Below are 905,603 nucleotides of genomic sequence, written 5' to 3' on the forward strand. Positions count from 1 at the left end.
ACTAATGCTCTTAAATTCATAATACACTTTTTCTTGTTTAGAACTAGTCTTCGATAACTTCAATACTTAAAATACGGTCACCTTGACGGATATCATCTACGATATCAACGTTTTCAATAACTTTTCCAAAACAAGTATGATTTCTATCCAAATGAGCAGTGTTGTTACGGCTGTGGCAGATAAAAAATTGAGATCCGCCAGTGTTACGGCCTGCATGTGCCATTGATAATACGCCTCTATCATGGTATTGGTTTTCACCGGTTAACTCACAGTCGATTTTGTAACCTGGGCCACCTGTTCCAGGCATACCAGAAGCACCTTCACGTGAATTTGGACATCCACCTTGAATAACAAAGTCAGGCAACACACGGTGGAAACTTAATCCATCGTAATATCCTTCTTTAGCTAATTTGATGAAATTTGCAACGGTATTTGGAGCATCTGCTGTATAAAATTGTACAGTCATGTCGCCCTTTTCTGTTTTAATAATCGCTTTACTCATTTTATTAAAATAAATGTTCAATTACAAATATAAGATTTCAAAACGATTTGAAAAAAAGAAAGCACGCTCATGTCTGCTTTGAAATGCTAAAATTTATTTAAATAATTGATACTAATTATTTTAAGTTTTTAAATTTATGATTAAATTAGTAGATTATATAAACCTATTTTACACCTTATTATTGTGATATGAGCAAACTGGTCATTCGAGATTGGGCGGAGGCAGATCGTCCTAGAGAGAAATTATTGGAGCAAGGTCGTCGTTCACTGTCTGATGCAGAGTTGCTTGCTATTCTTATTGGCTCGGGCTCAAGGCAAGAAACTGCAGTTGAATTGTGCAGACGTATTTTATCCAGTGTTCAAAACAATCTGGATAGTCTTTCCAAAATGGAGGTATTGCGGCTTTGTGAGTTTAAAGGTATAGGAGAAGCTAAAGCGATTACGATTGTCGCTGCACTTGAACTGGGACGTAGACGAAAGGAATCAGAATATATTGAAAAACCTTTGTTAAACAGTAGTCTTCGGGTCTATGAATATTTTCGGTACCAGTTACAAGATCTTCCTCATGAAGAATTTTGGGTTTTGTATTTAAATACAGCCTGTAAAGTGCTGGATAAACAATTAATAGGTCGTGGAGGCAATGATTTTACTCCAGTTGATGTTCGCATTATTCTACGAAATGCCCTTAATTGTAAAGCTCATTCTATGATATTAATTCATAATCATCCATCAGGTTCGCGTGAAGCAAGTCAGGCGGATAAAATTCTGACAAAAAAGATTGCGGAGGCTTCTAGGATAATGGATATTAAGGTCAATGATCACATTATTTTTACAGACAATGGCTATTATAGTTTTCGTGATGAAGGTCTGTTAGAATGACCTATGATTGGCGGGAGGATGATATTCGATGTGGAAACACTAAGGCATAAAGGGAAGTTTCACTTCCCTTTATGCCCTTAATCGTTAAATTTTCTTTTTTGTCTTCTATATAGAATGTAGATTATTGCCAACAAGGCAACAACCGCAAGAATTATATAACTTGAATTCGAGTGTTCTTGTGCATTAATTGTATTGGTATCTGCAAAAACCAAGTTGCCTACCATTATCAGTAGAATTGTTAACCACTTAGCCATAATTTATAATATTTTTAGTAACATCACAATATAGTGATATTAACGATATTAAGCAAATTTTCTGCCACATATTTATTATAGTTCTAAATATGCTATTTTTTAACAAAAAATAGCAGTTTAAATGGTTTTTGAGCCTAATTATGTGGTAAGTAATGCCATTAATTAAAGATCTAAATTGTTAAATATAAGTCATGATTTGTAGTAGACGCAGCACGGGGTTTATAGAAGTGAATTGGGATGATGATAAATAAAAAACGTTGAATCTACAAGTAGATCCAACGTTTTTCACTTGTGATTAGCAAGTGTTAGGGTTGGTTGGTATTCGGTACTTTTTATTAATTTAGGCAATTTCAGCTATAAAATTTCCTGTTTTGTTTATTTCAGATTTAAGATCTGTGATTTTCTTCAAATTTATTGTTCCAATAACGTACTTAAAATCAGGAGCATAATATCTTTCAATAATTTTTGTGAAACCTAATTTTTCAACTAGGCTGTCATCTTCATATCTCAAGTACACCTTGATTTCATGATCGGTACTGTATGATAATGCATTTGTATTTAAATGCTTCTTGTACTCATATCTGTAGTCATAGCGTAGCGCTGTAATATCAGATAATACTGCCGATCCGGTAGGATGACCTCCAGCACCTTTACCGTAGAAAAATTGTTCATCTGCAAATGCTGCTTTTACTAGGACGCCGTTATTTTCATTTTCAACATTGAATAAAATGTTTTCCGAACTGATAAACTTAGGAATAACATAAAGAACCACTTTATTTTGATCTATTTCTCGGGCAGTAGGGATCAATTTGATCTTGAAATTTTTCTCTTTTGCAAAGCGAATATCCTGTGCTCCTAATTTATCAATACCGATATTGAAAACATCGTCAGGATTGACATTGATACCATAAGCATGAGCAGCGACGATCGTTAATTTGTATTTAGGGTCAAAACCACCGACATCTAATGTAGGATCAGTTTCAGCAAAACCTAGGTCCTGCGCTTCTTTTAACGCATCTGCATAAGGTTGATTTTCGTTGAAGACTTTAGACAATATAAAATTAGAGGAGCCATTAAAAATACCGGTCACGGCATGTAATAATTCATTGTCATAATACTCTTCTAAATTGCGGATAATTGGAATACTTCCGCATACTGCACCTTCATATAGTAGACTTGTTCCGTATTCTTGTTGTATTGCCGCTAATTCTTCTAAATGCGTGGCAATCATTTTCTTATTCGCAGAAACAACGTTTTTTCCAGATTTTAATGCACGAACAGTCAGTGCGTAAGCCGCATCAGCATCATCGATCAATTCTACTACGGTATTGATTTCAGAGTCACCAAGAATAGCCTCAGCATCTGTTGTGAATAATTCAGCAGGTAATGATCTTTTTTTGTCAGCGTTCTTGATGACAAATTTTTTAATTTCTAAATTTAAGTTTTTAGTCTTGATAATGTCGTACAATCCTTGTCCTACAACCCCGAATCCAAACATTCCAATCGTTAATTTCTTACTCATAGTTTTTTTTACGCTTTTATATAATAGTGCTATCTGAAATTATTTAATTTTATCGAACGCCTGCTGTAAATCTGCTTTGATATCGTCAATATGTTCGATGCCGACAGATAGACGTAATAATCCTACAAATACACCTGCAGCTTTTTGAGCTTCTTCGCTCAGTTGTTGATGTGTAGTCGCCGCAGGGTGTATGATCAATGACTTCGTATCACCCACATTTGCGAGATGACTTATTAGCTCTAAGCTATCGATAAAAGCATCGGCTTTTGTCACGTCACCTTTTATTTGGAATGAGAGAACAGCACCATATCCATTTTTTAAATATTTTTGCGCATTTGCAAAGCTAGGAGAGCTTTTTAACCCTGGATAATTCACTTTTTCCACTTGCGGATGGGCTTCTAACCATTTCGCAATTTCTAATGTGTTGTCTACATGACGCTGAACACGAAGCGATAATGTTTCTAAGCCCTGGATCAATTGGAATGAATTGAAGGGTGAAATAGCTGGTCCAAAATCACGTAGTCCTTCAACACGTGCGCGGATTGCAAATTGAATGTTTCCAAATGGGCCATTAACGCCAAAAACATCTGAAAAAACTAATCCATGGTATCCTTCTGAAGGTTCAGAAAACTGTTTGAATTTACCATTTCCCCAGTTGTAAGTACCACCATCTACAATGACACCACCAATACTTGTACCGTGACCACCAATCCATTTTGTTGCAGACTCTACAACTACGGAAGCGCCGTGTTCAAGAGGTTTAAATAGATATCCACCAGCTCCAAAAGTATTGTCTACGATAAGTGGTAAGTCATGTTTTCTAGCGACAGCTGCTATCTTATCAAAATCTGGAATATCGTAACTTGGGTTTCCAATTGTTTCTAAGTATAAAGCTTTTGTGTTTTCATCGATTAGTGATTCAAACTCCTCGGCGGTTGTTTCTTTAGTAAAACGTACTTCAATACCAATTCTTTTAAATGCTACTTTAAATTGATTATATGTACCACCGTATACATTACTGCTGGAAACAAAATTTTCACCAGCTTCTACGATATTATTTAATGCTATGAATTGTGCCGCCTGTCCAGAAGCGACTGCTACAGCGGCGATACCACCTTCCAATGCAGCAATACGTTTCTCAAATACATCTGTTGTTGGATTCATCAGACGTGTATAGATGTTCCCAAATTGTTTTAATGCAAATAAGTTTGCTCCATGTTCTGCATTTTCAAATACGTATGAACTGGTTTGGTATATAGGTACTGCACGCGCTCCAGTTGTTGGATCGGCAACTTGACCAGCATGCACTTGAAGTGTTTCGAATTTTAAATTTTTATTTGTAGACATTGTAGTTATAATTAATTAGTTGAAGATTCGTTAATAAAAAATAGGGGTGAGATTATGCACATGGATATGTACTTGAAATCAATAAATTTTAAAAAAGATTGATTAACAAGAAAACGTAAACATGTGCAAAAGCATTCGCATCTGTTTTGATGGAATATTTGTATCTGTTACGTTGGTGCTAGAATTTACCTTCTTGTTTTGTTGTAATGTTATTATCATTTGTCGTTTCATTTATATCCTCCAAAGCAATATTACTTTGGACAGGAATTGGCACCTTTTCAAACGTATTTTGAAGGTTGCCAGTGGGTCATTGAGCCAGTCTCTCGCCACTTCTTTATAAATCAAGACCTGATTAAGAGGTGTTGATTAGATGTATTTCTATTTGAACTACGTTGCAAATATATGCCTTGCTTTTTACAAACCAAAATATTTTATGCTATTTCTTAGAAAATACTTCTAATTCTACTCGTAATTGATCGTAAGCTCTCACTATAATGTAAGTATTGGTAGTTGATGGGGCAGCATTTATTTATTCCGATATGTTTATACGTCGTGGATGAAATCCATATCAGTAATGAAAGCAATATAACTGAAGCATACGGTGTTAAACAGGCAACAGCAGAGCGATGATCCTGTGATCTTTTATTATAAAAAAGAAATAGGAACCTTGCGAGTTCCTATGCTTTCTTCTAATTACTTTGTATGAAACAATAATTCGCCTTTGCCAGTTGGAGCAAGTGGGTTTTATTTAATAATACGTTTAATTTTATTTGATTTTTTAATCAATTTGTGTAATTGAGTGTAATTTTCATCTTGGATGGCATCTTTTAAAGCCTGCAGCTGCTTGATGTTTTCCTCTAACACTTCTAGTACATTAACTCTGTTCTGTTTGAAAATAGGTGTCCACATATCCGGTGAGCTTTTTGCTAAGCGTACCGTTGATTCAAAACCAGATCCTGCCAATTCAAATATTCGACCCTGCGATTTCTCTTTCTCTAAAACAGTTAGCGCTAGAGCAAAAGAAGTCAGGTGAGAAATATGGGAAACATAGGCTGTGTGTGTATCATGCTCCTCTGCAGTCATAAATGACGTACGCATTTCCAGTTGTTCGGTAATGGAATCTGTTAATTCGAATGCATCTTCATCAGATTTAAATGCCTCAACGTAAACCATCATTTTATCTTTAAACAAATTTGGTAATGCTGCTTCGGGGCCTGAATATTCGGTACCAGCCATTGGATGGGCGGCAACATAGCGGCCACGATTAGGGTGTTCCGAAATTAACTGTAAAATATTAAGTTTGGTTGAGCCCATGTCAATGATGACTTGATCTTTTACGAGATCCAATAATTGGGGCGCTAATGTGATTATCGCATCAACTGGAGCTGTGAGAATGATCACTTTACATTTTTCTAAAGCTTCCTCTAATGTTGCCTTTTGATCAATGAAGCCTATTTGCAATGCTTTTGTTAGATTAGCATCACTTTTGTCAACACCAAAAACCTGATCACAGAATTTTTTTTCTTTTAGTTTCATGGCGACGGAGCCACCAATTAAACCGACGCCAATAATGGCTATATTCATCATGTTATTTCAATCTTAATTCGTTTGTTTTGCTTGTTCTATTCTAGCAATTGCTTCTTTTAATACTTCAACTGAGGCACATAAACTTATTCTAATATAGGTGTTTCCAGCACTTCCGAATATACCTCCGGGAGTAATAAAGACACGTGATAGATCTAACACCTCATCACTTAACGTGTAGCCTGATTCGTAATTATCTGGAATTTTGGCCCACACAAATAAACCGACCTGATTCTTTTTATATGTACAGCCCAACAGGTTCATGATTTCGAAAACCAACTGTCTTCTTTCGTGATAGATTGCATTTAAATCTTGATACCATGTTTGATCCAACTGCAATGCCTTGGCCGCTGCTAATTGAGCTGGTAAGAACATTCCCGAATCCATGTTGCTTTTAAAACGTAATACTTCATTGATCCGTGCCTCTGCGCCCACTAACATACCGATTCGCCATCCGGCCATATTGGAGGATTTGCTTAATGAATTAAGTTCCAAGGCAACATCCTTTGCACCTTCAATAGACATAATGCTTTTAGGGCTGTCTGTCAAGATAAAACTATAAGGATTGTCGTGGCAGATTAAAATATGGTTTGCCTTTGCAAAAGCAATCAACTCAAGATAAAATCCTTCGTTTGCACTCGAACCAGTTGGCATATGAGGGTAGTTGATCCACATTAATTTTACTTTTGATAAATCGTTTTCAGAAAGCTTTTTAAGATCAGGTAACCAATCTGTTTCTTCAGATAAATCATAGGTAATTGCCGTGGCTCCACTTAGCCGTACTGCTGCCGCATATGCTGGATATCCCGGATTTGGTATTAAAACCTCATCACCTTCTTGTAAGTAAGTCATGCAAATGTGAACAATACCTTCCTTAGAGCCTATTAAAGGTAAAATTTCTGTATTTGGATTGAATGTTGCCTGATAATAACGTTGATACCAATCTGCAATTGCTTGCCTCAAAACAGGTGAACCTTTATAGTTCTGATAGCCATGTACATTGGTTTTAGCCGCTTCTGTCGTCAAGGTCTGAATAACTTCAGGGTGGGGAGGTAAGTCGGGGCTTCCGATGCCTAAATTAATCACGCGAGCACCTGCTTTATTGAGCTCATCAATCTCTCTTAATTTTTTTGAGAAATAATATTCTTCGGTTTGTTGCAACCTTTTGGCAACTTCTATTTGCATTATGTTCTGGTATTTTACAATTTACAAGGACTAAATTAGGCTTTTTCTATTAAAATACTAGTATAATGTCGTTTAAATTGGTGTTTATTGAATTAAATTTTTAATATCATCCAAGTGCAAGATTTCATTCCTTTAAAGTATTCCTTATATATTGCGCGTAATTTTAGTATTTTTGCTACCTTAATATCATAAATGAAAACATACTTTAGATTACTTTCTTTTGCCAAACCCATTGAGAAATATGCTATTCCGTATATTATCTTTACATTAATTACAGTTGTATTCAGTACCTTAAACCTGGCGATGTTGGCTCCCTTGCTTCATGTATTGTTCAATACAGAACAGGTTTCAAGCGATGTCGTATTAGTCAAGCCAGAAGGTCTTGGTCAATTACCGGCTTATTTTACTTATTATGCAAATTTGGCCAATCAACAGTATGGCCCTTATGGTGCATTAAAGTTTGTCTGCATCGCAATCATTATATCTGTCTTTATCAGTAATTTATTCCGTTATCTATCTCAGAGAATCATGGAAAACTTACGTATTCATACCTTATTGAACCTACGTAAAACTGTTTTTAATAATGTAATGGATCTGCATTTAGGTTATTTTAATGGGCAAAGAAAGGGAGATATTATTTCAAAAGTAGCTTCCGATGTTCAGGTGGTACAGTTTTCTGTGACAGGAACTTTGCAAGTAGTGTTTAAAGAGCCATTGCAATTGATTGCTTTTTTAGTTACGTTATTTGCTATCTCAACAAAGTTGACTCTTTTTGCGATGTTAGTTATCCCAGTTTCTGCATTTTTTATATCGAAGATTGTGAAAACATTAAAGGCGCAAGCGATCGCAGGACAAACTTCGTATGCGAATATGATTTCCTTTTTGGATGAGGCTTTATCAGGAGTTCGTATTGTTAAGGCGTTTAATGGAACAAATTTTGTCAAAAAACGCTTCAATGATGAGAATGATCGTTATGCCGGTATTATGCGTGCCATGGCAAGGCGGCAACAGATGGGTTCGCCAGTATCCGAATTGTTAGGTGTAATCATGGTGGCGATTATTTTATTATATGGTGGAAATTTAGTTTTGTCAGGTAGTGATGAATTTGGTGCGTCGGAATTTATTGCATATATCGCGATATTCTCCCAAGTTATGCGTCCTGCAAAAGCATTAACTGATGCATTTAGCAATATTCATAATGGTATCGCTGCTGGTGAGCGTGTACTGGAATTGATTGATACCAAAAGTGAAGTTAATGATAAGCCTAATGCTAAAGAAGTTACTGATTTTAAAGAAGCGATTGAATTTCAACAGGTCGATTTTTCTTATGGTGAAAAGAACATCTTGAAGAATATCAATTTGACTATTGAAAAAGGTAAGACAATTGCGTTAGTAGGCCCATCCGGGGGCGGTAAATCTACACTGGTAGATCTGATACCACGGTTTATGGATGTGACTGGCGGTCAGATTCTTTTTGACGGAATAGACTTAAGAGATCTCGATCAAGAATCTTTGCGCACGATGATTGGAGTAGTTAATCAAGAATCCATTTTGTTTAATGACACGATTTTTAATAATATTACTTTCTCTAATACTTCTGCTACGCAGGAAGAGGTTGAAGCTGCTGCAAAAATCGCGAATGCTCATGAATTTATTTTAAAAACAGAATTGGGTTATGAAACAAATATCGGTGATCGAGGGGCTAAACTTTCTGGAGGGCAGCGTCAACGTATATGTATTGCCCGTGCTGTTTTAAAAAATCCTCCCATTATGTTGCTTGATGAAGCAACATCAGCTTTGGATACTGAATCTGAGAAATTGGTTCAGGATTCCTTATATAAGTTGATGGAAAATCGTACTACAGTTGTTATTGCACACCGTTTAAGTACGATTCAGAGCGCCGACACAATTGTCGTAATTGATGCTGGTCAAATTGTGGAATCAGGTAGCCATAGTGAATTGATTCAGCAGGAGGGTTTATACCGGAAATTAATAGATATGCAACAGTTCACAGATTAATTGTTGTTCAACATATATTGCAGTACCAAAAACAAGGCTAAATTCTACGAATTTAGCCTTGTTTTTGGTACATTTGTTATAGACTAGGAGACATGCTAATGGATGCTAAAGAAAAATTAAATTTCTTAATTTCTAATCCGCTTTTGGATAGTGAGTTAAGAAATGTAGCGAATAAAGTGTTGCAAGAGGAACGCATCACATTTGATGAAGGGGTATACCTTTATGAAAAAGCCGAATTGGGTTATTTAGGTGTTTTGGCGAATTTTATTCGTGAGAAAAGGCACGGGGATATCACATTTTTTAATCGTAATTTTCATATTGAGCCTACTAATGTATGTGTTTACGATTGTAAATTCTGTTCATATTCCCGTATGATCAAGGAACGTGCTGAAGGATGGGAAATGGATGTGGAAGGCATGATGGATATCGTGAAGAAGTATGATGATGAAGCTGTAACGGAAGTACATATTACAGGTGGTGTGGTGCCGAAGCAAAATCTTGATTTTTATGCGGAGTTCTTTAAAAAATGTAAAGCACATCGTCCGGAATTGCATATTAAAGGATTGACTCCTGTGGAATATTATTATATTTTCAAAAAGGCTAAATTGAGTCATTATGATGGTATGAAGTATTTGCAATCTTGTGGTTTGGATTCGATGCCGGGCGGTGGGGCTGAAATTTTCCATCCGGAGATCAGAGAGCAGATTGCCCATGATAAATGTACTGCTGAACAGTGGTTGGATATCCACGAACAGGCACATAAGTTGGGGATGCATACCAATGCAACCATGCTTTATGGTCATATCGAGCAATTTTGGCATCGTGTAGATCATATGGAAAGACTTCGTCAGTTGCAAGATAAGACTGGAGGATTCCAAACTTTTATTCCATTGAAATTTAGAAATAAAGAAAATCAAATGTCACATGTTTCTGAGGTCTCCGTTATCGAAGACTTAAGAAATTATGCGATAGCTCGTATTTATTTGGATAATTTTGATCATATAAAAGCGTATTGGGCAATGATTTCAAGGGATACTGCACAAATGTCCTTAGCATTTGGTGTTGATGATATCGATGGAACACTGGATGATACGACGAAGATTTACAGTATGGCAGGAGCGGAGGAACAGAATCCCGGTATGTCGACGCAACAGTTGGTTGAGTTGATTAGAAAGGTAGGACGTCATCCAATAGAGCGTGATACCTTATATCATGTTGTCACAGATTACAAGGATGTGGTTTTTGAAGACGATAGCAAGAAGAAGAATTATTATGCACTTCCTGTTGTAAATAATTAAGATATATTTTGAAAAAGACTTTTTATTTTATTCGCCATGGACAAACTGATCTGAATTTGAAAGGTATTGTTCAGGGACGTGGCGTGAATTCTCCTCTAAATGAAACGGGATTGGCACAGGCTCAAGCTTTTTATGATGCTTATAAAGATATCCCATTTGATAAAATTTATACCTCAACCTTGTTGAGAACACATCAAACAGTAGAATCTTTTATTAAAGATGGTATTTCTTGGCAAGAGCTCGAGGGCTTAGATGAAATTAGTTGGGGAATCTACGAAGGTAAAGAGCAAGACGAATCTATCATGAGTGGATTCAATGCGCTGGTATCAGCATGGAAAAATGGTGAATTGGATGTCAGTGTAGATGAGGGGGAATCTCCTAATGCATTGATGTTACGTCAAAGTGATGCCATAGCACATATGGTTAAACAAGAGCATGAAGAAACCGTACTTGTCTGTATGCACGGTCGTGCCTTACGTATTATTCTTTGCCTATTGACAGGTGTAGATGCCTCAAAAATGGATGAATTTCCTCATACAAACACTGCCTTATATAAATTAACGTATGATAATGATCAATTTGAAATCATTGACTATTATAATACGAAACATCTAGAGGTATTGACAAATGGATAAAGTGAGAGTATCGGCAGTTTCGTATACGAATACATTGCCGTTTTTAAATGGGATTAGACAATCTGCAGTTTTAGATCAGATCGAATTGAGCTTGGATAATCCGAGTGTATGTGCCCAGAAAGTAATTGATGATCAAGCTGATTTGGGGATTATTCCCATAGCGGCGTTATTAAGTCTTCCTCAAGCGCATATCATCACCGACTACTGTATCGGTACAGAGGGGGCTGTTGATTCGGTTTTTATTTTTTCCCATAAACCGATTGAAGAAATCCAGACATTATATCTGGATCAACAATCACGCACTTCTAATGGTTTAGCACGCGTGTTGTTAAAGCATCACTGGAAGCGTCAAGTTAAACTTGTTGCCAATATAGATGAGGCGGATGCTTATGTCTTGATAGGAGACCGAACATTTGGCAAAAAGAATGAAGTCCCTTATGTTTACGATCTTGGACTTACCTGGAAAGAATTTACAGGTCTTCCTTTTGCGTTCGCAGTTTGGGTCAGTAAAAAGCAGTTACCGGAAGCATTTATCACTTCATTTAATGAAGCTTTAAAACTGGGAGTTTCACATCCTGAAGCTGTGATTCCAGGATTGCCTGAATATAAAGATTTTGATTACCATCATTATCTTACATCAAGTTTGAACTATCATCTTACAGCTAAAAAGCGAGAAGCTATTGAAAGATATTTAACACTTTTAAAAGGTTTAGATACATAATAGTGTTAGAAATGAATATATAAAAAGCGATTATGGAAATAGTCGCTTTTTACTTTATAACATGATGCCACTTATGGCATCTTAAAACGAGAAACTATGAATAAGATTTATTTAGCAGGTGCAATGATTGTTGATGCTGATAATAGGCTTTTGGTTGTAAGAAAAAAAAGCTCATCCTATTTTATGATGCCTGGTGGTAAAATTGAAAAAGGTGAGCTATCTTCTCAAGCCCTTATTCGCGAGCTAAAAGAAGAATTAGATCTGGATATTTTATCACGAGATTTAGAATATATGGGCTTTCATGAAACCGAAGCAGTTAATGAAGCTGATACGCTCGTTAGAGGTGAGGTTTTTAGAATAGAGTTTAAGGAAAAATTAGTTATAATACCACAGGCAGAGCTTGAAGAAGCAACTTGGTTGACCGTAGATAATTATAAAAATTATAAATTAGCACATCTCATTGAAGAATTTACAGTTCCTATCTGGTTAGCAGGTCCTTTTGAATATTAACATAGAATCCATAATTTTATCACTGATCTTTATTAAATATCTTTTATGCTATCTTTTCCAAATGCTAAAATAAACTTGGGTCTTCATATTGTAGGTAAGCGACCTGATGGTTATCATGATTTAGAGACGATCTTTTACCCCGTTAACCTTTATGACGCTGTTGAAATTGTTCCACTAAGTTCCGGTAGTACAACTTTTTCGTCGGAGGGTATTGTGATCCCTGGAAAGGGTATGAATTTATGTGAGCGTGCATATCATTTAATTCAACAAGATTTTGATATTCCTTCGGTTGCTATTCATTTATTAAAAAGAATACCAATCGGAGCTGGCATGGGTGGTGGATCTGCAGATGCAGCTTATGTCCTTAAAATGCTAAATGATCAATTTGAGCTGCAACTATCTGTTGTACAACTGGAAAATTATGCGAAGCAGCTGGGCGCAGACTGTCCATTTTTTATTGAAAATAAACCAGTGTATGCAATTGATATTGGGACAGATTTTGCCCCAATTGAGATTGACTTAAGCGAGTATTATATTGTTATCGTGAATCCTAATATTCACATTTCTACCATTGAGGCTTATAGCGGAGTTTCTCCTAAAACTCCTGAGTTTGATTTAAGGTCCATTATTCAGTTGCCTATTCAGGAATGGAAGTATTACTTGAACAATGATTTTGAACTAACTATATTCGAGCAATTTCCTAAAATTAAGGATCTTAAAGATGCAATGTATTCATCTGGTGCGTTATATGCTGCGATGTCGGGCTCAGGTTCTTCTGTATTTGGAATTTTTGAAAATCCTGTTGTGGTGGATGATTTAAAAATTTATGGCGATATTTATTATCCGATTGATCTATCATAAGTGTTATCTAATTTTCTTAATGGAATTGGAAGAAATGAGTTGATTTTTTTCTGTTAGTGGATCATTTTATATCTTATTGTCGCTTTATTTCTTAAATAATAAGGCGACAATAAGAGCTTCATTTCGATTTTTAAAGCGAAGTAGGTGCGTACTAAAGTTTAGCTTTTACTCTTCTTCTAGTTTATAGTCAATTAATTCTCTAGCTTCTTCAAGTACTAACCTTAACTTTTCGGAGTCTAATTTTAGTGACTTGAGTGCTTCTTTATTGTTGATAATATCTTTCACGAGTATGATCTGGTTCTGTAATAAAGTTTTCTCTTCTACATCTGTAAGGGTTGTGAGACAGGTTACAGGATAAAAAACAGCTTTATCCACTCTTTTTTTTATGCTGTTGTCTATTGGATAGTCCCATGAAAGAAAATTGACGTTATAGTACTTACCAAAGTCTTTGGAGTCTGAAGTTAAATAGGCATTGGTAACGAGCCATCCTTGCGTGAATTTTTTATTTTGACCGAAGAAATGATAGGATATATCACTGATATCTTTAAATCGGGATAAGAAATACATGGGAGTTGTCACTGAAATTTTCGCATCTATATCATTTCGAAATTTGCACTCTATGGCCAACATCTCGTTTCCTTTCGATGCAACAACGTCTATCTCGTGAGAAACTGCGTGGCCTTGGATTGTTTGTCCTGTGGTGCTTTCAAAACCATATTCTTGAAATAAGCGTGCGATCCATTTTTCGAAATAAAAACCTTCAGGACCTAATTCACGAAGTGCTTTTTTTAGGCTATATCGAGCTGCAAAAGAATTTCTTTGCGATTTTAATGCTTCAAAAGCTAACTGATATAGCTCTCTTGTACTTATCCCGTCAAATAGTTTTTCTTTGATTTGTGTATAAACCTTTTCAACTTGTTCATTGTTGGCACCAGATCGCGTTAAAGAATGACGTAAGCTGTCACTGTTAAATGGAACTAGTTCTCCAGAGTATTTTTTTACCAGCATATTAGATTATGGTTACAGTTTAATTTACTCCTGCAATTTACTTGCCATTGCTATTAAAAGTAGCTAAAAGAGTTCTTTCATTAAAATATAAATACCAACAATAAATATAAACCAGCCAAATATAGGCTTTAGATGATCTGTTTGAATTTTTTTCTGAAGATGATTTCCTATTCCAACACCCAAGGTTGTTATGGTAAGCAGCTTGAGCAGAAAAGTCCAGTCTATCGTTATATGATCGATATCGCCAAGAAAACCAATAAGAGAATTGATCGTAATGATTGATAATGATGTGCCTATTGCTATACGTATTGGCATATGAAGCAATATAACTAAGGCTGGTATGATCAGAAATCCCCCTCCAGCACCTAAAAAACCAGTTACAAGTCCAATTCCAATACCCCATGCAATCATCTTAATGGTCTGTTGTTTAACTGGATGTTGAGGGGTAGGTTGAATTTTCCTGTTTTTTATCATGCTCCACGAAGATCCGAGCATCAATGTAGCAAATGAGATCATGGTTAACGTTGATTTTGTAAGCTGATAATGGTTGATCTCTAGAATAACTTCGGGTATATGGACCAGTAAAACTTTGCGAACTAAAAGTACAACGATAACAGAGGAAATTCCGAAGTATAATGTTGCCCGGAAATTTACACATTTTTCCTTTGTTTTGATGAAACTGCCTATTAAACTTGTACTTCCAACAATAAATAGGGAATAGGACGTTGCTAGTGTAGGATGTATATGGAATAGGTAGACTAAGACTGGTACTGTCAATATGGAACCACCAGCACCGATTAATCCGAGGGTGATACCGATGAAAATAGACAAAGTGTACCCTATAATTTCCATCGTTGCAACATTGTGTGGCCAAAGAACGGAATAATTATTAGTAAACAAAAACAAAATAGTGTACTGCTTGTTATTAATTACAGAAGAACTTATAAATTTTATACATATGGGCGCGATAGTAGATAAAGTAATAAGCAAAGTAAAAAGTAAAATAGACGAAGAATGTGAGAATGGTACTATTGAGACTTCAGAACGTATCCTTTCTGTTGTGGCTGGAGGTTTTATATTAGGTGCGGGTGTTCGGTATTTGATTAAACATCCACTAACGGCACTTTCTGGATTATCTTTGGGTGGTGCTTTAGTTTACCGTGGTATAACTGGAAAATGTGCAATAAAAAAAGCCATTGAAGACGATGTAGAACGTGTAGAAGTTATTGAGCATCGCTATTTTGTGAAAAAAGACTAATTCGCATTTTTAATTTAGGTTTATACAGAGGGGGTCTAATATGTAACGTATTGGACCTTTTTTAATTCATTACCTTACGTAGATTTTTTCAATTATTTATTTAGTATTAAATTAATTTAATAATTCCCAGCTAATTCATGAATTTTCCAGTAAAAAATCAATCTTTTGGATTTTCTATGCGGTAAATTAGAAAAAAAAGCCTACATTATCCTGATTTTTACAGTAAAAGAAAAAAATATTGAAATTCACAGAATTTGGTTTAGCACCTTCATTGGAAGAAGGCTTAGATAGCATGGGATATGAAGATGCTACACCCATACAGGAACAGGCCATACCTGTTGTGTTGCAACATAAAGATCTGATCGCTTGCGCGCAGACTGGCACAGGGAAGACAGCTTCTTATTTATTGCCTGTTTTACATAAAATAGCTGAAGAACAATCCGATTATATAAATACTTTAATTTTAGTTCCTACCAGAGAGCTCGCTTTGCAAATTGATCAGCAAATCATGGGGCTTGGCTATTTCACTGGGGCAACTTCAATTGCTGTTTATGGTGGTGGAAATGGCATGGATTATGAACAGCAACGGACAGCAATTAAAGAAGGAGCAAATATTATTGTTGCTACTCCTGGACGTTTAATAGCGCATTTAGCATCAGGAAAACTTCATTTTAATAAAGTAAAACATTTCATATTGGATGAAGCAGACCGTATGCTCGATATGGGATTTCATGAAGATATTATGAAGATCATCAGCTTTTTGCCCAAAAAGAGACAGAATCTTTTATTTTCAGCGACGATGCCAGGTAAAATCAGGACATTGGCGAAGCAGATCTTGCATGATCCGACCGAGATTAATATTGCCTTATCAAAACCTTCTGAAGGAATTAATCAACAAGTTTATATGGTTTATGATGACCAGAAGACGGCATTGATACAGCATATTCTTACTAATCCAACTTATACAAGTACGATTATTTTTGCTTCCAAAAAGGAGTTTGTCAAACGGTTGAGTACTGATCTGCATAAAAGCGGTATCGCAGTAGAAGCATTCCACTCTGATTTGGAGCAAGCACAACGTGAAGATATCATGAATCGTTTCAAAGCGAAGCAGATAAATGTATTAATTGGTACAGATGTTATTTCTAGAGGTATTGATATCGTCGGTATCAGTTTGGTTATCAATTATGATGTACCTCCAGACCCTGAAGATTATATCCACCGCGTCGGCCGTACAGCACGAGCGGCGACAACAGGAACAGCTATTACATTTGTGAACCAGAAAGATCAGCCGCGGTTTGCAAAAATTGAAGAGCTTATCGGTTCAAGCATAGAAAAATTGGATTTACCTGAAGGTTTTTCTGCAGGACCGGCTTATGATCCAACACCTTATTCTGATCAAAAGAAGAAACCTTCTAAAAAGAAAAAGTTCAAGAAGTTCGTTAAGAAAGATTAATTAAAAGAATTTGATATTTAGGTTTGCCCCCGAAGAGTTAGCTGCTTTCTGGGGGCATTTTTATGGCAAAACATCCAAAGTGCAGTGCTGCAGTTATACTGTAATTTGTAAGAGAAAAAGTATAAGTGAAGTCCCATAACACTATTCTTACAACTAAATGTGATGATTTTTGTTGACTTCTATTGAAAAGCAGAAGTGCAATTAAATTTTTTACTGTATTTTAGTTTCAAAATTGACCTCGTATTAATTATTACCGTATGAATAATCAAAACCTTCATCTTAAAAAGCATGTCTACAGCATTGTAAGTACACTATTGTTCATCACTAATGTATCTCATGTATGTGGGCAGTCGTCATTTAAAATGGAAGGTGATTCGGCGGTTGCCATGATTGATCCTACGTATGATCAAGTGAGTAAGTTGCATCGTTTCTGGTTAGGTGATTCTTATCGTGAACTATACAATACGCCGGTTAAAATGCGGGTCATGCATCTTCAAAAGGAACTTGGCGGTCTTACTGTTGTCAAGCTTGGTGGAGGTATGCAAACACAATCGCTACGTTTAAGAGACAGTACGGGTAGAGAATGGGTTTTGAGGTCTATTAATAAATTTCCGGAAAGGAGTCTGCCTGAACATTTGAGAAATACGATTGCAAAGGATATTGTTCAGGATCAAATTTCGATTGCTCATCCATTTGGAGCGCTAACTGTACCTACTTTTAATCGTGTATTAAAAATCCCACATGCAAGTCCAGAGCTGGTCTTTGTTGGTGATGATCCTGGCTTAGGAGAACATCGCGCTCTGTTTAAGAATAGAGCTTATATGTTTGAGCCAAGAGTACCTTTGGAGGATGAAGATGCGAAAACTGACAATACGCTTAAAGCGCAGAGAAAGTTAGAGGAAGATAATGATATTCAAGTGGATCAGCGTTTAACATTGCGTGCAAGACTACTTGATTTTATTTTAGGAGATTGGGATCGTCATGAAGATAATTGGCGATGGGATTCTAAAAAAATTGACGATAAGAAAGTGTATAGTCCAGTACCGAGAGATCGTGATAAAGTATATTATAAAACATCGGGTGTACTTCCGGTATTGCTATCCATGCAGTGGCTGAAAGCGCACTTGCAACCTTTTGGTGATCATATTCGCAATGTCGGTCAGTGGAATTTCAATGAAAGGCATTTTGACCGCTACTTCTTAAACCATTTGGATAGAAAGGACTGGGATGAGGAGATCAAATTTGTACAATCGGTTGTAACTGATGCCATAATAGATGAAGCAATAGCACAGATGCCAGATACAATTGTACGATTGAGTGGAGAACAGCTTAAAGGTCATATACGTGCGAGAAGAGATAATCTGATGTCTACTGCTTTAACGTATTATGGTGATTTAGCAAAGAACGTTGATATCGCCACTTCAGCAAAGAATGAGTTTTTCTATTTAAACTATCATACTGACGGTTCGCTTGAGCTGGAAATCAGAAATAAAAAGAAAGATGGATCAGAGGGTAGGAAACTGGTTAAAAGAACATTCTTTCCGCACGAGACAAAAGAATTACGGATTTATGGGCTTGATGGTTCAGACGTATATCATATTCGTGGTCAAAATAAATCAAAAATAAAGCTTCGGTTGATAGGAGGTAAGGGGACGGATGATTACAAAGTAGACCCTAATTTTGAGAATGGAAGGCATGTTTATATTTATGATGATAAGGCAGTTCAAAATACCTTTAAGAATGCTCCTTTTATAAACCTAAAATTGTCAAATGATACCCTAGTACATCGTTATGATCGAAATAGTTTTAAATATGATCGCACTGGTGTGTTGGCTTCTTTAGAATATGGAGTAGATAAAGGCCTATTGTTTGGGGTTGGCTATTTGATAGAGAAACAAGGGTTTAGAAAAGATCCTTATGCCTTTAAGCAGGATTTTTGGGCGCATTATACAACTGGACGCAAGTCCTTTAGTTTTAAATATAATGCCGATATTAAATCGATATGGAATAAAAATGATCTTTTGATTCAATTGGAATCTGATGGACCTAAAAACCAAGAAAACTTTTTTGGTTTAGGAAATAATACAGATTATGAACAGCGTAAAGAACGTGGGATTCAATATTACAGAAACCGATATGACGTTATTTATGCCAACTTTTTATTGAAGAGAGAATTTGCTCAAAACTGGAAATGGAAAATGGGTTCTTCTTCAGAATTTATTATGAGCCATGAAGAAGCTAATGAGGGACATTTTTTTGAAAAGTATGCTGCAGAAAATCCAGCTATACCTGTATTTGGTAAGTTTTTCTTTACAGGAGTTTTAGGATCTATTCAATACGATAGTCGCGATCAGAAAGATAATGCCAAAAAAGGTATTTTTTGGGATAATTTGATTGAAGCAAAGACGCAGTTAAATACTAATGATAATCAATTTATACGATTAAGATCTATTTTCAATTTTTATAAGACAAATGAAAGTGACTGGATAACACTTGCTAATCGGACAGGATTTGAAACCCTTATTGGAGATCCTTTAATTTTCCAATATGCACATTTAGGAGGTGAAAATAGCCTTCGTGGTTTTAACTCTAAACGCTTTACTGGACAATCCATGTTATATAATAATTTTGAGCTACGGTTTAAAGTTTTTAGTTATGATTCCTATTTGGTTCCTGGCACTGTAGGACTTATTGGTTTTCACGATGTGGGAAGAGTTTGGATGAAGAATGAATCTTCAAACCGTTGGCACATGGGGTATGGCGGTGGCTTTTATTTTATTCCTGCTGATCTTTTAGTTATTCAGGCTGTTGCAGGTTTTTCAAAAGAAGGATTTCGTCCTTATTTAAGTATTGGTCTTCGTTTTTAAAATTACTTAAAATATTCTCCATGGATTGCAAAACACTGAGTGTGATACAATTCATGGAGAATATCGGTTTAGACTGCTTAATCTTTTCCACCAAAGGTCACCAGCACCATTCCTATTACAATGATTGTAGAACCCAGAATCTGCATCCAGGTCAAAGGTTGTTTAAAAACAAGAGCCATTGCCAGCTGAACTGTTAAAAATGTGCCCCCTGAACATAAGGCAATTACAATCGGCTGTGGAAATGTTTTGAATAATTGAATGAGAAACCAGCTTGCAGTGATTAGAATAATATTACCTGCAACTAATGCTGACCAGTGATATTTTGGGTGAATTCCGCCATATTTAAAGATAATAGTTGAAACGATCTGACAAATCCAAAATAATAAGAAATAGAGATAATTCATGTCTGTGATTTACTGTTAATGATCCCTCAAATCTAATTGAATTTTAGGAAATACGAATTATTATTTTCATTTGTTAGTGTTGTTTTTCTTTTAAGAAAAAACAAATTGCCAAACCCAATGTTGTATTTGTAAATACAATTTATGGATTTATACGCAGGATTACCTTTTTGGATTATTAAAAATGCGCTTTACGATTATAACAATCCCTTAGAAAATGATTATGAAATTGATGTGGCAATTATTGGGTCTGGTATTACAGGAACACTAGTTGCGCATGAGCTCTGTGAACACGACATAAAATGTGCTATTTTTGATAAAAGAATCGTATCAAATGGCAGTACAGTTGCTAGTACAGCACAGTTGCAGTATGAAATTGATGTTCCTCTTCATGAAATGATTAGGGATGTCGGTGAGGCTCGTGCAGTTGGTGCTTATCGTGCAAGTTTAAGGTCGATTACAGATATCGAGCAAGTATTTAAAAAAACAGGTGTAAAGGGAGATTTTAGACGTGTCTCAACATGCTATCTGGCAAGTGATCAAGCGGGATGGAGTAGCATTCAAGCAGAATATGAGGCGAGAGTGAAACATGACCTTCCTGTTCGTTTATTAAATAGGAAAGCCCTAAAGAAGGAATATGGAATTGCAGGTCTTGGCGCATTATATAATGATACATCTGCACAAATGGATACTTATAAGTCTGCGACCGGTATTCTTAAGTATCATCAAAAAAAACATCAACTTCCAATTTTTTCTCCAGTTCAGATCGATCATTATCATGAAGTGAAAAATGGGTATGAACTATTGACGGATAATGGGTTTAAGGTTCGCTGTAAATATGTGATCATTGCCGCAGGATTTGAGGCGGGTCAATTTTTGCCAAAACAGGTTATGAATCTTAATTCAACCTATGCTTTAGTTTCTAAGCCTATTCATAAAGATCAATTTTGGAAAGAAAGAAGTTTAATATGGGAAACTGCGGAACCTTATTTCTATATGCGTACGACCTCAGATAATCGTATCATGATGGGAGGGGAGGACGAGGAATTTAGAGACCCCGATAAACGGGACCGTTTATTAAAGGGAAAAGTTAAAAAACTGGTCAAGAAATTCAATAAATTATATCCGGATATTGCTATCGATGTCAATATGGCGTGGTGTGGTACTTTTTCTTCTACGGCAGATGGTTTACCATTTATCGGTAGCTGGCCCGGTAAAAAAAGAATGCTTTATGCATTGGGGTATGGCGGAAATGGCATTACATTTAGTATGATTGCCGCTCAGGTGATCCGAAATATAATTTTGGGAAAGAAAGACGACCGTACGGATATATTTGGGTTTGGAAGATTAATGGATGATGGAGATAAATAGTTTTGTTTGTGATTTAAATATCAAATAATAAAAGGCTTATCGGAAATACGATAAGCCTTTTATTATTTGTTGCAGGGGATACTTATATACCCATTTCTTTTAATATAAATTGAGCATTGTCAATTTTGTCTGCTACCCATAGTACGTAACGAATATCAACACCTATTGAACGGCTATAGCTATCGTTCCATGCAAAATCATTAATGGTTGCATCGTATGAGCGGTCAAAATTGACTCCGATCAATTCGCCATATGCATTCATAATAGGAGATCCTGAATTACCTCCGGTAGTATCCATATTATAGAGCATATTAACAGGTACATCGTTCAGTTCTTTCTTAACATATGGTCCAAAATTCTTGTTTTCCCAAGCAGTTTTTATTTCAGCTGGATATTCAAAATCTGCCTCTCCAAGATTTCCTTTTTGTATAATACCTGCTAGTGTTGTAAATGGCTTCATGTACGTCGCGTCAACAGGAGAGTAACCTTTTATGTTTCCGAATGTTAGTCTCAATGTGGAGTTCGCGTCGGGAATAAAGTTTTTAGACTGATACAATTCCTTAACTGCCACATAATCTCCCATCAATTTATTTAACACTCCATCTCTTCTTTTTTGCTCAACTGCAAATTGCTGAATATCTTGTTCTAGTGACGATTGAAATTTCATTAGGTTATCAGAATAAGCCAACAAATTAGTCCTATTTGATAAAATATCATTAAATACTGACGCGCTGTTATTTAATTTCGATTCTGTAATAAGCTCCCCGGCGTATGCACTTGCAAGATTATTGTCTTGAAACTTCAGTTTTTGTATTGTTTCGATTTGATTGTTCCCTTGGAAAGTATGTGCGTCAGCTAGCATCTTAGCAAAGATACGGAGATCTGCATACATGCTGTAACTTTCGTAGATACCTTTTAAGTTCGTTTTTAACTTATTAATATTAGCTTCAAAAAAAGCATTTTGATCTTGTGATGTACTTTGTTGTAGCATCGCTGCCTTAAACGTATTAATTTCTTTTGCAACGCGCATTAAACTCGTACTCGTGTAGATGTTATTCATCCACATTTCTTTGTAGACGTCTTGATTGATTAATTTGTATAGGCCATCAATGTCATTCATCAGCGTGCCATATTTATTTTTTAAATCTGATTTGCTATTGATAAAAGTACTTAGTGCTTGATCTTCTTTTATTTTGGTATTTATTAAATCAATATTGCGAAGACCTTTTAGTTTTCCTTTATAGTTTTTTAAAACATTAGCGTTTCTTTTAATACGTGTCGCTAAGTAAAGGGCGGCATCATTATCTGTTTTTCCTGCCTCATACATGCGCTCATTTTGAAATTCATACAAATTAGAAACATAAGGCAGTAAAAAATTTTGTTGATATTGAATGTATTGTGCAGGACGGTGTCTAAATGTTTTACCTGGATACCCTAAAATGAAGACGAAATCATTCTCATTAACACCTTTCGGGTTTACTTTTAAAAACTTTTTCGGTTGATAAGGGACATTTTCTTTTGAATATTTTGCAGATGCACCATCTTTACCAACATAAGCACGTAAGAATGAATAGTCTCCTGTATGTCTTGGCCAGATCCAGTTGTCGGTTTCACCTCCAAATTCTCCGATGTTTTGACGAGGAATATATACTAAGCGTACGTCTTCAATTGTTTTATATCGGAATAGTACATATGTCTTACCGATAAACATTTCAGAAACTTCAGCTTTGATCGTTGGATCCTGTTTTTGAGCCTGTTCTACTAGTTCTTGTTGCTTTTTCTTAATAATTGTTATTCTTTCGGATGGATCAGTGATATGTGCAACTGCCGCCAGAATTTTCTCAGAAACATCTTCGTAAGAGTCTGTAATACGTATAGTTAGTCCTCTTGCTTCAATTTCTTGTTCATGTGACTGTGCTACGAAACCATTTTTAAGATAGTTGTTGATGGGAGTACTCGCAAGCTGTACTGCCGAGAATGCACAGTGATGGTTCGTGATGATCAATCCACTTCCTGATACAAATGAACCTGTACATCCGCTTACTTGTACTAAAGCATCAACGAGTCCGACTTTTCCTGGATTATAGATATCCTTTTCATTTATTTTTAGTCCCGCATTTTTCAATCCCGCATTTTTTAATTCGCTAAGAGGAAACATTCCTTCGTCAGGAGATTTCGCATGGATAGTGGGAGCAGCTGTCGCTAAAAGTAGGAGTAAACTCCAGGATTTTGTATTCAGTAACTTCATGTTTGTTTATATATTATTAAATAGGATTGTTCTGTCCGATCGAAGCTCAAAGATAAAAAATATTAAGTACATATCTTTCGATCGCGATTCGATCATTTGGTATGAAATATGTTTGTTACTTTTGTATAAATAAAATTGATAAGATGACGCTCATTCAATTAGAGTATATAGTCGCCGTTGATACATATAGAAACTTTGTAGCCGCTGCCGAAAAATGTTTTGTAACACAGCCCACATTAAGTATGCAAATCCAGAAACTGGAGGAGTCTATTGGAGTTAAAATTTTTGACCGAAGCCGTCAACCTGTAATTCCTACTGAAATTGGAGAAAAGATAATTGCACAAGCTCGTATTATTCTGATAGAAAGTAAAAAAGTTTTGGAGATTGTCCAAAATGAAAATGGTGAATTGGACGGAGAGTTACGTATAGGAGTGATTCCTACGATAGCCCCTTATTTGTTACCTACGGTTCTTACACGGTTTATGGATAAATACCCTAAAATGCAATTACAAATTTGGGAGTATACCACCGAAAGAATTGTTCACGAGTTGAAAGTAGGACTTTTGGACTGCGGGATCTTATCGACACCATTACATGAAGCAGGAATAATTGAAAAGCCACTTTTTTATGAAAACTTTGTGGCATATATTTCGGAAAACAGTCCGCTTTTCGGTAAAAAGATGTTGAGCTCTGATGATATCGGAGAGGATAAGCTTTGGTTATTGAATGAAGGTCACTGTATGCGTGGACAGGTATTAAACATCTGCCATCATAAACATAATTATGATAGTTCTGGTCGTTTTGAATATAATACCGGGAGTGTAGAGACTTTAAAAAAGATGGTGGATATCAATTCGGGAATTACAATATTACCCGAATTATCTATTGTAGATTATAATGAAGATCAGCTAAATCGGATTCGTTATTTTAAAGCTCCGGAACCTGTCCGTGAAATAAGTCTTGTAACAACACAGAATTTTGTCAAAAAACAAGCTATTGAAGCGTTATCGCGTGAGATTATGGAAGCAATACCGGAAAAGTTTAAATCAAAGAAAAAGAAAGAGGTTCTAAGTTTTCAATAATATAAAATGAATAGTAAAACATTAAGAGGCAGGCTTAATAGAAAATTAGATGCGCTTAATCATTGGCGGATGCATAAAATTTCGAATCGAAACTTTATCATTATTTTAGCTTTTGTAGTCGGGATTATAGGTGGTGTAGCTGCTTCTGTGTTAAAAGCATTAACGCACTTTATTGCTTCGACCTTACAGGATGATGTGGATTGGCATTATAAATATTCATTCTATTTATTCTTCCCATTATTAGGTATTCTTTTGAGTGTCTTGTATGTGCGTAAGGTGCTAAAGGCGAAACATCTGGAGCACGGTATAACACCTATTATTTATGCCATTTCCAGAAAATCGAGTCAGATTCCTGTTCACAATGTCTATTCGCAGATAGTCACCTCGGCTATAACCGTTGGGTTTGGAGGATCTTGTGGATTAGAGGCACCTATTGCGATGAGTGGATCTGCTATAGGATCTAATACGGGGCGATTTTTTGGCTTGCAATATAAAGAGGTGACGATGCTATTGGCTTGTGGAGCTGCAGCTGGTATCGCAGGGGCTTTTGACAGTCCTTTAGCAGGAATGGTATTCGCTATCGAAATTTTATTACCGGAATTCTCCATTCCCGTACTTATTCCGTTATTGATTTCGGCAGCAATGGCATCGGTAGTTGCACAATCTCTATATAGTGAACCCCTATTTCATACTTTTAGTACAGAGTGGGAGGTGTCTGCACTATTTTTCTACTTATTGTTAGCTTTATTGGTTGGTGGTTATTCTGTTTATTTTGCGAAAATCAGTAGTATTGTCAAGAATTGGTTTACAAATATTAAAAATCCTTACAATAAGGTGTGGGTTAGTGGCATATCATTGGGGTTGATGATCTTTATCTTCCCTGCTCTTTACGGAGAAGGATATATTGCGATTCAGCAAATATTGAATGGTCAATTTAATGCCATTGTTAAGAATAGTCTATTTGCAGATTATCAAGATATCGGGCTTGTAATATTAGCTTATTCGGTCTTAACTCTTTTTGCCAAATCATTTGCCGCTCTGTTTACCCTTAATGGTGGTGGAAACGGAGGTGTTTTTGGTCCTAGTCTGGTGATGGGCGGGCTATTGGGCTTTGCTTTTGCTTATGGAGTCAATCTGACAGGAATAACAGAATTGAATGTTCCTAACTTTGTAGTGGTCGGCATGGCCGGCGCCTTGAGTGGAATCATGCATGCGCCATTGACAGGTGTTTTTCTAATCGCAGAAATCACTGGAGGGTACGGATTGATGGTACCGCTAATGCTTGTCACTTCCATTTCATATTTAATTAATAGATCGATACTGAAATACTCTATTTATACGAAAGTTTTAGCTGATTCAGGAGACTTGCTGTCTTACGAGGACAAGGATCGATCTGTATTGAGTATGATGAAGGTAAGGTATGTTTTAGAAACTAATTTTGTCATACTAAGACCTGAAGAAACCCCTAAAATGAGACAGTCTGATATTATTCACAGTAAGCGTAATATTTTTCCTATTGTTACTGAAAAGGGCAAATTGCTCGGTATCTTATATAGCGAACGCTTATTTTCTATTTTATTGGGTGAGGAGGAAGGTATCGACCAACCTTTTAGTAAGTTAGCGGAAACACCTACTGATCTTGTTAAAATACATGAAGAAGATATGGAGTCGGTCATGCTCAAGATGAAAAAAGATGATGTATGGATATTACCAGTGATTGATAAGGATGGGAATTACCTCGGCTTTGTATCAAAATCAAGTGTCTTTAATAAGTACAGGGCATTGCTGATGCGACAAGGACATTATTTGGAGTAACATGAAATATGGCTTTGAGATTAATCTCTCAAAGCCATAATTTTTGATACATATTTGCCTATGATATCAAATTCCAGATTTACTTTTGTACCTACTTCTACATTTTTTAAGTTTGTGTGTTCAATAGTGTAGGGGATAATTGCGACAGAAAATTGATCAATTTTAGAGTTAACTACAGTCAGGCTAATCCCGTTTACTGTAATAGATCCTTTTTCAACTGTGATATTCTGAAGCTTTGGATCATATTGAAATGTAAATACGAAACTTCCATCTTGATCTTGTTTGCTGATACATGTTGCTATCTGATCAACGTGACCTTGTACAATATGTCCGTCAAAACGTCCGTTGGCCTGCGTACAACGTTCTATATTCATGACATCGCCAATCTTTAAATCTTGAAGATTTGTTTTTTGCAGTGTTTCATCAATTGCAGTCACTTGATGAAAATTTTCTTCAATTCCAACAATGGTTAAACAAACTCCGTTATGGGCCACACTTTGATCTATCTTTAATTCATTGGAAATCTGGCTCTCGATATACAAATGAATATTTGTATCTTCTTTGACAATATCTTTGACCTTTCCTAAGGTTTCTATAATTCCTGTAAACATGTGTTTTTCTGATTTTATACAAAGATAAAGATAATCTGAGGATATAAAAACACTTAGAATCATTCTAAATTGTAGTAAAATTACTACAATTTAATATTATTAAAAAAAATAAGAATAAATAATTTGTTATAGTGTAATATATACACTATCTTTGTTGCATCATAATTTAGGTTTATAATTGGTTTTAAAGGTTTTCATTCTCCCCGTTTGAAAACCTTTATTTATTTGTAGAAATATTATTTTTCTTTTAAGTTTTAAAATTGTCATTTACATAATTATATAAGTTTTATTTTGATTTCATTATTTTTATTTAAAAAACGTTATTGTGTTGGATTTACACCATATCAAACGAATAATATTGATATCTGGCATCTGGTTAAAAGAGTTGCAATAGTGCTCTTTTAAATCCTATTTTTTATTGATAAATAATAAAAATTGTATTGCTTTTCACTATATTTCTTTATTATTTTTTCAGTGTTCAAATAATTATTTTGTAAGAATAATAAATATATTTTACCTTTGAAGTAGGTTTAGGTTGATTACCTCTTTCAAGAGGTACTTTAAAGCCTGGGAAATCGCTCGATTCTCTCAGGCTTTTCTCTTTTTTAGCCATATTATCAATCATTTTTTTAAATTTGAAAATTAATCATTTATTCCATACTATGCGTATATTATATCTATTTCTATCTCTCTTTTTTTTCCAATCACTGTTTGCTCAGAAAGGCATTTTAGTTGAATATCAGCGTTCCAGTAATAATAAAGTTATGGAATCGCAGGATCCGACTTTAGTTTATGCAAATACCGAGCAAACAGTGATTACAAGCCGTAAGATTATGAGCGGTGAGGCTAAGATGCCTTATGAACTTTTTGTTATTAAAAGACCTTCAAATGCTTATTATAAGATGACACGGGTCAATGCAATGAAACAAATAGGTACAATTGATTCTAATGCGATCAATAAACAAAATCTGGAGATTACTAAGGAAACTAAAAAAATATTAGGCTATACTTGCTATAGAGCTAAGACAAGTGTCAACTCGAATAGCATTGACATCTGGTATACGACCGAGCTGAAGGTAAAAGGTGGTCCTTCAGATTTGGGGCAGAACCTCGGCTTTGTACTTGAAGTAGTCCGTAATGGTAATTCTGCAATAACAGCAAGTAAAATAGAAAAACTGAAGGAATGGCCAACGTCATTAAACTTGCCTCAGTCATTGGTCTATGTTGATGATTTGACCTATAAAGATGAGCTGTGGAAAAGCAGGTTTACGCAAGTCCCTGTCTTTAGAAATGAAAAGATCAGCTTTTCTGATGATAGTAAATCGGATAGTATTTTAAGATTTGCAAATGGTACTGTTATAGTTAAAAAAGTGAAAATTCCTAAAATTAATCCTGGACAAACTGTATTTGTGCAATTGACTGAAAAATCAAAAGGTGACGCTTACGATCGTACAGGTTCTATTTTTATTATTCCACAGGATCAGCAACTGTCTTTTTTAGATGGTATGCAAAAAGGGATGAATACGCTACCGTTTTATGATAATGGTAATGGTAAAAAATACCAGGGCGTGATCCGTACGGCAAATTATTCTCCTATCTTAGAGCTTATGCGCTTCTTTACACCTTTTGGTGTGAGTCAATTTAATTATTTAAAATTGAAGGGCAAGACGTGGCAAGATTCTGTATTATATAGACAGGACATAAGTGAGCTTGCGGGTGCTATCAGTGATCAGGAAGTATATGTAGGTGCTTTTATTGGAAATTATGATAAAAATGGGCATGAGGTAAGTCTTGAATTGACGATACATTCAGGTTTTGATAGAAGCCAATCATTAAAAAAATTACTACCTATTTTTAATACCACTAATGTAATGGAAATGGGCGGTCAGGAGTACGGAACGATGTTCAATAAGGAACAAGGTCTGGCAGTAACTTTTGAGTTGAAGGAGGATGCTGAAAATGTTCAACTGCGCTACGTGACTACCGGACATGGTGGATGGGGTAATGGTGATGAATTCGTACCTAAAACAAATAGCATATTTTTTAACGATGTACCATTATTTAGCTATACGCCATGGCGTAACGATTGTGGATCATATCGATTAAGTAATCCTGCTTCCGGAAATTTTGCTAATGGTCTATCTTCTTCGGATTTGAGTCGTTCTAATTGGTGTCCAGGAACGGTAACTTATCCTATTTTTATCGATATAGGAAAACTTAAAGCTGGAAAGCATACTGTCCGTGTTCATATTCCGCAAGGCGAAAGCGAGGGAACAAGCTTCAGCAGCTGGAATGTATCGGGTGTATTGTTATATGACTAAAACGAAAAGGGCTGAAAATATTTGTTTTCAGCCCTTTCTAATTATTTTAATATTAATTATACATTGAATCTGAAGTGCATAATATCACCATCTTCAACAATATATGTCTTGCCTTCTACCGATAATTTACCAGCTTCTTTACAAGCGGCTTCAGATCCTAATTCGATAAAATCATTATATTTAATTACCTCTGCACGGATAAATCCCTTTTCAAAGTCCGTATGAATAACACCTGCTGCTTGCGGAGCTGTGAATCCTTTTTCAATTGTCCAAGCACGAACTTCCTGCACACCAGCAGTAAAGTATGTTGCTAAGTCCAATAGTGAATAAGCTGCCACGATCAATTTAGAAACACCAGATTCCGCTAAACCTAGATCATCTAAGAACATCTGACGCTCTTCAAAACTTTCTAATTGTGCAATTTCCGATTCAATCTGAGCAGAAATAATTAATACCTGTGCATTTTCATCCTTAACTTCTTCCTTTACACGGTCAACATAAGCATTACCGGTATTGACAGAAGCTTCGTCCACATTACAAACGTATAATACAGGTTTTACTGTTAGTAATGCTAAATCTTGAATGAAATCGAAATCGTCTTTTTCAAGAGGTGCTGTACGAGCTGATTTACCAGCTTCTAAATGGTCTTTTACTACAGATAAGATTTCATAAGTGCGTTTTGCATCTTTATCTCCACCTGTTTTGGCCATTTTTTCTACTTTTTGAATACGTTTCACAACAGTATCCAAATCTTTCAACTGTAACTCAGTATCAATGATTTCTTTGTCACGGATAGGATCTACAGATCCATCAACATGGATCACATTGCCGTCGTCGAAACAACGTAAAACGTGAATAATTGCATTTGTTGTACGAATATTCCCTAAGAATTGATTACCAAGACCTTCACCTTTAGAAGCGCCTTTTACTAAACCAGCGATATCAACAATCTCAATTGTATTTGGAACAATTTTTTGAGGATTAACCAATTCAGCTAATTTATTAAGACGGGTATCAGGAACAGTGATAACCCCAACATTTGGTTCAATAGTACAAAAAGGAAAGTTTGCCGCTTGTGCTTTAGCGTTAGACAAACAGTTAAATAGTGTTGATTTACCTACGTTAGGTAATCCAACGATACCGCATTGTAAAGCCATAAAATATGCTAGTTTTTTGAATTTACGCAAAGATAAAAAATAAGTCGAAACTTTCTATGTATCTTTAATTATGTTGCAATGGTATAAGATCGATAAAACGAGTTTTTATGTTGAAAACCGAATTTACGAGGTAGAGGCGGGTCGCACCCGGATATGTATTATGCATAATGCAAATGGCTGGAAAGCATTTTCCAGGAAATGCCCACATGCAGGGGCTTCATTTGTTACGGGCTGGAGCGAGGGTGAAGAAGTGGTTTGTTCTTATCACCGGCATCGGTTTAATTTAACAACCGGGAAAGGTTGTCCCGGGCAGGGTGATTTTATTAAAATATACCCCACTAAAGTTGAAGATGAAGAACTGTATGTTGCCATTGAATCTTCAGGATCTTTCTTTTGTAGGTTGTTTAAATAGGAATCTTTTTGATTAACGATTGGATCCAATTATCTGTTGTTCGGATATTCCTGTATCCAGTTGAAACCACGATTCATTAACTCAAATGATTTAGGGTCCTTTTTTGTAAGTCTGATTTCTTCCAATCGATCTTTTATTTTTACTTTTAACAATACATCACCATTTTTTTCGAGTTTATAATCAAAGGTATAATTGTTTAAGGTCATCTTACTTTCAGGGGTATTAAAACCAGCTCCGACATATTGTGCATGGTAAAAATTATCACGCACCAGTGCATTTCCTTCATATTCGAATATTACATATGACCAGTCATTTGGTATACTAATCCTTTTGTCTGAACTTGTATTGATTTGATAAATGCCATACAATGGCGATTTCTTAAAATATTGTGCTATTAATTTCTGTCGATTAAAAACACTAAATAGCTGGGTTGAAATAAACAGTATAATCAGTAAAACTTTGCATATCGATACGCCCCACTTTTTCCATGTTTTATTGAACACAGGCCTATTAATTTGCTTAAGTTGACTAGCCTCTCCTTTGAAAAAAAGATCTATTAAAGATTTGAGATAGGGAAGTAATAAAAATACCGATAATATGACCAGTGCAGTTGACATCAACTTTACAGGCACATCGTAAAAATAATTTATGGCCATTATATTTAAACTTGTCGCCACTGTGATTAAAGCGCCTAAAACCATTGTTTTCCTAAACAGGAGTAGGCCTGCCATTGCTTCTATAATACCAATAAAAATATTGTATCCTTTTGAAAAACCAAAGAAATTCCATGCCAATCCCATTGGAGAAAATTCACCTAAAGGTTGCATAAGCTTGGTCAATCCTGAAGGCGGCATTTGTGCATGCATCAATTTGATTACACCATAGTTGATGAGCATGAATGCAATATAATATCGAATAAAGACCGTCAACCAATAATAGCACTTATTGTAATTATTTCTTTTAGTATCTATCAAGGTCCAAATGATGGTTCCCAGAACACTAATGATAACTAATATAAGAAGTGTTACCCAGTCATAAGAAGTATCTCCACTACCGTTGGAGAAAATAGAATAGTCGTATTGATATTTTAATATATTTTTCGAAAACCATGGTGTACAGATATGCATTAGCATAATCAATGGTCTATTGATGAAGCTGAAAAGAGGGAATGAACCGTTATTACATATCACTATAAATAATAAAATAAAAACGAAAGAAAAACGAAATCCTATTTTTTTTCCAAAACTCCAGTATATGGTCGTGTTATTAGTGGAATTAATCATAAAATGGTTTAAATAATTAGCTATTGATTACTAAGATAGTGTTTTCATTTAATTTTCCATTTACTTGCGAGAAATATTATTGGGATGTTTATAGATTGATGCTAGGAACTGAGTTTGATATTCTTTTTATGAATTTTAATTTTTAACAAAGGAAGTTATCTTAATAATCTGTTGCAAATTCAATTATAGTATGATTTATTTTATTTAACTTGGTCAATTGACTTATATATAACACCAATATTATATAGAACCTACAAAAATAATTGGATAATTTATGAAATATTATTGTTTCCTGGCTTCTTTGTTCATCCATAGTCTATGTCAGGCTCAGGATCAAAGAAAAGAGGTCGTTTCTTTAGACAGCGCTTATAAAAGAGCGTATCATATTACAAAACTTACAGGAGAACAGCCTCGAATTGATGGGAAACTGGATGAAACTATATGGAAGGATAAGGGAGAATGGTCGGAAAAGTTTTCTCAGGTAATTCCTTTTGAACGCGTTTATACACCCTCATGGACTCGGATGAAAATATTTTATGATGATGAAAATGTTTATGTAGGAGTTTATTGTAAGGATGTACACCCTGAAACCATGAATGCATTTATTGGTAATCGCGATGATAACAGTAATGGAGATTTGATCAGTATTGCATTTGACACCTATCATGATTATCGTGTGGCGTCTGAATTTAATGTTAATCTGGGAGGAAATAAGACAGATTTGACGGTGACGGATAAATTATCTGTCAATCTGAGTTGGAATACTGTGTGGGAAGGACGGACGAATATCGACCTTGCAGATTCAAGCTGGACGGCAGAACTGAGAATTCCTTTTAGCCAATTGCGTTATAATCAGAAAAATGAAGATGGTATTTGGGGTTTACATGTAAGGCGCATCATTCGTAGAAATAATGAGGTGCAGAATTGGAGTTTAATTCCAATAAAAAATAATGGACATGTTTTTTCTTTTGGAGAGATGCACGGTATGACAGACTTGCCAAAGCCAAGAGGAATTGAATTTTTGCCATACACGATGAGCAAATTTGTCCGAAATCCGAAAGTACCTAACAGCCCTTTTCAGAAAGGGAGCAGGTGGCAAGCCACTGCGGGTTTAGATGCGAAATTTGCACTGAATGATTTTACACTGGATATGACTATAAATCCAGATTATGGTCAGGTTGAACTGGATCCGTCGGTCATGAATTTATCCGCTTTCGAGATTTTTTATGATGAAAAGAGACCTTTTTTTCTTGAAGGTAAACATATTTTGGAGTTTGATAATAATGAAGAGGGGATGATGTTTTACTCCCGTAGAATAGGAGCAATGCCTACTTATCGACCCAAAAATATAGATAATCTGACAAGTTTTGCGAGCACACCAAATCCTATTCCCATTTTAGGTGCTATGAAGTTAACGGGCACGAACAGAAATGGTGTTACAGTTGGATTTCTTGAAAGCATTACTGCGGAGACTACTTCTAAAGTGATGCGAAATGGTGAACCCGATAAAGAGATTACAGAGCCTTTAACCAATTATACGGTGGCTCGTGTACAAAAAAATTGGGAAGGCAATACACTAGTAGGTGGTATGGTAACTTCGGTAAATCGTAAGTTAGGAAGAAAAGATCTGGAAGATGCAATGGTTGAAAATGCTTTTACAACTGGAGTTGATTTTACGCAGTACTTTGCTAAGCGTCTTTACTATATCGATGCAAAAGGTATGTTCAGTACTTTACATGGCTCAGCTGATGCGATCCTTAATACGAAAATGAATGCGACCCACTATTATCAACGTGAATCAGGCTCGGATTATCTGAATTTAGATCCGGATAAGAAGACCTTACAAGGTACGGGTGGTTATGTAAAAGTGGGTAAGAGAGGAAATGCGCAATGGAATTTTGCAGAAACTTTTAGTTGGTCATCACCGGGATTCGATCTTAACAATGTGGGGTATCTTCGTCAATCTGATTTTAAATTTAATGAATCTGAGATCACCTATCGAAAAACAGATCCATGGGGCCCATTTCGTTTTGCAGGAATTAATCTAACGCAGAAAAATATGTGGAATTATGGTGGAAAGGCTATTAATAATAATATTGCACTCCGTTGGAGGAGTTTAAGTACGAAACGTCGTATCGAAATGGATATCAAGGAAACCTTTAACTGGAATACCATTGATAGCCGTCAACTTCGTGGAGGGCCAGACTTAAGATTGAATTCTAATTTTGAATCTAATGTAATGGTTAGTTCAGATCGTGCAAAACGGATCGTTTTTAAATTGGATTATAATGGACGACACTATTTGGAACAGGAGACGGGGTATAATGCAATACACCCAAGTATGATCTTCCGGTTAGGGGACCATGTTCGTCTTACAGGACAGCTAAATTATGCATGGAATAAAGATAATCTGCAATATGTAAATAGTATTTTACCAACGGAAAAGAGTACAGATCGCACGACCTATGTTATGGGGCGTATGAAACAACAAACCTATGGTGTTACCTTAAATATGCAGATGAATCTAACACCTGATATTTCAATTCAATATTATGGTTCTCCTTTCACTTCAGTTGCTAAATATGATCGCTTTAAAGAAGCCGCGAATACAGATTCTCACACTTATGAGGATCGTTTTAGAATGTTTACGGCAGAGGAAATAAGTTTTAATTCAGGTGTTTATGAAGTTGATAAAGGAAACCATGTGCTAAAGTTCAAAGATCCAAACTTTAGTTTTAATGAATTTCGCTCAAACTTAGTTGCACGCTGGGAGTATCTTCCTGGATCTACTTTGTATCTTGTCTGGGAACATAATCGCTCTAATCGTGACGAGATTTATCAAACCGGCTGGGGAAATAATCTAGATCGGATGTTTGGGTTACCCGCAAGCAATACTTTTATGATGAAGATCAATTATTGGATCAATATGTAGTATTCGCTTCTTATCTTGCTGAGGATAAGAAGCGAATAGTTTTTTTATAATGCTATCTCAAACAAGCTAAATGATCCTTCTTTATAATGTTCAGGTAATTCTGGGGTCCATTTAATTTGACTCACTCCTTTAAATATAAAACCACAGCTTATGTAGTAGTTGTTTATTTTATCATTCCCACTATGAGTATCTAGTCTAATGAATTTTTTTTCATTTGCAATTGCATATTCTTTAGCCCAAGCGACGATTTTTGTTACATAAGAATTTCCTCTAAATAAAGGATTTGTTGCTATTCTGTGAATATAAATCGCGTTATCGTTAGCAGATTCTTTCCAGATAACATCATCTTTGAAAGTAAGTACAAATGTACAAGCTACAACTGATCCTTCTAGTATAACAAAATGTCTATTTTCATCGATCTCCTTTTGTACCTGAGCTAATTTAAACCCCTTCCAACCTTTATTGCCAACTTGTAGTTTATATGCTGAGGCCTGTTCGTAAACTTTGAAGATATCCTCAATATCATGAGCTGTGCTGTTTCTTATTTCCATTTCTAAATAAATTTCTGATGTACCTGCTTATTTTCGCTTTAGTAACATCATTTGGTGATCTGTGGCAAATATATTTTATTTTTTCCTTTAACAGGGCAAGGATAATGGGATTCAATTGAAAAAGATAGGGATCCACCAGATTTCTATAAGCTCTAGGACGAAATGGAAGTTTTTAGCTGATGAACAATGAAGCTTAATTTTTTAGTCAATTTCAAAGATAGCTTGAATTTCAACAGCAGAATTTACAGGAATGGAAGATGCACCAAATGTTGCGCGGGCATGCTTTCCTTTTTCTCCGAAAACATCAACTGTAAGATCAGAGGCTACGTTCATTAAGTCAGCATGCTTGGTATAACCTTCGGGTGTATTGAATATTCCAGTTAACTGAACACAGCGTTTAACCTGTTCGAGATTTCCGCCAACAGCTTCGTTTAGCACAGCTATCACATTGAGCATTGTTGTTCTGGTCGCTTCTTTTACTTGTTGTTCGTTGAGTTCTTTTCCTAATTTTCCAGGGTTAAGAATCTTTCCGTCTTTTAACGCTACCTGGTTGATGAAGATTAAATTACCTGTACGAATGTAAGGTTTGTAATTACCTGCTGGTTGGGGAACTTCTGGTAGTGTAATCTTTTTTTGTTCTAATGTTGATGCAACTGTTGTTTTATTTTCTAACAAAGGAACAGTGCTCCTAAAGAAGGTGCCTTTTAGGGCAAGTGCAATTTTGGCAAAATTTTCACCTTGGAGCTTGATTAAATAGCGCTCACTTTCGCTTGGTCTTTCGACATTTTTTGCAGAGGAAAGACTTGTTGTACCCAATACTGTGTTACCTTGTGGAATTTTGACGTCAATTTTTTCATTACCACGAATGCCATTTGAAACGAGTACCATCCCATGTACAGCGAGGCTATTCCAAATGGATTGAATGGCTAGTTCTTTACCCGCGCCGCTACCTGCAGACATGAAAACGGTAGCAGGCATACCTTCCAAACCATGTTTTGTCCAAAGATCGACAGTCTTTGATAAAAATTCGCTCATAGCAGTACTCATGTTCCCAAAATAAATGGGTGAACCAAAAGCTATTCCATCATATGATGAAAGTTCATTTGGGGTAGCAACAGGAATTTCTTTTAATTTTGCATGCTCATTTTTTTTAACCATTTTGATAATTGCTTCTGCTTGATTGGAACTTTCTAGTCCTTTTGCAAATTCTTTAGCGAGCTCATAAGTGCTTCCATTGTCGGAATGTATGAGTACAAGTACACGCGCTTTTTTCTGTTGTGCGTGTGCTACATTTGAAAATATTGATATTAATGCGATTAATATATTACGTAAGTTAATCATAGATCTTAATTATTATGTTCACTTACAAAATTAGGTAAGTCATTTTTATTAAATTTGCCAAAAACAACATGCAAAACGACAGATCGAAATGCGGACTTACGGAACAAGGTAAAGGAATCTATGTAGATCTTATTCCAAAGGATATGTATGTTTGGTATGAGGATAATTGGCAACATGATGAACATGAGCATCTTCATGCGCGAAGTCAATTAACTTTTGTAGAAGAGGGGTACCAGTATTTTCATCTGGATCGCAATATATACCTTGTTCCTAAAAATCATGTTATCTGGATTCCTTCGGGTCTCAAACATCGTGTTGTTTCGGAAGCTTCACAGGTGAAACTTATGGTCGTCTTATTTAAATCTGATTTAGAAAACAGTTTTTTTCAGGACATTCATGTATTTCCTGCACCGGCTGTTTTAATAGAGATGCTTCGGTACGCATCAAAATGGAATAAACTTCTTACTGAGGATGAAGAGCAGGCTATATTCTTAAAAGCATTGCAGACTAGCCTGCCTAATTTTTGCAAAGAGAGCAATTACTTACAAATACCTGTCCCTGGAGATCAACGTTTGTTGTCTGTTTGCAATTATATAAATAATCACTATACTATAAACCTTAAAATTGAAGAACTTGCCGCGCAGTCCACATTGTCAATCCGTACACTGCAGCGTTTGTTTAAAAAGGAAACAGGAATAACCTTAAAAAAATACATACAACTTATTCGGGTGCTCAAGAGTATTGAGCTCATCGATACGAAACAACATACTTTAAGTGAAATTGGTTTTATGGTTGGATATAAAAGTTTAGCTGCTTTTACAGCGTCTTATTATTCCATTATGCGAAATCATCCAAATAGGAAATATTAAGAAAATCTTTTTTTAACTGTATTGTTGCGATGATTAAAATAAAAAATCCAATGTAACTGTTGTAATTACATTGGATTTCATGTTGCTGATTAGCCTTTTATACCTTTTATCCAGTCTTTAAACTTGGTGATCTGTTCTTGCACAAAAGATTCATGATCATCATTTTCGTTACTTCCTATTGGTAAAATATGTTCAAAGTATGAACCTTTCAATACCCTTCTTAATAGACCTTCTCCAACGAAAGGCTTATCGTCGTTCAAAGTTTTAGCTGCTTTCAAGAGGTGGCGGATATCATATTGTAAAGGATTAATATCTGGAACTTGTTTATTCAGGTTCAGTAATTCATATACTGCGATTCGTGCTGTTCTCACCGAACTTTCCATGGTGAATACGACATCGTTATTTGTTTCAATAAATTGCCCCACAAGGCCTAAATTTTTGCAACCATTTGGGACTACTCTTGGGCGGTCTCCTTTGGCGCGAGGCATAAACATGGAGGTGATGTATGGCATAAATGAGGTTCTTACTATGGTGTTTTTAATCACATCATCCAATTGATCCACAATACCTAGATGAAAACATAATTCGCTCAAAATTTCATCTCCTGTACATGCTGGCATTGTTTTTTTGATGTAGTTACCTTGTTTATCCATAAACAATGCATATACCCATAGAACGAGTACATCGTCAGGTTGTCCAGGGAAATGGGGTTGCCTATTGCAGGTAAAACTCATCAACCAATTGGAATCTGTAATCGTAATTATACCTCCAGTAACTGTTTTTCCAGAATATGGATCGTTTACCGAATATTCCTTCAGCTTATCAATTAAAGCAGAAGGTTTACAAGTTAATGTAGCTGATTCCCACGATGACTTTTCAATATTACTACAAAATTTCTCTGGTTTTCCAAATACTTCCGACTTAGCAGCGAGATTTTTCCATAATTTCCATCCGGCACTTTGTCCACTTGTACTGTTATCGATTTCAATAATGGGTGCTGTTTTATTGTCGCCATAAAACGTATCTTCGGTCATAGAGCCTGTAGTAACGATCACAAAATCTTCCTTTCCTACTGGAATGATTACTTCCTTTCCATCTTGTTCAGTAATGATACTTTCGACGGTTTTCCCTTCCGTATTGCTGTGAATATGTAGATCACTAACTAATACATTTAATCTGATATTAACGCCCTTTTTCTGTAATACACGGCGTAATGGTGTAACGAAGGTGTCGTACTGGTTATATTTTGGAAATACAAGCGAAGATAGGTCATTTAGCCCATCAATAGCATGTAGAAAGCGATGCATGTATAGTTTTAGCTCCAGTAAACTATGCCAGTTTTCGAAAGCAAACATGGTTCGCCAGAATGTCCAGAAATTACTGCTTAAAAATGACTCACTAAAGTAATCCGATATCGTGATATTGTCTAAATCTTCTTTTTTCTTTAATAAAAGTTTAATGATAGCAAGCTGGTCTAATTTTGCTAATCCAAATTTGCTGAAGTCCTTAATTTCTCCATTGTTATGGATCAACCGTGCTTTGGAAAAGTTGGAGTCATTATCATTGATCAAACGGTATTCATCAAGAACTGAATAAGGTTCAGGCATTTCAAGAGCAGGAATATCTTGAAATATGTCCCACAAATTTTCGTAGGTCATATCCATTTCTCGTCCTCCCCGAATCACATAGCCTTCTGTAGCATTCCCAGATCCGTCCAGGGAACCGCCATCAATGTGAAGTTGCTCTAGAAAGACTATGTTTTCTGCAGGGATATGTCCATCTCTTATGAAATAGTAAGCGGCCGACATACCTGCAATACCACTTCCAATAATATAAACTTTACTATTTTGATACGATTTTGGGGGAATACCTTTATTGCGTTGATAATTACCAATTTGATCGGAAAATGGCATTGATTTCTGAGGAGTATTTCGCTGTTGTTCTTTGCTTGAATCGGGTTCGTGATTTACATTACCATAAGAACTAGATGCATTAAGTACTTTTTCAAATTTTGAGGTGATTTCTTTCATGATACTGATTTTTTCTTATTTCTAATTTTTACTAAATAATGAGCATTCTTTTTAAAATTTATTTTTCCATTCTAAAATCTAAGCTAATCCAGTTAGCTTAATATGTTAATTGATGCTTTTTAAGTACCTTACTTAATGAAATATTTTTTCACTTTCGCTACTGATTCCATAACAGTAATTAATAGATTTTTGTTTAAAATAACTGTTAATTAATGTAAATTTATCTTTTTGTGGTTATTTAAATGCGCTACTTTGTTTTTCTTTTTAGTGTAGCATATGAAATGTAAGTATGTGTTATAAGTGACATATTCAAACGTTTTCGTAAATAATTAATTTGTTTTGGTGGATTTTTAGAGATGTAATTGATACTATTGTTTTAATTTTAATAAAATGATAAACCAACAGATTGAAAAATTACCATAATGTATGTTTTCAATTGTAAACCGTTTTATATTATTTCTTGATCAATAATCATATTTATGAGTTAATTTCATAAATTCTTTAATTATTGTTTTTACTAAAGCATTTATCATTGCAATTTATGTGAAAACATATAGTGATTGTCCTGATCATATTGATTAAATATGAATAAAATGAGCCTTGTGCTCAATAACTAATTATGTAGGTGAAACTATTATAGATCAATTCATGCTTTATACTTGATTCATCTTGTTTAAAAATATAATTCCAATGAAAAAAAATGCAATTGTCAAAGCAGTCTTTATCGGTGCAATGTTAAGTAATGGTGTATTCTCATATGCTCAGATGAATACAGATACAGAAAAAGGGTGGATGAGTCTATTTGATGGGAAAACATTAAATGGCTGGAAATCTGTAGGAGGCAAGGCGCCCTATTCTGTAGAAGGGGATGCTATTGTTGGACGGATGACTAAAGGCACACCTAATTCATTTTTAATCACCGATAAGGAATACGGTGATTTTATATTAGAGCTAGATGTGAAACTTGAGGGAGACCAAACAAATTCGGGTATTCAGACACGGAGTCATCTAGACCCTACTGCGAATGGCGGACTTGGCCGGGTGTATGGTCGTCAGGTTGAAATTGATCCTACTTCAAGATCATGGACAGGTGGAATATATGATGAGGCACGTCGTAGTTGGCTTTATCCGCTGGATCTAAATGAAAATGCAAAGAAGGCTTATAAGCAAGAAGAATATAATCATATCCGCATTGAAGCTATTGGAGATGAGTTACGTACCTGGGTAAATGATATTCCGGTCTCCTATGTCGTGGATACAATTGACCGATCTGGATTTATAGGTCTACAGGTACATAGTATACCTGAGAAATTAGATGGAAAGAAGGTTTACTTTAAAAATATCAAGATCCAAACTTCTAATTTAAAATCTCGTGCTTTTCCTAAAGATATTTACATCGTAAATCTAAAACCTAACGACGTAGTTGCTTCTGAGAAAAAAAATGGAGTTAAATTGCTATTTGACGGAAAGAGCAGCAATGGGTGGCGTAGTGTTAATGGGGCAAAATTTCCGGAAAAGGGTTGGGAAGTAAAAGATGGGCAATTAATGGTTTTGAAGTCCAATGGTGGTGAGTCCACTAATGGTGGCGATATTGTGACAAAAGATAAATATAAGGTTTTTGATCTATCATTTGAATTTAAACTCAGTCCGGGAGCAAATAGCGGCGTTAAATATTTTGTAACACTCAAAGAGAAGACAAAAGGATCTGCTATAGGCTTGGAGTATCAGGTGTTGGACGATAAGTTGCATCCAGACGCAAAGTTGGGTCGAGATGGCAATCGTACATTGGCTTCACTTTATGATTTGATGACATCAAATCAAGATGGACGTGCTCGCAGACCAATTGGTGAGTGGAATAGAGGTCGTATTGTAGTGACTGCCGATAATAAAGTTGAACACTATTTGAATGGTGTTAAAATGTTGAGCTATGAACGAGGTTCTAAAGAATTTAAGGACTTGGTTGCAAAAAGCAAATATAAGGATTGGGTGAATTTTGGAGAGGCTAATGAAGGTTATATTCTATTGCAGGATCATGGCGATCAAGTATCATTCCGAAGTATTAAAATCAATGCTAGTAACTAAATTATAAAAGTATGAATCATTACTTATCGCGTAGAAGTTTTATGAAAAAATCTGCGTTAGCGGGTGGAGCTGTATTAATGGCAAATAGTGTATTTGGAAACATTAATTTGGCGAAGCCTAATGAACGTGTTAATTTAGCCTGCGTAGGTTTGGGAAATAGAGCTGGAGAAATCATCAAATCGTTGTATAAGACCGGTTTATGTAATATTGTTGCCCTTTGCGATGTTGATCTGGGCGCTAAACATACACAGGAGATTCTTTCGATGTTTCCTGATGTACCCCGATTTAAGGATTTCAGAGTTATGTTTGATAAAATGTCTAATCAGATTGATGCTGTAAGTATTGGAACACCTGATTTTTCCCATTTCGCAGTTACAATGTTAGCTTTAGATCTTGGGAAGCATGTCTACGTAGAAAAACCTATGGCAAGAACTTTTCTGGAAGTTGAATTGATGACAAATAAAGCAAAGAAATCCCCCAAGCTAGTCACGCAGATGGGTAATCAGGGACATTCGGAAGCTAATTATTTTCAATTTAAAGCATGGAAAGATGCTGGAATTATTAAGGATGTGACGCGTATTGATGCACACATGAATATGCCTCGTAGATGGCATGGTTGGGATGTGCATATGAAAGGATTTCCAGCTGCTACAGCAGTTCCTCATACATTGGATTGGGATCTGTGGCAGATGCAGACGATGGGGCATGACTATAATAAAGATTTCGTCAATGGGCAATGGCGATGCTGGTATGATTTTGGCATGGGCGCACTTGGTGATTGGGGAGCACATATATTGGATACTGCTCATGAATTTCTTAATCTGGGTTTACCTACTGAAATTACAGCCGTTAATCTGGAAGGACATAATTCATATTTCTTTCCGATGTCTTCTACTCTTAAGTTTCATTTTCCAAAAAGAAGGAGAATGCCTGCAGTAGATATTAATTGGTACGATGGATTGAACAATCTTCCTCCGATACCTGAAGGTTATGGTGTTTCAGGATTAGATCCAAATATTCCTGCACCAAGTACAGGGAAGCTTGAACCAGCAAAATTGAACCCCGGTAAAATTATCTATAGTAAAGATCTTTTATTTAAAGGCGGTTCACATGGAAGTACGTTACAAATCATTCCAGAATCTAAAGCGCAAGAACTGCAGTTAAAGTTACCTGTGGTGCCAAATTCGCCATCAGACCATTTTGCTAATTTCTTAAAGGGGTGTAAAGGTGAAGAAAAAACAAGATCGCCGTTTGAAATAGCCGGGCCATTGAGTCAAGTTTTTTGTTTAGGTGTTATTGCACAGCGTTTAAATACAAAGCTTATTTTTGATTCTGAAAAGAACGAAATTGTTAATGACATTTTTGCTAATGCTTTATTGGCCGGCCCTCCACCTGCAAAAGGGTGGGAGGAGTATTATCGCATGTAGCCTTAGTTTGAAAGATAGTTGTTGTCGAATAATACCAATAGAGCAATCGCAAATTGCTCTATTGGATTATAGGGGATAAATATGTAAAATAATTATGTGGTGCATATTTAGTGAATAATATTTTTTAATAGGAACTAAGGGAAATTGGATTCTCCTTATTTATTATTAGCAAGAATTGCGATATCCTTAACTTCTATAGTATGTGATGGATATCCGTTAACAGTAATATTTATCATCGCTTTTCCTACCTCTTGTAACGTTAAAAAATAGTTTTTATTGAATGCTCTCAATAATGGAAAAATAGCGTTAATTACTCTGTAAAATCCTTTTACATTTTTAGCCCCTTTATTGGGTTTCATAAATGCTGGTCTGAAATTGTAAACAGATTTAAAAGGAAGTTTCAAAAGATCATTTTCTGTTTTTCCTTTTACTCTTGCCCACATTTGTTTCCCTTTTTCACTGCTATCCGTACCCGCTCCAGATATGTAGCAAAATATTCTATTGGGATTGACCTCAGCAAAGGTTTTTGCAAAACCTAAGGTTAGATCATAAGTAATCTTGGTAAATTGATCTTCATTTATGCCTAAAGATGAAATTCCGGCACAGAAAAAACATGCGTCATATTCTTTTAATTGATCAGAAATAACGGAGATAGTACTAAAGTCGCTGTGCAGGATTTCCTTAATTTTCCCTCCCGAATATCCACAAGGTCTTCTACCAATGACAAGAATACTTTGAACTTTATCATCAGCAATGCATTCCTGTAGGACACCTTCTCCGACCATTCCACTTGCGCCGGTGATGATCACTTTAATTTTGGAATTAGTCATTTTGTAGTGGTTTCGTTTATTGAGTGTACGTATAGTTTTGAATTCATTTATGATCGTTCATTAATGATTTAATGAGATGTCGAACATGCTCTTTTCTGATTTGAAAGTATATTCCCTAAATTTTTATAAGGACCAATATTAATCCATTGATCTTGCTCATAGATTAGTTTATTACTAATTTAATGAAAATTAGTATTATAATCAATGAAAGCCAGTACTCGATTCGATGATTTATTTTAATATAATCGTTGTCATTTTTACTGTGTTATATTGTTCAGGTTCATTATACAGGCATAATTGTTGTGTGGATATTTAATGTGGAAAATATTGATTTGTTGGTCAATTATTTTCTAGTAAAATGAATATGTAGCTATCAATTAAATGATTTGATTATGAAGTATATTCTTATTCTCACCGATTTTTCTTCCGCTACAGAGCAAACAATAGGTTATATCAAAGAAAATGGATTACAGCTTGGTATACAACGGATATTGATTTATCATTCATTTGGTCCTCAAGGTATTGACACATTGGTGCCTGATGGGATTAAAATTCCTATTTTAGGTGATGAACATCAATTATTTGAAAATTCAATTGCCACACTTCAAAAATTACGCAATGAATTATTAGAAGTATTGCAAGATGTCGAGATCGATGTTCTGATTGACTCTAAACCTGTTGTTGAGGCTGTTCATGAAATCGTACAGGAGAAGAATATTGATCTTGTCGTATTAGGTATAAATGGAAGTGATGATGGGGGTAAAAACAGTGTTGGAAAAATACCTGCCCATTTAATGAAAAACCATAGTTTAGATCTTCTGCTTGTTCCTTCAAACTCGAAATCATATCGTATGGATAATGTAATGCTGGCTTGCGACCTAAAAAATATTGTTCAAATTCTTCCTGATAAGAAGCTAAAAGAGTTTGTACGTGATCTAAACGCACATCTTTTTGTAGTCAATGTTGGTGAGGAAAATGATATGGATGCGGTATCTTTAGTACAGGAGCAGACCGTTTTACATGAGCTTATAGATGATCTCAATCCTGAGTTTCACTATTTAAAAAGTAAAGATACCGTGCCGGTTTTACTACAATTTGCACAGTCTAAACAAGTTGGGCTCATTGTTGCAGTACCTCTTAAAAGAGGTTTTTTAGAAAATTTATTTCATAAAAGCGAAACAAAAAAGTTAACATTAAATACCAGTATTCCATTATTACTGATGCATAAAAGGTAAGTGTTAATTTCTTACTATATATTATTGATAAACCTCTTATTAAAAAATATTGATTAAATTCATTTTTATATTACTTACATGGAAGGAATTATTGGAATTACAGCAAAAATTGTGATTGGTATTGTTGCTGTAGAACATCTTTATATTTTATGGTTAGAGATGTTTGCATGGGAAACCAAGGGTAAGGAAACATTTAGATCTTTACCTAAACACTTATTTAAGGATACCAAAGTTCTAGCCGCAAATCAAGGCCTCTACAACGGCTTCTTATCTGCTGGTCTTTTTTGGTCGCTTTTAATAGGAGACTCTTTATGGCAACATAATATAGCTTTGTTTTTTCTAAGTTGTGTTTTTATAGCGGGTATTTATGGGGCTGAAACAGCAGAAAAAGGTATTTTTTTTAAGCAAGCATTACCAGCTTTGATTGGAATTATACTTCTATTATTAAGTTAGAAAAGTTTTATAATTAACTGTTATATATTTTGTTGTATTTATTTGTGTGAATATTCACTTTAGTATTTGCTATTTATTTTTAATAGATAATCTTTGTTTTGGATATTTATAAAAGCTATTTTTGCCCAAATTGACTTACAACAAAGAATGAATCTAGGACGAATTTTTATTATGACAATGACTATGGTCTTTCTAATGAAACCGTTTGTTCCTACGCTTTTTTATTTGGCGAATGTCGACTATATCAAGGAGTATTTTTGTGTGAACAAAGATAAACCGATGTTGCATTGTGATGGTACTTGTTTTTTGGCTAAGAAAATCGCAGAATCCAAGAAAAAGGAACAATCTGATCGCCTTCCGGTTGATAATGCAATGGTTCAAGTTGATTGGATCAAAGAAATTCAACATTGTTTCTTAAGTCCTATTATACAAAAATCTATTAAAGTTGCTTATATCCCAGTTTATTATCATAAAATATATCTAGGAAATCCTTTTCGTCCTCCCCAGTTTACATAAAATATTTTGTTTCTGAATTGAAGTTTTAGAGAACTTCAATTCAGTATCCTATGGCTACAGGCCTTATTTTACATCAGTTTTAACAATTGGATGGTTCCGATTATGAAGTTTTTTGTTGCATTATATGAACTATAATGTAAGCGACTGTCATGTGAGCCAAACAAGTATTTTATGTCATTATGCCACTATCTAAAAGTCCTATGGGACTAGGTTATGTGCTCGGCTTGATCATTACATTGCAATTGATCAATAGTCGGACGCTATTTGCAGGAGTATATCCAGACCAGATTTTATTTAAACAAATTACGATTACGGGGGCCGTTGAGGATGCTAAGGGTAACCCGATTGCTCATGTGACTGTAGTCGAGGCGGGAACAGTTAATCGCACTCAAACGAACCAGTTCGGTCAATTTTCATTAAAAACAAATAATAATACTGCCACATTGCAATTTTCTGCAGTTGGTTTTAAAAATAAGCTTATCCAAGTTAATGCAGGGCATAAAGTCTTGGTTACGCTAGAAGAGGAGTCAAGTATTATTGATGAAGTTGTGGTGACTGCATACGGCAGTGCCAATAAGCGTAATTTCACGGGCTCGTTACAGGAGATAAAAGCGGATAACTTAACGAAAACATCAGCGGCAAGTTTTGAGACTTCATTGGAGGGAAATGTGACAGGTCTTCATGTTTATACTACCGGTCAACCTGGTGGTAAGTCGAGTGTTCAGATTAGGGGGATGGGTTCGATTAATGGAATTAGAGAACCTCTTTATGTATTGGATGGAGTTGTTATGAACAGTGATAACAATTCAAAAATAGGAGGTAACGGTGCTGTTAATCAAATTAATCCACTGACATCTATTAATTCAAATGATATTGAAAGTATTACTGTTTTGAAAGATGCGGCCGCTGCTTCTCTATATGGTTCAAGAGCTGCAAATGGTGTTATCTTAATCACGACAAAAAAAGGACGTAAGGGGGAAACTATTCTCAGTGTACTTTCGCAAGGCGGAATACTTACTAATCTAACTAAAGAGAAGACTATTTCAAATCAGGACTTTAAACAGCTTTGGCAAGTTGGTCAGGTGAATCAATATATTCAAAATAATGAAGGATCGGATTATACCCGTATTTATAACGATTCACAGTTGTTACAACATTATCAATCTTTGGCTCAAAAAGATTATTCTTCCGTTTATGGTCATGATGATGCGAATTCAAACTGGTTAGATGCCATTTACAGAACAGGAACTACACAACAGTATTCTATTGCTGCAAGTGGTGGGAGTGAGTCAACTCTTTTTTACGCATCGGGTGAATATCTAAAACAAAATGGTACGATTATCAAATCTGACCTCGAACGAAAATCCGGTAGGTTGAATATGGAGAATAGGGCTAAATCATGGTTAAACTTAGGAGCAAATTTATCTGTCGCTCAATCAGACCGTAATAGCGGACAGTATGATTCAGAATACGTTGGCGGATTAAATTCTTTATTTATGGCTAGGGTCTTGCCGCAGGCAGCTCCTATATATGATAAAAACGGTTATCAGGGAATAGCAGACCTACCAAATCTCATTGAAAAAAATGCTAACCCTATCGGAGTGATTGAAGTGGGAAAATATGAAAATAAAGATTTGCGGTTAAGGGGTTCAGCCTTTGCAGAATTAGTATTGCCTTATTCAATTAAATTTAAATCAACTTTAGGTATTGATCATCAAAGTCTGGAAGAGACTTTATATGATAATAAAGTATTTGGAGCTGGAGGAGGACAATGGAATGGAGCGCTTTATGTTGCTCAGGGACAGCGCTCTCAATTAATGACTTCTAATATATTGTCTTATCAAAATAGGATAAATAAGCATTCTTTTGATATTCTTGCTGGATTTGAGGCAGAGGAATCCAAAATGAAGTCCATTAACAATTCAGGATATGATATTTTGGATAATGAATTGTTGTCTTCGAGCAGTATTGGAACATTGTGGTCATGGAATGGTCAATCGGATAACTATGCTTTGATTTCTTATTTCAGTCGTTTGAATTATAATTTATCCGATAAATATTTTATTTCTGGAAGTATACGAAGTGATGGCTCATCGCGATTTGGAAAAGATTCCCGTTGGGGTAATTTTTGGTCGGTTTCGGGAGCATGGTTAATCTCTGATGAGAATTTTATTAATCATAATAAAATTAATCTTTTAAAACTTAGAGGAAGTATGGGGACTAACGGAAATCTGCCGCCAGCTTCTTATGCTTCTTTAGGTTTTTTCACAACAGCAGGTAAGGCTTATGCTTCGGAATCGGGATTGTCTTATGGACAGTTAGCTAATCCGAATTTATCTTGGGAGCTAAGTAAAAATATTGATCTGGGTTTAGATGCGCGATTGTTTAATACTTTAGATATTACATTAGATTATTTTAATAAAAAAACCAGCAATTTATTGTTAAATATACCAGTTTCTTCAACTACAGGATTCACTAGCCAATTGCAAAATTATGGCGAAATGAAGAATTGGGGTTGGGAATTTAGTATGAAATACAGAGTAATTGATCATAAAGACTTGAAGTGGGATACACGTATTAATGGGACCATCCTCCATAATGAAATTACTAAGTTACCATCTGATCTTATTCCGACCTATAGTTCATCCAACGGTCAAAATCCCCTTATTACTAAAGTTGGCGAAAGCTTAAATTCATTTTATCTACGAGATTATGCTGGAGTAAACCATGAAAATGGTTTGGCAAGCTACCATGTTCTTAAAGATGGAAGAAGAACAGGCGAGCTGACGACAAATGCAGAGGAGGCCGGATTTGGAATTTTCGGAAATGCTGTACAAAAGGTTCAAGGAGGTTTTTTAAATCAATTTAATTTCAAAAAATTTAGTCTTGATGTATTGTTAAATTATGGAATTGGAGGCAAAGTTTATGATTGGACTGCATTTAAACGTGATGATGATGGTTTTTTACCACAGTTTACAAGCACAAAAGCTCAATTGAACCCTTGGACCCCACTTAATCCAGATTCAAAAGTACCGATACGCATTAACGGTAATAATACTTTTTCAAATGATGTGTCTACCAGACATCTATATAATGCCGATTATTTAAAGGTTAGAAATATACGGTTGAGCTATCATTTGGATAAATTTAGGTTTTTGCAGGGTGCTACCTGTTTTATTCAAGGCGATAATCTGCTTTTATGGACAAAATTAGACGATTTTGATCCTGAAGCAATTACTAATGGAGTCAATTTATTTCAAACGCCAACTTCGAGAAGTGTTTTAATAGGCGTTCAATTCAAATTATAAGATATCTTACATGAGAAATAAATACTATATAAGTGGAGCTTTTATGCTGATTTTGACAATCTTTATGGGGTGTCAGAAGGACTTATTAAATCAAAAGCCGGACCATGTCATATCAGAGGAACTGGTGATCAATTCGGTAGACAAGTTAAAACGCTTGCTCGCGGGATCATATAATGAAATTTCAAATGGTAATTATTTGGGAAGAGTGCTATATAAGCGATCTGCCGTAAAAAGTGCAGATTTTAGATTTGTACAAACCATATACAATCCAAGAAATTATGAACAGATCGAATATCGTTATGAAGAAAGTGGTAATAACAACGGTAGTGCGTCGATATTATGGTTGCAATGTTACAAAGTAATCGGCAACCTCAATCTTATTTTGGCTAATATAGATCGTGCTATTGGTGATGATGCACTTCGTGCACAAATTAAAGCTGAATCTTTAGCATTACGTGGAATGGTCTATTTTGATCTTTCCAGAACATTTGCATATCCATGGATAAAGGATAAAGGAAAGTCACAGGGGATTCCATTAAAGCTTACACCAAATGAGGTGGTTATTGAAAGAGGAACCCTGGCACAGACATACAATCAGATCTTGATGGATTTACAGATGTCTGAAACTTTGCTAAAGGAGAGTGTTCCCGCAGCAGGGAGTTCCAAGTATATTACTAAAGTTGGAGTACAAGCGCTTATGGCAAGAGTATATTTGTATCAAGAGGATTGGCAGATGGCACTTCATTATGCTCAAAAAGTAATGGAAGTTATACCTGAAGAAAAACTGATGGGATTGACGAATTATGTTTTTTCAGATTATACTTCTGAATCAATATTTGAGCTCAGTGTCACAAATGATAACTCGCCGGGGAGTAATGGTTTAGGTGCTCAATTTGATTTTAGAGCAGGGGGACAGGGAGATATTTTAGCGACACAGACTTTTATTGATTTAATGCGGGAATATGTTGCAGATCCACGTGCTAATCTACTATTGACTGATAAGGAAGGGACGAAGAATGCTTTTGTGAAATACATCAATAGAAGTGGTGGGTCTGGCTTAAGTATTCATAACATTCCTGTCATCAGGCTTTCAGAGATTGTGTTAATTGCTGCTGAGGCTTGTGCAAATGGGGCCACAGGAGGAGAAGAAGCTGCACTTCGTTATTTAAATATGTTGATTAAACGAAGAACTGGCGATTTTCAACGGGATAGGGCTACTGAAAGTGGTGTGGGGTTATTAAATAGAATTGCAAAGGAGAGACGGAAAGAATTAGCTCTGGAGGGACATGAAATCTATGATTTGATCAGAACTGGGACGGCTTTAGAAAGGAAGCTAACTGATCATATCAATACTGGACTTAATAGTAAAAATTTGAATATACCAGCTATATCTGTAAAAATGATCTATCCGATTCCGGCTAATGAAATTAGCGCTAGTGGAATGAAACAAACTATTGGTTACTAAAAGTTATTCTTATGAAAAATACAATTAAAATAATTGGATTGCTATATATGATACTATTGCTGTCTGCATGTGGTAATAATCTGAAAAAGGAAACTGATTTTCAGGAAATTCCATTTGAAGAAGGATCAAATGCTGTTCTGCCACATCTAACGTCTTATGCGGGGCAATTATATTTATCTTGGGTAGATACAGTATCTAACTCGAATCCTAGCTTACGGTACAGTAAGCTTCAAAACCGGAAATGGCAACCACAGGTACTACTAGCTTCTGGTAAAAACTGGTTTGTGAATTGGGCCGATTATCCTATGATTGCTATGCATAAAGGGAAGATATTGAGTCATTATCTACAACTCTCAACCACAGGTAAGATGGCTTATGATATTAAATTTAATGTTTCTGATCATCAAGGATCTACTCATTATAAATTGTTGCACAGTGACCATACGGCTACTGAACATGGATTTGTATCTATGATTCCTTATCGTGACAGTAGTTTTTTGGTTACTTGGTTAGATGGTCGAAATATGGTTACTGATGCTCATGCTCATGGACATCATAGTGGAACAATGAGTGTAAGGGTTGCAGAAGTAACAGCTCAGGGTGGAATAAAAGATGAAACTATTGTTGATGACAGTGCATGTACTTGCTGTCAAACGACTACTAGTCTAACAGCAAATGGGCCGGTGGTACTGTATAGAGACTGTACTTCTGATAATATACGTGATATTGTTATTGTAAGAAAGGTGGGAAATGGGTGGACTAAACCGGTTCCTATTCATGCCGATAATTGGTTTATCCAGGGGTGTCCTGTAAATGGACCAAAATCAGCTGCTATTGGTAATACTTTAGCGGTTGCATGGTTTACTGCATCAGATGAAACTCCTCGTGTGCAACTGGTGTTTTCAGGGAATGGTGGAGAGCAGTTTATGGATCCTATATTGATCAGTAACAAGGGTGTACTTGGGCGTGTTGATGTAGCCCTTGTTGATACTGACCAAGCGATAGTAAGCTGGATGCAAACTGAAGGTGATTTAACTTATCTATATGCGATGCTCGTTAATAAAGATGGTACAACCGGTCCGTTGAGAAAAATTACACAACTTTCATCTAGTCGAAAGAGTGGTTTTCCTCAGATGGAGCTTGTAGGAGATCAGGTATATTTTGCATGGGTGGAATTACAAAATAATAATACGAAACTGAGAACAGTATCAAAACCTATAAATCAGTTTAAATAATAGAAAATGCTATATGTAACCTTAATTTATAAATAATTATAAAAAAAGCCGGATACAAAAATGTATTCAGCTTTTTTTGAAAAATGTAATATTATTATTTATCGTATCTTTTAGGATGATTATTTTCATCCATATCTGCCAAAAATAAATGATCTTTGTTTGGATGGATCTTAAGAAGATATTATTTAATTCTTATCTTTAAATAATAGTAATGTATATTGAATCAGTATTGATTACGATCAACCCGAACTAATTTATATTTTATGGACTACTCTCAATTGATAAAGGAAACGGCCGAATTTGTACATAAGTTTATGGACGAACATGACCTTTCAAAATTCAGCTTCCATAATGATGCACATACGCAGCAGGTTGTGGATGCAGTTCAGAAAATGGCAAGTTATTATAATCTTGAAGAGCGCGACACCGCAATTGTAACGTTATCAGCCTATTTTCATGATCTTGGTTATTGTGTTCATGGCAAAGATAGTCATGAAGAGAGGAGTGCGGCCATTGCTTCAGATTTCCTTCATTCAAAAGATGTTGATGATAGTTTTATTCAGTCTGTGTCTGGCTGTATATTAGCGACAAAATTACCGCAATCACCAAAGAATCTATTGGAAGAAATTGTTTGTGATGCTGATTTATTTCACTTAGGCAGCGATCGCTTTGATGCCCGCAATAAATTGATGCGTCAAGAAGCGAAAGCTTGTGGATATGTAGTGAGTAAAGATGAGTGGCGAAAAAATACGATTAAATTAATGGAAGATCATCATTATCATACGGATTATGGTCGTAATTTACTAGAAAATAAAAAGCAGCAGAATATGACGGTTTTGAAACAAAAAGAAAATTCTGGAACTGCTGATCAAGAAAAAAAGAACGGGAGACCTGAAAGAGGGATTGAGACAATGTTTCGCATCACCTCGACTAATAATCAGCGTTTAAGTGATATGGCTGATAATAAATCCAATATCCTAATCACTGTTAATTCGATAATATTATCTGTTGTTATTGCGCTCCTATTACGTAAATTAGACAATAATGCTCATTTAATATTTCCTACATCAATTTTATTATTTACTAGTTTAGCAACTATGGTGATTGCTATTTTGGCAACGCGACCATCTGTTCCGGACGGAAAATACACCGATGAAGATTTGAAAAGTAAAAAGGTCAATTTGTTGTTTTTTGGTAACTTTTACAGAATGAATCTAGAGAGTTATAATAGCGGAATGAAACTTATGATGGAAGAGCGTGATTATCTGTATAGTACTTTAATAAAAGATGTCTATTCTCAGGGTGTTGTGTTGGGCAGAAAGTTCAAATTACTTCGATTAGCTTATAATATTTTTATGTACGGGTTGATTGTATCCGTATGTGCGTTTATTATTGTTGTATTGATTAATTCCTAATGTATGCTAAACATTGAAAGTGAAGAAGTGAGTTCACGTCTTTATAATCGTGATTTGAGCTGGTTATCGTTTAATGAGCGTATTTTGAGAGAAGCAGGTAAAAAACAAGTTCCGCTATTAGAGAGCATTAATTTTTTAGCAATTTTCTCTTCAAATCTGGACGAATTTTATCGGGTTAGAATGCCCGTACTGCTTGCTTTGAAAAAGATTAAACATCAGGAAAACATAGATAATGACTCGCAAGACGTTAAAATTTATAAACATGTCAAGTTACGCATAAAAAAACAGTTATCTCTTTTTGGAAGTATCTTGGTAAGTGAAATCATTCCTGCTTTAAAATCAGCTAACATTCATTTCATCTATAATGAAACAATCCCCTATACTATTGTTAACCAAACTAAAGATTATTTTTATGAACGGATTGCATCATACTTAGAAATATCTATTATTGAAGATGTCACTTTTTTTCCAAAAAACAATCAACTTTATTTTGTTTTTTCTTTCAAAGAAGGGGAACTTGATAAGTTGGGAGTGATTTCTATTCCGTCGGATCAAGTTCCCAGATTCTATTATGTTGCCACTGAAGATAAAAAGTATATTGTTTTTATTGACGATATTATTAGGCAAAACTTTCCAGATATTTTCAAAGATCACTTCATTACAGGTATGTATTCATTTAAGGTGACTCGTGATGCAGAGTTGGAGTTAAATAATGAATTTGAAGGCTCGTTGCTTCTGAAAATTGAAAAGCAGATCAGAAAAAGAGATTTTGGGCTAGCGACACGTTTACTCTATCAGCCAGATCTTCCAGATGATCTTTTAAGTGCATTGATTAAGTTGTTTAAACTTCGCAAATCTAGTTGTATCAAAGGAGGTAACTATCATAATCTAAAAGATTTTTTTTCTTTTCCGATTGATAAAAAAGAGTGGAAATATAGACCTCAACCTCCAATACCTTATCGGTTTAAATCTTCATTTTTATCTTTGTTAGATGAAATTAGTGTTGAAGACATCCTCGTTAATACTCCCTACGAGTCTTATGATGTGGTGCTTAGATTTTTTAATGAGGCAGCGGTTCGTCGAGATGTAGAAGAAATATATATATCCATTTATCGGGTAGCTAGTGATTCTAAAATTCTACATGCATTATTAAATGCAGTCAAAAATGGGAAAAAAGTAACTGTTTTCGTGGAATTAAAAGCGAGATTTGATGAGGAAAATAATATTTATTGGGCAAAGAAATTAAAAGCAGCAGGTGCAAATGTACTATATAGTATTCCAAATTTAAAAGTGCATGCTAAAATTGCTTTAGTAAAAACAAAACAAGGTAATGCCGTCCAGTTTTTCGGTTTACTTTCTACGGGCAATCTGAATGAAAAAACAGCCCATAGGTATGCTGATCATGTTTTATTGACTGCTCAGCAAGAAATCTTACAAGAAGTAATGGAGGTGTTTAATGTGTTAAAAAAAAGACGAGATCAAACTTCCTATTATAGTACTCATTTCAAGTATTTACTGGTGTCACAATATAATTTGGCAACAGGTTTTATGCAGCTCATCGATCAGGAAATTGCATCTGCAAAGATGGGATTACCAGCATGGATCATTATTAAGGTCAATAATTTAGAAGAAAAGGGCATGATCCAAAAGTTGTATGAGGCAAGTCAAGCTGGAGTGGTAATTCAATTAATAGTCAGGAGTATCTGTCGTCTAATACCGGGTGTTGCTGGTCTAAGTGAAAATATTAGCGTTAGACGTATCGTAGATAGATACTTAGAACATAGTAGAGTTTTTATATTTAACAATAATGGTCAAGAACAGGTGTATTTAGGATCGGCAGACTGGATGCACCGTAATATATACAATAGGATAGAAGTTTGTTTTCCGATTGTTAATAGACGATTAAAAAAGGAGATTCAAACAATTATTGCTATACAATTGGAAGACGATACGTCTGCTGAAGTTCTGGATGAACATATGGATTCCATCGAAAGATCTGTTGATAAAGGTATTCGCGCCCAAGAGTGTATTTATGATTATTGTAAACAACTAAATGAGTAAGGAAATGAATGGTAGAAAATTATTATTGATATGTATGCCTATTGCTAGTCTATTTTTCTTGACAGCATGTGCACAAACTACTCAAGTTTATAGGAGTCCAAAGGGCTATGATTTCAATAAAGGAGAAAAATTATTTTTACCAGATGCTCTTCATGAACTATCTGGAATAGCATTTCCTGCAGAAAGCTCCAAACATATCTTTGCAAACGAGGATGAAAATGGTCTGGTGTATTATTTTGCGCCAGGTGAACACCAGTACCAGCAGATCAAGTTTGCAAAGAAAGGTGACTACGAGGGAATTGCCATCAGTAATGGATATATTGTAGTGCTAGAAAGTAAAGGTACAGTCTATTCGTTTCCTTACAGTGATATACTTCAAAGGGAAGCTACAAATGTTAAAGTAGGAAAAGACCTGATTCCTAAAGCTGAATATGAATCACTAGCGGCCTCTCAATCAGACAGTTTATTGTATATTATATGTAAGAAATGTGCTGTTGATAAATCGTCTAGCACAGTTACTGGTTATGTATTGGGACTTTCTAAAGAGGGTGATTTTTTCAAAAAAGGGGAATTTAAAATTGATGAGAAACAAATTGACTTAATTAGTAGTTTAAAAGGAAAACAGTTTCGGCCATCAGCTTTGACTAAAAACAAGCGGACAAACGAGTGGTATATTTTGTCCTCGATTAATAAAATGTTAGTTGTTGCAAATGAAAAATGGGAGGTGGTTGGCGCATTTCCATTAGATCCGTCACTTTTTAATCAGCCTGAAGCTATTGCCTTTGATGATTCGGGCAGTTTATATATTGGTAATGAGGGTGGAGATAAAGCAAATAAAGCAACATTATTAAAATTTAAATTGAATTAAAAGATGTTGAAATTTTTATGTGTTACACTTCTTTCATTTTTAATGACTGGGGTATTTGCACAAGATAGTGTAGTAAACCGAGTTATTTTTATTGGTGATGCCGGTGAGATTAATTTTAAACAGGAAACGATTATTCCACTTGCCGCCGCACTGGTTTTAAAAGGGAAGACAACTGTTATGTTTTTGGGGGATAATATCTACCCCAGTGGTATGGGGCTACCCGGTAGTAAGGAAGAATTGGAAACAGCATCGATCTTAAGGTCACAGTATGAACCTATGCGAGCTGCTGATGCACCGGTATATTTTATACCCGGCAATCATGATTGGGATAAGATGGGGAAACAGGGACTAGCAAAGATCAGAGCTCAAGGAAATTTTCTGGATGCACAACAAGATTCACTTTTGCAATTAGTTCCTAAAAATGGCTGTCCTGATCCGGTAGAAATTCCTATTTCAGATCATCTGGTTATTATTGCCTATGATAGTGAATGGTGGCTTTTTCCTCATGAAAAGATCGATACTAATATTAGATGTGGCTGTGATTCTGAAGTTAAAGTTATAGAAAAACTGAAGGAATTGGTTCATAAGAATAAGAATAAAACAATTTTGGTTGCTTCACATCATCCTTTCTATTCATACGGTGTTCATGCGGGTTACTATTCGTGGAAGGACCATATTTTTCCACTTACAATATTGAATAAAAATTTTTACCTTCCATTACCTGTAATTGGATCATTGTATCCATTAATGAGATCAACAGTGTTTTCAAATCCTGAAGATATGAATCATTCGGATTACAAACGTTTAAAACTACAAGTAAATGCGGTATTTGAGGGAGTTCCGAATTATGTTTACATATCTGGTCACGATCACGGCTTACAGTTTATAAAAAAAAGAGATCAATATCAAATTGTTAGCGGTTCTGGAGCAAAAAGCTCATCTATAAAAAGTAATAGTAACTTACTTTATAAAAATTCAATGCAGGGTTTTGTTACTGTGGATCTATTATTGGATAGAAGTACTCAGATTACTTATTATACTTACGATAATAAGGGTATTAAGGCAGATTATGCATACCGGATACCTTATAAAACAGAAATCACAAATAAATAACGAACTGAATCTACTCTGCATAACATTCCCATCTTAAATGTGATGGGTCGTGTTAGTAATTTAATTTTTTTAATATGCAATCAGCATTATTTACTATAATAAATGAGGAGGAAGATCAATTTCCTGAAATTGAAACCCACCTTTCTTTTGACCCATTTTTGAATTATCTGAAAAGAAAAGGTGAAAATGAAATATCAATTAAAAAGAACTTTTTAGCTAGTGTATTAAAGGATTTTAATCAAGCATTTGCAAAATATGGTCCTTTGGATAAGCACAATATTCACCAATTTGAAAACGAATTTAGATTAATTCATGCATCTTTAAATCCAGTATTACAAGATGATGAGGACACTTATTGGGCATTGGGCTTTCCTTTAGGACAAAAAATATGTTTTGGAACAGATAAATTCTATGCTTTACTTGAACAGTATAGATGTGATAATCAACTTGCTTTAGCACATGATTCTGTTGGGTTTTCTGAGAAAATCCAGATGTTGTATTCATTTATATTAGAAAGGTTATATGGGATAAAATCTGCAAAGCATTTTGAGATAATTCATTCCTTTATCGATGCATTGACTGGACTACAAAAGTATTACCGGATCAATATCGATCATACTTTTGTAGATGTAAAAGTAATCGGAAATTTACCTGTTTTTGATCGGATAAAAGTAATTGATGAGTTTTCAAAAACATTAAATTTTGAGATAATAAAAACTTTGATTCCATTGAATAAAATCAAAATGGATGGTTTTTCTATTTTAACAGTTACAGATATTACTGAGCAACAGGCGCTTGAAAATATAAAAAATATCATTATAAGGGGAATTGATGAAGCAGATTCTTATGGACACGTGATTATGGCGTTAAGGACATTAGCAGGAAATCCTGCTATTGAATTTTCTCTTTTACCTTTTTTTAAGTTGAATCACAAAGTCGTATTTGATTTTAAAGAAAAGAAAACGTCAGCTTTATTGGATTTATTAAAAATTAATAAAGGAAGTGAGCAACGTATTCAAGAGTTGCTGGATGAATTTATTAAGCAACCCCAAATTCTTGTTTTTAGTAAAGATTTTCCTATTGAAGATAAAACTATGTCGTTCCTTTGGGAACGACTGAAAGATCTGGGCATCGTCAACTATGCATTGATTCCCATAGCCCATAATAAAGAGATCGTTGGTGTTATCGAAGTCTTTACAAAAACAGATGCAGTTCTTGATGAACAGATTTTGGCTCGAATATTTAGTGCAAGTACCTTACTAGCACAGTTGTTAAAAGATGAAATTGTTGAGTTTCAGACAAAAATAAACGAGGTTATAAAGGAAAAATTTACATCTCTTCAATCTGCAGTACAGTGGAAGTTTAATCAAGAGGCTTGGGAATATTTACAAAGAATAGAACAAGATAAACCTAAACCTATTATTGGTGATATTAAATTTGAACAAATATATCCGTTGTACGGTGCCATCGATATTCGAAATTCAACTATTGAAAGAAATAAGGCGGCTTTTCAGGACATGATTGTTCAATTAGAATTATTGGAGAATGTCTTAATTCAATTGAAACACTTAAATAGTATTGTTATTCTTGATGAAATGATTTTCAACTGCCGCAGATGGTTACAGGAAATTAATGAAGAATTAATGGATAGTATGCAGATTCAGCTTAATGACTTTTTTAATCAAAATGTGGCTGAAGTTCTCACTTATTTTAAGGAGAATTTAAAAGAATCTCATCCGATTATTGCCGCATATGAAAATGCTATCCATCCTTTAAATGGGGTTGTTTATAAAAATCGTAATGTTTTAGAAAAATCGATACGTTTAATTAATAGTGGAATAAGTGGTTATCTGGAGTTATTTGAAAAGGAATTGCAAAATTCTTACCCTTGTTATTTTGAAAAATTTAGATCAGATGGTATTGAATATGATATTTACATAGGCCAATCTATCGCTCCAGACAAAAAGTTCAATGAGATATACTTAAAAAATATCCGACTTTGGCAATTGACGTCAATGGCGGCGATTGCAAAAATTACACATAGTCTGTTGGATCAAATGGAGAAACGCTTACTAACAACGCAGCTTATTTTTGTTAATGCTACATTGATCGATATTAATTTTAGAACAGATGAACACCGATTTGATGTAGAGGGAGCTTATAATATTCGCTATCAGATTATAAAAAAGAGAATCGATAAAGTGACTATTAAAGGTTCGAACGAACGCCTTACTCAGCCGGGTAAAATTGCTATTGTCTATTTTACAAAACGTGAGGAAAAGGAATATTTAGGATATATTCAATATCTACAAAAGAGCGGATCTTTATTAGATGATCTAGAAGAATTGGAATTGGAAGAATTACAGGGTGTTAAAGGATTGCAAGCGTTGAGAATAGGAATTAATTTAGCCTAAAGTAGCATACTAAACGTATCAAACAAATGATCTAAATCAATTTTTAGATTTTTAGTAATCCTTATTTTTGCAATTATTAGATATCTACCTAATTAATTAAAATAACAGTATATGGCAACATACAAATGGTCAATAGACCCAAGTCATAGTGAAGTCGCTTTTAAAGTGAAACACTTAATGATTACAACGATAACAGGTTATTTTGGGAAGTTCACACTTGATCTTGAAACTACTTCTAATGATTTTAATACCGCTAAGAATATAGCATTTAAAGCGGAGATAAATTCTATCAATACCAATGATACACAAAGAGACGAACATTTGAAGTCAGCTGATTTTTTTAATGCTGAAGCCTACCGTTATTTAGAATTTACTGGTGTTAAATATGTAGGCATCGGGGATGAAGCGCAACTAACCGGAAATTTGACAATAGGAAATATTACCAAAGCTATTACATTACAAGTTTTGTTTGGCGGGATTGTGGTCGATAGTTATGGCCAAACAAAAGCAGGCTTTTCTTTAAGCGGGCAACTTAGTCGTAAGGAATTTGGTTTAACATGGGATGCTGTTACAGAAGCTGGTAATATTGTGGTTAGTGATGAAGTACGAATTAGTGCTGAAGTTCAGGTGATTAAAAAAGATATAATACTCTAGATTTTGGATCATGATAAAGATATATCATAACAAATTGTGTAGTAAAAGCTGTGCTGTATTAGATTTATTGAAATCGAAAGATGTAGATTTATCAATACGGGAGTATCTTCAAGATGTTCCTAGTAAAGATGAATTGCTTGAGCTGGTCACTTTACTTCAATTAAAACCTCTTGAGCTGATACGACGTAATGAATCAATTTTTCAAGAAAAGTTTAAAAATCTTGTTCTTTCGGATGAAGAATGGATCTCCGTTATGTTGGAGTATCCTATTCTAATTGAGCGTCCTATTGTTGTAAAAGATGGTGAGGCCGTTATTGGTCGACCGATTGATAAAGTAATAACACTAATATCAGAAGATTAACATTATTTGTTATGAAAAGTATCTAGATAGGATTGCATAGTTTATTTTTTTTAATATTGGGTATCTAAATAGAAATCCAGTCGGAACTTTGGGAAGGTGTTAAAAAATCAGTGCGTGGTGGAAGATTTAGGTATGGATAGTTAACTTTGGATAGATACAAACCTATTGGATGGGCCGGTCTCAATATTTTGGGAAGTTCTAATGTAATTAAATGATTTTCAAATTCATCAATACTTAGTTCCCCATTACCTATTTTTAAAAGTTTACCGGTTAGAATTCTGATCATCTTACCTAAAAATCTATTACTGGAAATATTAAACCGAATTCTATCACCTTTTGTATTGACAAAGATTCCTGCAGCTGTTACGTGGCAGATTGTATGTTCATTTTTATCAGGATGTGTGCAAAAGGGACGAAAATCCTTATATTTTAAGAGCAATTTTGCAGCTTCACTCATTTTGTCCAAATTTAATTTGGGATATAAATATAATGAGCTTTGATTGCTTAAGAAAGGATCTTTGTACGTGTGAATAAAGTAATCATATTCTCTATGCACTGCATCAAAACGAGCATGCGGCTTACCTTCCATTTTTATTATATCGTAAATGGCGATGTTATCAGGAAGAGCCTTATTGAGTCGAAATAATAAGTCGAAATCATACTCTTTCTCAATATCCGCATGAAAAAAGTACTGACTAGCGTGGACTTGAGCATCTGTACGGCCACAACCAAATATGGTGGTTGGTACTTTTAATACTTTATGGAGTGTATTTTCCAAAACTTCTTGTACGCTTTCTACATCAGGTTGTCTTTGCCAACCATTATAATTCTGACCCTGATAGGCGATATGGAAAAAATATCTCAATTTACCTTTTTAATTTAATGCAATTTTACAAAAAAATGCTAGCTTATTTTTTATAAAAAACTTTTTACCTTCATAATATTTCAAATTGACTATTCCTTATTCATTTTTGCGATTTTAATATGTGCAAGATGATGCTCACAATGCCAAGCATACAGTCCAATATTTGTTTTAATATTAATGAGTTCGTTCGAATCAGGATGTCTAAATTGTCTGGCCATATCCGAAGGTGTCATATTTTGTAGTAAAACTACCCAGCGGTAATGTAGAGCTTCTAGCATATTTATAGAAGAATTAATAGCAAGTTCTTTTGAGTCAATAAGTTCTGCCCAAAGATCTTCAGCATATGGTTTTATAACGGGTATATCTTCTGTCAAAGCTAGTTTAAATCTGATTAAACTATTCATGTGGCTGTCAGCACAATGATGTATTATTTGTCTTATTGACCAACCATTAGGTCTATAGGTTTTTTGTAATGCTTCTTCGGATAATTCTTGAACTTCTTTTTTTAGAAGATCTGGGAAAGATTGTATAATTCCAATCCATTTTGTTATCGTTCCATTATCTATTGTATTTGGCGCAATAAATTTACCAATTGGAAACTTCAGTTTATCGATATTAGATTTCATATCTATGTATAAGTTCTTATGTTTTTAACGTCATTATCGAGCTTCCTGAAAAGATCACTTATTTCTTTTATTTCGAATTACGTATGTATTAATACGGCTCTTAATTCCTTTACAGCGATAAATCATTGTTTTAATAATACGATTAATAATGCGATAGCAAAAATAACCTATTACAGATACAGTTAAGATTATTATTGTATTATCAACCCATTTTGGTAATAGATGATTTAGCAAAAAATATCCCATGAAGATCAGGTATGCTACTAAATAAAGTATGATGTAAAAGCTCTTTTTCCAACCAAACCAAGCTGAGAGATATAAATAGCTACTGATTAATCCAATACATGGTAATATGTAAACAAGGTTTGTATCAGCTAACTTATCATCAAAAGGAGCATAGAAGAATTTACTGATCAGGATGATTATAGCTAAATTAAAAATAAATTTAAGGATCCAGTGGATATTATATATGTACATAAGTTTTATATAATTATTAAAGACAGTTGCCAGGTTTTCAACGTATTTTACTATAAACTATGGGAACAGACCAATAATTGAAAACCGAAAAATTAAAATTAACAAATTTCGGTTCGAAAAACTAATTATAAATATGAAACAACTTGCCTAATCGGTCATAAGACATTTCTAGTTTATTCGGAATATTTATTTATGCATTTAGATTATTGTGTATTATTTTCTTAATTTTTAAACTAAAAATATGATTCGGTTGTTTAATAATCGAGTATACATTACAAGAAATCACGATCATGGAAACAATTGTTTTTTTAACCGATTTTTCTGTTCCTGCTAGACATGCTTTCGATCAACTCTTGACCCTTGCTAAGCAAACAGCTATAAAAAAAGTCATCATATACCACTCCTTAGGGTATCTAAATGGAGGATTTTACTATGTCGGCGAGTTTATACCGCCACCAATTCTTGTAGATGAAACAGATATTGTGGCAGTAGACTCAAAAATGCTTCTTTTGAAACAGGAATTATTAAATGTTTCACCAGCTACAAACGTCCATACAAGACATGATAGTTTTACTGTTTTAGATGGCATTGAGCGAATTTCCGAAGAGGGGCATGTTGACCTAGTTATTGCTGGCATGAGAGGAAATGATGATAATGGTAAAAATAGTATTGGTACTATTACTAATGAGCTGATACAGGCACATCTATATAACCTTTTATTGGTGCCAGATATGGATAAAGCACATATCTTTAAAAATGTGATCCTTGCAGTGGATCTAATGCATTTAGATGAACGATTGCCCGTGAAAACAATATTTCATTTACAAGAATTGTTATCTTTAAGATGGTATGTTGTAAATGTAAGTGTTCAAGGGAAGCATAAGGCAGCTGATTTAATTGAGGAACAATCTTTTTTGCATGCAAGTTTAGATAGTCTTGAACCGACTTACTCTTATTTGGAAGGTGAAGATTTTGTTGAGAAACTAAATGTATATGTTCAAGAACATAATATTCATGTATTGATCACTGTACCCCGTAAACTTGGATTTATCGCTTCGTTTTTTCAAAAAAGTGCCTCAAAAAAATTGGCAGTTAATGCCAAGGTCCCTATTTTAATGTTAGTATCTTAATCAACTTCTTCATTTTTGTAAGTTAAATCAATTAGATTAAAATAAAGTAAAGGGGTGTATATAGATTAAGATCTATATGCACCCCTCTATTTGTTATTGTACGGGTAGATTACTGCATCTGCATTCCTTCCATCGAATTTTGATTTTTGTTTTTCTTAAACATATTCATATCCATTTTTCCAAAGCGATAAGATAAGTTCAATTTGATTAGTTGAGGATTTGAAAGTCGATAATAAGATTGTGTAAACCCTTCTCCTGAAGATACAATTGTATTACCTCGGCTTCTGAAAATATCATTCACAGCTAAAGTTACTGAGGCAGCCTGATTTTTTAAGAAACTCTTTTTGAGAGCTAGATCGACACCATAAAAAGGTTTGATGTATCCTTGGGATGAGCTTTGTGCTTGATTCATTGGAGGACCAAATGACTGACCTTGTGTGACAGGCATATTTGTTTTGCCTTGATATTCAAATGCGACTTGAAGATTCCAATTGTTTTTAACATTAAAGGTGTTGTTCAATTTTCCAAATACTGTCCACATTGCTTCAGACGGGGTACTGTCGTCAACTTCTATTTTTGAATTATAGAAATTAAGGTCTGCGGTTAAATCCCACCATTTTTTAAGATTATTGGTATATGTAAATTCTGCACCATAGTTTTTACTAGAATTGGCATTAATATAGGTATTTATAAAATCCATCTTGCCTGTTACGGGATTTAATTCCTGAGTCAAAAATCTGGTAATCAAATTATTGGTAGATTTATAATAAACTGAAGCTAAAAAAGTGCCTTTTCCATGTGTTCTACTATACGAAAGCTCGCCAGAAGTCGTGAATTCAGGAACAAGATCGGCATTACCTTTCGTAATATTTAAGCTGTCTGTATAATCGATAACAGGTATCGTTTGAAAAAAATTAGGACGATTCACGCGACGCGTGACACTCATCTGGATTTGATCTTTTTCGGTCAGTTTTTTACTTAAAAACACAGATGGAAATAGGCTTAATGGATAATTGTTCTTAAATTTTTCATTAGTATTTAAAAGTTCTCCATTATAAGTTGAGTTTTCAGCACGTAGACCTACTTTATAGGATACCCAATCTTTAAAATTTCCTCCGAGTGAAACGTACGCGGCATAAACGCTATTTTTACTATCGTAATTAGCGGATGCTGAAGAAATATTTTTAAAGTCTTCTTCACCAATATCTTGTATTGAATTATCGTTGAGATTTTTTAATTTATTAATTTGGGCACGAAGACCGGTCTCCAATTTCATTCCATTTTTGAAAGGCTTAACATAGTCCGTTTGGATAGTAATAAATTTATTATTTCCAGAACCGATGTTCTGTTGTTTTTTTGTGCCTGTTATCTGGTTTATATCATTGAGATAATTTGTGGTGTAAAGACCGTTTGAATTATTATTACCTCCGAAATAATTAAAGTCAACAGTTAATTCCTCACCTTCTGTTTTAAATTTCTGCACTATTCCGGCCTGTAGACCTCTTGGTTTAAAGCTTCGTTCGGATTCCGAAATTCGATTGCTTAATGAGGTTTTTCCTCCAGATTGTGTTGATATTAGGGTTTCTTCATTTGGACGAAATTTCCCTTCAACCAAAACTCCGGCAATTGATAATGAAGTTCGTGGACTGAAATCATAATCTAAACCAAGTCTTCCAAAAGTGATCATACCTTTTGTTTTTCCTTCAATATCTTGATCTACAGTTGAATTTATGTTATTTATATTACTCGTTCTATGACTATCTCCTTCAGTATTCGTACGCATTCGCATATTCATTCCTGTAAATGACAGGTTTAATTTGTTTTGACGTGCATTGAGGCTTCCCATAAAATTAGTTCCGCCAAATCGATCTCCACCTAGGGTAACCATACCATTATATCCTGTTTTCTTATTTTTTTTAAGGATTATATTTAAAATTCCAGCCATACTTCCTGAAGCATCGTACTTTGCAGAAGGGTTTGTGATAATCTCTATTTTTTCGATGACATCTGCGGGGATCTGATCTGGTGAAAGTGTTGTAGGCTTTCCATCTACAAAAATGGTTGGTGCAGCATTTCTGAGCTTGACATTTCCATCGATATCTACTTGTACAGATGGCATATTACGAAGTACATCGATAGCAGTACCGCCAGTTGCTACGATGTTTTTTTCCACATTGAATACTTTTTTATCAATATCCATTTCCAATAAAGCCTTTCGGCCTGTGACAGTTACTTCTGCAAGTTGTTGATTGTCATTTTTAAGTACAATAGTTCCTATATTTTTGTTTAAGACTTTTTTATCATCACTATGATCAACATTTAGCTCGAGCGTTGCGTAACCTATTGAGCTGATTTTTAATTTCCAATTATTGGTATTAGAAATAGCTGAAAAGTTAAAATTTCCATTTTCCAGCGAACTTGTACTTCTTATTAATATTTCTCTTTCCTGATTGTTTTTTTGATCTTTGATAACCTGAAAGAGATTAATCGAAGCCTTTGAAATAGGTTTTCCTTGATTGTCTATAATTTGACCAAAGATTGTACCTTCAGACTTATTTACGTTTGTAGGTGAATTTTCAGCGGTATTTTGAGCATGCACAGTTGATATTGCAGTTGCTACAATAAGCGTTGATATATATCTTTTCATTATTCTTTTTTTATCGATTTGTTTATCCCTTTTTAATAGAGGTCTGATATACGACAAATTTGAGAAGGATTTTTAATCTACACAATGATCTGTAGACAGACAGCGTAAATGTGTAGACGAATGAAGTTATTGAAATAAATGTTATTATCGACAAGAGAATTTAATTTAGAAAATTTCTATATTTCCAACATATTTTTTGCCTACTGGCAGTGCAATCTCAGGAAGTGTTAATTTCGTTAGAGCGACGTGCTGAATTCTATTTTTGTTTACTATATATGAATTATGGATTCTTAAAAAATCTTTTACTGGCAGAATTTTTTCCATACCTCTTAGGTTACTACGGGTAAGAAGTGGAGCATCTCGATTTACCATATAGATTTTAACATAATCTTTTAATCCTTCTATGTAACTTATTTCATTGATAAATATTTTAATCTTTTTATACTCAACATTGACGACGATGTGATCTACTGTATTATTTTGATTTGCTCGTAAAAGCATAATGTCTTCAACCTTTCGAATAGCGCTAGTCAATCTTTCTTTTGCAATGGGTTTCAATAGATAATCCACTGCATTCAATTCAAAACCCTCCACAGCATATTGATGATATGCCGTAGTGAATATAAATAAAGGTGGATTAGTAATTTCCCGGATAAATTGTGTTCCTAATTTTTCCGGCATTTGTATATCCAAGAAAATCAGATCGACTTCATGATCTCTCAAGTAATCGACGACATCGATTGGCGAGTTAAACTTGTGCAGTATTTCAACCTTGTCAAAGCTTAATAAATCGTCTTCTAAGATGTTTAAAGCAAATGGTTCGTCGTCTATAAGTAAGCATTTAATTTTCATCGGTCATCAATTTGAGTAGTACCTGGAAATAACCGTCATCCGTTTTTGTAATGGAAAGATCATGACGATTTGGATATAACAGTTGCAAGCGACGCTGAACATTGGTTAATCCAATTCCTTCACTTGTTCGAAGTTCTGTATGCTGTAGTATTTTATTGCTGGACTTAAAAATTATACCGCCTGGAATCTGTGCGAATTGAAACTTGATTTCTGGACTGTTTTTACTGTCTACACCATATTTGAATGCATTCTCTACAAAATGAATAAATAGTAAAGGTGGTATCAATCTATTTTTTAGATTAGATTCAATTTCGAGATCCACATTTCCAGCTATCGGAAGACGGAGTGTTTGTAAGGCAATAAAATTCTGCATATGCTCGATTTCCTTAAAGAGCTCTACTTTTGCACCATCAACTTCATAGAGAATGTACCGCAATATTTCGGATAATTTGACGATCGTATCTTCAGAATCTGGTGATTGTTTACGGATCAACCAGCGGATGTTGTTAAGGGTGTTGAATAGGAAATGTGGACTGATCTGAAGTTTTAGAATTGTTAATTCTGCTTTTGTTTTCTCCAAAGCAATCTGCTTATTTAATTCTTTTTGCCTGGCCTGTTCCCCATATAGAAAAATCATGGATGAGGTAATTAAACAAAGTGAATATATAATTCCAGGCCCGATCACTAGTCGCACGAAAAGTATATTTTCTTTTGTGAAATGTGCCAATTCTCCATTAGGATTAAAGTATACAATAGCATAGTTTAGCGCGACATAGGATAAAAAAGCACAAGCAATTAAAAGCACCAGAAACTTTCTGCGTGTAAAGAAGTATTTTGGTGCGACATAATAGCAGTGTAAATAAAAATTTGTTGCCAAAAATATTATATTGGCTAGATGAGATAGAGCAGAGTAGGGCTTAAACTCCGAAATCTTATCTGGTTGATAGAGATAGGTGATAAAGGGAAGTAACAATAAAATGGTCCAGATGACTATGTCTAAATAGAATTTTCTGAAAAATTTGCCGATCATAACATTTTTTTAGCCAATATATTTAAGGTATATAACAAATAGTAGATCAGTTTAAATTTATCTTACCATTTTATTTTGTATCTTAAATACTTATAGTAACAATGTTACAAATTTTTAATTAGAATGTTACATGCTGAATCATTGTATATTGGGTTAAATGGTTGCGAATTCTCTGCATAACAATAATTGAACAATTGAAATTAGAAACTAATAATTCTTATTTTCAATTGTTCAATTCCAAGAAATCATATCGAAATTATGATACTGATTTTAAAGTTTCAATAGATGCTGTCACTTGGTCTAAAATTTCAAACGCAACCTCTGCCATTCTATTCCCTTGACTGTCTAAAAGGGGATTTACCTCTACAAATTCTAAGCAAACCACTTTATTAGATGCAATAATTTCTTGAAGCAATGATGTTATTTCCGTTTGATTAAATCCTTTGGGTACTGGTGTACCAGTACCGTTAGAAATTAGCTCGCTGTCCATACTGTCAACGTCAAATGAAACATAAATATGGTCACATCCTTCCAATTGCTGAAGGGTGCTCTGAACACAGGATTTTATTCCCATATCACGTAATTGCTCTACTTGGTATTTTTTTATATTCAGTTCCGCAATTAGATTTTCTTCTGGTAATTCGGTATCGCGAACACCAAAGTAGATCAGGTGTTCTGCTATTATTTTAGCTTGGGAAGTTCCTATTGTTTTTAATTTATTCCAATATTGTTTGGTTTCTGCATCAACATTATTAATTTGATTTTCTAAATTGTCCGTCCCTAATACCGCCGCTAAAGGCATTCCATGTAAATTACCAGAAGGTGTGGTATAGGGTGAATGTAAATCAGCATGGGCATCTATCCATATTACTCCTAATGTTTTTTCTGGATATGCCGACTTTATACCACTAATGGTACCAATTGCAGATGAATGGTCTCCTGAAAAAACCAGGGGAAACTGTTCTTCTAGTAAGCTATCTTCAACAGCTATTGCCAATAATTTGCACTGCTGTAAGACCTGCTTTATTCTCTTACCAAATGGATTAACAAGCGGATCATAAACTGTGTTATTGCGCGTTTGTATATCTATAAAATTATAGTTATTGAAGTATTGGCTTCCTTTATTAATTGCAGCAATTTCGATAGCGTCAATCCCTAGGTCGGAACCGCGGGTACCTGCTCCAATATCCGATCTATTTTTAATTAATTTAATCGATCTATTCATATTTTTTGTGCAAATTGATGAAGTGATTTTTCTATAATTGATAGACTTTCCGTAATTTGATCTTCTGTTATTACTAATGGGGGAGCTAATCTAATTTTATTACCGTGAGTAGGTTTGGCTAATAATCCATTTTCCTTAAATTTTAGACAAATTTCCCAAGCAGTATTATCTTCTTCTTTGCTATCTATTACAATTGCATTTAATAATCCTTTTCCTCTGACTTCTTTAATTATGGGACATCTTATCATCATTTCTTGAATGCCTTCTCTGAATATTATACCCATTTTTTCAGCATTTAATGCTAAATCCTCATCTATGATCACTTGAAGAGCTTCCATGGATACTGCACAGGCTAGGGGATTCCCACCATATGTTGAACCATGTTCTCCAGCTTTTATAGTCAGCATAATAGAATCGTCTGCTAGAACAGCAGAAACCGGAAGTACTCCTCCAGAAAGTGCTTTTCCTAAAATTAAAACATCAGGCTTTGTATTTGAATTGGTATCTTTAATATCAAAAGAGGCTAGCATATTTCCTGTTCTTGCAATACCAGTTTGAATTTCATCGACTATAAATAATACGTTGTAGTCTTTGCAAAGTGCTTTTATACGAGAAAGATAATCATCACTTGGAACGATAATTCCAGCTTCGCCCTGAATGGGTTCAACAATAAACCCAGCAATGTTCGTATCATTTTTTAGTAATTCTTCAAATGCTTGAACGTCGTTATAAGGCACTTGTGTAACCCCATCTAAGAAAGGTCCAAAATCTTTTCTTGCCGAATCATCATTTGAAGCAGAAATTACGGATATTGTTCTACCATGGAAGTTACCACTTGCGAAGACTATTTTGGCTTGATTTGCAGGAAGCCCTTTAACTAAGTAAGCCCACTTACGGCATAACTTCATGGCTGTTTCTACGGCTTCAACACCGGAATTCATAATTAAAGCTTTATCATAACCAAACAGATTACAAAGATACTCTTCAAAATCACCTAATTTATCACTATAAAATGCTCTAGAAGTTAAGGTAAGCTTTTCAGCTTGTTGGGTTAAGGCTTTAATAATCCTTGGATGACAATGTCCTTGATTTACCGCTGAGTATGCCGAAAGAAAATCAAAGTATCGGTTTTCTTCAACATCCCAGACAAATACTCCTTTCCCTTTTGCTAAAACCACAGGTAAGGGATGATAATTGTGGGCACCATATTTATTTTCCTTTGCAATGAATGCATTGCTTTTTGCTAAATTTGTTAAGTCTGCCATATTATTTGTAATTGGAATTATGAAATAAATGTACGATATTTAATTTTAATAGCCTAATATGGATTTAAATTCACTCAATTAGTAGCTTATTAAATTTAATTTAACTCTAAACTTAATAATTAAAAATAACCATGAATCATTTGGATGATTTTGATATACAGATTTTGAAACAGCTCGAAGCAGACGGACGCATGGCGTATTCTGCTATAGCTACAGAGCTAGGAGTTTCCAATACAATGGTCCATCAGCGTATTACACGCCTTATGGATCAAGGTATTCTTACGGGAATTAAGCCTGTTTTGGACGAAAAAAAATTGGGTTACGATTGGGGAGCTTTTACTGGAATATCTCTTGAAAAAGATCATGATTCAAAAAGAATAATTGAGGAGCTTCATAAAATTCCTGAGGTAACAGAATGTTACTATATTACTGGAAATTATACGCTATATTTAAAGATCATCGCTAAAGATCATGAGCATATGAGACAATTATTGTATGAGAAAATAGACAGTATTGCAGGTATTGCCAAAACGGAAACTATTATCGAGCTGGGTTGTGCTTTTAGACGTAATATTGTTTTATAAATCACTTTATCATAGAAGATAATGAAAATAAACTTACAGAAGTATGGATCGGAAGATTTTAACTCTTTCAAAACACTTGTTTGTGAAGATGCTTTAATGAAATATATTTCTGGGAATGGATTGAATGAAAATCAGGCTAGAGCAAAGTTCGATCGTATTCTTGAAATCAATAGTAAGGAACTTGAATTAGGATATTTTAAGGTTCTTACTGATGAAAATGAATTTGTGGGAGATTGCAAGTTGGAGCGATATAAGCATGATGAGAGCATTCTTGAAATAGGTTATATTATAAAAAAGAATTTTTGGAGAAATGGAATAGGATCTTTAATATGTCGAAAATTACTAGATGTAGCGCATAATTTATATCCTGATTTAGCGGTTATTGGAATTATTGATCCAGAAAATATGGCTTCTAAAAAATTACTTGACAAATTTGGATTTGAAAGTTATTTTATTGGGATTGAAGACGATTTACCAACTGAGAAATTAATATTGAAGAAATTGCAAGTTGATGAATGAGTCCTATTTGTAAATAAACGTATAATGATGTATCGTATGTATTTTGACTTAATTTTTTAAGAATTATGAAGTACTGTGCTTTTCTGAGGGGTGTAAATGTCAAAGGAACCAACATGAAGATGACTGATGTATGTCAGGTTTTTAGGGATGCAGGAATGCAGGATGTTAGGTCCATAATCGCATCTGGTAATATTGTTTTTTCATCACATAAAAACGAGATCGAATTAAAGTTAATTTTGGAAAAGTCCATGTCAGCTTATTTTTCTTACGACGCTGTTTTATTTATAAAGTCGGAGCGTGATACGGTATTATATTGGGAAAGTGTTCCTTTTGAAAAGACTACGGATTTTCATATCTATGCATTTGTCGGAGATACTGGAATAGAAACAGTTTTAATGGCTGAATTTCAGGACGCGACACAAAATACTAGTGAGAGCGCAGCAATAGTTAATCATATTTTCTACTGGCAGGTCCCTAAAGGAAACACGCTTGATTCAGCATTTGGAAAGATTTTGGGTAAAAAGACACTCAGAGATCAATTTACAAGTAGAAATATTAATACTTTTGAAAAGGTTCTAAAGAAGATGAATTCGTAATGTGGTTAAGAACTATTTGAAAGGAAATCCCCTGTAATGGCCTTATAAGTTATAATAATAACAGTATGACTTACCAGGTTAATAGAAAAGAGATTATTAACTTTATTTTAAAGAATAGTAGTCAATTTTTATATATTTTAGACTTAAACACATTCCGGTAAAAACAATTATTCCTCCGATAATCTAATACGATAAATTACTGCGTTTTTTATTTGTAAGCTTTACTGAAACATTTTTATGCAAAACAATAATTATTTTTTAATAGATAGCTTCTTTGGTCTCATTTTTGCTATTAAACAACCTGCGCATTTACAGTGTTTAGAAGGAGCGTAATTCGACCTCGTTTTAAATTATATTAAGAATGTTGGATTATGATGGGATCGATCTGGAAATTGAAATAAATCTACCTTTATTTACATAAATAGTAAAGCCATTCTTTTTAAGAATGGCTTTTTTTAATATTCTAAAATTACCCTAATTTGATAATATTAATCAAGTTGTCATATTCATCTGCCTCTCCCAAACTTTTACAAGTTATTAGAATCAAACCTATTTTGACTAAAAGTATCCAACTTAACCTTGCAGGCAAATAATCAGCAAAAGTTAGCCGGATTTTTATTTTTGGTCTTTCTGTTATTAAATTGCTAATTTTTATTTGGGATTTTTGATATTGAAATTCAACTTATTTATTTTTAGCTTTCGATTAAACGTCTATGATAATTTATTTGTACGAGATGATAAGCGAGATGGGTTGTCAGGTGAATTAAAAAAAACTCTGTTGAAGTCTTTTTTGAAAACACTAAAATGGGATATTCGGTATCTAATTCTTCATCTGCTATTTGGCTTAGTGCAAGTCTAATAGTTTCAATTGTATCTTCTATTTTCGTAATTAGATCTTTTCTCGGAACATTTTTTTCTAAAAATTCAAGATCTCTATTTCTTACATAGTTAAGTTTTCCCGATCTCTTTACCTATATAAGTGTTTAAGTTACCAATTAAATGGAGGGTTAAATTTCCAGCTGAATTCAAGATCTTTTTCTCAATCCGCCAAATATTGGATTCATTTTCGTAAAGTTCTATTTCAGTTATTAATTTTTTCAGATCTCTTTCAAAAAGGGATACTAATGTATTCGTGAGCATATTTAATTATCATTAAAGTTTTTCCTTGTCTAAAAATGGTTTCAGCAACTTTCGCAATTAAACTGATCCTGATTTAGAATTATTTACTTTTAATTGTCACTGTCTTTTCAAAGCGACCATGGTTGCTATTTGAAGCTGCTTTATATTGATTTGAGTTTGTAATACATAACCAAGGTATTCCATTTATATCTTTTAGCATTTCTTTTTTGTCTATTTCCACTACGAGATCTAGATCTTCTAAGTCATTAACAGCAATAGTATGGATAAAATCATCAGCTAAAAAAGTTCTTGTATGATAGATATTTCCGATATAAAATACTTGACCAGTTGCACTAAAACAGGTTTGTGATAATATTTTACAAATCAGTTTCTTAGGAATGAATTCTCTTTTTTTTGTCTGTCTATTTAGGATTTTGTACGCTGCTTCTTTCATGCTCCACATTAACCATATTATAATTTCTGGATCAGAACTATTGGCTATAAAGCACTGTTCTTCTTCTGAAAATAGTTTTTCCAGAAACCCTTTCCGTTGCCAGTTACTTTCTTGACGGGATTGTTGTAAATCTATAACATCATTACCAATCACTTTTGAGCTAGTTTGATTTCTATAATTTCAACTGCTGTCCTAACATCTAACATGCGTTCCATATCGGCATTATCGATGACCACATCAAAAATTTGTTCAATATCAAGCACAATATCTACTAGATTTGCAGAATTTATGTTAAGATCATTGATAAAATCGGTGTCCTCTGTAAGATTTTCATATGCTTCTTTATTTTGGGTATAAGGTTTGATAATTTCCTTTAACTTTTCTATTAGTTGTTCCTTATTCATAAGATTAAATTTCAAATTTTTTAAATATTACACAAGCATTCACATCACCAAATCCAAAGCTAGCTTTGGCTATTACATTTAAATTAATGTTAAAAGATTTTGTCGGTATTTTTGAGGCATCAATATGATTTGCTATTTCTGGATGTAGATCATCGCAATTTGTATTTCCAAATAAAAACTCATGATGAAGTTGCAGCACTGTAGCTACACTTTCAATGCTTCCTGCAGCACTGAGGCAATGTCCTATCAAGCTCTTTAATGAATTGACGTAGGGAAAATTAACATGACTTCTGCCCAATGCCTTTGTCCAGTTCTCTATTTCAATACTATCTTTAGCAGTTGCTGTAAGATGACCATTGATTGCGTCAATATCATTTGCTGAAATAGCTGCGTTTTTGAGAGCATCAATAATGCATCTTTGAACAGCTTTGCTATTTGGAGCAGTCATCGTACCATTTCCCCGCTGTCCCCCACAGTTTACACTACCACCTAGAATTTCTGCGTAAATATTTGCCCCTCGTTTTAGCGCACTTTCTAAGTCCTCAATAATTAGTGCTCCTGCACCGGATGCAGGTACAAATCCTGCTGCTGTTGCACTCATAGGACGGGAGCCTGCTTCAGGATCTTCATTATATTTAGAACTGCAAACTCTTAAAGCATCAAATCCAGCCCAAATGTAGGGGCCGCTATCTGAAGTGCTGCCCGCTAATATGCGTTTTGCTTTTCCTGATCTTATACGGTCATAGGCCATTATTATTGCTTCGGTCCCTGTTGCGCATGCCGAAGAATTCGTGGTTACCTGATTTCCTAGTCCTAATTTTCCGCCCAGATATGCACTTATACCACTATTCATAGTTTGAGCAACAACACTGCTACCAAGTTTACGCGTCTGTAAATCATCAATTTTATAGATACTTTCGCGCAATTTATCAATGCCTGATGTTCCTGATCCAAATATAGTCCCACTGTCCCAATCAGGCTCATTATTATTTTCTATCGGCAGTCCAGCATTTTTCCAGGCTTCAACACCTGCAATGACGCCATATAGTATTCCGCTACTGTTAAAACCTCTAAGTTCAAGATCGGTAAAATACGCTGACTTTATTTCATCTGTAATTTGGGGTTTTCCTGCTATTTGACAAGAAAACTGCAATTGCTGTAATTGTTCATCCTGGCGTATTCCAGATATACCATTTTTAATAGCATCGGTAAAAGCAGGTACGCCAACTCCATTTGGAGCAACGACCCCTAATCCCGTTATTACAACTCGGTTCATAGCTCAGTGGTTAACATTCCTGAAAATATACCTTGACTAACAATCTGTTCGGCTTCGTTTTTCATACTGATGTTACACTTGAGTTTGCCGAATCTAAAATATATTTTTTGAGAAATTACAGTAACTTTTTCATTTGGATATACAGGTTTTAAAAATTGCATTTCGACAGATGTAAATGCAATTGAAGTATTTTTTAGCTCATTATTAAGAAGGTAAATGCCGAGACAAACAAGACCTATCTGCGCCATAGTTTCTGTTAAAATCACTCCAGGAGTAACCGGTTTTTCTTTAAAATGTCCCTTATAGAAATCTAGATTTTCATCGAAGGTATATGTACCCATACTTCCATTTTCATCAATATGAAGCAACTCATCGACGAATAAAAATGGTTTACTATAGGGTAATTTTGCTATAATATCTTTTACGTTCATTGTACATTACCATTTTAATAAAAGCCCTTGAGCAGAAAATCCTGGACCAAAACTTAACATCAACCCTAATTCTCCCTGTATGGGATTTTTATCCATGACGCGCTCTAGGACATAAAGAACAGTTGCACTTGACATATTACCATATTGCAATAATATTTCTTTTGTGTGATCAATATTTTTACCCCACTCTGAAAATAGTTTTTCGACCGTCATTACGATTTTTTTTCCTCCGGGATGAAATATCATATGGTCTATGTCTCTGATTTCTAAATTATTTTTCTTTAAGAATGGATGTATAATATCACCAAAATGTTGTGCTATGGTATCCGGAACTTCAGTGCCAAGTATCATTTTCAAACCACTATTGGTCAGTTTAAATCCCATAATATGCTCCGTATTAAAGAAGTGATACATCTGTTCATCAAGTATGGTGGGACCATAATCTTCTTCATAAGAAGAAAGTAGACAACAAGCTGCCCCATCACCAAAAATAGCCGCGCTTACAATATTTGACATTGAAAAATCATCCAGTTGAAATGTAGCAGTCGGAGCTTCAATCGCTATTACTGCGGCTCGTTTGTTAGGATTGCCTTTGAGGAAGTTTTTGGCATATAACAAACCCGATACTCCTGCTACACAGCCCATCTCTGTAACTGGCAATCTGACGATATCCTGTCTTAGTTTCAGTTTATTTATAAGATACGCATCTAAAGAAGGGATTATAATACCGGTGCAACTTACAGTAATAATATAGTCTAAGGTGCTTGGATCCCATCCCGCTTTTTTAAGTGCTTTCTCAAGCACTTGTTCACCAAGGATAATAACTTCACGGCTATAAATGTTATTTTTATCTTCAAAAGAAGTTGCTGTAAATACTTCAATAGGATCCATAATTGAATACCGTGTATTTACTGCCGCACCTTCAAATATTTTTTTTACTTTTTTTATAAAACGTGTTTCTTGTCCATAAAGCCAAGTATCTAGCATTGGAAGTACTTCAACTGTATCGCTTGAATATTTCGGTAGTTGTTTTGCAACAGTTACGATCTTTATACTCATATTTTAGGTATAATCCATTGGTAACGAAAGGCCCATTTCCATTGGATGGTATAATTTTTTAAATTTAGTTTTCTTGCAAAACTTTGCAGTTCATTTCTTTTAAATCCTCTCAATATCGATGTACATCCATCTTCTTGCAACATCCTGTTTAATCTAAAAACAAAACATACCATTTGGTAAAGTCTATAAGCCAATTTGCTGCGCTGTAAATCGTTTATAACTATTCCTACAGAGGCATTATGACTAAAGATAGTGATTAAATCTATTATTTTTTCATTAGTAAAATGATGAATAGTTAAGGTGCAAAGTGCAATATCGTATTTTAATGTCTTGAAATTTTCTTCAAATATATCAGTGCATACATAGTCAATATTAGCGTAGCTTGTTGATAATTTTCGAGCATAGTTGATCGTATATTCATTTGCATCTATACCGATCATTTTAAAGTTAATATTGTTCTTAATACCGTATTTGGCTAACATACGTAACATATCACCGTTACCGCAACCTATATCTGCGACAGTGATATGTTTAGATCGATCAACCTGTGCTAATAATTGCTTTACGCCATTAAGTGTAATACTATTGCCTCCAAGAAATTGATTAATGCTTGCAATTTTATCTAGAGCTTCTCGTAATTCTTCACCTTGGAGTGAAAAATCATCCATTAATTCGGTTTTTTCTGTCCTATTATCGGTATTTATTCTCATTTGATTGTTATTGCTTTACCGTGTGTTTGCTTTATTATCAAAGGAAGAAGAGAGGGGAACATCGTTGCGATCCTGATCAATACTGTTGTGATGGTTTGATGTTGAAGTGCTTTCGATAACAGGTTTCCGATTAAGAGTCTCTTTTCGAAATTTTGTTTCCATTGTTGTGCGAATTTTTTTTCTAATAATTTTCGGGATACGATTTTACCTGTGTAATAGTCGACGATTAGCTCTGACGAAATTTTAGCACTGTGCATAGCCATGGCCATGCCATTGCCACAGAGGGGATGGATAAGGCCGGCAGTATCACCGATCATTAATATATGGTTTTCAATGATCGGTTTTTTATCAAATGATATTTGACTTATTGTAAGTGGTTTATCAAAAAGTAATGTGCTATTTTCAAAAAAGTATTTGATGTGTTTATTCTTGTAAAGAATATTTTGCTCAAATTCTGTAATATTCTTGTGCTTTTTAAATGATTTTAAATCAGCTAGGTAGCACATATTTATAATATTGTCTTCAACTTTTGTAATACCACAATAACCACCCTTAAAATTGTGTAATGCTACTACATCATCAGGAAATTCTCCGGAATAATGTCCTTTTACGGCTAGCCACGGGGTAGTTTTATTCATAAAATTACGTTTTAGTACCTGATCCACGTTTGATCGTTTCCCGAATGCTCCCAATACGATTTCTGCTATTAATATCTGATTTTCGGTCATCACTGTGAATGCATTTTCATTAAATGTTACATTTGTTACTGTAGCTTTAATAACGGTACATCCCATTTTTACTGCTTGTAGATATAGAGAATTATCTAGCGAATACCTGCTGATGCCAAGGCCTCCCAACGGTAAGTCTGCTTTTGCAGTTTTACCATTTTGATGTGTAAATATAAGTTTATTAATATTTGTTGGATATACTTGTAAAATGTCTGAGCTCAACCAATTCAAATAAGGTAATATTTCGTTTGAAAGATATTCCCCGCAGACTTTATGACGAGGATAACTATATTTTTCAATTAATGTGACATTTAATCTTTTTTTTGTTAAATGTAATGCAGCTGTTAAACCTGCAAGGCCTCCACCAATAATAATAACATCAGCATTTTTCTTCATATATATTTAGCTATAAAACAGGAATATCATAAATTTTGGAGTGGTTAGTGAATAGGTGAAAGTATTTTAGGACGATGAAAGGAAATGATATAGATTTTATTTACCTTTTAGACATCATACAAGAGGGGGAGTTCAGTGCTGATCAAGTTTTGTCTCCCCTCAGATATTTTAAGAATCCGTTCAATATTAATTAGTGGTGAAATATGTTCGTACAAAAGCGTATTGCTGATTTTCGGTCATTTTATCAGCAGGTTTTATTCCGATTTTAATTTTAGCATATGCTAGATCATCTTTAATAGTATTGTATAGCTCAATTTTTGCATCAGTTGGACCAAAAATGAGTACTTCATCATACTGTTTGATTATTTTAGCTATTTCTTTATAATATTCGGATAGCTCATTCTGTTTTTTATTATGCATGACACTTTCACTACGTTTTAGTGCCTCTTCCTTATCCTCATGGGTAAAGTTGCATTCAATAGTTTTAGTTTGCATAGGATTTGTTGAATAATCCATCAAGTTGGCAAATGAATGGTCCATCCAGATACCAATTTTTGTTTTTTCTATCATATTCATATCGTTTAATTACTGGTTACGATCTATTATAACCTGATTTCATGACAAATTACTTCATAATTATTATACAGATCTCTTATCTTTCAGCATAAATCGCTCTTTAGCCATCAGTAATCATCATCATATAAGCCATTTAATAAAAATGCCTATTATAAGAGTTAATGTCTTATCAACAAATTCGAAGGTTATTTTGTTTCATTTAAAAAGACGTTTTATTTGTAAAGTATCGATAGACTAGACTTAGTAGATATCAAAATAGGTTTGTATAATTTAAAATAATTTAGTTCGATATTGCTTAACAGAAATGTAAAATATTGAACAAAATTAGACATATGATAAGCTTTGAAAGTATCGTTTAAACAATTTAGGATTTTAATATTAAAAATGACTAGAAATATTTTTTTTTTTTAAAACAAAGATGTAGTGGAGTTCAGCTTCATGAGAAGATAGACTCAAATGATTTTCACAAGCTTAAAAATGAGGCTATAGTGTTAAAACTAAAGCCTCTTAGTATTAATGAAGAATGTTGATCTCCATAGCCGGATGCTATAGCGTTATGCAAGAAGATTAAATTAGAATGAAGTGATTTTTAGTCTTCAAACTCGATAAGATTATCACCTAATGTTTTAATACGTGCGAGAGATTCTATTTGAATATTTAATTCCTGTAGGCGCTCATTTCCCTTTTGAAAAGATTTTTCAATAATAAATCCCATACCCAGCATGGTGGCTCCAGCTTTCTTTACCAGTTCATAAACTCCAATAGAAGCATTTCCGTTGGCTAAAAAATCGTCGATAAAAACTACCTGGTCAGTTTTAGTTAAGAAGTCAGTACTTACACATATATCATATGTTTTATCTTTGGTGTAAGAATAAACCGAGGCCGTTAACATATTATTCATTGTTTTCGGAACAGTTTTTTTCACAAATACCACGGGAAGTTCTAATAAGTATCCAAGCATTATTGCAGGAGCAATGCCACTTGCTTCAATCGTTATAATTTTATTAATTGGTAGATGCCCAAAGCGACGGACAAACTCAACACCTATAGATTTCATAAGAATAGGGTCCATCTGATGGTTTATAAAACTATCAACTTTTAATATTCCGCCTTCAAAGCTTTTACCATCCTTTAAGATTCGGTCTTTTAGTAATTTCATGTTAAAATAATAATGCAAAGCAAAGATAGTTGAACAAAATGAAAACAAAGCCACTTTTAGATTCATCTTTGTTTTCTGTTTTAGCTCTCTTGTTTATAGATACTATTTAAATAGAACTTATTTTTATAATTGCTATAAGTAATATTTCATCTTCTTTAATTGCATTAAAATTTAATAATGCATATGTCCTTTTATAAAAATAGCTGGAAATTAATTATTAGTCTCAGTGGAGATATCTGAAATATTGGGACTTCATGTTGTTTCAAGAATGCTTCAAATGTAGCGGTGCTTTTTTTGCAAAGCATCTTAATTTACGTGTTTAATTATAAATCACAGTCAGTTATATTGTTATTTTCTTTATGCCAGTCGTGAAAACAAAAACGGCATTGCTTTGCTGTTGGTGTCCGGGCTAGCTTGTGGCATTTTGGACAATAATTGAAAACGATATCCAGGTGATGGTCTCGCAATATGCGGGTTGCCGTATTTTCATTGAATTTTTCTAAACCATTGTTAAGAAGACTCAATACGGTTTGATCCTTTGTAAGCCATCCGGTCTTCAGGTATATTCGTTGCATTTTCTCTAAATTTTCACTGCCATCTAGTTTTAGCGTGGAATGAGCATGTTTATATGCAAGCTTCTCTTCGGGCGACATCAGATCGAGATAGTAGGTAATAATATAATCCTGAATTTCCTTGTTCATAATAGTAAGTTAAATATGCGATTTGACAATCGCAAAATCAACATTAAATTTTTCTGTTTTAAGTCCTGGTCTAAACCGAGGAAATTTTTAAGAGCAAAAGCTCATTTGGTTAATTCCATCAAACTTTTCAAAAGTATTAATGGTGATTACTATTGTTTTTTTAACTTCAAAAATTCGAGGATTTTAATCAAAAATAGTTTATTAATTACCAGCCAATATATTATATTTAGTCTCTCGAGATAGAATTATCAGATCATATTCGTTAACTAATCCAAACATCATAATTTTAATTTGAAAATAGCAAAAATTTTTAACTTGCAAAGTTCCCTGATAAATATATCACTTATGAAAAATTATACTTTTTTAATAATTTTTAGTTTTTTTTGTTCGATTTTAGTTGCGCAACAAAAATCTAATTCTCTGTTGCATTTGAATCGAGCCGAAAAGATTTTATTTCTTGGAAATAGCATCACCTATGATGGTCGATATGTCGCTATGGTAGAAAGTGTTCTTCTAAGTAGTCATTTTATAAAAGGTACTGCAATAATCAATCTTGGGCTTCCAAGTGAGACTGTTTCTGGGCTTAGTGAGGACAATCATGCGAACGGTGAATTTGCAAGACCATGTTTATTCGATCGGTTGGAAAGTGTATTGCAGAAGATCAAACCTGATGTTGTTTTTGCATGTTACGGAATGAATGATGGCATTTATCTCCCTTTTGACAGTGTGCGTTTCAAAGCTTATCAGGACGGTATAGAAAACTTATATACGGAGGTGCTTAAAAGTGGTGTAAAACGGATTGTATTGATTACACCGCCCGTTCATGATGATCCAGATATTGGTCTCCGCGGATATAATCAAGTATTGGATCGATATTCAACTTGGCTATTAGAACAGCGGAACAATAAAAATTGGGAAGTTATAGATCTTCATTTTCCCATGAAAAAATACTTAGAATCCAGAAGACGGATTGATCCGACGTATAAGCTGGCTCCGGATGGTATACATCCAGAGCAGGAGGGACACTGGTTAATGGCCAGGTCAATTATTTCCTATCTTAATCCTACATTTCCGCAAGTGATCAAGTGGGATGAGTACGTTGCTAACCATACTTATTTACCCAAGTTGTATGAGGCTGTTCTTAAGAAACAAGAACTAATGAAACTAGCCTTGCTGCGCTATACTAAACATAAAAGACCTGGCATTCCCTCTGGCTTGACCATGGAACAAGCTAATCAGCAAAATAAGCATTTAGAAAAACAAATTTCATTATTGATAAAACATGATTAATTATTTAATATAATTAATAGAATACTGCGCCTTAAAATTTCTTAACTTTGATATAGGTAAAAATAGTAAAATGGGACTAAGCAAAGTAGCGTCAACCACCAGATTATATGTTATAGCATGGGTATTTGGACTTTTATTCTATTTTTTAGATTATGTAATCCGTTCATCTCCTGCAGTCATGCTACCCCAACTGGCTGAGCAATTTAACGTAACACCGGTTAATCTCATTACTATTATTGGCACTTATTATTATACCTATTCTATTGTTAGTTTACTGGCGGGTCTTGCTCTTGATAAATTTGGAGCAAAATATTCTTTGTTTACAGGTACATTGATTTTAGGTATTGGCTGCCTGCTTTTTGTACTCTCCAGTTCTTTTGCTGGTAATGCCGGCAGGTTATTACAAGGCGCAGGCTGTGCATTTGCCTTTCCGGGATGTGTGTATCTTGCTTCAAAAGGGTTTTCTGCGAAGTCGCTAGCTACTGCCATAGGGTTTACACAATGTGTAGGTATGCTTGCAGGCTCTGCTGGACAGTTTGTTGTTGGGCCGTGGGTTGAAAAAGGACTACAAACGAGCGATTTTTGGTTAGGAGCTGGTTTGATCACTATCGTAGTGGCTTTCGGTCTATTACTTATCATACCGAAAAATGAAGATAAAAATGCACCTGTGAAAACCATAGATTCAAAAGGTATTTTATGGCCCTATAAGGTTGTTTTTTCTAATCCTCAGTCCTGGTTATGTGGTTTGATATCAGGGTTATTGTTTGCTCCTACAACCATATTTGCCATGACATGGGGTGTTGCCTTTTTTCAGCAGGATAAAGATTTTAGTTTTCATGCAGCAACAATCGCAAGTGCCATGATTCCTATGGGATGGGTAATAGGTTGCCCGCTATTGGGTTATATAACGGATAAAATTGGTGCGCGCAAGCCAGTTCTTTTAGTTGGTGCTCTGGTTATGATTTTAGCAATTGGCCAGATTCTTTTTCTTCCAGATCTAATATCTGTATATACTACTAATTTTATATTTGGTGTTGCTTCAGGAGCTGCAATGATTCCTTATTCAGTTATTAAAGAGTCTAATCCTGATGAGGTTAAAGGTAGCGCTACCGGAGCGATGAACTTTATAACTTTTGGTGTAACTACGCTGTTAAATCCTATATTTAGTAAGTTTTTTGGACAAACGCTGTCTTTAGGAATAAACAAATCATCTCATTTTCAATCGACAGGATTATTCTGGATAGGGGGTATAATACTAGCTATTATATTAACGTTTTTTCTTAACGAAACTGGAGAAAGAAAAGTCACGAAGTCATCGTTATAAATTGTAAAACTTAACATATCTAGTGCAGCTTGCGCATTTATAGCGTATTTTTTTATAAAGAACTTAAATCGACGATAGATCTTTATTGGATGTATTTTTCATATACTTTATCTAAGCAAAATTATTTTATTGATCAAAAAAAAGAAACTATAGTTGTTTAAAGTAGTTGCAAACAACTATAGTATTATTACAAAAGGTGTAATTAAATTATGTTATTTTAGTTGATAAGCAGCAACACTCTTTTTGAAAAACGTAGGTACATAAACGATCTTCTTGATTGGATCATAACCGATATCTGCTGTATTTTTCTTTTCTGTTGTGCTATCTAAAAGTAATTCTGATTTGCCATTAGCATATACATAATAAATGTAGCCACCCCAACAGGAATATACGAAATCTCCATTGCCGACTGGCTCAATACCATCTCCTCCACAAGGTAGTTCTGCTAAAGCTGTGATTTCTTTCTTTTCATTAGCTTTAAGTAATTGTTTATCACCACCGGCGATATATAGATCTTTTCCTATTGCCTTTAATCCGTTGACACCTTCTATATTTTCAAGATACACCTCAGCTTTATTGTTGATGATCTTGTGGATTTTTTTAGTTCTGGTATCTGAGACATAAACCACACCCTTGTCAGTTACAGTGATATCATTTAAGAATGCAGATCCGGTTATTGGAATTTTATGAAGCACTTTGCTTGAGGGGATATCGATAATAACAACATCGGTTATATCTGCGGCATAAAGCGTGTTGCCGTGCTTGGCAAGTCCTTTTGGTGCATTAAGACCATTAATCCACTCCAGATCGATAACTTTACCATTCATATCCAACTTACCGATACCGCCGATACCATCTTTTTGATCTGAGCTGTTACCCATGATTGATACATATAAAATACCTGCTTTGGTATCTGGTAGTACGGATTCAGGCAGATTGATGATACTATCTGTTTCCCATATTTTATCAAGTTTGTGTTGGGCCTGAACAGATAGCCCCAATAGTGATGCTAGTGCTAGACTGAGTGATTTTTTCATAATTACTTTTGTTTTAAGATGGTTTAAATGTTGAAAATAAATAAAAAAATGTAGATTATGAAGTATTAATTTATTCCGTATAGTTATTGAAGATAAATTCTTCAATTTACAGTTCCTGTTTTTCGCATAGGTAAAAGTGCCATAAAAAGACCAGCAGCTACCAGTAATGTAATAGAAATAACAGCAGAAATACCGTAAGCATGACTCAGATTTTCCATGCTTAAAAATACACTATTTTGATCGTGAAAATAAATACCCACTACCAGTGCTATACCCATACAGATAGAAAGTTGCTGAATGGTGAGGTAAATCCCAGAAGCAGTACCGATCAAATCTGTCTTGATATCTTTTATTGCCATTGTCATAAGGGAAGGCAGTACGGTACCACATCCTAGGCCATAATAGAAAAATAGGACATGTACCTGATAGATGACAACTGCGGGTTGATTATAAACGTATAAATGTGCGATTAAACCACTGATCATAATGGTTAACCCATATAAAATGACTGATTTTCCGTTTTTTTGTACAAGTTTGCTGACTACAATACTGGCAATGACATAGCCGATGCCCTGATAAACAAATGCAACACCGGTCATAGTAGGTGTAAAGTTTTTGTATAGCTGGAGGTAATTGGAGTTGATAATGAAATACGCATCCTGTACCATGTAATAAGCAAATGCCGCTGCCAAACCTAAATTAAAGATTTTATTGTCGAATAATGAGAAATTGATCAGAGATGAAAGACTATTCTGTTCGCGTTTTTTTTGTTGTTTCAGGAATATAAATAAAAGTAAAAGAGAACCTATTAAAAGTAGGATGCTCCATAATGGCCAATGCAATTCTGGACCCAGAATTAAAGGGCAAACCAAACCGATCAATAAACCAAATAATTGGAACATAGGTAGGTAACTAATTTTTGCGTTGACATCAGGTTCGATGCGGGGAATAAGACTATATACCGATATAAGGGCAACGATACCGACAGGAATATTGACTAAAAAAATCAACCTCCAGCTTTCATTGATCCAGGATTGATCGGGCAGGATACCGCCCAACAATTGCCCGAGTACGGATGCTATACCAGCTATACTTCCATAAATACCAAGTGCTAGCGTTCTTTTTTCTTGTTGCTTAAAGAGCGAAGTTATCAGAGCAATACCTTGTGGAACCATCAGTCCTGAGCTGACACCCTGCAAAAGTCTGCCAAAAAGCAGGATATATATATGTTCGGAAACACCGCAGATGACCGAGGAAATCGTGAACCCCAACATGCCTATGAGGTACATTTTTTTTCTGCCATAGTAATTCCCTGCATTTCCAGAACTTATAAGTAGACTGGCATAACCGATGACGTAGAGAATAATGATCCACTGAGTTTCGCTGGTGCTGAGTTGCAGTGATTGCTGCATGGAGGGTAAAGAAACATTAATAATGAACAGATCTGTCACAAATAAAAATATTCCGGCAGAGAGCACGGAAACTTTGAGCAGATCAGTAATTTGGAAACGCATATCGATAGTTTTTAGTAATTTTATCCATCAAATTTAAGCGTGTTAATTGTCGTTATCAAGTAGTTATAAGAAGCATACTTAGTATCGTTTTATGTACTAATGCTCAGTATAAAGGTTTTATGGAAGAAAAAAAAATCAAAAATTCGGAAAGCTGTTGCGATGTCAACGGCATTTTCAAGATTATTGGGGGGAAATGGAAAGCATTACTGATTAAGACCATTGCACAGCAGTGTCCAAAACGTTTCGGTGAGTTACGAAGAGATATGGAAGATATGGCACAAACGACATTAACGTTACAATTGCGCGAGCTGGAACGTGATGGGATTATCTGCAGACAAGTGTACATGGAATCGCCACCTCGAGTGGAATATAAATTGAGTGAAATGGGAAAGACGCTTCTGCCTGTTATCGATATGCTTGATGAATGGTGGGATGCCTATAAAATGAGATAAGCAGGTAACCGAGGGGTTACCTGCTTGGAATGTTATTTTTGTCAATAATATAGTATGGGTTTCCAGTTTACTCTCCAGCTGACATAACCAAAGTAAGATCCGTAGTAAACTCCAAATCTGTAGTTGTATGGGCTTTAACTAAAATCTTATAACTTCCAGCTTGCAATGACTAGCTTTTCTGTACTAAAACTGCACATGTATCGCTATTGACCGAAAATATACCCACAGTATTGTCGTATCGATTTCCATCTTTAGCTACAGATACAAGTGTAAAATTCATCAATTCAGTATAGATTGGACAGCTATAAGTGATTTTGATTTTTTATTTATATGGATGGATGGGGTAGGGGAATAGAAATATCTTCCCAACAATCTAAGTAGAGAATTGGGGGCTTTTGTATTGCAGAAATATGAACATAATTTATTTACTGTCAATTTTGGTTATCGTCATGACTGGGTAGCTAGACCCGCACTTTGTGATGAGAGTTACATCCCAAGTAGAGGCATGAACTGTGAAAAATTGACACCAAGAGATTTTGATTTGAATGAGTTTCCTGGTGATAGAGTGGCATGCTTCTGATACAGAAATCATTTAAAGCAACGCTACCTTGGGAAAAATATAAATCTTGAGCCAGCAATGCCATCTTATTCATTACTCGCCGCACAAGTTGGTTATTCTTTTAAAATTAGGGAGTATGTTTTTACATATTACTTATCGGGTCATAATTTGCTAAATGTAGAAGCACGCCCTCAAGACTCACTGTTGAAATACCTCGCGCCGCTTCCTGGGCGTAATATTTCATTAGGTATCAAAATACAGTTATGGTCTAGGTTGGATTTTTTTTGATTACGATATTATGTTGTTTTAAACCCTCTGACGCTACTTGTTATGTTTGCGACAAAAAACATCGAAAATATAATTATAAGGTTTCCTGTGACCTGTGTTGAGGTTGAAAAAAAAGGACTTTAAATTTTTCAAATGGAATTTACTTGCATCAGAGGGTAAAATATTTTTATAGCGGAGTAGATGGTGATAGATGAAGTACTGGCAAAGTATCTAAATTAAATGGATGAACTTGTCTTTCGACCACATATTTTTTTGTTCAAAATGACATTGGCAAATCTTCTTATTATAGATGTTTTAAATATGGATTTTAAAGGGGATTCATAGCGCTTTTAATAACATGACTTAAAAATAAAATACAAATATTTTTGATTGTATCTTACTGAAAATAAGTTAATTTATCAATTAAACTAAAAATGTTAGCTATTTTATTTTCTCTTTTAATCTCATTTCTGAGAGTAAGTGAGATCTCGAATACTAAATAAATTAGTCTAATTTTTGAATGCAAAAATCATTCTAAAATTAATTTTAAAAATGAAATAAAGCTAAAATAATTAGTATGAAATTGAGTTGTGAATTTGTCTTTTTTAACCGCAATGCAGTTGCTATATATTTTAGTATTCGTTTATTAATGGATTTATGTTCATGAATTTTATAGAAATTATTAAATCTAGGATAATTACATATAATGATGAAAATATAGGAAGATAATAGAATTTTAGCTTGGTCTCGATGTCGTGTAGTAGACTTGTAAATTGGACTTTAAAAAAATTTCTAAGTAAAAATACATTTAAAGGTGGTAAACTCTTTATTTATTCTTATAAATACCTGTTTTAATGATAATTGTCAAAAGAAAGCACATTTATTGCTTCCATTATACTAAAATAGTGACAACCCAATATTTATCATTAATTCAAATCGTATGCAAGCACATTCAAAAACATACTCAATTATCATAACTATATTTTTACTTTTTCAAAGTTCGGCTGTTATTTCGCAGGATTATAAAGATGAGCATATACTGCGAGACATTGTTTTTATGAGAACTGAGGGGCTGGTGATGACACAGTTGATGGAAAAACATAGTAAGAATAAGGATATACTTGTATTATGCAAACAGATCAGAAATTATTATAAAAATACACAACCGATATTGGTCGACATTATCAAGGGTAAAACCATTGATCTAGATCAAAATCAGTTTGAGCAGATCTGGAAAGCAGGAGAGAAATCTTTTTTATATTACAGTGATGAGTCCGAAAGTAAGTGGAACAAGTTATTTTTGGAACATATTAATGCAAGTGTAAATGCTTATACCAAACTTCTTCGGGAAAGACAAGATGATGATATCGCTTATTTTACTTTCAGAGCTTTACCAGAACTAGTCAATCTTGCAAAAGCATATCAGACTTTAGACATTAATTGATCAATTTGTAATAAATCTATTTAGTGAAAAATTTCGGAAAGTGATTTTCGGAATTTTTCTATTAAAATAAAAATTGTAATAGTGTATATCAAGCACTTTTTTAGAATATTTTGAAGAAGAAGGCATTGCCGTATTATTTTTTTTAAAATAATTTTTACTTAATTCAAAATAAATAATATATTTGTCACGATAAATAATAATTACCCTTTAAACGGAGAACAAAAAAATGTCTATAGTTACTATAACATCCATTAACATTACTGCAAAAGATGCGGTCATGGTTCTTCGTGCCCAGATATAAAGGATTCTATCAAATCATTATATTAAAAGCCCGAAGATAATTCGGGCTTTTTTGTTTATTCTATATTTTACATGCAAATTTTCCCGAATTGACAATTATTGGAACTTGTTTCCACATATTCACTGTGTTTTTTTAACACATTTTTCAATTTTATAATACAATCATGGGAAGTAAAATCTCAGGGAAAGACCTCATAAAATTAGGTTTTCCTCAAAATAATACAATAAATATTGGTTTAAATCAAATACAACGTTATAGAAAGCGTGAGAAGAAAGAAGCTGGCTTACAAGAATTAAGTGCGGTATTGTCTAACCCTAGCATCTTTCAGCATCATGGGATTTGGGGCAAGTTAGCAGAGGGTTTGATCAAGCCCGTTGAAGTGAAAATGCAGGAGTTATTGAAACAGCGCGCTCCATTTTCGATTTTTGGAGAAGATGTGATTGATGAAAAGGCTAAATTTCAACTCTATGATGCTTTAAAACTTCCTGTTGCAGTGGCAGGCGCATTAATGCCCGATGCACATTCGGGATATGGTCTACCTATTGGGGGTGTTTTAGCTACACATCAGGCTGTTATTCCTTATGGTGTCGGTGTAGATATTGGATGTCGTATGAGTATGTCTATTTTTAATTTGCCAGCCTCGTTCATAAGAGGGAAAGATGCTATGCTCTTAAATATCTTATTAGAACACACCAAATTTGGAATGTATGAAACGCATAAAAACAAAAGTGACCATGAGTTATTCTATCGATCCGAATTTCAGGACATCCCGCTTTTAAAAAGTTTGAAAGACAAAGCTTATAAGCAACTGGGAACCTCAGGTGGTGGAAATCATTTCGTTGAATTTGGAATTATTGAACTTACACACCCCAAACCTGAATGGAAACTTGTTGCTGGTGAATACTTAGCCGTATTGTCACACAGTGGTTCTCGTGGATTGGGAGCAAATATTGCAAAACATTATACATATCTGGCTAAAAAGCAATGTCCTTTACCACGTCAAGTACAGCACCTTGCTTGGTTAGACCTGAATACACATGATGGGCAGGAATATTGGTTAGCAATGAATTTGGCAGGAGACTATGCAAAAGCATGTCATGAAAATATCCATCAGCGGATTGCTAAGGCCTTGGGTAAGCGTATTGTAGTGACAATCGAAAATCATCACAATTTTGCATGGAAGGAAATGGTCGATGGTCAGGAATGTATTGTACATCGTAAAGGTGCAACGCCGGCAGGTAAAGGTATTTTGGGAATTATCCCCGGATCGATGACCGCACCAGGCTACTTAGTAGAAGGCTTGGGACATGTGGGAAGCTTAAATTCCGCTTCACATGGTGCGGGACGATTATATTCGAGAGCTGATGCAAAATCCCTTTTTACCAAAACAGCAATGAGTAAAAAATTAGCCGATGCTGGTGTTCAAGTTATCGGAGGCAGTATGGACGAATCACCGATGGCCTATAAGGATATTGAAAAAGTGATGAGTTATCAAAAAGAATTAGTAACAGTTTTGGGAATTTTCAAACCAAAATTTGTCCGTATGGAAAGTTAATAAAATGGAAGTATATATTCAATTAAGTTCAGGAAAAGGACCCAAGGAGTGTGACTTTTTCCTTACAAAGGTGTTAAGTATTTTTAAAAGAGAAGCATTAGAAAAGCAGATATTGGTGACTATTGTGAGTCAAGAGCAGAGTGAGGGGGAGTTAATAAGATCTGCAATTTGTAAATTAACAGGACACGATATCGATATATTTCTTCAATCGTGGACAGGTTCTTTGCAATGGACTTGTAAAAGTCCATTTCGTACTTTTCATAAAAGAAAAAATTGGTTCATTGCTTTGTTTATTGTTAATGAGAAGAATGAGGTAGCAATTTCGGAAGATGATATTCTTTATCAAATGATACGAAGTTCGGGACCTGGTGAACAACATGTAAATAAAGTTAGTTCTGCTGTTCGCGCACTTCATATGCCGACAGGGATAATGGTTGTAGCGATGGATACAAGATCCCAATTACAAAATAAAAAATTAGCAACAGAACGTCTTGCGTTAAAGATCATGAATATGCAGGATCTGACTGTTAAGCAAGAAAAAGACCTCCAATGGCATAATCATTCTGAAATAGAGCGTGGTAACCCCATCCGGGTTTTTAAAGGTATCAAATTTAAAGGTTCATTATAAATTTGATAGATGGAGATGAATCACTTTTCAAAAGCCCTATGTTTAAATACCTAGGGCTTTTGTACTATAATTAAAATTTGCATTTATATGTGGAGGTACTAATTTATCTAAATAAGCAGTCTTAGACCGGAATTATTTCATTTTTATGTAAAACCGTAGCATCGATAGATCACTATATTTTAGTTGATTAATGAAAATTTTTAATAAAAACCAGATTAAAAATGTGATTTGTTTTTTGTTAAATATTATATTAACGCTATCTTAACACACCAATTATAACTTTGCAACTGAAGAAATGTAAAGTTCTAGTATGCAATTTAAATTGATCAAGAGTAAGAAATCATGAAGACGTGGTCTGATAGCGAATTGTTTGAGGAATTAAAGAAGGACAATAAGATGGCCTTTTCAATTTTATTCGATCGATATTCGGATATTCTTTTTCGTTTTATCCAAAAGCGGATTGAATCTATTCCAGATGTCGAAGATATAATACAGGAAGTTTTTATTTCTATGTGGAATAGACGAAGCAAAATTGAAGTGAGTGATTCCATTTATCCTTACTTATTTAAAGCTGCCAAATATGAGATGATTGATTGGCTTATTAAAAGTGAAAAAAGAAATCGTCATCTTGATTATCTTGAGATTAATAAAGATCAATATCTTATCGGCACTACCAGTGAAGATGAACTGATCGCTAAAGAACTTGCAAAGCTTTTAGAAAATGAAATGTCTCGTATGCCTGATACTATGCGTTCTGTTTTTAGACTCAGCAGGAGTGAAGATATGTCAATAAAGGACATCGCCAATCAACTTTCTTTATCTGAGCAGACTGTCAAAAATAATGTTTCTATGGCGCTGAATAGACTCAAATTTAAACTCAAATAATTATTTTACTTTTTTTCGGTACTTATTCACCCGAAGTCGGGTTATAAGGATGTATGAAGGAAAATAAACCCATAGATTCTCAAAAACAATTACTTCAGAAATATCTGGATGGTCAATGTACACCTGAAGAACATAGACTGCTTTTGAATTGGTTTTATTCAATTGAAGATGACCAGTCTCAAGAGACTTCGGATACCGAACGGATTCAATCATTAGGTAGATCAAAATCTATCGTAATGGATCAGCTAGATGTTACTTCCGATTCAAATCCAGTGAGAAAGATGTTTGACTGGAAAAGATTTTCCGTAGCGGCCGCTGTTATAGTGATCGTGAGTATTACTACATTATACTTTGTGAAAAATAATATTCAAATAAAGGAAGTCCATTTGGCAGCACAAATACCAGATTCTACTGGAACTTATAAAAATGATATCCTGCCTGGGTCTTCGTATGCTTATCTATCTTATAAGGGTAAAAAAAGTGAAATAAAAGACCATCAACTAAGTAAGAGTAATGTCCCGCATTCCAGCAACTATTTTATAGAAGTACCCAATGCTGGCACATATAAATTGGAATTAGAGGATGGTACATTGGTTTGGTTAAATTCTTCCTCTACACTAGATTATCCGGATGCTTTTGGTGTAAAAGAGCGTCGGGTAAAGCTCACAGGTGAAGCTTATTTTGAAGTGAAAAAGGATAAGAATAGACCCTTCCGCATTGAAGTCGAAGGTAGTACTGTTGAAGTTCTAGGTACAAGTTTTAACATTAATGCTTATGCAGATCAAGTGAATACAACTCTTGTTGAAGGTAAAGTAAAAATTCTAAAAGGAAATCACGAACATGAGTTGCTTCCTGGAGAAGAGGCTTTGATAAAAGGTGATGAAATTAAAATCCAACAAACAGATGTTTCAAAACATATAGCTTGGCAACGAGGAGAGTTTTATTTTGACGGCAACAATCTTCAAGATATTTTATCACAGATTGCGCGATGGTATGATGTTGAAATTATTAATGCTGAAGCTTTAACCTTAAATTCATCTTATAAAGGCTCTTTAAGTCGTGAATTGAAACTTTCCGAAATTCTAAATTCATTGGCATATGTGACTAAGAAAAAATTTGAAATTGATGGACGAAAAGTAATTATAAAATAACAGAATTATAAACCTTAAAATTTGAATGATATGATCGAAACCTAACAAATACTAGTTTACGGCCAGATCCATAAAAAAAGGGAGTGTTGACGCACTCCCAAATGGAAAAAGGCAATTTATTGAAATGTGAATTCTATAGATTAATCAACCTTTAACTATTCAAAGTTATGAATTTTTTTTCTCCTATAATAATCCGGGATGATCGGAGGAGTCGACCCTATGCCTATGTTTTTAAAATCCTGCTAATTATGAAGTTAATTTGTATGCTGGTTGTGTTGTTTACACTCGGGGCCCAAGCATCGGGATATGCTCAGAATGTAAATATTTCGATGAAGAATGCGAAAATAGAGCATGTGCTGAAAGAGATATCTAAGCAGACTAAATTGCGTTTTTTTTATGACGAAAAATTACTGGAGCAGACCGATCTTGTAGATGTGTCTGTTTCTAAATCAGATGTTCGCACCGTCTTAAATCGGGCACTAAAAGGTCAAAATCTTGCATTTGAGATCATGGGGGGGACAATCGTTATTACTGAAAGAAATAAAACAGATATTGAAGTATCCGGTACAGTGCGTGATTCTACTGGGGTTATGCGGGGCGTAACTGTATCTGTTTTGGGAGTATCTGGCCTTTCGACAAAGACAGATGCAGATGGACGGTTTTCTCTTCGTGTACCAGAAAATGGCATTTTACTTTTCCGTTTTTTAGGCTACAAAGATCAAGAGGTTCAGGTTGCAAATCAAAAGGTGATCAATATCCGAATGGAAAGTGCAGAGTCGCACTTGGATGAAGTTATTGTCGTGGGTTATGGAACTCAAAAAAGAGTCAATTTATCTGGTGCTGTTGACCAGATCAGCGAAAAGTTTTTGGATAGCAGACCGATTACTAATGTTGGCACTGGGCTACAGGGAGCTATGGCTAATCTAAACATAACGCCTACGAGTGGTAGAGCAAATAGTTCACCTGGGATTAATGTAAGGGGGTATACATCATTATCTGGCGGTGGACCATTAATTGTGATTGATGGCGTTCCGGCCACAAATGATGAATTAAACAGAATGAATCCCATTGATATTTCTAGTGTTACGGTTTTAAAAGATGCCGCATCTGCAGCAATCTATGGTAGCCGGGCTGCTTTTGGTGTGGTCTTAGTAACGACAAAAACAGGAACAAGTAAAGAGATAAAGGTAGCCGCCAATTCAATTTTTGCAGCTAAAGCAATAACTAGAACGGTTGACATTGAAGATAATCCATATGAAGTCATGAAGTATAGGAATATCATGGGTGCTCCTTGGTATAATCTTTATGATGAAAGGATGCTCGAATATGGTAAAGCTTTAAATGATGATCCTTCATTACCACGTGTGATTGTGGATCCAAAAAATCCTAATGCTTATATCTATTTAGGTTCAACAGACTGGTTCAAAGAAGTATATAAAGATATTCAGCCTTCTTACACGAACAACATCAATATATCTCAAAAAAATGAAAAGTCTTCATTTTATCTTTCTGGAGAGTATTATAGACAGAATGGTATGCTCAGAATCAGTCCAGATACCTATGATCGCTATAATTTTAGAGCTAAGGGAGATTATAAATTAACGGATTGGTTTACATTATCTAATAATACAACCTATACTGCAGATAAATATGACCAACCATCTGCTATTGATCAAGGTTATCTTTACTGGCATAATGTTAACCGCCAGCCCTCATTAAATACGGTACGCAATCCTGACGGAACCTATACAGAAGCCGGTGTAAGTATGATCGGTGCTGTTGCCGATGGAGGAAGAAGTGTTCGCAGAGTCAATGATTTTCAAAGCAGTTTTGGAGCTAAGATCGATCTACTAAAAAATGTTTGGACTTTAAATGGTGATGCAACATTTAGAAGGGTATCCGGTAAAAGTCATTATTTTGTGGTGCCACTGGAATTTAGTACAGGTCCAGGTGTTATCAAACGCCAGGCTTTCAATAGCTCAGCTTCCAATGGAAGTGATGAAACTCGCTATAATGTATATAATCTGTATTCACAGTACCAACAGACATTAAAGGATCACTATTTTTCATTAATGGTTGGTTTTAATCAGGAAGAGCGTATTTATGAGTCGTTTTCTGCCTCACGTGATCAATTGATTGCCAATTCTTTGCCTACTATTGGACTAGCCACAGGAGAAACACCTTCAGTTGGTGCATCTGACTATGCATGGTCGGTCAGAGGTGCATTTGCTAGAATTAACTACAGTTATAAAGAGCGATATATTTTTGAATCAAATCTGAGATATGACGGTTCTTCAAGATTTCCTAAAAAAGATCGATTTGCATTTAACCCATCAGTTTCTGGGGCTTGGGTGATTTCAAAGGAGAACTTTTTTGCTCCGCTAAGTGCGTCTGTTTCAAATTTGAAGTTACGTGGATCCTATGGGTCATTGGCTAATCAAGATCTGCGTGATAACTATTATCCATATATCGCAAATATGGGAAAAGGTACAAGTATTGTGTTAGATGGTAAACGCCCTGCTTATGTAACAAGTCCTGGTTTGGTCTCGCCTACGTTAACTTGGGAAACAGTTACACAATCAAATTTCGGAGTAGATATCGGCCTTTTTGGTAATCAATTTTTTGGATCATTTGATTTGTATCAACGTATGACAAAAGATATGCTGACTGCGGGTCGTACGTTACCTATTGTTCTCGGTACCGGAGTACCATTAGAAAATGCAGCAGATTTAAAGACAAAAGGTTGGGAGTTAACCCTTGGTTTTAATAAAGAGTTTATGGTAGGTTCTAAACCTCTTTCCTTTGCAACTCGATTTAATCTTGCTGACAGCCGTGCTTACATAGAAAAATTTAGCAATCCTAAAAATAACTTAAATGATTACTATGTAGGACAGGAAATCGGTGAAATGTGGGGATTGACCACATTAGGCTTTTTTCAGTCAGCTGCAGAAATAGAGGCACATGCTGATCAGAATGATGTTACTTCTTATCCGGGTACAAGAGGCCTCGAGCCAGGTGATCTTAAATTTGCGGACATAAACGGAGATGGAAAGATCAATAACGGTGATTGGACATTAGCAAATCATGGTGATTATAAAGTGATCGGTAATTCAAGACAGCGATACACTTATGGCCTTGATTTAACATCGGCATGGAATGGAATCGACCTCCGTATATTTTTGCAAGGTGTCGGTAAGAGAAATTATTATCCTCCTGGAGGCGACCATTATTTTTGGGGTATCTATGCTCAACCTTGGGCGAGTTTGACAAAATTTAATTTAGATCACTGGACGCCAGATAATCCAAATGGATACTTACCTAGACCTAAATCTTATGTAGCTGAGCAAAGTGGAATCGAATTGGCAGCTACACAAACTAAATATTTACAAAATGCGGGATATTTAAGGGTTAAAAATATTACGGTCGGTTATACTTTTCCAAAATCGTTGACAGATAGATGGGGAGTGGATCGCGTTCGTTTATTTGCCAGCGGCGAAAATCTTTTTGAATTTACGAAATTGATGGATTATTTAGATCCGGAGATTGTAGGGGATAGAACTGCTTATCCATTTCAAAGAACATATTCTTTGGGCTTGAATTTTAATTTTTAAATAATGAAATGTATCATGAAAAATATAAATAGATGGATAATCGTCGGGGGTACATTAATGAGTATGTTTGCCCTAGTTACAAGTTGTAATGATGATTTTATGGATCGATATCCTACTACATCAGTTACTGAAGAAGTTTTTTTTAATAATATTACAGATTTAAAAACATATACCAATAGTTTTTACAATACTTTAAGTTCACCGATCGCAGATATCGGAACGGATAACTTGGCCCATCATAATTCAGGAAGCGCTATAGATGAAATGATGAGGGGAGGTATAACACCTCAAAATGCGAGTGTTTGGAGCTGGTCCACTTTGCGTGGGATCAACTTTTTTCTAGAAAATTATGGACGCGTTAAGAATGCCAGTGCAGAGGAAGTGAATCATTATGTCGGTATAGCCAAATTTTTCCGTGCACGGTTCTATATTGATAAAGTCAATATGTATAATGATGTACCTTGGTATGGACACACTTTGAATACCGCAGATATTGAACCGCTACATAAGAAGCAAGATAGTAGAGCTTTGGTGGTTGATTCTATTATGGCTGACCTAGAATTTGCAGCAGCCCATATAAAACCTGACGGACACAAATCTACTGTGACTAAATGGGCTGCTTTAGCACAGCTGGCACAGTTCGCACTGCAAGAAGGTACATACCGTAAATATCATACCTACTTAGGTTTGGCTGCTAGTTCTAAAACGTTTCTAGAAAGAGCAGTATCTGCTTCGGAGAAAATCATAAATGAGGGTGGCTTTCAGATCAGTAAAGCCGGTGGTGTAGATAGAGCTTACAGAGACTTGTTTATCAGTCAAAATCTTCAGGCAAATCCGGAAACTATTATGTTTATCGATTACGATAAAGATTTGAATATGAGACGGAATACGCATACGGTATTAGATTATGAATGGGCTTTAAGCCAGACACTGATGGAAAGCTATTTGATGAAAGATGGTACTAGATTTACAAATCAACCAAATTATAAGACAAAAAATGTCAATGAAGTATTTGCAAATCGAGATCCACGTTTTGAGCAAACATTCATGAAGCCTGGATTTCAATCGATTGACGCAACGACACCACATCGTTTGAAGCCAACTTTAGGTGGGTATAATCAGATTAAATTTTATCCGGAAGTTACCGAAATGATTAGCTGGGAAGCTTCTTACACGGATGCATTTGTATTTAGATATGCTGAAGTCCTATTAATTTATGCAGAAGCTAAAGCAGAACTTGGAACTTTGAATAGTCAAGCAGATCTGGATAAGTCGATCAACCAACTAAGAGCGCGTGTTGCTATGCCTCCTATGATTTTAAGTGAAGCGATGGGTGCTGTAGATCCCATATTACAACAGTACTATCCTAATGTAAAAGGAAATGTTGGACTAATTTTAGAAGTTAGAAGAGAAAGACGGGTTGAATTAGCATGTGAAGGCCAGCGCTATCGTGATATTTTTAGATGGGAAGTTGGTGAACGTCTTGCAGATCAACAGCAAGGTATGTATGTAAAGGCGTTAGGTGCAATGGATGTCACTGGTGACGGGAATCCCGATATAGCTATATTAGAATCGGCAAAAGATACAGGTCCTATTGCTGGGTTTACTCCAGAACAACTGAAGAACATTACACTTTACTACCTCAAAGATGCAAATGGTAATAATAATAGCATTTACCTAGAGAATGGAAGTAATGGACATATTATGTTTACTGTTGCTAGGGATAATAAGAAAAACTTTATTAAAAATAAGCACTACTATTATCCTATCGCCAATAGTCAAATGGTGTTGAGTGGAAGTAACTTAGTGCAAACATTAGGTTGGGAACAATAGTAGGAAATAATCGATCTTACATAACCTTAAGAGAAGATTAAAAAGGTAATTAAGAGAAGGCTTATCTTTGATGGGATAAGCTTTCTCTATTTTTGTATTTTTATTAAATTTGGAAATTTAGTAGATCGACCTTAATTAAATAATAATGCCATAAAAGTCTTTTCGCAGAATCGGAAATGAAGGTTTATATTATAGTATGATGGTTTTACAGGAGACCATTCATATTATTATCGAAAATGAATAACTATGCAACTTGTTGTTTCCAGTAAGATACAAACAAGTCATAGAGTTCATTTATGCTCATATCAATTTCGGAAGCAGAATACATGATCTGTAATTCTTGAGATTGTTTATCAAAAGCCATATTCCAAAACATCTTGGAAAGTTTTGTTTGGTAATATGCTACATTCGTTAAGTATACAACCACCAAAGTATCGCCACCAACTTTTTGAACTTCTAAACCAGTAACATCTTTCCAGTTAATTGCTCCAATACCTCTTGATAGAGGTGAGGTTTTTCCGCTTACAGTGTTTTCATTCAATTCAAAAATTGCAGACTTATCATTCATATTTATGATACTCTTTATCACGAAAATCAGCATAATCAAAAATACAGCCCCACTTGCCACTGCTACCTTTGCTTTAAAAATATCGTCAAAAGTGCCTAATCCATAAATAAATACAATGCCCAGGACTAGACAGATCGCTCCAGAACTGATTAATAACTTTCTGCTTTTAGCTGTATCTCTAAAGATTTTAATTTCTTTGTTCATATATCATGTATGTATTAATGAACAGCGAAAGTAAAGAATTTTATCATATACCCAAGAAATTTGCGAAGTTATATACGTTATTTATATACCTGTCTTTTATGGAAAGTACCTATTATATTTTTATCCTGCGAGGCATGTCGGCATATGCATTACAGGAAAATTGCACGAATTGGCTATAAAACAGAGTTGATTAGCTTTTTTGTGCAAATCTAACGCTAATGCAATTTGCTCCGGATTTAAAATAACCACTGCAGGTTTTAGTATTACCTCCACAAAACGGCCACTAGCATCTGAATTAACTTCTAATGTAGCTTCTGCATGGTCTGTGTAAGAGATGACCTCAATGTTGTTTTGATCACAAAGATAAAGATAAGACATCATGTGGCATGAAACTAAGCTACTCAGCAAGAGATCTTCTGGATTGTATAGACTTGGATCCCCTTTGAAAGCTTTAGCGGCAGAGATTGCCAGATCACTTTTCCCTTCAATAGAAATGTGATGGCTTTTACTATAAACTTTTGATTTAGGAAAAGCTGCCTTGTTTGTTGAAAACCAACTTAGTGCCACTTTAAAGATGTGCTTGAACGCCATTTTTTATTTCAAATTTAACTTCATTATACTAGATATCCAACCCGATGAATAATCTTTATTATAATTTTTGAGCTTTCATTTCGCTATTCTGAATTTTGCTTAAACCAATGACCACATTTTTGGAATCAATTAGGAAGATAATGGAAGCATCTAGGTCTCGCGCAAAGAATTTATGTTTTGCAAAGGGTACAAGTTCTTTTTTATCATGACCAACTTGTCCATAAAGTTTATTGTTTTCTAGGGTTACTTTAAATACAGGTCCTGGGTTAAATTGGTAACTACCTACATATTGTTGCATCAATTTTAAAGGTATTTTAATGCTATTATGTAATGTTATCTCATTATTTTTCAGATAACCATTAACAGATATTCCTGTACCAGTCATTGCAAAATGAGCTGCTTTAGATTGTTCTTTTTTATTAAAATTTAAAGTTATCAAACTGTTTCCTAAAATAAATTGATCTTTTGCAATTGGAATTAATCGAGTTTTAGTTCCTCCAAGGGTATAGTACATCAGATTACCATCTTCTAATCGGATAATGTATTCATCGTCATTATCGAGTTTATACAGCCCTTGATAAGAAGATAATTGTGTAGTTGTTAACATAACTTCATGAGTAGTATATGGTTTTCCTAAACTTATTGCTAGCAACTTCGAACCCAATATATCTAGATCTGTAAGGTTATCACTATTTCTAAAAATAGATATAGTAATTTGCTCTTCTGGCAAATAAGCGACATAGGTATAAAAACCATTAATTACTCCAGTATGTTTAACACTTGGAGATCCTTTTACATTACCGATTTCCCAGCCATAACCATATCCAGTTAACCTTCCATTAGTTAGTCTAAAAGACGTAAAAGCATTTTTAAGCGTTTCCGGTTTCAGAAATAATCCATTAGACAAAGCATTGTACCAAATTTGTATATCCTCGGGGGTGGAGGCTAATGATCCTGCTGCGTAGGGCAATGTCATGCTCAAGAAATTTGTATTTTGATAATTCCCATTTTTTTGTGAATAGCCAGATACCCGTCCTTTAATAATTTTAACAGGATCATCGAAGTAAGAGTGTTGCATTCCTAATGGTTTAAAAATATGCTCTTCAACATATGTCGCATAAGATTGGCCTGTAACTTTTTCAATGATATTGCCCAATAATACATAACCAGAATTCGAATATTTATAATTGGTTCCAGGTTCATATTCAAGAGCCTCATCTTTAAAAAGATTGATTAGTGCTGTAGGACTTAAATCTTTCCTTTTTAATTCTTCACTAAAGATGCTAAGACCCGTATAATTCTTGATTCCAGCAGTATGCGTAAGTAAAGCTTCAATAGTGATCATTTTACTTTTGGTCGGGAAATCAGGAATGTATTTCCGAATATCATCTTGAAGTGACACTTTACCTTGCTCTACAAGCTTTAAGATCGCACAGGCTGTAAACTGTTTGGTAATTGAACCTATACGAAATACATCATCTAATTGCATATCAACATCCAGTTCGATATTAGCTTTGCCGAATGTGTTTTTATACAGAATTTCATTACCTTTTGTGAGGTATATAACAGTACCAGGAGCATTATTAGGAAGCTCATTCTTGACGATTGAGTCAAATAAGCTAACATATTTTTGCGCAACGCCTATGCGAGGCAAAAGAATGGAAAATCCGAGGCATAGCAATGCCATAAATGATATTTTCATTTTAAAAAATTAAGGTAAATATTAAAAAAAAATTGATTTTAGAAATGATGCAAATGCTTTATTTACTTCTTTTGAGTAAATAGAAAGATGCGATCAGCGCTATACCCAATCCAAGAAAAATACTTGTAATCATCAACGTGAGTTTTTGTAAAGGGAATAGTACACTTAACACAGTGCCACTCACAATGCCGATTGAAATTCCGATAAAGATGATACCTAATACGAGTAAAAGTGGTCTGAAATCTGATTGATCTTTGAAGTAATCGGGCTTCAGTCCTCTTTCCAGAATTTCCATTCGCTCTTTGTGTCTAGTGGTAAAATAGTAATAACAGATTCCAAATACAACAAGAGATATGGATATAAATAGTGCGGCCGATGTGCTTTGCATGTTAAAATATTTATTGATTATTTCTTAATGAGACTGAAAATCTTTATCATTGGTCACCAATGTGACCAATTTTTTTTAAACCGAGTCTAAGCATTAGTACAAGAAAATTAATCTAGCCACAAGTATGCTGTTTGGACAACCTCGTAAGAAAGAAGATTATTATTTGCAAAAGGCGATTCAGGGTGAAAGAGAAGGGTTTGAATATCTTGTGGCCACATATAAAAATTTAGCATATACACTTGCTCTTAAAATCTGTGGTAATAGTGAAAATGCTGAAGAAGTAGTACAAGATGCGTTTATGAAGGCTTTCAGCGGATTGTCCCATTTTCGCAATGCCTCAAAATTTTCTACTTGGCTTTATAAAATTGTCTATTACACCGCATTGACTAAAAAAAGCAATCAACGTAATGATACGCAAGAGCTTAATGAAGACTCAGGTGCAACGGCATATGTATTAGATGAAAAAAAGGAATTTAATAATTTAGTGGTTGCTGATCGGGAGAAGTACATCAATTTGGCTCTCAGTCAGCTTGGAGAAGAGGAGCGGATTGTCATTACTCTTCATTATCTGGGTGAAAAAAGTATTGCCGAGATCTCAGAAATCCTTGATTTAGGAAAATCAGCAATTAAAATGAAACTACTGCGCGCAAGGAAAAAGCTAGAGAAAGCTCTTAACGATTTACTCAAAGACGAATTAAAGGAAATATTATGAAAAATAGAATGTTAAAAGACAACGATCCATTAATAAACGTGATAACTAAAGAATTAATGGATGTTCCTTCCTCTGAGTTTTCAGCTAAATTACTCCAAACTTCAATAGCCAGCTATAAAGTTAGTTATAGCATAAAATATCGGAAAGAAGAACGTTTAGGCAAGATCATCATGCTTGTGCTTATTTTTTTTAATTTAATGACGTTATATATTTTAAACCCGTTAAATCTGACTCCTGTTGCAGCATTCTTTTTTCTAGCAGGAGGGCTTTTAGTTGGATTATCATGTCTATGGATGATTTTGAAATCATCTCAAATTAGCAGAAGTAAAATCGAATTAAAATTGCCTTCATTAGATAATTTTTCAAATGTTACTCACTAAGAAAATTTTAATAGATAAGTGATTTAATCGAGTAGCTATCAACAGAAGGTTAAACAACAAGATCAATATATACTTCGCAAATCAAAATTTAGCTCAAGTTTATTGAAAATTTATATTCCCAAAAAAATCTATAGCATGAAATTGCGGATGCGGTAAATGAATGGGTGACCACGATAAATAATGAGGTTGTTCCAATTTATCGCCACATTTATAAAAGTTGCCTTTAAACTTTTGATCAGCCAATGAATCCATTGGAGTTAAATAGAAAGCAGTTAATGGTATCATTACAGCTAGTTGCCAAGATGTTATCTGATTTGGAATATCGATTGGATCTTTACCCAAAGAGGACCATCGTTTAATACTGTTTAATACAGGTTCTGTGGCCAGTGCGCGTTTACCAGGCTTACCTGCTTGCATTAATAACTTTCCGATGCAGTTGAATTCAAAATTATAATAGGTCAAATCAGAGGCCTGAGGTTGAACAAAGAATTCAACACATGCATCTTGAAATACTTTACCGTTATCTTGATTAGTAACAGCCCGTACATGTTGCTCCTCTACTTTGTAATGAATTAATAATGCCTTTTCAGTGTATGCAATAGCAAAACTAACCTTGGGTTTATAGGGATATGTCGTCCAGTTCAACTGATCAATAAATTGGTAAGGAATAGCCGCATTATTAAATAAAAGAGGGATATCTTTAGGATCTAAAATAGCCGATTTCAATCTATTTACTGTTAAGGACTTTGACGTTTTATGAACTTGGCCAGTTAATCTAAATGTTGTAAATACAGCGCAAAAAATAAGTACAGCTCCAATCGAATTTCTCATTATAGATATAAAGTAACTATTTGTAAATATTTAAGTCATATGTGTTGATGGTGCAAAAACATATTTTGAACACAGGGTAATCATATTTTCCATGGTTTTCTAAATAAATCTACAACCTTAGTTTTATATTAATCTTTTCAAAAAAGCCCGCTGTCCAGATTACTAAAATAGCAAAAAGAAAGCAGTTAATAAGACCCGGCAAGCCCGAGGTTAATTGATCGGGTAACGTAATTAAGGTAAGACTAGAGGCTGCATAATAGAGATAAGGCACACAATAGGTCGTAAGTGTACTTGTGCCTGCCGGTTTGATCCATTTAAACCATCCTGTCAAGTTATAATGCGTTAAGACATCCATTAATGTATATGTCAACAAGGAAATACATAAGACATAAAATAACCAAGGTAGTGTCGCCGAAATTTTACTTACAATCCAATAATGATGGCAGATATATCCAATAACTAAACTTATCACTCCGCAGGCAAGTATATAAAACCATTGTTTGCTTTTAGATAAATTTTCCATTTTAGCTAGTGAAATACTGAATAATACACCACCCATTGTAAAAGCAGTGAGTACAGCATTACCGATATGAAATAATCCAATGAATCCGTCAATAAAATTACCTTTTGGCAGATCTAAAATTGAAGTTCCCCCAAAGTCAGAATTTAATGGCGTTTTAAGAATTGCGATTAAAATAAGAGTAAAGCCAATGTACCACAGATATTTGGCATTTTCACGAAACAGTAAATAAACCGTCGCACAAAAAAAATAAGCAAAACCAATCATCCCCAGTATACCCCAATTCGAAGAAAATATAGATCCATCGGCCCCTTTAAAGCTAATCGCTAAATAGAGCAGTAGGAATACACCTATTATTTTAAAGATCGGTATCAGGCCTTGTATGCTATGATTTGTAACCTTTGAATAGTCGTTCCAGACGGCAACGAAAGCTATGACCATCAGTACCCAATAGCTAGCGATCGAATAAGGAGCGTCTACAGCAAGCCTAGCTTCGGAATTTCCGATAAAAACACCCATAATCAAAAGCGCAAATGTGCGGGATAATATATGTTTTATTGTCGATAACGATCCATACCCTTTAGTATACCGTATCTCGATTGCATAAGGTATGGATAAACCGACAGAGAAAAGAAAGCAGGGAAATATAACATCTGCTAACCCCATAAAATCTTCTCCATAAGCCGCATGTTCAAGATAATGGGGGACATCATGAATTTTCCAAAAATCATTAACAAAGATCATGATCAACATGGTCAATGCCCGCATCATATCAATAGCTAGATTCCGCTTGTTATAAAATGTTCTTTGCTTTTCCATTCCTTCAAAAGAGAGATATTCTGGTGCTCATGTTCTATTATTAACTATTCGAAGATACCTGTATAAACTGTACTCGAAGATACCTGTATAAACTGTACTACGGAGTATTCCTTCATCTGTATCACCTGCATATTCCCAATACATCGCCCCTAATAGACCTTTTGTTACTATAAAATTGCATTTGAGCTTGATGGATTCTGGAGTTTCATAGGATAAAACAAATTCTCCTTGCTCATTGACCATATAATTGGCTTTTGCAACATCGTCCCATTTTTTTTCCAATCCTTGTAGCTTTAACAAATCTTTGTAATCGATAAAACTTTTAACTTCTTGCTTATTTCCTCTTCCATAAAATGGTATTCCTAACACAAGTTTGTGCGCAGGTATACCTGCGGCAATATGTGCCGTAACCGCTTCCTCACATGTTGTATTACCAGACATTGCTGATCGGTAGAGGCTGGCATGGTGGTACGGAGGATTACCGGAATCATACGTCATGATATTGACAAAATTTAAATAAGGTTCAAGCATATCAAATGCAACATATTTACCACTTGCCACAGAAGCCATGGTCAGCAATTTTTTACTGCCGATCGCTTTTCTAATCGCTTTCATCAATAAACTAAAATTATGGGTATCATTAACATTGGAGGATATGCCTGAGGCCGAATTGGTAGGGTATTCCCAATCGATATCTATACCATCCAAATGAAATTGCTTGACAACACGAGCACAATCTTGGGCAAATTGCGCTCTGGTGATCTTGTCAGAGGCCATCTCGCTAAATCGACCACTTCCCCAACCACCGATTGATAATAAAACCTTAAGATGAGTATGTTTTTTCTTCAGATCAACAATAGCTTGTAACCGCGTCTCATGATCGATACGGACACCATTATAAAGATCATTGACATGACCAAATGCGTAGTTGATATGTGTCATTTGCTTTGGATCAGGGATATCCGAAGTCCAGGAAGTTACATAGGCGACTATAACCTTCGCCGGTTTCTTTTTCGCAAAAGTTGGTGAAATAGCCATAACTAGCACTAGAAAAACAATAAGCGCTTGAAGGGAGAAAAACGCTATACACGCTTTTTCATGCTTTCTAATTATCATAAGGATATGTATGTTAGGTTTTTATTAATTTCAGGTTAGCCCTATTTGTAAATATAATATATTATTTACTGATATTCAATTCGTTAGACGATTATTGTCATTGAAAAAATAAATTATCTAAATAAAAAATACAACGGATCATTTATCTAATCTGATTGTAATGTTAGATGAATGTTAAAGTTGCCGCCTATAAAAGTTTATTCTTTAACTTTATAAAGCAGTATATTTGAATAACAGCATGGATGAAAAGATAGAGACAATTAATCAGTGGATTGACGATTACAGTATGCCCTTATTAAACAGAGCAATGTATTTAGTGTCTGATAAAGAAGACGCTGAGGATTTGGTGCAAGATGTTTTTATAGATGCTTTTGAATCATATAATAACTTTAAGGGTAATAGTAGTCCTTTAACTTGGCTTATGCGTATCTTGAAGAATAAAGTTGCTGATTTTTATCGCAAAAAGTATCGGAATACCGGTCAGATTAGTTTGGACTATTTTTTTGATGAATCTGGATCTTGGAGAGGTGATGATGTATTGCATGAGTGGAATGAAGAGCAAAACCTGTTGGATGACAAGGAGTTTCATGTTGCTTTGGAAAAGTGTTTAGAAGATCTTCCTTTGAAGTGGAAAATCCCTGTCAAGCTTTATTATCTGGAAGAAAAAAAGTCAACTATTGTTTGTCAGGAAACTGGAATTACAACGACTAATCTTTGGAAAATTCTCCAGAGAAGTCGTTTACAGTTACGTACCTGTTTGGAAGATAATTGGTTTAATATTTAAGATTAAGACATCACTATGTTAAAAAGAGCCATACATTTTTTACTGTTTTCTTGTTCTGAGACAACTTTGTTAATCGAAATGCATCATGCAGACAAATTACCGATGATTCAAAAATTAAGGTTAAAAGGACATCTTTCCATTTGTAAATGGTGCAGCGCTTATGAAAAAAAAATTATTATGATGGATACTCTTTTGCGCAACAGTATGAACAAAGAACATAATCAGATTATTCATGAAAATGATATACAGGATTTTAAAAGTAGAATAAAGAATAAAATTAAAACTTAATCTTTTTTGTCAGGATTTTAAAGTATCAGCGACTATTGATGTAAAGAAAAATCAATGAACTTTAAAATCAATCAAAATGCATGCAAAAAACAAAAGTAAAAGCCCACATGTAGCGTCTTCGTTAGGTTACTATATTTCGTTGGGGGGAGCAGTTCTTATTTTGCTTTGGATAGGCATATTTAAGTTTACACCTACAGAAGCAAATGCAATTAAACCACTGGTAGAAAATCATCCACTATCGTCTTGGATGTATAGCATATTGAGTGTACAATCCGTATCGAATCTTGTAGGTGTACTGGAAATTTTAGTAGCAATTTTACTTATCCTGACATTAAAATTTGACAAATTGAAGAAATATGCAGGATTTGCAATGTGCGTCATATTCCTGATGACATTGAGTTACTTATTCACCACACCGAATATGTGGAAAATTATAGATGGCGTACCCTATACAGATTTTTTTATACTTAAAGATTTGATGTATTTAGGATTTGGTATGCATTTGATTAATTATAGGACAGTTTAAAAAAATAAAACGATGAAAAATACTTTAATAATATTGATATGTTCTATTGGAGTTGTCACATTGATGGCAATGGGTTTTGCTTCAAGGAAGAAGACAATAGAACCGTTAAATAAAAGACCGACCGACATGAATAGTAAAACAAAGGAAATTTATTTTGCAGGAGGATGCTTTTGGGGGACCGAACATTTTTTTAAGCAAGTGAGAGGTGTTACTGCTACAGAAGTGGGATATGCGAATGGAACAGTTGTAAAACCAACTTATGAGGCAGTTTCTACAGGTGTAACTGGAGCTGCGGAAACCGTGAAAGTTGTCTATGATCCTGAAGAAATTGATTTAGAACTGTTAATCGATCTATTTTTCAAAACGATTGATCCAACACTTTTAAATCAACAAGGAAATGATATCGGAACACAATATCGAACTGGTATTTTTTTCTCCGATAAAGAAGATGAAAGTTTAGTACATCAAAAGATTGAAGAATTACGGCGAGCTTACCCGCAAAAGAAAATAGTTGTAGAATTTGGACCTATAAAGAGTTTTTACGATGCAGAAACATATCATCAAGATTATTTGGACAAGAATCCTAGAGGCTACTGTCATATAGGGGCAGATCTATTTGAATTAGCAAAGAAGGCAAATCCCGCCAAAGTAGAGGAGTATAAAAAAAAGGATAAAAAAACCTTAAAAAAAGAGCTTACTGATATTCAATATAATGTAACTCAAAAAAATGCTACCGAGAGCGCTTTTGATAACGAATACTGGAATGAATTTAGAGAAGGGATTTATGTCGATGTGACGACAGGAGAACCCTTATTTATATCTTCAGATAAGTTTCAATCGGATTGTGGATGGCCAAGTTTTTCAAAACCAATTAGCGAGAAAATAGTAAAAGAATTATCGGATAATTCGTATGGAATGGAACGTACTGAGGTGCGTAGTAAAACAGGAGATGCGCATTTAGGACATATTTTTAATGATGGTCCTGCAGACAAAGGAGGGTTGAGGTATTGTATCAATAGTGCATCTATCAAGTTTATTCCTAAAGATGAAATGGCGACTAAAGGTTATGGTAAATATATCGCTTTGTTAGACAAAAAAGATCAGAAGTCACTAAGGTAACATGTTGTTAATGAGGTGGTAAACTACATACGTAGATCATAAAGTTATGGATTTAAGCACTCTTATTAAATAAGCCATTTCTTAAAATTTACAATAAATAATCAGATAAAGAGTAAGACATTTTAAACATGGACTTACTCTTTTTTATTTAGTTATATTTCCTTCAAAACGCTTTAAGCTGTCTATTGCCATGCATTCTTAGCACAATAGTTTTTAAAATTCATTTACCCGACGTCATTTATTTGATGATGATGGATTTGAAACTTACCGCCATTATTTTGTCTTTTACCGAGTTTAATATATTGTTAATCTAAATGTAATAAACAGTATACGTTGTTTGTCTTAATTTTGAATCGTAAAGTTAAAGAAGATTATAAAGAAGCAAAATTATTCAGAGACTTACTCCATAAAGCACAATTAACGAATACTATAAAATAAAACATGATGACAACGTTAGCAAAAACATTCGCAGCAGCAGCATTAGTAACTTTAAGTAGCATGACTATGGCGGCAGGCAGACCAGAAAAAAATATGGTTAATCTTTCTACAGTTAACTTAGCAATCGGTCAATATGTAGAAATTATTACAGAAGGACAATCAACAGGATTAGAGCAATTGTTTGCAAGTGATTTTAATCAAAAAGTCCAAGGGCCAAAAACAAAAACAAATAGTCGATCAGAACTCATTAATTTTTTGAAAAAACAAAAAGGAGAGCGATTAAATTGCAAGACAACGACACAGATTTTAGAAAACTCTAAAGACTATGCGATCGCTAAAGTGATCATGCAATTTGATGGCTTTACAAAGAATGACATCGTAACTTTAATCAACGACAATGGAACTTGGAAAATAACGGACTCCATTACTTCATATAAATAGAAAATTGCAGTAAAGTTCATATATTAATGTGAAGCCACGTCGTCAGAAGTGGCTTTTTTGTTATACATGAAGCGCTGCAGCCAACAACAAATTGATATTGCTCTACTTCATTTAACATATAACTTTATAAAAATTAAAGAGTCAACATCTTTACAAATAGATGAATTTATTAAAGGGTTAATAAGTTATTTTTACTTAAATATTTATACAAAAAGACATGAGAAAAGTAAAAATTAAAAATACAGATCTGGAAATTGCACCCATCAATTTTGGAGGTAATGTTTTTGGATGGACTTTGGATGAAAAAGAATCATTTGATATTTTAGATGCTTTTGTTGCTGAAGGCTTTAATTTTGTGGATACCGCAGATACCTATTCTTGGTGGGTAAATGGAGTAGGAGGTCAATCTGAAACGATCATTGGAAAATGGATGAAACTACGTAATAATAGAGAAAATATTGTCATTGCAACAAAAGTAGGATCTGAAACCAAAGAGCACGCTATTGACATCAGTAAAAAGCATATCCTGAAATCCGTTGATGAGTCTTTACAGCGTTTAGGTACAGACCATATAGACCTGTACTATACGCATTTTGATGATCAAGTAACACCAATTGAAGAGACCTTATCTGCATATGATGAAATTATTAAGGCCGGGAAAGTTCGTCATATTGCGGCTTCCAATCTTTCTCCTGAACGATTAATAGAATCTTTTGAAGTTGCTGAGCAGAACAATTTGCCGAAATATGTCGCACTTCAACCACATTATAATTTGATGGAACGCTCCACTTTTGAAAAAGATTATGCTCCTTTAGTTGAAAAATATAACTTAAGTACTTTTTCATACTGGTCATTAGCCGCAGGATTTCTAACAGGAAAATATAGAAGTGAAGCCGATCTTAGTAAGAGTGCACGTGGCGAAGGAGTACGAAAATATTTAAATGCTGATGGATTAAATGTGCTGTCAGCTCTTGATAAAATAGCATTGAAATATCATACACAACCAGCAACAATAGCCTTAGCGTGGCTACTGGCCAACCCATTAATTACAGCACCAATAGTAAGCGCAACGAGTAATAATCAATTGAAAACGCTATTTGATGCCCCTAAAATAGCTTTAGATCAAGAAGATCTGGCATTCCTCAATTTGATAAGTAAGTAATGTGAATTTTGGAACCAATGGTAAAAATGATCTTTATAATGGCATAAATTATGGATGTTTAGAAAAGTAAAGTATCTGTCTAATTATTTTTAAGTAGATTTATAGTAAAACAATGTGCTACGCAATAGATAAATATGAAGACCATACTAATTATACTGCTCATTCTAGTTGCTTTATTGATGATTTACTTAGGAATTAAAGCTGCGATATTACCCCCAATATTAACTGGAGTAGGATTTATTATCATAGCAATCTTATTTAAAATCGGTGTAAAAAGATAATTTTACGCCGATTTTTTTATTTTATCGATTGGGAAAAATAGGAGATCTCTATTCACTATTGAAACAAGTTTAAAGAAGATGCTATCCGGCATGCTTCTATCGAATTCGTAACACGAAGTTTTTCAAGAATGTTTTGTCGGTGTCGATTGACAGTATTAATACTGATGGAGAGGTCATCAGCAATTTCTTTACTGCGCCTGCCAATTTTTATTAAACTAAGAATTTCTATCTCTCGCTTGGATAATAAATTGCTACTTTCCTGTTTTTCAGGTTGAATAATTTGCCCTGTAACACTGTTCACAATAAAGCCCTCGTAAGACTCTGTGTTATCGGACAAATGTGCAAAATTGTACAAACATAGGGCTAACCAAATACTGCCATTAGGTGAATTCTGAACATAATACATGCGATGGGATATCCATATATACTGACCTTCCTGATTGTACATCCTGATCTTACTAATGACATGAAAATTGTGACGGTCAGTAAGAGGTATATGTTTTATAAAATGAAAATATTGCAATTCAAGGATATGCTTCCGTAGTAGATCATCAGGGTGAATAAGCTTGAAAATTGCATCTTCCCATATGGAATCAATCTCTGAATCATGATCTGATAATCCTAGTGTTTGGGCAAGTCCCCCGTTGTAGATATAGCTTTTGTCATTTTTAAGATCACTCAAAACCGCTATCGCATTTTCAATATGAGCATAAAATTGTGCAATATATTGACATTGCTGAAGAAGTTTGTGAGGATCTGGCTCTTGCTCAAATACTTGCTCTAAAAGCTTTTCGTTAAGAACTCCTGCAATGTTATTCATATCTTAAAAAATGGTTATTTATCAGTATTGATAATCTTTAAACGCTCGTATACCTTTGCTAAAGTAAAAAATTATAAGATTATTTGAATACAGAGATGAAGAAATTAATACTACTTATGATGACTGTCCTTTGCCAACAGTTGACAATGGCACAAAATCTAACAAAAATGCAGTGGTTTAATGAACCTGCAAAGTGGGAGGTAAAAGACCAAATGCTGAGTATGTTCGTAACACCCCAGAGTGATTATTGGCGTATATCGCATTATGGATTTACTGTTGACGATGCTCCATTTTATTATGGAACTTATGGTGGTGAGTTTGAAACAAAAGTAAAAATTTCTGCTGACTATAAAGCGAGATTTGATCAGATGGGATTGATGCTACGTATTGATAAAGAAAATTATATTAAAGCAGGAATCGAGTTTGTTGATGGAAAATACAATTTAAGTACTGTCGTGACACACCGCACCAGTGATTGGAGTATCATTAGTTTAGAAAAAGCCATTCCATACGTATGGATAAAAGCTGTAAGGAGGTTGGATGCTGTAGAGATATTTTACTCTTTTGATGATAAAAATTATACCTTAATGCGTAATGCCTATTTACAAGATAATACACCTGTTATGGTCGGCTTAATGGCAGCATGTCCGGATGGTGATGGATTTAATGCAACATTTGAGCATTTCTCCGTGAAGCATCTTGCCGATCAAAGACGCTTAGAATGGTTAAAAAATCATGCAAACTAAAAGGTACATGTTCATGCCCCAATAAAAAAAATAGAAGTACCCCTGTATTTTTAGTGAAAATTTAATAACTGAATCGGATAATAGCTACAGATTAGCTTTATCCGATTTTTCATTTCCTTTTTTGATGTTAATGCATTGGCATTATTGCCAATATAAAAATTTGTTTGACAGATAATATGATTAATAAACGATGTTATATGGTGCTTTAGTTCAGGTTTTAAAAATAATTACATTAAATCTACTTAGTTAGTAGACTTTATTAAATTTATTTTTATATTTGCCTTATCGTTACTCAATTGGCGTTGGCAAACGAAACCGAAATTAATATTCATTATTTAACAAAGTTTATGAAAAACAACCTTACTAACCCATCTACAAGAGCAGTCTCCGTGACTGATTATGTTTCCTTTAATTTCTCTTCCTGCTGGATGCGAATGTGCATCTAATTTCAAAAAATCTTCTTTAAAAAAATAGGGGAAGCTTTAACGCTCCCCCAAGTTTGGATATAATGAACCACAAGTCTTCAATTGGCGTTGGCACTTGTAAGTATTCACTATTAAACACCGTAAAACTATGAAAAAATTAGGAGTACTTCGGTATTCTATACTTATTTTGTTCTTAATACACAGCCTGAATTCGCTGTATGCTCAAATAGAACCTAAACCGATAATAAATGCCTCCTTAGTTGGTACAGTTATCGATGCTTCCAGTAAAGAACCCATTGAAGGTGTCACTGTGCAATTGGAAGCAGTAACACATAGTGTAAAAACAGATGGAAATGGGCGGTTTCAATTTGTTACAGGTCAAAAACTTCCTTTTACGCTGATTGTATCTTTTGTCGGGTATGAAAAGAAAAGGATTGTTATCAATAAATCGCCTACTGTAATTGAATTAAGCCCTACTACGGAAGATCTTGATGAAGTCGTAGTGGTAGGCTATGGTACGCAGAAACGCCGCGATTTGACGGGATCAGTTGCTTCCTTAAATGAGTCTTTATTGAAACAGAATGTATCATCGCTAGATCAGACTTTGAAAGGTGGCATATCAGGGGTGCAGGTTACGCAAACTTCTGGGCAGCCGGGCGGTGGTGTCAGTATCCGTATTCGTGGGGGCGCATCTATTCAGGGGGGAAATGAACCTTTATATGTTATTGATGGTTTTCCCATATATAATCAAACAGAGAGTACTGGAGTAGGTAGTGGAACTCCTGTCAATCCCATGTCGAGTATCAATCCAAGTGATGTCGAAAGTATTGAAGTTTTAAAAGATGCAGCTGCAACAGCAATTTATGGTTCTCGTGGTGCTAACGGCGTAATATTGGTGACAACTAAGAAAGGTAAAGCAGGTCGTGTACAACTGAGCTATGATGGTAGTATAGGACAACAGCAGGTGTTAAAAAAAATAGATGTCCTAACAGCTCCAGATTTTGCTATTCTTCGCAATGAGGCCTTATATGATGCCTATCCGAATCTGGGAAAATTTCAGTACCTCACACAAGATAAAATCGATCAATTAGGTTCAGGAACAAATTGGCAAAAAGAAGCTTTCCAAAATGCACAGATTACGAATCATCAATTATCTTTATCAGGTGGAGCTGAACAGGTGCAATATTTTATTGGAGCCAATTATTTTGACCAAGATGGAGTAATTAAAAATACAGATTTTAAGCGTTTAGGTTTCCGTTCCAATATCAATGCTAATCCTTTTAAGCGCTTAAATGTTGGCGCTAATTTTTCAATTAACAGAACAACGTCTCAAATTGCACCATCAGGAATTGTCAATGCATTATTGATAATGCCTCCAACCGCAACCATATATGATGCCGATGGATCCTACACATTAAGAAATCCGTTTGAAAACATTTTTGCAAATCCTATTGCAACATTAAAAGAAACCACCAATACATCAAATGCATTACGCATTTTGGGAACTTCATTTGCTCAATATGATCTTATAGAAGGGCTTCAGGCGAAAGTTCTATTAGGTGTAGATTTAAACAATAGGACCGATAAATTTTATTTGCCTTCTTACATCTACGAGGGGGCAGGTAACAATGGAAAAGCAAATTTAGGTAATCTAGATTCATATTCATGGCTGAATGAAAATACGTTAAACTATACCACTTCTTTTCAAGATCATCATTTAAATGTTTTAGTTGGATTTACGCAACAGGAGGCAAAGAATGAGACCTTCAACGCGGGAGCTGAAAATTTCGTAACGGATGATCTTTTGTATAACAGTCTGCAAAGTGGATCAACCCTTGTCCGTCCTAATTCCGATGCTTATTCTTGGATACTGCATTCTTATCTGGTTCGTGTAAATTATAATTATGCTAATAAATATTATTTATCAGGCAGTATCAGACGGGACGGTAGCTCTAGATTTGGAGCTGATAATAAATGGGGAAATTTTCCTTCTTTAGCTTTTTCATGGAGAGCTAGCAACGAAAGCTTTTTTAAAGAGGCGTTTCCTGTTGTTAATGATTTAAAGATCCGAGCTAGTTTTGGAACGACCGGTAATCAGGAAATTGGTCAGTATCAGTCGCTTTCGACATTATATAACTTGAATTATTTATTTGGCAATAAAATAGTAACCGGTTTTGCTTCGCAACGTATACCAAATAAAAATTTAGGTTGGGAAACGACCTATCAGTATGATGGAGGATTTGATATTTCGCTATTTAACAGTAAACTACAGTTTACCTTAGACTACTACTACAAAAAAACCACCGATTTATTACTTAATGTTGAAATTCCATGGACATCAGGTTATGCATCTTCTTTACAGAATTTTGGTTCAGTTTCCAACAAAGGATTTGAATTTGGCTTGAAAACCAGGAACCTAAATGGAAAGTTTGTCTGGAATACAGATGTGAACTTTTCATTCAATCGAAATCAAGTATTAACCATTGGTACAGGAGCACAATCTTATATTTCTGGAAATTATATCATTAAAGTTGGTGAACCTCTCGGAACTTTTTATGGTACACAGATCGATGGAATTTTACAAAAAGGAGAGGAATCAACTAAAGGTTTATTTACTGGAAATTCCATACCAAAAGCAGGGGATCGTCTTTACAAAGATATCGACGGTGACGGTAAATTTACAACAGCAAATGACCGTGGCATCATTGGAAATGCACAACCAGATTTTATTTTTGGACTAACCAATACGCTTTCTTATCGCGGCTTTGATCTTACTTTTTTAATACAAGGAACAGTTGGCAATGAGTTACTTAATATCAATCGTCAAAACTTGGAAATGTTTACGGGACAACAAAATGCATCAACAGATGCTTTAGACAGATGGACTGAAACAAATGCCAGTCAAAGCTATCCTAGAGCGAAATTAGATCCTGCTCCAATTTTTTCAGATCAGTTTGTTGAGAATGGTTCATTTGTCAGATTAAAGTCTTTTCAATTTGGCTATACCATTCCTAAACATGTATTAAATGCTACTCGAATATCCAATTTGAATGTATACCTATCTGGACAAAATTTACTGACCTGGAGTAAGTACAAAGGTTTTGATCCTGAAGTGACATCAGGTAGTAACGTACAGATAGGGACAGATTCTGGAATTTATCCAGCTTCACGCTCACTCACAGTAGGTCTTTCTTTAACATTTTAATCCAGAGGTACATGAAAATTACAAATATATTATTCGCATCCACATTATTGATTGGAATCGTATCATGCTCAAAATTAGATGAGAAACCGGAAAGTCTACTGGTTTCTGAGCAATTTTATCTGAATGAAAATCAAGCTGTTTCTGCTGTTAATGGAACATATCGCAAACTATATGAAAGCGGACAGTCCATCTATAATAGTCTTTTTCAAATTGGAGTAGAAATGGCGACTGATGATTATGAAGCCGGACCAAGAGCGCGGAATGCACATGTACGTGCGATCAGTAACTTGACACACGATGCATCGAATGACCGTATGGAACAATTGTGGAAACAAAGTTACGACGCTATAAATGCTTCAAATCAAAATATTGAATACATCGCTTTGATATCACCCGAAAAGATTAATGACGCAATCCGTAAGCGTTTAATTAATGAAGCCAAGTTTTTAAGAGCACTGCATTATTTTAATTTAGTTCGTTGGTTTGGTCCCGTTCCTTTGGTTCTAAAACCTGTAACATCACTTAGCACGGAAGAACTTTATGTGACCAAGGCTTCTGAAAAAGAAGTCTATAACCAAATTATTGCAGATCTTAAAGATGCAGAAAATCTACCCAATTATAAATCTTACGGTGACAACGATAAAGGAAGAGCTTCATCAGGAGCTGCTAAAAGTATACTGGCAAAGGTATATTTAACACAACAAGATTGGTCAAATGCAAAATTAAAAGCACAAGATGTAATTGATAAAGAGGGATATGATTTGTTTCCCGAATTTACGGATGTATTCAATATCGATAAGAAAAACGGTATTGAACATATTTTCTCTGCACAATTCAAAGGGAACAGTGGATATCAGGGAAATTCGCTTGCAAGTAGATCTGCACCTGCGGATATTCCGGGTATTAATGGTGACTATGCGGATGCTTGGCATGCTGAAGGTGGTTTATATGGTACTTTTTCTAAACAGGATAAACGTTTAAATATCACATTTACTACAGGGATGATTTCTCCGGTCGATGGTAAGTATTATGCACTTGCAAAACCTCAATTTAATAAATATTATGATGAGAGTGTAGTAGGCAACCAAAGTCAATCTTCTAAAAATTTACCCATTATTCGTTATGCTGAAGTATTGCTCATATTGGCAGAAGCTGAAAATGAGCTCAATGGATCAACTTTACTAGCACAGACTTCTCTAAATAAAGTTAGAGTGCGTGCAGCAACAGGTGATATCGAAAAAAATTTAAGTAAAGATGATTTTAGAGAAGCAGTATTTGAAGAGAGAAGGAAGGAGTTAACTTTTGAATATCAAAGGTGGTTTGACTTAGCGCGCAGAGGGGCAACCTATTATGTTGCAAAACTAAAGGCCGCAGGTAAAACCAATGCGGCTCCAAGACATATTCATTTTCCCACGCCACAACGCGAACTGAATTTAAATCCAAATCTTAAACAGCATCCAGATTGGGTTAATAATTAAAATCAATTCACATTCATTAAAAATTTCACATAATGAAAAGAAACTATTATTTATTGACGCTCTTAATAACTTTAAGCAGCCTCGCTGGGTGGTCCCAGGACAAACGTCCAAATGTGATCTTGATCTTGGTCGATGATCTCGGTTTTTCAGATATTGAACCATATGGTGCATCTGATATCCATACGCCAAATCTAACAGAATTGGCATCTCAAGGAACTCGTTTTCAAGAATTTTATAACAACTCGATCTGTGCTCCAACAAGAGCATCTTTATTGACTGGGCAATATGCCCATAAGGCAGGACTAGGTTATTTCAATGTAAACCTTGGACTTCCTGCATATCAAGGTTTCTTGAATAAAGAATCGCCAACGTTGGCAGAAGTCTTAAAAAAGGCAGGTTATTCCACTATTATATCAGGCAAATGGCATGTTGGGGACGATTACGATCAGTGGCCGGCACAACGTGGATTTGAACGGTCGTTCAATTTTGTAGGAGGTGCGTCTAATTTTTATGAAATTGGCGATTCTACTCAAGCGACAGTGCCTTTGTACAAGAATAATAAACCCTTCTACTTACCTAAAGATCGATATCTGACCGATGAAATTACCGATCAGGCAATTGGATTTTTGAAAGAGCAGCATCATGATAAAAAGCCATTCTTTCTGTACCTAGCATTTAATGCACCACACTGGCCTCTACAGGCACCAGAAGAAGAAACACAAAAGTATCAGGAAACTTATACTATTGGTTGGGACAGTTTACGCACAAAACGATATGAAAACGCTATTAAACAAGGCGTATTCCCTGCGAAGCAGAAAATAAGTGCTAAAGATACATTAACGCAAGAATGGAATAAATTAACCTATGATGAAAAACAATACTGGAAAAGAAGACAACAAGTATTTGCAGGTATGATTGATCGTGTGGATCAAAGTATCGGTAAGATTCGTCAGACCCTAAAAGAGTTAAAAGTTGATGACAATACAATCATTATATTTTTGTCTGACAATGGTGCACAAGGTGGTGATCGAGCCCGTATTTATACAAGCAGAAACACGGGTACTGTTGGTTCTGCAGGATCTTATGATGTGCAAAATAGCAATTGGTCACAAACGGGAAATTCACCATTAAGAAGTTACAAGGATAACCCATACGAGGGTGGTATTGGCGCTCCTTTTATTGTTTGGTACCCTAAGGAAGTAAAAGCCAACACCATCAAAAGAGGAACTGGACATCTAATTGATATTGCTCCAACATTATATGATTATGCCCAAGCAAAGTACCCAAATACGAATTATGGGACCGCTACCAATACACTTCCCGGAGTCAGCCTTAGAAAACTGTTAAATACTGATCTGGCACAGGTGGAGCGTAATCAAGCTTTATTTTGGGAACGTGCCGGCAATCGAGCTGTCCGTTTCGGAAAATGGAAACTTGTGTCTACTTATCGCAACGGGAATAAAGTTGAGTTATATGACATCGATACAGATAGAGGAGAGAATCATAATGTCGCGTCTCAGCATCCTGAAGTTGTAACACAGCTTGAAGAATTGTACAAGAAATGGGCAAAGGAAAATGACGTAGTCAACTATGACCGTATTAAAGGACAGTCCTCATTTCGTTAACATTTAAAAAAAATACATCACCATGAAAAGAATATTTTCCCTATTATATTTAACTGTGAGCCTAACGACACTTGGTGTAGCACAGCAAAAAAAGCCTAATATTGTGCTAATCTTAGCCGATGATTTGGGTTATTCAGATCTTGGCGCCTACGGAGGTGAGATTGAAACCCCCAACTTAGATCGGCTTGCCTCAGAAGGATTGCGGTTACGCGAGTTCTATAATAATTCCATTTGTGCACCCACTCGTGCGTCTTTATTGACAGGGCAGTATCAGCATAAAGCTGGAGTAGGCTATTTTTCTAATGACCTCGGATTACCTGCTTATCAAGGATATATTAATCAAGAATCACTAACCCTTGCTGAAGTATTGAAGGAAAACGGTTATAACACCATCACATCCGGCAAATGGCATGTATCTGGCAAAGGGACGAGTCTTCCTTGGCAGCGTGGTTTTGATCTCGTATTTCCAAAGGATGAAAAGAGTTCTGATTCAGGTGCGCCCGGTTTTAAAGGTGAAACAGATGCACAAGGATATCCATTTCCTGAAAACTATGCTACCAATGTAATCAATCAACATGCTTTATCATTTTTGGATCAAGTAAAAGATGATAAAAAACCCTTCTTCCTCTATTTAGCTCATACAGCTCCACACTGGCCTTTAATAGCGCTACCTCAGGATATTGCAAAATATAAGGGGAAATACGATAAAGGCTGGGAAGCAATTCGTCAAGAAAGATTTAAACGTCAGAAGGAGTTAGGTTTAGTTACTCCTGATACCAAATTATCAATACCTGATGAAGATATCTACGATTGGGATCGACTATCATTTGATCAACGTCAATTGTGGGCAAAGAAAATGGAAATATATGCCGCTATGGTCGACCGCTTAGATCAGAGTATTGGTCACCTTATCCAGAAATTGAAAGACAATAATCAACTGGATAATACACTCATTGTTTTTTTATCCGACAATGGAGCTCCAGCTGAAGATTTAGTGAAGTGGCATCATGGCGCAAGAATAAACTCAGGGCCTGTAGGCACTACAGGCTCGTATGAATCACAGAGTAAAAACTGGTCATATGCTTCCAACACACCTTATAAAGCATTTAAAGATTACACCTATGAAGGTGGTATTAATACACCATTTATAGCTTGGTTTCCTAAGCGGATACAGGCAAATACCATTAAAAATGGGACTGGACATATTATTGATTTAGCACCAACATTCTACGCTTTAACAGGAGCGACATATCCAAAAACATACAAGGGTTTAAAAACCAATGATTTAAAAGGTAAAAATCTGTTGCCTGTTATTTTTGATGATAAGAATAAAATTGACAGACCTGAAGGACTTTTCTGGGAACGTGCCGGTAATCGCGCGGCTCGAATAGGCAAATGGAAGTTGATCTCAACTTGGCCCTCTTATAAATGGGAATTGTATAATTTAGAAAACGACCCTACTGAAATAAAAGATGTTGCTAGCCAAAATCATGATGTGGTATCCCAATTATCTCAAGCATATTTCAAATGGGCTAAAAATAACGGTGTTGTTGATTTCGCCGAACTTGAGGGTCGTGAACCGGTATCTATGAAAGAATTTAGAAAAAGTAAGACACAAGAAATAGCAGCACCCGCTTTCCGTTTCTAGTGAATTATCTTTTCTAAAAAATGAACTCGTAACAATTTAAGAAAATTCAACATTTATCGTGTTTAACAAATGAAAAAACAGATTACATTAATCCTAATTTTATTGGTCATCACAGTGTTTGATGGCAAAGGACAAAACCAATCATCTCCGATAGAGAAGGAGAATAGAGAACAAAAAGATTTTCGCGTAAAAGCGGCGTTATTTCATGAAAAAATAAGCCAACAGGATAAGCCTCAGATTTTAGATGCTCGCAGTGCTGAAGAATATGAACAGGCACATTTACCACAAGCTCGTCAGATCGATCCTGCCGTTAAAGGTTATGAACAGCAATTAGGTAGATTAATCAAAAGTCAACCAGTCTTTATCTATTCGATCCAAACCGGGCGATCTACAAAAATCGCTAATTTACTCGCAGAACGTGGATTTAGAAAGATCTATGTTTTGGCACCTGGTATTTCAGCTTGGATCGGAGCAGGATATCCAGTAGAGGTAGCAACTGTAAATAAAAATAGAATTTTATTGGCTGATTTTAAAACAGCATTGAAATCTCAGGAATATGTTCTCGTTGACTTCGGATCAAACTATTGCCCGCCTTGTAAAAAAGTAATACCAGTATTAGATTCAATCAACAGCAAGGCGGAAAATAATATCAAAACAATTTTAGTAGAAATAGATGCAAATCCTGAAATAATTAAAGATTTTAAAATAACGTCCATACCAACATTAATTCTCTACAAGAATGGTGAACCTATTTGGAAAAAAACAGGTATTCCTTCCGTTGCAGAAATTGTAGCTGCAAGTGTCAAGTAGTGGTCTTGACCTGCAATAAGCATTATGATTTTAATAGCTAATCTGTATTATACAGGTTAGCTATTTTTGTATCCTAGTTCTGTCTTGTTTTTCCAAAATCAGGTTTTAGTGACTTAAATTCCCATGTATTCATAGTATATGTAAATTTCCCTTTCTCCATCTGCCTTACACCTATTGAAATTCGATTCTCCCAGATAGTGATGAAATATAATTTCAGAATGATAGCATTACCCTTGTTCAAGTCATCCATTTAACTGCATAAATCTTATTTTGTAATGTAGATCATTTTTGTATATTTACGATAAGTAACCAATTATTTAATTACCAGAAACAACCCATATTCTTAACAATTTGATAATCTCCTAAAAGGATTAAGCTGTTTGTTTTTTAAATAAATTTGCCCGTGGTTTTCAAACCACAAAATCACAGATGTAGAAGCTAAAACATATCAATTAACATGAATAAAACGGTAACAGAAATTGAAGAAATCGTAGCAATGTCGAGGGGAGACGTAAAGGCTTTCAATGCATTGTATGCGCGGTATCATAAACCTGTACATGCAAATATTCTAAAATTAATCGATAATCGTGAATTAGCGACCGAAGTGTTGCAAGATGTTTTCTTATCGCTTTGGCAGAATCGATTTAAGATACAAGTAGATCGTCCTGTTGGGGGTTGGTTATTTGTTGTAAGTTATAATAAATCGCTTAATGTTCTACGCAGTAAGTTGAAAGAATCAGTTGCGTATATTGCCAATTATCCCGAAGAAATTTATGCAGAGGAAGATAGCAGTATTCAAGAAGAAATTTTCAATAAGCAAATGGAAATCTTGGAAGAAGCCGTTGCCGTTTTACCAAAAAGAAAACGGGAAGTATTTAAATTGTGTCGTTATGAGGGGCGCACAAAAGAAGATGTAGCTGATCTTTTAGGACTTAGCCCACAATCGGTAGCAGATTATCTCAAACAATCGAACAAAGCCATTAGAGAATATGTCGCTAAGCAATACCCTGCCTATGCAGAAAGATCATTACTCATCGTCTTTCTTCTCGCGAATCTTTAATTTTTTTTATCCACTCCTTATTGCCTTATCTCCGGAACATTCCGATCAGAATCATAGTAAACCGCTTCATAAGAACTTTACAAAAGGCTTTTTTACAAAAAAAAATAATCCTTTGTACCTCGGTAAAATTCGCCTTATTATTTCTTTTTAAATACGTTGGGTGATTCATCTCTCCCAAAGATTATTTGTCTTTTTTTGATATGTATAAAAGGAAGAGTATTGCGTTTACATTAAGGCTCAAATATAATCTTTCTCATACGTGATCATGTCATTAGTATTAAGCGATGTATCCATATGTTTAATTGATGTTTTATTAATAATTTCTTAACAACAAAAGCATCCCCTTTGGAAATTTCTTGTGTATTTACTATTGATGAAGCAACAGATTCTTAATTTAATTACTCGTTTTTGGGAAGGAAAACTTTCTAAAAATGATCAGCATAAACTATTGTCCGACTTAGAAGATTCCAAACACCCTCTAATGGAGGAACTTCGGAATGATTTTTCAACAGTACATGAAAACGAAAAATTGGCAACAGAAGAAGAGTATCAACAGATGTTATTCGGTATTCATGAAAAAATGGGAGTGATCAAAGCATTACCTAATCGACGTCGTTTAAAAATAGGCTGGTCTATTGCCGCCTCCATTTTATTGGCTATGGGAATATTTGGGTATCACTTTGTCCAAACAAATTTGCCTGTTCCCAGTACAACAGTACAAATACCAGAACCACTCATATACGAACTTGCCAACAGCAGTACAGATACGCTTACCTATAAAATGAAAGATGGATCTCGGATTATTTTATCCCCTAATAGTAATATTTATTATACAAAAGAATATGGAAACATCGATAGAAAACTGACACTAATTGGAGAAGCGAGATTTAATGTCGCCCATGATGCGCAACGACCATTTATTGTATCCGCCAACGGTTATACAACGACGGCACTTGGTACTGAATTTACAGTCGATAGTTATACTAAAAGTAAATTATCGGTTAGGTTAATATCTGGGAAAATAGTTGTGAAATCAACGAATCGCAGTCCATTTGAAATGAAAGATCAGGTGCTCAAGCCTGGACAACAGTTATTGATTGATGATCATTTTAAAACAGCTTTATTAGTTGATCGACAAGAAAAAGCGAACAATCTCAAATTAGCGGACAACGTGAAATCAGACGAACATAAACAAGAGGGTGGCCTGCAGTTTGATCAGACGCCACTTCCACAGGTGTTTTCTAAGATTGAAAAACTAAAGGGTGTAATCATTAATATAGAAGAGGTATCTCTTGAAGGACTATCCTTTACTGGGAAATTTGAAGAACATTATCCACTGGATGTTATGTTATCCATTATTTGTCAGATGAATGAACTTACCTATACCCATAGCAATAACAGTATAATCATTAAAAATAAAAAGCAATAAAAGAAGTAAATAATACCGTTTAAATTTTAGTTCATGCGGTACAAACCACCTACAAATTAAAAGACTAAATGAAATGAAAAGAAACCCGATGAAGTTAAGAGCATTATTGACAGTGCTATCGATCTCCGTTGCTCTGCAATCTTATGCCCAGTCCAATGGGCAAATAAGAGGTACCATTATGGATAATAATGGTGTTGTCAAAACAGGAGCGACGGTTGTACTTTTAGATACGAAAGGACAAGTTGTCACGAGTATATCGACAGATCAAAAAGGTGTATTTGTATTTAAAGAATTAAATGAAGATGCGAAGTATAAGATCAAGGTTTCCATGATTGGGTACGAATCTTACCTTGAAGATCTTAAAGGTATAAAGAGTGGTGATAGTAACTCAATTTTGATTACATTGAAAGAGCAACTTTCAGCTCTTGATGAGGTGGTTGTCATTGGTTACGGTCAGCAAAAAAGGGGAGATTTAACAACTGCTGTAAGCTCTTTACCTAATGTCGCAGAAAATGTTGCTCGTCCATTAACTAACGTGGCAGATCTGATGCAAGGAAACGTTGCAGGAGTAACGGTGATGTCAGCAGGTGGCGATCCTTCGGCAATGCCCAAAGTGATGATTAGAGGAATGGGGACACTAAACGCCGAATCGCCACTTTATGTAGTCGATGGAGCGCCCTATTATGGCGGACCTATCAATCCAAATGATATTGAAAGCATGGATATCTTGAAAGATGCAGCTTCTGCAGCTATCTATGGAGCACAAGCATCATCTGGAGTTATCGTGATCACAACTAAAAGCGGTAAAGCTGGAGCGCCCAAACTAAGTGTCGATCTGTATCGAGGTTGGCAAAATGCGAGTAATCTACCAACTGCTTTGAACGCGACACAATACGCCCAGGCCTATAATGATGCAGCGAAAAGAGATGGAGTGAATCCTGCCGATGGTCATAATGCGACATTAAATCCTTGGGGACAGGAAACCCGCACGAATTGGATGAATGAAATCTTCAGAACGGGGAATATTTTAAATGCAAATGCGCAGGTGTCTGGTGGATCAGAACGATCCAGGTATAATTCTTCATTTGGTTATCACGATAAGGAAGGTTTATTGCTGAATACAGGTTACAAACGTTTTGCTTATCGTTTGAAATCCGAATTTGATTTTTTTGATCGATTGACATTAGGACAAAATTTTTATGTCAACCATACTACCGCTCGAGGTACAAATACATCTAGCAGTTATAGTGGATCGATCATCAATGCAATTTATATGAATCCTGCAGCACCTGTTTATGATGAGAAAGGATTATTTCACGGTACTGTTCCTTTTAATTTATCGCAATTTTCATCTGCATATGGTGATACTTATAATCCAGTAGCTTTACTTCTACGTCCAACAGTTAACAATCCGACACTTAACCTCAATGGTAATGTTTTTGCGAAAGTGGATTTATGGGATGGTCTAACCTTCAAATCTAATTTTGTTTTGGATATAAATCGGTATTCTTTAAAAAGATTTGATCCCAAAATACCAGAAATTGGAAGATCAAATGGCAACAATTATTTGACGCAAGAAGAAGCTCGTACAGATCGTTGGATTTGGGATCAGCAATTGAATTATACGAAACGTTTTGGTGATCACCAGATTGATGCTGTAGCAGTATACTCTGCCCAGAAAACAAAGTATGAACAATACTACATTCAGGGAATGGGATTTGAACGGGAAGACGATTGGTATCAATATATCGAGAATGCACAATCTATACCAGGAATTCCAACAAGTGACGTCTGGGAAGATGCACTAACATCTGCTATTGCTCGTGTTAATTACAATTATGCAGGACGGTATTATTTAGGAGCAAGTATCCGGCAGGATCGCAGTTCACGCTTACCAATAAATAATCGATCGGATGTATTTACATCAATTTCGGGAGCCTGGAAAATATCTTCAGAATCATTTTTTAAAAGTGACTTTATTAATGATTTAAAAATACGCGCTTCTTGGGGTCAGATCGGGAACATTCAAACTGTTGATAAATACGCATATAACTTACCTTTGAATAGCGGTACTGTCACACCTTTGGGGTCGGAAGGACTTTTGGTACGCCATTTTGCAATGATCAAACAAGGTAATCCTAATCTCATCTGGGAGACTTCCGAATCATGGGATATCGGTCTGGATATGACTTTATTTCATCAGTTAAGTTTTACAGCAGATTATTATCGGAAAAAGACCATCGGAATGATCAATGAAATTCTTCCAGATCCACACTCAGGTATGCAGAGAGGTCCTACAATTAATACGGGTGACGTGATGAACAAGGGATTTGAATTTAGCGGAAAATATACTCATCAATTTGGAGATTGGAGACTTGGTTTAAATGCTAATATTGCCTTCAATCGTAATGAGGTATTACATCTGAATGGAGTTAATAGCGAATTTATTGAAAATCCAGGAGAGGTTAGGGGTATATTGTCTCCATATCGGTCCACGCCAGGACAAGCCTTATATTCTTACTATTTGATTCCGAATACCGGAATATTTAATTCCGAAGCAGAAGTACAGGCGCATAGTCTAAATGGTAAGCTTATTCAACCCTTTGCACGTCCTGGTGATTTAAAATTCGAAGATACAAATGGTGACGGTAAAATCAGTTTTGATGATCGTGTATATATGGGTAGTGCGGTTCCTAAGTTCACCTATGGTTTTGCCCTTAATTTAGATTATAAAAACTTTGATCTAAATGTATTAACCTATGGTATTTCAGGAGCAAAAATTTTTAACGGATATAAGTTCACAGCCTATAACGCGGGCTTACAGGGTTATAATCTGGATAATCGTGTCCTAAATGCCTGGACGCCGGATAATCTAAATAGTAATATTCCAGCACTTTCTTCTAAAGATCCAAATGCTAATTACGGAACGATATCAGATTGGTACCTTGAAAGTGGCGATTATTTTCGTATAAAAAACATTACTGTTGGCTATAACTTACCTAAGTTTTTGAATAAACTGCAATCTAGGATTTATTTTTCTGCAGAAAACCCGTTCACCTTTACCTCTTATTCTGGTATAGATCCAGAGGTCGGCAGTATTGGATTAGATGTAGCAAATTATCCTTTAGCCAAGACATACACGATAGGATTAAATGTTAATTTTTAAGAATGAAAATCATGAAAACACCATCCATAAAAAAATACAAATACATTACAATAGCATTACTAGGATTGAGTATAGGTATACAGGGCTGTAGCAAGAGTTTTACTGATCTGACTCCAAAAGGATCAATTACTAATGAAAACTTCTGGAAGACAGAAGCAGATGCCATCTTTGCCAGTAATGGTCTTTATGAACATTTCAATGACGATAATATGTTCGGAAGAGGTTTGTTTTGGTTTATCAACGCATCGGACGATATGGTAACAGGACGTACAGATGCAGGATCAGCAGCAGTGCGTAATTTTACTGCTACAGGTGCTGAAAGCCGTATTAATAGTATGTACAAGAAATTTTATCAGATAATACAACGTGCAAATACCATTATCACTAAAGTGCCAGCTATGAGCATTAGCGATAATGTAAAAAAACACGTATTAGGACAAGCATATTTCATGCGAGGTTATGCCTATTTTTATTTGTCACAATATTATGGAGATCAACGTGCTGGTGTTCCCATCGTTACAGATGCAAATATGAATGAAATTAAATTTGTACGACCGACACATGTAAAAGAGAATTTAGCACAGATTGAAGGGGATCTTTTAAAGGCAGCAGAACTATTGCCACTTGTCAACACATATGGAGCAGATGATTTAGGAAGAGCGCATAAAGACGCTGCTTATGCCTATTTAGCCAAAACAAATTTGCAATGGGCACGATATGACGAGAGTAAATGGACGCAAGTTGTTAAGTACTGCGATATGGTGACCAACTCAGGATCAGGCCGTAAATTAATTAATACAGGAAAACCAGAAACAGATTTTGCAAGCGTCTTTTACATCGAAAACAATTTTTCATCTGAATATATCTTTTCTGTAGTTTCTAATAAAATTCAGGGTTCCATATTGCCGGCTGTATTATTCGAAAATACAGGTTACGGACTTTATAATGGTTGGGGATATTTTCACCCCACTTTAGAATTGTATAACGCTTTCGAATCAGGGGACAATCGTAAAAAGGCAACCATACTTGAATTTAACGATACATTTACGTTATTTGGATTGGATCGGAAATATTATTCGTCTAATTCTCAAACTGGTTTTCAGTTCAAAAAGTATATGCAACCTTTCCGTTTTCCAAAGGATCAACATTTAAATCCAAGTGGAGATTATCCGACTTCTGATCTAAATATTCCTTTAATCCGTTATGCAGATATTCTTTTGATGAAAGCCGAAGCGCAGATTAAACAAGGGAAATCTGGAGATATGGAGATTAATTTGGTACGTAACCGCGCAGGGCTCCCTGCAATAAGTGGCGCAACAATGGTCAATTTAAAAAGAGAGCGTCGTTCAGAGTTTGCAGCAGAATATACCGATAGGCATAGTGACCTGGTTCGTTGGGGTGATGCCCAAGCTGCCTATGCACGACCAGCAACCGGAAGGCAACATATTGCTAAAACTGATCCAACCTCTAGCTACACCATAGTACAAGTTTGGCCTGCCCGAACTTTTAATCCTGCTATTCATCATGTATGGCCAATTCCGCCATCAGATTTGAGTAATTCTGGGATCAGTCAAAATGAGGGATGGTAAAATTATCCTACAAATAACTTAAATCACAAAGACGGCAGGCTAGAAAGATGCGAAAGAGCGATCTGGTCTGTCGTTTTTTGTCCAATAGAAAGAATGAAAATGAAATTTGCTAAGTTATTATTAATGCTGCCATTAGTTGGGATAATGGTCAGACTTGATGCGCAGGAAACACCTACAGCTGTTAATCGTTTTGATAAACTCATGTATAGTACGCATCAGCAGCACCATGCACTTCGGGTCCGTGGCCATAGTCATAATGATTATGAACAGGATATTCCCTTGTTACGTGCTTATTATGCGGGAGTGGAATCCATTGAAGCAGACCTATTCCTACGAGATGATACCTTATATGTTGCGCATGAGGCTAAAGATATCAAAGCAGGACGAACCTTGGAAGATCTATATATAAAGCCTTTGGCAAACTTATTTAAACAAAATAAGCAACATCCCTTTGCTGACAGCAGTAAAAACTTACAGCTGGTTTTAGATTTGAAAGAAGATTTTCAGATTATGATGCCAAAATTAATAAACCTGTTAGCACCTTATTGTTACCTAGTAGATCCCAAACAAAATAAACATGCTATTCAAATTATCATCAGTGGCAATATGCCGTCACCTGCTCTCTTTAAAAACTATCCAGACTACATATCCTTTGACGGTAGATTTGAAACCGCATACACCAGCCAGCAACTGCAACGGGTAGCTATGATGAGCGATAATTTACGAGCCTATACGCAATGGAACGGGAAGGGGGTGCCAACGAAGCAAGAGCAAATGAAAATTGAACAGCAAGGAGCAAAGGCACGAAAATGGGGTAAACCATTTCGTCTCTGGGGTGCACCTGAGAGTGTCAATACGTGGATAGTATTAGAAAAAATGGGCGTTACCTGGTTAAATACAGATCATCCCGATGTGCTAAAAGCTTATTTAAATGATTTGGAGAGTTCACGTTTTACAGCTAATAAACCATACGCTGTGTATCAACCTAATTTTGCAAAAGATGGGAGTAAGGGTACAGTTAGAAATGTGATTCTGTTAATAGGAGACGGTATGGGATTAGGTCATATTCAAGCTGCTATGGTTGCCAACCGTGGTCAGCTGCATATGGCTCAGATGAAACATGTGGGGTTTTCTTTGACAGCATCAGCCAGTCCAGGTAATACAGATTCAGGAGCTGGGGGATCAGCAATTGCTACCGGGCATAAATCATATAACGGTACGATAAGCGTAGACACATCTGGTAATCGGTTACTGCGATTACCTGAACTATTAGCAAGAGTTGGAAAGGTAAGCGGAATACTATCCACAGGGGATGCCTCGGATGCGACTCCCGCAGCATTTTATGCATCAAATGTAGACCGAAATGCATCCATTGCAATTACAGAAGCGCTCATCGAGAATAAGGATGTTAAAATATTGGCAGGTGAACTACCTGGACCTTATCGGGAAAAAGAAAGAAAAGATGAATTGGAAAAAAAATTAAATCAAGCCGGATATCAAGTTGTTGATAACCTAACAGGATTAAAAGACGCCAAATCAGAGAAAACAGTAGCTTATTTTAATGAACAAGATATGATAGCTGTCAAAGATGGTAGAGGTACTATTTTAAAAGAATTGCTCACAACGAGCATCAGTAAACTTCATGGAATGGGAAGTGGATTCTTTATTATGGCCGAGGGGGCTCAGATTGACTATGGTGGCCATGCGCGAGATTTGAACTATGTGGTAACAGAAGCTTTGGATTTTGATCAGGCAGTCGGCGAAGCACTTCGTTACGCTGATCAGAATGGTGAGACACTTGTAGTGGTAACAGCAGACCATGAAACTGGCGCATTATCTTTATTAGATGCTGATGTAAAAACAGGCAGTATACAAGCCAGCTTTGCGTCTAATGATCACAGTGCAATGATGGTACCTGTAATGGCATATGGCCCCGGGGCTCAAAATTTTTTGGGTTATTATCAGAATACCGAACTTTTCAAAAAAATTGCTCAAGTCTTAGGCGCAATACAGCAGTAGTTGAATTATCAAAAATAAGCTTGTATATAATAAACTGGGCAGTTCATTCTTATTAAATGCCCGGTTTATTATATAACAAAATCTGATACTATTGTAAATTTTTTAAAAATCATCTCTTCATTATGATACCTTCACCATAAGCGTATATTATTGAGCATTTATCTATATCTTCTGATAATTGTAGAAATAAGAAGATTCCCCCTAAAGAATAGAATCTTGCACATCCACCTTCCTGAATAGATGCTGTAAATAATTAAGAATCATAGTATATAATAGCTGTCTTTAGTTGTCAATTAAACTTTTGGGTATTAAAGAAGTCAAAACTAATATTTAAACAGTACTTATTCTAGCCTTGAAAATAAGCGGTATCATTTCGAGTATTTACAATTTGTAAGTGTTAAGTGTGATCCTTACAAAAGAACAGCAGGAACACTCATAATTACTAATAAACAGTATTTAGGAGAGTTTGGCTCGATATTTGAATGATATGAAGTAATCAAAACAATATATATATGATAAAAAGAGAAAGAACAAGAAAATCAAAAATTGAACAAAACCCATACATGTATTACATGACTAACTGGGGTTTTATGGAAACGGAAATCAAAGAAGATCGTCCCGTAGCATTGAAAAAAGAAAATGACAAGCTTGAGAAATAATTCTCAACGCTTTTAAAATCACAAATTAGACACTTGCTTTTCCTAACGGGAAGCATTTTGTGTTTATAGACCTTTCCAATCTTTTATTTAATTATTTTAGCTATGTCGACGTCTAGTCAGAGTTGCTCATGTGTCTACATGTAAAAGCCGCTATAAAAAATTATTTACAGCGGCTTTTAATTTTTAGAAAAATTTTGACTATTTCTTGGGCTCTAATCCTTTAGTCAGATCTTTTGCGTGCTTGACTTTTTTATCCAATAATCCGAGCGCAATGACATCAGCCATTTCCGTCACATAGTGAAACTTCATATCTTTGATATAACTCTCTTTGATCTCTTCAATATCTTTTTGATTAGATTTACATAAAATAATCTCTTTGATATTCGCTCGCTTAGCTGCCAAAATCTTCTCCTTAATACCGCCAACAGGAAGAACTTTTCCACGTAAAGTAATCTCACCTGTCATTGCTAAGTTTTCTTTAACCTTACGCTGTGTAAATAGGGAAGTTAATGCCGTCAACATGGTTACACCTGCCGAAGGCCCGTCTTTTGGTGTAGCTCCTGCTGGAACGTGAATATGTACATCCCAATGATCGAAAACGCGGTAATCAATGTCAAATTCTTCAGCATGCGAACGTAGATAAGCCATTGCAATGGAAGCTGATTCCTTCATCACGTCGCCCAAGTTACCTGTTAAGCTCATTTTTCCTTTACCTGGGCTCAAACTTGACTCTATAAACAATATATCGCCACCGACAGAAGTCCAGGCTAACCCTGTAACAACACCAGCAACTTCATTATTTTCATAACTATCTTTATCAAAAATAGGAGCACCTAAAATCTCGACAAGATCCTTATCATTAATATTGACATTGTATTCTTTTTCCATAACAATGCGAGTTGCAATACCACGGACAGTAGAACCTATTTTTTTCTCTAAACCACGTACACCAGATTCTCGCGTATATTCTTCAATTATTTTCTCAATAATTTTAGATTTCAACGAAATATCCTTTGCTGTTAATCCGTGTGCTTCACGCTGTTTCGGAATAAGGTGTTTCTTGGCAATTTCAATTTTTTCTTCGATCGTATAACCATTAACTTCAATAATCTCCATACGATCCAACAGCGCTGGTTGTATATTATTTAAGGAGTTAGCTGTAGCGATAAACATGACCTTAGATAAATCGTACTCCATCTCAACATAATGATCATAGAAACTCGTATTTTGCTCCGGATCTAAAACTTCTAATAGGGCAGAAGATGGATCTCCTTTAAAGTCAGCACTCATCTTATCAATTTCATCCAATACAAATACCGGGTTCGCTGCACCTGCTTTTTTCAAAGATTGAATGATACGACCTGGCATTGCACCAATATACGTCTTTCGGTGACCCCTGATTTCTGCTTCATCACGCACACCACCTAAGGCCATTCTAGTATACTTACGGCCTAATGCTTTTGCAATAGATTTCCCTAATGATGTTTTACCGACTCCGGGAGGGCCTACTAAACATAAAATAGGAGCCTTCATATTGTTTTTCAATTTCAATACGGCCAAATACTCAATAATACGTTGCTTAACTTTATCCAACCCATAATGGTCTTTATCCAGTACTTTTTGTGCTCTATTCAGGTCAAAATTATCTTTTGTAAACTCATTCCAAGGAAGGTCAAGTAATAATTCTAAATAATTGATCTGAACAGAATAATCTGCGGCAGCAGGATTGATTCGTGCTAATTTTTCAATTTCTTTATCGAAATGCTTAGCAACAACTTCATTCCACTTTTTCTTTGATGCTCTTTTTTTCAATTCGATAATCTCTAAATCGGGAGTGTTTCCGCCCAATTCTTCTTGAATCGTCTTTAACTGTTGATTTAAGAAATAATCGCGTTGTTGTTTATCTAAATCTATTCTTACTTTATTTTGAATCTGGTTTTTAAGTTCTAAAATTTGAATTTCAGAAGTTAATAACTCTAATAAAAGGCGAGCCTTCTCATCAGCATTTAATAATTCCAATAACTGTTGTTTCTGAATTAAATCAACATTGATATTAGAAGAAATAAAGTTAATAAGGAAAGTCGGACTCTCGATATTCTTAATGGCAATACCTGCCTCGCTTGGTAGGTTCGGCGATAGTTGAATAATTTGAAGAGCCATCTCTTTTAAAGTCGCTATTAAGGCTTTAAATTCCTTAGTCGACTTCGGTTTCTCTTCCTTATATTTCTCAACGTTAGCTTTTAGATAAGGTTCGGTCTGAACAGCTTCAAGCAATTTAAAACGTTGCTTACCTTGTAAAATCACCGTTGTATTACCATCAGGCATCTGTAAAACTTTGATGATGTGTGCTACAGTTCCGACTTGATAAAGCTCATCAATAGTAGGATCTTCCATAGACATATCCTTTTGAGCTACAACACCTATGGTTTTATCTCCTTGGTAAGCGTCTTTAACTAATTTGATGGATTTATCCCGACCCACAGTAATTGGAATAACTACTCCAGGAAATAAAACTGTATTGCGTAAAGACAAAATCGATAGTGACTCCGGAATCTCTGCATTGCGCATGTCATCTTCATCTTGTTGACTTAATAATGGAAAGAATTCGGTATCTTCAGATATAATGGGAATCGCCTGATTGAAATCAAATGTTTCGAATTTGCTCATATTATGTTAAGGTATATTAATATTTTTATGTCAGTTTATGACAACATGTCGTAATTCTGATAAAAAGTTATTTTAAATTTGTGAATGTAGGGTATTGCAAGTAAGATGCCAACCTATTATTTGAAAACGAATGATCCATTAATGCAGTGCTTTAAGAAAAAAAGACAGTCTGACATGTGAATTTTGTCACATTATTCAATTTATTATTGTGTAAATAGGCATAATAATTGTAATATTGAATACGCATTTAGCGTTGTATGTTGAAGTCAAGTAAAACGGAATTTCAACAACACAAACTAAGCGGTTGAATATGAATTAAATACTTTAAATTGAAACGTAATTAAATAAATATGACTCTTAAATCGATTAAATTAGGCTTATTTACTGGTGCATTTGCCTTGATGTCACTTTCATCTTTTGCACAGACAGCAAAACAGGAAGAGCATTCGAATCCAAATGTTCGTTTAGGTCAAAAAGCACTATTGGATGGTGACTTCAAAAAAGCAGCAATTTACTTAGAAAAGTCTTTGCCAGTGGAAAGTAAAGATCCAGATGTATTATATATGTTAGGTTACTCTCAATTTCAGAATGGCGAATTTAAAAAGGCAGCAGAGTCTTTCGGAAAAGTAGTTGCTTTGGACAGTAAAAATGCAAACGGTTACTATTTTAAAGGAAAAGCAAATAATAATTTAGCGACTCAAACATCTACAAAATTGAGCAGTTCTGCTCGTGAAGCATTATTAAAATCTGCTATCGAAGATTATTCTAAAGCGATTGCATTAAATGCAAGTGATGTGAAGCTTTATCAAAATAGAGCGCTAGCTTTCCGTGACTATGGTATTTTAGTTGGAACTTCAGGAGTTGCGAATTACAATAAAGCGGTTGCAACTGATGCTTATAACAACGCAGTAAAAGATTTTGAAAAAGTTTTAACTTTTGATGCTTCTCGTAAAGACATTCAAACAGAAATCAAAAAAGCTAAAATTTACAGAGATAACTTGAAGTAATCTTTCAAAAACAAAAAAACACCATATCGCGATATGGTGTTTTTTTTTGTAATTACTTGAGATGTAGGAGAGGTTTCTAAATTTTAGTGATTCAGAAACTTTCCTACAATTTTATAATGACTTTTTCCCAATATCAGAATATCCTGATTTTTTTCAATTTGATAAATAGAGTCAACATCATACGTCAGTTTTTCTTCACTGGAATATAAGGTATTGTCTACTTTTCTTTCAATGACAACCTGTCTAATCTTACCTTTTAAATCATGCTCCACAGCGAGATACTGAATCGCTAATCCGGGATCTTTGGCTTGATAAATTGTTTTACAATCTTCTTCTCTAAAATTATACAAACTGGCATCAGCATTTTTTGTAATATCAGCAGCTATAAATCCACTGAGTTCATTTTGCCAGTTTGGGATCTTCAAAGATTTCACTTCCTCATCGGAGTCTTTAATGACCGTTTTTTCAACCGTTGGATTCAATTTTGTTAACTTTTCAATTTCAGAATTAAAAAATGAATCCAGAGAAAGAGTTGATCCTTTTACTTGCTTTTGCACCGTTTTGTCGTTTTGACAGGACGATAGTAGGAGCGCACCCCCTATAATTAATAAAGAGAGTGCGTTACCTATACGTTTATTTTTCATATTAGTCTTGGATCAATACCTCGCCATCCATTTCGGCAGGGATCTCAACTTTTAGTAATTTCAATACAGTAGGTGCTATATCACCCAATTTACCATCCTTAATGCTTTTATAATCCTTATCGATCAAAATACATGGAACAAGGTTTGTTGTATGAGCAGTGTTAACTGATCCATCAGCATTGACCATAAATTCGGAATTACCATGATCAGCAATGATGATAAATGAATATCCGTATTGTAAACCCTTTTCAACAACTTGTTTAGTACAATTGTCTACTGTTTCAACCGCTTTTACTACCGCGTCAAATACACCCGTATGTCCGACCATATCTGGGTTTGCAAAATTCAGACAGATAAAATCTGGTTGCGCTTCTTCAATATCTTTTATAATAGCATCAGTAATGCCTTGAGCAGACATTTCTGGCTGTAAATCGTAAGTCGCAACTTTAGGAGATGGTACCAGCAAACGGTGTTCTCCATCAAACTCCTGTTCACGTCCTCCAGAAAAGAAAAATGTGACATGTGGATATTTTTCAGTTTCTGCGATACGTACCTGAGTTTTATGATGAGCCGCTAAAACTTCACCTAAAGTATTATTTAAATTGTCTTTATGGAAGATGACTTTAACATTTTTAAATGTCTCGTCATATGACGTCATCGTAATATAATAAAGATCCAATGGTTTTAGGTCGTACTCTGGAAACGCCTTTTGCGTTAAAGCAATAGTAATCTCGCGTCCTCGGTCTGTTCGGAAATTAAAACAGATTACGACATCTCCATCTTGAATTGTGGCAACAGGTTGATTTGCAGCATTAGTCAAAACAAGCGGTTGCACAAATTCATCTGTAATGTTTTGATTATATGATTCTTGTATAGCGTGTTGTAAATCTTTAGTTTCAGTCCCAGTACCATGTACCATCAAATCATATGCAAGTTTTACACGCTCCCAGCGATTGTCGCGGTCCATTGCATAATAACGACCGATTGCTGACGCAAGAGTACCGACAGACTGAGGTAGGAAATCTTGCAATTCTTTCACATAATTTAATCCAGAATTTGGATCTGTATCGCGTCCGTCAAGAAAAGCATGTATAAATACCTGATCTGAAGTTAAACCAGCATGTTTTGCAGCATCACATAGACCACGTAAATGACTTGTATGTGCATGAACGCCACCGTCGGACAATAAACCGATAAAATGAACCTTCTTATTATTTGCTAAAGCATATTTAAAGGAGTCTTGAATAGTGATGTCCGTATTAAAAATACCATCACGAACAGCTTTATGAATGCGGCCTAATTCTTGATAAACCACACGTCCTGCGCCCAAATTCATATGTCCAACTTCAGAGTTACCCATTTGACCTTCAGGTAGACCAACAGCTTCACCAGAAGCTACTAGTTTTGAATTGGGGTAGTTCGCCTTCAAATAATCCAAGTAAGGTGTATTTGCCGCAAATGCTGCGTCAGATTGATCTTCTTTTCCGTATCCTAATCCGTCTAGGATTAATAGTGCTACTTTTTTTTCCATAATTATATAAGCAAATATAATTTAAAACAACTGATAATTCAAGATTATGAGGAATGTAATGAAGAATTAAAGTTTGTTTAATGTAAAATTTATATAAATTTGGCATTGTTTATGTGAATCATCTACCAAATCACAAAGCTAGTCTTTAACACAATAACTATTGGGTAAGTTCTTGAACTACACAGAGTTTAATTTCTATAATTAATGAAAAAGATCCTATTTTTTATAAGTCTTTTTATGTGTATAACTATGCGCATATCAGCGAATAATATTGACAAGAACAACTTACCAATGAATGAATCTTCTTTATTTATTTCTGATATTAACGATGCTTTAATGCTGCAATTGAAAGCAGGGAATGCCAAAAATATAGCACGGTATTTTGCGACAAATGTAACGTTATCAATCTTAAGTGAGGATGGTCAATATTCTAAATTTCAGGCTGAAATGTTATTAGAGTCATTTTTCTCTAAAAACAAACCAGGTGCAGTAAAATTAATACAGAAAATTACAAATAAAACCAATTACAGTTATTACGTATATCAACTTACCAGTAATAAAAATCTATTTCGAGTTTTTGTGAAGATAAGTTCGGCAAAATCTACACAAGCTATAGAAGAATTTAGAGTTGAAAAACAGGCTTCTAAATAATAATTCCAAATTATTTTCTTGAATAAAATTTAAATTTCCATCTTCGCTACATATTTTGTGAGGACTCATGATGGAAAAAAAAGAATATATTAAAAAATTCGTTCAACAAGCAATTCTAGAAGATGTCGGAGATGGTGATCATACAACACTTTCAACGATTCCTACAGACAAAGCTGGAGAGGCTAAATTAATTGTTAAAGAAGACGGTATACTTGCTGGGGTAGAGATTGCATTAGAAATTATCAATCAAATAGATCCTACACTTGCTCATGAAGTGCTAATTCATGATGGAGCGAGTGTAAAAATTGGTGATATAGCCTTAATCCTGAGAGGAAAAATCCATAGTATCCTAATTGCCGAACGCTTGATTTTAAACGTGATGCAGCGCATGAGCGGGATTGCGACAACCACAAACCGATATGCAAAATTATTAGCCGGAACAAAAACGAAAATATTAGATACGCGCAAAACAACTCCCTTGTTACGTTTGTTAGAGAAAGAAGCGGTAAAGATCGGAGGGGGAACCAATCATCGTTTTGGCTTGTATGACATGATTTTAATTAAAGATAATCATGTTGATTACAGTGGAGGTATCACGCAGGCTTTAACTCGCGCAAATGCCTACAGAGACACCTTAAATAAGCATATTGAGATTGAAATTGAGGTTAGAAATTTTGAGGAGCTAGCTGAAGTTATTACCTTTGGCAAGGTCGACCGCATCATGTTAGACAATTTTAGTCCCTCAGATGTGAAGAAAGCTGTCGATATTATTGCAGAAAGATTTGTCACTGAGGCTTCTGGAGGAATTACAGAAGACACACTTCAAGCATATGCAGCAGCCGGAGTAGATTTTATCTCGGTTGGAGCATTGACGCATTCTGTAAAAAGTTTGGATTTAAGCTTAAAGGCCAAATTAGTTTAGGATTTAACAATAATTAATGATTTCTATTTATTTAGTAAGTGCAGTAGTACTAGCTTATTTATTTGGTTCAATCCCAACTGCGGTATGGTTTGGACAGGCATTTTATGGCGTTGACGTTAGAGAGTATGGAAGTGGTAATGCCGGTGCAACCAACACCTTTCGCGTTTTGGGACCAAAAGCAGGTGCTGTGGTGATGTTCGTCGATATCTTTAAAGGGTTCACGTCTACAAATCTAGCTTATTTAATAGAAGCGGGGCAAAGTACCAGTAATGTCCAATTTGTTAACTATCAATTGGCACTTGGTGTTATTGCTGTTTTAGGACATCTATTTCCTGTCTTTGCTGGCTTTAGAGGAGGCAAGGGAGTGGCAACACTCTTTGGCATGATCCTCGCAATTCATGCTCCCGCCGCATTACTTTGCGTTACGGTCTTTATTGTAATCTTGTTGACAACGCATTATGTATCATTAAGTTCAATAATGGCAGGTTTTACCTTTCCTTTTAGCATAGCCTTCTTATTTAAAACATCTATTCCTTCAGTTCTATTATATGGCATCGCGATCTGCGCATTGATCTTGATTACCCATCAAAAGAATATCGAACGCCTCTTAAAGGGACACGAATCTAAAGTTTATCTTTTCAAGAATAAAAAGAAGAAAATTTAGGCATAGGAATTGCGTTGGGTACAATCTAATGCAGTGTTTAACATTTAAAATATGAAAAAGGTTTTTAAATATACAAGTATGTTCCTGATTGGAGCTACTTTAGCATCCTGCTCGACTGTGCCGATTACTGGACGTAAGCAGTTGAGTTTGGTGAGTGATAGTGAAATTCAGGAACAAGCGGCGTCTTCTTACAAACAATTTTTAAATTCCTCAAAAACAAAAGTAATTACAGGTACAAGTCAGGCAACTTTAGTTAAAAAAGTTGGTAATAAACTGGCGATAGCCGTTAATCAATACCTTACGCAGCAAGGTATAGCAAATCAATTTAATTTCAGTTGGGAGTTTAATTTGGTGCAAAGCGATGAAGTCAATGCATGGTGTATGCCCGGTGGAAAAGTAGCTATATACACAGGGATTCTTCCAGTTACGCAGAATGAAACTGGATTAGCGACAGTAATGGGACATGAAATTGCCCATGCAATAGCACGTCACTCTATGGAGCAGATGTCTCGTCAATATGCTACACAAGCAATTGGTAGTGTTATTGGGGTTGCAACTGCAGGGAGTAGTTATGCCGGGATTATCAATAACGCATACGGTATTGGCGGTCAATTAACGTCATTGAAATACTCGCGTGGGAATGAATCTGAAGCAGATCGTATGGGTTTAGTGATTATGGCAATGGCGGGCTACAATCCTGCTGAAGCTGTGAAATTTTGGGAACGCATGGCAAGTGGCGGATCTAAAGGGAATCCTGAATTTTTAAGTACTCACCCTAGTGATGCAAGACGTATCAGTGATATTCAAAAATTGCTTCCAGAAGCTTTAAAGTATTATAAAAGATAGTTTCTATATAATTTAGAAAAAAAGAGGTTTAATAACCTCTTTTTTTGTGGCTAATCAGCTCGGATTAATCCAATTCATTGGCTTAATTATTGTTTTGAATTTCTAAACGCAATTAAAACAGATGAAATTATGGGAATGACAGATTTAATCACAGGTGGCCTTGGTAATCAAATGGCTGCAGGATTGTCCAAAAAGTTGGGAATTGACAGCACCAAAGCAACTTGGATATTAGCAATAGCGGTTCCTTTGATCGCGGGAGCAATTAAATATAATCAAAGTAAGGGCGACACCAGTCAGGCTAAAGGTTTTGCTGATGCATTAGACACAAAACATAACGGTGAAATATTGGATCATGTCGATGAGGTAATCGAACAGGGACCTACAGAAGACGGCAACAAGATCGTGCAGCACATCTTTGGCAGTAAGACTGAATATGTTGCTTCTGGATTAGCGGAGAAAAGTGGATTTAGTTCGGCTCAGGTTACAGGAGTACTGGCTACCCTGGCACCTATTGTTATGGGTTATTTGGGTAAGGAAAAAGCAAATGCCGCGCAAAATGGAACGAGTAATCCTTTAGGTGATCTGCTGGGAGGCTTTTTAGGTGGTAATACGGGTTCTGGAGGAGGATTAGGGAGTATAATTGGGAATATATTCGGTGCTGATAAAAATGAACCAACAGCCACAACTACTTCAGGAGGATTGACAGACAAGATCTCCGACTTTTTTGATAAGAATAAAGATGGTAGTGCCATAGATGATATTGTTGGTATGTTTACCAAAAAATAACCAGATGATAAAAAACACTTTGCTGTTCCAATTGTTATTTTATTAAAGATCAAGATACAAGATTATGGAAGATAGAAATAAATATGACTCAGCTACTGTTGCCCTAGAGAAGTTGAAAGAAGCGGGGTATACAATAGATTATAACATTGAACTGGATTCTTTGATTGCAAATCCATCTAATTATAAGATTGATTATATTTATCGATATGAAGGAGATTCGAATCCGGATGACGAAAACACAGTTTATGGAATCACGGAGAAAAACGGTTCAAATAAAGGTGTTTTTGTCATTGGAAATTTATCCTTTGTGGAAGGTGATATAAGAGATGTGATAATAAACCTCGAAATTGCCCATAAAGAGAGCATTTAATGCTGTAAAATAGAAAGAGAGGTCAAGACCTCTCTTTCTATTTATAGAGTATCACAGCGCTTTATAAGTAATGTGTGGTTCTAGCGCTCAAAAGTCATGTAGAATCAGGCTTCCTAAATCTTCATCTTTCACAATTTTAACTGAAACAGGGATGCGCTCCTGTAATTCATCAACATGAGAGATAATTCCTACAATACGATTTTCTTTATGAAGAGCATTTAAAGTTTCAAAAATTAAATTGACAGATTCAGTATCTTGAGTTCCAAATCCTTCATCAATGAAAAAGAAATTCTTTTCATTCTGATTGAGACTACGCGTGCTCTCCGCTAGTGCTAGAGCCAAACATAAAGATGCCTGAAAAAATTGCCCACCTGATAAAGTCCTTACAGATCGTGATTTACCACCATTTAAATGATCCATCACTTCAAAATCATTTTCACTATTGATGATTAGTTTCAGATGACCTCGAGTTAGTCTTTCAAAACGATGATTGGCGATATGACATAGGTCCTCTAAGTATTGAGTTGAAATGTAATCAACAAAACCATTCCCCTTAAAGAGATTTGATAAAATACTTAAATTCTTATTCCGAAGTGCCAATTTATCGAAAGCAATTTGCAATTCTACTTTCTCAGCGTATCGCTTTTTTGAAATTAGAATTTGATCTTTGAGAGATTGCAATTGACCTATCAGCATTTCTTTGGCTTCTTTTGCCAATTGCAGATCTTGGCTGATTTTTGTAATCTGGGAAATATCAACAGCTTCCTGATTTATTTTCTGCTCTAACTGTACCAGATTGGCCTTAACAATAGCAAAATGCTCTTCAAATCGTTTGATACGTAATTCTTCTTTTTCAAGATCATATTGCTGTTTTAATATTTCTTTTACAGCGTCAAGAGACACGAAATCATTCTGCTGCAACAGTTCTTCAAGCAGCTTCTGCTGCAATGTTATCTTAGATTGCTTATTCTTTAATTGCGTCTCTAACGTATTGCTTGTTGTAGAAAGTGATGCTATAGAAATATTGAATTGATTAATTTCATTTAGCAACCTGCTGTATTCCTGATCTATATGGTCTATTGATTGAAGTGATTGTGTAATCAATATTTCAATTTCAGATATTTCAAACTGTTCGAATTCCGATAATTTTAATCGTTTAATCAGTTGTTCATGAATACTTGATCGTCCTTCAAGTGTTGATTTAGTAAGAGCAATACTATTCAAACCATTACTGTATTTTTCCTTTTTAATCTTTAGATCATCTAATTCCTTTTGAATTGCTGCTAAAGTCGATTCTGCTAGTGTACAGGCCTGTTCAATGGATTCAGCCTGCAATTTCCATTGATCGAAACTTGTACGATCATTGTGCTGAAAATTAGTCCACGTGAATTGAGTCAGGTGATGATTAAATTCTATCATTAGCGTATTCAACTTTTCGACACTTTTATCTATATCCCTTTGCAATGTTATCAGGTTTGCATCTAGTTGGATGAATCGTTGTTGACGCTGTTGAATTTGCAGTATTGTTTCTTGCAGATGAGTTTTCTCAGATTTAAGTTTAACCAATTGCTCAGAAACATCCTCTGTTTGCATAATATGTGGATGGTGCTCGGAACCACATAAAGGACAGGCTTCTCCAGCTGTCAAAGCATGAGAAAAGTTAGCTAACTGCTGTTTTACCTGAATTTTATTTTCATCCGACTGAATTCTTTCCAGTAAAATAGATGCACTCTTCTCATCTTCAGTAAGTTTCTCTCGCCAGGATGTAGGAGTGAGGCTTTCCTTTTCGAATTGAAGTATGATATCCTGATAATCCTTTCGCTTAATTTTTAAATCTGCTTCTAAATCATGTTGCGTTTTAATATATTGCTCTTGTTTTGAATACCAATCATTTATAGTCATTAATAAACTACTTGCAACACGGCTTGCTTTAAGATTGGTAATTTCTTGCTGTTTTTCCTGAACTAACGTTTGTTTATTTAAAATCTGCTGGTCAACACCTTGCAGCACAATCTGTCCATTAGCTAATCGTTCAGCTTCTTTTTTGATATCAATTTGCAGTTTTAAAATATGAACAATATTTCTCATATCCTCAACAGCAATTCTTTTATTATCGAGTTGATTAAAATCCTGCTCCACTATTTTATAGGCACTATTTGCTGTTAACAGTGCTGTATGGACTGCATTTAATTGATGTTTCGTTTGAGCAAAATCTTGTGTTAGCTGGAACTCTTCTGTCTGTAGATCTGCGAGATTATCGAGCGCATGCTTAAAAATACGATCAACTTTTTGAAATAACAGAATCTGTTTCTTTAAATTTTCAATTGTACCTTGTTCGGCACTTAATTGAGCAAAAGCTTGTTTCTGTATAGCTATTTCTTTATGGAACTGTTGAACTTCCAATAATTTTTGATGTTGTTGATCTAATTGTTGATGTGTATTTGTGACTTCTTGGAGCTTCAATTGTTCATTCTCCAATTGTAAAAGCAATTCAGCTATACTTTCCTCTGTGTAATCCTCTAAAGTTTGTACTGCGCCAGAAATATTTTGGAGTTTCAGTTCTGTTTCCTTACTTAGAGAAGCGACTTTATAAAATAGATCATAATGATCTAAATTAAAAAGTTCCTTCATCATGCCCGAGCGTTCAGCTCCTTTAAGCTCAAGAAACTCTTTAAATTGCCCCTGAGGTACAATAACTGTACGGTTGAAGTTTTTGTAAGATATGCCTAATATAGTTTCAGCATCGGTACTTTCAAGTGGTATTTTTTCATCACCTTCAAAAACATAAGCTTTTCGTACAGGTGTCGTAACTTTTTCAAACTGCTTGCTATTTCTTCGCCAAGATGCTTCAAACGAATACTTTTTGTTTTCTTTTCCAATAAAATGAAACTCAATCCGCAACTGATTGGAATTTAAGTTCATCATATTGTAGGCTCTATTGTTGCTGTTTAAGCGGTTTGTGTTTGCAAATAAGGCAAAAGTAATGGCTTCCAGAATCGTTGATTTTCCAGAACCAACTTTTCCAAAAATCCCGAAAAGACCGGCCGCTGTCAAAGCAGTAAAATCTATTTCTTGTTTTGATTGATAGGAATATAACCCTTCTATGGATAGATATAATGGCAACATAATCGTTAATTCTCCTTTTCAGTTTGAGTACCCAGAACTTCGTTAAATAGCGCTATCAATTCCTCCGATGGAGATTGGTCATTATTTCGATATCGGAAGTAATCAGAGAAATTTTCGTTAATACTTTTACTTCTTCTGGATATGGGTTCGTTTTGATAGGTAGCACTACTGTTTACTTCAGGAATGATATAGATAATACCCGGGTGGCTATCTTCAATACGTTTCTTTTCACCTTGTGTTAAAGATGTTTCTGAAACAAGTGTTAGTTCAACTAAACAATCTTGATTCACTGTAAGCCAATCAATAGCATCTGTAACAGAATGAAATTTTTTTCGTATTAATTTTTTTCCAGATTGGATGTTGATCGCTTTATAGACCGCCTCTTTGTGTGGCTCCAGCGTTACAATCACCACTTTTTTATCTTGCCCTGCTTCGGAAAAAGAATAGCAAAGTGGACTACTCGAATAGATAACTGGTGCAAGATGTCCCCCCACTTCTTGGTAGCGATGCAGGTGACCTAAAGCTGTATATTGAATTTGAGGAGGAATACATTCCGTATAAACAGTATCTGCAAAACCAATACGCAAAGGTTTTTCGCCGTCTGGCTCCTCTAATACAGGACCTCCCTTTTTATTCATGTATAGATGTGAAACCAAAATATTAGCGCCTTGATCATCGCAGTATAAATCGGCCAGCGAACTCCATTTTTTACTTAAAACTTCATTGAGCCCGATCTGTTCATCTTCACCAAGATATTCTTTAAGTCGATGTTCGTTAGCAAAGGCAGTTATAAGGAGACGAATTGGGAAATCATGACCTGGAAGCTTGATTTCAAGAAAACCGATATCTCCTTTAGTAATTTCAAATCCGCCCTCAACCTGATAAGGATTAAATTTCATGTTGGGTTTACCCGCGAAAATAATTCCGCAATCTCTCGCAAGGCTATCAGGAGCATCTACACGATCCGGTGAATCGTGATTCCCGGCAATGGCAATGACAGGTCTGGAACCATTTTTCGTTAAGCGTTTAAGGGTTTTATAAAGGAGTTCAATAGCTTCGACAGGTGGATTGAACGCATCGAACAGATCTCCAGCGACAATAACAAGATCAACTTGTTCTTGATCTGCTATCTGAACAATTTCATCCAGTACTTCTTTTTGTTCATCAAATCTGGAGAAATAATCCAATCGTTTACCCAAATGCCAATCGGCTGTATGTAAAATTTTTAGCGACATGTTTTACTTGTGAAAACTTAAAATTACCTCGAATTTTCTATAAAAAAGAAGTTAATTAATATTAATATCTATTTTGCTGATTCAGAATAAAATGTATTTTTGTTTCTTATGCATACGATAAACAATTCTCATAAACGTAATTTTTGGCTTTTAGGTATTATTTTCATGCTAATCGGTAGCATCTGGAATAATGAAGTATATGCCCAACTAAAGGCGATTAAAGGGGAGACGACCTATCCTTTTTTATTGAATTTACCAGAAGAAGAACAGATCGATAACCTCTCAGGTGATAAACAACCCGTTTTGATATTTCTTCACGGAAGGAGTCTGTCGGGTACAAATCTTGATCGTGTTAAACGATATGGAGTACTTTATGCGATGAATAAAGGTCAGGAGGTTCCTGGTATCGTAATCGCTCCACAGTCACGAGGCGGATGGGATCCTGATAAAGTAATTGAGATTGTGGATTATGCTATAGAACATTATAATGCCGACCCCGATCGGATATATATTTGCGGAATGAGTATGGGCGGATATGGTACTATGGATGTTGCAGGTAAATATCCAGATCGTATCGCAGCGGCAGTAGCTATATGTGGAGGTGGAAGTGTTAAGTATGCCGACAACCTAAGTCAGGTACCACTCTGGGTACAACATGGAAATCGTGACCGTGCTGTACCCATGTCAGAATCAAAAAAAATAGTCAATGCAATTAAGAAAGCAGATCCTGAAGCTGATGTAACGTTGACTATAATTCCAGGTGGTACACATGGGAGTGTGGAACGCCTTTTTCATCAAGATGAAATTTACGAATGGCTGTTCAAGCATACGAGGAAGGGATCCTAAACACATAACTTGTTTTTTTGTTTTATTTAGAGATTAATATTACAAAACAGGTAAACTTTCAAAATTATTTTGCTCCAAAATGATCCATTATGACAATCGATTGCATTGTCTTTTTTGCAATTATTGAATGTATCAATTATAATAATTATAAAAACGAATGTTAATTTTTGTTAAAATTCTCAATTTATCAATTATTACTTATTTAAATAAAAAAGCATCCAATTGAAGACTCTTGTTATGAGTAGGTTAAGTTTTTGTTAAGTGCTTTCAATGTTAAATTCTCTTTATACTTTTGAGGCATATTTATAACAAAAATTTTCTTTATGAAAAGACCTTTACTCTTTTTTGCACTTGTATTAGCAAGTTATGGCACTATTCACGCTCAAGTAACAACAAGTAGCATGACTGGTTTAGTAACACAATCTGGTGGTCAAATTACTTCTGGAGCCACCATTAAAGCAGTCCATGTACCATCAGGAACAGCGTACACTGGATCTTCAAATTCAGCCGGTCGTTTTAATCTTCCTGCAATGCGTGTAGGAGGTCCTTACAAGGTAGAAATTACCTATGTAGGACAACAACCGATCGTTTATAATGATGTTTATATTCAATTGGGACAACCGTACATTATTAACGGTAAATTTGGTTCAGGCGAAACTATGCTTGATGAAGTTGCTGTTACAAGGACTAAAGGATCAAAAAACTTAAAAACTGGTGCCGAAACGTCTATTTCTAGAAAACAGTTAGAAAATTTACCTACTGTTTCACGCTCAATTGAAGATTTTACAAGATTGACACCACAAGCTGATGTAAAAGGACAATCGGTATCCATCGGTGGTATGAATAATAGGTTCAATCAGTTCACTATCGATGGAGCAGTTACGAATGATGTTTTTGGACTTAACTCAAATGGATTAAATGGAGGAGGAAGTGGTACCAATCCGATCTCTTTAGATGCCATTGAGCAGATGTCTGTTCAGGTGGCACCATTTGATGTTCGCTCAAGCGGATTTGCAGGGGGAGGGATTTCAGCGGTTACTAAGTCTGGAACCAATCAATTTCAAGGTTCAGTTTACCATTATTTTAGAAATCAAAGCTTAACAGGGAAAACTCCAAATGCTTTGCTAAAAGATAATGAAAAGGGGACAAGATTAGCTGATTTTTCTGAGAAAACTTATGGAGTACGTCTTGGAGGACCAATAGTTAAAGACAAATTATTCTTCTTTGTGAACTATGAGCATACAAAAAGCAAAACTCCAGAAAATTTTCAAGTTGGTTCAACCGGATCGAATTTACTAGAAGCCGATGCGCAACGTATTTATGATATTGCTCGGAATAAATATGGTTATGATGCAGGTTCTTTTACAGACCTAGTAGATGAGAATAAGTCCAATAAAATAATGACACGTTTGGACTGGAATATTGATGAAAAAAACAAACTTTCATTAAGATACAACTACGTAGACGGTACAGATGTTGGCAATACTCGAACAGCTACATCATTGACATTTGGTAATGGTGCTATATTAAAAGATTTTAAATCTAATGCCCTTACTTTAGAGTTAAGTAGCCGCATCAGTAATTCTTTAGCAAATAGTTTTATTGCAGGTTATTCACGAGTGAGAGATGCGAGAAGTTATAAGAATCCCTTATTTCCGAATGTTCGCATAAATGTCCCTAGACAAATTGATGTAAATGGAAAACCTACAACAGTAACAGGTAATTACTATTTGGGTACAGATCCATTTAGTAATATCAACCAATTGGATCAGGATGTCTACACATTATCTAATAATTTGACTTGGTATAAAGGACTTCACACTTTTACATTTGGTACACATAATGAATTCTACAAGATGTATAATGCTTATACAGGAAATTCGAATGGAGCATTTGTTTTCAGTGATTCTAAAGTAGGAGATGTAAATCCTGCAACAGGAAAACCGTATACAGCAATTGAGAATTTTGAACGTGGCATGGCCAATAGCATGCAATTCAGCTATAGTAATACTGATGATCCTCGCCAGGGTGCCAAATTCAATGCAGTTCAATTGGGATTCTATGTTCAAGATGAATTTCAAATGCAGGATAATTTAAAAATTACTGCAGGTGTACGTGTAGATATTCCAATTTATTTGGATAAACCATTGGAAAATACCGATTTTAACAATTCTATCCTAGCTAAGCAGTACGATGTTCAAACCAACCGCATGCCACGTCCTGCCTTGATGTTTTCTCCTAGAATAGGTTTTAACTGGGATGTGAATAGAGATCGCTCTACCATAGTACGTGGAGGAATGGGGATATTTACCTCTCGCGTTCCATTTGTATGGGCAGCAGGTGCCTTTACGCAAAGTGGAGCATTACTAGGTGGTAATAATCTTGGTAACGGTACCGATGCTAATGTTCCGTTTATTAGTGATGTCAATAAATTGCCTAAATATCAAGGAACTGTTACTCCATCCGGAAATATCACGGTACTTGACCGTAATTTAAAATTACCGCAGATTGCCCGCTTCTCAGGAGGAATAGATCAAGTGTTACCATATGGAATTAAGGGAACATTAGAATTTATATACTCAAAGAATTTAAGTGCATTTAATTTTAGGGATTTAAATTTAGAGAGACCAATTGGAACATTAGAAGGAGCGGATAACCGTCTCGTGTATGATGCCAATAATAATAACCGTCGTGTATTAGATAACTACAGTGAAGTTATCTATGTGAATAATGTTAATAAGGGCTATTCTTGGTCTACTACTGCGTCATTATCGAAAAGTTTCTTGTTCGGCTTAGATGCATCAGTAGCATATACCTATACAGCAGCGAAGGATTTAATTTCCGGAACTTCCTCTCAGAATCAATCAAATTGGTACCGGGTTGCTTCAGTAAATGGTTCAAATAATGTGACTCTTGCACACAATCCATTCAGTACAGGAAGTCGCGTGATAGGCTTTTTATCGTTCTCGAAAGAATATCTAAAACATCTAGGAACATCAGTATCTTTGGTTTATACAGGACAGTCAGGAGCTAGATTTTCTTATTTAGCAGGGGGTAACTTAACAGGTTACGCATCTTCTACAAGTAATCAGTTTAACTTAATGTATATCCCTAAAAATCAATCTGAGATCACGTTTGTTCAAAATGGAGAGCAAACTCCACAGCAACAATGGGATGCGTTCAATGGCTTTATTGAATCAAATGATTATTTAAAATCCAGGAGAGGTCAATATGCCGAGAGAAATGCAGCTAGAACACCTTTCTCTCATAAATTTGATTTAAAGATCGTTCAAGACTTATTTACCAATATTGGTAGTACAAAAAATAAATTACAGCTATCAGTTGATATCATGAATGTTGGGAACTTATTAAATAATGATTGGGGACAACAGTATACTGGATCTACCAGCTTCTGGGATAATAGCTTTGTACCAATTACATTCGCTGGATATGAGGGGACCACTAAGAAACCTACGTATAGATTAGCGAACGTTAATGGTAATGTACCTTATTATGTTCAAGATCTTTCTTCTAGATGGTCTGCTCAAGTTGGTATTCGTTATATCTTTAACTAATATAGGATCAAATTCTAAATAGCTTGAACTATATTTAACAATAAAAATCCTTATCTGTTTACTCAGATGGGGATTTTTTTTAGTACTATAACAATATTATTAAAACAGGATGATTTCATTTTAGCCGATTTTTTTGTTTGCTTTTCACTGTAAATTACAGCAACTGTTATTATTAAATTAAAGTCTTCTTTTGGTTTTATTAAAATATTTAAATCAGCATTGACATATTTTAGCCAAAAATAGAGGGGATAGATTGTGTTTTACCTGGATGATGTCTCTAAAATTTAACAAGCATTTGTCAACGAATATAGTAGTAGAACAGTTTAACGCACTAGTACGATCAAACGATGGCTATAGTATATTGTAGACAAGTTAAATTTTAGAAAAGAAGCAATCACAAAAGGTATAACTTCCACATAAAAAAAGCTCAGCACATCCTATGCTAAGCTTTTTTATATCAATCTTAAAGATCCTCTAATTAACGTTTTACTTCTTTAGGCTTTCTAAACATAAAATAAAGTCCACCTAATATAAAAGGAATACTTAGGAGCTGTCCCATATTTAAAGCCATTCCTTGTTCAAATGCTTCCTGGTCAATTTTGAAACTTTCGAGGTAAAGTCGAGCAGAAAAAAGTAAGACAAAAAAGAGTCCCATTAATGCACCAGGTTTTTGCAACTTTTTATTTTTGAATAAGTAAACAATAATAAAGAAGATGATGATATAGGCAATAGCTTCATAAAGTTGTCCTGGGTGACGAGGCACTTGATCTACATGATCAAAAACAATCGCCCATGGTTTATCGGTAGGCGTACCAATAATCTCCGAATTGAAAAAGTTACCCAAACGGATGAAGGCTCCTGCAATTGGTACAACCACTACAAGGCGGTCTGCCAGCCAAAGAAAGTTTGTTTTCGTTTTTCTGCAGAATAAGTATAATGCGACCAATATACCTATCGCGCCACCATGACTAGCTAAACCTGCAAATCCAGTCATTTGAAATTGACCATTTACAAATTTAAATGGTAATACCATTTCCCATAAATGATCTTTATAATAATCAAATTCATAAAATAGACAATGTCCTAATCTAGCGCCAATTAAAGTTCCTAGAAAGATATAAATACTCAATTGATCCAATAATTCTTGACTCTTATTTTCATTTCTGAATATTTTAAGCATGATCATATACGATACCGCAAACGCCGCTAACCAGCATAAAGCATAGTAACGAAGACCAAAAGTGCCAATTTTAAATATTTCAGGATCTAAATTCCAATGTATGACGCTGAATAAATTCTCCATATTGTCTATTAATTTTTTTACAAGCGTAAATATAATGTTTAAAATCATTTTCAGCTCATGATTGCATCGGAATAAAGCTAAAAAAGCAAGAAAAGTGCCCAATATGGGCACAGATGAAATAAATTCAATTTTTACTTTTGTGGTTACTATAATTTTTCATAATTTGACATCGGAAATAAAATTAGGAGCATGGCAGACAAGAAGAAGAATGAAAATAAACATATTTCAATAGTAACAAAGGACTCGATTTCTTTTTTTGAAAAATATATTAATAATCCGTCACCAACTGGATTTGAATGGGATGGACAGCGTTTATGGTTAGATTATTTAAAGCCATATGTGGACGAAACATTCACGGATAACTATGGTACTGCTGTAGGAGTTATCAATCCAGAAGCTGACTATAAAGTTGTTATAGAAGCACATGCTGATGAGATCTCCTGGTTCGTTAACTATATCACGAAGGACGGTTTAATTTATGTGATTCGCAATGGTGGTTCCGACCACCAGATCGCACCATCTAAAAAAGTAAATATCCATACTGATAAAGGTATTGTAAAGGCGGTATTCGGTTGGCCAGCAATACATACACGTTCAGGAGAGAAAGAAGAAGCACCTACATTAAAAAATATCTTTTTAGATTGTGGTTGTATTTCCAAAGACGAAGTAGAGGCTTTGGGTATTCATGTAGGTTGTGTTATTACTTATGAAGATGAGTTCAGCATCCTTAATGACCGCTATTATGTAGGTCGTGCTATGGACAACCGTGCTGGTGGTTTTATGATAGCTGAAGTAGCACGTTTACTCAAAGAAAATAAAAAGAAATTACCATTTGGTTTATATATCGTAAACTCTGTTCAAGAGGAAATCGGTCTACGTGGAGCTGAAATGATTGCACAGCGTATCAAACCTAATGTTGCGATCGTTACAGATGTGACGCATGATACTCAGACTCCGATGATTAACAAGATTACGCAGGGTGATTTATCATCTGGAGGAGGACCTGTATTATCTTATGCTCCGGCAGTTCAGATTAATTTAAACAAATTATTGGTTCAGGTAGCAGAAAAAAATGCAATTCCTTTCCAACGTCAAGCATCATCACGTTCTACAGGTACCGATACCGATGCGTTTGCATACAGTAATGGAGGTGTGCCATCTGCATTGATTTCATTACCTTTACGCTACATGCATACTACTGTAGAGATGGTGCACAAAGAAGATGTCGACAATGTCATCCGCCTGATCTATGAAACATTATTGAATATTGAAGCAGGACAGGACTTTAGAACTTTTAGCAAATAATAAGAATAACATATATTAAATACTTATAATAAATTTTATGGAAAATAATCAAAATCAAAACGAATTGAGTATCGAGTTGACAGAAGAAGTAGCAGAAGGAATCTACTCAAATCTAGCGATCATTACACATTCAAACACAGAGTTTGTGATTGACTTCGTACGTGTAATGCCAGGTGTGCCGAAAGCTAAAGTGAAATCTAGAATCGTTTTGACACCAGAACATGCTAAACGTTTGTTAGGTGCATTACAGGATAATGTTATTCGCTTTGACGCTATTGCTGCTGGAAACCAAACTGCTGATGCAGAAGTAATCGGTGGTGATCCAACTGTTGCGTTCCCATTTGGTGGAACAACTGGTCAAGCGTAATTTTTCGCATTGTAAAATGCAATAAATAAGCTTCTACAAAAGAGCTAAAGCCGTAGGTTTTAGCTCTTTTTCTTTTATATCGCATGAACTGTGCTTTTAGGCTTGAATTTTGTTTAAATTTAGATAACTAAAATTATATTATATGGATATTCAAGTCAGGAACTTGACGAAGAAAGATTATGTTGATTTGAGAAGGTCAATGACCGAAGCTTACCAAGGAGTAGGAGATGTCTGGACAAGAGAAAATATTGTCGATTTAATCGATATGTTTCCTGAAGGACAATTATGTGTAGAAATCGACGGTCATGTCGTAGCTTGCGCACTTTCCATCATTTTAAACTCAAAAAAAAGTAATATATACGATAGTTATTATGAAATTATTGATGACGGAAAATTTTCAAAACATACCAGCGATGGCGACACACTCTATGGTATAGAAGTCTTTGTACATCCAGATCATCGTGCACTGAGGTTAGGAAGGCGCTTATATGATGCACGTAAAGAACTGTGTGAGCAGATGAATTTAAAATCTATCGTAGCAGGAGGAAGGATCCCCAATTATCACAATTATTCAGATAAAATGAGTCCAAGGACATATATTGAAAAAGTAAAACGTAAAGAAATTTTCGATCCAACGTTAACCTTTCAATTGTCCAATGATTTTCATGTCAAAAAGATATTGAAGCATTACCTTCCCGAAGATTCAGAATCGATGGAGTTTGCAACCCTATTGGAGTGGAATAATATCTATTACGAATCAGAAACACGTTCTATTTCTACCACCAAACAAACCATTCGATTAGGTTTAGTACAATGGCAAATGCGTTTATTTGACAATATTGATGCCTTTTTTGATCAAATTGAATTCTTTGTTGATACCGTGAGCGATTATGGAACAGATTTTATTATGTTTCCAGAATTTTTCAATTCACCGTTAATGAGTCCGTATAATGAATTGCCCGAAAGGTTGGCAATGGAGAAACTAGCGGAGAAGACATCAGAAATTATTGATAAAATCCAACAATTTGCTGTTTCCTATAATGTCAATATCATTGCTGGCTCGATGCCCATTATGGAAAACAAGAAACTATATAATATATCTTACCTCTGTCATCGTAACGGTAAACTAGATTCATTTAAAAAGATTCACATTACTCCCAATGAAAGTAAATATTATGGGATGACCGGAGGTAATGAAGTGAAAGTATTTGATACAGATTGCGGGAAAGTAGGTTTACTGATTTGTTATGATGTTGAGTTTCCAGAATTGAGCCGTATTCTAGCCGATCAAGGAATGCAGATCTTATTTGTACCCTTTATGACAGACACACAGAATGGCTACATCCGTGTTAGAACCTGTGCACAGGCTCGCGCAATTGAGAATGAGTGTTATGTGGCTATTGCCGGATCTGTAGGAAATTTACCTCGGGTCAATAATATGGATATTCAATATTCACAATCGGCCGTATTTACACCTTCGGATTTTGCCTTTCCAAATAATGCGATAAAAGCAGAGGCTACGCCAAACACCGAGATGGTGCTAATTGCAGATGTCGATTTATATGCACTTCGTGACCTGCATGAATATGGAACCGTCAAGGTGATGAAGGATCGACGAAAGGATCTTTATGAAGTAAAATTGTTAAAATAACGATATTAAAAAAGGGATTTAATGAATTAAATCCCTTTTTTAATATCGTTAACCTTGAATGTTATTTTTGCAATTTAACATTTACGGCATTCATACCTTTCAATCCTTTTTCAGTTTCAAAAGTTACTTTGTCGTTTTCTTTAACAGCATCAATCAGACCATTAACGTGGAAAAATATTTTATCCTGAGTCTTGAGATCACGAATGAAACCAAAACCTTTATCTGTATTGTAAAAATTCACAATACCAGATTTGATTAAATCCTCAGGGTTTGCTTCATATTTAGCAGTTGATATCGCGATATCTTCTACGTTAATTTTTGTTTTTTTTGTTGGATCAGGAGGAGTAGAAGTTATATTTCCATATTCATCGACATAAACAAACATTTCTTCTAAACTTTTACCTTTATCGGTATTGTTTTTTCGTTCTTCTTTCTTTTGTTCCTTATCTTGTTTCTTTTTTAACTTTTTCTTCTCTTTTTCTTTTTTGCTAAAACTTTCTGAACTACTCATTTATTTATTTAAAATTAATATTAAACCATATTAAACTACTCAATTTATAGCAGTTTAAGTAAACAAAAGTCAGCGCATTAAATAAATTCAAAGGTGAAAGCCATATCTCGAATTAAGATAAAATTGATATGTTTTAAAACGTAAGGACTCTGCTTAATGACACAAATATACTAAAAAATAGTGAATATTATATATTATTCATAAAAATTACAATTTAATTTAGACTAGGAGACTGCGGAAAATTAACCACATGAGCATACTTGGGTCCCAGACTCATAACAGATTGTTTCCAAAGTAGTTCTGTGTCTTTTTCAAACACCAATCCCGTTGAAAACTTGTTCTGTACAGCCCAGCTATTTTCCTTAATTTCTTTATCTAACTGCTCTGGTTGCCAGCCCGAATAACCTAAGAAAAACTTGACTTCATCTTCTTTTATCTTATGATCATTAATAAGTGAAAATAGCAATTCTGGATCTCCGCCGAAATAGATATTTTCACGAATTTCGTCACCACTTAACAATAAGTCAAATCTTGAGTGGATAAAAAATACCTCGTTTTGTGCTACAGGTCCACCAATATGTAGTGGAAATGTGCAATTCGCTATTTTTTCAACCAAATCACCAATACAGCCAACAACCTTATGATTTAGAATAAATCCTAAAGTACCTTCTTTTTCATTATGATTACACAATAAAATCACAGATCTTTCGAAGTGCGGGTCGAGCATAAAAGGTTCAGATATTAATAAACAGCCAGCCTTTGGGTCAAGTTCGTTAAACATTGCGATACATATTAGACTTATTATACAATAAAATTAATGCCAAAGTCATTTTGCAGATTAATTTATACTAGATTAGTCGATAAAAATAAGTGAATTTAGTATGTTTGTGACATACAAAAAATCAAAGTCATGGCAATCGAACATAAAGATATTGCCGCTATTCGACAAGATTATGCATTAGGTAATCTGTGTGAAAGCGAAGTAAGCAATGATCCTTTAGTGCAATTTGAAAGATGGTTTAACGAAGCTGTTCATAGTGAGGTTCTTGAACCCAATGCAATGGTCTTATCAACCGTAGGAGAGTTTTCCCTACCTTCTTCCAGAATTGTTTTGCTTAAAGATCTTAAAGAGAACGGTTTTAGTTTTTTTACAAATTTTAATAGCCGTAAAGGAACAGAAATGGATGCTAATCCTCATGTTGCCGTACTATTTTTCTGGCCAGAATTGCAACGTCAGGTACGCATTGAAGGATTGATAGAAAAATTACCAATAGAAGACTCTGATGAATATTTTCAGTCAAGACCAAAAGGAAGCCGTATTGGCGCTATTGCTTCACCTCAAAGTGATACCATTCCAAACCGTACTTTTTTAGAAGAAAGAGTGGCAGGTCTAACAGAAGAATTTAAAGACCAGGAGCAAGTACCTCGTCCCGAATTTTGGGGAGGATACTTAATTAAACCACTATATATGGAGTTCTGGCAAGGGCGTTCAAGCCGCCTGCATGATCGGATTGCTTTTCAGAAAGTTTCAGATTCATGGAAAATAACCCGTTTAGCACCATAATATATGAATATACAGGAAATTTCAAAATCAATAATTGCGCAGTTCGGGGAAGAGGCTATCGAAAAGATTGAGGAATCGGGTTTGCAGTCTGCTTTATTTGTTAATATATCATTTCTAGAACAAATCTGTTACTACCTGAGGGATCAAGAAGGCTTCTATTTTGATTTTTTAAATAATATTGCGGCAGTTGATTTAGGTGATGCTGGATTTTTGGTAACTTATCATATGACCTCTATACCATACCAACATACTTTGGTGTTAAAAGTTGCCGTTGCTAATGATCGTGATTTACAGCAATTACCTGAAGTACCATCATTAGCCGCAGTATGGAAAACTGCAGATTGGCATGAAAGGGAAGCTTTTGATCTCATGGGTATATTTTTCACGAATCATCCTGATCTTAGACGTATTCTACTCCCTGATGACTGGGAAGGATACCCCTTAAGAAAGGATTATCAAGATCCTGAAAGTTATCATGGCATAGCAATTAAATAAAATAAGAACTGGATAACCAAAAATATGTCGCATACGAAGTATACTGCAGCTTTAGAAAAATACCAACAACATTTAGATAGCATTGGCTCTCAAGAAATGATTATTAATATGGGCCCGCAACATCCATCTACCCATGGCGTGCTTCGGCTTCAATTGATTACAGATGGAGAGCTTGTAAAAGAAGTCATTCCACATTTAGGCTATTTGCATCGCTGTTTTGATAAACATGCGGAATCAATGAATTATGGTAAAAGTATTCCATTTACAGATCGTCTGGATTATTTATCATCGATGAATAATAGCCATGCATTTGTAATGGGGGTAGAGCGCATGCTCGGTATCGACGATAAAATACCAAAAAGAGTTGAATATATACGTGTACTGGTCTGCGAATTAAATAGAATAGCATCGCACTTAATTGGTATCGGTACCTATGGAATTGATATAGGTGCATTTACGCCGTTTATGTGGTGTTTTAGAGATCGGGAGCATATTATGAATATGCTTGAATGGGTATCCGGTTCACGCATGCTCTATAACTACATTTGGGTTGGAGGCTTATTTTACGATTTACCGGTAGGTTTTGAAGAAAGGTGTGCTGAATTTGTAACTTATTTTAAACCAAAATTGGTCGAACTCGATGAATTGTTGACCGAGAACCAGATTTTCATATCCCGAACAGCAAATATTGGTGTGTTGCCTGCAGATGTCGCGATCAATTATGGTGTTTCTGGTCCGATGTTGAGAGCTTCAGGAATAAAATGGGATCTGAGAAGAATTGACGGTTATTCTGTTTATCCAGAAATTGATTTCGAAATCCCTGTTGGAAAAGGAGAGATGGGAGCGCTCGGAGATTGCTGGGACCGATACAAAATTCGGGTCGATGAAGTAAAAGAATCTGTTAAGATTATCGAACAATGCTTGGAAAGACTATTAAAAGAATTTCCGCGTACAGATACATTTGACCCAAGAGCACTTGTACCTAAAAAGGTAAATTTAAAAGCACAGGACTATTATGTAAGAGCAGAAAATCCGAAAGGTGAATTAGGATTTTACTTTGTAACACAAGAAAAAACAGACATACCTAAGCGTGTGAAAGCAAGAGGTCCGAGTTTTAACAATCTTTCCGTTTTACCTGAATTAGGAAAAGGAACCTTAATTGCGGACCTGATCGCTATATTGGGTTCTATGGACATCGTATTAGGTGAAGTCGATCGCTAATCGCTGTATTTGTAATTTTTGTGTTATCAAGACGCATCAACCCGCAAATTAGTTTGGTTTACCATTCCTTTATCCTATATTTGTAGTCTCATAATTTAAGTTTATAATTGGTTAATAAAAGTCTGCTATTGCAAAATAGTGGACTTTTTTATTTTGCAGAACACCTCATTATACCAATTAAACGCACGTCAAAATCCCAATAAAATTAGTAACTTTACCACACACAAAATGTTTTTAAAGTGGCCGATAGTTTAGTTATCATACCTACATATAACGAGAAAGAGAATATTGAAAAAATAATTCGCAAAGTATGCTCACTCTCAGTACCTTTTCATATTTTAATCGTTGATGATGGTTCTCCAGATGGGACTGCACAAATCGTAAAATCGCTTGAAGCGGAATTCAGAGGACGTTTGTTCATTGAGGAACGCAAAGGGAAATTAGGACTTGGCACTGCTTATATCCATGGTTTTAAATGGGCATTAGCACGAGAATATGAGTTTATTTTTGAAATGGACGCAGATTTTAGCCATAATCCTGAAGATCTAATTCGTTTAAGACAAAGTTGCTTAGATGGTGCAGATATGAGTATCGGATCTCGTTATATCAAAGGGGTCAATGTCGTTAATTGGCCGATGAATAGGGTTTTGATGTCCTATTTCGCATCTGTTTATGTACGGTTTATCACCGGAATCAATATCCAAGATGCTACAGCCGGTTTTGTGTGTTTTAGAAGGAAAGTTCTTGAGCGTATACCGCTTGATAAAATTCGATTTGTGGGCTATGCCTTTCAGATAGAAATGAAATTTACGGCGATACAATATAAGTTTAATGTGGTCGAAGTACCGATTATTTTTACAGACCGGACAGAAGGTACTTCAAAAATGAGTACCAGTATTTTTAAAGAAGCTTTTTTTGGTGTTATTCAACTAAAGATTTCAAGTTGGACGCGAAAGTATAATTAAATTGAAGAAAGGAAAGCGTAAATGAATGAACACTTAGATCCAAATGCGGAAAACTTAAGTCATACAGACAGAGACATTGAACGTGTATTACGACCTCAGGCTTTTGAGGACTTTACGGGACAGGAGAAAATTTTAGAGAATCTTAATATTTTTGTTAAGGCTGCAAAATTAAGAGGTGAGTCTTTGGATCATGTATTACTTCATGGCCCCCCAGGATTGGGTAAAACGACACTTTCCAATATTATCGCCAATGAGATGGGAGTAGGTATTAAAATTACTTCAGGACCCGTTCTGGATAAACCCGGTGACCTGGCTGGACTACTGACCAATCTTGAAGAGGGTGACGTCTTATTTATAGATGAAATCCACCGGTTAAGCCCGATTGTTGAAGAATACCTCTATTCAGCAATGGAAGACTTCAAGATCGATATCATGTTGGAGACCGGACCAAATGCAAGATCTGTGCAAATATCGCTTAACCCATTCACCTTAATTGGAGCAACAACACGTTCAGGACTATTAACATCTCCATTACGTGCGCGATTTGGGATTAATGCGCGATTACAATATTACGACGTTAAGTTATTGACCACCATAGTACTGAGATCTGCAGATATCCTAAAAACACCCATTACAGATGAAGGTGCCTATGAAATTGCAAGAAGAAGCAGAGGAACACCGCGTATAGCCAATGCCCTGTTGAGAAGAACACGGGATTTTGCACAAATAAAAGGAACAGGTTCTATTGAGCGAGAGATAGCAAAATATGCACTTAATGCCCTAAACGTGGATGAAAATGGTTTAGATGAAATGGATAATCGTATTCTGACCACCATCATAGATAAATTTAAAGGAGGTCCTGTTGGTTTAAAAACCATTGCTACTGCCGTAGGAGAAGATGAAGGTACAATTGAAGAAGTTTATGAACCTTTTCTTATTCAAGAAGGTTATTTAATGCGGACTTCGAGAGGGAGAGAATGTACTGAAGCTGCTTTTAGACACCTAGGGCGAGCATATTCACATAAAGGTAATACACTATTTTAGTGCTAGAGTTATCTGAAAAATAGTAATTAAATGCTATGATGATGGTGGACATCTCTTAAATCTTGAAGATAAGAGAGCGAAAGCAGGTCATAGCATTTTAGTTTAACCTATTTGATGTACTTTTTCAAAATTTTCAAACTCCTGCTTTTAATCGCTGGAGTAGGATTTATTCTCAATAAATATTCGACCTGTGCATAAAGTTCTTCTTTAACCCACGCATATTTTCCACTCATTTGATCTAAAATATCCATGCAATTTGCAGCTACAGCAACCGGACAACTTGGATCAGTTAACCATTTGAAAGAGACGTCAATTATACAATCATATTCTTCATCAGACAAATGGATATGATTTACTTTTGGAGAGGTGATGTACATGATTACTTTGCTATAACTTCTAGCGCAGCTCCAATTATTTAAATCTGTCAGATTTTTAATCAGCATTTGGCAGTTACGCTTGTCAAGCAAGGCTTTATCTTTTAAAACAATGGTCTCAAACATCCAGGCGCTTCTAAAGGCAAGTTGCTTATCCACTTCATATGTAGACAGCGCCAAAAGATCAAGTAAAGATAATCCTTGTAAAATATCCAAAGAAAAATCCGCTACCTGATACTGAGTATAGATAGCGGAAAAAATTTCTAATTTTTGTTTTGTAATCATTGATTATCTACTCAACGGTATTTCTCTATTCATTTCAGTCATATTGACTTCTTCAATTTTTGAATCACCGATTAGGTATTCTGCAAAATAGTCACCCATTTTCCAGAAAAAATATTCTGTCATATCACCAAATCCGTGACGTTGACCAGGTAAAAGCAGGAAGTCAAAACGCTTATTCGCTTTGATTAAAGCGTTCACCATTCTAATAGAATTAGCCGGGTGTACATTATTATCAATATCACCAGTTGCAATCAGAAGCTTACCTTTAAGATTTTTAGCTAAGTCTGTATTTTTATCGATCTGATAAGCAAATGTAGTATCACCTTTGGCACTAATTTTCTCCATTACACCATGATGTCTTTCACTCCACCATCTGTTGTAGATGTTATTTTCATGATTTCCAGCCCCAGAAACAGCTACTTTGAAGAAATCAGGATATACCAACATTGCTGCAGTTGACATAAATCCACCACCCGAATGTCCTGTAATACCAACACGGTTGATATCGATAAACTTGTAGCGGTCTGCCAATTGTTCAGCTGCGGCCTTTTTATCTTCCAATCCATAATCCCTTAAGTTGCCATAGCCAAATGTATGGTACCATTGCGATCGAGCAGGATGACCACCACGATTACCCACTGTAATGACAATCATGCCAAATTGCGCTAAACGGTCAATTCTATCCATGCTTCTACCAAAAGACTGATTTACAGCCTCCGTTTGTGGTCCAGGATAGATATATTCCACAATGGGATAAGTTCTGGTGCTATCAAAATCAAATGGTTTATACATAACACCATATAGATCAGTAATACCGTCACCAGCTTTTACTTTAAATGGTTGCGGAAATTTATAACCAGCAGCAAAAAGTAAAGATAGATCTGCCTTTTCTAAGGTCATTAATTTCTTACCATTTGTATGGTATAAAGCGATTTCGGGAATCGTATTCACCCTAGAAAAATTATCAACAAAATAACGAGAACTTTCACTGACATCAACCTGGTGATCAAAGTTTCCTGGATTTAATAATTTTAGATTTCCACCATTAAAGCCCACACTGTAGTGATGTAAATAATACGGATCTTCATTTTTTTCTCGACCGTTAGCCGTGAAATACAACGTTCTTGTTGCCATATCAGATCCTGTAATTTCTTCACAATTGAAAGATCCACTTGTCAACTGCTGTTTCAAATTACCTTGATTATCATACAGGTAAAAATGTCCCCAGCCATCACGTTGTGACCAATGGATAAACTCAGCACCATTATTAATTAATAAAGGCTTCTTGATATCCTGATAAACGTTAGATCTCTCTTCAACTAACACTTTAACTGATCCGTCTATATTAACCTTAACCAAATCGATACGTTTCAAATCACGACTAGAACGAGCGATGTAAAATGCATCATTGGACCCTAACCAGTAATTAATAAAATAGTCACCCTTATAGCTATTTTTATCTGTGGTTTTAGACCAATTACTTATCGTTTGATTTTTAAAAGCATCAACTTTTATCTGTTTGTAAGTTTTATCAGAAGCCTTGAAGATGAACATTTGAGTTTCCGTAGAATCTACTTCACCTGGCATCTGGTATTTATAGGTCTCTAAAGTAGGACGTTTACTTCCTACGTTATTAATCACCCATAACGGATTTAAACTTCTGTTATCTTTACGTGTAATAACAAAATGCTTACCATCAGGAGACCAGTTCATCCATACACGCTTGCGCTTCACAAGATCTTCATCTTTCTTATCGTCTCCTGTAGTGGTGCTATATTCATCACCCGCCCAAGCATAATATTGTACGCCATCTTTAGTGATCTGATGTTCTACAATTGTTGAATCTTTTTCATTCTTAACCGCTTTTTCATAATTGGCGCGGTCCATCCAGTACAAATTGAAGTCCTTAGCAAAGTAGACGGTATCGGTATCAGGAGAGAAGGTTGCCCATGATAGAGGCTGTTTCTCTTTTGATTTATCGCTTAGCTCAATGACTTTCTGTGTTGCCAGATCATATTCCAGATAGAAAAGCTTCTTTTTTATTGTGTCAGTTTTCACTTTCAGCTTCTCAATCTCTTCTTTGGACTTTACTGTATCTTTCGTACTGGCAACCTCAAATCTGATTTTCTTCTCATCTTTTGTAAATCTTAAATTCTGAAGAGACAGATGTTGAGCGTCAAATGGATTTTTTACAATCTTCGTAATTTGTGCCGCTAATTTTTCATTATCGAAAAGTGTTTCTTTTTTATTGGCAGCAGGATCCACTAAGTACCAGTTTTTTCCTTGAGGTGTAGTGAAATCGTACCAGAAACGATCAGAAAAGTTTATCCAATTTGGTTTAACCGTAGTAGAAAAAATCATTTTCTTAAGCCTATCTGGCGAAAATTTTGACGCTAACAGGTAGTTTGCTTTAGGTGGTGAGGTTGATTCTTGGGCTGTAGCATAAAAACATGATAGCAACAGTCCTAAGAATAAGTAAATCTTATTCATTCTTTAGTTTTATGTGAAATTTATAAATCAAAAGTATTAAGTAATCACATGAGAAAGAAGCAAGTCTTGTAAAATTTTAGTTAAAGAGCCTTAAGAGTAGAACTTTTCATTAAAATTGACTAAAAAGAGCTCTTCTGTAGCCCGGGTAATTCCAGTATATAGCCACCTTAAAAACTCGGTAGTCAACATTTCATCTGTCAAATAGCCTTGGTCGACAAAAACAGCTGGCCATTGTCCACCCTGAGCCTTGTGACAGGTAATCGCAAAAGCAAATTTTATCTGTAACGCATTATAATAGGGATCTTTCTTAATCGCTTCCAGTCGATCCTGTTTTAAGAAAATATCTTCGTAATCCAGCGCCACTGCCTCGTACAGTTTTTTCTGTTCCTCATAAGGAAGATTAGGGCTGTCTGTATAGAGACTATCCAGAATAACACGGCAGGTTATTGGTTCTTGATTTTGAGTATCCATAAATTCAAGAGTAATATCCGCAAACCGAAATCCATGTTGCTCATGCACGTTGCTTACTTTTCTTATTTTCGCCATATCACCATTAGCAATAAAGCCATTTTCAATCCCATTATCTTGAAGCCAAAAATAATTATTGCGTACGACCATGATATGATCCCCACCTGTAATCTCCTCGTCTCGAAATAGAATCTGGTTACGGATATGCTGATTGTATAAGTTAGCAGACTTATTGGAACGACAGATTATCATTGTATTTTCGATTCCGAACTTATCATATGCATAATTAATTCCCTCAATTAAACGTTCACCTGTCATTCGGTAAATATCTTTAAATCCATTTGTTATGAATTTAGGGAAAGGGTAGGTCCCTTCCAGCTCTTCAAGATTTATTTCCTGACGGATCTTTGTCGCATTAAAAAGAATTCCAGAACTTTTCTGTTGCCGAACAACATCTGTCAATTCGAAGGTATAAGGATGAAAATAAAATTCATGCTCTAAATAAGCCGGATTAAGAGCAGGGCTTTCCCACAGACCCACCGGCGGTAGCTGGGCGGTATCACCCACAAACATGATCGAACAGTTTTTACCGCTTCGTACATATTTCACAAGATCGTCCAATAAGCTTTTCGAAAACATGTTGACGCTTTCATTCGATATCATGGAAGATTCATCTATAATAAATAATGTATCTTCATGCAGGTTTTCAGCTAAAGTGAAATCCAGTTGAAAAGAAACCGCATTTTTCTTACGGTATATTTTCTTGTGGATGGTCAGTGCAGGTCTACCCGAATAGAAACTCATTACTTTTGCCGCTCGACCCGTCGGAGCAAGCAAGACCGCTTTCTTCTTGATATAAGGAAGGGTTTTCACTAGAGCGGAGATGATCGTGGTTTTACCTGTTCCGGCATAGCCCTTTAATACAAAACAATCTTGCGTATGAAAAGAACTCAGAAATTGAGCTAACAGTTCAAAAACAGAATTTTGTTGCGGAGTCGCTGTCCAAGGAAAGCGTTGGATCAATAAATCTTTAATAAGCACCATCAAAGTTATCTAAAAGGTTTGTCTTATCGTTTAGAAAAGTTAATTTTGTTAGGTTGTACAATTTAATAATTGAATTTGGAAAGCATAAATATGAATTATATATCGGAGAAGTTTAATATCCATTTTTTGCCAGAATACACCTTATCTGCGAAAGCGGGTTTTAGCAAAGATGTAATTGCAGTTACGGACAAGCAGTTAAATCTGAATCTGTTGCTAGAATATGACGCCGAAAACCCAAAATTGGATGCTACTCAAATCCTAAGTTTACCTTTTCGATATGTTAAGGTGGTCATTCCTCATCAAAGTTTAACATTCATTCCTAAGGAGGTTTTTCAAGAAGATCGATTAAGCGAATATGCACCATACTTGGTAGAACATGTTCCCAATCATATTCACACCTATGAAATGAAAAATTTGGGAATTGTTGCCGTGTTTGAATACGATCTCATCTTATATAATAGATGGAAAGCGCTTTTCCCTGATGCAGAAATTTTCCCTGAGTTCTGCATTATATTAGATCAGGCGCAAGATCTTGTTCCAATTAGAGGTTCCGTTTTAGGTGTACATTTTGTATCCGATCATTTGGTAGATTTATACTTGTTTCAAAATGGGCAATTCATGTTGTATAATTCTTTTGATGTGCATTTTGCAGATGATTTAAATTACTACATTTTAAATATTATACAACAATTTTCACTAACTGATCAAGTTTCTAAAGTATTGGTATCAGGCGAAATACCTAATGATACCTATCGTAAATGTTTAGAAAGATATTCGACAACCATAGCGCACTTAGAATCTAAAAGTAAGGCTCATATCAATAAGGATATCGAAGGAATCAATTTTAAAAAATATAATACATTATTTGACGCGATACTATGCGAATAATAGGAGGGCAATATGGTGGTATACGTCTTAATCCACCCACAAACTTACCAGTAAGACCAACTACAGACATCGCAAAAGAGGCTTTGTTTAATATTCTACAAAACCGACTGGATTTTGATGAACTGAATTGTTTAGATTTATTTGCAGGTACTGGTAATATCAGTTTTGAATTAGCTTCTCGATACGCAGCTTCAGTTGAATCAGTAGACCTGCATTTTAAATGCGTTCAATATATTACGGATACAGCAAAGAAAATGAACATATCCACTGTAAAAGCTAAAAAAGCAGATGTATTCAAGTATATTCAAACAGCCAAAGGTAAGTTTGATTTTATCTTTGCTGATCCACCATATGATATTCCAAAACTGCCGCAGCTGGCACACCTTATTTTAGATAGCGGACTTTTGGATAAAGAAGGCTTATTGATTATTGAACATCCTTCCACCCGGGAAATGGATCCACATCCAAATTTTATTGAAAAACGGAAGTATGGATATTCATCATTTTCATTTTATACTATTTAAATTATGAAGATTGCGGTTTTTGCAGGATCCTTTGATCCTTTTACATTAGCACATCAAGACTTAGTGGAGCGTGCTTTACCTCTTTTTGATAAGATTTATATCGCAGTTGGAGTAAATAGTGCCAAACAAGGCTTATTAACTGTAGAAGACAAGTTATATACGATCCAGGCTGTTTTCAAAGATCATCCGGCAATTGAAATCGTTTCATTTGAAGGGTTAACGATTAATTTCTGTAAAAAGGTCGGCGCGAATTTCTTGCTAAGAGGACTTCGCAATACTGCTGACTTTGAATTTGAAAATAGCATTGCACAAAACAATTTATTGTTAGCTCCACAGATCGAAACTTATTTCTTGATGAGCAGGAGTGGACTTGCCCATATCTCTTCGACTATCGTTCGGGATGTCTGGAAAAATAAGGGCTCCATTGCTCAAATGGTTCCGCCCGAAATAGATGATTTTTTGAAAAATAAATAGCTAACGTAAAAAAAAAGGATATCCAGTCGGATATCCTTTTTTTTGTTAAAAGCACTTATTTATTAAGCCAAATTATATTTTGCGGACTTATGTAGTTCTTTATTTTACAATACCTTACACAGATTACATATACTCGAGGTACAACTAAATTGGCTATGTTGTAGAAAATACTGAAATACGCAAACCTTATGACCAAATTTAATTTTGTTTTAGATGTTATCAATTTCTAATGAATTGATAATAAGTAATTTGTATCAAATTTATTAACCTATGAATCATATCGATCAAAGGCAACAATAAAGGATTTACGCATGATACTGAAATGGTTTAACACTTCCGCGATAAAGGTTTCATCCAGCAATTCGAAGACACCATTCACACCGCCTACGATATCGGTTTCTGCAATCTTATATGACTGTTCCAATGTCCCTTGCTCAAACTTAATGATGAACTTTTGATTCATACCAAAGATGGATATCTTACAATCAGGATGTGGTAATTCTGCTAATATTCTCATGTTGCTATTTTTTACAAAGTAAATAAAAAAACGGTTAATCCCACTTAGGGATTAACCGTTTATATGGAAAAAATACAACGTTAAATTAAACGATGCCTTGTTCAGTCATTGCTCGGGCAACTTTCAGGAATCCCCCAATATTTGCACCTTTTAAATAATTGATGTAATTTTTGTCATGACCATATTTAACACAAGTTTTGTGAATATTAACCATGATATCTTTTAGTTTACAATCGACTTCTTCTTTAGTCCATTGTTGGCGAATAGAATTTTGCGACATTTCTAAGCCAGATACAGCTACACCGCCTGCATTAGCAGCTTTCCCTGGTGCAAAACTAATTTTCGCATCGTGGAAGACTTTGATAGCTTCTGCTGTTGAAGGCATATTAGCACCTTCAGCTACACATTGACAGCCATTAGCAATTAATGTTAACGCATCCTCTTTTGTTAGCTCATTTTGAGTAGCACAAGGTAGCGCAATATCACATTTAAACGCCCAAGGCTTTTTGTCTGTAAAATACTTTGCATTCGGATATTTAACAACATATTGATCTAAATCTCGTCCGATAGTTCCGATGTACGCTAATTTTTCAGAAGTAATTCCTTCTTCATCATAGATTGTTCCTTGACTATTTGATAGTGTAATTACCGTAGCACCTAATTGTATTGATTTCTCAGCAGCGTAATACGCTACATTTCCAGCACCTGAAATAGCAACGATTTTGTCTTTTAAATCTTGATTATTGAAATCATAGATGCATTCAACAAAATAAAGTAAACCATAACCAGTAGCTTCCGGTCTCGTGTAAGATCCACCCCAAGAACTTCCTTTACCTGTTAATACGCCTGTAAATGCATTTTGCAATCTTTTATACTGGCCAAATAAATAACCAATTTCTCGTGTTCCAACGCCGATATCTCCAGCTGGTACATCCGTATCCGGACCGATATGTCTAAACAGCTCGGTCATAAAGCTTTGACAGAAACGCATGATTTCAGCATCTGACTTTCCTTTCGGATTAAAATCTGCACCACCTTTACCGCCACCTATAGGTAAACCTGTTAAACTGTTTTTGAACACCTGTTCAAAAGCTAAAAATTTCAAGATACTTAAGTTGACAGAAGGAGCAAAACGTAATCCTCCTTTATATGGACCTATAGAGCTACTCATCTGCACGCGGTAACCTCTATTGATTTCAACCTCGTTCTTGTCATTTAACCAAGCAACGCGAAAAGAAATAACGCGCTCAGGTTCAACTAATCTTTCTAAAATTTTCAGCTTAAGTAATTCTGGATGACTTTTAGAAATAAATGGAATTAAATCCTCTGTAACTTCTTGTACAGCTTGTAGAAATTCTGGTTCATTCGGATTGCGTTTCTCAACGTAATTTATGAATTCGTTAAAAGTGTTTGACATGTATTATAGTAAATTTTCCCTTTTGAATTGCTAATATATAAAAATTAATCTTATTTCATTACATTTTTTTTATAAAAACTTGCGGTTATGTGTGAAAATTAAAAATAGCCGTTTAATTTCATATTCTTGATTAATTTATTATTTTTGTAGTAGATTCAATCGATAAATTTGAAGATATTCGTCTATATATTATGCTTATACTTCATCGGGTTAACGATGGTTCCTTGTGCAGACCAAGTGCAGGAGGCCACCGCTATACACATAGCCGGAACAAAAGATAAGGGCCATTCTGATGAACATCAGGACTATTGCTCACCTTTTTGCATCTGCTCTTGTTGTTCTACTGTATTGAATATCGAACAAACAAATACCATTTCCTTTATTATTGTATTACTAGAATCAAAACGAAAAATTGCGTACGAAACCAATTTATATTCGTTTGATTACTCTAGTATTTGGCAACCGCCCCAGCTCGCATAATTTTACGACAAAGTCTTAGTTGACTACATTTCATTCGCTTATCTACAAGATGAGCATTTTGTATAGCTATTTTAAGTAAAATATTATGTTGAACGCAATCATCAGGTTCAGTATCCGTAATAAAATTATTATCGGACTCTTTACACTGATATGGATCATCTGGGGACTATGGAGTGCATTGCACATTCCCATAGATGCTAATCCAGATATTACCAATAATCAAGTACAAATAATCACAAGTTCTCCGGCCTTAGCAACGCAAGAGGTGGAGCAATTCGTCACATATCCGATCGAACAAAAATTAACAAATCTACCGGATCTGGTAGAATTACGTTCGATATCCAGATTTGGACTTTCAGTTGTTACCGCAGTTTTTGACGATGATGTCAATATTTATTTTGCAAGGCAATTGATCAGCGAAAAACTGCAGGAAGCAAAGGAAAATATACCGGAAGGTCTCGGAATTCCAGAATTAGCGCCGATTAGTACGGGACTTGGTGAAATTTATCAGTATGTCATTCACCCTGCAAAAGGGGCTGAATCAAAGTATACTGCCACAGATCTCAGAACAATGCAAGACTGGATTATCGCCAGACAACTATATGGAACGCCTGGTGTTGCTGAAGTCAATAGTTTTGGTGGAAAACTAAAACAGTATGAAGTTGCTGTTAATCCTTATAAATTAAAAGCTACCGGTGTCGGAATCAATGAAATATTTGCAGCCCTCGAAGAAAATAATCAAAACACAGGTGGCGCATATATAGATAAAAAACCCAGTGCTTATTTTATACGGGGTATTGGTCTTTTGACATCCATGGAAGATATCGGCAATGTTGCCGTAAAAAATAAAAATGGCTTCCCTATTTATATTAGGGATGTCGCAGAAGTACGTGAAGGTGCTGCAGTACGCTATGGTGCACTGACTTATAATGGAGAAAAAGAAGCCGTAGGCGGCATTGTTATGATGCTAAAAGGCCAGAACTCCGCAGAAGTAGTCGCAGCAGTAAAGGAAAAACTCGAAAGAATTAAACAATCTCTACCTCAAGATGTTGTAGTTGAAGCTTTCTCAGATCGAACAGATCTGGTTAATCGTGCTATTGGAACGGTTGAGAAAAATTTGATTGAAGGTGCCCTGATCGTCATTTTTGTTTTAGTCATTTTTCTAGGAAACCTGAGAGCAGGCTTAATTGTAGCTTCGGCAATTCCATTATCAATGTTGTTTGCATTAGGAATGATGCGTTTATTTGGGGTAAGTGCCAACCTTATGAGTCTGGGCGCTATCGATTTCGGTTTAATTGTCGATGGCTCCTTAATTGTCGTGGAGGCAACTATGCATCATCTGGGGCTTAGAAAAAGTAAGCATGTCCTGAATCAGGCTGAGATGGATGAGGAAGTATACCAATCATCTTCAAAAATCAGAAATAGCGCCGCATTTGGTGAAATTATTATCCTCATTGTCTATATACCCATATTAACACTGGTAGGGGTCGAAGGGAAAATGTTTGGCCCTATGGCGCAAACCGTTAGCTTTGCCATTATAGGAGCGCTATTATTATCACTCACCTATATACCGATGATGAGTGCACTGTTTTTATCCAAAAAGCCTCACCACAAAATTACTTTCGCCGATAAGATGATGGCCAAATTGCAACAATGGTATGCACCATTAGTTCAAAAGGCTGTCCGCATAAGAAGAACACTATTATTATTAACAGTAGCACTCTTAGGTTTTTCCGGCTTCCTATTTAGTAAAATGGGCAGTGAATTTATACCGCAATTACAAGAAGGAGATTATGCATTTCATTGTATTTTACCACAAGGATCTTCACTCTCACAGAGTATAGAAACATCCATGCAGGCTGCGAAAATTATTAAAAAATTTCCCGAAGTAAAAATTGTTGTAGGCAAAACAGGTAGTGCCGAAATCCCGACAGATCCAATGCCGCCCGAGGCAACAGATATGATTATCACCTTGAGACCAATGTCAGAATGGAAATCCGGGGATACATATACGGGACTAGCAGAGCGCATGCTTGATTCACTTTCCGTCATTCCAGGTGTATTCTTTGAAGCATCGCAGCCTATTCAGATGCGATTTAATGAATTGATGACAGGTGTGAGACAGGACGTTGCCATAAAAATATTTGGTGAAAATATAGACTCACTTGCAACGATTGCAAGTCGCGTAGGTCAAGTTGTACAAAGTGTTGAAGGAGCTTCAGCACCACAGATTGAACGTACAACAGGACTACCACAGATCTCGATTGTTTACAACAGAACACAGTTAGCCCTGCACAACGTAACAGTCAAGGACTTAAATAAAGTTATTGCTATGTCTTTCGCTGGCACAAGCACAGGATCGATATATGAGAATGAAAGGAAATTCGACCTTGTTGTTCGTTTAGATAGCGCATATAAAACGTCAATGGCCGATGTTGAAAACCTACCAGTCTTAACTGGGGATGGAGATCAGATTCCATTGAGCCAACTGGCAACCATTAGTATAAAAGATGGCCCTGCACAAATCAGCAGAGAATCAGGGAAGAGACTTGTCGTGATCGGATTTAATATAAAAGAGCGCGATGTTACTTCAGTAGTAAATGAGATTCAGGAAAAATTGACAAAGATGGATGTGATGCCAACAAGTTACTACTATACTTTCGGTGGGACATTTGAAAATCTAAATGCAGCTTCTAAAAGATTAGCACTGGCAGTCCCGGGCGCATTGTTGCTTATCTTTATATTACTTTACCTGACTTTTAGGTCAATTAAAGAATCCTTACTAATTTTCACAGCCATACCTATGAGTGCAATAGGTGGAGTATTTGCACTATTAATCCGCGATATGCCTTTTAGTATTTCCGCAGGTGTAGGGTTTATAGCATTATTTGGAGTAGCTGTACTGAATGGTATTGTTTTAATTTCCACATTTAATCAATTGGAGAAGGAAGGAATTTCCGATGTATTTGAGCGGGTATGGGAAGGAACAAAAATTCGACTCAGACCAGTGTTGATGACTGCGACAGTGGCTTCATTGGGGTTTTTACCAATGGCTCTAAGTACAGGAGCTGGAGCAGAAGTACAAAAACCGTTGGCAACAGTTGTCATAGGAGGTTTGTTGTCTGCAACATTTTTGACACTTTTTGTATTACCTTGTTTATATGTCTTATTTTTTAATACTAAGAAAATGAAAATAGGGAAATCGACAATCATAACATCATTAGTGCTGGCTTTCTTATCACTTTCTACAATAAGTTTAGCGCAAGAAAATCCAAAAAGGATTCAATTGGAAGAAGCGATAGCACAAGCTTTGGACGCCAATCTCAATTTTAAAAACACGGCTTTAGAACTTGAAAAATCACAGATTGACCAACAGAAATCTTTCGATGGCAAAACAGGAATTTTTGTAGAGAATGAAGATTTCTCCCCTTTAGAGCCAAATGGATTATGGAAAGTTGGGTTAAGTCAAGATTTCGCCTGGCCAGGGTTTTATAAGGCTAGAAAAGAATTTTTAAAAAAGAATGCCCAAATGGTTTTGGAGCAAAGAGAAGATGCGAAAAAACAACTGATAAGGGATGTATCTTTAAATTACTATCAGCTTATTTATCTAGAAGCTAGACAAGCTTTCTTTCTACAGCTGGACAGTACCCATCAAAAATTATTTGAATCCGCAAAACTTCGGGTAAAAACAGGGGAAGCCGCCGGTTTGGAGCAGATGGCAGCAGAAACAAAATGGCAAGAAAATAAAACCATTATGCTGCAAAATGAGCAGGATTTAGCCATTGCCGCACAAAACTTCAGCGTTTTATTAAATAACAACAACTTGATTTTACCGATCCAGAGTGCGCTGCAAAAAATAAGTGCTTTTCAATTGCCAAATTCAATAGGTGATCATCCTTTGCTTAAAATACAGCAGAAATCAATAGAGATGGCTGAAGCAAATACCAAAATGGAGCAAAAAACCAAGTTGCCAGATTTTTCTGGGAGAGCTTTCTCCCAAAAACTCTGGGGACAACGGAATCCTGTTACCGGTATATCACTAACAATGAATATGCCTTTATTTTCTAATAAATATTACCATAATAAAGTTAAAATAGCTGAATTGGAGACTGCAATAGAAAGACAAGAATTGGAGCAGCTGAAAATAAGCCTTACAGCACAACAAGGTAATGCAAAGAAAGAAATCACCAAAAATGAGAAGCAATTGCAGTTTTATGAACAATCAGGATTAAAGCAATCCGAGGGCATTATGAAAGCTGCCAATTTAGCCTATCAAAGTGGTGAAATCAGTTACGCAGATCTTATCCAATTTCTATCACAGTCCATTGATATAAAAATAAATTACCTAACAGCTTTGAATGCGTACAATCAAAGTGTGATTCAATATCAATATTACCATTCAAATTAAGTATCATGAAACTAAAGTTTTTAATTCGATATAGTTTATTTTTTGCTAGTAGCGTAATCGCTCTAGGATGTCAAACCAATACTTCAACTGAAAAACAGCAAACAGAAGAGAAAGGGGAGCAAGAGCATGAGGAAGAGGCGCTTACATTGACAGCAGCCCAAGAAAAGCAGGCAGGATTAACCTATACAAATTTATCCTATCAGATGCTAAGTAATGGTTTAGTACTCAATGGTGTGCTTGATGTGCCGAATGATAAAAAAGCCTACGTGACATCTGTATATGGTGGAGTTTTGGAAGAACTTTACGCTAGACCGGGAGATTTTGTTAAGAAAGGACAGATTTTAGGCAAAGTGCTCAATCCAGATCTAATTAAAATGCAAGAGCAATTACAACTGATTAACAATCAAATTTCATTAACTCAGATTGAAGTCAACCGTCAGAAGGAATTAGTAGAAGGAAACGCTGCCCCTTTAAAAAAGCTACAGCAAGTTGAGGTCGAACTGGCCAATTTGAAAGCTCAAAAGAACAGTTTGTCACGACAGTTGTCATCCGGAGGAGGGTCTTTGCACATTTCTTCACAAATTACGATTAAGGCGCCAATTTCGGGAGTGGTGGCTTCGATTCAAGGATTGATTGGAACGCGTATCGAGGCGTCTTCGCCAATTTTAGAAATTGTCAATAATGATGCATTGCATGTGGATATGTATGTATATGAAAAAGATTTCTCAAAAGTGAAAAAAGGGCAAAAAATTCTATTTTCTCCTGTTAATAATGCCAATGCTTCATATGAAGCAAAAATAGATCAGCTCGGACAGGCTTTTGAAAAAGAGACCAATGCAATCGCAGTTCATGCCCAGGTTTTAGGCAACAAAGAAGGACTTATTAATGGCATGCAGGTTCAAGGTACAGTTGTTATTGGAGATGAAAAATCACTTGCTGTTCCCACAGATTGTATTGTAAGTGCCGAAGGTAAAGATTATATTTTCATATTAAAGGAAGACCATAAAGCACATGGATCAGAAGCAAAAGAAGCTGATACCCATAGTCACGAAGATCATGCGGACCACAAGCATGGAGAAGTAGGTAACGAATATGAAAGAGTTCCGGTTGTTAAAGGAGTTTCCTCAAGAGGATATACCGCAATTACTCCTATAAAAGAATTAGACGAACATACGAAGATTGTTCAAAAAGGAGCATTCTTTTTATTAGCCAAAATGACTAATTCCGGAGAACATTCGCATTAGTCAATGACAAGTTCCAAGCTTTATCGCATAAAAAAAGCCGTTATGAAAATAACGGCTTTTTTACTATCAGGCCTCTAATTTTAGTGTTAAAACAACACCGCTAAACGATACGCCATCCCAGCCACTAATCATAAACTGACGTATGTTTTGATGATTATCACCATCAGGATCGTTTAAAACAGCCTCATAATGCTCCGCAAATAGGGCAAGAGTCTGATCTTTATCTAAATTGTTTAAACTAGCAAAAGCAAGAATCTTTGCACTGCCTTGATTTTCCGTCTCTTGATTTACTTGATCTCCATTAGTAAATGCAGTAGGGGTGTGCTCATAACGAGCTGCTATGTAGTTCAAAACATCTGAAAAAATAATTTCTTTATTCGCCAGTTTTGCCAAAAGTTCGTGTGCCATTTTGATACAGTATTTAATTTACACACGCAAAATAATAAATTTATTGCTCTTTATTGAGTAACAATTGAATTGAAATATCAATATCTTCATCAATTAAGAGACTATTGGCCTCTAAAACTGAATTATATTTCATATCAAATTCCCATCGGCTCACTTTTCCGGTCACCTCAAATGAAATTTTTTCCTGACCTTGTGGATCAATTATTTTACCATTATATTCCACTTGTAGCTCCACCAATTTTGTATGACCATGCATGGTTAAATGGCCTTCCAGTCTAAATTTCTCACCCTTAATCTTTTTAAAACTAGTGGATTTAAATGAAATTGTCGCGTATTGTGCTGTATCAAAGAAATCAGCACTTTTCAAATGTTTATCTCTTTCTTCCACATTTGTATTGATACTGTTTGCATCAATATTAAATTGTATAGAGGCTTCTTTAAAATGCTCACCCCATTCAGCGAAACCGTTAAAAGTGTTAAAACTTCCTCTGATAGAGGCTATTACCAAATAAGTAATACGAAATTGTACCGAGGAGTGGGCAGAGTCTATAATCCATTTTGATTTTTTCATACGATTTACACATTTACAGATACATTGATGATCTAATTTACAAAATAAAAGCATGATATTCAATAGCATATAACGGTATTAAGAATCAAAAAGAATCAATCTGATAACAGTAGAGAAATGAAATTTAAAACAATCGACATCGATATACCTAGCTGTCATAGATGAATCAAAATCTCGTATAAAACCATTCTTTAAAAGATGCTGAAGATTATAAATTGTATTGTAGTAGCTTGATATAGCGCAGTAATAATTTGTTTAAAAACACCTAGATGAACTTAAATACGATGTTGCGAAATAGTCATTTTTGGTAAACAAATTTTAGATATAAATGTATAAAGGGGATGATCATATAATTTCTATTTAACATAATATAAATTATATGACTTATTAATATGCTCATTTACAATGGTTCCATATAATGGCGCTAGCTTCATTCATACGTGGAATTATTTTATTTATAAGATCCTTATTCATGTGATATACCACCAAAGGCTTATTGTGGTAAAGAATCAATCAATATTAATCTGTATGACTTAATCAAAATACCACCTGCATATTACTGTTCATCTTATGCGGCTAACTTCAATACAATTCAAACCAGATGAACTCTAAATAAATTTTTAAATTCGGACATTTTACAAAAAACAGCGAAATTAAATTCTAAAAAACCATTTCTGAGATTTTGATTATCTAGACAATTGTCCGTTCATTTTTTTTTATTGAAATCTCAGCGATTAGGAATTTGGACAAAATACAGCTGCAGCAAATATTAAGACAATGTTTTTCTTTTGTAATATTTATGTGGTTGTTCCAGCATAACTATTTGATTTTATATATTTGTTTTTTATGTGGATTAAAATATTTCACTTCTTGGCATTATTTGGTTACTTGAACATCCTTTTTTATCAGGCTGGCGTCAATACCAATACGCGTGCATCAAATATTTCCACACAATATTTTACTGGAGATTCATTACTTGAATTTGTTCTTGACGATGTGTTGGATATTCCCATTGAAATTCCTGAAAAAGATTCTGAAGTTCAGTTTGACGATTATCGTATTTTCAATTTTAATCCTCAGATTTTATCCGTTTTTATTTTCGTTCTGGGACTTGTTTATTCTGCATTATCAATTTTAAAACAGAAAAAGCACCCGCTTTACAGTAAGAAAAATGCCTGCTTATCAGGTTACTATCAGTATCTCTACCGATACAGTTTATTCTAGTTTACCCCCTGCCCTATTTTTTAATTTTAAATTAGATTTTAATAGTCTAATTTTCTAATAATCAATATTTTATATTGATTTATTCTATTCGTTAACATTTTATTTTTTATATGAAAACACGTTCCATGTCTTGGTATGCATTGTCATGCCTAGCGATTTTATCTGCCTGCACAGCCAAAAGCAATGATAAACAGGTAAGTACAGCTCCTAAAAAAGTACCTGTATCCAATTTAGTTGTTATGGATACCACAATTTATAAAGACTATATTGCTGATATACAATCAGTCAAAAATATTGAACTTCGATCACGTTTAAGTGGCTTTTTAGAACACATCTATGTGGATGAAGGTGCTGCAGTAAAGAAAGGTCAAGTATTGTTCAGACTCAGTGATGAAGAATATAAAGCCGATTATGCGCGCGCAAAAGCCAACTTTAATGCAGCACTTACAGATGTCAAAAAAGTGGTTCTTGAGTTAGAACGTACGAAAGATCTAGCCGCGAAAAACATCGTAAGTAAAACAGAAGTCGAATTACTTAAATTACAATATACAGCTGCGGAGTCAAAGGTCGAAGAAGCAAGATCGATCATGCAACAAGCTAAAACGCAGTTGAATTTCACATTAGTACGTGCTCCTTTTGATGGTAAGATTGATCGTATTCCCCTAAAAGAAGGATCACTCTTAGAGCAAGGTTCTTTACTAACTACCGTTTCCTCACTTAACGAAGTAAATGTATACTTTGATATTTCTGAAAATGAGTACTTAAGTATTGTATCTGACTCATCGTTTAACAAAGACTCTTTTAACAAAGATGTAAAACTGATCCTCGCTGACGGTAATCCGTACCCATATCCTGGAAAGGCATCCATTGTTGAGAGTGAATTTGAGAAGAACACAGGATCAATATCTTTACGGGCTAGGTTTTCAAATCCGCAGGGCATGTTAAAGCATGGTGCTTCAGGTAAAATCTCTGTTCCAATACAGACCGGCGATACCAGATTTGTACATCAAAAATCTGTTTTTGAAATTCAGGATAAAACTTACGTCTATATCTTAAATAAAGATAAAACTGTTTCGATGAAATCTTTTGAAGCTGGCCAACGTGTCGGGCATTACTATATCGTGAATGGAGGTCTGTCTGATACAGATCAGATCGTATACGAAGGTGTACAATCCTTGAAGGATGGTATGAAGGTGGAAGTAATCCCTGTTAAGTTATAAAAACTTTGTTTTAAAAATATTTTATGTTTGATGTTTATATAAAAAGGCCTATCCTATCGTTGGTAATTTCATTATTTATAACGTTACTAGGATTATTGGCCTTATTTACACTACCTGTTACCCAGTTTCCAGATATTGTACCTCCGTCGGTCGTTGTTACCGCAAATTACACAGGAGCAAATGCGGAAGTCAGTACCAATGCTGTTGCCATTCCGCTGGAACGTGCGATCAATGGTGTTGCAGGTATGACCTCGATGAATACCGTTTCCACTAACAATGGAACAACACTCATTCAAGTCGTTTTTAAAGTTGGAATTGATCCCGATATTGCCGCAGTTAATGTGCAGAATCGGGTAACAACAGTATTAGATGAGCTTCCCGAGGAAGTGACACGCGCAGGTGTTACCACAGAAAAAGAAGTAAACAGTATGTTGATGTATCTCAATCTGTATACTGAAGATGAAACTGCTGATGAACGTTTTATTTACAATTTTACAGATATCAATGTTTTAAAGGAATTGAAGCGTATTGAGGGCGTTGGTTTTGCACAGATTATGGGTATGCGAGATTACGCGATGCGTGTTTGGGTCAAACCTGATCGGTTAGCGGCTTACAACATCTCAACCGACGAACTAATTGCTTCCCTTCGTAAACAAAATATCGAAGCTGCCCCTGGTCAGACCGGTATCAGTTCGGATAAAATGGTCAATATGCAACAGTATGTACTTCGTTATCCGGGAAAATTCTCGGAACCGGAAGAATATGCCAATGTACCCATTCGAGCAAATGCAGATGGTTCTATTATCCGTATAAAAGACGTTGCTGAGATCGAATTCGGCTCATTAGATTACGAAATGGTTTCTAAAACTGACGGTAGACCTTCGGCTTCCATCATGTTAAAGCAATTGCCAGGATCCAATGCACAAGATGTCATCAAACGTGTTAAAGATAGAATGGCGGAATTACAAAAAGCCACATTCCCCGCAGGTATGAAATATACAATGGGTTATGATGTTTCCCGCTTTTTAGATGCATCGATATCCAGTGTTATCAAAACCCTGCTTGAAGCATTCTTATTGGTGTTTATTGTCGTATTTATATTCTTACAGAATTTTAGAGCGACATTGATCCCGATCTTAGCTGTTCCGGTGAGTTTGATCGGTTCACTATTCTGTATGCAGATGCTCGGATTCTCAATCAACTTATTGACACTATTTGCACTCGTATTAGCGATCGGAATTGTAATTGACAATGGTATTGTCGTCGTCGAGGCCGTATTTGCCAAAATGGAAGAAGAAAATCTTCCACCTATGGAAGCTACGCTAGCGGCAATGAAAGAAGTCGGAACTGCTGTAATTGCCATCACTTTGGTCATGTCTGCCGTATTTATACCCGTGGCCTTCCTTGATGGACCGGTTGGTATTTTTTATCGACAGTTTTCACTCACATTGGCCTCAGCTATTATTATCTCCGGTATCAATGCCCTGACATTAACACCTGCACTCTGTGCGATCATGTTAAAGAATCCGCACGATCAGAAAGAGAAAAATAATTGGATGACACGTTTCTTTAAAAAATTCAATCAAGCTTACGACAAATTAGCTGGAAAATACCGTGGATTTTTATCGAAAACCGTAAGTCGTCGCGGACTTACAGTGCTTGTTCTGGTATTATCTTTCGTAGCAACTTGGGGAACAAGTGCGATCCTACCATCCGGTTTTATTCCCACAGAAGATCAAGGTATGGTCTATGTCAGTGTCACAACACCTCCAGGAGCTACAGTTGATCGAACAGAGAAAGCGTTAGATGAAGTAGATCGTATATCAAGAAGTTTAGAGTCTGTAGAAACGGTATCAACTCTTGCCGGATATAGTATTTTGACAGAAGTATCAGGTTCATCCTACGGTATGGGAATGATCAATTTAAAAGCTTGGGAAGACCGTGCGCAGACAGTTGATGATGTGATGAATGAACTCAAAGAAAAAACAGCACATATCGCAGATGCACAGATCGAGTTCTTCCCTCCGCCTACCGTTCCCGGTTTTGGTAATGCCGCAGGTTTTGAGGTTCGTTTACTGGATAAAACAGGAACTGAAGATCTCAATAAAACGGCTGTTGTGTTGGAAGAATTCATGAATAAACTAAACGCCAGCGAAGCTATAGAAAGCGTTTCTTCAGGATTTGATGTTAACTTTCCGCAGTATATGTTGGAAATTGACTACGATTTAGCAGCCAAGAAAGGAATATCTGTGGATAATGCAATGAATACATTGCAAACACTTATGGGTAGCTTCTACGCCACCAATTTCATTCGTTATGGACAGATGTATAAAGTAATGGTGCAAGCAGACGCACATTATCGGAAACAGCCCGAAGATGTTTTAAATCTTTTTGTGAAAACCGATAATGGCGAAATGGTTCCTTACTCAGCCTTTATTACCATGAAACGCGTATTTGGACCTGAACAGATTACACGCTATAACATGTTTACAAGCGCCATGATCAATGGGCAGCCGGCATCTGGATTCAGTACCGGACAAGCAATTGAAACTATTCAAGAGATTGCGAAGAGCTTACCGCAAGGTTATAGTATTGAATGGTCAGGTATGACTAAAGAGCAGATTGCCTCTGGCGATCAGACTATTTACATTTTCGCCTTAGTACTATTGTTTGTTTACTTACTATTGGCGGCGCAGTATGAAAGTTTCTTCTTGCCCTTACCTGTTATCTTATGTATTCCCGCCGGTATGTTCGGAGCGTTTCTATTCTTAAAGTTATTGGGATTAGAAAACAACATTTATGCACAGGTGGCACTCGTCATGCTGATTGGGCTTTTAGGAAAAAATGCCATTTTGATTGTCGAATATGCAGTACTCAAAAACAAACAGGGCATGTCCATTGTGGAGGCCGCGATCGACGGTGCGATAGCACGTCTAAGACCAATTTTAATGACATCATTTGCCTTTGTGGCAGGACTTATTCCATTGATGTTCTCCTCTGGAGCAAGTGCTATCGGTAACAGAACAATTGGTACCGCTTCCGTTGGAGGTATGTTGATCGGAACCATAATCGGTGTTTTGATTATACCTGCACTTTATGTTCTCTGTTCAAAAAGAACAACAAAAGTTAAGAAGAAGAAATTAGCAACAGTAGTTTCTGTTGTGCTTGCTGTTATTTTAATATCGAGCTGTTCTGTTCCTAAAAAGCTGACACCGATGCAAGCGACAGCATTGCCCGAAAAATTTTCGCCGGCAAATGCGCAAACCGATAGTTCGATAGGTCAGATTTCTTGGAGAAAAGTATTTGAAGATAAAAAACTGATTGCCCTTGTGGATTCAGCATTACTGTATAACTATGATTTACAAATGGCGATAAAGCGTATTGAGATTGCTCAAGCAAGCTTCAAACAGAAAAAAGCTGCGCTATTTCCAAAAGTAAATGCTGAAGTTGGCGCAGGTTTGACAAAATATGGCTTTTATACCGAAGAAGGCATTGGTAACTACGATAGTAACTTTTCAGAAAACTTAAAATCAGACGAAAAGATTCCATCACCTGCTATTCCAGATTATTTTGTAGGACTGCGCAGTTCTTGGGAAATCGATGTATGGGGCAAATTAAAAAATCTGAGACAGTCATCGTACGAGAATTATCTAGCACAGCTTGAAGCAAAGCAATTGATTGCGACCGAATTGGTGACCAATATTGGTTCTGCATACTATCAGCTCATCAGTCTGGATAATCAGTTAGCAGTCTTTGAAAGAAATCTAAAACTGCAGGAAAAAGCCTTAGCTATTATTGAAGTACAAAAAGAAGCGGGTCGAGCGACCGAATTAGCTGTTCAGCAGTTTAAAGCTATTCTAGCAAACTCCAAGTCAGATCGTGCTAAGACGAAGCAAGAAATCAGTATTCTCGAAAATCACATCAATTTCCTTATTGGACGTGTGAATCAGCCTATTGAACGTACTGCAATTCAGCTGGAAGAAGTACACCTATTTGATAAATTGGCTTCTGGAGATCCCGCATTAATGCTTGCATTGAGACCAGATATCCGCGAAGCCTCTCATCAGATGGTTTCGGCCATGCATGAAGTTCATGCTGCGAAAGCAGCTTTTTTACCAGCAGTGGTCTTATCTCCTTTTATCGGCTTAAATTCATTTAGCTTCGATAAACTGATTGACATCAATAAATCGGCAACTTACGGTTTATTCGGTGGCATTACAGCTCCGATTTTTAATCAAAGAGAATTAAAGACGCAGTATGAGCAGTACAAAGGAAATTATGGTATTTCATTCTTGAATTACGAGAAGATTGTTTTACAGGCTTATAACGAAGTATCCAATGCCTTGCTGACAGAAGATCATATTATTGAACGCTTTCAGCACAAAAATGAACAAGTCGTTGCCTTAGAATCATCCGTAAATTCCGCTCATGATTTATTTCTGGCAGGCCGTATCAATTACTTAGAGATCATCACCAGTCAAAGAGAATCCCTTGCTGCTCAAATTGAGCAGGTCAATATTCTAGAAGAAAAGATCTTAAATCAATTAGTGTTATACAAAGCTTTAGGTGGAGGCTGGAAATAAGAATAAAAAAAAATGTTAATGATAAAAGGGTGGCCAATAAGACCACCCTTTTTCACGTTAATTAAAAAGTAATTGCTTAACTTTCTATCCCCCCTCGCCTGTTAGGCAACGCTTTCAATCATAACAGCCGCAACTGTTAAGTTAGTGCGCGGGTCAATGATAATGCCCCTGCCGGTTGCCTGGTGATCCTGGTAAAGATCAAACGAGATATCTTCAGCGGCCTTAATCTGTACACGGCCTATATCATTCAGAGCTATCCCTTCACCATACTTATATTCCTGGTTGTTGATATCAACTTTATGAATGATTTCATTTATTTTCACCTTTGTCGTTCTACCGAAATTCTGAAAAAGATAGATCTGATTCGTATCCAGAGCCTTGTTGTCAAACCAGCAGATATTCGCTTCAAAATTACGTTCCACTAAACCCGAATTTTGAGCCGTTACAATGGTATCACCACGGCTGATATCAACATGATCTGCAAGATGGACAATAACCGACTGGCCATCTTCCGCTTCCTGCAAATCTACTCCAGCTAGTTCTATACTTTTGATGCTACTTTTAATAGAAGAAGGTAAAATTAGCACATCATCTCCTACTTTTAGACCATGACCAACAACACGTCCAGCATATCCCCTGTAGTCATGTAACTCCTCGGTCTGTGGCCTTACCACCCATTGCACCGGTAAACGCCAAGCTTGCTGATCTGCCTCTTTAAATTCTATCGTCTCGAGATAAGACAATAAAGAAGGTCCCTCATACCAAGTCAAATGTTCCGAAGGATGCACAATATTGTCACCTTTTAGTGCAGAAACCGGCATAAAATCAACATCAGTCAATTTTAAACGTTCCGCTAAGGTCTGATAATCAGCTTTAATGTTTTCAAACACTTCCTGGCTATAATCCACCATATCCATTTTATTGATACACACTAAAACTTTTTTAAGTTCAAGTAGTTTTGCTAAAAAAGAATGACGTTTTGTTTGCTCAATAACTCCTTTACGCGCATCGACCAATATAATGATGAGATCAGAGTTAGAAGCCCCTGTTATCATATTGCGTGTGTACTGTATGTGTCCCGGTGCATCAGCAATGATAAATTTGCGGTGCTCTGTTTGAAAGTATTTATAAGCAACATCGATCGTAATTCCCTGTTCACGTTCAGCTTTCAATCCGTCGGTCAAAATTGCTAGATCCACAGTCCCATCATTATTTTTGCGGTTAGCCTTTTTTATCGCTTCAAGTTGATCGTCCAGTATCGAATCTGTATCATATAATAAACGGCCTATCAATGTGCTTTTACCATCATCAACAGAACCAGCCGTTATAAATTTTAAAATTTTCATTTTCTAGATTTTTGTATTAGTCACCAAACCTTATTGCATTGCTCCTTAGAAGTATCCCTGTTTTTTTCGGTCTTCCATTGCCGCTTCAGAAACTTTATCATCCATTCGGGCACCACGCTCACTTACTGTAGAGGCTTTTATTTCTGCAATGATATCATCTAAGGCAGTAGCCTGCGAGTCCACAGCTGCAGTACAGGTCATATCACCGACTGTTCTGAATCGAACTGATTTTGTTTCCACAACATCCTCTTCATCGATGTTTAAGAAAGACGCAGCTGCCATTAATTGGCCATTCCGGGTGATCACTTCACGCTCGTGACTGAAGTAAATACTTGGAAGTTTAATATTCTCCCGTTTGATGTAATTCCAAACATCCAGTTCCGTCCAGTTTGATATTGGAAATACGCGGACATTTTCGCCCTTATTGATTTTTCCGTTAAAGATATTCCATAATTCAGGACGTTGGCGCTTCGGATCCCACTGTCCAAATTCATCACGAACAGAGAATACACGCTCTTTAGCTCTTGCTTTCTCCTCATCACGACGTGCCCCGCCAATACAGGCGTCAAAACCATTTTCAGCAATTGTATCCAGTAAAGTCACCGTCTGTAAAGCATTTCTGCTGGCATTTTTTCCCTTTTGCTCAACAACTTTACCAGCATCGATACTATCTTGCACATGTCCTACGATCAGTTTTTCACCGATCTGTTCTACTAACCAATCGCGGTATGCAATGGTTTCCGGAAAATTGTGACCTGTATCAATATGCACCAGTGGAAAAGGAAATTTACCCGGTCTAAATGCTTTTAATGCCAAATGAACCAAAGTAATCGAATCTTTTCCACCAGAAAATAAGAGCGCAGGATTTTCAAATTGCCCGGCCACTTCACGTAATATATAGATTGATTCTGCTTCTAGTTGATCTAAATAATCCATTTAATCTTGCTTTATTTTGTTGTCACATGTAATCCACACTCTTTTTTACTCTGATCTTCCCACCACCATCGGCCGGCGCGAAAATCTTCACCCTCCTGAACAGCCCGGGTACAGGGCTCACATCCGATGCTCGGAAAACCCTTATCGTGCAGTATATTGTAAGGTATACGCTCGCTTTTAATATAATTGGTAACCATCTCAAAAGTCCAGTCAAATAGCGGATGAATTTTGATAATATCATTCCCCTCATCATACTCGATATACTCCATATCGTGACGATTCGCCGATTGCTCCGCTCTAATTCCTGTTATCCAAATTTTGGCACCTCGCAAAGCCCGCTGTAAAGGCTCTATTTTGCGTATGTAGCAACAAGATTTTCTATTTTCAACAGACTCATAAAATGAGTTCGGTCCCTTTTCAGAAACAAATTCCTGAACCTTTTCGGTATTCGGGTAGTACGTATCAATTTTTAGCGCATAGCGCTCAGCAGTTCTGCTCCATAACGAATAAGTCTCCTTAAAAAGTCTTCCCGTATCCAAAGTAAAAACCCTGATATTCACTTTGCTCTTTCCTATCCAATCTGTAATAATCTGATCTTCGATACCGAAAGATGTCGAAAATACAACCTGATCAGGATATTGTTCAGTAATAACCTGAAGCAGATCCGCTCCCTGTTTTCCTGATAAAAGTTCTTTAATTCCACTAATTTCCATCTCTCTCAACTAATGATTTTGTATGTTTATTCAGCGCCGTGACTTTTGACTGAAAATCACCTTTTAATTGATTCCGCAATTGGCTCATCAATTCCAATGTTTCATCAATCTCCTCAGGAAGCATTTCCTGTAAAAACTCCTTTACTCTTTTTGCAATTGTCGGGGATTTACCGTTCGTTGAAATCGCAATTTTCAAATTACCTTTTTTAACGATCGATCCCAGATAGAAGTCACATAGTTCCGGTTTATCTGCCGCATTTAGCAAAATATGTTTTGAACTCGCTAACGCTCTTATTTGATCATTAAGTTCATGATTGTTTGTTGCCAGCATCACGAGATGTTTTTCATCAAGATCCGATTCCACAAAATCACGCTCTTCAAAAACGATATGCTTATATTGCGTCATGATGATTTTAAATTCATGACATATTTTAGTCGCAATTACTGTTATATGCGCTTTATCATTATTCTGAATGATTGCTTGAAATTTCTCTAACCCGATCGGTCCACCTCCCACTAATAAAATGTGAATCTGATCTGGCTTGACAAAAATTGGAAATAGCGTATTCATTTAAACAGTTGCGTATTTTTCTATAATATGTTTAAAATTCGGATGCTTAGAAACAACTTCGCCCAAAACAATAATAGCCGGTACACCAATGCGTTTTTCCTGAGTTTCGTCCAGTATATCGTCAATCGTACCGATAATAATTTTTTCATTTGGCATAGAGCCATTTTGAATCAATGCAATAGGCAGATTTTCTTTACCATGCTGTTTGTATAATGCGACTATTTCTGTTAGCTTACCAAATCCCATCAGCACGACTACTGTTGCATTTGTTTTAACAGCTGCATACAAGTCCTCTGAGAGTTTCCCTTCAGTTGTAGAACCCGTGATCACCCAAAAACTTTCACTTATACCGCGGTAAGTTAAAGGAATCTTTTGCAGGCCCGTTAATCCGATACTAGAGGATATACCCGGAATAACCGCTGTTTCGATATCATATTGATTAATAAAATCAAGTTCTTCACCACCACGTCCAAATACAAATGGATCTCCGCCTTTTAATCGCACCACATGACCATGAGTCAGCGCATAATCGACCAGTAACTGGTTGATCTGATCCTGTGAAGTAGAAAGCTGTTCCGCTCTTTTCCCAACATATACCTTCGTGCAGTTCGCACTGGCAAAATCCAATAAACTCTCATCCACTAAAGCATCGTATAAAATTACATCCGCGGCCTTTATAGCTTTTATACCTTTTAAGCTGATCAATTCAGGATCACCAGGACCCGCTCCGACCAAAGTTACTTTTGGTTTAATATTCATCTTCTATCCTCCTCATTAATTAACTTTCACCGCATTTCTATACTCATACACAGCGTTAAAGAATGTATTTAAGCTCTCAAGGTAGTTTTCAGCAAACTCTGGAGTAGGCTCATTCTTATTTATTTGCAAAACCAGTTCTGGGAACGTAGTTTCTAATTCAAAAATATGTTGCTCCACAAATTGCGCTTGGAACTCCTGGATCACAGCATGCTGTGAACTCACATTAACACCTTTATCCAATAATAATGCTTTAGCACAGCCAATAAAAGTACTGTAGGCATGATAAATAGCATCCGCATACTTTTTCTCCTCAAGAGCAGAAACCGCCCAAGCTCTTTTTTCTTCAGCTTCAAAGATCAAAGTAGCAACAAGATCAATCATGACACCCGCACACTCACCCACACCGATCGCTGTTTCAAAAGTTTCCTGATGACCCCAATCAATATATTCATCATCAGATAGTGTTGTTAGATCAGCCAGAGGTTTCAATAAGGTGTAGAAATAGTTTTTGGTCTGACGGTCATAGTAAGCATGAAAGTTTTCACCTTCCTGAACATTCTTTTTATAATCCGTTAAAACCAGGTCAACCACGTGCAGCACTCTTTTGGTCGGTACTTTGATAATTCTTTCGGCCACTCGACCTACACCATCACCAACAGTACCACCACCGATCATGACCTGTGCAGCAGGAACGACTTTACCGTTTGCTTTTACAGAACTTCCATGAAAACCCAGATGCGCCAATCCATGCTGTCCGCAAGAGTTCATACAGCCTGAAATTTTGATCTTCAGTTCACGGTTGTAAACAAAATCGGCATAAAAATCACGAATGTACGACTCAATAACCCGTGCCATCTCTGTACTGTTTGAAATACCCAGATTACATGTATCCGTTCCTGGACAGGTGGTCACATCAGACGTGCTTTCAAATCCAGGAGAAGCCAACTCAAGCTTCGTCAATAATTTAAAAATATGAGGAAGCGTTTTCTCGGTAGCATACTTAAGCAACAATCCCTGATTCTGAGTGAAACGAATTTCATCGGCAACCAGACCTTCCAGTCCAGCAACCAAAACTCGCGCTTTTTCAGTTGGAAGATCGCCCGTAGATATTTTAGCAAATACACCATAAAAACCTTGCTGCTTTTGCTCAAAAGTATTTGTTGACTTCCAGATCAGGTAATCCGGATCTAAATCCAAAGATAAACTTTCCACGGCATCTGTATCCGGTGGAGTCGGTTGCGTGATTGTATCGCGGTTGATCTGAAAAGATTTTACATTATTAGCAACGCGTTCCTCAGCAATTAATCTTAACACTTCATCAATACCCAATTTTTGGATCAGGTATTTAAAGCGTGCTTTATTTCTATTATTACGCTCGCCATAGCGGTCAAATACACGTAAAGAAGACTCAACAAACGGAATCAACTGATCTTCATGTAAAAATTCATGTACCAAGTGCGCTAGAAAAGGTTGAGAACCCAATCCACCACCTAACAGAACTTTAAAACCACGTTCTTCTTTACCATCAATAAGTTGTATTTTAGGAATAAAGCCAAGATCATGGATATATGAAAAAGCAGTATCATCATCTGATGAAGAAAATGACATTTTAAATTTACGACCCATTTCCGCACAGATCGGGTTTCTTAAACAAAATTCGAAAACGGCCTGCGCATACGGAGAAACATCAAAAGGTTCTTTTGGATCTATTCCGGCTGTAGGTGATGCCGTTACGTTACGCACAGTATTACCACAGGCTTCACGTAAAGTAATATCATCCTCTGCCAATTTGGCCCATAACTCTGGTGTGCGATCTAGACTAACAAAGTGTATCTGAATATCCTGACGGGTCGTGATATGCAGATTGCGAATCGCATATTCATCCGATACATCAGATATTTTAATCACTTGTTTGAAAGTTGCTTTTCCAAAAGGTAATTTAATACGCACCATTTGCACTCCAGGTTGACGTTGACCGTAAACCCCTCTTGCAAGGCGCAATGAACGAAATTTTTCATCCGTAATTTTCCCTTCCTGAAAAAGTCTAATTTTCTTTTCTAAATCAATAATCTCTTGCTCAACCACAGGGTTTTCAAGCTCTGTACGGAAACTTTGCATATGCTGAAATTCTATTTATTGGTCTGTATTCTCTTCTATTTGGTTCAAAAGTAGAAAAAAAAACTATATAATCTATAAAATCTATTAAATTAATATATATTTGTCAAAAATATTATTGTAGACCAATCCTATAGAGATAGATAAAATGAAAAAAAACAACCGTAATATACTTATCTTAAGCTTATTGTTGTTACTTACGAATAACGCGTGTGCTCCTAAAATAGAGAATGGCTATACAAAAGAAAGAGGATTTGAAGGTAATATTTCCTTATCTGGAGCGTTTGCACTCTATCCTTTAGTAGTCTTATGGAGTGAAGAGTTTAAAAAGGAACATCCACATGTGCGCTTTAATATTTCAGCTGGCGGAGCAGGCAAAGGAATTGCAGATGCATTGACCGGCATGGTCGACATCGGACTTATTTCCCGCGATCTTCATCCGCAGGAAATAGCAAAAGGCGCCTTTCCTATCCATGTTGCTAAAGATGCTGTGATCTGTACCATTAATGCCGAAAATCCAAATTACACCCTACTTAAAGAACGTGGTCTGACCCATGCGGAACTCAAAAATATCTTTATCAATAAAAAATATAAAACCTGGAACGAGATAGACGCGCGATTTTCAAAAGATCCGGTGATCGTGTACACACGTGCTGATGCCGCCGGTGCCGCTGAAACTTGGGCCAATTTCTTTAAAAGTAAGCAGGAGGATTTAAAAGGCGTGGGAATCTTTGGTGATCCAGGAATTGCACAGGCAATTAAAGACGATAAAAATGCCATAGGATTTAACAACATCAATTACGTCTATGACTTAAAAACAAAAAAAGTTATGGATAAAATTGATGTCTTGCCAATCGATCTAAATGCAGATGGGCACATCAGTGAAAACGAAGATTTTTATAGTACCATAGATGATTTAACGGATGCTGTGAGTAACAACCATTACCCTAGCCCACCAGCCAGAGATCTTTCGTTTATCACAAAAGGGAAGCCTGATAATTTGCTCGTTAAAGAATTCATTTCATTTGTGCTAAAGAAAAAATCGCAGAGTTATTTATTGGAAAATGGATATGTGCCATTAACAGAGTCGTTAATTAATAAAGAACTGATTAAACTGTAATATGCTAAAAACAAGGTTATTAAAAAATGCAATCGCAAAACAGGTTAGTTTTGTTTTGTTGCTCATTTCACTTTCAGTTGTCATTATAATCGGTATCGGACTGACTTTTAAATCAGTACCCTTATTTGAATCTTTTAACATTCTTGAACTATTGACAAATCATGTGTGGGCACCTATGAAAGGAAGTTTTGGTTTCCTACCCTTTATTATGGGCACACTTAGTGTCACATTGGTTGCGCTATTGATTTCATGCCCACTTTGTATCTTAACCTCTATTTATTTAACAGAGTATGCGTCAGACACCTTGAAAAATGTCATATTACCGCTTATCAATGTTCTGGCAGCCATTCCTCCTGTGTTATACGGGGTTTGGGGTGTATTATTTATCGTACCTGCAATACAATCTTATATTGCGCCCATTTTTGCTGTTTCGACTTCGGGTTACACTGTTTTAGCTGGAGGAATCGTACTCGCAGTGATGATTTTCCCGATCATGATCAGCATTATGGTCGAGGTTTTAAAAACGGTACCGGCAGAACTTAAAGCAGCATCACTGTCTTTGGGCGCTACCAAATGGGAAACTGCCCAAAAAGTCATACTTAGAAGAGCAAAACCTGGTATAATAGCAGCAATTGTATTGGCGATCTCCAGAGCATTCGGCGAAACAATTGCAGTTTTGATGGTCTGTGGTAATGTTCCCAAAATACCGACATCCATATTTGATGCTGGTTATCCTATTCCCGCACTCATTGCAAACAATTTTGGGGAAATGATGTCAATTCCATTATACGATTCGGCACTGATGTTTTCAGCCTTACTCCTTTTCGTTATTATTTTCGGATTCAACCTCATTTCACGCATCATATTAAACAGATTGGAGGGCAAGCATAATGGATAATCTTAAAACAAGACTTTTTAAAGAGAAAGTTGCAAAAGGTTTCATGCATCTTTCCGGAATGTTGGTTACCGGTTCACTTTTTTTTATAATCGGCACCATCTTATATAAAGGTTTACCTTATTTATCTTGGGAAATGGTGAGTCAATTACCAAAGGGCGGCTTTTACATGGGTAAAGAAGGTGGTATTTTAAATGCCATATTAGGATCCCTATACCTTGCAGGTGTAGCAACTATATTGGCGACCTTAATCGGTGTGCCGATCGCCTTATACTTAAATATATATATCAAAACATCATCGAGACTAGCGCAGTACTCGAAATTAATGTTTGATATCCTATACGGAATTCCTTCTATCGTATATGGAGCTGTAGGATTTACCATTATGGTTTATTTTGGCATCCGCGCATCTCTTTTAGGTGGAATTATCACCATTACACTGCTAACGATACCCATTGTGGTGCGAACAGTCGATGAAATCATCAAAACAGTTCCCACAGACTTAAAACATGTTACTTTATCTTTAGGTGCGACCAAATGGGAAGTCGCAAAAGTTTTTATTTTACACATTAAACAAGGAATATTTACCGCAATCTTACTTGCATTTGGAAGATCTATCGGAGATGTTGCCGGAGTTTTGTTAACAACAGGATTTAGCGACAATTTACCCCGTTATATTGACGAACCCGCCGCAACATTGCCATTAGCGATCTTCTTCCAGTTGAGCAGTCCTATTCCAGAAGTTCAAGGCCGTGCTTACGCATCAGCACTTATCTTAACTTTTATTATTCTAATTATTGTCATATGCACGCACATCCTATCATCGAAACAGAACAAACACAAATTGTAAGACCGGCTATTCAACCGCATATTCAGATACAGGATTTGAATATTCATATTGACGGTCATCATATTTTGAAAAACATCAATCTGTCGTTGCCTAATAACAGCATTACCTCGATCATTGGTCCCTCTGGTTGTGGGAAAACGACATTACTGAAAACCTTAAACCGGCTTATTGATGATACGAAAGGAGTTCAGGTGTCAGGCTCTGTATTTGTCAATGGTGAAGATATATATGCCCCAAATGCCGAAGTAACACATATTCGAAAAAAAATGGGCTTACTTTCTCAAAAACCATTTCCGCTGCCGATGTCGATATATGACAATGTCGCTTATGGCCCTCGCATCCATGGGACAAGAGGAAAGAAGGAATTAAATGAAATCGTAGAAACACAGTTGAAGAATGTCGGACTTTGGGAAGAAGTGAAAGATCGGCTGGATCAATCCGCTACGCGGCTTTCCATTGGACAGCAGCAGCGCCTATGCCTGGCACGTGGGCTCGCTGTCAAGCCTGAGATTATATTAGGCGATGAATCGACCTCTGCACTAGATCCAATATCGACGCAGACGATCGAAAATCTACTTATTGAACTCAAGAAAGATTATACCATTGTATTGGTTACGCATATTCTGAGACAGGCACGCCGTGTTTCGGATTATATCATCTTTGTTTATGGCGGGGAAATTCTTGAATTTGGAAAAACAGAAGAAGTACTGTTAAATCCCAAACATGAAATTACACGTCAGTATGTAAAAGGCTTTATTTCATGATAATACGCTTTGCATGTAATTTTTAAATAAATTATTTATATTTTTATATAATATGAAACAATTAAATTTGTCTATGAAAAGTAAATTAGCCACAATCCTGATTAGTTCTTTCGCATTATATTCTTGTTCTAACGGTACTACAGGTGCTGAAACGAACAATAATACAGTAGATAGTATATATCCTCCTGTAGAAACGAATGCGGCAAATACAAAATATAAACCTGCCTTTGAAGGTCAGACTCGTATCGCTGCTGTAAAAACGACTACACCATTTGAAGGAGTTGTACTCAATACAACATTGAAGTCTCCTTGGGGAATTGCATCTTTAACGGACGGACGTTTACTCATTACCGAAAAAGAAGGAACCTTTAGAATAGCAACTGCTGACGGTAAAGTTTCTGAACCGATAACAGGTCTACCTAAAGTAGACACAGATGGTCAAGGTGGTTTATTAGGACTAACGATAGACCCTAATTTTGAAACAAACCGAATGATCTATTTTGTTTTTTCTGAGCCAAGTGCCGAAGGAAACCTAACAGCTGTCGGGAAAGGAAAATTAGCCGCAGATGAGAAGACAGTTGAAAATGTCGCAGTTATTTACCGCGCTACACCAAAGTACAAAGGTAAACTACATTATGGTGGGCGTATCCTATTTGATAAATCAGGCAATTTAATTGTAAGTACGGGTGAACGTTCAGATTTAGCCACCAGACCTCAGGCACAAGATCTAAAATCAGGATTAGGCAAGATTGTTAGAATAACAACAGATGGCACTCCAGCAGCGGGTAATCCGTTTGCAGGGAAAGCAGATGTAAGACCAGAAATTTACAGTTACGGGCATAGAAATGTTCAAGGGTTGGCACTTCATCCTGAAACGGGTGATTTATGGGAGACAGAATTTGGCCCTCGCGGTGGAGATGAATTGAACCGTATCGAGCCTGGCAAAAACTACGGCTGGCCAATCATTACTTACGGTTTAGAGTACAGTGGTGAAAAAATTGGAGAACCTATCCAACAAAAAGAAGGATTAGAGCAACCGGTTTATTACTGGGATCCCGTATTATCACCTAGCGGTATTACATTCTATACAGGAGATGCCATTCCTGAATGGAAAAACAATCTATTCATCAGTGGACTAAGCAGTACGCATATTGCCCGTCTCGTTATTAAGGATAATAAAGTCGTTGGTGAAGAGAGATTATTAGCAAAAGAAGGACAACGCTTCAGAGATATCACACAAGGTAAAGATGGAGCGCTTTATGCCATTACAGATCTAGGACGTCTTTATAAAATTGACAAAAAGAAATAACAATTTCGATTGTAAAAAACAGTTAAAGGTAACCAGAAAGGTTACCTTTTTTTATGTATGTGTATTAATAAAAAAGATGGTATGACAAAACACGTTCTAATCAGAATAGTCGCATTGATCATTCTTTTATTTATGGCCATTCCCATCGGTATGTCCCAGTTAGATCCAAATAGACGTTGCGGTACAGCCGATAGCTTAGCTATAATTTTTTATATGGGAATCTTTTTGCTCCTATGGATGATCTATTTAATAGTAGAATCTGTTTTCTTATACCGTAAAAACGAAATTCCAAAATTCAGATTCAATATCATTGCCGCTCTAATTATCCCTCTTTTTATATTGATCTCTTTTTTATTTAATTTACTTGATTAAGAGAGCAATTCCATACTGTATAAGTCAAAATCTTTCGCCCAGTAATCTTTTACAATCTGGTTTAAAACAAAGCCATTTTTCTGATAAAATAGATAAGTACGTTGCGAAGTACGGACAATGATGCGGTCGATCGTTTTCAGCTCTTTTAAAATTGCTATACGGTGTTCCAGCAACTTTTTGCCATATCCCTTACCCTGTTCTGCAGGAAGAACCATATCCCAACAGATTACAGCCCTATTCTCTTCCGGCTCAACGGTAATGCCACTGCATGCCACCACTCTATTGTCTACTTCAAGAACAAAAAACTGCTGCATCTCAAAATCCAGATAATACTTCAAATCCTCTTTTTCATCCTGAGCAAAGTAAGCTGGAATATTTTCTTGCATAATATTGAGTACGACATCCCGATCCCGTAGCTCGTAAGCCCTAATTAAAACCATATCGCCATTATTTTTGGAACAAAAATGAACATTGCTATAACCACAGAAACGATCGCTGCTGTTAATACTGCGGCAGCTGCTAGATCTTTCGCTTTTTTTACAAAATCATTCTTTTCCTGACAAACCAAATCCGCAAGATTTTCAATAGCGGAATTAATTATTTCAAGCGCAAAAACAGCACCAATACAGAGTAAGATGATCATCCATTCAATCGCGGCGATATCAAAGTAAATTCCAGCAACAATGGTCACAATAGTTGCCGCTACATGAATACGCGCATTATGTTCTTCTATCAACAGTATTTTGAAACCATTGAATGCATATGCAAAACTTTTTATTCGATCCTGTAGCGAGAATTGTTGATTTTTCATGTAATATATGCTGTAAAAGCAAAAGCCGTTTCTTAATATAATAAAGAAACGGCTTTTATTTGATTATTTTAAATTAAATCAGATGAAATATATCATCAACACCTAATATTTTCTTTGCCGTAAACCCTTCAGCATATTTTACCTGTATCGATCTACCAAATTCACGCGCCCTTGCAGCTGTAGATTCCATAAAATCGGGATTCGAAATATAGGTCTGCGGTTCGTCGAGATTCGTGTCTTCGCCTGTATAAAACTGTGTTTTATACGCTAGTATTGATTTTTCCTTGATCGTATAATAATCCGTAATATCCAGTACAATATCAGGTTTAATATAATAATCCTGAATCATCTGCAGCACCAATCTAGGACGGTGAGCTTCTTGTAAAATTCCGTCTGCAATCGTTTCTATTTTCCTTAGACCTGCCAAAAAGCATGCTTCATTCACCATGTGACCTGCTCTGCCATGATCAGGATGGCGGTCAGTAATGGCATTTGTGATTATAATTTCTGGTTGATATTTACGGATCGCCTGAATGACAGCAAGCTTATCTTCTTCACTATTATTGAAAAAACCATCACGTAGCGCTAAGTTATCTCTTACCGTTAAGCCCAATATTGCTGCTGCATCGTTTGCTTCACGATCTCTGGTTTCAGCAGTACCGCGAGTACCAAGTTCCCCTCTCGTAAGATCTACAATACCTACTTTTTTACCCGCAGCAACATATTTTGCTATTGTACCTCCGGCCCCTAATTCTGCATCATCCGGATGCACAGTAATTACTAATAAATCAAGTTTTATCATGCGAGTCTATTTTCAATGTTTAACCAACTAAATATAGACAAAAGTAGTAAACATTTCGTTCTTTCTACCCTTCAGATAATAATTGCTCAACACGTTTTTTGATTCTAGACGCCGTTGGTGAGGTTGTTGAGTAAAAATAGTCGACTACCTCTCCATTTTTATTGATCAGATATTTGTGAAAATTCCATAGTGGTTTACTCGAAACATGTCCATTTTCCTCCTTTTGAGCCAGATAACGATACAAGGGCGAGGCATATTCGCCAACCACATGTGTACGTTTAAAAACAGAAAAATGAACTTGTTGGTTAATTTTACAAAAAGTCTCTAACGTATAACCAGTTAGTGGTTCCTGTTTTCCAAAATTATTAGATGGGAAAGCAAGAATTTCAAAACCGTCATTTTTATAGGTCTGGTAAAGTTTTTCTAAGGATTTAAATTGGCTCGTAAACAGGCATTGGCTGGCCGTATTTACAATGAGTAATACTTTTCCCTTATAGTCAGCTAATGATTTTTCTTGACCATTGAACTGTAGGGCTTTAAAATCATAAACTGTCTTCATAAATTAATAATTTTTAAAAATACTGTGGATCTCTTCTCGTTTTTTGAAATTCTCTAATGATATTTTCTATTTCAAAATCTTCTCTCGGATCGTAAGTACTTTTTAGGTTATGTCCAAATATTTTAGCTACCCCTTGGTATAAAAAAGCAGATAACCCACCTTTCATCTGTTTCACCATTTCATAGCTCGAATGTCCTGTTTGTCGGTCTATAAGTTTAATGAGAATTTTCCCCTGTGTAATACTCATATTTTTAATTTCCCGATTAAACATCGACTTTACTTCATTCTCACATGTTTCGATCAACTTTTTCTGTTCTTTTTTATCAGAAACCAATGCAAGTTCCCGGTCTAATTGATCATATCTTTTTTGAGCAAATATAGCATAAGGCAATACCCTTAACACATTTCGTCTTAGCCTTAGGTACTGTTTTTTAGCATCTTCCGAAGTCCATATTCTTGGTTTTGATATTTTGACCTCTGGAATTAAGAACCAAGGAAGCCTCTCGCCACTCTCTAATGTGGTCATATTATACTCTTCAATTACTTGTTGCTGCCCCTCCCCGTAGAGCGGTACTGTCAGTGCTTGAGACATCCCAAAAAAAGGGATAAAAGCAAGTAAAGATAGTATCCAGCGTAAGTTTATTCTGATCATTACAATTTAAAAATTGTCTTTTTTTGTCAATAGTATTAAAAAATTATTACATTTAATAAAAATAAATCGGGTTTACTATTTATTCCTTTAAATTAACAATAACTAATTTAAGAAATGTATTTTTAAAATCATAATGCAACTGCAAGTTTATGAAAGATTATGTGATTGATATAGAAGCAGAAAATAAAGAAATACGTAAAAGATACCGAGCATTACTACGCGCATGTAAACCAACGATGCAACGAGGTGACAAGCAGATGATCAGAAAAGCATTTGATCTCGCATTAGAAAGTCACAAAGAAATGCGTCGAAAATCTGGCGAACCTTATATTTTCCATCCGATTGCCGTAGCTCAGATTGCTGCAGAAGAAATTGGTTTAGGTACAACTTCAATAGTTTGTGCCCTCTTACACGATGTGGTTGAAGATACCAACATTACACTCGATGAGATCGAGCAGATGTTTGGTAAAAAAGTGCGTCGTATCATTGATGGACTGACAAAAATTTCGGGAATTTTTGATCCGAACAGTTCCATGCAGGCAGAAAATTTCCGTAAGATGTTATTAACATTGGCAGATGATGTCCGTGTTATTTTGATCAAACTAGCGGATCGCCTGCATAACATGCGTACCATGGAATTTATGGCACGTGATAAGCAATTGAAAATTGCTTCAGAAACCAGTTATTTATATGCTCCATTGGCACATAGACTGGGTTTATATGCGATCAAGTCTGAATTGGAAGACTTATCCATGAAGTTCACAGATCCCGACACCTACAAGTTTATCGCTCGAAAACTTAACGAAAAAAAGGCGGAAAGAGAGAAATTTATCTCCGACTTTATTCAGCCTGTGCAAGAAATATTACAGGAACAAGGTATAACAGCGCAAATTTTCGGCAGACCCAAATCCATTCATTCCATCTGGACCAAGATGCGTAAAAAATCGATTCCTTTCGAAGAGGTTTACGATTTATTTGCCATCCGTATTGTCATCGATACCGATGATGAGCGTGAAAAAACAGAATGTTGGAAAGTGTATTCTATTGTAACCGATCTGTACCGCCCAAACCCTGATCGCTTAAGGGACTGGGTATCATCACCTAAAGGTAATGGGTATGAGTCTCTACATACCACGGTTATGGGACCTCGTGGTCAATGGGTCGAAGTTCAGATCAGAACCAGCCGCATGAATGAAATTGCGGAGAAAGGTTTTGCGGCACACTGGAAATATAAAGAATCCAATTCGGACAGTGGATTAGACCAGTGGATCAAAAAAATTAGAGATGTACTGAGCAATCCGGAACAGAATGCACTGGACTTTGTGGACGACTTTAAAATGAATTTGTTCTCCGATGAGATCTTTATTTTCACGCCAAAAGGAGCCCTTATTCAACTGCCACATGAAGCCACTGCATTAGATTTTGCCTTTGAAATCCACTCGGATATCGGAGCAACCTGTATCGGTGCAAAAGTCAACCATAAATTGGTGCCTTTAAGTCATGTTTTGCAAAATGGTGATCAAGTAGAGATCATAACATCGAGCAAACAGACACCAAAAGAAGACTGGTTGAATTTTGTCGTGACAGCAAAAGCAAAATCCAAAATCCGTTCTTCACTGAAAGAAGAAAGACGTCGTGTGGCGGAAGATGGTAAAGAAATTCTGGAGCGTAAGCTGAAAACGTTAAAGATTACCTATAACACTGATAATATTAATAAAATTGCGAATTTCCTTAAATTTCCAAGTTCGCAGGATCTGTTTTATAATGTAGCCAAAGGACTCGTTGATATTAAACAATTGCGCGAATTTGTGGCGCACGAGAAAAACAACGATGCGACATTGAGTACCCAAAGCACCCAATTTAATACACATATTGGTGGTTTAGTAGAGAAATTCAGTAAAAAAGATCAGGATACCCTCTTGTTAGGTGATGATTTGCAGAAAATCGATTACACCCTTGCTCCTTGTTGTAACCCAATACCTGGAGATGATGTATTTGGATTTTTGACTGTAAACGACGGTATAAAAATACACCGTACCAGCTGTCCAAATGCATCCAAATTAATGGCGAACTACGGTTACCGCATTATGAAGGCTAAATGGACATCCCAAACGGATGTTTCTTTCTTGACCGGATTACGTATTGTCGGTATCGATGATGTTGGTTTGGTCAATAAGATCACCACCGTCATATCTCAGGAGTTTAAAGTTAATATTCGCTCCTTAAGTATTACCAGTAACGAAGGAATCTTTGAAGGACATATTATGGTCTTTGTAAATGATACAGAACAATTGGAAAATCTCATGAAAACGCTTAAACAAGTACGCGGCATTACCACTGTTTCACGATATGAATCTGAGAGTTAAACATCAGCTGAATATCACATTTTTTTAATACTACGATAATTGAATCAAAATTGGTAAATTTGTAAAGAATCTTATTGATTAATATGAACGCAGCTGAAAATTACGCAACAGTAAAAAAGATCTTTGAAGCTTACTTAGAAAATAAAAATCTGAGAAAAACTCCAGAGCGTTATGCTATTTTAGAAGAAATTTATTCCCGTACAGATCACTTTGATGTAGAATCATTGTACATCCATATGAAGAATAAAAAATACCGAGTTAGCCGTGCCACTGTATACAACACGTTAGAATTGTTGGTATCCTGTGACTTAGTTACTAAACATCAATTTGGGCGCAATATGGCTCAATTTGAAAAATCCTATGGCTTTAAACAACACGATCACGTCATTTGTATTGAATGTAATATCGTGGTGGAATTTTGTGATCCACGTATCAACCAGATTCAAAGCTTAATGGGTGATTTATTAAAATTCGATATTAAACATCACTCGTTAAATCTGTATGGTGTTTGTAATGATTGCCAACAAAAAATCGCTGCCTCAAAAGCAAAAGAAGAGGTTATTTCAAATTAATCTCAGGATTGGCGAAATATAATAGTACATTTGTTCAGAAAATGATTTGCTCATTTTTCTGAACATTTTGTTTTTAGATAATTCAAAAAATTAACATAAATTCTTAATCACAATACTTTAAAAGCTATGCAAGTTGATGTGCTTTTGGGCTTACAATGGGGAGACGAAGGTAAAGGTAAAATCGTTGATGTATTTTGTCCACAATACGATTTAATTGCTCGTTTCCAAGGCGGCCCTAACGCCGGACACACATTGGAGTTTGATAACAAAAAATTCGTTTTAAACACGATCCCTTCGGGTATCTTCAATGAAGGAACTCTTAACCTAATCGGAAATGGTGTTGTTATCGACCCGATTATCTTAAAGAGAGAACTAGACAATTTAAAAACTGCTGGATTTGATCCAGTAGGTAAAGGAAATTTAGTGTTAGCTCGTAAAGCGCATTTAATCCTTCCTACTCACCAGTTACTAGATGCTGCTTCAGAATCAAAAATGGGTGACGGTAAAATTGGTTCTACCTTAAAAGGTATTGGTCCTACCTATATGGATAAAACAGGTCGTAATGGCCTACGTGTGGGTGATACTACATTGCCAGATTTCAAAGAACGTTACGAAAAATTGAGAGAAAAACACCTTTCTATTTTATCACACTACGGTGAAATCCCTGATTTCTCTGAAAAAGAAGAAGCTTTCTTAGCTGCTATCGAATTCATTAAAACTATTCCACATGTTGATTCAGAACATTTAGTCAATCAATATTTAAAGGATGGTAAAAAAGTATTGGCAGAAGGTGCTCAAGGTACTTTGTTAGATGTTGACTTTGGTTCTTATCCATTCGTTACATCTTCAAACACAACTACAGCGGGCGCATGTACAGGTTTAGGTATTGCTCCAAATAAAATTGGTGCAGTATATGGTATCTTCAAAGCTTATGCTACTCGCGTAGGTGGAGGCCCATTCCCGACTGAATTACATGATGAAGTAGGTGAAAACTTACGTAAATTAGGTCATGAATTTGGAGCAACAACAGGTCGCGCACGTCGTACTGGTTGGATTGATATTCCTGCTTTAAAATATGCCATCATGTTAAACGGTGTTACCGAATTGATCATGATGAAAGCTGATGTGCTGGATACTTTCGAAAAAATCAAAGTTTGTACACACTACAAACATGAAGGAAAAGTAATCGATTACATGCCATATGAGATTATCACGAACGAGGCTGAGCCTATTCTTGAAGAAATCGACGGCTGGAATCAAGATCTGACTGGTATCACTCAACAAAGTGAAATCCCTGCAGCATTACAAAATTACATTACGTATCTAGAGAAAGCATTAGAAGTGCCTATCACGTTCCTTTCTGTTGGTCCAGATCGTAAACAAACATTAAAATTGACTAAATAGTTAATGCGGGTCGAAGACAATTTTGTTATAGATTCAACGAATAATTTTCATCAAAAAGCGCTGCAATGGGCAGCGCAATTTGATGAAGTAGCTTATCTCCATTCCAATGGACATAGCGATCAGTGGAGTGCATTTGACTGCTTAATTGCAGTAAAAGCAACTTCCTCTTACACCTCGACTTCCGGTAATACTCTTCAGGATGTTCAGAAATTTATAGACGATTATCCAGATACTTATATTCCTGGTTTTTTTTCGTACGATCTGAAGAATGAGATCGAAGAACTGGAAACACATCATGATGATCCTTTAGGATTTCCATTAGCCTATTTCTTTGTTCCTGCAGTTACGATCAAAACAATTGGAAATACCGTTTGGATAACAGCTGAAAATCCTGCTCAAATCTATCAAACCATTTTAGATTTTACATGGCAGACCGGTTCTGTGGGTTTTGATGGCCAGATACAGACCAGATGGTCTAAGGCTGAATACATGCTTGCATTTAATAAAATGCAAGATCATATCCAAAGAGGAGATATTTACGAAGTCAACCTCTGCCAGGAGTTTTATGCTGATCAGGTCAACTTAAATCCCGTAGCGGCATTTGAAAAATTGAACAGCATCTCCCCTACGCCGTTTGCGGCATTTTTTAAATTCAACAAGAAGTACATCCTTTCCGCATCTCCAGAAAGATTTCTGGCGAAAAGGAATCAACAGCTCATTTCCCAACCTATAAAAGGAACTGCAAAGCGAGGAAAAACTGTTGAAGAAGATCAAAAGATCGTCCAAGGCATGTTAAACTCTACGAAAGAAATTGCTGAAAATGTGATGATTGTAGATTTAGTTCGCAATGATCTCACGAAAAGCGCAGTACCAAAATCTGTCAAAGCAGATCGTCTGTTCGAAATTCAGACATTTAAACTCGTTCATCAGATGATTTCGACCATTACCTGTGAAATCGATGAAAAAGTAGCGGATGTTGAAGTTATTAAAAATACCTTCCCTGCTGGTTCAATGACCGGAGCTCCTAAAATTGCTGCCATGCAGATCTGTGATCAAGTTGAAGCAACAAGACGCTCCTTATATGCAGGATCCATCGGTTATTTCGGTCCTGAAGGTGATTTTGATTTCAATGTTGTGATCCGGACCATTTTATACAATGCACAAAGTAAATATCTGTCCTTTCAGACAGGCGGTGCTATTACCGTTCAGGCAAATGCTGAAGACGAATATCAAGAATGCTTGTTAAAGGCAAATGGAATGTTGCAAGTTCTTGATATACATATTCAATAAATATCTATATCTTTAGTAGATAAAATTCTCAAACATCATTTTTTTTTCTGAAATTTGCGCCTGATTATGACACAGATATATATTGATATCCATACCCATCAGCATCACTCATCAGAGACTGAACGCTTTGACGTATTTAATCTTATACTGAATGCTGATCCAGATGATCATTATTTACCGCCAGTAACTGCGGGGTTACACCCATGGCACATCAGTGAAAGTGACCCTTTTAAAGGCATATCGATCCTGCAAGAATTGCTTCTTGATCAAGAAATTCTAGCTGTCGGGGAATGTGGTATGGATAAAGTAATATCTGTGCCCCTAAATGTGCAGCAAGACGTTTTTCAAAAACAAGTTAGCTTAGCAAAAGAATACGGTAAGCCATTGATCATTCATTGCGTCCGTGCTTTTGACGAAGTACAGCAAGTTTTAAAAAGTGAAAATTTCACAGGTCACACCATTTTTCATGGATTTAACAAGAATAAAGAACTTGCTGAGCAATTGCTTAAAAAAGGATATTACCTCTCCTTTGGTTCATCAATTCTCACGGGAAAATTAGATGAAACGCTTGTAGCGACTCCTCTTGAACAGCTCTTTTTGGAGACCGATGATGCGCATGCCGATATCAGAGAATTGTACGCTTATGCAGCACAATTGAAAAAGATATCAATAAATGAATTAAAAGAAAACATAATAAGAAACTATCAACTTGTATTTGAGTAAAATATGAAAGACTTAACTTGGCTATCGCGTACAGAGGCATTAGTGGGGCGTGAAGCTTTAGAAAAATTGGCAAATTCTCATGTCATGGTTTTGGGATTGGGAGGCGTAGGATCGTTTGCAGCGGAATTTATCTGCCGTGGCGGTGTTGGCAAAATGACCATCATTGATGGCGACACTGTAGATCCTTCTAATAGAAACAGACAGCTACCAGCATTGGCAACCAACCATGGTCAATCTAAAGCACAGATCATGCGCGATCGGTTGTTATCTATAAATCCTGAGCTGGATTTGACTATTGTTGAAGATTTCGTTCTTCCTGAAAAGATTTCCGATCTATTGGATCTTAATCCTGACTATGCAGTGGAAGCAATTGATAGTATCACGCCAAAATTATTTTTTATCCGTCAGGCTCTAGAGCGTAAAGTTCGTTTTGTAAGTTCTATGGGAGCTGGGGGAAAAATGGATCCTACAAAAATAGAAATTGCCGATATAGGAGAAACCTATAATTGTAAACTTGCTCATCATATCCGTAAAAAGTTATATAAACATGGGATAAGAAGTGGTTTTAAAGCAGTATTTTCTACAGAATTGCCAGATAAAGCATCCCTATTGTATACCGATGGCAGTAACTATAAGAAATCTGCATACGGAACGATGTCTTATCTGCCAGCCGCATTCGGAGGAGCAATCGCTTCCGTTGCATTAAGAGATTTAATCGCTAAAAATTAATGATATTCTCGTCAATATATCGCATTATATTGACGAGAATATGTAGTTTTGGCTATGGAAAAACTTATAAAATTAGTTGAAAAGAATAAGCTTGCTAATCAACCGGTTGATGAATTTTCAATGGTTATCGATGATAAGCAGGTGGTACACGGTGCAATTTTTGTTATAAAAATTGAAAAGAAAACCTTTAAACTTTTCATTCCAGAACCGCACTACAAAACCATTATTGAGGGAGAAACAAAACCTTTGATCAAAACGATCCTTAAACATCCTGAAGTTATGCTGTTTATGTAATTTTCTAACAATCCTATTATTTTCAAAGGCATTTAAACATTACTTTTTTCTGCAATAAGATTCTGAGGCATATATCCTTGAAATTACTGTCGCAATCTATTGATCAATATATCTATAAAACAGCACATTCTGAAAATTAACCGCTTTATATTGAAGCTAATTTTAAGCGATTTAAAGAGTTCTGTTAGACCAATCTAGCAAAGGTTTGTCCTGGTGGATTAAATTGCTTAAATCTCTTGTTTTCAACTAATCTGATCTATTGTAGAGACATAGTGATGGCGATCTGTTGTATGTTTTAATCATATACTAGGAATGATCGACTTTTTTTTGAGAGATGTTCGGGATTTCTTTGAGATTACGAGCAGACTAGTTCGTATTTTGTTCGCCATTTGTTCGACTTGTTTTCGTCTTATGGTCGAAGAACAGTCGAAGCGCACCCGAACCAATCCCGGAGTTGTTCCCTATCATTATCGAACCGCTGTCCAAGCATTCTCGAGAGGACTACGGACTTTTACGGACTTCCATGGACTTTCACGGACTTCTTTGGACTTTTAGCTTATACATTCTTCGTAATAAAGCACAAAATTTATTCAACACTAAAAAAAGATCAAGTTATCTAAGGCAAGAACTTTTCTCCGCAAATTCGAGTTTTATTTGACTGCCCTTCGGGTCTGCTTCGCCCCATATTCGGAATGCCTCTACTGTTCCTCTACTATGCCTATACTCCGCCTCTACTGTTTATGTAGAGGAAAGGTAGACAAACAGTATACAAACAGTAGAGGCACAATAGACAATTCCCGAAGCCTTCCCGAAGAGAGGGCGAATAAGTTACGGACCATTACCTAACGATACCGGAAGAATTTTCGCATTCTATTCCCCTTATAAATGGTGGCTGCAGTGCAAAAATTTACGTTTAAAAAACGAATTAGCATTGACTGTCATGTCATACCGCTATATCAGATTAAACACAAGTAATATAGAAGCCGCAAACAGAACAAATAAGCCTGTTAAGAAGATGATATCGGCAATATTTTCCAGTCTTTTAACTTCCCTTAGATCACCTCTTTTCATCGCAATAAAGGAAATTATAGAGCTGGACATAAATATGAAAATAGCAATAGCGGCACATTCATCAATTAAACTTCCCTCTGTGAGTTTCATTGTTTTTATTGTCGTTAAGACTAGAAAACAAATTCCCAGTAAATTGGCTGAAGTATTTAAAATATGAGAAGTCCGCCCCGAGCTGTCTCTTTTATCTCTGTTATGATTTGAATCCATTGTCTATTTTCATTTACAAACAAAGTAATAATTTCTTTGTTCTTTTACTGATAGCTAAATATCCATTTAAAGGATATTTCTTGCTTAATTAAAATCTTATAATTTAAACCTCAAATGTTACAGCATTTATTTTTGTCTAAAGAGGGATATTTGTATAGGTTAATTTAAAGCAGATTATGAATCAAAAATATCAAATATCCGGCATGACTTGCAATGGATGTCGCACAAATGTCGAAGATAAGCTAAATGAGATACCAGGTGTAAAAGCTACTGTTACATTAGATCCACCCGAAGTGATTATTGACAGTGAAGATCGTGTTGATGTAGATGAATGCAATAAAGCACTTTCAGAAATTGGTGATTACCACATTGAGCAGAACAATAGTCATCACAACGGAAAGACCTCAGTCTATCATAAAGCAGATGATCAATCGAAAAAAAGTTCCGTAGCTGTTTCAGGCAAATACATTTGCCCCATGTTCTGTGAGGGTCAGGATAAAACGTACGCTTTACCGGGCTCCTGTCCTGTCTGTGGTATGCATTTAGTACCCGCAGAATCATTATCGGAAAATAAACATACACAGAATGGAAGTGCAAACGCCTCTTGCTGTTCATCAAAAAATAACGGAGAACAGATAAACCAAACGGTGGACAAGTCATCAGGTAAATACATCTGTCCTATGTTCTGTGAAGGTCATGATAAAACGTACGACCAAGAAGGTTCCTGCCCCATATGTGGGATGCATTTAGTACCTGTTGAGTCATTATCGGAAAATAAACACACACAGGATGAAAGTGCGAACGCCTCTTGCTGTTCTTCAAAAAATAAAGATGAAAAGACAGTCCAAACTGCAGGCGCACCATTGGGTAAATATATCTGTCCTATGTTTTGTGAAGGTCATGATAAAACTTACGACCAAAAAGGTTCCTGCCCTGTTTGTGGTATGTTTCTCGTTCCAGTTGAATCTTTAGCAGATAAAGCAGATAAGCATCATCATGATACTAAATCCACAGGCTTTTCTTCACATGAAAAAGTGGGCACTCCAAAGGTCACGGCCAGTTCAGCGGGTAAATATTATTGTCCTATGATGTGTGAGGGCGAGAAACTGTATGATAAACCAGGATCTTGTCCAGTCTGTGGTATGAACTTAGAGAAAATGCCTGAAAAGAAAGCAGCTTTAACTTACAGCTGTCCGATGCATCCAGAAGTTCAAAGTGACAAACCGGGTTCTTGTCCAATCTGTGGTATGGATTTAGTAGCAAATGCCGACACAGAGGAAGATGATCACACATATCAAACACTAAAAAAGAAATTTTGGGTAGCGTTGTTATTCACTGTTCCCTTATTTATATTATCAATGGGTGAAATGATTCCTGGTAACCCGATCGGGCAAGTCATCACCCCAAAGATGTCAGGCTGGATCCAGTTATTTTTAACCATTCCAGTTGTTTTTTATGCCACTTGGATGTTTTTTGAGCGTGCTTGGACCTCTTTCAAAACTTGGAACTTAAATATGTTCAGCTTGATAGGTCTAGGTGCCGGAGCAGGATTTTTATACAGCGTAGTGGCTTTATTCTTTCCATCCCTATTTCCGGATGCATTATTAGGTCATCATGGTCAGGTTGCACTATATTTTGAGTCTGTTGCCGTTATCTTAACGCTAGTACTATTGGGACAACTAATGGAAGCGAAAGCACATTCAAGAACGAATTCAGCTATTAAAGAACTTATAAAACTTTCTCCTGCAGAAGCTAATCTAGTTGAAAATGGAGTGGAAAAGAAAATTTCGGTCGCAGACATCCAGTTAGAACAAATTTTACGAGTTAAACCAGGAGAAAAGATTCCTGTAGACGGAGAAATAACTTCTGGACATAGCTCGATTGACGAATCCATGCTAACGGGCGAACCGGTTCCTGTCGATAAAAATGAAGGTGATAAAGTGAGTGCTGGAACGATTAACGGTAATCAGTCATTCTTAATGAAAGCCAACCGTGTCGGTGATGATACACTATTGGCACAAATTATAGAAATGGTCAATAGTGCAAGCCGAAGTAAAGCACCGATACAGAAGTTAACCGATCGTGTATCCCGCATATTCGTTCCTATAGTAATTGCCATCGCTATTTTAACATTTGTCGTCTGGATGATCTATGGAGTAGAATCTAAACTGGCCTTTGCCTTAGCCAATGCTTTGGCGGTTCTTATCGTAGCCTGTCCATGTGCTCTGGGGCTTGCAACACCGATGTCGGTCATGGTCGGAATCGGTAAAGGTGCAAAAAATGGTATCTTGATAAAGAATGCGGAAGCGCTCGAAAAGCTAGATAAAGTGAATGTACTGGTGACAGATAAAACCGGAACCATAACCGAAGGAAGGCCGAGTTTGGAAGAGGTATTCAGTACATCAGACAGTACGGTTGATGAATTGTTGATCTTGGCAGCTTCAGTCAATGCCAGTAGCTCCCACCCTCTAGCCGAAGCGGTAGTGAAGAAAGCAAAGGAGTCAAAACTAACATTAAAAGAGACAGATCGTTTTGATACCATAAACGGTAAAGGTGTTATTGGATATATTGCCAATGATAAAGTGCTTCTTGGAAATGAATCGTTGTTATTGGACGATGGTATTACGATCAGCGAAAGCATTAAAGAACAAGTTGCTGTAGAACAGGAAAAAGGCCGTACAGTATCTTACTTAGCTAAAGGAACAACACTGTTAGGTTATCTCGTCATTGCCGATAAAATAAAAGATACGGCAAAACAAGCTATCCATTACCTGATGGATCATGGTGTTGATGTAATTATGTTAACCGGTGACAATGCCAAAACAGCTAAAGCTGTAGCGGATGAATTGGGTATTAAACACTTTAAAGCACAAGCGCTACCAGAAGATAAGTTGATGGAGATTAAAAAGCTGCAACAGGAAAATAAAGTAGTCGCAATGACTGGTGACGGTATCAATGATGCTCCAGCATTAGCACAGGCAGACATAGGTATTGCAATGGGTACAGGTACTGATGTGGCTATCGAGAGTGCTGAAGTAACCTTATTGAAAGGCGACTTAATGGGTGTTGCCAAAGCTAAAATACTGAGCCATAAATTAGTGCGCAATATTAAACAGAACCTACTCTTTGCCTTCCTTTATAATGTTTTAGGCATTCCGATTGCAGCAGGTATTTTATACCCTACATTTGGTATCTTGTTATCGCCAATGCTTGCTGCCGCTGCCATGAGCTTAAGCTCAGTATCCGTTATTCTCAATTCATTACGATTGAATGCGGTCAATATCGATGCGAAATAAATTTAAATAAAAACATATAGCTGTCCATCACAGTTGAAAAAGTCGCCTCTTTTTTTAAGAGGCGACTTTTTATAAATTAAATGATCATGTACGAAGAACCTCATAATAACTATAAAAAAGTATTGGCCTATCTGTTAGCAACGCTACTGATCTTCGCTTTACTGAGCTGGCTTTCTTATCACAATGGTATGGCCTATGATGGTTTAACTACAGTAGGATTTCCGTTAACGTACTACAGTGAGGGTGCAGGACAAAGTCTGCTTACAGGTCAAATGCATCATTTCAGTAATTATTCCTTAATGGCGTTTGCCATAGATCTGGCTTTCTCCTTGTTTACTTACGCAGCTGTTCACTTCCTATTTAAGAAATTAAAAAAGATCATAAATAGTAGTATTTAAGTTCTATCGGATCCTTTTTGGTACATTATGGAGAGGTTCAAAATTTCCGGATAAATTTCTGTTGATACTATAGTCTCTGCTTTAATCCAATTCAGAATTTGCATTTTTTTAATTTGGGAAGAGCATTATCATCGTCAAATTTTGACAAAAACTAATTATACAAAGCTATTAGTGTACCACATGAAGTCCATATGCTACATAAAAGTCCAAATATTAGGCAGTATAACAGGATATCCATTTCCTTTCGTAATTTGATCCAAAATACAACAACAAACATAAGCGGGCACACAACGACAGAAATAAATAAAAATGATGCTAATATCACAAAAATATCTTCATTGAAATCCATGAGTAAAATCCTTATTCCAATGTAGGATAGGAATACAAATATTGGTGATAGAAAACATATTAACCATTTCCAAACTAATCTTAGTTTAAGTTCTTGAGGAAATGTATTACGGTAATTCTTGATTAAAAATCGGATCATGAAAATGATAACCAAAATCATAATACTGATCTGAACATATGTATTTCGGATAGTATCTGCTCTGGTATTAATATGAGTCTTAGCAACCAATTTACCATGATTAAACTGCTTGACACTTGTCCGTTCTCCATTTACAAATGTTTGTACAACGACGTTATCGCTGTCACCGGAAGTAAAAGTCCAAGTTGAGTCTTCTACTCCCATTTTGTAAAATCCTTGAATGATTAATTTATCATTTACTTTTCTATTAAATTTACCATCGAGGCGTCCCCCATTAAATCTTAAAAAATCCTCACCCTCCGCTGTATTAATAATGAGAGTAGTTATTTTTCCGTAAGGAATTACAGTGGCGCTATCTGCTAGCCTTGCCACAACATTTTTATCTAGATCTTTAAGTGAATGGTTCTTGTTATAATCATCGTTTCTAATGGGTCGATTAATATACCAATGATTGACCTTAACGACAAGTAGAGAATCCTTTGGGTAAAATTCAAATTCATCATATAAATTTAAATCGGGAACTGTAGCTGATTTTAAGAGAACATATTGTGGCTGATCAAAAGATTGGACATACCTTTGCTGACTGGTTGCGCAGAAAGCGAAAATTGTAATACCTGCTACAATCAAAGTACTTAATCTTGCTATTAAGGAATCAGCAATCAATATGATAGAATCGTTTTTATGTAAAACCAGGCTACAAACAGCATTGGCAACGCAATTAGATCGCTCAGGTCGACCGTTCGTTGGATGTTAAATAAGCTATTTAGCAGTTCTATAAATACTGAGGCAAGTTCACTTTTCCAAAAGACAAACAATATTCCGGTAAAGATAAAGATCCATAATTTATGACGGGGAAATATCGCTGACCAAAAAATAGGAAAAATAAATAACCCACAGAAATCAGAAAGTTTTCCGGTAAACGCATTGTGGAAAGTTGCTTTCATATAAAAATCATTGGCGATCAATAGTACGAGGCAGAAGATAAAAAGCGGTGACAATAACTTTTTTAGACGGTCATACATGCTTATAGAAGTTTATTTATATATTAATACAAGTTAATTAATTTAGTAACCGTGTGCAATATTCATTCTAGTCTTCAGAACCTTATCAAGACGAATAATAGATCCTGCACCTTTAAGAATATAAAGTATCAATGACAATGATTATTTTTGGTAAATAAAAACGCGAAAAATGAATTTCAAAACGATCATACTTTTAATTTTAGTCGTCATTATTACGATTTTTTTTATGCAGAACACTGCTCCGGTAGAATTTTGGTTTTTTGGTAAGCACATCTTCGCATTATCATCAATTATAGCGATCACTCTTTTTATCGGGATCATCATTGGGGGTATTTTGTTGAGACCTAAGAAAAGAAAGACAGAAGTGATTCAAGTAAATCCAGCTAATCCATCAGAAATTGAACAATCTTCAGTTCCAAATTCAACTTTAAGTAATGAAGATCGGGATTATATTTCTTAATTTTAAAAAATTAATTCCCTATAAATGAAAGGACAAGAAAGGACTTTGTAATTAAATAGTCGTTTTATTTGCACTGTATGCTAGTTTTTTCTACCTTTGCATCACTCCAAACAACGAAGGAAACTTCAAAAAAGAGTAAGATTCCGTAGCTCAGCTGGTAGAGCAATACACTTTTAATGTATGGGTCCTGGGTTCGAATCCCAGCGGGATCACAAAGGAAAAGCTAATCGCAAGATTAGCTTTTCTTGTTTAAAAATATTAGGATTCGAACATCAGCATTGGTATGGGTTCGGGGATAGCTATCTAACATTTAAAACTGTTGCAAGGCTTGTTTTACAATATCCTTGTTGGGCTTAGAAATAGGTATTTTATCTCCAGATATTAAGAGTAGAATACCTCCATCTTCTTTTAGCCAACTTTTTACATATTTCGGGTTTACTAAATGGCTTTGGTGAGTTCTCAAAAAACCGTTGGGTCGTAACAAATCTGAATACTCTTTAAGTGATTTAGAAACCAATATCTTTTCACCATTCGAAAGGAAGAAGTGGGTATATGTGTTATCTGCTTCGCAACGTATAATTTCTGATAGTGAAACATACCTTATTTCGCTTTGCATCGGTAAGGCAATTTTGCTTATGGTCGGTTCAGGCTTTTTAAGCTGTTGCAATAAAAAATCGAGTTGCGAGGTTTGTATTTGCCTTGTAAATTTGCGCTCGGCTTTTTTTACCGCATGCATTAACTCTTCAATATCAATCGGTTTTAAAAGATAGTCCAAGGCAGCAAATTTTATCGCTTCTATTCCGTATTGGTCGTAAGCAGTAACAAAAATAACTTCGAAATTACGCGTTGGAAGTAGTTTTAGCACATCAAAGCCTGTCTGATCGCCCATTTGAATATCCAAAAACACTAAATCTGGCACATATTTTTCAATAACATCAACTGCATCACCTACACTTTGCGCTGTTGCGATTATAGTTATCTGCGGACAATGCTTTTCTAGCAAAATACGGAGGTTTTCTAAGTTAGAAATTTCGTCATCTATTAAAACTGCTCTCATCATATTATAGCCAATCGGTTAATGTTAAGCTTATTTTAGTACCGTGAGAATTTGATTGTATTGCTAAGGTAAAGTGATTTTGTTTATAAACACTATTTAATAATGTTATTCGACGATCAGTCAACAGCAACCCTAAGCCATTATTCTTATTTTTCGTGTCAAAACCATTCCCATTATCAGTAATATGTAACACCAAATTGCTCGCTTGCTTAACAAATTCGATCACAATTTTTCCTTCACTAGCTTTTTGCGATATGCCATGCTTCACCGCATTTTCGACAAAAGGCTGTAGCAACATACTGGGAATTTCAGTGTTATCTAAATCTAAGTCTTCGGAGTGATTAATTTCGTACTTAAAGCCGAATCGCAATTGCTCCATTTGTAAGTAATCATCCAATAATTTTTTTTCTTGAGATAAACTAATCAGTTCTTTATCATCAAGTACATTACGAGTTAACCGAGCAAATTTAGATAGAGATTTATTGGCATTGTCGATATCGTTTTTGTTCATTAAATTTTGAATACCAGAAAGTGCATTAAATAGAAAATGAGGATTTAATTGAGACCGAATTAAGCTAATTTGAAGCTTCGCCTTATCTTTTTGCTGTTCATTTTCAGCCAGCATTTTCTTATTTCTTTTTTTGTTAAAGTAAAGGATAATAAGAACTGCTAATCCAATAGAAAATAAAACGACTAACGTATATGTTAAAAGTTCTTTTTTGCTATAGTTCTCTTGATCTAATGTTATGGAAAGAGTATATCTGCTTGTATATTTTTCGATATCTTTTGATGCTGACATATCCCACTTGATCAATGGTTGAATACTAATTTCGTAATCTCCAGATTTTTTGAAAATGTTTTTGTTCATCTTAACATAAGGTGAAAGTTTATGTTCATCGACATAGCCCCCATATTGCCATGAAACTGACTCAAAGATTGTTTTATTTGTTTGCTTATCTTTTATGGAGATAGAGTAAACATAATCAATATCAGATCTGTCTTTAACAATAGTAAGTTCATCGTCTTTCTCTGTAAAAACAATAGCTGTTGTTTGTTTTGGATCAACTATATAACTGTAGTCAACTCCTTGATCAATTTCGAACCGCTTTGCAATAACCTTTATTTTAGCTTTTGGAATAGGATTTCCGTAAAAAACAGACTTGTCTATATCTAGAGGCTTTTCGATGCTGTAGACTAAGGTTGTAATGGTTTTTCCGTTAATAGGAAAAACACCAAGTGTTGTCGATCTGAATGATTCGTCTGCCCTATCGATATCTCTAAGTTGCGGTAGGTCTATTGGCTTATTTACAACTATTGGTTTATCATCGGCTAAAATGCTATACCGATAATTCTGTACATGGTCTTTTTTTCTGAAATAGATTTGGATACTTACATTGCTGATTTCAGGTAAATAATTAAAGTAAGTGTTAGGTTGATTCGCGAATGTATTATCATAATAGAAATTTTCTGCAGTACTATCAAGACACATAAGAAGCTTGCCTCCAGCAGCGTAGGTGTGTGAAAAATTAATGCCTTTTTGTGCATTTACTGTAGATAGCGTAATAATAAGGCTGAGAAGTGTGAAGATGATCCGTTTCATAATATTAAGTTTAATTTGTCTCAAACTTATTGCAATAGTAATAAAACTAAAACCATAAAACAGCAAAGGCAGTGTTTGAAATAGTAAATGTAGTATTCTATAGAGAATTTAAAACTTTTATCTTTAAAAAACAAGTATTATTAAAAGTTAAATTTTTAATATTTGACTATGCGGCGATACACATGAAATACTCAGGTTTGTTGATTGTTTAACAACTCATTACCCTAATCCATTGATTTCATTGCAGCGAATCTTTTAATAGATAGCAAATAAGAAAAGCTAATCGCAAGATTGGCTTTTCTTATCAAATACAATAGGAATTCGAAAGAAACGTCGACAAAAGTTGTTTAGTTTATCTATTGTAGTTTGGCTTGGTAAACACAATTGGTATCGGGTTAAGTCGCACCCAGTTTGTTGCAAGTTCACATAGGAAATTAAGATCATCAGCAAATCCAGTATTACGAATATCTTTGATATAAGTCTTAGCTTCTTCAAGTTCAGCAGCAGATAAAGCATGCTCCGAAGTTAAGTGCAGGTAAAATGCATCCAACATTTTTTTGAAATCAATGTTCCAATTTCCCCCCCCATTTCGGTATATTTCATCACGTACTTTCCCTGCAATTCGCACAACCTCCCCTTGCACTGTGTCAGCATTTCCCTTTGATGGCACTAATGATTCCCACAATTCTTCAAATTGTTTTTCCCAGCTTGTTCCATTTGCAATTATTGGTGATACACCATCATGCATAATACGTTTCTTAACAGGTACAACTTGATATATCTCATAGAGTTTGCTTAATGCCTGGTCTGTCTCTTGTAAATAGTCTTTATTAAAATTTTTCCGATGAAATTCAAAACCTTCTCCTATTCGAATAATTTCATCCTTCATTTTTTGAGTGATTTCGGATTCACGTTGCAGTAATATTCGCGATATTTCCACCAAATGTACAATGTCAATGTTGTTTGCACTACTTAAAGCTCGCTCGAGGGGTGTTTGTTTATATGAATTTAGCGCTTTGGTATCTGCACCATAGGTTACAAGTTGTTTTACAGATGAAACATTAAAACTACTTCCAGCCGCAAAATGTAGGGGTGTGTCCCCATAGCTATCCACTGCCTTGACATTCGCGCCCAATTCTAAGAAGACAGCTAACTTGCCACTTCGCATCATCGCATGTTGATGCAGTGCTGTACGTCCATAACTATCGACAGCTTCGATGTCCGCTCCGCTTTGTACCAACCAGCGAACAAGTTCATCCGGAACATTGAAAAAACTAAGAGCTGTTGCTTTTCCATAACCACCTCTTGCATCGAATTCACACGTATCAAATACTTTTTTAAGATTGTCTATGTTATTTTCAGTAATTAATTCACTGAAGTTTTTTGGAAGTGTTTTTTTCTTTTTTGCCATTATTTATCGGTTTCGGATTCAATAAAAATTATTGCCAATGTTTTGGACCCTTACGAAATTCGGTATTACAATTTCATTAATCCAAATTTAATACAAAAGTTTCATAGTGTTAGTCTCATTCAATGACTTTGATCTAACGCCAGTATCACAAATTCTAATGTGAGCAGCTTCACATATCCTTGATGCCGACAAAATATGTTGATCTCAATAAACGCAGAAAGATTAGTATTTCAGATTCAGTAAAAAACGGTCATTAGATATGAAGAGTCTTAGTAATTCATTCAACTCATTCTATTGACTGTCAAAACAAAAGCTCGTATTATTATTTAAATACGTTCTTCGATAAGCTCTTTATTTGCAGTCATTCCTGTCAATGTTCCCATTGCTACTGCGTTAGCGACTGTTCGCATTCGTGTCGCTGTATCGCCGCAAGCATACACACCGTTTATGGTAGTTTTTTGAAAAGAATCAATTTTCAGGTAACCGTCTTCGGTTAATTCACATCCCAGTTGTTCAGCAATGCTACAATTTTGCTCAAAAGGCAGTTTTGTATAAATTGCATTTACCATTTGCTTTGAACCATCTTTAAAGATGATGGTTTTGACTTTTCCGTTTTGGTGCTCAAATTTCTCGATTTCTATTTCTACTATTTCAATAGCATGCTTTTCAAGTAGATTTTTTTGTTCGTCAGTCAGTGTTGCTATTCCATTGGTAAAAAGGGTTAACTTTTTTGTCCAATTTGATATCAGTTTTGAAAAATCAAACCCAAAATCACCATTCCCAAGTATACCAGTTGTTTCATTTCTCACTTCGTAACCATGACAATAAGGACAATGCAGGACAGAAATTCCCCAGCATTCGGAAAAGCCAGGGATTTCGGGCATTATATCTTTTATACCTGCAGCAAAAACTAAATTAGATGTTGTGAATTTGTTGCCAGATTCGGTTTCAATTTCAAACCCTTTTTCGATTTTCATACCTTTTGTGGCAAAACCACTATAGAATGTAATGGTATCGTACATCAATACCTGTTGTTTTGCTATTAAAGAAATTTCTAATGGGGTTTTTCCGTCTTGTGTTAAAAAGTTGTGCGAATACGGTGTCTGCCTATTACAAGGCTCACCACTGTCGATTATCAATACATTTCTTAAAGCTCTTCCAAGCGCCATTGCCGCGGCAAGTCCAGAATAGCTGCCTCCTATAATAATTACATCAAATTGATTTTCGTTTTTCATTATTTTTCTATCTACAAAAGAGTTAAAAGTAAGAGGCAGGAGAAATACGGACGTCAAAACCCCACCTTGCTTCATAAAAGTTCTTCGGTTAAAATTTGTCATTGTTATTTATACTCTTCAATACATAATGTATAAAAGGCAAACCCAAAAAGACCATCCAAGGAACCAATATTACGGTTAAGATGAGTGTCCTCACATACAATGGGAGCTCCGCTAAAAAGCTTCCAAATAATACGTAGAAAAGCGTTATCGAAGGATAAATTACTAACCATATTTTAATCGATTGGATCATCTTACTTTTGTTATTCATTTCAATTATTTTAAGGTTTGATAATGTTTCCTGTTCCAGCGCCAAATAAACTTTTTCTGAAAAGATATTCTAACTGTTTCATCGTTGTTGGAATTTCTCCTGGGAAATAAGGAAAATAATGGGGTGAATTTTCAATGACTGAAGGACTGACTGCATTGATACGAATGCCATTTTGCAACTCAATAGCCGCGGCTTTCACAAAACTTTCTACAGCTCCGTTTACTGCTGACGCATTTGCAAAATTAATTTGAGGTTCGTGTGTTAGCGCACCTGTGATCAAGGTAAACGAACCTTTAGGATTAATGTAATGCTGGCCGATTAGTACCAAATTGATTTGTCCCATCATTTTACCTTCAATTCCTTTTTTGAAATTTTGGTCGTTCAAATTTTTCCATGGACCGACAAATGTCTCTCCAGCGGTAGTAACCAACGCATCAAAGGGGCCTATCTTTTCAAACATTGCTTCGATAGACTGGGTGGATGTCGTATCGACTTGGATCTCTTTAGCTGATCGACTGGTTCTTATTAATTCATGGCCTTCACCTTCTAGCACATCAGCTAAATAAGTACCCATAGTACCTGAAGCACCTACAATTACAATTCTCATATTTCATCTTGTTTTTAAATTCTTTTCAAAATTACTTGATGATAAAGCTTGTTTTGTAGGACAAACGTGTAATCCAGTGGTACTTATTTAAAGTTTTTTCGAAATGCTTCTGGCGAATAGTTGGTATTCTTTTTAAAAAAACGGATAAAGTAAGAAGGATCTTCAAAACCTAAATCGAATGCAATTTGATTTATTTGATTAGTGGTCGCTAATAAATTTCTTTTTGCTTCAAGCACTATTTGTTCATTAATGAGTTTTGAGCACGATTTACCAATAGTTTCCTTGGTTATTTTATTGAGTTGGAATGTGGTAAGATGCATCAATTCTGCATATTTCGTTACTTGCTTATAGTTTACAATGTTCTTCTGTAATAATTCCAAAAACTCTTCTAACTGGTTTTGAGAATATTCATTACCATTCTTTGTAATTTCTTTAGGACTACTACTCTGTCTGACAAGTTCAATAAAAAGTATTTCAAGACTTGCTTTTATAACATCCTTGTAATGCTCCCGTTTACCTATATACTCTTCAGAAATAAAAGCTAGTTGTGCTAAAATTCGACCAAATCTGTCGACAGAAAGTGGGCAGTAATTTTTATGACTTACTTTTCGTAAAACAAAATTAACGGGTTCTTCTTTTGGTGTATAAAAATCACGGTTAAATTGCATCAAATAGCCTTTACTACCTTTTTTTAAAATAAGTTCATGCACCTGCCCAGGTCGCATGAAAAAAACAGCATAATTGTCAACAGGATAGTTTGTAAAATCAATACGATGTTCACCCTTTCCCTTTTCTAAAAATAAAACAAAAAAGAAATCATGCCTGTGAAGATCTTGTACCAAGTCTTTTTCAGAAAGCATACTTTCAATCTCCCGAATAGCAAATCCCTCTGAAAAATCGGGTTCTTTAATTTGTCTTATGCTTATTTCTTTCATTTATTATATATTCAATAATTTTGCTCTGATGATAATGCCAATTACGGCCAACTAAAGTTTGTGAAAGACTATTTTTGTTCTTCGGTATTACTTTCTGGAATTGATTCACCCCGTTTTTTGAAATCTTTTCTTTCTTAATGTCAGTTTAGATAACTGATATTACTTCTTGATCTGTCATGCTATCGCAAATTGAATCTCTATTTCTGAACCTCCGTCTCTGTAGAACCAAAAAAGGAATATAAGAGAAGGGAAGCCGCTCTTTTTGCTTTACTGTTTACAGGAGCAATTTTTAGACTCAATTCCATATTTTTTAATATACCATCCGATCCCCAAGTGATATCTTTACCAGAGCCATTAGAGATTGTTCCATCTTCTTTGATGACGAGTACAACTTTTCCGTCATTGGACAGTAACTCATTACCTTTTAAATGGACCAATAGTTTTCCTGTGTCAGACTTCAATTCTCCTGCTGCCGTAATAGTACCGATAAATTCTTTACCCACATAGCACTTTCCTTCCTTATCCATACTTAATATAGCTTCAGCAGAACCGCCATCGCTATCCAGAATCTGAAATGCCTCTAAAATAATGACCGGTTTATTTTCTTGTTTTGGTTCGACTTGAACAGTAACGACTGAATCTGCAGAGGTATACTTAGCAACGTTATTTTGACCTGCCCAAGATAATAAGAAGAGAAACGTTCCGTTTAACAATAGTGTTCCCATGACGAATAATTTAAAATTAATAAGTAAGTATTCCTTAGTTTATTGTAGTGTTCACGTCGTGAACTTTATATTCATTTGGCCTAATCCCGTTTTACTCTATCTATCCAGGTGTACAATTTTTTCAATCTAATTCCACTTTTAAGATTGATTTGATCTTTTGCTTCTCAAAAGTAAGCTCATAAAAGAACTTCTTCTCCTCATTCAGGCTTTGAAAAAAATCTTCGGAAGATTGCATCGATTCCGTATAATATTTAAAATCATCAGACAGTTCCTGGCTTTGTTCTATTGTGGAGATACAATCCAACTCATAAATAAATTTTTCACGTTCATTCTTACCATCGGCATCACTAATAGATGCAATTGCTGTATGGATAGTAGCGCAATTAAACAGTAATACCTTCCTATTTTTCTCATTTCTCAACCGAATGTTCGTGGCAAATAAAAGACGGTCTATTCCGACCGTCTTTTCACAGTCGCAATTGTGGTCCTTTGCATTATGAGTAGCCTCTATTGTAGCACTATGACTACAAGAGAAAAGCAAATATACTGTAATCAAAAGCATTACTTGTTTCATGCTATCCTTTTAAATAATTATTAAGATATATCAACTGAAGATTCTGATTGTGCATGCTTAACGCATTAAATGTAAAATACTACTTTCTATTATTTAAGTCATGATGTAAAAACAAACTTCTTAATTAAACTTAGTCGAATATTTGTGTATTTACAAAAGACGATCTTATAATAAATAGTTTATTTGCCTTTTACTGATCAAATCATCGCCAAAGCTATGCCAAATAATCAAGAAATTGAAGGTATTGTCAATTCTATCAATCACAGGAGGTTAAGAAGTCCTATCAGTTACATTCAAGAGATTGATCCATCCCTATCGTGATCATAAATCAACGAATATATTTACTTGAAAAATTACCACAACAGGGATAATATCGCTTCTTTAAAACGCTAAGACGTATGTATACATGACGTCTTAGCGACTAGATTTTGAATGATCCCTGACTCCGATTACGCCCTATAGATAGGAAGCAATACAACATTGATAAATAAATTCTTAAACGGATTAAGTCATTTGGCTATTGCATTATCATAGCCATTGATTGAATTTTTTGATATACCATGTTTTAACAAACTGTGTCAGTGTGCAGTAAGAAGCTAGTATGGCTATAAGCCAAGGAAAATAACTCAGTGGCAATTGTTGCATATATAATGCACCTGCAAAAGGTGAAAACGGAATCAATACCCCGATAACCATAATCAGAGAAGTTAACGCCACTACAGGCGCAGTAGCCCAACTTTGGATAAATGGAATTTTTCGCGTGCGAATCATGTGAACAATCAATGTCTGCGAAAGTAGTCCTTCAATAAACCAGCCGCTCTGAAATAGACTTTGGTGTTCTGGACTATTCGCTTTAAAAACAAAGAACATAACTGCAAATAGCGCATAATCGAAGATGGAGCTAATTGGCCCAATATAAAGCATAAATCTTTTAATGCCTGAAGCATCCCATTTTTTAGGTTTCTCAATGAAATCTTCGTCCATTCTATCCCATGGAATAGATACCTGTGATACATCATATAGTAAATTTTGCACTAATATTTGCACCGGTAGCATCGGTAGAAATGGCAGAAAAGCACTGGCGCCCAACATGCTGAACATATTTCCGAAATTGCTACTCGCAGTCATTTTGATATATTTGATGATGTTTCCAAAAGTTCTTCTCCCATAAATTACTCCTTTTCTCAAAACCATCAGGTCTTTTTCGAGCAAAATTATATCAGCACTTTCTTTAGCAATATCCACCGCTGTATCGACACTGATTCCTACATCGGCATCTCTAAGTGCGGCTGCGTCATTAATGCCATCACCCATAAAACCAACTGTATGACCTTTTTCTTTAAGTATTTTAACAACCCGAGATTTTTGAACCGGGCTTAATTTTGCCAAAATAGAAACCTCTTCAACCTGTTCCTTTAATTCCATATCAGTCATTTTTTCAACATCAGCCCCCAAAAGTACCTGATCAAAAGGAATACCTACATCTTGGCATATCTTCTTGGTGACAATCTCGTTATCACCTGTCAATACTTTAATATTCACACCTAACTTCTGTAAAGCTTCAATTGCTGTTTTAGCGGAGGGTTTAGCAGGATCAAGAAAACCGATAAATCCAGTGAGCGTCATCTTTTGTTCATCTTCTAAAGAATAATTCAGTGCTCTGTCATCAAATTCACGTATAGCAACCAGTAAAACCCGCAGCCCTGCTTCATTTAGTTTACTTGACGTTCTTAAAATCATTTTTCGCATCGCTTCATCCATAGGCATTACCTGATCTGATTGAATATGTAGCTGTTTATCATCTCCCGGATCAAAGGCGTGACTGCACAAATTAAGCATTTCTTCTACCGCTCCTTTACAAATGAGCAGATGTTTACCATTTCGTTGTTTTAACACAACAGACATTCTGCGTCTTTGGAAATCAAAAGGAATTTCATCGACTTTTAAAAAATGCTCTTCCACTTTCAGGTAGTCATGTAATTCGACATGTTCGAGAACAGCAACATCGAGCAGGTTTTTAAGGCCTGTTTGATGAAAACTATTCAGATAAGCCCATTTGAGTACCTCTTCATCTTCCTGTCCGAAAATATTCAAGTGTCTTTCCAAAACGATTTTATCCATAGTCAGCGTACCCGTTTTATCTGTACACAGCACATCCATCGCTCCAATATTCTGGATGGCATTGAGCCTTTTGATAATCACTTTGTGCTTACTCATATTCACTGCCCCTTTTGCAAGATTTGCAGTTACGATCATGGGTAGCATTTCTGGGGTCAGACCTACGGCAACGGCAATTGCAAAAAGCAGCGCATCCCACCAGTTTCCTTTAACGAATCCATTGATCATGAAGATCAAGGGCACCATGACGACCATAAAACTGATCAAAAGGTAGCTCACTTTATTAACCCCGATATCAAAATTTGTTTCGGTACGTTTACCCACAATAACTTTACTGAGTGAGCCAAAATAAGTTTGATTTCCTGTATTGACGACAACTGCTGTCGCATAACCACTTACCACATTGGTTCCCATAAAGCAGATGTTATCCAGCTCTACCAGTGGTTTCTCCTCAGCATCCCGAACAGCCAAACTTCTCTTTTCTACGGGCAAAGACTCTCCTGTCAGCATAGATTGACTTACAAAGAGATCTTTAGATTTTACGATACGGCAGTCTGCTGGAATCATATCTCCCGCAGATAGCAAAATGACATCGCCAGGCACTAATTTCTTAATATCAAGCTCTTCCTTTTCAGTCATATTCCTTAAAACTGTCGCGGTAGTTTTTACCATGCTTTTAAGTTGCTCAGCGGCCCGATTACTCCTATATTCTTGAAAGAACCTGAGTAGAGAGCTTACCATCACCATAATACCGACCATTACAACCGTTTTATAATCGGTCTCCCCCGGACTGGCCAACCATACATCCAATATAAAGGAGATCGTGGCAATAATAAGAAGTATGCCAATAAAGGGGTTGATAAATGCCTGAAATAGTTGCTTTATCCATGTAGGCGCTTGTTCATGGTGCAACTCGTTAAAGCCAAATCTACTTAACCTCTCTTTGGCTTGTATAGAAGATAAACCGCCGATATGGCTTTCCAGCATGGCGAAATAAAAATCCTGATCCGATCTTGAAACATTTTGCAGCTTGGTCGCAGCAGCCTCATCACTACCTTTTGACATAATTTTTCTTCTGTCAGTAATCGTTTTATCTTTTAAGCGCTCTTTTACGTTAATCATGATATTAAATAGATCTTGTTAGTTATACAATTGGAAATGAAGCGATATCACACCAATCATTATCAGATATTTTAAATTATTATTAGTTTTTGGATATTGTTCCTTGGGTTATTAATCTATCTACGATGGGGCTAAAGATCATTCTCCATACCAGCTTTATTCCAGCTAACTTCAGAAACTTCATGTTCAATCGTTAATCGTCCCGCAATCCGCTCCATAATCACATCTTCATTGCTATTTGCCAGTATTTCAGCCATTATTATTGCTCTGCTTGCGTCTCCATCATCAGTACTTTTTAGCGATCTTAATAACAGTTTTTCGTCACTTCCAGTGAACTGAAGTAATAATACTCTCAAATGATTCTCCACATCTTGTCTGCATTTTATAATTAAGAGATACGCGACTGGATTATCAGCACTATTTACAGGTATACGGCTTAACATTGTACCTAAAGGACGCATCACCACGTGCGTAATGATCAGAAAGACGGTAAAGATGGTGGCTTCAGAAAGAAATCCCAATCCGCAGGATGCTCCTATGGAAGCTGAGCACCACAGGGTAGCTGCTGTATTTAGTCCCCTTACGTTCACACCGTCTTTCATTATTACTCCTGCACCAAGAAATCCGATGCCACTTACGACGTAAGATATTACTCTACCGGAAGCATCTCCGCCAACTTTCACCCCAAGTGAAACGAACATGCAGGCGCCAAGACATACCAACATATTGGTTCTTAGTCCGGCCATTCGCTGTCTCCATTGACGTTCAGTGCCGATCGCTGCACCAAGTGCAAATGCGATAGATAATCTTAAAATAAACTCAAATAGTGTCATTGGCCCTCCTATTTTTAGTGTGTGTGAGGCTATACCTGACCGTATATAACAGTGAGGATGATAATCTTAAAAAGAGGTGCCTGAATGGGTAATTTTGCTTGTCACAGATGCGATCCACTATAGCGACCACCATCATTGGTCTTATAACTGAAGCGATTGAGCAGTCATACACGACAAGATCGTGTGTATATTTTTTAAACAGTTTTGAAAAATGAAACATAACGTTGTTTTAGGCCTGCAATCGGCATAAAACAACGTTATGATGATTCGCGGGCAATTAAATAATTATCTCTTGTGTCTTTGAATGGGGGCCTGAGTCCATATTGTTTTTGTTTAAATGTGTTGCAAATATAAAATGCATACCGCTAACACGCCATTAGAGGATCAACAGAAATTTATTAGAAATTTATTAGAATTTGGAGAGAAGATAAATGTGAAATTTCATTGATCAGCGTAGGACCACTATGCACCACATAGATTATCGAGTCACGATTTAGAACAACGATTTTTGAGCAGGAGATAAAAATTCCGTCTAGGATTAAAATCTTTTATAGTCATGCCTATGATAGGGAGTCATCGCATTAGGAATATCTATTGCAATAATACCTATTACTCATGAAGTGAAAACAAGATGGTGAATAGCTTAGATTTAAATTTGACAAGCTTTTTTAAGTTCCCAAAAATAGAAATTACTCATCCATATTGTAATTTTTTGCAAATGGGCTAAATGCACAAAGGTATCACTTCCGGGAAAATACCTGTTTATCCCAGATTGATATTTTCTGTATACCGATAGACTTGGTCCGGTATATCAGTTTATTGTTTTCTATCGTAATTTCACTGTAAGGTGCATGGTGATCCTTATCCTCGGGCATGACCAATGTGTCTTTCTTGATATATGCCTTATAGACATCGCCATGCTCTCGGCTTTGGTATTTACGGGTCCAATCGATGATCGTCGCAAATCGGTCATTATCAAAAGTTATCTGCAGGCATCTGGTCGTTTTTCTGTCAATCCATGTTCCACCATATTGTTTTTGGAGCTGTGTTATCGTGACAGATTTTTGGCTATAGCCGTTTGATGGGTATAAAAACCAAATGATTAGAAAAAGAAAGATCTTTTTAATGGCTAGCATAACGTTAAATATAAGAATTTCCGTTTAAACCTTTTCAAAATAGGATGACAGAACTGACGGCAGCGCCGACATCGATCTAAAAGTATTATGCTCACCGCTGTCATGTTCCGATTATAGTGCTTTACACTAATCACGCAGCACTAAGTTCATTAAATATTAAGCTGTCAATTCAAATCTTCAGCTATCTTAAAGTTTGATCATAAAAACACAAAGTTGATGATCATTCCACAGTTTGCTACTCTCTATTTTTTGAATATATCAGACATTGTTTCCTTGTCTAATACAGCCATGTCAAGTAGTTTCAATGATTTTACCATGGTAAGCGTAGTCGTTTTATACTTTTGAAAATGTGGAGTTTTCAGATGTTGCTGGTAAGCCTCATCGTTGGCGTAAATTTCCAAAATACGGATCTGTGATCGATCAGCTTTAATGTACATCGGAAAAATGGCTATTACACCTGGTTCTAATTTTACAGAGGCAGCTGCTTCTTCTTTTAAAATAGCACAGTATGCATCAAAATCTTTCGGATACACTTCAATTTCCGAAATTCGCACCAATTGTTTATTGCTATTAATCGTAGTATCCTGAACTGAGCTTTGTGCAAATATGATTTGACTACTTATTAGCATCACAAGGATTGTCAAAAATGGTAATTGGAATATATTTTTCATCTTTTTATTTGTTTGTTGGCAATAGCATATTCTTCCTCTGAAACGGCCTGTAACCAGGTCACATTTTCTTCTTCTTTATAATTGGTGATCGCAATGTGGATCATGCCACTTACTGCAGATGCGCCATGCCAATGCTCCACAGCTTCAGGAATATTGATGATATCCCCTTTTTTAATCAACTGGGCGACTTGACCTTTTTCTTGATAAATGCCTGTACCATCGGTGATAATCAATACCTGACCTCTGGGATGTGTATGCCAGTTTGTCCTTGCTCCAGATTCAAAAGTAACATTGCCGAGGGCAAAATCATTATTTTCATATTTTTCTTGCAACAGATTTAGAAATGCATTTCCTGTAAAATATCCATTGGTTATTTGATTTCCTTTTTCAAATATTTCATTTATTATATGTTCCATATCCTTCTATTTATTGGTGTTACATGAAAATTGCATTCGGTCGTCATGACTACAGGTATAACCTTCTTGAATAGTTATTGTTTTTAACTCAGGTCTTTGACAATCTATTTATTTACATCCAGTACAAAAATCCTCATTTAATAGAAAATATATGGTATATAAATCACGGAATCTCTTACCAATTTTACTGATTTATCATTACACTGATCGGTGTTATATAAATTTAAACTAGCTCTTTGACGCCTAAAATAGATAAACTATCAATTTAATTAAACGAAATCAATAAATTTAAAATCAATATATTAATCATGTGTCACATTGTTAATCAGAATTTAAGGTTTTCCAAGCTTCAAATGTCATTTCGAATTTGATCTCACCTTTTCCATGCATACCCACCTCCTTCCAACCCGCAGTTTTGTAAAATATTGAAGCTCTTGTACCGTGTGCAGTTCCCAGCCATACAGTTTGCTTTGTTTTATCAAAATACCAATTCAGCATAATATTGTGCAGTTTCTTTCCAATGCCCTGTTTTTCATAGTCTGGATGCACAAACAATGCCCAAATATTATAGTCAACTAGATCAACAATTGAAAAACCAACAATACTCTGGTCAATTTCACAAATCCAACCTCTCCCTCTTCTTATTAAAAAATCTTCACAGTCCTCATCACTTACCAAATTAGGATCTGAAAGCATATTTTCCTTGACAGCATTTCTCACAACTTGTATCTGTGGGATGTCTTCTACTCTTGCTACTCTAAATTTCATTCTAATTTTTAATGAGTGGTTATTATTGCATTTCTTTAGGAATTGTGTTCAAGTTAGCTTATTTGTATATCGTAAATTTATTATGAGACAGGTTAAATCCAAGATTTTCATATATGGCAATATTCTCAATTCGCTTTTTGTTTGTGGTTACTTCAATACTTTTCAGGTTATTTTGATCAGCAATCTCCATAATTTCATTAATCAATTTTCGCCCTATTCCTTTGTTTCTGAAATTCTGTGTTACGTAGAATTCTTGAATTTCGCCGACCAGTCCACTATGATGTAACAGATACTGCGTATGGAAAGTTATAAATCCCATTTTCCCATCTAAATTTTCAGCAATCAAATAATAATAATTTGGGTTTTTAATATTGTTATTAAATATCTCTTCAATAATTTCTTTATCTAAGATTTCATTTTCAAGTGCACACAAGCAATCATAAACAAAGTCAAAATCCGTGCTTTCAATTCTTCTAATAGGTGTAGATAATTCCATAAATTTTTATTGCAAAAAGTATAATTCAATTTATTTGTTTAAAAATGATAATTATAAACGAAAACTCCTAAATAAACTGGAACATAAGACTCTATAGAAGCTTTGAAAAGATGCTGGATCATAAAAAAATGATCTCCGTATTCTTCATCATTTTTTGTATTTTTAAATTTTAAAAGAAAAACAAATGCATTATCAAGAGTTCCTTCCTGAAACGTCTTTACAAGACTACATCCGATATTTTTGGGTATTGGAAGACGACACAGATAATTTTAGCGTTAAGTCATTTAAGATCATCCCAGATGGAATACCTTCATTGATCTTTCAAGAAAAGCCAAACCTCTTTTTTGATATGCATGCTCAGGCAGCACCGCAGTTGTATATTCAAGGGCAGTCAACTAAGTTTACAGAGCATCGGGTTATGGGTAATTTTAGGATTATTGGAGTTTATTTACAGCCAACAGCTTTAAAGACTATTTTTAATATAGATGCTTTCGAATTTAATGATCAAAAAGTTCCGCTAGAAGATATTATAACAGAACCAATTCTTGAAAAACTTATTAATGCAGTCTCTTTAAAGCAAAAGATTAAAATTATTTCCAACTTTTTATTAAAACACATAAGCAAAGTAGAGCGCAATACTGAGAAAGCTACAATCGCATCCTTATTTCTTCAAAACGGAAAAACGCTTAAAGAAACCCAAAAAGAAATGAATTTGTCGGAACGCTCGCTCGAGCGGTTAATAAAACAATATGTGGGTATGCCTCCAAAGATGTTTTCAAGAATTATGCGTTTTCAATCTGGTTTAAACATCTTACGACAAGCTGATTTTAATAATCTTACAGAAATCGCATATCAAATCGAGTATTTTGATCAATCTCATTATATTAGAGAGTTCAAAGGATTTACAGGGACCAACCCTGAAAGATTCATGCTTAATGCAAACGAAAAGTTGCTGAATTTTCCTTTATGGGATGCTTCTAAATGATCAAATCCATCCTCTAAAATTCTTTCTTTACCACTCTGAAGTATTTTTATGTAGAACTGTCGGTTTTATCCAATTCTACAATAAATATCACCCATACTTTTGTACTCGAAATAGCTAGATCTTTCATAACATAGATTTGCATCACTATTTCACAAAATTTATAGTTTTTATTTAAAAAAAATGAGTATGAACAACACGCAAAAAATAGCTAGGTTAAACCCTAAAAATGTTCCGGCACCTGTCGGGAACTATTCACATGTTACGATCATTCCTAAAAATTCCAATCTATATACTTTTTCTGGTCAGATAGGTATTGATAATAATGGATCCATTCCATCATCTATGAATGAACAGGTGACTTATACATTTTTAAATATAGGCCAGCTTCTAGATAGTCAAAATTTATCTTCTGATGACGTTATAAAAGTCAACATATGGGCTACGGAAGAGATTGATTGGAATTTTCTAAATGCAAAATGGGAAGAATTATTCGGGAAAATCTATCCCTCGATGACTATTGCTTATGTAAAGGGACTAGGACTCGAGGAACTTAAAATTGAAATTGAAATCTGGGCTGCTCAACAATAACAATTCGAAGCTGAGGTTATTCTTACTACTTAAATTAAAGAACTTCTGCTATTTTTTAAGCTGGAGGTTCTTTAATTTACTTAAGAGTCCTTCAAATCTGTTGATTGTGATAAGAATACCACAGAAAGTCTGTTTTATAGTCAAATGAGCGATCCATAATTTCAAAACCAGATATTTGCCAGTGTAATTTAACAAGATTTCGATTGACATACGTTGGATTCGATCGTTTAAGAGTAAATATTGAAACTCTCGCTGAAAATAACTATTCTGTTTTTAAGGAAATTTCTACTTATAATATATTTTTCTGATCAGCTTCTCTTTGATTTCAGGTTCGCAATTGTAATCAATATTTTCGAGCAGTTTTGGTTCTTCTGTTTTAACTAGACTTTTTTTGTTATCCACTTTTTTATTTGTTGCGACTTTCTTCTTTGCTGGACAATAGGTTTGTTTAATGCGTTCTATCCAATTGCCATTTTTATCATACTGATACAAATACTCATATTCGCCACCAATTTCAAAATATTCTCCTTTTTGGACATAATCCCATTCTTTACGTTTTTCGTATATAAGCAGATCTTTGTTATTATACTTATACTGATAATTTGATAAACGGTTTGCTTGATCATACGAGCTTATTTGTCTTTCATTTTTGGAAATTTCCAGAATGACTTTTTTACGGAGTAAATTGTTGTTCTCATTCAGTACTTCTTTAATTTTCTGACCTTTTTCATTATAGCTATAATAAAAATCGAGAAAATTACTTGAACATGAACGACTAACTTGTTTATGAGCCACTAGATTTAAACTGTCCGTATATTGATACTGAATAACGCAGGTGTCGTTTTTAAATTCGTCAATTTCAAGTGTTTTTTCTAATCGGTTCTTGCTGTCATAGAAATTTTGATTCGTGTGATATAATGCACCTATTTTATTGTAGTATTTTTCCGCTGTAATATTGTTATTGTCATCATAAAACTCAACAAAACTATTTCGTAAACTTTCTTTAATCTCTTTCTTATAATTTATTGGGATCGGCCCTCCCATCAAAGAAAGATTTCTTTCGGACATATAATCATTAGTAACAATGAAGTCTATTTTCGCATGTTCTTGAGTTTGCCCCAAACACAAGGTATGGAACAATAAAACCACTACAACAAGTATTACGTTTATACTTTTCATAAGCCTAAATAAATCATTGATAACGATGTTTATATACAATAAGTATTGATGTAATTTACTATAAAATTGCACTTACCATTATTTTCTTTCGCATCTATATTCTTACAGCGCATATATTTTACCAAAGTATACTACCTGATCAGTATATACAAGTAGACTTTGGTTCGTGAAACGCAATTTTCGAACTAGCTTATATTTACTAAAATACTGTTATTAAATCAGTTTAAGGAAATAAACTGACTTATTACACGAATTGTAAAACATGTTTCGCGAATTGTAAATCTACTATTTGGTTTTGATTATTAAATGTATTTTTATTACTGCTAACAGCAACGATGCACTTTAGATAACTGCTTTAAAACTTATTAAAAGAATAATTATGCCCAAATGCAGAAAATATCAACAATAATGCACTAGTGGACTATATAATAAAAACTAAAAGTCGAACGAAACTGTTAAAAGAATTAAAGAATAGAATCCTGAAAAATTAAACCTAATAAAATCAAGTTATGATCATATTTGGAACAATAGCAAAGATCTTAAATTCAAAAGAAATGCTGTCTTACGACTGTGAGAACTGCAATAGCAAAGGGACTGTTACTTTTTTATTTTTAGCCCGCTATTTTCATATTTTTTGGATTCCAATTTTTCCAACTTCAAAAAAAGGAATTAGCCAATGCAGTCATTGCAAACAAGTTCTATATGCAAATGAAATGAGTCCAAAAATGAAGCAAGACTATTTCATGGCATCTGCCAAAGCAAAAAGACCGATTACACATTATTTTGGATTATTTTTTATAGGATTGTTATGCTGCATGATCATCTTTATTGTTTATCAAAATTCGGTTAATGAAACTGAATATTTAGCAAATCCAAAAGTTGATGATCTCTACAAAATAGAAAAAAATGATACCTATACGCTGTATAAGGTTTATGAAGTAAAAGGCGATACTTTGATTTTTAAAACACATAGTATGTCAACGAAAAAGTATTCTGGACTTTCCGACTTGCTAAAAAAATATAAAAATGATTATGCAGACGCAACAATAAAATTTACTAAAGATCAAATAAAGTCAATGCAACATGATACAAACAGTGAATTTGGTAAGATTTATAGTATCAAGAGGGATTAAATAACGGCTAAATAAAATTATCGTTTACTCACGATCGATCTCTAAGCATAACAAAATGAAGCAATGACAGAATTTTAACGATTTCCAAAGTATAAATGAAAAATCTCACAACTCTTTTAGTTTTAATGATTCCTATTTGTCTTTATTCACAAGAAAAAGTAATACTATCTCACACCATTAAGATGTACAATGAAATTGAGATAAGTTTAGAACTTGAAAATAAGCCCAACGACAGATTTCACCTGATTAAAATAGATACGCTTACTGCGACCTATAATAAGGGACAAATATTGCACAATAATATATTTGAAAATTCTTTCAGACGAGCTAATGTTGTAGCAAGGTACGAACTTGAGGAAAATAAAAAATATCATAAAATTGATATTAAAGGCACGATTATATACTTCAAACCATCAGAAAATAAAAAATCGTATTTCAATTTGGGTAAACTGAAAGGTTTAGAAAAAAACATCAATTTAATAGATAAAAGTGTAGTAAAAGCAAATCCAACTGTTTATTTTTCAATTGTAGATTCTGCCAACATACAAAAAACATTTCCAAATTTTAGATATAAAACCAATAATGGGGAGGATTATAAAAGCATTGATTTCAAGTCTTATGACTTAATGTATGCATATCGATCTACTAAAAATCAAGATTTAATAATAGCTGTTAATGAAGACTTAGACCACGGTTACAATAACCTCACTTTGACAGATAAGCGGACAAATATGAAATATAAGCTGATTAAATTGAAAAAAGATATGGCAGCAACCGAAAAAGACGAAATTAAAATTGAACTGATGATCGAAAATGAAAATTCGATTGAGCGGATACCATTTGATTTCAAAAATGCGGATTTGAAATAGAAAACCAATCAGCCGGTTTTAAATAGCTAGAAGTGCCAGGTATGAGCTATACCTCTACTTTCTTTAACCTGAGGTCTCAAGCAACTATCTTATATGTATTCATCATGACCTATGTAAGGTATTGGAAAGCATGATGATGTTCGATTTCCCCAATCATCCTCTATACCCTTTGAATCAAAAACTTCTGCACTGAATTTTTTTATAAGAATTCTTATTCCGAATGGAATCGTGCACAAGATGTCTTTTTAATTAAGACTGTAAATTAACCTTCAAATAATATATTAAAAACTAGGGACTATCGAAATCATTAGTTAACTTTAATTGTAATAACAGTTTAAATCACTGCATATTATCACAATGTACTTTATTTATAATAATATCATCACGTTATGAATTATAAAAATATTTTATTAGAATTAGGTGCCGAAGGCGAAAATCTGCTAGGCTTTAATACACCAAAAATTTTGAAGGAACAACTTCACCTTCCCTCCCAAAAATTTATCGATGAGATTTTCCTGCAAAGCAACCGCAATCCCCAGGTACTTAGAAATCTTGCGGCACTCTATAAACATGGACATCTGGCTAATACCGGATATTTATCAATATTGCCAATTGATCAAGGGATAGAACATACTGCTGGTGCTTCTTTTTCTCCGAACCCTTTGTATTTTGATCCAGAAAATATCATCAAGCTTGCTATCGAAGGAGGTTGTAATGCTGTTGCAACAACTTTTGGGAATCTTGCTATAATGGCTCGAAGATATGCACATAAAATTCCATTCATCGTTAAAATAAATCATAATGAATTGCTTACTTATCCTACAAAGTATGATCAAATTATGTTTGGGAGTATAAAAGATGCTTGGAACTTAGGGGCAACTGCAATAGGTGCTACGATTTACTTTGGTTCAGAAAATTCAAACAGGCAAATTGTTGAAGTTGCCGAAGCCTTTGAAAGAGCTCATGAGTTAGGAATGCCCTGCATTTTATGGTGCTATACCCGTAATAATAGTTTTACTAAGGATAATGTTAATTATGAAGTTGCGGCAGATATTACAGGTCAAGCCAATCATTTAGGTGTAACCATACAGGCCGACATCATTAAGCAAAAACTTCCGGAAAATAATGGCGGATTCACGACCATTAATTTTGCAAAAAGCAATCCTAAAATGTACACGGATTTATCATCCATGCATCCTATTGACCTTTGCCGTTATCAAGTAGCAAATTGCTACATGGGCAGAATTGGTCTTATTAATTCAGGAGGTGAATCGAAAGGTGAACGCGATCTTCCTGAAGCTATTAGAACAGCGATTATAAACAAACGAGCCGGAGGCACAGGGCTAATATTGGGTAGAAAAGCTTTTCAACGTCCGCTCAAAGATGGCATCGAAATTCTTAGAGCGATACAAGATATTTACCTGGATGAAACCATTTCAATCGCATAATATATATCAGATAGGAAACAATGCTGTAAAGTATCATAACAGCATTGTTTCCTATTTGATATATCTTCCTACAATTATTCCAAGCTTAATAAGCAAGCGTAAAACGTTGTTTGATATGTGCAGGTCGTTCCAGCTCATCGAGCAAAGCTACTGCGAAATCGGCTGTAGAAATCTTACTTTCTCCTTTATCATTAAATAAAACTTGATCTTTCCCTAAGCGAAACACACCTGTACGCACGCCGGGCTCTATCACCATGGCTGGGCTTAAGACAGACCAATCCAGGTCGGTCACCTGTTTTATAACATCAAATGCGTCACGTGTGGCAGTAGCACCGTCCTTCCATTCAGCGGGAAATTCTGGAGTATCTAACAATTGTACTCCGGGTTTTACTTCTAGGCTTCCGGCACCGCTAACAGCTAATAATCGCGTAATACCTGCTTTTTTCGTAGCATTAATAATAGATGTGATGGCCTTTACATAGCTCGATGAATCATTTGCGCTGTAAGCACTGATAACAGCTTCGTTTCCTTTCAAAAGGCTGATCAACTCCTCTTCTTTTATAACATCTCCTTTTTTGACGTTAAGACGTGGGTTGGAAACCGTTACTTTTTCTGGATTTCGGACAATAGCGGTTATGTCATGACCTCTACTCAGCGCTTCATTTAAAATAGCTGATCCGATAAATCCGGATGCTCCGATGATGGCAACTTTCATAATGATATTTTTTTGTCGTGAATAAGTAATACAGCTCGACCTTACTGTTTGTTTTAATTGTTTAAAAATACCATAGTTGGTAATGAAGGACGGATCTGCTTAATTTGTACGGAATAAAAATTATAGCAACAACCTTTTTCACCGCAAACTATTAGATGCTGGATAAATATGGAAATTGGTAAATCGCTTCACACATTATTTCTATGATAACATTTACAACTCATTTAAATTTTAAATAGGTTGTAAATGTTGCTAAAAATTTAATATATATTTATGTAACTAAAATTTACACATGCTAGAAAATTTCGAATTTTATCTTTTTTTGGTGCTGCTTATCACCATGCTGATCATGTTGGCGAAAAAGATTCAGGTCGCGTATCCTGTTTTGCTTGTATTAGCTGGTCTTTCCATAAGTTTTATTCCGGGAGTACCCACAATAAAAATAGAACCAGAGTTAATATTTATCATTTTTTTACCACCGTTGCTGTATGAAGCCGCTTGGTCAACCTCATGGAAAGAGCTATGGCGATGGCGCAGAATTATTTTCAGTTTCGCTTTCGTAGTCGTTTTTTTTACGGCATTATCGGTAGCCGTCTTCGCTAATTATTTCATCCCCGGATTTTCTTTAGCTTTAGGTTTTTTATTGGGCGGAATCGTTTCGCCGCCAGATGCAGTAAGTGCTGGAGCAATTTTAAAATTTGTAAAGGTGCCTAAAAGATTGGCGTCAATCCTCGAAGGCGAAAGTTTGCTGAATGATGCTTCTTCTTTAATCATTTTCAGGTTTGCGATGATTGCTGCGGCAACTGGGCAATTTGTATGGTACGAAGCGGCGGGAAGTTTTGTATGGATGTGCATTGGTGGCGTAGGCATCGGGCTTGTACTTGCATACATCTTTCTGAAAATGCACAAAATACTTCCGACAGATTCTAATACTGATATTTTGCTCACTTTTATCGCCCCTTTCTCGATGTATTTGGCGGCGGAGGAACTGCATGCGTCGGGAGTTTTGGCGGTGGTAAGTGGCGGATTATTTCTGTCTTATCGTAGTCATGATTTCTTGAGCAGTGCATCGAGAATACGTACTGTAACAGTTTGGGAAAGTTTTTGCTTTTTGTTAAATGGAATTGTTTTCATGCTCATTGGTTTAGATTTACCTGAAATTGTTTCTGGTTTGGGAGATACTGATATTTATACAGCAATCGGTTATGGAATAGCTGTTACTGTAGTGCTGGTTCTTGTTAGAATTTTCTCCGGTTATGCGGCGGTGATAACGACTTTAATTATGAGAAATTACATTACCGTTGCTGATGCCAAATCTCCTGGCTGGAAAACTCCTTTAATCATTGGCTGGACCGGAATGAGAGGTGTTGTTTCTTTGGCCGCGGCACTTTCAATTCCCCTGACTTTAGCGGACGGAACTCCTTTCCCTCAAAGAAATCTCATACTTTTCATCACATTTGTCGTCATTCTTTTAACATTACTTGTTCAGGGACTTACGCTTCCTTTCTTATTAAGGAAATTCCCTCAAATAGACCAAGATTTTACTCGAAGTGAAAAGGAAATCGATTATGAAATTCAGAACAACCTCGCTCAAGTGGCAGTGGATAAAATTCGTAAAGATTATGCTCACAAAATAGACAGTTTTCCAACATTGAAAGATCAATTGCAAAAATATGAAAATCAATTGAGCAGTTCTGAAATCATCATTAATTTTGCTGAATATCGAAGTATTTATATTGACATAATAGAAACGCAAAGAACATGGCTTATCAATAAAAACCGCGAGGAGCTTCTGTTAGATGAAGAAATTATCAGAAAACATCTGCGATTGCTCGATCTTCAAGAAGAAAGATTGAATATGAAAAGTTAGTTATTTGACCATAAATCCAGTGTCGAAACAACATGATTAATCATAACGTTTTTGATTCATAAGCTTAGCATGTGTTATCTTGCATATGCTAAGATTAGGAATCGTATTATAAATAAGTTTTAATATTGAAAAGTGTTATTTTATAAAATCTCCTTTTGTTTCAAATAGTCTCCCCTCCTGATCTTCTACGATGAAGATAACATCATATTTCCCATTTTTAAAGTCTTTTAGGTCCAGATGCTCATGAAAGGTATATTGTAGAGCTCCGATCATCGCGTCTGTATTATAAGTATAGGTTTTGGAAGCTGAACCCCATTTAAGCTGAACCTTTACGCTTTTAATCTTTTTGGAGGCAGTAATTTCTGATTCCAGATGCAGATTATCTTTCTTCGCATTAAGACCTACATCAATTTTCGAGGCAAATGGCATCGAACTATCTACTTTTAGATTGATCTCAGTTTCCTCCTCTGCAATTTCTCCTACTTCCGAAACTGCTTTGATACATAATTTATAAATTCCGACTGCTAAATACACTGGAATAGGTATAACCCCGCTTAAATGATATTGATTATGTTGTTTGACATCGGTAGTATAATCCTTCACATAGGACCAATCTGTCTTTTTTATTGGTTCAAATGTCACTTTCAGCAATTTAATTCCTTCAGGAAAGTAAATATTTGTTTTAAACTGGAGATCTTGGCCTATAAACGCATTAACCTCATTACCTGTTTTCCCGACTTTAATCGTACTTATGCCAGTTTGACAATTATTGCATCCAGTTAAAAAAATGAGGATCATCAAGAGAATCGATAATTTGTAATTCATTGTATTCATTCTTTAGCTTTTTTTAATGTTCGTGATGTGATTCGTGATTATGGTGATCATGTTCAGAATGGCTATGATCATGACCGCCAATGATTAAACTGCTCAGTGATAATACTATTCCCAATAATACTGCAATCATCTTCTTTTTATTGAAAACATGGTGGTCTGCAGATCCGGACTCAAAAAGGATTGTAGTGGAAACATGAAGGAATATACCGATCACTACAGCCATAATTTTATCAAAATATTGTGCAAGATCACCCACAGCATGCTGACTGATAAACTGACTGGTCACAAAACCTGCTGGCGTCATTATAGCAAATACGAAAATAGCAATCATTAATGTTCGTTTTGAAACTTGAGAGGCCAGAAGTAAAGATCCCAATGCAAATGCTGCTGGAATATGATGGATCGCGATACCAAAAACAAGATGTTGACGCTGTGCACTAACCAAAGGCATACCTTCTAAAAAAGCATGGACACATAAACTCAACATAATAGCTAGTGGAAAAGAATTGATATTTTCCTTCTTCATATGTATATGTCCATGCTCCACTCCTTGGGAGAAATGTTCTAGCAAAAGCTGGAACAGGAACCCGCCAAGTATATACAGTCCAATGGTATCCATATGCTCCGACGCATCTGCATACACGTGCGGAATAAGATGAAGTATCGTCAGTCCAAAAAGATAGGCACCGCTGAACGAAAGAATCAATTTTAAAAATGTTGAACGATCCCGTTTGACTGATAAAACGGAAATTCCACTTATAAATGGAGATAAAAAAAGTATAGAGACAATAAGTATAGCATTCATTTATTATAATAATTAAAAATGTCAATTGGATTATCAATGCTCAAATATAGATAAGATAATTCATAAAAGCAATTTAGTTGCATTTGATGAATTTAGGTTTATATTTGTTAAGTATTTAATAATAGCACTTCGAATTAATATAGCAACAGTATAAATCATGATGAATTCATTATCACAAACAGAAACAATCTCCAATACAGAGGATATCGGAGATCAACATGCCATGACTTCAATTGAAACGCCTTTACGACCGGATGCATTTCTCAGAACTGATGAAGAGAAAATGAATCGCATTTCCGAACTTTTTCAACAAATATTATGGGAACTTGGGTTAGATCTACATGATGATAGTTTAAGTGGCACGCCCTACCGGTTTGCCAAAATGTACATAAAGGAATTGTTCTATGGTCTCAATCCTTTAAATAAACCAAAGCTTTCTACATTCGTCAATAAATATGATTATAATAAAATACTGATTGAAAAGAATATCCGTGTAAATTCAACCTGTGAACACCATTTTCTACCCATTGTAGGACTTGCACACATCGGTTACCTTGCAAAGAATAAGGTAATTGGTCTCTCTAAAATTAATCGTGTGGTCGATTATTATGCACACAGACCTCAGGTGCAGGAAAGATTAACCTTACAGATATATAATGAATTGAAATCAGCTCTACAGACCGATGATATCATTGTGGTGATTCATGCCGAGCATCTTTGTGTATCTGCTCGCGGTATTAAGGACAGTACAAGTAGTACAACTTCCATTGAATATGGTGGCATTTTTTCCTCAGAGACAAAGCGGAATGAGTTTTTAAACTTATTAAAATAGATCATACCTCTACTATGTATAAATACGAAATAGCTAAATAGTTACTCCTACTGACCGCTAAAAAATAATGGTTTACCGATTTTCTTCCTTCACCTACCTATTTCCACTAAGCTTTGAAACGCAATAGCACTACTTTTGAATCATAAACAAATACATAAACAGATTTATCATGAAAACTAAAACAATCTTCGACATCAATAGCAAAACAATCACAAATGGTTTTCAAAAAGCATTTGATTCGCTAAAAAATTCTAAATTAAAAGTTTCTTCTAGTACTGGAAAAGTGTACTTGAGCATTTCATTGCTCTTTGCAATAATTATCGGAATTATATTTCCGGTTGCACTTATCGTACTATTAGCATTTACGATATTTTCGAAACTTACAATTTCGATTGAACAAGAGGTTAAAGAAGCAATGGATAATAATAAAATCATTGAATTGAAATAATTTATAGGCTATCAGTTATGCTTGACTGCCTATAGTTTGCACACGATATCAGAAGCATATTTAATGCTACCTGTTGATTCAAAAAAAGGATAATGAAATATGCTTTTAAAGCTAAAAAGCCATGTAATATACATGGCTTTTTTAGCTTCATACTTAGTATGTCACTTATCCATTTATTTTCGAATAAATGACAGTATCCAAAAATTGTCCATTGTAGAACTCATTTTCCTTAAAATATCCTTCTTTAATAAAATTACATTTCTCTAATACTTTGGCAGAGGCTACATTTTCGGGATCAATTACTGCTTCAATTGAATGTAGTTTCATTTCGATAAAACCATAGTTAACTATTGTAGTAATTGCCTCAGTAACGTAACCATGCCCTTGAAATTCTGGAAGTAACATATAACCAATTTCTGCACGGTAATGTTCGGGTTTAATATAATAAAAACCTATTGTACCGATCATTTTAGGATTATCTTTTAAAGTAATAACCCAATTGATCATTTCATTACTGCTGATTTTTTCGTCTGTTAATTTTACAAATTCCGACATTTCATCAAGAGTTGTAGCTAGAGGTCGAGGAATGTATTTCATTATTTCTGTGTCAGATCGCAGCGCAAATAGCTCATTAATATCGCTTAAATCAGCTCGTCTGAGTTTCAATCTTTCTGTTTCCAATTCTGGAAACGTGGAGAAATCTATATTTAACATATTTAGTTTTATATTTCCGTAAAATTATAAATATTTTTCATGCACAGCCATATGGTGAACAAAAATCATCGTAAATGTGCAATAGGAAATAAGATTCAATAATGCTAATTTTGAAAGTATCCAAAAATTGATCATAAAGAGCGCTTTACTGTTTTATGCTTGTATCTAGATTCTAAAGTTGCTCTAAAACCCATCATCAAAAAGGCTAGAATTCCAAAAACAAGTCCTATCCACGGATTGTAGATCACTCCTTTTGTCACGATGATCCAACCGCCAACTGTGGTACCTAATGTCACTCCTAAGTTGCCAAATGATGTTGCCAAACTGTTTGCAAATTCTAAACTATCTGGTACTGATGAAATCATATAAGTGGAAGCATTGAGAAAACTTGGTGCATACAGAAATCCCCAAATACCGATGACAATGCTATTTCCAATCAGATTATCTCCCGAAAAATATAATAAAATCGGAATCAAAATAGTCCCTGAAAGAAAAAAAGCAACGGTTTTTGTAATATCTTTATTAAGCATTTTGCCAGCAATCCAATTGGCAAAAACACCAACAAAACCAAACAGAAATAGCATATAACTAATCATAGCACTATCCATATCCTTTGCTTTGCCTAAATATTCTGCAAAATAACTGTAAGTAGAAAACCAAGCAGTAATCATAAAAAAGTTCATTGCCGTACTGATGATGAAGGTTGGCCGGGTCAATATTTTCAATTGGCTTGCATAAGATTTATTTTCTTTTTGAGGCATCGATGGTAGAACCAAGTAGATCCCTATTAAGGCTATAATACTTACAATTGCCTGTACGACAAATGAGTATTCCCAAGAATATAGACTTGCCAACCAGGTCGCAAATGGAACTGTTGTAACCATCGCAATAGCTACTCCACTAAATACAATACTCATTAATTCATTTTCATGTTTTTTATCAGCTGTGGAGACCGCAACCGCCAAAGCTGTTGCAATGTAAACAGGTTGCAGAAATGCTGGTAATATCCGTACTAGCATCAAAAGCCAGAACGGTGGAGCAAATGATGATATAACGCCGGTTATCAAGAAAATAACAATAGCGGTAAGCATTACTTTCTTTCGGTCGAAACGAGAAGCTAATAAAGTCATGAATGGGCCTGTCAACGCTATGACTAATGCAAACGCGCTCAACAAATACCCTGCTTTATCGATGCTAATTTGATAATGGGTAGCAACTTGTGGTAAAATACCAATAATACCAAATTCTGTGGTGATGACGGCCAGAAAACCTAAACAGCCGATGTATGCAAATTTTTTCATTATAAGGAATTTTTAGTTGTAAAACATCCATCAATAGTTTGCATAAAAATTTTAGTGTATTTTTTAATTCGTGAAAGTGGTATTTCTTTTTCGAGAAGATCTTGACGTGCTTTTTCAGGATTTACTCTTTGTGAGATTTCAATATTTTGTAAATAAGCTAGCCGCTGTTTAACTTGTTTGGATAATTGCATATAATCTTAATTTAATTTAGATTGCAAATCTATCCGTTGATAACTACTTTTGCATGGTACACAATCAAATGTATGGTACGAACAAATTTGTAAGTAATGGGGAAAAGAAAGGAAAATTCGACGAATATGCATAACGAAAAATACATTACCCAATGTGATCTAGCGTATGCCATATGTAAGATTGGAGGTCGTTGGAAAATCCTCATTTTAGGAAAACTGGAGCATGGGAAACTAAGATTCAGTGAATTACGAAATCAAATAGGTGGTATAACGGAGCGCATGCTGACACTACATTTGCGTGACCTTGAAAAGGACGGATTGGTAAAGCGCACCGTTTATGCAGAAGTACCACCGAGGGTTGATTATGAACTCACTGCGATTGCCTGCGACCTGATCCCTATATGGAGACAGTTAGAATCTTGGGGTGCAAAGCATAAGAAGCTGGATCTATAAATTAGGACTCCTAAATCTTAATTAGAAAGTGCTTTAAATCTACATATAGAAAACTTAATGATATGAAAAAATACATTTTACTATTAACAATCATATATATTATACTGGGTTGTTCTGCGAGTTCCAATAATCCAGTAAACCTGAAACAGAACCCGGAAATTAATTCAGAAAATATAATAGTAAAAGTACTACAGCATGTAAAGCATTTTCCCAAAGAGCCGAGATATGTCATTTATCATACAAATGGCATGTGCAATTTTGAAATATTCGTCAATGACAGAAAAGTTGTAAAAAGCTTTAACAATGAATCATTTAGTACAGGCAATGAGATCAATCCATATCTTTTAGATGGTACCAATACTTTAAAGGTTGTACTATATCCTCGCGAAGATCAAGGAAAATTTAATGATCAGACCTTGTTTGATCTAAAAGTTGAGTCTTATGAAAATACGGATAGGTTTTCTGTTGAAAAGCAACAGGATAGCTTGTTTGTATACAGCAACCCAAAAAATAAAGATCATCTATTTGAAGGTTCAGGAAAAGAGCGATTTGAAGAAATAATGAACTTTAAACTTGCACAAGTACCTTACAGGATAAACGGTTGGAAAGATAGTCAGGACTTACGAGATTTTGACAAAAAAATACTGGAGGCTAAAGTTCTTGAGGCCTATAAAATGATTCAATCTGCTTTTAAGGCTAAAGATTTGGATAAAATCGCACGATTTTCTTACAATAAAATAAAGGACCAGGCTATTTCACAGTATTTTGATCAAGACGAAGTACAGGACGCCTTGGAAAAATTGACTAATATCGTCCATGCTGAAAATCTTACATTCATACCAATTGATCATTATGAATTGGTTTTCTATGGAGATGGTAAATTGATCGGACTAAAAAGTACTAAGAGAGAAAAGGGTTATCGAGAAGCATCTGCATTAATGTATACATCTAATAAGAATGAAAATCTAATAGAATCTGAATTAGATTACTTGTTGCATATTCCAAAAGGAAAAACCGCATTTGAGATTTATTAGCATTGATATATGTTGCGCTAGCAAAGGATCATAAGCATTCAATAACCTTAAAAAATCAATGTGGTTGAGAGCTGAACTTTATTTGATGAAAGTAATAGTCTAAAATTGCCAACATCAGGAAATACATTCCTCCGTAAGCATAAAGATAATTGGTCGAATCCATATTAAAAAAGAAGGATACAAAAAAGAGCAAGCAAAAGCTGATCACCATCAGAACAATGCTTTTCTGCAATAAAACTTTGATAGATTGGCCAAATAAGTACTTGACTTTAATGGGCTCTACAAGGGTTGATAAGAACGGTAATGCAAGTTCGTATCCACTTCTATGATGTAGGAACGAAACTGGGAAAATCAAAAAACCAAGTATAACCATCAATAAAATAACTGAAGTAATATGCTGATTTTTAACTATTTTTTTATCAAGAAAAAGACAGATTACGATTCCTAATACTGTGTAAAATAATAAAAATGGTGTCAATAATATTTCTTTCGTTTTAAGTATCGGAAACAGATTCGCGCTGTATAAAATCTGTTTAAAATACAAAGCACTTACTATTAAATTAATGAAGATAGTAATCCAGATTTTATATGTACTCATTTCTAAATTGATTTTTAATTACCTCAGCTATCATCTCTTTAAATCCTAGATCCTTTTGATGCTATCAAGTCTATCCTATTGATATTGAGAATTTTAAATTTATGTAGTATCTTAGAGTTTGTTCAATTTAGATAATATCTAACATTAATTCCCAAAAAACATTTATTTTTTCTCTTTCAAGGAAGGGTGAAATATTCCAAATTAGATTATGTCCTTTCGTATTAATCGAGAATCTTATGGATAATCGTTAGCTAAATTTACTTTTCAAATAATTTTGATGACAGAAATAATAAAAGCATCCACCTGCGAAGTAACACAGCGTATCTATTGGATCACTGACATTATAATTGGTGTATTGAGGCATGATATATTCAAAAACAATGGAAACGAAAAAAGCTAATACGAGTATCTGATATAATGGATAATAATGGGGTGTGCTGAATAAAGTTAAAAGGAGATTGCCAACGCAAAATGCGATATATGCGATTAATGGAACAAAGACAAAATCTGTCAACCAGTTATTTAAAACCGGGATTGGCTGTCCAGTCTGCCTGCAATATCGAATAAGAATCCACGATAAACCATAAAACAGCAAGAATGGGTCAGATGAGTATTGCTTTAATGTGCAAAAGAAATTGCGATCAAGGTAGCGGCTATTCCACATGTCATCAAGGTTAAAAACATATACCATCCCATAACTTTACTGGCTCTTTTCAAAGTACTATCTGTGGTATTAAAACCAAAAATAGTTTCTCGAATATCTTTAAGATTTCTTATGAACCAGTTCTCTTTTTGCGTTTTCATACACAAAAGTAAAAAATATATTCAAAATTAGAACTTTTGTTCTAATTTTGAATATGAATACAAAAGAACGCATTCTTGAAATTTCATTGCAGGTCTTTAATACCAGAGGTCTTCGTAATACCAGTACCCGCCACATCGCCACAGAAATGGGTATCAGTGCAGGGAATTTACATTATCACTTCAAACATACGGAGGATATCATACAAGCCTTATTTGATCGCCTTATTGAAGAATCAGATGTGCTAATGGCTTCTCTTGAAAACTATGTAGAAGGTGTTGACATGGAATTAGTATTTACTATTTTCAAAGATTTTTATAAGCTCCTCAGCCGTTATCAGTTTATATTCATAAACTTTGTTGAAATCTCCTTATGGATTCCCTCGATCCGCGAATCTTATGCCGCAATAGTGATTAAACGAAAAAAGGAAACCAAACGTTTCTTTAATCTGATGGTTCAAAAGAAAGTGTTAAGAAATGATATCCCTGAAGAAGTGTGGGATTATCTGATCAACAATATTTTTATTGTGGTTGACTTTTGGCCCTCACATAACTTGATTAATGAAAAACTTGAAGGTCTCCAGGCATATGAATCCTATGTCAGTTCCATTAAGGCTTTAATGTATCCCTATTTCACACATGCACAGTAACCTATAATAATTCAACTTTAATTGAACCGGCATCACTTAAAAAATATGAACTCAAAAATTACACCTTATTTAGATTCGACAGAAGGAAAAAGTAAACAGGTTGAACACATGTTTGATACCATCTCCGAAAAGTATGATCTCCTAAACAATATTATCACCTTTAGGATGGATAAAAGTTGGCGACGTAAAGTTTTAAAAATAGTTTCAGAATGTCATCCCCATCACATACTTGACGTCGCAACCGGGACTGGCGATATGGCAATTCTTTTAGGAAAGACGCAAGCTGAAAATATAATCGGCGTTGATATCTCAAAAGGAATGCTTAAGATCGCAAATGAAAAAATTAGTGCTAATAAATTAGACGGACGCATTCACACTGAAGTACAGCATGCTGAATCTTTATCTTTTGCTGATTGTTCTTTTGATATAGTCAATATCAGCTACGGTGTAAGGAATTTTGAAAACCTTGAAAAAGGACTTGGAGAAATGTATAGAGTAATGCAGTCTGACGGAACGATTGTTATTTTAGAAACTTCGGTTCCCTCAAATAAATTAATAAAATTTGGATATCTCCTGTATACGGAACACCTCATGCCAAGGATAGCCCGAATCTTTTCCAAAGATAAAAATGCATATGCTTACCTATCCAAATCGGCTATAAACTTCCCTTCTGGAAATAAATTCTTGAAGATACTGGAAGAATCCGGCTTTATTAAAGTAAAAGCCTATCCACAACTTTTTGGTGCTGCCACCATTTATGTTGGTAAAAAGCAATAATAAAAAGCTACCTTCCTGCTGAAATGTGAAGATCAGCAGCACAATTCAACAGGAAGCCCATTTATGGGATTATATTTCACAGTTGGAACAAAAACTAATATTTCATTTACGTTTGTTGGTGAAAAGTTACGACAAGAGAACAATCTGTACAAATTTCAATATAAAGTGTTCCTTCTGAACCGTTCATGATTTGATCCCAAGAAAGAGCCGCTAGTAATTTCATTTCCTTTTGACAGTCAGGACAATTTTCATATTGCCAATCTTGCACCCATTCTGCGTTCCCTCCTATTATTGATACATCATCATTTCCGCAAGCAAAATATACCGGTTTTTTTGAAATTGATAGCGCCAGTTTGTTTGTTGTCAATTCTTTAAAATCTGCTAAAGACAAATAGTTTTCTTCTGTATACGGTTCTACGATCTCAAAAGTGCTCTCTCCATCAATTTGGTAACGAACTATTGTCTTTTCACACATACTTGCACAATTCGGACATATCGGAATTTTTACAAGCCCTGGTAATCCAAGAAATGATAGCCGTTCGTCGTTTCCATTTAGGGTTAATATATCGACCGTTTGACACTTACAGATCTGACAATTCTCATTTTTTGGCACAGCTACTTTGACTGCATCATCTCCATGTTGTTCATCTTCTAAAAGTGAATAACACGTTTCATAATTAAGTTGAACCTTGTTTCCTGCTTGATCAAAAGTCCATCCGCCCAATGCGGCATAAAATGAAGGATCTACATACAGATTTTTACGCCAAGGCAGTTGATTTTTCTCCAATTCATAGAAAGTCTTTCTTACTTTATCACCACCTACCACGGCAAGACAACTTAATATATGGCCTGCATATGCACAATCAGGAGTACAGATTAATGCAATTAATTGATCTTGGATTTCATCTGATGCATTTCTATATAAGGTTGGCGGATAAAAGATCTTTTTTTCAAATGCTGCGTCAGCAATTTTACTTGTATCAATGTCCTGATAAGCCAGTAATCCAGAGAAATCTTTATAGACTTCTTCTCATTTGTCAATGGTTTCAATTTTTGCAATAATATTTTCAACCATTTCAAAAATCTGGCCTCTGCTCATCGATTCATAATGTTCTCGCAACTTTCTGTTTTTGCAAGAATAGCACAGTCCCTCAAAATATTTTTCTCTGTCACATTCAGGACATGGTATAGCTGCTCTCTGTGTCATCTTTCTCTTTACAAGTGTTTTTAGAAAAGTTATTACTAAATATTGGTGCTCGTTATTTATGTTAGTACATATTGTAAAATCTGATCAATATTATGGTTTGTCAGATTTGAATGTTTTGTGTCTTCTTTTGTATTTCCCATTTCCAAGTGAAACAAGGATAAATATACTTTATTAAATAATTTATACTGTCAATTATCGCAATTAATGTTTAATCCATATCGCCGGTATACAGTATGTTGACTGATATCCATAAAAAATGCCCCAAAAAAGTGTTTAACATTCTTGGAGCAAATCGAAGTACATAGATTCTCAGTTTTTTTTAAGAGGCAATGTTTAGTAATAAGAAAGGAGCCACTTCATGATTAACACTTTTGCCTCTTCTAAATAGTCAAACTTTTCACCAAACATATTATTACCTTTTATTCCCCACGCATGGTTTCCCTGAGGAAATAGGTAAAGGGTTGCTGGAATATTATGCTTTTTCAATGCTTCATAATACAAAATACTATTAAGTGGAGAAACCACCGTATCATCATCACTAACCAAAATTAACGTAGGCGGAGTACCTGCACGAACCTGCTTTTGACAGGAATACTTTCCTATTGTGTCTGGTGATGGCTGTTTACCCAATAAATTTTGATAGGTATCTTCTTGTGTATGTAAACCCATAGAAATAACAGGATAGAATAACATTGAAAAATCAGGACGGGTGCTGATACCTTCCAGTGAGAATAATGTAGATGCTAATGCTGCAAGATGTCCTCCCGCTGAAAAACCAGCTACGCCGATCTTATTTTTATTTATACCTAAATTTTTAAAATTCTTACGTAAATATCGAATTGATTCCTGAAGATCATCCAGCGGAACTTCTTGATGACCATTAGGCATTCTGTATTTCAGAACTGCTGCAGTAATACCCAAGTTCACTAACCAATCTGCAAAATCATAGCCCTGACTGGTGATAGCTAGGCCAGCATAAGCACCTCCGGGACAAATAATCACAGCGACACCTGTATTGTTTGCTTCTTCTGGACTATAGATGGTGAGCTCCGGCTCGGTAATATTGACAATTTCCAAAATCTCTTCTGAATTTACAATCTCCGTATCGAACAACTCGTTATGAGTTGGGGGATTACCACCCCAAAGTTTTATTTTTTTTATCTCTTTCATTGTGCTAATTATTTCTTTAATGCTTCTCTTACTTTTGGAGCTATTTTAGTTCCAAATATTTCTATTGATTTCATCAGGTGTGCATGCGAAGGCGCTCCTACATCCAAGTGTGCTGAAAACCGTGTAATGCCAAATAACTCATGCGCATATATTATTTTATCTACTGTCTCCTGTGCATCGCCAACAAACAATGCACCCTCTCGAGATCTTCCAAAGTCATATTGTTCTCGTTGAAATGGAAACCAACCTCTGGTCCTTCCAATACGGTCCATTTGCGCTCCGTAAAGAGGATAATAATAGGAAGCGATTTCCTTACTATTATCTCCAAATAGCGCATGTGAAAACATTCCCACTTGAAATTGTGCCATATCATGTCCAAATTGCTGATAGGTATTTTTATACAGCTCATAGAGCGATTTGAATCTTAACAAAGGTGTACCGGCAACAATGGCAAATACTAAGGGCAGTCCTAGTCTGCCTGCGCGAATAACAGAATCGGGTGTTCCTCCTGCCGCGACCCATACAGTAAGCTTACTATTGTCCGTCCTAGGCAATACTTGCTGATTTTCTAAAGGAGCACGGAAACGGCCTTTCCAATTAATGGTTTCATTTTTATTGATTTCTAATAACAAATCCAACTTCTCTTCAAACAAAGCACTATAATCTTGTAAGTCATAGCCAAAAAGAGGAAAAGACTCCGTAAAGCTTCCTCTTCCTGCCATTAGTTCTGCTCTGCCGTCAGATAGCAGATCTACCATCGCAAAATTCTGATAGAGCTTCACGGGATCTGATGAACTTAAGACTGTAACCGAACTGGTTAATTTAATGTTTTTTGTTACCACTGCCGCTGCGGCAAGGACAATTTCCGGACTTGGTACTGCATATTCTGGACGATGGTGCTCTCCTATTCCGATAACATCAATTCCCAACTCATCAGCAAGTTTTATCTCTTCTATAAGTTCTTTTAACCGCTGTTTAGCAGATTGCATCTTTCCGGTCACCTGATCAATGTGCAAATCACCAAACATACTAATTCCTAATTCCATATTATTTTTACTATTATTTTAGAACAATCATTCTATTATTGTGCAATAAAAAACTAAAGTTTTAATTTTTATCCATAAGACCGACTTTGTTATTAATGGAACGATCGTTCTATTAATAAACAAAAAAAATCGCTTTCCCCCCTAAAAAAAATATTATCTCAAAATTGCAAGCATATTTTCTGCCATTTGCTCCACCATTTTTTTATCATTATATAAAGATTGCATCTGCCATAAACCTGCAAAATTTCCAACGATAAACTGCGCCAATTGTCTTGCATCTTTACCCGCAGAAATCTCACCAGCTTGCTGCGCTTTTTCAATGAATTCTTGGAAAATGGTTATCAGCGAATTACTTAGCTTTTTTAATAAGACTTTAACCTCTTCATCGTGAGGTGCCATTTCGAAAGAAGACTTGACGATCATGCAAACTTTATCTTCTTCAAAAGATCGTTCTATTGCTTTTTGAACAATGAGCTCAATGCACTTAAGCGCCGAATTTTCTCCAGCCGCAACCTTTTTATATGCACTATACGTTTCCAAAGCATAATTCTGAAGGCTTTCCACAAAGAGCTGATGCTTATCTCCATAGGTCGTATACATACTACCCCTGTTCACCTTCATTTGGCTTACTAAGTCTTGCATTGAAGTGGCATGATACCCCTTTTCCCAAAACAAAGCGCGTGCTTTTTCTAACTTTTCTGTTGGATCAAATTCCTTGTTGCGTGCCATATCGAGCACAAAAATATGTAATTAGAACGATTATTCCAATTAAATTTATTTATTGAAAAATCAATCTAGCAGTAGTTACATTGATTTTGGATTTCTTTTCAAAGGAAACTTAAAGCGAACTAAGTGACAAATGAGTATTCTGACTAGGCCTGGAGAAGTAATTAGCAATACAATTAGCCCCTTAGCGGTTCATAGTAGAGGATGATCGCACCGCTGCTAAAAATCTTGGTTTTGATGAGTTTAAGTACAGTTCGATCATGCATTTCCTCAAACAGAGACAAGCCCTAACCAGCAATAAGCGGATGCACACAAAACTGGTATTCATCAATCAGATCCCATTTCATCAGTTGATTAATCATACTCCTGCTGCCCAGTAAAATATCTTTCTCAGAACTTTCTTTCAGAACTAAAACTTCCTTTTCAATATCCTGAGTTGCTAATCTTGCGGTATCCCAATCCGTATCTTTCAGTTTATTTGAAAAGACTATTTTAGGAATCTGATCTATTGCTATGGCAAAGTCATTCATCGATTTTTCTTCTGAAGGATCTTTTAAAAACGTCTGCCAATATTTCATAAGCTCAAATGTAATTCTACCATATAGAATGACCTCTGAATCCTTTAATAAATCCGTATAATGCTGATGAACTTCTTCGTCCGGTTGTATGGCCGTATGATCAAAAACACCATCAAGTGTCATATTGATCGCTGCAATTACTTTCTTCATTACCGCTCTTATTTTATATAAATGCCCGTTTTCTGAAATACCAATATGAAAATACAAATTTTGAATGGTAAAATCTCACTTTGCCCATAAGTAAGACAGCTTTTTACATAGAATCGTCCAAAATACAGATCTAAAAAAGGTGCTCTTCAAGTCAATGAAAAGCACCTTTTATCCTTCTTTCTACTTCCTATTGCGAAGCTTTTAGAAACGCATCGTAGTTATCTTTGTTTTCGAAATATGCGACTTCATCCTGATCTCCGATCAACACGATGTAGGCCGTTGCTTTATCTACCTTCTTTAAAGTGTGAGGATCGACCGCCATTCTGACCTTGGCATCATTTGGAATACGCTCTTTACACATCTCGCAACAACCGTAATATAGCTTACCCTCGAACGGAACTTCCAGTTGCTGTTTGCCCATATAGGCATCATTCACCATACAGACCAGATTATTGGGTACCTGATCTCCTTTTTTAGGAGTTGAAGTTCCTGCAGACGCTGGAACCGGAACATGCTTTTGAGCCGGTGTACCACTAATCGCAGCCCCTGCTTTCGGTGCTTCATTCGTGCAGGATACCAGTACGATGGCGGCTATTGCCACCATCGCTATTATGTTGAATTGTTTTATCATGATTTTAAATATTTTATTTATTTGGAATTGCTGAACCATCTTGAATCTCTTCATTGCCCATTTTAAGGATCACCGTATCTTCTGCCAACTCGCCCAATACTTCGACCATCTCAGGCATCACACGTCCTTTGCTTACCGGAATCTTTCTTGCTTTTCCACCTTCAACAGCAATGACATACATCCCCATATTACTGTCTACAACGGCAGATTTTGGGACAAAGAAAGTCGCTTCACTATTTTGTAAAGGAATTTGTGTTTCGGCTATCATAAAAGGTTTCAAAGCATGATTGGTATTGATAAAATCTGCCTCAACTTTCTCCGATCGCAATTTTAAATCGAGACTACCCGACTTACGGCTTATCTTCGCAAAATATTTATGTTGTGGTTGCGATCTCACATAAAACTGAATGGTATCCCCCAGTTTTATAAAAGGAGTATTTGCTTCTGGTATGGAAAGATTCAGACGCAATTTCTGATTATTCTGAACCACTAACAACGGTGATTTACCCATTGGTCCCACATAAGCACCCAAATCAACACTTCTATCCGTGATGATACCACTGAAAGGTGCGCGGATCACTAAATAATCGTCAATATTTTTGATTTCATGATACGCTGATTCTGCGGCGGCCAATTGTGCCTGATCCGATAATTTCCGGGCAGTGATCTGATCCATTGCGTCGCGCGCGATAGCGCCCGCAGTCTGATTGGCTCTAACCATGCGGTCATAAGTGGCCAGCGTTGATACATAAACAGCTTGCTGGGCCTTAAATTTCGCTTTAGCAGTTGCTACCTGCGACTGGATCTCAGGAGCCTCTAACGTCATCAAGATCTGTCCTTCAGAAACGCGATCACCGATGTCTACACGGATATTTTTAACGTAACTGTTTACTTTAGCAAATAGTTCTGTGCTCTGATCAGGTTGCAATTCACCCGCTAGTTTCAGGATAACCAAAGGATTAATTTTCTTCACAGGAACGGTTTCGAAAGGATTCATCATCATCATACCCCCCATTTCCTTTTTCTGCTCTTCTTTATTTTCTTTTTTAGATTCAGCGCAGCCCGTGAAAATAAATGCCGATACAAGTGTTATATAAATTAAGTTTTTCATTTCTTTCTGTTTTCTAATTGTTAAAATGTACACTGTTTTCATCTTCAGGATCTAGAGAAGGTGATTGAACTTTAGTTTTACCCAATACCCAAGCAAATACCAAGGGTAAAATGATGAGTACGGAAAAAGTAGAAGCTACCAGTCCACCGATAATCGCTCTACCTAAGGGTGACACTTGATCTCCACCTTCGCCAAATCCAATTGCCATCGGCAACATACCGGCTGTCATCGCCAAAGTGGTCATAATGATCGGACGGATACGCAGTCCCGTTGCTGTAATAGCAGACAGCATGGCATTTTTATTTTCTAACCGCAATGTCTCCGCATTACTGATTAATAGTACAGCGTTGGCAATTGAAACACCTACTGCCATAATAATCCCCATATAAGATTGCATATTGATAGTTGATCCGGTCAATTTCAGTAAAACCAAAGAACCAAATACCACGAAAGGGACTGTGGTTAAGATGGTCAATGAAACCTTGAAGGATTGAAAATTAGCTGTCAGCATCAAAAAGATAACCACGATTGCAATCAGTAATCCGCTCGCTAGGCTATTCATAGTATCGTCTAAAACTGGAGCCATACCCGCAACTTGTATATTCACACCTTTTGGCAGTTCACCTAAAGAATCAATTGCTGCCTGTACATCTTTTTTAGCTCGGCCAAGATCAGTCTGATGTATATTGGCTGTTACAGTTGTGTAACCCATTGTTCCCAAATTATAACTTTCGCCCAATGTTTTAACAGGTGTTATGGTTGCGACATCGCCTAATACAGGTCTGTCCGCATTTTTAGATAACGGAATGTTCGCCAGTTCATCTTGGCTGTTTAAAATATTTTGAGGCATTTGTACCTGCACGTCATAAGCAATCCCCATCATACCGCCTACCCACATATTTTTACTTGTATAACGTGAAGAAGCAGTACTGGCGACCAAAGACTTCGAAATATCCTGCGCATCTAAGCCTAACTGTGCGGCTCTATTTCTGTCAATATTAATTTCCAGAGCTGGGTAATTCATGGATTGTGGTATTTTGACATCACGTAAGTAATCCAATTCTTTAAGCTTCGCCATCAATTTATTAGCAGACATCGCATTCATCTTCTTCATCATACCCGAAATACGGATCTCAATAGCGGTATTCGCACCTTGACTTAATATTTTTTCGGTTAATTCGATCGGTTCGAAAGAAAGCTTAAGTTCTGGCATCGTTTTTTTGAGATGCGCTCTTATTTCATCTTTTAAGACATCCGAATTCCCTTTAAAATCTTTTAGCGCTACCTGAAGTAATGCTTCATGTGGACCCGCATTATAGAGATAAATGGGACTTACCGCAAATGAGGATGGATGTAAGCCGACGTAGGCAGAGGAGATCGCAATTTTATCTTTCCCGATCAAAGTACCCAGTTGATGCAAAACGGCCTTTACCTTTTCTTCCGTTTTTTCAATACGCGTTCCTTCAGGCGCAGTGATCCGCACCTGAAATTGGCTGGAATTGACGTTCGGAAGAACATCTTTTCCTGTAAACTGATACATAACAGCAACCAGGGTTAGAATCAGCACCAAACTGATCGAGACAATGATCTTCTTACTCGCCATTAATCGTCCCAACAGATTCGAGTAGCGAACTTTAAATCTATCGAAAGCTGTTTCTTTATGGACTTCACCCGCTACATGATTGTTTTTCATCATCCAATTGGCCATAATCGGCACAAAAGTCTGAGACATCAGGTAAGAAGTGATCATAGAAAATCCAATTGAAAGAGCCAGTGGCATAAACAGCGATCCCGGTATCCCCGTCATCACCAGTGCAGGTGCAAATACGGCGAGAATACAAAGTAAGATCAATAATTTAGGGAAAGCGATCTCCATACAGGCATCCCAGATGGCCCTTGCTTTTGTTTTTCCCATTGCAAAGTGCTGATGGATATTTTCGATCGTGACCGTACTTTCATCCACCAGAATACCGATGGCTAGCGCTAATCCCGACAAACTCATGATGTTGATGGTTTGTCCAAATAATTTAAGAAAAAGCACACCTGAAATAATGGAAATCGGAATTGTTAAAATCACGATAATTGCGGCACGCATATCTCTTAAAAATAGGATCACCATTAAACCCGTTAGCAGTGCTCCCAGGACCCCTTCTACAATCAGACTTTTTACCGCATTGATCACATAGACTGACTGATCAAACTCATAAGAAATCTTCACATCATCAGGGAGGTTTTTTTGAATATTAGGAATGACCTTTTTAAGGTTCTGTACGACATCATAAGTTGACGCTTTTCCTGATTTGGCGACATTGATATACACCGAACGCTTGCCATCAATCAAGGCATAGCCAGCTGTAATATCTGCACCATCTTTAACAGTTGCAACATCTCTTAAATATACATTATCAACCTGTCCTTTGAATAATGGAATATCGCCAAACTCTTCAACCGTCTTTAAGGTATTGTTGGTCGGTGTCAAGTAGTTGATGTCGTCTATATACACGTTTCCTGAAGGTGATGTGATGTTCTGACGACTGATGATTTCCACAATCTGCTCTGGTGAAAGCTGGTGTACACGGAGTTTATTGGGATCAATATTAATTTCAATTGTCCGTGGACTTCCGCCAAATGGTGGTGCTGTTGTTAACCCCGGAATGGCAATCAAGAAAGGCCGTGCTGTAAAATTAGCAATATCTTGCAGCTGATTATTCGTTTTGGTTTCACTGCGGAACACCAATTGTCCCACCGGTTGTGATGAAGCATCAAACCGAATGATAAAAGGTGGCGGAGCACCATGTGGTAAGAATACCTGTGAGCGATTGGACAGGGCTGTCAGCTGCGCAATAGCCTCTCCCATCTCAGTACCCTCATAAAAATTGACTTTCATCAATGTCAATCCCTGTGTATTTTTCGTCTCAATACTTTTTATTCCATTCGTAAAAAGCATCATATTGACATACATCTTGGTAAAGTACCCCTCCATCTGTTGTGGCGTATAGCCGTTAAACGAGTGAGCTACATAAACCACCGGTAAGTTCATCTCAGGTAAAATATCTACCTGTATATCTTTTGCTGCCCGTATTCCGAAGAATAAAAGGCCCAATACCATAACCATGATGGAAATTGGTTTGCGAAGTGCAAATCTGATTAAATTCATTTTCGAAGAAAAATTAGTGTTGAGTCGCTTTAAGTAAAATCGAAATATCTCCTTGTGCAGATGCTAATAGCAGCATCGCCTGCCAAACATTGTTTTGGGCAATTTCATAATCGACCTCAGCCCTATTGAGGCTGTACAATGCTTGTGTGAAATCAACCAATGTTGTAAGACCATTCTCATACAATGCTGTATGTTGACGATGGGCTAACTGTGAAGCGGTGAGCTGTACTTTTGTTTCTTCAAGATTATCGACTGCATTTTGAAACTGTACTTTCGCTAAATTGGTTTGCGCATGCAGTTCTTTCTCCAATAAAGTATAATCTTGCCTTAAGGATTGGGATTGAAACTGTTGCTCCTTTATTTTACTGTCAAACCGAAAGATATTTGTCAAATTCCAACTCAATGTACCTCCCAAAAGGTAATTACCACGCTGAATTCCTGCACCTTTAAAATAGGAAGATGAATATGCGGTGTTATCCTGGACATAGTTCCAATCAAAACCTGAACCACGTCCCTGCACCACACCGAAAATATTGATATTAGGCATTTTATGGCTGTGAATAAATTTTTCAGATTGCGCACTTTCATCAATCTTACGTTGCTGCAATTCCAATAAAGGATGCCTCGCTACTTTACTTTGAATTTGATCCCATAGCATAATAGGTACACTGGTATTGAATACACTGTCCAGTTCATACGTTTGAAAATCATCGTCCAACAAAACGGCAAGCTGTTTTGAATAGGCCAGTTCTTTATCATAAGATTTGATTTCTAACGATCTCGCATGAGAGACCTCTGCTTTCGCAAGCGAAACATCAACTTCTGGAATTAAACCACTTGTTGCCCGACTGTAGGTCATATCAAAAAATACCTGGGCACGTTCTGTATTTTTACCCTGAACAAACTTAATACGTTGGCTCGCCAAAAGATTAAGATAGGATGCCGCAACTTTGACCTGATGTTCAAATATGATCTGATCGACATCAGCAGTAGCAGTCTGCTCCTTTGTACGGGCAAGTGCCACTTGATTTGTTTTTTTGCCAAAGGTGAATACATTCCAATTGACGTTGGCAAAATACAGAGACCCGAAAGCAGCATTCCAATTTTGTTCAGCCAAAGGCATTGAAGTTGCCGCAGAAGCTAAACCTCCATGAGCATACATGGGCCCATTTTGTGCATTGATCGTTCCATAACTTTGCTGTGCACCCAAGGTCACATCGGGAAGAAATTGTTTGTTTTGAAAAATAGTATTCTGTTCAGCAGACTGAACAAGAGTTCTTTTTGATTTTATTTTATCATGCTGGTCAACTGCACGTTGCAATGCATCAGATAAGTTTAGTACTTGTCCAAAACCCGATGAGTTAAGAGCAAGCATAAAGCCCACTGACGCCATGAATTTAAGATTCATAGACGAAAGTTTAAAAAGTTATATAAAGAATGAGTACCGATTCCCCTTCATTGGGAATGGTAAATGTCAAATTCAATACATGACTTTCTATATTCTATAGATGCAATGGAAGATATAGAGGGGATTTGTCCGGGGAAGTATTCTGTCGGACAGATAATTAGGATTATTAGAGGCATTAGTGATCGATAGTTTATCGAAAACAGCACCTAATTTTCGGTTGGGAATAACATCTCCCCAAATTTTTAGCGAAAAATCAAAGCCAGCTTGTTTACTTGAAGCTTTATCAGTCTTAAAGATCTGCGTTTCTACTTTGCAACAGTTCTTCTTTTTCTTCTCCAGTCCTTTTTCCTTAGAAGCACAGATGGCACAAGGCGTATTGGTATTATGATTGATATTCGTTAACGTTACTTCTTTCGTTGCGGTTCCCATACAAAAATGCGCATACTGAGCAAAGCCCGAGGACAAGATCAGGTAAACGAATGAGAGGAATATGACGAATAGTTTTTTCATAATACTTGGTGCAAAGCTAGCGCAATAGGCAACTTAGATTTTTATAACATTATGGGTAAATCTTGTAAAACTTTATGAAATTTGCACCGAGCTTCACCCTAATAAAGTACCGTTACGTGATTATACCCTAGAAATGCACCACTAAATAAGATATCTAAACTTTTTCTTTTATAAGGAATATGACTTGCCGTAAAACAGCAATAATAATACTTAAATAGCTGTAAAGTAAGCACTAGTATAAAATAGAAAAGCCGATGACCCGAAGTGAAATCATAAGACTGGAGATTACAAATCTGTCAGTTTTGTCGTGCAAAAAATAAACAGCCACAAAAATTTGTTTTCATATCCGCACAAAATTATCTAGATTTGCATCAGTAACTAAAAAGCAACATATCCATGTAATAAATAATTTCTTTTTGCAAAAAATTAATGTGACGCATACTCCATGCGCACGATCGTTCATGCTAAAAAAAGAAATTATGCTTATTTTACAAAACATTTCATATATACATCAAAATAAAGATGTGCTGTTTGAGGACATCAGTCTAAGTTTGCAGGACAATAAAAAAGTTGCTTTGATCGGAAACAATGGTGTCGGAAAATCCACACTGTTAAAGATCGTTGCGGGTGAATTAACCGCCGCTCATGGCCAAAAAAGTATTGATGGCACCTTATATTACGTGCCGCAGCTATTCGGTCAGTACAATCATTTAACTGTAGCGCAGGCATTAAAAATCGATCATAAGTTAAGTGCACTTCATGCTATACTTTCAGGAATTGTAACAGAAGAAAATCTAACTGTACTCGATGATGATTGGAACATTGAAGATCGATGTCAGGAAGCATTGTCTTACTGGAAATTAACTGATCTCGCTTTGAACCAAAAGCTAGACAGCCTGAGCGGTGGCCAGAAAACGAAAGTTTTTCTAGCAGGGATAAGTATTCACCAGCCCAAACTGATTTTACTCGATGAGCCAAGCAATCAGTTAGACGCCATGAGCCGTAAGCTGCTGTATCAATTCATCCGTTCTTCGTCCAGCACGATGATTATCGTAAGTCACGACCGTTCTTTGCTCAATCAACTCGATTCCATGTACGAATTGACCTCTTCTGGATTGATTTACTATGCTGGTAATTATGATTTCTATCTGGAAGAAAAGAAGATGAAGCAAGAGGCCTTGCATCATGACATCAAACATGTCGAAAAAGAAATCAGAAAAACAAAGATCAAGGCGCGCGAGACCATAGAGCGGCAACAAAAATTAGATGCTAGAGGGAAGAATAAACAGCAGAAAGAGGGCGTTTCCCGAATCATGATGAATACCTTGCGCAATAATGCTGAAAAAAGCACCGCTAAAATAAAAGATACGCATCATGAAAAAAGTGCGGGTCTATCTCAGGAGTTGCAGAGCTTAAGAAAGGGAATTCCAGATATTGATAAAATAAAGTTTGGTCTAACGGACTCCAATTTACACGCAGGCAAAAAACTCTTTACAGTAAAGAAGCTGAATGGCAATTTTAATGGAAAGCCACTTTGGAATACAAATTTAGATTTTGAAATCTCAAGTACAGAACGTATTGCTTTAAAAGGAGAAAATGGATCTGGGAAAACAACTCTTATTCAGATTTTGCTCAATAAGATCCATGATTACCAAGGTGAAGTGTATCGTGCAGCACATAAATCCGTGTATATTGATCAAGATTATTCCATGATTAACAATGATCTAACCATATATGATCAGGTACAGGTATTTAATGATACTAGCTTACAGGAGCATGAGATCAAAATCAGATTAAATCGATTTTTATTTGGTAAAGACAGCTGGGATAAGCGATGCGATACCCTGAGTGGTGGAGAAAAAATGAGGCTATGCCTATGTTGCTTAACCATTCAGAATCTAGCACCCGATCTCATCATTATGGATGAACCGACTAATAACTTAGATATACAGAATATTGAAATATTGACTACCGCTTTAAAAACTTACCAGGGTACCATACTGGTCGTATCTCATGATGAGTACTTTTTACAGGAGATCAATATCGAGCGAACAATCATGCTCTAGTTTATTTGGCATTATAAAAATTGGCTTTTCGACTCCACGTCAGACCTATTGTAAGTGGAGTCGAAAAGTTATCTTTTTCCTAAAGTAACGTATGATTACTGTACCACCACGCTTCATACAAAAATCTGGCATTGTTCTTTTATAGGCCGCATATCATGGATAAACTTCCTGAATTTTAAATAAATTGCTGGTTGCCGTCATTTTCTTAATCTAGATCAATAATATAAATAAAACAAGTACTTATCTTTAGCAGAAGAACGAGGCGTTCTCTGGCATGTATTTATCAGTATCTCTAGCGATAACCTATTCAATATGGTTTTGCTGACACCAAAACTAAAATACATGACAACTGTTTCATACAATAAGATTTTAAAATAACATAGCTATGTCTAACATTGGTATTATTATAGAAGAACGGGCCGCAGATATCGGCAATTTTATGGTTGGTCGTTTATTGCCTTTTCGTCAAAAGCGCATGGTTGGGCCCTTTACTTTCATTGATCACATGGGGCCTGCGGCATTAAATGAATATGAAAATCTCGATGTCGGTCCGCATCCCCATATTGGCTTATCAACCCTAACCTATCTTTTTGAAGGAGCAATTATGCACCGCGATAGTCTAGGTACCGAAATGGAGATAAAACCCGGAGCGGTAAACTGGATGACTTCGGGTAAAGGAGTAACCCATTCTGAGCGTACTCCCGAATACTTAAGACATACCGATAAAGTCTTACATGGCCTTCAGATCTGGGTAGCATTGCCAAAAGAACTTGAAGAGTGCGAACCATCTTTTGAACATACCAATGCCGAAGATTTACCGCATTGGGAAGATGAAAATGGGGTCAGCTATACCTTAATTGCGGGTGAAGCCTTTGGAAAAAAATCACCTGTATCTGTATACAGCAAACTATACTTCATCGAAATTAAATCGAAAAACAAGGCAAAGATCAGCATTGGCAACGATTTATACGGCGAATCGGGTCTTTATATTTTAGATGGTACCATTACAGATAGCGGAACAACATTTGAGTCTAAACATTTATTGGTCGCTAAAGATGCTAAATTATGTGAATTTGAAATCGGTGAAAATTCAAAAATCTATATTTTCGGAGGAGAACCTTTACCCGAGGAACGGTATATTTTATGGAATTTTGTTAGCTCCTCCAAAGAAAGATTAGAACAAGCAAAGCAAGACTGGATCAACAATAGATTTCCAGAAGTTCCGAATGAAACAGGAAATATTCCACTTCCAGAATTTTATTTAAACAAATAAACATCATGAATAGCGCTAAAGCTACTATCGGTATAGATAAATATAAAACAACAGTAACTGCAGGAAAAAACAGCATTATTGTAGACGAACCAGAAGAAAAAGGTGGACTTGACCTCGGATTTCATCCGCAGCAGTTATTAGCGGCATCTTTGGCATCCTGTACAGCCATTACCTTAAAAATGTATACTGACCGAAAGGAATGGGATATTGGACCTATCGATGTAGAAGTTGATATTGAACAGTCAGAAGATAAAAAAGAAACGAAATTTATCAGAAAAATTAGCTATCAAGGCAATCTTGATGATAAACAAAAGGGGCGCATTGAAGCGATCGCCAATGCCTGCCCCATTCATAAAATACTCCTTTCGCAAGTAACCGTCGAGACCCGAGTGATAGCGTAAAAAAATACCTCAAAAAGCTTTATAATTTATTTATAAAGCTTTTTTGCTATCACGCTGTAACATTTTATGCTTTTCACATACTTATAGTGTATTAAAAACTTATTTATATGAAAAAAATATGCCTTATGGCTATCATAGCCTTTATCGTAGCCACCTTTACTGTTCACGCACAAGATAATACCGTCCTGTGGAAAATATCAGGAAATGGATTAAAGAAAGACTCTTATTTATTGGGTACGATGCACATTATGTGTGAGGACGATTATATATTAAAAGATAAAGTTAAAAACCTAATCCCACTGGTAGATGTTGTGACTTTCGAAGTAAATCTTGCATCAGAAGAAAACAAAGCACTAATTCCTGAAATGATGAAACCTGACACGAGTTTTCTGAAAGGATTAAGTCAGGGTGAACTATCAAAAATTGATAGCATTCTGATTTCCCAGGGCCTATCCGTCAAAATGTTAGAGATGATGTCCCCTGCTGTCTTTGTTTCTGTCTTGAGTTTAAAATCAATGAATTGCTCCGACCCTAGAAATGTCAAAACCATGGAGGCGGATATCCAGACATTAGCAGCGTCAGCGAACAAAAAAATTGATGATTTAGAAACACTGAAATTTCAGATCGACATGTTAAACAGCATGTTTAAGGCATCCGATTTACTAAAATACCTTGAAAAAATTGATGAAATGCCAGCTGTATCGAATAAGATGGTCACTGCCTATAAGGCCGAAAATCTAAAAGATTTGGAAACAGTAATTTATGACAGCAGTTATATGTCCAAAGAAGAACAAGCTGATTTCTTAACGAAACGGAACAACAATTGGATCAACAAAATGCCCGCTAAGATGACGCAATCTTCGCATCTATTTGCAGTCGGTGCAGGACATCTGGTTGGCAATGAAGGTTTATTGAAACTCTTAACTGCGAAAGGTTATAAGCTCACTCCTATCTTATAAAATATGGCGAAGAACAAAACAGTGCCCACAGATGAATATGTTACGCAATTTATTGAACAGATACCTGACCAACAGAAAAGGGTCGACAGTTATAAGCTGATCGAAATTATGGAAGAGATTACAGCACAGCCCGCAACTTTGTGGGGACCAAGTATCATTGGTTTTGGCAGCTACCATTACAAATATGCCAGTGGACATGAAGGTGATGCGCCTTTGGTCGGTTTTTCTCCAAGAAAACCTGCGATATCATTGTATCTCTATACCTGTGATGATGAACAAAAATATGATCTTGAGCAACTCGGAAAATATAAAATGAGCAAATCCTGTATATACGTCAAACGGCTTTCTGATATTGATGAAGCTGTTCTCAGAAAGATCGTACAGGATGGTGTAGCAGCCGTAAAAAAGAAATATACTTAACAGTAAAAGGCGAAAGATAATCTTTCGCCTTTTTGATAGTTACTGTTGTGATTCCAAGCTATTTTCGTACAAGTCTGTACTTAAATTTGCAAGGGAGACGCCCCGATTTATGACAATAATATACAGCTATGCTTCTCCCGATCGGGATGAGCATAGCTGTCATATCCTTAAAATATATACTTGGTGCTTAAGAAATTAGATCTATTTTCACTCACAATATCATTTAACAAATCTTTGTTGTGCTCTGTATTTTTAGTAGCAACTAATGATCGGATAGAAAAAGATCTTAGGGCATCAACAACAGACAAAGTTCCCTCCGCACTATCTTTTCTTCCTGTAAATGGAAAAATATCCGGTCCACGTTGACATTGGCAATTGATATTTACACGACTTACCTGATTGACCAAAGGATCGATCAAAGAAGAAATAACAGCCGCATTATTACTAAATATACTCACCTGCTGTCCGTGAGAGGATCCGATTAAATATTCAATTGGTTCTTCCAGATCATCAAAAGGAACAACTGGAACAACTGGACCAAATTGTTCTTCACGGTATAATTTCATCTGCTCATTGACAGGATAAACAATAGCCGGATAAACAAATGACTCCAATACTTCACCACCATTCGGGTTGATCACTTTCGCTCCGAACTGTTTTGCATCTTCAATACACTCTGTTAAATAAGCTGGTTTATTCACTTCAGGAAGCGGTGTAAGTGCTACTCCACTCTCCCAAGGCATACCATACTTCAGTCGTGACACTTCTTCCGTCAGTTTTTTCAAAAATTCCTGAGCTAGACTACGGTGTACATACACGATTTTAATCGCAGTGCATCGTTGCCCGTTAAAAGATAGCGCACCCAACACTGTTTCTTTGACTGCAAGGTCTAAGTCAGCATCACGGGTTACTATAGCCGCATTTTTAGCATCTAATCCTAAAATTGCACGCAGACGGTTCACCTTAGGATGAAGCTTTTTTAACTCATCAGCAACTCTGCTTGATCCGATCAACGTCAGTACATTGATCTTGCCAGATTGCATCAATTGCGGTACGATTTTATTTCCTCTACCATAAATGGTATTGACCACTCCTTTAGGAAAACTAGAACGGAAAGCCTCTAACAACGGATAGTGTAAAAGAGTACCATGCTTAGGTGGTTTGAATAACAACGTATTACCCATGATCAAAGCGGGGATCAACGTTGTAAAAGTTTCGTTCAGCGGGTAATTAAAAGGCCCCATGCAAAGTACCACACCAAGTGGCGATCTTCTCACTTGGGCAATAATTCCTTGCTCGATTTGAAAGCGGGATGAATCGCGGTCAATATCCTTTAAAGCGTCGATAGTGGCATAGATATATTCTACGGTACGATCAAATTCCTTTACAGAATCTGCATACGACTTACCGATTTCCCACATAATCAATTTAACAACAGTATCCTTTTGCTCTAACATTTTATGTGTAAAACGCTCAACACAGGCAATTCTGTTGGCAACACTCATCGTCGGCCATTCGCCACGTCCGTTGTCAAAAGCATTTACAGCAGCATCTAATGCTTCCATCGATTCCTTAACTGTACATACCGGGTAGCTACCGATGCGCTTTCGCTGAAGTCCGTCTTTTGTCTGTATACAAATAGGCGAAAACACTTCATTCACCTCTCCTGCCCAAGGAAGTAACGCTCCATTTGAAAGGAAAACACGTTGATCCAATTGTTCAGCTAGATTAAATTCTGACGGAATATCCGCTTCAGAATAAAAAATGCTCTTTAGGTCTAAGTTCATTTTTCTTTTTTAATTTACTTTATTTTAATGAAAAAGGTTAGTGGTAATGTTTGGAAAAACAGATTACTTTGATAAAAAAAATATATATTCCCTTATTACTCTATCATAAAGGTATACAATTAATTTAAATTTTGCTAATATAATTGTGTATTTATTACACTATCTATAACAAAGTTGATTTTTTTGAATTAAATCAGCATTTCAGATACCGATAAAATTGAAAGACAGTACTTAACCTTTTATAAATATAAATTGCTTTTGAATCTTTTAGCTTGCATTCCTGAACCTTTGGCTGGATCGATATCAACAATTAAAACACCTGCTTCTCCATACTGCTGATGCTTAACACAGGAACCATCCGGTGCAATTACAGCTGAAGCAGACTCTTGATAAGTGGAGGCATAATTGACACTGGCGAAGTAAATCGTATTTTCCAGGGCACGCATCATCATGGCCTTTTCATAATAGGGATTTTCCTTCGCTCCGAATGTATGATAGTGTTGACCTGCTTCATTACTGCCTGTTAGATGCGGATGAAACACGATATGAGCCCCATTGCATGCACTCCATCGCACAGATTCGGGGTAATGAAAACCTTCATGACAGATCGTTATTCCAAATTTTAATCCGTTTATTTCAAAAAGCTTACGTGCCACTCCTGCTGTCCACAGCTCATCTTCGCTTGGATCAAGCTGATTTTTAGTCTGATAACCTAAAAGCTCACCCGTACCCGATATGACATAAGCCAAATTATAGATACAATCGGCAATATAGCCGTCCATTGGCAATACGAGCGCAATGTTATGCGATTTTGCAATGAATTTTGCTTTTTCCAAAGCCATCTGTAATGCTTCAGGAGTACGGCTTTCAATAGCATAACCCATACCTGGATAGCCCGGTATAAATGATTCGGGCAAACAGATAATTTCCGCACCTCCGCGTGCGGCATCGCCTGCAAATTTTTCGAGCAGTTGAAGGCCATGATCTATTGAACTAGGGAAAGGTGGTGATGCAAGTGCTATTTTCATAATCGTTGCTAATGGAAGATAATAGTTAACATGCTGAAGGTAATAAATATTCAGTAACAAAGGCTTACATAAATATAAAAAAAATAAACCCTGATCGATTTATTACGTAAGAAAAACTTCTCCCTTTCAAGGACTTTTTTCTCCCTTTAACAGACTTCCCGGATTAGCTTAACACACTATATTTGCCCAAACAGTAATATTATGTAGAACTATTCTTAATAATAGTTACCATAACACGAATCAAATGAAAGAAGAAAAAAATAAAAAAAGCGGTATCGCCCGTCTGCTTGAGATAGCCGGCCGAAAAAAGGGTTTATTATTTGTCTCAGGATTTCTATCCGTCATGCATGCCCTACTGAGCTTAGTGCCCTATGTGCTTGTTTTTTATATTATCCGTGAACTCACGAAAGAAAACATCAATTTCAGCTTAGTCAATACCTATATCATCTATGCTATTTTAGCGGCCATAATCAGTATGCTTGTATTTTTTCTATCAGGCGTATTATCCCATATCGCAGCGTACAATATATTATTTGAACTGCGTAAATTTATCACCGCTCAGGTCGGCAAACTGCCCATGGGTTATCTCAATAACCGTAATTCAGGAACATTAAAAAAAATACTTTCTGATGATGTTGAACGCATTGAAAATTTTATCGCCCATCAAATACCCGATTTTGTAAAAGGTATCGCCTTACCCATCATTACTATTGTCTATCTTTTTTTTCAGGACTGGCGTCTGGCTGTAATCAGCTGTGTCCCACTTTTAGTTTTAGCCGTCATGTTGCCAAAAATGTACAGTGGAAGAAATAAAAAACTGATTCAGGATTATCATCAATCCTTAGAAGAAATGAATGCCGGTATTGTAGAATATGTCAGAGCTATGCCTGTCATGAAAATATTCGGTCAGTCTGCAGAAACATTTGACAAGTATGGCAACACCGTAAAACGGTTCAATAAATTTGTGGGCGAATGGGTTAAAAGCAGTACGCCCGGTTTCGCTATATTTATGAGTTTCACGAGCAATGCGATGTTACCGGTATTGGCTCTCGGACTGTATCTCTATTTTCAAAATGGTGTAACTCTAGCCACGCTTCTCTTGTTCCTGATCTTAGGGACAGGGTACATTAAGCCATTGTTTGCCCTCAATAATATGGGTATACAAATATCCATCATCAATCGCGGTGTTGAACAGATCGATGAACTGCTGTATCCAGAACATTTACTTGAAAATACAGTTATACAGCCCCCTATCGACTACTCCATTACATTTGAACATGTAAGTTTTGCTTATCAAGACAAAAACTGGGGACTTCAAAATATTAATTTTACAGTATCTGAAAAAACAATAACAGCTTTGGTCGGCCCTTCGGGGGCAGGAAAAAGTACCATCGGACAATTGCTCGCCCGCTTTTGGGATGTCACCAAGGGTGAAATACGCATCGGCGGTATTGATGTCAGAGATTATCCTACAGAACAGCTCATGCGTCTGGTTTCATTCGTATTTCAGGATAGCTTTATGTTTCAGGATACCCTATATGAAAATATCTGTATGGGTATGAAAAAAAGCCGTGAAGAGGTTGAAGATGCGGCAAAAGCAGCGCAGATACACGATTTAATTTTGACCTTACCCAATGGATACGACACCTTATTCGGACAATCCGGTGTACATTTAAGTGGTGGTGAGCAACAGCGCTTTCAATTAGCCAGAGCTATTCTTAAAGATGCGCCTATCTTAATTTTAGATGAAGCAACAGCATTCGCTGATCCCGAAAACGAAATCAAAATACAACAAGCATTTAGTCAGTTGATCAAAGATAAGACGGTATTAATAATTGCGCACCGATTGAGTACAATTACAGATGCTGACCAAATATTAGTTTTTGATCATGGTGAATTAATCGATAATGGAAAACATGATGAATTACTGGAAAACAGCGCCTTATATGGACGCATGTGGAATGCCCATACCAGAGCAAAGGAATTTATGATCTAGTGCACATGGGTCATTTCGCCTCATAAAATTCCGCCTCATCGTTCACATGATAAGAGCAATCATTCATTCAATTTATTACAGCATACAATAGAAATCAGTAAACATGATAAAGAACCTAAAATACGTTACCGCTTTTAACAGAAAAGATACGCGTAAAATCATACTTTGGGAAATACTCCATAGCCTGTTCATTGCCGCTCCATCAGCAATTTTACTGGTCATCATATGGGAATTGTTTTCTCCACAACCCGATGTACATAAAATATGGACGGTAGTAGGTCTTATGGCTGTCATGCTGGTCGTGCAATTTTTTATTGCATCGCAGTCTATGGTCAGATCCAACTTATGGGTCTATGACCTGTCCACAAAACTTCGTATTGCCTTAGGAAATCGCATCCAGAAATTTTCCCTTGGTTTCTTCAAACAACGTGATCCAGGGGAAATTGCATCCATTGTACTACAGGATGTATCAAATTTTGAAGGTATTTTTGGGCATAGCGTTGGAAATCTGGCTTCTGCTATTTTTGGAACCACGGTGCTTTCTATTTTCCTATTTATCTATGATTGGAGATTGGCGCTTTGTCTTTTAGCGGCATTGCCACTCATTTATCCCTTTTTATATTTGGCCAATTATTTCGTCAGCAAATTAGGGAAAAAACAAATAACGGCCCGGAATACTGTTGGAGCAAAATTTTTAGAATATGTACAGGGCATTCGACATTTAAAGTCTTATGGATTAACCGGTGAGAAGCATAAGGGATTAGAAAATTCATTTGAAGATCTGAGAAAAAAAAGCATCCGTATGGAGGCTATTCCCGGTCCGTTTGTTGTGACAGCAGGCATTGTTTTCGAGATTGGTTTTATTTTGATGGTCGCTTTAGGATTATACTATTTATCCAACAATACCATCACTATTCCCGTATTAATTACATTCCTCATTATGGGCTATAACTTATACAACCCACTTAAAGTGGTCATGGTCGATTATCTGGTGCTTCGATACATGAATGAAAGTCTCAACCGTATTGTTGCTATTATGGAAACACCTACGATGGAAACGGGAAAAGAAGTTGTCCCCAATCGATATGATGTCGTATTCGACAATGTTAGTTTTGGTTATCAAAATAAGTTAACCGTTCAGAATCTGAGTTTTACTGTTCCTGAAAAATCAATGCTCGCTTTAGTAGGCCATTCTGGTTCTGGAAAATCAACAATAGCCTCGCTCATTGCCCGTTTTTGGGATGTCAATACCGGCGTTATTAAAATCGGCGGCATGGACATTCGCAATATTCATCAAGATCAGTATTATACACTCATCAGCGAAGTATTTCAAGATGTATATCTCTTTGACGACACTGTCTATAACAACATCAAAATTGGTAAACCCGACGCAACCCTAGAAGAAATCATTGATGCGGCCGATAAAGCACAGATACTGGATTTCGTGTGGGAATTTCCGAAAGGGATGGATACCATGGTGGGTGAAGGTGGCAATAAACTTTCAGGAGGTCAAAAACAGCGCATCAGCATCGCCCGTGCATTATTGAAAAATGCACCGATTATACTGCTGGATGAAGCCACAGCAAGTCTCGATCCTGAAAATGAAATTTATATCCAGCATGCCATACAGGAACTTGTAAAAGCTAAAACTGTAATTGTAATTGCACATAAGTTGGCTACCATTAAAAATGCAGACCAGATCATTGTATTGAATAATGGCGGTATTGCAGAAAAAGGAACACATGAAGCATTAGTGGAACAGGATGGTATTTACAGAAAAATGTGGGAAATACAGCAGAAATCAAATGGATGGAAAGTGAATAAGGATAGTTAACCTGAAGAATTTAGGAAAAAAAAAGACCTCATGATTCATGAGGTCTTTAACACAATTTCACTGCATCAACTATTTAATTTTTATTATTTCTGAATAAACAGCCTGATCTCCAGCATTTGCCCGAACACCTACTCTGGCAAAAAGAGGTCCGCTTCCGCTCACTTCTTTTAACTGGCTGAGATCTTCTGATAAACTGATCTCCATTTTACCATCCTGATAATCCTTTCGGAAAATATTTGTAGCATCATCGACAAAGGCCGTACGGCTAACCAGCAACATATAATAATTGACACTCGCATTGTCAAAAACCTGGTTGATTGTAAAACTGCTGGATAGCTTTTGATTGGCATCTAAGGATAACTTTACATTCTCAATGGTGTAATAAGGAGTCACTTCATAATTGACAGTCGTGCTACCTTTTAATTCAAATCGTACGGTATCGGTACTGTTTAACCAAGGGCCATTATTATTAGTGGCAATTAGTTTATACTTGCCATCAAAAATTTTAGACTTGAAACTTCCGTCTTGGCCTACGTAAACCTGAACTGGAGCATTGAGTTCAAATCCTTCTTGGTAAAGCTGTAATTTAACAACCTCACCTGTCCCTCTGACCCCAATCGGCTTTCCTTTATAGCTAACCTGCCCACTAATTGTCGAAGTAGGTTGGTCATAATTATCTTTACCACAAGCAGAAAACAGTAATGACAGTACAGTCATAATAATCAATATATTTTTCATATTCTTTGATTTAGTTTTATTGATACGGATTTCTAACCATTTTAGGATTATTATTAATCCAGTCCTGATTGATGAAATTATAATAATTCTTCATTTGGAAGAATCGCGGATTCGGTGAATTTGTAAAAGGTTGTTTATCAAAAACCCATTTGCCATGATTAACATTTCCCGGAGCTACAACTTTATAGGGAAACAAAGCATATTGTATAGCATCCGGATTTTGCGTAGATCCATTCCATATTTTATCGGCTAATCTCCATCGTTTTAAATCCCAGTACCGATGATCTTCAAATGCAAATTCGACTCTTCTTTCCTGCACGATATCTGCTAGAGACATCGTATTTAATGCCTTCAACCCTGCTCTAGATCTGATCTGATTAAGATAGCCTAGTGCTTTACCCATATTGTTTAACTCAAAAGCCGCTTCACTGGCGATCATGACGGCCTCAGCAAATCGAAACCGCGGGAACCACATTTCACTATTACGGCCTCTTGTTGAAGCTCCGGGATTTTCATCTAAAAATTTCCGGAAAAAGAAGCCTGATTTATTGACATACTGCAAGTTTGAGGTAATAGGACCATTTGCCGCAGTGATCAGACCATTGGCATCACTTGTTCCAGGCTGGCCGATTTTAGTCACGTAAGACCCGCCCTGCAATATCTTCTGACCAGCTTGCAAAGTAACCACCTCGCCCTTAAAAACCGATCCAGGCAAAATAATAGAACCACTTAGTCTTGGATCTTTATCCTGGAAAATAGCTAAGGGATTATCATAGAAGATATAATTACCGTTCGCATCTTTATTTTTTAAAACCCCATTTCGATCATTGATATATTCAAAATCTTCAACTAAATTTAAAATAGGGCCTGCATATGCACGGTCAATATCTTCCGCCAGCGATGGTGCAATATTATTCTTAGTAAATTCTACCGTTTGTCCCGGATATTTATAATCTCTTGCCCATATCACTTCCACATTGTTCTCTTTGAGATTAATCGCTTCGTAAAAATTACGGCTTAGATCATCCGGTTTCTTCAGGCTGAGCTGATATTTACCGCCATTGATCACCTGCTCTGCCGCACCAAGTGCTAATTCGTAAAACTTCTGAGCCTCAGACCCCGCTATACCAACTTCACCATTTGTTGTTTTAATCGGGTTGGGCATCTTATTGTTATAATTTGCCAATGATCCGGCATATACAGCCGCTCTTGCTTTTAACATTAATGCTCCCCATTTATTTATTCGACCAGCATTTATCGTCGGACTGTCACCCAAGTTGGCATGGATCTCATCGATTTCCTTAATGATATAGGTATAGATCTCCGACTCTGTTGATCGCGCATATTGCAGTGCCGTAATGTCATCTCCAGGTGTATACTCAAAAACCTCATCCCCCACGATCGGCATACCGCCCATCCCGCGGGCCATATTAAAATAAACCCAGGCTCTTAAAAAGCGTGCTTCCGCTTCATAACTCAATTTCTTAGTCATATTGAGCGCATTTGTACTCCGCAATCCAGCTAAAAACTGATTGATACTCCGGATGAGCGTATAGTCATACACCCGCCATAAATCATCGCCATAGTTTTGGATATTATCAGGACCTCCATCAGATTTACCCGCTTCATCCAAAATCGTATAGCTGTACGAATCCGCTGTATTTTGTCCCCAGTGAACACGTCCATAAAAATTAGCCAGAACAGAATTGATCATGATTTCATCACTAAAAACCTGTTCATCACTGATGATCTTATCCGGGTCCTGGTCAAGTATATTATTGCAGCCGGTAGATAGTAAACCGATCAGCGCGATCCATATAATTTTATTACTGAATAACTTTTTCATATTTATCATTTTAAATTAACAGCCTTAATTAAAAAGTCAGGTTTAGACCAAAATTATAGATCCGCGTTGTCGGATAGACCAGACCACTTGTTGCGTTGATCTCCGGATCCACACCTTTTACATTAGATAAGGTCAATAGATTCTGTCCCGAAAAATAGACCCTTGCTCTTTTGATACTCGCTTTTTTCAGGAAACTCTCCGGAAGGGAATAACCAAACTCAAGATTTCTAAGTTTGATGTATTTTACATTATGCTTCCAGAAATCACTGTTCCAATAATTACTGTGCGATGTATTGCCGATCAGTAACATGGGGTATTTCCCAGGTATCAGTTCACTATTTGCATCATATATATCGGAAAGTCTCCAGGTGTCTTCCATGTAGTATTGTGCATTATTACCCCCATCATGAAATGGATTTCTTTGCTCATTGTCCTGGTACCAAGAATTCAGACCACCGCCAGTTAAGTCAAAGGCTAAGTCAAAGTTTTTATAGCCGAATGAAAAATTAAAACCAAAATTCAAAATCGGTGTCGCATCTTCGCGGTAACCAATAGGACGCTCATCCAGTCCATTGATAACGCCGTCACCGTTTTGATCTACATATTTGATATCTCCTGGTCTTAAAGTTTTATTCCCCTGTCTGTCATTATCAACTGTCCAGTTTGCGATCTCTTCCCAGCTTTGGAACTGACCTGCTGATTCCAGTCCCCAATTGATGTAACCGAAGCGCTCATTGATTGAATTTCTGTACACATTCCAGGAGTTACTAAATCTCGGTTTATATTGGTTCCAATCGTAAAATCTGGAGTAAGTTGCATTCGCAGCGACACTGTAACTCAATTCACCGATACGGTCTGACCACTTGATCATCCCTTCAACACCTTTATGCATATCTGAATTTAAGTTTTCGTTGGGTAAACTAAAACCTACTTCCGATGGTAGTAAAATATCATACCTCGAAGCTGGTAATCCAGTTCTCATGCGTCTGAAATAATCAAAACTTCCTGTTAGTTTAGAATTGATTAGCGCAAAATCTAGCCCGATATCCAATATTTTCGCTCTGATCCACGAAAGTGTCCTTACCGGTAAACCCCTAGGCTGTGAGCCGATGATATATTTACCATCGATAACAGATCCACCGGATTTATAATTGTAACCGGACAGGTAATCAAATGCACTATAACCAGATACGGCATCATCGCCCAGCAAACCATAAGATGCACGCAGTTTAAAATCATTGATTTTACTCAATATGGAATTATCTTTCCAAAAACTCTCAGCAGAGGCTCTCCAACCTAATGAGGCCGAAGGAAAAAATCCCCAACGCTGTCCTGGAGGAAACTTCCAGGACCCATCGTATCGACCCGAAACTTCAATCAGATACTTACTGTCATAATCGTAATTAATACGGGCCAGATAACCTAATCGACCTTCTGTCCTATTTCCATCATCGTTATAGGTGTCCATTGTTTCATAATCGATCAAGTTCAACGAATTGGCTGTCGGAATGGAATGTACCCATGTCGTTGGCGTATGACGGACAATCGTTTCAAAACCTCCTACTACATTGATATTATGTTTTTCAATCAATTTGGTATAAGCCAGCTGAAAATTAGAAGTAAGTTCTTCAACATGTCCCATTCTTCTTTCGCGCCATGGATTGTTATTTTCAAAAATCACCGGATAAGTATCATTGGCTTCATCGTATCCATACAATTTGTAGGTATATTCATGGTTATCCAGCTTTTGATTTGCATAATAGTACCCCACCAAAGCCTTTGCTTTCAATCCGTCTATGATATCATATTCTGCATTGAAATTTAGTTGGGCAACACGCCAGGTATCCGTATATTTTCCAGATAAATCATAATTTAACCAGGCGAAATTCGTACCTGGATCGGTAGAGGTTAAGGTCGGATAATTGGGATTGTCATTGGCAAATGGTCTGGCAGTTGGCAAATTGCGATAAGTAGCAAAAATTGGCAACCAATAATCGTCACCACCGGGAACTCCAGGATTCGTACGGTTTTCGTAACGTGCATTAAGGGAAGCACCCACTTTAAGTTTTTTGGAGATCTGCGCATCTACATTCATCTGCACATTGGTCCGTTTAAAACCGCCATAATTAACAATCATGGATTCTTGGTTCATATGACCTGCACTGAAGTAATAATTAATATTATCGGAGCCTCCAGAAGCATTGACCGAATAATACTGTTGTGGTGAAGTCTTCCAGATATAATCATACCAGTCAAATGGTACATAGCCTTTTTCTGTACCCGCTTTCCATTTTTCGAGATCTGTGCGCGAATATTTATAATCTTTGATTCCCTGCACAGTTTCCGATTGGATATAGTTCTCGATGTAGGTGACTGCATCTGCAGCTTTAGGAAAGGTAGATAAATTCTGAAATCCGTAATTAGCGATTAGATTGACTGTATTAGCGGAATTTCTTTTTCCTCTTTTTGTTGTGACCACAATAACCCCATTGGCTGCTCGTACACCATAAATAGAGGCCGATGCATCTTTTAGTACAGAAACGCTTTCGATATCATTAAAGTCAAGGTTATTGAACTGACCAGCATCTTTTTGAACACCGTCAATGACATATAATGGATCGCCCATATTACGGATCTGTAAAGCTGTACCAGCGCCGGGACGGCCATCCGATTGCCGTGAGTTTAAACCCGGGATCTTACCGACCAAAGCTCCTGAAGTTGTTGAAGCAGTGGATCGTTTGATATCATTGGATCCTAATGTTGAAATGGCAGATGTCAATGATTCCTTTTTTTGCGTTAGTCCAAAACCCGTCACGACAACCTCGTCAATATATTCAGGAGCACTGGAAACTAAAGTAATATCCAAGTTCTGGGAAGAAGCATTGAGCTGGATCTCTTTCGTTTCATATCCTTTATGACTGATCACTAATGTTGCATTAGTCGGATTCATACTAAGTGAAAATGTACCCGTATTGTTGGTCGATGTTCCAGCGGTAGTTCCCTTGACTAAAACTGTCGCGCCTTGCAAAGGAGTGCCATCCGAACTTTTGACCGAGCCTTTCACTTCTTTATTTTGTGCATATGCTAGGTTTATGGAACATATACTCGAGAGTATAAAAAAATAAGGCGCATAGTCTGTTTTTAGATTAAAGACCTTCAAAAGGAATTTAATCTTAAAGAAAAACTTAATCATAATTTTAAATTTATTTTGGTTATAAAGTTTAAGTGTTTTTGCAAATAGGTGAATGCAAAAACACTTTAAATAGTCTTTCAATTATAAAATGCATATTTAATTAAATGATATCTATTGGCTTGTACCCTCCTTTCTTGTTAAAATAAATAATTAATAATACAAAAAAGACAAATAACCCGCTCGGCAGTAAGGAAACAGTGGATAGCGCAGCTTTCTTGGCTTTATTTTCCATCTGCTCGACGACCTGCTGACTACCTTCGTCTAGCGTTGATAAGTGTGAATAATCAATCGTTTTATAGTCCCCGAATATGCTTGATCTCGTTCCTGTCACCAGTTTTTCATGGTAATGTGTCTGGTGAATATGGTCATACTCAGCTAGTTTTTTATCAATATTACTATCCTGGATAAAACCCAGAAAAACAGCGCCGATAATTCCTACCCCGAGCTGCCCTACTGCGCTCGTAATATTTAAAGCTAAGGCGCCACCTTTAGGAAATTGTTCGGAAACAACTCCCAGCATCGTACCCCATAGATAGGTTTTTCCAAAAGCATATAGAACAGCTGCCAGTAAAATATAAATCCCGGAAGAAACAGATAATAACTGCAGACCGACAGCAGAGACGAGCGCACTGATGGATAAGAGCGCCAGTGGTGACAGAAATTTAACAACAGTACCGCTGTACATCCGTAAAACAGTCATGATCACCGCTGTAAATACAAGCACCCAACCTCCTTGAAAACCCATTTTTTTCATTTCTGGCGTCATTAGATCGGTAATCCAGCTATCCGTGCCAAGTTCCATGGTAGCCAAAGGAACCATAGCCAATAGTAACAGAACAAAAAGGCTCTTCCCCCACGACCGCACGAAATAACCAAATACCGCTACAATGGCGATACTGAGTGCAATATTGAATTTATAATCCCAGTTAAATAAACTTCCGAGCTGAAAAACACATAATACAACAATAATCAGTGCTCCTAAAACACCAACTTCTTTTAACATGTCCAAATAGCCAACGCCGGCTTTGACCCGTTCATTTACTGGAAATTTTTGGTTGATGATCAATGCGCCGTAAGCCACTGCAGGAATCAAAATAAAACCTATGACGATTCGCCAATTGATATCCAGTGCTAAAAGGCCAATGCCTAAAAGGCCCGATATCGCAATGCCCATAGGCCAACCTGCATGTAAAATATTGAGCCACTTGGTTTTTTCTTTCGGATACAGCGATGCGACAACGGGGTTGATCACAGCTTCGGCAGCACCATTTCCTAATGCGAAGAAAAAGGTTCCTGCATATAACATCCAGTAACCCGTAGCAAAAATAGTCAGCACGATCGAAATCAAATGGCAGATAAAGGCAAAGATCATGGACTTTTTGTAGCCAATCCGGTCAATAATTAAGCTAAAGGCAACGATACTCAGTGCAAATGGCCAGAAACTAACACCAAAGATTTCGCCCTGCTGTGTTTTACTCAAATCAAACATAACTGCCCATGTGGGCATAAGAAAGGATCTGAAAACAAAACCAAAGGCAGATGCCACGAGTACAATAAAGCAACCCCAAAAAAGGGTACTTTTAGCATGATTGTCTGGCTGGATTATATCTTGTGTAGCGGTCATAATTGTAATGGATTGTTTTTGAAAATTTCTGTGTAAAAGTTCGCTCCATCCCGGGCTAAAATATCTGAACTTTCTGCTAATGGACGCCAGATACTTGCCGCACGGGCCAGTTCTTTGGAAGGCGATCCGAAGGTTTCTAAAATGACACTTCCCTGATACCCGATTTCATTTAATGCATCGCGTATTCCCGACCAGTCAACCTGTCCCGTTCCCGGTGTTCCTCGATCATTTTCATTACCCTGAACATGAGCAAGTTTATCGCCTAAAAGATGGATTGATTTTAAAATGCTTTTCTCTTCAATATTAGCATGAAAAGTATCGAGCAAGATCTTTAAGTGAGGATCATCAATCTGATTGATCAATTCCAGAGCCTGCTCGACTGTATTGATCATATCTGTCTCAAAGCGGTTTAGTGGCTCTAATGCCAATACAATACCTTGTTCTTTTGCATACTGCGTTGCTTCAAGCAGATTTTCTAAACAGAAATTCCGTTCTAATTCCTTCTGTTCTTTTGAAACTAATCGTGTTTTTCCAACAGCAGCATAAAGCGGTCCTCCAAAAATTGGACTTTCTAATTCATTAGCGATTTGTATACAATCTTTAATGTAAGAAAGACCAATTTTACGGTATGCGCTATGTTCACTTGAAATGTCTCTTTGTGTACCAAATGCACCGCTCACAGATAAATCTAAACCAATACGCTGCGCCACTTTCTTCAGTTGCTTCACATCAATCGATGCTACATCTTCGACAGCAATCTCCATGACATCATAGCCATAATCCTTTGCTTTATAAAGAATATCAATATGATCTGCTGTGTAAGGTGATACCCATACAAAAGAGCTTATTCCTATTTTCATAGCTTTACATTTAATCAAATGAAGGGATTGCGACTCTGATTCCACCCTGCATTGCCGATTCATGGGCACAGATACCAGCACAGGTATAATTTGCCGCTAACGCCGCATCAACGGCAGAATCTCTTCCCTCCACAATGGCTGCAACAAACTCTTGAACTAAATGTGGATGAGAACCCCCATGACCTGCTCCCTGTAAAAATGAAACATGATTAGGATCATCTATTCTTTCCCTTTTAGTAAAGTCTGCAATCTCCGGAATCAATAAATCATCTGTATCCGGTGCCTCCATGCGTACGGCATTTTCACCACCGTCGAATATAACATGTTGCTCATCCTGTAACTGCTCCCATTCAAAAGACATTTTATCACCATACACATCGTAACTTTCGCGGTACTGTCTCACAACATCAAATAATGATCTTGTCGCCTCGGCGACCACATTGGAATCTTTCAGCTTAAAGGTGGCTGTTTCTACTGCAAACGGTGAATTATACCGGGCAGCAAGATCAGCACTTAGTTGGCCTGAACCGTGGCAAACCACAGATTCCGCTATGGTATTATTGATGCGTAATAATGGGGAAATGGCATGTGTCCCATTCAACATCGGTGGATAGCCTTTCCAGTATTCCGCCCAGCCCTCCATACTCATATCCTGAATATGTGAACCGCGAACAAACTGTATTTTCCCTAATTTCCCCGTATCAGCAAGTTTCAATCCGTACAGAAACTCACGGGTATATAAGGCTGTCTCCATCATCATATAAACTTTATTGACTCTTTTCTTTGCTTCCACAATAGCCTGACAGTCGGCCACGGTCATGGCCATCGGTATGGTACATGCGGTATGTTTATGCGCATTTAAGGATGCCAATGTCATTTTTGCGTGCTCCGGCACAGGTGTCACCACATGGATGGCGTCGACATCATCTCTTTTAATGACCTCGTTAAAATCTGTAAATAGTAAATCATCGTCTAGATTGAACTTTTCTTTTAATTCTCTTAGTGTTTCAGGATTTCTAGTACAAACACCAACAGATTTAATATTAGGATGCTTTTGATAAATGGGAATAAATTCTTTTCCAAACCCCATTCCTACGATAACGACAGTGATTTTTTTCATTTTGATTATTTTATGTTGATTTAAATATTTAATGCCCAATGGATTGCATTGATTAAAATTTTGCGATAGTCTTTATTCAGATGACTGTGCTCATCATGCCCCAGTGTAATTGCCGCTATTCTTGATTTATCATGATTGACCGTGAATACAGCTGGGTATACTTTAGCCGTTTCTAAAGACTGAGCGATCACCAGTACATCAATCCCTTTACCGGCAGCATCCGGTTGGTGACGATACAGTTCGTCTTTGAATGTAAATTCTGGAGAAACGCCTTGACTGATCGGATGCGCCGTGTTCACCACCAGGTTTTTGAATTCTTGGAAGTTTTCATGGCTATTACTTCCTCCACCTACGTATTCCAAATTGTACTTAGGCCAGTCTTTCCAATTGTACCATACTGCAGCATGCAGAAGCACGAGCGGTTTACCCTGTGCAATAAACTTTTCAATCGCCAGTTGTGAAGCTTTTGGGATCGGTTGATTATTGGTCAAGACCAAAAGATCTGTAGTTTTTAAATAAAAGCGTATGGAATCCGTATTGTCTGTATAGGTCGCATGTACACCTTCAATGGTATTGATCAGCTGTGTATCCTCGATTTTGTACCAGCGATTAAAATCATGCGATCCACCACCACCGACAACCAGTATATTCTTCTTTTTTTGCGCATAAGGGAGTGAATGTACACTTGCTTTGGCACATAAAGTTCCTATACTACTTACTACTATAGTAAGTAATAGCATTACCATTCTATTTTTCATATGTTTCGTTTATATTATTCCACAACTTTCATTATTCCGTTCATTCCTCTCCAATGTCCCGGAAATGTACAGATGAACGGATATTCACCTTTTTCTTTAGGAGCTTGAAATTTAAGCGTATAGCTTTGTCCCGGATTCACCAGTTTGGTATGAAACAGTACTTCCCTGACTTCTGGAACATAGTCTTTTTCCGCCGCCGAAGACGCTTGCAACATGGCATCTGCCGCTTTACCAACGATCTCTGTCGTACCAGGTTTGATGATCACTAAATTATGGGGCATAGCATCCGGATTTTCCATGATCAACGTAATCTGACTTCCTGCTTTCACCGTAACGGACCGTTTATCATACTGCATAATATCTTTTACCGCTTTAATCACAATGACTTCAGCAGGTGCCTCGTTTTGATTCACTTCCACGGGACTCGCGCTGTGCATATGATGATGCGCATGCTCGCCATTTAATTGAAGCTTTACTTTGATCTCACTGATATTTCCGATAAATTCAGATCCCTCCTCGTACTTGGTCAGTGCAACAGATTCATCCAGATCTTCTCCCGACCGCAGATAAGCCCGCAGTGGTTTATCGAAAGGTTTGACCTCTTTGATGTTACCGACCAATTTGTTGTTGATATAAAGACTGGATCCTTGGTTTGCTGTTATGCTCGCATTGACTTTAAATCCATTTCCGATTCCTTCTGTAGCCGCTATACGCTGTATTTCACCATTATTATATACGTCCCAATAGATTTTATTACCCTGCATGTATAAGGCAAAACCATTTTTTGCATCACCTTGCCCAATAATTAATCCTTTGTAAGCATCCTGATCACGACGTAATACTGCTGTTTCAATCGTTATATTCTTATCAGCCACATTTGGTGAAAACTGAACACGGTTTTTTCTACCCAATGTATAAATCTCTTCATTTAGTGCCTGATTTACAGATTTTTGATATGCATTGGACGAAGACTGATCAGCAGCCATCGACATATGACTATGATTGGTCTGGATCGCCGCAAATAGAGCTGGAGACAACCACCTGTCCTTTGCATTGACAGGATCATTGATTGCGGCCTTTAATACGGGTGCAACTGCGGCAAAAGGAGCGGAATCTGCAATTTTTACAAAAGCTGCAAGCCTAGTATTGAGATTCTCATCTTTAAAAATATTAGACTGTGCTATTTTATCAAAAGATTTAGCATTTAAATCCAGTACTTGAACAGCAGCTTTTCTCACACCTGCCGATGGATGCGATAATGCGGCTAATATTGCATCATTCACTTCTTTCTTTGTTAGAAGACCCAAACCTTTTAAAGTCCAGATCGCATGTATAGCAGGTGCATTCAATCCAATTTCATCAACAGATTTATTGTTGATTATTTTGATCAAATCTTGCTCCACATCCGCTTTTTTTCGCTCGACCAAAAGTCTTTGTGCGTGGGTTCTCCAAAATTTATTTTTACTATTTAAAGCTTCTATCAGCCCTTTGGGATTATCTTTTGATAGTTTGAAACTTTCATTATGCTTGCCATTTTTATATAAAACGCGATATACACGGCCATGCTTTTTGTCTCTAAGATTACTTTCAAATGCATTTCCGGGTCCTCCAACCTGATCCTTAAAAGGAAGGACTTTCTCTGATGGCGCTTGCGCCGGAACAAAAACATTATGCTGAATGATAAAATTGTACCAATCCAAAACCCATACAGCACCATCTGGTCCTACCTCAGCATGCACAGGTCCAAACCACTCATCAGAACTTGCCAGTAAATTCCAGCCATCTCTTTCTTTAAAACCGGCACCATCTTTTTCAATAATTGCGTTATGTAATAATCTTACCGTAGGTTCAGCTACAAAGGCCACACTGTTCCAATAAGACTGTGGAAAATCCCGTGCTGTATACATCTGATGGCCTGCCGCTGATGTAAATCCGCCGACAACATCCACCTGTCTTAAATTTGGTGTTAAAGCATGAACCTCATAATGTCCGTCAATTTTTTGGATAGAATTGATTGGATTAGCGCCAGGAATATTGTCAGCACGTCGCTGTAGATACTTCTCCGGCATCGAATAGAAAGCAGAATGCGTATTATTTGCCGTGGATACAAAAACATTATTATCTTCCGAAATACCAAGACCCCAAGTATTATTGCTGGTTGTCGCTAAATACTCCAGATCTGAACCATCTGGATTAAGTCGGTATAAACCTTGAGAGAAGATATGCTTTTCACCGTTAACAATACCATTGTAACCTGCATATCCGTTAACACCCCAGATTTTGTTGTCAAATCCGTATTGCAGATTTGATGGACCGGCATGCGTATCTCCTTTGCTCCAACCGGTCATGATGATTTCTTCATGATCGGCAACATCATCACCATCAGTATCTTTTAAGAAAACAAAATTTGGAGCCATCGCCACAATGATACCATCATTGGCAAAAGTCAAACTTGTCGCAATATTTAAGCCCTTAGCAAACTCTGTAAATTTGTCCGCAACACCATCACCGTCGGTATCTTCACAGATGACGATGCGATCATTTCCTTTACCTTTCACCTCTTCAAAACTATTCGGATAATCAACAGCTTCAATAACCCATAATCTGCCTTTTTCGTCCCAGCTCATCGCAATCGGATTGGTGATATTTGGTTCAGAAGCAAAAAGTTTTAATTCAAAATCTACCGGTTTCTGTATCAATTTCATCGATTCCTCTGGACTAAGCGGATCCTGCACTTTGGGCACATCATAACGTGCTGTAAAATCTGATATAGAATCGGGATATATGCTTACATTTGGAATAGACAATTTGTGCACCATACTTTGAACCTGCTCTCCAAGTGACCACCAAACCGCACTGCTGACCGTTCTTAGGAAATCATGATTTTTCCAGGTATCATCATGCTTACCTAAAGCATGATATAAAAAGCGACCGCCATTTTCCTCACTATACCAGATGTAGTTTTGTTTTGAACCATCTATCGCAGCGCTACCGATAACAGTTTGATCTGTTTTTTTCTTGAATATGTAATTTTCATTGTTAACCTGAATGGTATTAATAGATGAATCCAGTACATGTTTGGCGTTTTCTATCGTAACAATTGCTTGTCCATCTCCCGCGTCGGTAAAACCACCTTGTACCAAGTTGGTATACCATTCGGAATTCTGAAATGAATTCGCAGACGAGTTCAAGGCCACAACCCCTTTTCCTTCTTTCAGGAATTTCTTTAATGCCTGCTCCTTTTCTTCACTGAGCTCTTTTTCATTCACCAATAAGACAACCCCATCAAACTTATTTAAATAATCAAATGCTAAACTTGATAAGGTGTCGGTATAGGTTAGATTGATGCCCGATTTAAAAAGTTCGACCGATAACCAGGTCGCTTGATTAGAAGATTGCTTATTTCCAGCACCAATAAATAGTACCTCTGCCCTTCTCGGTTCATCAGCTCTACAAGAGGTCAAAAACACTAAAAATAAAAGTAAAACTCTTAAAATATTATTCATGATTTAGTTGAAATTTGGATTTATCTATAATTGTTATAAGCAAATATAGAGATATGAAGTAGCTTGGAACTTAGCTTTCTTATCAAGTTTCAGACATATTGTATCATTTTTAACTATATTTACCACAATAAACTGAAATCATAATGCTAGATAAGAGAGTTATTTCAAAATCGCTTATTCCAGAGAATAAAACTTTTTCGATAAAACAAATCAATGAACCTCATTTTGATCCAACCTTTCATGCACATCCGGAATTTCAACTTTCGTACGTAATAAAAGGGGAAGGAAACAGAATTGTAGGCAATAGTTTGCAACCTTTTCATGCAAACGATATGGTATTCATTGGTCCCAATCTACCCCATGTCTGGAAAAATCATTTGTCTTATTTTAAAAAGGACAGTCAGCTCGATACGTCGGTTATAGTGATCTACTTTCATAACAATTTCTTTGCTGAAGAAATCTACGATAAGGAAGAGTTTTTTAGGCTCAAAAAATTCTTCCTCACCAGCAATCTAGGGGTCGAAATAACGGGTGAAACGAGAGATATTATTGGAGGGATGATGTTTGAATTATTACATAAGGATGGGCTGGAAAGCGTAATTCTCCTATTGAAAATATTGGACACTTTAGTACTGTCCACAGACTGCCGTTACATCAATGAGTTTGATGAAGCCATAAATTATAAACAGGCCGAAACCGAGCGGATACACAAAGTCTATGACTATGTGATTAAAAACTTTGATCAGCAGATTCGTCTGGAGAAAGTTGCAGAAATTGCAAATATGACCAGTACCTCTTTTAGCAGATACTTTAAGACACGCCTCAACAAATCATTTTCGGACTTTTTGAAGGAAATAAGAGTAAACTACGCCTGCAAACTATTAAAAGACGACAGTATTTCCATAGAAACAGTCAGCTACGAATGCGGCTATCCTTCAGTAACCAACTTCAATAAGCAGTTTAAGAGTGTCATAGGCCTGCAGCCACGGCAGTATAGGGATAATTTTCTAAATCTCATTTAAGCCCTTTTTATATAAACAGGTTTTTATGCACTAAAATCCTGCCTATATAAAAACATCGTACGTTATCTTAATTGGTGCAGTCTGCAATCGGGTTGTACCTGCGACTGTACGATCCCAATCCGATCAAATAGTTCCGTTCTTCAACATATACAGCACAGGTATTAGCTCAAAACGCTATATTAAACCATACACAACGTAGCACCTTGTTCTGAGAATGACTACGTGACGTTCAGATGCCAGATAGCACCATTTTTTGTTGTGCTTTTTTGCAACAGTTTATTTGCGGTAAGTTCGTTCAACAGCTCCTCACTTGTTGATCTTGGCGTATCTGTCAGTACAGCATATTCCTTAACAGTCAGCGAATTGTATGTAGAAAAAATACTTTTGCAGTCTTGACGATAAGTTCCTTTTATAGCTGTCGGATTTAATTTTAAAATTGCGGCTTCATAAAAAGCATAAGGTTTCGCGCCATACACCATCTCGCGATTTCCTTGCTGATCTTCAAAATACAGTGTTGGAAAACCTCTTACACCGTAAGTTCTCGCCAGTTTAAGATCTTCTTCAAAGTGAATAGGCGCTGATCTTTGATAGTCTGACAATAATTGAACTTCATCTAACCCGACCATTTTTGCAGCCGCAGCTATGTATTCCCATTTAGCGATGTTTTTCTTCTGTAAAAAAACCATTTCTCGCAATATTCTTAAAAACAGAATAGCTTGATCATTATCCTGCAATTGTGCTGCTTTAAAGGCAATAGAAGGCGGATAGGAAGAGTCTAAAGGATCTTCGAGCCAGATATCACCATCAATCGGCATATCATAATAAATACTGACTTCGTCCCAATGCCCTGCGACATCACTAGGTTTGCTAATTCCCCCACTGTTATAGTTCCAATCGGGCAGTAAACCGCCCATGTGGTAGTTAATCGATAAGCAATCACCGTATTCAAGTTTTAGTTTCCGCAATTGGGGTTCAATTCCCCAGCAGGAGGAACATATGGGATCTGTGAAATAAATGACTTTAAGGGGTTTATCTGTTTGTTCAGGACTCTGTACTACTGCTGATTCCTGCTGGAAAACTGGAATTTCACAGCTACCTGTTTCAGGATCGCACAAAAGTGGATTATGGTTAGACTCTTTCTTCATGTTCGGTTTACTTGGTTTATGTAGTCAAATTTCGCGTGCTATCGAAATAGCTTAAGATGCCGATGACACCAGGAAAGTTCGACCTATTGACCGCGCAGTATAGCTACTTCGCAGTAAAAAAAACACGCTTTAATTTTTTAAAGCGTGTTTTTATAAAATTATTTTTTTGCAGCGATATTCAGCTCCATATCTACTTCTTGAGAGATCATCCAGTCTTTAGGATCACCTTCAGTACCGTACGCTAATCCCCAGTCTTGTCTGTTGATTGTGAATTTAGATTGTACATTAATTTCATTATCCGTTACGCTAACTTTTGCTGGAAAAGTAACATTCACAGTCTTATCTTTGATTGTTAAGTTACCGCTGATAATATTTGTTGCATCCGCAATGACACTTTTGTCTTTAGCAGCATCAAAAGCTGTCACTGCTGTAATTTCAAATTTAGCTGTTGGATATTTTTCCACTTCAAAGAAATCACCCGTTTTTAAGTGACCATCTAAATCAGCTGCAGTTTTACCACCTGATTTTGCAGGATCAACCGCACTCTTGTCTGTTGTCACTGAATTCATATCGATAACAAATGATCCACCTGTGATCGCTCCTGCTTCTACAGATACAGTACCTTCACTTTTCAATGTACCAAATCTTGGATCAAATCCACCTTTGTGATATGCTTTCCATTTGATTGAACTTACTGCTGTATCGAAAGCAAAAGTTGCACCTTTTTGTTCGGCAACTTGTTGCTCTGTTCCTGTTTGAGCTTTATCACCATTTGAACCACCACATGAAGCTAAGATGACAGAAGCGAATACTGCTAAGATTGCTATTTTTTTCATTTTTAAATTATTAATTATATAAATCTTGTGCAAAAATAACATAGGATTAGTATACAAATGCTATTGGTTTCCTTTTTGAAACTACTTTCCTATAGGAAACTAATAATCGTTTCCGTAATTTTACAGCGTAATTTTGTATTGTAATAAAAGATCATGAAGAAAAATCCAACCATAAACAATAGATCAGGATGTAAAGCCCGGATTATTGCGATCACAGATACTATGGAAATCTTATCCGGAAAATGGAAATTTCATATTTTGGGAACGTTGATGGAAGGCGGAAAGATGCGATTCATGGACCTGTTGCGTGAAGTAGATGGTATTGCTGCCAAGATGCTCTCGAAGGAATTACAGGACATGGAAATGAATCACCTTATCAGCCGTACGGTTATGAATACAAAACCCATTACCGTTGAATATGAAGTGACCGAATACGGCCGCACCTTAGAACCTATTATCGACGAAATTGCAAAATGGGGTGAAGCGTATAGAAACGCAATGTTTAAAAAACAAAATGAAAATGTCCCTGTTGAGGAATATTAAAAAATCTTTGTAATTGGCAATAGCGGTACTTTTTGCTTCCAGGTGCCCGATACATCAAATAAATGCCCAGAAGATTGATTTTTAATCGTAAACGTATATTGGCATTCCCGTGTAAGGTATTTGATCTCTCCCTTGACCTGAATATTTGAATACGGCTGTACTAATAACGTTTGTTTGCTTCCAGAATTTATATAAGGTTCAAAAAATTTCCCTTCTTTATAAGGTACTTGTTTCGACCAGTATGTTGCCCCGTCTTTTAAGATTTCACCCATGAATATAAGTGAATCCTGAGCATTTATCCATTTAAAAGCGTCTTCATCCGTACTACTGAACTCGGACATGTACTGGACGTCTTTAAAGATGGCAAGCGTTTCCATATTTTTTGCCGTGGAGGTATTGTTTGAAAGCGTTATGGTATAACAGCCTTCATCACTTGTAAACTCTTTCCGGCTTCCAGGTACTTCTATGATTTCTTTCTTCACAATCTCATAACCAGCACCTCTGCTTTGAGTAAAAGAAAGTTCATCTTCCGCTCCATTCGCCGCTATTCCGATTACAAATTTTCTGGGTTCAGCGTTGAAATTTTCTTTTAATGTTAGATTAAGCAGATGACTACTTGCTATTTTCTCCAATTTCAACCAGCCACCGGCCACCTCAACAGTACCTGCAGCATTTAAGACAACTGGATTATCATTGACATCTTGAAGTACTTCTCCTGAAAGCGCATCTTTAACATAGGCTACAGACCACTCTTTAGCGTTGATTTCAATACCATTGTCTACAAAACCTGTATTGACCTGAATACTCTTATAGTCTGGACTAAATAAGGCTGTTTTTTGCCCCATATCTTCTTTATCACAGGCGCTCATGGAAAAAATAAGGACAGCGGCCAAGCAGGTAGTCAAGAATTTAGAATAGTTTAGCATCATAGGAGTTACAAAATAATAGGTAAATACACATTATAAAAATACTGTTAGCAATTTAGCATTATTTTAAGCAATAATCGACTGTTAATGAAAACTTTTTGTTATAAAATTGTAATGAATAGCGCACAATAAAGCGATAAATCGTACATGCGTCAGGTATAAATAACCGAGCTGAAATCTAAATACGTAAATGATGCTAAAAAAATACGCTTCTTCGTATCATGACAAGAAAATGGCATATGCTTTGAAAATAATCCCATAGTTATATCTAGTAAGCACTAAAAAACTATCAATCATGAAAAAGCAAGATGGAAACTTGAAAAAATTAGGATTAAAAAAAGGATATTACTTATTACTTATGGCAATTTTGGATATGCCTATAGAAGAAAAAATAAAAAAGGCTAGAAAATAGACAATTAAGTACCCTTTATATAGAAGAGTTCTCCCTTTTGGAGAACTTTTCATTTTATATTTTGAAAAATTCATTTCAGAATTTTTCAAAGTTGTTAATGTCCGAATCCGAAATACATACTAAAGGCAATTATGATCAGCACTAGCGTCGTGATGAAGACATATAGTTTATCACCTTCGATGATAAAGCTGACCAATGAAAGTAATAATCGGATCAATGGGGTACAAAAAAGAATGATGATCGCTAAAAATATAATCGAACGTCCTTGCATGTTGAAGACTCCACTGAAAACATCCGATACGACTTCAATAATACTCCGGTCATTTTCTGTAAATCGGGCATAATCAGCCTGTTCATTCGCATGGTTATAAAGAAAGATCAATCCGCCGATGGTACTGATCGCCAATACTGTTCTTACGCCGTATTTTAAGACATCTCCAATAATTCTTTGTATCGTTTTATCTGTAATCTGCATTAGAATTTTCCTTTAATACCGTTATAAATCATGTTAAAAGCCAAGAAGAAAATAATAAAAGCAAAAAACACTCTTAATTTCTTTGGATCTGTAGCCATCAATATCTTGGAACCGATCATCGAGCCTATTAGGACACCAATCATGACCGGAAGACAGATATCAGGAACAACATACCCTTTCTGAAGATAAATCACGCAACTTGCTAGAGCCGTAACGCCCATCATAAAATTACTCGTTGTGGTCGACACCTTAAAGGGTATGCGCATAATGGTATCCATCGCGATTACTTTAAAAGCCCCCGATCCTATTCCCAGCATACCCGAAAGTACTCCGGCAAGTCCCATCATACTAAATCCGCCGATGACATTTTTTGTGCCATAAGACACCTCTGTTCCCTTTACTACAGGATAGGTGGAAGGCAGCTTGAGGCTGATCGCCAGCTTACTGGACTGCTCTACGATATGTTCTTCTTTTTTCCGGAGCGAGTTTGCCGCAGAAAAGATTAAAGCTAGACCAAATAATACGGCAATAAGCGAAATGGGAGCCGATGTTGCGATTAGTGCACCGACAACAGCACCTGCAGTAGTCGCGATCTCTAAAAACATGCCGAGCCGCATATTTGCGATCCCTTCCTTAACATATGCGGCGGCAGATCCCGAAGATGTCGCAATTACGGAAACTAAAGCAGCTCCTATCGCATAATGGATATCTACTCCAAGCAGAATAGTCAACAAAGGTATTACTACAATTCCACCACCAAGTCCGGAAAGCGAACCAATGATACCTGCACATATGGCTCCAAGGAGCATAATGAGTGTAAACGTTAAAACAGTCATATTTGCAAAATTTAAATGCAGGAAAGCCACCTGGACTTTCTTGCCTAAAGAGCCAAAGGTAGAGAATATATTATTCTTGAACGAAATCTGTTCGCTATTCTAATCGTTCTTTAATATGAAGAAATCCAGCCCTAATCTGAAATTGCGAGTTATACCTAACACGTTCATCCTATTTTTACGGATCATACCTTCATCAAAAAACACCGCTGCTTTTTGAAATAAATTTAAAGTATTACATTCGTTTAATTAAAACCGCAAAAATTGTAAACGCAAATGAGCAATTTAAGTTTCGAACCGATCGTATCAAGTGATTTCGCACAGCTTGTTAACTTACAACCTGAGGGCTGGCATGATATAATACCCAAATTTGAATATTATGTCAATCAAAAATACTGTATCCCCATCAAACTACTTGAAAATCAAGAAATCGTAGCTATAGGATCGGTTATCGTTCATCAAGATGTTGCTTGGCTGGGACATATTATTGTTCATCCCGATCATCGAAAACAAGGTTATGGAAAGCTGATGACACAACAGCTCATCGCAACGGCAAAAGCGGAGAATTGTACGAGTATTCAATTGATTGCAACAGATCTGGGAGCAACAGTATACGAAAGTATCGGTTTCATCGCAGATACCGAATATCTCTTTTTTAAGGATGTCACTATTCCTGTACGCCAAGTCGCTAATCCGCATATCAGCAGCTACAATGCGATCTATAAAGATCAAATGCTGGCATTGGACAGTTTGGTATCTGGAGAAAATAGAGCCTGGGAGCTCGAAGATCATTTAGCGTCTTCTTACCTCTATGTCATCGATGGTTCCCTTGCAGGATATTACTTACCGACCTTCGGCGAAGGTTTAATCATAGCTATTCATCCAACTGCAGGTAAGGAACTTACGGAATTTCACTTACAAACAAAGACAACTGTGGTCGTTCCGAAAGAGAATATGGCCGCACAAGCCTTTTTACAGGAGCATCAGTATCAACCTTATGCCAGCGCTAAACGCATGTATATCGGTCGAGAGATAGCGGTCAAATTTGAACATATATATAACCGTATTGCTGGAAATATCGGTTAATCAAGCTTGCTGAAAAGCTATTTGTGCCTTTTGATCGGGATATCAACATATCAAGACACAAATAGACTCTTATTTTACTACTTGCGGAGCATAGGAAGATACTTATGCCAGTTTTCCATGATAACCCAAAGAACAATTGCAGCCAGAACAAGCGCAATTGGTAAACCTGATGGCGCGGTAGTGATGTTCGATAACAAAATACCGGTCAGAATTGGCGTTAGAATAACTGCTCCCAGCGCTCGCGTTGTACTAAAGATCAATAATAAACCGCCTATGATCTCTCCGAACGCCACCAGTGGCATTAACCAGCCGATTTCCATAAATGCCTTTCCTGCGTTGATCATTTTCTCAGGCATATCCTTGGGCATAGGCATGTAATGAAAAAATTTATCCAAACCGGCATTGATAAACATTAAGCCTGTCAATAAGCATAATACGAAAAGAATTTTGTTTTTCATGGTGATTGAATTTAAGTTATAATTTCAGATTATAAAAACAGCATGATCCCATTATTGTTCTATCGGATGTTCATTTTTTTTGATGACAGGATTAAAAAAATTAGACTTTAGCGTTAATCTTTTTAGGGAACTTATTATCTATCTATGTCGTATTAAATTGAATATAAAAGGAATTACCACTACAACATAAACAATCTGTTTACAACAGCTAGCAGGATTATACTTTTACTACTCTAAAATGCTCTCATATTAAAGTAAGCCCTTATATTTGATAAGCTTATTTTTCATAAATGGATAAGCACAACTTAATAGATAATATGATCGCACATTCTTTTTTTTATCTCGCACTTGTACTTTTTTTTATGCACGAAATGGATGCCGTACGTTGTAAGGAGTGGCGTATTTTCCCCGGGTTAGCCCTGCTAAAGGAAAGTTGGGGATATGCTGTATTTATGCTGGCTCATATCCCACTTTTTTTATTCATTGTATGGGGACTTACGCAACCCTCAGAAAATTTCATCATAGGATTTGATATTTTTACGATCTTACATCTTGCATTGCACCTCCTCTATCTCAGACATCAAAAAAATGAGTTTAAAGATTGGATATCTTGGACAATCATTACTGGAATAGCAGTTTTTGGTACGCTCGATTTGCTGTTTTAGTAAGGGTGCTCATTCATCAAGAATAAGTACAAATAAAATACATAAAACACTTTAAATTAGCGCCATAAATATTTAATATAATTTCAAATGAATGTTCAAAAAGCATGTCAGCGCTTATCCATACTGTTCTTAACGGGTACCAAATAAAGAATCGCTATAGAATTGGATTCTATAGCGATTTGAGGGGTTCTTTTCTATAATGGTTTTGGTAATATCGTTTTTTTATAGATTCTGTGCCTGCGCATCATAAATCATTATAAAGCAAACATAAACAATTTTTCTTATCATGAGGAAATTTAAAATAAAATTTTACATTAATTATCGCATCTTTAAGAAAATACGCCCTCACACGACATATTGTACCTGATTATTTAAATTTTAACGGGTTCATATCAGATGCATCTGCAAACTTTTCGGACCTGTTGTAGTGGAATCGATCTTTTAAATAAAACAACCCCTCAAATTATCTTTGAGGGGTTGCCTTGTGTAGAAACAACAGTATTTTAAAGTTTATTTTTACTGGATAACCATACAATCCCTAAAGCTATAGCGCTCCAGATCAGCATTTGCGAAAGCGCAAAATCCCACCCTCCTAACGACCAGCTTAGTAGACCGAAGAAGGTACCTGTTCCGGCCCCTATGAAATAAGTGGTCATATACACCGTATTCAGACGGCTATGCGCTTGTTCATCCAACGAATAGATCCGGGTAAAATTTGTAATCTGAGTGGCCTGAACACCGATGTCCAAGAAAAATATAGCAATGATCAAAACCCAGATCGAATGTGGGAAAAACCACATCACCAAAATGCTCAAAAATAACATCCCTACGGTAAGATATAAGTTTTTAAACACTTGGCCTTTATCCGCCATTTTCCCAAAATAAGGTGCAACTAGCGCACCTCCTATAGCGATCAGACCAAATAGGCCAATGGTAGATGCAGGATAATGAAATGGCTCTTCACTCAGATGAAAGGTTAACGTAGTCCAAAAAGAGCAAAACACCCCAAAAGTGAAAGATCCCAGTAAAGAAGCCTGTCGAAGTATTTTGTACTGCCCTATCAGTGAAATCGTTGATTTCAGTAAGCCAAAGTAACTCCCCTTAAATTTAGCAGGCATCTCGGGTAAAAGGAAGAAAAGTAATAAACTGCTTATGGATACCAAAATTGCTGAACAGAGAAATACACTTTGCCAACCCCATAGATCAGTCAAAGCGCCGCTCAATAAACGTGAACCCAAAATTCCACATAGTATACCACTAAATACAATACCGACATTTTTACCCCGGTTTTCTTTACCCAAAGCTGCCGACATAGGAAGAATTATCTGTGCAGGTGTAGAACAAACACCGATAATAAAACTAAGGACAAGCAATAACGTAAAATTAGTAGTATTCGCAAGTATAAGAAGCATCACGATAAGAGTGAGACAAATGCTTAAAATCAGTTTTTTACGATTTAATTTATCACCTAAGGGTAGTAAGAAGAACATCCCTAATCCGTAACCAAGCTGAGCAAGCACCGCAATTTTACCAACGGCATTTTCAGATTTCCCTAAGCTTTCAGCAATATTCCTTAAAATAGGCTGACTATAATAGACATTAGCGACAATTGTTCCTGCTGAAAAAGACATGACAGGAATAATCCATTTATTCTGTTTGTTTATTGACATTTCAAATTATATAACAGCAGGCAAACTTAAGGACCTTAATTGGAAATAACATAAACATTTGGAAATATTTTTGACACATTGAGTTAAAAAAGAGATTCAACAACAGAATAGAAAACAAACCCTAGAAAGTACTATTTATTATACATTTATTACCTTAAGCGGCGCTTAGATTTGTGATATATTCGCATTATTTTTTAAAAACAGGTATTTGTGAATGAAAGAAAAACTATTGATCCATCAGGAGGTTAATCTGCCTAATGCATTCGATATAAAAGATTTTAAATTATTTTATAGAGACATAGATCTATTCAGACTATCCAAGAAACAGGGTACGCCTTTACGATTCACTTATCTTCCTTCCATTCTGGAGAAGATCGATGAAATGAAGTCACATTTTAATAAGGCTATAAGAACAACATCTTACCAGGGCACTTATACGTACTATTACTGTACAAAGAGTTCACATTTCCAGCATATCATCAAAAAAGCCTTGCAAGCTGATATCGGTATAGAGATTTCCTCCGCTTACGATATTGATTTAATACAGTCGCTTATTGAAGATGGGTATGTGAAAAAAGGAACAAAAATTATATGCAATGGTTATAAGACTTCCGATTATCAACGGGGCATTATGTCGCTGATCAAACAAAACCACTGTGCAGTTACCCCGATGGTCGATAGTCCTAGCGAGTTGATCTATTATTGCAACAACATCAATAGCAATACAAGCCTGAATGTGGGTATTCGAGTCAATCTTAGTTTTTTAAGCGCTTATCCCAAAGAATCCAGATTTGGGATATCTCCGGAAGATATTATCACCTGCTACCAGCGCGATATTAAACATAACCAGCAGATTACCTTGACCACTTTGCATTTTTTTAATGAAAATGGACTGTCTTCTGATGATCAATATTGGGACGTTCTCGAAGCGATCGTTCGCTTCTATTGCCAATTAAAAAGATTAAATCCTCATTTAACTACACTCGACATCGGCGGAGGTATGCCTTTTCAGAGTACTGCAAATGAATATTTTGATCTTCCATTTTTAGTGAAACGTATCGTTTCAACGATTTTAGGGATCTGTCAGCAAGAGTGTGTGCCAGAACCCGATATCGTGACCGAATTTGGTAAATACACCGTTGCTGAAGCAACCACAACTATTTTCAAAATACAGGAGAAAAAACAAGGTGAAAAGATAAATTGGGCGATTATTGATGGTTCATTTATTACCCATCTCCCGGACACATGGGCTATACAGCAAGAATATCCGGTATTTGCCGTGAATAATCTCCAGGAAGAAAATAGTCCTTTTATCCTAGGGGGCTTAACATGCGATAGTGCGGATGTCTATCCGAATGTCAAGGAACATAAAACCGTTATGCTTCCTCACTCAGATCAGGAACAGTTTGTAGCATTTATGCATACAGGCGCCTATCAGGAAGCATTAAGTGGATTCGGAGGTGTCAATCATTGCTTGATTCCATCTCCAAAACATATTATTATTGACAAAGGAGACAGCGATGAACTTGAATTTACAACATTTTCAGAAAAACAGACGAGCGATCAGCTTTTGAAAATTTTAGGATATCGTTAATTGACAAAACAAAAGACAGCACGGCCTATACTCATTAGCATGAAACAAATTGTAATTCGCTTAAAGCTGACATAATAACAAAGCAAGTGTAACATGATGCTACACTTGCTTTGTTGATAAATGAGGAAATAGATGCCCATATTTGAAAAACTTCCTATAAATGGTTTCATTTTAATAAAAATAATAAAATTCTAACCGCTTTCCATCAGGGCACTGCAGCTAATTAAAATCCTTTACTAACCAATAGAATAGCAGTTCTTAGGCTAGTGTAAAGTTTTTTTGCACAAAAAATGTAAACTTTTTAGGTGTTCTTTCTAGCACACGTTGTACACCATCACCTATCGTCTGATTTCGACCATCCAAAATCTCAGAAAATGCAAAAACAAGGTGTTTCGCGACGTCAGCGGGCAATCCATGTTGAACAAGCAGATCAAAATAAACATCTCCGCTAACAGCACGGTACTCCACTAGCTTATTCATCTGTTCAGCAATCATACTGACAGCTTCTTTGAAAGTAAATAATTCGTCGCCAGTGACCTCATAAATCTCTCCATCGTGTTTCTTATGGAGTAAACAAGCAACAACAACGTCAGAAAGATCATCAAGATCTACAAAAGGCTCTTTCGCAGTGTCTGCCATAAAAACAACTTCTCCATTTTGAATACCGTAAGAAAAGTGCCCTTCTGTAAAGTTTTGATTAAACCATGCTGAACGGACAATTGTCCAACGAAGACCTGAATTTTGGATCACATCTTCACAAGCCAAAACAGATTCCTGGCCCCTACCTGAAAGTAAAACCAATTTTTTAACTGCGGCATTTTTCGCATAGCCTGCTAAGGCCTTGATTTGATCCTGTGCTTCCGGTGTCGAGGTGTCCGGGTGCACGATAAATACAGCATCCTGCCCTTGTAATACAGCAGGCCAATTATTCGTGTCTTCCCAACTAAATAACAATTCATCTGCTGTAACATTTTTTAAATCCCGAACAGTCGAATAAACATTTATTTCATCTGATTTCAGTTTTTCAACTACGCGACGACCGCTCTTACCTGCGCCGCCAATCACCAATACATTCTTGATCATATTTATATTTTATTTATATACATTTCCTATATTTATAAAGTAAAATTAAACAAAGCTTTAGGAGATTAAGGTCTCCACTATCATCGTGTATAGTAATCAACATCTTTATGTATTCAACTCAAGATACTGAACATCAATGCCCTCTTCAAAACTCAAAAACACTTTTGAAGATTCAAGATGCACTGGATTGTCTCCAAGGTAAATGGAAACTACGTATCATAGCGGTTTTATTAACGGGTCCCAAACGATTTAAAGAACTGTCCCTGGCACTCAATACCATTACAGATCGGATGTTATTAAAAGAACTTAAAACGATGGAAAGCCAACTGTTGGTAAACAAATTAAAAAAATCAAAATTCTCCATCGAAATGGAATATGGATTAACCGATCATGGTAAAAGTTTACAACCCCTCATCGAAAATCTCATCCTTTGGGGAGACAAGCATCGCGATCTCGCAATAGACAAATGGCACGAAGAATCCAAAGTCTAAAATAACCAGTTCCGACAACATCTGTACGAAGATCAAGTAGCAGTACAGGAATAAACCCAGGTTTTCGAGACTGGTTCTATAAAACCTGTCTTTTCTATCCTGGGTTACCAAACTACTACACTGAAAATATGTTATACTACACCCATCATTCAAGTGAAATTTTAAGAAACACAAGCATTATGCTTCCACACCTGCATGTAAACCCGTTAAAATCGAATTTAATGCGGCAATCTCACTTTCGGCGAGTGGCATCAAAGGACGTCGCAGTTCGCCACCTTCAAAACCAAGTAAGTTAAGACCTGATTTAATTGATCGCGGTAAGCCTTTATCGACGATGAAACGCAACAGATCAACCTGCTTATAAAAGATTTCCTGTGCTTTTTGAAAATCATTTTCCAGAACCGCTTGATACAAACTCATATTCAGTTCGGGTATAAGATTAGGTGCCGCGGTGCACCAGCCCTGTGCTCCGGCTGCAAATGCCCCGAGTGCCAGTGGATTGGATCCATTGAAAAATGCCACATCGTCACCCAGTTCGTTTTTAAGGATATGCATCCGCTGAATATCGCCGCTGCTTTCTTTGATCATCGTCACATTGGGAATCATGAGAAGCTTTTTAAGCAAGCCGGTCGACATATCGACCCCACTGGTAGCAGGATTATTATACGCCATAATGGGTATCGATATTTTAGAAGCAACTGCATCGTAATGTGCGACAATCTCATCATCCGTTAGCTTCCAATAGCTCATCGGAATAATCATGACGGCCGTTGCTCCTGCTTTTTCAGCAAATTGCGCATGATAAATAGTTTTATCAGTAGTAAGATTTGACACCCCAACCAGCGTGGGTACTCGTCCTGCTACCTGCTGTATGGTCGCTTCAGTTATCGATTCTTTCTCCTCATCGTTCAGATAAGGTAATACACCTGTGCTACCAAGTGGAGCAACTCCGTGCGATCCGCAAGTCACAAGCCTTTCCACCTGCGTTTTAAACAAAGGGATGTCTACGCGCTCATGATAGTCAAATGGAGTTACAGGATAAGCAATGATTCCTTTAAAAGGTACTTTATTCATAATGATATGCTTTTAAAAATGCGTCTCCAAATTTAGAGACGCAGTTAATAATTAAAAATCACGACCTTCCTCTTCACGAAGGGCTACACCAAGATTCTGTAATTGCGGCGCATTTTCGCATGCAATATATTTTGCAGGCGCAGTGTCGCTAAGGTTCTGATGTTGATGCCATGCCCAAGATGGGATATAAACAGCATCACCGGCCTCCCAATCAATGCGTTCATCTTCAACAAGCGTCCACCCTTTGCCTTCAAGAACATATAGAATAGTCTCGTAAGTGTGACGGTGACGATGTGTTTTTTGCCCAGGTAATAGACCGCCGATAGTCATACTGACATTTTTACTCGGTAGATCAACAAAAAACACCGGATGTTTTCTTTCTTCCGAAAACGTATTGTGTACTCCGGCATTTTCAACATTCTTGTGGATCGCATGCGAAGGTTTTACATAAGTCGGTCTTGCGAAAGTCTGGTGAAAATCTTTCGAGCTAAATTGCTTCTGCTCCTCGTGAATGGATTTTCTTACTTCTGACACTTTTTCTAATTTTGACATCGCTAATTCAATTTTGTTATGTGCATTATTGCATCACAAATGTAGAAGCAATCTGGATGGCTTAAGTGGTTCAGTTTTTACAAAGACTGCTGGTCCAGATGAGCAATTGGAATGGTCGTTCCTTTAGATTTAATCAGTTAGATTCAAAATCAAGCATATCAAAATAGTCTGGAGTTTAAATCTATAAACCCCAAACCATTCCTTTTGAATTTAACCTCGAACATCAACAAGAGATGCTCCGAAATTAATGTGCAGCACATTTCCATTAGGTGTCACCAATGCTGGTACCGATTTTACACCAGCACGCTCTGCTTCGTCGATTCGCTGACGATCGTCACCGAGGTGAACAACTTCAACATGTTGCGCTCCTACAAGATTAATAATATCGTGTTCAGCACTGACACACACTGGACAACCTGCGTGATAAAAAATTGATTTAGACATAACAATCAAATTAAAGTTTCGGGCAATATTACCGGCTCAAATATAGGGAGCATCCCTAATCGAATCATTTGGACCAGAAGCTATTCTCAATTCTGGACTAGCTACTTCACCAAGTAGCAAAACATTATATACCAATAGAAGTGTATCTTTGAACCATGTAAATAGTGAATTCAATTCAAAATAATTCATCCGATGCTAAGACCCTGGAAAATTGAAATATACATTGATTACAATGCGACAAAGGCAGTGTATTTACAAATTGCAGATGCCCTAATTGAAGCAATACAATTAGGCAGATTAAAAAGCGGCGAAGCGCTGCCAGGAAGCAGGACACTGGCACAGCGGTTAAACGTCAACAGAAATACAGTAGTAGAAGCATTGCATGTTTTGCTCAATGAAGAATGGATCGTATCAAAAGAACGAAAAGGTACATTTGTCGCAGAAAATTTACCTCCCCATCAGCAGCAAAAACAAGCTGATCATACAGAATTGGAGAAAAAATATGTCACTAGTACAATTCGCATCAATTTTGATGATGGCTATCCGGACAGTAAAATTGCTCCAGTTGCTGAACTCGCAATGGCCTACCGCCAGATCTTTAATCGGAATGCACGGTGGCAGATGATGGGATACGGAAGTGAATTTGGCGATCCAGCATTTATTGATGCCCTCGTGCAGATGCTCAATCATCAGCGGGGTATGAAAATCAATAACGAATCGATCTGTATTTCACGGGGCAGCCAGATGGCCATGTATCTGGTGTCCCAATGTTTATTTAAAAGTGGTGATTATATTATGGTGGAAGATCCCGGCTATAAACCGGCATGGAAGGTGTTTGAACATGCCGGTGCGACATTATTGCCTATTAGGGTCGATAGTGAAGGATTAATCATCAGTGACGTCTTAAAGCATCTACAACACAACAACAAAATAAAAGCGGTCTATATTACACCTCACCATCAATATCCAACAACGGTCACATTAAGTTTACAACGTAGAAAAGAACTTGTTCAATTATCAAATGATTACGGCTTTACGATCATTGAAGATGATTATGACAATGAATTTCATTATGGCTACCGGCCACTATTACCGCTTTCAAGTTTGCCAGAACTTAAGCGTTATGTCTATATCGGAACAATGAGTAAAGTTGTGGCACCTGCTTTAAGAATTGGCTATTTAGTGAGTAATGATGTCAATCTAATTAAAAAAGTAGGAACTCTTCGAAAGATCATTGATGTGCAAGGTGACGGAATAATGGAGAAAGCCGTTTTGCAATTGATCTGTGATGGTACGTTAAAAAAACATATTAGAAAAGCGACAAACCATTACAAAAACAAGAGAGATAGAATGGCCGCTCTTTTACGAAAACATCTTTCTGGCAAGGTCACGTATAACATCCCTGATGGTGGTCTGGCCTTCTGGTTGATCCCCAATAAGGAAGTCAATTGGGATGAAATAGCACAAAAGCTCTTCACATTAGGAATAAAATTTATCACGCCGGACAACTATAGTTTTGATCACACCACCAATGGTTTAAGAATAGGATTTGGTTCACCTACCGAAAAAGAATTTGAAGAAGGCATCATTGCATTAGGAAAAATACTCTAGTTTAATTATTCCCTCTTCACATTTGCTCCAGTCCACTGTTCAGTTCGTACACAACCTCATCACCATTGAGATCTGCGGTTTTCATAAAATTTAAGCGTTCTAGAAGTTTAATAGCTGGCAAATTGCCCTTTGTTGTAACGGCCCATATACGACTTAACCCAAGAGTTGTCCGACCAAATTTTATAGCCAATTCCATCGCATGAGACATAAATCCTTTTCCACGGAATGGGGATAACAACACACAACCCAATTCCCCTTCCTTACTTTCCAGCCCTCTATAGTAACCGCAAGTACCAACGATCTCTCCACTAAGCCGATCAATGATACACCAGTGCAATGAATTTCCATTCCGGATATCCTGATCAATCCTTTCCTGCATAGCCATTGCAATAGCTACGTCCGTGGCCTGAATGCCATCATAAAAAGAAATAGAAACAAGAGCTGGAATGTCCTTTGTTTCAACTCTTCTTAGTAAGATTCTTTCATCCGAAAGCTCCGGATAGTTATTGTTTCCTGTATGTAGGCTGTTCACTGTCATAAAATGATTTTTCTAAACGCTAGTAGAATTTTAAATAAATAACCAATTGAAAACTAAAGACATTAAGCGGCAAACCCGCCCTTAAATCCTGATGATAAACATACATAAAGTACATCACAAGCGATGCAATTACTGAACATTTTTTTTATTTTTAGTCATCTAATGACACAACAATTTAGCAATGTCATTTGTTATTCAATTATAGAGCTAATAAAGCATCATGATGATGAATCTACAAGAAAACGCAACGAATAAAAGACTAGGTCTTATTATTGCAACAATTTTGGGAAATGCGAATCATTCTTTCGCAAATGAAAACACAGCAACTGAATACCAAAACAGAGGTCCCGAGGACGATGATGAGCTGGAGGAAGATGAAGAATTCTATGATGAAGATTTTGAGGAACCCGATCCTTTAGAAGAAATACCTGATGAAGATGAACTTGAACAGGAAGATGACTTCCTTTAAAAAACTGTCTTTATCGTGCTAGTATCGAGCACATACACAGAAAAAAAGAATGCAAAGTAAACTTGCATTCTTTTTTTATGCGATTACCCTTTTCTCGCAAACCACCTGCGTAGTTCTCCAATATTTCAGGTATTTAACGACCCAACTATTTCATTCTGAAAGCTGTTCTTCTTACAAATCACATCATAAAAAATTAGAACTATGGACTTAAATAAAACAACAGCAACAAAAAGACTAGGTCTTATTATTGCAGCAATTCTTACCAATACGGACCCGAACAGATCTGTTAACAATGAAAACGATCTTCGCGAGCAAAAGCAGGCAGAAAATCCATCCTCCAATCCTGATCCGGAGTTAGAAGATCCAAATTTTGTACCGGACGAAGCAGATGATCAAGATTCAGGACTGAATGAAGATGCTTTAGAGGATGAGGATCGTGATGATCGCAGAGATCGTGATGATTTAATTGACCCCATCGATCCATTAAATCAACGTCCCGATGAAAGTGACATTGATCCTGAAGATGAAGATCCCTTGGAACTTCCTGATCAAGATGAAGATGAACTGGATGAAATAGAACCTGACGATGAGTTGCCTGTTGAGGAAAAAGACGATCTTGGACAAGATACACCGAGCGAATTTCCAGACGAAGACCAAGATGAATTTTTGGAAGAAAGAGATTTCTCTGATCAAAATAATAATGAAAATAAAGACTTCGATCATAATGATCAAGATCTTGAAGCAGAAGGACTTGAAACGGAAGATAATCGAGGCAATTTCTTGTAATCGCTAGATCAGTCGATGATCAAGGTGCTATCCTGATAAATGTCATTTAGATCGATGAAAACTTTAAGTATACACTTTTTACCATGTAGGTTGTCATATCACTATGTCCTGATCTACATGGTAAAATCGAATCGCTGTATATAATAAATGATACAAGCGACGACCATATACGCCTGAACAGCTAGTCGGCAGAACCAAAGGTCGATACCACAATAGAGATCGCTCTTTACCCATAGGGAGAGACCTTGCCTTTTATAAGTATTAAATACCTTTTCTATAAATCTGACCTATTTCTTACAAAGTTCTTAAAATGGATGATATCTAGGTAAAAATGCTAAACATCCCCTTTTTTATCAGAAGACACTTCTTGCATTTTATACGTATTATTACATCTCACACCCTTTACCTTACTTATTATCAAACTATTATCTTAAATTTAACGTTATATAAGGATCAAGTTGGTGTTAAGAAGGAGGTCCAGATGGGAAATGTAAATTTAAATGTCTTTTTCCAGGAAAAAAGACAATTACTGAGTCATTTTGCAAGTCAATTTACATCAGATTATGACGAAAAAGAAGATCTAATACAAGAAACGTATTTAAGGGCATTAAAATCTATCCATGATTTTATCAATGATCCGAAATTAGTGACGTGGCTCTATGTCATCATGAAAAATGTTTATATCAATCAATATCGCAAAGAAAAGCGAAAAAATGTGATCTATGATTACTTTTTACACGCTGATTCCAGTGCATATATAAGTACTAATTTATCCGAGAACAAAATGATTAATGAAGATATCCAAAAAGCAATTGATAGCCTATCCACCGAAAATGCAGAGATTTTCCGTTTGCATTTAGATGGTTATAAATATCATGAAATTGCAGAACTGCTTCAAGTTCCAGAAGGCACCATCAAGTCACGCATTCATATGACGCGTAAAGCACTGCAGCAAAAGCTGAAGATGTATGATCATGCATAAGATTGGGTCAAGAGGGAAACCCTTTTGCCGCAAAAATCACGTTAAGGAAAGCATAAATACCTTCCTAACGTGATCTAAACATGACATAAGCTTATTTATAAAATTTAATTTTTTTCTTCACTATCCCCCCTTAGTATACGGCGGAATAGTCGAAGCTGTTTCAGTTGCTCCATTTGCCACTAATACACGGGCTTGATCCAAGTGCGCTTTAAGAGAAGGAAGAGTACCAATGATCCAATTTTTAAGAGCGGTATCTTTAATCTGCTCGTTGCTGCTTGCTTTTTCAAATAAATCGATCGCCTGCTGATGGGAGGCAATCGCCTCATCTTTAAAAGCTTGATCGAAGCTGGTACTGTCACTCCCTTTCACCATATCCCACTTCTTTTGATGGTCGGCATCCAGACCATCCGTCAATGTGAAACCAAGTGTACTTGACATCTTTTGCAAATCGCCGATTAATTTTTGATGGTCATCGATCAACATACTTGCATAATTTTTAACGGCATCATTATTTGATCTTTCACTTGCCAGTTTGGCAACAGCAATTTCGTATTGGTTGGACATATAAGCTTTCGTTATAAATTCCTGTTCGGCATTTTGCTGTTTAAAAGCTAGTAGGGCTATAATTCCTAGAAATAAGCCCAATAATTTTAAATTTCTAATCATGATTTTAATATGTATGTTAGTGATTTGTCTTCATTTATACTAAACATATACCTTATCCATTTTTATTATCCTGCTGATCGTGTCCCTGTGTTTTCACGATTTTATTGTAAATTCCAAACAGCAAAAACGGTGCTACCCATTGCCCGACAAATAGTGCACTATGTTTGTGCCCGACACATTTTAAAGCTGCTGCGCCGATCATGGCCGTGATGGCTGCACATAAAAATACTTTTGAAGGCAATTGAGCGGTTTTTTCCTCGATCTCCTTGGTCATCTCTCCTTCTTGAAGGTTTTTGTTTTCTAAATTTTCCATCTTAGTCCTTTTTTGATTAAGTAATACGTTATGATCTCTTAAATAAAGAATCAATCCGAGCAGGTAAAAGTTCAATTCATATTACTTTAAGGGTATTTCACACCGAGACAACAGGTGTTTCCACCTATAAATAGCTGATTTTAGGTGTTATACCGCGTATGTGGTAAATGCGCAATCGCTTTGAACAAACACCCCTTTCATTATGGATACGAACGGGCAGGGAAAATCTTTAATTATCAAAAATATGATCTATGGCAGAAATGATGCAGATTTTGACCCTACTGATCACACTGGTACTTATACCTAGCCCCATAAAACCATTAGCTATACCCTGTTAAAGGCTAAACTTTTAATGCCAAATGACCGTTAAATTAGTAACACTTTTAAATTAATGGAGGAAAATATGGAGCATGCAAATTTAAATGTCTTATTCCAGGAAAAAAGACAACAACTGAATCATTTCGCTAGCCAATTTACCAATGATTACGATGAAAAAGAGGATTTGGTACAGGAAACGTTTATTCGGGCGTTAAAATCAGTTCATAATTTCATCAATGATCCAAAATTAATGACCTGGTTGTATGTGATTATGAAAAATATCTATATCAACCAGTATAGAAGGGAAAAACGTAAACATTTAATCTATGAAGAATATATTCATACAGATTATTTCAATTCTGTATCAAAAAATTTAAATGAAGATAAAATGATACAGGATGATATCCAAAAAGCTTTGGCAAGTGTATCGGCCGATAATGCAGAAATATTTAAGCTTTATCTCGATGGTTATAAATATCACGAGATTGCCGAAGCCTTTAACCTACCGGAAGGAACGGTTAAATCACGCATTCACCAGACGAGAAAGACTTTGCAACAGAAACTCAAAATGTATCAGCAATCCTGATTCCACGGCTTTGCAGTGGAAACAACTTCATTAAAAAATCATAATAATCATTGCTCACCTCACTGATGTGAGCGATCGATCAAAATAGATGAACAAAAGAGATCATACTTTTTAAACATAACTATGCAATCATGAAAAATACGTCCCTAATTTTAGGAGCTTTTATAAGCCTGGCTATGGTCACAGGATGTGGCAATGCTACTAATGATAATAAAAATTCTGATAAAAAGTATTCAGACACAATCGATGACCAGGGAAATCCCATTTATCCGGATAGCGTCAATCAGGACTCGACCACGGTCAACTATCGGGATACAACTTCCAATATACCAAGTGGTACTGTCCCTCCTACTTCAAAATAGAATATTTACTGAAGATAAAATAGGTTCATAAAAACAACTGACTAGACAGTCAAAAAATGTGTTTTTAAGTTTAAAACAAACTTTTACCCTTCACCAGTTGTTTTATTAATGAAGCGCAATAGCTAAAAAAATAACAAAAAAGATTCAATCATGAAAAACTCACAATTAAAAGAAGAATTTGAACAAGTCAACGAAAGTAGTGGCACTTCCCCACATCGTTACGGTAAAGAAGCTTTTAGAAAAGAGAAAAAAGCAAAATGTAATAAGAATCTCTTCTGGTTAGGTGGAGCAATTGTAGCCCTTGTTATATGGAAATACTGCGGATCAACACATAAAAAAAGTGGATTGCTGTCGATGTTGGATGGTGACAAAAGTTCCTGCCCGACCGATTTATTAAAATCCAGAAGATAAAATAGTTTGAGATCAAATTGCATCTCCTTATTTCTAGTTATCGCAAAAGATATCCAAATATCATTTTAAATAAACATTTAACGTCATTAATATGAGTCAAGAGAATATTATAAACAGAGAAGAAGCTCAACTGAAAATTAAAGAGCTTGCAGAAGGCATCAACTATTGTTTTTTCTGTACCGATCTGAGTCAGCCACCATTCGAATCCACTCCCATGAGTGTTCAAGAAGTGGACGATTTGGGTAATATCTGGTTTCTTGCATCCAAACAAAGCGATAAGTACAAAAATATAAGCCGTGACAAAAAGGTTCAGCTGTATTTTTCAGATCCTTCTTCTATGGAATATCTCGCTTTATACGGAAGTGCTGAAATTGTTGATGACCAACAAAGAATTGACAAGTACTGGAACAAATTTGTAGAAGGCTGGTTTGAAAAAGGCCGTGAAGATCCAAATATCATTTTATTTAAGATCGTTCCGGAGAAAGCACATTACTGGGATACCAAATATCATAAGCTTGTTTCCTATGCAGTCACACTGATTAATGCCATTGGTGGCGATCTGGGTGATCAAGGACGAGAAGGTGACATCCTAGTGTAAGTAAAAAAAATAGAAATTCACAAAAACACATATATTATGAGAAAAGTAGCATTATTGACAATGGCGTTATCTGCCGCTACGTTATACGCATGTAACAACACACCACAAGAAAAAGCAGAAAAAGCAATGGAGCAGACAGAAGAGAAAGCAATGGATGCTGCCACTGATGCTGAAAAAGCTTCTGATAAAGCGGCAAATATTGATATGGAAAAAACAGTCTATTCCAATATGGCCGCAGCGAACGCAGCAGTAGCCAAAATTGCGATGCCTGCTTTATCAAATGATAAAGCTAAAGAATTGGCTTCAGACTTAGGTAAGTCAATTGTAGATCGTATCAATGCCAAGACAAACGATGATATTGTTGAAGCGGAAAAAGATATCATTGAAGACAGAACTGATGTGGAGAAAGCATTCTTAGAAAAGAAAATTTCCGCTCAGGATAAAGATCATATTTTAAAATATGGTGATGACTGTTTAGCTGCCGCACGCGGAGCAGTATAGTCTTTCGGTCAGATAAAAAAAAGGCTAGCATTTATAGAAATGCTAGCCTTTTTTTTGTGTTTATATATGCACCATATTAGATGGTGACACGGCCTCCGGTAGCCGGTATTGTTGCTCCAGAAATATAGGAAGCCGCAGCTGACGCTAAAAATACATAAATAGGTGCCAGCTCCGCAGGCTGACCAGGTCGGCCGATCGGTGTATTGGTACCAAATTTTTCATGATCAGGAATGGTGCTCGGAATCAGTGGTGTCCACACCGGTCCGGGCGCAACAGCATTGACACGGATATCTGAACCGTCCTCAAAAAATTGCTGCGCAAGGCTTGCGGTATAATTCTGGATAGCCGCTTTCGTCGCTGCATAGGGCAATAGTGACGGATTAGGATCATAAGCATTGACAGAAGTCGTATTGATCACACTCCCACCTTTGGGCAGATGCGGCTTGGCATGTTTGGTCAGATAAAACATACCGCTCACGTTCGTTTCAAATGTTTTATTCCATTCATCGGCAGAGATATCGGTTATAGATTTATAACTCATCTGATAGGCAGCATTGTTAATTAAAATATCCAGTCTTCCAAGTTCCTTTATCGTATGCTTAATAGCAGACTCGCAGAAAGATTCTTCTCGTATATCTCCTTGAATCAGTAAAGCTTTCCTTCCAGCCTTTTCAATCCAGCTCGCTGTATCAGCAGCATCTTCACTTTCGATTTCATCCAGATAGATAATTGCAATATCAGCACCTTCCCTTGCCATGGCTATGGCAACCGCCTTACCGATACCAGAATCTCCGCCTGTGATTAAGCAGACCTGCCCGGTTAACAGATTATTTCCAATATATGATTTCTCTCCATGGTCCGGCACGGGATCCATTTTCTTAGATACGCCTGGCACAGGCTGATCCTGCTTCTTAAATGGCGGTTGCGGATACACAGGATGTTTTGACGTCGTTACTTTCATAAGAATAATTTTTAGTGAAATTTGTTAATTGTCCAATACAAAAGATTAAATCAGGTAGGCATAATTTCTTATATTGGGTTATAAGAATCGAATCCAGCGCGTGATAAAAGCAAGCATTCCACAATCAACACTGTATTTTACCTGATTTGCAGGTTGGCGCTAACAACCTAAAAATTTAAACAATGCCGATGTGGAATGCCTGATGTAAAAATTATCGTTGCCACATATAAAGGAAGACAATGATCATAACAATTACTGCAATCCAAATTGCCCATGGGATCGTTTTGGCAGCAGGCTTATCACCCTGTTCTTCATGTGCTTCCTTTGGGACTTCTTCCTCTGAGAAATTAGTCTTATTATCTAAATTGTTTTCCATGATTTCTTAAGTTATTTAATAGAATCACTTTTTGTGGAATCTATTTTAATCGTATCGCCCTGCAAAGTCATTTCCTGTTGTTCGCTTAAATTATAGCGTGTTTCATCACCTGCGGATGGAGCAATCGTGCTACTATTACCTTCACTGTTGTTACTTTTCGAGTCATTCTGACATGAACCCATTATACCTAAAAATATGATTCCCGATAATGCCGCTATTCTGAAGTTTTTCATAGTGTTATAAATTGATGTATATATAAAATAACGCCTATGTCAGGCTTATTGTTTGTTACATAGTGCGATACACGCATTAAAACAAAGAAGCACAAGTATTAATACCTGTGCTTCTATTCATTTATTGTTTATTGTTAACCTTCTTTGTTCAATTATTGCATTAAGCCTGTTCTAATCGCATATTTAATCAGCGCAGCCGTATTTTTTACACCAGTTTTTTCCAGTAAATTCTGTCTATGCCCTTCAACAGTACGTTTGCTTAAAAATAATTTATCAGCGATCTGCATATTGGTATAGCCTTCACCAATTAGCTCCAGTACTTCCATCTCTCTTTCCGAAAGACCCATTTTCTCCATGATCTGCTCAATATTTAAAAAAGCAGTAGGTGATTTCTGTAAAGTATCGAGCATGATCGAACTAATTTCTTCACAGATAAACTGTCCACCGTTAGCAACATGTCGAATGGCATACAGCATTTCCTCATATCCCACATTTTTGACGAGATAACCATTCGCACCATTCTTAAAAGCTTGTAAGACATGCTGTAAACTATTTAACATGGAGAGAACAATTATTTTTACGGACGGGTACTGCGATTTCACTTTTAATATGAGTTCCAGCCCATCCATATCTGCCATATTAATATCGGTTATCAGAACATCTGGAATATTCCCTTTGCTCATGATTTCCAATACCTCATTACCATTCGTTCCCTGATCAATAACTTCCAGATCAGATTGCGATTCCAATAATAGTTTCACTCCATTGAGGACAACTAGATGATCTTCAGCTATAACAATTTTAACCATATTTAATTTAGTTTTACAATAACTACTATCTTATTCCCTTGATTGTCACTTGCAAATGTTAGTGATCCTTCAAGCAGATTAACGCGGTTTTGCAGTTTTTTAATTTTTTTTCTATTGCTTTGTTTAAGTTTATCTATATAAGTATTGTTAAGTCCATATACTTCAAGATATAAATCATGATCATCGGCATATAGATGAATCCCTAAAAACGGTAGTTCGTCTGTTACAATTGCCGAGACAACATACCTGACCATATGAAATACGAGCAACTGACAGCTAAAATCCAAGTCGTTCACTTGCTTATCCACAGCAATATCGTTATTTGGATTGCTAGCCAGAAAATGATCTTCCAAGGCTCTTTTCAATCCAAAATCACGTAAAACACCATTTAACAGAATGTTTGATAAATGCTGTACTTTACTGATCGTGTTGGTGACCATATTTTTTGTATTATCCAACTCAACCGAGTTACCATGCTCCATCGCATAGCGTTGCAAATTCAAGCGTATTGCATATAGATCCTGGGCAATATTTTCCCTCAGAACCTGTCCATATTTCAAATTCCGCTTCTCATATTCCTTGATTACTATTTTATAAAATTCCTCCCGTTTGTTCATACTCTGATGTCATGAAATAAGGTTATTTACATAACACTTAAAGATGCAGATAGCTTTAAGCAAAGATCGCACCGTTACTACAAAAATTTATACTTAATTACAACACGTATATATACGCTGAAAACTATTTCTGATATCTATGCGGCATAATGAATTCATTTTCAAGAAGCAATGTACTGCTTGTACAAAAAAAAATGATAAAAATTGATTAAAATAAAAAAAAGTGTTTTTCCTATTTTAATCCTTATATTTAGAAAGCATTTAATTTTTTTTAAGAATTAATAATTCGAGACTGTATCCACCGTTGGAAGTGATTTATTTTTTTTGTTAAATTTATACCATGCTCCAGCACAATTAATAAAATGGAAAACAACGTGCCCTTACCCATTAATTTTATTCAACAATTTGGTAGCCTCATTGTTCTTGATTTTGATTTTCAAATCACCGGAGTAAGCGAAAATGTTCTTCATACTATTCATCAGACAGAACATTCCCTTATTTTAGGATCTAAATTTGATTTCTATTTTGCTGATTTATTTGGAAAACATTTTGAAAAAATATGTCAGGTGTTGGAAAATATACGGGATAAGAAATATCCGAGACAAATCTTGCCTCTTAAATTACCCCATAAACGAATCTATCTTAAATTAAGTTTACACGATGATCATTTGTTTATCGAATGGGAGGAGCAGTATAAAAAATATACATCGGCAAAAAAAATAAATGAGTTCAGTTTCCTTTTAGACACCATTAAACCTAACAACTGGGATCTGGTCTGCCACGCTATTAACCGGATCCTCCATTATGACCATGTATTTGTTGTTCAGGTGCAAGAGACAGGTTATAGCCAAGTCATAGCAGAAGACATATTAGATGGAAAAGCATATTACCGGAATATGGAATTCTCGAAAAGCTTTATGCCGAAAGAGGTTTTCCCCTATTACAGCATGTGTTCATACCGCTATAGTCCTAATCTACAGGATAACCAGCAACAGTTCTATTCCATTGATCCAAAGATCAATCTACTGGAGAGTCAGTTGGCTCCAGTTCCAGAACTGCACCGGCTTTTCCTATCGGAAAAGGAAGTGACAAGTGCCCTATTTTTTTCTATACATGTAGGTGGACAGTTTTGGGGCCTTCTAATAGGGCATCATCACAAAGAAAAGAATATCGATCTGCAGCAGCGAAAGCTCTGTACTTTTATGATCCAAAATGCTACCAGTAAATATGAAAACTACATCAATCAGGATCTGCTGGAACGAGGTAAACTGTTGAAAGACGCTGAAGTTAATCTGAAAATTGATTTATTAAAATACAAGACGGCCAATTGTGCCCTTGTACAGCATATGGGTACCATCATGGACATGGTCAATGCAGACGGTCTGGCCATATTTAATCAGGGTGATGTTTATTTTCACGGGATCTGCCCGAATAAAGCACAGTTATATGAAATTATAAACTTTATTCAGTCCCATTCCGAAAAAGCGTTATTTAAGGATAACAATTTTAGGGAAAGCCATGGGGAAAAGATTAAAGGACAATTACCTTTTGCAGGGCTTATGTACCTTAAAATAGGGCTTTTGAGTGATCAGGTCCTGATTTGGTTCCGAAAAGAAACCGTGAGCAATGTAATGGAGATGCATATCACTCCCCAAACAGATGGCAACGATAGGATTAAACATATAGACCTCACTGAAAGTGTTAATTACGATATCGCTACCCCGTGGAACGATGTCGAAATCAGTTTTGTACTACGTCTAAATCAAATTTTAAAGGAATCCATTGTCGGAAAATTAAAAGACAAACAACAATGGAGTGAGCAGCTGTTAGCACTCAACAATGAATTGGAGATGCTAACCTTTACACTTTCCCACGATTTGAAAAACCCATTATCCATTCTCAAAATGGGGATCCAATTTCTACAGAACAGTAAACAGTCTCTCAATCCTGCAGCACTGCAAAAATGGTACAGCAACCTGATCGCCAGCACGGAAAGCATAGAAAGTATCATCAACAATGTCGTGTTGCTTTCCCAACGAAAAACCGGAACTTTTACGAAAGATCCGATCCCGATGGCATACACGTTGGATCAGATCTATAAAGAGAGTATTATCCTCCACAATCCCGCTTTAGCAACGATTGATTACGGTAAATTGCTTCCGGTATGGGGTGAAAAAAGTGCTTTATATCAGATTTTCAGTAACATCATCGGCAATGCAATCAAATACAGTCCTGGCACAGCGGGCGTAAAACTTCACATCGACAGCTATTTTGAAGATGAACACGTGTGTTATGAGATAAAAGATCATGGTATTGGTATTCCCAAAGAAAACCTGCATACCATATTTGAGATTTTTAAAAGGGGAAGTAACGTGGATCATATAGAAGGAACAGGTGTTGGTCTCTCCTTAGTAAAACGTATTATGGAAAGATTAGGGGGAACCGTCAAAATAGATTCTGAAAAAGAAAAAGGAACTACTGTTTACCTCTACTTCCCTATTGTTGAAGAATTCCCACCCAGTATGCTTTTAGATGATTTGTAAGAGAAATGCTATTCATCCAGATCAAGGGTGAATCGGTACAGCTCATGGATAATATGATTGACTGCGGTAATATAAATCTGGGCGGCATCGCAGTCCACACAGTGCAGTGTTTTTCGCATATGGATACCACTAAAGCATATGGCTATAAAGATATCGCCCACCTCGGCTTGATGTTCAGTTGAAGAATCCGGAAAAGCCATCCCAGTTATCGCCACATAAACATCGGCCTCCACTAATTTTTTAAGCCCCTCCAGCATTTCAAACGTGACTTCGGAAGACTCAGGAGTAAAGTAAGAAATGCTATGTTCATCCACTTGCAACAAAGACTTTTTGACACTTGTCGCATAACTCGTTATACCTCCTAAGAAATAAGACCCAGAGTCCGTCTGCATACTCAGCACACTGCCGAGAAAACCACCCGTCATACTTTCTCCTATAAAGACCTTAAGCTGGTTATCTTTTAAAAACTGACCAACTTTGTCTAATGTTGTTGTATCAATATATTCCATCATATATTTTAATTGTTAGTGGTACTAAGTGAAATCTTTACTTACAAACAACCACTGAACATTAAAAGTTCATTTTTATCATTTCCGCATAGGATAATAATTCACTTACTAGTAGACAGCATCGCTATTTTAACGGGTATAAATACCCAATTTTTATATGAATTGCCTAAATAGTAGATTTTATTTTGTCCTCACCCCCATTATAAACAGCGTTTAATTATAAGACTAGGAGCTAATGCACTGTGAAGCAAGCCCTATACTTAAAACGCCCATGATCTAGGTATAAATACCTAGAAACGCCAGCTCCTATTTTTCACTTCCTAAAGTGGCTTTTTTGGCTGGAAATTCGCTTGTATATCGCTGTAATTTACCGCTATCCATTTATAGCACGACTCAAGTTGCATCGGATAATAGTAAATCACAGCACATCATAATTTATAAATAGAGCAATTATAATCACGATGCAAAATACAGATGACACGCTTCCAAGCCCAAGGCAATTTCAACGAAAACATGGGGCATTAAACGCAAAGCATAACGCAAAAGTATGCAGCAGTCCCGGCATATACATGAAAACTAACAACCCATTTTAGAAGAAAACTTAGTCAATATCGAGCCCGTTAACAACAGATGGTCATCTGTAAGGAGACCATCAAAAAATTAGAGAAAACCATGTATAAGAAAAGAACAATTATCGTTTCCAATAGATTACCCATACGCATTGAACGTAAAGACAATGAACTGCAGTTTATCCCAAGTGAGGGCGGTCTGGCCACAGGTTTAGGTTCCGTTTACAAGAGCGATGAAAACATATGGATTGGTTGGCCCGGAATTATTCCCTTAAATACACAAGAAGAAGAAATCATTACCCAAGGATTGGCCGAACACAATCTTATTCCAGTTTTTTTGACCGAAGAGGAATTAAAAGGATACTACGAAGGATTTTCGAATGAGGTCCTATGGCCCGTTTTTCATTATAGACCATCTTATGCTGTATACCGCACACCGGATTGGGAAATGTACCAACAGGTAAACGCCAAATTCTCACAAGTTGTAGATCAGCAAAATGTGCAGGAAAAAGATGAAGTCTGGATCCATGATTATCAATTAATGCTCCTGCCGCAATTGGTCAGAAAATCGTATCCTACTATTGCCATCGGTTTTTTCCAACATATCCCCTTCCCAAATGATGAGGTTTTTAGAAGCATCCCTTGGCGCAATGAGCTCCTAAACGGACTGCTTGGCGCCGATCTAATCGGATTCCATACCTTCAATGATACCCAGCACTTTTTGAATTCCTGTGCGCATATTCTTGGCCTGAATGTACAGAACAATTGTCTGCACACAGATGGAAGAAGTATTTTTACAGAGGTCTACCCGATGGGAATCGATTTTGATAAATTCTCTCAGCTCGCCAATAGCGAACCCATTCAGACACGTGCACATTCGATAAAAGATTATTATAAAGACCAGAAAATAATACTGAGCATCGATCGCCTTGACTACAGTAAAGGCATCATTGAACGCTTGCTCGCCTACGAAAATTTATTAGTCAAATATCCTGAGTTAAAAGGACAGGTGGTTCTTTATATGATTGTCGTTCCTTCACGGGATCATGTTGCGCAGTACAAACAATTACTAGATGAAATAGACCGTACCGTCGGCCATATCAATGCTGTTTTTGGTAACAATGAATGGACCCCAATTGCCTATTTCTACAATTCATTTCCTTTAGAAGAGTTATCTGCACTCTATGTTTCTGCGGATATCTGCTTGATCACTTCGCTACGAGACGGGATGAACTTGGTGTGTAAAGAATATATCGCCAGCAAGGAAAATACTGATGGTGTGCTTATTTTAAGCGAATTGGCAGGAGCTGCAAAAGAATTGACACAGGCCATACACATCAACCCGAATGCAACAGATCAGGTTACCGAAGCGATTTATAAAGCTTTAAAGATGCCCGTCGCTGAACAGCGTATGCGTCTCAATGACAGCATTGAAATTGTCAAGAAATTCAATGTCAGACACTGGGTACGCTTATTCTTCAGCAGACTTCGTGAAATCAAGTTATTCCAGCAGAATGAAATGGCCAGAAGGATCAATGAGCAAACCAAACTCGCGATACTCGATCAATATAACCGTGCAACCAGAAGGTTATTCTTCCTCGACTACGATGGCACCCTGATCGGTTTTCAAAACGATGCCGCTGCGGCAATACCTACAGAATCGCTTTACGACACCTTAAATCTGCTGCAGGAAAATGATGCCAGTCAAGTCGTGATCATTAGTGGCAGACCACATGAGACACTCGACAGCTGGTTTTCCGATAGACAGTATTATCTGGTCGCAGAACATGGGGCATGGAGTAATTATCCGACGCACAAATGGCAAAGCGGTGCAATCTTATCTACGCGATGGAAAATCCCGGTGAAACATATCATGACCAAATTTGCCAATAACACCGCTGGTTGTGTCATTGAAGAAAAGTCATATTCTTTAGCTTGGCATTACCGTAAAGCACAGCCCGGACTTGGGCAGCTTCGCGCACTGGAGTTAGTGGAGAGCTTACGTTATTTAGTACAGCAACATGGCTTGCAGTTATTGATGGGCGATAAAGTGATCGAAGTCAAAAACAGCGAACTCAATAAAGGTAAAGCAGCAATGGAAATCGTCAATAGCTATAACCCCGATTTTATCTTTGCGATCGGTGACGATGCTACGGATGAAGATATGTTCTTAGAACTCCCTGCCGATGCGATTACCATTAAGGTGGGCAATAAAAAGTCCGCAGCGCAGTTTTATGTAGATACACAGCAAGAAGCCGTTCAGCTGATCGAATACTTTGCTTACAATAGAGTAAAACAGCAGCAGATCAACGGAACAGATTCAGAAATTAAAAAAATTGAAACTTATGACCAAAACACCGAAGCATAAATATAACAGTGGCATCATCGGCAATTGTTCCTACATTGCCCATGTCAATATCACCGGAAATATTACCTGGCTGTGTTGGCCGACCTTTGAAGATTCATTTGTGTTTGGAAGTTTATTGGACCAGGAAAATGGTGGTGAATTTTCGATCCTGCCCACTTCAGAAATCACGAATACCGATCAGCAGTACATTGAAAACACCAATATTTTATGTACGACGCTGACAACCGAAGAAGGCAGTTATCGGATTACCGATTTTGCACCACGGTTTGAGCAGTACGAGCGCTATTACAAGCCGCTGATGTTGGTCCGTAAGGTAGAACCGCTCTCAGGAAGACCGAAAATCAGGGTGCGCTGTACCCCCAAATATCAATACGGAAAACAGGGATTCACGAAGAACCGGGGCAGCAACCATATTCAATTTGAGCAAGAAGACGTCAGAATGCGCTTGGCCACAAATATGCCTGTCAGCCATTTTTTCGATGATATTCCGCACGTGCTGAGCAGTACTGTTTATTTGGTTATGACATTCGGAAGCCCATTTGAGGCTCCGATAGAACGAACCGCAGAAGATTTTTTAAGCAGAACTAAAAGTTATTGGCACCGCTGGGTAAAAAATGCTTCCATCGCCCCATTCTGCCAGAAAGAAGTCATTCGTTCTGCACTGGTTCTTAAACTTCATCAGTATGAGGATACAGGCGCTTTGATCGCGGCCAGCACGACAAGTCTTCCCGAACATCCGGGAAGTGGCCGTAACTGGGATTATCGCTACTGCTGGTTACGGGATAGCTACTATGTACTGACTGCCCTGAGTCATATCGGGCAGTTTGAAGAGATGGAAAAATACGCTTCCTACATTGCTAACATTACGCAGACCGATCGTGGACGCCTGCAGCCGCTCTATGGTATTATGGGGCAGCATCAGTTGACAGAAACCACACTCGATCATCTGGAAGGATATTTAGGGAATAAGCCTGTACGTTTGGGTAATCAAGCTTTTGAGCACATTCAGAATGATGTGTACGGACAGGCGCTACTTGCCTTGCTCCCTATGTTTACCGACCACCGTTTTAGCCATCAGAATACCGGGTTGGCCAAATCATGGACCAACTATATTCTGAATAAAATTGAAAGCACCATCGATGAGTTTGATGCTGGGATCTGGGAATTCCGCAATTTTGAAAACAGACACTGTTATTCCAATCTGTTTCAGTGGGCAGGTGCTACAGCAGCTTTAAAAATTGCCGAGCAGTACGGTTTTGAAGAAATCAAAATTAAGGCAAAAGAATTACGGGAGCGCGCCAGTGTTCATATTGAAAGCTGCTACGATGAAGATCGCGGCGTGTATACCACGGCTACGAAAAACCCCAATTTAGATGCCTCTACCCTACAGCTGATCATGATGAATTATCTTGATCCAGCCAGCGATAAAGCAAAACGCCACCTCGAAGCATTGGAAAAAGAACTGAAAGGAGAAAATGGTTTATTTTACCGTTATCTGCATAAAGACGATTTTGGAAAACCGAAATCAACATTTCTGGTATGTGCTTTTTGGTATGTGGAAGCCTTGGCTTGTGTAGGTCGTTTGGAAGAAGCACAGCAGGTGTTCAAGCAGCTGATTGGTTACGGCAATCACCTCAAATTATTCAGTGAAGATGTCGATGAACAAGATGGCAGTCAATGGGGCAATTTCCCGCAGGCGTACAGTCATGTGGGTCTGGTCAATGCAGCGAACCGCATAGCGGTTAAACTGGATCATCCTGCATTCTTGTAATCATTATTACAAATAATAAAAATGGAATAATAGAAAAAGAGGTTTACGCTCAATTTCTATTATGCCATTTTTATTAAGATGATGAAAATAAACCCAGGTTGTTGCTGTGAAATAGCTGTCGCACTTCATTACGATCTTTTATAATTTTAAAATCATGACAACTTAAAAAGGAAATTATGGATAAAACATTGATAAATAACATGATACAGCAATTGAAAGATGTCAAAAATGCTGATCTATGGATCGATGAAAACTTCGACAAAAAGCTTGCAGAAGTAAATGACATGACCGCTTTCGAGCGTCCGCTACCGGACATGCACAGCATCGCCGAATTAATGTCGCATTTGATCGAATGGCGCAAAGAAGTGCTCAGCCGTTTAAATGGAAATCCCCGTGGACTTGAAATGACCGATTCGGCAAATTGGCGAACCAATGCGGCGCTCGCCAAAAAAGGATGGAAAAACATGCTACAGGAATTTCACAGCACACAACAAAGCATCATCTACTTCTTGGAAGGCAAAGACGATGTATTTCTATCGACACCCTACCCTTACGCAGGTCCTGCATTTCCGCACGATTACCAATATTTAGTAATAGGACTTATCCATCATGACCTCTACCATCTCGGACAGATGGGCATAACGATTAAATTCTTAAAAATGAGAGAAATCAATCAGATGGCTTAATTATTCATAATATCGCCTTAAAATGAGCAATTTAACATTTACCTGATGTGAAAATTATGAACTAAAAGTCTTTTAGATTGTCTATTAAATAAAGATTAAGCGCATACAAGATGGAAAATTTATTGCAGGAACAGGCCTATCTGTTAAATAATTTAATAGAGGCCAATAATGACCGAATTGCGGGTTACACCAAATATATTGAACTTTTACCAAAAGATATACACAACGATATTGATAAGTATTTAAGACAATACCGTGATCAGTCTGATCAATTTATTACAGACCTCAAACCTTTTGTCTATGAGGCTAGCGAATTTCCGCAGATAAGCACCACTATATCGAGTAAATTACGCAACATGTGGCTGGATCTGAAGAATAGCTTTGTTGAGGATACGATCCAGAGTATATTAAACGACTGCGAAAAAAGAGAAGACATCTACAAGCGCGTGTATCATCACACCTTAGAAGAAAAAGAAGTGCTGACATTAGAAGCCGAGCGCCTCATTCGCCATCAGGCTATACTGCAGCTTCAGGCTCACGATCATATTAAAAGCCTGCGGGACAAAAATTTAGCAAATTGTTTATCATCAACGCATTAATCCTTTAAAATTATTTGTAAAGATTGTAATGCGTAAAAAAAAGCAAGCACCAATGTATGCTTGCTTTAATAACTATTTTTTTAGGATACGTGAATTGATCTTCCTAGTTCCATAACCCAGAAACTGCTTTCCTGATCATCAAACTGCTATTTCAGCCACTACAGTATAAAAAATGTCTTTGGCTTCAAGGGCTCCGGAATATGTTCTTCTCCAAGCAATTGTTTGATATTGATTTCAATATTACGGGCTATTGCTGTAACCGGCACATCACTTTGTCGATTGCGAAAGGGATCCTGAAGATTATAGGCCGTCTTATCAGCCAAGAAAAACAACGCGGCGATCAATACCAAGAGCGGAATCTCAAAAATTGCACTGACATCCTGTATTGCTATCGATAGGGTAATGAGAAAGAGATAGATCGCTCCGTGAAGAAAAAGGCGGTAAGTGACAGGGAATACAGTAGAATTGATCCGTTCTGCCCTGCCCATCGCATCTACCAGACGTACCAAGGTCTGATCCAGCTGAACACGGAAAAAATCCGGCATCGCCTGCTTTTCTGATAAGTCCTTGATGGCAAGTGCCTGCATCTGGGTAATTGCCAAGGGCACATTCCGATGCTCCTGTAAGTGATCGAGATCCTCCGGTGTCAATTCCAAGGGTCTTGCTAGCGGATTGAGGTCGCGAAGAGAATCTCCTAATGCATAGCACCAGGCAATCTGTTTGTAGGCGATATCTTTGATGACACCTTTATATTCAGGCCCTAGGTAACTCTGCATCTGGATGACAAGCGACCGCGAGTCATTGACAATAGCCCCCCAGACCTTACGCGCTTCCCACCATCGTTCGTACGATTGGCTCATTTTAAAAGACAATAACACCGATATTGCGGTACCTAAAAATGCAGGAACACCTAAGGGCATATCCGGAAGTTCATCATGTAAAATATAAGTCAATCCATTAAAAATTAAGCCGATAATGGCCACTAAAGCCACTTCCCTTTTAACTTTGTTAAACATATAACGAAAGGGAATTTTAGAAGAGTTTAAGATCATAATAACTTAACAAATAGTATTTATATTCTGTTTCCGACAAGATCATATTTTTTTGAATTTTGTAGCGATATAGGCACATGCATAGTAATTACTATTTCATTTCTCGGTTTAGTAAAACTTTTGGATATTTGTGTATAGTGCTTTATGCCATAACCGGCCGTGACTAAATCAAACGTAATTGACAAATACTGCCTCTAAAATTTAAAAATCTTAATAAAATTATAGCCGACAAATATGAAGATGGAACTTGCAAAGCCAAATGTTGGACAGATAATAATTTTTTAGAACTTGAAGTGTGTGAAGAAAATTCAAAAATCATACATTTGTCAGCGCAAGAAATTATAGCATTATTAAACTTAAAATGAAACAAGTAAGCATAAACATCAAGCCTTAAACGGTACGCGGTAATTTTAACCAACATCACAATTATAAACTAACCAACAATCAGTAATTCGTTTTTGAGTAAACGTTTCATTGACAATACTTTTAAATCAAAAAATCAACAAAATACACATGAAGAAATTTTTAAAAGTCCTTAAATTCATATCAATCACTATTATAAGTCTTTGCGTACTGTTTATCTTATATTTTTTTATTAGCAATAGATTATTTTTAGAATCTAAAAATGAGGATAATATAAGCTATCTAATGAAAAATAATACGGAAATCACAAATTCAATTAATGACAAATTATTTGATGATGATTTTTATCAATCAAACGTTTTTCTTTTGGGAGAAATTCATGGCTACGCTGACAATCAGACATTGGACAGGGAGTTGCTTTTTTTTTTAAATAAAAAAGTGGGTGTTAAATATTACATTGCAGAAATGGATAGCATAGCAGCTGCAAAACTGAATAATTTCCTGACAGATAGCTTAAAAAATCAAGAAACTTTAAAGGACGTTGTATTGGCAATCCGTAAAAGAATTCCGCAACAATCAAGTCAGGAGCTTTTGGAAAAATGGAATGCTATTTACGATTATAATCAACAACTAACCGACTCATCAAGAATTACAGTAATAGGAGTTGACAAGAATGTTGATGATCATTCAAAAGTGGCTAGAGATTCGGCAATGGTCATTAATTTTAAGAATTCAATCAAACATTTAAAACTTGAAAATGAAAAATTCTACGGTCTTTTTGGTTATTTCCATGTATTGCAAAATACAACTGAAAATGGAAAACAAACATTCGCTTCTGAACTAAAAAAATCGGGTATAAAAACCACGAGTTTTGTTAGCTATACCTTAGACAGCGAAATGTACCTTCCTAAAATTCCGCAATTTCCCACGCCAGAAAATGAACGAGTAGATTGGAGTAATGCAGATGGTCCATTACAACTTGTAAAGGGAATCAATGATTTAAAAGAATTGAGTAAACCGAATGCTATTACACTTTTCAAATTAAATTCAGAGAACTCTCCTTATCTAAAATCGCAACACTTAATCCGTATAAAATCGAGAGTTTTTGGTGAAAATATTGTTCCTCAAAAGGACACTTTTACAACAGATTATTTTCAATATGTTTTTTTATTGAGAAATTCCAAAGCATTAACAAGCCTGAAATAATTTAATTCAGCTTTTACTAAAAACGTTAAAATAAAAAAATACCCGGCATGACCGGGTATTTTTATGATCGTAATGCTAATCGCTTATTCAGCGGGGATTACCGTTTCAATTTTTATTATCCATGATTTACAACGTTACCTCATCGCGCAACATCTTAATGGCATCATGTGCTTCCAGCTGTTTATCCAACTGCTTTAAAAGTATATTTTTCACCTCGATTGATAATTGATCATTATCCTCTTGTAGAATTTTTTTGTAGGTTTCCTTAAACGCATCCTCTCCTTTTTCACAGCTTTCCAATAAACTTTTTCGGTCATTACCAGCAATGGTTACTTTCACGTTCATCCACATTCTGAACAATTTACCGCTCAGCATAGTAGCATCAGTCGGTTGTTCACCTTCCAAAACGACAAAAGGTTTCAGCTCTTCGATAAAATGCTGTGATTGTAAGATATATTTTGCAAATAATTGCTGTAAGCTATCTAAACTTAGTGTATGCGAAAGATCTAAAGCTGTTTTATAACCTTCCACCCGATCATTATTAATTTTAATCAGGTCATTGATAATTTCTGGGTTGTTCAAGTGATTTTCCATACTACATTGAGTTACTTTATAAAATATTTGTACAAGGATAACAACCCATCTGCAGAGGAGTTCACGGACTTTCTGATTTCAAGTATTAACACGACCAATTGGTAATAAATTACATTACAAAGTTTTTTTCACTATTTTTTATCAAATAATGATACCAATACTGGTCAAAATCAGCCGTCAATCGTCAAAGAAATACAGCTTTTGAAAATTTCATAAATTAATTCTTAACGTCAACTAAAACAGCTTTAGAATGTTATTGTTATAAAAAGGAAGACTTAAATAAAAATGATATGATACAGGATACGCACATTATTTTTCACGCCGCAAGGACGGGCAACATTGAAGTACTGGAAGAACTCATTCGCATAAAAGCAAATCTGAATAGTCGAGATGACAAAGGATTTAGTCCACTTATTATTGCCTGTTATAATAACCAATACGAAGCCGCGCAATTATTACTGAAGTCAGGTGCACATGTCAATGCACAAGATAACGGAGGAAACACGGCATTGATGGGCGTAGCATTTAAAGGTTATAAAGAAATTGCCGAACTGTTGATTAATCATGGTGCTCATCTCGATCAGCAACATGGAAATGGCGGTACTGCGCTCATGTTTGCGGCGATGTTTGGAAGAAACGAGATTTTACAGCTTTTATTAGAGCGCGGTGCTAATAAAAGTATTCTCGACGCAAGAGGCTTATCCGTCGCAGATCTGGCGGTCCAACAAGGTAATGAGACTGCATTAGCGCTATTACAAAATTAAAAGCGCTTTAATATTTAAAACAGAAATACCCGGAAAGACCGGGTATTTCTGTTTTAATTGCGCATTCAACGCTGCTTCCTACTCATTTTTCCATCCAATATTGATTTATGATGTTACCTTATCGCGTAAGCTTTTAATTTCATTGTGCGATTCAGATTGTTTGCTCAATTGTTCTAATAATTTATTACATGCGCCCAATGATAAATCGTTGACATCCTCTACAAGTATTTTTTTATACATCTCTTTAAACGCATCTTCTCCCTTTTCGCAACTTTCAAGCAAACTGTGTCTATCGTTTCCGACAATATTTCCTTTAATACTCATCCACATTCTAAACAGCTTTCCACTTAACATCGTCTCATCTGTAGGTTGTTCTCCTTCTCGTATCACGTAAGGTGTCAGTTCTTCAATAAAGCGTTCAGATTGTAAGATGTTATTTGCAAAAATATGGCGCAGCGTATCAAGTTCTAAACCATGAGCAAGATCTAAAGCTCTTTTATAGCCCGCTATGCGATCATTATTAATCTTTATCAAGTCGTTGATGATATCCGGGTTGTTCAAGGTATTTTCCATAATAATTAATTTTAGTTCAGTTAACAGTTATAGAAAAAGAACAGGTCGTTGGAGCGATAGTTCATTACAGCATTGATTTAGGGTATTAACACAGGAGTTGCGTATTAATCACCTCTGTCTAGGACGACCTTAATCAAATAAAATGGTCATAAAGTTTACTCAACATAGAGACTAATTTGAGTAAATAAAAAAGGTCACATCATCTTATGCTGTGACCCGAATTTAATTTTTATGACTAAGTCAATTAAATATTAGCTTTAACCGAACTTGATATGATCATTAATTCGCCTCCAATAAATGCGATATAAAATTATTTATTTCTATCGATGGAGGTACTGCAACTTATTCATAGATAAAAATAGCAACAGTTGCTATTCATTTCGTGATCGTTTCCAGTATTTGTAAATATCCATCCAGAGCGTACTGAGCACTGCTACCAAAAAACAAATTAACACTTGCGTAAATCCCAGATCCGTCATGCTAAAGAAATCGGAAACAGGTTTAACATACAGCATCATCAACATAAACAGTAAAGTAATACCGGTCATGTAATAGATAAGACGATTCTTATACGTGATGGTCTCGTATATATAGTAGTAAAACGAACGGTTCATAAAACTGAGTAGGATATTTGCAAAGATCAATGTTGTAAAGACCATACTCCTAACTGTCTTCTCATCTCCTCCCAGTCCCACGGTATATTGATAGATAAAAAGAACACCCGAAGTAATCACCAGCCCCTGGACCACACTGATCATCAATTCTTTCCAATTTAAAAAAGTCTCCGATATAGGACGTGGTTTACGTTGCATGGCATTTTTTTCCATGGGTTCATTTTCATAAACAATAGAACAGGTAGGACCCATTACCAGTTCCAAGAATATGACATGTATGGGAGTGAAAATCTGCGGATATACCCATCCCAGAAAGAGCGGTAGTGATACCGTCAGAATAATGGGAATATGAATAGAAATAATGTATTGGATCGCTTTCTTAATATTGGCATAGATGCGTCTACCCGCTGCAGTTGCCAGCACCAATTTAGAAAAATCATCTTCGATAAGAATGACTGCAGCGGCTGCCTTCGCTATTTCAGTTCCTTTGTGCCCCATGGCCACGCCGATATGTGCCGCTTTTAATGCTGGAGCATCATTTACCCCATCGCCTAACATGGCTACCACTTCACCTTGGCGCTTGAGCGATTTCACCACGGCCAGCTTTGCTTCCGGATACATGCGGGCGAAGAGGGTAATTTCTTGTACCTTTTTGTCCAGTTGCTCCTCAGAAAGCATAGTCAATTCCTTACCTTCGATATGAGCAGATGCATTTTTTATACCCGCCTGTGCTGCGATAGAACCGGCTGTATTGGAGTTATCCCCGGTAATCATTTTAACTTTGATCCCGGCTTCATAGATTTGCTGAAACACCCTTTCTATCCCTTTCTTCGGTGGATCATAAAAAACAACAAAGCCGACAAAATCAAACGGAAAATCCTGCTGTTTTTCGGGAAACTCATCGCTTCCATAAGTGGCAGTTGCAACTCCCAGTACACGATAACCTTCTTGACCAAATTGATCAACCAATACCCGCAATGATTCTTTTTTTTCATCCGCAAGCTGGCTCACTTCGAGAATAGCTTCAGGGGCGCCTTTTGCGGCAATAATACGCTCACCCTTATTATTTCTAAATAGATGCGTCATCATCGGCGGTTTTCCTTCCAAAGGATACTCATGAAATAATTCAAACTGTGCACGCCGGTCATTTTTTTCAGTCTGTTCGTAAAGGCGGTGGAGTTCTTTCTCCATTGGATCGAAAGGCACCGGTTCGCTGGCCCACATAGCCGTCTGTATCACACTTGCCACTTCGGGCATATGGTAATCCTGCTCATTAGCGGTACACTGACCAGCCTCACTGTAAACAGCAACCAGATGCATGGTATTTTCCGTTATCGTACCCGTTTTATCCGTGCAGATGACTGTGGTGCTCCCCAAAGTTTCAACGATGCTCGATTTCTTAATAATAACACCGTCCCGCATAAGCCTCCAGGCACCCAGAGCCATAAAAGTCGTAAAAGCCACAGGAATCTCTTCGGGAAGAATCGACATGGCCAAAGTAAGGCCGTTTAAAAGACTGTCAACAAAACTTTTGGTCTGAAAATAATTGGCCAGGCATACCAGTAAGAGAACCAGTAGTCCAACAAGTGCCATCTTTTTCACAAAGCGCTCAATCTGTACCTGTAAAGGTGATTTTTCCTCTGTAATAGAAGCAATCGAGTGACCTATCTTTCCCAACTTCGTCTGTTCGCCTATCTCCTGTACTTCAAAAACAGCCAGCCCCGACACCGTGATTGTTCCGCTATACACCTTATTGTCTGTACTATCAGCATCCTTGAATACCGAAAGGCTTTCACCGGTAAGAGAAGATTCATTTACGGAAAAATCATTACTGTGCACAATACGGCCATCGGCATTGATGATCTGGCCTTCTTCAGTAACACAAAGGTCGCCGACAGCTATTTCATGAGTTTTGATCGCCATGATCTGACCATCCCGAATCACTTTGCTTAAAGGCTCATTTAACTTTTCAAGAGCCTGCATCGCATTGCGGCTTCGGGAGTCCTGATAAAAAGAAATGCCGGATACAAAAATTACCGCAGCAAACATAAAATAAGCTTCGGCATAGTTCCCGACAACTAAATAAATGACAGAAATCATGATCAATAGGATCAACATCGGTTCTTTAACGATGTTGATCAGTAAGCGCCATGTACCGTTATTGCTTTTAGTTTTTAAATCATTATAGCCGTACTTTTCAACAGACTGCTTCACTTGATTTTCAGTAAGCCCTTTCAGATCTTTAGGAATAGGATAACCCATAGCGGTATCAATTAGATATTCAGAAAATTAGCACATTTATTTCAAACAAAACATAATTAAAAAATAATAGTTTTTAGAAGAATAATTTCATTTCCTTTTTATACCTTCATTACCAATATAGATCCATTATTAATGACAGTACAATGCGTAGATTCTTTTCATACCTGATGTTGTTTTACTTCCTTGTATTTTTTCTACAGGAAAGCCAAGCACAGCAGATAAGCTCCACTTATTCTGATAGCACTATCACTAAAAGATCTTTTATTGAGCGAATTCCCTATAAAGAACTCATTGTACCAGTAGGCCTGATGAGTTATGGGCTCATTGCTTTAGAAAGCCATTTTTTGATCGGCCAGAATAAAGATCTCCGAGATGAGCTGAGAGAAAATATTGATCGCAAATTTTCTGTCGATGATTTTAGTCAGTATGCAGGCACAGCAAGTATCTTTGCTCTCGATGCTTTTGGTATCAGAGCTAAACATAATCTCAAACAGCGTCTTTTCGCTGCTGCAGTTTCCAATGCCATTATGACGGCAACGGTCATGTCCATTAAAAATACGGGTAACGTATGGCGACCGGATAGCTCCGCCAACAATTCTTTTCCTTCAGGACATACCGCTACAGCATTTGTGGGAGCAGAACTGCTCTGGCAGGAATACAAGGATCGATCTATTTGGTATGGTGTGGCAGGGTATGCCGTCGCTGCAGGAACAGGATTCTTTCGCATGTACAATAATAAACACTGGCTCTCTGATGTCGCTATGGGAGCCGGAATAGGTATCCTAAGTACTAAAATTGCCTACTGGATGCTTCCTTTAATTGACCAAAACAAACAGAGTCAAAGTGTTACTTATATGTTTATTCCAGGTTACAATGGCAAACAGCTAACCATAGCAGGAAATATTCGCTTTTAAGTATTTCCTGACTCCAAACCAACGTCACCCTACGTGTTCTAGACTTTCTTAACTAACTAAACATATCCTTTTAAATCTTTTAACGAACTATTCTAAATGAAGCCATTTGGTTAAAACGGAACGTAATGCCTGTTCAATTATTGGCTTAACGACAAAATCATCCATTCCTGCCGCTAGACATTTCTCTCTTTCCCCTAGTACGTTTCCTGCTGTTAGAGCAATAATAGGTGTTCTCTGCCCAACTTCTTCCTTACGTATGACTTCAGTGACTTCATAGCCATTCATAATAGGCATCTGAATATCCATCAGAACCAGATCCGGATGCATTTTCTTAAAAATATCAATTCCCTTTAGTACATCTTTAGCTTCCAGAATTTCGATTCCCGGCATGATGTTTCGGATCAAAATGGTCGCTAAACGTATGTTAAATTCATTATCTTCAAACACAAGAATTTTAAGGCCTTCTCCATTTCGTCGATCTCCGTGCACAGGAACACTGTCTCTTTGAGTCTCCTGTACTTCTATTTTTAAAAGAACGGCATACAGATCATCAAGTTTTACCGGATGTTCAAGCCAATGCCGGATACCTAAAGATGCACATATGTTATTTATATTTCCCTCGTTAGCATCAAATATCGGTATGATCGCGTGATCGTTATCGATACTAAATAATTTTTCCTTGATCTTTTTAATGGTTTCAATACCGCTCATTATAGGGAGGTCATTGTCAATAATAATAACATCGTACTGATTTCCCTTCATTAACAGCTGCAATACTTCAAATCCATTAGCCACTTCGGAAACTTTAATTTGCTGCACTTTTAACATCTGGGCTAAAAGCGTCCTGTTAGCGGGATCATTGATCACGATCAATACCTCTCGAATGTTTTGCAGATTTAGCCATTCACGTACTTCACCATCATCATAGCGCGCGTTGAGATCAAAATAGAAACAGCTCCCAACCAGATATGTACTTTCAAGCTTTAGCCCACTGCCCATCATCTTCAATAGCTTATTGGAAATAGTTAGTCCCAGGCCCGTACCACCATATCGTTTTGTCGTCGATGCATCCTCTTGAGAAAAAGCATCAAATATTTTCTCCTGTTTTTCTGCTTTTATACCAATGCCCGTATCCCGCACACTGAAGCGCAAGCTGGTCAGATCATCTTGCTTAGATAAGAAATCAACACGTAGTTCAATTTCACCTTTCTCCGTAAATTTCTTAGCATTGCTCAGTAGGTTCATCAATACCTGCTTAACACGAAGAGAATCGACCCAGATAAATTGCGGTACTTCCTTCGAAATATTTAAATGAAATTCAACGTTTTTACCCTGTCCCTGAATATTCAAAAAAGTAGTTACTTGGGTGAGCAATTCGTAAAGATCACATTTATCAATATCCAGCTCCAGCTTCCCGGCTTCAATTTTTGAAAAATCGAGAATATCATTAATGATACTCAACAGTAAAGTAGCGGACTGATCTACAATTGACAGGTATTCACGCTGAGTGTCGTCGAGCGTGGTTCTGGTCATCAAGTCTGTAAAACCGATAATTCCATTTAGAGGTGTCCGGATCTCATGGCTCATATTCGCTAGAAATTCAGATTTTGCAATACTGCCCTGTTCAGCAAGAACTTTTGCTTTTTCCAATTCTTCACGTTGATGTATAATCTTGCTGATATCGGTAGCAATACCAAGATATCCGATAATATTTTCTTCTATGTCCCGAATAGCTGTTACCGCAAGCGAAACATATAATAACTGTCCGTCTTTTCTTACGTAGGTCCACTCTCTTTGCTCGGCCCCATAAAGCTCGGGCTTTTCAACAAAAACGCGAAATCCTGATACTTGATGCCCCAATTCAATAGTAAGTTCTGCTTCCCGTGCCAAGACCTCTTCTTTAAGATGGAAAACAGAAGGCGTTAATTTACCGATGATCTCCTCACTAGTGTAACCAAGAAGATTTTCTGCACCTTTATTAAACAGGCTGATCAATCCCTGGTTATCGGTCGCAATAATACCTACAGCAGATGTCGCTTGCAGAACATCCTCCAGTAACTTTTTAGATTTTAAAGATTCAGCTTCAATACGCTTTCGTTTATCAATATCTTGAAAAGTACCATATAAACGAATACATTTACCATTTTCAAACTCCGCATTACCCAATGCCCTTACCCACAGTTCTTCACCTGTAAATGTAACGATCTCCATCTCCAGATCCCATGGGATCCCCTTAGTAATAGCCTCATCAATAGCTTGATTTATTTTTGTTCGACTCTCCCCCTCTTTATAAAAATCCAAACCTTGAGCGATATCAGGTATATATGTAGGTGGAACACCGTGAATTTCTTTTGTTACATCAGACCAGGTCAGATGTTTTTCAAGCAGATTATACTCCCATCCACCTATTCGCGCTACCCTTCCGGTCCGCGTTAACATCGCCTGAGTATCTCTTAAATCTTTCTCAAGAAAATGCTGTTCTGTGATATCAACAGCATTACCGATGACGTACGGTTTTTTATCACCATTCGCTTGGAGTATGTTATTGAATAACCAGATACGCAAATCACCCGTCTTGGTCACAGTGCGCATCTCCCCTTTTGCAGTACCGGTTTTAACAAGTTGGTTGAGGTATGCGTCTAAATTTTTATGCCCTTTGGTCGGAATAATATCATAAAGAGACAGATTTTCAATTTCAGCTCTCGTATAACCTAAGATAGCTGCGCTCGCATCATTAACTTTAAGCAGATTTCCTTCCAGGTCGTGCGTACACATTAGACTTTGGGAATTGTCAAAAAATGCTTTTAACTCCCGTTCGCTTTCTTTATATCTTTCTTTTTCTTTTCTATTGATTATCAGGGATACGACCTCATCACGAAGCAACGAAAGCACCTGTTTTTGGTCTGAACTTAAGTCTTTAGGTATGGTATCAATCACACAAAGCGTTCCAAGCGCAAAACCATCCGGATCAACTAAAGGAAAGCCCAAATAGTACCTGATGTAGGGATCTGAGGTGACAAGCTCATTATTTTTGAATCGTTCATCTTGTTGCGCATCTGGAACCTCCATAAAATTACGATCTTTAATGGCATACTGGCAGAATGCCAAGCTTCGGGAAGTTTGTGCGACATCTAGGCCAACGCGGGATTTAAACCATTGCCTGTCCTCATCAATTAAGGAAATCAGTGATATAGGTACACCGCACACCAGCGAAGCGATCTTGGTAATACGGTCAAAATCTTCTTCTGGCTGTGTATCTAATATTTCGTAATTATAGAGTGCATCTAACCGCTCCGACTCATTTGTTTTTACTGGTCCCTTATTCATGACTTAAATATCAGGTATTATCAATAATTTTAAGGCTTCAGGTTTTTATAATTGCATGCTAAACAAAAACTGTTTCCGTAACATGGCTGTTGTTTTCTTCCATTGAATTAGCAGTCACCACAATTTTGGGGAAATACTATTTAAATGGTTTTTAAATATAATTAATATTGCAGAATTTATAATCAAAAATTAAGTTAAAAATAACCTACGATTACCTAATAGATATCATTAATATACATGTATTTATCGATAACACCAATTATTTAAGGAATTAACTTTAAGGTTATCAGGCTTACTGCTCACTCTTATTTACTTTAATATACAAACATACGGTCTGAATGTTTCTCTCCTATAGCGGTATTTTAATAAAAATCAATGATCATCTTCACGCGTATGATCGATACTAATGCTTTAGGTTAATAAGTTATTTGCATTATCCCTTTCTAATTTGATCCCATGTTATTAATTGGATCTTATTTTCCTCGATCTTTAATCGACATGCTTCACTTGTAAAGTAATCGAAATCGATCTGTCGCCACTGTGAGCCAAAATTAGGATGATTGATCGTAATACCCTTCATTTCATTATCCTCAAAAGCAGGATGGATTAATAGCACATTGAAGCCTGGTACGACATTATCTAAAGCACTTTCATAATAGCTCTTCAGTTTATTTTGTTCAAAAGCAGTATAGTTTCCAATATGAAGAGCATCTGCGAGTAATACATCCTCATAATTATATTCTTCCTCTGTTAAGCAGACAGACGCGGTAAATTCCTTATTTAAGAAAACCGGGAGGTTATATTGTTTTCCTAAATTGATATAAATCTCCAAAAATTGCGCAGATACACCGACACTGCACATATGCGAGTCAATATGCGTTGGCTTCAACCCAAATCGCAGAGCTTTCTCGATTTGTGCACGAAGTTCTTTCTCAACTTCTTCCGGTTTAGCCTTATTGAATAGACTGCTTCTGTTTTTGTAGAAATAGCCATTTTCATCTACCAATGAAGGTACCTCATCGCTGGGTAAAACAGGTCCAAATCTATAATTTTCCCACTCACAAGTAAGTGTTAGATGGATTCCATTATCATATTGTGGGTTTTCTTTTGCGAAATTGGCCATTTCATAAAACCATGGACAGGGTACCATGATACTATACGAATTCACGATTCCATATTGAAGTGCCTGAATTGTTGCTCTGTTTTCGGAATGGCTTAGACCTGCATCATCAGCATGGATCATTAATAATTTACTGTCCTCAGGATATCCCAGTTTTTGTGCTAAATTCATGTTCCGCAATTCTATGTTTAACAATATTTATTCATGAAGCTTTTGCTCATCATCAGTTTCTACTATTCCGGATTAGCCTATACAGATATGGAGATAAACAATATATTGCCCTACATAGAACATTGAAATGTAAAAACTTCATTTATGAGCAATGTAAGAAAAAAATCTATGGAGATCAATTCTTTTACGAGTTCAGCTACTTGCTCTTTCGTTTTAATCGACCTAAAAGGTCTACTTTTTAAGTAACTCACCACTGTTTCCACGACAGCCATAAGCACCATTTAAAGGACATCACTTCCTTATCCCATCTTGTGGTAATGAAGTCGTTTTAAAACTGAGAGTATTCCACATGTATCACCATAAAGAATCTGCTGATATTATTTAATAATACATTTCAATAAACACGAGGATTTATGGTGTTTGGCTCACCTTTAGATTCCTGAAAAATCCTTCAGTGCCTATATCGACAAAAAGCCCTAAAGATCCGGATTGATCAGCACCCATTTTTAGATCGTTAACAATCAGGTATGGTTGCTTTGAGTCATTGATAAATAATTTTGCTTGATCACCATTTACCTCAATCTTTAATTTTATCCATTCATCAAGGGCTATGGGAGCATAAGACTCATATTGCCCGGGAGCGGATGCTCTGGAATGTGGAAACTTAAAATTAGGATATGAAAAATACTGAATGGTACGGTTTCTTCTCAACTGGTCGTTTACCGTACTGTTGGTAGGCCTTACATAAATACTTTCAAATTTTGAATCATCCTCATTTATACGAAAGGCGAGACCAATGAAACCTCTGGCATGTGCCGGTGCATCTGGGAGTAAACGCGATAAGACCTCCACCTCTATTATTCCATTCTTAAAATTGAAATCATTGATCTTAACATAAGTCGCTTCGTCATCTTCCTTAACTGTGGGAGATTTTACTACACGAACAGCCTTTTTACCTTTAATATGCGTAATCGACATAGACGTCTGTACAGCGGTTAAGCGATCTTCCTCTAGTTTAATCTGCTGCGCTGTTGCTTGATTAACCAAGAATGCTGTTAATATTAATGCAACTACCAATTTCACACGTCCTATCATAGGGTTATTGATCCGCTGTGTTTTATTTATTATCATATTAAAAACGTTTTTTCTTTACTCCAATATTAAAACACAAAATTAGATAGTTCTTACGAATGCTACCCATAAACTAGTTTAAGAAATAACCTTAAACTAGTTTAATAAGTTTTGTGAAATCTTCGTATAATTACAGGAGCAAGAAGCGTAAATATTTGAATTATCTAGTCACTTTTTCACCTCTCAAGCAAGCTCTTTCTATCGCTTCCGACAATATTTCCTTTCACACTCTAAAATATTCTAAAAAGCTTACAACTTACCATTATTTGTTCTGTAGTTTGCTCGCCTTCTCCTAGCACACCGGGTGTCAATTCTTCAATAAACCGTTCAGATTGCAAGATGTTATTTGCAAACATATAACTCAGGTTATCAACACCTAAACCATGTGAAAGATCTAAAATAGTTTTATAGCGCGCTATGTGATCACTGTACTACACCAATCACTACATGCTATTATTTGACATCCTTCCTTTTAAGTTTTGACAATTTAAACGGTTCTCCGGGAGCTAAAACAAATACCCGATCCGGATTGACAATCCGTTTTTTCAATTCTTCGGGATCTCCGTTGAAAGGCGTAAAATCAGGTGCATCTACCGATCCCCAATGGTTGAGCAATAAAGGAGTAGTAGGGTAAGCTTCTGCAATTTTAAGTGCGCCATCCATTGTAAAATGCCACTCGCTATCCGAAAAATCAAACAAAATAGCATCTGGAGTAGGATATTCTAAATGTTCAGGTAATAGTCTAGAATCGCCAGGCGCCCATACTGTACCATCAGGTGTTTCTATCCAAAAACCACAGGCATCTTCATTTTTAAACCATCTGGTACTCATCCCAGGGGTTTCATTTTGATACGCATGGTCAGCAGCAGTTAGTCTTATTTTTATAGATCCAACAGTGAAGCTGTCTCCGATGTTATGACCCTTAGTAGGATACGCTTCATTTTGCATCAGTGAATCCACGTAGATGGTAGAATGAAAAATTTGAGTAACATCTTTCAACTTACTAATGGTAGGAAGGCTAAAATGATCTCCATCTGCATGCGTTATAAGTACCGCATCTAAAGAAGGTACATCTTTTGCTTTTATAGGGAAATCAATCAACACTGGCATATCAAACCCTTCTAAAACAGGATCGATCATCAATGTCGTACCTCTGCTGTTGATAAAAAATCCAGCCATTCCTAACCATCGCAAGGTAGTTTTGTTGGTCTTATTAAATGCCTCTGCCCCAAAAAACTGTGTAGTTGGTGCTTTTGCTTGCTCTTTTTTTACCTTTGTACTACCGGTGACATCTTGTGCCTTTACTGCTAAAGAAGCTGACAGTAAAAAAAGAATAATTAAACTTAAACGGCTTGTCTTCATTATCGTATATTTTGGTGATTTCAATAATAGCTATAGAATAAGCTTATATCCTATTTCAATTTTTCAAAGATTTTCAGCATCGCATCCTGATCCACATCTGCCATATCTACCAGCTTCAACGCTTTTACCATTGGCAATGTGCTTGTTTTGTAATGCTCAAAATGAGCTGTCTTCAGATGTGACTGATATGCCTCTCTATCTGCATAGATTTCAATAATGCGTACCTGAGTCTGATCTTCCTGCTGATACATGGGGAAAATAGCAATAACACCGGGTTCAATTGCAACAGAAGCGGCCGCCTCTTCTTTTAATATAGCTTTGTACTTTTCCAAAAATTCAGGGTATATCTCGATTTCAGAGATACGGACTAGCATATCTGGTTTTATTACAGGAACCAAAGGGATCTCAATTAATTTTCTTACGGTATTTGCTTGCGTGGTGCTGACGTTTATTTCGATCAGTAATGCAAGCTGTTCCAATTGCTGATTACTGATACCCGTATTTTTCCCCATGTTAATATGAGCCTGTAGCTGGCCTTCAACTCCGGACATCGATGCTAGAGCAGCAATCGTTACTAGCTCCCTTTGCTGATAAGTCAATACATCACTTGCGAAAATATCGGCGAACAGATGTTCTTTCAAAAAAGCATCGACACGAGGGGCAAATTCCCCGAACCCTGGTGCAGGTTTTACCTGAGGTGTTTTAGTCAATTCTTCCAGCACTTTCCGTCCCTGTTCATATCTATCTTTTGCTCTATTGTCGAGCACAATTGTTTTACCTGCTCTATCTTCAATTCCTTGCGCTTTTCTTTCGTCAACAACAGCCATAAACGCCTGAATAGCATTTAGACTCCTAGGAAAACCAGCGTAAGCATAAAGCTGTACTAATGCCTCATTGATTTCATTTAGGGTAAGACCAGTCTCTAATCCCTTGTTGAGTTCTATTTTCAGTCGCTCCACATTTCCTGTTGCCGTTAAAGCAGCAATATTTACTAGTCCTTGTTGATGGCTCGATAACGCCTTGTTGGCAGGTGAGCTTTGTTGTGCATATGACATAGATATCGTTGTTAAGAGTACAGAAACCAGTACCGATTTTAGCAGTTTGTTTTTGTCCATTATTTTAATTTTTATAAGCTGTATGATCATTATTCTTATCTTTTGTTTATAATGTCGGTAGATACGCTACACCAGTAAAATTCGCTGACCAACTTCATATACTACACAAAGTTCCCTATTATATGTTTGGTTAGTTTATATAAAACACGGTTTTATTTACCAGTTTTACCTATTCCGACGATCAGATGTTAATCCTACCTATTGATTTATTAGATTTGTTTACATTAATCTTTAAAATTATGGATGAGATACTAAGAATCGATACCGTAAGGCAATATAACGATGCTATGGGAGTTGATACCCTTCATCCTTTGGTCAGTGTGGTTAATTTTGACGAGATGCCGACATATCAATATTTCAAGAGATATATGGGCGTTTATGCCATTTTTTTAAAATACATCAAATGTGGTGATATGAAATATGGCAATCAGCCATATGATTATGAGGACGGCACATTAGTTTTTATATCCCCCGGTCAGGTTTACGGCATAGACAGTAATGGCGAAATCATTAAGCCACAGGGTAAAGCATTGGTCTTCCACCCCGACTTAATTACAAACACTGATCTAGGCAGGAAGATTAAAAATTATACTTTTTTTTCTTATGAAGTGAATGAAGCGCTCCATCTTTCAAAAAAGGAAAGGGCAGTCGTTAATGATTGTTTTGATAAAATATCCGATGAAATTGATTTGAATATAGACATACATAGCAAAACGCTCATTGTCTCCAATATCGAGCTATTTCTTAACTACTGTATGCGTTTTTACGATCGGCAGTTTATAACACGAACCAACGTAAATAAGGATCTGCTCACCAGATTTGAAAATTTACTGAATGCATATTATGACTCCGAAAAACCGCAAACATTGGGCATTCCAACCGTAAGTTACTGCGCAGATCAATTACATCTATCACCCAACTATTTCGGAGATATGATTAAAAAAGAAACTGGAAGAACAGCGTTAGATCATATCCAGTCCAAACTGATTAGCGAGGCAAAAATTTTGCTGTTTCACAAGAACAAACAGATCAGTGAAGTATCCAACCTATTAGGATTCAATTATCAGCAACATTTCACCCGTCTTTTCAAACAGAAAACTGGTGTAACACCCCATGAATTTAGGAATTCGAACTGAATATATTATTTAAATCTATTTGAAAAAGGAGACTCTCTATAGAATCCCCTTTTTCTAAATGATCATTTTTTCCTGAACCTCCCGAGTAATCTGCTTGTCACATAACTCACAATCGTCCCCACAACAGCCATGAGCGCTGTTTGCATGACATCACTCAAAGAAAAGCTGACCCAGATCGAACAGAGTGTCCCGCCTAAAGTACCGATGCGGATATCATTCCATTTCATCCCGTACCTCCTTTTCTTGATTAAGCAACTCCGGATCTGGACTTGATTCTTCCTCTCCTTTTTTGTCTTTATCCTCTAGCACAGTTTCCACCACACCAAGACCCAAAGCGATATATTTAATAATATTTAGTGCCTTTCCCGGCAATTTAATCGGCGCCAGCAATACAACCTGTAGTGCTCTGCTTAATCTTTGAATTATCTTTTTCATTTATTTTATTGTTAAAAGGTTAGAAAGTGAGTGAGTTAGAAGGTTAGAAACGCACTCGTCACAATGTCACTGGTCACTATGTTACTCCGTCACTGTGTCACTGTGTCACTATTTAATCACCAAATACACCTCTTCCCCTTTATCCCACATTTCATAGACTAAAGCCTTTAATTTCGCCAATGCTTTTCCGCTGAAATCACCTTTACCTTCACCAGTTAAAGTTGTGACTGGAGCGATACACCCTAAAAGCTCCTTTAGCGCATCATTTGCAGCATGGATCAGGATCGCTTCGCGTCCCAGTACATGCGGAATACCGATCTGTTCCCCATGTCTTGGGTAACGGCGTTTCTCCAGTTTGTACTGACCTATAGGAATACAGCTGATCCGGGGGATATTATTACGGTCTGGCAGTTCAATGGTATGGCAGATGTGCTCCCCTTTATAGGTAATAGTTCCATTTGTTCCCTTAGCTCCATAAATCCGTTGGAGCAGCAGGATATGTTTTATTTTCATCTTGTTGAATAACCTAAATATTGAGAACGGGAATATTTGCTTCCCGAACGGTCGCTGGCCATGAGGTACAGGTGTAGACCGTCGTCCTGAAAACCTTTTGGTAACTGAACGATTATCTTTCCTTCCTGTCGGTGCCAGATCTGCTGATTCACAAAAGCATAACCCTTGTCGAGCTGATAAGCACAAAGCGTAAGACAATCATCTCCAGCACTAAAATCTGAAGGAAACCAGTTGTGCAGCACTTCTATACGATCAGTAGAACGTACGATCTGCTCTACCCGAATAGGTGCCAGAGCCCCCTCGCTTAACATGACCTCTGACGGATCAACCTGAGGCTTACCATCCGTTATTTTTATTGCGGAATGCAGCACATGCCCGAGCGCCAAAGCTGACGCGACAGATTTCTTACGTCTAGCCTTTTCGGCAAAACCCTTTTTGATCACCCCTTTCAACGGAGTCAAAAAAGCAACAGCCATTTTAAATGCAGTCCTTACGCTCTCCTGCGCAGGACTAACGATCCTTTTTGCCATATTTTAAAATACCTTAGAAAAAGGGTCAGACCGGATAGGCCTGACCCGTGGTTTTTAATTAGTTAAGTAATACCTCTCCCAGGTATACACTTTTTGATACTCTAGTTTTAGATCTATTGGTTAAAAACATCCAGGTGTGCACGATACCTATCTGAAGATGTTCTGAAATAATAAAGCTGATCTCCCCACTAGCCCGTGTACTCGGAGCCGGTGAAGACATGAACTCATCTTTTTCCGGATGATAAGCCAGCACGAAGACCATATCATCACCAAAAGTCTCAAAAGTATCGTTGGCAGTCGGATCCCAGGTGAAAGTAAGCTCACCTGCGGCGTGCGCTACAGACACTGTGCCGCCGCCATATAATCCGCCATCGGATATGCTGATCTTGGAGTAATCCAAGGAATAGGCCGGATACGTACCCGTAATGGCCTGCTTCAGATTAAACTGAAAAGCCGCATTGATCGGAGTTAAACGTTCTGTATTTTTACGTCCAAAACCGATTTTCAAAAACATATTGATGGGAAGTAGAAACCGCATCAATGTTCTGAATTTTTCCTGTTGCATCATCTGCAATTCCGAAGCGGGCTTTGATCTCTTTTTATAAAGTCCCTTGATGTAGTTGATACTTTTCCAACTACTTCCTATTACTGAGCCGGCTTTACCTTTAAAACCTCCATTTGCTCCATTTACGATTGTTCCCATATTTTTTTAAATTAAAATCAATCCTGTTTTATACCGGTACTTTTGATTGACATAACAAACATAAAACACTAAAAAACAATTACAAATAGAAGCAAACCGAAAGACCCATACGTGACCGATAAGCATCGGATTTTTGATCGATACCTTGCCGATGTGAACAAAAAGTATTACTAAAACCACGGCAAAATTCACTTAAAAAATGAGACATCAACAGGTAATTAATTCCTAACCAATTCCACCATTTTATCGGCTCGGCCTCGGGTGCGCTTCGAGATTTCATGCATGGCCGCCGATGAAATCCCGAAGCCAGGTCGAAGAAAACTGAAGTAAAAGCAGAAGTTGGTTATAAGAAAACAAGAATTATGTCACGCTGAAAGATGAGTACAATTTTCAAAAAATTCGTCCCTCAAAAAAGAGAGACGAATTACAAAATGTAGTTAAGTAGAGGAAAAGATCGGGAGATCTTTTGGAACTACCCTCGGTAGCTATTCCGCAGACGCTCCACATCCACATCACGGTAATAGCGTTTGTTTCGGGTGCGTTTGGCAACGCAGATATACCCGTCCCGTTGCAGACGATAGAGCGTTTCTGTTGAAATACCCACGTGAGATTTAACATAGTCCGCATCCCGCAACGGCGTATTGTCCTCCTCCATCTGCTCCCGGAGATCAAGATAGCTAGCCAACTTACGTTTGGTAGCCATAAGCTCCAACAAGATTAATTTTTGGGCATAGGAATACCCCGGGCTTATGAGAAAGCCCCTTAAATAGCGATTTTTACGCATAGTTATATAATTAGATTTATAAAAGAATAGACCGTTTATTCCAATTTATCATAGCCGCTGATATTGATTTTGCGACTTTTGCTGATCGGCAGTTCGGTTTCCGGCCCCTCAGAAAGAATCAGTGTACTTTTTTTCACTTTAACTGCGAATCTAAAATTGACAATAAATCCACGGTGGATCCGTACAAAATACGACTTGGGCATGATTTTTTCGATTCTGCCAATGGTAATACGCGCTGTGATCGTTTCGTCCCGGGTCACGATATCGACGTAATTATCAGCACTGGTAATATAGATGATGTTTTTAAAATGAACAATCTTCGAATATCCATTTTTCACTTCAAACAGGTAATATTCCAGCTCGTACTGCGTATAGATATTGACCGAAACATTCATCACCTTTAAACAGCGCAGAAAGGAATTGGTGACATCAGCATATTTGGCCGGCTTCAGCAGATAATCGACAGCAGCCAATTTAAATCCATCCAACGCAAATTCCGTATGAACACTCACCAAAACAAGTGCAGGCCGCTCCTTTTCAGGCAATAAGGTATACAGCTCCAAAGCTGAAATATTCGGCATTTCGATATCCAGAAATAAAATATCCGGTTTATTTTTAAGCAGGTACTTTGCGCCCTGTACACCATCATAAAATACCTCAATGTGACCTACATCATCAATTTCCTTTAGATGTCTCACTAGGCTGTCGGCATCCGCTTTATTGTCATCAATGACTACAATTGTATATTTAGGCATATGTTATTTCAAAAATGATAATTTGACAATAAAATAGGTATTGTTCTCGATGGTATAATCCAGCGTTATGAGATCGTTTTTACACGATTCGTAGAGCCTATTCACCAATCTCAGGCCATTGCCAGTCCCTCTTTTTATACTAGTTGTGTGAATCGTATTCCGTATTTCCAATACAAGTTTATCCGATTGATTGATCCAAGTGAGTGTAATCGGATTATCTTTGCCATCCATACTATAGGCGACTGCATTTTCAATCCATGTCAACAGAGACAACGATGGAACAGACCGGTTCCAGAACTGTTGCGATACATGTTCTTCACCATGAATTTCAAAATGGCGGTCATCACATAAAGCCATCATACGTTTTACAAAATACCACTCCTCCTCCAGTGCTACTCTTACATTTTGCGCTACCAGCTTGTTACTTATCGTTTGAAAGAAATCGAGAACCTCCACATCTACCTTCTTTTTTCCTTTAGCAGTCAGTTGGTAGATTCGTCGTAAAAAATGACCTGACAGCAAACTGCTATCCGCCCGGTCCCTCATCATAAGTTCGAGCCGCGTACTTTTAATTTTCGTTTTTAACCACTTAAATAAGAAGTAGTCTACACCGATCAACAGCAAAATAATTAGCAAGCCCTGACCGATTTTCTGCAGTAATACCCAGTGGTGATGATCCTCCCAGGAAGAATAAAAAACTACACCTATCGCAGGTAATAGGTTATAAAAATAAGATTTGACAACCCAAAAACTTCCCAATACTAATAGCGAGCAAAGAACCAACCAAGCAAGTTGTCTTAAACGAAAGCTCACACTTAAATGAAACAGCGCATAGCATATACAGAAATACAGGAGGTATGGTGCCACAAAAAGCGGAAAAACATACATTGGTTGACCTGTGAATGTACCGATATTGCGTATGTATATCACCATAAAAAAAATGGACATAAACAGCAAACAGCGATAATATAAATTATAAAGATATGTTGTGTTTTTAATACGTGTATACATTACGGGAAAAGGTTTATGATTAACCTAAATTACAAAATATTATTTATTCTTACAAACCACCTCAAAAAACCCTCTAGTAGCTATATCAAATAGGTATGCTTTATGACCCAAAGTAAAAGGCATTAACCAACTACCAGTGCTATTGATACTAGCAGATCGATTTTGCTTTTTGACCACTGTATACCGATGCAACAGTGTCCAATTTTCCCAAGCGGTCCAGTCACCAGCAATCATTGCTTGAAAAGTTTGCTGCAATACCTCAAACGCTTTTAATAAGGCATCCTGTCGATTTTTATCCCTGGTGCTAAGCACTATTTGAGGTATCCGCATTTGCCATGATTGTTGGTCACCTTGTTTTCTCACTTCCATATGCGTGACAGATACCGAGATGCCCAGACGTTGGGCTAACTTCAGCATATTAGTCCGCCAATAGAAATAATGTGCACCAAAGGCGATCCTCAGTTTTCCCTCCCGATCCTTGTCAGCATTATTTGCCAGGGACTCATGCGCATCTAAAAATACCACAACCATCCGCTTGGCCTTTACAGCTTGACAAAGCTTGCGGAGTACCATTGGATTTTGGGCATCTAGGCATTCAAAATAATCTTTAGAAAGCCCCATAATATTCAACTCTCGGCAGTAGTCAGTTTCTTCACGCAGCAGCACATCTGCCGATACTAAAAGTGTCACTTTGTAACCCATAGCCAGTAGGTATCGTGGCACTAAGCGATACGGACCATAGTGAAAGGTGAGCATGATCCCTGCTTCTAGATCTACGCGCGGAACTCTGTCCACCATTTCCTTTAATCGAGCGAGATCCATTTCAGCATACAGCTTTTGGAACGCTTGTTTGTGATAAAGCCATTCGTTATAACCCTGTTGCAAATCCATTGCAGATCTGTCCGGGAAGAAGCTATGTACATTGCCCAGCCACAGCAGACGTTTCAAATTATTTTTTTCTTGTTCCTTCATATCTTCAGATTAAAAACCGATCCACCTGCAGCGGCAGATGGATCGATCATTACAAGTTCAATTCTTTAAATTGATACCGGCCAGCATTTATCATCATCGATATCCCCTAGTATAGGTTCTCTATCCAGCAGGTCGAAGAAGGTGTAACCTTCCAATAAAATTTCATCACTAGTTTGCATGTCATTTTTCATAATTTTTAAATTTTGCAGTAAACATTAATTCATCAGCTGATATCCAAAAATGCAGAAGATTTTGTCGAATACGGATTTGAGGGAAACATAGTTGATTGGCCACTGTGAATGGTTGCGGTCACTGTAAAGCATACTTTAAGTAACCATTCATACCTCGTTTTTAACCATTCACCCCTCATATAGGCTAGTTTTCCCTGAATGGCCCTTTATTACAAAGCATTTTATATCTTACAGGTCTTTTTTAGCCAGAAACCATTCATAAAATCAAGCCATGAGGAAAAGTAAAGAAGAGATTTTAGCCAGTTTTTTAAAGGACATCCATTCAGAGTATGTATCTGCTATGCCTGAATTAACGGACGCATTTGAGGAGATCCGTTTTGTTAAGGGCGAGCACCTGACCAACAATTGGGGGGAGCTTTACCTGATTGCCGAAGGTATATTTGGAAAGTATGAAAAGACCTGTCCGGTACGGTATGCCATTAGCGGCGAATCGCTGATGATACCCTACCACAGGCATGACTATCAGTTTATCGCGCTGAGTAACTGCTGGACTTTCATGACTACACGACAACAGTTGTATACGATCAATTCGAAAAACCCAAAGCTTTTCCCGATCTACGCCAGCCTGATGGACAAACAGCAACAGTACCTCAATTATCGGGCAAAACTGCTTTCATTCCCCAATCCCGATAAGTATGATTTTGTATTTGACAAATATCCGGATATACGCCAGTATATCAAACATAAAGAATTAGCCCAGTTTATGGGGATCAGTGAAGAGTTGCTTCGTCGACTTATACGCGAAAGAGAGTAAATTTTTAGTCCATTATTAGTTTTTGAGACCTAAACATTAAAGGTCACAACAGTTTATCTACCTGTTATGACCCGACGGTGTTCAGTACCCCATGCTGCCAAATTATCAATAATAGTTCTTAGCGTATTGCCATAGTCGGTAAGCTGATATACAACTGTGACAGGATGTGTATCTACAACCGTACGACTCACCAATTTGTTCATTTCCAGCTCCTTGAGCTCCTTACTGAGCATCTTGTTAGAAATACCACTGACATCGTTCAAAATATCAGAAAATCTTCTCTTGTTATAATAACAAATAGCAGACATTATAGATATTTTCCATTTTCCATTTAAAACATCCATTGCATCATGTACAGCCCTAACCTGATTTTTATTAATCTCTTCCGTGCATTTATATTCTTCCATAAGTTACCTAGTTACTCAAATGTTACTGTTACTTTTGGTTACAAAGTTACTAAAATAAATAAAAACACGATACATTTGTTGCAGTAAATAAAACAACATAGAAATGAATTTTAAAGATAAAAACGTCGTCATTACAGGTGGAACCACAGGAATTGGTTTCGCTACTGCTGCAGCCTTTATCGATGCTGGAGCAAATGTATGGATAACAGGAAGAAAAGAAGAGAATCTACAGGCTGCTGCCCGTCAGATCGATAACCCGAGATTAACAACCGTCCTATCAGACACATCAAATTTTGAGGGAATTGCTACTCTGCAAAACCTCATCATAGAAAATAATATTAAAATTGACGTCCTGTTTCTGAATGCAGGTATTGCAACATTTGCACCAATCGAGCAGGTCACTGAAGCTGACTTTGATGCTCAATTCAATACCAATGTAAAAGGACATTTCTTCACATTGCAAAAACTGATTCCCCACCTTCAAACAGGATCATCCGTTATCTTCACCTCTTCTACCGTTGCAACAGCGTCTAATTTAGGAGCTTCTGTATACTCTGCAACAAAAGGTGCATTGAATAAAATAGCGCAGATCGCTGCCAATGAGCTTGCATCCAAAAATATCCGCGTCAATGTGGTCAGTCCGGGACCTATTGAAACCCCTGGGCTGCAAAGTGTAGTACCTCAAGAAGCGATAGATCATCTGGCTGCTGCCACTTCACTTCAACGTATCGGGAAACCAGAAGAAATCGCCAACACAGTGCTTTTCCTAGCTTCCGATAAAGCAAGCTTTATCAACGGAACCGAATTTTTAGTAGATGGTGGTTATATTACCTATGCCATGAAATAAAAATGAGATTGAAAATTTCACAACAAAGCCGCTGTATGTAAAATTACAGCGGCTTTGTTGTGTATAGTCCTAAAAAATATAATCCTGTACCCAACATGTCAGAACGCATTTAAAGCTTTCAAATGCAATAAATATAGAAAAAACCCCATTTATTGGGATTTAACATCCCACATTTTGGGCTACAATTCCCAAAACATAGTGTCTCATTTCCCAAAAAATAACAGAAAATGCTGCTCAAATTTGTAATAGCAGATCGGATGAAAACATTTATGTCCGTCAAACTTAATCGTATCAGTACCATTTTTTTCCGATCTGCTCATTAAAAAACAAATTATGAAACAGTACAAGAAAAAATTTGCAACCTTCCCCATCGGCGGGTAAGACCCGCACACAGGAAATCAGTTAACGGCAGTTGACTATTCCGTCGCATGGATAGCCGAAACATCACAACGCAAAAAAATGGAACATATCATCAACAACAAGGGCAACAAACTACACTCAGCAATATCCACAAAAAAAGGTAGTTTAATCCGTCGGAGTGCACGTTGGATCAAGCATCGCATACCTGCTTTGATTGTTTATGGCTATGCTTTCTTGTATTTCTATACAGGAATTGCGAAGTTGCAAATTATCGCGGAATTTATTCGGGGAAACAGCAAGATCCCTTATTTAGGAAAATATGCCGAACTGATCGGCTGGGGCATTCCCACTTTGGAAATCCTGCTGGCTGTACTACTGATTGTCCCGGTATACAAGATAAAGCGTTTTGCCCTATATGCATCTTCCTTTTTGATGGGCATATTCGCACTTTACCTGACTTTGATGGTAGCCTTTGTTGAAAAAAAGCTCTGTAATTGCGGAGGAGTGATCGAATCCATGGGCTGGAGAACACATATTATCTTTAATGTGGTCTGGTTTATCGCCGGAATCTATGCCCTAAAAAAAACAAAAATTATAAACAATTAAAACTAAAGGTATGAAAACCTCATTAAAAAATTTCACAAAAGTGCTACTTGGAGTAGCTGTATTAGGCGGTGCGGCATTGACGCAATCATTTACAAAATCATTAACTCCACCAGCTGGTGATTTTGTAACATTAGATGGAACAACTTGGGAACCTGCTTCAAATTATCCTGCAGGAGAATGCTTAGATGCAAGTTCTACATGTTCTTATCATAAAATTGGTAGTGCTCCAGGACCAATGAATGATCAATACAAAAATCCTGCTAATTTCCAGGAAGCTGATCAAGGAGTATTCCGCACAAACGAATAATGGAATTAAAAAATGGCACCTGAAAAATTTCAGGTGCTGTTTTTTACTTAATACTCTTTATTAAACTTACTAAAGCTGTTGCTTGTTCTTGTGAACTCGGTCTTGGAACCTGAGTCGTTACGATTCTCATTTCTTTATCCAAAATAACTTGTCTCGGATATGAAATTACATTAAAGAACTTTATAATAGGATGTAACGACTTTTCTCCCATAGTGTATAGACTAATATCTGAAGAATCACTGTACGATCCAGATTGAACAGAATTCTTCCATTTCTCCATATCTTCATCGATAGAAATATTAACAAAACAAAGATCCTTCACATCCCCTAATTCTTTCCTTACGACCTTCATCTCCTCATGTAGTACTTTGCAATTTGCACAACCAGTAAACCAGAAATCAAGAACAATTATTTTCCCGCGTAAATCAGAAAATTGGACCAAATTTCCACTTGTATCCATCAACTTAAAATCTGGTAACAATTGCCCTTGAGCTGTTTGAACACGAAATAGCTGAATTGCATCTCGATATTTATTACTTGAGACATTTGACACTATGTTAGACTGCTGATCATCATCCATTTTAGTATAATTCTGAAAAAAATAACGATAATATATTCTATCTAGACTTTCCTGTTTCATCATCCCGGCATCCCACTCTTTTTCAAATGCTGTACCTAGCCATTTTCTAAGCCTCATTCTTTCCATAAAATAATTTTCCATTTCGTTTGCCTGAAAAAAATTCATATCATGAACTTCATGGAGTCGTGTATTCCGCCTCAGATATTCCTGGATAAATAATGATTTCTCATTTTCAAGATTGGGATTTTCTTTACTGATACGATGAAAAACCATAATCAGTTGTGTCAACAAGTTTTGTTCAATTTTACCAATAATATTTAATTTTAGTAATCGATAACTACTCTTGTCTAATACATTCATATTTCGATCTAATACAATCAGTTGACTATCACGCTTCATGTAATTATATTGTAAAAGCGACTGGAGCTTATCATGAAGAATTGAAGACAGTTCTGGTTGCTTATCTACAAGATCGATCTTTTTATAAACAAAATTCGGGAATGATACTGTTTTTTCTATTCGACTAAGTTGATATTGCAAATTCATAATTTCAGCCCCAATACCACTAAATACAAGACGGTCATCTTCTTCAGAAATGACCACACTATCTCCTGGAAATATTATGTAATCCAATAATATTATTTTCTCCGCATTTTTCTCATTCCCCGTTTTTAAAGTGATAAATCGGAAATCTATTCCTTTATCAAACTTAATCGTAAATATAGAATCATGTTTTACTGCCATTTCTTTTCTGTGCGGAGTTCGGTTAAAAAATTCGAAATTATCATCAGTCCAGTAACAGTTTAATTCATTTTTTAAGTGACTATCTTTGAGTTTTCTAACATCAATAGTTGCCGTTTGTGCAAAACCGACATAATTAAAACCTAAAAAAATGCATAGGTAAATTAAGTAATGTATTATTCGTATTTTCATGATCATTATTTATTTGTGATGATTAATTCCTGAGGAATAACAGGCAAAGTATATCTAGAATCATTCGGCGGTAATATATACTGTTTACCAGAAAGTGTTCTAGTTAATGTCTTAGCAAATCTCGCCTCCATATTCAATCTCCTCAGATCTTCCCATCTACAATTACCTGTAAACACGAGTTCTTTACGACGTTCCTCTAAGACGCGGAAAAGAACATCATCAGCGGTTTCGTTCGGCGGTTCTGAAAAATCTTTGTATCGATAATTGCAAAAGTTATTCAATACTTCCCTACCTTCTTTCCAAAAACCCGTCCTAACAAGACATTCTGCCTTTATCAGAATAATTTCATTAGTAGCTAGTCCTGAAAACATTCCAACTGTACCAGAGTAGCGGCCTTTAAAGGATTTTGTACCATCAACATTTACTCTAAAGAAGGCGGATTTTCGGATATCATTATCTTTGTAACTATCAAATAATGCTTCATTAACCCTGAGATCTCCATACGATACAAAAAAGTAGTTGATCGGCCCAGCATAAAAGACGATCTCTTTATTTCCTTTGTCGATGGTTGGAAAAGGTAACGTGGCAGCTGTATTCAAACTCGAAAAATCAATTAACTCATTATTGTACTTCAAATACTCCTCTGCATATTGCAATGCTTTATCATAGTTTTGCATCGTTAAATAGATCTTTGCTAGCATCGTTAAAGCTGCAGATCGTGATGGTCGTGTCTTCTTTTCAGGAACGATTGGCAAAATGCTTAATGAAGCAGTCAAATCTGTAATTACCTGCTCATAGCAAGCTTCTACCGTAATCAGATTACCACTTTCATAGATATCCGACCCAAAGCGCATAGGAAGCACGCAAGATATTGAAGCTCCCTTTACATATGGAGGAGCATAAAGCTGTAATAACTGATAATAATGAAACCCACGATAATACAATGCAGAACCTCGAATATTATCCTTCTCGGCACTTGACTTTGTGACTTTATCTGTTCCCTCTATAATGATATTTGCATATGCTATAGCCCTATATGGCACAGTCCAATCTCCAGTTCCCGTTCCAATTGCGCCTTCATAAATATCTTCTTTCCAGATATAAGCATTTCGTTCCGAAGGATTTCCAACTGTCAAAGCCGTATTTTCAAGAAGATGGATATTATCAGCGCTGATAATTCCTAGGCCAGGCGTGGTATTCATCACTGTCGTATTATCCAATAATGATTGATAATCATCCAAACTTTTTAGTATGACATCGCTATTTTTTGATTTTACATCCAGCCAGTTATCTATCTTTTTGCAAGAATAGCAAGATAACAGGCAGAAAAAATAAATGAGATATTTCATAATTAGAATTTTTAAAATTAAAACTGGACACGAGCACCAAGAGAGTAACTGGTCGGTGTTGGATATAAGCCGAAATAATCGTTAACATCAGGATCTATACCTAATTTATTCTTACGCCATATGATTCCAAGATTGTCTATGTAGGAATAAAGATCTACTGTAAATCGCGAAAATTTCACCCGGTACGACAAGGAAATATCCTGTAAACGAATATGATCACCGGGTAAAACTAAGGCTTCCGAGTTTTGGTAAAACGTATTGCGGCTTGCATTAACAGGATAGACCAATGTAGGCATAGTGGTTTCTTTATTCGGGTTCTGAGGATCAAATGCTAACATAAAATCTACATTTGGCATCGAAAGTACCTCGTTTAAATTAGTACTACTACTTTTCTTTCTGATGTAGAAACCAGACTTAAGAAGAATATTAGCTGAAAGTGACCACTTTCGGTAAGAAAAAGTATTGCGCAATGAACCAAACAACGTAGGCCTACTACTTCCATGATAGTTAACATTATCCATGGTATTACTGGCAATAATATCTGCATAATCTTTAGATTCAACACCATTTAAATAGCCCATAGGATCTCCATTTTCATCCAGTCCAGATGACTGGTAACTATATACGCCATAAAGCGAATTACCCTCTTTAATATAAAGACCATAGCGTGCAGGTCCGTCAACTGCGGACGAATTAGATACCAAATACCTTGTTGGATATTCTTCATTAAAAGAAAGAACCTTATCCTTGATCAAACTTAATAGATATACGGTACTCCAATTAAACTTACCTTTTGTATTTATACTAGTTAATTGTAGATCCACCCCCCTATTACGGACTGAAGCAGAATTACCTTTGTAACTATTAAAACCTGAGGAAGGTCGAAGCAAGATCTCCTGTATAAGATCCATTCCATCTTTTTGGAAGAACTCTATTGAACCCGAAATACGATCTTCTTTCGAAGCAAATTGCAATGATAAGTTTATATTACGCACTCTTTCCCATCGTAAAGATGGATTGGGCGGATTTTGAATGGTGGCTTGTCGAAAACCATTAAGTGTGTTCCTATTAAAGCTTGCAATAAGGTAAGCAGATTGATTATATGAATTTCCATTATATCCATACGTAAACCGAAGCTTTAATGTTGGCAACAACATTGATTTATAAAAATCTTCTTTTGAAATGTCATATAAAAGTCCGACCGACCACAGTGGTACAAATTTATCATTGGTCTTTACTCCATATAAATTAGCACCATCTTTTCGAGCTGAGGCGGATAATGTATACCGTTCTCGAAATTGGTAAGCACCATTAAAGAAATAAGAAACGGAACGGCGAGTCACTTCACTAATATTTCCAACACCATCATCAATCAGCTGTGATCCTAATCCATTCGGATTAATTGGATAGTATTGATTAAAGTTTAGATTGCTTAAAATCGTTCCAGTCTCGTGATCATAGCCATAATACCGACCTGAGTGAGCTGTAATAATTGTCGATTTCATTTCAGCACCCAATAAAGCATTTAATTGATGCTTGTCTGACCATCTTTTATTCATCGCGCTATTAATCCGAAAATTATAAGCTTCTAACCTATCTCGAGTATGATCAAGTATATCCGCATCGGGTATAGGGTAAGTAAAATTTTTACCATTCACTTGTGTATAGCGATTGACTAAATTTCTGACATAATAGCTATTCTTATTCTTCAAATCTTCATACTCACTCTGCTGACGTTCATATTGAAAGAGGGAGGCGAATGACAACCAATTCAAAGGAGTATACATTAATTGCCCATTCAAAATTGTATGCAACCGCTTAGCATGGGTATCTTTGAGTTCTTTCTCTTCTAATGGGCGAAGTGACCAGTCTTTAAAGTCTTTGCTTTCCATTTCTCGTAGATAGCTATCTCGATAACCACTTGGTACCATGAGCGGAATACCATCCTTACCTGTGTATGCAATGTAGGGATAGGGTGAACTGTAGCTGTAACCATATCGTTCTGTCGTATTGGTCACTGATACCGATGGAGAAAAAGTTAGATTTTGTAATAACTTAAACTGCGGAGAGATATTCATTGTCCATCTTTTTAGACCACTCTTTTGAACGACTTCTCGATTATCATTGTAGCCAACAGAAAAATAATTGCTAAATTTTTCTCCTCCAGAGCGAATTCCAAACGCATATTGGTTCTTCACTGAAGTTTGGTAAAAGTTTTCTGAAGTTTCATCTCGACTATCTATCGTAACAAACCCTTGTTCTGCAAGCTTAAGTACATTTTCATCTATAATACCAGATCTGTGTTGATCTAACAATTCAACATAAGGGCTTACTAAAGGAAAAGTTGTGTTATTGGATAACATATCATTATAAAAACCTTTATCAAAAAGCTGACGCTCGACATCCATAAACTCCGAACTCGGAATAAAGTTTCGGCTATATTTCAAGTTAGGTTTTGTTCCAATTGTGGTTGAAGTATTAAAGTCAATCTTTGTTTGTTCTCTAAACGCAGCTTTTTTGGTCGTTATCACAATGACACCATTCCCTGAACGTGCACCCCAAATAGAAGCTGCTGCAGCATCACGTAATACCGTTATGCTTTCAATATCATTAGGATTGATTTGATCTAAACTACCTTCAAAAGGAAAATTATCTAGAATAATAAGTGGATCAGCACTTACATCATTATCAATAGTTGATCGCCCGCGTATAGATAGACCAGTCTGCTCATTGGCTGGTAATAAACCTCCTGCTCCGCCAGATGATCGATTAAAGTTAACACCGCTCGTCACTCCTTCCAATCGATCAAGTATATTAGTACTGACTCTCCTATTCAAAAGTTCGTTATCAATCTGCACAAAACTCCCTGTCGCTCTTTCTTTGGGTATTTTCTGATATCCTGTTGATACTACCTCCACTTCATCAAGCTGGTTTTCTTCAGGTATCAATTTTACAGTCATTGATACTCCTGCGGTATAATTGACTTCTTGGCTTTTAAAACCGATGAAAGAGAATCTGATCTTTCCACTTTTATTAGAGACCGTCAATTTAAACTTTCCATCTTTTGAAGTTTTAACTTGTAAATTTTCGGCATCAATTCGGACTGATACTCCTTGCAGTGGTGTACCATCGGTGGAAGAAACAACTACACCAGTTAGCTCATATTTAACCTGCCCATTCACCCCGCTGTCCTTGCGGGGTGTCTGAGCTGATAAACATAAACTATGAAATACTGCGATGATCATGATACAGGGTATCGCAATTACTTTAATGGCCTTTAATAAGCACAAGAGCAGATTAAAGGCATGTAGCATTGGAGAAAGCACGATCCATAGCACCAGCTTCCAATGTATTTTTATATATGAAAACGTAGATTGATTATGCTCTTGTAAAGCGTAATCATGTCTAACGTTTTCAATTTTTATTATAGAACTTTTCAATGTGTTTATTTTTTGGTTTGTTTTTGATTGAAGACCAAAAAATAACGCTGGATTTGGGACAATAAATTTCCTTTGGGGTAACACATAGCTCTCCCCATTGCAAGTTTTTTGCATGATTCTAAGTTTAAATTGAGGGTCGATAAGGAAAAAATCTAGGCAATAGACTCCCTGTTCAACTTCAATAGTTAAAAAATAAAATGAAAAAATGCAATTTTAAGTCTTCGTCAACGGTTATAATATGGTATTCAGGATTGCATTATATGGGTTAAACAAAAAGAACCGACTTTACTCTATTAGCGTATTACGATAAAAAAGTAACAACAATAATTTGCTTTACTGCTAGAAAAGTGTAATTTTAAGGTGCTATACTTTAAATTACTGGCTAATTCTAGTTCGATTACACAAGCGATTGTTTACCAATAGAATAAAAGTCGGAAACATAAACCATTTTTGGATGGTAATTAGCTTATATTGACTTCTAAAGAACTAGGTATTTTTAATAATTAATTTGGTGTATACCCCGTACTTAATTATTAATTACCTCGACCTTTTGATTTGGCATACGCTACTCCTCGCCTATTTTGGCTTTATGTTTAAATTTTAGCAGCTTATTGAGGCGCACAAAACTTGTTCTTTAAAATTTGTGATTGGATGAACCGATGACCGTGATTCTGAATCAGGTCTAATGTGGTTCTTTGACTGGTTTTGAATTGTATCATCATAATCTTAAAAGGTTATGTGAACAATATTGATCTCGAAGAAAACTCACCTCAAAAAACAAGGGGTGATTCACACTTTAGGCCCGAGGGTGACTAGCCCTTTGTCTAAGTCTACGCGAGACTCTTGACTCAACCTCCTAAAGCTAACGTGAACCACCCACATGCTTTTATATAAAGAATTACAAATGTAATAAACTTTTTTGAGCATGGGGCGATTGCACGGTTCTCTCGAAGGAATTAGTCGTTTCGGGTCGAGATACATCGTTCACAGAGGCAAATGCCTATGTTTTTTTAATCGCTTAATCAAAAATACAAATAACTATTTAAAGTACCAAACATATGGTACATAAAAATTTAATATGCAACAAATATTTGAAACAAGTGCGATCTTTAGAATAGAATATGAGCTTATCATAAACATCCAAGATTTTAGAGAAAAACGTGGATGGTCACAAAGGGTTCTAAGTGCGAAAATGCGCTTAGCTGAAGCATTTGTAGGTAAATGTGAATCTTTAGATCAACCTGAAAAATATAACTTAAGACATTTAGGAATTCTAAAAGAAGTTTTCGGATTTAAAAGTTTAGATGACTTTTTCCCCGATGGAATTCCCAATGATGAACAAATCATCATTTGGTACAAAAAAGTACCTAAGAAGAAGGCGGACGGCAGTGATTCTAAATTAATGGATAATGTCGTCGTAGAAATAATTGTTGTCGACGGTGAAACAAAAGCAGAGGTAAATAAGGAGAATAAGAGGTAAAATTTACTGCGAGAAATTTGGATAGTTAATTTTTGCACCGCATTATGTTTAATATGAATATCTATGGATATATAAGGTGCATAATTATTTCTTAACAAATTGAAAAGTATTTATCTCAATTAATGAGCGAATTATCATTTTTACCGATTATAATTATACAGATTATTACATATTTTAAATTGACTTTCATGAATTATTAACAAAATGAAAAAACAAACTCTTTCAAAATATGATCAGGAATCTGTATCAATTTATATCAGAAACATTGATCCTAAAAAAATAATAGCAAAATCCTTTAAAGAAAAAAATAATTTTGAACCTGCTATCGGCATTAAGTTTTATACTTTTAAGAGTATTCACTTTACTGGAGACTTTAAAGGCTTTATTTTTAAAAACTGTAAGTTTAAAGATTGTACATTTGAAAATGTGTTTGGTTTCTTTTTGTATTTTAAAAAATGTATATTTTCCGATTGTGAGTTCAAAAATTCCCGCTTTTCCCATGGTCAATTTGGTTGGACCGAATTATCATTTCAAAACTGTAAATTTATAAATGTTGAAATCGATGAAGGAGACTTAGATAATTCTCTTTTTAATAACTGTAGTTTCAAAAGCTTAAAAGTAGCAGAAGATCTATTTAATGTTGAGTTTAATAGTTGTTATATACAGGAAAGCTATTTTAGCGGTATTGCCTATTATTCTTCCCTGGAAGAGACGGATAAAAATACACAAGACGTCACTTTTAGTAGTTGCACAATTTTGGATACTTTCTTTACAAATATTGATTTTAGGAATAGCTCATTTATTGATTGTTCTATGTTTTCTTCATCATTTTTAAGTTGCATCTTGTCCAACTCATCTTTCAATTTTGGAATTAAAGAATTAGAACCATCATATTCAACAATGGATTTCCAAACTATATTGAAAAGTAATTTAACAAATCGAACTTTGCTGAAATTTATTTTTAATATTCATTCGCTAGATTATAAAGAAAAAATAAAAGAAATAACCTCAGAATACTACTGTAAAAAGCTTTTCATTTCTTACAGTTTTAAAGATCGATTATTTGCATCAACATTAAACGAAGTCTTGAAAAAAAATGGTATCAAAACATTCTTATGGGAGAAGGATGCCCCTGGAGGACAAAATCTTGAGGATATAATGACGAAAAACATTACAGAGCATGATATTATTTTATTCATTGCATCTAAACATTCATTAAAGAGTAAAGCTTGTCAATTTGAACTTACAGCTGGTTGCAAAAAACAAGAAGAGACTTGGAACAATGTATTTTTCCCAATTCACATTGATAGCTACATTTTTGAAGTTCAGAGAAATAAAATAAGACCTATTGAAAAAGCGGATGAATATTGGAAAAATATTGAGGAATTGAAAAGAATTAATTCACAAGACTTCGCTCAATTTGCAAATCTATCATTAATTAATAAAATCGAATTTGAAGAAGCTGTATTGATTAAAATTGTAAAGGAAATTCAAATAATGAAATAATTCCTGAAAATTGGATTGTTAGAGATTAAGGCAAAGACTATGAGATTCTAAAGGTCAAATTTTCTCTGTGCAATTAAAAGTAGCAGAGAGTGATAATCCATATTATATTAAAATTTATCATTTTCAACTGAAAAAATAGAACAATTTTAATCTTACAGTATTCCTTATGTAATTGTATTTATAAGCAGTGAAGTAATAAATATGAAATTTTATGAAATAAGGTTTTATATTTATAAAGTTTGGCGTATCTTAATGCCATAAATTCCAACAAGGAATGCCATATAACAATATTAAAATGAACATAGACGATATATTTCACAGCTATTCAATAAGCTTAGTAACTCAAGGGGAACATAAATTTTACACTTTAACTGTTCCGTCGGAAATTTTAGCTAAAACGTGCTTTATTTCTTCAAGAGAAGATGATCCAAAAGAAGGTTTCCAAAGATTACTTGACGAAAAAAGAGCTCAACAAATAGCAGATTATATTGATAATGGACTTGGAACCATTCCAACGGCAATAATTTTATCTGCACAACCAGAAGCAGAATTAGAAATTACTGGAAAAGGTAAAACAATTAAATTCAAAGAGCATAATAAAGCTTTTTTAATATTAGATGGTCAACATCGTGTTTATGGATTTAATTTGGCTAAATCATCGGTTAGAATTCCTGTGGTAATATATAATAATTTGTCACGAAGGGATGAATCAAGGATATTCATTGATATAAATACTAAACAAAAACCTGTACCAAATGAACTACTTTTTGATATTAAAAATCTTGCAGAATATGAAAATAATAATGAAACATTTTTAAGAGAAATCTTTGATTTATTTCATGAAAGTCCAGACAGTATATTATTAGGGTTAACAAGCTCTGCTGATAAATCTAGGTTAAAAATATCGAGAGTAGCATTTAATTCAGCATTGTCATTAGTTACGAAATATTTTGGGGACAAAGAATCCAATGAAGTCTATGAAATTTGTAATAGTTATCTCATTGCAATGTTTAATGGTCTTCGAAAAATAGGATTAGAAAAGGCAATTACAAATTCAACAGTATTTAAGTCTATTATTTCTATATTTCCACATGTTGCACAAAGAACTAAAGATAAATATTCAAATTACATGACTGATAGTTTTTCTGAAATCCTAGCACCATTATTCGTTAAATTGAAACCTACAAGGATTTCAAAACCTGGTGGATCATACAAAGATTTATCTAATTATCTTTTAGATTGTTTAAAAACTGATTTCACATTGTAAGATGAAATTTGAGGATATATTTAGACAATATTGGGCTTTTGGCTTAAATAATATAACTGTCAATCGTTCATTAACATTTAATGATTGGATTAAATCAAAAAATGATTATCAAATTAATTCACAGGTATCAAAGGATGAATTTATCATTTCATCTTTTGATCGACAGTACTTTTTAAAACCTTTATCTAAAGATTGTAACAGATTTGCTTCAGCATCATTAGAAAGCATTATAAAAATTGATGATTTAAAAATTCTTCCGAAGAACATAAGTTGGCTTTTAATCAAACAATATTATTCGGCATATTATGCCGCTCATGTAGTTTTACGATTTTTAGGTTTTTCTTTGTCTCAATTTGATTCAGAATCAATAAGATCAATTAAGCAAGTTGCAGATCTATTTTCAAATTTGAACGGTATAGCCATTGAATCTGGATATTATTTAATAGACTTTGGTATAAATTCATTGAACATAAATTGCAAAAAAATTGACATAAAGAAAGATGGAGGTTCACATGTCGCTTTATGGAAACTATTTGGCGAAAAAATTAAATTTATCTCCATAGATATATTAACCAAAGTCAGTTCGCAAGAAGTTCAACCACTAACAGATAAATTAGATCAATTATTACAAAATTTGTCTTATGTAGGATCATCAGATTACAGTTGGCTTTCGAGAATTAGAAACGAGTTAAATTACAAGCATTTGCACGGAGCTTGGCATCCTTATGATACTGCGCGGAGTTGTTCGGCTGATATTTTAAAGAATTTAAAATCATGGATGACGGATCCAACTTCAATAGAATTATCAAATCTGACAGGCAAAGAATTGCTCAGATTTTCAAATACATGCATGTTTATTATTGGTCTAGCTCACACTATAAGTCAAGATATGACTAAAAGATGTAGCAATGGTAAATCATTTCTAGACATAGGATATTCAAAAATTTACAACATAACGTAACATCAACAATTGTTTCATAACTGGTGGGATTTATAAGTGATCGCACGTCCGAAGGGATTTGTAAATAGCAAATTTACTTTCATCAATTTTTAGCAAAAGTATTTCACCACTTTTCTTCAAAAAACACGCTTACTTTTCCGGTTTATTTTCTTGTTTTTTTTCAGGGATGATTGTCTGTTGAGTATTACAACCTATAGTACACCACTGTTCCGCTTCAAAGTGCACCAGTTATTCCGCTCCAAAGTACACCAATTATGCCGCAGCAATGTACACCGCTGGATATTTTGAGAAAAAAAGATTGCTAAGTTAGGTATCAGTTAGATTCCTAAGATATGGCATCATGAGAATCTAAATCTTGAATTTTTAAAACCTCTCCAATTTAATGTTGCTGTATCTAAAAACAAAAAGTAGCACTTACGCCAATTATGGACATGGGGAAATTATGAGAAAGAATAAAAAATTTAACGTAGAGATGAAAGAAATCACCATGCTAAAAATTATGTAAATCTCATGATTATCGGTTTAATGACGTTTAAATAAGATGAACTTTTTAAAATAATGACGAATAAAATGAAAATAATTTCCATAAGAGAAAATCCAGAATATAAGGAAAAAGCAATCCAATACTTCCAAAACAGTTGGTCTGAAGTATTACCAATTATCTATGAAGATTGTATCTTAAACTGTATAAATGCTCCGCAATCATTACCGCAATGGTATCTGCTAGAGAAAGAAAATGAAATTATCGGTTGTGCAGGCCTGATTACGAATGATTTCATTAGCCGAATGGATTTGTATCCATGGCTGTGTGCGCTATTTATTGATGAGCAGTACAGAGGCCAGAATTATGGAAACCTACTCATTGAAAAGGCTAAAATGGATACAAAAAATTTCGGCTTTTCATATCTAAACCTTTCCACAGACCATATCGGATACTATGAGAAATTAGGATTTGAGTACATTGGACAAGGATACCACCCATGGGACGAGGAAACTAGAATTTATCAGATAAAGGTATAGTTCTCTAGCGGTGTAACTGAAAATGATCAAAAAGGTCGATAGAAAAAGCAAACAGTATCCTATCCAAATAAATCATGTGTTGGTAAATATAATTGTTGTCCACTGTAAAACAAAAGTAGAGGTGAATAAGGAGAATAAAGGGTAAAATTACGTTAAAAATACAAAACAATTAAAGATATTGCAATGAATAACAAAAATCATATTCTTTCTTAATTGTTAATAGAGATAGCTCTGCTATCGATTTTTAAAAGATCATAGATATTGGTTATGGTTTTATAATGGAGGATTCTATTCTGGAAAAAACAATAGGCTGAATTTAGGAGAGTGTCATAATTATTAGATCAGTAAGCCTGATTTACAACATTGGCATTTTGATATAATTGACAACTATGGCGATAATCTGGATATAAGAAATAAAAGGCCCGTATAAGGAAAACCCCAATGCATTGTTTGTCAAGAACAACATGGAATAAAACTCGAGAAATAATTTGGCGAGTCTACGTTCTGAAATCTCAAATAGCTTTTCTTTATAATGGCAGAATCATGGCAGTAGTTTGAAAAAATCTCTTTTAAATCATCTTAAAAAGGATGGGTTCGAATATGTGTAGAGATCAGACCTAAAGACTTTCCCAAAGCATGAAGCTCTAGACTTCATATAAAGATTTATCTTCGTTTAGTAAATTGAATGTCACGTTAGAGCTGTCATGCGGATAATCTACCCGTCATTTTCATTCAAAAACTGAGCTGATAGAGTATTTAATGTATACAACGATTTGACAAATATGTCTTGAGCTACCTCTCGGAAATTCTCGTCTTTTAAACCAAAATATTCAACAGCCCTCTTCATGTTTTTATTCGAGCTACTGTACCGATGTGCAATCATCCCGGATCGGAGATCCTGTAAATTTCGGAGGAAAGTAATCATATCGGGAATTGTCTTGCTATGTTCAGCAAGAAAACGCTCAAATTTTGCAATTCCTCTCTCATTTTCTATCTTCGGGAGCCCCTTAATGAGCATTTCCTCATTAAGACTGTCAATAGTAAGCTTAACAATGGTCAAAAGTTGATCAGAGAAGGATTTTACGCTATTTTCTGAGGGTAAATGAAGGGCATTAAAATGATCCTTATCGGTCCCTACTTGTTCCTTATAAAAATACCAACCAAATTTTTCAAACCATTTCTCATTGAATCTTACATATTTTTCTTTAAATCTTATATCAACTGAATCTGAATCGCGAGCCCAATTTCCCATCACCATTGTGTCGTAATACGATCCACTTAGGCCCATACCTGGCTCTGGTGCAATATTATAGTGCTTCCAATGTAACTGTTCTTTTGCTGGAAGCATCTTCAGGTCATTTAAAAAAACCATTACATAATCGTCATGGTTATTGTCCATTTTTAAACTTATAAAACTTGAGCTAATGTGGAACCCATTGACGTCAAATTTATGAGGATTAGCATAGTACTTATTCAGCACATCCTTTTTAAAAAATACCGGAGTAAAAAACTGATGATCTTGTGAATGGCAGGGTATTTTCAATAGGTTTCCATCCTCGTTGTATCCAATAATGAAGTTTTCATTGTCTTCTTCATAAGTGTCAAAATGGAAAATTAGACTTTTGGCGGGATCATATTTCAATATAGTTTTACCGATAATCCAGCTCTGAAAGCTGCCCTTATCAAGTCCGGGTACGACTCGCATCAGATGATTGTAATTAAATGTTTCACCTATAAAATCTTGGTCCTTTGGGGTAAATGTAATATCCGTACCCTTCAAGTCGGTAATAAGCATAATATCAAAACAAATAGAAATATGGATTTTACGCACTGCAAGGTATTCGGTCAAGAACTTGAGTTTAATACGGACCTCACGCTCCTTAACCTTGATTACTTCCTCTTCGTCACCAACCTCATCTATAAAGTAGTAGGTACGGTCCTGTTTGGTGTTCGCTTTCTCAAAAAGATTAAAATAATTCACAAACTCCTGTGATACTTCTACGTAACGTTCATTTGCATGATTGAACCATTTCGGAAATACAAACGGTTCTAATCCCTCGTCACCAAATCGAAAGTATTCGGTAATCTCTTGGCCATTTTCGTAACGTGTTATGATACTCGGATGTCCTTCGCTCCCCCACCTAATTCCCCAATCGCGTGTCTCAATATATTTGTCGAAATGTTCAGGTTTTACAAGTAGACAATAGATACCAGTTTCGACTTTTTCGCCATCCTTATAGCTACGATATACGGTAATCCAGCCCTTTTCAATAAAACGCTGCTTAATCAGGTTATGCTCTTTCTGTAAATTGAATATTTCTCCGTCCATAAGTTTTAACAAGTATGAGTTTGCAAAGAACAGTAATTATAATGCAATCTATTTGCGCACTATATTATTTCTGCAATTATCTATATTTAAAATAATAAATCACTGCTCAACGTCAGTCTTATATCGTAATTGCTTATAATACATTTTCATTAAATTAAGCAGGTCCAAAGACTTTTTTATTGCCCAATGTATATAAATCGTCACCGGCTGCAGACAAATCAGCATCCGAAATCGTTTTATATTCCTTCAAATAGGAACTATTAATCAAATAGACTATTGACTTCCATAAATACTTTTTCAAAATTCTCTAACGTGACCGAATCAAAAAATGAGGCATCAACAGCCATTTTAGTAAGCTGATTAGCAGGCCTGTAATGATTAAATCTTTGGATACTTAAATGCTTATTAATCTGTATAATGATTTGATCTATTGCAGGATTCAGATCTCCCACTGAAATGTCAGTGTATTCTTGGAAAGCTGCGTTGAATAGCTTCAAATAATCTATTTTTGTAAAGATATCTTCAAGATCTGCAGTATTATGAGTATCTAAAAAATCATGGAAAAATCTCACTTTCTTACCATGGATAATTTTATCTGCTATCAAAGAATCCATTTTAGCCTTTCCTTTGGCATCTGTATAAGAATCCAGCAGACAAACTGTTTCTAAATTTGAGCCTCTCAATAAAGAAATAAATGTTGCTACTTTTTCAAGCCCCCCAGTTGGAACAATTGTAATATCAGATCTGAGGAAGGTCCTTTTCTCCGCTTCCAGGATAGATGACATTGCCGTCAGAATAATTAAATCTGAAACCCCCTCCACCAAAAGATTTTTCTTGCTGATATAGAGATTCTGTGCAATATCGTAGCCAAGTGCGGCCTGAAGCGGAAACAATGTGTTTGGATCCTTTTCTTGAATAGAATCTGAGATTATAGATCCATCCTCAGTTTCTAAAACTGTCCTTACTCTGTCGAGATTTTCCGAGGAGATCATAAAGGGAGAGTGCGTAGTATAAATAATCTGGTAATTTTCCGAAAGATCTTCTAAAAATTTCAATAGGTCGGCCTGTGCAGAGGCATGTAGATTTAGTCCTGGCTCGTCCAATAGAAGGATATAATTAGAGTCTTGATCTTCCTGAATTTTTTTAAACCAAACTAGGAAGGAAAAAAACCAATTAAATCCTTTACTTCGATTTTTTAAGGATAATGAAACGCCTTTGCTCTTTACTCGAATATCCAAAACATGTTCAACAATTTGCGTATTGTTCCTTTGATCGGTGCTCGGTACTTTATCAATTTGAAATGTGATACTTAAATTTTTATTTGTTTGCCAATATTTAAATAGCTCATCCGATATTATAGCTTCTGTGGCTTCCAGCTCAGCAATAAAATCTTCAAAATTATCAGCTTTTAAAATTTCTTTTGTGTTTATATCTGCTAGTTCGAAAAACGCTTTAGCGGTTTTAAATTCATTATCAGTCAATTCATTAGCCTCCAGCTTTTCAATACTAATTCGAGATGGCAAGGCATAATATTCATCATAATACAAAAATTTGGGGAGATTTGGTTTCAAATATATTCTTGAAATATATTCCGCAATTGGCCCACTATCCCATTGCCAGATATTTTTATAGTATTTTTCGAGGGTTTTCAATCCGGCAATATATTTATCCTCACTATACGTTCCAATCAGAGCGTTCAGATCATCTGCAGAATTTACCTTTGCTAGTTTTTCATTTAAAGCAGCACTTGCAATTCCTAATACTTTTGTTATATGTTCAATAAATATTTTGGGATCTGCTTCTACATGCCAATTAGCCCCATTGCTATAATTAGTAGTAATTGTAAACTCACTAGAGGTCAGCACTCCAGTGCCAAGTTCTTCCTCAATATTTGCTAATAGCTGACTATCTATTTCATACGTCGAATGGATAGCATCCGGATCGGTTTTCGCTTTATCAATCGCTTTCTTCTCCTTCCGTGGATAATCATGCGTCAAGTTAAATTTAAATTCTTCATCATCCTGAAAATAATTTGTTTTTCCCATAGCTTCCAGGGCGGATGTTTTTCCAGACTCATTCATACCAACAAGAATTGTTATTTTGTCTTCCACCTGAAAAGTCTGAGTACTCGAAAACGATTTATATTTCAAAATCTCAACTTGTTTTAGTTTCATGGTTAATATGCTTAATTAAGTTAATGACGAGCAATTGCTTAAACGCTCCTTAATTAATGCAATATAACAAATTTGTCGTTTCAAAACTCATTTTTAAAAACTAACATTTCTTATATTATCACAAGCTTAGAATTTCGTAAGAAAGAAGAAAAAGCAAACAAGCTAGTAGCAATAAGTACTGAAAATATTAAAGATTAGTACACCACATCAACTATCACAAATAGTCTAGAAACAAAAAAAGCATGACTACTTAACTGCATAACTAAGGATCTTTATACTAACTTCAGTATTACAAAAAAGAATTAAACTCTTTCATAAATGACAGCTAATCCACTGTTACATAGATCAATTCATCAGCAGATAAACTATAAATTTGTATATTTGCCCTCAAAGAGTTATTGATGTTCTTTGAAGTCGTTAAAGGATGATTGAAACCGTGATTTTGCCTTAAGTGGCATAAACATGACAGCAATTTAAAGTATATTAGAAAATGAGGTTTTAAAGTGGTTGGAACGAGTTAGTTCGAATCCCTCCCTTTCCTCATAACAAAAAGAAGCTGTAAGATCTTTAAAGTTTAACAACCATTTCTACTATTGACGTTTAGTAAATAACCATCGGAAGTTTCATTCTACAGAATATCTAAATATAAGTACAGAATTTCATTTCATATAAATTTCAAGATTCTACCACATTGAACTTTAAGAAATCAGGAGCTGGTATATATAGGCGCAATTCATTTTATTAAATTCTCTCATTAAAACTTATGCCATCCTTGGATCAATCCAGAATAGATCTCGGAGTTGCAGTAGTTCTTCTCTGTCCATCAAGTTATAAACCAGCTCATCTTTCTCTTCTAAAGGAATCGATATTTGTTGATCCGTTTCAAGTAAAAAAATGGTTAAAATAGCATCCTTGTCATATATCGAGATATCGGATTGTACCATAGTAACATCATGTTTGTTAAACCATTCTCTTGCCTGTTCTTGATCTAGGCAGATCAGGGAACGGGTTAGCTCTTCAAGATCTAGCATCTCATCGATGATATGGGTGGGATAATTTACGCCAATATAAGCTAGATACAGAAGATGATTACCTGTACGTAAGGCATAATTACGTATTAAGACCCTCTTTGGATCGAATGAAAAAACATAATATTCTGGATTGGAGATAAACTTATACTGCTTGCCGTAAAACTGGATTTTATCCTCCAATTCTTCTAAATGATCTATTTCAATAAATACTTCTCCTAAAAGCTGCCCCTCATCTATATTGGCTAGTGCATCGTCAATGACCAATAGAGCTTGCTCTTCCATAGGAACAATGCTTCCACTACAATCTAAGTGTAACAAATAATCATCAACATCAGGTACAGTTAACGGATACCATGTTGGGTTTTCGTCGTCAACTGTATTTTTAGATGTTAAAATGTTATAACCGTTACGCTTTAATTCTAATAGTATGACTCTGCTCAGGGGGACGAACTTCATAAGATCTTAATCATATCACTAAAACAAACTTTGTTGCATGGGGCCATCCTGTCCTAAGGGTGGCAGATCTGACCATTGATAGGGTTCGTACCGATGCTTTCCATCTGGCCTGTTGGGATATCCTCTTAAGGTATAGACTGGATAATATTCTAATGCCTGATCGGAGATTTCGTAATTGAAAATAGGTATGAGCGTTTCTTCATCTTTTGCGGATAGCCATTGCTGCTCAAGCTCAGGCGTAAGGAATAAGGGCATGCGTCTTTTGTTCGGTCCATCGTTATGGATCTGGCCCATCACGGTATTGGCTTCACGTGTGAGCATACCAAAGCTTCCTATTTTATGGATCTTTCCTTCCTGATCAACGATCTCATGCCATTGATACAATCCTGGGATATAGAAGATTTCTCTTCCTTTCTCTCCAATGAAATAGGGTACTTTCTTCTTCCATCCGTGTACTTTACGGTGCTCAAAGGTACCGGATACGGGGATAAGACAACGTTGATTTTTGAGTCTATGCCAATAGGATTTACTATCGGCAAGGATCCGCTCGCTCCGCACATTGATCATATTGCGACGACGGTCTTCCTGTTCTTTGGGATCTTTGATGTAGGTGGGCAATACGCCCCACTCCATTTCAAGTAAGCCCAGCTCCTCGCCTTCTTTGTCTTTGTAGATGATGGGATATGCAGGAAAGGTGATGGCCTGCACGTTTTCAAAATAACGGTAGTCGTATTCGAGCTGTTTGCGTTCGTCCCGTAACTTAGGGAATGCTTTCTTGACGATTTCAAGATCGGTATGAAGTGATATGTCCCAGCACATAGTTCTTTATATTGATAGTATGTTTCTTGTTAAACACGGTGATGTATTCATTTGTTTTGCCTGCGGCTATTAACTGATGAGTTCAATAGCCCTGACTTTCGTTTGTATCTTACCATCGGTAATGATCGCCCATACGCGGCCATGTTCGAGGGTAAAGAGGATATCGATTGGATCTTTCCTCTTGAAGGTGGTCTGGTTACGGAGGTAACCGACAATCTTGCTTTCGTACATGCGCAACATGCGCTTGTCCCACTTTTCTTCGCGAAAGCGATTGGTGAAGATGCGATAACCGGAATTGGTTTCCAATAACTGCTGTATGCTATGTGCATCTGCCGGTATCTGTATGGCTTTACCTTCTTTGGGGCCCAGTTCTGCAGCATGTGCATGTGCTTCTTCGGCTGACCAATACGGCGAAAGCAGAAAACCTGTCCCTTTGGTAACATCGGGCCACTCGAACCGCTGCAGTACAAAATCACGGTAACCCTGTTCCAGAAATTCCTGAAAGGTACTACGGGTGAGTTGTTCAAATGGATTGTATAGCATAACGGTATCGCGTTGTTGATACGAATATAAGAAAATGACGGTTTAGTCTGCGTGCAGATTTTTCAATATAAACTTTGATTAATATCATTTATGGATGACTCAATTGTATCTGGTTTTGAATTTAAAAGGTTTAAAAAAGATGTTAGAACTGGAGCGACAATGTAGTCTTTCTGGCAACAATACTTTGAAAAAGATCCCAATGGAGCGTATCTGCTACAAAGGTTATCTAATTAGTCAGACAGTGTCTGACCAATTACAAAACATTAATTTTGAAAACGATACATATCAAAAATCTGTGCATCAACAGTTTAATTCTGATCTTATAAAGCCTGAAGAATTTCCTACAAAACTGTCATATTCTCATTTCTTGGAATTGATTATAACAAAGGTATCTGTGAAGTTTAATTAATACAAAAACTGACGATAGCCCTGTTTCAGAAATTCCTGAAAGGACCACGGGTGAGCTGTTCAAATGGATTGTACAGCATCATGGTATTACGTGTTAATACGATTATAAAGAATATCAATAGATATTTCACGGCATTTACCGCTATATACTCCGTGGATCTGGCTTAAGGGGCATCTTGGCGCAGCGGATCACCCACAATATAGAACACTTGAAAACAGCGACTTAAAAACATTTTAAAAATGAAAATATAAATATTTTTGCATGAAATTTGAATTTTATTTCATACATTTGACTCATGTATAAGTTGGATAATTTAAAGAAATCAATACGAAAAGGACAAGTCTATCGTAGAGAAGATTTGGCAAAATCATCAAAATCAATAGATCGTGATCTAGCTATCCTAGTGCAAGAAGGTAGTCTTAAAAAACTAGCTCAAGGCTTATACTATGCTCCTAAAAAAACAGTTTTTGGAGATTCGGTTCCTGAAGAGATAGATGTCATAAAGAAATACCTGAAAGGTGATGATTTTTTAATAACATCTCCCAATTATTACAATTCAATAGGATTGGGAACAACACAATTGTATAATAGTAAAAGTATATATAATCATAAAAAGCATGAAGATGTCAAACTTGGAAATAAAGTTTATCAGTTTAGACGTAAGTCCAAATTTCCAAAACAGCTTTCATCCGAATACTTAGTTATTGATTTATTAAACAATTTAAAAAGCTTGGAAGAAGACGAGCAAACCCTATTACATAATCTAAAGTCAAGGGTACAGCAATTTAATAAAGAGCTTCTTAAAAAGAATGCAGCTAGATATGGCTCTATAAAAGCTAAAAAAATAATAAATGAACTAGTATAGAACTATGTATCTACATCAGCACAAGAACTTCAAAGATCTTATCCTGGCAGAATCTGAAATACGAGCAATTGATCCGATACTGATCGAAAAGGATTATTGGATTATGCACTGCTTATATGGTCTTCAAATACTAGGCTTTCAATTTGAATTAAAAGGCGGTACTTCCCTATCTAAAGCTTATAAAATAATTGATAGATTTTCAGAAGATATTGACATACATATCCACCCCGCTGCTGCTTTGGGAATAAATGAAAATCCGAAAAATACCAATCCAAAAAATGTTGCAAAAAGATTAGCTTTCTATGAAAGCTTAGCCGATCAAATAAAAATAGATGGAATAATAGGCGTTGAAAGGGATACTGTTTTTGATGATACTCAATATTACCGAAGTGGAGGAATTAGGTTAATTTACAATTCCTTTTTTAACGAATTGCCAGGATTAAAACAGGGTATTCTGTTAGAAGTAGGATTTGATAATGTAGCCCCAAATAGTCCTATAGATATATCATCATGGGCATTTGAGAAAGCGGTACAAGCATCGATTGATTTAACAGATAATAGAGCGCTACAAGTTGCATGTTATGATATGTGTTATACTTTTGTAGAAAAACTGCAAACAATAGCGACAAAATTTAGGAATATGCAAAGTTCAGGAGACAACCAAGTGAATTTTATGCGTCAATATTATGATGTTTATCAACTTCTTAATCAACAAGTAGTAATAGATTTCATTGGAACTCCCGAATATTTAGCTCATAAAAAGCGTAGATTCCCTAATTTGGATTTTGCTATTCCAATTGCACAAAATGAAGCTTTTTTATTAGAAGATAGTAAAGTAAAAGAACATCTCAATCAACTGTATATTAAAAGCAATGCACTTTACTACAGTGGACAGATTGATTTACAAACTATACTTGATTTATTAAAGATACACCTTGAAAAATTATAATTTTTATTTGTCCATCACAATCGTATGGAGATAAAATAAAGGGTTATCCCTGGTGCAATTTATTTTAATTGTATATCTCTTTCGTATCTACCAACAAACTTTCGAATAAGACACCAGTATTATATGCTGCTCATTCCCATATGTTTTATAGTTTGAACTGCTATATACTCCGCGGGTCTGGCTTAAGGGGCATCTTGGCACAGCGGATCACTTCCAGTGACGGACAGCCAAACTCCTGCACGACCTTCCCTTCGATGAGGTAAATGCCGGCTCCTCTTAAAGGATATTGTGCCAACGTGGGCGGAAAATGCACGGTGTCGAAAAACTTGCCTTCGATATCCAGGAAGGTCCCGAATTTCATCAGTTCACCACGCTTTGTCTTCACAAACTTTTCGGCCACAAAATCGCCTACCATACGAACGGTCCGACCGACATGATCCATCAGTTCACGACTCTGCACATCGCCTCGAAAATCACTCCGGGCAAGATCAAACAGGGTACCGCTGACACAAAAACCAATAAGTTCCATCTCATCATAATAGTCCTCCAGGATATGGCTATCCAAAGGTGGCAAAACGGGTTTACGGCTATTGGATTCAAACAGTTCGGCACTTGGACTCGCTTTTGTGTGCTTGTTCAGCAAAAGATGTGCTTCCCAAAGGAGTTCTTTCTTACTGCTACCAAAACTGCGAAATGCACCGATACGGATAAGAATGATCAACTGCTCGAGCCCAGTACCTGTTCGTCTGATAAACTGCTCAAGGTTCTGGTACAGCCCATTACGCGTCCGCTCTTCTATTAACCGTTCAACTTGTTTGGATTCTACGTGCTGCATGCAGTCAAAACCGAGATAGATATCGCGACCATGGATACTGGTCTGATATTCCGACCGGTTGATACAGGGCAGACAGATGGTAGCGCCTGCAACACGGGCTTCGTTGACATAGACTTTGCGGTTATAGAAACCGCCATAATTGTTGAGCACGCTGACCATAAATTCGAGTGGAAAGTAGGTCTTAAGGTAGAGACTCTGATAGCTCTCGACAGCAAAGGAGGCAGAATGGGCTTTGTTGAACGAGTATCCTGCGAAACTCTCCATCTGACGCCAGATCTCCCGGCTCACTTTTTCGTCATAACCCTTCGCTCTGCAGTTGTCAAAATACTTCCCCTCGATCTCAATAAGATGATCTTTACTTCGATATTTACCGGACATCATGCGACGGAGGACATCGGCGTCGGCCATATCCAGCCCGCCATAGGCATTGGCGATCTTCATCACGTCTTCCTGATAGACCATGACACCATAGGTTTCTTCCAGCTGCTCTTTGAATACGGGATGCGGATATACCACCTGACTGGGGTCATGGTGCCGCTGGATAAAGGCGGCCATCATCCCGCTGCTCGATACGCCTGGCCGGATGATCGAGGATGCGGCAACAAGCGTAAGGTAATCGTCACAATGCAGTTTGGTAAGCAGCTGCCGCATGGCCGGGCTCTCGATGTAAAAACAGCCGATGGTATTGGCAGAGCGAAGCTGCTGGGCGATATGCGGATCTTCGAAAAAGCGTTTTGGCTGACGGGTATCAATCGTGATGCCCTGATTGGCATGTACGATCTCCCGGCAGTCTTTAATATGCCCGATACCACGCTGGGAAAGGATATCGAATTTTTCAAATCCGATTTCTTCGGCAACATACATATCAAACTGCATGGTCGGCAGTCCTTTTGGCGGATAGTCGAGCGCGCAATAGCTGACCAATGGCTGTTCGGAAATAAGCACTCCCGAGGCGTGGATGGTCCGCTGATTGGGAAAATCGGCCATACGGTTGTAGACGCTCAAGATGGTATTGGTCACTTCATTTTTATTGAGCATATGCTCGGGTTCGTGCACTAGACGGTCAATTTCGGATTTGGGAAGACCATAGACTTTGCCGAGCTCACGCAGGATGCTCCGCGACCGAAAGGTGCTCATGGCTCCCATCAGGGCAGTATAGCCGTGCTGATAGCGGTTGAAAATATAGTCGTACATATCGTCACGGTCCCGCCAACTAAAGTCAACATCAAAGTCGGGCGGACTTTTACGCTTGGGATTTAGGAAACGTTCGAAAGGCAGTTTGAGGGCAATGGGATCGACATCAGTAATACCCAAACAGTAAGCAACTGCGGAATTGGCTCCGGAACCGCGACCTACGTAATGGTAGTCACGATGACGGGCATAACGGCAGATATCGTCGGTGATGAGAAAGTAACTGGAAAAATTGAGCTGTTCAATGATCTCGAGTTCGCGTGCAATGCGTTCCCGGGCTACGGGGTCGTTCTTGGCATAGCGGTGTTCAAATCCGTCTCCGGTATATTTGAGTAGCAGCTGTTTATCGTTGTACCGATTTCCGGTGAAGGTGGCCTTGTTCTTAACGCTCTGGAAATCCATCTGAAAGCGGCATTGTGCCAACAGCCGATGGGTGTTGTTCAAGAGCTGTGGTAGATCGGCATAGATTTTCATCAGCCGTGCTTTGGGTACAAAGACTTCATCGACAGGTGCTACTTGTTCGTTCGAGAGCTGTGAGATGAGCAGATTGTGATCAATAGCTCGGAGCTGCCGATGAAAGGTATGATCTGCTGTGCGGAATGTTACGGGTGCCAATATAACGGCTTTGGAAAGCAACTGCTTATCCATCAGGATGGCCTTGCTCCGCTCCGACGGACGGATACCGATGTATTCGTAGTCTTTCAGCGCAAAACTGCCCATGCGCTCTAACGGATAAATGACAAATACTTCCTTGAACTCTGGTGCCTGCAGAGGAACTTTTGCGTTCTCGAAATTGAGCTGTGTACGGTAGGCATTGATCTCGCTAAAGCCCCGCTCGTTCTGTGCAATGGCGATAAAACAGCAGGTGTCATCCTGACGGAATTCCATGCCGGCCAATATGTTGAGTCCTGTCTGCTGGCCTTTGCGGATAAAGTCTATGGAACCGGTACTGTTGTTGATATCGGTGAGCACGGCAGTATCGTAGCCATTGGCAAGCATGCCTTCCATCAGTTCGTCGAGACTGAGCGTACCATGGCGTAAGCTGTAATAGCTGTGTAAATTAAGGAGCATGATCACCTCCTTTCCTTGATGGTGGTTCTGGAGCACAGATACCTTTCATCAGGTACTGGCTACCGTAACGCATGCGGATCTTGTCCATGGCCTGCAAGAGATTGACTTCGTCACTGCTGTCATTGAACAGATCGGTCTGATAGGCGCCGTAGATGAGGTTGGAAAATTTGATCCCGATGAGGCGGATAAGCATACGCCGGCTGTACAGCTTTTTAAAAAGTGCCATTACTTTTTCGGTAATGAGCTTATCCGAGTTGGTGAAGGCTACCTTGACCTGCTGGGTATGGGTATCGAAATTGCTGTAACGGATTTTGAGTGTGATACTACTGGTGAGTTTTTGGTCTTTACGAAGCTCAAATGCAAGGGTATCGACCATACCGATCAGTGTTCGGCGCAGCAGATCCATATCAATGGTATCCTGCTGAAAGGTTGTTTCCTTGCTCATGGATTTCTGCTCCCGAAATGGCAGCACAAGGGAGTCATCGAGCCCGTTTGCTTTACGCCAGATGGTGACTCCATTCTCCCCCATCACATGTTTCATGGTGAAGGCTTCCATCTGTTGCAGAGTGCCGATCTTGCTGATACCCATATTGCGGAGCAACGTGTAGGACTTCTCGCCTACCATCGGAATTTTCCGTATGGAAAGCGGTGCCAAAAAGCCTTTTTCGGTACCGCTGTTGACAAACAGTTCACCGGATGGTTTGGCCTGACCCGTAGCGATCTTGCTGACGGTTTTATTGACGGACAGTCCAAAGCTGATGGGTAATCCTGTTTCTTTTATAATGCGTTGCCGCAATTCCTGCGTCCACTGCCAGCAACCAAAGAAGCGATCCATACCGGTCACGTCGAGGTAATGTTCATCGATACTGGCTTTTTCAACCACAGGTGTCACTTCTTCGATAATCTCGGTGACCATAGAGGAATAATGACTGTACATGTCATGATCGCCCCTGACAATAATGGCTTCGGGACACATACGCAAGGCCAGCCGCATGGGCATGGCACTGTGTACGCCATACTTACGGGCTTCGTACGAGCAGGATGCGACCACACCCCGGTCGGAAGTCCCACCGATAAGCACAGGTTTATCCACCAGCCCTACGTTGAGCAAACGCTCTACGGACACAAAAAATGTGTCAAGATCACAATGCACTATATTCCGTTCCATTTCCTAAAAAATCATCTCTAACCCGTCTGTTGTTTATACTTTAAAGGTATAAATACTCGATCAAATATACTAATATATTTAGCTAAAATAAGTGTAAAAGTTACACATTTTGATAAACAACTGACTTACAAGACTAAAATATTTAGTTAAAAATAATGTAAGGATTGATGTTATAAAGGAAAGATTGAGGATTTAGTGACTAACGATAAAGCAAAAGAAGTTTATAAAACTGCCTATTCCTCCGGAAATACTATGTTATTTCCAAATTTTCACCAGTAATTTCATAAGCTGGAATATTAAAAAGCAAACTAATGGCATGAGGTTGAAAATAGACACCAAAAATTCCGACTCTTTGATTGGAAGACAGTTGATAGAAGGAATTTGTTTGTGATTGAAACCCACTCACAAACAACTTGTCTTGTTCGCCATTTTCCATGATCATCATTCCTGGGATATACTGAAAAGCCAATTTAGGGTATATGGATGCCACAGATGAATGGTAATACAAGGATGTTTTCGTGAAATCTCCTTCAAAATTCCAAAAAAATTGAACGAGATGTTTAATACTGGATTTAGGATAGATTTTTATGTATTCCATTACCGTAATTTAAAAGACAAAATATACAAAAATACCATGGGACAATCAAACTTCACGGCACTTGAAAATTACTTCTTTTGAGCAAAATGTTATAAAGTACTTTGCTCAGGATCGGTTTTTTAATTCGATTTCTCTGACTAGTACTAAAACTAAAGCGAAATGCTTTAAACATCGTGGCACTCAAACCGCTGCAGTATAAAGTCATGGTAGTCTTATTCCTGAAAAGTTACTACGAGTGAGTTTGAAATGGATGGTAAAGGATAAAGGATTTATTGGTCTACAAAATGACCTGAATCACCATTTATGAGAAGTACTTCTAAAATGCTTGCACTAATCAGATTTACCAAATCATTCTCTCCCTGCTCTGGTACAAATTTTTTTTCGATAATATATCCTAATTGACCTTCTTGCTCGTTATATCCGATAATGTACACTACTGGATGCTGCAAATTAAAAATTTCTAAATTTGAAGCGGGCTCGGAAACAAGTGAAACATTATATATTGAATCTTTGTAACGTTCCAAATTTAAGTTTTCAAGACTGGCTTCTTCATTACAATCAAATGAAGCAATAATTCCCTTAACGGAATATATCTTGTCTTCCAATTCGTAGTGAAATTCAAATGTTTTATTAACTTCTGCCATATTTAGATTTTTTTCGCTAGACTTACTCTCTCAAATTTTAAGCCATAACGGCTACAATTACGATTATACCACAAATAAGAATATGAAGATCTTAACCTAAAAATAACAATCCAATTTCCACCTCCTTACAATTTAAAATTTTACCCAAAATATTATACATAAATCCGTTTATATATAAATAATCAGGTTATAAATCCATTCAAAAGCAGAGCTTACTGTAAAGACATGCCATAATTTAAAACATTCTTTAAAACGGAAAGTAAAGTCCAGAACTTTATTTAGTTTAATCATGCTGAAATGAATGAAGAATCACGATTTGGAACAATGTGAAACGACTCGTGTATGGCATGCAATGGCTGGCAGGTAAGGGGTAGCAGAAGATTTAAGAACGCCGCAAATAAAGCATCCGACAGCAAGCGGCGAATAGAAATAAATGAGGCTTCAACCTAAGCAATAAGTCCGGTGTTCACGGCGTATTTAATTAGAGAGGCTGTGTTTTTAAGTGATGTCTTATCAAGTAAACGTTGTCTATGCCCCTCTACAGTACGTTTACTCAGAAATAGTTTATTTGCAATTTCGACATTGCTATATCCTTCTCCGATTAGACGTAAAATTTCAATTTCTCTTTCTGTCAGTCCACTTTCTATTACAATTTGCTTTGGCTCTTGATAGGTAGCTGGATATTTCTGAAGATTTGAAAGAATCGATAATGTCATCTCAGCACATACAAACTGTAACCCTTTCATGATTTGCCTAATGCAAAAAAACAGTTCGTCAAAATCTACATTTTTCGTCAAATACCCATTAGCTCCTAAATTGAAAGCTTTCATAATATTTGAAACATCATCTTCCATACTAAGAATAATGATTTTTATACTTGGATACAAATCCTTTACTCGAGCGACCAGTTCAAAGCCATCCATACCTGGCATCTGCAAATCTGTAATAAGAAGATCTGGTAGGTTTCCTGCTTCTAAAATTTTTAATACAGCCTCTCCATCCTTAGCTTCTCCAACAACCATCATATCCTGTTGTGATTCTATCAATAATTTCAGTCCGGTCAGAACAACATCGTGATCATCCGCTAAAATAATGTTTATCATCTTGGTATTTTTTAGTAAAAAATATAAGAATTGCCAAACCGAAGAGTTAACTCATCACCGAATAACAGCGTATAGCACTCTTATTTGTAATAATAATATTACAAACGAAATGACATAATGTTTGTTTCAAGCTGATAATTACTAATAATGTATCATGGACAGCATTAGCAAAATAGTCAACAGAGTCCCTCTATAATTGCGTTAGACGAGGTACTTACGGTGATTAGCTCATTCTATTTGAAAGTCAAATATAAATAATACCCAATAGTAATTATATACATAAAGCTAGATTCATAAATTATACAAATAGGTCTGATCATGAGGATCACCATAGTAATTGGAATTTTTATTAGCTTGACCACTCTCTTATTTTAAAACGGAGAAGAGTAAAAGAAAAACAAAAAGTAATTATTGCAAAGACCACTATTTGAAAAAATTAAAAAAAGATATGAACTTTACTGGCTTCCAGAGACGGCCAGGCCCCCTCCTGTACCACTTTCCCTTCGATGAGGTAAAGGTCGAGGCCTCTTAAAAGATCTTGAACCAACGGTGTGGAAAATATTCGGCCACAAAATCACCGATCATACTTACGATCTTACCAACAGGCACCATGTCCAGATTTAACATGTGGTGCTTATTTACCTGTTTCCAGATGCCCGGCATCCACAGGCTTGGATTCAGGAGAACCTTTTTGACGGAGAAAAATAGTTAAAATTACAATTGATGCAACAGATAGAAATTCACTTTGCCAATTTTGAAATGTTTCAAACCAAAAAAGAGGTTCTTTTATAAAATCACTTAAAGTTTTTACAGGCTCATTTTTAAGGAGCTGCTCTTGATTATAATCAATAAAACTGCCGTATAAATGTCCTGCCCAACTGATCAGAAATAACAAAATAAAAGAAATGGCCAGAGAATTTTGGTAAATCGACAATCGCCAGCCTCCGCGTTTTACAGCGTACGGAGCGTCGGGCTTTGTAGGGTCCGGGTCTCGGTCCACTTCTTCTGGTTTTTCGATATCTTTTGACTCGGCAGAACCAATCTGCCTGAGCGAAATAGTAAGTATAACATATAAGGCCATCTGTAGAAATTCACTTTGGAAATTTTCAAAAGTTGCCGAAAAAAAATGCCCACTAGTTAAATAACGGGTCAATGCAATGGCCGGTGCTCCCAACTCTGCTAATTCCTGGTTATGCTCCTGCCATCCAAAATAAACTTTTGCCCCTATTGCAATAACAAATAGCGCTATAAATACAATAGACAAACTGTTGCGATACAGAAAGGTTTTTTGATTTTTGTTTTGTAAACTTTCCATTTTACTCCTTTTGTTAACGGTGATAAGTAGATTATCTGAATTTTTAACCAAAGAATCCATTATCTCGTATAAAAGTTCATTAATTATAATTTTAAAGTGTTTTCTATGTAAAAAGCTGGTTTTTAAAGATGCGAAGTATTAATTTTGTGTGTTACACCAACTATGTGTTAAATGCGTATTTAATGAAAACAAACACCTATTTTCATTTCTCATTAAAATGCTGTAAAAAAGATAAAACAATTCAGAAAGCCACTTTGTAGTAGAAATGACATGCTTTTCTTGAAGTAAAACCATAACCGTATTTTACACACATGGTGCTATTTTTTTCCCTTCACGATTATCGACCATAAACTATTGTAGCTTAATAGGCGTTATTTTAATATCAATTAAGTGATGTATTAATAAGGTAAATTATATGGAAAATGCAAATTTAAATGTCTTGTTCCAGGAAAAAAGACAACAATTGAACCACTTTGCCAGTCAGTTTACATCCGATTACGATGAAAAGGAAGATTTGGTTCAGGAAACCTTTATTCGCGCGTTAAAATCAATTCATAAATTTATCAATGATCCTAAATTAATGACCTGGCTCTATGTTATTATGAAAAATATTTACATTAATCAATACCGCCGCGAAAAGCGAAAAAATGTTATCTACGATGAGTATGTTCATACTGATTATTTCGATAGTGTAGCCATCAATCAAACAGAAAACAAGACGATACAGGATGATATAAACAGGGCTATCGAATGTTTATCGCAGGAAAATGCAGATATATTTCGATTATATCTGGAAGGCTACAAATATCAGGAAATAGCGGAAACTTATGATCTTCCTGAAGGAACGGTTAAATCGCGGATCCATGTCATTAGAAAAACGTTAAAACAAAAATTGAAAATGTATCAGATTAATTGACGTCATTTTTCAAAAAGCCAGTAAATAATGACTACATACTATAAATAATAAGTTTCACTAAACAATTTAATCATGAAAAGAATGACATTCATTTTTGGTGCTCTAACAGGTATAATTTTAGCATCAGCTTGTGGTAATAGTACAAATAAAGATCAAAATAATATGGATAGTCTGCCTTCGGATACAGGCTTGCATCAGGATACCAGCATGCAAGATACAAGCAACATCGTTGAGTATCTAGATTCAAACTCGGCACAATCATCAAATGGTGTTCTCCCAACAACTCGATAGGTAAACTTCAAACCTTTTATTAAGATAGAGGCGTTATTATTTTCTTAAATATAGCTTATTACGTAGTTATATATTTTAATCTCCAAGACGATGGTACAACCATTAGTGCTCGGAGATTTTTTTTAACCAGATCTTTAATGATCAAGATATCATCTTAATGGAAATATAATAAAGTATTTAACCTTTCAAATAAAAAAGCTGATTCAAAAGAACCAGCTTTTTTATTTGAAACGTCTGTCAAACTTTTATTGAACAGCTTCTACATTAGCTTCATCCATCGCGATTTCAGTCAGTAAAACATCCGTTTCTTTCTCTTCGGCAAGTGTAGCTGCCAAAAGTTCTTCTGCCTCTGTATGCTCCATCAATTTAGCGTAAGTAACCAAACAACCGTAACTTGCAATTTCATAATGCTCAACTTTCTGAGCCGCAGAAATTAAAGCTGCGTCTAATACCTCAGGACTGTCTTGGAACTCTTCCATAATTTCGTCGGCCTCTTCTAAAAGACCTTCCATTGCCTTACATTTTTTTCCTCTCGCGGTCACATCTAAGCTGGAAAATACGGATTTTAACCGTTCTATCTGGCCTTCGGTCTGCTTATAGTGGGTTTTAAAAGCTTCCTTTAGCGTATCGCTATGGGCACACTCTGATAATTTTTTGAGTCCTTTCAGCAATTGTCGTTCAGCACCTAGGATATCTTTTAATTCGTCAACAAATAACTCATGTAAATGTGCATTTGGCATTTCATCCGATTTGTTTTTTCTAGCCATAATCGTATAGTTTAATTTTACATTTAGATACGGTAATAACCGCTTGAATCGAATAATAGTTCACAAAAAGATTAATATTGGGTATAAAATTCAAATTGCAGGTAAAAACTACAGCTTGCTATAAGTTATGTTTTTAAATCGGATCGGATATTATCAGACATCGGTCAATATAAAATATCCTGCTGATTATTGAATCACTTATTTACAACTTCTCTAAATTTCCGTTGGTTCCAGCGTCTGGTGAACACCTTTCCGTTCTCAAACTTGTAAAAATAGGTATCTCTTGTTCTTTCATAAGGCCTGATTATCGTGAAACACTCCCCTTCGGGGAGCTCAATAATCTCATGAATAGTGTCTGCAGGAACGAAATGTGAACTTCCTTCTTGCCTATGATGTATTGAAAAAGTGTAAGTTCCATCTTCGTGAATTTCATAAATCTTTTCCACATAACTGCCTTTTAAAATATGCGTGGTAAAACTAAATGGATGGTCATGTATATGTTCGTTTTCATCTTTTTCACTGAAATGGTGTATGACAGCATCGAATGGCAAACCTTTTAAATGATGTTTCATAAAAACAGCATTCATCTTTTCACGTTTGATTTTAATATTAATCATGCTAATAAATTTTTCAGGACATCAATCAGACCTTATTGATAGAATTGTAATTTCCGGTAATCGCATCTTTTAATGTAAAGAGAGTCCGAGAATAAATTTTAATTTTCTTTTACTTTACCGTATATAAAAATAATGAAAAAAGAGGTTAAAACTGTGAGTTTTTTGTTTTTATTTTATAATTTAAGATCGCTGCAATAACGTAATATCTAATAAGTTGTATACTTTAAAATTTCTTATTGAAGTGCTGTATAAAATTACAAAATGGCATTAGAATTGTAATAAATTAGCATTGTAATGTTTGTATCTCCCAGGTGTTAATGACGGTACAAGATTCTTTTAAGTAACTGAGTAAACCTTTATATATAAACCATTTGTAAGTTATCACTGCACCTGGAATAATAACTATAATATGAACAATTTCTCACCAAATACTAAGGACATTTTCTTCTCACAATTAGAGGTGATGCCATCCATAAAAAGCTCTATCGTAATCCCTGTCAAAAACGAGGAAAATTACATTTTAAAAACATTGAATTCCTTTGTACGACAAGTTGATATTTTAGGGAAACCACTGCCTGTAGATCAATTTGAAATCTTGCTCTTGGCTAATAATTGTTCTGATAATTCAGTTGCCTATATTAAAGATTTCCGAAACAAACATCCAAATCTAAACATTTATCTGGAAGAGGTGACATTACCGCCCGCCCAAGCAAATATTGGCTATGTACGTAGAAAACTTATGGAATGCGCCTATTTCAGGTTAGCTAAAAATGGTGGTGGTATCATCCTTACTACCGATAGTGATACAATAGTAGCTCAGGATTGGATTGCTCAAACCTGTTGGGAAATTGAAAATGGTGCAGAGTGTGTGGGTGGAAGAATTTTACTTGTTGATGATGAGTTAGAGGGTCTTGATGAATATACTCGTTTACTCCATTTTAAAGACGAAAAATATCACCTTTTGATTGCAGAGCTGGAAGCTAGAATTCTAAATCCATCTTTTGACCCCTCACCGAGACATCATCAACATTTCAATGGTAGTTTTGCTATTACTACAGATTGCTATTTAAGATCGGGAGGAGTCCCTATTGTAAATTACCTGGAGGACTGCGCTTTTTTTGAACGTCTAGAAAGTGTTGATGCTAAAATCCGACATAGTTATAAAGTGAAAGTTTATACGTCTGCAAGATGCATAGGCAGAACAGAAATAGGTCTATCCTACCAATTGAATGAATGGAAAAATTTGGGAAAGCAAGTGGACGAATATTTTGTGGAATCTTGTCCGTCTATAATCAATAGGCTCACAATGAAGAGAAACCTAAGGACCATGTGGGAACTAAAACACTGTCCCGAATTCGATTTCTACCAGGAGATCAGAAAAATAGTTCCGGAAATGTCCTTAACTGAGGAAGTGTATAAAACTTTTAATAATACGAGATATTTTGGAGAATGGTTTGAAAAAATAATTATATTAAAACAAGTCAATTGTCAAGAGGAATTTCCTGCGGTACATATTGATAAAGCAATTACAGACTTAATGATCAAACTTAAAGAATATGCTTATCATAATTTCCCCCAAACATCAATTCTATAGTTTTCTGTCCTATTGGAGAATATATGTTCCATTTTATGTTGCATCAATCGTTGAAAAGTGTCATGTACTTTATCTCCTGTTTGTGGATAATCGTGAACTTCAGGAAGCCAATGTACTAGAACTACATGACCGTCACACGGTAGTTTGGAATATAAACATTCTATAGCAGATTGCCAATCTGTTTCTGTTAAATAATAAGCTACTTCTGAAACTACGATCAAATTAAATTGATGTTCAGGCAATTCCTTTGGAAAACTTGCTTTTTTAAAAGTAATATTACTTATTTTATTACAGCGTCTAGCGGCGATATCTAACGCCTTTTGCGAAATATCAATAGCCAATAAATTAGTACTATGTCGGGCTAGAAGCATGGTGAGAACTCCAATAGAACAACCAACTTCTAAAACACTTTCATAATGTTTATTCGGCAAAGCTGTTATCGTAGACACATATTTTTCGGCTTCATATGCGCTGGTTTCAAAATCCCAGGGATCTTCGTTGCTCTCATAAATAGCATTGAAATAGTCAGATGTTAATGATTTTTTTTGATTCATTATTTGGATATAAAAAAAGTCTCATAGGGTACATTAAATTGACTAAGCATTTCATTAGCCAGACGAAATCCTTCCGGATCGTCACTAATCAAATCAGTAATTTGAGAACGATGTTGTGCAATAGCTTCTTGTTTCTGAACTAGTACAGTGCTTATATCTAAACAAAAAGGCATCGACTCGTTACTGGTAGGATTATCTGCTAATTCTCCTAATTCTTGAAGCCAAATCGGATATTCATAAATTTTAATACCTGGAGTTGTTGCAGCGTTTAATATTTGAAAAGCAGCTTTGTGGTCAGGATGTGGATCTCGACGCCAAGGAACAAAAATAGTTTGAGGCTGTAGCAAATCCAGCTTAGTAGATATATTTTCTACCGCTTCCTCAAATGCTTCATCATTTTTAGTAGGTACATTTCTATCTGGATATCGGCAGAAAAAAATATTTTCTTTAGATACGCCAAGAATTCCAGCGGCATTGATCAGTTCTTGCTCACGTAGATCTCGCAATTTAGCCGCTGGATATTCTTTACTATTTGGATGTGACAAAGTCCCATCGCTTAACAAGACGATATAAACGATCTGCCCATATTTCCGTAAAAGTGAAATAACACCTCCACAACCCAAACTCTCATCATCTGCGTGCGGAGCAACAATAAGAGTTGTTCCAAAGCCTACGACACAATGTTCTGGCGACATGGGAATATGATCAAAATTGAAGTGCAACATAATTTTTTGTTTTATAATAACTTAAATTTCAGATTTTGCTAGAAGAATTATGGGACTTTAAAAGAAATTTACCTACATCTGCCAAAACGGCATCGGGTGCGGGTTGCCTTAGATAGGTACTGAGATCACGAATAATCCTTCCGAAATGATGTGGTTTATTAAGCCCCCTTGCACCCACGCATTTTTGACAAAGATTCATTACTTCGGTACAGATTTGCTCAATAGCAGTGCGCATCATATTACAGTAAATAATAAAATATTCCCCCTCTTTTACAGAAGGCTTTTGCATATAATGATCCATTTTTGTTGCCACGCCATTAAGCCATAGATTTCCGGATTCTACTTCAATTGCCATCTGACCTAAGCGCATATTTTGAAAAGGGTCTTCTACCCTTTTTAAGGCTTTAAGATATTTTCTTGTTTCATCTAAAAGTTGTTCAGCCGCCCCCAGCTGAACTGCGGCAAAGCGTACTGACCCACTGCTAAAACTAGGCTGTAAATAATAGTCTCCTGCTGATCCCAATAGATTTATTTTTGTAATATGAGCTTTGACAAATGTCATTTTAAAACTCCTGCTTGCTTTCATTCCCATTGGATTCCACCAGCTGGGATCACTTATTACATTTACTTTATCTAAAGGAACAACACACATCTGCCAAGATCCATCTTTTTTAGCGGCTGTCACAATTGGTCGGGTTACATAATCACTACCTGTAGCAAAAGTTTTGGAACCATTCAAATGATAACTTCCATTTTTCTTTTTTGATAAGAACGTACCTAACTCTGATTGGGTATTCCAGACACCGAAGAGTTTACCTTTAAACGCTTCAGCTGCAAAAAGCTTTTTTTGTTTTTCTGTGCCAAATTGACTGATTAAGAGCTGTGCATTGAAATGGCCTTCTAATACTCTTCCTATTACTAAATTACCTTTTCCAATATATTTAAGAATTTCCAGTAATGCCAAGTTAGTCCCTGGTAGTAAACCTATATTATGGCCACCATATTTCACAGGCAAACATGCTGTTAGCAGTTCATTATCTTTTATTTTTACCAAAGTTTGTTCCGCAAAAGAACTAACTGAGTCGGTTTCTGCAGCTTCAGAAAGTGATGATTTTCCTATAATTTTAGCAGACATCACCAATTTTGCTACTTTAGATTTATTCATTATTTCGAAAATTTATCCAGCACTTTACTCATCCATGTAAATAACTTATGTTTTTAGCTTAATTGGTTTATCAACCTACATTTAAACCACTATTCCGATCATAAAATTTATCAGTTATGCTCTGAACCGCCTTAATATGCTTCATAAATTTTGAAATAGCGATGATACTATCTATGTTGGGTACTCTTTCCAAAGAATTTGTGTTAAAAATATCATAGAGTCCACTATGGTGCCATTCATCTAAATCATCCCAATCTGGTCGGTCGACTACTGGATAAATACAGCATCCAAGAAGTGGAATCTCTGCTTCCAGTAGAGATATACATTCCTTTGTAATTGAATGAATCCACTTGGCACGGTCTTCTTTAGGATGACTAGTTTCAGAAATAATGACAGGTCGACCATAGCGTTTAAAAACGCTTTGAATTAAAGAATGTAGTGTGCGATAATAGGGATGAGCTGGCTCCTCTGCCCAAGGTAAAAACTCGTGTGTCTCATTGAACCACTGGTTGTTATAATAATAATTAACGCCAATAATATCTAGGTATTCAGGTTTACCTCTTAGCTCCGGACACATGGCTCCAGTGAGAATATCATGGACCTGAAACTGTTCAAGATGCTTTTTTTGAGCTTCCGCAAGTGACAAAATATTCGCAGGATTGGAGGTTACGATGCTTATTAAAGGTTCCGTGACCAATATTCTTATGGATGGATCAACTTCTTTCATCATTTCTATTCCTTCTATGTAGGCTTTCATAAGCGAATATTTAACCTCCCACCCCTGCCCGACACAGTAAGGAGACGTTCCCCTGACATCACCTCCTAGCCAAGAAAGAAAACTCACTTCATTTATTGGAGTCACTATTAATGGTCCATGGGGAACCAAACTCCGGTATTTAGTAACAAATGCACGGCATAAATGGCTAAATCTTCTAGCGAACATGGGATGAAGTGGAGTCAGATCATCAGGAAAACCAAAATGACAGATGTCCCAAATTACTTGAATATTTTTACGTTGCGATACTTCGACAATTTGCTCTACAACTGACCAATCGTATTGGTAGTGCTGCGTTTCAACATGACTCCATCTAATTCCTTCACGAACTGTTTGAATACCAAGTCCGTTTAGCTGATCGAAGTCTTCTTCTAAATAGCGATCATGTCCTGAAGCATGGAAAAGATCTACTCTATTGCCAAATGCATTAAGGTGATCGGCACATTCAAACCCACCCATCAGAAAACTTTTAAAAGGATTCTGATGGGGGCCTGAAAAATCATTAATTAACATATATTTCCTGATTTTTAATTTTCCGATATAGTGCAAGCGACTGTGCTACTACTTGATCCATATTATAATACTTATAGGTCGCTAAACGACCTGTGAAATATACATTAGGATGTTCTTCTGAAAGTTTTTTATATTGATTATAGACATCCTGATTCTGCTTTCTCGGAATTGGATAATATGGGTCTCCGTCGGCAGTAGGATATTCGTATACAATTGTAGTTTTCGAATTCTTTTGTCCAGTCAGATATTTAAACTCCGTAATGCGTGTATAAAGATTAGAAGTTGGATAATTGATTGTTCCAGTTTCCTGATATATTTCCTGATTAAAAGTTTCAAATTTAAAATCAATGGAACGATATGGCAGTTTACCATAACAAAAATTAAAATATGAATCTATAGGACCTGTATAAATCATTGTTCTAAAGGGTATAACATCAATAATATCTTTATAATCTGTTTGAAGCATGATGCTAATATTTTTATGCGATAGCATTTTTTTGAACATTTCCGTATAACCGTTTTTAGGCATTGCTTGAAAGTTATCCGTAAAATAGCGATCATCTTTATTCGTTCGGGTTGGCACTCGGGCCGTCACTGAAGCATCAAGTTCAGATGGATCTAGATCCCACTGTTTTTTTGTGTATCCTTTAAAAAATTTCTCATATAATTCTTTTCCAACGGCATTCAAAACAACATCTTCGGAAGTAAGAATAGGATTTCTTTTTTCAGCTTTTGATGCTAAAAAAGAAGTAACTTCATCTGATGTCAGATTTTTACCGTATAGCTCATTAATAGTGGTCAAGTTAATGGGAATTGGAACCAATAAACCATCTACACTGCCTAATACTCTGTGCTCATAAGGTCGCCATTCAGTAAACCTGCTTAGATACCGAAAAACATCCTCAGAATTAGTGTGGAAAATATGAGGTCCATATTTATGAATTAGGATACCATCTTCGTTGTAATAATCATAGGCATTCCCTGCAATATGATTCCGTTTATCCACAATTAATATTTTTTTTCCTTCTGCTGCAAGACGCTCTGCTAAAACTGCGCCGGCAAATCCGCAACCTACTATTAAAAAATCATACATGATCGATCTCCTTTTGTACTGTTATAATGTGGTTATTCCTCATTTTTGCTTTATTAATAAGTGCATTCATTTTATTAAAGGTGTGATCCCAAGAATCATTCTCTAAAAAATGATCAACCATTTTCAACCAGTGATCTTTTTCAGTGCTAGCAAATATTCTTTCGGCCACTGAAATAAAATCATGGGAGTTATCTATAATCTGAACTAACCCCGCACTGCCATATGGGTGCACCACATCTTTTATTGCAGTGGATATTACGGGCTTTCCAGCAGCTAAATATTCAGGTGTTTTGGTCGGACTTATAAATTCTGTGGATTCATTTAAAGCAAATAATATAAGAGCGATATCCCAATGGGCAATGTAAGATGGTAATTCAGCATAATTTTTTGGACCTAAGTAATGAATATTGGAAGCTTTCGGTAAATCATCTGGATTGATCTTTACAACAGGCCCTATAATTACAAATTGCCAATCTGGACGTTGGGCCGAAACTGTACGTAGCAATTCAATGTCAAACCTTTCGTCTACAACGCCGAAAAATCCTAGTCTCGGAAAGCCAATGGATTGTTGGTCTTCAGGATCATTCTGAACACTTCTTGCCTGTACAAAATGTTCTTTATCAATACTGCTTGGCATCGCATGAATATTATGATGTCTGTTTTTCTTTGCCTGGTACAGTGTATGTCCTCCTGTAAAAACTACATCTGCTTTACTGAACAACTCATTTTCCAGCTCTAATAGTTGAGGAGGAGCAAATCGGAAGGCGGATAGCTCATCCATCGAATCATAAATAATAATTTCCGGTGTAAGATTCCGGGTAAACTGAAGGGCCATTGGGGTATAATACCAGCAGCTATAATGTTTAATTTTATATTCTTCTAAAAGTTGATTGATTAGAATTTGGATTCTATAATTAGTAGTTGGATCATGACTGGTAATCATGAGCTCTACAATACAAACATTATCTTGGACATTAATGCTGTACATATCGCTATGTCCGATTCTGGGTTCTTCAAAATAAAATACCCGATAAGTGTTAGCAAATCTGGACAAAAGATGTTGGGGCCGCTGGTAAACAAAATTCCAGGACAAATGACTAAAACATAGTAAATTATGCATATTAATTGTGATTTAATTGTTAATGATTTTATTAATCCAATTAATACAATATTTCTAAAAACGAAATACTATTATTAACTGGATGCAGTCCATTATATTGATATTTACATAAATAAATACCAAATTAATTTGTACTTAAATGAATTGCCGGGATAAATAGCCAGCGTACTAGGTTGCGTAATTGTTGGTTATAGAACTGCTTCAAAAAATAATAACCATAATTGATCCTCCTTTTACAATGAAATAATAACGTGTTTTGCAGATCTTTATCTACAAGAGGTTTAGCTATGAACTACTGAATGTCATATGATCTACCTGTCATGTTACTCCGGAGCTGATTTTTTTTGTTCAATCATCTGTTATGATTTAATGTTTGTTGATGGTTTTGCAAGAGCTGCTTTAGCTGCTCTACAACATTTTGCTATAAGTACAAACGATGATTGAAAAAAGTTCAACCATAATTATCGAAATTTTTAGTTTAAATAATTACAATTATGTATTCACAGATCGGATGATTTAAATATTATTACTTTCGAAGTGGCTGGATTTGATTTACTGTTTTAAACGAATCAGATATGAGTTGCTATGAAAAAAAAATTATGATCACTTCTATAATTTCTAAAATCAGTCTGGATATTTTTGTCAAAAAAAATGTAAAATCAGCTTTTAATTGTATCATGTATTAGTTTTTAGCATTTTTACTGTAACAGTTTTGCGAATTCCTGATTCCACCAATAGGGGTATATAAATCGCGAAAACCAGTATTTAACCTGACAACTTTCAAGCATTTCCACATGTTTATTAATAGAATAAAAAGAATTTAATTGGATGGCAAAACCGCAACTTAAAGCGCTTTTATACAATGATCATCATGATTGTATTGAAGGTTAGAAACGTCCAATTTGCAAATAAAATCTAATGCTATGAAGAACGAAGAGAACAAAATCAGTAGACGTAAAGTAATCGGAGGTATCGGAGCTGGAATTGCCACATTAGCAGTTACACCCTTAATAGGAAATGCGGGTGCGCCCGCAAATCAAAAATTAGGATACGATATGGAAGATCCAAGAGTAAAGTTTCCCAAACCTCCCTTTAAAGAACAATCTCAGCCATGGCCAGGACTTGCCAGTCAAATGAATCCAAGACCAGACCATGGCGAAACTTCCTATCGCGGCTCAGGCAGACTAAAAGGACGTAAAGCACTAATCACAGGTGGCGATTCAGGAATGGGAAGAGCTGCTGCAATTGCTTATGCTCGGGAAGGTGCAGATGTAGCCATTAATTATTTACCTGCTGAAGAAGCTGACGCCAAAGAAGTGATTGCGCTAATTAAAAAAGAAGGCCGTAAAGCATTGGCAATACCAGGTGATCTCCGGGATGAAAATTTTTGTAAAAAATTGATCACCGAGGCCGTAGCTGGACTCGGAGGGCTCGATATTCTTGTCAACAATGCAGGTAGACAACAAACTAGACCATCCATTCTTGATATCAGCTCGGATGATTTTGACGCTACAATGAAAACTAATGTTTATGCTCCTTTCTGGCTTACTAAAGCGGCTCTACCACATTTGAAGGCAGGATCTTCTATTATTGCTACCACTTCAGTTCAAGCTACAGACCCTTCTCCAGATTTATTCGATTACGCACAAACAAAAGCTGCAAATACAAGTTTTGTACGCTCTTTAGCAAAACAGCTTGGATCTAAAGGAATCCGTGTGAATGGTGTTGCTCCAGGGCCCATATGGACTGCCTTACAGGTAAGTGGCGGGGCAACAATGGAAAAACTTGTCAATTTCGGTGGCGACACACCTCTTGAACGACCTGGTCAACCTGCAGAATTGGCTTCCATATATGTACAGCTTGCAGCCAATGACGCCAGTTATGCCACAGGGCAAATTTATGGATCTGCCGGTGGTGGAGGTCAACCATAATGCAGGATTCTGCTCGTATATATGGGTAGAAAAAGATAGTGACATTAAAAAATAAAATTAGGTTAATAAACCTCTAAATAATTAATATATGAGAGCAGCAGTATTCCATAAACCAGGTGATATTCGAGTCGACAATGTCCCTGATCCAAAAATCCTTGATCCCAGAGATGTTATTCTTAAGGTCACATCAACGGCCATATGCGGTTCGGATTTACATATTCTGAGCGGTGCGGTGCCTCAAAAAGAGCCCCTCATAATGGGACATGAATTCATGGGGATTGTCGAGGAAGTTGGATCTGCAATTACAAACCTTAAACGTGGTGACCGTGTTGTTGTACCTTTTCCAATTTCATGTGGACAATGTTTCTTTTGTCAGCATGAGGCTTCTCCAGCATGTGAAAACTCAAATTTTAAACACTACGGTCCCAATGGCGATATGCTGGATCAGAAAGGTGGGGCACTGTTTGGCTACACCGATCTGTATGGCGGTTATTCCGGAGGTCAGGCAGAATATGTGCGTGTTCCTTACGCTGATATTAGTCCACGTAAAGTTCCAGATCATCTCAGCGATGAGCAAGCTCTTTTCCTAACGGATATTTTTCCTACAGGTTGGTCATCAATTGACTGGGCCGCGCTTAAAGGTGGAGAAACAGTTGCTATTTTCGGATCTGGACCTGTTGGACTAATGGCGCAAAAAGCAGCCTGGCTTAACGGTGCTGCACGAGTTATTGCTATCGATCCGTTAAATTATAGGCTTCAAAAAGCCAAAGCTGTTAATAACGTTGAAATACTTAATCCTAATGAAGTCGATGTTATAGAAGCAATACGGGCAATGACTGAAGGAAGGGGTGCAGATGTATGTGTAGATGCTGTAGGATTTGAACCAGAACGTACCATTATGGATAAAGTTAAAGCTACCGTCAATTTTGAAATGGGTTCGATGAAAGTACTAGATCTCTGCTTTGAGGCAGTAAGAAGAATGGGAACCGTATCGATAATGGGCGTGTATGGTTCGACTTATGATAACTTCCCGCTCCACCGGATCTTTGATAAGGGTATTACCATAAAGCAAGGTCAAGCTCCTGTATTAAATTATATTGATAAGCTAATTGACTTGGTTCAGGATGGTAAAGTTGTACTTGATGATATTATTACCCATACCTTATCATTGGATGATGCAACTCATGGTTATAAAATTTTTGATAAAAAAGAAGAAGATTGTGTAAAAGTTATTTTAAAACCGTAATTATGCATTATTGATAACGGACAATAAGGTAACGAGGGATATCTCCTTATTGTTTAAAAACTAATTGTACGGATTTGCTAAAAAATGCAAAAACCATCTAGTGTTCTCCAATTTTCTGTGTGAAGCCCTAAGGTATAAAGCATATAAAGCCATTCTTGATAGGATGACTTTATATGTTTTTTATACGATATATTTGATTTATTTCAGTTTTTCAATCTCGTGAATGGTAAAAAGTTTGCATTTTGCAAACTTATAAATATTGACGGAACAGATTGGAAAGAAAATAATTGTCTAATATTTGATGATTTACAAGATATAGAAAACAGATTCGTTGATTTTTATGAAAACCTTTCTAAATCTTCTTTAGCAGGAGTAATAATATTGCTAAGGGAAGGTTATTATTACAAATGGAAAGATAAAACGCCTTTTGATGCATATGAATCAAATGTATATCATATTTCAGCACCAAAATACTCTGACGTTCTACTTAAAAGAATTAACTATACTCTAAAGCATTTAAACATCATTGAAGGAAAATCAAAAGCTCCAATTTCCTTAGGATACCTAGAAATATCCAATCAATCTGTAATTGAATTTCTATCCGGCTTAAAGGAGTCCATATTTTCAGAACATAATACAGAACTAATTGACTACTTAAATTATACAAAATACCCAAACATTAGGGAGGGTTTAAGAGTCTTTTAAGCAATTCTTAACTTCTGGTCACACGGATGTATCAACCTATGTATTGCGGGAGCAATTTAAAGATGAAAAAAGAATAAATAGGCAAGTAATTCCAATTCACGAATTTGTAAAGTCATTAGGTTTACAAAACAAACTTTATTTCAATTCTGAGTATAGCATTATTAAAAACCTCTCTATTCAACCACGTGAATCAAAAGACCATTTTTTACTTATTTCTATATTTCAATATTATAGTAGAATATTAATAAAAGAAGGTGCTAATAATAAATTTTCTCCCTATAAGGACTGCATTAATACTTTTGTAAATTTAGGTTACAGAAACATATCTATTAATGACGGTGTTGAAAAACTGATTAAGACCAATCTTTGAGAAACAGATAATATTATTAGTGACATTGACACATTGATTATCAATGAGAACGATAATATTGCAATTTCATCGAAGGGATATTACTATTTAAATAACCTAATTAAAACCTTTACGTATTTAGATTTATGTCTACAAGACACTCCAGTTTATGATAAGATTTCTTTTTCTTCAATAAAATCACTATTTCCTATTTTCGATAATAAGGGATATAGAGACCTTAAAAGTAGAAAAGAGACTGTATTAGAATTTTTAAACTATTTAGAAAAATTTGAACAAAAATTAGCACAGAATGTTAAACTACAATTTCCCGATATTTTAGAGAGTATTAAAATTGGTGTTCAGCCGGGAATTGATAGAATTGAATATTTTTTACAAAAAAACAACTAAAAAAATGAACTCTTACTAAAAACAGTTCATTTGAGTAAGTAGAGAATTGTTCGAAATACTAATTTTAGTAAGGAGGAAAACCGATAAAAAATCAATGTTAACCGAATCGCAAAACACCTTTGGCACGGGTTCTATACTAATGGATAATGTGGCCGTATAAATATTTGTAGTCGACGCTGAAACTAAAGCAGAGGTGAATAAAGAGAGTAAAAAATAAATTTTAATGATATATTTACAAGTGTTAGCCATAAATTTAATTCCTAAAGCCTTACAAGATGAAATACCTATTTTTAATTTTATTTAATTTATCAATTAATACGCTATTTAGTCAAAATTATGATAAGACTAAATTATATATAATAGGTACAGTACATGAAAGTTCGAATATTCTAAATCCTGAAATGCTTTTCGAACTTTTAGATGAAATAAAACCTGATATTCTACTACAAGAAAACGATAGTGAACAAATAGCGGCATATTTTGAAGACGTTAAACCAAATTCAAATGAACAAAATGCATCCATAAAATATTTGGAAAAATATCCCAAGACATTAAATCTACCATTTGAATTCGAAGGAAGAAATGCTTATAGAATATCAAATGGAATGACCCCGACAGACAATTTAACGATTAAGCTTATCGATAGTCTACACAACAAAAATTTATTGAATTTGGAAAACACCAAAATTTATAAAGAATACTTAGATGCAAATAAATCGTTGATAGCATTTTCTAAAAAAGGATTTAAGGCTTTAAATTCTATTGAATTTGATTCAATAAATAGGTACCGTCAGAACATCCAACACCATTCGTTAACTAAAATTACTGACTCTGAAACTATTTTCTCAAAACGTTTCGTTACAAAACCCGATGGACAAAAGATTTCATTTCGAGAAGGTTATAAACTTTGGTGTAATTTCTGGGATTTAAGAAATAATTCAATGGCAATAAATATAATAAGAACAGCTTACCAGCATAAAGGAAAGAAAATAGTAATATTAACTGGGGTCCAACATAAATATTATATTAAAGAATTACTTGAAAAGTATCACGACGGGAATTACGAAATTGTCGACTATTTTAGAAGAAACTAGGACTCAAAGAAAGTACATTCAAATTTTACATCTACAAAAAAGGGATTCTCTCGTGCAGGACAAATGGAACCTATGTGGATCTATAAAATTAATGAGCATTCAGAGAATGTTAAAATTATGAAAAATATGTTCGTAGAAATTGTTCTTGTTGACGGAGAAACCAAAGCACAGCTGAGTAAACATAATAAGCGGTAAAAACATTATAATAAAAAGCTATTAATAAGTAGTTGGCTATCCTGGTTTGGATACATACAGGACTTATCCAGTATCACAAACGGACAATATCAAACAATAGGTAGATAAAAAATGGAATTAAAACAAATTATACTCAACTGCAGAAACAAACAACCAAATGACGAAATCGTTTCTGTAGTATTTGCTAAAAGAATCAATGGAAAATTTCAACCTGCTTCTGATGCTGTTGTATTGGAGGTCGAAGAAGAGGATTGGGGATTGGGAAATGAGACAGCTAGCACAAAGTATCCAGATTATGAATATTTTTTAGAAATGGATATTGTCCAAGATTTCTATGAAGATTTGCTAGCAAACGCAGACTATAAATCTGATGATAAAAAAGTTGAGGCAATAATCCATTATAGTGAATTTGACACGTAACCTGTAAACTTAATAATGGATTTTATTTCGCTTAAAACAGGTGCAATAATTCAATAGATAAGCAAATAACAGAAGAACATGGCATTATAAAATCTTTGATAACTCTGAGGATTTTGCTCAGGATGAACACTTGGCAAAGATAAATAAAACATTTTCCGCACATGTGCGGAAAATTACAAACAACACAATATCAATGCTTTAACATATTTTATATTAATGATAAAATCGAATTAATGAGGTATAAAGATTGATAAAATGTAATTATTATGAAAACAGTTGTATTAGACGTAATCAATATAATAGATGAAGGTCGCAAAAAAGCCTACCAATCTATCAACGCTGCAATGCTGGAAGCTTATTGGCTAGCTGGTAAGCGAATTGTTGAAGAAGAACTTGAGGGTCTGGACCGTGCGGAATATGGTAAATCTATTATAAAACAACTTTCTGAGGAACTTACAGCTCGTTTCGGGAAGGGATATTCTTCAACTAATCTATATGATTTCAAAAAATTTTATGCAACATTTTCCGATGAAAACATTTTCCGCACACTGTGCGGAAAATTGAGCTGGAGTCATAACAGATCAATTATAAGGGTTTTGGATACAGAAGCAAGACTTTATTACTTAAAAGAAGCTGCTGAACAAAACTGGAGTTCAAGGCAATTAGAAAGGAATATAAACACACTATATTACCAGCGTCTTATATCTTCCCAAAATCCAAAAGTAGTAGAAGATGAAATGTTATCGCACACAAAGGATACCCCGTTTGATACGCGAGATTTCATAAGAAACCCCAGTGTGCTAGAGTTTCTGGATTTACCTTCACACTATTCTTATACAGAAAAACAGCTTGAGCAATCGCTGATTAACAATCTGCAACAATTTTTATTGGAACTTGGAAAGGGATTTGCTTTTGTGGCGCGACAAAAACACATCAGAACAGAAGCTTCTGATTTCTTTATCGATTTAGTTTTCTACAATTATATTCTTAAATGTTTCGTCATCATTGAGCTAAAAACAGATAAGATTACCCACCAAGATATAGGACAGCTTGATATGTATGTAAAAATGTTCGATGATCTGGAAAGAAAAGAGAGTGATAACCCGACAATTGGACTGCTACTTTGTACGCAAACAGATCGAACGATTGCAAAATACTCCGTACTCAATGATAGTAAACAATTATTTGCTACCAAATATCTCCCCTATCTTCCGACAGAAGATGAATTGGTCGCAGAGATAGAAAGAGAAAAACAAGTATTAAGAGAACAGGGTGTTAATTATGGAAAAATAAAGTAGAACCTCTTAATGTGTCAATGCACAAATGAAAGGTCAAGACTTCTTTAAGACATCTAAAAATAAATACCAAAATGAGCAATTGCAAATATCTGATATTCTCTCAAAGGTCGAAATATAAGCTCTATAATTAAGAAGGACAATGAACCGAAAATATAACCGGTATTTTAATAAGACAAAATGAAGATAATTTCCATAAGACAAAATCCAGAATATAAGGAAAAAGCAATCCAATACTTCCAAAACAGTTGGCTGAAGTATTACCAATTATCTATGAAGATTGTATCTTAAACTGTATAAATGCTCCGCAATCATTACCGCAATGGTATCTGCTAGAGAAAGAAAATGAAATTATCGGTTGTGCAGGCTTAATTACAAACGATTTCATTAGCAGAATGGATTTGTATCCATGGCTTTGTGCGCTCTTTATTGACGAGAAGTACAGAGGACATAATTATGGAAACCTACTCATTGAAAAAGCAAAAACGGATACAAAAAATTTCGGCTTTTCATATCTAAACCTCTCCACTGACCACATCGGATACTATGAGAAATTAGGATTTGAGTACATTGGACAAGGATACCACCCATGGGACGAGGAGACTAGAATTTATCAGATAAAGGTCTAGTGAAGATGAGCAAAAAGGTCGAAAGAAAAAGCAAAGAGTACCCGATCCAAATTAATGAATAATGTGCTGGTGAATATAATTGTTGTCGACGGTGAAACAAAAGTAGAGGTGATTAAGGAGAATAAGAGATGTTTACGTTTTAAATAGAAAATAATTAAAGATATTGCAATGAAAAACAAAAATCATAGTCTTTCTTTAAATGTTAATAGAGATAATTCTGCTATCGATTTTTAAAAGAACATAAATATTGGTGATGGTTTTATAATGGAGAATTCTATTATGGAAAAAACAATAGGCTGAATTTAAGAGCATATCACAATTATTAGATCAGTAAAGCCGATTTACAACATTGGCATTTTGATATAATTGAAAAGGTGGATGATTTTAGTACATCCACCTTATAGATCAAATAAAGTCATTTTTTTCTTAGCAGAAGCTTAATTAGCTATTTTCAAACAAAGCTTTTTTAAGAGCGAGCGCACCTTGCTGTGAGGAAAACTTAACCGCTTCAATATGATCTAGTGGATTCAATAAGCCATAATCATGAATAAATCCGTTATAAGTCTCGATAGTAGTCGGAACGCCCGCCTCATCTAACTTTCTTGCATACGCCAAACCTTCATCGAATAGGATATCGTTTTCGGCCAACTGAACCAGTGCTGGTGGAAGGCCTTTAAGTTTTTCTAAGGGTGCATTGAATGGGGTAGCATAATATTCCTTACGTTTTTCGGTATCCGGAAGATAATTATTCCACATCCATTTCATTAATGGAGCTGTAAGGAATCGTTCTTCTGCATATTTTTGCCAGGATTCACGTGTAAAATCCGCATCAGTAACGGGCCACAGTAATAACTGAAATTTTATTTCCGGACCACCTTTATCTTTAGACATCAGGCAAAGAACCGCCGTCATATTTCCGCCAACACTGTTTCCGGCAGCCGCCATATTTTTACCATCAACACCAATTTCAGCACCATTTTCTGATACCCACTTTGTAGCTGCATATATCTGGTTAATTGCAACTGGATATTGTGCTTCCGGTGACGGTGTATAATCTGTAAATACTGCAGCGGCACCGCTATTGACAACTAAATCCCGAACCAATCTTCGATGGGTTGGATAATCACCCAATACCCATCCACCGCCATGCGTAAACATGAATACTGGAAGATTCTCGGAAGAAGCATTGGCAGGTTTTACAATATGGATATTTACAGTAATTCCATCCTGCGTAATTTCCCTTTTATCTTCAGTAATACCTGAATAATCTACCTCAACAGAATTTTGCGCGTCAACCAAAACCTGTCTGGCTTCCTGTGGAGTCAATGTTTCTAGTGGTTTACCGCCACTATTATTTAGCCCCTTCAAAAATTCTCTGATACCTGAAAGGATCTGCGGATCGCTCTCAGCTTTAATGTTGTTTGCCATAATTAATGTGTTTATGATTTAAAAATGAATGTAACGTCCTTTCTAGTCATTTAATTCTTTATTTTTTCAAGTTCTTTAATAACCACTTTGGCCATTTCCTTTGAACTGAATGGATTTTGACCTGTAATCAGATTGCCATCCACAACAACTTTAGATGTCATTGGAATAAAGGCTTTTTTGAGATATGCGCCGCGCTCCTTAATGGCAGCTTCCAGATTGAAGGGCACTTCCCGTTTTCTTCTGGCAATGGTTTCCTCAAACCAGTCAAATCCGGTCATTGATTTTCCTTGAATCAAATATTCTCCGTTACTAAGCTTAACATTTAGCAATCCACCAACTCCATGACAGATCGCAGCGACTTTCTTTCCTTTTTCAAACTGATTCCTGGCCATTGACTGTATAGTAGCGTCATCTGGAAAATCGTACATTGTACCATGCCCCCCAGCTAAATATATAAGATCATATTCTTCTTGAGTAAGCTCAGATAGTTTTTCACTATTTGCAAGCAATAACCGAAAGTCATCCTCATTCCAATATTGTTCAGAAATTTTATCTAGTGTAAAGTGTTTTAAGCTTTCGGGATCTACCGGAATGTTACCACCTTGAGGACTTGCAATGGTAATATCATAACCTTTCTCTTTGGCCATATGGTAGATGTGAGTGAGTTCACTAAGCCACAAGCCGGTTTTCAGATTACCACTTGCATACATACCTATATTAGTTACTATAATTAAGATTTTCATCATGCCCATATTTTTTCTTTTAATATTACAAAGTTATTAAGAAACCATTGCCCGGGAGTAGCCGAATTACGGGTAGTTGTAACCGAATCTCCGTATTTAAGCTTTTAAATACAGCAGGTTAATTTAATGATGATCTGAATTCCAGTGGCGAAAGTGATGTTCGGCTTTTAAAAAGACGATGGAAAGATTGCGGATGCTCAAATCCCAGCTGATAAGCAATTTCAGAGACTGACATTGAGGTAGTAGAGAGTAATTCTTTTGCTTTTTCGATCAATCTGTTCTGGATATGCTGCTGCGTGGTTTGCCCTGTCTGCACTCTTAACATATCGCTCAAATAATTTGCGCTCAGGTGTAATTGATCAGCAATGAAGTGAACTGAGGGTATACCGTTAATGGTTAACTTATCATTTTTGAAATAATCGTCCAATAATAGCTCCAACTTGGAAAGAAGGTCACTATTCACTTTCTTTCTGGTCAAAAATTGACGATTGTAATAACGATCACAATATTTTAGCAGAAGGTCAAGGTTAGAAACAAGCAGATCTTGTGTAAAGGAATCCATGTTGATATCAATCTCCTGCTCAACATTCGCTATGATATCAAAAATGGTTTTCTCTTCCTTTTCAGAAAGATGCAAAGCTTCATTGGCTGTATAGGAAAAATAACCGTATTCTTTAATGTCGGATGCCAGACCATAACCATGTAGGAAATCCGGATGTACCACCAGGACAAACCCTCTCACTTTATCAAGCAGTATATCATCAAACTGAAGGACCTGATGCGGGGCAATAAAATACATTATCCCTTCATCAAAATCATAAGATTGTTGGCCATACCTGCATTTTCCACCGGCGCAGTCTTTTTTTAAAGCAATAACATAAAAATCGGTCGTTATTGTACTAAGTAGAGTCTCCGGTTCAAGTTTGACATCATCAAAATTAAATACACTGAGCAGCGGATTAGCGGGTTTCTTTAATCCCAAGAATTGATGAAGTGTACTTATTGATGATACTTTTTGCGGAGTTTTCATATGCGGATTTTCAGATTTATACATGACTAATTTACTTAATTATTTTGTTCCCTGAAAGCTGTTCGTCTTTAATGATATTGATTCCCTGCTTATATGATGTGACCTGAAAATCCGGAAATTTCTTTCTGAATTTTGAATCGTCAAAAATATTATCATGCTCATACCTGGGAAGAAGCTCCAATAATTCCTTTACACTTTTGTTGAAAAATGCCCCTATTTTGAACATCAATTTTGGGACAACAGAATATTTCAGTTCCCTGCCATAAATTCCTGAAGCCATTTGGATGAACTCTTTATAAGTAGGGTGGCTTTTGTCTACCGGCAGATGCCATGTCTCACCAAATGCGTCAGGCGTATTCCCAATCAAAGCAGTAGCTCGGCTCGCGTCGGGAGTCCAGATCAGGCTTCTTTTTTTATTTGCGCGCAATGGAACCTTCAGCTTTTTACCCTCTTTGATATTATTAAAAATCAAGGTATTGGTAATACTCTGTGTTTTGCCGGGACCATAAAATTCTGGGGCACGGCAGATCACTGCTTCAAGTTCACCGGATTCAATTTCCGTCAACACCATTTCGGCCATTTCTCTTCTAACTCTTCCTTTTCTTCCCACAGGTGCGAAAGCAGTTTCTTCTGTCAGTACGCGGTCATCCTGGGGATACATATAGGTGTTATCAAAGAAGACGAGTTTTGTACCATTAATCTTACAGGCATCAATTACGTTACGAAGGATCAGTGGGAACTGTTTCTCCCAGAGATCCGAACTGATCGGAAGGCCTAATGTGAAATAAGCAATTTCACTGCCTTTTACCGCTTCGATCGCTTTTTCACGAATGGAGAGGTCAGCAGAAAACACCTCGTCTGTATCATTTACCTTTTTCGCATCCCTGCTGACGATGCGGATATCAGATGTGAAATTTCTTTTAAGTTCTCTTGCGAGCTCTTCGCCGATCTGACCGTTAGCTCCTAATATCGTTTGCATATCTTTTGCTGTTTTTAATTATTATACAAAGTTCCGTGATCAACCTAAAACCAGCGTATCTGAATCCCTGAAAATTGTAACATAATCTCTGTTACATCACTTTTTTCAGCCAGTGCATTTTTTTATCTGTATAAGGGGGATATTTCCAGTCCGGTTCACCCCAAGTGGTTTTTTCGATCACCGATTTCTGATGGGAGAATGTAAAAAAACCGAACCCACCGTGATAGTTCCCGATATCGGAGTTTCCGATGCAGCCAAAAGGCAGATAATCGCTGGTAATGTGCATCAGTGTATCGCTGATGCATCCGCCACCAAAAAAAAACAGGTTTAGGAGCTTATCCTTTTCTTCTTCCTTATTTGTGAACAAATAAGCGGCCAAAGGCTTTTCACCTTCGATTATTTTTTTGAGAACATCATCATAATTGCTGAAGGAAATGACAGGTAAGACCGGACCAAATATTTCCTCCTACATGACGGGATCTTCCCAGCTTACATTATCCATGATGGTCGGTTCAATATATAGCGACTTCGCGTTATAATTCCCCCTGTAAATCACTTTAGATTCATCTATAAGCCCAAGGACCCTGTCAAAATTCCGTTTATTGATGATACTTGTATAATGCTCCGCACCATCCGAATAATTGATTTCCTGAAGTTTCTCTTTGATCAGGCTCAGGAGTTTGGGTTTTACCGATTCTTCAACCAGCATATAGTCCGGGGCAATACAGGTTTGTCCGCCGTTCAGGAACTTTCCCCAGATCAGTCTTTTTGACGCAACATCAAGATCAGCACTTTCCGTGACGATTGAAAGAGATTTTCCTCCAAGCTCCAGGGTAACCGGAACCAGATTCTTAGTGGCAGCTTCATAAACGACCTTTCCTACTTTCGGACTTCCCGTGAAAAATATTTTATAAAACCGGAGCATCAAAAGTTCCGTGCCACTCAAACCGCTGCAGTACAAAATCACGGTAGCCCTGTTCCAGAAATTCCTGAAAAGTAGCACGAGTGAGTTGTTCAAATGGATCTTATAGCATAACAGTATCGCGTTGTTGATACGAATATAAGAATATGACGGTTTAGTCTGCGTGCGGATTTTTCAATATAAACTTTTGATTAATATCATTTATGGATGACTTAATTGTATTTGATTTTGAATTTATAAGGTTTAAAAGATGTTAGAACTGGAGCGACAATGTAGTCGTTCTGGCAACAATACTTTGAAAGAGGTCGCAACTGAGCGTATCTGCTATAGATATGGATTATCTCCTTGTACTTCGCTACGTTAGTGAAATTTTATGTATATTAGTTTAGCTAAAACAATTGTCACAAGCAAATCTAAAAATAAGATACAGTTAAAATGGAAATCGGGCAGTATAGTGAAGGAATCATTGCATCACCAGTTTAATTCTGACCGTATAAAACCTGAAGAATTGCTTACAAAGCTATCATATTCCCATTTCTTGGAATTGATATCCATTTCAGATCTAAGTAAAAGAGAATTTTTTGAAATCGAAACTATAAAAAACACATGGAGTGTAAGAGAACTGAGAAGGCAAATCAATACACTCTATTTTGAAAGGAGTGGAATCAGTAAGAAACCTGACCAACTGTCCAAAATTATAAATGAGAAGGCTGAACGCAAGCCATCATTAAAGATGGCTTTTTTAGTTCTGTAATAGCACTAGCAGGGAGATCATCGCAATCTCCTACCTCTTTAGGAGGCAATACAACTTCATTACCTTATAAAAATATTTTATTGGACAAGTTAACGGTGTCTTATTATTTCATCACTTATTGTATTGATTGTTTTAACGATCCGTTCTACTTTAGTTTTTTCCGTTTTCGCGGCATAGATCCATTCAATAATCTTTTTCTTTTTGGTTTCTGAATAAGTTGAAAAAACGTCAAAAATACCAGGTTCATCCAACAAACAAAGCTCAAATTCTATTGGTATGTTTATTGAACTATTATCTTGGTATAAAACTATAAACACATGATCTCCTTCCTTTTTATTAATCACTTTTCTAATCTGTGCTTTTATAGGGAGGAAAATCATTCCGTTTCCCATGGATTGAAGGTTATAATTGCTGAACTCAAAATCATCTATTGTTCCACTTACTTTTACCCAACCAAAAGGTGTGTTTTTACTCGGTACAATTTCAGGAATCCGTACAAAAGTCCACCCTCCTTTTCCATTAAATTTTTCGAGAATATAATGTTTGCAGACTAATGGAATTTGCTTGCTCATTGTTTATAAAACTAAAGACCAAAAATCAAGTTCGAAAGTTTTCTCATCAGCAATTTCAAGTAGAATTTGACAGGAGGGATCTTCAACATATCCCCTACAGATATCCCGTGTTGCTATAACTGTTTGGCCAAAAGTAATTTCCGAATATTTATTCTCATCTACAATAGCTACAAAATGTGCCTTTGTATTATCAAAATTATGAAGATAATCAACCTCAATAGCATCTGAAATGGCTCGTAATCTAGTAATATCTTCTATATCCAAAAAATGCGATCAGTCCGTCATAAATATCATTGACTTGTTCGCAATCTGAATTTTAATTTTTTCAGTCATTTTAGCCATGAAAGTAACTTTTAAACTTTCTATTGGTCACATAATTGCTCTATGCCAGGCAAAACAAAGTGGTCCCAACCTTTAGCAATATGCTCAAGTCTATTAGGATCTCCATTAAAGTTTTCAATAGTAGTAGTTAAAACAGTTTGTTCTTCTTGAGGGTCCAAATGATATGAAATATGGAGATAGTTTTCAGGAATAATTTCTATTCCAAAGTTTGGATCAATTGAAGAATATTTTAAATACTTATTGTGTATAATATCTAAGATTATTCCACGCTCCCCGCTTTCATATCCTTGAAAATTACCTTTCCAAGTTATCTCGCTTCCTATTTCCCAATTTGATGAAACCTCACAATTGAACATGTATTTTTTAGTTTCGGATGGGGTTGTTAAAATCAACCAAATTTCATGAGGACTTGCATTTAAGATTAATTTTCGTGTAACTGTGTTATTGTTCATCATGCTAATTATTTTCGTTAAGCTACAAATGTATAACGTAGCTACGACAACAGTATGTCAGGAGTAGATAAACATTTAGCACTTGTTCTTTGCTTGGATTGATAACGTAGCCCATATTTTAGGAAAAATCTTAATAGCTTTGTCGTTAATACTTGTTCTGTTTACTTAACGAGTATAATTAGACCTCATTTAATTGAATAGTATTAGAAATATATGATAACTAAGAGTAAGAATGTAAGCGTCGATCAAGCAATATCAAAGGGAAATCAAATGGTAAACTATCCGGTTGTTGTTATAATTTTGACCACTCTAGGAATTAGCTTTTACTTATGTATCCATTTACCTTTCTGGATAGTTCCAATTGGTTTTGTTTTTGCAATTGCATTTAGTTGGCTCTGGTGGAGTATAATGATCACGAAATGGCGACTTTGGGCATTCGAAAATGTTAGAAATGTACATGAACTTAAAAAACGAGCAATACAGGAAAAATTAATTTGGACTGATGATGTAATTTTTAATAAAACGGAAATCTCTAATGCTACAGAAAAAGAAAAGTGGAATGTACTAAAGCAAAAGTTTCAACAAATATCTACTTTTCTAAAAGCAAGAACGTTTTACAGCTGTTAATAATGTTAATAGTTGTAGGATGTTGTATTTTTTTAATTAACAGCTCTAATCATATCGCAGGGTTCCATATAGTTGTCTTAGGGGTATATTTTACATTCAAAGAATTTATGAAGATAATCAATAAACTACCACAAATTACGATAAATGCTGATGGAATCAGAACAATATCAACAGACTTTTATAAATGGAATGAAATAAAAAACGAGGAAGTAATTGATGAAATTTCAGGAAAACACATCCGACATTATTTAACCTACGAACATCCAAATGGTAGAGAGCAACTGTTAATTAATGACTACGCAATAGATAAATCTAGTTTGAACAAATTGCTAATTCTATATCGTGGACGAAATAATCAAAAAACAATCACGCTTAACATGCTTAAATCTTAAAATGAATTTACACATATTAAGGCGCATATATTATCCCAATTGTACATTGCCATCTTCAATTTCTTTGATATATCTTTTATGATCAGAAATATCCATTTCATCATTGTCTTTTTCCTGATGCAGTCCAAAATAACAAAAGGATTATAGAGGTCTAATTTAAGAATTCACTATGCTCTTTGATCACATAATTTTATTTGGACGTTACTGACCACTAATAACTATATTATAGTGTATTTCACATATTGGAAAGAGAAAAAAACATCGATTTTATATTCCTTTTTTCGTTAAAATTATTTAACTTTATAACCACCGATAACCTGAAATTATGAAATATTTATTGTGCCTTTTTTTTCCCTTATTCTCTTTGTATTGTGCTACCGCGCAAATGTCGCTAAACCAATCAGCTGAACCCGATCCGAACAGCTGGATATTAAAAGAACTAGCAAAGGCTAAAGTAAAAACAAGTAAAGTAAGTTATAAGGATAATTTCTTCCAATTTGATACCGTAAGACTAATTGGATTTATTGAAGGTTATAATCCTAAATCAGAATTTACCAGTGGCATAATATATAGTAGCAATCAGCTGACTTGGGAAGATCATCCAACTACCGTTCAGATCTTTCCTGATGGTCGTTTTGAAGCGAGCTACCCTGTGACAAATCCTGAAATTTCTTATATAAAATATAGAAATGACAGGTTTACATTTTATATTGAACCTGGGCAAACGTTAGCTTTGCGATTCAAAGTTACTCAAGATCAAAACTTAGAATTAATAGGTTTTGAAGGGCCTCTTGCTGTCGAAAACCAGCAATTAAAAGATTTTGATTGGGGAAAGAATCCTCGAGTTTTCTATCAAAATCTGGAAAAGATATTGATAGAACAGCCTATTTCACAAACTAAAATGCAAATTATTTCTGCCTGGGATTCGGTGAAACATGAAGTAGACGTACGTTTTAGGAAATCCGATTTTTCACCCAAATTAAAAAATCTGATCCATGCAGATATCGCACTGTACTATACGACACTATTAATGGATATCCAAATGTCCAAAAAAAGTCTTTTAAGAGATGATCCTAAAAATTCCTTTCTTAAAGAACCTCTTCCGACCGATTATTTTGATTTTATGTCTCGTTTAGACCTAAACGATTTTGCTTTGTTGGTACCAAATGAATTTTCAAGTTTTATCAATCTCTTCGAATTTTCACCACTTTTTCGTAAGCAAGAATATTATGATGCCCTGAATCGTCAGGTTAAGGGCAACCTATACTTGGTGTTGGATTCGGCAAACAAAAAGTTTAATCCGACAATAGCCAATACCTTAGTTACAGAAGTTGCTAAATTGCGTACCTTGAAGTCTAAATTAGATTATGCTACAGACACCATAAAGATTACAAATTTGACAGATGATCTGTTAACTGTATTAACCAATAAAGATTTAAAAAATGAAGCACTTAAATTGGCGGAGCGTGTAAAAATATCCAAAGACGGTTATTTATTACCTAATACTCCTGCTGGTGCTCTCTTTACCAAGATGACAGATAAGTATCGTGGTAAGGTCGTGGTCGTCGACTTTTGGGCACAATGGTGTGGACCGTGTCGCCAAGGAATAGAATCAATGAAGGAAAAACGGTTAAAACTCAAGGATAATCCGAATTTGGTATTTGTCTTCGTAACGGATAATGTAGGTACACCAGATGTGGATTTTTATAATAATTATATTATTGAAAATGATATGTCTGAATCATATAGAGTATCTGCAGATGAATATATGGCATTGCGCGAACTATTTAAGTTTAACGGTATCCCTAGGTATGTTTTGATGGACCCGGATGGTAGAATCAGGAATAATGATTTCCAAATGCATAATTGGAAATCTGAACTCACTAAAAATTATCCACAACTTTTTAATGATCAATTGATGGAGGGAATTTGATGTGCACTTCGATTTCTAAAAATCACATTTCGACTGTACGATTTTAGCATATAATAACAATATTGTTAGTTTTCTTCAATTCTTAAAATCTTACGCACTCAAATCATGGTATAACAACACACTCCAATAACAGCTGTTGCTGATATGGATTTTTGTGGTGATCGGTTTGATTAAAAAATACGGGAAGCCGTAAGGAAAGTATAAAACATATAAAGCCATTCTTGACAGAATGGCTTTATATGTTATTTTATATGATCTATTTGATTATTTCAGTTTTAAAGCTGTCTCAATACCTTTTTGGTGTTAGCCTTCTGCTTTTGATTCTATTAATGCTCTCATAGCTTCTCGGTTCCTTGAAGTAGCGATTTATTCTCCTCTAAATAAGAGCGTAGCGATTCCGGCTGGATTCCAAAACCTGCCGCTTCTTGAGGATCAACTTTATAACCTTCAACATTCATCCATGAAAAACTCTGATGTGACAGTTCGTGAAAACCTAATGCTGAAGCCTCTTCACGCGTTATGGTTTTAACTTCAAATTCTCTACCAGTAAGTGACGAAAGTGTTTCCACTATTTCTGGAAGTGTAAGTTTATCGCCAACAATTGCAAATTCTTTTTTATTAAATTTCTCGGGATGTGCAAATGCTTCGGCAGCAAATCGTCCAATATCCTGTGGAGATATCCAGTCCAATACTGTTTCAGGTTCAAGCGCAGAAAACAATTTTCCTTGAGCGATTGTAGGAAATAATACTGCACTTTTGGACGGAAGTAAATTCTCCATAATTAATGGTAGCTTTATAACCGTCCAATAGGAAAATCCTGCTTCTTTTACAATAATGATGGCGGCCGCTTTTTCCTCCCAATAAGTAGGCTCCCATCTGCCCTCATTCCAACCGACAAAGTTTTCGTGCTCCCCTGCTCGGGCTACAGACGTATGCACGATCTGATCTATTCCTGCGACTTTTGCTGCCGTTACCAGATTTTTTGCGTGCTGTGTTTCTTCTCCTTTATTTCCTGGATGTGATCCCATCTGCAGAGAGAATATTCCAGTGGCTCCTTTTACAGCTTCAGTTAGACTTTCTACATTGTCAAACGTTGCCTCGACCAACTCTATGCCATTTGATGACAGACTTTTTGCCGCTGCACTATTTTTATCCCGCACAACACCTCTTACCGCAATACCTTTGGCTATTAAGGCATCAATTACTGCACCGCCCTGGGTACCAGCAGCACCCGCCACTGCTATTAATTGTTTATGACTCATATCTTATAATTCTAATTTTTTGTAAATTTACACCGTAATTGGTTTACAAACTATACCAGTTACCTAAAGGATGCCAGATATACAGGATAACAGCGCAGAGATTGCGCAAAACATTAAACACTTACAGGATTCGCTTTATGTCATTAGCGGAAAGTGGAAACTGCCCATATTGACAGCTGTCCATCAGGGTAAAAGTCGCTTTCGCGATATACAAAGAACTGTTGAGGGTATTACCAGTAAAGTCTTATCAAAAGAGCTTAAGGAATTGGAAATGAATAAGCTTATCGTTCGAAAAGTTTACGACAATTCTCCTCCATCCGTTGAATATACCGTTTCGAATTATTGTGATTCGTTGCAAAACGTAGTAAAAGAATTGATTGATTGGGGGAAACACCACCGTGAAAAAATTCGGGAAGATTAATTAAAATTTATTGTATTTAGTATTTTAAATGAGTGTTTGATAACAAACAAATACGCGTGACTGTAGATTTTAGATAATCCCATGCAATTTTTAAAGTTATCCCTTCTCCCGGTCTGAAAATGCAGACTTTACATAGAAGAAGAATACCGTATTTTTAATCGTGTACTTAAGCCAGAGCTGGTCAAATCTTGAATAAAAATTGAATTTTATTAAAAAGAATAAGAATCTAACTTATCCTTGAATCTATCCAAAATAGATCACGGAGTTGCAGTAGGTCTTCTGTATCCATCAAATTATAAACCAGCTCATCTTTCTCTTCTAAAGGAATCGTTATTTGTTGATCCGTTCCAAGTAAAAAAATGGTTAAAATAGCATCCTTGTCATATATCGAGATATCTGACTGTACCATAGTAACATCATGTTTGCTAAACCATTCTCTTGCCTGTTCTTGATCTAGGCAGATCAGGGAACGGGTTAGATATTCAAGATTTTGCATCTCATCGATGATATGAGTGGGATAATTTACGCCAATATAAGCTAAATACAGAAGATGATTACCTGTACGTAAGGCATAATTACGTATTAAGACCCGCTTTGGATCGAATGAAAAAGCATAATATTCTGGATTGGAGATAAACTTATACTGCTTGCCGTAAAATTGGATTTTATCCTCCAATTCTTCTAAATGATCTATTTCTATAAATACTTCTCCTAAAAGCTGCCCTTCATCTATATTGGCAGTGCATCGTCAATGACCAATAACGCTTGCTCCTCCATAGGAACAATGCTTCCACTACAATCTAGGTGACTATTAAGAAAATGATCATCGCGACACCTACTCAACTAGGCTTGATAACACATTTATAATAAAATGATAAGCTATCCATCTTTTTTAAAGTAATCACTGCCCAAAGTAAATAAGAAGTCCGCTCACAAAATGAATTCTTAGAGAAATTATTGCGTATATTTAAATCAAAGTAATTTATTTACAATGTCAAATCCGATTGAACATTTATGGTTATATAATGACTGGGCCAATAAATCAGTCATCAGTACAATAAAATCTCAAGGAAGTATAATTCCTCCCTCCTGTTTACGACTAATGAGTCATATTGTTAATGCACAAATAATCTGGTTAAGTAGATTAAATGGTGAAAAACCTTACCTAGGCGTTTGGGATGAACATAGTATTATGGAATGCGAACAATACCATAATTTGGCTTCAGCTGGCTTAGGTGAAAAGATCAAAAAACACAACGATTATGACAAACATAGCATTCAATATAAAAACACTAAAAATGATAAATTTGTAAACTCCATTGAAGAGATATTGCTACATACCTTTAATCACGGAACCTATCATAGAGCTCAAATAGCAACAGAGATGAGAAAGAATGGTCTTGAGCCGGTCAGCACAGATTATATTGTCTTTGTCCGAAAGCAACATTAGCATATTCCCTATCGTTTTACCCTCAAAAAGATTGACCTGTGACCTACTTCAAAAAAATTGGACATTTTAAAAGTATAAAATTCAGAGATGAATTACTAGTTTTAAATAGGAGGAAAACAGATGAAAAGATCGAAGTTGACCGAATAATACCTGATCCTCCCCTTTTCAAGTTTACAAAAAATATCAGAGAAACATTTCAGCTACGAAATTCTTAATTCAACGTTGTCAATTCGCTTTTTTACATCATATATTTTCCAAAATATGTATTCAGAGCTTCGTCATTATATTTGTCTTCTCCACGCCAGTATTCAACAAAAGTCCAATCGTGCTTGCCTCTACTCGGTCTGTCATAGGAGGTTGGTTTAAGAATGTTAATACAAGCTAAAATTTCAATTAATATTTTTCGCTCATCTTTAGTTGATTTCAAAACAGTAGATAAGTTTTTTTCTAATGCACTTGGATAATCGTTCGGTTGAGAATTTTTGATAATCGATAATATATTTTTAAAAATCTCAACATCTTCCGTAGAAGGTTCCGGGATTTCTGCTATTTGTAGTTGTTGAAGGTCGAACAAAGTGTAAATAAGGTTTCCGTGTCTAATTCCGCCCCATTTTATTCTTTCAAAATTCAATACATTTAAGTCTTCATTGATATAATCCTTGTCTCCTATAATGCCATATTTTAAATCTCTGCAAATTTCACAAGTATAACTCTCGTGTGTTACTTCTCCATTTTCTCCAAAACTTTGTCCACTTACTGCTTTTGTATATTGATGAGGAACCAATTGTTTCGCTATAAAATAGGAAGCCAAACTGGAACGCCAATCTAAACGCCTATTAGAAAGACTGCTTAAAAATGCTGTTGCAACTTTGTCGATTGAAATTGTTGGAAGTATCTCAAAAATCTTGTCCAAACATTGGTCATGAGAAATGGTCAAAGGTTCAAACATCAAACCTTTTGATTTTGCATACTCAAAGTCAGCAGCATCTATTTGTATTTCATTAACATCAATCCAACCATTTTTCCAATACGTTTTGAACAATATGTTTTTGGCTTTTTTATCCATAGAATTCTTTAAATTTTGTTTGTGTGTTCTCTTTTAAAGTGGCTCAAAACCCTTGTTAGTGGAATTTTTTATCGTTATGTTTCTGCAATTCCACCAACATCTGTTATTTGTCCACCTACAAACTTAAATTCAAGTCCATGTTCTGAATCCAATTTGTAACGAATAGATACTTTAATTGTCTTTTCATCCAAAACTCTCAAGTACATAATCTCTTTAATATGGTCATTATGTTTATCGGCGTTGTTAATATTAAATGCTGGTTCACCTGATTTTTCAGAATTTTCATAGAAATGTGCATATAATTTTAAATATCTTTCATAGGCTTTGTCTTGAATACTTTTGATATTAGTCTCAATATCCGCTATAAAATTTTGATAAGTTTCTGCAAATTCTGTCAACTGTTTTTCGCTCGGTAGTTCTTCAATTTCTTCTCCATCTTCATCATATTCATCTCCCAAAAAAACTTCAACGTTTTGGGTGTCAAAAAAAGGATTTGAGAAAGTTATGTCGGACGAAAATCCAGCCCAATCTGCTTCAACATTTCCCCAATATCTATGTGTCATAATTTTTATTCTTTATTTATTTTTCCTGTCATTGTCGTCAGTTCTATAAAATACAATTACATTTCGGTCGGTGGCATGCCGAAATTAATGATTCTTACAAGCCAGTATTCATGAGAATACAGATAAACAATATAATTCTTTTTTTCTTTTTATATCTCCTTATTGAGTTAATAATTTATGAAATCAGGAAGGAAAACCCTTTCATTGACATGAGCGAGCTCTTTTGGGCGTTTCCCTCCCTCACGTCACATTCCTAAAAGGAACGGAGGGCCTTACTGTCCACGATGTCTTTTGCCTATTAAAGGAGTGCCGTTTCTATCACCCACGCTAAGAAAGATTTTTCGTGATATTTTTTTCTTTAATGGGGCTTAAAGGATTCTACTCGAAACTTCCTTACTACATGTAATTCACCATGAACGTGACTGAGCATGATTTTTACCATAAAGTGGAGGAAGAGATAAAAAAGAAATAGATCCGATGACATTCCTTTATCCCAAAGAGGATCCGGTATTTGATAAAACTGAAGACGAAAACTCTCCCATTATACATATTAATCAACCAATCTCTTCTTCAATAACTCCAACTCCCCTGCTATTACATCTGGCCAACGAGCAAAACCTTGTCTAATAATCTCTTCAACGTCTGCTATTGTAAATAATGGATAATAAACGTTAATATGATTGGAAAAGATAATATTTTTTATACAACAAACAATGTTTTTATACGGTATCTATGGGAAGATTTACTTGTTTTTGATCAAAAACTATTAATATTTTGAAGTTAGCTACTAGTCGATATAATGTTTGTTAATATAACTGAAACATAAATCTATTTTAACGATAAAAAAATCATTTCTATTAACATAACAACCCATTAAGGTAATTACAGGGATTTATGTTAGGGATAATTTAAAAATATACTGCATCTGCTGCTTATTAAATAATGTAGAGGAGTGGCAAAGCGAATAATAGTTAAGATAAAAAATCAGCAGATTCTTATGCAAAACGAGAATAATTAACTTGCTTTAAACATCAATCAACCATTCTCTTCTTGAGCAGTTCCAACTCTCCTGCTATTACATCTGGCCAGCGAGCAAAACCTTGTCTAATAATCTCTTCACCATCTGCTATCGTAAATAACTGAGATATACTAAAGGCTGACTCTCGGATACCGGCAATCTGTCTAAAAGTTAGCTGTGATCTACTTTTACCTGTTCTTACAGCTGTAGGATGATTGAGTATATATTCTTCGTGTATTTGCTTTAAATTCATCTGTATAGTTTTTAAAAATTAAAAGATCAATCAGAAAACCCTTAAGAATTTTCCTTCTAACACTTCTTCGGGCACATCTAGGATCTGCTCAATCACGACTGTCGCAGACTCTTCCTTAAATTCACTCATAAACGCCCATAGGTCGTTTACTTTTGTTGGGACAAAATGCTGTATAACATCATCCACACTATTGTCGGACTTCAGGATATTATATCCCTTATGCTTTAAGTCCTTCAAGATCTCGATTGTCAATGGTACATTCATCGCAATTAGTATTTATCGTTTTTGCTTTCTTCCAACAGGGTTGACATTTCGATCCTAAATTACTTTACTATAAAGCGAACTTACAGAACCCTACCCTGCTTTAATTTAATATTGAACAGGATGAACACGAAAGAATGTTGAGCAACCGGTTATCTTGTAGCGTGTCCATCCTTATTCAATATCCAAAGATAAATAATAAAACTAAATATATTAGCTTTTATTTACTATATTTTTTAGTTTTATTACACTTTATTTTTTTCACATTGAATACCAATGATTTATTATATTTAGACAATTACTAGATGATAATAAAAAATAAAGATTTTAAAAATTCAAAATAATCATGCTTACTATTTATACTGCAACTTCAAGTGATTATCCTATTATCCAAAAGATCGCTCATGAAACTTGGCCAGATACTTTCGGCCTTATTTTATCAGAGGAACAGATCAATTATATGCTTGATATGATGTACAGCACAAATGCATTAACTGAACAGACCACAAATAAGGGCCATCAGTTTCTAATCGTAAAAGATGAAATAAAGCATTTGGGCTATGCTTCTTACGAATTGAATTATAAAGGTTTATCGAAAACAAAAATTCATAAAATCTACATTCTTCCTGAATCACAGGGAAAGGGTGTCGGAAAATTACTCATGAAAACAATGACAGATATTGCAATGAAAAACAAAAATTACAGTCTTTCTTTAAATGTGAATAGAGATAATTCTGCTATCGATTTTTATATGGGTATAGGTTTTGAGAAAGTCGGAGAAGAGAACATTGATATTGGTGATGGTTTTATCATGGAGGATTCTATTATGGAAAAAAAATTAGTTTAAATGTACTCATTGTATTGAATAGTAAGGGTACAAATTCGGTCAATCGTTTTGCATTATTCATATGATGAAGGCTAAAGATGATGTACTAATGTTCTTCTTCTATTGATAGTAAATCCTAATTCAGCTGTTGAACTAATAATATTACTTCTTTTTTATTAGACTTTCACTTTTCTTAATACGGATTCTCCGTTGCCAAAATCAATTACGCTGCACCACACCATTTCACCGATGACTTCTTCAAAAAATATGCATCAGTTATTACTGGTCCGATTTTGACCTTCGTCAATGTTTCTTAAATATTTTTGTTGCAACTTTGACTTTCAATAAAGTTAGATCTAAGATTACAATGATACTTGCAGACTTAATCCAAAAGATAACAATGCTCAATGGGGACCAATTAGCCACTGTTATTTCATACTTTAAACCAGTTGAAGCAAAGAAAAACGAACAGTTGCTTGAGTATGGCGCAGTAGCAAACCGACTTTTTTTTATTAACGAGGGCTGTCTTCGATTGTATTATTCTTATGATGATCAAAGTATCATTACAAGGTTTATGGCATTTGAAAATACGTTTCTAACCTCGATTGTGAGCTTTATTTCAAGAGAGCCTTCGACAGAATATATTCAGGCTGTGGAAACATCACAACTTTTAGTGATTACATATGAGGACTTTTCCTATTTAAGAAAAACTATACCTGAATGGGACAAAATGTATATTTATATACTGGAATACGGATTAACGGTCATTACTTCCAAATTAGGTAATCTACTTACACAGAGTGCTACCGAACGTTATCGCAATCTACTTAAAAACAATCCGGAACTTATACAAAGGTTGTCCAATTCCAATCTTGCTGCCTACATGAATATATCGCCGGAAACACTCAGTAGGCTAAAGTCTCAGATATAGTACCTACATGAACCAGAACTATTATATATCACCTATCCTGTTAGAATCTGCAGGTATAAATAAATTTTCAATATGAGAAGTGACGAAGTAAAAAAAGGGAATCATAGAACACCACATAGATCATTGTTCCGAGCTACAGGACTAAAAGACGAAGATTTTGCAAAGCCATTTATCGGTGTAGCAAACTCATTTATAGAAATAATTCCAGGACATTTTTTTCTGAATAAAGTAGCTGAGATCATAAAAGATGAGATCAGGGCAAATGGATGTGTTCCATTCGAATTTAATACAATCGGTGTCGATGATGGCATTGCTATGGGACATGATGGGATGCTATTTTCACTACCAAGCAGAGAACTTATTGCAAGCTCAATAGAAACAGTGATGAATGCGCACAAACTTGACGCAATGATAGCGATACCCAACTGTGACAAAATAGTTCCGGGAATGATCATGGGTGCTCTTAGAGTGAATGTGCCAACAATTTTTGTGAGCGGTGGTCCAATGGCCAAAGGATATAAAAAAGATGGGAGTCCAATTGATCTTGCCTCTGCTTTTGAAGCTGTTGGGAAACACGAGGCAGGAAAGATCAGTGATGAAGAACTACTGGATATTGAATGTAATGCCTGCCCTAGCGGAGGTAGCTGTTCGGGCATGTTTACCGCAAATTCCATGAATACGTTAATGGAAGCTATGGGTATTGCGCTACCCGGAAACGGAACAATACTAGCTCAAACGAGTGAACGTGAGGCACTATACAGAAGTGCTGCGAAACGAATTTGTGAAATAGCAAAGGACGAGGCTGCTGGTGAACGCTTTAAGTTAAAAAACATTTTGAATGAAAATGCCGTCAGGAATGCTTTTGCTGTGGATATGGCAATGGGCGGAAGCTCAAACACGGTTTTACATATGCTGGCTATTGCTAATGAAGCAGATGTTAATTTTCAACTCAAAGACATCAATGAGATTTCTAAAAAAGTTGCTCATATCGCGAAGATATCTCCTAGCCTATCAACCGTACACATGGAAGACATTAATAAGGCTGGTGGTGTAAATGCAGTGATGAAGGAAATGACAAAAAGGGGTGATACAGTTTTATTAGACAATTTGACAATCGGCGGGGAAACATTACTAGAAAAAATTGCGAATGCAGAGATAAAAGATCAGAATATCATCCGAACTATTGACAATCCTTACAGTCCGGTAGGCGGATTAGCCATTCTTTACGGCAATCTTGCTGAGGAAGGTGCTGTTATAAAAACAGCTGGCCTTACCGGTGCAAGGGTATTTACCGGTAAGGCGGTATGTTATGATGGACAAGATGAAGCTATTACAGGTATACTAATGAAAGAAGTAAAGGCGGGTGATGTCGTGGTAATTAGATATGAAGGTCCTAAGGGCGGACCAGGCATGCAGGAAATGTTAACTCCCACAAGTTTGATCATGGGCATGGGATTAGGAAGTTCTGTTGCACTAATTACAGATGGAAGATTTAGTGGAGCAACAAGAGGAGCCTCAATCGGCCACGTATCGCCAGAAGCAGCCGAGGGTGGCATGATTGGCTTACTTAAGAATGGTGACGAAATTCATATTGATGTAGATAATTACATCTTATCTGTTAATTTGGATGATGAGGAAATTGACAGACGAAAAACAACGTTTGTACCTATAAAAAAAACATTGAAATCAAAGTGGCTTGGTCAATATAGGGCCTTGGTTACTAATGCAAGCAACGGTGCTGTTTTGAAATCAGACTTATAATCTTGATTAATTGAGAGTCTCGGTCCAACTAGTTCTTAACTAAAAAATACGGGAAGCTATAGGGATGGTATAAAACATAGAAATCCATTCTTGACAGAATGGATTTCTATATTCTTATATAATTTCTTTGATTTATTTCAGTTTTTCGATCTCTTCAATGGTAAGGCCTAATACCAGTTTATCCAAAAATCCGGTATTTTATCAAGTTCACTTATGTTTTTCAATAGATATATCCACATATCCATATCCATCTTTAAATCAGCCTCATCCTTAGTGAAATTTTGTAATACTAAGGGTATAGAACCAAGCTTTTTGAGCGTTTTTTCATTACAGATGTTCTAAATACATAATGAATAAAAATACCACAACTAAAATGACAACTGCACTAATACTACATAATCCATAACTGATTCTACCATTTATAAGATGATTAAGCCCTTCAATAATTAGAAAAGAAACATAAATTAAAATTAGGCAAACCGGTAAAAATTTCTCCAAGTTTAGCGACATCCCATTGTTACCACTCTCTACTTTAGCAAACATTCCTATTGCAAAAAAAACTATAGGTGCTGCACCAATTAAAAGTCTTAAAAATAAATGCTTAATTAATTTTTTTCTCATTTGCTTTTTAACGTATAACTTACCACTAAAATACAATTAGTTTAATCAATTTTTTCAGAAGATATCTATTCGCATGATGTACTTGATTATTCGATAAAAGAAATCTTTTATTTGCTAAAGGGTGATAAATAGAATTGCTAGCAATTGATCTAAAATTTAGATGTATACTTTTATCAACCATTCATAGGTCATTACACTAAAATCATATTTTAAAACCATTATCTATAAATGAATTATCTTTCATATTTTTGTTTGTAATGAATTCCCAAGAAAGTCCAAATATGATTCCCTTTAGCTCTGATTTAGTTATTCAGGCACTGGCTTCCTCGCCCTCACCTACCGCTATTTATAGCGGTGAGAATATGATCATCCGTTTTGCTAATGAAGGAATGCTGGCGGTTTGGGGCAAAGACGCTTCTGTGATAGGCAAACCCTTGATAGAGGCAATTCCTGAATTGGAGGGACAGCCTTTTTTAGAGCTGCTGCAAGAGGTTTGGTGGACTGGGAAAACGTATTCTGTTTCTTCGGCTCCTGCAAAGTTAATAAAGAACGGAAAGGAGACGCTTGATTATTACGATTACGAATATAGAGCTCTTGTTGATGAAAACAATAAAACTTGGTGTATACTGAATACAGCACTGGAGGTGACCTCTCGCCGTGAGTTTTTAGAGCAGATCAAACATAAAGAAGAAAAAGAACAGGCGCTCAACGAAGAAATGGCTGCGACCCTCGAAGAATTGACATCAACCAACGAAGAGCTCAACAGGTATATCAAGCAACTGGCCGACAGCAGGGAATACATTCGTACAATTATAGAACAGGCACCTGTCGGAATCGCCATGTTAAAAGGGCCTGAACATCATATTGAAATCGCCAATCCTGCGATTCTTAAGATATGGGGACGAGAAGAGTCGGAAGTCATTGGATATCCGCACGAAAGTGCCCGCCCGGAAATGCGGGGACAACCCGTTAACAATTGGCTTAAACATGTATACCAAAGTGGTGAGCCTAAGATAAACACAGAATTTACAGTTAAACTGCTTGATAAAGCCGGGTTGAGAGAGGCAATCGTCAATTCCATCTATCAGCCTATATTTTCTCATGATGGCAGTATTTCAGGTGTTTTGGTCATTCTTGAAGAAATTACCCAACAGGTAATGCTGCGTAAGAAGAATGAAAAGGATCAACAGATGCTGAACCTAGCAGTAGATGCGGGCGAGCTCGCGACCTTCTACTACCAAACTAAAACAAATCTCTTTTCCGGAAATCCGCTTCTTAAGAAATGGTTTGGCCTTTCATCAGACGAAAACATGGATCTCTCTCTGGCCATCGCAGTTATTTTGCCGGAAGATCGAGATCGCGTGTCGCTGGCCATCGAGCACGTGTTAAGTAAAGATTCTGATGGTCATTATTTCATAGAATATCGGATTCAAAATAATGTTGATAAAAAAATTAGATTGCTGCAGGCGAACGGAAGGGTGTTCTATGATAGGAAAGGTAATCCACTCAGCTTAAATGGTACTTTGAGGGATATTACCGAACAAAAAAAAGAGGAACAGCGAAAAGATGATTTCATTGGAATGGTGAGCCATGAACTTAAAACACCTCTTACCTCTCTTAAGGCTTATCTGCAGATATTGCAACGGATGGATCTACCTACAAAAGATCCTATGTCGCAAAATATGCTGGGGAAATCTGTAAAGCAAGTACAATATATGAACACCATGATAAATGGGTTTCTTAACGTTTCCAGGCTTGATTCGGGTCAGTTGCATCTGATGAAAACTATTTTTGATTTTCAATCACTGTTTGCCGAAATTGAAGATGAAGTGCTGTCGACGATCAAAACGCATCATTTTCTGTTTAAAGCATCTGGAAAAATAATGATACATGCCGATCGTGAAAAAATAGCGCAGGTACTCCATAACCTTATTGGAAATGCGGTCAAATATTCGCCTCTCAGATCGACGATCAAAGTAGATTTTTCTACCAACGGTAACAGTTTAAAAGTGAATGTTCAAGATCTTGGAAAAGGGATTTCTGAGGAAGATCAGCAACGGATATTCGAACGTTATTATCGAGTGAAGGAAACGAGTGGCGGGGTGATATCGGGGTTCGGTATTGGACTTTATCTTTGTAGAGAAATTATCGAACTGCATGATGGAACCATTCAGGTTCAGAGTGTAAAAGATGAAGGAAGTATATTCTCCTTTACCTTACCATTCAACCCATAACGCTGTCTGAACTGCTGATAGTTTTGCAAATTAGCTTAAACTGCGCACCGGTTAAATCATTCGTCAGCAATTGTGCATAAAGTGTGGCTATAGGTTGATCCTCCCCTGTTTCATTCATCGCTTTGAATAGCAAGGGTACAAATGCAGTCAATCAGGATCTATATATACTTTTGGTGAAAATCAAACCATAATTGCTTATTTTTAAATTAGGTATTTTAATAAGGCTTGAATGAATGAAATTCTTGACCATTTATATAAATAAAAATATTAAAAATGCATACCACCATAAGAGAAGAAAACAAGAAAGATTATCTTTCAATTTTTGATTTAATTAAAAAAGCTTTTAAGGATCAGGAATATAGTGACCATAAAGAACATTTTTTAGTAGAAAAATTAAGAAAATCCCAAGCATTTGTACCCGAGTTATCAATTGTCGCAGAAATAGAGAACAATATAGTGGGTCATATCTTATTAACGGAGATTAAGATAAAGACTTCTGATGATGAAATAACGTCTCTGGCACTGGCGCCTGTATCAGTCCTACCTGAATTTCAAGGTAAGGGAATCGGAGGAAAACTCATTAAAGAGGCACATCAAAGAGCAAAGGATTTGGGGTATCAATCCATTATATTGTTAGGACATGAGAATTACTATCCACGCTTTGGATATAAACTTGCAGAGGAATTTGGTATATCCCTACCATTTGATGTTCCTAAGGAAAATTGTATGGCAATAGAATTACAGCCTGATTCTTTGAAAAATATTAATGGCGAAGTCGTTTATCCTAAAGAATTTTACGAATAAATACCCATTATCTTATACAGTTTCCATGTAACCCCAATCTACCAAGAAGTTAAGTTAGCCACAGCTCTTCTAAACGGTAATGAGAAAAAACAAGAACTGCAACTTAAAAGCAAGCCAATATTTAAGTGTTCTGAAGATGGGAAGATTATAAAGTTGGTGTTTATCACAATTTAAAATCTAGACACTTACAAATAATAAACACGGGGATGTTATGAGCAAGGATAGCACAATACAAGTTTAATAATCAAAAATATCGATTATCATTCAAAATGTAACAGACGATATCAACTTGACTGCTATAATATCTTCTTTCTGAGAAGGTAGTTGACTAAGTGGGAAATGGACTAGCTATAAAAACATTAGATGATTTAGGTATATTAGTGAACTATATATTTCAGATAATTTCATCATATTCAAAAATAAAATGAGTCGAAGTTTTTAATACTTGTACTCATATTGACCGAAGGGTCTTTGAATACATATGGATTTGATTCCTATATAGGTTTGTCAATAGGTTTGCAAAATAGCTAATTCCTTTTGCGAGCTTAACAAAATCAGCCAAAGAAGTTAAAAAGAAGCAATAAATATAAGAGGATTTACGAATGGATTTTACAGTAGAAATTAAAGATATGGTAGCAATGGTTATTTCTATCATATGTGGAGGAGTCATTGGCTTTGAAAGGGAATACAAAAATAAGTCTGCCGGCTTTAGAACAATAATTCTAATTTCACTGGGTTCGACCATTTTCACCATTGTTTCCCAGCATGGCGCAGGTACTGATGACCGAATTTCGGCAAATATTATTACAGGTATTGGATTTATTGGGGCAGGTGTAATTTTTAAAGACAAAATTTCTATTCGTGGCTTGACGACTGCTGCTGTAATCTGGACTTCTGCGGCAATCGGAATGACAGCAGGAATAGGTTATCATGCGCTTGCGCTATGCCTAACTTTAATAACTCTTGGGGTATTATTAATGGTTACCAGGGTGGAACGAATGATTGCACAACTACAAAAAGAACAGCTCTTGAGTGTAACCTTTCGTGATCCTGACTTTAATCAGATCCCACAATTGGAAAAAATTTTAAATACAAAAGGACTTACTTTAGAACGGATGGAAATTGTAAAAGAAAACGATCATTTAATAGTAAACTTCAAAGTATCAGGTAAAAAAAGATACTTATTAGAAATGAGCGAAACGCTTGCTACCCGATCAGAAATCTTAAGCTTCTCTTAATCCCGCAAAAAGCTGATAGTTAGTGCTAAGGGTAGATGGGTACAAATATTTATCCCTTTCACTGTCTCTCACCCTGATGTTTAGCAACCCAATCTTTCATTATGATTGGGAAAGTCAACAGGAGATATGGACTTTTCAGATCATAGAAAACGGCGTTATCAAACTTGAAAAGAGATTTGACATAATATAAGTGTCGGTAATATATATGAATGATTATTAAATTTCTATACATTTAATTTCATACAGAAATACCTATTGAAAATGATTTACTAACATTGATAGACGAAACTTGTAGTTACTTACCACTGCTGGTCATATTTACTTTGTAAAATTCATATTCGTTGCCTTCTTCTTTATATTCGGTCAACAGACCAAAATAAAGAGTAGAATCGTCTGACCAAAATTCCTGTTCTATTACGCAAAGCCATTTGCCGGTTTTCTTTTCAAAGAAATCATTGAGCTCCGCGATCTTTTTAAATTTACCGTTGTTCCTTACCTGGATAAAATGGCTGTAGCATTCCTGTCCCTCGAATACTTTGTTCAATCTATATTTCCCCGATGGTGATGTGGTTACATAGTTTAAGTTTCCTATCTCATAAGTAGTCTGTCCTGTGGACAGATCAAAGCTTACATCCATTGTATGGCCGCATTCCAACAGCAAAATGTCCTCGGAAGGAAAGTATGAAACAAAAGCGCATTCACTGAGGTCAACGTCATTTTGGACCGATCTACCATCCCTGAAATTAATTTTTTTTATACCCAGGTAATTTCCCTTCTCTTCAAATTCTACGATTCCAGCAAGTTTTTTCTGAACGATCTTTAAATCTGAAATTTTCTCCAAAGGTATATTTACTTTCGCATGTTGCTTTGCAGAAAGGAATTCTGCACTACTTATTTTTTCTATTGCCAATTCAATAGTTTCCGGTCTAGACTTAAGACGTGCCGATCCTTCATTTGCAACAGATACTTGTCCTGCTTTGGATGTGACACCACTGCTTGTTGTTACTTTCTGATCACAGGATAGCACCACTAGGGATAGAAAAACAATTACTGATATTTTTTTCAAAAACTTAATTCTCATGTGCATTGAAATTTTAATAGCTGTTTCCTTTTAAATATCCATCGGTTATTTCATGTCCACACGCAAGTGCTAACAAGGAAACCACCAGTGAATAAAATATACCCTTATCATATAATCGTATTCAAGTTTACCGGATCTTCTAAAAGATTAAAGTGAAAGATCCAGGGTTATTATGCTCTAATATAATAATTTACGCTATATAAACCATTTTCAATTAGTTACTCCTACTTGTTTTCCAGCCAACCTTTGAGTAATTGGCTTTCAAACCCTTTGGAGTAACCTGTATCATACCCTCTATCAATGGCTTCCTCAAGTACCGAATGCCATAAACATATATTATTGAACTCTTGACTATCAACAGAATCCTTATCGTCTGAACAAGCAGGTCTTCTACTTTTCTTATTCATTCACGCTTAATCAATATTGGCACCTCTTAAATTGGGACAATCCATGATAAATTTTTAAAATATGATGGATAAACTCAAACCTCCAAATGCTATAATTATGAATATAATTTCATCTACCTTATTTTAAAATTTTCTCAAAGGCTTTTCTTGGACTTCCTCTGAATATTACTTCACCACAATAGTGATAGCTCATTTTTTGCAATATCCAAAGCATGCCCGTATTATCAAAATTAGTATCAACCTTTACACTATAAATATTATGTTTAAGTGCAAAATCTTCGATATGCTGCAACATTATCTGAGCCAATCCTTGACCAAGATACTTTTCAGAAATTGCAACCCTGTGGTAAACCACAAAATCACCATTAGTCAACCAAGATCCCTTTATGTTAGCATATGCTGGTTCATCATTTATCAAAATAGCACAATAACCAACGATAATATCTTCATCTACCAATACGTAACCAACACTGTTTTTAATATCATTTTCAATAACGGATAGATTAGGATAGCCATCTTGCCATTGTTTACTACCATCCTCTTTTCGTCTCTTGATCGCTTTTTCTAAAATTTTCCAAATTTGAACAGCATCTCCTGCTGTAGCCTGTCTAAAAGAATATTTCATATTATTCATGGATTGAAATTAATTTATACTGTTCTATTGCTTGTTTGATTAGTGCAATTAAAAAAATATTTACGATTGCCATAAAACTGATTACACATAAAAAAAATACCATACCAAATTGCTGAATAAGATATCCTCCTAGGAAAGGAGCTGTTGCTTGTGCTAGTAACGGCATCCGGGCAAGTCTTCCAATAATCAAGGCATAATTGTCCCGCCCATAAACCGACAATGGCAAGGTTCCTCTCAAAACTGAACGCATCCCGTTTCCTATTCCAAAAACTATTACTCCTGGTATTGCAAGTATTGGTGATGCAAAAATCATTACCATACCAAAAAAAATGATTGTGGTAGAAATAAAGGACATTTCAATAGCGGTCCTTTTTCCAATGATCAACTCCATAACTCGTGCCATGGCTTGGCTTGGTCCTAAAAAAGAAACTACAATTAACACCATTGACATCTCGGTCTTGCCGTGTAGTAATATTTCAATTAAGTGTATGATAATGGTGGTGGTTATGACCGCACCAAGAGTAAAATTTGCTGATAATAAATAATACAATTTAGAACGGAAGAGCTCGACTGAGGATTCCAAGGTCTCATCCTTTATTATGCTTTTGTTTCCTGCTTTATTTTTGAAAACATGCATGTGAATCGGAAATATAGTAATGATCAACAATATGGCATATATATAGCAGGTATTCCTCCATCCAAAACTATCCAAAATATAACTTGTAAATAACCAAGAAACAGAAGGTGCTAAACTGGATACCAGAGTGATCCAAACGATTGACTTTGCTACGTTGAAACTGTATCTTTTACCAATTGCAGCAAACAATGCATCATATAAACCCATTGCCATTGCTGTACCGATAATCACCCATCCTGAAGCAAACATTAGAAAATTACTTGAACTGCCGATGATGATCAAACCCATCGCCATCACTAAGCCCGAAAAAAGTAGTACTGCATTACGATCAGTCTGCTGTATTGTCCGACCCACTAAAGGCAATAGCAGACCTGACACCAAAAGGGCTAGTGAGAGGCAGCCATAAACTTGCTGATAAGACCAGCTCATTTCCGCTATAATGTCCTTCGCTAAGACTGACAGTAAAAAATACGAACCTCCCCAAAGTATGATTTGCGCGATGCCCAAAATCAGAACTTCTAAAAAATTCAACTTTCCGCTTTCTATAGACTGAGGCAATGGTTTCATATAATGACAAATCTCCGCTCTTTTTTCAAATCGGCAAAACGTTTTTATTCGATGGCATCGATCGGTTTTTTCGATGGATTAACAATACTTTTTATACCTTTGGAAGAGCAAAATCATATAACTAAAATGGAACTTAGGCAACTTAAATATTTTCTAAAAGCACAAGAATTACTGAGTTTTACTGAAGCAGCAAAGTGCTTAAATATAAGCCAGAGTACTTTATCACAACAAATCAAGCAACTGGAGACGGAATTGGATGTATCTCTTTTTAACCGTATCGGTAAGCAGATAACGCTAACAGAACCTGGACGATTATTTACTGAATATGCTGAACAGAGTGTCAGAAAAGCCGAAGATGGAAAATTGATGCTTCAGGATTTAAAAAAGATAAAAGTGGGCACTGTAACCATAGGTGTTGCTTATGGTCTTAAGGATTTCTTTGTAGAAACTTTAATAGGCTTTACAGAGAAATTTCCTCAAATAAAAATTAAAGTTATCTATGAGCCATCCCACAGTTTGTATGAGAAGCTTCAACAAGCACAGGTAGATTTTGTTCTGGCTCTTCATGAAACCGAAATGGTCCCCTATTTTACCTATAAGAGTTTATTCAGTTGTCCAATGGTACTGGCGGCATTAGCTGGTACGGAAGTATCTTATAAAACTAATATTTCACTTGAAGAGATTTGCAAACTTCCTCTGGTTATTGCAACAATGGGGTATGATATGACTCATACCGTTCATAGGGCTTTTTCAGCAAAAGGGCTAAGTCCAAAATTTACGATTGAAGTCAATGATATCCCCACAGCTATTCGACTCGTCAACTCCGGAAATTGGTACAGTATATTCATTAAAACAAGTGTTCTGGGGACTACATTAGCGTCTGTTGCCATTCAGGATGATGGTTTGATGAGATATGCAAAGATCATCTCATTAAAAGGAACTTATGAAACAGAAGCTATCAAAGAATTTAAAAAAATGTTAACCTTATCTGCTAAAACTTTAAAACTATCATGATAAAAGCACCTTTTACCAATGAACAAACTAAAAGTGAACAGATGTAAAAGGTGCTAACGCCATTTTGAAAACCAAACTTAATAGTATTTGTTCATCTTTTTAGATGGATTGAACGACTTCGTCCAATTCAAAACGTGATTTTGGTAAAGCAGTCGGGTGAGCCCAATCAGTTTTATCGGCATAACCTACCGTAACAGCGAACAGCGGAGAAAAACCGTCATGTGCTAAAATCTCCTTATAGGCATTGCGGTCAATACCTTCCATCGGTGTGGCATCCAATCCCATACTGATACAAGCACTCAAAAAGTAACCCAAGGAAAGATAGACCTGATTTTCCATCCATGATTTTGTGGCTATATCACCATTCGACTTTATAATTGGTTCGTAAAAAGCCGTTCGCCACAGTTCAGGCAAAATGGAAATATTGCGTTGCTCAAAATGTTCAATATCGTCCATTACACTGAACACAACTAAAAGACCAACATCGTTGACCGAATTTTCGTTCATATAGGATTTGGAAGCCAGTTCCCTTTTTACGACTTCATTTGTAACAAATGTAAATTTCCAAGGTTGGCTGTTAATGGAAGACGGACTTAACCGTACTATCTCTTTCAGTTCCTCAATTTGCTCTGCCGAAACTTTTTTCACATTATCATACTTTTTGGTTGCGTATCTACGTTTCGCAAGGTCTAAAAAACTCATCATTTTTAAATTTAGTTTAAACTATACTTTTTAGTGTTGCAAAACTAAGTATAGTGTTTTACCTTTGCAATAACGGTCAAAATTGATAGTAACAGATGTATAATATAGACGATAAGCAATACCCTTGCAATACCAGCCTCACAATGAGGTATATAGGTGGAAAATGGAAAGCAACAATACTCATTCATTTAATCGAAAAAAAACGATATAGCGAATTGAGAAAAGCGTGTTATGTTATAACCGAAAGAACGTTGAGTCTGCAACTAAAAGAAATGGAAGCAGACGGATTGATTACCAGAACCGTTTATACCAGCAAGCCACCTCTAAAAGTGGAATACGAACTGACTGATTTTGGCAAAACACTTATTCCCTTACTCCATTCTATAGCTGAGTGGGGAAATGAAGCGGCAAAAACGAATAAGAAAATAACCATGGTAGAATATAAGTAGCTATCAAAATTGAACTATGGTATATCAAGAAAAACGGAAAAGAAAAACTATGCTCTATTAAGAGTATAGTTTTTCTTTTCATAGCTTAAATATACTTTAGAAACTCAATTAGTATATAAGCTAATTCACAATCTTAATTTCAAATATTTTATCCCAATTCTTTCCTGTTATAAAGAACGTATCCGATTTTTTATTATATGCAATACCATTCAGTACATCTAGATCAATGTGCTGAGTTACTTTATCACGTAGTTCTGAAAGATCCAGCACTGATTCAACGGTCCCGGTTTTTGGATCAATAATGCCAACCATGTTGGTCATAAAGAAATTTGCATATATCTTACCTTTTACCCACTCCATTTCATTTGTACCTGTAACTAGACCTTCATCTGATGCTACATTGATTTCGTTGCTTCTATTAAAATTACTCGGATCAATGGTATATATCTTTTCTGACCCATCTGTCATATAAAGCTTTGTCCCATCATTAGTCAGGCCCCACCCTTCCATATTTTGAAAATATGGGAACCGCCCAATTCTTTTTAAGTTATTAACATTATATACATAAGCTTCATTATTTTTATAAGTCAATTGATATAGTTTATTATTTAGCACGGTAGCACCTTCACCAAAAATAGTTTCATCCAGTTCCGTTATTTTAAGTATTTCTCCTGTTTTGGGATTTACGATTCGTACACTTGAGACACCATGTTTATCACTTACAGTCGTACCGTTGCCAGTACTCTCAACTAAATTATCTTTATAAAACTCAAGGCCCTGGGTAAATGCTTTAATATCGTGAGGATAAGTATTTATAACTTGATAGCTAAGCTTATTGGGTGCTTTTTCAGGTAAGATCTCGAAGTTGACAGCTATATCTTCGATTTCGTCTTTTCTGTACACCTTAGCTTTTAAAAGCTGTTTTCCAAACTTTTCGTTTTTTAAACTATATCGAACAATATCATTTACTAACCCGGTTGATAAAGGTTTATCATTAATGGAATATTGAACAGAATCAATCGGAACTCCTTCTAATGCTTCAAGCTGAATATTCAGTTCTTCGGTTAGAGCATATTTTGCTTTAATATTCACAAAACTAATTTTATTTTCCTCATGTTTATTCGTTATTGCAGGTGTTTTGTTGTTGTTACCCCCACATCCATAAAGTACACTTGAACAAAAAATCATAAGAACAGCATTTAATCTCATATACAACTTATTTTACAAGTCCTAAATATATCAATAAATGTTTCATAAAGTACCATTATTAAAGTCATACTTAAAAGCAAACAAATCAATGAGAAAAAAACAACTTTTTATATAAAATTGGAAGTAAAAAATTTGGAAAGAAATATTTTTGCTGGAAGACATTTAATGCAATAATTCCTAAACAAAATAATGAACGATTAATGTAATCGCGGATCTATCCAAAATAGATCACGGAGTTGCAACAGGTCTTCTATATGCATCAGATTATAAACCAGCTCATCTTTATCTTCTAAAGGAATCGTTATTTGTTGATCCTTTTTAAGTAAAAAAACGGTTAAAATAGCATCCTTGTCATATATCGAGATGTCTGATTGCACCATAGTAATCTCATATGTCTTAAACCAATCTCTAGCCTGGTCTTGATCTAAGCAGATCAAAGAAAGGGTAAGATCCTCAAGATTTTGGATTTCATCGAGAAGATGATTGTTATAATTTAAGCTGATATAAGCTAAATACAGGAGATGGTTGCCTGTTCGCAAGGCATAATTACGTACGAGAACCCGCTTCGGATCGAATGCAAAATCGTAATATTCCCGATCGGAAATACACGTATATCGCTTGCCATAAAAATTAATTTTGTCCTGTAATTCTTGTAAATGATTTACTTCAATAAATACTTCGCCCTGAAGCTGCACTTCATCTATATGATTAAGGGTATCTTCAATAACTAATAGAGCGGACTCTTGCATTGGAAAAATGCTCCCCTCACAGTCCAGGCTTAACAAGTAGTCATTAACATCAGCTACAGTTAACGGATACCATGTTGGGTTTTTGTCTTCAACTGCATTTTTGGATGTCAAAATATTATAACCGCTCCGTTTTAAATCTAAAAGTATAGGCTGGCTCAAGGGTACAAACTTCATAAAATCTCATTGATATAATTAAAACAAACTTTGCTGCAGCAGTCCTTCATGTCTTAAGGACGGCAGATTTCACGATTGATAGCGTTTGTACCAATACTTTCCATCAGACATGTTGACATATCCTCCTAAATTGTAAACGAGACAGACGTGAAAGGTAATCGTTTGCAAATTTTCAAAATATCGACAGTCATAATCGAGCTGTTTACTTTCGCCCCGTATCTCGGGCAATGCCTTCTTGACGAACTCAATGTCGATACGGAGTGATATACCTCAGCACATAGTTATTTTAATTGACAATATATTTATTATTAAACAAACTGAAGTGCTGATTTGTTTTTTTTGCGGCTATTAACTGATGAGTTCTAGCTTTAAGTTGTATTTATTTTATTCAAAGATTATGAGATAGGTATCGGCAGTGCTTACAAAAATAGTTTTTTTGAGTGCATGCTGAGGTTAGATTTAAGAAAATAGAAATATTGCACTTTATCCTTTATTCTCGGGACAGTTGTGCCATATTGTGCGGTGTAATTGTCCAGCGAATCCATTTATTGTCAGGGTTTGCTCCAATGCTTTGATAGAATTTTTGGGCATCAACATTACTTCCGAGTACAAACCAATTGAATTTTTTGTATCCATGTTTCAAGGCGTATTGTGCAAGACCGCTAAGCAATTTTCGACCTACACTTTTTCCCCTGTGATTGGTATCAACGTACAGCCATTTGAGCATCAATGAGGGGTTGTGGTTATGCATAAAAGGAATGTTATAGTGAACTGCTATGCCTATGAGCTGGTTCTTCTCTCCTTGTGCAACGATAGCCCCAAACTCGGGCCTATCGCCAAAACCACGTTTCAACAGGTCATTTTCCGTAAGACTAAAATCGGTGTCCCCCTCAAAAACAACTATTGCCTCCATTAATCTTAATACTTCGGGGATGTCCGCCTTTTGCATTTCCCTAATTATTACAGGCTTTTCCATTATCCTTTGACAACTTATTTTAAATCCTCAACATTATCCAATACGTAGCATTGTTCCCATTGGGTCATACCAATTTTAGGATAATACCCCACAGCCTTTGGTGCCGCTAATAAAATAAGTTTTGCTTTGGGACTATGCTCTTTTGTAAGTCGTATTAATTCTTTTCCGATTCCCATCTTTTGGTAGTTCTCATCGACTGCTAAGTCTGAAAGATAGGTGCAGTAAACAAAATCAGTCAAAGACCTTGCTACACCTATCAATTTCCCCGAATCCCGTGCGGTAGCAATAAGATTTGCATGTTTGAGCATTTCTGATAATCTATCAGGTTCATCGACTGGTCGTCTCTCTCCTAGTGTGGAATTTATCAATACGTGTTTAAATTCCTCGAATCCAACTGTATCTTCAATTTGGTATGTTATCATTTTCAGTTTTTTTTTGTTACCTTAAAAAATATTATCTGCAGGAGCTTCGTCTCTTGGAGTCATACCATAATCCCTAATTACGCCTGCTACACGCAACCTGTAATCGTCAAACACCGAACTTCTTCCTGATTGCTGTGCGTTTCTATGATTCGTCAGGTTACGCCACTCTCTAACACTCTCTTCATTTTCCCAAAATGAAAGTGAGAGAATTTTTTTAGGATCAACAAGACTTTGAAACCGTTCTATGGAGATAAATCCCGAAATATGATCTAATTCTGGCCTTAGTGCCTTTGCGATGTTCAGGTACTCTTCTTTTTTTCCCTCTTTGGGAATTACCTCAAATATTACTGCTATCATAGCTTCTTTTTTTAATTAAATTACAAATAGCTGCAATCTTTGGGAGCAGCTACTTCACATACATATCATAAATGAGCAATAAATCATTTATGCGATAAAGGTTGAATAATTTGAAGACTTTATCTAGCCAACAACGCATGTATTTTGATTGCCAAATCAATTGCTTCATTCTTTCTGGTGTAAATTTATTTTTAATAAAAAATTTCTATATCATCCAGTTTGAATAAACATTGTAGTCCAGATACGGTGTATAATTTAAACGTGGCGTATATTAAGCTCCATAATCATATCGAAGCATACGATGACAGAGAACAGCATAATGTAAAAAATAAAGCCCTTATGGTTAAATAAGGGCTTCGCTTGCTTTTAAAATAGATGAAATTAAACTGGACTAATTTGCATGTTGCTCGACCAATCCTAAATATACGGATTGACTGTCCTGAGCTGGATCACCGACCAGAATAAAAGAATAATAGTGATTTTCAGTTAATTTAATTTGCTCACGTGTTGCGAGCGTTTTTCCTGCTTTATTTTTAGCAACTACTGTGAAAGTGCCACTTTTTTGTGCGATAAAGCCTTCATTTGCTGTCACTGATTGCTGTGTTTCTTTAACACGGTCGGTCCATGCTGCAGGAGCGGCTTGATCTCCGATATGAAGCGTTACTTGATCACTGCCTTCAGAGAAATTAAAAAAGCGTAATCCGGATTCCGTTTTTTTGATGTCTTTATTCACTCGGTCTGTGGTTATTGCCTGTACTGGCTTTAATTTACTTCCGTAAAGAAAAGAACTATAAATGGTACTGTCTTTAACCACAATCGTACTATCGATCAACTTACCGTCTCCGGCAGTAACGGTTATTTTTCTTGACCCCGGAAATAAGGCTACCTTACTTTGAGATTTATATAATAGTGGAAAATTAGGACTCTGAAGGATATTTCCATCTGCATAATAAATCACGGCTTTTGCACCACTGTAGCCATTTACCATCGTAAATAAAGCTGCTGGCACGGGCTGATAATTGTCCTTATCTTTGCTGCAGCTGGTCACAAAAATTCCTGCTGTAACAACCGTTATTAAACTTAGTAATCTTAAGTATTTTTTCATAATATGCTAACTTAAATCTTATATTTAAAAAATACACATTGCGCTAGTGTTACAATAATAAACGGGGACGACACACTTAGTGCTACATATGCTATCAAAAAAATTGCTAAGTAATGGCATAACGGATTATTTTCTCATATCTTTTATTGTGGCATCTTTAAAGTATCGTTTTCCATCTTTTGCACCATCCCAGACATCAATGATACTTTGAATCTTAACAGGAGTTCCTTTTTCAAGGCGGTTTAATTTTCTACAAACTTTTCTAAAAGTTCTATTCCATCTTCTCTTATCTTGTTTCTCTGTCTTTGCATTTGTAATTCCGAATATTTTAGTTTTCCGTACTGATCTTGACATAATTTTACAAATTCAGACAAATGTAATTATATCATCTTTTGAGACTGAATTGGATATGGTTTGAATTTTTACCGTTTGGATACATCGCCGATAACGTTCATCATGAACGTAATTTAAGAAATTCTATTAAATTGTACTGTAAATATAGAGCCTTGACCTAGCTCAGATTGCACCTGTAATTTACCTTTATGCATATCAATAATCCGCTGGACAATTGAAAGTCCAATACCATGTCCATGTTGATCTGGAGATGATTCTGATCGATAAAAAAGTTCGAAGATATGTGGTAAATCTTCTGACGAAATGCCCCTGCCCTTGTCACAGACCTGAATGGTAGCTATCCCTTCATGGTATATAATATTTGCTAGACAATGTTTATCAGGACTATATTTGCAGGCATTCTCTATTAGATTAGCGAAAGCTACTTGAAGTAAATAGGCATTGCCCACCACCAAAATTTCTTCTTGATCTTCTACCGTGTTCAGCAGATCATAATCAAAAGATATACTAACGCGGTAATCTTTATGTTTATCCTGAACCATAAATTTTGATTCTACAAGAATTTCATCTAGCCTTAAAGAACTAAAGCTAACTTGTGAACTATCATAATTTGCACGGGCAAAGTCCAATAAGGAACTGGATAATATTGTTGCTTCCTTAGCATCTAATAAAGCGGTATCAATAGACTGCTTGTAATCTTCTAACGTTGTATTTAACTCTTTTGCGAGTTCAAGTTCTGCAATCATAGCCGATAAGGGAGTACGAAACTCATGCGATATGATGGAAACAAAATGCCTTTGGTTGTTAAAGGACTTTTCCAGTCGATTGAATGTTCCATTAAAAGTATCAATCAATTCAGAAAGCTCATCTTTTGCTTTTCGATAATATACCCTTTTACTTAAATTATGTTCAGAAACATCCCGTATTTCATTGATAATATGTTTGATGGGTTTTAAAATATACTGGGCAAAGAAAAAAGAGGTTATAAATATAAAAATAATGGCAACAAAATAAATACTGATAAGAAGCTGCTTCAAAAGTTGCATATGGGCATAACCTGTCTGGTCGTAAGCATGTCCAATCAGATAGTATTGTTTACCTTGAAAAGGATAATGCATCCCCATAAAGAGCTCATCTCCCTGGTTCCAGGTCATAAAATTTTTATTACGAATCTTCTCGAGTAAAGCACGATCATAATGTTGCTCGCCAAAATCAACAAAGAGTTCTTTAAATTGATTATCAAAAACTGTTATCTGCGCTTCGTTAATCTTTTTTTTATTTTGTTCATGAATCTGGCGCAATTGGGATTCACTAACTTTGGCATCAAAAATAAATTCAGCACGCCAGGTTATTTTATACCGCAACCGGTCTATAAATTCTTCTTGCCTATTTTTTTCAGAAAAGTAATAGATACTATAGGCGAAAAGAAATAGTATTGCCGCAGAGAATAACGTTAATACTAAGGAAGTACGAGAAGCTATTTTCATTCTTTATTTGATAAGATAAAACCATGCCCTGATTTGTTATGAATGAGTTTAGTAATAAAGCCTTTATCAACTTTTTTTCGGAGATAATTGATGTAAACATCGATATAATTCGTTCCTGTATCAAAATTCTTTCCCCATACATTTCTGGCTATCTCATCACGGCTCAATAACGTTTCTTGATGACGCATAAAAAATACGAGTAAGTCAAATTCTTTAGGAGTCAGTTTAATATCAATGTGATCGCGACTCACATTTTTACTTCTCAAATTAAGCGTTAAAGAATCATAATTTAAGGATTCATTATTATCCCAACTGCCAAACTCTTTATTTCTTTTTAAAACAGCTGCAATACGGGCATATAATTCGCGAAGATCAAAAGGTTTTACCATATAATCATCTGCACCAGCATCAAACCCTGCAATTTTTTCATCGATCTGACCAAGTGCTGTCAACATGATAATCGGGATTTTAGGATAAGTAGATTTCATACGCTTGCTTAGTTCTATACCGCTCATACGGGGAAGCATGATATCAATAATAAGAAGATCGTAATCTAATAATTTTATCTGCTTTAAAGCAGATTCAGCATCGATGGCAATATTTACCTGATAGTCCTGGCTCTTTAACCCCTTTTGTAAAACCGCACAAACACGCTCATTGTCTTCTACAACTAATACCCTCATGTGAACAAATGTAGATACTTTTTAAATAAAATAAATCTTGAACCTCAGATAAATACACTAAATAGTGACATACAATTGCTTTCCTTGATGTACATAACAGCAAGGAAAGCAAAAGTTAATGATTCATTTGATTAATGGTCTGCGACAAATAGATCGTCGGCGCCATCCTGTAGTGGTATATATAAACGTTCCCAGCTTTTTGAGTGTACCATTTCCCAACTATGACCTTTACCTTTTAAATCTTCTGCAAGTAAGATAACACCTGGCTTGATCAAAAATGTAGAACCGTCACTCACCTTAAAGCGAATATTGCCTTTTAATGTAACGACGTATTGACGTCGTGGAGCGGGGTGTGCATTTTTTTCCCAATCTTCTGTCTTGTTGCTCGACCAAAAAGTGGTTGTACTCGCATGTTTCAAGGTTGGAATATAGCCTTTTTCAAAAGTACAAGTTCCATCTGCATTATTGATTAATCGAATAGCAGGCATTTTACCTTCACTTTCTTCAACTTTTACCGATTTGAAGCTTCCATGATTTTCCTTAGCATGTAAAGATGGAGCAATAAATGCTAAACAGAAAAATAGTACTGTTTTCGAGATAATTTTCATTTTTATTAATTTTAAGATCTATTATTTTTTTACAAATTTTCAAATACACTGTCATGAACCATCATACGGTCAAAATAGGGCTTGTACTTTGCCACCAAAGCAAGATGTTGCGGTAATTTGCCGTAAGCTTCCAGCTCCTCGAGGCTATCAAATTCCATAGCTGCATTATAAGTAAAGCTATTATCTAAAACCGTGCGTGGACTTGAAGCAGCCGGTTTGCCGTAACGCACATTTTTGACATATGGCAATTTTTTAAGTCCTTCAAAAAATTCTTTAAATTCTTCTACTTGCGTTACTGAAAGCTCAGGTTTTAACCAAAAAAGTAAATAATGAAAAAACACAGGTTTCTTTTCTTTATGATCAGCAGCTAATAAGCTAGAACTTGTAACGCCTAAGACGCCAACTGTTCCTAATGTTTGTATGAAATTTTTCCTTTTCATGTTATATATTTAATTAAAATCAATTCGATATTTAAGAATAAATGCCCATTTATGATCTGTTACCAAACTTTCGCTTACCGCATTCGAATTATAAATTGGTCTATTTTGTGCATCAAAAGTCAAGCGACTACTATTTCCGTGAAATAACATTGATATTCCGGCATCGTATATGGCACTATTATCTTTCAAAGCATTGTAGTCCGCAAATTGTACTGAGACTGCTGGCTGTAGTTGCAGGTTGTGATTATTTCGACTGAAATAAGGTAATGTGCCTCCTATTTGGGCATAAAATGTATTACCCGTTCCTGCAGTAGGTAATGCATTTCCGGCCCCATTTAAACTGGCACTGGTCGCAACTATTCCTGTAGCTGGATTATTTGTTCCAGAGAATCGGATATAATTAGGACCATAATCATTGTGCACGGCCATCGCATATGCGCTGATAGAAGTTCCTTTTTCCTTATTAACTGGAGCATCATAAAAAATATCAAGAGCGACACTTTTCATATCATCATTTTGTATTGCTTTATTAGCATCTAAATGCCATAATGCATGGTGCATATATTCAAAACCTCCACCTACGCTTAACACCTTTTTCTTTCCTAAATATGTTCCTGCATTAAAAGGTGTTTCATTATTTTCTTTATCAAAAAAGGCATATCTAAAATAGCCTGATATATCTTTACGGGCTTCATTTTTACTGAATTTAGCAACATTTAATGCTGGATCTGCAGTCGTTGCGGTATAGGGATCAGCAAGGACTAAACGATAATCAAATCTTCCCAATTGACCTTTAATATAAGCACTCATCTCACGGACAGTCATATCGGTAATACCGGTGTTTGATGTAGCATATAAGGGTAGATCATAGAGCAAAGTTGCTTGCGGTCCTGTTGTAAAACGGGATAGGCCTCTCCAAGTCGAACGTCCGGCACCTACTGCAAGCTTAGGACTAAAGCTATACTCAGCATATGCGTCAAGTAAATCCATGTAGGTGTTATTTTTACTGTTCACATTAACATTTGTAGGACCCATCTGTAATACGAAATATAAATTTTCTGTTGGTTTATACGTCATCTTAGCGCGAATACGGCGTAGTGATAAATCGGACACACTTCCTACCGATTCATTATTAATAAGACTGCCTGGATTTAATTGAGTATAACGTGCCCAAAGTTCTGCATAGCCACTGAAGCTAACATAACGGGTATGTTCCTTATTCAGATAGTGTATGAGTTTGGGATTTCCAAAATCATTTGTCTGCGCATTACTTGTGTGTATACCAGTTAGACCTACGGTCAACAATAACGACGCTAATAGCACCTTTTTATTCATGATAATCTGTCTTTAATTTGATTCTTTTGTTAAGACAAATTTAGTTTGGAATATAGAGGCAAATAATTAGAAATCTATTAGAAATATGGTTTTAATAGAAGATGTAATACTATAGGAGGAATTCAACAGGGTTGTTACGCATAAAAAAAATGACCACCTGCTTAGTACTCTGGATTAATGTCAATATTGGATAGCATTGCGCTCCTCTATAATTTTGATGAATGCTCAAGGAATACCAATCCTACCCCAAGCCTCCTTGTTTAAAACTGTTGAGATAGGTGAATTTTAGAATGAAAGTAACCCACCTTAATATTCATCCGATAGGCGTACAAACTCTTCACTCCAATTGGTGCCTACTTTGTGTCCCAGTCTAACGATAACCAAGTTTTTTTGTGGATTAACATAAATATATTGTCCAAGGATACCCCGCGCCATAAAATCGCCATTCTGGGTAGGCAACCACCATTGGTACTGATAATTTTTGGAGCTTCCACCGGTGCTGTCTACTCGTGTAGATTCCTTCACCCAATCTGCGGGAACCAACTGCTTTCCTTGCCAATTTCCCTGATGAAGGTACAACCTTCCCAACTTTGCGAAATCACGTGCACGCGCATTCAGGCAACAAAAGGTTTTCTCTATACCGTCTTTCTTTTGATCGATACTCCAGGAGGCAGCATACTCCATCCCTACTGGTTGCCATATCTTTTCTTGCAGATAATCAGTAATAGATTTTCCTGCTAACGCATGGTCCAGCACCAACCCTAAAATCTGGGTATTACCACTCGCATAGGCAAAGCGGGTTCCGGGCTCTGCTTCCAGCTTTAGATTCTCGGTACTCTTGCGCAAACCAAGGCCATAATAAAATGTAGCGACTTCTCCAAAGGGATTGAAGTAACCTTCATTAAATTTAAGACCTGAAGTCATTTGTAGCAAATGCTCTATCGTTACCTTATCAAATCCATTTTTTGCCATTTCAGGGACATATTTACTAACCGGATCTTGAACAGAACTGATAAGTCCGTCGTCAATGGCACAACCGATGAGCATTGAGGTGACAGACTTAGCCATAGAAAACGAAGGCACAATTGAAGCGGTATCATAATCGTCAAAATAACGTTCATAAAGAATACTGTCATTGCGGATAACCAAAAAAGCGACAGATTTTGTCTGATCTAAAAAATTATCATACGAAAGCTCTGCCTCTTCATATGTTCTATTGCTCGGAACCAATTCCTTACTTGCAGTATAGAAAGTAAAAGGCTTTGTAGAAGCTTGTAGCTCCCGGGTAGGAAAAATTTTGTAATCATCAATGTCTGCAAAATTATACCATATGAAACGACCAAACTTACAGCTTGACAACATGGTCAGCATAAAAATTGCCATAAAAATGAATGAAAATTGATTTCTTTTCATAAAGAAGGAACTTAAGAGCGAAAACAGTTAATGACCTAATATACAACTTACTTACTAAAGACCAAATCGCATTAAAACTTATTTAAAACAAACCTAAGTTAAAAAATTATCTGTCCAAGAAAAGATAATGAATAGCTTATTTTTATCAATCAAAGCTTCAATTTTTAACTTCGGATATTTAGCATTCAAACGAATTTAAAGCTTTAGCCTTGCTTCAATCTGCAGATTTCTCTTTTCAATTTCCTCTAACATACTCATGATTTCGATAACAAAGGGATGACTAACAATTGAAATAACAGGTTTTTGGCCCAACTCATTAATACAATAGAAATCCAATAGCTGCAACAAACTACGAATTGTACCGACAGTGCCCTGCCAATAGTAAAAGTTTTCTTTTTTATGATTGATATTGCTTAATACCACATCTTTATTAATAGTCAGTGTTAAAGGCTTACCTACATTATCTTGTACGTAACTAATTAATAATTCCCCCTCTTCATTTTTATCAGCCGCCAGAAATAAACCAATTGCCTTTTGTTTTTCTTTATTAAGAAATATGCACATTGAAAGCTGAAGTTGATCTACTAACTTTTTAGTGTAAAATGATCCTAAGATTAAATCACAATTATTATCCATCATCAAAAAATAGCCTTGTAATTCTGTATATTATAATGTAACAACCACAAAAATAAAGCTTTAAATCAATAATGCAATAGAATAATCTCAAATAAGGGAAAATTAATGTTTAAAAAGTTTATGATTACGATGTTTTTATATATAGAAACAACTGGATTTATTGGAATCTGTAGTTTTAGCTATGTCTCAAAAGAGTGAAAATAGGAATTTTAAAAATATTACAATTCGATTTACAATGAATTTGTAATAACGACTATTAAATTTGATTTTCTTAACTTTACGCTATGGAAACGAAAATGGTCCGCAGTATTTCAGAATTCAATAATGAACTTAAATTGCAAGGTTTTAAAGCATTTCAGATTGATGATGATAGTAATGCTACGCGCTTGTACAGCCGCAAGGATTTTTTTAAAATCTGCCTCACGACAGGGAAAAGCAAAATCCATTATGCAGACAAAAGCTTTGAACAGGAAGGCACAATACTATTCTTCGGAAACCCGCATATCCCCTACTCCTGGGAAACAATTTCCACGACATACATAGGTTATACTTGTTTATTTTCAGAACACTTTTTAAAACAATCGGAACGTATAGAAAGCTTGCAGCAATCTCCCTTTTTCAAAATAGGAGGCACACCGATTCTTAAAATATCTGAAGATCAACGATTATTTCTGAATACCCTTTTTCAAAAGATGATTGAGGAGCAAGAGAGTGATTATACTTATAAAGATGAACTGATACGCAATTATATCAATCTGATTATTCATGAAGCACTTAAACTTCAACCCTCTGAAGTGTATACGTCGAGCAGAAATGGAAAGGCACGTATAGCATCGGTTTTTCTGGAATTACTAGAACGACAATTTCCTATTGAAACTCCTTCAAGTCCCCTCAAAATGAAAACTGCACAGGATTATGCTCAAAATCTGAACATCCATGTCAACTATCTTAATCGTGCTGTAAAAGAAATTACAGGTAGATCGACAACGAACTTGATCACTCAAAGAATTTTAACAGAAGCAAAAGCCCTTTTACAGCACACCGATTGGAATATTTCAGAGGTCGCTAGTGCGCTAGGATTTGAATACACCACTTATTTCAATAATTTCTTTAAAAAACTGACAGGAACAAACCCAAAATCTGTCCGTGACTCTAAAGTTTGAAATTCTTAGGTTTTGGTTTGATCATCATTAACATATCATCATGATCCTGATCTACTTTTGTATCTATACGATTAAAAGTTATACAGATATGAAAAGAGCAGTTATAGTGATGGCTTTGTCTTTTCTGCTTTCAGGAAAGGCATTTGCACAAAATGAACAGTCAAATCAAAATTCAAAGAAAATGAATACTTCAAAAGATCATTACACTTTCAAATTAAGTGATCAAGTAACGCGTACAAAATTAAGTTTTAAAAACCGTTATGGTATTTCCCTATCAGGTGATCTATACGTTCCTAAAAACAGCGACGGTAAAATCTTTTCAGCTCTTGCCATCAGTGGCCCTTTCGGTGCTGTTAAAGAACAATCTTCGGGACTGTATGCAAACCAAATGGCTGAAAGAGGGTTTATTGTGTTGGCTTTTGATCCTTCCTTTACTGGTGAAAGTGGCGGAGAACCACGCAATGTTAGTTCACCCGACATCAACACTGAAGATTTCAGTGCAGCTGTTGACTTTTTAGGTTTACAGAAAAATATCGACAGGAACAAAATTGGAATTATTGGTATCTGTGGATTTGCAGGATTTGCATTAAATGCAACAGCAGTAGATAAACGTATTAAAGCAGTAGCAACTACAAGTATGTACGATATGAGTCGTGTGATGTCAAAAGGCTATAATGATATACTAACCCCGGAACAACGCACACAAATGCTGGAACAATTAAGTCAACAACGCTGGAAAGACGCTGAAACCGGAACTTATGCTCCATCATCAAACAACCTACCCGAAAAATTGATTGGTGATGAACCTCAATTTGTAAAGGAATATTTTGAGTATTATAAGACATCACGAGGATTTCATCCTCGATCAATTAATTCAAATGCTTCTTGGACCGCAACTTCACCCTTATCATTTATGAATATGCCAATCCTTACTTATATCAAAGAGATTGCACCTCGTCCAATGTTAATCATTGCTGGAGAAAATGCACATTCAAGATATTTCAGTGAAGATGCTTTTAAAGCTGCCGCCCAACCCAAGGAATTGATTATTATACCCAATGCTGTTCACGTTGATCTGTATGATCAATGTGATAAGATTCCTTTTGAAAAACTGACAGAATTTTTTAAAACTAATTTAAAATAAAGTCGTTATTTTAAATTAAATAAGGTATTTGGAGTTTTTAATATCAGATTCAATGGAAAAATCAGAAAACATTAATCAAGAAAATATTTTTGATCGATTAAAAAGACAGAAAAGTATTGCTCCCGGTGATCCACAAGCTTATCGCTTACGCGAAGCTTCATTTGCGACTAAAGCTTTACTTTTACAAATGAACAATTCAGATGATCCCAAAGAAATTAGGGATATCTTATCTCAGATTACAGCCGGTAATATAGATGAAAGTACAACTGTGTTTACACCATTATATATAAATTATGGAAAGAATACGTCCATAGGAAAAAATGTTTTCATCAACTTTGATTGTGTCTTTTTGGACTTGGGTGGTATTATTATTGAAGACGATGTATTAATAGCGCCCAAAGTAAGTTTATTGACCGAAGGACATCCAATAGAACCTCACAACAGACAATCATTAACTGTCGCTCCTATCCATATAAAAAAGAATGCGTGGATTGGTGCAAATGCAACAGTTTTACCTGGTGTTACTATTGGAGAAAATGCCGTGGTGGCTGCTGGTGCTGTTGTTGGTAAAGATGTTCCCGATAATACGATTGTTGGCGGAATCCCGGCGAAAATCATAAAAAATATTTAATATTCTTTTATTCTTATCGTATATCTAATAACATCAGATTGTAAACTGGAATGTGAGATTAATATTGGGCATAATCATTCTAACTGAACCGTAATACAGTAATAAATCCAATTGACCCATAACCTTTTGGATGACGAAACAAAAAAGATTAAACGATAAGAAACACAAAAATTACTGTGCAGTTAAACGCCAAGATAAAGGGTCTAATGAAAATTAGGCCCTTTTGATGTTTATGAAGGGCATATACTTTTCATAAAACATAGCCATTACTAAAAAAAATTATCGTTCTCCTTATGGATTTGATGCATAGTAATCCCAGATTTCCTTAGAAATTGCTGCAATTACATTTATGCCTCTTTGTTGTGGCGCCTTAAAATCAGAGACAAATACGGCTATTGCGAGATGTTGACCATTGGGTAATGTGATGATACCGACGTCATTAAATGCAGCCATTATCCCTTCTTTATTAACTCCTGATGCACCCGTTTTATGAATTAATTCAGCTGTCGCTGGTAAAAGAACTGTAATTCTTTTACCCCAATCAGGCAATTCTCTCATGATCTGTATGAGAAAATCGTTGCTCGCTTTTGAGAGTAACTGCTGGCTATATAAGAGCTGCAGCAATTTAATCGCTCCTGCAGGTTTGCACCAATTTTTATATTGTAAGGCCCAATCTTTCTCCATCTCTCCTTCGGTATAGACGATAGAGATATCTTTTATACCTGCATGATGGAGAAATTGATTTACCGCAGCTGGACCACCTGCTACTTTTGTATATAGAAAATCACAGGCATTGTTATCACTCTTTGAAACGGCATAAGTTAACAGATCAGCTAAAGTGACATCAAGATCCTGATTAGGGAAATCTTTTACCATCGGACTCCAGGTGTTGGTATCTAAAGATGCTTTAGGCATATGAAACTTATCACTAAGCTTCAGTTCCCCTTTATCTACTTTATCAAGAATAAAAAAGGCAAGCGGAAATTTGAAAACACTCATCATTGGATACTCATGGTTCCCGTTTATGATGAAACCACTTTTAAAATCCATTCCCTGTACTCCTACGCCGATATTTCCTCCAGTAGTATCTATAATGTGTTTTATCCTTTCTTGAAGTTGCAGAATAGACTTCTTTTGTTGACCGAGCATCAGCTGTGGAATAAACAATAGTACAGCGAAAATGTACTTCATATTTTTGAAATTGACCATAAAAGTAAAAGTATAAAAAACAGCTTAAAAACAGCATGTAAATCTTAATAAACCAAACTCCTGTCAGAATTAGTACATGATTGCCTTCATATTATTTATAAGTGTTAATACTTATCATTTTTGTCTTATTCCAACTGGTTTATTTTTCCATATTAAGCCTCTTTACTATATCGTGTTTTTCCCAATTCCCCCCTGCTCTATTTCATTATTGAGCAGGATAAACACACAAGGATTAGGAGAAAAATGAATAAAATGTATTTTTTTTTTCACTTATCAAGTGATAGTTCCAAATTTGAAACCCATATTTGTTAAAAATAAATTTATGAGCAAGAAACATATTGTAGTGCTTGGACAAGGTGGTGTAGGCGGATATTTCGGTTTTAAAATAAACCAGGCAAATGAGACTTCCAAAAAGTATAAAGTAAGTTTTGTAGCAAGAGGAGAAACTTACCAGAGAATACAAGAAAACGGACTTGTTCTTCTTTCTCCTGAGCATCCTATTGATCATACCTATCCTGATGCTGTTGAACAGAACATCCGGAATCTAAAAGATCTGGATCTTGTCCTGATTTGTGTAAAAGAATACGACCTGGAAAATATTTGTCGGGAGCTCAAAGAGATCATCAGTAACGAAACGGTATTACTTCCTATGATGAACGGTGCGGATATATATGAAAGAATAAGAAAAATAATTCCCGGTAATATTATTCTTCCAACCTGTCTGTATGTTGCTTCCCATATCAAAGAAAAAGGGATTGTTGAACATAAAGGAAAAGCAGGAAAAATGATCGTAGGAAGAGATCCGGAACATTTCTCTGCTGATGTAGAGTGGATTGTTGATGTATTGAAAGAAAGTAAAATTGATTTTGATTTCAAAGATAATTCAATAACTGATATTTGGACGAAATACATCTTCATTGCCAGTTTTGGATTGGTAACAGCTAAACATAATTCTTCCATTGGAACGGTATGTACAGATGAAACTCAGAAAACCGAAGCTTTAGAGATTATGAAAGAAATAAGACTGATCGCTGACAGTAAAAGAATTGCTCTCGACAAAGAGATTATTGAGAAAACATTTGAAAGAGCAGCTACATTTCCTTTCGAAACACCAACTTCTTTACAACTTGATATCAACTCCAGAAAGGAAAATAATGAACTTGAATTATTGGGTGGCGCCATTTTGAGGTTTGGAAAAGAATTAGCCATAAATACTCCTTTCACCTACAAAATTTATAATGAAATTAAAGTATTGTAAATTGCTAACATTTCTTTGTAAAGAGAATTTGTAGTCCCATGACACCACTTGTCTAAAAATCATTAAGATTTGCAGGCAGGTGGTTTATCAGGAACTATTATGTTTAACAGACTTTGTTTTTCAATTATTACCGGAGATATTAACACTATAATTATTTTTATATCTTTAATCATTAGAAATGCTGTCTAAGCATGCAATCTAAAGCGTTAAAAATCATTCATTTATATGTACAACATTCCAAAACCACAAGATTTTCAAACTGATATAGAGCAAATTAGCCAGATTCCTGCCGTAAGTAAAATACTTGAAGTTATTTGCAGCACAACCGGAATGGGCTTTGCTGCAGTTGCCAGGGTTACAAAAGATCGTTGGATCGCTTGTGCTGTCAATGATAAAATCAATTTCGGTCTCGGAGTGGGTGGAGAATTAAAAGTCAAAACCACTTTATGCCAGCAGGTGATGGATGATCACAAAGAAGTTGCCATCGATCATGTATCGGAAGATCCGATCTATTCAGATCACCACACTCCAAGAATGTATGGACTTCAAAGTTATATTTCGATCCCACTTTTTCTAACAAACGGAGATTTTTTTGGAACCTTGTGTGCTATCGATCCGAATCCTGCACTGGTAAATAATGAGAAAATAATTGATATGTTCAAATTGTTTGCTGAATTAATTGCCCTTCATTTGGAAACTCTCCAAAATCTAAGTGAAACTCAAACGAAGTTGGTGGAAGAAAAGACAAATGCAGAAATAAGGGAACAGTTTATTGCTATTCTAGGACATGACCTTCGCAATCCGGTCGGAGCAATCTCTAGTGCAGCCCAGCTTATTTTTCGAAATTCTTTAGATGAAAAAAACTTAAAATTAGCAAAAATAATCCAGGATTCCAGCATACGTGTAAGAGGATTAATTGACAATATGCTTGATTTTGCACTTGGACGTTTAGGAGGCGGAATTGTACTGAATTATGATAACGATAAGGATCTTGAAGAAACCCTTCTTCAGATCATTACTGAACTCAGAACAGTATATTCTGATAGAAAAATATCAGCCAATCTAAATATAAATCACCCAACTAAAGGAGATTATAAACGCATTGCACAATTATTTTCTAACCTTTTAGGAAATGCGATCTCCCATGGAGCAAAAGATTCACCAATCATTGTTACAGCAAAAAGTGAGTCAGATTTTTTTGAATTGCGTGTCTTCAATAAAGGAAACAAAATTTCTCCAGAAACAGAAAGCCATTTGTTTAAACCCTTTTCACGAGGAAAAGTACATGCAGGACAAGAAGGACTTGGTTTAGGTTTGTACATTGCTAGCGAAATAGCGAATGCGCACAAAGGTCAGATTTTAGTTAATTCTACTGATGAAGAAACCTGTTTTACATTTCAGTTCAATCAATAATATACAAGATCATCATAGTCTGACCTGAAAAGATAGTGCTCGAACGAAAGACATTAATCTTAAGAGAAATTCAGGTAATTTTTTATCAAATGATCGATAAAACAAACTGTAGGCACTTTGTTTTGTTTGTTAATTATTATGAGCAATGACAAACCAAGCTACTTACACTTCCGATCAGAAGATTACGCATGGAAGTCCGATATTGATTATAGGTTGCAACCTAAAAAATATAAGGTTGGAAAAGGGGAACAGGGCGTTTTGATCTGTGAACCCTATAAAACGGAGATCGGAAAGTTTTGGCGATTTAAAAATACCGAAATGGCAATTGAAAGTTCGGAGAAGATATTTTCAATGTTTACTGATTATCTGGATAGCAATGACTTTGTCGGTGCCGATATGGCAAGAAAGTATCTTCAGATGGGTTTTACAAGGGCAAGAAGATATTTCAATTACAAAGGCGGTAAAAAATATGATAAAGAAAAAGATTACCGTAAACTGGAACGCGGAACCGGAGACCCTGAAAAGGCAAAAGCCGCTTCTATTTTTTATAAAAAATGGAAAGAGGCCGAAGACAATAGGAAGTATTCACAGTTAAAGACTCAGTGGAAAATGGCGCATGGATAAACCAATGGATAAATCGGTTTTAGCCAAATTAACTTAGGAAGACACATGGAGATCTCTAATGAAAAGAGTTACATTTTGGTCAAGGATTTTTTTTCTTTATCATATCTATATTCGTAACTCTTCTCTTCATCAGATGGCTGTCCTCTAAATATATTCTTATTTCCCCAGTTAGCATTTAATTTTAAAAAACTTGGTGCGATGATCCAGTTTCCATCTAAACCAATAATTCCAAATAATTCGTTTTTTTTATCCTGTGCTACAGCGCAAGCACATTTTTCATAAAAAGTTTCAGGCACTCCATCGGACTGGTCAGCGGAATTACGCAAATAGCGCTTTCTGTCTACTTGTGTTTTATCCCAAAATACGATAGATGCTTTTTTAAAATCAGAAACAAAATATTCAGTTAGAAACAAAGAGTTCTCCTTGCGCTGTAAGTCTGCAATAATCCGCTCATATGAAAACTTATTATAGGCTTCCGCACATGTAATTTCATCGTTCTCAAGTTGTGTTATGGCATTTTTAATACCTGCTACATAAGGTTTGAGGTACTCACTTTTATAAGCAGCTCCGTTTCCAGACATTACTTTTGACAATTTATGGCCTTGTGCATTCTCTGCTACAATCTTTATGACATGTCGCATTGATTCAGGAACTTTGACACGTACATATCCATTGCCATAGTGTACGATTTCGATTTGCCCTGCAGGGGTCTGTATGGTTTGTCCTGCAGCAGTAATTTCATAAATAATTTCCTTACTTAAATTGGTCTCCATACTATAGTCAAAACTTTTGATTGGTTTTGTGCCTTTAAGCACCAACGTTTGATGACCAAATTGCGGGGAAATTATTTTATCAACCGAAATGTCTTCGCCCCCTTCGATTGTTCCATCTAAAAAGTATATTTTTTTTACTTTAAAAATTGCATCCGGGATGTTATCTACGAAATCTAAGGTAAAATTATATCCATCTCCAAGGATATTGGATATATTAAATCGATCAAACCGGACTTCAATTAATGTATTAGGATATACATATTTTGTTATTGGCGGATATCCTTTGGGAAAAAGATAGCTTTCGTCTATCTTGCTATCATTTTGCATCTGATCTTGCAGATCACTAAAATTAGCCCGTAAATCTCGGAGATCCGAGGGTTCATATTTATCGGCATGCAAGAAGTTATCAAGCAACAATAGATTATCATTGAGCATATCAAGACATTCCTGCTTGGATTGACCATTTGAACAATTACTGCTGGTTAGAAAAAAAAGTATAATAATTATTTGATATATGCTGTTCATCTTTATCCTTCTAAATTTTTAATAATCTAAGCTATTTGTAATTATTGTTACTAGCTCAGAAATAATCCTTAATAAGGACTAAATTAATATATGAAACGATAAAACAAGAAGATATTTACAATACGTTTTATCCCATTTACGATTTGATCAGGTTCACTTGTTTACACTCAATATTTTAAAGTACCTTTCATACCCTCATGGCACTCCAATTCCAATAATCGTTTTGAAGGAGTATGTCTTTTGATCGTAAACAACCATCGTCAGGTAGATTAAGCTGCTTGTAAACAAAATCTGATATATTCAGATTAATAAAAAAATGTAATTTAGTCAACCGAACTAGAAAACTAAATGTATAACAACAGAATCCAACTGCAAATCATCTTTTTTTTAAGTATATTTATTTGCAATTTTTCCCATGCGCAAACACATTTATATAACGAAATGTCTATTGATAGCACCAGCTTTACAGAGACTAGAAATATACTAAGCGCATTACCCGTAGATATATTTCAAAAAAAAGTATTTACAAATGAATGTACTAAAATCCCCTATCGATTCCTTTTTCCGAAGAACTTTACTACAACTAAAAAATATCCTCTTGTAATTACATTTCATAATTCTTCAAGACAAGGCAATGATAACAAAAATCAATTGGAACATTTAGCACGAACTTGGGTAAGGGATGATATCTTTGACAAATTTAATTGCTTTGTGTTAGCACCTCAATTTGAACAGCGTTCCTCTACCTATTCGCAGAATGCGGAAGGGATGCTGACAGCTAGTCCATCAAAAGATGCTATTCAAATTTTGATACTGATTAAAAAACTAGAAAAGGAACATCCCAATATTGACTTGAATCGAATTTATCTAATTGGCTACTCTATGGGCGCATCAACAGCTCAAAATTTGATCAACCTAGCCCCAGAAAAATTTGCAGCAATAGTTTCTATAGCCGCTGTTCCAGACTTATCAAACCTTGATAAACTAAAGCATAAAGATATTTGGTTAATTCATGGAGAAAAAGACACAAGTAATCCATACATCGGAAGCGAAGTATTATATAAAAAATTAGACGGTAATGCCAAACTTGTTTTCACAACGTTTAAAAATCTAGATCATAACAACATTGTAATCCCTTATTTACTAACAGATGAACTTCAGAAATGGTTATTCAGTAAACAGCTATAGATTTCAGGAAATAGAACCGTTTGCATTGTCTATAGCTCCTCTAGTTGTTCTGTTTTAAGTCCTTAACAAAAAATTATAGCTGCCAGCTGTTTGGCAAAGTATAAAATGATCCTTTTTATCAATTTTGATATATATCCAGTTCAAAAAAGAATTTGGAACCTTTTCCTAATTCACTTTCTGCCCAGATCTTGCCCCCATGGCGCTCAATAATTTCCATGCTTAGATATAACCCAATACCGAATCCAGAAACAGTCGTGTTGCCCACTCGGTAATATCTCTCAAAAAGCCTTGATAAATCTTCTTGTTTTATGCCGATGCCCTGGTCAGATACCATAACCCGTGCCTTTGTACCTATTTGCTCAAGAGTTACCCAAATATCACTAGCTGCTCGTGAATACTTCACCGCATTTCCGATCAAATTGTTAAACACCTGTGCTATTTTCTGCCGATCGGCATAAACTGGAATTTCTTCGTCACTTAATTTGGCTGTGATTTTATTATTCGGAAATAGAATGCGATATTCATCACTGGTTTCCTTAAATAATCCACGAAGATCAAATGTAGATTTTTCGATGTGCATCTTTCCAGATTCCAGACGTGATACGTTTAAAAAGCCATTTGTCAAGGAGGTCATTAATCGGACTTGTTTTAGTGAACGTTCAAGCGCATACTCCGCGAATGCTAAACCATCATCCTGCTTTAACTTCAACTGTAAGATCTGGAGATAACCGTTTAAGGATGTAAGCGGGGTTTTTAATTCATGGGAAACCATACCAATGAAATCATTTTTACGTTGCTCTTCTTCTTTGATTGACTGAATATCTGTTGTAGAACCGACCCACATGATTAACTCTCCCTGCGCATCAAGCACAGGAGAAGCAACGTTAATATGCCAGATATACTGGCCATCTTTATTCTTAAACCGCATCTCTGAAATAAAGGGAACTCCGGTTTTGGATGCTTGTAAGAGCCCTTGTTGAAAATTCTCTATTTCATCCGGGTGTATCATCTGAAAATAACCAAAATCACGGAGGTCTTCGAAACTAAGTCCTGAAAAATCAAGCCATCCCTGATTGAAAAAAGTTACTTCTCCATTTGGAAGTGCATTGGATATTTTAACAGGAACAAGATCAGATAACTTTCGAAAATGCTGTTCGCTGATCTCTAATGATTTTCGTGAATTTACCTGCTCGGTTACATCAACTGCTACAATTACAATATCAGAAACGTTATCATGCTGATCAAAAATAGGCTGGTAGACGACATTAAAAAATAATTGTTTTAATTTCCCTCCATGTTCAAGCAATGCTGGTATTTCATTGGCATAGAATGGTTCTTTTGTTGCAAATACATCATCCAATATTTCAAGAAAAGGCTGACCATCAAGTTCAGGTAATGCCGACGCCAATGGGAGGCCCACAATTTCTCTGGTCTTACCCCAGACTTCAAGTATTTTATCATTAGCGGTCTCCACAATCAGTGTTTTACCCTGAAGAACTCCAATTGCCACGGGCGCCTCTTGAATGAGAAACTTGAATCTGGATTCACTTTGGGCAAGCAGTTCATTTGTTGCTGTAAGCTCGTTTGCATATTGCTCCAATAGCTTTCTTGCATGAACGCGGTCCGTAATTTCGAAAGACATCACCAGTACACCATTTCTGTTTCCATCTAGATCCGATAAGGGTTGATAGGTATAATCTACATAGGTTTCTCTGATCGATCCATCAGCGTTTGTAAAAATAACCGGACTTTCCTTCACATCGATCACCTCCCCTGTTTCCATGACCTGACGAAGCTGACTTGCAAAAGGTTGGTCGGCAAGATCAGGAAGGATTTCAAGAAAGGGTTTACCGATGACTTCTTCTCTTGTTTTCTTCCAATAGGCAAGATTAGAGTCATTAATCATTTCTACAACAAGATCAAATCCCCGGATCACGACTACAGAAGCGGGTAGCATATCCAGTATCTGTGCCATGTTGTTACTTTCCTGCCGCGCTTTTCTTCTGCTGTGAACGAACGCGGTCACTTCGAAAGCAAAATTAAAAACCCCGTCCACTTGTGCGTTAGAATCAAACCGGGGAACATAACTAAAATCGAAATAACGGTCTATTGTCGGTCCATCTTCTTCTTTTGAAATAGCGACTAAGCGATCACGAAAAGAAACAGGAAGGCCTGTTTTAAAAACATCGGTTAAAGCTTGTGCAATATCGGTATCAACTATTTCGGGAAGAGATTCAAAAAACGGGCGGCCAACAAGTGAGCGGCCTGGCAACATGGCCTGATAATTGGGATTTACAAATTCTATTAATAGATTCTCGCCAGTCATGACACTAATCCCAACAGGTGCCTGAAGGAAATAATCGTGCAGACGGTCACGATCTATTTTCATTGCATTATTAAAAGCGGTATCTTTTTCACGTTCCATTACCTCTTTCGTATTTTCCTGAACCCAGATCGCTACCTTATGCACTTTACCGTCAAGATCTACCATCGGTGCATAAACAAATGTTACATAAATAAGCTCCTGCTTACCGTTGCGCATAAGAATCATTGGTACTTGATCGGCATGATAGGCTTTATTATTGGAAACGACATGACATAAAATATCCTCATATTGCTCCCTCACTTCTGAAAAGGTTTCCCAGTAAGATTTACCGATTAAATCCTCTTCCCTTCTACCTGCGATCTGCAGAAACTTCTCATTGGCTAATTCGGCGATAAAACCGTCCGAATTGAGAATACAAATTCCAGATGGTGCAGTGTCCACTAGGGTTTTTAGTAGATGGTTATGATTAAAATTCATTCATTACAAAATAAAATACGAAAGTAGCTGATGGTCGCGCAGGTAGATGTGTCAAAAATTTGCTATTATGCTATAGTAAAAGTTCAAAAGCTAACGCTTATTAAGCAAATAATATAAACTGTCAATGTCAAAAAAACTGCTATGCTATGTTCTGCTGGTCAAAAATATCATGAATATATTTATTGTAGAACTATAAATAAAAAATTAGTGAAATATACGTATTTATACCTTTACCGCACGTTTTAATTCGTATTATAGCAGTACGAGCAGGGTGACGCTTAAAATGATTTCATTTTTATTTCTTAAATTTACTCTCTGTTTCTGATTGAAATAATATTCTGAAAGAATAAGCTTGTAAAAAAATCTAATTCCTCCTCGATATTAAATCAAAATAACAATAATATATTATTGAACGTTTTTAATAGCTCTTATGGAATTTTTAGATTGTGAAGATGAGAAAATTACACTATGTGGTCTGATCCAGGATCTCGGTTTTCTATTTGTATTCAATAACAATAAAAGATGCATAGCTGTTAGTGAAAATGTTTCTTTACTAACTAATACTCCTTTAGAAAAATATTTAGATCTAAATATTGATATCATTCTAGCTGCACTCACGGGCAATGACAAATTAGACTTTGAAACAATAGAAGATAGTTTCAATACCTCCATTTTTTACAGATTTACAGAAAAAATAATCATCAATAATGAAAATTATGATTTAAGTATTTATCGCTATAATGATCATACCTATGTGGAAGCGGAGATTTGCAATAAAAATCAGTTAAAACCTAATCGATTGTATTATTATGCTAAATATTTAGAAGAAAATAAAACAGACATTTGGAAATCGCTTACGAATATCATACGCCAGATTATTAATTATGACCGGGTAATGGTCTATCAATTTTTGGAAGACAGCAGTGGGAAGGTCATTGCAGAATCAAAATCGGAAAACATACATTCACTGTTAGGCTATCGCTATCCTGAATTTGATATACCCAAGCAGGCCCGCGAATTGTACACCATCTTTCTTGCGAGACATACAGCAGATATAGATGGAGCTACACATAAAATCATCAGTAATGATCGAGCAGATATCGATTTAACAAAAACGAGCATTAGAGCGCTCTCTCCGATCCATCTCCAATATTTAAGAAATTCTAAAGTTAGCGCTAGTGCAAGCTTCTCTATTATAAAAGATGGCAAATTATGGGGACTGGTTACCTGTCAGAATAATACACCGCTACATGTGGATCTTGCACAGAGACATCTTTGTACTTTTTTGACCCAATTTGCTACGAATCATCATATTTCTAATTTATTAAAAAAAGATATAGAATTGCAGAATACAATGCATATTCTAGAGAAAGATCTAAAAGGTGATCTTTTAATAAACAGAGATACACATGATGTTCTTGAAAGGTTTGGCGAGAAGATCATGCACATCATGAATGCTGATGGACTGTATTTAAAATATGCTAAAAATGAAAAATCTTTCGGCATAATTCCCGACAGAAATCAGTTGCAGGAAATCCATAATTTCATAAAAAATGACATTGGAATAATTTCCAGCAATCAATATAAATTCAGCAGTGGTATAAACCAACTTCCTGGCGTGATGGCTGCAGAGATATTACCACAATCAGATTGGAAAATATACCTGTTCCGCAAAGAGCGCTTAATAGAAGAGATATGGGCTGGAAAACCTGAAAAGCATCTTCAGTACGATGCAACAAAAAAAATAAGCTTTCCTTCTCCAAGAACTTCTTTTGATGCATGGAAACAAATAACCGGCAATACATCTTCACCATGGCTTAAGATCGAGATATCATTCTTAGAGCGCATTGTTTTCCTTATTCAACAAGCAATTGCCAAAAGGAATGCCGAAATAGAACAACTTAACAAAGATCTTGTCCGTTCTAATAATGCGCTCGATACTTTCAGCTATACACTTACACACGACCTTAAAAATCCGTTGTCATCCATCAAACTGGGAGCACAGATGTTATTGATGAAAAATGATATTCCAAGGGAGCTTTTACTTAAACTGGCGAACAATATATTAGATGCATCAGCGCTTATTACCGAAATGATCGATAAGGTTCATGAATTATCCAAATCGAATTCGGTTGCATTAAACCTTGAAATCTTGGATCCTAAAAGCAATATCCTTTCCATTACTGAGATTGCGAAAAATCAATACGGTGTTGATGGTCTGGATTTTAAAATGGGGGAAATTATTCCTATAAGAGGCGAGCGAACTCTGATCTATCAACTTTTTTTAAATATTATCGGAAATGCGGTTAAGTACAGCAGCAAGCAAAAAAATCCAAAAGTTGAAGTATACAGTACACAATCTGGAACGATGGTAACCTACTTTATTGTAGATAACGGTATTGGAATGGATCTTCAGAAAGAAAATAATATTTTTGATATCTTCCAAAGACTTTCAAATTCTTCAGGATATGATGGTTCTGGAATCGGACTTTCTATTGTAAAAAGAATTATTGATCGATTAGGAGCGGATATTAGAGTTGAAAGTGCTGTTGGAAAAGGAACAACATTTGAGATTATATTTGAGAATGCTGAATAATGTATTCTTCTGTCTTGATCTTTAAGGAACACGATCAGAAATCGTAGCTCCTTATTTTCTATCCTCTTTAATGCTATACAAATTCTCCACTTCTGTGATCAGCTTTTTAATAATTTCAGCTGTAGATTTCCCACTATACCCATTATTAGATTGACCTGTCCAAATACTAACAAACTGGCTATTATTGTTCGCTTTTGCGACTCTTCTCAGTTCGCCGGTTAACTTATTCTGATAAGGATAAGGCAATATATGTCCTTCATCTACTAGATTTGTAAAAACATTTTTGATACCTCGTGCATAACGTCCAGAAAAACTTTTAGTAAGCGCAATAGCTGTTTCATCGACATCCCTTAAACGCTGTTTTTCAAATTGTTCTAACGCACTTTCTGAAGATCCCAAGAGGAGGCTTCCGAGTTGAAATCCTTGTGCTCCCAGGAGTTGTGTAGCCAGTAAGGTCTTGGCATTGTAGATACCGCCTACATAAATAATCGGTATATTGACGCTATCATAAACTTGAGGTAACAAAGATAAACCTCCTATGGCAGGTATGTCATCGCTACTAAAACTACCCCGATGTCCGCCAGCCTCAAGTCCCTGCACACAAACAATATCAACTCCAGATTTTTCTAAAATAACCGCTTCGGTAACAGATGTACAGGTTCCCAGAAGCAGGGTGCCATTATTTTTTAACTTATAAATACTTGGTTCGTCAAGATTACCAAAAGTGAAACTTACAAACCTACATTTTTCCGCAATAAGAGCATCAATTTGGTCATGATAGCTATTGATCTGTATTTCTTCAATGCTGGGCAGATGAACATCGAGATGGTGCTCACGTGCAATATTTTCAATAAAATCTTTGGTTTCAGTATATTTTTCTCTTAACGCATCCGTCAGTTCAGGTATATCATTTACAAAAATATTCACCGCAAAGTTATTTTTTGTCAACTGCTTTGTTGCGCGAATATGTTCAATACATTTTTCAGCAGGCAGGTCGCCCAAGGCAAGAGTACCTAAGCAATCTGCATTAGTCGCCGCAGCTACCATTGCTGGAGTTGTAACACCAAACATTGGTGCTTGTATAATGGGATACTCAACGTCTAATAGTTTGGTTATATTATTTTTCCAGTTCATGATATGGGGTGTTAAATTCCAGCTTTATATCTTATTTAAGAAGTTTCATAAACAAATATAAAGCATAATTTTACATCTTTTTATTCGTTTTTTTTGCTATGTTTTGCATCATACCCTTAAAAATGAAAGCATGGAAAGGTAAAACAGAATACCAGTACAATCTGCCGGATATACCCAATGGCCGGAATGTTGCTGTTTGGGTAAACGTATCATCTTGATCAATCTTAAATTCTAACCAGGCCTCTCCTGGTAATTTCATTTCGGCATATAACAGTAGTCTACGTTCTTTTTTATCTGCAAGAATTACTCTCCAAAAATCAATGACACTGCCTGTAGACAACGTATCTGAATTTGTTCTTCCTCTTTGTAAACCAACCCCGCCAACCAGTTTATCCAAAAATCCACGAATACCCCATAACCAATCTGCATAATACCATCCTGTTTTACCTCCTATTGACCAAATATTACGCAAGGCAAGATCCACATCATCCACTTTCATTGATCTGACATCTTTAAAACACCCGTCTTGCGGAACTTCAATAAGTTTAACAAAGCTGTTGGGATACCTTTCTATATTCAGTGCATCTCGCCAGCTCGATATGACTTGATTTTGTTCGATCTTACCAAAGGCCAGTTCAATAGCCTGTTCATAACGCATAGGTTTTACATTAATTTTTTCCTGTAGATCATTGGGTTTTGCTATTACATCTACCCGCATACTCTCAACTAAACTACTTGCTAATGGAAACGAAGTAGAGGTAACAAAATATAGCCAATAAGAAGATAACTTGGGTGTCATGACAGGAACGGTAATGATCCAGCGCTTAAGTTTTCGCACTTGTGCGAAACGGAGCAGCATGTCCTTATAAGTCATTACATCAGGCCCACCGATATCATAGGTTCTATTAAAGGTAAATTCCTTCATAAGCACTCCTTCTAAAAATGAGAGGACATCCCGAATGCCAATTGGCTGGCACCTTGTTTTTAACCATTTCGGAGCAATCATAACCGGTAGCTTCTCGACCAAGTCTCTTATGATCTCGAAACTCGCACTACCCGACCCTACGATAATTCCAGCTCTTAAAGTAGTTAAAGCATAATGGTGCGATTGTAAACGTTCTTCAACATTTAAACGTGATTGCAGGTGTTTTGAAAGCTCTTTGCTATTAACAATACCACTTAAAAAAATAACTTGTTTAATATTTGTTTGTTCGATACTTGCTTTAAAATTAGCAGCTACAGTAAGTTCGGCCTCTGTAAAATCGTTTTCTGAGGATGACATCGAATGCATCAGATAGTAAGCGACATCAATATCCTTCGGAATTTGATCCAAAAAATCATTCTTCAAAAAGTCGACCTCTATCAGTTCAAAATCAAAACCTTCATATTTGCTCCTATCAAAGCGATTCACATCACGAACACAGCATACAACTTGATGTTTTTTGTCAAGCAAGACTGGAAGTAAACGTTGAGCAATATAACCCGTGGCTCCTGTCAATAGTATTTTCATCTGTAAAGATTTTCATTAAGAAACATATAATCCACCACTTCATAACAGAATTGTCTTCAAGCGTGCTGTGATCGTTCAAGAGCCAGCCCGTTAAACTCTAAATACAATATCAATAAACATTATCCATGCCCCACGTACATGACAGATCTTGTATTGGACATCTAAAACATGGAGTAATGTACGTTCACATTGCCATTCCGCTAAGTAAAGATAATAACAATTTATATCGGTAAAAGTAAGTCTTACACTATTTAATTTAGGTATTTTTCAATTTTACCTTAAATAAAAACTGATAACTTTTGAAAAAATAATTTGATTATAGTTTATTTATATTTATATTTGAGATAGTATCGGGCATTGTAGTGGTTATTTAGTCCCAGTAAGTACCTTACGTGATCATTCACCACATCACTTGCCGATTTTTGTTATTCATAAAAAGTGCGCAGTACTCTGTAGAGCTTGATTCCAATCAACCTTTACTAATACATACATCCTTTTCTTGCTAGCAGATCGATCGACTTCCGCAAGTTATCAAGTTATATCTTATGACATGAACGGTGGCACAGAATTAAATAATTTTTAATAAAAACTATAATATAATGCAAGAAGGAACAGTAAAATTCTTTAACGTTACCAAAGGTTTCGGTTTTATTACACCATCAAATGGTGGTCAAGATGTATTTGTACATTCAACAGGTTTACTAGATGACATCCGTGAAAACGAGCGTGTTACTTATGAAGTAGAAAACGGTCAAAAAGGTGTTAACGCATTCAATGTACGCGTAGCAAGATAAAAGAATTGGTGAATTATTTTGTAATTCTCTCTATTTTTGATGTAGTGATTAGCAATTATGCTAATTAACTACATTTTTTACAAAAACCACTCCCATCTACAAATAGTATGGTGCATATCTCATATGCTTATCCTGCGAAATCTCTACAAACTCATAAAAAACTGTATTCAATTGGCCCTCATTCATCTAGCGGCAATGCACATTTATGATAGAAATCTGAGCATAAGCAACTTAAAGCCAATGATACTATTCTTTATTTAAAAGATTCTCCATTTCTAAAACCGCTATTTTTCTATTTTCATGATATCGCTCAACTTCAACATTTAAGACTAAGCCATCCACTATAACCGGGCTTCTGATTTCAACAATTTTTGAATCATCATGTAATATCCAAGCTAAAAATTGTCTACCATTATTTAACTCCTTGTAAATATCGGGTTTTCTCATAGCACTAAAAATCTAAAACTCAGCCATAAAGGGGGATTAAACACCCCCTCGGATAACACGCAATAAAATAACGATGATGGCAATAACTAATAGAATATGAATAATCCCACCAGTAAAAAATCCTCCAAAAAAACTGATCGCCCAAATAATTATCAAAATTACGGCGATTGTGTATAATATATTTCCCATAGTAAAGTAATATTAGATTTAAAATAAAGAAGCCGGTAGTATATACCGGCCTGTACTTGATCAATTTATTTTGCTGCTCCGAGATTAGCTTCGCTCATTGCAATTTCAGTCAATAATACATCTGTATCCTTTTCCTCCGCTAATGTAGCCGCTAACAGTTCTTCTGCTTCACTGTGTTCCATCAATTTCGCATAAGTAACAAGACAACCATAGGTTGCAATCTCGTAATGCTCCACCTTTTGTGCAGCGGCGATCAAAGCAGCATCCAGTACTTCAGGGCTATCCTGGAATTCTTCCAAAATTTCATCAGCCTCGTTTAATAGGCCTTCCATCGCTTTACATTTTTTACCACGAGCGGTCATATCCAGACTCGAGAATACCGCTTTTAATCTTTCAATCTGCCCTTCTGTCTGTTTATAGTGCGTTTTAAATGCTTCTTTTAAACTATCACTATGTGCTCCGTCTGCTAACTTTTTTAAACCTTTAAGCAGTTGCTTTTCCGCACCCAGAATATCTTTCAACTCATCTACAAATAATTCATGTAAGTGCGCATTTGGCATTTCGCCATCTTTGTTTTTTTTAGCCATGATCTTAAGTTTTAATTTAAACTACACTAATAACTTATGGGACAGATAATAGTTCATTACGAAATATAGAACGCGTATAAAAAAGAAGATATTAGGTAAAAATCTCGTTATAAAAAATTTAATACTTCGTCTTCAAATAACTTTTGAAAGCGAAGTATTATTAAGAATAATAATATATAAGAAAAATTGATAAGAAAAAAGCAAACCACTTCTTGTCCTATTTGTTTTATAGATGACAATTATAAAATAATACATATATGGAAGAGGAAAAAATGAATTTGGAAGGTCGACTTATCAACTATCAGGAGTATTATGAGGCTCTAGAACAACCTAAAACTTTTAGCTTTGATTATAGTCCGCAACGATTAATTATTAAAAATTACACATTACGAAATAAGGATAAATCGCTTTACGCTAAATTCCTCAATACTTTTTTTCCTGATAAGGAAGAGGAAGAGCTCTTAAATTATGATAAGGAGTTATTATATCTCAAAAGATTCGGAAAGGATGAATTGGCGAGATGGCTGATCGATTATAATGTACGCCTACTGCAATCGGATATTAATTCGACAGATAAAGATGCCATTTTTAAGGTTGTAGCAATCCCTGCTGAAGATGATGTAGATAACTACTTAGCAAAGGATGACCTGATACTCCATCATATATTACCGCTTGATGTATTAGAATTCCCATATCCGGTGTGGATAAACATTAAATTGCCACATACAGGATCATAAGCAACTTCATGTTGGAAAAGTCTTTTTATTATTCTAGTAAACTTAAAAATTATAGCGATGTTGTATATTTTAAACGAAGACACTTACGACCTTACTCCTACATTTAGTGAAAATCTGCTGATAGATGGAGCTAATGTGGTGAAAACAACTTTTATTAATTCTAAAAATGAAAAATATTTTATGATTTCTTCCGCTGATGTAGCAGATGCATTTTTTGATGACAACAACGTTGAACTTGATATTTCAGACGCCATCAAAAGAATACAGGAATAAGTTGTTGCCTTTACTGGGCTGAATAGCCCGACACACAAAAGGTTACAAAATAATCTAAAACACAAAAATAGAGCCGATTGCAACAATTGCAATCGGCTTTTACATTTAGACCTGCTTTGGTTTTGAAAATACACTCTGTAAGATAACAGATAACATAACAAAAGCACAACCTAAATAAAACGAAGCATTGACCTCTTTACCCTCATTAAAAAATATAAAAGCTAAGATTATGGAATAAATAGGTTCTAAATTGAAGCTTAAATTAACCGTAAAGGCAGGTATTACCCGTAAAACTTCCGCAAACAGGACATACAACGTGACGGTACAAAAAGCGGCTAGCAATAATAGGTAGAGTAGATCTGTTGTAGAAGGAAGCAACGTTGTCACTGGAAAAAAATAGAGATAAAATGGTAATAGTATTCCCAAACCGATTGTCCCTCCTACCATTTGATAGTAATTGATGACGATGCTATCATGCTTTTTTACCAACCGCTCATTAAATACAGTATACAATGCTGCAAATGCGGCTGATATAACTCCAAGCCATATCCCAAGCTGATAAGATGAATCAAAATGAAATATTAAACTGATGCCTAATAAAGTTAGGCAACTTAATAAAAGCTGTGGGACTGAAAAAGGTTTTTTGTTGATCAGAGGTTCGAAAATTGCTGTAAATAAGCTTGTCAAACAGTAACAGACCACTCCGATTGATATGTTTGCATATTTTATACTGGCATAGAAAAATATCCAATGGATGGTAATCAACATGCCTACAGAACTTACAGTAAGTTTTTCGGGCATGGACTGCTTGATATCTTTTTTAAAGAACTTTAAAACAAAGAACAATATAATTGCTGATAAAAGCACTCGGTACCACACTAATAAACCCTCGTTTAAGGATATTAGTTTACCGAAAACTCCCGTAAACCCGGCTAATATAACAGCAATGTGTAAGCGTAAATATGATTTTTTCATGAAAATGAGCGTATTTCTTTTTTATAGTTAATATCTAAATTTTTGACATAATGATGCACACGGCCTATTAGCCGAAAGTATGTCAATCTATTTTACTAGGACATTACGCTATTGGAGGAGGAAGGCTACTTTTTCTATTCATGATTAATTCAAAAATAACTATTTTTTATTAAACATAAGTAAGATATTGTATTTCTCTGCTTGCTAATATCCCTGAATAAAACTATTTTGCTGTTATATGAAAATTCATGTATTAAAAGATGGTGACTTCTGCGTCGACAAAAACAAGGTATTTACTCCTTTGGAAGAATTAACAAGCGCGACAGGCCTTAAAATGGCTGTCCAGCCTTTTCTAATTGAGGTTGAGGATCATGTTGTTTTGCTGGATGCAGGGCTAGGAAGATATCATAAAGGATCTCCCGTAATACTTAATAACCTACTAGTCCTCGGTTTTAATCCTTCATGTATTACAACTATTTTATTGTCACATCTCCATAAAGACCATATTGCTGGCTTAGTCAATACACAAGGAAATGAATGGTTTCTGAATTTTCCTGATGCAAAGATTTATATGCAGAAAAGAGAATATCTTTTTGCTAAAAGTAAGACCAATAATCCCTCTTTTGATTTTGACATTTTGGATTTTATTACCGAAAATGGCACCATTGTATGGATGGACGAAGATAAAGGTGTTATATGTTCAGAAATTTCTTTTGAAGTGACAGGCGGCCATACGCCCTTTCATCAGGTGTTTTTAATTCGCGACAAAGAAAGCATTGCCTTCTACGGTGCTGATAACCTTCCAACAGCAGGCTATTTAAAATATCCAATTGCATTTAAGAGCGATTTCGATGGTAAGAAAGCTATGGAGCAACGTACTGAATGGGAAAAACTTGCAAAAGCGGAACATTGGAAAGTGCTTCTGTATCACGACATGAAAAGAGCTATCTTACAGTTCTAAAATTTAAGCTGACCATTTAACGCTGCTATTTAAATTTCATTTCCAAAACCGCGAAAGTTTTTGATGCCATGAATCAAGCAACTTGTAGCAATAACTGCTGCAGTACCCATGCTAACAAGGAAGATAGCTGTTCCGTTATCTCTATTGGCAACCGCTACAGCTATTAATGCCCATACTCCTACTAAAGCATATTCGCGCATATTACGCTTCCAAGTCATAAAAACATTAACAATACCCGCTAAAATTACCATGATAATTGTCCAGTATACCGGTGAAATATTCCATCCATTCCAATCGATTTTAACGAGATAAGCGGCTATGTTTGCGATTAATGCAACAGATATCCACCCTGCATATAGCGAGAATGGCCACCAAACGAATGCGACAATACGAAATGGAGGATTAGTCAGTGCCACGCTAACATTCATAACAATCTTCAATAACGTTAGCAGTAACAAAATCATCAATAATACAGAAATTCCGATATAATCTGTCAACCAAGCAATAACCCATAAACTATTTAACAGGCATGAAACCGTAAACCATGCTCCTACCCGATCTATAATTTGGCTCTCTTTCTTTGCTTTCAATATGAAAAATGAATACGTAACAAAACCAATCAAAAGCAAATAAATCAGTCCCCAGATAGAGAAAGCAAACGACGCGGGAGTAAAAAAGTTATGATAGTGATCGGAAACAGTTTTCATTGTTCTTCCATTTATGAAACCGGTATTTGATAAGTAATTAATAACGATCGTAGTTAATAAAGCCACAAGATTAGTAATCACAAGGGTAATATTTTTCATAGTATGTTGATTATAATTCAATAACAATTAAACAGCGTACTCGTTTGCCGTTCATGTGTTAAAATTTACACCTCATGGGATCAAAGCTTCTTTTTGCCAATTTATTTCAACTTCATCGAACTTTTATGACCCTAAAAAGGTTCTAAAGTGATAAAAGAACTAATCTTTTTGAAAACCATCATATTTCTATAGCAAGATAGTTTCGCAAAAAAATAGGGTCACAGCCTGTTCAAAGCTGAGACCCTTTTATATACCAAATTAATAGCACGGTGATGAACCGAATATCAAAATTAATAACTATTACTTCTTATTTTCAACAATGCGTCCTAAAACCCGTATTTAATTTCAACATACGGTACAAATACGAAAGCGAACATAAAGAAAATGGATATTCACGCACTTTATAAAAATAAAAATTATGATCATAGAAAATATAATCGGAATCACTGCCGGAATTTTAACATCAATATCCATGTTGCCTCAGCTTTTAAAAGTGATAAAGGAAAAAACCGTTGAAGACCTTTCTTTGCCCATGATCATCATCCTGATAACGGGCTTATCCTTATGGGTTTGGTATGGGATAATAAAGAATGAATTACCGATTATTTTTTCAAACGCTTTTGCTGTCATAGTCAATTTGTTTTTACTGAGTTATTACCTGAGATTTAAGGACAAATAAGTATAGCAACTAGGATCTTCTCTCCTTATTACCTATTTACTTTTTTACTAATCTTTAAAACTCGAACCTTTTGCTTTATCAGTTGTTGTATAAGAAATGCATCAAAACCAATACGAAACAAAACCATGACTAACAACCGAATAAGGGTAACCTTAATTGCTATCCATAACAGTTTACTATTCTGGGTGGAAGTATGATGTTGGTAAGATAAAATTTCAAAAAAAATCACTTATAATAAAAAAAGATGAATGTAAAACGAATTTTCGGAACCATACTGACGCTATTAGGTGTTATAGGAATGATTTATACGGGCTATGAATTGGTTAATAAGAGTACGGCCTATACGACGCTAATCGTAGTCGGAATTATTGGACTAATCTTTTTCTTCTCTGGAATAGGCTTGGTTAAAAACACCAAGGACGAAGCTTAATGCAATTCCAAAAACTTCCTTAATTGCTAATTTATATGACTATTAGTACAATAATTATGCAGTTATTCTTTATCTTTAAATACAAAAAGAGACGTACAGCATGAATAAGATTGATATATCTGATAATTTAGCAATTCTGGAAAAGGAAAATAATGAACTTAGAAATCGCGTTGCTGAACTCTCCGACTTTATTGAAAATGGTTCTGTCCCATTACATTGGGTGGATGAGATCGGGATTATTATTTGGGCAAACCAAGCAGAATTAGATCTATTGGGTTATGACAAAGAAGAATATATTGGCCATCCGATCAGTGATTTCCATAAGGATGCAGCAGTAATCGAAGAAATTCTTAACCGCCTTACCGCCAAAGAAACCATACGGGATTTTCCTGCAAGATTGAAATGTAAAAATGGTTCTATTAAGTATGTTGTAATCAGTTCAAATGTACTTTTCAAAGATGGAAAGTTTATACATTCCCGCTGTTTTACAAAAGATGTAACGCAACTGGTTGAAGAGGAAAAAAGAAAAAATAAGCTCATGACTTTACTGGAAGAAAGTGAAGAACGCCTTAGACTAGCCATTGAGGCCACTGATCTGGGTGCTTGGGACTGGGATTTTGAAGAAAACAAACTCTATATTTCTAAACAAACCGAAAAAATTCTTGGACTACGCCTCAATGACCTTGACTACCACCACATTTTAGAGCTCCTTCACCCAGAGGATCAAAATAACGTTAACCTTATAATACAAAAGCTAAAAGAAAGCAGTTCCAATTCACACTTTGATTTTGTATGCAGGGTATTAAAGAGCGATAAAAATAGTACGATATGGATACGCGTTCAAGGAGCTACCTATATGGATAATACAAATAAGATGCATAGAATTATTGGTTCGGTACTTGATATTACTGAACTTAAAAATTCGGAAACTAAAAATGCTGAACTGGCGGCAATTGTTAATTCTTCCAATGACGCCATTGTCAGTAAAACTTTAGAAGGCATCGTAACAAGCTGGAACGCTGCAGCAGAAGAATTATTTGGGTTCAAAGCTGGTGAAATAATCGGTCAGCCTATTTTGAAGTTAATTCCTGAAAACCGCAAAAGTGAAGAGGATCATATCCTTGCAAAATTACGAGCTGGTGAATCATTAAAGCATTTTGAGACTATTCGGCAATCCAAAACGGGACAGCTGCTGGACGTGTCTCTAACCATATCACCCATTAGGGATATTACTGGTCAAATAATAGGAGTTTCAAAAATTGCTAGAGATATTTCTGAAAAAAAACAGGAAGAAAGGAGGAAAAATGATTTTATCTCCATGGTAAGCCATGAGCTGAAGACTCCGCTTACCTCCATTTTATTATTTACTCAGATCATGCAGAAAAATTATCAGGACAATAAAAATGATCTGGGTAAACAGATGAGTAACAAAATTGAAACCCAATCTAAAAAAATGATTGCCATGATACGGGATTTCCTCAGCCTCGCCAGGATTGAAGAAGATCAATTGCAAATAAATAAGGAGTCCATAACGCTTCTATCTTTATTTGAGGAAGTACGAGAGGAAGCGCAATTGATGATATCTAAGCATAAAATTAAGTTTGCCTGCGCAGAACCAATTACAATTTTTGCAGATCCTGATAAAATAGCACAGGTCTTTACCAATTTGATTTCAAATGCAATAAAATATTCACCTGCCGGTGGCACCATCACGATTGGTTGTGAGAAAAAAGACGGGAAAGTTAAATTGTTTGTTAGTGACGAAGGTATCGGAATTGCTAAAGAAGATCAAGAAAAGTTATTTAACCGATTCTACAGAGTTGATAATGAAGAAATTGCACACATATCAGGGTTCGGCATCGGGCTTTACATTGTTTCTGAGATCCTGCGTTATCATGATTCAGCAATTGAAGTAGAAAGCGAGAAAGGATCTGGAACGACCTTCTACTTTTCACTTGATGAGATCGGTGATCCAATCCCTAGCTAGGAATAAACATAAATAGAAACGTCCAACTAGTCATTAAATTATTCTGGGATCTATCCAGAAAATATCACGTAATAACAAGAGTTCTTGGGGGTTAATTAGATTATAGATCATTTCCTCTGTATCATCTAAAATTCCCCAATGATGGTCATGCTCTTTCACAGCAAGTACTTTCAGAATAGAATCTTCGTCGCATATCCAAATATCTGATTCCATAACGGTTACATGATGCTTTTTAAACCATTTTTCAGCTTGATTTGCATCCAGACACATTAGCGTTCCGGTCAGTTCTTCTATATCTCGCCTTTCATAAGTCACATGCTCCTGATAGTACATCTCTAGGTATTTAAAATAAATGTCGTGGTCACCCGTACGTAAGGCATGATTCCGGATCAGTAGCCGTTGTGGATCGAATGAAAAATCGTAAATTTCTGGATTGGCTTTGAAATGATAACGAAGATCATATAGTCTACATTTCTGCTGCAAACGTTGCGAATGATCATCTTCTACAAATACTTCTCCACCAAATTTATTATCATCTATGTGTTTTAAAACCTGATCTATTACGAGAATGGTCGGCTTTTTTAGATAAGTATTACTTCCATTAAAATTCATTTGTAGAAGATATTCGTGTACATTGTGAACCCGGAGAGGTTGCCATGTCGAATTAGATAAATCAAGAGAATTATAGGACGTCAATAAGTTATATCCTCTGCACTTTAGATCTAGAAGTAAGGGTCGGGATAAGGAAGTGAATCGCATAACATGTAGGATTAGGTAAATAAAAAATTTTACTTCATAGTAGTTTGTTGTTATTATAGAACAAATCTGTAATTCAAGTTGTTTGCTTTTTTATTCGGTTTTTGAAGAAAATTTATAATTTCTTTTTTATCTAGAATATAAGAATCAACTTTATAAGCGCCTATTTGTTATACAATTACAGTTCTCAAAAGATTTTAGTGAGTCACCGACTTTTTGGAACTCATTGCTTTGATATTGTTTATTTTACTACTAGAAAGGAGAATTTATGCCCTGGTACAACAATGATTATCCACCGTCCTATAAGAACCAGCCCGTTGAAATTCGTGATAAAGCTGTAGAAATTGCGAATGCGCTATTAAAAGAAGGCGCCAGTGAAGGAACGGCTATTGCAATAGGACTAAAGCTTGCGCGAGAACATTTTGCAAAAAAGGAGGCTGATCATAATATCGCAAAACTTATGGATGATCACGATACGTGATCATCTACCAGCTTCACTCTAATTTTTTATCAATAATTTGAAATTTACCTAAATGGTTCATTAATATGATAATAATCAAAATACGATGCATTCTTAATGGCAGATTGTTAAATAAAGATCGTGTCGCTATTGTAAATTCCATTAATCAGGACTGCAGTAATGAAATTTTTCTTACCCTTGTCTTCTGATTTAAAAAATGAATATGCTCTTAGTCTGATTCGGGTTAGCATAGCAATAAGCAGATTAATCACTAAGCCTAAAAATGACAGGACCGGAATAAATAAAAGTACAATCAGGTTTTTCATATTTATTTAAAAGTTATAACGGAAATACTATTATAAAACAAAGTGAAATAAAGGTGGTTAATAAAATATTTTAAAACAGGTATAATTCGGTACGAAGTCATTGTATATACGTGATAATACAAGTCAAAATACCTGATTTATAAAATGATAACTTTCTGTCCAGAAGAGTAAGAAAATACCTGTTTTTTTCAAATACTACGCATTCGAAGCGTCTTCTTAAACATTGTTCGTTTCAAGCCGTTCTTACTTTGGGAAATCTCAACTAAGAAGAGAGTAATGTAAACTTTAAAATGTAAAACAATGGCAAAAGATCACGGAAAACAGATTAAAGACGATGCTCAATATGAAGCATTACGCAAGAAAGGAATGAGTAAAGAAAAATCCGCACGAATTGCAAATTCTCCGGATGCCAGCAAGAAAGGCGGAGAAGCTACTGACTTGGATTCGAGGACAAAATCGGATCTACTTGCAGAAGCAAAAAGAATTGGCATAGTCGGTAGGCATTCAATGAAAAAAGATGAACTGATAAAGACTATTAGGAACCATTAAATTAAATTTATTTCAATTAATCAAAATAATTTCTTCCACATATTACATGTGGCGGCGGAATTAAATATTAACAAAACATTTCCTTCACGAATTTGGAGCACATGAAAACATTAACACCTTCATCTCACCCATCTGTCGCTCTAAATCTACGTTACGTTACAGATACGGAACCTGGTTATTGCCGCACATACACAAAAGGCAAATTCACTTATCTATCCAAGAACAAGCCTATCAAAAATAAAAATACCTTAAAGCGGATAGCTTCTCTTGTGATTCCACCAGCATGGGAAAATGTCTGGATATGCAAATTTAAAAATGGTCATATACAGGCAACAGGTATTGATAAGCGTGGTAGGAAGCAATATATTTATCATATGGACTGGTCAACCATACGCAATGTCAAAAAATTTGATCGGTTACTGGGCTTTGCAAATAAGATGAAATTACTCCGCACACAATTGCGGAAAGATCTACGGAAAAAGAAATTATCCAAAGAAAAAGTCTGTGCGATCGCAATTTCTACCATGAATGCAACTTACATACGTGCAGGAAACAAATCCTATGAACATAACTACGGCTCATATGGGCTCACCACATTAAAAAACAGACATGTCAAAATTGACAAAAATGAAATCTTTTTTAAATTTAAAGGGAAAAAAGGCGTACTTCAGCAGGTTTATATCAAGGAAGCAAAAATAGCTAAAATGCTTAAAAACGTCAAAGAAATCCCCGGTCAGGAGCTTTTTCAATATTACGATCATGATGGTGCTATTCAACGGCTTGATTCAGGAGATCTGAACCGCTATTTAAAACAAGCGATGCAAGAAGATTATACCTGTAAAGATTTCCGTACATGGGCAGGTTGCACGCTTGCCTTTATGATGATGGCTAATGAGCCTTATGGCGAACTTATTTCTGAACGTAAAAAAGTACTGGTCACCATCCTTGATCATGTCGCTAAACAACTCGGCAATACCAGATCAGTTACAAGGAACTATTATATTCATCCGGAATTGCAGAAACAGTATGTAGATGGTGATTTAAAAAATGAATTATTAAAACTTAAACGGAAAATGGTGCAAAACACAGATAGTGCGACCGAAAAGGCGCTGCTGAAATTTATCAGATCACGTTGTGAAAAATAACCTATTACATTTGATCATCGTGCAAACTATGAAAAAAGGGGCAATTGCCCCTTTTCCCTGTTAACCTCAATATTGAAATGATTTTTTATACTAAACGCTTGATATAATTAAATCGTATCGGTAATGGTATCTCGTAACAATTTAATCTGGTCGTGCGCAACCAATTGTTTACTTAATTGATTTTCAATTAAGCTGACCACATGGATGGATAAAGCCTCCCGATCTTCTTCAAGGGTCTTCTTGTAGGTAGCTTTAAAAGCATCTTCTCCTTTTTCACAGCTTTCCAATAGACTTTTACGATCATTTCCCGAAATATTAACTTTTATATTCATCCAAAGTCTAAAAAGTTTACCGCTCAACATCGTACTGTCTGTAGGTTGTTCACCTTCAAGCGTGACATATGGAGTAAGCTCGGTAATAAACTGTTCTGACTGCAGGATATATTTGGCAAATATACCACCTAGATCATCGATCCGCATACTATGTGCTAGATCTAATGCTTCTCTATATCCAGCTATCCTATCGTTGTTAATTTTTATTAGATCATTGATAATTGCCGGATCATTTGCTCTGTTTTCCATAGCTCTATTTTTTGAAATATAAATTTAAAACTCTTGATTTATCTAGAAAACAACCTCAAGGCAGAAATAGTTTAAATCATAATCATTTCGGGTATTTAGAACATTTAAATCGTATTTATAACCCTTAGGGGAAGTACTGAAGCATGCATGATGATTTTAAAGAACAGATTAATTTCGTTTTGTGTTGATTGCTTTACTCCATTCTGTATGTCTACATCGTGGACATTTTGATTCTCTATCATGCAGTTGTTCGATAAAACCACAATACATGCAGGCGTGAAAGTCATATAGCTGAAAGGATTCAACCTTTTTATAATCATCTGGAAATAAAGGAAGACCATACTTCACCTCATCTTCTGGATAAAATAAAATACTCATCGAACCATCAATTTCTAATAGGGCCATTCTCACTTGACCTAAGTGTTCCACCGACTGATTACGTAGTTCGGAAAAGAATTCCATTTTTGAAAAGTCACCATCATGTTCATGTTTTAAATCAAACATTCCATCCCTCACAACTACCATCGCTTCCCCTTCTAAAATCTTATTGATAAACACCGATTTTGATGATAACCAAGTTATAAATTTATAGATAATGATAACCGAAAATAATACAACAAAGGCATAAATAACGGGTAATTCTTCTTGAAACATGGGATCTCCAGCCGCAGATCCGAGGCTCAGAATAATCGCCACCTCGAAAAGCGTTAATTGCCTTACACCTTTTTTTCCTGAAAGCCTAAGAATCACCAATATCAGGATAAACATGATGACTGAGCGTCCCACAATTTCTAAAAGGAAATCCCATTCAGCGCCTTCCCAAATTATCTTTTTCATTTCAAACATACGTCCTCAGCACTAAAGTTTTACCTGCTCACGAGGAAATGTATCTGGCTCTGGCATATCATTCAATTGATCATTTTGAGGATCAACGCCGGCTTCCCCGTCACCTTCCTGCTTTTTATTTCTCTTATCTACAACTGAGGTAATTGTTTTCTTTTTCTTCGGTTGCTTGTCCTTATCAACAATACCGACTTTTGCATTTTCATTTTTAGTAGCCATAATCGTATTCATTTAGTTTATTGTAATGATATAACGTGGTGCTATGTCAAAAGTTTGTATTTTAATTACCGTAACAAATACCTGAAATTAACGACAGTATACCTGATTAATGCTTCAAAAATATACTTTAAACGTGCTTTACGTATCCTTCTACTTATCCTAAAGTATTCTTAAACAAACTTTTAGTCTTTCAGAATTGTTCTTTTGGTGGTGACATCATCAATACGTTATAGCTTTAAATCAAATCACTATGGATGAGACTTATGCATATGTACATGAACTGCTGAATCGCCAGATGGCACTTCGAGCAAAAATTGAAGATAGCCCCATTGCAGGTGATATTCAATTTGAGTATGGACATGATTATTATCAGGAAGAAACGAGGTGCATGGGATTGCGCATGATCAGAGATGGATTGGATAAAGAAGGCGAAAAATTAATCTTAGATTTTACAACTGAACACTACCCTGGCAATGAAGAAAACGAAAAGAAATGGATTGGTAAGATGATGCGATACCTTAACGCAATTACTCCAACACTTATTGACAATTTACTTGCAGAGGGTTATACTGCTTTACAGAGTAATGTAGAACTTCCAAATGAGAATGCCATCTTCTATCCTATCTACGATTTAAATACGGACACAAAACGCCTCTTATTTATGGATAGTAATATTTTAATCGATCTGAAGCAGGCAGATGCATATGAAAATTTGCAGGGTTGGGTCTATTATACTTCTACATAATGGAGAAATTACAAAATCAGATAGTTCCTCAACCCAAGTAAATCTATTGATTCACATGAACATAAGTTCATTTTTAATTGTTATTCTATTAAAAAGATGAAGAATATTATTCCAACCCAGAAAGAAGGCAATAAACTTGACTGTTTTGAAACAGTTGAGTTTACAAGCACTGAAATTGCCAGCGAGGCTTTTATTATAGCATCCTACAACCTATTGGCGGTCAATGAATGGCACAAAATTGCAGAACTTCCTGCGGCGGTATTTAAGCTTGTTGACAACAATGGTCTCGAATTGCATCGTCCACTTCAGTTACACGATTACATCAAAATTGATATTCCAGGACCTGGATTACCCCGAACAAAAGGTTATGACTGGGTTAACGTTGTGCATATGGAATCTAAGGAAATGGCCGAATTTAAAATCCTATCAGTCAGTCTAAAGCCATGTCCAGATCCTACTGATCCTGAAAATAAAGAAACAGCACATTTTTTTGAGGGAATAGCGACTTCGACTTTGATTGTTGAGCAAAGAAATAATAGTTTATTGTTTCAGTATGCTGGACGAAATGAGGTTTTAAATACCGAAAATACGCATATCATCGATAATGTCCGAAACTTTATGGTAGGACTTGGTGCGGTTTTGGGGGCATCTTATCCGCAATGGAAGGCCCTTATTAAAGGTTTTGCTAATGATGTTAAAGAAGTGTAATTACAAATTAGATGCTTTGATTTACAAATATTCAAAATACTTCTGCTTCTTTCCTTTTTAAGGATCATACGTTAATCAGGCATATTAAAGACTGCATAATCATTAACATAAACCCTCGTTATGAATAAAGATGCTGTGATCTTCATTTCTAAAAATCACAGCATCAGTTTTTTTATGATACTGCGGTACTGTTCTTACTATAGTTTTCAATTACAGATAGGATATCCAACAGATCACTAATAACCTGATCCGGATTAGCAGTAGCCAATTGTACAGCGGTATGTGCTCCTGTGGTGATACCTATGCTCAATCCACAGCCTGCATTTTGTCCTTCTTGAATGTCAATCGTTGAATCGCCAATTTTTGCAACTCTTGAAGCATCGGTAATACCCATCTTCGCCATTGCTAATTGAATCATATCTGGTTCTGGTCGATTATGTTCAACATCCGAAGCAGTAATGAGAAGATCAATGTCTATACCTACTTCCCAATTCAGTTTTTTCAATAATGATTCTGCTGTCAATCGATCATACCCAGTATTAAGTACTCTTAAAATACCCATATCTTTTAACTTTATGAAAAGTGCTGCCGCATTAGTACATGGATAAATGGTTTCCACTTCATAAGCACTTTTAAGCTGCACAAGAAACAATTGAAAAATCTCTGTTGCCAATTGATCATTTTCTAAATCTAAACTATTTTTCAAGATAGTTTTTATAGCTTCCAACTTTTCTTTACCTGCACCATGCTCTAAAACTTCTTCTAAACTAAGATCAAAACCACCAACGCTATTGATTGCATTTCTAAGTGTTTTATAAACGATGTTATCTTCATTAACAGTTGTTCCCGCCATATCAAATACGACCATCTTAATTTTACTTTCCATATCTTTCTATTGTGTTATTATGCTATTATTTATTTTAATCAATCTATATAGGCTGTATGAGGCCTTTATGCCTATTTCGGCTATCTTAAAAACTCAATCGGAATTAATTTCCGCCTTTGCCAACAAAGCATGTCCGTATTCCTTATCTCAGAATTTACAGGCGTTATCCTATCAAGAGGATGTAAAACAAACCTTTTAGGAAAAGGTTCTAATCTAAAACAAGTTAAATTATAGCCTTTATTTTCCTTTCATACATTTATTTATGAACTTACATGAGCTCTGTTACACAACAATCTACCTTCACATACGGTCTCACATTTCCATGTGTTTAACAAAACTAAACTTTGTTCATTAAAACTAAACAAAATTTATGTTAAATTTTTATTAATTATTTTTAAACACGATCATGAGTAGCTAAAAGTTTCGAAAACGGTGTGTTTAGATCCTTAAGGAATTGCTGAATAGACATCTTAATACTTTATAATGACTCATACAGCTAAATTTATTGTTAAATTTGTCTAGGGAATAATTCTTTCAATTTCTATTACATAAATACGCTCAGAGACACTTTCGTCTTTTTAGCATGGTAGAATTATTGCTAAGGCAAACATAATTTTGTGCATGAAATTTTTATTTAAAATATTTTTTCTTTTTTTTATAATCTTCGGGATCTTCTTTGGTGAAAGCAAGGCCAATGATATTCAATATCTCGCTAGCCCTTGGGTACAGCAATTTACAAAATCTACTTACAAAGCCGGCAATCAAAACTGGGGCTTGAGTGTCGATCAGAATGGTCTAATTTACGCCGCTAATTCTGATGGTTTATTAGAGTATGATGGCGCATACTGGAATCTCTATCCTCATCCTAATAAAGGTATCGTCCGTGTTGCACAGGTACATCCAGATGGGAAAATCTATACGGGAGGCCAATCAGAATTTGGCTATTGGCTGAAAAATAATAATGGTCGTTTAACCTACCATTCCATAAGTAAGCGCTTACTTAAAGATCTTAATGATGAGATCTGGAAAATAATCATTCAAGACCATCGGATTATCTTCCAATCTTTCTCTACGATCTATATTTATGAAAATGACAAGATCAAAACTATTACTGAAGATGGAGAGCCTTTTCTATTTGCATTTCAAGCCAATAAGAGAATTTTCGTAGAAAAAATACCGAGTGGACTTCATGAACTAAAAAATAATAAGCTCATTCCTGTTTCGGGTAAAGAGCAGTTAAAGGGACATAACATTTTAAGTATTCTACCTTTTGATGCAGTGTCATTCTTAATTGGAACAGCTAAAGGCGGATTATTTTTAATGAGCAAATCTGGAGAAATAACGCCCTGGAAAAATGACATCAATGAAGAATTAAAAAATGTACAGATCAACAATGGGATCAAGCTACTCAACCATTATTACGTATTTGGAACGATCTTAAACGGTATCTACATTCTTGATGAAAATGGATCTTTTGTTCAGCATATTAATAAAAGTGTTGGTTTGCAAAATAATACCGTTCTTAGTTTAACAGTAGATAAACAGTCAAATATATGGTCTGGTCTGGACAATGGTATTGACCGCATTGCGATTAATGCTGATCTCTACTATTATTCGGATAACTCAGGAAAACTTGGCACCATCTATTCTGCAAAAATTTACCAAGGATATCTTTATTTAGGGACTAACCAAGGTCTATTTTATACTTCATGGAATCCGAACAAAAAATATCAGCCTATAGACTTTAAGATGATCCATGGCTCTCAGGGCCAAGTATGGAATCTAGAAGTAATCAATAACGTATTGGTATGTGGACATAATACAGGTACCTTTCAAATTCAAGGTACAGCGATGTCCTTATTATCACCAAAAACAGGTGGTTGGGTTATCAAACTGCTTTCCCCTCATGCACCATATGTATTACAGGGAAATTATACAGGTGTGTCCCTATTTAATAGTTTACCTAATGCATTAACTTATCAGACGCAATATCCTAATTTCAGATCTGGCGTACAATTATTAGAAACACAAAGTAAAAATTCGGTTTGGGCGGCAGGTTACAATGAACTGAATCTACTTAAATTTTCAGATGATTTTAGTGTTATTAAACAGATTAAACCTTATGCACAAAAGAATGGTTTACCCAAATCGGGTTATTTAGGTGTTTACAAATTGGCCGCAATCAATGTTTTTACGACAGATAGCGGACTATATGTTTACGACGAACTCATTGATAAATTTACGCCCTATCATCAATTAAACAATAAATTGGGCACATTCTCCAAAGCAAATAAGATTATACCAGCAGGAAATAATAGCTATTGGTTTATTAATAAAACCAGAATTGCTTTAGTCGATTTATTACAAGGAGGGCAAATTCGGGTTGATTCCATCAAATTGGCTTCTCTAGAAGATAATATGATGAAATATTATGAAAACATTTCGGCACTCAATCCGAATCAGTACTTGATCAGTATTGATAATGGCTTCTCTTTGCTCAATTTGGGAAGGGATAATTTTAAGCCCAATAATGTACCAGCTCCCCTCATCAGGAATATCAGATCTCTTTTCTCTACAGATAGTATAATTTTTAATAAAAATGAAGAAATAGTTGATATAAAATACAAAAACAACAGTATACAAATATCTTATGCTTTACCTTTTTACACTGAAACTCCTGTTCAATATCAATTTAAATTGACAAACACGCAAGAGGAATGGTCTGAATGGTCTAAACTGCCCTACAAAGAGTTTACGAATCTGGCAGTTGGTCAGTATGTATTTACAGTTCGTGCAAAACTGCCAAACGGATTTATCACCAAGGAAACAAAAGTTGAAATCGAAATCCTACCTCCCTGGTACAGAACCTGGTATGCTTATCTAGGGTATTTAATATTACTGGTTTTAGCAATAAAAGAAGTCCGGAAATGGTACAACAAAAAGCTAATTAAACATGAGAAACAGGTAAAAAAGGCTTATTTGCTTAAACAAGAAGAACTTTTAAAGCAGGAAGCAATCCGAGCACAGCAACACTTGATCGAAATTAAAAATAAGCAACTGGAACAGGAATTATATAATAAGAATAAGGAACTGACTAATGCTACGATGAATATTGTGCAAAAGAATGAATTATTAAATGCACTGAATCACGAATTATTACAGTTGAAGGACGAAAATGGAAATAAACTGCAGCCTGAGCAATTACAAAAAGTGGCCAAGATCCTTAAAAATGCTTATGAAGATAATATGGACTGGCATCTGTTTGAACAGAGTTTTAATGAAACTCATGAGAATTTCTTTAAAAAGTTAAAGCATCAATTTCCCGAATTAATGCCTAATGATTTAAAACTATGTGCCTATCTGAGGTTGAACATGAGCAGTAAAGAAATTGCCAGCTTATTAAATATAACCACACGTGGTGTTGAGATTAGACGTTACCGATTACGTAAAAAATTGAATATAACAACTGAACAGAATTTAACTGATTTTTTAATGAATATTAGCTAGGAAAATGCCCTAGATCGTGGATCCCTATCTACGACATGAGATCATTTTGTTATTAAAAGACACTAAAACACTACATCATTACCTCTCACGCACTATAGTGTGCTTTAAACACTTAGTATTAAATAAAGTAATATATCACTTACTTTAACAACCTGACCATCAACTAACTTATTTATACAAATTGTGATTTTACCATTATCTCAAATGGTGATGTATTAATGTATAAGTGTTAAATTATACATTTCGCATACTACATCACATCTTTGCTGTATCAAAATTTAATGAAAGGGTTAAATTTTGTTAACAAACATTCAGATTAATTGGAATTGATAAATTAAAATAACACAAAAGTCACACCTATGAGGAAGTTATTTACATTACTATTACTCCCAGCATTTTGCCAATTTAATGTGTCAGTTTATGCACAGAGTGGAAAAGTGATCACTGGAAAAATTACAGCTAAATCTTCAAACGCTGTACTTTCTGGAGTAACCATTGCGGTTAAAGGAACTAGCGTTGCTACGCAATCTGACGCAAATGGAGAATTTAAAATTACAGCAGACCCCAATCAGGTTTTAATTTTCCGCTATATCGGTTATGATGGAAAAGAAGTCGTAATTGGTCAACAGAACAATGTACAAGTCAATTTAGAAGAACAAAATACAGCTTTAGATGAAATCGTGGTTATTGGTTACGGTACCGCTAAGAAAGTAGATCTAACAGGTTCGATAGGACGTGTTACTTCAAGTGATATTGTAAAACAACCGGCACTGAATGCTGTTCAATCTGTACAGGGGAAAATATCTGGTGTTAACATTATTGCGAATGAAGCTCCGGGCTCTGCTCCTACAGTAATTATCCGTGGTCTTGGTACGGCATCTGGCGGTCGTGAACCTTTATATATTGTCGACGGTTTCCCTGTTGATAATATCACCAATATCAACTCAGCGGATATTGTGTCGATTGATATCCTTAAAGATGCCTCTTCCGCTTCTATCTACGGTTTAAGAGCTGCTAATGGTGTAATCCTAGTAACGACTAAAAAAGGTAAGGCAGGACGTGCTCAAATAACTTATGATGGGTATGTTGGTGCTAAAGGCATTCTCAACCGTGTTAAAATGGCCGATGCTAATGAATATGTCACTCATTTTAATGAGAATTTAAAAGGTATTGGTACAAAAACAGGATTTTTAGCTTCAGATCAAAAAAACAATACCGATTGGTATGATGAATTGTTACAGACTGGCATAGTGACCAATAACGTCGTTAGCTTATCTGGAGGTTCAGATGCAGTAGATTATTTCTTTAGTTATAACAATTTTACAGAAAAAGGAATTACGGAAGGATCCCAATATGTCCGCAACACAATCCGTAATAATAATACCTACAAATTCTTTGATAATAAATTAAAACTAAGCCAGACTCTAAATATTTCTTTTGCCAACGATCGTACTAAGCCATTAAGTGCTTTCGATGCGGCATACCGTCAGTCACCCTTAGTTCCTGTTATGTATGAAAACGGACGCTACGGAAGACCTATTTACAATAAAACAACTGGTGAAGCAACCTATATCGTTGGAGCTGGTCAAGTTGGTGGAAAGTTAAACGACACCGGTAACCCGGTGTATGAAAACAAAATGCAGCAACAGTATAATAAAAACTTGAGCATCCAAGGTGGACTTCAAGCGGAATATCAAATCACCAGCGATTTGAAATTCACTTCTCGCTTAGGAGTTACTAAATACTTTTCGCAAAACAGAGGCTTTAATGATATAAGAGACCGTTATCTCAATGTAGATCCTCTAAATACAGTTGCGGAATTCGAGCGTTTGAAGGCACAAAACCCGACTTCTTTGACTTATGCGAACAACAGTTTAAATATAGCTAAAACAGAAACATTCAGATGGGTATGGGAAAATTTTGTCTCCTATCAAAAAAGCTTCGGAAAGCATAATATAGACGCTACTTTAGGTAATTCAAGAGAGAAATTTGGAATTGGAAATATGTCTGACCTAACAGGTTATGACGTGCCTAATCAATCCCAATACTGGAATATTGATCTAGCATCATCAACGTATACGAAGCAAATCAAACAAACCTACTATACACCGACCGCATTGGTATCTTATTTTGCCCGTGCACAGTATAATTACGATTCAAAATACTATTTAACTGCAACTGTACGTCGTGATGGTTCAAGTAAATTTAAAGCATCAGGCGAATACTTTGATATCTTTCCTTCTTTTGGAGCGGGTTGGACAGTATCCAATGAGAGCTTTATGCAAGGGTCAGGCATAGACTTCTTAAAATTAAGAGCGAACTGGGGCCGATTAGGTAATCAAAACGTACCTTTAAACGTTTCCCAAGTATTATCTTCTCCAGGATCCGATAACTATAATTATGTTTTTGGTCCAGGTCAGGATTTAGTATTTGGAGCAGCCTATGGAAGTCCGGCACGAAATCTGGGTTGGGAAGTAACTGAAGAATCGGGATTAGGACTTGATTTTACTTTATTGAATAACCGTTTAAGTGGTAACGTTGATTATTACAACAAGTCTAATACAAATGTTATTTTAGAGGTAAAACCTTTACTGAATTCACCATTTTCTCAAAAGTATTTTGATCATGGCGGAAAAGTGTCTAACCAAGGAGTTGAGATTGGTTTAAACTGGACAGATCAAATTAATGAAAACCTATCCTACAGTATTGGCGGTAACTATTCTTACAACAAAAATACATTAAAACAGGTAAAACCAGCATATGATGGAGCTATCGGTGGAAGCTTAAATAATGGACAAATTACAAAACAATTAAAAGAAGGTCAACCTATCTATGCTTGGTATATGTATGAAGCAGTTGGGGTGTGGCAAACAGAAGCTGAAATTGCTAATGGTGTAGCAACAACTGGAGCAAAACCTGGGTATTTAAAATACAAAGATCAGAATGAAGATGGTGTTATCGATGAAAACGATAAAATCTTTCATGGTTCGTATCTTCCCTCTTCTACATTTGGTTTAAACCTAAGTGTGAACTATAAAAAATGGGATTTCACAGCTCAAGGTTATGGCGTTGCTGGAAATAAAATTTACAATGGTTTAAAAGGAACACGTGTTGATGGTGGAGAAAACATCACAAAAGAAACTTTTGATAACCGCTGGACTGGAGCAGGGACATCCAATACACATCCTGGAGCAGCTCATGATGCATTAGCTTCAAGTTACTATTTAGAGTCAGGAGCATATTTTAGAATCAATAACTTAACATTAGGTTATACCATTCCGAAATTATACAACTCAACTTCTAAAATTAGAATGTACGTAACAGCACAGAACCCTTTTATCTTCACAAAATATACAGGTTTCTCTCCTGAAATTACTGGTACAGGTTCGGGTGTTCCTTCTGAAACGGCAGGAATTGAGCTTTCGGCTTACCCAACAACACGTAATTTTATTTTCGGAGTCAATGTTTCATTCTAAACTTTAAAAATTAAAAATCATGAAATTTAACAAATTACATATAGCCTTAATTTTAACAGCAGGTTTGAGCATGTCTGCCTGTAAAGATTCAGCATTTTTAGATGTGCCTTCTCAAGAAATTGTTGAAGAAGGTGATAAAGATCAGGTTTACACACCCGAATCTTATGTCAATGCGGTTTATGGTATGTTTACCGACTGGAATTATTCTTTTTCTTATGTGGCCATTACAGATATGCTTTCTGATAACGCGGACAAAGGCTCTTCTCCTACCGATCCCGGAGGTGATAAGCAAGAAATCGACAATCTAATGTATACCAGTTCTTCAGGATCTTTTGGAGCATTATGGTCACACTGGTACAAATCAATCGGGCGTGCTACGCAATCTATCGAATTGACAGAGTCATCAACTATAGAAGATGCTACTTATAAAAATAGATTAATCGGTGAGGCTAAGTTTTTACGCGCCTTGAATTATTTCTATTTAGTACGTGGTTGGGGCGATGTCCCTATTCAGTCGCAAGACCTAATAATCCGTGCGCCTAAAGCAGAAGTTTATGCTTATATCATTAAAGATTTAAAAGATGCTATTGAGGCATTGCCTCTAAAATCTGCTTATGCATCTAAAGATCTGGGTCGCGCTACAAAAGGCGCTGCTCAAGCTTTATTATCAAAAGTATATTTATACAATCAAAATTGGAATGAGGCCTATACGTTAGCGAAAGAAGTGATTAACTCCGGTCAATATGGTTTGGAATCGAAGTATGAAGTTCTTTGGCGTGCAAGTTCTGAGAATGGTACCGAGTCGATCTTTGAATTCCAGGCGCGTGGAGAAGCGATTGCACATGGTGTTCAACAATATTCTGAAGTACAGGGTGCACGCGGTGTTACCGGCTGGGGCTGGGGTTTCAATACACCATCTGAGAATCTATTAAAAGCTTTTAATGATGAAAAGGATGATATCCGTCGCGACGCGACCATTATCTTCCGTGGAGAAACTTTATGGGATGGCCGTGTCGTTGGAACAGGAGTTGAAAATCCAATGTACAATGAGAAAGCATACTCATCGGCAAATGCAGGTGCTGCTGATGGTGATAAAAATGTGCGTTATTTACGTTTAGGCGAGGTATATTTGATTTTAGCAGAAGCCGCTAATGAAATGGGTAACACTGGAGAAGCAACAACTGCTCTTAATACCATTCGTACGCGTGTTAAATTGCCTAATACCACAGCTACCAATCAAGCGGACTTACGCAAAGCTATCTGGAAAGAACGCCGTCTAGAATTAGCTTTTGAGCATGACCGTTGGTTTGATTTAGTTCGTACAAAACAAGCCCCTGAAGCTATGAAAGCGGATGGAAAAACATTTGCTGACAAGCATTATTTGTTCCCGATTCCTTACGAACAATTAACACAAACACCAGATATGGTGAAAAATCCGGGTTACTAAAATTCAGGTTTACAATAAAACATCAAAAACTGGGACTTATTAGCACTAAGTCCCAGTTCTTTAATATCCATCGCTCTACTTACTCTACTATGAAATTAAAATTTAATCCCAAGCTTATCTTAGGCTTAATCTTAATTGGTACAAGCATTACTGCGTGTAAAACACCTCAAACCATGCAAAAGACCAGTATTTCTGATGATTCTTTAATGACTTTGGTGCAGAAGCAAACTTTCAACTATTTCTGGGAAGGTGCGGAACCTAATTCGGGAATGGCAAGAGAAAGGATCCATATTGACGGCCAATATCCGCTGAATGATTTTAATGTTGTCACTGTCGGCGGTTCTGGTTTTGGCATCATGGCTACAATTGTTGCTGCGGAACGAGGTTTTATCTCTGCCGAAGAAGCGACTAAAAGATTTGATCGCATTGTCGATTTTCTAGCAAAAGCCGATCGTTACCATGGTGCATGGTCACATTGGATCGATGGCCCCACTGGTAAATCGAAGGTTTTCGGAAATCAGGATGATGCTGCAGATATCGTAGAAACAGCTTTTATGGCCCAGGCCTTAATCTGTCTACGTGAGTATTACCAAAATGGAAACGACCAACAAAAACAAGTCGCTCAAAAAGCAGACGCACTTTGGAAAGGTATTGATTGGAATTTCTTTCGCAATGGCAAAGATGTCCTGTACTGGCACTGGAGTCCAACACATGGTTGGGGTATGAATCATGCGATACAGGGTTATGATGAATGCTTAATTAGCTATGTACTGGGCGCAAGCTCACCGACTCATCCAATCCCTGCCTCCACTTACCATAAAGGTTGGGCAAGAAGTGGTGCAATCGAATCCAGTGCTGAGAAGTTCGGAATTCCACTCGTGTTAAAACACAATGCACCAGAAAATGCTGTCGGTCCACTATTCTGGTCTCATTACTCCTACTTAGGTTTAAATCCAAAAGGTTTACAGGATCAATATGCTGATTACTGGAAAGTGAACGTTAATCACACTAAAATTAACATTGAATACGCTAAACAAAATCCGCATCAATTTAAAGGATATGGCGAAAACTCATGGGGATTGACCGCGAGCTATTCTGTAAAGGGATACGATGCTCATCATCCTGATAATGATAAAGGTGTTATTTCTCCTACAGCAGCGCTATCATCAATTCCATATGCTCCTAAAGAGAGTTTGCAAGCGATGCGCTATTTTTATGAACAAAAAGGTGCAGAGCTTTTTGGTAAATATGGATTTTATGATGCTTTTTCAGAAACAGAAAACTGGTATCCACAGCGTTATCTAGCAATTGACCAGGGACCTATTGTTGTCATGATAGAAAATTACAGAACTGGATTGATCTGGAATTTATTTATGCAGGCTCCCGAAGTTAAAGCAGGATTGAAAAACTTAGGTTTTAAAGGTCCAAATCTATAAGCATTTTATTCACATACAAATAACTATTAGAACATGAAACAATGGACTTCCCTATTAGTCGCTGTTGCATTAGTTCCGACTCTGGCATTCACACAGCCGGCACACAAACAAGATCCTAAAATGGATAAGTTTGTTTCAGAACTGATGAAAAAAATGACAGTTGACGAAAAAATTGGCCAGCTGAATCTAGTTACTGCAGGCGAGGTTACCACAGGTGCCACTGCCAGTACTGGAGTTGAGGCAAAAATTGCTGCTGGTCAAATTGGCGGAATCTTTTCTATGACTACACCTAAAAAAATTCGTGCTGCTCAAGAACTTGCTGTCAACAAAACTAGGCTTAAAATACCGATGATCTTCGGTCTAGATGTCATCCATGGTTATAAAACTACTTTTCCAATTCCATTAGGTCTTTCAGCTACCTGGGATATCCCTCTAATCGAAAAAACAGCGCGTATCGCAGCACAAGAGGCTACTGCAGATGGAATCAACTGGACCTTCTCTCCTATGGTCGACATCTCCCGTGATGCCCGTTGGGGAAGAATTTCGGAAGGTTCCGGAGAAGATCCTTACTTAGGCTCACAGATTGCAAGTGCTATGGTTAAAGGTTATCAGGGCAATGACTTAAAAGCAATCAATACCATGATGGCCTGTGTGAAGCACTGGGCTTTATATGGTGCAGCTGAGTCTGGAAAAGATTATAATACCACAGACATGAGTCTGCACCGCATGTACAATGAATACTTCCCGCCTTACAAAGCGGCTGTAGAAGCTGGTGCAGGTACGGTTATGACATCTTTCAATGATATCAACGGTATCCCGGCAACAGCTAATAAATGGTTAGTAACTGATGTTCTTCGCAAAGAATGGGGATTTAACGGTATGGTGGTTACAGATTATACGGGTATTGCAGAGCTAATGGATCATGGTTTAGGAGATTTACAACAGGTATCTGCACTTTCGTTAAAAGCAGGTGTGGATATGGATATGATTTCTGAAGGTTTTTTAAATACCTTAAAAAAATCTTTAAAAGAAGGAAAAGTCTCTCAAGCTGATATAGACCGCGCATGCCGTTTAGTTCTAGAGGCTAAATATAAATTAGGTTTATTTGAGGATCCATACCGCTACTGTAATGAAGATCGTGCTAAAACCGAGTTACTGACGCCTGCAAATCTTAAAGTTGCCCGTGAAGCGGCTACTAAATCATTTGTCTTGTTAAAGAATGACAAGCAGCTTCTTCCTTTACAGAAAAAAGGTACAGTTGCTGTAATAGGTCCATTAGCAAATACACGTGCGAATATGGTAGGTACATGGTCTGTAAGCTCTGACTTAGTAAATACTCCTTCCTTAGTTGAAGGTATGCAGTCGGTATTGGGAAACCAAGTGAAGATTGTTACACATTTAGGTTCAAATTTACTTGAAGATGCTGTTTACCAAGAACATGCCACCATGTTTGGACGTACGATCCCTAGAGATAATAGACCTGAGTCGGATATTATTGCTGAAGCGCTACAAACAGCTGCGCAAGCAGATTTGATCGTAGCAGCCTTAGGTGAATCTTCGGAGATGTCTGGTGAAAGTTCTAGCCGTACGGAGATTGGTATCCCGGCTATTCAGCAACGTCTTTTAGCAGCGCTATTAAAAACAGGAAAACCTGTTGTTTTAGTTTTGTTTGCAGGAAGACCGATGACTTTAACGTGGGAAGATGAACATGTTCCTGCTATCTTAAATGCATGGTTTGGTGGCTCTGAAACTGGAGCAGCCGTAGCTGAGGTATTATTTGGAGATGTTAATCCTTCAGGTAAATTAACAGCAACTTTCCCTAGAAATGTTGGTCAGTTACCTATTTATTATGGACATAAAAGTACCGGAAGACCTTTGGCAGAAGGTGGTTCTTTCCAAAAATTTAGATCTAATTACATTGATGTCATCAATAGCCCGCTTTATCCATTTGGCTATGGTTTGAGTTATACGACGTTTGATTACTCCGATCTGAAATTGGATAAGTCATCTTTTAAAGCTGGACAATCTATCCAAGCATCGGTGACGTTGCGTAATACTGGTAAATATGACGGTGAAGAGGTTGTTCAACTTTATATCAAAGATATGGTTGGTTCAATTACACGTCCTGTTAAAGAATTAAAAGGTTTTCAAAAAGTATTCTTAAAAGCTGGAGAATCTAAAGTCGTAACTTTTACTGTTTCGGAAGAAGATTTAAAATTCTATAATAACGATCTCAAGTTTGTCGCTGAACCCGGAGATTTCACCTTATTTATCGGTAAAAATTCGCAGGATCTTTTAGCAACTAAATTTGAATTAAAATAATATAATTTCCCCTTATATTAGAGGAGTTATCTTTAACCGGATAGCTCCTTTTTTATTTTATTAAGCCTTCATCGATGTTTATTGTTAATCTTATAGGTTAGTAAATGATCTACCATTTCGAACGTTTCGCTCTTCGCTCCTACGCATTGTTGTCAGATCTTTGAAATAAAATTTTCTCCCATTTGATATCACGACTCGGCTGCCAATGTTCAATCGTTTCAGTATATCCAGATTTATAGATCTCTTCCTTCGATATGAGTTTTCCTTTACGCGGATCTGCAAAATCAGTGTCAGTGACCACATTTAAATATTCGTTTAGCTTTTCCGGTAAATCATAAAAATTTAGACAATCATTATTCAGATTAAACTTTCTCATGTTCACATTCACCGGAAATAATCTATTTAACCACCATTGCTTCTTATTTTTAATAAATTCTGGGAAATCGTTCAGATAAAATGTATAATAAGCATGATCATCACCGGGATAATCGAAATAGACGATCTTGTCAATAATAGACCAATTAATCCTATAGGTGCCGTCAAGTATCGGCTTATGAATCCAAATTTCTTGTTCTGAATAAGTGATCACATTGCGTTGTGTTTCACTAGATCGTTGTTGTTTTTCAGTTAAGCGCAAACCAAATATAAAACCATACATACAGATCGCTGGCAAAAGTACAAACAGGATAATGGTGATCCATCCATAGAACGGTACATTTTCTGGATATTTCACTGCTAAAAATAATAGCAAGAGTCCTAGAAACAGAAAAATACCTAATGGTATGACAAATATCAGTTTTGGATTTTTATTAATGATTTTTTTCATAATATAGGATACTAATCACGTATGATTGCAGGTGATCAAATTAGTGATTTATTAGAAACAGCTGCTATCTTTCCCAATAAAGATAACTATTCTTGATACTAAGTTTCAAATCATAAACTTAAGCAAACAGATGCAAGAATTAAACCCCAAGCGTACTTTTAAAAGCATATAGTTTCGATCTGATTTTGAATAATCGTGAAAGATTAAAATAAGGCGCTAAAAAAAGAAAAGGCGAAAGATAAATCTTTCGCCTTTTGGGTAAATGATGGGGCTCGAACCCACGACCCTCGGTACCACAAACCGATGCTCTAACCAACTGAGCTACATCTACCGTGTTTGTGCTACAAAAGTAGAATTTTATTTGATATACTCCAAATGTTTTTAAGCAAAAAATCCTCATTACAACGTATCGTAATGAGGATTAAGGTATTATTTTTTAATCTTTATTAGATCATCTCAACACTGCGTTTCACAAATGATGTTAATGCAGCACCTGTTAACAAACCGCGAGATAATAATGCTAAGTCAAACGCTTGTTTTGCCAATTGTGCACCTTCTTCTTCAGTACTTGATAAAATGCGTTTCACCAGTGGATGGTTACCATTTACGGTTACCTTATAGTTGTCAGGTAAGTTACCGTAAAAGTTCATTCCGCCATTGGTTTTGGCCATATCTTTCATACGACGCATAAACTCATCGATCGTTACTGATACAGGTAATTCTTCTGCAGATAATGCGTCCACTTCAACTTTCATGTCAGGACGGCTGATTGCTTTTTCAAAGATTGATAAAGCTTGTTTAGACTCCTCTTCGGAAATTGACAATTCTTGCTTCTCATCTTTTTGAATCAGCTTATCGATGACATCTGCATCTACACGTTTCAACTGTACCTTTTCACCTCCTTTTTGTTCCAAATAAGAAGTGATATGGGTGTCCAGTGGACCATCTAATACCAGTACATCATAGCCTTTTGTTTTTGCTGTAGCAATGAAGCTATCTTGCTGAGCGGCATCATGAGTATATAAATAAATGATATTTCCATCTTTATCAACTTGAATATCTTTTACTTTTTCATAATACTCTTTGATGGTGTAATTCTCTTTATTTGTATTGGTCAATAAACAGAATTCATTTGCTTTTTCAGCAAATTTCTCATCGCTCAACATACCATATTTGATAAATAAACCGATATCATTCCATTTTTCTTCAAAACCTTTACGATCTGTTTTAAAGATTTCCTGCAACTTATCAGCTACTTTTTTAGTGATATAGTTGTTGATCTTTTTCACGTTACTATCTGCTTGTAAGAAGCTTCTTGAAACGTTTAATGGGATATCCGGTGAGTCAATTACACCATGTAACAACATTAAAAATTCAGGAACAATATCTTTTACTTCGTCGGTAATGAATACTTGACGTGAGTATAATTTGATTTTATTACGTTGAATTTCTAATTCATTTTTAATTTTCGGGAAGTATAAAATTCCGGTTAAATTAAATGGATAATCCACATTTAAATGGATCCAGAATAATGGTTCGTCCATTGAATATGGATACAACTCTTTATAGAAAGCCAAATAGTCTGCATCTGTCAGTTCAGATGGAGCTTTCGTCCAAGCTGGGCTTGTGTTGTTGATGATGTTATCAACTTCAACAGATTTATATTTTGGTTTTCCTTCTTCATCTTCGCCATCTGGTTCAGAAGTTGTTTTCGTTCCGAAACGGATATTTACAGGAAGGAAACGCGCATATTTGTCCAAGATCTCCTGTAAACGCGATTGGCTTAGGAATTCTGAAGACTCTTCATTAATGTGTAAAATGATATCAGTACCACGTGTCGTACGTGTACCTGCAGAAATTTCATACGAAGTACTACCATCACATGTCCAATGCGCAGCCTCTGCCCCATCTTGGTAAGATAGCGTTTCAATTTCAACGTTATCAGCAACCATAAATGCGGAATAGAAACCTAATCCAAATCGACCGATGATTTCATTTGCATCATTTGCTTCTTTGAATTTTTCCATAAATTCAGTTGCACCTGAGAAGGCAACTTGATTGATGTATTTTTTAATCTCGTCAGCTGTCATACCGATACCATTATCCGAAATGGTAATCGTTTTCGCAGCTTCATCAAGTTTTACATCAACTAATAAATCACCTACTTCACCTTGGTATTGACCTAATGAAGCCAAGCGTTTTATTTTTTGAGAAGCATCGACCGCGTTTGAAACTAACTCGCGTAAGAAGATCTCATTATCAGAGTATAAGAATTTTTTAATGACAGGAAAAATGTTTTCCGTGTGGATTGAAATAGATCCTTTTTCTGTGTTCATATATATTTTATATTTAATTGCTAATTGATTTCACAATTAAACATCAATCCATATTCCAAACAGTCAATTTGAGACAAGATGTCATCTTTTAAGTTAAAATGACAATACCGGAGTCGTATATTGCTAGATTTAATCCTTATTTGTTATTGTAGTCAATAATTCATTTGAATTATTATCAAATGCTATTGAAATTAATGCATTTGTACAGTTCCAAATAACAGGATTTGCTTCCAATTGATTCAAATCGGTATATTGATCAATTTTCCTAAATTTTATAAGCGAAGGTTCGCCATAAAGGAGTATCATTTCTTGCAAAAAACGATTGTATTTAGAGATTATCTGGTCTTTTCCATCATTTGAAAATTTATACATGAGTGCAAATTCATCAACCTTTTGCTCGTCAGATGCACGAATTCCAAAAAAATTGGATGTTAGGTCTTTGAATTTATAATTGGGAACAAAAACAGTATTACCTTGATCATGAACGGAAAATTTATTCTGATTTACGAATCCAATGATTTCATCTTTTTTCCACGATAAGGGTATATCAAATATCGCCTTAATAGATTTATTAATCAACGGTGCTTCAGGAGTATCCATTAAATTTAAACGTATCGGAAGTGTGTAGGCTACTCTGACCGGTTTACCTTTTTGATAACCAGGTTTCCAATTGCCATACTCTTTAATGAGCCGTATTCCTTCTTCGCCTGTACCAAACCCCAAATCTTTTTCAACTTTCATGTCGACTATTGATCCGTCTTTTTCAACCACAAATGAGATCTCCACCAAACCTGAAATTTGATTATTGATCATCTCCTTAGAATAATGAAAATTATCTCCAATATAGTGCATAAATTCATCCATGCCTTTCGGTGGTACAGGATGCTGATCGACAACATCGGCATCACTCTTGTTTTTATTTAAAGAAATCGGGGTACATGAACTGATCATGCTCAATGCGATTATAATCGAAAAAATAAACTTGATCATAGACTTACTGATGTGTTATGGCATATAATGCAAAAGTTCCTAACCAATGCGAACCCATATAGTCATCATTGCTGATATTTGGCAGCGAGTAAGTGAGGTGGTTATTGGCCTGTTGATGTAAATGATTTAGTTCCGGTAATTTTGTCGCGATACCATTAAGACAAGTTGCACGGCTAAAATTCAATCCATCTAAATGAACAAGCTTGCCATCCGTACGGTCTTTAACAATACCCGGCTCTAACTTAAAGTCTTTCACAAATAAATCGGGCATAAAGTCTGTTAACCATTTTTTATATTCGTCATCATTTAAAACTTTTGTCATCAATAATGCCTCTTCTAAGCAAGGAGAAAGAAAGTCGCTACCACTTGGTTCAAATGCCAGAGAGCAAGATTTATCGTTTATAAAAAGGCGCTTTGCATGTTGTGTAATTAAATTTTGAAAAGCTGTATCTTGCGTCACCTTCGCATAATCCATTGATAATGTAAATCCAAAAGCAGTGTTATCATGCTGTCCCGAACGAATTGGGTAAACGAGTTTAGGCAAGTACCCTTCGTAACGTTTTACGAGCAGATCTGCCAAAGGTTGCAATGCTGTGGCCCACTGTGTCCCTTCTGCATCATTCCAAGTCAATAATTCTGTCTGCAATTGCAAGAGCCACGCCCATCCATAGGTACGTTCGAAGCTTGTATTATTACTGTCCAGAAAGAAAGCAATTTCTTGATCAACATTCGTTTTAGTTATTTTATCATTCAAGATCAGTCTTGCTTGCTTACTTTCACTGAGATTAGGGAAGGTTTTCAATATTTTAACGATTGACCAATAACCATGAACGGATGAATGCCAATCAAAACAGCCGTAAAAGATGGGATGTAATTGTTTTGGTGATTTCAGATCTTTAGCAGATCCGATGACCTGCCCCAGTTTATTTGGATACTCCTGTTCAAGGCAATGTAATGGCAGTGCCAATATCCTTTTTGCCTCAGTAGAATCTAGTACGACCTGTTGATTTTTTCCTTCTGTGCTATTTTCTGTTTCTTTTTGTTGAGAAGCTGCTCCTTGATTCTTGTTGTTATTGTTGCATGACAATAAAACAGTACAAGTAAAAATGGTAACTAATATTTTGAACATGTGCGGTACATTAATTGATTTTTAAAAGTAACAAAAAAAAGCCAAAATGATTAAATTTTGGCTTTTTTAGACGTTTATAAAAGATTTTACATCTTAGCATCCATTAGCTTCTCTGCTTTTCCTTTAGGTGCACCGGTTTTCATTTTAATGACAAAGGCTCTATCCGACTGGAAACTTTTTGGCAATAACACGTCATAATAGGTATTTTTATCGAGATCGATACCAAGATCTGAATGACGCACCTCTAACATTTGTCCATTGACTAATAACGTGGCAGACACAGGAACCTCTGTCGCTGCCTTGGGCACAGATATCCGGACAATATTATTGACGGGTCTGTTGAAAACTGTGAGGTATAAGTTATCTGCTTTTTTAGTGAAGTACCCTAGTTTAGAATTGGTCATCCCAGCATGTTTGGCTCCATAGATTGCTTCACCATTTATTTTCATCCATTCACCAAGCTCTTTTGCTATTTTATCTTCCTCAGGATGCATATTTCCTTGGCCATCTGGACCGAAATTTAAAACAAAATTACCACTTAGGGATGCTGAATAGGTCAGCATATCGATGATATCGTCTGTGGTTTTGGTATAAATACCCGACCAATCTTTCATATATCCCCAACCGTTTGGTGGAATCGTCATCACACAATCCCAATCGCGCCCCTCTAACCAAGTGATATCTCCTGGCAATTTACGTTCCCAGCCTTGTTCATAATCGCCTAACATCTGACCATTAGAATCAAAATGACGTTTCCCAAATTCATCATTTCGAAAACGGGAGCCAATGATAAGACCAGGGTGTTTTTCCCGAAGTTCTTTTTCAAGATTGTAAGTAAAATCATAAGACTTTATCCAAGACTGATCCCAAGTGCCATCAAACCAAAATCCTTTCATCTTTGGATAATTAGTCATCAACTCCAGTAATTGATTTCTAGTATATTTCAAGAATTTATCAAACTTTTTCTTCTCCTCTTCCGTTTTAGGTTCTTTACCCATATAATCAGGATTGTTCCATTCCAATACAGAGAAATAAAGGTAAACATCGATACCTACTGCCGTATAGGCATCTACAACCTCTTTCACAATATCTTTTTTATAGGGTGTCTTACTGATATTATAAGGCGAATATTTGGTTGGCCACATCGCGAAACCATCATGATGCTTTGTCGTAAAAATCACGTACTTCGCTCCCATGTCTTTTGCCTGCTTTGCCCAACGCTTTGCGTCAAAATCTTTAGGATTAAATTGTTTGTAAAGGTTGTCGTATGTATTCACCCAATCTTTAGGGGCTGATGGTCCTCTCCATGAACGGATCCATTCGGATGCTGCCGCACCACCACGTGCACTTACTCCTTCCCATTCATTACCTGGTATTGCATATAGCCCCCAATGTATAAATTGACCTAATCCATAATTGCGGAATGCAACCATTGCCTCATCTGTCCGATTGGCAGGTGACAACGGTCCATACTTAATTTCTTTGATTTCTGTTGATTTAATTTTTGGCCCGGTCCATTGTGCCTGTAGGGAATTGGCTCCAGCTAACAATGCCACAGCAAGTATAGATCTGCTTAATAAGTTACTCATATTTAATTGGTTATTCAGGATTATCAATATAAACGCGTTGTGTCTTTTTTATCACCACCGGTTCTGGATGTGTATTTGTAAATGGATCGTAGTAGTACAAATTTGCTTCACGGTACAAATTCAAATGTTTTTTCAATGATTCTGAAAATTGCAGGTAATTTTTATTTGAACTTTTCGTCCAACCGACCTCCGCCAGAGCGGCCAATCGTGGAAAAGTTAAATAGTCTAATCTATTGGTATTGATAACGGTTTCCGTCCACAAATTTCCCTGAATACCTAGAATCTGATTTTTATCGGTCGTCAACGAAGCATAATTATTTGGAGAAAAATTATAAACATTTTCCAAAGGATTGTACAGTTTTCCCCATTTTCGCCCATATTTATGCGATTCTTCCTGTACAAAATCAAAATAAAGCGGTAATCTTGGTGTCAGTATTGTTTTATAGCCAGCCTTTAATATTGCTTTTAACTGCTTAGGTTTATCATGCCGCCACCACATGAGTATAGTTTTCTCTTTAGACAAATCGGCATCTACCATCTCATCCCATGCTAGTAAAGTGGCATTCATTGTTTTTAACGAATCTGCCATGCGACGCATAAAGTAATTTTCGACCGCTTTGTTATCTTTTAAATCATGCTTCTGCTTCAAATCGTGCACTTTAGTATCTGAATTCCATGCTTCACTGCCAAATGATACTTCATCTCCCCCTAAATGTATTACCGACGATGGAAACAACGCTTTCGTTTCGCGCAACACCTGAGTTAAAAAAGAATACGTTATATCTTTAGCCGGATGAAAAGTAAAATCTGGATGTTTATCATTTCCACCACCACTTAATTGCGGATAAGCTCGATTTGCCGCTGTGGCATGGCCGGGCATATCGATTTCAGGAATGACTTCGATGTTCCTTTCTTGTGCATAAGCTACAATCTCTGTAATATCTGCCTGCGTATAATAGGCCGCGGGAGCATATGGATCAGTCTGGGAGCCAATACCACCGACCAATGTTAATAGAGGATATTTTTGGATTTCTAATCGCCAAGCGGGCTCATCAGTCAAGTGCCAGTGGAACTTATTGAGTTTGTAAAATGCCATCCAATCTAAAATGGATTTCACCTTCTCCTTTCCAAAAAAGTGACGTGATTCATCTAACATAAAACCTCGCCATGGATATGCTGGTTTATCTTTGATTTCAAAAGCAGGAATAGTGATTCCAGACGCAGATTTATTTCCAAAGCTAAATGCTTGCAAAAGCGAACTGACGGCATGGGTAGCTCCTGCAGGAGAGCTTGCATAAATAATTAGCGTACTGCTCGCTGTCTTAATTTCATATTCTTCACTTTCAAGATTTTGCTTATGAACAAATTGAATTGCTGAAACCTGTTTTTTATCATGATGGATAAGTCCTGTATAACCAAATTTTGATAAAAGCTGCTTTTGAAGATACCGACCAACCGTATCAAAAGCCTCATCTCCTATTTGTATCTTACTTACTGAAGGGAAGAAATACGCCCCTTCCGTCATCTGTATAAAATCTGGCTTCGGAATTAGCGATAACTGTGCTTTCGTAACACTGGAGTTAATCGTCAACAAGAAGATAAATGCTGCTGCTTTGCCAAGTTTTTTTGTGATCATAAAATTTTATTAAACCTATCACGACTACGCCTTGATTGTCTCGAGATGTGGTCAGAAAGAACAACGTATTAATTCGATTTATAAAATCTAAATATATGCTTCTTGCTGATCATCTCAGGGAATATCTAGGATGCAAACGATTGTGTAAATGACGAAAACGTTAGCGTAATGAATTGCTTACAAAGTAGCATATCGCTCTATTAGCTGGGCAACCAGATAGGGAACTGCCTCCGATGCAGCACTTTCTATGGTACTTGCCCGTTTGGGTATCCGCGATGTGTTAATTTGTTTATCAACAACATATAAATCGCATGTAGGTGCTATTACATCAACTAATCCAGCAGCTGGATATACTGCTAAAGAGGTGCCGATAACAATCATTATGTCGGCCTCTCGTGCCATGTGAATGGCAGTTTCCATATTTGGAACTGCCTCACCAAACCATACTATATTAGGTCTTAATTGCGAACCTTTTTCACATAAGTCACCCATTTTGATCTCATAACCGTCGATTGGATAGATTAACTTTTTATCTTTTGATGAGCAAGCTTGATCTAATCTTCCATGCAAATGAAGTACATGATCAGAACCTGCCCGTTCATGTAGTGTATCCACATTTTGCGTCACAATCTGTACATCAAATGATTTGCCTAAAACAACTAAAGCTTGGTGCGCAGCATTTGGTTTAGCCTGCATAGCGACTTGTCGCCGCATGTTATAAAAATCTTGAACGAGTTTGGGATTACGGTACCAGCCATCAATACTAGCAACGTCATCTACATCATGGCCCTCCCACAATCCATTCGCATCTCTAAATGTCTTAATACCACTTTCTGCTGAGATACCAGCTCCGGTAAATACAATGATTTTCTTCTTCATATCTTCATTATCTACTACCAAGTTAAGACCGAATCTTGGAAATTTGTGGGCAATTCCAATTTAATTGAGTCTTTACTGCTGATGACATTATTATTGGATGTTATAAATGCTCTTTCAAAACTCACAAAAATCTTATTCGGTATATGCAATTCTAAGGGAGATTTGGCTTTAAAAACATAACGGTTGTTTTCCAAACTAAGATTCTTATAGATGCGATAAGCAACTACCTTAGCCTTTATTTTTTCAACTCCAGCGAGTTTCTTTATATCTGTTGTATTTTGAGCTTCGGTATCCTCATAGTACATAAAATGATCCGAATTGGCGAGATTTCTAATATCCAGGCGTTGCTCCAGCACTTCCCGGGCAAGTGAATCGGCACGTTGCTTTTGCGTTTCATTTCCGTTTCCATTATTACAGGAAAGTAGCAGTGACAAGGGTAACAGTGTTAAAAAATATTTCATAGTCATAAAAAAAGAGGCAATTTTAATTGCCTCTTTACAAATTTATAAATTACTTTCAATAGCTCCTACGTGCTCTCGATACAATTCAATTGGTTTATCTAATAAAACCGCAATTACTGTCATGTTTTTATCGACCCGTTCTTTAGGAACGTCAATATAAACAATACCTGGTGTCGAACTCCAGTATAATTTATTGAATATATCATGCCCGATCATAGAACCTTCGCCTACTATGCGTATACGTGCAATGGTATTCTTAAGCCCCTTTAATGCAATGGGACCCGTTGGAGTTCCTTCAACGAAAAGATAAAGTGTCTGTTTATCTTTAGAAAGCGCACTTAATCCCGCGTAATGTCCATCAGGAATTCCAGCTTCAGCATCATGTAAGATTTCTGCATTTTTTGCTACCCATTCTTTCATATCGGCAGATGCAAATTTTAAGTTTTTATCTAATATATCGCCGTCTGCACTGATTTTGTCTTTAAACAAATTGGATCCTATAGCAGTAGCTTTACTAATTGTTGCAATTGCATGCGCTGCTTGATTTTGGCCAGCAATTTCATAAGCAGTATAACTCACTTCTTTTCTTTCCAAATCAATAGCTGGCTTCTCATTAAAGGTAATCGCTACAACAGTTACAGCTGGATCGAAATTAGCTGTCGGTAGATTTAATTCTAACGTATAATCATCATACTGATAATCTATTTTGTCTGAATTTCCAACAAATTTAATTGAAGTAGGTTTAGTTTTCAGACCTTGTAAAACTAATTTATCTTTTACGTTATCCAAGTAGATGTATAATGTTTTTCCATCTTTAGAAAAAGCATTTTTATCATTCCAAAACCGAGATTGCACTCCGGCTCGCGTACCATAAATAGCGTCCTTGTGTTTAGAAGTCCATCTTCCTAATTCTTTCAGGATCTCCACCTGTTCTGTAGGAATTGTTCCATCGGCTTTAGGGCCAATATCCAATAAAAGATTTCCGCCCATTGAAATACAATCTACCAAAGTGCGGACGATCATATTTGGTGTTTTATAATGATGGTCAAAATGCTGATATCCCCAAGAATCATTCATGGTATAGCAAAGCTCCCAGTAGCGTGCTTCAGGTTTTACAACCGGAATACCCTGCTCTGGAGTATCATAGTCACCATGTTGATTCAGTCTGGAATTGATGATGATATTAGGATTATACTTGCGCAATTGCGTCAATGTTTCTTTTGCACGCCATTCCTGATCATTGTGTTCCCAATCACCATCGAACCAAATTAGATCTGGTTTATATGCTTTAGACAATTCTGCTAACTGTCCCTGATAGTAATTCACAAACTTATTCCAACGATTGGCATCATCGCTTACATTATAACGTTTTTTTATTCTCGTATTGACATCATAGTCAGGATGACTCCAATCTGGTAATGAGTAATACAATCCGGTTTTAAGACCTTTCTTCTGAAGCGCTGATACAAAAGGAGTCAGAACATCCTTTTTCGCTGCGGCATCTTTCGCTGTTGTAATCGCATTATCCGATTTGCTGTCCCAAAGGGATACACCATCATGATGACGTGTTGTTATAACAGAATACTTCGCTCCCGATTCCTGAATCAATTTTGCCCATTCTTCCGGTTGATATTGGTTGGCTGTAAAACCACCCAACTGCTTCATGTAATTTTCATGACTGATATAGTTATTGAAAAAAGCCCAAGATTCAGAAATCCCCTTAACGGAATAAATTCCCCAATGGATAAAAATGCCTAATTTTGCATCTTCAAACCATTCCATTTTTTTTACGTCCTCATTCTTGTTTTTAGTTTCTTGTGCAAAAACGTTATAGCTAGAAAGCGCTAAAAACAACACTGCTAATATTGACTTCTTCCGAATCATAGTTACTTATTGAAATATCAGGTTTTAAAAAGGTGAAAAGTAAGAATTTATTCGTTCAATTCAAACTTAAAGTCGGTTTTTTGGCTTAATAATTTATCTTTGTACTGATGATTGAATTATACACGGATGGTGCTTCGAGCGGTAATCCAGGACCAGGTGGCTACGGTACGATATTAAGGACAGTTTATACGGGTGATAATGAAGCGTATAAAGGTAAACTGATTGAGAAAGAGTTTTCTGGTGGTTATCGTAAGACCACTAATAATCGCATGGAGCTGATGGCGGTAATTGTTGGTCTAGAAGCTTTAAAAAATCTCAACCAGAAGGTTACAGTCTATTCAGATTCCAAGTATGTTATAGATGCCATCGACAAGAAATGGGTATATGGTTGGATTCAAAAAGGATTTGCAGGAAAGAAAAATAAAGATCTTTGGATAAGATTGATGCAGGTATACAAACTACATCAGGTTAAATTAGTATGGGTAAAAGGGCATGCTGGCCATCCTTTAAATGAGCGGTGTGACCAGTTGGCTGTAAAAGCTTCGAAAGATCAATCTTCTTGGAAGATTGATTCAGTATATGAAATGGAAGAAGCTAAAGCTCAGCTATAAAATTTTTAACGAATATGGTATAAAAAAGGCTAGGAATAATTTCCTGGCCTTTTTATGAGATTACTTATTATTTATGCAACATCCTCTTTAGCGGCTAGATAACGCTCTGCTTCTAAAGCAGCCATACAACCAGTTCCTGCAGCTGTAATTGCTTGGCGGTATACATTATCCTGTACATCTCCACAGGCAAATACACCTGGAATATTCGTTGCCGTCGTATTTGGCTGTGTAATTAAATAACCTGTTTCATCCATATCTAAGATACCATTGAAAAGTTCTGTATTTGGCTTGTGTCCAATAGCAACAAAAAATCCTGTTACATCCAATACTTTTTCAGATTGATCTTTGTTATTTAAAACACGAACACCTGTTACCACTTGACCGTCACCTAAGATTTCCTTGGTTTCCGAATTGTAATGTACTTCGATATTTGGTGTATTCATCACGCGGTGAACCATTGCTTTAGAAGCTCTAAATTCATCACGACGTACCAACATATGTACTTTTGAACATAATTTTGCTAAATAGGTAGCCTCTTCAGCTGCCGTATCACCAGCACCTACAATCGCTACTTCTTGGTTTTTAAAGAAAAAACCGTCACATACTGCACATGCAGATACACCAAAACCATTATACTTTTGTTCGCTATCAAGTCCTAGCCATTTTGCTGTTGCACCTGTAGCGATGATTACTGTATCTGCAGTAACAGTTTTAATTCCGTCGATTTCAACCTGATGTACCGGACCAGAGAAATCAACTTTAGTTGCATATCCGAAACGGACATCAGTACCAAAACGCTCTGCTTGCATACGTAGATCTTCCATCATGATCGGTCCTGTAATCCCTTTTGGGTATCCAGGAAAGTTATCCACTTCTGTTGTCTGCGTCAACTGACCGCCTGGTACCATCCCTGTATAGATAACAGGTTTCATATCAGCACGGGCTGCATAAATCGCTGCCGTATATCCTGCGGGTCCTGAACCAATTATTAAACACTGTAGGTGTTCTATTTCTTGAGACATAATATTATTTTATAAAATATTGTTTTCTAATTAACGAGCAATATGACCTAACCAAATTTATTTTTTAGACTTGCTAACATATCATTTGTGATCTCTGTTGCTTGGCTTTTATTTTCTTGCTTTTGAAATTCTTTTTTAGCTTGCTTCTTATCTTCAGCCGCGTGAATGGGTTCTGTTGATTTTGCTGCTTTTTTAGCTGAGCGATGACGGTTCCAGATTATTTCTAAACATTTCTTAGTATAAAGTGGGAAGTCGCCATTTTGCATCCACGCATAGTAACTTGGTTCTACATCAAAAACTTCTGTAACCGGACGTCCTTTATGTTTACCAAAATTGATGACCTCTACTCCATCTTCATTGTACACAATACGTCCTGCAAAATCCACAGGTTTAGTCATATTTGTAAAATCTGACAATGCTTCAACGTCATTTACGACAGGAACAGATTGTTTACCATGCTTATCTTCATATACAGCACCTTCATACTTGGTTAACTGTGCTTTCAAAACTTCATATGTAGCTCTTACGTCTGCCTCTGCACTATGTGCATTCTCCAGGCTTTCGTTGCAATAAAATTTATAAGCGGCTTTCAAAGTACGTTGTTCCATTTGATGAAAAATATTCTGTACATCAACGAAAACACGATTTTCTAACGAAAAATCAGCTCCTGAACGTAGGAATTCTTCCATAAGCATCGGAATATCAAATTTATTGGAGTTATAACCCGCTAAATCTGCGTCACCAATAAAATCTGCTACTTCTTGACTAATCGCTTGAAATGTTGGCGCGTCTATAATATCTTCGTCATAGATACCATGGAACATGGATGATTCTGCAGGAATAGGCATAAGCGGATTAATCCGCTTCGTATATACTTGCTCCTCAGCATTAGGCAACACCTTTAATATTGATATTTCAACAATTCTATCTGCTGAGATATTGATTCCTGTAGTCTCTAAATCAAAGAATGCTAAAGGTTTCTTGAGTTTCAATTCCATTACGAATTTTATTTATTAAATTGTTCCATACATCATTGTATACAACAAAAATACAAAGTATGAATGATTTATTATTTATTGTCAGCCTATAATTACAATTCAGAGACTAATTCTAGTGTTTTCATTTTTCCCACCACAATTTTAATCATCTTACTATAGTCAAAATACTGAATAGCGATTTCCTTTACTTTCTCAGGAGTCATCGCATTGATTTCATTCATATAATGGTCATAGTAAGTCAAATCCATGTTAGAAAGCAATACATTTTTAAACTTATCAGCATGTGAAAAAATACTCTCTAAAGAACCCAGCATAGATCCTGAGAGGTAATTTTTCACTAAGTCCAATTCCTCTATAGTCGCTAATTCTGTTCTTAAAATTTCAATTTCTTTTTCGATTTCCGTCAATGTCGCATCGGTCACATCTACACCAACCTCTGTTGCAATCGTCAGAAAACCGCCATATTTTAAAGACCCCACAGCTGAACCTATACTGTAAGTATAGCCCTTTTCTTCTCGAATGTTGCGCATGAGCCTTGACCCGAAAAAACCGCCCAGTAATGTATTGACAAATTGCAAAGCGGGATAATCCACATGGTTACGATTGATGTTCGGCATACCGATACGTATAGCAGATTGCAACGCCTCTGCTCTTTCGTCATAAATCAATTGTCCTGTATCTGCAGTTAAATTCGGTTCGGTTAATCGTACATCATCTGTAGCCAGCCATTGATCGCCAAAATATAGGCTAAGCTCTTGAAGCAAAGATTCAGATACATTGCCAGAAATAATTAAACGACAATTAGATGGGGTAAATTGCTTATGGTATAAATCGATTAAAGCATCTCTGGAAATCAAATCATATTCTTCTAAAGAAGGTGTTTTTCCATAACGGTTTCCCGAACCGAAAACATGATTATAATAGGTTCTTCTCGCTAAATAATCGTTTTTCTGAAGAGAAACCTGAAGCTTTTGCTTATTGTTTCTGAGATAGGTATCCAGTTCCTTCTGCGGTAAAACTGATTCTGTTAAAATCTCCTTGATTAAAGGCAATAGCACATTACTATGTTTATTTAATGTGTACAATGTCAGCGAAGTGATATCAAATCCGTATTCTGGCATTAGAAAAGCCCCATAGAAGTCGACTTTATCCGCAATCTCAGCGCTGTTATAGTTTTTTGTTCCTTCCTTCAACAAAGCGCTTAGGGCACTATTTAGGAGCGGATTTTCATCTTCATTGAAGACATTATTAAAAATCCACTCAATGCGTACCAATTCTTGATCAGGCGAATGAAAGACATAAACAGGAATTCCATTGTTGAAAGCAAGTACTTTTGGGCTTTTTAAATGAATATCACCAATCGGTTTGGCTTCAGGTGCTACTGCTCTATTCAGCATTTGCCACCTCCTTTGATTTATAATACAATATAGATGCGTTTTCTTTTCTAAATATTTCGTTTGCCTGTTGCTGTATATGCTCCGATTGAACGGCCAAATATTTGGCTGTTTCATTGTTTAATTCATTGGCGTCACCAAGTAGCTCATAATATGCTAGATTCATGGCTTTATCCAAGATCGACAATTCGGCAAATACATGTGTAGACTCAATCTTATTCTTCACTTTTTCAAGCTCTTCTGCCGGAACAGGTGTAGATTTTAAGATATCCAGTTCTTTCCAGATGGCTTCCTCTGCTTGTTCCAGACTAATGCCGTCTGATGGTTTTCCCTCAATTAAGAATAAATTGGGGTCGATACTTCCCATCACATAGGCATTGATCTCACTAAATAGTTCCTGTTCTTTAACCAAACGACGGTATAGACGAGAAGATGATCCTCGAGAGAGTAGATCAGATATTAAGTCCATTGCATGGTAGTTTTCATCCATACGTGCAGGTGCATGAAAAGATATAAACAAACTATCAAGTGGTACATCAGCTTCTACCACTTCCCTACGCTCTGCTATTTGTTTAGGCTCTTGAGGTAAATTTCTTATGTATTTATTTCCTGCAGGAATATCTGCGAACCATTTTTCTACCAGTGTTTTGATCTCCTCAAACTTAACATCACCTGCAATAACCATAATGGCATTCTGTGGTGTATAATGCTTCTTGAAAAATGCTTTTACATCTTCCATTTTTGCATCTTCAATATGTTTAAGTTCTTTCCCGATAGTTGCCCAGCGATATGGATGTACTTGGTAAGCTAAGGGTCTTAATTTCAACCATACATCACCGTAGGGTTGATTGAGGTAACGCTGCTTAAACTCCTCACATACAACACTTCTTTGTGTTTCCAAGCTTTGTTCAGAGAAGGAAAGGCTCAGCATACGGTCTGATTCCAGCCACAATGCCGTTTCTAGATTTGAAGAAGGTAGCGTGATGTAGTAATTGGTAATATCGTTACTGGTAAAAGCATTGTTTTCACCGCCTACGCGTTGCAAAGGTGTATCGTAGTCTGGAATATTGACTGATCCACCAAACATCAAGTGTTCAAATAAATGTGCAAATCCCGTTTGGTCTGGAGATTCATCTCGCGCACCTACATCATATAGTATATTGACACAGGCCATTGCTGTATTATTGTCTTCATGAACGAGTACGCGAAGACCATTTTCTAGTTCAAATTTCTGATAAGAAACCATTCAGGTTATTTAAATTAATTTATTGTATCCAATTGATATCCTTTCTCAAAAGGGAAAGTGTTTTAGCTTCTTCCGAGCCTTCTTCTGGTTGAAAGTCATAGGCCCAATTTGCCTGTGGCGGTAAACTCATTAAAATGGATTCGATACGTCCATTGGTTTCAAGACCAAATTTCGTTCCTGAATCCCAAACAAGATTAAATTCAACATATCTTCCTCTACGGAGGTATTGCCAGTTTTTATGGTGTTCTGTATAGTCTTTATGGCGATTTTTGTTTACCAGCTCGGTATAAGTTGGTGCAAATGTACGTCCAAGGTCACATGAGAACTGAAAAATTTCCTCAAATGACAGACCTGTTTTTTCAGGTGTTAGTTTATCATAGAAAACCCCACCTATCCCGCGCGTTTCTTCACGATGGCGTACATAGAAGTAGTCATCGGCCCATTTTTTGAAATCTTTGTAGAAATCTTGGTGATGGATATCGCACACGTTTTTCAACTGTTGATGAAAAAATTGTGCATCCTCTTCAATAACATAATGTGGTGTAAGATCAATGCCTCCGCCGAACCAACGGATTTCATCATTCAATTCGAAATAACGGATGTTCATGTGGATGATAGGAACGAATGGATTGTTTGGATGAATAACAATCGATACTCCTGTAGCGAAAAATTCATCTTCATCGACACCAAATGATTTCTTGATCATTTCCGGCAATTTGCCATGTACAGCAGAGAAATTGACTCCCCCTTTTTCGATGATATTACCATGCTGCATTATTCTCGTACGGCCACCGCCGCCACCATCACGTTCCCAAATTTCTTCTTCAAATTTTGCGGTACCATCAAGCTTTTCAAGTGCTTGACATATCTCGTCCTGAATTGTTTTATAAGTTTCAGCGATTTTTAATCTATCGATCATCTTGAATTAACTTAGTTTTTCAGCCAGTTGGCTTATGATTGTTGCAGCAGATTTATGCTGGTATAAGATTTGGTAAACGGCTTCACAGATAGGTAAGGCAATCTGATGCTTACGCATATAATGCTGTATACAGGCAGAAGCATAATAACCTTCTGCTACCATATTCATCTCAAGCTGTGCAGACTGTACACTATAGCCTTTTCCGATCATCGCTCCAAAAGTTCTGTTTCTACTGAACTGCGAATATGCTGTTACTAAAAGATCGCCTAAATAAGCTGATTTATTAATATCGCGGAGCGGATTAGGATCAATGGTCTCGACATACGTTTCCATCTCGCGGATTGCATTTGAGATTAAAACCGCCTGAAAATTATCGCCGTAGCCTAACGAATGACATATTCCTCCGGCCAATGCATAAATGTTTTTCAATACAGCACCATACTCAATCCCATACACATCGTCCGAAATAATCGTTTTTATATAACGGCATTCCAGTAACGATGCCACTAACTTCGCATTTTCTTCAGATTTGGAGCCAAAAGTCAAATAAGATAGTTTCTCCAAAGAGACTTCTTCAGCATGACATGGTCCACCGACAACTAAAATATTCTCCAAAGAGACATCGTATACCTCCTGTAAATAATCACCAATGATCAGATTTTCATCAGGTACGATACCTTTTATGGCAGAAACAATAATTTTTCCTTCCAGATCTGCTTTTGTCACATCCTTTAAGGCTGCTTTCAAGTAAGCGGCAGGTGTATTCAAAATAATAATATTTGATACCTGAATTACTTCTCTAGCATTTGTTGAAATATGATCTGTATCCAGCTTTACTTCAACAGCACTTAAATAACTTGGATTTTTTTTATGCTTTTTGATATAGTCAACATCTTCTTGTTTACGGACCCACCAATGTATATCCTTTTCAACGACGTTGTCACCCAGCATTTTAATCATTGCTGTAGCCCAACTACCACTACCAATAAGCCCTACTCTATTTTTTTGCATTAAATTTTGTTACTAGACAGTTTGAGCAAATATACTTAATTATATAATAATTAACATTCACCTGGATCCTAACTTGGTATATTATGCCTTAAAATAGGTTATTTTTGACGAAATTCAAACAGACTCACCTAGACATGTCATTTGGCGATCATGATGGCTTATATAAATATTCATCTAAATCGTAATGTGATAGCTAAATATTATTAAAAGAATAAATCACCAAATTTTAAAGCACACCCGCATGTACCTATATTTGTACTGAAAGACGGACTACACAAATAGTCATATCACTATAACTACTCGCTAATACCAAAATGGAACACATTAACTTTTCGCAAAACTGGAATAATAAATTGGACTGTGAGGCATTTACAACATTGCGGATGCCCAATGAACGGTATAAGACTGGGCAAGTATTTGAGATTACATTAAATGAAGAAAGTAAAAGTTGCGCCACTCTTGTGGCAATCACCTACATCAATATAGAAGATATCACTGAATATATAGCCAGGTTAGACACCGGCTGCAGTGCTGAAGATTGTAAAAAGATTATACGCGATATTTATCCTAATGCTGATTTTACACAACAACGACTTGCATATCTTTTATTTGTAAAGTCTAAGGATAACTAAAATACTGTGAATAATATTTAAATTAAGGTCTGCCTTACACTTCAAGGCAATTATAGTTAAAGTAGTATTGATTATGATTTACTCTTGAATGTTGCTGAATCCATCCATATACACTTACATATTATAGATCTCGCACAAGAAATAATTATTATTGGTCGTAAAGAACCGATATTTATGTTTAATATAAGGTGTAATTATAATTGTATAATAAGACAAATATATCTAAGTTTGACAGGAATATTCAGTGCTAACAGCGTTTTGGCTTGGGCAAGAATAACAAAATATAGAAAATTTTAAGGTAACATATTTATAAGATGAGCAATAATGATATCATGAAAAAGCTTCGAGTAGCTTTAAAATTCACGGACGACGACATTATTAATGTATTAGCGTTAGTCGATTTTAGGGCAACAAAAACGGAATTAAGTGCCATATTCCGTAAAGAAGATCATCCAAATTTCAAACCTTGCGGAGACCAGTTACTTCGGAACTTCTTAAATGGATTAATTATCTATAACCGTGGTCCTCGAACTAAAAATAATGATCAGAAGGCATAATATAATCTTTAACGTATAAATAAAAGCAAAATAGTGTCGAAAGCATCACCTTCCGACACTATTTTAGTATAAGCTCAACGATTATAATCGCTCTAAACCTACAGTTCCATAAATACGCTCCATAACCACTACACCTTCGGGGCTCGTTACTTCAAAGGCATCATTGTCCGCTTTTGACCATCCACCTACTACTTTATCTTTGTTATCGTATAACGTTGCACCATAAATTGTAAGTTTACTTCCTCCTTTAAAAGTTAATGTCTTAAGATCAAAAGTACTTACTTTTGAACTATCGCCTTTTACCATCAGCGTTGCTTCCCTTATTACATTTATACCTATTTCTCCTTCAGTAACTGCATATTTTATTTTTACCGAAGCAACTTTTGTAAGATCTACCTTTGATCCAGCTGATTTTTCATGGACTGTACTATCTGTAAATACTAATCTTACAGATGTGATTGCATTTGTGGGAGGAGTCAATTCGTCAGCATCATTTTTACTACAAGCTGTAATTCCTATTGCTATTGTTAAGACTAATAATAATTGACCGAGCATCTTTCTTGTTTTCATATTCTTTATATTTATGTATTAATTTTATTTAAGACAAAATTACATGCAACTCCCAAGAAGCAATACCAGCATACCGTTATAAAATATCAACTGAAGACCAATTTTCACTTAATTTATGATTCTGTCCAAAAACGTATATAAAAATTTAGTCTTTTACCACACTTTTTTACTGCAACTATTTAAATAATGGTCAAATAATTGCACTAATAATCAGAACTATAGGTTAGTATTTCATTATAAAGCAATATTTCAAGAAGTATAGTGTATCATGTACCAATTTTCATACGTTATAAATCAAGGTTTTTAACCTGAGTAAAAACAGAACAACCTAACAAAATTCTAGTCCATTGGAAACAGCTGTTATAAAATATTTAGTCACATAAAACAGTCATTATTTACATATGAAAGAAATCATTCATGAGTTTGGTATAGAAACTGACTGGGTAGAGCCAATGGCAAAAGCTTTAGGTGGATACATTAGCGGTAACCATATGCTAATTCCGGATACCGTCCATACCGGAACCCGCTATGTGCTATCTGTAAATCCTGACATCACGGTTATGTTTGCAGATGTCCTCTACCACCAAGATATCCACTTTAAGCTCCGCAATACAAATTCAGATTTTATTGGCATCTATTTTAATCTCACTGAAGGGGACTCTTCTCACATCACAAATAATGACGCACTAGCAATGGGAAGATGGAACTACAATCTTGCCATTGTTGAGAGCAGTGTAAACCTCGACTACCGTGTTAAAGCTGGAACCAAGACATACAACTTTTGCATTTTCCTCCGTAAAACACTTCTCAAAGAATATTTAATTGGTTCTGGACATTTAAAAAAACTGATCAATCGGGTCTTTGATCAGAATCAAAACACGATCTTTCACTATAATATCATGAGCAATAATAGTTTACAATATATTAATGAATTTCGAAATAGCAATATTGAGCCACTAACCTTTGATTTGTTTTTAAGTGCAACGGTCTTTAACTTATTAGGCGAATATCTTGATGAACTGATCAAAAAAGATCTTGTTGTCAGTAAACTTCACGACACTGATTTTACTGCTATCATTTCCTCTCAGGAATTTCTGATCAGTAAGCTTAAAGATTCTTTCCCAGGAATCAAAACAATTGCTGAACAGGCTTTTATGTCCGAAACAAAATTTAAAAAATTGTATAAAAAGATCACAGGTCTTACTCCTTATGAATTTTACCTTCATAATAAGCTGGAATTGGCACGTGATCTATTAGTAAGCGGGAACTATAACATTGGAGAAATTGCAGACAAACTGCAGTTCCCAACGGCATCCAATTTAACGCATCTCTTTAAAAGTTACTTTGGCGTTTTGCCAAAAGACTATTTAACACAATTATAATGGAGACATCTTCAAAAAACAGTATTCAATTTTCCCATACGGTAACCATGGATACAGACTGGAGGCAAGATTTTATCGAAAAACTTGGAGCAAAATATCTTAATCAGCGGCAATTGGTTTTTCCTGAAAATTTAGCGAGCGGTGGCTCTTATCTTATGGAGGTCATTCCTGGCTTGACAGTTCTTGTTGTAGACCTCACCTTTCATCAAAGCATATCCTTTACTAAAGTTGCTTCATCCGGTGATTTCTGTATTGCATACTATGATATCAGTGACCAAATCAGCATTCACAAAGTCAATGACACGAAGAATAAAGTTGGCTATCATTCAAAATTAGGAATGGGACTTGTTGACGCAGGTCTGAGCAGTACTTATATTCCCCCCATTTCAGAACGAATGTATTCCTTTCGGTTATTGATTTCAAAACAGCTTCTTCATAAACATCTGGGCAACATTGTCCCAGAATCTATTGTTGAGAAGACGTATGCCAAAAAGAATACCATATATTTCTACAGTCACATTGATAGCCGTACCCGGGTTTTACTTCTAAAACTGAAAGATCGTCAATACGAAGACAGTTCTTACGAACTATTTCTCAAAGGTGCCGCCTTACAGGCTTTTGGAAGTCTTATTGAAAGGTTAAGTCAACAGAAATTTGTAGTAGGTAAGCTATCTGAATTTGATGTACAACAAGTTGTGAATAGTCAGATTTACCTTATGGAACAGTTGCTTGAAAAATTTCCAGGTACTGAAAAGCTAGCCGAAATAGCCTGTATGTCTGTGACTAAATATACCCGATTATTCAAAAAAATATATAAATGCAATCCGAATAGCTTCTTTCTATCTGAAAAGTTGTTATTAGCAAAAGAAATGGTAAGAAGTGGTCAGTTCAATACCATATATGAAGTCGCTTATGCTCTGGGCTATTCAAAATCTGACTATTTCTCGGCTATTTATAAAAAAAGATATGGTGTACTTCCAAATGAGGATTTTGTTTCCTCGAGTAATCGCAAGGAAGCGACAGCGTAATGTAGTTGATGGTATGTGGCAGTACTCTGCCCATGGGGAATTACTTTTTCGCCAAGAGACTGATTTAAAGAGTCCTTCAAATTCTCCTTTAGCATTTCCTTGATAAAAAAAATCACAAGAAGACCGTTGGTAGACCATGGATACCGAAAACCAACCACTAATCCAATAGTAATTATCGAAAATATAGCTTCTATAACGAATATCTATAAATAAACCACAGTTATAGATTTAAAACCATCGAATATCAGTATTCGCTTGCTTCACCTGCTGTATATAACGAATTTTAGATTTAATAATTAGCAATTGCAACAAAAGCTCTTAGGTCAGGGTAAGGTAAACGCTAATAAAATCTTAAAATTTAATTATGAAAAAGTTAAGTGGAATGAAGAGCTTCTCTTCACTAGAAAACAATAAGTTAGATGAAAAAGATTTGGAAATGCTACAAGGGGGCCGTCGTTCTATTGGCGCTTCAGTCGTTTATTCGAACTTCCTGAATGCACAAGGTCAACAAGATATTGATACTTATGATCAATATGGAGCATTTGCTGGCAGAATTTGGGATAACTCTTCAGATTGTTCAGAAGCTAATACGTGGTAATAAACTGAGGGATATATTATCTCAATATTCTATTCTAAAAAAAATCAAATAGAATCAAGAAGAGCATCTCTTCTTTGAAAAACAATCAAATATGTATTCTGACTAAGAATTACATATTTGATTGTTTGATGATTTTTTATAGTTCTGGTAGGAGTAGTATTTTAAATTTTTGTTTTTTAGCTCAGTATCCGACAGATATGAATGCGAGTATTAAAAAGAAATTTTGTCATATTCTATTTTTTAATAAAACAATATTAATCTTCAAAAAAAGCAATTACACATTCTACTTTAGTTTAATAGATTTCAAATCTTTAGTCTTCACATCTGCATCAATATCAATCAAAAGCATTCCAGAATTTTCCAGCTTCATTTTCACCTCCTCAATATCGGGCTTTAACTCTTTAATATCAAGCAATTTATAAGCCTCATGATTATATATTAGAGGTAGATTCCCATGATCTTCATGTTCTAAATAATAAATTACTCTACAAATCTCTTGTCGCTGATTTTTTGCAAAGTCAGACATTGATATGTTAAATAGTTTCTTAAAATCCCGTTGAATATCACCTTTATCTGGAATAAAAAACGATGCTAGATACATTTTAATTGCTTTCTTATCTAAATTATCTCTTATTAGCCTGTCGCTTATTATTATATTAACATCTTTATCAATTTTATTATACTCAATGCCGATTTGCCCATCTGCATCTTTTAGTAAATACACTTCTTTTTGATTTTGCCAAAGTAAAACCAAAAAACTACTTATTAAAATCAGGCTTTTCATCTCGTTTAATATATCTAATAAGATATAATATTACTTTTATTCGCTTCAGAATTATTTTTTACTCTTTCAGTGATATCAGAAACAAATCGATCCCTACCTTTATTCCCTTTATTGGCGCCAGACAAAATACAGCATCCAAGAGGCTCTACAACTCCACGTCGCCCTTCCGAATTTGTATATGTCCCGCCAACATGGACTTGGATATTACGTCTACCATCTACCTTATAATTATTTTTATTATTTCGATCTCATAGTTCAAGGCGTCCCCCAGCTTTACCATCCGTCCTCATTAGTCCTTGGTATTCGCCGACACTATTTTTTGGTTCAAATGCCAAATTTTCGACTCAATAGGCATTTTTATCATTACCAGCAAAAGTTCCCTCTGGATCTTGAGCAGCTTTTGGTGAATCGCGAGTTACCGAATATTCAGAAACGGTAAATGAAACATCATCAGCAATTATCATTTGATATAAATTGGTTTCTTGATTATAATCAAGCCCAAAGGATTCTGAAGCCACTATCCTAATATAATCATTACCTATCTCATTCGATGTAATTGTAACTCGTACTGTATCTCCTTTCGGATCAACATTTATAATCGGATTATTAAGAACATAATTGTAAGAAAACCATCTTTGTATTTTTTAGCCTTTGGATCAACCACGTTCCGATCTCCGGATCATAAAATCTAGCCCCGTAGCCGACCGTAGGGAGCTCATGAACTCCTATAAATAATAAACCAAATAACGTGAATAATCATATTGTCCTCCAAGCTCGCCCTGGATTTATTCAGTAATAATTTGTTTTTTCAATTGCCTTCATGTTCCCTTACGGGATTCTTTGCCATTATAAAGATACTTATTATTTCCCGCAGCAACAATACGCTGTTTTCCAAATGGGTAATAATCGTCTTTCTGTAAGACTTCAACTGCATTATTGTTTGATGGATTACGGTAAACTGTTGACCTTACATTGCCGAGATGGTCTGTGAGGTTATACCGATAAGTATAAGTTCCGTTACTATTACGGTAAGCTACACCAGCTCCTGTATGGATCAGTTCGATCGTATTTCCATTATATTCTATACCGCCTACATAGTCTCTATTTCCACCCTGGGTAGAATATTTCCGAATATGTTCGCTACCATCGATGCATTTATTAAAGCCGCATAGCTGAAAAGCATTGCATCTATGTAGATAATAAAAAGCCCAATCTGATGAAAGATTGGGCTTTTTAATTCTTTAAACTCTATATTACTTTTGCAAGGGGCCCATCTTTAATGACTAAGCTTGAACCGCCTGGGAAATCACCTTCCGATAGCCTAGCGATCAATCTATTTGAAATATAAATCTGTGCAACCACTTTATTTTCCGAGTTCCAATTGATATTTATATTCGTTTCATCATCAAATGGTTCGATATTCTCTTTTATAAATTCAATAGGGTTTAAAAATGGTAAATTATCGGGACTGTGCCATTCTGCTTCAACCGGGCTTTTCATTGTATTATATAACCATACATCCCCAACAATTTCATTGTCAATTAACAGATAAGCATAACACACCTTATCATCATCTTCTATCATAACCGAATACTCGGGTTTTAAATCATGCAAAAATTCCTTAAAATAACTCATATTTTATTAATTATTTAATCCAATTATCCCATCGTCCAGTATCCCACTGCTGTTTCCAATGACCTTCTCTCTGCTTTCTAAATTCTTTTCAATCAATTTTTGATGGTTCACTTCCTGTATTTGAATGGTTTTTCTTATAATTCTCACCCCCTCTATGGTCCTGTCTAGTCATTTCATCAAGAGGCCCGTCTGGAGTTTGATCTCTATGATTTAATTCTACTGGCTTTGAATCATCTCCTACTGGAGCATTACCTCTTTTGGAAGGTGGACTTTTTATTTTGTCATCAGCAATTTTATTTCCTCCATTCAAGTAATCTTTTTTATCCTCTTTAGATTTATTCGAATCACCACTATTATCCGTCTTTTTATTCGAATTAAGCATCATCGGATTCAACTGAACATTGCTCCGTGTACCATCCTGTCTCACAGAATATCCCAATTGAGGATACTTATTTGCATTAGATACCACTCCAACAGCTGCTACCAAAAAAATCCCAGTAGTGATGACTTGACGTTCAGTCATTGCTCCAATAAAAGGTAGGAATGGACAAATAGGACAGTTTCCGTCAGGATCTATAAGATTTGTTGGATTATTCCAGCCATATGCATATGGACTTTTATCAATTTGATTCGGATGATCTGCAAGTTTATCTACCACATTCCATCGACCGATCTCAGCATCATAGAAACGAGCCCCGTAATCGTACTGACCTCCAAGCTCGCCCTGGATTTATTCAGTAATAATTTGTTTTTTCAATTGCCTTCATGTTCCCTTACGGGATTCTTTACCATTATAAAGATACTTATTATTTGCATTAATAATTTGTCTTTTAATGGCACAAATGAGCTCATCGCTACGCTCTTTCGGTTATTTCCCGCCGCAACAATACGCTGCTTGCCGAACGGGTAATAATCATCCTTCTGTAAAACCTCTACCAAATTATTCGCTGGATTCCGGTAGACTGTTGATCGAACATTACCAAGATGATCGGTGAGGTTGTAGCGGTAAGTATAAGTTCCGTTACTGTTTCGGTAAGCCACTCCCGCTCCTGTATGAATCAATTCGATTACTGAGCCATTGTACTCAATACCGCCGACATAATCTCTATTTCCACCCTGGGTGGAATATTTGCGAAGTTTTGTACCGAGTGCATCGTATAAATAACCGACCTTGACCGTTGATCCAGCGTTCCAAGCAGAATCCAGAAGATTGAGATGGTTGTAGTTAAAGTTCATACCGGTACGGTCTGTCTTGGCATTACCGTTCAGATCGTAAGTGTATGTGCCACTAACTCCCCCGGTGACACTTAGAAGTCTGTTACTTTTGTTGGCATTGTTATAGGCATAGCTGGTCGTGGTCAGTGTGGCCGTATTGCCTACATTGCGTTTTAACACCGTGATATTGCCCATATCATCGTATGCCAGATCTTCGATCATTACGGTTCCTGTACTGGTACCGTTCTTCAGCCTGTTAAGTCCATCGTAGCTGTATTTGAAAATATTGGAAAGCGCCGGACTGCTATGTGCCCAGTGCTGCTCGGATATATTCCCGTTATACTGCTTGCCAAGTGTAGGCTCATTGATCACGTATTTGCTCTCCAAGATACATTCCTCGCCAAGAACAAGATGCAGTCGATACTCAAATAAAACAACGACGCCCAATCTTTCTCGGATTGGGCATTGACACAGGAATATCTCACATCCGATGACTATTTCTTTTCTAAGGAGTCTAAGCTAAGTTCATAAACATCCCCCAATTCACCATTGCATTTAATGAAGATATTTTTAGGAACTTCAGAAAAATCAATTTTGGTGACTAAAGACTGGTCACAGTCATTTTTATTTGTGTTATAAAAGAATAGTTCATTCTTGTCTAACTTTATAGGCTGATCACTTATTGATCCCAACACATACTTCCCAAAGTATTTCTTTTTATTATCATATAACAAAACAGCACCTGTAGTATGGTTATTAGGCCCCCATACACGACCCCATGTAGCTACAAAATATTTCTCTTTAGTTTTTGTATCAATTTCGCCTAAATAAGTTATAGTAGCTTCATTCATATAACCCTTTTTGTCACTCAGATTGAACTTAAAAGGCTTACCAATAACACCTTTGGATAATACAGACAATACAATATCTTCTTTGTCTTGAGAGAGCCCATAACAAGAGAAACAAAGTAAAATAGACATCATTAAAAGCTTATTCATAATTCTAATAGTTTTGTGAGGTTGGTTTTACAGAGTTTCCTGATCATATCTTTTATAGATTTTAGATAATACTATCCATATTTAGCAGCACCACCTCCGTTATAATTATTAATAGTCTTATCCCATCCTTAAAATTTAAAACTCATTTGGTCAGTTTTTGGATTATAGCCGGCTCCACCCTTAAAGCCTTTGGTTGCTAGATCTTTTATACCCGCATTAATTAATGTAATAGAACCTGGTACAACTCCTTTTGAAAGCCCATAATTCGCTTTATAGGGACTATAATCTGCAAAATTACTGACACCATTATTAACCTGCATAATATCTTTTTTCTCATTCGCCTCCGTCCCTGTACCAATACCAGATTCTTGCATTGCAATAGCTTTTACCGTAGTAGGATATACATCAGGTATTTGAGATGTAGCCGATGATGGTATTAATTTCCCTCCATCCGTCACCAATGACAGAGAACCTTCGTTTTTATCCATATTGAATACAGCCGTACTTGCCTCTATTTGGTAATCGTATTTTTGATCCCCCCCCCCTTTGTTATTGGAACCACCTTTACCTTTTATAACATTAGGCATTGCAACTAGTTGATAATTACCGTCCGAATCTTTCACATAAGTTTTAAATTCAGTTTTTGAGTTAATCAGACTTGTTTCTTGCCCCTTTCTATTAAAATACATAATATCTGTTAGCACCATTCCATATGGATCTATAAACCGGATCTCATTATCAAATCCATAATTATAAGGCGAATGCCTCTTCATCTGCTCCGCCAGAGGATCTATAACATTCCACCTGCCTATCTCTGCATCATAGAACCTTGCCTCATAATCATACTGACCTCCAAGCTCTCCCTGAATTTATTCAGTAATAATTTGTTTTTTCAATTGCCTTCATGTTCCCTTACGGGATTCTTTCCCAATACGAAGATACTTATTATTTGCATTAATAATTTGTCTTTTAATGGCACAAATGAGCTCATCGCTACGCTCTTTCGGTTATTTCCACTGCTTGAAAAAATTCGCTGTTTTCCAAATAGGTAATAATTGTCTTTTTGAAGCACTTCAACACCATTGTTATTCGCAGGGTTCCGGTAAATCGTTGATCTCACACTAGTCAAAGTAAATTATCACATTCATACTGATGCAATAAAGCAAAGCCTCATTCCTTCAGAAATTAAAATATAACAAGCCTCACGAAGGACTTGGGAATCTCACACCAACGGAATTATCAAAAAATCTTAGACACAAATAAATCAATTAGTAACGTAAATTTGAAAAGTCCAATCCTAGCTGTAGGAAAAATAGGGTACTTACAAATAGGCTTTACAGGTCCTGCAATATTAAGACTTAATAGACAGTTCCAATAAGTACTACAAATAAACAAAAAAGATACGGTAAAGATCCTTTACGATAAATTAAGACCACACTACCTATGTAAAACCGGGTATTGTGGCCTTAATTTAAACTTTCATTTTTTTATCTAAAAAACAAAAGTAGTACTTACCGCTTATTAAACAAATCTAAGCAGACTCATATAAAATAGCTTTCATATCTATTTTGAACTTTTCTTTATCAAAATCTTTTACGGCCTTGGGCAGCTTATCTAAATTTGATAAAGACTCCAATATTCTAGTTTTTAAAAGTTCCATACTATCATAATCGTTGCCAGAAACAAAACCTTCATACTCATCAGAAGTTAAAACAATGTCATCAAGGAATAATTTAACCATTCTCTGCATCTCTCCTGTAAATCTGTTTTTTGTTGTTTTATCACGAACGTACAAAGGTTTTTTGGCTTTAAAAAGATGCTCAAAACCGGGAGGGGTTAAAACACTTGTAAAACCAATAATATAACTTTCTAGGTCTGAACCATAAAACCTTCCTTCAAAAAAAAATTTTAATTTTTTTTGAAGATCGCTAACAAGATCTAATTTATGTTGAGATCCTGCATCCATTATTAAGCTTAAATTAAATTTCATAAATAATTATCTAAAAATCTTATTTCCTGGAGGCAAATGCCCATGGGTAATAAAATAGTTGTATATCTTAGACTTCTCTGCAATTTTTATCTGCATTTGATTTCCATAAAATTGAGGATCTATTTTGACACCCATAGGACCTATTGATTCTAAATAAACACGATCATATCTTTGTTTAGAAGTAGTTTCACCATATTTCCAAACATCGCCACTATTTAAGTACTTCGTAGTTGTTGGCAACGATTTTCCCGAAGTGAAGACGGGATACTCACCAGAAGCGATAGCAGTCAATGCATATTGAGTTCCTAGTGGTCCATGATCACGTTTCATTAATTTCTGCATTTCAAAAGTGGCTTTCCCTGCTAAAGAACCGATTCCTGCTGCCAGTAAAACTACAGGAATAGCGACATCATCACCTAAGCCTATTACTGTAACATCATCTGCGATCAATCCTGCTGAAAGAAGTAATCCTGCTTTCATAATAGTACCGGAATGATCCACAGGATCTGACATTATAGCAGATTCTCCCAAATCTCCTGAAGTAAAGATGTCTCCATTCGACTTAAAAAAACCATGTTCGCCCAATTCAATCTGATTTCCACTAGAAGATGTATACTTAAATCCTGCAGCTCTATAAGTAGCACCACTTCCATAGAGCTCTTCAGCTGTAGCCTGATCTGTAACTCGACTATCATAGAAAACACCATCTGTCGTATTTACCCAGTCTTCCAACATACCAGAAGGATCGGTATACTTGATAGGATTATTGTATCCATAACGATACGGAGACCAACCATAAGCAGCATCCGCCAGCGGATCCACCACGTTCCACCGTCCAATTTCAGCATCGTAGAACCTAGCACCGTAATCATACTGGCCACCAAGCTCGCCCTGGATTTATTCAGTAATAATTTGTTTTTTCAATTGCCTTCATGTTCCCTTACGGGATTCTTTACCATTATAAAGATACTTATTATTTGCATTATTAATTTGTCTTTTAATGGCACAAATGAGCTCATCGCTACGCTCTTTCAGTTATTTCCACCGCTTGAAATAATTCGCTGTTTTCCAAATGGGTAATAATCGTCCTTCTGTAAAACCTCTACCAAATTATTAGCTGGATTACGGTAAACTGTTGACCTTACGTTGCCCAGATGGTCTGTGAGGTTATACCGATAAGTATAAGTTCCGTTACTGTTCCGATATGCTACGCCTGCTCCGGTATGGATCAGTTCGATCGTATTTCCATTATATTCTATACCGCCAACATAGTCCCTGTTTCCACCCTGAGTGGAATATTTGCGAAGTTTTGTACCTAGTGCATCGTATAAATAGGCAACCTTGACCGTTGATCCAGCGTTCCAAGCAGAATCCGGAAGATTTAGATGGTTGTAGTTAAAGTTCATACCGGTACGGTCTGTCTTGGCATTACCGTTCAGATCGTAAGTGTATGTGCCACTAACTCCCCCGGTGACACTTAGAAGTCTGTTACTTTTGTTTGTATTGTTATAGGCATAGCTGGTCGTGGTCAGTGTGGCTGTATTGCCTACATTGCGTTTTAACACCGTGATATTGCCCATATCATCATATGCCAGATCTTCGATCATTATGGTTCCTGTACTGGTTCCATTCTTCAGCCTGTTAAGTCCATCGTAGCTGTATTTGAAAATATTGGATAATGTCGGACTGCTATGTGCCCAGTGCTGTTCGGATATATTCCCGTTATACTACTTGCCTAGTGTGGGTTCGTTATACTTCAGAGCATAGCTGAACTGCGCAGAGCTGGCACTGCTGGTCCAGCCACGTTCATTATAGGCATAGTCGACTGCGGAGTGGAAGTTGGCTCCATTCTTGTCCCCACCCACACTGTTCTTCTTGAGCTGCCCAATTTCGTTATATTCGTTTTTAGTCAGCGTCACGGCATTTGATACATCACCGATGGATGGTACCCTCTCGCAATAGCCCAAATTTCAATTTTAAATGCTTCTGAAAATTTTGTTTCAAATGATCCATCTGCATTCAACAAAGGTATCTACTTTTTCATAATTTTCTTCTTCACCAAATCTATACCAACCAAACACAGTTATCTGTGCGTTAGGAATTACCTTACCTGTAATACTGTCCAAAATTTGCCCTTTTACCAATACATTTTGCCGTACGTCCCTATCTAAAACACACACCTCTAGTATGAATAGACATAAAATTAGTCCAAGAAAATAATTTATACTTTTCATATTTCTATGTTAATTTTGAATTTTGTCTATTTGTTTCCCTTGTAAAACCTCTTGTATCATAGAAACATGAGGCAGTGACTTTTCTAGAGTGTTGCCATGTGAAATATTTTATCAATTGCTCGATAATTATCTAGTTTAGTTACAGCAGAATTTTCCACTTTCTTCGCATTTCCTTTTGATACAGGATATAGAAAAGCTCAGCGAAAGCCTAAAGGACCACATATTTGCCCTCCTTCATGCATTTCTAGCAAAGAGCAAGGCGCAGGCGATACTTAAATAAAACAACAAAGCCCAATCCGATGAAAAATTGGGCTTCAAATGTAAAACAAACTAAACTGTTGATTTTTTACTGGGACAGTCCTAAATCTTTAAGACGAAAACCTGTATAATCACAATTCCAGTCATCAGATCCATATACAAAAATCTCTATATTACTTAATTTCCCTTCATTGACATTCCCGACAAAACCTAAACCGACCTCAAGTCCCTTTATCTCTATCAACTTGTCATTAGACAAAATATCTTCAGAAATCAACAAAAGATCAGTTTCATTATTATAATTTAAAAAAATATACTGTCCTACACCAGTACATTCTCTCTCAACAACACTCAATTTATCTATATGAGTATACAAGCCTGGACAATTCTCTGCCAATGCAAAAAGAAGTGCCAGTTCAAAAACATTTAATTTATCCATTACAGTCCTTTTCTACTAAAAGATGATATTTCTATTTGATTTCCATTTATTACCCGTCCCCCAATTAATCTAACATCCATTTCGCCTACCTTAATAATATTTCCAGAATTACTACTAGGAAGAATTCCATTTGGAAAGACATTTAATTTTCCTTCTTTCAATGCTTTATTAGCAGCTGCTTCAACAGCTTCAAATGCTTTTTCCTGACTACCAAACTTCTCAACTAAGCTTTCCAATGCATGCCCATTCTTACTGTTAAATATATGATGTAATTTTTGGAGTTTCTTTGCTTCTGACATCAATGGTAACAATCCAGCCCATCGCCAAAATGGTGAAAGTCGCTCCCCACTCATATCCTCGCCAGATATAGCCGCTTTGAAATCAAAAAAAGTACCTATAGGAGTAAAACCAATCCCAAGCTCAAAGCCATTATCAAGAAAAGCATCTGATGAACCATTCCCTTTCTGAACTTGACTCCTGCCATTTTTTCTAATTATTGAGCCACGACCATTTGCAAGAATATTCCCTTTTTTCTTTGGAGGATCTTCTTTGTCGCTTTCTTGAATCTGCTGCATAAATGCGGCAATATCGTCTGTATCATTAGTAGACCACCCTCCGGCAGTTTCAACCCACATACCATTTGGATCAAGTTTACCTATCGGATCATTCAAAGCGTAGTTGTAAGGTGAGTAGGAATGATAGCTCTCGGCCAACGGATCTATAACATTCCATCTACCTATTTCAGCATCGTAGAACCTAGCACCGTAATCATACTGCCCACCAAGCTCGCCCTGGATTTCTTTGCCATTATAAAGATACTTATTATTTCCTCCCACAACAATTCTTTGCTTGCCGAAAGGGTAATAATCGTCCTTCTGTAAAACTTCAACTGCATTATTGTTTGATGGATTACGGTAAACTGTTGACCTTACATTGCCGAGATGGTCTGTGAGGTTATACCGATAAGTATAAGTTCCGTTACTATTCCGGTAAGCTACACCTGCTCCTGTATGGATCAGTTCGATCGTATTTCCATTATATTCTATACCGCCAACATAGTCCCTGTTTCCTCCTTGTGTCGAATATTTACGAAGCTTTGTACCGAGTGCATCGTATAAATAACCGACCTTGACCGTTAATCCAGCGTTCCAAGCAGAATCCGGAAGATTGAGATGGTTGTAGTTAAAGTTCATACCGGTACGGTCTGTCTTGGCATTACCGTTCAGATCGTAGGTGTATGTGCCACTAACTCCCCCGGTGACACTTAGAAGTCTGTTACTTTTGTTGGCATTGTTATAGGCATAGCTGGTCGTGGTCAGTGTGGCCGTATTGCCTACATTGCGTTTTAACACCGTTATATTGCCCATATCATCGTATGCCAGATCTTCGATCATTACGGTTCCTGTACTGGTTCCGTTCTTTAGCCTATTAAGTCCATCGTAGCTGTATTTGAAAATATTGGATAATGTCGGACTGCTATGTGCCCAGTGCTGCTCGGATATATTCCCGTTATACTGCTTGCCTAGTGTGGGTTCGTTATACTTCAGAGCATAACTGAACTGCGCAGAGCTGGCACTGCTAGTCCAGCCCCGCTCATTATAGGCATAGTCGATTGCGGAGTGGAAATTTGCTCCATTCTTGTCCCCACCCACACTGTTTTTCTTGAGCTGTCCGATTTCGTTGTATTCGTTTTTAGTCAGCGTCACGGCATTTGATACATCACCGATATGATGTGTGGTCGCTAGTAGTCTGCCCACATGGTCATATTCATTGCTGGTTACGGTGGCCGTCTGTGTTCCGGCTTTATCTTTGTGTAAGCGTGTACTTGTTTTTAACTCCCCGACAAAACTGTAAGTATTCGTAACATAATCTGTACCACCGATATGGTTATCTGCTGCTGTCTGAATTACCCGGCCGTAATCGTCATAATAATTTACGGTCAGTAAGGGCAATGTACCGTCATCCATACTGACTTTTGTGCCCGTAAGCAGACCTTTTACCCTGGAGGTGCTATCCAGGCCGTTTGTTACGGCTAATACGGTGGCAGTTTTAAAGCTGTAATCATCGTAATAATTAACCGTCAGCTCCTGTAACTGGGAAGCAGTAGTGGGAAATGAGCTTATGCTATATGCGGTGCCGGTACGGGTCTCCCATTGTGGAGCTACGGCATCTGCTAATGTCTGTACCTGTGCCCTGCTCGTCTGGCCTGCTGTTCCATTGGTGTAGATGCCGGTACTCGCAATCCGGCCGAATACATCATACTTACTGTAGCTCCACTTTTTAAGCCCGCGCTGGACGGCATCCTGGCTCAGGATAAGCTGGTCATTTTTGTTGTAGACCAGGTATTCCCAGCCTTTGCCCGGGATCTTCTTTTCGATCAACCGTCTTCTTCCATCATATTTATAGGCATACAGCAGTTCGTTGAAATCGGCATTGTTATCGGTTACAGTAGTAGCGGTATATCCTGGAGGGATGACATAGCGCAGGTCTCCAAAATCGTCATATACGTAATGGGTTTCCAATTTCTTTGTATCCGTCTCCCATACGCGCTTAAGCACAATGCGATCTTCAAAGTCTTTGTACTCTTCTACTGTTCCCTGTTTGCCGCTGGCCAGGATCCAGTTCTCGTCCTTGACAACTGTTTTATAGAGTTTCCCTGCGGCGTAGAATGCCGAAGTGGCTCCCGTACCTGCGGCAGTAACAGTCCACATTCTAACGTCACTGGCCACATTGGTTCCGTAATCGGTTACCACTGTATGGCCACTAGCAGAAGTCGTCAGAACTGCTCCTCGATCAGTAGCCGGTTGCCAGGCCAGACCGGGCGCTCCCTGTTCGAGTACTCGGTTTAGCGGGCTGTTCTCAAACACAGTGACGGCATAGGGATTTGGTGTTTTTTTGACGTGGCTATCCCAGCCTTTGCCTGTCGCTGTTGCCGCATAATAGTTCAAAACCTGGGTACCGACATTGGTACGATAGGAACCATTAGTTGCGGTATTTTCGCCATAAGGAAGGTATTTCTTACTTTCTCTTCCAAATCCGTCATACTCGATATGCTGGATGATGTCCTTATAGGTCGGACTGGCCATCAGCTGCACAGTCTGCAATGGTCTACCCAGACCGTCTACATACTGGACGGTCTGGTTTTCCTGACCGATATTCCGGGAAGCATTTAAATTCAGCAATGTTACCCCGGCTTCCCTAAAAGTTTTTTTTAGGATATAGTTTTGCCCTGCACTTGGCTGACTGACAAGCGTTGGAAAGGCCACAATGGAAATTGTCACGTTTCTCCCGGATGGTATGGTAAAGCCATTCTTGAGCGTAATGCTGTTCAGGGCCTGGATACTGGTCTGGTTGTTATAAGCACTCAGTATAGTATCTTTGGGCAGTATCTGACCCTGCGAAACCAAAAAGGAGGCTATAGCTATTGTCAATAACATATGTCGTTTCATATCTGATCTTGCTTAGTTGGGACGGTAATGATAATCCAAAGCACTGATTACATTCTTAAATTGATCAAGAACGGCCTTCAAGCGCTGCATGCCATCGTACTCGTAATACTCGGTCACTCCCCTCGGATCTGTTTTACTTCTCATACCGATCAGTGGCTGGTAGGTATAAGAGGTGATATGAGCCGCAGGAAGGGCTGTTCGAAGTGCTTCCATCTTCTGTGCGATGAATGCCTCAGTGACAGAACTGCTGTTCAGCTGATTCAGCACTGTCTGTCCGCCTAGTTTGGTTAGTACATCACTGTAAGTTGCATTTTTGATCTCGGCAATAGGGTATTGACCTTTATAACCCCAAATGTAGCAGACCGTAACTCCTGCTTTTTCCTTAAGCTCTATTATATTACCATATTGATCATATTGCTGGAACAGGCTTTTATTTTCATAACGACTATCCATAACCGAAGCTCCAGAAAGAATCGAAACAGGCGCAAAATTGGTTATTGGGTTTATGCTATTGGTTGCAAATACAGCACTTGGTCGAGCTATTGCAGGTTTATAAGTGTATAATGTTGATGATAATGTACGTTTGTTGCTGCCATTGCTATTTTCTTTACTGACCGTGTATTCTACAGGAGCGGCTGTAATATATTGCTGTTTCAGATTATTGATACCTCTCGCAATATCATTGTTCGATGTACCAGTGATGATATAATCTACAGGATAGGTAATCCTTGTAACCGTCTTATCTCCGCCACTGTTCACAGTGGTGACCTGGCTTGGAAGCAGATTTTTTGTATTATATTGATAGTTGGTGACCGTTTTAACTGGATTTGCACCATTTTGATCATATTTAATCTCTTCACTGCTCATCAACGGAATCCAATCAGAAACCACATCATAATATGCATAAGAAAAGTCAGTAAAAGTATCCATCCATTCTATCGCTGGCCATATATACCCCTGAACAATCTTTATATTTTGCCATTCTCCAATACGTAACTTATTTACACGAAGATTTTTTTGTTTATAATAAAGACTACCATAATTTTCGCCAAAAAAATCATAACTATTTAGCAAAGAATCGATCTGCACATACTGCCCTCCTATCTGTCTTTTATAAATAGATTTAGACAATAATAAACCTCTTTTATAATCTACACTATTCGGAGGGACTGTTGCTCCCAAAACTCGATATTTACCTTGTAAGGCTACATCAAATATCAAGGGGCTGAGTGTATCCCTGAAAAATGAATAGTGATAATTTACATACCCTAACCCCTCTCCAAATTCATTTACCTGCTGCTCTTTTACTTTAGTATACCCTACAGTAGAGCCCTGAGTAAGTCCCAAAATAGTCTGTGGTGTACTTGATGTTTCTGTTATATCAGCAACCGCTTCCCCTTTTGCAATTCCTGAATATTGACTCACCAAATCATTTACAAAAAGTTGATAATATCTTGTATAGTCAGATGGGTAGGCTATCAAATGACCAGGATTATACTGATAATTTTTTTTATCCGCAAGCTTACCATCCGAACTGTAATTTGCTATCTCTTTAACCCTTAATCCGCCACCAAAAGGAGGTGGTGTATTTCCGGGATCAGGAGGATCACCATATCCATTATATGTCAATGTTGCCTCCATATAAGCGACTCTGGGATCGGGAGCATCCATGCAGCTTACTGTAGTGAGACAGGTGTCACTAACGATGAGTGTATAATCTCCCTGGAACAGTTGTACATTGGAGATATTGAACTCATAACTATGTGAACCATCAGGATTAGGGCTAGGTGCAGTTGTAGGAAACGTATCAAAAGCATCATTATAATACACATTGGTGCTTCCTCGTTTTATACGCACATAAGGTAGATGAAAATTACCTTTTCCTGGAGGCTTGCTATAATTATAGATTCGAAGCTTCAGACGTCCATTAAATTGGTCAAAAGGAACTGTAAAACTAATAGAACGTGAAAAAGGCACAGTTTTACTTCCAGTCACATTTTTAACAACATCCACAATCGGTTGATTGGGCCCTGATTCGTTAGCGACAGTACTTGGATCATATCGATTACCTTCATACTTAAATTCGGTATATCCTCTTGTAGGAAATGTAATCTTACTTAAAGTACCAAATGCAGCATAATCGGGATTAGGCTCCCTGTTTCCAACAAGTTTTCCAACCGACATTTCTGTAAAATTAGTATTTGGGGGCAATAAGTTTTTGCTGGCGGATGCTCCATTAAAGTAGCCCCAATGATCTTGTGGACAATAATATAAATAGTTTGTCGTAAAATTTCTATAGGGAAGCTGGCCGGCTTTATCATACTCGAAATAATAAGGCTTGATATTATTAGCATTCCCACTTTCAATAAGGGAAGATAAATAATAACGTTTTCCGATATAAGAATAATTAAAACCATAATTAGTAATAAGTTTTCCGTCAACATCATAAACCTTCACACTATCCAACATATGACCGGTATTTAGGTCCATATCCTCACGGATAGTATTACTATAAAACATCACCTGACCATTACGCCAGGAAATTTTCTTAAGAACAGTCTGCCCATTAGTATAATGCTTTCTAGGTGCATACGATCCCCCCTCTTTACCATTATACAATACCACTTTTGCACCTAATAGAGCACTATAGCTTGTATTACTTAAGAGCGGTAAAAGAGGTTCATTAGGTATTTCCTTATAAGAGTGAACTGGAGCAAGAACATATATTTCTTTTTTTAGCCCATATTCAAAATTTATGGTATCGACCCGATTTGCGAGAATAATTTGCGATAGATAATATCCTGATGTAAAATCTCTTCCGCCTTCTGGACTATCTGCAATTCCTATTCCGGCGCGTGTTACCTCCAAATTAGTAAACTTATAGATATTTCCCTTATCGTCAGCAATCACGTAGGCTTCATCGGGAACGCCTGTAGCTAATGGAGGAATATTTTCCTGCTTTAACACTGAAAACGGAGAGTATATAAACTTTAAATTACTAACTGGGATCGTTCGGATGTTAAAGGTACTATCCATAAGAAATCTTCCCGAAAATCCTGCAAAGTTATAATAGTGAATATCCGATTCGGTTTCACGCAGTGCATCACTATAAGCAGAGCTCTCCTTTAATATATGATAATCTTCTGGAACTCTAAGATTAAAAGTCTCCTTAAACCTTAGCCCAGTTTTTACTTGATGTGCATAACCTCCAGCACCTTCGTCATCAGGTCGTCCTATCACAGTCCGTCCTATCATACCTCCGGCGCTTAAGCTCCAGTTTACGCCTACCCAAGAGGAGATATCATCAACCTTTACACCACTGGCATGATACCTAACTGTGATTGGTAGGCTGAAATCACCAATTGTGATGTTATAAATTGGAATCGAAATATCCGGCACACCTGTATAATATGATACCGGCCAAAATCCATATTTTCCTAAAGAAGTTGCTTCCGGAGAAGCATTTACCACTCTGGGTAGCATCCCGTTTATGGAAGGGTTAGCAGAAGTACTGGTTTGAGCCAAGCAGTTCCCGTAAAAGGTTATAATAAGAAAAAAGCCCAGCAGGTTGAATTTAATCAATTTATGTATCATTACTATATATTTTCAGTTAATATGGTGATGTCTTGAAACTACAGAATAGCATATACCGAAAGTCAATGGATAAAAACGCTGTCAAAAAATAACAGATGGAGCTCACCGTTATATGCATCAGCATTTTATATACAATAAGTTAATAAAATTCGGTTAATTAGATTTAATTGGGCTATAGCATTTACTGAAACTAAAATAACAATTTTTCCTTTAATCAAGAAAAATTGTTTCAGTTAATTTTATCTTTCTTGAACTTGATCACGAAATCGACATTCATTTCACTCCAGATCTATTAAAGTCAATTTATCTTTACCCAAAGGCAATATTTTAACACATCATTTAAGCTAAAAATTACATATATTTGCTTTATTAATTATACCCATATGAGAAGTATTATATTGATTGTTGCTGTATTCATGACCTGTTTTTTTTCCTGTTCGGAATTTGTGGACTATCCTTTGGAGAAAAAGAGTGTCAATCTTATCGGTCCGAAAAGTGATCTGATGACGTTGGATACAACGCTAACTTTTCTTTGGGAGAAACATATCGATGCTACTTCGTACCGTTTGCAGATCGCCTCGCCTGATTTTGAATCTATCGTACGTCTTCCTATTGATTCGGTTATAACAAAAGATTATGTTGAATTAACGCTTAAACCGGGTACATACGAATGGCGCGTACGTCCAGAAAATCGTGGCAGTGTCGGTATTTATACTTCTCGTAAGTTTGTCATTCTCGATAAAAAGGTTGATGAAAAGTAAAGCGACTACCTATATCTTAATAGCTGCTGTTTTGGGTGTCTGGGGTTTTATCTTAATGAAAATTTTCAGCTCCCTATCCGACAATTCTGATATGCCCGTTACGGCTAAAAAAACATTTAAAGAGCAACCTGTGAATCTATCTTTCTATAGCAGTAAAAAAATAGGAACATTACTATTGGACTACGCTGACCCAATGTTGCGCGATCTAGCTGTACGTACAACGGACCTCCCGATGGAGCCTGCGCTACAGAACCCAGTAAATGACTACATCCCTCCTGCACCAGTGGAGATGGAGCCACAGATTGATGTGCAATACCTTGGTTTTATTGAGAACCTAGAGGATAAACGTCCGACAGCCATTGTCAATATACAGGGCATGCAGTACATGATGAATAACGGTGAACGGCAGTCAGGTGTGCACTTGGTGAGCATTAATAAAGAATATTTGAAAATAAAAATTGGGGATAAGACCAAAACCATTTATAAAAATGAAAATTAAGTTACTCTTCTATACGCTATTACTTTCTTTCAGTAGTCCGGATGCTTATTCGCAAAGTAAGGATCTTCCCATTTTTACACGCTTCACCATTATTAATGAGGATGGCACTAAACATGTCTTTCATGCGGATAATTTGAAGTACCGTGCCGTCAGCGAAAAGACCTATACCTGGTACTCCACGAATATGCTACATACGACCATGGGTGGTTATTCCGGAAAGCTCCTTTATGGGCAGTTTACAACTTTTTTCCCTAATAAAAGTTTATCTGAACGGGGAAATTATGCTTTTGGTATGAAAGATGGCATCTGGAAAAGCTGGTATGAAAACGGTAATTTAAAAAAGGAATCCCAATGGTTAGCGGGCATCGAAGAAGGTCCTTTTATCGAATATAATGAACAGGGAAAATGGCGCAAACGTGGTCATTTTAAAGATAACCGCTTACATGGTATTATTGAGGAGATCCAAAATGATAGCATCAGCCTAAGCTATTACGCTTATGGAAATGCCATTACGAAGGATGAATACCTTGATAACAATATCTTTCGAAAATCCGGAAAATTAATCGGTAATAAGATCAATCAGTGGTTCAGAAAAAAGGATAAGCAGGAAACCGCTCCTACAGCTAGCGAATAATTATGCTTCGTTCATCCGCTCTGTATCTTGTACTGGTTATCTCATTCATCGTTTCCTTAATTTTGGGAAGCATGATTTATATGGCTTATTTTTTTCGCGATCAAGAATCACGCTTCTATAGACAAGATATGCTCCGCCAACAGATCGATGCAGGATACCAACTCGCTTCTTCCCGCGATTTCCCATCTGTACGGGACAGCATGTTGACTCATGTGCTTATGGAGGGCGATGCCATCCGGGTATCGCGTTATGAGTGGGGTCTTTACGATATTGTTTCGGTAAAATCACAGATACAGCAAGATAGTATGCAGCAGGTCGCTATGATTGGTCAGCATATTACCGATTCGACCGTTCTGTATATTGTTGATGAGGACCGACCTTTGTCAGTCAGCGGAAAAACAGTGATTAAAGGCAATACATTTTTACCAAAATCCGGTATCCGTCCTTCTTATGTTGACGGCGATTATTTTCAGGGTTATAAAGATATTATCGAAGGAAAAATGGGTGATAGTGACCGCAAAATGCCATCAGTCGTAGAAAACCGCTTACAATACATTCAAAGTTTGCTTGTTTTTGATAGCCTTCCTTATCCTGAACTTCCTGGGGGCACTATAAAAGCAGCTTTTTCAGCTGGAACGCAGACTTATCGTGTTTCAGGGTTATCCTTTATACAAGATAGTTTAACCGGCAATATTATTGTCGTATCCGATACAACCATTCGTATTTCATCTTCCAGTCATCTGGATGATATTATTGTGATTGCTCCAAGTATTCGTATCGAAACTGGCTTTAAGGGGAATGCGCAATTTTTCGCCACAGATTCGATCGTCTTAGAGGAAAAAGTCAACCTGCTTTATCCATCAACCATTGGATTGATTTCGGAGAAGGACAGCAATTCAAAAATCAGCATTGGTAAACAGTGTGAACTTGCAGGAACAGTTTTTCTTTATGAGAAAGAACGATCTGACATCCCTCCGATTGCCAGTTTTGGAAAAGACTGTCGCGTTGAAGGAGATCTCTATATTACTGGTCTACTAGATTATGCGAAAGGTTTTCAGGTCTCGGGTAAGATCGCCTGTTACCGCTTTCTGTATAAGAGTCCTTCGTCTCTCTATGAGAATTTTTTGGTTGATGTGACTTTTGACCGATCAAAACGTTCGCCTTACTTCATCAGCTCGTATCTGCAAAATAACGATAAAGGGAAAGTGTTTAATAAACCGATTAAATGGTATCATGAAATTTAAACTGAACCATACCGTCCGCGCCTCCTCTCTGGTTGAAGTCTTGATTTCAATGGTTATTCTTTTACTTGTTTTCGGGATTGGAATGATGATCTTTACGAACCTCGTCCGTTCATCTAAAAGTAAACAGTCTAAAGTAATTGCCCATGAGATGGCCGTACTGGCACATCAGGCCTTAGAGGAAGATCAGGAACAGCAATTTGAGAAAGAGGGTATTTATTATACGGTAGAGCAGGATGATTTTTCTACTTATTCCGATCGTGTACGGATTAAAGTGACAGCACAATTATCCGACAACGGAAAGATCATAGATAGTTTGATAGTGATAAAGGAACTGGAACATGCAAACTAAAAAACTAAAGGCCTTTACACTTATGGAGCTCAGTATAGCGATGCTAATTGCTGCAATCTGTATCGGGATGGCATTTTATATGTTCCAATTTTTTCAAAGGCTCTATTTAAGTCAGCAGCGGGAAAAGCAAGAGCAGTTCAGCTTCAGTCTATTCCAGCATTTGCTAAAAAAAGATATGGACCAGGCTCAAGCAGTTTTTTATGCAGAAAACGAACTGCAGCTCTTGGACAGTGCTGGAACTGTACGTTATGTTTTCAGTGAAAATTATATTGCACGGGATCATTACCAACAGCAAACGGATACTTTTAATTTCAAGACATTGGCTATTGATGGTCTTTATCGCAATACCTCACGCCCAAGTCCAACCTGTATCGATGAATTTCAGGTAACGGTTACCTACGATAAAGAAGAGCATAGCTTTATCCTTGATAAAAAATATGCTGCTCAACAATTGATGCAGATTGCGAATACTAAACAATATTAAAACCAAGTTGTTATGCCACAAATTGACATATCAAAATATAAAAAAAATAAAAAGACCCAAGCTTCTAGTTCTGGAGATCAAAAAGATTTTGATCTGATGGGTTTTCTGAACCGGGATATCTCTTTTGGGAACGGACAACTTTCCGATAAGAAAAAGGAAGAGTTTTATCTTGAGTTCAGCACATTACTGCTGTCAGGTGTAGATCTTAAAACGGCCTTTGATCTGCTTTTATTAGACCATAAAAACAACAAAGACGGCAAAACTTTCCATGCCATCAAAGAGGCGGTTTTAAAAGGTGAGAGCTTATCTGAAGCGATCCAAAATAGCGGACGTTTCAGCAGCTATGAGTACTTCAGTATCCGAATCGGTGAGGAAACAGGAAAATTGGGCGAGGTAATGAAGGAATTAGGCTCTTTCTACAAGAGTAAGATCAGCCAACGGCGTAAGATCGTTTCTGCCCTAACCTATCCAGCGATCGTCATGACGACTTCATTGGGGGCTGTTTTCTTTATGCTCAAGTTTGTGGTACCGATGTTTGCCGACGTTTTTACCCGCTTCGGAGGGGAGCTTCCTGCTATTACGGCACTTATTTTAAATATATCCCTATTTTTAGACCGTACGTTCTGGTGGGGTTTCCTTATTGTACTTGGGGTATTTCTCTTTTTCTACGTCAATAGAAAGAAGTTATGGTACCGAAAATGGTCGTCCATCATTCAGCTGCGTTTACCATTATTTGGAGATATCATTCGCAAGATTCATCTTGCCCGATTTGCTAATACGATGCGCTTACTGGTCAGCACCAATACACCGCTTTTGCAATCTATCCAGCTTGTACAGCAGATGACCGATTTTTATCCAATAGCACAATCACTACAGGAAACCGAGCAGTATATCTTACAGGGAGAATCGTTACATGCGTCACTCGCGAAATTTCCCTTTTATCCGGCCAAGACTGTTCAGCTGATCCGTGTTGGAGAAGAAGTTAACCGACTGGATTTCTTTTTTGAGAAAATTTCGAGTCAATTAACAGAGGAGGTGGAATATAAAACATCAACCCTATCCAGCTTACTGGAACCCTTTATTATTATTTTTTTAGGTTTAGTTGTGGGGTTGATTCTGATCGCCATGTATCTTCCAATGTTCCAGATGAGCAATAGTTTTTAATCTTTATATATTTTTATGAAAAAAATCATTTTATTTCTAAGCTGGATACTTGCTGGCTCAACAATTTACGCTCAAAATACCAAAGACTATTTGGAGACTAGTGTTACTTTCCCCAGTAATTATAAAATTGGTGATTATATTGAATTTGCCAAGGCAATGCCCACAGCCGCAGCATCCTCTTCTTTTTATGAAATATCGATTTCTTATGACAGAGGCTATATGGCCGCCGCCGCTACCCATATCGCTTCTTCCTCACACAGCAATCCAAATATTTGGCGTGAGGCTGGTCGAATCAATAATAATATTTATGCCACTAATGGTTTTAATTTTACTGTTGATCATAATTCTGGAACTAAGTCTTTTCGAATTCGAGCAATAAATACCCTAGGAAACGCAACAACATTACCTGTTAACATTAAGATTCGTTCTATCAATGCTAATTTAGGCTATACACTTCTAAATCTACCGATGGCTAATGAACCTAATCAAGTTAATTTACTTCCAATGACTTACGATTGGGATTTAATCGTGGGTAATACCATTGAAAGCACTGGAGGCATTTTAGCTATTAAAGCTGCTTCTAATGGCAATGTCGGAATCGGTACTCCTACACCTTCGGAGAAATTGGCTGTCAACGGTAAAATCCGTGCGCAGGAAATCAGAGTTGATGCCGGTCCTTGGCCCGATTATGTATTCCAGGAAGGATATTCCTTGACTCCTTTAGATAGTCTGGAGCAATTCGTAAAGACTAATAAACATCTACCCAATGTTAGTTCAGCATTGCAGGTTGAAAAAGAAGGTGTTGAGCTTGGTGAGTTAAACAAGCAATTGCTTCAAAAGGTGGAGGAATTGACCCTTTATCTCATTGACCAACATAAAGAGATCCGCGATCTAAAAGCTGAAATGAAAGCTTTAAAAGCTGGGAAATAAAAAATGGGGCTTGCATATATAGCAAGCCCCATTTTTATTCATATCTCATTTACTTTTTTAGGGCTTTTTCAATATCACTTAATCGTTTTGAAAATTCAGTATACTGATCTGTGTTCGTTTCTTTCAGTTGCGATATTTCCTTATCCTTATTGATTAGATGCAAGGTCAATTCTTCAACTTTCTGCATCAGGATTTTATTCATTTCACCCAATGATAATCCATCCTCTTCGATTTCTTTGGCTTTTGGTACACCTGGAAGATGTTTGTTTTCTTTTATAAAGATTTCTGTGTCTTTCAAACTCGGTAGTTGATATGTTTCTTCGAAGACATAATCCGGCCAGTTTGCCATTTCTACTTTTACCTGTTGAGCTCTAATATTTCCCTTAACGGAAAGTTTTTCTTGGGGTAAATCGGTACCTATACCTACATTACCACCTGCTAAGACTGTAAATCTTGCTGTGCCAGGAGCAGTACCATATACTCCGTCGCCACCATCTTCGCGTAGGTGAAAGCTCGTTTCATTATTTCCTCCACCTAATGACCACTGTTTCGCCTTATTTCTATAACTAAATAATAACTTCGGATCATCTCCAGTCGGATCGTCTGTAACCAATGCTAGCACATGTCCCCACGACTGATGACCATTTGAATGCAGAATTGCTGTTGATACATTTGACAGTGGAGCCTGTACTTCCAATCTGCTTTTAGGAATTGTTGTACCAATTCCAAAATTACCTTCCCCCATAAACCAGAAATTATCTTTTATTAATGGTGTATTTGAGAAAATGATTGCACCTAATCCAGTAGCATCATCATGGTGGCTCCTCATTCGCGCCAACTCCACTCCATCTGATTTTTGAAAGACGATATCACCTGCGTCAGTAGGTCTATCTGTAGAGCCTTTGAATATCAAATCACGCCCCTTAATCAAATTAATACCTTCGAAATTCGTTTGCGCTTTAGCAGTACAGAAAGATATTGTTAAAATTGCTACACAAAAAATATACTTCATAAAGATCCCGGTTTTAAGCTTAAATATTGTTTTATTATTTATTGATTTCCTTCAATTTTTTAACATCTGCCTGCAAATCAAGAATTAGTTTATTTTGTAGTTTTAATTCTTCATTTTCTTTGTCTAAACGGATCATATGTAAGGTCAATTCCTCGACTTTCTGCATCAGGATTTTATTCATTTCGCCGAGCGATAATCCATCCTCTTCTATTTCTTTGGCTTTTGGTACACCTGGAAGATGTTTGTTTAATTTCACAAAAGCTTCAGTTTCTTTGAGACTCGGAAGTTGATAAGATTCTTCAAAAACATAATCCGGCCAGTTTGCCATTTCTACTTTTACCTGCTGTGCTCTAATATTTCCCTTAACAGATAACTTTTCTGTTGGTTCTAGCGTACCAATCCCAACATTACCATTTGACAGCATAACATGCGTATCCGTATTGTTAAGACCGAAATAAACTCCCCCTTTACCATCTAAACTTACACCATTATAATCTGTTTGTATTCTTATTGTGTTTTGTAAATAAGTAGATCCAGTCCTAAGCTGTATCTGAGACACATCCCAATTTGATGCAATCTCATAATGCAATGATCTTTTTTTAGCATCAATACTTCCTAGACCTGACCTAATCTCTGTTGGTGAAATTTCAACGGACCTACCGGCCTCATTTGTGATAATATTTTTGAAGGATTTAACATTCCCATTAATCTGTAATAATTCTGTAGGTGCAAGTGTTCCGATCCCCACTTTACCAGTTGCAGGAAACACATTTGTTACTTGGGCTTTTACATTTGTAAAGCATACTGCTGATGCTATGCAAGTAATGCAGATAAATTTACGATTACGCATTATTTTAATATATGGGATTGATATTGTCTTTTGTGCAAACAGAATAAGGCATATGCTACTTAACCAATTTGTTCACTAAAGTTTCTAATTTTTGAATACGGCTGTTCTGATCTTCGATTTCTTTGTCTTTTTCAATTAAGTGCAATGTGAGTTCTTCATTTTTCTGCATTAGAATGCGAACCATTTCACCTAACGATAGTCCATTTTCTTCAATTTCCTTAGCTTTTGGAACACCCGGAAGGTGTTTGTTTTCTTTTATAAAGGTTTCAACATCTTTTAGAGGAGTCAATTTGTAATCTTCTTCAAAAACAAAATCTGGCCATGGTCCGGAATCGACTTTAATTTCTGTTGCCCGGATTTTACCATTGACCGCTAGTTTTTCCGTCGGGTTTTGAACTCCAATTCCAATTTTGTCGACCACATAAATCTTTCGAGCAGTCCAGTCCGTATCGATGTTATTGGCATTTGCACTCGTATAAAATGATTGCCAATCTGACCAACCTTGGTTATTGTACTGTCCCAGTCTAATTCTTGGAACCTTACCCCCCATAGAAGATGAATATGGAAAATAAATCTGAAAAGCAGATCCATCCTGTACATTTGTATATGCTCCGCCCGCAAGAACACTACCATACTGTGGAAAACCATCTTCTGCCCTTACGAATGAAAATTGCAATTTTCCATTGAAAGTTCTGGGAAGATCGGCAATATTCCATTTGTAACTGCCTAATGTGTTTAATTCTGTTTGAGCAAAAGTTGTACTTGCACTAAACAGACAGGCAATTACTATTAAAAAGCTATTTATCTTTTTCATACGTAATTATTTATACTTCTATTAACGGAATACTATGGCAATTGATTAGCTACATTGCTTGAATGCTATAGATTACTATACATTATATTCTATAAAAAAAATCATCGATTTTAAAATGAAAATATTCGTTTATCTCTTTCTCCACTTTCTACTTTAATTCGCTTTATTAGTTTTCAAGGAACCTATTTCTTGTTTCATCAGATCCATATTTTCTTTCAAACTTTTCATTTCTTTGTCTTTATCAATTAAATGCAGCGTAAGTTCTTCATTTTTCTGCATTAGAATACGAACCATTTCACCCAACGATAGTCCATTTTCTTCAATTTCCTTTGCTTTTGGAACCCCTGGAAGGTGTTTGTTTTCTTTTATAAAGATTTCAACATCTTTTAGTGGGGTCAGTTTGTAATCTTCTTCAAAAACAAAATCTGGCCATGGTCCGGAATCGACTTTAATTTCTGTTGCTCGGATTTTACCATTGACCGCTAGTTTTTCCGTCGGGTTTTGAACTCCAATTCCAATTTTGTCAACCACATAAACCTTTTTGGCAGTCCAGTCCGTATCGATATTATTCGCATTTGCACTTGTATAAAATGATTGCCAATCTGACCAACCTTGGTTATTATACAATCCTAATCTTAGTTTAGGAATTTTACCGCCGTGAACATCTGAATATGGAAAATATAACTGAAAAGCAGCTCCATCCTGTGTACTGTTAAATCCGCCTCCAGCTAAAACTGTTCCATAGCTCGGAAACCCCTCAGTACCTTTAACAAAGGAAAACTGTAACTTTCCATTAAACGTTCGAGGAAGATCTGTGGCATTCCAAATATAACTACCTGTTGTATTTAATACTGTTTGTGCATGACTTGCTTTTGCATAAAAAAGACAGGCAATGCCTAATACTACTGCGTTCAACTTTTTCATATCTAATCGTTTAATAATTTGGTTTTACTATTATTATTAATTTGATGGATTGATGTTATTTACTTCCTTTTAACGTATTTATTTCTTGTTGCATCACTTTCATATTTTCTTTTAGATCGTTCATCTCCTTGTTCTTTTCAATAAGATGAAGTGTCAATTCTTCGATCTTTTGCAACAGATCAATTTGAAACTGGCCTACATTTAATCCTTCTTTCTCCATTTGAACGGCACTTTGAATTCCTGGGAGATGTTTATTTGCATTAATAAAGGCATCTATTTGCTCTAGGCTAGGATTTTTGTAGTCTGGCTCAAAAACAAAATCAGCTGTTTTTTGCGTATTGACTATGATCTCATGTGCTCTTGCTGTTCCAACAATATCCAGTTTATGTTCAGGACTGCTCGTTCCTATTCCAAGATTACCAGAAGCAAGCATTGTCATATAATCATTTGTATAACTTCCCCAAGAAAACAAAGGTCTATACTTTAAAGCTTCGGATTGCACCCTAGCATCAAATCGGATCATTGGTATTGAACCTTGATCTAAACTCACCTTTTCTAAAACGCTCATCAGACCTAAGGAGTAACTATCATTTCTATTGGACTGACTTACAATTAATGGTATAAATTTCCCATTAATAGCGGTGTAGTTCTGAATACTTAAATCTTGTCCTATTGCATCACTAACAGAAAATCTCATTAATGTTTCGGAATTATCATTTTCTGCAATTTTACTTACATCAAGCAAAACTTTGGGACTCACAGTTCCTATGCCCACATTTCCGGAATTGGGTAATATATTCGTCTGTGCTTGACAAAAATTTGCGCAAAGTAATAATCCGGAGAAGAAGATAATTTTCATCATTAAGAATTTTTATTAAGTTCGTAATTGGTATTTGTTATTGGAGTTGCAGTACCTTGAATCCAAGTTCGCCTTCTATTACTTTCTTTTGATCGGGGCTAACTTTCTTCGTGTCTATTTTAAGGTTAACAGCAGATAGATATCCTAAGGTGGTTATTTTCTCCAGTTCGCTGATAGACTGCACGATGGCACGATAATCTCCTTTTATAGTCAACGTCTTATTTCGTACTGCTGTTGTATCGCTCTGCAGCTGTACTCCTTTTGCTGGACGATTGTTAAAATAGACCTGTATTGCCGGACTGTTGACAGCACGGCTTGCGTTAGATAAAAAATTATCATTCCAGCTCGTTGAATCTGTTTGATATACCTTTGCCAGGCTATCCATTATTTTAGCTTTACTGACAAGCTGGTATTGCGCATTATGACTCACGTCATTGCCGACCTGTGCGGACAATTGCTTGTTAATCTGATAGGCATTGTACGTTTTCTGAAAGGCAAGAATCCAGCCTAATAGCAACATCAGGCCTGCTCCTGCATAAAGCAGTTTGTTCCGCTTTTTATAATCAATTTCCTTCCACTTGATCATTGTATTCTATTTTTAACGTAAAAGCTTCACTTGTTTCCCCTACCTGTTTACTGCCGTATTCTTCGATATTAACTTTTTCGATCCATTTATAGTCTTTGAGACCCCGAATCCATTCGTTTAAAATATTTAAAGACAAACAGGTGCCTTTTATCAATAGCACCTGCGGATACTGTACAGTTTTGGTTCCACTTACTTTTTGCTGCGGATTAATTTGTATCTGTGTCAAATTGATGGAACTGAAATTACGCATTGAAGCGCCGATCTTATCTAATAGAAATGCTTTTGAAACACCTCCATTCCAGCCGATCTGCGTAATTAGTTCTTCATTTGTTTTAATCTCCTGTTCAATCTTACCTAAATCCTTCACGGTTGACTGCTGTGTACTGACCCGATTGCCCAGGCTTTCATTTTCTGTATAGTACATATTGAACAGCAAAGCATTTACCATCAAAAGAAAAAAGAATACACCTATAAATATCAAGAGGTTAGTTTTAAACTTCTTTTTTTCTATTGCCGTTACAAAGGCATCTTTAACCGTCGGTTCTGCGAGACTGTAATCCTGTAGATCTTTAGCCATTAAAGCGCTAAACGCGGCAGCATAGGCCATGACATATTCCTGCTTGATGGGCTGGTCACCTACTTTAATCGCGAATGTACTCGTATGTGTGTCACTGTAAGAATAGTGTTTCCACGTTTCTTTGTCGGTATCAATTTCGATAAAATGCTTGTCCAATGTATAGCGATTTTCATAACTATTGAGCTGGGCTAAAATATGATCCAAGATAAAGGGACCTATCGATACCGATATGATGGTAAAGCCTTCTTGTAGGAAACGCTGTAATAAGTTGGCGATATAATCTTTCCTTACAAATGCGTACCAAGAACGATCTTTGCCCTGCATCTCCATTTTGAAAAAGCGCTCCGCATCGTAACTGGGGAAAATATTCTTGATGGATTCGTCATCGACAATCTGGCCTGTATACTCTTTGAAAAGTACCTGACGGCTATCAATATGTAAGGACACCGGAACAAGCTTATCTTTTACTGCGGACAACTTTTCCCAATCCAGATAAGTTGCCGTATTTTCAATTTCCAGGCTATCTTTTGTGCGCTGTATGGTACAGCATCGGAAAATCTCCTGATCACCTTCCTGGCGGTAGGATATTCCCAAATACTGCGATAACTGGTAAAATTGCTTCAGGCGCTCTAGCATGTTCTTGTTTAATAAATAATCGTAGCCTTAATAAACACCACCGAAACTACTTTTTTCGTTGTTTTCTCGCGGCTGCTGAATAACCATTTCAGAATCGGAATGCGCGATAAAATTGGAATACCACGGCCGCTGTTGCCATTTTCTGTTCGCTCAATACCCCCCAATACAATCATATCTTCATTACGTGCACGGATGATGGATTCAAATTTACTATTCGAAGTCGGTGGCGGCTCGTTTTTAGCTGGACTTCCTATGAAATCAGATATATCCACTTTGATTTTTAAGGTAATCTGATCATCACCTGCAATAACAGGCCAAATATCAATTTTCAAATTTGCATCAACAGCTGTAAATTGATCTGTCGTCACCGTAGTGGTCTGTAAGGAAGGAATGACGTTCTGCGTCTGTGTTTTGTAATACTGCTTACTACCGATGCTGAGGCTTGCGTGGTGACCATTCAAGGTCGAAAGCTTAGGAACCGAACGCATTTCCACATTTTTATTTTCTTCCAATGCCTGCAAACGGACATAAAAATTAGGTGTTACCTTTCCGATATTAAAGGAATTGTTCTTGCCCAATTGTGATAGAAACCGATTAATGGACCCGGAACCAAATACCATCCCATCAGCTATACTTCCACCTACTTTAGGAATGGAATCTGCAACCCCCATACTGATCCCTGTTTTTAATGTATTTCCTTTTTGAATATCCAGCATGGTGACTTCAATCAGGACCATCGGCACCATCTTATCCAATTTTTTAATATACTGTTCGATCTCTCGGATCTGTGGTCCAGAACCTGATAACAGCAGCATGTTTTGTTCCCTAAATTCTTTAATCTCGACATCTTTACGCCAGTCCATCGGAATCATGGTCATCATGGTGTCAAGGGAACGGTGCTGTAAATGGATAATCTTGTTTTCACGTAAACCCTCATTTCGACGATTACCGATCAAGTACATTCCGTCATCAACCTTATAAGTATAAGGTGTCCCTTGGAAGATCGAAGTTAAAAACTGGTCAAATGAAATATCCTTTACACTCGTCGTGATACTACCATCAATTTGGCTGTAGATAAAATAATTTACGTTTGCTTCTTCTGAGGCACGTTTAATCAATTCCAAAATTGGAGTATTGGATGCCTGAATGGTGAACAGTTTTCCTTTACCGTTTTGGTTTTTGCCATACATCGCATAGTTTCCGGGCTGACCTCCCATTTGCTGTCCCCCCTGCATACCATTCATATCTCCCATACCGTTGTTCATGCCATTGGCTCCATTGTTGACATTTCCTGGACGGAAACGAACATCTGTCTGCTGATCATCATTGATGAACAATTCTTCGCCTGGGATCAGTGCTTCAAACACATATACCTCATCATTTGTCTTCTTATACTTCAGACCGTTTACATAGGCCAATTTTTCCAATGCCGTTTCAAATGGCGCTTCCGACATGAAGCCTGTTATAGTCTTTTGCAACAAGTTGGTCGGCACAATCAGGTTTTTACCTGATAATGCACTTATACGTTGCGCTACTTTAGCTAAAGTATCATTTTGAAGATCATAGCTCAATCCATTATTTTGCGGATTGTACTGCACTTTCACCTCTTTAACTAGATATACCGGACGCGCATTAGGTAATTTATTAATTGACATAATAGATCCTATCACATTAATATCCAACCCATAAGTCTTTGCAAGGAAGAGCAAAACGTTCTTTGCCGTTTCACCGGTGAAGTTATTTGCAATGCTGAAATTAACACTTGGATCGATGTTGATATTCAGATCATTGGACTGCGCCAATGCACGGAGGAATTCCTGTGCAGATACCCCCGATACCGACAATTTTACTTTTTTCTCTAATCCCGGCACTGTCATGGCCAATGCATCAAGTCGCTGCTGTACACGTTGAAAATTTTCGTCAGCCGTCTGTGCCATTCCTTTTGTGAAGGCACATAAACTAACCAAAATAGTGATTATAATAATTTTAAAATTCATGTTTAATAATTGAACAAAAGCGGATAGATTTCTTCTAATGTGGTTTGCTGCTGGGCGAATAATTCAAATGCATTTTCCCCCAAAGTTTTAATTTTTCTTTCTTTAAGCAGCTCATCGACCTGCATATTTCCTTTTTTTATTTCATCTACGAGACCTTGATCCATGGGGATAATTTCGTATACGGCTTTACGTCCCTTAAATCCAGTATAGTAACAGCTCGGACAGCCTACGGCTACAGCCTGTTGTTCAACATGAAAATAAGGCTTAAATTGTTTGGGATACTGCGCTTCCAGCATCGGCTGTATCTCCTTACATGAAGGACAAAGCGTTCTTACCAGGCGTTGCGCAACAGTTGTATTTAATGTATTTGCTATTAAGAAATTAGGTATGCCCATATCAATCAACCGTGAAACCGTTCCCCAAGCGGAATTCGTGTGAATCGTCGATAACACCAAGTGACCTGTCAACGCCGCTCTGATTGCCATATTAGCAGTATCAGGATCCCTGATCTCCCCGACCATAATGATGTCGGGATCCTGACGTAAGAAGGTACGGAGTGCAGCGCCGAATGATAATCCGATGTTTTCTTTTAGCTGTACCTGATTAACGCCTTCGAGTGTATACTCGATGGGGTCTTCAATGGTTAGAATATTATTGGTTGTTTTATTGAGATGCTTTAAGGTCGCGTACAAAGTTGTTGTTTTCCCCGATCCAGTAGGCCCGCTGATTAACAGAATTCCATTTGGTTTCTTGACACCGTGAAGATAATTTTCGTAATCTTCATCGGACATGCCCAGTGCGTCCAACTGGATATTTGTCGCATTGTTGTTCAACAGACGCAATACAACTTTTTCCCCATGGAGTGTCGGCAATACGGAAACCCGAATATCGAACTGATCCTGATTTCTACGGTAATGAATACGTCCATCCTGAGGTAATCTTTTTTCTGCAATATCAAGATTTGCCATGATTTTGATCTTGTTGATCAAAGCCGGGTAATCTTCTTTCTGCAGCACATAGCGTTCCACCATCATACCATCTATACGTACCCGTACACGGCAACGGTTTTCATATGTTTCAATATGAATATCACTACTTTTTAACTGCTTGGCTTCGAATATCAGGTTATCAAGGAAATCGGTATTGAAAACCAGATTTTTGACAAAATCCTGCTGTTCGGTTACTTTTTCTCCAAAATAATATTTATTTAACCAAAGTTCGATCTGTGTTCCCGGAGTTTCTATTAAGAAAATCTTTTCGTCAAACATGATGGCGAGTTCATCTTCGAGTGCACGTTTATCTCCAGCCTTATCCATATAAAAGTGAATTTCGTTCTCTTTTATATCATACGGTATGACACGGTAATGCCATGCAATATCCCGTGAAATGCTATGCAGTACTTCGGATGAAAATATAGGTTCTTTCCCCACTTTATAATTTAAGTCTTTTGTATTAGTCTAATTCGATAATATATAGCTATTTATAATGCTAATTTTTCTATTCCATTGATCAACAAAGTTTCCCAATCGAGCACATTGAATTTTTCCAAGCCCAGGCAGATTCCAAAGAGCAATGCCTGACAGCCTGCCAATGGAATACCGATATTGCTTTTTCGCCATGTCGGCAACGCTGCTGTTATACCTAAGATTATAATGAGGCTGACCACATAAAATGTAAAAAAAAGCAGAAAAGGAAGGTATAACGCTATGCATAATAAAAATGCAACATCTCCCCAACCCATTTTTTTATCCATTATCTGCCCCCACACACCTGTTTTGATCTTAAAGTAAAGCTGCAACACCGCAAACTGGATAAGCAGAAAGAGCAAATTTATTGCGATCTGTCCGTCTAAAAAGACAGGTCTTAACTCCAGCATTTTTAAGCATAAAAGGCTTATTCCTAAAACAGGAAAAAGCCAGGTATAAACAGCACGCATTTTAAAATCAAAAAAGGCTATCGCTAACAAACAGCTGTAGATGGTTGCTTGCACCAACATGCTAATCTGGTGTTACTTCCTTTAGATTTTTATCTTGGTCTATTTCCCAAACATTAAAAACACCATCCCCATCGAAATCTACAACTGCAGTTGCTCTTCCTAAAAATGAGTTCTGATCTGCCTGTACCACTTCAATACGGTAATTTGCTTTACCATCATTTCCATCCGTGCTTAACTTTTCCTGTATGAAACCGATATCGTCTAGCGATGTGCTATACTTAGACTTTTCATAAAAATAGTTTTTTTCCAGGGTCTGCAGATGCTGTAACTGTACTTTAGCTTCTGTGTTTTTCGCCTTTGTTATCAGCGGCATTAAGTTTGGTAAGGCTAACAATACCAAGATGCCAATAATAACCATCACGACTAAAATTTCGGTCAAACTATATGCCTTTAATTTTTTCTTCCAAATACTTTTCATAAATCTTTTGACACCTAAATCTACTTAGGCAGTGCTAATATAAAGATTTTAGTCTAAAGGAAAAATTAATTACGCATAACCGGGAAAAAATTTAAAAAAATGGGCTTATTTGTCGCTAATAATTCCACAGTGCGCTTATAAAGTCTAAGATATTATTAATAAATGTATCCTCGTAGTTAAAAAACCATATTTATATATAATCGCAATGAAATCATTTAAATTTATCCTTTTATTACTTTTAGTTTTAATTATTCCTATCAGAAGTTGGTCCCAAACTCCGTTAATCAATAACAATCTACTGGGGGTTTATGGTTCGCAAGACGACAAAGTTTCTCGTTTTCAACCGATGACACTTTCTTTTAATACGCACCACTGGCAAAATGGAGGTAGTATTCTAGTCGAGGTTTTTCAGGATTCTTACGTCCCTGCTTATGCCAAATACATTGTTAATTTAGGCTATGGTTTTGGAGCCAATTGGGGTGAAAAGCAGATGATTTTAGTAGAAAGCTCGGGGGAAAAGTATTTTGATTTGGAATTTGGTCCCGAATTCGACCTTGGTGTAGTACAAAGTGGCTATCCAAATAAAGGAGTTCCCATCTATTTAAAGATGAAGCCTTATTTACAATGTCGTATTCGAGTAACCCATAGTCGCAATATTGTTCAGACTCTTCAAAACTCTAATCAAATACAATTTCCTGCAATTGGCACTCCTACGGTCATATCAGATTTTACTCCTTCTAAATTTTCAAACGATCCTTTGTGGACGACTTCGAGTTTACGTGTTCAGGGGAATGACAATCATTACATTGCGCAGGGAAATTTCGGTATTGGTACGACTACACCAGGAGAAAAATTATCGGTTAACGGAAATATCCGTGCGCACGAAATTAAGGTAGAAAGTAGCGCAACGACATGGCCTGACTATGTATTTGATCAAGATTACGACTTACCTAAATTGGAAGATTTAAAAACATATATAGTGCAAAACAAACATTTGCCAAATGTCCCTAATGGGACAACTGTTGAGCGTGAAGGTGTTTCATTAGGAGAAATGAATAAGATTTTACTCCAGAAAGTTGAAGAGCTTACCTTATACATGCTGCAAGCTGCGGATCACGCTAAGAAGCAAGATGAAGCTATTTTAGAGTTGAAGTCAGCGCTTAAGGAAATCAGAAAGTAATATCATTCAGCTGCTTACTTTACTGAGGACAGTAAGGAAGTCTGCAATTGAAATTAATATCTTTGCCTTACGCAAACAAATTAAATATATGACTCGATCTTTTAGAAGCTCGAGTCATATCTATTTTCTGCTACTTGTACTGGTAGCTACTTTATCTGTCTTTAGGTTTTATTCGAAAAACCCTCCAATTGATATTCCATTTTTTGCCACAAATGGACATATACATCATTCACATCACTAAAAACTTTAAATTCATGTCTATCTCCTTTCTCATCTAAATAGAAGAATTCCCATTTTGCATAGTTTTTATATAAAATGCAAGCATCTGGTTTTAAACCCTCATCTAACCAATACCAACGATCTGGAACATTTTTCCAATATAGTTTATCCTTTAACTCAATTAAATTCATAATACTAATAATAAATACCTAGGCTTAAAAATTGCTTTTGAGCTTCTTTAGAGACCGTAAAAGTTATTATCCTTCATATTAAAAACTGAAACAATTACTTTCTTAAAATTAATTCCTTTAGTTCTTTGTTCTCTTTATCTAACCGAATAAGATGCAGTGTCAGTTCTTCGATTTTCTTTAATAGGATTTTATCCATTTCATTCAAAGAATAACCTTCTTTTTCAACTGTTTCTGCCTTAGGGACCTGTGGCAGGTGGCCATTTGCCTGAATAAATTTTTCAGTATCTTCTAAAGATGATAGTTTATAGTCGTCCTTAAAAACATAGTCTGGCCAGTTTGTGGTTTCGACTTTGATCTGATGTGCCCTGATATTTCCGTTGACGGATAGTTTTTCTTTAGGCGTATCTGTTCCAATACCAACATTTCCGTCCATGTAGTAAAGGTTATTGATATAGCGTTGCCATTGATAAGAAGATCCCAACATTGATGGTATTGCCGCACCGTTACCAGTATTAAAGCCTTCTACAAAAACTTTAACCGCATAATTTGTTGCATGATCCGTAAATACTCTGACAATATTATCAGTAACTTCAAGTTGAGGATGATTGGAGGAAACTCCATTGGAACTTACTAATCTAATCTTCCAAATAGTATCGGGTAAACTATACCACACCAGATACTCTGCACCTGTTCGCGTATTCGTTACCTGTACTGAAAGCTTTACGCGATAAATACTTCCTATAGCAAGCCCTTGATTGTTTTGATCGGTTAACGCGACGCGATTTGTAATACTTGCCGCTACTGCTTTTTCAAATGAAACGGACTGGCCATGTGCTAAAAATGTTGATCCAAAAATCAGCACTATTAATACTAGAATATTTTTCATATGTATCATTTTCAACTTAAGGGGGGTTTCTATTTATGAGTATTTTTCAATTCTTCAATTTCACTTTTCATTTCGATCATATGAAGCGTTAATTCCTCGATTTTCTGAAGCAATATCTTATTCATTTCCCCTAGTGAAATTCCATCTTTTTCCACGTCATTTGCAGTTGGGACTCCAGGCAAATGTTTATTTGCTTTGATAAAGTCAGCTGTGCTTTTTAATGATGGAAGATCATATTCCTCTTCAAATACATAATCTGGCCAAGTGGATGCTGTACTTTCTACTTTAATTTCATGTGCTCTAATCTTTCCATTGACAGAAAGCTTCTCCCCTGGTGCATTCGTGCCGATACCGACATTTCCGTCCATGTAGTAAGTATTATTAACTAAACGTTGCCATTGGAATGAAGAGCCAAACATGGAGGGTTGTGTATAACCGTTACCAGAATTAAATACTTCGGCATACACTTTTATAGGATAAGCAGTTTCATGATTCGTGTATAATCTTACAATATTACTGTCAACCTCAAGTTGCGGATGATTAGAATTAGTTCCGTTTGATGTAACCATTCTCACTTTCCAACTCACATCTGTATTGCTGAACCAAACTAAATATTCAGCACCTGTACGTATACCGGTACTCATCGTTGATAATTTTACGCGATAAAGATTACCTGCTTTTAAGGGTTGATTTTCGGCATCTAGTAACGCTACGCGGTTCGATACACTAACCTGTATTGTTTTGATAAACGTACTTGATTGGGCAAAACTCTTTGTAAACCCAAATGTTACAAAAATTAATAAAATAAGGATGTTTTTCATAGTGGTATTTATTTTTGATTGATTTTCTTCATATTTTCTTCTAAAGCCTGAATTCTTTTATCCTTTTCAATCAGATGAAGCGTTAGCTCTTCAATTTTCTTTAATAGAATCTTATCCATTTCATTCAATGAATAGCCTTCTTTTTCTATTATTTCTGCTTTTGGCACTTCAGGAAGATGCCCATTTCTCTGAATGAATTTCTCTGTTTCACTTAAAGACTTAAGCTTATAGTCATCCTTAAAAACATAATCTGGCCAGTTTGCAGTTTCGACTTTGATCTGATGTGCTCTGATATTTCCATTGACAGAAAGTTTTTCTTTTGGACTTTCTGTTCCGATTCCCACATTGCCATTACTAATTATGTGATTTCCAGTTCCAGATACCAGTAATTTTCCAGTTGATTTTACATCACTGTGCGAATCCAAAACAACTCGCCAGTTATTAAATTGTCCGGTTCCATTTTCAGATGCTCCGTTATTCCATTGACTGATCCTGAAGTACATCCGCTTATCATCAGCCCCGAAATACATATCAGATTGCCAATGGGATAGTCTTCCATACATGGCTAATAAAGTTCCATACCGATTTGATCCAGGGCTCACACCACCTGGTCTGTAGGTAAAATAATCATCAAACAATTTAATGCTCATCGCACCTAACTGCGTTCTTGGAGCACTATCAAAATTATAAAGCGTAGCAGGGAAATTGATTTCATTTGCTTTCACAGTACCTATGACGTCCAGATTTTTGGTTGGAGAACTGGTTCCTATGCCTACATTTCCAGTGGTTGGAAAAGTATTTGTCTGTGCGAGAACAGCATTCGTTCCTAATCCCAAAAGAAGAAATAAAGTTATCTTTTTCATTATAATATGTTTATAAAGTAATTTCAATACAAAATTTGTTTCGTCTATTTTTTACTGACAGCTTCATACTCCAATAGTTTCTTTTCTACTTTTTCCAATCTCTTATCCTTTTCAATCAGATGTAGGGTCAGCTCTTCAATCTTCTTTAATAGAATTTTATCCATTTCATTCAAAGAATAGCCTTCTTTTTCTATTATTTCTGCTTTTGGCACTTCAGGAAGATGCCCATTTGTCTGAATGAATTTTTCTGTTTCACTTAAAGACTTTAGCTGATAGTCATCCTTAAAAACATAATCTGGCCAGTTTGCAGTTTCGACTTTGATCTGATGAGCTCTGATATTTCCATTGACAGAAAGTTTTTCTAAAGGAGCATCAGTCCCAATACCTACGTTACCAACACTTGTCCACTTTCCACCAGGTAATGTGATTTCTCCTTTAAAACTATTTTTGTAAATGGGTTCTGCGATGCTGGTCCCTGTTAAAGCTTCATCAACAATGGTCCAGCCTGTATAATATGTTGGTCTATTTAATCCCGAATATGCGTTGAGATACAATTTTTGGTGATATACCTTATCTACCATGAAAATAACTACTTTACTATTTTCATTCGCTAGCAGTATTTGAGGAGTATGAGCACCAGAGGAAGATATCGTTGGGGCATGAAAATATACACCCGAAGCATTTGAAAAAAGATAAAAGCATAGATGCAAATCCAGCGAAGCTGATATTCCGTAACTGAATCCCTTAATTTCTAACGATACCATATCTACAGAGGAAACAAATGGAATATTTGTCTTAATCTTTACTCCATTAACCGGTGTAGTGGTAAATGATGCCCTAGCAATATCTGGATAAACCTGTGCCTGTATTGGTTTTATTAAAAAAAGTAAACCCAAGACTACAAGTATTCTCAGGTTTTGAATCATTTTTTTTGTATTCATAAGTATCTGTATTATTTGGAATTGATTTTTATCGAATAATTCATTTATTTCTCCTAATGATAAAGTATTATTTCTTCATTTTAATCTCCGTTCGCAACTGCTCAATAACGTTCTTCAGATTATCGATTTCATCATGCTGTTTGGTTACTTCTTTATCTTTCTGTATCAAATGCAGCGTAATCTCTTCGATTTTCTTCAGTAAGGTTTTGTCCATTTCATTTAAGGAATATCCTTCTCTTCCGACTGTTTCTGCTTTTGGAACTTCTGAAAGGTGACCATTTTCTTTAATGAACTTTTCAGTTTCTACTAATGACGGAATCTGGTAATCATCTTTAAAAACATAATCTGGCCAGGTTGAAGCTGTACTTTCTACTTTGATCTGGTGTGCACGAATATTACCTTTGACGGATAATTCCTCTGTCGGATTATTAGTACCTATTCCCACCTTACCTAAAATATTAAAGTTAGACACGTGATGCGTTAACTGTCTTGTTGGTTTATAATCTACTATTTCCGATAAAACATTTGTATTTTGTGGGACACCATTAACAGCATAAACCACAAATTCCAAGCTCGTTCCTGTCGATCTTGTCCATCCAGAGAATTGAAAACCATGTGTATGGTGAGCTCCCAGATATGGTACGTCAAGTGCCAGGTATCTCTTTCCGTTATATTTACAGGTTTTCAATTTCCAAGAAAATGAATCTTCATCATTAGAAATTAAATTTGCATAGATTGCATTATAAGCTGATGAGCTATTAATATTCGCAACATTAAGTCGATTTAAATCTGTAGCGGCGCCTCTTCTTGCTACAATTGTACCCACAGTGTAATTGTCTCCGATTAGCGTTCCATCATAGATTTCGTGCAGGAGTATCAATGAATTGGTATAATGACCATTGGCTGCCGCATTGATGACCTTATGGATATAATCTCCCGATATTGTTGTTACTTGAGCTTGCCCACTAAAATAACTACAGACTAAGCATACAAATGGAATTATACTTTTCCAAAATGATTTATTCATTTTATCTATTTTATTTTTTTTCTAGTAATAATTTATCAATCAGCTGTTGTTGCTTTTGGTTAGTTTTATCCAGATCTATGATGTGCAATGTTAATTCCTCAATTTTTTTTAAAAGGATCTTATCCATTTCATTTAAAGAGTATCCTTCTTTTTCTACCGTTTCTGCTTTTGGAACTTCTGGGAGATGTCCGTTTCTTTGAATGAACTTTTCAGTTTCTTTTAGAGAAGGTAATTGATAATTTTCGTTGAATACATAATCTGGCCAGTTTGTGGTTTCTACTTTAATCTGCTTTGCTCTAATATTACCATTTACGGATAACATTTCTTTTGGAGCAACTGTTCCAACACCTACATAGCCATTTGGCAAAAAGGTCATAAACGTATCATTATAATCTCGGCCTATATATGCAAAATTGATTTTTGAAACACCGTTATCCATTCTCCCAAAAGCTCCGAATGCAACAAGACGCTCTGTGCCATCCTGATTTGAAATATTATATCCCCGAGCCCATCCGCCTGATTGACCAAAATTTGTTTTAATATTTATTCCATAGGCCGGAGTTCCTAAGCTGATATCTATTCCTGGAAAAGTTGTTTGCGCGAAAGCAGTAAGCGGTAACGATAAGAATAGACTCCATAAAATTTTCATGCTTTTTTTCATATCTTATTTTCCTTCTAATTTATTTAACCTCACAAGTACTTCTTGTAACGTATCATTTTGCTGTTTCAACTGTTTATCCTTATCAATTAATATCAAAGTCAGTTCCTCCACTTTTTTCAACAGGATTTTATCCATATCATTTAAAGAATAACCTTCTTTTTCTACTGTCTCTGCTTTTGGAACTTCTGGAAGGTGACCATTTTCTTTAATGAACTTTTCCATTTCAACTAATGTTGGAACCTGATATTCATCCTTGAAAACATAGTCAGGCCAGTTTGAGGTCTCCACTTTAATCTGGTGTGCACGGATGTTACCGTTTACAGACAACATTTCTTTTGGGGCATCGGTACCTATGCCTACAAATCCGGAATTATTAGTTACTAACACCTGTCTCCACGTTGCCCAACCGGCAGCTGTAGTTCCTGATCTAAAATAAAGTTTATTGGCTGCAAAAGCCATTTCGTGTGCAGGACCACCAGAATCATCAGACCAGCCTCTTAGCCCCAACGTATAGACATAAGCCGTTGTGGGTAAACCAATAATATTCCCCCGCTTAAACTCAGATTTTAATACGCGATTATAATCTGTTGGTATTGTAGCTCTGTCTCTTTCATCAGCAATACCAAGATATAGCGCTTGTGCCTTTACTTCACTCAAACAAAGCAAAAGACCCATTGAGGCAATTAAAATGATTCTCTTTTTCATAAGATTACTTATTTGATATTTTTAATGTTTCAATCTCTTTTTCCAATTTCAATAGCTGCTCCGCATTTGATTTTTTCTCCTGAATGATGTAGAGTGTGAGTTCTTCTATTTTCTTGAGTAAAATCTTATCCATCTCATTAAGCGAATAACCTTCTTTATGAATTACTTCAGCTTTTGGTAGCTCTGGTAGATGTCCATTCTCATTAATGTATTTTTCAACTGATTCTAAAGACTTTAAATCATAATCAGGTTGAAAAACATAATCAGGCCAGTTTGAAGTCTCCACTTTAATCTGGTGTGCACGAATATTACCTTTTACGGATAATAATTCTTGCGGTGAAATGGTACCAATACCTACATTTCCAGCGGCATTAATGATCATACGCGGGCTATCGAATGGCTTATCTTCCTGTGTTACAGCTGGAGCAGTTGTATGAAAAATAATTGAACCTTGATTATTTTGCAGGTTTCCGGGTATAACTATAGCTGCACCTGCCATTGATGAATGTTCCATCGCTGTACGTAATGAGGAACGATTAACATTGCTGTAACTTTCAATGAAGACATTAGAACCGAAAATAAGAGAACCATGATTATCACTCCCAACTGTTGTGTAGTTTTTTGGTGATTTGTCATAATTATTTCCAAAAGAAGTATTTCCAATTTTTAGAGCACCATCTAAAATTTCAAGTTTTTCCCGTGGATTATCTGTACCTATACCAAAATAGCCTCCCGTATTTGCGATCAACAGCTCCCGCCATGCTTGCCAACCTCCGGCATTTGTGCCTGATCGCAAATAAAGTTTAGTTGGAGAAAACGCCAGTTCATGTGCCGGGCCTCCAGAATCCTCTGACGATCCCCTCAACCCTAAGATATAAGCATACCCACTATTAGGTAAACCCATGATATCCCCACGTTTAAATTCAGATTTTAATTTTAGATTATAATCCGTCGGCAGTGTAATTGTGTTTCTGGTATCAGGAATAGTTAAATAAGCCGATTGTCCTCTTGCTTCACTCAAACAGATCATAGTACCTATTGCTGCTATCAGCGTAAATTTTCTTTTCATAAACTGATTACTTCTTTTTTAAATCTTCGATTTCTTTCTTTAATTCCAGCAACTGATCAGCATTAGACTTTTTCTCCTGAATGATGTACAATGTGAGTTCTTCAATTTTCTTTAATAGAATCTTATTCATTTCACCAAGCTCAACGCCATTTGCTTCAATATCCTTCGCTTTAGGCACTTCTGGAAGATGCCCATTTTTTGCGATGAAGGCTTCGACAGCGTCCAGTTGTTTCAAATCATATTCCTTTTTGAATACATAGTCAGGCCAGGTTGACGCTGTGCTTTCAACCTTGATTTCATGGCTACGGATTTTGCCGTTCACCGCCAGATCATAGTCACCAGGTATTTTGGTTTTGATTCCGACTTTCCCAGGAAAGTATACATCAGTCTGATTGTTTTCTACACTTAGCAATGAAGCGATAGTGGGTTCATTTCCGTTAACTTCCTCTATTCTAGGTCCATAGATATATTGGCAATCTGCGGTATTGGCATCATCATAGAGAAAAGTTCTAATCATCGCTAATGGATAGTTAGAACGAAATTTAAAATCCGTTGTAGATGTAATTTTCTGACCAGTCGATCCATCGTAAATACCACCGAAACTTTCTGTCGATGGATCATTACTTGCATGAACATAGCCTACTACCAGATACCATTTGTCTAGTTTGGGAAGATCTCCTGCCCAAAAATATGGATTCGAATTTGGTAAATCAGAAAGATGGTTTACGTGCCCACAACCTATATAAGTTGCACCATCCTGCGAATTTGACTTTTTTACCCAAACCGAAAATCGATACATTTTTTGATGATTAATATTGATATCTTCTCCATCAAATCCTCCGTCACTGTTACCATTACCACTAGGTTTACTTTTCCATAATACGACCGGTGTACCATGTGGACCTATACCCCATTCACGGCTATTCTCACTTTGGTCTCCCACATTCCGAAACCCGACGATCGGATCCGAACCTGTGACCCATCCTGACAGGTTGACTAAATTTTGAGCCTTAAGATTGTTTACAGTACATAAAAATATTGTAGCAAAGAGTAATTTTTTACACATGATTTTTTATAGATTTTATATCTGGATTTTTCTGTGCTACTATTATGCAGCGGAGGTTGATTAACATATTGAATAATGGCCTTTTAGCGTATAAAAACTTCAATTATAATGGATGACAACATGATGTAATTAATTATGATCCAGCAATTAAAATATGTGGATTTAATATATATGTACTGTTTAAAAAATAGAATATACGCGATAGTTAATAAAAATAGTGCTTCAGGCTAATATGAAACTTTTCAATTGGTGATAAAATTAAATAAAATAATTGAAAAATTAATATTTTACACCATTAATATACTTAGTATTAGGAAAATTAAAAGGTTAGAAGGTTAGGAAGATAGTAACGGAGTAAACGAGTGACGGAGTGACAAGTAACATAGTAACGAAGTCAGTATAAAAAGGGTTAGTGGGTTGGAAAGAAAGTGACGGAGTAAACGAGTGACTGAGTGACAAGTAACAAGACAGGAATTGTGAGTTTGTTAGATAGTTAGCTGGTTAGATGGCTGGATAGTTAGTTAAAAAGTAAGCACCCGAAGGTGCTGTACTCTTAGCAGGTCCAACGGCAAGGCGCTGCACATGTTATTCTCTCCTTAGCGTTTTCTAATCCGGGAGACCAATCGGCTGGTGATGTAGCTCACGATGGTTCCTACCGCAGCCATGCAGGCTGTCTGCAGGATATCACCGAAAGAAATGCTCGCCCATATGGAACAGATTGTTCCTCCTAATGTACCGACACGGATATCATTGGCCTTCATCGGGAACCTCCTTTCCTTTTTCGAAACTATCCTGCGGTTCGGTTTCGTTATTCTCTCCATTTCCAACTACGTAGCTTTCTGGTTCCCATTCGTATTCAATTATACCTTGATCCACTTTTAATGTGTCTGACAATTGATTTTCTGATGTCTTCATTTTGTCTACGTCTGCATGATCCGAAGATAACGATCTGACTTTGTCCTTTTCGAACGCGCTACCCAAAGTCTGCTCTGCCAACCTAGATTCCGCATCCAGATCTGGTGATTTTGAAAGTTGCTTGTCCGCATTTTGTTCTTCTTTATCATCGACCACTGTTTCGATAATACCCAGGCCCAATGCAATGTACTTGATGATGCTAAGGGCTTTTCCGGGTAATTTTATGGGTGCCATAAGTATGGTCTGTACTATTTTGTTCAATGTTTTGATAATTTTCATTTTGTTTTTTTTAAAGGTTAGTTAGTTTATTAGTAACGGAGTGACAAGTGACGGAGTGAACAAAGAAACGCTTAGAGGGTTAGTTGGTTAGCAGGTTAGTAACGTAGTAACTAGTCACGTTTGCACAAAGAAACGGTTAGAAGGCTAGTGAGTTAGTTGGTTAGATCCTCGTATTTACTACTGCCCAACTAGTCACTTTGTGAACACCTTTATACGTTATTTTATATGCAAATAGACTTCTGCTTCGTTATCCCAAAGTCCATAAACCAGTGCTTTTAGCTTTTCTAAAGCTTTTCTACTTTCTGTCCCTATGCCTTCTCCTGACAGATGGGTCACCGGTGCTATGCATCCCTGCAGCTCTTTTAAAGCATTGTTTGCGGCATGGATCAATATGGCTTCACGCCTTATTACTGCCGGGATTGCGATCTGTTCGCCATGTATTTTGAATTTTCTTTTTTCTAGCCGATACTTCCCTGCCGGAATACAACTGATCTGCGTGATATTGTTACGCCAAGGCAGTTCAATGCAATGGCAAATTTTCTCGTCCTGAAAGGTTATTGTTCCATTTGTTCCCTGCGTTCCATAAATCCGCTGGAGCTGTAGGGTATGTTTTTCTACCATCTGTTTTTATCATTTAAGGATTAAATCATATCAAGCTCTAGGTTTGCCTAGGAGTACCTAAAACTTGATAATGATGCTGTTAAAAATAAATTCTTAGATCATGCCCTGCCCATATTCCACCAATACTACAGTGGTATTTTCTGGTGTATCGACCATACTGATCCGATACCGGGTATTTTCATAATCCAGATTGTCTGCCTTGACGATATACTCCCACTCGATGCCTCCTTCATCCAAGGCAGTAGCCACACCTGTTTCAATAAGTGTATCACTGCTATCTACAATATCAATCGTAACATGCGTTACTTTGAGCACATCTTTGATCATCAGCTTGATCACATCTCCGATCTCACCGAAGTAGTTCCGGTCATCAAGACGGCGCACCGTAGGTGCTGTAAAGTAATCTTTGAAAGCGACGTTGTAGGCTGTCTGATTGATATTGGCTTTTGCCTCATATAATGCCTTCAGCGGTATGTCCAGAATTGCTTTTTTAGCATAGAGCGAAGCGTCTAGAAAACGGTTCTGCACTTTAAGCTGTTTCTCTGTATAGGGTTTTCCATCGGCACGTTTTTTACCTGTGCGTGCAATGATCGTCTGATCTCCTTTTTGGCGGAATACCAATGTTTTTCCAATTCTGCCGGATGCACCCTGCATCACGACGTTGTCTCTGGATTTTGCCATAATTTTGTTCTTTAATTTATGCGTTAAAAATCTGTTACCTGTAAGTGTTTCTGGGGCCCCTTGATCGACTTACTGAAACAAAAATTTGCATTAAAATTGACAAAAACATGCTCCAAAGTCCCCTGTGAAGGATTATGAAGTGACCGGAATAATTATGAAGGAATGTGAATAATGCTTTCTTTCTTGTGTAACACCTATATCGATGCTATAGCGCTCCTATACTCGCCCAAGCTTGTTTGCTGTGCGCAACTTGTGCATAGCAAGGGCAAAGGAAGGCTGTTTTGTTATGTGCTCGTAGGCTCGAGGGAGGGTCTGTCTTATGTGGTTGTAGGGTCGTTGTTGTGTGCTCATAGGCTGTTTGTTGTGTCGAGCTAAGGTGATTGTAGGATCAATGTTGTGTGGTTGTTTAGTCGCTCGAGCCGCGACAGGATTGTTACTCATGCCGTTACGGGCAATTACTTTTTTTTGTTAAGGATTTGATTTTATTGGCACTCAAGATTCTCTTCGAAGTTTTCCTTGATGAAAAAAGTAATCAAAAAAATCAAGGCTTTATTCCTTTATGCTATTTCACCTTGAAAACGCTAAATGAATTTAAACTCGTTGCACTCAGAAAGAAATTCATTTTTAACGCCTTTTCATATGTGAAATTACGCAGTCGGAATACTAGGCCGATTGGATAAGCCTACGGCTTTTAGGGAATGACGAAGTAACGCAGTAAACAAGTGACATGGTAACGAAGTGAAGATAGTTATGGTTAGTGGGTTAGATGGTGAGAAGGTTAGAAAGAGAGTAACGAAGTAACCGAGTGATCAAGTAACGTGGTAACGAAGTGAACATAGTTATGGCTAGATGGTGAGAGGGTTAGAAAAGCTGGATTAAACCAGCTTTATGGGCATAGTGTGCTATTCAGTCGATTATTTAAGGTTTTTCGGGTTTTGTTTTCTTTTCATGTTTTTTAAGGGTCGTGATGATATCTTCTAACAGATAATAATCTTTTTTATCCAGTTCGTAGGTTTTAAACAATTTTTTAACGGAAAAGAACTTCGTATCAGCGACTTTGAGCACTTCTTTGAGATCTGTGTTGTCCAAAATCAGGGTTTTGAGTTTTTGAAGTTCTTTCTTGGATAGCATGCTGTATATCGCGGCTAACATTTCTACTTGTTTTTCCATTAACATGTTTGTTCTGATCTGCTGTTCGATCAGTTGCTGGAGTTTTTTTTCCATGAGCATTGCGGTTGTGCCCTACAACCCTTGCCGGAGTACGCAAGTTATCGCAATAGGTTCATTTTTAAATGTCTCCTGCAGTTAGATAAACAAGCGGTTTAAGTTAAGAAGCGATAAATAAATAGTTTATATTAATTGAGTTTATTCCTTGTATACGCTATTTTATCTTTTAATTGCCGAAAAAACAATGTCCTGTCCCGTATGGGTCCAATACCCAATGGTACTGCTTTATTCAGCGTTGCCTTAAACGATTTTGAGAACTCGGAAAAGATCGTCTGGTTTTCTGTGGTCATGCTGTTGATGCTGTCTATTTTTATATTGACCTGTCCGCACTTCTCCTGTTTTGCTAGGCCATAGCCCATCCGGATTGGGATCTCCTTTCGATAGCATTCAAATTTTGCTCCTGAAGATTTTTGCTGTACACTGATCTCCTCCTGGCATTTTGTTAGCACGTCGTCGAGTTCGGATAACAACTGCATTTTGGTCGTGCTCTGCTTAAAATGTTCCAGTATTTCTGCATTTTCGATCTGATATAACAGGTTGTCGAATACACCGTCGTGCCAGACCTCGATGCTTGGTATGCGGTCGTACGCATTTTTGATGCGATCTAAAACTGGATCGAGATCCAATGTTTTGATCTGAACCACAAAATCTTCAAATTGAGCATCACAGTTCATCCTGTCGCGGACATAAGCAAACAGCATAAAATAAATGAGATTCTTATAGGGCAGTAAGTGAAAAGCAGGAATTTCATCTGCCTTTAACCAAAGGGAAGCATTCAGATCGGCAGTCATTGCTTCCAGCTGGTCTGCTATAGTTTTAATGTAATACAAATAATGATCTGGTGTTTCAACATCGAGCTTGATGTACTGAAATTCTGCGGGGATACTGACTGCTCCATCCGGTACGGTAAACAATTGATGTGTTCTGATCTTAAAAACCTGAATCAATAACTGCAATCTATCGTACGTGATCAACGTCAGTCCTTTTCTCCATCTTGCAGCCATTCCTGTGGTGACCTGCATCATGCCTGCAATACAATCGTCCATGGCAGTTACATTCTTGAAGTGTACTAAAATCAGTTTAAAAAGTTCATCTTGGTTTATCATATTAACAGTTGGTTTAGCGCAACCCTAAAAATAAATATTATTTCCTGAAAATAAAATAAACAACCCAATCAAGTAGTTTTTATTATGTAATTTTCTTTTTACAATATATCAATCTATTAAAAAAAACACTATCCCTCTAATCCTATTATATATTTTTCGTTAACACATGCAATTTAAGTGCAGTCTTTTGATATGTTTCTTCAAACAGGTAAATTATTATGCTGAGAATCTGATTAAAAGTCTTATTACTTAGAAAATTACTAACGGCAAAAAGTTAATTAACTTAAATAACTTAGTAATTATCAATACCATAAGTAAATAAGATAAGCACGCATCTTCAGTAATACACTATTGAACAGCTCAGTAAGTATAGCGCTTTCATCTCATCGTAAGAAATTGAACTCTCTGCAGGTTTGAGTACGGTCTGTGGAGAGCTTTTTAACTTTAAACGACTTCTGGTTTTTATAATGATGAACATGACAGCTGTTGGTCATCAAAAATAAAGCTTATAAACAATGGAACGAGTAGCACAATACCTTTCGCGTTATGCCCCCATCAGCGAGGAGGCTAAAGCTTATTTATTTGAATCTGGGAAAATCAAACATTACAAAAAGGATGATTATTACCTTTGGATGGGTGATGTTAAACTTGTTTCCGGATTTCTGTGGAGAGGCTGATCTCTTATGAGTTTGTTAATAAAATAGATGTAGGTAATGGAAAATAGAGAATCATATAAGATGCTTATTAAGCATCTGGAAGCTTATCGAAAGCTTAAAGATGACCAGGAAAAACTCTTGCGGCAACTTGTAACAGTCAAGTACTGTGCAGAAAAAGAAATATATCTTGAACGTGGAGGAATTGCTAAGCATCTTTGCTTTATTTACACAGGTTATGCCCTCGGTTATGAGAGAAGGGACGAAGAATCGAAACTTAGCCGTATCTGGCAATCCGGTGAGACGATACTCAAGACCGACAGCCTGCTCGCTTTCCAGCGCAGTAAAATGGACATTATCTTTCCCGAAGGTGGGCATATTATCGAGATACCTTTCGATTATATGGGACATACCACGGCGCTAGAACCATTTTTCAACTATTTGCTCTGGCAGGAAGTTGAGTATTATCAAAAACAGGAAAACTTATTCCGCCGTCACAGTAGTAAAGAGCTGATCGATTGGTTTCATCTCCAATATTCATCTGTCCGCTATAAACTTACCGACCAACAGATAGCGCAGTTTCTAGGGATTACTGTCCGCTGGTATAATAAAAATAAAAACGTTGCAACCAGAACATAAGTCCGGTGGAAATAGAAATTGATCCCTATAAATTAGGAACCTAAGCCCTAAACAGAGGAATCAATTCTATAGTAAAACATCAACTTAGCGTCTAAATTAGCATTATAATCAATTCCATACGGTTATGATGAAAAATAATTTTGCAGTGAAGGCATCACTCTTCACTTTAATCTTGGCACTGCTGGCAATCGGAACGTTTGCAGCAGTTGCAGTGATGAAGAAGAACGAAACACCTGTAGTAGCGAAGGCATCCACGACGTTTTATTACAATGGACCATCTACTAATTTGGCAACAAATGTGATGAACCCCAGTAACTGGAGTCCATCACAAGAACCAGGTTTCACATGTGGCCAGCCGACAGAGATTCCTTGTAGCCTAGATGTTCCATCCGACAAAACGATCGAAGATCATCTGGAAGATTTAGACAATCTGGCTGCTGTGCAAGAGGCCTCGCCTTCAAAAAGAAGCGAATAACCTTAACGTGGATTTTGAGTGATACCCGATCGCTCGACCACATTTTGAGGTATTAATATATTCGCTCGAGAATCATTAGGGTTTAAAAGATATTCTTTGTCCCTAATGATTCTTTTTAAGATGATACCTGCCCCCAGCTTATTCAGTCGCTTTACATCACCATACCTCACTCCGCGTCTCAAAAGCTCCTTTCTGCGCTCCTGTAATATCTTGCTCAAAATATCGTCTTCAGAGAAAGGCTGTACTTTATCAAGCCGGTGTGCAAGGAACTTTTGCAGTGTACTATATGCCTCGGCCGCATTTCCGGTCCGCGCATTACATTCTGCCCGTATCAAGTACATTTCGGCTAATGTAGGCCCACAGAAGGACCCTCCCAACCCACCACCGTAGTCTCCCCTAAAGAAAAGACCATTAGCATTCTTGTTAAAAAACAGTGATCTTCTTAAATCCCCATCTTCGTAGCTGTTATAAAGCACACTGTCCATACGGCTTATTTTTATACTAACGGAATAATATGCCGTCGTTAGATAACGTGGATAGATAACTTCCGGATTATTGTCTTCCGAAAATGGAAAAGCAGGTGCACCATTAATATGGTGATAATCAAGTAAGCTAAAACCTGCACTGATACATTTGTCGGCAAAAAATTTAGCCTGTTCATAGTTATGCATATAGAGATACACGCGGGCTAAATAAGCCCATGCTGCAGCCTTAGTAGCCCAGTAGATACTTTTTTGTTTACTGGGCAATAACAGCGATGCCGTTTGCAGATCATCGATAATGAGATCAAATGTTTCCTTTAGCGATGAGCGAACGGTCTTTTCGTTAAAGTCGTCAGTGATTTTAAGCGGAAGCCCCAATGCTGATCCTGCAGTCTTTGAATCGTATGCTTCACACCAGACCTGTGCAAGTTCGTATAGGTTGATTGCTCTATTAAAAAATCCCTGTCCCTTTACATCTGCAGAAAGAGCGCTTACACCATTTGTTTTTTCAAAACTTTGCGCGCCACTTATCGCAACATTTGCCCGGTATATATTCTTATATGCCGATGCCCAGCCTCCACTGCCGTCACATTCCTGTAGCATCGGACTATCTTCCCAAAGATAGAGGTCGCGGTTTGTTTGGCAAAAAAGTGCGTCAAATTCTTCAACAGGTACATGGTGATCGGCAGACATGACCTCACCCTCTGCCCCTGCCAATTTATTATCGACACTGTTTAAAAGTGCAAGATAATCTTCCAATGCACTCGGCACAGCAAGTTTGCCATCCGATTTAACATCCAAAAAAGAAGTACAACCCGAATGACCAAATAACAGCGCAGCAAAAATGGAAAGTAAAATGATTATTTTTTTCATGATAAGTTCAATTAGCGATTAAAAATTGATGCGGCAACCCAGTGACCACTGCCACGAAGGTCTTATTGCATTATAGTTCCGCTCATATTCAGGATCAAAATCTTTATCTGTCGACTTCCAGAGAAGACCGATATTTTCAATATTGAGAAAAACATCTGCATCCAATTTACTTCCAAACATTTTTTTCAGACCATACTGTATATTGACATACTGTAGGCGGATATGTGATGCCGATTCAATCAGTACAGAAGAATTGCGGTAGTAGTTTTCACGATTACTATTAAGCGGATAGATCATCGCCGGAACAGAGGTGATATTTTCATCTCCCGGTTCCTTCCACCTCAAACTATAATCCGAATGCGTGATATTCTGAGCAAAAAGACTGTTATAGTCAACACTACGTGTTCGCACATAATGTCCGAATTTATAGAGCAAACGAAAGTCTACCGTGAGGTTTCTATATCTGATGGTACTGCCGGCGGCTCCAAACCACCTTGGCAATGTAGGACCTTCATATACCATATCATCGAGCGCGGTATTATTGAATATTTGTCGATAGTCTTTGGATTCTACTCCATCAACATACCCTATCGGATTTCCATCAATATCCAGTCCTTTCCATGGATAAGAGAATAGAGAGTAAACAGGCTTACCGACAATCCCTGCTATTGTCCGTTCGTTGATAAAATTACGTCCAAAGTTGTTATTCAAATAATACCGTTCCACACGATCGGCACTTTTACTCAAATTGACCTGAAATTGCAGTCCCCAATCTTTTTTATCAATGGCCTTAATGCCCAATGCAAGATCTATACCCGAAGCTTTCATTTTTGCTGAGTTACGGACAACGGTTTCGCCTATTCCGGCTGTCGGGTCCATTTCATCCAATCCATAAAGATCATTACCTTTTTTCTTATACCAGTCAAATGTCAGGCTGAGTCGATCTCTCCATAAAAGAAGATCGGCACCCGCATTTAGTGTCGCTATACTCTCCCATTTTAATGAAGGATTAGCATAGGATGAAAATGTAGCAATCGGAAAATTGTTCATCACATTAGTTCCCTGATAACGAATGGTGCTGACAGAAGCCATAGAGGGATCTACATTTCCACTAAATCCATATGTGGTACGCAACGTTAATTTACTGAGCCAATTCCTATTTTCGAGAACTTTCCAGCTTCCACCAATGGACCACAGTAAATTCCATTTGTCATTGGTGCTCAATCCAAATAGATTGGTTGCATCGCGTCTTACACTTCCCGAAATATTGATTCTGTCGTGATAAGAGTAAACCGCGTTTGCAAAAACTGAGGCATACCGGACATCTGTCTGTGTGAGAAATTGTCCACTGGGAATATTGTTAAGCGCACCGGTGACCATGTCTGGAAAACGGGAGATGTAATCGACATTGGCAAATGAAAGCGTAGCAGGATTATACCCATAAAATAGCGACGACTCCCCATATCCTTTATTCATTCGGCCTTCAAAACCCAGGATCCCGGATATCGTGTGCACATCTATTTTATGATTGAAGTTCATCTGTAACCGGGCATTGTGAGCTGTTTGTCTTGCTCCGGACTGATCGAGCACACCTCCTTTAGGAACATGGTAGCTAACAGAACCATTTGAGCGGTCTATCTCGGTAAAGGCATTGATCAGGTTGCGACTAAAATAACTATCTAGATTCCTTAAGTTTTTGGTATCAGAGCGGTCAAGTACCAGGTTATATTTGAGATCAATACTCAAAGATTTTGAGAAATCATATTTTAGACCTGTATTCCAGTTCAATATCCACTGCTGGCGCTGATTGATACGGTGCCGATGATCGGTCAAGGGATAATAGTTCCAATCCAGCAATAGTCCTTCCTCGCCCTTTTGATCGATGTACGTATTATTACGCTGTGCAATCCGCAACGCCACTCCGTTTTCATCGGCAAAAACAGCATAAGGATACAGTTCATAGGTACTTTGCTTAACTTCACCATATGCCGGCATTTCAGCGGAGGTTTTAAAATGAATCAAGTTTACATCCGTCGTGAACAATATATTTTTACGGATTTTGAATGAATTATTAAGCTTGTATGTGATCCGCTCGCTTCTACTTTTGGTGCTTCCAACTTCCTTATCGTAACCAATGGATGACAGCCATGCATACACATCATTACCACCATTTCCCTGCAGATGATATTGCTGGTAGCGTGAATGATCATAAAAATGTCGCCGATACTCATCCCTTACATCTAGCCCTGCTAGATCAGACCGTAGTTTGTCGTATTCTTCTTGGGTGATCCTGTTGTTCTTCAGTCTGTCCAATGCTTCAACTATTGGCGTCAAAGGTTGCTGTGCACTGCTGATGATCCTGCTGTTGTAATATCCTTTGTCAAAAAGGAACTCCTCCATTCCGATAAAATCTGGAGAAGACATGATATCCAGTCTTCCCAGGTCCGGTGGCGCACCTACTTTCAAGGCCGTTGAAAATCTGAAGCGCTGCTTCTGATTAAACTGACCTTTCTTAGTGGTGATCACGATTACGCCGTTACCGGCACGTACACCCCAGATAGCAGATGCCGCGGCATCTTTAAGGACAGTTACATTACTAATGTCCAAGGGATTGATATCATCGAGATTTCCTTCATAGGGAAAGTTATCCACGATGACCAGCGGATTTTTCTCGGCCTTAATGGTGCTTAAGCTTCTGACCATTAATCTATTTGCAGATGTACTATTATTATCGAGCATCACACCATTAGCTAAAGCAGGAAGCATAGACGTGATACCACGTCCGATCTGCTGCTCAAGCTGTTGTGCATTTACCGACGAAAAAGATCCTGTGAGGCGGTCTTTAGGCGTGCTTTGATAGCCCGTATTGATGACCACCTCTCCGATCATCCCTTGCTTTAAGGCAAGAAGAATTGTGAGATCCGATTTCTGAAGAGCCGCATTTAGGGAAATACTGGTATCCTGATAAGATATGTGCCGAAAAGTGATCTGTTCACTCCGTACATTTTCTGCAATTGAAAAACGGCCTAATTGATCGGTTTTAGCCTTTGCAACATTTTTCAATAATACTGTAACACCTGCGATAGGATGGCGCGATTCTCTATCTATAACTACACCTGCAATCTGAGCTTTCACAGTTACGGAAACAAAAAGCATCAGAAAAAAACAAATTACTCTATTTATCATCACGTGGATCCATTAAGTTTAGCATGTCTGTCATATGTCCCTCTGTTACACTAAGCGCTATTGTCAGCGCGATCAGATCGCCACGGGGGCCGATCCACACATATCTGGGATAAATGCGATTTGGAAATAATTGCTGTAAGTAGTCATCTTCAATAATTGACTGGAAATTTCCAGTTGAAGAACTTGCTGCCAATTTATCGTTCATACGTAAAATAGTTTTATAAGTATCCTTTGTCTGATCTGGATTGACAAAAACTAGGTTTGCTCTATTGGAAAAGCGGGAAAACAACTCTTCTTTTTCTTTCATCTGACCCAGACAGATGGCGCACCATGTCGCCCAAAAGTCAAGTACCAACAATTTGCCACGAAAAGCTTCCATTGTTTGCCGTGTGGTGTCACCATTATTATAGATCAGATATTCCTTTTTCCAAAACTCTTCCGGAACTTTTTGGCCTACTGCCAATGCCTGCAAGTTGTTTAACCCATCAGCCCCGCTGTCCTTGCGGGGCGTCTGAGCTGACAAAATAAACATATGTAACAAAGCGATCCCGAGTAAAAGGATTGCTTTGCTCTTCCATAGCTTACGGAGTAAAGTGATGGGGTCAATAAACATGATGGCATTAGCAAGTCTAGCGGCTTGCAAAGCTGTCTGAAAAGGTTGTCGGATTGCTGTAGTTTTTTGCTGTACAGCATAGTGGGACAGCCCTTTAAAATAGGCAAGTTCTCTCCCACCCTTGTAAAAATTGTTCATTTTTAAAGGTTTTTAGAGCTGTGACCTAGTAACAAAAGATTACCTTGCAGATACTGACAAACGCATCCACATGATCCTAAGCCTAGCGTAGGTCACAAATAAATAATATGGTTAATTGCTTTAGAATGCGTTATAAAGTTATCATACAGGTTTCATATCGGTCATCGAAACGCATTCTATTAGAAAATCGCCATAATGGCTACATGGGCCAACCTAGTCAGCCGGAGATTTGATGTTTTGTTTTGATTGTACGGTTTGTCTCATTATCACATATTTATAAGTTATAGCCTACAGTTCCGAAATCGCGTAATGGGAACATTGCCCGATATCGAATTCAGTCTCACCGAAAAACCCGATTTTATTCTTAAAAAGACTTGGGTAAGGAAAAATATTATCCCGCTGTTCTTCCACCCCAAACCCAAGTCTCATCTGTTGCTCGCTTAAGACCCGCAGACTTTAAGCGAGCTTATTTTAGCACTAGGCCAGTACACCTGCTGTATAAAATGCAAGCGTAGCTGACCAGTGCAAGGTAGATGTAGGTAATCTTTATGTTGACCGAAGTCAATCGTTCTTTTGTATTCATCATTTATGATCGGTTTTATGATTTCGGTTAAAAAAATCATAGATATTTTTGCTGACCTCCAGTTCGTGCTGGATAATCTTACATTTCACAAATTTTGAAGTATCTATTTCTCCAATATCGATATTGCTGTCGTGCGCTATATGATAAGCCATGCACAGTTTAGTCAGCGCTATGATAAACTCCTGCATACGTTCTACGTCAAACTGCAATTTATTATTTTCGGGATTGCCGTTATAGACGATCAATAATTCTTGTGTATGGTCACGAAAGCTTTTGATATCGTACGTGCTCCAGAAATCCATTATACTATTTACAGGATCGTAATTCTTATGGTGCACTTCATAAAGCGTAAGATCAAAATCAACCAATTGCGTTAAAAACTTCTTCATTGTATCGTAATTTAATTTATACTTTATGGCACGAAAGAGATCGTTCCGCTAAGTAATAGAGGTTTTAAGACCGTAATCTAAAAGCATAGCATTCCCTTCCCGACCGAAATCAGGTGTTCAAGGGCTTAAATAATTCTAGGCCACTATAACTAAAAAGTTAATAAAAGTTCAGACCGCGTTTGAATGAAGTGATCACAAGTGTAAATATTGGCGTTACGCAATCCGTAGTGTTAAGAGCCAAATCTTATTTGGCGAAGCCGACCGAGCTACTCGGGGGCTGTGATAATGTTTTTTGATTGTTGTTTTTTGTTCATTGTCTTATTATTTGAATGCTTATTGAACAAAAAGAACCTCTCATAATATGGTGATGGGCGGTCCCTCTAGTTACATACAAGGAGCCTGTAGGAGGGCTGAGCGCATGCACAAGAAGGGCCCATCGTGTCTTTTTTTTACGAAGATACTAAATGGGCACCGAATTCTTGTTACTTGCGTGCTCTGAAACTTCCTACATTTCCTTACACAAGTATCTTATTCAGATGCCTAAAAATAGAGCGAATCTATCATTTTTTTATTTCTCTAATTACATAACGCTAATATAGTAAAAAAATCTGAAATGCGGTTATATATTACCGCAAAATTATTCATTTAATTTCTGTTATTACGTAAAAAGATTAAATGGAAAAGGACCTTAGTAAAATTAAAACTGATTTTGGTGCGCAAGTACGTAAATTAAGAGACAGTAAAAAATATTCTTTACGTTTTTTAGCCACTAAATGTAATATTGACGATAGTAATATATCGAAAATTGAAAACGGTAAATTTGACATTCAGTTATCAACAATAATTGAACTAGCAAAAGGTTTGGGTGAACACCCATCCCGCTTATTAGAATATGATTTTGGTCCGGATTTTCCTGAAAAAGAGTAATTAAAAATCAGAGAGGATAACGGTTGATCTTAAGAATTTTTGGCACAATTGTGCGTAATTAATATTATACCATTGTAAAGAATAAAAAGAATATTTCCATTGCGGACAGATTATGAAATTCTTGTCCATAATATTGTAAAGACAGTTATGGCTATGAATACAAAAGTGCGACCAATACTCTATATTACAAATGTTGAGAATCCATCCAATAGAGCGAAATATAATATTGACCACATTAATTTACTTGCTGACCATTTTGGAATGTCCCCCAAAAGATTTTTTGCCTGAAAAGGCTATGTTGTAGTCTGGCAACAAAAATAATTATTGACATTGTTCTCATGGCTGAAAAACAATACAAATATCAAGAATATTTGAAAAAGCTCGGTAAACAAATAAAAAAATCAGAGATGATAAGGATTTATCTCAAGAATTTTTGGCACAACTTTGCGAAATAGATGTTAGACAATTAAGACTCATTAAAAGAGCCGAAACAAACTTCACAATATCCATCTTAAAAAAAATACAGGTAAATCTAATATACCATTTTATTAAGATTTTGGATTTTACAGGGTGAAACTCGATAAAGTTTTGAAATAAAAATGAGCAATCAAATAAATCTTGATCGCTCACTTTATCTTTAATATTTCACTTTAAATAAATCCTTAATTTTGATGGACTTATTGCTACTACTTCTTTTTAAAATGAATATACATAGTATCAAGTTTATTACCATAAATAGCGTACATACTATCTTTAATACTTTCAATGTCTCGAGATCTATTTGATAAAATACTTGATTCCGACAAAATCTTATCACGAAGTATTGAGGTATTGTCGTAATAAAAAAATACCTGAATACTCTCTCTAAAATCTGGTAAATTAAAGATGGTGTCTCTACCATTAACTCTAATCTTAATAATATTCTTACTTGATTTGGTAACGGGTATTTTTTTAATTAGAATAGAGGTGTCAATCATTTTATTTTTAATAACTGTATCAACTATTATAATTTTATCTAATGATATTTTAATATTACTACTATCAATACCATTAATTCGAGCTGAATTAAAAAAGAATTCACAATTAATATTTGGTTTAACGCATGCGCTACAAACCAATACTAAAACAAACATTAGAAATTTGTATCTATTCATAATTTTAATTTTGAGTAGGATAAGGAATTCTCATCATATAACTACGAGGACCAATATATGGCATCTTATCTGTTGAATAGTTTCTCGTATTAGGTGTTTTATTGATTATGAATGATTTATTTGGTCCAATATTCACATTGTTTCCAGTTACCTCCCTTAATTGTTGTCCAGAAAAATTAGCATTTTGTCCCGTATATGACATTGGATCTTTAACACTGTTAGATTCAGGATGCTTTAATCCCAAACTATGACCAATTTCATGAAAAGCTGTTGCAGTCATAGATGAAAAGGTACCAATTTCAACATAACTTACCAGGCCTCCAATCATAGCCATTCCAACAGCCTCTCCCCCTCCTAATTTCGCATCTCCTTCACCAAGTACACGATCGACCATAACAACTAAATGATCACCGCTTTTAACACTGAACATATTATCAACACCTTCAAATTTTGCTGATATACTATAATTATCTATAGATGAACCTCCTAAAGAATTTACTGCTGAAGTAGAACCTTTTTGGCTATTTAATCTTGTTGTTAGTGCTGAAGCAAGTTGATCTGAAGTTGTATAACTCATACCAGCTTTCAATACTTTACCTGTAATATTAATTGTATGATTTTGAATTATATCATTCCCCTTTCTAATAGGTTCTGATGATGTTATCCAAATGCTATCACCATTTATATCAATGTTTTTGATAGGATCTAAACCAGCATAAGAATAAGGAGAAATGTTAGAATATTTAGATGCAAAACGATCAATCACGTTCCATCTACCTATTTCTGCATCATAGAATCTAGCTCCGTAATCATACTGGCCTCCAAGCTCGCCCTGAGTTTCTTTACCATTATAAAGATACTTATTATTTCCACCGGCTACAACTTTCTGTTTTCCAAATGGGTAATAGTTGTCTCGTTGCGTAACATCTACTGCTGTAGCTGTACTTCCACGTTTGAGAGTAGCCCTGACGTTGCCCAGATGATCAGCCAGATTATAATGGTAGACATAGTTCGTGCCGCTCTTAAGCGCATACCCTACAGTATTATGGATGATATCGATAACTGTACCATTGTACTCTATACCGTCGATATAATCTCTACTACTGTTGACCGTACCGACCGTAGATTTTTTCTGGAGCTTAGTTCCTGTGGCATCATAAAGATAAGTGACACTAGTACCTGTCTTACTCGCACTCTGTGGAAGGTTCAGGTAGTTATAGCTGAATAGCATACCTGTCCGGTCTTTGGTTGCATTGCCATTGCCATCATAAGTATACGTACCTTCAAGACCACCAGTAAGACCGGTGAGCTTATTACCGTTGTAGGCATAAGTGGTTACGGCCAGCGCGTCGCGCTTCAATGTCTTGATATTGCCCATACCAAGTTCATCATACGTAATTATCTCTGACATACTTGCCGTTCCTGCCGGTGTACTCACACCGCTCAACAAGCGGTTGAGTTTGTCATAGCTATAGCTGAACGTATTTGGCAGTGTAGCATCATCTCCCCAGAGCTGCTGGCTGATGTTCCCGTTCCATTGCGGACTGCTACCGTCCTGATATTTCAGATGCTGACTGAACTTGGGTGAGCTGCTCTTGGTCCGCCAACCCCGCTCATTGTAGCTGAACGTACTGGTATTGACAAAGGCTGTTTCTGTGCCTGCTTTACCTACAGAAGTGGCTTTCAACTGGCCGATCTCATTGTAACTGTTGGACGCCAGAATTACCTCTGCCTGAGAACCGATCCTTTCTTTTGTAGCTATCAGTCTGCCGACATGGTCGTATTCATGTTTAGTTAAAATCGTAGTAGCTATTCCTGTTTTTGGTGTATGCACACGTGTACTGGTCTCCAGCTCACCAACAAAACTATAAGTATTGGTAACGACATCTTTACCTTGCAGGTGATTTGTACTGCTCTGGTTGACAACGCGGCCATAATCGTCATAATAGCTGACCTTCCATAGCCATTCTGTACCATTTAAGATTTTACTTTTACTGGCAACCTCAAGTCCTTTAATTTTTTTACTATAAGAAGCTTCGTTACTGAATGGAATATTAGGTACATCTGAATACCGGTCATAATAACTTACCGTAAGCACGGTGATGTTGTCTGTATTCTGTGGTATGGTATTGTTGGTATACCCCTCCATAACACTGCCCCGATCTTCCCATAATGGTCCCGTAAAATCTTTTAATGCCTGCTGAAGATAAACATGGTTGTCTCCTTCGTGACCTTTTTCGACCCCCGTCATTACAACGCGGCCAAAGACATCATATTTGATAAAACTCCATTCCTTCCTTTTAAGCTGTTCGGCGTCACGGGTAAATACCACCTGATCATTGTTATTGTAAACCAGATATTCCCAACCCTTACCTGGAATCTTTTTGTTGGTCAGCCTTCTTCTCTCATCGTACTTATAGGCGTAGATATACTTTTCAAAATTGGGATCGGCAGCCAGTTCTGTAAAACTTGCTGCAGTTACTGCCGGAGGAAGTACGTAGCGAAGGTCTCCAAAGTCGTCATACACGTAATAGGTATTGAGCGCTTTGCTCTCTGTTTCCCAGACACGCTTAAGTACTACCCTGCCTTCAAAGTCTTTGTACTCATCGGTTGAACCTGCTCTGGCAGTGGTATTAACGGTATTCTCGTCACGTAGCGTAGTCCGGTAAAGTTTGCCAGCGGCATAATTGGCTGAACCGGAAGCGCCATTAGCGGTAACCGTCCACAGTTTCACAACATCGAGCCCCGTAGCGGTATTGGTCCCGTACGTTGTTTTAACGGTATGCCCTGTTCCTGCTGCGGCCAATGGTTGCCAGTCTGCTCCGGGTGCGCCCTGCTCCTGCACACGGTTCAAAGGACTGTTTTCAAAAACGGTTACCGCAAAGGGTTTATCCGTGCGGACAATACCTGCAATGTCTGTTCCTGCCGTTTTATTATAAAAATTTACGACGGCTCCGTTACCGCCTGTTTTATAGGATCCGTTACCCTGACTGTGGACATAGGGTAAATATTTGGTGCTTTCACGTCCAAATCCGTCATACTCGATATGCTGAACAATATCTTTATAACTCGGGGATGCCATCAGCTGTACCGTCTGCAGGGGCCTACCAAGCCCGTCAATATACTGAACGCTCTGGTTTTCCTGACCGATATTTCGGGTAGCATTTAAGTTCAGCAGTGTTACGCCGGGTTCCCTAAAAATTTTTGTCAGGATATAATTTTGCCCTGCACTTGGCTGGCTGACAAGTGTTGGAAAGGCCACAATGGAAATTGTCACGTTTCTCCCAGATGGTATGGTAAAGCCATTTTTGAGCGTAATGCTGTTCAGGGCCTGGATACTGGTCTGGTTGGTATAAGCACTCAGTATAGTATCTTTGGGCAAAACCTGAGATTGTGCATTTAGTCCTAATGCAATTGCTATCGTTATTAAAATTTCTCTTTTCATGACGGATCTTGCTTAGTTGGGACGGTAATGATAATCCAAAGCACTGGTCACATTTTTAGCTTGGTCAATTATCGCTTTTAAACGTTGATAAATATCGTACTCGTAATATTCGGTAACTCCTCTTGGATCTGTCTTACTTGTCATTCCGACCAAAGGTTTGTAAGTATACGTATTAACCATGCTGTTCGGCAGATTTGTTCGAACTACTAACTCTTTACTGCTATTAACTGATCCTATACCTGAAAAATCAAAACCGTTAAATGCAGCTAAAGCTTGTGTATAGGTTGCATTTTTGATCACAGCAATCGGATAAAGACTTAAATTATCCCACAAATATGAGGTAAATGTTTTATCGGGATTTAAAAACTCGAGCAGCTTCCCTTTACTGTTATACTTCGTGAAGGTATAGTCATTCTTATAAAAGTTGCTATAAGCTGTTAAAACCTGGGGAAGAGTTGAATTAAAAGAATAGGTTTTAGATGGAAGATATGTGCTTAAAGTATCTTTATATTCTGTCCTGGAAGCAGCAATAACCTTATTGTCTATAAGAGAGATTTTTTCAACAGGGATACCCTTTAGATTTTTGTTTATCATTCCAATACTTACTGCATCAGAATAGTTAAAAGGATATTTAATCAACTGCTGCTTGATTTTGCCCTGGCTACCTGTCATCTTTACGGAAGTTAATAATGAATAGGCGGGATCATATAGATAATCTTCTTTTACTTCCTGAGCCGCAATCCCATTGACAAAAGATGTTGTTGTTTTATTGTCGAGAATACTTTCTTCAACTTTAACATCATAAAATCCAATAAAAGCTCCGTCAATCGTACGTAGTGGTCTTGGGACAAAAGTCTTGAAGACCGGGAAATTCTTCACAATACTAACCTTATAATTGAATGTATCTTTTTGAATAATGACACCATTTTTATCATAGGTGCTCTTACTTTTTGTTGAACCATTCAAGAAATTTTCCATAGTTGGAAAATATGGAATATATTTTTCTGCTCCGGCCCCCAATAAACGATTCGCATTATTCTCAAACACATAGTCTGTGTATCCATTTCCTTCCATATTTTCCCTTACTTCTCTATATCCAACAATATTTCCTTGCGCAGCGTTACTAAAAGGCACTATAGATGAGGTACTTGAAATGGAATATATACTACTTGGTTTTAAATTAAAATCAGGAAAGGGGTATCCTATGAGACTCGATGCAGTATAATAACCTGGAGCAACGATTTGTGTTCTTGTAAATTCAGGATTGTACATAGAAGTAGTTCCTTTGTAAATAAACGATCTAGTCTCGTCTTGTCCTCCACTGTTATTCACGATTTTTTGAATTCTCAGTCCTGCTCCACCTTGTACAATCTCAGAAACTAAAGTAGGTTCTAAATATTCAATACCAGCATAAACGGAAAAATTGACATAACCAGGTACACCGATAAGTAATTTCAGCCTATATTTCCCTTCGGGAAGTCCTCCGAAAGCACGATTATTAGTTTTCACAAAGTTCAACTGTGAATGAGCGGCATAAAAATCATATCTTCCGGACTCCATAAGAGGTGGTTTGTATTCAACATAGTTATTGCCATCAAATTTCTCTAGCCAAACAGTAAAACTCGTACTTGATCCTCCACAACTTATGCTAGACGAATTGACCTTTCCGACTCGCATCTCGAGTTTGATACCATCAACATAACTATTTATTTCAAAAACTTCACTTGTTACAACTTTACCTGTTGTTCCATAGATATCACATGGATTGTTATAATCTTTTCCTAAAATTGCGGCACTAACACCTGAAGACTTAAGTTTGTTGAATAAATAAGAAATATTCTGATTGATATTATGTGGCTCATAATAAAAGTCCGATGTTCCACCTGTGGGATACTTTATCTGGTTAAGCATCATGTTTTGGAGTAGTTGTGGCTTTGGACGTTTATCCCTACCATACAAAATTTCACCAACCATTGATACTGTTGGCACTGTCTCAAAAGCTTTTGGAGACCCTTCAATCTGTCCCATATTATAAAATCCCCAAAAATCCGTCTCAAAGGAATTTTTTGGAGGTAGATCGTTCAAATTGTAAACAAAAGTATGCTGTGCTCCGTTGTTTTCAACAATACGATCTAACATTAATCGTTTATTTAAATAGTCAAAATCACTACTACCACCCCAGCCCCTATAAGATTGTACAAAAGAGAATGATTTAACCAAATTCCCCCGACTATCTTTTATTATTACTGAGGATATTCCTTTTGGAACATTTTCATTTACTATGGATAATAGATCAATTCTGGGAGATGTTGCATTAATCTGTATGGTACCGCCATTAAAAGTGACACCAGTAGGTCTCAACTGGGTAATTTTGCTATAAGAATACGTAAAATCGTGGTATTTTCTTGCTAGTTGAATGTGTGTTGTTGGTATTGTGGTGGCATCATCAAATTCAAGAAGGTCAGGATCATTTGTGCTATACAATTGTTCATTTAGTACTATTGGTGTATAGAAATATTCTTTTTCATAATGAAATGTTACGCGATTTTTGAGCGGAGATTCGATAAAGGTTAAATAAAAAGCAGTTGTTTGAACACCTTGATTGTTAAACGGGATTTCTCTTAATTCTTTATCACTTTTTGATAACAGGCCGGATGAATTTAATGAAAACCCCATAGATGTTTCAGCTTCTTCAAATCCATATGTATATCCATCCAGATCCTTTACGACCCAACCTCCAGGAAAATTATAGGTAATATCTAAATAGCTTTTGGGATTAAGCAGGATTGCCTTAGCCGCCGTCTGCGTATTTGTAAACCCCTTATATGTTGTACCTACTCTATCAAACATCATCTTTCCTGAAAAACCGGCAAAATTATAGTAATACATATCTGGCTCTCCTTTGCCGCCAAAATTAAAATAAGGCCAATACTTCTCGCTCAATTGAGGTTTTGTCATGACATAGAGATCAGATTTGAGTTCTTCAAGATTAGGATTGTCAGAATAATAACTCTTGAAAGCTCCATTGGAGGCCACAAAATCATCTTCACCATTAACGGACTTCGTGATGCAACCAGCTAAATTTAAGGTCCAGCCCAATCCTAATGAGCTGGCTTCCTGAGCAAGTCTAATTCCTGATCCATGGTAAGATATGCTAATTGGTATTTTTTTCCCATCCAGATCTATTTCGTATAACGGGATGTCTATATTTGGAACGCCTGTATAGTGTCCAACAGGAATTTGTCCATATAGTCCCAAAGAAGCGGTATTGGGGGAAACCGGTGTAATTTTAAATCCTTCCTTATCATTTGCCTGCTGACTCAATACCTTTAAGGGAAAAATTAGGATAATGACAGAAACATAGAAAGCTGTTCGTAAATTTATTTTCATTCCTTTATTATTTTTATCTATAATAGATATCTTGTTTATAATTTTAGTATACGCTTCGAATAACCACAAATAAACCTAATCATTAGGAAATTACCATAGTTAGTGATTTTAATCTCAAATCTGATTATTATCAATCCTCACGAATGGTATTTTATTATTAATAATAAGTAAATAAATATGGTTAATGTTTGAAGTTAATACAGTAAGCATTAACCTTTCACACAATGAAGTTATGAAATTTTATAATATTTTTAAGTTTTTTTTTCTCAAAAATTACGAATCTTTCAATCATCTATTAAAACAGCCAAAGTGATTCCAAATAACCACACGTGTTTTGCTTACAAAATCTATGTGGGTAAAATGTTCTATTATTGATATTTCGAATTATTTAAAAATAAAAGCATAAATTAAACCTGATAACTAACTCATAAGGACATAACTACTAAGCACCTAAGAATCAAACGGAAAATTTCCATTCCTTTAGGAAATATAGTATTCGAATGTTCATTGATAATAAGATATTTTTTAAGGATGTTACATGAAAATTCTAAATGATATTAAAGTTAATTTAAAAAGCTCTTAGTATACAGATAATAAAACTTACGGTTAAAAGAATTATTAACCATTCGTTTTATTGTTACATACTGCCATATTTAATATAACCAGGATCTATTTCTTTTCTTCCAATTCTTTAATCCTTTTTTCCTGTGCATTAATTTTTTCAGTTGCCTGAATGAGATGTAGCGTAAGCTCTTCTACTTTCTGAAGTAGATCGATCTGAAAGGAACCCACATTAATTCCTGTTTTCTCCATTTCCAAAGCACTTGGAATTCCTGGGAGGTGCTTATTTTTTTCAATAAATAACTTTACAGAATCTAACGAAGGAAGATTATAATCTTTTTCAAAGACAAAATCTGCTGTCTTTAGAGTATTCACTCTTACTTCATGTGCACGAATGGTTCCTACAACATCCAAGCGGAATTCAGGACTACTTGTTCCTATACCGATGCGGCTTTCATTGAACTGTCTAAATGAACGGGTTTGAGTATTATCTTCATTTACTGGTGTAGCAACTGCAAGACCTGTTTGAAGACTTTCAACGGAAGCAGTGTGAAGAAGATGAAATTTAAGCTTTACACTTACTGTGTTTGCAGTAGATACCAGGTGATAAATAGGGATCCTTGAGTTAACCGGATCATAGTCTCCTATTGCCCACTGCGCTGCCATCGGCTCACTGGCAGCAATGATCTCGCTGTTTTGACTTAAATAACCGGTAGCAGTACCTACAGAAACAATATCTATTCTCTTTGTTAATACGCCACGGCTCAACTGACTATTATATCCTCCGGTAAGTTGAATTTCAATATTCCCATACATATTTACTCCTAGTGGTATATTGATGTAACTCACCATCTTCGTTGCATTCGGAAAAGCTACATTAAATGATTTTTCAAAAAAATGTTGCGCTTGTAATTGAACTGATAACATTAATCCCAGAAAGCTCAACGTGGCGGTTAAAATGTGTTTTGACATAATTGCTAATTTTATATAACTGGTTAATTCAGGAGTAAAAATATAATATTTTTAGTGTAGTTGGTAATGTCAATTCGAGACTATACTTCTTAGAAATTAAGCTATTACTAAAAATCCGCTTTGAAATATTAGCAAATTGAGCTCATTTGGAGATGATTTTGTGATTTGAGATCTATGGTTTTGATTTCGAAAATTAGGTATGCTTTTATAAGATAATTAAAGAGCTACTGACTCATATCAATTGAAAGAAGTGATTTGAATAAATTGTTAATTTTTATAAAATAAAATGCCGCCTTTTAAGCGGCATTTTATTTTAATATACTATTATCTCTGAGTTCCACCAGTTTCATCTGTGGCATAACCTTCAAGAATATTAATACTTAAGTAAGAAGCATCTTTATTTATATCCATAGAAGACGTAGCATCTTCCTTATAAATAATTGGCCTATACTTTTCTTTATTCAGTATGTAATCATCAAAAAGATAGTTTCTATTTACAGGGTCATAAGCTTTATAATCATAATTTGATTCTTTTCTTAACAAAATAATATTTGGTAATTTATCGGAATAATAAACCGTAAGATAAGCAAGAGTTGACATCTCTACATAACCATCTTTTGGTTTAGTAACACCATAATATTTACCTGGTATTAGATAGCATATTCCTCCTACCCGTTTCCACATTGTGATATACTCTCCATTAATTGCTTTAAAAAATGAACGTTTTTGATCATACCATATAAATATCGATCCTATTACAATGATAATTAAGACAAATATTTTTAACGTTTTTTTCATAAGATAAAATTATTTAGGGCCACGTTATGGATTAGGAGATTGGATTTTATAGGCCTCGCTATGTCTTGAATTATACTATGAGTATCCTACATTATGTCAAATCTTTTGAGCTTGCGGAGTAGTGGATCCATCTGTAGCAAAAGTTCCTGCTATTGATGTATTAAAGACCTACAATACAAAAAGTCTCAAAAAGTTAAACACTTTTTGAGGCAAATATAATTTTTAAAGAACTTGGTTATCTTTCATTATAAAAAACCTTTTTAAACAGCCGCTTATATGCTTTAATATTTCGTTTTTTCACTACAAAACCATCCACTTCAATCGGTTTACTAATTTTAATTTAAAATTGCCTTTTCAACTGGCAAAAATAATATTAAAGGTTCATAGTCATATTCCATTAGTACATATCCCTTTAAATAAAAAAGATAGGCTATAGAGTATTTTGTATTAACAGATATCCAAAATTTCTTTCTTAAATATAAATCATCGTCATCTGGCTTTAAAGTTATGTATTTATCTACCAAAGTATCAAAGTCTAATATACTATCTTTAGCAATTTCATCATCAATATCAAAGACTTCCCTTTCTCCAACTATCTTTTTTATTTTTTTTTCTTCTTGCGGATTTATTAGTATGTCTTCCAAAAAATAGTAAAAAGATCCTTTAGTAGATAAATTTTCATCAAAATAGTTTTTAAACCACATAATTTTGCCTGTGAATATTTTACCTTCTGTGGTTCTTCCGAAAATTGAGATGAAACTCATTCTTTCAAAATACACCTCGTTACTATCCTTTAATACAAATTCGTTAATAATATTCTTTTTAACCACTTTTTTTCCAATCTCTAACTGAGATTTTTGCGGTATTTCTTTATTTAATTTAAAACTATTTGGTTCTCTTTGACTTTCATTTGTACAGGCACAAATAATAGTTAAAGTCCAAAGAGCTGCAAAAATTCTTATCATTCTAAATACTATCGTATTTCAAAAATTTAATTAATAAAATTGTGGCTAAAGAAGATAGACAAGTCAAAATTATGTAAGATAGACATAGAACTTGCTTAGTAATATTATCGTTACCCTTAATATCTATAAAAATATTTTCATATTTATTTTTCCTATAAAGAAGATTGTAATTTGTTCCAACAAAAATCAATAAAACAACTACAATGGTATAATAATTTAAGCTCATCTGCATATTCAACACAAAGTAAGATATACCATAATAAAAAGTTATTAAGTTTAAAACTAACAATAAAACACTTCCATTTAAAGAATAAATAAATGGATCAGGATCGCGTCGTTCATAAAATCGGTAAATAAAATAATTTAAATAATAGAATGATGCCATGTTTATTTTATTTTATATTTTTTCCAATTTTCCTTTAATTGTTTCTCCAATGTATCCAAATATGTATTTAGAGATACTAATGAAATAGAAATCGGTGTACGATAAAATTTATAATTATTTTTAAGAATCCATTTTGATAATTTGTTACTTTCTTCATCAATATAATGCTGTGCTATCTACAATAAATAACAGAACACCTGGGGATTTTTACAAAAATTATTTGAATATATGATTATAAAGATTAAAACAAAGAGCTTATTATCTTAATTATCATAAACACAAATAGTACTATTGTTCCAATAAACCCTCTAAATGTCATAGAGTCATCCCAAATATTCTTATTACGCCCTTTTCTTATAAAGAGATAGACAATATAACTAAAAGCTACTATAGCAACTAAAATGTATAGATATTCATTAAAGTAAGAAAGCTCTACTGCCATTTTCTTAAAAGAATCATCAAATACTCTTCTCATATTTTAACAAATTTAATTTTATTTTTTAAATCTGTCTCCACTCAAAGGTAGCCACCCCACATCGTATAATAGCCAACCTTGAGCTGGACACAAACAGCGACGTATCTCTCAAGATAATTAGCAAATACGAATGTGGAGAAGCTTTACCCTCGCTCTATGCTGCAAAGAAGAAAGGATAACCAAACCCAAGGAGCATCTGAAAAAATAATATTATTCTACTATATGTTATAATATTTAGTATATAAATAAAATATAACCTTTTTTTTAATCCAATAAAAATAATTTTTACAATTATTCTTGATTACTAAAAAAATTACAAAGGTCAAGAGTATTTACAAGAGCTCGGCAAACAAATAAAAAATTAGAGATGATAATGGTTAGTTTCAAGATTTTTGGCAGAACTGTGTGAGATAGCTATTAGACTATTGAGACGCATTGAAAGAGCAACAAATTCAACTATTTTCATTTTAAAAAAATCACAGATAAATCTAATATTACTATGAGTGAGCTTTTGGATTTTTAAGAGTGAAATTCTAAAAATTTTTGAAGTATGTAGATAAAAAAACGAGCGATCAAATAAATCTTGATCGCTCGCTTTATTTATCAATTTTCTATTTTTGATTGCTCCAGTTTTTTAGTAGGAGGTCAAGTGGCTGCATAAAAAAGTTTCCTATTCTATAGTGATGAGAAAGAAAATAAATTAGAATTTCAAAAAATTAAATCGCTTAACGACATATTTCCATGGAATAATTAAAGTTAATAAAACGCATCCAGCAAATATAACTCTATATCTAAATACTTTAACAAAATCAGGTAGATAAAACTGATCATACTTTACATCATAAAGTAATTCCACCTTATCCCCAGAGGAATATCTGGAACAATCTTCATAAGGAAGGTTTATTGAATAATCCTTATTTTGAAAGGAGACCTTCATTCCAGAAGCCATTCTTGGTGCAGCTGTACAAGAGGTACTAAGTACTGATACTTCCTTTACGTTATTGACAACATCTAAACCATGATAGCGTAAGTAATGAAACATCGCGTACATAAAGAAAGATAAGGTTATCAGAATAAAAAAAAACTGATTTTTATAATACATGTAATTTAAATTTTCATCCAATTATTCTAAGATTTTTGTTATTGTCGGTTCTCCTGATGTTACCATTGGTACTAGTTTCTGGTTTCTAAATAACATATCCGTTAATGCTGCCGTTCCTCCTGATTTAAACGAATCATTCACCGTTTTAACACCTAAATAAGCATTTTTATAGCTATTATGTCTCGTCGTTGCATCATTGAGCGCATTAGTTGCATTTTGTATTCGATTTTGTGACAACCTCCGATTTTCAGCTTTTTTCAACCGTCTAGTTGCCTTAACTATTTCTTTACTTTGCCTATTCATATTTCTTTGCAACTTTTTTTGCAGCTTATCCACATATTTAATCGGCATAGCCTGTAATAATCCGCCTGTTAAACTTTTCCAAAAATTGTAATCTCCGGTTTCCAATTTATCAGACATAACACTTTGCATAGTATTTGAAAGAACATCAATTCCATATTCAATCATATTCTTAAAAACTTCTTTTCCCGCCCCTTTAGTAACAGTATTTTTAATTGCGTCAATTCCTCCAGTAACAGCACCAATTCCTCCTGAAATTCCGATTGACCATAAATTTATATCCTCCGTCATAGCAGCAGATAAATTATTCTTCCCTTTAAAAAAATAATTATTACCTACTTGACCTATATAATCTGACAAAGCACCTAAAACAAATCCAGTAACCCCAGGCATCTCTCCATTATCATCAATGAATGAAATAGGGTCATTTACGACATAAGCATAAGGAGAAACTTCTGGATAATAATCAGCTGCTGGATCAACAACATTCCATCTTCCTACTTCAGCGTCGTAGAACCTAGCGCCGTAATCGTATTGCCCTCCAAGCTCGGACTGCCTTTCTTTACCATTGTAAAGATAATTATTATTTCCTCCTGCTACAACCTTTTGTTTTCCAAATGGATAGTAATCGTCTTTCTGCAGGACTTCGACTGCATAGTTACTAGATGGGTTACGGTAAATAATTGACCTCACATTACCCAAATGATCTGTCAGATTATATCGGTAAGTATAGGTTCCATTACTGTTACGGTAGGCTACTCCCTCGCCGGTATGGATCAGTTCGATTGCTGTTCCGTTGTATTCAATACCCCCAACATAATCCCTGTTCCCACCCTGAGTGGAATATTTACGCAGTTTCGTTCCCATAGCATCGTACAGGTAACCGACTTTGACTGTCTTTGCATCATTCCATGCGGAATCCGGTAGGTTAAGATGGTTGTAATTGAAGTTCATACCGGTGCGGTCTTTCTTCGCATTGCCATTCACATCATACGTATAATTGCCGGAAAGCCCTCCCCCTGTTACACTTAAAAGTCTGTTGCTTTTGTTGGCATTATTATAAGCATACGTTATGGTCGCTCCGTCCCGTGAGAGGGTTCTGATATTGCCCATATCGTCATAGGTCAGCAATTCGGACATAACGGTTCCTGTACTCATGCCGTTTTTCAGTCTATTAAGTGCATCATAAGTGTACTTGAATACATTGGAGAGTGTGGGACTGCCATGCGCCCAATATTGCTCGGCGATATTACCATTGTACTGTTTTCCAGCAGATGCATCATTGTACTTCAGAGCATAACTAAACTGTGGTGAACTGGCACTACTGGTCCAGCCCCGTTCATTATAAGCATACGATACACCGGTATGGAAGTTGGCTCCGTTTTTATCCCCGCCTACATTCTTTTTCTTCAACTGTCCGATCTCATTGTATTCGTTCTTGACAAGGGTAACAGCCATTGACGCATCTCCGATCTGGTGTGTGGTCAGCAGTAAACGTCCGACATGATCGTATTCATTGCTCATCACTGTGGTCGTTGCTGTACCGTCTTTATCTTTGTGAATGCGTGTGCTGGTCTTTAACTCCCCGACAAAACTGTAGGTATTGGTCACCACATCAGTACCTTTGATATGGTTTTCTGAAGAGCTCTGAATAACACGGCCATAGTCATCGTAATAGTTAATCGTCAGCAGAGGCAGCGTGCCATCATCCTTGGTAACACTGACTCCTGTCAGTAAACCTTTGGTTTTGGTGCTTTTTGTAGCACCTATAAATCCTAGGCCTGCTGTGCCACTACCTGTGAAACTATAATCGTCATAGTAGTTCGTAATCAAAACGGCTGGTGAGCCGACCGGAAAGCTGGCCGTGGTATAGCTGGCTGCTCCGTAGCGCTCTTCCCAATATTTCTTATTCAGACTGACATCGTCCTGTGCCAGTTTCTGGCTCGCATAGTTTTTAGCATAAGTCCCGGTGACGACAATCCTGCCGAAGGCATCGTATTTGTTGTAACTCCATTCATTTGTTGGTGTTTTACTTCGCTGTACAGCATCCTGTGTCATCACAAGCTGATCGTTTTCATTGTAAACCAACCATTCCCAGCCTTTGCCAGGCACTTTCTTTTCGACAAGTCTTCTTCTACCATCGTATCTGTAAGCATACACCAGTTCATGGAAATCACCGGTGGTAGCTTCGGTTACCGTGACACTAGCAGTAGTGTTCAACGTCGCGAACCCCGGAGGGATGACATATCGCAGATCGCCGAAGTCATCATAAACATAATATGTATTCAGTGATTTACTCTCTGTCTCCCAGAGACGTTTCAGAACAACACGATCTTCAAAGTCCTTGTATTCGTCTACTGAACCAGTACGGCTTGTTATATTGCTACTGTTCTCGTCCCTTACCGTGGTACGGTACAGTTTTCCTGCTCCGTAATTAACTATGCTCTTGGTACCGTTGGCTTCAATTGTCCAGAGCTTCACAGCATCGAGTCCCGTAGCGGTATTGGTACCATAGGTTGTCTTAACGGTATGCCCTGTTCCCTCTGCGGCCAATGGCTGCCAGTCTGCTCCAGGTGCTCCCTGCTCCTGCACACGGTTTAGCGGGCTGTTCTCGAAAACGGTTACTGCAAAGGGTTTATCCGTGCGGACAACTCCGGCAATGTCTACCCCTGCATTCTTATTATAAAAATTAACAACAGAATCTTTACCACTTATTTTATAGGATCCGTTACCTTTATTATGAGCATAGGGTAAGTATTTGGTACTCTCCCGTCCAAATCCGTCATACTCGATATGCTGCACTATATCTTTATAACTCGGGGATGCCATCAGCTGCACCGTCTGCAAGGGTCTACCTAGACCATCAATATACTGGATACTCTGGTTTTCCTCATCTATGGTACGCTGGGCATTAAGGGTTGCTAAAGTAACACCAGCTTTTTTGAATATTTTGGTCAGGATGTAGTTCTGACCTGTACTCGGCTGGCTCAACAGATTCTGGAATCCGACGATGCTGATCGTAACACTCTTGCCGGACGGTTGCACCGGAATATGGAAACCGTTCTTTAGCGTTATACTGCCAAGCGCCTGGATACTGGTCTGACCGGTATAAGCAGTCAGTGAGGTATCCTTAGGTAATACCTGGGCTTGTGCACTTAGGACTAACGCAACAGCTATGATGGTTGATATATGTCTTTTCATAAAATAATCTCGATTAATTGCTGCGATAATGATAAATAAAAGATCTGTTTACATACTTCAGATGGTCAAGTATTGCTTTTAAACGTTGCATACCATCATATTCGTAATATTCGGTTACCCCCCGTGAATCAGTCTTGCTTTTCATTCCAACAAGAGATTGATAAGTATAACTTGTAATCATAGCTTTGGATAAACTTGGGGCGGTTCGCAATTTATCGATAGCAGCTGTAACTGCCGCTTCAGTTACTTGAGGAGAATTCAAATTGTCCATCGTAGCTTTAGTTAGAACTTTTTCAATTTCTGCATAAGTGGCATTAGTGATCTCTGCTATCGGATACTGCCCCCCATACCCCCAAACATAGGTCATTATCGGTGATGTGAGTTTTTGAAAACTTTCAATACTCCCATTTAAGGCATTATAATTAAATGTAAACTGGTTTGAGATAGTACTTCCTTTAGAATAGTGGGTTTCTACAGCAGGTAGCAAATATTTATTGTGGAATAATCCATAGGTAAAACTGGATTTTGAAATCTCTTTCCCTGCATTATAAATGGTAGTAACCAATGGCTGACTAACAATATTTTTCTCCAGTAACATATTAATATAATTCATTCCCATTGATTCCGGATCACCAGGGTATATATATTTAAAAATTTGATCATTATTATCTGATCCCTTTAAACTTTGGCTTTCCAGATTATAACTTGGAAGTCTATAAGACCAAGATTGCTCCGTCTGAATTGTTCCTGAATTAAATTCTTTACTTACTTTTTTTAATAATGGATTGGTCATATCATAAATGACATAAGGTTGATAAGAGGTTAGTGTAGTATGACTCACCGAATAACCCTTACAATCTAGCTCTTCAAAACTGTTTCCTCTCACAATCCCCCCATCTAAAATGACTTTAGAATAATTATATTCTTCATTCTCATAACTATAATTCATCTGTTTAACTATTTTATGCTGTTTATCATAAATAATTTCAGTCTTAGGTTTACCATTTATATGAAAGAAGCTTTTTATTGGAAAATAATTATAACATAATTGAAAAGGATCACTAGTATTACCTGGAAATAAATGATTATGACTTCCAGAGGATGTTTTTGCATATTCATTTTTTATATTAAAAAACTCATGGTCAATATAACCCTGATGTAAAGATTGATTATCAACTATACTCTCTCGCACATTTGTATATCCAACTATAGCTTGCTCATTAGGAATATATATTGTTGGATCAGAACTAAAAATTACATTCTTGTACAGACTTGCGAGTGCAAGGCAAAAGTCATTTTCAGGTAACTCCTTACGTTCAACAATGTCATCTTTATAATTAATGTAAGGGTGGGACAGTTTACCCGAGGATCTATTACTATTAAACTGATTATAATCATACTTCTTGCCGAATTGTTTAATTGTTTTATCATAATAGTCTAATGACTTGACACGGAGACCACCAATATTGACATTTAACCACCCGCCATTCATCTCTACCTTACTTTCTTTAATCGTCACTTTTGTGGCAAAGTAATATATTTTGTTGTTGTCTGGAGCGCCTGGATTATAAATTACATTCCAGGGTTCATGTAAGGATCTAAATCTTATAAAATAACTTCCTTTAGGTAAAGAGGTTATACCAGTAGATTCTATATTAGAATGATAGAATGTTTTAGCAATCACTCCTGTTGAAGCATTGACAACTTCAAAAGCTACTTTCTGAAGATCTTGATAATTAATTGTGCAATAATAATTGGATGCTCCCCCCGGATTATTGAAATCTCCACCACAAATTCTTTCTAAAATAATCTGCGGATTATAAGAAGAAGCTGGATCTATTTGAAATACCTCAGTTTGGACAACTGTAGATTCATAAAGTGCTACATATTCTTTTAAGCTTTTCGAATCAAAATCGTAACCCGTATTTATTGAGTCACTTTTATTATAAAAAATATTATTTAATTCATATTCTACCTTCGTTCGTTGTCCTTTATTGTTTTCAATCTCTACCAGCGAACCGATTAGCCCTGAAGAGAGTTTAGGTGATCTGATTCCGTAATTATTGCTATAAATATTGTTAAAATTCGTGAATCTAATATTTTTGGTACAAAAATTCCCAGGACAGTATATATCATCAGTACAATAATAATCAACATTATTTTCTGGAATTCTGCCTATGTTTTTTTCACCATTATTAAATCCATAATAGTCAATGGAATTTGACAATTTGCTTGGAAGTGAATCCGTTTTATGATAGGAGAATACAAATTGTTCATCGCCAATTTTTAATTCATCAAGCTTTAATCTCAAATAATGGCTTTTTTCTCTCTCATAATTAGGGATCGTTGTATTTTGATTGAAATATGAATACTTAAAATCAGCCTGATGTATAATTTTGCCCGAAAGATCCCGTAACTGAACTTTATCAAGTTTCTGATCATTTATTTTTACGTCAGGATATTTATGAAAGAAAAGAAAATTTGTTCTATATGGATATACACCACAAATAGGTAGATCTAATCGATCAGAATAATGAAACTCCAACGAGCCCAAAGTAAATTGAATCTTATCCAACTGGTGTATTTGTCGTTCAGTTAAATATGCACTGTAACTGCTAACGAATCGATTTATTTGATGATTAGATGATCCAGCTATGCAGGCGTTTATAGAAACGCTTTGACTAATAGTGGGTGTCTCACCGGAATTTGTTAACTTGTAAGTAAATAGTATATTTTCTAAATTGGGTTTTGTAATTTTACTAACATGCCATGAAGTCATTATTGGATTTTCAAAAGTTGATCTTCGAATAAAATCATCTATTGCAACTTTTGGAGAAGAATTTTGTCCAGAATTATTATTAGAAACACTGAGGGCATAATCGATAACATCAAATACATATACATTCCCCTTTTCATCAAGAACATTGAAAGTTTTATTGCTCCAATCAAATGCTATTCTAATTTTATCTTCTTTATTTAATAATTTTGCCTGCAAGATATTTTTACCTCTTCGTTGAGGTAATACAAATTTCACTAATTTATCGCCTAAGTTCAATGTAAATATATCAGGTTCTGTATCCCAATTAGAAACTCCTAAATTTCTCAAATCTGTAAGTAAAGAAAAACGATTCTTACTTAATGCGTTTTGAAGAGAGTCCGAGAAAAAACCACTATAAGTGGGAAGATTTATATTAGTACTTAAATAACCATTGTTATTTAATCCGTCTATTGCCTCAATATCGCTCAAGCCTTTTATTTCTCTCGATATTGTCGGATGATTATAAATATTCCATCCTAAACCTACTTTACCAGATTCCTCCATCACACGTACCCCACCTCCACTATAGGAAAGAAAAACTTTGAGGAGTGGATCTCCTGCGAAAGAACTTAAAAGATTATAGGATAATTTGAGACGACCTGAATACAAATCTACTCCATCTTCCTGTAGAACAGGAAAATTAGTGTACTTGGTATTCACAGTAGTATACTCATTTAAAGTATTGACGGTATATTGACCAATTGCATTGATTATACCATAAAAAAACAGAAAGATTATTAAATTTATTCTTTTCATAGACATACTTTCACTAAAGCCGATAGGCGGAAAAACTTCTTATTTGGAATTAACAGTAGAAATTATAATTGATTTTAAATATGGACGCTAGCAGAAGGGTATTGAAAATTCCTTTCACTTGAAATAATTAACCATTATTGATTTGATTTCGTTTAATTTACACCATCAAACCAATCTTGAAATTCAGAAATTGCAGGTTATCTCTTTTAATAAAGATGTTTCCGAAAAGCCTTTTAAAGAAATAATAAGGAATTACATAAGGCAAAACCATTATGTGGAATAAAATAATTAAATAATAGAAAATCATTGTTGATTATATAATACAAGTTAATATGACAATAATAATGGGCTATAATTTCACAACTGATGAATGAAATTAAAATTTTTCATAAAAATAATGTTTTACAAGCAAATAACAAAGCATATAATCTACCATATTTAAAAACATGTTCACAAAATGATATTATATAAACCAAAAATTTATAAACACGAGTATTTCAATGAAAATCAACAGGATATTATTAATATTAAATGCATTGCTAACCAAAATTCTGGAGGTGTTTATTTTTTTCAATAAATAATTGTACGGAATCTAAAGATGGAAGACTATAATTTTTTGTCAAAAAAACAAAATTTGCTGTTTTTAAGGTATTGACTCTTACTTCATATGCACGAATGGGTCCGAATACATCCGAGCGGAATCCAGGGTTAATGGCGCCAATAAAGATACCGCTTTTATTTAACTGTCTTAATAAGCAGGTCTGGGTGTTATCTTTATTTATTGGTGTAAAGACTGCTATAGCCTGTATAAGATAAGACCTTAAACTACTTGAAAGATATTACTGCGATTCTAGTTTTTCGAGACGGTCAATTAAGATATCCATATGTATAATTATTTATAGATTTTTTTAGCAAAAGAACTTGCACACCAACCTCCTAATATCCCTCTATCCGCTTGATATTTAATCGCTCATCAGGGATTATAAGGCAGGAAAAGCCTATGCTATGTACAATAAATAATAGAACAACTGGGGGTTTTTACAAAAATTATTTGAATATATGATTATAAAAATTAAAACAAAGAGCTTATTATCTTAATTATCATAAACACAAATAGTACTAGTGCTCCAATAAACCCTCTAAATGTCATAGAGTCATCCCAAATATTCTTATTGCGTCCTTTTCTTATAAAGAGATAGACAATATAACTAAAAGCTACTATAGCAACTAAAATGTATAGATATTCATTAATGTAAGAAAGCCCTAATGCCATTTTCTTAAAAGAATCATCAAATACTCTTATCATATTTTAACAAATTTAATTTTATTTTTTAAATCTGTCTCCACTCAAAGGTAGCCACTCTACATCGTATAAATAGCCAACTTTGAGCAGGACACAAACAGCCACGTATCCCTCGAGATAATTGGCAAATACGAATGTGGAGAAGTGCTAAATTTATCGTCTCTATTTTCTTAGATCCTGTTGAAGGAGGAACCGTCATCATTCCATTTCAACAACTAGACGAAGGTATATTAGTTTGACGCGACTAATTCATTTATTAATTCATGATGCTGAAAAGCATTGCCGAAATAAATAGCTAAGCCCAACATTTCTGTCGGGCTTCGTGGTTCTATCTGGAACAAACAACTTTATATACTAATTCATCAGTAAAAATGTCTACATCCAAGAATATTTTTTTTCAACAATAATCTTCCTTAAAATAATAATACTTTTAAATCTATCTTTCATTGTTTTTATGCAGATAATCCAAAATTTCTTCCCTTAATTTATACTCATCTGAATTAGGCTTATATTTTTGTTCATTCAAAAAATCCGTCACGGTCAACTCTTGCCTTGGTGATTCATTGTGAGCTTGTCTTACATAACAGTATTTTGGAATTTTTGCTTTTTTATCAATTATAAGATACTTCAATATGTGGAGATTATCATAGATTATTGCTTCGGAAAATGGGCCATAGCCATCCTTATAATCGTAACTATTGATATCTGCTCCATTCTCTACAAGTAATTTTACCAAATCCAAACAATCGCTTTTACAAGCTTCAAGCAAAGGTGTCTTCTTTGCAACAAAATCTGCATTAAGGAATTGAATAGGAACACTATCATTAACATTACCTTTATGGTCAATTAATAGTTTCATTACATCTAGGTCACAGATTTGTCTTTTAAATATATTATCACAAGCCAGAAGCATAGGGGTTGTTAAATCAATTTCACCATCTGCTGATCTCATGTTGGGATCTGCCCCAGCTTCCAATAAAATTTGAACAGATTTATCCAAATTATTAACAACAGCTAACATTAAAAGTGTATGGCCATATTTCGGCTCTTGTATATCTGGAGAAATTTTGGAAATCCTTAATATTTCTTTAATCCTTCCCTTAGATTCGTTTTTCACTGCGCTTGCCAATTCTTCAGCAGCAGTACCTTTAAAAAGATCAAAATCAAAACCGGGAGCAGGTCTCCTGCAACCATATACAACAAATAGCATTATCATTAAAAACCATTTCATAAAATCCTATATTACCTTTTCATTAAACTCTTGATAACACTCATAATACTGTGACCGTTTGATCTACTACTTTCTCCATATGGAGAAATCATTTTTATATTTCCTAGAGCACCTGGTAAAACACTTAAATCTTGAGCAATTGTCAATGGATCTGACTTCAATTGATAAGATGTTATATTTCCCCAATTACCAAAAGCAGCACCAATTCCTCCATATTTGATTCTAGTTGGAAGGCTTAAACCGGCAGAATTAAAAGTTATTGCTTTATCGCCCGTAGCTAGTGAATTTGCAGATGCTTCACCACCACCTAGAGAATGACCTACATAGGTTAATTCTTCACCATTTAGATTCTCTTTAATCTTCTTTGCATTTGAAACAGATGCATCGTATTGTTCTGATGTTCCTGATATTTGACCTAAATTAGCAAAAACGTCTTGCAAATTTTTAATATCTGGAATTTCTGTACCAGCAGTTGCATACGAATATTCTGTCACACCATCTGTAGTCCTTTCATATAATGCTGACTTAATGCCATTTTGCGAATTAGTAAAATTAGATTTTGACAGTCCAACATATCTATTGCTAACTTTCCATCCTCCTATTAATTCAACTTTTTCTTTGGGATCTTGATAAACGTGAGCTGCTATTCTTGCGGCTTCCTCAGGAGTTGGTTCTTCCAACATCCCATCTGGATCAATATATCTCAACGGATTATTATAAGCATATCTATATGGAGACCATCTTCTGTTTACTTCCGCCAACGGGTCCACCACATTCCATCTTCCGATATCCGCATCGTAGAACCTTGCGCCATAATCATATTGACCTCCAAGCTCGCCCTGAATTTCTTTACCATTATAAAGATACTTATTATTTCCGGCCGCAACAATACGCTGTTTTCCAAATGGGTAAAAATCATCTCTCTGCAGAACTTCGACCGCATTATTAGTAGGGTTCCTATAGATCGTTGACCTTACGTTGCCTAGATGGTCTGTCAGGTTATAGCGGTAAGTATAAGTTCCGTTACTGTTTCGGTAAGCCACTCCCTCGCCCGTATGGATCAGTTCGATTGCTGTTCCATTATATTCGATACTGCCGACATAATCCCTATTTCCGCCTTGTGTAGAATATTTACGAAGCTTCGTTCCCATTGCATCGTATAAGTATCCAACTTTGACTGTCTTAGTATCATTCCATGCAGAATCCGGTAGGTTAAGATGGTTGTAATTGAAGTTCATACCGGTGCGGTCCTTCTTCGCATTGCCATTCACATCATACGTATAATTACCTGAAAGCCCTCCTCCTGTTACACTTAAAAGTCTGTTGCTTTTATTTACGTTATTATAAGCATAGGTTATCGTGGCTCCGTCTCGTGTTAGGGTTTTGATATTGCCCATATCGTCATAGGTCAGCAATTCGGACATAACGGTTCCTGTACTCGTGCCGTTCTTCAGTCGGTTGAGTGCATCGTAACTGTAATTAAATACATTGGAAGGTGTTGTGCCATGTACCCACTCCTGCTGTGCAATGTTACCATTGTACTGTTTTCCCGCTGAGGCATCGTTATACTTTAGCTTATAGCTGAACTCTTTGGAACTGGCGCTGCTTGTCCACCCCCGTTCATTGTACGCATACGATAAGCCTGTATGGAAATTAGCTCCGTCCTTATCCCCGCCTACATTCTTTTTCTTCAACTGTCCGATCTCATTGTATTCGTTCTTGACAAGGGTAACAGCTTTACTGACATCTCCGATCTGATGTTTTGTCGCCAGTAAACGTCCAACATGGTCGTACTCATTGCTGATGACGGTGGTGGTTGCTGTACCGGCCTTATCTTTATGGATACGGGTGCTGGTCTTTAACTCCCCGACAAAACTGTAGGTATTGGTCACCACATCGGTACCTTTGATATGGTTTTCTGAAGAGCTCTGAATAACACGACCATAGTCATCGTAATAGTTGATCGTCAGCAGAGGCAGCGTGCCATCATCCTTGGTAACACTGACTCCTGTCAGTAAACCTTTGGTTTTGGTGCTTTTTGTAGCACCTATAAATCCTAGGCCTGCTGTGCCGCTACCACTGAAACTATAATCGTCGTAGTAATTGGTAGTCAGAACGGCTGGTGAGCCGACCGGAAAGCTAGCTGTTGTATAGCTGGCTACTCCGTAACGCTCTTCCCAATATTTCTTATTCAGATTGACATCGTCCTGTGCCAGTTTTTGGCTCGCATAGTTTTTGACATAGGTCCCGGTGACGACAATCCTGCCGAAGGCATCGTATTTGTTGTAACTCCATTCATTTGTTGGTGTTTTACTTCGCTGCACAGCATCCTGTGTCATCACAACTTGATCGTTCTCATTGTATACAAGCCACTCCCAGCCTTTGCCGGGTACTTTCTTTTCTATAAGTCGTCTTCTCCCATCGTATCTGTAAGCGTACACCAGTTCATGGAAATCACCGGTGGTAGCCTCGGTTACCGTGACACTAGCAGTAGTGTTCAACGTCGCGACCCCCGGAGGGATGACATACCGCAGATCGCCGAAGTCATCATAAACATAATATGTATTCAGTGATTTACTCTCTGTCTCCCAGAGACGTTTCAGAACAACACGATCTTCAAAGTCCTTGTATTCGTCTACTGAACCGGTACGGCTTGTTATATTGCTACTGTTCTCGTCCCTTACCGTGGTACGGTACAGTTTTCCTGCTCCGTAATTAACTATGCTCTTGGTACCGTTGGCTTCAATTGTCCAGAGCTTCACAGCATCGAGTCCCGTAGCGGTATTGGTACCATAGGTTGTCTTAATGGTATGCCCTGTTCCCTCTGCGGCCAATGGCTGCCAGTCTGCTCCAGGTGCTCCCTGCTCCTGCACACGGTTTAGCGGGCTGTTCTCGAAAACGGTTACTGCAAAGGGTTTATCCGTGCGGACAACTCCGGCAATGTCTACCCCTGCATTCTTATTATAAAAATTAACAACAGAATCTTTACCACTTATTTTATAGGATCCGTTACCTTTATTATGGGCATAGGGTAAGTATTTGGTACTCTCCCGTCCAAATCCGTCATACTCGATATGCTGCACTATATCTTTATAACTAGGGGATGCCATCAGCTGCACCGTCTGCAACGGTCTGCCCAATCCGTCGATATACTGGATGCTCTGGTTTTCTTCTCCGATAGTACGTTGGGCATTAAGAGTCGCTAAACTGACACCTGCTTTTTTGAATATTTTGGTCAGGATGTAGTTCTGACCTGTACTCGGCTGGCTCAACAGATTCTGGAATCCGACGATGCTGATCGTAACACTCTTACCGGATTGCTGTACCGGAATATGGAAACCGTTCTTTAAGGTAATACTGCCAAGCGCCTGAATACTGGTCTGACCGGTATAAGCAGTCAGTGAGGTATCTTTGGGCAGTACCTGAGATTGTGCACTCAAACCTGATGCGATAGCTATTGTAATTGATATATGTCTTTTCATTTTGCTCAATTAGTTGGGGCGGTAATGATAGTCCATCGAAGTGGTCACATTCTTGATCTGGTCAAGAACGGCCTTAAGTCGCTGCATACCGTCGTATTCATAATATTCGGTAACTCCTCTTGCATCAGTTTTACTGGTCATGCCAACAAGTGGTTTGTAGGTATAACTTGAAATCATGGATTTGGACAGATTGGCATGATTTCGGAGTTTTGTGGCTGCATTCTTGATCAGAGTTTCCATAACGGCTTCTGTATGAACCGGGTTGTTGAGAGCATCTATTTCAGTCTGAGTAAGAACAGTCAATACCTCTGCATAAGTAGCATTTTTGATCTCAGCAATTGGATATTGACCTCCATAACCCCATAGACAAGTAGTAATTAGACCGTTGGCTGATACAAATGATAAAACATTGCCATATTGGTCATATTTGGCAAAAACAGTTTTTTCAAACGAAATTCCATTATTAAAGACCTCTATACTAAATGGTTTAAAATTCAGCTTGCTGTAATTAGTTATGCTACCATAATCTGTATGCTTTGAGATCTTATTATTATTTATTATTTTATCTTCATATACCACAGGATTAACAATATAATTTGCAACCATCTGTGAGTAAACAGATCCTTGTGATGAGAAATCTTTTGGATATTTATAATTTGTTATAGATTTTGTTCCTCCACTTAAAATAGTTTCAATTTTATTAACTTTTCCATTATCTATATTATATTGATAGGTAGATGCATCCACAATTTCCATTTTATTATTTACCTCTGTAGCAGTATGTTTAATTTGAACATTCCGCTCAGACAAAATTGGATAAAAATTAATATATAATCCTCCACCAGTATAACCAATAACTTGATCCACTTTAAATCCACGATAATATTTTGAGTATAACTTGCTATATTCAAAATTTTCTTTTTTTCTGAGCTCACCTGCTGAGTCATAATATTCTATAGCGCTAATTAAGCCATTTTGATAACTTGGCAAAGTTGGGAGATCGCCAAAATATTCGTCTGCCTCATTCAGAAAACGGTATACCATTTTCCCTAAATTCTTATTATTAGCACCGACTTGAATTCTTTCTACATAACTGTAACCCACTGTATTTCCCTTCGCGGAATTAGATAATGGAATACTACTTGATGAATAAAGTGCCCATTGATTAGCAAAGCTGGTAGTGGTCGAATAGCTTGTTGCAATTCTAGCCTGAACATAAGATATAGGAGTAGTCAGAATTCCGGAACTTTTTCCGTCAGCATCATTATAATTAAAGGAATCCTTCTTAACTATTTGATTATTTATATCTCTCCATGTCATTTTATTTACTCGAAGGCCACCTCCATGATATTCACTAAATTGACTGGCAATATTGCCAACACCCGTCGTTAAAAGTTGTTTCTGAAAAGAAGCTGTAAATTTTAGATTTGGCCCGCCTGAAACAGCGGGTAAATAATCTGGCAAAAGCTCACATTCCAACTCATAATCACCTGGACTCAAAGGTTTTACAAAAGAAATTTCTCTAGCTTTCATTTTACTTTGAGGGCCATTGGGTATTATCACATCTGTTCCAGTACCATAAAAATTAGATTCATATACAATAGATTTTGTATTGTCACTATTTTTTTTCCATATCCTGATCTCACTACTCTGCAAAACTTCCATGTCTGCTGAACCATATTTGTCATTATAAGTGGGATCTCTCGGTTCTGACAAAGTTGCCTTAAAACTGACTTCAGCACCTCCCTCTATGCTAAATTGAGCTCTTTTCATTGATTGCGACGAAGCTTCATTATTATCATTAACAAACGCACCATCGCCATTTTGAGCTAGAAATTGTAAAAGATCACTGTCAAATTTTTTTGTTTGTTCTATGGAAGGTATTCTATAATTTTTAAAGGAATTCAACCCCCAATCAAATTCAAGTGTACCACCTGTTGGATACTGGATGGTCTTTAACATACCCACTTTTGCATGGGAAGAACTAGCCCCCCGGTTTCCTCCTTTAAAATTTAAAAATTGTTCAGGGAATTGTCCTAAATTTCTTGAATAATTTCTCAAATCGATATTTCCTACTGCATTTGGTACAATCATATATTTTCTATCCGTAGTTATCCTATCGAGATACAAAATATTAGGTATGTAATCTACATTATTCTCACCATTAAAATACCCCCAATGATCGACTGCTGCTGATGTTTTCAAAGGAAATTTTATATCGTCATAATACTGGAATTTATGAAGATTTTCATAAACACTATTTGCATCTCCTTTGATGGAAAGCGAATTTAACTTTAAACGTTTAGAATAGAACTCCTCTACATTTGTAGGTGTTTTGATAACGCTGGTTTGATAACCCGAAAAACCGTGAGCGTAGCTACCACCTACCATCGAAGATTCAAAATAGGAATAGTCCAACTTTGCACTTTTAATTACTTTATTATCTGAATTACGAACGACATCGATACGATCAAGTTTTCTTGGCCCAGTACCGAAAATATCCGCCCTAGTGCTCAAAATGAAATTAATACTTTCTAAAGGACTTGATATCGAGGTCAAATAATAACTGCGAACTCCTTTATCCGTGATTAGATCATGCATATAATTTACGAACCCTTCCTTAAATAAATGGTAACCTACATATTCTGGAATACTATTTTCGATTCCATAATTTTGATATTTAAAATCTATAGCGTTACCTACAGGACTAATTATTTTTGATAGCAGCCACGACGTTGTTTCTGAGCTTTCACTGGCGGTTTCCTGAATATTGAAGATATACTTATAACCATCTCCATTTGTAATGCTCCAACTGTAACTCTCATATTTTTCAACCTTATAGTTATTCTTGATATCCAAAATAACAGGTTTCAACGTACGTGGTTCTAAAAAAAATTTAAATGAATCTCCTGGTACATTTACATAATATATATCTGGTTGACCCTGTCCATTATTGTAAGCATTTAGGAAAAAATCATAATCTTGAGCTCCATTTGTATATCTTTGATAGTAATAACTATAATCATTAAAAATTTTACTATTCATCGATTGAAGATATATTTCAAACTCTTCTACAGATAATAGATTTTTTAAAGGTGTAATAGATTCAATATTCAATGTATTTACACTTAATCTATCTCGATAAGAAATAGAATCTAATCCAGAGGCGTTATCAGTGGCACCTATTTTTGATCGAATAATCGATCCGAAAGACATGTTCCATCCCAAACCAAGCCACGAAGCATCTTGGCTAACTTTGAATCCTATAGAATTATATGATAGATCAATCGGAATATTTAAATCCTTATAAATCAAATTATGAATTGGAATTGAAATTTGTGGACTTCCGGTATACATTTCCATATTTTGCTCACTTCTCATAGCCTGATCTAAGCTGTTAGATGATAGTGATGATCGAATCGGAATGTCAATTTCTAATTGCGCTTTTGCTGTTAAACAACAGAGAGATGTTAAAAGCAAGATACAAATACTTTTCATATATTTTTTTTACTAAAATTTACTATTTATTAAATCATTATTTTAAATTATTATTTTAATTACAATAAGTAATATGAAAAAGATAAATCAAACAATCTATTTTTCCATTTCCTTATAACATTCAAAAAAACACATTTGATTAAGATTATATTAAAAGTTTGCTTAGGGCTATGATATTCCATATTATTCATAACATAGTTAATAATGCATCAATTTTAATTAAAAACTAACTGCAATTCTCTCCTTAACCGCAAGCCTTTCCATTTATATACAGCAAGTTTTGTTGCTTCGAGTCAAACGTTATGTTTTGATTGAATAAATATATTTCCATACCACGAAAACGATAAATTCATTAAACGGGAAAGTTTTCCATGTATTAATAATAGTACTTAAAATATTTTAACAATAACTCTCAATTAAAATGTGATTTATAATTGCAGTTTTTAAATCAAGCGCAAAAATATATAATAAAATTAATTTAAATAAAACAAAAATGAAAAAAAATCACAATTGAATTAATTCTCATCATTTTATATAAAGAACATTGCAAATAACGACTGCTACTTTCCTTTTAAAAACCTAACACACTGCAACCTAAACAGTACCTAGTCAGCAAATTATCGATAGATATCAACTTGAAAATGTTTAAAAATCAAGTTTGATTACACATGTCAACTATCTAAACTCTATTATGTAGTACTAAAGTCTAACTTTATCCAGCAGCAAATAATTTTAAAAATAAAAGGTGTTATGTTAAATTTCAGATAACCCTTTTTTAAGGAAGGTAACAGATTTAAATAAGTGAAGTCTAACTCTATTTCTTATTTTCCAACTGCTTTAATCTTTTTTCCATTTCGTTCATCGCTTTTTCCTTCTCGATTAAGTGAAGTGTTAATTCTTCAATTTTTTTCATCATCAGCTTATTCATCTCTCCTACTGATAGTCCTTCTTCTTCAATCTGTTTAGCTGACGGGACTTCGGGTAGGTGCCCGTTCTCTTGAATAAATAATTCTGTCTGAGCAAGGCTTGGTAATCTATATTCGGGTTTGAATACATAATCGGGCCAGTTTGTAGTTTCTACTTTAATTTCTTGTGCACGAATGTTTCCTTTGACAGATAGTTTTTCAGCAGGCTTATTTGTGCCTATACCCAAATTTCCACTGGCAGTCATTATCATATAATCATTGTCATAGCTTCCCCAAGAAAATAAAGGTCTCACCAGTGCTGGCCCCGTTAATCTTCGTGACTCAAAACGCAATATCGGCTTATCTCCAACGTCTACCGTTGCATCTGTAACGGCTCCTGAAATACCTAAAGCGTAGTCATCAGACTTATTTCTTGTAGCCATTATATAAGGCAAAAAATAACCGTTATAATTTGTCCCATTTATTATCTTTAAATCCTGCCCCGGAGCATCACTCATGGAATATTGTGTTAAAACTTCTAACACATTTTGCTCCGCTGGTTTAACAATATCCAATAGTGCCTGCGGATTGTTGGTTCCTATACCTACATTTTTATTTAATGGAAATATGTTATTTATCTGTCCAGATACTTTATAGGTTGAAAACCCTAATAGGGCAAATAGAATTGTCTTTTTCATTTGTATTCGTTAATATAAATAGCTCTGTGATTCAAAAATTTATGTCGGGGTGCATTATTTGAGTTGATATTTATTTAGTATCGTTTCGATCTCTGCAATTCGTTGATTTTGCTGTTTAACCTCTTGGTCTTTTTCAATAAGATGCAGTGTTAATTCTTCAACTTTCTTTAGTAGAATCTCATTCATTTCTCCAAGTGATACGCCATTCGCTTCGGCATCTGTTGCCTTGGGCACATCGGGTAGATGCCCGTTTGCTTTAATAAACTGTTCTGTTTCGCTCAAGCTCTGTAACTGATATTCGGGTTTGAAAACGTAATCGGGCCAATTGACTGCCTGGACTTTGATTTCCTCTGCGATAATCTTTCCTTTGACAACAAGTTTTTCCTTAGGATCGACTATTCCAATACCGACATTGCCACTTTGTGCTTGCTGAGGTGAAGCCAAAATAACATCACCATTTGGTTTAAAGCTTAAAGGAGCTAAATAACCACCCCCTTTTTTTATTGCATAAAACTCCATTGACATTCCATCCTTAGCACCTGAAAAATGAGCATCTTTCCGATAACTGATTAACCATGAGATTGGTTTACCCTGCGGTATAATATCAAAATTATTCACATAAAAGCTTACATCTGAATAAGTATCGACATCACCGTCTCCTTGAATAGTAATGCCTTTCCGCTGATTCCCAGCCTGTATATTTAACAGATCAATTGGTGAAGTGGTACCTATCCCTACCCCTCCAGTTGTTGGAAAAGTATTGGACTGACTGAAGCTATTTGAATAAAATAAACATGCTCCTAAGATTAAAACTGAAGTAAAATATTTAGACATAATGAATTTAAAAATTTAGTGGTTATTTATAAATTAAATGGAAAACGAGGTTAAAAATAGAATCATTTATATGCTACTTTTCCATTCTATCTAACCGTTTAGATAACTCTAAGAAGCCAGCTTCCTGATTTATTTTTAGTTTTTCGATTTCTTTTTCCTTTTCAATCAGATGCAACGTTAATTCTTCCACTTTCTTCAATAAGGATAGATTCATCTGTGTTAAGTCAACTCCTTCTTTTTGAATCTCCGCTGCAGATGGTATTTCTGGAAGATGCCTGTGTTTTTTCACATAATCTTCAATAGCCGCCAATTTGGGGAGCTGATAACTGGGATCAAAAACATAATCCGGTACTTCGATATTTGTTTTTATTTTTATCTCCGTCGCTAGGATATTGCCATTGACAGATAATTTAGCTTTTGGGGTCGTTGTACCAATACCAACATTACCTAATGTAATTAATGTACCATCGTTTGCGATCCATAAATAATTACCTATTTTTACTCCATTGGAAAAGTCTCCTGCGTAATTAATTGTCAACACATTATTTCCTTCATGAACAAATGCACGCCCACCAGATCCATGCTGTGGATAGGAGAAAATCACATCAGCGGCCCCGTTGTATCTAAATTCTGGAGTCTGCGCATATGCGGTTATAACCGCTAGAACTAAGAATAATAAAATAATTGTTTTTTTCATTGAAATTGGTTGTTAATTTATGGACATCAAGAAAGTAATTCTTTACTTCTCCTTACTTTGTAATTCTTTAATCTGCTTCTGTTGCTGAATTAAATGTAATGTCAACTCTTCAACTTTCTTTAATAGAATCTTATTCATTTCTCCAAGTGATACGCCATTTGTTTCGACATCTGTTGCATTAGGAACATCGGGTAAATGTCCATTTGCTTTAATAAACTGTTCTGTTTCGCTCAAGCTTGGTAATTTATATTCGGGTTTGAATACATAATCGGGCCATTTGACTGCTTGAACTTTAATTTCCTCTGCGATGATCTTTCCTTTGACCACAAGTTTTTCCTGTGGTGCCATAGTTCCAATCCCCACATTTCCAGTGAAATTTACATTGGCATAATCCATTTTTTGATAACTATTGGATACATAAGGCAATATGGAACCATGAACTTCCTGATTCAATACTACACCATTCGTTACTGTGGCAATATACTTTAAGCGTTCGGATGTTGATTGCGCCCAGCCCTCAAAGAAAAATCCTGTATCATGATGCGCTACACTGTAAGGAACTTTTAGTGCTAAATATTTTTTACCCAGATACGTACATGTGATCAGCTCCCAGTCATTTCCTTGATGATAATTAACCGTTGTTATACCAGCATATGTTTCTGTATAGGCCGATTTGGAATTGATATCTACAATATTCAACCTATTGCCACTATAGGTCGTGCCACGTTTGGCCATTAGTTTTCCAATAACAAAATTTTCATTAATGTTAACGCCATTATATATTTCGTGCAATAAAATAACACCTTCTGTATAATCTGTATTACCGGGAGTGACTAAATTTAAATGGATATAAAATGAGGCAGGAGCAGATTTTTCTTGTGCATACAAAGAGAAGATGCTGAATATTAAACAGAAAATAAGGTATACTATTTTTTTCATTATCGGTTATTTATCTTTTTTAGGCTATTTTCAATTTCGGAAATACGTTGTTCCTGTTGGGTCAATTGTTTTTCCTTTTCAATTAGATGCAACGTCAATTCTTCCACTTTTTTCAATAAGGACAGATTCATCTGTGTAAGATCAACTCCTTCTTTTTGAATTTCAGCTGCTGATGGGATTTCTGGAAGATGCCTGTGTTTTTTTACATAATCTTCAATAGTGGCTAATTTAGGGAGCTGATAGCTAGGGTCAAAAACATAATCCGGTACTTCAATATTTGTTTTTATTTTTATCTCCGTCGCTAGGATATTACCATTCACCGATAGCTTTGCTAAAGGGGTAGTTGTACCAATACCAACATTGCCTGCCACAGCTAAGCCTACTCCATACGGGACATCTGAACTGGGTAAATATCCTATTGCAACTCCTCTATAAAACTCCATGACATCCATCTGAGGTTGTAAATGAAGCGTAGAGTAATGTTCTCCATATTCGGGAATACTGAGGTGTCTCGCTAAAATCCATGCTTTCCGTGTATTAATACCATTCCCCACCCCTATTTCCAGATCGTTATTATCTGCCTGAAATAGTTGCATAATATTACCGCGGCTTGTCTTTGAGGGATAAGCTGCTGTACCATTGGTACGAATATGTAATAGACTCTCCGGATTTGAAATACCTATACCTGTATTTCCGCCTGGAGGGAATACATTCTGGGCCTGAACGGTATAAAAACAAAAGGCCATGGCACAAAGTGCTAGTATTTTTTTTGGCTCCATAATTTGATTAGCTTTTATTTTTGGAAGTGGTTTATTGATCTTGGCTTTTCTCTTGTAGCAATTTCTTCAGCACTTTATTAATTTCAGTAATTTCTTTATCTTTTTCAATAAGGTGCAATGTCAGTTCTTCTACTTTCTTTAAAAGAAGAGTATTCATTTTACCTAACGGGATACCATCTGATTCTATTTCGCTAGCTTTTGGGATTTCAGGTAAATGTCCATTCTCATTTATGAACTGTTCTGTTTCACTAAGGCTGGGCAATTGATATTCGGGTTTGAATACGTAATCTGGCCAGAAATTAGTTGTTTCCACTTTTATCTCCTTACCCCGAATCAATCCGTTAACGGCGAGTTTTGCAGTCATAAGCCCAGTGGTACCAATACCAACATTACCAACTTCATTCATTAACAACTGATTGGCAATATTAAAGCGGGCATTACGGATCTCCGTGCATACTGTACCTCCGCCATTGGGCAGAATACCAGAATACGGCTTGGCCATGAAATAGGCATAATCATCGACTAGCACTGTCAGATTTTCAATGGCGGTCTTAAAATTCACTTCCAGATAAGCCTTTGTTGCATCTTCAGTAATTCGAAATGATTCCCAGTAAGAAGCGTCATCAATGAGGTTTTCAACTTTAAGATTGTATTGATTTGACCAATCTGAATACCAATAAATATCAGTATAAATAGGCCGGCTTACACCGCCCGGTGTATAGATAGTTACTTTACCAAAACCTCTCTTATTGGCAGTTTCAATGTAGGCAATTCTTCTCCAGCCTGTTCCGTTTGTATTTGCCACACTTTGGACATACTGAGAGATTGCCACTTGACTTATAAACAATAGCGATAAGAATAAAATTATTTTTTTCATACGTTATAAACTGCTCTATTTGCTTTCTAACTTGTTTTCTAATACTTTAATCTGTTTCTGCTGCTCAATTAAATGCAATGTCAGTTCTTCGATTTTTTTCATCATCAAGTTATTTATTTCCCCTAAGGAAAGTCCATTCGCTTCTACTTCTGATGCTTTTGGTATTTCGGGTAAATGACCATTTTCTTTGATAAACTTTTCTGTTTCAGTCAAGCTAGGTAATTGGTATTCGGGTTTAAATACATAATCTGGCCAGTTGGAAGTTTCTACTTTGATTTCATGGGCACGAATTTTTCCCTTAACAGATAGCTCTTCTTGTGGATTGTTTGTACCAATACCAACAAAACCATTTGAATTGTATTTAACGAATAAATTGTCATATGCCTGAGTTGCTTCAGGATGTATAAAGAAAAATTCTGATAACCCTAAAATATTCTGGTCCTGAACTGTTTCATAAACTGTAAATCTAATTTTATTCACAAACGTTCCGATAACTGGAGTAATATAATAGCTTTTATCATAATTACTTACGTCTGCAACAATTTTCCATTGATTAGACCCACTCTCAGAAATCTCTACTTTAAAACGCTTTGCTTGGAAATAGCGTGTACTCCAACCGATCCATGCACCTCGTTGCGTGTGATTACTTGGAAGATTTTCAATCAAAAGAACATAGGGATTGCTGGGATTGATACCGTTTTCCGTATAAACAGGTTCCATATTACCATCGAATAGCCTGTGAACTGGTAACTGTGCACTACCGGACTGTGTAACCGTAAATTTTCGATCTGCGTAAAACAAGAGATTCTTTTCTAGAGATGCTACTGTACCATTGGAAGGAGGAATGACTTGTTCTTGTTGAGCCATTGAACTTTGCGTTAATAGCATTCCTATTAAGATCAAAAAAGTATTTTTCATAGTATGTAGATTATTTTTTATTTAATACTATTTTCTCCAGTTGTAACACTTTATCTTCCAACTCTTTTCTTTTTTTCTCATTATCAATGGCGTGTAAAGTCAATTCTTCAACTTTCTTTAATAATGTCAGATTCATTTGAGTTAAATCAACCCCATCTTTTTGGATTTCATTTGCAGACGGTATCTCTGGAAGATGCCGATGTGTTTTCACGTACTCTTCAATAGTGGATAATTTTGGCAGCTGATAATTCGGATCAAATACATAATCTGGTACTTCTATATTCGTTTTAATTTTTATTTCGTTTGCTAAAATATTTCCATTAACTGATAACTTAGCTAATGGTGTAGTTGTACCGATACCAACAAAACCGTTTTTATCTTCGATCAATACCTTACGCCAAGAAGACCAACCACTAGATTCAAATCCTGTCCTATATAAAACGCTACCATTGGAGAAAGCTAATTCATGTGCACTTCCCCCTGAATCATCCACCCAACCTCTTAAGCCTAATACGGAGTAATAGTAATCACCATTATTAATGCCTAGAGATGGTCCTAATTTAAAGGAGCCTTTAAATGCTTGACGATAATCTGCTGGGGCTGTAGCAACATCTCGAGAATCAACCATAAATAAATTATTAGTTTGACTGCTTGCTAAAAAAGGAAAACAAAATATTATAGCTGTACCATAATATTTTAAAACCCCATTTGTAATTGTTTTTTTTATAAATGAATTCATATTGCTATTATTTTCTTTGTTTCTGTAGGTCCATTACATCACTTTTAAGATCCTTTACTTCAGAATGAAGCGCTTTAATCTCCTCGTTCTTTTCAATTAAATGCAATGTGAGTTCTTCTATTTTTTGCAATAGATCAATTTGAAACTGACCTACATTAATACCGTCCTTTTCCATTTCTTTGGCACTTTGTATACCTGGTAAATGTTTATTTTTCTTCACATAATCTTTTACTACATCTAAATTTTGTAAGTCATAGTCTGGTTCGAAAACAAAATCTGCCGTCTTTTGAGTATTGACCAAAATTTCATGTGCCCGTAATGTCCCTACGATATCTAAGCGATATTCAGGACTACTGGTACCAATACCAATTTTACTATCATTAAAGTATTTGTAGGAACGTGTAACCGAGTTTGCGACCGTAGTGGGATAATTAATACTGATCCCATTTTGAAAAGCAGTAATAGTCCCTGTATGCATTAAGTGCATCTTTATCTTAACATTTATATCATTTCCAGTTGAAACTAAATGGTAAATCGGAATCTGTGATGTAGCAGGGTTAAAATCACCAATGTGCCATTGATCCGCTAGCGGTCCTCTAGCATCTGCAATCTCAGTTTGCTGATTAAAATAGCTGTTGGCGGTTCCCACATAAACTATATCCATATTCTTAGTCAATACACCACGAGTGAGCTGACTATTGAAACCTCCTGTTATTTGAACCTCGATTGTTCCAAAAATAGGGAGATCTTTAGGTAGGCTTATATAAGCAACTTGGTTGCTAGCATTAACCGGATAGCCAATTACAAAAGATTTTTCTAATAAATATTGTGCTTCTACTTTTCGAATGAAACAAAAAAAAGTAAGTACTGTTAAAAAAATAGCAAGATTCCTTTTCATAACATCTGTCTTCTTAAAATTATGGTTAAAAATAAACGGTAATACGTAATAAATTAATAGCTTACTGCAAATATATGTATTTATAAGAAGTGTTCAGCCTGTGGATCATATTTAATTTCCTGAGAAGCACATCGGTATTTATAATCTACCCAATCTTTCCTATAGAGAAAGATATAACAGTCTGACTACATTTGCCCTATCGATTGGAAATATTAAGACGATGATCTTTACAAGATCATCGTTGGTACACCGCTAAAGTTTATTTGGAACAAGAAAAACATGATCGTTGATCGCATTAATTTTAATAATGCGGCATCGTTAAACATGATGCTATAGATGAAATCCTTGAGATAGCAAGCGTGCATCTTTTGAGCTTCCCATGTGAAAAATGTATCTACCAACTCCTATTTGTACAATATATAAAGATGTTGACCATATTTGTCTAATCTTAACCGATGTGTTAATTTTGTTCCTAAGATTATGTAACTTTAGTACCTGTAAGATAAAATGACTTATGCGATCTTTTTTATTCATTAATGGCGTTCTATTTGTATGTCTTATTTCGATGATTTCTTGTCATTCTGCTAATAATCAAAACATTCCCATGCACGAAACAAATCCGGTTATCTACTTTGAAATTCCTGTTCACGATCTAAGTCGTGCGGAGAAATTTTACACTGCAGTTTTCAATTTTAAATTTGAAAAAGAAATCATAGATGGGTATGAAATGTCTCTGTTTCCTTTTAAGGAATCCAGTCGTGGTATTTCTGGTGCTCTAGCCAAAGGCGATGCTTATGTACCAACTAAAAAAGGTATCATTATTTATTTTAAAACAGAGAACATGGATGCAACACTTGAAAAAGTGATTTCGGAGGGCGGAAAAATATTATATCCAAAAACTGTCAACGACAAACTAGGTTTTGTAGTTGCCGAATTTGAAGATAGCGAAGGGAATAGAATTGCTTTACACCAAACAATCAGCTAAAGAAAGAGCTGTATTGCAGTTTTAATTGCAATACATTTTTTGTTGCAAGGCCTATATATCAATCAACTGCAAATCTATTGGATTTTGAGGTAATTGCCTTTTTCATCAATATATTTCCAGACTCCGTCCCGATAAACCAATAGAGGGAACACTTCTTGTTTCGTATCTGAAGATGAGTCGAAAAAGGTAGGTGCATCAAATAAGATTTCTTCGAATTCAATTGGTACTATGATGTTTCCTTTCGAATCCGATATGCCAAATTTGTTATTTTTTTGAAGCAGGAAATAAGTTCCATTCTGAAGGGCCCGAATCTGGGTGTATTCAACTGACAGCACCTCTTTTCCGCTGTTAAGATCTCCCAGTCCATACAGATATTCATAACCGTTTACTTTTGGTAAAAAGACTGAATTATTAATAAAAACAGATTCTTCGTGGTTTAGCCTTGAATTTGTGAGATCATATATTAACGGAAAGATCAGCGCTCCTTTTTTATCGATAAAACCCATTTTAAACACCGATGCACGGCTGTCTGAGTTTTCTGATTGACAGACCATGGCTGCATCACCTCTGAAATCAAATGCCCAGACATATTTCGGTGAAACGATCACCTTTCCCATATTATTGATATAACCATATCCTTTTTCATTGTACAGCAAAGCCATGTCACCTTTATAGGGCAAGATCACCGTTTCCTTACCTGGATCCTGAGGTAGATAACCTTCTTTTACATAGGTTAAACTATATGCTCCTTTGAATTCTTTTTTTGTCTTAATATCATATAGGACCCCGGTTTTGTCATCTTTCGACACCAATAGAAGATTAGGATTATTAATCGGATAAACAGATTGATAATCAAACTCCTGCAGCTCCATGTTATCCATATTGATTAAAAGGTATTTTCCTTTTATATCTTTTATTAAACAGTATTTAACTCCTATGGTGTCTATTCGTTGAATAGCTATCTGTAATATCTTTTTTCCTTCAAGATCATACAGATCACTACTCTGATTATCCATATCATCTGCCTCTTTTTTCCGGACATTGTTTGCTTTTATAAGGTTTCTATTCCCAAATTTCCCCATAATAAAGCTATCGTAAACGGGTGGAATGATTTCCTTTCTTGTATCTAAATCGTAAATGCCCATTTGTCCATTTTTGATGAATGTCATCAGATTTTCCGGCGCATCATAAAGTTCGGAAATCCCTTCAAAGTCGCTTAACAATAAGTGTCCATCTTGATCAAATAGGCTAGAGATTTTATTTTTCTCCGTAATGATATATTGCTTTTTTGGTTCGTTGTTCTTAAACTTAAAAAGATCAATCTTATAATATTGTGGCTCAAGATAGGTGTTTGTGCTGGCAAAATACAAACCATAATATGCCCCTTTTTTAATCTTAAAAGTGGCTAAGTTATTACTGCCGGATGAGTAAAAGTAATCATTGACATGTGTTATTTCTCCATTCTCAACTTCGAAAAGCACCTTCCGCGTCTTATCCATCAGATAAGACTTCTGCTCTTTTTTAACAACAAAATAATCGTCGTATACTTTTATTTCATCATATTCATTTGGTATAATAACTGCCCCTGATAAGTCTGAAATTCCTTTTTTATGTTGTTTTGTGGTCAACAGATAGTCTCCATAATAGCCTAAATATGAATTATCGTTAGGCAGTTCGATATTGTCGAAATCAAATGGTATTTTCAGATCACCGTCCTGCCCGTATACACCATACTTGTTATTTTCTTTTACAAGCAAAACCCCCGTTACTATTTTGGCATCAATAAACTCTCTTTTTGATGGTATATGTATGATAAGCGGTTGTCCATTTTTTGAAAAGGAAGCCACCCACTTATCACTCCTCATATTCCAATGTGCATGCTCGTATTTAAATGGAACGAGCACTTTTTCATTCCAATCCATTACTCCCCACTTACCATTTTGCTGTGCATATACATAGGTTGAACCATTGCCACATCCCCCACAATAATCAAATGCATCATAGCCCTGACTGGTCGTTACTTTATTTTGCGATTTACTGTATAAATACCATTTCCCATTTTGTTTAACATCAAAATATTCACCATCTAGATATCCGATATCCTCGAAATAAGGTAAGAAAGTTTTATCTGCTAAAAATAAGCTTACCTTTCCATTGCGCTTTACTTTCCAGAACTGCCGATATTCGATGTCAATATCATCATAGTCTGCTGCTAACAAAATATCTCCTTTTGGCGATATAATTCCGATTTTTCCATTTTTCAGAGACTTCAATACAGTTTTTGGAAGAAAATCTGCTTCATCATTAATTTCACGTTGATAATCCTGTACTGAATACGCATCGTTAAAACCTACAGGTGTAGTTTCTGCAAGTTCGATTTTCTCCCCCTGCACATTAATATAATAAACCTGACCTTTATCTATTATTTTCGCAAAGCCATTTCTAAAAGGTGCCATACGATCAGCTTCAACATAAGAACTGCTTATTTGTGCTGCTGCAGGATGTGAAAAATAAAGTGTTGCGGCAAAACAGCATGCAGTAAGTACAAAATTCAAATTCTTGTATTTTAAATATGATGAAAATGATGTCATAAGCGATTATATTTAGATTAAAAAGAGCGTTTTTTTGCTTTTATGGCATACTTTTGACCATTTTTCCCCACGAAGTAATACCAGTCTCCTTCTTTTACCAGTAAGGGCCAGGTTTTTTGATCTCCTTCATAATTCCTACGAATATCGTCATATAGAGGTGCTACAAGGATATTACCAGACCAATCTGCCAATCCATACTTGCCCCCTTTCGCAAAGGTAAAATTTGGATATGCACTACTTGTCTCTATATCATGGTATTCTGCTCCTAAAATAACCGTACCGTTTCGTCGTACTAGCATTTGGTTATCTTTTCTAGCAAAAACTAACATTTCAGCATCTGTGCCAACGGCATACACCTCATCATACTCAAATGGAACGACTGTTTTACCTTTCAAATCAATCATTCCTTTCAGGTATTTGAATCCACTTGGAGCTTCTTTATTTGTGACCTTCTTTGCTGCAACAGCATATCCATCGTAAAAACAATCAACTTGATCAATGTCTGTAAATCTTTTCTCCTGGCCTAAGGTATCAATAAAAAGATTTCCTTCTCCTGCATATATTTTTTTCAGTCCAAAATAAAACCCACTCAAAGCATGCTTATTATAGTTGGGGAAACGAATGAGATGATAATTACCCTCTACCTTCCACGATGGATTAGCATAGATCTTGGCACCATCAAAAGTGGTCAGTTGATAAACACCTTCTTTCGTTTCGATCTGCAGAAAACTGTCATTCACCACATGTACGTCGGTAATATCAGCGCCTAATTTACGAAGCTTACGTTGTTTGATATCATAGAGTAAAAACTCGTAATCATAATCGGCAATCAGTTTCCGCAGTAGAAAGAATCGATGATTCAGTAATGTAATATACTGTTCATGCGCTGCAAAAATAATCTTGTTTTGATCCAGATCAAACAATCCAATTTTTAATGCAATACTTCCTTCTTCTTTTCCTTCTGAGAATACAATAAAACGATTAGCGAGATCGAATTCGTTTTGTACTGCTGCTTTGGAATATTGATAAGAATCATTAAATCTGTATTGTACTGGCAATATTTCGGTTCCAGTTTCATCCACAATTCCAGATTTTTGTTCGGAGTCTACAAGAAAGAATGACTTACCATTGTAATAGTGAAATTGTATATTCTTGTATTTACCACAGGGGATAATTGTTTTTCCGTTCCAAGTGTACAGTCCTTTTTTTCCAGCCTTCGTGACTTCTATAAAATAGGGTGCCTGGTTTATCTGCTGCTCATGAATTAACCTCAACCTCACATCTTCTGGAGGTTTTCTGGCCAACATTTTCTGGGTTAATGCATCGGAGCCAGTGTCATATTTATGATGGCCATTTGCCGCCAAAAATCTAATTTCCTCAAATTGAAAATCCAAAAGTGTTTTTCCCTGCATATCAACCACTCCGTATTTACCGGATTTTTTGGCTATTCCCAGATTTCTAATAAAAGGATCCAATGATTCAAATACAGGCGATATAATAACTTTTTGGGTATTTGGATCAATAACTCCAAACAAGTCTTTTTGCTTAAAAATCAAGAGCTTTGATCCTTCAATTACTTTATAGGCCGTATTTCCTGAAAGTAATATCGTACCTGTAGTATCCATTAGATACAGCTCTTTATTTTTGGTCCCTTCAATATAGGTCTGCTGCCCCCCTACGATATACCTTAAATAGTCATCATACTCGACCGGGATGATGACTTGCCCGCTAGCTTTGGCGAGTCCACTTTTATCCGCCGTGCGAACCTCCACATACTCGTCAGAAAAAAATTTTGTGGTATATTCATATTCAGGCTCATGTACTAATTTACCATCAGAGGCTGAAGCCCAGCCCCAAAGATTATTTTTGGCAATTCCAATACTATTTTTATTAATAACTGTGGCATTCTGAAATTTCAAGGGAATAATGATGTTGCCCTTATCATCAGCGACTCCGGTTTTACCATCTTTTTTTAAAATGATGTATTTATAATCGTATGGTATCCCTGCATACCACTGTCCTTCATATTCCGTCGCGAGCTCAATTTCATCATAATCAATAGGAATGACCATGTCACCCTTATCGTTCAAGACACCATAATGTCCATTCTTGACTACAACAAATAGATCTGCATCATGTTCTTCCACATCATCTATGAAATGATTGCCATCCAGATGATAAAAATATTCTTTTCTATCTTTTTTGACTTTTACTAATGGAGACATGGACCCTCCGAAGCCTATCGCATCTACAGTCTGAACGGTTTGCGAAAAACCGAAAACAGTTGATAATAAGAGTGAAAAAATAAGAATATGCTTCATTTATAACCCGTTTCTCCAAATATCTAGATTTTAAACCGAAAAATACACCCCTGAAATCCGCTAATTTTATTCTTTTAACATCCTCATTATTAATGGCTGTATATCATTGTTCGAAAATAAATCGTTAATTTTATACATACATTATATATGATGGTTAAGTTTTTTAGTCATACCTACAGGTTTAACATCGCTAAATAAAGATCTAATTTATGCTAACAGCAATACACCCGAAATTACCTATGCGCGATAAATCGCTAACAAAAGACTATTATGTCAACCAATTAGGTTTTGAAACTTTTGGCGACCACGACTATGAAGGTTATTTAATGCTTTTCAAAGAAGGTATTGAAATTCACTTTTTTGAATTTAAAGAACTTGATCCGAAAGAAAATTATGGCCAGGTTTACATTAGAACGGACAATATTGAGGCCGTTTATCAGCAATTTTTGGACAATAATGTCGCTATTCATCCAAATGCTCCTCTGGAAATTAAATCTTGGGGACAAAAAGAATTTTCACTGCTCGACCCTGACAACAATCTACTAACTTTTGGACAAGGTGTCGATTGAATTCACATTGAAAAATTCTAAAAAATAGAACTCATCTCTATCATAATTTAGTGAACGGATAATAGCCGCTACTTATCCATCTGGTTCCTTGTTATAGCACCGAATTTCAACTGAATCAACATGCCATCAGGTAAAGTCTTCCGCATAAATCTCTTTCATTACAACAGTTACTAACAAAAAATTGACTTAATAAACATTTTTTAACAATATTTTATTATTTTAGTAAATATATTATAAAACACAACCACACAAAGAAATAATAACAATTCTAAATATTACAATCAATTTTTATGTAATTTGTTTAATAAATAAAAAACAATTTTATAAATAATATGTTTAAAACTCAACTTGCTGTAAACCAATAGACATAATTATTAAATTCAAAACCTAAAAAAGCATTTCATATTCATATTGGAAAATTTACATCAATTAATTGCACCTGTTTAGTCATTGTGTATTTAAATGCATTTTAATGCATAAAATTGATAAAAAATATATTCATAAATTAAAAAAACGGGTGTAATAATGTTTTAATCAACGTAATGACATTTAAATTACCTTGTAATTTAAAATAATTAACATATGAATGCACAAACCGAGCTTTATACCATATGTATGTTGAAGTTAATTTTGAACACATCATAGTAAGTGAAAATTTATTTAATACTGAAGTAAACCATTTATCAATAACCAATAAAGCATGAATAACCTAAAAGATCTATTTCGCAAAACGGCAGGTTTGAAAGGAACAGCCTCCTTTGCTGATGCTCAAAAAGACCCAAGTACGAATTTTCTTAATGATGCTGATCCCGTTACAGAAGAAAAAACGGGACAACTGCTGGGCCTCTTTAATGTTCTGAGAACCTTAACAGACGAAACGACCACTGCTCCACCAGAGGTAAACGAAAGTGAAAGTACATTGACGTCTATCCAGACCGAATTTGTGGCTAAGGACGATAACCCATTAATTTTACTGCATTTTATTCTGCAACAAGCTGATTCTACCGAGCATGCAATTATTGCTGTAAAACAATTTCTGGAAAAGTCTGTCACCGGTAAAAAAATGGTGCTGGAATTATTGGATCTGCTCCTCTTAATAGACGCTGAGCTCGAACATCGTCTTATGATTGAATATCTATACGCTGCATATAGTATAGATGTCGAAACCCAAAACACAACATTGAAACCGCTACTAATCGAGTGGCAACAAATGTTAACAAGTATAGCCAGGGAAGAAATGGGACATCTGATTAGTGTACAAAATGTACGTAAAAGCCTCGGCCTTAACATTTATTTCAATGTGAAATATCTTTCAGAACTGACGCGTATCTTTCCGTATATTTCTCAATTGGAGCCCTTTTCTAAAACATCGCTTGCTAAATACATCTTTGCTGAATCGCCGCCTAAATGGATCGAAAGTGATGATCCGAATGCCATCAGGGTAAGGCAATTACTTGATGCTGAAATTGGCAGTGAGGATAATAAGCTTACAAATGATGTCGACAGTTTAAGAGAATATGTCACCCAATATGGTTATCCGATCAGTGCTTTATTCAAGGTTATGCTCTTTATATTGGAACATCTAACCACTGAAGATGATTTTAAAATTGCATCGGTAACGCAACAAGCTAAACCTGAGCAGTGGAATCGTGGCTATACCAGTGACGAAAGATCAGTCAATATAAACGGTACAGTACATAAAATGACGGCATCAAATGTATTAGTGGAAACAGCCATGACGCGCTGGGAATGTGTGCAAGCTATTCAGGCTGTAGCTGAACAGGGGGAAAATGCCAATGAGGATACGGTATATACGGACGAGACTACCCATTTCAACCGTTTTTTAAAAATTTTCAAATACTGGGACAGTCACGAAGGATCGGATTTTAATCCATCAAAAAATATGGCGACTAATCCATATGTGGGTGAAGATACAGACCTGACAAAGGGTACGGAACATACTAAAATAGAGGATCCGTTAACACAAAAATGGGCCCGTTTATTTAATCTGCGTTACAACCTTTTACTTACTTTTATCGAGCATTCCTTCCATATTGAGACCAATTGCCCCAATCCATCCTCTTCATTTAAAGGGCTTGTGATCAATAATAGTTTTGGTGAGATGTACAATCTAAAAGCCCTCTCCCATGTTATAAGTGGTTTAAAAATGAGTACAACACATGATTTATTGGCAGGTCCCCCTTTCCAAATACATCCAATACAGGAGAAGAGGTATCTGAATGTCGTAAAAGAAAAAGCCACATACACCGACTATCCTGCTCTTTACAGAACGTTTATCGAAGATAGCAAAGACCTCATACAAACCATACCTGATCATGAAACCATCGCATTTCTCAATACGATGCAAAATGCCGACCAAGAGTTATTAGCCTTATTACCAAACCAACAATCAACAGCTGTATTATGATATCAACACCTAAAATATTAGATATTCGCATTTTCCCTCCAATTGCGATAGCTCGTTTTGGTTCTTCTGAAACGCCACTTGAAGCTTATCGTGTTGAAATTAACACGGAAAACCCGCTTGATTTCAGAACTATTGTCCCAGAGGCTAACTATGTCATCGATGCGCAAGGAAATATATCAATTGCTCCAGCTACTGAGGCAATCCAATTTAAAACATCGAAAGCAGATAAAAGAGCAATTAAACCGGTATCTCCTTTTCTCGAGCTATTTGTAAGAACAACTGCAGATGAAAACAATTTTGTTCCACTGACAACTGATCTATTACAGGAATTGGGTTTGAGTACGGATGATCTGGAGTTTAAACTTGAAATGGGGAATCATAAAATATACCGACGTACAAACGATGTCAATGATAAGATTGTACTTGAGCTGAACTCCAACAATCTCCATGAAAAACACCTTAAATATGCGCTTGACGGTCATTGCAATAATTTTAAAACAGGAGCCACTATACCGCTTGGTTATTTCCAGTTTATACAACCACAAACGCAAGGCAATGCAAAAGAGTATGGATTAAATCAAATTCGCTTCCGCTTTACGCCTCCTGCAGGCAAGGTGTATGGACCTGATATTCCTTACATTGAAAATCTACTAAAGAAAGATGTGCTATCTGCTGATTATAAAAGCTATTTATCGGACCTGGTAAAAAATGATCCCGATGTATTGCTATATGATAGCAATAAAGGAACCTGGACAAGCTATAAAGAAAATGAAGGACCTACTAAAACTAATCCGGCGCAAATTTTTGCAGGTTACGATGAGGGCATATGGCAATATAGTATTGGTTTATTTGATGATGCTAGTGACGGATGGCTGGAAGTAACTTTACATACTTCGGATCAAGATTTTAAAGCACGGGCATCACTCGCCACTGCTCCGCCTGCTTTTGCCCCCGATATATTACCAATACGTGTGGTAACTGATGAACTTGAACAGATTTTATACGGGCCGGAATTTGATGAGAATGAACTCGTTCATATCGATGATATCCAAGAAATCATACGCAGGGCTTTTGAAACTATTCGATTGATGAATACTGCAATCATGAACGGTAATCCTTATTATGGTATAAGTGGTACTGCCAGTACAATGCCGCGTCAAGACACAAATGATACCCATAGAGCTTTCGAACCTGTAATGTCTCCGGATATTGTTGATAATTTCGCTGTCAGACAATTGCATGAACGCATTTACAACAGTTTAGACACGGGTATTGCGCCCTGGTTCATCAACTCAATCCGCATGCCTTACGAAATTGGTAAGCTTGATAATGAAACCAGAAGAAAAATGCCGGCCATGATGCGGGGTGCTGATGCCAGGGCATTGACACTAACATATAGACAGATCAATACGATTATCAAAGCGATTACACAGGGATCTCTTAAAAAACTGATTTCGGAAGCAAATTCACCCGGAAATACAATCGCCTACAAGGATTATAAAGCGCAGCTCCATTATAAAGGTAAGGGGAATCCTTTTTGTATTTTACCTTCAGCAGCGATATCCAATTGTTTTCCAGGACTAGAATTTGACTTTAAAAACTTATGGATTCGGACGTTTGAGGGTATTGAGTTATCTGAAAACAACAATTATGTCATGAACACTGAAAAAGATTTTAATCAGCTCATGCACAGACGTCTGGTAGGAATTATGGAGAAACCTACTATGGTAGAAACTGTAGGTCCGATATTACCGAATGGAACTCCAGATAACAATACCTCACTTGCGACGGCTAGCAATCCGGATTCGGCGGTATTCATGGAATGGTCCAACAACTTGATATATACATTACAAAGACAGGGTCAAGAAGTATACTGCTACTTTACTGCAGATGCAATCGAAAAAGAAGTACTAATTACAGCGGATGACTTGAAGGCCTTTAAAAAAGCAATTGACAATGATGGAGCTATGTACTATACTACCGATTCGGGTGTAAAGCTACAATGGGTAGCATTAAAAGTACGATCCTTCTTTCAAGAAGATTCGGTAGAATTTAGTACAGGATTAGTACAACCCGGTGAATTTACAAGGGGCTTGTGCTCACCTTGGCAGAATGATTTCAGAGAATGCGCTTGTTATTATTGGGCAGCCAGCCGTCCCGATTATGTCAATATTGAAAATAATAAAACCGGATTTACGACAGGAGATAACTGGATGGCTAAGGAAAGAACCGGGACTTATATCCCCGATAATAGAACCGATACGCATTTATTATCTTATACCGATTTGTTTAGAGATTGGGAACACGATCTGCATTTCATCATCAAAGGCAATGACGAAACTTTTTCGGACTAATGTTACTTAAACAGAAACTTTATGAGAACTGATATCGACCAACAAAGTTATGCCGAGCGACTAGCCCGGCAGGTTTTGCTTGATTCGCAACCGCAACATACGGACTACAACCTAATAACGAGTGGTCGTATACCGCTGTTATTCGAAACAAATGGTAGCCGGCTACTCCGTTTGCATCCTAATATGCGATTGTCACTGTTGCAACTTCAACAGTTGGGGGATCAATCGTTAATAGATGCTGTTCTGTTGCCTTACCGAGAGCAGGCACCATCTTATATTGATGACGCTCCTGTTCAAGATCCCCGAACCTTCGCACTTTCGCTAGCTATTGCGCAAAAATGTAATCTTGGCTGTAGTTACTGCTACGCTTCGCAAGGTGAATTTGGCGAGGCTGCCAAATCGATGGATATCTTAACGGCCATGAAAGCTATCGATTTCCTATTGGAAGATAAACAGCCTGGAGAACCAATTCAGATCAGCTTCATGGGGGGTGAACCTTTAATGAACCGCGCTGGTATACGGACAACCACAGCCTATGCTTCCGAAATGGCATTGGCCAAAAACGTACAGGTTAATTTTTCCATCACAACAAATGGGACTTTGATCCGCCCTGAAGACATTGCTTTCTTCGAAAATTATCGATTTGCTGTCACCATCAGTCTGGATGGTTCTAAAGAAGAACATGATCTACTCAGACCTTTAAAAAACGGTAAAGGATCTTTCGACATGATTTTAAAAAACATCATGCCTTTGCTCCGAAGTCAAATGCAGATGCAGGTCTCGGCCCGTATAACCGTTACTCCGCAAAATATGCATATCTCAGATACACTACAAAAATTTATCGATATGGGATTTCATAGCGTCGGTCTGTCGCCACTACTCCATGCAAACGACCAGCACAATGAGCTTAATGATCATGGACTAAAAGACCTGCTTTCTGAAATGATAGCTTGTGGACTAGCTTTTGAAAAAGCAATATTAGCAGGCAAGCCATATCCTTTCTTAAATATGATGAATGCTTATAAAGAAATAGAGAAGAATACGCATAAGCCATATCCATGTGGTGCTGGCGCAGGATATCTGGGGGTTTCGGCTACGGGTGATCTAGCGGCTTGTCATCGTTTCGTGAACGATGATAAGGGAGCAATGGGTACGCTGGAAAAGGGTATCGATACCGTTGCACAGAATAATTGGTTACAAGAACGTCATGTACATCAGCAAGAACCTTGCAAGAGCTGCTGGGCCAGGTATTTATGTGGTGGTGGATGTCATCACGAAATATTAGGAAATGGACGGAAAGCCTGTGACTTTATCAGAGGATGGCTTACTTTCTGCCTGCAATCTTATGACCGCATTCGCCATCTATTGCCAACTAATTAAAGCTGATGGAAAATTTTGATATTTGTATTGTTGGAGCCGGACCAGCTGGTTGTATTACAGCTTTAGAATTACAGCATCTTGGTTACAAGGTGCTGTTAATAGAAAAAACTACATTTCCTCGTTTTCATATCGGATGTAGTTTCTCGAGCGGTATCTTACATTGGCTAACTACATTAAAATTGACTGATCTGCTTTCGCCAGCACTGTTACATAAGCACAGTATGACTTCCATATTATGGGAGGACAATACGATCATCAACAAATATGAACAGGGATTAACTGTGGATAGAGGAATTTTCGATCAGTTACTCCTACAACATGTGATCTCCTTAGGCGTTCATGTGATTCAATCTGCTATGGATGTACGAATACAAGAAATGCCAGATACAACATGGATGATACAAGTAAAAAAAGAAAATACTTTTTTTCAGTTTGGAGCACGGTTTCTGGTGGAGGCAACTGGAAGAAAATCATTGCTTAAAACTGGAAAAAAAGGCTATTTACCTCCTTTGATAGCCACATATGCTTTCCTACCACAATCTTTTAAACATCCGATTGTAGAGGCTAGTGCCGAGGGCTGGTTCTGGGGGACTCCATTTAAAGATGTAAGTTTAATAGCATATTTCTCACACCCTACTGCTGTTCAGAAATACAAAAACAGTAACAATTGCTATACCGCGGCATTACAAACATTTCAAACGGTGTCTTTGCTTATACCGAATAACTTACAAACATTTACATGTAATGCATCTTCCTATGAAGACAAAAGCCCAATAGCGTCCAATTATATTAAAGTTGGTGATGCCGCTTATACGACTGATCCCATTTCGGCGCAAGGTGTCACTAAGGCCATTAAAAGTGCCGTACACGCCTCAAAGGTTATTCATACCCTTTTACAACAGCCGCATATGAATGAGCATGCTATTGCATACTACGAACAGCTCATCCGAAGAGACGTGTCGCAACATGGTCAATGGATGAACGATTTTTATGGACGACAACAAATCTTTCAGACTCCTTTTTGGCAACAATATAGTGGTCGCCAAACTATGGATAATACTATTGACTTCCATCTTCATCTGGAGCCGCAAGATCTGCTCATGATTCATCCTGATCTCAATTTCGTCAAAAGTCCAGTACTTGGAATGCGATTTATTGAAGTACAGAATGCTGTTGTTAAGAAAAGAGAGGAAGAACCTTATGTATTTATTGATAATCTTCTCATTGTCCCAATACTGAAGCTGATTCATCAACAAACTGTCTTTAATAGTATTAATCTCCTTTACAAACACTACCCTCATGTTAATCCCATTTACCTCCTGAGGTATTTAATTAATCATCAACTGATAATTAAAAAAGAATATGAGATTAATGAAAAGACTATTGATCCAACCTATTTTACAGACAGCTATAAAGAAGAAAGTTTATCTTAACAATGTTCCTTTAAAAAGCAAGAAAACTCTTACATGTAGTTACTCGTGACCAGGATTACAGAAGTGGCCAGAACGTACAAGCGATGTTAGAAAATCACTACGAGAAATTGTGCTGATATAGTGCAGATAAGGATTATGATGAGGAAAAGATTTAAGATACAGATCAACATGGAATATATCGCATGTTGATCTGTATAATTTAATGACTAATCTTCATCATGGTCTTCTCCAGCTAGAGAGAACTTGATTGATTTTTGAGGATAGTCATCAAAACTTTTTCTACTGGTATTACCAATTACTTTTTTAAGGCTCACTTTATCTCCTAATCTAAAATGAAGTTCTACTAATTGATAGTCCAATAAATATGGGCCACAAAAGTAATTACCCTTTTCGTCTTGCTCAATTATTCCTTGATATAGCCCTCTTTTTGTTTCTCTTGGCATGTTATTATATTTATGGGACAAAGATACGAAGAGTAAAGGCATTTTAAACTATTAACACAAAAGATAATAATAAATGGTCTCAAGTACATCATCATCATATTCGTCATGATCTCTGAATCAGAGCTGTGCTTTCAACGTGTCTAGCGATAATCCCTGCATGCTGGTGATCGTTTCGGAATCATAGCTTCCATCAGGTTTTAGCATAATATACGAAGGAAAACCACCTTTATTAAATAAATTCATCGCCTCGCTTGTTACCTTTTCATTAACAAATACATGAATACCGGGCTGCTCTATTTCAAGCACTTTATTTTTCCATTTCTCTTCACTTGAATTGGATGATGTGCAGATATAGACAAACTCAATGGGTAAATCAGCTTCTTTTGCTTGTTTATGTAGCTCTTTACTATAAGGCATTGCTTGAATACATGGGATACACCAAGTTGCCCAAAAATCAATTATAACAAGTTTATTTGGAAATGTAGATTTCAAATCTCGCAAAAACTCAGCTCCAGATTGATGTTCATCGACATAAAGTAATGCTCCAGATCCGGTTTTTAAGATTTGTTTTCCAAGCGTTGATGCAACATTTTCTTTGACAATTGATACCTGGTTGATTGAATCAATTTTCTCGATCTTACTGTCCAATATGGCAATCTGAGATCGTACATAGTCGCTAGACCATTTGAAATGCAGGTTCGGTGCTAATTGTTTATAAAGATCACGCTGAAGTTTAACATCTCTATCTTCTAGCTGTAACTTGATTAAATCTGCGTAAGCTGCCGGTAATATGCTATCGCAGTAATTAGCAAGATTGACAGGACTATATTTTTGACCGGTAGTTTTAAAAGAGGATCTTACATAATAATTCAAAAATTGTATATATGTGCGTGAGTTGTTGGATATCGCGTAAACAGGAGTCAGTATGTCTTCTATCTGTTTTACTTGAATTTTGTTTTCAAGTAAATATTTCAACTTCTCTTCATAATAACTGGCCGCTGTTTCACTTTTGATTAAATATTGATAAGTATTGCCATAGGTAGTATAGAACTTGTCATTAACACGATCCTGAACAGCAAATAAGCTATCTAGATTGGTTAAGAATGCTGTATCTTTTTTATTTAGATCGCGCAATTTCGTCGAAAAATCTTCGTTATGTTTTTTATCGAATAATATATAATTATTCATCACCTCATTTTTTTTACCATCTTTACCACCAAAAGTAACTCCCTCGCCATTCCAGTAAACAAATTTCTTTTTCAATTTGTCAAGATCGAAAGTGAGCTCCAGTTCTTCATTTAAATAGATGCAGAAATATGCATATTCTCCAAACGTGAACCATATTTGCTGATTCATTAATTTATCTGGTATGACAATAGTAAAAGTGCCATCTGGCGCTACTTTGGTTGTATAACTTGATTGAAAAGGATTTCCCGCATTCACGATGCTATATTTAATCGTAATTCTTTCGAGATCGGACGGGCTTGCATGTAACACTTTTCCTTTTATCTGAGCTTGTACTTGATGAGTAGATTGTGTATCAAAAGCCACATCTGTAAGTGGCGTTGGATGACTTTTTCCCTGAGCAAATAAAGCTATTGGAAAAACGATGCTAAAAAAGTAAACAATAAGAGTTTTCATGGTTTTATAATCTGGTTTAAAATTTGATATACATATTCTTTTTTTTGTCTGGCAATCGGTACCAAAAAATTATGACGCATATGGACTGCGGGACTATCCCCTTTTGTAAGGCCCAATACATGCTTCGGATTTATAAGATGGCTCTGATGTGTTCTAATAAATCCATATTGGCTTAACATTTCATCGTATTCTTTAAGGGTTTTACTGATTAGAATCGGTTCTCCTTCTAATAGATGGATTTCGGTATAATTATCATCTGCACGACATCGAACAATTTGAGCAACGGGAATATACCGGGTTTCTCTTCCAGTACTTAAAGCAATTTTATCTTCATCATGTTGTTTGTTATTGAGATTCTGGATTAGGTTCTCCAGATTGGCATTGTATTTCTTCTGCTTAATTTTTTCAACGGCTTTATACAATGCTTCTTCCAACTCCTGTATATTCAGTGGTTTGAGCAGATAATCCAATGCTGAAAACTTAACAGCTCGAATTCCAAATTTATCATAAGCGGTTACAAAAATCACTTCAAAACTACGCTCTCCTATTTCCTGCAACAGATCAAAACCATTTTTTTGAGGCATTTGAATATCTAGAAAAATTAACTCCGGTTGTGTATTTTTTATCAGTAAAACACCTTCGTCAACATGGGTAGCTATACCGACCAACTGTAGATTATCCCTATACTTTTCTAAATAAGAACTTAATATTTCGATGTTGTTTACCTCATCGTCTATAATTACATATCTGATCATCTGATTAATTTTTAGAAATCCAGTTAGAAATCAGGATACAGACCTGAGTTTTATTGTTAGTAGTCTTAATCTCAATATGAAATGTATTTTCTGGATAAAGCTTATTAAGTAAATTCAGACGTTCTTTGCTCAATCTAAGACCATATCCACTTTCCTTATTTTCAATCGTGTAATCAAATCCGGCTCCATTATCTTCGACACAAATACGTATGGTCTGTCCAAGCTGATCAATGATAATACTGATCATACCGGTGTTCCCTATTATCGCGATACCATGTTTTACGGCATTCTCGACTATAGGCTGTAATAACATAGTTGGTATTTCAATCAGATCTGCATGAACAGAAATTTTATTTTCTATCTGATAATGAAAACCAAATCTTAACTGTTCCATCTGTAAATAATCGTCCAGTAATTGTAATTCTTCACTTAGTGGATTCATTTCTTTTTCTGCATTTTCTAATGTGGCGCGAGTAACCGATGCAAATTTACTTAGGTAATGATTGGTTCCGATCAAATCATTCTTTTGAATTAAATTTTGAATGGAATTGATGGCATTGAACATAAAATGGGGATTTAACTGCGCCTGGATATTTTTGATCTGTAGTGTAACTGCCTGCTTTTGTTGTTCTATCTGTTGCATCTTTTTCCGATTCCGATACCTCATAATAAAGAATCCAGCGCATACCACAATTGAGCCTGCTAAAAGATAGGGCCATATGATAGGCCACACCGCTTGTGTGGTCTTTAGTGCTGTCGGCACTATTCGATAGGAAATGCGCAAGATCTCGTTATCTTTATATTTCGAAAGATTTCCGGTTTTATGTACCAACAGTTCATACTGACCTACTTCATTCAAATATTGATTTGCAATGCTAAACTTGTCTAATTGTGTCCACCACTCCAGACGAAGTGTATCCACCTTTCCTTTGCTTTTTTTAATTAAATGAATGGAATATGGTACCGTCTCATGCTTGTCAAATTCTAGATCAAATTCAGTGATACTATCTTTTTGAAAGGTCCATCCTATCGGTACTCCAGTATGCTTATCATAGGATTGAACCTGCCCCTTATTCAAAGAGTCGTTTAATACATTGAAATACCCATATTCTCCTGACCCTCTTGCTACCAGCTGCTTCAGTACGGGGCGATTATTTTTGCGCCAGTCAATAATATAACCATCTCTGATACCGTAATTCTTCTTATGCCTGACCTCTACGAGGATCTGTTTTCCGGGGTAATTAAAAGTTCCTATAGCCCCATAAGGGACTTTAGCTCCATATTCCATTGACAATTTAGGTATCGGAGACCAGGGTACTAGTTCGACACTATCATGCTCGATAACCCGGTAGATATAATCCTTATAATTATCTTTATTAATCCCCATAGCGACAATAATGGCATCGGAACTATCGGGTACGATATAACTATAGTAAACTTTGGATATGTTTTGAACAGGTGCCGTAAAAAAGTTTTTAAGCTTAGGGCTCAATTTTATACCGAGCAGGATTGGAGAATTGGGAATGTCATTCAGACCATCTCCAGGTAATTTTACTTTATTATCAAAACTACGATAGACATGCCATAAATATTTAGCTGATTTGGCATAGACAACATCATTGCGTATCATCATACGTTTATCTGTTGAAAAACCATGAAAATGAAAATTCTCTCCGAAAAAGTAGTCATTTCCCTGCTGGTCCTGCGCCCAGGTTTTAAAAAATAAAAGTAGCAGCAATAATAAAAGTGTTCTTTTCATTTCTATTGGTTTATGAATCGAAAATGCTCAAATTAATTGGAATGAAAAAAGAAAATGAGCAATTGGCAGGATGTATTGAGTATCTGGAGAAAAAAGTAAAATATTCCTTTAAAGATTTTAATCCTCATCAATTGAATATTAAGACAGGCGTCCTATTTTCAGATTAATTACCTACATTTATGAGGTGTAGAGGATCCTTGAAAAGTGGCTTACAGAGGCACTAAAGCAAGTAAAATACCTTTTAAAGAAAATTAATAAAGACAATTTACACGGTTAATAATCTAAACAGATGACTATACGAAATACCTTCCTTTTTTTTAGTATCATCTCCTTGGGATGTACAAGTCAAGCTACTAAAGTAAACAATAAAAAGACAACTGATAGCTTACCCACAGTGACAGATAGTCCACTGATCAGCAATTTAACCAGCATACAGCCAGTTAAAACTGATACTACACTGGGAAAAATATTGATCCGTACTTTTGAAGGAAAATCTACTTCAAATTCGAATTACACATTGATTGTTCTTAATCAGGAATATAGTGGTGATGGACAATTCTCCATCAGTATCTTTGATAATATGAACAAAAAATTATTCGTAGCACAAGGTAAAAGATATACGTTACGAGGTGAGAATGACACCACGCTATGGCAGTTTGTAACGAATGATGATAAATATAGTTTTGAATTTTTAGTTAATGCGGCTGACTCAATTACATTGGTCAATAATCCTTATAGTCAAGATAACCCTATTTTAAAAATGATTTCAAGTGAAAAAATAACGAACTAGTATATTAGGGCACCGTAAATTTAATACACTACATACTCAGTTCTTTCTTAATCAATAAGCTTACGTTCAAATATCTGCTTCTGATTTGTTATCCTGTTGTTTTCTGTCTATATTTTTTTAAACTCAGTCCATGATGACGTTTAAAAAACTTATTAATATGACTTTCATCCGCAAATCCAAATTCATGTGCAATCTCATGAACTCTTTTATCACTAAACCTTAATCGATGTTCTATTAAGCGGATCCGATAGGAAGAGATATACTGTTGTATTGATTCATGACATTGTTTGCGAAAGTAACTTCCGAGATAGGTGGAAGATAGTCCAAATTTTTCGGCCATTACTCCTATTTTTAAAAATTCGGGTTGCCGTATATTTTCCTGTATATAATCCAATAATTGCAGTATGCGTGTATCTGCAGTCTGTGAAATATGCTCTGGTTTAACAATCGCAATATTCCTTGCTGCTATGACAATAATGGCATTGACCAGATGTCTTCTCAAATCTTCATTATAATGTCCACGCTCTTCGCATGCCTGTTGCAGGTTTTGCATCAGCAAGCTGACCATCTGCTTGTCTTCCTTATTAACGAGCACAGATCCCGACAAATGAGAGGCATTGTATAATAAGCATTCTATATGGTCGATGCTTTTCCATTGATATTCTTTTATGTAGTTTTCTCCAAAGCGTACGACCATAAACTCATTCATTCCATCGAGATCAAATTCGTGGCAATCATGTGGTGTCAGGAGAAATAGGTCTCCTGGAAAATAATCAAATTTATTTCCATTGACACCGTGTTTTCCATTGCCGGAGATAACATATACGAGTTCGAAGAAATTAAACTGTCGATCACGTAAAGGACATACTGAAACTTGTTCGTAAAAAACTTCTAAGGATTGATAGATATTTTCTCTTGCCATGATGCAAAGATACCCAAATAACACTTAATTGTACCTGTTTTAACCTCCTTTTTCAGTCTATTTTTGCTAATAAAAATTAAGATATGAAGGCAATTGTGTTAGAAAAATTTGGCGGGGTAGAAAATCTGATTTATAAAGATATTGAAAAGCCTATCCTAAAACCGGGTGAAGTATTGATTGAAGTAAAAGCAATTGGTATCAATCCTGTGGATGTAAAGGTCCGCAGTAGACAAGCTCCTCTTGCAGAAGATTTAAAAAAACATGATCCACTGATCTTGGGATGGGATGTTTCTGGAGTGATAATAGAAGTTGGAAGTGCAGTCAGTAAATTTGGGATTGGTGATGAAGTCTTTGGAATGGTCAACTTCGTCGGACATGGACGTGCTTATGCCGAATTTGTTGCGGCTCCGGAATCGCATCTTGCCTTAAAACCTAATCGGATCAGCCATATTGAAGCTGCTGCCAGTACTTTGGCTGCATTAACAGCGTGGCAAGCATTTAATACTTATGGAAAACTGCGTCCAAATGACATCGTATTGGTCCATGCCGCATCTGGTGGCGTTGGTCATTTCGCAGTACAGATCGCCAAATATATGGGTGCTTATGTGATCGCGACATCATCGGTACATAATCGTGATTTCTTGCTCAACATAGGGGCTGATGAACATATTGATTACAACTCAACGGAATTTGAACAGGTCCTTACGAATGTCGATTTTGTACTGGAGTCACTGGGGGGTGCTAATTTTCAAAAGTCAGTTCAGGTTTTAAAACCTTTTGGCACTATCGTAGCCCTGCCGTCGGGACATACGAAAGATGATCAGTTAAAAGCTCGTGAAAAAAATCTTCACGCTTGCTTTTTTATGTCTGTTTATAGTGATGGAGCGGCTATGCAACAAATTGCGCATTTATTAGAAACGGGTATTCTGAAACCTCATATCTCACATGTTTTCAATTTTGATCAGATGGCAGAAGCGCATCTGCAAATTGAATCTGGGAGAACGGTAGGTAAAGTGGTTGTACAATTTTAAAGGAATTTGAAATCATGTTGAGGAATATAGATCCAGAATTATTAGAGGCTATTGCTGCTAGTCCTTACAGTAAAATAAAATATGAATATTTGCTACAAAACGATCCTACAAAAATCAGAGCGGAAGAGCTACGCTTATCTTTAAACGAAGAGCCTTTGATTATACCAGAGCAATTACTTGTTGAAAATAGGCTAATTCCATCTTCACAGTCTGAAGAAAAGATACGTTTGAGAATTTACAAACCAAAAGCTAAGCAAGATTTACCGATATTGTTATATTTTCATGGTGGCGCATTTATATATGGAACTCCGGAGCAGTATGATTTTATACTCTTTAGATTAGCGCTTGAAGTTGGTATGCTTATCGTTTCTGTCGATTATCGATTAGCTCCAGAACATCCTTTTCCTGCAGCTATAGAAGATGGCTACGACACCTTACTGTGGCTTTATCAAAATGCGGGCAAACTGGATGGTAATCAAAATATGATCATTATCGGCGGCAGCAGTTCCGGTGCAACAATCGCTGCATCGATTACTCACCTAGCCCGGGATAAAAAGAATGCAATCATCCAACATCAATATTTACTTTATCCTCCAATGAGCGATACGCTGAAGAGTCCATCTATGGACAGTTTAGCAAAAGCACCGATGCAAACAAAAATAGCGGCTGCATGGATGTGGAAGCATTACCTACGGAATACCAGATTGCCATTGCCTAAATATGCTGTGCCATTAGGTGAAACTAATTTTCATCATCTACCCGATGCTACCATCATTGTATGTGAATTTGACCCTTTAAAAGATGAAGGGAAATTGTACACGAAAAAATTACGTTTTGCGGGTGTTTGTGTCAAATTACTGGAAATAGAAGGTGCAGTACATGCTTTTGATTTTTTCCCTTGTGAATTATCGGAGACCTTTTATGCAAAGCAAATCGAATTATTTAAGAAAATCATCAATCAGAAAAAATGAAAAAAATAGTTGTTATCAACGGGCATCCGGATAAATTAAGTTTCAATAGTGCTCTGGCAAAAGCTTATATCAAAGCGGCGAAAGAATCAGGTGCTGAAGTTTGTTATATTGCTCTTGCAGATTTGGACTTTAATCCTAATTTACAATTTGGCTATAGGCAGAGAATGGAACTGGAGCCCGATCTGCTCCAAGCGCTGCAAACCATTCAATGGAGTGAGCATCAGGTATGGATACATCCACTCTGGTGGCTCGGTATGCCTGCCCTGATGAAAGGTTTTTTTGACCGAGCATTTCTACCCGGCATTACATTTGGCAAGTCTAAACAGGGTCTAAATGTGGGCTTACTTCAAAACAAGACTGCTAGAATCATAACCACAGCGGGTGATCTAAACCTAAAAACTTATAAAGGGGTTTATGGATCCAGTGGATTGGTTCAATTAAAAAATGGTATTCTGGAATACTGTGGTATCACTTCGATTGAAAGCAATTTTATTGGACCTCTTGACAATTTTGATGAAGCTGATCGATTAAAGGCATTAAACGATGTTGCTGATTTAGCACGAGAGGACGCCATAGCGCTGCCTATCGGCATAGTAGCTGATGATTGCAACCCGTGAATTGGATGAAAAAATCATTAAAAAGCTCATCTGTATTTTAGTGCAGATGAGCTTTTTAACAATGATTATGTATAATCTACCTGAATCAATGGTTTAATGATGCATAAGCCCCCACTGTTTATTTGGTTCAGATCCCATTTCTAGGACAAGCTCTCCTCCTTTCAGAAGCTCGGAAGCATCAAAATAAAATGTATCAAGTTTCTTTCCATTCAGGGTTGCGGCCTGCACGTAGATATTCTGTTTGCTGCTGTTATTGGCTTTGATCACGAATTGCTTTCCTCTACCGTATCTGTTATCCAGTTTAATCTTGATCTCTTTGAACATGGGACTGCCAATTTCATATACCGGATTGCTTCGGGTTCCTCCATCCATCTGGAATAAACCGATTGCTGTCATGATATACCATGCACTCATCTGCCCTTGATCTTCGTCACCGAGATAGGCATTGGAAATTCCTTGTCCATAATACCTTTCGGCGATAGAACGGCTATATTTTTGCGTGAGCCAAGGTTTATTCATGTAATTAAAAATATAGGCAAAATGCATCGATTGCTGATTACCTTGTACAACGGGGTAATCCCAGTATTGATCATTTGGCCCATTATAACGCCATTTTTCACTCTCTCCGAATCCCCATTCCAATCGCTTTAACAGCACATCTTCACCGATCCATTTAGAAAGCCCAGGAAGATCCTGAGGGACAAAGAAGGTTAATTGCCATGCATTACCTTCGACGTAATGATGGTTTGCGCCAGATTTAAAGGGATCAAAATCTTTTAACCACTCGCCTTTTGAATCTTTCATCCGGGCATAGCCTGTTGAAGGATCGATTGCATTTTTCCACCAGGTTCCCCGGTCATTAAAATATGCATAATCATCAGTTTTGTTTAATGATTTGGCAAACTGACCTACCGTCCAGTCATCATAGCTATATTCTAAACTATTGGAAAAACGGCCCAGATCTGATGGTACATATTTATATTTTAAATATACATCCAGATCTCTATTGCCCGCAAATCCGCCTTCAAATTTCAGAGGGCTGGTCATCTGCATTTTCTTAACTGCTGTAAAAGCCTTTTCTACATCATAATCACGAATTCCCATCTGGTATGCTCCGACGATCAGCGGAATTTCATGTTCTGCAACCATCACTGGTATATACTCCATTCCTGCTGGTCCTTTAGCTAACCAGCCATCGGCATCGTACATGGCTAATTGTGATTTAACCCATTTGTTTGACCATTCAGGAGTCACCAAATTCCAAAATTGATTCAGATTCCAAAAGGTATTCCAGAATGCGTCACATCCAAGTGCCAGATCATTCTTGTTGGTGAGTGTACGAACTACTTCACGTGAATCTCGCCATTGCCCGTTAATATCGCTAAACGTGTTTCTACTGGCTAGTGCACGGTACATATTGGTGTAGAATTTCTCTTTCTCCAAATAATCGTCGGAGGTGATTTCCAAGCGGTCGAGCAACTCATTCCAAACATCGTGCTGATGTGCTACAACCTGATCGAAAGACCATTTAAAAGGTTGGGTGATTTCTTGATGCAAATTCTCTTCGGCATTTTCGATACTCACATAGGATATGCCTGTGCGTAATTGAACTGTTTTTTGTTTCCTTACATCAAATTCAACAAACATGCCGGCTTCTGTCACCTGCTTACCTTCGCCATCTTGGCCAGAACTGACCTGGTCACCTTTCCATGTTCCGAAGTTGATGATGGGACGATCGAACTCGATTGCAAAATGAACAATGTAATCTTGCTTGGCATCGGTAGACCACACATTTTCAGATAGCTGACTGCTATATCCGATGATTTTAGTGTCTGATACTTTCTTTAGTTTATAATCTAGAATCTGGTAAGGATACTCGCCGTTAGCTTTTAGGTCGATCATTACACGGCCGGTATCAGATCCGTTGAAGGTATAACGTTGAAAACTTGCTCGTGTCGTCTGTGTGATGTCGACATCGATATCGTGATCGGTCAACTTGACGTGATAGGATCCTAATGGAGCACGTTCGGTTGTCTTATCAATCTGTGAGCGATATCCTGATTCGGGTTCGTACTGATCTCCAACCTTAACCTGCAGTTTTCCTGATGTAGGAAAGGTTCCTAATCCTGCCATTGTCCATTCGTGGATATGACTAAATGTACCGATCGATTCTATTGAGGGTTCATAACCTGCCTGCCAACCAATATTTTGATTATCTGGACTGATCTTCACCATACTAAATGGCATCCAGGGTCCCGGGGCAATCATCCATCGTGAATGAGCTGTACCGATCATGGTATTAACATAGTCGGAGGCACCTCCAAGTCTTTTCGGTGCTCGTGTCACCTGCAAACGATCTGTTAATTTATCATTTACGTAAATATCGCATATACTTTGCTTTGGTTTTTTGACGGGATCAAGAGGCACTTCTAGCATAGATAAACCCTTGTCTAAACTTCCTTGATAGACGGATTTACCGTCTACAAGAACCCGGATACGCTGGGCATTTTTTAAACGAAGCACCTCTACCAAAAGATTCTGCATACGTCCTTTAGGACTATTGGATTCAAAATCGGCAACCTTGATCTGCTTTACCAAAGCATCGTAATTTGTGATCAATTTGGATGTTGCTGGCCCCAGCAAACGAAAAGAATCAAATTCTACCCATCCACCTTTCAAAACGGTTAAGGTGATATGGTTATATCCTGCGCGAAGTACAGATGGATCTGGTTTTATGATGAGTTTCTTCTTCCCCAAAGCTCCAACTCCAGGTTCTCCTGTACCGGCTCCATTAATAATGTCATAATTATAATTTCGACCATTAATAGATAACTGCAAAGTTGGGTGATTTTTAGGATCCGAATTCACAAGGTCTACTTCCAATACATAAGGGTCGTTGCCAGATGCTTTATCCAAAGCGTAATAGAAATTGAGAAAATGTGTTCGTAAACCTGAAGTAGGTCCTGTACCACCCCACTCGTTTGCAGGCCCTGGAAGAACATAGGGCAATTCTGTATTTAGCTGACTTTGACCAATGATCACCTGTCTGTCTTCATATCCCATATCATGAGCCAAAAAATTCTTATAATCTCCTGGTGCTAATGCAAACTCTGCACTCGACCCATCAGGTTTACCCAATTGCCAAATCACATTTTGCTGTGCTAAGGCCTCCTGTCCAAAAGCTAGAAAAAATAATCCTGTTGCTATTAAAAATTTATTTCGTTTATTCATACTGTTTAGTTTATTGGTTATTCTTAAAAAAACATCTGCTTTCTTACCCAATTCAAAAATGGGATCAAAACGACAATATTCAATTAAAAATAGACACAATCATCACTGGTTTAAAGGGTAATTATTTGACAAGATTTAAAATAAATTTCGATCTTTCAATTGATGCCATGCAGGTATAATTAAAATTAAACCACACTTAATAAACATCACACGTCTCATCTATAATACAATAATAAAACTTTGTACGTACATATGCAAGAATAAATATTAGATTGTACATACATATATATAAAAATGGACAATTACGGGCTTTTATTCATACTGGATTAACAATGGAATGGGTTTAATTGCTTATCTTATTGTCCAAAACCGATTATAATGAAAAGATTCTTCTTTTGCTTACTATGTATACCTTTTTTTCTACATCAAACCTCTGGACAAATTGCTATTGATCGAAAAGCAGTAGTAGATAGACATCGGATTGTAACCAACAGACTTGATCTGTTGAGTCCAGCACAGGTTGGTAATGGCGAATTTGCTTTTGCAGTAGATATTACAGGTTTACAAACATTTGTCCCATTTAACACTTTATCAAACTGGAGTTGGCACAGTAGTCCTTTACCAAAAGGGATGAAGGAAAGTGACTTCAAAAAGACAGCTCTCAAAACCAATGGTAAAGATGTTTCTTACGATCTTCCAAATCCAAAACAGGAACAACTATCCAACTGGCTTGCAGCAAATCCGCATCGCTTCAATTTAGGACGCATAGGTTTCAAACTAATTCGAAATGATGGTAAACTGGGAAATCAGAATGATATTTCACATACCCATCAAGAAGTTGATCTCTGGACAGGAATCATTAGCAGCAGTTTTGTATTTGAAGGTGTACCGGTCCTTGTTAAAACAGCTTGTCATCCCGATAGCGATGCAATTGGGGTATCGATTGAAAGTGCACTTATCGGAAAGGGGCAACTTGCCGTTTTCTTTGCATTTCCTTATGCCATAGAACAGGGATATGAGAATTACCTAGGCGTATATGATGGCGGTGATCAACATACTTCCACACTTCAGAGTTTAGAAAAAAATTCTGTACGTATAGACCGTACAATGAATAGCACACATTATAGCGCTTCCATTAAATGGGCGACTGATGCTCAGATGATAAAGACAAAACAAATGCATCGTTTTGAACTTATACCCAAAGATACAGCAACACTTTCCTTCACTTGTCTCTATTCAAATCAAACTAACGATATTCAGGTACCCATCACTTCACACCTTTTTGATGAAAGTGAAAAATCATGGAAAGCATTCTGGAATTCTGGAGCTGCTATCGATCTATCTGAGAGCAAAGATCAGCGATGGAAAGAGTTGGAACGGAGAATTGTACTATCGCAATACCTGATGCGACTGAATGAGTCGGGCTCTTTACCTCCACAAGAAAGTGGTCTGGTCAATAATGGCTGGTTTGGTCGTTTCCATTTCGAAATGATTTGGTGGCATGGCGTACATTATGCGCTCTGGAACAGATGGGCTTTGTGGGATAAAAGTCTTTCGACATATCAAAATTTTTTAAAAACATCAACAGAAAGGGCATTCAATCAAGGATATCAAGGAGTACGCTGGCCCAAGTGTACTGGTGATATCGATCGAGACTGGCCAGACTTAATTCATGCGACACTTGTATGGCAACAACCCCATCCCATTTATTTTGCGGAACTCGATTATCGATTGCATACGAACAAGGAAACATTAACGAAATGGAGAGATGTGGTATTTGCAACTGCAGATTTTATGGCAGATTATGCTTCGTATGACAAAACAAAAAATCAATTTGATTTAGGTCCTCCTCTATACTTAGTATCGGAAAATTCTGATCCATTAGTAACCAAAAATCCGACATTTGAATTAAGTTATTGGCGTACTGGACTACGCTTAGCACAACAGTGGCGCGAGCGACTTGGCATGCCAACAAGTAAAAAATGGAAAAATGTACAGGATAAACTCGCCCCCCTACCGCAAAAAAATGGCTTGTATGAGACTTATGAGAATATACCAGACATGTGGGAAAAATATAATTACGAACACCCTGGACTAATTGGTACTTATGGCATGCTTCCAGGAGATGGTGTAGATCCAGAAACATTCAAACGTACACTGAAAAAAGTGATGGAAACCTGGAACTTTGATCGCACATGGGGATGGGACTTTCCCATGCTAGCTATGGCTGCTGCTCGTTGTGGCTATCCGGAACTGGCGATCGATTTGCTACTGCACCCTAGTAATAATTTTCAATTTGACCAGCATGGTTTAGCTACAGGCGGTCCATTTCCCTATTTTCCATCAAATGGTGGACTACTAACTGCAATTGCCATGATGGCCGGTGGTTGGGATGGTTCATCCTCAAAAAATCCTGGATTCCCTAAGGATGGAAATTGGTCAATTCGTGCCGAAGGATTCAATCCTTTACCAGCACTAAAATAATAGCGAAATAAAAATCTCCAATCACTGTCGGCGGAAATCAAGAAAGCCAACAGTGAAGGAGATTTCCAAAATACAACAAAAGGAATTATACCAAGAATTCCTTCAGTTGTGCTATATCTGTTATGGTATAGTCTGCTGATGAAGTTGAATGAAGCGGTTGTTCCTCCCAACCTTCTCCATTCAACCAAAGTGTTTGACAACCGTTCACTTTTCCCGGTTCCATATCTTTGGTATAGGAATCTCCAATCACCAGGCAGGCATTTGCAGGTATACCTAATGCTGAAACACCTAAAGTATAGATTTCAGGGTTAGGCTTACGTACTCCAACTCGTGCAGATTCGACAACGGCCTCAAAATAATGCAGCAACTGATAATGCTCTAAAACATGTTCCAGATTTCCATAAAAATTAGATACCATCACCATTTTATATTGTTTCGATAAAGTATCAAGTAATGGCCTAACGTGATCAAGACAATCTTCTACTAGTTTATTGCAGGCATTAACAATTTGCAATCCGACACTATCTACCAGAGAGGTCATATTTAAATATTCAAATTGTGCTGTTATCTTAGCTAAAAGCACATCTTTAAAATTAAAAAGTGGCTTTATAATAGGATTTGTAGCCATTTTTCGTTCAGCATATACATATGCATCGTAGAAAACGGACTTATTGGTCGCTACTCCATAAAATTGATAATATTCCCAAAAAACAGCTGCCCAATGTCTTCCATTGGTATCCAATGTTCCGCCGTAATCAAATAATAATCCCTTTATACCTGTTATTTTCATCATCTTAATTTATAATCTTTACGGACTATACTCATCCAAATCAACCCTATACCAATCCAAATAATTTCACGAATACGTGTTGCCAATCCCATAAATATACCTACCGATGCGGGGAAACCAATACTTGTGACTGCCATTGCCAATCCTCCTTCACGTGTACCCAATTGCATAGGCAGAAAAAAGATCAGGTTAGCGAAAAGCGAAGATCCTGAACTAACTATAAAAGCCTGAATCACACTCATATCGAGTCCCAGTGCTACTCCAATAAAATAAAGTTCGGCACAACCTACAACCCGAGCGAAAAATTCCCAAAAGAGTGCTACAAAAAATTGTGGTCTACGCTGTGTATATAAATCTTGGATCTGCTGATCAACATGTTCGAGTACTGTTTTTTTATCTTCATAAAATGTACGCGCGTACTTACCTACAAATGGAATCTTTTGAAAAAAGCGTACGATAGTGACTGTAAATCCCCGTTTATAAATTTTTGAAAAGGACCAAAAAATACCGAGTCCAAAGAATAAAATAAATAAACAGACGATCAGCATGCTCGCACTTAAGGGCACTACTGCTAGAATCAAAAAGATGGACACCAGCCAAAAAACAATATGCGATAAAATATGCACCATACCGTACAGCAGCACCGAGGAGCTCGCTTTTGCTTCTCCCAAATGTGGTTTCAATTCCATGATCCGGTAAGGTTCGCCGCCTAAAGCGACAAAGGGTGTAACATAATTAATGCTGTAGCCACTTACTGTCAACTGTAGAATTTTGATAAAGGGCAGTTTCGTTTCAGGAACGTTCGGTTCTTCAATGATTGATTTAAAAGCAAAAGCATTCATTACATAGATCACCAACCAACTTAGCAATATGGGCACAAACCACCACCCGGTCTGCAACAGATTGTTCCAAATATTTACTGGACCAATACTAAAAATCATATAAGCAAGTGTAGCTATTCCAATGATCAAGAAAATAAGCTTATATATGTTTTTCATCATATTGATTTGTCGCTAATTGATCGATGAAATGAGCACTTACTTGCTCCTGTCTTTTACACATATAGATCAGTATCGGATTTAAAATAAACATGTCAAAAAAGAAATATAACCAGACTTGATCAATAAAGATCCATAGAAATAAAAACAGTACGCGTGTATTAAACTGTACGATATTGGTATACTTCATCAATGGTCGGTTACGGATACGAAATGCGTTGACAAATGATGCTGGCATCTGGTCGGCATACTTACGCTTAACCATCTGCAATAACTGCTGCAGTTTTGGCGAAAAATTCTCCTGCATGGTGGTATAATTCTTATAGCCGTTCAGTACGAATTTTTGAAAGAAGTCTTTCTTCCAGCTCATTTTGTCCAACTCTGCCTGAAGCTCTTTCGAATTATCTAGTTCACTACCTGCTTTTCCCTTTATAAAATACAAATGGACATTGCGATAATAGTCAGCCATTGCTGATTGAAATACATGGGATACTCCCGCTAAAACACCTGGTACCCAAATCCAGGCTGACCAACCTTCATTCATACAGCGTAAACATAAAGCAATATGAATGGCCGCAAACCAGAAATCACCTGCAAATCCATCTAAAATTCTTCCAAATCGACTTTTATTATCGGTCATCCTGGCCAACTGTCCATCTGCACTGTCTAAAGAATTGGCAAATACCAATAAGAGCATGCCGATGATATTGATCCATAGATCACCGTAATAAAAGAGAATCCCGGCTCCTACACCAAAAAATATACTGGTGATCGTCACGGCATTGGGTGTCACTCCTACTCGGGCACAAAACTTAGCGATACGGTAACCTATCGGCCTGTAAAACCAAATATCGATTCGCTCTTCTGTGTCATTCGATTTGAGTGACTGTTCAAATAATGTATGTTCTGATTTAGACATAATTCCGATCATCTTTATCTTCTTCATTAAAGATCATCCGATCTATAAATTCAGAAAATTTTCCAAAAATATGAGTGGCTATTGCTTCTGCGGCCTGTTCTCTGCAGGGCGCAAAGCTTGGCCAATCGTTTAAATCTATAATATGAAAATTTCCATCAGCTTGTACGATAGCATCTCCACCATAGATAGTGACTCCCAAAACTTGAGCCGCTCGTTCCGCAGCCTGTTTTAAAGCCTCATTATCAAAAGGGTAATGTGCTGTTGCACCGTTTATTTGCTCATAAGCGGCGTATTTATGATGATTTAGATCATAAGGATGAAACCAATAGAAAAAATCAGTCCCAGAGACTGCATAAAACTTTACCAAATCACCAAATAAATGTTGCGATACGACAGCGTCATCAATACCACGCAAAGCATATTCTGCCAATATATTATTTGCTTCGTCCTTGGTGCTTACAAAACTGACATCTTCCTTATGAACGGCATGAAAATCTCCTCTTTTTATCCATATACCCGGTAAGCCAAAATGATCAAACAGTTCTCCTATATCATCGTGGGTATTAACAACTACACTCGCTGGATAAGGCACATCATTTTCTAACAGTTTTTCTGTCATAATAGTCCGATAGCAGCTCTGGATTCCAAATGATGAATTGATAATCAAAACGCCATTACGCTCCAGCTCTTGCAAATAACGCACTAATGCTTTGGATCTTCCCATTGTGATAATGGGTTCATTTTGATAACCTTTCAGGGAAAGAAAATCATCTTCTGTTACCTGGGTGATATTGACACCCTCTTTTTCCAGTAATCCGATTACTGCCTGAAAAATTGCTGTATCATTATTAACATGATTTGGCGAGAAATCATTTTTCCTTAGTATTGCGTATACTCTCATGATTGGCTCTTTTGCTCCATTAAAAAATATTCAGCCGTCTCCCTGTCATGTAGATGATCCACATCAATAATTTTGGCAAAAGGATACGCTTTGATCATAAATCCTTTATCGATAAGAAATCGTTGGTAATTTCGCATGCGCTGATTGCCTGCGGCTAAGGATTCAACGGCTGCCTGCATAGCCTTCTTTCGTAAACAATAAATACCACCCGATACGAATGCTGCCTGCGGATATTTGTTATCCGAAAAACAAACAATTCTATTATCGCTATTTACCGTCACATATAAAGGACTTTCGTCATCAACAAAAGGAGTAACAGCAAATAATCCGTCCATATCTCCCTGTTGAAATGCCTCTACATATTGGCCAAAGGTATCCGGTTCAAACACCGTGTCTGTCGTTGTAAGACAGCAGGAATCCCAATGGGGAAATGCTTCTTGCAGAGCAACAAAACTATGTAAGGAACTCACGGTATCTTTGATCAACAAATGAATTGGAATTTTAAATTCATGTTTGACCAAAAACTTATGTAATTCTTTATTCTTTCCGTTGATAATAATGAAAACAGATCTGGCCCCCTGCGCTGCAAAAATATTGATCAGTCTCTCGATCATCGGAACACCTAACAAAGGCAACAAAGGCTTTGCTTTTTTAAATCCTTCCTTCTTTAACCGCTGCCCTTCACCGGCAGCTATAATTGCGTACTCCATCTTAATTGATAAAACCCTTAAAGTATTTAAAAATACTTCAAGGGTGTTGTAAATTGTATAATGCGTTACATGCTATCCACTAGCTCTTGATAGTAATCCAGACCTAAGTGTGTAATCAGATCTTCCCCCATCATATGGCGCAACGTGTTTTGCAATTTGATGAGCTGTTTAAAAATATCGTGCTCTGGAGGTAAGCCAGGAGCAGTCTGTGGAGATTTTAAATAGAACGATAACCACTCTTGGATACCGAACATACCTGCACGCTGTGCCAGATCTATGAATAACGCTAGATCTAATGCTACAGGCGCCGCCAGAATAGAGTCACGGCATAAAAAGTTAATTTTTATCTGCATTTTGTATCCCATCCAGCCAAAAATGTCAATATTATCCCAGCTTTCTTTATTATCGCCATGTGGCGGGTAATAGTTGATACGTACTTTATGATATAGATTACCGTACAACTCTGGGTTTTTCTTGGCATCCAAAATCTCTTCAAGCACACTTAGCTTGGAAACTTCTTTTGTTTTGAAATTTTCCGGATCGTCTAATACAAGTCCATCTCTATTTCCTAAAATATTGGTTGAGAACCAGCCTTCAACTCCTAATGCGCGAGCTTGTAAACCAGGAGCAACAATTGTTTTCATCAAAGTCTGACCTGTTTTAAAATCTTTTCCCGCTATTGCTACTTGCATCAACTGTGCTAACTCCACAATGGCAGGAACGTCACAACTTAAATTTGGTGCTCCATTAACATAAGGTGCGCCCTGCTTTAAAGCTGCATATGCATAAATCATGCTAGGTGGAATACGCAGATCATTTTGATCCAAAGCATCTTCAAAATTTTTCAGACTATCAAAAATAGCATTTCCTTCAATATATTTTTCAGTTGAGCCACACCAAAGTACTACGATACGGTCACAGTTATTTTCTTTTTTAAAGTTCTGAATATCTGCTTGGACAGCATCGGCCAAAGCTCTTCGTGTAAATCCCTCTTTAATATGCTGTCCATCGAGATTCTTAACAAAATTACGATCAAAAACAGCCTTCATGGGTTTAATTTGCTCCAACTCCGCCCGTACTTGCTCCAATTGATAAGGTTCTAAAACACGTGCTTTTGAAGCTGCTTCAAAGACATTATCGGCATATACATCCCATCCTCCAAACACAATATCTTCTAATTTTGCCAAGGGTACGAAGTCCTTAATCAAAGGATTTCGATCTTCTGTACGTTTTCCTAAACGAATGCGGCTCAATTGTGATACTGAACCTATGGGTTTTGAATACCCCTTATTGATACCTGCGACACCTGCGATCAATGTGGTGGCTACTGCACCCAAGCCCGGAATTAATATTCCCAGCTTACCTTTTGCTTCATTCACTTGTTGTTTCATTTTGTTGTATTTAAGTGATATTTAAAATTAATGGATTAGAATTCTCGTTATTATTGATTTTCTGGTCTTAAGCTACCAGAGTACATCGTTAAACACTTATTACTTGATTTTGTTGTGTTTAAATAAAATTTAATTATCTTTTCACGGTTAAAAATGTCCTAAGCGCTAGGGCTCAGGACACTCGTTAAACAGATATAATAGACTTACCACGTACTATTCTTTTAATGTCTACCCCCTCCTAAGGCACGGTATAAATTGACTTCGGCATAGAGTCTTTGACTCTTAATAGCTGCATTATCGAGTTCGGCCTGCAACTTACTCTGCTGCGCTGCTATCACCTCTAAATACGTTGCCATATCATTCTTAAAAAGAATATCTGCATTTTTAATCATCTCCTGATTGCGGGCAACCAGACCGCGTGATATTTCTTCCTGCTCTTTTAAAGATGCCATACTGGCTAGAATATTGGATACTTCTCCTACTGCCTGTAATACACTTTCTTTAAACTGAATTTCCGCCTGTGCACTTGCTATTTTGGCTTGATTGAAAGCTGTCTTTAACTGTCGACCTTGTACTATTGGTTGCGTCAGTGAACCCGTTAAAGCTCCAAATAACGAACCTGGGATATTGAACCAATCACTCGCTTTAAAAGCATTTAATCCTCCTTGTGCTGTAATATTTAAACTCGGGTACATGCTTACTTTAGAAACATGCACCTGTGCGAATGACTTTTGGACTTCCAGTTCTGCAGTTCTTATATCCGGACGTAAAGCGAGCATCGTAGCAGGAACACCTGTTGCGAGATGATCTTTTGCCTTTAAAGTGACTAAAGAAGTTTTTCTTTCTATATGACCGGGCATATGACCTGCTAATGCCTGCAAAGCATTTTCCTGAATGATAATCTGTTCGTCCAATACCGGAATAGATTTTAACACAAGATCTCGGTTACCTTCTTGTTGCTGCACTGCTAAAAGTGTCGTAAGTCCCAGAGCATGCTGTACCCGCGTCATCTGTAAAATATTGTCGATCAAACTCAAATTTTTCAAGCTGATCTCTTTTTGCAAATCAAGCATCAACAGGTTATAATATCCCTGTGCGATGGTGCTAACCAAGCGTGTTTGAATTGCCTTACTGGCTTCCTGAGTCTGTAGATAACTGGACAGCGCCATCTCTTTACGTCCCTTTATCTTACCCCAGATATCTGCCTCCCAAGAAATATTTACTGAAGTTGTGTAATCCTCCATGTATTTTTTTCCCATAAATTGACCAGCCATCATACCATTCATACTATTATCAGATGGCCTGGTTACCGTTCCCGTTCCTGCTGATAATCCAATCTGTGGTAAATAACCCCATTTTGCCTGTTTCATAGATTCGGTGGCGATATCAATCTGTTTAATAGCCACCTGTAGATTATTGTTGTTCAAAAGCGCTGTATCGATAAGATCTAATAAAATCTGATCATTAAAGAACTCTTTATATGAAAGTGATGCAATGGAACTGCTATCACTTTCAATAACTCGATTATCCTGCGTAAATGTTGCAGGTACTGCTACTGGGTTAGGAACATATTTCACAGACTTACAGGCAGCCGTTACCATTAAGGTGAGACACAGGCAAGTCATATTTATTTTATTCATATTTATGTTAATGCTTAACATTTGATTTACTTTTAATGTGAAACTTCTGTTTCTTCATACTCCCAATCGCTTTCTTCCGCAGGCTTTCCACTCATACGTTCCTGCAGGTATTGAAAAACGACGAACAAGACCGGTGTTAAAAACACCCCGAACACAGTTCCTGCAAGCATACCAAATACTGCGGCATAACCGATGGAATGGTTCCCGATCGCCGAAGGCCCTACTGCAAATAACAACGGCATCAAACCTGCTATAAACGCGAGTGAAGTCATCAAAATCGGTCTAAGTCTTGCCTTTGCACCTTCAACAGCGGCGGCTACGATACTCTTTCCTGCGCGTCTGCGCTGAATAGCAAACTCAATAATCAAAATAGAATTTTTGGCCAGTAGTCCGATCAACATAACCAAAGCAACCTGTACATAGATGTTGTTGGATAGACCTGCAAAACCAATTCCTACGAATACGCCCAACAGACCACAGGGGATGCTGATCAAAACTGCCCAAGGCAGAATATAGCTCTCATATTGCGCTGATAACAAGAAGTATATAAAAACAATACATAATCCAAAAATAGCAGCAGTCTGGCCACTGGATGATTTTTCTTCACGGCTCATTCCTTTCCAATCATGCGCAAAACCATTGGGTAAAAAAGTAGCACTAACTTCATCTATAGCTTGCATGGCCTGACCAGTACTATATCCAGGTTTTGGCATCGCGGTAATGTTAATGGCATTAAATAAATTAAAATGCTCTACTGTTTCTGGACCAGATACAGGTTTTAATTGTACCAAACTGTTAATCGGTACCATCTGTCCCAATTGATTTTTAAGCATAATTCCATCCAAAGAAGAAGGATCTGATCTAAACTCAGGAGATGCCTGGATGACAACACGGTAATACTTTCCAAAACGATTAAAATCGGATGCTTGCATACTTCCGTAATATCCTTGCATCAAGGTCATTAAATCGGAGACATTCACGTGAAGCTGTTTGGCCTTCATTTCGTCAACAACCATTTCATACTGTGGATAGGATGCATTAAATGTGGTAAAGGCAAATGCGATCTCAGGTCGTTGCATCAATGCGCCCATATATTCATTGGCCGTTTCACTAAATTTACTTAAACTGCCCGCGGTTTTATCTTGTAGAACAACTTCTAATCCTGAAGTATTACCAAAACCCGATACAGTCGGCATACCCAATACAAAGAAGTTTGCACTTTGATTTCCTTGTAACTGTCCTTGAAGAGCAACTAAAATTTGATTGATATCTTTAACTTCTCCCCTTTCTTTGAGTGGTTTCAAACGGATCATCAATACCCCTGCAGAAGATGAAGTACTAAAACTCATCATATTTAAACCCGAAATACTGATCACCGATTCTACAGAAGGATGCTTCTGAATTTCTAATTCTGCATCGGTTATGGCTTTAGTTGTCCGATCCAAAGATGCACCTGGTGGCGTATTGACCATGGCCATTAAGAAACTCTGATCCTCATCGGGTATAAAACCTGTCGGTGTGGTACGGAACATCCATACAAACAATACCAATAGCACTGCCAGTCCTGAGAATGCCACAGTTTTACGTTTTATTAAGAAAAGGACAGATTTACCGTAACGAAATGTCAGTTTATTAAAAGCTGCATTAAATCCTGCGAAAAAACGTTCTTTAAAATTTGTTTTCTTCTCCTCATGATGCCCATCGTGCGATTTTAATAATAACGCACATAATGCAGGACTTAAGGTTAGTGCATTAACTGCTGAGATCAGAATCGCCATTGCCAAAGTCAAAGCAAACTGCTGATAAAACACACCTGTAGGGCCTTCCATAAAAGCAACGGGTATAAATACTGCCGACATCACAAGCGTAATCGATATGATAGCGCCTGTGATCTCACTCATTGCAGACATTGTCGCCGCTTTTGCATTTAACTTTTTCTTCTCCATTTTAGCATGTACTGCTTCTACGACAACGATGGCATCATCGACAACGATCCCGATCGCTAGTACGAGTGCAAAAAGGGTCAATAGATTGATCGAGAATCCAAACAGCTGCATAAAGAAAAATGTACCAACAATAGAAACCGGAACTGCAATCGCTGGAATTAATGTCGATCTAAAATCCTGTAAAAAGATAAATACAACAATAAAAACGAGTACAAAAGCTTCTAGCAAGGTGGTGATAACTTGAGCAACAGACTGATCTAAAGATTCCTTAGAAGAGTACGGCGTAGTGTATTTAATACCTGCGGGAAATGACTTTGAAAGCTCCTTTAAACGTTCCTGCATCTCTATCTCTACTGCATTGGCATTTGAACCAGCTGTTTGATAAAGGGCAATCATAATCGCCGGTTTCTTATTATACGCTGTGGCAACCGTATTGGTGTACGACCCAAACTCAACTTTAGCCACATCCTGCAGACGCAACACGGAACCATCAGCATTTGCGCGTATGATAATATTTTCGTAATCGGCTGCTTCAGCCAGCTTTCCTTTATATCGGATTACATATTCTACAGCTTCCTTTGTACTCTCTCCAAATCTTCCTGGAGCAGCTTCAATATTCTGAGTCTGGATCGCAGCAGACACTTCTTGCGGCGTGATATCATAGGAAGCCATCTGAGCAGGATTGAGCCAAACGCGCATCGAGTAATCTTTGTTACCGAATACCTGTGCATCACCGACTCCTGTAATACGCTTTAGCTCTGGAACAATATTAATCTTAGCATAATTCTCTATAAAAAGTTCGTCTGATTTATTATCATCGGAGTATAGCGTAACCATGGCCACCATACTATTCTGTCTTTTTAGTGTGCTTACACCGATCTGATTAACCTCTGCAGGTAACATACTGGTTGCTTGCGATACTCGGTTCTGTACGTTTACTGCGGCCTGATCCGGATCTGTTCCTAATTTAAAAACAACAGTAATCATCAAACTACCGTCATTACTGGATGTAGAAGTAAGAAAGTCCATATTTTCTACACCATTGATGGCATTTTCTAATGGCGGTGCTACTGCCTTAGCAATTACTTCGGCAGATGCACCTGGGTAAGTCGCCATTACGGTCACACTTGGTGGGGCGATTTCAGGAAATTTGGTAATGGGTAAACCGAGCATAGCCACGACTCCCAGAATAACCAGCAATATGGATATAACTGTAGCCAATACTGGCCTTTTAATTATTTTTTTTAACATAATGATTAAGGATAAATGGTTGTTAAGATTTATTCACGCTATCTTTTACTGTGGTTGCGGATTTCACCTTAACAGGCATACCATTCTGAAGGAAACTAAGTCCATTTGTAATTATCTGATCACCTGCTGTAACACCTGATTTGACGAAGTATTGAGATTCTTGTTTACCGCTTACTTCAATTGGCGTCTGTACCGCCTTTCCTTCTTTACTGATCGTAAATACATAAATTTTATCTTGAATGGCTGTCGTTGCTGTTATTGGAACCACAACAACCTGCTCAATATGTTGATCTAATGCTATTTTCCCTGTGTTACCTGTTCGTAATTGTCCTTGCGGGTTTTCAAATTTTGCCCGAAGACTGATCGAACCTGTATTCTTGTCGAATTGACCTTCAATAGCATCAATTTTCCCTAAATGTGGAAAGTCCTGTCCATTAGCTGTTTTTAAAGTTACAGGAGCGGCTTGCTTCAACTTTTCAGCAACAGAGTTTCCCGGTAATGCTGCCTGAAAATTAACAAAATCGTTTTCACTCATTGAGAAATATGCAAATACGGCATGCGTATCTGATAAGAGCGTTAAGGGCTCGACTGCAGCAGGATTAATGAGACTTCCTAATCGATAAGGAATACGACCTATAGTGCCACTGACCGGAGCTTTGATTGTACAGAATTCAAGGTTAATTTTCGCTGTTTCAAAAACGGCATTTGCCTGCGCTAAAGCCGCTTGCGCACCTTCGTACGTTGCCTGAGCTTGGTCAACCTGTAGATTAGATACGAGTTTATTACTTACTAATTCTTTTTTCCTATCTAAATCTATTTTAACATTGGACAGATTCGCTTTAGCTGCTAAAATAGATGCTTGCGCATTTTTATACTGCTCTTTGTAGGTACGATCATCCACTTGAAATAAAGTCTGCCCAGCCCTGACAAATGCACCTTCATCAACAAAGATCTTAGCCAGATAACCGGAAACTTGTGGACGGATTTCAACATTTACAACTCCTTCAATGCTGCTTGCATAAGTTTTTGTTAATATTCCATTTTCTTCTTGAAGTGTCATCACTGGAACTTCTAAGGCTGCGGGTGCCCCCCCTTCCTGGTTTGGTTTTTGACCACAACTTGTTAGGAATCCTAGGCTTAAGCCAAGCAATGTTGATTGAACAACTAATTTCCGATTCATTTAAAATATATTATGTTCTCGCTATATTTAAAGATTCGAAAAGAAGGGTTAGTCACTAAAATATTGGACTTCAGCCCCCATCTTTTCTCCTCATGTACAATTAATACAAATATATATCTGACTAAATCGGTTAAAAAGTCTAAAGGGAGCTTTAACTTGTCAAAAAGACACTAAATTAAGTTCGGGATAAATTTAAGTTAATAATTCTTTACGATACAGAATCGGGGATTGACCTGTATTCTTTTTAAAAAATTTGCTAAAAGTCGGTAAATCACTAAAATTCAATTGTTGCATGATATCTGAGATTGAGTAAAAATTAGACCGTAATTTAGCTGTCACTTCAGCCATCAACGTTTGTTCAATAATCTGCAGCGGGCTTAACCCTGTAACTTCTTTTATAACCCTGCTGAGGTATTTTCGACTCACAAATAAGCAATCGGCATAATGCTGAACTGAACGGTGAACATGAAATTGATCTATCACCAGCGTAATGAAATCCAAACATAATTTCTCTTTTCGGCCACTGAGTACGACCTGACCGATAACATGATCCATAAGTTCGGATTCTATTTCGTAGTTGAGTAGTGCAAAAGTACTTTTAATAATTTCCGCCTGATGTTTAGTTGGTGTAGGACTCAGATTAACTTCTCTTAAATGTTCTAGATAAACTACAAATCGCTTAACTACAGGTTCACGTAAGGAAAATACCTTTAAATAATTGTCAAACAAAAAATCTAAGGACGATCTGCCTTGAAAAAACATGCCTATTTTTTTAGCAAAATCTAAAGAAAACATGAAACTAATCATTTCCAGATCATCACTCCTTTCCAAAAACTCAATAATTGTAGTCGGTGAATGTAAGAATGCCATATTTTCCTGGATTTCCTGTTCAGAAAAACCAATCCGCATACCGAGCGTTCCTTTTAGGATAATACTCATTCCAAAGCTGTCAGTTCGCATAGGCTCATAAGAGCGAATGTCAGTCATATTACTTTTCTGTAAATGACAGATAGTAAATCCCTCATACTGTTGTTTGTTCATCTGCTCGGCAACAAACTCCTTTAAAGTAAAAAATGTAATTCGACGATCCATAATCTTAAACGCTAACAAAGAGCATGTCTAAGTTAAAATTTAAAATAATCTTTGTTTTACTCTTTTTGTTTTTTGACAATTTTCTGTCAAAAGTCAAACATACATATTGTTAGTTGTTATACTACAACGATGAGCATAAAAAAACAGCAACATTTCATGCAAGGTTGCTGTAATTGTTTGTATTTTAAACTGAAATAATTATCCGCCGTATACAGCTACACCTTTATCCTGTAACACATATCCCTTCCATGCCATGAGGATGTAATTTCCAGAAACCCAGTTTCCTTCACCTTTTTTTTCCAATACTATACCATTATTAGAATTGGGCAAAAAAACTTCAGTTTTAGAATTGTCCGAACTAAAGTACACATAGGCTTGTTTACCTTCCGTTCTTGCCCCATCCTTCAAAGGATTTAAGATTGTTTTTAAAGTGGCTAATGTAATGCACCTTTGCTCCAATTCTGAGTATGATTTTCCATCTTCAAACAGGCAACCTTGTTTTTTTTCAACACAATCTCCTTTTACCAAGGGCATGGTTGAAGTAAAATTCAAGTGCTTTATATCTTTGAAAACCGTACCTTCAGCATTCATATCACCATATCCTTCAATCAATGTGTCTTTACTTACTTTAAATGCAACCTGCCTAACAGAAGTTACTCCTTCTGACTGGAAAGTATAATCTGCGAGCAGCACATTATCCTTCAGCTGCCCTACGAAAGTTCCAGTATTCTTATCTTTCTCGGCGAAAGCGTACGTAAGGTTTCCTTTAAGAGTTGGTCCTATATCAGTAAATTCCAACGAAATATAATTATTGCCGTCATTGTAAGTATAACATGCCGGTTCTGAGAAGGTAACTGTTTTGCCTGTCATTTCTTCAAAAGCAGCATTACGGTTTTCAGTTTTTGAATCCCTATTTCTACAACTTATCATCGTCAAAATAACAAACGATAATGTGATTATTTTTTTCATATTTTCTAGCGTTAAATGGTCATCAATTTTTTTAAAATAATGATACTTCCTAAATCACAATTCATAAAAATAGTTACTATTTACTCTGAAAAGCAGTTAGAAACTTATCATTTTAAATTTAAAATAGCATTAATGGATATATACATACGATCGGTGCTACCTCACTATTATTTAATAACGGTCAAATAAACTTGTTGCTTGCCTGCTCCAAGTTTTACATTTGGGAACTGTTTGTCATAGTCAATCATAATATCTCCTTTTTCTACTTTTCCGTTACCATCCGAATCCCATTTAACAGTAACATAATATTTGACTGCTTCATGTGCGGCTACCGCAGGCTTTATATGCGATTTATGATCTTTTGGTAAAACAAAATCAATTGTGAAAGGAACACCAGACTGTTGAATATTTTTCTCTTCCAACAGTGTTGCTGGTACATCAGCTATATTCTCTGCAACAGCATATAATTGTACTTTACCTTCTGGATTTTTTATATCTAACGGTGCTGAACCAATAAATTCTACCGTTAGTGAATCACCCGTTTTAGTTTCTTCACTCCCCTTGCTACCAGACGTACAACTTGCTAAAATGGACAATGGCAAAACTGCCAAAAAAAATATGCTTTTCATATATCACTTTATTTAAGCACTGCTACTTTCAAATTAATGCTTAAAAGTAGCAGTGTATTCTTTTTTTAAAGCTCTACACCCAAATATTATACCAAATACCTGATATAAGCATAAGGAATACTCTATATTATCAATTTTTAACTGCCTTAGTGAGCTTTAAACTCTGATTTGGTTTCAATTGTATCTGATATATATACTTACCGTTAACTTCCTTCATCAATTTTGCGTCTTTAAGTACAGTTGCACTCAAAAGTTGAATAGTCTGATGCTCTAAAGATCTTAAAACAACAGATTCAACCTTCTTATTTTTCCATATCAATTCGTGAATCAAAATGTTTCCTCTAGCTTTCAATCCTTTAATTTTACCATCTTTCCAATTATCTGGCAATGCTGGCAATAACTCGATCATATTATTCTGTGATTGTACGATCATTTCACTAACAGCGGCAACATAACCTAAGTTACCATCAATCTGAAATGGTGGATGTGCGCAAAGCAGATTCGCGTATACCCCACCGCCATTATCATAATCGATCCCTTCACCTCCTACGAGATTAATAAAATTTTTCAAGATCTGGTAAGCATGATTACCATCTTGTAACCTAGCCCAAAATGCTACTTTCCAAGCCATAGACCATCCTGTAGATTCATCTCCTCGCGCATTTAGTGTTACTTTTGCCGCATCAGCTAATTCTGGGGTTTCCCATTTAGATATTTGTCGTCCTGGATATAGGCCAAACAAATGAGAAACATGTCTATGCTTATCATTAGGATCATCACGGTCGGTTTCCCACTCTTGCAACTGCCCCCATTTTCCAATTTTTGGTTTTAATAATGCATTGCGAAGTGTTTCGATATGCTTGCCGTATGTTTTATCAATTTGTAAAATTTGACAGGCCTCAACATAATTCGTAAAAAGGTCGAAAATGATCTGATGATCGTAACTCACAGCATCTTCGGTAGGTCCGTGTTCAGGTGACCAGCCCATGGGTGCCACTACAGTTCCATCATCACGACGAACAAGTCTATCATCCCAAAATTGACATATTTCCTTTAATATTGGATAAGCAAAATCTCTTAAATACGCTTTGTCACGATTAAATGCATAGTGTTCCCAAAGTGCTTGCGCGTACCATGCACTGCCTGGTGTATTCCAAGAGAAGCTTTCTCCTCCAAAAATATTATTTTCAGTACGAACCGTCCAACCGCGAACACCTGGAAATTCCTTTTGTGTATTTTCCTTCTTTACTTCGCGCATACTATTGATGTAATCCAGATATGGCCATGCAGATTCGCTTAGATTTGCAACCTCAGCAGGCCAATAGTTCATCTGCACATTGATATTGGAATGGTAATCTGATCGCCATGGAGGAGTATTACTATTATTCCATAATCCCTGTAAATTGGCGGGTAGTCCGCCCTTACGAGAAGAGCTTATAAGCAGGTAGCGCCCATACTGATAGATCAGAGATTCTAGCGCAGGTGATGGCTTTTGCTTATAGTGCTGCAGCAGTTTTTTTGTCGTTAGCTCCTGCGATAAATCTTCAGTCCCCAATTGTAACTGTACTCGAGCGAAAAGTGATTGATAATCTTTTAAGTGTCTAGTTAGTAATTGATCAAAATGATATTTAGCAGCCTCTTGAATATATCTCTTGTTCGCTTCTAATGGCTTTTCATTTGCTTTCCAATTCGTAGACCGAGTATTGGCATAATCTGTTGCCGCACTCAAAAGTATAACTATTTTATCTGCCGATTGAACCTGGATAAATATTTCGCCATCCTCTCCTTTTGTCTCCAAAACCTCTCCCCCTTCCGTTTTTACGTGGAGGCGTGCAGCATATTCCATACCATTCGAAAGTACACCGCTGAACACCAAATCGCCTGCTATCGATTTTGTTAGTTTGCCGTGACTATCTTTAAGTCTGATGGTTGCATTTAATGATTTTTTATTTTCATTTGTGTATTCCATTACCATCACCTGGTCCGGATTACTGGCGAAGTATCTGCGACTTCTTTTTTGATTACCTTGATTGTATGTGATATGGTGTAAGGCCTGATCTAAATCTAATTTTCGGCTATAGTTTGAGAAAGGTTTTGCTCCAACCTGTCCAAATTCAATAAACACCTCACCAAAAGCCTGATATTCCCCGGTTTCCTGTTCGTTACCAGTCCATAAACTGTTCTCATTAAATTGAATATGTTCCTTATACACTCCTCCGAATATCATGGCACCAATACGACCATTTCCGATCGGATAAGCTTCAGTCATCCAATCTTTAGCAGGTCGATCATCCCATAGAAAATACTGCTGACCATAAACAGTCGTTTTTGTAAAAAAAATCAATACTAAAATGAATATATATGCTTTTTGTGATTTTAACATAAAAGTTAGGTTTATCGGGCTAGGCCCAAAGGTGAAAATACAATGTAAATCGCTATCATCACTAAAATTAGGATGGTACCGACCAAATGCCTTCCTTTCCAATAGGAAGTACGATCCAATCCTGAAAATTCAAATTGAAAAGTGGATTTATAATGAGGTTGTGTTAATTTACTGCCTATCCAGATAATAATTGCTATAATGACAAATAATAAGGCAAATAAATGCAGATAATGCAGGTCTAGTTTCCAAATAAACACAAGGGTAAAATAGCTGATCATATATAAAAACAGTCCCAGTTGAGCCATCGCTGGGGTTACCCTTTGGGATAAAATACCCATCATCATGATTGTAAAAATAGGCATATTAAAAAGTCCTGAAACCGTCTGCAAATACGTATAGAAACCATCATGTGCAAAAAGGATAAAAGGTGCAATAAACATGGCTGACAAAGAAATGATGAGTTCAAAATATTTGCCTTTTTTTACGAGCTGGCTTTCCGACACGATGATATTACGTTGTTCCAGATAAGGTTTATAGATATTAAATATAAATAAACTACCGCAACTTTGTAATCCCGCAGTGTATGTCGTCATAGCGGCACCAAAAACAAGTGCCAGTGAAAAACCAACAAGAATATCAGGGAAAATATGAACAATCAGATTAGGAAATACAGATGCCGAGGGCTCAACTTTTGGCAAGAGATGTATGGCTAGAAGTCCTGGAAGATTAATAAGCAAGGGCATCAATAATTTACCCCCTGCGGCCAGTGTCATTCCTTTCTGTGCTTCCTTTAAATTTTTTGCACTTAAGGTTTGTTGGGCGATGTATGGCTCCATACCCCAGTAGTAGAAATTGATCAATAACATGCCGGTAAAGAGCGTCGAAAAAGGTACCGCATCGTGTTTATCTCCCACGGCATTCAAGTGCTCTGTTTTATTCAGAAATACTTGCTGAACTCCTTCCCATATGTTTCCACTGCCCAGATACCAAAATGCATATACTGGAATTATCAGAGCAAGTAAAAATAGTCCCAAACCTAAACTGACATCAGATAAAGAAATTAATTTCAATCCACCTAATATGCTATACAGGCTACCGATAATTCCTAAAGCCCAGACAAGTACCCAGATACTCTGCCAATAACTAATCTGAAAATAGGCAGGTACATCAAACATGATGGCCAAACTTAACGCCCCTCCATACAAAACTGGAGGTAACAAATTCACGATGTAGCCAACAAGGATAAGTACGGAAACTATTAACTTAGTCTTCGCATTAAATCTCAGGGATAGAAAATCGGGTATGGTTCGAAAACCATGTTTGAAATAAATCGGTAACAGAAACTCCGAAACGACTAACATGGCGACCACCGAACTCACCCCCCATCCAATAACAGATAAGTTGTTTATGTAAACAGATTCGTTTTCACCAATAAATTGATTTGCACTTAGGTTGGTCAACAGAAGTGCAGATCCAACCATCCAGAAGCTATTACTTTTACCGGCTAGAAAAAAACCGCTTAATGTAGTCGTATAATACGATTTATACTTTAACAGAGACCATAATGCTACTAAAACCGTAAAAAAGCAAAAACTTGCAACTATCATATCAATTTGTCTACCTTATCTGTTAAAGTGATTTTCGATCTACCAGCTCAGTCGGTACAATCATTTTTACAGGGACCCGCTGTGAAACAAATTTTGCAGCTTCTTGAGCTATCGTATGAAAACTGGTGGAAAATGTTGTAATCCCCCCGCTGATGATTTCTTTGATGACATCATCATTATGAGAAAGAATCCCCAAGTCCTTACCTAATCTCCATTTCTTTTGCAAAATATCTTTCAGCATCAGGTACAGTTCTGGATTGTGAATCGTAAAATAAAGCGTATCCTTTTCCAAATTACCGGGCTTGTATTGTTTTTCAATATGTCCCTTTATTTGATACTTATCCAAAAATTTTAGAAATGCATTTTTGATTTCATTGGGTTCTGCTGTCTTTTCTCTAAAATAAAAGATTATTTCTTTATACTTTTTTATTTTAGGATACAACTGTTCAAAAACTTTATAAGTAGAGTCCTCAAATTCCTGTGCTATGTACGAATACTCGTCGCCTAGATCCAGTAAACGATCAATAATTAAAAGCTTTGAAGGAGATATGGACCTTAGTAGCTGGACCGAAGCTTTATTTTCAATCGGAGCTACAATGTAAACCGTATATTTTCCCTGGATACGATTAAAAATATCCTCAAAAGTCTCCATATTATTATGATGGAAAAATAAATCGATGGATACTTCTTCTGGAAGATTTGCACGCAATTCCGATACTAACGTATCTTGAAATGTATCATAAGCATACAACACAACAGCCACTTTTTGTTTCATCTGGGTGTTATTACTTACGACAAAATATCCTTTTCTATTTTTAGACTCAACAACTCCATGCGCTATAAGATCCCGGTATGCCTTTGAAAAAGTTTCTCTGGCATATCCAAGGTAATGTATCATATTATTGACTGATGGAAGACTGGAATGCACTTCCAGCTCATTTGCATCGATAGCATCCAGCACACCTTGAACAATACACTCATGTTTAGAGAGTGTATTTAATGATTCTAACCGTTTTATCCGTGCGATTAAAGTTGCACTATTTTCTTCTTTGGATATTTTCATATATAATTACTAAATAGGAGTTAAAGGGTGATTCTAAAAAGTTTACCGCCTCCTTCATTAAATGCAATTGGCAAATCAGATTTTATGTTCTGCTTTGTTTTGGTAAATAATTCTTCTGCTACATACTGTTGCGCAGGATTCAAACCTAAGGGTGTGAAATCCACAGCAACATGTTGCTTTTCATTGCTAAAATTAAAAACAGCAACATAAAGATACTTACCCGATTTCTTAAAATAGCATTGGTTTGCAGATTTTCCCTCCACAAATCCAGCTGGTCTAAAACTTTTACCATCTGCTATGACCTTTAATATTTCTGAATCTTGGAGATAAACATTCATGTTTTTTTGCCAATTTTCTTTCTTCGACAAATCATCGCCAAGGATAATCGTACCTGCAACAATACCTGAAAGTAATCTTGCCTTGTTTACATTTTCCGGCTCGTCATGAAAGACCAGGTGATCAGCGTCAATAAAATCATACAGATACGTTTGCCACCAACCGTAGCTCACACTGTTCAGTGTATATTCAGTCTGGTCGAGCGTTTTCCATGCATCACATGCTATACGTCTCATATGAGCAAATTGATTTGTTGCTAATGATGGAGAGATCGCCGCATAAATGAGCATTTTGCCTTTCAAAACATCTACCAGATGTTTCATTCCAACAGCATAGGCTTGCATTCCAGTTGACGTATTTTTATCATAAAACCCTGTCGACTCAATAGCAGCATGTGACAAGAAGTCTATTTTAATCATTTTGAACCCGCACGCAACCAGTTTACCCAATATGACATCCATACGTGCCAATGTGCCCGGATGTGTAGGATCCAAAGCACGTCCACCATCCAAATTGTGATAGCCACTTTTCGTTTTGGTCCACATATCACCAAATTTATAAGAACTTCCCTCCGCTGTTCGGTTAGGTCCACTGCCATGCCCCCAATCGGTAAAAGGAGCCCAGTATACACCTGGTTTAAGACCCAAAGAGTCACAATAATGTACAAATTTTTCAAGCTGACTATAATCCCCTGACATACCTCCTGGTGTCATATTGTCCCAAAAAGAATCTAAATCAATAAAAGCATCACCGTCTGCATTGCGAAAATGAGGAATATCTTTTTCAAAATATTGTGCTGTAGCGGTCGCATTCTGAAAATTAATTTTTTCCTGAATCACGCCCCAACTGTTCCAACCAACAGGCGTAGCAGCTGTCCACTGCTGTACATAAGGTTTTTGTAGTTGGCGATGGATCTTTGCATAATCCTCCATTCCAACACGCCAATCTTTTACATAAGAAATCAAATACTTCGGCGAAACAATACGATTGCCTTTTATAAACCCGTGTCCCATAGAATCTCGAGTAATATTAACATCCGTAAATCCTGTTCTAATTGCAAGAAAATCATAATTATTTTGATTTCCTCCAATGGATATACCCGATTTCCAGACAGACTGGTCTAAGGAACCGATAACCAGTCCATGATTACTATTCTTATCATAAACAACACCCACTTCAGCGCTTACTTTATTTGTTTTTGAAAGGGACTCATTTTCATAAGAAATAAAAGTATCATTATCAAAGGGTACAGCAACTTGATATAATGCTTTACCAAGTCCATTTATATTCGCCTGCATATATAAAGGAGACATATCATTACTTGCTATGTTTTTTCCGTTAATTTCCAATTGAACTAAAATAATCGGTTTCTGGTCGTATAGAAAAAAATGTTGCTTCATCTCTATACCGGCTTTAGTTTTTGAAGATACTGTATACTGTTTCCCTTTTCCTAAAGCATCAGCAACCACTTGTTCACTTATTTTTGAAAGTCCGTTCAGATTTTCTGAACTGACACGCGTGCCATCTGAAAGAACTGCATAAGAAACAGCATCTTTTATAATCAAATTATTATTTTGGGACACACTATATTTCCCTGTTCCTCGGTCGTATTTAAATACCAGTTCATTTTTTTTTACTTCAAATATTTGAGCTTGTACCTGAAGCGAAGTGGCGAGTATTAAAAATATTCCTAAAATTTTTTTCATAATTATATCATCTATTATTGTAATGTGATTTGAAAAGCATCAATTTTCATATAATGATCAGGTTGAAAATTAAGCAGCATTCCCATATTGACCGTTACTTTCTCTTTAATATCAAAATAAATCCCATCAGATTTTACTTCTGTATACAATAGTGCATCATTAATCTGTTCCCAATCGGGGATAGTTTTATTCGATTTACTGATGACCAGATATGCAGGAGGTTTGTCATAATTTGTTGCTGACAAAGTACAGAAAAATCTGTATTTCCCAGGAAGAAGTGTAACCTGTTGTTGAATTTTACCATTTAAAATAGCAGGAGCTCCCCATCCAGCTTCCACATTGACTACTCCCCCATCATCGGACGCAAAACCACCAAAACCATTGTGATTTTTCATACTTGAATTTGTTATCCAATCATTCAGCGTACCCCATCGGTTTCCATCATAAGCAACAGATGTAAAAGGTTTCTTAAAGTTTTTTAAATACCAGGCCGTAATATCTCCCTTGGGTATTAACTTAGTCGGCTGTACAACAAAAGTATCGATCGCGTTACTATCCGGTCTAAAAATAGTCTGATAAGACAGTTCGCTATTAAGCGCGTAATGAGAAAGAAGTATTTGCGCATTCTGGGATTTTGTTTTCACTAAAGTATCGATCATCTTTCCATCATCTTTTTTGTACTTGATACGCATAGCGTCAGCTCCCATAGTAGCGGCAACATCCTGTGTTACCAATTGCAACTGCTGACCTGCAACAAAATTTTGTTGCACTACAGAACGCTGAAATAACCCTTCGCGATATCGCTCGCCATAGATTGATCCCACCAGATTTGTTGGTATCGATAATCTTCCTTGAGGATCTAATGTTCTGACTTCAAAATTCATCGGTCCTTCAGGCAGGTTTTCAATCAAGCAACGAACGGTATCATTTGCGTTTTTCAGCTGAACCGGAAATCGCATGGAGTCTTGTTTACTGTTCCAATAAACACGGATTTCGGAGATTCCTGTACTCACCCGAAAAACCCCCTCAATCTGTACCCTATATTTACCTGATCTGACTTTAATGGAATCTAATTTCGCAGGATAAATTTGCTCTTGGCCATTTGTGTACTTGGTAAAATCATCCATTTTAGAACAGGATGCCAACATCCAAGCCCCGAATAAGGATAGTACGAATATATATAGTTTCATATTCTTTATTTTTTTAATTATCAATAAACACCCCAGACCTGTACTTGAGCGATCTGCATAAAATAACTGCCTCTCCAATTGCGAAGATTTTTAATCCGTAAATATTTATATTTAGGTGCGTCTTCTGGAAGGTCAAATGACCAGCCCGCTATACCATAGACTTCATCTGCATTGGTATTTGTGCCTGAAGGTGTTCCTGAAGGTTTTCGAACTGTGCAAGTTGCCAATTTGGTCCAGGACTCCCAAGAACCATCTAAATTGGGATTATTACTTGCCCAAACTTCAAAATCACGGAGATTACCCTTATCATAGAATCCGTTCTCTCTCCTCGGAAACACGACAATTCGACTCATCTTTGCTTCTTTTCCGACCGAGAAAGTTAAAGACTGCGGAGTACCGGCACTTTCTACTGTATAAAGAGAAGGCCATCTTGAAGGATTCATATTGCCATCCCACATACTTTCAACTGTACCATATAAAACTTGAGCATCACCGGGCAAGCGCAATGAACTGAACTGCTGACGATCAAAAAGATTTTCTTCCAGCGGTTTCAATGTTTTATACAGCGTATCTGATGTATTGAGCCATCGGTCACGAATGTAAAATGCGAATTTCATTTCCTTCGATTTTAATCCGCGTATATTGTAAAGTATAACTGAATCTTGACTGTAATAATTATCCAAAGGAAGGAACTCCCCATTATTTAGAGAATCCACCATGGGAACTATAACAATATTTCCTTTTTCCTTATTGATAGAAGTGATGCGAACACCGCCAAATGTTTCGACAACCTTTAACTGACCGTATACGAGATCAAAAATTGGCGTTTTTGGTTCAACAGTAACATCCACAGGATCAGATGCAATTTCAGCTTTACTGACAGCATATAGTTTAACAACATGCTTCTGTGTATCGGGAAATCCATCAATAAGAATTTCATTTTTGTACTGCGATGATTTAACGACGCGGTTTTCGCCATTGGCCATTTGATAAGTTGCCTTGACATAAAGCAAATTATCGCTTTCTGGTAAAGAATAACGAATCGTGGCATTACCAAAACCGTTGGTCACGGATACGTTTGTGATAACACCCGGTTTAGCTTGATCATCTTCCAGCAGGTTCCAACCTTTTTCCTCTTTACAGCCACTTACAGCAAATAGTAAGGCTATCAAGAGCACTATATTTTTGACATATATTAAATTTTTCATAATTTCTTCAGATTTAAGATCATACTACCATCCTGGATTTTGTACTAAATTGGGATTAACAAGCAGGTTATTTTCGCGGATTGGCCAGAAATAATCACGCGGTGCCACAAAACGCTGCTGAAAGAAAGTGAGTTCTTTATAGAACAATTCGGGATGGTCCTTATCTTGGTTTCGATCCCAGCCGGTTATATTCTTATTCAGTTCCTGCGCCGCGAGCTTCCATCTTTTTAAATCCCAATATCTTGAGCCTTCAAAGCTCATCTCTATATTTCGTTCGCGTTGGATGATCAGTCGCAAACCGTCTTTTGTATTTGGTTTATTACTATTAAATGAATATTGACTCCAAGATTCTTTAACACCTTTCAATCCCGCTCTAGCTCGAATTTTATCCAAATACAAAAAAACATCTTCAGCAGGACCCTGACTTTCATTCAAAGCCTCTGCATACATCAAATAAAGGTCTGCCAGTCTTAATATTGGCCAAGGGTATTCCTCTATATGGGAGCTGTTGCCATCCTTAAAAGCAAATTTCCAGTTAACAAGTTTCTTTGGGTAGTATGTCGTGATGGGGATGGAAATCCCACTTCCAAATAACCCTAAGCGTAGTTGAGTTGTCCATGTATTTTCGTCACTACGGCTCGGACTGTTTTCCATAAACCATACGCCTCCATCAAATCCAACATTTGCATAAAAGCGATTTTCACGGTCAAAGTGCAGACGTGCCGTCTGGTAATTTTCAATATTATTGAAACGTTCACTATGGTTACCTCTCCGAAGCTGATTTTTATTAGAAAAATCTAAGGTTTTATCCTCTTCTATAGGCACACCATTACTCGTATAAAACTGTTCAATTATTTTTATTGTAGGTGCTAAAGTACCATGAACACTATTATTTCCAGAATTATTAGGATCAATATGTGCCATTGAAGAATACTGCATCTGCCAAGCACGAGAAGTTGGATTAGCCCAAATGGTTTCTTTATTCCATTTTTCAGTCACAGCATTTCTGATGCTCATCTGCGTTATTGTGGTATCTGACAAAGGGAACACCGTTCCTGGAAATTTATACAAACCAATTCCTAAACTCTCACAGGCTACAATTGCTTCTTTTGCAGCCTGTGCTGCCTTTTGCCATTTCTCGATTTGAAAACTCTGATTAAAAAATAGACTGCCATCGACATTTCTAAAATTGGCAAAATCTTTATTACCGTTAAATAAAGGGCTAGCCGCATACAAAAGTACCTTGGCTTTTATTCCCATAGCAATAGGTTTGGTAATACGACCTAAATCAGTAACAGGCGATTGTACGGTATTGGGAAGCTTCACTATAGCATCATCCAATACTTTAACAATATAATCAACAACTTCATCGATCGATTGACGTTTGACTTTAGCAGCTTCTATAGACGTGTTTACATCTAAGTTGACATCCATAATCGGAAATGGGCCATAATGGCGCATCAACATAAAATGATAATAAGCTTTTAGGAACAAGACCTCTCCCTCCCACGTCGTTCTTTCATCTTGGGTTAAGTCCCGTACCTTTTCCGGATTGCGTATGTTTTCCAAAAAAATATTACAGTCACGAATCCCATTAAACATTGCGCCATCCCAATAATTGACATAGGGGTTCGTGACATTCTGGTTACCTCTGGCAATATTCCAGTTCGTCCCATCAATACTGAGCGTCGGATAGTCTAACCAAAACTCATCTCCAGCCATATAAGCCGGGTTACGCGTCGGATCACCATCCTGAGGCAAATAAGAATAACAGGTTGCTAAATATTTAATGGCCTCGCTTCGCATCGTAAAAGCATTATCAATCGTTGCAACGTTGTCGGGTACAACATCTAAATAACTACAAGATTGAAGAAACAATACCCCTGACACAATCACTGATTTTAATATAGTTAACTTTTTCATGATACATTTCTTTTTTAAAATCCAATATTAATACCCACATTATAAACCGCTTGCACCGGGTATCCTAAGCCTTCACCGCCCATTTCAGGATCCCACATTTTAAATTTGCTCCATACGGCGAGATTCATCGCATTGACATAAAAGCGAACATTTGACATCTTTAGCCTGGTCAGAAACTTATCGGATACATTATAACCCAGCTCAACAGATTTTAGGCGCAGAAAAGCACCATTGCGCATCCACCATGTTGAAAACTGATTGTTGTTATTATTAAAACCATCCGTCAACCGAGGCCAGAATGCACGAGTATCTTGATTGTCCTCGGACCAGTAACTGTTCGCAACTTCTTGTAACAGTCCGTTTTGATAAGGCCCATTTATGGCAAATGGTGTTATGTTACCTGGATCAATAAAAAATGAAGACCGTGCCGAACCCTGTAAAAATGCACTTACATCAAATCCTTTAAAACCAACCGAAAATCCCATACCATAGATGATTTCCGGATCGGTAGGATAACCAATTGGCACTTTATCCAGATCTGTTATTTTACCATCGCCATTTACATCTCTGTATTTAATATCACCTCCCATTGTTCTAAAAGCACCACCAAAGTTTTGCAATGGCGAATTTTCGGCTTCCATATCGTCAACAAATAGTCTTTCTGCAATTAACCCATACCCCTGCTTTATCGGAAGTCCTAAATGTGTGAGGTAACTGAGATTATCAGGATAATTAGGCTCTTCATTGACCAATAATTTGTTAGTGGCATACGTCATATTCCCCCTTAACTGTGTCCACCACGTGTTTTCAAAAGATTTATTGTAATCTAATGCCAGATCAAATCCCCTACTTTGCACTTTACCTAGGTTGGCATGGATATTTGCCTGAAAACCAGTAGTCGAAGGAATATTGGAGCGCACCATTAAAATATTAGTCCGTTTTGAATCGTAATAATCAAACACGACACCTAAACCGTTTTTTAAGTTAAGATCAAATCCGGCATCAAATGTTGTTGCTTTTTCCCAGGTAATATCACGATTCTCGTAACGTGATATAGAATAGCCAGGTCTAGAATAATCCCAGTTGTTTCCCCATGAAAATCCCTTACCGCTATTGTTTGGATTGACCTGAGACAGGTAAAAGAACCGGTCATTTTCATCTCCGATCTGATCATTACCTACCAAACCATATGTGGCCCTAAATTTCAATCTCGAGACAGAAGAAGTCATAAAATCAAACATTTTTTCTTCATGCAGATTCCAACCTACACCAAATGATGGGAAAAACCCAAACCGATGATCTTTGGAAAAACGCTCCGATCCGTTATAACCGAAATTAAACTCGAAAAGGTATTTATTCTTAAAGGCGTATGTACCACGTCCCGATACGCCAAGGTTTCGTGCGGGCAAAGAAGCTTGCAGATCCCCTCCATTTGCTGTTTGATAATTCCGAATAATACCTATCAACATTGCTGTGAGATCATGATCTTCACCTATCGTACGGTTGTAGTTAAGAGCAAACTCTCCATAGGTAGTCGTATTTAATATTTTATTACCTTGATTATAATCTAAATATTCTGTCCCTTCATTTTCATTCAGCAGACTTAATATCGAATTATCAGTTCCGGGGATCTTGACTAAATTATAGTAAAACGGTTTGAAACTTCTCATAACGGAGAAATAAGAGTAGCGTTGCGTGTAAGCCATTAATCTCGCGGACAAACCTTTTGTCAGAAAGTCAAAGTTTTGCTTTAGTTCGAGTTGTACATTAACAGTTGAACTATTGTATTCCTGAAAACCATTTACCATATTAGCATATGGGTTATTATACAAGGTCTTAGTTGTTGGAATATAATTATTACCAAATAACGGATGTGTCGAATAAGGCAAATAAGACGACGGATAGATGGCTGGAAACATAACCGGATTAGACCAGATGGCTTCGCGAAAGACCCGTTGACCGCCGTTGATTAAATTACCCCATTTATCATATCCACCCAATGGACCGGTATAATCATCAAATTGAGCAGATGTACGAATAATCCCTGTCGTTGTAGGCGTAATATTAAGCGTGATATTTGAACGTAGCGAGTAATTCTTTAAATTAATATTATTATCAAAACTATTCCCTTGTTCCGTTTTTAAAATCCCTTTATCACTATTTAAAGTACCTGCAACATAGTATTGCGCTAAATTTCCACCACCAGACACGTTAAAATTAAAACGTTGATTATTGGTGTGATCTTTTATTAATTGATCTATCCAATTATTGTTCGGATATAGAAGTGGATCGTCACCATTTTCAGTATGGTCAATTTTATTTTGACTATAAGGAAGTGTACCTCTAGGGTCGCGCGTTAAGACAGCCTCATTGGCCATCTTCATGTAAGTAATATTATCTGCAAATTTAAAATTACGCGTGTTGGTCGAGATTGAATTTTCAAATCGTGCATTAAACTTAGCCTTTCCTACAATACCACTTTTTGTATTAACAAGTACAACCCCATTTGCACCTCTAGCTCCATATAATGCTGAAGCTGCGGCATCTTTCAAAACTGAAAACCCGGCAATATCATCTGGTTGCAACCTTGCTAATGCTGTTGTATTAGATTCCATTCCGTCAATCAGGATCAGTGGATCCTTTTTTCCTGCTCCAAATGATCCAACACCTCTGATGAAAAAAGATGCATTGTCATTACCGGGCTCACCACTTCGCTGGTAAGCGATCAAACCGGCCACACGCCCCGCCAACATAGAAGTCAAATTGGAAGTGGGACCTTTAATTTCTTTGGGATTGATCGAAGTGATCGAAGCAACCATACTGGTTTTCTTTTGTGTGCCATAGGCAACAACAGTCACTTCATCCAAACTAGAACTCGAAGATGCGAGATAAATGGTTAACCTAGTTTGATTTTCAACTTTAACGGATTTACTTTCAAATCCGACCGAAGTAAATTGCAAAACATCGCCAATATGCGCTTCTTTAATTAAAAATTGCCCTTGCGAATCTGTGGATACTAATGCTTTTTTTCCTTTTATTGCAATGGTAACATTTGAAATTGGCAATTGACTCACACTATCCAGTACGATACCTTTTAATTCAAATGATGGTGATTGACCCCATGCAAGGTTAGAAATGAGTAAGAAAAAAAAGACAATACCTAATCTGTGCCATTTACAGAATTGATGATACAAATAATCGTTCATAATTAGTTATTATTTTATAGTTGGTTTATGAGATGAAGTAGCACAGGAGTCTATACTATTCTATCCTACTACAATAGTATAAACAAATTTTCATATCTCCAAACATTTTTATTTCTTAGTACTCTTCGAAAAGGATTTAATTGACTTAAAATGCGGCAGGTTTTGGTTGCTATTTTTTATAGGGACATAAAAAACACAGTTATTGAGAAGTAAATAATATTATAAATAATTTACATCAAATCAGAAATACGATCTATAATTTTGATAAGGGGTAATTTGATTTACCCTTATTTTAAGTGAAATCATTGCTCATAAATAGAATAGCAATAAGATTAGTGAGGTCAGTTTATTCAAATTTCAGCTCTGCGTGTTCCCATTGGGAGTACCCGTTGAGCGGTTATCGCAAAAACTTCCTGTTCTTTAGTAGCTTCGATTAAAAAAAATCCTGTAAACAAACTAAAAGCAGGTAAAAGTGCCGCCGTATCATCAAAGACAAAACAAGGTAATTTTATCCGTTGTCGGGCCTTCCCTTTTAACAAGATACCTGGATGTATATGTCCTGAAAATATAAACTTCCCCTTATCTGGTGCATCTTTTCTATTATGAACAAAACAAAACTCACCCAGTTCATAGTAATCTGAAAAAAGTTTTATGGCGAGTTCCTCATAGAATAGAACGGGTAATCTTTCATGATTTCCCTTCACTAGAATAATCTCTAATGATGCGTACTTCTTTCTCCATTCACGAAATGTTTCCAGATCCAGATTATGATCGTGATGAAACATATCACCTGTTACCAATAAGGTTTTGGGATTATAAACTTCCAATAGTTTATCCAAGCGCAGCATATCGGTATCGGACACCTGTTTAGGAATCTGTAAACCCTCCTTCCTAAAATGCCCGGATTTACCTAAATGAATATCACTGATGACCATCATGTGATATGCCGGTATATAGAGAGCCCGGTCTTTATCCAGGATGATCGTTTTTCCTCTTTTTATAATTCTGTACATCTTAATCCAAGTTTTTAAACACTGCGGCCTTCATCTTTTCAATTCGTGCTTCCAGTTCTTCAGAACTCATGCTCTCCCGCATACTATCCACTTTGATCGGGAAAGAAAATGGAGTAAAACGCTCTGCCCACTTTAAAACGATGGTACTTTGCTGTATTCTATTCAGCGCATGTAGCAAACGTGGCTCTTCGAGCTGATAATGAAAGTTTTCATCATAAGCCTGACGCAATAAAAGATTTTTGGGATCATAGGATTCAAAAACATCAAAGAACAAAGCGGAAGAAGATTGAATCTGCTTATTCTTTAAATATTTACCGGGATAACCCTGAAATACCAGTCCCGAAATACAGGCAATATCTCTAAACTTTCTCTTTGCCATCTCCGTGGCATTGATACTGGCACTGATATCTGCGCTTAGGTTATCGGGAGAAAACACGTCATAGATAATGGCATCATCCATCGGTATTTCTTGATCACTGAGCAATTCAAAACCATAATCATTCATCGCTATTGAAAAAGTAATAGGTATCAATCTGGAAATTCGGTAGGCTACAAGTGCCGCCATAACCTCGTGTACCAATCTTCCTTCAAATGGATAAGCAAAAAGATGATATCCTTCTTTCGTATGTATTAATTCTACTAGAAACTCATCCGCCCTAGGTACATGTGTAATCGATTCCTGCAATTCGAATAAGGGTTTCATCACCTTAAGCTCTTCCTCTTCATGTTCTCCGATCAATACCTGACTGTATTTCTGACGCAGGATAGCTCCTAAATTAGAACTCAAGGGCAATCTGCCCCCCAGCCAGCTTGGTGTTATGGTTTTTTTATGCTGACTTCTTTTAACAAGCACAAGCATATCTCTGACCATTACAAACTCCAAACTTCTACCTGCGAGATTAAAACGGTCACCCGGTTTTAGTTTTGACACAAAATACTCTTCAACCATACCCACATAACCTCCGGTCATAAATTTAACCTTGAGCATAGCATCGCTCACAATAGTACCTATATGCAAGCGGTGACGCATGGCGATCTGCCTATTGGTTACTTTCCATAAGCCATCTGCTTCGTCGAACACCACTTTGTGAAATTCAGGATAAGCATGGAGACTTGGACCTCCTTGTGTAATAAACTGCATGCACCAATCAAACTCTTCAGCCAACAATTCAGAAAAGGCATAGGTATTCTTAACCTCCTCAAAAATTATTTTATTATCAAATCCATTTCCTACAGCTAAAGTTACCAAGTATTGCAGCAAAACATCAAAAGGTAATATAAAAGGTTTTCTACTTTCAATCTGCTGTGTTTTAGCCGCTGTTTTAATCGCGGCGACTTCTAGCAGTTCGAGCGCATGGGTCGGCATAAAATAGATCTTTGACGTTTCAAAGGGTGAGTGTCCACTTCTTCCGGCACGTTGTAAAAAACGTGCTACACCCTTTGGCGACCCTACTTGCACCACAGTATCAACCGGTTTAAAATCCACGCCCAAATCGAGAGATGAGGTACAGATCACAACTTTCAATATTCCTGTATGCAATGCTTCTTCAATCCAGTTGCGCAATTCATAATCTATCGAACCATGATGTATCGCCATCTGACCCGCAAAATCGGGATGGATCTTCAGTAAATGCTGAAACCAGATCTCTGCCTGACTTCGGGTGTTCGTGAAAACCAAGGTGGTTTTACTCTTTTTGATAACAGGAACTAATTTATCGGCCAATTTTATCCCCAGATGCCCGGCCCAAGGTAACATTTCGATGGTATCAGGGATAATCGATTGAATCTGGATCTTCTTTTCAGTTGCTGCTTTTACAATTATTTTAAACACGTGATGATCAGGTTGCAAAACCGCTAAAGCCTCTTCCAGATTACCGATTGTCGCCGAAATTCCCCAGATGCGAAGCGTCCTGTTTTCCCTAAAACTTACCATACCTTTGATTCTGGATAGCGCCAGCTCAACCATGACACCTCTTTTAGTGCCTAATAATTCATGCCATTCATCTGCAACTATGCAGGTTAGATCATCAAAGATATTATCGTTATTTTTCTGAGCCAGAAGTAAATGAAGGCTTTCTGGTGTGATCAATAATACTTGTGGCATGGCGCGTTTTTGTTTCTGCTTTTCAGATACTGAAGTATCGCCGTTCCGCACGCCGACCCTCCAGTCAACATCAAGCTGAAATAAAGCTTCTTCCATGGCACGTGCCAGATCTTTGGCCAGTGAACGTAATGGTGTGATCCAGATTACACGCAAGCCCAATTTCCCTTTTCTTTTACTTCCATTGCCCTCCTCATTCAGATAAGCAATGATCGGTGCAAGAAAGACAGAATATGTTTTACCAAATCCGGTCGGTGCGTTGACTAAACCACTATACCCCTCCAAGTAAGATGCCCACGTCTCTTCTTGAAAGGGGAATGGTTTTCTTTTCCTGGTTTTCAACCATTTCACAACTTTTTGATAGCCTACCGTTTTTTTCATCTTTCACTATCCCTCATAGTTGATTCTAATAGTATCTGCAAATCTTCCAGCGTATTGATGTCATCTACATTTTTATCTCTTCTCCAGCGCACAATTCGGGGGAAACGTAGCGCAAGCCCTGCTTTATGACGCTTACTGACTGCTATTCCTTCAAAAGCAATCTCAAATACCAGTTCTGGTTTTACAGTCCGTACAGGGCCAAATTTCTCTATGGCATTTTTGACCACAAAACTATTGACCTCTTTAATCTCTTTATCCGTCAATCCTGAATAAGCTTTCGCGATCGTAATAAACTGATCTCCGTCGCGTACTGCAAAAGTATAGTCTGTAAAAAAATTAGCTCTTCTCCCGCTTCCTTTTTGCGCATAGATCATCACCACATCTATGGTAAAAGGTTCTATTTTCCATTTCCACCAATCTCCTCGCTTTCTACCACTATGGTACAAAGAATCCTGACGTTTCAGCATAATGCCTTCACTATTCAGTTCGCGAGACTTTTTCCGTTCTGCGACTAAATCTTCCCAAGAATCAAAAGGAACAATCGGAGCCGTCAAAATTGTCTCCGCTATTGGCAATAACTTTTCCAGCACGGCCCTTCTTTTATGGAGCGGTTCAGCTCTATAATCCATACCGCCATATTCCAATACATCATAGGCATAGAAGGCGACAGGAGCCTCATCCAGTTGTTTTTTATTGATTGTTTTTCTATTGAGCCGTTGCTGTAAAGTACTAAACGATAATACTTCGCCTTCACGTACAGCCAATATTTCACCATCGATTACGGTACCGTTTGGCAGACCAGATAAAGCAACGTGCAATTCTGGAAACTGGTCTGTTACCAGTTCTTCCCCACGTGACCAGATAAATAATTCATCATTCCGCTTAATAATCTGCCCTCTGATGCCATCCCATTTCCACTCTGCCTGCCAATCATCCACCGATCCTAATTCATGGACAGGCACATCGATCGGATATGCCAGACAAAAAGGATAAGGCCAGGAACTATCAGTATTAACATGCAAACCACCTATCAAGTCACCAAAAGAAATTTTCTCAGGATCCCATTTTCCCATAATGCTATGCGTGATGTGATTGGTATCCAGACCTGATAATTTTGCGAGCGCATGAATTAAATTTTTAGATGAGATACCGATACGAAAATTGCCTGATATCAGCTTATTAAACACAAACCTTTCTTGCGTACTCAGTTTTTCCCAAGCGTTGAAAACAAATTCCTTTTTATCTTCATTGCTACTATCCGACAAGTTCTTCAACGCCAATATCCATTGATGCAATGGAATATCGGATGTGGATGTAGAAGGAGGCAAAAGCAAAGCAATCGTTTCACTCAAGTCGCCAACATTGTGATAACTTTCTAAAAACAACCAGGTGGGTAATCCAGTGATCTCGGTGATCCACTCTTTCAACAAGTTGGTACTGATGGTTCTTTTAGGCTTCTTCCCTGTAAACAAAGCAATAACCCAAATTTTATCGGCGTCCTCTGCTTCAGAAAAATAGTCAACCAAAGCAGTTAATTTATCATTAGTTTTATTACTTTGTTCGAGTCTGGAAATTAAACGGCTAAACTTTCTCAAAGATCACCCCCTTTCTCCGCTACCGCTTCTTCATCTTCAATGCCAAATTGCGTTGTGACGGCTTCAGCTGGTATTCCCTGCTCTGTCAAATAGCGAGAAAAGACCGACGTAAATCCATGCGTTACATAAACTTTTTCAGCTTCAGTTGCTTTTATGGCCGTGATCAATCCATTCCAATCGGCATGATCACTCAGTGCAAATCCCGCATCAGCGCTCTGCCATCTGCGATGCGAACGCACCTGCATCCATCCTGAACATATACCAACAGCAGCACCCTGCAAACTTTTGATCCACTTGCTATCTCGCATGACCGGCGGAACAATTAAAATACCCCCTTGTAGCTCATCCTTGCTCATATCTGTTGTTATTGTTTTGTAGGGAGGCAATGTAACTCCGGCCTGTTCAATAGCTGCATTGAGTCGACCAATACTATTATGCACGTAGATCGGCAGATATCCTGCTAGGTTATGTAATAAACGCTGCGCTTTACCCAAGCTGTAAGCAATAAGCACGGTCGTTTTATTATTTTCTTTATTTTGTTCTGCCCAATGCTTGATGTCGTCAAATAGGACATCTTGAGGCAACCAGTTGTATACAGGAAGTCCAAATGTACTTTCAGAAACAAACGTATGGCATTTAATCGGTTCAAAAGCCGTACTGATGCCATCAAATTCCACTTTATAATCTCCAGAAATTACACAGATTTCACCTTTATATTCAAGTCGAACCTGTGCAGAACCAATCACATGTCCAGCAGGATGAAAAGAAATCTGAACACCATTTCTAACGACTGTCTCCCCATATGCCATTGATTCGACAACCAGATCCTCGCTTATACGACATTTGATAATCGCTTTTGTCAAATGGTGGCACAGATAGTATTTATTGCCCCAGCGCACGTGGTCTGCATGTCCATGCGTAGTTACAGCATAGTCTACCGGCAACCAGGGGTCCACGTAAAAATCACCTTGTTTACAATAAATACCGCGATTAGTAAAAGTTATCAATCCCATATATTTCTAATAACAAGCATGCCGCAAATTAGTTTACATCGCATATTGATGAGCAACTATTCAAACTATTTGTCCACGAAATTGTTTACTAGATATACGATCTACTTAATTTAAGCAAAGAATAATATGGAAATAGAATATGTATTGGAAGAAAAAGGTGGACCAGTTCTAGCGTTAGCTATACATGATGGACATCAGATTGCCCCACAACTATCACCTATCATGAGTCTTTCAGAATCCGAACGATTACGAGAGGAGGATCCTTACACGGGTATGCTGACAGATCTAGATACTAATCGACTGATTATTAAAACCTCCAGATTTCAAGTAGACCTTAATAGACCTATTCAAGATTCCGTATATCTACGCCCTGATCAGGCATGGGGGCTTAATGTATGGAAGCAACCTCCTACTAAGACAATCTTAGCACAACTCAAACAATCGTATCATTATATTCAAAAAGTTCTTTCGGGCATGATTGAAAAAAGCATTCAGCAAAATGGGTATTTTATCATTTATGATATCCATAGTTACAATGCTAAACGATCTGGTCCTGATGAAACAGTCGACACCTACGCAAATCCAGAGATAAATATTGGAACGATAAACAATAAAGGTATTTGGAGGCCTTTGATCGACTCATTTGTAAAATACTTGAAAGAACACAATATAAATGAAAACCAGATCGACGTACGTGAGAACGTCAAATTTTCAGGTGGTTATCTTTCCAAATGGGTCACCAGTAAATATGGTCAGAAAGGATGTGTACTTTCTATTGAGTTTCGTAAAGACTTTATGAATGAATGGACAGGAACTCCTAATCTTGATCATATCGAGTCATTAAAGAAACTATTACGGTCTTCTGTATCGTATATCAAAAACAGCTACCAAAGTCACTATGGATCAAAGTAAAGCGATTACGAAAGCAGTTACATCCATCATACAAAAAGAGCCCGTTCATATACAGTTTTCGAAAGATAGTAAACTTGTTCTCAAACGCATCATTCCACTACTTTTATTTTATCGGATCCCTGTAGAAGGCAAAGATCAGATGATATCCACTTTGGTTAAATCGGAATCTTGTTCTTTAGTAGGCAAATCATCAGATCTGGATTTCAATGCGGTGATCACGCCAATAATAAGACAGCTTATAGATGAATTTGGTGCATGTCAATTGATTGAAATCTGGCAGGATAAAGAGATGGATACAGACGTCGCCATCCATATTTCACAGAAATCAGCACTTCCTATTGCTCAAAAATTTATCAAAGATTTAGAATCGGATGAACACAATATGTTCTTGTCTACTGCTATAAAAAAAGAGAAAAAGTCACCAAAAGATAGAGATATAACTCCTATTATCAACCCATTGGCAGAGGAATTTAAACAATTACTTTACATGGGTATTGCACTAAAACCGCATTATAATGATGTCACAACTGGAAAGGTATATCCGCTCATTCTGCGCAATTATAGGGAAATATTTACAAAAAGTTTACGCAAGAGTTTTCTTGAATTTATCAGACTATATACATCATTAAAGGTATCACAGTTCAGGATGCTCAAGACAACTGAACTGCAACCCCTTATTATGGAAATCGATCAGAATTTAGCTTCTGAAAGTCAGAAATTCGACTTTTTGCTCTTAGTCAGTCCTTTAAATACCCGTGAAGCATGGTTACAATTTAAGAAAGATAAATTTTTAAAATCACCAAAATTTAGATATAGACCCATGCCAATAGATCCGGAGCTGGTGAAACGCAATCTTTATAATCTACGTATTGAAGATATTGATGATCCGACTATCGCTTATCTTTTTAGAGATAAACGTAAGGAACTTGATGCTATGATGACCATGCTGATTGATCGTGGCAATGAAGGCTTTATGCACGGGAGCCTCCAAGTATTCGGAAATGTCAATGACAACTTACTGGAAACCGCAAAGGCTATTCTACTGGTATACGAACAACACAGCAAGAAGCCGGCACCTCCAAAAAAAATGATCAATGCAACCGAATTCGCCAAATTGGCAAAGGAAGAGCTTCATTATCTCAGACAACAATTTCCTTCACTGGAGACCGGCGTCCGGATCCGCGAAGATATCACAGGCATCATGGTCAACCGAGGTGTATTGAACATCAGCAAATATTATGAGGTTGAAGCGAGCAGGGCCATTGCCCTCATACAGCATGAAGTAGGCACTCACATTGTCACCTATTTCAATGGCAAGTCGCAGCCATTTAAACTGTTCAGCCTGGGTGTACCCGGCTATGAGCAATTGCAGGAAGGACTTGCTGTATTCTCCGAATACATGGTCAACGAGCTTAGCGGAGACCGTCTGCGGATTATAGCTGCCCGTGTAGTGGCTGTACACCATATGCTAGCAGGACATAATTTCAGCGATACCTTCTTCTTATTGGTAGATCATTATCATTTTACAGAAGAAATAGCCTTCCATATCTGCACCAGAGTATACCGCGGTGGTGGCTTAACAAAAGATGCTCTCTATCTAAAAGGCCTCATGAGCATCATTACCTATATCCGTGAAGGAAGAGAGCTCTCTCCTTTGCTCATTGGTAAAATCCGGGAAGACTATATCCCCATTGTTGAAGAATTAACACAAAGAGGATTATTAAACAATCCGATCCTAAAACCACGCTACCTGGCAGAACCTTATTTACAGAACTTAGAAAAAATCAAATCAGGAGACAATATTTTCAACCTTTCAAATCATTAAAAGCACTTTCCTATATGAAAATCGCATTCATCATCAATCAGACACACAAAGAAAAGGCCAGCTTCACAACAACATTGTTAGCCTACAAAGCGCTCCTACGTGGCCACTCCGTCTATTACATCGGTCTTGCTGATTTTGTTTACCTGGATCAGGATAAAATAGCCGCTCATGCCCGTGCAGTACATCAGATCGATGGTATAGCAGATACGGATCAATTGATTGATAAATTACGGTCTACCGCCAAGGAAAAAATATCGTTACGGGAGCTAGATATTATTTGGCTGCGATTTGACCCCGTTCTTGACATGATCAATAGGCCTTGGGCAGCATCTATGGGATTACAGTTTGCTCAGCTCGCACAAAATCTTGGTGTCCGCGTACTTAATAATCCACGCGCTCTCGTTGATGCGGAAAATAAACTGTACCTCGAAAACTTTCCCGAAGAAATACGCCCTCGTACTATCGTAACACGTAGTTACGATGACGTAAAGCAGTTTTTTGAAGAGCAAAACAATAAAATCATCCTGAAACCTCTGAAAGGCTCGGGTGGTAAAAATGTCTTTCTTGTCAATGAGCAGGAAAGTAAAAACCTCAAACAGATTGTTGAGGTGATCTGTCGCGACGGTTATTTAATCGCACAGGAATATTTGCCCGAGGCACAATATGGCGATATCCGCTTTTTTTTACTCAATGGGAAACCACTGCTCGTTAATGGAAAATACGCTAGTGTGCACAGAGTACAGTCTGCGGGTGAATTGAGAAGCAATATCCACCAAGGAGCCAAAGCGCAAGTTGCTGAGATCAGTCCCGCACTACTGCAAATGGTACAGAAAGTGGCCGACAAACTGATGCAGGACGGGATGTATTTGGTAGGACTGGATATTATCGGTGACAAAATCATGGAAATCAACGTTTTTAGTCCTGGCGCACTGCTACAGGCATCAGAACTTAATGGTGAAGATTATGCTACTGCTATCATCAAGAATCTGGAAGAAACAACAATCAAAAAATAAGGTAGCACAGTATTCCAATTGAAAAAACGGATCACACGTGATGCCTTGTTTTTTCAATTGGATGTGTACCAAAACGTTCGAATAAATTTATCCCTTTCAATCGTTGTCTTCAAAAATTATTCTATATCTTAAACCCATATTTAATAGCATTCAGAAGAAAACATCACAGTGGAACAGCTCAATCGATTTGATCGCATACTAGCAATATTAATTCAACTTCAATCTAAAAAAACGGTCAAAGCACAAGAACTAGCAAGCCGTTTTGAAGTCAGTTTACGGACCATCTACCGTGACGTTAGAAGTCTGACTGCGGCAGGCATTCCAATCATTGGTGAAGCAGGATTAGGTTATGAACTGGTTGAGGGTTATAAGATTCCTCCAATGATGTTCACAAAAGCAGAAATCACGAGTTTTGTAGCCGCTGAGAAGCTGGTGTTTAAATTTATCGATAAGGAAATGAAAGATCATTTCTCTTCGGCCATCTATAAGCTGAAGGCGATTATACGTAGTTCCGATAAAGATTGGATGGAAACTATTGACAAACATGTGGTCATGAAATCTATTTCGCATAATCAACTCAGCTCAGCACTTCCCAATACTTTGACGACTCTATTTCAATGCATCGCCCAGAAAAATGTATTGGAAATTAGCTATCAGGCTACCTATCAGCAAGAACCTAGCGTACGTGACATAGAACCCATCGGTGTGTTTCATGAAAGTAATTATTGGTACATCTATGCTTTCTGTTTGGTAAGAAATGATTATAGACAATTTCGTACAGATCGCATCTCTAACATTAGAATATTGGATCAATTACAATTTAAGCAACATCCTGATCTTGAACAATATCTCGCAGAGCGAGAAAAGGAAGCCAATTTTACGCGCGTAGTACTTCATGTCGATCCACAATTTGCGCATTATCTACATTGGGAACGTAAATATTTTGGTTTTAAAAAAGAAAGCTTTAATGATGGTATGGTCGAAATGGTATTTGATGTCAAAAATGCTGACATGGGATTTGCGCGCTGGTATATGATGTTCGGTGACCGCGCAGACATTATTAGCCCCAAATCTTTAAAAGACACTGTAAGATCCTTACTGAAATCTCAGGCAGAACGATTGGCATAAAAAAACCTCCAGAGAGCAGCTTGTTCCCTGGAGGTCTTAAGTTTTAGCGGTATTAACGCTCCCAAAAGAATGGAGGCTCAATGCCCAAACTTCTCAGATAAACATATCCTTGCGCTCGGTGATGAATCTCATTATCGATAAAATATAAAATATTTTCAATGACAGGAAACTCATACTGACCGAACAAATTAAATGTCTCGTGAAAATTTTCTTCTTTAAGTTGCGCCCATAATTGCTTAAGCTCTTCCGTATGCTGATCCCACACTTCTAAAATGGCGGCCTTGCTTGTATACTTGTTTGCTTCAGCATATGCTTCCACCTGTCTATTGACTATGCCCGTTAAACCGGGAACAGCAATCGATATCAGTTCATTTGCCAATTCACCAAATGTACGCATACCCGGCACAGCATAAGTGAAAAGTTCTGCTTCAGGAAACTTCTCGATCGTTCTTCTAGTCAGGTTTCTATGACCTAACCAATGTTTCAATAATTCATCTTTGGTAATAACTGCTACTGTATTCATATCGCTTTATTTTTAATTGATAACTCAAAATTACAAGCGTTAGTGACAGCCTATTGTCAGCAGTAAAAAATTATTTTGGCATTACTTTATAAGTCGGATCATTTTCAGAAGCCTCAATCTCTACCGGACTGTTTGCTTTCCTCATAATGGCTTTACAATCAGCACTCAAATGGCGTAAGCGAAGTGTTTTAGATTGACTTTGATATCTATATCCAAGTTTATTAACGGCATCTATAGCGCTCATATCTGTAATCTTACTTTCCTTAAAATCAACGATCACGAGATCAGGGTCTTCATTGACTTCAAATTTCTCTAAAAATCCAGCTACTGAACCAAAAAATAGCGGACCATATATTTCATACACCTTATTTCCGGCTTCATCAATCGTTTTTCGCGCTCGAATACGTTTTGCATTATCCCAAGCAAATACAAGTGCCGAAATCACCACACCGACCAGTACAGCTAAAGCCAAGTTGTGCAACACAATCGTAATTAGTGCGACAAGCATACCGACGATTATATCAGACTTCGGCATTTTAGTGATGATACGGAAAGAAATCCACTGAAAAGTTCCAATAGCCACCACCATCATTACCCCCACTAAAGCAGCCATCGGTATCTGTTCAATAAATGGAGAAGCCACCAATATTATGGTCAATATTGTGAGGGCACCGATAATACCGGAAAGTCGTGAACGAGACCCTGCATTAATATTAACTAGCGTTTGCGCCACCATAGCACAGCCTCCCATCCCTCCAAAAAATCCATTTACCAGATTCGCCGTTCCCTGCGCCATAGCTTCTTTATTAGCGTTTCCTTTCGTATTTGTCAGTTCATCGACCATTGATAGGGTTAAAAGTGACTCAATCATCCCCACAGAGCCCATAACCAGCGCAAATGGAAAGATAATAGTTAGTGTCTCCCAAGTAAAGGGTACAGAAGGAATATGAAATGCCGGTAAGTTACCTTTAACAGAAGCAATATCGCCCACTGTTTTGGTATCGATCTTAAAGACATATACGAGCAAGAAGGTGGCCAATATGGCTACTAATGATGCTGGAATCGCTTTAGAAATCTTAGGGAATAGATAGACTACTAATGCTGCAAATAAAGTAAGGCCTAACATAATATAGGCTGTAGCACCCGATAACCAATGTGTTACTCCTGAAGAATCTACAACCTTAAACTGCTCGACCTGAGACATAAAGATAATCACAGCTAAACCATTAAGAAAGCCATACATCACGGGTTGCGGAATCAGTCGGACGAACTTCCCAAATTTGAAAGCTCCTACCATAAACTGCAAAATACCTGCCATTACAACAGTAGCAAACAAATATTCAACACCATGCATACTGATCAACGCAATGAGTGTGACGACTGTTGCTCCTGCACCGCCCGATATCATACCAGGTCTCCCACCCAATATAGCCGTGACCAAGCCCATTATAAACGCGGCATAGAGACCCGTCAAAGGAGAAAGACCAGCTAGTATAGCAAATGACAATGATTCTGGAATCATGGTCATCGCCACAGTCAATCCTGCCAAAATCTCTACTCTATAGTTTATTTTACCGTGTGGATTTAAATATCGAAGTATTGCGCTCATTGAACTTTATTTTTGCAAAAATACACAAGCATCCGCAGATCCTTGTGTATTTTATATTCTTTTTCATTAGCATTGAAACTGCAACAAGAGCATTATGCATTTGAATCAAAAAATAATAGCGCAAATGATTAGCTGTTAAATCGCATCCTACGAAAATCTTTACTGACGATGCTTTCCAGAAAGCATATTGTTCCAGAGAGATGGATTATCCGTCTGTATAATCCTAACATAAGCGTATTTTTTCAGGAAGATCTCGTAAACAGCACTTCCTTCACGAAGAGCTTGTTCATCGGTATCGCCCAACGTATTCATCCACAAAATAACACCCTGATCTTTAAACTTTACTAATTCATTATAATTATCGAAAGACTCATCAATATGAACAATGGAAGTCCGTTTGGATTTTAGTATCTCATGCAGATCCTTCATACTCCGTGCACGAGGAAAAAGAGTGATACGAGGATTGAGCTTATAAAACTTTTCGATAAGTCGGTGATCGTATAAAAAGAACAGAACTTCATCTTCCATATTTTCTGCAGCAATCAATTCAAAAGTTTTTGCCACATACTTTTCGTTTTCTTCCTTAAAATCTATATCCAATATAATTTTACCTCTACATAAGCGTAGTACTTCCCTAAGCGTTGGAATATGGTTGTTAGAGGCAGCACCTGCTGGAGTATCCCGTAAATACAAGGTTTGTATTTCAGCATAGGTCAGCTGACTCACTTTTCCTTTACCTGTTGTTGTGCGATCTACCGTTGCATCATGCATCAAGATCAACACACCATCTTTGGTACTGCGAATATCGATTTCAACAACAGAAACTCCTAACCTAATCGCCTCCAAAATGGAGGCGATTGAATTCTCAGGAAATTCCTTATGTGCCCCACGGTGAGCAGCAATATGCCGTTCTTTTTCCGATAGCTTGGTCAGCAAACGATCAGATTGACCATAAGCAACTGAAAACAAGATACTTGAAACGATCAACAGAACCCGAAAAATAGTTAATACATGTATCATATTATTTGTGAGTTAATTCAAATGAGTCAAATAATTGTCCATTCAATTTATAACTTGAAAAGAAAAGTTTACTGTCCGTAACCCGAATAACTTGGTAGAGCTGCGTCTGCGCACCTGACACTTCCATCCAACGTTCCGAATCAGAACCATACATCTTTGGTCCTGCTACAGAAAGGAGATATACCGGACGAACTTTGCCAGCTGTTCCTCTTGCATAGGTATGATCATGCCCTTGTAAAACCAAGTCTACGCCATATTTTTCAAAAATAGGTCTAAAACGTTCTCGAAGAATGGTATTGTCTCTATTCTTTGCTGTTGAATAAACCGGATGGTGCATAACCACAATATTCCATTTGGCTTTTGAAGATGCCAAAACCTCCGTTAACCATTGTTCCTGTTTTTTAGCAGCAATAGAATCTAGCATGATCAATTGCGAATTTAAAGAGATCATGCGCACATCCTGATAATCTAAATAATACACCGCATCTTGCATATCCGCAGGTCCATTTTTAGGTAGATTAAAATGCATTTTCCAGTGCGGATCTAAAACCAGCTGCCTCGTAGAGTCTCTGCGGTATTCATGATTGCCTGGTGTGGGTACAGCAGGTATCATCTGATGGATAAATCCAGCACCTTCATGCCATTCCCCCCATTCGCTATCGTTGTTTGAACGGTTTATCAAATCGCCCGCATGGACAATAAAACGTGCATTAGGCTCCTGCTGAAAAGCTTTTCTAATAGATCGGGACCATTTCGAGCGTAAATCATTCTGCGCATCGCCCAGGTAAATAAATGAAAAATCACCCTTTACATCAGCCGTACGAAACTGATTCCACGCACTCCAATTCGTGCCATCCCCTACGCGATAGGTGTAGATTGTACCAGGCTTTAGGCCTTGAAACGAAACCTGTCCATAGTTATCAGCAGTCTGACCTTCAATTTTCAATGGACTCGTTACACCTAATACTGTCTGTGCAGATTTCTCTAGATCAGGGCTGCTCTGCTCCTCTACAACCTGCCCCACAGCCTTAGTCGCAGAACCACTTATCCTCCAACTTACAGATTGTGTCGTTGATGGTTGATCTGACCAAGTCAACGTGATACGATCAGCATATAGACCTCGATCGTTCGTTTGTGCTGTTGCTGTATATAGGGCACAGCACAGACTCAAGGATAAAATTAAATTCTTTATAATCATTTTCATCAATATTAATGGTGTACATATAAAATTACCATGGCTTGTTCGTTCCTTGTAACAACCAAGATTTAGACCATGCACTATTTTCATTATCTGCTTGTGAGTAAGCCGTTTTTTCAATTCTTGCCAATGCTTCTGTTGCATTTTTTTGATTCACACTCATTTCATTCTGCATATATGGAATACGTAATGGTAATTGAGAACGAATCGCAGCAGGACCAGCTTTCAATTGCGGATAGCCCGTCCTCCTATAGTCAAACCAAGCCTGTGTTGCTGTTGACCAGTTAGAAATCCATTTCTGCTCCATAATCTGTGCTTGGGTGTTATTAAAAGCGACGCCAGGCTGTTGAATGTATACATTATACGCATCTTCTTTACCCCAGGTAGCGAGCGAATTGCGCACCCCCTGCTCATAATAGGCCTTTGCAGACTCTGGCAATACCCATCCCTTCCATGCCGCTTCAGCTAATATAAAACTCACTTCAGATGCCGCCAGTAGTCGAGCTTTCAGTATTCCCCCCTTGGCTGCCTTATAGCTATCATTGAGGTAAGAAACATGCGGATTCATCGACGTTTGTCCAGGGCTCGGATTGAGATTATAAGCCGATGGATTTTTGGACACACTAGGTGGTAGCCCTACATATTGAGCATCCACATCCACCGCAATACCTTTCACCACATCGGGTGAAACAATACGTACACCGTTCACGATTTTATCCGTTCCACTTGGTTCTGTCGTACGAACCTCAATCGGGATTTCTACCTTTTTCGCCCAAACTGCAATACGTGGATCATGAAGAGCTTGCAAGCGATCAACAAGTGTTGCACACATTTTCATCCGGCGAAAATTACTCCCACTTGCATCATAAACGGTATTCGAAGGCCAAGAATCTGATGCATTATTTCCCATAAAACTCATCAAAACCTCATCTTCTGCAGATGTAATTATTGGAAAATCAGCCGGATGAGCCAGCATATTTTCTATTCCTTGCTTAGCAAATGTATTTTCTTTTTCAGCGATTCGCATGTAGTAACGCAACGCCAATGAATTCGCAAAACGACGCCATTTTGCGACGTTACCCCCAAAATAGATATCTGCACTTGCCAAAACGTCATAACGGCCATTTGGTTTTGAAAATATAGTATTTGCCTGTTTCAGTTCTTCAATTATTCCTTTGTAGATCACATCTTGCCGATCAAACTTTGGGAAGTTGTACTGCACTCCGCCCTGTTCAGCTTTCAACGCATCGGTATAAGGGGCATCGCCCCACAAATCTGTGATCAAGCCAAACAGATAAGCGCGCATGACCAGTGAAACTCCATGATGAAAATCAAGTCCCAATTCTTCAGACCGGCGACGCATCAATTCATTATCGCGTAAGAATCCATAATAAGCATCCCAACTTAATATCCCCCCAGTCCACTCATAATCATTGTGCGAATCAAACCAGGCATCCAGTTGGGTGTATTGAACTACACCACCTAGATCTGTAAAATTGAGATCATTATATTTACTTCCTGCACCAGCAAGTATAGTAGGTAAAAGTAAATTTGGATTTGCATCTTCCTCACTAACACCATTGGGATTGATATTGATTTCCGTGAGATCTTTACAGCTCCACAAGCAAAAACTTATGGCGGATACAAATAATGCTATTTTTATAGTTTTAAAATAATTGTTCATTGTTGGCTTTATATTAAAATGTGATATTAACTTTAAATCCGATAGGCATAGCCCAAGGAGTCACGTTGTAACGCTCTATCCCCTGCTTAAAACCGACTCCTACTTCAGATTGAAAAGCCATTTCTGGATCAATTCCGACTTTAGCCTTTGTCCATAATAGTAAATTACGCGTATAGACCCCCACACTTCCACCATCGATGCCCATACGGGTAAGCCATTTTCCTTTCAAATCATAACTGAAGGACAATTCTCTTAATTTGATAAATGATGCGTCAAATGTGGCTGCATTCATAAAATCCCAAGGATAATTATCTGAGTAAGCGATATACTTTGTCCCCTCACCTCCGAGATTCTCCTTATATCCTTTGATATTACCCTGAGCATCGTATTCAGCAATAACTCCTGGATTGAATACGCCGAAATTTCCAACATTTCCACCTACACTGACAGGATAGCCCCCATATTCATCACCTGGCCCTCTAACAATAGGATAACGATTGCCTTGTACGCGGACCAGATCATTTTCAATCAAATAATTCCGTAATGACTCTCCTGTCAGTCCATTTGGATTGATCAACTGATCCAAAAACCGTTGTGTAGTGAGGTTCGATTCAAAATATCGGTAAGTTTGAGACATAAATTTACCTCCGAAACGCAGATCAGCGGCAAGGTGCATTGTCCATTTTTTATAACGCAGTGAGGACTGAATACCCATACTAAAATCAGGATTAAAATTGCCGATCTTATTACGGCTATTATTAATACGTACAGCCTGCCAAGAACCATTTTTATCTAAAATAGGATAACCGTTATAGGGAGATGATGGATCTTCAACAGTCACGAGTTTAGAGTCGTACAGATCACCTATCTCTTCCCCTACATAGGTACGTGCTCCACCTCGACCATCTGTCCAGAAAGTATGAAATTCAACACCCTCCGAGAGCTCATTGATACGTGTGCGATTACGTGACCAGTTAGCACCCAAATCCCAAGTCCAGTTTTCCTTTTCAATGGGACGTCCAGACAACCCCAGTTCTATCCCCTTACTACTCAGTAGTCCGGCATTAATATTTCTCGAACTAAATCCGCTCGAGCTCGGTAATGTCGTAGAAATGATCTGATTTTTATTGTCTAGCGTGTAGTAGGTTCCTTCAAATTTTAATCTGTTTTTCCAGATTCCGATATCAGCACCAACCTCGTAAGAAGTGGCCTGTTCTGGCTTAAGATTGGGTAAAAGAAGCTTTCCAGAACGTGTGATACGCAACACATCACCCCAGCTTCCGGGATTACTCAGCACATTAAACAAATTGTAGCTTCCGGTATCATTTCCTACACGAGCGATACCACCCCGCAACTTGAAGAGACTCACAGCCTTTGGCAACGTAAAAACACGGTCGGCCAATACGCTCAGGGATGCCGACGGATAGAAGTAAGAACGGTTGGCGGCGGGTAAAGTACTTGACCAATCATTTCGACCTGTCAAATCCAGGTATACCATATCCCGATAACTAAGATTGATCAACCCATAAATGCTATTGACAGCACGCTCTGAAAGACTACTTGCAAAATCCAAGTTCAGCGGACTGATATTGGAAAGACTGTACAAACCAGGAGTGGTTAGGCCAGCACCATTCTTAGAGGCATTTTGTACCGAATTTGATTTAGAATAACGGAGATTACCACCAAGCGATCCTGTTGCATGAAAGTCGCCTACCTTTTTATTATAAGTAGTCAGAAAATCAATATTCTGTTCCATATTCATCAGATTGACAATACCATAGGCACCTCGTGGTTCATTGGTATAGCTATAGGGTATTTTAGTCTCCCGATTCTCCCAGTACACATCTGTCGCATAGCGCACCATCATATTCCAATCCTTCCGAATGTTCCAATCCAGACGTAAATTTCCGAATACGCGATCGCGCACAAAGCCATTATTGACACCATAGGCTAAAAAATAAGGGTTATTAAAATTTCCAATTGACTGCGAGCGTTGCTGTAACCCTTCCTGTCCAGGCATCCAATAATCTTTCAGATCCAAGATATTGATGTGAGGTGCAACTTCATATGCCGCTTGCAAAGGATTTGTTCCACGATTGGTAGCCGGGCGATTATTTGAATTGTTTCGACTCGCATCCAGAGACATTCCCAATGAAAGATTATCCCGTAGACGCATCGTTGCATTGATATTTAACGTATTTCTAAACAAATCTGCGTTAGGTACAATACCCCTATTGTTCATATTAGAATAAGAAAAACGGTAATCGAGTCGCTCACTGCGATTAGCCAATGAAATGCCATTGGTACTCGTTATTCCAGTCTGTACGAAATTTTTAATATTATTCGGGTAAGACTTTAGTTCTGTCGGGATCTGATTTCCATCGGCATCACGGGGACTATTCCATTGGATCGCCTTATACCCTTTATCCAAAGCAGGTCCCACCGTATAACTGGATTCCTCTTCAATCTTCAGATCGCCTGCAAGATCTCCGGGTTTCCAGGGCATCGTACCACTTGCAAATTTGTTATGCAAGTCAATGTAATGATACGGAATATCGAATACGGTATTGCTGGTTACATTTATCGTCATTTTCTCCGCATTCTTACCGCTCTTGGTGGTGATCAAAACAACGCCATTACCAGCTCGCGATCCATACAGAGCCGCGGCACTGGGTCCCTTTAAAACAGATATGTTTTCAATATCTTCTGGGTTGATATTGGAAATCGCATTGCCGTAATCGACTTTATTATCATCACCGATTTGGCCGATGTTATTGAGTTGATTCATTATCGGTACGCCATCAACGACAAACAGAGGCTGATTGTCACTACTAAGGGATGAAGCACCACGAATCACCATACTCACCGAAGAACCCGTAGGACCTGTGGCACTGATCGCTACCCCCGGAACTTTTCCTGCCATCGCAATCATAAAATTATCATTGTTCACCCGATTGAGATCTTCCCCCTTTACAGTACCTACAGCATACCCAAGTGAACGGTCCTGTCGTTTGATTCCCAGAGCTGTGACGACCACTTCTCCCAGTTCATTTTTATTTTCTTCTAAAATGACAGACTGTACCCCAGCAGAATTGGCATCTATCTTTAGCTCACTTATTTCCTTGGTTCCATAAGAAATATGGCTAACCAAGAGGTTATAAGTACCCGCAGAAACTTTCAATTGAGCATCTCCCTTAGCATTGGTCAGCACACTTTGACCGTTAGATCTAATTTTAATAGATGCTCCAGCAATTGGCTTGCGTGCATTATCGCTGACATGCAGACGCAGATTAAAGGTCTGCTGCACTTCTTCAGTCACCAAAACAACAGCACCGTTTACCTTTTTTGACTGGATATTGGTATTTCTCAAAATATAGCGCAACACTTCTTCAAAACTTGCATTTTGAAAAGTACGTTCTTTTACCAGGACTTTCTCCAATTGTAAAACTTGCTTGTCATAACCGATACCGAGACCAGTTTGCTGCGACAGAAACATGAGCGCCTGCGAAGCATTACCTGCTTTTAGATGGATATTGATTCCTTCTGATTTAACTTGCCTATTATGGGCATGAATTGAAGTTGCTGTAACTTCAGAGATAGATACAAATGAGCTGAAAGCTAATGCAGCAGCCAATGTGCTGAGCTTCGTAATTTTATACATATATTTGCATTAATGTTTATCATTAACATGAATTAAGGGTGCTCACTGGTCGATTTTGCGGTTTGCCAGATGAGCACTTTTCTATTGAGAAACTCCCCCCGTTTCCCAACTTTAACTGTTTTAAGTTTAGTGATGTAGTATTATTTCATTTCCTTCCCTCCTAAAATTAATTTGATGAATATGACAGATCATATGAAGAAGCTGATCGACCGATTTTACCTGCGGTAAAAGCAGCGAATAGCTAAAACGACCTGTATCCAGGCTGTCACTCCTTAAGATCAAGCCATAGCGATTGTAAATAAGTTCCTGCAATTCCTGAAAATTAGCGCCAGACATTAAAATACCTCCACGTGTCCAGATATCGGCATTATCTGCATTGGTATGATAAAGTTTATAGTTTTCCTGACCTTTATCATACTGTAAACTCTTACCAGCTGTAAGTATATGCAATGATGGATTTATTTTGCTACCAACTTGTACGCGCCCAGTTTTAACATCTATCGTAATATTTTTTGATTGTTCCGAATTGTTGACATTAAAGTAAGTACCGAGCACGGCAATAGTCAAGGCTCCCGTTTCGATAGAAAATGGATGTATCGTATCGCGCTGCACATTAAAAAAGGCTTCTCCTTTATCCAAGTAAATTTTTCGGCTTTGCAGATATTCCTGTTCATGATAGCGAACCTGAGTATTTCCATTTAACGTTATAGTGGAATGATCTGGAAGTTGCAACTCCATTTGTTCACCTGGGCGCGTCGAAATCTGTGTGAACGCAATTGCAGCTGTCGTAGCATCTTGACGGGAGGGCTGCGACCTTTGATAGATTAACAAACCTGAAATACCGAAAATCAAAACTGAAGCCGCAATAGAAATCCAACGGAGCCGTACTACGCGCGCCTGTTTTTTAGTTGCTTGAATGGCTGGAGGAAATGCCGCGAATATCGCTTCCTTTACTATGGCTTTATGCTGTTCATCTGTAAACGGATCTGCTGTACCAGAAGACACCTCATCATACCAGCTATCCACGGTATTTTTTTCCTCTTCAGACAGTTTATCTTCAAGATAACGCAGTAATATATTTTTAAACTCTTCTAAATTCACTTGTGTGCTGTTGTTTTACTTACTACAGGTGAAGAGGTTCAAAATACTTTAAGAAACTGTTTTCTTTAGGTTAAGAAATTATGAAATAGATAGGTGCTCGCTAAAACGAGTAAAATATCATCATGGTCGGCGAATCGTTGCGTCAGATCTTGCTTCAATATTTTCTTTGCTTCATACAGATGATTTTTTACCGTCTGCTCTGCAATACTCAGTTTTTGAGCAATCTGTTGAATGGAGTAATTATCATTTCTCAAAAGATATACAGCCTGCATGGTTTTGGGTAACCTGGCTACAGAGCGATCTACTATATTTTCTAGTTCCTGGTATTGCGCATGTGTATTATCGCTCAAGGCTGTAAACTTATCCATCCGGTACAACATCTTTTCCATGATGTTTTCGCGTACTTTCTCTGTTGCATAATGATTTAAGATCCTATTCTTTATTGCCTTAAAAAAATAAGGTTTTAACGATTCGTAATCCTCCTTAAGCAGATGGCGTTTTTCCCAGATCTGAATAAATACTTCCTGAACAATATCTTTTGAAATCGCTTCATCCTGCAAATGTCGGTAAGCTACTGTATATAACTCTTCCCAGTAAGAATCAAAAAAAAAGGTAAAAGCTCGTGGATCTCCATTTTTAAATCGAGACAAATAAAGGATTTCCTTCTTGGTTTGGGTAGACATGACCTGACAAAGATAGGTCGAAGATATTACGCCAATATTAATTTACCATCAACCTTACGATACGCTTATGGGAATAGCCTCAGGATAATGGAAACTCCTCAAGGCCTTTTCCCATAAAAGGACAAGCATGATCACGATGGACGATCAATAATACTTATAAACCTACGCCTTTCCAGAAAGGAAGCAAAGAGATACCAACCTGCACAAAAGGTACTGCTTGATGTTTGTTTTTGATGAAATAATCGTTAGGCTTAGCTCTTCCCTCCCTTATCCTGGAGTTGACCGCATAGTTAACACCGGTACTCAGACTGACAACAGCTTTTTTAGTCAAGCGATATTCGGCCATCAATCCCGATTTTATTTCTAGATTTGAGAACGTATAGTCATTGGTCAATGTCGTTTGTTGGTCAGAAAATTTAAAGAAAGAATTACTGCCCTGCAGTTCATTAAAGAAGGTAAAGGAAGTACGCTCTTTCACTGCTTTTCGCAAAGCCAATCGATATGGAAGATCAATCATCAAATCCATATTTAAATTTTCAAATCTTCTAAAATAATTCAGCATCAAAAAGAAAGGAACAGGACTTGCGGGATCTAAAACCAGAACAGCACCTACCGTCAACCTCGAATTGGCTGTTTGGCGTAAAACAAAATTCGCCATTCCTGTGAATGTAAGTTGTGCCCTAGACATCGAAGGATCAAATATTCCACTTAAATGGGCCATATAATTGACCGGTCTGCCAAAAAGTGAATCTTTATGCATATAGGTCAGCGCAGCAGACATCATCGGGATGTAAGTTCTTTGATCATATACCACATGTGTTGCATCATAATTTCTAACATCATGCAAATCATAAAATTGATGGATAACACCCAAGCTCCCTATCAAATTATCATTGGCACGTTGCATAATCGGGACATTCATATTGATATATGTTCGGGAGGTTCGAAATTTTCCTTCAAAAATCCTAGTTCCATGCATAGCAGAGGTTATTTGGCCAAATGCATTTTCTTCATGGGTGATGGTAAACTGGCGTAATTTTGGATACATTAATGCGGCATGCTCTGCCATCGCAATTCCTTTTAGAGAATCTGATAGAGTTGCTTGGTCCGTACTTCGCATATCCTGAGCGAAAAGATCTGTCAGAAATAGAAACGAAACCAGAAGGGATAAAGAAATTTTGAACATCATTTTTTTTTTGCTTAGAAATCGGTCACTTTAAACTAAGTTTACCGATGCGAAGATATTCCAAGGCTAAAAAAAAAGGGAGGAGTTTGCAGGTGAAGCGTTCAAATTAAGTATTAAGGCAATCAAAAGTGAAGATGAATTTTCTTGCCAAATCAGTTTCTAAATTCCTATCTATAATTATACAGGACTAGCCTGCAGCCATTTTAAAAATTGAGGTGATTTTTCCCTGCTTATGGTGATAATATCATCATGCTTGATCGAGACATGAATCGACATCTTGCGAGACAACAAACTGGAAGCATGCACTATAGCCGATCTGGCGATCAGGTATTGTCTATTTGCACGGAAAAATAGATCTCCAAGTAATTCCTCTAATTCATCGAGACTCATATTCGGATAATATCTTTTATGATCAAAAGTATAAAGCGTCAGCACTTCATTTTTAAGACAAAACAACGCGATATCAGAAATTCGGATTGGTATGACTGTATCTTTATAGTGGATGAGCAAGGATGAGATTTTTGGTCTCACGGTCTCAAATATATCCTTCATTTTTTCATACTGCCGACCGATTTCGGTTTCATTTGCTCGGGTCAGTTCATTGTATTTGGTCAATGCAGCAGCTACAGACTCTTCAGTAAACGGCTTCAGCACATAGCCGATACCATTTACCTGAAAGGCATGCAGCGCATACTCGTCATAGGCCGTGCAAAATATAACAGGGACTTTAATCTGTTTCAAAATTTCAAAACTCAATCCATCCCCCAAGCGGATATCGCTGAATATCAACGCGGGGTTGGGTTGGTGACTAAAATACGTAAGGCCTTCCTTTACAGATCTGATCACCGCCACAATCTCTATATCCGGATCAATTTCTATTAATGTCTGTTCCAGATCCTTAGCTGTAATTCTTTCATCTTCTATAATAACGATCTTCATGGCTGCAACAATTTTAAATGTACATTGAAAAATTTCCCATCTGCAGTTATCTTCATCCCTTGTTCATCACCTAGTAATCGGTACCGTTCTTTAATGTTGAACAGGCCATTTCCTGTTGATGCCTCCCTTTGTCCATGTGCTTGCATATTATTAGAAACAATAACAAAACCATCAGAAGTAAAAATTCTGATCATAATTGGACTATCTTCTGTAAAATCGTTATGCTTTAAAGCATTTTCGATTAAGGGCTGTAATGAAAAATAAGGTAAGTATAAAGATTTGCGGATCTGGTCCGAAATATTGATCTCATAAATTAAAGAAGTTCCAAACCTTATTTTTTGCATATGCAGATAGCTGAGACTAAATGCAATTTCATCTGCCACAAAGGCCAGTTGCGCTTTTGGGTTTGTAATAGAAGAACGTAGAAAAGTTGCTAAATGCACCAGGTATGTTTCTCCTACTTTAGTATCTTCCTTATACAATGATTTAACAGTAGCCAATGCATTGAATAAAAAATGAGGTTGTATCTGCTGTCTTAATAGTAGATTAGTCGCTTCACTAACATTGGCTTGTAATTGCAATTTCTCGATCGCATCCAATGAACTTCGGTACTGAAAGATAAACAGGTTTTGAATCAAAAGAACAATCGTGTTAAAAAGAAAAATAGCGAGATAAGCCATTACGTAAGCCCGCAATTCTCCACCGGCACCCTCCCAGCCATTCCCAGTTAACAAAAAATAGAGACCTATGACTAAGTTCCACGATATGATAGTCCAAAGATAGCTCGACATATAAAATAAGGCCCGTCCAAATTTGATCTGTTTTTTATTTCTAAAAAGTAAAGTTCTAATCAACAAAAGATTACCAAAGCTAACGGAGAAATTAAAAACAATCCCTTGAATAAATCGGTATAAAATGTCGGTGGTATCATGTTTAACGGCCACCAAAAAAATCATGATCAGTGTAGCAATTAAGATACTGATGATTATATTTAGACGAATAAGACCTTTTAGGGGTAACCGATATAATGACATTTTAACTTTTTTTTAGCTTTTAGATTTATTAAAATTTGATTGCTTTCTTCTCACTTTTGCTTAGTTCAAAAATACAATTATATCTGTGCGATAAATCAATTATTTATGCGAGGCGCTCATATTCGGCCGTGAACCGTCAACGTTTCAACCCTCAATTTGTCCGTTTCTGCATTTTTTCACATCAAAAAAAGAACGTAATATTTTATATTTGGTTATCAAAATATGCAATAATTATGGTACAGATATTTAAAACAAATGTAACAAACAAAAAAGAAGCAAAACTTCTAGCTGTCATTCTTTCCAACGAAAATCCGGAGTATAAAATCAATTTCGATCTTGATGACTGCGACAATATCTTGCGGATTGAGAATTTTGAAATAGCAAATCACAAGGTTATTTTTTGTCTTGAAAGAATGGGCTATACTTGCGAAGTATTATTTTAAAGGTTAAAAAAATAAGATGGTTAAAAAATCAAAAACAACCTATGCTATAGATCCTATTGAAACAAATCAATATCCAACACCTAATTAAAAATACTCATGCTATCCTTATAGATAGGGCTCTCTACACTTAAAAAATTCAGAATACTATGAAAAACATGATTCTGAGAAAGCATTTTATTCGATTTAACCTGTCTAGAACCATCAGATACCCAAACAATAAAAGGTATCTCATACTGTTGTTTAGGAGCAATACTCATCGGTACACCATGCATGTATAGATTTTTTTCTCCTAAAGACTCTCCATGATCTGAAACAAATATCATGGCACTATGATAGTTCGCTAACTGTTTTAAATCTTCAATGACCTTAGCTAGCATATAATCTGTATAGACTATGGTGTTATCATATGCATTGATCAGTTCCGCTTGTGAACATTTCCCTAAATCTACACTGTTACATACCGGTTTAAAAGTTTCAAAATGAGCTGGATATTTGGTGCTATAAGTAGGTCCATGACTAGTACTGGTATGCAGTATGATCAATACTTTATCTCTTTTACTGGATAAAATCTGTTCTTTAAGCCCTGTAAGGAGCAACTCATCGTAATTGCATCCTTCTCCTTTACAATTTGCTAATAAAACCTCTCTATTTTGATACTCTTTAATATGCACGGGTGGTTCACCCCAATTAGAAGTCCTCCAAATGACATCAACCTGATTTCGATATAAATAATTAGGCAAGATCTCATATAACTTATCTGTATTGGTATGCTCTAAAATAGATTTTACACCTGCAGTGGTATACGTTGCTGTTGAGTTCGCATCAAAATGAAATAAATTGGACACTTTTGAAAGCGAAGGATTGGTATTTTTTTTATAGCCATATAGTGAAAAATTTTCTCTCCTTGCTGATTCACCGATGACTAAAACAACTATAGATTTATGATGATCTTTTAATCTAGCATCTGGCAATAAAATCTCCTTTTCATTACTCTTATGTCTATCACTGTAAAAAAGAGCTGTATTAACCGAATAAGACCAGGGCATTGCTAATGCTCCCAACACTTTTGAGTTTTTATCAATCCACAGCCAGTTGCTAGCATTTGCAAGAACCAGCGTAAAAATAAACAGGAGAGTTAACAAGGAAGTAACTGCAAATTTCTTCCATGTTACAGTGATAATGTTAGTTAGAAAAATGAAAAAACTCGGAATAACCCCCAGTACTATTATATAAAAAATCAGTTTCATTGAAAAGAAACTACTTGATTCAGCATAGTTCGTATTGAGTATATTACCAATCATCGTTTTATCGATGATAATACCATAAGTATTCACAAAGTAAACTGAAATAGCATTTATATTAAAGAATAAGATCAGTAAAAACTTTCCAACATAACGCGATATAGAACAGATCAGGTAAAAAACAAAGGCGTTAAGCACCAACATAAGAATAATTAAACTCGTGATGAGTATCACACTGTTTACACTATCATAATCTATATGATTGAAAACGAAGGTAAAAAATGCATAATGAAAGAATATAAAATTCAGTATACTCATAAGTATAGCAAAATGAGCTATTTTTAAATTATTTTTTATTGTAAACATAAATGATTTTGTATAGGGAGATAATTAAACTAGCAAGTGCAACATAAAGAATAAACAGATTTTCATCCATTATTTTACTGATAATTGACATGCTACAAATCAAAAAAAATAGCATAAAAATTGGATAATATTTTTTCTGATTAACCCATGTCCATATCGGATATTTTTTATTGATAAAAATACCTAATAGTCCCGAAACATACCCAATAATACCTCCAATGATTGTATCAAGCGGATAATGCGCTCCTACGCCGACCCTTGTTAATACGAGAATCAATCCCATCCCCATAATAAATAAATACCACAGTATTTTATAATTTAAATTCTTGGGCATAAAAGCAAATAATAATACCGTCAGTATAGTAAAAATCGTTACCGAATGGCCAGAAGGTAAACTATTATGCCCATTGAGTGTTTTGCCGATAATAACGAAAGAATGTGGATCAAATACTGCAGCGGGTCGTGGTACAGCAAATATTTTTTTTAATGAACTAGTAAATATGCAGGAAACTAGTGAAGAAGAAATTAAAGCCTCCCATAACTTAGGAACATAAAGCACAAAAATACTTAATAAGGACAAAACAACGATTTCATCTCCAAGTTGAGTAAGGTTAACTATAACAGTGGAAAACTGCGACAACGTTGCATTCAAAAAATAGAAAAAATCGCTCTGAATAAGAATGTATTGATCAACTTGCAAGGCATTCTTTAAATACAGAAATAAAATTATTGCTGTTAAAAAAAACAAAGGTGTAATAAGTAAAGCGTATTTGAGCTTGATACAGTTAGTAATAACATATTGGTTCATCTTGCATTTATTTGTAGCAAAGCAATGGCGAGATTTAGAAGAAATTTAGAATTTGTCTCCTATTCCGAAAAAATAATTTAAATTTTTATCAACCTGTCAAGTTTATAGAAAAAAGATCACTGTCCTAATCAACATTTAAAATAACGTTGCGAAATATCGTGAGCATCTCAAATGACAATCTCAGCTCATTCACACCGTTAAATATTTTTCCAATTATAACTGGTCGAATTATATTTCAAAATGAAAAGCACTTATAATAAACAGGGTATCCTCATCATTATAAATTATAGTATTAGATGGCTCAGTTTTTGATTTATCAGGTCGATTCTGTTTTAAAACAGATAATTCATTAAAAAACTAAAAAAATAATTACGTGAAGAGTACTTTTAAATCATTATTTGCTAAGGTATGCACCCTCCTTTTAACATTTTCTATCCTATTACAATCCTGTGCGGAGACACCAGATAAATTCTTTGGTGTTGCTATCTTAAATAGTAACATGATCTCCGATTTTGGAACACCGAGACTAACAAAAGAACTTAATGATAATACAATTGAATATGCAGATATCCCTTCCAGCAAAAAGAACGGAAATGAAGCGACAGATATTATAAAAAATAAGATTCTTTATTTGGAAAAAGTCCTTAAGGATTTAAATGCACTATCTGCCAATAGTGATGATAGAGAAGAAATTAAAAAACAAGCCATTGCCCTATATGAATTTGTATTGCCGGTATATAAAAATGAATATACTGCTTATGCGCAGCTTTGTGATACCAAAGCACCTCAAGAGCAAAAAGATCAAATAGCAAATTCAATAGAACAAAAATACAATGCTGAGTTTGAAAAAAGATTAAACTCTTTAGTAGCGCTCGGAAAAGAATTTGCAACCGAAAATAACCTGAATGTGAAGTGGGATTAAATGATGTTTATTCATCTGAATTAACCGGGATCATGACATGCAATGTACAATCCTCTCGTATTTAGGTATGGGGTATATTTTAAAAGCGATTAATTTAATTCAGTTTTCAAATATACCCCATAAAGAAGATGTTTTAATGTATTATAAAAAATTAGAATTTTGGTTTTTTGATGTTAATCCATGTTTTATTCGGTTCCTTAATGAGGTCTCCTGGCAATATTCTATTCAGTATAAAATCTTCCTCCTTAACAACATATGAAGTGGGGCTTTCAGACTCTGGAACATAAACCATTTTAAAGATTGCATCAGGATCTGAACAACTAATATCAGATTCTACGACTTGGATATCATTGCTAGCCAACCAGGCAGCAAGCTCCTCATTGTCAAATTGTCTGATGTAATTAACTTCTGTATCAAAATTTTTTAATTCGATCGCGGCCAGTTCCGGAAAAAAAGTGGTCAGATAACTCTCATACGCTTTTCTATCATTCTTTCTCAAAGCATAATTTTTGACAATGAGACGATGAGGATTATATTCAAAGTTGAAATCATTCGGATTTTCAACAAACCCATAATGCTTATCATAAGCGATAATACGGGTGTCCATATTTAATTTATCTTCTTCCATAATTATACTTTAAAGTATTAACAATTAAAATCACCATATTGTTCAAGAGAAAACTTTGAAGTTAACGCTTTACTTTAAATACAACTATTGACAAGCTACTGCTTTTAATTCTCCTACAATTACAAACTTAATTTCATGGTCTTGTGATTTTTAAAGAAATCAATTCCTATATTTATATAGCTTATAATACCTAAAATATATCAAATAACATGTTTAGCTATAAGAACCTGCTTTATATTATTTCACTTTTTGTATTCTTTGGTTGTCATGGACATCATGCAATTAACTCTAAAGATCCAGCAGAAATCATAGAGAAAAAAGAACAGTTATCATTAAACAAAGATTATTCAACACTTGGAGAGCTGATTTACACGATTGATTTTCAAGTAAAAACAGATAATGTAAATGATTATGAAGATGGTTTCATTCCTTGGATACAATTAGAAAAACCCGAAGCTGACATGGCTAATCTTCATAATAAGGATGAAATTGTACTGAACAACACTTCAGTAGAAATACTTATAGACTATCCCTTAAACAAGGAATATAAGTTCACGATAACATCAGAAAAGGATTTTACGAGAGAACAATTATTACTTGCAATCAGTAAACAATATTACATCCTCTATGAGGAAGAAGAAAATAGTGCTACGGTGAAAACGGTTCCATTAGAGAAAAGAACGACCATGTACAATCGAAATGAAACAGATGGTAAATACGGAATATGGGGGCATGATATAGCAGATTTAGTTCTTTCCAGCATTTTAGTCTATAAATCAAATAATGGAAAAACAATACTTGCACTTCAGATTGAGTCCTAAATCAGTACTTCGAACTATTGACTTATGGTATAAAAATCATCCATAAAAATATCATATTTGACAGCAATGCATAAATTGAAGCGATCAATTTCCAAACGTAAATGTTTAAGAAGGTCCTATGATCAATTAAAACAAACATATATATGGACAAAAAAATAATATTCCTTGTAGCGAGTTACATTTTAGGGTCTTCAGATTTGTTTGCACAGGTGACTTCATTTGACATTGACAGCACCAAATTCAAAAAAGAGGTAGCATTGGAATTGGATTCGATCTTCTTTAAAGATCAAGAATATCGAAAACAGTATATACAACTTGCTAGAAATGGTGCCGATAAAAATGAATTAGCCATTGCATCCAATAATATTCGAATTGCCGATTCGCTCAATCTGATAACAGTTACAAAAATACTTGATCATGATGGCTGGATGGGACCACAGGACATTGGTATGTTTGCCAGTCAAGGTCTGTTTTTAGTTATTCAGCATGCAAATTTGGCTACTCAGGAAAAGTATCTACCAATAGTCGAGGAGGCTGAAAAGAACGGTAAAACTTTTTCGAGTAATTTGGCCATCTTAAAAGATAGAATTGCCGTCCGAAAAGGCCAAGAACAGCCGTACGGAAGTCAGGGATTCACCGACAAAAAGACTAAGAAAAATTTTATTTATCCAATTATGGACATTAATAATCTTGACAAAAGAAGAGCTGCTATGGGACTTCCACCCATGGTAGAATATGTACCTGGATGGAATATAGAAAAGTACAATACGGATTTACCTAAGATAAAAGAAGCTATAAAAATAATGAAACAGTAACCACAAAATCCTCACGTTCATGAAGAACTGCATTTTTCCTAATAAGATTAAGTTCAGTTGAGCACACAAAAGCCACTTCTTTATAAAGAAGTGGCTTTTATGAATTAAGTCTTTAGAATTATTAATAGACAAAAAAAAACTTAAATATTTAGCGAATACGTGACCTTAATGAGTCCTCCCGTTTAGCATCCCAGTAGCCACAGTCAAGCTCTATAAATACCGAGGTGTAAGGTTGTAATGATTCCGTCTTAAGAACAACCACTTTAAACAGTTTTGATGCCTCATCTACTTTTTTGAATATTGCTTCGTGTGGAATATCTTGAACGGTATATTTACTCCAGAGAGTTTTAACCTCATTTTTATACTTATCTATCCCTTTTACTAAACCCTCATCCAGATAATTGAGTTCTGCATCCTGATAGATAATCGGTTTGATATGAGCCTGCACCTGAAATATACTGTCCATTTCGCGCAACACATCCATCATTTCTGCTCCCGTATTGATCATCAGAATATCCGAATTATTAGGTGCTGGGTAGGCCTTATCAACAATCAAAATCCAGTTCCGATGTCCCAACAAAGGCAGCTGCTCTTCCAACCTTTGTTGCCAATCCTTATTGTTTACACTTCCCTTTTGCTGAACACTGGCGGGTTGACAAGCGACTAAAGAAAGTATCAGCAGCAATACCATTATATTTCTCAATCTTCTTATCATGACCAGGTAATCTGAAGTAAATCCCCTTTGTTCAGTTGCAGCTCCTTCTGAAATGTTACCGTTAATTTATCCGAACCATCCTCTACTCTCGACAATTTTAAGGGTTTATTATTTAGAACTGCTTTTAGTCGATCCTTTTGCACAGGCTCATCTCTGACCTTACCTATCGAAAACTTCTGCAACTGTAAATTTCCATAAGCCACAGACAGCTGACTTGTCTGTTCAGTATCTTGTTGAATCTGTTCATAACTTCCCCATGCCTCTGCTGTTGTGAAAGGGCTTTTGAACTTTTCTGGCAATACCTTCGGTGCAAAAGCCAAGTATTTATTAGGACCATGATACGCATATCCACAAGCATTCACAAATGTACCATAGCTTGCCATGGCACGGGCATAATGATCACTACATTCTATTTCATTAAATGGATTCCGCTTTGCAGCATGGTAACGGTCATGAATGACCCGGGTCAAAACTAAGCTCTCCTCCACCATACCTTCTGCCATCATATGCGCGGCTACCTGATGTTCAAATCCGCTCATACATTCATGAAAATAACCCAATTGCCAGGTTTCATTTTCGCCATAAGCCTTCGCTTCATTTTTAGGATTGGTATTCATCACCATACCACCCTCTCCGGCAAGAGCATAGGGACGACCATTCAAATGCGTTTTGATATAAGGACCTACATCCATTGTAAAATTGTACTTCCATAAAGCACGTAAAGCCGCTAATGTCTGTTTTTGATCATTGATACGGGGCATCCCCAATTGAAAAGTCCATGCCTGTCCATACACCTGATCAATATGGCAAGTGTTGTAAGAACCCAGATTTTTACGGCCAGATTCTGTATTGGGACGATGAATATAATAATCACCATTAAAGAGTTCTTTATCCATATTCACGGAGCCTTTCTTGACATAATCGTAGCACAATTTTGCAAAATTCCTATCTCCCATTTCCGTAGCCATTGCCCCTCCAGCTTGTACAGCAGCCAGACAAAGACCTACAATCCATGATATCTCACCTTCCCAGACCGCATCGAGCGTATTTTCCATAGGTGTATCGGTCATACCGTCGCCGTTCTTGTCTTGATCAATAATAAACTGGATCGCTTTTTTTAAATTAGCCCAATTTCTCTTCAAAAAAACATTGTCTCTAGACATCTGATGATCCCGGTAAAAACGAAGTACAACACCTGCCTGCCCATCTATAGCAGGACGGCTTTCATATTCGGCTCTAAAAATAATCGCCCCAGTCTCTGGTTTAAAGGCAATGTCTAGATCCGTGACCTCACGCAGATTACGCTCCAGCTCAGGAAATATACGTCCCATGGCCTGTCCGTACTGCCAGACGTGTGTACAGGTTCCTGCACAAGCACCGATACCTTCCCAGCCCCAAAAACGGCCCGTTGCGAACCGATACGTATTGGCTGTAGCCAAAGTTCCGATATTAACAAAAGTGCGGTCCAGGAACCAGTACGGAAGCGTCGAGTCATTCCACGTATCAGCCCATAATAATGTGTTTTCGTCCAGTTTATTTCTCTCCTGATTATAATACTCCAGTACATGATAAGCATTACTAAACTTTGTTCCGTACCAATAACCGTTTTGAGCATCTTTAATTCTTTCCTTCAGCTTAGGATGAACATTGTTAAAATGCCAACTTATCGCATAAGAGATTTTAACCTTTGTAGCAGCAGGTATCTTTCTTTTAACAGTAAGACTCCCCACCTGCAACTCATTAAAACCGATATTGCTAGACCCTGCTTCACTGATTAGATCAGCAGGGTTTATAGGCCATTCTTTAATTTGTGCTACAGCAATCGCATCACTGTGCTGGCAGGATATTGCCATAGAGCCATAATCACTGGCTATAAGGTCTTTTTCCGAAACCTGTTGACATTCGAAAAATAACGCTTTCCCATCAATAAGATCTTTAGAAACCGACACTTTACGGACCGATGAAAAGTCTTTTCTATTCTTATGAACCCCATTTTCTAGCCAGCCACTAATCAGTACATCCAATGGTTGATCAGTTTTATTAACGACTTCAACATGCAGCGTAGTCATAGGCAGTGAAGAATTTTCGATATCCAACGGAATAAAAGGAGAATAAGCCGTAAGCTTTACATCAACCGGAAAATCAGCACTACTGTAAGTTACTGTACACGTCGGGTACGAGGGTTCAAATACAATTTCGTCCCAATGGTTTTCGCGGAGCTCTTTTATCAACTGCTTACCCTTATAATAAACAGAGATTGCAAATCCCTGTTCCAGTACGCGTAGATTATCTGCAATAGCCGGCTCAATATAAGCAGAACCATCTCTTGGACGAATCCGAACCTGTTCTTTACCATTGTTCCATAGCACTATTTTCGGTTCTACACCTTCCTTCATACCATCGTAAGATTCGTTGTAAATCTGCCACAGCCACAACCGGCCGTCTCCCCCGATATAGACAGTACCAGTATGAAGTCCTCCAATAGGCATACCGATATATTTGAGCTCATTTTTACTTTTAAAGTACTTGATTTTTTCTCCACGCTCATATAGTGAAGCAAGCCATTGGGGATCTATAGCCTTATCGGTTTCAATATTATGAATGGGTTGTTCCCATGCAAAAATGCTGCGGGACCATGCCGGAAATTGTGTCACCAAAACACCCAAGCTGATTAAACTTGAATTCCTAAAAAAATTTCTTCTGTTCATTATTTACGGTTTATCATGCCTGATTACCATCCTGGGTTCTGAGGCAGTAGGTTTTTATTTTTGTCAATTGAACTCTGTGGGACTGGCCATAGGTAATGTTTAATCTTTTCAAATTTTCGGTTTTGGGCAAGAAATCTCGGTTTAGTCCAGTCACCGATCAGATCATTCTGATTACTGTTGATACCTTCTGCATTTTTATTCAGTACATCTTCCGCAATTTTCCAGCGTAATATGTCAAAATATCGCTTATGTTCTGCAACAAACTCATGCCGTCTTTCTTCCCGAATCAATTTACGCATAACAGCCTGATCTGACAAATCACTATTGCTTAACAAAGGTAGGCCTGCCCTCTTTCTAATCTGATCAATCATGGTTTTGATCTGCAGATCACCAGGTTTAAACTCATTCAATGACTCAGCAATGATCAGTAGGGTTTCAGCATAGCGATAAATAGGCCAATTGGCAAAACCAGCATCTGTTTTAACATACTCCGGTTCGTTAAACTTCAGGTACATATACCCCGTAATTCCCCCGCCCTCACTGTTGATTTTTTCACCCATATTGTAAGCTGGGTGAGGTTGGTAAGCTGCATATTTGCCATTTGGACGCAATACATGTTCACCAGGTAACATAAATGTTTTTTTCAATCTTTTATCCCTGTTTTCCCAAGGTTTTGCCGGATCATATAAATTGGAACTGCGAATGTCTTTACCATCGGTACAGAGATAAGAATCAACCAGTTCGCGGGTCGGACAAAAACTTGCCCAACCGTTTCCTGTTATCCCCGTTCCTGCCGGAGAAGCCAGTACTGGTAACATATGGGTTATTTTATCTTCCACGTACTGTCTTGCCAAGATTACTTCAGTCGTATTGAGATTGTTGGCCTGCTTAAACACCTCCGCATAATCGTCGACTAAACCATATCCCATTTTTAAAACTTCGGATGCCGCCTCATAGGCCTGTTTCCACAACTGTGGATCTGCAGCTCCTTCATGATATTGTTTGATACTGGCTTTATGTAAATAGATATTTGCTTTTAACATGTAGGCTGCCCCCTTGTTTATTCTTCCCAAGTTTGCTCCGGTATGATGTTCCGGTAAATGATCGATAGCATAAACCACATTTTCAAGAGCATAGTCCAACACCAGGTTTTTATCTGTCCGCGGTAATGCACTTTCATCAAGATTGATCGGTTTATCTTTGATCAATGGGATACTACCGTAATGTTGTACCATTCTAAAATAACGCAATGCTAAAATAAACCGAGCCTCCGCTTCAAGTCTATTTTTTAGATCTTGCGTAAAAGACATTTTACTTAACTGTTGCAAATAATAAACACATTTCCGAATATCATCATATCTCCACTCCTCCTGAACGTAAGCAGTCGCCGCATTATGATTACCCATACTGATATACCCGAGGCCACCTTCACCCCAAGCATTGGTCATAACAGAGTTATCGCTTTGACAATCACGCCAGAAGTCCCGTTCTCCAGGTAATGCTGTATATACTGCATTAAGCCCCACCAAGGCATCATTTTCTGTTTTCCAAAAGTTTTTTTCTGCAGCCTCAGATAATGGATCTCTATCCAAAAACTTTTCACAGCTGCTAAAAAGCATTGTAATAGAAGCACAGATTAATATTTTGCTTATAAAATTGAATTTCATGATAATATATTTTTTAAAGACAATGAAATAGCCTGCAGTACTTTTTCCCTATTATACCGACAAACATTTCATGCTTTTTTAAAAGTTAAGATTAACACCAAATGAAAACGTTCTGGATAGAGGATAATAACTTCCTTCTGGATCAAAGCCAGGATATGCAGTGATCGTTGCCAGATTCTGTCCCGACAGAAATACCCGAAGTCCGTTTAGTTTCCAATTATCCATGAGACGTTTCGGAAACGTATATCCCACCTGCACATTCTGAATCTTGAGATAGTCGGCCTTTCTTAACCAATAGTCAGAATACTGCTGATCGTTAGAAGTATTTTGTAAGGACAATCTTGGATAACTCGCATCGGTATTCGTTGTTGTCCAATTATCCAGATGCATAGGTCTTGCATTCTGTGTTAGAAAAAATGCCCAGCCTTCATAACCGCTGATGTAACGTACATTTTGTAGTGTTCCATAAAAATTAGTCATCATATCCAGATTTCTCCATCCCAAACTGATATTCATACCAAATCGAATACTGGGCTTGTCCCGCAAAATCACACGATCCTCCCCATTGATTACGCCATCATGATTTTGATCTTGATAACGGATGTTCCCTGGAAAAACATTTGTTCCCTGCGATGCGCTGTTCTGAATTTCATCTTCAGATTGAAATAGTCCGATAGCTTGATATCCATAAGGAAGATTGAAGGTATGCCCGACCTCGGTATAGGTTGAGGAACCAATCCAAGGTCCTGTTCCTGCTAGATCCCTGACTTTATTGTTGGAAAAAGAAGTATTGAAGTCCACGGCCCAGTTCCAATCATTTTTTTGATCTTTGTAACCAACCAAAACTTCTAAACCAGAGCTCTTCAGTTTCAACAGGTTGTCTAACGGTCCTGTTAAACCAAATTCTGAAGGTACTGGAGGAGCATACAAGATCTTATCCCTATTATTTATAAAATAATCAATACTGAAATTGATTGTCTTGGCGATTCCCAGATCCAGACCAAAATTAGTCTGTTTCGATTCTTCCCAACTGATATTGGGATTGATCGACACATTGTTCCATGCCCCCGGAACAACCAAACCGTTAAACCCGTACATCGCAGGCTCATAGGCCAACACAGCTGCAGTTGCATAGTTACCCACCTTTTCTGCATCACCCAATATTCCCCAAGAACCTCTTAATTTTAAAGAGGAAATTAAATCCCAATGAAAAAAATCTTCCTGATGGATATTCCATCCGGCTGAAAAAGAGGGAAAAATACCCCAACGATAACCTTTTGCAAATCGTGATGAACCATCACCTCTTATATTTGCCTGCAAAAGATAGCGACCTTTATAATCATAATTTAAACGTCCAAATAACGATTGAATGGCTACATCTTTAGCCTGTCCAGCAGATCTCATATTTATTTGACTACCACTGTTAAGCACATCGACTTCTCCAAAAGGGAGATTCTCTCTAAATGCGGAAAAGTCTGATGTATTAAAATATTCCTGTGAGAATCCACCTAACAATTTGATGGAATGATCACCAACTTTCTTGTTATAATCTACTGTAAATTGGAGCATATTTCGGTAGTTATTACTCACTCCTTCCGTCAAGCCTGTTGTTCTATTCTGCACAGAAGCGACCTCCCCCTTATCATTGTAAAGATTATAAGTCAAGACCCGATCTTTACTCCAATTATCATAGGTATAACGTGAAAAATTCCCTTTAAACTCGAGATCTTGAATCGGTCTAAATACCACCTCAAAAATGCCCATCAGCTCCTTATACTTTTGTTTATTATAACCAGCTTCCTGTACACCCGCAATTGGATTATTCGCAATAGCAGAACCTGTTCCATACTGACCAAATGAATTTTTGATAAAATTAATCGGTGCTATACGCGTAGCTTGACTCTGCCAGGATTCAACCCCTCCCTGGGGTGTATTGATATAAGTTTCTGTATATTGAATATTAGCTCGCGCAGTTAATTTATCCGAAAGTTTAAATGTCATATCGGGCTTAAGGATCACACGGTTGTAATTATTTTTCGGTAGCGTCCCATTCTGATAATCGTGCGATGCCGAAAATCTATATTTCATTTTTTCTGTATTCCCGGAAAAAGCCAGATAGTTATTGGTGATCAAAGTATTACGTTTATAAATCTCTTCGTACCATTTTACATCTGCATATTTTCCATTTTTAAGATCTTCCAATCCTTTCTGGCCATAAAGAGGTGTCTTACCATCATTAGCCAAAGCTTGATCCCACAGCTTCATAAAATCTTCCGAGCCTACAAAATCAATCTGAAATTGTGGCGATTGTATACCTACTGAACTATTCAGTTCTATCCTTAATTTATCCATCTCCTGACCACTTTTGGTCGTAATCAGGATCACCCCATTTGCAGCGCGAGAACCATATATCGACGCCGAAGCGGCGTCTTTCAATACAGAAACACTTTCGATATCATTAGGATTGAGCGTATTGATATTTCCTGGCACACCATCAATCAAAATCAATGCACCAGAACTTCCTCCAATAGTGGATGTCCCCCGAATATTAATGGTAGCACCACTACCGACTGCTCCACTTCCTTTACTTATATTGAGCCCCGGGATAGTTCCAGCCAACAACTCCTGAACATTCGTGACGGGTTTAGTTTTTAATGCTTTTCCAACATTTACCACACCAACCGATCCAGTAAGATCCGATTTCTTCTGTGTTCCATATCCCACAACAACAACTTCATCCAGATTATTAACAACGCTCTGTAATGTAATCGTCACATTTCCACTCTGAGGAATCGTCACCACCTGTGTTTCATAACCGATGAAACTAATCTGCAATTTGTCACCATCAACAGCATTAATTTCAAATGTCCCCGATTCATCCGAATGCGTCACAACTTCACTATCAATTTTCTTAATCGTTACACCAGCAAGTGTGCCTCCTATACCATCTTTCACCACGCCCTTTACCTTCTTCTCTTGTGACGTTTTAAGCAACTCAACCTCTTTATTGACAATATGTCGTTTGGATGTTGCTTTTGACGCTATTATATACTGATTGCTAGATATTTTTTCAGCTTTCAGATTTATGCGAGCTAATAAAATATGAAGATCTTTCAATCTTATTGAAGCACTGTCAAAATTTTCTATTGATTGATTTTTAAGCACCTGATCAGCATATACAAAATAGATTTTTTCCCGTTTTGAAATCAGGGATAAAAGCTCATCTAACTTCATCGTACTGACTTTGCCGCTATTATTAAGCTGTTCACTGATGACGATTATATTCGTTTCACTAAACATGCCTGCAGCACGGGCTGTATGCGGACTAAGCACAAGAAGGCCAGGCCACATCAAGACGAATTGTTTGGTCCAGTTGCGGTTCATAATTTGATTTTGAGATTTATGGTTTTATTGATTATTTTTTTTAAAGATTATTTGGTCATTTTCCTTAACAATTTCAATGTTATAAATACCGCTTATAGAGCGGTAAAGATTTTCCTGGTCCCGAACATCAATCTCGCCGCTCATCGTGAAGCCCTGTACTTCCTTTGGTAGGTTATTTACAATATGTACACCTTGCGTGATTTCTAACCAGGTTACAATTTCATGCAGGCTCGTATTATTCAATTGCAACACGCCCGTATGCCAAGCATTCATAAGAACCGCTTTAATCGGCACCAATTTCAATTCATTTCCTTCACTTTTGACCACTTGTCCAGGTGCCATGATGACCTTTTTATCAAACTGATTAACTGATACACGACCTTCATCCAGAGCAATTAACTTGACATGTTTATTATTGATCATGTTGAAACGCGTTCCAAGAACTTTCACTTCAAATCCATCTCCTTTAACTGTAAATGGTACCCGAACTTTATCCTTTAATTTTTTTGCAACATGTAGATAAGCTTCTCCCTCAAGCTCAAGATGTCTACCCTGTTCATCTTCGCGATATTTAATCTGACTACCCTTATTTAAGATGACCCGACTACCATCCGGAAGAGATACTGAACGTTGGTCATTTGCAGAAACGATTGCTACAGTAGCAACAGATTTATAATCCAAAGGCATATTGAACCATAGCGCAAGCGATAGTATAGCGAAGATCATCGCTGCATATGGAATCCAACTGCTAACTATCCGCTTCAAGAATGAAGGTCGAGAAACGGGTGAATCCAAATATTCAACAAAGTCATCAACGGCCGACCAAACCTCTGATGCATACGCATCGCCATTAAACACGAATTGCTCAAAATAGTGCAGCTCATACAAAGTTCTAGCTAAGTAAGAAACAGGTCTATACGCTAGCCGTTCGGCAAACCATTGCTCCCATTCATCTTGTTCGACAAATTCGGAACGTGCTAATAGTTTACAGAATTCCTGATTTTCATACAAATCATGCAAAAGCTCATCTTCTTCAGGTAGTTTCATTTAAGTCATTTAGGTTCTTCTCAATATTTGTACATCGTACTATTAAAAGACACAAGATCTCAAACTTTACCCCACCCAATCATTAAAAATAACATATCACACTGATTATCAAGCAAAAATAATTCAACACATCAGAAAACAGATCGAAATCATATAAATTCTTATATTTGGTTGGCTGATAAAAGAAGCTTAAGCATCTATTTTTAATGAAACTACTAGAACACGATAATCAAGAGTGGAATAATTTCTGTGCGGGAAACCGTACATCTTTTAAAGTGATCTATGAGAATTATTTCAACAGTTTATTTCTGTATGGTTTACGCTTTACAGACAATCATGAGGTAATTAAAGATATCATCCAGAATCTGTTTTTTAAATTATGGGAAAACAGAAAGTCACTTCAGGATATTAAGCAACCACGAAGTTATCTGCACCGGGCCTTGCGCAACCTTTTGCTAAATAGTCAGCGTGACTCCAAACAGTACCTACATGAGCCTATTGACGAAGAACATTATTCATTTCAATTGGATTTACCTATAGAATCTACCATTATTCGTGAAGAAGAACGATTGGAAATTCATAAACAGTTGAAAGACGCTTTCCGTCACCTTACCTCAAAACAAAAGGAAATGCTGTACCTAAAATATGTGAAACAGCTTTCATTTGAAGAAATTTCCGAAATTTTTGGAATTTCAATAAAAGGTACTTATAAGCTACACCAAAGAGCTATACAATCATTAAGAGCACAACTTGGTCATATGGGAAATTCCCTTTTTTCCCTTATTGTATTGTACTTTCAGATCGTAAAATGATTTACTAAAATTCGATGAATTGATATTATTAAAAAAACGTGAAAGGTTTATATAGATTTTAAAATCGCATCCCTTGCCCATTTATTAGCAGTAAAATTTTACCTAACGTCCACAAGCTAAACAACAAGACAAGATTAAAGAAATAAGAATAAGGAAAGTTATTTTGATAGAAAAAGGATAAAAACCTTTCATTTTGGAGTATACCCTGAAATAAAAAAAGGAGATACTATTTGCATCTCCTTTTTTCCATTATAAGCCATTTGAACTTATTTAAATTTCAAAAGATTAATATGTTTACAATAAAAAACGCTCAAACCAGCTATATATAAAATGATGTCAGGAACAAACTTTAAATTTTCCGCCGTTAAGAATTATTTTTGACAACATCAACCATGTGATCCAGATCAAACGGTTTTTCAATATAGTCATCAGCTTTACAATCTTTTGCTGTTTGAGGCAAATCATATGATGTTGAAGTAAGAACGGCCGATAAATCCTCTGTTTCTGGATCACTTTTTAACTCTTCTATCACTTCCGTACCTTTCTTCCCTCCCCGAATATGCTCATCTACGACCACAACATCGGGTTCGATTTTGTCGATATTTTCAATGGGTTCGGTTGTTAATGATGAAGTAACATCAAAGCCTTCATCTGTCAAAACTTCATCCATGATTTCAAGGATATCTTCATCATCCTGAATAAGCACAACCTTTTTTTTCATATTTCCACCAATTTTGACACAAATATATAGATATAAAATTAATATTCTAAAATCCTCCTCAACACCTTTTTAACATGATAAAAAATTGACAATCAATAAAATATATAGTTAAATTTTTATCACAAAAATTCAGTTAAAATACAATAGTAGGATAATTTTAAAAAGGTCTGTTATAGCTATATAACATTACGCATTCTACTATCAAGTAACATGTGTATACAATCAAATCTATTTACCTCATAGAAACGGTATAGTTAAAGCCGGAAGTGCCTAGTCGATAATTTCATATTCAATGCGCCCCATTTTATAGATTCAAATGAATACAACATCTTACAGTTATCCGTACTTTATCCTTGTCATTACAAAAATATATGGATCATACTATTTTAAATTGTAGGTAGCCTATAACCATTATGGTAAGATGCCGATATTAATTTATCTGCATCTTCAGTACCAAAAGACCAGGTTTCTTGGTTCCAATAAATCTTCTTTCCCGTACGATAGGCAATGTTTCCCATTTGCGAAAATATCGCGATTGCAGCCCCGTCCTCAACAGGGCAGTTCAAAGTCGTTGAATCTCTGCTTTTCACTGCTTCAATAAAATTAACCGCATGCAGATTCAAACCGTCATCAACTGAACGCTGAAAAGCAATGCCATCCATACGACCCTTTTCAGGAATGACCTCCCAGCCGCCTCGGTTAAGCACTAAAGTACCATTATTTCCAATAAAAGCAACACCATGATCCTTTCCATAAGGACCACCGTCAATACCTGTAGCATGCTCCCATTGCACATTAAAACCCTCAAATTCATATACCGTGGTTAGCGTATCTGGAGTTTCGGCTGCATCTTGAGGATAAGCAAGCTTCCCTCCAGATGCCATAATTGAAATCGGTTTAGTCGCCTTCATCCCTAGCAGTGCATAATCAAGCATATGAACACCCCAATCTGTCATTAAGCCACCAGCATAATCCCAGTACCACCTAAAATCAAAATGAAATCTATTCGGATTAAAAGGATGTTTCTTTGCAGGACCCAACCACAAGTCATAATTCACACCTGCTGGAACTGGCCCATCAGGTTTAACAGGAATACTTTTCATCCAACCTTGGTATGCCCAAGCTTTTACCAGGCGGATCTTACCCAGCTTTCCGGAATGCACAAATGCTACTGCATCTCGAAAATGTTGTTGACTGCGTTGCCACTGCCCTACCTGAACAATGGATTTACTTTTCTTTACTGCATCCACCATCGCCCTGCATTCAGCGATCGAATTACCCAATGGTTTCTCAACATAAACATCTTTCCCCGCCTGGCAAGCTTCTATCATCTGTAAACAATGCCAATGATCAGGCGTACCGATAACCACAACATCCACATCTTTACTTTTTAATAAATCACGGTAGTTATTAAAACCTTTAACCGTGATACCTCTTGCTTCAAGCTCTTTTATCCGCTTCTGTAAAACATTGTTGTCCACATCACAAAGTGCTGTACAGACAACATCTGGATGTTTAAGGATCGCATTCAAATCGGACCATCCCATCCCGTTAATACCAATGGCACCAACACGAATTTTTTGCGTTGCACCCACTGAAGCATATAGCTTAGGAAATATAGAAGTTAGACCAGCTATTGTAACGACAGCGGTCGAGTTTTTAATAAATTTTCTTCTTGATGTGTTAGTCATAATTGTTTAAAATTTGTTCGTTTATTTTGGTTGATCGAGCGATAATACAAAGGGTCGTGCATCATTCTAGTTTATTTGTCTTAAAGACATTTAATATATAAAGAACCATATTTTATTCCAAAAAAACAAAAAAAATAGCAAATTGAAATATATCATTTGTATTTTCCATATTTTCTGAACCCTCAAAACCAATACTTTATAGTTGCTACACCTTTAAAAACAACCGCAAAGTAACGGGATCCTGAACGCATGGCTATATGAAGCTTTATGGTCCATGAAGTCATCGGCCTTTAGCGTATAAAAATGCTATTTTCAAATAGCTTGATAATACAATTTTAAGCTTCGAAACGTCATCATTACACCCCGATTTCTTTGATATTAAATATTTTTTAACTATCTTAACAAAACACTCAACAATTATCAGTTTTAAATTAAAAAACTGATAAATAAAATGTAAAAGTTATGATATTAAAAGAACAATTACAGAAAATCGCCAATGTAAAAAGTAATCCTTGTGTAACCATCTCGCTGAATACGCATCGTACTCACCCGGATAACCTCACGGATGCAGTTTCCTTGAAGAATTTACTTAAAGAAGCCGAAGATAGATTAACAACAACGTTTGATAAAAAAACAATAGCCCCCCTATTGGAAAAAATTCAAAACATAAGTACTAAAATCGATCTGAATTATAATCTGGACAGCCTCCATATTTTTCTTGCTAATGATACCGAAGAAATAATAAAATCAGCATGGGAAACAAGTCGTGAAGGCGTACATATCTCCGAAAGATTCGCTGTTCGCTCACTTATCAAATCCTATAATAGAAGTACAAACTATTTGCTGATGTTACTATCACAAAGTGGTGTACAAATTTATGAAGCGGTAAACGATAGCATAGTTACTGAAATAAAGAATGATGACTTTCCCTTTCCGGAGAATACGCTTCAGGTGGCCAACGCAGACCAAGCTAGTAATGCAAGAAAAGTAGATAATATGGTGCGTGAGTATTTAAATACTGTCGATAAAGCATTCGTAAAATTGCATCATGAAACGGGATTGCCCTGCGTCGTCATCAGTACAGAAGATAATTATGTCAAACTGCAAGAAGTAGCTGATATACCAGCGGCCTATATTGGACATGCTCCAATAAATTATAACCACGTTGCTCCTCATGAAATTGTAAAGCAATCTTGGGAGATTATTGAAACATTACAAAAACAGCAACGTACCGAAGCCATCAGTCAGATGAAAGAAGCTGTAGGAACAGGTAAAGTACTGACGGATTTGCAAGAAATCTATCAAGCTTCCCTGGATGGTCGCGGGGAACTTCTAATTATTAATAATGATTTTTCGCAGCCTGTAGTCATGACTGACGAAAGAACATTTGATCTCGTTGAGGATGCGAATCAAGAAGATGCCATAGATGATATTGTTAGCAATATCGCTTGGGAAGTACTGTCTAAAAAAGGTCGCGTTGTATTTACAACTCAGACCGACCTAGCTGATTTAGGTGAGATCGCATTGCAAGTCAGGTATTAAGAAGTGAGAACTATTAATACCATTTAAACAATTAACGAGGTGCGGGATAATATATTCCGCACCTTTTATTTTACTTTCAAAACCTCTTTTAATACATGCATCAGTTCAGTTCCTTGCAATTACTTTAGCATCTTTATCGATTAAAAAATTCATCGCTATTACATTTATGTCGTATTTTTCCTATAGGTTTGATATTATAATAAGGAATAATTGAATACAGTCAAATGATACAGTCTTTTTTACTCATTGGCCAATCAAATATGGCAGGCCGAGGTTACTTAAATGATGTACCTCAGATATTAAATGAAAATATTAAAGTTTTACGCAATGGCAGGTGGCAGATCATGTTTGAACCTATCCATAATGACCGCTCTACCGCAGGGGTTGGCCTTAGTTCCTCATTCGCAGCCTCATGGCAAACGCACAACAATGAACTTGAAATTGGACTCATCCCCTGTGCAGATGGCGGCACAAGCCTAGATGACTGGTCTATTGGAGGTGCACTTTTTGATCATGCAGTTGCGCAGGCCAAGTTAGCGATGCGCAGCAGCCAATTAGCAGGCATACTATGGCATCAGGGCGAGAACGATAGTTTTGCCCACACTGCTACACAGTATGCTGATAAATTTGAAAAAATAATAACTGAATTACGCTCACAATTGGACGCTCCGCATCTGCCTTTGATTATTGGTGAGATCGGAGGTTTCTTAACAGATGGGCTTTATGGCCAATATTTTACAAGCTACCCCAAAGTCAATGAAGAATTGTTAAGGTATGCACAATCACACGCACATTGTTATTATGTAACAGCCAAAAATTTGACTGCAAATGAAGATCAACTTCATTTCGATGCAAAATCTCAAAGAATATTAGGGCTTCGATATTATGAGGCTTTTGCGAAATTACAGCACATAACTACACCATTGTTAAATGAAAAAGCAAGAGTAGAAGATCTATATACAAGACCTATGACTCAAAATGAAAATAAGCTGCTATTGCAACACAGATTTGGTTCAGGAGAGATTTCTCAAGAAGAATTTTTAATAAAAATGAAAGCTCTTGGTATTTCATAAGTAGCACAAATAATGATAACTTTTGATTTTATCATAACAAAAGGAGTCTTCCAATACGTGTATTAAATAAGAAATTCTAAAAAACCATTTTTAATCATTTCAACAGAACATATGCTGAACTTTAATTTTACAGATTTTCCAACGTTGCATACAGATCGGTTAACATTAAAAAAAATACTCAAGAAGGATTATAACTTCATTCATAAACTACATTCCGATCCAGTTACAAATGCTTTTGTTGGCCGGGACAATGCGACGACTTTAAAACAGGCAGTCAAATACATTGAAAGAATCAATGGAATGGTAAAAAATAATGAGTGTCTGTACTGGGTGATCACTTTAAGTAACAATGATACTGTAATCGGTTCGGTCTGTTGCTGGAATTTTGATCATGAATCTGATATGGTCGAGATTGGTTATGAAATGTTACCAGAATTTCAGGGAAAAGGCTATATGAAAGAAGCTTTGCAGGCTGTTCTTACATTCACTTTCAATAATTTGAAAGCAGCAGTAATTACTGCATTTCCTTCATCAGATAATAGCAGTTCTGTAGCAATATTGAAAAAGCTAAATTTTGTATTTGAAAACCAGACTTACAACAACAAACACGTAAACATAGAAAATATAGTTACTTACACGTTAAGACCATAATCATAAAAACAAGTTTAAATGCCATAGTCTTAAATTTAGTTTTGTGACTATGGCATTCATGAAAGGTTATAACGTTTCTAAGATTTTACGGGCTTTTTCATTTTTAGTATTGATTTCAAGCACTTTTCGGTAGTTCAGCTTTGCTTTTTCTTTCTGTCCGTCTTTGAGATAAGCCTCAGCTAAACTATCGTAGACATTTTCACTCTCTGGATACAAGATCGTGTTGATGCTAAAAACAGCAATAGCCTGAGCATTTTTTTTCTGATGGAGGAGTTCATATCCTGTACCATTCAGAAAGCCTTCTGAAAGCTGCTCATGTTGTCTATCCTCTTGTTTTGCCTTTTGATATGCCTTTACACCTTTTTCAAAAGGACCTTCTAAAATTAATGCTAAGGGTACAGTTTCATCGCTGCCGATCTGAGGACTTTTAGATCGAACAGTTTTATCAGCTAAAGTCTGTACAAGTTCTTTTTTACCAGAACTTGAATCCATATCAAAACTCACCTTGAAATTCCAGTCTCGCATAGCGAATGTATTTTCCCCAACTTTGATAAGTTCCACCGGAGCATCCACATTGCGAACTGTCATCAGTTTACCATTTTCTTTATAGACTTTGATAAAACCATATTTTTCAAACTTGTAGCTCCCTAAATGAGCATTTAAATCTTGCTGACTTAACGGCAGAATTTGATTAGTTGCTGCAATATAGTTGGGCCAATGGTAGACTAATGCAACGGATCTCACGAGCTCATTGATAAACATTGGTTTGTTGGTGTTTGTAAGAATCACAACTCCGTCACCACTTGTTTTACTTCCAATAAAGCTACTACTAAACCCCTCATTCCAACCACCGTGGGTCACATAAACCTCTCCGTTGTAATTTTCTAGAAAAATGCCCAAACCTATAAAAGGTTCAATAAACGGACTCGTAAATTCTTCTGCCGTTTTTTTGGAAATTACCCTACTGCTTTTGCCACTAAGTGTATTTTGAATATCGATGACAAACTTAGCATAATCTTCGGCTGTAGACCACAGACCCGCAGCAGCCTGCTCCGGATAAATATGGTATCGTCCCTCCACTTTACGTCCATCGACACCATAGGCTGTAGCTGTGAACTGTGCTTGTGCTGCTGGAAGTGGCTGTGCAAAACTGCTGTTGTGCATATCAAGAGGGAGGAGCACTTTTTCACGCATAATAGTCGTAAAATCTTTCCCCTCGAGGTCCGAAAGCATTTGCTGCATCACCGTATATCCACCACCTGAATATCGAAAATTAGCCCCCGGAAGCTTATCAACAAAAACTGCAGGGGTATTGGACGGTTTTACGCCATTCAACACTTGAACAGCAGTAGGAAGAGGATCACTTACCTTATAGCCAGGAAATCCACTTACTGTAAAACCAGCAGTATGGCTCACAATATTTTTTAATGTCACTTTTTTCGATTTAGTCCATTCATTTTCAGAAACTTTCCATGACTTCAGATATAGATTAACATTACTATCAGGGTCTAACTTTCCCTCTTCCACGGCTTTCAAAGCCGCATAAGCGCTTACAGGCTTACTCATCGAAGCTACCTGGAAAAGTGTTTTTGAAGTTACTGGCGTTTTAGAATCAAGATCTGCATAGCCATACGTTTTACTCCAGATAACTTTCGAATCTTTGATAACAGCTATACTCACCCCAGGAACGTTATAAAACTGCATCCGGGAAACGATATCCCAAGAAGCTTCGCCCTCAAAACGGACTGGTGGGATTAATCCAGCTTCGACCTTGGAAATACCTTCCTGAATCGTCATGTGGGTCTGTGCAGAAGCAGTTCCTACCAACATTCCGAGAATAATTGTAAGGGAGAGCGGTTTTATAATCATCATATTTATCTTGGCTAAAAGTAAAAATTGAACACTGAATTCCTTTATGATTTGCAAATGAATTACTGATATGTAGTAATCGATTGGGAGACTTTCCAGTTACCGCCGTCATTGACCAAAGTTACAAGATCAGTCTTCGTAAATCCTTCAAACTGCATGGTTATTCTCGCTACTTTATAATCAGCGGAATCTTCTACGATTATCGTACTCGTTTTACAGTTCAGTTGATCTCCTTTTTGTTTTTTTAAGAATGAAACAACTTCTGAACGGCTATTGGTCCGCCCTTCTTTTGCGTTTATCTTTTGGGTGAAATCTGAAGTAAAAAGTTTTTCCAGCCCTGCTGATTCACCCGCAGTCATAATCGCTACGTAATGGTCGATAGCTAGCGTTGCTGTCGATAGATTGACAACTGTTTTTTTATTCGGTACTTTTGGTTTTGCGATCGCCATAGTGAAAGTCGATACTACGATCAAGGCTACTGCTACGAATGTGTTTGCTAAAGTTTTCATAATGTCTTTATTTTATATTGATGGTTAGTCGTTCTTTTATTGGTTCAAAAATAGTTTGTAAATCAATCGAAAACGATGACATTTAGACTAAGCTCAGGAAAAACTCGGTGAGTACAGGGAATTTATAGGTGAAAATATGGACATCAACCTGAATTGCAATTGCGCCAAATAGCGATACTTTCCAAAATTTATACAAGAAAATATCAATGAGGACGACAATTCCACTGATCACTTCAATAAAAATCCGACAAGCTGAAAGATCAAACGTCATCTTTGGCAGTCTTTCTTCCAATAAAAAAGACCATTAATCGGGATGTGATTTCCTTCAATATTTCACTTTTTGATCCTTATATTTGCAGAAATTAGAGAGGCCGAAAAACTACATCTATCACTTTATTTTGTTTATTAAATGAATATTGAGACATTACATTACCTACAGACATTCATTCATTATACCTTACATTTTTTAGCTCCAGGATTACTTTCGTATGTGTTTTTTAGAAAACAATGGAAACGTGCCTGGTTAATCATGATTGCTACAATGCTGGTTGATCTCGATCATTTGTTAGCGACTCCAATATTCGCACCAGATCGTTGCAGTATAGGCTTTCATCCACTTCACTCCTATTATGCAATTGCAGTATACTTTATCTTACTCTTTTTTCCTAAAACTCGAATTATTGCGGTTGGTTTACTCTTTCATATGTTAACAGACTGGCAAGACTGTCAATGGCATTGATCAACAAGATCTTAAAAGGTAATTATTAGACAATTACACCATTGATGATCACAGGCAAAACAAAGAGCGCAACTATTAATCATAACATCAAAAGCATACTAAAACCATTTTTTTAGAACTGATTCGCGTTCAGTACCTATTATCGACCGACATTAAAAACTAGACTTTGATATTTATATCCCGAAGCTAAATGAAGCCAATTTTAAAACTAATATTTCTTGCAACAACAGTTCTATTGACAAGTTGCCATTCATCAGCTCAATTAAAAGACAACTATTCAACAAAAATTGATAGTTTACTGCTAACTAAAAGTCCACGAGATTTTAATGGAGTAGTTTACATTGAACAAAATGGAATAACAAAATATGCAAAAGCATATGGACGAGCTGATTTTAGCAAAGAGATCCCCTTAAAAATTGACGACAAGTTTTCTACCATGTCCATAGCCAAACAATTTACCGCAGCACTTATTTTACAGCAAGTAGAAAAGGGAAAAATTGATTTGAAAAAACCTATTCGTAAATATTTGCCTGATTTGAAATATACTTGGGCGGATACCGTCACCGTCCATCAACTGCTCAACAACACTTCAGGATTATACAGCGACGATATAGACAAACCATTGAAATTTAAACCAGGATCTTCATTCAGTTATTCTAATATGGGTTATTATGTTGCTGGACTTGTTCTTGAAAAGCAAAGTGGGAAAAGTTTTGAAGCTTTAGTGACAGCACTATTTAAAAATTGTCACATGAACGATAGCTATTATCCAAATGAAATCAATAGCCAATTACTAACAAAAGGACATACCGTGTTTCAAGACAGAACTTTTAGACGCAACGAACAATTAAGTTTTGATGCTAGCCATACTTTTGGCAGTCACTTAATTGTTACTGCACCCGATCTTGCAAAGTGGAACGCATGTTTACATCAGGGAAAAGTTCTAAAACCTACCACCTACAAAGTGATGACAAGTTATGTTATAACCAACACACATCAGCTTTTCAGTAAAAATCCTATTGGTTACGGCTATGGTTTGCGAATAAATGATAAAGACAGTATTGCTGAAATTGGCCATACAGGATTTCACCCATCAGAAGGTTTTACGGCGGTTAATTTATACTATCCAAAAACTAAAACCAGTGTTATCATAATGGAAAATGTAGGGAATGAAAATTTTGATATTGCCTATCATTTTGAACAGGAAATCAGAAGAATCATTAAAGAAAGCAATCTTTTGAAATGAAGATGAGGCCTACACTTCATGGCTATTCAAGCAGAAATGTGGGCAATAAAGCATTCATTTTCAAACCTGTTAACTACACATTTTTTAAATAGCTCCGCAAATTTAAAAACTACTATAATAAATACGCTTACCCAATCATAGATAAGCGTATTTATTCTGAATGACAGAACAGTTTAGAACTTCCAAAACGATAAGTAATCACGTACCTTTCGACAACAACTCCGCCATACTGCGCTCATAACTTCAATAGCGTTTGGAATAATCAAAACGGTCTTAATTGCTAGTAACAGTACAAGTATCCGGATATAGATTCACAGTAAAAAAGTAACATCCGGTGCATCTCTGTCTATAATAGCTGCACTTTAATGCGGTGTTTGCCTGCCTCAAGCGCCATAGATTGCTTTTCTTTAGCATTACTAGGAGGAAAAAAGGTCGCTGTTGCATTGGCCGGAACTGTTACATCATAAGTAACAATATTCTTATTCTTTTTCCATTTAGATACAATATCACCATTCGGCGAAACATGTGTAATCTCGGAATGATCCAGTGTTTTCGGAAATATGGGCTTCAGAAGAATATGTTTAAATCCAGGCTGCTCAGGATCTGGTAAAATCCCACCCAAAGATTTAAAAAACCAGCCCCCTATTTCCCCAAACATCATATGGTTATCCGATATATCTCGTTTAGCATCAAGATCCCAATTCTCCAGTAATGTAGTAGCTCCGTTAACGACCCACCATCCCCAAGATGGATAAGAATCTTGAACAGCTACTTTATAAGCGGACTCCTCATAACCATTATTTTTGAGCGCATTCAACAATGCCTTTGCTCCTAATACACCAACATCTAGATGAAAACCGGATTCCTCAACTTTTTTATTCAGATTAAAAGCGACCTTTGTTTTCACATCTTCAGGAACAATATCCCAGTGCAGGGCCATGCTCAATTCAGTCTGCGTTCCACTTCCATAAATTCCTGTAGAAACATTCAGAAACTTTTCATTGATCGCCTTTTTGATTTTCTTACTTAAGCGATCATATTTCTCATAGTCATCCTGTTTTCCAAACATTTTCGCGGCAGCACTTAGAATTGTCGCATCCACATAGAAATAGATGGACGATGTCAATTCTAAATTTGAGGTAGACTTAACAGGTACCCAGTCTCCACGCCCAAAAGTAGTCAATGCTTCCGGACTGATACGGTCTACATAATCGACATAATTCTTAATATTCTGGTAGGAATCTTCCAAAAGCCTGTTATCGCCATAAAACATATATACCTGCCATGGAATAATTGCGATTGTACTGGTCCAGTCCAGCCCATTTGCATCACCATATCCCCAGCCACCTGTTGGAATAATATCTGGTAAAACACCATTGGGCTGTTGTTCGTCACGGTGATCGGCAATCCATTTTTCATAGACAGTAATTCCATCAAAATTATAAAATGCTGTTTCGATTGCCAGATGGCCATCACCCGTCCAGCCATTCTTTTCCCTTTGCGGACAATCCGTAGGATACCCCATCAGATTGGATAAATACGCATTATTAGTAACCTTCCAAAGATCATTGACCAACTTTGACGACGTCTTAACCTCACCCTTTGCAGCCACATCACTGTGGACAAAATACGATGTAATATTCAGATCTTTTAAGTCCAATGGTTCACTACTGGACACCTCTACATAACGGAACCCCTTATAGTTAAACTTTGGCATGAACTCATCCTGCTTTTTGCCACTCAGTATTAAAATATCCGTTTGAAAAGGATCAGTCTCTTTGTCACCTCTAAAATAAACATCAATATTAGACTGATCCAGACGCCCATCTTGATGTAATCGTTCCCCGTGTTTAATCTTTAATACCGTTCCTGCTGTCCCACTGGCTTTCACTTTAGTGATGCCTGACATATTCTGCCCCATGTCAAAAACGTAGGTTTTATCATCTATTCTTTTAACGCTTTTTGGAGTAAAAGTATTTACCATACGAATTGGAACCGTCTGTTGCGCCACAATCAAATCAGCAGGTGCACTGCGATACCGCACACCATTCCATTTTGAATCATCAAAATCCGCTTCATCCCATCCTTTCTGCTCCAATCTCGCATCATAATGTTCACCGGTGTAGATGCTATTGAATATAATGGGCCCTGAAGAAGTTTTCCAATCGCGCCCGGATGAAATTGTCTCTTCCGTCCCATCGGTATATACAATACGTAAATCCATGCAAAATGTAGGTCGATTGCGCCACGGCGCATTGTTGAAGTCCCATACAGCAAGTGACTGATGGTTGTACCAACCATTTCCAAGTATCACTCCGATTGCATTATTTCCACTTTTAATCTGTGCAGTCACATCATGGACAACATATAACAGCCTTTTATCAAAGCGTGTATACATAGGATCGAGGATGTTCTTTCCAACTTTCGCTCCGTTTAATGAAAGCTCATAAAGACCCGCTGCGGCAATATAGGCCCGAGCATACTTAACCGTTTTATTCGTTGTAAACTTTTTACGAAAATATGGTGCAGGTTTATCATTTTCGTTGGCATGATCACTAATCCATGCACCTTTCCAGTTGAACCTTGACATCATGCCCGTTTCAAAAGAAGCAACGCCCGAACTGCTTGCTCTTCCATCCTTATCCCATACAGTAACTTTCCAGAAATATCGTGTCAGTGCATGTAGATCGTTGCCCGCATAACGAACAAGAATATTATCTTTCATGAGTTTTCCTGTATCCCAAATATCCCCTTTATTATTGACAATTGACAATGAGTCAGTTCCCACTATAACTTGATAGGCCACTTGCTTAGCCCCCTGCCGATCGTCTTTCAGCATCCAAGTAAATCGGGGTTGCTCCACATCAATACCCAATGGATTGACCAGATGCTCACATTGAAGTGCGATAGGTTCAAAGTCAGCTCCCTTTTTCTGACCATAAAGATTGCAGGAAGCACATAAGCCCACCAGCAATAGTATATTTTTCATTCTTGATTTATTGTTATTCATCTTTTCAATATGGTATGAATCGTATGCATCATTGGCTTAGGTTTATCTATTTTTCAGATTAGCTATAGGAACGCGCATTCCAAGACATCAACCTCAAAAAGATTATGCTAGCAAATTATAATTAGACGTAGATAAAACGGGTTCCAAATAGTATGCAAACAGACCAAATATAACCATTATTGATACAATAACTGTCCCGTACCAACCTGCTCCTGCCCGTTAACAACACAAGAAGTTCATTTTAAAACTTGTAAGATAAAAAAACAAAATCTATAGATGATCAATTAATACTAACTTGAATTCAACAATATCTACAAAAAGTAATGCATCGTTAATCTTAACATCTTCAATATATCACAATAACGCCACACCTATATCACTTTCAGTAAAACGCACCTACCACCAAATACTGAAATAACTTTAAATACTTCATCGCATTATAATTATTCCATTGTACTTCAGACGATCCATCGTTATAAACTATTTTTAAATTTAAATCATAATCATAATATATTTTTAGGCTCATCACAGCATTATAGTCAATGCTATTTCTCTCCCTTATTTGCGTAAATAAGCTTATCAGTTTGTGATTCTCATAAGATGCATCATCCTCAACAATTCGATCAATATTTCGAGAAGCTTCAGAACTGGGATCAGATCCATAAGTGCCCCTCAAGAAAAAATTAAGTATTTCAACTCCTTCATCAAGTTTTGTGCTCGCTATCGTTTTCTCCTGCTGATCATATGCTAGCATGAACAACAAACTGAATAAAATAATCAATGCATGATTAGCGATTTTTCCAAGAGTAGAGTCAATAAATTGAATAATCATTTTTAATTTATATTTTTCATGAATCTCAATGCCAACTATTCTACCAAAAACATATTTCACTCATTAACAGGTTATTGATAAATAATAAGAACAACAGGTTAACCATAATCGGACACTACCTGTTCACAATCGAACAATCTAATCAATGACCCATATTCCTACTATGAAAATTCCCTTACATTATCACCTCTTTTTAAAAGAGTATTTATGAAGGTCTATCTTCTGCCGTTTTGCACAGCAGAAGATAGAAGTCAACTTCTGCAATGGCTATAATCAATTAAAATGCAACAAAATTTGAAATTAACCTTGAAATATATTACCTTTAGTATGAAACCAAAAGCGGGTTTAGGGCTGTACTTAAAGGCTTTATCACGCATAATTATAAATCATTAATTACAAACAATGGATAATTTAAAAAATTATAAGTTCGGTGTATTCTATTATAACCCTTCAGACCCGCGTCTATTAGTACCTAAAACACGCTCGAGTATACACGGATACACATTGAATTTTGCAAAACCCATCAGTTCTGTCATATTGGGCATATTCATCTTCCCTGCTGTAGCACTTCTTTACCTAATTTTCAGAAGCTAACTATTTTAAAATATCAATTAAGAGCATAAGCACTTTCCAAAACAATAAGATGCGATTAAAACGTTCTAGAAAGGCTTGAATGAAAGTTATTATATTGATTTACGACAGAATTTTTCATTAAAACTGCGGGGACAACATTAATAATTTTAATAAAATTAATGAAGCTTTATGTAAAAGTTAGGGGAACGAATAAATATATGAAACAATGTTCGCTATTATTTTTATAAAAAAGGTTCAATGACCTCGATTGAACCTTTAGAACTTTAAGTATTGGAAAAATAAAAGCTACCAAAATTTAGAGAATAAAAATATGTTTCGCTTTAGTGGCTGCAGAATATTTTTCTTCAAGCAATTGTTTAAGTAAAAGCAGTTTCTTTATAATCCGTAATACAATTACTGCATTGAAAAAAAACTACAGGATAATAACGTTCTAACTGACACAGCATCCATTTCATCCCTAATCTTATCATTTCTTAACGATTAAATATCTTTAGGACTTATCTCTTGAAGCACTTCAATCAATTTCGTCGCTGTTGGACCAGCGGATAGTGGGTTCTGCCCGGTAACCAAGTTTCCATCCCGCACAACATGCGGTACAAAAGGTACCGGAGCCGAGCTGAATGAAGCTCCTAATTCTTTTAATCTGGATTCTAATTTAAAAGGGATATAATCACTTCGCATTACGAGATTTTCCTCCATATTGGTAAAAGCAGTCACGTGCTTACCAACCAAGAAATCAGGATCTGTTTGTGCAAGGGCGACTAAAGCCGCAGGACCATGACACACAGCCCCGATCGGTTTATGCTCTTTGATAAAGTCCGTCAGTAAACGTGACACCTCTGGATGTCGAGCCAGATCCCATAAAGGACCGTGCCCTCCTGGAATAAAAACACCATCAAAGGCAGAAGATTGAACGCTTTCCAGTTGAACGGTATTCTTAAATCTTTGCTGTGCGTTTTCATCATCCAGAAACTTACGGTTATCACTAGTCAATTGTTCGGTTAACTTACTCATCGGATCAAGAGGTGGTTCACCTCCCAATGGACTGGCTAAAAGAACTTGATATCCGGCCTCTTCAAATTTATAATAAGGGTCTGTCATTTCACCTAACCACACCCCAGTTTTACTATCTGTCCCATCCATTCTATCATGGGAGCTCAATATCATGAGTATATTCCGTTTATTTTCCATTTTAAAAATCCTTTAAGTAAACATGGATGCCAATAGACAGAGATAACAATTCGAACAAAGCAAAGTTTGCAGGCATACTACCTGATCTAGGACAATAAATACCTCAAATGTCACTTAATGAACATCTGCACAACAGTAGGATTTTCATTCAATCCCAGTATTCTTTAGTCAAAGATCACCCAACACGGTGCAAGCCCCATTAAGGTGTATTTGATAATATGTCAAACTTCACAGAAGACTTAACAAATCACATAGCACTTACGGTCTATTTCAAAATAGTTTTACAAAATGACGATTACCACAACCGAACGATGTCCCGAAACACAATACAATGTGCACGAAAAACATAATTACAATCTGTAAAAGGCCGGTATATTTGTTTAAAATTTACAGATTTGAAACAATTGACCATATCCATACTATTGATGGCGTTCTTATTCCAGACGTTTAGCAAAATAGGTATGCTCGTTGATTACAAATTAAATAGGATCGAATACCTTAAATCCTGTCAGAACATTGATAAACCGCTTCTACACTGCAACGGGCAATGCGTACTCATGAAAAAGCTGAAGAAGCAGGCTGAAAAAGAAGCAAAACAGGCAACCGTTAACTTAGAACAGTTAGCTTCTATTCATCATCTTGACACCTTCGAATTTCCGAAAAATAATCGCATTGCACGACGTATTACCAAGCACTATCCACATGATATGAGCTATACTTTCCTTTTTGCAGAAACAATCTTCCACCCACCCCTCTTTTCCGCTTAATTGTACAATACAATTGACATCACCTGTCATCTAAGACTTTTCATTTCTCAGCATTAATTGATACCTATAATAGGCTATCCAGTACACGCTATTCATTATTTTGAATAGCTCACTACATCGTACTCATTTATGAGCTACAAGTGTTGCACAGGTATAGCCATATATAGAACCATTAATCATAACACGAAAATAAATGTTATCAACACATAAACATGTATTTCTTGGCTGTGCATCTATTGCGCTGTTCATGGGCATGGTAGGATGCAAATCAGCTAACCAAAATAAAGAACTGCCCATTTTAGGAGAGAAAGAAATTATTTCCACTTCAAAACATGGTATTGCACAAAGTGATACAATCTATCATCGTATACCCCAATTTCGTTTTGTCGATCAAGATAGTAACTGGATCAGCAACGAAGATTTAACTGGTAAAATATACCTTGCCGATTTCTTCTTCACCCGCTGTCCGACCATCTGTCCGATCATGTCAAAAAACATGCTGGAGGTCGCTAAGCATTTTCAGCATGAACCACGCTTCGCTATTATATCTCATACCATCGATCCCGATCATGATACACCATCGGTTCTAAAAAATTATGCACAAAAATTGGGTACACCAGACTTGTGGAAATTTGTTAATGGCCCAAAATCAACAGTATATGATATCGCGGGAGCTGCAGGTTATTTTTCATTCGCAACAGAAAGCCCTGAATCGCCAGGTGGCTTTGACCATAGTGGAGTATTTACACTCGTAGATGGAAAAGGTCATGTGCGAGGTGTCTACAGTGGTATTGAGATGGACTCAGTCAAAGTTGCAATACAAGATATCCAGCAATTATTAGACAAACGTTAACCGATTAAAATAACATCAATAAATATGCATACAATAAAACTAAACACACTCATATTGCTGGGACTAACAACCATATACAGCTGTAATAACGCCACAAAACCCAATCCATCTCAGATAGAAAATCAGAGTGTTACTGATACTTCCGATCTATCTAAGATGATCATGCTAGCAGATACAACCTTTGAAGGACATCAGGTATCGCTCTGGACCCCGGATAGTCTGACCAATAAATTTGAAAGCCTATACCTGAAGTTTGAAGATGGAAAAGGAAATCCGGTATCGGATCTAGCAGTGGACTATGAAATTACGATGGATATGGGTATGATGGCACATGGCGGTCCTTATTCCCCTCTCGTAAACAAAGGTAAAGGTATCTATCAAGCGGATGTGGTATTTATCATGGCCAACATGAAAGATATGGGTAAAGGCTGGTTATTTAAAACCCTTCTCATAGGCAAAGATAAATCGGATACACTAACTTTTGCGCTACCTGTCCAACAAACTACTATACCACGCACCATAGCTACAGGAACAACGACAGATGATCGCGTATTTGTATCCTGTTTAATTCCTAACGAGGTCGAGTCAGGTAAGCACAATATCGAATTTGCTTTACACAAAATGGACAAAGAGACCTTCACCAATCTAGATGGATATACCATAGCAGTAGAACCTTTTATGCCCGCTATGAAACATGGTTCTTCAGAGAATGAAGATGCTGAAAGCAAGGGAAATGGTCGTTATTCCGGCTTAGTCAATTTCACGATGCCTGGAGACTGGTTTATCAGAGTTAAGCTTTTGAAAAATGGGAAAACAGTATCACAAGATAGTTTGGTGTATCCAATCAAAATCAAATAAAAGCGATTAAAAATTTAACAAAACAAATTATAACATAATAAAATGAAAAACTATTTAAAACAAGGAGTATGCAGCCTCCTCTCTTGCATCTTTTTATTAACAGCTTGTGAAAAAGAAACAGTCGTTCAACCTAACATTGATGCAGCATCAGGTAGTACAACTTTAATATTTGATGCCCGATATGGTGATGCAGACTTCGAATTGAACAAAGCATATGATTATAAATTAACCAATACCACAGGACAATTCGACTTTAAATATGAATTTAATCAACTGCGCTACTGGGTGAGCAACGTACGTTTAGTCAATGCTGCTGGTGAAGAATTTAAAGTACCAGAATCCTACTATCTCATCGAGGAAAATGTTGAAATTCCAGTACAGGACGGATCCTTCGGCAAGAAATATCCTGCAAATAAAAGAGAGCAGATTAAAATCGCTGCGATACCCGCCGGTGAATATACTACAGTAAAATTTGCTATCGGAGTTGATTCAAAATATAACGACAATCTGACCTTGCGCGCTGGAGAATTATCCGCTCTCAATGGGATGGCTTTTGAAAGCTGGATGTGGCTCACCAGCTACAAATTCTTTGTCTTAAATGGAAAAATGACCTGGGTAAAAGCGTCTCCAGAAGCTCCGGCCTCACAAACATTCTTTTGGGACTTCGCTTCCAATGATCTTTATGCTGAAAAAGAGATCAAGCTAGACAAAGCAATCACGATTAATGCTCAAATGACGACCAGTATCAACCTAGAAATGGATGTTAAAAAAGTGATCGACATTGAAAGCCCTTGGTCCAACAGGTTGATCAGTGCTTCCCAAAAAGAGCTGATGACACAGCTAAAAAACAACTTGCTGACAAAAGCTATCACTCTAAAAAGCACAACTGCTACCACAACCACGAAATAAGATGAATAAAAACAAAGGTTTACAAGTAGGAGCCATCATTTGCTTTGTCGTGAGTATACTGATGATATCTTGTCAAAAAGAGCAACGGGGCATCCTAGAAAATGACCAAGCTCCTACCCCTTTGTTATTAAAAATTCCTCCACATTTCCCCAGACCAATTGAAATGCCTGATAATCCACTCACAGTTGAAGGAGTACATTTAGGTCGTCAACTGTTTTATGACCCTTTGTTATCTGCAAATATGCAGGTTAGCTGTGCCAGCTGTCATCATCAAGAACGAGCATTTACAGATGGGGTGGCCCTTACTGCAGCTGGTGTATCTGGAAAGAAACTGGAAAGACACTCCCCGACTTTAATCAACTTGGCATGGACAGACCAAGGATTTTTCTGGGACGGTGGAGCCAAAAATCTGGAATCACAGGCCTTTGGACCGCTTACACATGCCGATGAAATGGGAATGTCCTTAGTCACTTTGGCCAACCGGTTGATGGCTAGTGAACTTTACGTCAACTTATTTCAGCAAGCTTTTAATGAAAAACCATCAGCACAGGGTGCCGCAAAAGCATTGGCGCAATTCCAGCGAACCTTGATATCAGCCAGTTCACGTTATGACAGTTATCGAAGTGGACAAGATATGCAGGCGCTCACAGCAGGTGAACAACGTGGCATGCATCTCGTCATACAAAAATGTGGTGGATGCCATCGTGGTGAACTGTTCACAGACAATGCTTTCCATAATAATGGTATTGACGATGACTTTACCGATGACTCGAACGAATGGATACATCGCGGACGTTATCGCATATCTCTTAATCCAGTAGATCTCGGAGCCTTTAAGACACCAACACTGAGAAACGTAACACGCTCTGCCCCATATATGCACGATGGAAGATTTACATCGCTTGATCAGGTGTTGCAACACTATAGATCCGGTATTAAGCATAGGCCGGTCACAGACCGACTTCTATACGATCAAAATGAAAATCCTGGCATAGCCATGAGTGATGGGGAAATGAACGATATAAAATCCTTCTTGGAGGCACTTACAGATGAGATATTTTTAAATGAAACCAATTTTTCTAATCCGCATAAAAATGAAAACAGAAAAAAATAACATAAACAATAAAATCGTACTTACAGCGATGATGTTACTCATCATCGCCCTTATAACTGCCTGCAGTAAAAAAGATGCTCCAGCTCCCGATGCCGAAAAGACTGGACAGTTTTCCATCGAATTTGACAACATTGTAGGTGAAGAAACTTTAGGCTTCGAACCCCGGGTTTATAAAAATGCGAAGGGAGAATCCTTTAGAATTAAATTACTACAATACTTTATCAGCAACATCAAACTCTATAAAGCAGATGGCAGCAGCTATACAGTACCTCAGGATGAAAGTTATTTTTTAGTAAATGCAGCAGATCGTACCACACGATTTACGAAAGTAAAAGTACCCGAAGGAAACTATGAAAAAGTCGAATTTATCATTGGAGTGGACAGTTTACGAAATACAATGCCCGTCGAAAAGCGGACTGGTGTATTGTCCTTTAATCCAGAAGAAGGACACGAAGGTGGAGGTATGTACTGGGGATGGAACAGCGGTTATATCTTCTTTAAGATGGAAGGTTACTGCGATTTGATCTCCGACAATCAACAGGGAGATCCCACTGGAAATAAACAGTTCAAATACCATATCGGTGGGTTTGGAGGTTACAATGCCCCTACCTTGAACAATATCAAGACAATTACCGTAGATCTTAAAACTGCAGGCATAGCGCAGGTCAGAGCAGGATTGCGCAGCAATGTCCACCTGTTTGTCGATATCATGAAAATATTCAATGGCCCCCATACATTCAGCATCGTCGAGCATCCCAATGTCATGTTCAGTGAATACAGTGTCAATATTGCCAATAACTTCCCGCATTTTTTTACACATGATCACACTGAAAATTTTGTAAAAAGTGAAGACGAATTATAAAAGATGAAAAAAATATTCGTACTAATTGGAATTGTAGTCCTCGTATGGGCATGCAAGAAAGGTGAAGATGCACTACCGGAACTCTTCACAGGCTTTGTAAAACCAAATAATTTTCCGGAGCCAGTTTATAATTTTACTAGAAACGCGATCACAAAAGATGGATTTGAACTAGGTAAACGCCTCTTTTTCGAACCGCGCTTATCCCGTAATAATACCATCGCCTGTGGCAGTTGCCACATCCAGTCTGCAGCATTCACCCATCATGGTCACGATGTGAGCCATGGTATTGACGATCGGCTAGGCATACGCAATCCCATGCCTATTATGAACATGGCCTGGCAAAAAGAATTCTTCTGGGACGGAGGCGTCTTTGATTTAGATCTTGCAGCAGTCAACGCGATCACAAACCCTGTTGAGATGGATGAAACAGTGCCCAACGTGCTCAAAAAATTAAGAGCACATCCCGATTACCCAGCACTGTTTAAAAAAGCATTTGGAACAGATGAAATAACAGATGCACGTTTTTTCAAAGCCCTATCGCAATACATGCTCATGGCTGTAAGCAGCAACGCTAAATACGATCATGTGATGCGCAAAGAACCAGGTTATGCCTTTACCGAACAGGAAGAAAAAGGCTATTTGTTCTATCAGAAAAATTGTTCCTCATGCCACAGCGAACCTTTATTCACCGACAGAAGCTACCGTAATAATGGGCTTCCACCCAATAGAGTAAATGACACGGGTCGTGATTCCGTCACGTTAAATGCGGCAGACCGATATAAATTCAAAGTGCCTAGCCTTCGCAACATTTCCTATACCGCACCTTATATGCACGATGGGCGTTTCCTGACCTTAAACCGGGTCATTGAACATTATCGTACAGGCATGGTCGACTCTCCAACCCTCGATCCTATTTTTAGACAGGCTGACGGCTCTCTGGGCATAAAAATGACAGATGAGCAAAAGGATAATTTGATCGCTTTTTTAAAAACATTGGATGACCGTGATTTTCTCACAAATAAACTACTGGCAGAACCAGAAATAAAATCAGGGTTTGTCGTGAATTAGTCAAGTTCCTTCGACATTTAAACATACATTTTAATGAATAATATCATAAAATCAGACACAAATGAATCACTATAATCGAAAAAGAAAAACGATAATTCACACCTTATTAACCGTCATGGCATGTGGCCTAATGATCCCCTTATCAAAAGCCTGTGACATCTGTGGATGTGGCGTAGGCAGTTATTACATCGGTATCCTTCCCGATTTCAATAAGCGGTTTATAGGGCTTCGTTATCAGCATAAATCACTGCTTTCGCACTTAGGTCCTAACGGCAACCGGACTCCAATTACCGCCGATGAAACTTATCAAAGCATGGAAATGTGGGGAGCATGGAATATCGGTCAGCGTTGGCGAGTCATGGCAATTTTGCCCTATAACTTCAATACGCGCAACATAAAGGGTAGTGGAGAACAAGGGAAAAAAAATGGAATGGGTGATGTTGTAGCAATGGGCTATTACAAAATATTTGAAGAGGCGAAAGGCACCGCATCCAACAAAATGCTCGTCCACTCCCTATGGATAGGTGCTGGTGTCAAAGCTCCCACTGGAAAGTATGATGCCGGCGAACGCAGTAATGCCGCACAGGACTCGCCCAACAATTTCCAACTAGGAACCGCCAGTACAGATTTTATGTTCAATCTCGCCTATGATGTAAGGCTCATGGATCTAGGTCTGAATGTCAATACAACCTATAAACTGAATACGGAAAACAAATACGATTACAGGTATGCTAATAAATTTACAGCCAATGCACTCGCGTACTATAAATTTAATGTGAAAAATAAAGTACGCATAGCGCCTAATGCCGGCATCACCTATGAAACGCAGCCGAAGGATGTCGTATTTGGTAAATATGATGTCGCACAATCTGGAGGAAATTCCACGACCGGTATTGTGGGCGTAGAAGTCAATATGGGGAAAATATCATTTGGTGGAAATTATCAATCTCCCTTAAGTCAAAATCTTGCAGGAGGACGTGTTGAAGCTGGCAATCGGTTTTTAACTCATTTGTCCTTTAGCTTTTAACACAAATTATGAAAATATTACTAAAAAAATGTAGCAATCACTAAAACCAATAACTTATGAAATTTATCAGTACACTTTTCATGCTCCTATCCTGCTGCACATTGGGTATGATCGCCTGTCAGACCAACAACACCAACGACTCCAAGACTAAAAGTGGAGAATCTGAAACGGAAGAAAAAACACCTGTAACACCGATAACAGACTTTCTAAAACAAGGAAACAAAGGTGTTGGGAGCATCACAGGTTTTGAGCACAAACCATTCGATCAAAAATTAGCCGATGAAGGCAATAAATTATTTATTGTTAAGTGCACCATGTGTCATGAAATCAAGGAAGATAAAATAGGCCCAGCACTTTATGGCGTCACAAAAAAAAGAACGCCAGAATGGATGATGAACATGATCTTGAATCCCGATAAGATGTTAGCGGAGGACCCTGATGCGCAATTACTCAGTAAATCTTACGTCGGAACAATGGCCGCGTTAGGACTGCAAACCCAAGAAGCAGTAGCAATTCTGGAATACCTCAGACAGCAAGATTCCAAATAGTCATTTACAGCTCCTCTATCAAGGAAAAATGAACTGCAAACAATAGCATCAATAAAGGAAGCAGCAACCTTTATTACGATAGCGCAAAATATTCCTCAATACAACTTTAGCGTGTATTGAGGAATTGTAAGCGATCAAAATAAGATCTTTAAATCTTACTATTATTCTTTCTAAATCCATCCGGACTAACGCCAAATTTCTTTTTGAAAAATGTGATAAAATAAGATACATTTTCAAATCCCAGCTCAAAAGATATCTCCGAAATATTCTTGCAGGAATGAATCAGTAGATTTTCTGCTTCCAGCAACACATATTGACGGATCAATTGGCCCGCAGATTTACCGCGTCTTTCCTGACATAAGCGATTGAGATAGTTGGTCGTTATAAATAACCGATCAGCATAAAAAGAAGGTAGACGCTCCTTCGCATATTGCTCGCTAATAAGGCGCTCAAAAGAAAGAACCTTCTCTTCCTTTTCGTTTTTAACACCGACAATAGCTTCAGGAAAGATACTTCTACCCAGTGTTCCTAAAAATATATGGAGATATGAACGCAATATATCCTTCGCATCCGGATGCTTATAGGCGTATTCTCGTTGCATCGTTTCCAAAATCATAGACAAGCCCAGCCCTTCCGAAAATGGAACATGCTGTGGCTCCGCCTTCTGCTTCTTTAAAAAGTTAAAATGATGCAGGACATGATCATTGTAACGTGCTGTGACAAAAGGTTTTTCAAATAAAACGATCCAACCTTCTTTTTGCTCTTTTTCAATTGGAAACTGCAGTTGTGTACCAGGACCGAAAGAGATAACCTGCTGACATTCCAGTTTACTCAAATAACCGTCGATAGAGAGCTGTATAGTTCCAGATATCAAATAGATGACCGTATAAAATGATCTTCGATTTGTCAAATGCAAATGCTGTAAACAGCTGTAGTCGTCTTTAAGATCGAAGACAACTAAACCAATATGATCGGGATCAATAGTGTTTAATGTGAATGTATTGATATTTTCTGTTTTAATAACCATAAATAATGTAATTGTAAAGTGAGATAACCGACTAAACAAAAAACAAAATGGGTGGCTTGAAAATAAGGCTATCCGTTCCCTCCAAAATGAGATAGCGTCTTAAAAACACGTCGGAGCATCGTAAATCAGTAAAATCATCGTCAGACTTCACTAAAAAACAGGTCAGCGGAAGATAAACACTCAGATCGATCTGCTTCGCTTTAGGAGCAGGATCTTGTTGTTCCCTTTCCTTTTCCACCTGCTTATCGATATAACAGAATCCACTACAGGTCACTGCAGGAGTAAATCTGTTTATACACAATGCTGTTGTAATATATTCGCGATTGAGCTCAAAACCAACACAGATCCAGGTACAGCTAGTCGCTTGTATGAAAATGGCTAAGACAAGGAGTATCGATAATTTAGCGCGCATTAAAAACGGGATAAATAATAGCATGCTGCAGTCATGAATATTGACTATCAAACACGAGAAATGCAAAATAAATAAGGGCGTAGCTATCAGTTTATTTCAAACAGAGATAGCGAGATTAATAGTCAGAAAGACTCAATGAGGGTATTAACAACTAGGTGGACGCAAAATACGATGAACACGATCAAAAGTATAATGTGATTTTCGCATATCAAAATTTGCTTTTTCAACAGCATTGTTTTGATACGAAGGGAAATCGAGCACAGCAACCGGTGCTACAACAAATACATGCGATTCCTTTATTTTATTTTCCGTATTTTTCTTTTCATCCTCACGTGCTTTTTTCATTTTCTTCATCAAGACACAGGTACCCTGACAATGCAATTGAGGAGCATCTCTATTTTCACAAAGATATTGCGCTATATAATCACGATTGATATAAAAAGCACTTATAATCATTATGCCCCAGCATGCCTGAATAAGCATGAGCGTAGATAAGAAATATAAAAGTACTCTTTTCATAAAGTTCAAAGATAATACATTAATAAGGAACTTAAAAAAGTTTTAGAGCTAAATAATAACTTCGCTCATCCCAATAATAGGCATGTACCTGCCGTAATATCATATCAGGATGAAGTCACTTTCCATATCTAATTAGAAGAATACGCAAATAGCGATAAACATATCTTGAAACATACAGTTGATCAGAAAAAAAATCCTCACTCCCATTACGGTATACAACAAGACATTTCACAAAACCACGGATTACTGCTATAGCTCAAGATTAAATGGATAGATTGTTTACATAATCATAATATTCGCTTAATCATTAATGAGCTCGGACATTTTAACTTTGTTCAAGTATGGAACATATTAAAGCGATAAAAGAAGATAACCATAAAGTTTTTAATCAGATCTATGAACAATATCACCAGCAGATTTATAGCTTTATTATACTGAAAACGCGTTCTCAATACATTTCTGAAGAAGTAACCCAACTCACGTTCATCAAACTATGGAAGCAACGTAAGCAATTAAATGAGCATCTGGAAATTCATATCCAAATTTTTGGAATGGCCAGACAAGTCATGATCGATCTGCTCCGAAAAGAGTCCAACCGTTTTAAATATGAAGGCGAATCGGCAAATACCCCATTCACGGACAGCTTAATTACTGCGATTGAAAGTAAAGATCTCTTGAAGATCATGGAGCAGGATATCGAAAATATGCCTAAAATGCGTCGCCTGGTATTTGAACTGAGTCGGAAACAAGGATTAACACATAAAGAAATCGCACAACTCTACTCCATTTCTCCCAAAACTGTCGAACACCATATTGGTAAAGCCTTGATGCAACTCAAGCAGCATCTTTATTCCATTATGCTATAAAATAATGTCCGAGCGATCGATTAAAAAATAAATTCGCTTCCTCACAACACATCACACTGACAACAAGATACATACCCAACAAAAACCTCCTTCCCCTGCTAATTCCTAAATTAAATAATTGTTAAGTCGCTAGGGATATCCCCTTGAACCACGTAATGCTATTATGAGGTTCAGAAAAAACAAAACAGGCAAGCAACAAAATCGTCTTGACAAGCAATACATACGAAAACAACTGTGGAAAGATCCATCCATAATTGATGATATATTTCCCGATCAAGAATGGGAATCACATCAGGGAGATGCTGACCAGTTTATCCCTTCGACTAAAATGGCTCATTATATCCAGGACGAAATTAGCACGGAAAGTAAACAAAAAGAGAAAAAGAAGAATAACAACATTTACATCAAGCGATTTAGCTATTATGCGGCCGCTGCAGTATTGCTACTTGTATCGTTGGGCATGTGGCTATGGATAAAACCAGCTTCTGATAACAACAGTCCGACTTTAGTGGAGCAACAGGAAAAAACAGATCTCAAAAAAGATACGAGCTGGGTTTCAGTAACCAATAACCAAAACTCAATCCAAACGCATACACTGCCCGACCGATCTACGGTCAAATTATTTGCGCAGAGTACCATACGTTACCCGCAGTACTTCACAGATCACAGTCGGGAGATCTATCTAGACGGAAAAGCTTATTTCTCCGTGCACAAAGATGGTTCCCGCCCATTTAGCGTATACGCAGGTGCAACGAAAACGACCGCATTAGGTACATCCTTTACCATTGATTCGCGCAGCAGCTCAAAATATATATCTGTGCAATTACACACCGGAAAGATTGTTGTTGCTTCTGTAACAGCCATTCCTACATTTAAAAATGTTTTCCTAAAAAACGCAGGTGAGTCCCTTTCTTTTGATGCAAAAATGCATCTCGTAGCGCATCACAGCGGTACGGTAAAAAAAGAACCAACGACCAGCAAGTCCCCGATTCAGAACAAGCCGAACGGCTTGCTTGAACTAAACAATATTCCATTGTCGGAGGTTTTTACTGCCCTCAGCACGACTTATAACACACCTATAAAAATAGGCAAACAGGACATTTCCAAAATCCAATACACTGGGAGTATAAACCCGCAACATGAACAGTTACAAGACGTACTTACAGTCATCTGTCTTATTAATAACCTGCGCTATGTACAAGAATCGGATGGTTCTTATACCATCTATCGTCAAAATGAATACAGCAACGATCAACTATAAATCCATAAAATCAATCACTATTTAAAATCATGTTTAACAAACAGAACCAATTCAGAAAAAGCGTGTTATTCTTTGCACTATTTGCGACGGGGCTATCCTACGCACAGGCGCAACAGGATCAAGTAAAAGGAGCAACACAAGATGAAAATGGAAAGTTTTTATCTGGCGTCAGCGTCAAAGCCCTAAATCGGGAATCGGGTAAAACATTCACGACCAGCTCTTCCGAAAAAGGACTTTTCTCTTTTCACAACCTGCCAGAAGGAGGTCCTTATCAGTTTATATTTTCTTCGGTAGGTTATCAGCCAGATACACTCTCGGGCTACAGTGTGCAACCCGGCAGGCCATTAGCCTTAAGCGTCAAACTTATTCCCATGTCCACAACACTCGATGAAGTCGTTATCGGATATGGACGTATCGCTCGAAAAGACCTCACCAGTTCCATCACAACAGTCAAAGCTGAAGACATGAATGTCGGTGTTATGACCTCCCCTGCTCAGATGCTTCAGGGAAAGGTCCCGGGTCTGACCATATCAACCAACAACAGTAATCCCAATGCAACCCCATCCGTCAGTCTAAGAGGTGCTTCTACTTTGAGAAGTGGCGAAGCGATGGAACCCTACTATGTGATCGATGGCGTACCCGGAGCATCACTCGCACTCGTAGCACCAGACGACATCCAATCGATCGATGTGTTACGCGATGCATCAGCAACAGCGATATACGGTTCAAAAGCCGCAAACGGGGTCATTATCGTTACAACCAAACGCGGTAAAGCAGGACAGGCAAGCATTAGCTACAACGGTTATTTAGCGATAGACAAGATCGCAAAACGCTACGAAATGATGAACGGTGAACAGTACCGAAATTATATTGCGGCTAACAAATTCTCGATGGAACCGACCGATGATCTAGGAGCAGATACCGATTGGCAACGAGAAGTAGAACGAACGGGTATTTCAAATAATCACAATGTCTCTTTGATCGGTGGAACCGAAACAACACAATACAGTGCCAGTCTCAATACGTTTAAAAACAATGGTATCATCAAAGGAACAGACCTGGGCCGTCAGATCGCACGTGGATTTGTACAAACAAGCGCGCTGGATAAACGGCTTACGGCTTCTTTTAATATCAATACCAGTATTACCAAACAAAATGATGTCCTTGCCCTTGGCGATGGTTTAAGTGTATACGACGCGATGTATTACTACTTGCCAGTATCCCCTGTCCGGACAGAATCTGGTGCTTGGTTTGAAAAAACAGACCGTTCGCAATATGTAAATCCGCTATCATTAATAGAGGAGAATACCAATTATACCAAAACCAAAATGATACAGGGACATGCTAAACTTGGTTATAAAATATTACCGAGCCTAACCTACAACATCGACCTGTCCCTACAGAACCGACAGTATAACAACGCACAGTATTACTCGAGTTTATCCATGGCTGCACGTAATCAAAATGGAAAATCGATCCGCGCAGCAGTAGAAGACGAAAGAAAGATCATGGAAATGAATCTAAGCTTCGATCGAACATTTGGAGACGTACATAAGTTTTCAGCACTTGCCGGTTATTCCTGGGAAGAAAACAACAATGACGATGGATTTCAACTGACAACGTCAGACTATTACGATGATGGTCTAAGCTATTATAATCCTGGCATGGCCAATGTTGTCGATATTTTGGGATTTGGCAATTATTACCTTTCAACACTGCGCATGATCTCTGTTTACGGACGTGTAAATTATGCTTACAACAATAAATACCTTTTTCAGGCGACAGTAAGGCGTGACGGATCTTCAGCATTTGGTGCAAACAACCGGTGGGCCACCTTCCCTTCTATTTCAGGAGCATGGAGACTATCGGAAGAACCATTTATTCGCGATATGAATTTCTTTGATGATCTAAAACTGCGTGCCGGATATGGCGTCAGTGGCAATTCATTAGGTTTCGATGTGTTTACTGCAAGACAGGTTTATGGTGCAACTTCGAGTTTCTACACCGATGCTTTCGGAAACGATCTGCGCACACTGGCCGCACTTCGTAATTCAAATCCCGATCTACGCTGGGAACGCACAGGAATGCTTAACCTGGGTATCGACTTTGCATTCCTGAAAAATAGATTGAGCGGAACGTTGGAATATTACAATAAAAACACCACCGATCTTATCTATGACTATGCCGTGTCCACAACCAAATATCTGTACCGCTCACTAACAGCAAATGTCGGTGAGATCAACAACAAAGGGATTGAACTGACCCTAAATGCTGTCCCCGTAAAAACGACACATTTCAGCTGGAACACAGGAATTGTGGCCTCACACAATAAAAATGTGGTCACCCGTATTACTAATCAGGAGTTTTCGACAGACTACGTAGACTTAGCAGACTTGGGTGGTGCCGGTCAAAGTAATGCTTTTCAGCAACGCTTACAAGAAGGTGCACCTATTGGTCAGTTTTATACCTGGGAATGGGCCGGTTATAATGATGCCGGTATCTCGACTTTTTATATACGCGATGCACAAACGAAAGAACGTACAGGTGAAACCACCATCACCCCTACCAATAAAGACCGCACCGTAACGGGAAGCGCACAACCAAAACTGACTTTAGGCTGGAACAATACCGTAACCTACAAAAACTTTGCTCTAACCGGCATGTTCCAAGGTGTATTTGGTCATAAGGTTATGAATGCGACACGTGCCCGACACTCCAATGTCGTAGGCAATGCAGGTCAGAAAAATCTATTGGCCAGTGTAATCGACACGGAGAAAGCAACGGATATCAACGCGCATTATTTATCAGACCGTTACTTAGAAAGTGGAAACTATCTCCGTTTAGCCAATTTGGGCCTTTCTTACAACATCCGCAATATTGGTGGTCAGTTGAAAAATGTAAAGCTTTATGCTTCGATGAACAATGTCTTTGTGCTCACAAATTACAAAGGAGTAGACCCCGAGGTAGATCTTGGTGGCCTTACACCTGGTGTTGATAACAGGCAGACTTATCCACGTACCCGTACCATTTTATTTGGTCTAAACTTCAACCTATAATCAGAAAAAAACATGAAATCAAAACAATATATCCGCCTATTTACCTTAACCACATTTGCAGCAACATTAGTTGCTTGCACCGATCTCGATGTGGATATCAAATCGCAGTACACCGAATTTCCGACCACGGATAAAGCTGCTGAGGCTATTTCAGCAGACGTTTATGCCGCATACCGAAGTGCACTGGGTTACAACCATTGGATGACACAAACTTTATCATCAGACGAAGCTGTCAGTCTTGCATTGGGCACAGACTATTATGATGGCGGTAGATTCCGCGAACTTCATGTTCACAACTGGACTCCCGATAATGCCATTCTTCCAGATGTCTGGAATGCCGCCATGTCAGGCATCAATCTATCCAATAATGTATTGGCTATTTTCGGAGACAATGAAAGCGATAAGGCTGCCCCTATGCGCGCCATGCGCGCTTATTTTTACTTTATCCTGATGGATAATTTTGGAGGAGCACCACTGATCACAGGAAAGATTGACCAGATTCCGGATCGCTCATCACGAGCCGAAATCGCCAATTTCATCTCCAGTGAATTATTAGCCGTCAGGGATCGTCTACCAAAAGAAGTTTCTCCCGCCACATATGGCAAAGCAACACGTTATATGGCCGATGCTTTACTCGCTAAATTATACCTCAATTGGTCGGTTTATACCGCTTCCGATGTAGCTTCCTACACCCCCAATATGCCCAATGAAAAACTAGCACAAGTCGTTGCAATGTGTGATGATATTATTGCCTCGGGTCAATTTAACCTGAGCAGCCACAAGTTCATGGAAAAATTCCGCCCCGACAATGGACCGCAGGTAAAAGATTTCATCTTTGCCATGCCTTTCGACCGCGAAAAACAGCAAGGCATGACCTATGCACGTTTTTGGATACATCGCAGCGGACAAAATCAATTTGCCAAACTGCCACAAAGTGTAGGCGGTACATTTCGGGTATTACCTACTTTCTTAGCCAAATTCAACCTTCAAGGTGACGACAGAAATGCGGCTTACATGGGTGGACTTCAGTACTACTGGTCGGATTATGCACCTGATTTAAATCGTCCGCTATTAATCAAAACCTCTAAAAAAGGTATCGACCAAGACTACACAGGCAGCGATGCCAACGTAACGTTTGACTGGCATATGGAAACAACAAAAGAAATCAAACTTCGTCCCGATGGAGGTCCGACCCTCAATGCAGGAAATGATCAAAAAGGCCGATCAATGGGTTACCGATCTGTTAAATTTTACATGGATGTAAACGTGACAGCGGCAAATAATAGAAACCAAAGTAATGATGTGCCCATCTTCCGCTATGCCGACATTTTGTTGATGAAAGCCGAAGCTATCCTGCGAGGAGCAGCACCTACAAACGGCGAAACACCGATGTCACTGATGAATCAGATACGTGCTTATGTCAACGCACCTGCTTTAACAGCCCAACCAACTTTAGCAACTATACTGGACGAACGCGCACGAGAATTTTCAGATGAATCATGGCGAAGAAATGACCTGATCCGTTATGGAAAATTTGAAGAAGACTGGGGATTCAAATCCTTATACAGCGCAGGATCATCCGAACGCTTTCGCCGCATATTTCCGATCCCCAGACCAATCATGGAAGTCAACACAAAATGGAAACAGAATAGCGGATATTAAGCACAGTTGAGTATGAAAAGAAGAGAATTTGTTAAAAGTACATTAGGAACAGCCGTGGCTACGGGGCTTTCTGCCGGACCTTTAAGCAATTTAGCCATTGGCGCAAATCGAAGAATAGAAAGTGAAGATATCAACAGCCGATCTTCTCTAAAAGACGAGTACGATCTGCATTTTTTAGCGATCGGTGACTGGGGGCGTAATGGTGCCGATCATCAAGTCCAGGTGGCACAACAGATGGGGAAATGGGCGACCGAACATCCCAATGATTTTATTATCTCAACAGGAGATAATTTTTATCCATCAGGAGTTGTCAGCGAACACGATCCCTTATGGCATTATTCATTTGAAAATATTTACACCGATTTCGCCTTACAGTGGGACTGGTATCCCATATTGGGCAACCATGATTACAAATCCGATCCCGATGCCCAAGTACGCTACAGCAACATCAGCCGTCGATGGAAGATGCCAGCACGTTATTACAGCAAAACATTTAAAATCAAGGATAACGATGAAGTCCTGATCGCTTTTATAGATACGAATCCCTTGATACCAGAATTCTATCAGAATAGCGAATATGGGCCACATGTAGCCGGGCAGCAACCAGAAAAACAACTGCAGTGGTTAGACCATCTACTTCAATCTTCTAAAGCAAAATGGAAGATCGTCGTTGGTCATCATCCGCTCTATACAGCAGGCCCCCGCACAGAAAATTATGACACATTAGCCGTGAGAAAGGTCTTGAAACCCCTGTTAGAAAAACATCGTATTCCGTTGTATTTATCTGGACATGAACATTCCATGCAACACTTAAAAGTTCAGGACAATTGTTTCCATCAGTTCATCTCCGGAAGCGGATCTGAAGTAACCCCTGTCAAAAAAGGTTTAAGTTATAGCCGCTTTGAAGCTTCAACTTACGGATTCATGTACTTCGCTCTAAATCAACAACAATTACAGGCGCAGTGCATCGATCACGAAGGAAAGATGATCTACAGTACCATTATACCTTTAACCATATAGGTAAATGAAATAAAACTCCCGAGGTACTGCATCCCTCGGGAGTTTATCTATGAGCTCACATTTAAATTTCAACATGGACAAGTACTTATCGTATTCAGGTATAGCCTCATACGGTATTTATGCAAAATAAGCAAAATGCCCTTCCTATTCCGGAAAATCAGGCATCGCTATCCGACGTTGTGTCGGATTACTCAAAGCCTGCAAGAATGCGAGTACCGCATCTACTTCTGCTTTAGAAAGATCAAGTTTCTTTAATAACGGTGAATGGATCGGTCTTGTCTTTTCATCCACCTGCACCCTACGCTGTATAGGATCCGGATTACCCAGATTATATAGTTCTACCACATCCCTAAGCGTGGGAAAGTTTCCGTGATGCATCCAAGGTCCGGTCAAACCCACATTACGCAATGAAGGTGTCCGAAATGCCCCAATATCTTTCTGGTCGCCTGTTATATGGTAATGTCCAAAGTCCTCCTGCTTCGTTCCATATAAAGTCTGCCCATCGTTATGAAAAAGATTATCCGAAAATAATGGCGTATTATGGCAATTAATACAACGCGCTTTTGTTCTAAAAAGATGAAGTCCTTCTAACTCCTGATCATTAAGTGCATCGGATTGACCCGAAACAAAACGGTCAAACTTAGTAGGATAACTCACAATACTACGCTCGTAAGTTGCTATTGCCTGTTGGATGCGCAATAAATTCACCTGATCATCTCCAAAAGCACTTTTAAAATAAGGACCATACCCCTTGATTATGCGAACATGCACCACCATCGTATCCAAAGACGTATTCATCTCCACATGATCCTGAACGGGCAACAAAACCTGGTCTTCCAAAGTTTTAGCTCTTCCATCCCACATAAAACTCTTGTAATAACCGACATTATAGAGCGTCATGGCATTGCGTTTACCCTCTTTTCTACCATGACCATGCGCCAAGCTCTTACCGTCGCCAAAACCGAGCTGCGCATCGTGACAACTCGCACACGAAAGTTGCTTCGATGCCGATAATCTTGCATCAAAGAACAGGAGTTTCCCAAGTGAGGCCTTTTCTTTACTAAAAGGATTTGACGCCGGATATGCAACAGCTGGCAAAATACCGATATCAACAAATCCCTGCTGAACAGAAGCATCCAAATGCGGTTCAGGCCACTGCCCAACATCACCACTGCTATAGCGGCGACGAAGATCATCTAGCGGTAAAACGCTATCTACCGCATCCGCAAAAGCACTGATCAGCATCGGTAAACAAACTGTTAATGCTATCAAAAACTTATTTCTCTTCATCAAAATCTACGAGCCTCTACTTAAAAACCATAACTTAATCGTACACTTCCTACCTCACGAGTGCGCCCCAAAGGAGCCAAATTCAAGCGATCCAGCGCACTCCCTAAATCTGCTTTTCGATACGTATACGTACCGATCAACTTAATGAAATTACCTTTTTTAAGACGCTGCGTAAACCCTAAACGTAGCTTACCTCCCCATACATCTGCCTCATGATAGCGAATATCCTGGTAAAACACATACTGATGAAAAACATTCTCGTTAATCAAAGGAAGCGTCCACGAAGTACCCATGTTTGTTTCGGCAAAAGCAGTCACCCCAAACTCCACCTCTTGATTTCGAGCCGTAGCATAGGTCAACAATGTAGACAAGGCATAGTCCATCCGATCATAATCCAATCGAGTTTCCGTACCGCCGTCATGGCGTACCTTACGGGTATAACCGATATTTGCCTCATAAAACTGCTGCCACTTATTCTTTTTAATCAAATACGAAAGATCTAAGGTTTGACGCTCCTTTCTGTACACATAATTCTGTGCATTACCACTTTCAGTGACCCAGTCTTTACCACTATAGTTCAAGCTATTAAAAGCAGCCAAATAGGTTTTATTGCCCCGTTTTAAATTCCACATGAGCTGGTAACTCAACTGATCCAGATTAAACTTACTCAGTTCATTGATCCGCGAATCATTTCTAAGCGTCTGTCGATAGTGCTGCACCTCCTTTAAGTATCCAATATTTCCATAGAACTTACCTAGATCACCGTCCCAAGATAAATAACCCTTCGCACCGTAACGCTTCATATCATTCTGGTAAAACATATTGCGCTCACTAAGCCAGTCGCTCACTTTCCAGCCGTAGCCTCTCACGATGTAGTTCATATACGGCGATTCAACAGCACTTAGCGCATATTGCTCATTACGGTAAGCTATTTCTACCCGTTCTTGACCATAACCATATTTTCCCTCTACCCCGAGCTCCCATCCTGAGCTAATACGAGCACTCGCTCCAAGACTTCCATTGACCTGAATCGCATCGATTGTGCTCCTAGGATCGTTGTTACTAAAATGATTGCCGACATGGTAATCCAGACCCCCAAAGACAGAATATTTACGATCTGCAAAATACTTCTGCCCCCTTGTCTGAATGAAGTAATTAGTTCTTTCATAATGATTGTAGCCATACGAACCAAAATACCAGGGCGATGCTGGATTTTCCCGCGTTTGATGCGCAAATCTCGTGCTATCTTCCGTACTACGGTTATAAGCAAATCTTCCCCAAAGGCGAATATCTTTGATCGTTACCGCACCCTCCGAATTAAAATTGATATTTTTTATTTTCTGCGCATCCTGAGCGGTGCGATATTCACCACTAACCTGACTATACCCCATTTGAATAAGGCTGTATCGAGGTTCCACAGACTTCTCCAACCACATGGGTTTATCCACGCTATACGCACGTATACGACGTGCTATGGTATCCTGTTCGACAGCATGTTGCGCATATACAGGAAGATAAGTCCCCCAAACACAAAATAACAGTCCTACTATATGTAATTTCTTCATTGAATCGTATTATTTGTAATCAAGCCCCTAAACTAGTCCGCAAATCCCTTCGGGTTAGCTTTAATGGACACAAAATCATCTTTAGAATTATTTGAATCCTGCAGCACCCGCCTGCCATTAACCAGCTCTTTTGTTTTCCGAATCACAGCATACGAAGATCGCGCCCCACCGTCAACAGCCGTCCATCCCGCATCATTTTGAGCAGAAAACTTTTTTGGATATTGTGTTGAAGTAGAAGACTGAAGCTCAACAGCATCCAGTATAAGATCAATCGGTACCTGAATATAAGTCCCCGAGGTATTGACACGTCCATCAGCAAAAGGCAATCCATAGCCCTTCCACTTCTTTTCATTCCATACCTCATCTTCACGAAAGATAAACCAGCTCTGTTGCGCTGCCTGATTCATAATCAGATCTAACCCACTACCCCGACGCAGCACCTCAACATTCGGAACATTCGGATTATCAACATCCGATGCCAATGGTCTTGACGTTCCGATATAAGGCGCATAATAAGCTTCAAAGTCAGCGTTGCTCAGATCGACCGTTAAACTCGGATCCTGAACAGCAATCACTTTGCCATCAGCTCCTTCATAAGGAGCCTTATGATTGGTCGCTGTAGCCGCGATCACCATACTTTCACCAGGTGCAATCGGATAATCCCGACCTTTACCCGGTAATCGGAGAATCGTTTGCGCATAAACGTAATCGGCATTTGCTTTCATATCTGGAGGCATTTCATAGGATTTACTCCAATCGTATTGTTTACTATTCGCTTGGTAAGCGTACAGCGCATTGTTACTATTTGCTCCATAGGCTTCGGCAATACATAAACTATCGGCATATTGAACCTGATTTGAATTGTTAAAGATCTCAATAAATTGATCTCTAAAACTCGCACCCAAGGTCGCATGCGAACCCGCATAATAGATCTGCTTGATCACCAGTCCATTTGGATTAGAATTGCCGCTTACCAACGACAGATCCCAATGATTTTCAACTCCTGTACCGACCATTATTTCCTTTATTTCGGAACTAAAAGTTACGTCAAAGTCTTCTTCCCGATTCAACAATTGATTGAATAGATCGACCTTAAAACTGGTCACAGCTTGGATTCTATACGTATTTGGCGCAAGTTCCGGAAAGGCAATATGTCCATCCTGCCCAGTCTTGGCGCTATAGATCAATTTTCCCTTTAACGAATAGATATTCACCGTTATGGTGTCCACAGGTAATTTTTCTTGATATTCCTGACTTGCATAAGTAACATCAGCCGTGATATCCACCGGCCCATTATTTGGCGTCAGTTCCTTTTGACAGCTGCTGAATGAACCCGTACAGATAAACAGCAGCATTAAATATTTTTGTAATTTCATATACTTAAAGTTTAAGTCGTAATTGTGCACCATAACTCGGTTTACCATTCGGAATAACCATCGTATTATCCGATCGTTTATACTGCGGACGATAATTGAAAACATTGTAAACATGAAATGTTAAGCTCAAGCGCTTACTTATTTCTTTAGATAAATTGAGGTGAAAATTAGTATATACCCCCGGTTGGTTTTGGTTTCTCACTTCCTCAATAGGGATCAGTAGATGCTTATAGTCAATATTTTTTTCATCAAATTCATTAATCTCATGGTAGACACCATTTTCTGTAAAATAACCCAGCGGAATACCGTCAGTCGCTTGTGTATTGGTTCTATTCAAAATATTAAATTCGGTCGTAAAATTTAATAAGAGCTTAGCCTTTGGAATATGCGTACTCGAAGTAATTGCGGCATTACTTGTCCAAGTAGAACGCTCAAATACAGGATATAAACCTGTCACAGCATAATCTGGGTTGTTGGTATTATTGGTGAAATTTCTAAAATTTTGAACCGGTCTATAAATTGATTTTGTGATCCCGCCACGCAGATTAAGCGATGTCTCAATCGCCGTCCATTTTGGTGTGGATAACATGAGTTCAACACCTTGATTTTTTGTGGTTCCACCATTCACAAAAGTATAGCGGGACAAACGATGACTTTTAGTTCCTAAAGTAACATAAGGTACCTCAGCCTCTGGATCAGGATTGTCTACATAGGTTGGCAAAATGATCGGTGTATAAGACATTTCGGAGTATACATCCCGATAATTGCGTTTACTATACACATTCACCCCAGCTCTAAATCCGCGGTGCTCATAGGCTACCGAGAACTCCAACTGTTCAGAAAGCGCAGGTTTCAGCTTGCTATTGTCTGGTGTAAATTTATCAACATACAGCAAGTACACACTATTCGCCTCATCTACGGCACCATTATCTTTTACCGCAGTCTTTTGGTATAAGGGGATTTCATAGAAAACGGGGCCTGGATATAACTGCGCCAATCCCGGTGCTTTACTTCCCCAACCATAAGCTAAGCCAATACGCAAATCGGGTGTAAGCTCATAATTGATATTTGTACGTGGTGAAAAGGTCACATATCCTTCAAAGAGATCCAAACGTGTACCCAACCGCACATTCAGGTTACGGTCCGCTATAGTGGTTCTAAAAACATCTTCAGCATATAGACCGATTTGATTTTGAGCATGTAGCCGTGAAAAATCATAATATCGTTCCGAGCGATTGTCTCCATTTGCAACCGAGGTATTATTTCGGGGACGTGTCGGATCAACGATCTGCCCCCGCCCCTTGTTTTTAGAATAATTATAAGAGGATCCAAAATTCAACTGGTGCAAGATATCGCCTGTATGGAAACTACCATTCAAATCCAATCTGGCTGTAAAATCCACAGGCTTTCCCTCCAGATTGGTCACTGCCGTGTAGATACCAGAAGCATATTGTCCATTGGTGATTCCTACATCAGTTGCATCGGTATATATGATGTAGGTATTATTCATATACTGCTCTTTGTAGGTATTCTGATAGGTCTCACTATAGCGTACATTAAAACCAATATTAGTCAAGAAACTATTGTCAATTCTATAATTGAGGCGATTACCTATAGAAAAGTTATAAGCTTTATAGCGCAATATGGTTGCCGTAGGATCATCCGGATCACGGCGTACATTATCCAGATGACGACCATAATCCGCTGTGAAGGTATTGGTAAAAGCACGGTCCTTTCCAGCGGCAGTACTCCACATCAGATTACTCCCCACACGGTCATACGATTTTAATTTATCACGGTTATCATTATACGAACGTGTAAAATTACCCCCAAAAGTAAAAGCGCCCAGTTTTTTTGTTTTAAACCCTTTTGTCAATCCGTATACCGTAGCATTATCACGTAGTTGCATATTAAAGTTGAAAGGAGTTCCACCCGCTACCCGATTGATAATAACAGCACCATTGGTCATATCCCCATATTTTGCAGAGGAAATACCAGCCACCACTTCCACACTCTCAATGTTGTCCGTCGCAATCTGACGTAAATCTGTTCCTCCAAACGTGTAATCACCGGTATATCGGTCGCCACGGTCAGCACTCCCCATCAATCCCGATATACCACCGCCCACATATGAATTACCCATTCCGCTAATCCCTGGATTAAGCGTCTGCATATTGGCATTATTAGAAAGTGCTATACCATCCATGATCAGAGCAATACCAAACGAATTATTTAATGAAAAAGGATCTTTTGTCCCTAGAGAATTTGTCCCCATCGAAGCACTGCGCAGATTAGCTTGTTGCACCTGTTGTAAAGAAGGCGCGGCAATCTTCTGTCCAGGGACCAAACTCAACAGATCATTAAGACTAAGCGCTCCTGACTGCTCAATCACTTCGCGGTTTATATACAGCGAAGTATTACTTTCTAAATTCTGATTCGTACGCGGAGTTACTGAAATTTCCTCAAGTCCCACACTTAATAACGGTAAGGTAACAGTCGATGCAACTGTCTGCTGTTTGTCCAGCGATAGGTTTAAGGTTGTCCCCTGCCTCCCGATCATCGAAAAACGGACTTCAGCAGATTTAAGACGGTGTGCCGGAAACTGGAATCTGAACGAACCATCTTGCTCGGTTAAAAAATATTGGTTTAGTTCTCTAAAGAATACCGAGACCAATGATAACGGTAGTCCTTCCTCATCAGTAACTTTACCCGTTAAAAGACCTAAAGAACCGTTATTAATTAAAATATTTCGTCCCGACAGCTTCATCTGTAAGTAGGTCTGCTGCTCCAGACTTTGTAAAATCTGAGTCAGAGAACCACTCATCTGTAAAGAAACCTTACGATTCAGATTGACGGTTTTTTCATCATATAGAAAAGTATAGCCCGATTGGTTTTCGATCTGCTCCAAAATAGATTTAAGCGACTGACTTTTACTTTCGACTTTAAGCTGTTGTGCAGTCACTGAAAAACCATGACAGGTCAGTGCGACACCAAGAAATAAAGAACGAACCCAGATTGCGCTGGGCTTATTATTGTTTTTCATATTATTTTTTACGGACAATTAAGGTGTTAGATTCAAGAGAGAAGTGATATGAGGTAGTTAAAGTTAATTTTTCCAGCACCTGTGCCAAGCTTTCATGTGCAATCGATCCAGAAAAATCAAGCTCTATAATTGCATCAGGTTGAAAAACAACACCATATTTACGAGCCAGCTGTGAACCAATTTCCGAATAACCTGCGTGCTTAAAGTGTAGAATTCCTTCCATTGTTTCGCGTTCTTTGGTTCGATCAAAAGGTTCTATTGTATAAGTTCCTAAGGCTTTGTTATAAACAAATGCCTGTCCGGGCACGATCACCAGATGCATGCTCTCATTGGAGATTTCAACCTTTCCTGTAAATAAGGCAATCTTCGCTAATTTGTCTTCTTCAAAAGCATGAACATTAAATGAAGTTCCTAGCACTTTCACATCAAATTCACCAGCCTGGATAATAAATGGTTGGTCGGCATTATGTGCAACATCAAAGAAAGCTTCACCTTTTAGTGCAATCTTCCTTTCGCCGTGAGTAAATCTCTGAGGATAATTTAATGTCGAAGTAGGGCCTAATCGTACTTTTGTTCCGTCCATCAACTGAATGTTCATGTACTTACCTGCAGGCACTTTTTGTTCTAAAAATTCCACTGTTGCCATTGAGGATTGCAGCGGAACCTGTCTTTGCTGGTAGAAAAAGATGGAAATACCCAAAACAACCAGACATGCCGCGGCATAAGGCAACCATCTGCGAAACTGAAAGAAGCGGTTCACCTGCAATTCATCGATCGCTTGAGACAGACGTCTTCTTTCGGTGGAAATCTCTTCCTCAGACGGCATAGCCTGAAGCTGTAAAATCAACGTTTTACTTTCCAGAATCAAATGTTCATACTGCGGATTTTCTGCCATCCATTTTTGCCAGTAAACGAAATTTTCTGATTCATGATCCAGACAATAGTCAATAAAAGAAGGATCACAGATGAGTTTTTCTATAGTAGGGTTAACCATTGTTTTTCATGCATTTTAAGAGTAGTGCATGAAACCCTCCAATTTTACCTATTTTATTTATAATAATTTAAAATAAAAATCAAAAAAGGCGTTAAATTACCTTTCAGGCTCTTTATGGCTTCGTAAATAACGTTATATACGGTCCGAACGGCCGCATTTTCCTCGGTTGCAATCTCTTCATAGGACTTGTTCTGAAAAAATTTCAGATCTATGTAGTGGCGCTGTTTTTTGGTGAGCTTGGCCAGCGCAGCATGCAGCAACTGCTCTTTCTCGATGATTTCCTCTACCTTTATTTTTTGATCTTCCACAGATTCCTCAAAAGGTTCATTTAGTATACTCTCCAGCGAAGACTGTTGCGATTTAAGTTGCCGGTATATAATCCTCTTCAACCAAACAAAGACATAGAATTTAGGATCTTTGATTTCCTGCGGTAGGCGTTCATGCTTTTCCCAAAGTTCATAAAATAGAATATGGATTGATTCCTTTACGATTTCTCTATCTTTACCGATAACCATACCATACTGGAACAGAGACCTATAAATAGCATCATAGAAAACAAAGAAACTTTTCTTATCCCCTTTTGTAATATTGACCCAGTGCGTTTTCATTTTCGAGGTCGCTAAGATACTATATTGTTTAGATTAATTCCAAATAAAAAATAACGAATACTTGGAATACTATTCTCCGAAATATAAACATTGCAACAAAAAATGATTGAAAGCTAATTGGTAGTATAACTTTATAAACCAAGTATTGATCGTGGATCCAATAATCGGTATTAATAATTTAAATAAAACACATTAAAATTTAGTTTTTAACAGGTTATAGATTACAAGTAAGTCATTTTATAGCGCACATAACTTTTAAACGCAACATATATTTTTCCTAGATTCGGTATCCTGATTCTCTCAGTCAAAATCTGCTTCGAAGACTTCTCTTTTATTTTTGCAAACAGAGAGAGGTAATACTTATAGGCTAAATACACACCAAATTTAGAAGACTTCGGAAGTCTCTTAATGCCCGATAATGCCTCCAGAAACTCATCTTTAATTTCTTCTTCTATCTGTTTTTTTACTGTATCGTCAAAAAACTTCATATTGATATTAGGAAAGTAAGTACGTCCCAGTATGTGATAATCATCTTTTAAGTCCCTTAGAAAATTTATCTTTTGAAATGCCGATCCGAGCTTCATGGCATAAGGTTTTAGTTCCAGATACAGTTTTTTATTACCCTCTGTAAATACCTGCAAACACATCAACCCGACTACCTCTGCCGATCCGTAGATATATTCTTCATATAGCTCAGCATTATATGCTATCTTTTTAAGATCCATATGCATACTGTTCATAAATTGATCAATAAGCTGGTGGTCAATACCATATTTATGTACAGTCTCTTGAAAAGACTGCAGTATAGGATTCAGGGCTATATTCTCCCTTAATGCCAAGTCTGTCTCTAACTGCAGTCTTTCCAAAAGTACCCGCCTATCATAAGCATAAAAGCTGTCAACAATTTCATCAGCCAGGCGCACAAATCCATAAATAGCATAAATACTATCCCGGATACAAGGTTTTAATGCTAAAATGCCTAATGAAAAGCTGGTGCTATATTTAACCGTAGTTTTCTTACTCACTTCATAAGCGAGTTCATCAAACAGTTTTTTCATACGTTTATCAGTTAGGGTATTGCCTTCTCGACTAGCTATTCGTAAGTTGTCTTCATTGGTATTTTTCCATGTATACGCTCGTTATAAACTTATGCTCTTTAGCAGAAGCAACAGAGAAGTACCCCAGTGCATTATTAGATATATTTGAAGTAGGATTTCCTGGCGCAGCACCACCAGGATTGGCAGACTGAAAATCACTCCAGTATTGATAAACATTGGCATCAATACAATAGCGGATGACCTTCACTTCATCATTCAGTTCAAGATCAATTGTGCGGTCTGAGATCTCATGTGTCACATACTTACCATCGTTGAACTTATCATTGTACGTAGAGGCAAAGCGAATCGGCGAACCTTTGATCGCTATTTCATACAAGTAATAATTTTTTATTCCTACCGGATCGTTAAAAGTAAATCTTGGATAAAAGCGTTCCTCATTGAATACTTTTTCCTTTGTAATTCCTAAAGAATCAATAGCTACATATTCTGGCATCTGTGACTGGCTAACATAGTTAACCCCCTCCGATTTTACGTCAAGAAAATAAATAATTCCAGGTTTGACCACAAAATTCTTGGCACGATAATATCCATCCCGATCATAGGTAAATAGAATCTCTTCCTTTGCCGATGAACGGACAACGACTGCAGCATCTTCTATGGGTGTATTTCTCCCATTTACACCAAACGCGATGGTCTTGGAAACTCTTATCGTTTGATCAGAACTTAAATCGTTTAAATTAGCTTCAATCACGGTTCTTGGACCAGCACTATCCAGATTAAGATCAATTACCTCTTCGCATGATGAGCTTAAAAAAGAAGTTAAGGACAGTAGTAAAAAGTATCTTGTTTTCATTGTTTTAAAATTTAAAATTCCAGGTTACAGAAGGAATAATTCCGAACAAAGCGATTTTATATGCTTCAGCGATATTAGGATTATTTTCATTTTCTCTAAAATCCACGATATAAGCATTCCTTCTATTATAAGCGTTATATAACCCAAATGTCCAGCTCGACTTAAAGCGTTTATTTACCTGTAGAGGTTCGTAAGTCGCCGATAGATCTAAGCGATGATAATTAGGGAATCGATGTGTATTTCGATCTGTGTAGTAAAAAAGTGTCGTATTGTTAATATCATACTTCCCAGCAGGATAGGTAACTGCATTACCCGTATTAAAGATAAAATTGGCACCTAAAGTCCAAATATCCGATAATTTATACATTGCAACCACAGATAAGTCGTGGGTTCGGTCCTGCCGTGCATTGAACCAGTTTCCCTTATTGATTTCATCAAATTTTCGTTCACTCTTTGATAACGTATAACTGATCCAGCCATTGAGTTTTCCAGAATTTTTACGAAGGAAAAATTCAAGGCCATAAGCCCTGCCTTTGCCGTACAATAGCTCACCTTCCAGAAGATTATTAGCCTGCAGATCTGCTCCTGTACGAAAATCGATCTGATTGCTCATAGCTTTATAATAGGATTCTATTGAAAATTCATATAAATTATCTTTGAAATTCCTGAAATAACCCAACGCAACCTGATCTGCCAATTGAGGCTTGATATTTAGGCTACTGAGCACATACTGATCAGTTGGAAGTGCAGCAGTTGAGTTGGTAAGCTGATGGAGATTTTGCGCCAGCCTGTTGTAGGAAACCTTAATGCTGTTATTTGAATTTAAAAGATAGCTTGCTGACAGTCGAGGCTCAAGATTGACATAGTGTTTGACAATTTCACCGCTCCTATACTCCTCCTGTCCAACAACTTCAGCAGCCTGATCAAAGCGATAATATGTACCTGGCCCCATAACCATAAAGTCTACAATGCGCACTCCATAAAGCATTGATAAACGATCAGTAGGCTTCCATTCATGGGACAGATACCCGCTGATATCCAAGCCATTTCGTTTTTCAATAGTGATCGAATTAACATTTGCATCTTCCCCGGCATTGAGACTGGCCGGGCGTATGGTTTGCCGTAACGCATTCAATCCAAATCGAAATGTTGACTTATTGGATGAATAATACGAAAAATCTTGCTTCAGATTCCAATTGCCTATTTTGGAAGCAATATCAAAATCCCCACTATTGCCGGTCACCCCCACATTATAGTTAAATTCACTGTAGATCAAAGAGCTGTTGCTAAACAGCTTTTCATTCACAATATGGTTCCAGCGAACAGTTGCAGTTGCATTTCCCCAATTAAATCCAAACCGATCTGCAAATCCCAGATCGTCTTTTCCAAAATAACCCGAGAAAAAAATTTTATTTCGGTCGTTTATTTTATAATTCAACTTGGCGTTAAGATCATAAAAATATAATTTACTCTGTTTAACATCCTGTTCTTTAGAAAGTTTAAGAAACATATCTGCATATGTCCGTCTACCACTGATCATATAAGAGCCACGGTCATGACCTAATGGAGCAGAAACTTTGAGTCGGGAGGCAATCAGACCTACCCCACCTTCCGCCGCGAACTCTTTTTGGTTACCATCGACCATCGTGATATCCAAAACTGAAGATATTCTGCCACCATATTGACTCGGAATCCCCCCCTTGTACAATTGCACATCCTTAACAGCATCAGCATTAAAGGTGGAAAAAAAACCTAACAGATGGGAAGCGTTGTAAACAATTGCCTCATCCAGCAAGATCAGATTCTGATCGCCACCGCCGCCCCGAACAAAAAAATTAGCACTTCCTTCACCTCCGCTCTGAACACCTGGAAGCAATTGGATGGTTTTGAGCAGATCTCGTTCTCCAAATAGTACGGGAACATTCTTTATTTCTTCCATACTGAACTTAAATGCACCCATTTGAGGGTTGCTCACATTTTGATTTCGCTTTGTACCGGACACAACCACCTCTTCAAGGGCATTTTCATTGGGCATCAGCTCAATATCATATTTCATCGGAGCGTTTAATGGGATTTTTATGGTTTGTGTTTGATAACCGACATAACTAAAAATAACGCTCCGTTCACCCTTTAGTAAGGAAAGAGAATAAAAACCATAACTATTTGTCGCGGTCGCCTGCTGTGTTTCTGAATCGGCCACTACAGCGCCAATCAGTGTTTCTCCAGTTTTTGCATCTTTAACGGTGCCGGAAAGTACTGTTTGCTGTGCAAAACTTGCCATCGCGCAAGTAGTAAATAAAGTGGTTAAATAGTATTTCTTCCTAATCATATATTAATTTGTAATAATCGACAAACAAATATAGTTTATTTAAATACTATTTTAGTATTAAATACTACAATTTATAGAAAAAAGAATGATGCCACACATTATGATTTCATCGCGCACTGAAATGATCAACGCAACACCAATAGCATTTATGGCATATAAAAGCCATAAAAGTCGAAAAAGAGAAATGGAAAGAAATTTATTAGAGTACGATTGCTCCCAGATATTATTGACAAAATTACGGGCCCTCTGAGCAGAGTAGGTTAATCAGAATCTCGATGAAGATATTGGTCCAGTTCGGACACATCCTTTTTATCCATCAGCGCATGATGATGGTGATCGAGCTTGGAAAGAAGTATAATAAGTAAATCACGCTCTTCAGGAGACAGATTTCCGATCAAAATATTACCAACCGTTTTCATCTTTGGCAATACTTTAAACAGCTCAGCTCTTCCTGCATTAGAAATTGAAATTGGTTTAGCGCGTTTGTCGTCGACTTTAGCGGCACTTTCGATAAGTCCTAACCGCATTAGGCGTTTGATGACTTCATTACCTGATGCTTTCTCCATGGCATTTTTCCGTATAAGATCTGTCTGTAGCAGTTTATCATAAGAAAACAGAACCATCAGGTATGTAAAGTCTTCCGGAGTCTGGAGCAAGCTCCCCTCAAAGGCTATCTTGATATAATGTTTGGCATACCGGTTCATCATCAGGAGCAGTTTTCCCAAATCTTCTGCCGGCACATCACGCCCTTCAACTACAGCATGATCACCTCCCACTTTACGTGATTGGGTTAGCGCAATAGAGTTTTTCAGATACATGTAATTCAAAAAATCAGCGAGCGTTCCGTTAGCTGACTCATTCGAGCAGTAATCTTCAAGCTCTTCAGCTATTTCTATCAATAGATCTTTTCTTATCATCGCATCTTTATCCTCTTTACAAATGAAGCATTTTTACTGGTAAAAAAAAAGTAAAACCAACAATACCATCCCATTTTTTGATTTTAACATGCGAAAACTTTATAAAAAATGTTCTTTTCTCGTAAATATCGCCTTCTCCTTAAACAAAGTCATGAATTTATCATTACATAACGCAACAATTTAATTTTCACGTACGACACTACGGTTTTTCTCATCTTCAGCACCGTTTACTTTCTTAGCATTTCTAATCGAACCTCCAAAACTATAAGTCAGATTCAGTTTCACCATACGCGTTTCAATATGATTACGCCATTTCTGCTGTATTGGACCACTATTTTGTTGGAACTTATTCTTATATGAATTAAAAACATCCATCACATTAAGTTGCACAGAAGCACGTTTCTTTAGAAACTGTTGCCTTACTCCTACTGTTAAATAAGCAAAAGCTTCATTGCTGATATTTCGTTCCACACTTTTACCTCGATAATTAAAAAGGAATAAAAAAGAGAAGTTTTTATGAATCAAAAAACTATTGTAAGAAGTGGCGGAGATGCTATAGCGGCCATCAGTCTGAAGCAAAATACCATCAAACTCTCCTTTAAACGACCGCTTCGACAAGATCGCATTAGAACTGGTGTACCACCACGGTAATACCTGCTTGCCATACAACGCCTGAAGCGTAAAGTAACCTGCATGATCCGCATTTCCTGGTAATGTTGTGACTATACCATCTTCCACTGGCACAGTTATATTGGTAAAATCATCTACACTATAACTGTAAGTAACACCTGCGTAAAACGCATTTTTGTACCCGTACCACAAGTCAGCATTATAAGCAAGTACAGGTCGTAATGCAGGATTTCCTTGTTGCAGGTTATTACTGTTAATAATCCGAATCAGTGGATTTAAACTTTCATAACTAGGGCGCTCAATCCTTTTATTGATTCCAAGACTGAGATTATGATTTTTAGTAAGCTTATAGTCAAGATGAATCGACGGAAAAGGATTAAAGTAATTTTTATTAAAGCTGTTCTTTCCAGATTGCTTTTCTCCTTGTCCATACGTGTACTCACCCCTGATCCCCAATTGGTATGAAAATTTTTCACCAGTAGCACCATATGTCAAGTAGAGGGCCGAAATGTTTTCCTGATAATCAAATAGATCGTTCTGATAGTTTGCCCCTTCCCGGAAATCATTACTATTGTCGGAAAACACAAAACTCGTTTTCATTCCTATCTCGAGTTGACGCCCTTTACCCAAAGGCTGTACATAATCCGTTTTAAAAGCATATACATGAAGGATACGATCTTGAGCGATCACGCTCGGCTGATCAACGAAAGGATCGAAAGAAACTGTTCTATTATTTTGATCATTATAGTTTGCATAGCGATAATAATCCAGATCCATTGTCAGATCCCTTCCCGCAGTATCAATCTGATGCTGCAGACGCAGTCCGGTCGAAAAGTTAGCTGCATAAACAGCAACGTCGTTGCTAAACACAGAAAGTGATTTACTTTTAGCAATAACATCGACTTCTTCAATATGCGCTACTCCATCCCGCCACGATGTTTGAAAACCAGGCTTAACAGAGGCAGACAAAGTAGTGCGTTTGGATAAATAAAAATCCATTCCCAAGTTGGGTGTGTAGTTGGCAATAGCCCTCGTACTCTTCATTTTCGATATCGACTCCCCAACAACTGTCCCCGCATCATCTAAAAAATTGGTTGCAATGTCCGTGTTGTAAAAATACTTATTGTAATTATAATCCAGATTCAGCAGCAGATTATAACCTTTTCCTTTATAATTGAGATTGACACCACCATTCGCTTTTCCATAAGTCCCTTTCCCAGCTCCTGCATAAACATTACCATCTAGACCGCCTTTGTAACTACGTTTTCGGATGATGTTGATGATGGCACCATTTCCGGCCGCATCATATTTAGCAGAAGGTTGACTAATCAATTCAACTTTTTCAATTGCTGCCGAAGAAATACCCTTCAGCAAACCAGACAATGCATCTGCCGAAAGTGCGCTCACTTTACCATCAATATAAATCTGAACCGATTTGCCGTTTAGACTAATTAGGTCTGATGCATCAACAGTAACCCCCGGCAACTGATTCATAACCTCCATTAATGGAGCTCCGGAACCAAGACCATTCAGATTGACGATCACATTATCTGCCCTCCTTTCGATAAAAGGAAGCTTTGCATCAACCGTCACAACACCTAACTGTGTCGGTTCAATTTGGAGTGCAATACTCCCAAGGTTTATACTCGATACCGCAGTAACTTCAAAAGTTACAGTATAAGCTGACCTATAACCCATGCTCTTCACTTCAATCAAATATTTACCAGATGCGATTGCAAAACCAAAATTTCCCAAACTATCTGCCAATACCGTCTTTACCGTGTTTGAATCAAGACTATTTTTTAAACTAACCTGAGCATAAGGTATAAATATATTCTTTTCATTAACAACAGCTCCAAACACATTATCCTTTCTTGCCTGTGCATGAGCAGACATCAAACTGCATAATAGTAAGCCTAAATAGCTATAAAATCGAGTGGATTTAAAAATCAGAATGCCGATCATGTTTGGTGTAAATTGGTATACCCAAACATACAACTAACAAACTAGTTATACAACTAATTTATTAGTCATCACAACTAATAATGCAATAAATGAAAATAACCTACTGATTATCAGGGTTAAAATTTATATTCATATGATAAAGAGATCGAACACGAAGACCATTTTGTACTGCTGGTTCCCAGTTCGGACTTAAAGAAATAATACGCAGGGCCTCCCTGTCCACTATAGGACTTAATCCATTTTCAACTTTTTCATGGGTCACTTCACCATTAGCTTCGACAATGAAACTCACTCCTACTTTTCCCCTTTCATTTGAGACCTTTTTTGAATTCTGAATCAAAAAATTACTAAAAGCGTCAACCCCGCCAGGAAAAATAGCAGGCTGCACCCTACTGTCCGAATCCATCGAACTAAAATTTGAAATCTTCCACGAACATAGTACCACAACAAGCGCGGCCATAGGTACAAGCCCAATGTATTTCCATAAGCGTTTAACGCTGGACTTCTTGCACTGAAGCATCCTGATCCGGGCTTCCAGTAAGGAAGGATTATAAAAAGTATTCGTCAGCACCGGTCCAACTTTAAAAGATTTCAGAAAAAGAGTCATTGCATATTGCTTAGTGCTGCCGGCATATTTGACAGCATGTTCATCCGCGAGATATTCATGAACAAACTTAAGACTCTTACGATAACAATATATGAGCGGGTTGAACCAAAAAAATACGGCAATCAATTCGACAAAAATGATATCCAGTGTATGTAATTGTTTAACATGAACCTCTTCATGCGCATTTATTGCGTCAAAATCCGATAGATCTGGATCAATAACTTTAGTTCTCCAGAATGAAAATGCTCTACCGATCTCCTGCGAATGCAATTGATTTTTTATAACAGCAAGTTTTATGACCAACCATATAGCACTGCCACTAACGCCGGTCCAATATAAGACAGAAAACAGGTGAATTTGTGTCTCCGCGACAGAAACCAGCTTTTCTTTAGCAATAAAAAATAAAGAAATATCCATTAACTCCATTTGTGGTAAGCCAAAAAGCGCCGAAAGGTTCAGCAATGGGAGCATGATCGCCAAACAAAGTGTTGCTAATAAATAAATTCGATTCCATAAAAAGAAAGTCTCACGTTTGAGCACCAATTGATAAAACATATAAAAAATGGTCATCGCGATACTCGACCAAATGAAGTAGAGCTGGTTTTCCACAGGACTTAGTCTTTAATTTTATCAATCATCTTAAGCAATTGTTCAGCGTCTTTTAAGTCAATTTTCTTTTCATTAACAAAAAAGGAGAACATATCCTGAATAGAATTGGAGAAGTAATTATCCAAAAATTTATCGGCCTCGAAACGCATATACTCCTCTTTTGAAATCAGCGGATAATAACGGTGAGTTTTACCAAAAGCTTCGTAAGCCACTGCACCTTTTGTCTCCAAAATACGGATCATCGTAGACACGGTGCTATAAGCAGGTTTTGGCTCTGGCAATTCCTGTATGATTTCTTTAACAAATGCTTTCTCTAATTTCCACAGCACCTGCATCAGTTGGTGTTCTACTTTGGTAAATTCTACTATTTCCATTGCTGATTCTTTTATACTCAAATATCAGCTAAATAATTAGTTATCACAACTAAAAGACAAGTAATTATCCAGCAGACCGAAATCTCATGACACTATGAGATTTCGATCCGCTTATTTTAATACTGTTTCTGTTTTGTCCAGAAAATTATGAACAGCATCTTTAATATCAATGCCCGATCTTTCTGCCAATACGATTAACCACCATATATTTTCCCCTAGTTTATGTTCCAGCTCAGCTTCCGATCCCACTTTTGGCCAGCGTAGTTGTTGCGACATAATGTCCCGTCCGACCAACCCAGCATCAGTTAAATAAGCTAAAGCATCTTCTTCCACAGTCCATTCGCTGCCATGATGGGTCATCTCCAACTCGTGGTATTTTTTCCTGATAGCTATTGAGCGACGAATTATTTCGTCAAAATTATCTTTTTCCATGCTTATATATGTTTATACTACTGCGTAAAATCGGACATTACATACCGTATTTGGCCATTCTTAAATTTGAAATCAAATATTTCAACGATTCTACATTCGTGGAAACCTTCTGTATCTTGCTCTTCAAGATACGCATTATTATATTGTCCAAACCTTAGACCTATTTCTTTTGTGAAATGTCTCTTTCTAAAATAGGATTATTCGAGTGCTTATGCGAAATAAATAGTTTTCCTGTAATTTTATCAATTTAAAGATATTCAGATACTCGTTCCAAATCGACATCGTCAATATAGTTTAAAAACTGAAAATAATCTTCCATTATCTCTTTTCCAATTCTTTGTTTTTCTTGATTAATCACTCTCAATAAACATAAGCTCAAATATAGTTCAGCGACATATCGGGTGACATTTTCTGATAAACACAATATAACAAAGAACTGAGAAGCCTTTTCAAGGTAATTATATTAAAAACAAAATAAAAAATATCTTATCCATAAATATTTATTAAATTAGATCTTAAATATCAAGATATAAGCTGGATAAACATCCTATTTGAAATAAGGTGAGAATAAATGAAAATTAGGTAGATTATAAGTGGCGATCAGGGGCGTTTTTCAAAAAGAAACGCCCCTTTTTTAGATCTTGCGAGAAAGATATGGGGAGATATCAGCATGGATTACAGATCAATTACATAAATTTTAAACTTTAATTATGATAAAAAACACATTCAAATTAGGGCTGATAGCGTTCATCGCCATTCTTTCAGCCTGTCAAAAAACGATAGCTCCTATCGAAACAATCCCGCTTGATAGTTTAGCGATCAGCTACGATACCATCCAGGTTTTCAATGAACTGCCCTCGGGAGTCAAAGAATCTAAAAGACTTGGGCAATCATTTCCCGCATCAGATTTTACCGCAACCGGACTTTACGTAGCACCAAGTGGTACATTATCCATTTATGTAGACCAGCTGGAGGACGGAACAGGTATTCCCACCTTATTAATAGGCACCTATTCACGCTATAAAGACAAATGGAATCCGACAGTCGTTCCGCTGACACAGGGCCTCAATACCATTCAGGCAGATCAGTACGGTGGTTTGTTGTATATACGGTATAATGCCAATGACAACAGCATACCCAGCGGTAAAGCACGGGTTGAATTTAGAGCAGGACATAAACCTGTGCCTCATTATGTTTTGGGAAAAACTACCAATGCACAATGGCAGGTCATGCTGAATACCTGGACTGAAGCTCCTGATGTGTTATTAGAAAGCGAAGAAACGATGTTAGTCGCTTCCCGCACAAAAGCTCTGGAGCATAAACAGGAAAATCAGGAACAGCTCATGCAGACCTACGATCAGATCGTTAAGGCAGAATATGCGATCAGTGGTATAGACGGTTCAGCGACACAGCATGATGAAAATGTCCATAAAATACTAATGACCGAGACTGATAATTCCGACTATTTCATGGTTGCTACCTGGTACCGGACTGCATACCATTCCTCCACAATGAGTACTATTTTAACTGTAAACGGCGCAAGAAATGATGGTTGGGGACCATGGCATGAACTGGGACATATGCATCAGCAGTCCGCGTGGACATGGGGAGAATTAGGTGAAACCACCGTTAACATTTATTCCCTTGCTGCAGAACGAAAAATGGGCGCTCAAAACTCAAGGCTTACTCGCGATAACGTGTGGCCTGAGGTCATGGACTATCTCATCATTCCCTATGCTGAAAAAGATTTTAACGCGTCAAGCACTAGCGTATTTACGCGCTTAGCCATGTTCCAACAACTATGGTTAGCATTTGGCGACACCTTCTATCAAACGTTGCACAAAGCAACCAGAATAGAGCAACCTAATGTTTCGACAAGAGAGCAAAAGATGCGCTATTTTATGTTAAAAGCTTGTACAATTTCAGGCAAAAATCTAAGCGGTTTTTTCCGAAAATGGGGATTTAAAGTCGATGAATCAGTATATACCGAAATACAGAATCTCAATTTACCTACGCCTACTGAGGATCTCACGACTAAGACCGATGATCCTAATTGGGAAAATAAGTGGCTCGTGATCGATTATACCAATCAGGAAACCGGTGCAGAAAATGGAAGAGCGGCAAACATAATTGATGGCAATCCCAATACATTCTGGCACTCCCGCTGGTCCAGCAATCCCGAAACATATCCCTATTTTATTACAGTAGATATGAAAACCAGCAAAACAGTCTCCGGCTTTACGCTGACCCAAAGAAACGGTTCCCGTAAAGTAAGAGAAATTGAAATTCAAGTAAGTCAGAATAACGCAGACTGGAACAGTCTAGGAACATTTACGCTACTAGAAAATGCAGTACCGCAAAACATTAACCTACCAACAACGCAATCTTTCCGTTATTTTAAACTTGTTTTCAAATCCGCATTTGACTTCACCCAAAATGCCGCCATGGCAGAAGTATCGGTTTACTAAAAGCTGAAATTATATTTTAATGTGACGGGCAACCATACATTAATTCAATAGCCCTCAGAATAGAGTAACCTTCTGAGGGCTTTCGAATTAAGATGATTACCGAAAGACGAGCACAAAACTGTATGTTTGTTTTTTGTAATTTTGAAAAATGGAAAAGACACAATCAATCGAAGATTTTTATAAAACCAAACTCAATTGGGTGCCTGACAATATCCGAAAAGAGATTGGCCATTTCAATGTATTCAGGCTTGATGATTTTGTTGGTAGCCATGCTAAACCAGTTCCATATAGCAGAAAAGACTATTATAAAATCAGCTTGATAATTGGCAAAAACAAAATTTATTATGCCGATAAGGAAATCGAGATAAAAAAACAGGCACTACTATTTGCCAATCCCCAGATCCCCTATAATTGGGAATCTCTCGATGACGAGCAGTCCGGTTTTTTCTGTGTATTTACACCTTCATTTTTTCATCATTTTGGTAACTTAAGAAATTATGAAGTCTTCCAGCCCAATGGAACCCCTATTTTTGAACTGAGCGACGAACAAACCGAAAAGATAAAACATATTTACCTGAGTATGTTCGAAGAGATCGATTCCGATTATATACACAAGTACGATGCATTGCGGAATCTGGTATTTGAAATTTTGCATCAGACCTTAAAAATGCAACCCGCAAAAAAGATTGAAAAACAGGAAATCAATGCCTCACACCGTATTGCTATTTTATTTTTAGAATTACTGGAAAGACAATTTCCCATTGAAGATGCAAGACAAAGAGTTCACTTCCGTTCCGCATCAGATTTTGCAGGTCAATTGGCTGTACATGTCAATCATTTGAGCAGAGCAGTAAAAGAAACCACACATAAAACGCCAACTCAAATCATTGCCGAACGATTGCTCCAAGAGGCTAAAGTTCTTTTAATCCAAACCGATTGGAACGTTTCTGAAATTGCATTTGCATTAGGCTTTACCGAGGTGACCCATTTCAATAATTTTTTCAAAAAACACTTAGCTATTAATCCGACCCAATTTCGAAATGTTAGAATTTCGTAAGGTATTGTTAGCTTTTCGTTATCCCTTCCCTCATCGTCGCCCTACATTTGTGTTATCATAAAAATCAAAACGATGGAAACACAAAAAGTATGGTTGGTAACAGGAGCCTCGAAAGGTTTAGGCTTATCATTAGTAAAAAAATTATTACAAGAAGGATTTCGGGTTATTGCAACCTCACGGAATACACAGCCATTAATCAAAGAAATCGGCGCTATATCGGATCTATTCCTTCCGATAGAAGTAAACTTATCCGATAACGAGGATGTAAAAAAAGCAATTGCAACAAGTATCGCACATTTTGGGCAACTGGATGTTGTTGTCAACAATGCGGGCTTTGGACAGATAGGCACCATAGAAGAACTAACGGACGAGGAATCAAGAAGCAATTTTGACATCAATGTCTTTGGCACCTTGAATATCATTCGAAACGTAATGCCCCACTTACGTCAAAATAAATCGGGACATATTTTCAATATCGCTTCAATAGGTGGTTATTCAGGTGGATTTGCAGGTTGGGGTATTTACTGTGCCACTAAATTTGCTGTTGCAGGTTTAACAGAAGGTTTAGCTGAAGAAGTAAAAGGTTTCGGAATAAAAGCAACGGTTGTATATCCCGGATATTTTCGCACCGATTTCCTTGCTAAAGGATCGGTCAAAACACCGAAGCATACCATAGCAGATTACGAAGCAGCCCGCCAGTCTGAACAAGCACACTTGAATGACATTGATGGCAACCAGCCCAATGATCCCGAAAAAGCGGCCGATGTATTGATCGCGATAAGCAAGAAAGAAAACCCACCGGTGCATTTGTTCTTAGGTAGTGATGCCTATGACGTTGTCTACAAAAAAATGGATATCATCACACATGATGTTGAACAATGGAAAAGTTATACCCTCTCAACTGCATTGTAGTGATGTTCTAAGGTACGAAATGAATGCAGCATGGCAGGATATTTTACAGAAGAAGATAGGGTACTTATATAATATCTGCATCGTCAAAAGTAATAGCATAAAAGGGATTGATGGGTAGAATTACCATCAGTCCCTTTTTGATAATCTTACATAACTCTAGCATTAATATCGCCATCGATACCTCTTTGATAATTACGTTTGTGTAAAATATTGACGATCGCAACATTTCCTTCCAAATCATCTTTAGCAGAACCCTTGACAAATCAATTCTTCTATTTCTGTTCTGCCGAATTTTGCCGATTATGCTAACTATAAAATCAGCATTTCAGTACGTACTCCCAAAACCTAGCGTCTTTACGATCAATAAAATCTTATGCTACCCTCGGTAAAAGCTAAAAGTGGCAACTATTGCTACTTCCTATAAATAGGTAGCCTGAGCGTCTATCAATACTTTGAACTTATTTCTTTTCAATCGTCAGAGAAATGTAAAGCCGACAAATAAATGACAAATCATTTTATTTAGAAGCTGTCTAAATAAAATGATTTACCTATCTTTGCTGGCACATCACCTATAATCTGCACCAACATGCATAATATTAACTTATTCTGATATACGAGTACAATGAGAAAACCTATACTTTTCTTTGCGCTTTTATCTTTGCAAACCACGCTTATTGATGATTCTATGGCCCAACAGTCAGCATCAATAGAAACAAAGCTATCGCCGCAACAACAAAATCTGACAGGAACTGTGAGACGAAACAGCAATAAAGATCCTCTAGTCGGAGCCACAGTTCAAATTTTAGAACTGGGTTTATACAGTAAAACCGATGAATCGGGTAAATTCTCTTTCTCTAAAATCCCAAAAGGTACTTATACCATAGTCGTACAATATCTCGGTATGCTGGAAGAACAACAAAAAATTAGCTTTCCAACCACTGAGCTTCAGTTTCTTTTGACAGAAAACAGCATTACCCTAAAAGATGTCGTTGTTGTTGGAAAAGAACAACGTAGAGATGGTGCCACTTCAACAGTGATTTCCCGTAAGGCTATCGAGCATATGCAAGCAACACATTTGGGCGAGATCCTACAGCTGTTACCGGGAGCGATAGTCTCCAATCCAAGCTTCACAAACCCCAATAAAACGAGTATTCGTCAATATTCAGGAGATGCCGCATCTCCCGGCGACAATATGAGTTCAATGGGTACATCGGTCATTGTCAATGGTGCGCCGCAGTCTAACAACGCCAACCTCCAGTCCATGAACACAGTCACCTCCGGTGTACTTGCAGGTTTTTCTACATCCAGTGGTATGGGTACAGACATGCGTCAACTTTCAGCAGACAACATTGAATCGGTAGAAGTCATACGCGGTATTCCGTCCGTTGAATACGGCGATCTTACCTCTGGAGCTATACTTGTCAGTACCAAAGCCGGTGTAGAACCCTTACAGGTAAAAGCCAGACTCAATCCCAAACTCACGCAGTTCTGGGCTGGCCAAGGTTTTAGCCTCGGAAAAAATAGAGGAAATTTATTTGTCGATCTGGATTTCACAAAGGCTTACGACAACCAGATAACTGCTTATTCTGCTTACGAACGCATGACCGGGTCCATGCAGTATACCAATACCTTTGGAAAAGAACGTCCGCTATATTCCAATACGACATTCTCCTTCGGCATGAACCTCGATGATAACAAAGTAGATCCTGATTATCAAGCAGAACAGATCATCAATAAGGCACAGAATTACGCCTACCAGTTTTCAACCAATGGTAAATGGAAATTAAACAAGCAGTTTGCCCGTAATCTTAATTATACCCTATCGGGTAACTACAGTTTACAAAAAGGATATCAGCAACGTTTAAACACCCTCAGTGTGTCTGCTAATAGTACGGCAACCGAAAATGTAACGCAGCAGGTCCCCTATCTACCGGCGACATTCCTCAATCAGTTATGGATCGAGGGCAAGCCTCTCAACATCTTTGCCAAGCTCTCTGATGATTTTTACCTGAAAACAGGTGAAGGTACACACCGTTTCCTTCTCGGAGCAGACTATCGCCTAGATGCTAACTTTGGCTCTGGTCGTACAGTTGACCCAAACAATCCTTACCGAACAGCCGATCCATTAGGATTTAGACCACGTTCTTACAAAGATATCCCCTCCTTAAATCAATTCGGAGTATACCTTGAAGATCGCTATTCCATGCAGATTTTTAATCGTGACCTACATGTACAGGCAGGAGTACGTTGGGACCAGATACAGCCTTTCGGAAGTTTCTCGCAATCCGTACTGGCTCCAAGAATAAATGCTTCGTATGAATTCATCAAAGACTTTACCATTCGCGGTGGATATGGTATGACTGCAAAATCGCCAACCCTCCTCTATCTTTATCCAGATCGCGCTTATTATGACGCCTTCAGCTTAAATCACTATAAGGAAAATCCTGCAGAGGCAATGGCCATCATCAGCACACGGGTTTTTGATACCGCAAATCCAGATTTGAAGATTGCAAAAGCCACAAAAAAAGAATTGGGACTGGATTATACGCGTGGTAAAAAACGATTTTCAATAACAGGATACTATGAAGAAACCAAGAACGGTTATGAGATGAACACCAACCTCAATAGTGTTAAATTTTTCTCCATTCCAACCTATACTGTCATCGAGTCACCCGTAGGTCAGCCTCCTGTACTTAGCACCGATGTTGGCGAAAGCGTCATTGTTTCAACATTCAACGCTCCGAGTAATGACCGTAATATCCTCAATAAAGGAATCGAGTTTGATTTTGATTTTGGTCGATTCGACAATATCCGTACATCATTTGTTCTAAATGGAGCATACCTATCCACGAAACTAACAACCGCTAATCCGTACATCCTATTGCAAAATGCGCCTAATATGCCCCTAAAAAGAATTGGTGTATTTGAAGCAAGAGGTGTGCAGCAAGAGCGATTTGTAACCACTTTAAGGGCGATACATAACATCCCAGAATTTAGATTTATCATTACCGCCACCGCGCAGACCATCTGGAAAGATAAACATCAATATCTCAATTATTCCAGCATACCTGTTGGTTACATTCCTGTAGGTGCTGCCGGCAGTTCACCTCAGATCACTTATTTTACAGAAACCGAACGCCAATCCATCACAGAAGCAGATCGCGATATTTACCTCAGTTTAAATGATGGTTATTTCAAAGCCGAAAGCTGGAAACCGCTATGGCTCTTCAATCTCAAGATGACAAAAGAATTTGCCAATAACATGGGCTTTTCATTCTACGCCAACAATGTATTCAACCATCGTCCATTACAAGCGAGCACGCGATATCCACAAGAATATTCGAAACGTAATATCAGCATGTTCTACGGAACAGAAATAACGATTAAATTCTAAACTGACATGAAAAACACTCATATACTGATCCTAAGCGGGCTCCTATTCTTGCTGACTTCCTGTCGTAAAGACTATTACAGCTACGATACACTGGACTATAATTTTACCGTACATTATCCCGAAAATTACAGCACAAAGCTGGCAAGTGAAGTCAAAGTAACACTTAAAAATACCATTACCGGGGCCAGTGAAGAATACAGATCCGATAGTGAAGGCCGTATCAGTATGACGGATATCACACCCGGTATCTATACCGTCACTGCTTCCAAAACCATCACCCCTGCAGAAGCAGAACAACTGGTAGGTATTGCCGAAGAAATCTTCTGCAATGGCAACATCCCCACCCTTCGGATCACCGAAGCGGCAACCAGTACGATCCAATTAACTGGAAGTGTAGCTGGCGGATTTGTGATCAAGGAATTCTATTATACCGGATCAAAAACTCCCGCAGGAACCAACTATCTCTATGATGGCTTCATCGAAATATACAACAATAGCACAGCGGTGCAATATGCCGATAGTCTCGTGGTTGGAAATACAAAAACATCATCCAATTCAGTCTATGGATTTTATCCCGACAAAAACTATGTTTACCTCGCACAAGCTTGGATGGTTCCCGGCACAGGTAAAGAATATCCGGTAGAGCCTGGAGCATCTATTGTAATTGCTGTTACAGCACTTAATCACAAAACAGATCCAAACGGTAACCCCAATTCCCCGACCGACCTAGGAAAAGGTATTGCTGACTTTGAGACCTATTTCAATCCTACAGGCACTAATATTCGGGATACCGACAACCCCGATGTCCCTAACATGATCCATCAATATTACAATACCACTGCTGGATTTGACTGGAATATTGGGATCAATGGTGCAGGATTAGTTTTATTCAGAGATGCTTCAGTAACTGATTTCCCCTCGATGACAGAACCTAATGTAAGCGGTACAACACGTTTTCTACAGGTACCAGTCAGCGCGGTGCTCGACGCCGTAGACTGCGTCGGCAATTCTACCATCACGATGGACAAGAAACGATTGCCCGAAACGGTAGATGCCGGACTGACTTACGTCGGAGTGGCTAATTCCGGCAGATCGGTCATCCGGAAAGTTAAAAGTACAATCGGACAACGGGCTGTGTTAATGGATACCAACAATTCATCCGAAGATTTTGAAGTAAACAACAATCCAACACCAAGAAAAATTAAATAGTAATCATGAAAAAGAACCTATTTGCCAGCATATATCTGATACTCGGTCTTGGTCATGTTGCTACGGCACAAACAGTACCAACATACGACTATTTTAAAATCAAAGAACCCCTACTCAAAAGTTCCAATGCGGCATTATTACGCTATATGACCCTTCCATTAGAGGGAGAAAATGAAATTGGAGCGTACTATAAAGGCGGAGACTTCCGCTCGCCCTACAGCTCAAAGTCAACCCAGGGAGTCAATTTTTCGTCAGCTCGTTATCAGCGTCTCAACGATTGGACCTTCTATGGTCATTTCAATTTTCAATCCAGCAAAGATAAAGAAGTGGGACTCACAGCACACACCGATCCCTACCGTGACAACCCTTATCAACTGATCGATTCACTATCTGCCGATTGGAAGAAACAAAAATATGGCTTACAGCTTCAGGTCGCCACACCGACATTTGCACATGATCGAATGAATGCGGGTATCCGTATTCAGTACGATATGCAGACCGGAGCTAGGCAGAAAGATCCACGGCCACTTGACAATACCAGCAACCTCAGCCTGTCGCCCAGCATCACGTATAAACTTGATGATCAAAATATCGTTGGGCTTACAGGACATTACCTTTTCTATAAAGAGGATCTGAGTATAGAAACAGTTGGAAAAAACCGTCAGTTTAATTTATATCGCTTATTAGGAGCCGGCGAGTACCAGAATAGTGCGCCCTATATCTTAACGGTAGGTTATAATCGCACCTATGAAGGCCGCACATTGGGCGGAGCAGTGGATTACGTTCATCGCAGTGCCGGAAAACAATGGACAATAAACTTGGATTACCGCAATGGATACGAAGACGTCACAGATGGGAGCATCTACTTACAGCAAGCAGGAAAACACGCTTTTAAACAATATCAGGCATCTTCTTACTTCGATTGGAAAATAAATAGAACTTCCCATCAGATCGGAATAACGTGGACATTGAAGGACATGGACAATACGGAATATCATCAAATACAAAATCCAGATACCAAGCAGTATGAGACCGTATACTCCAGTATCATGAGCACCATGCTAAGAAACAATACCCGTCTCTCCTATTTATTGAGTAAAGAAAGAAAAGATGGTCAGGTTGATTGGTGGTTAAAAGGGAATGCCGCTTATCATAGTCTTGATAATAGATATGCAAACCCAAAGAATAAACAGCTGATCGATAAAATCAATCTGGATCTAAGCTTTGATAAACGCTATCCATTGTCCAACAAAAGAGCTCTGTCCCTGCAGCTTAAATCTGCTTATGACTTTCTTGTTCACGATGAAATTTTGTACACCGACAAATCCTACTCCAGTAATTTTGTTGCCCATGAAGTATTTCTTCCCATGCACGATTACAATAAGGTCAATACCTGGACAAATGAAGCACATATCAAATACCATTTGAAACCCTTTGGAAAAAGAGAAAATCAGCTTTACATAAAAGCTTCCGGACTGATCAGCAGCGCAATGAATAACAGCGGCATCATTCAAAAAGGAGACAACCGATACCTGACACAATTATCAATTGGCATCAATACATTTTAATTTAAACTCAAAAAAGATCCGGAAAATAGACATGATGAATACCATTAAAATAAAAAAAGCAATCCTACTGCTAAGTTCTTTCGCCGCCGTTGCCTATAGCTACGGCCAAGAGCTCATCCGTCCATCTGTACAATCAAAAACAAGCTTTGCAATTGTTATTGACAGCAAAACTTTTGAAAGTGCACGTGCTGAAGTTATGGCTTATCGCCAATCCATCGAGAAAGATGGATTAGGTACCTACATCATAGCACATAACTGGCAGAAACCCGAGCAGATCCGCGAACAGCTGCAGCAGTTATATAAAGGTAAACAAGCTCTTGAAGGAACAGTCCTAATTGGCGATATTCCTATCGTTATGATCCGTGATGCGCAGTACCTGACATCTGCTTTCAAGATGAATCAAAAAATAAGATGGGATAAATCCTCCGTACCGTCCGACCGTTATTACGATGATTTCGATCTACAGCTGGATTTCATAAAACAAGATACAGCAAAAGGACGTACCCACTATTATTACTATAGTCTCAATGGCACTTCGCCACAATACATTGAGATGGACATCTATTCTGCCCGTATCAAGCCACCTGTTGAAAAAGGTGAAGATGCCACGCAAAAAATCAAGTCTTATCTCAATAAATTAGTAACATTGCGTGAAGAGAATAATCCGCTTACTGATATGGTAGCCTCTACCGGTCATGGTTATAACTCCAATTCAATGAACTCGTTTGCTGGCGATGTACTGGCACTGAAATCACAATTTCCAGATCTGTACAAACCTGGAAATTCCATCAAGTTTTTAAATTTCAGAAACGCTGATTTTATGAAATACAACCTGCTTCGCGAATTAAAACGAGAAGGACTTGATTTCGCATTTATGACCGGACATGGAACCGCAACACTACAATTGATCAATGGTTATCCACTCGCATCCAATCCGCAGCCTTCTATGGAAAATGTAGGACGCTATTTACGTTCCAAAATCAGAGCTGCAAAAGAAGATGGAAGAGATGTCGAAAAAGTAAAAGAAAGTTTCAAGACCTCATTAGGAGTTTCGGATAAATGGATGACCAACGCGTTTGAAAAAGCGGTTATGGATTCAGACTCGGTTTTCAATGACAACCTTGACGTTCAAATATGGGATGTCAAAGATGCCGCTATACAAGCAAGATTGGTATACCTCAATTCTTGTTTAACCGGTTCATTCCACCTGGACAATTATTTAGCAGGCTATTACCCCTTCTCGGAAAATAAAAATGTTGCTGCCATTGCCAATAGTATTGGCGTACTGCAAGATTTGTGGCCAGCAGAGCTGATGGGTACTTTGCAACATGGTGTCCGCGTAGGCAATTGGTTCAAACACATTGCTTATCTCGAGACCCATATCCTCGGCGATCCTACTTTTAATTTTACAAGTAAACGAAGCCAGGAAATCAATAATGCGATCGCTAGTGGCGCAAAAATTTCTTACTGGAAAAAATTACTGCAAGAAAATGATGCCGATCTGCAGTCATTAGCTCTTGTATATTTACAGAAACAGTTGCCTGAAGCCGAGATGGCGCAGATCTTAAAAAACACCTACTTTACCTCACCTTTCGAAACGACACGGATGCAAGCATTTGCACTTCTTAGAAACTATGAAAACGAGCAATATTTTGAAGTATTACATGCTGCAAAAAATGATGCTTACGAATTTATCAGACGTAGAGCAGTGTATGATTTAGGAGAATTTGGAGGCGATGATTTTGCAAAAGATCTTATTGCATTCTATGTCAGTGACCCGCATTCCGAACGTATAAATTACCGATTGAGAACAAACATGACATTTTTCAATCCCGAATTGCTAAAAAAAGAAATTGAAAATCAAGTGCGTCAAAATAAGAGCATCTACAATGCAGCAAACTTAAGTGATCAACTTTTGAAAGACATTGACTATAACAGCACCAAGGTAGAGAAAATGGAAGCCAACATACGCGACAAAAAACAGACCGAGAAAGAACGCCTTGGCGAGATCACAACATTGCGCCTTTACCGTTTCCATCGTTTAGTACCCACAGTGCTCACGCTGATTGAAGATCCATCTGAATCCGAAACGATTCGCATTGCAGCATTAGAAGCAATGAGCTGGTTTCCCCTTTCATATCAAAGAGAAGCCATTTTCAATACCTGCGATCAGCTCCTGAAGGACGATAAAGTTCCCCAAGCAGTAAAAGATCAAGCACTCAAGACTAAACATGTCATGAAAAAAGAAAAGAAATAGGATATAAAAAAAGAGCAGCCTTGAAAAAGGCTGCTCTTTTTTTATACTCAAAAATTTATTTTGCAGGTCAGTGCGAATGCCCCATATCTGCAGGATTAATCATGATATGTGCTTTGTAACTACCTTCATCCATCAACCATGGAATACCCGGAACAGTAGGTTTACTTGCCATACCTAAATCGGCAGCTTTAGCAAAAGGAACATACAGTACATAACGGCGTTTCGCATCAGCCATCTCTCCAGTTTCTTTATTAAGCTGTTCCAAAGAACCCCAATAACCGTATAGCATCGTCGGCTGTTGTGGTATGATCAATTTACCAGCTTTAAATTCCTGCTCGCGAATATCATCGCGTTCTCTACGCTTTCCTTCCGCGATCAATTCTCTACCTCTAGCCATAAATGGTTCCAAACTTTTTGGATAAGCATAAGCGTACAACATGGGAAGTTTATAATCAGGTGCCAGGCAGATATAATCGTTAGTACCAGCTCTTAAAACAACAAACTTTCCTTCACTATCATAACCATATACTTGTGCTCCTTCTCTAAACTCTGTAGGTGCAGCTTGTACTGCTATTTTAATTTGCACCGCTGCAGGCAAAACTTCTCTTTTTGCTTTTTGTTGTGCCATACCATGGCTTCCGCTACCAAGCGCTAACAACAATAGGACGATAATTTTCTTCATTTCTGTTTTAATATTTGTGTAGATTGATTCTAAACAAAGATAAGGTTTTATCCCCTAATAAGAGCCTTCAATCCGGTCATATTTATTCAAATTTCCCATTTTTTTAACAAGTAAAAACCAGATTGATTACGCAAACTACAATGTGTGCAGCTTCCTCATTGACATTACTTGACCATAGGCTTTAAAAAAGTCATACCAGTTGTTAAGTCTGGAATAAAGAACAGCGAAATGCTAATCGTCACTGTATTTAGGCTTCGTCAAGATACCCTTCTTATCACCTAAGAGTATTTTTTTGTCATTTATAAATCTTTTTCAGAAAAAATTTTTAGAATTCAATTCATTAATCGTAATATTGCGATATACAAATCATCATACCATGGGCGCTACAAAAACGATTCACTTTACCGACCAGCAAAATAACATTGCCAACATTGCGAAAGCACTTGGTCACCCTGCTCGTATTGCCATTATCGAATACCTATTGAAAGTAAATGCCTGTATCTGTAGCGATATTGTTGACGAATTACCATTAGCACAATCCACGATTTCGCAACATTTAAAAGAACTAAAAAATGCGGGATTAATAAAAGGGAATATCGAAGGAACATCCATCTGTTACTGCATTGATGAAAAAACTTTCGGGATCCTAAAAGCCTATTTTGGTAATATAATCCTATCCGTAAACAATCAAAAATGCTGCTAAGAACTGCTTAAGGCTAATGCCTTTTAAAAAGTAACTTAATTTTTTTTACACACAACCATCGTAATATAACGATATAATAAAATAGAAATACTATGAAATTATCAGAAATCAAACAGATTCTTCCAACATTAGAAAATGTTGAATTCCAATTAGAAGATGGAACATTTGTACCAGAGCATTTCCACGTAACCGAAGTCGGTCAGATCAGTAAAACTTTTATTGACTGCGGTGGCGTTACGCGTACGGAAAACACCGTAAATTTCCAGTTATGGAATGCAGATGATTATGAACACCGTTTGAAACCAGGAAAATTGGCACACATTATCGAACTCTCCGAAATAAAACTGAATATCGGAGATCACGAGATTGAAGTAGAATATCAAAGTGGTACAATTGGAAAATACGGATTAGCGTTCAATGGTAAGAATTTCGTCTTAACGAACAAAACCACAGCTTGTCTGGCACAAGATGCCTGTGGCATCCCCAATCCATTGCAAGTAGTCGGTTCAAATTCAAACAGTTGCACACCAGGATCTGGTTGTTGTTAATCATTAGACCGACATGAACGCGAAACTAGTAAAGACCATTTCGGAAATACTGAAATTAACGATCAATCAAGGGCGCAAATCTACGTTGCAGCCCCTGATTGATTATATTCAGGATAAAGTTACAGCTGGCTCAGCTATTAATATCAATTTCATCTGTACGCATAACTCCCGTCGAAGTCACCTCTCTCAGGTCTGGGCACAGATTGCTGCTGCGCATTACCAAATACCAAACGTAACCTGTTATTCAGGAGGTACTGAAGAGACGGCACTGTTTCCTAAAGTTGCCGTAACACTTGAAAATGCGGGCCTTGAGGTCAAGATCATTTCCGAGACTTTAAATCCGGTTTATGCCTTCAAATACGATAAAAATGCTCTGCCTATTATTGGATTCTCTAAAAAATACGACTCCCCTTTCAATCCTGAATCCAACTTTGCAGCAGTCATGACCTGTTCACAGGCAGATGGCGGATGCCCTTTTATTCCAGGAGCAGAAAAACGGATACCGGTTACTTTTGAAGATCCTAAAATAGCTGACCATACCGCGCAAGAGGATGAGATCTATCAGAATAGAAGCGTAGAAATTGCTTCTGAAATGTTTTACGTCTTTTCACAAATTAAATAAAATATAGGATGCAGGTAAAAATGAAATTTCTAGACCGATACCTTACCTTGTGGATCTTCCTGGCGATGGGACTAGGTATCCTAATAGGCAATGTATTCCCCGGTATTTCAGATGTAATGGATCACTTGTCCATTGGTGCCACCAATATACCATTGGCAATTGGATTAATCGTTATGATGTACCCGCCACTCGCTAAAGTAAATTACAATTTACTGCCCTTGGCATTCAAAGATAAAAAAGTGTTGAGTCTATCCCTTTTACTGAATTGGATTGTGGGCCCCATCTTGATGTTTATACTGGCAGTGCTATTTTTAAGAAATGAACCCGATTATATGGTAGGGTTAATTCTGATCGGACTCGCACGATGCATTGCGATGGTGATCGTATGGAATGACTTAGCAAAAGGAAACCGCGAATATGCCGCACTTCTAATTGCTTTAAACAGTGTATTTCAAGTCCTGTTCTATAGCTTATTTGTATGGTTGTTTATCAATGTTTTGCCCTCCTATTTTGGATTTGCAAAGTATGCGATATCAATAGAGATGAGCGAAGTTGTCAAAAGTGTATTGATCTATTTAGGAATACCTTTTTTTGCGGGCTTTTTAAGTCACAGATTTCTCCCCAAAATAAAAGGTGAAAATTGGTATCATCGTAAATTCATACCCCTAATATCACCATTTACGTTATATGCCCTGTTATTTACCATTGTGCTGATGTTCAGTTTAAAAGGCGAACAGATCATTCAATTACCCATGCAGGTTGTTAAAGTGGCTGTACCAATGGTGATTTATTTTGTACTGATGTTTTTTATAAGTTTTTTCATCAATAAATCGATGAAAGTCGCCTATGATAAGAATGCAGCGATATCATTTACGGCTACCGGAAATAATTTCGAATTAGCCATTGCAGTAGCGATAGCCATCTTCGGCATACATTCTCCACAGGCATTTGTGGGCGTTATTGGGCCATTGATTGAAGTACCGGTCCTCATCCTCTTAGTACGTGCCAGTCTTTGGCTCAAAAAAAAATATGATACTTAACTTTCGCATGGTGGCTTTCGCATGACCTCCTATTTTTGATTATCGTTTATTTAAAAAAATGGGATATGACTCCGTAAGATATGACCACGCCTGCAATAAACAAAGCACCTTATTATCAAATAAGGTGCTTTGTTTATTTTAAACCATTTTCTTTCTTCCACTTCCGAATTCGATTGCTCGCATTGGCATAAGGTGAAGAAGTATTGAACTGGATCATTCTTCCGCAGGTCCATTTGTCATACCAAGGTGTTTCATATAATTCATGATTTGACTTTTTAGCTATTAATGCTAATATCGCCTCTACAGTATGGCTTAACTTATCCATCAATACATGAAAGTCGTCATCTTTATAATCGTCGTAAAACTTTTGTGCCAGTCGACCAAGTTCATTCCATTTAAATCCAGACTCAGGAAAAGACACCTCCTCGTTATTATCCTTTTGTCTATTCCATTTGAGTACAAGCTCTCCCCACCCCACCAAATAAGCCAGCAGATCGTTGATACTCATCCGTGTACCTTTACCATGACCTTCCATATCCTTCACCGCTGTCTGTTCATGGGGAACTGTACTTAAGTTCTTTTTCAGTTTATCGAAATTCGTTTTTATTGCTAATTGTAGCTCAGATTTATTTGTTGGAACAGGCATAAAATTCTTTCAATTAATAAAGGAATACGATCGAGTTATTGTTAAAAGTTATTTGAGATCATCAAATTCAAAAATATATCCGGTTATTCATCATCATCTAACTGGAACCGCAATTTGACTTCCTACCGAATCATTATAGAACCGCTATAATTATTTAAAAGAAATAGCAAATTGGTTCCTAAAATTACATAATATCTTCCAATAAAAATTGCGGAAAACCCAATGATTAAGACAATAATTTTCTTATATTACTTCACATGAGGCTAAAAAAATAAGCATGGCCGTGGTCGCTATCTTTTGATTAACCCAGCCTAACATGCATCTGTGTGATTCCTTCTGCAATAGCAATCTTTTTCTTTGAACCTGAAAGCCGCCGTCTTACAACTACCCTTATTCGGATATATATATGAAATTAGTAATTTAATAAAACGACCATCGTTTTCCTGTTAATTTGAAATAAGGAGGATTACTTAAAACGGTTCTTCATTTTAGCATAAAATGAAGAACCGTTTCTGTTGACTAGTTCGTTTCCTGGAAAAACTGTTTGGTATCACCTACAGGAACATCAAATTGATTTTTTCCCAAAGCTAAAAACAACTCATCGGCAACCTCTGAAGCAGGAATACCGTTTGCTCCTCCTATTTCTGCGGAGAATTCGGTATCGACCAAAGGCGGATAAACTTCATAAACCTGTAGCTGTGTCCGATCTTGATAGGTCTGTCTTAATGCGGTAGTATAGCTATGAAGCGCCGCTTTCGTAGCCCCATAAGTGGGTAGCATTACATGGCTTCCGAACACTGCTATTGATGAAATATTTACAACAGCCGCTTCAGCTTTCTGAAGAAGATGTGGAAGTAGCAATTCTGTAAAATGGATAACACTGAAATAATTGGTATTCATCTCAATAGCTGCTTTTTCATGTGCTCCGATCGTTTCACTTAAGAGGTAAGCAAAAGCTGCACCTGCATTATTGACGATGATATTAACATCCGGATAATTTGTTTTCAAATCATTGGCAATACGGACTCTATCTGATTCGACCGACAGATCTCCCTGAATGGCCACTGCCTGATCCAGTTCTTCTAACGCCTTTTGAAGCCGTTCTGCATTTCTGCCGTTGATAATAACTTTATTTCCTGCTGCATCTAATTTCTTAGCAATCGCTAATCCAATTCCGGCACTTCCGCCGCTGATGAATATGGTATTTCCTGTTGTTTTCATATTATAATTGTTGATCTATAGTTTTATAATCTGTATAACCTTTTTCACCTGGGGTATAAAAGGTATTCTGATCCGGAACATTTAGTGCAGCTCCGGTTCTGTAACGCTCCACTAAATCAGGATTTGCAATAAAGGGTACACCAAATGAAACCAAGTCGGCATCGCCATCGCTTAGAACTTTATCTGCCGTGTCTTTATTAAAACCACGGTTAATGATAATCGTACCTGTATAAAGCGGACGAAAATGTTTGGCAACCTCCTGGATAGCATTGGGATTTCCTGAAACATCAGTAAACGGCTCTATCAAGTGCAGATAGGCCAGGTCGTAATCTTGAAGCCTATTGACTAGATAGTTGTAAAGTGCAATGGTCTCATCGTCGACCAAAATCCCCATAATACCGTTTAAAGAAGGATTGAGACGAACCGCAACTTTACGGATATCGGCAACCTCTTTTATGGCATCCAAAATCTCGAAAAGAATGCGCGCTCTATTTTCGATCGATCCGCCATATTCATCGGTGCGCAGATTAGCGTTTTTGCTAAAAAACTGCTGCAGTAAATAGCCGTTGGCAGCATGAAGTTCAACACCGTCAAATCCAGCTTCAAAAGCATGAAGCGCCCCTTGTTTGAAATCATTAACCGTTCTTTTAATATCAGCAACCGTCATAGGCTGAGGAGCGACAGTAGGTTTAAATCCCGTTGCTGTAAAAACCTGCTGTTCTGGATTTACATCCGAAGGGGCCAACGGTTTTTTACCCTGATGAAGATCTGGATGTGAATATGCACCAGTGTGCCAAAGCTGGGCAAAGATGACTCCATTTTCAGCATGGACAGCTTCCGTAGTCAATTTCCAGCCAGCGCTCTGCTCTTCCGTATAAATTCCAGGAACATGTATAACACCTACCCCCTCAGGGCTGATGAATGTACCTTCGGTAATGATCAGTCCAGCAGAAGCACGTTGTTTGTAGTACAGCGCAGTCAACGCTGTTGCTTTATTTTCGGGATTATCAGAACGGCTTCTGGTCATGGGAGCCATCACTATCCGGTTCCGCAATTGTAATCCATTTTTATGGTAAGAATTAAATATGACACTGTTTTCCATGGTATTAATAATTTAAAATCGTAAATTTGCTTGCATTTTGCAAGTACAAATATAAAATTCAACTTGCAAAATGCAAGTGTTTTTAAAAAAAAGTACATTATTATGAAAAATAGATCGCAATGCCCTATCAGTTGTTCACTAGATATTTTAGGAGATAAGTGGTCCTTATTGCTCATCCGGGATTTAATGCGCTTGAAACAATGCACCTACAGCGACTTTTTAAAATCTGGTGAGAAGATTGCGACCAATATATTAGCTTCAAGATTATTGATGCTGGAGGAAAATGGACTGATCAGTAAACTGGATCATCCGGAAAGCAAAGCAAAAGTGTTATACACCCTTACTAAAAAGGGTATCGATTTACTGCCGATATTGATTGAGATGCAATTATGGGTAGACAAATACTACACGGTACCCAAAGAACAGAAAGAGATCATTAAAGCGGTTAAACAGGATAAAGAGGGTTTTATAAAAGCACAAAAGAAAGTATTATCGGATGGAATTAAGGTAGAGCATTGATATTATAAGAGTTAACATAAAAAGCTGGAGATCAAATCACCTATGAGATCTTTCGTACAGGTGCGCAAAGTTCAGTTATTCTTAAAATAAGTAATAGCAATTCTGTTAAAACTTTTAAGCAAAAAAGCAGATCTCCTGCCCCATGATTTAGATGTTGGAAAACTTATACCTTCATAAACTGGTCAATTATTTGAACTAAATAGTCAAAATATAAGGACTAATTAGAAAAGTTAAGTGTTATTTATTTCAATATATTTGCATTATATTTTTTACTTCACTGGTCATCAATCGGTGATTCAAATTTCTTTTGATTTCCTTTATCATCTGAGTTTTAAATATCGTTTATGAAAAAAATGATCAAAGTACCAACATCATTAATAAGTGGTCCTACTCCTCAAAATGCATTAATGCTAGACGGATGCTCTATTATCGAGCAATGCATCCATAGTATGGAAGCTAAGGGAACGATGTATCTGGAAGAGCATCTCCTCATGATAGTGCTCGAAGGATCTGCAACGCTAACTTATGGCAAACAGCAGTATGTTGTCGGTAAAAATGAAATGATTCTGCTAAAAAAGGCCATGGCGGTCAAATACGATAAAATTGGTAACCCCGATAATGACAATATCTATGACAGCCTGATGTTCAGCATCAAAGATGATTTATTAAAATCATTTTTAGCTATGTCTGAAATAAAGGTTCCGAAAATTGAAGGAGAAATAAAGACGGAAGTTTACCCGATGAATGAGTGCCTTGTTGCTTTTGCAAATTCTTTGAAACCTTATTTTTTGGATCATTCTGTTGTGCAGCCCGGACAATTACGCCTTAAGATCATGGAATTACTGTATGACATCGCTGAGGGAAATCGGAATATGTTTCTCCAAATTTTACAGTTGCATGAGCCCGTGAGGGCGGATATCCGTCATGTTGTGGACATGCATTATGCCTCACCAGTTTCTTTACCAGAATTAGCGTATCTATCCGGCAGAAGCCTATCCAGTTTTAAACGAGATTTTAAAGCTATTTACAATATGACTCCTGCATCATGGATTCGGGAAAAACGTCTTGAAAAAGCGAAGGAAATGTTAGAGGCAACACAATTGCCTGTTTCAGAAATTTGTTATTCTCTGGGCTTCGAAAACATTTCACATTTTTCGAGAATCTTTAAAGAATACCACGGACAAGCACCGACCGTATTTCGTCATTAAAATAGAGATGGCCATCAAACCCGATTTCTCCTGCTCATTTGGACTTAATAGAATAAATAGTTGGACGTTATAAAAAAATGAAAACCTTTTATCGTCTGTAAATTTGTAACATAAATTAAAAAATATAAAATTATGTCGACAAATAAAAACAGCAATACTGTACAAGATTACGAAGATGTGTTAGCCATTGTAGCAGGATACGTGGATGGGCTAAAAACGGGCAATATCGAACAGTTAAAAAAAGCATTTCATCAAGATGCTGTTATGTATGGTCATTTAGAGCACGACCTTTCACAAGGTAGTATAGAGAACCTTTATGCTTACGTTCAAGAATTTGGTGCGGCACCAAATATTCAAACCAATCTTACGGTGTTACACAAAACGTCCACCACAGCGGTAGTTCGTGTTGAAATGGAACATGACGCCGCAGATGAAGATTTCACAGATTATCACTCCCTGATAAAAATAAATGGAGAATGGAAAATTGTTTCAAAACTATTCCATCTATACACGAAATAATCAAAAACTATTACTTCAACTTTTCATTGGACATAAGACCTTCCTTTCTGGTGAAAATTCGTTATAAAAATTTAGATATGTCAAAATTATTCAGTCCTTTAACTGTAAAATCAGTAACTTTTAGAAACAGGATCGTTACGTCGCCCATGTGTATGTATATGGCTAATGATGGTTTTGCCAATGATTGGCATTTAGTACATTATGGCTCTAGAGCGATGGGTGGTGCAGGTTCTGTCATGCTCGAAGCGACAGCAGTCCATTCCGATGGACGCATTGGAGTTGGAGACTTGGGAATCTGGAAAGATGATCATATTGAAATGCTTACTAAAATTGCATCATTTATAGAGAAGTCTGGCAGTGTCCCAGCAATCCAATTAGCACATGCTGGTAGAAAAGGAAGCACGTGGGCATCTGGACGTGACAGTCATCCGTTGATGCCTCATGATGAAAATGGATGGGAAGTTATTGCTCCGTCTGCAATAGCATTCTCTCCAGACATGCAAACACCACGCGAAATGAGTTCAGAAGATATCACATCAGTGCAACAAGCTTTCGCAGATGCCACTAAGAGAGCATTAACAGCTGGTTTTAAATTGATAGAAATACACAGTGCACACGGTTATCTAATCAATGAATTCTTATCCCCTATTTCGAACAAAAGAACCGATCAATATGGTGGAAACCGAGAAAACCGCTCGCGTTTTCTATTTGAAATCATTGATAAAATTAAAGAAGTATGGCCTGCAAATCTTCCAATTGCGGTACGCATCTCAGCAACAGATTGGATGGATCAGGGTTGGACAATTGAAGATTCAAAATGGTTAAGTAAAAAGTTATCACAATTTGGAATCGATATTGTTGATGTTTCGACCGGTGGAACAGTACCTAAAGCTAACATTACAGTCGGTTCAGGATATCAATTACCTTTCGCCAGTGCCATCAAAAGAGAAATAAAAGACAATTTAATCGTTGGTACAGTGGGTTTAATCACGAATGCACATCAGGCAGAAACCATATTGACAAACGGAGATGCCGATTTGATCTTCATAGGAAGAGAGTTTTTAAGAAATCCCTATTTTGCCTTAGCAGCTGCAGGAGAACTTCGCTCACAACCACCTACCCCGAAACCTTATGAACTCGCATTTTAAATAATAAGGAGGTTCAATATTGAACCTCCTTATTATTTAACCAACTTTTCGGTTCACTTTCCTAAACAGACGAGTTTATATAAAGAAAATATTTTGTAAGTTGACCGATATTTCATCAACTGTTCAACTGATGATAAACTGCTAAAAAAGATCAAGAATTAAGACTACTTATGGAGCAACCTACACCGCAACGAGTAAAAGAAATATTTGACCCATTTTACAAAGCTGACCTGAAACTATGGACTGAATTTGCAAAATATCTACAGGTGCGCACCTTTAAAAAAAATGAGTTAATAAAAGATTATCGTAGTAAAGAAAAATACATCAACATATTAATTAGCGGTTCCGTTGCACACTTTGTTTTGGCAGAAGAAAAAGATATCTGCATTAATCTATATTACGAGGAACAATTATTCAGTGATTACCTGTCCTTTCTTACCCAATCATCAACGGTTATCAAGACGCAGGCTTTAGAAGAATCGCTCGTATGGTCTATCAGCCATAGCGATCTGCATGCCTTATATTCCAGGTCCACTACAGGGCTAATCATTGGCAAAGCTATTTCAGACGCCATGTTTATCAGAAAACAATCCGAACAGATTAATTTACTGACGCTCAACCCTACCGAGAGATATTTAAAATTAATCAAAGAGCGTCCCGAAATTTTCCAGAGAACATCATTAAAAATCATCTGTTCTTATCTCGGTATAGCAGCTGAAAGTCTGAGCAGGATTAGAAAAAAAAACGTGTAATGTGCATTTCTTAACTTTCGTCAATTTTTTAACGAAATCATCTTGCTATTTTTGAGCATCAAATAAGCCATTGTACATGAAAAATAAAGTTAATTATCTTGCTGTCCTGACGTTTTTTATCATTGCCGTTCTTCTTCGCTATCTGACCAATAAAACCGATTTATTGAATGGTATATCAAGCGAATTTATTAAAATAATCCTACAGGGTATTTCTCCCACTATCGCTGCATTAGCCGTCTTCGCTCTCTTTAAAATAAAACCCGTTCTAACATTAAAAGGGAACTACAGCAATATCATCACACCCTTTCTTTTATATTGGGCATTACCCATTATACTAATTTTAAGTACGGAATATGCTGTCAAAGGAACCCTATCTTTTGAAGCGATTACCGCAATCTTAATTTACGGCCTTTTGGAAGAGATCGGCTGGCGCGGATTTTTACAGCAGCAACTGAAGCCATTACCGGAATTTTTAACTGTATTCATTGTGGCTGTACTCTGGTTTATCTGGCACCTGAACTTTGACCTTAGCAGTTCAAACCTCTTGTTTTTGGGAATTTTAATCCTTGGTAGCTGGGGAATCGGAAAAGTTGCCAATAACACCCATTCCTTATTAGCAGTAGCTGCATTTCACTCGCTCAATAATTTTTTCCCGGAGATGAATACCCTAAAAATCATCCTACTCATTTCATTATTGTCCATCTGGATCATTGCGCTGGTCATTAGAAAAAAACAGCAAAATGTACAAAAAGTTATATTAAGCTAAAATATAAATACGTAAAGAGTGAGCAAACAGATCAAAATCCGACTACATTTAAATCTGGTACTGGAACTAGAAAAAATACTAGGAGTCTGCTTTCATTAACCCCTAAAAAGAAAAAAAAGAAAGCTTAAATAAGGGTTAGGCCTCCCTTCATTTCCCTAATTTTAAAAAGGCTTATCCCATCACAGATAAGCCTTTTTATCAATCGTTTCCTTTTATCTGCAGCTCCTTATTTAATATTATTCCTGACCTTTCTCTCCTATATAATTCGCGCCAATAATATTATTTAACCAGATTCTTTTGTGCTTGTATATACTCCGACGGTGTCATTTTATATTTTGCCTTAAATACTTTCGTAAAATAATTCGGATTTGAAAATCCGGTCTCATAAGCAATCTCCGATATCGAGTTACTATTTTTTTCCAATAAATTTGCAGCACGTTCTAATCTTACCGAACGGATAAAATCTACAGGACTCATTCCAGAAAATTCAAGCAATCTATTATACAAAGATGTTCTACTAATGGACAAATGACTACTCAACAACTCAACAGAAAGTTGTGGATTATCTAAATTTTCATAAACATATTCAAATACGCTCTGTAAAAACTTCTCCTTTTCTGACATCACCTCAACTTCTGGTGAAACAAAAGAGAGCTGCTTACTATAAGTATCTTTAAAAGCTTGATTAAGCAGCAGTAGACTATTCACTTTTGCTAATAATGCGGCCATATCAAATGGTTTAGAAATATAATCTACTGCTCCCGACTCTAAACCGCAGACTAAACCATTTTCTACTCTAGAAGCTGTCAATAAAATAATTGGAATATGTTTTGTTCGTTTATCCCGCACCAGTTTCTGCGTCAATTCCATTCCATTCATAATGGGCATCTGCACATCAGAAATTATCAGATCCGGATGATGAAATAATGCTTTTTGCCATCCTTCTTGACCGTTTGATGCTTCGAAAGTTTGATATAAAGGATCGAGCCTACTTTTTAGAAAACCGCGAAAGTCATCATCATCCTCAATAATCAATACAACGGGTCTCAGACGCATATGCGGATCAGCAGCATCCTGTTCGACACCTATAACAGCTTGTACAACTTCTTCTTGAGCGACATCCATTTTTTCTAAAAATAGATCAAAAGAAAAAGTGCTTCCAAAGCCTGGTTCACTCTCTACACATAATTTACCACCATACATTTTAACAAATGAATCTGCGATGGACAAACCGATGCCAGATCCTTGGTTCAAAACATTACCCTGTGTATCATGCTGGTAGAAACTGTCGAAAATCGCTTCATGCGATTCTTTGGGAATACCAATACCATCATCCTTGATCACAATTTTAACTTTTATTTTATCGCCCTCCTCCTGTACTTCCACCGATTTTATATACACAGAAATATGACCTCCCTTAGCAGTAAATTTAAACGCATTAGATAATAAATTAAAGATAATTCGCTCTATTTTATTATGGTCAAAAGCAGTTAGTACATGATCTTCACAAGAAATAAAACGATAGTTGATCTCCTTTTGGATGGCCATATCACTAAAGGAGTCATACATATCTTTTACAAAGGATACTAAATCCCCTTTCGTATTATGTAATTTAAGCTCATTCTCTTCCATTTTCCTAAAATCAAGCAATTGATTAACAAGATTAAGCAGTCTATGGGCATTACGCTTGATCAGAGCAATCTGTTGAGATGTTTCTTTGTCTTTCTCTTTAAGCAGTAAAATCTCTATCGGTCCTGTAATTAAAGAAATAGGTGTTCGAAATTCATGACTTAAATTCGTCAAAAATTTGATCTTCATCTGATCCAGCTGATGAAGATTATCCGCATCACGACGCTCCTGTTCCAAAACAAACTTTTGTTTTAGTTTCCGCACACCGCGACTCTTTAACCAATATAACCCCGATAAAAACAAAATGCCATAAAACACAAATGCGTAACCTTTTAACCATATAGGAGGTTCAACATAAACAACTATAGATTTGATTTCATCATCCCATATCCCATCGTTATTACTCGCTTTTACTTCAAATGTATATTCTCCTGGATCCAAATTGGTGTAGTAAGCAGCATGATCCCCATGAGCTTTAATCCAATCCTTATCAAACCCTTTCAAGCGATATTGATATTGATTGTCTTCTGATACAGTCAGATTCAATGCAGCAAATGAAATTGAAAAGTTTTGTTTATACTTCAAATTGATCCTTTCTGCCGTTAACAGTGATTCAGATAGTATGCCTTCTTTAGAAGGTTTGATCACCTTATTATCAATCTTTAATTCCGTTAATACAGGTTTAGAAGGATTCGTATTAATTTTTAAATTTTTAGGGTAAAAATGATTAAATCCTTCTTGACCACCAAAATATACTTCTCCATCAGGCAGCATGAGACCTGCCCCTATCGCAAATGCCCCCTCCTGTAAGCCAACAGAATAGGCATAATTTTTAAACGTTTTTTGCAAGGGATCATAACAGCTCAAGCCTTTATTCGTACTAAACCACATTTTTCCCGTATTATCTTCAACGATACTCTGTACGACATCATTGATCAAACCTTCGCGTTCAGACAGTGTTTTAAACTGCTTATCACCTTTTTGCAGCAACCCGACTCCATTGCCATTTGTACCTGCATACACATTTCCAGCCCGGTCGGTATAGATTGATAGCACATAGTTGTTCGGCAGAGCATTTGCATTTTTGTTATAATACATGGTTTTACGGGTGTATGGATTGTAGACAAAAATACCTGCACCGTAGGTCCCTACCCACATATTACCATCATGATCCTTTCTTAAAGCACGGATAAAATCTGCAGAAGGTGCAATCTCATCCGCTTTGGGATTATCAGAACGACGAAATTTTTTAACCGCACCATCTTTAAGTCTTATCACATTAATTCCACCGCCGTTTGTTCCGACCCAGATATCACCATAGATATCTTTCTCTAAACTAAAGACTTCGCTATTATTAAGTTGGTTTTCACCAGGTCCTGTCAGATATTGCGCACGTGATTGTGTTTCTAAATTGAACTTGATCACTCCCTTACCAAAAGTTCCCAGCCATATATCGCCAGGATGATCTCCATTTTTTAATGCTAAAACCGTTAGATTTTGATCTCCAATCGGAATAGCTGTCAGTTTATCCAAGCTACGGTCATACCGATAAAGACCACCTCCATCAGTACCCACCACAACCTGACTCTTAAAAGGTAAAAATGAAGTAATCATACTGACTTCATTCTTTCCATAACTGTCGATCGTTTTAAGGTTAAACTGATTCAGGTTCACATCAAATTTATTTAACCCTCCCTGTACGGTGCCCACCCAATAAATTCCGAATTTATCCAGGTAAATAGAACGGACCGATTTATGGCTTATACTTCTCATATTTCGAGGATCCTTATTAAAAATTTTAAGCTCAAAATTCTCTGTATTCAATACCCCTAATCCATTATCCGTACCAATCCAAAGCCCTCCTTTTGTATCGTTAGCAATACTATAAATTCGCTGACTGCCTAATTTAGCACCTCCCGATTCTTGAAACAAAGAAAACTGATCTTCATGATCACCCTTATATAAAAGCCCTTGTAGCGAGGAAACCCAGATACGTTTCTGCTCATCTTCTTCAATGCAGGTCAGTTCCATGAGCTGTCTATCAGCTTTCAAAGGATCCTGAGCAGGATAAACTTTACTTTCTTTCAAATTCGATGCAAACTGATATATTCTATTTTCGGCAGCAATCCACATGCGTCCTTGACTGTCTCTAAAAATATATCTGGAGGTCATTTTGAAAAACTTCTTTTCGATGTCGGTATAGCGTATGTCAAGTGGTTTGCCAATATCTTTGACATTGATAATAAAGAGTCCTCCATATGAACCTACCCAGATATTCCCTGCGATATCCGTATTAATCGTTGTTATTGCGGTACTCAACCATTTACCATCCACATGTTTATCATAACTGACAATTTTATCCAATTTACGGTCATAATAACTTAAGCTTCCGCCATTGGTGCCTATCCAAACACGTCCTACGGCATCCTCACATAAAGCTGTGATATGATTAGATTTCAAACCCGCTTCTACATCGGCATTATAACGATAAACTTTAAACGTGTATCCATCAAATCGATTTAACCCATCTTCAGTTCCAACCCATAAAAAACCATAGCTATCTCGATAAGTACTAAAAACAGTATTGGACGATAAACCATTTTTTATCGTATAGTGTTCAAATGAATACGGCAGCTCCTGCGCGTTAGCAACTGAGCAGAAAATTAAGGTAATAACAATAATAATTTTACACTTCAATATATTCAACATATTTAGGTTTAATAAGATAATGGTTAAAGGTGGACAACAATACTTTTGAATAGCGGTCACCGTTATCCTAAACTATCAAAAAAAATAGATTATTTGATGATTTAAATCCAATTTTAACATACTTACTCATCATTTGAACATTCTTACCTCAACGAGAATGTTACATCAGCTAGTTTTGAATTAGTAATTATAAACCAACCGTCAAAAATAAATTTCACTACTTGTTGTTAGACCTAACCTACCTAATAGCAACCGGAAACTTTATGCACGGCATTTACACAAACCACTTAGATTATAATAGAATTATGAGCACAGTAAACAGTACCTAAAAACCTACTAAGATAGATCACTATCACCTTTAATCAATGCGCTACAATGGAGCAAACCGATTTATGATTTCAAACCAATAACTAAACAGTAAAAATTATTATGATGATTAAATATACCATCACACTCATTTGGTATGAGAAAAAACTATGGGGTATTTTCCTGCTCTATAGCGCAGCACTGCTGCTCTTATTGCTCGCAGCTGCACCGCTATATGCACAAGAGCTAAGACAAATCCGGGGTACAGTCGTAGACCAAAAGCAACAAGCAGTAGAAAATGCTTCCGTTAAAGTCAAAGAAGGAACAGCAGGAATTTCAACAGATATAAATGGCTCTTTCACTATTCAGGTACCCAAAAACAGGAATACACTTGTTATTACCAAAGTTGGATACCTAAAAACAGAAGTCCAAATTAATGATAAAAGTGACTTACAGATCGTACTCAACAGTGCCAACATCGATATTGACGAAATTGTTGTGGTGGGTTACGGCATCCAGAAAAAAGAAACTGTTGTGGGAGCAGTGACACAGACCTCTGGGAAAGTCTTAGAAAGAGCTGGCGGTGTAGCCAGTGTTGGTGCGGCCCTGACCGGTAATGTCCCTGGGGTAGTCACGACCGCAAGTACCGGGATGCCGGGAGAAGAAGATCCACGTATCGTGATTCGCGGACGCAGCACTTGGAACAATACCGATCCATTAACCATGGTAGATGGAGTCGAACGTCCCTTGAGCAGTGTCGATATCAGTTCGATTGAAACCGTATCCGTATTAAAAGATGCAACCGCTACTGCCGTATATGGTGTACGTGGAGCAAACGGAGTTATCCTCATTACCACTAAAAGAGGTAAAGAAGGAAAAGCTTCCGTACGAGGTACAGTGAATAATATCATAAAAACAGTGTCCCAATTGCCTGGAAAAATGGATTCATATGATGCCATGATGCTGCGCAATCGTGTCATCGAAAACGAATTGGCACTCTCTCCCAATAGCTGGGTTTCGTACCAACCCCAAGACCTGATCAACAGATATCGCTTCCCAGCCAATCTGGAAGAAAGAGAGCGCTATGTTAACACCAATTGGGCTGAGGAACTATTTAAGAAACATGCATTCTCGCAAAATAGCAATCTCAATATTGCAGGAGGTACCAATTTTGTAAAATATTTTGCCAGTGCCGATTACTTATACGAAGGCGATATGTTTCGCGAAAATGACAACAATCGCGGTTACAAACCCGGTTATGGTTTTAACCGCTTAAACATGCGTTCTAACTTAGATTTTCAGCTCACGCCAACCACCAAATTTTCAGCAAATCTAGCAGGGTCGCATGGAAGAAGAAAAAGCCCTTGGGGTGGCGGAAATGACTACAGCTACTGGATCGCCGCCTATACCGTACCTCCAGACGTCATTTACCCAAGATATGCAGACGGCACATGGGGATTTTATAAACCCGATTCACAAGTCGGTATAAATTCCGCACAGGCACTTGCAACATCTGGAGTAGAATTGACAACTACAAGTAAAATAACGTCAGATTTTATATTAGAGCAAGATCTCAAAATGTTTGTCGATGGGTTGAAAGTGAGAGGAAGTATATCGCTCGACAACACATTTGTAGAAGCTGGAAGAGGAGTTAACGACCTGTACAATAACGTACAAAGTAAATGGATTGATCCAGAAACCGGATTAGCCGTTTACGGACAAAATATAGATGGCAGCCGCTTTGATTTTGTAGAAGGGATCAACTGGGCTCAACAATCGGGAGCAGTCAATAACGGAATGACCTATAGACGCCTGTTCTACCAGTTGCAATTGGATTATGCCACCCGAATAGCAAACGATCATAACATTACAGCGATGGGTCTATTCAACCGAAATCAATATGCTACAGGAAGTATACAGCCATTTTATCGCGAAGACTGGGTATTCCGCACCACTTACAATTACAAAGGAAAATATATGCTTGATTACAGTGGAGCCTATACCGGATCTGAGAAATTTGCCCGCGGTTTCCGATTTGGATTTTTTAATTCTGGAGGTATAGGCTGGTTACTGTCTGAAGAAAATTTTATGAAAAACGTTTCCTTTATAGACATGCTGAAACTTCGTGCTTCCTATGGTGATATCGGAGATGACAATGTCAATGGGCGCTATCTGTACCTGACACAATGGTCATACGGCGGTCAGTCGCATATGGGGACTGTTGGTGAGGCTCCAGAGCACAGTACTTACACTTGGTACAGAGAAAATGAGCTGGGTAATCCGAATGTACGTTGGGAAAAAGTAAGAAAATTCAACTTCGGTACCGATTTCTCATTTTTTAAAGGAATTATTTCAGGTCAAGTGAATGTATTCAGTGACAAGCGGACCGATGTGTTGATCACTGGAAATAACCGTGCAATACCCGACTACTTCGGTGTCGCAGCACCAGCAGCCAACTTGGGCATCGTGACCAATAAAGGATATGAAGTAGAGTTAAAAGTCAATAAAGCGATTAATCAAAACTGGCGATTATGGGCTGATATGAACTTTACCCATGCCAAAGATAAAGTTATTGAAGGAGACAGTCCCGAATTACTACCGGAATATCAAAAGCTCAATGACAAGCAGATCAGTCAAACCTATACGCATGTCGGTAGTGGATACTATAATACATGGGATGAATTATATGCCAGTACCGTACATGATAATAACGATGGAAATAAACTACCTGGCAATTATCATATATTGGATTACAATGGCGATGGGTTGATCGATTCGAAAGATAATATCCCCTATGCCTACCCCTCTACTCCGCAGAACACATACAACCTAACGGTCGGATTTGACTGGAAAAACTTCAGCATCATGACACAATGGTACGGTGTCAACAATGTCACCCGTCAGGTCGTATTGAATAGTTTTGAAAGACAGCGCAATTTAGCTTATCACGAAGGATCCTATTGGTCCAAGGATCAAACAGACGCAGATGTACCTTTACCCCGCTGGCTTGCTACTCCGAGTAACTATACACAAGGGAGCCGTTTTATGTACGATGGATCTTACATCCGATTAAAGACTGCCGAGATTGCGTACAACTTGAATGCTGAAAACAATTTTATACGTCGTATGGGATTTCAGCATATTCGCATCTTTCTCAACGGTCACAACCTTTTATTCTGGTCCAAAATGCCCGATGATCGAGAATCCAATTATGCAGGTACAGGCTGGGCTTCACAAGGCGCCTACCCTACCGTCAAACGTTTTAACCTAGGCGCGAACATTACTTTTTAATCGATATGATGATGAAAAAATATTTAAAAATTATTGTTTCTTTTGGTGTTATAGTTTCCTCTTCATACATGAGTTCTTGTAAAAAGTACCTCGACAAAGAAGAACAATCTATTATCTCAGAAAAAGAAGCGTTTAAAAACTTCAATAATTTCCAAGGCTATACCGAAGAGCTATACCACTGTATTGTTAATTTCAGCAATCTCTACTGGACCAATTCCTGGAACTGGGGCGAAGACGAGATTACCTCCACTGCTGGCGACTATCACTTTATCCATAAAATCGATAATGGAAATTTTTGGGCCTGGCAGGCACAGCACGATGGCTGGGGTGCAGGATGGATGGAACAAAACGACTTTACAACGGAGTTTTTACCAGAAAATCGCAATATCAATAAAGACCTCTGGAATGCCGCTTGGTTCGGCCTTCGAAAAATTAGCATTGGTCTTGAAAATATGGATAAAATGACCGAAGCCACTCAGGAAGAACGGGACCTTATCAAAGGACAGTTACTCTTCTTTAGAGGTTGGTTTCACCATCGTTTGATGGAATACTTTGGCGGTATGCCTTATATCAATAAGGTATTGCCAAGTGATGAGAAACTAACACTTCCACGTCTCAATTACCATGAATGCGCAGATTTGGCCGCCGCAGATTTTCGTGAAGCCGCCAATCTTTTACCCATCAATTGGGATGATACCAATCCGGGAAAGAGGACCCTGGGTAAAAATGCGCTGCGCATCAATAAAATCATGGCTTTGGGTTATTTGGGTAAAAATTACCTGTGGGCAGGCAGTCCACTGATGAATTTTACAGTAACCGGCAGCCGTACCTATCAAGCCGACTACTGCAAAAAAGCAGCGGAAGCTTTTGGAGAATTACTGTCCCTGACCGAAAGTGGACAGGCTCCATATAAATTGGTGGACTTTGAAAATTATCATCTTAATTTCTATACGATAAGTGAAAATTGGGCACTCCCAGGAAGTACTGAAGCTATCTTTAGAGGACCTTACAATGCGGGCAACAACACCCATTATGGAACAAGTAAGCAGTATATGCCGAGCTTAATCACCGAAGGCGATGCTCTCAAATTTGTCCCTACAGCCAATTATGTCAATTATTATGGAATGGCAAACGGTCTCCCCATTAAAGATATCACACAAGCAGATGCAGAATCTGGATACGATCCGGCATATCCATGGAAAGGACGTGACCCAAGATTTTACAATGATATCGTCTTTGATGGTGTTAAGGTCATAAAAGGAACCATACCTCCCAAGGATAGACCGGAAAATGAATACCGATACGCCCAGCTCTATACCAATGGATCATATCGTAATATTCAGAATGGCAGCCGCACAGGTTATACACTTCGCAAATTTATTCCTTTAACAACAAACGATTATGACAGAGCATTTGACTATGGATCTAATATGCATATCTATGTTCCTTATATGCGTTTGGCAGATGTCTACCTGATGTATGCCGAAGCTGCAGCCATGGCAAATAATGCCGCTAATGGAAAAGCGGCAAATTATAATAAAACTGCGGTAGAGGCAGTCAATATCATTCGCAAACGTGCTGGAGCCGCTGCCGTAAACAGCAAATTCTTAGCTTCTTCTGATGCTTTTATGGGTGAATTACGCCGCGAAAGAGCTGTTGAACTCGCCTACGAAGGACATCGGTTCAATGATTTGAGAAGATGGCTTTTACTCACAGAAAGCCCATACACCCTAAAAACTGCACTTGAATTTGATAGAACAGGGACTTTTAATACAACTGACCCTACTCAAAACCGTGTGGTTAATATGAAAGAAAAAGTATTACTAGAACGAAAATTCACAAGCAAGCACTATTGGCTTCCCTTAAAAGTATCCGATGTCAGTATGTATCCTGAATTTTCACAAAATCCTGGATGGTAACTCAAATGAGCGATCAATTCATAAAATTATGAGACAATGAAATATAAAAAATTAAAAATAGCATTGTGCCTGAGTATGGTCGGTTTGGGTACGTTTGACGCATCGGCATCTCGCTTATTTCCATATAAAAACAATGCCCCAATATCACCAGCAAGATTCGGATTACAAGATACCCTGCAAACGGATACTACAGCGCTCATACAGGTGGCTTTTCGCAAGGTCAAAAAGCAAAATCTCATGGGTGAAGTCCAAGCGGTTAATCTTGCTCAATTAATGGAAAAAAATTATACAACCTATAGTCTCGAAAATCTCGACGCACTTGTTTCTGGCTATAATGGAAACATATGGGGATCTTCAGGTTATCTGCTGTTAGTGGATGGATTTCCTCGAGATGCCGAAAATGTTATGCCTACAGAAATTGATCAGATCTCGGTGCTGAAAGATGCAAATGCGATTGCACTTTATGGTAGCCGTGCAGCAAAGGGAGTCATCTATATAACCACCAAACGTGGAAAAGCAGGTACTCAAAAAATAAACATCCGTACCAATGCAGGGATCAATACCCCCATCAGTTATCCGAAATATCTCGGTTCTGCTGAATATATGACCCTCTATAATGAGGCCAGACGCAACGACGGACTTCCTGATCTATATACGCAAGAAAGTATTTATAAACATAGCACGGGAGAGAATCCCTATCGCTACCCAAATGTAGATTATTATTCATCAGATTACATTAAAAAAAGTTACAATAGATACGATGCGACAGCAGAAGTCTCCGGAGGTAACGAACGGACGCAATATTATACCAATTTTGGATTTTGGTCTGCGGGATCACTATTAAACTTTGGGGAGGCCGTGGACAACAATACGTCCAATCGCTTTAATATGCGGGGTAACATTAATGTTAACTTAAATAAGATTATTTCTTTAAATGTTGACGCTGCGGCAAGCTTCTATACATCCAAAGGAGTCAATACAGATTATTGGGCTGCTGCAGCAACAGGGAGACCACACCGCTTTTCTCCGCTCGTACCGATCAGTATGATTGAAGAAAGCGACGAAAACTCCATGATTTTTGTTAACAACAGTAACTTCCTCGTAGATGACAAATACTTACTAGGTGGTAGTCAATTGGATCAGACAAACGCTTTTGCTAATATCTATGCAGGTGGAAGCAATAGACACCTGAACAGACAATTTCAGTTTAACACAGGGTTAGATTTTAATCTAAACGATGTACTGGAGGGGTTAACATTTAAAACGGCAATGGCTATTGATTATCAAAATCAGTATAATCAATCGTATAATAACAATTATGCTGTATACCAAGCCAACTGGAACAACTACAATGGTACCGATCTCATCAGTAGTCTTACCAAATATGGTGACGATCGTGTTTCTGGAGTACAAAATATAGGCGGAAGTGCCTACCGACAAACGTTAGGCTTTACAGCGCAATTAAACTATGCCCGTACATTTAATGAGCAACACCATGTGTCCGCAATCGTGTTGGCTAATGCCTTTCAGATTGGACAGTCTGCAGCATATCATAAACAAAGCAATGCTAATCTTGGTCTACAGCTCGGATACCAGTTTGCTAATAAGTATTATGTTGATTTTAGTGCTGCTTTGCCACATTCTGCTAAATTACCAGAAGCCAAACGTAAAGCCATTTCACCAACTTTATCGATGGCATGGCGCATCAGTGAAGAAGAATTCATGAAGGACAACACTGTCTTTAACAACTTAAAATTAAAGGCTTCTGCTGGGATCATCAATACCGATCTCGATATACAGGATTACTATCTGTACCAGGGTTATTATACCTTCAACAATGCAGCATGGTACAGCTGGAGAGATGGTCAGCTGGTACACACCTTTGATCGTTTTAGAGGAGAAAACATGGATATGCGTTATCCACAGCGTAGGGAGATCACTTTTGGCATTGAAGCCGGTATGTACAATAACTTGGTGACATTTAACGCTTCTTATTTTTACAACCAGATGAATGGGATGCTCGTACAGCCAAATACGCTATATCCGATGTACTTTATGTCCTACTGGCCTACCTATTCAGACATGCCATTTGTCAACTTTAATATAGACGAACGCCAGGGTGTGGATTTTGGTTTAAATATCAATAAAACCTTTAACAACAGTTTTATCTCTTTAGGAGTAACGGGTCTGTACTATGACACAAAAGCTTTAAAACGTGATGAACTGTATGAAAATACTTATCAGAATCGAGCCAATAAACCACTGGATGCGCTATGGGGACTTCAAAATGAAGGGTTTTACCGTGATCAGGCCGATATAGACCAAGCTGCTACAAGTGGCTTTGGTGAAGTTAAGCCTGGAGACATTAAGTACAAAGATCAAAACGGGGATGGCGTAATTGACACACGCGACGAAATCTATCTCGGTAAAGCTGGTTGGGCAGGAGCTCCATTTTCACTCGGTTTTAATATCACTGCTAAATGGAAAAATGTGACATTATTTGCTGTTGCAACAGCAAGATATGGTGCACATGAAATGAAGAGCAGTTCCTATTTCAGGATGAAGGGTGAAGATAAATACTCCATTATAGCACGTGACCGTTGGACGGAAGAAAATAAAGAAACTGCGACATATCCACGTTTAACAACAGGAAACAGCGACAATAATTTACGAAGTTCAGATTTTTGGATGTACAAAACCAATCGATTCGATCTGTCCAAAGTACAGATTTCCTATGATTTCCCAACAAGTGTTCTCGGAAAGGGAATCGTTAAAGAACTCGGCATCTATACAAACGGTTATAATTTGATGACCCTTGCCAAAGAAAAAGAAACGATGCAACTCAACGTGGGTGGTACACCTAGAACAAGATTCTTCAATTTTGGTGTAAAGGCCTTATTCTAAATTATCAGTTAAAACTAATTGACATGAAAAAAATAATATGCATATTCAGCATTGCCTCTGCCCTATCTCTCACCTCCTGTGAAGATATGTTTGAGCCTGCTATCGAAAACATTTTAGATATCGAGACCGCATACGACAGGCCATTGTACGCACAAGGATTATTATTAAATGGCTATACAAGGGTGCCCACAAACAGTTGGTCATTTAACGATGTGGCCACAGACGATGCCGTAACTAATGAAAGGGCAAATGATTACCAGAAGATAGCTACCGGGCAATGGACTGCAATCAACAATCCGTTTGATCAATGGCGGAATAGCAAATCTGCAATACAGTATATCAACAACTTTTTAGCATTAACGGACAAAGTAAGTTGGGCCACAACAGCACATGTCACGACTATGTTCAATGATCGGATGAAAGGTGAAGCATATGGCCTCCGCGCCTTATTTATGTTTCATCTGCTTCAGTCCCATGCAGGAAAAACGAGCAGCGGTGAGCTTATGGGCGTACCCATTATACTTGAATATGAGGAATTATCATCCGATTTCAATCATAAAAGAGCCACTTTTGAAGCCAGTATGCAACAAATTTATGCCGATATTCAAAAAGCGGAGGACTTACTGCCCCTAGACTATGAAGATATTTCGTCAGATAGTCAGGTTCCTGCAAAATATCAAGCACTAGCCATTAAAATGGATGATTATAATCGCGTATTCGGTACACATTTCAGGTTACGAATGACAAAAAGGATTGCACAAGCCATTAAAGCCAAAGCTGCACTTATGGCCGCAAGTCCAGCATTTTCAAGTGGCAACAGCACGACATGGGCTGATGCCGCAAACTATGCAGGTCTGGTGATCCAACAAAAAGGAGGTGTATCTGGCATAGATCCACAAGGCGCATTATTCTATCAGCAAAATAGCGTGAATGCCATGAACGAAGGACGCAATACCTCCGAAGTACTATGGCGTGTAGACCGTGGTGATCCATCATCAAATTTAGAAGCGGATCAATTCCCACCAACTTTGTTTGGACGCGGGCGGATTAATCCCACTCAAAATCTGGTCGATGCATTTCCAATGGCCAATGGATATCCAGTGACCGATATCGCCAATAGCGGATTCAATCCTCAATCTCCCTATGATAACCGCGATCCGCGGCTTAAAAACTATATTTTAGTTAACGGGGCGACATCTGGCGTAAATAATACTGCAATTAATACAACTGTAAACAGTCCAACCAATGACGGTTTAAATAAAGTAGAAACATCCACGCGAACAGGCTATTATTTGCGTAAACTTTTACGTCAAGACGTCAATCTCAACCCTTCCTCTACATCGGGACAATATCACATCACGCCGCGTCTGCGTATGACCGAGATCTATCTCGCCTATGCCGAAGCAGCCAATGAAGCTTGGGGACCTACTGGCACTGGAACACAATCATTTTCGGCTTACGATATCATCAAAGCAATCCGAACACGTGCCGGTGTAGGGACAACTAATGGAGATCCCTACCTCAATCAGATCAAAAATAATAAAGAGCTGATGCGCGAACTCATCCGTAATGAAAGAAGATTGGAACTATGTTTTGAAGGTTTTCGCTTTTGGGACATCAGAAGGTGGAATAAAAATTTGACTGAAGCGGCACGGGGTATCAGTATTCAAAATAATACCTATACGATTTTCAATGTTGAAAACCGAGTCTATGAACCTTATATGCAATACGGTCCTATTCCCTATAGTGAAATCCTAAAATACAGTAACCTCGACCAAAACATGGGATGGTAAAACATTTTTAAAAATAATCAGATGAAAAAACTACATATATTTTCCGTTATACTCATATTCCTATTTACCTCCTGCAAAAATCAGGACTGGGAATTTCCAGACTTTCAATACCAGACCGTATACTTCGCATATCAATATCCTGTAAGGACTATTACGATGGGTGAAGACCTATTTGATACCGCATTAGATAATGAAGGTAAAGTTAAAGTAATGGCCACAACAGGCGGCGTCTACGATAATAAGAAAGACATCACCATTGATTTTACGGTAGACAACGCGATGACCAACAACATTGTATTCAATTCAACAGGTGCAGCTGTCACTCCTTTGCCGAGTAATTATTATACGATAGCATCCAATAAAATAGTGATTCCCAAAGGTAGCATAACCGGTGGAGTAGAAATACAGTTAACAGCAGATTTCTTTGCCGATCCTAAAGCCATCACCACCCATTACGTGCTTCCTATCCGTTTAGAAAACGTCATAAATGCAGACTCTATCCTGTCCGGAATTCCAAAAGCAGGAAGCCTACGACGCAAAGCAGTAGCTGGTGATTGGGACACTGCTCCGAAAGATTACATCTTCTACGCGATCAAATATATCAATACCTGGCAAGGCAATTACCTCCGCCGCGGCCGCGATGTCATCGTTGGTAAAAATGGAAATAATGCACTCAGTCAAACACAGAATAGAAGAAATGCATACGTCGAAAAAGATGAGGTAAAAAGCCTGACGACAGCGTCTTTGAAAAACACAATACTTCCCTTAACATTTAAGGATGTTGACGGTACAAATATCAACTGTAATCTGATGCTATCTTTCGACAATAACAATAATTGTCTCATCAGCTCTGCTACTACTGGGGTCACAGCATCAGGAAAAGGCAGCTTTGTAAAAAAGGGTGATAAAAATAGTTGGGGAAATACCGATCGTGATGTCTTGTATCTCGATTATCAAATCGATATGCAAAAGATGAATGTGAGTACCAAAGATACCTTAGTCATGCGTGATCGAGGTGTTAAAATGGAAACTTTTACTGTACAAGTAAAACCATAAAAATATGAAAAGATTACATACAAAGACAGGTATTGGCCTCATAGCAGGCCTCCTGTTCTGTTCCTGCGCAAAACATGAAATACTCCAATATGGGACAGAAAAGCCTGAAAGTCTTATCGCCCAAGAAAATATTGATTCCTACGCTCCATTGATTTCCTACATCGATAAAAATGCGCATCCAAATTTCAAATGGGGGCTGGCACTCAATATGGACGATTACCTGAATAAAGGCGTGATGTATCGTTTAGCAAACCGAAACTTCGAAGAAATGGTCATGGGCTACGAAATGAAACATGCCTCTATTGTACAAGCCGATGGCACGCTGAACTTAAGTAAACTGGAACGTTTGGTAATAGCGGCACAAGAAAACAACATGCAGCTTTTTGGCCATACCCTTACCTGGCATTCAGGACAAAATGCAACTTACTTAAATAGCCTGATTGCTCCGGTTAAGCTGCCCGCTGGTTCGGATCCCGGTCAAGGAGGCATCAATGTCCCTTCCGAATCTGGCTACGCCATGAAAATGACAAACCCATCAGTCGTAAACGCCTGGGAAGCACAGACGGCATACGACATTGCCGGTATTGAAACAAATACCGAATACATTTTAAAAATTGCAGCAAAAGGTAGTAAGGCAGGTAGTATAGGTATTGATCTCCAAGCCACGTCCAATTATACAGGTGATAGTTTTGGAGCAATTGCACTTACCACGGAATACAAAGAATACGAACTTAAATTAACGACCACTGCCGTTCGTAATCGATTTATTATCAATTTTGGACAATACGCTGGAACAGTTTTTATAGATGATGTCTCTTTAAAAAAGGTGGGCACAAATACCGATATCATCGCCGGAGGAAATTTTGAAAGTGGTATAAGAGGTTGGTTTGGCTGGGGCAATAGTTCTACCCGCTCACAATCCGCCGAAGGTGAAGGATATGGCGGACCTGGTGGAACTGTTATTGAAAAAACACCTGAGGAGAAAAAAGCCATACTTACCGATGCCTTGGAAACTTTTATTTCAGGGATGATGTCTGTAACCAAAGATTATGTCAAAGCTTGGGACGTGGTCAATGAGCCAATGTCCGATTGGCCTGATCAGTACGCCCTGAAAACTGGGATTGGAAAAACCGACTTGGCGGAGGACGAATTTTATTGGCAAGATTATCTGGGTAAAGACTATGCGGTAAAAGCCATTCAACTTGCCCGAAAATACGGAAATCCCAATGATATCCTTTTTATAAACGATTATGGTCTGGAAGGTGGTGGTAATAAATGTAAAGGTTTAATTGCCTACGTCAATTATGTTGAAAGTAAAGGCGCCAAGGTAGATGGCATCGGTACGCAGATGCATATCAATAGCACGGCCAATAAAGATGATATTGTTAACATGTACAAACTACTGGCGGCAACGGGCAAACTAATAAAAGTATCGGAGCTTGACATTGGTCTTGGCGACAACATTAAAACAGCCAATGCAACAGCGGCAATGTATCAGCAACAAGCAGATATGTACAAATTTGTCATTGAAAAATACTTTGAAATTATCCCGAAAGCACAACAATATGGGATCACCATCTGGAGTCCTTTGGACAGTCCTGATCGCGAAAACTCCTTTTGGAGAAGAGGTGAACCGATTGGAATCTGGACCGAATCCTTTGTTCGGAAACCGGCCTATCAAGCCGTAGCAGAGGCACTTCGAAATCAAAAATAAGCTGATCACAAGTAAAATTAGCACAAAACAATAGCTAAATACAGGATAAAAGAGAGGGAAAAAACTTCCCTCTCTTTTAAATTAGAATACCTAAAACCATGAGAAAAAACACGTTAAAATTTCAATTTCTTTTACTGTTTTTATTTTTCTGCACGCTTGGATATGCGCAGGACAAAAACTTTCATATCTATTTGTGTTTTGGTCAATCCAATATGGAAGGACATAGTAAATTTGAAGATCAAGACACCTTAGGCAACAATCGTTTCTATTCACTTCAAGCAGTTGACTGTCCGGACCTCAATCGTAAAAAAGGAGAATGGTACCTCGCCAAACCTCCAATCACCCGATGTAATACCGGTCTTACGCCTGCAGACTATTTTGGTAGAACCCTAGCTGAAAATCTACCCGATAGCATCCGTATTGGAATCATAAATGTCTCCATTGGCGGTTGCCATATCCAATTGTTTGATAGAGATAGCGTAACAAATTATGTAGAAAGAGCACCGCAGTGGATGAAAGGAATGTTAGCGGCTTACGACAATAATCCCTATGACAGATTGGTTGAAATGGCCAAGGTTGCCCAGCACACAGGTGTCATCAAAGGAATTTTACTCCATCAGGGCGAATCAAATACAGGTGACCAGGATTGGCCCAACAAAGTAAGCCGAGTATATCATAACCTATTGGAAGATCTCGCATTACAGGAAGAAGAAACACCACTTTTAGCTGGTGAACTATTAGCCGCAGATCAGGGAGGCAGATGTGCGAGCATGAATACCATCATTCACACGTTACCCCAAACCCTCAAAAATGCACATATTGTCTCTTCAAAAGATTGTGAAGGTGTAGCAGATGGCCTGCATTTTAGCGCTGCAGGCTATAGAAAGCTGGGGATTAATTATGCGCAGGTCATACTGAGTTTAAAACCTTAATCAATAGCGATACAAAAGCTTTAAATTAAACTAAAAAAATATGCTTATCAGAGAAAATACATATTCGTATTTCCTTGATAAGCATATCAATAAAGACCGTCACCCTATTTTGCTACCGGTGTTTCATAGGCAGATGTTGCATAAAGACCAATCATCGCTCCTGTAAATCCGCCTGCAACATCCGTTGACAGAATATCGCCAGATACCGTTCCGCCCAGATATTGAAAAGAACTTCCATCTAACGCATACGAAAATGTATAGTCATCGCCTGTAGCGCTAACACGCAATTTCATTTTACCCGATCTACTGAGCTTCTGTTGCGCAAGTACTTTTGTTATGCCATTTTCAGTCCGTTCGAGTTGGATGTAATATTCATTATTGGATTTTGTAACACCCAATACATAGTTGAATTTTTCACTTTGTAAACAGGTAATACCGGCAAAGTCCTTTTCAGAACCTGGAGTATAATCCATTTCTACCTCCGCCGCAAATGCGATGTGCTGCTGTCTGTAAAACAGTGCCGAAATTGGTTTTTTCTCCTGAACAGTAACCGCAAATGGTTTGATTGCCAACCCCTTCTTTTCATCCACTAAGAACTTTTCACGAGGTCCCCGCAAGGCTATCCACCGCTCATCCAACGTTTTTCCATTTAATTTGTCGTTAAAGGTGAAATTTCCATTGGGGAAAAATCCGGATTTATCTTTACTGCTTTCAATCCCTTTTGGTGTATGCACCAATGCTTTAAGGGGCTCCATTCCACCTTTAAAAATCGGCCATTCACCCGACCAGTCAACGGGCAGCACAAATGTTTCCCGACCGGTGTTTACACGATTCTTTTCATTTGGTCTAACCGCCAAAAATACACCGTACCATTCCCCATCAGCAGTTTGAACTAGATCTGCATGACCTGCCCAATCGACTTTATTGGGTCTATCAGCAGGGAGATGACGCTGTGAAAGAATCGGATTATTTTTTGCAGGAGTATAAGGCCCCATCGGATGACTGCTGGAAAAAATAACCTCACTGTGATTCCCTCCAGTACCCCCTTCTGCACACATCAAATAATACTGTCCATTTTTCTTGTAAATATGCGGTGCTTCAATCCAGATGGGTTGCTTGGCAAGATCTACTCCCCCATCAACAATGATCTTACTCGTACCCGGGATCACCTGATCAGTCGCGACATCGTATTCCCAGATCTTGATCACCCGATGGCCTGTGTACAATTCTTTCCCCTTATCCGGAGCATCGTTATGCACCACATATGCCTTTCCATTATCATCAAAAAATAAAGCCGGATCAATTCCATCAAACTGTAATTTAATCGGATCAGACCAATTGTTTGCTTTCGGATCTTTAGTTTTAACAACCATATTACCGATCCCCGAAGCAAACTGCGTTGTGATCATATAAAAGGTATCATTATTTGGATTATACATAATATCCGGCGCATATACCCCCTCACTGATACCTGCAGTACCGACCTGCAACTGAGACTCACGGTTTAGTACATGGCCGATCTGCTTCCAGTTCACCATATCATGGGAATGAAAAATAGGAACTCCAGGAAACATCACAAATGAAGAAGCGACTAAATAATAATCATCTCCCTTTCTGGTGATACTGGGATCAGGATAGCATCCCTGTAAAATAGTACTGTAAAATTGACCCGGCACTATTGGATTTTCACTATAGAAAGCATCCTTGCCGGTGTATTTAAAATTACTGTACAAGGGCTGCCCTACCACTTTTCCAACCGGCTCTTTTCTCTCATCTGCGCGCATTGTCTGACAGGATGAGAGTACAGTAAAAGCAAATAGGCAGGACAATAATCCTAATTGTATATGTTTTTTCTGTTGCATGATTTGCATCTTATCTTTGTTATTTATGTTTTCAATAATTTTTTAATTCATCATAAGTTAAACAGGCTATCGTCCATTCAACATAGAAAACCCATCATTCCCCTTACTAACCACTTACTGCTGTGCGCAATAAGACGTTAATTATGATGTTTCATATTCAGTTTGATCTTCTTCAAATCCTCCAATTCATGTACAGGTCTTTCGATATCATAAGGTATAGGTCTTTTGGAATATGTTTGAAAATAAAGGAGACAGGCATCTTTCCACCATACCGCATCTTTAGCTTGAATCTTCAGTTTCGATTGCACTTCAGCAAAACGTTGTTGATCGACCTGGTTTTCCAATCTATCCCACACTTTTTGCATGTCGCGTACCTGCTTTACCCCGAGATCATATTGATAGCATAATTCATCCCACAAGGATAAGCCGCTTTTCATCGTATAATGCCACGGCACATGATGAAACCAAAGTAAATACTGATCTGGACATAGCAGGATATCACCATATATGTTCGCGACATGAGGACTGTATTGTGAGATTGCGTTGCTCCCTCTTGCTGTCCGGTCAAACCCTACACCTATCGTATCTGCTTGATGATAATACCAGGGCATCCAATCGGGACGTCCACCTTTTTGATCGCCCCACGGTTCCGGTCCATAATGATGGTCGAAAGCAAAGATATGATGCAGCCCGAGTGGCATCATATAATTTACAGCAGCTTCCCGTGAAGTCATCATCATTTCTTTCACAGCAGCTATAAACTGCTTATCTTTCGAAAATGTCATTGCGATCCATTCTTCCGCAATTTGTTCAGACGCGAGCTGATGATTCCACGCCAGTCTTCCATAGGCATACCAATTCGCCTGTGCAAAGTGGTGACCTGTCCAATTGGTATCATCGCCAATATTCGCCACCGCTGCAATTGCTGTCTTTCGCGCAGGCCGTAAGGTGCCATCCGTAAACCTGGCGACTGTACTTCCCTTTCCATCCGCATAAGTATCATGATCCAATGTCTCTTGAAATAGCGGCGCTAAATAAACCAAATGGTTCGAAAATCCCAGATACTCTTGCGTGATCTGAAATTCAACCATTTCATGACTTTTTTTAAGTGCACCAAAGAGTGGATTAAAGGGTTCACGAGGCTGAAAATCGATCGGTCCATTCTTGATTTGAATAATCACATTATCGCTAAACTGCCCATCGAGTGGCACAAATTCCTGATAGGCCTGCTTGGCACGATCCTCTGTCGAGGGATTGTAAACAAACGCCCGCCACATCACAAGAGCCTGATAAGGTTTTAAAATAGCCGCAAGCATATTTGCCCCCTCAGCATGCGTTCTGCCATAATCCTGAGGACCAGGTTGGCCTTCCGAATTCGCTTTCACCAAAAAACCGCCGAAATCAGGAATAACACTGTAAATCTCTTTGACTTTATTCTTCCACCACAAAATTACCTGCGGATTTAAAGGGTCTGAATCTGACGTACCACCCAATATCTTGGGTGATGAAAAGTTAACAGATAAATAAACTTTGATGCCATATCGGCGAAAAACATCACTCAGACCTTTTAATTTCAGCAAGTATTCAGAACTCAAAATTTGAGGTGAAGCGTTCACGTTATTAATCACAGTAGCATTGATACCAATAGAGGCATTAGCACGTGCATACGCTTCATATCGCGGAGACAGCTGTCCGGGCAGATCATCCCATTGCCACAACGAATATCCGGCGTAACCACGTTCAACGGTGCGATCCAGATTGTCCCAATGATTGAGCATACGGATATTAAACGATGGTATTTCTTCCACATTCAAATTTAAAACCTGTTGATCCGTTTCCTGTAATTGCAACAGATGGTAAGCTGCATATAATAAACCGGCGGGCTCATGTGCGGTCACCTTAATCCGATCTCGATGGCCTGTTATTTTAAAACCATCTTTCAAATGCGTCAACTTTTTGTCTAGTTTTAAATCAATAGACTGTCCCTTCCAAAAAGTAGCTAACTCGTGCTGTGCTTGTACGGCAACCGGATTTTTAGCATCAGCCGTTATCGATCTATTTTTAGCCATTTCTTTAGAAACAGGAGTATACCTAAGCCAAAGCTTACTTCCATCTTCAGCGTAGAGACAAGAAAAAGAAAAAATAAAGAACAAAAGCAATAGACGTATTTTCATCATAAGATTAAAAATCAGGTTTATAATAGGTTAGGCTGCAAAAGATCCTCAATTTCAGCATTCTTGACCATTTAGGGTTTTGATGAGTCCATGATCATCATATTCAAGCTCAACTACTTTCATACTCCGCAACCAAGTTTTCCCACCAGAGGGCACACAGTCATGATAAAACAAATACCATTTCCCTTTAAATTGCAGTATACTGTGATGAGTGGTCCAACCAACCACCGGAGTCAGAATCACACCTTGATAGGTAAATGGACCATATGGATTATCCCCGATTGCATAACACAATAAATGCGTATCGCCTGTAGAATACGAGAAATAATACTTGTCGCCATATTTATGCATCCAGGAAGCTTCAAAAAAACGGCGTTCTAGATCTCCCTGTTTAAGAGGGTTACCTTCTTGATCCAAAATAACAAGATCTTTTGGTTCTTCATCAAATTGCAGCATATCCTCCGTTAGTTTTACAACTTTTGGACATAGCGCTACATCGTGCCAGTGCGGTAGATCCATGGGATAAGTCATTTTGTTATTTCTGTAATATTGAAGCTGGCCGCCCCATATACCCCCGAAATACAGATAATGGCTACCATCATCATCTTGAAAAGCACAGGGATCTATACTATAACTTCCTTTGATCGGATTCTCCTCCGGAATAAAAGGACCATATGGCGTATCACTTACCGCTACTCCAAGCCTAAAGACATCGGTCTTATCCTTCAAGGAGAAATAAAGATAATATTTACCATTTTTTGTCGCCACATCCGAATCCCAGAGCTGTCTTCCACCCCATGGGATATCTGCGACTTCCAATACTTTACCATGATCGACCGCCTCAGCATCCATATCATCCATAGAAAAAACATGGTAATCTTTCATATCAAAATGATCGCCATGATCATTTTCCAAAATTCCGCTTTCCCAGTCATGCGAGGGATAAATGTAAATTTTATCCTCAAAAACATGAGCTGACGGATCAGCCATAAAATCATCTGATACTAAATATCGTGCTTTACTCATAAAATTATAGGGTTATTTTTGTTCTGCCAATTGCACTAAATCTTTAAGAAAAGCTTTAGGTTTATATTCCCGGTCAAATAACAAAGGATAGTCTGTCCGTCCGGGAACCGGCCATCCATTTTTCCACGAATCACCATCACCTACCCCCCACACCGTCACGCGCGTTATTTTATCGTCATGTTTTAGATATAATTTAAAAAAATCCTTGTACCGGTTAGCTAAAGCTTTCGCTATAGCATCCGGCAAACCTTCTTGATATGGATTTAATTCATTTTTATACTGGTACGTTTCACTGATTTCTGCTCCCATATTGGGATTTACATGAGGCAATACAGAAATATCCATTTCCGTCACCATCACTTTTGTCCCTAAACTAGCAAAACCGACAATTGTCTTTTCCACTTCACTTAAGGCAGGATTATCCAAGCCATTGTGCTCCTGCATACCAATAGCATCAACCCGGGCACCCGAATCAAGAACCTCTTTGACCAGTTTCATAATTCCATTTCTTTTGGCAGGAATAGCTGTCGAGTAATCATTGTAATAGAATTCGGCATTGGGATCTGCCTCTTGCGCAAATTGAAAAGCAAGCTTAATAAAATCTTTACCGATGATATCGTAAAACTTACTTTTCCGCAGTTCACCATTATCCAGCACAGCCTCATTGACCACATCCCAGCCGTGAATACGTCCTTTATAGCGTCCAACCACGGTATGGATATGCTTGCGCATCCTCTCAATCAAAACTTCGCGCGAGACATCTTTCCCTTTTTGATCGACAAAGAACCAAGCTGGCGTCTGCGAATGCCACATTAAGGTATGCCCGATGATGTGCATGCCATGCTGCTCTCCCAATGCGACAAAACGATCTGCATCTTTAAAATTAAACTCCCCTTCCCGGGGTTGCAGATACATACTTTTCATACAGTTTTCCGCCACGATGGAATTAAATTGATCTTTAACAACCGAAATAGCGGCGGCATTGCGTTCCCATATTTGATCCAGATTCAAGGCTGTACCGATATAAAATTTATCCTTGAAAGCATGCTTTAATATCACCTGGTTTTCAGAAGGACGATCACCCGTTACCTGTTGTGATTTAGTCGAGGTGCATGCCAAACCCAGTGTAGCGATGCCAGTCAAAAAAACGATCTTTGCTTTATTCATTTTTAACAATTTAATTCTTGTGTCTTGATTCTATTTCATGATTTATTTTATCGATCACCGCATCGTCCAATTCATATTTTGAAATAATAAACATGGCCACCAGCAATAAAATAGCAGGTATAACAACCACTAACCAAAGGATACCCTGCTCGGAAAAAGCCGATTGCGTAATGGTATTGTCTTTATCAAAACCGACGTATGCAAGCACGAGACCTGGTACGACGCCCCCCAGAGCCATACCCGCTTTATAAAAAATACCGGTCAAAGCATTCACGATCCCGGAGATCCGTTTTCCTGTAGCATGCTCGCCATAGGAAATCACTTCGGGAACCAATGCCCACATATATCCTGTAGCCACGATGATCCCTGTGGATTTAATAAATTGTGCCACTAACACCAACCAAACCTGACTCCTTAAAGCGGGTATAACAGAAATAATATAGAGCATGATCATTCCTAATATGGCGATCGTTAAGAACACATAAAACAGTTGCTTTTTGCCTATTGCACGCTTTATTGCAGGTACCAGTGGCATAAAAATAAAGGCCGGAAGAGATCCTAATGCCATAAAATAAGGAAGCATTTCTGGCGCCTGAACATTATAGATCATATAATATGAGCCCGCAGCATTTCCGATCGCCATCATGGCAAATGCAGTAATAAAGAAGAAAGCCAATATGCGCAAAGGTCCATTATGTTTAAATGCAGTCCACAGATCGGAAACTTTTACATTTTCTGTTTGTTTCACATCCATAACAACACGTTCCTTGGTTTGCGTATAACAGAAAACCAATAACAATAACCCGGCGATAGCATAGAGCGTCATCGTAATAAACCAGGCTTGCGCAGATTCGGGAGAATTGATCTTTCCATTTGGCGAAAGATATTGAACCAGTATAGGCACCCCATATCCTACTGCCAGGCCACCCATATTCGCCATAAACATACGGGTCGACGTCAGTTTTGTAACTTCATCTGTATCCCGCGTCAGCGATGCATTCAGTGCGCCATACGGTACATTGATCAGGGTATAGATCATTGATAATCCAACATAAGTCATATAGGCATAGAGCAATGATCCTGAAAATCCATTCCAGAAACAGAGTATAGCAAATCCAGTTAATGGGATACCGCCTAGAATTAAATAAGACCGGTATTTCCCCATTTTAGGATTCTTTTTATCAACAAATGCGCCCACAATTGGATCCCATATCACGTCAATAACACGAACCACCAGAAACATAATTCCCGCTGCTGTTGCAGATATCCCAAATACATTCGTGTAAAAAATAAGCAGATACATGGATACCGTTTGGTAAATCAGGTTTTGCGCCAGATCACCTGATCCAAATCCTATTCGTTGCAACGACGAAAGTTTATAGAAACCTTTCTGTTCGCCTATTGTTTGCGTTTCAGTTTTCATTTTTGTCTTGTAAATAATTGGTTTTTATGCATCATGCAGCTGCTGAAGCATACCTGATATTTTTTAGGTCCATCAATAATGTTTAAGATTATCGATGTGTTCAGTATCACAAGTTCATGATGACAATTGTAAAATTACAAGTACGACGATTTAGCACATGATACATATGTGTTATTAATAGATAAAAATGTTTAAATGATGGCCGATAATGGCCGAAAAGAAAGTTTTTTTGTAAAAACAGCTCCGGTTTACAAAAGATTTTAATGCTGTAGTTTCCATCGATTCATCTTGAACAGATGTCCACTAAAAAATCAAGCCCCTACGTCTTATAACGTAGGGGCTTGATGAATCGCTTATTTTATATAAGCAAGGACATACAGCTATTAAATCCGTAAAGTCCTAAGACCGTTAAAAAATCAGGGCCGGATGTGGAAATAATCAAAATCCACAAATCCACCCACATTTTTAGTCGCATAATTAAATAATCCAAAACGATAGCCCATAAAATGCGGTATCGTATAAGTCATTTTAAATTCCGTTCCTATGGGTTCCCATTTTTCACCATTCAGGCTATAGAAAAAAGTGGCAATATCTCTTTTATTGGTAAAATCACATTTCACTTTTAAATAAACTTTCTGTTGCTGCAGCGGGATACGTGCTCGCTCTTGTTCTATTCCTCCCTTCGCATTGCTGTTCACTAAAAAATGCTGACCACCTTCCATGCGCACCCCCAGCAAAGCATAGTTTTGCTGCAGTAAAGATAAACCTGCAAAATCGCCGTCCTTCATAGCTGAAATATCGATTGCAGTCTCACCCTCACAAGTTGGACCAAAGGTGCGCTGTGTCAAGGTGTTTCTTGCCTGCAAAAAATGCTGATCTACACGCCCAGTCTTTAACCTCAGATTTCCTTTATTTTCGTGCACAGACCATAATGCTCCAACAGGATTATGGTTCCATTGCCATACCATCGGCAAATCCGGCTCTCCCGCTTTACGGTCAAAATCATCAGAATTGACCAGATGAGGGATCAATCCTGTGCTAACCGGCAGATCCAGTACTTCGGGTACTTTACCATCCACCCCCAGTACCGGCCAGCCCGCTTTCCACGTAACAGGAACAAGATATGGGATCCGTCCGACAGCACCATAATCCTGAAAAAGATAAGCATACCACTCACCGTTCGGTTTATCAATCAATCCCCCCTGCGCTACACCTTGATCCTGCAAAACCACCCGCCCCTCATATGGTCCATCTATTTTATCTGCACGGTGCACAATCACAGACCGCATCCCACCGGGAGGCCAGGAAATGTTAAACAGATAATATTTTCCATTTATTTTAAAAAACTGTGATCCCTCGGCCGGAAGGCCACCCTGCACACCCGCAGGTGTTGTCGGTAAGGTTGCGTTTTCAATTAAGACACGTTGCGTCTCCGGTTTTATTCCAGATAGATCGGGCAGCAGTTCAACCATATTGATCTTACCGCCACCCCAGATCATATAGATTTTATCCCCTTCAAAAAATAGGCTATGATCATGCAAAGCAGGCGCAAACTCCTTTCGATCCCAGGGCCCATGCTCGATATCCTGAGTTGAATAAATATAAGTCTTACCGGTTGTCTGGGCAAATGTGCTGACATAATAGGTTCCCTGATGATAGCGCAAACTACTTGCCCATGATCCCCGTCCATAAGTATTTTTATCCTGATCCAGATTCAGTTCATCCATAGCAGCAAGAGTATGATGTCCATAACCCATCATTTCCCAATTAACCAGGTCTTTGGATTTCATGAGCGGCAAGCCCGGATTCATATGCATAGTGGTACTGCTCATATAGTAGGTATCGCCTACACGGATCATCGACAGATCCGGAACATCAGCAAAGATGATCGGATTTTTTGCTTTCTGATCCTTTTGCTGTCCATAAATTGGATTTATAAATAAAAACAAAAGTAAAAACCAATACGATGATCTGCGTATACCTGTTACATGAATTTTCATAATACTTATCTATTTTTTAGGTTTATCCAGAGACTTAATCAGCAGTAAATATAACATTATAAATTTTGGACACACCGTTGTAGTTAAATGTTACCCGACAAGTTCCCGAAGATGATGTTGCTTGATTAATGGTGATTTTAACAGCCGGATTATCCGAAGATGCCGTCACGACCGGCGCCGCTGCTTGTTGCGATGAAATTTTACTTTTAATCTCATACTGACCATAGTCAACAATGCCATTTGCATTGGTAGAACGGACAGGTATAGCCGGTATATCCAGCGACTTACCGTTGACAGCGATACGCACTTGAGGCACGATGGGACGATCAATTTTATGTTTCTTTGAACTAAATCCCAGACCGATGAAGTCAAACAGAATTTCATGATCTCCCCCTTCCGCAACCAGGTATACCGCATGCTTTTTATCCAGATGATCAACATATTTGGAAACATCAATTTTAAATGCTGCCGTTTCACCTGCAGCATTCTCCGGAACGACAATTTCCCCAATTTTCTGTCCCTTCCAAGCGGCATTATCATAAGGACCATCCAGCCAAACATTTACTTTAAAGGACTTTTTAGATTTCGGAGTTATAAACAGGTTAAACATCGTACTGTTTCCTTTTTTTGTTCCTTCAAAAGCTTTCAATCCAAATTGATCTTGCTTCAGACCCCCAAAACCAAAATATTTAAACCCGACAATACTTCCATTTCTCAGATTTGTAACCGGCATATGATTATCCCATATATCCCAAGAATCTTGCATGGTACTGATATCCGACAGATAGGCCGTATATCCCGCTGAATAATATTGATAAGGATCGAGTCCAAAAATGTGAAAGCCCTCAGAAGTCACTTCTGCACCCTTATATTCTTTACCCTGACTATCCTTAACCGTCACCATTTTATTTGCGGCATATGGATCATAAGCCCTGATTCGTACCGACCCACCTTGTGCGACTGGTTTTTCATCCCACTCGATGATAACCGGAGCGACTACTGCCTGACGTGCAAATCCAAATCCTCTTGGCGGTCTATGGTAAAAAACATACCATTGCCCATTAATTTCCTCGATACTGCCATGCGTATTATGCCCGGCATTACTCGTTTCTATCGCTGTACCATCCTGATTAAGGACCGGTCCACGCGAATCGACCAGCACACCCCCGCTCTTCCAGGGTCCCAAAGGTGAATCACCAATCAGATAGCGCAATGTCGAGTTCGAACTTCCGACACCGTATTCAGGACCCGAATAACCACTGTATACTGACACGTACTTATTGCCAACTTTCCGGATCGAAGAAGCTTCAAAGAAATTAAAAGATCCCAAATCCTCTCCCGGTACAACATGCGCATATTCCGTACCCTTCTGATCACGTAACACGCCATAGCTTGCGCTTGCGGGAATAAAACGATCCATGATCTTTGTTCCCGGTCTCACCGTGTACATCGTATTTTGATCTAATTGAGCCGCCAAAGAGCGTTGAAAACCCCAGTAGGCATAAGCTCTAAACCCGATTTCAAAATCAGGATCATTCCGATCTGTTATTTGTTCGACAAATATAGCCGGATCAAATCCAATCACACTTCCAGGCAACGTACGTGTACCATCTTCCGTCAAATTGATCGGTTTAAAAGGTCCATCAGGACGATCTCCTTTCACCACCATAGCCTCGCGGTGTTCTCCCCGACTGTGCGGATAGAGATAATATTCTTTGCGGCCATCCTTTCTTTTTACTTCAACCAAGTCCGGCGCATACATGACATCCCATTGCCCACCAGTTTCGTAAGTTAAAATAGGTCCATCATCTCTCCAGCTGGACAGATCATCTACAGGTGCAGACCACATCCGAATATCAGGTCCACAATAACTGTCAAATCGTAGATCATGCGACCCGATGATATAAGCACGGTATTTTCCTGGATGATCAGGATCCTCAAAGACGCGAGGTTCACCATCCGGCAAATGCTCCCAAAGTGGCAAATAGGGATTACCCGCACCTTTGTGGACAAACTTTTGTGTCTGATTACTTTTTATCGCATTATGCTGTGCCATCACATCGGTTGCCGATAGGACAAACAGACCTGCACAGAACAGTAAGACTGACTTTTTCTTAAACATAAATTTAGTTTTATTCATAATTTTTTCTGCTATATTATTGATTAACCCCCGCGCTTGCATCGCCCCGCTACCAATTGTCTGTACGAAATGGTGAGGCAAGTAATCCTGCTTTGTTTTGAAGATTTGCTTCTTCCGGATTGTCACCCCAGGCATAACGAACGGCTACAGGATTTGGAACGTCATTACTGCTCACAATGACCGTATTATCGTGAATAACTGCATCTGCCCACACGTAGGCCTTATCTTGGCCAGCTATGGCGAAATGTTTTAAACGATGTTCGCGGCTCTTTAAACCGCCTGCACTAGGATGGAAAAACAAAACAATCTTGTTTCCATCGATCTTCATATTTTTATAAAGCGGACCTTCACTAACCAACTGTTCTCCATAGACCAATCGACGAGCTTGCAAAAACAAACGGTAGGCAAGATCTTTTTTATTTAATGGGTGAATATCATTCCATTCGCCCAGATCATAAGTTACTGTCAAAGCCGTTTTAGGTACTTCCAATACGGTTTGCAATTGTGCTTCCCGAACCCGGGCCCAGCCACTTTCAACTGGTGGTTTGACAGATTTCGGAGCATAATTAGGGAGCTGTACAAGTAAAAAAGGAAGTTCAACTTTTTGAAATGTTGTTCGCCAATTTGATACCAGTGCTTTTAAATACTTCCCATAATTTGCATCTCCAGCATTACTTTCCCCCTGATACCAGATCACCCCTTTCACCTCATAATCGCGCAATGGATAGATCATACCATTGTACAGCCTCGAGCCCATGGATACCAGATTTGGAAGTTGCTTTTTTGCCTGCTCCAAGAACTTTAAATCCTGTCCTACTTTATATTTCCATTCCCCCGTAAGGTCTACGTTTATTTCATCATTGCTCATTCGGTATGGTTTATCAGAAATAAAGCCACCATCATGGCTATCAGCCGTTAAACGGATAGTGATATTATTTTTTCCCGATTTCAGTATTCCTGCAGGAATATCATATTTGCGTGGCGGATAGAAATAAGAAGTAGCGCCCACAAATATGCCGTTCACAAAGACAGAATCACGATCGACCAGTGTCCCTAAGTAAAGCCTAGCATGCTTGCCCCCCATATTAGGTGGTAAATCAAAATCTTTACGGTACCAGACCGTACCTTTAACATCCAGACCTGTTTCATTCCAGCGGTTTGGTACCGTTACTGTCTTCCATTCACGATCGTCCCAATCTGCATGGTACCATTTATTGACCCCCTGATCTACCGCCGCATTTTCTAGGACAGCTAATGCGTCTTTATTGACGGTCAAAGCTGGAAATTCTTTTAAATGCGCCTGGTTTACCCAACTTTGAATATTGCTACCGCCCTTACTAACGACCAGCATACCTACGGGAACCCCCGTGTGGCGGTAAGCTTCCTCTGCATAGAAATAAGCTAAAGCGGTCCAGTTAATCACGTCAGAAGCTGTTGCTGAATACCATTGAGCACCAGAAGCGATCTCCTCTTTTTCATCAACGGCTTCCTGTGTTGGTACTTTGTAATAGCGTATCATGTGATTGTTGGACACATTGATCTCCGGATATCGCTCCACTAAGCGTAATATAGGGGTCTCCATATTAGACTGTCCTGAGGCCAACCAGACATCACCGATTAAAATATCCCGAATAACAAGTTCATTGATTTCCATGATAAATGGTCCTCCAGCTTGCTGTGGTGCTAAACTCACAGACCATTTGCCAGCAGTATCAGGTTGTGTATGGTAAACTTTTCCCTGAAAGCGAATCGTCACCTTTTCACCGCGGTCTGCCCAGCCCCATAATTTCAGATCCACTTCGCGTTGCAGTACCATACGATCGCTGATTAAAGCCGGAAGCCTGATCTTGGCAACAACATGCTGGTAAATAAAAAAGCTGAACAGAATGGCAATAATTCTCATAGAACAATTATATATTTTCCTTGTATAAAAAAATCTCGATTTTAAATTTCTTCCCCTCCACATGCTTGTTAGCCGATCGGATCTAGGTATTACTGCTAAGATTGCGATGATTGCGCATCGCTCTGCATCTTATGACAGGAATAACTGGTCAATTGGTTATGGACTTGATAAAAGTAAAATAAGTTATGAAAAGAGCAGAAGCCCTTCCCATAACTAAAACGAAAAAAAAACAATTACTAAAACGGGTTAAATAAAACGGTTAATTAAATTCTCTAAATATTCCTGCTTACCACTAATAAGTTTAGGTTCACCATTTTCAGCAGCAAAGTTCCGGAGATCTTCTAAAGTCAATTTTCCTTGCTCAAAATCAGCACCGGCACCAGTATCAAAGCTCGCATAGCGCTCTGAACGTATTTTTTTATAATCAGATTTCTGAAGAATATTGTCTGCAATGACCAAAGCTCGAGCAAAATTGTCCATTCCACCGACATGCGCATAAAACAGATCGGCAGGATCGGTTGAATTTCTGCGGATCTTAGCATCAAAATTCACACCGCCACCTTTTAAGCCACCAGCCTCTAAAATAATTAACAAAGACTCGGTCAGTTCATTCAGATCGTTTGGAAATTGATCGGTATCCCAGCCATTTTGATAATCACCGCGGTTAGCATCGATAGACCCTAAAAGTCCCGCATCTGCAGCAACTTGCAATTCATGCTGAAAAGTATGCCCAGCCAGAGTAGCATGGTTCACCTCTAGGTTTAACTGAAAATCATCCAATAGATCATACTTTCTCAGAAAGCCAATAACCGTTGCCGCATCAAAATCATACTGATGCTTAGAAGGCTCGCAGGGTTTAGGTTCAATAAAGAACGAACCCTTAAAACCATTTTTACGGGCATAATCTTTAGCCAGATGTAAAAAATGGGCCAGATGATCCTGCTCTCTTTTCATATCTGTATTTAAGAGCGACATATATCCTTCCCGTCCTCCCCAGAACACATAATTTTCACCTCCAAGGGCAATCGTGGCATCAATAGCGGCTTTTACCTGTGCACCGCCATGCGCCAGTACATGAAAATCAGGATTGGTTGAAGCACCGTTCATATAACGGTGATGGCTAAACAGGTTAGCAGTTCCCCAGAGCAATTTGATACCGCTCTGTCTTTGCTTTTCCTTGGCATAATCCACGATACGCTCCATGTTTTGTTCATTTTCAACCACATTATCGGTATAATCAACCAGATCGACATCGTGAAAACAATAGTAGGGCAATTGCATTTTAGTCATAAATTCAAATGCGGCATCCATTTTATCTTTTGCACGGTCTATAATGGCAGGTTTGGCATCCCACGGGAAAAACTGAGTCGGTCCACCAAACGGATCCGATCCATTACCATTAAACGAATGCCAGTAAGCGCACGCAAACCTTAAATGCTCGGCCATCGTTTTCCCTGCTACCACACGGTCCGCATCATACCATCTAAATGCGAGCGGATTATCCGAATCTACCCCTTCATATTTTATCTGTCCAATGTTTTTGAAATACTCCTGATTTCCTAATAATACTTCCATTTTTTATTAATTTAACAATTTCCGATTTAAACTATCTTTCCATTTCTCATACAGCTCATCATATAGAGCGGTATGTGAAGGTTCAATGATCGCATGTTTCTCCAATCCGGCAAAAGCTTCTTTCCGGGACGCAAATATCTCCGCTCCAAGTCCAGCTCCCAGCGCTGCCCCTACACTTCCATCATTATCATAAAGCTCAACTTCAACCTGTGTCACCCCAGCAAAAGACTGCTGAAATACGGGGCTTAAAAATAAATTGGCATGTCCGGCACGGATTACTTTTGGTTCTATTCCATTCTGCCTCAAAATATCCAGACCGTAGCGAAAAGAGAAAGCGATTCCTTCTTGAGCGGCACGCCACAGGTGCGCTTCGTCGTGACGTACAAAATCAATATTTTCAATATGGGCATGCACCATCCTATTTTTTAACATTCTTTCGGCCCCATTGCCAAAAGGCAATACCGTGATACCATCAGAACCGATCGCGATATTAGACGCCAATTGATTGATCTGTACATAGTCATTTCCCAATGCTGTTATTTTTTTCATCCAGCTATTTTGGATACCAGTACCATTTATACAGAGCAGAACCCCCAAACTTGTCTGCGAAGAATTATGGTTGACATGCGCAAATGTGTTGACGCGAGACTCCTGATCATAGACCAGTTGATCCGTAACCGCATATATAACACCCGATGTACCGGCAGTCGCAGCCACCTCTCCGGGATCAAATACGTTCAATGAAAGTGCATTATTAGGCTGATCACCGGCTTTATAACTCACGAAAGCATCTCGGGAAAGGTTCAATTCATCCGCTACTTCGGGTTTGATCAGTCCATAGTTTGAGAAAACAGGTAAAATATCCGGAACTAAACCCTGATCAATACCGTAATAATCAAGTAAAGTCTCCGAGATCCTATTGTTCTTAAAATCCCATAAGATTCCTTCCGATATAGAACTGATATTGGAATTAATTTCACCTGTTAAACACATGCTCAAATAATCACCCGGTAGCATGAATTTATATATCCGCGCATACAGTTCGGGTTCATTGTGCTTCACCCAGGCTAACTTTGAAGCAGTGAAATTTCCTGGAGAATTGAGATGTGAGGCCAAAAAACCAGTAGAAGACAGATCTGAGATTGCCTGATCGCCTATTGCAACCGCTCGACTATCGCACCAGATAATGGCATTACGCAGCGGATGTTGATCCCTGTCTACGATCACGAGGCCATGCATCTGATAAGCAATTCCAATAGCAGTAATATGCTTCGGATTATAAAGTCCTGTAATGTTCAATTTTTTAATCGCCAATTTTGTGTACTCCCACCACAGATTGGGATCTTGCTCCGCCCAGCCCTGCTGTTCAGAAATAATAGCCGCTTCGTTATCGGGGTACTGTGTAGACACGATTCTCCTATTGGTCTGTGCATCGATAACAGAAACTTTAATAGAGGAAGTCCCTAAATCTATTCCTAGTAATAACATATCCTAATTTTTTCTAATAATTTTTCGGTCTATTTAGCAATACTTTAAGTCATTATTATCTGTTCCCATGCCTTTTAAAACAATTGTGGGTCAAGAACAAAATCATACTTTTCGCCTCTTTGCGTAGCCATATCGTACTCAAAGATTGGTCTCAAATACTTCCCTTTCAAAGTCGCCTGTGATGACACAAGCGCTTCTTTTCCAGCTATAGGGTTTAACAGACTATTTTCGTTTTCACCAGCTGCTCTCTTCAACCCCTTACCTTTAAGTGGCCAGTAGGATCGTAAACGTAGGTTTCCGCCAATTTTTGAGGTAACAGCAATGTTCCGAATCTGACCGTCTTTCCAGTTCATATCTACAGTAAATCCACCTCTAGCGACAATACCCGAGACAGCGCCATCGCGCCATAACTCGGACAACGCGGGTAGCACATGCACCGCTCCGTCATGGCTCTGTAGCAGCATTTCAGCAACTCCTGCACTCAAACCAAAATTTCCATCAATCTGAAAAGGTGGATGGGCTGTAAACATATTGGGATAAGTCCGTCCATCCGGATTTTTATGATTCGCTAAAGTCAACATATTGTCAATGATCTGATACGCTTTATTCCCATCGAGCAAACGTGCCCATAGATTGATTTTCCAGCCGATGGACCAACCGGTCGCAAAATCACCTCGATACTGCAATGAATTAGCAGCAGCCTCAAATAATTGGGGCGTCCGATAGGCCGATATCTGGTTTCCCGGATACAGGCCATACAAGTGCGATACATGCCGATGGTCACTTTTAGGATCATCAAGATCTTCCAGCCACTCTTGCAATTGCGCATATCGGCCTACCTGCATAGGCGGGAGCTTTCGAGCGGCTTTTATTAATTTCGCTTGATAAGCGGCATCTTGATCGACAATCTCGCTCGCTAATGCCGTACGTGTAAGGATATCGAAAGCCAGTTGATTGTCCATGGTAACCCCCGCAGAGATCGGCCCGTGCTCGGGAGATATGGAGGGTGCAATGACCAGCCAGTCTTTATGCTTAGGATGTGCAATCAATATAGAAAGAATAAAATCGGCCGCTCCTTTCATGACAGGATACACTTCAGTAAGAAACTTCTGATCACCGGTGTATAAATAGTGCTCCCATAAATGCTGCGTTAGCCATGTCCCGCCTGTCGGCCACATACCTGCTGCCGCAAAATCGATGGGACTGGTCACCCGCCAGAGATCTGTGTTATGGTGCGTAACCCAGCCATCAGCACCATAGAGTACCCGTGCAGTTTCTCGACCACTCTCGCTCAGATCTTTAATCAGCTGAAAAAGGGGCTCATGCGTTTCTGAAAGATTAGTAACCTCCGCTGGCCAGTAGTTCATTTCGGTGTTAATATTGACCGTATATTTGCTATCCCATGGCGGGTTCATCGATCTATTCCAGATCCCCTGCAAATTGGCAGGCTGTCCACCAGGCTGAGAAGAGCAGATCAATAAATACCGTCCAAACTGCACCAATAACGCCACCAAAGCTGGATCTTGTGTCGTTTTGAAATTTTCAATCCGTTTAGTAGTCGTCAGATTTTCTTGTTCAGCTGTTTGACCCAGATCTAATTTGAAACGTGCGAATTGCTTGCTGTACATCGCGATATGCTGCTTCAATGCCGTTTGAAAAGCTTTCTTTTGAGCCAGTGCTAATGTACTGGCTGCTTTAACACCTGCATTCTGATCAACGGTTTTGTAATTCACAAAATTTGTAGCAACAGCCATATAGATCACGACCGATGTCGCGCCCGATACGGTCAGTTTGTTATCCGTGAGCGTGACACGGCCGTCCTTATTTTTAACAGCAGTATGCTTTTGATACCTGATTTTTCCCTCAATACCCTCATGCGATGTCCCGCTGCCTTCTAAAATTAGGCTTTGACCAGATTTATAAACCTTGCACTCGGAGGGATTTGCATATTCGAGATCAAAATTTAAAGCACCCTTTTTACTAGCGGTTATTTCCATTACAATCACATCATCAGCAAAAGAAGAAAACACTTGACGCGTATAGGTGACACCTTCTACCGTATAGCGCGACCGCACGACAGCTTTTTCGAGATCCAGTTCACGATAATAATGCTGATAATGTTTATGATCAGGAAAATTTAATATAACACTGCCCGCCGTCTGATAGGGCATGCCATGGGTTTTGGTGAAAAATGATTGATTTGTTAAGCGATCGGCGTCCTCTGTTTTACCAGCGAAGATCAATTGCTGAATTTGAGGAAGTGCGTTTAACGCATTCGGATTATCATTGCGATAAGGTCCCCCGGCATAAATTGTTTCTTCGTTAAGCTGTAATTCTTCACGTTCCGGAATACCATAGACCATCGCTCCCAAACGCCCATTCCCGATCGGTAATGCCTGTTCCCAGATCTGATCAACGACAGGCTGATCATACCATAATTTTAGAGAGCTTTTATGCTGTCCATATGCGGCATAGCCGAATATCGACAGCTTTACTATCCCTATGATCGTAAATAATTTAGCAACCATCAATCTCATCATGCTATTTTGTTTCCTCTACTATTATTTTATACATTGATTAGCCTGTATTGGTCAACTTATAATCCTGTTTCAGGAACCAAATAGCCTATATCCATATTCAAAATGTGATCATTTACCCTGACTACGCTCCTTAAACAACAATTGCGAAATCTGATACAGATCATTCTTCCAAACCTTAAAATCATGTCCTCCCGGCTCGATATAGAAGACATGCGGTACCTCATGCTTTTTCAAATAATCATGTGTTCTGTTCGTAATAGTGATTAAACCATCTTGATCGCCGCAAGAAAGCCAAAGTAACTTGAGTTTGTCTTTTACTTCTTGCGGATGTGGGATCAGTTGCTCAGGCATTAGGGTATTGGGTGCGGAAGAAAATCCACCGACCCAGGCAAATGTATCCAAGTTGCCAAGACCAAAATTTAGAGCTTGACCTCCCCCCATGGATAATCCAAATAAGGCACGGTTCAAAGGGTTAGCATGCACAGGATAAGTTTTTTCAATATATGGAATAAGATCATCAATAAGATCTCTTTGAAACGTCGCAAAAGCCTCAACTTTAGCCGCATCCATGATATTACCTATAGCACGGTCATCTTTCATCGCACGGCCATTGGGCAATACCACAATCATCGGTTCCACCTTACCTTGTGCATACAGATTATCCAGAATAACATGAGGAGTACCATTGTTTAACCACTCAAACTGATCGCCACCGATCCCATGTAAAAGATAAAGTACGGGGTACGATTTCTTTGCCGAGAAACCAGGAGGTAAATACACTAAAGCCGTCCTTTCTGTACCAACAGTTGATGAAGGATAAGTAATCGTATCTATTTTACCATGTACAATATCCGGTTGATATAAAGCAAACCCCTCAGGAGCTGTAACGGTTTGAGCTTTTAATACCGTAATGGATAGGACTACACATAACAGCGTCCAGATATTTTTCATAATCATTTGGTTTATAATTTAATATTAACACTTAGGTAAATTGATCATTTATCAATTTAGGTTTCAATAAGCATGAGTGAGCCGACCTTTTCCTTACCTATTTTTTTGAATTCATGGAATTCAGAAGATTAAAGGGTTTATAACACTTGTGCAGATTGGTCTACTTTTCTGCAAATCACTTTCTCTACTGCAGATACGATGTTCGCCGCATTTAAACCATATTTTTCCATAAGTTGTGCAGGTGTCCCCGATTGACCGAAAAGATCATCAACAGCAATATATTCTTGCGGAACTGGCATATTCTTGACGAGCAGCTGTGCAACACTATCTCCTAAACCACCTACGCGGTTATGCTCTTCCGCCGTCACCACGCAGCCTGTTTTTCGAACTGAATTCAATATCGCATTATCATCCAACGGCTTAATGGTATGTATGTTAATAATCTCTGCATCTATACCCAATTGCGCTAAAAGCTCACCAGCTTGAATAGCTTCCCAGACCAGGTGCCCTGTCGCAATGATGGTGACATCATTCCCTTCGTTCAGCATAACCGCTTTTCCGATTTCAAACTCCTGGTCTTCTGGAGTAAATACGGGTACAACGGGTCTTCCAAAACGGAGATAAACAGGACCAAAATACTTTGCGGCAGCAATCGTTGCAGCTTTGGTCTGGTTATAATCGCAAGGGTTGATCACCGTCATTCCTGGTAACATCTTCATCAAACCGATATCCTCCAAAATCTGATGCGTCGCACCATCTTCTCCCAGTGTCAATCCTGCATGCGATGCTGCGATCTTTACATTCTTATTAGAATAAGCGATCGATTGGCGTATCTGATCATACACCCTCCCGGTTGCGAAGTTGGCAAAAGTACCCGTAAACGGAATCTTATTCCCGATGGTCAGACCGGCCGCTATTCCCATCATATTGGCTTCCGCAATACCGATCTGGAAGAATCTTTCCGGAAATTCTTTTATGAAATCGTTCATCTTTAGTGACCCGATCAAATCAGCACAAAGTGCCACGACATGTTCATCTTGACGGCCAGCTTCCAACAGTCCCGCTCCGAAACCTGAGCGGGTATCCCTAGATTCGCTATATGTATATTTTTTCATTTTTTTGCTTAATAATCTCCTAATGTTTGTGGATTCTGTGCTAAAGCATCAGCCAATTGATCGTTATTTGGAGCAACTCCATGCCATTTATGTGATCCCATCATAAAACTGACACCATTTCCCATTTCAGAATGCAGTAAAATAACCGTAGGAAGACCTTGATGAGCCTGCTGTTGCGCTTGAGTAAGACCATCCAATATAGCAGCGATATCATTTCCCTGATGTATTTCCAATACCTGCCAACCAAAAGCTAACCACTTGGCACGCAAATCACCCAAAGACAAAACATCATTCGTCGTCCCATCGATCTGTGCACCATTATAATCAACAATAGCAATCAGGTTATCCACTTTATTATGTGGCGCATACATCGCAGCCTCCCATACTTGACCTTCCTGCAGTTCACCATCCCCCATAAGCACATAGATCAGCCCCTCGTCATGATTGAGTTTTTTAGCTTGTGCAGCCCCGATTGCCACAGATAGTCCCTGTCCTAAAGAGCCTGATGCAATACGCACACCTGGCAAACCTTCATGTGTCGTGGGGTGACCTTGTAGACGGCTACCAAGCTTACGAAAGGTAGCTAGTTCAGCCACCTCAAAATAACCAGCTCTCGCCAGTACACTATAGAAGACAGGAGAAATATGGCCATTAGAAAGAAAAAACAGATCTTCTCCGCTTCCATCCATATCAAATCCCTCTTTCCTATTCATGACTTCAAAATATAAAGCAACCAACAGTTCTGTAGCCCCTAAAGATCCTCCGGGATGACCCGATTGGCAGGCATGGACCATGCGAACGATATCTCTTCGCACTTGCGAAACAATAGCCTGTAGCTCAGAAATACTCTTTTTACTGATTTCCATCGCGATTAATTGTTTTGAGCAGCTACCCGTTTATGATCCGCTAAAAATTGCGCTAGGCCACTGTCTGTTAAGGGATGTTTTAAAAGAGAAAGAATGGCAGACAATGGCGATGTGATAACATCAGCACCTATTTTGGCGCAACCCAATATATGTGTACTGTTACGTACAGATGCCGCTAATATCTGTGTAGGAAAGAGATAATGATCATATATTTCCCGTATTTCTTTGATAAGCCCCAGTCCATCAACAGAAATATCATCCAGACGGCCTATAAATGGAGAAACATAAGTAGCACCAGCCTTTGCAGCCAATAATGCCTGTCCTGCAGAAAAAACTAATGTACAATTGGTCTTTATGCCTTTGTTACTAAAATATTTGATGGCTCTAATTCCCGCCTTAGTCATGGGTACTTTGACCACTATTTTACGGTCTAGGTTTGCCAGTTGCTCTCCTTCCAGGATCATTCCTTCATAATCGGTTGCAATAACCTCAGCGCTCACATCGCCATCGACAATAGCACAGATCGCTAGGTAATGTTTCTGAACAAGATCATCACCGCTTATCCCTTCTTTTGCCATTAAGGTAGGATTGGTCGTCACACCGTCCAAAACCCCGAAGTCCTGGGCTTCCTGAATATCGTTCAGATTGGCTGTATCAATAAAAAATTTCATTTATTAAATTTAAGTTTAGTAGTTTATGGTTTGGTCTGCAAATGAGCCTTTCAGAATCTCTAATTGCAAAACAAAACTATACTATTAGCCTCTTAAAAAATGAAACAGATCTTAAAAAGAAGGGTAAAAATGTTCAAAGCATAGCACTAAAGTAGATCTGTAGGCTGTTTAATCGTCTTTTCCGTAGAAAAATAGTTAAATGCACAAAGGATAAGTAAAAAATTATAAACCAAAAAAGGAGACCCTATAAAGAATCTCCTTTTAAATCACTTTTTCCTCCATCTCGCCAACAGCAGGCTGGTCACTCCCTTGTCCCGTTACTCCGTCAATATGTTACGTCTTAACTATGTCACTTTTTCAATATGTCACTACATTACAGCCGAAAACATATTATTATGGTACACTGCCACCCCTGCGCAAATACTTATTATAAAAGAGAATTGATATCAACAAAAAAAGGTGTCCAAAGGCACCTTTTTTTAATATTAACTCAGTAAAACTTTATTTCAATTTTTCGACTTGCTCCGGAGTCAGAGATAAAATATCACAAATCATCGCTATATCAAAACCACTATTCAACATTTTAGTAGCTGATTCGAACTTTTCCATTTCAGCTTTCTCCCTTTCAGCCTCAGCAAGAGCTTCCAATTTCTTGATGCGTACCGCCGCTAATCCACGTTCTTGCTCCTGTCCTTCTCGCTTAGCCTTATCCAATAAATATTCACGTGTACCCATTGTTGTGCTCCTTCCTAATTTTGTATCGATTTCTTGTTCAAATTTAATAAAAATTTCTTTATCTTCAAAACTAACATAATAAGCCAGGAAATCATAAATACCCTGACGTGTAGTCTTTTCCATATCCCTTTTCATCATTTGATCGTAAAGATCATGTTTAATATCTTTAAGTTCTTCGTCGGTCACATTATTATTAATTATAGCCAAAAATGCCGTTAATACCACAACAGCAAATGGATTCGGATTAGACCGTAAATCTTCCTCATTTTGACTTAGAATCTTATAGTAATTGAATTCATACCGTAAAGTCGTTCCTAAAAAACTTTGTTCATACAACTTTGGCTTATAATGTATATTCTCATCAGTCAATATCGCTATGGCACAAACTGGCACCTGATATCGATCAGTGATTTTATAATAATATTCAAACATCCGTTTTTCCAAATCATTATTACCCTTATTGGACTGCACTTCAATATGACAAAAGATAAATTGCTCACCTCCACCTTTCATATAGACTTTTACTAACTTATCGACAAATCTTTTACCTTTATTACTCTTTTCTGGCGGAAATAAGGTCTCAAACTCTTTGTCGAGATATTCAAAAGGTTTATTCAAGTCAAATAACAATTCAGCTTCGGGAAACATAAATCGGAGGAAATCTGCAAAAGTCTGCTCCAATATCGATTTCCACAAGGGATCATCAACACGTCTTAATTTTTGCCTCATCATAATTCATGGTTAATTGATTAACAACAGCTAATATAATGATAAATTACTAATAATACTAAATATAATAGTTTTTGATCCTAATTAATTTAGCAACCGATAACTAACCACTTCACTCTGTCACTTCTTAACAAATACTTATTCTAAAAAATATAACTTACAACATAATATCCAATACATTGAAAATACTAAAGTCTGTCTCGGTTCGGGAGACACGGTCACTTCTTGAGAAAATTCAAATCCATTCCGTTTTGAAAAAGGATCAATATGTAAATTTGGTTTTTCTTGTTTTTTTCAAACTACAATGTTGCATCGATTCCATTATAGAAGAACTCGAGTTCACTTCATTTTAGTATTAAAAGAGCAACAACTAAGCTAATTTCAACATTGTTGTTATATACAAAAACTACAGCAGCAACAACACCCACCAATGACATTACGATTTCCGGTAAAAATCAAGCCTTCCGCAGTATCATGAGAATAGATGAACGGCTAGGGGCAAACTTTTTGGATACAACCTTCCGTGATTTGAACACTTTTGATCAGGTTTCTCATCATAATTTTGATTTAAATTAAAAATAATAGACTATGAGCAACATGAAAGAAGTAAAATTGGGCAGTCAAGGACTTACCATACCACCGATCGGTCTTGGCTGTATGGGCATGACAACAGGTTTCGGAGGAGATATCTACGGAAAAGCAGATGAAAAAGAAGCGATTGCAACCATTCATCGTTCAATGGAGCTGGGTGGCAATTTTTTAGATACAGCAGATATATATGGTCCTTTTCTCAACGAACAGTTAATAGCAAAAGCGATCAAAGGTAATAGAGAAAAATACATCATAGCTTCAAAATTCGGATTCGAAATTGACGACAACGAACAAGCAACTGGCGCATTCAATGGCAGTAAAAATTACATAAAAAAAGCCGTAGAACGTTCCCTGAAAAATCTGGGTACCGATTATATTGATATGTACTACCAGCATCGATTGGATACCAGTACACCAATTGAAGAGACCGTAGCAGCGATGGGCGAATTGGTAAAAGAAGGAAAAATAAAATATATCGGTCTTTCGGAAGTAAATTCTGAAACCATCAAAAGAGCACATCAGATTCACCCACTTACAGCAGTACAGTCCGAATACTCCTTGTTTGAAAGACAAATTGAAGAACTGGGCATTCTGGATACATTGAAAGAATTAGGCATCAGCTTAATTGCCTACTCACCAGTAGGACGTGGATTTTTAAACGGAACAATACAAAAGCCAGAAGATTTTAACGAAAATGATTTCCGAAGATTTATACCAAAATATCAAGGTGAGCAGTTTTTCAAAAATGTGGAGTTGGTAAATGAAATTAAGAAAGTGGCGGTCGAAAAAAATATCACATCTGCACAGTTGGCTATTGCTTGGGTTATTGCTAAAGGTCACACGCCGATTCCAGGGACAAAACGCGTAAAATATGTAGAAGAGAATATAGCTGCAGCGCGCATTTCTTTGACGCAAGACGATCTGAACCGTTTGGAAAGTATTATTCCTTTGGGTACAGAAACAGGTGCTAGGTACGATGCTGAAAGTATGAAAGGCGTTAATTTGTAACAGGCTAAACAGTGGATAAATTAACGTTTATCCACTGTTTTTTTTATAAATTTATAAAATGAAAAATAATAAAACTTATTTTCTAAACACGGTTTCAGAACTTCATCATTTCTTAAACATCAAAAAACCAGCACATCCTTTAGTAAGTGTGGTGAATCTTGATGAGATCAATTCTTGTGTTGCTGAAGAAATGTTAACGATTGTCTATAATTTCTACACGATTTATCTGAAAAAGAATTTTGACGGAAAAGTAAAATATGGTCAGCAATATTATGATTATGATGATGGGATAATGACCTTTTTTGCACCCAAACAACTATTTTCGATTGAACAAAACAGTTCATCAACAGTGGAAGGTTGGATGATTGTTTTTCATCCCGATTTTATTCAAAGTTATGCTTTAGCAAAACGTATTAAAGAATACGGTTTTTTCGCATATGCCAACAATGAAGCATTGCATCTCTCGGACAAAGAAGAGTCCGTAATCTCAGGACTGATGCTAAATCTTCAACAGGAAATTGAAGCCATGATAGACAACTACACACAAGATGTTGTTGTTTCTCATATTGATCTGTTGCTGAATTATTGCAACCGGTTTTACAACCGTCAGTTTATTACACGTAAAAAAGCATCAAATGATTTATTCTTAAAATTTGAGGATTTCTTAAATGCATATTATCAACATGATGATTTAAGTGTATCAGGGCTGCCTTCCGTTCAGTACTTTGCCGAACGGCTATCAGTATCATCAAACTATCTCAATGATATGCTGAAAAATTTGACAGGGCAAACTACACAACAACATATTCAAAATCAGCTTTTAGAAAAAGCCAAAGAACTATTGTCAACAACGGAATTATCTGTAAGTGAAATTGCTTATCAGTTAGGTTTTGAATATCCCCAATCATTCAGTAAACTTTTCAAAAAGAAAACCGAAAGATCACCTTTAGAATTTAGACAGTCATTTAATTGACCGTTTAATTATTAAAACGTTATCAGGTTCAAAACCTCCTAGAGACTACGTCACGGGCTACTTCAGTACTCCTTATTCAATAACCCCGTCAGGGATCACCAAATCATTCTCCAAATGCCGACGACTTATCCGCTCCTGTGATAAAAAGTGGTAAGAAATGGTATAAAAAAGTGCATTTGAAAAAATTGGGGTATAATATGCGATCTTGGGCAGAAAGCTTTTTATCTTTTCTACTTTTGCCCAAACTTAAGCCCAATGATTAGATATTTAATTGCACTTTACTTCTTATTAACAGTTCAATTTGGAATTGCCCAGAGCATAAAGCTTTCCGGCCTGGTTAAAGACTCCTTGTCAAACACTCCAATACCTTATGCCAGTATTGGCCTACTTGATGCCGACAACAAGGTAATCGATGGAATGATGACAGATTCACTTGGAGCTTTTCGATTTTCCAATATCAAGAAGGGAAAATACAAAATCAATGTCAAATTCATCGGTTACAAACAAATACACCGGTCTATTGAAATCAAGGATCAAAAGAAAATCGATATTGGAACCCTCTTACTGGCTTCAACTGGGCAAAATCTTCAAGAGGTAGCCATTACTGCCAATACAGCAACACAAAAACACAGTAGTGATAGACAGGCGTATATGGCAAGTCAATACAAAAGTGCCACAGGTGGCACTGCATTGGATATTGTGAAAAATTTACCCTCAGCATCGGTTGATGCGAGTGGCAATATCAGTATGCGTGGTAATACGGGTGTCATTGTATTAATAAATGGGAAACCCTCTTTCCTGGATCCTGCAACTATCTTAAATCAGATAGCGGCCAACGATGTCACCGAAATAGAATATATCACCAGTCCCACCGCCCAGTTTGATCCGGATGGCAAAGGTGGCATCATCAATCTAAAAACAAAAAAATCTACTGCCGCTGGATTTTCCTGGTTAGTCAATCTTCAAGCCGGTTTACCGAGTATAGATGACTATAATAATCGTGAGCCGCAAAAGCGTTTCGGAGGCGACATTGCTTTCCAATACAAAAAGAAAAAATTAGCATTAAATGGTGCTGCAAATTATCTCAGAAATGATAATGCTGGATTTAGGGAAGGTGATGTCAATACGGTCATTGGGGACCGTCAGACCTTTTTTCCTTCAAAAGGTGAAAGAAGCTTTGATAAATATAACTTCGGCATGAGAGTAAACAGTTCGTACGAAATATCTGACAAACATGCTGTGAGCTTAGGTATGCTAGCTTCCCGAAAATTTCAAGATCGACTTGCCGATATTTACTATAACAACAGGACCATCCGTCCATCTACAGGTGAGGAAATAGGCCGAACAGACTATTTCAATTCTAATCTCCAGAATAAACAAGGAGAATTTTACATGTTCGATTTTAATTATCAATATCAAATCAACACCGCTAATTCCCTTCAAATGGGTGTTATCTATGAATATGCTCATATTTATGGCTCAACCAAAAATGGAAATATCGAGCATGATGTGGATACATTACAGTGGACCCACAATAAGTATAAAAATCCACTTCATGGATTAAGACTTTCCCTACAGCACACCTGGAAATCTGATCATCAGGAATTATCGACCGGTTACCAGTTAAGGAACGATAACCAAAAAGGAAGTTTCGACTATTACGCTTCTCAAAATGGCAGCAGCAACCAGCAATTAGTTCCAGAATTTACTGGTAAACTAACAGCGACCAATCGTGTACATGCTATTTTCACACAGTATAATCAGCAATTTTCAGCTACCCAGCTGTCCCTAGGTCTCCGCTACGAATATTACCAGCGTGATCTGCATTTACTTCATACGGATCAGAAATATCCCTATGCTATTCATCAGCTATATCCAACCTTTAATTTAATGCACGATCTGGGATCCGGTTGGTCATGGAAAGTAGCTGCATCCAGACGGGTGCAACGTAACAATAACTTTGAGCTGAATCCTATTCCAGAACGGGAACACTCCGAAACCTTAGAACAGGGAGATCCGGAATTATTGCCCGAATTCACTGTAAATACTGAAACCGGACTGATTAAAAAACTAAAAACAGGAAGCATTTTTTTCAACGGCTATTACCAACACACTAAAAATCCGATCCAAAGAGTAAATTCCGTTTATGCAGATACCATTCTTCGCCGTGTCTTCACAAATGCCGATTATGCCTCTCGATATGGAGCGGAGCTAGGTGGCGAAGGTCGATTGATTTCCTGGCTGAAGGTTAATGGAGGACTAAATGTATACCATTACAAAATTTCAGGACAGGTGTTAAATTATCAGGATACCAGAACAAATCAGGACTGGGTCTACTCCATTAATGCTGGTATTCAGGCTGATTTCTTAAAAAACTGGAGTACAGGACTACAGCTAAATTATTTATCGGAAAAACCCACTGTACAAGGTATGGATTCCCGATTTATCGTACCGAACTTTAATTTAAGTAAAGCTTTTTGGAAGGGAGCACTAACGGCTCAATTGCAATGGCAATTCATTGAGCTTGGTGACTGGGGTGTAAACGAACAACGAATTACCACCTACTCCAGTGACTTCTACACCACGACAAACTACATTTATGAAAAAAATATAGTTTTGCTTAATCTAAGCTTCAATATGCATAAACTGAATAAGTTATTTAAACTACCGAAAAGCGAATTTGGAGAAAAAGAATTTTAGTTTCCTTGTTTTTTGAATTCAGAAGGAGTCATACCCGTATAACGCTTAAAATATTTTGAAAAATTTGATTTATCAGAAAACCCTAAGGCATATGCGACCTCAGATATCGTATTTGCGGTATAGAACAACAGTCTTTTGGCTTCCTTAATAATATACCCTGCTAATACCTCCGACGCCGTTTGATCGGCATTAGTCTTGCAGTTAGCACTGAGGTTTTGTGGGCTCGTATTCAGCAGAGAGGCGTAGTGAGCAACATGGTTTACCACTCTGATCTCTTTGTTGAGTAATTCACAGAATCGGTCATAAAGATTTTGCTGCGTAGATTTAGCCTGTTTTGAACTGGCTTTATATTCTAATACTTTTGCCAAGAAAGCTTTAAACAAGCCTTCTTGGCAAATTTTATTATCTTCCACAGCTAAAAGCTTCAATAGATTTTCAAAAACGGCAGTTTTATCGAAGTATATGGTGTTGAAGTGACAAATAGTACCGACCAGCCGATTTATTTCCAGATCCAAACTTTGGCTCACAAAAGCATCTTTTACCAACAGTACAAAACCCTTTACCGGATTGACCAGCTCCCAATGATGTACATTATCTTTCTGAATGATGAGTAAACAAGGTGTCTTTATAATTGATTCCTGACCATCAATTATATGCTTCCCCGACGTAGAAGATAGAAAAACAAGCTCTAAATAGCCATTATGCTTATGCGGCCTGGTTATATTTTTGGACAGGTCAAAATCAACAACTTTTATTAACCTTTGAACATCCAGTTTATCTTTTATTGCTATCTTTTTTCGATCTTTCATTGCTTCACAATTATAGTAAACAATACTGTGAAAATTTACATATCAAAACAAATTAATAAGAACCTCAACCTATAATACATGATCATCCATCTTCTTGAATATAAAATCAAAGATTTTTCTCCATTGATTCATGTCACTATATCCAAGCGGATTAATCTTTTAAAGATCTGGTCACGACAACCTTGCCTTTTGCACGACCACTTTCTACATAAGTCAGTGCATCATTGGTTTTCTCGAATGGGAAAATTTGATCTATAACAGCTTTCAACTGATTAGCTTCAATCAATTTGGTAATTTCAGCTAATTGTTGACCGTTTGCGCGCATAAATAGAAAAGTATAGTCAATTTTCAGCTTGTTTGCTTTTTTTTCTATGCCCCTACTCAATAAACTTATTATCAATTTCATATACCAGGCTAAACCCAGATGTTGAGCAAAATCTACAGTAGGAGGACCCGAGATTGATATAATTTTCCCTCCTGGTTTTAAGATACCGAAGCATTTCTCCAATGTTTTCGTATCCTGACTATGCAATACAACATCATAATCACTGAGTATCTCTTCAAATTTTTCAGTTTTATAATCAATCAAAAGATCTGCTCCTAGCGCGCTAAGTTGATCAAAACTTTTTTTACTTGCAGTGGTCGCCACCGTTGCACCCAAATATTTAGCCAATTGGATAGCAATCGTTCCTACTCCACCCGATCCGGCCTGAATAAATACTTTTTGACCTTTTTTAATCTGAGCAATTTCAACAAGAGCCTGCCATGCGGTTAAACCAACGAGTGGTATGGAAGCGGCCTCTTCCATCGTCATATTCGTCGGTTTTAAAGCTATATCATTTTCATCTATGGCAACATATTCCGCAAAACCACCAATACTAAAATCGGGAAGCCTAGCATAGATTTCATCGCCGACCTGAAAGTTTTTAACTTTTGAGCCAACCTGCACGATAACACCTGCCACATCGTGACCTAGAGTAAGAGGCATTTTATAGGGTAATAATAATTTGAAATCGCCATGCTTTAACTTAGCGTCCAATTGATTGATACTGGCAGCATAGATTTCAACCAATACTTCATGCTCATTAATCTTGGATGCCGGAACTTCAACAAGTTCTAAGGTATCCGTTTTACTATAGCGGTTAATGCGAAATGCTTTCATTGATCAGGACTTTAATAAGGGATTTATTTTTTTCGGGTTAACAAGATTAAAAGTTAGTTTAGGGAAGATACGGTTTAAAATATAAACCAATTTCGAAGAGCCCACTCGAATGTGAAAGCGGTCTTTCTCTAATCCAGCAACTAAAGCTTTTACCAGTTCTTCGGGACTTAATTTAGGATCATTTCTATCTTCAGTCATTGCTGTAGCAACAAGTGGTGGTACAAGCTCAAAAACTTTCACATGGCTTTTTAAAATACCAAGATGTGCACGTAGAGCTGTTGTATAAAATGCAAGCGCAGTCTTCGATGATGAGTAAGTCGCCTCAAGCAAAGAAGGTACATAACTCAACAGCGATGTGGTATTGATAATCGCAGTTTCAGGTCTTGACTTCAACATATCAAGAAAAAGATTATTCAAACGAATAACTCCTAAATAATTGATATTCATCTCATAGGTCGCCCCTTGCAGATGTTTTACATCTGAAATACCGAGATTAGAAGGTTCGACTCCAACTCCGGCATTATTATATAAAATATCTATTCCACCGAGTTTTTCGATTTCCTTAAAGAGTAACTGTGCTTCTTCCTCAGAAGCGACATCACTTTTAATCGGAATGACACCGGGGTACATTGCTTTTGCTGCGTCCAATTTAGCTTGATTTCGTCCTGTAATAATGACATGAACACCTTTATCTAAAAATTGTTTTGCGGCCTCCAGTCCTATTCCAGATGTTCCCCCTGTTATTAGTATTGTTTTTCCTTTTAATTCCATAATTGATATAAATTGCTTAAAGTGTTTCTTCATTCGTTAACAAAATGAAGACCCGTAGTAAAAACCTGCTACTCTGGATTTACATCCGAAGGTGCCAAACGCTTTTCACCATTGCGCAGATCTGAGTGCGAATATGCACCAGTTGTAATGATTAATCCGGCAGAAGCACGCTGTTTGTAATAAAGTGCGTTAGATCAGTTGCTTTACTTTCGGGATTATCAGAACGGCTTCTAGTCATGGGAGCCATCACTATACGGTTCCGTAATTGTAATCCATTTTTATGGTAAGAATCAAATATTGCACTGTTCTCCATGGTATTAATAATTTAAAATCGTAAATTTGCTTGCATTTTGCAAGTACAAATATAAATATCAACTTGCAAAATGCAAGTGTTTTTTTAAAAAAGTACATTATTATGAAAAATAGATCGCAATGCCCTATCAGCTGTTCACTAGATATTTTAGGAGATAAGTGGTCATTATTGCTTATCCGGGATTTGATGCTTTCGAAGCAATGCACGTATGGTGACTTCTTAAAATCTGAGGAAAAGATCGCAACGAATATCTTGGCTTCAAGATTGTTGATGCTCGAAGAAAATGGGCTGATCAGTAAATTAGAACATCCGGAAAGTAAAGCAAAAGTGTTATACACGCTTACTAAAAAAGGAATAGATTTACTCCCATTATTGATTGAGATGCAATTATGGGCAGATAAATATTACACGATACCCGTTGAACGTAAAGAGATTATTAATACTGTAAAAAAAGACAAAGCAGGTTTTATAAAAAAGCAGAAGAAAATATTATTGGATTTTGTAAAAAACCCGTGATTTTTTTATAAGATACTATACCCTAAATACAGTTTAGCAAAGTTTAATTCTCCTTAACATATTTACAGGAGCAAGTACCCTAGTTGCCTGCTCCTGCATCATGATCACTTTTTCCTAATTCTCCCTAGAAGTCGACTAGTCGCATAGCTCACGACCGTCCCGACTACAGCCATCAAGGCAGTATGTGCGACATCGCCAAGAGAGAAGCTCGCCCAGATGGAGCAGAGCGTACCACCAAGAGTACCGATACGGATATCATTCCATTTCATCCCGCACCTCCTTTTCTTTATTAGGAAGGATTTGCTCTGGTGGTACATCCTCCTCTCCTTTTTTTTCCTTATTATCCAGCACAGTTTCTACTACACCAAGCCCCATAGCGATGTATTTAATAATATTCAGTGCCTTTCCCGGCAATTTTATCGGCGCCAGCAAGACCACTTGTAACGCCGCACTTATTTTTTGAATTATCTTTTTCATGTTTTTAATTATTAAAAGGTCTAGCGTTCCGACTGCGTAATTGCACCGAAAAAGAGGCGTTAAAAATGAATTTCTGTCTGAGTGAAACGAGTTTAAATTCATTTAGCCTATTTAAGGTGAAATAGCATTAAGGAATGCAACCTTGATTTTTTTGATTACTTTTTTCATCAAGGAAAAAAGTAATTGCCTGTCACGGCATGAGTGACAACATTTAAATTCATTTAGCCTCTTCAAGGTGAAATAGCACAAAGAAATACAGCCTTGAGTTATGGATTCGTGTTTGTTTTTTTGGCATCCATGGTCTCCCTCCGGTCGGCTTTTGATTACTTTTTATCAAGAAAATTCTCGAAGAGATTCTTGAGTGCCAATTAAATCAAATCATTGACGAAAAAAGTAATTCGCCCTGTGCCGGCGACAGAGGCACAAAACATATTATGTCACTTCGTCACCAATCACTCCGTTACTAGTCACTATGTTACTACGTCACTTCAATAAACACCTCCCCTTTCACCATCATCGCCAACAGCTTCTCATAGAGCGTTACATATGCCTTTTTTGACTGATAGATTTCATAATCACCATCTACGAAAGCCATTTTATTTCCGACCAGCACACATCCGGAGGTATCTCCGATATTGTTGCCGATATGGATATAGACATAACTAAAATTTGGGATATCTAGGATCTCGATCATTCCACGGTGCAGCTCAGGGAATCTTTTGCGGTAGCGTGCATTCATCCCACCGTAAGTATTCAGACCAAGCCGGTATTTACCAGACGGAATTGCGGTGCTTCCTTTAATTTTATTTTCCCGCACCGCATCCTCCAGACCGTAGCAGACAAATTCGCCATCGAGGTATAATTCAGACAAGGTACTTTCCTTCCCCTGTTGAGTACGGATTAATGTTAAGTTCATCGTAATTAGATTTAGAGATTAGGGAAGCGAACCAGCGGTTCACCTCCCTAAAAACACATGTACAGGTTATGCTAAAACAAGTTCACCGAGGTAATAACTCAACGAAGTTTTGACGCCATCACGATGCCCCGTGAAGATCCAGCCTTCCAAAGTATCACCCGTATAGCTGACCGGTAAAGGCAGCGATAACGATGCATCCAAACGCGTTGCCGATTCCATGATACTGAAGAAATTCTTCGTTTTATTGTACATGAGCAACACCACCGAATCATCTGCAAAAGCGTTGAACTTATTGATTTCCGGAGACCATGAAATCTCTAGTTCACCCGCATTGATTTCCGCCCATTCTACCCCCATTAAATTGGAGAGCGCACCTTTGGAGATCACCACCTTCGAATAGTCAATTTCCAGGCTCGGATAAGTCCCTGTTATACCGTTGTTAAGCAAAAACTGCAATGCTTTGTTGTATCCTGTAGCTTTGCCCTGCAGTTTATCTGAATACCCCAGGTTGAGCACATCTTTGATCGGCGAGAGAAAAGCCACCGCCAAAGCGAACTTTGTACGTTGCTCCATCTGACCAACCGAAGCCTTTTTACCTGTCATTTTTGGTAGCGATTTGACATAATCGACGCTTCGCCATGAACTCCCTACGACGCTTCCCACTTTACCCGAATACGCGCCTACAATACCTTTTAAAAATCTTGCCATTGTGTTAATTTTAAACTGTTTACATTGTGACCTGCATGCCGGTCGTTGCTGATATCGAGAACTAAAGTAGAGGCAAAAACAAGGAAAAAAGAGTAATGATCGTGTATGATCGCAGATGAGAGAGGGCCCTATCATTGCCGATCAAAATCGGTCGTATTAAGGCCTAAAAAAGGAATAGCTAGGACAATCCGCCGACCCAGATTCGGTCTTAAATCCAGACTGAATCGGGATAGATTCGACAATTTATCGGTAGGTGTTCGGCAGTTCTTCGACAAGTTGTCGAAGAACTGTCGAACAGCAGTCGAAGCCTTCCCGAACAAGTCTCGAACCTGTCTCGAACGGCAGTCGAAGCGCTCTCGAACAGCAGTCGAACAGTTCCCGAATAACGGTTATAAAAAAGTGATCTATAATGATAGGTTGAGAGTCCAAGAATAGATCATTTTAGATCATCTAAACTCATCGCCATTCTTCGTATTGCAGGTCCCATCAAACTATTAAATCAGCATTATTCCTCAGTAATCAATACTATAAGGTAATATTTGTAAAAATTTAGAAAACATTTATAGCTTCATAAAAACTCATACTACTCTTCTAATTTGCACTTCCGTTAAAGTATCGAATTGAGGATTTATTCTTCAGTAATCAATACTACAAGGTAATATTTATAAAAATATTGCAAAACAATTATTTAGAATTTCATTTTATTTAGTATTATTGTGATAGTAAAGATCAATAGAAAACCCTTATACCTTCAACTAGAACCTTTTTTTTAATCATGATCAGCGAGCCCTTAAAAAGTAAATTTAAAATTTCACCGACAGCCAGTTTAGTGCTTTGTTTAGCCAGTGAACTTTATCGAGACGGAAAAACATGCCAGGCATATGTAGAAAATATCGATACTTCAGAAGGAGAATCGCTGGTAAAGAGTTTTAAACAGGTATTCGAACACTCCGAATCCATCGCAATACTGAGAAAGCGGTACATCCGCCATCTTTTCGAAGACTATGCCAAGCAATACCCAAAATTCCAGGTCTGTATTTTAGGAGCTGGCCTTGATCCACTTTCACTTTATCTGCTAGAGCAATACGGTGACCAGATCGAGACTATTTTTGAAGTAGATATGGAATCAATGGACGAAAAACGTGCTATGTACACCAAATTGATCGGTGATAATGATAAGTTAAAGCTGATAACACATGATGCTACCGATATTGATGCTTTGTTGGCTGAAATGAAAAAATTGGGCCATCATACATCAATCCCGACTATATTCTTACTGGAGGGTTTCGTTTATTACATCAGCCGGGACAAGTTCAGTACTTTGCTTGAAAAATTAGCCGCCGCCGATGGACAGAAAGCGGTAATACTAGACTATGTTATACCATTTGAAACTGTTCATGAAAGCAATCGGGAAAAATCCCGACTCATGCTCCGTTCGCTGGAAAAAGGATTAGGTTGGCCAATTATGGTTTATCATACCTTTGATATCACAGGGTTGATCCAATTTTTTAAAGGAAATATAATGACATCTGATTCAACACAGGCCATGGAAAAAACATTATATGGGGAAAACAAAATTTACATTCAACCAACGAGTGGCTTTATGGAAATAATAAGTTTTAAGTTTTGATAAAGATCGTGAAGCTGAAAAATTCAGCTTAAATAAGAATCTTTTTACTGAGGCAGATTTCCTATCACTGAATACCAAATCAGCATAAAGAACCTTTAAAATAAAGCATTTCAAAAGGAGTGTTGAAATGCTTTATTTTTACTTAAATAGAAGTAATCCCAGATCAGATCCGTCCTCTTCTTCTGCCCTCCTCCAGTTGCTGCAACAAGTCCTCCTTATAAAAATAATGACGCTTACCTTTCCTGCGTGGCATCAGCTCTCCCTGCCTCACCCATCGGTAATAGGTTGCAATTGAAATATTGAGGATAACCAGCACATCGCCGATATCCAGCAGTTCGGGCATTTGTGCATCATGCGATGCATCTTCAGACTGATCTGGATCGTGAACAACCTCATGAACCCGAGGCGCTGTTTTGCAAAGCAACCGGATAATCTCATCCAGTTGCCTGCAGATTCTTTTCACTAAACTGAGCATAATATGATCGATTTAATGTCCATTACTGCAGCCTTCACGAAAACTTCATTTCCATTACAGATGGAAAGATCCTCGACCTTTCCGCTCCATTTGATTACACGTACTATTCTTATCATCATGGTTTATTTTTTTGATACAGCGAATATGAAAAACAGTCAAACAGCAACGGGATCAAATGAGGAAATATGCGGAAAAATGATACCAAATAATACCAAGCTGAACTAATTGTAAGCGCATCAGAAATCAGATGAGCGTGCAGTTTGCGCAGGGATTGTAAAATGAGCAAGCCCACGCCATAATCAACTGCAGTACCATCAGATCAATTTAACTAACCTAAGCTATTATTAAACAAATTCGCGGATTTTCATGTTTTACCTAGCAAATAGCCAATAAAAACATTTTTCTGGAGAGGAACCGAGCCAAAAACGATATGCTTCGTCATCGTTTACCCGATCCGTTTTGTATATATAAAAAAATAGCAATCACAAGCAGACTTAACCTGTAAATGCTGGACTAAACAGCAAGTAGCATCAATATCATGTGCTTTGTTATACAAACAATATACTGCGATAAGATAGGCCCGGTAGTGAATGTTTGCTAAGGCGCAGACCTTCATAAACCAGACAAAAAATGAAAAAAAGAAACAGAATCTGCATCTATCCAAAAGAGGCAGCAGTACTATTAGGAAGAACTGAAAAGCACACTTACAGAATCTTTCAGGCCATACGCGATTGCTACGGACTGAAGTCAAACCAGTATGTCAGCATCAGTTTATTTGCAGACTATACGGGATTACCGGAAGAAGAAATTAGAAAAGTATTGCTCTAATATGCTTTAAACTGAAACAGCTGGAGAGGACTGTTTCTGATTATCCCGATCGTTTCTATGATCTGCTTTCAGCAATAAGCGCACCCTTTGAAATAAAAAACAAGAAAGATCACATCTCTTACTTCCTAATCGGAACCCATGTATCCCAGCCCACATGCGTTAAACTATTTCGTTTACTCCAAAATTCTTTAATATACCGGTCAGTGATGCCTGCACCCATGGTCAGCATCAAAGTAATATCCGACTTAGCCATTTTTCTAGCCAGACCTTCTAATGACTCTTTATGCAACAAGAGTGATCTTCCCGCTTTATAATGCGGAAAATCGACCAGAAGCATATTAACCATATACCTGTCCGATATTTTCACCATCCAGTGCTTCAGATCCAATGTTGCCAGCACTTTCATGATATGATCACAGCGCACCATGGCACCGTCCGAAAAGATAATATGGTAGGACTTACTTTCTGTTTTAATTGCTACCAGGTCAAAAAAACGAACCATCCACATATCCAAAAATAAGGGTCCTACCCCCGCTACATGAACCAGATAGGTGTACATCTCATTCAGCGCTATTTTTGCTGGCAGTCCAGATGCATCATGTGTCTGCACAGGGACTTCAACAAATTTTTCGATCAAGACTTCTTTTACCACCTCCACAACATTCTTCTGAGGATAAAAAAGAGCCCATGCTGTATTATATTTGATCAAGTACGCCATCCAAACTAGCACCAGGCAAATAATGCTTGCCTTATAGATGCTGAACAGCAATAACATATTCCAAAAATCCTCCCTGTGCCAGATCCAAGCTGAAGTAAATACAAGCAGAACGAAAAGCGAAGGCACAACCGAACTTATGTAGTAGGCCATTTTTGCGGTTACGCCAGACCAATCTGCCCTAGAATTTTCGAGACGCTCTGCAAATACATACCGCATGCCACCTACCATGATCAAACTTGTAAATAGATAGATCGACACGATGAAGCTCAGCAAGAAAAACTTTGTGCTCCAGATCGGATTGCTATTCCAGCTGAACTGATAGCCCAGCTTATTAAAAACAATAGGAACAATGATCAAGATTAAAACATATAAGAAAATTTTATTTCTTTTGATACTGGTCATTTTTTAAGTTCATTAATATTATTTTACAATAAAAGAACCGTGAAAATAAAAATATTAACTGAATACAGCCATTTAATTTCGTAACAAAGCTGATAGTATAACCAATATCACATTTTTAACAATTAAGCAAGCAAAAATTTAAAGTTATGTAACATACGTTTAAGATGAAAAACCACCCATCTTAATCCTAATTTATAAGATTAAGATGGAAAAAAGTCCATCTTAACCCCTCCTATCCTTCTCTAACTAGGTAAATCATCCTATTTTCTAGATTTTTGATTTATTGAAATTCAAATAAAACAGGATGTAATAATACTAAACGCTTCAATTAATTAAAGTAAAAAAAGTTCATCGCAATTGCCCTGCAATTACTGATGGGAAAATCAATGATCAACAAAATAAAAAACCGTAATCTAATGGCAACTGTAAATTATCAAAATCTCTTGTTCGAAACACTTCAAAATCTAGCACCGGTACCTCCCGATTTATGGGCCGACATACTAAAAGTAACTGAAATCAAACCGTACAAAAAAGGGCGACACCTATATGCCCAATTCTTGGACCTGCATATTATACTGGAAGGCATTATTATCAAACGCTGGGATGATGGAGGAGCGATTCCAAACGATGTCATCGACTTTATTTGTAAAAAGCAGTTCATTTTTCATAACGAAGATGTAGACGGCAGTTATTTTGAGGTCGATGACGATTCAGTAACCGCCTTTATTAGTCAGGCGAATATGTTGAAACTACTGGATCAGAATCCTCTTTTTGTGAGGCACAGTGGTCATTTTTTCGCAGAAGTAATGAAACGGCGCTCTTTCCGGGGTAAACTGCTCAACCTAACTGCACTCGACAAAAAGAAGTGGTTTAAAAAGGAATATCCGGAACCTTATAGAAAATGTACTGTGAAAGATAAAAGTTCATTTTTAGGTATGACACCCAATTATTACAGTAATCTCGACATTTAAGAAACCATCCATACCTCAGTTCATCCAAAGAACTGGGGTTATTGAAACCACAAGCTATAAAACTACAATATTGTAGTTCAATATCCCCAATATTGATGCTCAACTTCCCAAATATCATAGATCCAAACCAATCTTCTTGCCATTATCTTTACTTCAGTAGATCGGTACAATAAATACAGATGTCTCCTCTCCCATCTGTGTTTACCTACCTGATTGAAAAAAAGATGCAATAGAGGTGAACTTACAATATAATAGCCAGATCCGATTATCATAAAAGCTGCACCCCAAGTTCACCCCTTGCATCTCTAAAACATATTTGCTGAAGCACATGATAAAACCGAATTATGAAACAAACCATTATTCTCAATCATCCACCCGATTTCCAGGAGGTAGCTCATTCGGATTTAAGGGTTACTTATCCCATACGCTATGCCCACACCACTTACTGGGCAAATGCGACTAACCGTTATGCAGTGCAGACCTTCGATGGACGATATGCCTACATCTATTATTACGAATTTTGGATCGACACTCCAACGACACTAGGGCTCACCTCTATTGCGCCAGATCTGCACCTCTGTTATCCTTTACTAAGTACCGGGGCACAACCGATTACACTACATGAACCTAACGCACAGCTCGCGCTTCATTTTCAGCACGAACGTGCCAGTTATCTTTATCTGCCTAACACTGAACTGACAGTCGATCTGCCCATGGGCCACCACATCATTATCGGGATCACGCTTGATGCTGGACTGTTCAGACCGCATCTGGAGCGTCATTTTGAATTTGTCATGCCACTTGTAAACGCCAAACGGGCGGTTGATCCCGTGCCTCTTCAAAGCTCCGATTTTAAAATAGGTCCATTGACACGTACAGAAATCTTAAACCTCTTCAGCCAGATCAACCCCAGAAATATGGAAAACGAATACCTACTCGTCCACCATCAGATCTATCTCATCACTTTATCGAGACTCAAGATCATTAGCGAGACGACCAAAATAAACACAACAATAGCATTAGTAGATCAGGCACGTGCCTATCTGGAACTCGCAGTAAGTAAGTTTGGCGCAAAGGCACTGATTAAAGACATCGTTAAAAGTCTACAGTGCGGCCACAACCAGCTAGCACAATTGCACAAGGAGTTTTATGGTTGCAGTTTACACGCATACCGCAACCAATTACTCCTCGAACGCATTATAAGACAATTGGAAGACTATCCTCAACAGATCGCTACTTTGGCCGAGCAATTAAATTTTGCGGGACATAGCGAACTCAATCGCTTTTTTAAAAAGCTGACCGGTAAATCTATCAGTCACTTTAAGAAACCGTAATTCAAAGACTTATGATAGCACATGTTTTCGAAAATCTATCTGACCAGCGGATGAATAACATACTCCAGAAAATGTATAGTGAAGTACCGCGTGTAATGAAAATGCTTGCACCCGAAGGATGGAAAAAATCCAATTATCACAAACAGATCCAAGAGCAGCAACAGCATGCTTATCATGAATATATCGCGGATACACTAGCTGGAAAACTCCAAAGTAGCTGTATCAATAAAAAGCTCATGGATGAAGTTACTTTTCTAAATAAATATGCGCTCAACCATGAAGAGTATCATTCTTTCAAATATCCCGGGATAGACCAAGATGAGCAAGAAGTATTTTTTATCTTTTTGCTACTGCTCTTGGATATCAGTGAAGAAGGCGATCTGTTATATCAGCAAACTAATCAAAGTGACATCATCCATTATTACCTCGCCTATGTAGATGTGGAAAAAATAGCACTGGAAATTGCAGGTGAACAGGGGCATATCCTGAAGGACGATATTGAATACTTTTTGTTCAGTGATTTCACCATAGACTGGGATGAAATGGAACGGTTCAATTGCCTGCGATTAATCTTTAAAATATTGCAGACGGAAAAATACATCTGGCACCATATCGATAGTGAACTGCAGCACATTGCTATCTGTTATCATGAAGATTACTATCTAGCATATAGTGCGCTACCTTATTACGAAAAAAGTCTGCAGCAAAATGAGATCATAAAAACCATTCAACAGTACGTGAGCAAGTATAAAGAAAGCTGGTTAGATCCGTATGATTTTGAGGCAATTATCGCACTTTATAATCGACATAAAATTAATTACTCCGTACTGGCCTATGTACATTGCTACCAAGCATTTCCGGTAGGATATCCCTACCAGGTCTACCACTACTTAGACGGTTACTCAAAAGAATAAAACTTACAAGATGAAAAGTGCACAATCAAGAAGTGAATTCTACCTAACACCTGCCTTATTTTACAGTCTATCTTTGATATAGATTCAAATGAGGGTTAGAATGTAAAATGGTTAATGAGTTAGAGAGACTGGAAAGTGAGAAGGTTAGAAAATAAAAAATAGGTCGGTGTATTTAATTGAAATAATGTCATGATTAACAATGTAGGTATAAAAAAATACCGTCGCAAATTTGCGACATTCCCCGGTGGCCGGGGCAGGAAATAAAAGTCCACTTTAATAGTAAAAGCCTCCGTTTCGTGGAAGCTTTTACGTGGCCATCCTTCAACATGTAGGATGATCGATTTGAACCGATATGAATATACGAAATATTTATATCATATTAAAACTCACTAAAAACTTGTCAATTATGGCTTGGTTTTCTTTCACGGGTACTAACCCGTCTCAGCCTTCCCACTATACATTAGTGGCGTCGCAACCAACATGTCCTGGATTAACACAAAGAATGTGTGCATTACAGGCTATGAATGATGGTGCAAACAATCCGGTAATTACGGATGCATTGCAAAATGAAATCATTAATTCACTTGAGAATCAGGTGAACGGCACGAATGTGAAGTTGAAGGCGCGATAGACGGTTTAAGTACCGTAAACAATAGCGTTCGCTAAATTAAATAGTAGGGTATGACGAGGAGTCATACCCTAATTATAAAAACAAATTAATTATTTAACAATCTAATATTTAAGACTATGAATTGGTTTAGTTTTACAGGAACAGATCCTTCTCAGCCCTCACATTATACATTAGTCCCGTCGCAACCAAGCTGTGCTGGACTCCCTCAAAAATTGTGTGCATTACAAGCTCAAAATGACGGTTCTAACATCCCTGTTATTACCGATGAGTTAAAACAAGAGATTATTGACTGTATGGAAAACATGGTGAATAGTACAAATGTCAAGTTAAAAGCGAGATAAAAGATTGGGGCTGTATTTCATTTATACAGCCCCTTTCTAATTCCAATATTAGTTCACCTCTTCAATAACAAGCACCTCTTGCATACCACGCCCTATAACAGCTTCAATTCCATAAGCAGCCAGTTGCTCATTGAACTCTTCTAAATTTGTATAAGGTCCTATCGTAATCTTTTCCTTACTTTTTACAAGATCCAGGACAGGAGGAAATTGTTCACCCATATCAGTCATTGTTGCCAAAATTAAAGTGCCCATATAATCCATTGCCCCTTCAATAGCTTTACCTTCATAAGGTTTCACAGGACAGGGTTTTAAAATTAGACATTCTATTTCCTTCATTGTTTTATACGATGTGATACCAAAAAAATTATGTAGATCATTCAGCACAACTCTGGCCTGCACCGAATCTGCTCTTTGCATCTTGTCCAAACGTTCGTAGCAGATCGCATTTTTCACATACCACACATCACCTTCATTACCGAAATCATAATACTTTTCCGGGTTTTTAACGTTAAAAACACGTCTTTCTGCTCGTGTAATATAATTCCCAGGCTTTATTTTTGCCCAGGTAAATTTAATCGCATTACTAATAGATTCATTATAAAAGGAGGTTTTAATCAATCCTGAAATACTATCCTTTTTAATACGCATGGACTCGCCCGGTACACCGTCCTGATAACCGGTTATCCAGACTCCCTCTCTGGTTTTCTGACTAGCGTTATCGATCTGCCCAGCCAGATCCCCTTTTCCAAAATCGTCTTTCAGCGGTAAAGAAACCGTACCTGTGTTGTAGAGCTTTAGGATATTTTCTTCTGTGACCAGTCTATTCCCTGTAACCGCATGGACTTTTCCTTTAAATAGAAAAATAACATGTGGTGCACTTTGATGTGGAAAACGTTCCTTTAAATACGTATCGGCGAAGATAACCGACAGATTAACGTTGTTTTCTTTAAGAAATGCATTTGTAGCGTAGAACTTGTCCAGCGTAGCTTTATCCTGCCAAGCAACATTAAAAATCTGCAGCTTGTCCTTTAATTTATGCTGCAGTTCCTGAAGTTCAGGCATACTTTGTATACAGGTACCACAGAAGGTATCAAAGAAATCCAAGATGACAACTTTATTCTCTAGTGCCTTCCAGTCTATCTTTTTCACCTCGCCACGCATCAGCTGCACACTTGAAGGTGGTGTAAAGGTATCTCCTACTTTAAGGGATTTGCTTAAATCTACTTTTTGGTTCGGTTGCGTATGTGCAGTACTGAACGTAATCAGTAAACAGATTTGAAGTGCGATCAATTTTAAATGTTCCATATTTGCTTTTTTTATAAATGATTATCGATTATTTTGAGGTAGCTTCCCAACAGAAACTACAGGTTCAGGAAGTCGGAAAGCATACTTTCGGCTGTTAAATGGAAGTGTATAGGTTACTCCATTTACTATTCTGGTCAGATTTTTCTGAAAACGGGCATCAAGGTTCAGCCGTTTAAGATCTGACCAGCGGCGCCCGCGAAAGAGCAGTTCTTTCTGTCTCTCTTGAAGCACCAAAAGCAATAGCACATCTGGATTAGTTTCTGTAATCGGGACATAATTGTTCTTATCCTGCCTTTTGCGCAACAGGGTATTAATGGCTAGCAAAGCTTCACTGATCTTGCCGATTCGCACCGCCGCTTCTGCTTTAACCAGATACATTTCACTAGTCGTCAGTCCAACAAAAAGATTATTATTGGCCTTATCATAATTCCCTTTGAAACCATAAGAATTCTCAGGGTAAACATTTGTAGCAAAATAGATAACTCTCCTTAAGTCATTGTTTTCATAGGATTTATAAAGAAGAGAATCAACTAATCCGTTAAACAAACTCATTGGGCCAGCATTGGCACTGACCGCAGCGAAAAGCACTTCCACATTGAACTTCGGTATGGGCAGATTGTCTGTTGCTTTCAAGATATTGAAATCCATCAGTTCGCTATGGGTTTGCAAGCTGGAGTCTGCGTAATTATAAGCCTGCTGATAATCGCCCATATACAAATAAGCTCTTGCCAAGCCTGCATAGGCTGAAGCACGAAAAGGTCTCCCTTTTATCGTTTCGCTTATCGGTAATCTGCCAGCGGCCACTTTATAATCCGATATAATCTGTTCATAGGTATGCTTTAAAGAAGCACGTGTAGATGGAGCGTCAATGCCGGGATCCAACCGAAGTGGAATGCCCATTTCCGCAGAAGCAGTTTCCTGTTGATAGGCGGGTGCAAAAACTTCTGCCACTTGCTGAAAGGCAAATGCACGAAAGAAGTGGGCCATACCGATCAAATTTTTAGCTTTTTCAGAAGCGCTCTCCGCTCCTAGCTTACTGATGATATCCAGCGCCTGATTGGCATTGTAAACGACTTTATAAGGTCTCTGCCACTGTACCACATCATTATAGGGTTCATCCGTCCAAGTATGAGCATTCCGCTGATCCAGATTCATGACGCCATCAAAAGTTTCGGCACTCACATCATATTGATCGGTGCTCCATTCTCCATATACCGGATAGGCGGTATTCATCGTCGTATAATCATTGAGCAAAAATTCAGCATCATCCAAGCTTTTAGGGACGACCATTTTGATATCGGGTTTTTCTTCCAAGAAATTGGAACAGCTTGAGAAAACCAATACGAGCGCGATACCGATCGAAAAAATCTGTATTTTCATGATAAGATAGATTAAAGATTAAAACTAAAACCAAGGGAAGACATCAATGGATCAGGAATAGCTGGTCCATACTCGCTGTCGATTCCCCATTTATTGGCGCGCCATATCGTGCCGATATTCTGCACATAGCCATAGATCTTGCAGTTTTTAAGTTTAAAATTAGAAGCAAAAGGCAAATTGACCGTCAACTGGATATCTCGCAATTTGATCTGGCCACCATTTTCCACCAAGGCCGTAGAGCCCATATATACCCTACTGGCATTGGAGTTATTGGGATAGCTAAATGCCGGAACATCCGTGATCTGTTCGTCACCCGGTTTTTGCCAGCGCAGTGCATAGTCCTTATGCCCGATATTATCATTCAGGAAGCTATTGTTACTAAAAGAATTGCGCAGAAATTTATGTCCAAGCTGATAGGATATATTCCAGGACAGCTCCACAGCTTTATAGCGGACACTGTTGCGCCAGCTTCCGGTATACAACGGAATTGTCGATCCCATATATTCCAGATCGGTCGCTTTCAAATTGGTGATGGCACTGTAGTCTTTTGATATTTCGCCATTGAGGTAAGCACGTGGTTCACCTGTCTCTGGATCCAAGCCGGCCCATTTATAAGCAAGCAGACCAAAAAGATCCATTCCCTCAAAAGGTGTATTCCGGTTACTGGTCAATCCACCGGCTATATAATCCTGTCCGATGTCATTCTGTACAAAAGCTTTTAACACTTTGGTACGTATATAACTAAACACTAAATTACTGCCCCATACCCAATTTTTAGACTGCACAGGCAGTGCATTTAAAGAGATATCCCAACCCTTGGTTTTTAGATTCGCACTGTTCACCATCATGGTTGAAAAACCTGTACTCGGGTCAATGCGATCTGAGGCAATCAGGTCTTTCGCATTCTTTTCATAGTATTCGATACTACCCGATAGCCAGTTGTTATTCATTGCAAAGTCCAACCCGATGTTCTTGATCCCTACGCGTTCCCATCGCAATTTCGGATTTGGAGGTCTTGTGATCATTCCAAACTGTTGGTTATTGATAAAATGAACCTGACTTTCTATGGACATGATGGGATAAGCCGAAACCATATTATTTACATTACCATTATAACCATAGGTGGCCCTTAATTTCAAAAAGCTGAACGGACTATCCTTTAGAAAAGCTTCATTGGAGGCAATCCATGCAGCCCCCACCGACCAGAAAGGCTGTCCCCGATCATTACTTTTCACTCCAAATAGATTGGAGGCATCTTTCCGAAAACTTCCACTCAACAGGTAACGGCTGTCATAAGTATAACCGGCATTTGCAAAATAGGAAATGAAATTATTGCGCAGGTGCTCATACCGCGACCGGTCAACTATTGTTTTAGTCCCAAATGAGCCGTTCATAAAAGGAAATTCCACCCCATATGCTACGGGCTTAAAAGCACCGGTTTCTGGATCAAAGCCATGATACTGCGCATAATTCAGTTTTTTATCACTCATCCGGATTTCAGATCCCAATAGAAAAGAAAGCTCATGCTTATCCAACCATTTGCGATTGTAATCTGCTGTCATGCGACCCTGATGGGCAATATTGTTCCAATTGCTAATCCCTAAAAAATCGCCAACAGGCAGATTCCAGGTCACAGCTTCATCCGTATAACTCGCCAGCCCATTGATATCATCCCGCTGGAAATAGGATCCTATACCCTGCCACTGTTCAATAGGAATAATCGATCGCTGATAAGCATACAAGAGGTTTAATTTCAAACCAAAATCAAACGAATAACTGGTATTGATATTCGAAAAAAACTCCTGTACTTTTTGCGTTTCTTTGGTATCATAAAGTTCTTTCAAGGGCCGGTACGACCAATCAAGTAAACGCCCACCTGCCACGGTATCCTGATAAACCGGATTAAAGCTTGCTATATCTACAACCAAGGGATTACCATTTTCATCCGCCATATTCATATACGGGTACATACCAGCTCCTTTTCCGATTTGATTGTATTGAACCGGAAAAACACTCTCTCTTGTCTTGGATTCGGTATACATCATTCCGATATCCACAAGCATATTTTTAACGGGGCGCAACTGCGTGTTGGTCTTTAAGTTTAAGCGCTGATAGGAAGATGTGACGACTTCATTGAGATTCTTATCATAGCCAACTGAGAAGATGGTATTGATCTTTTCACCACCAGACTGCAACTGCAGGTTATATTGCTGATTCACCGATCTGCGGTAGATGTACTTTAAAAAGTCGTCCCGCATATCCGTAGCCCGCATCTCGCCGATTGCTTTGTTAAATTCATCGTTCGATATTTTCCCTGTCCGTTTGTTTTCCATTAGCCACAGCGCCGGCTCCGGATTATAGTACCATTGATTGAACTGGCCATTGTAGCGTCCTTTATCAAATAAATACTGTTGCAGATCAATATAATCGGACGACTTCATCTGTGGGTAATAATAGAGATCAGGTTTGGCTTTGATGCTGATATTGGAATTAAAAGACAGTGAAGTCGGATTGTTAAATTTACCCCGTTTGGTCGTAATCACAATTACACCATTCCCGGACTGCGCCCCCCATATGGAAGAAGCTGCGGCATCTTTCAGCACCGTCACACTTTCAATATCGTTGGGATTGATGTTGTTAAAAGTACCTTTGCCATAATCGCCACCTCGGCTATCATAAGGCACACCGTCGAGTACAATCAAAGGCCATCTTTCCGAATTCATGGTACTGATACCACGGATATTAACATTGAGTAAACTGCCCCGGTTGGTATTGTTCTTCAATGCCGAGATCCCAGGCACCACATCCTCCAGCCTACTTACAAAATCCGTCGATACTTTACGATTAAAAAGTTTATTATCGACAAACTCAAATGAACCTGTCGCTCGCTCTTTTGGGATTTTCTGATAACCGGTAGATACCACCTCTACTTCTTGGAGTTTATTATCCTCAGGTATCAATTTCACTGTCAATGATACCCCTGAGGTATAATTAATTTCCTGAGTTTTAAAACCTACATAAGAGAATATGATTTTACCTTTTCTATTATTCAGCAACATTTCAAATGTTCCATCCTGTGAAGATTTAATCTGTAGATTTTCTTTATCGATACGGATGGATACCCCCTGCATCGGTGTACCGTCACTGGCCGATACTACTCTACCTGCAAGTTCATATTTTACTTGCCCATTCACCCCGCTGTCCTTGCGGGGTGTCTGAGCATATAAACTAACCATATGAAAGATCATCAATAAGGAGAGCAGTAATAGCTTGCTGAGTAGCAATAGCTCTCCCTTATATTTACCGAGCTTTTGGAGATCGCTCCAGTGCTTGGTTTTATATCTATTATCTATTTTCATTGTTGTAATTTCTAATGTATATAGCTCCTGCTGTCCCCTTCAACTACCGAGGGTGACTTGTTCCTAAAGTCTTTTTCTCTGCCCTCGGCAGCATCTGGGCTTCTAAACAGTGAAACTATATTCGTTAAGTCCTTTAGGACAATTAATTCATAGTTCGTACGACTACTGGTCGGCGTTTAACTTTCATGACCATCGTGAGCTGTTTTGCCCAGATGAGTTCAACAGATTCGCCTGTCATCTTCACGACCTTACGACTGTCTTTTACGACAGCTAGCTTCTCGACTCTTACATCAAGCTTAAAGTGCCTATTCAGATCGTTCAGTATCCGTTGTTGGTATTCCTCACGTTCTGTCTTCGCAGGCACCGTCAGTTCGTAGCAATATCCCGGAACATTTTCCTTTTCATCATTGGGAATAAACCGTTCACGGTCCTCTCCCAGCACCAGTATCTGGCTTATCGGAAAGTCGGCTGGCAACGCTAAGGCGAAAAGGTAAATCTCATAGATCTTCATATTGATCAGCGATATCCGCAGGACATCGACAGCTTCATTACGCACAACCAGACTAAAAGAATCTGAAGGTTCCGAAAGACGTATCAACAGCGAATAATAGCGCTGTGCTGGCCGTTCACCTTTCACATATTTCAATGCAGACAGCGTCGTTACATATCTAAATTCTGGATCGAACTTTTTAAATAAACATTCGGGTAAAAATGTTGTCATAATTGGTTTTTTAATAAAGGAGACACGTTTTTCGTTCAAAAATGAAGACAGTTCCTTCCCTGGGGACAGCGCAGAGCTCTCCCAATTGCAAGTTTTTTGCATTTTTTTAAGGTTTATGCTGAAAGTGTATCAGGAGCTAAAAATTTGGCAATATGCCCCCTTTTCAACTTTCAATAGTTAAAAAATAAGTTTGAGAAAATGCAATTTTACGTCTTCGTTTATTGGTTATATTATGGTCTACAATAATGCATTTTGGATGGATAGTCAGCATAGTGACTTTGCACAACAGATCTAATCTGCCGGCTTGATGATGTTTTTGGTGGTTTGTTTTCTGTTCATAACTCGTTTTATAATTAACGAGTCCAGTAGCAGGTAGTATGATGAATATGGGACTACACGCCGTGACCACAATTAAAGTTTCTGACGCCTTACGTAACACGGTCGAACAGTAGACCCATATCCATCTTGATACGCAAATATACGATTTGCAATACAAAGAAAAGACATGGGTATTTTAAACTACTGCCTTGCGTTACGGCGTCAGAATTTGTAGCCGCAAGACTCTTATTTTAAATACCAGTATTTCAGATTAATTCGTTAATCCGAAATCTAACACTAAAGTACAGAGTATATTTTATAAAAGCAAATTATTATATCAATACAATATACGCGAACAAAATTACTTCATTTATAAATAATGAAGAAGGAATGGTATCTTACCCCGTATGAGTTATTAACAATAATTACAGTTCGCACAATTAGATTGAGCTTGGGTATTTCAGGTGAAGAATTATCACTTTATCTAGGGAAGAGTAAAAAATATATTGGACATATTGAAAGTAAGGCAAGTGCACTAAAATATACCGAAGAAGCTCTTTATCACATTGCTATCTATTTCTCTTTAAAAGCAGAAGAGCGTAAAAATGAATGTGTAGAGAATGGTGAACCAATAGATTTTAAAACAAGCTACACAAACTTAGATTTACAACCAGCTGAAATTCAAGAAAGAGATAAAGTATTAAAAGTGGTACCTCCTATTCCGCCAGGCGCAGGTTCCGCATCTACTTTAAATGCTATAATTGAAAACACAAAGTTTTTTGACCAAGCAAGAACTTTGGAGGAAATTGTTAATCACTGTAATAAACTACAACTTCAAAGCTGGACCAGTTCCGATTTCACGGATGCTTTGAGTCGAGCTATTAAAGGCAAAAACAAAAGATTGGAAGTCGTAATTGTTGATGGCAGAAATACCTACATAAAATACAAACCTAAAAAAGAAAGTATTGATAAAAAGGTTGACTAATGTTTATCATGTCCAACGACTTAATCAATCGCTCTCAACATTTCATTTCTACATATTTCTATAAGTCCTACTAAAGTTGGTGATTCATAAGATTCGTCATAACTAATGCTGGAGGCATCACCTAAACAGAACTTACCATTTGCCCAACGTAATGTATTGAAATCTCTTTGCCCTATCCAAAGCTCTTGATAATCATCCCACCACTCAAATATAGTTTCATCATCACAATTAAAAAAGCCAATAACCATATAATTAACATATCCATCGGCAACCTCATATAATTCAACCAATTGCGCAATCACATTTTCAGGTACATTTTTCGTCAAAGCTCGCTCTTTAAAAACATTGATTTGTAATGAAGTAGCTGGAACCAACTCAAAGTCTGATGAGTCAGGAAGCTCTTCCAATAATTTTAATATTTGCAATTGATTTGGAGTCATCAGATCTATTCTTTGTTAATTTATTGAATCTACAAATTTTTCCCAATACAATATATTTTTAAAGGAGATAGTATTAAAGATTCGTTTGATTATATTTGTTGTAAGTCGGTAATAGCCCCTATAATGAAACGAAATCTAGATTTTGAGATCTTAAAAATAAGCAGCATGTCGGATATTGAGCTTTTAAAGATGCTTAATATAATTAAATTACGCAAAAAGCGTGGTTTAAGTCAATTTGAACTAGCATTTTTGTTGGGTCAACGTGACCTTTATGTGCGAGATTTTGAACGACCAGATCATACTTTAATCTTAGGTCTTAGTGAAAATAATACCATCAAAATAATTTTCAAATGTGAACTTGATGATTTTGTTCCATTAAACAATAGTACTATCAATCAACAAATTCGAATCCACTACCACATTGATCAGCAAGGCAACAGAGTTTACATAGCAGAGCAAAAAGTTGCAAACGGCAAGTGGAAGGAGTTTTTAAGATTTGGTGATGAAGAAAAGGATATCCTTCTAGATTCGTCTAGCACAGTAACTAACACGCAGGTTCAAAGTTGGATTGATGAAAATTACCATAATGGATATTTTAATGATGCTAAATCTGCACTTCAAATATTCTTGGACTGTGAAGTTCATTTCGATGAACCAGTTCGACCGCTATTCATTGCCAATGCTATTCAGCACTATACAAAAAAGAAGAAAGCTCCTAGGTTGGTTAAAAACAGAGACAAGATGAATGACTATGATGTTTTTGTGAAAGAGATGTAATTAAAGGAATCAGTTTTATAATCAGGCTAAAATAGGCTTTAATAAAATAAATAATATTAAATTTAATACAAATGCAATATAATCTTGAAGTTCTAAACGATAAAGAGTTTGAGTTGCTTTCGAAAGATCTTCTTGAAAAAGTTCTTCAGACTTCACTGCAGAATTTTAAAAGTGGGAAAGATGGCGGAATAGATGTTAGATATTCATCTAACTCGTGCTTTAATGAAATCGTAATTCAAGCAAAAGCCTATACAAAATCTGCATATTCTGATCTCAAAAGAGTGATGAGAAAAGAAAAGGAGAATATGGATTCATTATCTCCTTCCCCAAATAGATATATTTTAACAACTACTTTTTCCTTGTCTCCTAAGCAGATTGATGAAATAGTTAGTATGATGAATCCATATATAGTATCACCCCAGGACGTATATGGAAGGGAACGAATCGAGTCATTAATAAGCAATGAGCATGAAATTGAAAAGAAATACTATAAACTTTGGCTTACTAGCACAAATGTGTTGGAAACGATACTTCACAATGGTCAACGTGCCCAGTCGGAGTTTTATGAAAGCCTGATTCTAAAAAAAGCGAGTCTTTATGTTCCAACAAAAAATCTTCATGATGCAATAGATAAACTAAATGAAAATAAATTTATAATAATATCAGGTGAACCTGGCGTAGGAAAAACTACTATTGCATATATTTTAATATGTGATTTATTAGGTAAAGGTTATCAATTAATTAATATTGACGATAAAATTAGTGATGCTTTAAATCTCCTGTCTTCAAATCATGATACTAAGCAAGTATTCTTTTTTGACGATTTTTTAGGTGCCAATATAAATGAAATATTAAACCCCAAAAATACAGAAAATAAAATATTAAATTTTATACGTCATATTGAATCATCAAAAAATAAATTTTTAATCCTTACATCTAGGACTACTATCCTTAATCAGGCAAACGACAATTATGAACATTTTGCACGTGAAAAATTCGACAAAAGATCAAAGTATGAATTAAAATTAAATCATTACACCAAGCTAGATAAAGCAAAAATAATATACAATCACCTATATTTCAATAATATACCAGAAGATTTTAAAAATAATTTTTTTATCAATAAAAACTATCTCAAAATTATTGAACATAAAAATTACTTTCCACGATTAATTGAGTTTATTACGAATCATAATAATTTTGACATTGAATATTATAACACTGTTGATGAATTTATATTTAAGAATTTAGATAATCCAAGTGAAATCTGGAAGATGGCATTTGAACGTCAATTAGAAGATGAAGATAGATTTCTATTACTTTCGATATTTTCATTTGCACAGAAGAGTATCTCGCATTCTAGATTAGAAAAAGCATTTATAAATAGGTATAATTACGAAATAAAACAAAACAATATTACAAAAAAAGTTAATGCATTTAATAGATCTTTAAAGAAGATTCTGGACAGTTTCATAATTTCAATCAAAACGGCAGATGGAGAAAATGAGTATCAATTACTAAACCCATCAATTGCAGATTTTTTAATAAATTATTTAAAAGATAATAATGACGAAAGAAATAGAATTCTCAATTCTATATTATATATTGAACAACTAACAGGATATTTCGATCCGTTAAGTAAGAATAAGATCAATCTTAAAAATACATTTCTTGAAAGTTATTATTCCACTTTTTTGAAATTAGTTAATAAACTTGAGAATAGGCACCATAGTTTTGTAATTCTGGATATCTTATGTTGTTTTGATAAATTTTTTCGAATCAATTTGATAAAAGATTCTAGACCTTTTGATGTTTACTTGCAAAGTCTAGTAGAATCAGTTCCTAATTCCTATGTTATGAGTAGTAAACTTATAACATTAATTGAAAATATCTATAAAAGTTATTCAAAAAAGACAAGGGATATAGTAACTTTAAATTGGTCGACACTCATGTCATTAATAATTAAAAATGCGTATGATAGTAATGATCTTGCTGAATTAGCAAATCTTCATTCTCTATATTCCATTAATTTAGCAGAAATTATTGAAAATGAAAACATAAATCCCCTTCTGCAAAATAAAATCAGTAAATTATTTGAAGAATATGCGAGAGATTTTCAGTATATAGCTAGTGATGATGATATAATTGAAACATATAGTAATACTGGTATAGATAACACATTAACTTTTCTTGATGAGAAATTGTGGGACTCATATTCAGTCTTTTTTTTAGACTGTGGCTTAAGTGATTATTATGACTCTTTTAATCATGATTATGATATAGATACAGCTCATGTACTAAGTGAGGTGATTCAACATTACGAACATAATGAAGATGATTATAACATAGATGCTTTCATAGATCAATCTCCTTCTATTAGTGATGAGTATAAGATGATTGAAGAACTTTTTGAGAGATAATCCACATAATACAAATATAAAAAATCAAAATATGTGTCAGGATTTACAAAAAAGAGTCGCCGAATTAAAATTAATGGCCTCTGATTTAACAAAATTCAGTGAAGATGAAGTGAGGAAGATAATATCAAGCATATTACCTCAGATTCCATTATTTATTTGTGACTTTGAAAAAGGCCGAATAATTGAAAGAGCTGTAAGTAACAATAGTTTGGAAAACCTACATACTAACGTAGAAAGATTATCATTTAAACCCGCCGATTTGAATGATAAATTACAAAGAGCGAGTATAATTAATGACACAATGTTCTATGGAAGTGTTTTGTTTTTAGGAAATAAAGAAATTAATTACGAACGAATTATTGGTAGTTTTGAAGCATGTGGACTACTAAGAGAAAATGAAGACGGAGATGAAATAATGTCATTTGGACAATGGACCGTTATAGATCAAATTTCCTTTGTCACTATTATTGATCCGTTAAAAAAATATAAAAATGAATATCTTAAAACTTTGCAAGAGCAACAGAATAAATATTTTTCTCAAAGTATTAAAGAAAGTAGTTGTTTAGAAATTATTCTTGATTTCCATTCGTTTTTGGCTGATGAATTTAGTAAAGATGTTAATAAAGCTGAAAATCACAATTATTTAATTAGTAGTGTAACCGCAAACATTTTCAAAACCCATGGTTATGGAGTTTATTATCCTAGTGTTCAAATAATGGGAGAAGGAATGTGTGTTGCAATTCCCCCTGGTATGACAAGTAGAATAATACTTGAGAAAATATTAGTTTGTAAAATTAGTAAACGTGGGAAAAGTATAGAAATTAGTAATCAAAAAATCGCTATTCTTAAAGATAAAACAAACGAAATAATATATTTTGATGTGCAATAGCTAAAGTAAGTGAAGTAGTCATAATTCTAATTTCTGATTCAGTTATTAATTTATCATAACTGTCAGATTAAATCTTGACTACTTCACATTAGGATTAAGTTAATTACTGAATGTCACACTTAAAATAGCTCTCATCTATTTTAACTTTTACAGAGACTGTAACGTAAACTGTGTCAACGGAATAATTTAATAAGATTTTTTATATTTAATTATTCAAACGACATGGTCATGAAAGAAAAGACCCCATTCGATTTTTCATTCGTATTTGTTTTTTAATTGTATTCAAGAGGGCTTCGACGTTTTGAACGCTTCAAAGATGAAGCTATGCAAGGTCTTTATAACGGGAAGAGTTTATCTCCCAACGACGGCGTTCTGGCGCCCCTAATGAAGCATTTACTAGAGTCTATAATGGATGGCGAGTAGAGAGTCACCTTCAGGAAGATAAGGCCTCAGGTAATTCCAATCGTCGTAATGGTAAGACCAAAAAGACTGTCCGCGGCCTTAATACAGGTACTTTTGAACTGGAGTCTGGACGGGATAGATCCGGTACATTTGAGCCTAAGGTAATTCCCAAGCGTCAGCTCATTATTACAGAACAATTAGAAGGCCATGTCCTGAGTATGTATGCCAAAGGGATGAGCACACGTGCTATAAGTGATTTTATCCGTGAGATGTATGCTATGGATATTTCTGCAACCGAAATATCCCGTATCACAGAAAGTGTTATGCCTGCCGTTAATGAGTGGCGAAGTCGTCCGCTAGAGGCCGTCTATCCCTTTGTTTTCCTGGACTGCATGCATTATAAAGTCCGTCAGAACGGCACGGTTGAATCTAGAGCTATTTATAATATATTAGGTGTAGGAATGGATGGACGTAAAGATCTGATAGGTCTTTATAGTTCAGAGAATGAGGGTGCGAAGTTTTGGCTATCTGTTCTTACAGACCTAAAACAGCGTGGTGTCGAAGACATTCTAATTGCCTGTATCGATGGTTTAAAAGGCTTTCCTGAAGCTATTGAAGCTATTTTCCCTAAAACTAAAGTTCAATTATGTATCGTCCACCAGATCAGATCAAGTATGCGCTATGTTACAGAGAAGGATAAAAAAGTTGTCATTGAAGACCTAAAGCCCGTTTATAAAGCTGTTAACGAAGAAATGGGTTATGAAAACTTAATTATCTTCGAAGAGAAATGGGGTAAGAAATATCCAATTGCTGCTAAATCCTGGTTGGATAATTGGACGAACTTATCTACTTTTTTCGAGTATGATGAGCAGGTCCGCAAGACTATTTACACCACTAATCCTATTGAAGGAATGCACCGTCAGGTCCGTAAAATTACGAAAACTAAAGGTGCATTCAGTTCTGAGCAGGCTCTTATGAAGTTGATGTACCTGATAATAAAGGACATCTCTAAAAAGTGGACAATGCCGATGCACAACTGGGGCTTGACGATATCCGGGCTTTATATTAAATTTGGAGATAGGCTCAAGCTGGATAGAGGCTTTTAGAATTAGGCTAATTATCCAATGACACAGTTTGAGTTACACTCCCGTTCAATTGAAATTTCACTTTGTTTTTCAGCATACAATTTCGCTCAAATTATTATCAAAACCTACTTTTAGGTTCTCTCACTAATTTTCTTTATTGCTTCAACAGCATATTTACCATAATTTTGATCTGAGGTGAAATTTCGTAATAACTCAATGTCAAGTATTGAACCTAGGATGCCAAGTATTAATATCGCATTTTGATTTAACTCGATTTTATCCTTCTTAAAGAAAAATATTCCACCTTGCCAATTTAAATCATGTAATGCCTTCCTACTCGCAAAAACAATCTCAGCTTTATATATATTATCAATATTGTACACAGCTTGAAAATCAAAGTCAATATAAAAGCTTTTCTGTTGACAAATAAATTTGAATTGCCATACTGTATCAAGTAAAAATCTGTTATCTAAATTGAAAAACTGACTGGATAAATCCTCAATTTTTTGCCCCTTTTCTTCATACTTAATATCAGAGAGACTATGAAAGTAACAGATTTCAGCTAGCAAGCGAATTGATTTATTTTTCTCTTCCAAATTAGAAATGTTGATTTCGGGCAATGGATAATCACTTTTTCCTAATATTAAAAATGCAAGTAAATATAGAGCTAATGAATCTTGGGGAAAAGAAACAGTTTCAAACGGTGATTTTGTCCACTTTGTAATATATTGCAGTGATTTTGATCCAATGACCTTATGTGCATCTAAAATTAAAGATATCGTAAATAGTGCATTATGTGAGGCTTGCAGAGCCATTTCATAAAATTTCACTTTTTTATTTGGGGATAATTCTTGAATTGTATCAATATATGCCGCAGAATACGGATGATCAAATTGACAAAAATAAATTACTGCTGCTTTCTCACAAGCCCCCTCATCATTTTGATATAATAATATGTTATCAATTTCATCTATTACAACACTTAAATACTCATTCGAATCGTCTTCCAATTCACCAAGCGAGGATAACGCGTCAAAAATATTAGTAGAAAGCCATATATTTTTAGTTTCAGAATGCATCTTTTTTATTGCCTCTACTAAATTTCTTTTCTCTTGATCATTATTAAACAAGTATCTAATTTGTGTGAGAAATTCTGAAATTAAGTAATAAGGTACGTGACGCCAAGTTTGAAGAGAATTTAATGCATAGGAATACAAGGTATTTAATAGACTATTCCATCGAAATAATAACAATAATAAATAGATTTGACCAAATTTTAACTTCTTATTCTCAATTAGCTTTATTAGCTCTTGTTTAGATATTTTAAGACGTTTATTATTATTAAAAAAACCAGAATGAATATTAGAAAATAATTGGGTTAATACAGTTTGTTTTCCCCAACTATCAATATATGCAGAATGGAATACACTTGAACGTACACTAATTCTATTTTCCTCTCCTAAGTTCCAGAACTTATTTACTGCAGTAAAGCAAATATCATCCATTCTACTTATAATATCCAATAATTTTTCTAAACAAAATCCATTTAATAACTGACCTTGAATTGCCATAATTAATGCTAATTCTTTTTTTGTCCAGTCATTTAATGAATCACTTTTAATTTCAAAAATTTCTAATTCCTCTGAAAAACAAAATTCAGATCTTTCAAGCTCCTGACTAAGTTTTGGTAATATTTCAATAATTTGATTTTGAACCCAAAGTTGACAAAAATCACCTCCATCACCATTTACTAATTGATCAAATATATTTTGATCTTCGATAAATTTTAATAACTCAATTATTTGCGATTCATCATCCATCGCACCAATTATTAATATTTTTTTATCATTGTTTTTCGGTTCATTAATGGCTGTTATAATATCTTTACTATTATTCGAGAATCTAATAACACTTTCCGCAACAAAAAAATTAAAAAACATTTCGTGCCCAAAACTTAATTTGCGATTTCTCTCTTCAAGAATGCCACTCTTAAAACATTCGTCTAATATTTGTGAAGTAATTGAATTCTCTAATAATATATTTTCTACTACCCGTGTAGGAAGACTAAATGTGATTCTTTCCGACATAGTGCCAGCAATGAGAGACATTAATTGAAAACTTTCAATACAAACTTGTTTTAGTTTTAATTTAATAAAAGATGAGAAAAGATTATGTCGACTCTTTGGAAACCCCTGTTTAAAGCCAATCTCACCTATCATTTTGGCTTCTAAACCTGTCGAAATAGCGGATAGAACTGAATTTAAATCTATATCATAAATACCTCTTCCATAAGAAACAACAATTGCTTCACAAATTTCTTGAGATGGTTTCTGTATAGAGATTTCTTTATAACCAAGTTCTTCCAAAATATTACTTTGGACTTGAGTTGTTATAATCACTAGAAAATTTTGGTCCTTAGAAATTTTTGATAACTCAATAATAAGTTTTGATTGTAATTTATTACTACATTCATTGAGACCATCCAATATTAATAAAATACGTTGATTCAGATCTTTTGCTATTTTTAAAAATTCAGCTACAGAATCAAAATTATATGCACAAACTTCTTTTGTGAACATGCTTTGGATTCCATCATCGTAATACTTAGCCTGTAGGAAAATTGGAAATACTGTTTCTATCAATTCTATTGAAATCAACTTAGCTAAAGCAGATTTTCCACAACCAGAAGGACCCAAGATAATTAATCCATCATTATCCCATTTTTCATCTGTTATTTGATTTGAAAAATAAGATTGATTTTTTGAAATGTATTCAATTGGAATAAATTTTTCAGTATATAATCGTTGGTTTGCAGAATAAACTTGTTTAAAGAATTGAATTTTGTGTTCTATGTTATAAAAAGTCATTAATGAATTTGACCCTTTATTAACCTCTGAACTGAATTCTTTTTCCAAAAAATCCCTTACAGCAGCAAACTTCTTATAATCTTTATAATACAGGTTTTTTACTTGCACCATCAGATCATTAACTTTCAGTATATCATTTTTGGGATCAAAAAAACCTTGGTATTTCAATTTTAAAGATTCTGAAAAATGTGGAAGTTTCTGGTTAGAAAGTATTAAGAATTTTAAACCATTTGGATATGACTTTATATATTCTTTACTAACAAAGGTCTCTAAAGCGTTTTTAATTTTCTTCAAGTCTGTCCGTGAGGTAATTTGAAATGCAAATTTTGATATTTCTTTATCTCCAAGATCTATACCTGGCATATTTTGCTTCTCGTCATTTAAATCAATAAGATGATAATCAAATAAAAGATTTAATAAATATGCAGACGTACCCTCAGATACTCTATTTATATCAAAATAAATTTGGGCATTATTGATTGAAATTTCCGTTATCCATTTAATTAGATAAGAATTAACTCTATCAAATTCTACTTTTGCATTGGGCATAAAAATAATGGTAAATTTAATTAGGAATTTCGCATAGAATACTTAGATTGTAAATATCTTATTATTATTTATCCCTAAATTTTGGAATTACAATCAAAATACTGCCTATTATAAATAAAATCATTTTGTATTTTCCTGATTCATCTACTACCTCATTCCAAACCTTAATTTCTTTACGATTTTCAGAGTAAATCTTCCAATCTTTATCGTAATGTTTGAAATCTATGGTCGATGAAACACCATATTCAGGATTTCTTGAAGAGAAATCCTTTGAATATACATGCCAAATTGCATCCAGTTTTTTATGCATATTATAAATTTCGGCTTCATGTTTCTGATTCCTTAAATCTTCTTCTATAATTTGAATAAAGAATGAAAACAGAATTATTATCAGTCCTATTCCTTCTATTCTATTATTAGTAAATCCTTTATTAAGTGCTTTAAAGGCTTTTCGGACTTTGTTCATCTAATTCTTTTTTCTAGACCTATATTTAAATTATTGATATTCAGGTCTAATTTAATTAATTTCTCAATTTCTTCAATTTGATAACCAATATGATCATAAGCATTAAAGGTTATTTCGCTATCTTGATGAGCTGATGATGTGACAAAATGAATTAAAGAGAATTCTAATTCTTGCAATTTATTAAGTATATTTTCCTGAAGAATAAATGAATTTTTAGAAAGACAATATTTAAATTCATATGCCTGGCCATAATATGCACCTGAATATTTTAAAAATTTTTTTTTCCATTGATTTTTATCACCTTTATAAAATTGAACATAATCAACAACATCAAAGAACTTTGCATGGGTACTTTTAACAATGTGCATCAATTCTTTATACGAATTTAATTTTTCTTGAAATAATTGATCTTGATTATTTCTCTTCTGGTCTTTTAAGTATACGAATACAGAAAAAATCACTGCCATAATTGAAAATAATAAAGAAAAAAATGATATAATATCTGAATTGCTCATCACTTGTTTAATATAGACTTATTTATATTTTATGTTAACCTTTCAATAATTGTAGAAAGCAGTACAAATTGAAACAAAATTCTCATAAAGGAAATATAGGCCAATTTAAGTATTAAATATAAAAGAAATTAATATAATTTGAATAGGATCTATAAAGAAAGCCATTTTATGATTTTTAGCTATAACGTCATTCCATCAGTTGCCAAGAGTATTATTATTTTGCTATTTTTTCCAAATACATGTGCTTCATCCTTTGTACTGGGAAAATTTTCTCAACAATCAAAATCTACAAGTACATAATCTTGTAGGTTATTAATTTATTTATCGTTTAGGCATTTTACTTCAATATCAGGTCACTAAAAACTGGCAAAACTGATAAAATTTCTTAAATAAGTCCAGCGCGTTATCTTTTTCATTCATAGCACAATACACATAAGTCATTTTATAAAATGATGCATACCCTCCATTATTGTTCAAAAAGTCTTCCATAGCTTCCTTGGTGTTGGGATTTTCAAGACTGTATGCTACTCCAAGATAAAAATAATCAGAATTAAGAATTCCCCAAAAACCTGTTTTTAAGAATTCCTGTTTCTTTGTCAATTCAATAAAAAGATTAATATTTCCTTCAATCGCTAATGTTTTGTCAATCCATTTTTCCCAAATATCCTTATTTACTATTTCTATTCTATTGTTGTAGTTACTATAAAAATCATATAAATCCTTAAGTTCCTTTTTATTCGTAATATAATCTATCCTTTTTGAAAAATCACTTTGACTAATCTCATTATGTTCACCATAGCTTTCTTTTTCAGTACTGAGTATATTTTTTTGTCCATTCATCTGGCAGTAGCGGTCATACAGGGAATAATAATTACCTATTATTTCCTTATGATAGGAAAATTTACCTTGAACCGAATCTACAATTTCATACGCTTTATTAAATGAAGATATCTTGGCCTGATCTTCATAAAAATCACTACCCAGGACTTCCATTAAAACCCTGAATCGTGCTTGATGATATTCTTTTTCAAGAAACTGCCAGCCGTTGATTATATGCGATACTTTTTCATAGGGAAGAGCATTATTTTTTATATCTTCTACCAATAATGATACCACAGACAGATTCACAATATGGCTCTCAAGTCTCATTTCTTTAAATTCCTTTAGATATTCATGCGCAAGTTTTAGATCATATGGGCTTAAGGCTTCCAAAAAATTTAGGACACCATACCGGGTATGATCACGATCTGTAATTTCGAAAATCCTTATATTCAGGGAAAATATCGATCGGGCATAGGCTTTAACCTCCTTTTTTGTCAGCCAGTTCTTAGCTAGAATCTGCCCAAAAGCGTCATTTAAGAATTCTGAAATAAAAATATCTTTCCTCCAACCATGCCTAAGTTTACTATTGATAAAGGCTTCTTTGATATAATGTATAGATTTTTCTCCATTGAATTGTGAGTACATACTACTAAGCATAAAGCACCTGTCAACAAATTCCGAATAATCGTCCTTCCATTCTTTTAAAGAATTTTCATAAGGCAATATTTCCGCCTGGGTTATAACTTTATGAAATCTTTCACCATCGATTGTATTAAGATTGTTCAGAAATACGAACGCATCAAAATCAAATGTCAATATTTTTTTTAGCTGAAGATACTCGGATCTGGTCCCATTTAAGTTGTAAAATAAATACGCCCACAGTTTTGTTAGGTTTAATTTTATTCTTGGTCTGGCTTCATTCCACTTTTTAAACCTTTTCTCATAATAAACTAGGTCTTTAGCAAAAGAAGTTTGTCCTGAAAAACTCTCACAGTACATATGATAAAGAACACAGTATTTAATTATATCATCAGCAGAGGTGTGATCTGTCTCCACATTTCTGTTTTCTAAAAAAATCTCTTCACCAGCAATTACATAAGAAAGGGCAATCGGATGGATTTGCCTGTTAAAACTAAACTCGCGAACATGGGCTTGTCTGGGACGAAGAATATTTAATATGCTCAGGATCTGTGCTGCAGATACGTTTATATTCAGGAGCTTTCTAAAAAAGAAGACAGCTATATTGCTACTCTCTGCACGCTTTCTATATTTTTTCAGTTTTTCCTTAATTGATTCCTGCAATTCCGTACTGGCAAAAAAGAAAGGTAAGAATTCTAATGTCGATAATAAATCCAAAAAAACACAAAATTCCCGCTCCTTTAACGCTTCAATTAAAGCAGCCATTTCTTTTTTAAAATGTTTTAAACCGATCTTAAAATAACATTTGATTATAAATTCTTGGGGCGATTTGCTGTCGAGAATCGAATTTTCTGTATCATAAAAATTCTTATAAAATTTACGATATTCTTTTAAAAAATCGGAGTCATAAGGAGCTCTTACATCTTTAAGAATCTTAAATTTATAGTACAACTGCCCCTCTAGATCTTTCATATCTGAAGTATTGTCAAATTCAAACATTTCCTCGCTGCAATGTGCAATCACTGAATGTGCAGCAGATTCTTTTCCTTTTTCATAGAACTTCAGAGCATTTTCATAGGTTGAATAAATATATTGGCTCGTTTCCAACACATCATCATTGAGTAAAAATTCCAGCGTTTTCTCTCTCTGGCAAGCTAACGTGTCGATAAAGTAAGCTGAATCATTTATGTACCAATGATCTCCGCTTTTCTGATAATACTTAATGCTTGAGAGTAAAGCAAGTGAAGGAATATCGTTGTTTTTTTTATACTCTTTACTTAAGTATTTCATAAAGATATCATCGAAGAAATCAGCACTTAGAATTACTCCTGTTTTGCGGATAATTCCTATATCTTTTTCAAATTTTTTCTTTAATCTTCTTGCAAAAAAGTATTCTTGATATCTTCTGTGTTGGTATATATATGTATTATTATTCTGCTCACCAACGCTTTTATCGAAAAAGGTATTTAAATTATATCCCGCTATCTTGTTAATTTCTTCATAATCCAGCTGTGGAAATTCTCTGCAAAGAAATTTGCTTATCGCTGAGTGTTTAAATCTATATTGATATTTTTTTGAAAAAATATAGGATAATTTCTCATTGATTCTGATGATCGCCTTTTCCTTTGGGATCAGTAGATTAAGATCGATAAGATTGTTTCGGTGGCAGGTTTCCTTTAAAAGCCCATTTATTTTAACCTCCAAAAGATCAATGATTGTCGTGTCTTCTGACAGTTCATATATGGTATCCCATAATAGTTTAACAAGGAAAATGTCAGTGATTTCTTCGATGAGCAGGCTGTTGACCTGTTGCAACTTAAGAAGGTGATCTGCTTTTTCTTTATTCCCTTTCTGGTAAAAATAACACTCCATATCCTTAAAGACCAGCTCATTGATATCATAGCTGTCGTAGGAATCAAAATATTCATGAATGGTTACTTTATTAAGGCTTCCTCTTCGACAAGATATAATAATTTTATCAGTATTCGATGCTTCAGAAAGCCTTTTTACCGTCCGGAGAGAAAGCTCGCAATGAAGATCATTAAGCTCGTCGAGGCCATCCAGTATATAGACAAATTTGATGTTTTTATTTTGGACACCATAGTCTTTTTGCCGCTCTCGGATTAGATTCTCCAGACTATCGGAATAGCAGTCCTTTAGATTGATCAGCATGGGCAATATTTTGTTCTTATCAAAGACAGTTTTTTTTCCGAACAATTTTGCGTAGCTACAAAAAAGATTTTTTACCACTACACTCTTTCCTGAACCGGGATTGCCCGTCAGTATTGAGAGTTTAGCCTTAAGATTTAATTCCGCTGATTCCCTGCCCGGAAGCTTGACAATTGGTAAGGGCAGAAACCCTCCGGATTGTAAAAAGCTTAAATCCGCAGTTGAAATGTTGCTGTTTATAAAATTATTTTCGTCTCCAAAGCCAAAATATAATTGGGCGAGGTCCAAGTTGCAGGGCTGATTTAAGGCTATCTGAAATTGGCTTTCGGTAAACCATTGAATTTTAACCTTATGGACTTTTGCAATGGAAACTATTTCTTTTGCGCCATCTGATGTTATTTTGGCGTTAGAGTTTAAAAATATTGTGATTTCATCTAGATCGTTTCCGAATGTTTTGAGTGCTTTTTCAATAGATCTTTTTATTTGACTGTAATCAGTCCCTTTTTCAAAGAATTTTGATTGAAATCCTACCATCATATTGACAGTAGTTGATTTCTTAGGATTGGTTTCAAGACCAGCTTGATTAAAATCGGCAGGAATTCCATCTTGAAATTTATGTTTTCTGCAAAAAAGCTGATAGCATAATTCTTCAAAAGATTTCGTAAAATTCTCATTCTTTACCTTAAAGGTATTCCAGTCAATTTTATTCATCAAAGTTTCTTTTAATAGGGATCGGAAAAAATATTAATACTATGGTAATTGCAAAATAATTCTTTTTTACGAGAATACGTTAAAAAAATTTAACCTTTCCTTTCAGTGCTAAGGAGATCAATAACTAAAAAAAGTATTATCGGATCTAATTGAAAAAACTCTTCTTAAAGCAGATGGATATCAATTTGAATCAGCTAATAAATTAAAATTTATAATACAATTAACAATGGAGCCTTAAGCAATCCATTTCTGTTTTGGAAGATTTTTATAACAAAATAAAGACCTCTCAATGTATCTAAAAACTTTCGTGAATAAGTCCTTTTAAAGTGGCTTAATTTCACAAACGATCACTTTACTTAAATACTTCCCTAAACTCCGGGATAAACACGGTATACACTCTATATTTGCCTTTCAACAATCCATGCCTAAATCCAGAAATAAGACATTTGTTCTTATTGAAGACTATGAAAAAATAATTTTCGGTATATTTCTCAATAATTATAAGAATTGTATTGCTCTTTGTCAAATTGTTAAAGGTAAACTTTTGAGATTTCTTTCTGTCGATTATTAATTGAATAATCTTATGGCAGAATCATGGGAGCCTAAATGAATAGTGGTTAAAATATAGGTATATTGTGAATTAAGAGGGTAAGTTCAAATCCCTCCCTTTCGGACAAACACTTTGCGAAAGCAACTTATTATCAGTTGATTTTAATTTTTATAAAAACTAATGTGAAATGTATTTAATAGAGTTTTAAAATAAACACTTATTTTAGAACCTATTAAATTAATTGCTACCAACTAACATATTGACTCAACGTGCTGTTAAGATATATTTTTGAAAAAAATATTCGTGCAACTACAAATTAATCAATCATTCTCTTCTTGAGAAGTTCCAACTCCCTTATTATCATATCTGGCCAACGAGCAAACCCTGCATTAATAATCTCTTCCCCATCTGCTATGGTAAATAGCTGAGAAATAGTAAAGGCAGACTCTCGGATACCGGCAATCTGTCTATAAGTTAGCTGCGCTCTGCTTTTACCTGTTTTCACAGCTGCAGGATGATTGAGTATATATTCTTGGTGTATTTGCTTTAAATTCATCTGTAGAGTTGTTAAAAATTTAAAGATCAATCAGAAAATCCTTAAGAATTTTCCTTCTAGCACTTCCTCTGACACATCCAGGATCTTCTCGATCAAGACTGTAAAAGACTCCTCCTTAAATTCACTCATAAACGCCCATAGGTCGTTTACCTTGGTCGGAACAAAATGCTGTATAACATCATCCACACTATTGTCAGACTTCAGGATATTGTATCCCTTATGCTTTAAGTCCTTCAAGATCTCTGTTGTCAATGGTACATTCATCGCAATTAGTATTTATAATTTCCACTTTTTTCCAACAGGGTTGACATTTCGATCGTAAGTTCCTTTACTATAAAGCAAACTCACAGAACCCATCCCTGCTTTAAATCAATATTGAACAGGATGAACACGCAAGAATGTTGAGCAACCGGTTATCTTGAAGCGTGTCCACCCTTATTCAATATCCAAAGATAAATAATAAAACTAAATATGTTAGTTTTTATTTGCTATAAATTTTAGTTTTAATATTTTTTTTTAATAATATTTCAGTCAGAGTACTAAGAGATACGGTTTTCCGTAAATATTTCCTTTAATTTTCTAATACTTTTGTATATTAATAAAAAATTAAAAAACAAATACATATAATCAAAGCTAACTTTGTTTTTCACAAAAGATCTGCATATCTTAGATAATGCAATTATTAACAAGGGAAAAAGTTAAATTAGAATTATAACTTTTTGATCTTCCTATTTACACATATTATATTTTGGATTTTATCTTGAAAAAATCAATTCGCTTTTTTCAAGTATTAGTAATCTTATTTTCATGAAAAATGATTTGAAAACTATTGATAATGAATTTATAGAACATTATCGAAAACTTATAGAAATTCAAAAAAATGTATTCAATGAATGCAGAAAATATAAATTTAATCTCGACAACTTAGAGATTACCCAAGCAATTCATGATAGAATGTCTGCTTTTTGGGATTTTCATGTTTATAATGCTAAACATATTTTAGATCGTAAGATCAACACTGGAGGCTCTGATTTTTTTACAGAAACATGTTTGTTATTTCTCAAAACCTATTTTGAGCAGAAATACAATGTGGTTGTTACTTCTGAAAAAAGTATTTTAAAAAAAGGTAATTCCATGAGACCAGATATTTCGATCTGGACAAAGAATTATGAAGAAGTTCTGGCAGTGATCGAATTAAAAGTCAACGACGGTTGGAAAGGCAAAAATATAATGATACATCTTCAAGAAAGAGAAGAAAAGATTAAAGAGCATTATCCTAACTCCTATTTTGGTGTGATTACTTATTGGAACTTTTTCGAGAAAAGTATTAATTGGAAAAACAAATATGTAGGTCTTTATAGATTTCATCCACACCATCGACACGAAAAAACGGATGGATATGTTGAGGATATCATAAAAAGTATAGAATTGGCCATAGAACAATATCTTATACTTAAAGAAGATGTCTTTCTTAGTTAAAAAACGACTTCACCTTAGTAGTATTTCTACATTTGGAAAAACTCATCATTATCTGCATTAATGACGAAGAGAGCACACAGCATGCTCTTCAGAAGAAAATGTGACAATGGAAGTCAAAACTGAATTTAAACCATTGTGGATTTGGAACTAAAACAGTATGGCTATATACTATAATTAAATTATATTCATGAGAATTGAATTTGAAATACCAGATGAAAAAGTAACAGACCTTAATCCTAACGGGAGGAATGAATTGACTCGACATTGCAAACAATGGACAGAGGATATAATTGATGAAGCAACCCGAATTGAAGCTAGTAGAAATGACGGCACTAGTACAGAAATTACAGCAGCGATAATAAATGAGGCCACCACATATTCTAAAAGATTTCCATCAAAAAAGAAAAAAAATTGGTGGATAAAAATAATTCAAATTACTGCATTTATATCTTCATTAATAACTGGTAGTCTATTAGATGTAGATAAGTTTAAAGAAACTAGTCATGTAATTTGGTTCGTCTTGACTTTATTTATCGCTGTTGCTACAGCAGTTTATTTAACCTTTAACTCCGAACATAATGGATAAGCTCAAAATATATGAAAATAAATTAACCCCTTCTGCAAAAGAAGCATTGAAGGAAACAATGACTGAACTTGAAGATCTAATGATTTGTAAGGCTAATTCTATTGCCCAGATCGGACAAACAGCTGATAGAGAAATATCATTAAGGGATATACTGGAAGCTAAAGAAAGTTTATTTAAGGCCAAGTTGGATAGAGATAAAGCTGATGATAGACGAAAAAAGTTAATGACAATTACATCTTTAACAGGAGCTCTTTATGCACTCATTGGAATTTTCATATACTTATATCAAAATCAAGAATTCATTCTAGAAAAGAACTTAGGACTTATAATTTCTTTTACTGGTATAGTCACAGTATTTGTTGGATTTGCCTATAATCAATTTATTAATAGGAGACAAGAACAAATACAAATTGATAAAGAAGTAGCTTTAAAAAGTTATTCTAATGACTTTGAAATTATTAAAAGATGGCAAATAATTGAGAAACTAGCCAGTGCCTTAATGTCAAAAAAAGGATATACACTTAATGAGTCTAGATCAATAAACGATATTTTAAAGTTTCTATCGCTTGAACTTAAAAGCGATGAATTATATTTGGAGACTCGTGAATTATTAAGTGTAAGAAATAGAATTTTACACGAAGGTTATGAATTGGGCAAGAATGAAAAGCAAACGTATATTGACAATGCAAATAAAATTATTGAATTGCTTGAAACATTAGTAAAATAACTTAATTTTCAACATCATTTATAAAATATTTTATAATCTATCACCAAATGAGCAACATTTATTGATTATTGCTTTAAGAATAGAACCAAGATCGAAATTAACGATTCTGATATTGGTTTTTAAACCAACAAATTGACAAGTAAATAAACCAATTATATTAATAATATTTGTAAATATTATCAATCATTTACGCTAAAAGGAATTATAATGAGCACTGAAAACTTAACGGAGGTAACTTTTCAATTTTTTTCAATAAAATTTACTCCTTTAAAATCATTTGAAAGCAATCTAAGGTCAAATGATATTTTAAACAACGTCATCACCTACATTTCAAGGAAATTATTACAAGACAAAGAAGGGCATTTAATAGATAGACACGAAGAAAGACAAAATAGTTCAAGAGAGCTTTACATAAACAGAGCCATTATCATTCCTAAAGAAAAAAGAATAAGGTGCTCAATTGCTTTGCTTCGCAAAGGAAGGGAACCATTAATAAAGCCTAAAGAAGATTATAAACTCGTTCCTATTACCGATTTAGGTAGTATCGCAGAAGAAACCCACTTCTTTATTGATTATAGTAAGAATTATGCCTTAATTTGCTGTGAATATAATCATTACGGACCTAGAATGACTGATATAGAATATTATTTCAGAAATGTTGCACATAAAGTTTTAAGACAAAGTAAAGCGACAGAAGTGAATGCATATCTAGAGGCGCCAATTGATGAGACTTTGAATAATTTAAAAAACGTTTTAAATATTGAAATTAAAGTTCAACCAAAAAACCTTCTACAACTAGATAGAGATGTTTTAAATAAATATTATTCAGGAATTAATAATCTTGGGAACGTATTACAACCAAAATTTATACGTCTTGAAGCATATTTTCAATCTCCAGGTTCAAAAAGTAAAGCATTAAATACTAGTGCAAATAACATGTGTAGAGAAATGCTACGAAGATTTCAAGGAAGGGCATTTAATATAGATGCTTTTGAAGCGTTCATTTTTAAATATGAAGATAAAGATGGAAAAGAAGAAATATTTAACCTATTGAATGGAAAAAAAGAAATAAAAATCAATATTGATTACAGTAAAATTCAAAAATCTAGGGATTGGTATCAATTAATTAAATTGGACTTTGATAACTTTATCCTATCATTATGAGTATAATGGATCAATATTTTAAAAAGCCGATTTTTTGGGATTATTCTCTTGGATTAATTTTCATATGTATAGCCTATAAGTTAATTGCAAAAAATATTATCTCGTACCCAAAAGTAAGCGATTCATTAAGCCTTACCACAGATTTAACAAATATTACATTAACCTTATCTGGTTTTGTATTAACAATTTTAACAATTTTAATCTCGTACAAATCTAGTATAAACTTAAAAAGAAGAGATATTAACAACAATCTAACATCATTCGACTACTTTTTTGCAAGTGACTATTACTACCAAACCGTATATCACTTAAAGAACTGCATAAAATCTATACTAGTAATTTCAGCTTTAGGATTTTTATTAAAATTGTTTTTGTCTGAAAATTTTAAAGTTTACATGTATTACTTTAATATTTTGGGATTACTTGTAACTATATTAACAATCTGGAGGTGTCTACTTATATTAAATAAAGTGATTTCCCTGCAAAAAATTGAAAGAGATAAGGAGATAAATTAAAACTCTCTCATCCTCAGCATAATTCATTAACCAATCACGCATTTCACCTCTTAATCACTCACAAAAACGCCTCAATCCCATCATATCCAAAGGTATCATAAAATTTGCTGATGGACTGGCGACCTTCGCAAGAATAGTCAATTGAGAAATATTTCACAAGCCCAGGATCTTATATGTAAATATTCAGTCTCCGTCCAACCACTAAGTATGATTTGCAATTATTAAGTAATTCCCAGGAGACTGGGTCTTTTGCTTCAATAGGGTCTCTACATCATGAGCACTTTCCATAATCTTCTACACATAATCCTTAACGATATTGTTGTATATAATAAGGTTCCGAGGAACTGTCTTCTTAATGCTATAGTTTTTGTATAAACTGATTATTTTTTATTTGATTCATTTATTTGGGTTCTCCAATCATCAATGATCATATTTGTTGATCACGAATAAATGAAAGCCAATAGTAAGAGGTAGTAATATCCTCCAGCGTATGGGAATATTCTCAAATAATGGCATTAATATCCCCCGTCTGGTGTGCCATTAATCAAGATAAACACAATTTTAAAGCCCGCCACGCGATTTCGTATGAAGCATATCAAAAATAGATTTCAGTGAATGCGTTATTAATTGCGCTAAAGTACCATCGTTGGGAGTTAAACTTTTGTGTTCATAAAAACCCTGCATAGATTCGTTTTTGAACCGCTCGAAGTCAAAAGATATTTTGTCTTTCATATCTTTTCTTTTTAAATTATTTAACTGAAATAATTTAAGTTTCAACCACTATTTTAATTAAGAACATAATATTAATTAAACATCCAATCAATCTATTCTTAGCAGTTCTAGTTCTCAAAATAGAAATTTCTAATAAATAAATCTTTCATGCTCAGCTTTATAATAGTCTTGCACCTTATTAAAAAAAGTAATAGCAATAGATTTACCAACTGGAGTTATCTTAATATTAGCGCCAGCCTTATTTTTGAACAGCTCCAAATATGAATATAAAGAGGGGCATTCATTTCTCAAATACTGTTCAAATGTATCTTTAGAAATAGAAGAAAAAATATCGTACTTAATACGAATATCTTCAAAAGTAAGATCCTCCATAATTATTTCTGAATACCTTATCAAGCCATAAAATTCCAACACTTGTATATCAGTCAAATTTATTTCTTTGACTAACTCCAAATCTCTTAAAAGAAATCTCTTACCAGCATCCAATGAAGGAGCCTGAGTGTCTCTATTAAAACAGAAATGCTTAATCCCAAATAAAAACGTCAAAAACTGTATATGCTTTTTATTTAGATTTGGAACGACTTTAATCGCTTCAGAGATCATCATCGAAACTATTTCAGTAGTATCAACTTCCAATCTTTCTGATAGGAGTTCAGCTAATATATCAAGATTTCCTTTAGAGCCTTTTCGCGCAGCACTTTTTATAGCAGTATTAAGATCTGCCTGAATATCAGGATCGCTCAGCTTTTCTATATCAACTTTATCAAGTTTCTCCTTTAATCTTTCTTCAAACTCCGTATAAAAATCTTGAACATACCCCTCAGCTTTCTTTAAAGCATCTTCTTGAAGTTTCGGGAAGTTTTTATCAAATAATAACTCAACAATATCTTTAACCTCTTTATATTCTAAGCCATATTTATGTATTACAATATCTTTACCCGCTTGATAATTTATAGAATTTTCTCCTGACTCTTGGTTTAAATTATCGACTAAACTCATACTTTATTAAGTAAAAATACAACAAAACTATTTTATAAACCCTGTTAAACTAATAAAATTCATATTTTTAATTGAATTGAAACTATTTTTTCTCATTTATATTAATATCTCCCCCTGCCTGATATCCTTTCGAATAATTTGCATTTTTCTGTTTCTGCATAACCGCCCCCTTGCTTTTACTACTTATAAAAAAACTTATGATTGCAACCATAATAACACCAATACTTCCTGAAAGCATTTGATGATCTTTTATAAAATTTATAATTTCTTCCATAATTTAAAATTCATATATTATTTTTAGTCAATGTGATTATATTTATTTTGTTAACTTACGAGCATAAGATATTTCAAATCCTGTTGGCACTGGTTTAAACTTACTTCCCGCTTTTGTTGGTGAAATATGATAATTTTGAAACTCTCGAAGGGCTTGAGTTTCAAGTTTAGCAATGACAAAATAATCTACTTCACCACCTCTTACTCTAGCAACATCTCTTTCATAATCTTCTTTGTATGGACCTCTTAATCTCGTATCACCATAACACAAGTTATTAACTTGCACAATAAAAGTATGTAAGTCATTAGAAGTTGCTTCTACCAATGAATTATAATATACAAGATCTTGATTCCATTCTAATAAAAATAGAGCGTCTACTTCCCCCCGTAATTTCGTCCTATAATCTATATTTAAAAACTCATTACAAATTAGTGATGAAAACGAAAAACCACTATATCGAATAATATACTTATCAGGATTAGTACATATCAATCTTAAGCCTTCAATCCTATCTAAATCCGCCATTTCATGAATCGCACCAATGGCTTTTTCTTGAATTAATTGGAGATGATATATCGTTCTACCTTCTTTTACGGGTAATAGATAGACCATTCTATTAATAGCAGTCTTATTCGTCCTATCATATTTATAATCAATTCCACCAATAAAAATAATTGAACTTTGTCTAATCATCCGATGTATTTGAGATACTGAAAATTCAGATAAACACAATTCAGGGAAAACTACAATATCTGATTTGGTTTTACTTTTTAAGATTTCATTCATTAAATTATATAATCTATTCCATCGGGTCCCGTCTGGTTCAGGTAATTTTCTAACACTTTTTAACCAACTATCATAATTCAACAAATAGCTTGACAAAGCTACCTTTGGATTATCTTTATTAATGTTCAAAATATTAATTTCATGCCCATTGTTAATAGATCTAATATCAGGATATACTACTACTCTATCATATAATTTACATAAGCATTCAAAAAAGGGTTTATGAATAACAAAGTTTTCAACAGCTTGTGATATTCCGAATATGGATAATGGTCTCGTATAAAAAAAGAAACCAAAATTACTTACTTTCTCATTTGCTTTGGTTAAAAGAAAATCTTTACTTTTAATAATTTGAGCAAATTTAAAATCTAAAGCACTCTTTAAATGTGAATAATCACCACATTCATACTTGGAGCTTTCTGTTTTACTTTCATTTAAAAATCGCTCGAGCAAAAAACCATAGTTAGTAAATATAGAATTCAGAGGGAGAAAATGTAAATCTGATAAAAAATATGATAAACTTTCACCAGCGAATCCCTTAGAAACATAATCTTTAAAAAAATTTGTACCAGTTAGTTTTGCTTCGCTTATAATTTGACTTATATAATCTGCCATTTTTATAGCCTGTTGTGATACACCATCATTATCTTCATCAGATTTTAAATTTTTTAACTCTGTACAAGTCCAAATTAGGGAATTCTCTACACTTTTAAGCAAATATTCATTTTTCGAAAAAACCAATAATCTCAAAAATCGTGGTAAATATTGAATATAATCACTTATAGTAAATGGATCAATAATGATTGAGTTAACAATTTCAGTCAATTTTTTAATCGCTTCTTTCCAAAAATTATAAGGATGATCAATGGCATATGATTCCACTGTACTAATATAATGTGCAAACTTTAATCTCCTAACACTAATACCATCGGATTTACGCAAACTATTTGTTGGTTCTGTGGAGTTCGTAGAGGCTGTTAAAATCTCTTCGGACAATCTTTCAAGAGCTTCTCCATTTTCAGGTACAAATCTCCATTCACTACTGTTTTTGTTTAGCTCTTCTTCAATGTCCTTTACAAGATTTTTCCCATACTTACTATCCAAATAAAAAAACTTTTCTTTATCAATATTGAAACTAAAATCTGACTTTCCTGCATTTTTTAGATTTAAGCCCACATTAGCACAGTCACCACTAATTTTTAAATCTAGACGACTTTTCAAATGTTCCCAAAAAATATTTCTACTATTAATTTTTGGATTACTTTTGACTACTAAAAATAAATCATCAACGTATCTCCCGTAATAGACAGGTGATAGTTCATCATGAATTTTATCATCAAACTCTTTTAAGATGAGATTTGCCAAAACTTTTGAAAGAGGTAAACCAATTGGAAGTCCAACATGCTCTAAATAATATGTACTTTTACTTTTATTTGAAAGCTCAGAATATACGTTTTGACTCCATCTATCTATTAAAAAAAATACCTTATCTGAAATGTCCTGCATATCGGAAGTGAACTCAATATCAGACGATAAATTCTTATAGAATTCATGGTCGTTTATTACTTTGTAATCGACATTATGATAAAAAGCTTTAATATCAGCTGTAACTGCTATAACGCCTTTACCATTCTTAAATTCATTCTTAATAGACTCTATTCCACTAACTTGCCAATTCTTGTAATCGTGTAAATAATTTGTAAATAATTTAGCTCGCAGATTATTATCGTCTTGTTTTTGTAACCGTGTACCATAACATGAAGATGACAATCTTATTTCATATTGTTTAGCAACTTTATTAATCCAAATTATGGAAACAAGGTGAGTTTCAATTGAAAGATCAGAGATAATCCTAAAGTTTACATTTTTAATATTATTTTTCACAGAATTCCAGCGTTGCTTTACATCAGTAAAAACTAAACCTCCATTAACTGCATCATAATTTTTAATGATAGTAAAATATGTATCCTTTTTGCCCCATTCTGGGGAAGTGCTAGAATTCAAATAATCTAATACTGTGGCAATATTATTTTCAAAATCACTTTCAAAATCCACAATTTTTGTAGCACAAATTTGAAGATTTTCATGATATAGAAAACTCTTCAATTGTTTATATGCACTTATTATATCTTCTCTAAGAATGTTCATTAATTCAAATTTTATTATTCCTTATTGAAAAAGGTTCTATTATTTATAATATCTCAAACTTTTTGATAAAATTTCATTACTCTGCAGAAATCACTAATACTATACTTGCCTCTGTTTAATTTTAAACTTAGGTGTGTTAAATCTCGGTGTAATTTCAGGGAGGTCTACCATAACTGATATTGGCATTGGAAAGTCTACTCCCATTATAATCGCCTCTCCTGAACCCAACGACGGTAAAAATGCTAACGTTTCTTTATTTGCAGTAGAACATGAACTAGCAATTGCTTCCTTATCTTGGTAGTTGATTAGTCTATGTGTAATAAATGTTCCCATTTGGCTTAGAGTACCAACTGGAATATCTCGGGGCATTTGTGTAGAAAGACATAAAAACAAACCATACTTGCGGCTTTCCTTTGCTATATTATCAAAAGCATTCAATTCTGTACTTTCAAAGTACTCATCCTTGATTTTTTTATTTAAAAATTGATGAGCTTCATCAACAAATAATATTAGAGGATCATCTCTAAATACATTCGTTCGTGCTTTATTTAATAAATATCTGCCCAATGAATTGGCTAATATTTCTCTTACTTGAAAATTATATGGAACATTTTCAAATCCAATTCTTAGAATGTTGATACTTGGATCTTTTAAGAAATTTTCAATTTGATTTATAAGATTTGAGGTTGTAGGGTTATTAAATCCGAACATTCCAGAATAATCAGCGTCTGAAATTACATTATTGATCCTCATAATTAAACTGGTAGCATTTCCATAATTTCTCTCATCTCTAGTTCCTGACCATCGATCATTAAAGATTTGAAAACATTCATTTCCAATTTGTCGATGTAATAAAGAAATATCGAAATTATTAAAAGCAAAATCTTCTACAATATTTTTATATATATAATAAGCATTATTATAAGCTGCTGTAAAATTCCCTTGTTTAACAACCAATCCATTACTAACAACAGTATGTTGTCCTTTAAAATTAAAAACATCATTTACTCCATCTTTAGTATGTCCATTATTTGGAATATTTATCAATAAGCATTTTGCTACCTTTAATGATTTAATAGCTTCTAATAAAATTGGTTGTTGTACTTGACCTGAGGGCCGAAATAGTACGAAAAGATCATTAAGAGATAAATTTTGATAGGGGAAATAACTTTCGGAAATCAATACTGAATGAGCTACATTCTTATGTGTATCGAATGTAGAATACTCTCCCGTTGGATCTAAAATTATAGCTTTGGCTCCTGTTTCTATAACCCCTTCAATAAATTTACTTATTGTATAGCTTTTCCCACCTCCAGTAGTACCAACAACTGCACAATGTCTACTAAATAAAGCTTGTAAAGAAATATCTACAGGAACATTTTTATCATAGATCAAATTTCCCATTCGGAAAGTCGGTGAATCTATTATATTCTCTGGTTTTATTCCAAACGTTTTAAAATGTGTAGCGAGAAACTCTCCTGAACATATAAAAACTTTAGATCCAATAAGAGGTAAACTATTAATACCTTTCTCTATTTTACTTGGTTCAAATAAGTCAAAAGATAAAAGTACCTCTATCCTTCCAACAGGATGAAAGGCTTTAGTTGAGAAAGTTCTTTCACTCAATTCTAAACGTTCTTTCTCGGGTAGTGAAATTTCTAACATTTTACCGAGAAATCCCTTTTCTTCTCCTTCAATAACAATATAATTACCAACCAAACCTCCTCTCATCGTTTCTGCATGATGAACAAATGTTTTCATCAATACGGATGAAGGAAAGTGCACTTTTATAAAAGCGGGAGAAACAAAGTTAACATACCCTAAAAAGTGACTATGATTAAATGGACTGATACTCATGTCTAAATATTAGGTATGTTTATTACTATTTTTCTATTATCATCTTGATTGTAAGCTTTCAAATCCGGATAATGCTTGGAGAAGTCCTCAAAAGTTTCAGAAACTATAGAAATATTTGAATATTTAGAAGCAGCTTCTATAAATGGTTTGAGATTTTCATTTGTTTCATCAATTCCGAGATTTATTATCATCAATTGAAAGCTTGGATTTTGTTCAAGAGCTTCAATAATAGCCGTTACAATATGCTTATCTCCGTAACTAAAACCAACAGTTATTAGAAAAACATTTTCTTTTCTTAAATATGTTTGAAATCTTGACATCATTTCAAAGTAAGGCTGTTCATATGAACTTTCATACTTTGACTGATGGGGATATATCATTAAAGGACTTTCTGTTTGATCTTTCTGTACAATTCTCTTTTCTTGTTTCTCCCAATTAACAGAGCCATGCAATTTATATAAATGAAAGACCTTTTGGATAAAATTGTCCTCCTCTTTCACACGGCTTTGATTTCTAGAAACAATATCATAGTCAAAATTACGTCCACTAAATATCCTTGGTTGAGAGAATGAAAAACCATCAATAATAACGAAATTACTTTCACATGCTGCCTGTTCAAACATCATGTCATAGTTTAAAGTGAATAGTTTAAATCTGGGAAGAGTGACTTTACGTTTTGTTATTTTATTCAGTAAAACAGTATGAGGAGAATTCTCTGGCAAACTCAACTGGCAAGCATCTTTAATATATGCTTTTATCCTATTTACGCAAGCTTCAATATCAATATCGTCTTTTGATATATAAGGAATGGCTGGAGTTGCCATAGATAAAACCTTCTCCAAGTTTTTTATAATAGTACCATCTCCCCAACGCTCATTATATCCTATTTTAGAAATTAATTTTCCAAAAACCTCAGGTTTAAGTAATTGGTCTACATCATCCCATAAATTGACCATCGATTTGCCTATTTTATCACCTACACCCCATCCTATTGATGAACCTGCACCTGTTAATAACAATAGATTTTCAAATTGATTATTTAATGTCTGTGAATATTTTTTTCTTTTCGTAGCAATAGCATATTCAAGTCGATTTTCTGTACTCTCCCCGAAATCATGTTCTTTTCCATCGATATAGACTTTAATATCTTTAGGATTACTATCATCAAAAGATACGGTACTTGAATTATTAAGTAATAGTAGTTGTTCCATAAAGGTTAATCAATTGGTTATTTAATTCAGACTAATAAATAAATCTTACATTACTTCTTTTGGCAAATCAGTAATTAATGTACTGCATGCAGAAGATGTGTGGCTATTAGATTAATATTTTATTCTCAAAATCAACCACAATATAACTTGAAAATTAAACATTAAAAAATAAAATAGTGCTATTCACCATTAAATACCTTCAATAACCTGCAACCTCCGATTAATCAGTTTCTGCACAGCCTCGGGTTTTAATTCCTCAGAACCGAAGCCTCGCTTATCTTTGGTACAAGAGCTACATGCTGTAGCATCCAGCTTGTTGCTATAGCCACATAAACATTCCCATACTTCTTTGCCAGATGAAAACATGCCCTTTGATTCTTTAACTGTAACTACTTCTTGAAATAGCTGTACCAAGCCTTCTCCTTTCAATGTCTGTAGATAGGCAATATCTTGAGCGGAATACCAGTCTTTGTCTAAGGTAAGTACCTTCAATGCTGCCTTTTTTGCTAATAAAGTTCCTGCTAACAGTTTCGCCACCTGATCGTAATCGATAAGATTGGAACTGCTGATAGCTTTGCTAATGATCTTAAACTGCGCACCGGTTAAATCATCGGACAGCAACTGTCCATAGAGTATGGCTATAGCTTGATCTTTGTCCAGGAAATCAAAATAACGGAAGAGCGTGGCTTGACGGTCTTTGAATTCTTGATCCTCCCCTGTTTCATTCATCGCTTTGAATAGCAGGGGTACAAATTCGGTCAATCGGGATGTGGCTATAAACTCGGCTGTAGCATTATCCATGGTATAGATACCAGTATAGCGTTCTATGATCAAGCTTGCTTTGACTTTGTTCTTAATAACAGATCCATCGATATCTCCACCTACCGCTTCTGCTTGTATATGTTTAATTTCATTGAGCAATACAGGTGTACCGATAGCGGTGATCATAAACATTTGGGTTCCTTTGCCCGAGATCTCATCAATATTGACGCTGAAGCCTATAACGGCATCTGCCCTATAGCTACACGCATTTTGCTTTAAAGACTCCACTACGCTCTTATATAGCTCCTGTAGTTTGTTTTCATAATTGCGGGAGCGCCCACCGAAAAAGTCCACGAAGCTCGCTCCTATTTCACTCAAAGCATTGGCTCCAATAACAGCTGTTGCTGATATGGGATCAAAATAACGCAGGACTTCTCTCCCCTCGATGGTATTGGTACTGGTAACGATCATGGTGTATGATGAATACTGTTTTAAAAGCCCGAAAATAAAGCATCAGTTTGATTAAAAAATACGGGAAGCCGTAAGGATGGTTTAAAACGTATACAGCCATTCTTGACAGAATGGCTGTATGCGTTTATTTTATATGATCTATTTGATTTAATTTACGTGTTACATTTTTAATCTTTATATAACACGTAATTAACACGTGTTACATTTATAATCTTTTTATAACACGTATTCATGAGAATCACGAAGAGCCTGTGTGCTCATTACTTTGGCACAGATGCTCAATAGTTATATCTTTAAAATATTTTTATTACTTTACCCTCCTTTAAAAAGATATTATCAATCTTTCTCGTACCAAAAATACCTAATCTTTTCAACTTTTTGTCTTGTAGATTGTATTCTAAAAGTTCGAAATTGACAGTATGGAAATATAGATTATTTAGTGATAGAATCATCTTAGATCCTGATAAATTGTCTTTTTCTGACAACTTTAATAAGACTTCATTCGAATGACTTACAGGATCAAACAGGTAAATTTGATTATCAAAAGTATAATAAATCAACTTCTCCTTCCAGATTAAGGGTTTCATTCTGTCTTCAAAATTCACCCGTTCGGAAAACTCGATATTAAGGGTGTTTCCATCCAATATAAAAATCTTTCCGCCATTATAATTACCATTTAAGCCGACAAATAACTTATTACCTATGACAGTTAAATACGTATATCCGGAGCCCAGATTAACCTTTTTCAAAAGTTTTCCAGTATCAAGATTTATCATGCTTATGGAGTTACAATTCCAATTTGCTACATACAAATTTCCGTTCAAAATATCCATTGAATAAGGGGATATATCTGGATGTGCGCATACTTCTGAATAAGTATATGGAATTTTGAGTTTCTCCTTTCCCGTCACTTTATCTAAGATAATAAAACCATTATTCTTTAAATTTAGTATTACTTCATTTCCACTAATTAAAACAGATTTAACAATGCTTATCGTTTCTATTTCCCATATAGTTCGCCGTTCTGTTAAATCATAGCACACAAATTTTTTATTTGATTCAGAAAAATATAATTTTCCACTATTAAGAATAGGTGAATAATAAAATAAATCATTAACAGATAACTTCTTTATTACATTATTTGTTCTCAAATCTTCAATTATAATACTTTTTGAGAAAGTATTATAAATAAGAGTATCACCATGTAATACTGATGTTAATATATCTCTATTCTTTTCTGTGGTGACAGATTTATTCTTGCAACTTATTATTAAAATAACAAGAATAATATAAAATATATGTTTGATAATTTTAACCATTTGGGTCTTCAAGTTGAATTGGATCGTCTTCCCAAAAGCAAACTTCACAGATATCATATGGACCATTGGGTCTTTCTTTAAATGTCTTGTAGCTACAACAGGGGCAAGCAAACTTTTTCTGTTACCATATTTTCCACCAAGGTTTTTTGTTCTCAAAATGAATAGAAACTTCCACCCGTCAAAGTTTTTGTATCAAGGTCATACTGAAACTCGATCCATTCTTCAGCAGAATTCATAGGATAAAACGCTAATCCCGACACTAAATTATTTTCAACTTTAATTTCTGCTAATCCATCCCACGAAATTCGTTCTGTATTCCAATGTTTTCCATCTTGCTCAAAAATTGTCAGGTCGATCTGGTCTTGAAATACATATCTATTTTTACTTGCTTTAAAAATATTACAATAGCCAACTCCGAAAACGTCGATAGGTTTTGTGTCGTTGGGATTCATTATGTAACAAGTGCCACGAGCAATTACTAACAAGTTTTGAGTTTTTTCAAATTCTATAATTTCTGCAAAGTCTGTCCAACCTGGTTGAAAGTTCGCTACCCATTCTGTGCCGTCATTTTTATAGAAACGAACAGGAAAACCTTCGGAATAAAATGGTTCACCACTTTCTGTTACAGACACATACATTGGTCCATAAACTGGCAAAGATGCCAATATTTTGTATGCCTTTTTTGTCGTCATTCAGTTTTTTTAGTGTAATACCTGCAGTCAAGCATATTGTCAAAACTCTTTTGTTATTTCCTCCAAATCATAATTACATCATAACATTATTCCTGTAGGTGAGCTCTTGAAGAATTCGTACTGGAAGAAAAAAACACTCTTTTATTGATCATGCGTTTAGTTTATCCTTTTCATTATTTTGTAACCGATATAGTCCTCTATTTTTTTGTAATTTGGATGTCTGTAATACTCGTTCCAATAACTTGTAACTCTACTTTTTGTTTGTTCCCAATATTTTATATTATTAAATATCAACTGTTTATACTGATTAATATTGCTATCAGTTATATGCTTATCTAGTTCAAAAAGTATTTCAATAACATATTCTCCAAGTAATTGCAATTTAAAAAATATAACCCATTCGTGGTCAAAACCAAATAAGTGTTTTAGTCTCTTTTCTCTAATGTATCCATTGTGATGTCTTGAGTATATGCAATTTAGGATTTGTTTCTGCGTTTCGGTCAATTCATTTTCAAGTTCTACACTTGGTTCCGCAAAATAAATTCTTGAAATTAAACAAATGACTTCACCTGTCGTCAATTGAATGTCTGTCAATTTTACATGTATTCCATTGTTAACTTTGTATCGTTGTTCATATGGATCACCATAAATTGGTTCTGCCAATGGCATTATAGCTAACACTTTTTCAACGTCTGAACACAAAAATTCCGGAAATAAATTTTTTAATTTTTGGCGATATTCATTCGTCAAGTCAGTTTCTTTGTTTTCTTGTTGACAAAGTACTTTGCTATATTTTGAATTGTCCATATTATGACGGCTAAAGATGATATACTAATGTTCTTCCCCTATAGAGAGTAAACCCTAATTCAAGCTGGTGATCTAACAATATTACTTCTTTTTTATTAGACTTTCACTATTCTTAATATGGACTCTCCGTTGCCACAATAAATGACTCTACAGTAAGAAAATTATATTTTATTGAACTTTTGGTTATCAACATAATCCTCATCGTCTGTCAATTGCTCTATCGCAACATTTTGCAAAAAAATATTGAACTAAAGAACTTTTAATTTATTCGCGGATCTATCCAGAATAGATCACGGAGTTGCAGTAGTTCTTCTATGTCCATCAAATTATAAACCAGCTCATCTTTCTCTTCTAAAGGAATCGTTATTTGTTGATCCGTTCCAAGTAAAAAAATGGTTAAAATAGCATCCTTATCATATATCGAGATATCGGATTGTACCATAGTAACATCATGTTTGTTAAACCATTCTCTTGCCTGTTCTAGATCTAGGCAGATCAGAGAGCGGGTTAGATCTTCAAGATCTCGCATCTCATCGATGATATGAGTGGGATAATTTACGCCAATATAAGCTAAATACAGAAGATGATTGCCTGTACGTAAGGCATAATTACGTATTAAGATCCGCTTTGGATCGAATGAAAAAACATAATATTCTGGATTGGAGATAAACTTATACTGCTTGCCGTAAAACTGAATTTTATCCTCCAATTCCCCTAAATGATCTATTTCTATAAATACTTCTCCATGAAGCTGCACTTCATCTATATTGTCAAGTGCATCGTCAATTACCAATAGCGCTTGCTCTTCCATAGGAACAATGCTTCCACTACAATCTAGGTGTAACAAATAATCATCAACATCAGGTACAGTTAACGGATACCATGTTGGATTTTCGTCGTCAACTGTATTTTTAGATGTCAAAATGTTATAACCGTTACGCTTTAATTCTAATAGTATAATTCTGTTCAGGGGGACAAACTTTATAAGATCTCTTGAGGATTTAGTGACTGACGATAAAACTATAAACGGTTGTGGTATGTAAGAATTAATGGTATTGCTATTATATTGGAAAATCAGGATATCTATCTAAATTTGATTTTTGACTAAAAACCTGTAAATTCATTGGAATTAACCCTCGCTCAATTATGCACAATATCGATTTGTTTAACCAATATAGAAACCTCAAACCAAAAAGAACATTTTTAATTTTTATACTTTTAACTATTTTCTATAATACAAGCTCTGCACAAAAAGATCCGCAACTTAGGGATGCCTTATCGATCATTACAAAAGCATCGATTTCTGGTGATGTTGAAGGTATTCTGAGCCAAACTTCTTTCCGCTTAATTGAAAGTATGGGCGGAATAGAACAAGCAACAAAACTGACTAAGGAAGTCTATTCTTCGCTTACAAATTATGGAATTAAATTTGATTCTGTCATCAATTACGTTGATATGGAGATATCAAAAATTGATGGGATAGCATATTGCTTTATTCCTCAAGTATTGGTAATGTCTATGCCTGAAAAAGACAAAATAGCTATCACTTCAGCGAACTTATTAGCGTTAAAAGAAGGTGAACCAGAAAGATGGACTTTCTTAAATTTCAATAAAATGGATCAGGAAAAAATTAATTTGTTTCTTCCTGAATTTAACGGTAAAATTACTCTTCCGAAGGGTTTAGAAAAAAAAACATTAGTTGTAGGGAAAGAAGAAGTAGGAAAAACTGTTGAGCAGATGATGAAACTTATAGATGAATCTGTCAAAAAACGCGACTAGTTTTAAGCTAGCTAAAAGTATGATATGAAAACAAATACTCAAGAAAAATTTGAAAAGCTCATAAAAGAAGGTTTTCATGCTACTTTAAAAGGACTGGGCTTTAAAAAGAAGGCTAATAATTTCTATCTACCCCTTGAAAAAATAGGTCACATAATAAATATTCAAAAAAGTTATTACAGCACCAAGGATGATATCAATTTCACAATTAACATTGGAATCTTTTCACCTGAGTATTGGCTAGCCTGTTTTAATTACCTAAATAAAGAAATTCCAACATTTCCAACCGAACCCGAATGTTTAATAAGAAAAAGAATTGGAGAGATTAAGAATTTGCCAGATGTGTGGTATAATATAAATGGTGTGACAGATGTCGATGAGCTCATTGTTGAAATGAAATATAATATTTCAGATTTCATTTTACCATTCTTTGAAAAATTAAACACTGTGGAGAAGCTTATCAACGAACTAGAAATATCTGAAGAATCGTTATTACATACTGCAGCTAAAATGAAATTCTTTGCTGAGCTAAAGATCGTTGATAAAGCCAAAGGAGAATAAAAAAATATCTAAAGAATAATATACTGCCATTAATATAATTTGTTGATTGGAAGAAAAAAAGAAGATGGTTCGTATCCATCTTCGATCAATACATATCCATTTTTATAAAATAAGTATGCTATCGAATATTTGACACCGAAGGATTCCAGAAATTTTTTCTTAATATAAAACTGATCTCCGGGTTCTTTTTTATATGTAAATTGACTAATAATCTTTGATATGGGATTTTCCACATGTTGAAATACTACTGGACTCTTTGAAAACATATAACTTTCAGTAACGACTTTCTCAATAAACTCTATATCTTGTTGATTATTCATAACATCTTCTAAAAAATCATGAAAAGTACCCTTGGAAGATATGTTTTCATCGTAATAATGCTTAAACCACATTACTAAACCTGTAAACATTTTACCATCTTTGGTTCTACCAAAAATAGGTAAAGTACTGACTCTCTCATAAAAGTCTTCATTATCCTGACTGAGAATATATTCTTGAATACTAATTTTTCTTCCTAATCGATTTTCTATTTTCTTAACAGATTCTACTCGTATCTCAATGTCCCTATTCGAATTATTAACCTTGACTTCTTTTGAACCGTTAGAGTTGCACGAAAAAATAAAGGCAAAAATCAAAATTATTAGAATGGTTCTTATCATTTTGTTTTCATTATTAGATTTATAAATCAAATTATGTGGATTTCTTAAGAGATTAAGATCAAATTTTTCATCATCGTAAGAGTCTCTTATTCGAGCCTTTATTTGCTCCTTCAGACATTACATGCTTACTTTTCGAAGTTTCTAGAGTCTTTAGTTGTCCGATCAAGTTTTCATCTCCAGATAATGCTGCTATTGTTTTTCTGGGGAGGAATCATAAAATTAGGAGACCGTCATTTTTACCAATGAAATTATAAAATTGATTGATACCCATTTTGTAATCAAATCAATTTATTAATCATAGTCCAAATCTTATTATTACTTATATTCTCATAAACTTGCTCTCCAATATTAAATTCTACATTACGATTGCAAGAGGCCCATCTTTAATTACTAAACTTGAGCTACCTGGGAAATCACCTTCGGATAACCTAGCGATCAATCTATTTGAAACATAAATCAGTGCAACAACTTTATTATCCAAGACCCACTTGATTTTTATATTGGTTTCATCATCAAATGTTTCGATATTCTCTTTGATAAATTCAATAGGATTTAAAAATGGTAAATTATCTGGACTGTGCCATTCTGCTTTAACCGGGCTTTTCATTGTATTATATAACCAGATATCACCAACGATTTTATTGTTAATGTATAGGTATGCATAACAGACCTTACCATCATCTTCTATTAGGAGAGAATATTCTGGCTTTAAATCATAAACAAACTTTTTAAAATAGTTCATATTTATTAAGCAGATTGTCAAAACTTTTTTATTATTTCCTCCAACTCATATCTACTTCCTTTTCCCATTTTTTCATTTGCCTAATTTTAAGGACATAAAAACTAATTGGCAAAGAAACTGAATACTTAGCAAGTTTTTTCAACAGTATTTTACTAAAAATCTCAAAATTACATTGACCTCCATCTGAATAAATTTCCATATAAATTTCAAAATCAGTAGCAGAGTTCTCAATAAACAATCTATAGTTATCTTCGATAAACTTTACAAAATCATTTTCATAATCTAAAATATTTTCCCCTGTTGAAAATTTATTAGGATGCCAAAATGAAATTCCACCATAATCATAAGTTCTATCTAAATCACAATCCCGTTTATCAGTTGATTTGAAATGTGAATCAATAATAAAATCGCCAGTAATTTTACCCATAAATTTTTCGGGAATTAAATTATCACCTGAAACTGAAATGTAATATTTATAAATCATAATCAAATTTACCAGCCACAATTATTTAAAAACCATATCTAATACTTTCCAAAAATACTTTTTTAGTAGTATGATCGAAATAGACATCTGCATTAATATTTCACTTTAATTCTTTTTTTTACGCCCTAAAAAGAAATTGGACCAACGCCAAGATGATGTTTTCATTTATAAAGCTATCGTTTTGTGATTAAAATATTCAATTCTTCTATATAAAGAATTTGATCATTAATTCCATTTCTTTATTACCAATCATACATCGATCCTTTTACAGGATAATGCTACTATACATACCAAACTCTGATCATTAAAAATAACTAACTAGAGTCCAGTTTATTGCTATGGCTACATTAACAATCCCATACCAGTCTTTGTCAAGCTAAGTACCTTCAATGCTGCCTTTTTTGCCAATAAAGATCCTGCTAACAGTTTCGCCACCTGATCGTAATCGATAAGATTGGAACTGCTGATAGCTTTGCTAATGATCTTAAACTGCGCACCGGTTAAATCATCCGACAGTAACTGTCCATAGAGTATGGCTATAGCTTGATCTTTGTCCAGGAAATCAAAATAACGGAAGAGCGTGGCTTGACGGTCTATAAATACCTGATCCTCCCCTGTTTCATTCATCGCTTTGAATAGCAGGGGTACAAATTCGGTCAATCGGGATGTAGCTATAAATTCGGCTGTAGCATTGTCCATCGTATAGATACCGGTATAGCGTTCTATGATCAAGCTTGCTTTGACTTTGTTCTTAATAACTGATCCATCGATATCTCCACCTACCGCTTCAGCTTGTATATGTTTAATTTCATTGAGCAATACAGGAGTACCGATAGCGGTGATCATAAACATCTGCGTTCCTTTGCCCGAGAGCTCATCAATATTGACGCTGAAGCCTATAACGGCATCTGCCCTATAGCTACACGCATTTTGCTTTAAAGACTCCACTACGCTCTTATATAGCTCCTGTAATTTGTTTTCATAATTGCGGGAGCGCCCACCGAAGAAGTCCACAAAACTCGCTCCTATTTCACTCAAAGCATTGGCTCCAATAACAGCTGTTGCTGAAATAGGATCAAAATAACGCAGGACTTCTCTCCCCTCGATGGTATTGGTACTGGTAACGATCATGGCGTATGATGAATACTGTTTTAAAAGCCCGAAAATAAAGCATCGCTTTGATTAAAAAATACGGGAAGCCGTAAGGAAGGTATAAAACATCTAAAGCCATTCTTGGCAGAATGGCTTTAGATGTTTTATTTTATATGATCTATTTGATTTATTTCAGTTTTTCAATCTCGTCGATGGTAAGGCCTGTAGCTTCAGCAATTTGTTCTACTGATAACGCCATCTTTTTCAGTTTCAAAGCCGTCTCAATAGCTTTTTGGTGTTGGCCTTGGGCAATACCTTCTTTTAAACCTCGATCATGTCCAAGACGCTGAGCAGTAGAATAGGTATTCTCTGCATCACGCTTATTTTTTAAACTTGCTTCGTATGCCATCTTATCCTCCGGTGTTAATTTTGCGACTTCGCCTATGTCAAAGATAAGACCAAATACCCGCTTATCCAAAAAATCCGGTATTTTATCAAGTTTACTCATGTTTTTCAATAGATATAGCCACATATCCATATCTGTCTTTATATCAGCCTCATTCTTATTAAAATTTGGTAATACTAAGAGCTTGTAACCAAGCTTTTCATAAAAAACAAGATTACTCTGCTTATCGCAAAGAGCAACATCGTAAAAATATTTTCCCGGTTCTGTTTCTCCTAACTCAAATTCTAAGATGCCAATAAAATATACTTCGGGAAGTTCGTATGTATTTCCCTTATAGCCCTTGGGTATAAGTTTATTGATAAGCCTGGAGGTATAAAAAACGGTCCGGTCTTTAAAAAAATCTTGATAAAGCTGTTGCATCTCTATAATAAAATGCTCACCATCAATACCGGTACAATAGAGATCGAAAATAACCTTCCGATCATTTTCAACATCGCCACCCTGCTCCACTGGCCGATAATGAAGATCTTGAATAATTTTCTCTCCCTCAAAGAGTCCATTTAAAAATCCAATTAAAATCGGCTTATTTTCTTCCCTGCCAAAATAGAATTTAAAGCTCCAGTCTCCACTAAAACCAACATACTTGCCCATGTTACTTTTTGTCTTTTTCATAATAATATGCTTTGCTTAAATAATTAATGTTGCTAAGCAAACATCAGAAAAACTAAAATTATTAGCCGGTTATTAAACGTTTGTTGTCGATAGTAGTCGTTTGTTGTCGGCTAGCTGGCAACAAAAGCATCAACTTGTTAACCTAGTCTTGCTTTCCGGACACAAAAAAAAGCCACATCTTACGACATGGCTTCTAGTTAATATATGAATTAAGCTTGATTATTTGTAAGAATTGATCGATTGGGATACTTTCCAGTTACCGCCGTCATTGACTAAAGTCACGAGATCTGTTTTGGTAAAACCTTCAAACTGCATGGTTACTTTGGCTATCATGTAGTCCGCTGACTCCTGTACGATGTTGGTACTTGTTTTACAGTTTAACTGCTCTCCTTTTTGCTTTTTCAAGAAGGATATAACTTCTGAACGGCTATTGGTTTTATCTTCTGATGCCTGTACTTTTTGGCTGAAGTCTGCTGTAAACAATTGCTCTACTCCTGCCGATTGACCTTCTGTCATAACCGCAACGTAATGATCAATGGCCAGATCTGCTGTGGATAAGTTGACTACTGCTTTTTTAGGATTTGATAACTCTGGTTTGCCCGCTGCCATAGTGAATGTTGATACTGCGATCAAGGCTGCTGCTGCGAATGTTTTTGCTAAAGTTTTCATAATGTCTTTATCTTATATTGTTAGTTTTATCTTATTTGTTGATTCAAAAGTAGGGTGTTAATCGTCCCAACCCTATGGCAATTAGACTAAACCAACTAAAAACTCGGTGAATGAGGGAAATAGATAGGTGAAATTATTTTAAACTTTTTTGAACTATTCTATTCGACAGGTGTTCTTATTATACAAAGCGATAACAAATATACTTTCAGCATGAAAGTGGATAACGATAAATGACGTAGTACAGTAAATAAATCCAATTGCTTGAAAACAATTTGGATGATGAAACAAAAAAGAGGAAACGATAAGAAACATAAAAATTACTGTGCAGTTGAACGCCAAGATAAAGGGTCTAATGAGAATTAGGCCCTTTTGATGTTTAAAAATGGCCTAATTCTCATAATGATTTACAGTGTTAATATATCATTTTATACGTAACTTAATACGATTGAATTTATTGGATATGGTATTCAATATTGACATTTTTAAATCTAAAATAGCACAAAATTACAATGAATATATTTTTTATAGTTATAACTGCATTATGGATATGTCCATTTTTAAGTTATATTATTTACCAATTGACAAAGGGAAAACCAGTATTATTAAGAAGAGTATTATGGTCATTAATTGTCTTGGATTTATTGGCTATTGTGGGAATGAGAGTTGGTGTATCTACATTATCTACTGAAATAAACTGGGTTATTATAATGACTATTTATCTTACAATTAGTTTATTATTTTGGATATTACAAGATCATAAAAATAAATTCATCAAAGTGACAACCATCATTCTTATGTTATTTACCTTTTTTTTCGGCATGTTAGCTGGGTCCATTGGTGCACTTGGAACTGCATTTATACTAGGTGAATATGAGGCTAAAATGTCAAAAAAGATTGCAGCTAGCCTAACTTATACTGAATTTACATTGGGTAATGCACTAAATGATTACAAAGGTAAACGTATTGAAATTGCTAAAAAAATCGCTTTCTTTCCCGTTTTACAATATTTGATCGTAAAAAAAGAATACTACGATATTAACGCCTATGCGCATGAATTAAATGTAAACTATAGTCAGGATAAAAATATATTAATTTTATCTACATGGAATAATAAAGATTCAGAAAACAAGCTGTTCCCAGATACAATCGTCGTAAATTAATCATACCAAGTCTTAAAAAATAAAGCAATGAACTGGACACCGATAACTTTTGAAGAACTAAAAATTGAGATCTCAAATGGTGAACATAAAATGGATCAGAATCTTTTAGATTTTTGGAATAAAATAAAAACTGTACCAAAAAAATGGTCTGAAGCTGAATATGGAGATGAAGGAAATGGTTTTTGGGTAGTAGCAAAATTTAAAAACTTAGTAGTATATTATAATGATATAGAAGAAGGGTTTAATATTTCTGAATTCAAATATGAAGGTGAAATACAAGAATACGGTGCAGAACAAGATGAATTAAACTTTGCAATTTATAAACTTGTAGAATTAAAAAATTACTTGTTTTTATCGTAATAACTACAGAAAAACCTAAAGGATTCATGTATCATAACAATCTAGCTGTCTCCAGATCGCACTTAAAGTACTGGCTCCAATTGCAGCTGTTGCTAAAATGGGATCGTTGTAGTGATCGGTTTGATTAAAAAATACGGAAAGCCGTAAAGAAGGTATAAAACGTATAAAGCCATTCTTGACAGAATGGCTTTATGCGTTTTTTTATATCCTATTTGATTTATTTCAGTTTTTCAATCTCGTCCATGGTAAGGCCGGTACCCTCAGCAATTTGTTCTAAAGGTAAACCCATCTTTTTAAATTTTAAAGCTGTCTCAATAACTTTTTTATACTCGACGACATTCACTAAAGTATGAAATGTGATGAATAATAAACTTTAGATAAAGTTATATGTTACTTAATGTTCAAAAATCTTTTAAAGAAAGGTATAAGAAATAGATTTAGAGCAGTCGGATCATAGATAAAGCCATGCCCGCCTGATTCTACCATCTCTAAATGCCACCCTTGTGCAATTACACTTTTCTCAGAATAATATCTTTGTATGTTATCTTTTGGAAATACATTATCATCAATTGCGTTGACAGAGTATAGAGATCTTGAAGCATCTATTTTTTTCCAATCTATGGTATCTACTTTTAATTCGCAATTGCCTGAAAATGTAAAGAAAGATTTAAATGGTGTCTTTGATTGACTCGCAAACCAAAACGTCGCTGTTCCTCCGTTAGACATACCACCCAGATATATTTCCTGATCCACTAAAGGATATTTTCCTTTTATTTCCTCTACGATATCAAGGATTTGATAAAAGGCCTCCTTCTGATTAACCCAACCATAACTTTTTTTACCAAAGGGATAAATAACAATAAAACCTAAACTATCGGCAACTTTGAATATTGGTTCGCTGGAAATTGCTGATTCTTGATATGAAAATTCAGGTGTAGAAACAACTCCTCCATGCAAAAACACAATGGTCTTTAGATTTTTAATATTGATTGATTTTTTAGGCAAATATACCAAATAAGGAACTTTAAAAGTTCCTGAATCATTCCAATAGAGCGAAAAACCAACGCTAAGTGAACCATTATTGTGTTTTACATTTTCCCCATTTCTCTCAATCATTTGGAACCATTGCTTATCTTTGAGGGCTTTATCACTTTTTTGGTTATTCAGTTTTTCAGAAATCTGAACTAAAGATGCTTGATATTGATGTTGATCTTTAAGTCCAGGAAAATCGCTAGCATTATTAAAATATTCATATTCGCCATTGCTTAACCCCAGCCCTAATTCAACTCCTTTACTGAACCAATTTAATGCCAATTGGATACTATCTAATTTATAGGCAGCAACCATAGCATTTGCATAATCATATTTACCAATCGAGTCATGCTGCTTGAAAGCTTGGCTAAAATCACGCAATGCTGACGCATATTCATGCGAGGTCAATTTAGTCGATGCACTTTGCATTAATTGTGAATAGGTCATCCCATCCAGCGGTACCGATTTCTTATTGTTTACTTGCGACAAACAGCAATAAAAAACCAAGTTTAATGCTAACATTAATATGTTGGGTTTAGTACATAATATCATGAACAATTTAGTTGTTAAATCTATTAGAAAATATTATCAGAGTTTAATGCTAATATATATTATTTTTGGTGAAGAGTGGGTTCATCACCTGGATTTATTTTATTATGGTATCTCCCAGTACGAGCAAGGGAAATATGATATGGCAATTAAAACATTTGATCGTACCTTAAATAAATATCAACAGTTTTCTGACGCAAAGTATTATAAAGCCGTTTCATTAATGCATCTAGATAATACGGAAGCTGCTTCAAAATTATTAGAGGAAGCGGAACTAGATCGAAAAAATGGATACACGATCAATGTAGATAATGCTATTTATGAACGGTATCCTTATCAACTTAGATATGACAGTTCTGGTTTATATCAATAACAAAATGCAACTGTCACCAACTTTAAATTTGTGCATTAATAACTAACAATTTAACATGAATAAAATTAAATCCAAATTATTTAGAAAAGTAAATACTAAGACATTTAATGTTCATCATAAATTTGGTGGAGATTATAAAGACACTCGTAATAGCAAAAAAGAAATATTTGGACAAGCTGAGGGAAAGATGTCTGCTAAAAAAGAGCGAGGTTTGGATTACACACCACTTTACAGATTTTTAATATCCAAAGTTGGATCTGATTGGAATGATGTTTTTAGTGAAGCAAAATCTAGGTTAGATAAAGATGAACCAATATTTGTAATAGTTGCATTAAAAGAAAACGAAAAGCATGACTTTGTGAGGATTGGAGAGTCATCTTATTTTTCAGGCTTATATGTTGATAATAACAATATTTTAAAATTGTGTAATCCTGATCTAAAAGCAAAAGATATGAAACCTTTTTGTTCTTGCTGTACCCATACATTTAATGGAAAACTATTTGGAACGGAATAATTACAGACGTTGCTAAAAAAATTGGTTTTAAAAGTTTAGATTACTTTGATAAAATAGCTATCTTGTGCTTACCATATTATAGACTACGACCAAATAAAGATGCAACCATTACAAAAACTAGCGTTATTACTCCTACTATCCTGCAGTACATCTATAGTATCAGCACAGACATACTTAAATTTAGATTTCGAAACCATGAGTGGCAATCAGATAAGAAGATGGACCACTCTAAACAATGCGGCAGTATACACCCTAGACAGCGTCGAAAAAGTTGGCGGAAACTATAGCTACAAAATCAGCAAAACAAATCCCAATGAAAAAAGAGATGCTTTTTTTGTAAATATATTACCGTCTGAACTCGTAAAAGGGAAAAATATTATTCTAAAGGGACAAATAAAAACAGAAATTAAAGAAAAGGCCGAAGCAGGTTTATTTCTAGTTGCCTACGATAAAACTGGAAAACCAATTCAGCACGATGATATGACTGGGAAACGGATTAATCATACTTCATCGTGGCAAGAAGTCAGTATTTCAGCCAAAATTGATTCCAATGCCTCAATAATTTCTATTGGAGGGGCTTGCTATGGTGGAGCCTCGACTGCGTGGTTTGACAATTTTGAACTCTTCATCGATGGTAAAAAATACACGACTCCCGTACCGAGAACTGCCGCCCTATCTAAAAATGAACTAGCTGTATTAAAAAAATACTGCTATCCCTTAAAATCATTTGATCCAAATTTTGACAATAATGCAGATCTAGCGATCCTAAAAAAACTAACGAAAGGTGCCAATATTGTATCTCTTGGCGAATCTACACATGGCTCCAGTGAAATTTTTAAATTGAAGCACCGCATCATAAAATACCTTGCTCAACAGGAAAAATTCAACGTACTCGCTTTTGAGGCCAATATGCCAGAATCCGCTGAGGTAAATAAAGCGATACTAAAAAAACAATTTGATCAAATCAACCTGATTGAGAAACTACATCTTTGGCCTTGGCATACAACCGAGGTTCGAAACCTACTGAACTGGATGCAAGATTATAATCAAGGTCAACCAAAGATTGAGTTTGCCGGTTTTGATATGCAAAATTACAATAAAGCAATGGAAACAATAAAGCAAGCGCTCCAGTCGAATGTTGACATCCAGAAGGATTTATATGAATTTGAATATTTCCTCTCGAACATAGCATACCAGTACGTATATGAGAAAGGTAAAGTCTCTTTAACTGACGAACAAATTCACCGTATCGCTGAACTCAATACATCGCTAAAAACGATGATTCAAAAAAGTAATAGTAATGCAACAGACAAAGACTGGCTCATACAGAATTTGAGAATTATAGAACAATACCTCGATCAGAAAATTGGGGTTGGAAATCGTGAAGAGAAAAGGGATCGTCAGATGGCTGAAAATATGTTATGGCTATCAGCACATCGTCCTGATTCAAGAATTATAGCATGGGCACATAACGGTCATATTTCTAAAAGTCACATCAATTTAGATAAAAGTTTCCTTGATTCGCCGAGGGGAATGGGAAGTTATCTCGCAGACAGTATATCCGATAAATCTATAAGCGTAGGTTTTACTTTTTATGATGGTTCATATACGGCTGGTGGTCCACAAGATCTATCTACCTATGCTGCAGAAACCGCTTTCCCTGGAACTTATGAATATTTTTTTAATCAGGTGAATGAACCTATTTTCATCCTTGATCTCAAAAAAGTAAAAGCAGAGAAACCTACTGAGCTGAACTGGTTATTATCAACCTTACCATTCAGAACTGTTGGAGCAGAAAAACGAAAGCATGAATTTCGCGACACAAATATTATCGATGCCTTTGATTATCTCATATTTATTAAAACTTCAACAAATTCTCATTTGCTTGACTAAATGTGAGATAGATCATTAAAATCTATTCATACAATAATTAACTCTGAAAATTACTTCAACGAATTATTTTCAGAATTAATTAAAACAGGTATTTTAATCAATATAGATGAGTTTCCATTTAAAACTCTAGTATTGAAAAAAAAATAGTAATTCTATAAATGACGATATCATTATGCGTGTAGAACCATGAAATTACCCAAAATTTATTTAGGTTACACCTAGAACAAAATATAGTCTTCTCAGTTATTCAGATAATAAATAAAAATAGTATACTTGAGAAAGATTAGATTACAAATAAAATCCAACCTCCTTTTAACGAATGAAGTATTTTAAGACGATTATCTTAATAATAACAACCATAGCGTGTTCAATTAACATCAATGCACAGCAAAAGACATTAAAAGATTATAAGCTGCTAGTCACTTTGGAGAATGCCCCTTTTGATACACTTTATTTATTAGATTATACAAATGACAGGGACGTTCGCATAAATGGCAAGAAAAAAACAAATTCACGTGGGAAATTATAATCCCTGATAGTATCGTCAACAACTCTGAGAATATGATACTAAAGGTAAGGGACGATGACCCAATTAATAATACAACAACGAATATACGTTTTATTACCTCCCAGAATAAAAATCTAATCCTTGAGGCATTCACACGATTACCTCATAATTCAGCAGCTATCCTAGGACTGCTACACGACTATAGTTTGTGGTTGGTTTTTGATAAGTACCGATTGCAAACTCTAGTCGAATATAATAGCATCAAGAAGAATATTGGGTGCAAAGTAGGCGTTGCTTACTGGTGGTTTCGGGCTTCCCGGACTTTGGTAATACTCGTGATACTGGCCAGTCTCGTTGAATGAAAGCATGGCTGGAGAACCTTTTCTCTCGAACAGGATACCATTGGCCATCGGGTCTTTTACTGTTCCGCTTGACCAAGATACCTCCTTATAACTCACGTCTTTTAACTGCACAACGGCACCGCTTTTAAACACAAGGGTAACGGATATAGGCCCTCCTTGCTCCAAAATTGTCATAGGAGACTCCTCTCCCTCGCTACTTTTCACTATTTTTTCTTTTTTCATATGATTAAAATCCTTTTATTTATTCAAATCTTACCGATAATGTTTTATAGCTAAGTAAAGTAGCGTCTTTAATTTCATTACTAATTTAGTAATTGTTTTTCAGATAATTAATACCCCGTTACAAAAAAAAGAAGAGAAGGTTTTCACCTACCCAGAACCTTAGAAAAAATAGTTAATCAATGTAATAAACAGCAAAATTAAACCTGGACCAGTTCGGATTTCACAGATACTTTGAATCGCACTGTTAATGAAAAAAACAAAAGATTGGAAGTGGTAATTGTTAACGGTCGAAATACCTACATAAAATACAAACCTAAAAAAGAAAGTATTGATAAAAAGGTTGACTAGGATTTATTATGTCGATCTTCTTAATCAATCGCTCGAATCTGTTCGTGGATTACCTTTTCGTTGATAAATGATTCGATATGCGGCAACGGTATATCTTTCAGATATTCATATTGCGATACATGTTATAATGGCATAGTCACAATACGACCGAATCGTTTTGTTAGCGTAGCGCTGGGTGGTTAATTTCTTTTCAAATGTTCGAAGTATCCTCTCGCTATTCGTAACAAAAATAAATATACATATCTTATTTTCAATCAATTATAATTTATTTTGAAATTTTAACCGTATTTCGTCCATGGATGCGGATTTGCGAAATAGTTTGTATATTGGTATCGCAAATACAATTGTTGTATGCAATATGAAAAAACTAGACGTTAATTTAATACTTACAGCTATTTCCTTGATTATAGCATTTGGTTACGTGTACTTTTATATGTTATCTGGGAGAAATCAAAATCCCTTAACTTATAGATATCAAAAAGTGCTTAATGACAAAAATCTTATAATAAAACATTTAATTTTCGGTTGCTCACTTTCTTTAATTGGAATTGTAAGATTTAGTAGTTTAACGCTTGAGACCTATCTTTTCTCTCCATTAATATTTATTATTCTACTTTTACTTTCAAATACAGTAATCAAAAAGATTTACAAAAGAAACATCCTAATTGAAACTTTTAATAGATATAGTTTTGCTCCTAGATTAAACAAAAAAGCAACATTTCTTGATATATCATTTGGATTGTTAATTGGCATAATAAGTTTAGTAGGTCCTGTATTATTAAAATATGACAAATTTGATAAAATTAATCAAGAAAGAAGAAATTTTAAATCACAAAAACATACTGCATACTATAAGGGTTTGACGCAATGGCGAGTTAAGTCTTAACTTAAAGTTTCGGCTTTCTATTCCGCAAAAAGCCAATTACATTGGCTTTTGCTTACTTTGTCGCTAAATTGAAACTTTTCGCTTCAATTTCCGCAATTGATGCCAAAGCCCGAAACGTTAGCGGTAATGCTACAAGAAGAGTCCAACTATATCATCCCAAGTTTAAACAATGAATATTACACCCAATTATACAGATTTAGGTCTTTCTTCCCCAATGAGTATCGAATTACGAAAGGTTGTTGAAAGCCAACTTTTATACGATTTGATAAACTATAGCATTAACTGTGAAAATTTAAAATTCGATTGGTCTGAAAGTTGTATTGAAGGTCATCTAAGTGAACATTTAGATAGTTTACTTGAGAATTATTCAGGAATTAAACTATTTGACGAAAATGACAATCTGATTTTTGAAGGGTGGATGGAATTTATAAATGACTACGACGAAATCAATAATTGTAAATATTTCATCGCATTTTGGGATTACTTAGACGTTTACGAAAATGGATCATTTGTAAATATTAAAACTGAGCCAGGTTTACCAACACATATTTTGAAGATTTTACCGGAGAATTTAAAACTAAAATTCAACAATGAACAATTTAATAAGCACTACCGCTAACAAGGTATTGCTAAATATCACCTTTATAAAAACTTATCTAGCTTAACAGTCGGTTCTAATACATTAATGCAAAAAATGGAATTAAAATCATTAACGTTTACGCTGCTGTAATTACAAGTATAACTTCTAAAAAGTTTAGACCTATTTTTTTTATAAAAACAGTAGTGTCATAAACGATTATTAAAAAGGATAAAAATAGCGGTGTTTAGCTATTTAAAAAATGGCTAACTTGAAGTTGCAAAAAATCACACTGAAGTTATAAGCTAACCAAAAACCTAAATGACGTTTTCAATCTTAATAATGATATATGTCCACAGTAAATGAAACTCAATATCTAAAAAAATCTATAAAAATATTTAGATTTTATGCCATTGGTTTATTGGTATCCATTATTACAATTATTTTTTTTAAACCACTGAAAGAAAATTACTCATTCCTTTTTGATATCCTTGTAGGATTGCCAATCTACATTACACTATTTCTAGCTCCTAGAGGTTTATATTATAATTGGAAAAGTTACAAAGCTAAAGAAGAGCCTAGAAAAAAACGAACATTGTTCTTCATGGGACACCTTTTCTTTTGTACATTAATAATACTACTGATTATGTCAGTAATTAAGGATCTGTCCTCTCTTAATTGGTAAAAAAGATTGCGATATAAGCTACAAAAGTTTGGGAAATTGATTTAATCGAATAAGATTATAATAAACATTAAATAAACTTGAAACGATGCTTCCTCTAGACGATGAGTTTTTGATAATATATAGCGCTTATTTCCTGCTATTTTCCTACATGGTTTACGGGATTATAAAAGGTAAAAGATTAAACAAAATAGGTTTGACCGTGATTCTATTAACAAGCTTATCTTTGAACCTATATTTATATCTTGATCCAGATAACTTTAAAGGTGATGGATCTTTAGGTGTTTGGTTTTATTCCTGGATCTTATTTTTGCTGACTCTAACAATCACAATAATCTATCAGATTATTGTAAATAGAAAAAAGTAATAATAACTTTCTGCAACAACACAAATAGTACAATTTCACTCTAATTTGTCCATATTAAAAGTCCAGTACAAAACCGATCATTAAATAGTCCCAGATTTAGTTGAAGTGATAAAAACTTGTTAATTTTCTATCACTTCAAAATAAAGTTATTGAATAGATCTGTACAAATAACAAAGTTTATTTGAATTAAAATGAATTAGCAAAATATTGGTATCAAAATCAATATAATGTTGACTACTATAAAACAATACATACAGTATACTATTCCATTAATTTTAAATCCGTAAAAAATTGCTTCTAAAATAAATAACATGAATGGATTACTATACGTAAAGATCTTATAGATTTTAAAGTAATCCAAATTAGTGTTAAAGTGTAAAAACTCTTTAAAAACCTGATCATAACACCCCTTTATCCACTGGTTTTCTACTGACATAAAGAGTATCACAAACATGCAAGCACAAGTTAACCAATAGATACCTTTAATTATTTTCTTATAAATTTCCACCGCCTAAATATTTATTAGATTTAACATCATAGAACTTAATAATTGTAGTGCCGGAGCCTCTGTGAAAAGGAATATGAATCTGAAGCCTTCCCATTTTTCAAAAATTGAATAAATATAAAAATATGCTTCAAGAAACCAAAGATTCTTTCGCGTGTATTTATAAATTCTACTAATTTCATATAATTATATATCACAACAAAATTCGCCGATTGAGATGTATTAGCGATAGTTTTTGTACATTAGTTTTGTCAAATCGAATTTAACCAAATAAGCTGCCTGACAACAAAAAATAGGTTGCACTGAACTCGAAAAAGCAGATACCAATGGACGTAATATTTAGTGAAATAACATTGGATAACAATGTTTCATGATATGACTTTTTAAAACTTACAGATAAATTGACAGAATATCCTAAAGAAATAAAATTTAAATACAGTTGGAGAAAATACCAGCAACGTGTGCTTGACGATTTGCAGGACCATTTAACTGATGGACATTTACACGTTATTGCTCCTCCAGGTTCAGGTAAAACAGTTTTGGGACTCGAAGTTGCCATTCGACTGAACAAACCTACTTTAATTCTTGCTCCGACAATCGCGATCCGTAATCAATGGATACAGCGTTTCTGTGAACTCTTCTTGCAAACTGCACAAACACCCGAATGGATTTCGAGAGATATTCGCAATCCAAAATTCATGACCGTGGTAACCTATCAGGGATTACACGCTGCTTGTAATAATTGGAGAGCTGACGAAGAAGAATTTGAAAACGAAGAAACGGACGAAAATCGGAATGGGAAGTCAACAAATCTAAATCTTGACAATATTGTAAGTGGACTAAAATCCCAAAACATCAAAACAATTGTAGTGGACGAAGCACACCATTTAAAAAACGAATGGTGGCAAACACTTACAAAAGTAAAAGAACAATTAAAACCAATGATCGTCGGCTTGACAGCGACTCCGCCCTATGACGTTACTGCTACGGAATGGCAACGCTACATTGACTTAAACGGACCTGTTGATACAGAAATTTCTGTTCCTGAATTGGTAATTGAAGGCGATCTGTGTCCACATCAAGATTATGTTTATTTCACTTTGCCAACAGAACAGGAAAACCAAAGCATTGTTGATTTTAGACAGAATATTGAAAAGATTTTCCAGGAAATAAAAAATGATGGAACGATCATCGAGGCAATCGAACAACATCCGATTTGGCAAAACCCAACGGACCAATTGGATTGGATTTATAACAATCTCTCCTACTACTCGGCTTGCTTGATATTTTTACAATCAAACGAAAAGGAAATTCCTGAAATACACCTTGAGGTTATTGGAAATAAAAAATTTAAAATTCCAGAACTTGATTATGAATGGATTGAAACGCTTTTAGATTTCTATCTCTACAAAGAAAAGGAACACTTCAAAACATTTGAAGAACACAAAAAAACTCTCGAAAATAGATTAAGAAGATACGGTGCGATCGAAAGACGGCAAATCAGCTTTTCGCACAACAAACGAGTGACAGGATTTTTGACTTCGAGTATTAGCAAACTAAATGGGATTAAAGAGATTGTTGATTTTGAATATAAGAAATTAGGTAAAGACTTACGATTGGTTATTCTTTCCGACTATATCCGCAAAGAATTTTATACCAGCTCATCTGAAAATAATTTCGAACATAACAAAATTGGTGTCATTCCGATTTTTGAAAAATTAAGACGAGAAAACACAGATAACAAGAAAATCGCAGTACTTACGGGTTCAATGATAATTATTCCTCTTAGTGCTTATCCTGCATTTGAAGCAAAAGCAGCACACCTCGGAATTACGCAAATCAATTCAAGTCCAATTCCTTTTGACAGCAATTATCTTTTAATAAGCCAAACTGAGCAACTCAAACACGATATCGTTCATTTAGTAACTCAAATCTTTCAACAGGGAGAAATAGAAATCTTAATTGGAACAAAATCATTACTTGGTGAAGGTTGGGATGCTCCTGCAATAAACTCTTTAATCTTAGCAAGTTTTGTGGGTTCGTTTGTACTTTCCAATCAAATGCGCGGCAGAGCGATAAGATCGCAAAACGGAAATAGCAGCAAAACTGGAAATATTTGGCATTTGGCCTGTATTGATCCAACATCTCCAACAGGAGGAGACGATTTTGATTTACTAAAAAGACGGTTTAGAAGTTTTGTCGGTGTTTCATTCAAAGAAGAACCAGGAATTGAAAATGGAATCGGACGTTTAAACTTATCAGAAAACATTCACCATAAAGAAGAAACGGAGAAAAATAATGTTAAAATGTTTTCTTATGCAGGAGATAGAGAAAGTTTAAAACAAAGATGGAAAACTGCTCTCGAAACAGGTGTTACACTTATTGAGGAAATCAAAATCCCATTCCCCGAGGAGAAAGAATACAAGGCTGTGAAGTCAATGTATTTGAATAAGACTATTGGTAATCTCTTAGCAACTTTAGGTTCGGGATTAGTTGCTTTTGGTTTAGAAAGTTTGCAAGGTCTGGGCAGAGCTGCAAGAAATATAAAAACGATACAAGATTTCTATATTTTCCTTGCAATTTTTGGAGCAATAGGAATGGCTATTTTTGGTAGACTAACATTCAAAACATTAAGACTATATTTCACATACAGAGACATTTCAAAGGATATTCAACAAATTGGAGATGCACTTTTAAACTCGTTGATTAAGGCTGGAGTAATTAAATCAGACTCTTCAAAATTAAAGATTGAAACTTCTGTTGATAATTGGGGCGCTGTTTACTGTCATTTAGAAGGTGGAACAACTTTCGACAAATCAACTTTTATAAATGCACTTCAAGAAGTAATCGCACCAATTGACAACCCGAGGTATGTGATTATCAGAAAAAATAGATTTTTGCTTTTTGCTAAGCAAAAAGACTATCATTCTGTTCCTGAAATACTCGGACGAAACAAAAACTTAGCTGAATATTTTCAAAACCAATGGGAAAGGCTTGTGGGAGGGTGTGACTTGATTTTTACAAGGACAATTGACGGAAGAAAATTACTTTTGAAATCAAGAGTAAAATCATTAGCCGCACAGTTTGATGAAAAAATAGAACATGTAAACAAATGGCGATAACATAAAAACCTCCACTGAAGGTACTGTAATAATTAATTATGCGAGAATTAAATTTGCTTATTGAAGTAATTCAAGCTTTTGAAAACAAAGCAAACGAAATGATAAAAATTTTAGCTCATGAATTTAATCTTGATTTAAATTCAGATCAATCATTTCAAAAGCTAATAAATAGAGAAAATAATCTGTGGAAAGGTAATTTAAAAAACAATTGGACATATTGTTTCCATGGGGATGCCTGTGATTTTGAAAATAAAAAAACAAATCAATACTTGCATGTAAAGATTAATAGAAAAGGAAATTTTGGTGCAATTGATCATTTCTATTTATATAAATTTTTACAAACTAGCGAATCTTTAAAATCTATTCATACAGTTATTAACTCTGAAAATTATTACAACGAATTATTTGAAGAATTAATTAAAACAGGTATTTTAATCAATATTGATAAGCTCCCATTTAAAACATTAGTATTAAAAAATAATAATAATTCTTTAAATGAGGATATCATTGTGCATGCAGAACCATGAAAATAACTAACCAACCTAGCCCACTTAATTAGCATCTACCGCCTATGCTTGTATATGTTTAATTGCATTGAGCAATACAGGTGTACCGATAGCGGTGATCATAAACATCTGCGTTCCCTTGCCCGAGAGCTCATCAATATTGACGCTCAAGCCTATAACGGCATCTGCCCGATAGCTACGGGCATTTTGCTTTAAAGACTCCACTACGCTCTTATATAGCTCCTGTAGTTTGTTTTCATAATTGCGGGAGCGCCCACCGAAGAATCCCGAAGGGATCTGCGAAGCAAACAAGACAAAGCTCGCTCCTATTTCACTCAAAGCATTGGCTCCAATAACAGCTGTTGCTGAGATGGGATCAAAATAACGCAGGACTTCTCTCCCCTCGATGGTATTGGTACTGGTAACGATCATGGTGTATGATGAATACTGTTTTAAAAACCCGAAAATAAAGCTTCGGTTTGATTAAAAAATACGGGAAGCCGTAAGGAAAGTATAAAACATCTAAAGCCATTCTTGACAGAATGGCTTTAGATGTTTGGCTTAAAGAATTTTTACAGCATAACGCTGTAATATAGATAATTAATGTTTTTTTTATTATCTTTGTGATAGTATGAAAAAACAAGAAATTAAAAAGCAAGTGATTATAACTTCAGTATCTCAAATGATTGCTGATAAGGAAGCTGTGCGTTCATACATGAAAGGTAAAACAACACTTCAAGAACTGGATAAGAAAGGTATCAAGTTTGCAAAACCATTATAATTACGTTTTCGATAATATTACAAATACGTATAACTTTGTAACAAGAAATTCTATTTTATACAGGGTTGCGTTTGTGGTGGATGAAACTTTTTCAGCAATATCTGGAGAGACCATTCCCAACATGTTCCAATTAGTTGTAGAAAAAGCAACTGAAACTCTTGAATCTTACGATGCTAAAGTTTTTAAGACAATAGAAGACATTGTCGAAAAATTTTTCCAAACGGTTGAAAATTCGTTAATATATATCTGTTCTGATGATGACAAAAAATCCAAATTGCGTCATGACATATTTGATAGATGGTACAAAAATTCTCCATATCATCATGCTATAATAAAACTTGACAATATAATTAGTTTCAATTTAGAGAACCAAGAAACCCAAAAACTTTATACATCGATGATGTTTCATAAAGATAATAGCAATTCGAAAAAGATAATCCATATTTATACTCAGATATCAAGTGCATTGCTTGATGAAAAATAATTTTTCATCGAAGACTCATAGGATTTTTTCATCCATCAATAACCTAACAATCAATACAATACAAAAAATGTTCATTATTCATAATTGGATTTACACAACATTTTAATGTCCCTCCGGCACCATAATATTTGCATTGTTAAAACACCAATCTATTCCTCAGGGACTGCATCTCAATTGCTATTACATCGGCCCGATTGTAATAACCATAAACAATCAGCATGCCTTTGCCCAAGCGCTAATCAATATTGACGCTGAAGTCTATAACGGCATCTATTAAAAGCTATCCGCATTGTGCTTTAAAGACTCCACTACGCTCTTATAGAGCGCCTGTAATTTGTTTTCATAATTACGGGAGCGCCCACCGAAGAGGTCCACGAAGCGAGCTCCTATTTCACTCAGAGCATTGGCTCCAATAACAGCTGTTGCTGAAATGGGATCAAAATAACGCAGGCTTCTCTCCCCTCGATGGTATTGGTACTGGTAACGATCATGGTGTATGATGAATACTGTTTTAAAAGCCCGAAAATAAAGCATCGGTTTGATTAAAAAATACGGAAAGCCGTAAGGAGGATATAAAACAAATAAAGCCATTCTTGACAGAATGGCTTTATTTGTTTATTTTGTCCCGTCCTGAAATAAGTTGACATCTAACTCAGCTTATTATGAAAAAAGAACTAAAGAAC

Annotated in this window: 775 protein-coding genes, 2 tRNA genes, 3 pseudogenes and 1 riboswitch (1 of these 781 running past the window's edge); of the genes and pseudogenes, 331 read left to right on the forward strand and 449 right to left on the reverse strand. The window is 36.6% G+C overall.

What is annotated here, in order from left to right; translation table 11 throughout:
• Together ACFS6I_RS08315 and ACFS6I_RS08320 are read right to left on the reverse strand one after the other, a co-directional pair.
• Nucleotides 1-20: the start of a DUF5606 family protein gene (locus ACFS6I_RS08315; RefSeq protein WP_132768468.1), read on the reverse strand. Its footprint begins 382 nt before the window's first position; only the first 20 of its 402 coding nucleotides appear in the window; it begins with the start codon at nt 18-20; its stop codon lies beyond the left edge, outside the window.
• 23 nt (nt 21-43) lie between these two features.
• On the reverse strand, nt 44-502 hold the full coding sequence (locus ACFS6I_RS08320; protein ID WP_132845487.1) for a peptidylprolyl isomerase: 459 nt from the start codon (nt 500-502) through the stop codon (nt 44-46).
• A 188-nt stretch (nt 503-690) separates the two neighbouring features.
• Between ACFS6I_RS08320 and radC the strand changes: the two genes are divergently transcribed.
• Nucleotides 691-1,380 (forward strand): RadC family protein, encoded by a 690-nt coding sequence (radC, locus tag ACFS6I_RS08325; RefSeq protein WP_380919581.1) that lies wholly within the window; start codon nt 691-693, stop codon nt 1,378-1,380.
• Nucleotides 1,381-1,974: 594 nt separating this feature from the next.
• Here the strand turns inward: radC and ACFS6I_RS08330 are convergent.
• The 4 genes from ACFS6I_RS08330 to ACFS6I_RS08345 form a co-directional block, all read right to left on the reverse strand.
• The gene (locus ACFS6I_RS08330; protein WP_380919583.1) at nt 1,975-3,156 is read right to left on the reverse strand and encodes a homoserine dehydrogenase; all 1,182 of its coding nucleotides are present in this window, start codon (nt 3,154-3,156) and stop codon (nt 1,975-1,977) included.
• A 39-nt stretch (nt 3,157-3,195) separates the two neighbouring features.
• Nucleotides 3,196-4,503 carry an O-acetylhomoserine aminocarboxypropyltransferase/cysteine synthase family protein gene (locus ACFS6I_RS08335; RefSeq protein WP_132768462.1) on the reverse strand — a complete coding sequence of 436 codons (1,308 nt, stop codon included), beginning with the start codon at nt 4,501-4,503 and terminating at the stop codon, nt 3,196-3,198.
• Nucleotides 4,504-4,731: 228 nt separating this feature from the next.
• Nucleotides 4,732-4,846, reverse strand: a riboswitch (SAM riboswitch).
• Nucleotides 4,847-5,247: 401 nt separating this feature from the next.
• Nucleotides 5,248-6,090 carry a prephenate dehydrogenase gene (locus ACFS6I_RS08340; protein WP_380919585.1) on the reverse strand — a complete coding sequence of 281 codons (843 nt, stop codon included), beginning with the start codon at nt 6,088-6,090 and terminating at the stop codon, nt 5,248-5,250.
• 12 nt (nt 6,091-6,102) lie between these two features.
• Nucleotides 6,103-7,272, reverse strand: a complete 1,170-nt coding sequence (locus ACFS6I_RS08345; protein ID WP_380919587.1) for a pyridoxal phosphate-dependent aminotransferase — start codon at nt 7,270-7,272, stop codon at nt 6,103-6,105.
• A 192-nt stretch (nt 7,273-7,464) separates the two neighbouring features.
• Between ACFS6I_RS08345 and ACFS6I_RS08350 the strand changes: the two genes are divergently transcribed.
• The 6 genes from ACFS6I_RS08350 to ispE all read left to right on the forward strand — a co-directional run bounded on the left by ACFS6I_RS08350 (nt 7,465) and on the right by ispE (nt 13,316).
• Nucleotides 7,465-9,291 (forward strand): ABC transporter ATP-binding protein, encoded by a 1,827-nt coding sequence (locus ACFS6I_RS08350; RefSeq protein ID WP_380919589.1) that lies wholly within the window; start codon nt 7,465-7,467, stop codon nt 9,289-9,291.
• Between the two features lie 98 nt (nt 9,292-9,389).
• Complete coding sequence (mqnE, locus tag ACFS6I_RS08355) at nt 9,390-10,589, forward strand: aminofutalosine synthase MqnE (protein ID WP_380919591.1); 1,200 nt, start codon at nt 9,390-9,392, stop codon at nt 10,587-10,589.
• Nucleotides 10,590-10,597: 8 nt separating this feature from the next.
• Nucleotides 10,598-11,224, forward strand: coding sequence for a histidine phosphatase family protein (locus ACFS6I_RS08360; RefSeq protein WP_021189679.1), 627 nt, complete (start codon nt 10,598-10,600; stop codon nt 11,222-11,224).
• Complete coding sequence (locus tag ACFS6I_RS08365) at nt 11,217-11,945, forward strand: menaquinone biosynthetic enzyme MqnA/MqnD family protein (protein WP_380919593.1); 729 nt, start codon at nt 11,217-11,219, stop codon at nt 11,943-11,945. Before ACFS6I_RS08360 ends, ACFS6I_RS08365 begins: the two co-directional genes overlap by 8 nt.
• A gap of 96 nt (nt 11,946-12,041) precedes the next feature.
• Nucleotides 12,042-12,455, forward strand: a complete 414-nt coding sequence (locus tag ACFS6I_RS08370; protein ID WP_380919595.1) for an NUDIX hydrolase — start codon at nt 12,042-12,044, stop codon at nt 12,453-12,455.
• A gap of 45 nt (nt 12,456-12,500) precedes the next feature.
• The gene (gene ispE, locus ACFS6I_RS08375; RefSeq protein WP_380919597.1) at nt 12,501-13,316 is read left to right on the forward strand and encodes a 4-(cytidine 5'-diphospho)-2-C-methyl-D-erythritol kinase; all 816 of its coding nucleotides are present in this window, start codon (nt 12,501-12,503) and stop codon (nt 13,314-13,316) included.
• A 165-nt stretch (nt 13,317-13,481) separates the two neighbouring features.
• Here the strand turns inward: ispE and ACFS6I_RS08380 are convergent, their stop codons facing one another.
• Entirely contained in the window at nt 13,482-14,324 is an 843-nt protein-coding gene (locus ACFS6I_RS08380; RefSeq protein ID WP_132845474.1) for an ATP cone domain-containing protein, read from the reverse strand.
• 63 nt (nt 14,325-14,387) lie between these two features.
• The gene (locus ACFS6I_RS08385; RefSeq protein ID WP_380919599.1) at nt 14,388-15,176 is read right to left on the reverse strand and encodes a sulfite exporter TauE/SafE family protein; all 789 of its coding nucleotides are present in this window, start codon (nt 15,174-15,176) and stop codon (nt 14,388-14,390) included.
• Nucleotides 15,177-15,282: 106 nt separating this feature from the next.
• Between ACFS6I_RS08385 and ACFS6I_RS08390 the strand changes: the two genes are divergently transcribed.
• The 3 genes from ACFS6I_RS08390 (at nt 15,283) to ACFS6I_RS08400 (ending at nt 19,905) form a co-directional block, all read left to right on the forward strand.
• Complete coding sequence (locus ACFS6I_RS08390; protein ID WP_021189673.1) at nt 15,283-15,582, forward strand: YgaP family membrane protein; 300 nt, start codon at nt 15,283-15,285, stop codon at nt 15,580-15,582.
• Nucleotides 15,583-15,820: 238 nt separating this feature from the next.
• Nucleotides 15,821-17,038, forward strand: a complete 1,218-nt coding sequence (locus ACFS6I_RS08395) for a DEAD/DEAH box helicase (RefSeq protein WP_380919602.1) — start codon at nt 15,821-15,823, stop codon at nt 17,036-17,038.
• A gap of 257 nt (nt 17,039-17,295) precedes the next feature.
• Nucleotides 17,296-19,905, forward strand: coding sequence for a hypothetical protein (locus ACFS6I_RS08400; RefSeq protein ID WP_380919604.1), 2,610 nt, complete (start codon nt 17,296-17,298; stop codon nt 19,903-19,905).
• 77 nt (nt 19,906-19,982) lie between these two features.
• Here the strand turns inward: ACFS6I_RS08400 and ACFS6I_RS08405 are convergent, their stop codons facing one another.
• Nucleotides 19,983-20,309 carry a hypothetical protein gene (locus tag ACFS6I_RS08405; RefSeq protein WP_380919606.1) on the reverse strand — a complete coding sequence of 109 codons (327 nt, stop codon included), beginning with the start codon at nt 20,307-20,309 and terminating at the stop codon, nt 19,983-19,985.
• 141 nt (nt 20,310-20,450) lie between these two features.
• Between ACFS6I_RS08405 and ACFS6I_RS08410 the strand changes: the two genes are divergently transcribed.
• A complete protein-coding gene (locus tag ACFS6I_RS08410) occupies nt 20,451-21,677 on the forward strand; it encodes an NAD(P)/FAD-dependent oxidoreductase (protein WP_380919608.1) in 1,227 nt (408 codons plus the stop codon).
• A gap of 82 nt (nt 21,678-21,759) precedes the next feature.
• On the opposite strand, the gene ACFS6I_RS08415 is transcribed toward ACFS6I_RS08410, so the two are convergent.
• Nucleotides 21,760-23,925, reverse strand: coding sequence for a S46 family peptidase (locus tag ACFS6I_RS08415; RefSeq protein ID WP_380919610.1), 2,166 nt, complete (start codon nt 23,923-23,925; stop codon nt 21,760-21,762).
• A gap of 143 nt (nt 23,926-24,068) precedes the next feature.
• On the opposite strand from ACFS6I_RS08415, the gene ACFS6I_RS08420 reads away from it, so the two are divergent.
• Entirely contained in the window at nt 24,069-25,007 is a 939-nt protein-coding gene (locus ACFS6I_RS08420) for a hydrogen peroxide-inducible genes activator (protein WP_021189329.1), read from the forward strand.
• Nucleotides 25,008-25,013: 6 nt separating this feature from the next.
• Nucleotides 25,014-26,822, forward strand: a complete 1,809-nt coding sequence (locus ACFS6I_RS08425) for a chloride channel protein (RefSeq protein ID WP_132768436.1) — start codon at nt 25,014-25,016, stop codon at nt 26,820-26,822.
• A gap of 20 nt (nt 26,823-26,842) precedes the next feature.
• On the opposite strand, the gene ACFS6I_RS08430 is transcribed toward ACFS6I_RS08425, so the two are convergent.
• Nucleotides 26,843-27,433: a riboflavin synthase gene (locus ACFS6I_RS08430; RefSeq protein ID WP_380919613.1), complete on the reverse strand. Its 591-nt coding sequence runs from the start codon at nt 27,431-27,433 to the stop codon at nt 26,843-26,845.
• A gap of 662 nt (nt 27,434-28,095) precedes the next feature.
• Between ACFS6I_RS08430 and ACFS6I_RS08435 the strand changes: the two genes are divergently transcribed.
• The gene (locus ACFS6I_RS08435) at nt 28,096-29,754 is read left to right on the forward strand and encodes a GLPGLI family protein (protein WP_380919615.1); all 1,659 of its coding nucleotides are present in this window, start codon (nt 28,096-28,098) and stop codon (nt 29,752-29,754) included.
• 56 nt (nt 29,755-29,810) lie between these two features.
• Here ACFS6I_RS08435 and ychF read toward each other — a convergent pair whose 3' ends face one another.
• Nucleotides 29,811-30,911 (reverse strand): redox-regulated ATPase YchF, encoded by a 1,101-nt coding sequence (gene ychF / locus ACFS6I_RS08440; RefSeq protein ID WP_380919617.1) that lies wholly within the window; start codon nt 30,909-30,911, stop codon nt 29,811-29,813.
• 70 nt (nt 30,912-30,981) lie between these two features.
• Here ychF and ACFS6I_RS08445 point away from each other — a divergent pair, with 70 nt between their 5' ends.
• The gene (locus tag ACFS6I_RS08445) at nt 30,982-31,323 is read left to right on the forward strand and encodes a Rieske (2Fe-2S) protein (RefSeq protein ID WP_380919619.1); all 342 of its coding nucleotides are present in this window, start codon (nt 30,982-30,984) and stop codon (nt 31,321-31,323) included.
• A 29-nt stretch (nt 31,324-31,352) separates the two neighbouring features.
• On the opposite strand, the gene ACFS6I_RS08450 is transcribed toward ACFS6I_RS08445, so the two are convergent.
• Nucleotides 31,353-32,606 (reverse strand): hypothetical protein, encoded by a 1,254-nt coding sequence (locus ACFS6I_RS08450; RefSeq protein ID WP_380919621.1) that lies wholly within the window; start codon nt 32,604-32,606, stop codon nt 31,353-31,355.
• A 274-nt stretch (nt 32,607-32,880) separates the two neighbouring features.
• Here ACFS6I_RS08450 and ACFS6I_RS08455 point away from each other — a divergent pair, with 274 nt between their 5' ends.
• Complete coding sequence (locus ACFS6I_RS08455) at nt 32,881-35,538, forward strand: DUF5916 domain-containing protein (protein WP_380919623.1); 2,658 nt, start codon at nt 32,881-32,883, stop codon at nt 35,536-35,538.
• Between the two features lie 44 nt (nt 35,539-35,582).
• On the opposite strand, the gene ACFS6I_RS08460 is transcribed toward ACFS6I_RS08455, so the two are convergent.
• Both ACFS6I_RS08460 and ACFS6I_RS08465 read right to left on the reverse strand, forming a co-directional pair.
• Nucleotides 35,583-36,089: a GNAT family N-acetyltransferase gene (locus ACFS6I_RS08460; RefSeq protein ID WP_132768424.1), complete on the reverse strand. Its 507-nt coding sequence runs from the start codon at nt 36,087-36,089 to the stop codon at nt 35,583-35,585.
• Between the two features lie 201 nt (nt 36,090-36,290).
• Nucleotides 36,291-37,430: an Atu1372/SO_1960 family protein gene (locus ACFS6I_RS08465; protein ID WP_380919625.1), complete on the reverse strand. Its 1,140-nt coding sequence runs from the start codon at nt 37,428-37,430 to the stop codon at nt 36,291-36,293.
• Between the two features lie 68 nt (nt 37,431-37,498).
• Here ACFS6I_RS08465 and ACFS6I_RS08470 point away from each other — a divergent pair, with 68 nt between their 5' ends.
• Nucleotides 37,499-38,299: an AraC family transcriptional regulator gene (locus ACFS6I_RS08470; RefSeq protein WP_380919627.1), complete on the forward strand. Its 801-nt coding sequence runs from the start codon at nt 37,499-37,501 to the stop codon at nt 38,297-38,299.
• An 89-nt stretch (nt 38,300-38,388) separates the two neighbouring features.
• Here the strand turns inward: ACFS6I_RS08470 and ACFS6I_RS08475 are convergent, their stop codons facing one another.
• Nucleotides 38,389-40,329, reverse strand: coding sequence for an oleate hydratase (locus ACFS6I_RS08475; RefSeq protein ID WP_380919629.1), 1,941 nt, complete (start codon nt 40,327-40,329; stop codon nt 38,389-38,391).
• Nucleotides 40,330-41,019: 690 nt separating this feature from the next.
• Here ACFS6I_RS08475 and ACFS6I_RS08480 point away from each other — a divergent pair.
• Entirely contained in the window at nt 41,020-42,411 is a 1,392-nt protein-coding gene (locus ACFS6I_RS08480; protein WP_380919631.1) for a 3-keto-disaccharide hydrolase, read from the forward strand.
• 11 nt (nt 42,412-42,422) lie between these two features.
• Nucleotides 42,423-43,838 (forward strand): Gfo/Idh/MocA family oxidoreductase, encoded by a 1,416-nt coding sequence (locus ACFS6I_RS08485; RefSeq protein WP_380919633.1) that lies wholly within the window; start codon nt 42,423-42,425, stop codon nt 43,836-43,838.
• A gap of 155 nt (nt 43,839-43,993) precedes the next feature.
• Here ACFS6I_RS08485 and ACFS6I_RS08490 read toward each other — a convergent pair whose 3' ends face one another.
• Nucleotides 43,994-44,668: an epimerase gene (locus tag ACFS6I_RS08490; RefSeq protein WP_380919635.1), complete on the reverse strand. Its 675-nt coding sequence runs from the start codon at nt 44,666-44,668 to the stop codon at nt 43,994-43,996.
• A gap of 392 nt (nt 44,669-45,060) precedes the next feature.
• Between ACFS6I_RS08490 and ACFS6I_RS08495 the strand changes: the two genes are divergently transcribed.
• From ACFS6I_RS08495 to ACFS6I_RS08555, 13 genes are all read left to right on the forward strand, one after another.
• The gene (locus ACFS6I_RS08495) at nt 45,061-45,903 is read left to right on the forward strand and encodes a universal stress protein (RefSeq protein ID WP_380919637.1); all 843 of its coding nucleotides are present in this window, start codon (nt 45,061-45,063) and stop codon (nt 45,901-45,903) included.
• Between the two features lie 78 nt (nt 45,904-45,981).
• The gene (locus ACFS6I_RS08500; RefSeq protein ID WP_380919639.1) at nt 45,982-46,356 is read left to right on the forward strand and encodes a DUF1304 domain-containing protein; all 375 of its coding nucleotides are present in this window, start codon (nt 45,982-45,984) and stop codon (nt 46,354-46,356) included.
• Nucleotides 46,357-46,449: 93 nt separating this feature from the next.
• The gene (locus ACFS6I_RS08505; protein ID WP_021188320.1) at nt 46,450-46,872 is read left to right on the forward strand and encodes a hypothetical protein; all 423 of its coding nucleotides are present in this window, start codon (nt 46,450-46,452) and stop codon (nt 46,870-46,872) included.
• A 179-nt stretch (nt 46,873-47,051) separates the two neighbouring features.
• On the forward strand, nt 47,052-50,180 hold the full coding sequence (locus ACFS6I_RS08510) for a SusC/RagA family TonB-linked outer membrane protein (RefSeq protein WP_380919641.1): 3,129 nt from the start codon (nt 47,052-47,054) through the stop codon (nt 50,178-50,180).
• Between the two features lie 10 nt (nt 50,181-50,190).
• Nucleotides 50,191-51,645, forward strand: a complete 1,455-nt coding sequence (locus ACFS6I_RS08515) for a RagB/SusD family nutrient uptake outer membrane protein (RefSeq protein WP_380919643.1) — start codon at nt 50,191-50,193, stop codon at nt 51,643-51,645.
• 11 nt (nt 51,646-51,656) lie between these two features.
• A complete protein-coding gene (locus tag ACFS6I_RS08520; RefSeq protein ID WP_380919645.1) occupies nt 51,657-52,880 on the forward strand; it encodes a hypothetical protein in 1,224 nt (407 codons plus the stop codon).
• A 263-nt stretch (nt 52,881-53,143) separates the two neighbouring features.
• Nucleotides 53,144-54,295: a Pycsar system effector family protein gene (locus ACFS6I_RS08525; RefSeq protein ID WP_380919647.1), complete on the forward strand. Its 1,152-nt coding sequence runs from the start codon at nt 53,144-53,146 to the stop codon at nt 54,293-54,295.
• A 3-nt stretch (nt 54,296-54,298) separates the two neighbouring features.
• Nucleotides 54,299-56,356, forward strand: a complete 2,058-nt coding sequence (gene ppk1 / locus ACFS6I_RS08530; protein ID WP_380919649.1) for a polyphosphate kinase 1 — start codon at nt 54,299-54,301, stop codon at nt 56,354-56,356.
• Complete coding sequence (locus ACFS6I_RS08535; RefSeq protein ID WP_380919651.1) at nt 56,349-57,224, forward strand: SdiA-regulated domain-containing protein; 876 nt, start codon at nt 56,349-56,351, stop codon at nt 57,222-57,224. Before ppk1 ends, ACFS6I_RS08535 begins: the two co-directional genes overlap by 8 nt.
• A 3-nt stretch (nt 57,225-57,227) precedes the next feature.
• Nucleotides 57,228-58,337 (forward strand): metallophosphoesterase, encoded by a 1,110-nt coding sequence (locus ACFS6I_RS08540; protein ID WP_084825382.1) that lies wholly within the window; start codon nt 57,228-57,230, stop codon nt 58,335-58,337.
• Nucleotides 58,338-58,411: 74 nt separating this feature from the next.
• Complete coding sequence (locus ACFS6I_RS08545) at nt 58,412-60,751, forward strand: hypothetical protein (protein ID WP_380919653.1); 2,340 nt, start codon at nt 58,412-58,414, stop codon at nt 60,749-60,751.
• A 111-nt stretch (nt 60,752-60,862) separates the two neighbouring features.
• On the forward strand, nt 60,863-61,405 hold the full coding sequence (locus tag ACFS6I_RS08550) for a YceI family protein (RefSeq protein WP_183912899.1): 543 nt from the start codon (nt 60,863-60,865) through the stop codon (nt 61,403-61,405).
• A 10-nt stretch (nt 61,406-61,415) separates the two neighbouring features.
• Nucleotides 61,416-61,766, forward strand: a complete 351-nt coding sequence (locus tag ACFS6I_RS08555; protein WP_380919656.1) for an ArsC/Spx/MgsR family protein — start codon at nt 61,416-61,418, stop codon at nt 61,764-61,766.
• A 64-nt stretch (nt 61,767-61,830) separates the two neighbouring features.
• Here ACFS6I_RS08555 and truA read toward each other — a convergent pair whose 3' ends face one another.
• The gene (truA, locus tag ACFS6I_RS08560) at nt 61,831-62,631 is read right to left on the reverse strand and encodes a tRNA pseudouridine(38-40) synthase TruA (protein WP_132768392.1); all 801 of its coding nucleotides are present in this window, start codon (nt 62,629-62,631) and stop codon (nt 61,831-61,833) included.
• Between the two features lie 89 nt (nt 62,632-62,720).
• On the reverse strand, nt 62,721-63,257 hold the full coding sequence (locus tag ACFS6I_RS08565) for a YfiT family bacillithiol transferase (RefSeq protein ID WP_021188328.1): 537 nt from the start codon (nt 63,255-63,257) through the stop codon (nt 62,721-62,723).
• A gap of 767 nt (nt 63,258-64,024) precedes the next feature.
• Between ACFS6I_RS08565 and ACFS6I_RS08570 the strand changes: the two genes are divergently transcribed.
• Nucleotides 64,025-64,864 (forward strand): hypothetical protein, encoded by an 840-nt coding sequence (locus ACFS6I_RS08570; RefSeq protein WP_380919658.1) that lies wholly within the window; start codon nt 64,025-64,027, stop codon nt 64,862-64,864.
• A 109-nt stretch (nt 64,865-64,973) separates the two neighbouring features.
• On the opposite strand, the gene ACFS6I_RS08575 is transcribed toward ACFS6I_RS08570, so the two are convergent.
• The 5 genes from ACFS6I_RS08575 to rocD form a co-directional block, all read right to left on the reverse strand.
• Complete coding sequence (locus ACFS6I_RS08575; protein WP_380919660.1) at nt 64,974-67,511, reverse strand: TonB-dependent receptor domain-containing protein; 2,538 nt, start codon at nt 67,509-67,511, stop codon at nt 64,974-64,976.
• Between the two features lie 165 nt (nt 67,512-67,676).
• Nucleotides 67,677-68,363, reverse strand: a complete 687-nt coding sequence (locus tag ACFS6I_RS08580) for a LytR/AlgR family response regulator transcription factor (protein WP_380919662.1) — start codon at nt 68,361-68,363, stop codon at nt 67,677-67,679.
• A complete protein-coding gene (locus ACFS6I_RS08585; RefSeq protein ID WP_132768384.1) occupies nt 68,353-69,393 on the reverse strand; it encodes a sensor histidine kinase in 1,041 nt (346 codons plus the stop codon). Before ACFS6I_RS08585 ends, ACFS6I_RS08580 begins: the two co-directional genes overlap by 11 nt.
• Before the next feature lie 256 nt (nt 69,394-69,649).
• The gene (locus ACFS6I_RS08590) at nt 69,650-70,618 is read right to left on the reverse strand and encodes an arginase (RefSeq protein ID WP_168126653.1); all 969 of its coding nucleotides are present in this window, start codon (nt 70,616-70,618) and stop codon (nt 69,650-69,652) included.
• Nucleotides 70,615-71,883, reverse strand: coding sequence for an ornithine--oxo-acid transaminase (gene rocD, locus ACFS6I_RS08595; protein WP_380919665.1), 1,269 nt, complete (start codon nt 71,881-71,883; stop codon nt 70,615-70,617). Before rocD ends, ACFS6I_RS08590 begins: the two co-directional genes overlap by 4 nt.
• 131 nt (nt 71,884-72,014) lie before the next feature.
• Here rocD and ACFS6I_RS08600 point away from each other — a divergent pair, with 131 nt between their 5' ends.
• The 3 genes from ACFS6I_RS08600 to ACFS6I_RS08610 all read left to right on the forward strand — a co-directional run bounded on the left by ACFS6I_RS08600 (nt 72,015) and on the right by ACFS6I_RS08610 (nt 73,582).
• A complete protein-coding gene (locus ACFS6I_RS08600; RefSeq protein ID WP_132768379.1) occupies nt 72,015-72,467 on the forward strand; it encodes an Lrp/AsnC family transcriptional regulator in 453 nt (150 codons plus the stop codon).
• Nucleotides 72,468-72,488: 21 nt separating this feature from the next.
• Nucleotides 72,489-72,986, forward strand: coding sequence for a GNAT family N-acetyltransferase (locus ACFS6I_RS08605; protein WP_380919668.1), 498 nt, complete (start codon nt 72,489-72,491; stop codon nt 72,984-72,986).
• A gap of 65 nt (nt 72,987-73,051) precedes the next feature.
• A complete protein-coding gene (locus ACFS6I_RS08610) occupies nt 73,052-73,582 on the forward strand; it encodes a DUF1697 domain-containing protein (RefSeq protein WP_380919670.1) in 531 nt (176 codons plus the stop codon).
• A gap of 692 nt (nt 73,583-74,274) precedes the next feature.
• Here ACFS6I_RS08610 and ACFS6I_RS08615 read toward each other — a convergent pair.
• From ACFS6I_RS08615 to ACFS6I_RS08665, 11 genes are all read right to left on the reverse strand, one after another.
• Nucleotides 74,275-74,472, reverse strand: coding sequence for a hypothetical protein (locus ACFS6I_RS08615; protein WP_380920903.1), 198 nt, complete (start codon nt 74,470-74,472; stop codon nt 74,275-74,277).
• Nucleotides 74,473-74,801: 329 nt separating this feature from the next.
• Nucleotides 74,802-75,308 (reverse strand): 4'-phosphopantetheinyl transferase family protein, encoded by a 507-nt coding sequence (locus ACFS6I_RS08620; RefSeq protein WP_380919672.1) that lies wholly within the window; start codon nt 75,306-75,308, stop codon nt 74,802-74,804.
• Nucleotides 75,305-75,559: an acyl carrier protein gene (locus tag ACFS6I_RS08625; protein ID WP_380919674.1), complete on the reverse strand. Its 255-nt coding sequence runs from the start codon at nt 75,557-75,559 to the stop codon at nt 75,305-75,307. The genes ACFS6I_RS08620 and ACFS6I_RS08625 overlap by 4 nt, the downstream gene beginning before the upstream one ends.
• Nucleotides 75,560-75,563: 4 nt before the next feature.
• Complete coding sequence (locus ACFS6I_RS08630; protein ID WP_380919676.1) at nt 75,564-76,835, reverse strand: beta-ketoacyl-[acyl-carrier-protein] synthase family protein; 1,272 nt, start codon at nt 76,833-76,835, stop codon at nt 75,564-75,566.
• Complete coding sequence (locus ACFS6I_RS08635; protein WP_168126650.1) at nt 76,832-77,266, reverse strand: 3-hydroxyacyl-ACP dehydratase FabZ family protein; 435 nt, start codon at nt 77,264-77,266, stop codon at nt 76,832-76,834. Before ACFS6I_RS08635 ends, ACFS6I_RS08630 begins: the two co-directional genes overlap by 4 nt.
• A 6-nt stretch (nt 77,267-77,272) precedes the next feature.
• Entirely contained in the window at nt 77,273-78,325 is a 1,053-nt protein-coding gene (locus tag ACFS6I_RS08640) for a type III polyketide synthase (RefSeq protein ID WP_380919678.1), read from the reverse strand.
• The gene (locus ACFS6I_RS08645) at nt 78,322-79,035 is read right to left on the reverse strand and encodes a methyltransferase domain-containing protein (protein ID WP_380919680.1); all 714 of its coding nucleotides are present in this window, start codon (nt 79,033-79,035) and stop codon (nt 78,322-78,324) included. Before ACFS6I_RS08645 ends, ACFS6I_RS08640 begins: the two co-directional genes overlap by 4 nt.
• Nucleotides 79,032-80,159 (reverse strand): NAD(P)/FAD-dependent oxidoreductase, encoded by a 1,128-nt coding sequence (locus tag ACFS6I_RS08650; RefSeq protein ID WP_380919682.1) that lies wholly within the window; start codon nt 80,157-80,159, stop codon nt 79,032-79,034. The genes ACFS6I_RS08645 and ACFS6I_RS08650 overlap by 4 nt, the downstream gene beginning before the upstream one ends.
• 186 nt (nt 80,160-80,345) lie before the next feature.
• The gene (locus ACFS6I_RS08655; protein ID WP_380919684.1) at nt 80,346-80,729 is read right to left on the reverse strand and encodes a hypothetical protein; all 384 of its coding nucleotides are present in this window, start codon (nt 80,727-80,729) and stop codon (nt 80,346-80,348) included.
• Between the two features lie 595 nt (nt 80,730-81,324).
• Nucleotides 81,325-81,894, reverse strand: coding sequence for a xanthine phosphoribosyltransferase (gene xpt, locus ACFS6I_RS08660; protein ID WP_380919686.1), 570 nt, complete (start codon nt 81,892-81,894; stop codon nt 81,325-81,327).
• Nucleotides 81,895-82,217: 323 nt separating this feature from the next.
• Nucleotides 82,218-82,595, reverse strand: coding sequence for a hypothetical protein (locus ACFS6I_RS08665; protein WP_132768357.1), 378 nt, complete (start codon nt 82,593-82,595; stop codon nt 82,218-82,220).
• A 345-nt stretch (nt 82,596-82,940) separates the two neighbouring features.
• Between ACFS6I_RS08665 and ACFS6I_RS08670 the strand changes: the two genes are divergently transcribed.
• Together ACFS6I_RS08670 and ACFS6I_RS08675 are read left to right on the forward strand one after the other, a co-directional pair.
• The gene (locus ACFS6I_RS08670) at nt 82,941-83,885 is read left to right on the forward strand and encodes an SGNH/GDSL hydrolase family protein (RefSeq protein ID WP_380919688.1); all 945 of its coding nucleotides are present in this window, start codon (nt 82,941-82,943) and stop codon (nt 83,883-83,885) included.
• 70 nt (nt 83,886-83,955) lie between these two features.
• Nucleotides 83,956-85,209 (forward strand): MFS transporter, encoded by a 1,254-nt coding sequence (locus ACFS6I_RS08675; RefSeq protein ID WP_380919690.1) that lies wholly within the window; start codon nt 83,956-83,958, stop codon nt 85,207-85,209.
• A gap of 212 nt (nt 85,210-85,421) precedes the next feature.
• Here the strand turns inward: ACFS6I_RS08675 and ACFS6I_RS08680 are convergent, their stop codons facing one another.
• Together ACFS6I_RS08680 and ACFS6I_RS08685 are read right to left on the reverse strand one after the other, a co-directional pair.
• Nucleotides 85,422-86,246: an ATP-binding protein gene (locus ACFS6I_RS08680; protein ID WP_380919692.1), complete on the reverse strand. Its 825-nt coding sequence runs from the start codon at nt 86,244-86,246 to the stop codon at nt 85,422-85,424.
• Between the two features lie 101 nt (nt 86,247-86,347).
• Nucleotides 86,348-87,760 carry an MFS transporter gene (locus ACFS6I_RS08685; protein WP_380919694.1) on the reverse strand — a complete coding sequence of 471 codons (1,413 nt, stop codon included), beginning with the start codon at nt 87,758-87,760 and terminating at the stop codon, nt 86,348-86,350.
• 119 nt (nt 87,761-87,879) lie between these two features.
• On the opposite strand from ACFS6I_RS08685, the gene ACFS6I_RS08690 reads away from it, so the two are divergent.
• The 8 genes from ACFS6I_RS08690 to ACFS6I_RS08725 all read left to right on the forward strand — a co-directional run bounded on the left by ACFS6I_RS08690 (nt 87,880) and on the right by ACFS6I_RS08725 (nt 100,446).
• Nucleotides 87,880-88,212: a winged helix-turn-helix transcriptional regulator gene (locus ACFS6I_RS08690; RefSeq protein ID WP_021188358.1), complete on the forward strand. Its 333-nt coding sequence runs from the start codon at nt 87,880-87,882 to the stop codon at nt 88,210-88,212.
• A gap of 1,766 nt (nt 88,213-89,978) precedes the next feature.
• Nucleotides 89,979-90,482, forward strand: coding sequence for a hypothetical protein (locus tag ACFS6I_RS08695; RefSeq protein WP_021188363.1), 504 nt, complete (start codon nt 89,979-89,981; stop codon nt 90,480-90,482).
• A 464-nt stretch (nt 90,483-90,946) separates the two neighbouring features.
• Nucleotides 90,947-92,338 (forward strand): RtcB family protein, encoded by a 1,392-nt coding sequence (locus ACFS6I_RS08700; RefSeq protein WP_380919696.1) that lies wholly within the window; start codon nt 90,947-90,949, stop codon nt 92,336-92,338.
• Nucleotides 92,339-92,342: 4 nt separating this feature from the next.
• Entirely contained in the window at nt 92,343-92,966 is a 624-nt protein-coding gene (gene prfH / locus ACFS6I_RS08705; protein WP_380919698.1) for a peptide chain release factor H, read from the forward strand.
• Nucleotides 92,967-93,308: 342 nt separating this feature from the next.
• Nucleotides 93,309-93,851 carry an RNA polymerase sigma factor gene (locus ACFS6I_RS08710; RefSeq protein WP_380919700.1) on the forward strand — a complete coding sequence of 181 codons (543 nt, stop codon included), beginning with the start codon at nt 93,309-93,311 and terminating at the stop codon, nt 93,849-93,851.
• 53 nt (nt 93,852-93,904) lie between these two features.
• Nucleotides 93,905-95,002: a FecR family protein gene (locus tag ACFS6I_RS08715; protein ID WP_380919702.1), complete on the forward strand. Its 1,098-nt coding sequence runs from the start codon at nt 93,905-93,907 to the stop codon at nt 95,000-95,002.
• 248 nt (nt 95,003-95,250) lie between these two features.
• Nucleotides 95,251-98,613, forward strand: coding sequence for a TonB-dependent receptor (locus tag ACFS6I_RS08720; RefSeq protein ID WP_380919704.1), 3,363 nt, complete (start codon nt 95,251-95,253; stop codon nt 98,611-98,613).
• Between the two features lie 15 nt (nt 98,614-98,628).
• Complete coding sequence (locus ACFS6I_RS08725; RefSeq protein WP_380919706.1) at nt 98,629-100,446, forward strand: RagB/SusD family nutrient uptake outer membrane protein; 1,818 nt, start codon at nt 98,629-98,631, stop codon at nt 100,444-100,446.
• Nucleotides 100,447-100,690: 244 nt separating this feature from the next.
• On the opposite strand, the gene ACFS6I_RS08730 is transcribed toward ACFS6I_RS08725, so the two are convergent.
• The 4 genes from ACFS6I_RS08730 to ACFS6I_RS08745 form a co-directional block, all read right to left on the reverse strand.
• The gene (locus ACFS6I_RS08730; RefSeq protein WP_132768334.1) at nt 100,691-101,218 is read right to left on the reverse strand and encodes an STM3941 family protein; all 528 of its coding nucleotides are present in this window, start codon (nt 101,216-101,218) and stop codon (nt 100,691-100,693) included.
• A 120-nt stretch (nt 101,219-101,338) separates the two neighbouring features.
• Nucleotides 101,339-101,809 carry an OsmC family protein gene (locus ACFS6I_RS08735; protein ID WP_380919708.1) on the reverse strand — a complete coding sequence of 157 codons (471 nt, stop codon included), beginning with the start codon at nt 101,807-101,809 and terminating at the stop codon, nt 101,339-101,341.
• A 58-nt stretch (nt 101,810-101,867) separates the two neighbouring features.
• A complete protein-coding gene (locus ACFS6I_RS08740; RefSeq protein WP_380919710.1) occupies nt 101,868-103,511 on the reverse strand; it encodes a serine hydrolase in 1,644 nt (547 codons plus the stop codon).
• Between the two features lie 58 nt (nt 103,512-103,569).
• Nucleotides 103,570-103,899 (reverse strand): DUF6249 domain-containing protein, encoded by a 330-nt coding sequence (locus tag ACFS6I_RS08745; RefSeq protein ID WP_380919712.1) that lies wholly within the window; start codon nt 103,897-103,899, stop codon nt 103,570-103,572.
• Nucleotides 103,900-104,023: 124 nt separating this feature from the next.
• On the opposite strand from ACFS6I_RS08745, the gene ACFS6I_RS08750 reads away from it, so the two are divergent.
• On the forward strand, nt 104,024-104,611 hold the full coding sequence (locus ACFS6I_RS08750) for an RNA polymerase sigma factor (RefSeq protein WP_380919714.1): 588 nt from the start codon (nt 104,024-104,026) through the stop codon (nt 104,609-104,611).
• Nucleotides 104,608-104,991 carry a hypothetical protein gene (locus ACFS6I_RS08755; RefSeq protein WP_380919716.1) on the forward strand — a complete coding sequence of 128 codons (384 nt, stop codon included), beginning with the start codon at nt 104,608-104,610 and terminating at the stop codon, nt 104,989-104,991. The genes ACFS6I_RS08750 and ACFS6I_RS08755 overlap by 4 nt, the downstream gene beginning before the upstream one ends.
• 99 nt (nt 104,992-105,090) lie before the next feature.
• Here the strand turns inward: ACFS6I_RS08755 and ACFS6I_RS08760 are convergent, their stop codons facing one another.
• The 3 genes from ACFS6I_RS08760 to ACFS6I_RS08770 form a co-directional block, all read right to left on the reverse strand.
• The gene (locus ACFS6I_RS08760) at nt 105,091-105,822 is read right to left on the reverse strand and encodes a carbohydrate-binding family 9-like protein (RefSeq protein WP_380919718.1); all 732 of its coding nucleotides are present in this window, start codon (nt 105,820-105,822) and stop codon (nt 105,091-105,093) included.
• A 109-nt stretch (nt 105,823-105,931) separates the two neighbouring features.
• Nucleotides 105,932-107,161 carry a hypothetical protein gene (locus ACFS6I_RS08765; RefSeq protein ID WP_380919720.1) on the reverse strand — a complete coding sequence of 410 codons (1,230 nt, stop codon included), beginning with the start codon at nt 107,159-107,161 and terminating at the stop codon, nt 105,932-105,934.
• Nucleotides 107,162-107,188: 27 nt separating this feature from the next.
• Entirely contained in the window at nt 107,189-108,277 is a 1,089-nt protein-coding gene (locus ACFS6I_RS08770) for a glycoside hydrolase family 18 protein (RefSeq protein WP_380919722.1), read from the reverse strand.
• A 238-nt stretch (nt 108,278-108,515) separates the two neighbouring features.
• Between ACFS6I_RS08770 and ACFS6I_RS08775 the strand changes: the two genes are divergently transcribed.
• The 5 genes from ACFS6I_RS08775 (at nt 108,516) to ACFS6I_RS08800 (ending at nt 113,035) form a co-directional block, all read left to right on the forward strand.
• A complete protein-coding gene (locus tag ACFS6I_RS08775) occupies nt 108,516-109,061 on the forward strand; it encodes a sigma-70 family RNA polymerase sigma factor (protein ID WP_380919724.1) in 546 nt (181 codons plus the stop codon).
• 364 nt (nt 109,062-109,425) lie between these two features.
• Nucleotides 109,426-109,875: a DUF417 family protein gene (locus tag ACFS6I_RS08780; protein ID WP_380919726.1), complete on the forward strand. Its 450-nt coding sequence runs from the start codon at nt 109,426-109,428 to the stop codon at nt 109,873-109,875.
• 12 nt (nt 109,876-109,887) lie between these two features.
• On the forward strand, nt 109,888-110,994 hold the full coding sequence (gene msrB / locus ACFS6I_RS24470) for a peptide-methionine (R)-S-oxide reductase MsrB (protein ID WP_449329220.1): 1,107 nt from the start codon (nt 109,888-109,890) through the stop codon (nt 110,992-110,994).
• A gap of 441 nt (nt 110,995-111,435) precedes the next feature.
• Nucleotides 111,436-111,873 (forward strand): nuclear transport factor 2 family protein, encoded by a 438-nt coding sequence (locus ACFS6I_RS08795; RefSeq protein WP_380919728.1) that lies wholly within the window; start codon nt 111,436-111,438, stop codon nt 111,871-111,873.
• Between the two features lie 217 nt (nt 111,874-112,090).
• A complete protein-coding gene (locus ACFS6I_RS08800) occupies nt 112,091-113,035 on the forward strand; it encodes an aldo/keto reductase (RefSeq protein ID WP_380919730.1) in 945 nt (314 codons plus the stop codon).
• 336 nt (nt 113,036-113,371) lie between these two features.
• Here the strand turns inward: ACFS6I_RS08800 and ACFS6I_RS08805 are convergent, their stop codons facing one another.
• Nucleotides 113,372-114,136 carry a response regulator transcription factor gene (locus ACFS6I_RS08805; RefSeq protein WP_380919732.1) on the reverse strand — a complete coding sequence of 255 codons (765 nt, stop codon included), beginning with the start codon at nt 114,134-114,136 and terminating at the stop codon, nt 113,372-113,374.
• A gap of 95 nt (nt 114,137-114,231) precedes the next feature.
• Between ACFS6I_RS08805 and ACFS6I_RS08810 the strand changes: the two genes are divergently transcribed.
• From ACFS6I_RS08810 to ACFS6I_RS08865, 12 genes are all read left to right on the forward strand, one after another.
• A complete protein-coding gene (locus ACFS6I_RS08810; protein WP_380919734.1) occupies nt 114,232-114,882 on the forward strand; it encodes a DUF1349 domain-containing protein in 651 nt (216 codons plus the stop codon).
• Between the two features lie 573 nt (nt 114,883-115,455).
• Nucleotides 115,456-118,512 (forward strand): SusC/RagA family TonB-linked outer membrane protein, encoded by a 3,057-nt coding sequence (locus ACFS6I_RS08815; protein ID WP_380919736.1) that lies wholly within the window; start codon nt 115,456-115,458, stop codon nt 118,510-118,512.
• A gap of 11 nt (nt 118,513-118,523) precedes the next feature.
• Complete coding sequence (locus tag ACFS6I_RS08820) at nt 118,524-119,990, forward strand: RagB/SusD family nutrient uptake outer membrane protein (RefSeq protein ID WP_380919738.1); 1,467 nt, start codon at nt 118,524-118,526, stop codon at nt 119,988-119,990.
• A gap of 32 nt (nt 119,991-120,022) precedes the next feature.
• Nucleotides 120,023-121,615, forward strand: a complete 1,593-nt coding sequence (locus ACFS6I_RS08825; protein WP_380919740.1) for an arylsulfatase — start codon at nt 120,023-120,025, stop codon at nt 121,613-121,615.
• Between the two features lie 22 nt (nt 121,616-121,637).
• Nucleotides 121,638-123,263, forward strand: a complete 1,626-nt coding sequence (locus ACFS6I_RS08830) for an arylsulfatase (RefSeq protein ID WP_380919742.1) — start codon at nt 121,638-121,640, stop codon at nt 123,261-123,263.
• Between the two features lie 69 nt (nt 123,264-123,332).
• Nucleotides 123,333-124,073 (forward strand): thioredoxin domain-containing protein, encoded by a 741-nt coding sequence (locus ACFS6I_RS08835; RefSeq protein ID WP_380919744.1) that lies wholly within the window; start codon nt 123,333-123,335, stop codon nt 124,071-124,073.
• Between the two features lie 457 nt (nt 124,074-124,530).
• Nucleotides 124,531-125,133, forward strand: coding sequence for an RNA polymerase sigma factor (locus tag ACFS6I_RS08840; RefSeq protein WP_132768299.1), 603 nt, complete (start codon nt 124,531-124,533; stop codon nt 125,131-125,133).
• A gap of 373 nt (nt 125,134-125,506) precedes the next feature.
• Nucleotides 125,507-126,562 carry a FecR family protein gene (locus ACFS6I_RS08845; RefSeq protein WP_380919746.1) on the forward strand — a complete coding sequence of 352 codons (1,056 nt, stop codon included), beginning with the start codon at nt 125,507-125,509 and terminating at the stop codon, nt 126,560-126,562.
• A gap of 73 nt (nt 126,563-126,635) precedes the next feature.
• Complete coding sequence (locus tag ACFS6I_RS08850) at nt 126,636-129,728, forward strand: SusC/RagA family TonB-linked outer membrane protein (RefSeq protein ID WP_380919748.1); 3,093 nt, start codon at nt 126,636-126,638, stop codon at nt 129,726-129,728.
• An 11-nt stretch (nt 129,729-129,739) separates the two neighbouring features.
• Nucleotides 129,740-131,317 carry a RagB/SusD family nutrient uptake outer membrane protein gene (locus ACFS6I_RS08855; protein ID WP_380919750.1) on the forward strand — a complete coding sequence of 526 codons (1,578 nt, stop codon included), beginning with the start codon at nt 129,740-129,742 and terminating at the stop codon, nt 131,315-131,317.
• 99 nt (nt 131,318-131,416) lie between these two features.
• Nucleotides 131,417-133,336: an alkaline phosphatase gene (locus ACFS6I_RS08860; RefSeq protein ID WP_380919752.1), complete on the forward strand. Its 1,920-nt coding sequence runs from the start codon at nt 131,417-131,419 to the stop codon at nt 133,334-133,336.
• A gap of 512 nt (nt 133,337-133,848) precedes the next feature.
• Nucleotides 133,849-133,995 carry a hypothetical protein gene (locus tag ACFS6I_RS08865; protein WP_021190220.1) on the forward strand — a complete coding sequence of 49 codons (147 nt, stop codon included), beginning with the start codon at nt 133,849-133,851 and terminating at the stop codon, nt 133,993-133,995.
• Nucleotides 133,996-134,193: 198 nt separating this feature from the next.
• Here ACFS6I_RS08865 and lon read toward each other — a convergent pair whose 3' ends face one another.
• Complete coding sequence (gene lon, locus ACFS6I_RS08870; RefSeq protein ID WP_021190219.1) at nt 134,194-136,662, reverse strand: endopeptidase La; 2,469 nt, start codon at nt 136,660-136,662, stop codon at nt 134,194-134,196.
• A 350-nt stretch (nt 136,663-137,012) separates the two neighbouring features.
• On the opposite strand from lon, the gene ACFS6I_RS08875 reads away from it, so the two are divergent.
• Nucleotides 137,013-137,669, forward strand: a complete 657-nt coding sequence (locus tag ACFS6I_RS08875) for a tetratricopeptide repeat protein (protein WP_232789279.1) — start codon at nt 137,013-137,015, stop codon at nt 137,667-137,669.
• Nucleotides 137,670-137,752: 83 nt separating this feature from the next.
• Here the strand turns inward: ACFS6I_RS08875 and ACFS6I_RS08880 are convergent, their stop codons facing one another.
• Together ACFS6I_RS08880 and gpmI are read right to left on the reverse strand one after the other, a co-directional pair.
• Nucleotides 137,753-138,313 carry a hypothetical protein gene (locus tag ACFS6I_RS08880; RefSeq protein ID WP_380919755.1) on the reverse strand — a complete coding sequence of 187 codons (561 nt, stop codon included), beginning with the start codon at nt 138,311-138,313 and terminating at the stop codon, nt 137,753-137,755.
• A 1-nt stretch (nt 138,314) separates the two neighbouring features.
• Nucleotides 138,315-139,847 carry a 2,3-bisphosphoglycerate-independent phosphoglycerate mutase gene (gene gpmI, locus ACFS6I_RS08885; protein WP_380920907.1) on the reverse strand — a complete coding sequence of 511 codons (1,533 nt, stop codon included), beginning with the start codon at nt 139,845-139,847 and terminating at the stop codon, nt 138,315-138,317.
• Between the two features lie 246 nt (nt 139,848-140,093).
• On the opposite strand from gpmI, the gene ACFS6I_RS08890 reads away from it, so the two are divergent.
• From ACFS6I_RS08890 to ACFS6I_RS08915, 6 genes are all read left to right on the forward strand, one after another.
• On the forward strand, nt 140,094-140,495 hold the full coding sequence (locus tag ACFS6I_RS08890; RefSeq protein ID WP_380919757.1) for a DUF4783 domain-containing protein: 402 nt from the start codon (nt 140,094-140,096) through the stop codon (nt 140,493-140,495).
• 67 nt (nt 140,496-140,562) lie between these two features.
• Nucleotides 140,563-141,417: a carboxylating nicotinate-nucleotide diphosphorylase gene (gene nadC, locus ACFS6I_RS08895; RefSeq protein ID WP_380919759.1), complete on the forward strand. Its 855-nt coding sequence runs from the start codon at nt 140,563-140,565 to the stop codon at nt 141,415-141,417.
• Between the two features lie 16 nt (nt 141,418-141,433).
• Nucleotides 141,434-142,081, forward strand: coding sequence for a glycerol-3-phosphate 1-O-acyltransferase PlsY (gene plsY / locus ACFS6I_RS08900; protein ID WP_132768282.1), 648 nt, complete (start codon nt 141,434-141,436; stop codon nt 142,079-142,081).
• A gap of 51 nt (nt 142,082-142,132) precedes the next feature.
• The gene (locus ACFS6I_RS08905) at nt 142,133-142,927 is read left to right on the forward strand and encodes a M48 family metallopeptidase (protein WP_132839761.1); all 795 of its coding nucleotides are present in this window, start codon (nt 142,133-142,135) and stop codon (nt 142,925-142,927) included.
• Between the two features lie 135 nt (nt 142,928-143,062).
• Entirely contained in the window at nt 143,063-143,713 is a 651-nt protein-coding gene (locus ACFS6I_RS08910; protein ID WP_380919762.1) for a DUF937 domain-containing protein, read from the forward strand.
• 64 nt (nt 143,714-143,777) lie between these two features.
• Nucleotides 143,778-144,083 carry a hypothetical protein gene (locus tag ACFS6I_RS08915; RefSeq protein WP_021190213.1) on the forward strand — a complete coding sequence of 102 codons (306 nt, stop codon included), beginning with the start codon at nt 143,778-143,780 and terminating at the stop codon, nt 144,081-144,083.
• Between the two features lie 87 nt (nt 144,084-144,170).
• On the opposite strand, the gene ACFS6I_RS08920 is transcribed toward ACFS6I_RS08915, so the two are convergent.
• Both ACFS6I_RS08920 and ACFS6I_RS08925 read right to left on the reverse strand, forming a co-directional pair.
• Nucleotides 144,171-147,209 carry an AAA family ATPase gene (locus ACFS6I_RS08920; RefSeq protein WP_380919764.1) on the reverse strand — a complete coding sequence of 1,013 codons (3,039 nt, stop codon included), beginning with the start codon at nt 147,207-147,209 and terminating at the stop codon, nt 144,171-144,173.
• Nucleotides 147,210-147,214: 5 nt separating this feature from the next.
• Nucleotides 147,215-148,444, reverse strand: a complete 1,230-nt coding sequence (locus ACFS6I_RS08925; RefSeq protein ID WP_380919766.1) for a metallophosphoesterase family protein — start codon at nt 148,442-148,444, stop codon at nt 147,215-147,217.
• Between the two features lie 165 nt (nt 148,445-148,609).
• Here ACFS6I_RS08925 and ACFS6I_RS08930 point away from each other — a divergent pair, with 165 nt between their 5' ends.
• Both ACFS6I_RS08930 and ACFS6I_RS08935 read left to right on the forward strand, forming a co-directional pair.
• A complete protein-coding gene (locus ACFS6I_RS08930) occupies nt 148,610-149,290 on the forward strand; it encodes a carboxylesterase family protein (protein WP_380919768.1) in 681 nt (226 codons plus the stop codon).
• 323 nt (nt 149,291-149,613) lie between these two features.
• Nucleotides 149,614-152,865, forward strand: a complete 3,252-nt coding sequence (locus ACFS6I_RS08935; protein WP_380919770.1) for a TonB-dependent receptor — start codon at nt 149,614-149,616, stop codon at nt 152,863-152,865.
• A gap of 478 nt (nt 152,866-153,343) precedes the next feature.
• Here ACFS6I_RS08935 and lgt read toward each other — a convergent pair whose 3' ends face one another.
• On the reverse strand, nt 153,344-154,168 hold the full coding sequence (lgt, locus tag ACFS6I_RS08940; RefSeq protein WP_168126601.1) for a prolipoprotein diacylglyceryl transferase: 825 nt from the start codon (nt 154,166-154,168) through the stop codon (nt 153,344-153,346).
• Between the two features lie 189 nt (nt 154,169-154,357).
• Here lgt and ACFS6I_RS08945 point away from each other — a divergent pair, with 189 nt between their 5' ends.
• From ACFS6I_RS08945 to ACFS6I_RS08955, 3 genes are all read left to right on the forward strand, one after another.
• Nucleotides 154,358-155,473 (forward strand): M42 family metallopeptidase, encoded by a 1,116-nt coding sequence (locus ACFS6I_RS08945; RefSeq protein ID WP_380919773.1) that lies wholly within the window; start codon nt 154,358-154,360, stop codon nt 155,471-155,473.
• A gap of 37 nt (nt 155,474-155,510) precedes the next feature.
• The gene (locus ACFS6I_RS08950; RefSeq protein WP_021188225.1) at nt 155,511-155,840 is read left to right on the forward strand and encodes a DUF3467 domain-containing protein; all 330 of its coding nucleotides are present in this window, start codon (nt 155,511-155,513) and stop codon (nt 155,838-155,840) included.
• Nucleotides 155,841-155,982: 142 nt separating this feature from the next.
• On the forward strand, nt 155,983-157,491 hold the full coding sequence (locus tag ACFS6I_RS08955) for a carbon-nitrogen hydrolase family protein (protein ID WP_132768247.1): 1,509 nt from the start codon (nt 155,983-155,985) through the stop codon (nt 157,489-157,491).
• 61 nt (nt 157,492-157,552) lie between these two features.
• Here the strand turns inward: ACFS6I_RS08955 and ACFS6I_RS08960 are convergent, their stop codons facing one another.
• Both ACFS6I_RS08960 and ACFS6I_RS08965 read right to left on the reverse strand, forming a co-directional pair.
• Nucleotides 157,553-158,002, reverse strand: coding sequence for a cold-shock protein (locus tag ACFS6I_RS08960; protein WP_021188224.1), 450 nt, complete (start codon nt 158,000-158,002; stop codon nt 157,553-157,555).
• 214 nt (nt 158,003-158,216) lie between these two features.
• Complete coding sequence (locus ACFS6I_RS08965) at nt 158,217-158,783, reverse strand: YqgE/AlgH family protein (protein ID WP_021188223.1); 567 nt, start codon at nt 158,781-158,783, stop codon at nt 158,217-158,219.
• 129 nt (nt 158,784-158,912) lie between these two features.
• Here ACFS6I_RS08965 and pdxH point away from each other — a divergent pair, with 129 nt between their 5' ends.
• The 5 genes from pdxH (at nt 158,913) to ruvB (ending at nt 163,291) form a co-directional block, all read left to right on the forward strand.
• Nucleotides 158,913-159,566 (forward strand): pyridoxamine 5'-phosphate oxidase, encoded by a 654-nt coding sequence (gene pdxH, locus ACFS6I_RS08970; RefSeq protein ID WP_380919777.1) that lies wholly within the window; start codon nt 158,913-158,915, stop codon nt 159,564-159,566.
• A 3-nt stretch (nt 159,567-159,569) separates the two neighbouring features.
• The gene (locus tag ACFS6I_RS08975) at nt 159,570-160,061 is read left to right on the forward strand and encodes an NADH-quinone oxidoreductase subunit C (protein ID WP_168126598.1); all 492 of its coding nucleotides are present in this window, start codon (nt 159,570-159,572) and stop codon (nt 160,059-160,061) included.
• A gap of 24 nt (nt 160,062-160,085) precedes the next feature.
• On the forward strand, nt 160,086-161,282 hold the full coding sequence (locus tag ACFS6I_RS08980) for an NADH-quinone oxidoreductase subunit D (protein WP_132768242.1): 1,197 nt from the start codon (nt 160,086-160,088) through the stop codon (nt 161,280-161,282).
• Between the two features lie 239 nt (nt 161,283-161,521).
• Nucleotides 161,522-162,247 carry a polyprenol monophosphomannose synthase gene (locus ACFS6I_RS08985; RefSeq protein WP_132768240.1) on the forward strand — a complete coding sequence of 242 codons (726 nt, stop codon included), beginning with the start codon at nt 161,522-161,524 and terminating at the stop codon, nt 162,245-162,247.
• A gap of 21 nt (nt 162,248-162,268) precedes the next feature.
• Nucleotides 162,269-163,291 (forward strand): Holliday junction branch migration DNA helicase RuvB, encoded by a 1,023-nt coding sequence (gene ruvB / locus ACFS6I_RS08990; protein ID WP_021188218.1) that lies wholly within the window; start codon nt 162,269-162,271, stop codon nt 163,289-163,291.
• A gap of 107 nt (nt 163,292-163,398) precedes the next feature.
• Here the strand turns inward: ruvB and ACFS6I_RS08995 are convergent, their stop codons facing one another.
• The 3 genes from ACFS6I_RS08995 to ACFS6I_RS09005 all read right to left on the reverse strand — a co-directional run bounded on the left by ACFS6I_RS08995 (nt 163,399) and on the right by ACFS6I_RS09005 (nt 167,949).
• Nucleotides 163,399-163,950: a hypothetical protein gene (locus ACFS6I_RS08995; RefSeq protein ID WP_380919780.1), complete on the reverse strand. Its 552-nt coding sequence runs from the start codon at nt 163,948-163,950 to the stop codon at nt 163,399-163,401.
• Between the two features lie 3 nt (nt 163,951-163,953).
• Complete coding sequence (locus ACFS6I_RS09000) at nt 163,954-166,440, reverse strand: S9 family peptidase (RefSeq protein WP_380919782.1); 2,487 nt, start codon at nt 166,438-166,440, stop codon at nt 163,954-163,956.
• Nucleotides 166,441-166,530: 90 nt separating this feature from the next.
• The gene (locus ACFS6I_RS09005) at nt 166,531-167,949 is read right to left on the reverse strand and encodes an ATP-dependent DNA helicase (RefSeq protein ID WP_037524810.1); all 1,419 of its coding nucleotides are present in this window, start codon (nt 167,947-167,949) and stop codon (nt 166,531-166,533) included.
• A gap of 93 nt (nt 167,950-168,042) precedes the next feature.
• Here ACFS6I_RS09005 and ACFS6I_RS09010 point away from each other — a divergent pair, with 93 nt between their 5' ends.
• The 3 genes from ACFS6I_RS09010 to coaD are packed head-to-tail and all read left to right on the forward strand — an operon-like array spanning nt 168,043 to nt 169,838.
• On the forward strand, nt 168,043-168,840 hold the full coding sequence (locus ACFS6I_RS09010; protein WP_021188213.1) for a DUF3822 family protein: 798 nt from the start codon (nt 168,043-168,045) through the stop codon (nt 168,838-168,840).
• The gene (rsmD, locus tag ACFS6I_RS09015) at nt 168,831-169,364 is read left to right on the forward strand and encodes a 16S rRNA (guanine(966)-N(2))-methyltransferase RsmD (protein ID WP_380919785.1); all 534 of its coding nucleotides are present in this window, start codon (nt 168,831-168,833) and stop codon (nt 169,362-169,364) included. Before ACFS6I_RS09010 ends, rsmD begins: the two co-directional genes overlap by 10 nt.
• Before the next feature lie 3 nt (nt 169,365-169,367).
• Entirely contained in the window at nt 169,368-169,838 is a 471-nt protein-coding gene (gene coaD, locus ACFS6I_RS09020) for a pantetheine-phosphate adenylyltransferase (protein WP_132768230.1), read from the forward strand.
• Between the two features lie 268 nt (nt 169,839-170,106).
• Here coaD and ACFS6I_RS09025 read toward each other — a convergent pair whose 3' ends face one another.
• Both ACFS6I_RS09025 and gdhA read right to left on the reverse strand, forming a co-directional pair.
• Nucleotides 170,107-170,355, reverse strand: coding sequence for a hypothetical protein (locus ACFS6I_RS09025; RefSeq protein ID WP_021188210.1), 249 nt, complete (start codon nt 170,353-170,355; stop codon nt 170,107-170,109).
• A gap of 85 nt (nt 170,356-170,440) precedes the next feature.
• Nucleotides 170,441-171,772, reverse strand: a complete 1,332-nt coding sequence (gene gdhA / locus ACFS6I_RS09030; protein WP_021188209.1) for an NADP-specific glutamate dehydrogenase — start codon at nt 171,770-171,772, stop codon at nt 170,441-170,443.
• A gap of 168 nt (nt 171,773-171,940) precedes the next feature.
• Between gdhA and ACFS6I_RS09035 the strand changes: the two genes are divergently transcribed.
• The 3 genes from ACFS6I_RS09035 (at nt 171,941) to ACFS6I_RS09045 (ending at nt 177,904) form a co-directional block, all read left to right on the forward strand.
• Nucleotides 171,941-172,252 (forward strand): DUF6660 family protein, encoded by a 312-nt coding sequence (locus ACFS6I_RS09035; protein ID WP_380919788.1) that lies wholly within the window; start codon nt 171,941-171,943, stop codon nt 172,250-172,252.
• Nucleotides 172,253-172,337: 85 nt separating this feature from the next.
• The gene (locus ACFS6I_RS09040) at nt 172,338-176,660 is read left to right on the forward strand and encodes a CusA/CzcA family heavy metal efflux RND transporter (RefSeq protein WP_380919790.1); all 4,323 of its coding nucleotides are present in this window, start codon (nt 172,338-172,340) and stop codon (nt 176,658-176,660) included.
• A gap of 5 nt (nt 176,661-176,665) precedes the next feature.
• On the forward strand, nt 176,666-177,904 hold the full coding sequence (locus ACFS6I_RS09045; protein WP_380919792.1) for an efflux RND transporter periplasmic adaptor subunit: 1,239 nt from the start codon (nt 176,666-176,668) through the stop codon (nt 177,902-177,904).
• 66 nt (nt 177,905-177,970) lie between these two features.
• Here ACFS6I_RS09045 and ACFS6I_RS09050 read toward each other — a convergent pair whose 3' ends face one another.
• Nucleotides 177,971-178,312 carry a HopJ type III effector protein gene (locus ACFS6I_RS09050; RefSeq protein ID WP_380919794.1) on the reverse strand — a complete coding sequence of 114 codons (342 nt, stop codon included), beginning with the start codon at nt 178,310-178,312 and terminating at the stop codon, nt 177,971-177,973.
• 40 nt (nt 178,313-178,352) lie between these two features.
• The gene (locus tag ACFS6I_RS09055; RefSeq protein ID WP_380919796.1) at nt 178,353-178,883 is read right to left on the reverse strand and encodes a YceI family protein; all 531 of its coding nucleotides are present in this window, start codon (nt 178,881-178,883) and stop codon (nt 178,353-178,355) included.
• Between the two features lie 846 nt (nt 178,884-179,729).
• Here ACFS6I_RS09055 and ACFS6I_RS09060 point away from each other — a divergent pair.
• From ACFS6I_RS09060 to ACFS6I_RS09070, 3 genes are all read left to right on the forward strand, one after another.
• Nucleotides 179,730-180,107: a hypothetical protein gene (locus ACFS6I_RS09060; protein WP_380919798.1), complete on the forward strand. Its 378-nt coding sequence runs from the start codon at nt 179,730-179,732 to the stop codon at nt 180,105-180,107.
• A 110-nt stretch (nt 180,108-180,217) separates the two neighbouring features.
• Entirely contained in the window at nt 180,218-181,327 is a 1,110-nt protein-coding gene (locus ACFS6I_RS09065; protein ID WP_380919800.1) for an efflux RND transporter periplasmic adaptor subunit, read from the forward strand.
• Nucleotides 181,328-181,350: 23 nt separating this feature from the next.
• Nucleotides 181,351-185,910: an efflux RND transporter permease subunit gene (locus ACFS6I_RS09070; protein ID WP_380919802.1), complete on the forward strand. Its 4,560-nt coding sequence runs from the start codon at nt 181,351-181,353 to the stop codon at nt 185,908-185,910.
• Nucleotides 185,911-186,011: 101 nt separating this feature from the next.
• Here ACFS6I_RS09070 and ACFS6I_RS09075 read toward each other — a convergent pair whose 3' ends face one another.
• The 6 genes from ACFS6I_RS09075 to ACFS6I_RS09100 are packed head-to-tail and all read right to left on the reverse strand — an operon-like array spanning nt 186,012 to nt 192,353.
• Entirely contained in the window at nt 186,012-187,256 is a 1,245-nt protein-coding gene (locus tag ACFS6I_RS09075) for a sulfate adenylyltransferase subunit 1 (RefSeq protein ID WP_165905833.1), read from the reverse strand.
• Nucleotides 187,257-187,301: 45 nt separating this feature from the next.
• Nucleotides 187,302-188,192 (reverse strand): sulfate adenylyltransferase subunit CysD, encoded by an 891-nt coding sequence (gene cysD, locus ACFS6I_RS09080; RefSeq protein ID WP_132768218.1) that lies wholly within the window; start codon nt 188,190-188,192, stop codon nt 187,302-187,304.
• 11 nt (nt 188,193-188,203) lie between these two features.
• On the reverse strand, nt 188,204-188,905 hold the full coding sequence (locus tag ACFS6I_RS09085) for a phosphoadenylyl-sulfate reductase (protein ID WP_346582148.1): 702 nt from the start codon (nt 188,903-188,905) through the stop codon (nt 188,204-188,206).
• The gene (locus tag ACFS6I_RS09090) at nt 188,895-189,476 is read right to left on the reverse strand and encodes a precorrin-2 dehydrogenase/sirohydrochlorin ferrochelatase family protein (protein WP_346582149.1); all 582 of its coding nucleotides are present in this window, start codon (nt 189,474-189,476) and stop codon (nt 188,895-188,897) included. The genes ACFS6I_RS09085 and ACFS6I_RS09090 overlap by 11 nt, the downstream gene beginning before the upstream one ends.
• Nucleotides 189,477-190,235, reverse strand: coding sequence for a uroporphyrinogen-III C-methyltransferase (cobA, locus tag ACFS6I_RS09095; RefSeq protein ID WP_132768214.1), 759 nt, complete (start codon nt 190,233-190,235; stop codon nt 189,477-189,479).
• A gap of 15 nt (nt 190,236-190,250) precedes the next feature.
• Nucleotides 190,251-192,353: a HEPN domain-containing protein gene (locus ACFS6I_RS09100; protein WP_346598217.1), complete on the reverse strand. Its 2,103-nt coding sequence runs from the start codon at nt 192,351-192,353 to the stop codon at nt 190,251-190,253.
• 145 nt (nt 192,354-192,498) lie between these two features.
• On the opposite strand from ACFS6I_RS09100, the gene ACFS6I_RS09105 reads away from it, so the two are divergent.
• From ACFS6I_RS09105 to ACFS6I_RS09130, 6 genes are all read left to right on the forward strand, one after another.
• Complete coding sequence (locus ACFS6I_RS09105) at nt 192,499-193,470, forward strand: PstS family phosphate ABC transporter substrate-binding protein (protein WP_132768210.1); 972 nt, start codon at nt 192,499-192,501, stop codon at nt 193,468-193,470.
• Nucleotide 193,471: 1 nt separating this feature from the next.
• A complete protein-coding gene (gene pstC / locus ACFS6I_RS09110) occupies nt 193,472-194,368 on the forward strand; it encodes a phosphate ABC transporter permease subunit PstC (RefSeq protein ID WP_021188200.1) in 897 nt (298 codons plus the stop codon).
• Nucleotides 194,361-195,215: a PstA family ABC transporter permease gene (locus tag ACFS6I_RS09115; RefSeq protein WP_132768208.1), complete on the forward strand. Its 855-nt coding sequence runs from the start codon at nt 194,361-194,363 to the stop codon at nt 195,213-195,215. Before pstC ends, ACFS6I_RS09115 begins: the two co-directional genes overlap by 8 nt.
• Nucleotides 195,170-195,979, forward strand: coding sequence for a phosphate ABC transporter ATP-binding protein (locus ACFS6I_RS09120; protein ID WP_132768206.1), 810 nt, complete (start codon nt 195,170-195,172; stop codon nt 195,977-195,979). Before ACFS6I_RS09115 ends, ACFS6I_RS09120 begins: the two co-directional genes overlap by 46 nt.
• Before the next feature lie 73 nt (nt 195,980-196,052).
• Complete coding sequence (locus ACFS6I_RS09125; RefSeq protein WP_380919808.1) at nt 196,053-197,288, forward strand: PQQ-dependent sugar dehydrogenase; 1,236 nt, start codon at nt 196,053-196,055, stop codon at nt 197,286-197,288.
• Nucleotides 197,289-197,369: 81 nt separating this feature from the next.
• Nucleotides 197,370-197,660: a hypothetical protein gene (locus tag ACFS6I_RS09130; RefSeq protein WP_380919810.1), complete on the forward strand. Its 291-nt coding sequence runs from the start codon at nt 197,370-197,372 to the stop codon at nt 197,658-197,660.
• Here the strand turns inward: ACFS6I_RS09130 and ACFS6I_RS09135 are convergent.
• The 5 genes from ACFS6I_RS09135 to ACFS6I_RS09155 form a co-directional block, all read right to left on the reverse strand.
• A complete protein-coding gene (locus tag ACFS6I_RS09135) occupies nt 197,657-198,100 on the reverse strand; it encodes a GNAT family N-acetyltransferase (protein WP_380919812.1) in 444 nt (147 codons plus the stop codon). The two genes, ACFS6I_RS09130 and ACFS6I_RS09135, sit on opposite strands and share 4 nt — an antisense overlap.
• Complete coding sequence (locus ACFS6I_RS09140; protein WP_021188194.1) at nt 198,091-198,471, reverse strand: diacylglycerol kinase family protein; 381 nt, start codon at nt 198,469-198,471, stop codon at nt 198,091-198,093. The genes ACFS6I_RS09135 and ACFS6I_RS09140 overlap by 10 nt, the downstream gene beginning before the upstream one ends.
• 73 nt (nt 198,472-198,544) lie before the next feature.
• Entirely contained in the window at nt 198,545-199,270 is a 726-nt protein-coding gene (gene bshB1 / locus ACFS6I_RS09145) for a bacillithiol biosynthesis deacetylase BshB1 (RefSeq protein WP_132768963.1), read from the reverse strand.
• 67 nt (nt 199,271-199,337) lie between these two features.
• Complete coding sequence (locus ACFS6I_RS09150) at nt 199,338-199,832, reverse strand: glutathione peroxidase (RefSeq protein ID WP_380919814.1); 495 nt, start codon at nt 199,830-199,832, stop codon at nt 199,338-199,340.
• Nucleotides 199,833-199,845: 13 nt separating this feature from the next.
• Nucleotides 199,846-200,484 carry a DUF4294 domain-containing protein gene (locus ACFS6I_RS09155; protein ID WP_183913043.1) on the reverse strand — a complete coding sequence of 213 codons (639 nt, stop codon included), beginning with the start codon at nt 200,482-200,484 and terminating at the stop codon, nt 199,846-199,848.
• Between the two features lie 149 nt (nt 200,485-200,633).
• On the opposite strand from ACFS6I_RS09155, the gene ACFS6I_RS09160 reads away from it, so the two are divergent.
• The 7 genes from ACFS6I_RS09160 to ACFS6I_RS09190 all read left to right on the forward strand — a co-directional run bounded on the left by ACFS6I_RS09160 (nt 200,634) and on the right by ACFS6I_RS09190 (nt 207,862).
• Nucleotides 200,634-202,850 carry a RelA/SpoT family protein gene (locus ACFS6I_RS09160; protein ID WP_380919817.1) on the forward strand — a complete coding sequence of 739 codons (2,217 nt, stop codon included), beginning with the start codon at nt 200,634-200,636 and terminating at the stop codon, nt 202,848-202,850.
• Between the two features lie 83 nt (nt 202,851-202,933).
• A complete protein-coding gene (locus ACFS6I_RS09165) occupies nt 202,934-203,422 on the forward strand; it encodes a Fur family transcriptional regulator (RefSeq protein WP_021190674.1) in 489 nt (162 codons plus the stop codon).
• A 126-nt stretch (nt 203,423-203,548) separates the two neighbouring features.
• Entirely contained in the window at nt 203,549-204,826 is a 1,278-nt protein-coding gene (locus tag ACFS6I_RS09170) for an adenylosuccinate synthase (protein ID WP_132768196.1), read from the forward strand.
• A 3-nt stretch (nt 204,827-204,829) separates the two neighbouring features.
• Nucleotides 204,830-206,116: an anthranilate synthase component I family protein gene (locus ACFS6I_RS09175; protein WP_380919820.1), complete on the forward strand. Its 1,287-nt coding sequence runs from the start codon at nt 204,830-204,832 to the stop codon at nt 206,114-206,116.
• A 66-nt stretch (nt 206,117-206,182) separates the two neighbouring features.
• Nucleotides 206,183-206,839 (forward strand): TatD family hydrolase, encoded by a 657-nt coding sequence (locus ACFS6I_RS09180; RefSeq protein ID WP_380919822.1) that lies wholly within the window; start codon nt 206,183-206,185, stop codon nt 206,837-206,839.
• 3 nt (nt 206,840-206,842) lie between these two features.
• Nucleotides 206,843-207,568 carry a tRNA threonylcarbamoyladenosine dehydratase gene (locus ACFS6I_RS09185; RefSeq protein ID WP_132768190.1) on the forward strand — a complete coding sequence of 242 codons (726 nt, stop codon included), beginning with the start codon at nt 206,843-206,845 and terminating at the stop codon, nt 207,566-207,568.
• Nucleotides 207,569-207,622: 54 nt separating this feature from the next.
• Complete coding sequence (locus tag ACFS6I_RS09190) at nt 207,623-207,862, forward strand: hypothetical protein (protein ID WP_132768188.1); 240 nt, start codon at nt 207,623-207,625, stop codon at nt 207,860-207,862.
• Nucleotides 207,863-208,813: 951 nt separating this feature from the next.
• On the opposite strand, the gene ACFS6I_RS09195 is transcribed toward ACFS6I_RS09190, so the two are convergent.
• Nucleotides 208,814-209,023 carry a hypothetical protein gene (locus tag ACFS6I_RS09195; protein ID WP_380919824.1) on the reverse strand — a complete coding sequence of 70 codons (210 nt, stop codon included), beginning with the start codon at nt 209,021-209,023 and terminating at the stop codon, nt 208,814-208,816.
• Between the two features lie 293 nt (nt 209,024-209,316).
• On the opposite strand from ACFS6I_RS09195, the gene ACFS6I_RS09200 reads away from it, so the two are divergent.
• The gene (locus ACFS6I_RS09200; RefSeq protein ID WP_380919826.1) at nt 209,317-212,436 is read left to right on the forward strand and encodes a heavy metal translocating P-type ATPase; all 3,120 of its coding nucleotides are present in this window, start codon (nt 209,317-209,319) and stop codon (nt 212,434-212,436) included.
• A gap of 86 nt (nt 212,437-212,522) precedes the next feature.
• A complete protein-coding gene (locus ACFS6I_RS09205; protein ID WP_380919828.1) occupies nt 212,523-212,834 on the forward strand; it encodes a hypothetical protein in 312 nt (103 codons plus the stop codon).
• 151 nt (nt 212,835-212,985) lie between these two features.
• On the opposite strand, the gene ACFS6I_RS09210 is transcribed toward ACFS6I_RS09205, so the two are convergent.
• Nucleotides 212,986-213,984, reverse strand: a complete 999-nt coding sequence (locus ACFS6I_RS09210) for a hypothetical protein (protein ID WP_380919830.1) — start codon at nt 213,982-213,984, stop codon at nt 212,986-212,988.
• A 528-nt stretch (nt 213,985-214,512) separates the two neighbouring features.
• On the opposite strand from ACFS6I_RS09210, the gene ACFS6I_RS09215 reads away from it, so the two are divergent.
• Together ACFS6I_RS09215 and ACFS6I_RS09220 are read left to right on the forward strand one after the other, a co-directional pair.
• On the forward strand, nt 214,513-214,803 hold the full coding sequence (locus ACFS6I_RS09215) for a DUF1049 domain-containing protein (RefSeq protein WP_021192051.1): 291 nt from the start codon (nt 214,513-214,515) through the stop codon (nt 214,801-214,803).
• 139 nt (nt 214,804-214,942) lie between these two features.
• Nucleotides 214,943-215,015 (forward strand) — tRNA-Lys (locus ACFS6I_RS09220).
• Nucleotides 215,016-215,113: 98 nt separating this feature from the next.
• Here the strand turns inward: ACFS6I_RS09220 and ACFS6I_RS09225 are convergent.
• The 15 genes from ACFS6I_RS09225 to ACFS6I_RS09295 all read right to left on the reverse strand — a co-directional run bounded on the left by ACFS6I_RS09225 (nt 215,114) and on the right by ACFS6I_RS09295 (nt 230,817).
• A complete protein-coding gene (locus tag ACFS6I_RS09225; protein WP_380919832.1) occupies nt 215,114-215,863 on the reverse strand; it encodes a LytR/AlgR family response regulator transcription factor in 750 nt (249 codons plus the stop codon).
• 1 nt (nt 215,864) lies between these two features.
• Entirely contained in the window at nt 215,865-217,460 is a 1,596-nt protein-coding gene (locus tag ACFS6I_RS09230; RefSeq protein WP_380919834.1) for a sensor histidine kinase, read from the reverse strand.
• Between the two features lie 352 nt (nt 217,461-217,812).
• Nucleotides 217,813-218,871 carry an ankyrin repeat domain-containing protein gene (locus ACFS6I_RS09235; RefSeq protein ID WP_380919836.1) on the reverse strand — a complete coding sequence of 353 codons (1,059 nt, stop codon included), beginning with the start codon at nt 218,869-218,871 and terminating at the stop codon, nt 217,813-217,815.
• 326 nt (nt 218,872-219,197) lie between these two features.
• Nucleotides 219,198-220,208 (reverse strand): NAD(P)/FAD-dependent oxidoreductase, encoded by a 1,011-nt coding sequence (locus ACFS6I_RS09240; protein WP_380919838.1) that lies wholly within the window; start codon nt 220,206-220,208, stop codon nt 219,198-219,200.
• A gap of 218 nt (nt 220,209-220,426) precedes the next feature.
• Nucleotides 220,427-221,023, reverse strand: coding sequence for a short chain dehydrogenase (locus ACFS6I_RS09245; RefSeq protein WP_168126579.1), 597 nt, complete (start codon nt 221,021-221,023; stop codon nt 220,427-220,429).
• An 83-nt stretch (nt 221,024-221,106) separates the two neighbouring features.
• Nucleotides 221,107-221,958 carry a helix-turn-helix domain-containing protein gene (locus ACFS6I_RS09250; protein ID WP_380919840.1) on the reverse strand — a complete coding sequence of 284 codons (852 nt, stop codon included), beginning with the start codon at nt 221,956-221,958 and terminating at the stop codon, nt 221,107-221,109.
• Nucleotides 221,959-222,155: 197 nt separating this feature from the next.
• On the reverse strand, nt 222,156-222,683 hold the full coding sequence (locus ACFS6I_RS09255; RefSeq protein WP_380919842.1) for a hypothetical protein: 528 nt from the start codon (nt 222,681-222,683) through the stop codon (nt 222,156-222,158).
• 121 nt (nt 222,684-222,804) lie between these two features.
• Nucleotides 222,805-223,257: a hypothetical protein gene (locus tag ACFS6I_RS09260; RefSeq protein WP_380919844.1), complete on the reverse strand. Its 453-nt coding sequence runs from the start codon at nt 223,255-223,257 to the stop codon at nt 222,805-222,807.
• 528 nt (nt 223,258-223,785) lie between these two features.
• On the reverse strand, nt 223,786-226,497 hold the full coding sequence (mgtA, locus tag ACFS6I_RS09265) for a magnesium-translocating P-type ATPase (RefSeq protein ID WP_380919846.1): 2,712 nt from the start codon (nt 226,495-226,497) through the stop codon (nt 223,786-223,788).
• 131 nt (nt 226,498-226,628) lie between these two features.
• Nucleotides 226,629-227,330, reverse strand: coding sequence for an MgtC/SapB family protein (locus ACFS6I_RS09270; protein WP_380919848.1), 702 nt, complete (start codon nt 227,328-227,330; stop codon nt 226,629-226,631).
• 740 nt (nt 227,331-228,070) lie between these two features.
• Nucleotides 228,071-228,466 (reverse strand): hypothetical protein, encoded by a 396-nt coding sequence (locus ACFS6I_RS09275; RefSeq protein WP_132839827.1) that lies wholly within the window; start codon nt 228,464-228,466, stop codon nt 228,071-228,073.
• A 242-nt stretch (nt 228,467-228,708) separates the two neighbouring features.
• On the reverse strand, nt 228,709-229,137 hold the full coding sequence (locus ACFS6I_RS09280) for a putative quinol monooxygenase (protein WP_380919850.1): 429 nt from the start codon (nt 229,135-229,137) through the stop codon (nt 228,709-228,711).
• Nucleotides 229,134-229,553 (reverse strand): (R)-mandelonitrile lyase, encoded by a 420-nt coding sequence (locus ACFS6I_RS09285; RefSeq protein ID WP_380919852.1) that lies wholly within the window; start codon nt 229,551-229,553, stop codon nt 229,134-229,136. Before ACFS6I_RS09285 ends, ACFS6I_RS09280 begins: the two co-directional genes overlap by 4 nt.
• 321 nt (nt 229,554-229,874) lie before the next feature.
• On the reverse strand, nt 229,875-230,321 hold the full coding sequence (locus tag ACFS6I_RS09290; RefSeq protein ID WP_380919854.1) for a GNAT family N-acetyltransferase: 447 nt from the start codon (nt 230,319-230,321) through the stop codon (nt 229,875-229,877).
• A 58-nt stretch (nt 230,322-230,379) separates the two neighbouring features.
• Complete coding sequence (locus ACFS6I_RS09295) at nt 230,380-230,817, reverse strand: GNAT family N-acetyltransferase (protein ID WP_183913069.1); 438 nt, start codon at nt 230,815-230,817, stop codon at nt 230,380-230,382.
• A 184-nt stretch (nt 230,818-231,001) separates the two neighbouring features.
• On the opposite strand from ACFS6I_RS09295, the gene ACFS6I_RS09300 reads away from it, so the two are divergent.
• On the forward strand, nt 231,002-231,802 hold the full coding sequence (locus tag ACFS6I_RS09300) for a DUF6597 domain-containing transcriptional factor (protein WP_380919857.1): 801 nt from the start codon (nt 231,002-231,004) through the stop codon (nt 231,800-231,802).
• Between the two features lie 186 nt (nt 231,803-231,988).
• Nucleotides 231,989-232,390 (forward strand): RidA family protein, encoded by a 402-nt coding sequence (locus tag ACFS6I_RS09305; RefSeq protein ID WP_380919859.1) that lies wholly within the window; start codon nt 231,989-231,991, stop codon nt 232,388-232,390.
• A gap of 285 nt (nt 232,391-232,675) precedes the next feature.
• On the opposite strand, the gene ACFS6I_RS09310 is transcribed toward ACFS6I_RS09305, so the two are convergent.
• Complete coding sequence (locus ACFS6I_RS09310; protein WP_380919861.1) at nt 232,676-233,569, reverse strand: hypothetical protein; 894 nt, start codon at nt 233,567-233,569, stop codon at nt 232,676-232,678.
• 509 nt (nt 233,570-234,078) lie between these two features.
• On the opposite strand from ACFS6I_RS09310, the gene ACFS6I_RS09315 reads away from it, so the two are divergent.
• The 3 genes from ACFS6I_RS09315 (at nt 234,079) to ACFS6I_RS09325 (ending at nt 237,019) form a co-directional block, all read left to right on the forward strand.
• The gene (locus ACFS6I_RS09315; RefSeq protein ID WP_380919863.1) at nt 234,079-234,702 is read left to right on the forward strand and encodes a hypothetical protein; all 624 of its coding nucleotides are present in this window, start codon (nt 234,079-234,081) and stop codon (nt 234,700-234,702) included.
• 95 nt (nt 234,703-234,797) lie between these two features.
• On the forward strand, nt 234,798-235,571 hold the full coding sequence (locus ACFS6I_RS09320) for a hypothetical protein (RefSeq protein ID WP_380919865.1): 774 nt from the start codon (nt 234,798-234,800) through the stop codon (nt 235,569-235,571).
• Nucleotides 235,572-235,960: 389 nt separating this feature from the next.
• Nucleotides 235,961-237,019, forward strand: coding sequence for a class I fructose-bisphosphate aldolase (locus ACFS6I_RS09325; RefSeq protein WP_380919867.1), 1,059 nt, complete (start codon nt 235,961-235,963; stop codon nt 237,017-237,019).
• An 85-nt stretch (nt 237,020-237,104) separates the two neighbouring features.
• Here ACFS6I_RS09325 and ACFS6I_RS09330 read toward each other — a convergent pair whose 3' ends face one another.
• Nucleotides 237,105-237,734 carry an NAD(P)-dependent oxidoreductase gene (locus ACFS6I_RS09330; RefSeq protein WP_380919869.1) on the reverse strand — a complete coding sequence of 210 codons (630 nt, stop codon included), beginning with the start codon at nt 237,732-237,734 and terminating at the stop codon, nt 237,105-237,107.
• 292 nt (nt 237,735-238,026) lie between these two features.
• On the opposite strand from ACFS6I_RS09330, the gene ACFS6I_RS09335 reads away from it, so the two are divergent.
• A complete protein-coding gene (locus ACFS6I_RS09335; RefSeq protein WP_021188534.1) occupies nt 238,027-239,604 on the forward strand; it encodes a Na+/H+ antiporter in 1,578 nt (525 codons plus the stop codon).
• 135 nt (nt 239,605-239,739) lie between these two features.
• On the opposite strand, the gene ACFS6I_RS09340 is transcribed toward ACFS6I_RS09335, so the two are convergent.
• Nucleotides 239,740-240,429: a hypothetical protein gene (locus ACFS6I_RS09340; RefSeq protein ID WP_380919871.1), complete on the reverse strand. Its 690-nt coding sequence runs from the start codon at nt 240,427-240,429 to the stop codon at nt 239,740-239,742.
• A gap of 22 nt (nt 240,430-240,451) precedes the next feature.
• A complete protein-coding gene (locus ACFS6I_RS09345) occupies nt 240,452-241,243 on the reverse strand; it encodes a ZIP family metal transporter (protein WP_380919873.1) in 792 nt (263 codons plus the stop codon).
• A gap of 157 nt (nt 241,244-241,400) precedes the next feature.
• Between ACFS6I_RS09345 and folE the strand changes: the two genes are divergently transcribed.
• Nucleotides 241,401-242,075, forward strand: coding sequence for a GTP cyclohydrolase I FolE (gene folE, locus ACFS6I_RS09350; RefSeq protein ID WP_206368275.1), 675 nt, complete (start codon nt 241,401-241,403; stop codon nt 242,073-242,075).
• Nucleotides 242,076-242,244: 169 nt separating this feature from the next.
• Nucleotides 242,245-242,523: a hypothetical protein gene (locus ACFS6I_RS09355; protein ID WP_380919875.1), complete on the forward strand. Its 279-nt coding sequence runs from the start codon at nt 242,245-242,247 to the stop codon at nt 242,521-242,523.
• Between the two features lie 165 nt (nt 242,524-242,688).
• Here ACFS6I_RS09355 and ACFS6I_RS09360 read toward each other — a convergent pair whose 3' ends face one another.
• The 3 genes from ACFS6I_RS09360 to ACFS6I_RS09370 form a co-directional block, all read right to left on the reverse strand.
• Nucleotides 242,689-243,237 carry a GNAT family N-acetyltransferase gene (locus ACFS6I_RS09360; protein WP_380919877.1) on the reverse strand — a complete coding sequence of 183 codons (549 nt, stop codon included), beginning with the start codon at nt 243,235-243,237 and terminating at the stop codon, nt 242,689-242,691.
• Between the two features lie 131 nt (nt 243,238-243,368).
• Nucleotides 243,369-244,538 (reverse strand): MFS transporter, encoded by a 1,170-nt coding sequence (locus tag ACFS6I_RS09365; protein WP_380919879.1) that lies wholly within the window; start codon nt 244,536-244,538, stop codon nt 243,369-243,371.
• The gene (locus ACFS6I_RS09370) at nt 244,538-244,729 is read right to left on the reverse strand and encodes a hypothetical protein (protein ID WP_380919881.1); all 192 of its coding nucleotides are present in this window, start codon (nt 244,727-244,729) and stop codon (nt 244,538-244,540) included. Before ACFS6I_RS09370 ends, ACFS6I_RS09365 begins: the two co-directional genes overlap by 1 nt.
• 96 nt (nt 244,730-244,825) lie before the next feature.
• On the opposite strand from ACFS6I_RS09370, the gene ACFS6I_RS09375 reads away from it, so the two are divergent.
• Together ACFS6I_RS09375 and ACFS6I_RS09380 are read left to right on the forward strand one after the other, a co-directional pair.
• Nucleotides 244,826-245,182, forward strand: coding sequence for a winged helix-turn-helix transcriptional regulator (locus ACFS6I_RS09375; RefSeq protein WP_380919883.1), 357 nt, complete (start codon nt 244,826-244,828; stop codon nt 245,180-245,182).
• Between the two features lie 62 nt (nt 245,183-245,244).
• Nucleotides 245,245-246,216: a hypothetical protein gene (locus ACFS6I_RS09380; protein ID WP_380919885.1), complete on the forward strand. Its 972-nt coding sequence runs from the start codon at nt 245,245-245,247 to the stop codon at nt 246,214-246,216.
• A gap of 1,216 nt (nt 246,217-247,432) precedes the next feature.
• Here ACFS6I_RS09380 and ACFS6I_RS09385 read toward each other — a convergent pair.
• Nucleotides 247,433-247,618: a hypothetical protein gene (locus ACFS6I_RS09385; RefSeq protein ID WP_380919887.1), complete on the reverse strand. Its 186-nt coding sequence runs from the start codon at nt 247,616-247,618 to the stop codon at nt 247,433-247,435.
• Nucleotides 247,619-247,671: 53 nt separating this feature from the next.
• Between ACFS6I_RS09385 and ACFS6I_RS09390 the strand changes: the two genes are divergently transcribed.
• Together ACFS6I_RS09390 and ubiE are read left to right on the forward strand one after the other, a co-directional pair.
• Nucleotides 247,672-248,265 carry a TetR/AcrR family transcriptional regulator gene (locus ACFS6I_RS09390; protein ID WP_380919889.1) on the forward strand — a complete coding sequence of 198 codons (594 nt, stop codon included), beginning with the start codon at nt 247,672-247,674 and terminating at the stop codon, nt 248,263-248,265.
• A gap of 45 nt (nt 248,266-248,310) precedes the next feature.
• Nucleotides 248,311-249,042 carry a bifunctional demethylmenaquinone methyltransferase/2-methoxy-6-polyprenyl-1,4-benzoquinol methylase UbiE gene (gene ubiE / locus ACFS6I_RS09395; RefSeq protein ID WP_380919891.1) on the forward strand — a complete coding sequence of 244 codons (732 nt, stop codon included), beginning with the start codon at nt 248,311-248,313 and terminating at the stop codon, nt 249,040-249,042.
• Between the two features lie 106 nt (nt 249,043-249,148).
• Here ubiE and ACFS6I_RS09400 read toward each other — a convergent pair whose 3' ends face one another.
• The 10 genes from ACFS6I_RS09400 to ACFS6I_RS09445 form a co-directional block, all read right to left on the reverse strand.
• Complete coding sequence (locus tag ACFS6I_RS09400) at nt 249,149-249,868, reverse strand: hypothetical protein (protein WP_380919893.1); 720 nt, start codon at nt 249,866-249,868, stop codon at nt 249,149-249,151.
• 714 nt (nt 249,869-250,582) lie between these two features.
• Nucleotides 250,583-251,419, reverse strand: coding sequence for an alpha/beta hydrolase (locus ACFS6I_RS09405; protein ID WP_380919895.1), 837 nt, complete (start codon nt 251,417-251,419; stop codon nt 250,583-250,585).
• A gap of 8 nt (nt 251,420-251,427) precedes the next feature.
• Nucleotides 251,428-252,465 (reverse strand): LLM class flavin-dependent oxidoreductase, encoded by a 1,038-nt coding sequence (locus tag ACFS6I_RS09410; protein ID WP_380919897.1) that lies wholly within the window; start codon nt 252,463-252,465, stop codon nt 251,428-251,430.
• A 153-nt stretch (nt 252,466-252,618) separates the two neighbouring features.
• Entirely contained in the window at nt 252,619-253,194 is a 576-nt protein-coding gene (locus ACFS6I_RS09415; RefSeq protein ID WP_380919899.1) for a TetR/AcrR family transcriptional regulator, read from the reverse strand.
• Between the two features lie 284 nt (nt 253,195-253,478).
• A complete protein-coding gene (locus ACFS6I_RS09420) occupies nt 253,479-253,919 on the reverse strand; it encodes a dihydrofolate reductase family protein (RefSeq protein ID WP_380919901.1) in 441 nt (146 codons plus the stop codon).
• A 187-nt stretch (nt 253,920-254,106) separates the two neighbouring features.
• A complete protein-coding gene (locus tag ACFS6I_RS09425) occupies nt 254,107-254,550 on the reverse strand; it encodes a hypothetical protein (RefSeq protein WP_380919903.1) in 444 nt (147 codons plus the stop codon).
• A 13-nt stretch (nt 254,551-254,563) separates the two neighbouring features.
• Nucleotides 254,564-255,661: an efflux RND transporter periplasmic adaptor subunit gene (locus ACFS6I_RS09430; protein ID WP_380919905.1), complete on the reverse strand. Its 1,098-nt coding sequence runs from the start codon at nt 255,659-255,661 to the stop codon at nt 254,564-254,566.
• A gap of 13 nt (nt 255,662-255,674) precedes the next feature.
• On the reverse strand, nt 255,675-258,818 hold the full coding sequence (locus tag ACFS6I_RS09435) for an efflux RND transporter permease subunit (RefSeq protein ID WP_380919907.1): 3,144 nt from the start codon (nt 258,816-258,818) through the stop codon (nt 255,675-255,677).
• Between the two features lie 13 nt (nt 258,819-258,831).
• Nucleotides 258,832-260,226, reverse strand: coding sequence for a TolC family protein (locus ACFS6I_RS09440; protein WP_380919909.1), 1,395 nt, complete (start codon nt 260,224-260,226; stop codon nt 258,832-258,834).
• An 87-nt stretch (nt 260,227-260,313) separates the two neighbouring features.
• Nucleotides 260,314-260,736, reverse strand: a complete 423-nt coding sequence (locus ACFS6I_RS09445; RefSeq protein ID WP_380919911.1) for an HYC_CC_PP family protein — start codon at nt 260,734-260,736, stop codon at nt 260,314-260,316.
• Between the two features lie 479 nt (nt 260,737-261,215).
• Between ACFS6I_RS09445 and ACFS6I_RS09450 the strand changes: the two genes are divergently transcribed.
• The 5 genes from ACFS6I_RS09450 (at nt 261,216) to ACFS6I_RS09470 (ending at nt 265,855) form a co-directional block, all read left to right on the forward strand.
• Complete coding sequence (locus ACFS6I_RS09450; protein ID WP_380919913.1) at nt 261,216-262,802, forward strand: ABC-F family ATP-binding cassette domain-containing protein; 1,587 nt, start codon at nt 261,216-261,218, stop codon at nt 262,800-262,802.
• 385 nt (nt 262,803-263,187) lie between these two features.
• Nucleotides 263,188-264,075 (forward strand): pirin family protein, encoded by an 888-nt coding sequence (locus ACFS6I_RS09455; RefSeq protein WP_380919915.1) that lies wholly within the window; start codon nt 263,188-263,190, stop codon nt 264,073-264,075.
• Nucleotides 264,076-264,080: 5 nt separating this feature from the next.
• Nucleotides 264,081-264,476, forward strand: a complete 396-nt coding sequence (locus tag ACFS6I_RS09460) for an OsmC family protein (RefSeq protein ID WP_380919917.1) — start codon at nt 264,081-264,083, stop codon at nt 264,474-264,476.
• A gap of 107 nt (nt 264,477-264,583) precedes the next feature.
• Nucleotides 264,584-265,435, forward strand: a complete 852-nt coding sequence (locus tag ACFS6I_RS09465; RefSeq protein WP_132768113.1) for a TraB/GumN family protein — start codon at nt 264,584-264,586, stop codon at nt 265,433-265,435.
• A 3-nt stretch (nt 265,436-265,438) separates the two neighbouring features.
• The gene (locus ACFS6I_RS09470) at nt 265,439-265,855 is read left to right on the forward strand and encodes a DUF1801 domain-containing protein (protein WP_380919919.1); all 417 of its coding nucleotides are present in this window, start codon (nt 265,439-265,441) and stop codon (nt 265,853-265,855) included.
• A gap of 167 nt (nt 265,856-266,022) precedes the next feature.
• On the opposite strand, the gene ACFS6I_RS09475 is transcribed toward ACFS6I_RS09470, so the two are convergent.
• Together ACFS6I_RS09475 and ACFS6I_RS09480 are read right to left on the reverse strand one after the other, a co-directional pair.
• On the reverse strand, nt 266,023-267,642 hold the full coding sequence (locus tag ACFS6I_RS09475; RefSeq protein ID WP_021188556.1) for an NADP-dependent glyceraldehyde-3-phosphate dehydrogenase: 1,620 nt from the start codon (nt 267,640-267,642) through the stop codon (nt 266,023-266,025).
• Between the two features lie 239 nt (nt 267,643-267,881).
• Nucleotides 267,882-268,670, reverse strand: coding sequence for a carbon-nitrogen hydrolase family protein (locus ACFS6I_RS09480; RefSeq protein ID WP_380919921.1), 789 nt, complete (start codon nt 268,668-268,670; stop codon nt 267,882-267,884).
• A 244-nt stretch (nt 268,671-268,914) separates the two neighbouring features.
• On the opposite strand from ACFS6I_RS09480, the gene ACFS6I_RS09485 reads away from it, so the two are divergent.
• Nucleotides 268,915-270,666: an ABC transporter ATP-binding protein gene (locus ACFS6I_RS09485; protein WP_380919923.1), complete on the forward strand. Its 1,752-nt coding sequence runs from the start codon at nt 268,915-268,917 to the stop codon at nt 270,664-270,666.
• A gap of 103 nt (nt 270,667-270,769) precedes the next feature.
• Nucleotides 270,770-272,500: an ABC transporter ATP-binding protein gene (locus ACFS6I_RS09490; protein ID WP_380919925.1), complete on the forward strand. Its 1,731-nt coding sequence runs from the start codon at nt 270,770-270,772 to the stop codon at nt 272,498-272,500.
• A gap of 69 nt (nt 272,501-272,569) precedes the next feature.
• Here ACFS6I_RS09490 and ACFS6I_RS09495 read toward each other — a convergent pair whose 3' ends face one another.
• The 8 genes from ACFS6I_RS09495 to ACFS6I_RS09530 all read right to left on the reverse strand — a co-directional run bounded on the left by ACFS6I_RS09495 (nt 272,570) and on the right by ACFS6I_RS09530 (nt 286,145).
• Nucleotides 272,570-273,238, reverse strand: a complete 669-nt coding sequence (locus ACFS6I_RS09495) for a DUF3823 domain-containing protein (RefSeq protein ID WP_380919927.1) — start codon at nt 273,236-273,238, stop codon at nt 272,570-272,572.
• A gap of 16 nt (nt 273,239-273,254) precedes the next feature.
• Nucleotides 273,255-275,084 carry a RagB/SusD family nutrient uptake outer membrane protein gene (locus ACFS6I_RS09500; RefSeq protein ID WP_380919929.1) on the reverse strand — a complete coding sequence of 610 codons (1,830 nt, stop codon included), beginning with the start codon at nt 275,082-275,084 and terminating at the stop codon, nt 273,255-273,257.
• Between the two features lie 28 nt (nt 275,085-275,112).
• On the reverse strand, nt 275,113-278,277 hold the full coding sequence (locus ACFS6I_RS09505; RefSeq protein WP_380919931.1) for a SusC/RagA family TonB-linked outer membrane protein: 3,165 nt from the start codon (nt 278,275-278,277) through the stop codon (nt 275,113-275,115).
• A 100-nt stretch (nt 278,278-278,377) separates the two neighbouring features.
• Complete coding sequence (locus tag ACFS6I_RS09510; protein ID WP_380919933.1) at nt 278,378-279,901, reverse strand: MFS transporter; 1,524 nt, start codon at nt 279,899-279,901, stop codon at nt 278,378-278,380.
• Complete coding sequence (locus ACFS6I_RS09515; protein ID WP_380919935.1) at nt 279,898-280,761, reverse strand: sugar phosphate isomerase/epimerase family protein; 864 nt, start codon at nt 280,759-280,761, stop codon at nt 279,898-279,900. Before ACFS6I_RS09515 ends, ACFS6I_RS09510 begins: the two co-directional genes overlap by 4 nt.
• A gap of 10 nt (nt 280,762-280,771) precedes the next feature.
• Entirely contained in the window at nt 280,772-281,881 is a 1,110-nt protein-coding gene (locus ACFS6I_RS09520; protein WP_380919937.1) for a Gfo/Idh/MocA family protein, read from the reverse strand.
• Nucleotides 281,882-281,901: 20 nt separating this feature from the next.
• On the reverse strand, nt 281,902-282,639 hold the full coding sequence (locus tag ACFS6I_RS09525; RefSeq protein WP_380919939.1) for a ThuA domain-containing protein: 738 nt from the start codon (nt 282,637-282,639) through the stop codon (nt 281,902-281,904).
• Nucleotides 282,640-282,653: 14 nt separating this feature from the next.
• Entirely contained in the window at nt 282,654-286,145 is a 3,492-nt protein-coding gene (locus ACFS6I_RS09530) for a PVC-type heme-binding CxxCH protein (protein ID WP_380919941.1), read from the reverse strand.
• 143 nt (nt 286,146-286,288) lie between these two features.
• Here ACFS6I_RS09530 and ACFS6I_RS09535 point away from each other — a divergent pair, with 143 nt between their 5' ends.
• Nucleotides 286,289-287,167, forward strand: coding sequence for an AraC family transcriptional regulator (locus ACFS6I_RS09535; protein ID WP_380919943.1), 879 nt, complete (start codon nt 286,289-286,291; stop codon nt 287,165-287,167).
• A 218-nt stretch (nt 287,168-287,385) separates the two neighbouring features.
• Here ACFS6I_RS09535 and ACFS6I_RS09540 read toward each other — a convergent pair whose 3' ends face one another.
• Nucleotides 287,386-288,312: a DsbA family protein gene (locus ACFS6I_RS09540; protein ID WP_380919945.1), complete on the reverse strand. Its 927-nt coding sequence runs from the start codon at nt 288,310-288,312 to the stop codon at nt 287,386-287,388.
• Nucleotides 288,313-288,470: 158 nt separating this feature from the next.
• Nucleotides 288,471-289,148, reverse strand: coding sequence for a YceI family protein (locus tag ACFS6I_RS09545; protein ID WP_380919947.1), 678 nt, complete (start codon nt 289,146-289,148; stop codon nt 288,471-288,473).
• 153 nt (nt 289,149-289,301) lie between these two features.
• Here ACFS6I_RS09545 and ACFS6I_RS09550 point away from each other — a divergent pair, with 153 nt between their 5' ends.
• Entirely contained in the window at nt 289,302-289,691 is a 390-nt protein-coding gene (locus tag ACFS6I_RS09550) for a winged helix-turn-helix transcriptional regulator (RefSeq protein ID WP_380919949.1), read from the forward strand.
• Here the strand turns inward: ACFS6I_RS09550 and ACFS6I_RS09555 are convergent.
• The 3 genes from ACFS6I_RS09555 to ACFS6I_RS09565 form a co-directional block, all read right to left on the reverse strand.
• Nucleotides 289,688-290,620 (reverse strand): hypothetical protein, encoded by a 933-nt coding sequence (locus ACFS6I_RS09555; RefSeq protein WP_380919951.1) that lies wholly within the window; start codon nt 290,618-290,620, stop codon nt 289,688-289,690. The two genes, ACFS6I_RS09550 and ACFS6I_RS09555, sit on opposite strands and share 4 nt — an antisense overlap.
• Before the next feature lie 503 nt (nt 290,621-291,123).
• On the reverse strand, nt 291,124-291,504 hold the full coding sequence (locus ACFS6I_RS09560) for a DUF1634 domain-containing protein (RefSeq protein ID WP_380919953.1): 381 nt from the start codon (nt 291,502-291,504) through the stop codon (nt 291,124-291,126).
• A complete protein-coding gene (locus tag ACFS6I_RS09565; protein WP_380919955.1) occupies nt 291,504-292,340 on the reverse strand; it encodes a sulfite exporter TauE/SafE family protein in 837 nt (278 codons plus the stop codon). Before ACFS6I_RS09565 ends, ACFS6I_RS09560 begins: the two co-directional genes overlap by 1 nt.
• Before the next feature lie 273 nt (nt 292,341-292,613).
• Here ACFS6I_RS09565 and ACFS6I_RS09570 point away from each other — a divergent pair, with 273 nt between their 5' ends.
• On the forward strand, nt 292,614-293,423 hold the full coding sequence (locus ACFS6I_RS09570) for a GNAT family N-acetyltransferase (protein ID WP_346582261.1): 810 nt from the start codon (nt 292,614-292,616) through the stop codon (nt 293,421-293,423).
• A 77-nt stretch (nt 293,424-293,500) separates the two neighbouring features.
• On the opposite strand, the gene ACFS6I_RS09575 is transcribed toward ACFS6I_RS09570, so the two are convergent.
• A complete protein-coding gene (locus tag ACFS6I_RS09575) occupies nt 293,501-293,881 on the reverse strand; it encodes a DoxX family membrane protein (RefSeq protein ID WP_380919957.1) in 381 nt (126 codons plus the stop codon).
• A 290-nt stretch (nt 293,882-294,171) separates the two neighbouring features.
• On the opposite strand from ACFS6I_RS09575, the gene ACFS6I_RS09580 reads away from it, so the two are divergent.
• Nucleotides 294,172-294,546, forward strand: coding sequence for a DUF6713 family protein (locus ACFS6I_RS09580; RefSeq protein ID WP_380919959.1), 375 nt, complete (start codon nt 294,172-294,174; stop codon nt 294,544-294,546).
• A 503-nt stretch (nt 294,547-295,049) separates the two neighbouring features.
• On the opposite strand, the gene ACFS6I_RS09585 is transcribed toward ACFS6I_RS09580, so the two are convergent.
• Nucleotides 295,050-296,216, reverse strand: a complete 1,167-nt coding sequence (locus tag ACFS6I_RS09585; RefSeq protein ID WP_021190323.1) for an MFS transporter — start codon at nt 296,214-296,216, stop codon at nt 295,050-295,052.
• A 214-nt stretch (nt 296,217-296,430) separates the two neighbouring features.
• On the opposite strand from ACFS6I_RS09585, the gene ACFS6I_RS09590 reads away from it, so the two are divergent.
• A complete protein-coding gene (locus ACFS6I_RS09590; protein WP_380919962.1) occupies nt 296,431-297,810 on the forward strand; it encodes an arginine decarboxylase in 1,380 nt (459 codons plus the stop codon).
• Nucleotides 297,811-298,068: 258 nt separating this feature from the next.
• Here ACFS6I_RS09590 and ACFS6I_RS09595 read toward each other — a convergent pair whose 3' ends face one another.
• The gene (locus ACFS6I_RS09595; RefSeq protein WP_380919964.1) at nt 298,069-298,893 is read right to left on the reverse strand and encodes an NAD(P)H-binding protein; all 825 of its coding nucleotides are present in this window, start codon (nt 298,891-298,893) and stop codon (nt 298,069-298,071) included.
• Nucleotides 298,894-299,000: 107 nt separating this feature from the next.
• On the opposite strand from ACFS6I_RS09595, the gene ACFS6I_RS09600 reads away from it, so the two are divergent.
• A complete protein-coding gene (locus tag ACFS6I_RS09600; RefSeq protein ID WP_380919966.1) occupies nt 299,001-299,384 on the forward strand; it encodes a winged helix-turn-helix transcriptional regulator in 384 nt (127 codons plus the stop codon).
• A 177-nt stretch (nt 299,385-299,561) separates the two neighbouring features.
• Here ACFS6I_RS09600 and ACFS6I_RS09605 read toward each other — a convergent pair whose 3' ends face one another.
• The 3 genes from ACFS6I_RS09605 to ACFS6I_RS09615 all read right to left on the reverse strand — a co-directional run bounded on the left by ACFS6I_RS09605 (nt 299,562) and on the right by ACFS6I_RS09615 (nt 301,454).
• Nucleotides 299,562-300,458 (reverse strand): dihydrodipicolinate synthase family protein, encoded by an 897-nt coding sequence (locus ACFS6I_RS09605; protein WP_380919968.1) that lies wholly within the window; start codon nt 300,456-300,458, stop codon nt 299,562-299,564.
• Nucleotides 300,459-300,509: 51 nt separating this feature from the next.
• Nucleotides 300,510-301,010, reverse strand: coding sequence for a cupin domain-containing protein (locus tag ACFS6I_RS09610; RefSeq protein ID WP_208697830.1), 501 nt, complete (start codon nt 301,008-301,010; stop codon nt 300,510-300,512).
• 210 nt (nt 301,011-301,220) lie between these two features.
• Nucleotides 301,221-301,454, reverse strand: a complete 234-nt coding sequence (locus ACFS6I_RS09615; protein WP_380919971.1) for a thioredoxin family protein — start codon at nt 301,452-301,454, stop codon at nt 301,221-301,223.
• Nucleotides 301,455-301,646: 192 nt separating this feature from the next.
• Here ACFS6I_RS09615 and pdxR point away from each other — a divergent pair, with 192 nt between their 5' ends.
• Nucleotides 301,647-303,065 carry a MocR-like pyridoxine biosynthesis transcription factor PdxR gene (gene pdxR, locus ACFS6I_RS09620; protein ID WP_380919973.1) on the forward strand — a complete coding sequence of 473 codons (1,419 nt, stop codon included), beginning with the start codon at nt 301,647-301,649 and terminating at the stop codon, nt 303,063-303,065.
• A gap of 16 nt (nt 303,066-303,081) precedes the next feature.
• On the opposite strand, the gene ACFS6I_RS09625 is transcribed toward pdxR, so the two are convergent.
• The gene (locus ACFS6I_RS09625; protein ID WP_380919975.1) at nt 303,082-303,603 is read right to left on the reverse strand and encodes a GNAT family N-acetyltransferase; all 522 of its coding nucleotides are present in this window, start codon (nt 303,601-303,603) and stop codon (nt 303,082-303,084) included.
• A 220-nt stretch (nt 303,604-303,823) separates the two neighbouring features.
• On the opposite strand from ACFS6I_RS09625, the gene ACFS6I_RS09630 reads away from it, so the two are divergent.
• The 3 genes from ACFS6I_RS09630 to ACFS6I_RS09640 all read left to right on the forward strand — a co-directional run bounded on the left by ACFS6I_RS09630 (nt 303,824) and on the right by ACFS6I_RS09640 (nt 305,840).
• Complete coding sequence (locus ACFS6I_RS09630; protein ID WP_380919977.1) at nt 303,824-304,072, forward strand: hypothetical protein; 249 nt, start codon at nt 303,824-303,826, stop codon at nt 304,070-304,072.
• 201 nt (nt 304,073-304,273) lie between these two features.
• Nucleotides 304,274-304,858 carry a hypothetical protein gene (locus ACFS6I_RS09635; RefSeq protein ID WP_380919979.1) on the forward strand — a complete coding sequence of 195 codons (585 nt, stop codon included), beginning with the start codon at nt 304,274-304,276 and terminating at the stop codon, nt 304,856-304,858.
• A gap of 481 nt (nt 304,859-305,339) precedes the next feature.
• Nucleotides 305,340-305,840 (forward strand): RNA polymerase sigma factor, encoded by a 501-nt coding sequence (locus ACFS6I_RS09640; protein WP_339424197.1) that lies wholly within the window; start codon nt 305,340-305,342, stop codon nt 305,838-305,840.
• A 120-nt stretch (nt 305,841-305,960) separates the two neighbouring features.
• On the opposite strand, the gene ACFS6I_RS09645 is transcribed toward ACFS6I_RS09640, so the two are convergent.
• On the reverse strand, nt 305,961-306,506 hold the full coding sequence (locus ACFS6I_RS09645) for a DUF4142 domain-containing protein (RefSeq protein ID WP_380919982.1): 546 nt from the start codon (nt 306,504-306,506) through the stop codon (nt 305,961-305,963).
• 52 nt (nt 306,507-306,558) lie between these two features.
• Complete coding sequence (locus ACFS6I_RS09650; protein WP_380919984.1) at nt 306,559-306,819, reverse strand: hypothetical protein; 261 nt, start codon at nt 306,817-306,819, stop codon at nt 306,559-306,561.
• Between the two features lie 391 nt (nt 306,820-307,210).
• On the opposite strand from ACFS6I_RS09650, the gene ACFS6I_RS09655 reads away from it, so the two are divergent.
• The 5 genes from ACFS6I_RS09655 (at nt 307,211) to ACFS6I_RS09675 (ending at nt 309,595) form a co-directional block, all read left to right on the forward strand.
• Nucleotides 307,211-307,723: an RNA polymerase sigma factor gene (locus tag ACFS6I_RS09655; protein ID WP_380919986.1), complete on the forward strand. Its 513-nt coding sequence runs from the start codon at nt 307,211-307,213 to the stop codon at nt 307,721-307,723.
• A 131-nt stretch (nt 307,724-307,854) separates the two neighbouring features.
• A complete protein-coding gene (locus tag ACFS6I_RS09660; RefSeq protein WP_380919988.1) occupies nt 307,855-308,085 on the forward strand; it encodes a hypothetical protein in 231 nt (76 codons plus the stop codon).
• A 150-nt stretch (nt 308,086-308,235) separates the two neighbouring features.
• Complete coding sequence (locus ACFS6I_RS09665; RefSeq protein ID WP_380919990.1) at nt 308,236-308,496, forward strand: hypothetical protein; 261 nt, start codon at nt 308,236-308,238, stop codon at nt 308,494-308,496.
• 91 nt (nt 308,497-308,587) lie between these two features.
• Entirely contained in the window at nt 308,588-309,094 is a 507-nt protein-coding gene (locus tag ACFS6I_RS09670) for a pyridoxamine 5'-phosphate oxidase family protein (RefSeq protein ID WP_380919992.1), read from the forward strand.
• 36 nt (nt 309,095-309,130) lie between these two features.
• Entirely contained in the window at nt 309,131-309,595 is a 465-nt protein-coding gene (locus ACFS6I_RS09675; protein WP_380919994.1) for a hypothetical protein, read from the forward strand.
• A gap of 76 nt (nt 309,596-309,671) precedes the next feature.
• Here ACFS6I_RS09675 and ACFS6I_RS09680 read toward each other — a convergent pair whose 3' ends face one another.
• The 5 genes from ACFS6I_RS09680 to ACFS6I_RS09700 all read right to left on the reverse strand — a co-directional run bounded on the left by ACFS6I_RS09680 (nt 309,672) and on the right by ACFS6I_RS09700 (nt 312,591).
• Nucleotides 309,672-310,556: an SDR family oxidoreductase gene (locus ACFS6I_RS09680; protein ID WP_380919996.1), complete on the reverse strand. Its 885-nt coding sequence runs from the start codon at nt 310,554-310,556 to the stop codon at nt 309,672-309,674.
• Nucleotides 310,557-310,767: 211 nt separating this feature from the next.
• The gene (locus ACFS6I_RS09685) at nt 310,768-310,932 is read right to left on the reverse strand and encodes a hypothetical protein (RefSeq protein WP_380919998.1); all 165 of its coding nucleotides are present in this window, start codon (nt 310,930-310,932) and stop codon (nt 310,768-310,770) included.
• Nucleotides 310,933-310,943: 11 nt separating this feature from the next.
• Entirely contained in the window at nt 310,944-311,165 is a 222-nt protein-coding gene (locus tag ACFS6I_RS09690) for a hypothetical protein (protein ID WP_380920000.1), read from the reverse strand.
• 152 nt (nt 311,166-311,317) lie between these two features.
• On the reverse strand, nt 311,318-311,974 hold the full coding sequence (locus ACFS6I_RS09695; RefSeq protein WP_380920002.1) for a response regulator: 657 nt from the start codon (nt 311,972-311,974) through the stop codon (nt 311,318-311,320).
• A gap of 2 nt (nt 311,975-311,976) precedes the next feature.
• Entirely contained in the window at nt 311,977-312,591 is a 615-nt protein-coding gene (locus tag ACFS6I_RS09700) for a hypothetical protein (RefSeq protein WP_380920004.1), read from the reverse strand.
• A gap of 362 nt (nt 312,592-312,953) precedes the next feature.
• Between ACFS6I_RS09700 and ACFS6I_RS09705 the strand changes: the two genes are divergently transcribed.
• Entirely contained in the window at nt 312,954-315,134 is a 2,181-nt protein-coding gene (locus ACFS6I_RS09705) for a GAF domain-containing sensor histidine kinase (protein WP_380920006.1), read from the forward strand.
• An 8-nt stretch (nt 315,135-315,142) separates the two neighbouring features.
• Here the strand turns inward: ACFS6I_RS09705 and ACFS6I_RS09710 are convergent, their stop codons facing one another.
• Nucleotides 315,143-315,646 (reverse strand): CinA family protein, encoded by a 504-nt coding sequence (locus ACFS6I_RS09710; RefSeq protein ID WP_380920008.1) that lies wholly within the window; start codon nt 315,644-315,646, stop codon nt 315,143-315,145.
• A 669-nt stretch (nt 315,647-316,315) separates the two neighbouring features.
• On the opposite strand from ACFS6I_RS09710, the gene ACFS6I_RS09715 reads away from it, so the two are divergent.
• From ACFS6I_RS09715 to ACFS6I_RS09730, 4 genes are all read left to right on the forward strand, one after another.
• Entirely contained in the window at nt 316,316-318,580 is a 2,265-nt protein-coding gene (locus ACFS6I_RS09715) for a bifunctional alpha,alpha-trehalose-phosphate synthase (UDP-forming)/trehalose-phosphatase (RefSeq protein WP_380920010.1), read from the forward strand.
• A complete protein-coding gene (locus tag ACFS6I_RS09720; protein ID WP_380920012.1) occupies nt 318,558-320,351 on the forward strand; it encodes a glycoside hydrolase family 15 protein in 1,794 nt (597 codons plus the stop codon). Before ACFS6I_RS09715 ends, ACFS6I_RS09720 begins: the two co-directional genes overlap by 23 nt.
• Nucleotides 320,352-320,527: 176 nt before the next feature.
• On the forward strand, nt 320,528-321,037 hold the full coding sequence (locus ACFS6I_RS09725; RefSeq protein WP_380920014.1) for a DinB family protein: 510 nt from the start codon (nt 320,528-320,530) through the stop codon (nt 321,035-321,037).
• 110 nt (nt 321,038-321,147) lie between these two features.
• A complete protein-coding gene (locus ACFS6I_RS09730) occupies nt 321,148-321,636 on the forward strand; it encodes a PA2169 family four-helix-bundle protein (protein WP_380920015.1) in 489 nt (162 codons plus the stop codon).
• Between the two features lie 158 nt (nt 321,637-321,794).
• Here the strand turns inward: ACFS6I_RS09730 and ACFS6I_RS09735 are convergent, their stop codons facing one another.
• Complete coding sequence (locus ACFS6I_RS09735; RefSeq protein WP_380920016.1) at nt 321,795-322,652, reverse strand: bestrophin family protein; 858 nt, start codon at nt 322,650-322,652, stop codon at nt 321,795-321,797.
• Nucleotides 322,653-323,336: 684 nt separating this feature from the next.
• Here ACFS6I_RS09735 and ACFS6I_RS09740 point away from each other — a divergent pair.
• Nucleotides 323,337-324,257: a hypothetical protein gene (locus tag ACFS6I_RS09740; RefSeq protein ID WP_380920018.1), complete on the forward strand. Its 921-nt coding sequence runs from the start codon at nt 323,337-323,339 to the stop codon at nt 324,255-324,257.
• Nucleotides 324,258-324,383: 126 nt separating this feature from the next.
• On the opposite strand, the gene ACFS6I_RS09745 is transcribed toward ACFS6I_RS09740, so the two are convergent.
• Nucleotides 324,384-324,851: a ferritin-like domain-containing protein gene (locus tag ACFS6I_RS09745; RefSeq protein WP_380920020.1), complete on the reverse strand. Its 468-nt coding sequence runs from the start codon at nt 324,849-324,851 to the stop codon at nt 324,384-324,386.
• 275 nt (nt 324,852-325,126) lie between these two features.
• Between ACFS6I_RS09745 and ACFS6I_RS09750 the strand changes: the two are divergent.
• Nucleotides 325,127-325,615 (forward strand): annotated as a pseudogene (locus tag ACFS6I_RS09750) (ankyrin repeat domain-containing protein); the annotation flags it as partial.
• Between the two features lie 105 nt (nt 325,616-325,720).
• Here ACFS6I_RS09750 and ACFS6I_RS09755 read toward each other — a convergent pair.
• Together ACFS6I_RS09755 and ACFS6I_RS09760 are read right to left on the reverse strand one after the other, a co-directional pair.
• Nucleotides 325,721-326,188 carry a ferritin-like domain-containing protein gene (locus tag ACFS6I_RS09755; RefSeq protein WP_380920021.1) on the reverse strand — a complete coding sequence of 156 codons (468 nt, stop codon included), beginning with the start codon at nt 326,186-326,188 and terminating at the stop codon, nt 325,721-325,723.
• Nucleotides 326,189-326,559: 371 nt separating this feature from the next.
• Nucleotides 326,560-329,064 (reverse strand): cation-translocating P-type ATPase, encoded by a 2,505-nt coding sequence (locus ACFS6I_RS09760; protein ID WP_380920023.1) that lies wholly within the window; start codon nt 329,062-329,064, stop codon nt 326,560-326,562.
• Nucleotides 329,065-329,207: 143 nt separating this feature from the next.
• Between ACFS6I_RS09760 and ACFS6I_RS09765 the strand changes: the two genes are divergently transcribed.
• Nucleotides 329,208-329,978 (forward strand): phosphatase PAP2 family protein, encoded by a 771-nt coding sequence (locus tag ACFS6I_RS09765; protein ID WP_380920025.1) that lies wholly within the window; start codon nt 329,208-329,210, stop codon nt 329,976-329,978.
• 87 nt (nt 329,979-330,065) lie between these two features.
• Here ACFS6I_RS09765 and ACFS6I_RS09770 read toward each other — a convergent pair whose 3' ends face one another.
• From ACFS6I_RS09770 to ACFS6I_RS09790, 5 genes are all read right to left on the reverse strand, one after another.
• Nucleotides 330,066-333,305, reverse strand: a complete 3,240-nt coding sequence (locus ACFS6I_RS09770) for a PAS domain S-box protein (protein WP_380920027.1) — start codon at nt 333,303-333,305, stop codon at nt 330,066-330,068.
• A gap of 433 nt (nt 333,306-333,738) precedes the next feature.
• Nucleotides 333,739-334,596, reverse strand: coding sequence for a polysaccharide deacetylase family protein (locus ACFS6I_RS09775; protein WP_380920029.1), 858 nt, complete (start codon nt 334,594-334,596; stop codon nt 333,739-333,741).
• A 411-nt stretch (nt 334,597-335,007) separates the two neighbouring features.
• Entirely contained in the window at nt 335,008-335,727 is a 720-nt protein-coding gene (locus ACFS6I_RS09780; RefSeq protein ID WP_380920031.1) for a hypothetical protein, read from the reverse strand.
• A 453-nt stretch (nt 335,728-336,180) separates the two neighbouring features.
• Nucleotides 336,181-337,089 carry an MBL fold metallo-hydrolase gene (locus ACFS6I_RS09785; RefSeq protein ID WP_380920033.1) on the reverse strand — a complete coding sequence of 303 codons (909 nt, stop codon included), beginning with the start codon at nt 337,087-337,089 and terminating at the stop codon, nt 336,181-336,183.
• Nucleotides 337,090-337,139: 50 nt separating this feature from the next.
• A complete protein-coding gene (locus ACFS6I_RS09790) occupies nt 337,140-338,204 on the reverse strand; it encodes a carboxymuconolactone decarboxylase family protein (RefSeq protein WP_380920035.1) in 1,065 nt (354 codons plus the stop codon).
• 239 nt (nt 338,205-338,443) lie between these two features.
• Between ACFS6I_RS09790 and ACFS6I_RS09795 the strand changes: the two genes are divergently transcribed.
• Entirely contained in the window at nt 338,444-339,340 is an 897-nt protein-coding gene (locus ACFS6I_RS09795; protein ID WP_380920037.1) for a helix-turn-helix domain-containing protein, read from the forward strand.
• A 213-nt stretch (nt 339,341-339,553) separates the two neighbouring features.
• Here the strand turns inward: ACFS6I_RS09795 and ACFS6I_RS09800 are convergent, their stop codons facing one another.
• The 9 genes from ACFS6I_RS09800 to ACFS6I_RS09840 all read right to left on the reverse strand — a co-directional run bounded on the left by ACFS6I_RS09800 (nt 339,554) and on the right by ACFS6I_RS09840 (nt 345,043).
• The gene (locus ACFS6I_RS09800) at nt 339,554-339,775 is read right to left on the reverse strand and encodes a hypothetical protein (RefSeq protein WP_380920039.1); all 222 of its coding nucleotides are present in this window, start codon (nt 339,773-339,775) and stop codon (nt 339,554-339,556) included.
• Between the two features lie 108 nt (nt 339,776-339,883).
• Complete coding sequence (locus tag ACFS6I_RS09805) at nt 339,884-340,288, reverse strand: DUF5675 family protein (protein WP_380920041.1); 405 nt, start codon at nt 340,286-340,288, stop codon at nt 339,884-339,886.
• Entirely contained in the window at nt 340,285-340,818 is a 534-nt protein-coding gene (locus ACFS6I_RS09810) for a DUF6266 family protein (protein ID WP_380920043.1), read from the reverse strand. Before ACFS6I_RS09810 ends, ACFS6I_RS09805 begins: the two co-directional genes overlap by 4 nt.
• Before the next feature lie 58 nt (nt 340,819-340,876).
• Complete coding sequence (locus tag ACFS6I_RS09815; protein ID WP_380920045.1) at nt 340,877-341,521, reverse strand: DUF6266 family protein; 645 nt, start codon at nt 341,519-341,521, stop codon at nt 340,877-340,879.
• A 79-nt stretch (nt 341,522-341,600) separates the two neighbouring features.
• Nucleotides 341,601-341,801 (reverse strand): hypothetical protein, encoded by a 201-nt coding sequence (locus tag ACFS6I_RS09820; RefSeq protein ID WP_380920047.1) that lies wholly within the window; start codon nt 341,799-341,801, stop codon nt 341,601-341,603.
• Between the two features lie 192 nt (nt 341,802-341,993).
• On the reverse strand, nt 341,994-342,305 hold the full coding sequence (locus ACFS6I_RS09825) for a MerR family transcriptional regulator (protein WP_380920049.1): 312 nt from the start codon (nt 342,303-342,305) through the stop codon (nt 341,994-341,996).
• A 35-nt stretch (nt 342,306-342,340) separates the two neighbouring features.
• A complete protein-coding gene (locus ACFS6I_RS09830; RefSeq protein WP_380920051.1) occupies nt 342,341-343,060 on the reverse strand; it encodes a LytR/AlgR family response regulator transcription factor in 720 nt (239 codons plus the stop codon).
• A gap of 3 nt (nt 343,061-343,063) precedes the next feature.
• Nucleotides 343,064-343,993, reverse strand: coding sequence for a hypothetical protein (locus ACFS6I_RS09835; RefSeq protein ID WP_380920053.1), 930 nt, complete (start codon nt 343,991-343,993; stop codon nt 343,064-343,066).
• A gap of 117 nt (nt 343,994-344,110) precedes the next feature.
• Complete coding sequence (locus tag ACFS6I_RS09840) at nt 344,111-345,043, reverse strand: hypothetical protein (RefSeq protein ID WP_380920055.1); 933 nt, start codon at nt 345,041-345,043, stop codon at nt 344,111-344,113.
• A 462-nt stretch (nt 345,044-345,505) separates the two neighbouring features.
• On the opposite strand from ACFS6I_RS09840, the gene ACFS6I_RS09845 reads away from it, so the two are divergent.
• Nucleotides 345,506-346,048, forward strand: a complete 543-nt coding sequence (locus ACFS6I_RS09845; protein WP_380920057.1) for a hypothetical protein — start codon at nt 345,506-345,508, stop codon at nt 346,046-346,048.
• Between the two features lie 53 nt (nt 346,049-346,101).
• Here ACFS6I_RS09845 and ACFS6I_RS09850 read toward each other — a convergent pair whose 3' ends face one another.
• Nucleotides 346,102-346,455, reverse strand: a complete 354-nt coding sequence (locus ACFS6I_RS09850; RefSeq protein ID WP_380920058.1) for a winged helix-turn-helix transcriptional regulator — start codon at nt 346,453-346,455, stop codon at nt 346,102-346,104.
• A 103-nt stretch (nt 346,456-346,558) separates the two neighbouring features.
• On the opposite strand from ACFS6I_RS09850, the gene ACFS6I_RS09855 reads away from it, so the two are divergent.
• From ACFS6I_RS09855 to ACFS6I_RS09865, 3 genes are all read left to right on the forward strand, one after another.
• Nucleotides 346,559-347,302 carry an SDR family NAD(P)-dependent oxidoreductase gene (locus ACFS6I_RS09855; RefSeq protein WP_380920060.1) on the forward strand — a complete coding sequence of 248 codons (744 nt, stop codon included), beginning with the start codon at nt 346,559-346,561 and terminating at the stop codon, nt 347,300-347,302.
• Between the two features lie 459 nt (nt 347,303-347,761).
• Entirely contained in the window at nt 347,762-348,268 is a 507-nt protein-coding gene (locus ACFS6I_RS09860) for a MauE/DoxX family redox-associated membrane protein (protein WP_380920062.1), read from the forward strand.
• A 10-nt stretch (nt 348,269-348,278) separates the two neighbouring features.
• The gene (locus ACFS6I_RS09865; protein ID WP_132842028.1) at nt 348,279-348,575 is read left to right on the forward strand and encodes a hypothetical protein; all 297 of its coding nucleotides are present in this window, start codon (nt 348,279-348,281) and stop codon (nt 348,573-348,575) included.
• A 43-nt stretch (nt 348,576-348,618) separates the two neighbouring features.
• Here the strand turns inward: ACFS6I_RS09865 and ACFS6I_RS09870 are convergent, their stop codons facing one another.
• From ACFS6I_RS09870 to ACFS6I_RS09880, 3 genes are read right to left on the reverse strand one after another with little or no spacing between them, the layout of a single operon-like run.
• Entirely contained in the window at nt 348,619-350,088 is a 1,470-nt protein-coding gene (locus ACFS6I_RS09870; protein WP_380920064.1) for a TlpA family protein disulfide reductase, read from the reverse strand.
• Between the two features lie 5 nt (nt 350,089-350,093).
• Entirely contained in the window at nt 350,094-351,437 is a 1,344-nt protein-coding gene (locus ACFS6I_RS09875) for a RagB/SusD family nutrient uptake outer membrane protein (protein WP_380920066.1), read from the reverse strand.
• A 17-nt stretch (nt 351,438-351,454) separates the two neighbouring features.
• Nucleotides 351,455-354,991 (reverse strand): SusC/RagA family TonB-linked outer membrane protein, encoded by a 3,537-nt coding sequence (locus tag ACFS6I_RS09880; protein ID WP_380920068.1) that lies wholly within the window; start codon nt 354,989-354,991, stop codon nt 351,455-351,457.
• A 964-nt stretch (nt 354,992-355,955) separates the two neighbouring features.
• On the opposite strand from ACFS6I_RS09880, the gene ACFS6I_RS09885 reads away from it, so the two are divergent.
• The 5 genes from ACFS6I_RS09885 (at nt 355,956) to ACFS6I_RS09905 (ending at nt 361,111) form a co-directional block, all read left to right on the forward strand.
• Nucleotides 355,956-356,357, forward strand: a complete 402-nt coding sequence (locus ACFS6I_RS09885; protein ID WP_380920070.1) for an XRE family transcriptional regulator — start codon at nt 355,956-355,958, stop codon at nt 356,355-356,357.
• Nucleotides 356,358-356,561: 204 nt separating this feature from the next.
• Entirely contained in the window at nt 356,562-357,863 is a 1,302-nt protein-coding gene (locus ACFS6I_RS09890) for a TIR domain-containing protein (protein WP_380920072.1), read from the forward strand.
• A 295-nt stretch (nt 357,864-358,158) separates the two neighbouring features.
• Entirely contained in the window at nt 358,159-359,130 is a 972-nt protein-coding gene (locus ACFS6I_RS09895; protein WP_380920074.1) for a DGQHR domain-containing protein, read from the forward strand.
• A 1-nt stretch (nt 359,131) separates the two neighbouring features.
• Nucleotides 359,132-360,091, forward strand: a complete 960-nt coding sequence (locus tag ACFS6I_RS09900; RefSeq protein WP_380920076.1) for a hypothetical protein — start codon at nt 359,132-359,134, stop codon at nt 360,089-360,091.
• A gap of 570 nt (nt 360,092-360,661) precedes the next feature.
• Nucleotides 360,662-361,111 (forward strand): GNAT family N-acetyltransferase, encoded by a 450-nt coding sequence (locus ACFS6I_RS09905; RefSeq protein ID WP_380920077.1) that lies wholly within the window; start codon nt 360,662-360,664, stop codon nt 361,109-361,111.
• A gap of 715 nt (nt 361,112-361,826) precedes the next feature.
• On the opposite strand, the gene ACFS6I_RS09910 is transcribed toward ACFS6I_RS09905, so the two are convergent.
• From ACFS6I_RS09910 to ACFS6I_RS09930, 5 genes are all read right to left on the reverse strand, one after another.
• The gene (locus ACFS6I_RS09910) at nt 361,827-363,440 is read right to left on the reverse strand and encodes a hypothetical protein (protein ID WP_380920078.1); all 1,614 of its coding nucleotides are present in this window, start codon (nt 363,438-363,440) and stop codon (nt 361,827-361,829) included.
• 260 nt (nt 363,441-363,700) lie between these two features.
• The gene (locus ACFS6I_RS09915) at nt 363,701-365,614 is read right to left on the reverse strand and encodes an AAA family ATPase (protein ID WP_380920079.1); all 1,914 of its coding nucleotides are present in this window, start codon (nt 365,612-365,614) and stop codon (nt 363,701-363,703) included.
• Nucleotides 365,615-366,375: 761 nt separating this feature from the next.
• On the reverse strand, nt 366,376-367,101 hold the full coding sequence (locus tag ACFS6I_RS09920; RefSeq protein ID WP_380920081.1) for a hypothetical protein: 726 nt from the start codon (nt 367,099-367,101) through the stop codon (nt 366,376-366,378).
• A gap of 18 nt (nt 367,102-367,119) precedes the next feature.
• Entirely contained in the window at nt 367,120-367,920 is an 801-nt protein-coding gene (locus tag ACFS6I_RS09925) for an SOS response-associated peptidase (protein WP_380920082.1), read from the reverse strand.
• 69 nt (nt 367,921-367,989) lie between these two features.
• Entirely contained in the window at nt 367,990-368,463 is a 474-nt protein-coding gene (locus ACFS6I_RS09930) for a hypothetical protein (protein ID WP_380920083.1), read from the reverse strand.
• Between the two features lie 704 nt (nt 368,464-369,167).
• Here ACFS6I_RS09930 and ACFS6I_RS09935 point away from each other — a divergent pair.
• Together ACFS6I_RS09935 and ACFS6I_RS09940 are read left to right on the forward strand one after the other, a co-directional pair.
• Nucleotides 369,168-369,737, forward strand: coding sequence for a DUF6088 family protein (locus tag ACFS6I_RS09935; protein WP_380920084.1), 570 nt, complete (start codon nt 369,168-369,170; stop codon nt 369,735-369,737).
• A 103-nt stretch (nt 369,738-369,840) separates the two neighbouring features.
• Nucleotides 369,841-370,686, forward strand: a complete 846-nt coding sequence (locus ACFS6I_RS09940; RefSeq protein ID WP_231577398.1) for a nucleotidyl transferase AbiEii/AbiGii toxin family protein — start codon at nt 369,841-369,843, stop codon at nt 370,684-370,686.
• A 160-nt stretch (nt 370,687-370,846) separates the two neighbouring features.
• On the opposite strand, the gene ACFS6I_RS09945 is transcribed toward ACFS6I_RS09940, so the two are convergent.
• The 6 genes from ACFS6I_RS09945 to ACFS6I_RS09970 all read right to left on the reverse strand — a co-directional run bounded on the left by ACFS6I_RS09945 (nt 370,847) and on the right by ACFS6I_RS09970 (nt 378,611).
• Complete coding sequence (locus tag ACFS6I_RS09945; RefSeq protein WP_380920085.1) at nt 370,847-373,783, reverse strand: DNA polymerase III subunit alpha; 2,937 nt, start codon at nt 373,781-373,783, stop codon at nt 370,847-370,849.
• Nucleotides 373,773-374,951 (reverse strand): DNA polymerase IV, encoded by a 1,179-nt coding sequence (dinB, locus tag ACFS6I_RS09950; RefSeq protein ID WP_380920086.1) that lies wholly within the window; start codon nt 374,949-374,951, stop codon nt 373,773-373,775. Before dinB ends, ACFS6I_RS09945 begins: the two co-directional genes overlap by 11 nt.
• A gap of 250 nt (nt 374,952-375,201) precedes the next feature.
• Entirely contained in the window at nt 375,202-375,549 is a 348-nt protein-coding gene (locus tag ACFS6I_RS09955; RefSeq protein WP_380920088.1) for a DUF6597 domain-containing transcriptional factor, read from the reverse strand.
• Nucleotides 375,550-375,818: 269 nt separating this feature from the next.
• On the reverse strand, nt 375,819-376,193 hold the full coding sequence (locus tag ACFS6I_RS09960) for a hypothetical protein (protein WP_380920090.1): 375 nt from the start codon (nt 376,191-376,193) through the stop codon (nt 375,819-375,821).
• 446 nt (nt 376,194-376,639) lie between these two features.
• On the reverse strand, nt 376,640-377,296 hold the full coding sequence (locus tag ACFS6I_RS09965) for a response regulator (RefSeq protein WP_380920092.1): 657 nt from the start codon (nt 377,294-377,296) through the stop codon (nt 376,640-376,642).
• A gap of 634 nt (nt 377,297-377,930) precedes the next feature.
• Complete coding sequence (locus ACFS6I_RS09970; RefSeq protein WP_380920093.1) at nt 377,931-378,611, reverse strand: DUF6766 family protein; 681 nt, start codon at nt 378,609-378,611, stop codon at nt 377,931-377,933.
• A 415-nt stretch (nt 378,612-379,026) separates the two neighbouring features.
• Between ACFS6I_RS09970 and ACFS6I_RS09975 the strand changes: the two genes are divergently transcribed.
• Both ACFS6I_RS09975 and ACFS6I_RS09980 read left to right on the forward strand, forming a co-directional pair.
• Entirely contained in the window at nt 379,027-379,527 is a 501-nt protein-coding gene (locus ACFS6I_RS09975) for an RNA polymerase sigma factor (RefSeq protein WP_380920095.1), read from the forward strand.
• Nucleotides 379,528-379,599: 72 nt separating this feature from the next.
• Complete coding sequence (locus tag ACFS6I_RS09980) at nt 379,600-379,818, forward strand: hypothetical protein (RefSeq protein WP_208697633.1); 219 nt, start codon at nt 379,600-379,602, stop codon at nt 379,816-379,818.
• A gap of 245 nt (nt 379,819-380,063) precedes the next feature.
• Here the strand turns inward: ACFS6I_RS09980 and ACFS6I_RS09985 are convergent, their stop codons facing one another.
• Nucleotides 380,064-380,585 (reverse strand): YciE/YciF ferroxidase family protein, encoded by a 522-nt coding sequence (locus tag ACFS6I_RS09985; protein ID WP_380920097.1) that lies wholly within the window; start codon nt 380,583-380,585, stop codon nt 380,064-380,066.
• 194 nt (nt 380,586-380,779) lie between these two features.
• On the reverse strand, nt 380,780-381,202 hold the full coding sequence (locus ACFS6I_RS09990; protein WP_208697623.1) for a hypothetical protein: 423 nt from the start codon (nt 381,200-381,202) through the stop codon (nt 380,780-380,782).
• Between the two features lie 409 nt (nt 381,203-381,611).
• On the opposite strand from ACFS6I_RS09990, the gene ACFS6I_RS09995 reads away from it, so the two are divergent.
• A complete protein-coding gene (locus tag ACFS6I_RS09995; protein ID WP_380920100.1) occupies nt 381,612-382,796 on the forward strand; it encodes a glycosyltransferase in 1,185 nt (394 codons plus the stop codon).
• Here the strand turns inward: ACFS6I_RS09995 and ACFS6I_RS10000 are convergent.
• The 6 genes from ACFS6I_RS10000 to ACFS6I_RS10025 all read right to left on the reverse strand — a co-directional run bounded on the left by ACFS6I_RS10000 (nt 382,766) and on the right by ACFS6I_RS10025 (nt 388,741).
• Entirely contained in the window at nt 382,766-383,350 is a 585-nt protein-coding gene (locus ACFS6I_RS10000; RefSeq protein WP_380920102.1) for a class I SAM-dependent DNA methyltransferase, read from the reverse strand. The two genes, ACFS6I_RS09995 and ACFS6I_RS10000, sit on opposite strands and share 31 nt — an antisense overlap.
• Nucleotides 383,350-384,075, reverse strand: a complete 726-nt coding sequence (locus ACFS6I_RS10005; protein ID WP_380920104.1) for a PIG-L deacetylase family protein — start codon at nt 384,073-384,075, stop codon at nt 383,350-383,352. Before ACFS6I_RS10005 ends, ACFS6I_RS10000 begins: the two co-directional genes overlap by 1 nt.
• A gap of 28 nt (nt 384,076-384,103) precedes the next feature.
• Nucleotides 384,104-385,240, reverse strand: coding sequence for an acyl-CoA dehydrogenase family protein (locus ACFS6I_RS10010; protein ID WP_380920106.1), 1,137 nt, complete (start codon nt 385,238-385,240; stop codon nt 384,104-384,106).
• Between the two features lie 70 nt (nt 385,241-385,310).
• On the reverse strand, nt 385,311-386,528 hold the full coding sequence (locus ACFS6I_RS10015; RefSeq protein ID WP_380920108.1) for an amine oxidase: 1,218 nt from the start codon (nt 386,526-386,528) through the stop codon (nt 385,311-385,313).
• Nucleotides 386,518-387,621, reverse strand: coding sequence for a UDP-galactopyranose mutase (glf, locus tag ACFS6I_RS10020; RefSeq protein ID WP_380920110.1), 1,104 nt, complete (start codon nt 387,619-387,621; stop codon nt 386,518-386,520). The genes ACFS6I_RS10015 and glf overlap by 11 nt, the downstream gene beginning before the upstream one ends.
• Nucleotides 387,614-388,741, reverse strand: coding sequence for a glycosyltransferase (locus ACFS6I_RS10025; protein WP_380920112.1), 1,128 nt, complete (start codon nt 388,739-388,741; stop codon nt 387,614-387,616). Before ACFS6I_RS10025 ends, glf begins: the two co-directional genes overlap by 8 nt.
• 923 nt (nt 388,742-389,664) lie before the next feature.
• On the opposite strand from ACFS6I_RS10025, the gene ACFS6I_RS10030 reads away from it, so the two are divergent.
• The 7 genes from ACFS6I_RS10030 (at nt 389,665) to ACFS6I_RS10060 (ending at nt 397,013) form a co-directional block, all read left to right on the forward strand.
• Nucleotides 389,665-390,672 carry an SDR family oxidoreductase gene (locus ACFS6I_RS10030; RefSeq protein WP_380920114.1) on the forward strand — a complete coding sequence of 336 codons (1,008 nt, stop codon included), beginning with the start codon at nt 389,665-389,667 and terminating at the stop codon, nt 390,670-390,672.
• A gap of 88 nt (nt 390,673-390,760) precedes the next feature.
• A complete protein-coding gene (locus ACFS6I_RS10035; RefSeq protein WP_380920116.1) occupies nt 390,761-391,918 on the forward strand; it encodes a zinc-dependent alcohol dehydrogenase in 1,158 nt (385 codons plus the stop codon).
• Nucleotides 391,919-392,137: 219 nt separating this feature from the next.
• On the forward strand, nt 392,138-392,623 hold the full coding sequence (locus tag ACFS6I_RS10040) for a hypothetical protein (RefSeq protein WP_380920118.1): 486 nt from the start codon (nt 392,138-392,140) through the stop codon (nt 392,621-392,623).
• 1,032 nt (nt 392,624-393,655) lie between these two features.
• Nucleotides 393,656-394,474, forward strand: a complete 819-nt coding sequence (locus ACFS6I_RS10045; RefSeq protein WP_380920120.1) for a hypothetical protein — start codon at nt 393,656-393,658, stop codon at nt 394,472-394,474.
• 306 nt (nt 394,475-394,780) lie between these two features.
• Nucleotides 394,781-395,089 carry a hypothetical protein gene (locus ACFS6I_RS10050; protein ID WP_380920122.1) on the forward strand — a complete coding sequence of 103 codons (309 nt, stop codon included), beginning with the start codon at nt 394,781-394,783 and terminating at the stop codon, nt 395,087-395,089.
• A gap of 266 nt (nt 395,090-395,355) precedes the next feature.
• Nucleotides 395,356-396,387 carry a PDDEXK nuclease domain-containing protein gene (locus ACFS6I_RS10055; protein ID WP_380920124.1) on the forward strand — a complete coding sequence of 344 codons (1,032 nt, stop codon included), beginning with the start codon at nt 395,356-395,358 and terminating at the stop codon, nt 396,385-396,387.
• Nucleotides 396,388-396,632: 245 nt separating this feature from the next.
• Nucleotides 396,633-397,013 (forward strand): GNAT family N-acetyltransferase, encoded by a 381-nt coding sequence (locus ACFS6I_RS10060; RefSeq protein WP_380920126.1) that lies wholly within the window; start codon nt 396,633-396,635, stop codon nt 397,011-397,013.
• 441 nt (nt 397,014-397,454) lie between these two features.
• Here ACFS6I_RS10060 and ACFS6I_RS10065 read toward each other — a convergent pair whose 3' ends face one another.
• The 5 genes and pseudogenes from ACFS6I_RS10065 to ACFS6I_RS10085 form a co-directional block, all read right to left on the reverse strand.
• Nucleotides 397,455-398,441, reverse strand: a complete 987-nt coding sequence (locus tag ACFS6I_RS10065) for an alpha/beta hydrolase (RefSeq protein WP_380920128.1) — start codon at nt 398,439-398,441, stop codon at nt 397,455-397,457.
• A gap of 50 nt (nt 398,442-398,491) precedes the next feature.
• Complete coding sequence (locus ACFS6I_RS10070; protein WP_380920130.1) at nt 398,492-399,193, reverse strand: type 1 glutamine amidotransferase domain-containing protein; 702 nt, start codon at nt 399,191-399,193, stop codon at nt 398,492-398,494.
• A 109-nt stretch (nt 399,194-399,302) separates the two neighbouring features.
• Nucleotides 399,303-400,238, reverse strand: coding sequence for a helix-turn-helix domain-containing protein (locus ACFS6I_RS10075; RefSeq protein WP_380920132.1), 936 nt, complete (start codon nt 400,236-400,238; stop codon nt 399,303-399,305).
• A gap of 7 nt (nt 400,239-400,245) precedes the next feature.
• Nucleotides 400,246-401,193: an NAD-dependent epimerase/dehydratase family protein gene (locus ACFS6I_RS10080; protein ID WP_380920134.1), complete on the reverse strand. Its 948-nt coding sequence runs from the start codon at nt 401,191-401,193 to the stop codon at nt 400,246-400,248.
• 91 nt (nt 401,194-401,284) lie between these two features.
• Nucleotides 401,285-402,118, reverse strand: a pseudogene (locus tag ACFS6I_RS10085) (aldehyde dehydrogenase family protein).
• Between the two features lie 370 nt (nt 402,119-402,488).
• On the opposite strand from ACFS6I_RS10085, the gene ACFS6I_RS10090 reads away from it, so the two are divergent.
• Nucleotides 402,489-402,869, forward strand: a complete 381-nt coding sequence (locus ACFS6I_RS10090) for a DUF1016 N-terminal domain-containing protein (RefSeq protein WP_380920136.1) — start codon at nt 402,489-402,491, stop codon at nt 402,867-402,869.
• A gap of 89 nt (nt 402,870-402,958) precedes the next feature.
• Here the strand turns inward: ACFS6I_RS10090 and ACFS6I_RS10095 are convergent, their stop codons facing one another.
• The 3 genes from ACFS6I_RS10095 to ACFS6I_RS10105 all read right to left on the reverse strand — a co-directional run bounded on the left by ACFS6I_RS10095 (nt 402,959) and on the right by ACFS6I_RS10105 (nt 404,238).
• The gene (locus tag ACFS6I_RS10095) at nt 402,959-403,441 is read right to left on the reverse strand and encodes a YdeI/OmpD-associated family protein (protein WP_380920138.1); all 483 of its coding nucleotides are present in this window, start codon (nt 403,439-403,441) and stop codon (nt 402,959-402,961) included.
• Between the two features lie 3 nt (nt 403,442-403,444).
• Nucleotides 403,445-403,705, reverse strand: a complete 261-nt coding sequence (locus tag ACFS6I_RS10100) for a hypothetical protein (RefSeq protein WP_380920140.1) — start codon at nt 403,703-403,705, stop codon at nt 403,445-403,447.
• A gap of 98 nt (nt 403,706-403,803) precedes the next feature.
• The gene (locus ACFS6I_RS10105; protein ID WP_380920142.1) at nt 403,804-404,238 is read right to left on the reverse strand and encodes an SRPBCC family protein; all 435 of its coding nucleotides are present in this window, start codon (nt 404,236-404,238) and stop codon (nt 403,804-403,806) included.
• Between the two features lie 210 nt (nt 404,239-404,448).
• Between ACFS6I_RS10105 and ACFS6I_RS10110 the strand changes: the two genes are divergently transcribed.
• From ACFS6I_RS10110 to ACFS6I_RS10120, 3 genes are all read left to right on the forward strand, one after another.
• Nucleotides 404,449-404,862 (forward strand): hypothetical protein, encoded by a 414-nt coding sequence (locus ACFS6I_RS10110; protein ID WP_380920144.1) that lies wholly within the window; start codon nt 404,449-404,451, stop codon nt 404,860-404,862.
• A 107-nt stretch (nt 404,863-404,969) separates the two neighbouring features.
• The gene (locus tag ACFS6I_RS10115; protein ID WP_380920146.1) at nt 404,970-405,254 is read left to right on the forward strand and encodes a hypothetical protein; all 285 of its coding nucleotides are present in this window, start codon (nt 404,970-404,972) and stop codon (nt 405,252-405,254) included.
• A 385-nt stretch (nt 405,255-405,639) separates the two neighbouring features.
• Nucleotides 405,640-407,187: a TlpA family protein disulfide reductase gene (locus tag ACFS6I_RS10120; RefSeq protein WP_380920148.1), complete on the forward strand. Its 1,548-nt coding sequence runs from the start codon at nt 405,640-405,642 to the stop codon at nt 407,185-407,187.
• Between the two features lie 335 nt (nt 407,188-407,522).
• Here the strand turns inward: ACFS6I_RS10120 and ACFS6I_RS10125 are convergent, their stop codons facing one another.
• Nucleotides 407,523-408,449 (reverse strand): NmrA family NAD(P)-binding protein, encoded by a 927-nt coding sequence (locus ACFS6I_RS10125; RefSeq protein WP_380920150.1) that lies wholly within the window; start codon nt 408,447-408,449, stop codon nt 407,523-407,525.
• A gap of 70 nt (nt 408,450-408,519) precedes the next feature.
• Here ACFS6I_RS10125 and ACFS6I_RS10130 point away from each other — a divergent pair, with 70 nt between their 5' ends.
• Complete coding sequence (locus ACFS6I_RS10130; protein WP_380920152.1) at nt 408,520-408,870, forward strand: winged helix-turn-helix transcriptional regulator; 351 nt, start codon at nt 408,520-408,522, stop codon at nt 408,868-408,870.
• Between the two features lie 226 nt (nt 408,871-409,096).
• Here the strand turns inward: ACFS6I_RS10130 and ACFS6I_RS10135 are convergent, their stop codons facing one another.
• A complete protein-coding gene (locus tag ACFS6I_RS10135) occupies nt 409,097-409,546 on the reverse strand; it encodes a hypothetical protein (RefSeq protein ID WP_380920154.1) in 450 nt (149 codons plus the stop codon).
• A gap of 315 nt (nt 409,547-409,861) precedes the next feature.
• Here ACFS6I_RS10135 and ACFS6I_RS10140 point away from each other — a divergent pair, with 315 nt between their 5' ends.
• On the forward strand, nt 409,862-410,320 hold the full coding sequence (locus ACFS6I_RS10140; RefSeq protein ID WP_132767920.1) for a DinB family protein: 459 nt from the start codon (nt 409,862-409,864) through the stop codon (nt 410,318-410,320).
• 238 nt (nt 410,321-410,558) lie between these two features.
• On the opposite strand, the gene ACFS6I_RS10145 is transcribed toward ACFS6I_RS10140, so the two are convergent.
• From ACFS6I_RS10145 to ACFS6I_RS10160, 4 genes are all read right to left on the reverse strand, one after another.
• Entirely contained in the window at nt 410,559-411,386 is an 828-nt protein-coding gene (locus ACFS6I_RS10145) for a hypothetical protein (protein ID WP_380920156.1), read from the reverse strand.
• A 74-nt stretch (nt 411,387-411,460) separates the two neighbouring features.
• Nucleotides 411,461-411,949 (reverse strand): DUF6985 domain-containing protein, encoded by a 489-nt coding sequence (locus ACFS6I_RS10150; protein WP_380920158.1) that lies wholly within the window; start codon nt 411,947-411,949, stop codon nt 411,461-411,463.
• Nucleotides 411,950-412,980: 1,031 nt separating this feature from the next.
• On the reverse strand, nt 412,981-413,220 hold the full coding sequence (locus ACFS6I_RS10155; RefSeq protein WP_380920159.1) for a hypothetical protein: 240 nt from the start codon (nt 413,218-413,220) through the stop codon (nt 412,981-412,983).
• Nucleotides 413,221-413,250: 30 nt separating this feature from the next.
• Nucleotides 413,251-413,484: a hypothetical protein gene (locus tag ACFS6I_RS10160; protein ID WP_094772536.1), complete on the reverse strand. Its 234-nt coding sequence runs from the start codon at nt 413,482-413,484 to the stop codon at nt 413,251-413,253.
• 343 nt (nt 413,485-413,827) lie between these two features.
• On the opposite strand from ACFS6I_RS10160, the gene ACFS6I_RS10165 reads away from it, so the two are divergent.
• The 3 genes from ACFS6I_RS10165 (at nt 413,828) to ilvD (ending at nt 416,999) form a co-directional block, all read left to right on the forward strand.
• A complete protein-coding gene (locus ACFS6I_RS10165) occupies nt 413,828-414,328 on the forward strand; it encodes a GNAT family N-acetyltransferase (RefSeq protein WP_380920162.1) in 501 nt (166 codons plus the stop codon).
• 346 nt (nt 414,329-414,674) lie between these two features.
• Nucleotides 414,675-415,238: a Crp/Fnr family transcriptional regulator gene (locus ACFS6I_RS10170; RefSeq protein ID WP_380920164.1), complete on the forward strand. Its 564-nt coding sequence runs from the start codon at nt 414,675-414,677 to the stop codon at nt 415,236-415,238.
• A 72-nt stretch (nt 415,239-415,310) separates the two neighbouring features.
• Nucleotides 415,311-416,999, forward strand: a complete 1,689-nt coding sequence (gene ilvD, locus ACFS6I_RS10175) for a dihydroxy-acid dehydratase (protein ID WP_380920166.1) — start codon at nt 415,311-415,313, stop codon at nt 416,997-416,999.
• Between the two features lie 327 nt (nt 417,000-417,326).
• Here the strand turns inward: ilvD and ACFS6I_RS10180 are convergent, their stop codons facing one another.
• Entirely contained in the window at nt 417,327-417,620 is a 294-nt protein-coding gene (locus ACFS6I_RS10180) for a hypothetical protein (protein WP_380920168.1), read from the reverse strand.
• A 281-nt stretch (nt 417,621-417,901) separates the two neighbouring features.
• Here ACFS6I_RS10180 and ACFS6I_RS10185 point away from each other — a divergent pair, with 281 nt between their 5' ends.
• The 3 genes from ACFS6I_RS10185 (at nt 417,902) to ACFS6I_RS10195 (ending at nt 421,896) form a co-directional block, all read left to right on the forward strand.
• Nucleotides 417,902-419,854 (forward strand): ATP-binding protein, encoded by a 1,953-nt coding sequence (locus tag ACFS6I_RS10185; RefSeq protein ID WP_380920170.1) that lies wholly within the window; start codon nt 417,902-417,904, stop codon nt 419,852-419,854.
• Between the two features lie 273 nt (nt 419,855-420,127).
• Nucleotides 420,128-420,658: a GNAT family N-acetyltransferase gene (locus ACFS6I_RS10190; protein ID WP_380920172.1), complete on the forward strand. Its 531-nt coding sequence runs from the start codon at nt 420,128-420,130 to the stop codon at nt 420,656-420,658.
• A gap of 602 nt (nt 420,659-421,260) precedes the next feature.
• Nucleotides 421,261-421,896, forward strand: a complete 636-nt coding sequence (locus ACFS6I_RS10195; RefSeq protein ID WP_380920174.1) for an MgtC/SapB family protein — start codon at nt 421,261-421,263, stop codon at nt 421,894-421,896.
• 295 nt (nt 421,897-422,191) lie between these two features.
• Here the strand turns inward: ACFS6I_RS10195 and ACFS6I_RS10200 are convergent, their stop codons facing one another.
• The 4 genes from ACFS6I_RS10200 to ACFS6I_RS10215 form a co-directional block, all read right to left on the reverse strand.
• The gene (locus ACFS6I_RS10200; RefSeq protein ID WP_380920176.1) at nt 422,192-422,977 is read right to left on the reverse strand and encodes a hypothetical protein; all 786 of its coding nucleotides are present in this window, start codon (nt 422,975-422,977) and stop codon (nt 422,192-422,194) included.
• 224 nt (nt 422,978-423,201) lie between these two features.
• Nucleotides 423,202-423,384 carry a hypothetical protein gene (locus ACFS6I_RS10205; protein WP_380920178.1) on the reverse strand — a complete coding sequence of 61 codons (183 nt, stop codon included), beginning with the start codon at nt 423,382-423,384 and terminating at the stop codon, nt 423,202-423,204.
• Nucleotides 423,385-423,502: 118 nt separating this feature from the next.
• On the reverse strand, nt 423,503-424,018 hold the full coding sequence (locus ACFS6I_RS10210) for a GNAT family N-acetyltransferase (protein ID WP_380920180.1): 516 nt from the start codon (nt 424,016-424,018) through the stop codon (nt 423,503-423,505).
• Nucleotides 424,011-425,222 carry an MFS transporter gene (locus tag ACFS6I_RS10215; protein WP_380920182.1) on the reverse strand — a complete coding sequence of 404 codons (1,212 nt, stop codon included), beginning with the start codon at nt 425,220-425,222 and terminating at the stop codon, nt 424,011-424,013. Before ACFS6I_RS10215 ends, ACFS6I_RS10210 begins: the two co-directional genes overlap by 8 nt.
• A gap of 3 nt (nt 425,223-425,225) precedes the next feature.
• Between ACFS6I_RS10215 and ACFS6I_RS10220 the strand changes: the two genes are divergently transcribed.
• Nucleotides 425,226-426,236 carry a LysR family transcriptional regulator gene (locus tag ACFS6I_RS10220; RefSeq protein ID WP_380920184.1) on the forward strand — a complete coding sequence of 337 codons (1,011 nt, stop codon included), beginning with the start codon at nt 425,226-425,228 and terminating at the stop codon, nt 426,234-426,236.
• 99 nt (nt 426,237-426,335) lie between these two features.
• Here the strand turns inward: ACFS6I_RS10220 and ACFS6I_RS10225 are convergent, their stop codons facing one another.
• Nucleotides 426,336-426,941: a nitroreductase family protein gene (locus ACFS6I_RS10225; RefSeq protein WP_380920186.1), complete on the reverse strand. Its 606-nt coding sequence runs from the start codon at nt 426,939-426,941 to the stop codon at nt 426,336-426,338.
• A 140-nt stretch (nt 426,942-427,081) separates the two neighbouring features.
• Between ACFS6I_RS10225 and ACFS6I_RS10230 the strand changes: the two genes are divergently transcribed.
• On the forward strand, nt 427,082-427,387 hold the full coding sequence (locus ACFS6I_RS10230) for a winged helix-turn-helix transcriptional regulator (RefSeq protein WP_380920188.1): 306 nt from the start codon (nt 427,082-427,084) through the stop codon (nt 427,385-427,387).
• A gap of 120 nt (nt 427,388-427,507) precedes the next feature.
• On the opposite strand, the gene ACFS6I_RS10235 is transcribed toward ACFS6I_RS10230, so the two are convergent.
• The 14 genes from ACFS6I_RS10235 to ACFS6I_RS10300 all read right to left on the reverse strand — a co-directional run bounded on the left by ACFS6I_RS10235 (nt 427,508) and on the right by ACFS6I_RS10300 (nt 439,338).
• The gene (locus ACFS6I_RS10235; RefSeq protein WP_380920190.1) at nt 427,508-428,596 is read right to left on the reverse strand and encodes a glutaminyl-peptide cyclotransferase; all 1,089 of its coding nucleotides are present in this window, start codon (nt 428,594-428,596) and stop codon (nt 427,508-427,510) included.
• Between the two features lie 197 nt (nt 428,597-428,793).
• Complete coding sequence (locus ACFS6I_RS10240; RefSeq protein WP_380920192.1) at nt 428,794-429,519, reverse strand: hypothetical protein; 726 nt, start codon at nt 429,517-429,519, stop codon at nt 428,794-428,796.
• A gap of 490 nt (nt 429,520-430,009) precedes the next feature.
• Nucleotides 430,010-430,468, reverse strand: a complete 459-nt coding sequence (locus ACFS6I_RS10245) for a GNAT family N-acetyltransferase (RefSeq protein ID WP_380920194.1) — start codon at nt 430,466-430,468, stop codon at nt 430,010-430,012.
• 41 nt (nt 430,469-430,509) lie between these two features.
• On the reverse strand, nt 430,510-430,917 hold the full coding sequence (locus tag ACFS6I_RS10250) for a GNAT family N-acetyltransferase (RefSeq protein ID WP_380920196.1): 408 nt from the start codon (nt 430,915-430,917) through the stop codon (nt 430,510-430,512).
• A 21-nt stretch (nt 430,918-430,938) separates the two neighbouring features.
• Nucleotides 430,939-431,274 (reverse strand): antibiotic biosynthesis monooxygenase family protein, encoded by a 336-nt coding sequence (locus ACFS6I_RS10255; protein WP_380920198.1) that lies wholly within the window; start codon nt 431,272-431,274, stop codon nt 430,939-430,941.
• Nucleotides 431,275-431,665: 391 nt separating this feature from the next.
• Complete coding sequence (locus tag ACFS6I_RS10260) at nt 431,666-432,379, reverse strand: hypothetical protein (RefSeq protein WP_380920200.1); 714 nt, start codon at nt 432,377-432,379, stop codon at nt 431,666-431,668.
• Nucleotides 432,380-432,505: 126 nt separating this feature from the next.
• Nucleotides 432,506-432,733 (reverse strand): hypothetical protein, encoded by a 228-nt coding sequence (locus ACFS6I_RS10265; RefSeq protein ID WP_380920202.1) that lies wholly within the window; start codon nt 432,731-432,733, stop codon nt 432,506-432,508.
• 113 nt (nt 432,734-432,846) lie between these two features.
• A complete protein-coding gene (locus ACFS6I_RS10270) occupies nt 432,847-434,220 on the reverse strand; it encodes a HAMP domain-containing sensor histidine kinase (protein WP_380920204.1) in 1,374 nt (457 codons plus the stop codon).
• Complete coding sequence (locus ACFS6I_RS10275) at nt 434,217-434,903, reverse strand: response regulator transcription factor (protein WP_380920206.1); 687 nt, start codon at nt 434,901-434,903, stop codon at nt 434,217-434,219. The genes ACFS6I_RS10270 and ACFS6I_RS10275 overlap by 4 nt, the downstream gene beginning before the upstream one ends.
• Before the next feature lie 131 nt (nt 434,904-435,034).
• Nucleotides 435,035-435,511, reverse strand: coding sequence for a hypothetical protein (locus tag ACFS6I_RS10280; protein WP_380920208.1), 477 nt, complete (start codon nt 435,509-435,511; stop codon nt 435,035-435,037).
• A gap of 29 nt (nt 435,512-435,540) precedes the next feature.
• Complete coding sequence (locus ACFS6I_RS10285; RefSeq protein ID WP_380920210.1) at nt 435,541-435,951, reverse strand: Dabb family protein; 411 nt, start codon at nt 435,949-435,951, stop codon at nt 435,541-435,543.
• A 9-nt stretch (nt 435,952-435,960) separates the two neighbouring features.
• Nucleotides 435,961-437,286 carry a hypothetical protein gene (locus ACFS6I_RS10290; RefSeq protein ID WP_380920212.1) on the reverse strand — a complete coding sequence of 442 codons (1,326 nt, stop codon included), beginning with the start codon at nt 437,284-437,286 and terminating at the stop codon, nt 435,961-435,963.
• Nucleotides 437,287-437,592: 306 nt separating this feature from the next.
• Nucleotides 437,593-438,699 carry a serine hydrolase domain-containing protein gene (locus ACFS6I_RS10295; RefSeq protein WP_380920214.1) on the reverse strand — a complete coding sequence of 369 codons (1,107 nt, stop codon included), beginning with the start codon at nt 438,697-438,699 and terminating at the stop codon, nt 437,593-437,595.
• A gap of 195 nt (nt 438,700-438,894) precedes the next feature.
• Nucleotides 438,895-439,338 (reverse strand): hypothetical protein, encoded by a 444-nt coding sequence (locus tag ACFS6I_RS10300; protein ID WP_380920216.1) that lies wholly within the window; start codon nt 439,336-439,338, stop codon nt 438,895-438,897.
• Nucleotides 439,339-439,619: 281 nt separating this feature from the next.
• On the opposite strand from ACFS6I_RS10300, the gene ACFS6I_RS10305 reads away from it, so the two are divergent.
• The 3 genes from ACFS6I_RS10305 (at nt 439,620) to ACFS6I_RS10315 (ending at nt 442,273) form a co-directional block, all read left to right on the forward strand.
• Nucleotides 439,620-440,498, forward strand: coding sequence for a helix-turn-helix domain-containing protein (locus ACFS6I_RS10305; protein WP_380920218.1), 879 nt, complete (start codon nt 439,620-439,622; stop codon nt 440,496-440,498).
• Between the two features lie 88 nt (nt 440,499-440,586).
• Nucleotides 440,587-441,642 (forward strand): alpha/beta hydrolase, encoded by a 1,056-nt coding sequence (locus ACFS6I_RS10310; protein ID WP_380920220.1) that lies wholly within the window; start codon nt 440,587-440,589, stop codon nt 441,640-441,642.
• Nucleotides 441,643-441,694: 52 nt separating this feature from the next.
• Nucleotides 441,695-442,273, forward strand: coding sequence for a DapH/DapD/GlmU-related protein (locus ACFS6I_RS10315; RefSeq protein WP_380920222.1), 579 nt, complete (start codon nt 441,695-441,697; stop codon nt 442,271-442,273).
• Between the two features lie 291 nt (nt 442,274-442,564).
• Here the strand turns inward: ACFS6I_RS10315 and bla are convergent, their stop codons facing one another.
• Nucleotides 442,565-443,464 (reverse strand): class A beta-lactamase, encoded by a 900-nt coding sequence (gene bla / locus ACFS6I_RS10320; RefSeq protein ID WP_380920224.1) that lies wholly within the window; start codon nt 443,462-443,464, stop codon nt 442,565-442,567.
• Between the two features lie 340 nt (nt 443,465-443,804).
• On the opposite strand from bla, the gene ACFS6I_RS10325 reads away from it, so the two are divergent.
• The 3 genes from ACFS6I_RS10325 to ACFS6I_RS10335 all read left to right on the forward strand — a co-directional run bounded on the left by ACFS6I_RS10325 (nt 443,805) and on the right by ACFS6I_RS10335 (nt 446,777).
• Complete coding sequence (locus ACFS6I_RS10325; protein WP_380920226.1) at nt 443,805-444,740, forward strand: ketopantoate reductase family protein; 936 nt, start codon at nt 443,805-443,807, stop codon at nt 444,738-444,740.
• Between the two features lie 225 nt (nt 444,741-444,965).
• A complete protein-coding gene (locus ACFS6I_RS10330) occupies nt 444,966-446,153 on the forward strand; it encodes a GAF domain-containing sensor histidine kinase (protein ID WP_380920228.1) in 1,188 nt (395 codons plus the stop codon).
• A 138-nt stretch (nt 446,154-446,291) separates the two neighbouring features.
• Nucleotides 446,292-446,777, forward strand: a complete 486-nt coding sequence (locus ACFS6I_RS10335) for a DUF4385 domain-containing protein (protein ID WP_380920230.1) — start codon at nt 446,292-446,294, stop codon at nt 446,775-446,777.
• Nucleotides 446,778-446,845: 68 nt separating this feature from the next.
• Here ACFS6I_RS10335 and ACFS6I_RS10340 read toward each other — a convergent pair whose 3' ends face one another.
• Nucleotides 446,846-448,075, reverse strand: coding sequence for a hypothetical protein (locus ACFS6I_RS10340; protein ID WP_380920232.1), 1,230 nt, complete (start codon nt 448,073-448,075; stop codon nt 446,846-446,848).
• A gap of 441 nt (nt 448,076-448,516) precedes the next feature.
• Here ACFS6I_RS10340 and ACFS6I_RS10345 point away from each other — a divergent pair, with 441 nt between their 5' ends.
• Complete coding sequence (locus tag ACFS6I_RS10345; protein WP_380920234.1) at nt 448,517-449,263, forward strand: carboxylesterase family protein; 747 nt, start codon at nt 448,517-448,519, stop codon at nt 449,261-449,263.
• 118 nt (nt 449,264-449,381) lie between these two features.
• Here ACFS6I_RS10345 and ACFS6I_RS10350 read toward each other — a convergent pair whose 3' ends face one another.
• Nucleotides 449,382-452,066, reverse strand: coding sequence for a PAS domain-containing protein (locus tag ACFS6I_RS10350; protein WP_380920236.1), 2,685 nt, complete (start codon nt 452,064-452,066; stop codon nt 449,382-449,384).
• Between the two features lie 430 nt (nt 452,067-452,496).
• Between ACFS6I_RS10350 and ACFS6I_RS10355 the strand changes: the two genes are divergently transcribed.
• Nucleotides 452,497-454,662 (forward strand): ATP-binding protein, encoded by a 2,166-nt coding sequence (locus ACFS6I_RS10355; protein WP_380920238.1) that lies wholly within the window; start codon nt 452,497-452,499, stop codon nt 454,660-454,662.
• A 51-nt stretch (nt 454,663-454,713) separates the two neighbouring features.
• Here the strand turns inward: ACFS6I_RS10355 and ACFS6I_RS10360 are convergent, their stop codons facing one another.
• Nucleotides 454,714-455,796 carry an NAD(P)H-dependent flavin oxidoreductase gene (locus ACFS6I_RS10360; protein ID WP_380920240.1) on the reverse strand — a complete coding sequence of 361 codons (1,083 nt, stop codon included), beginning with the start codon at nt 455,794-455,796 and terminating at the stop codon, nt 454,714-454,716.
• A gap of 70 nt (nt 455,797-455,866) precedes the next feature.
• Entirely contained in the window at nt 455,867-457,306 is a 1,440-nt protein-coding gene (locus ACFS6I_RS10365) for an SDR family oxidoreductase (RefSeq protein ID WP_380920242.1), read from the reverse strand.
• Between the two features lie 599 nt (nt 457,307-457,905).
• Here ACFS6I_RS10365 and ACFS6I_RS10370 point away from each other — a divergent pair.
• Nucleotides 457,906-458,100, forward strand: coding sequence for a cold-shock protein (locus ACFS6I_RS10370; protein WP_021188372.1), 195 nt, complete (start codon nt 457,906-457,908; stop codon nt 458,098-458,100).
• 246 nt (nt 458,101-458,346) lie between these two features.
• Here ACFS6I_RS10370 and ACFS6I_RS10375 read toward each other — a convergent pair whose 3' ends face one another.
• The 3 genes from ACFS6I_RS10375 to ACFS6I_RS10385 form a co-directional block, all read right to left on the reverse strand.
• Complete coding sequence (locus ACFS6I_RS10375) at nt 458,347-458,547, reverse strand: hypothetical protein (RefSeq protein WP_380920244.1); 201 nt, start codon at nt 458,545-458,547, stop codon at nt 458,347-458,349.
• Between the two features lie 36 nt (nt 458,548-458,583).
• The gene (locus tag ACFS6I_RS10380) at nt 458,584-458,736 is read right to left on the reverse strand and encodes a lmo0937 family membrane protein (RefSeq protein ID WP_021188375.1); all 153 of its coding nucleotides are present in this window, start codon (nt 458,734-458,736) and stop codon (nt 458,584-458,586) included.
• 65 nt (nt 458,737-458,801) lie between these two features.
• The gene (locus ACFS6I_RS10385; protein ID WP_206368252.1) at nt 458,802-459,323 is read right to left on the reverse strand and encodes a YciE/YciF ferroxidase family protein; all 522 of its coding nucleotides are present in this window, start codon (nt 459,321-459,323) and stop codon (nt 458,802-458,804) included.
• 257 nt (nt 459,324-459,580) lie between these two features.
• Here ACFS6I_RS10385 and ACFS6I_RS10390 point away from each other — a divergent pair, with 257 nt between their 5' ends.
• Together ACFS6I_RS10390 and ACFS6I_RS10395 are read left to right on the forward strand one after the other, a co-directional pair.
• Complete coding sequence (locus ACFS6I_RS10390; protein WP_380920246.1) at nt 459,581-460,060, forward strand: hypothetical protein; 480 nt, start codon at nt 459,581-459,583, stop codon at nt 460,058-460,060.
• A 57-nt stretch (nt 460,061-460,117) separates the two neighbouring features.
• A complete protein-coding gene (locus ACFS6I_RS10395; RefSeq protein ID WP_021188379.1) occupies nt 460,118-460,333 on the forward strand; it encodes a hypothetical protein in 216 nt (71 codons plus the stop codon).
• Nucleotides 460,334-460,438: 105 nt separating this feature from the next.
• On the opposite strand, the gene ACFS6I_RS10400 is transcribed toward ACFS6I_RS10395, so the two are convergent.
• A complete protein-coding gene (locus tag ACFS6I_RS10400) occupies nt 460,439-461,308 on the reverse strand; it encodes a DMT family transporter (protein ID WP_315396223.1) in 870 nt (289 codons plus the stop codon).
• A 238-nt stretch (nt 461,309-461,546) separates the two neighbouring features.
• On the opposite strand from ACFS6I_RS10400, the gene ACFS6I_RS10405 reads away from it, so the two are divergent.
• On the forward strand, nt 461,547-462,269 hold the full coding sequence (locus tag ACFS6I_RS10405) for an MBL fold metallo-hydrolase (protein WP_380920248.1): 723 nt from the start codon (nt 461,547-461,549) through the stop codon (nt 462,267-462,269).
• 29 nt (nt 462,270-462,298) lie between these two features.
• Here ACFS6I_RS10405 and ACFS6I_RS10410 read toward each other — a convergent pair whose 3' ends face one another.
• Entirely contained in the window at nt 462,299-463,075 is a 777-nt protein-coding gene (locus ACFS6I_RS10410) for a hypothetical protein (protein ID WP_380920250.1), read from the reverse strand.
• Between the two features lie 418 nt (nt 463,076-463,493).
• Here ACFS6I_RS10410 and ACFS6I_RS10415 point away from each other — a divergent pair, with 418 nt between their 5' ends.
• The 3 genes from ACFS6I_RS10415 (at nt 463,494) to ACFS6I_RS10425 (ending at nt 466,171) form a co-directional block, all read left to right on the forward strand.
• Nucleotides 463,494-463,754, forward strand: coding sequence for a SemiSWEET transporter (locus ACFS6I_RS10415; protein ID WP_380920252.1), 261 nt, complete (start codon nt 463,494-463,496; stop codon nt 463,752-463,754).
• Between the two features lie 244 nt (nt 463,755-463,998).
• Nucleotides 463,999-464,184 carry a hypothetical protein gene (locus ACFS6I_RS10420; protein WP_380920254.1) on the forward strand — a complete coding sequence of 62 codons (186 nt, stop codon included), beginning with the start codon at nt 463,999-464,001 and terminating at the stop codon, nt 464,182-464,184.
• Between the two features lie 100 nt (nt 464,185-464,284).
• Nucleotides 464,285-466,171, forward strand: coding sequence for a PAS domain-containing sensor histidine kinase (locus ACFS6I_RS10425; protein ID WP_380920256.1), 1,887 nt, complete (start codon nt 464,285-464,287; stop codon nt 466,169-466,171).
• A gap of 33 nt (nt 466,172-466,204) precedes the next feature.
• Here ACFS6I_RS10425 and ACFS6I_RS10430 read toward each other — a convergent pair whose 3' ends face one another.
• The gene (locus ACFS6I_RS10430) at nt 466,205-466,783 is read right to left on the reverse strand and encodes a hypothetical protein (protein ID WP_380920258.1); all 579 of its coding nucleotides are present in this window, start codon (nt 466,781-466,783) and stop codon (nt 466,205-466,207) included.
• A 412-nt stretch (nt 466,784-467,195) separates the two neighbouring features.
• On the opposite strand from ACFS6I_RS10430, the gene ACFS6I_RS10435 reads away from it, so the two are divergent.
• Complete coding sequence (locus ACFS6I_RS10435; RefSeq protein ID WP_346588992.1) at nt 467,196-467,408, forward strand: hypothetical protein; 213 nt, start codon at nt 467,196-467,198, stop codon at nt 467,406-467,408.
• Nucleotides 467,409-467,515: 107 nt separating this feature from the next.
• On the opposite strand, the gene ACFS6I_RS10440 is transcribed toward ACFS6I_RS10435, so the two are convergent.
• The gene (locus ACFS6I_RS10440) at nt 467,516-467,713 is read right to left on the reverse strand and encodes a hypothetical protein (RefSeq protein WP_168126409.1); all 198 of its coding nucleotides are present in this window, start codon (nt 467,711-467,713) and stop codon (nt 467,516-467,518) included.
• 300 nt (nt 467,714-468,013) lie between these two features.
• Here ACFS6I_RS10440 and ACFS6I_RS10445 point away from each other — a divergent pair, with 300 nt between their 5' ends.
• The gene (locus tag ACFS6I_RS10445; RefSeq protein ID WP_380920261.1) at nt 468,014-468,262 is read left to right on the forward strand and encodes a DUF7218 family protein; all 249 of its coding nucleotides are present in this window, start codon (nt 468,014-468,016) and stop codon (nt 468,260-468,262) included.
• 101 nt (nt 468,263-468,363) lie between these two features.
• Entirely contained in the window at nt 468,364-469,407 is a 1,044-nt protein-coding gene (locus ACFS6I_RS10450; RefSeq protein WP_380920263.1) for a DNA topoisomerase IB, read from the forward strand.
• Nucleotides 469,408-469,514: 107 nt separating this feature from the next.
• On the opposite strand, the gene ACFS6I_RS10455 is transcribed toward ACFS6I_RS10450, so the two are convergent.
• The 3 genes from ACFS6I_RS10455 to ACFS6I_RS10465 all read right to left on the reverse strand — a co-directional run bounded on the left by ACFS6I_RS10455 (nt 469,515) and on the right by ACFS6I_RS10465 (nt 471,050).
• Nucleotides 469,515-469,988, reverse strand: a complete 474-nt coding sequence (locus ACFS6I_RS10455; RefSeq protein ID WP_380920265.1) for a ferritin-like domain-containing protein — start codon at nt 469,986-469,988, stop codon at nt 469,515-469,517.
• A gap of 168 nt (nt 469,989-470,156) precedes the next feature.
• The gene (locus tag ACFS6I_RS10460; RefSeq protein ID WP_380920267.1) at nt 470,157-470,825 is read right to left on the reverse strand and encodes a DUF421 domain-containing protein; all 669 of its coding nucleotides are present in this window, start codon (nt 470,823-470,825) and stop codon (nt 470,157-470,159) included.
• Between the two features lie 21 nt (nt 470,826-470,846).
• Nucleotides 470,847-471,050 (reverse strand): hypothetical protein, encoded by a 204-nt coding sequence (locus tag ACFS6I_RS10465; protein ID WP_380920269.1) that lies wholly within the window; start codon nt 471,048-471,050, stop codon nt 470,847-470,849.
• A gap of 250 nt (nt 471,051-471,300) precedes the next feature.
• Between ACFS6I_RS10465 and ACFS6I_RS10470 the strand changes: the two genes are divergently transcribed.
• Both ACFS6I_RS10470 and ACFS6I_RS10475 read left to right on the forward strand, forming a co-directional pair.
• Nucleotides 471,301-471,795: a hypothetical protein gene (locus ACFS6I_RS10470; RefSeq protein ID WP_132767783.1), complete on the forward strand. Its 495-nt coding sequence runs from the start codon at nt 471,301-471,303 to the stop codon at nt 471,793-471,795.
• Between the two features lie 96 nt (nt 471,796-471,891).
• Nucleotides 471,892-472,503, forward strand: coding sequence for a hypothetical protein (locus ACFS6I_RS10475; RefSeq protein WP_021188397.1), 612 nt, complete (start codon nt 471,892-471,894; stop codon nt 472,501-472,503).
• A gap of 172 nt (nt 472,504-472,675) precedes the next feature.
• Here the strand turns inward: ACFS6I_RS10475 and ACFS6I_RS10480 are convergent, their stop codons facing one another.
• Nucleotides 472,676-473,389 carry an HAD family hydrolase gene (locus tag ACFS6I_RS10480; RefSeq protein ID WP_380920272.1) on the reverse strand — a complete coding sequence of 238 codons (714 nt, stop codon included), beginning with the start codon at nt 473,387-473,389 and terminating at the stop codon, nt 472,676-472,678.
• 621 nt (nt 473,390-474,010) lie between these two features.
• On the opposite strand from ACFS6I_RS10480, the gene ACFS6I_RS10485 reads away from it, so the two are divergent.
• The 5 genes from ACFS6I_RS10485 (at nt 474,011) to bglX (ending at nt 485,577) form a co-directional block, all read left to right on the forward strand.
• A complete protein-coding gene (locus ACFS6I_RS10485; RefSeq protein ID WP_380920274.1) occupies nt 474,011-476,896 on the forward strand; it encodes a helix-turn-helix and ligand-binding sensor domain-containing protein in 2,886 nt (961 codons plus the stop codon).
• Nucleotides 476,897-477,255: 359 nt separating this feature from the next.
• On the forward strand, nt 477,256-480,372 hold the full coding sequence (locus ACFS6I_RS10490; RefSeq protein WP_380920276.1) for a SusC/RagA family TonB-linked outer membrane protein: 3,117 nt from the start codon (nt 477,256-477,258) through the stop codon (nt 480,370-480,372).
• A gap of 19 nt (nt 480,373-480,391) precedes the next feature.
• Nucleotides 480,392-481,819, forward strand: coding sequence for a RagB/SusD family nutrient uptake outer membrane protein (locus ACFS6I_RS10495; protein ID WP_380920278.1), 1,428 nt, complete (start codon nt 480,392-480,394; stop codon nt 481,817-481,819).
• 89 nt (nt 481,820-481,908) lie between these two features.
• Nucleotides 481,909-483,255: a glucoamylase family protein gene (locus ACFS6I_RS10500; protein ID WP_380920280.1), complete on the forward strand. Its 1,347-nt coding sequence runs from the start codon at nt 481,909-481,911 to the stop codon at nt 483,253-483,255.
• A gap of 33 nt (nt 483,256-483,288) precedes the next feature.
• Nucleotides 483,289-485,577 carry a beta-glucosidase BglX gene (gene bglX / locus ACFS6I_RS10505; RefSeq protein WP_380920282.1) on the forward strand — a complete coding sequence of 763 codons (2,289 nt, stop codon included), beginning with the start codon at nt 483,289-483,291 and terminating at the stop codon, nt 485,575-485,577.
• 139 nt (nt 485,578-485,716) lie between these two features.
• On the opposite strand, the gene ACFS6I_RS10510 is transcribed toward bglX, so the two are convergent.
• From ACFS6I_RS10510 to ACFS6I_RS10555, 10 genes are all read right to left on the reverse strand, one after another.
• Nucleotides 485,717-486,403, reverse strand: a complete 687-nt coding sequence (locus ACFS6I_RS10510; RefSeq protein WP_380920284.1) for a hypothetical protein — start codon at nt 486,401-486,403, stop codon at nt 485,717-485,719.
• 257 nt (nt 486,404-486,660) lie between these two features.
• Nucleotides 486,661-486,734, reverse strand: a tRNA-His gene (locus ACFS6I_RS10515).
• 115 nt (nt 486,735-486,849) lie between these two features.
• On the reverse strand, nt 486,850-488,739 hold the full coding sequence (htpG, locus tag ACFS6I_RS10520) for a molecular chaperone HtpG (protein WP_380920286.1): 1,890 nt from the start codon (nt 488,737-488,739) through the stop codon (nt 486,850-486,852).
• Nucleotides 488,740-488,868: 129 nt separating this feature from the next.
• Nucleotides 488,869-489,729: an energy transducer TonB gene (locus ACFS6I_RS10525; RefSeq protein WP_380920288.1), complete on the reverse strand. Its 861-nt coding sequence runs from the start codon at nt 489,727-489,729 to the stop codon at nt 488,869-488,871.
• Nucleotides 489,730-489,733: 4 nt separating this feature from the next.
• Nucleotides 489,734-490,858 carry a DUF2891 domain-containing protein gene (locus ACFS6I_RS10530; RefSeq protein WP_380920290.1) on the reverse strand — a complete coding sequence of 375 codons (1,125 nt, stop codon included), beginning with the start codon at nt 490,856-490,858 and terminating at the stop codon, nt 489,734-489,736.
• An 86-nt stretch (nt 490,859-490,944) separates the two neighbouring features.
• Nucleotides 490,945-492,447, reverse strand: coding sequence for an alpha-L-fucosidase (locus ACFS6I_RS10535; RefSeq protein WP_380920292.1), 1,503 nt, complete (start codon nt 492,445-492,447; stop codon nt 490,945-490,947).
• 10 nt (nt 492,448-492,457) lie between these two features.
• Nucleotides 492,458-494,083, reverse strand: coding sequence for a beta-N-acetylhexosaminidase (locus ACFS6I_RS10540; RefSeq protein ID WP_380920294.1), 1,626 nt, complete (start codon nt 494,081-494,083; stop codon nt 492,458-492,460).
• A gap of 177 nt (nt 494,084-494,260) precedes the next feature.
• On the reverse strand, nt 494,261-494,962 hold the full coding sequence (locus ACFS6I_RS10545; protein WP_380920296.1) for an SIR2 family NAD-dependent protein deacylase: 702 nt from the start codon (nt 494,960-494,962) through the stop codon (nt 494,261-494,263).
• Nucleotides 494,963-494,976: 14 nt separating this feature from the next.
• On the reverse strand, nt 494,977-495,423 hold the full coding sequence (locus ACFS6I_RS10550) for a hypothetical protein (protein ID WP_380920298.1): 447 nt from the start codon (nt 495,421-495,423) through the stop codon (nt 494,977-494,979).
• Between the two features lie 42 nt (nt 495,424-495,465).
• On the reverse strand, nt 495,466-497,307 hold the full coding sequence (locus tag ACFS6I_RS10555) for an alpha-L-fucosidase (protein ID WP_380920299.1): 1,842 nt from the start codon (nt 497,305-497,307) through the stop codon (nt 495,466-495,468).
• 107 nt (nt 497,308-497,414) lie between these two features.
• On the opposite strand from ACFS6I_RS10555, the gene rnhA reads away from it, so the two are divergent.
• A complete protein-coding gene (gene rnhA / locus ACFS6I_RS10560) occupies nt 497,415-497,918 on the forward strand; it encodes a ribonuclease HI (protein WP_183913604.1) in 504 nt (167 codons plus the stop codon).
• A 71-nt stretch (nt 497,919-497,989) separates the two neighbouring features.
• Here the strand turns inward: rnhA and trxB are convergent, their stop codons facing one another.
• The 6 genes from trxB to ACFS6I_RS10590 form a co-directional block, all read right to left on the reverse strand.
• Nucleotides 497,990-498,940, reverse strand: coding sequence for a thioredoxin-disulfide reductase (gene trxB, locus ACFS6I_RS10565; RefSeq protein ID WP_021190301.1), 951 nt, complete (start codon nt 498,938-498,940; stop codon nt 497,990-497,992).
• A gap of 47 nt (nt 498,941-498,987) precedes the next feature.
• Nucleotides 498,988-499,938 (reverse strand): exonuclease domain-containing protein, encoded by a 951-nt coding sequence (locus ACFS6I_RS10570; protein ID WP_380920302.1) that lies wholly within the window; start codon nt 499,936-499,938, stop codon nt 498,988-498,990.
• 92 nt (nt 499,939-500,030) lie between these two features.
• The gene (locus ACFS6I_RS10575) at nt 500,031-501,335 is read right to left on the reverse strand and encodes a M16 family metallopeptidase (RefSeq protein WP_380920304.1); all 1,305 of its coding nucleotides are present in this window, start codon (nt 501,333-501,335) and stop codon (nt 500,031-500,033) included.
• A complete protein-coding gene (locus tag ACFS6I_RS10580; RefSeq protein WP_183913610.1) occupies nt 501,325-502,578 on the reverse strand; it encodes a M16 family metallopeptidase in 1,254 nt (417 codons plus the stop codon). The genes ACFS6I_RS10575 and ACFS6I_RS10580 overlap by 11 nt, the downstream gene beginning before the upstream one ends.
• A 19-nt stretch (nt 502,579-502,597) precedes the next feature.
• A complete protein-coding gene (gene hemF, locus ACFS6I_RS10585) occupies nt 502,598-503,497 on the reverse strand; it encodes an oxygen-dependent coproporphyrinogen oxidase (RefSeq protein WP_168126402.1) in 900 nt (299 codons plus the stop codon).
• 6 nt (nt 503,498-503,503) lie between these two features.
• Nucleotides 503,504-504,508: an NAD(P)H-dependent glycerol-3-phosphate dehydrogenase gene (locus tag ACFS6I_RS10590; protein WP_132767747.1), complete on the reverse strand. Its 1,005-nt coding sequence runs from the start codon at nt 504,506-504,508 to the stop codon at nt 503,504-503,506.
• Nucleotides 504,509-504,822: 314 nt separating this feature from the next.
• On the opposite strand from ACFS6I_RS10590, the gene ACFS6I_RS10595 reads away from it, so the two are divergent.
• A complete protein-coding gene (locus tag ACFS6I_RS10595) occupies nt 504,823-505,140 on the forward strand; it encodes a hypothetical protein (RefSeq protein WP_380920307.1) in 318 nt (105 codons plus the stop codon).
• Nucleotides 505,141-505,472: 332 nt separating this feature from the next.
• Nucleotides 505,473-505,697, forward strand: a complete 225-nt coding sequence (locus ACFS6I_RS10600) for a DUF1456 family protein (RefSeq protein ID WP_232789260.1) — start codon at nt 505,473-505,475, stop codon at nt 505,695-505,697.
• Nucleotides 505,698-505,778: 81 nt separating this feature from the next.
• On the opposite strand, the gene ACFS6I_RS10605 is transcribed toward ACFS6I_RS10600, so the two are convergent.
• A complete protein-coding gene (locus tag ACFS6I_RS10605; protein WP_132767743.1) occupies nt 505,779-506,267 on the reverse strand; it encodes a hypothetical protein in 489 nt (162 codons plus the stop codon).
• 401 nt (nt 506,268-506,668) lie between these two features.
• Here ACFS6I_RS10605 and ACFS6I_RS10610 point away from each other — a divergent pair, with 401 nt between their 5' ends.
• The 3 genes from ACFS6I_RS10610 (at nt 506,669) to ACFS6I_RS10620 (ending at nt 509,275) form a co-directional block, all read left to right on the forward strand.
• Nucleotides 506,669-507,649, forward strand: coding sequence for a helix-turn-helix transcriptional regulator (locus ACFS6I_RS10610; RefSeq protein ID WP_380920310.1), 981 nt, complete (start codon nt 506,669-506,671; stop codon nt 507,647-507,649).
• Nucleotides 507,649-508,677 carry a helix-turn-helix transcriptional regulator gene (locus ACFS6I_RS10615; RefSeq protein ID WP_380920312.1) on the forward strand — a complete coding sequence of 343 codons (1,029 nt, stop codon included), beginning with the start codon at nt 507,649-507,651 and terminating at the stop codon, nt 508,675-508,677. The genes ACFS6I_RS10610 and ACFS6I_RS10615 overlap by 1 nt, the downstream gene beginning before the upstream one ends.
• Nucleotides 508,678-509,041: 364 nt before the next feature.
• Nucleotides 509,042-509,275, forward strand: coding sequence for a TIGR04139 family peptide modification target (locus ACFS6I_RS10620; RefSeq protein WP_380920314.1), 234 nt, complete (start codon nt 509,042-509,044; stop codon nt 509,273-509,275).
• A 283-nt stretch (nt 509,276-509,558) separates the two neighbouring features.
• Here ACFS6I_RS10620 and ACFS6I_RS10625 read toward each other — a convergent pair whose 3' ends face one another.
• From ACFS6I_RS10625 to ACFS6I_RS10695, 15 genes are all read right to left on the reverse strand, one after another.
• Nucleotides 509,559-510,059 (reverse strand): hypothetical protein, encoded by a 501-nt coding sequence (locus tag ACFS6I_RS10625; RefSeq protein WP_380920316.1) that lies wholly within the window; start codon nt 510,057-510,059, stop codon nt 509,559-509,561.
• Between the two features lie 344 nt (nt 510,060-510,403).
• Nucleotides 510,404-510,577 carry a hypothetical protein gene (locus ACFS6I_RS10630; RefSeq protein WP_380920318.1) on the reverse strand — a complete coding sequence of 58 codons (174 nt, stop codon included), beginning with the start codon at nt 510,575-510,577 and terminating at the stop codon, nt 510,404-510,406.
• Between the two features lie 730 nt (nt 510,578-511,307).
• Complete coding sequence (locus tag ACFS6I_RS10635; protein WP_380920320.1) at nt 511,308-511,694, reverse strand: hypothetical protein; 387 nt, start codon at nt 511,692-511,694, stop codon at nt 511,308-511,310.
• 88 nt (nt 511,695-511,782) lie between these two features.
• Nucleotides 511,783-512,352: an HNH/ENDO VII family nuclease gene (locus ACFS6I_RS10640; protein WP_380920322.1), complete on the reverse strand. Its 570-nt coding sequence runs from the start codon at nt 512,350-512,352 to the stop codon at nt 511,783-511,785.
• Nucleotides 512,353-512,447: 95 nt separating this feature from the next.
• Nucleotides 512,448-513,356 carry a hypothetical protein gene (locus ACFS6I_RS10645; RefSeq protein ID WP_380920324.1) on the reverse strand — a complete coding sequence of 303 codons (909 nt, stop codon included), beginning with the start codon at nt 513,354-513,356 and terminating at the stop codon, nt 512,448-512,450.
• 47 nt (nt 513,357-513,403) lie between these two features.
• Nucleotides 513,404-513,907: a hypothetical protein gene (locus ACFS6I_RS10650; protein ID WP_380920326.1), complete on the reverse strand. Its 504-nt coding sequence runs from the start codon at nt 513,905-513,907 to the stop codon at nt 513,404-513,406.
• Between the two features lie 128 nt (nt 513,908-514,035).
• Nucleotides 514,036-514,776, reverse strand: a complete 741-nt coding sequence (locus tag ACFS6I_RS10655) for an RHS repeat-associated core domain-containing protein (RefSeq protein WP_380920910.1) — start codon at nt 514,774-514,776, stop codon at nt 514,036-514,038.
• Nucleotides 514,777-514,799: 23 nt separating this feature from the next.
• Nucleotides 514,800-515,027, reverse strand: a complete 228-nt coding sequence (locus tag ACFS6I_RS10660; RefSeq protein ID WP_380920328.1) for a hypothetical protein — start codon at nt 515,025-515,027, stop codon at nt 514,800-514,802.
• 411 nt (nt 515,028-515,438) lie between these two features.
• Nucleotides 515,439-515,897: a hypothetical protein gene (locus tag ACFS6I_RS10665; RefSeq protein WP_380920330.1), complete on the reverse strand. Its 459-nt coding sequence runs from the start codon at nt 515,895-515,897 to the stop codon at nt 515,439-515,441.
• A 6-nt stretch (nt 515,898-515,903) separates the two neighbouring features.
• A complete protein-coding gene (locus ACFS6I_RS10670) occupies nt 515,904-516,722 on the reverse strand; it encodes a hypothetical protein (RefSeq protein WP_449329221.1) in 819 nt (272 codons plus the stop codon).
• A gap of 206 nt (nt 516,723-516,928) precedes the next feature.
• Complete coding sequence (locus tag ACFS6I_RS10675; RefSeq protein ID WP_380920332.1) at nt 516,929-517,504, reverse strand: hypothetical protein; 576 nt, start codon at nt 517,502-517,504, stop codon at nt 516,929-516,931.
• 393 nt (nt 517,505-517,897) lie between these two features.
• Nucleotides 517,898-518,131, reverse strand: a complete 234-nt coding sequence (locus ACFS6I_RS10680) for a hypothetical protein (protein WP_380920334.1) — start codon at nt 518,129-518,131, stop codon at nt 517,898-517,900.
• A 346-nt stretch (nt 518,132-518,477) separates the two neighbouring features.
• Nucleotides 518,478-518,828 carry a hypothetical protein gene (locus ACFS6I_RS10685; protein WP_380920336.1) on the reverse strand — a complete coding sequence of 117 codons (351 nt, stop codon included), beginning with the start codon at nt 518,826-518,828 and terminating at the stop codon, nt 518,478-518,480.
• Nucleotides 518,828-522,277, reverse strand: coding sequence for a DUF6443 domain-containing protein (locus ACFS6I_RS10690; RefSeq protein ID WP_380920338.1), 3,450 nt, complete (start codon nt 522,275-522,277; stop codon nt 518,828-518,830). The genes ACFS6I_RS10685 and ACFS6I_RS10690 overlap by 1 nt, the downstream gene beginning before the upstream one ends.
• A gap of 12 nt (nt 522,278-522,289) precedes the next feature.
• The gene (locus ACFS6I_RS10695) at nt 522,290-525,760 is read right to left on the reverse strand and encodes a hypothetical protein (protein WP_380920340.1); all 3,471 of its coding nucleotides are present in this window, start codon (nt 525,758-525,760) and stop codon (nt 522,290-522,292) included.
• Nucleotides 525,761-526,254: 494 nt separating this feature from the next.
• On the opposite strand from ACFS6I_RS10695, the gene ACFS6I_RS10700 reads away from it, so the two are divergent.
• The 8 genes from ACFS6I_RS10700 (at nt 526,255) to ACFS6I_RS10735 (ending at nt 531,936) form a co-directional block, all read left to right on the forward strand.
• Nucleotides 526,255-526,632 (forward strand): hypothetical protein, encoded by a 378-nt coding sequence (locus tag ACFS6I_RS10700; protein ID WP_380920342.1) that lies wholly within the window; start codon nt 526,255-526,257, stop codon nt 526,630-526,632.
• The gene (locus ACFS6I_RS10705) at nt 526,622-527,131 is read left to right on the forward strand and encodes a hypothetical protein (RefSeq protein WP_380920344.1); all 510 of its coding nucleotides are present in this window, start codon (nt 526,622-526,624) and stop codon (nt 527,129-527,131) included. Before ACFS6I_RS10700 ends, ACFS6I_RS10705 begins: the two co-directional genes overlap by 11 nt.
• Entirely contained in the window at nt 527,121-527,765 is a 645-nt protein-coding gene (locus ACFS6I_RS10710) for a toxin-antitoxin system YwqK family antitoxin (RefSeq protein WP_132842697.1), read from the forward strand. The genes ACFS6I_RS10705 and ACFS6I_RS10710 overlap by 11 nt, the downstream gene beginning before the upstream one ends.
• An 80-nt stretch (nt 527,766-527,845) precedes the next feature.
• Nucleotides 527,846-529,009 carry a hypothetical protein gene (locus tag ACFS6I_RS10715; protein ID WP_380920346.1) on the forward strand — a complete coding sequence of 388 codons (1,164 nt, stop codon included), beginning with the start codon at nt 527,846-527,848 and terminating at the stop codon, nt 529,007-529,009.
• Nucleotides 528,999-529,358 carry a hypothetical protein gene (locus tag ACFS6I_RS10720; RefSeq protein WP_380920348.1) on the forward strand — a complete coding sequence of 120 codons (360 nt, stop codon included), beginning with the start codon at nt 528,999-529,001 and terminating at the stop codon, nt 529,356-529,358. Before ACFS6I_RS10715 ends, ACFS6I_RS10720 begins: the two co-directional genes overlap by 11 nt.
• Nucleotides 529,348-529,842, forward strand: coding sequence for a PulJ/GspJ family protein (locus ACFS6I_RS10725; protein ID WP_380920350.1), 495 nt, complete (start codon nt 529,348-529,350; stop codon nt 529,840-529,842). Before ACFS6I_RS10720 ends, ACFS6I_RS10725 begins: the two co-directional genes overlap by 11 nt.
• A 12-nt stretch (nt 529,843-529,854) precedes the next feature.
• Complete coding sequence (locus ACFS6I_RS10730; protein WP_380920352.1) at nt 529,855-531,006, forward strand: type II secretion system F family protein; 1,152 nt, start codon at nt 529,855-529,857, stop codon at nt 531,004-531,006.
• A gap of 15 nt (nt 531,007-531,021) precedes the next feature.
• On the forward strand, nt 531,022-531,936 hold the full coding sequence (locus tag ACFS6I_RS10735) for a hypothetical protein (RefSeq protein WP_380920354.1): 915 nt from the start codon (nt 531,022-531,024) through the stop codon (nt 531,934-531,936).
• A 49-nt stretch (nt 531,937-531,985) separates the two neighbouring features.
• On the opposite strand, the gene ACFS6I_RS10740 is transcribed toward ACFS6I_RS10735, so the two are convergent.
• The 11 genes from ACFS6I_RS10740 to ACFS6I_RS10790 form a co-directional block, all read right to left on the reverse strand.
• A complete protein-coding gene (locus ACFS6I_RS10740) occupies nt 531,986-532,948 on the reverse strand; it encodes a hypothetical protein (RefSeq protein WP_380920356.1) in 963 nt (320 codons plus the stop codon).
• 34 nt (nt 532,949-532,982) lie between these two features.
• Nucleotides 532,983-533,798 carry a hypothetical protein gene (locus tag ACFS6I_RS10745; RefSeq protein ID WP_380920358.1) on the reverse strand — a complete coding sequence of 272 codons (816 nt, stop codon included), beginning with the start codon at nt 533,796-533,798 and terminating at the stop codon, nt 532,983-532,985.
• A 55-nt stretch (nt 533,799-533,853) separates the two neighbouring features.
• Nucleotides 533,854-534,612: a hypothetical protein gene (locus ACFS6I_RS10750; RefSeq protein ID WP_380920360.1), complete on the reverse strand. Its 759-nt coding sequence runs from the start codon at nt 534,610-534,612 to the stop codon at nt 533,854-533,856.
• Nucleotides 534,613-534,765: 153 nt separating this feature from the next.
• Nucleotides 534,766-535,536, reverse strand: coding sequence for a hypothetical protein (locus ACFS6I_RS10755; RefSeq protein WP_380920362.1), 771 nt, complete (start codon nt 535,534-535,536; stop codon nt 534,766-534,768).
• Nucleotides 535,537-535,591: 55 nt separating this feature from the next.
• Nucleotides 535,592-536,398: a hypothetical protein gene (locus ACFS6I_RS10760; protein ID WP_380920364.1), complete on the reverse strand. Its 807-nt coding sequence runs from the start codon at nt 536,396-536,398 to the stop codon at nt 535,592-535,594.
• Between the two features lie 34 nt (nt 536,399-536,432).
• Complete coding sequence (locus ACFS6I_RS10765; RefSeq protein WP_380920366.1) at nt 536,433-536,981, reverse strand: hypothetical protein; 549 nt, start codon at nt 536,979-536,981, stop codon at nt 536,433-536,435.
• Nucleotides 536,959-538,194, reverse strand: a complete 1,236-nt coding sequence (locus tag ACFS6I_RS10770) for a hypothetical protein (protein ID WP_380920368.1) — start codon at nt 538,192-538,194, stop codon at nt 536,959-536,961. Before ACFS6I_RS10770 ends, ACFS6I_RS10765 begins: the two co-directional genes overlap by 23 nt.
• An 8-nt stretch (nt 538,195-538,202) precedes the next feature.
• On the reverse strand, nt 538,203-540,191 hold the full coding sequence (locus ACFS6I_RS10775; protein WP_380920370.1) for a secretin and TonB N-terminal domain-containing protein: 1,989 nt from the start codon (nt 540,189-540,191) through the stop codon (nt 538,203-538,205).
• A gap of 2 nt (nt 540,192-540,193) precedes the next feature.
• On the reverse strand, nt 540,194-541,621 hold the full coding sequence (locus ACFS6I_RS10780; protein WP_380920372.1) for a GspE/PulE family protein: 1,428 nt from the start codon (nt 541,619-541,621) through the stop codon (nt 540,194-540,196).
• A 50-nt stretch (nt 541,622-541,671) separates the two neighbouring features.
• The gene (locus ACFS6I_RS10785) at nt 541,672-542,187 is read right to left on the reverse strand and encodes a hypothetical protein (protein ID WP_380920374.1); all 516 of its coding nucleotides are present in this window, start codon (nt 542,185-542,187) and stop codon (nt 541,672-541,674) included.
• A gap of 1 nt (nt 542,188) precedes the next feature.
• Nucleotides 542,189-542,605, reverse strand: a complete 417-nt coding sequence (locus ACFS6I_RS10790) for a type IV pilin protein (protein ID WP_380920376.1) — start codon at nt 542,603-542,605, stop codon at nt 542,189-542,191.
• Nucleotides 542,606-542,810: 205 nt separating this feature from the next.
• On the opposite strand from ACFS6I_RS10790, the gene ACFS6I_RS10795 reads away from it, so the two are divergent.
• Complete coding sequence (locus tag ACFS6I_RS10795; RefSeq protein WP_380920378.1) at nt 542,811-543,785, forward strand: hypothetical protein; 975 nt, start codon at nt 542,811-542,813, stop codon at nt 543,783-543,785.
• Between the two features lie 161 nt (nt 543,786-543,946).
• Here the strand turns inward: ACFS6I_RS10795 and ACFS6I_RS10800 are convergent, their stop codons facing one another.
• The 15 genes from ACFS6I_RS10800 to ACFS6I_RS10870 form a co-directional block, all read right to left on the reverse strand.
• A complete protein-coding gene (locus ACFS6I_RS10800; RefSeq protein ID WP_380920380.1) occupies nt 543,947-544,195 on the reverse strand; it encodes a hypothetical protein in 249 nt (82 codons plus the stop codon).
• 94 nt (nt 544,196-544,289) lie between these two features.
• The gene (locus tag ACFS6I_RS10805; RefSeq protein ID WP_380920382.1) at nt 544,290-545,081 is read right to left on the reverse strand and encodes a hypothetical protein; all 792 of its coding nucleotides are present in this window, start codon (nt 545,079-545,081) and stop codon (nt 544,290-544,292) included.
• A gap of 29 nt (nt 545,082-545,110) precedes the next feature.
• Entirely contained in the window at nt 545,111-545,902 is a 792-nt protein-coding gene (locus tag ACFS6I_RS10810; protein WP_380920384.1) for a hypothetical protein, read from the reverse strand.
• Nucleotides 545,903-545,910: 8 nt separating this feature from the next.
• Nucleotides 545,911-546,765, reverse strand: coding sequence for a hypothetical protein (locus ACFS6I_RS10815; RefSeq protein ID WP_380920385.1), 855 nt, complete (start codon nt 546,763-546,765; stop codon nt 545,911-545,913).
• 44 nt (nt 546,766-546,809) lie between these two features.
• Nucleotides 546,810-547,706: a hypothetical protein gene (locus ACFS6I_RS10820; protein WP_380920387.1), complete on the reverse strand. Its 897-nt coding sequence runs from the start codon at nt 547,704-547,706 to the stop codon at nt 546,810-546,812.
• Nucleotides 547,707-547,773: 67 nt separating this feature from the next.
• On the reverse strand, nt 547,774-548,733 hold the full coding sequence (locus ACFS6I_RS10825) for a hypothetical protein (RefSeq protein WP_380920389.1): 960 nt from the start codon (nt 548,731-548,733) through the stop codon (nt 547,774-547,776).
• 10 nt (nt 548,734-548,743) lie between these two features.
• The gene (locus tag ACFS6I_RS10830; protein WP_380920391.1) at nt 548,744-549,394 is read right to left on the reverse strand and encodes a hypothetical protein; all 651 of its coding nucleotides are present in this window, start codon (nt 549,392-549,394) and stop codon (nt 548,744-548,746) included.
• 3 nt (nt 549,395-549,397) lie between these two features.
• Nucleotides 549,398-550,099, reverse strand: a complete 702-nt coding sequence (locus ACFS6I_RS10835) for a hypothetical protein (protein WP_380920393.1) — start codon at nt 550,097-550,099, stop codon at nt 549,398-549,400.
• 4 nt (nt 550,100-550,103) lie between these two features.
• Nucleotides 550,104-551,168, reverse strand: a complete 1,065-nt coding sequence (locus ACFS6I_RS10840; RefSeq protein WP_380920395.1) for a hypothetical protein — start codon at nt 551,166-551,168, stop codon at nt 550,104-550,106.
• 7 nt (nt 551,169-551,175) lie between these two features.
• A complete protein-coding gene (locus ACFS6I_RS10845) occupies nt 551,176-552,234 on the reverse strand; it encodes a hypothetical protein (protein ID WP_380920397.1) in 1,059 nt (352 codons plus the stop codon).
• A 747-nt stretch (nt 552,235-552,981) separates the two neighbouring features.
• Entirely contained in the window at nt 552,982-553,428 is a 447-nt protein-coding gene (locus tag ACFS6I_RS10850; RefSeq protein WP_380920399.1) for a hypothetical protein, read from the reverse strand.
• A 216-nt stretch (nt 553,429-553,644) separates the two neighbouring features.
• Entirely contained in the window at nt 553,645-554,049 is a 405-nt protein-coding gene (locus ACFS6I_RS10855) for a DUF5675 family protein (RefSeq protein ID WP_380920401.1), read from the reverse strand.
• Between the two features lie 93 nt (nt 554,050-554,142).
• Nucleotides 554,143-554,730 carry a hypothetical protein gene (locus tag ACFS6I_RS10860; RefSeq protein WP_380920403.1) on the reverse strand — a complete coding sequence of 196 codons (588 nt, stop codon included), beginning with the start codon at nt 554,728-554,730 and terminating at the stop codon, nt 554,143-554,145.
• A 918-nt stretch (nt 554,731-555,648) separates the two neighbouring features.
• A complete protein-coding gene (locus tag ACFS6I_RS10865; protein ID WP_380920405.1) occupies nt 555,649-555,954 on the reverse strand; it encodes a hypothetical protein in 306 nt (101 codons plus the stop codon).
• Between the two features lie 131 nt (nt 555,955-556,085).
• Nucleotides 556,086-557,063, reverse strand: coding sequence for a hypothetical protein (locus ACFS6I_RS10870; RefSeq protein WP_380920407.1), 978 nt, complete (start codon nt 557,061-557,063; stop codon nt 556,086-556,088).
• 515 nt (nt 557,064-557,578) lie between these two features.
• On the opposite strand from ACFS6I_RS10870, the gene ACFS6I_RS10875 reads away from it, so the two are divergent.
• From ACFS6I_RS10875 to ACFS6I_RS10885, 3 genes are all read left to right on the forward strand, one after another.
• Nucleotides 557,579-557,740, forward strand: a complete 162-nt coding sequence (locus ACFS6I_RS10875; RefSeq protein ID WP_380920409.1) for a hypothetical protein — start codon at nt 557,579-557,581, stop codon at nt 557,738-557,740.
• Between the two features lie 36 nt (nt 557,741-557,776).
• Complete coding sequence (locus ACFS6I_RS10880) at nt 557,777-558,355, forward strand: hypothetical protein (protein ID WP_380920411.1); 579 nt, start codon at nt 557,777-557,779, stop codon at nt 558,353-558,355.
• Nucleotides 558,356-558,500: 145 nt separating this feature from the next.
• Nucleotides 558,501-558,830, forward strand: coding sequence for a hypothetical protein (locus tag ACFS6I_RS10885; RefSeq protein ID WP_380920413.1), 330 nt, complete (start codon nt 558,501-558,503; stop codon nt 558,828-558,830).
• A gap of 2 nt (nt 558,831-558,832) precedes the next feature.
• Here the strand turns inward: ACFS6I_RS10885 and ACFS6I_RS10890 are convergent, their stop codons facing one another.
• From ACFS6I_RS10890 to ACFS6I_RS10905, 4 genes are all read right to left on the reverse strand, one after another.
• The gene (locus tag ACFS6I_RS10890; protein WP_380920415.1) at nt 558,833-560,185 is read right to left on the reverse strand and encodes a RagB/SusD family nutrient uptake outer membrane protein; all 1,353 of its coding nucleotides are present in this window, start codon (nt 560,183-560,185) and stop codon (nt 558,833-558,835) included.
• Between the two features lie 18 nt (nt 560,186-560,203).
• A complete protein-coding gene (locus ACFS6I_RS10895) occupies nt 560,204-563,371 on the reverse strand; it encodes a SusC/RagA family TonB-linked outer membrane protein (protein ID WP_380920417.1) in 3,168 nt (1,055 codons plus the stop codon).
• Nucleotides 563,361-564,122 carry a TlpA family protein disulfide reductase gene (locus ACFS6I_RS10900; protein WP_380920419.1) on the reverse strand — a complete coding sequence of 254 codons (762 nt, stop codon included), beginning with the start codon at nt 564,120-564,122 and terminating at the stop codon, nt 563,361-563,363. The genes ACFS6I_RS10895 and ACFS6I_RS10900 overlap by 11 nt, the downstream gene beginning before the upstream one ends.
• 582 nt (nt 564,123-564,704) lie before the next feature.
• A complete protein-coding gene (locus ACFS6I_RS10905; protein ID WP_380920421.1) occupies nt 564,705-565,094 on the reverse strand; it encodes a hypothetical protein in 390 nt (129 codons plus the stop codon).
• A 675-nt stretch (nt 565,095-565,769) separates the two neighbouring features.
• Between ACFS6I_RS10905 and ACFS6I_RS10910 the strand changes: the two genes are divergently transcribed.
• Nucleotides 565,770-566,021: a helix-turn-helix domain-containing protein gene (locus ACFS6I_RS10910; protein ID WP_380920423.1), complete on the forward strand. Its 252-nt coding sequence runs from the start codon at nt 565,770-565,772 to the stop codon at nt 566,019-566,021.
• Nucleotides 566,022-566,421: 400 nt separating this feature from the next.
• Complete coding sequence (locus ACFS6I_RS10915; RefSeq protein WP_380920915.1) at nt 566,422-566,595, forward strand: XRE family transcriptional regulator; 174 nt, start codon at nt 566,422-566,424, stop codon at nt 566,593-566,595.
• Between the two features lie 112 nt (nt 566,596-566,707).
• Here the strand turns inward: ACFS6I_RS10915 and ACFS6I_RS10920 are convergent, their stop codons facing one another.
• The 22 genes from ACFS6I_RS10920 to ACFS6I_RS11025 form a co-directional block, all read right to left on the reverse strand.
• Entirely contained in the window at nt 566,708-567,175 is a 468-nt protein-coding gene (locus ACFS6I_RS10920) for a hypothetical protein (protein ID WP_380920424.1), read from the reverse strand.
• 4 nt (nt 567,176-567,179) lie between these two features.
• The gene (locus ACFS6I_RS10925; RefSeq protein ID WP_380920426.1) at nt 567,180-570,620 is read right to left on the reverse strand and encodes a DUF6443 domain-containing protein; all 3,441 of its coding nucleotides are present in this window, start codon (nt 570,618-570,620) and stop codon (nt 567,180-567,182) included.
• A gap of 12 nt (nt 570,621-570,632) precedes the next feature.
• Nucleotides 570,633-574,010, reverse strand: a complete 3,378-nt coding sequence (locus tag ACFS6I_RS10930) for a hypothetical protein (protein ID WP_380920428.1) — start codon at nt 574,008-574,010, stop codon at nt 570,633-570,635.
• A 669-nt stretch (nt 574,011-574,679) separates the two neighbouring features.
• Entirely contained in the window at nt 574,680-575,543 is an 864-nt protein-coding gene (locus ACFS6I_RS10935) for a hypothetical protein (protein WP_380920430.1), read from the reverse strand.
• 324 nt (nt 575,544-575,867) lie between these two features.
• Nucleotides 575,868-576,341 carry a hypothetical protein gene (locus ACFS6I_RS10940; RefSeq protein ID WP_380920432.1) on the reverse strand — a complete coding sequence of 158 codons (474 nt, stop codon included), beginning with the start codon at nt 576,339-576,341 and terminating at the stop codon, nt 575,868-575,870.
• Nucleotides 576,342-576,676: 335 nt separating this feature from the next.
• The gene (locus tag ACFS6I_RS10945; RefSeq protein WP_380920433.1) at nt 576,677-577,306 is read right to left on the reverse strand and encodes a hypothetical protein; all 630 of its coding nucleotides are present in this window, start codon (nt 577,304-577,306) and stop codon (nt 576,677-576,679) included.
• Nucleotides 577,307-577,932: 626 nt separating this feature from the next.
• Entirely contained in the window at nt 577,933-578,166 is a 234-nt protein-coding gene (locus ACFS6I_RS10950; RefSeq protein WP_380920435.1) for a hypothetical protein, read from the reverse strand.
• Between the two features lie 700 nt (nt 578,167-578,866).
• On the reverse strand, nt 578,867-579,268 hold the full coding sequence (locus ACFS6I_RS10955; protein WP_380920437.1) for a hypothetical protein: 402 nt from the start codon (nt 579,266-579,268) through the stop codon (nt 578,867-578,869).
• A 21-nt stretch (nt 579,269-579,289) separates the two neighbouring features.
• The gene (locus ACFS6I_RS10960; RefSeq protein WP_380920439.1) at nt 579,290-582,769 is read right to left on the reverse strand and encodes a DUF6443 domain-containing protein; all 3,480 of its coding nucleotides are present in this window, start codon (nt 582,767-582,769) and stop codon (nt 579,290-579,292) included.
• Between the two features lie 13 nt (nt 582,770-582,782).
• A complete protein-coding gene (locus tag ACFS6I_RS10965) occupies nt 582,783-586,343 on the reverse strand; it encodes a hypothetical protein (RefSeq protein ID WP_380920441.1) in 3,561 nt (1,186 codons plus the stop codon).
• Nucleotides 586,344-588,082: 1,739 nt separating this feature from the next.
• Complete coding sequence (locus ACFS6I_RS10970) at nt 588,083-588,877, reverse strand: ankyrin repeat domain-containing protein (RefSeq protein ID WP_380920443.1); 795 nt, start codon at nt 588,875-588,877, stop codon at nt 588,083-588,085.
• 11 nt (nt 588,878-588,888) lie between these two features.
• Nucleotides 588,889-592,359 carry a DUF6443 domain-containing protein gene (locus ACFS6I_RS10975; protein WP_380920445.1) on the reverse strand — a complete coding sequence of 1,157 codons (3,471 nt, stop codon included), beginning with the start codon at nt 592,357-592,359 and terminating at the stop codon, nt 588,889-588,891.
• Nucleotides 592,360-592,368: 9 nt separating this feature from the next.
• A complete protein-coding gene (locus ACFS6I_RS10980) occupies nt 592,369-595,857 on the reverse strand; it encodes a hypothetical protein (protein ID WP_380920447.1) in 3,489 nt (1,162 codons plus the stop codon).
• 814 nt (nt 595,858-596,671) lie between these two features.
• The gene (locus ACFS6I_RS10985) at nt 596,672-597,460 is read right to left on the reverse strand and encodes a hypothetical protein (protein WP_380920449.1); all 789 of its coding nucleotides are present in this window, start codon (nt 597,458-597,460) and stop codon (nt 596,672-596,674) included.
• Between the two features lie 54 nt (nt 597,461-597,514).
• A complete protein-coding gene (locus ACFS6I_RS10990) occupies nt 597,515-598,294 on the reverse strand; it encodes a hypothetical protein (RefSeq protein ID WP_380920451.1) in 780 nt (259 codons plus the stop codon).
• 73 nt (nt 598,295-598,367) lie between these two features.
• Nucleotides 598,368-598,991 (reverse strand): hypothetical protein, encoded by a 624-nt coding sequence (locus ACFS6I_RS10995; RefSeq protein ID WP_380920453.1) that lies wholly within the window; start codon nt 598,989-598,991, stop codon nt 598,368-598,370.
• A gap of 42 nt (nt 598,992-599,033) precedes the next feature.
• Nucleotides 599,034-599,930, reverse strand: coding sequence for a hypothetical protein (locus ACFS6I_RS11000; protein WP_380920455.1), 897 nt, complete (start codon nt 599,928-599,930; stop codon nt 599,034-599,036).
• Nucleotides 599,930-600,709, reverse strand: a complete 780-nt coding sequence (locus ACFS6I_RS11005; RefSeq protein WP_380920457.1) for a hypothetical protein — start codon at nt 600,707-600,709, stop codon at nt 599,930-599,932. The genes ACFS6I_RS11000 and ACFS6I_RS11005 overlap by 1 nt, the downstream gene beginning before the upstream one ends.
• A gap of 31 nt (nt 600,710-600,740) precedes the next feature.
• Nucleotides 600,741-601,586 carry a hypothetical protein gene (locus ACFS6I_RS11010; protein ID WP_380920459.1) on the reverse strand — a complete coding sequence of 282 codons (846 nt, stop codon included), beginning with the start codon at nt 601,584-601,586 and terminating at the stop codon, nt 600,741-600,743.
• Between the two features lie 15 nt (nt 601,587-601,601).
• On the reverse strand, nt 601,602-602,504 hold the full coding sequence (locus tag ACFS6I_RS11015; RefSeq protein ID WP_380920461.1) for a hypothetical protein: 903 nt from the start codon (nt 602,502-602,504) through the stop codon (nt 601,602-601,604).
• 10 nt (nt 602,505-602,514) lie between these two features.
• On the reverse strand, nt 602,515-603,243 hold the full coding sequence (locus tag ACFS6I_RS11020; protein WP_380920463.1) for a hypothetical protein: 729 nt from the start codon (nt 603,241-603,243) through the stop codon (nt 602,515-602,517).
• 7 nt (nt 603,244-603,250) lie between these two features.
• On the reverse strand, nt 603,251-604,141 hold the full coding sequence (locus ACFS6I_RS11025; protein WP_380920465.1) for a hypothetical protein: 891 nt from the start codon (nt 604,139-604,141) through the stop codon (nt 603,251-603,253).
• 604 nt (nt 604,142-604,745) lie between these two features.
• Here ACFS6I_RS11025 and ACFS6I_RS11030 point away from each other — a divergent pair.
• Nucleotides 604,746-605,126 (forward strand): VOC family protein, encoded by a 381-nt coding sequence (locus ACFS6I_RS11030; protein WP_380920467.1) that lies wholly within the window; start codon nt 604,746-604,748, stop codon nt 605,124-605,126.
• A gap of 74 nt (nt 605,127-605,200) precedes the next feature.
• Here the strand turns inward: ACFS6I_RS11030 and ACFS6I_RS11035 are convergent, their stop codons facing one another.
• Nucleotides 605,201-607,681 carry a WG repeat-containing protein gene (locus ACFS6I_RS11035; RefSeq protein WP_380920469.1) on the reverse strand — a complete coding sequence of 827 codons (2,481 nt, stop codon included), beginning with the start codon at nt 607,679-607,681 and terminating at the stop codon, nt 605,201-605,203.
• Between the two features lie 53 nt (nt 607,682-607,734).
• Nucleotides 607,735-610,038 carry a WG repeat-containing protein gene (locus ACFS6I_RS11040; protein WP_380920471.1) on the reverse strand — a complete coding sequence of 768 codons (2,304 nt, stop codon included), beginning with the start codon at nt 610,036-610,038 and terminating at the stop codon, nt 607,735-607,737.
• Nucleotides 610,039-610,247: 209 nt separating this feature from the next.
• On the opposite strand from ACFS6I_RS11040, the gene ACFS6I_RS11045 reads away from it, so the two are divergent.
• The 5 genes from ACFS6I_RS11045 (at nt 610,248) to ACFS6I_RS11065 (ending at nt 618,202) form a co-directional block, all read left to right on the forward strand.
• A complete protein-coding gene (locus tag ACFS6I_RS11045) occupies nt 610,248-610,607 on the forward strand; it encodes a bleomycin resistance protein (RefSeq protein WP_315396341.1) in 360 nt (119 codons plus the stop codon).
• Nucleotides 610,608-611,307: 700 nt separating this feature from the next.
• Nucleotides 611,308-613,035, forward strand: coding sequence for a ferritin-like domain-containing protein (locus ACFS6I_RS11050; RefSeq protein WP_380920473.1), 1,728 nt, complete (start codon nt 611,308-611,310; stop codon nt 613,033-613,035).
• Nucleotides 613,032-615,389, forward strand: a complete 2,358-nt coding sequence (locus tag ACFS6I_RS11055; RefSeq protein WP_380920475.1) for a hypothetical protein — start codon at nt 613,032-613,034, stop codon at nt 615,387-615,389. The genes ACFS6I_RS11050 and ACFS6I_RS11055 overlap by 4 nt, the downstream gene beginning before the upstream one ends.
• 21 nt (nt 615,390-615,410) lie before the next feature.
• Nucleotides 615,411-616,769 (forward strand): radical SAM protein, encoded by a 1,359-nt coding sequence (locus ACFS6I_RS11060; RefSeq protein ID WP_380920477.1) that lies wholly within the window; start codon nt 615,411-615,413, stop codon nt 616,767-616,769.
• 5 nt (nt 616,770-616,774) lie between these two features.
• Entirely contained in the window at nt 616,775-618,202 is a 1,428-nt protein-coding gene (locus ACFS6I_RS11065; RefSeq protein WP_380920479.1) for an NAD(P)/FAD-dependent oxidoreductase, read from the forward strand.
• Nucleotides 618,203-618,408: 206 nt separating this feature from the next.
• Here ACFS6I_RS11065 and ACFS6I_RS11070 read toward each other — a convergent pair whose 3' ends face one another.
• The 4 genes from ACFS6I_RS11070 to ACFS6I_RS11085 form a co-directional block, all read right to left on the reverse strand.
• Nucleotides 618,409-618,645 carry a hypothetical protein gene (locus tag ACFS6I_RS11070; RefSeq protein WP_132767691.1) on the reverse strand — a complete coding sequence of 79 codons (237 nt, stop codon included), beginning with the start codon at nt 618,643-618,645 and terminating at the stop codon, nt 618,409-618,411.
• Nucleotides 618,646-618,762: 117 nt separating this feature from the next.
• Complete coding sequence (locus ACFS6I_RS11075; RefSeq protein WP_380920481.1) at nt 618,763-620,286, reverse strand: TlpA family protein disulfide reductase; 1,524 nt, start codon at nt 620,284-620,286, stop codon at nt 618,763-618,765.
• Nucleotides 620,283-621,041 (reverse strand): LytR/AlgR family response regulator transcription factor, encoded by a 759-nt coding sequence (locus tag ACFS6I_RS11080; RefSeq protein WP_380920483.1) that lies wholly within the window; start codon nt 621,039-621,041, stop codon nt 620,283-620,285. Before ACFS6I_RS11080 ends, ACFS6I_RS11075 begins: the two co-directional genes overlap by 4 nt.
• 4 nt (nt 621,042-621,045) lie before the next feature.
• Nucleotides 621,046-622,800 carry a sensor histidine kinase gene (locus ACFS6I_RS11085; RefSeq protein WP_380920485.1) on the reverse strand — a complete coding sequence of 585 codons (1,755 nt, stop codon included), beginning with the start codon at nt 622,798-622,800 and terminating at the stop codon, nt 621,046-621,048.
• 23 nt (nt 622,801-622,823) lie between these two features.
• Between ACFS6I_RS11085 and ACFS6I_RS11090 the strand changes: the two genes are divergently transcribed.
• Together ACFS6I_RS11090 and ACFS6I_RS11095 are read left to right on the forward strand one after the other, a co-directional pair.
• Nucleotides 622,824-622,967, forward strand: a complete 144-nt coding sequence (locus ACFS6I_RS11090; RefSeq protein ID WP_380920487.1) for a hypothetical protein — start codon at nt 622,824-622,826, stop codon at nt 622,965-622,967.
• Nucleotides 622,968-623,089: 122 nt separating this feature from the next.
• On the forward strand, nt 623,090-623,590 hold the full coding sequence (locus ACFS6I_RS11095; protein ID WP_380920489.1) for a hypothetical protein: 501 nt from the start codon (nt 623,090-623,092) through the stop codon (nt 623,588-623,590).
• 88 nt (nt 623,591-623,678) lie between these two features.
• Here ACFS6I_RS11095 and ACFS6I_RS11100 read toward each other — a convergent pair whose 3' ends face one another.
• Nucleotides 623,679-624,512, reverse strand: coding sequence for an AraC family transcriptional regulator (locus tag ACFS6I_RS11100; RefSeq protein WP_380920491.1), 834 nt, complete (start codon nt 624,510-624,512; stop codon nt 623,679-623,681).
• An 83-nt stretch (nt 624,513-624,595) separates the two neighbouring features.
• On the opposite strand from ACFS6I_RS11100, the gene ACFS6I_RS11105 reads away from it, so the two are divergent.
• The 3 genes from ACFS6I_RS11105 to ACFS6I_RS11115 are packed head-to-tail and all read left to right on the forward strand — an operon-like array spanning nt 624,596 to nt 627,131.
• Nucleotides 624,596-625,543, forward strand: coding sequence for an NADP-dependent oxidoreductase (locus tag ACFS6I_RS11105; protein WP_380920493.1), 948 nt, complete (start codon nt 624,596-624,598; stop codon nt 625,541-625,543).
• A 14-nt stretch (nt 625,544-625,557) separates the two neighbouring features.
• On the forward strand, nt 625,558-626,514 hold the full coding sequence (locus ACFS6I_RS11110; RefSeq protein ID WP_380920495.1) for an alpha/beta hydrolase: 957 nt from the start codon (nt 625,558-625,560) through the stop codon (nt 626,512-626,514).
• Nucleotides 626,511-627,131 (forward strand): NAD(P)H-dependent oxidoreductase, encoded by a 621-nt coding sequence (locus tag ACFS6I_RS11115; protein ID WP_380920497.1) that lies wholly within the window; start codon nt 626,511-626,513, stop codon nt 627,129-627,131. Before ACFS6I_RS11110 ends, ACFS6I_RS11115 begins: the two co-directional genes overlap by 4 nt.
• A gap of 93 nt (nt 627,132-627,224) precedes the next feature.
• Here ACFS6I_RS11115 and ACFS6I_RS11120 read toward each other — a convergent pair whose 3' ends face one another.
• Nucleotides 627,225-630,362: a GH92 family glycosyl hydrolase gene (locus tag ACFS6I_RS11120; RefSeq protein WP_380920499.1), complete on the reverse strand. Its 3,138-nt coding sequence runs from the start codon at nt 630,360-630,362 to the stop codon at nt 627,225-627,227.
• Between the two features lie 378 nt (nt 630,363-630,740).
• Between ACFS6I_RS11120 and ACFS6I_RS11125 the strand changes: the two genes are divergently transcribed.
• On the forward strand, nt 630,741-632,846 hold the full coding sequence (locus ACFS6I_RS11125) for a hypothetical protein (RefSeq protein WP_380920501.1): 2,106 nt from the start codon (nt 630,741-630,743) through the stop codon (nt 632,844-632,846).
• An 85-nt stretch (nt 632,847-632,931) separates the two neighbouring features.
• On the opposite strand, the gene ACFS6I_RS11130 is transcribed toward ACFS6I_RS11125, so the two are convergent.
• The 24 genes from ACFS6I_RS11130 to ACFS6I_RS11245 all read right to left on the reverse strand — a co-directional run bounded on the left by ACFS6I_RS11130 (nt 632,932) and on the right by ACFS6I_RS11245 (nt 667,987).
• Nucleotides 632,932-633,639 (reverse strand): HAD family hydrolase, encoded by a 708-nt coding sequence (locus tag ACFS6I_RS11130; protein ID WP_380920503.1) that lies wholly within the window; start codon nt 633,637-633,639, stop codon nt 632,932-632,934.
• A complete protein-coding gene (locus tag ACFS6I_RS11135) occupies nt 633,636-634,637 on the reverse strand; it encodes a lysylphosphatidylglycerol synthase transmembrane domain-containing protein (RefSeq protein WP_132767670.1) in 1,002 nt (333 codons plus the stop codon). Before ACFS6I_RS11135 ends, ACFS6I_RS11130 begins: the two co-directional genes overlap by 4 nt.
• Complete coding sequence (locus tag ACFS6I_RS11140; protein WP_031289181.1) at nt 634,618-635,553, reverse strand: CDP-alcohol phosphatidyltransferase family protein; 936 nt, start codon at nt 635,551-635,553, stop codon at nt 634,618-634,620. Before ACFS6I_RS11140 ends, ACFS6I_RS11135 begins: the two co-directional genes overlap by 20 nt.
• A complete protein-coding gene (locus ACFS6I_RS11145) occupies nt 635,546-636,454 on the reverse strand; it encodes a hypothetical protein (RefSeq protein ID WP_380920505.1) in 909 nt (302 codons plus the stop codon). The genes ACFS6I_RS11140 and ACFS6I_RS11145 overlap by 8 nt, the downstream gene beginning before the upstream one ends.
• Complete coding sequence (locus tag ACFS6I_RS11150) at nt 636,451-637,164, reverse strand: nucleotidyltransferase family protein (protein WP_132840354.1); 714 nt, start codon at nt 637,162-637,164, stop codon at nt 636,451-636,453. The genes ACFS6I_RS11145 and ACFS6I_RS11150 overlap by 4 nt, the downstream gene beginning before the upstream one ends.
• A gap of 65 nt (nt 637,165-637,229) precedes the next feature.
• Nucleotides 637,230-638,555: an inositol-3-phosphate synthase gene (locus ACFS6I_RS11155; protein ID WP_346599602.1), complete on the reverse strand. Its 1,326-nt coding sequence runs from the start codon at nt 638,553-638,555 to the stop codon at nt 637,230-637,232.
• A gap of 221 nt (nt 638,556-638,776) precedes the next feature.
• The gene (locus tag ACFS6I_RS11160; protein ID WP_380920508.1) at nt 638,777-640,195 is read right to left on the reverse strand and encodes an efflux transporter outer membrane subunit; all 1,419 of its coding nucleotides are present in this window, start codon (nt 640,193-640,195) and stop codon (nt 638,777-638,779) included.
• Between the two features lie 32 nt (nt 640,196-640,227).
• On the reverse strand, nt 640,228-643,392 hold the full coding sequence (locus ACFS6I_RS11165) for an efflux RND transporter permease subunit (RefSeq protein ID WP_380920510.1): 3,165 nt from the start codon (nt 643,390-643,392) through the stop codon (nt 640,228-640,230).
• Nucleotides 643,393-643,414: 22 nt separating this feature from the next.
• Nucleotides 643,415-644,572, reverse strand: coding sequence for an efflux RND transporter periplasmic adaptor subunit (locus ACFS6I_RS11170; RefSeq protein WP_168126349.1), 1,158 nt, complete (start codon nt 644,570-644,572; stop codon nt 643,415-643,417).
• Nucleotides 644,573-644,764: 192 nt separating this feature from the next.
• Nucleotides 644,765-645,664, reverse strand: a complete 900-nt coding sequence (locus ACFS6I_RS11175) for a helix-turn-helix domain-containing protein (RefSeq protein ID WP_380920512.1) — start codon at nt 645,662-645,664, stop codon at nt 644,765-644,767.
• A gap of 198 nt (nt 645,665-645,862) precedes the next feature.
• Nucleotides 645,863-646,633: a hypothetical protein gene (locus ACFS6I_RS11180; RefSeq protein ID WP_380920514.1), complete on the reverse strand. Its 771-nt coding sequence runs from the start codon at nt 646,631-646,633 to the stop codon at nt 645,863-645,865.
• A gap of 167 nt (nt 646,634-646,800) precedes the next feature.
• Complete coding sequence (locus ACFS6I_RS11185) at nt 646,801-647,262, reverse strand: hypothetical protein (protein ID WP_380920516.1); 462 nt, start codon at nt 647,260-647,262, stop codon at nt 646,801-646,803.
• A 130-nt stretch (nt 647,263-647,392) separates the two neighbouring features.
• Complete coding sequence (locus tag ACFS6I_RS11190) at nt 647,393-649,645, reverse strand: glycoside hydrolase family 95 protein (RefSeq protein WP_380920517.1); 2,253 nt, start codon at nt 649,643-649,645, stop codon at nt 647,393-647,395.
• Nucleotides 649,646-649,656: 11 nt separating this feature from the next.
• Nucleotides 649,657-651,252, reverse strand: a complete 1,596-nt coding sequence (locus ACFS6I_RS11195) for a solute:sodium symporter family transporter (protein WP_380920519.1) — start codon at nt 651,250-651,252, stop codon at nt 649,657-649,659.
• A gap of 22 nt (nt 651,253-651,274) precedes the next feature.
• On the reverse strand, nt 651,275-652,315 hold the full coding sequence (locus ACFS6I_RS11200; protein WP_380920521.1) for a GntR family transcriptional regulator: 1,041 nt from the start codon (nt 652,313-652,315) through the stop codon (nt 651,275-651,277).
• Nucleotides 652,316-652,335: 20 nt separating this feature from the next.
• On the reverse strand, nt 652,336-654,357 hold the full coding sequence (locus tag ACFS6I_RS11205) for an alpha-galactosidase (protein ID WP_380920523.1): 2,022 nt from the start codon (nt 654,355-654,357) through the stop codon (nt 652,336-652,338).
• A 14-nt stretch (nt 654,358-654,371) separates the two neighbouring features.
• Entirely contained in the window at nt 654,372-655,547 is a 1,176-nt protein-coding gene (locus ACFS6I_RS11210; protein ID WP_380920525.1) for a DUF4998 domain-containing protein, read from the reverse strand.
• A gap of 20 nt (nt 655,548-655,567) precedes the next feature.
• Nucleotides 655,568-656,755, reverse strand: a complete 1,188-nt coding sequence (locus tag ACFS6I_RS11215; protein ID WP_380920527.1) for a DUF5000 domain-containing lipoprotein — start codon at nt 656,753-656,755, stop codon at nt 655,568-655,570.
• Nucleotides 656,756-656,779: 24 nt separating this feature from the next.
• Nucleotides 656,780-658,678, reverse strand: a complete 1,899-nt coding sequence (locus ACFS6I_RS11220) for a RagB/SusD family nutrient uptake outer membrane protein (RefSeq protein ID WP_183913710.1) — start codon at nt 658,676-658,678, stop codon at nt 656,780-656,782.
• 14 nt (nt 658,679-658,692) lie between these two features.
• Nucleotides 658,693-661,884: a SusC/RagA family TonB-linked outer membrane protein gene (locus ACFS6I_RS11225; RefSeq protein ID WP_380920529.1), complete on the reverse strand. Its 3,192-nt coding sequence runs from the start codon at nt 661,882-661,884 to the stop codon at nt 658,693-658,695.
• 350 nt (nt 661,885-662,234) lie between these two features.
• The gene (pdeM, locus tag ACFS6I_RS11230; RefSeq protein ID WP_380920531.1) at nt 662,235-662,897 is read right to left on the reverse strand and encodes a ligase-associated DNA damage response endonuclease PdeM; all 663 of its coding nucleotides are present in this window, start codon (nt 662,895-662,897) and stop codon (nt 662,235-662,237) included.
• A 1-nt stretch (nt 662,898) separates the two neighbouring features.
• The gene (locus tag ACFS6I_RS11235) at nt 662,899-665,379 is read right to left on the reverse strand and encodes a ligase-associated DNA damage response DEXH box helicase (RefSeq protein WP_380920533.1); all 2,481 of its coding nucleotides are present in this window, start codon (nt 665,377-665,379) and stop codon (nt 662,899-662,901) included.
• A complete protein-coding gene (locus ACFS6I_RS11240) occupies nt 665,376-666,974 on the reverse strand; it encodes an ATP-dependent DNA ligase (RefSeq protein ID WP_380920535.1) in 1,599 nt (532 codons plus the stop codon). The genes ACFS6I_RS11235 and ACFS6I_RS11240 overlap by 4 nt, the downstream gene beginning before the upstream one ends.
• Nucleotides 666,971-667,987 (reverse strand): ligase-associated DNA damage response exonuclease, encoded by a 1,017-nt coding sequence (locus tag ACFS6I_RS11245; RefSeq protein ID WP_380920537.1) that lies wholly within the window; start codon nt 667,985-667,987, stop codon nt 666,971-666,973. Before ACFS6I_RS11245 ends, ACFS6I_RS11240 begins: the two co-directional genes overlap by 4 nt.
• Nucleotides 667,988-668,113: 126 nt before the next feature.
• On the opposite strand from ACFS6I_RS11245, the gene ACFS6I_RS11250 reads away from it, so the two are divergent.
• From ACFS6I_RS11250 to ACFS6I_RS11265, 4 genes are all read left to right on the forward strand, one after another.
• Nucleotides 668,114-668,899 (forward strand): N-formylglutamate amidohydrolase, encoded by a 786-nt coding sequence (locus tag ACFS6I_RS11250; RefSeq protein WP_021191141.1) that lies wholly within the window; start codon nt 668,114-668,116, stop codon nt 668,897-668,899.
• Nucleotides 668,886-670,724 carry a flavohemoglobin expression-modulating QEGLA motif protein gene (locus ACFS6I_RS11255; RefSeq protein ID WP_380920540.1) on the forward strand — a complete coding sequence of 613 codons (1,839 nt, stop codon included), beginning with the start codon at nt 668,886-668,888 and terminating at the stop codon, nt 670,722-670,724. The genes ACFS6I_RS11250 and ACFS6I_RS11255 overlap by 14 nt, the downstream gene beginning before the upstream one ends.
• A gap of 14 nt (nt 670,725-670,738) precedes the next feature.
• Nucleotides 670,739-671,737 (forward strand): ATP-grasp domain-containing protein, encoded by a 999-nt coding sequence (locus ACFS6I_RS11260; protein WP_380920542.1) that lies wholly within the window; start codon nt 670,739-670,741, stop codon nt 671,735-671,737.
• A 168-nt stretch (nt 671,738-671,905) separates the two neighbouring features.
• Nucleotides 671,906-672,865, forward strand: coding sequence for a helix-turn-helix transcriptional regulator (locus ACFS6I_RS11265; RefSeq protein WP_380920544.1), 960 nt, complete (start codon nt 671,906-671,908; stop codon nt 672,863-672,865).
• Nucleotides 672,866-672,917: 52 nt separating this feature from the next.
• Here the strand turns inward: ACFS6I_RS11265 and ACFS6I_RS11270 are convergent, their stop codons facing one another.
• The 11 genes from ACFS6I_RS11270 to ACFS6I_RS11320 all read right to left on the reverse strand — a co-directional run bounded on the left by ACFS6I_RS11270 (nt 672,918) and on the right by ACFS6I_RS11320 (nt 687,503).
• Nucleotides 672,918-673,388, reverse strand: coding sequence for a DinB family protein (locus ACFS6I_RS11270; protein ID WP_021191135.1), 471 nt, complete (start codon nt 673,386-673,388; stop codon nt 672,918-672,920).
• Between the two features lie 70 nt (nt 673,389-673,458).
• Nucleotides 673,459-674,997: a SulP family inorganic anion transporter gene (locus tag ACFS6I_RS11275; RefSeq protein WP_380920546.1), complete on the reverse strand. Its 1,539-nt coding sequence runs from the start codon at nt 674,995-674,997 to the stop codon at nt 673,459-673,461.
• A gap of 159 nt (nt 674,998-675,156) precedes the next feature.
• Nucleotides 675,157-676,017 carry a glycerophosphodiester phosphodiesterase family protein gene (locus ACFS6I_RS11280; protein WP_380920548.1) on the reverse strand — a complete coding sequence of 287 codons (861 nt, stop codon included), beginning with the start codon at nt 676,015-676,017 and terminating at the stop codon, nt 675,157-675,159.
• Between the two features lies 1 nt (nt 676,018).
• Nucleotides 676,019-677,215, reverse strand: coding sequence for a metallophosphoesterase (locus tag ACFS6I_RS11285; protein WP_380920550.1), 1,197 nt, complete (start codon nt 677,213-677,215; stop codon nt 676,019-676,021).
• A gap of 31 nt (nt 677,216-677,246) precedes the next feature.
• On the reverse strand, nt 677,247-678,899 hold the full coding sequence (locus tag ACFS6I_RS11290) for a SusD/RagB family nutrient-binding outer membrane lipoprotein (RefSeq protein WP_380920552.1): 1,653 nt from the start codon (nt 678,897-678,899) through the stop codon (nt 677,247-677,249).
• A gap of 13 nt (nt 678,900-678,912) precedes the next feature.
• On the reverse strand, nt 678,913-682,560 hold the full coding sequence (locus ACFS6I_RS11295; RefSeq protein ID WP_380920554.1) for a SusC/RagA family TonB-linked outer membrane protein: 3,648 nt from the start codon (nt 682,558-682,560) through the stop codon (nt 678,913-678,915).
• Nucleotides 682,561-682,686: 126 nt separating this feature from the next.
• Nucleotides 682,687-683,661: a FecR family protein gene (locus ACFS6I_RS11300; RefSeq protein ID WP_380920556.1), complete on the reverse strand. Its 975-nt coding sequence runs from the start codon at nt 683,659-683,661 to the stop codon at nt 682,687-682,689.
• A 65-nt stretch (nt 683,662-683,726) separates the two neighbouring features.
• Nucleotides 683,727-684,344, reverse strand: a complete 618-nt coding sequence (locus ACFS6I_RS11305) for an RNA polymerase sigma factor (RefSeq protein WP_380920558.1) — start codon at nt 684,342-684,344, stop codon at nt 683,727-683,729.
• A gap of 154 nt (nt 684,345-684,498) precedes the next feature.
• Nucleotides 684,499-685,533 carry a DUF6268 family outer membrane beta-barrel protein gene (locus ACFS6I_RS11310; protein WP_380920560.1) on the reverse strand — a complete coding sequence of 345 codons (1,035 nt, stop codon included), beginning with the start codon at nt 685,531-685,533 and terminating at the stop codon, nt 684,499-684,501.
• Nucleotides 685,534-685,707: 174 nt separating this feature from the next.
• Nucleotides 685,708-686,469 (reverse strand): LytR/AlgR family response regulator transcription factor, encoded by a 762-nt coding sequence (locus ACFS6I_RS11315; RefSeq protein WP_380920562.1) that lies wholly within the window; start codon nt 686,467-686,469, stop codon nt 685,708-685,710.
• Complete coding sequence (locus ACFS6I_RS11320) at nt 686,466-687,503, reverse strand: sensor histidine kinase (protein WP_380920564.1); 1,038 nt, start codon at nt 687,501-687,503, stop codon at nt 686,466-686,468. Before ACFS6I_RS11320 ends, ACFS6I_RS11315 begins: the two co-directional genes overlap by 4 nt.
• Before the next feature lie 233 nt (nt 687,504-687,736).
• Between ACFS6I_RS11320 and ACFS6I_RS11325 the strand changes: the two genes are divergently transcribed.
• The gene (locus ACFS6I_RS11325) at nt 687,737-687,946 is read left to right on the forward strand and encodes a methyltransferase type 11 (protein WP_380920566.1); all 210 of its coding nucleotides are present in this window, start codon (nt 687,737-687,739) and stop codon (nt 687,944-687,946) included.
• 80 nt (nt 687,947-688,026) lie between these two features.
• On the opposite strand, the gene eptA is transcribed toward ACFS6I_RS11325, so the two are convergent.
• On the reverse strand, nt 688,027-689,553 hold the full coding sequence (gene eptA / locus ACFS6I_RS11330) for a phosphoethanolamine--lipid A transferase EptA (RefSeq protein WP_380920568.1): 1,527 nt from the start codon (nt 689,551-689,553) through the stop codon (nt 688,027-688,029).
• A complete protein-coding gene (locus ACFS6I_RS11335) occupies nt 689,534-690,361 on the reverse strand; it encodes a phosphatase PAP2 family protein (protein ID WP_380920570.1) in 828 nt (275 codons plus the stop codon). Before ACFS6I_RS11335 ends, eptA begins: the two co-directional genes overlap by 20 nt.
• A 373-nt stretch (nt 690,362-690,734) precedes the next feature.
• Between ACFS6I_RS11335 and ACFS6I_RS11340 the strand changes: the two genes are divergently transcribed.
• A complete protein-coding gene (locus ACFS6I_RS11340) occupies nt 690,735-691,283 on the forward strand; it encodes a hypothetical protein (protein ID WP_380920572.1) in 549 nt (182 codons plus the stop codon).
• 151 nt (nt 691,284-691,434) lie between these two features.
• Here the strand turns inward: ACFS6I_RS11340 and ACFS6I_RS11345 are convergent, their stop codons facing one another.
• Nucleotides 691,435-691,911 carry a hypothetical protein gene (locus ACFS6I_RS11345; RefSeq protein WP_021191123.1) on the reverse strand — a complete coding sequence of 159 codons (477 nt, stop codon included), beginning with the start codon at nt 691,909-691,911 and terminating at the stop codon, nt 691,435-691,437.
• Between the two features lie 209 nt (nt 691,912-692,120).
• Between ACFS6I_RS11345 and ACFS6I_RS11350 the strand changes: the two genes are divergently transcribed.
• Together ACFS6I_RS11350 and ACFS6I_RS11355 are read left to right on the forward strand one after the other, a co-directional pair.
• Nucleotides 692,121-692,732 carry a hypothetical protein gene (locus ACFS6I_RS11350; protein ID WP_380920575.1) on the forward strand — a complete coding sequence of 204 codons (612 nt, stop codon included), beginning with the start codon at nt 692,121-692,123 and terminating at the stop codon, nt 692,730-692,732.
• Between the two features lie 143 nt (nt 692,733-692,875).
• Complete coding sequence (locus tag ACFS6I_RS11355) at nt 692,876-693,547, forward strand: DUF6624 domain-containing protein (RefSeq protein ID WP_380920577.1); 672 nt, start codon at nt 692,876-692,878, stop codon at nt 693,545-693,547.
• 148 nt (nt 693,548-693,695) lie between these two features.
• Here ACFS6I_RS11355 and ACFS6I_RS11360 read toward each other — a convergent pair whose 3' ends face one another.
• From ACFS6I_RS11360 to ACFS6I_RS11380, 5 genes are all read right to left on the reverse strand, one after another.
• Nucleotides 693,696-694,262, reverse strand: coding sequence for an RbsD/FucU domain-containing protein (locus tag ACFS6I_RS11360; protein WP_380920579.1), 567 nt, complete (start codon nt 694,260-694,262; stop codon nt 693,696-693,698).
• Nucleotides 694,259-696,970: a GH116 family glycosyl hydrolase gene (locus ACFS6I_RS11365; RefSeq protein ID WP_380920581.1), complete on the reverse strand. Its 2,712-nt coding sequence runs from the start codon at nt 696,968-696,970 to the stop codon at nt 694,259-694,261. The genes ACFS6I_RS11360 and ACFS6I_RS11365 overlap by 4 nt, the downstream gene beginning before the upstream one ends.
• 23 nt (nt 696,971-696,993) lie before the next feature.
• Nucleotides 696,994-698,637 carry a RagB/SusD family nutrient uptake outer membrane protein gene (locus ACFS6I_RS11370; protein ID WP_380920583.1) on the reverse strand — a complete coding sequence of 548 codons (1,644 nt, stop codon included), beginning with the start codon at nt 698,635-698,637 and terminating at the stop codon, nt 696,994-696,996.
• 78 nt (nt 698,638-698,715) lie between these two features.
• Complete coding sequence (locus tag ACFS6I_RS11375; RefSeq protein WP_380920585.1) at nt 698,716-702,021, reverse strand: SusC/RagA family TonB-linked outer membrane protein; 3,306 nt, start codon at nt 702,019-702,021, stop codon at nt 698,716-698,718.
• A 24-nt stretch (nt 702,022-702,045) separates the two neighbouring features.
• Nucleotides 702,046-703,068 (reverse strand): FecR family protein, encoded by a 1,023-nt coding sequence (locus tag ACFS6I_RS11380; protein ID WP_380920587.1) that lies wholly within the window; start codon nt 703,066-703,068, stop codon nt 702,046-702,048.
• A gap of 206 nt (nt 703,069-703,274) precedes the next feature.
• On the opposite strand from ACFS6I_RS11380, the gene ACFS6I_RS11385 reads away from it, so the two are divergent.
• Entirely contained in the window at nt 703,275-703,880 is a 606-nt protein-coding gene (locus ACFS6I_RS11385; RefSeq protein WP_380920589.1) for an RNA polymerase sigma factor, read from the forward strand.
• A gap of 364 nt (nt 703,881-704,244) precedes the next feature.
• On the opposite strand, the gene ACFS6I_RS11390 is transcribed toward ACFS6I_RS11385, so the two are convergent.
• Nucleotides 704,245-704,601, reverse strand: coding sequence for a response regulator (locus tag ACFS6I_RS11390; RefSeq protein ID WP_380920591.1), 357 nt, complete (start codon nt 704,599-704,601; stop codon nt 704,245-704,247).
• Nucleotides 704,602-704,987: 386 nt separating this feature from the next.
• Nucleotides 704,988-706,292, reverse strand: a complete 1,305-nt coding sequence (locus ACFS6I_RS11395; protein WP_380920593.1) for a Gfo/Idh/MocA family protein — start codon at nt 706,290-706,292, stop codon at nt 704,988-704,990.
• A 462-nt stretch (nt 706,293-706,754) separates the two neighbouring features.
• Between ACFS6I_RS11395 and ACFS6I_RS11400 the strand changes: the two genes are divergently transcribed.
• The 3 genes from ACFS6I_RS11400 to ACFS6I_RS11410 all read left to right on the forward strand — a co-directional run bounded on the left by ACFS6I_RS11400 (nt 706,755) and on the right by ACFS6I_RS11410 (nt 709,558).
• Nucleotides 706,755-707,834: a baeRF3 domain-containing protein gene (locus tag ACFS6I_RS11400; RefSeq protein WP_380920595.1), complete on the forward strand. Its 1,080-nt coding sequence runs from the start codon at nt 706,755-706,757 to the stop codon at nt 707,832-707,834.
• 224 nt (nt 707,835-708,058) lie between these two features.
• Nucleotides 708,059-708,907 carry a sialate O-acetylesterase gene (locus tag ACFS6I_RS11405; RefSeq protein WP_380920597.1) on the forward strand — a complete coding sequence of 283 codons (849 nt, stop codon included), beginning with the start codon at nt 708,059-708,061 and terminating at the stop codon, nt 708,905-708,907.
• Nucleotides 708,908-709,018: 111 nt separating this feature from the next.
• On the forward strand, nt 709,019-709,558 hold the full coding sequence (locus tag ACFS6I_RS11410) for a GNAT family N-acetyltransferase (RefSeq protein WP_380920599.1): 540 nt from the start codon (nt 709,019-709,021) through the stop codon (nt 709,556-709,558).
• A 66-nt stretch (nt 709,559-709,624) separates the two neighbouring features.
• Here ACFS6I_RS11410 and ACFS6I_RS11415 read toward each other — a convergent pair whose 3' ends face one another.
• The 3 genes from ACFS6I_RS11415 to ACFS6I_RS11425 form a co-directional block, all read right to left on the reverse strand.
• Nucleotides 709,625-711,430 (reverse strand): serine hydrolase, encoded by a 1,806-nt coding sequence (locus ACFS6I_RS11415; RefSeq protein WP_380920601.1) that lies wholly within the window; start codon nt 711,428-711,430, stop codon nt 709,625-709,627.
• 59 nt (nt 711,431-711,489) lie between these two features.
• Complete coding sequence (locus ACFS6I_RS11420; RefSeq protein ID WP_380920603.1) at nt 711,490-711,936, reverse strand: nuclear transport factor 2 family protein; 447 nt, start codon at nt 711,934-711,936, stop codon at nt 711,490-711,492.
• Nucleotides 711,937-712,018: 82 nt separating this feature from the next.
• Nucleotides 712,019-712,228, reverse strand: a complete 210-nt coding sequence (locus ACFS6I_RS11425) for a hypothetical protein (protein ID WP_380920605.1) — start codon at nt 712,226-712,228, stop codon at nt 712,019-712,021.
• A 117-nt stretch (nt 712,229-712,345) separates the two neighbouring features.
• Here ACFS6I_RS11425 and ACFS6I_RS11430 point away from each other — a divergent pair, with 117 nt between their 5' ends.
• Both ACFS6I_RS11430 and ACFS6I_RS11435 read left to right on the forward strand, forming a co-directional pair.
• Nucleotides 712,346-712,675: a DUF6122 family protein gene (locus ACFS6I_RS11430; protein ID WP_132767578.1), complete on the forward strand. Its 330-nt coding sequence runs from the start codon at nt 712,346-712,348 to the stop codon at nt 712,673-712,675.
• Nucleotides 712,676-712,865: 190 nt separating this feature from the next.
• Nucleotides 712,866-713,921, forward strand: a complete 1,056-nt coding sequence (locus ACFS6I_RS11435) for a serine hydrolase domain-containing protein (protein ID WP_380920607.1) — start codon at nt 712,866-712,868, stop codon at nt 713,919-713,921.
• Between the two features lie 346 nt (nt 713,922-714,267).
• On the opposite strand, the gene ACFS6I_RS11440 is transcribed toward ACFS6I_RS11435, so the two are convergent.
• Both ACFS6I_RS11440 and ACFS6I_RS11445 read right to left on the reverse strand, forming a co-directional pair.
• Complete coding sequence (locus tag ACFS6I_RS11440) at nt 714,268-716,910, reverse strand: alpha-L-rhamnosidase (RefSeq protein WP_380920609.1); 2,643 nt, start codon at nt 716,908-716,910, stop codon at nt 714,268-714,270.
• 403 nt (nt 716,911-717,313) lie between these two features.
• Nucleotides 717,314-717,763 (reverse strand): hypothetical protein, encoded by a 450-nt coding sequence (locus ACFS6I_RS11445; RefSeq protein WP_380920611.1) that lies wholly within the window; start codon nt 717,761-717,763, stop codon nt 717,314-717,316.
• 402 nt (nt 717,764-718,165) lie between these two features.
• On the opposite strand from ACFS6I_RS11445, the gene ACFS6I_RS11450 reads away from it, so the two are divergent.
• Nucleotides 718,166-718,357, forward strand: a complete 192-nt coding sequence (locus ACFS6I_RS11450) for a hypothetical protein (RefSeq protein WP_084825366.1) — start codon at nt 718,166-718,168, stop codon at nt 718,355-718,357.
• A 480-nt stretch (nt 718,358-718,837) separates the two neighbouring features.
• Here ACFS6I_RS11450 and ACFS6I_RS11455 read toward each other — a convergent pair whose 3' ends face one another.
• A complete protein-coding gene (locus ACFS6I_RS11455) occupies nt 718,838-719,548 on the reverse strand; it encodes a type 1 glutamine amidotransferase domain-containing protein (protein WP_380920613.1) in 711 nt (236 codons plus the stop codon).
• A gap of 557 nt (nt 719,549-720,105) precedes the next feature.
• Between ACFS6I_RS11455 and ACFS6I_RS11460 the strand changes: the two genes are divergently transcribed.
• The 9 genes from ACFS6I_RS11460 to ACFS6I_RS11500 all read left to right on the forward strand — a co-directional run bounded on the left by ACFS6I_RS11460 (nt 720,106) and on the right by ACFS6I_RS11500 (nt 727,554).
• Nucleotides 720,106-720,315: a hypothetical protein gene (locus ACFS6I_RS11460; protein ID WP_380920615.1), complete on the forward strand. Its 210-nt coding sequence runs from the start codon at nt 720,106-720,108 to the stop codon at nt 720,313-720,315.
• A gap of 193 nt (nt 720,316-720,508) precedes the next feature.
• A complete protein-coding gene (locus ACFS6I_RS11465; protein ID WP_380920617.1) occupies nt 720,509-721,168 on the forward strand; it encodes an SCO family protein in 660 nt (219 codons plus the stop codon).
• A 24-nt stretch (nt 721,169-721,192) separates the two neighbouring features.
• Nucleotides 721,193-722,026, forward strand: coding sequence for a FixH family protein (locus ACFS6I_RS11470; protein ID WP_380920619.1), 834 nt, complete (start codon nt 721,193-721,195; stop codon nt 722,024-722,026).
• A gap of 42 nt (nt 722,027-722,068) precedes the next feature.
• Nucleotides 722,069-722,935: an MbnP family protein gene (locus tag ACFS6I_RS11475; RefSeq protein ID WP_380920621.1), complete on the forward strand. Its 867-nt coding sequence runs from the start codon at nt 722,069-722,071 to the stop codon at nt 722,933-722,935.
• A gap of 1 nt (nt 722,936) precedes the next feature.
• Complete coding sequence (locus ACFS6I_RS11480) at nt 722,937-724,049, forward strand: cytochrome-c peroxidase (protein WP_380920623.1); 1,113 nt, start codon at nt 722,937-722,939, stop codon at nt 724,047-724,049.
• Nucleotides 724,030-724,911, forward strand: coding sequence for an MbnP family protein (locus ACFS6I_RS11485; protein ID WP_380920625.1), 882 nt, complete (start codon nt 724,030-724,032; stop codon nt 724,909-724,911). The genes ACFS6I_RS11480 and ACFS6I_RS11485 overlap by 20 nt, the downstream gene beginning before the upstream one ends.
• A gap of 3 nt (nt 724,912-724,914) precedes the next feature.
• Nucleotides 724,915-725,979, forward strand: coding sequence for a cytochrome-c peroxidase (locus ACFS6I_RS11490; RefSeq protein WP_380920627.1), 1,065 nt, complete (start codon nt 724,915-724,917; stop codon nt 725,977-725,979).
• Between the two features lie 61 nt (nt 725,980-726,040).
• The gene (locus ACFS6I_RS11495; protein ID WP_380920629.1) at nt 726,041-727,006 is read left to right on the forward strand and encodes a transporter; all 966 of its coding nucleotides are present in this window, start codon (nt 726,041-726,043) and stop codon (nt 727,004-727,006) included.
• A 56-nt stretch (nt 727,007-727,062) separates the two neighbouring features.
• Nucleotides 727,063-727,554, forward strand: a complete 492-nt coding sequence (locus tag ACFS6I_RS11500; RefSeq protein WP_380920630.1) for a c-type cytochrome — start codon at nt 727,063-727,065, stop codon at nt 727,552-727,554.
• A gap of 148 nt (nt 727,555-727,702) precedes the next feature.
• Here ACFS6I_RS11500 and ACFS6I_RS11505 read toward each other — a convergent pair whose 3' ends face one another.
• The 3 genes from ACFS6I_RS11505 to ACFS6I_RS11515 form a co-directional block, all read right to left on the reverse strand.
• Nucleotides 727,703-728,581, reverse strand: a complete 879-nt coding sequence (locus ACFS6I_RS11505) for an AraC family transcriptional regulator (protein ID WP_380920632.1) — start codon at nt 728,579-728,581, stop codon at nt 727,703-727,705.
• Between the two features lie 31 nt (nt 728,582-728,612).
• Nucleotides 728,613-728,993 (reverse strand): hypothetical protein, encoded by a 381-nt coding sequence (locus ACFS6I_RS11510; RefSeq protein WP_380920634.1) that lies wholly within the window; start codon nt 728,991-728,993, stop codon nt 728,613-728,615.
• A gap of 144 nt (nt 728,994-729,137) precedes the next feature.
• Nucleotides 729,138-729,512, reverse strand: a complete 375-nt coding sequence (locus ACFS6I_RS11515) for a hypothetical protein (RefSeq protein ID WP_380920635.1) — start codon at nt 729,510-729,512, stop codon at nt 729,138-729,140.
• Between the two features lie 341 nt (nt 729,513-729,853).
• Here ACFS6I_RS11515 and ACFS6I_RS11520 point away from each other — a divergent pair, with 341 nt between their 5' ends.
• From ACFS6I_RS11520 to ACFS6I_RS11540, 5 genes are all read left to right on the forward strand, one after another.
• Nucleotides 729,854-730,378, forward strand: a complete 525-nt coding sequence (locus ACFS6I_RS11520; protein ID WP_380920636.1) for a sigma-70 family RNA polymerase sigma factor — start codon at nt 729,854-729,856, stop codon at nt 730,376-730,378.
• Nucleotides 730,379-730,541: 163 nt separating this feature from the next.
• Nucleotides 730,542-731,639 (forward strand): FecR family protein, encoded by a 1,098-nt coding sequence (locus tag ACFS6I_RS11525; RefSeq protein ID WP_380920637.1) that lies wholly within the window; start codon nt 730,542-730,544, stop codon nt 731,637-731,639.
• A 29-nt stretch (nt 731,640-731,668) separates the two neighbouring features.
• Complete coding sequence (locus ACFS6I_RS11530) at nt 731,669-734,695, forward strand: SusC/RagA family TonB-linked outer membrane protein (RefSeq protein ID WP_380920639.1); 3,027 nt, start codon at nt 731,669-731,671, stop codon at nt 734,693-734,695.
• Between the two features lie 90 nt (nt 734,696-734,785).
• Nucleotides 734,786-736,357 carry a RagB/SusD family nutrient uptake outer membrane protein gene (locus ACFS6I_RS11535; RefSeq protein WP_380920641.1) on the forward strand — a complete coding sequence of 524 codons (1,572 nt, stop codon included), beginning with the start codon at nt 734,786-734,788 and terminating at the stop codon, nt 736,355-736,357.
• Between the two features lie 12 nt (nt 736,358-736,369).
• Entirely contained in the window at nt 736,370-737,377 is a 1,008-nt protein-coding gene (locus ACFS6I_RS11540) for a purple acid phosphatase family protein (RefSeq protein WP_380920643.1), read from the forward strand.
• 144 nt (nt 737,378-737,521) lie between these two features.
• Here ACFS6I_RS11540 and ACFS6I_RS11545 read toward each other — a convergent pair whose 3' ends face one another.
• The 14 genes from ACFS6I_RS11545 to ACFS6I_RS11610 all read right to left on the reverse strand — a co-directional run bounded on the left by ACFS6I_RS11545 (nt 737,522) and on the right by ACFS6I_RS11610 (nt 756,027).
• On the reverse strand, nt 737,522-738,667 hold the full coding sequence (locus tag ACFS6I_RS11545; RefSeq protein ID WP_380920644.1) for a cytochrome-c peroxidase: 1,146 nt from the start codon (nt 738,665-738,667) through the stop codon (nt 737,522-737,524).
• A gap of 20 nt (nt 738,668-738,687) precedes the next feature.
• Nucleotides 738,688-740,232 carry a DUF6850 family outer membrane beta-barrel protein gene (locus tag ACFS6I_RS11550; protein WP_380920646.1) on the reverse strand — a complete coding sequence of 515 codons (1,545 nt, stop codon included), beginning with the start codon at nt 740,230-740,232 and terminating at the stop codon, nt 738,688-738,690.
• Between the two features lie 32 nt (nt 740,233-740,264).
• Nucleotides 740,265-741,608 carry a DUF4876 domain-containing protein gene (locus ACFS6I_RS11555; protein WP_380920648.1) on the reverse strand — a complete coding sequence of 448 codons (1,344 nt, stop codon included), beginning with the start codon at nt 741,606-741,608 and terminating at the stop codon, nt 740,265-740,267.
• A 4-nt stretch (nt 741,609-741,612) separates the two neighbouring features.
• Nucleotides 741,613-744,651, reverse strand: coding sequence for a TonB-dependent receptor (locus ACFS6I_RS11560; protein ID WP_380920650.1), 3,039 nt, complete (start codon nt 744,649-744,651; stop codon nt 741,613-741,615).
• Between the two features lies 1 nt (nt 744,652).
• Nucleotides 744,653-745,645 (reverse strand): FecR family protein, encoded by a 993-nt coding sequence (locus ACFS6I_RS11565; RefSeq protein WP_380920652.1) that lies wholly within the window; start codon nt 745,643-745,645, stop codon nt 744,653-744,655.
• Nucleotides 745,646-745,698: 53 nt separating this feature from the next.
• Complete coding sequence (locus ACFS6I_RS11570; RefSeq protein WP_380920654.1) at nt 745,699-746,253, reverse strand: RNA polymerase sigma factor; 555 nt, start codon at nt 746,251-746,253, stop codon at nt 745,699-745,701.
• A gap of 221 nt (nt 746,254-746,474) precedes the next feature.
• Nucleotides 746,475-747,311, reverse strand: coding sequence for a phytoene/squalene synthase family protein (locus tag ACFS6I_RS11575; protein WP_380920656.1), 837 nt, complete (start codon nt 747,309-747,311; stop codon nt 746,475-746,477).
• A gap of 52 nt (nt 747,312-747,363) precedes the next feature.
• Nucleotides 747,364-748,164 (reverse strand): DUF4249 domain-containing protein, encoded by an 801-nt coding sequence (locus ACFS6I_RS11580; RefSeq protein ID WP_380920658.1) that lies wholly within the window; start codon nt 748,162-748,164, stop codon nt 747,364-747,366.
• A 4-nt stretch (nt 748,165-748,168) separates the two neighbouring features.
• Complete coding sequence (locus tag ACFS6I_RS11585; protein WP_380920660.1) at nt 748,169-750,445, reverse strand: TonB-dependent receptor; 2,277 nt, start codon at nt 750,443-750,445, stop codon at nt 748,169-748,171.
• A 308-nt stretch (nt 750,446-750,753) separates the two neighbouring features.
• On the reverse strand, nt 750,754-751,410 hold the full coding sequence (locus ACFS6I_RS11590) for a MarR family winged helix-turn-helix transcriptional regulator (RefSeq protein WP_380920662.1): 657 nt from the start codon (nt 751,408-751,410) through the stop codon (nt 750,754-750,756).
• Nucleotides 751,411-751,590: 180 nt separating this feature from the next.
• Nucleotides 751,591-753,936, reverse strand: a complete 2,346-nt coding sequence (locus ACFS6I_RS11595) for an outer membrane beta-barrel protein (RefSeq protein ID WP_380920664.1) — start codon at nt 753,934-753,936, stop codon at nt 751,591-751,593.
• Between the two features lie 169 nt (nt 753,937-754,105).
• Entirely contained in the window at nt 754,106-755,221 is a 1,116-nt protein-coding gene (locus ACFS6I_RS11600) for an energy transducer TonB (protein WP_380920666.1), read from the reverse strand.
• 5 nt (nt 755,222-755,226) lie between these two features.
• Nucleotides 755,227-755,595: a BlaI/MecI/CopY family transcriptional regulator gene (locus ACFS6I_RS11605; RefSeq protein WP_021192059.1), complete on the reverse strand. Its 369-nt coding sequence runs from the start codon at nt 755,593-755,595 to the stop codon at nt 755,227-755,229.
• Nucleotides 755,596-755,706: 111 nt separating this feature from the next.
• Entirely contained in the window at nt 755,707-756,027 is a 321-nt protein-coding gene (locus ACFS6I_RS11610; RefSeq protein WP_380920668.1) for a MazG-like protein, read from the reverse strand.
• 710 nt (nt 756,028-756,737) lie between these two features.
• Between ACFS6I_RS11610 and ACFS6I_RS11615 the strand changes: the two genes are divergently transcribed.
• The 7 genes from ACFS6I_RS11615 to ACFS6I_RS11645 all read left to right on the forward strand — a co-directional run bounded on the left by ACFS6I_RS11615 (nt 756,738) and on the right by ACFS6I_RS11645 (nt 768,892).
• Nucleotides 756,738-758,495 carry a M60 family metallopeptidase gene (locus ACFS6I_RS11615; protein ID WP_380920670.1) on the forward strand — a complete coding sequence of 586 codons (1,758 nt, stop codon included), beginning with the start codon at nt 756,738-756,740 and terminating at the stop codon, nt 758,493-758,495.
• Nucleotides 758,496-758,643: 148 nt separating this feature from the next.
• On the forward strand, nt 758,644-759,552 hold the full coding sequence (locus ACFS6I_RS11620; RefSeq protein ID WP_380920672.1) for a helix-turn-helix domain-containing protein: 909 nt from the start codon (nt 758,644-758,646) through the stop codon (nt 759,550-759,552).
• A gap of 72 nt (nt 759,553-759,624) precedes the next feature.
• Nucleotides 759,625-760,464 (forward strand): SDR family NAD(P)-dependent oxidoreductase, encoded by an 840-nt coding sequence (locus tag ACFS6I_RS11625; RefSeq protein ID WP_380920674.1) that lies wholly within the window; start codon nt 759,625-759,627, stop codon nt 760,462-760,464.
• A gap of 622 nt (nt 760,465-761,086) precedes the next feature.
• Nucleotides 761,087-763,858 carry a TonB-dependent receptor gene (locus tag ACFS6I_RS11630; RefSeq protein ID WP_380920676.1) on the forward strand — a complete coding sequence of 924 codons (2,772 nt, stop codon included), beginning with the start codon at nt 761,087-761,089 and terminating at the stop codon, nt 763,856-763,858.
• A gap of 6 nt (nt 763,859-763,864) precedes the next feature.
• On the forward strand, nt 763,865-765,067 hold the full coding sequence (locus ACFS6I_RS11635) for a DUF4876 domain-containing protein (RefSeq protein WP_380920678.1): 1,203 nt from the start codon (nt 763,865-763,867) through the stop codon (nt 765,065-765,067).
• Nucleotides 765,068-765,072: 5 nt separating this feature from the next.
• Nucleotides 765,073-766,635 carry a DUF6850 family outer membrane beta-barrel protein gene (locus ACFS6I_RS11640; RefSeq protein WP_380920680.1) on the forward strand — a complete coding sequence of 521 codons (1,563 nt, stop codon included), beginning with the start codon at nt 765,073-765,075 and terminating at the stop codon, nt 766,633-766,635.
• Between the two features lie 31 nt (nt 766,636-766,666).
• On the forward strand, nt 766,667-768,892 hold the full coding sequence (locus ACFS6I_RS11645; protein WP_380920682.1) for a HEAT repeat domain-containing protein: 2,226 nt from the start codon (nt 766,667-766,669) through the stop codon (nt 768,890-768,892).
• Nucleotides 768,893-768,959: 67 nt separating this feature from the next.
• Here ACFS6I_RS11645 and ACFS6I_RS11650 read toward each other — a convergent pair whose 3' ends face one another.
• Entirely contained in the window at nt 768,960-769,574 is a 615-nt protein-coding gene (locus ACFS6I_RS11650; RefSeq protein WP_380920684.1) for a hypothetical protein, read from the reverse strand.
• Nucleotides 769,575-769,950: 376 nt separating this feature from the next.
• On the opposite strand from ACFS6I_RS11650, the gene ACFS6I_RS11655 reads away from it, so the two are divergent.
• The 4 genes from ACFS6I_RS11655 to arsB all read left to right on the forward strand — a co-directional run bounded on the left by ACFS6I_RS11655 (nt 769,951) and on the right by arsB (nt 772,487).
• Nucleotides 769,951-770,277, forward strand: a complete 327-nt coding sequence (locus tag ACFS6I_RS11655; protein ID WP_021192054.1) for an ArsR/SmtB family transcription factor — start codon at nt 769,951-769,953, stop codon at nt 770,275-770,277.
• Nucleotides 770,278-770,369: 92 nt separating this feature from the next.
• Nucleotides 770,370-770,825: a DUF6428 family protein gene (locus tag ACFS6I_RS11660; RefSeq protein ID WP_380920686.1), complete on the forward strand. Its 456-nt coding sequence runs from the start codon at nt 770,370-770,372 to the stop codon at nt 770,823-770,825.
• 13 nt (nt 770,826-770,838) lie between these two features.
• Nucleotides 770,839-771,447, forward strand: coding sequence for an arsenate-mycothiol transferase ArsC (locus ACFS6I_RS11665; RefSeq protein WP_380920688.1), 609 nt, complete (start codon nt 770,839-770,841; stop codon nt 771,445-771,447).
• Nucleotides 771,448-771,455: 8 nt separating this feature from the next.
• On the forward strand, nt 771,456-772,487 hold the full coding sequence (gene arsB, locus ACFS6I_RS11670) for an ACR3 family arsenite efflux transporter (RefSeq protein ID WP_380920690.1): 1,032 nt from the start codon (nt 771,456-771,458) through the stop codon (nt 772,485-772,487).
• Between the two features lie 133 nt (nt 772,488-772,620).
• Here the strand turns inward: arsB and ACFS6I_RS11675 are convergent, their stop codons facing one another.
• The 3 genes from ACFS6I_RS11675 to ACFS6I_RS11685 all read right to left on the reverse strand — a co-directional run bounded on the left by ACFS6I_RS11675 (nt 772,621) and on the right by ACFS6I_RS11685 (nt 775,456).
• Nucleotides 772,621-773,133, reverse strand: a complete 513-nt coding sequence (locus tag ACFS6I_RS11675) for a ClbS/DfsB family four-helix bundle protein (RefSeq protein WP_380920692.1) — start codon at nt 773,131-773,133, stop codon at nt 772,621-772,623.
• Between the two features lie 519 nt (nt 773,134-773,652).
• Nucleotides 773,653-774,354 carry an SDR family oxidoreductase gene (locus tag ACFS6I_RS11680; RefSeq protein WP_380920694.1) on the reverse strand — a complete coding sequence of 234 codons (702 nt, stop codon included), beginning with the start codon at nt 774,352-774,354 and terminating at the stop codon, nt 773,653-773,655.
• Between the two features lies 1 nt (nt 774,355).
• Nucleotides 774,356-775,456 carry an alkene reductase gene (locus ACFS6I_RS11685; protein WP_380920696.1) on the reverse strand — a complete coding sequence of 367 codons (1,101 nt, stop codon included), beginning with the start codon at nt 775,454-775,456 and terminating at the stop codon, nt 774,356-774,358.
• A gap of 102 nt (nt 775,457-775,558) precedes the next feature.
• Between ACFS6I_RS11685 and ACFS6I_RS11690 the strand changes: the two genes are divergently transcribed.
• From ACFS6I_RS11690 to ACFS6I_RS11715, 6 genes are all read left to right on the forward strand, one after another.
• Complete coding sequence (locus ACFS6I_RS11690) at nt 775,559-775,975, forward strand: winged helix-turn-helix transcriptional regulator (RefSeq protein WP_183913853.1); 417 nt, start codon at nt 775,559-775,561, stop codon at nt 775,973-775,975.
• Nucleotides 775,976-776,319: 344 nt separating this feature from the next.
• Complete coding sequence (locus ACFS6I_RS11695; protein WP_380920698.1) at nt 776,320-777,183, forward strand: AraC family transcriptional regulator; 864 nt, start codon at nt 776,320-776,322, stop codon at nt 777,181-777,183.
• Between the two features lie 132 nt (nt 777,184-777,315).
• Nucleotides 777,316-777,702: a nuclear transport factor 2 family protein gene (locus tag ACFS6I_RS11700; protein ID WP_021190986.1), complete on the forward strand. Its 387-nt coding sequence runs from the start codon at nt 777,316-777,318 to the stop codon at nt 777,700-777,702.
• Between the two features lie 77 nt (nt 777,703-777,779).
• Nucleotides 777,780-778,850 carry an NADH:flavin oxidoreductase/NADH oxidase gene (locus ACFS6I_RS11705; protein ID WP_380920700.1) on the forward strand — a complete coding sequence of 357 codons (1,071 nt, stop codon included), beginning with the start codon at nt 777,780-777,782 and terminating at the stop codon, nt 778,848-778,850.
• Between the two features lie 170 nt (nt 778,851-779,020).
• Nucleotides 779,021-779,602 (forward strand): Crp/Fnr family transcriptional regulator, encoded by a 582-nt coding sequence (locus ACFS6I_RS11710; protein WP_380920702.1) that lies wholly within the window; start codon nt 779,021-779,023, stop codon nt 779,600-779,602.
• A gap of 76 nt (nt 779,603-779,678) precedes the next feature.
• Nucleotides 779,679-780,368: a CPBP family intramembrane glutamic endopeptidase gene (locus tag ACFS6I_RS11715; protein ID WP_380920704.1), complete on the forward strand. Its 690-nt coding sequence runs from the start codon at nt 779,679-779,681 to the stop codon at nt 780,366-780,368.
• Nucleotides 780,369-780,647: 279 nt separating this feature from the next.
• On the opposite strand, the gene ACFS6I_RS11720 is transcribed toward ACFS6I_RS11715, so the two are convergent.
• Complete coding sequence (locus ACFS6I_RS11720) at nt 780,648-784,706, reverse strand: hybrid sensor histidine kinase/response regulator transcription factor (RefSeq protein WP_380920706.1); 4,059 nt, start codon at nt 784,704-784,706, stop codon at nt 780,648-780,650.
• A 429-nt stretch (nt 784,707-785,135) separates the two neighbouring features.
• On the opposite strand from ACFS6I_RS11720, the gene ACFS6I_RS11725 reads away from it, so the two are divergent.
• The 7 genes from ACFS6I_RS11725 (at nt 785,136) to ACFS6I_RS11755 (ending at nt 798,621) form a co-directional block, all read left to right on the forward strand.
• Entirely contained in the window at nt 785,136-788,303 is a 3,168-nt protein-coding gene (locus ACFS6I_RS11725; protein ID WP_380920708.1) for a SusC/RagA family TonB-linked outer membrane protein, read from the forward strand.
• Nucleotides 788,304-788,314: 11 nt separating this feature from the next.
• Complete coding sequence (locus ACFS6I_RS11730; RefSeq protein ID WP_380920710.1) at nt 788,315-790,222, forward strand: RagB/SusD family nutrient uptake outer membrane protein; 1,908 nt, start codon at nt 788,315-788,317, stop codon at nt 790,220-790,222.
• Nucleotides 790,223-790,258: 36 nt separating this feature from the next.
• Nucleotides 790,259-793,126 (forward strand): SusC/RagA family TonB-linked outer membrane protein, encoded by a 2,868-nt coding sequence (locus ACFS6I_RS11735; RefSeq protein WP_380920712.1) that lies wholly within the window; start codon nt 790,259-790,261, stop codon nt 793,124-793,126.
• Nucleotides 793,127-793,149: 23 nt separating this feature from the next.
• Entirely contained in the window at nt 793,150-794,919 is a 1,770-nt protein-coding gene (locus ACFS6I_RS11740; RefSeq protein ID WP_380920714.1) for a RagB/SusD family nutrient uptake outer membrane protein, read from the forward strand.
• Nucleotides 794,920-794,940: 21 nt separating this feature from the next.
• Entirely contained in the window at nt 794,941-795,975 is a 1,035-nt protein-coding gene (locus ACFS6I_RS11745) for a DUF5627 domain-containing protein (protein ID WP_380920716.1), read from the forward strand.
• A gap of 4 nt (nt 795,976-795,979) precedes the next feature.
• Nucleotides 795,980-797,689 carry an endo-1,4-beta-xylanase gene (locus tag ACFS6I_RS11750; RefSeq protein WP_380920718.1) on the forward strand — a complete coding sequence of 570 codons (1,710 nt, stop codon included), beginning with the start codon at nt 795,980-795,982 and terminating at the stop codon, nt 797,687-797,689.
• Between the two features lie 98 nt (nt 797,690-797,787).
• Nucleotides 797,788-798,621 (forward strand): sialate O-acetylesterase, encoded by an 834-nt coding sequence (locus ACFS6I_RS11755; RefSeq protein ID WP_380920720.1) that lies wholly within the window; start codon nt 797,788-797,790, stop codon nt 798,619-798,621.
• Nucleotides 798,622-798,725: 104 nt separating this feature from the next.
• Here the strand turns inward: ACFS6I_RS11755 and ACFS6I_RS11760 are convergent, their stop codons facing one another.
• The 8 genes from ACFS6I_RS11760 to ACFS6I_RS11795 form a co-directional block, all read right to left on the reverse strand.
• Nucleotides 798,726-800,483, reverse strand: a complete 1,758-nt coding sequence (locus tag ACFS6I_RS11760; protein ID WP_380920722.1) for a glycoside hydrolase family 43 protein — start codon at nt 800,481-800,483, stop codon at nt 798,726-798,728.
• A gap of 137 nt (nt 800,484-800,620) precedes the next feature.
• The gene (locus ACFS6I_RS11765; protein WP_380920724.1) at nt 800,621-802,660 is read right to left on the reverse strand and encodes an alpha-glucuronidase; all 2,040 of its coding nucleotides are present in this window, start codon (nt 802,658-802,660) and stop codon (nt 800,621-800,623) included.
• A 51-nt stretch (nt 802,661-802,711) separates the two neighbouring features.
• The gene (locus ACFS6I_RS11770) at nt 802,712-803,683 is read right to left on the reverse strand and encodes a glycoside hydrolase family 43 protein (protein WP_380920726.1); all 972 of its coding nucleotides are present in this window, start codon (nt 803,681-803,683) and stop codon (nt 802,712-802,714) included.
• Nucleotides 803,684-803,695: 12 nt separating this feature from the next.
• Nucleotides 803,696-804,850: an endo-1,4-beta-xylanase gene (locus tag ACFS6I_RS11775; protein WP_380920728.1), complete on the reverse strand. Its 1,155-nt coding sequence runs from the start codon at nt 804,848-804,850 to the stop codon at nt 803,696-803,698.
• Between the two features lie 10 nt (nt 804,851-804,860).
• Nucleotides 804,861-806,273 carry an MFS transporter gene (locus tag ACFS6I_RS11780; protein ID WP_380920730.1) on the reverse strand — a complete coding sequence of 471 codons (1,413 nt, stop codon included), beginning with the start codon at nt 806,271-806,273 and terminating at the stop codon, nt 804,861-804,863.
• A gap of 416 nt (nt 806,274-806,689) precedes the next feature.
• Entirely contained in the window at nt 806,690-808,273 is a 1,584-nt protein-coding gene (locus tag ACFS6I_RS11785) for a glycoside hydrolase family 43 protein (protein WP_380920732.1), read from the reverse strand.
• 34 nt (nt 808,274-808,307) lie between these two features.
• Nucleotides 808,308-810,395 carry a hypothetical protein gene (locus tag ACFS6I_RS11790; RefSeq protein WP_380920734.1) on the reverse strand — a complete coding sequence of 696 codons (2,088 nt, stop codon included), beginning with the start codon at nt 810,393-810,395 and terminating at the stop codon, nt 808,308-808,310.
• A 67-nt stretch (nt 810,396-810,462) separates the two neighbouring features.
• Nucleotides 810,463-812,316 (reverse strand): sialate O-acetylesterase, encoded by a 1,854-nt coding sequence (locus tag ACFS6I_RS11795; protein WP_380920736.1) that lies wholly within the window; start codon nt 812,314-812,316, stop codon nt 810,463-810,465.
• 61 nt (nt 812,317-812,377) lie between these two features.
• Here ACFS6I_RS11795 and ACFS6I_RS11800 point away from each other — a divergent pair, with 61 nt between their 5' ends.
• On the forward strand, nt 812,378-812,533 hold the full coding sequence (locus tag ACFS6I_RS11800; RefSeq protein ID WP_380920738.1) for a hypothetical protein: 156 nt from the start codon (nt 812,378-812,380) through the stop codon (nt 812,531-812,533).
• 29 nt (nt 812,534-812,562) lie between these two features.
• Here ACFS6I_RS11800 and xylA read toward each other — a convergent pair whose 3' ends face one another.
• The 8 genes from xylA to ACFS6I_RS11840 all read right to left on the reverse strand — a co-directional run bounded on the left by xylA (nt 812,563) and on the right by ACFS6I_RS11840 (nt 822,989).
• Nucleotides 812,563-813,891, reverse strand: coding sequence for a xylose isomerase (gene xylA, locus ACFS6I_RS11805; RefSeq protein WP_380920740.1), 1,329 nt, complete (start codon nt 813,889-813,891; stop codon nt 812,563-812,565).
• A gap of 6 nt (nt 813,892-813,897) precedes the next feature.
• On the reverse strand, nt 813,898-815,379 hold the full coding sequence (locus ACFS6I_RS11810) for a xylulokinase (protein WP_380920742.1): 1,482 nt from the start codon (nt 815,377-815,379) through the stop codon (nt 813,898-813,900).
• A 74-nt stretch (nt 815,380-815,453) separates the two neighbouring features.
• On the reverse strand, nt 815,454-817,919 hold the full coding sequence (locus ACFS6I_RS11815; protein WP_380920744.1) for a glycoside hydrolase family 95 protein: 2,466 nt from the start codon (nt 817,917-817,919) through the stop codon (nt 815,454-815,456).
• Between the two features lie 108 nt (nt 817,920-818,027).
• Nucleotides 818,028-818,870, reverse strand: a complete 843-nt coding sequence (locus ACFS6I_RS11820) for an alpha/beta hydrolase (RefSeq protein ID WP_380920746.1) — start codon at nt 818,868-818,870, stop codon at nt 818,028-818,030.
• Nucleotides 818,871-819,007: 137 nt separating this feature from the next.
• Nucleotides 819,008-819,985 (reverse strand): transketolase family protein, encoded by a 978-nt coding sequence (locus ACFS6I_RS11825; RefSeq protein WP_380920748.1) that lies wholly within the window; start codon nt 819,983-819,985, stop codon nt 819,008-819,010.
• A gap of 8 nt (nt 819,986-819,993) precedes the next feature.
• Nucleotides 819,994-820,851: a transketolase gene (locus ACFS6I_RS11830; protein ID WP_380920750.1), complete on the reverse strand. Its 858-nt coding sequence runs from the start codon at nt 820,849-820,851 to the stop codon at nt 819,994-819,996.
• A gap of 5 nt (nt 820,852-820,856) precedes the next feature.
• A complete protein-coding gene (gene fsa / locus ACFS6I_RS11835) occupies nt 820,857-821,522 on the reverse strand; it encodes a fructose-6-phosphate aldolase (RefSeq protein WP_380920752.1) in 666 nt (221 codons plus the stop codon).
• 501 nt (nt 821,523-822,023) lie between these two features.
• Entirely contained in the window at nt 822,024-822,989 is a 966-nt protein-coding gene (locus ACFS6I_RS11840; RefSeq protein ID WP_380920754.1) for a hypothetical protein, read from the reverse strand.
• A 585-nt stretch (nt 822,990-823,574) separates the two neighbouring features.
• On the opposite strand from ACFS6I_RS11840, the gene ACFS6I_RS11845 reads away from it, so the two are divergent.
• From ACFS6I_RS11845 to ACFS6I_RS11855, 3 genes are all read left to right on the forward strand, one after another.
• Nucleotides 823,575-824,585: an aldo/keto reductase gene (locus tag ACFS6I_RS11845; RefSeq protein WP_380920756.1), complete on the forward strand. Its 1,011-nt coding sequence runs from the start codon at nt 823,575-823,577 to the stop codon at nt 824,583-824,585.
• A 58-nt stretch (nt 824,586-824,643) separates the two neighbouring features.
• On the forward strand, nt 824,644-825,558 hold the full coding sequence (locus ACFS6I_RS11850; protein WP_380920758.1) for a helix-turn-helix domain-containing protein: 915 nt from the start codon (nt 824,644-824,646) through the stop codon (nt 825,556-825,558).
• 255 nt (nt 825,559-825,813) lie between these two features.
• A complete protein-coding gene (locus ACFS6I_RS11855; protein WP_380920760.1) occupies nt 825,814-828,258 on the forward strand; it encodes a TonB-dependent receptor in 2,445 nt (814 codons plus the stop codon).
• On the opposite strand, the gene ACFS6I_RS11860 is transcribed toward ACFS6I_RS11855, so the two are convergent.
• The 4 genes from ACFS6I_RS11860 to ACFS6I_RS11875 all read right to left on the reverse strand — a co-directional run bounded on the left by ACFS6I_RS11860 (nt 828,255) and on the right by ACFS6I_RS11875 (nt 831,313).
• Nucleotides 828,255-829,067, reverse strand: coding sequence for an AraC family transcriptional regulator (locus ACFS6I_RS11860; protein WP_380920762.1), 813 nt, complete (start codon nt 829,065-829,067; stop codon nt 828,255-828,257). The two genes, ACFS6I_RS11855 and ACFS6I_RS11860, sit on opposite strands and share 4 nt — an antisense overlap.
• Before the next feature lie 151 nt (nt 829,068-829,218).
• A complete protein-coding gene (locus ACFS6I_RS11865) occupies nt 829,219-830,229 on the reverse strand; it encodes an NADP-dependent oxidoreductase (RefSeq protein WP_380920764.1) in 1,011 nt (336 codons plus the stop codon).
• Between the two features lie 3 nt (nt 830,230-830,232).
• Nucleotides 830,233-831,033 (reverse strand): SDR family oxidoreductase, encoded by an 801-nt coding sequence (locus ACFS6I_RS11870; protein WP_380920766.1) that lies wholly within the window; start codon nt 831,031-831,033, stop codon nt 830,233-830,235.
• A gap of 118 nt (nt 831,034-831,151) precedes the next feature.
• Nucleotides 831,152-831,313, reverse strand: a complete 162-nt coding sequence (locus ACFS6I_RS11875; protein WP_380920768.1) for a hypothetical protein — start codon at nt 831,311-831,313, stop codon at nt 831,152-831,154.
• A 102-nt stretch (nt 831,314-831,415) separates the two neighbouring features.
• On the opposite strand from ACFS6I_RS11875, the gene ACFS6I_RS11880 reads away from it, so the two are divergent.
• A complete protein-coding gene (locus tag ACFS6I_RS11880) occupies nt 831,416-831,829 on the forward strand; it encodes a winged helix-turn-helix transcriptional regulator (protein ID WP_380920769.1) in 414 nt (137 codons plus the stop codon).
• 255 nt (nt 831,830-832,084) lie between these two features.
• Here ACFS6I_RS11880 and ACFS6I_RS11885 read toward each other — a convergent pair whose 3' ends face one another.
• The 3 genes from ACFS6I_RS11885 to ACFS6I_RS11895 all read right to left on the reverse strand — a co-directional run bounded on the left by ACFS6I_RS11885 (nt 832,085) and on the right by ACFS6I_RS11895 (nt 834,065).
• Nucleotides 832,085-832,306 (reverse strand): hypothetical protein, encoded by a 222-nt coding sequence (locus tag ACFS6I_RS11885; protein ID WP_380920771.1) that lies wholly within the window; start codon nt 832,304-832,306, stop codon nt 832,085-832,087.
• A 478-nt stretch (nt 832,307-832,784) separates the two neighbouring features.
• Nucleotides 832,785-833,222, reverse strand: a complete 438-nt coding sequence (locus tag ACFS6I_RS11890) for a DUF5675 family protein (RefSeq protein ID WP_380920773.1) — start codon at nt 833,220-833,222, stop codon at nt 832,785-832,787.
• A 66-nt stretch (nt 833,223-833,288) separates the two neighbouring features.
• Nucleotides 833,289-834,065, reverse strand: coding sequence for a DUF6266 family protein (locus tag ACFS6I_RS11895; RefSeq protein ID WP_380920775.1), 777 nt, complete (start codon nt 834,063-834,065; stop codon nt 833,289-833,291).
• A 640-nt stretch (nt 834,066-834,705) separates the two neighbouring features.
• Between ACFS6I_RS11895 and ACFS6I_RS11900 the strand changes: the two genes are divergently transcribed.
• A complete protein-coding gene (locus ACFS6I_RS11900; RefSeq protein WP_380920777.1) occupies nt 834,706-835,560 on the forward strand; it encodes a class I SAM-dependent methyltransferase in 855 nt (284 codons plus the stop codon).
• A 163-nt stretch (nt 835,561-835,723) separates the two neighbouring features.
• On the opposite strand, the gene ACFS6I_RS11905 is transcribed toward ACFS6I_RS11900, so the two are convergent.
• A complete protein-coding gene (locus ACFS6I_RS11905) occupies nt 835,724-836,035 on the reverse strand; it encodes a helix-turn-helix domain-containing protein (protein ID WP_380920779.1) in 312 nt (103 codons plus the stop codon).
• A gap of 3 nt (nt 836,036-836,038) precedes the next feature.
• Between ACFS6I_RS11905 and ACFS6I_RS11910 the strand changes: the two genes are divergently transcribed.
• Complete coding sequence (locus ACFS6I_RS11910) at nt 836,039-836,260, forward strand: hypothetical protein (protein ID WP_380920781.1); 222 nt, start codon at nt 836,039-836,041, stop codon at nt 836,258-836,260.
• Nucleotides 836,261-836,665: 405 nt separating this feature from the next.
• Nucleotides 836,666-836,863, forward strand: coding sequence for a hypothetical protein (locus ACFS6I_RS11915; RefSeq protein WP_380920783.1), 198 nt, complete (start codon nt 836,666-836,668; stop codon nt 836,861-836,863).
• A gap of 118 nt (nt 836,864-836,981) precedes the next feature.
• Here the strand turns inward: ACFS6I_RS11915 and ACFS6I_RS11920 are convergent, their stop codons facing one another.
• Entirely contained in the window at nt 836,982-837,983 is a 1,002-nt protein-coding gene (locus tag ACFS6I_RS11920) for a hypothetical protein (protein WP_380920785.1), read from the reverse strand.
• A 386-nt stretch (nt 837,984-838,369) separates the two neighbouring features.
• Here ACFS6I_RS11920 and ACFS6I_RS11925 point away from each other — a divergent pair, with 386 nt between their 5' ends.
• From ACFS6I_RS11925 to ACFS6I_RS11945, 5 genes are all read left to right on the forward strand, one after another.
• The gene (locus ACFS6I_RS11925) at nt 838,370-838,954 is read left to right on the forward strand and encodes a hypothetical protein (RefSeq protein WP_380920787.1); all 585 of its coding nucleotides are present in this window, start codon (nt 838,370-838,372) and stop codon (nt 838,952-838,954) included.
• Nucleotides 838,955-839,298: 344 nt separating this feature from the next.
• A complete protein-coding gene (locus ACFS6I_RS11930) occupies nt 839,299-840,288 on the forward strand; it encodes a helix-turn-helix domain-containing protein (protein ID WP_380920789.1) in 990 nt (329 codons plus the stop codon).
• Nucleotides 840,289-840,299: 11 nt separating this feature from the next.
• Nucleotides 840,300-841,202 carry a hypothetical protein gene (locus ACFS6I_RS11935; protein ID WP_380920791.1) on the forward strand — a complete coding sequence of 301 codons (903 nt, stop codon included), beginning with the start codon at nt 840,300-840,302 and terminating at the stop codon, nt 841,200-841,202.
• A 502-nt stretch (nt 841,203-841,704) separates the two neighbouring features.
• Entirely contained in the window at nt 841,705-841,833 is a 129-nt protein-coding gene (locus tag ACFS6I_RS11940) for a hypothetical protein (protein WP_380920793.1), read from the forward strand.
• Nucleotides 841,834-841,949: 116 nt separating this feature from the next.
• On the forward strand, nt 841,950-842,174 hold the full coding sequence (locus ACFS6I_RS11945; protein ID WP_380920795.1) for a hypothetical protein: 225 nt from the start codon (nt 841,950-841,952) through the stop codon (nt 842,172-842,174).
• Nucleotides 842,175-842,222: 48 nt separating this feature from the next.
• Here the strand turns inward: ACFS6I_RS11945 and ACFS6I_RS11950 are convergent, their stop codons facing one another.
• The 4 genes from ACFS6I_RS11950 to ACFS6I_RS11965 form a co-directional block, all read right to left on the reverse strand.
• Complete coding sequence (locus ACFS6I_RS11950) at nt 842,223-843,479, reverse strand: TlpA family protein disulfide reductase (RefSeq protein WP_380920797.1); 1,257 nt, start codon at nt 843,477-843,479, stop codon at nt 842,223-842,225.
• A gap of 21 nt (nt 843,480-843,500) precedes the next feature.
• Entirely contained in the window at nt 843,501-844,859 is a 1,359-nt protein-coding gene (locus ACFS6I_RS11955) for a RagB/SusD family nutrient uptake outer membrane protein (protein ID WP_380920799.1), read from the reverse strand.
• Between the two features lie 11 nt (nt 844,860-844,870).
• The gene (locus ACFS6I_RS11960; protein ID WP_380920801.1) at nt 844,871-848,218 is read right to left on the reverse strand and encodes a SusC/RagA family TonB-linked outer membrane protein; all 3,348 of its coding nucleotides are present in this window, start codon (nt 848,216-848,218) and stop codon (nt 844,871-844,873) included.
• 142 nt (nt 848,219-848,360) lie between these two features.
• On the reverse strand, nt 848,361-849,041 hold the full coding sequence (locus ACFS6I_RS11965; protein ID WP_380920803.1) for a hypothetical protein: 681 nt from the start codon (nt 849,039-849,041) through the stop codon (nt 848,361-848,363).
• A gap of 595 nt (nt 849,042-849,636) precedes the next feature.
• On the opposite strand from ACFS6I_RS11965, the gene ACFS6I_RS11970 reads away from it, so the two are divergent.
• Nucleotides 849,637-850,242, forward strand: coding sequence for a hypothetical protein (locus tag ACFS6I_RS11970; RefSeq protein WP_380920805.1), 606 nt, complete (start codon nt 849,637-849,639; stop codon nt 850,240-850,242).
• Nucleotides 850,243-850,262: 20 nt separating this feature from the next.
• Here the strand turns inward: ACFS6I_RS11970 and ACFS6I_RS11975 are convergent, their stop codons facing one another.
• Nucleotides 850,263-850,682, reverse strand: coding sequence for a hypothetical protein (locus ACFS6I_RS11975; protein ID WP_380920807.1), 420 nt, complete (start codon nt 850,680-850,682; stop codon nt 850,263-850,265).
• A gap of 165 nt (nt 850,683-850,847) precedes the next feature.
• Here ACFS6I_RS11975 and ACFS6I_RS11980 point away from each other — a divergent pair, with 165 nt between their 5' ends.
• The 4 genes and pseudogenes from ACFS6I_RS11980 to ACFS6I_RS11995 all read left to right on the forward strand — a co-directional run bounded on the left by ACFS6I_RS11980 (nt 850,848) and on the right by ACFS6I_RS11995 (nt 856,276).
• Nucleotides 850,848-851,459 (forward strand): hypothetical protein, encoded by a 612-nt coding sequence (locus ACFS6I_RS11980; RefSeq protein WP_380920809.1) that lies wholly within the window; start codon nt 850,848-850,850, stop codon nt 851,457-851,459.
• Nucleotides 851,460-851,530: 71 nt separating this feature from the next.
• Nucleotides 851,531-853,879, forward strand: coding sequence for an nSTAND3 domain-containing NTPase (locus ACFS6I_RS11985; RefSeq protein WP_380920811.1), 2,349 nt, complete (start codon nt 851,531-851,533; stop codon nt 853,877-853,879).
• A complete protein-coding gene (locus ACFS6I_RS11990) occupies nt 853,869-854,768 on the forward strand; it encodes a hypothetical protein (protein WP_380920813.1) in 900 nt (299 codons plus the stop codon). Before ACFS6I_RS11985 ends, ACFS6I_RS11990 begins: the two co-directional genes overlap by 11 nt.
• Before the next feature lie 324 nt (nt 854,769-855,092).
• Nucleotides 855,093-856,276: pseudogene (locus ACFS6I_RS11995) on the forward strand (IS256 family transposase).
• 110 nt (nt 856,277-856,386) lie between these two features.
• Here ACFS6I_RS11995 and ACFS6I_RS12000 read toward each other — a convergent pair.
• The 6 genes from ACFS6I_RS12000 to ACFS6I_RS12025 form a co-directional block, all read right to left on the reverse strand.
• Complete coding sequence (locus ACFS6I_RS12000; protein WP_380920815.1) at nt 856,387-859,671, reverse strand: SMEK domain-containing protein; 3,285 nt, start codon at nt 859,669-859,671, stop codon at nt 856,387-856,389.
• A gap of 64 nt (nt 859,672-859,735) precedes the next feature.
• Nucleotides 859,736-860,137, reverse strand: coding sequence for a hypothetical protein (locus ACFS6I_RS12005; protein WP_380920817.1), 402 nt, complete (start codon nt 860,135-860,137; stop codon nt 859,736-859,738).
• A complete protein-coding gene (locus tag ACFS6I_RS12010) occupies nt 860,134-860,652 on the reverse strand; it encodes a hypothetical protein (RefSeq protein ID WP_380920819.1) in 519 nt (172 codons plus the stop codon). Before ACFS6I_RS12010 ends, ACFS6I_RS12005 begins: the two co-directional genes overlap by 4 nt.
• Nucleotides 860,653-861,000: 348 nt before the next feature.
• Complete coding sequence (locus ACFS6I_RS12015) at nt 861,001-864,993, reverse strand: NACHT domain-containing protein (protein WP_380920821.1); 3,993 nt, start codon at nt 864,991-864,993, stop codon at nt 861,001-861,003.
• Between the two features lie 866 nt (nt 864,994-865,859).
• Nucleotides 865,860-866,099, reverse strand: a complete 240-nt coding sequence (locus ACFS6I_RS12020; RefSeq protein ID WP_380920823.1) for a hypothetical protein — start codon at nt 866,097-866,099, stop codon at nt 865,860-865,862.
• Nucleotides 866,100-866,129: 30 nt separating this feature from the next.
• Nucleotides 866,130-866,363, reverse strand: a complete 234-nt coding sequence (locus ACFS6I_RS12025; protein WP_380920825.1) for a hypothetical protein — start codon at nt 866,361-866,363, stop codon at nt 866,130-866,132.
• Nucleotides 866,364-866,906: 543 nt separating this feature from the next.
• On the opposite strand from ACFS6I_RS12025, the gene ACFS6I_RS12030 reads away from it, so the two are divergent.
• From ACFS6I_RS12030 to ACFS6I_RS12045, 4 genes are all read left to right on the forward strand, one after another.
• Nucleotides 866,907-867,578: a hypothetical protein gene (locus ACFS6I_RS12030; RefSeq protein WP_380920826.1), complete on the forward strand. Its 672-nt coding sequence runs from the start codon at nt 866,907-866,909 to the stop codon at nt 867,576-867,578.
• A 187-nt stretch (nt 867,579-867,765) separates the two neighbouring features.
• Nucleotides 867,766-868,164, forward strand: coding sequence for a hypothetical protein (locus ACFS6I_RS12035; RefSeq protein ID WP_380920828.1), 399 nt, complete (start codon nt 867,766-867,768; stop codon nt 868,162-868,164).
• Nucleotides 868,157-868,891, forward strand: coding sequence for a hypothetical protein (locus tag ACFS6I_RS12040; protein ID WP_380920830.1), 735 nt, complete (start codon nt 868,157-868,159; stop codon nt 868,889-868,891). The genes ACFS6I_RS12035 and ACFS6I_RS12040 overlap by 8 nt, the downstream gene beginning before the upstream one ends.
• Nucleotides 868,892-869,098: 207 nt before the next feature.
• The gene (locus tag ACFS6I_RS12045; protein ID WP_380920832.1) at nt 869,099-870,055 is read left to right on the forward strand and encodes a hypothetical protein; all 957 of its coding nucleotides are present in this window, start codon (nt 869,099-869,101) and stop codon (nt 870,053-870,055) included.
• Nucleotides 870,056-871,131: 1,076 nt separating this feature from the next.
• Here ACFS6I_RS12045 and ACFS6I_RS12050 read toward each other — a convergent pair.
• The 11 genes from ACFS6I_RS12050 to ACFS6I_RS12105 all read right to left on the reverse strand — a co-directional run bounded on the left by ACFS6I_RS12050 (nt 871,132) and on the right by ACFS6I_RS12105 (nt 883,550).
• Complete coding sequence (locus ACFS6I_RS12050; protein WP_380920834.1) at nt 871,132-871,302, reverse strand: hypothetical protein; 171 nt, start codon at nt 871,300-871,302, stop codon at nt 871,132-871,134.
• 129 nt (nt 871,303-871,431) lie between these two features.
• Nucleotides 871,432-872,301 carry an LPO_1073/Vpar_1526 family protein gene (locus ACFS6I_RS12055; protein ID WP_380920836.1) on the reverse strand — a complete coding sequence of 290 codons (870 nt, stop codon included), beginning with the start codon at nt 872,299-872,301 and terminating at the stop codon, nt 871,432-871,434.
• A gap of 82 nt (nt 872,302-872,383) precedes the next feature.
• The gene (locus tag ACFS6I_RS12060; RefSeq protein WP_380920838.1) at nt 872,384-872,575 is read right to left on the reverse strand and encodes a hypothetical protein; all 192 of its coding nucleotides are present in this window, start codon (nt 872,573-872,575) and stop codon (nt 872,384-872,386) included.
• Nucleotides 872,576-872,617: 42 nt separating this feature from the next.
• Nucleotides 872,618-875,509 carry an RNA-directed DNA polymerase gene (locus ACFS6I_RS12065; RefSeq protein WP_380920840.1) on the reverse strand — a complete coding sequence of 964 codons (2,892 nt, stop codon included), beginning with the start codon at nt 875,507-875,509 and terminating at the stop codon, nt 872,618-872,620.
• A gap of 99 nt (nt 875,510-875,608) precedes the next feature.
• Nucleotides 875,609-877,366: an ATP-binding protein gene (locus ACFS6I_RS12070; RefSeq protein ID WP_380920842.1), complete on the reverse strand. Its 1,758-nt coding sequence runs from the start codon at nt 877,364-877,366 to the stop codon at nt 875,609-875,611.
• Nucleotides 877,367-877,368: 2 nt separating this feature from the next.
• Entirely contained in the window at nt 877,369-878,577 is a 1,209-nt protein-coding gene (locus tag ACFS6I_RS12075; RefSeq protein ID WP_380920844.1) for an SIR2 family protein, read from the reverse strand.
• A 189-nt stretch (nt 878,578-878,766) separates the two neighbouring features.
• Nucleotides 878,767-879,810 carry a heavy metal-binding domain-containing protein gene (locus tag ACFS6I_RS12080; RefSeq protein WP_380920846.1) on the reverse strand — a complete coding sequence of 348 codons (1,044 nt, stop codon included), beginning with the start codon at nt 879,808-879,810 and terminating at the stop codon, nt 878,767-878,769.
• A gap of 293 nt (nt 879,811-880,103) precedes the next feature.
• On the reverse strand, nt 880,104-881,285 hold the full coding sequence (locus tag ACFS6I_RS12085) for an outer membrane protein assembly factor BamB family protein (protein WP_449329222.1): 1,182 nt from the start codon (nt 881,283-881,285) through the stop codon (nt 880,104-880,106).
• Nucleotides 881,282-881,821 carry a hypothetical protein gene (locus ACFS6I_RS12095; protein WP_380920848.1) on the reverse strand — a complete coding sequence of 180 codons (540 nt, stop codon included), beginning with the start codon at nt 881,819-881,821 and terminating at the stop codon, nt 881,282-881,284. The genes ACFS6I_RS12085 and ACFS6I_RS12095 overlap by 4 nt, the downstream gene beginning before the upstream one ends.
• Before the next feature lie 156 nt (nt 881,822-881,977).
• Nucleotides 881,978-882,628 carry a hypothetical protein gene (locus tag ACFS6I_RS12100; RefSeq protein WP_380920849.1) on the reverse strand — a complete coding sequence of 217 codons (651 nt, stop codon included), beginning with the start codon at nt 882,626-882,628 and terminating at the stop codon, nt 881,978-881,980.
• Between the two features lie 259 nt (nt 882,629-882,887).
• Nucleotides 882,888-883,550 (reverse strand): hypothetical protein, encoded by a 663-nt coding sequence (locus ACFS6I_RS12105; protein WP_380920851.1) that lies wholly within the window; start codon nt 883,548-883,550, stop codon nt 882,888-882,890.
• A gap of 224 nt (nt 883,551-883,774) precedes the next feature.
• Here ACFS6I_RS12105 and ACFS6I_RS12110 point away from each other — a divergent pair, with 224 nt between their 5' ends.
• Together ACFS6I_RS12110 and ACFS6I_RS12115 are read left to right on the forward strand one after the other, a co-directional pair.
• Nucleotides 883,775-884,407 (forward strand): hypothetical protein, encoded by a 633-nt coding sequence (locus ACFS6I_RS12110; protein WP_380920853.1) that lies wholly within the window; start codon nt 883,775-883,777, stop codon nt 884,405-884,407.
• A gap of 24 nt (nt 884,408-884,431) precedes the next feature.
• A complete protein-coding gene (locus ACFS6I_RS12115; RefSeq protein WP_380920855.1) occupies nt 884,432-884,965 on the forward strand; it encodes a DUF4304 domain-containing protein in 534 nt (177 codons plus the stop codon).
• 29 nt (nt 884,966-884,994) lie between these two features.
• On the opposite strand, the gene ACFS6I_RS12120 is transcribed toward ACFS6I_RS12115, so the two are convergent.
• The 6 genes from ACFS6I_RS12120 to ACFS6I_RS12145 form a co-directional block, all read right to left on the reverse strand.
• The gene (locus ACFS6I_RS12120) at nt 884,995-885,624 is read right to left on the reverse strand and encodes a hypothetical protein (RefSeq protein ID WP_380920857.1); all 630 of its coding nucleotides are present in this window, start codon (nt 885,622-885,624) and stop codon (nt 884,995-884,997) included.
• 355 nt (nt 885,625-885,979) lie between these two features.
• Entirely contained in the window at nt 885,980-886,366 is a 387-nt protein-coding gene (locus ACFS6I_RS12125) for a hypothetical protein (protein WP_380920859.1), read from the reverse strand.
• A 31-nt stretch (nt 886,367-886,397) separates the two neighbouring features.
• Nucleotides 886,398-886,850, reverse strand: a complete 453-nt coding sequence (locus tag ACFS6I_RS12130; protein WP_380920861.1) for a hypothetical protein — start codon at nt 886,848-886,850, stop codon at nt 886,398-886,400.
• Between the two features lie 342 nt (nt 886,851-887,192).
• The gene (locus ACFS6I_RS12135; RefSeq protein WP_380920863.1) at nt 887,193-887,981 is read right to left on the reverse strand and encodes a heavy metal-binding domain-containing protein; all 789 of its coding nucleotides are present in this window, start codon (nt 887,979-887,981) and stop codon (nt 887,193-887,195) included.
• A gap of 148 nt (nt 887,982-888,129) precedes the next feature.
• On the reverse strand, nt 888,130-889,020 hold the full coding sequence (locus ACFS6I_RS12140; RefSeq protein ID WP_380920865.1) for an Rpn family recombination-promoting nuclease/putative transposase: 891 nt from the start codon (nt 889,018-889,020) through the stop codon (nt 888,130-888,132).
• Between the two features lie 219 nt (nt 889,021-889,239).
• Entirely contained in the window at nt 889,240-889,689 is a 450-nt protein-coding gene (locus ACFS6I_RS12145; RefSeq protein ID WP_380920867.1) for a nuclear transport factor 2 family protein, read from the reverse strand.
• Nucleotides 889,690-890,198: 509 nt separating this feature from the next.
• Between ACFS6I_RS12145 and ACFS6I_RS12150 the strand changes: the two genes are divergently transcribed.
• Entirely contained in the window at nt 890,199-890,849 is a 651-nt protein-coding gene (locus ACFS6I_RS12150; RefSeq protein WP_380920869.1) for a hypothetical protein, read from the forward strand.
• A 27-nt stretch (nt 890,850-890,876) separates the two neighbouring features.
• A complete protein-coding gene (locus ACFS6I_RS12155; protein ID WP_380920871.1) occupies nt 890,877-891,209 on the forward strand; it encodes a hypothetical protein in 333 nt (110 codons plus the stop codon).
• Between the two features lie 390 nt (nt 891,210-891,599).
• Here the strand turns inward: ACFS6I_RS12155 and ACFS6I_RS12160 are convergent, their stop codons facing one another.
• The gene (locus tag ACFS6I_RS12160; protein ID WP_380920873.1) at nt 891,600-892,763 is read right to left on the reverse strand and encodes a hypothetical protein; all 1,164 of its coding nucleotides are present in this window, start codon (nt 892,761-892,763) and stop codon (nt 891,600-891,602) included.
• A gap of 76 nt (nt 892,764-892,839) precedes the next feature.
• On the opposite strand from ACFS6I_RS12160, the gene ACFS6I_RS12165 reads away from it, so the two are divergent.
• The 3 genes from ACFS6I_RS12165 (at nt 892,840) to ACFS6I_RS12175 (ending at nt 895,570) form a co-directional block, all read left to right on the forward strand.
• Nucleotides 892,840-893,163 carry a tetratricopeptide repeat protein gene (locus ACFS6I_RS12165; protein WP_380920875.1) on the forward strand — a complete coding sequence of 108 codons (324 nt, stop codon included), beginning with the start codon at nt 892,840-892,842 and terminating at the stop codon, nt 893,161-893,163.
• Nucleotides 893,164-893,218: 55 nt separating this feature from the next.
• Nucleotides 893,219-893,677, forward strand: a complete 459-nt coding sequence (locus ACFS6I_RS12170; protein WP_380920877.1) for a hypothetical protein — start codon at nt 893,219-893,221, stop codon at nt 893,675-893,677.
• A 99-nt stretch (nt 893,678-893,776) separates the two neighbouring features.
• The gene (locus tag ACFS6I_RS12175) at nt 893,777-895,570 is read left to right on the forward strand and encodes an erythromycin esterase family protein (RefSeq protein WP_380920879.1); all 1,794 of its coding nucleotides are present in this window, start codon (nt 893,777-893,779) and stop codon (nt 895,568-895,570) included.
• A 750-nt stretch (nt 895,571-896,320) separates the two neighbouring features.
• On the opposite strand, the gene ACFS6I_RS12180 is transcribed toward ACFS6I_RS12175, so the two are convergent.
• The gene (locus ACFS6I_RS12180) at nt 896,321-896,662 is read right to left on the reverse strand and encodes a hypothetical protein (RefSeq protein ID WP_380920881.1); all 342 of its coding nucleotides are present in this window, start codon (nt 896,660-896,662) and stop codon (nt 896,321-896,323) included.
• A gap of 643 nt (nt 896,663-897,305) precedes the next feature.
• Here ACFS6I_RS12180 and ACFS6I_RS12185 point away from each other — a divergent pair.
• From ACFS6I_RS12185 to ACFS6I_RS12200, 4 genes are all read left to right on the forward strand, one after another.
• Nucleotides 897,306-897,896 (forward strand): hypothetical protein, encoded by a 591-nt coding sequence (locus ACFS6I_RS12185; protein ID WP_380920883.1) that lies wholly within the window; start codon nt 897,306-897,308, stop codon nt 897,894-897,896.
• Nucleotides 897,897-898,065: 169 nt separating this feature from the next.
• Complete coding sequence (locus ACFS6I_RS12190; protein WP_380920885.1) at nt 898,066-898,515, forward strand: hypothetical protein; 450 nt, start codon at nt 898,066-898,068, stop codon at nt 898,513-898,515.
• A 1,913-nt stretch (nt 898,516-900,428) separates the two neighbouring features.
• Entirely contained in the window at nt 900,429-903,149 is a 2,721-nt protein-coding gene (locus ACFS6I_RS12195; RefSeq protein WP_380920887.1) for a DEAD/DEAH box helicase family protein, read from the forward strand.
• A 38-nt stretch (nt 903,150-903,187) separates the two neighbouring features.
• On the forward strand, nt 903,188-903,676 hold the full coding sequence (locus tag ACFS6I_RS12200; protein WP_380920889.1) for a DUF6896 domain-containing protein: 489 nt from the start codon (nt 903,188-903,190) through the stop codon (nt 903,674-903,676).
• A 42-nt stretch (nt 903,677-903,718) separates the two neighbouring features.
• On the opposite strand, the gene ACFS6I_RS12205 is transcribed toward ACFS6I_RS12200, so the two are convergent.
• Nucleotides 903,719-904,087, reverse strand: a complete 369-nt coding sequence (locus tag ACFS6I_RS12205) for a heavy metal-binding domain-containing protein (protein ID WP_380920890.1) — start codon at nt 904,085-904,087, stop codon at nt 903,719-903,721.
• A gap of 199 nt (nt 904,088-904,286) precedes the next feature.
• On the opposite strand from ACFS6I_RS12205, the gene ACFS6I_RS12210 reads away from it, so the two are divergent.
• Nucleotides 904,287-904,436, forward strand: coding sequence for a hypothetical protein (locus ACFS6I_RS12210; RefSeq protein WP_153197979.1), 150 nt, complete (start codon nt 904,287-904,289; stop codon nt 904,434-904,436).
• A complete protein-coding gene (locus tag ACFS6I_RS12215) occupies nt 904,420-904,920 on the forward strand; it encodes a DUF6169 family protein (RefSeq protein WP_380920892.1) in 501 nt (166 codons plus the stop codon). The genes ACFS6I_RS12210 and ACFS6I_RS12215 overlap by 17 nt, the downstream gene beginning before the upstream one ends.
• Before the next feature lie 273 nt (nt 904,921-905,193).
• Here ACFS6I_RS12215 and ACFS6I_RS12220 read toward each other — a convergent pair whose 3' ends face one another.
• Nucleotides 905,194-905,454: a heavy metal-binding domain-containing protein gene (locus tag ACFS6I_RS12220; RefSeq protein ID WP_380920894.1), complete on the reverse strand. Its 261-nt coding sequence runs from the start codon at nt 905,452-905,454 to the stop codon at nt 905,194-905,196.
• Nucleotides 905,455-905,603 lie beyond the last annotated feature (149 nt).

It is taken from the genome of Sphingobacterium anhuiense (assembly GCF_042686355.1).
In the GTDB taxonomy this organism is placed as follows: domain Bacteria; phylum Bacteroidota; class Bacteroidia; order Sphingobacteriales; family Sphingobacteriaceae; genus Sphingobacterium; species Sphingobacterium anhuiense.

Coding starts and splice junctions, on each gene's coding strand:
- ACFS6I_RS09465 (WP_132768113.1), top strand. CDS start 264,584: ATGAAAAAAATATGCCTTATGGCTATCATAGCCTTTATCGTAGCCACC.
- ACFS6I_RS10620 (WP_380920314.1), top strand. CDS start 509,042: ATGAAAAAGTTAAGTGGAATGAAGAGCTTCTCTTCACTAGAAAACAAT.
- ACFS6I_RS08365 (WP_380919593.1), top strand. CDS start 11,217: ATGGATAAAGTGAGAGTATCGGCAGTTTCGTATACGAATACATTGCCG.
- ACFS6I_RS10715 (WP_380920346.1), top strand. CDS start 527,846: ATGGCTTATTTTTTTCGCGATCAAGAATCACGCTTCTATAGACAAGAT.
- ACFS6I_RS10265 (WP_380920202.1), bottom strand. CDS start 432,733: ATGTCAAGATCAGTACGGAAAACTAAAATATTCGGAATTACAAATGCA.
- ACFS6I_RS09105 (WP_132768210.1), top strand. CDS start 192,499: ATGAAAAAAAACAACCGTAATATACTTATCTTAAGCTTATTGTTGTTA.
- ACFS6I_RS09895 (WP_380920074.1), top strand. CDS start 358,159: ATGAACATAGACGATATATTTCACAGCTATTCAATAAGCTTAGTAACT.
- ACFS6I_RS09875 (WP_380920066.1), bottom strand. CDS start 351,437: ATGAAATATCTCATTTATTTTTTCTGCCTGTTATCTTGCTATTCTTGC.
- ACFS6I_RS10580 (WP_183913610.1), bottom strand. CDS start 502,578: ATGGTTTCTTATCAGAAATTTGAACTAGAAAATGGTCTTCGCGTACTC.
- ACFS6I_RS11070 (WP_132767691.1), bottom strand. CDS start 618,645: ATGCCAAGAGAAACAAAAAGAGGGCTATATCAAGGAATAATTGAGCAA.
- ACFS6I_RS11110 (WP_380920495.1), top strand. CDS start 625,558: ATGTTGAGGAATATAGATCCAGAATTATTAGAGGCTATTGCTGCTAGT.
- ACFS6I_RS10990 (WP_380920451.1), bottom strand. CDS start 598,294: ATGTCTAAATATTTTACTTCAGTTTTAATCTTAGGAGCATGTTTATTT.
- ACFS6I_RS09240 (WP_380919838.1), bottom strand. CDS start 220,208: ATGACAAATTTTAACCGAAGAACTTTTATGAAGCAAGGTGGGGTTTTG.
- ACFS6I_RS11485 (WP_380920625.1), top strand. CDS start 724,030: ATGAAAACAGAAAAAAATAACATAAACAATAAAATCGTACTTACAGCG.
- ACFS6I_RS09070 (WP_380919802.1), top strand. CDS start 181,351: ATGTTTGATGTTTATATAAAAAGGCCTATCCTATCGTTGGTAATTTCA.
- ACFS6I_RS10875 (WP_380920409.1), top strand. CDS start 557,579: ATGGAACGAGTAGCACAATACCTTTCGCGTTATGCCCCCATCAGCGAG.
- ACFS6I_RS08610 (WP_380919670.1), top strand. CDS start 73,052: ATGAAGTACTGTGCTTTTCTGAGGGGTGTAAATGTCAAAGGAACCAAC.
- ACFS6I_RS08405 (WP_380919606.1), bottom strand. CDS start 20,309: ATGAATTATCTCTATTTCTTATTATTTTGGATTTGTCAGATCGTTTCA.
- ACFS6I_RS08390 (WP_021189673.1), top strand. CDS start 15,283: ATGGGCGCGATAGTAGATAAAGTAATAAGCAAAGTAAAAAGTAAAATA.
- ACFS6I_RS10335 (WP_380920230.1), top strand. CDS start 446,292: ATGAGCAATGACAAACCAAGCTACTTACACTTCCGATCAGAAGATTAC.
- ACFS6I_RS09455 (WP_380919915.1), top strand. CDS start 263,188: ATGTCTAACATTGGTATTATTATAGAAGAACGGGCCGCAGATATCGGC.
- ACFS6I_RS08965 (WP_021188223.1), bottom strand. CDS start 158,783: ATGTTTAACGAACTTGACCCAAAGGCTGGCTGTTTATTAATATCTGAA.
- ACFS6I_RS09825 (WP_380920049.1), bottom strand. CDS start 342,305: ATGCGTAAAAATCGCTATTTAAGGGGCTTTCTCATAAGCCCGGGGTAT.
- ACFS6I_RS10690 (WP_380920338.1), bottom strand. CDS start 522,277: ATGAAACGACATATGTTATTGACAATAGCTATAGCCTCCTTTTTGGTT.
- ACFS6I_RS09810 (WP_380920043.1), bottom strand. CDS start 340,818: ATGGCAAAAAGGATCGTTAGTCCTGCGCAGGAGAGCGTAAGGACTGCA.
- ACFS6I_RS08945 (WP_380919773.1), top strand. CDS start 154,358: ATGGCAGACAAGAAGAAGAATGAAAATAAACATATTTCAATAGTAACA.
- ACFS6I_RS10010 (WP_380920106.1), bottom strand. CDS start 385,240: ATGAATAAATCTAAAGTAGCAAAATTGGTGATGTCTGCTAAAATTATA.
- ACFS6I_RS10380 (WP_021188375.1), bottom strand. CDS start 458,736: ATGGGAAATATATTATACACAATCGCCGTAATTTTGATAATTATTTGG.
- ACFS6I_RS11540 (WP_380920643.1), top strand. CDS start 736,370: ATGAAAAGAAGAGAATTTGTTAAAAGTACATTAGGAACAGCCGTGGCT.
- ACFS6I_RS12030 (WP_380920826.1), top strand. CDS start 866,907: ATGAAAAATGATTTGAAAACTATTGATAATGAATTTATAGAACATTAT.
- ACFS6I_RS09180 (WP_380919822.1), top strand. CDS start 206,183: ATGACACAGATATATATTGATATCCATACCCATCAGCATCACTCATCA.
- ACFS6I_RS09910 (WP_380920078.1), bottom strand. CDS start 363,440: ATGGACGGAGAAATATTCAATTTACAGAAAGAGCATAACCTGATTAAG.
- ACFS6I_RS10435 (WP_346588992.1), top strand. CDS start 467,196: ATGCCCTGGTACAACAATGATTATCCACCGTCCTATAAGAACCAGCCC.
- ACFS6I_RS11190 (WP_380920517.1), bottom strand. CDS start 649,645: ATGTTAAAATCACAAAAAGCATATATATTCATTTTAGTATTGATTTTT.
- ACFS6I_RS10625 (WP_380920316.1), bottom strand. CDS start 510,059: ATGAAAAGCCTGATTTTAATAAGTAGTTTTTTGGTTTTACTTTGGCAA.
- ACFS6I_RS08645 (WP_380919680.1), bottom strand. CDS start 79,035: ATGAGAATAAATACCGATAATAGGACAGAAAAAACCGAATTAATGGAT.
- ACFS6I_RS10410 (WP_380920250.1), bottom strand. CDS start 463,075: ATGAAAAATATTACCCTTGTGATTACTAATCTTGTGGCTTTATTAACT.
- ACFS6I_RS09190 (WP_132768188.1), top strand. CDS start 207,623: ATGGAAAAACTTATAAAATTAGTTGAAAAGAATAAGCTTGCTAATCAA.
- ACFS6I_RS09645 (WP_380919982.1), bottom strand. CDS start 306,506: ATGATTAGAAATTTAAAATTATTGGGCTTATTTCTAGGAATTATAGCC.
- ACFS6I_RS08960 (WP_021188224.1), bottom strand. CDS start 158,002: ATGAGTAGTTCAGAAAGTTTTAGCAAAAAAGAAAAAGAGAAGAAAAAG.
- ACFS6I_RS09065 (WP_380919800.1), top strand. CDS start 180,218: ATGAAAACACGTTCCATGTCTTGGTATGCATTGTCATGCCTAGCGATT.
- bglX (WP_380920282.1), top strand. CDS start 483,289: ATGAAACAATGGACTTCCCTATTAGTCGCTGTTGCATTAGTTCCGACT.
- ACFS6I_RS10475 (WP_021188397.1), top strand. CDS start 471,892: ATGAAGAATATTATTCCAACCCAGAAAGAAGGCAATAAACTTGACTGT.
- ACFS6I_RS11890 (WP_380920773.1), bottom strand. CDS start 833,222: ATGAACTTAACATTAATCCGTACTCAACAGGGGAAGGAAAGTACCTTG.
- ACFS6I_RS11615 (WP_380920670.1), top strand. CDS start 756,738: ATGATAAAAAACACATTCAAATTAGGGCTGATAGCGTTCATCGCCATT.
- ACFS6I_RS10635 (WP_380920320.1), bottom strand. CDS start 511,694: ATGAGTTATTTTAAGGAATTTTTGCATGATTTAAAACCCGAGTATTCG.
- ACFS6I_RS11840 (WP_380920754.1), bottom strand. CDS start 822,989: ATGATGAGGCAAAAATTAAGACGTGTTGATGATCCCTTGTGGAAATCG.
- ACFS6I_RS08410 (WP_380919608.1), top strand. CDS start 20,451: ATGGATTTATACGCAGGATTACCTTTTTGGATTATTAAAAATGCGCTT.
- bla (WP_380920224.1), bottom strand. CDS start 443,464: ATGAAGTACATTTTCGCTGTACTATTGTTTATTCCACAGCTGATGCTC.
- ACFS6I_RS11955 (WP_380920799.1), bottom strand. CDS start 844,859: ATGAAAATACAGATTTTTTCGATCGGTATCGCGCTCGTATTGGTTTTC.
- ACFS6I_RS09835 (WP_380920053.1), bottom strand. CDS start 343,993: ATGGTGATATACATACGCAATATCGGTACATTCACAGGTCAACCAATG.
- ACFS6I_RS10935 (WP_380920430.1), bottom strand. CDS start 575,543: ATGTCAAAACACATTTTAACCGCCACGTTGAGCTTTCTGGGATTAATG.
- ACFS6I_RS11605 (WP_021192059.1), bottom strand. CDS start 755,595: ATGGAAATAGTAGAATTTACCAAAGTAGAACACCAACTGATGCAGGTG.
- ACFS6I_RS11555 (WP_380920648.1), bottom strand. CDS start 741,608: ATGAAATTACAAAAATATTTAATGCTGCTGTTTATCTGTACGGGTTCA.
- ACFS6I_RS09360 (WP_380919877.1), bottom strand. CDS start 243,237: ATGTTAAATATAGATTTCTCCACGTTTCCAGAATTGGAAACAGAAAGA.
- ACFS6I_RS08725 (WP_380919706.1), top strand. CDS start 98,629: ATGAAAAATATAAATAGATGGATAATCGTCGGGGGTACATTAATGAGT.
- ACFS6I_RS10290 (WP_380920212.1), bottom strand. CDS start 437,286: ATGAATAAAAAGGTGCTATTAGCGTCGTTATTGTTGACCGTAGGTCTA.
- ACFS6I_RS10315 (WP_380920222.1), top strand. CDS start 441,695: ATGGAAAAATCAGAAAACATTAATCAAGAAAATATTTTTGATCGATTA.
- ACFS6I_RS10365 (WP_380920242.1), bottom strand. CDS start 457,306: ATGAAAATACTATTGACAGGAGCCACGGGTTATATTGCTCAACGTTTA.
- ACFS6I_RS10115 (WP_380920146.1), top strand. CDS start 404,970: ATGAAGATAATCAATAAACTACCACAAATTACGATAAATGCTGATGGA.
- ACFS6I_RS09605 (WP_380919968.1), bottom strand. CDS start 300,458: ATGAATAAAGTACCTTTTAAAGGAATCATTGCTTATCCTGTAACTCCA.
- ACFS6I_RS10120 (WP_380920148.1), top strand. CDS start 405,640: ATGTCGCTAAACCAATCAGCTGAACCCGATCCGAACAGCTGGATATTA.
- ACFS6I_RS10030 (WP_380920114.1), top strand. CDS start 389,665: ATGAAGAACGAAGAGAACAAAATCAGTAGACGTAAAGTAATCGGAGGT.
- ilvD (WP_380920166.1), top strand. CDS start 415,311: ATGAGAAGTGACGAAGTAAAAAAAGGGAATCATAGAACACCACATAGA.
- ACFS6I_RS11030 (WP_380920467.1), top strand. CDS start 604,746: ATGCACGAAACAAATCCGGTTATCTACTTTGAAATTCCTGTTCACGAT.
- ACFS6I_RS11815 (WP_380920744.1), bottom strand. CDS start 817,919: ATGATGAGATTGATGGTTGCTAAATTATTTACGATCATAGGGATAGTA.
- ACFS6I_RS09440 (WP_380919909.1), bottom strand. CDS start 260,226: ATGAATCTTAAATTCATGGCGTCAGTGGGCTTTATGCTTGCTCTTAAC.
- ACFS6I_RS12080 (WP_380920846.1), bottom strand. CDS start 879,810: ATGATCGTTACCAGTACCAATACCATCGAGGGGAGAGAAGTCCTGCGT.
- ACFS6I_RS11460 (WP_380920615.1), top strand. CDS start 720,106: ATGAAAAAGCTGAAGAAGCAGGCTGAAAAAGAAGCAAAACAGGCAACC.
- ACFS6I_RS09845 (WP_380920057.1), top strand. CDS start 345,506: ATGAGGAAAAGTAAAGAAGAGATTTTAGCCAGTTTTTTAAAGGACATC.
- ACFS6I_RS11825 (WP_380920748.1), bottom strand. CDS start 819,985: ATGAAAAAATATACATATAGCGAATCTAGGGATACCCGCTCAGGTTTC.
- ACFS6I_RS09920 (WP_380920081.1), bottom strand. CDS start 367,101: ATGAAGTTCGTCCCCCTGAGCAGAGTCATACTATTAGAATTAAAGCGT.
- ruvB (WP_021188218.1), top strand. CDS start 162,269: ATGAATGAACACTTAGATCCAAATGCGGAAAACTTAAGTCATACAGAC.
- ACFS6I_RS10370 (WP_021188372.1), top strand. CDS start 457,906: ATGCAAGAAGGAACAGTAAAATTCTTTAACGTTACCAAAGGTTTCGGT.
- ACFS6I_RS11095 (WP_380920489.1), top strand. CDS start 623,090: ATGACTATACGAAATACCTTCCTTTTTTTTAGTATCATCTCCTTGGGA.
- ACFS6I_RS11380 (WP_380920587.1), bottom strand. CDS start 703,068: ATGAAACTACCTGAAGAAGATGAGCTTTTGCATGATTTGTATGAAAAT.
- ACFS6I_RS10195 (WP_380920174.1), top strand. CDS start 421,261: ATGGATTTTACAGTAGAAATTAAAGATATGGTAGCAATGGTTATTTCT.
- ACFS6I_RS08710 (WP_380919700.1), top strand. CDS start 93,309: ATGAAGACGTGGTCTGATAGCGAATTGTTTGAGGAATTAAAGAAGGAC.
- ACFS6I_RS10920 (WP_380920424.1), bottom strand. CDS start 567,175: ATGAATAGATACAAATTTCTAATGTTTGTTTTAGTATTGGTTTGTAGC.
- ACFS6I_RS10390 (WP_380920246.1), top strand. CDS start 459,581: ATGGAAGAGGAAAAAATGAATTTGGAAGGTCGACTTATCAACTATCAG.
- ACFS6I_RS08820 (WP_380919738.1), top strand. CDS start 118,524: ATGAAAATTACAAATATATTATTCGCATCCACATTATTGATTGGAATC.
- ACFS6I_RS12100 (WP_380920849.1), bottom strand. CDS start 882,628: ATGGACAATTCAAAATATAGCAAAGTACTTTGTCAACAAGAAAACAAA.
- ACFS6I_RS08345 (WP_380919587.1), bottom strand. CDS start 7,272: ATGCAAATAGAAGTTGCCAAAAGGTTGCAACAAACCGAAGAATATTAT.
- ACFS6I_RS09930 (WP_380920083.1), bottom strand. CDS start 368,463: ATGCTATACAATCCATTTGAACAACTCACCCGTAGTACCTTTCAGGAA.
- ACFS6I_RS08950 (WP_021188225.1), top strand. CDS start 155,511: ATGGAAAATAATCAAAATCAAAACGAATTGAGTATCGAGTTGACAGAA.
- ACFS6I_RS11895 (WP_380920775.1), bottom strand. CDS start 834,065: ATGATAGGGCCCTCTCTCATCTGCGATCATACACGATCATTACTCTTT.
- ACFS6I_RS10460 (WP_380920267.1), bottom strand. CDS start 470,825: ATGAAAAAGATAATTTGGGAAGGCGCTGAATGGGATTTCCTTTTAGAA.
- ACFS6I_RS09010 (WP_021188213.1), top strand. CDS start 168,043: ATGAATTATATATCGGAGAAGTTTAATATCCATTTTTTGCCAGAATAC.
- ACFS6I_RS09915 (WP_380920079.1), bottom strand. CDS start 365,614: ATGAAACTAAAACAAGTTGAGATTTTGAAATATAAATCGTTTTCGAGT.
- ACFS6I_RS11675 (WP_380920692.1), bottom strand. CDS start 773,133: ATGCCTGTTCCAACAAATAAATCTGAGCTACAATTAGCAATAAAAACG.
- ACFS6I_RS11985 (WP_380920811.1), top strand. CDS start 851,531: ATGCAATATAATCTTGAAGTTCTAAACGATAAAGAGTTTGAGTTGCTT.
- ACFS6I_RS12110 (WP_380920853.1), top strand. CDS start 883,775: ATGCACAATATCGATTTGTTTAACCAATATAGAAACCTCAAACCAAAA.
- ACFS6I_RS08515 (WP_380919643.1), top strand. CDS start 50,191: ATGAGAAATAAATACTATATAAGTGGAGCTTTTATGCTGATTTTGACA.
- ACFS6I_RS11585 (WP_380920660.1), bottom strand. CDS start 750,445: ATGGCAAGTTTTGCACAGCAAACAGTACTTTCCGGCACCGTTAAAGAT.
- ACFS6I_RS09490 (WP_380919925.1), top strand. CDS start 270,770: ATGATAAAGAACCTAAAATACGTTACCGCTTTTAACAGAAAAGATACG.
- ACFS6I_RS11640 (WP_380920680.1), top strand. CDS start 765,073: ATGAAAAAGAACCTATTTGCCAGCATATATCTGATACTCGGTCTTGGT.
- ACFS6I_RS11020 (WP_380920463.1), bottom strand. CDS start 603,243: ATGAATTCATTTATAAAAAAAACAATTACAAATGGGGTTTTAAAATAT.
- ACFS6I_RS11855 (WP_380920760.1), top strand. CDS start 825,814: ATGATTAGATATTTAATTGCACTTTACTTCTTATTAACAGTTCAATTT.
- ACFS6I_RS11360 (WP_380920579.1), bottom strand. CDS start 694,262: ATGATAAGAAGATTGAGAAATATAATGGTATTGCTGCTGATACTTTCT.
- ACFS6I_RS12155 (WP_380920871.1), top strand. CDS start 890,877: ATGAACTGGACACCGATAACTTTTGAAGAACTAAAAATTGAGATCTCA.
- ispE (WP_380919597.1), top strand. CDS start 12,501: ATGCTATCTTTTCCAAATGCTAAAATAAACTTGGGTCTTCATATTGTA.
- ACFS6I_RS09925 (WP_380920082.1), bottom strand. CDS start 367,920: ATGTGCTGGGACATATCACTTCATACCGATCTTGAAATCGTCAAGAAA.
- cobA (WP_132768214.1), bottom strand. CDS start 190,235: ATGAATATTAAACCAAAAGTAACTTTGGTCGGAGCGGGTCCTGGTGAT.
- ACFS6I_RS08690 (WP_021188358.1), top strand. CDS start 87,880: ATGGAAGAAAAAAAAATCAAAAATTCGGAAAGCTGTTGCGATGTCAAC.
- ACFS6I_RS09885 (WP_380920070.1), top strand. CDS start 355,956: ATGCAACAAATATTTGAAACAAGTGCGATCTTTAGAATAGAATATGAG.
- ACFS6I_RS11660 (WP_380920686.1), top strand. CDS start 770,370: ATGAAATTATCAGAAATCAAACAGATTCTTCCAACATTAGAAAATGTT.
- ACFS6I_RS08720 (WP_380919704.1), top strand. CDS start 95,251: ATGAAGTTAATTTGTATGCTGGTTGTGTTGTTTACACTCGGGGCCCAA.
- ACFS6I_RS09905 (WP_380920077.1), top strand. CDS start 360,662: ATGAAAATAATTTCCATAAGAGAAAATCCAGAATATAAGGAAAAAGCA.
- ACFS6I_RS10005 (WP_380920104.1), bottom strand. CDS start 384,075: ATGTTGCACTTCAATTTTGATCATATTCCCATGTCGCCAGAACATTGT.
- ACFS6I_RS11430 (WP_132767578.1), top strand. CDS start 712,346: ATGAATATTGAGACATTACATTACCTACAGACATTCATTCATTATACC.
- ACFS6I_RS10405 (WP_380920248.1), top strand. CDS start 461,547: ATGAAAATTCATGTATTAAAAGATGGTGACTTCTGCGTCGACAAAAAC.
- ACFS6I_RS11155 (WP_346599602.1), bottom strand. CDS start 638,555: ATGAAACAACAAGTGAATGAAGCAAAAGGTAAGCTGGGAATATTAATT.
- ACFS6I_RS09310 (WP_380919861.1), bottom strand. CDS start 233,569: ATGAAAAGTATAAACGTAATACTTGTTGTAGTGGTTTTATTGTTCCAT.
- ACFS6I_RS12025 (WP_380920825.1), bottom strand. CDS start 866,363: ATGAATGTACCATTGACAACAGAGATCTTGAAGGACTTAAAGCATAAG.
- ACFS6I_RS10280 (WP_380920208.1), bottom strand. CDS start 435,511: ATGAAAATTATCTCGAAAACAGTACTATTTTTCTGTTTAGCATTTATT.
- ACFS6I_RS11960 (WP_380920801.1), bottom strand. CDS start 848,218: ATGAAAATAGATAATAGATATAAAACCAAGCACTGGAGCGATCTCCAA.
- ACFS6I_RS11090 (WP_380920487.1), top strand. CDS start 622,824: ATGCTCAAATTAATTGGAATGAAAAAAGAAAATGAGCAATTGGCAGGA.
- ACFS6I_RS09945 (WP_380920085.1), bottom strand. CDS start 373,783: ATGCTCCTTAATTTACACAGCTATTACAGCTTACGCCATGGTACGCTC.
- ACFS6I_RS08775 (WP_380919724.1), top strand. CDS start 108,516: ATGGATGAAAAGATAGAGACAATTAATCAGTGGATTGACGATTACAGT.
- ACFS6I_RS09755 (WP_380920021.1), bottom strand. CDS start 326,188: ATGGAAAATACCTTGAACAACCCGGATATCATCAACGACTTGATAAAG.
- ACFS6I_RS11850 (WP_380920758.1), top strand. CDS start 824,644: ATGAAAAATAATAAAACTTATTTTCTAAACACGGTTTCAGAACTTCAT.
- ACFS6I_RS10755 (WP_380920362.1), bottom strand. CDS start 535,536: ATGAAAAAGTTGAACGCAGTAGTATTAGGCATTGCCTGTCTTTTTTAT.
- ACFS6I_RS11120 (WP_380920499.1), bottom strand. CDS start 630,362: ATGAATAAACGAAATAAATTTTTAATAGCAACAGGATTATTTTTTCTA.
- ACFS6I_RS08330 (WP_380919583.1), bottom strand. CDS start 3,156: ATGAGTAAGAAATTAACGATTGGAATGTTTGGATTCGGGGTTGTAGGA.
- ACFS6I_RS09280 (WP_380919850.1), bottom strand. CDS start 229,137: ATGAAAAATATATTCCAATTACCATTTTTGACAATCCTTGTGATGCTA.
- ACFS6I_RS10925 (WP_380920426.1), bottom strand. CDS start 570,620: ATGAAAAGAGAAATTTTAATAACGATAGCAATTGCATTAGGACTAAAT.
- ACFS6I_RS10820 (WP_380920387.1), bottom strand. CDS start 547,706: ATGAATACAAAAAAAATGATTCAAAACCTGAGAATACTTGTAGTCTTG.
- ACFS6I_RS11560 (WP_380920650.1), bottom strand. CDS start 744,651: ATGAAAAACAATAATAAGCCCAGCGCAATCTGGGTTCGTTCTTTATTT.
- ACFS6I_RS11065 (WP_380920479.1), top strand. CDS start 616,775: ATGGAAAATTTTGATATTTGTATTGTTGGAGCCGGACCAGCTGGTTGT.
- ACFS6I_RS09420 (WP_380919901.1), bottom strand. CDS start 253,919: ATGAAGAAAGTAATTGCAGCGATCAATATGACACTTGATGGTGTTTTT.
- ACFS6I_RS08905 (WP_132839761.1), top strand. CDS start 142,133: ATGAAAAAGGTTTTTAAATATACAAGTATGTTCCTGATTGGAGCTACT.
- ACFS6I_RS09775 (WP_380920029.1), bottom strand. CDS start 334,596: ATGAATTTAGCACAAAAACTGGGATATCCTGAGGACAGTAAATTATTA.
- ACFS6I_RS12130 (WP_380920861.1), bottom strand. CDS start 886,850: ATGATTTATAAATATTACATTTCAGTTTCAGGTGATAATTTAATTCCC.
- ACFS6I_RS11270 (WP_021191135.1), bottom strand. CDS start 673,388: ATGAATACAGTAGCAGTTATTACCAAAGATGAATTATTGAAACATTGG.
- ACFS6I_RS08980 (WP_132768242.1), top strand. CDS start 160,086: ATGTCGCATACGAAGTATACTGCAGCTTTAGAAAAATACCAACAACAT.
- ACFS6I_RS12200 (WP_380920889.1), top strand. CDS start 903,188: ATGCGAGAATTAAATTTGCTTATTGAAGTAATTCAAGCTTTTGAAAAC.
- ACFS6I_RS11750 (WP_380920718.1), top strand. CDS start 795,980: ATGAAAAGATTACATACAAAGACAGGTATTGGCCTCATAGCAGGCCTC.
- ACFS6I_RS08880 (WP_380919755.1), bottom strand. CDS start 138,313: ATGAAAAATAAACGTATAGGTAACGCACTCTCTTTATTAATTATAGGG.
- ACFS6I_RS08955 (WP_132768247.1), top strand. CDS start 155,983: ATGGATATTCAAGTCAGGAACTTGACGAAGAAAGATTATGTTGATTTG.
- ACFS6I_RS10340 (WP_380920232.1), bottom strand. CDS start 448,075: ATGAACAGCATATATCAAATAATTATTATACTTTTTTTTCTAACCAGC.
- ACFS6I_RS09780 (WP_380920031.1), bottom strand. CDS start 335,727: ATGATAATAAATAAAACACAGCGGATCAATAACCCTATGATAGGACGT.
- ACFS6I_RS09660 (WP_380919988.1), top strand. CDS start 307,855: ATGAAAAATACGTCCCTAATTTTAGGAGCTTTTATAAGCCTGGCTATG.
- ACFS6I_RS10615 (WP_380920312.1), top strand. CDS start 507,649: ATGGAGACATCTTCAAAAAACAGTATTCAATTTTCCCATACGGTAACC.
- pstC (WP_021188200.1), top strand. CDS start 193,472: ATGCTAAAAACAAGGTTATTAAAAAATGCAATCGCAAAACAGGTTAGT.
- lon (WP_021190219.1), bottom strand. CDS start 136,662: ATGAGCAAATTCGAAACATTTGATTTCAATCAGGCGATTCCCATTATA.
- ACFS6I_RS09720 (WP_380920012.1), top strand. CDS start 318,558: ATGACCAAAACACCGAAGCATAAATATAACAGTGGCATCATCGGCAAT.
- dinB (WP_380920086.1), bottom strand. CDS start 374,951: ATGGAACGGAATATAGTGCATTGTGATCTTGACACATTTTTTGTGTCC.
- xpt (WP_380919686.1), bottom strand. CDS start 81,894: ATGAAATTACTAAAAGACCGAATCTTAAAGGATGGTAAAAGCTTTGAA.
- ACFS6I_RS09340 (WP_380919871.1), bottom strand. CDS start 240,429: ATGAATTACAAATTATCGATTCTCTTGATGATCCTCATTTTTTTAACT.
- ACFS6I_RS08695 (WP_021188363.1), top strand. CDS start 89,979: ATGCAAGCACATTCAAAAACATACTCAATTATCATAACTATATTTTTA.
- ACFS6I_RS12205 (WP_380920890.1), bottom strand. CDS start 904,087: ATGATCGTTACCAGTACCAATACCATCGAGGGGAGAGAAGTCCTGCGT.
- ACFS6I_RS09100 (WP_346598217.1), bottom strand. CDS start 192,353: ATGCAAAGTTTCCGTACAGAGCTTGAAAACCCTGTGGTTGAGCAAGAG.
- ACFS6I_RS11395 (WP_380920593.1), bottom strand. CDS start 706,292: ATGACTAACACATCAAGAAGAAAATTTATTAAAAACTCGACCGCTGTC.
- ACFS6I_RS10165 (WP_380920162.1), top strand. CDS start 413,828: ATGCTTACTATTTATACTGCAACTTCAAGTGATTATCCTATTATCCAA.
- ACFS6I_RS10735 (WP_380920354.1), top strand. CDS start 531,022: ATGAAAAAAATCATTTTATTTCTAAGCTGGATACTTGCTGGCTCAACA.
- ACFS6I_RS10555 (WP_380920299.1), bottom strand. CDS start 497,307: ATGATTCGGAAGAAGTCAATATTAGCAGTGTTGTTTTTAGCGCTTTCT.
- ACFS6I_RS11580 (WP_380920658.1), bottom strand. CDS start 748,164: ATGAAAACAAGATACTTTTTACTACTGTCCTTAACTTCTTTTTTAAGC.
- ACFS6I_RS09300 (WP_380919857.1), top strand. CDS start 231,002: ATGCATTATCAAGAGTTCCTTCCTGAAACGTCTTTACAAGACTACATC.
- ACFS6I_RS09865 (WP_132842028.1), top strand. CDS start 348,279: ATGAAAACCTCATTAAAAAATTTCACAAAAGTGCTACTTGGAGTAGCT.
- ACFS6I_RS08485 (WP_380919633.1), top strand. CDS start 42,423: ATGAATCATTACTTATCGCGTAGAAGTTTTATGAAAAAATCTGCGTTA.
- ACFS6I_RS08385 (WP_380919599.1), bottom strand. CDS start 15,176: ATGGAAATTATAGGGTACACTTTGTCTATTTTCATCGGTATCACCCTC.
- ACFS6I_RS11370 (WP_380920583.1), bottom strand. CDS start 698,637: ATGAAATTCAATTTTATAAGCAAAATATTAATCTGTGCTTCTATTACA.
- ACFS6I_RS08860 (WP_380919752.1), top strand. CDS start 131,417: ATGAAATTTGCTAAGTTATTATTAATGCTGCCATTAGTTGGGATAATG.
- ACFS6I_RS10905 (WP_380920421.1), bottom strand. CDS start 565,094: ATGAAGAAGTTTTTAACGCAATTGGTTGATTTTGATCTTACGCTTTAT.
- ACFS6I_RS11400 (WP_380920595.1), top strand. CDS start 706,755: ATGATATTAAAAGAACAATTACAGAAAATCGCCAATGTAAAAAGTAAT.
- ACFS6I_RS09580 (WP_380919959.1), top strand. CDS start 294,172: ATGGATAAGCACAACTTAATAGATAATATGATCGCACATTCTTTTTTT.
- ACFS6I_RS10155 (WP_380920159.1), bottom strand. CDS start 413,220: ATGAATTTAAAGCAAATACACGAAGAATATATACTCAATCATCCTACA.
- trxB (WP_021190301.1), bottom strand. CDS start 498,940: ATGTCTCAAGAAATAGAACACCTACAGTGTTTAATAATTGGTTCAGGA.
- ACFS6I_RS08600 (WP_132768379.1), top strand. CDS start 72,015: ATGAATCATTTGGATGATTTTGATATACAGATTTTGAAACAGCTCGAA.
- ACFS6I_RS11820 (WP_380920746.1), bottom strand. CDS start 818,870: ATGAAAAATATCTGGACGCTGTTATGTGTAGTCCTATCCATTACGGTA.
- ACFS6I_RS11770 (WP_380920726.1), bottom strand. CDS start 803,683: ATGAGTAAAGCACGATATTTAGTATCAGATGATTTTATGGCTGATCCG.
- ACFS6I_RS09990 (WP_208697623.1), bottom strand. CDS start 381,202: ATGATTAATATTAAAATCAAACGTGAAAAGATGAATGCTGTTTTTATG.
- ACFS6I_RS09530 (WP_380919941.1), bottom strand. CDS start 286,145: ATGAATAATATTTTAAGAGTTTTACTTTTATTTTTAGTGTTTTTGACC.
- ACFS6I_RS10830 (WP_380920391.1), bottom strand. CDS start 549,394: ATGAAAAAAAGCATGAAAATTTTATGGAGTCTATTCTTATCGTTACCG.
- ACFS6I_RS08470 (WP_380919627.1), top strand. CDS start 37,499: ATGCAAAACGACAGATCGAAATGCGGACTTACGGAACAAGGTAAAGGA.
- ACFS6I_RS08910 (WP_380919762.1), top strand. CDS start 143,063: ATGACAGATTTAATCACAGGTGGCCTTGGTAATCAAATGGCTGCAGGA.
- ACFS6I_RS12070 (WP_380920842.1), bottom strand. CDS start 877,366: ATGAGTATCAGTCCATTTAATCATAGTCACTTTTTAGGGTATGTTAAC.
- ACFS6I_RS09515 (WP_380919935.1), bottom strand. CDS start 280,761: ATGAAAATAGGAATAAGCTCTTTTGTATGGGTATCACCTTACACAGCA.
- ACFS6I_RS10170 (WP_380920164.1), top strand. CDS start 414,675: ATGATACTTGCAGACTTAATCCAAAAGATAACAATGCTCAATGGGGAC.
- ACFS6I_RS09610 (WP_208697830.1), bottom strand. CDS start 301,010: ATGTCAAAATTAGAAAAAGTGTCAGAAGTAAGAAAATCCATTCACGAG.
- ACFS6I_RS08760 (WP_380919718.1), bottom strand. CDS start 105,822: ATGAGAAATTCGATTGGAGCTGTACTTATTTTTTGCGCTGTATTTACA.
- ACFS6I_RS10685 (WP_380920336.1), bottom strand. CDS start 518,828: ATGGATAAATTAAATGTTTTTGAACTGGCACTTCTTTTTGCATTGGCA.
- ACFS6I_RS08510 (WP_380919641.1), top strand. CDS start 47,052: ATGCCACTATCTAAAAGTCCTATGGGACTAGGTTATGTGCTCGGCTTG.
- ACFS6I_RS09625 (WP_380919975.1), bottom strand. CDS start 303,603: ATGACAGTGAACAGCCTACATACAGGAAACAATAACTATCCGGAGCTT.
- ACFS6I_RS11040 (WP_380920471.1), bottom strand. CDS start 610,038: ATGAAGCATATTCTTATTTTTTCACTCTTATTATCAACTGTTTTCGGT.
- ACFS6I_RS11705 (WP_380920700.1), top strand. CDS start 777,780: ATGTCAAAATTATTCAGTCCTTTAACTGTAAAATCAGTAACTTTTAGA.
- mqnE (WP_380919591.1), top strand. CDS start 9,390: ATGGATGCTAAAGAAAAATTAAATTTCTTAATTTCTAATCCGCTTTTG.
- ACFS6I_RS08535 (WP_380919651.1), top strand. CDS start 56,349: ATGAGTAAGGAAATGAATGGTAGAAAATTATTATTGATATGTATGCCT.
- ACFS6I_RS10050 (WP_380920122.1), top strand. CDS start 394,781: ATGGAATTAAAACAAATTATACTCAACTGCAGAAACAAACAACCAAAT.
- ACFS6I_RS10970 (WP_380920443.1), bottom strand. CDS start 588,877: ATGAAATGGTTTTTAATGATAATGCTATTTGTTGTATATGGTTGCAGG.
- ACFS6I_RS11295 (WP_380920554.1), bottom strand. CDS start 682,560: ATGTATAAAATTACGAAGCTCAGCACATTGGCTGCTGCATTAGCTTTC.
- ACFS6I_RS08465 (WP_380919625.1), bottom strand. CDS start 37,430: ATGATTAACTTACGTAATATATTAATCGCATTAATATCAATATTTTCA.
- ACFS6I_RS09510 (WP_380919933.1), bottom strand. CDS start 279,901: ATGACCGCTACACAAGATATAATCCAGCCAGACAATCATGCTAAAAGT.
- ACFS6I_RS10815 (WP_380920385.1), bottom strand. CDS start 546,765: ATGAAAAAGATAACTTTATTTCTTCTTTTGGGATTAGGAACGAATGCT.
- ACFS6I_RS09085 (WP_346582148.1), bottom strand. CDS start 188,905: ATGGAAATTAGTGGAATTAAAGAACTTTTATCAGGAAAACAGGGAGCG.
- ACFS6I_RS08855 (WP_380919750.1), top strand. CDS start 129,740: ATGAAAACACCATCCATAAAAAAATACAAATACATTACAATAGCATTA.
- htpG (WP_380920286.1), bottom strand. CDS start 488,739: ATGAACACAGAAAAAGGATCTATTTCAATCCACACGGAAAACATTTTT.
- ACFS6I_RS08590 (WP_168126653.1), bottom strand. CDS start 70,618: ATGAATAGATCGATTAAATTAATTAAAAATAGATCGGATATTGGAGCA.
- ACFS6I_RS11830 (WP_380920750.1), bottom strand. CDS start 820,851: ATGGAAATCAGTAAAAAGAGTATTTCTGAGCTACAGGCTATTGTTTCG.
- ACFS6I_RS11205 (WP_380920523.1), bottom strand. CDS start 654,357: ATGAAAAAAATTTTAGGAATATTTTTAATACTCGCCACTTCGCTTCAG.
- ACFS6I_RS11195 (WP_380920519.1), bottom strand. CDS start 651,252: ATGATAGTTGCAAGTTTTTGCTTTTTTACGGTTTTAGTAGCATTATGG.
- ACFS6I_RS11795 (WP_380920736.1), bottom strand. CDS start 812,316: ATGAGAATTATTGCCATTCTGTTCAGCTTTTTTATTTACCAGCATGTT.
- ACFS6I_RS11355 (WP_380920577.1), top strand. CDS start 692,876: ATGGACAAAAAAATAATATTCCTTGTAGCGAGTTACATTTTAGGGTCT.
- ACFS6I_RS11865 (WP_380920764.1), bottom strand. CDS start 830,229: ATGAAAGCATTTCGCATTAACCGCTATAGTAAAACGGATACCTTAGAA.
- ACFS6I_RS11520 (WP_380920636.1), top strand. CDS start 729,854: ATGGAACATATTAAAGCGATAAAAGAAGATAACCATAAAGTTTTTAAT.
- ACFS6I_RS10260 (WP_380920200.1), bottom strand. CDS start 432,379: ATGAAAAAATACTTAAGATTACTAAGTTTAATAACGGTTGTTACAGCA.
- ACFS6I_RS09385 (WP_380919887.1), bottom strand. CDS start 247,618: ATGAAAACGCAAAAAGAGAACTGGTTCATAAGAAATCTTAAAGATATT.
- ACFS6I_RS11810 (WP_380920742.1), bottom strand. CDS start 815,379: ATGTTATTACTAGGAATAGATTTAGGGACTTCCTCTATTAAAGTTTCT.
- ACFS6I_RS09640 (WP_339424197.1), top strand. CDS start 305,340: ATGGGAAATGTAAATTTAAATGTCTTTTTCCAGGAAAAAAGACAATTA.
- ACFS6I_RS11385 (WP_380920589.1), top strand. CDS start 703,275: ATGAAACTACTAGAACACGATAATCAAGAGTGGAATAATTTCTGTGCG.
- ACFS6I_RS12140 (WP_380920865.1), bottom strand. CDS start 889,020: ATGAAAAAGACAAAAAGTAACATGGGCAAGTATGTTGGTTTTAGTGGA.
- ACFS6I_RS11505 (WP_380920632.1), bottom strand. CDS start 728,581: ATGGTTATTAAAACAGAAAATATCAATACATTCACATTAAACACTATT.
- ACFS6I_RS10125 (WP_380920150.1), bottom strand. CDS start 408,449: ATGAGTCATAAACAATTAATAGCAGTGGCGGGTGCTGCTGGTACCCAG.
- ACFS6I_RS10725 (WP_380920350.1), top strand. CDS start 529,348: ATGCAAACTAAAAAACTAAAGGCCTTTACACTTATGGAGCTCAGTATA.
- ACFS6I_RS11455 (WP_380920613.1), bottom strand. CDS start 719,548: ATGGAAAATAAACGGAATATACTCATGATATTGAGCTCCCATGATAGA.
- ACFS6I_RS09520 (WP_380919937.1), bottom strand. CDS start 281,881: ATGAAAAAAATCACTGTCGTTATCGTAGGAATGGGGTTTGGAAAAGAA.
- ACFS6I_RS09790 (WP_380920035.1), bottom strand. CDS start 338,204: ATGGACAAAAACAAACTGCTAAAATCGGTACTGGTTTCTGTACTCTTA.
- ACFS6I_RS10325 (WP_380920226.1), top strand. CDS start 443,805: ATGAGCAAGAAACATATTGTAGTGCTTGGACAAGGTGGTGTAGGCGGA.
- ACFS6I_RS10760 (WP_380920364.1), bottom strand. CDS start 536,398: ATGATGAAAATTATCTTCTTCTCCGGATTATTACTTTGCGCAAATTTT.
- ACFS6I_RS11715 (WP_380920704.1), top strand. CDS start 779,679: ATGAAAAATAAAGTTAATTATCTTGCTGTCCTGACGTTTTTTATCATT.
- ACFS6I_RS08755 (WP_380919716.1), top strand. CDS start 104,608: ATGAAAAATAGAATGTTAAAAGACAACGATCCATTAATAAACGTGATA.
- ACFS6I_RS12075 (WP_380920844.1), bottom strand. CDS start 878,577: ATGGAACAACTACTATTACTTAATAATTCAAGTACCGTATCTTTTGAT.
- ACFS6I_RS10420 (WP_380920254.1), top strand. CDS start 463,999: ATGAATGTAAAACGAATTTTCGGAACCATACTGACGCTATTAGGTGTT.
- ACFS6I_RS08370 (WP_380919595.1), top strand. CDS start 12,042: ATGAATAAGATTTATTTAGCAGGTGCAATGATTGTTGATGCTGATAAT.
- ACFS6I_RS11445 (WP_380920611.1), bottom strand. CDS start 717,763: ATGATTATTCAATTTATTGACTCTACTCTTGGAAAAATCGCTAATCAT.
- ACFS6I_RS11755 (WP_380920720.1), top strand. CDS start 797,788: ATGAGAAAAAACACGTTAAAATTTCAATTTCTTTTACTGTTTTTATTT.
- ACFS6I_RS10765 (WP_380920366.1), bottom strand. CDS start 536,981: ATGATCAAGTGGAAGGAAATTGATTATAAAAAGCGGAACAAACTGCTT.
- ACFS6I_RS11390 (WP_380920591.1), bottom strand. CDS start 704,601: ATGAAAAAAAAGGTTGTGCTTATTCAGGATGATGAAGATATCCTTGAA.
- ACFS6I_RS11150 (WP_132840354.1), bottom strand. CDS start 637,164: ATGGAGTACGCAATTATAGCTGCCGGTGAAGGGCAGCGGTTAAAGAAG.
- ACFS6I_RS10850 (WP_380920399.1), bottom strand. CDS start 553,428: ATGAAAATTATCAAAACATTGAACAAAATAGTACAGACCATACTTATG.
- ACFS6I_RS12150 (WP_380920869.1), top strand. CDS start 890,199: ATGAATATATTTTTTATAGTTATAACTGCATTATGGATATGTCCATTT.
- ACFS6I_RS11280 (WP_380920548.1), bottom strand. CDS start 676,017: ATGATACATGTATTAACTATTTTTCGGGTTCTGTTGATCGTTTCAAGT.
- ACFS6I_RS09725 (WP_380920014.1), top strand. CDS start 320,528: ATGGATAAAACATTGATAAATAACATGATACAGCAATTGAAAGATGTC.
- ACFS6I_RS09185 (WP_132768190.1), top strand. CDS start 206,843: ATGAAAGACTTAACTTGGCTATCGCGTACAGAGGCATTAGTGGGGCGT.
- ACFS6I_RS10250 (WP_380920196.1), bottom strand. CDS start 430,917: ATGATAACATACCAAATTGAAGATACAGTTGGATTCGAGGAATTTAAA.
- ACFS6I_RS08650 (WP_380919682.1), bottom strand. CDS start 80,159: ATGAAGAAAAATGCTGATGTTATTATTATTGGTGGAGGCCTTGCAGGT.
- ACFS6I_RS09495 (WP_380919927.1), bottom strand. CDS start 273,238: ATGAAAAATATATTGATTATTATGACTGTACTGTCATTACTGTTTTCT.
- ACFS6I_RS09325 (WP_380919867.1), top strand. CDS start 235,961: ATGAATTATAAAAATATTTTATTAGAATTAGGTGCCGAAGGCGAAAAT.
- ACFS6I_RS11235 (WP_380920533.1), bottom strand. CDS start 665,379: ATGAAAAAAACGGTAGGCTATCAAAAAGTTGTGAAATGGTTGAAAACC.
- ACFS6I_RS12145 (WP_380920867.1), bottom strand. CDS start 889,689: ATGAAAACTTTAGCAAAAACATTCGCAGCAGCAGCCTTGATCGCAGTA.
- ACFS6I_RS11530 (WP_380920639.1), top strand. CDS start 731,669: ATGTTTAACAAACAGAACCAATTCAGAAAAAGCGTGTTATTCTTTGCA.
- ACFS6I_RS09655 (WP_380919986.1), top strand. CDS start 307,211: ATGGAGGAAAATATGGAGCATGCAAATTTAAATGTCTTATTCCAGGAA.
- ACFS6I_RS09430 (WP_380919905.1), bottom strand. CDS start 255,661: ATGAAAAACTTAATTTATATAACACTTGTATCGGCATTTATTTTCACG.
- ACFS6I_RS10095 (WP_380920138.1), bottom strand. CDS start 403,441: ATGAGCAAGCAAATTCCATTAGTCTGCAAACATTATATTCTCGAAAAA.
- ACFS6I_RS08630 (WP_380919676.1), bottom strand. CDS start 76,835: ATGAACCGAGTTGTAATAACGGGATTAGGGGTCGTTGCTCCAAATGGA.
- ACFS6I_RS10465 (WP_380920269.1), bottom strand. CDS start 471,050: ATGGCTACTAAAAATGAAAATGCAAAAGTCGGTATTGTTGATAAGGAC.
- ACFS6I_RS11935 (WP_380920791.1), top strand. CDS start 840,300: ATGATAGCACATGTTTTCGAAAATCTATCTGACCAGCGGATGAATAAC.
- ACFS6I_RS10785 (WP_380920374.1), bottom strand. CDS start 542,187: ATGTTGGTGCAAGCAACCATCTACAGCTGTTTGTTAGCGATAGCCTTT.
- ACFS6I_RS09120 (WP_132768206.1), top strand. CDS start 195,170: ATGCACGCACATCCTATCATCGAAACAGAACAAACACAAATTGTAAGA.
- ACFS6I_RS10105 (WP_380920142.1), bottom strand. CDS start 404,238: ATGATGAACAATAACACAGTTACACGAAAATTAATCTTAAATGCAAGT.
- ACFS6I_RS11010 (WP_380920459.1), bottom strand. CDS start 601,586: ATGAAAAAAATAATTTTATTCTTATCGCTATTGTTTATAAGTCAAGTG.
- ACFS6I_RS11970 (WP_380920805.1), top strand. CDS start 849,637: ATGAAGAAGGAATGGTATCTTACCCCGTATGAGTTATTAACAATAATT.
- ACFS6I_RS12185 (WP_380920883.1), top strand. CDS start 897,306: ATGGATGCGGATTTGCGAAATAGTTTGTATATTGGTATCGCAAATACA.
- ACFS6I_RS11335 (WP_380920570.1), bottom strand. CDS start 690,361: ATGAACCAATATGTTATTACTAACTGTATCAAGCTCAAATACGCTTTA.
- ACFS6I_RS11900 (WP_380920777.1), top strand. CDS start 834,706: ATGATCAGCGAGCCCTTAAAAAGTAAATTTAAAATTTCACCGACAGCC.
- ACFS6I_RS09535 (WP_380919943.1), top strand. CDS start 286,289: ATGCTAGATAAGAGAGTTATTTCAAAATCGCTTATTCCAGAGAATAAA.
- ACFS6I_RS08675 (WP_380919690.1), top strand. CDS start 83,956: ATGGGACTAAGCAAAGTAGCGTCAACCACCAGATTATATGTTATAGCA.
- ACFS6I_RS09675 (WP_380919994.1), top strand. CDS start 309,131: ATGAGAAAAGTAGCATTATTGACAATGGCGTTATCTGCCGCTACGTTA.
- ACFS6I_RS10750 (WP_380920360.1), bottom strand. CDS start 534,612: ATGAAAAAGATAAATAGCTTTTTAATAGTAATTGCCTGTCTGTTTAGT.
- eptA (WP_380920568.1), bottom strand. CDS start 689,553: ATGTTTACAATAAAAAATAATTTAAAAATAGCTCATTTTGCTATACTT.
- ACFS6I_RS11255 (WP_380920540.1), top strand. CDS start 668,886: ATGGATCAAAGTAAAGCGATTACGAAAGCAGTTACATCCATCATACAA.
- ACFS6I_RS10825 (WP_380920389.1), bottom strand. CDS start 548,733: ATGAATAAATCATTTTGGAAAAGTATAATTCCATTTGTATGCTTAGTC.
- ACFS6I_RS09390 (WP_380919889.1), top strand. CDS start 247,672: ATGAATACAAAAGAACGCATTCTTGAAATTTCATTGCAGGTCTTTAAT.
- ACFS6I_RS09900 (WP_380920076.1), top strand. CDS start 359,132: ATGAAATTTGAGGATATATTTAGACAATATTGGGCTTTTGGCTTAAAT.
- ACFS6I_RS12055 (WP_380920836.1), bottom strand. CDS start 872,301: ATGAGTTTAGTCGATAATTTAAACCAAGAGTCAGGAGAAAATTCTATA.
- ACFS6I_RS12050 (WP_380920834.1), bottom strand. CDS start 871,302: ATGAAAGACAAAATATCTTTTGACTTCGAGCGGTTCAAAAACGAATCT.
- ACFS6I_RS09405 (WP_380919895.1), bottom strand. CDS start 251,419: ATGAAAGAGATAAAAAAAATAAAACTTTGGGGTGGTAATCCCCCAACT.
- ACFS6I_RS11965 (WP_380920803.1), bottom strand. CDS start 849,041: ATGCAAAAAACTTGCAATTGGGAGAGCTCTGCGCTGTCCCCAGGGAAG.
- ACFS6I_RS10540 (WP_380920294.1), bottom strand. CDS start 494,083: ATGATCACAAAAAAACTTGGCAAAGCAGCAGCATTTATCTTCTTGTTG.
- ACFS6I_RS11645 (WP_380920682.1), top strand. CDS start 766,667: ATGATGAATACCATTAAAATAAAAAAAGCAATCCTACTGCTAAGTTCT.
- ACFS6I_RS08850 (WP_380919748.1), top strand. CDS start 126,636: ATGAAAAGAAACCCGATGAAGTTAAGAGCATTATTGACAGTGCTATCG.
- ACFS6I_RS10065 (WP_380920128.1), bottom strand. CDS start 398,441: ATGGCAAACAACATTAAAGCTGAGAGCGATCCGCAGATCCTTTCAGGT.
- ACFS6I_RS08925 (WP_380919766.1), bottom strand. CDS start 148,444: ATGTCGCTAAAAATTTTACATACAGCCGATTGGCATTTGGGTAAACGA.
- ACFS6I_RS09040 (WP_380919790.1), top strand. CDS start 172,338: ATGTTGAACGCAATCATCAGGTTCAGTATCCGTAATAAAATTATTATC.
- ACFS6I_RS08865 (WP_021190220.1), top strand. CDS start 133,849: ATGATAAAAAGAGAAAGAACAAGAAAATCAAAAATTGAACAAAACCCA.
- ACFS6I_RS09555 (WP_380919951.1), bottom strand. CDS start 290,620: ATGATGCTAAACTATTCTAAATTCTTGACTACCTGCTTGGCCGCTGTC.
- ACFS6I_RS10495 (WP_380920278.1), top strand. CDS start 480,392: ATGAAATTTAACAAATTACATATAGCCTTAATTTTAACAGCAGGTTTG.
- ACFS6I_RS10490 (WP_380920276.1), top strand. CDS start 477,256: ATGAGGAAGTTATTTACATTACTATTACTCCCAGCATTTTGCCAATTT.
- ACFS6I_RS12040 (WP_380920830.1), top strand. CDS start 868,157: ATGGATAAGCTCAAAATATATGAAAATAAATTAACCCCTTCTGCAAAA.
- ACFS6I_RS11620 (WP_380920672.1), top strand. CDS start 758,644: ATGGAAAAGACACAATCAATCGAAGATTTTTATAAAACCAAACTCAAT.
- ACFS6I_RS09150 (WP_380919814.1), bottom strand. CDS start 199,832: ATGAAGACAGTTTATGATTTTAAAGCCCTACAGTTCAATGGTCAAGAA.
- ACFS6I_RS08825 (WP_380919740.1), top strand. CDS start 120,023: ATGAAAAGAAACTATTATTTATTGACGCTCTTAATAACTTTAAGCAGC.
- ACFS6I_RS08320 (WP_132845487.1), bottom strand. CDS start 502: ATGAGTAAAGCGATTATTAAAACAGAAAAGGGCGACATGACTGTACAA.
- ACFS6I_RS09115 (WP_132768208.1), top strand. CDS start 194,361: ATGGATAATCTTAAAACAAGACTTTTTAAAGAGAAAGTTGCAAAAGGT.
- ACFS6I_RS11060 (WP_380920477.1), top strand. CDS start 615,411: ATGAGAACTGATATCGACCAACAAAGTTATGCCGAGCGACTAGCCCGG.
- ACFS6I_RS10940 (WP_380920432.1), bottom strand. CDS start 576,341: ATGAAAAAAACGTTAAAAATATTTGTCTTAATTATCATTGTAATAGGA.
- ACFS6I_RS09860 (WP_380920062.1), top strand. CDS start 347,762: ATGGAACATATCATCAACAACAAGGGCAACAAACTACACTCAGCAATA.
- ACFS6I_RS09375 (WP_380919883.1), top strand. CDS start 244,826: ATGGGGAAAAGAAAGGAAAATTCGACGAATATGCATAACGAAAAATAC.
- ACFS6I_RS09345 (WP_380919873.1), bottom strand. CDS start 241,243: ATGAATGCTATACTTATTGTCTCTATACTTTTTTTATCTCCATTTATA.
- ACFS6I_RS09670 (WP_380919992.1), top strand. CDS start 308,588: ATGAGTCAAGAGAATATTATAAACAGAGAAGAAGCTCAACTGAAAATT.
- ACFS6I_RS10450 (WP_380920263.1), top strand. CDS start 468,364: ATGAAAACATTAACACCTTCATCTCACCCATCTGTCGCTCTAAATCTA.
- ACFS6I_RS11510 (WP_380920634.1), bottom strand. CDS start 728,993: ATGCGCGCTAAATTATCGATACTCCTTGTCTTAGCCATTTTCATACAA.
- ACFS6I_RS10480 (WP_380920272.1), bottom strand. CDS start 473,389: ATGGAAAGTAAAATTAAGATGGTCGTATTTGATATGGCGGGAACAACT.
- ACFS6I_RS11350 (WP_380920575.1), top strand. CDS start 692,121: ATGTTTAGCTATAAGAACCTGCTTTATATTATTTCACTTTTTGTATTC.
- ACFS6I_RS08565 (WP_021188328.1), bottom strand. CDS start 63,257: ATGAAATCTAATATCGATAAACTGAAGTTTCCAATTGGTAAATTTATT.
- ACFS6I_RS11525 (WP_380920637.1), top strand. CDS start 730,542: ATGAGGTTCAGAAAAAACAAAACAGGCAAGCAACAAAATCGTCTTGAC.
- ACFS6I_RS11015 (WP_380920461.1), bottom strand. CDS start 602,504: ATGAAAAATACTTTTTTGATCTTAATAGGAATGCTATTAACGCAAAGT.
- ACFS6I_RS09695 (WP_380920002.1), bottom strand. CDS start 311,974: ATGGTTAAAATTGTTATAGCTGAAGATCATCTAGTTGTCCTCAATGGA.
- ACFS6I_RS10270 (WP_380920204.1), bottom strand. CDS start 434,220: ATGAAAATAGCTTCTCGTACTTCCTTAGTATTAACGTTATTCTCTGCG.
- ACFS6I_RS11085 (WP_380920485.1), bottom strand. CDS start 622,800: ATGAAAAGAACACTTTTATTATTGCTGCTACTTTTATTTTTTAAAACC.
- ACFS6I_RS10015 (WP_380920108.1), bottom strand. CDS start 386,528: ATGTTAATTAATGATTTTTCAGGCCCCCATCAGAATCCTTTTAAAAGT.
- ACFS6I_RS08605 (WP_380919668.1), top strand. CDS start 72,489: ATGAAAATAAACTTACAGAAGTATGGATCGGAAGATTTTAACTCTTTC.
- ACFS6I_RS12005 (WP_380920817.1), bottom strand. CDS start 860,137: ATGAACAAAGTCCGAAAAGCCTTTAAAGCACTTAATAAAGGATTTACT.
- ACFS6I_RS10710 (WP_132842697.1), top strand. CDS start 527,121: ATGAAAATTAAGTTACTCTTCTATACGCTATTACTTTCTTTCAGTAGT.
- ACFS6I_RS10400 (WP_315396223.1), bottom strand. CDS start 461,308: ATGAAAAAATCATATTTACGCTTACACATTGCTGTTATATTAGCCGGG.
- ACFS6I_RS08625 (WP_380919674.1), bottom strand. CDS start 75,559: ATGAATAAGGAACAACTAATAGAAAAGTTAAAGGAAATTATCAAACCT.
- ACFS6I_RS09415 (WP_380919899.1), bottom strand. CDS start 253,194: ATGGCACGCAACAAGGAATTTGATCCAACAGAAAAGTTAGAAAAAGCA.
- ACFS6I_RS09935 (WP_380920084.1), top strand. CDS start 369,168: ATGTATAAGTTGGATAATTTAAAGAAATCAATACGAAAAGGACAAGTC.
- ACFS6I_RS10860 (WP_380920403.1), bottom strand. CDS start 554,730: ATGGCAAAATCCAGAGACAACGTCGTGATGCAGGGTGCATCCGGCAGA.
- ACFS6I_RS08580 (WP_380919662.1), bottom strand. CDS start 68,363: ATGAAAATTAAATGCTTACTTATAGACGACGAACCATTTGCTTTAAAC.
- mgtA (WP_380919846.1), bottom strand. CDS start 226,497: ATGATTAACGTAAAAGAGCGCTTAAAAGATAAAACGATTACTGACAGA.
- ACFS6I_RS11075 (WP_380920481.1), bottom strand. CDS start 620,286: ATGAAAACTCTTATTGTTTACTTTTTTAGCATCGTTTTTCCAATAGCT.
- ACFS6I_RS09715 (WP_380920010.1), top strand. CDS start 316,316: ATGTATAAGAAAAGAACAATTATCGTTTCCAATAGATTACCCATACGC.
- ACFS6I_RS08420 (WP_021189329.1), top strand. CDS start 24,069: ATGACGCTCATTCAATTAGAGTATATAGTCGCCGTTGATACATATAGA.
- ACFS6I_RS11475 (WP_380920621.1), top strand. CDS start 722,069: ATGAAAAACTATTTAAAACAAGGAGTATGCAGCCTCCTCTCTTGCATC.
- ACFS6I_RS11250 (WP_021191141.1), top strand. CDS start 668,114: ATGGAAATAGAATATGTATTGGAAGAAAAAGGTGGACCAGTTCTAGCG.
- ACFS6I_RS10215 (WP_380920182.1), bottom strand. CDS start 425,222: ATGAAACCATTGCCTCAGTCTATAGAAAGCGGAAAGTTGAATTTTTTA.
- ACFS6I_RS08525 (WP_380919647.1), top strand. CDS start 53,144: ATGGACTACTCTCAATTGATAAAGGAAACGGCCGAATTTGTACATAAG.
- ACFS6I_RS08875 (WP_232789279.1), top strand. CDS start 137,013: ATGACTCTTAAATCGATTAAATTAGGCTTATTTACTGGTGCATTTGCC.
- ACFS6I_RS09355 (WP_380919875.1), top strand. CDS start 242,245: ATGAAAACTAAAACAATCTTCGACATCAATAGCAAAACAATCACAAAT.
- ACFS6I_RS11740 (WP_380920714.1), top strand. CDS start 793,150: ATGAAAAAAATAATATGCATATTCAGCATTGCCTCTGCCCTATCTCTC.
- ACFS6I_RS12190 (WP_380920885.1), top strand. CDS start 898,066: ATGAATATTACACCCAATTATACAGATTTAGGTCTTTCTTCCCCAATG.
- ACFS6I_RS08340 (WP_380919585.1), bottom strand. CDS start 6,090: ATGATGAATATAGCCATTATTGGCGTCGGTTTAATTGGTGGCTCCGTC.
- ACFS6I_RS10130 (WP_380920152.1), top strand. CDS start 408,520: ATGCCAGATATACAGGATAACAGCGCAGAGATTGCGCAAAACATTAAA.
- ACFS6I_RS11945 (WP_380920795.1), top strand. CDS start 841,950: ATGAATTGGTTTAGTTTTACAGGAACAGATCCTTCTCAGCCCTCACAT.
- plsY (WP_132768282.1), top strand. CDS start 141,434: ATGATTTCTATTTATTTAGTAAGTGCAGTAGTACTAGCTTATTTATTT.
- ACFS6I_RS08495 (WP_380919637.1), top strand. CDS start 45,061: ATGAAGTATATTCTTATTCTCACCGATTTTTCTTCCGCTACAGAGCAA.
- xylA (WP_380920740.1), bottom strand. CDS start 813,891: ATGGAAGTATTATTAGGAAATCAGGAGTATTTCAAAAACATTGGACAG.
- ACFS6I_RS10680 (WP_380920334.1), bottom strand. CDS start 518,131: ATGAAAAGTATAAATTATTTTCTTGGACTAATTTTATGTCTATTCATA.
- ACFS6I_RS10570 (WP_380920302.1), bottom strand. CDS start 499,938: ATGGAATTGAAACTCAAGAAACCTTTAGCATTCTTTGATTTAGAGACT.
- ACFS6I_RS08550 (WP_183912899.1), top strand. CDS start 60,863: ATGGCAACATACAAATGGTCAATAGACCCAAGTCATAGTGAAGTCGCT.
- ACFS6I_RS09540 (WP_380919945.1), bottom strand. CDS start 288,312: ATGAAGAAAGAGTCTAACCATAATCCACTTTTGTGCGATCCTGAAACA.
- ACFS6I_RS09335 (WP_021188534.1), top strand. CDS start 238,027: ATGCTAGAAAATTTCGAATTTTATCTTTTTTTGGTGCTGCTTATCACC.
- ACFS6I_RS10810 (WP_380920384.1), bottom strand. CDS start 545,902: ATGAAAAACATCCTTATTTTATTAATTTTTGTAACATTTGGGTTTACA.
- ACFS6I_RS11165 (WP_380920510.1), bottom strand. CDS start 643,392: ATGTTAAAAAAAATAATTAAAAGGCCAGTATTGGCTACAGTTATATCC.
- ACFS6I_RS09565 (WP_380919955.1), bottom strand. CDS start 292,340: ATGACTGTTTTAACGTTTACACTCATTATGCTCCTTGGAGCCATATGT.
- ACFS6I_RS10790 (WP_380920376.1), bottom strand. CDS start 542,605: ATGAAAAGTATTTGGAAGAAAAAATTAAAGGCATATAGTTTGACCGAA.
- ACFS6I_RS09165 (WP_021190674.1), top strand. CDS start 202,934: ATGAACGCAGCTGAAAATTACGCAACAGTAAAAAAGATCTTTGAAGCT.
- ACFS6I_RS10605 (WP_132767743.1), bottom strand. CDS start 506,267: ATGAAAACAAGAAAGATGCTCGGTCAATTATTATTAGTCTTAACAATA.
- ACFS6I_RS10240 (WP_380920192.1), bottom strand. CDS start 429,519: ATGAAGTTTGTACCCTTGAGCCAGCCTATACTTTTAGATTTAAAACGG.
- ACFS6I_RS10470 (WP_132767783.1), top strand. CDS start 471,301: ATGGATGAGACTTATGCATATGTACATGAACTGCTGAATCGCCAGATG.
- ACFS6I_RS10140 (WP_132767920.1), top strand. CDS start 409,862: ATGTCAAATCCGATTGAACATTTATGGTTATATAATGACTGGGCCAAT.
- ACFS6I_RS11565 (WP_380920652.1), bottom strand. CDS start 745,645: ATGGTTAACCCTACTATAGAAAAACTCATCTGTGATCCTTCTTTTATT.
- ACFS6I_RS10110 (WP_380920144.1), top strand. CDS start 404,449: ATGATAACTAAGAGTAAGAATGTAAGCGTCGATCAAGCAATATCAAAG.
- ACFS6I_RS12060 (WP_380920838.1), bottom strand. CDS start 872,575: ATGGAAGAAATTATAAATTTTATAAAAGATCATCAAATGCTTTCAGGA.
- ACFS6I_RS11470 (WP_380920619.1), top strand. CDS start 721,193: ATGCATACAATAAAACTAAACACACTCATATTGCTGGGACTAACAACC.
- ACFS6I_RS08920 (WP_380919764.1), bottom strand. CDS start 147,209: ATGTTGCCATTATATCTATCCATAGAAGGGTTATATTCCTATCAATCA.
- ACFS6I_RS10995 (WP_380920453.1), bottom strand. CDS start 598,991: ATGAAAAAAACAATTATTTTATTATTCTTAGTTCTAGCGGTTATAACC.
- ACFS6I_RS09445 (WP_380919911.1), bottom strand. CDS start 260,736: ATGAAAAAACTATTCGTCATATTCCTCTCATTCGTTTACCTGATCTTG.
- ACFS6I_RS11885 (WP_380920771.1), bottom strand. CDS start 832,306: ATGAAAAAGATAATTCAAAAAATAAGTGCGGCGTTACAAGTGGTCTTG.
- ACFS6I_RS09635 (WP_380919979.1), top strand. CDS start 304,274: ATGGACTTAAATAAAACAACAGCAACAAAAAGACTAGGTCTTATTATT.
- ACFS6I_RS08740 (WP_380919710.1), bottom strand. CDS start 103,511: ATGAAAATATCATTTATGGCATTGCTATGCCTCGGATTTTCCATTCTT.
- ACFS6I_RS09200 (WP_380919826.1), top strand. CDS start 209,317: ATGAATCAAAAATATCAAATATCCGGCATGACTTGCAATGGATGTCGC.
- ACFS6I_RS09305 (WP_380919859.1), top strand. CDS start 231,989: ATGAACAACACGCAAAAAATAGCTAGGTTAAACCCTAAAAATGTTCCG.
- ACFS6I_RS10230 (WP_380920188.1), top strand. CDS start 427,082: ATGAGGTATATAGGTGGAAAATGGAAAGCAACAATACTCATTCATTTA.
- cysD (WP_132768218.1), bottom strand. CDS start 188,192: ATGGATTATTTAGATCAACTAGAAGCAGAATCAATCTATATATTACGT.
- pdeM (WP_380920531.1), bottom strand. CDS start 662,897: ATGTACAGAATTATAAAAAGAGGAAAAACGATCATCCTGGATAAAGAC.
- ACFS6I_RS11125 (WP_380920501.1), top strand. CDS start 630,741: ATGAAAAGATTCTTCTTTTGCTTACTATGTATACCTTTTTTTCTACAT.
- ACFS6I_RS11925 (WP_380920787.1), top strand. CDS start 838,370: ATGATCAACAAAATAAAAAACCGTAATCTAATGGCAACTGTAAATTAT.
- ACFS6I_RS09805 (WP_380920041.1), bottom strand. CDS start 340,288: ATGAAAATAAAACATATCCTGCTGCTCCAACGGATTTATGGAGCTAAG.
- ACFS6I_RS10205 (WP_380920178.1), bottom strand. CDS start 423,384: ATGAATAAGAAAAGTAGAAGACCTGCTTGTTCAGACGATAAGGATTCT.
- ACFS6I_RS10775 (WP_380920370.1), bottom strand. CDS start 540,191: ATGAATTTTAAAATTATTATAATCACTATTTTGGTTAGTTTATGTGCC.
- ACFS6I_RS11650 (WP_380920684.1), bottom strand. CDS start 769,574: ATGAAGAAAATTATCGTCCTATTGTTGTTAGCGCTTGGTAGCGGAAGC.
- ACFS6I_RS08795 (WP_380919728.1), top strand. CDS start 111,436: ATGATGACAACGTTAGCAAAAACATTCGCAGCAGCAGCATTAGTAACT.
- ACFS6I_RS10955 (WP_380920437.1), bottom strand. CDS start 579,268: ATGTATTATAAAAATCAGTTTTTTTTTATTCTGATAACCTTATCTTTC.
- ACFS6I_RS09985 (WP_380920097.1), bottom strand. CDS start 380,585: ATGGCTAGAAAAAACAAATCGGATGAAATGCCAAATGCACATTTACAT.
- ACFS6I_RS11760 (WP_380920722.1), bottom strand. CDS start 800,483: ATGCAACAGAAAAAACATATACAATTAGGATTATTGTCCTGCCTATTT.
- ACFS6I_RS08545 (WP_380919653.1), top strand. CDS start 58,412: ATGCAATCAGCATTATTTACTATAATAAATGAGGAGGAAGATCAATTT.
- fsa (WP_380920752.1), bottom strand. CDS start 821,522: ATGAAATTTTTTATTGATACAGCCAATCTGAACGATATTCAGGAAGCC.
- ACFS6I_RS11145 (WP_380920505.1), bottom strand. CDS start 636,454: ATGAGAGTATACGCAATACTAAGGAAAAATGATTTCTCGCCAAATCAT.
- ACFS6I_RS12175 (WP_380920879.1), top strand. CDS start 893,777: ATGCAACCATTACAAAAACTAGCGTTATTACTCCTACTATCCTGCAGT.
- ACFS6I_RS09175 (WP_380919820.1), top strand. CDS start 204,830: ATGCGGGTCGAAGACAATTTTGTTATAGATTCAACGAATAATTTTCAT.
- ACFS6I_RS11845 (WP_380920756.1), top strand. CDS start 823,575: ATGAGCAACATGAAAGAAGTAAAATTGGGCAGTCAAGGACTTACCATA.
- ACFS6I_RS10960 (WP_380920439.1), bottom strand. CDS start 582,769: ATGAAAAGACATATATCAACCATCATAGCTGTTGCGTTAGTCCTAAGT.
- ACFS6I_RS09260 (WP_380919844.1), bottom strand. CDS start 223,257: ATGAAACAAGTAATGCTTTTGATTACAGTATATTTGCTTTTCTCTTGT.
- ACFS6I_RS09410 (WP_380919897.1), bottom strand. CDS start 252,465: ATGGAATTAGGAATTAGTATGTTTGGTGATTTGCACATTGATCAGGTG.
- ACFS6I_RS09595 (WP_380919964.1), bottom strand. CDS start 298,893: ATGATCAAGAATGTATTGGTGATTGGCGGCGCAGGTAAGAGCGGTCGT.
- ACFS6I_RS09815 (WP_380920045.1), bottom strand. CDS start 341,521: ATGGGAACAATCGTAAATGGAGCAAATGGAGGTTTTAAAGGTAAAGCC.
- ACFS6I_RS10740 (WP_380920356.1), bottom strand. CDS start 532,948: ATGAAGTATATTTTTTGTGTAGCAATTTTAACAATATCTTTCTGTACT.
- ACFS6I_RS11630 (WP_380920676.1), top strand. CDS start 761,087: ATGAGAAAACCTATACTTTTCTTTGCGCTTTTATCTTTGCAAACCACG.
- ACFS6I_RS10455 (WP_380920265.1), bottom strand. CDS start 469,988: ATGGAAAACAGAGCAAATGATCCGGCAATTATCAATGATCTAATAAAA.
- ACFS6I_RS08805 (WP_380919732.1), bottom strand. CDS start 114,136: ATGAATAACATTGCAGGAGTTCTTAACGAAAAGCTTTTAGAGCAAGTA.
- ACFS6I_RS10440 (WP_168126409.1), bottom strand. CDS start 467,713: ATGAAAAACCTGATTGTACTTTTATTTATTCCGGTCCTGTCATTTTTA.
- ACFS6I_RS08575 (WP_380919660.1), bottom strand. CDS start 67,511: ATGAAAAGATATATATCAACGCTTATTGTAGCAACTGCAATATCAACT.
- ACFS6I_RS08400 (WP_380919604.1), top strand. CDS start 17,296: ATGAATAATCAAAACCTTCATCTTAAAAAGCATGTCTACAGCATTGTA.
- ACFS6I_RS11665 (WP_380920688.1), top strand. CDS start 770,839: ATGAACGCGAAACTAGTAAAGACCATTTCGGAAATACTGAAATTAACG.
- ACFS6I_RS11055 (WP_380920475.1), top strand. CDS start 613,032: ATGATATCAACACCTAAAATATTAGATATTCGCATTTTCCCTCCAATT.
- ACFS6I_RS10980 (WP_380920447.1), bottom strand. CDS start 595,857: ATGAAAAGTATTTGTATCTTGCTTTTAACATCTCTCTGTTGTTTAACA.
- ACFS6I_RS09330 (WP_380919869.1), bottom strand. CDS start 237,734: ATGAAAGTTGCCATCATCGGAGCATCCGGATTTATCGGATCAGCTATT.
- ACFS6I_RS10590 (WP_132767747.1), bottom strand. CDS start 504,508: ATGCAAAAAAATAGAGTAGGGCTTATTGGTAGTGGTAGTTGGGCTACA.
- ACFS6I_RS09830 (WP_380920051.1), bottom strand. CDS start 343,060: ATGCCTAAATATACAATTGTAGTCATTGATGACAATAAAGCGGATGCC.
- ACFS6I_RS08810 (WP_380919734.1), top strand. CDS start 114,232: ATGAAGAAATTAATACTACTTATGATGACTGTCCTTTGCCAACAGTTG.
- ACFS6I_RS10350 (WP_380920236.1), bottom strand. CDS start 452,066: ATGAATTTTAATCATAACCATCTACTAAAAACCCTAGTGGACACTGCA.
- ACFS6I_RS10720 (WP_380920348.1), top strand. CDS start 528,999: ATGAAATTTAAACTGAACCATACCGTCCGCGCCTCCTCTCTGGTTGAA.
- ACFS6I_RS10310 (WP_380920220.1), top strand. CDS start 440,587: ATGAAAAGAGCAGTTATAGTGATGGCTTTGTCTTTTCTGCTTTCAGGA.
- ACFS6I_RS11305 (WP_380920558.1), bottom strand. CDS start 684,344: ATGTCTACCCAAACCAAGAAGGAAATCCTTTATTTGTCTCGATTTAAA.
- ACFS6I_RS11655 (WP_021192054.1), top strand. CDS start 769,951: ATGGGCGCTACAAAAACGATTCACTTTACCGACCAGCAAAATAACATT.
- ACFS6I_RS09795 (WP_380920037.1), top strand. CDS start 338,444: ATGGATGAGATACTAAGAATCGATACCGTAAGGCAATATAACGATGCT.
- ACFS6I_RS09230 (WP_380919834.1), bottom strand. CDS start 217,460: ATGAAACGGATCATCTTCACACTTCTCAGCCTTATTATTACGCTATCT.
- ACFS6I_RS10600 (WP_232789260.1), top strand. CDS start 505,473: ATGAAAAAGCTTCGAGTAGCTTTAAAATTCACGGACGACGACATTATT.
- ACFS6I_RS10770 (WP_380920368.1), bottom strand. CDS start 538,194: ATGCTAGAGCGCCTGAAGCAATTTTACCAGTTATCGCAGTATTTGGGA.
- ACFS6I_RS11700 (WP_021190986.1), top strand. CDS start 777,316: ATGTCGACAAATAAAAACAGCAATACTGTACAAGATTACGAAGATGTG.
- ACFS6I_RS08890 (WP_380919757.1), top strand. CDS start 140,094: ATGCGCATATCAGCGAATAATATTGACAAGAACAACTTACCAATGAAT.
- ACFS6I_RS09275 (WP_132839827.1), bottom strand. CDS start 228,466: ATGCTAGCCATTAAAAAGATCTTTCTTTTTCTAATCATTTGGTTTTTA.
- ACFS6I_RS09600 (WP_380919966.1), top strand. CDS start 299,001: ATGTATTCAACTCAAGATACTGAACATCAATGCCCTCTTCAAAACTCA.
- ACFS6I_RS08480 (WP_380919631.1), top strand. CDS start 41,020: ATGAAAAAAAATGCAATTGTCAAAGCAGTCTTTATCGGTGCAATGTTA.
- ACFS6I_RS11320 (WP_380920564.1), bottom strand. CDS start 687,503: ATGTCATTATATCGGTTACCCCTAAAAGGTCTTATTCGTCTAAATATA.
- ACFS6I_RS12125 (WP_380920859.1), bottom strand. CDS start 886,366: ATGAACTATTTTAAAAAGTTTGTTTATGATTTAAAGCCAGAATATTCT.
- ACFS6I_RS11200 (WP_380920521.1), bottom strand. CDS start 652,315: ATGAAAATATCCAAAGAAGAAAATAGTGCAACTTTAATCGCACGGATA.
- ACFS6I_RS10415 (WP_380920252.1), top strand. CDS start 463,494: ATGATCATAGAAAATATAATCGGAATCACTGCCGGAATTTTAACATCA.
- ACFS6I_RS08490 (WP_380919635.1), bottom strand. CDS start 44,668: ATGACTAATTCCAAAATTAAAGTGATCATCACCGGCGCAAGTGGAATG.
- ACFS6I_RS11690 (WP_183913853.1), top strand. CDS start 775,559: ATGAAAAATAGATCGCAATGCCCTATCAGTTGTTCACTAGATATTTTA.
- ACFS6I_RS10375 (WP_380920244.1), bottom strand. CDS start 458,547: ATGAGAAAACCCGATATTTACAAGGAGTTAAATAATGGTAGACAATTT.
- ACFS6I_RS11785 (WP_380920732.1), bottom strand. CDS start 808,273: ATGAAAATTCATGTAACAGGTATACGCAGATCATCGTATTGGTTTTTA.
- ACFS6I_RS11325 (WP_380920566.1), top strand. CDS start 687,737: ATGGTACAGATATTTAAAACAAATGTAACAAACAAAAAAGAAGCAAAA.
- ACFS6I_RS09980 (WP_208697633.1), top strand. CDS start 379,600: ATGAAAAGAATGACATTCATTTTTGGTGCTCTAACAGGTATAATTTTA.
- gdhA (WP_021188209.1), bottom strand. CDS start 171,772: ATGTCAAACACTTTTAACGAATTCATAAATTACGTTGAGAAACGCAAT.
- ACFS6I_RS09965 (WP_380920092.1), bottom strand. CDS start 377,296: ATGATAAACATTATTTTAGCGGATGATCACGATGTTGTTCTGACCGGA.
- ACFS6I_RS12120 (WP_380920857.1), bottom strand. CDS start 885,624: ATGATAAGAACCATTCTAATAATTTTGATTTTTGCCTTTATTTTTTCG.
- ACFS6I_RS08500 (WP_380919639.1), top strand. CDS start 45,982: ATGGAAGGAATTATTGGAATTACAGCAAAAATTGTGATTGGTATTGTT.
- ACFS6I_RS11315 (WP_380920562.1), bottom strand. CDS start 686,469: ATGAAGATCGTTATTATAGAAGATGAAAGAATTACAGCTAAGGATCTG.
- ACFS6I_RS10355 (WP_380920238.1), top strand. CDS start 452,497: ATGGAATTTTTAGATTGTGAAGATGAGAAAATTACACTATGTGGTCTG.
- ACFS6I_RS09740 (WP_380920018.1), top strand. CDS start 323,337: ATGAAAAATAATACGGAAATCACAAATTCAATTAATGACAAATTATTT.
- ACFS6I_RS08520 (WP_380919645.1), top strand. CDS start 51,657: ATGAAAAATACAATTAAAATAATTGGATTGCTATATATGATACTATTG.
- ACFS6I_RS09575 (WP_380919957.1), bottom strand. CDS start 293,881: ATGAAAAACAAAATTCTTTTCGTATTATGCTTATTGACAGGCTTAATG.
- ACFS6I_RS09570 (WP_346582261.1), top strand. CDS start 292,614: ATGAGCAATTTAAGTTTCGAACCGATCGTATCAAGTGATTTCGCACAG.
- ACFS6I_RS09195 (WP_380919824.1), bottom strand. CDS start 209,023: ATGAAACTCACAGAGGGAAGTTTAATTGATGAATGTGCCGCTATTGCT.
- ACFS6I_RS09475 (WP_021188556.1), bottom strand. CDS start 267,642: ATGAACTTAGACCTAAAGAGCATTTTTTATTCTGAAGCGGATATTCCG.
- ACFS6I_RS09690 (WP_380920000.1), bottom strand. CDS start 311,165: ATGAAAAACTTCAGAATAGCGGCATTATCGGGAATCATATTTTTAGGT.
- ACFS6I_RS10945 (WP_380920433.1), bottom strand. CDS start 577,306: ATGATAAGAATTTTTGCAGCTCTTTGGACTTTAACTATTATTTGTGCC.
- ACFS6I_RS09460 (WP_380919917.1), top strand. CDS start 264,081: ATGAATAGCGCTAAAGCTACTATCGGTATAGATAAATATAAAACAACA.
- ACFS6I_RS11610 (WP_380920668.1), bottom strand. CDS start 756,027: ATGGAAAAAGATAATTTTGACGAAATAATTCGTCGCTCAATAGCTATC.
- ACFS6I_RS09960 (WP_380920090.1), bottom strand. CDS start 376,193: ATGGCAGAAGTTAATAAAACATTTGAATTTCACTACGAATTGGAAGAC.
- ACFS6I_RS09130 (WP_380919810.1), top strand. CDS start 197,370: ATGACAAAACACGTTCTAATCAGAATAGTCGCATTGATCATTCTTTTA.
- ACFS6I_RS10665 (WP_380920330.1), bottom strand. CDS start 515,897: ATGAAATTTAATTTAAGCTTAATAATGGATGCAGGATCTCAACATAAA.
- ACFS6I_RS11905 (WP_380920779.1), bottom strand. CDS start 836,035: ATGCTCAGTTTAGTGAAAAGAATCTGCAGGCAACTGGATGAGATTATC.
- ACFS6I_RS09680 (WP_380919996.1), bottom strand. CDS start 310,556: ATGAAAGTAACGACGTCAAAACATCCTGTGTATCCGCAACCGCCATTT.
- ACFS6I_RS10200 (WP_380920176.1), bottom strand. CDS start 422,977: ATGAGAATTAAGTTTTTGAAAAAAATATCAGTAATTGTTTTTCTATCC.
- ACFS6I_RS09470 (WP_380919919.1), top strand. CDS start 265,439: ATGGCGAAGAACAAAACAGTGCCCACAGATGAATATGTTACGCAATTT.
- ACFS6I_RS08815 (WP_380919736.1), top strand. CDS start 115,456: ATGAAAAAATTAGGAGTACTTCGGTATTCTATACTTATTTTGTTCTTA.
- ACFS6I_RS10575 (WP_380920304.1), bottom strand. CDS start 501,335: ATGCTGAATAGAGCAGTAGCACCTGAAGCCAAACCGATTGGTGATATT.
- ACFS6I_RS09665 (WP_380919990.1), top strand. CDS start 308,236: ATGAAAAACTCACAATTAAAAGAAGAATTTGAACAAGTCAACGAAAGT.
- ACFS6I_RS09000 (WP_380919782.1), bottom strand. CDS start 166,440: ATGAATAAGATTTACTTATTCTTAGGACTGTTGCTATCATGTTTTTAT.
- ACFS6I_RS11915 (WP_380920783.1), top strand. CDS start 836,666: ATGAAAAAAAGAAACAGAATCTGCATCTATCCAAAAGAGGCAGCAGTA.
- ACFS6I_RS10430 (WP_380920258.1), bottom strand. CDS start 466,783: ATGAATTTTAATGGAAGTAATACTTATCTAAAAAAGCCGACCATTCTC.
- ACFS6I_RS11175 (WP_380920512.1), bottom strand. CDS start 645,664: ATGGATCGTCGAATTACATTTTTTACTTTAAAGGAGTTTGTTGCCGAG.
- nadC (WP_380919759.1), top strand. CDS start 140,563: ATGATGGAAAAAAAAGAATATATTAAAAAATTCGTTCAACAAGCAATT.
- ACFS6I_RS11135 (WP_132767670.1), bottom strand. CDS start 634,637: ATGATGAAAAACATATATAAGCTTATTTTCTTGATCATTGGAATAGCT.
- ACFS6I_RS10345 (WP_380920234.1), top strand. CDS start 448,517: ATGTCTATTGATAGCACCAGCTTTACAGAGACTAGAAATATACTAAGC.
- ACFS6I_RS10000 (WP_380920102.1), bottom strand. CDS start 383,350: ATGAATCAAAAAAAATCATTAACATCTGACTATTTCAATGCTATTTAT.
- ACFS6I_RS11410 (WP_380920599.1), top strand. CDS start 709,019: ATGCTGAACTTTAATTTTACAGATTTTCCAACGTTGCATACAGATCGG.
- ACFS6I_RS10880 (WP_380920411.1), top strand. CDS start 557,777: ATGGAAAATAGAGAATCATATAAGATGCTTATTAAGCATCTGGAAGCT.
- ACFS6I_RS11940 (WP_380920793.1), top strand. CDS start 841,705: ATGTGTGCATTACAGGCTATGAATGATGGTGCAAACAATCCGGTAATT.
- ACFS6I_RS08765 (WP_380919720.1), bottom strand. CDS start 107,161: ATGGAAAAGCAAAGAACATTTTATAACAAGCGGAATCTAGCTATTGAT.
- ACFS6I_RS10855 (WP_380920401.1), bottom strand. CDS start 554,049: ATGGTAGAAAAACATACCCTACAGCTCCAGCGGATTTATGGAACGCAG.
- pdxR (WP_380919973.1), top strand. CDS start 301,647: ATGCTAAGACCCTGGAAAATTGAAATATACATTGATTACAATGCGACA.
- ACFS6I_RS10035 (WP_380920116.1), top strand. CDS start 390,761: ATGAGAGCAGCAGTATTCCATAAACCAGGTGATATTCGAGTCGACAAT.
- ACFS6I_RS11130 (WP_380920503.1), bottom strand. CDS start 633,639: ATGATGAAAATAACAGGTATAAAGGGATTATTATTTGATTACGGCGGA.
- ACFS6I_RS09170 (WP_132768196.1), top strand. CDS start 203,549: ATGCAAGTTGATGTGCTTTTGGGCTTACAATGGGGAGACGAAGGTAAA.
- ACFS6I_RS10185 (WP_380920170.1), top strand. CDS start 417,902: ATGATTCCCTTTAGCTCTGATTTAGTTATTCAGGCACTGGCTTCCTCG.
- ACFS6I_RS11440 (WP_380920609.1), bottom strand. CDS start 716,910: ATGAAAAATATACTATTGCTGGTGGGCTTATGTGCTTCCTGCAATCTT.
- rocD (WP_380919665.1), bottom strand. CDS start 71,883: ATGGCAGACTTAACAAATTTAGCAAAAAGCAATGCATTCATTGCAAAG.
- ACFS6I_RS11045 (WP_315396341.1), top strand. CDS start 610,248: ATGCTAACAGCAATACACCCGAAATTACCTATGCGCGATAAATCGCTA.
- ACFS6I_RS12020 (WP_380920823.1), bottom strand. CDS start 866,099: ATGAATTTAAAGCAAATACACCAAGAATATATACTCAATCATCCTGCA.
- ACFS6I_RS11025 (WP_380920465.1), bottom strand. CDS start 604,141: ATGAAAAGGAATCTTGCTATTTTTTTAACAGTACTTACTTTTTTTTGT.
- ACFS6I_RS08585 (WP_132768384.1), bottom strand. CDS start 69,393: ATGATCGGCAAATTTTTCAGAAAATTCTATTTAGACATAGTCATCTGG.
- ACFS6I_RS12015 (WP_380920821.1), bottom strand. CDS start 864,993: ATGAATAAAATTGACTGGAATACCTTTAAGGTAAAGAATGAGAATTTT.
- ACFS6I_RS11875 (WP_380920768.1), bottom strand. CDS start 831,313: ATGGAGAACAGTGCAATATTTGATTCTTACCATAAAAATGGATTACAA.
- ACFS6I_RS10025 (WP_380920112.1), bottom strand. CDS start 388,741: ATGCATAATTTACTATGTTTTAGTCATTTGTCCTGGAATTTTGTTTAC.
- ACFS6I_RS12160 (WP_380920873.1), bottom strand. CDS start 892,763: ATGTTAGCATTAAACTTGGTTTTTTATTGCTGTTTGTCGCAAGTAAAC.
- ACFS6I_RS08800 (WP_380919730.1), top strand. CDS start 112,091: ATGAGAAAAGTAAAAATTAAAAATACAGATCTGGAAATTGCACCCATC.
- ACFS6I_RS09295 (WP_183913069.1), bottom strand. CDS start 230,817: ATGGAATTATCTACACCTATTAGAAGAATTGAAAGCACGGATTTTGAC.
- ACFS6I_RS11980 (WP_380920809.1), top strand. CDS start 850,848: ATGTCGGATATTGAGCTTTTAAAGATGCTTAATATAATTAAATTACGC.
- ACFS6I_RS12065 (WP_380920840.1), bottom strand. CDS start 875,509: ATGAACATTCTTAGAGAAGATATAATAAGTGCATATAAACAATTGAAG.
- ACFS6I_RS11780 (WP_380920730.1), bottom strand. CDS start 806,273: ATGAAAACTGAAACGCAAACAATAGGCGAACAGAAAGGTTTCTATAAA.
- ACFS6I_RS11515 (WP_380920635.1), bottom strand. CDS start 729,512: ATGAAAAGAGTACTTTTATATTTCTTATCTACGCTCATGCTTATTCAG.
- ACFS6I_RS09425 (WP_380919903.1), bottom strand. CDS start 254,550: ATGATAAAACAATTCAACATAATAGCGATGGTGGCAATAGCCGCCATC.
- ACFS6I_RS10295 (WP_380920214.1), bottom strand. CDS start 438,699: ATGAAAAGAAATCAATTTTCATTCATTTTTATGGCAATTTTTATGCTG.
- ACFS6I_RS12000 (WP_380920815.1), bottom strand. CDS start 859,671: ATGCCCAATGCAAAAGTAGAATTTGATAGAGTTAATTCTTATCTAATT.
- ACFS6I_RS11215 (WP_380920527.1), bottom strand. CDS start 656,755: ATGAAAAATTTAATATATGTCAAAAATATAGTGCTCTTGATAGCCTTA.
- ACFS6I_RS11710 (WP_380920702.1), top strand. CDS start 779,021: ATGGAGCAACCTACACCGCAACGAGTAAAAGAAATATTTGACCCATTT.
- ACFS6I_RS09730 (WP_380920015.1), top strand. CDS start 321,148: ATGGAAAATTTATTGCAGGAACAGGCCTATCTGTTAAATAATTTAATA.
- ACFS6I_RS08455 (WP_380919623.1), top strand. CDS start 32,881: ATGAAATATTATTGTTTCCTGGCTTCTTTGTTCATCCATAGTCTATGT.
- ACFS6I_RS11725 (WP_380920708.1), top strand. CDS start 785,136: ATGATGATTAAATATACCATCACACTCATTTGGTATGAGAAAAAACTA.
- ACFS6I_RS10500 (WP_380920280.1), top strand. CDS start 481,909: ATGAAATTAAAATTTAATCCCAAGCTTATCTTAGGCTTAATCTTAATT.
- ACFS6I_RS10950 (WP_380920435.1), bottom strand. CDS start 578,166: ATGAGAAGAGTATTTGATGATTCTTTTAAGAAAATGGCAGTAGAGCTT.
- ACFS6I_RS09315 (WP_380919863.1), top strand. CDS start 234,079: ATGATCATATTTGGAACAATAGCAAAGATCTTAAATTCAAAAGAAATG.
- ACFS6I_RS09970 (WP_380920093.1), bottom strand. CDS start 378,611: ATGGAAAGTTTACAAAACAAAAATCAAAAAACCTTTCTGTATCGCAAC.
- ACFS6I_RS09590 (WP_380919962.1), top strand. CDS start 296,431: ATGAAAGAAAAACTATTGATCCATCAGGAGGTTAATCTGCCTAATGCA.
- ACFS6I_RS11730 (WP_380920710.1), top strand. CDS start 788,315: ATGAAAAAATATTTAAAAATTATTGTTTCTTTTGGTGTTATAGTTTCC.
- ACFS6I_RS11450 (WP_084825366.1), top strand. CDS start 718,166: ATGGATAATTTAAAAAATTATAAGTTCGGTGTATTCTATTATAACCCT.
- ACFS6I_RS10075 (WP_380920132.1), bottom strand. CDS start 400,238: ATGTATAAATCTGAAAATCCGCATATGAAAACTCCGCAAAAAGTATCA.
- ACFS6I_RS09770 (WP_380920027.1), bottom strand. CDS start 333,305: ATGAATAAGGGACCAGTAAAAACAAATGAGTCGGAGCGGTTAGATGCA.
- ACFS6I_RS09800 (WP_380920039.1), bottom strand. CDS start 339,775: ATGAAAAAGATAATTCAAAGATTAAGCAGAGCACTACAGGTTGTATTG.
- msrB (WP_449329220.1), top strand. CDS start 109,888: ATGAAAAATACTTTAATAATATTGATATGTTCTATTGGAGTTGTCACA.
- ACFS6I_RS11375 (WP_380920585.1), bottom strand. CDS start 702,021: ATGAACCGCAACTGGACCAAACAATTCGTCTTGATGTGGCCTGGCCTT.
- ACFS6I_RS10225 (WP_380920186.1), bottom strand. CDS start 426,941: ATGATGAGTTTTTTAGACCTTGCGAAACGTAGATACGCAACCAAAAAG.
- ACFS6I_RS08445 (WP_380919619.1), top strand. CDS start 30,982: ATGTTGCAATGGTATAAGATCGATAAAACGAGTTTTTATGTTGAAAAC.
- ACFS6I_RS09745 (WP_380920020.1), bottom strand. CDS start 324,851: ATGGAAAATCACTTGAACAACCCAGAAATTATCAATGACCTGATTAAA.
- ACFS6I_RS09710 (WP_380920008.1), bottom strand. CDS start 315,646: ATGATGGAATATATTGATACAACAACATTAGACAAAGTTGGTCAGTTT.
- ACFS6I_RS11950 (WP_380920797.1), bottom strand. CDS start 843,479: ATGGAACATTTAAAATTGATCGCACTTCAAATCTGTTTACTGATTACG.
- ACFS6I_RS10275 (WP_380920206.1), bottom strand. CDS start 434,903: ATGAGGGTATTAGTTGTAGAAGACAATGAGCGTGTTTGTGCGGTTTTA.
- ACFS6I_RS11870 (WP_380920766.1), bottom strand. CDS start 831,033: ATGAAGAAACACTTTAAGCAATTTATATCAATTATGGAATTAAAAGGA.
- ACFS6I_RS11735 (WP_380920712.1), top strand. CDS start 790,259: ATGAAATATAAAAAATTAAAAATAGCATTGTGCCTGAGTATGGTCGGT.
- ACFS6I_RS11775 (WP_380920728.1), bottom strand. CDS start 804,850: ATGAATAAAGCAAAGATCGTTTTTTTGACTGGCATCGCTACACTGGGT.
- ACFS6I_RS09940 (WP_231577398.1), top strand. CDS start 369,841: ATGCACTGCTTATATGGTCTTCAAATACTAGGCTTTCAATTTGAATTA.
- ACFS6I_RS08835 (WP_380919744.1), top strand. CDS start 123,333: ATGAAAAAACAGATTACATTAATCCTAATTTTATTGGTCATCACAGTG.
- ACFS6I_RS10080 (WP_380920134.1), bottom strand. CDS start 401,193: ATGCAAACGATATTAGGAGCTAACGGTCAGATCGGCGAAGAGCTCGCA.
- ACFS6I_RS08780 (WP_380919726.1), top strand. CDS start 109,426: ATGCATGCAAAAAACAAAAGTAAAAGCCCACATGTAGCGTCTTCGTTA.
- ACFS6I_RS09840 (WP_380920055.1), bottom strand. CDS start 345,043: ATGAAGGAACAAGAAAAAAATAATTTGAAACGTCTGCTGTGGCTGGGC.
- ACFS6I_RS09545 (WP_380919947.1), bottom strand. CDS start 289,148: ATGAAAAAAATAGCAATCTTAGCAGTATTCGCTTCTGTCATCTTAGCT.
- ACFS6I_RS12210 (WP_153197979.1), top strand. CDS start 904,287: ATGAAAAAACAAGAAATTAAAAAGCAAGTGATTATAACTTCAGTATCT.
- ACFS6I_RS09650 (WP_380919984.1), bottom strand. CDS start 306,819: ATGGAAAATTTAGAAAACAAAAACCTTCAAGAAGGAGAGATGACCAAG.
- ACFS6I_RS10835 (WP_380920393.1), bottom strand. CDS start 550,099: ATGAAAAAGAGAATCATTTTAATTGCCTCAATGGGTCTTTTGCTTTGT.
- ACFS6I_RS09370 (WP_380919881.1), bottom strand. CDS start 244,729: ATGCAATTATCCAAACAAGTTAAACAGCGGCTAGCTTATTTACAAAAT.
- ACFS6I_RS11745 (WP_380920716.1), top strand. CDS start 794,941: ATGAAAAAACTACATATATTTTCCGTTATACTCATATTCCTATTTACC.
- ACFS6I_RS11465 (WP_380920617.1), top strand. CDS start 720,509: ATGTTATCAACACATAAACATGTATTTCTTGGCTGTGCATCTATTGCG.
- ACFS6I_RS11225 (WP_380920529.1), bottom strand. CDS start 661,884: ATGAACGATTATTTGTATCATCAATTCTGTAAATGGCACAGATTAGGT.
- ACFS6I_RS08665 (WP_132768357.1), bottom strand. CDS start 82,595: ATGAACAAGGAAATTCAGGATTATATTATTACCTACTATCTCGATCTG.
- ACFS6I_RS09765 (WP_380920025.1), top strand. CDS start 329,208: ATGCGTAGATTCTTTTCATACCTGATGTTGTTTTACTTCCTTGTATTT.
- ACFS6I_RS09525 (WP_380919939.1), bottom strand. CDS start 282,639: ATGAAAAATAGAATGGTAATGCTATTACTTACTATAGTAGTAAGTAGT.
- pdxH (WP_380919777.1), top strand. CDS start 158,913: ATGGCAATCGAACATAAAGATATTGCCGCTATTCGACAAGATTATGCA.
- ACFS6I_RS11480 (WP_380920623.1), top strand. CDS start 722,937: ATGAATAAAAACAAAGGTTTACAAGTAGGAGCCATCATTTGCTTTGTC.
- ACFS6I_RS11415 (WP_380920601.1), bottom strand. CDS start 711,430: ATGATGATTATAAAACCGCTCTCCCTTACAATTATTCTCGGAATGTTG.
- ACFS6I_RS08635 (WP_168126650.1), bottom strand. CDS start 77,266: ATGAACGTAAAAGATATTATAGCAAAATTACCCTATAGTAAACCATTT.
- ACFS6I_RS12170 (WP_380920877.1), top strand. CDS start 893,219: ATGAATAAAATTAAATCCAAATTATTTAGAAAAGTAAATACTAAGACA.
- ACFS6I_RS09505 (WP_380919931.1), bottom strand. CDS start 278,277: ATGATTAAGTTTTTCTTTAAGATTAAATTCCTTTTGAAGGTCTTTAAT.
- ACFS6I_RS11000 (WP_380920455.1), bottom strand. CDS start 599,930: ATGAAAAAAATAGTATACCTTATTTTCTGTTTAATATTCAGCATCTTC.
- ACFS6I_RS09285 (WP_380919852.1), bottom strand. CDS start 229,553: ATGGAACATATAATAAATGAAATATTTGAAAAAGGAAATCAAATAACC.
- ACFS6I_RS11310 (WP_380920560.1), bottom strand. CDS start 685,533: ATGATGTTCAAAATTTCTTTATCCCTTCTGGTTTCGTTTCTATTTCTG.
- ACFS6I_RS11930 (WP_380920789.1), top strand. CDS start 839,299: ATGAAACAAACCATTATTCTCAATCATCCACCCGATTTCCAGGAGGTA.
- ACFS6I_RS09160 (WP_380919817.1), top strand. CDS start 200,634: ATGAAAGATTATGTGATTGATATAGAAGCAGAAAATAAAGAAATACGT.
- ACFS6I_RS09820 (WP_380920047.1), bottom strand. CDS start 341,801: ATGAAATCTCGAAGCGCACCCGAGGCCGAGCCGATAAAATGGTGGAAT.
- ACFS6I_RS09140 (WP_021188194.1), bottom strand. CDS start 198,471: ATGAAAAATCAACAATTCTCGCTACAGGATCGAATAAAAAGTTTTGCA.
- ACFS6I_RS12220 (WP_380920894.1), bottom strand. CDS start 905,454: ATGCTTTATTTTCGGGCTTTTAAAACAGTATTCATCATACACCATGAT.
- ACFS6I_RS11635 (WP_380920678.1), top strand. CDS start 763,865: ATGAAAAACACTCATATACTGATCCTAAGCGGGCTCCTATTCTTGCTG.
- ACFS6I_RS09615 (WP_380919971.1), bottom strand. CDS start 301,454: ATGTCTAAATCAATTTTTTATCACGCAGGTTGTCCAGTGTGTGTCAGT.
- ACFS6I_RS11720 (WP_380920706.1), bottom strand. CDS start 784,706: ATGTTGAATATATTGAAGTGTAAAATTATTATTGTTATTACCTTAATT.
- ACFS6I_RS09485 (WP_380919923.1), top strand. CDS start 268,915: ATGAAAGAAGAAAAAAATAAAAAAAGCGGTATCGCCCGTCTGCTTGAG.
- ACFS6I_RS09500 (WP_380919929.1), bottom strand. CDS start 275,084: ATGAAAAAGTTATTCAGTAATAAAATTATATGGATCGCGCTGATCGGT.
- ACFS6I_RS09250 (WP_380919840.1), bottom strand. CDS start 221,958: ATGAAAGAAATAAGCATAAGACAAATTAAAGAACCCGATTTTTCAGAG.
- ACFS6I_RS09270 (WP_380919848.1), bottom strand. CDS start 227,330: ATGACACTATTTGAGTTTATTTTAAGATTATCTATCGCATTTGCACTT.
- rsmD (WP_380919785.1), top strand. CDS start 168,831: ATGCGAATAATAGGAGGGCAATATGGTGGTATACGTCTTAATCCACCC.
- ACFS6I_RS12095 (WP_380920848.1), bottom strand. CDS start 881,821: ATGACGACAAAAAAGGCATACAAAATATTGGCATCTTTGCCAGTTTAT.
- ACFS6I_RS10525 (WP_380920288.1), bottom strand. CDS start 489,729: ATGATCAAGTTTATTTTTTCGATTATAATCGCATTGAGCATGATCAGT.
- ACFS6I_RS11365 (WP_380920581.1), bottom strand. CDS start 696,970: ATGAACAGAAGAAATTTTTTTAGGAATTCAAGTTTAATCAGCTTGGGT.
- ACFS6I_RS09880 (WP_380920068.1), bottom strand. CDS start 354,991: ATGCAAAAAACTTGCAATGGGGAGAGCTATGTGTTACCCCAAAGGAAA.
- ACFS6I_RS09055 (WP_380919796.1), bottom strand. CDS start 178,883: ATGAAAAAATCAAAATGGATTATAGACTCTGCCCACTCCTCGGTACAA.
- ACFS6I_RS11100 (WP_380920491.1), bottom strand. CDS start 624,512: ATGGCAAGAGAAAATATCTATCAATCCTTAGAAGTTTTTTACGAACAA.
- radC (WP_380919581.1), top strand. CDS start 691: ATGAGCAAACTGGTCATTCGAGATTGGGCGGAGGCAGATCGTCCTAGA.
- ACFS6I_RS10210 (WP_380920180.1), bottom strand. CDS start 424,018: ATGAATAATATGAAATATTCTTTTAGACAGGCTACAGCAGGAGATGCT.
- ACFS6I_RS08555 (WP_380919656.1), top strand. CDS start 61,416: ATGATAAAGATATATCATAACAAATTGTGTAGTAAAAGCTGTGCTGTA.
- ACFS6I_RS11290 (WP_380920552.1), bottom strand. CDS start 678,899: ATGAACAATTATTTTAAAACTATAAAAATAGCATTATTTGTATCCGCC.
- ACFS6I_RS11050 (WP_380920473.1), top strand. CDS start 611,308: ATGAATAACCTAAAAGATCTATTTCGCAAAACGGCAGGTTTGAAAGGA.
- ACFS6I_RS09435 (WP_380919907.1), bottom strand. CDS start 258,818: ATGAATTTAATCAGATTTGCACTTCGCAAACCAATTTCCATCATGGTT.
- ACFS6I_RS10795 (WP_380920378.1), top strand. CDS start 542,811: ATGAAATCATTTAAATTTATCCTTTTATTACTTTTAGTTTTAATTATT.
- ACFS6I_RS08830 (WP_380919742.1), top strand. CDS start 121,638: ATGAAAAGAATATTTTCCCTATTATATTTAACTGTGAGCCTAACGACA.
- ACFS6I_RS11910 (WP_380920781.1), top strand. CDS start 836,039: ATGATCGATTTAATGTCCATTACTGCAGCCTTCACGAAAACTTCATTT.
- ACFS6I_RS09870 (WP_380920064.1), bottom strand. CDS start 350,088: ATGAAAATACGAATAATACATTACTTAATTTACCTATGCATTTTTTTA.
- ACFS6I_RS09700 (WP_380920004.1), bottom strand. CDS start 312,591: ATGAACAAACGGGAGGAATTTTATAAAATAGTAATCAAGGAATATGAG.
- ACFS6I_RS10965 (WP_380920441.1), bottom strand. CDS start 586,343: ATGAAAAGAATAAATTTAATAATCTTTCTGTTTTTTTATGGTATAATC.
- ACFS6I_RS10895 (WP_380920417.1), bottom strand. CDS start 563,371: ATGATAAATAGAGTAATTTGTTTTTTTCTGATGCTTTTTGTTTCCGTA.
- ACFS6I_RS11550 (WP_380920646.1), bottom strand. CDS start 740,232: ATGAAGAAATTACATATAGTAGGACTGTTATTTTGTGTTTGGGGGACT.
- prfH (WP_380919698.1), top strand. CDS start 92,343: ATGGAAGTATATATTCAATTAAGTTCAGGAAAAGGACCCAAGGAGTGT.
- ACFS6I_RS08750 (WP_380919714.1), top strand. CDS start 104,024: ATGCTGTTTGGACAACCTCGTAAGAAAGAAGATTATTATTTGCAAAAG.
- ACFS6I_RS10145 (WP_380920156.1), bottom strand. CDS start 411,386: ATGGATAAAAAAGCCAAAAACATATTGTTCAAAACGTATTGGAAAAAT.
- ACFS6I_RS12035 (WP_380920828.1), top strand. CDS start 867,766: ATGAGAATTGAATTTGAAATACCAGATGAAAAAGTAACAGACCTTAAT.
- ACFS6I_RS12165 (WP_380920875.1), top strand. CDS start 892,840: ATGCTAATATATATTATTTTTGGTGAAGAGTGGGTTCATCACCTGGAT.
- ACFS6I_RS09245 (WP_168126579.1), bottom strand. CDS start 221,023: ATGAGAATTGTAATTGTAGGTGCTTCAGGTACTATGGGTACTTATTTA.
- ACFS6I_RS11680 (WP_380920694.1), bottom strand. CDS start 774,354: ATGAAAACAACAGGAAATACCATATTCATCAGCGGCGGAAGTGCCGGA.
- coaD (WP_132768230.1), top strand. CDS start 169,368: ATGAAGATTGCGGTTTTTGCAGGATCCTTTGATCCTTTTACATTAGCA.
- ACFS6I_RS11005 (WP_380920457.1), bottom strand. CDS start 600,709: ATGGAGCCAAAAAAAATACTAGCACTTTGTGCCATGGCCTTTTGTTTT.
- ACFS6I_RS10150 (WP_380920158.1), bottom strand. CDS start 411,949: ATGACACATAGATATTGGGGAAATGTTGAAGCAGATTGGGCTGGATTT.
- ACFS6I_RS12045 (WP_380920832.1), top strand. CDS start 869,099: ATGAGCACTGAAAACTTAACGGAGGTAACTTTTCAATTTTTTTCAATA.
- glf (WP_380920110.1), bottom strand. CDS start 387,621: ATGTATGATTTTTTAATAGTAGGTTGCGGATTTGCCGGCGCAGTTTTA.
- ACFS6I_RS10445 (WP_380920261.1), top strand. CDS start 468,014: ATGGCAAAAGATCACGGAAAACAGATTAAAGACGATGCTCAATATGAA.
- ACFS6I_RS09685 (WP_380919998.1), bottom strand. CDS start 310,932: ATGGAAAACAATTTAGATAATAAGACTAATTTCTCAGAGGAAGAAGTC.
- ACFS6I_RS08460 (WP_132768424.1), bottom strand. CDS start 36,089: ATGGAAATAAGAAACAGCACAGCTCATGATATTGAGGATATCTTCAAA.
- ACFS6I_RS09225 (WP_380919832.1), bottom strand. CDS start 215,863: ATGATGAGAGCAGTTTTAATAGATGACGAAATTTCTAACTTAGAAAAC.
- ACFS6I_RS10300 (WP_380920216.1), bottom strand. CDS start 439,338: ATGATGGATAATAATTGTGATTTAATCTTAGGATCATTTTACACTAAA.
- ACFS6I_RS10190 (WP_380920172.1), top strand. CDS start 420,128: ATGCATACCACCATAAGAGAAGAAAACAAGAAAGATTATCTTTCAATT.
- ACFS6I_RS09480 (WP_380919921.1), bottom strand. CDS start 268,670: ATGAAAATAGCACTTGCATCACCACCTTTCCCTAGTTCAATAGATCAT.
- ACFS6I_RS11160 (WP_380920508.1), bottom strand. CDS start 640,195: ATGAATAAAATAAATATGACTTGCCTGTGTCTCACCTTAATGGTAACG.
- ACFS6I_RS08450 (WP_380919621.1), bottom strand. CDS start 32,606: ATGATTAATTCCACTAATAACACGACCATATACTGGAGTTTTGGAAAA.
- ACFS6I_RS10535 (WP_380920292.1), bottom strand. CDS start 492,447: ATGAGTAACTTATTAAGCAGATCTATACTTGCTGTGGCATTGTTAGCT.
- ACFS6I_RS08670 (WP_380919688.1), top strand. CDS start 82,941: ATGAAAAATTATACTTTTTTAATAATTTTTAGTTTTTTTTGTTCGATT.
- ACFS6I_RS10055 (WP_380920124.1), top strand. CDS start 395,356: ATGAAAACAGTTGTATTAGACGTAATCAATATAATAGATGAAGGTCGC.
- ACFS6I_RS09290 (WP_380919854.1), bottom strand. CDS start 230,321: ATGAAATTTAGAGTAGCAAGAGTAGAAGACATCCCACAGATACAAGTT.
- ACFS6I_RS08715 (WP_380919702.1), top strand. CDS start 93,905: ATGAAGGAAAATAAACCCATAGATTCTCAAAAACAATTACTTCAGAAA.
- ACFS6I_RS09365 (WP_380919879.1), bottom strand. CDS start 244,538: ATGAAAAAATTTGCATACATCGGCTGTTTAGGTTTTCTGGCCGTCATC.
- ACFS6I_RS09215 (WP_021192051.1), top strand. CDS start 214,513: ATGAATTTCAAAACGATCATACTTTTAATTTTAGTCGTCATTATTACG.
- ACFS6I_RS11595 (WP_380920664.1), bottom strand. CDS start 753,936: ATGTCTGCTCATGCACAGGCAAGAAAGGATAATGTGTTTGGAGCTGTT.
- ACFS6I_RS10595 (WP_380920307.1), top strand. CDS start 504,823: ATGGAACACATTAACTTTTCGCAAAACTGGAATAATAAATTGGACTGT.
- ACFS6I_RS10510 (WP_380920284.1), bottom strand. CDS start 486,403: ATGAAAAAAATCATTAATAAAAATCCAAAACTGATATTTGTCATACCA.
- ACFS6I_RS10900 (WP_380920419.1), bottom strand. CDS start 564,122: ATGAACAATTTTTACAAGGGTGGGAGAGAACTTGCCTATTTTAAAGGG.
- ACFS6I_RS10705 (WP_380920344.1), top strand. CDS start 526,622: ATGAAAAGTAAAGCGACTACCTATATCTTAATAGCTGCTGTTTTGGGT.
- ACFS6I_RS08915 (WP_021190213.1), top strand. CDS start 143,778: ATGGAAGATAGAAATAAATATGACTCAGCTACTGTTGCCCTAGAGAAG.
- ACFS6I_RS11180 (WP_380920514.1), bottom strand. CDS start 646,633: ATGAAAAAAATAATCACATTATCGTTTGTTATTTTGACGATGATAAGT.
- ACFS6I_RS09785 (WP_380920033.1), bottom strand. CDS start 337,089: ATGAAGACAAGCCGTTTAAGTTTAATTATTCTTTTTTTACTGTCAGCT.
- ACFS6I_RS10180 (WP_380920168.1), bottom strand. CDS start 417,620: ATGAGAAAAAAATTAATTAAGCATTTATTTTTAAGACTTTTAATTGGT.
- ACFS6I_RS10360 (WP_380920240.1), bottom strand. CDS start 455,796: ATGAACTGGAAAAATAATATAACCAAACTATTAGACGTTGAGTATCCC.
- ACFS6I_RS09760 (WP_380920023.1), bottom strand. CDS start 329,064: ATGGGTTATCCTATTCCTAAAGATCTGAAAGGGCTTACTGAAAATCAA.
- ACFS6I_RS09975 (WP_380920095.1), top strand. CDS start 379,027: ATGGAAAATGCAAATTTAAATGTCTTGTTCCAGGAAAAAAGACAACAA.
- ACFS6I_RS10255 (WP_380920198.1), bottom strand. CDS start 431,274: ATGATAGCAGTAATATTTGAGGTAATTCCCAAAGAGGGAAAAAAAGAA.
- ACFS6I_RS11275 (WP_380920546.1), bottom strand. CDS start 674,997: ATGAGCGCAATACTTCGATATTTAAATCCACACGGTAAAATAAACTAT.
- ACFS6I_RS11260 (WP_380920542.1), top strand. CDS start 670,739: ATGAAAATCGCATTCATCATCAATCAGACACACAAAGAAAAGGCCAGC.
- ACFS6I_RS11500 (WP_380920630.1), top strand. CDS start 727,063: ATGAAATTTATCAGTACACTTTTCATGCTCCTATCCTGCTGCACATTG.
- ACFS6I_RS11495 (WP_380920629.1), top strand. CDS start 726,041: ATGAATCACTATAATCGAAAAAGAAAAACGATAATTCACACCTTATTA.
- ACFS6I_RS08745 (WP_380919712.1), bottom strand. CDS start 103,899: ATGCAAAGCACATCGGCCGCACTATTTATATCCATATCTCTTGTTGTA.
- ACFS6I_RS11080 (WP_380920483.1), bottom strand. CDS start 621,041: ATGATCAGATATGTAATTATAGACGATGAGGTAAACAACATCGAAATA.
- ACFS6I_RS09045 (WP_380919792.1), top strand. CDS start 176,666: ATGAAACTAAAGTTTTTAATTCGATATAGTTTATTTTTTGCTAGTAGC.
- ACFS6I_RS10485 (WP_380920274.1), top strand. CDS start 474,011: ATGAAATTTTTATTTAAAATATTTTTTCTTTTTTTTATAATCTTCGGG.
- ACFS6I_RS11220 (WP_183913710.1), bottom strand. CDS start 658,678: ATGAAAAAGTTAACTATATTAAAATCAGTGATTGTGTCAGGGGTATTG.
- ACFS6I_RS08335 (WP_132768462.1), bottom strand. CDS start 4,503: ATGTCTACAAATAAAAATTTAAAATTCGAAACACTTCAAGTGCATGCT.
- ACFS6I_RS11975 (WP_380920807.1), bottom strand. CDS start 850,682: ATGACTCCAAATCAATTGCAAATATTAAAATTATTGGAAGAGCTTCCT.
- ACFS6I_RS08425 (WP_132768436.1), top strand. CDS start 25,014: ATGAATAGTAAAACATTAAGAGGCAGGCTTAATAGAAAATTAGATGCG.
- ACFS6I_RS08995 (WP_380919780.1), bottom strand. CDS start 163,950: ATGATTACAAAACAAAAATTAGAAATTTTTTCCGCTATCTATACTCAG.
- ACFS6I_RS10305 (WP_380920218.1), top strand. CDS start 439,620: ATGGAAACGAAAATGGTCCGCAGTATTTCAGAATTCAATAATGAACTT.
- ACFS6I_RS12115 (WP_380920855.1), top strand. CDS start 884,432: ATGAAAACAAATACTCAAGAAAAATTTGAAAAGCTCATAAAAGAAGGT.
- ACFS6I_RS10695 (WP_380920340.1), bottom strand. CDS start 525,760: ATGCTACCCAGAGTGGTAAATGCTTCTCCGGAAGCAACTTCTTTAGGA.
- ACFS6I_RS11105 (WP_380920493.1), top strand. CDS start 624,596: ATGAAGGCAATTGTGTTAGAAAAATTTGGCGGGGTAGAAAATCTGATT.
- ACFS6I_RS10285 (WP_380920210.1), bottom strand. CDS start 435,951: ATGAAAAGGAAAAATTTCATACAAACATTAGGAACAGTTGGCGTCTTA.
- ACFS6I_RS08380 (WP_132845474.1), bottom strand. CDS start 14,324: ATGCTGGTAAAAAAATACTCTGGAGAACTAGTTCCATTTAACAGTGAC.
- ACFS6I_RS09135 (WP_380919812.1), bottom strand. CDS start 198,100: ATGGTTTTAATTAGGGCTTACGAGCTACGGGATCGGGATGTCGTACTC.
- ACFS6I_RS12180 (WP_380920881.1), bottom strand. CDS start 896,662: ATGAAAAAAGAAAAAATAGTGAAAAGTAGCGAGGGAGAGGAGTCTCCT.
- ubiE (WP_380919891.1), top strand. CDS start 248,311: ATGAACTCAAAAATTACACCTTATTTAGATTCGACAGAAGGAAAAAGT.
- ACFS6I_RS09125 (WP_380919808.1), top strand. CDS start 196,053: ATGAAAAGTAAATTAGCCACAATCCTGATTAGTTCTTTCGCATTATAT.
- ACFS6I_RS10975 (WP_380920445.1), bottom strand. CDS start 592,359: ATGAAAAGACATATATCAATTACAATAGCTATCGCATCAGGTTTGAGT.
- ACFS6I_RS09450 (WP_380919913.1), top strand. CDS start 261,216: ATGCTTATTTTACAAAACATTTCATATATACATCAAAATAAAGATGTG.
- ACFS6I_RS09630 (WP_380919977.1), top strand. CDS start 303,824: ATGATGATGAATCTACAAGAAAACGCAACGAATAAAAGACTAGGTCTT.
- ACFS6I_RS11210 (WP_380920525.1), bottom strand. CDS start 655,547: ATGAAACTATATATATTCGTACTATCCTTATTCGGGGCTTGGATGTTG.
- ACFS6I_RS10160 (WP_094772536.1), bottom strand. CDS start 413,484: ATGAATGTACCATTGACAATCGAGATCTTGAAGGACTTAAAGCATAAG.
- ACFS6I_RS10910 (WP_380920423.1), top strand. CDS start 565,770: ATGGAAAAGGACCTTAGTAAAATTAAAACTGATTTTGGTGCGCAAGTA.
- lgt (WP_168126601.1), bottom strand. CDS start 154,168: ATGGAGAATTTATTCAGCGTCATACATTGGAATTTAGATCCTGAAATA.
- ACFS6I_RS10800 (WP_380920380.1), bottom strand. CDS start 544,195: ATGAATTTAATTGAGTTAAAGGATAAACTATATTGGAAAAATGTTCCA.
- ACFS6I_RS12010 (WP_380920819.1), bottom strand. CDS start 860,652: ATGAGCAATTCAGATATTATATCATTTTTTTCTTTATTATTTTCAATT.
- ACFS6I_RS11575 (WP_380920656.1), bottom strand. CDS start 747,311: ATGAAAAAACTGTTTGATGAACTCGCTTATGAAGTGAGTAAGAAAACT.
- ACFS6I_RS09560 (WP_380919953.1), bottom strand. CDS start 291,504: ATGCAGATTACAGATAAAACGATACAAAGAATTATTGGAGATGTCTTA.
- ACFS6I_RS11140 (WP_031289181.1), bottom strand. CDS start 635,553: ATGTCTAAATCAGAACATACATTATTTGAACAGTCACTCAAATCGAAT.
- ppk1 (WP_380919649.1), top strand. CDS start 54,299: ATGCTAAACATTGAAAGTGAAGAAGTGAGTTCACGTCTTTATAATCGT.
- ACFS6I_RS10870 (WP_380920407.1), bottom strand. CDS start 557,063: ATGATAAACCAAGATGAACTTTTTAAACTGATTTTAGTACACTTCAAG.
- ACFS6I_RS08680 (WP_380919692.1), bottom strand. CDS start 86,246: ATGAAAAAATCACTCAGTCTAGCACTAGCATCACTATTGGGGCTATCT.
- ACFS6I_RS09235 (WP_380919836.1), bottom strand. CDS start 218,871: ATGGCAAAAAAGAAAAAAACACTTCCAAAAAACTTCAGTGAATTAATT.
- ACFS6I_RS10730 (WP_380920352.1), top strand. CDS start 529,855: ATGCCACAAATTGACATATCAAAATATAAAAAAAATAAAAAGACCCAA.
- ACFS6I_RS11920 (WP_380920785.1), bottom strand. CDS start 837,983: ATGACCAGTATCAAAAGAAATAAAATTTTCTTATATGTTTTAATCTTG.
- ACFS6I_RS10545 (WP_380920296.1), bottom strand. CDS start 494,962: ATGAAGAAGAAAATCATTGTATTTACCGGAGCTGGTATCTCAGCAGAA.
- ACFS6I_RS09850 (WP_380920058.1), bottom strand. CDS start 346,455: ATGGAAGAATATAAATGCACGGAAGAGATTAATAAAAATCAGGTTAGG.
- arsB (WP_380920690.1), top strand. CDS start 771,456: ATGCAGGTAAAAATGAAATTTCTAGACCGATACCTTACCTTGTGGATC.
- ACFS6I_RS10930 (WP_380920428.1), bottom strand. CDS start 574,010: ATGAAAATAAATTTACGAACAGCTTTCTATGTTTCTGTCATTATCCTA.
- ACFS6I_RS09060 (WP_380919798.1), top strand. CDS start 179,730: ATGTGGATTAAAATATTTCACTTCTTGGCATTATTTGGTTACTTGAAC.
- ACFS6I_RS08935 (WP_380919770.1), top strand. CDS start 149,614: ATGAAAAGACCTTTACTCTTTTTTGCACTTGTATTAGCAAGTTATGGC.
- ACFS6I_RS10245 (WP_380920194.1), bottom strand. CDS start 430,468: ATGCAAAAGGCGGACATCCCCGAAGTATTAAGATTAATGGAGGCAATA.
- ACFS6I_RS08430 (WP_380919613.1), bottom strand. CDS start 27,433: ATGTTTACAGGAATTATAGAAACCTTAGGAAAGGTCAAAGATATTGTC.
- ACFS6I_RS08415 (WP_380919610.1), bottom strand. CDS start 23,925: ATGAAGTTACTGAATACAAAATCCTGGAGTTTACTCCTACTTTTAGCG.
- ACFS6I_RS09380 (WP_380919885.1), top strand. CDS start 245,245: ATGAAAAAATACATTTTACTATTAACAATCATATATATTATACTGGGT.
- ACFS6I_RS11435 (WP_380920607.1), top strand. CDS start 712,866: ATGAAGCCAATTTTAAAACTAATATTTCTTGCAACAACAGTTCTATTG.
- ACFS6I_RS08655 (WP_380919684.1), bottom strand. CDS start 80,729: ATGATAGAAAAAACAAAAATTGGTATCTGGATGGACCATTCATTTGCC.
- ACFS6I_RS08730 (WP_132768334.1), bottom strand. CDS start 101,218: ATGAACAAAGAAATTAAAATCTTTAGAGATACAGCTAAAAGCAGAAAG.
- ACFS6I_RS11590 (WP_380920662.1), bottom strand. CDS start 751,410: ATGATAAGAAAAGATCTATTGATAGAAATAGCTGAAGAGCTTGAAGAT.
- ACFS6I_RS10985 (WP_380920449.1), bottom strand. CDS start 597,460: ATGAAAAAGACAATTCTATTTGCCCTATTAGGGTTTTCAACCTATAAA.
- ACFS6I_RS11405 (WP_380920597.1), top strand. CDS start 708,059: ATGATACAGTCTTTTTTACTCATTGGCCAATCAAATATGGCAGGCCGA.
- ACFS6I_RS11765 (WP_380920724.1), bottom strand. CDS start 802,660: ATGATGAAAATACGTCTATTGCTTTTGTTCTTTATTTTTTCTTTTTCT.
- ychF (WP_380919617.1), bottom strand. CDS start 30,911: ATGGCTTTACAATGCGGTATCGTTGGATTACCTAACGTAGGTAAATCA.
- ACFS6I_RS08845 (WP_380919746.1), top strand. CDS start 125,507: ATGAAGCAACAGATTCTTAATTTAATTACTCGTTTTTGGGAAGGAAAA.
- ACFS6I_RS10845 (WP_380920397.1), bottom strand. CDS start 552,234: ATGTGTAAAAAATTACTCTTTGCTACAATATTTTTATGTACTGTAAAC.
- ACFS6I_RS08540 (WP_084825382.1), top strand. CDS start 57,228: ATGTTGAAATTTTTATGTGTTACACTTCTTTCATTTTTAATGACTGGG.
- ACFS6I_RS09955 (WP_380920088.1), bottom strand. CDS start 375,549: ATGGAATACATAAAAATCTATCCTAAATCCAGTATTAAACATCTCGTT.
- ACFS6I_RS10395 (WP_021188379.1), top strand. CDS start 460,118: ATGTTGTATATTTTAAACGAAGACACTTACGACCTTACTCCTACATTT.
- ACFS6I_RS10865 (WP_380920405.1), bottom strand. CDS start 555,954: ATGGAAAAAAAACTCCAGCAACTGATCGAACAGCAGATCAGAACAAAC.
- ACFS6I_RS10890 (WP_380920415.1), bottom strand. CDS start 560,185: ATGAAAAAAATAATCATTTTACTTTCCATTTTTGCTGCGCTGTTATTT.
- ACFS6I_RS10070 (WP_380920130.1), bottom strand. CDS start 399,193: ATGGGCATGATGAAAATCTTAATTATAGTAACTAATATAGGTATGTAT.
- rnhA (WP_183913604.1), top strand. CDS start 497,415: ATGATTGAATTATACACGGATGGTGCTTCGAGCGGTAATCCAGGACCA.
- ACFS6I_RS09705 (WP_380920006.1), top strand. CDS start 312,954: ATGGAAAACAACGTGCCCTTACCCATTAATTTTATTCAACAATTTGGT.
- ACFS6I_RS09320 (WP_380919865.1), top strand. CDS start 234,798: ATGAAAAATCTCACAACTCTTTTAGTTTTAATGATTCCTATTTGTCTT.
- ACFS6I_RS08735 (WP_380919708.1), bottom strand. CDS start 101,809: ATGGCGTTCAAGCACATCTTTAAAGTGGCACTAAGTTGGTTTTCAACA.
- ACFS6I_RS10235 (WP_380920190.1), bottom strand. CDS start 428,596: ATGAGATTAAATGCTGTTCTTATGATTTTTTGTTCAAGTGTACTTTAT.
- ACFS6I_RS12135 (WP_380920863.1), bottom strand. CDS start 887,981: ATGATCGTTACCAGTACCAATACCATCGAGGGGAGAGAAGTCCTGCGT.
- ACFS6I_RS08640 (WP_380919678.1), bottom strand. CDS start 78,325: ATGAGTATAAAGATCGTAACTGTTGCAAAACAACTACCGAAATATTCA.
- ACFS6I_RS10650 (WP_380920326.1), bottom strand. CDS start 513,907: ATGAATAAGCTTTTAATGATGTCTATTTTACTTTGTTTCTCTTGTTAT.
- ACFS6I_RS09050 (WP_380919794.1), bottom strand. CDS start 178,312: ATGGCACACGAACTTTTGGCAAAACTGGCGAATAAAGAAATTATTTTT.
- ACFS6I_RS11170 (WP_168126349.1), bottom strand. CDS start 644,572: ATGAATCGGAAATTAGTTGTTCAATCAACATTGCTTGGCTTAAGCCTA.
- ACFS6I_RS10550 (WP_380920298.1), bottom strand. CDS start 495,423: ATGAAATATTTTTTAACACTGTTACCCTTGTCACTGCTACTTTCCTGT.
- ACFS6I_RS11625 (WP_380920674.1), top strand. CDS start 759,625: ATGGAAACACAAAAAGTATGGTTGGTAACAGGAGCCTCGAAAGGTTTA.
- ACFS6I_RS08700 (WP_380919696.1), top strand. CDS start 90,947: ATGGGAAGTAAAATCTCAGGGAAAGACCTCATAAAATTAGGTTTTCCT.
- ACFS6I_RS08570 (WP_380919658.1), top strand. CDS start 64,025: ATGGAAACAATTGTTTTTTTAACCGATTTTTCTGTTCCTGCTAGACAT.
- ACFS6I_RS11685 (WP_380920696.1), bottom strand. CDS start 775,456: ATGGAAAACAGTGTCATATTTAATTCTTACCATAAAAATGGATTACAA.
- ACFS6I_RS08685 (WP_380919694.1), bottom strand. CDS start 87,760: ATGCGTTTCCAAATTACTGATCTGCTCAAAGTTTCCGTGCTCTCTGCC.
- ACFS6I_RS10385 (WP_206368252.1), bottom strand. CDS start 459,323: ATGGCTAAAAAAAACAAAGATGGCGAAATGCCAAATGCGCACTTACAT.
- ACFS6I_RS10745 (WP_380920358.1), bottom strand. CDS start 533,798: ATGCGTAATCGTAAATTTATCTGCATTACTTGCATAGCATCAGCAGTA.
- ACFS6I_RS10045 (WP_380920120.1), top strand. CDS start 393,656: ATGAAATACCTATTTTTAATTTTATTTAATTTATCAATTAATACGCTA.
- ACFS6I_RS11345 (WP_021191123.1), bottom strand. CDS start 691,911: ATGGAAGAAGATAAATTAAATATGGACACCCGTATTATCGCTTATGAT.
- ACFS6I_RS11880 (WP_380920769.1), top strand. CDS start 831,416: ATGAAAAATAGATCGCAATGCCCTATCAGCTGTTCACTAGATATTTTA.
- ACFS6I_RS09855 (WP_380920060.1), top strand. CDS start 346,559: ATGAATTTTAAAGATAAAAACGTCGTCATTACAGGTGGAACCACAGGA.
- ACFS6I_RS11115 (WP_380920497.1), top strand. CDS start 626,511: ATGAAAAAAATAGTTGTTATCAACGGGCATCCGGATAAATTAAGTTTC.
- ACFS6I_RS10090 (WP_380920136.1), top strand. CDS start 402,489: ATGTATATTAGTTTAGCTAAAACAATTGTCACAAGCAAATCTAAAAAT.
- ACFS6I_RS08930 (WP_380919768.1), top strand. CDS start 148,610: ATGCTAATCGGTAGCATCTGGAATAATGAAGTATATGCCCAACTAAAG.
- ACFS6I_RS11245 (WP_380920537.1), bottom strand. CDS start 667,987: ATGGGATTGATAACTTTTACTAATCGCGGTATTTATTGTAAACAAGGT.
- ACFS6I_RS10700 (WP_380920342.1), top strand. CDS start 526,255: ATGAGAAGTATTATATTGATTGTTGCTGTATTCATGACCTGTTTTTTT.
- ACFS6I_RS10840 (WP_380920395.1), bottom strand. CDS start 551,168: ATGAAAAGAAAATTTACGCTGATAGCAGCAATAGGTACTATGATCTGT.
- ACFS6I_RS11420 (WP_380920603.1), bottom strand. CDS start 711,936: ATGAAAACTTTAGCAAACACATTCGTAGCAGTAGCCTTGATCGTAGTA.
- ACFS6I_RS09075 (WP_165905833.1), bottom strand. CDS start 187,256: ATGAAAATTTTAAAATTTATAACGGCTGGTTCTGTTGATGATGGTAAA.
- ACFS6I_RS08350 (WP_380919589.1), top strand. CDS start 7,465: ATGAAAACATACTTTAGATTACTTTCTTTTGCCAAACCCATTGAGAAA.
- ACFS6I_RS08840 (WP_132768299.1), top strand. CDS start 124,531: ATGAATAAAACGGTAACAGAAATTGAAGAAATCGTAGCAATGTCGAGG.
- ACFS6I_RS10425 (WP_380920256.1), top strand. CDS start 464,285: ATGAATAAGATTGATATATCTGATAATTTAGCAATTCTGGAAAAGGAA.
- hemF (WP_168126402.1), bottom strand. CDS start 503,497: ATGATCGATAGATTAAAAATCGCTGAAACTTATAAAACAATTCAGGAC.
- ACFS6I_RS09735 (WP_380920016.1), bottom strand. CDS start 322,652: ATGTTTAACAAAGTTAAAAGGGAAGTGGCTTTAGTGGCCATTATCGGC.
- ACFS6I_RS08475 (WP_380919629.1), bottom strand. CDS start 40,329: ATGAAAGAAATCACCTCAAAATTTGAAAAAGTACTTAATGCATCTAGT.
- ACFS6I_RS10530 (WP_380920290.1), bottom strand. CDS start 490,858: ATGTTCAAAATATTAGTTACCATTTTTACTTGTACTGTTTTATTGTCA.
- ACFS6I_RS09890 (WP_380920072.1), top strand. CDS start 356,562: ATGAAAAAACAAACTCTTTCAAAATATGATCAGGAATCTGTATCAATT.
- ACFS6I_RS09255 (WP_380919842.1), bottom strand. CDS start 222,683: ATGGGAACACTATTGTTAAACGGAACGTTTCTCTTCTTATTATCTTGG.
- ACFS6I_RS08770 (WP_380919722.1), bottom strand. CDS start 108,277: ATGATAATTAGAAAGCATGAAAAAGCGTGTATAGCGTTTTTCTCCCTT.
- ACFS6I_RS09995 (WP_380920100.1), top strand. CDS start 381,612: ATGAACAATTTCTCACCAAATACTAAGGACATTTTCTTCTCACAATTA.
- folE (WP_206368275.1), top strand. CDS start 241,401: ATGATGAATTCATTATCACAAACAGAAACAATCTCCAATACAGAGGAT.
- ACFS6I_RS11185 (WP_380920516.1), bottom strand. CDS start 647,262: ATGAAAAGCATATTTTTTTTGGCAGTTTTGCCATTGTCCATTTTAGCA.
- ACFS6I_RS09205 (WP_380919828.1), top strand. CDS start 212,523: ATGTACGAAGAACCTCATAATAACTATAAAAAAGTATTGGCCTATCTG.
- ACFS6I_RS09025 (WP_021188210.1), bottom strand. CDS start 170,355: ATGAGAATATTAGCAGAATTACCACATCCTGATTGTAAGATATCCATC.
- ACFS6I_RS09155 (WP_183913043.1), bottom strand. CDS start 200,484: ATGATCAGAATAAACTTACGCTGGATACTATCTTTACTTGCTTTTATC.
- ACFS6I_RS11570 (WP_380920654.1), bottom strand. CDS start 746,253: ATGAAAACGCACTGGGTCAATATTACAAAAGGGGATAAGAAAAGTTTC.
- ACFS6I_RS11800 (WP_380920738.1), top strand. CDS start 812,378: ATGCTTGTTAGCCGATCGGATCTAGGTATTACTGCTAAGATTGCGATG.
- ACFS6I_RS10610 (WP_380920310.1), top strand. CDS start 506,669: ATGAAAGAAATCATTCATGAGTTTGGTATAGAAACTGACTGGGTAGAG.
- ACFS6I_RS11695 (WP_380920698.1), top strand. CDS start 776,320: ATGAAAAAAATGATCAAAGTACCAACATCATTAATAAGTGGTCCTACT.
- ACFS6I_RS11790 (WP_380920734.1), bottom strand. CDS start 810,395: ATGTTTAAGAAAAAGTCAGTCTTACTGTTCTGTGCAGGTCTGTTTGTC.
- ACFS6I_RS11545 (WP_380920644.1), bottom strand. CDS start 738,667: ATGAAGAGAAATAAGTTTTTGATAGCATTAACAGTTTGTTTACCGATG.
- ACFS6I_RS11285 (WP_380920550.1), bottom strand. CDS start 677,215: ATGATTATAAAGAATTTAATTTTATCCTTGAGTCTGTGCTGTGCCCTA.
- ACFS6I_RS10675 (WP_380920332.1), bottom strand. CDS start 517,504: ATGATCGAAGATCTGGCATATGATGATATGGGCAATATCACGGTGTTA.
- ACFS6I_RS10220 (WP_380920184.1), top strand. CDS start 425,226: ATGACAAATCTCCGCTCTTTTTTCAAATCGGCAAAACGTTTTTATTCG.
- ACFS6I_RS09585 (WP_021190323.1), bottom strand. CDS start 296,216: ATGTCAATAAACAAACAGAATAAATGGATTATTCCTGTCATGTCTTTT.
- ACFS6I_RS11860 (WP_380920762.1), bottom strand. CDS start 829,067: ATGAAAGATCGAAAAAAGATAGCAATAAAAGATAAACTGGATGTTCAA.
- ACFS6I_RS11490 (WP_380920627.1), top strand. CDS start 724,915: ATGAAAAAAATATTCGTACTAATTGGAATTGTAGTCCTCGTATGGGCA.
- ACFS6I_RS09550 (WP_380919949.1), top strand. CDS start 289,302: ATGAAGAAAAATCCAACCATAAACAATAGATCAGGATGTAAAGCCCGG.
- ACFS6I_RS09090 (WP_346582149.1), bottom strand. CDS start 189,476: ATGAATACGCTATTTCCAATTTTTGTCAAGCCAGATCAGATTCACATT.
- ACFS6I_RS10330 (WP_380920228.1), top strand. CDS start 444,966: ATGTACAACATTCCAAAACCACAAGATTTTCAAACTGATATAGAGCAA.
- ACFS6I_RS08975 (WP_168126598.1), top strand. CDS start 159,570: ATGAATATACAGGAAATTTCAAAATCAATAATTGCGCAGTTCGGGGAA.
- ACFS6I_RS10805 (WP_380920382.1), bottom strand. CDS start 545,081: ATGAAAAATATTCTAGTATTAATAGTGCTGATTTTTGGATCAACATTT.
- ACFS6I_RS08435 (WP_380919615.1), top strand. CDS start 28,096: ATGCGTATATTATATCTATTTCTATCTCTCTTTTTTTTCCAATCACTG.